This is a genomic window from Vibrio metschnikovii CIP 69.14 (assembly GCF_000176155.1).
Classification (GTDB): domain Bacteria; phylum Pseudomonadota; class Gammaproteobacteria; order Enterobacterales; family Vibrionaceae; genus Vibrio; species Vibrio metschnikovii.
Window position 1 is genome coordinate 1 of sequence record NZ_ACZO01000006.1, and the last position, 922,746, is coordinate 922,746.

Annotated in this window: 786 protein-coding genes, 24 tRNA genes, 2 rRNA genes, 22 pseudogenes, 1 CRISPR repeat array, 5 riboswitches and 1 other annotated feature (1 of these 841 only partly in view); of the genes and pseudogenes, 490 read left to right on the forward strand and 344 right to left on the reverse strand. The window is 43.9% G+C overall.

Translation table 11 applies throughout. The features are described 5' to 3' along the window. The 6 genes from VIB_RS03435 to nfsA form a co-directional block, all read left to right on the forward strand. Nucleotides 1-1,221 (forward strand): 23S ribosomal RNA (locus VIB_RS03435); the annotation flags it as partial. Nucleotides 1,222-1,308: 87 nt separating this feature from the next. Beyond that, nucleotides 1,309-1,424: ribosomal RNA gene (gene rrf, locus VIB_RS03440) — 5S ribosomal RNA — on the forward strand. 86 nt (nucleotides 1,425-1,510) lie between these two features. Next, nucleotides 1,511-1,587, forward strand: a tRNA-Asp gene (locus VIB_RS03445). A 49-nt stretch (nucleotides 1,588-1,636) separates the two neighbouring features. Beyond that, nucleotides 1,637-1,713, forward strand: a tRNA-Trp gene (locus tag VIB_RS03450). Between the two features lie 322 nt (nucleotides 1,714-2,035). Next, the gene (locus tag VIB_RS03455; RefSeq protein ID WP_040904060.1) at nucleotides 2,036-2,368 is read left to right on the forward strand and encodes a DUF1904 domain-containing protein; all 333 of its coding nucleotides are present in this window, start codon (nucleotides 2,036-2,038) and stop codon (nucleotides 2,366-2,368) included. Between the two features lie 9 nt (nucleotides 2,369-2,377). Next, on the forward strand, nucleotides 2,378-3,100 hold the full coding sequence (gene nfsA / locus VIB_RS03460; protein WP_004394612.1) for an oxygen-insensitive NADPH nitroreductase: 723 nt from the start codon (nucleotides 2,378-2,380) through the stop codon (nucleotides 3,098-3,100). Between the two features lie 90 nt (nucleotides 3,101-3,190). On the opposite strand, the gene VIB_RS03465 is transcribed toward nfsA, so the two are convergent. Genes VIB_RS03465 through VIB_RS03480 form a run of 4 tightly spaced genes read right to left on the reverse strand, consistent with a single transcriptional unit; the run spans nucleotide 3,191 to nucleotide 6,929 of the window. Beyond that, the gene (locus VIB_RS03465) at nucleotides 3,191-4,591 is read right to left on the reverse strand and encodes an AmpG family muropeptide MFS transporter (protein ID WP_004394613.1); all 1,401 of its coding nucleotides are present in this window, start codon (nucleotides 4,589-4,591) and stop codon (nucleotides 3,191-3,193) included. 51 nt (nucleotides 4,592-4,642) lie between these two features. Then, entirely contained in the window at nucleotides 4,643-5,194 is a 552-nt protein-coding gene (locus tag VIB_RS03470) for a peptidylprolyl isomerase (protein ID WP_004394614.1), read from the reverse strand. After that, the gene (locus VIB_RS03475) at nucleotides 5,187-5,762 is read right to left on the reverse strand and encodes a YajG family lipoprotein (RefSeq protein ID WP_004394616.1); all 576 of its coding nucleotides are present in this window, start codon (nucleotides 5,760-5,762) and stop codon (nucleotides 5,187-5,189) included. Before VIB_RS03475 ends, VIB_RS03470 begins: the two co-directional genes overlap by 8 nt. Nucleotides 5,763-5,795: 33 nt before the next feature. Further along, the gene (locus VIB_RS03480) at nucleotides 5,796-6,929 is read right to left on the reverse strand and encodes a methyltransferase (RefSeq protein WP_004394618.1); all 1,134 of its coding nucleotides are present in this window, start codon (nucleotides 6,927-6,929) and stop codon (nucleotides 5,796-5,798) included. 147 nt (nucleotides 6,930-7,076) lie between these two features. Here VIB_RS03480 and bolA point away from each other — a divergent pair, with 147 nt between their 5' ends. The 12 genes from bolA (at nucleotide 7,077) to VIB_RS03540 (ending at nucleotide 18,846) form a co-directional block, all read left to right on the forward strand. Next, complete coding sequence (gene bolA, locus VIB_RS03485; RefSeq protein WP_004394620.1) at nucleotides 7,077-7,397, forward strand: transcriptional regulator BolA; 321 nt, start codon at nucleotides 7,077-7,079, stop codon at nucleotides 7,395-7,397. Between the two features lie 450 nt (nucleotides 7,398-7,847). Next, a complete protein-coding gene (locus VIB_RS03490) occupies nucleotides 7,848-9,188 on the forward strand; it encodes a Na(+)-translocating NADH-quinone reductase subunit A (RefSeq protein ID WP_083797772.1) in 1,341 nt (446 codons plus the stop codon). 5 nt (nucleotides 9,189-9,193) lie between these two features. Next, the gene (locus tag VIB_RS03495; protein WP_004394623.1) at nucleotides 9,194-10,444 is read left to right on the forward strand and encodes an NADH:ubiquinone reductase (Na(+)-transporting) subunit B; all 1,251 of its coding nucleotides are present in this window, start codon (nucleotides 9,194-9,196) and stop codon (nucleotides 10,442-10,444) included. After that, on the forward strand, nucleotides 10,434-11,207 hold the full coding sequence (locus tag VIB_RS03500; RefSeq protein ID WP_004394624.1) for a Na(+)-translocating NADH-quinone reductase subunit C: 774 nt from the start codon (nucleotides 10,434-10,436) through the stop codon (nucleotides 11,205-11,207). Before VIB_RS03495 ends, VIB_RS03500 begins: the two co-directional genes overlap by 11 nt. Beyond that, on the forward strand, nucleotides 11,207-11,839 hold the full coding sequence (locus VIB_RS03505; RefSeq protein ID WP_004394626.1) for an NADH:ubiquinone reductase (Na(+)-transporting) subunit D: 633 nt from the start codon (nucleotides 11,207-11,209) through the stop codon (nucleotides 11,837-11,839). Before VIB_RS03500 ends, VIB_RS03505 begins: the two co-directional genes overlap by 1 nt. A 7-nt stretch (nucleotides 11,840-11,846) precedes the next feature. Further along, on the forward strand, nucleotides 11,847-12,443 hold the full coding sequence (gene nqrE / locus VIB_RS03510; RefSeq protein ID WP_004394628.1) for an NADH:ubiquinone reductase (Na(+)-transporting) subunit E: 597 nt from the start codon (nucleotides 11,847-11,849) through the stop codon (nucleotides 12,441-12,443). Nucleotides 12,444-12,476: 33 nt separating this feature from the next. Then, entirely contained in the window at nucleotides 12,477-13,703 is a 1,227-nt protein-coding gene (nqrF, locus tag VIB_RS03515; protein ID WP_004394630.1) for an NADH:ubiquinone reductase (Na(+)-transporting) subunit F, read from the forward strand. Nucleotides 13,704-13,960: 257 nt separating this feature from the next. Then, nucleotides 13,961-14,971 carry an FAD:protein FMN transferase gene (locus tag VIB_RS03520; protein ID WP_004394631.1) on the forward strand — a complete coding sequence of 337 codons (1,011 nt, stop codon included), beginning with the start codon at nucleotides 13,961-13,963 and terminating at the stop codon, nucleotides 14,969-14,971. Nucleotides 14,972-14,988: 17 nt separating this feature from the next. Then, on the forward strand, nucleotides 14,989-15,222 hold the full coding sequence (gene nqrM / locus VIB_RS03525; protein WP_040904064.1) for a (Na+)-NQR maturation NqrM: 234 nt from the start codon (nucleotides 14,989-14,991) through the stop codon (nucleotides 15,220-15,222). A gap of 271 nt (nucleotides 15,223-15,493) precedes the next feature. Continuing rightward, a complete protein-coding gene (gene dinB, locus VIB_RS03530; RefSeq protein ID WP_004394633.1) occupies nucleotides 15,494-16,558 on the forward strand; it encodes a DNA polymerase IV in 1,065 nt (354 codons plus the stop codon). A gap of 117 nt (nucleotides 16,559-16,675) precedes the next feature. Beyond that, nucleotides 16,676-17,419, forward strand: coding sequence for a DUF2884 family protein (locus VIB_RS03535; RefSeq protein WP_167535081.1), 744 nt, complete (start codon nucleotides 16,676-16,678; stop codon nucleotides 17,417-17,419). A gap of 71 nt (nucleotides 17,420-17,490) precedes the next feature. Beyond that, entirely contained in the window at nucleotides 17,491-18,846 is a 1,356-nt protein-coding gene (locus VIB_RS03540; protein WP_040904067.1) for a sodium-dependent transporter, read from the forward strand. Nucleotides 18,847-18,908: 62 nt separating this feature from the next. Here the strand turns inward: VIB_RS03540 and VIB_RS03545 are convergent, their stop codons facing one another. The 4 genes from VIB_RS03545 to VIB_RS03560 form a co-directional block, all read right to left on the reverse strand. Beyond that, nucleotides 18,909-20,006, reverse strand: a complete 1,098-nt coding sequence (locus VIB_RS03545) for a succinylglutamate desuccinylase/aspartoacylase family protein (protein WP_004394636.1) — start codon at nucleotides 20,004-20,006, stop codon at nucleotides 18,909-18,911. After that, a complete protein-coding gene (gene rimK / locus VIB_RS03550) occupies nucleotides 19,966-20,871 on the reverse strand; it encodes a 30S ribosomal protein S6--L-glutamate ligase (protein ID WP_004394638.1) in 906 nt (301 codons plus the stop codon). The genes VIB_RS03545 and rimK overlap by 41 nt, the downstream gene beginning before the upstream one ends. Next, nucleotides 20,871-21,311 (reverse strand): ATP-dependent zinc protease family protein, encoded by a 441-nt coding sequence (locus VIB_RS03555; RefSeq protein ID WP_040904070.1) that lies wholly within the window; start codon nucleotides 21,309-21,311, stop codon nucleotides 20,871-20,873. The genes rimK and VIB_RS03555 overlap by 1 nt, the downstream gene beginning before the upstream one ends. 394 nt (nucleotides 21,312-21,705) lie before the next feature. Next, complete coding sequence (locus VIB_RS03560; RefSeq protein WP_004394639.1) at nucleotides 21,706-23,184, reverse strand: aminoacyl-histidine dipeptidase; 1,479 nt, start codon at nucleotides 23,182-23,184, stop codon at nucleotides 21,706-21,708. 1,034 nt (nucleotides 23,185-24,218) lie between these two features. Here VIB_RS03560 and VIB_RS03565 point away from each other — a divergent pair. From VIB_RS03565 to pgpA, 14 genes and pseudogenes are all read left to right on the forward strand, one after another. Then, nucleotides 24,219-25,511, forward strand: a complete 1,293-nt coding sequence (locus tag VIB_RS03565) for an NCS2 family permease (RefSeq protein WP_004394640.1) — start codon at nucleotides 24,219-24,221, stop codon at nucleotides 25,509-25,511. 36 nt (nucleotides 25,512-25,547) lie between these two features. Continuing rightward, nucleotides 25,548-26,012 (forward strand): xanthine phosphoribosyltransferase, encoded by a 465-nt coding sequence (gpt, locus tag VIB_RS03570; protein ID WP_004394641.1) that lies wholly within the window; start codon nucleotides 25,548-25,550, stop codon nucleotides 26,010-26,012. 112 nt (nucleotides 26,013-26,124) lie between these two features. After that, the gene (frsA, locus tag VIB_RS03575) at nucleotides 26,125-27,372 is read left to right on the forward strand and encodes an esterase FrsA (protein WP_004394642.1); all 1,248 of its coding nucleotides are present in this window, start codon (nucleotides 26,125-26,127) and stop codon (nucleotides 27,370-27,372) included. 92 nt (nucleotides 27,373-27,464) lie between these two features. Continuing rightward, nucleotides 27,465-27,854, forward strand: a complete 390-nt coding sequence (crl, locus tag VIB_RS03580) for a sigma factor-binding protein Crl (RefSeq protein ID WP_040904073.1) — start codon at nucleotides 27,465-27,467, stop codon at nucleotides 27,852-27,854. 228 nt (nucleotides 27,855-28,082) lie between these two features. Then, nucleotides 28,083-29,216, forward strand: coding sequence for a glutamate 5-kinase (gene proB, locus VIB_RS03585; protein WP_115152743.1), 1,134 nt, complete (start codon nucleotides 28,083-28,085; stop codon nucleotides 29,214-29,216). A gap of 12 nt (nucleotides 29,217-29,228) precedes the next feature. Further along, nucleotides 29,229-30,479: a glutamate-5-semialdehyde dehydrogenase gene (locus VIB_RS03590; protein ID WP_004394645.1), complete on the forward strand. Its 1,251-nt coding sequence runs from the start codon at nucleotides 29,229-29,231 to the stop codon at nucleotides 30,477-30,479. A 155-nt stretch (nucleotides 30,480-30,634) separates the two neighbouring features. Beyond that, nucleotides 30,635-31,085: pseudogene (gene nrdR, locus VIB_RS03595) on the forward strand (transcriptional regulator NrdR). Nucleotides 31,086-31,099: 14 nt separating this feature from the next. Next, complete coding sequence (gene ribD, locus VIB_RS03600) at nucleotides 31,100-32,206, forward strand: bifunctional diaminohydroxyphosphoribosylaminopyrimidine deaminase/5-amino-6-(5-phosphoribosylamino)uracil reductase RibD (RefSeq protein WP_040904720.1); 1,107 nt, start codon at nucleotides 31,100-31,102, stop codon at nucleotides 32,204-32,206. An 11-nt stretch (nucleotides 32,207-32,217) separates the two neighbouring features. Continuing rightward, a complete protein-coding gene (locus VIB_RS03605) occupies nucleotides 32,218-32,874 on the forward strand; it encodes a riboflavin synthase (RefSeq protein ID WP_004394647.1) in 657 nt (218 codons plus the stop codon). Nucleotides 32,875-32,914: 40 nt separating this feature from the next. Beyond that, nucleotides 32,915-34,024 carry a bifunctional 3,4-dihydroxy-2-butanone-4-phosphate synthase/GTP cyclohydrolase II gene (gene ribBA / locus VIB_RS03610; RefSeq protein WP_004394648.1) on the forward strand — a complete coding sequence of 370 codons (1,110 nt, stop codon included), beginning with the start codon at nucleotides 32,915-32,917 and terminating at the stop codon, nucleotides 34,022-34,024. Between the two features lie 139 nt (nucleotides 34,025-34,163). After that, nucleotides 34,164-34,634, forward strand: coding sequence for a 6,7-dimethyl-8-ribityllumazine synthase (ribH, locus tag VIB_RS03615; RefSeq protein WP_004394649.1), 471 nt, complete (start codon nucleotides 34,164-34,166; stop codon nucleotides 34,632-34,634). Continuing rightward, complete coding sequence (gene nusB, locus VIB_RS03620; RefSeq protein WP_004394650.1) at nucleotides 34,634-35,104, forward strand: transcription antitermination factor NusB; 471 nt, start codon at nucleotides 34,634-34,636, stop codon at nucleotides 35,102-35,104. Before ribH ends, nusB begins: the two co-directional genes overlap by 1 nt. 176 nt (nucleotides 35,105-35,280) lie before the next feature. Next, complete coding sequence (gene thiL, locus VIB_RS03625) at nucleotides 35,281-36,255, forward strand: thiamine-phosphate kinase (RefSeq protein ID WP_040904076.1); 975 nt, start codon at nucleotides 35,281-35,283, stop codon at nucleotides 36,253-36,255. After that, nucleotides 36,252-36,758, forward strand: a complete 507-nt coding sequence (pgpA, locus tag VIB_RS03630) for a phosphatidylglycerophosphatase A (protein WP_040904079.1) — start codon at nucleotides 36,252-36,254, stop codon at nucleotides 36,756-36,758. The genes thiL and pgpA overlap by 4 nt, the downstream gene beginning before the upstream one ends. 66 nt (nucleotides 36,759-36,824) lie before the next feature. Here pgpA and VIB_RS03635 read toward each other — a convergent pair whose 3' ends face one another. From VIB_RS03635 to map, 3 genes are all read right to left on the reverse strand, one after another. Then, nucleotides 36,825-37,217 (reverse strand): DUF3461 family protein, encoded by a 393-nt coding sequence (locus VIB_RS03635; protein WP_004394653.1) that lies wholly within the window; start codon nucleotides 37,215-37,217, stop codon nucleotides 36,825-36,827. 27 nt (nucleotides 37,218-37,244) lie between these two features. Then, nucleotides 37,245-39,890, reverse strand: coding sequence for a bifunctional uridylyltransferase/uridylyl-removing protein GlnD (gene glnD / locus VIB_RS03640; RefSeq protein WP_004394654.1), 2,646 nt, complete (start codon nucleotides 39,888-39,890; stop codon nucleotides 37,245-37,247). Nucleotides 39,891-39,991: 101 nt separating this feature from the next. Beyond that, nucleotides 39,992-40,834, reverse strand: a complete 843-nt coding sequence (gene map / locus VIB_RS03645; protein WP_004394655.1) for a type I methionyl aminopeptidase — start codon at nucleotides 40,832-40,834, stop codon at nucleotides 39,992-39,994. Nucleotides 40,835-41,269: 435 nt separating this feature from the next. Between map and rpsB the strand changes: the two genes are divergently transcribed. The 20 genes from rpsB (at nucleotide 41,270) to VIB_RS03745 (ending at nucleotide 63,664) form a co-directional block, all read left to right on the forward strand. Next, the gene (gene rpsB / locus VIB_RS03650) at nucleotides 41,270-41,998 is read left to right on the forward strand and encodes a 30S ribosomal protein S2 (protein WP_004394656.1); all 729 of its coding nucleotides are present in this window, start codon (nucleotides 41,270-41,272) and stop codon (nucleotides 41,996-41,998) included. 122 nt (nucleotides 41,999-42,120) lie between these two features. Then, on the forward strand, nucleotides 42,121-42,963 hold the full coding sequence (gene tsf / locus VIB_RS03655) for a translation elongation factor Ts (protein WP_004394657.1): 843 nt from the start codon (nucleotides 42,121-42,123) through the stop codon (nucleotides 42,961-42,963). 182 nt (nucleotides 42,964-43,145) lie between these two features. Beyond that, a complete protein-coding gene (gene pyrH, locus VIB_RS03660; RefSeq protein WP_004394658.1) occupies nucleotides 43,146-43,877 on the forward strand; it encodes a UMP kinase in 732 nt (243 codons plus the stop codon). A 36-nt stretch (nucleotides 43,878-43,913) separates the two neighbouring features. Then, the gene (gene frr, locus VIB_RS03665) at nucleotides 43,914-44,471 is read left to right on the forward strand and encodes a ribosome recycling factor (RefSeq protein WP_004394659.1); all 558 of its coding nucleotides are present in this window, start codon (nucleotides 43,914-43,916) and stop codon (nucleotides 44,469-44,471) included. 92 nt (nucleotides 44,472-44,563) lie between these two features. Next, the gene (uppS, locus tag VIB_RS03670) at nucleotides 44,564-45,316 is read left to right on the forward strand and encodes a polyprenyl diphosphate synthase (RefSeq protein WP_040904722.1); all 753 of its coding nucleotides are present in this window, start codon (nucleotides 44,564-44,566) and stop codon (nucleotides 45,314-45,316) included. Nucleotides 45,317-45,332: 16 nt separating this feature from the next. Beyond that, on the forward strand, nucleotides 45,333-46,175 hold the full coding sequence (locus tag VIB_RS03675; RefSeq protein WP_004394661.1) for a phosphatidate cytidylyltransferase: 843 nt from the start codon (nucleotides 45,333-45,335) through the stop codon (nucleotides 46,173-46,175). 48 nt (nucleotides 46,176-46,223) lie between these two features. Further along, on the forward strand, nucleotides 46,224-47,432 hold the full coding sequence (ispC, locus tag VIB_RS03680) for a 1-deoxy-D-xylulose-5-phosphate reductoisomerase (RefSeq protein WP_004394662.1): 1,209 nt from the start codon (nucleotides 46,224-46,226) through the stop codon (nucleotides 47,430-47,432). Further along, on the forward strand, nucleotides 47,429-48,784 hold the full coding sequence (rseP, locus tag VIB_RS03685; protein WP_004394663.1) for a sigma E protease regulator RseP: 1,356 nt from the start codon (nucleotides 47,429-47,431) through the stop codon (nucleotides 48,782-48,784). The genes ispC and rseP overlap by 4 nt, the downstream gene beginning before the upstream one ends. A gap of 48 nt (nucleotides 48,785-48,832) precedes the next feature. Continuing rightward, on the forward strand, nucleotides 48,833-51,238 hold the full coding sequence (bamA, locus tag VIB_RS03690) for an outer membrane protein assembly factor BamA (protein WP_040904083.1): 2,406 nt from the start codon (nucleotides 48,833-48,835) through the stop codon (nucleotides 51,236-51,238). 12 nt (nucleotides 51,239-51,250) lie between these two features. Further along, the gene (locus VIB_RS03695; RefSeq protein ID WP_004394665.1) at nucleotides 51,251-51,763 is read left to right on the forward strand and encodes an OmpH family outer membrane protein; all 513 of its coding nucleotides are present in this window, start codon (nucleotides 51,251-51,253) and stop codon (nucleotides 51,761-51,763) included. A gap of 12 nt (nucleotides 51,764-51,775) precedes the next feature. Then, nucleotides 51,776-52,810: a UDP-3-O-(3-hydroxymyristoyl)glucosamine N-acyltransferase gene (lpxD, locus tag VIB_RS03700; protein WP_040904724.1), complete on the forward strand. Its 1,035-nt coding sequence runs from the start codon at nucleotides 51,776-51,778 to the stop codon at nucleotides 52,808-52,810. 315 nt (nucleotides 52,811-53,125) lie between these two features. Further along, nucleotides 53,126-53,557 carry a 3-hydroxyacyl-ACP dehydratase FabZ gene (fabZ, locus tag VIB_RS03705; protein WP_170905122.1) on the forward strand — a complete coding sequence of 144 codons (432 nt, stop codon included), beginning with the start codon at nucleotides 53,126-53,128 and terminating at the stop codon, nucleotides 53,555-53,557. A gap of 1 nt (nucleotide 53,558) precedes the next feature. Next, nucleotides 53,559-54,347: an acyl-ACP--UDP-N-acetylglucosamine O-acyltransferase gene (gene lpxA / locus VIB_RS03710; RefSeq protein WP_004394668.1), complete on the forward strand. Its 789-nt coding sequence runs from the start codon at nucleotides 53,559-53,561 to the stop codon at nucleotides 54,345-54,347. Between the two features lie 87 nt (nucleotides 54,348-54,434). After that, complete coding sequence (lpxB, locus tag VIB_RS03715; RefSeq protein ID WP_004394669.1) at nucleotides 54,435-55,577, forward strand: lipid-A-disaccharide synthase; 1,143 nt, start codon at nucleotides 54,435-54,437, stop codon at nucleotides 55,575-55,577. Nucleotides 55,578-55,581: 4 nt separating this feature from the next. Beyond that, nucleotides 55,582-56,199 carry a ribonuclease HII gene (gene rnhB, locus VIB_RS03720; RefSeq protein WP_040904088.1) on the forward strand — a complete coding sequence of 206 codons (618 nt, stop codon included), beginning with the start codon at nucleotides 55,582-55,584 and terminating at the stop codon, nucleotides 56,197-56,199. A 99-nt stretch (nucleotides 56,200-56,298) separates the two neighbouring features. After that, nucleotides 56,299-59,778: a DNA polymerase III subunit alpha gene (gene dnaE, locus VIB_RS03725; protein ID WP_040904091.1), complete on the forward strand. Its 3,480-nt coding sequence runs from the start codon at nucleotides 56,299-56,301 to the stop codon at nucleotides 59,776-59,778. 44 nt (nucleotides 59,779-59,822) lie between these two features. Next, nucleotides 59,823-60,782, forward strand: coding sequence for an acetyl-CoA carboxylase carboxyl transferase subunit alpha (gene accA, locus VIB_RS03730; protein ID WP_004394672.1), 960 nt, complete (start codon nucleotides 59,823-59,825; stop codon nucleotides 60,780-60,782). Between the two features lie 139 nt (nucleotides 60,783-60,921). Continuing rightward, the gene (tilS, locus tag VIB_RS03735) at nucleotides 60,922-62,268 is read left to right on the forward strand and encodes a tRNA lysidine(34) synthetase TilS (RefSeq protein ID WP_004394673.1); all 1,347 of its coding nucleotides are present in this window, start codon (nucleotides 60,922-60,924) and stop codon (nucleotides 62,266-62,268) included. Between the two features lie 121 nt (nucleotides 62,269-62,389). After that, a complete protein-coding gene (gene glnB, locus VIB_RS03740; RefSeq protein WP_004394677.1) occupies nucleotides 62,390-62,728 on the forward strand; it encodes a nitrogen regulatory protein P-II in 339 nt (112 codons plus the stop codon). 93 nt (nucleotides 62,729-62,821) lie between these two features. Continuing rightward, nucleotides 62,822-63,664 carry an endonuclease/exonuclease/phosphatase family protein gene (locus VIB_RS03745; RefSeq protein WP_004394678.1) on the forward strand — a complete coding sequence of 281 codons (843 nt, stop codon included), beginning with the start codon at nucleotides 62,822-62,824 and terminating at the stop codon, nucleotides 63,662-63,664. Nucleotides 63,665-63,684: 20 nt separating this feature from the next. On the opposite strand, the gene luxN is transcribed toward VIB_RS03745, so the two are convergent. Then, nucleotides 63,685-66,240: a quorum-sensing autoinducer 1 sensor kinase/phosphatase LuxN gene (luxN, locus tag VIB_RS03750; protein ID WP_004394679.1), complete on the reverse strand. Its 2,556-nt coding sequence runs from the start codon at nucleotides 66,238-66,240 to the stop codon at nucleotides 63,685-63,687. After that, nucleotides 66,233-67,426 carry an acyl-homoserine-lactone synthase gene (locus VIB_RS03755; protein WP_004394680.1) on the reverse strand — a complete coding sequence of 398 codons (1,194 nt, stop codon included), beginning with the start codon at nucleotides 67,424-67,426 and terminating at the stop codon, nucleotides 66,233-66,235. The genes luxN and VIB_RS03755 overlap by 8 nt, the downstream gene beginning before the upstream one ends. Nucleotides 67,427-67,744: 318 nt before the next feature. On the opposite strand from VIB_RS03755, the gene VIB_RS03760 reads away from it, so the two are divergent. Continuing rightward, nucleotides 67,745-68,170, forward strand: coding sequence for a phosphate-starvation-inducible protein PsiE (locus tag VIB_RS03760; protein WP_040904093.1), 426 nt, complete (start codon nucleotides 67,745-67,747; stop codon nucleotides 68,168-68,170). A gap of 155 nt (nucleotides 68,171-68,325) precedes the next feature. On the opposite strand, the gene VIB_RS03765 is transcribed toward VIB_RS03760, so the two are convergent. Continuing rightward, entirely contained in the window at nucleotides 68,326-69,906 is a 1,581-nt protein-coding gene (locus tag VIB_RS03765; protein ID WP_004394682.1) for a LysM peptidoglycan-binding domain-containing protein, read from the reverse strand. A gap of 72 nt (nucleotides 69,907-69,978) precedes the next feature. Continuing rightward, complete coding sequence (gene gloB / locus VIB_RS03770; protein WP_004394683.1) at nucleotides 69,979-70,737, reverse strand: hydroxyacylglutathione hydrolase; 759 nt, start codon at nucleotides 70,735-70,737, stop codon at nucleotides 69,979-69,981. Nucleotides 70,738-70,773: 36 nt separating this feature from the next. Between gloB and VIB_RS03775 the strand changes: the two genes are divergently transcribed. After that, on the forward strand, nucleotides 70,774-71,508 hold the full coding sequence (locus tag VIB_RS03775) for a class I SAM-dependent methyltransferase (RefSeq protein ID WP_004394684.1): 735 nt from the start codon (nucleotides 70,774-70,776) through the stop codon (nucleotides 71,506-71,508). An 81-nt stretch (nucleotides 71,509-71,589) separates the two neighbouring features. On the opposite strand, the pseudogene rnhA reads toward VIB_RS03775, so the two are convergent. Further along, a pseudogene (rnhA, locus tag VIB_RS03780) lies at nucleotides 71,590-72,052 on the reverse strand (ribonuclease HI). 56 nt (nucleotides 72,053-72,108) lie between these two features. Between rnhA and dnaQ the strand changes: the two are divergent. After that, the gene (gene dnaQ, locus VIB_RS03785; RefSeq protein WP_004394686.1) at nucleotides 72,109-72,849 is read left to right on the forward strand and encodes a DNA polymerase III subunit epsilon; all 741 of its coding nucleotides are present in this window, start codon (nucleotides 72,109-72,111) and stop codon (nucleotides 72,847-72,849) included. Nucleotides 72,850-72,857: 8 nt separating this feature from the next. Next, the gene (locus VIB_RS03790; protein WP_004394687.1) at nucleotides 72,858-74,111 is read left to right on the forward strand and encodes a TIGR03503 family protein; all 1,254 of its coding nucleotides are present in this window, start codon (nucleotides 72,858-72,860) and stop codon (nucleotides 74,109-74,111) included. Nucleotides 74,112-74,236: 125 nt separating this feature from the next. Here VIB_RS03790 and fadE read toward each other — a convergent pair whose 3' ends face one another. Continuing rightward, nucleotides 74,237-76,681 carry an acyl-CoA dehydrogenase FadE gene (gene fadE, locus VIB_RS03795; protein WP_040904096.1) on the reverse strand — a complete coding sequence of 815 codons (2,445 nt, stop codon included), beginning with the start codon at nucleotides 76,679-76,681 and terminating at the stop codon, nucleotides 74,237-74,239. Nucleotides 76,682-76,980: 299 nt separating this feature from the next. Here fadE and lpcA point away from each other — a divergent pair, with 299 nt between their 5' ends. Both lpcA and VIB_RS03805 read left to right on the forward strand, forming a co-directional pair. Further along, nucleotides 76,981-77,556 carry a D-sedoheptulose 7-phosphate isomerase gene (gene lpcA, locus VIB_RS03800; RefSeq protein WP_004394689.1) on the forward strand — a complete coding sequence of 192 codons (576 nt, stop codon included), beginning with the start codon at nucleotides 76,981-76,983 and terminating at the stop codon, nucleotides 77,554-77,556. A gap of 65 nt (nucleotides 77,557-77,621) precedes the next feature. Continuing rightward, the gene (locus VIB_RS03805; RefSeq protein ID WP_004394690.1) at nucleotides 77,622-78,467 is read left to right on the forward strand and encodes a class II glutamine amidotransferase; all 846 of its coding nucleotides are present in this window, start codon (nucleotides 77,622-77,624) and stop codon (nucleotides 78,465-78,467) included. A 58-nt stretch (nucleotides 78,468-78,525) separates the two neighbouring features. Here the strand turns inward: VIB_RS03805 and purN are convergent, their stop codons facing one another. Both purN and purM read right to left on the reverse strand, forming a co-directional pair. Then, nucleotides 78,526-79,164 (reverse strand): phosphoribosylglycinamide formyltransferase, encoded by a 639-nt coding sequence (gene purN, locus VIB_RS03810; protein WP_004394691.1) that lies wholly within the window; start codon nucleotides 79,162-79,164, stop codon nucleotides 78,526-78,528. Nucleotides 79,165-79,167: 3 nt separating this feature from the next. Then, on the reverse strand, nucleotides 79,168-80,208 hold the full coding sequence (gene purM / locus VIB_RS03815; RefSeq protein ID WP_004394692.1) for a phosphoribosylformylglycinamidine cyclo-ligase: 1,041 nt from the start codon (nucleotides 80,206-80,208) through the stop codon (nucleotides 79,168-79,170). Between the two features lie 167 nt (nucleotides 80,209-80,375). Here purM and upp point away from each other — a divergent pair, with 167 nt between their 5' ends. Continuing rightward, nucleotides 80,376-81,002 (forward strand): uracil phosphoribosyltransferase, encoded by a 627-nt coding sequence (gene upp, locus VIB_RS03820; RefSeq protein ID WP_004394693.1) that lies wholly within the window; start codon nucleotides 80,376-80,378, stop codon nucleotides 81,000-81,002. Nucleotides 81,003-81,075: 73 nt separating this feature from the next. Here upp and rluF read toward each other — a convergent pair whose 3' ends face one another. Both rluF and smrA read right to left on the reverse strand, forming a co-directional pair. After that, nucleotides 81,076-82,074 carry a 23S rRNA pseudouridine(2604) synthase RluF gene (gene rluF, locus VIB_RS03825; protein WP_004394694.1) on the reverse strand — a complete coding sequence of 333 codons (999 nt, stop codon included), beginning with the start codon at nucleotides 82,072-82,074 and terminating at the stop codon, nucleotides 81,076-81,078. Between the two features lie 82 nt (nucleotides 82,075-82,156). Then, nucleotides 82,157-82,735, reverse strand: coding sequence for a DNA endonuclease SmrA (gene smrA, locus VIB_RS03830; RefSeq protein WP_004394695.1), 579 nt, complete (start codon nucleotides 82,733-82,735; stop codon nucleotides 82,157-82,159). A 507-nt stretch (nucleotides 82,736-83,242) separates the two neighbouring features. Between smrA and VIB_RS03835 the strand changes: the two genes are divergently transcribed. After that, a tRNA-Pro gene (locus VIB_RS03835) sits at nucleotides 83,243-83,319 on the forward strand. Between the two features lie 37 nt (nucleotides 83,320-83,356). Here VIB_RS03835 and VIB_RS03840 read toward each other — a convergent pair. Beyond that, on the reverse strand, nucleotides 83,357-84,232 hold the full coding sequence (locus VIB_RS03840) for a TraB/GumN family protein (protein WP_004394696.1): 876 nt from the start codon (nucleotides 84,230-84,232) through the stop codon (nucleotides 83,357-83,359). Nucleotides 84,233-84,675: 443 nt separating this feature from the next. On the opposite strand from VIB_RS03840, the gene VIB_RS03845 reads away from it, so the two are divergent. After that, on the forward strand, nucleotides 84,676-87,330 hold the full coding sequence (locus tag VIB_RS03845; RefSeq protein ID WP_040904102.1) for a beta-N-acetylhexosaminidase: 2,655 nt from the start codon (nucleotides 84,676-84,678) through the stop codon (nucleotides 87,328-87,330). Nucleotides 87,331-87,386: 56 nt separating this feature from the next. Here VIB_RS03845 and VIB_RS03850 read toward each other — a convergent pair. Beyond that, a pseudogene (locus tag VIB_RS03850) lies at nucleotides 87,387-89,898 on the reverse strand (heavy metal translocating P-type ATPase). Nucleotides 89,899-90,075: 177 nt separating this feature from the next. Here VIB_RS03850 and gltX point away from each other — a divergent pair. Together gltX and VIB_RS03860 are read left to right on the forward strand one after the other, a co-directional pair. After that, complete coding sequence (gene gltX / locus VIB_RS03855) at nucleotides 90,076-91,500, forward strand: glutamate--tRNA ligase (RefSeq protein ID WP_004394698.1); 1,425 nt, start codon at nucleotides 90,076-90,078, stop codon at nucleotides 91,498-91,500. A gap of 380 nt (nucleotides 91,501-91,880) precedes the next feature. Beyond that, nucleotides 91,881-92,864: an OmpA family protein gene (locus VIB_RS03860; RefSeq protein WP_004394699.1), complete on the forward strand. Its 984-nt coding sequence runs from the start codon at nucleotides 91,881-91,883 to the stop codon at nucleotides 92,862-92,864. 48 nt (nucleotides 92,865-92,912) lie between these two features. On the opposite strand, the gene VIB_RS03865 is transcribed toward VIB_RS03860, so the two are convergent. From VIB_RS03865 to VIB_RS03875, 3 genes are all read right to left on the reverse strand, one after another. Continuing rightward, a complete protein-coding gene (locus VIB_RS03865; protein WP_004394700.1) occupies nucleotides 92,913-93,419 on the reverse strand; it encodes a hypothetical protein in 507 nt (168 codons plus the stop codon). 148 nt (nucleotides 93,420-93,567) lie between these two features. After that, nucleotides 93,568-93,644, reverse strand: a tRNA-Arg gene (locus tag VIB_RS03870). Between the two features lie 98 nt (nucleotides 93,645-93,742). Beyond that, nucleotides 93,743-94,888: a flagellar assembly protein FlgT gene (locus VIB_RS03875; protein ID WP_004394701.1), complete on the reverse strand. Its 1,146-nt coding sequence runs from the start codon at nucleotides 94,886-94,888 to the stop codon at nucleotides 93,743-93,745. Nucleotides 94,889-95,048: 160 nt separating this feature from the next. Between VIB_RS03875 and VIB_RS03880 the strand changes: the two genes are divergently transcribed. Together VIB_RS03880 and flgP are read left to right on the forward strand one after the other, a co-directional pair. Next, complete coding sequence (locus VIB_RS03880; protein WP_004394702.1) at nucleotides 95,049-95,684, forward strand: FlgO family outer membrane protein; 636 nt, start codon at nucleotides 95,049-95,051, stop codon at nucleotides 95,682-95,684. A 6-nt stretch (nucleotides 95,685-95,690) separates the two neighbouring features. Continuing rightward, entirely contained in the window at nucleotides 95,691-96,131 is a 441-nt protein-coding gene (gene flgP / locus VIB_RS03885) for a flagellar assembly lipoprotein FlgP (RefSeq protein ID WP_050782707.1), read from the forward strand. Nucleotides 96,132-96,275: 144 nt separating this feature from the next. Here the strand turns inward: flgP and VIB_RS03890 are convergent, their stop codons facing one another. From VIB_RS03890 to flgA, 3 genes are all read right to left on the reverse strand, one after another. Beyond that, a complete protein-coding gene (locus VIB_RS03890) occupies nucleotides 96,276-96,701 on the reverse strand; it encodes a flagella synthesis protein FlgN (protein ID WP_004394704.1) in 426 nt (141 codons plus the stop codon). A 48-nt stretch (nucleotides 96,702-96,749) separates the two neighbouring features. Further along, nucleotides 96,750-97,070 carry a flagellar biosynthesis anti-sigma factor FlgM gene (gene flgM, locus VIB_RS03895; protein ID WP_004394705.1) on the reverse strand — a complete coding sequence of 107 codons (321 nt, stop codon included), beginning with the start codon at nucleotides 97,068-97,070 and terminating at the stop codon, nucleotides 96,750-96,752. Nucleotides 97,071-97,173: 103 nt separating this feature from the next. Further along, nucleotides 97,174-97,941, reverse strand: a complete 768-nt coding sequence (flgA, locus tag VIB_RS03900; RefSeq protein WP_004394706.1) for a flagellar basal body P-ring formation chaperone FlgA — start codon at nucleotides 97,939-97,941, stop codon at nucleotides 97,174-97,176. 56 nt (nucleotides 97,942-97,997) lie between these two features. On the opposite strand from flgA, the pseudogene VIB_RS03905 reads away from it, so the two are divergent. The 15 genes and pseudogenes from VIB_RS03905 (at nucleotide 97,998) to VIB_RS03975 (ending at nucleotide 114,319) form a co-directional block, all read left to right on the forward strand. Beyond that, nucleotides 97,998-98,924: pseudogene (locus VIB_RS03905) on the forward strand (chemotaxis protein CheV). 10 nt (nucleotides 98,925-98,934) lie between these two features. Further along, complete coding sequence (locus VIB_RS03910) at nucleotides 98,935-99,762, forward strand: protein-glutamate O-methyltransferase (RefSeq protein WP_004394707.1); 828 nt, start codon at nucleotides 98,935-98,937, stop codon at nucleotides 99,760-99,762. 256 nt (nucleotides 99,763-100,018) lie between these two features. Then, nucleotides 100,019-100,414, forward strand: coding sequence for a flagellar basal body rod protein FlgB (flgB, locus tag VIB_RS03915; RefSeq protein ID WP_004394708.1), 396 nt, complete (start codon nucleotides 100,019-100,021; stop codon nucleotides 100,412-100,414). Nucleotides 100,415-100,418: 4 nt separating this feature from the next. Next, entirely contained in the window at nucleotides 100,419-100,835 is a 417-nt protein-coding gene (flgC, locus tag VIB_RS03920) for a flagellar basal body rod protein FlgC (protein ID WP_004394709.1), read from the forward strand. Between the two features lie 16 nt (nucleotides 100,836-100,851). Next, nucleotides 100,852-101,559, forward strand: a complete 708-nt coding sequence (locus VIB_RS03925) for a flagellar hook assembly protein FlgD (RefSeq protein ID WP_004394710.1) — start codon at nucleotides 100,852-100,854, stop codon at nucleotides 101,557-101,559. A gap of 28 nt (nucleotides 101,560-101,587) precedes the next feature. Next, a complete protein-coding gene (gene flgE, locus VIB_RS03930; RefSeq protein WP_040904107.1) occupies nucleotides 101,588-102,892 on the forward strand; it encodes a flagellar hook protein FlgE in 1,305 nt (434 codons plus the stop codon). Nucleotides 102,893-103,164: 272 nt separating this feature from the next. Then, nucleotides 103,165-103,914, forward strand: coding sequence for a flagellar basal-body rod protein FlgF (gene flgF / locus VIB_RS03935; protein WP_004394712.1), 750 nt, complete (start codon nucleotides 103,165-103,167; stop codon nucleotides 103,912-103,914). 16 nt (nucleotides 103,915-103,930) lie between these two features. Continuing rightward, nucleotides 103,931-104,719 (forward strand): flagellar basal-body rod protein FlgG, encoded by a 789-nt coding sequence (gene flgG / locus VIB_RS03940; protein WP_040904110.1) that lies wholly within the window; start codon nucleotides 103,931-103,933, stop codon nucleotides 104,717-104,719. Between the two features lie 27 nt (nucleotides 104,720-104,746). Then, nucleotides 104,747-105,526 (forward strand): flagellar basal body L-ring protein FlgH, encoded by a 780-nt coding sequence (gene flgH / locus VIB_RS03945; protein ID WP_040904730.1) that lies wholly within the window; start codon nucleotides 104,747-104,749, stop codon nucleotides 105,524-105,526. A gap of 82 nt (nucleotides 105,527-105,608) precedes the next feature. Further along, the gene (locus VIB_RS03950) at nucleotides 105,609-106,694 is read left to right on the forward strand and encodes a flagellar basal body P-ring protein FlgI (RefSeq protein WP_040904112.1); all 1,086 of its coding nucleotides are present in this window, start codon (nucleotides 105,609-105,611) and stop codon (nucleotides 106,692-106,694) included. Nucleotides 106,695-106,704: 10 nt separating this feature from the next. Next, a complete protein-coding gene (flgJ, locus tag VIB_RS03955) occupies nucleotides 106,705-107,631 on the forward strand; it encodes a flagellar assembly peptidoglycan hydrolase FlgJ (RefSeq protein WP_004394716.1) in 927 nt (308 codons plus the stop codon). Between the two features lie 302 nt (nucleotides 107,632-107,933). Next, nucleotides 107,934-109,859 (forward strand): flagellar hook-associated protein FlgK, encoded by a 1,926-nt coding sequence (gene flgK, locus VIB_RS03960; protein WP_004394717.1) that lies wholly within the window; start codon nucleotides 107,934-107,936, stop codon nucleotides 109,857-109,859. 12 nt (nucleotides 109,860-109,871) lie between these two features. Next, entirely contained in the window at nucleotides 109,872-111,065 is a 1,194-nt protein-coding gene (flgL, locus tag VIB_RS03965) for a flagellar hook-associated protein FlgL (RefSeq protein ID WP_004394718.1), read from the forward strand. A 494-nt stretch (nucleotides 111,066-111,559) separates the two neighbouring features. Continuing rightward, nucleotides 111,560-112,699, forward strand: coding sequence for a flagellin (locus VIB_RS03970; RefSeq protein WP_040904115.1), 1,140 nt, complete (start codon nucleotides 111,560-111,562; stop codon nucleotides 112,697-112,699). Nucleotides 112,700-113,185: 486 nt separating this feature from the next. Further along, nucleotides 113,186-114,319: a flagellin gene (locus VIB_RS03975; RefSeq protein WP_004394720.1), complete on the forward strand. Its 1,134-nt coding sequence runs from the start codon at nucleotides 113,186-113,188 to the stop codon at nucleotides 114,317-114,319. Nucleotides 114,320-114,372: 53 nt separating this feature from the next. On the opposite strand, the gene VIB_RS03980 is transcribed toward VIB_RS03975, so the two are convergent. The 20 genes from VIB_RS03980 to lolB all read right to left on the reverse strand — a co-directional run bounded on the left by VIB_RS03980 (nucleotide 114,373) and on the right by lolB (nucleotide 120,763). Beyond that, nucleotides 114,373-114,457, reverse strand: a tRNA-Leu gene (locus VIB_RS03980). A gap of 45 nt (nucleotides 114,458-114,502) precedes the next feature. Beyond that, nucleotides 114,503-114,577: transfer RNA gene (locus VIB_RS03985), tRNA-Gln, on the reverse strand. Nucleotides 114,578-114,643: 66 nt separating this feature from the next. Continuing rightward, nucleotides 114,644-114,720, reverse strand: a tRNA-Met gene (locus tag VIB_RS03990). A 12-nt stretch (nucleotides 114,721-114,732) separates the two neighbouring features. Continuing rightward, nucleotides 114,733-114,817: transfer RNA gene (locus VIB_RS03995), tRNA-Leu, on the reverse strand. A 45-nt stretch (nucleotides 114,818-114,862) separates the two neighbouring features. After that, a tRNA-Gln gene (locus VIB_RS04000) sits at nucleotides 114,863-114,937 on the reverse strand. Between the two features lie 33 nt (nucleotides 114,938-114,970). Continuing rightward, a tRNA-Leu gene (locus VIB_RS04005) sits at nucleotides 114,971-115,055 on the reverse strand. A 45-nt stretch (nucleotides 115,056-115,100) separates the two neighbouring features. Continuing rightward, a tRNA-Gln gene (locus VIB_RS04010) sits at nucleotides 115,101-115,175 on the reverse strand. 13 nt (nucleotides 115,176-115,188) lie between these two features. Further along, nucleotides 115,189-115,275: transfer RNA gene (locus tag VIB_RS04015), tRNA-Leu, on the reverse strand. A 43-nt stretch (nucleotides 115,276-115,318) separates the two neighbouring features. Then, a tRNA-Gln gene (locus VIB_RS04020) sits at nucleotides 115,319-115,393 on the reverse strand. 37 nt (nucleotides 115,394-115,430) lie between these two features. Continuing rightward, nucleotides 115,431-115,515: transfer RNA gene (locus tag VIB_RS04025), tRNA-Leu, on the reverse strand. Nucleotides 115,516-115,541: 26 nt separating this feature from the next. Further along, a tRNA-Leu gene (locus VIB_RS04030) sits at nucleotides 115,542-115,626 on the reverse strand. Nucleotides 115,627-115,669: 43 nt separating this feature from the next. Beyond that, nucleotides 115,670-115,746, reverse strand: a tRNA-Met gene (locus tag VIB_RS04035). An 80-nt stretch (nucleotides 115,747-115,826) separates the two neighbouring features. After that, nucleotides 115,827-115,901, reverse strand: a tRNA-Gln gene (locus VIB_RS04040). A gap of 37 nt (nucleotides 115,902-115,938) precedes the next feature. After that, nucleotides 115,939-116,023 (reverse strand) — tRNA-Leu (locus tag VIB_RS04045). A 40-nt stretch (nucleotides 116,024-116,063) separates the two neighbouring features. Beyond that, a tRNA-Met gene (locus VIB_RS04050) sits at nucleotides 116,064-116,140 on the reverse strand. Between the two features lie 325 nt (nucleotides 116,141-116,465). Next, complete coding sequence (gene ychF / locus VIB_RS04055) at nucleotides 116,466-117,557, reverse strand: redox-regulated ATPase YchF (protein WP_004394721.1); 1,092 nt, start codon at nucleotides 117,555-117,557, stop codon at nucleotides 116,466-116,468. Nucleotides 117,558-117,568: 11 nt separating this feature from the next. Next, nucleotides 117,569-118,159 (reverse strand): aminoacyl-tRNA hydrolase, encoded by a 591-nt coding sequence (pth, locus tag VIB_RS04060; protein WP_040904732.1) that lies wholly within the window; start codon nucleotides 118,157-118,159, stop codon nucleotides 117,569-117,571. Between the two features lie 146 nt (nucleotides 118,160-118,305). Next, entirely contained in the window at nucleotides 118,306-119,250 is a 945-nt protein-coding gene (locus VIB_RS04065; protein ID WP_004394723.1) for a ribose-phosphate pyrophosphokinase, read from the reverse strand. Nucleotides 119,251-119,279: 29 nt separating this feature from the next. Then, nucleotides 119,280-120,152 carry a 4-(cytidine 5'-diphospho)-2-C-methyl-D-erythritol kinase gene (gene ispE / locus VIB_RS04070; RefSeq protein ID WP_004394724.1) on the reverse strand — a complete coding sequence of 291 codons (873 nt, stop codon included), beginning with the start codon at nucleotides 120,150-120,152 and terminating at the stop codon, nucleotides 119,280-119,282. Further along, nucleotides 120,149-120,763: a lipoprotein insertase outer membrane protein LolB gene (gene lolB, locus VIB_RS04075; protein WP_004394725.1), complete on the reverse strand. Its 615-nt coding sequence runs from the start codon at nucleotides 120,761-120,763 to the stop codon at nucleotides 120,149-120,151. The genes ispE and lolB overlap by 4 nt, the downstream gene beginning before the upstream one ends. 160 nt (nucleotides 120,764-120,923) lie before the next feature. Here lolB and hemA point away from each other — a divergent pair, with 160 nt between their 5' ends. From hemA to ybaK, 7 genes are all read left to right on the forward strand, one after another. Next, complete coding sequence (gene hemA / locus VIB_RS04080; protein ID WP_004394726.1) at nucleotides 120,924-122,180, forward strand: glutamyl-tRNA reductase; 1,257 nt, start codon at nucleotides 120,924-120,926, stop codon at nucleotides 122,178-122,180. A gap of 35 nt (nucleotides 122,181-122,215) precedes the next feature. Continuing rightward, nucleotides 122,216-123,304 (forward strand): peptide chain release factor 1, encoded by a 1,089-nt coding sequence (gene prfA, locus VIB_RS04085; protein WP_004394727.1) that lies wholly within the window; start codon nucleotides 122,216-122,218, stop codon nucleotides 123,302-123,304. A gap of 7 nt (nucleotides 123,305-123,311) precedes the next feature. Further along, on the forward strand, nucleotides 123,312-124,160 hold the full coding sequence (gene prmC, locus VIB_RS04090; protein ID WP_172465329.1) for a peptide chain release factor N(5)-glutamine methyltransferase: 849 nt from the start codon (nucleotides 123,312-123,314) through the stop codon (nucleotides 124,158-124,160). 10 nt (nucleotides 124,161-124,170) lie between these two features. Next, a complete protein-coding gene (locus tag VIB_RS04095; protein ID WP_040904120.1) occupies nucleotides 124,171-124,554 on the forward strand; it encodes a SirB2 family protein in 384 nt (127 codons plus the stop codon). Between the two features lie 21 nt (nucleotides 124,555-124,575). Continuing rightward, nucleotides 124,576-125,385 carry a SirB1 family protein gene (locus VIB_RS04100; RefSeq protein ID WP_004394730.1) on the forward strand — a complete coding sequence of 270 codons (810 nt, stop codon included), beginning with the start codon at nucleotides 124,576-124,578 and terminating at the stop codon, nucleotides 125,383-125,385. A 22-nt stretch (nucleotides 125,386-125,407) separates the two neighbouring features. Continuing rightward, nucleotides 125,408-126,259 (forward strand): 3-deoxy-8-phosphooctulonate synthase, encoded by an 852-nt coding sequence (kdsA, locus tag VIB_RS04105; protein ID WP_004394731.1) that lies wholly within the window; start codon nucleotides 125,408-125,410, stop codon nucleotides 126,257-126,259. Between the two features lie 79 nt (nucleotides 126,260-126,338). Next, the gene (gene ybaK / locus VIB_RS04110) at nucleotides 126,339-126,812 is read left to right on the forward strand and encodes a Cys-tRNA(Pro) deacylase (RefSeq protein WP_004394732.1); all 474 of its coding nucleotides are present in this window, start codon (nucleotides 126,339-126,341) and stop codon (nucleotides 126,810-126,812) included. Between the two features lie 138 nt (nucleotides 126,813-126,950). Here the strand turns inward: ybaK and VIB_RS04115 are convergent, their stop codons facing one another. Continuing rightward, entirely contained in the window at nucleotides 126,951-128,195 is a 1,245-nt protein-coding gene (locus tag VIB_RS04115; RefSeq protein WP_004394733.1) for a uracil-xanthine permease family protein, read from the reverse strand. A 251-nt stretch (nucleotides 128,196-128,446) separates the two neighbouring features. Here VIB_RS04115 and VIB_RS04120 point away from each other — a divergent pair, with 251 nt between their 5' ends. After that, nucleotides 128,447-129,559, forward strand: coding sequence for a DUF2066 domain-containing protein (locus tag VIB_RS04120; RefSeq protein WP_004394734.1), 1,113 nt, complete (start codon nucleotides 128,447-128,449; stop codon nucleotides 129,557-129,559). Between the two features lie 134 nt (nucleotides 129,560-129,693). Here the strand turns inward: VIB_RS04120 and wrbA are convergent, their stop codons facing one another. The 3 genes from wrbA to bepA form a co-directional block, all read right to left on the reverse strand. Beyond that, the gene (gene wrbA, locus VIB_RS04125; protein WP_004394735.1) at nucleotides 129,694-130,275 is read right to left on the reverse strand and encodes an NAD(P)H:quinone oxidoreductase; all 582 of its coding nucleotides are present in this window, start codon (nucleotides 130,273-130,275) and stop codon (nucleotides 129,694-129,696) included. Beyond that, nucleotides 130,272-130,622, reverse strand: coding sequence for an arsenate reductase (glutaredoxin) (arsC, locus tag VIB_RS04130; RefSeq protein WP_004394736.1), 351 nt, complete (start codon nucleotides 130,620-130,622; stop codon nucleotides 130,272-130,274). The genes wrbA and arsC overlap by 4 nt, the downstream gene beginning before the upstream one ends. A gap of 190 nt (nucleotides 130,623-130,812) precedes the next feature. Continuing rightward, nucleotides 130,813-132,279: a beta-barrel assembly-enhancing protease gene (bepA, locus tag VIB_RS04135; RefSeq protein WP_040904734.1), complete on the reverse strand. Its 1,467-nt coding sequence runs from the start codon at nucleotides 132,277-132,279 to the stop codon at nucleotides 130,813-130,815. Nucleotides 132,280-132,727: 448 nt separating this feature from the next. On the opposite strand from bepA, the gene VIB_RS04145 reads away from it, so the two are divergent. Together VIB_RS04145 and VIB_RS04150 are read left to right on the forward strand one after the other, a co-directional pair. Further along, the gene (locus VIB_RS04145) at nucleotides 132,728-133,801 is read left to right on the forward strand and encodes an AI-2E family transporter (RefSeq protein WP_004394738.1); all 1,074 of its coding nucleotides are present in this window, start codon (nucleotides 132,728-132,730) and stop codon (nucleotides 133,799-133,801) included. Between the two features lie 240 nt (nucleotides 133,802-134,041). Further along, complete coding sequence (locus tag VIB_RS04150) at nucleotides 134,042-135,913, forward strand: methyl-accepting chemotaxis protein (RefSeq protein ID WP_004394739.1); 1,872 nt, start codon at nucleotides 134,042-134,044, stop codon at nucleotides 135,911-135,913. 91 nt (nucleotides 135,914-136,004) lie between these two features. On the opposite strand, the gene bcp is transcribed toward VIB_RS04150, so the two are convergent. Continuing rightward, nucleotides 136,005-136,472: a thioredoxin-dependent thiol peroxidase gene (gene bcp / locus VIB_RS04155; protein WP_004394740.1), complete on the reverse strand. Its 468-nt coding sequence runs from the start codon at nucleotides 136,470-136,472 to the stop codon at nucleotides 136,005-136,007. Between the two features lie 16 nt (nucleotides 136,473-136,488). Next, the gene (locus tag VIB_RS04160) at nucleotides 136,489-137,031 is read right to left on the reverse strand and encodes a glycine cleavage system transcriptional repressor (RefSeq protein WP_040904125.1); all 543 of its coding nucleotides are present in this window, start codon (nucleotides 137,029-137,031) and stop codon (nucleotides 136,489-136,491) included. A 422-nt stretch (nucleotides 137,032-137,453) separates the two neighbouring features. Here VIB_RS04160 and dapA point away from each other — a divergent pair, with 422 nt between their 5' ends. Together dapA and bamC are read left to right on the forward strand one after the other, a co-directional pair. After that, nucleotides 137,454-138,332: a 4-hydroxy-tetrahydrodipicolinate synthase gene (dapA, locus tag VIB_RS04165; protein WP_004394742.1), complete on the forward strand. Its 879-nt coding sequence runs from the start codon at nucleotides 137,454-137,456 to the stop codon at nucleotides 138,330-138,332. Nucleotides 138,333-138,374: 42 nt separating this feature from the next. Next, entirely contained in the window at nucleotides 138,375-139,391 is a 1,017-nt protein-coding gene (gene bamC / locus VIB_RS04170) for an outer membrane protein assembly factor BamC (RefSeq protein WP_004394743.1), read from the forward strand. Nucleotides 139,392-139,428: 37 nt separating this feature from the next. Here bamC and VIB_RS04175 read toward each other — a convergent pair whose 3' ends face one another. From VIB_RS04175 to VIB_RS04190, 4 genes are read right to left on the reverse strand one after another with little or no spacing between them, the layout of a single operon-like run. Then, nucleotides 139,429-139,686, reverse strand: coding sequence for a DUF2897 family protein (locus tag VIB_RS04175; protein ID WP_040904127.1), 258 nt, complete (start codon nucleotides 139,684-139,686; stop codon nucleotides 139,429-139,431). A gap of 11 nt (nucleotides 139,687-139,697) precedes the next feature. Next, on the reverse strand, nucleotides 139,698-140,369 hold the full coding sequence (locus tag VIB_RS04180) for a M15 family metallopeptidase (protein ID WP_170904354.1): 672 nt from the start codon (nucleotides 140,367-140,369) through the stop codon (nucleotides 139,698-139,700). Further along, the gene (gene dapE, locus VIB_RS04185; RefSeq protein WP_004394746.1) at nucleotides 140,369-141,505 is read right to left on the reverse strand and encodes a succinyl-diaminopimelate desuccinylase; all 1,137 of its coding nucleotides are present in this window, start codon (nucleotides 141,503-141,505) and stop codon (nucleotides 140,369-140,371) included. The genes VIB_RS04180 and dapE overlap by 1 nt, the downstream gene beginning before the upstream one ends. 2 nt (nucleotides 141,506-141,507) lie before the next feature. Continuing rightward, nucleotides 141,508-141,870 (reverse strand): ArsC family reductase, encoded by a 363-nt coding sequence (locus tag VIB_RS04190; RefSeq protein ID WP_004394747.1) that lies wholly within the window; start codon nucleotides 141,868-141,870, stop codon nucleotides 141,508-141,510. Between the two features lie 296 nt (nucleotides 141,871-142,166). Between VIB_RS04190 and VIB_RS04195 the strand changes: the two genes are divergently transcribed. Beyond that, nucleotides 142,167-142,454 carry a winged helix-turn-helix domain-containing protein gene (locus VIB_RS04195; RefSeq protein ID WP_004394748.1) on the forward strand — a complete coding sequence of 96 codons (288 nt, stop codon included), beginning with the start codon at nucleotides 142,167-142,169 and terminating at the stop codon, nucleotides 142,452-142,454. A 24-nt stretch (nucleotides 142,455-142,478) separates the two neighbouring features. Here the strand turns inward: VIB_RS04195 and VIB_RS04200 are convergent, their stop codons facing one another. Continuing rightward, entirely contained in the window at nucleotides 142,479-142,823 is a 345-nt protein-coding gene (locus tag VIB_RS04200) for a DUF2956 domain-containing protein (RefSeq protein WP_004394749.1), read from the reverse strand. 156 nt (nucleotides 142,824-142,979) lie between these two features. Here VIB_RS04200 and VIB_RS04205 point away from each other — a divergent pair, with 156 nt between their 5' ends. The 26 genes from VIB_RS04205 (at nucleotide 142,980) to flhB (ending at nucleotide 168,388) form a co-directional block, all read left to right on the forward strand. After that, complete coding sequence (locus tag VIB_RS04205) at nucleotides 142,980-143,441, forward strand: DUF2919 domain-containing protein (protein ID WP_040904129.1); 462 nt, start codon at nucleotides 142,980-142,982, stop codon at nucleotides 143,439-143,441. Nucleotides 143,442-143,596: 155 nt separating this feature from the next. After that, complete coding sequence (locus tag VIB_RS04210) at nucleotides 143,597-144,739, forward strand: flagellin (protein WP_004394750.1); 1,143 nt, start codon at nucleotides 143,597-143,599, stop codon at nucleotides 144,737-144,739. Nucleotides 144,740-144,976: 237 nt separating this feature from the next. Then, nucleotides 144,977-146,110 (forward strand): flagellin, encoded by a 1,134-nt coding sequence (locus VIB_RS04215; protein ID WP_004394751.1) that lies wholly within the window; start codon nucleotides 144,977-144,979, stop codon nucleotides 146,108-146,110. A gap of 282 nt (nucleotides 146,111-146,392) precedes the next feature. Continuing rightward, the gene (locus tag VIB_RS04220) at nucleotides 146,393-147,523 is read left to right on the forward strand and encodes a flagellin (protein ID WP_004394752.1); all 1,131 of its coding nucleotides are present in this window, start codon (nucleotides 146,393-146,395) and stop codon (nucleotides 147,521-147,523) included. Between the two features lie 80 nt (nucleotides 147,524-147,603). Beyond that, entirely contained in the window at nucleotides 147,604-148,062 is a 459-nt protein-coding gene (gene flaG / locus VIB_RS04225) for a flagellar protein FlaG (protein WP_040904131.1), read from the forward strand. A gap of 21 nt (nucleotides 148,063-148,083) precedes the next feature. Then, the gene (gene fliD, locus VIB_RS04230; protein ID WP_040904134.1) at nucleotides 148,084-150,048 is read left to right on the forward strand and encodes a flagellar filament capping protein FliD; all 1,965 of its coding nucleotides are present in this window, start codon (nucleotides 148,084-148,086) and stop codon (nucleotides 150,046-150,048) included. Nucleotides 150,049-150,052: 4 nt separating this feature from the next. Next, nucleotides 150,053-150,358: a flagellar protein FliT gene (locus tag VIB_RS04235; RefSeq protein ID WP_040904736.1), complete on the forward strand. Its 306-nt coding sequence runs from the start codon at nucleotides 150,053-150,055 to the stop codon at nucleotides 150,356-150,358. An 11-nt stretch (nucleotides 150,359-150,369) separates the two neighbouring features. After that, nucleotides 150,370-150,780, forward strand: a complete 411-nt coding sequence (fliS, locus tag VIB_RS04240; RefSeq protein ID WP_004394755.1) for a flagellar export chaperone FliS — start codon at nucleotides 150,370-150,372, stop codon at nucleotides 150,778-150,780. Nucleotides 150,781-151,011: 231 nt separating this feature from the next. Then, nucleotides 151,012-152,478, forward strand: a complete 1,467-nt coding sequence (locus tag VIB_RS04245) for a sigma-54 dependent transcriptional regulator (RefSeq protein WP_004394756.1) — start codon at nucleotides 151,012-151,014, stop codon at nucleotides 152,476-152,478. Between the two features lie 121 nt (nucleotides 152,479-152,599). After that, nucleotides 152,600-153,652, forward strand: a complete 1,053-nt coding sequence (locus tag VIB_RS04250) for a sensor histidine kinase (RefSeq protein ID WP_004394757.1) — start codon at nucleotides 152,600-152,602, stop codon at nucleotides 153,650-153,652. 2 nt (nucleotides 153,653-153,654) lie between these two features. Then, the gene (locus VIB_RS04255; protein WP_004394758.1) at nucleotides 153,655-155,064 is read left to right on the forward strand and encodes a sigma-54-dependent transcriptional regulator; all 1,410 of its coding nucleotides are present in this window, start codon (nucleotides 153,655-153,657) and stop codon (nucleotides 155,062-155,064) included. A gap of 75 nt (nucleotides 155,065-155,139) precedes the next feature. After that, nucleotides 155,140-155,451: a flagellar hook-basal body complex protein FliE gene (gene fliE, locus VIB_RS04260; RefSeq protein WP_040904136.1), complete on the forward strand. Its 312-nt coding sequence runs from the start codon at nucleotides 155,140-155,142 to the stop codon at nucleotides 155,449-155,451. A 16-nt stretch (nucleotides 155,452-155,467) separates the two neighbouring features. Beyond that, the gene (gene fliF / locus VIB_RS04265) at nucleotides 155,468-157,210 is read left to right on the forward strand and encodes a flagellar basal-body MS-ring/collar protein FliF (RefSeq protein WP_040904138.1); all 1,743 of its coding nucleotides are present in this window, start codon (nucleotides 155,468-155,470) and stop codon (nucleotides 157,208-157,210) included. Further along, on the forward strand, nucleotides 157,203-158,246 hold the full coding sequence (fliG, locus tag VIB_RS04270) for a flagellar motor switch protein FliG (protein WP_004394761.1): 1,044 nt from the start codon (nucleotides 157,203-157,205) through the stop codon (nucleotides 158,244-158,246). Before fliF ends, fliG begins: the two co-directional genes overlap by 8 nt. Nucleotides 158,247-158,331: 85 nt before the next feature. Beyond that, nucleotides 158,332-159,135: a flagellar assembly protein FliH gene (gene fliH / locus VIB_RS04275; protein ID WP_004394762.1), complete on the forward strand. Its 804-nt coding sequence runs from the start codon at nucleotides 158,332-158,334 to the stop codon at nucleotides 159,133-159,135. Then, on the forward strand, nucleotides 159,135-160,457 hold the full coding sequence (gene fliI / locus VIB_RS04280) for a flagellar protein export ATPase FliI (RefSeq protein ID WP_004394763.1): 1,323 nt from the start codon (nucleotides 159,135-159,137) through the stop codon (nucleotides 160,455-160,457). The genes fliH and fliI overlap by 1 nt, the downstream gene beginning before the upstream one ends. Before the next feature lie 7 nt (nucleotides 160,458-160,464). Then, complete coding sequence (fliJ, locus tag VIB_RS04285) at nucleotides 160,465-160,911, forward strand: flagellar export protein FliJ (protein ID WP_004394764.1); 447 nt, start codon at nucleotides 160,465-160,467, stop codon at nucleotides 160,909-160,911. Nucleotides 160,912-161,126: 215 nt separating this feature from the next. Beyond that, nucleotides 161,127-162,881 (forward strand): flagellar hook-length control protein FliK, encoded by a 1,755-nt coding sequence (locus tag VIB_RS04290; protein WP_004394765.1) that lies wholly within the window; start codon nucleotides 161,127-161,129, stop codon nucleotides 162,879-162,881. 36 nt (nucleotides 162,882-162,917) lie between these two features. Continuing rightward, nucleotides 162,918-163,427 carry a flagellar basal body-associated protein FliL gene (fliL, locus tag VIB_RS04295; RefSeq protein ID WP_004394766.1) on the forward strand — a complete coding sequence of 170 codons (510 nt, stop codon included), beginning with the start codon at nucleotides 162,918-162,920 and terminating at the stop codon, nucleotides 163,425-163,427. After that, nucleotides 163,424-164,473 (forward strand): flagellar motor switch protein FliM, encoded by a 1,050-nt coding sequence (gene fliM / locus VIB_RS04300; protein WP_040904139.1) that lies wholly within the window; start codon nucleotides 163,424-163,426, stop codon nucleotides 164,471-164,473. Before fliL ends, fliM begins: the two co-directional genes overlap by 4 nt. Before the next feature lie 21 nt (nucleotides 164,474-164,494). Next, on the forward strand, nucleotides 164,495-164,905 hold the full coding sequence (gene fliN / locus VIB_RS04305) for a flagellar motor switch protein FliN (RefSeq protein WP_004394768.1): 411 nt from the start codon (nucleotides 164,495-164,497) through the stop codon (nucleotides 164,903-164,905). A 3-nt stretch (nucleotides 164,906-164,908) separates the two neighbouring features. Then, nucleotides 164,909-165,286 (forward strand): flagellar biosynthetic protein FliO, encoded by a 378-nt coding sequence (gene fliO / locus VIB_RS04310; RefSeq protein WP_040904140.1) that lies wholly within the window; start codon nucleotides 164,909-164,911, stop codon nucleotides 165,284-165,286. Between the two features lie 43 nt (nucleotides 165,287-165,329). Next, the gene (fliP, locus tag VIB_RS04315; protein ID WP_372447881.1) at nucleotides 165,330-166,175 is read left to right on the forward strand and encodes a flagellar type III secretion system pore protein FliP; all 846 of its coding nucleotides are present in this window, start codon (nucleotides 165,330-165,332) and stop codon (nucleotides 166,173-166,175) included. 12 nt (nucleotides 166,176-166,187) lie between these two features. Next, nucleotides 166,188-166,457 carry a flagellar biosynthesis protein FliQ gene (gene fliQ, locus VIB_RS04320; RefSeq protein WP_004394770.1) on the forward strand — a complete coding sequence of 90 codons (270 nt, stop codon included), beginning with the start codon at nucleotides 166,188-166,190 and terminating at the stop codon, nucleotides 166,455-166,457. A gap of 8 nt (nucleotides 166,458-166,465) precedes the next feature. Next, nucleotides 166,466-167,248, forward strand: coding sequence for a flagellar biosynthetic protein FliR (gene fliR, locus VIB_RS04325; protein ID WP_004394771.1), 783 nt, complete (start codon nucleotides 166,466-166,468; stop codon nucleotides 167,246-167,248). Nucleotides 167,249-167,257: 9 nt separating this feature from the next. Continuing rightward, nucleotides 167,258-168,388, forward strand: a complete 1,131-nt coding sequence (gene flhB / locus VIB_RS04330) for a flagellar biosynthesis protein FlhB (protein WP_004394773.1) — start codon at nucleotides 167,258-167,260, stop codon at nucleotides 168,386-168,388. A 67-nt stretch (nucleotides 168,389-168,455) separates the two neighbouring features. On the opposite strand, the gene smrB is transcribed toward flhB, so the two are convergent. Next, nucleotides 168,456-169,010, reverse strand: a complete 555-nt coding sequence (smrB, locus tag VIB_RS04335; RefSeq protein WP_004394774.1) for an endonuclease SmrB — start codon at nucleotides 169,008-169,010, stop codon at nucleotides 168,456-168,458. A gap of 62 nt (nucleotides 169,011-169,072) precedes the next feature. Here smrB and prmB point away from each other — a divergent pair, with 62 nt between their 5' ends. Both prmB and aroC read left to right on the forward strand, forming a co-directional pair. Further along, a complete protein-coding gene (gene prmB / locus VIB_RS04340; protein ID WP_040904141.1) occupies nucleotides 169,073-170,005 on the forward strand; it encodes a 50S ribosomal protein L3 N(5)-glutamine methyltransferase in 933 nt (310 codons plus the stop codon). Nucleotides 170,006-170,435: 430 nt separating this feature from the next. Further along, nucleotides 170,436-171,521 (forward strand): chorismate synthase, encoded by a 1,086-nt coding sequence (gene aroC, locus VIB_RS04345; RefSeq protein WP_004394776.1) that lies wholly within the window; start codon nucleotides 170,436-170,438, stop codon nucleotides 171,519-171,521. A gap of 98 nt (nucleotides 171,522-171,619) precedes the next feature. Here the strand turns inward: aroC and VIB_RS04350 are convergent, their stop codons facing one another. Continuing rightward, complete coding sequence (locus tag VIB_RS04350; protein ID WP_004394777.1) at nucleotides 171,620-172,246, reverse strand: trimeric intracellular cation channel family protein; 627 nt, start codon at nucleotides 172,244-172,246, stop codon at nucleotides 171,620-171,622. Between the two features lie 198 nt (nucleotides 172,247-172,444). Between VIB_RS04350 and VIB_RS04355 the strand changes: the two genes are divergently transcribed. From VIB_RS04355 to VIB_RS04365, 3 genes are all read left to right on the forward strand, one after another. Next, on the forward strand, nucleotides 172,445-172,975 hold the full coding sequence (locus VIB_RS04355) for an elongation factor P hydroxylase (protein ID WP_040904143.1): 531 nt from the start codon (nucleotides 172,445-172,447) through the stop codon (nucleotides 172,973-172,975). Nucleotides 172,976-172,985: 10 nt separating this feature from the next. Further along, complete coding sequence (locus tag VIB_RS04360; RefSeq protein ID WP_004394778.1) at nucleotides 172,986-173,243, forward strand: YfcL family protein; 258 nt, start codon at nucleotides 172,986-172,988, stop codon at nucleotides 173,241-173,243. A gap of 118 nt (nucleotides 173,244-173,361) precedes the next feature. Beyond that, entirely contained in the window at nucleotides 173,362-173,886 is a 525-nt protein-coding gene (locus tag VIB_RS04365) for an NADPH-dependent FMN reductase (RefSeq protein WP_004394779.1), read from the forward strand. 107 nt (nucleotides 173,887-173,993) lie between these two features. On the opposite strand, the gene mnmC is transcribed toward VIB_RS04365, so the two are convergent. Further along, a complete protein-coding gene (mnmC, locus tag VIB_RS04370) occupies nucleotides 173,994-176,018 on the reverse strand; it encodes a bifunctional tRNA (5-methylaminomethyl-2-thiouridine)(34)-methyltransferase MnmC2/FAD-dependent 5-carboxymethylaminomethyl-2-thiouridine(34) oxidoreductase MnmC1 (RefSeq protein ID WP_004394780.1) in 2,025 nt (674 codons plus the stop codon). A gap of 126 nt (nucleotides 176,019-176,144) precedes the next feature. On the opposite strand from mnmC, the gene fabB reads away from it, so the two are divergent. The 3 genes from fabB to VIB_RS04390 all read left to right on the forward strand — a co-directional run bounded on the left by fabB (nucleotide 176,145) and on the right by VIB_RS04390 (nucleotide 179,765). Next, entirely contained in the window at nucleotides 176,145-177,356 is a 1,212-nt protein-coding gene (fabB, locus tag VIB_RS04375) for a beta-ketoacyl-ACP synthase I (RefSeq protein ID WP_004394781.1), read from the forward strand. A gap of 266 nt (nucleotides 177,357-177,622) precedes the next feature. Continuing rightward, nucleotides 177,623-178,768 (forward strand): 4-phosphoerythronate dehydrogenase, encoded by a 1,146-nt coding sequence (locus tag VIB_RS04385; RefSeq protein ID WP_040904146.1) that lies wholly within the window; start codon nucleotides 177,623-177,625, stop codon nucleotides 178,766-178,768. Beyond that, nucleotides 178,752-179,765 (forward strand): aspartate-semialdehyde dehydrogenase, encoded by a 1,014-nt coding sequence (locus tag VIB_RS04390; RefSeq protein WP_004394783.1) that lies wholly within the window; start codon nucleotides 178,752-178,754, stop codon nucleotides 179,763-179,765. The genes VIB_RS04385 and VIB_RS04390 overlap by 17 nt, the downstream gene beginning before the upstream one ends. Nucleotides 179,766-179,844: 79 nt before the next feature. Here the strand turns inward: VIB_RS04390 and fcrX are convergent, their stop codons facing one another. Further along, a complete protein-coding gene (fcrX, locus tag VIB_RS04395) occupies nucleotides 179,845-180,291 on the reverse strand; it encodes a ferric iron uptake transcriptional regulator FcrX (RefSeq protein ID WP_004394784.1) in 447 nt (148 codons plus the stop codon). Between the two features lie 256 nt (nucleotides 180,292-180,547). On the opposite strand from fcrX, the gene VIB_RS04400 reads away from it, so the two are divergent. After that, nucleotides 180,548-181,057, forward strand: coding sequence for a DUF4442 domain-containing protein (locus VIB_RS04400; RefSeq protein WP_040904148.1), 510 nt, complete (start codon nucleotides 180,548-180,550; stop codon nucleotides 181,055-181,057). Nucleotides 181,058-181,063: 6 nt separating this feature from the next. Here the strand turns inward: VIB_RS04400 and VIB_RS04405 are convergent, their stop codons facing one another. Continuing rightward, the gene (locus VIB_RS04405; RefSeq protein ID WP_040904150.1) at nucleotides 181,064-181,948 is read right to left on the reverse strand and encodes a LysR family transcriptional regulator; all 885 of its coding nucleotides are present in this window, start codon (nucleotides 181,946-181,948) and stop codon (nucleotides 181,064-181,066) included. A 124-nt stretch (nucleotides 181,949-182,072) separates the two neighbouring features. Between VIB_RS04405 and VIB_RS04410 the strand changes: the two genes are divergently transcribed. Together VIB_RS04410 and VIB_RS04415 are read left to right on the forward strand one after the other, a co-directional pair. Then, nucleotides 182,073-182,483, forward strand: a complete 411-nt coding sequence (locus VIB_RS04410) for a CidA/LrgA family protein (RefSeq protein ID WP_040904151.1) — start codon at nucleotides 182,073-182,075, stop codon at nucleotides 182,481-182,483. After that, nucleotides 182,483-183,178 (forward strand): LrgB family protein, encoded by a 696-nt coding sequence (locus VIB_RS04415; RefSeq protein WP_004394787.1) that lies wholly within the window; start codon nucleotides 182,483-182,485, stop codon nucleotides 183,176-183,178. Before VIB_RS04410 ends, VIB_RS04415 begins: the two co-directional genes overlap by 1 nt. Nucleotides 183,179-183,243: 65 nt before the next feature. Here the strand turns inward: VIB_RS04415 and fldA are convergent, their stop codons facing one another. Then, on the reverse strand, nucleotides 183,244-183,771 hold the full coding sequence (gene fldA, locus VIB_RS04420) for a flavodoxin FldA (protein WP_004394788.1): 528 nt from the start codon (nucleotides 183,769-183,771) through the stop codon (nucleotides 183,244-183,246). 114 nt (nucleotides 183,772-183,885) lie between these two features. Next, nucleotides 183,886-184,650, reverse strand: a complete 765-nt coding sequence (locus VIB_RS04425) for an alpha/beta fold hydrolase (RefSeq protein WP_040904153.1) — start codon at nucleotides 184,648-184,650, stop codon at nucleotides 183,886-183,888. Nucleotides 184,651-184,742: 92 nt separating this feature from the next. Here VIB_RS04425 and seqA point away from each other — a divergent pair, with 92 nt between their 5' ends. Beyond that, nucleotides 184,743-185,279 (forward strand): replication initiation negative regulator SeqA, encoded by a 537-nt coding sequence (gene seqA / locus VIB_RS04430; RefSeq protein WP_004394790.1) that lies wholly within the window; start codon nucleotides 184,743-184,745, stop codon nucleotides 185,277-185,279. 107 nt (nucleotides 185,280-185,386) lie between these two features. Continuing rightward, nucleotides 185,387-187,033, forward strand: coding sequence for a phosphoglucomutase (alpha-D-glucose-1,6-bisphosphate-dependent) (pgm, locus tag VIB_RS04435; RefSeq protein WP_004394791.1), 1,647 nt, complete (start codon nucleotides 185,387-185,389; stop codon nucleotides 187,031-187,033). A gap of 63 nt (nucleotides 187,034-187,096) precedes the next feature. On the opposite strand, the gene VIB_RS04440 is transcribed toward pgm, so the two are convergent. Then, a complete protein-coding gene (locus VIB_RS04440; protein ID WP_004394792.1) occupies nucleotides 187,097-187,849 on the reverse strand; it encodes a DUF1853 family protein in 753 nt (250 codons plus the stop codon). 93 nt (nucleotides 187,850-187,942) lie between these two features. Between VIB_RS04440 and VIB_RS04445 the strand changes: the two genes are divergently transcribed. Further along, on the forward strand, nucleotides 187,943-188,701 hold the full coding sequence (locus tag VIB_RS04445) for a Nif3-like dinuclear metal center hexameric protein (protein ID WP_004394793.1): 759 nt from the start codon (nucleotides 187,943-187,945) through the stop codon (nucleotides 188,699-188,701). Nucleotides 188,702-188,802: 101 nt separating this feature from the next. Here VIB_RS04445 and VIB_RS04450 read toward each other — a convergent pair whose 3' ends face one another. Beyond that, complete coding sequence (locus tag VIB_RS04450; protein WP_004394794.1) at nucleotides 188,803-190,092, reverse strand: citrate synthase; 1,290 nt, start codon at nucleotides 190,090-190,092, stop codon at nucleotides 188,803-188,805. A gap of 397 nt (nucleotides 190,093-190,489) precedes the next feature. Between VIB_RS04450 and sdhC the strand changes: the two genes are divergently transcribed. The 10 genes from sdhC to VIB_RS04500 all read left to right on the forward strand — a co-directional run bounded on the left by sdhC (nucleotide 190,490) and on the right by VIB_RS04500 (nucleotide 203,000). After that, a complete protein-coding gene (gene sdhC / locus VIB_RS04455) occupies nucleotides 190,490-190,882 on the forward strand; it encodes a succinate dehydrogenase cytochrome b556 subunit (protein ID WP_040904155.1) in 393 nt (130 codons plus the stop codon). After that, a complete protein-coding gene (sdhD, locus tag VIB_RS04460) occupies nucleotides 190,876-191,220 on the forward strand; it encodes a succinate dehydrogenase, hydrophobic membrane anchor protein (protein WP_040904157.1) in 345 nt (114 codons plus the stop codon). The genes sdhC and sdhD overlap by 7 nt, the downstream gene beginning before the upstream one ends. Next, nucleotides 191,221-192,987: a succinate dehydrogenase flavoprotein subunit gene (gene sdhA / locus VIB_RS04465; RefSeq protein WP_004394795.1), complete on the forward strand. Its 1,767-nt coding sequence runs from the start codon at nucleotides 191,221-191,223 to the stop codon at nucleotides 192,985-192,987. 14 nt (nucleotides 192,988-193,001) lie between these two features. Continuing rightward, nucleotides 193,002-193,712, forward strand: coding sequence for a succinate dehydrogenase iron-sulfur subunit (locus VIB_RS04470; protein WP_004394796.1), 711 nt, complete (start codon nucleotides 193,002-193,004; stop codon nucleotides 193,710-193,712). Nucleotides 193,713-193,797: 85 nt separating this feature from the next. Next, on the forward strand, nucleotides 193,798-196,608 hold the full coding sequence (gene sucA / locus VIB_RS04475) for a 2-oxoglutarate dehydrogenase E1 component (RefSeq protein WP_004394797.1): 2,811 nt from the start codon (nucleotides 193,798-193,800) through the stop codon (nucleotides 196,606-196,608). 28 nt (nucleotides 196,609-196,636) lie between these two features. Next, nucleotides 196,637-197,845 carry a 2-oxoglutarate dehydrogenase complex dihydrolipoyllysine-residue succinyltransferase gene (gene odhB, locus VIB_RS04480; protein WP_004394798.1) on the forward strand — a complete coding sequence of 403 codons (1,209 nt, stop codon included), beginning with the start codon at nucleotides 196,637-196,639 and terminating at the stop codon, nucleotides 197,843-197,845. Nucleotides 197,846-198,016: 171 nt separating this feature from the next. Further along, nucleotides 198,017-199,183, forward strand: a complete 1,167-nt coding sequence (gene sucC / locus VIB_RS04485; protein ID WP_004394799.1) for an ADP-forming succinate--CoA ligase subunit beta — start codon at nucleotides 198,017-198,019, stop codon at nucleotides 199,181-199,183. Beyond that, nucleotides 199,183-200,055 (forward strand): succinate--CoA ligase subunit alpha, encoded by an 873-nt coding sequence (gene sucD, locus VIB_RS04490; RefSeq protein WP_004394800.1) that lies wholly within the window; start codon nucleotides 199,183-199,185, stop codon nucleotides 200,053-200,055. Before sucC ends, sucD begins: the two co-directional genes overlap by 1 nt. 369 nt (nucleotides 200,056-200,424) lie before the next feature. Further along, nucleotides 200,425-201,585: a trans-sulfuration enzyme family protein gene (locus tag VIB_RS04495; protein WP_004394801.1), complete on the forward strand. Its 1,161-nt coding sequence runs from the start codon at nucleotides 200,425-200,427 to the stop codon at nucleotides 201,583-201,585. Continuing rightward, nucleotides 201,582-203,000 (forward strand): Na+/H+ antiporter NhaC family protein, encoded by a 1,419-nt coding sequence (locus tag VIB_RS04500; protein ID WP_004394802.1) that lies wholly within the window; start codon nucleotides 201,582-201,584, stop codon nucleotides 202,998-203,000. The genes VIB_RS04495 and VIB_RS04500 overlap by 4 nt, the downstream gene beginning before the upstream one ends. Nucleotides 203,001-203,055: 55 nt before the next feature. On the opposite strand, the gene znuB is transcribed toward VIB_RS04500, so the two are convergent. Beyond that, nucleotides 203,056-203,844 carry a zinc ABC transporter permease subunit ZnuB gene (gene znuB / locus VIB_RS04505; protein ID WP_004394803.1) on the reverse strand — a complete coding sequence of 263 codons (789 nt, stop codon included), beginning with the start codon at nucleotides 203,842-203,844 and terminating at the stop codon, nucleotides 203,056-203,058. Further along, nucleotides 203,837-204,622, reverse strand: coding sequence for a zinc ABC transporter ATP-binding protein ZnuC (gene znuC / locus VIB_RS04510; RefSeq protein ID WP_004394804.1), 786 nt, complete (start codon nucleotides 204,620-204,622; stop codon nucleotides 203,837-203,839). Before znuC ends, znuB begins: the two co-directional genes overlap by 8 nt. A gap of 78 nt (nucleotides 204,623-204,700) precedes the next feature. Between znuC and znuA the strand changes: the two genes are divergently transcribed. From znuA to VIB_RS04535, 5 genes are all read left to right on the forward strand, one after another. Further along, on the forward strand, nucleotides 204,701-205,588 hold the full coding sequence (znuA, locus tag VIB_RS04515; RefSeq protein ID WP_004394805.1) for a zinc ABC transporter substrate-binding protein ZnuA: 888 nt from the start codon (nucleotides 204,701-204,703) through the stop codon (nucleotides 205,586-205,588). Nucleotides 205,589-206,067: 479 nt separating this feature from the next. Next, nucleotides 206,068-209,388 (forward strand): AraC family transcriptional regulator, encoded by a 3,321-nt coding sequence (locus VIB_RS04520; protein ID WP_004394806.1) that lies wholly within the window; start codon nucleotides 206,068-206,070, stop codon nucleotides 209,386-209,388. Nucleotides 209,389-210,072: 684 nt separating this feature from the next. Next, entirely contained in the window at nucleotides 210,073-210,300 is a 228-nt protein-coding gene (locus tag VIB_RS04525) for a FeoA family protein (RefSeq protein WP_040904159.1), read from the forward strand. After that, complete coding sequence (gene feoB, locus VIB_RS04530) at nucleotides 210,300-212,570, forward strand: Fe(2+) transporter permease subunit FeoB (protein ID WP_004394807.1); 2,271 nt, start codon at nucleotides 210,300-210,302, stop codon at nucleotides 212,568-212,570. Before VIB_RS04525 ends, feoB begins: the two co-directional genes overlap by 1 nt. Further along, a complete protein-coding gene (locus VIB_RS04535) occupies nucleotides 212,567-212,797 on the forward strand; it encodes a FeoC-like transcriptional regulator (protein WP_004394808.1) in 231 nt (76 codons plus the stop codon). Before feoB ends, VIB_RS04535 begins: the two co-directional genes overlap by 4 nt. A 78-nt stretch (nucleotides 212,798-212,875) precedes the next feature. Here VIB_RS04535 and VIB_RS04540 read toward each other — a convergent pair whose 3' ends face one another. Then, nucleotides 212,876-213,304, reverse strand: a complete 429-nt coding sequence (locus VIB_RS04540; RefSeq protein ID WP_004394809.1) for an HIT family protein — start codon at nucleotides 213,302-213,304, stop codon at nucleotides 212,876-212,878. 108 nt (nucleotides 213,305-213,412) lie between these two features. After that, complete coding sequence (argS, locus tag VIB_RS04545; protein ID WP_004394810.1) at nucleotides 213,413-215,146, reverse strand: arginine--tRNA ligase; 1,734 nt, start codon at nucleotides 215,144-215,146, stop codon at nucleotides 213,413-213,415. Between the two features lie 206 nt (nucleotides 215,147-215,352). Here argS and VIB_RS04550 point away from each other — a divergent pair, with 206 nt between their 5' ends. Beyond that, nucleotides 215,353-215,952 (forward strand): VOC family protein, encoded by a 600-nt coding sequence (locus VIB_RS04550; RefSeq protein WP_004394811.1) that lies wholly within the window; start codon nucleotides 215,353-215,355, stop codon nucleotides 215,950-215,952. Here VIB_RS04550 and VIB_RS04555 read toward each other — a convergent pair. Further along, nucleotides 215,944-218,721 (reverse strand): insulinase family protein, encoded by a 2,778-nt coding sequence (locus VIB_RS04555; RefSeq protein ID WP_040904161.1) that lies wholly within the window; start codon nucleotides 218,719-218,721, stop codon nucleotides 215,944-215,946. The genes VIB_RS04550 and VIB_RS04555 overlap by 9 nt on opposite strands. 230 nt (nucleotides 218,722-218,951) lie before the next feature. Here VIB_RS04555 and sixA point away from each other — a divergent pair, with 230 nt between their 5' ends. The 14 genes from sixA (at nucleotide 218,952) to VIB_RS04625 (ending at nucleotide 233,598) form a co-directional block, all read left to right on the forward strand. Next, nucleotides 218,952-219,419 (forward strand): phosphohistidine phosphatase SixA, encoded by a 468-nt coding sequence (sixA, locus tag VIB_RS04560; RefSeq protein ID WP_004394813.1) that lies wholly within the window; start codon nucleotides 218,952-218,954, stop codon nucleotides 219,417-219,419. Nucleotides 219,420-219,706: 287 nt separating this feature from the next. Continuing rightward, nucleotides 219,707-221,800, forward strand: coding sequence for a flagellar biosynthesis protein FlhA (flhA, locus tag VIB_RS04565; RefSeq protein WP_040904163.1), 2,094 nt, complete (start codon nucleotides 219,707-219,709; stop codon nucleotides 221,798-221,800). A 30-nt stretch (nucleotides 221,801-221,830) separates the two neighbouring features. Then, entirely contained in the window at nucleotides 221,831-223,297 is a 1,467-nt protein-coding gene (gene flhF, locus VIB_RS04570; protein ID WP_004394815.1) for a flagellar biosynthesis GTPase FlhF, read from the forward strand. 13 nt (nucleotides 223,298-223,310) lie between these two features. Further along, on the forward strand, nucleotides 223,311-224,198 hold the full coding sequence (locus tag VIB_RS04575; protein ID WP_040904164.1) for a MinD/ParA family protein: 888 nt from the start codon (nucleotides 223,311-223,313) through the stop codon (nucleotides 224,196-224,198). Next, the gene (locus tag VIB_RS04580) at nucleotides 224,191-224,925 is read left to right on the forward strand and encodes an RNA polymerase sigma factor FliA (protein ID WP_040904165.1); all 735 of its coding nucleotides are present in this window, start codon (nucleotides 224,191-224,193) and stop codon (nucleotides 224,923-224,925) included. Before VIB_RS04575 ends, VIB_RS04580 begins: the two co-directional genes overlap by 8 nt. A 45-nt stretch (nucleotides 224,926-224,970) precedes the next feature. Then, the gene (gene cheY / locus VIB_RS04585; protein WP_040904166.1) at nucleotides 224,971-225,339 is read left to right on the forward strand and encodes a chemotaxis response regulator CheY; all 369 of its coding nucleotides are present in this window, start codon (nucleotides 224,971-224,973) and stop codon (nucleotides 225,337-225,339) included. Nucleotides 225,340-225,459: 120 nt separating this feature from the next. After that, nucleotides 225,460-226,176, forward strand: a complete 717-nt coding sequence (locus tag VIB_RS04590; protein WP_004394818.1) for a protein phosphatase CheZ — start codon at nucleotides 225,460-225,462, stop codon at nucleotides 226,174-226,176. Nucleotides 226,177-226,185: 9 nt separating this feature from the next. Then, complete coding sequence (locus VIB_RS04595) at nucleotides 226,186-228,462, forward strand: chemotaxis protein CheA (RefSeq protein WP_004394819.1); 2,277 nt, start codon at nucleotides 226,186-226,188, stop codon at nucleotides 228,460-228,462. A gap of 34 nt (nucleotides 228,463-228,496) precedes the next feature. Further along, nucleotides 228,497-229,615 (forward strand): protein-glutamate methylesterase/protein-glutamine glutaminase, encoded by a 1,119-nt coding sequence (locus VIB_RS04600; protein WP_004394820.1) that lies wholly within the window; start codon nucleotides 228,497-228,499, stop codon nucleotides 229,613-229,615. Nucleotides 229,616-229,625: 10 nt separating this feature from the next. Next, nucleotides 229,626-230,402: a ParA family protein gene (locus VIB_RS04605; RefSeq protein ID WP_004394821.1), complete on the forward strand. Its 777-nt coding sequence runs from the start codon at nucleotides 229,626-229,628 to the stop codon at nucleotides 230,400-230,402. Next, entirely contained in the window at nucleotides 230,395-231,402 is a 1,008-nt protein-coding gene (locus tag VIB_RS04610) for a chemotaxis protein CheW (RefSeq protein WP_004394822.1), read from the forward strand. The genes VIB_RS04605 and VIB_RS04610 overlap by 8 nt, the downstream gene beginning before the upstream one ends. 38 nt (nucleotides 231,403-231,440) lie before the next feature. After that, the gene (locus tag VIB_RS04615) at nucleotides 231,441-231,926 is read left to right on the forward strand and encodes a chemotaxis protein CheW (RefSeq protein ID WP_004394823.1); all 486 of its coding nucleotides are present in this window, start codon (nucleotides 231,441-231,443) and stop codon (nucleotides 231,924-231,926) included. Continuing rightward, the gene (locus tag VIB_RS04620; RefSeq protein WP_040904167.1) at nucleotides 231,926-232,435 is read left to right on the forward strand and encodes a DUF2802 domain-containing protein; all 510 of its coding nucleotides are present in this window, start codon (nucleotides 231,926-231,928) and stop codon (nucleotides 232,433-232,435) included. The genes VIB_RS04615 and VIB_RS04620 overlap by 1 nt, the downstream gene beginning before the upstream one ends. 410 nt (nucleotides 232,436-232,845) lie before the next feature. Continuing rightward, nucleotides 232,846-233,598 carry an MlaA family lipoprotein gene (locus VIB_RS04625; RefSeq protein WP_004394825.1) on the forward strand — a complete coding sequence of 251 codons (753 nt, stop codon included), beginning with the start codon at nucleotides 232,846-232,848 and terminating at the stop codon, nucleotides 233,596-233,598. A gap of 86 nt (nucleotides 233,599-233,684) precedes the next feature. On the opposite strand, the gene VIB_RS04630 is transcribed toward VIB_RS04625, so the two are convergent. The 3 genes from VIB_RS04630 to sodB form a co-directional block, all read right to left on the reverse strand. Continuing rightward, nucleotides 233,685-234,353, reverse strand: a complete 669-nt coding sequence (locus tag VIB_RS04630; protein WP_004394826.1) for an SDR family oxidoreductase — start codon at nucleotides 234,351-234,353, stop codon at nucleotides 233,685-233,687. 258 nt (nucleotides 234,354-234,611) lie between these two features. Then, the gene (locus tag VIB_RS04635; RefSeq protein ID WP_004394827.1) at nucleotides 234,612-235,115 is read right to left on the reverse strand and encodes a VC2046/SO_2500 family protein; all 504 of its coding nucleotides are present in this window, start codon (nucleotides 235,113-235,115) and stop codon (nucleotides 234,612-234,614) included. Nucleotides 235,116-235,243: 128 nt separating this feature from the next. After that, nucleotides 235,244-235,828: a superoxide dismutase [Fe] gene (sodB, locus tag VIB_RS04640; protein ID WP_004394828.1), complete on the reverse strand. Its 585-nt coding sequence runs from the start codon at nucleotides 235,826-235,828 to the stop codon at nucleotides 235,244-235,246. A 321-nt stretch (nucleotides 235,829-236,149) separates the two neighbouring features. On the opposite strand from sodB, the gene VIB_RS04645 reads away from it, so the two are divergent. The 4 genes from VIB_RS04645 (at nucleotide 236,150) to VIB_RS04665 (ending at nucleotide 242,167) form a co-directional block, all read left to right on the forward strand. Beyond that, on the forward strand, nucleotides 236,150-236,485 hold the full coding sequence (locus tag VIB_RS04645) for a Grx4 family monothiol glutaredoxin (RefSeq protein WP_004394829.1): 336 nt from the start codon (nucleotides 236,150-236,152) through the stop codon (nucleotides 236,483-236,485). Nucleotides 236,486-237,104: 619 nt separating this feature from the next. Next, complete coding sequence (ltrA, locus tag VIB_RS04655) at nucleotides 237,105-238,415, forward strand: group II intron reverse transcriptase/maturase (protein ID WP_000381813.1); 1,311 nt, start codon at nucleotides 237,105-237,107, stop codon at nucleotides 238,413-238,415. 52 nt (nucleotides 238,416-238,467) lie between these two features. Then, nucleotides 238,468-240,426: a DNA topoisomerase III gene (locus tag VIB_RS04660; protein WP_004394830.1), complete on the forward strand. Its 1,959-nt coding sequence runs from the start codon at nucleotides 238,468-238,470 to the stop codon at nucleotides 240,424-240,426. Between the two features lie 223 nt (nucleotides 240,427-240,649). Further along, on the forward strand, nucleotides 240,650-242,167 hold the full coding sequence (locus VIB_RS04665; protein ID WP_040904168.1) for a methyl-accepting chemotaxis protein: 1,518 nt from the start codon (nucleotides 240,650-240,652) through the stop codon (nucleotides 242,165-242,167). Nucleotides 242,168-242,274: 107 nt separating this feature from the next. On the opposite strand, the gene phnE (VIB_RS04670) is transcribed toward VIB_RS04665, so the two are convergent. The 4 genes from phnE (VIB_RS04670) to phnD are packed head-to-tail and all read right to left on the reverse strand — an operon-like array spanning nucleotide 242,275 to nucleotide 245,709. Beyond that, nucleotides 242,275-243,084 (reverse strand): phosphonate ABC transporter, permease protein PhnE, encoded by an 810-nt coding sequence (phnE, locus tag VIB_RS04670; RefSeq protein ID WP_004394832.1) that lies wholly within the window; start codon nucleotides 243,082-243,084, stop codon nucleotides 242,275-242,277. Then, nucleotides 243,081-243,887: a phosphonate ABC transporter, permease protein PhnE gene (phnE, locus tag VIB_RS04675; RefSeq protein WP_004394833.1), complete on the reverse strand. Its 807-nt coding sequence runs from the start codon at nucleotides 243,885-243,887 to the stop codon at nucleotides 243,081-243,083. The genes phnE (VIB_RS04670) and phnE (VIB_RS04675) overlap by 4 nt, the downstream gene beginning before the upstream one ends. After that, the gene (phnC, locus tag VIB_RS04680) at nucleotides 243,884-244,702 is read right to left on the reverse strand and encodes a phosphonate ABC transporter ATP-binding protein (protein ID WP_004394834.1); all 819 of its coding nucleotides are present in this window, start codon (nucleotides 244,700-244,702) and stop codon (nucleotides 243,884-243,886) included. Before phnC ends, phnE (VIB_RS04675) begins: the two co-directional genes overlap by 4 nt. A 59-nt stretch (nucleotides 244,703-244,761) precedes the next feature. After that, entirely contained in the window at nucleotides 244,762-245,709 is a 948-nt protein-coding gene (phnD, locus tag VIB_RS04685; RefSeq protein ID WP_004394835.1) for a phosphate/phosphite/phosphonate ABC transporter substrate-binding protein, read from the reverse strand. 305 nt (nucleotides 245,710-246,014) lie between these two features. On the opposite strand from phnD, the gene VIB_RS04690 reads away from it, so the two are divergent. The 5 genes from VIB_RS04690 (at nucleotide 246,015) to VIB_RS04710 (ending at nucleotide 251,484) form a co-directional block, all read left to right on the forward strand. Further along, nucleotides 246,015-246,491 carry a YqhA family protein gene (locus VIB_RS04690; RefSeq protein ID WP_040904169.1) on the forward strand — a complete coding sequence of 159 codons (477 nt, stop codon included), beginning with the start codon at nucleotides 246,015-246,017 and terminating at the stop codon, nucleotides 246,489-246,491. A 102-nt stretch (nucleotides 246,492-246,593) separates the two neighbouring features. Then, on the forward strand, nucleotides 246,594-247,457 hold the full coding sequence (locus tag VIB_RS04695) for an MBL fold metallo-hydrolase (RefSeq protein WP_004394837.1): 864 nt from the start codon (nucleotides 246,594-246,596) through the stop codon (nucleotides 247,455-247,457). Between the two features lie 17 nt (nucleotides 247,458-247,474). Continuing rightward, nucleotides 247,475-247,894 (forward strand): protein tyrosine phosphatase family protein, encoded by a 420-nt coding sequence (locus tag VIB_RS04700; protein ID WP_004394838.1) that lies wholly within the window; start codon nucleotides 247,475-247,477, stop codon nucleotides 247,892-247,894. Between the two features lie 45 nt (nucleotides 247,895-247,939). Next, the gene (locus VIB_RS04705; RefSeq protein WP_004394839.1) at nucleotides 247,940-249,559 is read left to right on the forward strand and encodes a SulP family inorganic anion transporter; all 1,620 of its coding nucleotides are present in this window, start codon (nucleotides 247,940-247,942) and stop codon (nucleotides 249,557-249,559) included. A gap of 320 nt (nucleotides 249,560-249,879) precedes the next feature. After that, nucleotides 249,880-251,484 carry an ABC-F family ATPase gene (locus tag VIB_RS04710; RefSeq protein WP_004394840.1) on the forward strand — a complete coding sequence of 535 codons (1,605 nt, stop codon included), beginning with the start codon at nucleotides 249,880-249,882 and terminating at the stop codon, nucleotides 251,482-251,484. Between the two features lie 61 nt (nucleotides 251,485-251,545). Here the strand turns inward: VIB_RS04710 and VIB_RS04715 are convergent, their stop codons facing one another. The 6 genes from VIB_RS04715 to VIB_RS04740 all read right to left on the reverse strand — a co-directional run bounded on the left by VIB_RS04715 (nucleotide 251,546) and on the right by VIB_RS04740 (nucleotide 256,917). Further along, nucleotides 251,546-252,946, reverse strand: a complete 1,401-nt coding sequence (locus VIB_RS04715; RefSeq protein ID WP_004394841.1) for an HD-GYP domain-containing protein — start codon at nucleotides 252,944-252,946, stop codon at nucleotides 251,546-251,548. A gap of 137 nt (nucleotides 252,947-253,083) precedes the next feature. Further along, nucleotides 253,084-253,698 (reverse strand): glutathione S-transferase family protein, encoded by a 615-nt coding sequence (locus VIB_RS04720; protein ID WP_004394842.1) that lies wholly within the window; start codon nucleotides 253,696-253,698, stop codon nucleotides 253,084-253,086. Nucleotides 253,699-253,710: 12 nt separating this feature from the next. Next, nucleotides 253,711-254,748: an NADP-dependent oxidoreductase gene (locus VIB_RS04725; protein ID WP_004394843.1), complete on the reverse strand. Its 1,038-nt coding sequence runs from the start codon at nucleotides 254,746-254,748 to the stop codon at nucleotides 253,711-253,713. Between the two features lie 99 nt (nucleotides 254,749-254,847). Continuing rightward, nucleotides 254,848-255,444 (reverse strand): TetR/AcrR family transcriptional regulator, encoded by a 597-nt coding sequence (locus VIB_RS04730; RefSeq protein WP_004394844.1) that lies wholly within the window; start codon nucleotides 255,442-255,444, stop codon nucleotides 254,848-254,850. A 36-nt stretch (nucleotides 255,445-255,480) separates the two neighbouring features. Then, nucleotides 255,481-255,825, reverse strand: coding sequence for a YajD family HNH nuclease (locus VIB_RS04735; RefSeq protein ID WP_004394845.1), 345 nt, complete (start codon nucleotides 255,823-255,825; stop codon nucleotides 255,481-255,483). 135 nt (nucleotides 255,826-255,960) lie between these two features. Beyond that, nucleotides 255,961-256,917 (reverse strand): endonuclease/exonuclease/phosphatase family protein, encoded by a 957-nt coding sequence (locus tag VIB_RS04740; protein WP_004394846.1) that lies wholly within the window; start codon nucleotides 256,915-256,917, stop codon nucleotides 255,961-255,963. Between the two features lie 363 nt (nucleotides 256,918-257,280). On the opposite strand from VIB_RS04740, the gene VIB_RS04745 reads away from it, so the two are divergent. Further along, complete coding sequence (locus VIB_RS04745; protein WP_004394847.1) at nucleotides 257,281-258,255, forward strand: transposase; 975 nt, start codon at nucleotides 257,281-257,283, stop codon at nucleotides 258,253-258,255. A 542-nt stretch (nucleotides 258,256-258,797) separates the two neighbouring features. On the opposite strand, the gene VIB_RS04750 is transcribed toward VIB_RS04745, so the two are convergent. Together VIB_RS04750 and nifJ are read right to left on the reverse strand one after the other, a co-directional pair. Continuing rightward, nucleotides 258,798-258,888, reverse strand: a tRNA-Ser gene (locus tag VIB_RS04750). Between the two features lie 157 nt (nucleotides 258,889-259,045). Next, complete coding sequence (gene nifJ, locus VIB_RS04755) at nucleotides 259,046-262,327, reverse strand: pyruvate:ferredoxin (flavodoxin) oxidoreductase (RefSeq protein WP_004394848.1); 3,282 nt, start codon at nucleotides 262,325-262,327, stop codon at nucleotides 259,046-259,048. 94 nt (nucleotides 262,328-262,421) lie between these two features. Here nifJ and VIB_RS04760 point away from each other — a divergent pair, with 94 nt between their 5' ends. After that, nucleotides 262,422-263,873 carry a sensor histidine kinase gene (locus tag VIB_RS04760; protein WP_004394849.1) on the forward strand — a complete coding sequence of 484 codons (1,452 nt, stop codon included), beginning with the start codon at nucleotides 262,422-262,424 and terminating at the stop codon, nucleotides 263,871-263,873. Further along, nucleotides 263,863-264,558, forward strand: a complete 696-nt coding sequence (locus tag VIB_RS04765; RefSeq protein ID WP_004394850.1) for a response regulator — start codon at nucleotides 263,863-263,865, stop codon at nucleotides 264,556-264,558. The genes VIB_RS04760 and VIB_RS04765 overlap by 11 nt, the downstream gene beginning before the upstream one ends. Nucleotides 264,559-265,170: 612 nt before the next feature. On the opposite strand, the gene VIB_RS04770 is transcribed toward VIB_RS04765, so the two are convergent. The 6 genes from VIB_RS04770 to gap form a co-directional block, all read right to left on the reverse strand. Next, nucleotides 265,171-265,692, reverse strand: a complete 522-nt coding sequence (locus tag VIB_RS04770) for a DUF2058 domain-containing protein (protein ID WP_004394851.1) — start codon at nucleotides 265,690-265,692, stop codon at nucleotides 265,171-265,173. 202 nt (nucleotides 265,693-265,894) lie between these two features. Then, nucleotides 265,895-266,257 (reverse strand): hypothetical protein, encoded by a 363-nt coding sequence (locus VIB_RS04775; protein WP_004394852.1) that lies wholly within the window; start codon nucleotides 266,255-266,257, stop codon nucleotides 265,895-265,897. Between the two features lie 262 nt (nucleotides 266,258-266,519). Then, complete coding sequence (locus tag VIB_RS04780; RefSeq protein ID WP_004394853.1) at nucleotides 266,520-267,443, reverse strand: ChaN family lipoprotein; 924 nt, start codon at nucleotides 267,441-267,443, stop codon at nucleotides 266,520-266,522. Between the two features lie 73 nt (nucleotides 267,444-267,516). Next, entirely contained in the window at nucleotides 267,517-268,335 is an 819-nt protein-coding gene (gene rlmA / locus VIB_RS04785) for a 23S rRNA (guanine(745)-N(1))-methyltransferase (protein WP_004394854.1), read from the reverse strand. Between the two features lie 85 nt (nucleotides 268,336-268,420). Further along, nucleotides 268,421-269,302 carry a D-hexose-6-phosphate mutarotase gene (locus VIB_RS04790; RefSeq protein ID WP_004394855.1) on the reverse strand — a complete coding sequence of 294 codons (882 nt, stop codon included), beginning with the start codon at nucleotides 269,300-269,302 and terminating at the stop codon, nucleotides 268,421-268,423. 161 nt (nucleotides 269,303-269,463) lie between these two features. Next, the gene (gene gap / locus VIB_RS04795) at nucleotides 269,464-270,459 is read right to left on the reverse strand and encodes a type I glyceraldehyde-3-phosphate dehydrogenase (RefSeq protein ID WP_004394856.1); all 996 of its coding nucleotides are present in this window, start codon (nucleotides 270,457-270,459) and stop codon (nucleotides 269,464-269,466) included. 333 nt (nucleotides 270,460-270,792) lie between these two features. Here gap and msrB point away from each other — a divergent pair, with 333 nt between their 5' ends. After that, entirely contained in the window at nucleotides 270,793-271,209 is a 417-nt protein-coding gene (msrB, locus tag VIB_RS04800) for a peptide-methionine (R)-S-oxide reductase MsrB (RefSeq protein ID WP_040904171.1), read from the forward strand. Between the two features lie 40 nt (nucleotides 271,210-271,249). Here msrB and VIB_RS04805 read toward each other — a convergent pair whose 3' ends face one another. Further along, nucleotides 271,250-272,074 carry a DUF2989 domain-containing protein gene (locus VIB_RS04805; RefSeq protein ID WP_040904745.1) on the reverse strand — a complete coding sequence of 275 codons (825 nt, stop codon included), beginning with the start codon at nucleotides 272,072-272,074 and terminating at the stop codon, nucleotides 271,250-271,252. A gap of 117 nt (nucleotides 272,075-272,191) precedes the next feature. On the opposite strand from VIB_RS04805, the gene VIB_RS04810 reads away from it, so the two are divergent. Further along, a complete protein-coding gene (locus tag VIB_RS04810) occupies nucleotides 272,192-272,476 on the forward strand; it encodes a YeaC family protein (RefSeq protein ID WP_004394858.1) in 285 nt (94 codons plus the stop codon). A 101-nt stretch (nucleotides 272,477-272,577) separates the two neighbouring features. On the opposite strand, the gene ansA is transcribed toward VIB_RS04810, so the two are convergent. After that, nucleotides 272,578-273,591 carry an asparaginase gene (ansA, locus tag VIB_RS04815; RefSeq protein WP_040904172.1) on the reverse strand — a complete coding sequence of 338 codons (1,014 nt, stop codon included), beginning with the start codon at nucleotides 273,589-273,591 and terminating at the stop codon, nucleotides 272,578-272,580. Nucleotides 273,592-273,753: 162 nt separating this feature from the next. Beyond that, nucleotides 273,754-275,604, reverse strand: a complete 1,851-nt coding sequence (gene sppA / locus VIB_RS04820) for a signal peptide peptidase SppA (protein ID WP_004394860.1) — start codon at nucleotides 275,602-275,604, stop codon at nucleotides 273,754-273,756. A gap of 182 nt (nucleotides 275,605-275,786) precedes the next feature. Here sppA and VIB_RS04825 point away from each other — a divergent pair, with 182 nt between their 5' ends. Continuing rightward, nucleotides 275,787-277,790 (forward strand): NADPH-dependent 2,4-dienoyl-CoA reductase, encoded by a 2,004-nt coding sequence (locus VIB_RS04825; protein ID WP_040904174.1) that lies wholly within the window; start codon nucleotides 275,787-275,789, stop codon nucleotides 277,788-277,790. Nucleotides 277,791-277,884: 94 nt separating this feature from the next. Here VIB_RS04825 and purU read toward each other — a convergent pair whose 3' ends face one another. Continuing rightward, on the reverse strand, nucleotides 277,885-278,718 hold the full coding sequence (gene purU / locus VIB_RS04830; protein WP_040904176.1) for a formyltetrahydrofolate deformylase: 834 nt from the start codon (nucleotides 278,716-278,718) through the stop codon (nucleotides 277,885-277,887). Between the two features lie 185 nt (nucleotides 278,719-278,903). On the opposite strand from purU, the gene VIB_RS04835 reads away from it, so the two are divergent. The 8 genes from VIB_RS04835 (at nucleotide 278,904) to rnd (ending at nucleotide 286,710) form a co-directional block, all read left to right on the forward strand. After that, nucleotides 278,904-279,107, forward strand: coding sequence for a hypothetical protein (locus tag VIB_RS04835; protein ID WP_004394863.1), 204 nt, complete (start codon nucleotides 278,904-278,906; stop codon nucleotides 279,105-279,107). A 103-nt stretch (nucleotides 279,108-279,210) separates the two neighbouring features. Continuing rightward, entirely contained in the window at nucleotides 279,211-281,139 is a 1,929-nt protein-coding gene (locus tag VIB_RS04840; protein WP_004394864.1) for a DNA repair helicase YoaA, read from the forward strand. A gap of 8 nt (nucleotides 281,140-281,147) precedes the next feature. Next, on the forward strand, nucleotides 281,148-281,858 hold the full coding sequence (gene tsaB, locus VIB_RS04845) for a tRNA (adenosine(37)-N6)-threonylcarbamoyltransferase complex dimerization subunit type 1 TsaB (protein WP_004394865.1): 711 nt from the start codon (nucleotides 281,148-281,150) through the stop codon (nucleotides 281,856-281,858). A 90-nt stretch (nucleotides 281,859-281,948) separates the two neighbouring features. Then, nucleotides 281,949-282,257, forward strand: a complete 309-nt coding sequence (locus VIB_RS04850) for a hypothetical protein (protein ID WP_004394866.1) — start codon at nucleotides 281,949-281,951, stop codon at nucleotides 282,255-282,257. Nucleotides 282,258-282,271: 14 nt separating this feature from the next. Further along, nucleotides 282,272-282,829, forward strand: a complete 558-nt coding sequence (locus VIB_RS04855; protein WP_004394867.1) for a Slp family lipoprotein — start codon at nucleotides 282,272-282,274, stop codon at nucleotides 282,827-282,829. Continuing rightward, entirely contained in the window at nucleotides 282,829-283,686 is an 858-nt protein-coding gene (locus VIB_RS04860) for an alpha/beta fold hydrolase (protein ID WP_004394868.1), read from the forward strand. Before VIB_RS04855 ends, VIB_RS04860 begins: the two co-directional genes overlap by 1 nt. A gap of 110 nt (nucleotides 283,687-283,796) precedes the next feature. Next, nucleotides 283,797-285,494, forward strand: a complete 1,698-nt coding sequence (gene fadD, locus VIB_RS04865) for a long-chain-fatty-acid--CoA ligase FadD (protein WP_040904178.1) — start codon at nucleotides 283,797-283,799, stop codon at nucleotides 285,492-285,494. Nucleotides 285,495-285,591: 97 nt separating this feature from the next. After that, nucleotides 285,592-286,710, forward strand: coding sequence for a ribonuclease D (gene rnd, locus VIB_RS04870; RefSeq protein WP_040904179.1), 1,119 nt, complete (start codon nucleotides 285,592-285,594; stop codon nucleotides 286,708-286,710). Nucleotides 286,711-286,810: 100 nt separating this feature from the next. Here rnd and minE read toward each other — a convergent pair whose 3' ends face one another. The 3 genes from minE to minC are packed head-to-tail and all read right to left on the reverse strand — an operon-like array spanning nucleotide 286,811 to nucleotide 288,577. Continuing rightward, nucleotides 286,811-287,074, reverse strand: a complete 264-nt coding sequence (gene minE, locus VIB_RS04875) for a cell division topological specificity factor MinE (protein WP_004394871.1) — start codon at nucleotides 287,072-287,074, stop codon at nucleotides 286,811-286,813. A 6-nt stretch (nucleotides 287,075-287,080) separates the two neighbouring features. Next, nucleotides 287,081-287,893, reverse strand: a complete 813-nt coding sequence (minD, locus tag VIB_RS04880) for a septum site-determining protein MinD (protein WP_004394872.1) — start codon at nucleotides 287,891-287,893, stop codon at nucleotides 287,081-287,083. 21 nt (nucleotides 287,894-287,914) lie between these two features. Then, a complete protein-coding gene (gene minC, locus VIB_RS04885; RefSeq protein ID WP_004394873.1) occupies nucleotides 287,915-288,577 on the reverse strand; it encodes a septum site-determining protein MinC in 663 nt (220 codons plus the stop codon). Nucleotides 288,578-288,876: 299 nt separating this feature from the next. On the opposite strand from minC, the gene VIB_RS04890 reads away from it, so the two are divergent. Then, nucleotides 288,877-289,167, forward strand: coding sequence for a YcgL domain-containing protein (locus tag VIB_RS04890; RefSeq protein ID WP_040904181.1), 291 nt, complete (start codon nucleotides 288,877-288,879; stop codon nucleotides 289,165-289,167). A gap of 20 nt (nucleotides 289,168-289,187) precedes the next feature. Then, the gene (locus VIB_RS04895) at nucleotides 289,188-290,159 is read left to right on the forward strand and encodes a lytic murein transglycosylase (protein ID WP_040904182.1); all 972 of its coding nucleotides are present in this window, start codon (nucleotides 289,188-289,190) and stop codon (nucleotides 290,157-290,159) included. A gap of 110 nt (nucleotides 290,160-290,269) precedes the next feature. Here the strand turns inward: VIB_RS04895 and VIB_RS04900 are convergent, their stop codons facing one another. Further along, nucleotides 290,270-291,160, reverse strand: coding sequence for a YvcK family protein (locus VIB_RS04900; RefSeq protein WP_004394875.1), 891 nt, complete (start codon nucleotides 291,158-291,160; stop codon nucleotides 290,270-290,272). A 182-nt stretch (nucleotides 291,161-291,342) separates the two neighbouring features. Next, nucleotides 291,343-291,496: riboswitch (molybdenum cofactor riboswitch) on the forward strand. On the opposite strand from VIB_RS04900, the gene moaA reads away from it, so the two are divergent. The 8 genes from moaA to udp all read left to right on the forward strand — a co-directional run bounded on the left by moaA (nucleotide 291,485) and on the right by udp (nucleotide 298,372). Then, complete coding sequence (gene moaA, locus VIB_RS04905; protein WP_004394876.1) at nucleotides 291,485-292,474, forward strand: GTP 3',8-cyclase MoaA; 990 nt, start codon at nucleotides 291,485-291,487, stop codon at nucleotides 292,472-292,474. (Overlaps the previous riboswitch by 12 nt.) Nucleotides 292,475-292,513: 39 nt before the next feature. After that, nucleotides 292,514-293,026, forward strand: a complete 513-nt coding sequence (gene moaB / locus VIB_RS04910) for a molybdenum cofactor biosynthesis protein B (protein WP_004394877.1) — start codon at nucleotides 292,514-292,516, stop codon at nucleotides 293,024-293,026. 9 nt (nucleotides 293,027-293,035) lie between these two features. After that, nucleotides 293,036-293,515, forward strand: coding sequence for a cyclic pyranopterin monophosphate synthase MoaC (gene moaC, locus VIB_RS04915; RefSeq protein WP_004394878.1), 480 nt, complete (start codon nucleotides 293,036-293,038; stop codon nucleotides 293,513-293,515). After that, the gene (gene moaD, locus VIB_RS04920; protein ID WP_004394879.1) at nucleotides 293,512-293,757 is read left to right on the forward strand and encodes a molybdopterin synthase sulfur carrier subunit; all 246 of its coding nucleotides are present in this window, start codon (nucleotides 293,512-293,514) and stop codon (nucleotides 293,755-293,757) included. The genes moaC and moaD overlap by 4 nt, the downstream gene beginning before the upstream one ends. A 5-nt stretch (nucleotides 293,758-293,762) precedes the next feature. Then, nucleotides 293,763-294,212 (forward strand): molybdopterin synthase catalytic subunit MoaE, encoded by a 450-nt coding sequence (gene moaE, locus VIB_RS04925; protein WP_040904184.1) that lies wholly within the window; start codon nucleotides 293,763-293,765, stop codon nucleotides 294,210-294,212. A 283-nt stretch (nucleotides 294,213-294,495) separates the two neighbouring features. Further along, complete coding sequence (locus tag VIB_RS04930) at nucleotides 294,496-294,912, forward strand: CBS domain-containing protein (protein ID WP_004394881.1); 417 nt, start codon at nucleotides 294,496-294,498, stop codon at nucleotides 294,910-294,912. Between the two features lie 180 nt (nucleotides 294,913-295,092). Then, nucleotides 295,093-297,381, forward strand: a complete 2,289-nt coding sequence (locus tag VIB_RS04935) for a zinc/cadmium/mercury/lead-transporting ATPase (protein ID WP_040904186.1) — start codon at nucleotides 295,093-295,095, stop codon at nucleotides 297,379-297,381. A 229-nt stretch (nucleotides 297,382-297,610) separates the two neighbouring features. Beyond that, complete coding sequence (udp, locus tag VIB_RS04940) at nucleotides 297,611-298,372, forward strand: uridine phosphorylase (protein WP_004394883.1); 762 nt, start codon at nucleotides 297,611-297,613, stop codon at nucleotides 298,370-298,372. Nucleotides 298,373-298,457: 85 nt separating this feature from the next. Here udp and VIB_RS04945 read toward each other — a convergent pair whose 3' ends face one another. Both VIB_RS04945 and metG read right to left on the reverse strand, forming a co-directional pair. After that, nucleotides 298,458-299,264: a hypothetical protein gene (locus tag VIB_RS04945; protein ID WP_004394884.1), complete on the reverse strand. Its 807-nt coding sequence runs from the start codon at nucleotides 299,262-299,264 to the stop codon at nucleotides 298,458-298,460. Between the two features lie 318 nt (nucleotides 299,265-299,582). Continuing rightward, nucleotides 299,583-301,649, reverse strand: coding sequence for a methionine--tRNA ligase (gene metG / locus VIB_RS04950; RefSeq protein WP_040904188.1), 2,067 nt, complete (start codon nucleotides 301,647-301,649; stop codon nucleotides 299,583-299,585). A 158-nt stretch (nucleotides 301,650-301,807) separates the two neighbouring features. Between metG and apbC the strand changes: the two genes are divergently transcribed. From apbC to VIB_RS04965, 3 genes are all read left to right on the forward strand, one after another. Continuing rightward, entirely contained in the window at nucleotides 301,808-302,887 is a 1,080-nt protein-coding gene (gene apbC, locus VIB_RS04955; protein ID WP_040904189.1) for an iron-sulfur cluster carrier protein ApbC, read from the forward strand. A gap of 255 nt (nucleotides 302,888-303,142) precedes the next feature. Then, nucleotides 303,143-303,784, forward strand: a complete 642-nt coding sequence (gene udk / locus VIB_RS04960) for a uridine kinase (protein WP_004394887.1) — start codon at nucleotides 303,143-303,145, stop codon at nucleotides 303,782-303,784. Nucleotides 303,785-303,873: 89 nt separating this feature from the next. Beyond that, nucleotides 303,874-305,973 carry an AsmA family protein gene (locus VIB_RS04965; protein WP_004394888.1) on the forward strand — a complete coding sequence of 700 codons (2,100 nt, stop codon included), beginning with the start codon at nucleotides 303,874-303,876 and terminating at the stop codon, nucleotides 305,971-305,973. 80 nt (nucleotides 305,974-306,053) lie between these two features. Here the strand turns inward: VIB_RS04965 and cobO are convergent, their stop codons facing one another. The 3 genes from cobO to VIB_RS04980 form a co-directional block, all read right to left on the reverse strand. Further along, on the reverse strand, nucleotides 306,054-306,659 hold the full coding sequence (gene cobO, locus VIB_RS04970) for a cob(I)yrinic acid a,c-diamide adenosyltransferase (RefSeq protein WP_004394889.1): 606 nt from the start codon (nucleotides 306,657-306,659) through the stop codon (nucleotides 306,054-306,056). A gap of 368 nt (nucleotides 306,660-307,027) precedes the next feature. After that, complete coding sequence (locus VIB_RS04975) at nucleotides 307,028-308,326, reverse strand: outer membrane protein transport protein (RefSeq protein ID WP_004394890.1); 1,299 nt, start codon at nucleotides 308,324-308,326, stop codon at nucleotides 307,028-307,030. 300 nt (nucleotides 308,327-308,626) lie between these two features. Further along, nucleotides 308,627-309,913, reverse strand: coding sequence for an outer membrane protein transport protein (locus tag VIB_RS04980; RefSeq protein ID WP_004394891.1), 1,287 nt, complete (start codon nucleotides 309,911-309,913; stop codon nucleotides 308,627-308,629). Between the two features lie 622 nt (nucleotides 309,914-310,535). Between VIB_RS04980 and fadI the strand changes: the two genes are divergently transcribed. Then, on the forward strand, nucleotides 310,536-311,843 hold the full coding sequence (gene fadI, locus VIB_RS04985; protein ID WP_004394892.1) for an acetyl-CoA C-acyltransferase FadI: 1,308 nt from the start codon (nucleotides 310,536-310,538) through the stop codon (nucleotides 311,841-311,843). After that, nucleotides 311,843-313,969 carry a fatty acid oxidation complex subunit alpha FadJ gene (fadJ, locus tag VIB_RS04990; protein WP_004394893.1) on the forward strand — a complete coding sequence of 709 codons (2,127 nt, stop codon included), beginning with the start codon at nucleotides 311,843-311,845 and terminating at the stop codon, nucleotides 313,967-313,969. Before fadI ends, fadJ begins: the two co-directional genes overlap by 1 nt. Nucleotides 313,970-314,043: 74 nt before the next feature. Here fadJ and VIB_RS04995 read toward each other — a convergent pair whose 3' ends face one another. Next, nucleotides 314,044-314,919 carry a LysR family transcriptional regulator gene (locus tag VIB_RS04995; RefSeq protein ID WP_004394894.1) on the reverse strand — a complete coding sequence of 292 codons (876 nt, stop codon included), beginning with the start codon at nucleotides 314,917-314,919 and terminating at the stop codon, nucleotides 314,044-314,046. A 459-nt stretch (nucleotides 314,920-315,378) separates the two neighbouring features. Here VIB_RS04995 and VIB_RS05000 point away from each other — a divergent pair, with 459 nt between their 5' ends. The 6 genes from VIB_RS05000 (at nucleotide 315,379) to recR (ending at nucleotide 320,608) form a co-directional block, all read left to right on the forward strand. Continuing rightward, a complete protein-coding gene (locus VIB_RS05000; protein WP_004394895.1) occupies nucleotides 315,379-316,482 on the forward strand; it encodes a response regulator in 1,104 nt (367 codons plus the stop codon). A gap of 60 nt (nucleotides 316,483-316,542) precedes the next feature. After that, complete coding sequence (locus tag VIB_RS17245; protein WP_244262425.1) at nucleotides 316,543-316,851, forward strand: YbaN family protein; 309 nt, start codon at nucleotides 316,543-316,545, stop codon at nucleotides 316,849-316,851. 137 nt (nucleotides 316,852-316,988) lie between these two features. Beyond that, the gene (apt, locus tag VIB_RS05005) at nucleotides 316,989-317,534 is read left to right on the forward strand and encodes an adenine phosphoribosyltransferase (RefSeq protein WP_004394897.1); all 546 of its coding nucleotides are present in this window, start codon (nucleotides 316,989-316,991) and stop codon (nucleotides 317,532-317,534) included. A 21-nt stretch (nucleotides 317,535-317,555) separates the two neighbouring features. Next, entirely contained in the window at nucleotides 317,556-319,574 is a 2,019-nt protein-coding gene (dnaX, locus tag VIB_RS05010) for a DNA polymerase III subunit gamma/tau (protein ID WP_004394898.1), read from the forward strand. A gap of 74 nt (nucleotides 319,575-319,648) precedes the next feature. After that, nucleotides 319,649-319,978, forward strand: coding sequence for a YbaB/EbfC family nucleoid-associated protein (locus VIB_RS05015; RefSeq protein WP_004394899.1), 330 nt, complete (start codon nucleotides 319,649-319,651; stop codon nucleotides 319,976-319,978). Between the two features lie 18 nt (nucleotides 319,979-319,996). After that, complete coding sequence (gene recR, locus VIB_RS05020) at nucleotides 319,997-320,608, forward strand: recombination mediator RecR (protein ID WP_004394900.1); 612 nt, start codon at nucleotides 319,997-319,999, stop codon at nucleotides 320,606-320,608. Nucleotides 320,609-320,697: 89 nt separating this feature from the next. On the opposite strand, the gene VIB_RS05025 is transcribed toward recR, so the two are convergent. Beyond that, nucleotides 320,698-320,946 carry a YkgJ family cysteine cluster protein gene (locus tag VIB_RS05025; RefSeq protein ID WP_040904191.1) on the reverse strand — a complete coding sequence of 83 codons (249 nt, stop codon included), beginning with the start codon at nucleotides 320,944-320,946 and terminating at the stop codon, nucleotides 320,698-320,700. A gap of 154 nt (nucleotides 320,947-321,100) precedes the next feature. Between VIB_RS05025 and VIB_RS05030 the strand changes: the two genes are divergently transcribed. The 8 genes from VIB_RS05030 to mgtE all read left to right on the forward strand — a co-directional run bounded on the left by VIB_RS05030 (nucleotide 321,101) and on the right by mgtE (nucleotide 332,363). Further along, complete coding sequence (locus VIB_RS05030; protein ID WP_040904193.1) at nucleotides 321,101-321,553, forward strand: YcgN family cysteine cluster protein; 453 nt, start codon at nucleotides 321,101-321,103, stop codon at nucleotides 321,551-321,553. A 56-nt stretch (nucleotides 321,554-321,609) separates the two neighbouring features. Further along, nucleotides 321,610-323,205 (forward strand): site-specific integrase, encoded by a 1,596-nt coding sequence (locus tag VIB_RS05035; protein ID WP_004394903.1) that lies wholly within the window; start codon nucleotides 321,610-321,612, stop codon nucleotides 323,203-323,205. Beyond that, nucleotides 323,202-324,968 (forward strand): hypothetical protein, encoded by a 1,767-nt coding sequence (locus VIB_RS05040; RefSeq protein ID WP_004394904.1) that lies wholly within the window; start codon nucleotides 323,202-323,204, stop codon nucleotides 324,966-324,968. The genes VIB_RS05035 and VIB_RS05040 overlap by 4 nt, the downstream gene beginning before the upstream one ends. Before the next feature lie 30 nt (nucleotides 324,969-324,998). Beyond that, nucleotides 324,999-325,919: an IS5 family transposase gene (locus VIB_RS05045; protein ID WP_004393905.1), complete on the forward strand. Its 921-nt coding sequence runs from the start codon at nucleotides 324,999-325,001 to the stop codon at nucleotides 325,917-325,919. A gap of 210 nt (nucleotides 325,920-326,129) precedes the next feature. After that, on the forward strand, nucleotides 326,130-328,112 hold the full coding sequence (locus VIB_RS05050; RefSeq protein WP_004394905.1) for a site-specific integrase: 1,983 nt from the start codon (nucleotides 326,130-326,132) through the stop codon (nucleotides 328,110-328,112). Next, on the forward strand, nucleotides 328,109-328,567 hold the full coding sequence (locus tag VIB_RS05055) for a hypothetical protein (protein ID WP_004394906.1): 459 nt from the start codon (nucleotides 328,109-328,111) through the stop codon (nucleotides 328,565-328,567). Before VIB_RS05050 ends, VIB_RS05055 begins: the two co-directional genes overlap by 4 nt. A gap of 316 nt (nucleotides 328,568-328,883) precedes the next feature. After that, nucleotides 328,884-329,906 carry a hypothetical protein gene (locus VIB_RS05060; RefSeq protein ID WP_004394907.1) on the forward strand — a complete coding sequence of 341 codons (1,023 nt, stop codon included), beginning with the start codon at nucleotides 328,884-328,886 and terminating at the stop codon, nucleotides 329,904-329,906. A gap of 831 nt (nucleotides 329,907-330,737) precedes the next feature. Then, a riboswitch (M-box (ykoK) riboswitch) is annotated at nucleotides 330,738-330,907 on the forward strand. 97 nt (nucleotides 330,908-331,004) lie between these two features. Further along, entirely contained in the window at nucleotides 331,005-332,363 is a 1,359-nt protein-coding gene (gene mgtE / locus VIB_RS05065; protein WP_004394908.1) for a magnesium transporter, read from the forward strand. A gap of 132 nt (nucleotides 332,364-332,495) precedes the next feature. Here mgtE and VIB_RS05070 read toward each other — a convergent pair whose 3' ends face one another. The 6 genes and pseudogenes from VIB_RS05070 to VIB_RS05090 all read right to left on the reverse strand — a co-directional run bounded on the left by VIB_RS05070 (nucleotide 332,496) and on the right by VIB_RS05090 (nucleotide 337,133). Continuing rightward, nucleotides 332,496-334,151, reverse strand: coding sequence for a phosphoethanolamine transferase (locus VIB_RS05070; protein ID WP_004394909.1), 1,656 nt, complete (start codon nucleotides 334,149-334,151; stop codon nucleotides 332,496-332,498). 2 nt (nucleotides 334,152-334,153) lie between these two features. After that, nucleotides 334,154-334,513 (reverse strand): diacylglycerol kinase, encoded by a 360-nt coding sequence (locus tag VIB_RS05075; RefSeq protein ID WP_040904196.1) that lies wholly within the window; start codon nucleotides 334,511-334,513, stop codon nucleotides 334,154-334,156. A gap of 434 nt (nucleotides 334,514-334,947) precedes the next feature. Beyond that, a tRNA-Pro gene (locus tag VIB_RS05080) sits at nucleotides 334,948-335,024 on the reverse strand. 62 nt (nucleotides 335,025-335,086) lie between these two features. Further along, nucleotides 335,087-336,058 carry a sulfatase-like hydrolase/transferase gene (locus VIB_RS18320; RefSeq protein WP_422132355.1) on the reverse strand — a complete coding sequence of 324 codons (972 nt, stop codon included), beginning with the start codon at nucleotides 336,056-336,058 and terminating at the stop codon, nucleotides 335,087-335,089. Nucleotides 336,059-336,199: 141 nt separating this feature from the next. Beyond that, a pseudogene (locus VIB_RS18325) lies at nucleotides 336,200-336,885 on the reverse strand (DUF3413 domain-containing protein); the annotation flags it as partial. A gap of 32 nt (nucleotides 336,886-336,917) precedes the next feature. After that, nucleotides 336,918-337,133 (reverse strand): YejL family protein, encoded by a 216-nt coding sequence (locus VIB_RS05090; RefSeq protein WP_004394913.1) that lies wholly within the window; start codon nucleotides 337,131-337,133, stop codon nucleotides 336,918-336,920. A gap of 84 nt (nucleotides 337,134-337,217) precedes the next feature. Here VIB_RS05090 and yejK point away from each other — a divergent pair, with 84 nt between their 5' ends. Continuing rightward, nucleotides 337,218-338,219, forward strand: coding sequence for a nucleoid-associated protein YejK (gene yejK / locus VIB_RS05095; protein WP_004394914.1), 1,002 nt, complete (start codon nucleotides 337,218-337,220; stop codon nucleotides 338,217-338,219). Nucleotides 338,220-338,317: 98 nt separating this feature from the next. On the opposite strand, the gene nhaC is transcribed toward yejK, so the two are convergent. After that, the gene (nhaC, locus tag VIB_RS05100; protein ID WP_004394915.1) at nucleotides 338,318-339,760 is read right to left on the reverse strand and encodes a Na+/H+ antiporter NhaC; all 1,443 of its coding nucleotides are present in this window, start codon (nucleotides 339,758-339,760) and stop codon (nucleotides 338,318-338,320) included. Between the two features lie 294 nt (nucleotides 339,761-340,054). Between nhaC and VIB_RS05105 the strand changes: the two genes are divergently transcribed. After that, entirely contained in the window at nucleotides 340,055-341,185 is a 1,131-nt protein-coding gene (locus VIB_RS05105) for an ISAs1 family transposase (RefSeq protein WP_004394916.1), read from the forward strand. Nucleotides 341,186-341,486: 301 nt separating this feature from the next. Beyond that, complete coding sequence (asd, locus tag VIB_RS05110) at nucleotides 341,487-342,602, forward strand: aspartate-semialdehyde dehydrogenase (protein WP_004394917.1); 1,116 nt, start codon at nucleotides 341,487-341,489, stop codon at nucleotides 342,600-342,602. A gap of 95 nt (nucleotides 342,603-342,697) precedes the next feature. On the opposite strand, the gene VIB_RS05115 is transcribed toward asd, so the two are convergent. Next, entirely contained in the window at nucleotides 342,698-343,333 is a 636-nt protein-coding gene (locus tag VIB_RS05115; protein WP_004394918.1) for a YchE family NAAT transporter, read from the reverse strand. Between the two features lie 628 nt (nucleotides 343,334-343,961). On the opposite strand from VIB_RS05115, the gene adhE reads away from it, so the two are divergent. Beyond that, nucleotides 343,962-346,634: a bifunctional acetaldehyde-CoA/alcohol dehydrogenase gene (gene adhE, locus VIB_RS05120; RefSeq protein ID WP_004394919.1), complete on the forward strand. Its 2,673-nt coding sequence runs from the start codon at nucleotides 343,962-343,964 to the stop codon at nucleotides 346,632-346,634. A gap of 427 nt (nucleotides 346,635-347,061) precedes the next feature. Then, on the forward strand, nucleotides 347,062-348,351 hold the full coding sequence (locus VIB_RS05125; protein ID WP_004394920.1) for an NAD(P)/FAD-dependent oxidoreductase: 1,290 nt from the start codon (nucleotides 347,062-347,064) through the stop codon (nucleotides 348,349-348,351). 154 nt (nucleotides 348,352-348,505) lie between these two features. On the opposite strand, the gene VIB_RS05130 is transcribed toward VIB_RS05125, so the two are convergent. The 7 genes from VIB_RS05130 to VIB_RS05160 form a co-directional block, all read right to left on the reverse strand. Then, entirely contained in the window at nucleotides 348,506-349,549 is a 1,044-nt protein-coding gene (locus tag VIB_RS05130) for an FAD-binding oxidoreductase (protein ID WP_004394921.1), read from the reverse strand. A gap of 55 nt (nucleotides 349,550-349,604) precedes the next feature. After that, complete coding sequence (gene hcp, locus VIB_RS05135) at nucleotides 349,605-351,266, reverse strand: hydroxylamine reductase (RefSeq protein WP_040904198.1); 1,662 nt, start codon at nucleotides 351,264-351,266, stop codon at nucleotides 349,605-349,607. A gap of 192 nt (nucleotides 351,267-351,458) precedes the next feature. After that, nucleotides 351,459-352,991, reverse strand: a complete 1,533-nt coding sequence (gene norR, locus VIB_RS05140) for a nitric oxide reductase transcriptional regulator NorR (protein ID WP_004394923.1) — start codon at nucleotides 352,989-352,991, stop codon at nucleotides 351,459-351,461. A gap of 233 nt (nucleotides 352,992-353,224) precedes the next feature. Next, nucleotides 353,225-353,815: a GNAT family N-acetyltransferase gene (locus VIB_RS05145; RefSeq protein WP_004394924.1), complete on the reverse strand. Its 591-nt coding sequence runs from the start codon at nucleotides 353,813-353,815 to the stop codon at nucleotides 353,225-353,227. A gap of 94 nt (nucleotides 353,816-353,909) precedes the next feature. Further along, on the reverse strand, nucleotides 353,910-354,680 hold the full coding sequence (locus tag VIB_RS05150; protein ID WP_004394925.1) for a peptidoglycan binding protein CsiV: 771 nt from the start codon (nucleotides 354,678-354,680) through the stop codon (nucleotides 353,910-353,912). A 53-nt stretch (nucleotides 354,681-354,733) separates the two neighbouring features. Continuing rightward, nucleotides 354,734-358,195, reverse strand: a complete 3,462-nt coding sequence (mfd, locus tag VIB_RS05155; protein ID WP_040904200.1) for a transcription-repair coupling factor — start codon at nucleotides 358,193-358,195, stop codon at nucleotides 354,734-354,736. Nucleotides 358,196-358,209: 14 nt separating this feature from the next. Further along, nucleotides 358,210-358,779, reverse strand: a complete 570-nt coding sequence (locus VIB_RS05160) for a PilZ domain-containing protein (protein WP_040904201.1) — start codon at nucleotides 358,777-358,779, stop codon at nucleotides 358,210-358,212. A gap of 218 nt (nucleotides 358,780-358,997) precedes the next feature. Between VIB_RS05160 and lolC the strand changes: the two genes are divergently transcribed. Genes lolC through lolE form a run of 3 tightly spaced genes read left to right on the forward strand, consistent with a single transcriptional unit; the run spans nucleotide 358,998 to nucleotide 362,129 of the window. Next, nucleotides 358,998-360,206 carry a lipoprotein-releasing ABC transporter permease subunit LolC gene (gene lolC / locus VIB_RS05165; RefSeq protein WP_004394927.1) on the forward strand — a complete coding sequence of 403 codons (1,209 nt, stop codon included), beginning with the start codon at nucleotides 358,998-359,000 and terminating at the stop codon, nucleotides 360,204-360,206. After that, nucleotides 360,199-360,885, forward strand: coding sequence for a lipoprotein-releasing ABC transporter ATP-binding protein LolD (gene lolD, locus VIB_RS05170; protein WP_004394928.1), 687 nt, complete (start codon nucleotides 360,199-360,201; stop codon nucleotides 360,883-360,885). The genes lolC and lolD overlap by 8 nt, the downstream gene beginning before the upstream one ends. Further along, nucleotides 360,885-362,129, forward strand: coding sequence for a lipoprotein-releasing ABC transporter permease subunit LolE (gene lolE, locus VIB_RS05175; protein ID WP_004394929.1), 1,245 nt, complete (start codon nucleotides 360,885-360,887; stop codon nucleotides 362,127-362,129). Before lolD ends, lolE begins: the two co-directional genes overlap by 1 nt. Nucleotides 362,130-362,276: 147 nt before the next feature. Here lolE and VIB_RS05180 read toward each other — a convergent pair whose 3' ends face one another. Further along, nucleotides 362,277-362,798, reverse strand: coding sequence for a DUF2062 domain-containing protein (locus VIB_RS05180; RefSeq protein ID WP_040904202.1), 522 nt, complete (start codon nucleotides 362,796-362,798; stop codon nucleotides 362,277-362,279). Nucleotides 362,799-362,806: 8 nt separating this feature from the next. On the opposite strand from VIB_RS05180, the gene VIB_RS05185 reads away from it, so the two are divergent. Genes VIB_RS05185 through kdsB form a run of 5 tightly spaced genes read left to right on the forward strand, consistent with a single transcriptional unit; the run spans nucleotide 362,807 to nucleotide 368,748 of the window. Beyond that, entirely contained in the window at nucleotides 362,807-365,050 is a 2,244-nt protein-coding gene (locus tag VIB_RS05185) for a DNA internalization-related competence protein ComEC/Rec2 (protein ID WP_004394930.1), read from the forward strand. Nucleotides 365,051-365,082: 32 nt separating this feature from the next. Continuing rightward, a complete protein-coding gene (gene msbA, locus VIB_RS05190) occupies nucleotides 365,083-366,831 on the forward strand; it encodes a lipid A ABC transporter ATP-binding protein/permease MsbA (RefSeq protein ID WP_004394931.1) in 1,749 nt (582 codons plus the stop codon). Nucleotides 366,832-366,834: 3 nt separating this feature from the next. Next, on the forward strand, nucleotides 366,835-367,842 hold the full coding sequence (gene lpxK / locus VIB_RS05195) for a tetraacyldisaccharide 4'-kinase (RefSeq protein WP_004394932.1): 1,008 nt from the start codon (nucleotides 366,835-366,837) through the stop codon (nucleotides 367,840-367,842). Next, complete coding sequence (locus VIB_RS05200; protein ID WP_004394933.1) at nucleotides 367,823-368,002, forward strand: Trm112 family protein; 180 nt, start codon at nucleotides 367,823-367,825, stop codon at nucleotides 368,000-368,002. The genes lpxK and VIB_RS05200 overlap by 20 nt, the downstream gene beginning before the upstream one ends. Then, nucleotides 368,002-368,748 carry a 3-deoxy-manno-octulosonate cytidylyltransferase gene (gene kdsB / locus VIB_RS05205; RefSeq protein WP_004394934.1) on the forward strand — a complete coding sequence of 249 codons (747 nt, stop codon included), beginning with the start codon at nucleotides 368,002-368,004 and terminating at the stop codon, nucleotides 368,746-368,748. Before VIB_RS05200 ends, kdsB begins: the two co-directional genes overlap by 1 nt. A 150-nt stretch (nucleotides 368,749-368,898) precedes the next feature. Here the strand turns inward: kdsB and VIB_RS05210 are convergent, their stop codons facing one another. The 3 genes from VIB_RS05210 to VIB_RS05220 all read right to left on the reverse strand — a co-directional run bounded on the left by VIB_RS05210 (nucleotide 368,899) and on the right by VIB_RS05220 (nucleotide 373,754). Next, entirely contained in the window at nucleotides 368,899-370,431 is a 1,533-nt protein-coding gene (locus tag VIB_RS05210; RefSeq protein ID WP_004394935.1) for a SpoVR family protein, read from the reverse strand. A 12-nt stretch (nucleotides 370,432-370,443) separates the two neighbouring features. Next, entirely contained in the window at nucleotides 370,444-371,712 is a 1,269-nt protein-coding gene (locus VIB_RS05215) for a YeaH/YhbH family protein (protein ID WP_040904203.1), read from the reverse strand. A 107-nt stretch (nucleotides 371,713-371,819) separates the two neighbouring features. Then, nucleotides 371,820-373,754, reverse strand: a complete 1,935-nt coding sequence (locus tag VIB_RS05220; protein WP_004394936.1) for a PrkA family serine protein kinase — start codon at nucleotides 373,752-373,754, stop codon at nucleotides 371,820-371,822. A 300-nt stretch (nucleotides 373,755-374,054) separates the two neighbouring features. Between VIB_RS05220 and VIB_RS05225 the strand changes: the two genes are divergently transcribed. Next, entirely contained in the window at nucleotides 374,055-374,810 is a 756-nt protein-coding gene (locus VIB_RS05225) for a MipA/OmpV family protein (protein WP_004394937.1), read from the forward strand. A gap of 158 nt (nucleotides 374,811-374,968) precedes the next feature. Here the strand turns inward: VIB_RS05225 and VIB_RS05230 are convergent, their stop codons facing one another. The 5 genes from VIB_RS05230 to VIB_RS05250 all read right to left on the reverse strand — a co-directional run bounded on the left by VIB_RS05230 (nucleotide 374,969) and on the right by VIB_RS05250 (nucleotide 382,025). Continuing rightward, the gene (locus VIB_RS05230) at nucleotides 374,969-375,469 is read right to left on the reverse strand and encodes a YfbU family protein (RefSeq protein WP_004394938.1); all 501 of its coding nucleotides are present in this window, start codon (nucleotides 375,467-375,469) and stop codon (nucleotides 374,969-374,971) included. Nucleotides 375,470-375,743: 274 nt separating this feature from the next. Then, nucleotides 375,744-376,484 carry a pyruvate formate lyase 1-activating protein gene (pflA, locus tag VIB_RS05235; RefSeq protein WP_004394939.1) on the reverse strand — a complete coding sequence of 247 codons (741 nt, stop codon included), beginning with the start codon at nucleotides 376,482-376,484 and terminating at the stop codon, nucleotides 375,744-375,746. Between the two features lie 190 nt (nucleotides 376,485-376,674). Beyond that, nucleotides 376,675-377,667: a lipid A deacylase LpxR family protein gene (locus tag VIB_RS05240; RefSeq protein ID WP_004394940.1), complete on the reverse strand. Its 993-nt coding sequence runs from the start codon at nucleotides 377,665-377,667 to the stop codon at nucleotides 376,675-376,677. A gap of 223 nt (nucleotides 377,668-377,890) precedes the next feature. Further along, entirely contained in the window at nucleotides 377,891-380,167 is a 2,277-nt protein-coding gene (gene pflB / locus VIB_RS05245) for a formate C-acetyltransferase (RefSeq protein WP_004394941.1), read from the reverse strand. Between the two features lie 313 nt (nucleotides 380,168-380,480). Continuing rightward, a complete protein-coding gene (locus VIB_RS05250; RefSeq protein WP_004394942.1) occupies nucleotides 380,481-382,025 on the reverse strand; it encodes a DUF3360 family protein in 1,545 nt (514 codons plus the stop codon). A 661-nt stretch (nucleotides 382,026-382,686) separates the two neighbouring features. On the opposite strand from VIB_RS05250, the gene VIB_RS05255 reads away from it, so the two are divergent. From VIB_RS05255 to VIB_RS05270, 4 genes are all read left to right on the forward strand, one after another. Then, nucleotides 382,687-383,457, forward strand: a complete 771-nt coding sequence (locus VIB_RS05255) for an ABC transporter ATP-binding protein (protein WP_004394943.1) — start codon at nucleotides 382,687-382,689, stop codon at nucleotides 383,455-383,457. A gap of 148 nt (nucleotides 383,458-383,605) precedes the next feature. After that, nucleotides 383,606-384,382 (forward strand): ABC transporter substrate-binding protein, encoded by a 777-nt coding sequence (locus VIB_RS05260; protein WP_004394944.1) that lies wholly within the window; start codon nucleotides 383,606-383,608, stop codon nucleotides 384,380-384,382. A gap of 62 nt (nucleotides 384,383-384,444) precedes the next feature. Next, nucleotides 384,445-385,185, forward strand: coding sequence for an ABC transporter permease (locus tag VIB_RS05265; RefSeq protein WP_004394945.1), 741 nt, complete (start codon nucleotides 384,445-384,447; stop codon nucleotides 385,183-385,185). Nucleotides 385,186-385,187: 2 nt separating this feature from the next. After that, nucleotides 385,188-385,865 carry an ABC transporter permease gene (locus VIB_RS05270; RefSeq protein WP_004394946.1) on the forward strand — a complete coding sequence of 226 codons (678 nt, stop codon included), beginning with the start codon at nucleotides 385,188-385,190 and terminating at the stop codon, nucleotides 385,863-385,865. A gap of 109 nt (nucleotides 385,866-385,974) precedes the next feature. Here VIB_RS05270 and xthA read toward each other — a convergent pair whose 3' ends face one another. Genes xthA through dinG form a run of 4 tightly spaced genes read right to left on the reverse strand, consistent with a single transcriptional unit; the run spans nucleotide 385,975 to nucleotide 389,670 of the window. Then, nucleotides 385,975-386,787 carry an exodeoxyribonuclease III gene (xthA, locus tag VIB_RS05275; protein ID WP_004394947.1) on the reverse strand — a complete coding sequence of 271 codons (813 nt, stop codon included), beginning with the start codon at nucleotides 386,785-386,787 and terminating at the stop codon, nucleotides 385,975-385,977. Continuing rightward, nucleotides 386,784-386,945 carry a pleiotropic regulatory protein RsmS gene (gene rsmS, locus VIB_RS05280; RefSeq protein WP_040904204.1) on the reverse strand — a complete coding sequence of 54 codons (162 nt, stop codon included), beginning with the start codon at nucleotides 386,943-386,945 and terminating at the stop codon, nucleotides 386,784-386,786. Before rsmS ends, xthA begins: the two co-directional genes overlap by 4 nt. A gap of 17 nt (nucleotides 386,946-386,962) precedes the next feature. Continuing rightward, nucleotides 386,963-387,595 carry a primosomal replication protein PriC gene (gene priC / locus VIB_RS17025; protein ID WP_004394949.1) on the reverse strand — a complete coding sequence of 211 codons (633 nt, stop codon included), beginning with the start codon at nucleotides 387,593-387,595 and terminating at the stop codon, nucleotides 386,963-386,965. Nucleotides 387,596-387,597: 2 nt separating this feature from the next. Beyond that, nucleotides 387,598-389,670, reverse strand: a complete 2,073-nt coding sequence (dinG, locus tag VIB_RS05290) for an ATP-dependent DNA helicase DinG (protein WP_004394950.1) — start codon at nucleotides 389,668-389,670, stop codon at nucleotides 387,598-387,600. A 549-nt stretch (nucleotides 389,671-390,219) separates the two neighbouring features. Here dinG and VIB_RS05295 point away from each other — a divergent pair. Both VIB_RS05295 and VIB_RS05300 read left to right on the forward strand, forming a co-directional pair. Further along, the gene (locus tag VIB_RS05295; protein ID WP_004394951.1) at nucleotides 390,220-391,062 is read left to right on the forward strand and encodes a porin; all 843 of its coding nucleotides are present in this window, start codon (nucleotides 390,220-390,222) and stop codon (nucleotides 391,060-391,062) included. 190 nt (nucleotides 391,063-391,252) lie between these two features. Next, the gene (locus VIB_RS05300) at nucleotides 391,253-391,921 is read left to right on the forward strand and encodes a DUF2057 family protein (RefSeq protein WP_004394952.1); all 669 of its coding nucleotides are present in this window, start codon (nucleotides 391,253-391,255) and stop codon (nucleotides 391,919-391,921) included. 21 nt (nucleotides 391,922-391,942) lie between these two features. On the opposite strand, the gene VIB_RS05305 is transcribed toward VIB_RS05300, so the two are convergent. From VIB_RS05305 to VIB_RS05320, 4 genes are all read right to left on the reverse strand, one after another. Then, nucleotides 391,943-392,401 carry a YchJ family protein gene (locus tag VIB_RS05305; RefSeq protein ID WP_083797744.1) on the reverse strand — a complete coding sequence of 153 codons (459 nt, stop codon included), beginning with the start codon at nucleotides 392,399-392,401 and terminating at the stop codon, nucleotides 391,943-391,945. Nucleotides 392,402-392,460: 59 nt separating this feature from the next. Continuing rightward, nucleotides 392,461-393,672, reverse strand: a complete 1,212-nt coding sequence (locus VIB_RS05310) for an EAL and HDOD domain-containing protein (protein ID WP_004394953.1) — start codon at nucleotides 393,670-393,672, stop codon at nucleotides 392,461-392,463. A gap of 122 nt (nucleotides 393,673-393,794) precedes the next feature. Continuing rightward, nucleotides 393,795-394,529, reverse strand: coding sequence for a UDP-2,3-diacylglucosamine diphosphatase (gene lpxH, locus VIB_RS05315; protein WP_040904205.1), 735 nt, complete (start codon nucleotides 394,527-394,529; stop codon nucleotides 393,795-393,797). Between the two features lie 39 nt (nucleotides 394,530-394,568). Beyond that, nucleotides 394,569-395,063 (reverse strand): peptidylprolyl isomerase, encoded by a 495-nt coding sequence (locus VIB_RS05320; RefSeq protein WP_004394955.1) that lies wholly within the window; start codon nucleotides 395,061-395,063, stop codon nucleotides 394,569-394,571. A 146-nt stretch (nucleotides 395,064-395,209) separates the two neighbouring features. Here VIB_RS05320 and cysS point away from each other — a divergent pair, with 146 nt between their 5' ends. The 16 genes and pseudogenes from cysS (at nucleotide 395,210) to nadA (ending at nucleotide 409,868) form a co-directional block, all read left to right on the forward strand. Continuing rightward, nucleotides 395,210-396,592: a cysteine--tRNA ligase gene (gene cysS, locus VIB_RS05325; protein ID WP_040904206.1), complete on the forward strand. Its 1,383-nt coding sequence runs from the start codon at nucleotides 395,210-395,212 to the stop codon at nucleotides 396,590-396,592. Nucleotides 396,593-396,789: 197 nt separating this feature from the next. Then, entirely contained in the window at nucleotides 396,790-397,311 is a 522-nt protein-coding gene (ruvC, locus tag VIB_RS05330; protein ID WP_004394957.1) for a crossover junction endodeoxyribonuclease RuvC, read from the forward strand. Between the two features lie 75 nt (nucleotides 397,312-397,386). Further along, complete coding sequence (ruvA, locus tag VIB_RS05335; RefSeq protein ID WP_004394958.1) at nucleotides 397,387-398,004, forward strand: Holliday junction branch migration protein RuvA; 618 nt, start codon at nucleotides 397,387-397,389, stop codon at nucleotides 398,002-398,004. Between the two features lie 111 nt (nucleotides 398,005-398,115). Then, a pseudogene (gene ruvB / locus VIB_RS05340) lies at nucleotides 398,116-399,121 on the forward strand (Holliday junction branch migration DNA helicase RuvB). Nucleotides 399,122-399,825: 704 nt separating this feature from the next. After that, complete coding sequence (gene cydA / locus VIB_RS05345; protein WP_040904208.1) at nucleotides 399,826-401,412, forward strand: cytochrome ubiquinol oxidase subunit I; 1,587 nt, start codon at nucleotides 399,826-399,828, stop codon at nucleotides 401,410-401,412. Nucleotides 401,413-401,428: 16 nt separating this feature from the next. Next, on the forward strand, nucleotides 401,429-402,565 hold the full coding sequence (gene cydB, locus VIB_RS05350) for a cytochrome d ubiquinol oxidase subunit II (RefSeq protein ID WP_004394961.1): 1,137 nt from the start codon (nucleotides 401,429-401,431) through the stop codon (nucleotides 402,563-402,565). Between the two features lie 11 nt (nucleotides 402,566-402,576). Further along, a complete protein-coding gene (gene cydX / locus VIB_RS17250) occupies nucleotides 402,577-402,684 on the forward strand; it encodes a cytochrome bd-I oxidase subunit CydX (protein ID WP_010319196.1) in 108 nt (35 codons plus the stop codon). Continuing rightward, complete coding sequence (gene ybgE, locus VIB_RS05360) at nucleotides 402,677-402,988, forward strand: cyd operon protein YbgE (RefSeq protein ID WP_050782709.1); 312 nt, start codon at nucleotides 402,677-402,679, stop codon at nucleotides 402,986-402,988. The genes cydX and ybgE overlap by 8 nt, the downstream gene beginning before the upstream one ends. 175 nt (nucleotides 402,989-403,163) lie before the next feature. Then, entirely contained in the window at nucleotides 403,164-403,574 is a 411-nt protein-coding gene (gene ybgC / locus VIB_RS05365) for a tol-pal system-associated acyl-CoA thioesterase (RefSeq protein ID WP_004394962.1), read from the forward strand. After that, the gene (gene tolQ / locus VIB_RS05370; protein ID WP_004394963.1) at nucleotides 403,564-404,247 is read left to right on the forward strand and encodes a protein TolQ; all 684 of its coding nucleotides are present in this window, start codon (nucleotides 403,564-403,566) and stop codon (nucleotides 404,245-404,247) included. The genes ybgC and tolQ overlap by 11 nt, the downstream gene beginning before the upstream one ends. A 3-nt stretch (nucleotides 404,248-404,250) precedes the next feature. Continuing rightward, a complete protein-coding gene (locus tag VIB_RS05375; RefSeq protein WP_004394964.1) occupies nucleotides 404,251-404,691 on the forward strand; it encodes an ExbD/TolR family protein in 441 nt (146 codons plus the stop codon). Nucleotides 404,692-404,708: 17 nt separating this feature from the next. After that, nucleotides 404,709-405,788, forward strand: a complete 1,080-nt coding sequence (tolA, locus tag VIB_RS05380) for a cell envelope integrity protein TolA (RefSeq protein WP_004394965.1) — start codon at nucleotides 404,709-404,711, stop codon at nucleotides 405,786-405,788. Nucleotides 405,789-405,848: 60 nt separating this feature from the next. Further along, nucleotides 405,849-407,153, forward strand: a complete 1,305-nt coding sequence (gene tolB, locus VIB_RS05385; protein WP_212752397.1) for a Tol-Pal system beta propeller repeat protein TolB — start codon at nucleotides 405,849-405,851, stop codon at nucleotides 407,151-407,153. Between the two features lie 47 nt (nucleotides 407,154-407,200). Further along, nucleotides 407,201-407,740 (forward strand): peptidoglycan-associated lipoprotein Pal, encoded by a 540-nt coding sequence (pal, locus tag VIB_RS05390; RefSeq protein WP_004394967.1) that lies wholly within the window; start codon nucleotides 407,201-407,203, stop codon nucleotides 407,738-407,740. Nucleotides 407,741-407,754: 14 nt separating this feature from the next. Continuing rightward, on the forward strand, nucleotides 407,755-408,534 hold the full coding sequence (ybgF, locus tag VIB_RS05395; RefSeq protein WP_004394968.1) for a tol-pal system protein YbgF: 780 nt from the start codon (nucleotides 407,755-407,757) through the stop codon (nucleotides 408,532-408,534). A 272-nt stretch (nucleotides 408,535-408,806) separates the two neighbouring features. Further along, complete coding sequence (gene nadA, locus VIB_RS05400) at nucleotides 408,807-409,868, forward strand: quinolinate synthase NadA (protein ID WP_040904210.1); 1,062 nt, start codon at nucleotides 408,807-408,809, stop codon at nucleotides 409,866-409,868. 72 nt (nucleotides 409,869-409,940) lie between these two features. Here the strand turns inward: nadA and VIB_RS05405 are convergent, their stop codons facing one another. Beyond that, nucleotides 409,941-410,516, reverse strand: a complete 576-nt coding sequence (locus tag VIB_RS05405; protein WP_004394970.1) for a UPF0149 family protein — start codon at nucleotides 410,514-410,516, stop codon at nucleotides 409,941-409,943. 218 nt (nucleotides 410,517-410,734) lie between these two features. Between VIB_RS05405 and VIB_RS05410 the strand changes: the two genes are divergently transcribed. The 12 genes and pseudogenes from VIB_RS05410 to VIB_RS05465 all read left to right on the forward strand — a co-directional run bounded on the left by VIB_RS05410 (nucleotide 410,735) and on the right by VIB_RS05465 (nucleotide 422,609). After that, nucleotides 410,735-410,822, forward strand: a tRNA-Ser gene (locus VIB_RS05410). Between the two features lie 310 nt (nucleotides 410,823-411,132). Further along, the gene (locus tag VIB_RS05415; protein WP_004394971.1) at nucleotides 411,133-412,410 is read left to right on the forward strand and encodes a hypothetical protein; all 1,278 of its coding nucleotides are present in this window, start codon (nucleotides 411,133-411,135) and stop codon (nucleotides 412,408-412,410) included. Continuing rightward, nucleotides 412,400-412,969 carry a condensin complex protein MksE gene (locus VIB_RS05420; RefSeq protein ID WP_040904213.1) on the forward strand — a complete coding sequence of 190 codons (570 nt, stop codon included), beginning with the start codon at nucleotides 412,400-412,402 and terminating at the stop codon, nucleotides 412,967-412,969. The genes VIB_RS05415 and VIB_RS05420 overlap by 11 nt, the downstream gene beginning before the upstream one ends. Next, nucleotides 412,963-415,755, forward strand: a complete 2,793-nt coding sequence (locus VIB_RS17870) for a sbcc family protein (RefSeq protein WP_004394973.1) — start codon at nucleotides 412,963-412,965, stop codon at nucleotides 415,753-415,755. The genes VIB_RS05420 and VIB_RS17870 overlap by 7 nt, the downstream gene beginning before the upstream one ends. Then, nucleotides 415,752-416,630 (forward strand): DUF7281 domain-containing protein, encoded by an 879-nt coding sequence (locus VIB_RS05430; protein WP_004394974.1) that lies wholly within the window; start codon nucleotides 415,752-415,754, stop codon nucleotides 416,628-416,630. Before VIB_RS17870 ends, VIB_RS05430 begins: the two co-directional genes overlap by 4 nt. 176 nt (nucleotides 416,631-416,806) lie before the next feature. Continuing rightward, nucleotides 416,807-416,992 (forward strand): annotated as a pseudogene (locus VIB_RS05435) (restriction endonuclease subunit S); the annotation flags it as partial. A 150-nt stretch (nucleotides 416,993-417,142) separates the two neighbouring features. Further along, the gene (locus VIB_RS05440; RefSeq protein ID WP_040904215.1) at nucleotides 417,143-417,337 is read left to right on the forward strand and encodes a hypothetical protein; all 195 of its coding nucleotides are present in this window, start codon (nucleotides 417,143-417,145) and stop codon (nucleotides 417,335-417,337) included. Nucleotides 417,338-417,658: 321 nt separating this feature from the next. Beyond that, the gene (locus tag VIB_RS05445; protein ID WP_004394976.1) at nucleotides 417,659-418,498 is read left to right on the forward strand and encodes a hypothetical protein; all 840 of its coding nucleotides are present in this window, start codon (nucleotides 417,659-417,661) and stop codon (nucleotides 418,496-418,498) included. A 171-nt stretch (nucleotides 418,499-418,669) separates the two neighbouring features. Then, entirely contained in the window at nucleotides 418,670-418,873 is a 204-nt protein-coding gene (locus tag VIB_RS05450) for a hypothetical protein (protein ID WP_040904217.1), read from the forward strand. A 5-nt stretch (nucleotides 418,874-418,878) separates the two neighbouring features. After that, on the forward strand, nucleotides 418,879-419,985 hold the full coding sequence (locus tag VIB_RS05455; RefSeq protein WP_115152741.1) for an ABC transporter ATP-binding protein: 1,107 nt from the start codon (nucleotides 418,879-418,881) through the stop codon (nucleotides 419,983-419,985). Then, a complete protein-coding gene (locus VIB_RS05460; protein WP_004394978.1) occupies nucleotides 419,979-420,932 on the forward strand; it encodes an extracellular solute-binding protein in 954 nt (317 codons plus the stop codon). Before VIB_RS05455 ends, VIB_RS05460 begins: the two co-directional genes overlap by 7 nt. A 3-nt stretch (nucleotides 420,933-420,935) precedes the next feature. After that, the gene (locus VIB_RS05465; protein WP_004394979.1) at nucleotides 420,936-422,609 is read left to right on the forward strand and encodes an ABC transporter permease; all 1,674 of its coding nucleotides are present in this window, start codon (nucleotides 420,936-420,938) and stop codon (nucleotides 422,607-422,609) included. A 272-nt stretch (nucleotides 422,610-422,881) separates the two neighbouring features. Here the strand turns inward: VIB_RS05465 and VIB_RS05470 are convergent. Continuing rightward, nucleotides 422,882-423,595 (reverse strand): annotated as a pseudogene (locus VIB_RS05470) (IS5 family transposase). A gap of 422 nt (nucleotides 423,596-424,017) precedes the next feature. Here VIB_RS05470 and VIB_RS05475 point away from each other — a divergent pair. From VIB_RS05475 to VIB_RS05490, 4 genes are all read left to right on the forward strand, one after another. Further along, a complete protein-coding gene (locus tag VIB_RS05475) occupies nucleotides 424,018-424,920 on the forward strand; it encodes a hypothetical protein (protein ID WP_004394980.1) in 903 nt (300 codons plus the stop codon). A 67-nt stretch (nucleotides 424,921-424,987) separates the two neighbouring features. After that, complete coding sequence (locus tag VIB_RS05480) at nucleotides 424,988-426,148, forward strand: DUF5692 family protein (RefSeq protein WP_004394981.1); 1,161 nt, start codon at nucleotides 424,988-424,990, stop codon at nucleotides 426,146-426,148. A 62-nt stretch (nucleotides 426,149-426,210) separates the two neighbouring features. Beyond that, complete coding sequence (locus VIB_RS05485; protein ID WP_004394982.1) at nucleotides 426,211-427,035, forward strand: hypothetical protein; 825 nt, start codon at nucleotides 426,211-426,213, stop codon at nucleotides 427,033-427,035. Between the two features lie 22 nt (nucleotides 427,036-427,057). Then, nucleotides 427,058-427,621, forward strand: coding sequence for a chalcone isomerase family protein (locus VIB_RS05490; protein ID WP_040904219.1), 564 nt, complete (start codon nucleotides 427,058-427,060; stop codon nucleotides 427,619-427,621). Between the two features lie 177 nt (nucleotides 427,622-427,798). Here the strand turns inward: VIB_RS05490 and VIB_RS05495 are convergent, their stop codons facing one another. Beyond that, the gene (locus VIB_RS05495; RefSeq protein ID WP_004394984.1) at nucleotides 427,799-428,920 is read right to left on the reverse strand and encodes an ISAs1 family transposase; all 1,122 of its coding nucleotides are present in this window, start codon (nucleotides 428,918-428,920) and stop codon (nucleotides 427,799-427,801) included. Nucleotides 428,921-429,733: 813 nt separating this feature from the next. Here VIB_RS05495 and VIB_RS17035 point away from each other — a divergent pair. Continuing rightward, nucleotides 429,734-430,573, forward strand: a complete 840-nt coding sequence (locus VIB_RS17035) for a methyl-accepting chemotaxis protein (RefSeq protein ID WP_004394985.1) — start codon at nucleotides 429,734-429,736, stop codon at nucleotides 430,571-430,573. A gap of 1,216 nt (nucleotides 430,574-431,789) precedes the next feature. On the opposite strand, the gene VIB_RS17875 is transcribed toward VIB_RS17035, so the two are convergent. From VIB_RS17875 to tnaA, 3 genes are all read right to left on the reverse strand, one after another. Next, nucleotides 431,790-431,939, reverse strand: coding sequence for a RidA family protein (locus VIB_RS17875; protein ID WP_224215258.1), 150 nt, complete (start codon nucleotides 431,937-431,939; stop codon nucleotides 431,790-431,792). 126 nt (nucleotides 431,940-432,065) lie between these two features. Then, complete coding sequence (locus tag VIB_RS05510; protein WP_004394986.1) at nucleotides 432,066-433,280, reverse strand: aromatic amino acid transporter; 1,215 nt, start codon at nucleotides 433,278-433,280, stop codon at nucleotides 432,066-432,068. Between the two features lie 185 nt (nucleotides 433,281-433,465). Then, complete coding sequence (gene tnaA, locus VIB_RS05515) at nucleotides 433,466-434,881, reverse strand: tryptophanase (RefSeq protein WP_004394987.1); 1,416 nt, start codon at nucleotides 434,879-434,881, stop codon at nucleotides 433,466-433,468. Between the two features lie 695 nt (nucleotides 434,882-435,576). Here tnaA and VIB_RS05520 point away from each other — a divergent pair. Beyond that, nucleotides 435,577-436,033 (forward strand): annotated as a pseudogene (locus VIB_RS05520) (ISAs1 family transposase); the annotation flags it as partial. A 35-nt stretch (nucleotides 436,034-436,068) separates the two neighbouring features. Here the strand turns inward: VIB_RS05520 and tnpC are convergent. Then, nucleotides 436,069-437,476: pseudogene (tnpC, locus tag VIB_RS05525) on the reverse strand (IS66 family transposase). 138 nt (nucleotides 437,477-437,614) lie between these two features. On the opposite strand from tnpC, the pseudogene VIB_RS05530 reads away from it, so the two are divergent. From VIB_RS05530 to VIB_RS05545, 4 genes and pseudogenes are all read left to right on the forward strand, one after another. Continuing rightward, nucleotides 437,615-438,073, forward strand: a pseudogene (locus tag VIB_RS05530) (ISAs1 family transposase); the annotation flags it as partial. A 299-nt stretch (nucleotides 438,074-438,372) separates the two neighbouring features. Next, entirely contained in the window at nucleotides 438,373-439,026 is a 654-nt protein-coding gene (locus VIB_RS05535) for a TetR/AcrR family transcriptional regulator (protein WP_004394990.1), read from the forward strand. A 586-nt stretch (nucleotides 439,027-439,612) separates the two neighbouring features. Further along, on the forward strand, nucleotides 439,613-440,542 hold the full coding sequence (locus VIB_RS05540) for a DUF5692 family protein (protein WP_004394991.1): 930 nt from the start codon (nucleotides 439,613-439,615) through the stop codon (nucleotides 440,540-440,542). 64 nt (nucleotides 440,543-440,606) lie between these two features. Then, nucleotides 440,607-441,521 (forward strand): alpha/beta fold hydrolase, encoded by a 915-nt coding sequence (locus VIB_RS05545; protein ID WP_004394992.1) that lies wholly within the window; start codon nucleotides 440,607-440,609, stop codon nucleotides 441,519-441,521. A 320-nt stretch (nucleotides 441,522-441,841) separates the two neighbouring features. Here the strand turns inward: VIB_RS05545 and VIB_RS17255 are convergent, their stop codons facing one another. Together VIB_RS17255 and VIB_RS05555 are read right to left on the reverse strand one after the other, a co-directional pair. Continuing rightward, nucleotides 441,842-442,051 carry a helix-turn-helix domain-containing protein gene (locus VIB_RS17255; protein ID WP_083797747.1) on the reverse strand — a complete coding sequence of 70 codons (210 nt, stop codon included), beginning with the start codon at nucleotides 442,049-442,051 and terminating at the stop codon, nucleotides 441,842-441,844. Continuing rightward, nucleotides 442,048-442,305, reverse strand: coding sequence for a helix-turn-helix domain-containing protein (locus VIB_RS05555; RefSeq protein WP_040904220.1), 258 nt, complete (start codon nucleotides 442,303-442,305; stop codon nucleotides 442,048-442,050). Before VIB_RS05555 ends, VIB_RS17255 begins: the two co-directional genes overlap by 4 nt. A 76-nt stretch (nucleotides 442,306-442,381) precedes the next feature. Between VIB_RS05555 and VIB_RS17585 the strand changes: the two genes are divergently transcribed. Continuing rightward, nucleotides 442,382-442,504, forward strand: a complete 123-nt coding sequence (locus tag VIB_RS17585; protein ID WP_004394993.1) for a hypothetical protein — start codon at nucleotides 442,382-442,384, stop codon at nucleotides 442,502-442,504. A 164-nt stretch (nucleotides 442,505-442,668) separates the two neighbouring features. Here VIB_RS17585 and VIB_RS05560 read toward each other — a convergent pair whose 3' ends face one another. After that, complete coding sequence (locus VIB_RS05560) at nucleotides 442,669-443,814, reverse strand: DUF418 domain-containing protein (protein WP_004394994.1); 1,146 nt, start codon at nucleotides 443,812-443,814, stop codon at nucleotides 442,669-442,671. A 381-nt stretch (nucleotides 443,815-444,195) separates the two neighbouring features. Here VIB_RS05560 and VIB_RS05565 point away from each other — a divergent pair, with 381 nt between their 5' ends. The 4 genes and pseudogenes from VIB_RS05565 to VIB_RS17880 all read left to right on the forward strand — a co-directional run bounded on the left by VIB_RS05565 (nucleotide 444,196) and on the right by VIB_RS17880 (nucleotide 448,395). Further along, nucleotides 444,196-445,767 carry a methyl-accepting chemotaxis protein gene (locus VIB_RS05565; protein WP_004394995.1) on the forward strand — a complete coding sequence of 524 codons (1,572 nt, stop codon included), beginning with the start codon at nucleotides 444,196-444,198 and terminating at the stop codon, nucleotides 445,765-445,767. 271 nt (nucleotides 445,768-446,038) lie between these two features. Then, nucleotides 446,039-446,242 (forward strand): alternative ribosome-rescue factor A, encoded by a 204-nt coding sequence (locus VIB_RS05570; RefSeq protein ID WP_050782732.1) that lies wholly within the window; start codon nucleotides 446,039-446,041, stop codon nucleotides 446,240-446,242. A 277-nt stretch (nucleotides 446,243-446,519) separates the two neighbouring features. Then, complete coding sequence (zigA, locus tag VIB_RS05575) at nucleotides 446,520-447,725, forward strand: zinc metallochaperone GTPase ZigA (RefSeq protein WP_004394996.1); 1,206 nt, start codon at nucleotides 446,520-446,522, stop codon at nucleotides 447,723-447,725. Further along, nucleotides 447,722-448,395: pseudogene (locus tag VIB_RS17880) on the forward strand (DUF1826 domain-containing protein). The gene zigA and the pseudogene VIB_RS17880 overlap by 4 nt, the downstream one beginning before the upstream one ends. Nucleotides 448,396-448,466: 71 nt before the next feature. On the opposite strand, the gene VIB_RS05585 reads toward VIB_RS17880, so the two are convergent. From VIB_RS05585 to VIB_RS05595, 3 genes are all read right to left on the reverse strand, one after another. After that, nucleotides 448,467-450,098: a serine protease gene (locus VIB_RS05585; protein WP_040904221.1), complete on the reverse strand. Its 1,632-nt coding sequence runs from the start codon at nucleotides 450,096-450,098 to the stop codon at nucleotides 448,467-448,469. Nucleotides 450,099-450,458: 360 nt separating this feature from the next. Then, nucleotides 450,459-452,360 carry a M48 family metallopeptidase gene (locus VIB_RS05590; RefSeq protein ID WP_004394999.1) on the reverse strand — a complete coding sequence of 634 codons (1,902 nt, stop codon included), beginning with the start codon at nucleotides 452,358-452,360 and terminating at the stop codon, nucleotides 450,459-450,461. Then, entirely contained in the window at nucleotides 452,360-452,950 is a 591-nt protein-coding gene (locus tag VIB_RS05595; RefSeq protein ID WP_004395000.1) for a LemA family protein, read from the reverse strand. Before VIB_RS05595 ends, VIB_RS05590 begins: the two co-directional genes overlap by 1 nt. Before the next feature lie 393 nt (nucleotides 452,951-453,343). Here VIB_RS05595 and sufB point away from each other — a divergent pair, with 393 nt between their 5' ends. The 7 genes from sufB to VIB_RS05630 all read left to right on the forward strand — a co-directional run bounded on the left by sufB (nucleotide 453,344) and on the right by VIB_RS05630 (nucleotide 459,494). Further along, a complete protein-coding gene (gene sufB / locus VIB_RS05600) occupies nucleotides 453,344-454,780 on the forward strand; it encodes a Fe-S cluster assembly protein SufB (protein WP_004395001.1) in 1,437 nt (478 codons plus the stop codon). Nucleotides 454,781-454,787: 7 nt separating this feature from the next. Further along, nucleotides 454,788-455,549: a Fe-S cluster assembly ATPase SufC gene (gene sufC / locus VIB_RS05605; protein WP_004395002.1), complete on the forward strand. Its 762-nt coding sequence runs from the start codon at nucleotides 454,788-454,790 to the stop codon at nucleotides 455,547-455,549. Next, nucleotides 455,549-456,808 (forward strand): Fe-S cluster assembly protein SufD, encoded by a 1,260-nt coding sequence (gene sufD, locus VIB_RS05610; RefSeq protein WP_004395003.1) that lies wholly within the window; start codon nucleotides 455,549-455,551, stop codon nucleotides 456,806-456,808. The genes sufC and sufD overlap by 1 nt, the downstream gene beginning before the upstream one ends. Next, entirely contained in the window at nucleotides 456,808-458,037 is a 1,230-nt protein-coding gene (locus tag VIB_RS05615; protein WP_004395004.1) for an aminotransferase class V-fold PLP-dependent enzyme, read from the forward strand. The genes sufD and VIB_RS05615 overlap by 1 nt, the downstream gene beginning before the upstream one ends. A gap of 10 nt (nucleotides 458,038-458,047) precedes the next feature. Next, entirely contained in the window at nucleotides 458,048-458,413 is a 366-nt protein-coding gene (locus VIB_RS05620) for a HesB/IscA family protein (RefSeq protein WP_004395005.1), read from the forward strand. Nucleotides 458,414-458,462: 49 nt separating this feature from the next. Beyond that, a complete protein-coding gene (sufT, locus tag VIB_RS05625; protein WP_040904222.1) occupies nucleotides 458,463-458,996 on the forward strand; it encodes a putative Fe-S cluster assembly protein SufT in 534 nt (177 codons plus the stop codon). An 87-nt stretch (nucleotides 458,997-459,083) separates the two neighbouring features. Continuing rightward, nucleotides 459,084-459,494 (forward strand): SufE family protein, encoded by a 411-nt coding sequence (locus VIB_RS05630; protein ID WP_004395007.1) that lies wholly within the window; start codon nucleotides 459,084-459,086, stop codon nucleotides 459,492-459,494. A gap of 76 nt (nucleotides 459,495-459,570) precedes the next feature. On the opposite strand, the gene VIB_RS05635 is transcribed toward VIB_RS05630, so the two are convergent. After that, the gene (locus VIB_RS05635; protein ID WP_004395008.1) at nucleotides 459,571-460,254 is read right to left on the reverse strand and encodes a VC0807 family protein; all 684 of its coding nucleotides are present in this window, start codon (nucleotides 460,252-460,254) and stop codon (nucleotides 459,571-459,573) included. 230 nt (nucleotides 460,255-460,484) lie between these two features. On the opposite strand from VIB_RS05635, the gene VIB_RS05640 reads away from it, so the two are divergent. From VIB_RS05640 to VIB_RS05655, 4 genes are all read left to right on the forward strand, one after another. Then, a complete protein-coding gene (locus tag VIB_RS05640) occupies nucleotides 460,485-460,856 on the forward strand; it encodes a GntR family transcriptional regulator (RefSeq protein ID WP_004395009.1) in 372 nt (123 codons plus the stop codon). Further along, on the forward strand, nucleotides 460,853-461,710 hold the full coding sequence (locus VIB_RS05645; protein ID WP_004395010.1) for an ABC transporter ATP-binding protein: 858 nt from the start codon (nucleotides 460,853-460,855) through the stop codon (nucleotides 461,708-461,710). Before VIB_RS05640 ends, VIB_RS05645 begins: the two co-directional genes overlap by 4 nt. Further along, nucleotides 461,710-462,567, forward strand: coding sequence for a hypothetical protein (locus tag VIB_RS05650; RefSeq protein ID WP_004395011.1), 858 nt, complete (start codon nucleotides 461,710-461,712; stop codon nucleotides 462,565-462,567). Before VIB_RS05645 ends, VIB_RS05650 begins: the two co-directional genes overlap by 1 nt. A gap of 185 nt (nucleotides 462,568-462,752) precedes the next feature. Beyond that, complete coding sequence (locus tag VIB_RS05655; RefSeq protein ID WP_004395012.1) at nucleotides 462,753-464,396, forward strand: BCCT family transporter; 1,644 nt, start codon at nucleotides 462,753-462,755, stop codon at nucleotides 464,394-464,396. A 102-nt stretch (nucleotides 464,397-464,498) separates the two neighbouring features. Here VIB_RS05655 and VIB_RS05660 read toward each other — a convergent pair whose 3' ends face one another. Together VIB_RS05660 and VIB_RS05665 are read right to left on the reverse strand one after the other, a co-directional pair. Beyond that, nucleotides 464,499-465,347: a universal stress protein gene (locus VIB_RS05660; RefSeq protein WP_040904223.1), complete on the reverse strand. Its 849-nt coding sequence runs from the start codon at nucleotides 465,345-465,347 to the stop codon at nucleotides 464,499-464,501. A gap of 10 nt (nucleotides 465,348-465,357) precedes the next feature. Next, nucleotides 465,358-466,848, reverse strand: coding sequence for a SulP family inorganic anion transporter (locus VIB_RS05665; protein ID WP_004395014.1), 1,491 nt, complete (start codon nucleotides 466,846-466,848; stop codon nucleotides 465,358-465,360). 275 nt (nucleotides 466,849-467,123) lie between these two features. Here VIB_RS05665 and VIB_RS05670 point away from each other — a divergent pair, with 275 nt between their 5' ends. Together VIB_RS05670 and arsB (VIB_RS05675) are read left to right on the forward strand one after the other, a co-directional pair. After that, complete coding sequence (locus VIB_RS05670) at nucleotides 467,124-467,450, forward strand: metalloregulator ArsR/SmtB family transcription factor (RefSeq protein WP_040904224.1); 327 nt, start codon at nucleotides 467,124-467,126, stop codon at nucleotides 467,448-467,450. A 168-nt stretch (nucleotides 467,451-467,618) separates the two neighbouring features. Further along, on the forward strand, nucleotides 467,619-468,692 hold the full coding sequence (gene arsB, locus VIB_RS05675; protein WP_004395015.1) for an ACR3 family arsenite efflux transporter: 1,074 nt from the start codon (nucleotides 467,619-467,621) through the stop codon (nucleotides 468,690-468,692). A 42-nt stretch (nucleotides 468,693-468,734) separates the two neighbouring features. Here the strand turns inward: arsB (VIB_RS05675) and VIB_RS05680 are convergent, their stop codons facing one another. After that, complete coding sequence (locus VIB_RS05680) at nucleotides 468,735-470,459, reverse strand: SgrR family transcriptional regulator (RefSeq protein WP_004395016.1); 1,725 nt, start codon at nucleotides 470,457-470,459, stop codon at nucleotides 468,735-468,737. Between the two features lie 247 nt (nucleotides 470,460-470,706). On the opposite strand from VIB_RS05680, the gene VIB_RS05685 reads away from it, so the two are divergent. From VIB_RS05685 to arsB (VIB_RS05700), 4 genes are all read left to right on the forward strand, one after another. Continuing rightward, nucleotides 470,707-470,898, forward strand: a complete 192-nt coding sequence (locus VIB_RS05685) for a hypothetical protein (RefSeq protein WP_004395017.1) — start codon at nucleotides 470,707-470,709, stop codon at nucleotides 470,896-470,898. A 271-nt stretch (nucleotides 470,899-471,169) separates the two neighbouring features. Beyond that, nucleotides 471,170-471,556 (forward strand): arsenite efflux transporter metallochaperone ArsD, encoded by a 387-nt coding sequence (arsD, locus tag VIB_RS05690; protein ID WP_040904225.1) that lies wholly within the window; start codon nucleotides 471,170-471,172, stop codon nucleotides 471,554-471,556. A 9-nt stretch (nucleotides 471,557-471,565) separates the two neighbouring features. Beyond that, a complete protein-coding gene (arsA, locus tag VIB_RS05695) occupies nucleotides 471,566-473,326 on the forward strand; it encodes an arsenical pump-driving ATPase (protein ID WP_004395018.1) in 1,761 nt (586 codons plus the stop codon). A gap of 111 nt (nucleotides 473,327-473,437) precedes the next feature. Continuing rightward, nucleotides 473,438-474,454: an ACR3 family arsenite efflux transporter gene (gene arsB / locus VIB_RS05700; protein WP_004395019.1), complete on the forward strand. Its 1,017-nt coding sequence runs from the start codon at nucleotides 473,438-473,440 to the stop codon at nucleotides 474,452-474,454. A gap of 137 nt (nucleotides 474,455-474,591) precedes the next feature. On the opposite strand, the gene phoU is transcribed toward arsB (VIB_RS05700), so the two are convergent. From phoU to VIB_RS05725, 5 genes are all read right to left on the reverse strand, one after another. Continuing rightward, entirely contained in the window at nucleotides 474,592-475,335 is a 744-nt protein-coding gene (gene phoU, locus VIB_RS05705) for a phosphate signaling complex protein PhoU (RefSeq protein WP_040904226.1), read from the reverse strand. A gap of 24 nt (nucleotides 475,336-475,359) precedes the next feature. Then, nucleotides 475,360-476,181 carry a phosphate ABC transporter ATP-binding protein PstB gene (pstB, locus tag VIB_RS05710; protein ID WP_208855678.1) on the reverse strand — a complete coding sequence of 274 codons (822 nt, stop codon included), beginning with the start codon at nucleotides 476,179-476,181 and terminating at the stop codon, nucleotides 475,360-475,362. A 24-nt stretch (nucleotides 476,182-476,205) separates the two neighbouring features. Further along, on the reverse strand, nucleotides 476,206-477,588 hold the full coding sequence (gene pstA, locus VIB_RS05715) for a phosphate ABC transporter permease PstA (protein WP_224214055.1): 1,383 nt from the start codon (nucleotides 477,586-477,588) through the stop codon (nucleotides 476,206-476,208). 4 nt (nucleotides 477,589-477,592) lie between these two features. Further along, entirely contained in the window at nucleotides 477,593-478,978 is a 1,386-nt protein-coding gene (gene pstC / locus VIB_RS05720) for a phosphate ABC transporter permease subunit PstC (RefSeq protein ID WP_004395023.1), read from the reverse strand. A 71-nt stretch (nucleotides 478,979-479,049) separates the two neighbouring features. Beyond that, nucleotides 479,050-480,072, reverse strand: coding sequence for a substrate-binding domain-containing protein (locus tag VIB_RS05725; protein WP_004395024.1), 1,023 nt, complete (start codon nucleotides 480,070-480,072; stop codon nucleotides 479,050-479,052). Nucleotides 480,073-480,409: 337 nt separating this feature from the next. Here VIB_RS05725 and VIB_RS05730 point away from each other — a divergent pair, with 337 nt between their 5' ends. From VIB_RS05730 to arsJ, 4 genes are all read left to right on the forward strand, one after another. Continuing rightward, complete coding sequence (locus VIB_RS05730) at nucleotides 480,410-480,751, forward strand: metalloregulator ArsR/SmtB family transcription factor (RefSeq protein WP_004395025.1); 342 nt, start codon at nucleotides 480,410-480,412, stop codon at nucleotides 480,749-480,751. A 69-nt stretch (nucleotides 480,752-480,820) separates the two neighbouring features. Further along, entirely contained in the window at nucleotides 480,821-481,822 is a 1,002-nt protein-coding gene (locus tag VIB_RS05735; protein ID WP_004395026.1) for an ArsJ-associated glyceraldehyde-3-phosphate dehydrogenase, read from the forward strand. Nucleotides 481,823-481,832: 10 nt separating this feature from the next. Further along, on the forward strand, nucleotides 481,833-482,327 hold the full coding sequence (locus VIB_RS05740; RefSeq protein WP_040904227.1) for a cyclin-dependent kinase inhibitor 3 family protein: 495 nt from the start codon (nucleotides 481,833-481,835) through the stop codon (nucleotides 482,325-482,327). Between the two features lie 53 nt (nucleotides 482,328-482,380). Further along, complete coding sequence (gene arsJ, locus VIB_RS05745) at nucleotides 482,381-483,607, forward strand: organoarsenical effux MFS transporter ArsJ (RefSeq protein WP_004395028.1); 1,227 nt, start codon at nucleotides 482,381-482,383, stop codon at nucleotides 483,605-483,607. 132 nt (nucleotides 483,608-483,739) lie between these two features. Here arsJ and VIB_RS05750 read toward each other — a convergent pair whose 3' ends face one another. After that, a complete protein-coding gene (locus tag VIB_RS05750; protein ID WP_004395029.1) occupies nucleotides 483,740-484,636 on the reverse strand; it encodes a 1-aminocyclopropane-1-carboxylate deaminase/D-cysteine desulfhydrase in 897 nt (298 codons plus the stop codon). Nucleotides 484,637-485,142: 506 nt separating this feature from the next. On the opposite strand from VIB_RS05750, the gene psrA reads away from it, so the two are divergent. The 3 genes from psrA to fabV all read left to right on the forward strand — a co-directional run bounded on the left by psrA (nucleotide 485,143) and on the right by fabV (nucleotide 489,564). Then, nucleotides 485,143-485,769, forward strand: a complete 627-nt coding sequence (psrA, locus tag VIB_RS05755; protein ID WP_004395030.1) for a TetR family transcriptional repressor PsrA — start codon at nucleotides 485,143-485,145, stop codon at nucleotides 485,767-485,769. 61 nt (nucleotides 485,770-485,830) lie between these two features. After that, complete coding sequence (locus tag VIB_RS05760; RefSeq protein WP_040904228.1) at nucleotides 485,831-488,113, forward strand: acyl-CoA dehydrogenase; 2,283 nt, start codon at nucleotides 485,831-485,833, stop codon at nucleotides 488,111-488,113. A gap of 248 nt (nucleotides 488,114-488,361) precedes the next feature. After that, nucleotides 488,362-489,564: an enoyl-ACP reductase FabV gene (gene fabV / locus VIB_RS05765; RefSeq protein ID WP_004395032.1), complete on the forward strand. Its 1,203-nt coding sequence runs from the start codon at nucleotides 488,362-488,364 to the stop codon at nucleotides 489,562-489,564. Nucleotides 489,565-489,673: 109 nt separating this feature from the next. Here fabV and VIB_RS05770 read toward each other — a convergent pair whose 3' ends face one another. Further along, the gene (locus VIB_RS05770) at nucleotides 489,674-491,356 is read right to left on the reverse strand and encodes an aspartate:alanine antiporter (RefSeq protein ID WP_004395033.1); all 1,683 of its coding nucleotides are present in this window, start codon (nucleotides 491,354-491,356) and stop codon (nucleotides 489,674-489,676) included. Between the two features lie 179 nt (nucleotides 491,357-491,535). Next, a complete protein-coding gene (locus VIB_RS05775; protein WP_004395034.1) occupies nucleotides 491,536-491,802 on the reverse strand; it encodes a GrxA family glutaredoxin in 267 nt (88 codons plus the stop codon). Nucleotides 491,803-492,070: 268 nt separating this feature from the next. Between VIB_RS05775 and VIB_RS05780 the strand changes: the two genes are divergently transcribed. Continuing rightward, nucleotides 492,071-493,324 (forward strand): iron-containing alcohol dehydrogenase, encoded by a 1,254-nt coding sequence (locus VIB_RS05780; protein ID WP_004395035.1) that lies wholly within the window; start codon nucleotides 492,071-492,073, stop codon nucleotides 493,322-493,324. Nucleotides 493,325-493,408: 84 nt separating this feature from the next. Here VIB_RS05780 and VIB_RS05785 read toward each other — a convergent pair whose 3' ends face one another. From VIB_RS05785 to VIB_RS05800, 4 genes are all read right to left on the reverse strand, one after another. After that, entirely contained in the window at nucleotides 493,409-494,263 is an 855-nt protein-coding gene (locus VIB_RS05785) for a MurR/RpiR family transcriptional regulator (RefSeq protein ID WP_004395036.1), read from the reverse strand. 338 nt (nucleotides 494,264-494,601) lie between these two features. Further along, the gene (panP, locus tag VIB_RS05790) at nucleotides 494,602-496,254 is read right to left on the reverse strand and encodes a pyridoxal-dependent aspartate 1-decarboxylase PanP (protein WP_004395037.1); all 1,653 of its coding nucleotides are present in this window, start codon (nucleotides 496,252-496,254) and stop codon (nucleotides 494,602-494,604) included. Between the two features lie 203 nt (nucleotides 496,255-496,457). After that, nucleotides 496,458-497,363, reverse strand: coding sequence for a LysO family transporter (locus VIB_RS05795; protein WP_004395038.1), 906 nt, complete (start codon nucleotides 497,361-497,363; stop codon nucleotides 496,458-496,460). A 54-nt stretch (nucleotides 497,364-497,417) separates the two neighbouring features. Beyond that, the gene (locus VIB_RS05800; RefSeq protein WP_004395039.1) at nucleotides 497,418-498,338 is read right to left on the reverse strand and encodes an HDOD domain-containing protein; all 921 of its coding nucleotides are present in this window, start codon (nucleotides 498,336-498,338) and stop codon (nucleotides 497,418-497,420) included. Between the two features lie 352 nt (nucleotides 498,339-498,690). Here VIB_RS05800 and VIB_RS05805 point away from each other — a divergent pair, with 352 nt between their 5' ends. Beyond that, nucleotides 498,691-499,278 carry a TfoX/Sxy family DNA transformation protein gene (locus VIB_RS05805; protein ID WP_004395040.1) on the forward strand — a complete coding sequence of 196 codons (588 nt, stop codon included), beginning with the start codon at nucleotides 498,691-498,693 and terminating at the stop codon, nucleotides 499,276-499,278. Between the two features lie 137 nt (nucleotides 499,279-499,415). On the opposite strand, the gene VIB_RS05810 is transcribed toward VIB_RS05805, so the two are convergent. From VIB_RS05810 to VIB_RS05820, 3 genes are all read right to left on the reverse strand, one after another. Then, entirely contained in the window at nucleotides 499,416-499,964 is a 549-nt protein-coding gene (locus VIB_RS05810; RefSeq protein WP_004395041.1) for a hypothetical protein, read from the reverse strand. Between the two features lie 312 nt (nucleotides 499,965-500,276). Then, nucleotides 500,277-500,774 (reverse strand): response regulator, encoded by a 498-nt coding sequence (locus VIB_RS05815; RefSeq protein WP_004395042.1) that lies wholly within the window; start codon nucleotides 500,772-500,774, stop codon nucleotides 500,277-500,279. Nucleotides 500,775-500,784: 10 nt separating this feature from the next. Further along, nucleotides 500,785-502,719, reverse strand: coding sequence for an ATP-binding protein (locus tag VIB_RS05820; RefSeq protein ID WP_040904229.1), 1,935 nt, complete (start codon nucleotides 502,717-502,719; stop codon nucleotides 500,785-500,787). A gap of 185 nt (nucleotides 502,720-502,904) precedes the next feature. Here VIB_RS05820 and VIB_RS05825 point away from each other — a divergent pair, with 185 nt between their 5' ends. The 3 genes from VIB_RS05825 to VIB_RS05835 all read left to right on the forward strand — a co-directional run bounded on the left by VIB_RS05825 (nucleotide 502,905) and on the right by VIB_RS05835 (nucleotide 507,673). Then, complete coding sequence (locus VIB_RS05825) at nucleotides 502,905-504,167, forward strand: DUF945 family protein (RefSeq protein ID WP_004395044.1); 1,263 nt, start codon at nucleotides 502,905-502,907, stop codon at nucleotides 504,165-504,167. A gap of 239 nt (nucleotides 504,168-504,406) precedes the next feature. Further along, nucleotides 504,407-505,501, forward strand: a complete 1,095-nt coding sequence (serC, locus tag VIB_RS05830) for a 3-phosphoserine/phosphohydroxythreonine transaminase (protein ID WP_004395045.1) — start codon at nucleotides 504,407-504,409, stop codon at nucleotides 505,499-505,501. A 303-nt stretch (nucleotides 505,502-505,804) separates the two neighbouring features. Beyond that, nucleotides 505,805-507,673, forward strand: a complete 1,869-nt coding sequence (locus VIB_RS05835; protein ID WP_040904230.1) for a methyl-accepting chemotaxis protein — start codon at nucleotides 505,805-505,807, stop codon at nucleotides 507,671-507,673. Nucleotides 507,674-507,743: 70 nt separating this feature from the next. On the opposite strand, the gene VIB_RS05840 is transcribed toward VIB_RS05835, so the two are convergent. After that, nucleotides 507,744-509,957: a YgiQ family radical SAM protein gene (locus tag VIB_RS05840; protein ID WP_083797749.1), complete on the reverse strand. Its 2,214-nt coding sequence runs from the start codon at nucleotides 509,955-509,957 to the stop codon at nucleotides 507,744-507,746. A gap of 285 nt (nucleotides 509,958-510,242) precedes the next feature. Here VIB_RS05840 and VIB_RS05845 point away from each other — a divergent pair, with 285 nt between their 5' ends. Beyond that, complete coding sequence (locus VIB_RS05845; RefSeq protein WP_004395048.1) at nucleotides 510,243-512,723, forward strand: bifunctional diguanylate cyclase/phosphodiesterase; 2,481 nt, start codon at nucleotides 510,243-510,245, stop codon at nucleotides 512,721-512,723. A 115-nt stretch (nucleotides 512,724-512,838) separates the two neighbouring features. On the opposite strand, the gene VIB_RS17040 is transcribed toward VIB_RS05845, so the two are convergent. Then, entirely contained in the window at nucleotides 512,839-514,026 is a 1,188-nt protein-coding gene (locus tag VIB_RS17040) for a M16 family metallopeptidase (RefSeq protein WP_050782713.1), read from the reverse strand. After that, nucleotides 513,992-515,602: a M16 family metallopeptidase gene (locus VIB_RS17045; RefSeq protein WP_083797750.1), complete on the reverse strand. Its 1,611-nt coding sequence runs from the start codon at nucleotides 515,600-515,602 to the stop codon at nucleotides 513,992-513,994. Before VIB_RS17045 ends, VIB_RS17040 begins: the two co-directional genes overlap by 35 nt. Before the next feature lie 195 nt (nucleotides 515,603-515,797). Between VIB_RS17045 and VIB_RS05855 the strand changes: the two genes are divergently transcribed. Beyond that, entirely contained in the window at nucleotides 515,798-516,475 is a 678-nt protein-coding gene (locus tag VIB_RS05855) for a hypothetical protein (protein WP_004395049.1), read from the forward strand. 91 nt (nucleotides 516,476-516,566) lie between these two features. Beyond that, the gene (locus VIB_RS05860; RefSeq protein WP_040904231.1) at nucleotides 516,567-516,761 is read left to right on the forward strand and encodes a DUF4250 domain-containing protein; all 195 of its coding nucleotides are present in this window, start codon (nucleotides 516,567-516,569) and stop codon (nucleotides 516,759-516,761) included. 21 nt (nucleotides 516,762-516,782) lie between these two features. Here VIB_RS05860 and metR read toward each other — a convergent pair whose 3' ends face one another. Then, nucleotides 516,783-517,694, reverse strand: a complete 912-nt coding sequence (gene metR, locus VIB_RS05865) for an HTH-type transcriptional regulator MetR (RefSeq protein WP_004395051.1) — start codon at nucleotides 517,692-517,694, stop codon at nucleotides 516,783-516,785. A 257-nt stretch (nucleotides 517,695-517,951) separates the two neighbouring features. Between metR and metE the strand changes: the two genes are divergently transcribed. Next, the gene (gene metE, locus VIB_RS05870; protein WP_004395052.1) at nucleotides 517,952-520,243 is read left to right on the forward strand and encodes a 5-methyltetrahydropteroyltriglutamate--homocysteine S-methyltransferase; all 2,292 of its coding nucleotides are present in this window, start codon (nucleotides 517,952-517,954) and stop codon (nucleotides 520,241-520,243) included. A 101-nt stretch (nucleotides 520,244-520,344) separates the two neighbouring features. Here the strand turns inward: metE and VIB_RS17760 are convergent, their stop codons facing one another. Continuing rightward, entirely contained in the window at nucleotides 520,345-520,512 is a 168-nt protein-coding gene (locus VIB_RS17760) for a hypothetical protein (RefSeq protein WP_004395053.1), read from the reverse strand. Nucleotides 520,513-520,807: 295 nt separating this feature from the next. Between VIB_RS17760 and htpX the strand changes: the two genes are divergently transcribed. The 9 genes from htpX to VIB_RS05915 all read left to right on the forward strand — a co-directional run bounded on the left by htpX (nucleotide 520,808) and on the right by VIB_RS05915 (nucleotide 527,906). Beyond that, nucleotides 520,808-521,671, forward strand: a complete 864-nt coding sequence (htpX, locus tag VIB_RS05875; RefSeq protein WP_004395054.1) for a protease HtpX — start codon at nucleotides 520,808-520,810, stop codon at nucleotides 521,669-521,671. 191 nt (nucleotides 521,672-521,862) lie between these two features. Beyond that, nucleotides 521,863-522,282, forward strand: coding sequence for a nuclear transport factor 2 family protein (locus VIB_RS05880; protein WP_004395055.1), 420 nt, complete (start codon nucleotides 521,863-521,865; stop codon nucleotides 522,280-522,282). Next, on the forward strand, nucleotides 522,279-523,004 hold the full coding sequence (locus VIB_RS05885; protein WP_004395056.1) for an SDR family NAD(P)-dependent oxidoreductase: 726 nt from the start codon (nucleotides 522,279-522,281) through the stop codon (nucleotides 523,002-523,004). Before VIB_RS05880 ends, VIB_RS05885 begins: the two co-directional genes overlap by 4 nt. Before the next feature lie 15 nt (nucleotides 523,005-523,019). After that, entirely contained in the window at nucleotides 523,020-524,297 is a 1,278-nt protein-coding gene (locus VIB_RS05890) for an NAD(P)/FAD-dependent oxidoreductase (RefSeq protein WP_004395057.1), read from the forward strand. Continuing rightward, entirely contained in the window at nucleotides 524,297-525,079 is a 783-nt protein-coding gene (locus VIB_RS05895) for a DUF1365 domain-containing protein (protein WP_004395058.1), read from the forward strand. Before VIB_RS05890 ends, VIB_RS05895 begins: the two co-directional genes overlap by 1 nt. Further along, nucleotides 525,079-526,317, forward strand: coding sequence for an SAM-dependent methyltransferase (locus VIB_RS05900; protein WP_004395059.1), 1,239 nt, complete (start codon nucleotides 525,079-525,081; stop codon nucleotides 526,315-526,317). The genes VIB_RS05895 and VIB_RS05900 overlap by 1 nt, the downstream gene beginning before the upstream one ends. Further along, the gene (locus VIB_RS05905; protein WP_050782715.1) at nucleotides 526,317-526,820 is read left to right on the forward strand and encodes a DUF2878 domain-containing protein; all 504 of its coding nucleotides are present in this window, start codon (nucleotides 526,317-526,319) and stop codon (nucleotides 526,818-526,820) included. The genes VIB_RS05900 and VIB_RS05905 overlap by 1 nt, the downstream gene beginning before the upstream one ends. After that, a complete protein-coding gene (locus VIB_RS05910; protein WP_244262426.1) occupies nucleotides 526,795-527,382 on the forward strand; it encodes a hypothetical protein in 588 nt (195 codons plus the stop codon). The genes VIB_RS05905 and VIB_RS05910 overlap by 26 nt, the downstream gene beginning before the upstream one ends. Next, on the forward strand, nucleotides 527,379-527,906 hold the full coding sequence (locus VIB_RS05915) for a DUF3833 domain-containing protein (protein WP_004395060.1): 528 nt from the start codon (nucleotides 527,379-527,381) through the stop codon (nucleotides 527,904-527,906). Before VIB_RS05910 ends, VIB_RS05915 begins: the two co-directional genes overlap by 4 nt. Before the next feature lie 64 nt (nucleotides 527,907-527,970). Here VIB_RS05915 and purB read toward each other — a convergent pair whose 3' ends face one another. The 3 genes from purB to mnmA are packed head-to-tail and all read right to left on the reverse strand — an operon-like array spanning nucleotide 527,971 to nucleotide 531,154. Further along, nucleotides 527,971-529,341 carry an adenylosuccinate lyase gene (gene purB, locus VIB_RS05920; protein ID WP_004395061.1) on the reverse strand — a complete coding sequence of 457 codons (1,371 nt, stop codon included), beginning with the start codon at nucleotides 529,339-529,341 and terminating at the stop codon, nucleotides 527,971-527,973. A 56-nt stretch (nucleotides 529,342-529,397) separates the two neighbouring features. Then, on the reverse strand, nucleotides 529,398-530,015 hold the full coding sequence (gene hflD, locus VIB_RS05925) for a high frequency lysogenization protein HflD (RefSeq protein WP_004395062.1): 618 nt from the start codon (nucleotides 530,013-530,015) through the stop codon (nucleotides 529,398-529,400). Nucleotides 530,016-530,035: 20 nt separating this feature from the next. Further along, entirely contained in the window at nucleotides 530,036-531,154 is a 1,119-nt protein-coding gene (gene mnmA / locus VIB_RS05930; RefSeq protein WP_004395063.1) for a tRNA 2-thiouridine(34) synthase MnmA, read from the reverse strand. 311 nt (nucleotides 531,155-531,465) lie between these two features. Between mnmA and VIB_RS05935 the strand changes: the two genes are divergently transcribed. Next, nucleotides 531,466-532,770 (forward strand): inosine/guanosine kinase, encoded by a 1,305-nt coding sequence (locus VIB_RS05935; RefSeq protein WP_040904781.1) that lies wholly within the window; start codon nucleotides 531,466-531,468, stop codon nucleotides 532,768-532,770. A gap of 199 nt (nucleotides 532,771-532,969) precedes the next feature. Here VIB_RS05935 and VIB_RS05940 read toward each other — a convergent pair whose 3' ends face one another. Further along, nucleotides 532,970-533,383 carry an H-NS family histone-like protein gene (locus tag VIB_RS05940; protein WP_004395065.1) on the reverse strand — a complete coding sequence of 138 codons (414 nt, stop codon included), beginning with the start codon at nucleotides 533,381-533,383 and terminating at the stop codon, nucleotides 532,970-532,972. A 460-nt stretch (nucleotides 533,384-533,843) separates the two neighbouring features. After that, a riboswitch (Lysine riboswitch) is annotated at nucleotides 533,844-534,071 on the forward strand. A 114-nt stretch (nucleotides 534,072-534,185) separates the two neighbouring features. Here VIB_RS05940 and VIB_RS05945 point away from each other — a divergent pair. From VIB_RS05945 to hisIE, 9 genes are all read left to right on the forward strand, one after another. Continuing rightward, a complete protein-coding gene (locus VIB_RS05945; RefSeq protein WP_040904232.1) occupies nucleotides 534,186-535,775 on the forward strand; it encodes a Na+/H+ antiporter NhaC family protein in 1,590 nt (529 codons plus the stop codon). Nucleotides 535,776-535,908: 133 nt separating this feature from the next. Next, nucleotides 535,909-536,046, forward strand: a sequence feature (His leader region). Between the two features lie 40 nt (nucleotides 536,047-536,086). Then, nucleotides 536,087-536,983: an ATP phosphoribosyltransferase gene (gene hisG / locus VIB_RS05950; protein WP_004395067.1), complete on the forward strand. Its 897-nt coding sequence runs from the start codon at nucleotides 536,087-536,089 to the stop codon at nucleotides 536,981-536,983. Between the two features lie 4 nt (nucleotides 536,984-536,987). Continuing rightward, a complete protein-coding gene (gene hisD, locus VIB_RS05955; protein WP_004395068.1) occupies nucleotides 536,988-538,286 on the forward strand; it encodes a histidinol dehydrogenase in 1,299 nt (432 codons plus the stop codon). Next, nucleotides 538,286-539,326 (forward strand): histidinol-phosphate transaminase, encoded by a 1,041-nt coding sequence (gene hisC / locus VIB_RS05960; protein WP_004395069.1) that lies wholly within the window; start codon nucleotides 538,286-538,288, stop codon nucleotides 539,324-539,326. Before hisD ends, hisC begins: the two co-directional genes overlap by 1 nt. Before the next feature lie 62 nt (nucleotides 539,327-539,388). Then, a complete protein-coding gene (hisB, locus tag VIB_RS05965) occupies nucleotides 539,389-540,462 on the forward strand; it encodes a bifunctional histidinol-phosphatase/imidazoleglycerol-phosphate dehydratase HisB (RefSeq protein ID WP_004395070.1) in 1,074 nt (357 codons plus the stop codon). After that, on the forward strand, nucleotides 540,462-541,073 hold the full coding sequence (gene hisH, locus VIB_RS05970) for an imidazole glycerol phosphate synthase subunit HisH (protein WP_004395071.1): 612 nt from the start codon (nucleotides 540,462-540,464) through the stop codon (nucleotides 541,071-541,073). The genes hisB and hisH overlap by 1 nt, the downstream gene beginning before the upstream one ends. 60 nt (nucleotides 541,074-541,133) lie before the next feature. Further along, nucleotides 541,134-541,871: a 1-(5-phosphoribosyl)-5-[(5-phosphoribosylamino)methylideneamino]imidazole-4-carboxamide isomerase gene (gene hisA / locus VIB_RS05975; protein ID WP_004395072.1), complete on the forward strand. Its 738-nt coding sequence runs from the start codon at nucleotides 541,134-541,136 to the stop codon at nucleotides 541,869-541,871. Continuing rightward, nucleotides 541,853-542,626, forward strand: a complete 774-nt coding sequence (gene hisF / locus VIB_RS05980; protein ID WP_004395073.1) for an imidazole glycerol phosphate synthase subunit HisF — start codon at nucleotides 541,853-541,855, stop codon at nucleotides 542,624-542,626. Before hisA ends, hisF begins: the two co-directional genes overlap by 19 nt. Continuing rightward, the gene (hisIE, locus tag VIB_RS05985; protein WP_004395074.1) at nucleotides 542,623-543,258 is read left to right on the forward strand and encodes a bifunctional phosphoribosyl-AMP cyclohydrolase/phosphoribosyl-ATP diphosphatase HisIE; all 636 of its coding nucleotides are present in this window, start codon (nucleotides 542,623-542,625) and stop codon (nucleotides 543,256-543,258) included. Before hisF ends, hisIE begins: the two co-directional genes overlap by 4 nt. A gap of 46 nt (nucleotides 543,259-543,304) precedes the next feature. Here hisIE and VIB_RS05990 read toward each other — a convergent pair whose 3' ends face one another. Next, a complete protein-coding gene (locus VIB_RS05990; RefSeq protein WP_004395075.1) occupies nucleotides 543,305-543,988 on the reverse strand; it encodes a pseudouridine synthase in 684 nt (227 codons plus the stop codon). Nucleotides 543,989-544,299: 311 nt separating this feature from the next. Between VIB_RS05990 and VIB_RS05995 the strand changes: the two genes are divergently transcribed. Continuing rightward, nucleotides 544,300-546,528, forward strand: a complete 2,229-nt coding sequence (locus tag VIB_RS05995; protein WP_004395076.1) for an NADP-dependent isocitrate dehydrogenase — start codon at nucleotides 544,300-544,302, stop codon at nucleotides 546,526-546,528. Nucleotides 546,529-546,581: 53 nt separating this feature from the next. Here VIB_RS05995 and cspD read toward each other — a convergent pair whose 3' ends face one another. After that, nucleotides 546,582-546,803, reverse strand: a complete 222-nt coding sequence (gene cspD / locus VIB_RS06000; RefSeq protein WP_004395077.1) for a cold shock domain-containing protein CspD — start codon at nucleotides 546,801-546,803, stop codon at nucleotides 546,582-546,584. Between the two features lie 694 nt (nucleotides 546,804-547,497). Between cspD and clpS the strand changes: the two genes are divergently transcribed. After that, on the forward strand, nucleotides 547,498-547,818 hold the full coding sequence (gene clpS / locus VIB_RS06005) for an ATP-dependent Clp protease adapter ClpS (protein ID WP_040904233.1): 321 nt from the start codon (nucleotides 547,498-547,500) through the stop codon (nucleotides 547,816-547,818). 39 nt (nucleotides 547,819-547,857) lie between these two features. Continuing rightward, nucleotides 547,858-550,122, forward strand: a complete 2,265-nt coding sequence (gene clpA, locus VIB_RS06010) for an ATP-dependent Clp protease ATP-binding subunit ClpA (protein ID WP_040904235.1) — start codon at nucleotides 547,858-547,860, stop codon at nucleotides 550,120-550,122. 172 nt (nucleotides 550,123-550,294) lie between these two features. Here clpA and infA read toward each other — a convergent pair whose 3' ends face one another. From infA to aat, 3 genes are all read right to left on the reverse strand, one after another. Further along, nucleotides 550,295-550,513: a translation initiation factor IF-1 gene (gene infA / locus VIB_RS06015; RefSeq protein ID WP_004395079.1), complete on the reverse strand. Its 219-nt coding sequence runs from the start codon at nucleotides 550,511-550,513 to the stop codon at nucleotides 550,295-550,297. Between the two features lie 84 nt (nucleotides 550,514-550,597). After that, nucleotides 550,598-551,299 carry an arginyltransferase gene (locus VIB_RS06020; RefSeq protein WP_004395080.1) on the reverse strand — a complete coding sequence of 234 codons (702 nt, stop codon included), beginning with the start codon at nucleotides 551,297-551,299 and terminating at the stop codon, nucleotides 550,598-550,600. Beyond that, entirely contained in the window at nucleotides 551,296-552,030 is a 735-nt protein-coding gene (gene aat, locus VIB_RS06025; RefSeq protein ID WP_004395081.1) for a leucyl/phenylalanyl-tRNA--protein transferase, read from the reverse strand. The genes VIB_RS06020 and aat overlap by 4 nt, the downstream gene beginning before the upstream one ends. Nucleotides 552,031-552,063: 33 nt before the next feature. On the opposite strand from aat, the gene VIB_RS06030 reads away from it, so the two are divergent. After that, entirely contained in the window at nucleotides 552,064-552,519 is a 456-nt protein-coding gene (locus VIB_RS06030) for an outer membrane lipoprotein (RefSeq protein ID WP_040904237.1), read from the forward strand. A 133-nt stretch (nucleotides 552,520-552,652) separates the two neighbouring features. Further along, nucleotides 552,653-553,933, forward strand: a complete 1,281-nt coding sequence (aroA, locus tag VIB_RS06035) for a 3-phosphoshikimate 1-carboxyvinyltransferase (RefSeq protein WP_040904239.1) — start codon at nucleotides 552,653-552,655, stop codon at nucleotides 553,931-553,933. Between the two features lie 59 nt (nucleotides 553,934-553,992). On the opposite strand, the gene VIB_RS06040 is transcribed toward aroA, so the two are convergent. Next, nucleotides 553,993-554,244: a YciN family protein gene (locus VIB_RS06040; protein ID WP_040904241.1), complete on the reverse strand. Its 252-nt coding sequence runs from the start codon at nucleotides 554,242-554,244 to the stop codon at nucleotides 553,993-553,995. A 416-nt stretch (nucleotides 554,245-554,660) separates the two neighbouring features. Between VIB_RS06040 and topA the strand changes: the two genes are divergently transcribed. From topA to VIB_RS06060, 4 genes are all read left to right on the forward strand, one after another. After that, a complete protein-coding gene (gene topA, locus VIB_RS06045) occupies nucleotides 554,661-557,291 on the forward strand; it encodes a type I DNA topoisomerase (protein WP_004395085.1) in 2,631 nt (876 codons plus the stop codon). Nucleotides 557,292-557,724: 433 nt separating this feature from the next. Then, nucleotides 557,725-558,942 carry a glucose-1-phosphate adenylyltransferase gene (gene glgC / locus VIB_RS06050; RefSeq protein WP_004395086.1) on the forward strand — a complete coding sequence of 406 codons (1,218 nt, stop codon included), beginning with the start codon at nucleotides 557,725-557,727 and terminating at the stop codon, nucleotides 558,940-558,942. Further along, a complete protein-coding gene (gene glgA / locus VIB_RS06055) occupies nucleotides 558,896-560,398 on the forward strand; it encodes a glycogen synthase GlgA (protein ID WP_050782733.1) in 1,503 nt (500 codons plus the stop codon). Before glgC ends, glgA begins: the two co-directional genes overlap by 47 nt. 213 nt (nucleotides 560,399-560,611) lie before the next feature. Continuing rightward, a complete protein-coding gene (locus VIB_RS06060) occupies nucleotides 560,612-561,436 on the forward strand; it encodes an alpha/beta fold hydrolase (RefSeq protein ID WP_004395089.1) in 825 nt (274 codons plus the stop codon). 238 nt (nucleotides 561,437-561,674) lie between these two features. Here the strand turns inward: VIB_RS06060 and VIB_RS06065 are convergent, their stop codons facing one another. The 3 genes from VIB_RS06065 to elyC all read right to left on the reverse strand — a co-directional run bounded on the left by VIB_RS06065 (nucleotide 561,675) and on the right by elyC (nucleotide 564,872). Beyond that, entirely contained in the window at nucleotides 561,675-562,265 is a 591-nt protein-coding gene (locus VIB_RS06065; RefSeq protein WP_040904243.1) for a TfoX/Sxy family DNA transformation protein, read from the reverse strand. A gap of 118 nt (nucleotides 562,266-562,383) precedes the next feature. After that, nucleotides 562,384-562,466: riboswitch (cyclic di-GMP riboswitch) on the reverse strand. Between the two features lie 205 nt (nucleotides 562,467-562,671). Further along, nucleotides 562,672-563,682, reverse strand: coding sequence for an HTH-type transcriptional repressor PurR (purR, locus tag VIB_RS06070; RefSeq protein ID WP_004395091.1), 1,011 nt, complete (start codon nucleotides 563,680-563,682; stop codon nucleotides 562,672-562,674). A gap of 383 nt (nucleotides 563,683-564,065) precedes the next feature. After that, nucleotides 564,066-564,872: an envelope biogenesis factor ElyC gene (elyC, locus tag VIB_RS06075; protein ID WP_004395092.1), complete on the reverse strand. Its 807-nt coding sequence runs from the start codon at nucleotides 564,870-564,872 to the stop codon at nucleotides 564,066-564,068. 115 nt (nucleotides 564,873-564,987) lie between these two features. Between elyC and cmoM the strand changes: the two genes are divergently transcribed. Genes cmoM through mukB form a run of 4 tightly spaced genes read left to right on the forward strand, consistent with a single transcriptional unit; the run spans nucleotide 564,988 to nucleotide 572,279 of the window. Beyond that, nucleotides 564,988-565,782 carry a tRNA uridine 5-oxyacetic acid(34) methyltransferase CmoM gene (gene cmoM / locus VIB_RS06080; protein WP_040904244.1) on the forward strand — a complete coding sequence of 265 codons (795 nt, stop codon included), beginning with the start codon at nucleotides 564,988-564,990 and terminating at the stop codon, nucleotides 565,780-565,782. Continuing rightward, complete coding sequence (mukF, locus tag VIB_RS06085; RefSeq protein ID WP_004395094.1) at nucleotides 565,779-567,116, forward strand: chromosome partition protein MukF; 1,338 nt, start codon at nucleotides 565,779-565,781, stop codon at nucleotides 567,114-567,116. Before cmoM ends, mukF begins: the two co-directional genes overlap by 4 nt. Continuing rightward, nucleotides 567,097-567,825 (forward strand): chromosome partition protein MukE, encoded by a 729-nt coding sequence (gene mukE, locus VIB_RS06090; RefSeq protein ID WP_004395095.1) that lies wholly within the window; start codon nucleotides 567,097-567,099, stop codon nucleotides 567,823-567,825. Before mukF ends, mukE begins: the two co-directional genes overlap by 20 nt. After that, nucleotides 567,822-572,279, forward strand: a complete 4,458-nt coding sequence (mukB, locus tag VIB_RS06095) for a chromosome partition protein MukB (RefSeq protein ID WP_004395096.1) — start codon at nucleotides 567,822-567,824, stop codon at nucleotides 572,277-572,279. Before mukE ends, mukB begins: the two co-directional genes overlap by 4 nt. A gap of 410 nt (nucleotides 572,280-572,689) precedes the next feature. On the opposite strand, the gene VIB_RS06100 is transcribed toward mukB, so the two are convergent. From VIB_RS06100 to VIB_RS06130, 7 genes are all read right to left on the reverse strand, one after another. After that, a complete protein-coding gene (locus tag VIB_RS06100; protein WP_004395097.1) occupies nucleotides 572,690-574,039 on the reverse strand; it encodes a Fic family protein in 1,350 nt (449 codons plus the stop codon). A gap of 504 nt (nucleotides 574,040-574,543) precedes the next feature. Next, nucleotides 574,544-575,518, reverse strand: coding sequence for an alpha-L-glutamate ligase-like protein (locus tag VIB_RS06105; RefSeq protein ID WP_040904245.1), 975 nt, complete (start codon nucleotides 575,516-575,518; stop codon nucleotides 574,544-574,546). A 1-nt stretch (nucleotide 575,519) separates the two neighbouring features. Next, nucleotides 575,520-577,028: an inactive transglutaminase family protein gene (locus VIB_RS06110; RefSeq protein ID WP_004395099.1), complete on the reverse strand. Its 1,509-nt coding sequence runs from the start codon at nucleotides 577,026-577,028 to the stop codon at nucleotides 575,520-575,522. An 8-nt stretch (nucleotides 577,029-577,036) separates the two neighbouring features. Beyond that, a complete protein-coding gene (locus VIB_RS06115) occupies nucleotides 577,037-577,789 on the reverse strand; it encodes an ATP-dependent zinc protease family protein (RefSeq protein WP_004395100.1) in 753 nt (250 codons plus the stop codon). A 156-nt stretch (nucleotides 577,790-577,945) separates the two neighbouring features. Further along, nucleotides 577,946-578,917, reverse strand: a complete 972-nt coding sequence (gene cmoB / locus VIB_RS06120; protein WP_004395101.1) for a tRNA 5-methoxyuridine(34)/uridine 5-oxyacetic acid(34) synthase CmoB — start codon at nucleotides 578,915-578,917, stop codon at nucleotides 577,946-577,948. 116 nt (nucleotides 578,918-579,033) lie between these two features. Next, nucleotides 579,034-579,762: a carboxy-S-adenosyl-L-methionine synthase CmoA gene (cmoA, locus tag VIB_RS06125; protein WP_004395102.1), complete on the reverse strand. Its 729-nt coding sequence runs from the start codon at nucleotides 579,760-579,762 to the stop codon at nucleotides 579,034-579,036. Between the two features lie 176 nt (nucleotides 579,763-579,938). Beyond that, nucleotides 579,939-580,841, reverse strand: a complete 903-nt coding sequence (locus VIB_RS06130) for a DUF72 domain-containing protein (protein ID WP_004395103.1) — start codon at nucleotides 580,839-580,841, stop codon at nucleotides 579,939-579,941. A 323-nt stretch (nucleotides 580,842-581,164) separates the two neighbouring features. Here VIB_RS06130 and aspS point away from each other — a divergent pair, with 323 nt between their 5' ends. Next, nucleotides 581,165-582,940: an aspartate--tRNA ligase gene (gene aspS, locus VIB_RS06135; RefSeq protein ID WP_004395104.1), complete on the forward strand. Its 1,776-nt coding sequence runs from the start codon at nucleotides 581,165-581,167 to the stop codon at nucleotides 582,938-582,940. Nucleotides 582,941-583,109: 169 nt separating this feature from the next. Further along, nucleotides 583,110-583,688: a thymidine kinase gene (locus VIB_RS06140; RefSeq protein WP_040904246.1), complete on the forward strand. Its 579-nt coding sequence runs from the start codon at nucleotides 583,110-583,112 to the stop codon at nucleotides 583,686-583,688. A gap of 206 nt (nucleotides 583,689-583,894) precedes the next feature. On the opposite strand, the gene VIB_RS06145 is transcribed toward VIB_RS06140, so the two are convergent. The 3 genes from VIB_RS06145 to VIB_RS06155 form a co-directional block, all read right to left on the reverse strand. Next, nucleotides 583,895-584,524, reverse strand: a complete 630-nt coding sequence (locus VIB_RS06145; protein ID WP_004395106.1) for a YdcF family protein — start codon at nucleotides 584,522-584,524, stop codon at nucleotides 583,895-583,897. Next, nucleotides 584,517-585,347, reverse strand: coding sequence for an NAD(P)H-binding protein (locus VIB_RS06150; protein ID WP_004395107.1), 831 nt, complete (start codon nucleotides 585,345-585,347; stop codon nucleotides 584,517-584,519). The genes VIB_RS06145 and VIB_RS06150 overlap by 8 nt, the downstream gene beginning before the upstream one ends. A gap of 127 nt (nucleotides 585,348-585,474) precedes the next feature. Then, nucleotides 585,475-585,711 (reverse strand): TIGR02647 family protein, encoded by a 237-nt coding sequence (locus VIB_RS06155; RefSeq protein WP_004395108.1) that lies wholly within the window; start codon nucleotides 585,709-585,711, stop codon nucleotides 585,475-585,477. Between the two features lie 251 nt (nucleotides 585,712-585,962). On the opposite strand from VIB_RS06155, the gene focA reads away from it, so the two are divergent. Continuing rightward, the gene (gene focA / locus VIB_RS06160) at nucleotides 585,963-586,805 is read left to right on the forward strand and encodes a formate transporter FocA (protein WP_004395109.1); all 843 of its coding nucleotides are present in this window, start codon (nucleotides 585,963-585,965) and stop codon (nucleotides 586,803-586,805) included. A gap of 241 nt (nucleotides 586,806-587,046) precedes the next feature. After that, nucleotides 587,047-587,436: a DUF2750 domain-containing protein gene (locus tag VIB_RS06165; RefSeq protein WP_040904785.1), complete on the forward strand. Its 390-nt coding sequence runs from the start codon at nucleotides 587,047-587,049 to the stop codon at nucleotides 587,434-587,436. 110 nt (nucleotides 587,437-587,546) lie between these two features. Here VIB_RS06165 and VIB_RS06170 read toward each other — a convergent pair whose 3' ends face one another. Genes VIB_RS06170 through sapA form a run of 5 tightly spaced genes read right to left on the reverse strand, consistent with a single transcriptional unit; the run spans nucleotide 587,547 to nucleotide 592,785 of the window. Then, the gene (locus VIB_RS06170) at nucleotides 587,547-588,335 is read right to left on the reverse strand and encodes a peptide ABC transporter ATP-binding protein (protein WP_004395111.1); all 789 of its coding nucleotides are present in this window, start codon (nucleotides 588,333-588,335) and stop codon (nucleotides 587,547-587,549) included. Between the two features lie 2 nt (nucleotides 588,336-588,337). After that, nucleotides 588,338-589,327: a peptide ABC transporter ATP-binding protein gene (locus VIB_RS06175; RefSeq protein ID WP_004395112.1), complete on the reverse strand. Its 990-nt coding sequence runs from the start codon at nucleotides 589,325-589,327 to the stop codon at nucleotides 588,338-588,340. Next, complete coding sequence (sapC, locus tag VIB_RS06180) at nucleotides 589,327-590,214, reverse strand: putrescine export ABC transporter permease SapC (protein ID WP_004395113.1); 888 nt, start codon at nucleotides 590,212-590,214, stop codon at nucleotides 589,327-589,329. The genes VIB_RS06175 and sapC overlap by 1 nt, the downstream gene beginning before the upstream one ends. Beyond that, entirely contained in the window at nucleotides 590,201-591,163 is a 963-nt protein-coding gene (locus VIB_RS06185) for an ABC transporter permease (RefSeq protein WP_004395114.1), read from the reverse strand. Before VIB_RS06185 ends, sapC begins: the two co-directional genes overlap by 14 nt. Continuing rightward, on the reverse strand, nucleotides 591,163-592,785 hold the full coding sequence (sapA, locus tag VIB_RS06190) for an ABC transporter substrate-binding protein SapA (RefSeq protein WP_040904787.1): 1,623 nt from the start codon (nucleotides 592,783-592,785) through the stop codon (nucleotides 591,163-591,165). The genes VIB_RS06185 and sapA overlap by 1 nt, the downstream gene beginning before the upstream one ends. Before the next feature lie 303 nt (nucleotides 592,786-593,088). Between sapA and VIB_RS06200 the strand changes: the two genes are divergently transcribed. After that, the gene (locus tag VIB_RS06200; RefSeq protein ID WP_040904250.1) at nucleotides 593,089-593,646 is read left to right on the forward strand and encodes a DNA-3-methyladenine glycosylase I; all 558 of its coding nucleotides are present in this window, start codon (nucleotides 593,089-593,091) and stop codon (nucleotides 593,644-593,646) included. Between the two features lie 32 nt (nucleotides 593,647-593,678). Here the strand turns inward: VIB_RS06200 and VIB_RS06205 are convergent, their stop codons facing one another. Continuing rightward, on the reverse strand, nucleotides 593,679-594,875 hold the full coding sequence (locus VIB_RS06205; protein WP_004395116.1) for a cystathionine beta-lyase: 1,197 nt from the start codon (nucleotides 594,873-594,875) through the stop codon (nucleotides 593,679-593,681). Between the two features lie 32 nt (nucleotides 594,876-594,907). Then, nucleotides 594,908-596,362, reverse strand: a complete 1,455-nt coding sequence (cls, locus tag VIB_RS06210; RefSeq protein ID WP_004395117.1) for a cardiolipin synthase — start codon at nucleotides 596,360-596,362, stop codon at nucleotides 594,908-594,910. Nucleotides 596,363-596,706: 344 nt separating this feature from the next. Here cls and VIB_RS06215 point away from each other — a divergent pair, with 344 nt between their 5' ends. Then, complete coding sequence (locus VIB_RS06215) at nucleotides 596,707-598,041, forward strand: sodium-dependent transporter (RefSeq protein WP_004395118.1); 1,335 nt, start codon at nucleotides 596,707-596,709, stop codon at nucleotides 598,039-598,041. Between the two features lie 266 nt (nucleotides 598,042-598,307). Beyond that, complete coding sequence (locus VIB_RS06220) at nucleotides 598,308-599,006, forward strand: TIGR01621 family pseudouridine synthase (RefSeq protein WP_040904790.1); 699 nt, start codon at nucleotides 598,308-598,310, stop codon at nucleotides 599,004-599,006. A gap of 112 nt (nucleotides 599,007-599,118) precedes the next feature. Here VIB_RS06220 and VIB_RS06225 read toward each other — a convergent pair whose 3' ends face one another. The 5 genes from VIB_RS06225 to VIB_RS06245 form a co-directional block, all read right to left on the reverse strand. Further along, nucleotides 599,119-599,751, reverse strand: coding sequence for a CDP-alcohol phosphatidyltransferase family protein (locus VIB_RS06225; RefSeq protein WP_004395120.1), 633 nt, complete (start codon nucleotides 599,749-599,751; stop codon nucleotides 599,119-599,121). Then, a complete protein-coding gene (locus tag VIB_RS06230) occupies nucleotides 599,744-600,391 on the reverse strand; it encodes an ATP-binding cassette domain-containing protein (RefSeq protein ID WP_004395121.1) in 648 nt (215 codons plus the stop codon). The genes VIB_RS06225 and VIB_RS06230 overlap by 8 nt, the downstream gene beginning before the upstream one ends. Before the next feature lie 3 nt (nucleotides 600,392-600,394). Further along, nucleotides 600,395-602,053 carry an ABC transporter permease gene (locus tag VIB_RS06235; RefSeq protein WP_004395122.1) on the reverse strand — a complete coding sequence of 553 codons (1,659 nt, stop codon included), beginning with the start codon at nucleotides 602,051-602,053 and terminating at the stop codon, nucleotides 600,395-600,397. Nucleotides 602,054-602,061: 8 nt separating this feature from the next. Beyond that, nucleotides 602,062-603,207, reverse strand: coding sequence for an ABC transporter substrate-binding protein (locus tag VIB_RS06240; protein WP_004395123.1), 1,146 nt, complete (start codon nucleotides 603,205-603,207; stop codon nucleotides 602,062-602,064). Between the two features lie 233 nt (nucleotides 603,208-603,440). Further along, nucleotides 603,441-603,884, reverse strand: a complete 444-nt coding sequence (locus VIB_RS06245; RefSeq protein WP_004395124.1) for an META domain-containing protein — start codon at nucleotides 603,882-603,884, stop codon at nucleotides 603,441-603,443. Nucleotides 603,885-604,091: 207 nt separating this feature from the next. Between VIB_RS06245 and VIB_RS06250 the strand changes: the two genes are divergently transcribed. Further along, on the forward strand, nucleotides 604,092-604,346 hold the full coding sequence (locus tag VIB_RS06250) for a DUF1289 domain-containing protein (RefSeq protein WP_040904252.1): 255 nt from the start codon (nucleotides 604,092-604,094) through the stop codon (nucleotides 604,344-604,346). Nucleotides 604,347-604,537: 191 nt separating this feature from the next. Here the strand turns inward: VIB_RS06250 and VIB_RS06255 are convergent, their stop codons facing one another. Both VIB_RS06255 and VIB_RS06260 read right to left on the reverse strand, forming a co-directional pair. Continuing rightward, nucleotides 604,538-604,756: a hypothetical protein gene (locus VIB_RS06255; protein ID WP_004395125.1), complete on the reverse strand. Its 219-nt coding sequence runs from the start codon at nucleotides 604,754-604,756 to the stop codon at nucleotides 604,538-604,540. A 202-nt stretch (nucleotides 604,757-604,958) separates the two neighbouring features. Beyond that, nucleotides 604,959-606,215, reverse strand: a complete 1,257-nt coding sequence (locus tag VIB_RS06260) for an aromatic amino acid transport family protein (RefSeq protein ID WP_004395126.1) — start codon at nucleotides 606,213-606,215, stop codon at nucleotides 604,959-604,961. Between the two features lie 400 nt (nucleotides 606,216-606,615). Between VIB_RS06260 and VIB_RS06265 the strand changes: the two genes are divergently transcribed. Beyond that, nucleotides 606,616-607,479 carry a DMT family transporter gene (locus VIB_RS06265; RefSeq protein WP_040904794.1) on the forward strand — a complete coding sequence of 288 codons (864 nt, stop codon included), beginning with the start codon at nucleotides 606,616-606,618 and terminating at the stop codon, nucleotides 607,477-607,479. Nucleotides 607,480-607,576: 97 nt separating this feature from the next. On the opposite strand, the gene VIB_RS06270 is transcribed toward VIB_RS06265, so the two are convergent. Further along, a complete protein-coding gene (locus VIB_RS06270; protein WP_004395128.1) occupies nucleotides 607,577-608,956 on the reverse strand; it encodes an L-cystine transporter in 1,380 nt (459 codons plus the stop codon). Between the two features lie 271 nt (nucleotides 608,957-609,227). After that, a complete protein-coding gene (locus VIB_RS06275; protein ID WP_004395129.1) occupies nucleotides 609,228-609,917 on the reverse strand; it encodes an NAD(P)H-binding protein in 690 nt (229 codons plus the stop codon). A gap of 374 nt (nucleotides 609,918-610,291) precedes the next feature. On the opposite strand from VIB_RS06275, the gene VIB_RS06280 reads away from it, so the two are divergent. From VIB_RS06280 to VIB_RS06305, 6 genes are all read left to right on the forward strand, one after another. Continuing rightward, nucleotides 610,292-611,320 (forward strand): succinylglutamate desuccinylase, encoded by a 1,029-nt coding sequence (locus VIB_RS06280; RefSeq protein ID WP_040904255.1) that lies wholly within the window; start codon nucleotides 610,292-610,294, stop codon nucleotides 611,318-611,320. 70 nt (nucleotides 611,321-611,390) lie between these two features. Further along, nucleotides 611,391-612,386, forward strand: coding sequence for a vitamin B12 ABC transporter permease BtuC (gene btuC, locus VIB_RS06285; protein WP_040904257.1), 996 nt, complete (start codon nucleotides 611,391-611,393; stop codon nucleotides 612,384-612,386). Beyond that, on the forward strand, nucleotides 612,373-613,128 hold the full coding sequence (gene btuD, locus VIB_RS06290) for a vitamin B12 ABC transporter ATP-binding protein BtuD (protein ID WP_004395132.1): 756 nt from the start codon (nucleotides 612,373-612,375) through the stop codon (nucleotides 613,126-613,128). Before btuC ends, btuD begins: the two co-directional genes overlap by 14 nt. A gap of 371 nt (nucleotides 613,129-613,499) precedes the next feature. After that, entirely contained in the window at nucleotides 613,500-614,222 is a 723-nt protein-coding gene (locus VIB_RS06295; protein ID WP_004395133.1) for a TetR/AcrR family transcriptional regulator, read from the forward strand. Nucleotides 614,223-614,261: 39 nt separating this feature from the next. Next, nucleotides 614,262-615,296, forward strand: coding sequence for an efflux RND transporter periplasmic adaptor subunit (locus tag VIB_RS06300; RefSeq protein ID WP_004395134.1), 1,035 nt, complete (start codon nucleotides 614,262-614,264; stop codon nucleotides 615,294-615,296). An 87-nt stretch (nucleotides 615,297-615,383) separates the two neighbouring features. After that, a complete protein-coding gene (locus VIB_RS06305; RefSeq protein ID WP_004395135.1) occupies nucleotides 615,384-618,458 on the forward strand; it encodes an efflux RND transporter permease subunit in 3,075 nt (1,024 codons plus the stop codon). A gap of 100 nt (nucleotides 618,459-618,558) precedes the next feature. Here the strand turns inward: VIB_RS06305 and VIB_RS06310 are convergent, their stop codons facing one another. From VIB_RS06310 to VIB_RS06325, 4 genes are all read right to left on the reverse strand, one after another. After that, complete coding sequence (locus VIB_RS06310; RefSeq protein ID WP_004395136.1) at nucleotides 618,559-619,137, reverse strand: nucleoside triphosphate pyrophosphohydrolase family protein; 579 nt, start codon at nucleotides 619,135-619,137, stop codon at nucleotides 618,559-618,561. A gap of 218 nt (nucleotides 619,138-619,355) precedes the next feature. Beyond that, the gene (locus tag VIB_RS06315; protein WP_004395137.1) at nucleotides 619,356-619,706 is read right to left on the reverse strand and encodes a DUF2750 domain-containing protein; all 351 of its coding nucleotides are present in this window, start codon (nucleotides 619,704-619,706) and stop codon (nucleotides 619,356-619,358) included. Between the two features lie 116 nt (nucleotides 619,707-619,822). Then, a complete protein-coding gene (locus VIB_RS06320; protein WP_115342677.1) occupies nucleotides 619,823-620,383 on the reverse strand; it encodes a DUF1415 domain-containing protein in 561 nt (186 codons plus the stop codon). A gap of 216 nt (nucleotides 620,384-620,599) precedes the next feature. Then, complete coding sequence (locus tag VIB_RS06325; RefSeq protein WP_004395139.1) at nucleotides 620,600-621,796, reverse strand: MFS transporter; 1,197 nt, start codon at nucleotides 621,794-621,796, stop codon at nucleotides 620,600-620,602. Between the two features lie 117 nt (nucleotides 621,797-621,913). Here VIB_RS06325 and VIB_RS06330 point away from each other — a divergent pair, with 117 nt between their 5' ends. Beyond that, nucleotides 621,914-622,783, forward strand: coding sequence for a LysR family transcriptional regulator (locus VIB_RS06330; RefSeq protein ID WP_004395140.1), 870 nt, complete (start codon nucleotides 621,914-621,916; stop codon nucleotides 622,781-622,783). A 10-nt stretch (nucleotides 622,784-622,793) separates the two neighbouring features. Here VIB_RS06330 and VIB_RS06335 read toward each other — a convergent pair whose 3' ends face one another. After that, nucleotides 622,794-623,027 carry a glutaredoxin family protein gene (locus VIB_RS06335; RefSeq protein ID WP_040904261.1) on the reverse strand — a complete coding sequence of 78 codons (234 nt, stop codon included), beginning with the start codon at nucleotides 623,025-623,027 and terminating at the stop codon, nucleotides 622,794-622,796. A 144-nt stretch (nucleotides 623,028-623,171) separates the two neighbouring features. Between VIB_RS06335 and VIB_RS06340 the strand changes: the two genes are divergently transcribed. Together VIB_RS06340 and VIB_RS06345 are read left to right on the forward strand one after the other, a co-directional pair. Further along, a complete protein-coding gene (locus VIB_RS06340; protein WP_040904263.1) occupies nucleotides 623,172-623,678 on the forward strand; it encodes a M48 metallopeptidase family protein in 507 nt (168 codons plus the stop codon). A gap of 125 nt (nucleotides 623,679-623,803) precedes the next feature. Then, nucleotides 623,804-624,028: a hypothetical protein gene (locus VIB_RS06345; protein WP_004395142.1), complete on the forward strand. Its 225-nt coding sequence runs from the start codon at nucleotides 623,804-623,806 to the stop codon at nucleotides 624,026-624,028. Here the strand turns inward: VIB_RS06345 and pilW are convergent, their stop codons facing one another. The 7 genes and pseudogenes from pilW to VIB_RS06380 form a co-directional block, all read right to left on the reverse strand. Continuing rightward, nucleotides 624,029-624,751 carry a type IV pilus biogenesis/stability protein PilW gene (gene pilW / locus VIB_RS06350; protein ID WP_004395143.1) on the reverse strand — a complete coding sequence of 241 codons (723 nt, stop codon included), beginning with the start codon at nucleotides 624,749-624,751 and terminating at the stop codon, nucleotides 624,029-624,031. A 261-nt stretch (nucleotides 624,752-625,012) separates the two neighbouring features. After that, complete coding sequence (gene metA, locus VIB_RS06355; protein WP_004395144.1) at nucleotides 625,013-625,954, reverse strand: homoserine O-acetyltransferase MetA; 942 nt, start codon at nucleotides 625,952-625,954, stop codon at nucleotides 625,013-625,015. A 426-nt stretch (nucleotides 625,955-626,380) separates the two neighbouring features. Further along, nucleotides 626,381-627,529, reverse strand: a complete 1,149-nt coding sequence (locus VIB_RS06360) for an ABC transporter permease (RefSeq protein WP_004395145.1) — start codon at nucleotides 627,527-627,529, stop codon at nucleotides 626,381-626,383. After that, nucleotides 627,516-628,679 carry an ABC transporter permease gene (locus VIB_RS06365; RefSeq protein ID WP_004395146.1) on the reverse strand — a complete coding sequence of 388 codons (1,164 nt, stop codon included), beginning with the start codon at nucleotides 628,677-628,679 and terminating at the stop codon, nucleotides 627,516-627,518. Before VIB_RS06365 ends, VIB_RS06360 begins: the two co-directional genes overlap by 14 nt. Before the next feature lie 4 nt (nucleotides 628,680-628,683). After that, a pseudogene (locus VIB_RS06370) lies at nucleotides 628,684-629,659 on the reverse strand (HlyD family secretion protein). Next, nucleotides 629,656-631,077: a TolC family protein gene (locus tag VIB_RS06375; protein ID WP_040904265.1), complete on the reverse strand. Its 1,422-nt coding sequence runs from the start codon at nucleotides 631,075-631,077 to the stop codon at nucleotides 629,656-629,658. Before VIB_RS06375 ends, VIB_RS06370 begins: the two are co-directional and overlap by 4 nt. A 121-nt stretch (nucleotides 631,078-631,198) precedes the next feature. After that, nucleotides 631,199-631,432, reverse strand: a complete 234-nt coding sequence (locus tag VIB_RS06380) for a hypothetical protein (RefSeq protein WP_040904267.1) — start codon at nucleotides 631,430-631,432, stop codon at nucleotides 631,199-631,201. A 470-nt stretch (nucleotides 631,433-631,902) separates the two neighbouring features. Here VIB_RS06380 and VIB_RS06385 point away from each other — a divergent pair, with 470 nt between their 5' ends. Both VIB_RS06385 and VIB_RS06390 read left to right on the forward strand, forming a co-directional pair. Then, a complete protein-coding gene (locus VIB_RS06385) occupies nucleotides 631,903-632,874 on the forward strand; it encodes a chemotaxis protein (RefSeq protein ID WP_040904797.1) in 972 nt (323 codons plus the stop codon). Between the two features lie 59 nt (nucleotides 632,875-632,933). Continuing rightward, the gene (locus tag VIB_RS06390) at nucleotides 632,934-633,626 is read left to right on the forward strand and encodes a DUF2726 domain-containing protein (protein WP_004395149.1); all 693 of its coding nucleotides are present in this window, start codon (nucleotides 632,934-632,936) and stop codon (nucleotides 633,624-633,626) included. Here VIB_RS06390 and VIB_RS06395 read toward each other — a convergent pair. After that, nucleotides 633,618-634,730 carry a GGDEF domain-containing protein gene (locus tag VIB_RS06395; protein ID WP_004395150.1) on the reverse strand — a complete coding sequence of 371 codons (1,113 nt, stop codon included), beginning with the start codon at nucleotides 634,728-634,730 and terminating at the stop codon, nucleotides 633,618-633,620. The genes VIB_RS06390 and VIB_RS06395 overlap by 9 nt on opposite strands. A gap of 300 nt (nucleotides 634,731-635,030) precedes the next feature. Here VIB_RS06395 and VIB_RS06400 point away from each other — a divergent pair. From VIB_RS06400 to VIB_RS06410, 3 genes are all read left to right on the forward strand, one after another. Then, nucleotides 635,031-635,107: transfer RNA gene (locus tag VIB_RS06400), tRNA-Val, on the forward strand. A gap of 20 nt (nucleotides 635,108-635,127) precedes the next feature. Next, a tRNA-Val gene (locus VIB_RS06405) sits at nucleotides 635,128-635,204 on the forward strand. A 226-nt stretch (nucleotides 635,205-635,430) separates the two neighbouring features. Then, nucleotides 635,431-636,645 (forward strand): MFS transporter, encoded by a 1,215-nt coding sequence (locus VIB_RS06410; RefSeq protein WP_004395151.1) that lies wholly within the window; start codon nucleotides 635,431-635,433, stop codon nucleotides 636,643-636,645. Between the two features lie 120 nt (nucleotides 636,646-636,765). Here the strand turns inward: VIB_RS06410 and VIB_RS06415 are convergent, their stop codons facing one another. The 4 genes and pseudogenes from VIB_RS06415 to VIB_RS18190 form a co-directional block, all read right to left on the reverse strand. Further along, nucleotides 636,766-638,553: an ABC transporter permease subunit gene (locus VIB_RS06415; RefSeq protein ID WP_004395152.1), complete on the reverse strand. Its 1,788-nt coding sequence runs from the start codon at nucleotides 638,551-638,553 to the stop codon at nucleotides 636,766-636,768. A 14-nt stretch (nucleotides 638,554-638,567) separates the two neighbouring features. Next, nucleotides 638,568-640,091: an ABC transporter substrate-binding protein gene (locus tag VIB_RS06420; protein WP_004395153.1), complete on the reverse strand. Its 1,524-nt coding sequence runs from the start codon at nucleotides 640,089-640,091 to the stop codon at nucleotides 638,568-638,570. 22 nt (nucleotides 640,092-640,113) lie between these two features. After that, on the reverse strand, nucleotides 640,114-640,935 hold the full coding sequence (locus VIB_RS06425; RefSeq protein WP_004395154.1) for an ABC transporter ATP-binding protein: 822 nt from the start codon (nucleotides 640,933-640,935) through the stop codon (nucleotides 640,114-640,116). Next, a pseudogene (locus VIB_RS18190) lies at nucleotides 640,929-641,721 on the reverse strand (ATP-binding cassette domain-containing protein). The gene VIB_RS06425 and the pseudogene VIB_RS18190 overlap by 7 nt, the downstream one beginning before the upstream one ends. Nucleotides 641,722-642,182: 461 nt before the next feature. Here VIB_RS18190 and VIB_RS06435 point away from each other — a divergent pair. Both VIB_RS06435 and VIB_RS06440 read left to right on the forward strand, forming a co-directional pair. Then, entirely contained in the window at nucleotides 642,183-643,361 is a 1,179-nt protein-coding gene (locus VIB_RS06435) for an N-acetyltransferase DgcN family protein (protein ID WP_004395156.1), read from the forward strand. After that, the gene (locus VIB_RS06440; RefSeq protein ID WP_004395157.1) at nucleotides 643,358-644,428 is read left to right on the forward strand and encodes an alanine/ornithine racemase family PLP-dependent enzyme; all 1,071 of its coding nucleotides are present in this window, start codon (nucleotides 643,358-643,360) and stop codon (nucleotides 644,426-644,428) included. The genes VIB_RS06435 and VIB_RS06440 overlap by 4 nt, the downstream gene beginning before the upstream one ends. A gap of 37 nt (nucleotides 644,429-644,465) precedes the next feature. Here the strand turns inward: VIB_RS06440 and VIB_RS06445 are convergent, their stop codons facing one another. After that, entirely contained in the window at nucleotides 644,466-645,287 is an 822-nt protein-coding gene (locus VIB_RS06445) for a type 2 periplasmic-binding domain-containing protein (RefSeq protein WP_004395158.1), read from the reverse strand. A gap of 409 nt (nucleotides 645,288-645,696) precedes the next feature. Between VIB_RS06445 and VIB_RS06450 the strand changes: the two genes are divergently transcribed. From VIB_RS06450 to VIB_RS06475, 6 genes and pseudogenes are all read left to right on the forward strand, one after another. Then, complete coding sequence (locus tag VIB_RS06450; RefSeq protein ID WP_004395159.1) at nucleotides 645,697-647,334, forward strand: ABC transporter substrate-binding protein; 1,638 nt, start codon at nucleotides 645,697-645,699, stop codon at nucleotides 647,332-647,334. 63 nt (nucleotides 647,335-647,397) lie between these two features. After that, entirely contained in the window at nucleotides 647,398-648,372 is a 975-nt protein-coding gene (locus VIB_RS06455; RefSeq protein WP_004395160.1) for an ABC transporter permease, read from the forward strand. Between the two features lie 8 nt (nucleotides 648,373-648,380). Continuing rightward, the gene (locus VIB_RS06460; protein WP_004395161.1) at nucleotides 648,381-649,373 is read left to right on the forward strand and encodes an ABC transporter permease; all 993 of its coding nucleotides are present in this window, start codon (nucleotides 648,381-648,383) and stop codon (nucleotides 649,371-649,373) included. Then, on the forward strand, nucleotides 649,370-650,323 hold the full coding sequence (locus VIB_RS06465; RefSeq protein ID WP_004395162.1) for an ABC transporter ATP-binding protein: 954 nt from the start codon (nucleotides 649,370-649,372) through the stop codon (nucleotides 650,321-650,323). The genes VIB_RS06460 and VIB_RS06465 overlap by 4 nt, the downstream gene beginning before the upstream one ends. A 12-nt stretch (nucleotides 650,324-650,335) precedes the next feature. Beyond that, nucleotides 650,336-651,328, forward strand: a complete 993-nt coding sequence (locus VIB_RS06470) for an ABC transporter ATP-binding protein (protein WP_004395163.1) — start codon at nucleotides 650,336-650,338, stop codon at nucleotides 651,326-651,328. An 83-nt stretch (nucleotides 651,329-651,411) separates the two neighbouring features. Continuing rightward, nucleotides 651,412-654,860 (forward strand): annotated as a pseudogene (locus tag VIB_RS06475) (hypothetical protein). Nucleotides 654,861-654,974: 114 nt separating this feature from the next. Here the strand turns inward: VIB_RS06475 and VIB_RS06480 are convergent. Next, nucleotides 654,975-655,973, reverse strand: coding sequence for a LacI family DNA-binding transcriptional regulator (locus tag VIB_RS06480; protein ID WP_004395164.1), 999 nt, complete (start codon nucleotides 655,971-655,973; stop codon nucleotides 654,975-654,977). Between the two features lie 475 nt (nucleotides 655,974-656,448). On the opposite strand from VIB_RS06480, the gene VIB_RS06485 reads away from it, so the two are divergent. The 5 genes from VIB_RS06485 (at nucleotide 656,449) to VIB_RS06505 (ending at nucleotide 665,772) form a co-directional block, all read left to right on the forward strand. Further along, entirely contained in the window at nucleotides 656,449-658,047 is a 1,599-nt protein-coding gene (locus tag VIB_RS06485) for a glycoside hydrolase family 16 protein (protein ID WP_004395165.1), read from the forward strand. Nucleotides 658,048-658,395: 348 nt separating this feature from the next. After that, entirely contained in the window at nucleotides 658,396-659,679 is a 1,284-nt protein-coding gene (locus tag VIB_RS06490) for a carbohydrate porin (protein WP_004395166.1), read from the forward strand. 172 nt (nucleotides 659,680-659,851) lie between these two features. Beyond that, the gene (locus VIB_RS06495; protein ID WP_004395167.1) at nucleotides 659,852-662,668 is read left to right on the forward strand and encodes a glycoside hydrolase family 3 protein; all 2,817 of its coding nucleotides are present in this window, start codon (nucleotides 659,852-659,854) and stop codon (nucleotides 662,666-662,668) included. A gap of 297 nt (nucleotides 662,669-662,965) precedes the next feature. After that, a complete protein-coding gene (locus VIB_RS06500; RefSeq protein WP_224215273.1) occupies nucleotides 662,966-664,210 on the forward strand; it encodes a 2-hydroxycarboxylate transporter family protein in 1,245 nt (414 codons plus the stop codon). Between the two features lie 236 nt (nucleotides 664,211-664,446). Further along, a complete protein-coding gene (locus VIB_RS06505) occupies nucleotides 664,447-665,772 on the forward strand; it encodes an anaerobic C4-dicarboxylate transporter (RefSeq protein ID WP_004395169.1) in 1,326 nt (441 codons plus the stop codon). 91 nt (nucleotides 665,773-665,863) lie between these two features. On the opposite strand, the gene VIB_RS06510 is transcribed toward VIB_RS06505, so the two are convergent. Both VIB_RS06510 and VIB_RS06515 read right to left on the reverse strand, forming a co-directional pair. Beyond that, on the reverse strand, nucleotides 665,864-666,544 hold the full coding sequence (locus tag VIB_RS06510) for a response regulator (protein WP_172465324.1): 681 nt from the start codon (nucleotides 666,542-666,544) through the stop codon (nucleotides 665,864-665,866). Beyond that, nucleotides 666,537-668,144, reverse strand: a complete 1,608-nt coding sequence (locus VIB_RS06515; protein ID WP_004395171.1) for an ATP-binding protein — start codon at nucleotides 668,142-668,144, stop codon at nucleotides 666,537-666,539. Before VIB_RS06515 ends, VIB_RS06510 begins: the two co-directional genes overlap by 8 nt. Before the next feature lie 328 nt (nucleotides 668,145-668,472). Between VIB_RS06515 and cas1f the strand changes: the two genes are divergently transcribed. From cas1f to VIB_RS06555, 8 genes are all read left to right on the forward strand, one after another. Further along, complete coding sequence (gene cas1f / locus VIB_RS06520) at nucleotides 668,473-669,462, forward strand: type I-F CRISPR-associated endonuclease Cas1f (protein WP_004395172.1); 990 nt, start codon at nucleotides 668,473-668,475, stop codon at nucleotides 669,460-669,462. Then, nucleotides 669,459-672,395: a CRISPR-associated endonuclease Cas3'' gene (locus tag VIB_RS06525; RefSeq protein WP_004395173.1), complete on the forward strand. Its 2,937-nt coding sequence runs from the start codon at nucleotides 669,459-669,461 to the stop codon at nucleotides 672,393-672,395. The genes cas1f and VIB_RS06525 overlap by 4 nt, the downstream gene beginning before the upstream one ends. Nucleotides 672,396-672,398: 3 nt before the next feature. Beyond that, nucleotides 672,399-673,346 (forward strand): type I-Fv CRISPR-associated protein Cas7fv, encoded by a 948-nt coding sequence (gene cas7fv / locus VIB_RS06530; RefSeq protein ID WP_004395174.1) that lies wholly within the window; start codon nucleotides 672,399-672,401, stop codon nucleotides 673,344-673,346. A gap of 8 nt (nucleotides 673,347-673,354) precedes the next feature. Beyond that, nucleotides 673,355-674,365 (forward strand): type I-Fv CRISPR-associated protein Cas5fv, encoded by a 1,011-nt coding sequence (gene cas5fv / locus VIB_RS06535; protein ID WP_004395175.1) that lies wholly within the window; start codon nucleotides 673,355-673,357, stop codon nucleotides 674,363-674,365. Between the two features lie 8 nt (nucleotides 674,366-674,373). After that, on the forward strand, nucleotides 674,374-674,925 hold the full coding sequence (cas6f, locus tag VIB_RS06540) for a type I-F CRISPR-associated endoribonuclease Cas6/Csy4 (protein ID WP_004395176.1): 552 nt from the start codon (nucleotides 674,374-674,376) through the stop codon (nucleotides 674,923-674,925). Nucleotides 674,926-675,055: 130 nt separating this feature from the next. Beyond that, a CRISPR array of direct repeats spans nucleotides 675,056-676,283; the repeat unit is 28 nt; unit sequence GTTCACTGCCGCACAGGCAGCTTAGAAA. 425 nt (nucleotides 676,284-676,708) lie between these two features. Continuing rightward, nucleotides 676,709-678,469, forward strand: a complete 1,761-nt coding sequence (locus VIB_RS06545) for a glycoside hydrolase family 36 protein (protein WP_004395178.1) — start codon at nucleotides 676,709-676,711, stop codon at nucleotides 678,467-678,469. A 91-nt stretch (nucleotides 678,470-678,560) separates the two neighbouring features. Continuing rightward, entirely contained in the window at nucleotides 678,561-678,809 is a 249-nt protein-coding gene (locus VIB_RS06550) for a TIGR03643 family protein (RefSeq protein WP_040904271.1), read from the forward strand. A gap of 98 nt (nucleotides 678,810-678,907) precedes the next feature. Further along, on the forward strand, nucleotides 678,908-679,375 hold the full coding sequence (locus tag VIB_RS06555; RefSeq protein ID WP_004395179.1) for a YehS family protein: 468 nt from the start codon (nucleotides 678,908-678,910) through the stop codon (nucleotides 679,373-679,375). A gap of 63 nt (nucleotides 679,376-679,438) precedes the next feature. On the opposite strand, the gene VIB_RS06560 is transcribed toward VIB_RS06555, so the two are convergent. Both VIB_RS06560 and VIB_RS06565 read right to left on the reverse strand, forming a co-directional pair. Continuing rightward, complete coding sequence (locus VIB_RS06560; RefSeq protein WP_004395180.1) at nucleotides 679,439-680,728, reverse strand: ATP-binding protein; 1,290 nt, start codon at nucleotides 680,726-680,728, stop codon at nucleotides 679,439-679,441. Nucleotides 680,729-680,737: 9 nt separating this feature from the next. Continuing rightward, nucleotides 680,738-681,436: a response regulator gene (locus tag VIB_RS06565; RefSeq protein ID WP_004395181.1), complete on the reverse strand. Its 699-nt coding sequence runs from the start codon at nucleotides 681,434-681,436 to the stop codon at nucleotides 680,738-680,740. Nucleotides 681,437-681,606: 170 nt separating this feature from the next. Between VIB_RS06565 and VIB_RS06570 the strand changes: the two genes are divergently transcribed. The 6 genes from VIB_RS06570 (at nucleotide 681,607) to VIB_RS06595 (ending at nucleotide 690,501) form a co-directional block, all read left to right on the forward strand. Further along, the gene (locus VIB_RS06570) at nucleotides 681,607-682,782 is read left to right on the forward strand and encodes a hypothetical protein (protein ID WP_004395182.1); all 1,176 of its coding nucleotides are present in this window, start codon (nucleotides 681,607-681,609) and stop codon (nucleotides 682,780-682,782) included. Next, the gene (locus VIB_RS06575) at nucleotides 682,772-683,425 is read left to right on the forward strand and encodes a hypothetical protein (RefSeq protein WP_040904272.1); all 654 of its coding nucleotides are present in this window, start codon (nucleotides 682,772-682,774) and stop codon (nucleotides 683,423-683,425) included. Before VIB_RS06570 ends, VIB_RS06575 begins: the two co-directional genes overlap by 11 nt. A gap of 183 nt (nucleotides 683,426-683,608) precedes the next feature. Then, on the forward strand, nucleotides 683,609-686,410 hold the full coding sequence (locus VIB_RS06580) for a hypothetical protein (RefSeq protein WP_004395184.1): 2,802 nt from the start codon (nucleotides 683,609-683,611) through the stop codon (nucleotides 686,408-686,410). A 126-nt stretch (nucleotides 686,411-686,536) separates the two neighbouring features. Continuing rightward, nucleotides 686,537-687,892: a DASH family cryptochrome gene (locus VIB_RS06585; protein WP_004395185.1), complete on the forward strand. Its 1,356-nt coding sequence runs from the start codon at nucleotides 686,537-686,539 to the stop codon at nucleotides 687,890-687,892. Between the two features lie 279 nt (nucleotides 687,893-688,171). After that, nucleotides 688,172-689,506: a cytochrome ubiquinol oxidase subunit I gene (locus VIB_RS06590; RefSeq protein WP_004395186.1), complete on the forward strand. Its 1,335-nt coding sequence runs from the start codon at nucleotides 688,172-688,174 to the stop codon at nucleotides 689,504-689,506. A 2-nt stretch (nucleotides 689,507-689,508) separates the two neighbouring features. Then, nucleotides 689,509-690,501 carry a cytochrome d ubiquinol oxidase subunit II gene (locus VIB_RS06595; protein WP_004395187.1) on the forward strand — a complete coding sequence of 331 codons (993 nt, stop codon included), beginning with the start codon at nucleotides 689,509-689,511 and terminating at the stop codon, nucleotides 690,499-690,501. 60 nt (nucleotides 690,502-690,561) lie between these two features. Here VIB_RS06595 and VIB_RS06600 read toward each other — a convergent pair whose 3' ends face one another. Continuing rightward, a complete protein-coding gene (locus VIB_RS06600; RefSeq protein WP_004395188.1) occupies nucleotides 690,562-691,755 on the reverse strand; it encodes a class I SAM-dependent methyltransferase in 1,194 nt (397 codons plus the stop codon). Between the two features lie 261 nt (nucleotides 691,756-692,016). On the opposite strand from VIB_RS06600, the gene yccX reads away from it, so the two are divergent. Next, nucleotides 692,017-692,295, forward strand: coding sequence for an acylphosphatase (gene yccX, locus VIB_RS06605; RefSeq protein WP_040904273.1), 279 nt, complete (start codon nucleotides 692,017-692,019; stop codon nucleotides 692,293-692,295). A 51-nt stretch (nucleotides 692,296-692,346) separates the two neighbouring features. Here yccX and VIB_RS06610 read toward each other — a convergent pair whose 3' ends face one another. The 3 genes from VIB_RS06610 to VIB_RS06620 form a co-directional block, all read right to left on the reverse strand. Continuing rightward, the gene (locus VIB_RS06610) at nucleotides 692,347-692,676 is read right to left on the reverse strand and encodes a TusE/DsrC/DsvC family sulfur relay protein (protein ID WP_004395190.1); all 330 of its coding nucleotides are present in this window, start codon (nucleotides 692,674-692,676) and stop codon (nucleotides 692,347-692,349) included. Nucleotides 692,677-692,802: 126 nt separating this feature from the next. Continuing rightward, nucleotides 692,803-693,462 (reverse strand): Bax inhibitor-1/YccA family protein, encoded by a 660-nt coding sequence (locus tag VIB_RS06615; protein WP_040904274.1) that lies wholly within the window; start codon nucleotides 693,460-693,462, stop codon nucleotides 692,803-692,805. Nucleotides 693,463-693,703: 241 nt separating this feature from the next. After that, entirely contained in the window at nucleotides 693,704-694,726 is a 1,023-nt protein-coding gene (locus VIB_RS06620; RefSeq protein ID WP_004395192.1) for an amino acid ABC transporter substrate-binding protein, read from the reverse strand. A 178-nt stretch (nucleotides 694,727-694,904) separates the two neighbouring features. Here VIB_RS06620 and VIB_RS06625 point away from each other — a divergent pair, with 178 nt between their 5' ends. After that, nucleotides 694,905-695,843, forward strand: coding sequence for a precorrin-2 dehydrogenase/sirohydrochlorin ferrochelatase family protein (locus VIB_RS06625; RefSeq protein WP_004395193.1), 939 nt, complete (start codon nucleotides 694,905-694,907; stop codon nucleotides 695,841-695,843). Between the two features lie 90 nt (nucleotides 695,844-695,933). On the opposite strand, the gene yidA is transcribed toward VIB_RS06625, so the two are convergent. Further along, on the reverse strand, nucleotides 695,934-696,740 hold the full coding sequence (yidA, locus tag VIB_RS06630; protein WP_004395194.1) for a sugar-phosphatase: 807 nt from the start codon (nucleotides 696,738-696,740) through the stop codon (nucleotides 695,934-695,936). 319 nt (nucleotides 696,741-697,059) lie between these two features. Between yidA and queE the strand changes: the two genes are divergently transcribed. The 3 genes from queE to VIB_RS06645 all read left to right on the forward strand — a co-directional run bounded on the left by queE (nucleotide 697,060) and on the right by VIB_RS06645 (nucleotide 698,788). After that, nucleotides 697,060-697,734: a 7-carboxy-7-deazaguanine synthase QueE gene (gene queE / locus VIB_RS06635; RefSeq protein WP_004395195.1), complete on the forward strand. Its 675-nt coding sequence runs from the start codon at nucleotides 697,060-697,062 to the stop codon at nucleotides 697,732-697,734. An 11-nt stretch (nucleotides 697,735-697,745) separates the two neighbouring features. Beyond that, a complete protein-coding gene (gene queC, locus VIB_RS06640; protein ID WP_004395196.1) occupies nucleotides 697,746-698,444 on the forward strand; it encodes a 7-cyano-7-deazaguanine synthase QueC in 699 nt (232 codons plus the stop codon). Between the two features lie 119 nt (nucleotides 698,445-698,563). Further along, nucleotides 698,564-698,788 carry a hypothetical protein gene (locus VIB_RS06645; RefSeq protein ID WP_004395197.1) on the forward strand — a complete coding sequence of 75 codons (225 nt, stop codon included), beginning with the start codon at nucleotides 698,564-698,566 and terminating at the stop codon, nucleotides 698,786-698,788. A 101-nt stretch (nucleotides 698,789-698,889) separates the two neighbouring features. On the opposite strand, the gene VIB_RS06650 is transcribed toward VIB_RS06645, so the two are convergent. The 3 genes from VIB_RS06650 to VIB_RS06660 all read right to left on the reverse strand — a co-directional run bounded on the left by VIB_RS06650 (nucleotide 698,890) and on the right by VIB_RS06660 (nucleotide 703,184). Next, on the reverse strand, nucleotides 698,890-699,435 hold the full coding sequence (locus tag VIB_RS06650) for an MSHA operon transcriptional regulator (protein ID WP_040904276.1): 546 nt from the start codon (nucleotides 699,433-699,435) through the stop codon (nucleotides 698,890-698,892). A 234-nt stretch (nucleotides 699,436-699,669) separates the two neighbouring features. Next, a complete protein-coding gene (locus VIB_RS06655) occupies nucleotides 699,670-701,439 on the reverse strand; it encodes an ABC transporter transmembrane domain-containing protein (protein WP_004395199.1) in 1,770 nt (589 codons plus the stop codon). Between the two features lie 2 nt (nucleotides 701,440-701,441). After that, nucleotides 701,442-703,184: an ABC transporter transmembrane domain-containing protein gene (locus VIB_RS06660; protein ID WP_004395200.1), complete on the reverse strand. Its 1,743-nt coding sequence runs from the start codon at nucleotides 703,182-703,184 to the stop codon at nucleotides 701,442-701,444. A gap of 909 nt (nucleotides 703,185-704,093) precedes the next feature. Between VIB_RS06660 and copM the strand changes: the two genes are divergently transcribed. The 3 genes from copM (at nucleotide 704,094) to VIB_RS06675 (ending at nucleotide 706,676) form a co-directional block, all read left to right on the forward strand. Continuing rightward, nucleotides 704,094-704,468 (forward strand): CopM family metallochaperone, encoded by a 375-nt coding sequence (copM, locus tag VIB_RS06665; RefSeq protein ID WP_004395201.1) that lies wholly within the window; start codon nucleotides 704,094-704,096, stop codon nucleotides 704,466-704,468. A gap of 148 nt (nucleotides 704,469-704,616) precedes the next feature. Continuing rightward, nucleotides 704,617-705,294, forward strand: a complete 678-nt coding sequence (locus VIB_RS06670) for a heavy metal response regulator transcription factor (RefSeq protein WP_004395202.1) — start codon at nucleotides 704,617-704,619, stop codon at nucleotides 705,292-705,294. Then, on the forward strand, nucleotides 705,291-706,676 hold the full coding sequence (locus VIB_RS06675) for a heavy metal sensor histidine kinase (protein ID WP_004395203.1): 1,386 nt from the start codon (nucleotides 705,291-705,293) through the stop codon (nucleotides 706,674-706,676). The genes VIB_RS06670 and VIB_RS06675 overlap by 4 nt, the downstream gene beginning before the upstream one ends. Nucleotides 706,677-706,770: 94 nt before the next feature. Here the strand turns inward: VIB_RS06675 and VIB_RS06680 are convergent, their stop codons facing one another. The 3 genes from VIB_RS06680 to VIB_RS06690 are packed head-to-tail and all read right to left on the reverse strand — an operon-like array spanning nucleotide 706,771 to nucleotide 712,168. Then, nucleotides 706,771-709,575, reverse strand: a complete 2,805-nt coding sequence (locus VIB_RS06680; RefSeq protein ID WP_004395204.1) for an Hsp70 family protein — start codon at nucleotides 709,573-709,575, stop codon at nucleotides 706,771-706,773. 59 nt (nucleotides 709,576-709,634) lie between these two features. Continuing rightward, complete coding sequence (locus tag VIB_RS06685) at nucleotides 709,635-711,536, reverse strand: Hsp70 family protein (protein WP_004395205.1); 1,902 nt, start codon at nucleotides 711,534-711,536, stop codon at nucleotides 709,635-709,637. Next, nucleotides 711,536-712,168: a DUF2760 domain-containing protein gene (locus VIB_RS06690; RefSeq protein ID WP_004395206.1), complete on the reverse strand. Its 633-nt coding sequence runs from the start codon at nucleotides 712,166-712,168 to the stop codon at nucleotides 711,536-711,538. The genes VIB_RS06685 and VIB_RS06690 overlap by 1 nt, the downstream gene beginning before the upstream one ends. A 309-nt stretch (nucleotides 712,169-712,477) precedes the next feature. On the opposite strand from VIB_RS06690, the gene VIB_RS06695 reads away from it, so the two are divergent. Then, the gene (locus VIB_RS06695; RefSeq protein ID WP_004395207.1) at nucleotides 712,478-713,008 is read left to right on the forward strand and encodes a 3'-5' exonuclease; all 531 of its coding nucleotides are present in this window, start codon (nucleotides 712,478-712,480) and stop codon (nucleotides 713,006-713,008) included. Nucleotides 713,009-713,122: 114 nt separating this feature from the next. Then, nucleotides 713,123-715,198 carry a methyl-accepting chemotaxis protein gene (locus VIB_RS06700; RefSeq protein WP_004395208.1) on the forward strand — a complete coding sequence of 692 codons (2,076 nt, stop codon included), beginning with the start codon at nucleotides 713,123-713,125 and terminating at the stop codon, nucleotides 715,196-715,198. 137 nt (nucleotides 715,199-715,335) lie between these two features. On the opposite strand, the gene VIB_RS06705 is transcribed toward VIB_RS06700, so the two are convergent. Both VIB_RS06705 and VIB_RS06710 read right to left on the reverse strand, forming a co-directional pair. Next, nucleotides 715,336-715,785 carry a tellurite resistance TerB family protein gene (locus VIB_RS06705; RefSeq protein ID WP_040904279.1) on the reverse strand — a complete coding sequence of 150 codons (450 nt, stop codon included), beginning with the start codon at nucleotides 715,783-715,785 and terminating at the stop codon, nucleotides 715,336-715,338. A 134-nt stretch (nucleotides 715,786-715,919) separates the two neighbouring features. Next, nucleotides 715,920-716,267, reverse strand: coding sequence for a VC1380 family protein (locus VIB_RS06710; protein WP_004395210.1), 348 nt, complete (start codon nucleotides 716,265-716,267; stop codon nucleotides 715,920-715,922). Nucleotides 716,268-716,497: 230 nt separating this feature from the next. On the opposite strand from VIB_RS06710, the gene hrpA reads away from it, so the two are divergent. Together hrpA and VIB_RS06720 are read left to right on the forward strand one after the other, a co-directional pair. Next, on the forward strand, nucleotides 716,498-720,421 hold the full coding sequence (gene hrpA / locus VIB_RS06715) for an ATP-dependent RNA helicase HrpA (RefSeq protein WP_004395211.1): 3,924 nt from the start codon (nucleotides 716,498-716,500) through the stop codon (nucleotides 720,419-720,421). A 180-nt stretch (nucleotides 720,422-720,601) separates the two neighbouring features. Beyond that, complete coding sequence (locus tag VIB_RS06720; RefSeq protein ID WP_004395212.1) at nucleotides 720,602-721,081, forward strand: outer membrane beta-barrel protein; 480 nt, start codon at nucleotides 720,602-720,604, stop codon at nucleotides 721,079-721,081. 106 nt (nucleotides 721,082-721,187) lie between these two features. Here VIB_RS06720 and VIB_RS06725 read toward each other — a convergent pair whose 3' ends face one another. Continuing rightward, nucleotides 721,188-722,090 (reverse strand): LysR family transcriptional regulator, encoded by a 903-nt coding sequence (locus VIB_RS06725; protein ID WP_004395213.1) that lies wholly within the window; start codon nucleotides 722,088-722,090, stop codon nucleotides 721,188-721,190. Between the two features lie 200 nt (nucleotides 722,091-722,290). Between VIB_RS06725 and VIB_RS06730 the strand changes: the two genes are divergently transcribed. Together VIB_RS06730 and VIB_RS06735 are read left to right on the forward strand one after the other, a co-directional pair. Then, the gene (locus tag VIB_RS06730) at nucleotides 722,291-723,703 is read left to right on the forward strand and encodes an MDR family MFS transporter (protein WP_004395214.1); all 1,413 of its coding nucleotides are present in this window, start codon (nucleotides 722,291-722,293) and stop codon (nucleotides 723,701-723,703) included. Between the two features lie 118 nt (nucleotides 723,704-723,821). After that, a complete protein-coding gene (locus VIB_RS06735; protein WP_040904281.1) occupies nucleotides 723,822-724,310 on the forward strand; it encodes a GNAT family N-acetyltransferase in 489 nt (162 codons plus the stop codon). 27 nt (nucleotides 724,311-724,337) lie between these two features. On the opposite strand, the gene VIB_RS06740 is transcribed toward VIB_RS06735, so the two are convergent. After that, the gene (locus VIB_RS06740) at nucleotides 724,338-725,831 is read right to left on the reverse strand and encodes an EAL domain-containing protein (RefSeq protein WP_004395215.1); all 1,494 of its coding nucleotides are present in this window, start codon (nucleotides 725,829-725,831) and stop codon (nucleotides 724,338-724,340) included. A 502-nt stretch (nucleotides 725,832-726,333) separates the two neighbouring features. On the opposite strand from VIB_RS06740, the gene hppD reads away from it, so the two are divergent. The 4 genes from hppD to maiA are packed head-to-tail and all read left to right on the forward strand — an operon-like array spanning nucleotide 726,334 to nucleotide 730,197. After that, on the forward strand, nucleotides 726,334-727,407 hold the full coding sequence (gene hppD, locus VIB_RS06745) for a 4-hydroxyphenylpyruvate dioxygenase (protein WP_004395216.1): 1,074 nt from the start codon (nucleotides 726,334-726,336) through the stop codon (nucleotides 727,405-727,407). Beyond that, nucleotides 727,400-728,542 carry a homogentisate 1,2-dioxygenase gene (locus tag VIB_RS06750; RefSeq protein WP_004395217.1) on the forward strand — a complete coding sequence of 381 codons (1,143 nt, stop codon included), beginning with the start codon at nucleotides 727,400-727,402 and terminating at the stop codon, nucleotides 728,540-728,542. The genes hppD and VIB_RS06750 overlap by 8 nt, the downstream gene beginning before the upstream one ends. Next, nucleotides 728,539-729,555, forward strand: a complete 1,017-nt coding sequence (locus tag VIB_RS06755) for a fumarylacetoacetate hydrolase family protein (protein ID WP_004395219.1) — start codon at nucleotides 728,539-728,541, stop codon at nucleotides 729,553-729,555. Before VIB_RS06750 ends, VIB_RS06755 begins: the two co-directional genes overlap by 4 nt. Nucleotides 729,556-729,558: 3 nt before the next feature. Next, nucleotides 729,559-730,197, forward strand: a complete 639-nt coding sequence (gene maiA / locus VIB_RS06760; protein WP_040904809.1) for a maleylacetoacetate isomerase — start codon at nucleotides 729,559-729,561, stop codon at nucleotides 730,195-730,197. A gap of 23 nt (nucleotides 730,198-730,220) precedes the next feature. On the opposite strand, the gene ugpC is transcribed toward maiA, so the two are convergent. The 4 genes from ugpC to VIB_RS06780 form a co-directional block, all read right to left on the reverse strand. Then, nucleotides 730,221-731,315 carry a sn-glycerol-3-phosphate ABC transporter ATP-binding protein UgpC gene (ugpC, locus tag VIB_RS06765; RefSeq protein WP_004395221.1) on the reverse strand — a complete coding sequence of 365 codons (1,095 nt, stop codon included), beginning with the start codon at nucleotides 731,313-731,315 and terminating at the stop codon, nucleotides 730,221-730,223. Between the two features lie 49 nt (nucleotides 731,316-731,364). Beyond that, on the reverse strand, nucleotides 731,365-732,207 hold the full coding sequence (ugpE, locus tag VIB_RS06770) for a sn-glycerol-3-phosphate ABC transporter permease UgpE (protein WP_004395222.1): 843 nt from the start codon (nucleotides 732,205-732,207) through the stop codon (nucleotides 731,365-731,367). 23 nt (nucleotides 732,208-732,230) lie between these two features. Continuing rightward, nucleotides 732,231-733,112 carry an ABC transporter permease subunit gene (locus VIB_RS06775; RefSeq protein ID WP_004395223.1) on the reverse strand — a complete coding sequence of 294 codons (882 nt, stop codon included), beginning with the start codon at nucleotides 733,110-733,112 and terminating at the stop codon, nucleotides 732,231-732,233. Nucleotides 733,113-733,230: 118 nt separating this feature from the next. Further along, nucleotides 733,231-734,523, reverse strand: a complete 1,293-nt coding sequence (locus tag VIB_RS06780; protein ID WP_004395224.1) for an extracellular solute-binding protein — start codon at nucleotides 734,521-734,523, stop codon at nucleotides 733,231-733,233. Nucleotides 734,524-734,752: 229 nt separating this feature from the next. On the opposite strand from VIB_RS06780, the gene VIB_RS06785 reads away from it, so the two are divergent. The 16 genes from VIB_RS06785 (at nucleotide 734,753) to VIB_RS06860 (ending at nucleotide 750,493) form a co-directional block, all read left to right on the forward strand. Continuing rightward, the gene (locus tag VIB_RS06785) at nucleotides 734,753-735,523 is read left to right on the forward strand and encodes an MBL fold metallo-hydrolase (protein ID WP_004395225.1); all 771 of its coding nucleotides are present in this window, start codon (nucleotides 734,753-734,755) and stop codon (nucleotides 735,521-735,523) included. A 422-nt stretch (nucleotides 735,524-735,945) separates the two neighbouring features. Then, on the forward strand, nucleotides 735,946-737,124 hold the full coding sequence (locus VIB_RS06790; protein ID WP_004395226.1) for a methyl-accepting chemotaxis protein: 1,179 nt from the start codon (nucleotides 735,946-735,948) through the stop codon (nucleotides 737,122-737,124). A 32-nt stretch (nucleotides 737,125-737,156) separates the two neighbouring features. After that, entirely contained in the window at nucleotides 737,157-737,525 is a 369-nt protein-coding gene (locus VIB_RS06795; RefSeq protein WP_004395227.1) for a response regulator, read from the forward strand. Nucleotides 737,526-737,535: 10 nt separating this feature from the next. Next, complete coding sequence (locus VIB_RS06800; protein WP_004395228.1) at nucleotides 737,536-737,850, forward strand: STAS domain-containing protein; 315 nt, start codon at nucleotides 737,536-737,538, stop codon at nucleotides 737,848-737,850. 21 nt (nucleotides 737,851-737,871) lie between these two features. Next, complete coding sequence (locus VIB_RS06805) at nucleotides 737,872-740,010, forward strand: chemotaxis protein CheA (RefSeq protein WP_004395229.1); 2,139 nt, start codon at nucleotides 737,872-737,874, stop codon at nucleotides 740,008-740,010. Nucleotides 740,011-740,076: 66 nt separating this feature from the next. Beyond that, a complete protein-coding gene (locus VIB_RS06810) occupies nucleotides 740,077-741,687 on the forward strand; it encodes a methyl-accepting chemotaxis protein (RefSeq protein WP_004395230.1) in 1,611 nt (536 codons plus the stop codon). A gap of 9 nt (nucleotides 741,688-741,696) precedes the next feature. Next, nucleotides 741,697-742,218, forward strand: a complete 522-nt coding sequence (locus VIB_RS06815) for a chemotaxis protein CheW (RefSeq protein ID WP_110166926.1) — start codon at nucleotides 741,697-741,699, stop codon at nucleotides 742,216-742,218. 10 nt (nucleotides 742,219-742,228) lie between these two features. Then, on the forward strand, nucleotides 742,229-743,068 hold the full coding sequence (locus tag VIB_RS06820) for a CheR family methyltransferase (RefSeq protein ID WP_004395232.1): 840 nt from the start codon (nucleotides 742,229-742,231) through the stop codon (nucleotides 743,066-743,068). Nucleotides 743,069-743,145: 77 nt separating this feature from the next. Then, the gene (locus VIB_RS06825; RefSeq protein WP_004395233.1) at nucleotides 743,146-744,240 is read left to right on the forward strand and encodes a protein-glutamate methylesterase/protein-glutamine glutaminase; all 1,095 of its coding nucleotides are present in this window, start codon (nucleotides 743,146-743,148) and stop codon (nucleotides 744,238-744,240) included. Between the two features lie 243 nt (nucleotides 744,241-744,483). After that, entirely contained in the window at nucleotides 744,484-745,251 is a 768-nt protein-coding gene (locus tag VIB_RS06830; protein WP_040904287.1) for a DUF3450 domain-containing protein, read from the forward strand. After that, nucleotides 745,251-746,621, forward strand: a complete 1,371-nt coding sequence (locus tag VIB_RS06835) for a MotA/TolQ/ExbB proton channel family protein (RefSeq protein WP_004395235.1) — start codon at nucleotides 745,251-745,253, stop codon at nucleotides 746,619-746,621. The genes VIB_RS06830 and VIB_RS06835 overlap by 1 nt, the downstream gene beginning before the upstream one ends. 9 nt (nucleotides 746,622-746,630) lie before the next feature. Beyond that, on the forward strand, nucleotides 746,631-747,176 hold the full coding sequence (locus VIB_RS06840) for a MotA/TolQ/ExbB proton channel family protein (protein ID WP_040904289.1): 546 nt from the start codon (nucleotides 746,631-746,633) through the stop codon (nucleotides 747,174-747,176). After that, nucleotides 747,173-747,577: an ExbD/TolR family protein gene (locus VIB_RS06845; protein WP_004395236.1), complete on the forward strand. Its 405-nt coding sequence runs from the start codon at nucleotides 747,173-747,175 to the stop codon at nucleotides 747,575-747,577. The genes VIB_RS06840 and VIB_RS06845 overlap by 4 nt, the downstream gene beginning before the upstream one ends. Next, complete coding sequence (locus VIB_RS06850) at nucleotides 747,577-748,197, forward strand: energy transducer TonB (protein WP_004395237.1); 621 nt, start codon at nucleotides 747,577-747,579, stop codon at nucleotides 748,195-748,197. The genes VIB_RS06845 and VIB_RS06850 overlap by 1 nt, the downstream gene beginning before the upstream one ends. Continuing rightward, the gene (locus tag VIB_RS06855) at nucleotides 748,194-749,387 is read left to right on the forward strand and encodes a tetratricopeptide repeat protein (protein ID WP_004395238.1); all 1,194 of its coding nucleotides are present in this window, start codon (nucleotides 748,194-748,196) and stop codon (nucleotides 749,385-749,387) included. Before VIB_RS06850 ends, VIB_RS06855 begins: the two co-directional genes overlap by 4 nt. Before the next feature lie 242 nt (nucleotides 749,388-749,629). Then, on the forward strand, nucleotides 749,630-750,493 hold the full coding sequence (locus tag VIB_RS06860) for a DNA ligase (protein ID WP_004395239.1): 864 nt from the start codon (nucleotides 749,630-749,632) through the stop codon (nucleotides 750,491-750,493). On the opposite strand, the gene VIB_RS06865 is transcribed toward VIB_RS06860, so the two are convergent. Together VIB_RS06865 and VIB_RS06870 are read right to left on the reverse strand one after the other, a co-directional pair. Next, nucleotides 750,490-751,524: a DUF3080 family protein gene (locus tag VIB_RS06865; protein WP_004395240.1), complete on the reverse strand. Its 1,035-nt coding sequence runs from the start codon at nucleotides 751,522-751,524 to the stop codon at nucleotides 750,490-750,492. The genes VIB_RS06860 and VIB_RS06865 overlap by 4 nt on opposite strands. A gap of 114 nt (nucleotides 751,525-751,638) precedes the next feature. After that, the gene (locus VIB_RS06870; protein ID WP_004395241.1) at nucleotides 751,639-753,009 is read right to left on the reverse strand and encodes an MATE family efflux transporter; all 1,371 of its coding nucleotides are present in this window, start codon (nucleotides 753,007-753,009) and stop codon (nucleotides 751,639-751,641) included. 143 nt (nucleotides 753,010-753,152) lie between these two features. Here VIB_RS06870 and VIB_RS06875 point away from each other — a divergent pair, with 143 nt between their 5' ends. Further along, on the forward strand, nucleotides 753,153-753,761 hold the full coding sequence (locus VIB_RS06875) for a riboflavin synthase (RefSeq protein WP_004395242.1): 609 nt from the start codon (nucleotides 753,153-753,155) through the stop codon (nucleotides 753,759-753,761). Nucleotides 753,762-753,820: 59 nt separating this feature from the next. On the opposite strand, the gene VIB_RS06880 is transcribed toward VIB_RS06875, so the two are convergent. Continuing rightward, nucleotides 753,821-754,024 carry a CPXCG motif-containing cysteine-rich protein gene (locus VIB_RS06880; protein ID WP_040904293.1) on the reverse strand — a complete coding sequence of 68 codons (204 nt, stop codon included), beginning with the start codon at nucleotides 754,022-754,024 and terminating at the stop codon, nucleotides 753,821-753,823. Between the two features lie 184 nt (nucleotides 754,025-754,208). On the opposite strand from VIB_RS06880, the gene VIB_RS06885 reads away from it, so the two are divergent. After that, on the forward strand, nucleotides 754,209-755,756 hold the full coding sequence (locus VIB_RS06885) for a DUF3369 domain-containing protein (protein ID WP_004395243.1): 1,548 nt from the start codon (nucleotides 754,209-754,211) through the stop codon (nucleotides 755,754-755,756). 106 nt (nucleotides 755,757-755,862) lie between these two features. Beyond that, the gene (locus VIB_RS06890) at nucleotides 755,863-756,630 is read left to right on the forward strand and encodes a substrate-binding periplasmic protein (RefSeq protein ID WP_004395244.1); all 768 of its coding nucleotides are present in this window, start codon (nucleotides 755,863-755,865) and stop codon (nucleotides 756,628-756,630) included. Nucleotides 756,631-756,727: 97 nt separating this feature from the next. Here the strand turns inward: VIB_RS06890 and VIB_RS06895 are convergent, their stop codons facing one another. Continuing rightward, nucleotides 756,728-758,671, reverse strand: coding sequence for a PAS domain-containing sensor histidine kinase (locus VIB_RS06895; RefSeq protein WP_004395245.1), 1,944 nt, complete (start codon nucleotides 758,669-758,671; stop codon nucleotides 756,728-756,730). Between the two features lie 95 nt (nucleotides 758,672-758,766). Between VIB_RS06895 and VIB_RS06900 the strand changes: the two genes are divergently transcribed. After that, entirely contained in the window at nucleotides 758,767-759,081 is a 315-nt protein-coding gene (locus tag VIB_RS06900) for a heavy metal-binding domain-containing protein (protein ID WP_004395246.1), read from the forward strand. Nucleotides 759,082-759,178: 97 nt separating this feature from the next. On the opposite strand, the gene VIB_RS06905 is transcribed toward VIB_RS06900, so the two are convergent. Then, complete coding sequence (locus VIB_RS06905; RefSeq protein ID WP_004395247.1) at nucleotides 759,179-760,045, reverse strand: fructosamine kinase family protein; 867 nt, start codon at nucleotides 760,043-760,045, stop codon at nucleotides 759,179-759,181. Between the two features lie 391 nt (nucleotides 760,046-760,436). Here VIB_RS06905 and VIB_RS06910 point away from each other — a divergent pair, with 391 nt between their 5' ends. After that, nucleotides 760,437-760,778: a DUF3802 family protein gene (locus VIB_RS06910; protein WP_004395248.1), complete on the forward strand. Its 342-nt coding sequence runs from the start codon at nucleotides 760,437-760,439 to the stop codon at nucleotides 760,776-760,778. A 71-nt stretch (nucleotides 760,779-760,849) separates the two neighbouring features. Here VIB_RS06910 and VIB_RS06915 read toward each other — a convergent pair whose 3' ends face one another. Together VIB_RS06915 and VIB_RS06920 are read right to left on the reverse strand one after the other, a co-directional pair. Further along, the gene (locus tag VIB_RS06915) at nucleotides 760,850-761,332 is read right to left on the reverse strand and encodes a C40 family peptidase (RefSeq protein ID WP_040904297.1); all 483 of its coding nucleotides are present in this window, start codon (nucleotides 761,330-761,332) and stop codon (nucleotides 760,850-760,852) included. Between the two features lie 10 nt (nucleotides 761,333-761,342). Then, nucleotides 761,343-762,128, reverse strand: coding sequence for a sterol desaturase family protein (locus tag VIB_RS06920; protein WP_004395249.1), 786 nt, complete (start codon nucleotides 762,126-762,128; stop codon nucleotides 761,343-761,345). Nucleotides 762,129-762,239: 111 nt separating this feature from the next. On the opposite strand from VIB_RS06920, the gene VIB_RS06925 reads away from it, so the two are divergent. Together VIB_RS06925 and nagK are read left to right on the forward strand one after the other, a co-directional pair. Continuing rightward, nucleotides 762,240-763,016 (forward strand): tRNA-uridine aminocarboxypropyltransferase, encoded by a 777-nt coding sequence (locus VIB_RS06925; RefSeq protein ID WP_004395250.1) that lies wholly within the window; start codon nucleotides 762,240-762,242, stop codon nucleotides 763,014-763,016. A gap of 157 nt (nucleotides 763,017-763,173) precedes the next feature. Beyond that, the gene (gene nagK, locus VIB_RS06930; RefSeq protein WP_004395251.1) at nucleotides 763,174-764,082 is read left to right on the forward strand and encodes an N-acetylglucosamine kinase; all 909 of its coding nucleotides are present in this window, start codon (nucleotides 763,174-763,176) and stop codon (nucleotides 764,080-764,082) included. A gap of 86 nt (nucleotides 764,083-764,168) precedes the next feature. Here nagK and VIB_RS06935 read toward each other — a convergent pair whose 3' ends face one another. The 6 genes from VIB_RS06935 to VIB_RS06960 are packed head-to-tail and all read right to left on the reverse strand — an operon-like array spanning nucleotide 764,169 to nucleotide 769,075. Then, a complete protein-coding gene (locus VIB_RS06935) occupies nucleotides 764,169-764,444 on the reverse strand; it encodes a DUF2960 family protein (protein WP_004395252.1) in 276 nt (91 codons plus the stop codon). Between the two features lie 28 nt (nucleotides 764,445-764,472). Then, nucleotides 764,473-766,266, reverse strand: coding sequence for a bifunctional molybdopterin-guanine dinucleotide biosynthesis adaptor protein MobB/molybdopterin molybdotransferase MoeA (locus tag VIB_RS06940; RefSeq protein ID WP_004395253.1), 1,794 nt, complete (start codon nucleotides 766,264-766,266; stop codon nucleotides 764,473-764,475). Next, entirely contained in the window at nucleotides 766,263-766,850 is a 588-nt protein-coding gene (gene mobA / locus VIB_RS06945) for a molybdenum cofactor guanylyltransferase MobA (RefSeq protein WP_004395254.1), read from the reverse strand. The genes VIB_RS06940 and mobA overlap by 4 nt, the downstream gene beginning before the upstream one ends. Further along, complete coding sequence (locus VIB_RS06950; protein WP_004395255.1) at nucleotides 766,828-767,541, reverse strand: energy-coupling factor ABC transporter ATP-binding protein; 714 nt, start codon at nucleotides 767,539-767,541, stop codon at nucleotides 766,828-766,830. Before VIB_RS06950 ends, mobA begins: the two co-directional genes overlap by 23 nt. Nucleotides 767,542-767,554: 13 nt before the next feature. After that, on the reverse strand, nucleotides 767,555-768,253 hold the full coding sequence (locus VIB_RS06955) for an ABC transporter permease (RefSeq protein WP_004395256.1): 699 nt from the start codon (nucleotides 768,251-768,253) through the stop codon (nucleotides 767,555-767,557). Between the two features lie 6 nt (nucleotides 768,254-768,259). Beyond that, nucleotides 768,260-769,075 carry an ABC transporter substrate-binding protein gene (locus VIB_RS06960; protein ID WP_004395257.1) on the reverse strand — a complete coding sequence of 272 codons (816 nt, stop codon included), beginning with the start codon at nucleotides 769,073-769,075 and terminating at the stop codon, nucleotides 768,260-768,262. Between the two features lie 223 nt (nucleotides 769,076-769,298). Between VIB_RS06960 and VIB_RS06965 the strand changes: the two are divergent. The 3 genes and pseudogenes from VIB_RS06965 to VIB_RS06970 form a co-directional block, all read left to right on the forward strand. Beyond that, nucleotides 769,299-770,483: pseudogene (locus VIB_RS06965) on the forward strand (sigma-54-dependent transcriptional regulator); the annotation flags it as partial. A gap of 81 nt (nucleotides 770,484-770,564) precedes the next feature. Next, nucleotides 770,565-770,744, forward strand: a pseudogene (locus VIB_RS18330) (helix-turn-helix domain-containing protein); the annotation flags it as partial. Further along, nucleotides 770,722-772,776, forward strand: coding sequence for a sensor histidine kinase (locus VIB_RS06970; protein ID WP_004395259.1), 2,055 nt, complete (start codon nucleotides 770,722-770,724; stop codon nucleotides 772,774-772,776). The pseudogene VIB_RS18330 and the gene VIB_RS06970, both read left to right, overlap by 23 nt. A gap of 63 nt (nucleotides 772,777-772,839) precedes the next feature. On the opposite strand, the gene fdhD is transcribed toward VIB_RS06970, so the two are convergent. Next, on the reverse strand, nucleotides 772,840-773,610 hold the full coding sequence (gene fdhD / locus VIB_RS06975) for a formate dehydrogenase accessory sulfurtransferase FdhD (RefSeq protein ID WP_212755142.1): 771 nt from the start codon (nucleotides 773,608-773,610) through the stop codon (nucleotides 772,840-772,842). Between the two features lie 253 nt (nucleotides 773,611-773,863). Here fdhD and VIB_RS06980 point away from each other — a divergent pair, with 253 nt between their 5' ends. The 10 genes from VIB_RS06980 (at nucleotide 773,864) to cobB (ending at nucleotide 783,421) form a co-directional block, all read left to right on the forward strand. Beyond that, a complete protein-coding gene (locus VIB_RS06980) occupies nucleotides 773,864-774,328 on the forward strand; it encodes a DUF3305 domain-containing protein (RefSeq protein ID WP_040904299.1) in 465 nt (154 codons plus the stop codon). Then, complete coding sequence (locus tag VIB_RS06985; RefSeq protein WP_050782716.1) at nucleotides 774,318-774,857, forward strand: DUF3306 domain-containing protein; 540 nt, start codon at nucleotides 774,318-774,320, stop codon at nucleotides 774,855-774,857. The genes VIB_RS06980 and VIB_RS06985 overlap by 11 nt, the downstream gene beginning before the upstream one ends. 192 nt (nucleotides 774,858-775,049) lie before the next feature. Next, nucleotides 775,050-776,711, forward strand: coding sequence for a 4Fe-4S dicluster domain-containing protein (locus tag VIB_RS06990; protein WP_004395263.1), 1,662 nt, complete (start codon nucleotides 775,050-775,052; stop codon nucleotides 776,709-776,711). A 4-nt stretch (nucleotides 776,712-776,715) separates the two neighbouring features. Further along, on the forward strand, nucleotides 776,716-777,354 hold the full coding sequence (locus tag VIB_RS06995) for a TorD/DmsD family molecular chaperone (RefSeq protein WP_115152736.1): 639 nt from the start codon (nucleotides 776,716-776,718) through the stop codon (nucleotides 777,352-777,354). 64 nt (nucleotides 777,355-777,418) lie between these two features. Beyond that, nucleotides 777,419-777,619, forward strand: a complete 201-nt coding sequence (locus VIB_RS07000) for a transcriptional initiation protein Tat (RefSeq protein WP_040904301.1) — start codon at nucleotides 777,419-777,421, stop codon at nucleotides 777,617-777,619. 9 nt (nucleotides 777,620-777,628) lie between these two features. Continuing rightward, nucleotides 777,629-780,481: a formate dehydrogenase subunit alpha gene (locus VIB_RS07005; protein WP_004395266.1), complete on the forward strand. Its 2,853-nt coding sequence runs from the start codon at nucleotides 777,629-777,631 to the stop codon at nucleotides 780,479-780,481. An 11-nt stretch (nucleotides 780,482-780,492) separates the two neighbouring features. Next, nucleotides 780,493-781,101, forward strand: a complete 609-nt coding sequence (gene fdh3B, locus VIB_RS07010; RefSeq protein ID WP_004395267.1) for a formate dehydrogenase FDH3 subunit beta — start codon at nucleotides 780,493-780,495, stop codon at nucleotides 781,099-781,101. A gap of 6 nt (nucleotides 781,102-781,107) precedes the next feature. Continuing rightward, nucleotides 781,108-782,166, forward strand: coding sequence for a formate dehydrogenase subunit gamma (locus VIB_RS07015; protein ID WP_004395268.1), 1,059 nt, complete (start codon nucleotides 781,108-781,110; stop codon nucleotides 782,164-782,166). Next, nucleotides 782,150-782,572, forward strand: a complete 423-nt coding sequence (locus VIB_RS07020) for a hypothetical protein (RefSeq protein WP_040904303.1) — start codon at nucleotides 782,150-782,152, stop codon at nucleotides 782,570-782,572. Before VIB_RS07015 ends, VIB_RS07020 begins: the two co-directional genes overlap by 17 nt. A gap of 114 nt (nucleotides 782,573-782,686) precedes the next feature. Then, on the forward strand, nucleotides 782,687-783,421 hold the full coding sequence (gene cobB, locus VIB_RS07025; protein ID WP_004395270.1) for a Sir2 family NAD+-dependent deacetylase: 735 nt from the start codon (nucleotides 782,687-782,689) through the stop codon (nucleotides 783,419-783,421). 99 nt (nucleotides 783,422-783,520) lie between these two features. Here cobB and VIB_RS07030 read toward each other — a convergent pair whose 3' ends face one another. The 5 genes from VIB_RS07030 to potA all read right to left on the reverse strand — a co-directional run bounded on the left by VIB_RS07030 (nucleotide 783,521) and on the right by potA (nucleotide 788,566). After that, a complete protein-coding gene (locus VIB_RS07030; RefSeq protein ID WP_004395271.1) occupies nucleotides 783,521-784,558 on the reverse strand; it encodes an extracellular solute-binding protein in 1,038 nt (345 codons plus the stop codon). 126 nt (nucleotides 784,559-784,684) lie between these two features. Next, nucleotides 784,685-785,716 carry an extracellular solute-binding protein gene (locus VIB_RS07035; protein ID WP_040904305.1) on the reverse strand — a complete coding sequence of 344 codons (1,032 nt, stop codon included), beginning with the start codon at nucleotides 785,714-785,716 and terminating at the stop codon, nucleotides 784,685-784,687. Nucleotides 785,717-785,821: 105 nt separating this feature from the next. Further along, entirely contained in the window at nucleotides 785,822-786,592 is a 771-nt protein-coding gene (potC, locus tag VIB_RS07040) for a spermidine/putrescine ABC transporter permease PotC (RefSeq protein ID WP_004395273.1), read from the reverse strand. Then, the gene (gene potB, locus VIB_RS07045) at nucleotides 786,592-787,449 is read right to left on the reverse strand and encodes a spermidine/putrescine ABC transporter permease PotB (RefSeq protein WP_004395274.1); all 858 of its coding nucleotides are present in this window, start codon (nucleotides 787,447-787,449) and stop codon (nucleotides 786,592-786,594) included. Before potB ends, potC begins: the two co-directional genes overlap by 1 nt. Then, nucleotides 787,433-788,566 carry a spermidine/putrescine ABC transporter ATP-binding protein PotA gene (gene potA / locus VIB_RS07050; RefSeq protein ID WP_040904817.1) on the reverse strand — a complete coding sequence of 378 codons (1,134 nt, stop codon included), beginning with the start codon at nucleotides 788,564-788,566 and terminating at the stop codon, nucleotides 787,433-787,435. The genes potB and potA overlap by 17 nt, the downstream gene beginning before the upstream one ends. A gap of 519 nt (nucleotides 788,567-789,085) precedes the next feature. Between potA and VIB_RS07055 the strand changes: the two genes are divergently transcribed. After that, nucleotides 789,086-789,889: a DUF2189 domain-containing protein gene (locus VIB_RS07055; protein ID WP_004395276.1), complete on the forward strand. Its 804-nt coding sequence runs from the start codon at nucleotides 789,086-789,088 to the stop codon at nucleotides 789,887-789,889. After that, nucleotides 789,882-790,676 carry a glucosaminidase domain-containing protein gene (locus tag VIB_RS07060; protein ID WP_040904819.1) on the forward strand — a complete coding sequence of 265 codons (795 nt, stop codon included), beginning with the start codon at nucleotides 789,882-789,884 and terminating at the stop codon, nucleotides 790,674-790,676. Before VIB_RS07055 ends, VIB_RS07060 begins: the two co-directional genes overlap by 8 nt. 71 nt (nucleotides 790,677-790,747) lie before the next feature. On the opposite strand, the gene ttcA is transcribed toward VIB_RS07060, so the two are convergent. The 3 genes and pseudogenes from ttcA to VIB_RS07075 all read right to left on the reverse strand — a co-directional run bounded on the left by ttcA (nucleotide 790,748) and on the right by VIB_RS07075 (nucleotide 793,627). After that, on the reverse strand, nucleotides 790,748-791,680 hold the full coding sequence (ttcA, locus tag VIB_RS07065) for a tRNA 2-thiocytidine(32) synthetase TtcA (protein WP_004395278.1): 933 nt from the start codon (nucleotides 791,678-791,680) through the stop codon (nucleotides 790,748-790,750). A gap of 141 nt (nucleotides 791,681-791,821) precedes the next feature. Further along, nucleotides 791,822-792,719 (reverse strand): annotated as a pseudogene (uspE, locus tag VIB_RS07070) (universal stress protein UspE). Between the two features lie 155 nt (nucleotides 792,720-792,874). Further along, a complete protein-coding gene (locus tag VIB_RS07075; RefSeq protein WP_004395280.1) occupies nucleotides 792,875-793,627 on the reverse strand; it encodes an FNR family transcription factor in 753 nt (250 codons plus the stop codon). 245 nt (nucleotides 793,628-793,872) lie between these two features. On the opposite strand from VIB_RS07075, the gene VIB_RS07080 reads away from it, so the two are divergent. The 3 genes from VIB_RS07080 to VIB_RS07090 are packed head-to-tail and all read left to right on the forward strand — an operon-like array spanning nucleotide 793,873 to nucleotide 797,050. Next, complete coding sequence (locus VIB_RS07080) at nucleotides 793,873-794,070, forward strand: hypothetical protein (RefSeq protein WP_040904821.1); 198 nt, start codon at nucleotides 793,873-793,875, stop codon at nucleotides 794,068-794,070. 52 nt (nucleotides 794,071-794,122) lie between these two features. Continuing rightward, the gene (locus VIB_RS07085; protein WP_004395281.1) at nucleotides 794,123-795,307 is read left to right on the forward strand and encodes an FIST signal transduction protein; all 1,185 of its coding nucleotides are present in this window, start codon (nucleotides 794,123-794,125) and stop codon (nucleotides 795,305-795,307) included. 9 nt (nucleotides 795,308-795,316) lie between these two features. Beyond that, nucleotides 795,317-797,050: an ATP-binding protein gene (locus VIB_RS07090; protein ID WP_040904825.1), complete on the forward strand. Its 1,734-nt coding sequence runs from the start codon at nucleotides 795,317-795,319 to the stop codon at nucleotides 797,048-797,050. Nucleotides 797,051-797,358: 308 nt separating this feature from the next. On the opposite strand, the gene VIB_RS07095 is transcribed toward VIB_RS07090, so the two are convergent. Continuing rightward, nucleotides 797,359-797,676: a DUF3634 family protein gene (locus tag VIB_RS07095; RefSeq protein WP_040904310.1), complete on the reverse strand. Its 318-nt coding sequence runs from the start codon at nucleotides 797,674-797,676 to the stop codon at nucleotides 797,359-797,361. A 5-nt stretch (nucleotides 797,677-797,681) separates the two neighbouring features. Beyond that, nucleotides 797,682-798,137 carry a macrodomain Ter protein MatP gene (matP, locus tag VIB_RS07100; protein WP_040904312.1) on the reverse strand — a complete coding sequence of 152 codons (456 nt, stop codon included), beginning with the start codon at nucleotides 798,135-798,137 and terminating at the stop codon, nucleotides 797,682-797,684. 165 nt (nucleotides 798,138-798,302) lie between these two features. On the opposite strand from matP, the gene VIB_RS07105 reads away from it, so the two are divergent. Both VIB_RS07105 and fabA read left to right on the forward strand, forming a co-directional pair. Further along, nucleotides 798,303-799,943: a S16 family serine protease gene (locus VIB_RS07105; RefSeq protein WP_004395284.1), complete on the forward strand. Its 1,641-nt coding sequence runs from the start codon at nucleotides 798,303-798,305 to the stop codon at nucleotides 799,941-799,943. A 69-nt stretch (nucleotides 799,944-800,012) separates the two neighbouring features. After that, nucleotides 800,013-800,531, forward strand: a complete 519-nt coding sequence (fabA, locus tag VIB_RS07110) for a bifunctional 3-hydroxydecanoyl-ACP dehydratase/trans-2-decenoyl-ACP isomerase (RefSeq protein ID WP_004395285.1) — start codon at nucleotides 800,013-800,015, stop codon at nucleotides 800,529-800,531. Nucleotides 800,532-800,701: 170 nt separating this feature from the next. Here the strand turns inward: fabA and rmf are convergent, their stop codons facing one another. The 13 genes from rmf to VIB_RS07175 form a co-directional block, all read right to left on the reverse strand. Next, a complete protein-coding gene (gene rmf / locus VIB_RS07115; RefSeq protein ID WP_040904313.1) occupies nucleotides 800,702-800,875 on the reverse strand; it encodes a ribosome modulation factor in 174 nt (57 codons plus the stop codon). Between the two features lie 166 nt (nucleotides 800,876-801,041). After that, nucleotides 801,042-802,736 (reverse strand): DUF3466 family protein, encoded by a 1,695-nt coding sequence (locus VIB_RS07120; protein ID WP_004395286.1) that lies wholly within the window; start codon nucleotides 802,734-802,736, stop codon nucleotides 801,042-801,044. Beyond that, on the reverse strand, nucleotides 802,736-804,655 hold the full coding sequence (locus VIB_RS07125; protein ID WP_004395287.1) for an ABC transporter ATP-binding protein: 1,920 nt from the start codon (nucleotides 804,653-804,655) through the stop codon (nucleotides 802,736-802,738). The genes VIB_RS07120 and VIB_RS07125 overlap by 1 nt, the downstream gene beginning before the upstream one ends. A 100-nt stretch (nucleotides 804,656-804,755) precedes the next feature. Then, the gene (gene rlmKL, locus VIB_RS07130; RefSeq protein WP_040904314.1) at nucleotides 804,756-806,903 is read right to left on the reverse strand and encodes a bifunctional 23S rRNA (guanine(2069)-N(7))-methyltransferase RlmK/23S rRNA (guanine(2445)-N(2))-methyltransferase RlmL; all 2,148 of its coding nucleotides are present in this window, start codon (nucleotides 806,901-806,903) and stop codon (nucleotides 804,756-804,758) included. A 670-nt stretch (nucleotides 806,904-807,573) separates the two neighbouring features. Continuing rightward, nucleotides 807,574-808,119: a cell division protein ZapC gene (locus tag VIB_RS07135; RefSeq protein ID WP_040904315.1), complete on the reverse strand. Its 546-nt coding sequence runs from the start codon at nucleotides 808,117-808,119 to the stop codon at nucleotides 807,574-807,576. A gap of 166 nt (nucleotides 808,120-808,285) precedes the next feature. Continuing rightward, on the reverse strand, nucleotides 808,286-809,296 hold the full coding sequence (pyrD, locus tag VIB_RS07140; RefSeq protein ID WP_004395290.1) for a quinone-dependent dihydroorotate dehydrogenase: 1,011 nt from the start codon (nucleotides 809,294-809,296) through the stop codon (nucleotides 808,286-808,288). A gap of 71 nt (nucleotides 809,297-809,367) precedes the next feature. Then, nucleotides 809,368-814,209 (reverse strand): NAD-glutamate dehydrogenase, encoded by a 4,842-nt coding sequence (locus VIB_RS07145; RefSeq protein WP_004395291.1) that lies wholly within the window; start codon nucleotides 814,207-814,209, stop codon nucleotides 809,368-809,370. Nucleotides 814,210-814,393: 184 nt separating this feature from the next. Then, on the reverse strand, nucleotides 814,394-814,615 hold the full coding sequence (locus VIB_RS07150) for a DUF2835 domain-containing protein (protein WP_040904316.1): 222 nt from the start codon (nucleotides 814,613-814,615) through the stop codon (nucleotides 814,394-814,396). Between the two features lie 72 nt (nucleotides 814,616-814,687). Next, nucleotides 814,688-817,297 carry an aminopeptidase N gene (gene pepN / locus VIB_RS07155; RefSeq protein WP_004395292.1) on the reverse strand — a complete coding sequence of 870 codons (2,610 nt, stop codon included), beginning with the start codon at nucleotides 817,295-817,297 and terminating at the stop codon, nucleotides 814,688-814,690. Nucleotides 817,298-817,560: 263 nt separating this feature from the next. Beyond that, on the reverse strand, nucleotides 817,561-818,235 hold the full coding sequence (locus tag VIB_RS07160) for a hypothetical protein (RefSeq protein WP_040904827.1): 675 nt from the start codon (nucleotides 818,233-818,235) through the stop codon (nucleotides 817,561-817,563). Nucleotides 818,236-818,417: 182 nt separating this feature from the next. Next, on the reverse strand, nucleotides 818,418-820,415 hold the full coding sequence (prc, locus tag VIB_RS07165) for a carboxy terminal-processing peptidase (protein WP_004395294.1): 1,998 nt from the start codon (nucleotides 820,413-820,415) through the stop codon (nucleotides 818,418-818,420). A gap of 17 nt (nucleotides 820,416-820,432) precedes the next feature. Next, nucleotides 820,433-821,065 (reverse strand): RNA chaperone ProQ, encoded by a 633-nt coding sequence (gene proQ, locus VIB_RS07170; protein ID WP_004395295.1) that lies wholly within the window; start codon nucleotides 821,063-821,065, stop codon nucleotides 820,433-820,435. 101 nt (nucleotides 821,066-821,166) lie between these two features. Continuing rightward, nucleotides 821,167-821,640 (reverse strand): GAF domain-containing protein, encoded by a 474-nt coding sequence (locus tag VIB_RS07175; RefSeq protein WP_004395296.1) that lies wholly within the window; start codon nucleotides 821,638-821,640, stop codon nucleotides 821,167-821,169. A gap of 84 nt (nucleotides 821,641-821,724) precedes the next feature. Here VIB_RS07175 and VIB_RS07180 point away from each other — a divergent pair, with 84 nt between their 5' ends. The 4 genes from VIB_RS07180 to rsmF all read left to right on the forward strand — a co-directional run bounded on the left by VIB_RS07180 (nucleotide 821,725) and on the right by rsmF (nucleotide 828,988). Next, a complete protein-coding gene (locus VIB_RS07180) occupies nucleotides 821,725-823,515 on the forward strand; it encodes an ABC transporter ATP-binding protein (RefSeq protein WP_004395297.1) in 1,791 nt (596 codons plus the stop codon). A gap of 82 nt (nucleotides 823,516-823,597) precedes the next feature. After that, nucleotides 823,598-824,857 carry a paraquat-inducible protein A gene (locus VIB_RS07185; RefSeq protein ID WP_004395298.1) on the forward strand — a complete coding sequence of 420 codons (1,260 nt, stop codon included), beginning with the start codon at nucleotides 823,598-823,600 and terminating at the stop codon, nucleotides 824,855-824,857. Next, the gene (locus VIB_RS07190; protein ID WP_040904317.1) at nucleotides 824,850-827,489 is read left to right on the forward strand and encodes a PqiB family protein; all 2,640 of its coding nucleotides are present in this window, start codon (nucleotides 824,850-824,852) and stop codon (nucleotides 827,487-827,489) included. The genes VIB_RS07185 and VIB_RS07190 overlap by 8 nt, the downstream gene beginning before the upstream one ends. Nucleotides 827,490-827,566: 77 nt before the next feature. Beyond that, entirely contained in the window at nucleotides 827,567-828,988 is a 1,422-nt protein-coding gene (rsmF, locus tag VIB_RS07195) for a 16S rRNA (cytosine(1407)-C(5))-methyltransferase RsmF (RefSeq protein ID WP_004395300.1), read from the forward strand. Between the two features lie 241 nt (nucleotides 828,989-829,229). Here rsmF and VIB_RS07200 read toward each other — a convergent pair whose 3' ends face one another. Then, nucleotides 829,230-830,063, reverse strand: coding sequence for a CvfB family protein (locus VIB_RS07200; RefSeq protein ID WP_004395302.1), 834 nt, complete (start codon nucleotides 830,061-830,063; stop codon nucleotides 829,230-829,232). 103 nt (nucleotides 830,064-830,166) lie between these two features. Between VIB_RS07200 and VIB_RS07205 the strand changes: the two genes are divergently transcribed. After that, nucleotides 830,167-831,516, forward strand: a complete 1,350-nt coding sequence (locus VIB_RS07205) for a hypothetical protein (protein WP_040904829.1) — start codon at nucleotides 830,167-830,169, stop codon at nucleotides 831,514-831,516. A 19-nt stretch (nucleotides 831,517-831,535) separates the two neighbouring features. On the opposite strand, the gene VIB_RS07210 is transcribed toward VIB_RS07205, so the two are convergent. Further along, nucleotides 831,536-832,018 (reverse strand): DUF4442 domain-containing protein, encoded by a 483-nt coding sequence (locus tag VIB_RS07210; protein WP_040904318.1) that lies wholly within the window; start codon nucleotides 832,016-832,018, stop codon nucleotides 831,536-831,538. Nucleotides 832,019-832,138: 120 nt separating this feature from the next. Next, the gene (locus tag VIB_RS07215) at nucleotides 832,139-833,029 is read right to left on the reverse strand and encodes a putative PEP-binding protein (RefSeq protein WP_004395305.1); all 891 of its coding nucleotides are present in this window, start codon (nucleotides 833,027-833,029) and stop codon (nucleotides 832,139-832,141) included. Nucleotides 833,030-833,235: 206 nt separating this feature from the next. On the opposite strand from VIB_RS07215, the gene VIB_RS07220 reads away from it, so the two are divergent. Together VIB_RS07220 and VIB_RS07225 are read left to right on the forward strand one after the other, a co-directional pair. Next, nucleotides 833,236-834,294, forward strand: a complete 1,059-nt coding sequence (locus VIB_RS07220; RefSeq protein ID WP_004395306.1) for a 3-deoxy-7-phosphoheptulonate synthase — start codon at nucleotides 833,236-833,238, stop codon at nucleotides 834,292-834,294. 17 nt (nucleotides 834,295-834,311) lie between these two features. Next, entirely contained in the window at nucleotides 834,312-834,794 is a 483-nt protein-coding gene (locus VIB_RS07225) for a YajQ family cyclic di-GMP-binding protein (protein ID WP_004395307.1), read from the forward strand. Between the two features lie 61 nt (nucleotides 834,795-834,855). Here the strand turns inward: VIB_RS07225 and VIB_RS07230 are convergent, their stop codons facing one another. Next, the gene (locus VIB_RS07230) at nucleotides 834,856-835,587 is read right to left on the reverse strand and encodes a hypothetical protein (protein WP_004395308.1); all 732 of its coding nucleotides are present in this window, start codon (nucleotides 835,585-835,587) and stop codon (nucleotides 834,856-834,858) included. A 19-nt stretch (nucleotides 835,588-835,606) separates the two neighbouring features. Next, complete coding sequence (locus tag VIB_RS17765; RefSeq protein ID WP_040904320.1) at nucleotides 835,607-835,765, reverse strand: hypothetical protein; 159 nt, start codon at nucleotides 835,763-835,765, stop codon at nucleotides 835,607-835,609. 449 nt (nucleotides 835,766-836,214) lie between these two features. Next, nucleotides 836,215-836,319, forward strand: a riboswitch (glycine riboswitch). A 184-nt stretch (nucleotides 836,320-836,503) separates the two neighbouring features. Here VIB_RS17765 and VIB_RS07240 point away from each other — a divergent pair. Then, entirely contained in the window at nucleotides 836,504-837,877 is a 1,374-nt protein-coding gene (locus VIB_RS07240; RefSeq protein WP_004395309.1) for an alanine/glycine:cation symporter family protein, read from the forward strand. Nucleotides 837,878-838,064: 187 nt separating this feature from the next. Here the strand turns inward: VIB_RS07240 and ltrA (VIB_RS07245) are convergent, their stop codons facing one another. From ltrA (VIB_RS07245) to VIB_RS07270, 5 genes are all read right to left on the reverse strand, one after another. Continuing rightward, the gene (gene ltrA, locus VIB_RS07245; protein WP_000381813.1) at nucleotides 838,065-839,375 is read right to left on the reverse strand and encodes a group II intron reverse transcriptase/maturase; all 1,311 of its coding nucleotides are present in this window, start codon (nucleotides 839,373-839,375) and stop codon (nucleotides 838,065-838,067) included. 596 nt (nucleotides 839,376-839,971) lie between these two features. Continuing rightward, nucleotides 839,972-840,607 carry a LysE family translocator gene (locus tag VIB_RS07255; protein ID WP_004395310.1) on the reverse strand — a complete coding sequence of 212 codons (636 nt, stop codon included), beginning with the start codon at nucleotides 840,605-840,607 and terminating at the stop codon, nucleotides 839,972-839,974. Nucleotides 840,608-840,805: 198 nt separating this feature from the next. Then, nucleotides 840,806-841,789, reverse strand: coding sequence for an ArsA family ATPase (locus VIB_RS07260; protein ID WP_445206034.1), 984 nt, complete (start codon nucleotides 841,787-841,789; stop codon nucleotides 840,806-840,808). A 66-nt stretch (nucleotides 841,790-841,855) separates the two neighbouring features. Then, complete coding sequence (locus VIB_RS07265) at nucleotides 841,856-842,128, reverse strand: cory-CC-star protein (protein WP_040904321.1); 273 nt, start codon at nucleotides 842,126-842,128, stop codon at nucleotides 841,856-841,858. Further along, nucleotides 842,115-843,800 (reverse strand): carbon starvation CstA family protein, encoded by a 1,686-nt coding sequence (locus VIB_RS07270; RefSeq protein ID WP_040904322.1) that lies wholly within the window; start codon nucleotides 843,798-843,800, stop codon nucleotides 842,115-842,117. The genes VIB_RS07265 and VIB_RS07270 overlap by 14 nt, the downstream gene beginning before the upstream one ends. A 554-nt stretch (nucleotides 843,801-844,354) precedes the next feature. Here VIB_RS07270 and VIB_RS07275 point away from each other — a divergent pair. Next, nucleotides 844,355-845,837, forward strand: a pseudogene (locus tag VIB_RS07275) (carboxypeptidase M32). A gap of 89 nt (nucleotides 845,838-845,926) precedes the next feature. On the opposite strand, the gene VIB_RS07280 reads toward VIB_RS07275, so the two are convergent. Then, the gene (locus VIB_RS07280; RefSeq protein ID WP_004395313.1) at nucleotides 845,927-846,472 is read right to left on the reverse strand and encodes a sugar O-acetyltransferase; all 546 of its coding nucleotides are present in this window, start codon (nucleotides 846,470-846,472) and stop codon (nucleotides 845,927-845,929) included. A gap of 509 nt (nucleotides 846,473-846,981) precedes the next feature. On the opposite strand from VIB_RS07280, the gene VIB_RS07285 reads away from it, so the two are divergent. Further along, complete coding sequence (locus tag VIB_RS07285) at nucleotides 846,982-848,313, forward strand: alpha/beta fold hydrolase (protein ID WP_004395314.1); 1,332 nt, start codon at nucleotides 846,982-846,984, stop codon at nucleotides 848,311-848,313. Nucleotides 848,314-848,390: 77 nt separating this feature from the next. On the opposite strand, the gene VIB_RS07290 is transcribed toward VIB_RS07285, so the two are convergent. Both VIB_RS07290 and VIB_RS07295 read right to left on the reverse strand, forming a co-directional pair. Then, the gene (locus VIB_RS07290) at nucleotides 848,391-849,425 is read right to left on the reverse strand and encodes a hypothetical protein (protein ID WP_004395315.1); all 1,035 of its coding nucleotides are present in this window, start codon (nucleotides 849,423-849,425) and stop codon (nucleotides 848,391-848,393) included. Nucleotides 849,426-849,485: 60 nt separating this feature from the next. Next, a complete protein-coding gene (locus VIB_RS07295; RefSeq protein ID WP_004395316.1) occupies nucleotides 849,486-850,268 on the reverse strand; it encodes a hypothetical protein in 783 nt (260 codons plus the stop codon). 212 nt (nucleotides 850,269-850,480) lie between these two features. Between VIB_RS07295 and VIB_RS07300 the strand changes: the two genes are divergently transcribed. Further along, nucleotides 850,481-850,858, forward strand: a complete 378-nt coding sequence (locus tag VIB_RS07300) for a hypothetical protein (protein ID WP_040904324.1) — start codon at nucleotides 850,481-850,483, stop codon at nucleotides 850,856-850,858. Nucleotides 850,859-850,910: 52 nt separating this feature from the next. Further along, nucleotides 850,911-851,594: a DedA family protein gene (locus tag VIB_RS07305; RefSeq protein ID WP_004395317.1), complete on the forward strand. Its 684-nt coding sequence runs from the start codon at nucleotides 850,911-850,913 to the stop codon at nucleotides 851,592-851,594. Nucleotides 851,595-851,680: 86 nt separating this feature from the next. Here the strand turns inward: VIB_RS07305 and VIB_RS07310 are convergent. The 6 genes and pseudogenes from VIB_RS07310 to VIB_RS07335 form a co-directional block, all read right to left on the reverse strand. After that, a pseudogene (locus VIB_RS07310) lies at nucleotides 851,681-853,544 on the reverse strand (potassium transporter Kup). A gap of 258 nt (nucleotides 853,545-853,802) precedes the next feature. Next, the gene (prpF, locus tag VIB_RS07315) at nucleotides 853,803-854,984 is read right to left on the reverse strand and encodes a 2-methylaconitate cis-trans isomerase PrpF (protein WP_040904831.1); all 1,182 of its coding nucleotides are present in this window, start codon (nucleotides 854,982-854,984) and stop codon (nucleotides 853,803-853,805) included. A gap of 50 nt (nucleotides 854,985-855,034) precedes the next feature. Then, complete coding sequence (gene acnD, locus VIB_RS07320; protein WP_004395320.1) at nucleotides 855,035-857,632, reverse strand: Fe/S-dependent 2-methylisocitrate dehydratase AcnD; 2,598 nt, start codon at nucleotides 857,630-857,632, stop codon at nucleotides 855,035-855,037. Nucleotides 857,633-857,683: 51 nt separating this feature from the next. Continuing rightward, nucleotides 857,684-858,814, reverse strand: a complete 1,131-nt coding sequence (gene prpC / locus VIB_RS07325; protein WP_004395321.1) for a bifunctional 2-methylcitrate synthase/citrate synthase — start codon at nucleotides 858,812-858,814, stop codon at nucleotides 857,684-857,686. Between the two features lie 116 nt (nucleotides 858,815-858,930). Then, nucleotides 858,931-859,830: a methylisocitrate lyase gene (gene prpB, locus VIB_RS07330; RefSeq protein ID WP_004395322.1), complete on the reverse strand. Its 900-nt coding sequence runs from the start codon at nucleotides 859,828-859,830 to the stop codon at nucleotides 858,931-858,933. Continuing rightward, on the reverse strand, nucleotides 859,827-860,522 hold the full coding sequence (locus tag VIB_RS07335) for a GntR family transcriptional regulator (RefSeq protein ID WP_004395323.1): 696 nt from the start codon (nucleotides 860,520-860,522) through the stop codon (nucleotides 859,827-859,829). The genes prpB and VIB_RS07335 overlap by 4 nt, the downstream gene beginning before the upstream one ends. A gap of 414 nt (nucleotides 860,523-860,936) precedes the next feature. On the opposite strand from VIB_RS07335, the gene VIB_RS07340 reads away from it, so the two are divergent. Both VIB_RS07340 and nqrM (VIB_RS07345) read left to right on the forward strand, forming a co-directional pair. After that, the gene (locus VIB_RS07340) at nucleotides 860,937-861,395 is read left to right on the forward strand and encodes a NifB/NifX family molybdenum-iron cluster-binding protein (RefSeq protein ID WP_040904326.1); all 459 of its coding nucleotides are present in this window, start codon (nucleotides 860,937-860,939) and stop codon (nucleotides 861,393-861,395) included. 30 nt (nucleotides 861,396-861,425) lie between these two features. Then, nucleotides 861,426-861,617 (forward strand): (Na+)-NQR maturation NqrM, encoded by a 192-nt coding sequence (nqrM, locus tag VIB_RS07345; protein ID WP_004395325.1) that lies wholly within the window; start codon nucleotides 861,426-861,428, stop codon nucleotides 861,615-861,617. A gap of 62 nt (nucleotides 861,618-861,679) precedes the next feature. Here nqrM (VIB_RS07345) and VIB_RS07350 read toward each other — a convergent pair whose 3' ends face one another. Genes VIB_RS07350 through VIB_RS07360 form a run of 3 tightly spaced genes read right to left on the reverse strand, consistent with a single transcriptional unit; the run spans nucleotide 861,680 to nucleotide 864,911 of the window. Continuing rightward, nucleotides 861,680-862,153: a response regulator gene (locus VIB_RS07350; RefSeq protein ID WP_004395326.1), complete on the reverse strand. Its 474-nt coding sequence runs from the start codon at nucleotides 862,151-862,153 to the stop codon at nucleotides 861,680-861,682. Next, on the reverse strand, nucleotides 862,140-863,462 hold the full coding sequence (locus VIB_RS07355) for an ATP-binding protein (protein WP_004395327.1): 1,323 nt from the start codon (nucleotides 863,460-863,462) through the stop codon (nucleotides 862,140-862,142). The genes VIB_RS07350 and VIB_RS07355 overlap by 14 nt, the downstream gene beginning before the upstream one ends. 30 nt (nucleotides 863,463-863,492) lie before the next feature. Beyond that, nucleotides 863,493-864,911, reverse strand: a complete 1,419-nt coding sequence (locus VIB_RS07360; protein ID WP_170904812.1) for an SLC13 family permease — start codon at nucleotides 864,909-864,911, stop codon at nucleotides 863,493-863,495. A gap of 471 nt (nucleotides 864,912-865,382) precedes the next feature. On the opposite strand from VIB_RS07360, the gene VIB_RS07365 reads away from it, so the two are divergent. The 3 genes from VIB_RS07365 (at nucleotide 865,383) to VIB_RS07375 (ending at nucleotide 869,713) form a co-directional block, all read left to right on the forward strand. Beyond that, complete coding sequence (locus tag VIB_RS07365; RefSeq protein WP_004395329.1) at nucleotides 865,383-867,014, forward strand: methyl-accepting chemotaxis protein; 1,632 nt, start codon at nucleotides 865,383-865,385, stop codon at nucleotides 867,012-867,014. Nucleotides 867,015-867,273: 259 nt separating this feature from the next. Continuing rightward, nucleotides 867,274-868,497 carry an alanine racemase gene (alr, locus tag VIB_RS07370; protein ID WP_004395330.1) on the forward strand — a complete coding sequence of 408 codons (1,224 nt, stop codon included), beginning with the start codon at nucleotides 867,274-867,276 and terminating at the stop codon, nucleotides 868,495-868,497. A gap of 346 nt (nucleotides 868,498-868,843) precedes the next feature. Then, a complete protein-coding gene (locus VIB_RS07375) occupies nucleotides 868,844-869,713 on the forward strand; it encodes an EamA family transporter (protein ID WP_004395331.1) in 870 nt (289 codons plus the stop codon). An 81-nt stretch (nucleotides 869,714-869,794) separates the two neighbouring features. Here the strand turns inward: VIB_RS07375 and VIB_RS07380 are convergent, their stop codons facing one another. The 7 genes and pseudogenes from VIB_RS07380 to VIB_RS07410 form a co-directional block, all read right to left on the reverse strand. Beyond that, the gene (locus VIB_RS07380) at nucleotides 869,795-870,268 is read right to left on the reverse strand and encodes a DUF2947 domain-containing protein (RefSeq protein WP_040904328.1); all 474 of its coding nucleotides are present in this window, start codon (nucleotides 870,266-870,268) and stop codon (nucleotides 869,795-869,797) included. 82 nt (nucleotides 870,269-870,350) lie between these two features. Then, nucleotides 870,351-870,938, reverse strand: coding sequence for a ribosomal protein S5-alanine N-acetyltransferase (gene rimJ, locus VIB_RS07385; protein ID WP_040904330.1), 588 nt, complete (start codon nucleotides 870,936-870,938; stop codon nucleotides 870,351-870,353). After that, on the reverse strand, nucleotides 870,938-872,482 hold the full coding sequence (gene tyrR / locus VIB_RS07390; RefSeq protein ID WP_004395334.1) for a transcriptional regulator TyrR: 1,545 nt from the start codon (nucleotides 872,480-872,482) through the stop codon (nucleotides 870,938-870,940). The genes rimJ and tyrR overlap by 1 nt, the downstream gene beginning before the upstream one ends. Before the next feature lie 147 nt (nucleotides 872,483-872,629). Then, entirely contained in the window at nucleotides 872,630-873,652 is a 1,023-nt protein-coding gene (locus VIB_RS07395; protein WP_004395335.1) for a YcjF family protein, read from the reverse strand. Next, nucleotides 873,649-875,028 (reverse strand): YcjX family GTP-binding protein, encoded by a 1,380-nt coding sequence (locus tag VIB_RS07400; RefSeq protein ID WP_004395336.1) that lies wholly within the window; start codon nucleotides 875,026-875,028, stop codon nucleotides 873,649-873,651. Before VIB_RS07400 ends, VIB_RS07395 begins: the two co-directional genes overlap by 4 nt. Nucleotides 875,029-875,075: 47 nt before the next feature. Next, nucleotides 875,076-875,261, reverse strand: coding sequence for a hypothetical protein (locus VIB_RS07405; RefSeq protein ID WP_040904331.1), 186 nt, complete (start codon nucleotides 875,259-875,261; stop codon nucleotides 875,076-875,078). 208 nt (nucleotides 875,262-875,469) lie between these two features. Further along, nucleotides 875,470-876,994: pseudogene (locus tag VIB_RS07410) on the reverse strand (fumarate hydratase). 194 nt (nucleotides 876,995-877,188) lie between these two features. Between VIB_RS07410 and pabB the strand changes: the two are divergent. Continuing rightward, entirely contained in the window at nucleotides 877,189-878,556 is a 1,368-nt protein-coding gene (gene pabB / locus VIB_RS07415) for an aminodeoxychorismate synthase component 1 (protein WP_004395339.1), read from the forward strand. A 40-nt stretch (nucleotides 878,557-878,596) separates the two neighbouring features. Here the strand turns inward: pabB and VIB_RS18195 are convergent, their stop codons facing one another. Then, nucleotides 878,597-878,725, reverse strand: a complete 129-nt coding sequence (locus tag VIB_RS18195) for a hypothetical protein (RefSeq protein ID WP_256593111.1) — start codon at nucleotides 878,723-878,725, stop codon at nucleotides 878,597-878,599. A 30-nt stretch (nucleotides 878,726-878,755) separates the two neighbouring features. Between VIB_RS18195 and VIB_RS07420 the strand changes: the two genes are divergently transcribed. The 6 genes and pseudogenes from VIB_RS07420 (at nucleotide 878,756) to VIB_RS07445 (ending at nucleotide 887,087) form a co-directional block, all read left to right on the forward strand. After that, nucleotides 878,756-879,355, forward strand: a complete 600-nt coding sequence (locus VIB_RS07420; RefSeq protein WP_040904333.1) for a CoA pyrophosphatase — start codon at nucleotides 878,756-878,758, stop codon at nucleotides 879,353-879,355. 295 nt (nucleotides 879,356-879,650) lie between these two features. Next, a pseudogene (locus VIB_RS07425) lies at nucleotides 879,651-880,876 on the forward strand (aromatic amino acid transport family protein). A 145-nt stretch (nucleotides 880,877-881,021) separates the two neighbouring features. After that, the gene (locus VIB_RS07430) at nucleotides 881,022-882,383 is read left to right on the forward strand and encodes an L-serine ammonia-lyase (RefSeq protein WP_040904335.1); all 1,362 of its coding nucleotides are present in this window, start codon (nucleotides 881,022-881,024) and stop codon (nucleotides 882,381-882,383) included. 167 nt (nucleotides 882,384-882,550) lie between these two features. Further along, complete coding sequence (locus VIB_RS07435) at nucleotides 882,551-883,738, forward strand: efflux RND transporter periplasmic adaptor subunit (protein WP_004395341.1); 1,188 nt, start codon at nucleotides 882,551-882,553, stop codon at nucleotides 883,736-883,738. After that, a complete protein-coding gene (locus tag VIB_RS07440; RefSeq protein ID WP_004395342.1) occupies nucleotides 883,738-885,702 on the forward strand; it encodes a MacB family efflux pump subunit in 1,965 nt (654 codons plus the stop codon). The genes VIB_RS07435 and VIB_RS07440 overlap by 1 nt, the downstream gene beginning before the upstream one ends. Nucleotides 885,703-885,704: 2 nt before the next feature. Next, nucleotides 885,705-887,087 (forward strand): efflux transporter outer membrane subunit, encoded by a 1,383-nt coding sequence (locus VIB_RS07445; protein WP_004395343.1) that lies wholly within the window; start codon nucleotides 885,705-885,707, stop codon nucleotides 887,085-887,087. Between the two features lie 38 nt (nucleotides 887,088-887,125). On the opposite strand, the gene queD is transcribed toward VIB_RS07445, so the two are convergent. Beyond that, the gene (gene queD, locus VIB_RS07450) at nucleotides 887,126-887,485 is read right to left on the reverse strand and encodes a 6-carboxytetrahydropterin synthase QueD (protein ID WP_004395344.1); all 360 of its coding nucleotides are present in this window, start codon (nucleotides 887,483-887,485) and stop codon (nucleotides 887,126-887,128) included. Between the two features lie 430 nt (nucleotides 887,486-887,915). On the opposite strand from queD, the gene asnS reads away from it, so the two are divergent. Continuing rightward, nucleotides 887,916-889,316, forward strand: coding sequence for an asparagine--tRNA ligase (gene asnS / locus VIB_RS07455; protein ID WP_004395345.1), 1,401 nt, complete (start codon nucleotides 887,916-887,918; stop codon nucleotides 889,314-889,316). Nucleotides 889,317-889,537: 221 nt separating this feature from the next. Then, nucleotides 889,538-890,728 (forward strand): amino acid aminotransferase, encoded by a 1,191-nt coding sequence (locus tag VIB_RS07460; protein WP_004395346.1) that lies wholly within the window; start codon nucleotides 889,538-889,540, stop codon nucleotides 890,726-890,728. 101 nt (nucleotides 890,729-890,829) lie between these two features. Here the strand turns inward: VIB_RS07460 and VIB_RS07465 are convergent, their stop codons facing one another. After that, the gene (locus tag VIB_RS07465; protein ID WP_004395347.1) at nucleotides 890,830-891,450 is read right to left on the reverse strand and encodes a hypothetical protein; all 621 of its coding nucleotides are present in this window, start codon (nucleotides 891,448-891,450) and stop codon (nucleotides 890,830-890,832) included. A gap of 227 nt (nucleotides 891,451-891,677) precedes the next feature. Here VIB_RS07465 and VIB_RS07470 point away from each other — a divergent pair, with 227 nt between their 5' ends. Together VIB_RS07470 and VIB_RS07475 are read left to right on the forward strand one after the other, a co-directional pair. Then, nucleotides 891,678-893,567 (forward strand): DUF294 nucleotidyltransferase-like domain-containing protein, encoded by a 1,890-nt coding sequence (locus VIB_RS07470; protein WP_004395348.1) that lies wholly within the window; start codon nucleotides 891,678-891,680, stop codon nucleotides 893,565-893,567. A gap of 7 nt (nucleotides 893,568-893,574) precedes the next feature. Beyond that, entirely contained in the window at nucleotides 893,575-894,291 is a 717-nt protein-coding gene (locus VIB_RS07475; RefSeq protein ID WP_004395349.1) for a 3'-5' exonuclease, read from the forward strand. Nucleotides 894,292-894,419: 128 nt separating this feature from the next. Here VIB_RS07475 and VIB_RS18335 read toward each other — a convergent pair whose 3' ends face one another. The 3 genes from VIB_RS18335 to VIB_RS07485 form a co-directional block, all read right to left on the reverse strand. Further along, nucleotides 894,420-895,043, reverse strand: coding sequence for a methyl-accepting chemotaxis protein (locus VIB_RS18335; protein WP_422132356.1), 624 nt, complete (start codon nucleotides 895,041-895,043; stop codon nucleotides 894,420-894,422). Beyond that, nucleotides 895,033-896,304: a methyl-accepting chemotaxis protein gene (locus tag VIB_RS07480; RefSeq protein WP_422132354.1), complete on the reverse strand. Its 1,272-nt coding sequence runs from the start codon at nucleotides 896,302-896,304 to the stop codon at nucleotides 895,033-895,035. The genes VIB_RS18335 and VIB_RS07480 overlap by 11 nt, the downstream gene beginning before the upstream one ends. A 224-nt stretch (nucleotides 896,305-896,528) precedes the next feature. Beyond that, nucleotides 896,529-898,103 (reverse strand): BCCT family transporter, encoded by a 1,575-nt coding sequence (locus VIB_RS07485; RefSeq protein WP_004395350.1) that lies wholly within the window; start codon nucleotides 898,101-898,103, stop codon nucleotides 896,529-896,531. 628 nt (nucleotides 898,104-898,731) lie between these two features. Here VIB_RS07485 and VIB_RS07490 point away from each other — a divergent pair. Beyond that, nucleotides 898,732-899,208 carry a MarR family winged helix-turn-helix transcriptional regulator gene (locus VIB_RS07490; RefSeq protein WP_004395351.1) on the forward strand — a complete coding sequence of 159 codons (477 nt, stop codon included), beginning with the start codon at nucleotides 898,732-898,734 and terminating at the stop codon, nucleotides 899,206-899,208. A gap of 69 nt (nucleotides 899,209-899,277) precedes the next feature. On the opposite strand, the gene VIB_RS07495 is transcribed toward VIB_RS07490, so the two are convergent. Next, entirely contained in the window at nucleotides 899,278-899,646 is a 369-nt protein-coding gene (locus VIB_RS07495) for a hypothetical protein (RefSeq protein ID WP_004395352.1), read from the reverse strand. A 247-nt stretch (nucleotides 899,647-899,893) separates the two neighbouring features. On the opposite strand from VIB_RS07495, the gene VIB_RS07500 reads away from it, so the two are divergent. Then, the gene (locus VIB_RS07500) at nucleotides 899,894-900,559 is read left to right on the forward strand and encodes a DUF2982 domain-containing protein (protein WP_040904339.1); all 666 of its coding nucleotides are present in this window, start codon (nucleotides 899,894-899,896) and stop codon (nucleotides 900,557-900,559) included. 66 nt (nucleotides 900,560-900,625) lie between these two features. Here VIB_RS07500 and VIB_RS07505 read toward each other — a convergent pair whose 3' ends face one another. The 5 genes from VIB_RS07505 to gyrA all read right to left on the reverse strand — a co-directional run bounded on the left by VIB_RS07505 (nucleotide 900,626) and on the right by gyrA (nucleotide 907,669). Next, nucleotides 900,626-901,282, reverse strand: coding sequence for an MBL fold metallo-hydrolase (locus tag VIB_RS07505; RefSeq protein WP_004395354.1), 657 nt, complete (start codon nucleotides 901,280-901,282; stop codon nucleotides 900,626-900,628). 109 nt (nucleotides 901,283-901,391) lie between these two features. Further along, nucleotides 901,392-902,930 (reverse strand): L,D-transpeptidase family protein, encoded by a 1,539-nt coding sequence (locus VIB_RS07510; RefSeq protein ID WP_004395355.1) that lies wholly within the window; start codon nucleotides 902,928-902,930, stop codon nucleotides 901,392-901,394. A 390-nt stretch (nucleotides 902,931-903,320) separates the two neighbouring features. Further along, nucleotides 903,321-903,968: a GTP cyclohydrolase II gene (locus tag VIB_RS07515; protein WP_004395356.1), complete on the reverse strand. Its 648-nt coding sequence runs from the start codon at nucleotides 903,966-903,968 to the stop codon at nucleotides 903,321-903,323. A gap of 466 nt (nucleotides 903,969-904,434) precedes the next feature. After that, the gene (locus tag VIB_RS07520; protein ID WP_372436266.1) at nucleotides 904,435-904,623 is read right to left on the reverse strand and encodes a hypothetical protein; all 189 of its coding nucleotides are present in this window, start codon (nucleotides 904,621-904,623) and stop codon (nucleotides 904,435-904,437) included. A 364-nt stretch (nucleotides 904,624-904,987) separates the two neighbouring features. After that, entirely contained in the window at nucleotides 904,988-907,669 is a 2,682-nt protein-coding gene (gyrA, locus tag VIB_RS07525; RefSeq protein ID WP_004395357.1) for a DNA topoisomerase (ATP-hydrolyzing) subunit A, read from the reverse strand. Nucleotides 907,670-908,019: 350 nt separating this feature from the next. On the opposite strand from gyrA, the gene ubiG reads away from it, so the two are divergent. The 4 genes from ubiG to yfaE all read left to right on the forward strand — a co-directional run bounded on the left by ubiG (nucleotide 908,020) and on the right by yfaE (nucleotide 912,998). Next, nucleotides 908,020-908,727, forward strand: coding sequence for a bifunctional 2-polyprenyl-6-hydroxyphenol methylase/3-demethylubiquinol 3-O-methyltransferase UbiG (gene ubiG, locus VIB_RS07530; protein ID WP_004395358.1), 708 nt, complete (start codon nucleotides 908,020-908,022; stop codon nucleotides 908,725-908,727). Nucleotides 908,728-909,227: 500 nt separating this feature from the next. Beyond that, nucleotides 909,228-911,510, forward strand: a complete 2,283-nt coding sequence (gene nrdA, locus VIB_RS07540) for a class 1a ribonucleoside-diphosphate reductase subunit alpha (RefSeq protein ID WP_004395359.1) — start codon at nucleotides 909,228-909,230, stop codon at nucleotides 911,508-911,510. A gap of 76 nt (nucleotides 911,511-911,586) precedes the next feature. Next, complete coding sequence (gene nrdB / locus VIB_RS07545) at nucleotides 911,587-912,720, forward strand: class Ia ribonucleoside-diphosphate reductase subunit beta (protein ID WP_004395360.1); 1,134 nt, start codon at nucleotides 911,587-911,589, stop codon at nucleotides 912,718-912,720. Continuing rightward, nucleotides 912,720-912,998 carry a class I ribonucleotide reductase maintenance protein YfaE gene (gene yfaE / locus VIB_RS07550; protein WP_004395361.1) on the forward strand — a complete coding sequence of 93 codons (279 nt, stop codon included), beginning with the start codon at nucleotides 912,720-912,722 and terminating at the stop codon, nucleotides 912,996-912,998. The genes nrdB and yfaE overlap by 1 nt, the downstream gene beginning before the upstream one ends. A 38-nt stretch (nucleotides 912,999-913,036) precedes the next feature. Here the strand turns inward: yfaE and VIB_RS07555 are convergent, their stop codons facing one another. Both VIB_RS07555 and VIB_RS07560 read right to left on the reverse strand, forming a co-directional pair. Then, nucleotides 913,037-913,303 carry a hypothetical protein gene (locus tag VIB_RS07555; protein ID WP_040904342.1) on the reverse strand — a complete coding sequence of 89 codons (267 nt, stop codon included), beginning with the start codon at nucleotides 913,301-913,303 and terminating at the stop codon, nucleotides 913,037-913,039. A gap of 192 nt (nucleotides 913,304-913,495) precedes the next feature. Further along, the gene (locus tag VIB_RS07560) at nucleotides 913,496-914,746 is read right to left on the reverse strand and encodes a CinA family nicotinamide mononucleotide deamidase-related protein (protein ID WP_004395362.1); all 1,251 of its coding nucleotides are present in this window, start codon (nucleotides 914,744-914,746) and stop codon (nucleotides 913,496-913,498) included. Between the two features lie 286 nt (nucleotides 914,747-915,032). Here VIB_RS07560 and VIB_RS07565 point away from each other — a divergent pair, with 286 nt between their 5' ends. After that, nucleotides 915,033-915,929: a DUF3943 domain-containing protein gene (locus VIB_RS07565; RefSeq protein ID WP_004395363.1), complete on the forward strand. Its 897-nt coding sequence runs from the start codon at nucleotides 915,033-915,035 to the stop codon at nucleotides 915,927-915,929. A 177-nt stretch (nucleotides 915,930-916,106) separates the two neighbouring features. Further along, a complete protein-coding gene (locus VIB_RS07570; RefSeq protein WP_004395364.1) occupies nucleotides 916,107-916,619 on the forward strand; it encodes a glycine cleavage system transcriptional repressor in 513 nt (170 codons plus the stop codon). A gap of 71 nt (nucleotides 916,620-916,690) precedes the next feature. Here the strand turns inward: VIB_RS07570 and nspC are convergent, their stop codons facing one another. The 4 genes from nspC to mnhG all read right to left on the reverse strand — a co-directional run. Then, nucleotides 916,691-917,821 carry a carboxynorspermidine decarboxylase gene (nspC, locus tag VIB_RS07575; protein WP_004395365.1) on the reverse strand — a complete coding sequence of 377 codons (1,131 nt, stop codon included), beginning with the start codon at nucleotides 917,819-917,821 and terminating at the stop codon, nucleotides 916,691-916,693. A 165-nt stretch (nucleotides 917,822-917,986) separates the two neighbouring features. Further along, a complete protein-coding gene (locus VIB_RS07580) occupies nucleotides 917,987-919,231 on the reverse strand; it encodes a carboxynorspermidine synthase (protein WP_004395366.1) in 1,245 nt (414 codons plus the stop codon). Nucleotides 919,232-919,245: 14 nt separating this feature from the next. After that, entirely contained in the window at nucleotides 919,246-922,131 is a 2,886-nt protein-coding gene (locus VIB_RS07585) for a pyridoxal phosphate-dependent class III aminotransferase (protein WP_004395367.1), read from the reverse strand. A gap of 563 nt (nucleotides 922,132-922,694) precedes the next feature. Then, on the reverse strand, nucleotides 922,695-922,746 hold the 3' end of the coding sequence (gene mnhG / locus VIB_RS07590; RefSeq protein ID WP_040904343.1) for a monovalent cation/H(+) antiporter subunit G. It continues 359 nt past the right edge of the window; the window shows 52 of its 411 coding nt (coding positions 360-411); its start codon lies off the right edge, out of view — the gene reads right to left on this strand; its stop codon occupies nucleotides 922,695-922,697.

Consider the following 922,746-nt stretch of genomic DNA (forward strand, 5'->3'; position numbering starts at 1 on the left):
ACCGTAACTTCGGGAGAAGGTACGCTCTTGACGGTGAAGTCCCTTGCGGATGGAGCTATTGAGAGTCGCAGATACCAGGTGGCTGCAACTGTTTATTAAAAACACAGCACTGTGCAAAATCGCAAGATGACGTATACGGTGTGACGCCTGCCCGGTGCCGGAAGGTTAATTGATGGGGTTAGACGCAAGTCGAAGCTCTTGATCGAAGCCCCGGTAAACGGCGGCCGTAACTATAACGGTCCTAAGGTAGCGAAATTCCTTGTCGGGTAAGTTCCGACCTGCACGAATGGCGTAATGATGGCCACGCTGTCTCCACCCGAGACTCAGTGAAATTGAAATCGCTGTGAAGATGCAGTGTACCCGCGGCTAGACGGAAAGACCCCGTGAACCTTTACTACAGCTTGGCACTGAACATTGAACCTACATGTGTAGGATAGGTGGGAGACTTTGAAGCGCAGACGCTAGTTTGCGTGGAGTCGACCTTGAAATACCACCCTTGTAGTTTTGATGTTCTAACGTTGGCCCCTAATCGGGGTTGCGGACAGTGCCTGGTGGGTAGTTTGACTGGGGCGGTCTCCTCCCAAAGAGTAACGGAGGAGCACGAAGGTGGGCTAATCACGGTTGGACATCGTGAGGTTAGTGCAATGGCATAAGCCCGCTTAACTGCGAGAATGACGGTTCGAGCAGGTGCGAAAGCAGGTCATAGTGATCCGGTGGTTCTGAATGGAAGGGCCATCGCTCAACGGATAAAAGGTACTCCGGGGATAACAGGCTGATACCGCCCAAGAGTTCATATCGACGGCGGTGTTTGGCACCTCGATGTCGGCTCATCACATCCTGGGGCTGAAGTCGGTCCCAAGGGTATGGCTGTTCGCCATTTAAAGTGGTACGCGAGCTGGGTTTAGAACGTCGTGAGACAGTTCGGTCCCTATCTGCCGTGGGCGTTGGAGAATTGAAGGGGGCTGCTCCTAGTACGAGAGGACCGGAGTGGACGAACCTCTGGTGTTCGGGTTGTCACGCCAGTGGCATTGCCCGGTAGCTAAGTTCGGAATTGATAAGCGCTGAAAGCATCTAAGCGCGAAGCGAGCCCTGAGATGAGTTCTCCCTGGCACTATAAGTGTCCTAAAGGGTTGTTCGAGACTAGAACGTTGATAGGCAGGGTGTGTAAGCGCTGTGAGGCGTTGAGCTAACCTGTACTAATTGCCCGTGAGGCTTAACCATACAACACCCAAGGGGTTTTGGTGGACTCAAAGAAGTGCATTGAATGTGTGAGAACAAAAAAACAGCTTTCCGAATTAACCAAATTTGCTTGGCGACCATAGCGTTTTGGACCCACCTGATCCCATGCCGAACTCAGAAGTGAAACGAAACAGCGTCGATGGTAGTGTGGGGTCTCCCCATGTGAGAGTAGAACATCGCCAGGCTTTAATCGTGGTTTTTAGACTTAAGGTCTGAAGACACAAACTCAATAAAGCAGCCAATCAGACTTTATCGAGTAACAAGACAATGTGGAGCGGTAGTTCAGTTGGTTAGAATACCGGCCTGTCACGCCGGGGGTCGCGGGTTCGAGTCCCGTCCGCTCCGCCACTGATAAAGAGCTTTGCTAAACAGCAAGGCTTTAGCTGTAAGATTATTTAGGGGTGTAGCTCCAATTGGTAGAGCAGCGGATTCCAAATCCGCGTGTTGGGAGTTCGAATCTCTCCACCCCTGCCAGATACAAAAGGTCTTAGTCGTTTGACTAAGACCTTTTTTGATCTAGGTACAATGTTTTTAAGTTCGGTAGCTTCCAAAGCAGCGGATCCCGCTAATCGCCAAAAGATGCGTGTGTTGGGTGTTAATAGCAAATCGTAAGCCTTAATAGCAATGTTAAGGCTTTTTTATTTTCGGTTATTTACTTATTCGACGACAAAGGTGGATACATGAAAGTCGAAAGTAATCCATATCCTTTCTTTTTATTTAACAGTGGTAAATGATTGGTAGTCTATCGAAGTTCAATTTATAAGCTGTTATGATAAATAACAAAAAGGAGTAAGTCATGCCACATATTCGATTTCGAGCATTAGAACCGCAAACAGTCCAAGCTTTGTCAACGACATTGATTCACGAGTTACAGCCTCTAATCAACGCTCCTCGTGAGGACTTCACCTTTGAATATATCTACAGTACCTTCTTCTTTGATGGGGCTGTCAGTCAGGCTTATCCTTTCGTTGAAGTACTCTGGTTTGATAGAGGACAAAATGTTCAAGACCAAGTCGCATCGGTAATTACCGATCAAGTGCGTCAAGTCTTGAGTAGTCAAGTTGACGTTGCAGTGATATTTACCGCATTAAAACCGAATCACTATTATGATAATGCTCAGCATTATTAAGAGGCGTTCATGAATCAAGTTATTGATACTATTACCTCACATCGTTCTATCCGTGCTTTTAAAGATCAACCAATCAGTAAAATACAGTTGGATGCCATTATTGCATCGGGTATCGCTGCCTCTTCTTCGAGTTTATTGCAAGCGGTATCCATTATACGCGTTACTGAACAAGAGAAGCGCCTTAAACTGGCTGAACTTGCTGGTAACCAACCTTATGTCGCTAGCGCCGCCGAATTTTTAGTATTTTGTATTGATTATCAACGTCATTACACGCTTGATAATAACGTGCATCCAGAATTTATGGAGCTGACCCTGATCGGGGCTATTGATGCGGGCATTATGGCGCAAAATTGTTTGCTAGCAGCAGAATCGTTGCAATTAGGTGGTGTTTACATCGGGGGATTAAGAAATTCGCCTTATGAGGTTGATCAATTATTAGAGTTACCCCCTTATTGTGCAGTGCTTTTTGGCTTGTGTTTAGGTCATCCGGATCAACACCCGCAATTAAAGCCAAGATTAAGTCCAGAAGTGATCGTACATGAAAATGCTTATCAGCCTTTGGAGGTCGGGTATGTTAAACAGTACGATCAAATTATGCTTGATTACTATCAAACTCGTTCAAGCAATAGTAAGCAACAAGGTTGGTCTGAGCAAACTTGTAATAAATTAGCTCAGGAATCTAGGCCTTATATGCAGGACTATTTTCATTGTAAGGGGTTGGCTAAAAAGTGAATACCATAATATCACTCATTACTGCGCTATTGTAAAACACATCGCTAATTGCTCCCTCTAGAAGCTTATATTCTAAGGGAGCCAATTTTATCACTTGCTTTGTTTCTCTGAGCGATTGAGTGAATCAAGTTCTGATAATTGATGCTTTCTTGCCGTGTTGAGCATGTTGTTAAAATAATGACGTAATGAATACAGCATGAGTAGACTGGGTACGACCATAACTGCAGTTAATACGAAAAACAGTGACCAATTATCAAGATAATCAGCAACTTGACCGCTAAATGAAGCAAGCGTTGTACGACCAAAATTGCCCAGTGATGCTAGTAAAGCATATTGAGTAGCGGAAAAAGCTTGCCCTGTCATTACCGTTAAGAAAGAAACGAAAGCCACAGTAGAAAAAGCGGTAGTAAAGTTATCAACAACAATCGTAGCGAGCAGAAGATGTTCATTCGGGCCGACTTGAGCAATCCAAGAGAACATAAGATTACTTGCCGACATCGCTATTCCGCCGATCATTAATCCTTTAATAATGCCAAATCTTACGTTGAACATGCTACCGACAAACGTAAATAGCATAGTTAATCCCCAACCAATCAACTTAGAGTAGTATCCGATTTGTTCATTGGTGAATCCGATATCTTTATAAAAAGCAATCGACATCCTGCCCAGAAATGCTTCTCCAATTTTGAACAGAAAGACAAACAGTAATAGAGTGATCGCCACTCGAGTTCCGTTTTGGCGGAAAAAATCAATGAAGGGCTCAAATAATGTCACGGTGAGCCATGTCGCGGCTTTAGATTGAATGACTTCACCGTGTCGTAACTCAGCTTGTTGTTGTAATCGATCTCGATGAGACGTTGGTTCGCCGACAAATAAGGTGAACAGCATTAACAATAATACGATTGCCGCCATCCCGTAATAGACTTGGTTCCAACCCACACTATCGGCATTAATAAAAGCAAAGTATCCGGGTAGAGAATATCCAGTCCACCATCCAATAACCGCCATTGCTGAAGCTTGAGGCAACTTTGATTGTTCTGATTTAGGAAAGGTGTCAATGCGAAAAGCATCAATGGCAATATCTTGTGTCGCTGATGCGGTAGCGATAGCAAGAGCAAACATTGATGTTAAAATGAGATTTGTCGCTGGATTAACCCCTGCGATCAGTAATGTAAAGATAAAAACAAGGAGCTGGCAAAACAATATCCAGCTTCGTCTTTGTCCTAGTCTTTTATATAAGAAGGGGATTTTTACTCGATCGACTAAAGGTGCCCAAAGAAAATTAATGGCATAGACGGAAAATACGCTACCAAAGTATCCGATAGCGGCTAGAGATAAGCCCGCATCTTTAAGCCATCCAGACATATTTGAACCGATCAATACCCAAGGGAAACCACTTGAGCAACCAAGTAGAAATACCCATAAAAGGCGACGATCAAGATAACTTTTAATGGTTTGTGACCAAGTAAGATATTGAGTTCCGCTCGGCATGAGCCTTATCCTTACAGAGTTCCCCCTAACTTAAAAGTTAGGGGGAAGAGATTAATCAATAATGACTGTCACATTAGTAATGACGATTGGGGTAATAGGGACATCATTCAGATGACCTATCGTTCGAGTTGGTTGCTTGGCCATCATTTGGATAGTTTCAAAGCCACTGATCACTTTACCAAAAACGGCATAGCCTTCTTGACGTTGGGTAGGATTTAAAAATTGATTATCAGCAAGGTTAATAAAAAATTGTCGTGTGGCAGAATTTGGGTTAGCAGTTCTTGCCATGGCAATTGTTGCCGTATCATTGCGTAGTCCATTACGAGCTTCATTGACAATCGGAGGGTTGGTTTTTAATGGTTCCAATTTGGCGTCAAAGCCTCCACCTTGAGCCATGAACCCTGGGATTACTCGATGGAATTGACTGCCGATATAACTACCATCTTGCACATAGTGTAAAAAATTTTCACTGGTAATTGGTGCTAATTGTGAATCGAGCTCGACGATGAAATCACCGATAGAGGTCTCAAATTTAACCTGTGGTTGTGCCCATACAGTAATGCTGAACATCGTTAGGATGGCGGCGGCTATTTTTTTAACCATTGAAACGATCCTTCATATAGCTTTGTAACTCGCTATCGTTAGCAATTTCTTTTAGTACTAAATTAACGACATCATTGAATACTCTTTCAATGTCTTGATTTGACGCACTTAAAGCGGCGCTGCGTTTAGCGGTACCATTATAACTTTTTACTAGCTTACCTTTAGGCGTCTCGGCGGTTAACTCCAGAGTGACACTGGCGTTCATTTCATGCGAGGTAATTGAGTGTTTGACAGTAACTAACGCCTCTTGAATTTCTAACGCCAGATTGTTTTCACTATTCACCGTTAAACGGAAACCTTGCGAAGCAAACTGTTCAGCTAAAGCATTTTCTAAGGTAATACGTACATTTTGTTTCGTATGCACAGGCTCAATATGATTACGTCCGCTGTCGACTAATGCCACATACTGCGCAGAACGAACATCTTTGCTGACTAAGGTAAAGCTGATATTGTTAACAATATTGCTACTGCTTAATACTGCTTGAGGCATAAAGTTAATTTGCTCTTGCTTTGGTGCGGCACAAGCGGTTAAGAGTGCAATTGAGGCGGCGATAACCAATTTCTTCATGATCAAATCCTTTGCTGTAGTGAACGGTAATATTTATGACTTAATAGCCTGTAAGATAACAAATTTTGCGTTACTAGCGATAGTTTTCACCTGCGTATTACCAAATAGTCGTTTTAACTTGATATCGTAACCGAGGTGACGATTACCAATCACTAACAACTTACCCTGTTTAGAAAGAACACGCTTAGCATCACAAAACATCTGCCATGCAATATGATCAGTGATGGCTTGTTGCTGATGGAACGGTGGATTGCAAACGATAAACATTGTGCTGTGATCGGGAAAGCCATCTAAACAATTATTCGTCAAACATTCAAAACGATGCTGTGATGATAAATTTTTCTCAAGATTTCGTTTCGCTGACTCCACCGCCATAAAGCTTTCATCAACAGAGATTATTTTGGCTTGCGGGTTCAGTTGCCCGAGTTTGACCGATAAAACGCCATTGCCGCATCCTAAATCAATAATACTCTCTAAGGTGTCATCTTGAGGTAAATAATCTAAGAGTAAACGCGCACCTTGATCCAAACGTTCAGCAGAGTAGACATTAGGCAGATTAGTTAATTCAATCGTTTTATCATCAATGCTCCAGCAAATACTTTCTTCAATCGAGGGAATGGGCTGAACATCGGGCTGAGAAAAGACGAGACGATGTTTTTTCCACGCCAAAGAAGTCTGTGTTTGACCTAAATATTGTTCAAAAAGTTGTAATGTTGAGGTATGAATTTCTTTTGCTTTATTGACGGCTATCACAGGGCAATCAGCGGGTAAAGAGGCTCTTAATTGGCTCAATTGCCAAATTAAATGGCGGTTATTACGGGGAATTTGCATCAATACAAGGTCGATGTTATCCGGGAGCGATGCCATCGTATTATCGAGATGAATAGCGGGACAACCATTGGCTTGTAAATTCGCTATCGTAGCTTGTTGGGCAATAAATGAATCACTCAACATAGTGATTTGATGTTCGAAAGATAAATAGCAGCTGAGTGCACCGAAATGATCATTCAGAACAAGAATATGCCGATTAGGTTGTAGATTGAGCGTCTTAAGATGAGAGATCAAATACTCATCACCCGCATCCCAAGCTTGTAATGTTTCATTACTGCGAATGGGAAATCGATGAAGCGTTAAAGTTCGGTTATCCAAGGTTAATTCTGTTTTCATCTTGTTCGTTAACTATCGATTAAAGAAAGGCAACAACATTGTCTCAAATGGAGAGGGAACAAGAAACCAAAACCTTTTCCTTCTCATTAAGCAAGAGTAGAATCGCAGCATCATATAAATGAGACATTGTGTCGTTGAGGACTCATCATGCTTCAAGAAACCATCGAAATGAAATTACAGCAGGCTTTTCAACCAGAGCATTTACAAGTGCTGAATGAAAGCTATATGCATAATGTCCCTGCCGGTTCAGAAAGCCACTTTAAAGTCATTATTGTTAGCGACACTTTTGTCGAACAGCGCTTAATTACTCGTCATCGACAAGTTAATCAAGTGTTAAAAGATGAGCTTGCTCACTCTATCCATGCATTGGCTATTCATACTTACACGCCTCAAGAATGGAACCAATTGCAAGGTGAGGCTCCTGATAGCCCTATGTGTATGGGTGGTTCTAAAAATGAACTTAAATAAGTGAGTGATCGCCGTTATCAGCCTTTGCGTATTGTATTGTTAAGCAGACCATGGTGGTGCATTTTCCCTACCAATAATCAAATAATTCTGCTCGTAAGTTAACTGACTAAGGTTAACTGTGCGATAGGTCATATTTATGATTATTTATCATTCCTTGCTGGCTATTTCTTGATAAATAAAGCGAATGAAGCGGGGATTGGTCATGGCATCCAGTTCCTAAAAGATGCTAAACTATTGCACCTGACAAATCTCATTACAGACTGGTAATCGGATTTTAAGAAGGATGTTGCGGTTTTGGCATTGACAATAGCCAAAAACGGACACTATCAATGTCGTGTCTAGAGAGCGTTAGATCGTGTTGACTGGCATGTAAGTCAATTAGCCTGTCTCGTTCTCGATTTTACGCAATGAAAGAATCTTTTTCCCAATAAAAAAGTAGTGCAAGTGCGTATGATTACAATAAAAAAGGGTTTGGACCTTCCCATTGCTGGAGCTCCTTCCCAGGTGATTCATGATGGCAAAGCCATCACCAAAGTCGCCTTGCTTGGCGAAGAGTACGTGAGTATGCGTCCAACGATGCATGTTCGCGTGGGTGATGAAGTGAAAAAAGCACAAGTTCTTTTTGAAGATAAGAAGAACCCAGGTGTCGTTTTTACTTCTCCTGTTTGTGGCAAAGTTGTTGAAGTTAATCGTGGTGCTAAGCGAGTCCTTCAGTCCGTTGTGATTGAAAAGATGGGCGATGAGCAAATCACCTTCAATAAATTTGACGCGAGCCAGTTAGCGAGTTTAGACCGCGCAGCGGTGACCTCTCAACTTGTCGACTCTGGATTGTGGACAGCCCTACGAACTCGTCCGTTCAGCAAGGTACCAGCCATTAATTCTCACACTAAAGCGATCTTCGTTACGGCCATGGATACCAATCCATTAGCCGCAGAGCCAAGTGTCATCATTAATGAGCAGCCAGAGGCGTTCACTGCAGGTCTAGACGTGCTTTCAGTACTCACTGAAGATAAAGTCTATGTTTGTAAATCGAACGTAAGCTTGCCTCGTTCAGCTCAACAGAATGTGCATGAGCATGTTTTTGATGGCCCACATCCAGCTGGCTTAGTCGGGACGCACATGCATTTCTTGTATCCTGTTAATGCGCAAAATGTGGCATGGAACATCGATTATCAAGACGTAATTGCTATTGGTAAGCTGTTTTTAACCGGTGAACTGTACAATGAACGAGTGATTTCATTGGCGGGTCCAGTGGTGAATAATCCACGTTTGCTACGTACCGTAATGGGCGCAAGTTTGGATGAGCTAACTCATAGTGAATTAATGCAAGGCGATGTACGAGTAATATCAGGCTCCGTATTGTCTGGTACAAAGGCTTCTGGTCCCCATGCTTACCTTGGTCGTTATCATAAGCAAGTCTCCGTATTGCGTGAAGGCCGAGAAAAAGAACTGTTTGGTTGGGCGATGCCGGGTAAAAACCGCTTCTCTGTGACACGAGCATTCTTAGGTCATTTCTTTAAAGGTCAGTTGTTTAATATGACTACTACCACCAATGGTAGTGATAGAGCAATGGTTCCTATTGGCAACTATGAAAAAGTCATGCCGCTCGATATGGAACCAACATTGCTACTGCGCGATTTGTGTGCGGGTGATACCGATAACGCTCAGCGTTTAGGGGCTCTTGAGTTAGACGAAGAAGATCTCGCGCTGTGCACCTTTGTATGTCCAGGCAAGTATGAATATGGCGCCTTGCTGCGCGAGTGCCTCGACAAGATTGAGAAGGAAGGGTAATTTTCATGGGCCTTAAAAAGTTTCTTGAAGACATCGAGCCTCATTTTGAGCCAGGTGGAAAACATGAGAAGTGGTTTGCTTTATATGAAGCTGCTGCAACGTTGTTTTATACACCGGGCCTAGTGACGAAAAAAAGCTCACACGTGCGTGATAGCGTTGATTTAAAACGCATCATGATCATGGTTTGGTTTGCGGTATTCCCTGCTACTTTCTGGGGAATGTACAACGCAGGCGGCCAAGCCATTTCTGCCCTATTGCACATGTCTGCATCTGGTCAGCTGGATTTAGCAGCAGCAATCGCAGGCAACTGGCACTACTGGTTGACCGAAATGCTGGGTGGTACCATTTCTGCTGAGGCAGGCTGGGGCTCCAAAATGTTGCTCGGGGCAACTTACTTCCTACCAATTTATGCAACCGTCTTTATTGTTGGTGGTTTCTGGGAAGTATTGTTCTGTATGGTACGCAAACATGAAGTGAATGAGGGTTTCTTTGTTACTTCAATTCTGTTTGCTTTGATTGTTCCACCCACGTTACCACTTTGGCAAGCGGCATTAGGTATTACCTTTGGTGTTGTGGTTGCGAAAGAAATTTTCGGTGGTACTGGACGTAACTTCCTAAACCCTGCGTTGGCTGGCCGTGCTTTCCTGTTTTTTGCTTATCCAGCACAAATTTCAGGGGATACAGTATGGACGGCTGCTGATGGTTACTCGGGTGCAACTGCACTTAGCCAGTGGGCGCAAGGTGGTTCAGGTAGTCTTGTACATACGGTAACCGGTGAGACGATCACTTGGATGGATGCCTTTATTGGTAATATTCCAGGTTCGATTGGTGAAGTATCTACACTGGCGCTGATATTAGGCGGTATATTTATCGTCTATATGGGTATCGCCTCATGGCGTATTATTGCCGGCGTTATGATTGGTATGGTGGCGTTAGCAACCTTATTTAATGTGATCGGCTCTGATACTAACCCTCTATTTAGTATGCCTTGGCACTGGCATTTAGTGTTGGGCGGATTTGCATTCGGTATGATTTTCATGGCGACTGATCCTGTCTCCGCCGCGTTTACCAATAACGGTAAGTGGGCATATGGTATCTTAATTGGTGCTATGTGTGTCCTCATTCGTGTGGTTAACCCAGCGTATCCTGAAGGGATGATGTTGGCTATCCTGTTTGCAAACTTGTTTGCACCTCTGTTCGACAATTTGGTTGTAGAGAGAAATATCAAACGGAGAGAAGCCCGCTATGGCAAGTAATAACGATAGCATTAAAAAAACGCTGTTGGTTGTTATCGCATTGAGCCTAGTGTGCTCGATTGTGGTTTCTGCTTCAGCGATCATTTTAAAAGACCGCCAAACCAATAATGCTTTGCTTGATATGCAAAGTAATATTGTCTCGGTGGCGGGCTTAGAAGCTCGTAATCCGCAAGAAATTCAAGCACAGTTCCGCTCCAATATCGTGCCTCGTTTGGTCGATTTTAGTACCGGTAATTTTGTTGAGGGAGATGCGGCAAACTTTGACCAGAGAGCAGCGTCGCGTAATCCTAGTGAGTCTATTCGTCTACCAGCCGATCAAGACCCAGCTAAAATCCTACGTCGCTCTAATCTTGGTGTTGTCTATTTAGTTAAAGGCGATGAAGGGTACTCCAAAGTTATTTTACCGATGCACGGTAACGGCTTATGGTCGATGATGTACGCTTTTGTTGCTGTAGAAATGGATGGTAATACTGTTGCGGGCATTACTTACTACGAGCAGGGTGAAACTCCTGGGCTTGGTGGTGAAGTAGAAAACCCAAGATGGCGTCAACAATTTGTAGGTAAGCAATTGTTTGATGAAAATCATCGTCCAGCGCTTCGCGTCTACAAAGGTGGTGCGCCTGAAGGATCTATTCACGGTGTTGATGGACTGTCTGGAGCGACACTGACGGCTAATGGTGTACAACATACGTTTGACTTCTGGTTGGGTGACATGGGCTTTGGTCCATTCCTTGCAAAAGTTCGTGACGGAGGCCTGAACTAATGGCTAACGCAAAAGAAATGAAAAAAAGTTTGTTAGCGCCAGTGTTGGACAATAACCCAATTGCACTACAAGTGCTTGGTGTGTGTTCTGCATTAGCGGTAACAACTAAGCTAGAAACTGCTTTTGTTATGACACTTGCGGTTATCTTTGTAACTGCATTTTCTAACTTGTTTGTTTCTATTATTCGTAATCACATTCCTAATAGTGTGCGGATTATCGTGCAAATGGCGATTATCGCTTCGTTGGTTATCGTGGTTGACCAGTTCTTAAAAGCTTTCTTATACGATATTTCTAAACAACTATCGGTATTCGTTGGCTTGATCATTACTAACTGTATCGTTATGGGACGCGCCGAAGCGTTTGCGATGAAATCAGCGCCCTTACCCTCATTGATTGACGGTATCGGCAATGGACTAGGTTATGGTTTTGTCCTGATCACGGTTGCTTTTTTCCGCGAACTGCTTGGCTCTGGTCAACTGTTTGGTTTAGAAGTCTTGCCACTGGTAAGTAACGGCGGATGGTATCAGCCAAATGGTATGATGCTGCTCGCGCCATCGGCCTTCTTCTTAATCGGTTTCTTGATTTGGGCTATCCGTACGGTGAAACCAGCACAAGTCGAAGCGAAGGAGTAAAACTGCAATGGAACATTATATTAGTTTGCTTGTTCGTTCGATCTTTATCGAGAACTTAGCGCTATCGTTTTTCTTAGGGATGTGTACTTTCTTGGCGGTATCTAAGAAAGTAAAAACCTCTTTTGGCTTAGGTGTCGCGGTGATTGTGGTTCTAACCATTGCCGTGCCGGTGAACAATTTACTCTATAACTTGGTGTTGAAAGACAGCGCGTTAGTCGACGGAGTAGACCTGAGCTTTTTGAATTTCATCACCTTTATTGGGGTAATTGCTGCCTTAGTTCAGATTTTAGAGATGGTGTTGGACCGATTCTTCCCACCGCTATATAACGCGCTAGGCATTTTCTTACCCTTAATTACGGTGAACTGTGCCATCTTTGGTGGTGTGTCTTTCATGGTGCAACGCGATTACAACTTCACTGAGTCGATTGTTTATGGCTTTGGTTCTGGTGTCGGTTGGATGTTGGCGATTGTTGCGCTTGCGGGCATTCGCGAGAAAATGAAATATTCAGACGTTCCTCCAGGATTACGTGGTTTAGGTATCACGTTTATCACGGTAGGTTTGATGGCGTTAGGCTTTATGTCTTTCTCTGGTGTTCAACTGTAAGTCGGGTAGGCCGCAACAATAAAGGAATAGTCAATGCTAAGTATTATCCTTGGTGTCGTGATGTTTACCATTATCGTTCTAGCGTTGGTATTAGTGATTTTATTCGCTAAGTCCAAGCTGGTACCTTCAGGTGACATTACCATCTCAATTAATGGTGAGCCAGATAAGGCCATCTTAACTCAGCCAGGTGGCAAGTTACTCAGTGCCTTAGCGGGTTCAGGAATTTTTGTTTCTTCAGCTTGTGGTGGCGGTGGTTCTTGTGGACAGTGCCGAGTAAAAATCAAATCGGGCGGTGGTGATATTCTGCCTACCGAGCTTGATCATATCAGTAAAGGTGAAGCCCGAGAAGGCGAGCGTCTTGCTTGTCAGGTCGCAGTGAAAACCGATATGGATATTGAGCTTCCAGAAGAGATTTTTGGGGTGAAACGTTGGGAATGTGAAGTTATCTCTAATGATAACAAAGCAACCTTCATTAAAGAGCTCAAGCTACAGATTCCGGATGGTGAGTCAGTACCATTCAGAGCTGGTGGCTATATTCAGATTGAAGCACCAGCACATCACATTAAATACTCTGATTTTGATGTTCCAGAAGAGTATCGTGGTGACTGGGACAAGTTTAACTTGTTCCGCTACGAGTCGAAGGTTGATGAAGATATCATTCGCGCTTACTCAATGGCTAACTATCCTGAAGAGTTTGGGATTATTATGCTTAACGTGCGTATTGCAACGCCGCCGCCAAATAATCCTGATGTGCCACCAGGTCAAATGTCCTCGTATATTTGGTCACTGAAAGCTGGTGATAAATGTACTATTTCTGGTCCGTTTGGTGAATTCTTCGCTAAAGATACTGATGCAGAAATGGTGTTTATCGGTGGTGGTGCTGGCATGGCTCCAATGCGTTCGCATATTTTCGACCAGCTTAAGCGTTTGAAATCAAAACGTAAGATGTCTTTCTGGTACGGTGCGCGTTCTAAACGTGAAATGTTCTACGTTGAAGATTTTGATGGTCTGGCAGCAGAAAATCCGAATTTCGTTTGGCATTGTGCATTATCTGATCCGATGCCTGAAGACAACTGGGATGGCTATACTGGCTTTATCCATAATGTATTGTATGAAAATTATCTGCGCGATCACGATGCGCCAGAAGATTGTGAATACTACATGTGTGGGCCACCGATGATGAATGCTGCGGTTATCGGCATGTTGAAAGATCTCGGTGTAGAAGATGAGAATATTCTACTGGATGATTTTGGCGGTTAATCGCTAATTATCGCAAAACCGATGGCTGGCTCAGATGAGTCAGCCATTATTTTTCTGCCGAGAGTATAACGTGAGAAAATAGGTCTGTTGATTGCCATACACTCAAACGACGTTAAGTTGTCGTTAGGCGACAGGTAAGTGAATTTCGATACGTAAAGATAACGGATGAGAATGAACGAATGTTGCCACTACTATGGCTGAAAGTGGTAAGGGATAAAACACACCTATGAGTTCATGATCTAATGAGGTATTAATAAGTGAAGAAATGGCTTGTTGCATTCGCATCGCTAATTTTTATGGCTGGATGTGAAAAATCAGTTGAATTGGTCCATTTAAATGGGCCAACGATGGGGACGACCTACAATATAAAGTACACTCAACAAGCAGGTATTCCTGACTCATCTCATTTACAAACAGAGATCGATCGTTTGTTAGAGCAAGTCAATGACCAGATGTCAACGTACCGTGAAGATTCTGAACTCAGTCGCTTTAATCAACATCAAAGTAGCGAGCCTTTTCAGGTCTCAGAGCAAACGGCAACGGTTGTGAAAGAGGCAATTCGACTGAATGCGCTCACCTTGGGAGCATTAGATGTGACGGTCGGGCCTTTGGTTAATTTATGGGGCTTTGGTCCAGAAGCGCGCCGAGATACAGTACCTAGTGAGCAAGAGTTAGCCGCACGAAAAGCCAAAACAGGCATAGAACATTTATCCATTGCTGGGCATTTTTTAAGTAAAGCTATCCCTGATTTATACGTTGATTTGTCAACCATCGCCAAAGGTTGGGGAGTTGATGTTGTTGCCGACTTTATCGAATCGCAAGGGATTGAGAATTACATGGTTGAAGTTGGCGGAGAAATGCGCCTTAAGGGCCTTAATGCTCAAGGCATTCCTTGGCGAATTGCGATTGAAAAACCGTCTGTACAAGAGCGCTCAGTTCAAGAGATAATTGAACCCGGTAATATGGCTATTGCCACTTCTGGTGATTATCGGAATTATTTTGAACGCGATGGTATGCGTTATTCACACATTATTAATCCACAAACGGGTTATCCAATCGATAATAAAGTGGTTTCAGTTACGGTTCTGGATAAATCGAGCATGACCGCTGATGGTCTTTCAACGGGTCTTATGGTGCTAGGTGAAGAAAAGGCGATGGCGGTGGCTGAGTTAAATCAAATCCCCGTATTTATGATTATTAAAACAGATGATGGCTTTAGAGAGGTGGTTTCTAGTGCATTTCAGCCTTATCTTAATCGGTCAAAATAAAGAGTGAGTCAGTTACGATGAGTACTTTTTTTATAACATTTGCTGTCTTTATGGCAGTGATTGCTGCAATGGCAGTAGGCTATATTTTTCAAAAGAAAGTCGTGAAAGGCAGTTGTGGCGGTCTTGGTGCGGTTGGTATTGAAAAGGTTTGTAATTGCCCTGAACCTTGTGATGCTCGTAAAAAACGAGAAGCACGTGCCGCAGCTCGTGCTGAACGGTTAGCAGCATGGGAAAAAGACCGAATTGCTTAATCTTTTTATGTGCGATGAATATACCCAAACAACTTGGAGTTGCAGGTAGGCGGCAAGTGAGTAAATCGCCATGAGCATAGGCAGACTATATGATTGGGGTGTACGAACGCAACCAACACCGCTGCCGCTTCAAGGAGGAAGGGTAAAGCCATTAACGCTTTTCTCAATCAAGTAATCAACACCTCGCCATCTGGGCGAGGTGTTTTTTTATATGCATTTCATAACGAAATATCTATACTGTTCATACATACAGTTTTGTTCGTGATGCGTGATGGGTGAATCGATTCGTAAAATTATTCATATTGATATGGACTGTTTTTTCGCTGCCGTAGAAATGCGTGATAATCCTACCTATCGAGATCGACCATTAGCGGTCGGAGGGAATGAGAAACAGCGCGGTGTGATCAGTACATGTAATTATGAAGCGCGACGTTTTGGTATTCATTCTGCGATGCCAACGGCTCAGGCGCTCAAACTATGCCCCCACTTATTGGTGGTGCCGGGTAGAATGTCGGTCTATAAAACTATCTCGCAACATATCCAACAGATTTTTCAGCGTTATACTGCGATTATAGAGCCCCTGTCATTAGATGAGGCGTTTTTAGATGTCAGTGATGCTCAGACTTATTATGGCAGCGCCACATTAATTGCTGAAGCGATTCGACGTGATATCTGGAATGAACTCCAGTTGACGGCCTCTGCCGGCGTTGCACCACTTAAGTTTCTCGCCAAAATTGCCTCTGATATCAATAAACCAAATGGACTGTGCGTAATAACACCTGAACAAGTACAAGGCGTTATTGATGGTTTACCTTTAGGTAAAATTCCTGGTGTTGGTAAGGTGAGTTTAGAGAAACTGCATCAAGCTGGATTTTATGTCTGTGAAGACATAAAAAATAGCGACTATCGACAACTGTTGGTTAGCTTTGGGCGCTTGGGAGCTTCACTGTGGAAAAACAGTCATGGCATTGATGAGCGGCCGATAGTTGTTGAGCGTGAAAGAAAGTCTGTCGGGGTTGAGCGTACCTTGAGTGAAAATATTCAAACTTACGAACAATGTTGGCAACTCATTGAGCAAACTCTATTTCCTGAGCTTGAGCGACGACTAAACCGTTCTTGCCCGCAACGAGGAATCATCAAGCAAGGCATTAAGGTTAAGTTTGCTGATTTTCAACTCACGACGATTGAGCATGGACAAACTCAGCTAGAGCGCAATGATTTTAAATCGCTATTAGCTGATGTCCTTCAGCGTCAAAAAGGGCGAGGAATACGCTTACTGGGACTCAATGTCACCTTAAAACCGCCAGAACCTTTCGTTCAATTAAGCTTTTTTTAATATCAGCCGCAGTGACATCAAACGTTATCTGAATGTTTCATGCCAGATTATGACAATTCACTAACTAGGTCGACATTTCGTTAGGATAAGATGTACGCGACTAAGTTTGAGGAAAATATGAAAAAATTATTGTTACTGTGTGGGCTTATGGTTAGCCCTTCATTATGGGCAATCACCTGTCCTGTTGAATTGCACAATGAACTGCGTATCACGGCGCAGCAGATCGAAATTCATCACACTGATCAACACGCGGTGATCACCCAACAAAATGAACTGTTAATTTCGGGGCAGCCAATAAGAGTAACGAATCAACAACAAGCGGTGTTAAGAGATTATCGACAACAGATTGATTCGATTTTGGCTGAGACTCAACAATTAACCAATAAGAACTTACAGCGTAGCCGTATCCTATTAGAAGATGTGGCGGCTCGCCTTGAAGCTCCTGGAGCTTTTGATAATGTGCAGCATCGGATCGAAGCCTTGTTTAGTGAGGTAGAGGCTCGCTATCATCATCAAGAACAATGGGTGTTTCCTGCGCAAAAATTTTCAGTCACCGAGAAAGAGTGGCAGCAAGAATTTGAACGAGCTCAGCAAGCAATCAGTCAACAATTTTTATCGGATGCTTTTATGGTGATTGCGCAAAAAATGCAGCGCCAAGGAGGAATGAATCTGACTGAACTCACTCGGCAAATGGATGATCTTAAAATCCATGTCACGCAACGTTTAAATGATTACTCACAACAATTGACCAGTGAAGTGACTGCGCTGTGTAGCTCGCTAACGCAATTGCAGCAACAAGAGCAAGTATTACATCAATCTATCCCTAGATTAAAAAACTTCTCATTACTGAATGAATCATAAGATAACGATTGTCGATGGATTGATTTTCGATTATTGTACTAGCTTACTAGTTTGATGATGTGTGAGTGGTTATGACACAAGGTAGTTCACGGGAAACCTTTGGTTCTCGACTTGGTTTTGTTTTAGCAGCCGCAGGAGCAGCGGTGGGGCTTGGGAATATTTGGGGATTTCCTACTCAAGCGGCCAGCAATGGTGGTGGCGCTTTCCTTTTTGTTTATTTAGTGCTTATTTTTGTCGTCGCTTTTCCTATGTTAGTGGTGGAGATGGCAATTGGTCGATCAGGTCAAGCTAATCCAGTCGATAGTATGCGCTCACTAACCAATCATCCTTTAGGTAAAAAGGTTGGTGCTTTCGTTGGCTGGGTAGGATTAAGTGTACCCAGCGCGGTGTTGGCGTTTTATAGTATCGTTGGTGGTTGGATCATCTGTTTTCTGTTCGCCGCGATTACTGATCTGTTGGGATTGACCAATATTAGCTCGTGGCTTAAAGGTTTTTCCGTCGAACGTAATCTATTAGGCACATTGATTTTTTACTTATTAACCATTTTGATTGTTCGTAGCGGAGTCAAACAAGGTATTGAGAAGTGGTCAACACGCTTGATGCCTGCGTTATTCGTTTTATTTGCCGTGCTGTTTGTTTATATCATGATGCAGCAGGGGGCTATGGATGGTTTAAAACATTACTTAGTACCTGATTTTGAAAAAGTGTGGGATAGAAAACTCATTTTAGCGGCGATGGGACAAGGCTTTTTCTCTTTAACGATCGGCGGTTGTTCGATGTTGATTTACGGCTCTTACTTAAGTAAAAAAGAGAACTTACCGAAGATGGCGATGAGCGTTACTTTGGTTGATACCAGTGTCGCGTTTATTGCTGGTTTAGTGGTGATGCCAGCCATGTTTGTGGCGATGCATAATGGTGTACAAATTTATGCTCAAGATGGTTCGTTACTGAGCTCGGATACTTTAGTGTTTACCGTCTTGCCATTAATGTTCGATAGTCTCGGTTTGCTTGGGCAACTGTTTGCGGTGGTGTTTTTCTTATTATTAACCATTGCCGCATTAACCTCGTCGATCTCGATGTTGGAATGTCCCGTCGCTTTGGTAAGTGAGCGCTTTAATACGCCACGGGGAAGCACCAGTTGGGTATTGGGTGGTTTGATTGCGTTATTTAGCGTCGTGATAGTGTATAACTTTGCGAGTCTATTTGGCTTGGTTGCGATGGCGGCAACTCAATATTTACAACCGACAGCGGCATTAATGTTCTGCCTATTTGGCGGCTGGGTATGGAGTCGTCATGCTAAGTTCAAAGAGTTGCAACACGGTTATCCCGAGTTTGCAGGTAGTTGGTTTGCGAAAATCTGGCCGTGGTATGTCAAATTTGTTTGTCCGCTTTTGGTGACAACCGTAATTTGGGCTTCTTTTACCTAGCTGATAATAAACCGCAAGATAGATAAATGCCCTTGTTGATAAACCACAAGGGCATTATTGGATCAGACCGGGGATGGTGGCATGATTTGCCCAGTCGTTAATGGTTCTAAATCACTATCGGTCACTTCTTCAATAAAATCACCGACAACTTGCTCAACCATCTCGTCACTTTGACTGAAATAAGCCAAATGAAAGACCGCATCGCCTTCATTGACTAATGGGAGTGTTTGTTGACCAATCACAATCCCACCTTTGCTAGCTCTTATTTCAACTTCTACATTACCGAGTGGTGAATTAATGTAGGCTAATACTTGGCCTTTTTCGACTTTATCGCCAAGTGAAACGAGGGTTCGCAAAATGCCGTCGGCTTCTGCTCGCTGCCAACTGGTGGATTTGGCGATGACTGAGGTTGGGCGTTTTTTGCGACTTGGGCGCAGCATACCGATTTCTTGCATGACGCGTTTTACGCCGACAATTCCAGCATGGATAGCGATAGGATCAAAGCGTAATGCTTCACCCGCTTCATAGGTCAATACGGTAATACCGGCTTTTTCGGCTTCGCTGCGTAACGAGCCATTACGCAGTGGTGAATCTAAAATAACTGGCGTAGCAAACGCTTCAGCGATACGTAAGGTTTCACGATTACTCAGATCAGCTCGAATTTGTGGTAAATTAGTTCGATGTATTGCACCTGTATGTAAATCAATGATGTAATCACAATTAAGTGCGACTTGAGAGAAGAAGTTATGCGCCATTCGTGAGGCGAGTGAGCCTTTTTCACTGCCAGGAAAACAGCGATTAAGATCTCGCCGATCAGGAAGGTAGCGAGATTTATGAATAAAGCCAAACACATTGACTATAGGGACAGTGATTAATGTCCCTCTTAACTTTTTTGGGTCAAGCGAGTTGATCAGTTGTCGAACGATCTCGACCCCATTAAGTTCATCTCCATGAATCGCGGCATTGACCATAAGGACCGGACCTTTCGAGATGCCATGGATGATTTCTATGGGGATGGATAGAGGAGAGTGGGTGTACAGTTTCGCAGCTTCGAGCTCAATGACTCGTTTACTTGCTGGGGGAATGGATTCCCCCAAAAATTGATAATCCGTATTTCGATTAGCCTTTACCACGTGTTTTTGTCCTTCTACTGGCCGCATTCTTCTCGATAAACTCGATGATCAGGCTGGCAATGTCTTTCCCTGTTGCGGCTTCAATGCCTTCTAAGCCCGGTGATGAATTGACTTCCATAACCAATGGGCCTCGTTCTGAGCGAAGTAAATCGACACCAGCAACATTCAGTCCCATAATCTTAGCAGCATCAATCGCTGTTTTGCGTTCTAGAGGGGTAATTTTTACTAACGATGCGGTTCCCCCACGATGTAAATTGGAGCGAAATTCACCTTCAGCACCTTGACGCTTCATGGCGGCAATCACTTTATCACCGATAACAAAGCATCGAATATCGGCGCCACCCGCTTCTTTAATGTACTCTTGCACCATAATGTTGGCTTTCAGGCCCATAAAAGCTTCAATGACACTTTCAGCCGCTTTTCGGGTTTCAGCTAATACGACACCGATACCTTGAGTACCTTCAAGCAATTTAATTACTACAGGAGCCCCTCCTACCATGTCTAACAAGTCTTTGACATCATCAGGCTTGCTGGCAAAGCCAGTGATCGGCATACCAATGCCTTTACGAGAAAGTAGCTGCATTGAACGTAACTTGTCACGTGAGCGGCTGATGGCAACAGATTCATTGGCAGGATAAACCCCCATCATTTCAAACTGACGTAATACTGCGGTGCCGTAGAAGGTGACTGAAGCACCGATCCTTGGGATCACTGCATCAAAACCACCGAGCTCTTCACCTTTAAAATGGATCTCGGGTTGGTCTGAATTGATATTCATATAACAGCGTAAGGCATCAATGACTTTTACCTCATGACCGCGCTGTTTACATGCTTCAATCAAGCGCTTCGTGGAGTACAGAGAAGCGTTACGCGATAGAATACCAATTTTCATTATTTATTTTCCTCGAAAGGGATTAAAAAAGATTGTGTAGGATCGACAATCAGTTTGTGATGCATTGCGGTTCTGCCGAGTAACATACGAAACGCCATATTCTCACGATTGGTTAGCGTTATTTCGATCGGCCAGCGTTGACCACCGAGACAAAGATCGGATTTGATCACATAGCGGGATTCCTCGTGCCCACCGGAATCACGCACGATACGTTCATCAATCACTTCGGCTTCACAGACGGTGACTTTATCTACATTATGTTGTAATGGATGAATCCAAAATCTCACCCATAGCGCGTCATCTTTGGTAAAGCTTTCTACTTTAAAAGCGTGTAAACAAGAGGTTCTTGCGCCAGTATCGATTTTGGCTTTTATTTTTTCAATGCCTAAATCAGGAAGGCTAAGTGTTTCTCTCCATCCAACAATCATTTTTTTTGTCATGGTCATTTTTTTGAATATGGTTGTGTATTTGAGCACAGTTGATGCTGCTCAGGAATGGCCCATAAGGGAAGAAAATTAGCAGCATCTCGATACGACAGTCATCGAGTCATCAGCTTGAATCGAGTTAGGTGAATAACTCGGGAAAATTCAAGGGAGCGAACTCTAGCAGCAGATAAAATCCGCAGCTAATGAATAAAATTATTCGTATCGATAAAAAAAATTGATACACCGCTTACTTTATTTTGTGACTGAATAATTCACTCATCCAATCAATGCGTTTGATTGCATCGTATAACCTGTTACGCCGGCAAGTACCAACGGGTTGAGTGAAAATTAGCCTCATTTGAATGATAGGCTTTGTTCGGTTCTGAACAAAGCCTATCATAATTATCGATTAGACAGACTGTTTTGTTGGAATATGTTCCAATAAAGCGACCATTTGTTGCCAAAATAGCGCTACAGTATCTATTTTCACTTTTTCATCTGGAGAGTGAGGGAACTTAATCGTTGGGCCAAAGGAAAGCATATCCATATGTGGGTATGGTTTTTTGAATAGTCCACACTCTAATCCGGCATGAATGACCATGATATTGGGTTTATGGCCATAAATGCCTTCATACATATCACGGAAGATGGCCATGATTTCTGAGTCGGCATCGGGTTTCCAACCAGGATAGGCTCCTGAAAAACGAACGTCGGCACCGGCTAATTCGGCGATAGAGGTTAGCATCCCTTCAACTTGGCTGCGTCCAGAATCAATCAATGAACGGATCAAACATAGCACATTCACTTGCTCTGCTTCGGTTGTGATCACGCCGACATTAAGTGAGGTTTCTACCACCCCTTGAATCTCGTCACTCATGCGGATCACACCGTTCGGACAAGCATTCAGTGCGGCAATGAAGCGTTGCTGATCGGCGCTTGAGAATACCCCTTGAGTGGTTTCTTTCGCTTGATTAAAGGTGGTAATACTGGTTTCTACTTTACCCAGTTCAGCGACTAATAATTGCTGATAATCATTAAACACTTGTTCTAACTGCGTTTCCATTTCTGCCGGGATAGCGACGGTAATAAAAGCTTCTCTTGGAATCGCATTACGTAAGCTCCCACCTCGAAACTCAATTAAACGCAGATCCAACGTTGCTGCGTAAGTGGCAAGAAAACGACCAAGCAATTTGTTAGCGTTACCGCGACCAGTATGAATGTCACAACCTGAATGGCCGCCTTTTAAGCCTTTTAAGGTTAATTGTCGGGTGATAAAGCCAGAAGGAATCGTTTCACGAGTGATGGCGAAAGTCAGTGCGCCATCAACCCCACCGGCACAGCCCATGTAGACTTCACCTTCTTGCTCTGAATCGGTATTGAGAAGAATATCGCCTTCTAGCCAACCGGCTTGCAGACCAAATGCACCTGTCATGCCGGCTTCTTCATCGATGGTCAATAAAACTTCAAGCGGGCCATGTTTGATCTCATTCGAGGCAAGTACGGCTAAACAGGTTGCCATGCCAATGCCATTATCCGCACCTAATGTGGTTCCTTTTGCTGTTACCCATTCTCCATCAATATAAGGTTGGATTGGGTCGGTCGCAAAGTCATGTTGCGTTTCTTCATTTTTTTGCGGAACCATATCAATGTGTGCTTGGAGTACAACTCCTTTTTTGTGCTCCATTCCTGCAGTGGCTGGTTTTTTGATAAACACATTGCCGATCGGATCGCGACGAACCTCTAAGCCTTGCTGAGTCGCCCAATCAATAATGTATTGAGCCAGTGCTTCTTCATGTTTAGAGGGATGAGGGATAGAACAAATTTTGTCAAAAAACTGCCAAACAGGGCTAGGTGATAAACTACTGATTTCAGAATGGAATTCAGACACTGATAACTCCTTTTTGTGATTGTCCCCGATCAATGAGCATATTTATGGATGTTTTACAGAGTAATAAACTGAGATCGGAGGTGAGACGATAATATGAAATAGCATACCACTATGCGAGATCTGGGAGTAGTGGATTTATTATCCTTCTCGATGGCTACCATTTTTCCTGCTTGAGATTTACCACGTTCGTTACGCTAGTCACATTGTTCATCGTTGTTCAGTGAGTCGCGATCAAAGTTATCTTTTGTTTATTCGGCTGAACGATGACGACAACGTGAAACATTCCGCTTATTGAGAGTCAATGATACACGTATTATTCAATTGTTTTGAGGCTTTAAGGACGAGAGGGTCTCCCCATGTTGAGTGAGGAGCGAAGACATTATTACTGATATTTGTGTAATTAAATTACCAAATTTCGTCGGGATTAGTGTTTTTTTGTGCTTTTTTGTGATTTTAGTCACCAAAAGTGTTGTAATTAATTTTCTTGGTGGTATATTTGTAACCAACTTCCCAAGTGAAGAAAAAATGCTCAAAGGATGAGTCCGATTTATCGCCTCCAAGGAACTGAGAAATCAACTTAATGACGTTTGATTTTAAAGGTGATAGTTATGAATAAAGGTTTATCTTGTGTAATGTTCTGGAAAAACAATTCTGTTTTTACTAGCAACTTTACTTATCCATCAAGTTTTGGTTATTAAATTAACCACTTGAAAGTTATGTAGTTTTGTTCACCCCTATATTAGAATCTATTGTTAATCTACAGTGATTAAAATAATTCACCGCCATCTGTACTCAGATGGCGTTTTTTTATGCTTAACGATCCGTAATAATCCTTTGCTCAGCAGATGAGCATTGTCCTCGCGAGTATCACTTCACGAACGTTGGTCTGGCGCTTTCACATTTTTAGCATAGATAAAGTCGTTTTTTTCCTACAGATTGATAGTAGTTGTGTATGGAATTTATCTGTTGATAACTTTATAATCCTCGCCAATCGATTACGCAACCGTTTACTTTGTCTGTATTAGGATTCTACCATGTTAGAAAAACTGTTTAAACTCAGTGAAAATGGCACAACCGTGCGCACTGAGATCATTGCCGGGATCACGACGTTTCTGACCATGGCTTATATTATTTTTGTGAATCCGGCAATTTTAGCGGATGCAGGAATGGACCGTGGTGCTGTCTTTGTGGCGACCTGTTTAGCGGCAGCGATTGGCTGTTTTATTATGGGTTTTGTCGCTAACTACCCGATAGCACAAGCCCCTGGCATGGGGTTAAATGCTTTCTTTACCTATGTTGTTGTACTTGGCATGGGGTATACGTGGCAAGTGGCGTTAGCGGCGGTATTTTGCTCAGGTATTTTATTTATCCTGTTGAGTCTATTTAAGATTCGTGAATGGATCATTAATTCGATTCCAATGTCGTTACGCACGGGTATCTCTGCCGGCATTGGCTTGTTTTTAGCATTTATCGCGCTTAAAAATGCTGGCATTGTGGTCGATAACCCGGCAACTTTGGTGTCAATGGGAGCGATTACCTCGTTGCCTGCTGTGTTGGGGGCGTTAAGCTTTTTCTTCACGATTGCTCTGGTTCATCGCGGTGTTAAAGGGGCGGTAATGATCGCTATTTTAGCGGTGACTATTTTAGGGTTGATTGTTGGCGATGTGACTTGGGGAGGCATCATGTCTACGCCACCAAGTATTGCTCCAACTTTCATGCAGCTTGATTTTTCAGCCGTATTTGAAATCGGCATGATTTCAATTGTGTTTGCTTTCTTGTTTGTTGACCTGTTTGATACCGCTGGAACTCTCGTTGGAGTGGCAAACAAAGCGGGTTTCATTGGTAAAGATGGTAAAATTCCACGTTTAAATCGAGCATTGCTTGCTGACTCGACAGCGACGTCTGTCGGCGCATTATTGGGCACCTCGAATACCACATCTTATGTCGAAAGTGTTTCAGGTGTGGCTGCAGGCGGTCGCACGGGCTTAACCGCGGTAGTTGTTGGCATTTTATTTATACTTGCATTATTCTTCTCGCCATTAGCGGGAATGATCCCTGCCTACGCTACGGCGGGTGCGTTGTTTTATGTCGCGATTCTAATGATGTCCGGCTTGGTAAGTATCGACTGGCGAGATCTTACAGAAGCGGCACCGACGGTAGTGACTTGCTTATTAATGCCTTTAACCTTCTCAATAGCTGAAGGTATCGCACTTGGTTTTATCTCTTACGCCGTGATTAAACTATTGAGTGGCAAAGGTCGACACGTTTCGCTTAGTGTTTGGATTATGGCGATCGTCTTTGTTATTAAGTTTATTCTTGAAGCGTAAATAGGCTCTATTTTCAAATAATTAGGTTCAATCACAATGAGTAAAAAATTCGTAATCACTTGGGACAATATGCAAAATTTTTGCCGTGAATTAGCCCAGCGTCAAATGCCTGCTGAGCAATGGAAAGGTATCCTCGGTGTGAGTCGCGGTGGGTTGGTTCCTGCAGCTATTTTAGCGCGTGAACTTGGTATTCGTTATGTTGATACCGTTTGTATCTCAAGTTACGATCATGACCATCAACGTGATATGACCGTACTGAAAGCACCTGAGCATGATGGTGAAGGTTTTCTTATTGTTGATGATTTGGTTGATAGCGGTGATACGGCACGCAAAATACGTGAAATGTACCCGAAAGCTAAATTTGTGACCGTTTGTGCTAAACCAGCAGGTAAAGATTTAGTGGATGAATACGTAGTCGATATTGAACAAGATACTTGGATTGAACAACCTTGGGATATGGCTTTAGCTTATGTTGAACCAGTGAATCGTAAGCAAAAATAACGACAATTATTGATTCATCACCAGTTTCCCGCAATTAATCGACATATGGCCCTGCAAAGGGCCTTTTTTTTGATTACTATAAGGTCTAAGCGGTTTAATAATGAGATGCATCATGTCTGAATCAAGTAATATCAACCTATCTGAAACGCTCTTTCAACAGCATAAAGAGGCGAAAGAGACTTCCTCTCTCACGCAATACATGCCGAGCAGTAGTGAGTTTTTTGAACAGAAAATGGAGCAGGACCCTTTTTCTTGGTATCGAAATTTACGTCGTTTACAGTGGGCTTGGTTAGGAATCAATCCAATTGACCAAGAAGAAGTCCTCGCCAACATGGCTTCGTCTGAGCATTCTCGTAGTCATGAAAAGTGGTTAGATACGGTGATTGGTTATCATAGTGGTAACTGGACTTATGAGTGGACAAAGCTCGGCGGGCGTTATCATAAGCAAAGTGAAGCCTTAACGGGAGAAGCGGCGGCAGAACGTATGTTTAGTGCTTCCCTTTGCTACAGTATTGCCGGTTATCCCCATTTAAAAAATGATACCTTAGCTATTCAAGCGCGAGTGTTAGCCAATGCCGCTTATAAACAAGCCTCTGAACTGACGCAGTATACGATTAAACCATTAGAGTTTGATTATCAAGGTAAGAAAATTCTTGGCCACCTACACTTATCACACACCGATGAGCCACAACCGGTGGTGATCGTTAGTGCCGGTCTTGATAGTTTGCAAACCGATATGTGGCGTCTCTTTCGTGATTATTTGGCTAAACGAAATATTGCGATGTTAACGATTGATATGCCTTCTGTTGGCCACAGTAATCATTGGTCATTAACGCAAGATTCTTCCTGTTTACACCAAGCGGTACTTAATCAATTAGCGCCCTTGCCTTGGGTTGATCATCGTCGAGTTGGTTTGATTGGTTTTCGCTTTGGTGGTAACGCCATGGTAAGACTATCGTTTATTGAATCAGATAAAATTAAAGCGTGTGTCGCTATCGGCGCTCCGGTGCATGATATTTTTGTTTCTCAGCAAAAAATGAAGCTGATGTCGAAAATGTACATGGATGTATTAGCGTCGCGAATTGGTAAGCATGCGGTTGATATTCCGAGTTTATCGGCTCAACTCATGGCATGGTCACTGAAAGTGCAAGGCTTCCTTGCGACTCGACGTACTAAAGTTCCTATTTTGGCGTTAGCGATGGAAGGTGATCCGGTTTCACCTGCCAGCGATAATCATTTGATTGCGACTTTTAGTCAAGGTGGGCAATCAAAACAGATAAAGAGTGAAAGTCTTACACGAGGATATGAGCAATCCCTCGATTTAGCGATAAAGTGGCTGGAAGAACAACTTTGCGAATGACTTTTGGCTTAAATTAGTTAAGAGTGAATTGTCTGCGTTTTTAAGCGTATGATTATTAAAAGCAATAATCATTCTTAACAAGGAGAGTCTACATGTCAGAGGCAGCAAAATATCCGACACACTATCGTTTATTATCGACGTTAAAAGCGATTGGTCCTTATTTACGGGAAGGGCAGTGCCAGGAAGGCATTTATTGGTTTGATTGTTTAGCTTTTTGTATTAACGATAAAAAATCGCCTGAAAAACGAGAGTTTTGGGGCTGGTGGATGGAGTTGACGACGACCGAAACTGGCTTTGAAGCCAATTATCGTATCGGCCGCTATAACCTCGCAGGTCAATGGGAAGAGAGTAAGCCAACGGCGGCGGCGCTGCCTGAAGTGATTCGTACCCAAGAAGATTTTCATAAAAAGTTAGCTCAAACTTTGCAGCAACGTTTTGAGTTAAGTCTGTCCCTGCATCAACAATCGACAGAGTTTGCTTAATTGTAGGTTGCCGGCTTTCTAAGCATGACAGCGTTATCACTTAATCATTGGGTTGTTGCATTTTATCGTGTTAATAAAGCACTTCCTTTACTGCTCATTGAGTGCTTAGCAGAGTAAGAAATAATTCCCACTAAAAAAAGGTGCTCTTTAGCACCTTTTCTGCTTGTGTAAGAGGCGCTGGATTGCTAAAACATCACCTCTTAAATGTTTTCTTCAACAGACAAAATCATGACAATGAATCAACAGAGCCAAACAGCGTTACAAACCATCGTTGTGAAGCTAGGAACCAGTGTTCTTACCGGTGGAACGTTAGCACTTGATCGCGCACATATGGTTGAGTTAGTCCGTCAATGTGCTGAATTAAAAAAACAAGGCCACAGTGTGGTGATTGTCTCTTCAGGAGCGATTGCAGCGGGTCGAGAGCATCTAGGTTATCCCGCATTGCCCCAAGCCATATCGAGTAAACAGTTATTGGCTGCCGTTGGTCAAAGTCAGTTGATTCAAGCGTGGGAGTCGTTATTTGCGCTTTACGGCATAAAAATTGGTCAAATGTTGTTAACTCGTGCTGATTTGGAAGATCGAGAGCGATTTTTGAATGCACGAGATACGATCAATGCGCTGATTGAGCATGGCATTATTCCGGTTGTGAATGAAAATGATGCCGTTGCGACCAATGAAATTAAAGTCGGTGATAATGATAATCTCTCGGCCTTAGTCGGTATTTTGTGTGCAGCGGATAAGCTCTTATTATTAACCGATCAGAAAGGTTTGTTTACCGCCGATCCGCGTAAAGACCCCAATGCTGAGTTAATCAAAGAGGTTAAAACCATTGATGATACGCTGCGAAAAATTGCTGGTGGAAGTGGTACAACATTAGGTACCGGAGGCATGGCGACTAAGTTGCAAGCGGCCGATATTGCTCGCCGAGCTGGGATTGAAGTGATTATCGCCGCCGGTCGAGCGCCGAATGTCATTTTTGATGCATTAAGCGACACGCCACAAGGCACACGCTTTTTAGCCCTAGAAGAGGCACTAGAAAATCGTAAACGTTGGATTTTAGCGGGGCCTGCCGCTTCTGGTGATGTGTACATTGATCAAGGCGCGGTTAATGCCTTACTTGGTAAAGGCAGCAGTTTGTTGGCCAAAGGGGTTATTAAAGTCGCGGGGGAGTTTGCGCGAGGCGAGGTCATTTGTGTGAAAGATCAACAGCAGCATCTGATTGCCCGTGGTATCAGTTCGTATTCCAGTCGCGACTTGAGTAAAATTGCCGGCCAACACAGCACCATGATCATTGATATTCTTGGTTATGATTACGGCGCTGAAGTCATTCACCGTGATAATATGGTCGTTATTCAAGAATAGGGGAGAAGAATCGTGGATTTAATCGAAATGGGTAAGGCGGCAAAATCGGCCTCGTTTCAACTTGCTACCGCTTCAACTGCGCAGAAAAATCAAGCACTCGCGATAATTGCGGATGAATTAGAAGCGAATATGGACGCTATTTTAGCGGCGAATGCCAAGGATATTGCTTTAGGGCAAGCGTCAGGTTTAAGTGAAGCGTTGCTCGATAGACTTCTGCTTAATGAATCACGCTTACAGGCCATCGCCCATGATGTGCGTAATGTCATCAGTTTACCTGATCCTGTCGGCAGTGAAATGGACAGTAAAGTCCTTGAAAATGGCATGTCATTAGCTCGTCGTCGTGTTCCCCTTGGTGTGGTGGGCGTTATTTACGAAGCCCGCCCTAATGTCACGATTGATATTGCCGCGTTATGTTTAAAAACTGGTAATGCAGCCATTTTACGTGGTAGTAAAGAGACTTTTTTCTCCAATCTTGAGTTAGTTAAAGTGATTCAGTTAGCTTTGAGCAAAGCTGAACTCCCTATGGCTTCTGTTCAATATATCAGTCAACCCGAGCGTGAATACGTTACTCAATTATTAACAATGGATCAGTATGTCGATATGATCATTCCGCGTGGTGGTGCTGGATTACATCAAATGTGTAAGGAAAACAGCACCATTCCAGTGATCATTGGCGGTTTTGGTATCAGCCATATTTTTGTTGATGAGAGTGCCGACCTTGATAAGTCGCTTGCGGTGATTGAAAATGCCAAAATGCAACGTCCATCAGCCTGCAATGCATTAGATACCTTACTGGTTCATCAAGCGATCGCTCAACCTTTGTTAGAAAAACTGCAGCATCAACTGCACGATAAACTGACGTTAGTCGTCGATGAACATGCCAAAGCACTGCTTCCCGAGGCAAACAATATTCGCCTCGCACAAGCGGGAGATTTTGATACCGAATGGTTAAGTTATACCTTAGGTGTTAAAGTCGTTAGTGGTGTTGAGCAGGCAATCGATCATATGCGTGAGCATAATGCCAGCCATTCCGATGCTATTATGACTAACGATCTGTTCAATGCTGAGCGGTTTGTTAATACCGCGGGCTCTGCTGCGGTCTATGTCAATGCTTCGACTCGTTTTACCGATGGTGCGCAATTTGGTTTAGGGGCAGAAGTCGCTGTGTCGACCCAAAAACTGCATGCTCGCGGCCCAATGGGACTCGAAGAGTTGACCAGTTACAAATGGGTTGGTCAAGGAAACTATTTATTACGTCATTAACGGTATCGCGTTAGTGTTCATCATGAGTAACCACTTGTGATGGCGGTGCTTAACAAATTTGAGCAAATCTACGAGCAAAAGGGGCTTATTAGCCCCTTTTTCTTTTGTTCATATGCCCATTTCCGGTACACTGATTGCCTTGCTATGGAGGTATTATGCATTGTCCTTTTTGCTCTGAAAACGAAACAAAAGTTATCGATTCTCGTCTAGTGGCTGATGGTCACCAAGTGCGCCGTCGTCGGCAATGTTTGACTTGTAGCGAACGTTTCACCACGTTTGAAACCGCAGAGCTAGTGATGCCAAGAGTCATCAAATCCAACGGTAATCGAGAGCCATTTGATGAAGAAAAAATGATCGGTGGGATGCTACGCGCTTTAGAAAAACGCCCGGTTAGCGCCGATGCGATTGAGTTAGCGATCAGTACCATTAAATCTAAATTACGCGCCACCGGCGAACGGGGAAGTTCCGAGTGAATTGATCGGTAATTTAGTGATGGAACAACTAAAAGAGTTAGATAAGGTGGCATACATTCGCTTTGCCTCGGTTTATCGTAGTTTTGAAGATATTCGCGAGTTTGGTGAAGAGATTGCTAAATTAGAAAATTGAACGTGAGTCCGATGATGTCAAACTTTTCTGCTGTCGATTATCAAATGATGGCGCGAGCCATTCAACTTGCTCAGCGCGGACGCTTTACTACGGCGCCGAATCCAAAGGTTGGGTGTGTGATTACTCAACAAGGCCGCATTGTTGGCGAAGGTTTCCATTATCGAGCTGGTCAGCCACATGCTGAGGTGCACGCTTTGCGTATGGCTAAAGAGTACGCTCGTGGTGCGACCGCTTATGTGACACTAGAGCCTTGTTCTCACTATGGGCGAACGCCTCCTTGTGCTGAAGGGTTAATTCAAGCCGGAGTAGCAAAGGTGATTTGCGCGATGCAAGACCCCAATCCACAAGTTTCTGGACGCGGTATTGCTATGTTGCGAGAAGCAGGCATTGAGGTGGAGGTTGGTTTATTAGAAGCGGATGCGAAGGTGCTTAATCCTGCATTTATTAAACGGATGCAAACCGGAATGCCTTATGTTCAGCTAAAATTAGCGGCCAGTCTGGATGGACAAACGGCACTGGCTAATGGCGAAAGTCAATGGATAACCTCAGCACAAGCACGGCAAGATGTTCAAGTGTATCGAGCGCAAGCAGGAGCGGTGTTATCAACCAGTCAAACGGTGATCGCCGATAACGCCTCATTAGCGGTACGTTGGTCTGAATTACCAGCCGATGTGCAACAGCAATACCCTCATGCAGAACTTCGCCAGCCAACTCGTGTGATACTTGACCGCCAGCATCAATTGCACCAATCACTGGCTCTTTATGCCACCACTTCACCGATAATTCGTGTAGCAGAACAAGACGCGGAACTGTGCGTGCCATTGAATGAACATCAACAGCTCGATCTGCGTGATACCTTAGCCAGTTTGGCTGAACAGTATCAGATCAATCATCTTTGGGTAGAAGCTGGGCCAACATTGGCCAAAAGCTTGCTTGAGCAGCAACTGGTAGATGAACTAATCATCTACCTTGCGCCGAAAATCATGGGCAGTGACGGCCGTGGTTTATTAGGAGCCTTAGGTTTTACTCATATGGATCAAGCATTAGGATTAGTCATTCAAGACTGTCGAATGGTCGGCCCAGATCTTCGCCTAACGGCAACTCTCACCTCAACCCAATAAGATAACTGATTATGTTTACCGGAATTATAGAAGCTGTGGGCTCCTTGGTTGAGATGACTCGCCAAGGTGAAGACGTCACCATTACCGTTGCTACGGGAAAACTCGATATGAGTGATGTTAAACTCGGCGATAGCATTGCTACTAACGGTGTGTGTTTAACCGTTATTGATGTCAGTTCTCAACATTACTGTGCCGATCTCTCATTAGAAACACTCAATAAATCAGCGTTTGCTCACTATCAAGTCGGAGAAAAACTCAACTTAGAAAAAGCCATGCTTCCGACGACGCGTTTTGGTGGGCATATTGTGTCGGGACACGTTGATGGGATTGGTGAAATTATTGAACGCCAATGGGTGGGGCGTGCGATTGAATTGTGGGTGAGCTTACCGAATGAGTTAACTAGGTATGTTGCTGAAAAAGGCTCGATCACTATTGATGGGATTAGCTTAACCGTCAATGGGTTACGAAAAAATGCCTTTAAGCTGACCATCGTGCCGCATACCTCGTTAGAAACGACCATTGACGGCTTTCAACCTGGTCGCAAGGTGAACCTCGAAGTGGATGTGCTTGCTCGATATTTAGAACGTTTATTGGTCGGTGGTCAGAATGAGCCCGAATCACCTTCTCGAATGACAATGGAATTCTTACAACAAAATGGTTTTGCGTAATCATACGTGACGCAATAAGACAAAATATAGGACAAGAGTCATGTCAATTAGTACCCCACAAGACATTATCGAAGATATTCGCTTAGGCAAAATGGTTATCTTGATGGACGATGAAGATCGCGAAAATGAAGGCGATTTAATCATGGCCGCTGAGCATATCACACCAGAAGCGATCAATTTTATGGCGACTCATGGGCGTGGGTTGATTTGTTTAACCATGACCAAAAGCCGTTGTCAGCACTTAGGGCTAGCCCCGATGGTGCAAGACAATAACGCACAATATACCACCAACTTTACGGTATCGATTGAAGCAGCAGAAGGCGTGACGACGGGGATATCAGCGGCCGATCGCGCACGTACGGTGCAAGCTGCCGTGGCAAAAGAGGCCAAAGCGGCTGATTTAGTCCAACCTGGGCATATTTTCCCATTAGCAGCGCAAGATGGCGGGGTGCTCACCCGCGCAGGTCATACCGAAGCGGGCTGCGATTTAGCGCGTCTCGCTGGGCTTGAGCCTGCGTCAGTGATTGTCGAGATCCTCAATGACGATGGCAGTATGGCTCGTCGCCCCGATCTGGAAGTTTTTGCTAAAAAACACGACATCAAATTAGGTACCATTGCCGATTTAATTGAGTATCGTAATAATACAGAAACCACCATCGAACGGGTCGCGCAATGCCAATTGCCAACCGAATTCGGTGAATTTGAGCTGGTGACGTATCGCGATATCATTGACAATCAAATTCATTTTGCTTTGCGCAAAGAGAGCGTGAGTCAGCAAGCGCCTTTAGTGCGTGTTCATCTACAAGATACCTTTACTGATCTATTACGTAGCGATCGCAGCGCCGATCGTAGTTGGACTTTGGATAAAGCCATGCAACGTATTGGTCAAGAAGGGGGCGTGTTGGTGATTCTTGGTAATGAAGAGTCCACTGATCTGCTTATCCATCGCGTTAAAATGTTTGAACAGCAAGATAAAGGCGCAGCCCCAACGATGGCGAAAAAGCAAGGGACATCTCGACGGGTCGGGGTTGGCTCACAGATCCTTGCCGATTTAGGCGTCAGTGATATGCGTTTGCTCTCTTCAGCCAATAAGAAATACCACGCCTTGGGTGGATTTGGCTTAAATGTTGTCGAGTATATCAGCGAGTAAGCCAGTTATTCTACGTTCGGCTCGTTAAGTCTGCACGATAGGCCGCCCTTGTGGCGGCAAATTACTATTAGATATCGTTCACAAATTTGTGCTAGAATCCGGCGATTCTCACTTGATGAACAGAGTTAAAGGAAAGCTTATGAAAGTGATCGAAGGTGGTTTCCCTGCCCCCCATGCCAAAGTTGCGATTGTGATTTCTCGTTTCAACAGTTTTATTAACGAAAGTCTGCTGTCTGGTGCCATCGATACTTTAAAGCGTCATGGTCAAGTTAGCGACGAGAATATTACCGTTGTGCGTTGTCCTGGTGCGGTTGAGCTGCCACTGGTGGCTCAGCGCGTTGCCAAAACAGGCAAATTTGATGCGATAGTGTCACTGGGTTCGGTTATTCGTGGTGGTACACCACACTTTGACTATGTTTGCAGTGAAATGAATAAAGGGTTAGCCCAAGTGTCGATGGAATTCAGTATTCCTGTCGCGTTTGGTGTATTAACTGTTGATACTATCGATCAAGCTATTGAACGCGCAGGAACCAAGGCTGGTAATAAAGGTGCAGAAGCAGCACTTAGCGCACTTGAGATGATAAACGTTCTTTCTGAAATCGATTCCTAATGGGGGCCAGTGTGAAACCAGCCGCACGTCGTAATGCACGTCAATTTGCGCTACAAGCTATTTATTCGTGGCAAATTACTAAAGAGAATGTGGCGACTATTGAAGAGCAGTTCTTATCCGGTGGTAAGTATGATGAAGAAGAACATCATGCAGCAGAGCCTGCGCTATCGGCTCCACAAACCGATGTGACCTATTTCCGTGATCTGCTTGTCGGCGTTGTGCTCAATCATACCGAGCTAGATAGCAAACTACGTCCTTTTGTTTCTCGTCCGATGCAAGATTTGGATATGATGGAACTTGCGCTACTTCGTCTAGCGATGTATGAAATGACTCGACGCGAAGATGTTCCTTATAAGGTCGTGATTAACGAGGCCATTGAGCTAGCAAAAGTGTTTGCAGCAGAAGATAGCCATAAGTTTGTGAATGGCGTGCTTGATAAAGCCGCTCCTCATGTACGCAAAAAAGCGTAATCAGTTTTGGCATAAAAGGTCAGCATTCGCTGGCCTTTTTTATAGATAAAATCGACCAATGAGTCCGTCTACAACGGTTGAGCGAGTGTTATTGATGGGCTTAGTTTTACTAACCGCATTCACATCGTATGAATGAATTATTCGGTGGGTTCGTTGGTCTGGCTAGAGAATCATCCATGTTAGGTGAATTTAATTTTATTGAACACTATTTGGCAGCACGTCAACCACAGCGTAAAGATGTCCATTTAGCTTTGGGGGATGATTGTGCGATCGTCAATGTACCAGAGAATGTTCGGCTGGCTATCAGTACCGATACCTTAGTTGCAGGGACACATTTTCTGGCTAATGCTAATCCAGCGTGGGTGGCACATAAAGCCCTTGCTTCTAATATCAGTGATTTAGCCGCGATGGGGGCAACCCCTGCTTGGGTCTCGATGGCACTTACTTTACCTGAGATTAACCCCAATTGGCTTGATCCATTTTGTGGAGCCTTTTTTGATTTAGCGAACTACTACAATGTACAATTGATTGGTGGTGATACCACCAAAGGTCCGTTGAGCATCACTCTCACAGTGCAAGGTTTTGTACCGCAAGATAAAGCCTTGTTACGTTCTGGTGCGAAAGTTGGGGACTGGATTTATGTCACAGGGCAACTCGGCGATAGTAAAGCGGGGCTGGAGGTGATACTCGATGCGAGTAAACGTGCTCTACCTTGTGCATCGGTGTTAGAGTCACGTCATTACGTATCGACCCCGCGAGTACTCGCCGGACAAGCCTTGCTCAATTTGGCCTCATCAGCGATTGATATTTCTGATGGCCTAGTCGCGGATTTAAACCATATTTTAAGTGCTTCGCAAGTGGGAGCGAGTCTTGATTTGCATACTTTGCCGTTGTCTGAAGCGTTAGTGCAGTACACGGGGGATCCGCTCATTGCACAGCAGTATGCATTAACCAGTGGTGAAGAGTACGAACTCTGCTTTACGGTGCCTGAAGAGAATAAGGGATCGTTAGCAAGCGCTCTGGCCCATACCGCGACGCCTATCACCTGCATTGGTCAAATTCGTCCTCATGGCGTGTTTGACTTACTCAACCATGGGCAAAAAGTCGACTGGTCGTTGACTGGTTATGATCATTTTAAGGAATCAGCATGAGTCATCCTCTTTCTCGTCTTTCACTACGCAATCCATGGCATTTACTGGCGACCGGATTTGGCAGTGGTTTATCGCCGATCATTCCCGGTACGATGGGGACATTAGCTTCTATTCCTCTGTATCTACTTCTAGTGCAACTACCCTTATTTGCCTATCTTTTCGTCGTCTTAATGGCGTGTATTCTCGGTGTAAAAATTTGCCAAGTGACGTCAACAGATATGCAAGTTCACGATCATGGTTCGATTGTTTGGGATGAGTTTGCTGGTTTTTGGATCACCATGTCTATTGTTCCGTTACTGCAATTGCCAATCTTTGATTGGCAATGGATTGTTACGGGATTCGTACTCTTTCGTTTTTTTGATATGGTCAAGCCATGGCCAATTGGATGGCTGGATAAGCAAGTCGAAGGTGGTGTAGGAATTATGCTCGATGATATCGTCGCTGGTATCATGGCGGCTATCATGCTGTTTTTTGTTGGGCAGTGGGCGGGATGGCTAAACTAAGTACAGTTAGGTCGTGTTGGTCAATCATCAATAAGGGAGCAGAGGCTCCCTTATGGGTAAACCAAACTAAAGTTTGTTCAGATCGGCTTCAATTTCAGCAATTTTGCTGGCCACTACTTTCTCTAAGTGACGTAAATCACTCAATATTTTTTGTTTAACGTCCACCTCACCGCCGTTATCTCCGGCGTTCTCATTACGTGTGAGTTGGTTCAACTCATCAATAACTAAGGTAAGAGTACGATTGATTTCGCTTATCTCTCGGTATTGATGAGTGCCACCATCGACCAAAACCGTTTTGATCTGTCTTGGGTATTTAAATTTGACACTTTTAGCAAAAAACTCACCTTTCTGTTTCTTGAAATAGATTTTTAGCACATCTTTTTGCGCTTCTTGGCGCAATGAGTAACGTTCAATCGTATGGGGTTGATCGATTCCCAAGCTGGTGAGTTGTGGAAACATAAGCATCCTCTGCATTGTTTTGAGTGATTAAGGCGATAAAGCTTCTTGGTGAGAAGAAGAGAGCTGAGCAATAGTATCAATTAATCGTTCACGTAGGGCATTTTGCTCTTGGTCTGTGAGTTTAGCCCCTTGTTGATTGGTTAAAATAAATAAGTCTTCTGCACGCTCCCCTAAGGTAGTAATTTTTGCTCCATGTAAATCTAAGTTTAATTCGGCAAACGTCGCCCCTATGGTAGCCAGTAATCCCGGCGTATCGAGAGCAACCAGCTCCATTAGGGTGCGTTTTTTGCTTTTTGTTGGTAAAAAGTCTACCTGAGTTCGAACCGTGAAATGTTGCAGATTACGTGGGATACGGCGCGTTTTGAGTCTTGTTGGACGGCCATCGGTCAATACATGAGTTAAATGCTTAATTAACGCATGATGACGGTTTTCTTCAATTGCTTGGCCGTTGTGATCTAAGACCATAAAGGTATCTAAAACATAGCCATCTTTACTGGTCATGATTTGCGCGTCATGGACGTTAAGATTTCGACGGTCTAATTCGGCGACCACCGTTGCAAACAATGCGGGCTGATCTTTGGTATACACAAACACTTCGGTGCCACCGCGAGTGGCTTTTTTACTGATTAACACCAAGGGTTCAGTGGGCGATGAGTGCGTTAAAATGTGCATACCATGCCATGCTATTTGTTTGTGAGTATGGCGTAAAAAGTAATCGGCTTTAAATCGTTGCCACAATTGCTCGATTTCACGACTATGAAAGCCTTCTTTACGCAGTTGTGCAGACGCCATTTGTTGGTTATGGCGAATTCGCTCCCTGACATCAACTGGATGTTCAAGTCCGCGTCTTAAGGCTCTTTGTGTTGAATAAAAGAGTTCAGCCAGTAAGGTTCGTTTCCAACTGTTCCATAAATCGGGATTAGTGGCGCAAATATCAGCCACCGTTAAACAGACTAAGTATTCCAGATACTCTTCATCGCGGACTTTTTTAGCAAATTCGATGATCACGTCTGGATCATAAATGTCGCGTCGTTGAGCGGTAACGGACATTAATAAGTGATTTTGGACTAACCAAGCCACCAGTTTTGCTTCTGGCTTAGAGAGGCCGTGTTCGATACAAAAATCGTAAGCTTCACTCGCGCCGATTTCTGAATGATCGCCGCCGCGACCTTTAGCAATATCATGGAAAATGGCCGCGAGGATCAGCAGTTCTTTTTTTTGTATTTTCGGGAAAATCTCACAGCAAATAGGATGACGCTGATGGTTTTTCGGGTCATTAAACAGATGGATATGTTTTAGCAGACGAATACTGTGCTCATCAACGGTATAGACATGAAACAAGTCAAATTGCATCTGCCCAACTATTTGACTCCATTGTGGTAAATAGGCGGCCAACACGCCCAATTTATGCATTTGTCCAAACGCTTTGTGAAGCGCATTGGGGTGACGGGTCAGCGCGAGAAACTTTTCACGCGCAGCAGGAATCGTATGCAAAAATTTGTTCAATCGTCGCCGCGCGGTTCTTAATTGACGCATCGTAGAAGGGGCAACCCCATCAATGCTCGAGTCATTGGCCATGAGCAAAAACATGTCGAGAATGGTTTCAGGTCGAGCTTGAAAAAGAGCGGGCTTTCGAGCTTCAATTAATGAACCACGACGCTGAAAGTCGTGATTAATGATCTCGGCTTTAATTTCTTCACCACGGTTTAAGATCGCTTGATCAAACAACTTCAAGAGCATTTTATTGAGTTCAGATACGCGGCGTAAGGTGCGATAGAACTCCTTCATCATTTTTTCGACCGCTCGATTGCCTTCGCCAGTAAATCCAAGGTGTTCGGCAACTTGAGCTTGATGGGCAAAGCCGAGTCGATTGTCATAACGTTTTAGTTCAAGATGCAGAGCGAAGCGAACTCGCCACAAAAAATCTTGGCATTCGGCCAGTTCACGAAATTCAGCGTCAGTGAGAAAGCCGAAGCGGCTCATTTCATACAGTGATGTCGCCCCAAAATGGCGACGAGCAACCCAGCTTAAGGTATGAATATCTCTTAGACCGCCAGGCGTTGATTTAATGTCGGGCTCAAGATTATAGGCCGTATCGTGATAACGGGCATGACGCTCACGCTGTTCTTGAATTTTAGCTTGGTAGAAACATTCACTTGGCCAAAAAGATTCACTATGAATGGCTGATTGTAAACGATGGAAAATACGGTCACTGCCGCACAACAAGCGCGCCTCTTGCAAATTGGTGGCCACGGTTAAGTCCGCTTTACCAATCTCAATACACTCTTCTACGGTACGCACAGCATGGCCCACTTCTAGGCGCAAGTCCCATAATAAGGTAATGAATTGACTGACTTTACTGCCAATACCATCGGCTAATCGGGTCGTAGAAACGACTAAAATATCAATATCTGATAAGGGATGTAATTCAGCTCTTCCGTATCCGCCAACAGCGGCCAGACAGAGGTCATTGAGTTTATCAAACCCAAAATGTTGCCAAAGACGATTAAGGAGCATGTCCATATAATCGGCACGGCCAACCACGAGATCACTGACCGGATGGCGAGAGAGAAACGCTTGGCGCTGGTAGGCAGAAAAAAGGTCGAGTTGCTGTTTTAATTGCTCAACCGTGAGCTGTTGGTCGGTGTAATTCAGCGGGGATAAATAAGCCATAACAGTGCGGTCCATGCCAGGGAGTGAACTCAGTGTGAATGCTCAATCTAACAGAAATCAAGCGCTGAGCTCAAGCTCCCTTTACCGACTATCGGGCAGGATTAAGCATTGTGGAAAATACGTGGGATGGTCTCTTCTTCACGTAGTGTGAGAATTTCACAGCCATCTGCGGTAACCAAAATGGTGTGCTCCCATTGAGCTGAGTTTTTACTATCGGCCGTATAGACCGTCCAGTTATCTTCATCATCCAAGCGACAACCAAATTTACCCGCATTGATCATTGGCTCAATGGTAAAAATCATCCCTTCACGAAGCAGTGTGCGGTCACTATTTTTGTAATGCACCACTTGGGGCTCTTCATGAAACTCTGCGCCAATACCATGGCCACAGTAATCACGAACAATCGAGAATTTCGATCGCGGATTATTTTTATTATTGGTTTTGATGTACTTCTCTATCGCGGTACCAATTTCGCCTAACTGTACGCCAGGTTTAACTTTTTTTAAGGCTAAGTAGAGACACTCTTGAGCGACTAGACATAAGCGTTTGTCGGCTGGCTGCACATCACCAATTAAGAACATCTTTGAGGTATCACCGTGATAACCATCTTTAATGACGGTAATATCGATGTTCATAATATCACCCTCTTTTAAGACGGCCGGGCGAAGCAGTTGACCAAATTGCGTATCTTGCTCAGCCGGAATACCATGGCACACGATATGGTTAATCGATGTGCAAATGGATTTTGGGAAGCCATGATAGTTAAGAGGGGCAGGAATAGCGCCTTGCACCTCGGTAATATAATCGTGGCAAAGTTGGTTAAGGTGTTCAGTGGTCACGCCAGCTTTGACGTGAGGTTCAATCATTTCTAAAACTTGCGCAGCCAATCGCCCCGCTACACGCATTTTTTCTATTTCTTGAGCATTTTTAATTTTTACAGACATCGGCTTTCTCTATTCAAATTTTAGGCACTGAGTGCTAATCGCAATATTGTAACAGTGAGAAAAGGAAGCGCAAGAAGCGGTGTAAATAAGAATGATTAAGCGCGGTAGTTCGTCACGTTGAATGACGCTTCTCCTGATGGGAGAGCAAGGGCTCGATAGTAAGATGGATCTTCTTGCTCATCATTGCTCTTGCTGGTTCAATGTAAGCGCTGACGCCACAATTTTTGCTAGTCAGATTAGTGCTAAATATGATATAAAACGCGCCGGAGCATCGGCCTGATTTCTTCGTAACGGCGAAACAGCCCGAGTCCACACACATTTATCTTTAAATCACACACATTCCGACACATGTTCCGGGGTGCTTCCAACGTTACAAACGTTGAGGAGTCGGAGACATGGGGGATGTGGAGGCCTAACCCCATAGAGGATTATTTCATGGCAACTGTATCAATGCGCGATATGCTAAAAGCTGGTGTTCACTTTGGTCACCAGACTCGTTACTGGAACCCAAAAATGAAACCATTCATTTTTGGCGCTCGTAACAAAGTTCATATCATCAACCTAGAAAAAACGGTACCAATGTTCAACGAAGCACTGGCTGAGCTAGTGAAAATCGGCGACAAAAAAGGTAAAGTACTTTTCGTAGGTACTAAGCGCGCAGCCTCTGAAGCAGTAAAAGAAGCAGCGATTGCAAGCAATCAATACTACGTAAACAACCGTTGGTTAGGTGGTATGCTAACTAACTGGAAAACCGTTCGTCAATCAATCAAGCGTCTAAAAGAACTTGAAGTTCAAGCGACTGATGGCACCTTCGACAAGCTAACCAAGAAAGAAGCGCTAATGCGTACTCGTGAAATGGACAAGCTTGAGAAATCTCTTGGTGGTATCAAAGACATGGGCGGTTTACCTGACGCTCTATTCGTTATCGACGCTGATCACGAGCACATTGCAGTTAAAGAAGCAAACAACCTAGGCATTCCAGTGTTTGCTGTTGTTGATACTAACTCTAACCCAGATGGTATTGATTACATCATCCCAGGTAACGACGATGCGATCCGTGCCGTTCAACTATACCTGAATGCTGCAGCTGAATCAGTAAACGAAGGTCGTAACAAAGACGTAGCGGCAGTTGCTGAAAAAGACGGCTTTGTAGAAGCGGAATAATAGCGGCTCTTAGTCTTACTTAGCCTTCTGTAGAATACTACATGGGCTAAGTCATAGTTAGTATTGGGGGCCAAATCATTAGGCCCCCAATTTTTAATCCTGAATCAACTGAGGAATAGAGAATGGCTGTTACTGCTGCTCTAGTAAAAGAACTGCGTGAACGTACTGGCGCAGGTATGATGGAATGTAAGAAAGCACTCGTTGAAACCAACGGTGACATCGAACTTGCCATCGAAAATATGCGTAAAAGCGGTGCTGCAAAAGCGGCTAAAAAAGCGGGTAATATCGCTGCTGAAGGCGCGATCATCATCAAAGAAGCAGAAGGTTCTGCCGCTTTGGTTGAAATCAACTGCCAAACAGATTTCGTTGCTAAAGATGGCAACTTCCTAGCATTCGCTAACGAAGTCGCTGAAGCAGCGTTAGCATCAAAACTAAGCCTAGAAGAGCTACAAGCACAATTTGAAGATGCTCGTGTGACTCTTATTGCTAAAATCGGCGAAAACATCAACATCCGTCGCGTTCAATACGCTGAAGGCAAAGCTTTGGCTGCATACAGCCATGGTTCTCGTATTGGTGTTGTGGTTGCTGGTGATGCCGATGCTGAAACTCTAAAACACATCGCGATGCACGTAGCGGCTTCTCGCCCTGAATACGTTAATCCTGAAGATGTACCGGCTGATGTTGTTGCGAAAGAGCGTGAAGTTCAAGTTGAAATCGCAATGAACGAAGGCAAGCCAAAAGAGATCGCAGAGAAAATGGTTGAAGGCCGTATGAAGAAATTCACCGGTGAAGTTTCTCTAACTGGTCAACCTTTCGTTATGGAGCCAAAGAAAACTGTTGGTGAAATTTTGAAAGAGAAAGGCGCTTCAGTATCGACTTTCGTTCGCCTAGAAGTAGGTGAAGGTATCGAAAAACAAGAAGGCCTGAGCTTCGCTGAAGAAGTGGCTATGGCTCAGAAAGGTTAATTGCCTTTTTGATGACCAAGATAAAGACCGTGGCCATGGCTGCGGTCTTTTTACGAATATCACTCCCTCGACGGTTAAAGAGAGCGGTTTTCGAACTCACGATGGTAATGATCATCAATACATTTACGCAGTAAGTTTATTTATGACTGTTAACTAACGATACTTTTTGAAAGGTAAAGTCCATGACAACAAACCCTAAACCCGCATATCAACGTATTTTATTAAAATTGAGCGGTGAAGCGCTTCAAGGTGAAGAAGGTTTTGGTATCGATCCGACCGTGCTTGATCGTATGGCACAAGAAGTAAAAGAATTGGTCGAATTAGGTGTTCAAGTGGGTGTAGTCATTGGTGGTGGCAACTTATTCCGTGGTGCAGGCTTAGCGGCAGCGGGAATGAACCGTGTTGTGGGTGACCATATGGGCATGTTGGCGACAGTGATGAATGGCCTTGCGATGCGTGACGCCCTACATCGAGCTTACGTGAATGCACGCGTTATGTCTGCTATCCCACTTAAAGGGGTGTGTGATGACTACAATTGGGCTGACGCGATCAGTCAATTACGTCAAGGTCGTGTAGTGATTTTTTCTGCTGGTACGGGTAACCCGTTTTTCACAACCGATTCTGCCGCTTGTTTACGTGGCATCGAAATTGAAGCTGACGTGGTTCTCAAAGCGACAAAAGTAGACGGCGTCTACAGTGCTGACCCTGTAGCCAATCCAGATGCGCAACTGTATGATAAGCTGGGTTACAACGATGTACTGGATAAAGAACTTAAAGTGATGGATTTGGCGGCCTTTACTCTGGCTCGCGATCACAACATGCCAATCCGTGTCTTTAATATGAATAAGCCTGGCGCACTACGCCGTGTGGTTATGGGTGAAGCGGAAGGAACGCTGATCAGCTCTGCTGTATAATCACTCTCGAAATGAAATAAGAATTAAGGTGATATTGTGATTAATGAGATCAAAAAAGACGCTCAAGAGCGTATGGATAAAAGTGTTGAAGCGCTAAAGAACAATCTATCAAAGATTCGTACGGGCCGCGCTCACCCAAGCCTACTATCTGGCCTCTCTGTTGAGTACTACGGTGCGTCAACACCTCTAAGCCAAATTGCCAACGTAATTGCTGAAGATGCACGTACATTAGCGATTACGGTATTTGATAAAGAACTTACGCCAAAAGTTGAAAAAGCGATTCTCATGTCTGATTTAGGGTTAAACCCAATGTCAGCAGGAACCGTGATTCGTGTTCCACTGCCACCATTAACGGAAGAGCGTCGCCGTGATCTCGTTAAAATCGTGCGTGGTGAGGCGGAAGGTGGTCGAGTAGCCGTGCGCAACATTCGTCGTGACGCCAACAACGATCTAAAAGCGTTATTGAAAGATAAAGAAATTTCAGAAGATGAAGAGCGTAAGGCTCAAGATGAAATTCAAAAACTGACCGATGCGGCTGTCAAGAAAATTGATGACATCTTAGCGGTTAAAGAAAAAGAACTCATGGAAGTTTAATTTCTACAAAACCTTAACAGGAAAACGCTGTGCTCACAGCACAGCGTTTTTTTATGCTACTCTTCACCATCTTTTTTCTTTATTACGTTTCTATGCAAAATTCGCAGCTCTCGTTAGATGTTCTCCCTCAGCATATCGCCATTATTATGGATGGCAATGGTCGTTGGGCAAAAGCACAAGGTAAACCTCGGATCTTTGGTCACAAAAACGGGGTTGCTGCGGTGCGTAAAACGGTTTCTACCGCAGCAAAACTGGGGATCAGAGCCGTGACTTTATTTGCCTTTAGCAGTGAAAATTGGCGACGCCCTGAGGAAGAGGTCGGCGTGTTGATGGAGTTATTTCTTCGTGTCTTATCGACCGAGGTCAAAAAACTGCACAAAAATAACCTGCGTTTACGTATTATTGGTGATACCAGTCGATTCAGTGAGCGGTTACAAAGTAAAATCGCCCAAGCTGAAGCGCTGACTCAGCATAATACGGGCATGGTGATTAATATTGCGGCGAATTACGGTGGAAAATGGGACATCACTCAGGCGATGCGCCATATTGCTCTTAAAATCAGTCGTGATGAACTCAGTGTCACGGATATTAACGAGACATTGATCGCTGAACATTTAACGATGGCTGATCTTCCTGAAGTGGATTTACTGATTCGCACCAGTGGTGAATGCCGGATCAGTAACTTCCTTCTTTGGCAGTTGGCTTATGCAGAAATGTATTTTACTCCTGTTTATTGGCCTGAGTTTGGTGAAGAAAGTTTAATTGAAGCTGTGACTTGGTTTGTTAATCGTGAGCGCCGATTTGGTTGTACCGGTGAGCAAGTCAAAGCGTTAATGACACCATAAAATAGGACTTCTCAGTTTGAAGCAAAGAATTATTACTGCGCTTTTACTTGCCCCTTTAGTGATTGCTGGCATTTTTTGGCTCCCGCAATCTGGCTTTATTTTGGCGTTGGGCGTAGTAACGTTATTGGGCTTATGGGAATGGACGCAATTCGTTTCTTCTTCCTCTCGTTATCTTGCCTTATTACCCGGTCTGGTGGTTGGTGCAATAAGTTATTGGTTGCTTGTACCTCAGCTTTCGGTATTAAGTGCCTTGCAACCGATGCATTATGGCATCTTAGTGATCGGCTCACTATGGTGGATTGTCGCTAGTGGTTTAGCCATTACCTATCCTAAATCACGAGCTTGCTGGGAAAATTCCAATGCTGTGCGTCATCTCTTTGGCGTGCTGACATTGTTGCCTTTCTTTTGGAGTGTGATTTTTTTACGCTCTGAACATATTGTCTCCGACAGTTATCTCGGGGCGAAATTGGTACTTTATGTCTGTTTGATTGTGTGGGCCGCGGACAGTGGGGCTTACTTTTCTGGCAAAAGTTTTGGCAAGCGTAAAATGGCTCCAGCTGTCAGTCCGAATAAAACTATTGAAGGCTTAGTCGGTGGGGTTATTGCTGCTATGTTGGTGGGTTGGTTATGCGCCAGTTGGTTTAATATTCAATTTGCGTCTACCACTATCATGCTATTGACCATTTTGGTTACCGTGGTGATCTCAGTCTTGGGCGATTTGGTGGAAAGTATGTTTAAGCGGGTATCTGGCATCAAAGACAGCAGTAAAATCATTCCTGGTCACGGTGGTATTTTAGACCGAGTGGATAGTCTGACGGCTGCTTTCCCTGTATTTGCTTTATGCTATTTCTTATTTTAATGCTGGTGAAGCACGCCTTCATCAGCATAAACCATGACGGTTTTTGTGATGCGTAAATTAACCATTCTCGGAGCCACTGGCTCTATTGGTGCGAGCACCCTTAAAGTGGTGGCCGAGAATCCTGATCACTTTAGTGTGGTTGCTTTGGTGGCGGGTAGTAATGTCAACAAAATGCGCGAGCTTTGCCAAACATGGCGACCTAAGTATGCCGTAATGGCGACGCCACAAGCGGCACAGTTGTTATCCTCCCAATTAGCTGGACTTTCACTGTCAACCGAAGTGTTGTATGGCGAAGAGGCAATGTGTCATGTTGCTGCTAGCGATGATGTTGATACTGTGATGGCGGCGATTGTCGGTGCCGCAGGTCTGTTGCCGACGATGGCCGCGGTTAAAGCTGGGAAGCGAGTTCTCTTAGCCAACAAAGAAGCCTTGGTCATGTCTGGGCAGTTATTTATTGATGCGGTTGAGCACTATGGGGCTGAATTATTGCCCGTCGACAGTGAACATAATGCGATTTTTCAATGTTTACCCGTTGATATTCAAACTCAGCTCGGACGCTGTAATTTACAAGAGCAGGGCGTTTCCCATATTCTGCTGACGGGGTCCGGCGGACCATTTCGTTATGCCGATATTGAGACTTTAGCTCAAGTGACTCCAGAACAAGCGATTGCTCACCCTAATTGGTCGATGGGGCCCAAAATATCGGTTGATTCTGCAACCATGATGAACAAAGGGCTTGAGTATATTGAGGCTAAGTGGCTATTTAACGCGTCTCGTGAACAGCTTAAGGTTTTGATCCACCCTCAATCAGTGATCCATTCAATGGTCCAATATCGGGATGGTTCGGTGATTGCACAGCTCGGCGAGCCAGATATGGCGACGCCAATTGCACAAACGCTGGCCTATCCTCAGCGGGTCAGTGCAGGCGTTGAACCGCTAGACTTTACTCGTTTGAGTGAGTTGACCTTTATGGAGGTTGATTATCAGCGTTACCCTTGTTTGCAATTGGCGATAGACGCGTGTTATCTCGGCCAGCATGCCACTACGTCGCTCAATGCGGCGAATGAAGTGGCCGTTGAGGCCTTTTTACGAGGGCAGATTCGTTTTACTGATATTGCTGTGATTAATGAAAAGGTATTGTCGACCGTATGCGGGGCAAACAGTCCGTTACATTCCTATCACTTGGAAAGCCTACTCGAGCTAGATACAATAGCGCGCAGTCTGGCTAATCAACACTTGAAAGAGCGTATGTTATGAGTGGCATTTTATGGAACTTCGTTGCCTTTATTGTCGCCTTAGGCATTTTAGTCGCCGTCCATGAGTACGGGCATTTTTGGGTGGCAAGAAAGTGCGGCGTTAAAGTAGAAAAGTTTTCAATTGGCTTTGGACGAGCGATTTGGAAACGTATGGGTAAAGACGGAACGGAGTACAGTATTTCGGTTATTCCACTCGGTGGCTACGTCAAAATGCTCGATAGCCGAGTAGACGATATTCCCCGCGAGCAGTATCCATTCGCTTTTGATAAAAAATCATTATGGCAACGCACAGCGATTGTTGCTGCGGGGCCAGCTTTTAACTTTTTGTTCGCTCTTTTCGCTTACTGGTTGGTTTTTATTATTGGTGTACCTGCGGTCAAACCGGTGATTGGTGACGTCGCGCCATACTCGATTGCTGCAGAGGCCGGAGTAAAGCCTGGTATGGAAATTAAGGCCGTATCAGGCGTGAAGACGCTGGATTGGGAGTCAGTCAATATGGGATTAATTCGCCATATTGGTAACCAGAGCCTAACCTTGACCGTCGCTTCTCCAGATGACATTGGCATCGAGCAAATCAAGACTTTTGACCTAGCGTCATGGAACTTTAACCCAGAAACAGAGTCTGCTATGGGAGCGCTGGGATTTAAACCTTTTGTCCCTGAAGTATCGACGGTATTAGCGACGATTTCTGCTGGTAGTGCTGGAGCTAAAGCGGGACTGCAAGTAGGCGATCGCTTAACGCACATTAACGGTCAAACGGTTTCATCTTGGCAACAGGCGGTTACAGAGATTCAGGCACATCCTAATCAAGCGTTAGAGATAGGGATTGAACGTGATCAGCAACGGTTAACGATTACTTTGGTTCCTGATGCACGAAGCGTATCCGGACAAACGATAGGGTTTGCTGGTATTGCTCCGCAAATGGCTGAATGGCCGCCGGGGTATCGCTTTGAGTTACAGTTTGGCGTGATCGACTCGATCGGTAAAGCGTTTGCAAAGACAGGCCAAGTGATCGACTTAACCATCAGTATGCTGAAAAAGCTGATTGTCGGTGATGTGGGACTGAATAATCTTAGTGGGCCGATCTCTATTGCTAAAGGTGCAGGGACAACGGCTGATTATGGCTTAGTTTATTTTCTCGGTTTCTTGGCCTTGATCAGTATAAACTTGGGGATTATTAATTTGGTTCCTCTGCCAATGCTTGATGGTGGGCACTTACTGTTCTTCGCGATTGAAGCGGTGATTCGACGCCCTGTTCCGGAAAAAATACAAGAAATTGGCTATCGACTCGGAGGAGTGATCATTTTCTCCTTAATGGCGGTAGCGATATTTAACGATTTTACTCGCCTGTGATTGATTCGCATTAGGCAATGGTTGTAGTAAGGACTAACTAAAACAAATATGGCGATGAAAAAAATCCTGTTCGCGACACTGCTCGCAACAAGCGTATCCGTTAGTGGTGCCGAAAATTTTGTAGTGCAGGACATTCAGATTCAAGGACTGCAGCGAGTGGCTCTCGGGGCTGCGTTATTGAGAATGCCTGTGCGAATTGGCGATACCGTTGATTCTCAAGATGTTGCACAAATTATCCAAGCGTTGTATGCCTCGGGTAACTTTGAAAACGTGAAAGTTCTGCGCGATGGTTCCGCGTTGATCGTACAAGTTCAAGAGCGTCCAACCATTGCGAGTGTCTCTTTCTCTGGCAACAAAGCGATTAAACAAGAGCAACTGCAACAAAATCTTGAAGCTTCTGGTATTCGAGTTGGTGAGGCTTTGGATCGTACTAAACTGAGCAATATCGAAAAAGGCTTAGAAGATTTTTATTACAGCGTCGGTAAATATAACGCCAGCGTAAAAGCAGTGGTTACGCCCTTACCGCGCAATCGAGCTGATTTGAAGTTTATTTTTACCGAGGGTGTTTCGGCAAAAATTCAACAGATTAACTTTATCGGTAATGAAGTATTCAGTAATGAAGATCTTTTATCTCGCTTCAACCTGAATGTCGATCTATCGTGGTGGAACTTCCTCTCTGATGATAAGTATCAAAAGCAGGTACTAGCAGCAGATATTGAAGCACTACGCACTTTTTACTTGGACCGAGGCTATTTGAAGTTCCAAGTTGAATCGACCCACGTTTCTATCTCTCCAGATAAAAAAGGTGTCTACATCACCTTGAATCTGAATGAAGGTTTACCGTATACGGTAAAAGAGGTTCAATTTCGCGGTGAGTTGATTGGCAAAGAAGATGAGTTTAAGGCTCAGATTCCCTTTGAGTTAGGCGAGACTTATCAGGGCTCGGCGGTGACGCAATTGGAAGAAAGTGTCAAACGCGTCCTAGGTGAAGCCGGTTATGCCTATCCTCAAGTCCGGACCATTCCGGAGTTTGATGATGAAACCCAACAAGTTTCTCTCATCGTGCATGTTGAAGCCGGTAAACGTATTTATGTCCGTGATATTCGTTTTATCGGTAACAACGCCACTCGTGATGAAGTCCTACGCCGCGAAATGCGTCAAATGGAAGGCAGTTGGTTGAACTCTCGTGCGATTGATACCGGAAAAACGCGCTTAAACCGCTTGGGCTTTTTTGAAACGGTTGATGTACAAACGGTTCGTGTTCCTGGTTCAGACGATCAAGTTGATTTGGTCTATACCGTCAAAGAGGCTAACTCGGGAAGTATTAACTTTGGTGTTGGTTATGGTACCGAATCAGGGGTGAGTTTTACCGTCGGATTAACCCAAGATAACTTCTTAGGAACCGGTAACCGTGTCGGTGTCACAGCAACCACTAACGACTATCAACAAAATATTACACTTGAATACCGTGATCCTTATTGGAACATTGATGGTGTAAGTCTTGGCGGCCGCGTTTTCTATAACAAGTTTGAAGCTTCAGAAGCAGGGATTGTCGATTATACCAACCAAAGTTATGGCACCAGTTTGACTTGGGGATTCCCGTTTGATGAACTCAATCGTTTTGAATTCGGTGTTGGCTATACCCATAACAAAATTGGTAACTTATCGCCTTATTTACAAGTTGAGCAGTTCCTGTGCAACTTAGGTGATTGTGACCCGAAAGAGTTGATCACCGATGATTTTGATGTCAACGTTGCTTGGACACGAAATAATCTTAACCGCGGTTTTTTCCCAACCGCAGGTAACCATCAGCGTGCGTTTGCTAAAATGACCACTCCGGGTTCCGATGCACAGTTTTTCAAGCTCCAATACGATGTGCGTCAGTACTTCCCATTAACCAGAAAACATGAGTTTACTCTGCTACTGCGTGGTCGTTTGGGTTATGGTAACGGTTATGGTCAAACGGAGGGTAAAGATAACCTTTATCCGTTTTATGAAAACTTTTATGCTGGTGGTTTTACCACCTTACGTGGGTTTGGCTCTAACTCGGCAGGTCCTAAAGCGGTATATCGAGACTATTCTAGTTCAAGCAATGGTCAAGATACGGCGACCAAAGATTCAGTCGGTGGTAACGCGATTGCTCTGGCCAGCTTAGAGTTAATTGTCCCCACGCCTTTTGCATCTGATGAAGCACGTAGTCAAGTCCGCACCAGTGTCTTTGTTGATGTCGCTAGTGTATGGGATACCGAGTTCGATTATCGCTCCAATGCCTCGTTTGGTAATCAGTATTACTACGATTACTCCGACCCAAGCAAATATCGCGCATCTTATGGTGTCGCACTGCAATGGATGTCACCGATGGGGCCATTAGTCTTCTCGTTGGCGAAACCTATTAAAAAATACGATGGTGATAATGAAGAGTTCTTCACTTTTACTATCGGACGAACCTTCTAAATAGAGGAAAGTATGTTAAAAAATACCGTTAAAGCGGCCAGTGTTAGCCTGATTATTCTTAGTTCTGCTTTTTTTGCCAACGCTGCTGAGGCTGCGCAAAAAGTAGGCTTTATTAACACCGCACAAGTATTTCAAGCGTTACCACAACGTGAAGTTGTTTTGCAGAAAATGCAGGACGAGTTTAAAGACAAAGCTGCAGAGCTACAAAGTCTGCAAGCTCAAGCCAAGACGAAAATTGAAAAATTAAGACGTGATGCTGAGCTGATGAGCCAAGATGACGTTGAAAAATTGCGTATGGAAATTGGGCAGTTGGATAATATGTACCAGATGAAAGCCCAAGCTCTGGAGCGGGCTTCTGCACGTCGTGAAGCAGAAGAAAAACAAAAATTGTTTAAAATTATCCAAGACGCTGTACAAAAAGTCGCGGAAAAAGAAGGTTATGACTTGATTGTTGATGTTAGCGCTATGCAATACGGCAAACCACAGTACAATATTTCTGAGCAAGTAATTAAAGCAATTAAATAATATTCGATGACTATGATGACTCTAACTTTAGCCGATTTGGCAACCATAACCGGCGGCACCCTATACGGTGATGCTAACGTGAAAGTAAGCGCGGTCGCGCCAATGGATAGGGCCAAGGAAGGGGATGTCACCTTTCTTTCTAATACTAAATACGCTAAACACCTTAAGTTGTGCCAAGCGTCAGTAGTGATGGTGAAAGAGTCGGAACGAGAGTTGTGCCCATCGAATGTATTAGTGGTCGCTGACCCTTATATTGCCTTTGCTAAGGTAGCTCAGGCATTAGATAAAACACCCAAACCAGCGTTGGTCGGGATTGCACCAAGTGCGGTTGTCGCGACAGATGCCCAACTGGGTCAGAATGTAGCGATTGGTGCTAACGCAGTCATTGAATCGGGAGTGGTTCTTGGTGATAACGCGGTGGTCGGCGCTGGATGCTTTATTGGTCATAACGCACGATTAGGTCATAACACTAAGCTGTGGGCGAATGTCACCGTTTACCATGGCGTACAGATTGGTGATGATTGTTTGATCCAATCTGGTACCGTGATCGGATCTGACGGTTTTGGCTATGCCAATGAACGTGGCGAATGGGTAAAAATCCCTCAAATGGGCACTGTACGGATTGGCAACCGCGTTGAAATTGGTGCCTCGACAACCATTGATCGTGGCGCGTTAGATGATACCGTGATTGAAGATAATGTGATCATGGATAATCAATTGCAAATTGCGCATAACGTACACATCGGATATGGCACCGCGATTGCTGGTGGTACAGTGATTGCTGGCAGTACTCATATTGGTAAATACTGCATTATTGGCGGGGCGACGGTCATTAATGGTCACATTACCATTGCTGATGGGGTCACCATTACCGGCATGGGCATGGTGATGCGCAGCATTGAAGAGAAAGGTATGTATTCATCCGGTATTCCGCTGCAGCCGAATAAAGAGTGGCGTAAAACCGCCGCACGGGTGCATCGGATTGATGAGATGAACAAGCGATTAAAAGCCTTAGAAAAAAAACTGGAGCAAATCACTCATTCATAATGGACTGATTTGCTAAAAAGGCTCGCCGTACGCGAGTCTTTTTTATCTCTATCTCTTGTTTGTTAATGGTTGGTATCGCGTGTCGGCGACGCTAGTTTGGTGTTTTGTGACTAGAACCTTAGTCAGATTGATTAACCTGCTGCCTGCCACTCTCCGCGGTTTGAGTATATAATACAAGCCAACTTATTTGCTCTGCTCTGGATCTGTTTTCGTGATGCTTTAAGCGGCGACAGTTTTCCCTGTCTTTGAGAGCGGGGTATCGCATTTAATCTATTTATTGATAGGAATATGACTTTGACTACTGAAAAGAAAATGATGAATATCACTGAAATTCAGAGCCTGCTTCCGCACCGTTATCCTTTTTTATTGATCGATCGTGTGACCGATTATGAAGAAGGTAAATACCTTGTTGGGCTAAAGAATGTTTCGGTGAATGAACCTCAGTTTACTGGTCATTTCCCTCAGTTGCCGGTTTTCCCTGGCGTGCTTATTTTAGAAGCCATGGCTCAAGCAACTGGGTTGTTGGCATTTAAAACCTTTGGCGCACCAAAAGAAAACGAGCTGTACTATTTTGCAAGCATTGATAATGCAAAGTTTCGTAAACCAGTTGGCCCTGGCGATCAATTAATGATTGAAGTGGAATTTATCAAAGAACGCCGAGGCATTGCTCTTTTTAATGGAGTGGCAAAAGTCGATGGTGACGTGGTCTGTTCCGCGGTTCTAAAATGTGCACGCAGAGAGTTTTAATATGATTCATCCAACGGCACAAATCCACCCAACCGCGGTGGTCGAAGACGGCGCAGTGATTGGCGCAAATGTTAAGATTGGTCCATTTTGTTATGTTGATAGCAAAGTGGAGATTGGTGACGGCACTGAGTTGTTATCGCACGTTGTTGTCAAAGGGCCAACCAAGCTTGGTAAAGATAACCGCATCTTCCAATTCGCCTCAATTGGTGAAGCCTGTCAGGATCTAAAATACGCAGGTGAAGATACTCAACTGATTGTTGGTGATCGCAATACCATTCGTGAAAGTGTCACCATGCATCGTGGTACCGTGCAAGATAAAGGTATCACCGTTGTTGGCAGTGATAACTTATTTATGATTAATGCACACGTTGCTCATGATTGTGTCATTGGTGATCGCTGTATTTTTGCCAATAACGCGACCTTAGCCGGACATGTCAAGGTGGGCAATCAAGCCATCATTGGTGGTATGTCAGCAATTCATCAATTCTGCCACATTGGTGACCATTGTATGTTGGGTGGTGGATCGATCGTTGTACAAGATGTGCCTCCTTTTGTGATGGCACAAGGTAACCACTGTGCACCTTTTGGCATTAACGTTGAAGGCTTAAAGCGTCGTGGTTTTGAAAAAGCGGAAATACATGCGATTCGCCGTGCTTATAAGGCGTTGTATCGTAATGGACTCACTTTGGAAGAAGCCAAAGTGGAAATCGCTAAAGAAGCGGCAAATTTCCCTGCGGTCCAACGTTTTCTTGATTTCTTAGCTAACTCAGCTCGCGGTATCATCCGTTAGTTTTAGACTTGGCGTTAGACAAAAGATCGCCATTTATCGGCGATCTTTTGCATTTTATGGCGATTACCTATCAAGAGGCATTGAGGAATGGAACAACAACCTTTACGTATTGGTATTGTTGCGGGTGAATTGTCGGGGGATACCCTCGGCGAAGGTTTTATTAAAGCGATAAAAGCCCGTTATCCTAATGCTGAGTTTGTTGGGATTGGCGGCCCGAAAATGATTGGTCAAGGCTGCCATTCTCTGTTTGATATGGAAGAGTTAGCCGTCATGGGCTTGGTGGAAGTGCTAGGACGTTTGCCTCGTTTGCTCAAAGTTAAAGCTGAGTTGGTACAGTATTTTACGCAAAATCCACCGGATGTCTTTATTGGGATTGATGCGCCGGATTTTAATTTACGCTTGGAGCGAGATTTAAAGCAAGCGGGCATTAAAACGGTGCATTATGTCAGCCCTTCAGTATGGGCTTGGCGTCAGAAGCGAATTTTTAAAATTGCCGCGGCAACGGATCTCGTGCTCGCTTTTTTACCGTTTGAAAAAGCGTTTTATGATCGGTTTAACGTACCGTGTGAGTTTATTGGCCATACCTTGGCCGATGCTTTACCACTTCAGCCAGATAAGCAAGCTGCTCAGCGTTTATTAGGGTTAGATGAGAAAAAGCGCTGGCTTGCGGTGTTGCCCGGTAGCCGTGGTGGCGAAATGAAGCTACTGGCTCAACCGTTTATTGAGACGTGCCAACGACTGCATCAAACTTATCCAGAGTTAGGATTTGTCGTCGCGCTGGTCAACGCACAGCGGCGCGAGCAATTTGAAGCGGTTTGGCAGCAAGTAGCCCCAGAGCTGGATTTTACCTTAGTCGATGATACCGCTCGTAATGTGATTACGGCATCGGATGTGGTGATGCTGGCTTCCGGCACGGTCGCATTGGAGTGCATGTTACTCAAACGGCCGATGGTGGTCGGTTATAAAGTCAATGCGATTACCGCTTTTTTAGCGAGACGATTAGTTAAAATACCTTATGTTTCACTGCCGAATATTTTAGCAGGGCAGGAGCTGGTGAAAGAGTTTATACAACAAGAGTGCAATGTTGATAACCTGTATCATGAGTTAACTCGATTATTGCAAAGCGATAACCAAGCATTAGTAGATAAATTCACAGAGATGCATCATTGGATCCGCAAAGATGCGGATCAACAAGCCGCGCAAGCGGTACTGACATTAATAGGAAAATAACCGCGTGACCATAAAAGCCAATAAAGATCTGCCCCCTTTTATTCTTCCGACTGGCTATCACTGGATTGCCGGGGTCGATGAAGTTGGACGTGGGCCGCTGGTTGGGGATGTGGTCACTGCTGCGGTGATTTTAGACCCAGCGCAACCGATTAACGGTTTGAATGACTCTAAAAAACTGTCAGAAAAGAAACGCCTTGCGTTACTACCAGAAATTCAAGCGAAAGCGTTAGCATGGTCAGTGGGTCGTTGCTCACCAAGTGAAATTGATCAACTGAATATTTTTCAAGCGACGATGCTCGCCATGCAGCGTGCCGTAGCGGGTTTAGCCATTCAACCTGACTTAGTCTTGGTCGACGGTAATAAAGTGCCTAAGTTGCCGATGGCCGCTGAAGCCGTGGTTAAGGGCGATCTACGAGTCGCGCAGATCAGCGCGGCCTCGATCATTGCTAAGGTCGTGCGCGATCAAGAGATGGCCGAACTCGATCTGCTTTATCCGCAGTTTGGTTTTGCGCAGCATAAGGGCTACCCGACCAAAGCGCATTTTGCCGCCATCGAGCAGCATGGCGTGATCGATCAGCATCGGCGCAGTTTTTCCCCCGTTAAGCGTGCATTGGGTTTATAGCGTCAGGTTTTTCCCTGATGGTTTTACGCGCTTACGGTTTAACGTAGAATAGCGCTATTGCACGATCTAGCTCCTTCGAAACACCTAGGATTCAATTGAATGTCAGACCCAAAGTTTATCCACTTACGTGTTCATAGTGATTACTCCATGGTGGATGGTTTGTCCAAAGTCCCCCCTCTGGTTAAGCAAGTGGCGGCGATGGGGATGCCAGCCATGGCCTTGACCGATTTTACAAACTTATGTGGACTGGTGAAATTTTATGGCACCGCGCATAGTTGTGGGATTAAGCCGATTATTGGTGCTGATTTTACGCTGCGTTCCGATGAGTTTGCTGATGAACTGACCAAAATCACTATTTTAGCCAAAAATAATATTGGTTATAAAAATCTCACCTTATTGATTTCAGAAGCGTATTTGCGCGGTCATGTTCAGCATCAACCAGTGATTGATAAACAGTGGTTGGTGAAACACGCCGAAGGTTTGATCATACTTTCTGGTGGTAAAAATGGTGAAATCGGCCGAGCGTTATTAAAAGGCAACCAAGCGTTAGCGGAAAAGTGCGTAGAGTTTTATCAAACGTATTTCGCCGATCATTTCTATTTAGAGCTGGTGCGCACAGGGCGTGCGGATGAAGAGAGCTACTTACATTTTGCTCTCGACTTAGCAGAACAAACGCAATTACCGGTTGTGGCGACCAATGAAGTGGTTTTCTTAAACGCAGAGCAGTTTGATGCCCATGAAATTCGCGTTGCTATTCACGATGGTTATACTTTAGAGGATCCAAGACGACCTAAAAATTACAGCCCTCAGCAATATTTACGCACTGAGCAAGAGATGTGTGAGCTGTTTGCGGATATTCCGCAAGCGCTAGAAAATAGCGTTGAAATTGCTAAACGCTGTAATGTGACCGTGCGTTTAGGTGAGTATTTCCTACCTAATTTTCCGACGGGTGGGTTAGCAATTGAAGAATTTTTGGTCGTGAAATCCAAACAAGGATTAGAGGAGCGCCTAGAATTTTTGTTCCCCGATCCACAAGTTCGTGCCGAGCGTCGCCCTGAATACGATGAACGTTTGGATATTGAGCTACAAGTGATTAACCAGATGGGATTCCCGGGTTACTTTTTGATCGTTATGGAGTTTATCCAATGGTCAAAAGATAATGATATTCCAGTGGGTCCTGGTCGTGGGTCTGGTGCCGGTTCTTTGGTGGCTTATGCGCTGAAAATTACCGATCTTGATCCCCTTGAATATGACCTACTGTTTGAGCGCTTTCTTAACCCAGAGCGGGTCTCGATGCCTGACTTTGATGTCGACTTTTGTATGGATAAGCGAGATCAGGTGATTGATCACGTGGCTGAATTATACGGTCGTGATGCGGTATCCCAGATCATTACTTTTGGTACCATGGCGGCAAAAGCGGTGATTCGTGATGTCGGGCGTGTATTGGGGCATCCTTTCGGATTTGTTGATCGTATTTCTAAGTTGATCCCACCCGATCCCGGCATGACGCTCGAAAAAGCCTTTAAAGCCGAGCCAGCGCTGCAAGAGTTGTATGACGCCGATGAAGAAGTCAAAGAGCTGATCGATAAGTGTCGTATTCTTGAAGGATGTACTCGAAATGCCGGTAAACATGCCGGCGGCGTGGTGATTTCTCCGACCACGATCACCGATTTTGCGCCGCTGTATTGCGATGCAGAAGGTCATCATCCGGTTACTCAATTTGATAAAAACGATGTTGAATACGCCGGATTAGTGAAATTCGACTTCTTAGGTCTGCGCACGTTAACCATCATTGATTGGGCATTGGGTTTAATTAATCCGCGCCGTACCGCTCTTGGTGAGGAGCCGTTGCGAATTGAAGCGATTCCACTGCAAGATGAAGCTTCATTCCGATTACTACAAAAATCTGAAACGACCGCCGTATTCCAGTTGGAATCGCGCGGAATGAAAGAGCTTATCAAACGTCTAAAACCGGACTGTTTTGAAGATATTATCGCCTTGGTGGCGCTATTTCGTCCTGGGCCTTTGCAGTCAGGTATGGTGGATAACTTTATTGACCGTAAACATGGCCGTGAAGTGATCTCTTATCCAGATGAAAAATGGCAACATGAGTCATTAAAAGAAATTTTAGAACCGACTTACGGCATCATCCTCTATCAAGAGCAGGTCATGCAGATTGCTCAGGTGCTAGCAGGTTATACCTTAGGCGGTGCAGATATGCTGCGCCGTGCGATGGGTAAGAAAAAACCGGAAGAGATGGCTAAACAGCGTGCCATATTTAAAGAAGGGGCTGAAAACAACGGTGTTGATGGCGAGTTGGCGATGAAAATCTTTGACTTGGTAGAGAAATTTGCCGGTTATGGATTTAACAAGTCCCACTCTGCGGCCTATGCTTTAGTGTCTTATCAAACCTTATGGTTAAAAACTCATTATCCTGCTGAATTTATGGCGGCGGTGATGACCGCAGATATGGATAACACCGAGAAAGTGGTTGGTTTGGTGGATGAGTGCCAACGTATGGGTTTAACCGTATTACCGCCTGACATTAACTCTGGTTTATACAGTTTTAATGTTGATGAGAACGGGGCGATTGTGTACGGTATCGGGGCGATCAAAGGCGTTGGTGAAGGGCCTATCGAAGCGATTTTAGACTCGCGCAGTAAAAACGGCTATTTTAAAGACTTGTTTGATTTTTGTGCGCGGATCGACCTTAAAAAAGTCAATAAACGGGTGATTGAGAAATTGATCCTTGCGGGAGCATTGGATAGGTTAGGTCCCCATCGTGCGGCGATGATGGCCTCGTTAGACGATGCAGTAAAAGCGGCCAGTCAACATCATCAAGCGGAGGCCTTTGGCCAAGCGGATATGTTTGGTGTCTTGACCGACGCTCCCGAAGAGGTTGAGCAAAAGTATACTCAAGTTCCTCCTTGGCCGGAAAAGGTTTGGCTTGAAGGGGAGCGAGAAACATTAGGGTTGTACTTAACGGGTCACCCGATTAACCAGTATTTAAAAGAATTACCTAAATACACCAGTTGTCGCTTAAATGAAGCTACGCCGACACGGCGTGATCAATCGTTAACATTAGCGGGTTTGGTGATTGCCGCTCGAGTGATGACCACCAAGCGCGGAAGCCGGATCGGCTTAATGACTTTAGATGATCGCTCTGGACGTATTGAGGTCATGCTTTATTCTGATGCCTTAGATAGGTATGCAGAATTGTTAGAAAAAGATAGAATTCTGGTGATTTCCGGACAGGTCAGCTTTGATGACTTCAACGGTGGCCTTAAAATGTCTGCGCGCGAAGTCATGGACTTGGGTAGCGCGCGTGAAAAATATGCCCGTGGTTTATCGGTATCGATTGCACAATCGCAAATCGATGAGCAATTTTTTGAGCGCTTTAGTCAAATCTTAGAGCCTCACCGAGCAGGGACTGTTCCTGTCAATGTATACTATCAACGCTCAGATGCGAGGGCGCGTTTAACGTTGGGTACGGAATGGCGGGTAACGCCGAGTGATACATTGCTAGATGAATTACAACAGTTACTTGGTAAAGACCAAGTAGAACTCGAATTTAACTAAATTCAGCTGCGCAATTGACGAGCTGAGTAAAAAAGGATCGGTAGATGAGCCTAAATTTTTTAGATTTTGAAAAACCTATTGTCGAGCTTGAAGCGAAAATTCAGGCACTACGCGATGTCTCTCGTCATGGTGCAAGTTCTTCAGTTGATCTTGAAAAAGAGATCGAACAATTAGAGAAGAAAAGTTTAGAACTAAAAAAGAAAATTTTTGGTGATTTAGGCGCATGGCAAGTTGCTCAATTGGCACGCCACCCTCAGCGCCCTTATACCCTTGATTATGTCAATCATATCTTTACTGAATTCGATGAGTTAGCGGGTGATCGAGCCTATGCCGATGACAAAGCCATTGTCGGTGGCATTGCCCGTTTGGATGATCAACCTGTGATGATCATTGGCCATCAAAAAGGTCGTGAAACACGCGAAAAAGTCAGACGTAACTTTGGTATGCCAAAGCCAGAAGGTTATCGTAAAGCGCTGCGTTTAATGGAAATGGCAGAGCGTTTTAATATGCCTATCATCACCTTTATTGATACGGCGGGTGCTTACCCAGGCGTTGGGGCTGAAGAGCGTGGTCAGTCAGAAGCGATTGCCACTAACTTGAAAGTGATGTCGGGTTTAAAAGTACCGATCATTTGTAACGTTGTTGGTGAAGGCGGCTCTGGTGGTGCGTTAGCCATCGGTGTTGGTGATTATGTGAATATGCTACAGTATTCAACCTATTCGGTTATTTCTCCTGAAGGCTGTGCTTCAATTTTATGGCGTGATTCTGACAAAGCGCCGCAAGCGGCCGATGCGATGGGCTTAACCGCGCCTCGCTTAAAAGAATTAGCCTTAATTGATGAAGTGGTTGAAGAGCCTCTTGGCGGGGCACATCGTAATCCTCTGCAAATGGCCAATAACCTGAAAGCCACTTTGCTTCGCCAGCTTGCCGATCTACAAGGTTTAGAGCATGATGCCTTATTAACTCGTCGTTATCAGCGTTTGATGAGCTATGGCTACTGCTAAGCAGGCTGATTTTTATGGCAAAGCGTTTGGCTATCTGCCACTGAATTGAATTGAAAGGGCTGGAGAGAATCCAGCCCTTTTGCTTTGATGTCTCCAGCGATACACTGAGCATTATTTATCTCGACCTAAGAAGAACAGTATGGATTTGTACCGGCATTTTTCTCATCAACTGCAAGCCCACGATACAAAAGACTTGGTTTTGGCACTCAGTGGTGGTGTCGACTCACGAGTGCTGCTGCATTTACTGGCCCAATATCGAGATCAGTATGCCGTTAACGTGCGTGCGGTGCATGTCCATCATGGATTGAGTCGTAATGCCGATCATTGGGTTGAGCAATGCCGAACTTGGTGTAATCAAAGCCATATCTCCTTTGATGTTGAATACGTCGCACTTGAGCGCGATAGCGGCGAAAGTATTGAAAAATTAGCACGCGATGCACGCTATCGGGTATTAGCGCAATACGTCAATCAGCAAGACACCTTGTTACTGGGTCATCATGCTGATGATCAACTAGAGACTTTTCTCTTGGCTTTGAAGCGAGGGAGTGGCCCTAAGGGATTATCGGCTATGGCTGCCTGTGCTTCCTTTAGTCAGGGGCAATTACTTCGGCCACTGTTAGCCGTCACTCGACAACAGATTGAGCAGTTTGCCCAATGTCATCAATTATCGTCAGTCAATGATGAAAGCAATGCCGATTTACGCTATGACCGTAACTTTTTACGGCATCAAGTTGCGCCAATCCTTATTCAGCGTTGGCCCTCTTTTCGTCAGGCGGTGCAACGCAGTGCCGAATTATGTGCTGAACAAGAAACGTTAATTGAAGAGTTGCTGGCGGAAAAACTGGCGAATATGATTAACTCGGATGGTGCGTTATCGATTCAAGGACTAAAAGAGTGTAGCGATGCCATGCGGCGACAACTGATCCGTGCCTGGCTAGCCAAGCAGCAGCGTGTGCTACCCAGTCGTCAGCATACCGAGATGATCTGGAGTCAAGTGGCGCTGGCAGAGGCGGGCGCTAACCCGATTTTACATCTCAAAGCGTATGATATTCGTCGTTTTAATGATCTTCTTTTTTGTGTTACTTCCGTTGCCGATATCAGTGAGTGGCGGCAAAAGATCCGCTTAGATACACCACTCGTACTTCCCGATCAGCTTGGTAAGTTAACCTTGTCATTAGATCCTCAAGGCAACATCCGCTTACCGGTTCATCAAGAGGCTTTGCGAGTGACCTTTGATCCGACAGGATTAAGCGCTTGCCCAGTGGGGCGGGCTGGCTCTCGGAAACTGAAAAAGCTGTTTCAAGAATACGCGATTCCTAGTTGGCAACGGCGTCGTATGCCGATTTTACTTGAGCACGATAGGGTCATCGCTATCGCCGATTTATTTGTTGACCGTGATTTTTCAGGGCAAGAGTGCCGGCTTTTGTGGGACAAGTCGTCGATCACGGCTTTGGATGGAAATGAGCGCAAGCAGGGTAATGCTTAGGCTTTGTATTGATTGTTACCCATCGCTAACCGATAATACGCATCATAAGTTAAAGGCATTCAAGATTGCGTTTGGATTACCCCAATAATACTCTGATAACGAAACCGTGTAAGGGATGAACATGAAGAAAATTGAAGCGATTATCAAACCATTTAAATTGGATGATGTCCGTGAAGCGCTGGCTGAAGTCGGGATAACCGGCATGACGGTCTCTGAAGTGAAAGGATTTGGTCGCCAGAAAGGACATACCGAGCTCTATCGCGGTGCGGAATATATGGTGGATTTTTTACCAAAAGTGAAATTAGAAATTGTCGTCAGTGAAGAAATGGCGGATCAATGTGTTGATACCATCATTGAAACGGCGCAAACCGGCAAAATCGGTGATGGTAAAATCTTCGTCAGTGATATTCAACGAGTGGTGCGTATCCGTACTGGTGAAGAAGATGAAGATGCGATTTAATCATTGCTTGATGAGATCGTAAAGACGGTTTTCGCTTCTTAGGGGTCAGATGATAAGAAGTGAAAGCGTTAGTTTTTTATGCTGGTGAGTCTAATGAAAAAACGCTATCTTTTACTTTTACCAGTTATTATAACGCTTACGGTCACGATTATTTTTCATCTTATATTTTCGATCTCGAAACAGCCACAACTGCTCACCTTAGGTCAAGATACACTAGGGAGAGATTTAGTTTGCTATCAGAACCCTGACGCAGAACCGATTGATAAGGACGGTCAATTAACGGTATTGGTGTGGAATATCTACAAACAAAACCGTGAAAACTGGTCGAGTGAATTGACCCGATACAGCGAACATGCTCAATTACTGTTATTGCAAGAAGCGAATATGACTGCTGAGCTACGTCAGTGGATCAGTCAACAAGCTTGGGACGGTGCTTATGTCGATGCGTTTCGCGTCTTTGGCGCTTCTTCTGGAGTCCTCAACCTTAGCTATCGTATGCCTCGCTTAGCCTGTGCTTATACTCAACTAGAACCTTGGTTACGTTTACCTAAATCGGGTATTTTTGCTCATTATGCGCTGAGTGATGGCCAAACTTTAGCCGTGGTGAATTTGCATGCGGTTAATTTTACCTATGGACAAAAAGCCTATCGTGAGCAACTTGAATCTCTGCTTAGTGCGTTAAGAAAACACAATGGGCCGATGATTGTCGCCGGAGATTTTAATAGCTGGAATAAACAGCGAGCCCGATTTTTAAAGTCAGCACTGTTGTCACTGCAAATGAAAGAAGTCGAATTTACTCCCGATCAACGGTTAAGATTTATGACGGGGTTACCTCTGGATCATGTGTTCTATAAAAGATTAACCTTAGAGCAAGCCCAAGCGCCAGAATCCGATGCTTCTGATCATAATCCAATGTTGGTGTCTTTTCGTTTGTAATTGACGATATACCGTTTTAGCTATTGATATTCAACATTAAACCTCACGTTTCTACCAAACCAATAGTTAAGCAGACGTTGCAATGCATTCAATGAAGTCGGTTTATCTAAACGACCATCCATCAACAGACTGATCATTTTTAGCTCATGGTTTCCTGATTCTCCCGATAGTGCAATGATCGGAATATCTGGGGAATGTGCTTTGATGATTTGGCTAGCTTCAAAACCATTCATTACCGGCATCTGAATATCCATCAAAATCAAATCGATAGAATGAGTTTTAACGATGTTTACCGCACTCTCACCGTTGTTTGCTTGTAAGCTACTGATGCCAAGTTGATCTAGGTACAGTTTAACTAGCGTACGCTGTATTTCTTTATCATCAACAATGAGTACGGTAGGTGTTGGGTTATGGTTTGATAATGAATTGACAATCGGTGAGGGAACGGAGTTATCTTCCGCTGCGGTTTGATTCGATTGCCAATCGTCGAAATAAGGCGTGCGAAGCGAGTCTGCTTGTGGGGCATTGGGCACAATAGGAAAGGATAGGTGGAATTCGGTAAATTCCCCCAACCTAGACTTGCATTCAATTCGACCGCCAAAGGAGCGCATGACGCGTTGACAATAACCGAGCCCTAAACCGCTACCTCCACTTTTTTGATAAGAGAAGAAATCATCGAAGATCTTATCAGCAATAGTTTCATCAATCCCTGGACCGGTATCTTTGAATATCAATATGTTTTCATAAGTACCTGTTTGGGTTGTGATCTTAATTTGGCTGTTGGGATAAGAGTCGAAATAATAGATGGCATTACGAATGAGATTGAAAATGACAAAATTAAATAAGGTTTCATTGAGCTTAACAACAAAGTCATCTTGTTGTGGTAAATGAATTCGCTCAACGACTTTTTCGTTCTCAAAACCGTACTGACTGACAGCCTGATCGACCGCTTTATGAATCGAGGTCATCGTAACGGGTTCGTGTTCTGGTGAACTATCGCTTACTTCACGTAAGATAATATCAATTAATTGACGCCCACGTTGAATAGCAGCTTGGCCGCTCTCAATATCTTGCTTTATTTGCTGGGCCGGTGCTTGATGTTCAACGTGTTTTTTTAACATCTCAAAACACAACTGAACTTGAGACAGTGGGTTACGCATTTCGTGAGCAATCGAATTGGCCAGTGCTCGGCTTTGATGGATGCGGCGATCTGCCTCAATAATACTTTGTATTCGGGTTAGCAAGGTTTGAAGAGCCGAGATTTCTTCATGAGAAAACATCTGATTGTTGATTTTGTGTGGCGATATCAATAAATGCGTCACCGACTTTCCGTGACCGAATAGTGGCATCACTAATGCGGTATTGTTGGCGCTCATCTTGTCATAAAGTGCTTTGACTGAGCTTTTTTCAGTGACTTTATTATCCAGCTTTTCAAACAGTTCATCAAAAACCAGAGCCGTTTGTTTAGAGGAAAGGTAACGTGCGTAAACCGCTTCGCTGTGATTACTGCTCACGAGGCGCAGTTTATCACTCGGTATTTGTAATAATTCACCTAAACGTCGCATCGCATCATCAATGGATAACTTGAAGTCTTCCTCCAAAGCGAGAATTTGTTCAACGGGAGTTTGTCGATTACCGTAAATGAGTAACGCGGCGTAACGACTCACGTTTTTATAGAGTGGGGCCCAAGTCACACCGATCAGCGCACAAAATGGGATAACAAACAGCCACTGACTGTTGTCGGTAAGAGGCATGAAGACCATGCCTAAAGGGATAGTTAACACGCCACACACCAACAGGGTATTGAGGCATAGATAAGCAAGATATTCCACACTGTAGAAGCGTGATGTCAATAGGGCATAACCCACAAATAACATTTCACTGATCGAGAGTGCTGGTGGTAGCCAGGTTAATGAAAAGTCACCCATGAAGTAAGTAACACCAAGGTGAATGGTTGCAGTAGAGATCATGAATACCAAAATACCTGCAATCATATAATTGGTTCTGGCTAATGTGACTCTACTGCTATTGGCTCGCATCAGGACTAGGTTAGTCAATGTCAGAACAACAAATATCACTAAGACAATAAAGAAATGCGAGGTATGAGGACCAAATTCGATGATGAATTGGCTTGGGCCTGAAATTTCTACATGTTCAACTGTCAGTTCTGGTCTCAGATTAATAAAGAGAGAATAGACCGACAGTGTGACAAAAATGATTTTTTGCCATAGATGGATTTTACCATTGCGCGGCTCGGCGGCGAGCTGGCAAGAAAAGTAATAAGCAAAGGCGAAGGCAAAGAGTGAGGCAAGATTGGCTGATTTTGCAACTAATACTGCCACTGAAGCGCCAAGTTCGGGGAGTAAATCGGTGTGAAAGTAAGCATTACTACTTATCCACGCGATAATACATATTGAGTATGCAATATAAGGAACATGATATGTTCCCCAAATTAACGCGTTTTTTTGCTTAAGACGATAGCAATAGTAGGTGAGCCAAGCCAATACCATCGCTACGGTAGCAAGAAGCGTAATCGCTTTAGCGTAGAGAATGGCGCCTAAATTGATATCAAGCATACTCTTCCTTTTTGATTACAGCGTGCAGTCTAGTTTGACGAACTGCCTGTTTATAATCGCGATAATTAGTCTCTTTGAATACTTTATTGATGACTTCGAAATTCCAGAATCCCCGGTAAGTCTTTTTGCCGTTATTATTTAAATCACAACACCCAGAGTGAAAATATGCTTTTGAATCAATTGCTTGATAAAAGTTAAGCATGAAAGGTTGTTCAATAATAGTAAAACCAATTTTGTATCCAAACTGATGCATTACACTCATCAGTTCTTTTTGCGCAAGATAGAGAAAATAGAGTTTTTGCTGAGTATTACCACTGACGGTAAAGCGTAGTACTTCACAGACCCTATTTTTAGCGGATAATCGTAACCTAAATTGCCGATCGAATTCTGGCAGAGAGTCGCATTTTGACAGTGCTGGTTGGAAAATCGATAAGGTCGAGAAAACATCATAACCCTGTGCGGGTAAGCAGAACTGCCACTGTGGATTACTAAACTGCGGTGCATAACTGAGCCAAGTCTGATTCGATGCCCAATCTTGCACTAACATTGAAGCGACGAGGACGGGAACCTTGCCATTATTAGGGTATTTGAGCAACACAAAGTGCTTACCCGTTTGTGATAATGACAAGAGGGGCAGCATCTCGTACCACTTTTCCCCTTGGATAAACAGCTCAAGATTACTTAAGGTGATGGCTTCTTTGATGAGCATTTTTTGCGGGTGACTGGGCGTGGCTACTACTAGCTCGGAGTCTTCTACCTGATTGATCAACAAACCGTAGTAAGCATTATCTTCCAGTGGTAGCTCAATATCACAAGCAGTAGTATCAATGACGGAGTTCGCTTTGATGGTGGCTATCTCACATTCACACCAAAAGTCCAGCCAATGTGGATAACACTCGCCGACGATTTGCTCAAGTAGTGCTATCTCCTCGGACAGGGTATTCGGATAGCGTTGAATGAGAGCACGGTAGTCAATCAATTCAAATAATACAGAGAAACTTGTATTGTGATGTTCAGGGAAAAGAGCGACTAATTGTTGTTTACGGTAGTCTGTCACTGAGAGGAAAAGGTCAGTACGCTGTTGCGATGGATAGGTGTTAATAACCAACGCTATGAGCATTTGTTGTTTTTGGTCGACCGGAAGAGTGCTCGTTAACAGTGAGCGTAAAGATGATATTAATTGCATCGAGTGAACCTAGCCTAGGTTTATTTAATTATTTTTATTGAAGAAAGCATTAGTAAGATTTAGTTAACGATAACATATTGAAAAATAGTGGTATATCAGGTGGCAAGTCTACTACTTGCGTTGTTCGTTCACAACTTAGTTTTGAACTGCTCAAAAAATGAGGTGTGGTTAAATGAGAATATTGAAGAACGACTGAGGACGTGACCTGGGGTTGAGCGGGAGAGGATGCTTAAGTTCTTCTCTAATCCCTTAATCAATCTGCGCTTAGGCATGATAAACTCAACACCTGTCTATTTTGATTTGCTTGGATAAACCACTATGCCGTCAAATTTACCCAAATCGTTTAGCCGCCCATTTTTAAAAATGTTTCATCTACTGGAAGCGGTACTACTTATTGCTATCACTTTGGCAACGGTATATGCAATTGGACACGAGTTCATGCATGTTTTTGTTGAAAAACAAGTATTACTGACCGATATCCTGTTGATGTTCATTTATCTCGAAGTGTTAGCAATGGTGCAGCAATTTGTGGTTAATGGCAAAATTCCTGTGCGTTATCCTATCTACATCGCGATGATGGCTATCGCCCGCTATATCACCCTCGGCATGAAAGATTTGGATGCAGTGCCCGTTGTCTGGCTCTCTTTCGCGGCGTTTATTTTAGCAGCAGCAACGCTGCTCATTCGTGCTGGACATCACTATTGGCCGTACGTCGATAGGCATACTCAAGATAAAGACGAGTAGTTAATTAGCAAAGCTTATAAGAAAGTTATCGATACTCGGAGTAGGCTGGTTGACACCAAGGTTTCCACATTAGGGTCAATCATCACAAGGTAAGTGTTTGTCTTTTTAATACACGAAAAAAGAGTGATACGTTACGTATCACTCTTTGACCCGATTCACACGCTCACTTGCGTTACATCCACGTACAGTTTTAAGCGTTGTCCTGGTTGTAGGTATCGTTGATTAGCAAGCTCATTCCACTTGACGATATCTTGGGTGTTGACTTTAAAACGCGAAGCGATATCGCTTAAGGTATCACCACTGCGTACTTGATAAAACACGGTGCGAATAATTGCGCCTTCACTACTTTGTTTCCAAATGACCAGTTGTTGACCTACTCGTAGCGTATCTTGTGGGCTCATTGCATTCCAACGCGCCAAAGCTTGGTAAGAGACATTGTGCGCACGAGCAATGGTCCATAGGCTTTCACCACTGCGTACAGTGTGGTTAAGTTGGTATTGACCTCGTGCTAACGACTGTGTTCTTGCTAGGCGATTATTAGCACTTAATGCATAAGCCTCCTCATCGGTGACAGAGGTTGGGATCATTAAATGTTGTCCGACACGAATGGTATGGCTAGTGAGGTTGTTAGCGGTTTGAATGATTTGCGTGGTGGTGTTATGCCGCTGAGCAATCACACTCAAGCTATCGCCGGCTTGTACTTGATAGCGAACCAACTTCATCCCTTGACCACGGTTTGATTCAACTTGTTCACTAAACTCATCGACTCTATCGACGGGTATTAACAGTTGATGCGGGCCTTCTGGGGCGGTCGCCCATTGATTATAGGCGGGGTTGTAACTTTGTAACTCTTTAACGCTGATCCCCGCATAATTGGCTGCGATAGCTAAATCTAACTGCTCTTGAGGATCAACCAAGGCTAATACGGGTTGATTACTAATACTAGGAATGGAAATTCCATACTGTTCTTGATTGGCGACAATATCTGCTAGTGCGAGAAGTTTAGGCACATAACTGCTGGTTTCTTTTGGCAGATCTAAAGAGAAGAAGTCGGTCTCTTTACCGAGTCGAGTATTTTTTCTTATTGCACTCGAGACTCGGCCGCCACCACTATTATAGGCCGCAATGGCCAAATACCAGTCGCCGTCAAAACGCTGATTCAAACGGGTTAAATATTCGAGCGCAGCATCAGTGGCGGCAACCACATCTCGACGGCCGTCATACCAAAAATTTTGCTCTAAACCAAACATGTTGCCCGTCGCTGGTACGAACTGCCATAGCCCTGCGGCTTGGCCATGAGAGTAAGCAAAGGCATCAAAGGAGCTTTCTACGATTGGCAGTAAAGCGAGCTCTAACGGCAGTTCTCGTTGTTCAATCTTTTCAGTAATTAAGTACAGAAACGGTTCGGCACGTTTGGCAACAGTGGCGAGATGATTGGGATGATTGAGATACCAGTTACGGTAATAATCGACCGTAGGATCGTCAGCAATCGGCAGGCTTAGCTGCATCGCGATACGTTGCCAGACATCCTCTTGCTCTTGTGGTGAGCGGACGTCAATGTTAGGCGCCACGACGTGAGGTTTAGCGGTTTTTTTTGGGGACTTTTGTACTTGAACCTGCTGATCGGTTGGCTTTACCTTGCGTTGATTGGTTTCTGAACTGGTCTCTATCTCTGGCTGGGTAAGCTGGCAACCTGCTAATAGCAGTGCAATTACCCAGCTGAATTGTACTCGCATATCACACAGCCTTGTCATAAATTGGCTGCTGATAATACTTGTCGTATTAAGCGGATGACAAGTAGCAAATCGTTAAAATTCATTCTTCCACTCACGTAAAGCGCTAAAAATAGCGAGTGGATCATGTTGTTCAGTACGATTGGCTACCGACTTAATCACGCTCGGAACCCCAGTACGTAAGAAGGGATTGACCCATTTTTCACGTTGTAAGGTGGTGGGGAGTGTAGCTTGACCTTGTGCGCGCATACGAATAACCGTATCTCGATAAATTTGTAACTGTTCGTTATCAGGTTCAACGGCCATCGCAAAAGCGACGTTACTGGCGGTGTATTCATGAGCGCAATAGATTTCGGTTTCCTCAGGTAATGTTAACAGTTTATTGAGTGAGGAAAACATTTGCTCCATCGTGCCTTCAAATACCCGCCCACAGCCTGCAGAAAACAGCACATCGCCACAAAAAAGCTTACTGTCACCGACATAACCAATATGGCCTAAAGTGTGTCCAGGAAGCCCTAAGACCATAAAACGTTCGTCAAATAATTCAATTTGATCACCATCTTCAACGGGATGAGTGAGGGTGGGAATGGGTTCTTGAGCTGGGCCCACAACATCCACATGAGGATATTGGCGGACTAATTCGGCGACGCCACCGATATGATCATGATGATGATGGGTGATCAGAATGGCTTCTAAGGTTAATTCCTGCTGTCGTAGGTAAGCTAAAACAGGTTGAGCATCCCCCGGATCGACCACCGCACAACAGCGATCGCTATTTTCAATCAGCCAGATGTAATTGTCGTTAAATGCGGGTATGCTTTTGATGTGTAACATGAGTTATCTCCAGTCACGTGGTAAAGCGATTTAGCAATGAAACCAGCACGCAGTCAAAAAAAAATTGAGAGTCCTCACTCTTGGTCCCAACTAAAAAATGGCCAGTGGGTGTGTGAGTCTATTCAAACCCGGCTTGACGAGTGGTGTCCAAAGCTTTTCGGTTATCACATGCTAAAATTGGGCGGTTTGAGCTGTGAGCTGTCCAGCGGTAATTGTACTATTCAACACCAAGTTCATCTGGATATCCATAATCCACTCCATACGGTTATCGCCGATGCTTATGATTTACCCTTTTTGGAAAAGAGCATTGATGTTGCGATTATTGCCCATCAATTAGATTACTGTAACGACCCGCACCGTATTTTGCGTGAAGTCGACCGAGTATTGATTGATGACGGTTATGTGATTATTACTGGTTTTAATCCGATCAGTTTAACTGGCCTTACCAGTACGATGCCTTGGCGTAAACATAACCTTCCTTGGAGTGGGAGGATGTTTACTTCGAGCCGCATTAAAGATTGGCTCAGTGTGCTGAACTATCAAGTTTTAGAATGTGATCAATACGCGCTTTTTCCGATGCAGAAATATCGTCCGCTGTGGGCCTGGTTAGAAAATGCGATGGGTGGCTGGGCAAGTCCGTTAGGAAGCTTATATTTCATTGTTGCTCGCAAGCGGACATACCCACTTAAACCCATTAAACCACACTGGCGTTTGAAGCGACGTTTCTCGCCAGTTGGTTTTAACTATCGGGTCAAGTCAGAAGATCAATAGTTGGTGTTATTTCCAAGCGCTTGTTGATCCAGACGATAGCGAGCCTATGTGCCATTCTAAATTGACTTGGTAGTCATGAATTTAGGGTTGATAACCGACATCGTCTTCCGTTGGGTTTTCCGCCGCGCTACGTGCCAATTGATCACACATTTCATTTTCACGGTGACCGGCATGCCCTTTTACCCAGCGCCAATCCACCTGATGTCGCGCGGTTTCTTTTTCTAAGGCTTGCCATAAGTCGGCATTTTTCACTGGTTTTTTATCCGCCGTTTTCCAGCCTCGTTGTTTCCAGTTATGAATCCATTGAGTGATGCCTTGACGAACATATTGGCTGTCGGTGGTTAGGATGACATCGCAGGGCTCTTTTAAGCTTTGTAGAGCGATGACCGCCGCGAGCATTTCCATTCGATTATTGGTGGTGAGGCGATAGCCCTTCGATAAGGTCTTTTCAGTTTTTCTATAGCGTAACACTACGCCATAGCCACCCGGGGCCAGGATTGCCTAAACACGACCCATCAGTGAAAATTTCCACTTGTTTGTTCATGATTTGATACTATTGGATTATTCACACAATTGGCATAGTCTGACATAGATATCCTTATGAATACTAGCAGCAATTCGCAACACAATCGTATTGTGGTACTTGATACCGAAACGACAGGTATGAACTTTGAAGGCGGGCCTCATTATGAAGGCCACCGGATTATTGAGATCGGCGCGGTTGAAATTATCGATCGGAAATTAACCGGCCGGCATTTTCATGTTTATTTAAAACCAGATCGTGAGATTCAACCGCAAGCAATTGAAGTTCATGGTATTACCGATGCTTTCTTAGTGGATAAGCCGCAATATAAAGAAGTCCATCAGGAGTTTTTAGACTTTATCAAAGGGGCAGAGTTAGTGGCTCATAATGCGTCATTTGACGTCGGCTTTATGGATTATGAGTTCGCCAAAGTCAACCCTGCGATTGGCAAAACTGAGCAGTATTGCAAAATTACCGATACCTTGGCGATGGCGAAGAAAATCTTCCCCGGTAAGCGCAATAACCTCGATATTCTTTGTGATCGCTATGGGATAGATAATTCACATCGAACCTTGCACGGCGCTTTGCTCGATGCTGAAATCCTCGCGGATGTTTATTTATTAATGACTGGGGGGCAGACTTCATTACAGTTTTCTGCCAGTTCACAAAGTGGCGAGCCGGCTGGTAGTTTTGTGCAGCGCGTACAAGGTGAGAGGAAAAACCTTAAGGTTTTACGTGCATCGGCCGATGAAATAGAAGCTCACCAACAACGTTTGGATGTGGTTGAAAAAAGTGGAATTTGCCTCTGGCGTCAGTAGGAGAGAGTATGTTACGGCTAGGAATAGTGATACTGAGTTTGTTATGCAGTATAGGAAGTTTTGCCAGCAATGATTCATCGCTTACCTTGCTTGATAACCGTTTTCGGGTGGATCCTACGATTTCACAAATCACCTTTGTCATTTATCGCGAGCAAAACTCTCGCCCTGTGGTATTAGTTCGCCCAGACGGTTTTAAGTATTATGCTTCTCGTCACCCTGATTACGTTCGTTGGTATCAAGAGTCATCAATGGATATCGTTTCGATTGATAAACCGATGCCGGGGCCATGGCAAGCCATAGGCCAGATTTCGCCAAATAATCACGTGCGTTTGATTTCGCATTTGCAGCTTGAAACCGAACAATTACCGCATCGTTTATATCAAGATGAAACGATTAAATTTACCGCGCGTTTAACGTCGGATGGCGAGCCGCTGTTATTAAGAGATTTTCTTGATCGGGTTAAGCTCACGGTAACCTTTACTCGTTATGTTGATGATGAACAGCAGTTGCCTCAAGAAATGCGCCCAATTCCGGAAGTGATTGGTCAATTTGCCGATGATGGGCGTGGGTTAGATGAAAAGCCGGGCGATGGTGTTTTTACCGTCGCTTTACCGATAACCCCTGAACCGGGTAAGTATCGTGTGCGTATTACATCAGGTAATGGCGTCTTTTTACGTGCTCAAGAACAGGTGATTTTGGTTTATCCCACTCCAGTTGTGGCCACCTTTATTCAGTCACGAACTCAAGGTGTTGCTCATCAAATTAGTTTTAATGGTGAACGAGGTATGATAGAGCCTGGTTCTATGGTTGCTCATATCGAGCATCGGGAGTTAGGACAACCGCCATTTCTTGCCCAAGGGCAAGCCGATCCCTCTGGTTTAGGTGTTGTTCTAATGGTCCCGAATGAGAAGCAATTTGGTAATTTTGCGTGGAATGGGCAAGTTTATGCGACGGATTTAGCGACCCAAAGACCACTCATCTTCCCTATTCGAGAGCAAACCTATGGGGTGGTAAGCGAAATTGATTTAGCGACGACTCGGCGTATGCAAGAAGCTGAGTTAGAAAATCTTCGTCGTTTAGAGCAAGAAAAGCTCATTCAACATATGCAAGAGCAAGCTCGCCGCCGTACGATGATGTACATTATTTTGGGTAATTTTTTCGTTATTATTGTTGCGCTTGCTGGGTGGTTTATTCGTCGTAAGCTGAAAGCGAAAGCGGTAGCCATACAAGAGATGAATCTAAATATTCCGAAAAAACCGTAAACCACAATCGTGAAGAAAAGAAAATAACCGCAACAAAAAAGGAGGCGAGCCTCCTTTTTGTTTATTGAGCAAACGCTAAACGCTCGTTTTTTCTGATTGAGTGGTCCCCTTTTTCTCGTTTGAAGTTACGCGACTTCTTCGAGTTTGGGGTGATACTTTTTTGCTGCAAGTTCCTGCGGGTCAAAATCATCTACGTTAATCGTGTATAGACGATGGGCCTCAGCTTCAATCAATAGATCCGCTTCCCACTGAGTAAGCAACTGCTTCTCTAAACCGATTTTCGCTAGCTGATCTAACTGAGTAAAAGGACGACGCTGATTGAGCGCGTCACACATCTTAGTAAAGATTGGCTCAGCTTGGAGAATAATGCTCAACGCTTGTTCTATCTTACCTGCTGGGTTGTGTTCGGTTGGCAATAAGTATTGATTACGTCCTAAGCGTGAACGTGCAGCACTAGGGGTTTGCAAGATCTGAGCAACCTGACTATCCAAATGGTCATTGGGCGCTTTACGAACCCGTCCAATAGGCATAATCAGAACGCGAAGCAACTTACCAATAACAGGATTAGGGAAGTTAGCTAAGAACTCATCAATCGCTAATTCAGTTTGTTTCAAACTATCTTGAAGTCCCCAATGAACGAATGGTAAATCTTCACTTGGTCGCCCATCATTTTCAAAGCGTTTCAGTGTAGCAGAGCTTAAGTACAATTGACTTAATATGTCTCCGAGGCGGGCGGATAAGCGCTCTCTACGTTTGAGTGAACCACCCAATACCGCCATCGAAATGTCGGCCAGTAATGCTAAGTTGGCACTGTAACGATTAAGTTTTTGGTAATAACGCTTGGTGGGGCCTTGGCTTGGCGCTGCCGAGCCATAGCCATCGGTAATCCCAAACCAAATACTGCGCACCAAGTTACTTAAAGTAAAGGAAACATGGCCAGCAAGAGCTTGGTCAAACTGCTCTACAGCGTCTGAACGGTCTGAATAAGCAGCTTCCATCTCTTTTAGCACATAAGGATGACAGCGAATGGCTCCCTGACCAAAGATGATCATGGAACGAGTTAAAATATTCGCCCCTTCAACGGTAATGGCAATCGGTGAACCTTGGTAACTACGCGCTAAAAAGTTGGCTGGGCCTAAGCAGATCCCTTTTCCGCCGACGATGTCCATCGCATCAATAATTGAACGTTGACCACGATGAGTACAGTGGTACTTCACTATCGCTGAAATAACCGACGGTTTTTCGCCTAAATCGATGCCTGCTACGGTTAAATTACTCGCTGCATCCATCACATAAGCGTTGCCCCCTAAACGCGCGAGTGGTTCTTCAATACCTTCCATTTGACCAATCGGTTGCTTGAACTGACGGCGAATACGCGCATAAGCTCCGGTTGCTAGGGCGGCGGTTTTTAGGCCTCCCGTTGAGTTGGAGGGAAGAGTAATACCACGACCAACCGATAAACACTCAACCAGCATACGCCAGCCTTGCCCAGCCATTTTTGGCCCACCAATGATGAAATCAAGGGGAACAAAAAGATCGGTCGCTCGGGTTGGACCATTTTGGAAAGGCACATTGAGCGGGAAATGACGATTACCAATCTCAACACCTTTTAAGTGAGTGGGTATCAAAGCACAGGTGATGCCCAGCTCAGGAGTATCCCCTAGTAGACCATCAGGATCTCGCAGTTTAAAAGCTAAGCCAAGTACGGTAGCGACGGGGGCTAAAGTGATATAACGCTTGTTCCAGGTGAGACGCATACCAAGCACTTCTTTCCCTTCCCATTCGCCTTTGCAGACCACGCCAAAATCTGGAATAGAGCCAGCATCTGAGCCTGCTTCTGGGCTAGTGAGTGCAAAACAGGGGATCTCTTTACCTTCCGCGAGGCGAGGTAAATAGTAGTCTTTCTGCTCTTGGGTGCCATAATGTTGCAACAGCTCACCTGGGCCTAAAGAGTTCGGAACCCCCACTGTAGAGGAAAGCACTCCAGAGACGCCGGTTAATTTTTGCAATACCAGAGATTGTGCGTAAGCTGAAAATTCTAAACCGCCGTATTTTTTCTTAATGATCATCGCAAAAAACTTATGATCTTTAAGATATTGCCAGACTTCAGGGGGTAAGTCGGCCAACTCGTGAGTGACTTGATAGTCATTAACCATCGCGCAGACTTCGTTAACTGGGCCATCAAGGAAAGCCTGTTCTTCCGCACTCAGTGTTGGAGCTTTGATATTTTTCAGTTGCTGCCAGTCTGGTTTACCTTTAAACAGCTCGGCTTCCCACCACACGGTACCCGCTTCGAGCGCTTCTTTTTCCGTTTGTGACATGGCAGGTAATACTTTTTTAAAAACCCGCAGAGCTTTCCCGCTGATTAAGCTTTGGCGAACGGATGGAACGGCAAAAATAGCGACTGCCGCTAGATAGATAACCCAGCCAAAGAAACCAATCGGGCCAAACAGGGTTAAGCCAAACATGGTTAGGGTTAAAGCAACTAATCCAGTAAATAGCGACGTACGATGGTATAAGCAAGCGCTTAATACCAGCAATATGCCGAGTGTAGAGAGCAAGATATCCATAATTATTTCCTTTTACAGACTCAATGAGACCTGATGAGTGGAGTGGTCTAACCAGTGGGATTGTAATCAATATATTAATGAAATGTAAAACATCAAACCGGTCAAAAAGTGATCTCAGTGAAAAGAAAACTGCAAATTGTGCGTCAAGCGTCAATTTTGCATAGAAAATATCATCCGATTCGGTCAATTTGTTGAGAACAGACTCTCGACAGAGAATCTCGTTTGGGTAAACTCAATGACATACCTGAGTTTCCCTAATTGAAACTTACCTGTCAGCAGAATAACCAAGAGACCAGATTATGTATCATGATTTAATTCGCAGTGAACTTAATGAAGCCGCCGAAGTATTGAATGCCTTTTTAAGCGATGATCACAATATTGCGCAAATTGAAGCTGCAGCAAAAATGATTGCTGATTCTTTTAAACAGGGTGGGAAAGTACTGTCTTGTGGTAATGGCGGCTCGCATTGCGATGCGATGCATTTTGCTGAAGAGTTAACGGGTCGTTATCGTGACAATCGTCCGGGTTATCCTGGAATTGCGATTTCAGATCCTAGCCATCTTTCTTGTGTAAGTAATGATTTTGGTTATGACTACGTTTTTTCGCGCTACGTAGAAGCGGTGGGAAGCAAAGGCGACGTGCTGTTTGGTCTTTCTACTTCGGGTAATTCAGGCAATATTTTAAAAGCGATTGAAGCGGCGAAGGCGAAAGGGATGAAGACGATTGCTCTGACCGGAAAAGATGGTGGAAAAATGGCTGGCCTTGCTGATGTAGAAATTCGTGTTCCACATTTTGGTTATGCTGATCGCATCCAAGAGGTGCACATTAAAATCATTCACATTGTTATCCAACTGATTGAAAAAGAGATGGCATAAATCGAACGATGGATTTGCTGAGAGTGAATCTAATCGCCGAGGGTTTATTAGGAGTGATATAAACCATGTGTGAATTACTCGGTATGAGTGCCAATGTTCCGACCGATATCTGCTTTAGCTTTACTGGTTTAATGCAACGTGGCGGTAAAACGGGTCCCCATCGTGATGGGTGGGGGATAACCTTTTATGAAGGTCGTGGTTTTCGGACGTTTAAAGATCCAGCGCCCAGTTGCCAGTCACAAATCGCTCAGTTGGTGCAGAACTATCCGATAAAAAGTTGTGCAGTGATTAGCCATATTCGTCAAGCGAATCGTGGGGCGGTTAATTTAGAAAATACCCACCCGTTCACGCGTGAATTATGGGGGCGATATTGGACTTTTGCGCATAATGGTCAACTGGTTGATTATCAGCGTTTGGCGCAAGGGCGTCATCGCCCAGTTGGTCAAACCGATAGTGAAGCGGCATTTTGTTGGTTACTGGATAAGTTAGAGCAGCGTTACCCGCAGATCCCTGACAATATGCTGTCGGTTTTCCAGTATGTTAGTCAATTATGCGATCAACTGCGTGATAAAGGTGTATTTAATATGCTTTTGTCCGATGGCGATTATCTGATGAGTTATTGTACTAACCATCTGTACTGGATCACTCGTCGTGCACCATTTGGTCATGCAGCATTGATTGATGAAGATGTTGAAGTGAATTTTCAAGAAGAGACGACGCCTAACGATGTGGTCTCGGTGATTGCAACTCAACCTTTGACAGGAAATGAAATATGGCAACGTATGAAGCCAGGCGAGTTTAATTTGTTCCACTTAGGTGAGCGAGTGGCGACGAATGTTGACCAATTGACAGCGGTCGCCTTTGCCCAAGCCAAGCCGGGTAATCAGGCCCCGACTGAACCGTTAGGCTAAAGAGTTTCATCAATACAAAGGGGAGTCGATACTCCCCTTTGTTATTTCGTGGCGTGAGCTACTTATCCGCGTAGCCATGAATCCCTAAAACATGACCATCCAAAAGGGCTTTGCCGTTCGTCATGGCTAAGCGTCCTTCGACAAACCACTGTACGACTAAGGGATAGATCCGATACTCCTGAGATTGTACTCGAGCAGTCAGGCTTTCTACCGTATCGTTATCAAAAATAGGCACTTTGGCTTGTAAAATCACCGGACCGCCATCCAATTGCTCAGTAACAAAGTGGACGCTAGTACCGTGTTCTTCATCACCTGCATGAATCGCTCTTTGATAAGTGTTTAACCCTGGGTACTTAGGCAGTAATGAGGGATGGATATTGATCATCCGACCAAAATAATGGCGAACAAAATCACTACTTAAGATACGCATATAGCCAGCGAGTACCACTAAATCTGGCGCATATTCATCCATCCACTTCATTAAATCAGCGTCAAATGCATCACGAGTTTCATAGGCATTAGGATCAATAAAATGTGCTGCGGCTCCCGCTTTTTTTGCTCGCTCTAAAGCGTATGCTGTTGCTTTGTTTGAAAAAACAGCCGTTACTTTGCCATTATGGATACTTGTCTCACAAGCATCGATGATCGCTTGTAAATTAGAACCATTTCCTGAAACTAAAACAACAATACTTTTCATGAATTATTTGATCTCTACTTGCTCTTCATTGGTTTGTGCTTGAGCAATCTGACCGATAACCCATGCCGTTTCACCTTCTTGCTGTAGCAGCTCAACCGCCGCTTGTGCTTGGGCTTGAGGTAGGGCAATCACTAAGCCGACGCCACAGTTGAACGTACGATACATTTCACGCGTTGCTACATTGCCTTTCTCTTGTAGCCAAGTGAAAATCGCTGGCCATTGCCAACTGCTACCATCAATCACCGCTTTAGTTCCTTGCGGTAATACTCGTGGGATGTTTTCCCAGAAACCGCCGCCAGTAATATGAGAAATAGCGTGAATATCATGTTCAGCAATCAGCTTTAAGCCAGATTTTATATAAATTCGGGTTGGTTCAAGTAAATGTTCACCGATGGTTTTACCAGCCAATTGTTCATTCTTATCAGCGCCCGAGACTTCAAGAATTTTACGGATCAGTGAGTAGCCATTAGAGTGAGGACCACTGGAACCGACAGCGATGAGTGCATCACCCACGGCCACTTTGGAACCATCGATAATCGCTTCTTTCTCAACCACACCGACACAGAACCCAGCGACGTCATAGTCTTCGCCTTCGTACATTCCCGGCATCTCTGCTGTTTCTCCGCCGATTAACGCGCATCCCGCTTGGACACAGCCATCGGCAATCCCAGAGACGACATCCGCTGCTGTATCGACGTCCAGTTTTCCGGTCGCATAGTAATCAAGGAAAAACAGCGGTTCTGCACCTTGTACGATCAAATCATTGACGCACATCGCCACTAAATCGATGCCGATGGTGTCGTGTTTTTTCATATCCAAAGCTAAGCGTAGTTTTGTCCCTACGCCATCGGTCCCAGAAACCAAAACCGGATGCTTGTATTTACTTGGAAGTTCACACAGGGCACCAAAGCCGCCAAGGCCACCCATAACTTCAGGACGACGAGTACGCTTTACTGCGCCTTTAATTCGTTCAACCAGTGCGTTGCCTGCATCAATATCTACACCGGCATCTTTGTAGCTAAGAGAAGTGTTGTTACCGCTCACGGGGGAAGTCCTCGATCTAATTGGATATGAAAACGCCGCTATTCTACAGGGCTTAAATCAAAAAGGAAAACGTTTGCGTCAGTTTTTTTATCCAGATTTAAACGCTTAAAATAGGTAGAAATGCGTGTATAATCGAAAAGTTTATTTAAATTATGCCGGAGATGAAAATGAAAGTTGTTGAAGTGAAACACCCTCTAGTCAAACATAAACTGGGTTTAATGCGAGAAGGTGATATCAGCACTAAACGTTTTCGTGAGCTAGCGACTGAGGTTGCCAGTTTATTAACTTATGAAGCGACTTCAGATTTTGAGACAGAAAAAGTGACGATTGAAGGCTGGGATGGTCCTGTTGCTGTTGATCAAATTAAAGGCAAAAAGGTCACGGTTGTCCCGATTCTACGTGCGGGCCTTGGTATGATGGATGGGGTACTAGAGCATATTCCTAGCGCAAGAATCAGTGTTGTCGGCATCTACCGTGATGAAGAAACACTTGAGCCAGTGCCTTACTTTAATAAACTGGCATCGAACATTGAAGAGCGTATTGCGCTGGTGGTTGACCCTATGTTGGCGACTGGTGGCTCGATGATTGCAACGATTGATCTTCTAAAAGAGAAAGGATGTAATCAAATAAAAGTGCTAGTCTTGGTCGCAGCGCCAGAAGGCATTGAAGCACTGAAAAAAGTGCATCCAGATGTTGAACTTTACACCGCCGCCATTGATGAGAAACTCAATGACAAAGGCTACATCGTGCCTGGTTTGGGAGATGCTGGCGATAAGATTTTTGGTACTAAATAACGGCGTTTTTTAATTCGCTAAGTGATACAAACATGATGAGGAGCCTTGGCTCCTCATCATGTTTCAAGGTCTGCTATTTTTTCAAGCTCAGCGTGCCGGCTTTTCGGGTTGGATTACGGCGTGCAGAGCGAGCAGTATTGTCGTTACGTTTAACGTCGCCGTGCTGCTGGCGCTGTTCTCGCCCTTTTTTTGAATTTGGCGCATGACGAAACTCATGGGCTTGACGCCCCTGATAAGTTTTGTGGGGAGTTTCGGAGGTGGTTTTGGATTGCGCCAATCGACTATCAAACAATTTTGCATCGGTGGCTTTGCGGATCTGTTTACCTGAACTATCGGTTTTTGATGCCTCTTCAGTACTGACTGAGCTTTCGCACATCGCGAGGATCTCATTGACTTCGGCATCGGTTAAATAACGCCATTGACCATTCGGTATGCCATCTAGTGTGATGTTCATAATACGTACACGACGTAGTTTAAACACTTCATAACCCAGTGCTTCACACATGCGACGAATTTGTCTATTTAATCCTTGGGTAAGGATAATTCTAAATGAGTACTGGGTCTCTTGAACCACTTTACACGGTAGGGTGACGGTATCAAGAATATTGACCCCCGCAGACATTTGACGAATAAATTCTGCACTAATCGGTTTATTGACCCGTACCACGTATTCCTTTTCGTGGTTATTACCGGCACGTAAAATTTTATTAACGATATCACCGTCATTAGTCAAAAAAATCAACCCATCAGAGGGTTTATCGAGGCGACCGATGGGGAATATACGTTTATTGTGTCCAATAAAATCGACAATATTACCAGGGACATCTCGTTCGGTGGTACAGGTGATGCCAGTCGGTTTATTTAACGCAATATAAATCGGTTTTTCTTTATAGCCGACCGGTTTGCCATCAATGCATACTTGGTCGTGTTCAGTGACTTTGCTGCCCATTGGTGGCAGTTGCCCATTAATGGTTACACGACCTTGCTCAATCAGTTTGTCGGCCTCACGGCGCGAACAAAAGCCCGTTTCACTAATGTATTTATTTAAGCGTTTTTCGGTTAACGATGACATGAAAACTCCTGACGTTTCTCAACGGAATGGTGAAAAAATGAAATGAAGTAGATGAACGGAGCATTTTACCAGTTATTGCACTTTAACCAAGCCGTTTTTGATGGCGTTCTCGATTCTCACTTTTCTGATTTTTACTTTTCTTTAACAGCAGATAAACCGCACCACTTCCACCGTGAAAGCGTTGTGCACTATGCGCGCATTGTACTTCATCAATTTGAGTTAACCAGCTGGCGACAAAGCTTTTCATTAACGCTTGTGGGGTAGAGCGCTCCCCTCGACCATGGACGATGAGCACGGTTCGCAAGTCCATTTTTATGCATTGAGCGATAAAGTGAATCACTTCGTCGCGAGCTTGTTTGAGGGTTTTTCGATGTAAGTCTAGTCGTGCTTGTAAGGGGTATTTACCTAAGCGGAGTTTCTTATACACCCCATCCTGAATACCTGCTTTTTTATATTCAATGATGTCATCAGGTTTGAGCATGGCGGCGCAATCGATGGAAAGATAATCCGGTTCTTGCGTCGATAACGTGATGGCTGCTTGGCGTTTGGCGAGTTGTGCTTCGGTGATAGTATGCGGTTTGTTAAGTTGTGCGACATCGTGAGCCAGCGGTTTCACATCATCCATCATTTGCTGAAATAGTTCTAAATCATCGTTAGGCATCATCACACCTTAAATTCACAATTGGCTTGGTAAGTTGATTATACCGATGCAGAGAAAGCGTTGATCAGTTTGTTATTAAAAAAAACCGAAGTAGACAAATTATCTACTTCGGTGCATAGCGTGAGACTATTTAACAATCGAAGCTAAGCGATCTAGTGAGGAGATTTGTCCTTGATCACTTTGTAAACCACTAAACTGGCTAAAAGTAGCCTGAGGCTGACCGTCTGTAGATTAAGCGGATAGCATTACCCAGTCGTTACTTAGGTCTGACGTCTCTGTTTCTCACAAAGTGTTTAAAGACCCTGACACCTTAAAACCCTGCCCAAGTTTTGACGCTGATCTGGATCAAATGTAGTTAATTGGTTGCATTTATGTTTAAGATTGTGTGCCTTTAATCACATCTTGTTCGCTTTGTTCAAGTTTTGTTCGAACGTCATCTGGAAAATTGAAAAGCGTCGAAAAGGACTTGCTTCACAAAAAAGAATCGGTAACATACCCAACATAGAACGGTGAATAGCGCAGCTTGGTAGCGCATCTGGTTTGGGACCAGAGGGTCGGGGGTTCGAATCCCTCTTCACCGACCATATTTAAGGCCTCAGCCATTGTGCTGGGGCTTTTTCGTTATTGCTTAGCTGGAAAACAAGTTGCTTGTTGGCTTTGATTACGTTGAATGAGATCAAAACCTTGGTCTTGCAATAACGTTAATACATTATCTTTCCCCACCAAATGAAGTGTCCCCACGACAACGAGATAATTGCCAGATGATGAAGGAAGAAAGTCTGGCGAAATTAGCTTATCTACCCATTGATGATTGCGCTTGATAATCAATGAATCTTCCATCTCAGCTGACATCTTCGTCTGTTTTAAAAGCTGTTCTAGCTTTACGCTATCGCCACTTTGCCAGCTTTCGATCAGACATTCAGTCATGCTGTGTTGGTTTTCCCATTCATCGAGTAGCGCTATCAATAGCTCTTGTCCGTCATTAGGTAAATTCGTTAACACATCGATTTGATATTGCGCGGTCTCTAAAGGAAGTAGCGTTATACCGATTTGCTTGGCTTGACGAATAAAATGTAGGTCAACCCCTTGTTCTGCAGAATAACCCAGCTGATGGAGATGTAAAAACTGCAGTTGTAGCGCGCTACTCCATGGTGGAAGATTGGCCAATCTATCTGTGTTTTGTTTGAGTCGTTGCGCCATATTATCCAACTGACGATATTGTTGTGTGGTCAGTATTTGTTGACTGGTTACGGAAGGGATTGGATAGGTAATAGCCTTCAAATCACTTAGGTCGACTTCAATAATTAAACCATTGCTGGTTGCGAGGCGTTCATACAAAGTGCTCGGCAAGGGGTACATGGATGATTTACCCACATGGATAGACCCAACGATATCAAAAGACAAATTTCCTTTTGTTGCTTGCCAGTAGAGTGGCTCAGCATGAAGGCCTAAGGCGAAAAAAATGGCTAAATAAGAGAGTAATCGAGAATTCAACAAAATAGCGTTCACCTTAAACTTGAGTTAAAGAGATACTCTAGCGTAAATAACATAATCAGAATGACTATAAACTTAAGATCTTAATCACAAATTTACTTTTATTTTTAAGTTGACGATCAGCGATTGCTGCTACGAAAAGTGATCATTATCTCAATAAGTAGATAGGATTATGACATTGATGTGATTGAGATCGCAGTAATCTCGTCAAAATAGAAGTGTCGATTTTGACGTTAACTTTAACTCAATGATAAGTAATGGTTTTTTATTTTCATAAAACCTAAAATTTGAACGTGATCACTGCTTAGTATGATTAATTTTACGCCGCAAAATAACTCGCGTTATGGTTGGAAGATGAATCATGGCAATCATCGGATAATGCCGTCATCAAGGGAGGAAAAAGAGTTTACTCCTTCCTATATTTCCAACCGAAAGAAGGTAATTCTATGTTGAACAAGAGTGTAATCGCCATTTCAGTCACCGCAGTATTAGCGGGATGTTCAATGATGGGCACGTCTAATCAAGCGCTAGTCAATTCACTGGCGGGCAATTTGGGTATTCAATATCACGTCGTCACAAACCACGGCGCTAATGACGGCTTGGCTTGTGAAGCTCTCGGTGCAGAATGGGCTTCATGTAATAAGGTTAATATGACGCTTCTTAATCAAGGTGAGGCGATAAAGTCGAGAGACTGGGCTATCTACTTTCACAGTATTCGCTTGATTTTGGATGTGGAGAATGACCAGTTTAAAATTTCTCGCGTGACGGGTGATTTACATAAACTAGAGCCAACAGAGAAATTTGCCGGTTTTGCGGCGGGTGAAGAGGTCGTTTTACCACTCATCGGTGAATATTGGACGCTGTTTGACACTGATTTTATGCCAGGTGCTTTTGTGGTCGCTCCTAATGCAGAGCCTAGGCTTATTGCATCGCTGAATACCGAAGATATTGCTTCGTTTGTGAGCGGTATTGACGGTAATAATTTAAAACGGACTCCAGAAGACAATAACGTTTTTGCCAACGCGATATCGCGTTTTGAGCAGAATGCCGACCTAGCAAAACAAGAGGTTTCCACTACGTTACTCCCAACCCCAATGCTCGTTGAAGCGAGTCAAGGCGTGGTGGATATTGCGGCAGGTATCGCGTTGCCTAAAGAAGCATTCAATGCCACTCAATACAGCGCAATTCAACATCGCGCAGCCGTGATCGGGATAAATGTTCGTGGTGAGCTTCCTGTCAGCGTTACGGTTGTTCCTGCAGGTTTCACTGGTGAATTAGCAAAATCAGGGGCTTATGAGTTGACCATCAAAGGCGACGGTATTGTGATTAAAGCGTTTGACCAGGCGGGTGCTTTTTACGCAGTACAATCTATCTTTGGTCTTATCGACAGCCAACAGCCTGATGCTTTACCACAGCTGTTTATTCAAGATGCTCCTCGTTTTGAGTATCGCGGCGTAATGGTTGATGTCGCGCGTAATTTTCATTCCAAACAAGCCATTTTAGCTACGCTAGACCAAATGGCGGCGTACAAGATGAATAAACTTCATCTTCATTTAACCGATGATGAAGGGTGGCGTCTAGAAATTCCCGGTTTGCCAGAATTGACCGAGGTAGGCGCTAAGCGTTGTTTTGATCTGGAAGAGAAGCATTGCTTGTTGCCTCAGCTAGGCTCTGGACCGACATCGGATAACTTTGGCTCTGGTTATTTCAGTAAAGCCGATTATATCGATATTGTTAAGTACGCCAAAGCGCGCCATATTGAAGTCATTCCTGAAATTGATATGCCAGCGCACGCTCGCGCAGCGGTGGTTTCAATGGAAGCACGTTACGAGCGACTAATGGCACAAGGTAAGCAAATACAAGCGAATGAATACCGTTTGATGGATCCGCAAGATACTTCAAATGTGACCACGGTTCAGTTCTATGATAAACAAAGCTTCATCAATCCTTGTCTTGAATCATCAACGCGCTTTGTCGATAAAGTGATTTCTGAAGTGGCCGCCATGCACATCGAAGCAGGTGCACCGCTAACCACATGGCACTTTGGTGGCGACGAAGCGAAAAACATCAAGCTTGGTGCAGGCTTTCAAGACGTAAACGCTCAAGATAAAGTTGACTGGAAAGGCACGATAGATCTCGCTAAGCAAGATAAGCCATTCGCACAGTCGCCACAATGTCAGATACTGATTGCAGACGGTACCGTGAGTGATTTTGGTCACCTGCCAAGTTTCTTTGCAGAGCAAGTCTCTAAAATTGTCGCTGAGAAAGGCATCCCAAGTTTCCAAGCGTGGCAAGATGGTCTGAAGTACAGTGAAGGTCCAGAAGCTTTCGCCACCACGAATAAACGTGTTAACTTCTGGGACACTCTATATTGGGGCGGCAGCGCATCGGTTTACGAATGGGCCAAACAAGGCTATGACGTGATTGTTTCTAACCCAGATTACGTTTATATGGATATGCCGTATGAAGCCGATCCAAAAGAGCGCGGCTACTATTGGGCTACACGTGCTACCGATACGCGTAAAATGTTCAGTTTCGCACCTGAGAACATGCCACAAAATGCGGAAACTTCACTCGATCGCGACGGGAATGGTTTTACGGGCAAAGGTGAAGTACAAGGCAAACCTTTCTATGGTCTATCGGCACAACTTTGGTCTGAGACGGTGCGCAATGATGAGCAATATGAGTACATGGTATTCCCTCGCGTATTAGCCGCGGCTGAACGTGCGTGGCACCGAGCTGAGTGGGAAAATGACTACAAAGTAGGGGTTGAGTATTCACAAGACAGCCAACTTGTTAACCAAGCGGCGCTTAACCAAGATTACAACCGCTTTGCCAATGTGCTGGGTCAGCGTGAATTGGCGAAGCTTGAAAAAGCGGGTATCGATTACCGTCTACCAGTACCGGGAGCACGTATCGATAATGGTTATTTAGCCATGAATGTTCAATTTCCAGGTGTGAGCCTGCAATATTCATTGGATGGACAGCAATGGTTTGATTTTGATGCTAGCAATCCTCCTCAAGTGAGTGGCGAAGTCGCGCTTCGTTCGACGTCGGCAAGCGGAATGCGATTCAGTCGGGTTACTGTCATAAACGAATGATATACGCTCAAGCCTCTCTATCGAGAGGCTTTTTTTATCTTCTGAGTGTTTAGCCATCAATCATGGTAGCGTACTTTGCTAAAACGAAGGCGGTTAGCATTGGTTACGACAGTAATTGAAGATAAAGCCATTGCGGCACCAGCCACGACCGGACTGAGTAAAAAACCAAATGCCGGATAGAGTATTCCAGCCGCAATTGGGATACCGAGCGTATTATAAATGAAAGCACCAAATAGATTTTGTTGCATATTCCTTAAGGTCGCTTTAGACAGGTCGATGGCATTGACGACGGCTAACGGTGAAGAGTTCAGTAATGTCATTTGTGCGCTTTCTATCGCCACATCACTGCCGCTGCCCATTGCGATACCAATATTTGCCTGTGCCAGAGCTGGTGCATCATTGATGCCATCTCCAACCATCGCTACGTGCCGGCCTTGATGCTGTAACTGCTCAATATGCTGCGCCTTTTGTTCAGGTAGGACTTGGGCAATGACTTGATCGATACCTAGTTGCTTGGCGATTGACTCGGCAACACTGTACTGATCGCCAGTCAGCATTACCGTATGAATCCCCATTTGTTGTAGTGCTTTAACGGCTTTGGCTGCGCTGGCTTTGATAGGGTCAGCAATGGCTATCATCCCAATCAACTGGTGATGTCGAGCGATAGCGACGGGAGTCCATGCCTGATCCGCAAAATATTGAATGGTACTTTGCGCAACACTGAGATCGATAGCGAGCTCTTGCATATAGCTTAATGAGCCTAAATGTACCGTATCACCTTGATAAGACGCTTGAACGCCTTTACCACGCTGATTCTCAAACTGTGCAATATTTGCGGCCGTTCCATTGTACTGCCGTGCGTATTCGCAAATAGCTTTAGCCAGTGGGTGCTCTGAATACTGCTCTAAGCCAAAGGCTAAACTGAGCAATGCCGATTCGTCATCTTCAAAACTCACAACGTGTTGAACGCTTGGTTTTCCTTGCGTTAACGTGCCCGTTTTGTCAAAAACCACAGTATCGATGTTACTGGCTAACTGCAAAACGTTGGCGTCACGAATCAGTATGCCCATTTCTGCTGCTTTACCGATACCAACGGTAACGGAAAGTGGGGTTGCCAAACCGAGGGCACAGGGGCAAGCGATGATCAACACGGTGGTCGCGACTACGAGCATATAACTGGCTTTAGGATCAGGACCAAACCAAAACCAGATTGCCGCTGCAATACAAGCTATCACCACCACGATAGGGACAAATACGGCCGAAATTTGGTCGGCCAGTTTGGCAATGGCTGGCTTGCTGCTTTGTGCTTGACGTACCATTTGAATAATACGAGCTAACATGGTTTGTGAGCCGATCCCAGTGGCTTTAATCAATAAACTGCCATCTTGATTGATGGTACCTGCGGAAACGGTATTGCCCGGTATTTTATGGGCGGGAATCGGCTCACCAGTCAGCATGGCTTCATCAATATAGGAATCGCCTTCGATCACTACACCATCGACTGGGACTTTTTCTCCGGGTTTAATACGCAGCATCATGCCTTGTTGTATGTGAGCAAGAGTAATGACTTGCTCGCCTTGTTCGGTAACGAGGATGGCTTGTTGTGGCTGTAGATTGATTAAGGCTTGCAGCGATTGAGTGGTTGTTGATTTGGCTTTCGTTTCAATATAATGACCCAGAGAGATAAGACCAATGATCATGGCTGAAGCTTCAAAATAGACATGCCGAGCTGCGGCGGGAAACCACTCAGGAAAGACAACCACTAACATCGAATAAAACCATGCTGCTCCCGTTCCTAAAGCAACTAAGCTATCCATAGTGGCTCGACGGTGGAGTAGTGCTTGCCAAGCATTGACAAAAAAAACACGTCCTGCAGTGGCGAGCATTGCTAAGCATGCCCACGCCAATCAGTCCCCAACCCAGTTGATCATGGGGATTATCGATCATCATGCTACCGCCAGCCATCCCCCACAGCATCATTGGGCCACCAAGTACAAGGCCAATCAGCGCATTGCGTCGATGTAATCGCTGAGTTTTTGCCAAGTGTTGTTGCTGTTTGGCTTGCTGTTCAAGGGGATCATCGACCGATTGGGCTTGATAACCCGCTTGCTTTACCGCGCTTAATAGCTGCTCAGTGAGTGGCTGTTGACTCAGTACTAATGCACTTTGCTCGGCTAAATTGACTTGTACTTTGTCAACACCGGGAAGTGCAGTGAGGGCCTTCTCTACCGAAGCCACGCAACTGGCACAGGTCATCCCTTCAATCAATAAATGTGTGCTAACTGTCGCTGGCTCGACGGCTATGTGCTCTTTTACGGTTTCATCAATTGCTGTTGGCGTCGGGATGAGCTTTTCCTCTTGAGAGCGAGGTTGACTTAATGTCGCTTGATAGCCTAAAGACTTAATACAACGCAACACATTATCAAGCGAGGTATCTACATCGAGTTCAATGAATGTGGGCGACAACGAATGGATGTGCAGGGTAAACTCACTGTGTAATTGGCGCTCTAGCTTGCGCGCGCAGCCCATACAGTTCAACCCTGATAAAGATAAAGCGTAATGATTCATTGTTATCTCTCCTAACTGATTGAGAGTAGGATAAACCTTGACCTTAAGGTAAGGTCAAGCGAATGATCATGACTTTTTTGAAGTTTCTTGGGTCTGTGCAGTGGGAGTGATAGAATGGCGCGCAAAATTTCGCTCATGCCAAGCTTTGGCTGAAGTTTATGAAAAAGGTAATCAATAATGACGGTTAAAACTCGTTTTGCTCCAAGCCCAACAGGCTATCTACACGTAGGGGGCGCTCGTACCGCTCTGTATTCTTGGCTCTATGCGAAGAGCCAAGGTGGTGAATTTGTTCTACGTATTGAAGATACCGATCTCGAGCGTTCTACTCAAGCGGCAGTCGATGCCATACTCGAGGGAATGACGTGGCTGGGCCTCGACTGGGATGAGGGCCCTTACTATCAAACGAAGCGTTTTGACCGTTACAACCAAGTGGTTGAACAGCTATTGGCTGAGAATAAAGCTTATAAGTGTTACGCCTCCAAAGAGTTGCTTGATGAGATTCGTGCCGAGCAAGAAGCGAACAAAGAGATGCCTCGTTATGATGCCAATCACCCTAAAATCAAAGCGGTGAATGAAGCTGCAAAAGAGGGCGATCCATGCGTGATTCGTTTTCGAAATCCCAAAGAAGGCAGCGTGATTTTTGATGATAAAATCCGTGGCCGAATTGAAATTCGTAACGATCAACTGGATGATTTAATTATTCGTCGTACCGATGGTTCGCCGACGTATAATTTCTGTGTCGTGGTAGATGACGTCGATATGGGGATTACCCATGTGATTCGCGGTGAAGACCATATCAACAACACGCCTCGTCAGATTAATATTTATCAGGCGATGGGAGCGACGATTCCAACATTTGCTCACTGTGCGATGATTTTGGGCGATGATGGAGCCAAATTATCCAAACGCCATGGTGCGGTGTCGGTGATGCAATATCGTGATGAAGGTTATTTGCCAGAAGCACTGATCAACTATTTAGTGCGTTTAGGATGGGGACATGGCGACCAAGAGATTTTTTCTCGTCAAGAGATGATCGATCTGTTTAGTCTTAATGCCATTTCTAAATCGGCTTCGGCTTTTAATACCGACAAGTTGTTATGGTTGAACAATCACTACATTAAAACCTCAGATCCTGAGTACGTCGCTAAACATTTAGAGTGGCATTTTACTCAGCAAGGTATTGATAAGCAGCAAGGTCCAGCCCTATCTGAAGTGGTTAAATTAGTTGGAGAGCGCTGCCATACCTTGGTTGAGCTGGCAGAACAATCGCGTTATTTCTACCAAGATTTCACTGAGTTTGATGCCGATGCCGCGAAAAAACATTTACGCGGTGTTGCCAAAGAGCCACTGGCATTGGCATTAACCAAGATTAACGAATTACCAGAGTGGAGTGTTGACGCGTTGCATCAAGTGATTGCTCTAGTGTGTGAAGAGCTGGCTATTGGTATGGGGAAAATTGGTATGCCACTACGAGTCGCGGTCACCGGTGGTGGGCAATCACCTTCTGTTGATGCGGTTATGCATTTGATTGGTAAAGCGCGTGTAGTACAACGTATTCAAATGGCATTAGATTTTATTGCAGAGCGTGAAGCAAACGCATAACACGATTGAGAATAATCCATAGTGTTGAAACCGCGGCCGATTGAAGCTGCGGTTTTTTTTATGGAGCAAGTTTGTTATCAGCGCATTAACGATTATTAACCCCTTTTAATTTGGTTAATCTCTATTTTTTGTGTGTGTTGTTGCTTATTTTTAATTCACATGACATTGGTTTAACATTCTTCAGGTATTATGAATCTGGCGGTTGATAAATGACCTTGGTTAATAGATATTAAACCGTGGGTTACTCAACGGCACCTCTCGATGAGTAATAGATACAGCAGTGGTCCGTTTGGTAACGGAGGCCTTAGCGTTTTGTTATTGGTTAGCTACAATCCGGTTTGGTCATGCTAATGATAATAATTAGTCAAAAGGAAAGGATTATGAAAAAGTTAGTGGCGATGATATCAGCGTCTTTAATGGCGGCGTCTTCTTCTGCAATGGCAGACGTATATTTAGGCGGCAAATTAGGACAAACATGGTTGAATGATTCCTGTCGAGCTGGTGAGGTTTGTGAAGACAGAGATACCAGTATGGGGGCTTTTCTTGGTTACAACCTAAATGAATGGTTAGCCGTGGAAGCGGGTTATGACATGCTTGGCAAATTTACTGGTATCGGATTGGCCGATGATAGAGTGAAAGCGATTACTTTGGCGCCTAAGTTTACTCTTTCTTTATCACCAAGTGTCGGTGCTTATGCTAAGCTCGGTGGTGCTTATGTCGATTATGGTGATGAAAGTGACTACTCGTTTCTTGCTGCTGCTGGTCTAGAATTTAATGTCAGCCCAAATGTTTCCTTACGCACGGAATATCAAGTTTTAACGGATATCAATAACGATCAAACCAGAGCAGAAGCTAACACCGTGTCACTTGGTGTGAGTTACCGTTTTGGTGCCGCAGCCCAACCGACTCAAGTGGTTGAAATTCGCCCCGTCACGGTGATTGAAGAAGTGATTGTTGTTGAAGAAATCGTAGAAACTGGACCTGTGTTCGTCAATAAAACCTATGACTTCCAACGACTTGATAGCAGCAGTTTTGCTTTTGATAGTGTTAGTTTAAATCAAGAAAGTAAACAGCAACTGACTAAGCTGGTTCGTTTTTTAAATCAATACCCGCAAGCTAAGGTAGTGATTACTGGGCACACTGACGCTACTGGTCCTGCAGCATACAACCAAACGTTATCAGAAAAACGAGCGAAAGCCGTTGCGGATGCGTTAGTTGAGCAGGGAATTCAGCGCTCTCGTATAACTTGGCGAGGAGAAGGGGAGACGAATCCTATCGCTTCTAATAGTACAGCGGAAGGACGTGAGCTTAACCGTCGGGTTGATATCACCATTCCAGAGTTTGATTATCAAGTTAAACAATAATCATGTAGTTGATTAATACAGCAAGAAAGCTCACTTCGGTGAGCTTTCTTATTTTAAGTCGATACTGTTTAAGCGGCCCATAAAGATCAAAATATCAAGGCAATCTTTATAAGCATCCAATAAGGCTTTTTTGGTCTTCGTATAAGCGGCAAGTTTACCGTGTTTACTGATTGAACAAACGACACTTCTAAAAGTACATTCACCTTGCTCATTGTAATCACGCCAGGCGGCGATATAGCAAGCGTCACGATAGTTTGGATTTTCTTTAGTGGGTCTTGGCTTATAAATAATTTTCGGTTCCAGGCTATGTGGCAATCGAGTCATGAGGTACGGATCTTTGAGAATTCGTCGCCAGTGTTTGCCCCACATTTCACGCCCTAGCTCATTACGCAGTTTAATGGCTTTTTTTAAGCCTTTTTCTTCCCCTAAACGGATATAACCGACTGATCGGTGTAACACGGTATCATCGGGAGTGTGGATGTGAACTTTATAAGCCGTTTTCGCTTTTGAGATAAAGCGATGGCCAGTATTCGTTTGGAGATTACTTTTTGTCATGCCGATTACGCTATAGAGTTCTTTGTTAATAATAAGAGTAGGCCAAAAATAATAGAGACAGTCAATTTAGTCTAGAGGAATAAAAAAAAGCTTCATCAACGTTAAGTCAACATTGTGCGAAAAAATGGCAGGGGACAACGAACAATCTTGGCGCTCCCGACTGGAGTCGAACCAGTGGCCTGTCCCTTAGGAGGGGACCGCTCTATCCTACTGAGCTACGGGAGCTTTGATTAATTTGGCGCATTAATTGTATCTCATCAATACGCCAAATTGTGCATTTTTTTGATGGTATTCGCTGATTGAATGACCAGTTAGTCACGAGATTATTCTAAAAATGACACTTGTTTATGCATAACATCACCAATCTGAATGCTTGACGCCAGTTCAGGCTGATCAACCGTCAACTCTGCATTTTTTTCATAGACGCGCGAGACGGTTAAGGTGATATCACTTTGTGACACCTTATTACGAGGCAAACCGTTCTGATCGATAAACGATCCTGTATGCCAAAGTTGTAATTTATCCCCTTCTTTCACGCCATGAATACGACCTAGATCGATACTGACGGTTTGCCCAAATTTAGCGACGACTTCTGGTAAGGTGATTTTACAAGAGATTTCAGATTCGAGATCCAGCATAATGTTCCGGCTGACCCGTAACAACATTTGACCATAGGTAGATGCCCAAAAACGGGCGCTACGAGTATCGACTTGGCTAGTTTTTGCAAACGGCCAGCTCGCAACTTCTCGATAATTTCTTCTCAAGATTTCACTGCCCGTTTTGCCATCAAAGACTTGCATTTCGAGAGCAAACTGACGATTAATAACATCATCTCGCAAAACCTTCTGTTCAATCGTTGCTGTTAAATCATTAATCACCCCACCGATAATATAGTGAGCCCCGGTATCTTGTGCGATCATTTGTATGCGAGTCGGGTTGCGATGATTGATATCGTAATCAGTGGTTCCAACAGAGACAAAGCTATGAGATTGCTGAGCGATTTGTCTATCGAGGACATCAGCAAAATCATCACCGATGGTGTAAATTTGTCCCATCACCGCTTGTTGTGGCGAAGCAAGATCAATATTGCCGACTAAAAAGGTCTTTTTGTATTGTTCTTTGTGGCAAGCCCTTGCCGATGGATAAATGTCGATACGAGCCGTAACCTTCATGACATTGCCACGAACCTTACGATTTTCAACGGAGATATAACGAACTTCATGGTTATTAAACAAATATTCCTTTCTATCGGTTTCGAGTAAAGGCATTAAATGACTAATACTACCAATATCTGCCCCGGCAAAATTCACCGCCTTATACAGCGCATCTTCCAGAGCATGCAATCTAGCGACCTCTTCAGAGGAAACGATCGTTGCGGTGCCAGTCACTTCGTACCAAGCGGCATGACTTTTGGTGGCAAAAAAAGCCATGAAAAGCATTGAGATTAAAAAAGAAACATTTTTTTTCATTATTAGTTACCAGTTGGGTATAAATCTTGCTTAGTAAGTGTTAGCTGATGTAGGTGCGCAATTCTGAATCAAAGACAGATTGAGAAAAGCAAAGAGCGTTCCAGTTTTGTCAAAACGGGTGAACGGGACGATAGCCTTAGTATATCTGGAGATGAAGAAAATGAAAAAATGGCTTGGTTTAGTACCGGTAGTCTTTTTGACGGCGTGTGCTTATGCGCCAATTTATAATGGTAAAGAGCCGTATTCTGGCTCACAATTTATGTTGATTGAAAGTCCGCGCCATACGTTGGATTTCTTTATTGATAGTTTGACAGAAGATCTCGTTCAGTCCAATACCAGTGTGACGGCTCGTACCCCGATCGCGGTGACTTCGTTTGTGGATCTACAAGATATGGATACCACCAATTGGTTAGGTAACTCTGTATCTGAAGGATTAATTCATCAGTTCCAGCGTCGCGGCTTTAAAGTGGTAGATTTTAAAACCACAGGGACAATTCAAGTCACTCGTCAAGGTGACTTTGCTTTTAGTCGAGACTGGAAAGATTTGGCTCAAGAGCAAGAAATTCAATACGTATTAACGGGTACTATGCTCCGTCAAGAAGGGGGGGTATTGGTTAATGCTCGGGTGGTTGGTATGCAATCGAGAATCGTGGTTGCGACTGCCCAAGGTTTCTTGCCGGCTGATCGCATTGGACGTGACTTAGATACGTTGAATACCATTCGTACGCAAGACGGTGTACTTATTCGTTCTGATCCGACAATGACTCGTCCATACAGTGTTATCTTGCGCCCTTAGGAGAATATGATGAGATCACCATTACTTTTTTTTCTGACCATCGTCATATTGCTCAGCGGTTGCCAGCCATTGCAGGCGATGCGTGAAGATGATTGGTTGACGGCAGTCGGTTATGCCAGCATCAGTGAGCAACGAGGCCGTGATGATGAGGAAAAGCAAGTGCGAGCAATGCGTGCTTCTAAAATAGATGCTTACCGTGAATTAGCAGAACAAGTTTATGGTATGCGAGTTAGTGGCCGAGCCGATTTACATGATCAACGTTTAGGTACTGAACTGACCTCAGGTGCGGTGGATGGTGTGATTCGAGGTGCAGAAGTGGTTCGCAGTTATAAAGTTGGCGATAGCTATGTAACTGAACTGCGGTTAGATATCCGTAAAATGGATCGATTACGCAGTTATGGCGAAGTTCAACAGGTGCCAGAGAAACGCCAGCAAACCTTATTTTAACTCTTTTCTTTCTCCAGAATATACGAAAGTGGCTGCAAATACTGTGGCCGCTTTTTTTATGCTGTGGGTTTGAGTTGGCAAGCTATCAGTGACTTTAGAATAGTGGCGAGTAAAAAATAGCGGATAAAAACGGAACGGGGATCATCAAGCTTTAAGGTTGGTGCCTAAGGTAGAAACGGTATGAGTTTGACCTGTCGCATTGTAAGTCATGCCGATTTTGCCGTGACTTTGCTGCATCAAATTATTCAGCTTATTAAAACTGACTTGTGCTCTTGCCAGTGCTTCACCATTCACTAGGTTGGCTTGCTGACAATCGTGAATAATGGAGCGAATTTGAGTCATTGTACTATGTAAATATTCATCTTCCGTGAGCTGATTAAGATGGGGATGACTCGCGATACGTTGATCGGTTTGCTGTAATCGAGTAATTAAGGCTATCTTTTGTTTCGCTGTTGACTCGATATCGGCAGAAACGCGGCTAGTAATGGCTATTTTTTCTTGTTCCAATACCGCTGAAAGCTCTTGAGCATTTTTCAATTGGAATGCAACTAAATCGTTTAATGCTGCCATAAATCAACCACCTTTATGCATCGGTCTGACTTGAAAGTGAGGTGATGGTTAAAAACCGCCCAACTCTTTCTCAAACTTAATCATATTATCTGCGAGCTTTTCAGCATCAACGACATAAGAGCCATTTGCTATGGCTTCTTTAATCGCCGCTACTTTTGCCGTATCAAAGCTTGGCGTTGCCGCCATTTCACTGTGCATTTCACCAATCGCTCTGCCTTGGGTACTTAGAGATACCGCATCTTGTTGAGATGATTGTGAGCGAGCGGCACTCGATGTTGATGATGCTGCTGTATTTGTGTCTGAACGAGCAGGTGAACGATTCGTTGTAACCAACGATTGACCTGAGCGTATGTTATCAATACCTGCCATAAACGAGCCTTTAAAATTGATCTATAGGTACCGTCATATCGACGGAGAGAGAGAAAACTTTAGTGCTTTGTTTACTCAACGATAAAAAATGATCGTAAAGGGCTTAAAATTGCACGGTAACTTCCCCCATTCCGCTCACTTGTGCATCTATTATACGGTTTGAACGATCATTTTTCACTTTTATCTGCTCTCCTAGGTTACCATCAGAGAGAGCGGTGCCTCTAGTTGTGATATTCATCCCGTTACTAATGGCTCTGATCAACACGCTTTCATTTCTACAAACGACACAAATATCATTACGATTGATCACGTCACCTAATTGTAAGTTTCTTTTCGTTTTTGCTCCAATTACCATATCTTGTGAGGAAAATCCTTGCCGTCGAAAGCGAAGCAGATCTACCATACTAAGAGTAATATCATTTTGCGTAATCGTTTGTCCTCTGGATAAGGCATTAAGCGCCGTCACCATAGGAACGGTCATCGTCAGTCTCACGGGAACATAAATTCGCCAGTTATCTGCTGGGCATTCAACCAATACAGTGATATTACTAGCAGAGCCGCTATGAGATGAAGACGATGTCTGTAGCTCATTAGGACAATCGGTAGCAAAGATCCTAGGATCAATGTTGGCCGCATTGACGACCAGTTCACCGCCTATCGGCTTATCGACGGTGTTGATGACATGACTTTCGGCTGCTCGCTGAATCTGTTCGATTTGCTCTGGCGTTGCAGAAAAAACCGAGAGACTAAAGAAAAATAATAAAAAGCCGATAGAGTTATAAAAAAAGTGGTAGAACCCTCTACACTTAGTTGGGGAATGGGAAAATAAACGGGTCTTCGAATTCATAGTTCGTTTCTCTGATTTCTTCATAGCCTGATTTAGACTACCACTTTTTTCCTATAAAAGTTTGAGATGGAGATGAGCTTATGACGGGTATTCTTGATTCTGTGAATCAGCGTACGCAACTTGTTGGTCAAAACCGACTAGAATTATTGACTTTCCGTCTTAACGGGCGTCAACGTTATGGTATTAACGTATTTAAGGTTAAAGAGGTTCTGCAATGCCCGAAGCTCACTGCCATGCCAAACTTACATCGCCTAGTTAAAGGTGTTGCTCACATCCGCGGTCAAACGGTCTCTGTGATCGATCTTAGCTTAGCCGTTGGTGGCCGTCCAACGGTTGATATTGATAAAAGCTTTGTGGTTATCGCCTAGTTTAACCGTTCGATTCAAGCTTTTTTAGTTAGCTCCGTTGAGCGAATTATCAATATGCGTTGGGAAGCGATATTGCCACCACCTGAAGCGGCAGGTAAAGGCAATTACCTCACAGCCGTCACCAATATCGATAATGAGTTGGTTGAAATTCTGGATGTAGAAAAAATCCTCGCTGAAATCGCCCCGGTCAACGAAATTATGAGTGCATCGATTGGCGAAGATATTGCTCATGCTGAGCAAGAAAAACCGATTGTACGCCGAATTCTTATTGCTGATGACTCAAGTGTGGCACGCAAACAGGTGCAAAGAGCGATTGAGTCGATTGGTTTTGAGTGTATTCTCACCAAAGACGGCAAAGATGCTTATGAAAAACTATTAAGTATGGCTGAAGAGGGCAGTATCTATGAGCAAATCTGTTTAGTGATTTCGGATATTGAAATGCCTGAGATGGACGGCTATACCTTAACTGCAGAGATTCGACGTCATAATGAATTAAAAAATTTATATGTTATTCTCCATTCGTCACTGAGTGGGGTATTTAACCAAGCAATGGTTGAAAGGGTCGGTGCCAACTCTTTCATCGCTAAATTCAATCCCGATGAGCTTGGCAACGCGGTGAAAGCTGCGCTAGTAGAATAAAGAGAACTACATGACTGCTATTACTATCAGCGATCAAGAGTATCGCGATTTTTGTCGGTTTTTAGAGTCTCAGTGCGGTATCGTGCTGGGCGACAGTAAACAATACCTAGTGAGAAGTCGTCTTAGTCCACTGGTCAATAAGTTTAAGCTCAGCTCATTGTCTGATCTGTTGCGCGATGTTGTGACGGGCAGAAATCGTGAATTGCGAGTCGCTGCGGTCGATGCAATGACCACGAACGAAACCTTGTGGTTTCGAGATTCATACCCTTTCACGGTATTGGCTGAACGTTTATTGCCTGAAGTTGCGAAAAGCAAAAGACCGATTAAAATCTGGTCTGCGGCGAGTTCTTCAGGTCAAGAGCCTTACTCGATGGCGATGACAGTCTTAGAGGTTCAGCAAAAGCGCCCAGGTATGCTTCCGAGTGTGGCGATCACGGCGACCGATATTTCCAGCAGCATGCTAGATATGTGTCGATTGGGTATTTACGATAATCTAGCACTCGGCAGAGGATTATCGCCAGAGCGTCGTCGAGCTTTCTTTGAAGAGAACGGTGATGGTCGAATGCGAGTCAAAGATAACGTAAAAAAATTGGTTAACTTTCGGCCTCAAAACTTAATGGAAAGTTACGCCCTTTTGAGCAAGTTCGATATTATTTTTTGTCGTAATGTACTGATCTACTTTGCACCGGATATGAAATCAAAAGTACTTAATCAGATGGCGAGTAGTTTAAATCCTGGCGGCTATTTATTGCTCGGAGCTTCAGAGTCATTGACTGGGCTGACGGATCGTTTTGATATGGTTCGCTGTAATCCCGGTATTATTTATAAGCTAAAATAAACACAACAGAGTGATCTTCGTAAACCCGGCGGTATGCCGGGTTTTGTTTATCATTAAGCTCAATATGGCTAAATTCTTGCTTTAACCTAAAGTCGTATCGTTGGCCTTTTCTTTTAGCAACATGTTCTATGATAGTAAGACAGACTAAAGTACCCCAGCGTGTAATGAACCACTAATTTCCTAAAGCATCTAAAACTTGGTACGTAATTTGCTTTTTAAATCAAATAACGGTCGGTTCTTAGCAAAGAGGCAAAACATGACTATTTCTTTTGATAAAGCACTCGGTATCCATCAACATACGGTTGGTGTTCGTGCACGCAATGCAGAAGTGATTGCGACCAATATTGCACAATCGAACACTCCGGGCTTTAAAGCAAAAGGAATGGACTTTGATCGAGCATTAAAGGCGGCAAGTTCAGGGGCAAGCATTAGTCTTAGCCGTACGGACGGTCGGCATATTCCTGCCTCAAAAACGGTGACAGGGGAAATGCTTTACCGCATTCCGACTCAACCGGATACCGGAGATGGCAATACGGTCGATGTTGATTTAGAGCGTAACCTCTTTATGGAAAATCAACTGCGCCACCAAGCTTCTCTAGAGTTCTTAGGCAGTAAGTTTAAGAACCTATCAAAAGCGATTAAAGGGGATTAATTAGATGAGCTTATTTAATGTATTCAATGTGACTGGTTCTGCAATGAGTGCTGAATCTGTTCGTCTAAATACGACATCCAGTAACTTAGCGAACGCAGACAGTGTTAGTAGTTCGGCGAAAGAAACGTATAAAGCCCGTCACGCGGTGTTCGGTGCAGAGTTAAATAAAGCCCGTTATCATCGTGACCCGAATGTTCCGGTAAAAGTGTTAGGGATTGTCGAAAGTAATAAACCGCTAAATGCGGAATACAATCCCGATCATCCTTTGGCCAACGATGAAGGCTTTATTTATAAGCCCAATGTTAATGTTATGGAAGAAATGGCCAATATGATTTCTGCTTCACGTTCTTATCAAACAAACGTTCAAGTGGCCGATGCAAGTAAACAGATGCTGCTGCGTACGCTGCAGATGGGTCAATAAGGGTAGGAGGTAGCAAATGGCTGGCATTAATAACCTTGGTCAAAGCGGCTTGTCCTATATCGACCAACTTAAAGCGCTGCAAGAGCAGAAAAAGCCCACGGAGACGACTGGGCAACAAGAGTTGAAACAAGAGGATTTTCTCTCGTTATTGACCAAACAGTTGGCACAACAAGATCCGTTTAAACCCGTTAGTAACGATCAAATGATTGCTCAAATGGCCTCTTTTGCCACCGTTGATGGCATTGGCAAAATGAACGGTCAATTTGAAAGTTTAAACTCGGCAATGACTTCTAATCAGGCGCTACAGGCTTCGTCGCTAGTAGGACGAGATGTTCTGGTTCCCGGTTCTGCTGGAATGAAGTCGGATGTTGGCGGTATGGCGGCAATGGTCAAATTGCCTCAAGCAGTACAAAACTTATTCATTCGCATTGAAAATGAAGCTGGCCAATTAGTACGTACTTTTGATGTTGGTGCAAAACCTGGCGGTGATAATCGTGTCGAATGGGATGGTAATGATGAAAATGGAAATCCATTGCCTGAAGGTCGATATAGAGTCAGAGCATCCGGTTTGCTCGGTGGTGAAAATGCCGAATTTGGCGTATCAACCTACGCGAATGTCAATAGTGTTCTACTTGGTAAAGGCGACGGTAATGTACTGCTCAATCTTGCTGGTTTTGAATCACCAGTGCGACTTGCTGAAGTACTAGGAGTTGGCAAAGCATAATTATGCTCGCCAAACAGGAGAATTTGTTATGTCATATATATCGTTAAGCGGTCTTTCTGCTGCTCAATTAGATTTGAATACCACCAGTAATAATATTGCCAACGCGAACACCTACGGCTTTAAAGAGTCGCGGGCGGAGTTTGGTGATGTGTATTCAACGTCGCTATTTACCAATTCAAAAACTACACCAGGGCAAGGTGTTCAGGCGAGTAAGGTTGCGCAACAATTTCATGAAGGGTCGAGTATTTATACTAATAACCCGATGGATTTGCGTATTGCCGGTACCGGATTTTTTGCAGTTGCTAAAGATCGCTTAATCCCTCAGCAAAATGAATTGACTCGTAACGGTGCATTTCACCTTGATAAGAATAACTATATGGTCACCTCAAACGATCAATATTTACTCGGTTATGAAGTAAATCCTGATAATGGAGAGGTTTTATCGTATGAGCCTAAGCCGATCAATATTCCGGCTCAGTTTGGTAAACCAAAGCAAACCGGCAATATTGAACTCTCGGCTAACTTACCTGCGAACGGTGATTTAAAAGATCCTGCGCTATTTGATATTACCGATCCTGATACTTATAACCGCACCACGTCGTCGACCATTTATGACTCAATGGGACAACCTTATAAGCTCACCACCTATTATTTAAAAGATCAAAATGAAAATAATAAGTGGAATACCTACTACACCGTTACCGATAAAACTGGTGAAAAACCACTCAATATCGCTGGCGGAGATGCGGTTTCTCCAAATGGTCATGTGGGCCATACGTTACGCTTTAATAATGACGGAACGTTAGCTAGCATCAATAACGGTAACCCGATTGTTTCTGCTGCATTTGGGGAGGGTGATAATCCAATTGATCTAAATGGAGCGGATGGTTCACAGACTTTAGCCTTTAACCTCAACGGGGCTACACAATTTGCTGCGCCATTTGAATTAACGAAGTTTGATCAAGATGGTGCGACCACGGGCTTTTTGACCAAAATCGATTTTGATGAGTACGGTAGTGTACTGGCCACCTATTCAAATGGACAAAATGTAACCTTAGGTCGAGTCGCGATGGTTCGAGTGGCTAATGAGCAAGGTTTGGATAAAAAAGGCGGCACGCAATGGGATTCTACTCAGCAATCTGGCGTTAAAATTTGGGGTGAATCAAGCAAAGGCTCATTTGGTACGATCAGTAATGGCGTGCTTGAGCAGTCAAACATTGATATGACCCAAGAGCTGGTGGATCTTATTTCTGCACAGCGTAACTTCCAGGCTAACTCGCGGGCTTTAGAAGTGCATACTGGATTACAACAAACGATTTTACAAATCCGTTAATTCTAGATTTATTCGATTCAACATGCCTAAGTTGCTTTGTCTACTTAGGCATGTACTTCTTTCTTCGTTTTTTCTCTTCGTTCGACCTTAACTCGTTCTTTAGGTAGAACGGCATGCCACATCGCATCCTCTGTCTTCTCTTGCCGTTAAATTGCCGCTTTTGATTGCGCCGTTGTCATTTTATCTTATTTAACTTACTGATTAATAGGTGTAAAAATAATGGCACGCCAATTGCTTGTTTATGATTAATTAATGATTGTGGAGAACGTCTGATGGATCGCGCACTGTTCCTTGCCATGAGTGGCGCTAAACAAAATATGCAGGCGATGCAGCTAAGAGCCAATAACCTTGCTAACGTCAGTACTACGGGCTTTCGAGCTGATTTAGAACAAGCGCGTTCAATGCAAGCGTATGGTGAAGGGCTACCTAGTCGCGTATTTAGCATGACAGAACGCCCAGGGCACCGCTTTGACCAAGGCAGCGTGATCACCACAGGACGAGAACTCGATATTACTATTCAAGGTGATGGCTGGATTTCAGTATTAGATAAAACTGGCAATGAAGGTTTAACGCGCAGCGGTAATCTACGCATTGATCAAAATGGCTTATTACTTAATGGTAATGGTCATTTAGTGTTAGGTGAGTTGGGTGCGCCGATTACTTTGCCAATCCCGTTGAATAAAGTAGAGATAGGTAATGACGGCACTATCTCGGTTCGTCCACAAGGCGCACCTGCCGATGCGATGGAAATCGTTGATCGTATTAAATTGGTCAAGCCTGATAATCGTTCTCTATTCAAAGATATTAATGGCTTATTTCGAGCCAAAGATCCTAATGCAGAATACGTAGCCGATGCCACAGTGAAAGTGTTGACTGGCGCTCTTGAGGGCAGCAACGTCAATGCAGTGGGAGAGATGACCAACCTGATTGATTTACAGCGTCAGTTTGAAATGCAAGTCAAAATGATGAGTACGGCAGAAGAGATGGACAAAGCGTCTGACTCTTTACTGCGTATGAGCTAAGTGAGAGGAATTTAGTATGCAACCTGCATTATGGATAAGTAAAACGGGTCTAGATGCCCAGCAGACCAATATTGCCACCATCTCAAATAACTTAGCTAACGCCTCAACGGTGGGTTTTAAAAAGAGTCGAGCGGTATTTGAGGATCTGTTTTACCAAAATATTAATCAGCCTGGTGGTCAGTCTTCACAAAATACGGAGTTACCGAGCGGGTTAATGTTAGGAGCCGGAGCGAAGGTGGTAGCAACTCAAAAAGTTCACACTAACGGTAACGTCCAGACCACTAACAATAGCTTAGATATGATGATTGAAGGCGATGGCTTTTTCCAGATTCTCATGCCGGATGGCAATATTGGCTATAGCCGTAACGGTCAATTTACTTTGAACGCGGAAGGCGCGATCGTGACTTCTGGAGCTGGTTATTTAGTACAACCAGAAATCGTCGTTCCTGAAGATGCTATCTCGATCACTGTGGGCAATGACGGTGAAGTTTCGGTGCGTTTACGTGGTCAGCAAGAGAACCAAGTCTTAGGACAGATCACCATCGTGGATTTCATTAACCCAGGCGGTTTAGAACCTGTTGGGCAAAACCTATATTTACCGACGGGGGCCAGTGGCGATCCACAAGAAGGCGTTCCTGGTTTGGATGGGCTTGGCAATATCCGTCAATCCATGTTGGAAAGCTCTAACGTCAATGTTACCGAAGAGTTGGTCAACATGATTGAAGCGCAGCGAGTCTATGAGATGAACTCTAAAGTGATCTCTTCTGTGGATCAAATGATGAGTTTTGTTAATCAACAACTCTAATCACTGACTAACTAAGAGACTATGATGATGAAACGTATACTCAGTTTAGCCTTTGTGGCATTACTTTCAGGATGCAGTTTATTACCCGCACCCCTTGAAACGGCAGATGTGGTGCAAGGCACAACGGTAGTCGATGCAGTTGAGGGTGATCGATCGTCTGACGGTAGCACAGGCTTACTTGATACATTACGTAACCGAAATGATCCGGTTGCTGGTGACCCTGCTTGGGCTCCTATTCATCCGAAAGCCAAACCTGAGCATTATGCTGCTGAGACCGGTTCATTGTTTAATCTCGCTCGAGCAGTGAGTTTATACAGTGATGCTAAGCCGCGAGGGATTGGCGACATTATTACTGTGACGTTGAATGAAAACACCAAGGCGACCAAAAGCGCGGATGCTAAATTAACTAAAAATAATGACGCATCGATGGATCCACTCAGTGTTGGCGGTCAGGAGCTTACCATTGGTGATTACAACTTCTCTTACGCTTTGAAAAATAACAATCAATTTTCGGGTAGTGCGCAAGCAAATCAAAATAATAACTTACAAGGTTCGATTACCGTTGAAGTCATTGATGTTTTATCTAACGGCAATTTAGTGGTTCGAGGCGAAAAGTGGTTAATGCTCAACACGGGTGATGAATACATTCGTTTAAGTGGCACCGTGCGTCCAGATGATATTGGTTACGACAATACGATAGCGTCTAACCGTATCTCTAATACTCGAATTCAATACTCCAGTACCGGATCGAATCAAGACATGCAAGAGCCTGGATTCTTGGCACGATTTTTTAATGTCTCTTTATAGTATGACAATATAAGTCGATTTTTTGACACGATAAAATGATCACACGGCAATGCGTATCCACATTGAGAGAAGGTTAACGATGATGAAAAAAATTTTATTGCTCTTAATGGTGTTCATGGCAAGCAGTGCTCATGCCACGCGAATTAAAGATGTTGCACAAGTAGCCGGTGTACGTAGTAACCAATTAGTCGGGTATGGTTTAGTGACGGGGTTACCCGGTACGGGGGAATCAAACCCATTTACTGATCAAAGTTTTCGCGCCATGCTGCAAAACTTTGGCATTCAACTCCCCCCAGGTACACGAACCAATACCAAAAACGTTGCCGCAGTCATGTTGACGGCTGAACTACCTCCGTTTACGAAGCAAGGACAGACGATTGATGTCACCGTATCGTCGATAGGCTCAGCGAGTAGTTTACGTGGTGGCACATTGACACAAACCTTCTTAAAAGGGCTGGATGGCCAAGTGTATGCTGTGGCTCAAGGCAATTTAGTGGTGAGTGGCTTTAGTGCGACTGGAGCGGATGGGTCAAGTTTGGTTGGCAACAACCCAACGGTTGGTATGATTTCTAATGGGGCGATAGTTGAGCGAGAAATTCCGACGCCTTTTGGTCGTGGTGATTTTATCACTTTTAATCTTTTCCAATCGGATTTTACGACCGCTCAACGAATGGCCGATACCGTTAATCAATTTTTAGGTCCTGATATGGCCTCAGCCATTGATGCAACTTCAGTACGTGTTCGTGCGCCACGAGAAGTCTCGCAAAGAGTGGCTTTTCTTTCTGCCGTAGAAAACCTTGAGTTTGAACCTGCGGATATGGCGGCCAAGATTATCGTCAATTCACGAACCGGAACGATTGTGATTGGTCAGCATGTACGTTTAAGACCAGCCGCTGTGACTCACGGCGGTATGACGGTGGCAATCAAAGAAAACTGGGGCGTTGATCAACCCAATCCTTTCGCGGGAGGAGAGACGGCGATCATTCCCGATACAGATATTGAAGTCGTTGAGCAGCAGGGAAAAATGTTTAAGTTAGAAACCGGAACGACTTTAGATGAATTGGTCAGGGCTGTGAATGAAGTCGGGGCTGCTCCGTCAGATTTAATGGCAATTTTACAAGCATTAAAACAAGCTGGTGCCATTCAAGGTCAGTTAATTATTATCTAAGGAGTTCGTGATGGTGAATAACCCCAATGATATCGGCTTTATTCATGATATCGCCAGCCTAGATAAATTACGTCAACAAGCACTCAATGGTGATTCCGGCGCTGAAAAAGAGGCACTGACTGCCGCGGCAAGACAGTTTGAGGCTATTTTTACCACCATGATGTTAAAGTCGATGCGCGATGCGAACTCAGCCTTTAAATCGGATTTATTCAGCAGTAATAACGAAGATTTTTATCGACAAATGCAAGACGAGCAAATGGTCAGTCAGTTAAGCGCCTCAGGTTCGTTAGGCTTAGCCGATATGATTGTTGCACAGCTGACGGCGGCAGATAATGTCGCACCTACCGATCAAGATAATGACCGTTTCCAAGAGGCGATGAATCGCGTTCAACAAGCGCGATCGGTGGCGGCCGAGCGGCCCAATAATAGCGTAGTGGCGGCATCTTCATCACCGGCTCATGAATACCGCTTTGATTCACCACAATCTTTTGTCACATCACTCAAACCTTACGCTGATAAAGCGGCACAAGCGTTAGGTATTGATGCTTCTTTACTGCTTGCTCAAGCCGCTTTAGAAACCGGTTGGGGACAAAAAATGGTCAGTAATGTCCGTGGAAGCAGTAATAATTTATTTAATATTAAAGCTGATAGAAGTTGGCAGGGGCAGCGTGTTGCCACTCAAACCTTAGAATATTACGATCAAACACCGGTTATGGAAAAAGCCGCTTTTCGCGCGTATCCAAGCTTCCAAGACAGTTTTGATGATTATTTGCGCTTTTTGGAAAATAATCCTCGCTACAGCACCGCCTTAGAGCATGGTGGAAGTAATGAAGCGTTTATTCATGGTATTCATCAAGCTGGCTATGCGACAGATCCTCATTATGCAGATAAAGTATTGCGAGTAAAAGCGCAGATCGATCAAATGGATAACAGCTAATGCTCATGGGGATTCACTCACTTTCTGCCTACCTGTAATTCCAAGTCGTTTGGGTATATTGGATTTTTTCTGACTTGGCGATCATTCACTTAGCGCAATAAACATCCTTTCATTTCGTACCTTATTGAATATAGAAATAGGCTTTGGCTGGTTGGCCTCGCAACCAGTTTCTTCTAGCGCTTCAGTTTTATCTTTTATATTTCCTCTAGTTAACTAATCTCATTCGTTGGCATAGTTATTGCTTTTATAAGTAGTAATGTGGTCAGTAGCGACTGGCGTTAATCGGTTTTTTGGGGGCAAGTATGGCGTCTGATCTTCTGAATCTTGGTGCGCAGAGCGTATTAACGGCTCAGAGACAACTCAATACCACGGGTCATAACATTGCGAATGTTAATACCGAGGGTTACAGCCGTCAGTCTGTGATCCAAGGGACCAATGCACCTCGCCAACTCGGTGGTCAAACCTATGGGATGGGCGTACATGTGGAAAATGTTCGCCGCTCTTGGGATCAGTTTGCCGTTAAAGAGCTGAATCTTGCCACAACCAACCACGCTTTTAATAGCGATACTGAAGAAAACTTAGATATGCTCTCTAAGTTACTCTCTTCTGTTGCTTCTAAGAAAATCCCCGAAAATCTTAACGAATGGTTTGATTCAGTAAAAAGTTTAGCCGACACCCCCAATGATGTCGGGGTGCGCAAAGTTGTGCTCGAAAAAGCGAATCTTGTTACTCAAAATTTGAATGATTTTCATGAAACCGTGCGACGTCAGTTTGATATCACTAATAAAGGACTCGACGTTGGTATAGAGCGAATCAACCAGTTAGCGTTAGAAATACGTGATTTACAGCGCCTAATGATGCGTGTGCCTGGTCCACATAATGATTTGATGGATGAGCATGAAAAATTAGTCGCTGAACTTTCCCAATATACCAAAGTAACGGTAACACCCCGTACCAGTGCTGAAGGTTTTAATATTCATATTGGTAGCGGACATACCCTTGTCTCGGGAACGGAAGCGAGTCAATTAAAAATGATTGACGGTTATCCAGATGTCAAACAGCGTCGTTTGGCAGTCGTTGAAGGAAATACATTAAAGTCTATTTCTGAAAAAGAGATCGGCGGAAAGATGGCTGCGCTATTTGAAATGCGTGATCAACATATTCCTGGATTACTGGATGAAATCGGTCGTTTATCAATTTCTTTTGCTCATCAGGTCAACGAGTTACAAAGCCAAGGTTTAGATCTGCGTGGTAATGTTGGTGGGCTGCTTTTTTCCGATGTTAACTCTGAAGTCAATGCTCGTTCACGTATTGCCACAGCCAGTGATTCGAATGCTGATATTCGAGTGTACATCGATGATCTTAGTCAGTTAAAAGGTGGCGAGTTTGCTCTGTCTTATACAGGCAGTCATTATGTGGCGACGTTACCAGATGGCAAGCAACAGATCCTCGCACTTAATCAAGGTAATCTTTATTTAGATGGCTTGCGTATTCAGGTCAATACTCCACCAGAAATTGGTGAGCGAGTCATCGTTCGCCCAACCCGTGATGGCGCCGCTCAGATTCAGATGGCAACCAATGATCCGACAAAGATTGCCGCCCAAAGCTATCAAGCCTCGACTTCTTTTGCTCAAGGGCGTGCCCAATTTCAAATTGACCAAGTTGGTGATATCAAAGAGTTTGAAGCTTATCTTGTCCCTAATACAGGTGCTGGCGATCATGAGATGCAAATTCGTGTGGTGGACAAAAATGGCCAGTTGCTCGCAACGCAACCTTATTTATTTAATGACGACCAATCAAAGTTACCGATAGTTATCCCTGCTCAACAAACGAGTGGTCAACCGACCGTCTTTACCCTGACTCGAGGGGCGATTGAGAATGATAAATTTACCGCCAATTTAAATCCGGCGGAAGGTGATAACGGTAATTTACGCAAGATGATTCATCTGCAAACGACCAAAAAAATGAATGACAATGAGTCAACCATTATCGGTTTGTATCATAACTTGAATACCGATTTCGGTTTAAAACTCTCGACTTCGACTCGCTTAGCCGATGTGGCTCGTTTAGAAAAAGAGGCGGCGGAATCGCGTATTGGTTCAGTGTCTGGGGTTAACTTGGATGAAGAAGCAGCCAATATGATGAAGTTTCAGCATGCTTATATGGCCTCATCGCGCATCATGCAGGCTGCAAATGACACGTTTAATACCATTTTGCAGCTCAGGTAGGGGGACAAGTAAATGTTAAATCGAATTTCTAGCTTCCATAACTATCAGTCGGTGCAAAACGATTTACGTCGCCAAGAAAATAAAGTTCATCACAACCAAGCGCAATTAGCTTCGGGAAAAAAGCTTTTGTCTGCCGGAGATAACCCACTCGCGACGCATTACATTCAAAATGTAACACAACAAGAAGAGCAGTTGCGCCAATACTTAGATGCCATTGTACTGGTTCGTAATCGTCTTGAGCACCAAGAAGTGATCATTTCTAATGCCGAAGAGTTTACCGATAAAGCCAAGCGTATGGTCATGGAAATGATCAACGGTTCATTATCTCCCGAAGATCGTGAAACTCAGGCGCGGCAAATTCAAGAAATTGCTAATAACTTTTTGAATCTTGCCAATGTACAAGACGAAACGGGTAATTTTATTTTTGCGGGAACTCGGCCGAAGAACCAACCTTTTTTTCGAGATAATCAAGGTAACGTGACCTATTACGGTGATGATTATCAGCGAAAAATGCGCATCTCCAATAATTTAGAAATGCCCTTCAATACCCCAGGCAACCAAATGTTTATGGATATTAATAATCCATTTGGTGATTTTGAACCTGAGTATGCATTACAAGAAGGATCGGAATTATTGCTTGAGCGGGCAACGAACAGTGATGACGGTGATAATGCCAGCTATACGGTAACGTTTGTGGATATGCTCAATGGCGGCTTTGCTTATCAGTTAGAGCGCGATGGTGAGGTTGTCGAGGTTAATGACTTTGATCCAAGAACAGGGGTTCAATATCAAGGTCTCACTATTAATATCAAAGGCAGTATCACAGCCGGAGACAGTATCACTCTGAATCCACGTAAAACATTTACAGTATTTGATAGTTTTAAAAAAGCCATTGAGTACTCGAAAGGTTCTGTTTCCGATGCTTCAACCACTGGCAAGCTTCATCAAATCACCGAAGAATTACACACTGCCTTTATTCATTTAAACCAAGTTCGTTCGGATGTCGGTGCTCGATTGAGCACCTTAGATCTACAAGAAGATCAGCATGAAGATTTTAAAATCAGTCTGGCTCGCTCTAAGAGTCAGTTTGAAGATCTCGATTACTCGCAAGCAGTGATTGAATTTAATGAAAACTCGAGAGCGCTGCAAGCCTCTCAATTGGCGTTTGGCAAAGCGAAAGATTTAACCCTATTTAATTACCTTTAGAGGTTAGTGAGAATCGCTTGCTCAGCATCATTAAGTCGTTGTTTGAGTTCGGGACAAGAACTTGTTTCTCTCGAACAACGCTTAACCTCGAAAGGTTAATAAATCCTATCTTTGTGCCTTATGTGCTATGCCATCAGTGCGAAAAGAGAGGTGTTTTTTTGCTTTAAATCTCATCTTGTCTTCGGTCGGCTTTCCTTTGCCAGTCGACAGCAGGCGGAGCGGCAAAAAAGCGGCAACGGTATATTACCAGTGCTGAACGAAAGAGAGTTTTGTAAATAATTGAAATTAACTTATTGATTATAAAGGTTTAAAATTTTCATTGAGTTCGTTTGAAAAGTTGGCATGTTTATTGGATTAATTTAAACAGAGTGAATACCACCCGATCTTAAATATACCTTAGGGTGTATTTGGCAAGTGATTTACGGTCAGTGCTTCCAAGAGAGTAAAGCTGACCGCTTCGCAAAAGACTTGCGGACTCGATAGGAGAGCAAAATATGACCATTAATGTAAATACCAACGTGTCGGCAATGACCGCTCAGCGTTACTTGACCAAGTCGTCCAACGATTTAAATACCTCGATGGAGCGTCTTTCTTCTGGTAACCGTATTAACAGTGCCAAAGATGATGCGGCAGGTTTGCAAATTTCAAACCGATTGATCGCTCAGTCTCGTGGTCTTGATGTGGCAATGCGTAATGCTAACGATGGTATTTCGATTGCTCAGACCGCTGAAGGAGCAATGAATGAGTCAACCAGCATTCTGCAACGTATGCGTGATTTGGCCCTACAATCAGCCAACGGAACCAACTCAGATGCCGAGCGTCAAGCACTCAACGAAGAGTCGGTTGCTCTGCAAGATGAGTTAAACCGAATTGCAGAAACGACCTCTTTTGGTGGTCGTCGATTGCTCAACGGGTCATTTGGTGAAGCATCATTCCAAATTGGTTCTAGTTCCGGTGAAGCGATCATCATGGGCTTAACCAGTATCCGTGCCGATGACTATCGGATGGGCGGCCAATCTTTTATTGCTACTGAAGGCAAAAACAAAGATTGGGGTGTCGATCCGACGGCAAACGATTTGAAATTAGAGTTCACCAAAAAAGATGGCCAAGAAGTGACATTAGATATCTTAGCCAAAACCGGTGACGATATTGAAGAGCTCGCAACTTACATCAATGGTCAGACTGACTTGCTCAAAGCCTCAGTCGACGAAGATGGTAAGCTACAGATTTTTGTTGCTGAACCACACATTGAAGGTGATTTAACCATCTCTGGAGGCTTAGCGACTGAACTTGGTTTAGCCGGTGGTCCTGGAGAGAAAACGACCGTGCAAAATATTGATATGCGCACTGTTGGTGGCTCGCAAAACGCAGTCGGTATCTTAGATGCAGCGCTTAAATACATTGACTCACAACGCGCGGATTTAGGTGCTAAACAGAACCGACTCAACCACAGTATTAATAACTTGGCCAACATCCAAGAGAACGTCGAAGCCTCGAAGAGCCGGATTAAAGATACCGACTTTGCGAAAGAGACGACTCAGTTGACTAAGTCACAAATATTGCAGCAAGCAGGAACGTCAATTCTTGCTCAAGCAAAACAGTTGCCAAACTCTGCAATATCATTATTGCAGTAGTCCTGGGAGGCGGCATTAATAAGCTCAGACGTGAGTATGTAATCCGCAACCTTGGCAAGGTATGGTTGTTAGAACAGTATAAGCTCTCTCAGATACGCCTGTTTATACTAGGAAAATAACCATACATTATGGTTAGCCATAATGTGTTCATTTCTCTTGATCTCCACATTGGCAATGGCTGCCAACCATAGCCCCGGTTCTCTCAAAGGAAAAGGGGCTTTTCTTTTTTCTGCCAATCCATTTCTCATCCCCCCCGGCCATTACCGCTAAATCTTGAGCGATTTATGTCTTTTTCGGTTGGTTTTGCGTCTTATGCCTCAGTTTCTTCTTTCTAAGTCGCTTAATTCACCTTGCTCAATAAATCCCCTAAAGGAATCGTCGTTTGAGTCGCTATTAAAGATACTTTGAGAGAACTACGTGGTTATCCGAGACGTCGGAAACCGTTCGGCAAGTTCCGCTACGTCTAATATTAATAGGAGACCAATTATGGCGGTAAATGTAAACACTAACGTGTCAGCGATGACGGCACAGAGGTACCTGAACAGTGCAACCAGTGCACAGCAAACGTCAATGGAACGTTTGTCTTCAGGTTTTAAAATTAATAGTGCGAAAGATGATGCTGCAGGTTTGCAGATCTCAAACCGTTTGAATGTGCAAAGTCGTGGTTTAGACGTTGCTGTTCGTAACGCGAATGATGGTATTTCCATGGCACAAACCGCTGAAGGCGCCATGAATGAGACCACCAACATTTTGCAACGGATGCGGGATCTTTCTTTACAATCTGCGAATGGTTCAAACTCAAAATCTGAGCGTGTCGCTATCCAAGAAGAAGTCACGGCACTTAATGATGAATTGAATCGTATTGCAGAGACCACCTCATTTGCGGGTAATCGTCTATTGAACGGTACTTTCCAAACGAAGTCGTTCCAGATTGGATCTCAGAGCGGTGAAGCTGTGATGCTGACCATGAAAGACATGCGTAGTGATAACGCGATGATGGGAGGAACCAGTTACGTTGCGGCTACTGAGGCAGATAAAGATTGGACGGTTAGTGATGGTAGTAACGATTTAACCTTAACCTTGACCGATATTAATGGTGATGAGCAAATTGTTAATATTACCGCCAAAGTTGGTGATGATATTGAAGAAGTTGCCACCTACATTAATGGTCAAACAGACTTAGTGCAAGCATCGGTTAATGAGAAGGGGCAGTTACAGGTCTTTACCGGAAATAATGATGTCACTGGCGCAGTCGCTTTTAGTGGCGCATTAGCTACCGAGCTAGACATGCAAGCGGGACAGGCGATTACGATCGATACGATTGATGTCACGACCGTTGGCGGAGCGCAAAAATCAGTGTCTGTTGTCGATGCTGCGCTTAAGTATGTTGATAGCCATCGTGCAGAGCTAGGTGCGTTCCAGAATCGATTTGGCCATGCCATTAATAACTTGGATAACATTAATGAAAATGTTAATGCGTCTAAGAGCCGGATCAAGGATACCGACTTTGCTAAAGAAACCACGGCATTGACTAAATCACAGATTTTAAGTCAAGCGTCGAGCTCAGTCTTAGCTCAAGCGAAACAAGCACCAACAGCGGCACTCGCGCTATTAGGGTAATTAAGATTTAAGTGATAATAAAAAACCCAGCCTAAGCTGGGTTTTTTTATAAATGGTGCGGAAGGAGAGACTTGAACTCTCACACCTTGCGGCGCCAGAACCTAAATCTGGTGCGTCTACCAATTTCGCCACTTCCGCACAAATTTTGTAGATAATCTGATTGACTCAAATCATCGTTGTAATTGGCAGGTCTACCTGGATTCGAACCAGGGAATGGCGGCATCAAAAGCCGCTGCCTTACCGCTTGGCGATAGACCTGAAATGCTGTTAATTTAATAACAGGCTTATCGATAAAGCAACTGTTCAACAGTAACTAACGATAAATGGTGGCTACGACGGGATTCGAACCTGTGACCCCATCATTATGAGTGATGTGCTCTAACCAGCTGAGCTACGTAGCCACGACTAATCAATGGTGCGGAAGGAGAGACTTGAACTCTCACACCTTGCGGCGCCAGAACCTAAATCTGGTGCGTCTACCAATTTCGCCACTTCCGCACAAATTTTGTAGATAATTTGATTAACTCAAATCATCGTTGTAATTGGCAGGTCTACCTGGATTCGAACCAGGGAATGGCGGCATCAAAAGCCGCTGCCTTACCGCTTGGCGATAGACCTGTTGTTGATAGCAGGCTATGCTAACTCAATAAATGGTGCGGAAGGAGAGACTTGAACTCTCACACCTTGCGGCGCCAGAACCTAAATCTGGTGCGTCTACCAATTTCGCCACTTCCGCACAAATTTTGCAGATAATCTGATTGACTCAAATCATCGTTGTAATTGGCAGGTCTACCTGGATTCGAACCAGGGAATGGCGGCATCAAAAGCCGCTGCCTTACCGCTTGGCGATAGACCTGTAATACTGAACTTGGTGCGGAGGGAGGGACTTGAACCCTCACGTCCTAACGGACACTAGCACCTGAAGCTAGCGCGTCTACCAATTTCGCCACCACCGCAAATTCAGTCAATGCTGATACAGTATTGATGGAACTAAATAGTTGGCAGGTCTACCTGGATTCGAACCAGGGAATGGCGGCATCAAAAGCCGCTGCCTTACCGCTTGGCGATAGACCTACATCGGTTAACAGCTATCTACTGCTGACCTCTAATATGGTGCGGAAAGAGAGACTTGAACTCTCACACCTTGCGGCGCCAGAACCTAAATCTGGTGCGTCTACCAATTTCGCCATTTCCGCAAAACTTTACTTTTATAACGAGATAATGGTGCGGAAGGAGAGACTTGAACTCTCACACCTTGCGGCGCCAGAACCTAAATCTGGTGCGTCTACCAATTTCGCCACTTCCGCATCTCGTTATTGTACCTTATCTCAACAGAAGAGGTAAAATAAGTGGTGGCTACGACGGGATTCGAACCTGTGACCCCATCATTATGAGTGATGTGCTCTAACCAACTGAGCTACGTAGCCATCTTTTTAGAGCGAGAAACTATAATCTATTCTCGCCATCAGTTCCAATAGTTTTTACGTATTGAAACCTAAAGAAATAATGGCAGGTCTACCTGGATTCGAACCAGGGAATGGCGGCATCAAAAGCCGCTGCCTTACCGCTTGGCGATAGACCTACGGTGATAAGTAGCCCTTAGGCAGCCTATCGATAAATGGTGCGGAAAGAGAGACTTGAACTCTCACACCTTGCGGCGCCAGAACCTAAATCTGGTGCGTCTACCAATTTCGCCATTTCCGCATTATTTCCTAACTATTCTACTCAAAGAACACTTAGGAAATGGTGGCTACGACGGGATTCGAACCTGTGACCCCATCATTATGAGTGATGTGCTCTAACCAGCTGAGCTACGTAGCCAATTGCTAAACTGCTTATCACTCACAGCCAGCGTTACGCTCGGAGTTTCGAAGTTGCCTTCTCGCTGCGAACGGTGCGCATTATGCGGATATGGCTGTAGAGCGTCAATAGTTTTTTTGAATAAATTCCTGAAAACCAACTGTTCGAGTTTTTTTTAAACAAAGCTGGCTGTTTCTGATCAAAATCTATCCCAAACCGAGAGATTTTCTCATTGTACGCCAAGCAGATGATCATGGTTTATTAGCGATGAATGTAAAAGTAAACCATGAACATTCGATTCAAAAAAAGCCAACATAGTGTTGGCTTTTTCGATAGTGATTAGGTTTTATACGTTAAAGCGGAAATGAATGACATCACCATCTTTGACAATATAATCTTTGCCTTCTAGACGCCATTTACCCGCTTCCTTGGCACCACTTTCGCCTTGGTACTGGATGAAGTCATTGTAACCGATCACTTCGGCACGGATAAATCCACGTTCAAAATCGGTGTGGATTTTTCCTGCTGCTTGAGGAGCTGTCGCGCCTACCGGAACGGTCCAAGCACGGACCTCTTTAACCCCTGCGGTAAAGTAAGTTTGCAAATCAAGCAGTTCATACCCTGAACGAATCACTCGGTTTAAGCCTGGTTCTTCAATACCCAGATCAGCAAGAAACTCAGCACGCTCTTCTTCTTCTAATTCAGAAAGTTCGGCTTCAATAGCAGCACATACGGCCACGACAGAGGCATTTTCTTGGGCGGCATGAGCACGGACCGCGTCTAAATAGGGGTTATTTTCAAAGCCATCTTCATTCACATTAGCAATGTACATGGTTGGCTTAAGGGTCAGGAAATTAAGGTATCCAACCGCAGCAAGTTCTTCTTTGCTTAAGGGGACAGAGCGTGCAGAGCCACCTTCAGTCAGTACGGGCAATAGTTTTTCTAAGACACCAAGCTCAAATTTAGCGTCTTTATCGCCACCTTTGGCACGTTTCGTTTGACGTTGAATCGCGCGTTCGCAGCTATCTAAGTCAGCGAGAGCCAACTCAAGATTGATCACTTCGATGTCTTCAATTGGTGATACTTTTCCTGCGACGTGAACAATATTTTCGTTCTCAAAGCAGCGGACAACGTGACCAATCGCATCGGTTTCGCGGATGTTGGCTAAAAATTTATTACCTAAACCTTCACCTTTTGATGCCCCAGCCACTAAGCCTGCGATATCAACAAACTCCATTGTGGTTGGTAGTATGCGTTGTGGATTAACAATTTTTGCCAATGCGTCGAGACGCAAATCAGGCACTGGTACCACACCAGTGTTTGGTTCAATAGTACAAAACGGGAAGTTAGCCGCTTCGATACCTGCGTTAGTCAGTGCATTAAAAAGGGTTGATTTACCTACGTTAGGTAAACCCACAATGCCACATTTAAAACCCATGTTTGGTAACCTTATTCAGCTTTGAACGTATGTAAGCGGTTTTGCGCTTTAGTTAGGCCATCTTTCAGTAAAATATCGAGACAGCGAACAGATTCATCTACTGCTGCTAGTATGCACTCGTGCTCTTTGTTAGGAGCTTTACTTAACACATAGCCTGCAACTTTGTCTTTGTGTCCTGGATGGCCAATGCCAATACGAAGACGATAGAATTCTTTATTGTTGCCTAATTTACTGATGGTGTCTTTTAACCCATTATGACCACCATGCCCGCCACCTTGTTTAAATTTAGCCACGCCGGGAGGAAGATCCAGTTCGTCATGAGCGATCATGATCTCTTCCGGTTTGATTTGATAAAACTTAGCAAGGGCTGCGACGGCTTTACCAGATAAATTCATATAAGTCGTTGGGATCAGTAAACGCAGATCTTGACCATTAACCAATATACGACCGGTTAATCCGAAAAACTTCACTTCACTTTTCAGTGTCGTATTGTGCACTCGGGCCAGTTCTTCGATGACCCATGCTCCTGCATTATGTCGAGTATTGACGTATTCAGGGCCCGGGTTGGCCAGACCGACAAGTAATTTAATTGGTTGACTCAAGGCTAGGATCCCTTCGGAAACGAAAAAAGCGCGGTATGATAGCATAGAAAAATGCAAAAGGGCGAGATGGCTGATGCTCGACGCCATGAAACAAAAATACCTCGTCATTTTGACGAGGTATTTTACCGATCCAAGACTATCGCTGCTTAGTTAAACATCGCTGAGATAGACTCTTCGTTACTGATTCGGCGGATCGCCTCGGCGAGCATGGTTGATAACGTTAATTGGGTAACTTTACCCGTTGCTGCCATTTCTTTAGATAAAGTGATGGAGTCTGTGACGATCACTTGGTCAAGCACAGAATTTTTGATGTTTTTTGCGGCATTGCCTGAGAAGACAGCATGGGTTGCATAAGCAAACACACGTTTTGCTCCGCGCTCTTTAAGTGCTTCAGCCGCTTTGCATAAGGTTCCGCCGGTATCGATCATATCGTCAACAATCACGCAATCACGGCCTTCAACGTCACCTATTAAGTTCATGACTTCAGAGACGTTGGCACGAGGACGACGTTTATCGACAATCGCGATATCAATATCACCGAGTGCTTTTGCTGTTGCACGAGCACGTACCACACCACCTAGATCCGGAGATACGACGACAGGATCTTCTAAGTTACGTGCTTTCATGTCTTCCAAGAGAACGGGTGTACCGAAGATGTTATCTACCGGTACATCAAAGAAACCTTGAATTTGCTCTGCGTGTAGGTCAATGGTTAAGACCCGATCAACCCCTACGTTAGAGAGAAAGTCAGCAACGACTTTCGCCGTAATTGGAACACGAGCAGAACGCACTCGACGGTCTTGGCGTGCATAGCCAAAGTAAGGGATGACAGCAGTAATACGGCCTGCTGAAGCGCGGCGCATTGCGTCAATCATTACCACCAATTCCATTAAATTGTCATTGGTTGGTGCACAAGTTGATTGAATAATAAATACATCGCTACCACGAACATTTTCGTTGATCTGCACTGCCACTTCTCCATCAGAGAAGCGAGAAACAGTAGCATCACCAAGGGAGATGTATAGACGTTCAGCAATACGTTGGGCTAGTTCAGGTGTGGCGTTACCAGCAAATAGCTTCATATCAGGCACGGTGGAAACCTCAGGGTTGCGTCCAGTTTTTAATTAGGTTGGGTGTCGGCTGATTGGTAATCAGCCAGTGTCTCTTTTAGTGGTGAAACGTTGCGGCCTTGAGCGACAAACGCAGAGACAGTGTCTGGGAGTTTCGCAAGGACAGCTTGCGCTTCTTTTTTGCTCGAAAATTCAGCGAAAACGCAAGACCCGGTCCCGGTCAATCTTGACGGCGCGTATTGTAGCAGCCATGAAAGTTGCTTATCAACCTCTGGGTACTCCAATCGGACAATTTTTTCGCAATCGTTTTCGTAGTTCGCATTGAGTAGAGTATTAATATCACGTTTTGCTGTGTTTCTCGGTAATTTTGGATGAGAAAAAATTACTTTTGTCGCAATACTCACATTTGGGCGAATCACGAGATAATGCTTTTCTTCGGGCTGTACCGGTTGGAGCTTTTCTCCAACACCTTCGGCAAAAGCGGAGAAGCCGTGAATAAAAACCGGAACATCGGCCCCTAAACTTAGACCTATCGTCGCGAGTTGATCATCGCTTAACCCACAGCCCCATAAATAATTGAGTGCGACCAACACCGTTGCCGCATTAGAAGAACCTCCACCAATCCCCCCGCCCATTGGTAAGCGTTTGGTTAGTTGAATATCTGCGCCGAATGAGCTCTCGGTTTGCTGCTGTAAGGCGCAAGCCGCACGGTAAATAAGATTATCTTGCAGTGCGACGTCAGGCAGTTGCGGTGAGAGTGTGATTTGCCCTGTCTGATTCGCGGTAATCGTCAGTTCATCGCCATAATCGATAAATTGAAATAATGTTTGCAGGTCGTGATAACCATCAGCGCGTTGTCCGGTAATGTACAAAAACAGATTTAATTTAGCGGGCGATGGCCATACGGTTGGTCGTTGTATCATGGCGTGAGTGTCCATTTAGATATCACAAGGTTAATCGAGGTGTCCTGTTGGGTGAGCAATACTCGGTCTGGCAGAGGGAGGGGTTTATCTTGCCAGAGATATTCGCGGTAGCGATGATAATCTACCGTCCAGCGCGAAAAACCTTGGTTTTTTTGTAATCTAGCCAAGGTATTGTTCGAATTTAATTCAAAGTGATCAGCTTGAGTGGGTAAGCCGACAATCCATGCTTGTAAAAGCTCAATAGGGAGCGTTAATCCAGTCAGAGAGGTAATCAATTGTTCGGCACTGTCAGCGCGGTAGACGTTGTCATCATGAGTGATGACTTGCGCGCCCTGTTGATCAATCGACAAGTTTAATACCGTCTGTCCTAAAAAGGTCGTTAGGCGGAGCTGGGTTTGCTGAGGTGAAATTTGCCACTGAAAATTAAGAGATTGACGCTGATTGGGGTCAATATAGGCGAGTTTCCCAACCAGTTGAAACTGCGTAATGGTCTTTAAGCGAGCTTGGTGTGATTGCCATTCAACGTCCCTAATGGGGTCGGGAATGCTGCTACAGCCCCATAGTCCTAAGAGTAAGGTAATAATAAGAAAAATACGTGGCGGTGATATCATCATATGCTCGTTATTTATCCATTTATGGGACACAAGAGCCGTCACTATACCATTGATATCACGAACTCGGGAAAACAAATCCCAATCGCTCTTTCAATAAATAGGTGCATCAAGTAAAATTCGCCGCTCAACCCACTTCTTATCAGAGAACCCTCGATACATGTCCTTGCTTGTTATTGGTATCAATCACAATACAGCTTCGGTTGAGTTGCGAGAAAAAGTGGCCTTTGGAGCAGATAAACTGTCCGAAGCGTTGCGCCATTTATCTGGCCAACCTTACGTCAAGGGAAGTGTGATTTTATCAACCTGTAACCGAACCGAACTGTATTGTGACGTTAAGGTGGCAAGTAAGAATAAACTGATAGAGTGGTTATCTCAGTTTCATCAAGTCAATCTGGAAACCTTAAAGCCCAGTTTATATGTCCATGAAGAGCAAGCGGCAATCCGTCATCTGATGCGCGTTGCTTGTGGATTGGATTCATTAGTACTGGGCGAACCACAAATTTTGGGTCAAGTAAAACAAGCGTATGCGGATTCGCGAGAGAATCGCATGGTCGATTCGGCCTTAGATAAGTTGTTTCAAAAAGCGTTTTCGGTTGCTAAGCGTGTGCGGACTGAAACCGACATTGGTGGTCATGCGGTCTCTGTTGCTTATGCCGCCTGTACGCTGGCAAAACATATTTTTGAATCGTTAACGCAGGCTACGGTGCTATTAGTTGGCGCAGGAGAGACCATCGAATTGGTCGCTAAACATTTGGACGGTCATGGTTGTAAACGAATGATCGTTGCTAACCGAACACGCGAACGGGCCATGGCATTAGCGCAAAATTTTGACGCTGAAGTGATTACCTTAAATGAGATTCCAGATTATTTAGCACAGGCGGATATTGTGATTAGTTCGACCGCTAGTCCGCTGCCCATCATCGGTAAAGGGATGGTCGAAAGCGCGCTCAAAGCGCGTCGTCATCAACCGATGCTGTTAGTCGATATTGCCGTTCCGCGTGATGTGGAATCACAAGTCAGTGAACTTGACGATGCTTATCTCTATTCAGTGGATGATTTACAATCGATTGTTGAGAGTAATATTGAGCAACGTAAGATTGAGGCGATTCAAGCCGAAGCGATCGTCAGCGAAGAAAGCGCAGAATTCATGAGTTGGATGCGCTCGCTGCAGGCGGTCGACAGCATTCGTGACTATCGTCAATCGGCGAACAATATCCGTGAAGAGTTACTCAGTAAAAGTTTACAAGCGTTAGCCGCTGGAGGCGATGCGGAAAAGTTATTGGTCGAATTAAGCAATAAACTCACCAATAGATTGATCCATACCCCAACGCGCGCGTTGCAGATGGCAGCCGAGCAAGGGGAGCCAGCAAAACTGGCAATTATTAGACAAAGTTTGGGTCTTGATGACCTGTAATAATTTGTAAATCCTTATTTATTAAAGAAGAAACTATGAAAGCGTCGATTTTAGTTAAGCTTGAATCTTTGGTGGAGCGCTACGAAGAAGTGCAACACTTATTAGGCGATCCTGCCGTGATCGGTGATCAAAATAAATTTCGATCGCTCTCAAAAGAGTATTCGCAACTCGAAGAAGTCACCAAATGCTTCCAAGCTTATCAGCAAGCTCAAGAAGACTTTGTCGCCGCAGAAGAGATGACCAAAGAAGACGATGCTGAAATGCGCGAAATGGCCCAAGATGAAATGAAAGCGGCTAAAGCGGAAATTGAACGCTTAAGTGCTGAGCTGCAAATTCTTCTGTTACCTAAAGATCCGAATGATGATCGCAACTGTTTCTTAGAAATTCGTGCTGGGGCGGGTGGTGATGAAGCCGGGATTTTTGCTGGTGATCTGTTCCGGATGTACAGCCGTTTTGCTGAGAAAAAAGGCTGGCGAATTGAAGTCATGTCGGCGAGTGAAGCTGAGCATGGTGGTTACAAAGAGATGATAGCCAAAGTTAATGGTGACGGAGCTTACGGGGTATTGAAATTTGAATCGGGCGGTCACCGAGTGCAACGTGTTCCCGCGACCGAATCTCAAGGTCGTGTACATACTTCTGCGTGTACTGTGGCTGTGATGCCAGAGATCCCCGAAGCCGAAATTCCTGAAATTAAAGCCAGCGATCTAAAAATCGATACTTTCCGCTCATCAGGAGCAGGTGGCCAGCACGTTAACACGACGGATTCAGCGATTCGAATTACCCACTTGCCAACGGGGATTGTGGTTGAGTGTCAGGATGAGCGTTCGCAACATAAGAACAAAGCTAAAGCGATGTCTGTGCTAGGCGCTCGGATTGTTCAAGCTGAAGAGAAAAAACGTGCGGCGGAAATCTCCGATACCCGACGCAATCTACTTGGCTCAGGCGATCGCAGTGATCGCATTCGAACTTACAACTATCCACAGAGCCGAGTGTCCGATCATCGTATTAACCTCACCATTTATCGTCTCAATGAGGTGATGGAAGGCGATTTACAAGCCTTGATTGATCCTGTTGTCCAAGAGCATCAAGCGGATCTGCTGGCTGCGTTATCTGATAACCATTAATTTATTCATTATCATGACGATACAAGCTTTATTGGCTAAGGCTAAGCGGCAACTTATCGAGAGCGGCAGCGATTCGCCGTCTCTTGATGCCGCGCTGCTGCTTTGCCATGTGTTACAAAAACCGCGCTCCTATTTATTGACGTGGCCAGATAAAAGGCTCGATGCAGACGCTATTTCTGCTTTCGAGGTTTTGCTCGCACGGCGTATCGCCGGTGAGCCGATCGCTTATATTATTGGTGAACGCGAATTTTGGTCGTTACCTTTAAAAGTCGCACCATCGACCTTAATACCTCGTCCGGATACTGAACGCTTAGTTGAATTAGCACTGGATAAGGCTGTACTTATTGATGGCGATATCCTTGATCTAGGGACAGGAACTGGAGCTATCGCATTAGCGCTTGCTTCAGAGCTACCTCAGCGCCATGTGCTGGGGATCGATCTGCGTTCAGAGGCCGTTGAGCTTGCCGAGGATAATCGCAAACGATTACAGCTCTCCAATGTCACATTTTTGCAAGGCAGTTGGTTTACCCCTCTCGCTAACGGTATAAAGTTTGCTTTGATTGCTTCTAACCCGCCTTATATTGAGGAGCACGATCCCCATTTACAGCAAGGGGATGTCCGTTTTGAACCGAGAAGCGCTCTGGTCGCAGGCGATAATGGATTAGCCGATATTAAACATATCGCGACTTCGGCGCGTGAATATTTACTCGATCGAGGCTGGCTGTTGTTTGAACATGGTTATCAACAAGGCAAAGCAGTGCGAGCCATTTTGAGTGAACTTGGCTATCAGCAAGTGGTTACGGAGCAAGACTACGCTGGTAACGATCGAGTCACCTTGGGTCAATGTCGATTTTAAAGAGGAACACATGTACGAAGTACTTAAATCACTCCATCTCTTCACTATAGCGACTAGCGCTTTCTTATTGAGTGTTCGTTATATTTTAATGATGATGGATTCCCATTGGTTACAACATAAGTTTCTGAAAATTTATCCGCACATCAACGATAGCCTGTTATTAGTCACTGGCATTTGGCTTATTGTGATCACAGGCTTTATACCTTATACGGCTGCAGCGCCGTGGATGACCGATAAAATTACTTGTGTCTTGGCTTATATTGCTTTGGGCTTTTTTGCGCTTAAGTTTGGTCGTAATAAGCTGCTACGCTCGTTTGCTTTTCTTGGCGCGATGGGCTGGCTGATCATGGCGGGTAAAGTGACGGCTTCTAAAGCACCGATGTTTTTCAGTTAATATCATGGACTCGATAAATCAATGCTGAATTTATTTGATGAAGATTTTGATGCAATGGATTTAGTGGAAGGTGCGCTGGCATTAAATAAAGCCATTAATCCGGAGACTAAAGTCGATTGGGCTCTCGCTGAATTGCAAAGGCTGTACCATCAAGCTGAGTTAGCTTTAGCTGATGAATCAAATACAAAGCAGCGCTTTGCCCTCTTTTTGGATGTTTTTTATCATCAATGGGGCTTTGTTGGCGATAAAGAAACCTATTTTCATTCTCGTAACGGTTTTATTGATAAAGTCCTCGAACGTCGTCAGGGAATACCGGTGAGTCTTGGAGCGTTACTACTCTATTTTGCTAGGCGTTTTGATTTTCCCGTGCAAGGAATTACTTTTCCTACACAGTTTTTACTTGAAGTGCAGTGGCCTGATGAAGCTCCGCTGTATCTCAATCCTTTTTCCGGCGAGTTTGTCTCGAAATACATGCTCAATGCGTGGTTGGTTGGTCATAAAGGCCCCTTGGCCCGCTTGCAGGCTGAGCATCTAAAACCGACCGATAATCCAACGATTATTGGTCGCTGGTTAGCCTTATTGAAAAGTGCCTTGCTGCGAGAAGAGCGCTATACTTTGGCGCTACGCTGCACCAATTTAGCATTAACCTTTGTCCCTGATGATCCTTATGAAATACGTGATCGTGGTTTTATCTATCAGCAGTTAGACTGTCATCAGGTGGCGTTATCCGATTTCCAATATTTTATTGAACACTGCCCTGATGATCCCGCAGCGCAGTTACTCAAGAATCAAATGAATGCGCTAACGGTTTATCCAGTGACGCTGCATTAATCACAACTTAAGAGAACTCACTATGGAACAAAAAATTGTTCATATCGGTCATATCCCGGTCGCCAATGATCATCCCTTTACGCTTTTTGCTGGTATGAATGTGTTGGAATCTCGTGATTTGGCGATGCAAATTTGCGAGTACTACGTCAAAGTAACCGAAAAGCTTGGTATTCCTTACGTGTTTAAAGCGTCGTTTGATAAGGCTAACCGTAGCTCGGTACATTCATACCGTGGGCCTGGTTTGGAAGAGGGCATGAAAATCTTTCAAGAGCTGAAAGAGACCTTCGGGGTGAAAATTATTACCGACGTACACACCGAAGCGCAGGCTCAGCCAGTCTCTGAAGTCGTTGATGTGATTCAGTTGCCAGCATTTTTAGCACGTCAAACGGATTTAGTCGAAGCGATGGCAAAAACGGGCGCAGTCATTAACGTTAAAAAACCGCAGTTTATGAGCCCAGGACAAGTAGGCAATATTGTTGAAAAGTTCGCGGAATGTGGCAATGAGCAAGTCATTTTATGTGAGCGTGGTGCTTGCCATGGTTACGATAACTTAGTAGTCGATATGCTTGGATTTGGCGTGATGAAAAAAGCCTCTCAAGGCAGTCCAATCATTTTCGATGTTACCCATTCACTGCAGATGCGCGATCCATTGGGGGCCGCTTCTGGTGGTCGCCGTGAGCAAACCGTGGAACTGGCTAAAGCTGGTTTAGCGACGGGCATCGCTGGTTTATTTATCGAAGCTCACCCGACGCCTGATCAAGCAAAATGTGATGGTCCTTCGGCGTTACCGTTGGATAAGCTTGAGCCTTTCTTAGCACAAATGAAAGCGTTGGATGATTTGATTAAGAGCTTTGCACCGATCGATATCCGTTAAGTTCAATCCTTGCGCTTTAAAAAAACGGGTAAGATAATTCCTTACCCGTTTTGGTTTGGGCAATAAGGAGTAGTTAAGCATGACCCCAGCCATTGATTTAGCGAAAAAAAAGCACATCGCCCACACGATTCATCACTATGAGCATGATCCTAGCCATCCGAGTTATGGTTTAGAAGCTGCGCAAGCTTTAGGTCAGGACCCCGCGACGGTATTCAAAACGTTATTATTCTGTCTCAATGGCGAAGCTAAGCATTTAGCCGTTGCGGTGATCCCTGTTGAAAAAAAACTCAACTTAAAGCTCGCGGCAAAAGCGGCAAAAGCAAAAAAAGCCGAGATGGCCGATCCAGAGATCGCTCAAAAGGTCACGGGTTATGTGGTGGGGGGGATCAGTCCGTTAGGACAAAAGAAACGCTTGCCGACTTTTATTCACAGCAGTGCCGAGACATTGACCACTTTGTGTGTCAGTGCAGGCAAGCGTGGTTTAGAGATAGAGCTCAGCCCACAAGATCTCACGAAGCTCACTGGTGGACAGTTTGTTGATTTGTGCCAATAAATCTGTCGATTTGTGGTTGCAAGTGGCGATGTGGGACGCCCTCGTTCATCTTGATGATATTTGTTGATGAGCATCGGATAAACGAGGGTTTCACTGATCATTTTCCCACTTGAATTGGCCGCCGTCTTGGCGACATGATCAATGCTTATCCATTTGCGTGTTGTCGACCACGTGGTTTTCACCGAGATCTTTTGGCAACACTAAGTTGAGAATAATCGCCACAATTCCACACAAACTCACACCTTGTAAACTAAATTCACCAATGCCAAACGCCATACCACCAATCCCGAAAACCAGAGTGACAGCGACAATCACAAGGTTACGAGATTTGTGTAAGTCGACTTGGTTCCGGATTAAGGTATTGAGTCCAACGGTGGCTATCGATCCAAATAATAGAATCATAATCCCGCCCATCACTGGGATTGGAATGGTTTGTAACAACGCTCCAAGCTTACCGACCAAGGCTAATACAATCGCCGTTACTGCCGCCCAAGTCATGATCACCGGGTTAAAGGCTTTAGTTAGCATTACCGCGCCAGTGACTTCACTGTAGGTTGTATTTGGTGGTGCACCGACCATGCTGGCTGCTATGGTCGCAAACCCATCTCCCGCAATGGTACGGTGTAAGCCCGGTTTTTTAAGGTAATCTTTTCCGGTGACATTAGAGATTGCGAGCATATCGCCGACGTGCTCAACGGCTGGAGCAATCGCAACAGGAATCATAAATAAAATGGCATTAATGTTAAATTCAGGAAAGGTGAAGTTTGGCAATGCCAACCACGCGGCTTGTTGAACCGGAACAAAACTGACCACACCAAAGTACAGAGAAACGCTATAACCGGCGGCAATCCCTGCACAAATAGGAATTAGTTTAAAAAAACCTCGCGAAAAGACACTGACCCCAACGGTCACCAGTAGTGAAATCGCTGAAATCCATAACGCAGCTTGTGCATCAATCAACTGTACTGAACCATCTCCCGTTCTACCCAGTGCCATATTGACCGCAGTAGGCGCGAGACCTAATCCAATCACCATGATAACCGGCCCAACGACCACGGGGGGTAATAGCGTATGTACAAAGCCCACGCCCCGAACTTTAATGATAGCGCCGAGTAAGACGTAGACTGCGCCTGCGGCCATTAGGCCCCCCATTGTTGCCCCAATTCCCCAAGTTTGTACGCCATACATAATGGGAGCAATAAAAGCGAAAGAAGAGGCGAGAAAGATAGGTACAGAGCGGCGAGTAATGATTTGGAAGATTAAGGTGCCTACACCTGCCCCAAACAGAGCAACGTTAGGATCAAGCCCGGTCAGCAATGGAACCAGAACCAGAGCACCAAATGCGACAAATAACATTTGTGCACCTTGAATGGCATTTTTCATCGTGTTTTCCCTGAAGCAAAATAAAATTCGCGGGATTCTATCATCTTTGCAAACGATTGCTATGGGTTATAGATCAAACTTTTTCTGGTTTCTGATCATTAATAAGCTGAAAAGGTTTGGCGTTACGACTGATGAGGTAGGAATCAGGAAGGAAAAACTGCGGAAAATTGACACTGGCTCTTGTACTGCGCCTTGCCCCGACCTAGATAGTTGCTTATCATCAATGCTCACTTGGAATCTATGGTAACCGTATGCGCTATTTCGTTTTGTTGTTGATGGGGTTAATCAGTCTGCCTGCATTGGCATTAACCAAAATCAATTTGTACCAAGCTGAAGTTGTGATCGACGAGCAGCACAATGATCCAGAAGCAGACGCTCGAATTCGTGCCATGCAAGAGGTGATTGTCCGAGCCGCGGGGAGTCAGGACTCATTGAACAATGACGTCGTCAGTAAAGCGCTGCGTCAAAGTGCTCAATACGCGAATCAGATCAGCTATGGACAACTCAATGATCAAAGAACATTAAGAGTGGCTTTTAGTGGGCCACGCATCCGAGCACTGTTAACTCAAGCGCATTTAGCATTCTGGCCAGAAGACCGGGCTAATATTTTAGTCTGGTTGGTAGAAGAATCTGACTATGAGCGGCGTATCATTTGGGAGCATTCACAAACTGACGTTGTATCGCAATTAAAAAGACAGGCTGAGCAACGGGGTTTACCGCTTACTTTTCCTGTCGGTGATTTTGAGGATGTGACGAGCATTCAAAGCTCCGATCTTTGGGGCGGCTTTACTGAGTCAATAGCGAAGGCGAGTCAACGTTATACCAGCGATGCGATTTTAGTGCTACGAGCTCAAGGTTCCACTTTGCGTTGGGCGTTGTACGATCAATCTGCCGAACAGATGCTAACCTCTCCTAAAGTCCCTGTCAGTGGTCAGACTTCGGGCGATGAGGCAATGAACACATTCATCGATGTATTGGCCAATCACTACGCTAAAAAAAGTGCGGTGTTAGTGGGTAGCGAGTCTTCACAAACGCTGTGGGCGGCATTTAAACCGATTAATAATGCTCAGGCTTTCTTTACCTTGGAGGAGAGCGTGAGACGCTTAAGCTCAGTCGCCTCTTTGGATATTGTGAGTATTCGAGGGGATGAAGTGATCTTCAATGTGCATTTATTAGCTAGCGAAGCAGATTTCGCTCAAGAAGTGCTTCGTCTTCGTCAAGTGACGCAAAGAGCGGCGCCGAAGCTAATTGAGCGTAAGAACGTTCAGCAAGATAAGGCGAAAGATGGCCGTCAGTTAGAGGATGAGCCATCGGTGGTTACTCCACCTAAAAGAACGCAGCTTTATTTCTCTTGGCAAGATTAACTTCCCCTTATTAAGGATATTAACTTTTTGATGGTTGCTGAAGATGCTAATCGATAAAGTCAGAAACCATCCTGCCTACTGATTTAATTGACTCGTCCCAACCCCCTTTTAGAGGTTGGGACTCACGTTTTCAATTAATGATTATCACCCTCGTTTAAGGCAACGGCGAGTTGAGCAAGGCGTTGACCAAGACGTTGGGCTAATTCACTCTCATCATGGGTTAAGGTGTTATTTGCAGAGTCAGCCACATGACTGGCGCCGTAAGGGGTGCCACCCGATCGAGTGGTATGCAGCTTGGGTTCTGAATAAGGAATCCCCATAATCAACATGCCATGGTGCAGCAAAGGTAGCATCATGGTCTGTTGAGTCGTCTCTTGTCCGCCATGTAATGTTGCCGAGCTAGTAAATACGCAGGCTGGTTTATCAATTAACGAACCTTTTACCCATAGTGGGGTGGTTTGATCCCAAAAATGTTTTAATGGTGCCGCCATATTTCCGAACCAAACGGGGCTACCGACGGCTAAGCCATGACACTGTTCTAACTCATCGAAGGTTAAGTAAGGATCACTCGCGTTTCCTTGCGCAGGTTCTAGCTCAGGAACAGTACGTAAAATTGCCTCACATCCAGAGACCGACTCAATACCTCGGGCAATATGCCGAGCCAAGCTACGGGTACTTCCGTGACGACTGTAGTACAGAACGATCAGACGAGTCATAAAATATCCAGTACCTGTTCTGGTGGACGACCGAGACGCGCTTGTTGATTGGCAATCACAATAGGGCGTTCGATCAGAATGGGGTGTTCTACCATGGCTGAAAATAACGCCTCGTCAGAGAGGGTAGGATCGGCTAAATTCAGGGTTTTATATAAGGCTTCTTTACAACGCATCATGTCTCGAACCTGACTATGAGGTAACTTTTCATGAATGGCTTTGAGTTGTTCAATGGTCAATGGGGTTTGTAAATAGTGGATAATGTTCAGCTGCAGGTTACGTGCTTCTAATAGAGCTAACGTTTCGCGGCTTTTAGAGCAGCGTGGATTGTGATAAATGGTAACGGACATCCTCTCTCCTTAATAAAGATGGTTTATTATTTAAGTTGCTTATTGTTCTGCGAGTTGACGAGGCTGTGGTATTGGCTGCGTCATTTTCCCCAATCACATAGTTTGTCGATATGATTAGGGTTTCACTCGCTTACCAATCATCAATTACTCCCAGTCATTGTTGGCTAACAATCGCCTTGAGTCGCTAAGTTTATCGTAGGGCTAAAAATCGATCTCTTTGTACCATGAGTTGATCGAGTCGTGCATCATAGCGAGCTTGTTGCAAACTACCCAAAGGAGCAAGCTGACTGGCTTGGGTATAAAATTGAATCGCTTTATTCCAGTTCGCACCTAAAGCAAAAATTTCAGCCCTGGCTGCCAAATCTTCTGCGCTATTACCGCTTCGGCTATTCGCTTCTGCTAACAAATGCCATCCATTGACGTCATTGGGGCGCTCATGGGTGTAGCGTTGTAAAATACGAATGGCTTCTGAAAATTTTTCATCTTTGATCAAGACATTGGCGTAGTTTATCACCAATACAGGATTATTGGGTTTTCGTTGCAGTGCTTGAGCCAGCATGGATTGTGCTTCTGTGGCGCGTTCAGTATCAACCAAAAGGTCACTCATCGCATCGAGATAAAAATTATTATCAGGATGGCTTTGTAGCAACTTTTTCAAGCGACTTTCGGCTTCGTCGTATTGCTTAGTATCAAGATAAACGAGAGCTTTACCATAATCAAAGGCGGCGGCCATACCCGGATCAGCTTTTCTTTGGTTACGCTTAAACCAATCTAATGCGGCTTCACTGTTGATTCCTGCATAACGAGCGACAACTCGCGAGCGCGTTAAATGATAATTCAGAGATGGAGCAACGCTAACACTAGGAAATTGTTGTGCTCGAGAACGACTATCTGTAATACGATCTTCGGGTAAAGGGTGGGTGAGGAGCATCGGTGGCGGCGTACTGGCATAACGATATTCGTCAGCAAGACGACCAAAAAAGCGTGGCATGGCATGCACATCAAACCCAGCTTTAGCTAAAGTCGCAATCCCAAAACGATCCGCTTCTTTTTCATTACTGCGCGTGTAGTTAATTTGGCTTTGCATACTGCCAGCTGTCGTCGCGGTGATCGCTGCAATTCCCGCTTGAGGCGCTGCGATGGCTAATAGCAGTGAGCCAGCTAAAGCGGCAATTGTGGCTGGGGAGCGACGAGCTTGCTCTTCCATACTACGCGCTAAATGACGTTGAGTGACGTGAGCAATTTCATGCGCCATGACCGACGCGAGCTCGCTTTCTGATTGAGCATGCAGCAGTAGACCAGAATGCAGTGCAATATAACCACCGAAAAACGCGAAAGCATTAATATTACGATCGCGGATCATAAAGAAGGTAAACGGCGTTTTGACATCATCTGAGTTAGCTACTAGGCGATAACCTAGCGCATCAATATACTCATTGATGACAGGATCGTTGATGATCGGACGGCTGTTACGTAACATGCGCATATACGCATCACCATAGATAAGCTCTTGATCAATCGTTAATGTTGAGCCTGCCACGGTACCAATATCGGGCAGCTCTATGCTATCACTCCCAAAACGATTCGCATACGCGCCAGAAAGTGGACTTAAGGTTGCCGCGAGGCAGAGGTAAACAAGAGAACGTTTTATTTTCATAGTGATAGGTAATGCTCCAAGCTTATCTTTCTCTAAGACACTGCGCGATGCCATTGGTTTCCTCCACCGCAGAAAGTCATCTCGTTTACTCACTCCGGCAGTGGTATGATTGATGCTGATTTATTTTTCACCCTGTGTTGCGGTTTCTTCTCAATGGCGATGATGAGGCTGACCGCTCCATCCATCAGTAGTTTGAGTCTATATTAAGGATTGAACCCTAAAATGGAACCCAAGATTGTTGATTTACCTAAGTCGTGCTGTCCTATGACATTATTACTTGCAAACCGTCACATCTTGACGCTTGATGATAGAAAAAATCACACTATTCTGATTGGCAGGCAAGATACGGTTGATGCTCCATATTATCTCAATACCATTGCTGTTCAGCACATGAATTTGCCAAATAATCGTTATTTTTCTCGTTCTATTGTTAAGGGGAGCCCGCTCGATGTTTGAAATGCTCAATCGTTGGTATCAAAGACGATTCTCCGATCCTCATGCGGTTAGTTTGGTCGCTATCTTATTTTTTGGTTTTATCATCATCTATTTTTTTGGTCATCTGATCGCCCCATTATTGGTTGCGATTGTTTTAGCCTATTTGCTTGAGTGGCCAGTAACCCAGCTATGCCGTTTAGGAATTCCGAGAACCTTATCGGTTTTGGTCATCGTGTCATTGTTTCTTGGACTCATGTTAGTTGCGTTATTTGGTATTGTTCCGACCATTTGGCAGCAAGTCATTAATTTAATTAATGATATCCCTAATATGTATAACGATTTGCAAAACTTTATTGCCAGTTTACCGGAGCGCTACCCAGAACTGGCCAACTTACAAATCATTGAGTCATTAGTTAATAATGCAAAAAATAAAGCGCTAAGCATGGGAGAGTCGGTAGTCAAAGGGTCACTAGCGTCATTAGTTAGCTTAGCAACGCTGGCGGTATATTTGATTTTAGTGCCGATGTTGGTGTTCTTTTTACTTAAAGATAAACAAGAAATGATGTCGATTGCCAGCGGCGTTCTACCTCGAAATCGACGTTTGGCGACTAAGGTATGGTTAGAAATGAATCAACAAATTTCTAATTATATTCGTGGTAAAGTGTTGGAGATTCTCATCGTCGGTGGCGTGAGTTATGTGACGTTTGCGATTTTGGATTTACGTTATTCTGCTCTGTTAGCTGTTGCGGTGGGTTTCTCGGTTCTGATCCCTTATATCGGTGCGGCAGCCGTCACCATTCCAGTCGCGATTGTTGGTTTGTTTCAATGGGGATTAACGCCTCAATACTATACCTTGTTGATTGCGTATTTTATTATTCAAATTTTAGATGGCAACGTGCTGGTGCCTATTCTATTTTCTGAAGCGGTCAATTTGCATCCGGTTGCCATCATCATTGCGGTTTTAGTTTTTGGCGGATTATGGGGTTTTTGGGGCGTCTTTTTTGCTATTCCTCTGGCCACATTAGTCAAAGCCGTGTGGCATGCTCTACCCAGTAATGACGATGAAACAGTCTCGATTGATAGTTAAGTGACGATGTGTTTTTTACTCGTTATCTGATTGCAAAGCCTCATTGTCGTTAATGAGGCTTTTTGTTTAAAGATAATTAAGCGCTGTTTATGTTGTCGTTGCGGCAAAAGCGTTAACTTTTGCTTACACTCTTAATATCCTCGTTTAAGTTTTGATTGAACTTGGCGATACAGTGATTAAGGCCAACTTCACCCGAATAAAAAATAAAAATAACATTAGGAAGATTAGTAGAGGGAAATTATGAAATTTAGTCAAAAAATTGTGGCAGCTTCATCTGCATTATTGTTGGTCATTGTCGTTTCATTGTCTGTGCAACAGTTGACGACGGTTCGCTCAGAAGTTCAAGCATTGGTGCACAGCAGTTTAAAAGAGATGGTTGCAGGGGTAAAAAACACCATTACCTTAGATATGGGCAGTAAGAAGGGAATGGCCAAAACCATCACCGAAACCTTAGAACTTGATCCTTTAAATCGTCAATATGTAACCAATGTGCTAGAAAAACCAACGCTCAAAGGTAGCTTTTTATCCATTGGCTTAGGGTATGAATCTGATGGTTCAATGGTCGAAAATGACGATGGCTGGGAGCCAGGGAGTGATTACGATCCAAGACGTCGCCCATGGTATATCGGCGCTAAAGCTCAGAATTCACTCGTCGTTACTGCGCCTTATGCTGACGCATCGACCAATAACATTATCATTTCTATTGGTACGCCTGTACGCCATGCCGGACGCTTTATCGGCGCGATGTTTTATGATTTAGAGCTCACTCAATTAGCGGAAATGGTCAATCGGATCAACCTGTTTGATGCGGGTTACCTGTTTATTGTGACTGCCGATGGCTCAACTATTGCTCACCCTGAGACTCGGTATAACGGTCAGAAATTGACCGCTTATTTGCCCGATGTTCAATTAAAAGAGGGACTAAAACAGGTTGATATTAATGGTCAGTCACATTTGGTGTATTTTAGTCATGTACCCAGTGAAAATTGGTATGTGGGGGCGGTGATTGATGAGTCGCTCGCATTCGTTGCTCTGACTAAATTACGCAATAGCTCGATTATTTATACTTTGATTGGGGTGATTGTCAGTATTATAGGTTTAACCTTACTAATTAATGTATTAATGCGCCCGCTGAGCGTGCTTAATCAAGCAATAAAAGATGTCGCTTCAGGACAAGGTGATTTAACTAAGCGTCTAGATACCAATACCGATCAAGAGTTCGCAGAGCTTGCTCACGGCTTTAATACCTTTACTGAGACGTTACAAACGCAAATCAAACAATCGAAAGCGATTGGTGAGGAGATCATGCGTGGTGCTGAATTAACCATCATGAGCGTTGAAGGTTCATCTTCAGCGATGCGTTCTCAGTTACAAGAGCTTGAGCAATTAGCGACAGCGATGCATGAAATGTCAGTAACCGCGACGGAAGTCGCCAATAACGCTCAAGGGGCCGCCTCTGCCGCAAAAGAAGCCGATGAAGCAACCATTGAGGGCTCGCAAGTCGTGAGTGTGACGACACAATCGATTGATAAGTTATCCGCGCATATTGAAATGGCCGTTAAAGAAGTTCAAGGCTTGGAGTCGGCAACGGCTAATATTGAAACGATTTTAAAAGTGATTAACGATATTGCGGATCAAACCAATCTATTAGCACTGAACGCGGCGATTGAAGCAGCGCGTGCGGGTGAATCGGGGCGTGGTTTTGCGGTTGTTGCTGATGAAGTACGTACGTTAGCGCAACGAACTCAGCAATCGACCACTGAAATTCGCGGTATGATTGAGCAACTGCAAATCGGCTCTAGCTCGGTCTCGAAAGCAATGAAAGAGAGTAAAGATACCGCGGTAGATGTCGTTGCCAAAGCACAGTTAGCCGATGGTGCATTACAGCGTATCCGTCATGCCATTCAGCAAATCAGTGACATGAACTTACAGATTGCTTCTGCAGCAGAGCAGCAAAGCTTGGTGGCCGAAGAAATTAACAGCAATACGGTGAAGATAAAAGATTTATCAACCCAAGTTTCTGATTCTGCAGAAGAAGCAAATATTGCCATGCAAGTTCAAGCTGAGAACGTGCGTGAGCAAGACGCCATTTTAGGTAAATTTATTGTCTGATATCGTTTATCGATAGTCAGTCGTAATAAAAAACCGCTTCGTTAATAACGGGGCGGTTTTTTTCGTTGCCGAGGAGAGTTTTCAGGTAGGCTTAGTGCTGGTTTAAGTAGTTAAGAACCACCTGATGATGATCTTTGGTTTTAAACTTATCAAACACATGGGCGACGTTACCTTGTTCATCAATTAAAAAACTGATCCGATGCAGGCCATCGTAAGTTTTACCCATGAATTTTTTCTCCCCCCAAACGCCAAATTGATCCGCTAACTGATGATCTTCATCGGATAATAACGTGAAGTTAAGCTTATCACGCTCGATAAACTTACCTAACCGAGCAACAGGGTCAACACTGACACCAAGTACCACCACATTGTGTGCGGCAAGTTCTGCTTGAATATCACGTAAACCTTGCGCTTGTACGGTACAACCTGGAGTCATGGCTTTTGGATAAAAATACAGCAGTACTTTTTTTCCTGCAAAGTCAGCCAGTGAGATGGGATTGCCATGTTGATCAAGGCGAGTCAGCGTCGGTGCCGTTGAACCTACGTGTAGAGGAGTCATGGTGATTCTTTTCCTTTTATTGACTGTTTTTTATGAAATTGAGCGAGCCACGTACAGCCAGTTGATGACAGAGTGCAGCAAACTCTTCTTGTAATTGCATAAGATTATAGTCGGCATTGACTTGAGCAGTAATCGCGATATGAAATTGGTCATGCTCTGTGCTGAGCTTTGATTTGTGAATTGTTTGTGCACTCAATGAAGCCATGCCGATATGCCGTTCGGCAAAAAAATGAGTGAATTTTTCAGTTAAGCCAAGTTTATCGTCAGATTCGACATACACTTCAACGCTATAAGCATAATGTGGCTGATGATGCGGAGAGGTTCGTTTCATCATTGTGATAAGATCGTGTTGTTGTCCGAGCAACGGAAGGGTGCTTTCGATACGAGTAATACTATTTGTATTGCCAGAGACCAACATAATTAAAGTAAATTCATTGCCAAATAAAGCAATCCGGCTATCAATAATATTACCACCAGCTTGAGTCACCAGCTGGATAACTTGGTTACAAATACCCGCACGGTCAGAGCCTATAGCGGTTATCACGAGATGTTGAATCATAAGGCCACTTGAGTTGAATGTTTTCATTGATGTTAACACAGTTAATAAGCGATATAAAAATCGTACATCCGGTGAATGGTCATGAGTTAATCATGGCTGATAACCTTCTTACTTAAGTTTGACAACAAGTAGGTGAAACCGGTGTAGATCATGCCTATCCGACGCTGTCATGGCATTCTCGACGTTTGCTTAGCCATAACCATATCGTTTGCTTTGCGTATAGAGATCATTCATTGACCGCCCACTTGCAACGCTAAGTCGTTTAGGTATATAACCCAACTAAGATCAAGTAAGGTTCAGTGGCGCTGGTATAAGATTTGATAAATATTCACGGTTAGGTGTCATTTAAGCAGATTTCCCCCCTTGTGTTTTTTAAGTGCCATGCAGTACCATGCAAAAGTTATCAATTTAGGGAGATAGACATGTTTTCAGGAAGTATCGTCGCGTTAATTACGCCTTTCGACCATGACGGTGAAGTAGACTACGTTAGTTTACAAAAATTAGTCGATTATCATGTCGCAGCAGGAACCGACGCGATTGTTTCTGTGGGTACTACTGGTGAGTCATCGACCCTTTCGGTAGAAGAACATGTCAAAGTCGTGGCGAAAACGGTCGAGTTTTCTGCTGGGCGTATACCAGTCATTGCTGGAACCGGTGCCAATGCGACTCATGAATCCGTGACGTTTAGTCGTTTACTGAATAATACTGGAATCGCGGGTTATCTGAGTGTCACTCCTTATTATAATAAGCCGACTCAAGAGGGGCTATTTCAGCACTATAAAGCGATCAGTCAAGAAACGGATATTCCGGTTATTCTTTATAACGTGCCGAGCCGAACGGCTGTTGACTTAAAACCAGAAACGGTTGCTCGTTTAGCGGAACTAAAAAATATTGTTGCACTCAAAGACGCAACGGGTGATTTAAGTCGTATTGCGTTGCATCGTGAGTTGTGCGGTGACCAGTTTATTTTGCTGAGTGGCGATGACGCGACTGGGCTTGAGTTTGTTAAACTGGGTGGTAAAGGAGTTATCTCGGTTACCAATAATATTGCCGCTGCAGATATGGCTCAAATGATGTCACTTGCGCTTTCCGGTCAGTTTGCGGAAGCGGAGGTCATCAATCAACGTTTAATGCCTCTCCATAAGGGGTTGTTTGTTGAGTCTAGCCCCATTCCGGTGAAGTGGGCCGCCCATAAATTGGGTTTAATTGCACACGGTCATTTACGTTTGCCTTTGACTGAGCTTTCAGAATCTGCTCGCCCGTTCGTTGCCCAAGCTATGACAGAAGCTTGTATTCTATAACGTTTTACGGCTGAGTCTCTTCTCAGCAACTTAGGAGTTTCAATGAAGTTATCCCACCAGCTGGTTGTTGGTTCGCTGGCTGTATTGGTGTTGAGTGCTTGTTCAAGTAGTCCGGCACAGCGGCGTCAAGCAAAAAATGATTTTGCCTACTTAGAGACCAAACCATTAACGCCTTGGGTATTACCTGAAGGTGCGTTACCTCAGTTTTACCCTAACTATACGATTCCCGAAGGACAATTTCCTGGAAAAATTGGCCGGAAAGTGGATATTCGTCCACCTCAACAAATTCTTGAGTTAATTCCTGGCGCTCGTGCGGAACGGCAAAATGGTGAAGTGACGTTGTGGATGATTCGTCAAGATGAAGCCGATAGAGTATGGCAAACGGCATTAACCATGATGGAAGAGCGAGGCATTGGCGCGGTAGAGCAGAGCGATAATCGTGTCGAAACCAGTTGGATTAATTGGGTCTCTGAAGATGAGGACACCACGCTTGGTAGCCGCTATGAGTTAACTCGCGTTGAGGCTAATAATCGCTTTGGTTTTAAAATTTCCCTGATAGATTGGCGGGAAGATGGCAAGTCAATGCCGGTGACCGCAAGTAATAAAGAACGTTATAACGCTTTTATGACCAATTTAGTCACCAGCCGCTATGATCAGCAAGTACGAGAAGAAGCGACGCGTCGAGCGCAAGAGTTAGTCAAGCAGATACCCATCACGATGGGCTCCGACCGTAGTGGTTTACCGGTGATCATTGCTCGTACGCCTTATGATGTGTTATGGCAGCGTTTACCGACTTTATTACCTGAGATGGGCTTTACTATTGAAGAGCGCAATCAGTCACAGGGCACCATCAAAGCGAAGTACGCGTCCCCCGATGATCAATTTTGGAATCACATAGGTGTCAAGCCAATGAATCTAAGAGCGGGCACTTATACCTTCTTATTTGGTGATTTAGGCAACCGAACGTCAGTCAACGTAACCAACTCGGCAGGTAAACCTGTTGAGGAAGAGCTACTGAAAGAGATGGCTCCGGTACTGGCTGCGATTGCAGAGAAATAGTTTGATACTAAGTAACCAATTATAGCGATGAGGGATACTAATGATCAGTATCCCTCTCTTTTTTAGCTTGTTCTTTTTTTTCTGTTTCCTGCTCTGATGGCGTCGGTTCTGAGGAATCAAGTTCGGCAGTCATCGATTGCAGTTTTTTGTCTAGCTCGCTGAGCTTTTCAAAGTCCTTTTTTTTGCTCATGGGTTGGAATTTGATTTTGGAGAGGTATTTGAGCGCCGCTAAATTACCAATAATCAGGCTCATGGCAGCAATTGAAATCACCCATGGGTTGAATAAAAAGTCCATATCCGTCCTGCCTATGCAATATTGATGATGTACTGATTGTAGATCGTCTCTAGGTTTTGTAATACGGTTTGTTTGCCTAATAGCTGTTCTGGTGCTAATTGTTCGGCGAGTACGTCAAGGGTTAATTGTGTTAAGCACCTTTCCGCGGTCAGTCGGTGACTAATATGCCAAGGTTCAAAGGCGACCCCGATACCATTCTGTTGGTAAGGGAAAAAAAATCCAAACGGTTCGATATGTGCTTTTAACCATAAATAGAAAGGGTGTTGATGAGCCTGCAAATATTCCCAAGGTTCTAGCTGTAATGACTCTCCGGCTGGTAATCCATGACGATCAAAAACGTCAAAATCGGTTCCCCAGTGATGGCGACTTGCGCCAGGTAACGCTGACCAACGTAAAATAGCCCATACTCGTTGTTCTTCTGAGTAATGAGCGGTATCAATAGGCTGACTTGCTTCATCTAAGATCGCGAGTTCGCCACTCATTTTACGATTCCATATACTCTGCTGACGTGCAAAAGATCGAAAGCCGCTGGCGATATTAAAATTAAATCCAGCTGAATCGACCGCTTGTTTTAAAGCAAGCAGATCTTGGCTTACCTCTGGGTGAACCCAAAAGTTTTTTTGGCCAACGATCACCGCATTGAGGTGATCGTCGGTTTTTCCGGTTAATTGTTCAGGTGACATCATTGGCCGAAAAGGTGCTCCAGCACGTTTTGATACATGTCCGTGAGTTTTTCTAAATCTGCGATGCTGACACATTCATTGACTTTATGAATGGTGGCATTGACAGGTCCTAACTCGACGACCTGTGCGCCCATTTTAGCAATAAAGCGGCCATCAGAAGTGCCTCCAGTGGTTAATAACTGGGGCTGTTGATGATTGACCTCTTGGACAGCGCAAACAACCGCATCAAGTAGCGAGCCGGCATCAGTCAGAAAAGGATCGCCACTCAATGTCCATTTTAGCTCATAGTCTAAACCATGCGCATCCAATACCGAGTGAACGCGGCGTTTGATCTCTTGCTCGGTCAATTCGGTACTAAATCGGAAATTGAATTGCACGCTAAATTCGCCAGGTATCACATTTGACGCGCCCGTTCCTGCTTGCAAGTTCGGGATTTGGAAGCTGGTTGGCGGAAAGTAAGCATTGCCGTTATCCCACGTGGTTGCCGCGAGTTCCGCTAAAGCGGGTAGCGCTTGATGTACGGGGTTACTGGCTAAATGAGGGTAAGCAACATGGCCTTGTGTTCCTTTAATGGTCAGATCACCGGTGATCGAACCACGACGCCCATTTTTAACAACATCGCCGACCTTTAAGGTACTAGAAGGTTCGCCGACAATACACATATCAATCAGCTCATTGCGAGCCATTAACGTATCAACCACTTTAGTGGTCCCGTTAATAAAAGGGCCTTCTTCATCAGAGGTAATTAAAAAACCGATGGACCCCTTGTGATTGGGATGTTTCGCTAAAAAGCGTTCCACCGCCACTATCATGCAAGCTAATGAGCCTTTCATATCCGCGGCACCACGACCATGCAGATAGCCATCAATGACGGTTGGTTCAAAGGGCGGTGTGTGCCACTGAAAAAGAGGTCCTGCTGGGACTACATCGGTATGACCTGCAAACACAAACAAAGGACCTTCGGTTCCTTTACGAGCCCAAAAGTTGGTCGTATCTTCGAAGATCATCGGCTCAATATTAAAGCCCAGCGCGATAAGGCGTTCAATCATCACCTGTTGGCAACCTGCATCATTTGGGGTGACGGATTCGCGACTAATCAAATCTTTTGCCAGCGCGAGTACGGGGCTATCTATCATCCTTATTGTCCTTGTGGTGATGGAAAAAGAGTAGCGTAATCATCGGTACTAAAACCGACATAGAGTAACTTCTCGATACGTAAAATAGGGCGTTTAATCATCGCAGGTTGGTCAAGCAACAAAGGGAGAGCGGTCGTTTCATTGAGGTTCTCTTTTTGCTGTGGGCTCAATTGGCGATAAGTCGTTCCCCGTTTATTGATCACATTCTGCCAACCGAGTGCTTGAAAAAACTCATTCACTAACTCAGCAGTAATACCATCTTTTCGGTAATCATGAAATTGATATTCGACCCCTTTGGCGTCTAACCATTTTCGCGCTTTTTTGATGGTGTCACAGTTGGGGATACCGTAAAGAGTAATAAGCATAAGATTCCTTTTCCTCGCTCTGGTGCCAATTTATTGTGATTATTGGCCCGTTAACAATAGGGGTGAATTCAGTGTCTAAATCCTAACAGGAAGCGTAAGCGGTGACAAAAAAACCTATTTGGCGGTTTGCTATTGTTAAGATGATTTGGCTGTGTATGTACAAAAAACATACGGATGACAGGTTAAGGATAAGAAAGTGGTTCGGTAGCACCACCGATTGGCTTGTTATTGATCGAACGCAACATCTTAACTGACAAAACAGAAATAATGTGCTCTGCACCATTTAGGAGGTATCAATGGAATTGAGTCCTGTTTTTGCAAGGCGTTTGTATCTCGCCTTATTAGTTGAAAGCCTTGAACGGCCAAATGTCCCTAAGTTGATTGAAAAAACCGGATGGCCGCGTCGCACCATTCAGGATGTGATCAAAGCGATGCCGGGGATCGGAATTGAGCTCAGCTTTGTTCAAGATGGACGTCGTCATAATGATGGCTATTATCGGTTATCGGATTGGGGACCGTTTGATAGTCAATGGGTCATCCAACGTAAAGCGGCGATTGCAGCAAGCCTTGGATTTCATGCTTAAGCCAGTCTATGCTGGCTTTTTTTATCAACTGGTTTTTGTTGAGAGATAAACAATAAACCCCATCCAACTGATGATTAACAGTCCCCATGGTAACCATGGCTTTGATTTTGCGCTGGGTTTGGCTGGGAGTGGCATGACTTCTTTCGTCGTATTCTCTACAGTGTTTTTTAATTGCTGAGACTTTTTTTTGGCTCTATCGGCCTGACGGCTTTTCTCTTTTTGTTGTTTCTTATAGAGCGCGATACCTTTTTCTATACCTTGCGCAATTAACTTGGTTTGTTCTTTCGTTTGGCCCGGTTTTTGTGAGGCTTTAGCAATAGCTTGTGCTTCTTGCTGAGTTTGTGGTGACGGAATAATGGTCTGTTTCATTAATAACCCCTTTTCAATATTGATCAGATTAACATGCCTTGATTCATTTCCTCAACTGAGGACGAGTAAGGTTAAAACTTGAGTTGTTAAGGCATAGGCGATGAGTAAGGATTACGTTAAAGTAGCAGGCATAATAGTATGAATTTATGATGTATTATGCGATATCCGATCGAACACTATGACCGTTATGGTTACCTTAATGCTTCGTTATGGCTCTGGTTGGGCTGGTTGTTTTTAGCTCGCGCTTGGGTCGTTTTTGTGGTGGCAGGAGTAAGCCGAGAACATGGTTCAACCATTCTGAGTTTTGTGTATCCCGATCACGATATGCTGTACTTAGGGTTAATGACTGGTTTACCTAGCTTACTATTGATGTGGCTTATTCACCTTAGACAAGAGCAGCGACGTTTACTTATCGCCGGTTTCCGTTTAGGACGCGCCATGACCCTTTGTGTACTGATTATCCAATTAGTACAAACGGTTTATCATGTTTATTTAGATCATGGCGCATTCCAGTGGGCTAATGCATTGACGCTGCTCATCTTACTGTGGTTTGGTTTTTACTTGATACGTAGTCGTCGAGTTAAAGCGTGCTTTGATTCTTCTGGCCCGCTGAGTTGACGGTTATTGATTATGCACCCAAATCTACCTTGTCGGGTGATCTTCTTATTTCATTGCCGATCATTAATGGTGATCGGTATCATGACTCAAGATTTTTTTCATTTTGCCGATACGCTAGTTAAGTATTTGTTCACAGAGCAATTTGATAAAACAGCATGTCTCTTTCGGTCAACACCAATGTTTCGGTTTTAGTCGCTCAGCGCCATCTTAATCAAGCGTCAGTAGCCCTTCAGCAATCACTGGAGCGATTATCTTCTGGTAAACGAATTAATCGAGCTAAAGATGATGTCGCTGGGTTACAAATCTCCAATCGATTAGAAACACAGATGCGAGGTTTAGGCGTCGCAGCGCGTAATGCAAATGACGGTATTTCGATCATGCAAACCGCAGAAGGTGGGATGCAAGAGACAACAACCCTTTTGCAGCGAATGCGCGATCTCTCCTTACAGTCAGCGAATGGCTCGAATAGCCAAGCTGAGCGACAAGCACTACAAGAAGAAATGAGTGCTTTGAATGATGAAATAAACCGAATTGCAGAAACCACCTCTTTTGCTGGGCGAAAATTACTCAATGGACGTTTTGGTTCGGCTTCTTTTCAGATTGGTGCGGCCTCTGGAGAGGCGGTACAAGTCGGTTTGAAATCGATGCGGAGTGACCAGTTGCTAATGGGTGGCTTTAAATATGTTTCTCTTCCTAAAGATCCCGATTGGCAAGTTGAACAAGGTAATCATCAGCTTTCTATTTCGTTTATGAATCGCGCAGGCATAACAGAAACTGTCGATATTCAGGCTAAAGTCGGTGATAACATCGAGTCTTTAGCCACTTATATTAATGGTCAAACCGATAAACTGTCCGCCTCAGTTAACGAAAATGGACAATTACAGATTTATTTCGAAAATCAACATAGTCATTTTATTCACGGCCAGCCTTATTTTTCAGGTGGTTTGGCTGACCAGTTACAGCTTACCTTTGGAAAATATGAAACCGTTAATGATCTTGATATCACTTCCGTTGGTGGTGCGCAAAGTGCTGTCGCTGTGATTGATACTGCATTGCAGTATGTCGATAGCCATCGGGCTAAATTAGGTGCTCTCCAAAATCGTTTTTATCATGCCATTAATAATCTTGATAATATGCATGAGCATTTGGCTGCTTCAAATAGTCGGATTAAAGATACTGATTTTGCTAAAGAAACTACTCAAATGGTTAAACAGCAAATACTGCAACAAGTCAGCACATCTATTCTTAGCCAAGCGAAAAAGCAGCCTCATCTTGCATTGTCTTTACTGAATAATTAAAAAAACGATCGTTATCGACAGGTCATTTAAAAGCTTGAGTAAAAAAAAACGCTATTTTTGTTATTTTTCCTAGTTTGGTGCATTTTTAACCACAAAGTGAGTTTTTTTAAAGAAAAGCAAAAAAAATCTAAAGGTTTTTCAAAACATGCCGCTAAGAAAATAACTTTGAGAGAACTACCTTGGTTTTACGAGACGTCGAAAACCGGAAACATCGGAAAATCAATTGGAGAAATTACCATGGCAGTGAATGTAAATACCAACGTAGCCGCAATGACCGCACAACGTTACCTAAATAGCGCGACTAATGCGCAACAAACATCGATGGAGCGTCTGTCTTCAGGCTTTAAGATCAACAGCGCTAAAGATGATGCTGCTGGTCTACAAATCTCTAACCGTTTAAATGTACAAAGCCGTGGTTTAGATGTCGCAGTACGTAACGCCAATGATGGTATCTCAATGGCACAAACGGCTGAAGGCGCGATGCAAGAAACCACTAATATCTTACAACGTATTCGTGATCTATCATTGCAATCAGCTAACGGTTCTAACTCAAAATCAGAGCGTGTCGCGATTCAAGAAGAAGTAACCGCGCTGAATGATGAGCTCAATCGTATTGCTGAAACCACGTCTTTCGGTGGTAACCGCTTACTTAACGGCACCTTCCAAACCAAGGCATTCCAAATTGGTTCGAACAGTGGTGAAGCCGTTATGTTAACACTCAATGATATGCGTAGTGATAACGTTAAAATGGGTGGTACGAGTTATGTCGCTGCAACTGAAGCCGATAAAGATTGGACCGTTAGTGATGGTAATAATGAACTAACCTTAACGCTTAATGATGTCAATGGCGTAGAGCAAACCATTAATATCAGTGCTAAAGTTGGCGATGATATCGAAGAGCTGGCCACTTACATTAATGGCCAAACTGATATGGTTCAAGCATCGGTCAATGAAAAAGGGCAACTACAGATCTTTAGTGGGGAGCATAAAGTTACTGGTGATGTGACCTTTGGTGGCGCATTAGCGACTGAGTTGGCGATGGGCCCAGCACAAGCGGTGACGGTGAATACGATTGATGTCACCAGTGTTGGTGGAGCTCAAGAGTCTGTTGCTATCGTGGATGCCGCGTTACAGTATGTCGATAGTCATCGAGCCGAGCTTGGTGCCTTCCAAAACCGCTTTAACCATGCTATCAACAACTTGGATAATATTAACGAGAACGTTAACGCATCGAAGAGCCGCATTAAAGATACTGATTTTGCGAAGGAAACCACAGCGTTAACCAAAGCGCAAATCCTTGGTCAAGCCTCAAGTTCTATCTTAGCTCAAGCCAAACAGGCACCGAATGCCGCATTAAGTTTACTTGGCTAATCAATCTCTGCCTTTACAAAGAATCCAGCTTCGGCTGGATTTTTTTATGTTTGAAATTGAGTTAGGTGCGGCGGTTGCTTGTAATCTTTAGCCATAGACGAGCGTTATTTTTTGAGCTGGATCGCTTTTTAGCGATGAGAAGAAAAAAAATAGAAAAATGTCGACTATTTCCCTAAAGGATATTTAATTGAGGCCGTTAAAGGATACGAGAGAAATGAGGTATACCGACGAGAGGTGAGAGACTTGAAGGTATGCCAACTATCCGCCTAAGGAGATCAAACTATGGCAATTAACGTAAACACCAATGTGTCGGCGATGACCGCACAGCGCCACCTGAATAGTGCGGCTGACGGTGTGCAAAAATCAATGGAACGCCTATCATCGGGGTATCGTATTAACAGTGCTCGTGATGATGCAGCAGGCTTACAAATCTCAAACCGATTGACTTCGCAAAGCCGTGGGCTTGATGTCGCGGTACGCAATGCTAATGATGGGATCTCTATTGCTCAAACCGCAGAAGGTGCGATGGGCGAAAGTACCAATATTTTGCAGCGTATGCGAGATCTTGCTCTGCAATCTTCTAACGGTTCAAACTCACGCTCTGAGCGTGTCGCGATTCAAGAAGAAGTTACGGCCCTTAACCAAGAACTTAACCGGATTGCAGAAAGTACCTCCTTTGGTGGTAACCGGCTGCTGAACGGCACTTTTGGTAGCAAATCTTTCCAAATTGGTGCCGAATCAGGGGAAGCGGTGCTGCTAACGATGGGAAGTTTGCGCTCTGATACGGCTGAGATGGGCGGAAAAGCGTATCGAGCAGAAACAGGCCAAACGCCGGATTGGAGAGTCACCACTGCGACCGAACTCACGCTTAACTACACAGATAAGCAGGGTGAAGCGCGAGAAATCACTATTAACGCGAAAGTCGGTGATGACCTTGAGGAGGTTGCGACTTACATTAATGGTCAAAGTGAAGATATCAACGCGTCAGTCGGTGAAGATGGCAAGCTTCAACTGTATGCCTCTTCGCAAAAAGTAACCGGTGATGTGACGATAGGTGGCGATCTTGCTACCGAAATTGGTTTTGGTACAGGGCAAGATGTTAACGTGAAAAACATCGATGTGACTACCGTGGCTGGCTCACAAGAAGCGATTGCTATCCTTGATGGCGCGTTAAAATCGGTGGATAGTCAGCGAGCTTCACTAGGTGCTTTTCAAAACCGATTCTCTCATGCGATTAATAACTTAGAGAATACCAATGAAAACGTTAATGCCTCGCGCAGTCGTATCCAAGATACGGATTACGCACGTGAAACAACGGCAATGACTAAAGCACAAATTTTGCAGCAAGCGAGTACCTCAGTATTAGCTCAAGCGAAGCAGTCACCATCTGCAGCTCTTAGCCTGTTAGGTTAACTGACGGTGCAATGGGCAGCATGGGTAGCTGAACGCGCAATTAGCGATTAAGCTACCTATAAGGTGGAAGGGAGATTGTTATGGAAGTACCATCCTACACATCGAACATCCAGCCTTACGGCTCGCAAAGTGGCACTAAACTTGCTTCAGGAAACGACAGCGTGGTAAGTGCTTCTTCGCAGGAGAGTCACCGTTCGGTGCGCAAGACAGAAAAAGTCAATGCGCAAGTGTCTGAACAACTAAAACGCAACCAAGAACAAGCGTTGCAAGCCGCGATTAAACAATCTCAACAAAGAGAGCGGATAAACGAGCAGCAACGCGCAGTGGTTATTGAGAAAATGGACGAGTTTGTTAATTCGATCAATAAAGGTTTGGCGTTTCGGGTTGATGAAGAATCCGGACGGGATGTTGTGACGATTTATGAAGCCTCTACGGGCGACATTATTCGGCAGATCCCTGAAGAAGAAATGCTTGAAGTATTACGACGTCTCTCTCGTGAGCAGAGTCCAAAGTCAGGCTTGCTGGTGATTAAGGCGTAATCGTATGATTGAGGTGATTGGATGAGTTTAGGCCCAATGGGGATGAACACTGGTTTTGATATCAATAGCGTCGTAAGGACGATTGTTGATGCTGAGCGTGTACCAAAACAGCAAAGCATTGATAATAAGCGCTATGATAATGAAGCCAGTATTAGTGCCTATGGCAGGCTCAGGGAATCACTGGATACCATGCGAAATCTCATGGCGAATTTTCGTCAAGAGAAAGCGTTTGCTGTGCGCAAAGTTGACACTTCTGATGACCAGATTGTTTCTGCAACCGCTTCAACCGATGCGATTGCTGGGAGATACTCAGTCGATGTGTTGCAGCTTGCTCAAAGCCATAAAATTGCGTCAGAGGTTATACCGAGTGACACAAGATTTGGTGAGGGGAAGCTGCAAATTTCTCTGGGTAAGAGACAATTCACGGTTGATGTCGCCAATAATTCTCGGCTGACAGATGTGATACGAGAGATTAATGGCCATAAAAATAATCCCGGTGTGCGAGCATCAATTATCAATGATGTCGAAGGACCTCGGCTGATCATTGCTTCTAATCTATCGGGTGAAAAACAGCAAATATCAATTCAAGCGCAAGCTGAGTCAGGTAACCCATTAAAACGCTTAGAGTATAAAACCTTAGAACAAAGGGTTAAAGATTTAGAGAAAGCACGAGCTGAAGCGCAACAAATCATTGCCCCTCTGACAGCGGAGCAACAAGAAGTCGCGGCCCAAGTCGCTGAAAAAATTGGTGCGGCTGCACGTGAAGTGGATAAAGAGCTCGCGGCCCAAGCTGAACAAGCGGTATCAACAACACAAGATCTTGATGATATCTCTGGCGAAGGGATCAAAGCTGCAGAAGAAGCCAATCGTTATTTAAGACCTGAAGAGCGCATTCCCGGTTGGACAGAAACCGCGTCAGGCACCTTACTTGATTCTTATTCCGAACCTCAACCGGAACTCGATGAAAATGGCTTAGCAAAGGCCGCCGATATTCCTGGTTGGAGTAATACCGCGTCAGGCACGTTGCTTGATTCTTATGTGACCCCCAAAGAAGCCCAAGCTAAAATTGATGCCAAACTTGCCCAAGAGCAAGCTGCAATACAAGAAGCGATAAAAAGCGGCAATATGACTCCGGAGGAGGCAAAAGCCGCTGAAAGAGCAAAATTATCTCCTGAAGAGCTCGCGGTGCTTGAAAAAATGGAACAAGTTCAAGCTCAATTAAAAGCGGCGCAGCACTCTTTTGATGAATATCAAGGGATGATCCAAGTTCAAGCGGGGCAAGATTCGTTGGTCTTGCTGGATGGTATTGCGACATTATCCAGTGAAAATAACATCATTGAAAACGCTATCGATGGCGTTAATCTTACTCTTAAAGGTCGACATGACGCCAATCAACGGCCTGCAGAAATTGGCATTGAGTACGACAGAGATAGTGTTCGTCAAGATATTGAGCAGTTCGTTGCGGCTTACAATCAATTTTACCAAATTAGTAAAGAATTATCGGGTGTCGATCCAAGGACGGGCCGTGCTGGACCACTCGCTGGAGATAGTATTGTTCGTAGTGCCGATACGCGATTGAAATCAGTCTTTTCATCGCCGATTGAGCAAGGGCCTGAGCAGCTAAAAAGCCTGACGGAATTAGGTATTACTACCACTCGCCAAGGGAACTTAGAAATTAACTATGCTATGCTCAATCGTCAGCTAAATAATAATTTTAATCAACTGGGTGATTTTTTTGGTGGCAATCAAGGCTTTGCTCGACGAGTCGAAGAAGCCATTCAAGGATTGACTGGGGCAACGGGATCGATCCGCACTCGCGAGAACAGCATCACCGAACAAAATCGTCGCTTGGTCAATGATCAAGACGCCTTGGATCGTCGTATGGACGGTTTAGAGAAGCGAACTCACGCTAAATTTTCGGCTATGCAAGATGCAACGGGTAAGATGCAGTCTCAACTTGCTGGTATGATGAATGCTCTGGGTTAGTGATATGCAGACTGAGCTACAAGCGTTATTTGATATAAATCAACAAATAAAAGAAAAGTTAACTATTGACGACATTAACACTGAAGAAATTCATCGCTTGGTCGATAATAGGGAACAACGGTTAGCGGTATTGCTGAGTTATATCGTAGACAATCCGCAGTTTGCGCAATCACCAGAATGGCAGAGCGCGATCGAAGAGACACAACATCTTGTTGAACTGATGCAGTCTAAAACCCTGTCTATCGGTAAATCATTGCGACAATATCGATACGGTAATAAATCGCTTCAACAATACAAAAAGTTTTTATAAAGAGGAAGACTATGCGTGGTTCTTTACAAGCGTACAAAAAAGTATCAGTGGATAGCCAGCTCAGTGCGGCCTCACCGCATAAAATCGTCCAGATGCTGATGGCCGGTGCCATAGAACGTTTGATCCAAGGTAAAGCGGCAATGCAGCAAGGTAATATCCCTGTTAAAGGTGAGCGTTTAGGCAAAGCACTGGACATTATTATTAGTCTGCGTGGCTGTTTATCGATGGACGATGGCGGGGATATTGCAAAAAACCTTGATCAATTGTATGAATTTATGATCACGCAAATCACCACCGCTAACCATAAAAACGAGCCTCAACCATTAGACGATGTGATAGATATTCTGCGTGAAATCAAGTCTGCATGGGATCAAATCCCTACTGAATATCATAATTTGACCGCGACTGATGTAGGGATATAAGTTTTATCTTAAACTTTTAACCAATATCACATCAGCTAAATGCTTGGTTGCCTTATTTTTTTAATTAAATAGAATAGAAGCCACTAACTAGCCGAGTGGCTTTTTTTGTTGCTGAATTTCACACGTTGTCTATTGTTTACTGAATTTGACATACAATTTTAGTCAGAATGAGTAAATAATTGGTAATGGTGTAACCACAACGTCCCTAAATTAAGGCAAATATTCTCACCTATGCAAGGTTTAGCACAACTACTTGTCATTGAAGACGATCCTGCAATTCGTCAAAGTTTTCGTACTATATTGGAATTTGTCGGGGAGCAATGTGAGGTCATAGATTCTTCTCAAGCTGACCGTATCGATTGGTCTGCGCCTTGGTCTGGGTGTATTTTGGGCTCGATTACTACGCCTTTGCTATCGGATGAGCTTACGCAGGCGTTGAGTCAAGCTAACCATATACCGTTATTGGTAGCTAACCAACACCATTTTTCTGTTGAATATTTCCCCCAATTTGTTGGTGAATTGGAGTTTCCCCTTAACTATCCACAACTCAGTGACGCATTGCGTCATTGTAAAGAGTTTTTAGGGCGTAAAGGGATAGCGCTGTCAACGCCTTCGCGAAATAACGCTTTATTTCGTAGCTTAGTCGGACAGAGTCTTGGTATTCAAGATGTGCGTCATTTGATTGAGCAAGTGGCGAATACAGAAGCAAATGTATTGATTTTAGGTGAATCTGGTACTGGTAAAGAGGTGGTAGCGCGCAACATTCATTATCACTCTTCACGTCGTAAAGGCCCTTTTGTACCGATTAACTGCGGAGCGATCCCCGCTGAATTATTAGAGAGTGAACTGTTTGGCCATGAAAAGGGATCGTTTACTGGGGCGATCACCTCACGTAAAGGGCGCTTTGAACTCGCTGAAGGCGGAACCTTATTTCTCGATGAAATTGGTGATATGCCAACTAATATGCAGGTTAAGTTACTGCGAGTGTTACAGGAACGCTGTTTTGAGCGAGTTGGTGGAAATACAACCATCAAGGCGGATGTGAGGATTATTGCCGCCACTCATCGAGACTTAGATAGCATGATCACTGAGCAGCGATTTCGAGAAGATCTTTACTATCGTTTAAACGTTTTTCCTATTGAGATGCCAGCATTAAAGGATCGTAAAGAAGATATTCCTTTATTGCTGCAAGAGTTGATGACCCGTATGGAGGCAGAAGGCGGAGCGCCGATTTGCTTTACTCCTCGGGCGATCAATTCATTAATGGAGCATGATTGGCCAGGTAACGTTCGTGAATTAGCGAATTTAGTTGAACGTATGGTGATTCTGTATCCCAATAATTTGGTCGATGTGAATCATTTACCGACCAAATATCGTTATAGTGATATACCTGAGTTTCAGCCTGAACCATGTCGGTTTAGTTCCGTGGAAGAGCAAGAGCGTGATGTGTTAGAAGATATTTTTTCAGAAAACTTCACGTTCGAATCTCATGATGATCTTAATGGTCATTTTGACGCAGCAAAGTCATTACCGCCAGAAGGGGTGAATTTAAAAGAGCTGCTCGCCGATCTTGAAGTGAGTCTAATTAATCAAGCGCTTGATGCCCACAGTGGCATTGTTGCTCGTGCTGCGGACATGCTAGGTATGCGTCGTACGACATTGGTCGAGAAAATGCGTAAGTATAATATGCAACGCTAAAGCGACTTTCTGGCGTGGTCAATATATTGACTGTCGTTAACGCATTGAAATTATTGAATAATAGTCTGGCTTGCATTTTGCATTTCAGACTATTGTTGTATATTAAGGCAAATTTTCGACGATGAATGATCCCGTACACAAACAACAGTCGCACTTAGACTCATTGGAAGATCAAGTTGAGCGTTATAAACAAGTGCTCGATGTAATGCCTGCTGGCGTGATATTACTGGATACTCAAGGGATCGTTCGTGAAGCGAATCCTGAAGCGCAACGGCTATTGCAAGTTCCGTTAGTCGGTGAAAAATGGTACAGCGTGATTCAAGTCGCTTTCGCACCTCGTGAGGATGATGGACATGAAATCTCATTACGTAATGGCCGAAAAGTTCGCTTAGCCATTTCTGCTTCAACAACGGGCCAACTTATCCTAATAACCGATTTAACCGAAACTCGCCTCTTACAATCACGGATCGGTGATTTACAGCGCTTATCGTCTTTGGGGCGGATGGTGGCATCGTTAGCCCATCAAGTTCGAACGCCATTATCGAGCGCGATGCTCTATGCTTCTAACTTAGCCGCGGCGAATTTACCGACTGCAACCCGTGAACGATTTCAATCTAAATTGGTTGATCGATTACACGACCTAGAAAAGCAAGTGAACGATATGTTGCTGTTTGCTAAGGGCGGCGATAACCGAGTCATCCAGCCTTTTTCTGTGGCTGAATTGGTGGCAGAGTTCTCACCTATGATTGAAACGGCATTAAAAAACAATCAAATCGATTATGATCTACAGGTTGAGCAAGACGATACCGTATTGTTAGGGAATGCTAACGCATTGGCTTCGGCGATCAGTAATTTAGTGATGAATGCTATTCAGATCATTGGTAAAGGGGCGCAAATTGATGTTTTCTTTCGTGCCGTCAACGGTGAATTAAAAATATCCGTTCAAGACAACGGTCCCGGTATCGCACCAGAGCTGCATCATAAAATAATGGAGCCTTTTTTTACGACGCGTTCACAAGGAACAGGGCTTGGGCTAGCGGTAGTCCAAATGGTCTGTCGTGCCCATGATGGGCGATTAGAGTTATTGTCGCAGCCTGGTGAAGGAGCCTGTTTTACTCTGTGCCTTCCCATCGAACGTCAATCGCCCTCACCTCAATCAGATAACGGAGAATGATCATGGCGCAAAGTAAAGTCTTAATCGTTGAAGATGATGAAGGGCTCCGTGAAGCCTTAGTGGATACACTGGCCTTAGCCGGATATGAGTGGTTAGAAGCTGACAGCGCTGAAGATGCACTTATCAAACTTAAAACACATCCAGTCGATATCGTCGTCTCTGACGTACAGATGGCCGGAATGGGCGGGTTAGCGCTACTTCGCAATATTAAACAGCATTGGCCAAATGTTCCGGTGCTATTAATGACCGCTTATGCCAATATCGAAGATGCCGTGGCGGCGATGAAAGAGGGGGCCATCGACTATATGGCGAAGCCTTTTGCGCCCGAAGTACTGCTTAATATGATCAGCCGTTATGCACCAGTAAAATCCGATGATGACGGTGATGCGGTGGTGGCGGATGAGAAAAGCTTGAAGCTGTTAGCGCTAGCGGAAAAAGTGGCGAGAACCGACGCCAACGTGATGGTTCTTGGCCCAAGTGGTTCTGGTAAAGAGATTATGTCACGTTATATTCATAACGCTTCACCCCGTAAAGATGGACCATTTATTGCCATTAATTGTGCTGCTATCCCAGACAACATGTTAGAAGCGACACTCTTTGGTTATGAAAAGGGAGCTTTTACGGGGGCGGTGCAAGCCTGCCCAGGTAAATTCGAACAAGCTCAAGGTGGCACCATCTTATTGGATGAAATCAGTGAGATGGATTTAAATCTACAGGCTAAATTGCTTAGGGTCCTCCAAGAGCGAGAGGTTGAGCGGCTGGGCAGTCGGAAAAGTATTCAACTTGATGTACGAGTTCTTGCGACCAGCAACCGAGATTTAAAAGCTTACGTTAAAGAAAACAAATTTCGCGAAGATTTATACTATCGATTGAATGTGTTTCCGATCACATGGCCTGCATTGTGTGAGCGAAAAGGAGATATTGCGCCATTAGCGACACACCTCGTGGAGCGCCATTGCAAAAAACTCGGTTTACCGGTTCCCAGCATTTCTCCCGCAGCCATGGAAAAGCTTCATCAATACACATGGCCTGGTAATGTCCGTGAGCTTGATAATGTGATTCAGCGTGCGTTAATTTTAAGTGAACAGGCGGACATTACTCAGCAACATATATTACTTGAGGGACTTGATTGGCAAGATGCGTCAGGTTTACAGCAGTTGGTTGAGCAAGAAGAAGTCTCGTGCCCCCAGATTAAGCCTGTTGCGCAAAGTTCGCCGATCAACCACACTCCAGCGAGTCCCGTCGGATTAGGTGATGAGCTACGTGATCAAGAGTTTACCATTATTATGGAGACGTTAGTTGAGTGTCACGGTCGGCGTAAAGAGATGGCGGAAAAATTAGGCATTAGCCCGCGAACGTTACGCTATAAATTAGCGAAAATGCGTGATGCAGGGATCGATATTCCAGGTTAATTTGACGTGGCATATTAATTGCTCATTTACTCAATATGGATGAGAGAGTCAAAGAATTGGCATTTAGAGGTGGTTATGAGATTAGATGGCTTAAACAGTGAGATGCAAGCAATGATGGCGGAAGCAGCGAATGCTCGTCCGGCGGCAACTGGACAAAAAGTTGGCGCTGATTTTAGCCAAATGCTGACTCAAGCCATCAATACTGTTAATGGATTACAGCAGTCATCGAGTAACCTACAGACACGCTTTGATCGCGGAGATGAAGGTATCTCTTTGTCTGATGTGATGATTGCTCGTAATAAATCGAGTGTGGCGTTTGAAGCGACTATTCAGGTACGTAATAAGCTCGTTGATGCGTACAAAGAGCTGATGAACATGCCAGTATAACCATAGGATGTAAACTGTGGCCGAAGATAAACAAACAACCGATCTGGCAATATCTTCTGGTGGAGAGCAGGCGCTTTCTACCTCGATGAGCTTAGATGATGGCTTACAAAATCCCGATTTAGAAGAAAAAAGTACTTCTAAGCTTGATTTTGCCATGGGCGATTTAGATCTCTTGCGACAAATTGTACTTGTCCTATCTATCTCTATTTGCGTCTCATTAATCGTGATGTTGTTTTTCTGGGTCAAAGAGCCGGAAATGCGTCCGCTGGGTGCTTTTGAAACTGAAGAGTTGATCCCCGTTTTGGATTATCTCGATCAGCAAAAACAGAACTATCGATTAGACGGCAATACGATTTTAGTACCCAGCAAAGATTTCAATAGTATTCGACTCAATATGGTTCGTTCTGGGTTGCATCAAACTCGTCATGCTGGAGATGATATTTTATTACAAGATATGGGCTTTGGCGTATCTCAGCGTCTTGAACAAGAAAGACTAAAACTCAGTCGCGAGCGGCAATTAGCTAAAGCGATTGAAGAGATGCGTCAAGTCAACCGCGCTCGAGTCTTACTTGCCTTACCACAACAAAGCGTCTTTGTGCGCCATAACCAAGAAGCTTCTGCCTCGGTATCATTAACCTTACGTACAGGAATGAACTTGAAGCAAGAAGAGGTTGATTCTATTGTTGATATGGTTGCCAGTGCGGTACCCGGTATGCGTCCGACTCGAGTGACGGTCACTGACCAACACGGACGCTTACTCAGCTCAGGTTCACAAGATCCAATCGCCACGGCTCGTCGCAAAGAGCAAGAGCTTGAGCGCCGTCAAGAAGAAAATTTACGCAATAAAATTGATTCAGTCTTGATCCCAATTTTAGGCTTAGGCAATTACACGGCCCAAGTTGATATTGAATTGGACTTCAGTGCGATTGAGCAAACCCGTAAAGTTTTTGACCCAAATACTCCAGCTACGCGCAGCGAATATACCTTAGAAGACTATAATAACGGTAATGTTGTGGCCGGAATTCCTGGCGCATTGAGCAATCAACCCCCCGCCGATGCTTCTATCCCACAAGATATCGCCCAAATGAAAGATGGCTCTATTTTGGGGCGAGGTTCTGTTCATCGTGAAGCGACACGCAACTTTGAACTCGACACCACGATCAGCCATGAGCGGCGTCAAACAGGGGTGATTAATCGTCAGACGGTGGCGGTGGCAATTAAAAATCGCGCTGTAGTTAATCCTGAAACAGGACAGGTGACTTATCAAGCATTAAGCGAGAGTGAAATCAATGCAATTCGTACCTTATTGATAGGTACGGTTGGGTTTAATGAAAATCGTGGTGATTTACTTAAAGTACTCAGTATGCAGTTTGCTGAACCAGAAACTGATCCATTGATTGATATTCCTATTTGGGAAAACCCACACTTTAACGATTGGGTACGTTGGTTAGCCAGTGCGCTAGTGATCATTGTGATTGTTCTGGTCTTGGTGCGCCCCGCGATGAAGAAACTACTTAATCCAGTGGTTGATGATGACGATCAATTATATGGACCTGATGGTTTACCGATAGGAGCTGATGGTGAAACCAGCTTAATTGGCAGCGATATTGAAGGGGGCGATCTCTTCGAGTTTGGCTCAGGAATAGATTTACCTAACCTACATAAGGATGAGGATGTACTCAAAGCGGTACGTGCTCTAGTGGCTAACGAGCCTGAACTTGCGGCTCAAGTAGTGAAGAATTGGATGCAAAATGCCTAACGATATAGTCAAAAAAGACGGTGCTGAAGAAGGGATTGATATTTCAACGATTCCTGGTGAAGAGCGCGCGGCCATTTTATTACTGAGCCTCAATGAAGATGATGCGGCTGGGATTATTCGTCACTTAGAACCCAAGCAAGTGCAGCGAGTGGGCAGTGCGATGGCAAAAGCAAAAGATCTCAGTCAAGATAAAGTCAGTGCCGTCCATCGTGCATTTTTAGAAGATATTCAAAAATATACCAACATTGGTATGGGCAGTGAAGACTTTATGCGTAATGCACTTATTGCCGCATTAGGTGAGGATAAAGCGAATAACTTAGTCGACCAAATTCTCCTAGGGACCGGTTCGAAAGGGTTAGATTCGCTGAAATGGATGGATCCTAGACAAGTGGCGACGATCATTGTTAATGAACACCCACAAATTCAAACCATTGTTCTCTCCTACCTTAAGCCAGACCAATCAGCAGAAATTCTCGCGCAATTTTCTGAGCGAGATAGGCTTCAATTATTAATGCGTATCGCTAATCTTGAGGAAGTTCAACCTTCAGCACTGGCTGAGTTGAACGAGATCATGGAGAAACAGTTTGCGGGACAAGCAGGTGCTCAAGCGGCGAAAATTGGTGGTTTGAAAGCGGCTGCGGATATTATGAACTATCTAGATAATAGCATTGAAAGCATCGCTATGGAGCAGATGCGTGAGCAAGATGAAGATCTCGCTACCCAGATTGAAGACCTGATGTTCGTGTTTGAAAACTTGGTCGAAGTGGATGACCAAGGTATCCAAAAACTACTTCGAGATGTACCACAGGATGTGTTGTTGAAAGCGCTCAAAGGTGCCGATGAAGCGCTACGAGATAAAATCTTTAAGAACATGTCTAAGCGTGCCGCTGAACTGATGAAAGATGACTTGGAAGCGATGGCACCGATTAAAGTGTCGGATGTCGAATCGGCTCAAAAAGAAATCTTGGCGATTGCTCGTAAGATGGCAGACAGTGGCGAGTTGATGTTGTCTGGTGGCGCAGACGAATTCTTGTAATCGAGAGACGGTGGTTTGTTACCTTGTGCTCTCGATGTCTTTCTTAATGAACTAGCGGCCTTTTTAGTTCGCGATAGGATGTTTCATGACTGGACAAAGAAAACGGGGTTTTATCCGTTTAGGCTCGGATGAGAATGTTGAGCCACCCAAAAAATGGGGATTACCAGATTATGGCGCAGAGCTGGGTAAGAAAGCCAAAGAAACGGCAATGAATTATGATCCCGCTTGGATGCCAAGCTTTGATGATCCTGAACCTGAGCTACCACAAACCTTAACGGATGAAGAAATTGAGTTAATCAAACGTTCCGCTTATCAAGAAGGCATCGAGCAGGGCAAAGCAGAAGGGTATCAACAAGGATTTGAACTGGGTAAACAAGGTGGTTTTGAGGTTGGCCACCAAGAAGGATTACAAACGGGTAAAACAGAAGGGCTTGAAGCGGGGCAACAAGCCATTCAAGAGCAGGTGAATGTTTTGATTGAGTTGGCCGATCAATTTGCTCAACCATTACAATTAATGAATGCACAAGTTGAAAAGCAGCTTGTGGATATGGTACTGACTTTAGTCAAAGAAGTGGTGCATGTGGAAGTTCAAACCAATCCACAAGTGATTTTAGATACGGTGAAAGAGTCAGTCGAAGCGCTCCCTGTTACTGGACATGCCATTCATTTAAAACTCCATCCTGAAGATTATGAATTGGTTAAAAATGCTTATGGTGAAGCGGAGTTAAATTCACGTCAATGGACACTCAGTAGTGAGCCTGCCTTAAATCGCGGTGATGTACAAATCGAAGCCGGTGAGTCGAGTGTGAGTTACCGTATGGAAGAACGTATTCGTAGCGTATTACAACGCTTTTGTGGCACAAATCGCCACCAAGTAGGACAAGAGTAATGTTGTCACTGGCCGAACGATTAGCACAGTACAAAACACAAGGCTTAACAACCAGACCTGTCGCGTCAGGCAAGCTGGTACGCGTCGTTGGACTGACGTTAGAAGCAACGGGGTGCCGAGCACCAATTGGTAGTTTATGTAAAGTCGACACCATGTCTGGTGAAATGGAAGCGGAAGTGGTTGGGTTTTCTGGTGACAGTCTGTTTCTGATGCCCAGTGAGCAAGTCAACGGTATCTTGCCGGGAGCCAAAGTAACCCCACTGACCGAAGAGGCAGGATTAGCGGTAGGGATGGAGCTACTGGGTCGAGTGATTGATGGTGTCGGCAATCCTTTGGATGGACTTGGACCGATTTACACCGATCAACAGGCCACGTTTAATGCTCAACCGATAAACCCTTTATTGCGTAAACCGATCACCGAACCATTAGACGTTGGAATCAAAGCCATTAATGGGTTACTGACGGTTGGTAAAGGCCAACGTATCGGTCTTTTTGCAGGCTCTGGTGTCGGTAAATCGGTTACCTTAGGGATGATGACTCGTGGCACGACTGCGCAAGTGGTCGTGGTGGGACTAATTGGTGAACGTGGCCGAGAAGTAAAAGAGTTTATCGAAGAAATACTTGGCGTGGATGGCCGTCAACGCGCGGTTGTAGTCGCAGCGCCCGCAGATTCCTCGCCACTGATGCGTTTGAAAGGTTGCCAAACGGCATTGGCTATCGCGGAATATTTTCGCGATCAAGGGCTCGATGTACTCTTATTGATGGACTCATTAACTCGTTTTGCTCAAGCGCAACGGGAGATCGCACTATCGGTGGGAGAGCCGCCAGCGACTAAAGGTTATCCACCTTCGGTGTTTGCTAAATTACCCGCATTGGTTGAACGAGCGGGCAATGGTGGTCCGAACCAAGGCTCGATCACCGCCTTTTTTACGGTGTTGACCGAAGGGGATGATTTACAAGATCCGATAGCTGATGCGTCGCGCGCCATTCTGGACGGCCATATTGTTCTCTCAAGAGAAATGGCAGACGCTGGTCATTATCCCGCGATTGATGTTGAAAAATCCGTCAGTCGGGTAATGCCACAAATCACCACAGATGAGCACATGTTGATGTCTCGAGCGGTACGACAAATCTTATCGATTTGTCGTAAAAACCAAGACTTAGTCTCAATTGGCGCCTATAAACCTGGCACCGATAAAGCGATTGATAGTGCATTTACTCTCAAACCAAGGTTGGATCAGTACCTTCAACAAGAAATGAAAGAGTCGGTACCTTATGAGATGTGCGTTGGTATGTTAAAAAATGTCTTGAGCATGGAGTAGTCTTGCTATGGACAATGCGTTGGAATTTTTATTAGACCAAGCCAAAGAGAAAGAAAGCCAAGCAATAATGGTATTGAGTAAGGCTCGTAATGAGCTTGAAGGTTACTATCAACAATTAAAGCAAATTGAGCAGTATCGACTTGAATATTGCCAACAGCTTGTCGAGCGGGGTCAAGCGGGATTGTCCGCCAGTCAATATGGTCATTTAAACCGATTTCTTACTCAGCTTGATGAAACCCTAGCTAAACAACGTGGCGCAGAAAATCATTTTAAGCAGCAAGTTGAGAATAGTCAGCAACATTGGTTACATATTCGGCAGCAACGTCGTTCATACGAATGGTTAATTGACAAAAAACGCACGGAGCAACGGCGCATTCAAGAGCGAAGAGAACAAAAGCAAATGGATGAATTTTCGACGCTCAATTTTAATCGTCAACGGAATATTCCTAAGTAATTATCCCGTTCAGATTGTTCTTTGTCCGACCGCGATACTGGTGCTTGGTGCTTCTAAATGTTATCCGTTCCAATACTTTATCCATTCCAATAAATAGATCTTATTGTGGCGTAGTTTTTGCATTTATTTAGGCACAGAATCCGATCATCTCATGCTACACACGATAACTATCGCGCGTGGCTTTATGATTCAGTATCAATGCGAGCGATGTGCCTATGAATATTAATTCAACTTCTTCTGTCGATAACACTTCTATTGCCAATCTGGCAAAAGGCTCCGTTGGGCAAAGTGGTCAAGATTCAGCAAGCGCTGAGCCAAGCAGTTTTCTCGATAAGTTAACCGCACTGCTGTTTAGCGCCAAAAGTGATACTCAAACGGCTAAGCACAATGAGGCTTCGATAGCGACGGTGGTATCGAGTGATGAAACTAGCTCTGAACTTTCAGCATCAGAACCCTCTGATGAACGACAGACTTTCGCCGAGTCTGATTCTGAGCACACGGCTTCATTTGACGCCGCTGTCGATGTTGGCCTCACACGTGCAATCGCTGAACCTCAATCTGAACCGCTCCTGGAGAATAAAAGCACGCAAGTGATGAATGAAGGCGATGACTTGCTGGTACGTTTACAGCAGGCTAATCAGGTGCTCACTGGGCATAACGGCAAGCCTTTGCCTCATAGTCTCTCCGCTAAGCATGACGATGCTGAGATAGCAGTGCCGGTTGTTGCTGACCAATACTCGCACTCAGATGACTGGACATCACCAATACAAACTCAGGTGATGTATGGCGCGAGCACTTTAGACAATAGCACTCGTCATCAATATGGCGATGATGGTGAGAATGAGCGGAACAACACAGTCGTATCTCATCGGGTCACTGAACTTGAGACTGATCTCGCGTCAATGGTTGCTCATCCAGAATTGACGGAGCGAGACGCTATCAGTAATACAGCGTTAACGACCGATATTCATCTTCCAATCGATAGTCAACCCACTTTATTAACCGATGAACTTGATATCGATCCGAGCTTGGTTACTCAAGCCACCCATTTCTCGGCGAACCCACATAGTCAATCTTCTTCTGGATCAATTGATGGAGATCTCTCTAAAGTTGAAGGTCATATAGAGCTTCAAGATGGGCAACGTACCAAAAAAGCGGTTGCGGTCGGGGTCTCTGCGGCATTGGCGACACAGTCCGCCGCTGCTTCTCCTGTTGGAGCATCTCAAACAATAGCTGCTCCTGTTAGTACAGCGATGAGCAACGCTACTTCACTGGATGCTGAGATGAGTAGTACAACGGCCGTTAATCGAGCGGCTGGTCAAGCGATGGCTCAGCCAGATTTAGTAAATACTCAAGCGGCTAACGCCGCCTTAGCGAGTTCAATGTTGCTTGCCGGAGCAGCAGGAAAAACGCGTTCGGCGAGTGATAGCGATGATACCTCATTAGCTCAACAAATAGCGGCAACCGCGACCCAGTCTGGGGTAAGTAGTTCGACACCATTGCGTCATGAAGCGACGCCGATTCAAGCTCAACCACTGCCTTTGATGCTCAATAAAGGATTGGTTGCGGATGAGATGGCTGAGCGGATCCAAATGATGATGTCGAAGAATTTAAAAAATATTGATATCCGGTTGGATCCGCCAGAGTTAGGCCGATTGCATATTCGTATGAATATGCACGCTGATGGAGCTAGTATTCAATTTACGGTAACCAATGCTCAAGCACGAGATGCTTTAGAGGGCGCGATGCCTCGTTTAAGGGAAATGTTAGCCCAACAAGGTGTACAATTGGCGGATACATCAGTGCAACAGCAGAGCTCGGGTCAGCAACAAGGTTATGCTGCTGAGCGAGGCCAGTCTGGCCATTTAAGTGACGATGATACGCTATTAGGCGATGAAAACATTGATGCTAACGTCAAACTTGATTTGAATGTGACAACAAAGCGTGATGGAATCAGTTATTACGCTTAAACTAATAAAAATAAACAAAACCACGTAGAGGATGTTATGGCTGCTGATGAAAATTCACAAGATGCACCGAAGAGTAAAAAGAAACTGCTGATCATTATCGTTGCGGCGGCGGTTTTGCTGTTAGGTGGCGGCGGTGCAGCGTTCTTTTTAATGGGATCTGGCAGTGATCAGCAAAGTGCCGATACAGCGAATCGCCGAGCGGCACCTAGCGTTGCTCCAGTTTCTTACGTTAACATTGCTCAGCCGTTTGTGTTTAATGTCAGTGGTGATACTCGGGGACGTATGGTCCAAGTTAAAGTCCAACTGATGGTTCGTGGTACTAATAACGAAAACCTAGCTCGTTTTCACTCTCCGTTAGTAGAAAGTACCTTATTGGCGACGTTTGCTTCAGCGACGGTTGAACAACTGCGTACTCCATCGGGGCGGGTTGAATTACGAGATAAAGCCACCGAAGATATTAAAGCCGCCATGACACAAGTGGTGGGAGAACCCGTTATTGAACGTGTTTTATTTACCGATTTTGTAATGCAGCAGGTGAGTCCGTGACCGATTTACTAAGCCAAGACGAAATTGATGCGCTCCTTCATGGCGTTGATGGAGTGGATGACGAAGAAGAAGAGTTAGATTCGTCGACTGCCTCTTCATTTGATTTTTCGTCACAAGATCGTATCGTTCGTGGACGAATGCCGACGCTTGAGCTGATTAATGAACGCTTTGCACGGCATATGAGGATTAGTCTGTTTAATATGCTGCGTAAAACCGCCGAAGTTTCGATTAACGGCGTACAGATGATGAAGTTTGGTGAATACCAAAATACTCTATACGTTCCGACCAGCCTTAACATGGTGCGTTTTCGTCCATTAAAGGGGACAGCGCTGGTGACAATGGAAGCGCGACTGGTATTTATTCTGGTTGAAAACTTTTTTGGTGGTGATGGCCGCTATCATGCGCGAATTGAAGGTCGAGAATTTACACCAACCGAACGACGAGTTATCCAATTATTGTTGAAAATCGTTTTTGCCGATTATAAAGAAGCATGGTCACCAGTAATGGGGGTCGAGTTTGAATATTTAGACTCGGAAGTGAATCCGAGTATGGCGAACATCGTCAGTCCAACCGAGGTAATCGTTGTCTGTTCATTCCATATTGAAGTGGATGGTGGAGGCGGTGATTTCCATATGGTCATGCCTTATTCGATGGTTGAACCGATTCGAGAATTGCTCGATGCAGGGGTTCAATCGGATAAAATGGAAACCGATGTTCGCTGGAGCTCAGCACTACGCGACGAAATTATGGACGTGCCGATTAATTTTCGAGTCAATTTATTAGAGCAAGACATCGCGCTGCGAGATCTAATGGATTTGCAGGTTGGCGATATTATCCCGATAAAAATGCCAGAACATGCCATTATGTTTGTCGAAGAGCTACCCACTTATCGCGTTAAAATGGGACGCTCAGGTGACAAACTCGCGGTGCAAATTTCGCAAAAAATCAAACGTCCTGAAGCAATGAAAACCGATTTGGCCTTTTTAGGTAAAGATATCATTGCTGAATTAGAAAATGACGAATTAGCCGATGAAGAACAATCTTAAGCGTAAGAATAGGTAGCAAAGATGTCAAAATCAGATGATCAAAAATTGGCAGATGAATGGGCGGCAGCATTGGGCGAAGATCCGAATGCTCCTGATGTTGATGTCGATGAAATATTAGCAGCCCCATTGGATGAATTAAAAGATACTTCACCGCCGATCACTGAAGATGAGCGGCGTAAGTTAGATACTATCATGGATATTCCGGTGACCATTTCGATGGAAGTGGGCCGATCTAAAATTAGTATTCGTAACTTGTTGCAATTAAACCAAGGTTCAGTCGTGGAATTGGATAGAATTGCCGGAGAATCACTTGATGTTATGGTCAATGGAACCTTAATTGCTCATGGTGAAGTCGTTGTCGTCAATGATAAGTTCGGTATCCGTCTCACGGATGTTATTAGTCAAACAGAACGGATTAAGAAGCTGAGATAGCGGATGAAAAAAATCTTAGGGCTAGCCTTGCTCAGTTGCCCAGCTTTTGCCGCTCCCAGCAGTTCGTTGGATATAGCGACCACCTTAGGGTCGCTTTTATTCGTCCTGGGTTTTATTCTGTTTCTAGCTTGGTTACTTAAACGGATGAAAGTCCCGGTTTTTGGTCAGCAAAAAGGATTTCAGATCATTCGCCAGCTTCCTGTTGGGACCAAAGAACGAATCATGATAGTCCAAGCAGGGGAGGAGCAGTTTTTGATTGGGGTGACCAGTCATTCGATCCAATTGATTGCTAAATTAGACTCACCATTAACTCAGGAGGCGCAAGATCCAACGCCTTTTGCTCATCAATTGACGCAGCTGCTAAAAAAACATGACAAATAATCGCCAATATCACCGACTCACCCATTTACTCTGTAAAGCAATGATGCTGCTCAGTTTACTTATTTGGGCGTTTTCCTCCCCACTTTATGCTCAGCAAGAGCTTGCAACGGCCATTCCTCCCACTGCTGCCGGTGCGCAAGGTGTTACCGTATCAGCAATGGAGAGTGAACAAGCCGGTTCAAGGAGTTTGGCCTTATCCAGCCGTAGTGGTGGCGGTGGGATTCCCGCATTCACGATGACAACTAATGCGGATGGCGGTGAAGATTATTCGATTAATCTACAAATTCTCGCTCTAATGACCATGCTGGGCTTTTTGCCAGCGATGGTTATTTTAATGACGTCATTTACGCGGATTGTTGTCGTGATGTCGATTTTGCGTCAGGCGATGGGCTTGCAGCAAACTCCCTCGAATCAGGTCATTATTGGTATTGCGATTTTTTTAACGTTTTTCATTATGTCGCCAGTGCTCAATCAGATTAATGACCAAGCGGTACAGCCTTATCTTAATGAGCAGATCAGTGCTCGGCAGGCATTTGATTTAGCCCAGGATCCGATGAAATCTTTTATGCTTAAACAAACACGACTTAAAGATTTAGAGACGTTTGTTAACATTGCCGGTTCGAATGCGCAAAATCCGGAAGATGTCTCGATGGCGATTCTTATTCCTGCGTTTATTACCTCTGAATTGAAAACGGCATTCCAAATCGGTTTTATGCTCTTTTTGCCTTTTCTTATTATTGATTTAGTGGTGGCTTCGGTATTAATGGCGATGGGTATGATGATGTTGTCACCGATGATCGTTTCCTTACCCTTTAAGCTGATGTTATTTGTCTTAGTTGATGGATGGAACCTAATTTTATCGACCTTAGCGGGCAGTTTTGCTTTATAGCGGGAGAGACAAATGACACCTGAGCTGTTTGTTGAGCTATTTCGTGAAGCATTATGGTTAGTGCTGATCATGGTTTGCGCCATCATTGTACCTAGCCTAATAATTGGTTTAGTTGTGGCGGTGTTTCAAGCCGCAACCTCAATCAACGAACAGACACTAAGCTTTTTACCACGTTTGATTGTGACTCTATTAGCATTAATGATATTTGCCCATTGGATGACTCAAATGCTGATGGAGTTTTTCTTCGCCATGATTGAGCGCTTGCCACAAGTTTTATTTTAGGAGCTGCGATGGAATACCCAGCCAGTGTAGTCCTAGATTTTATTGCACACTACTTTTGGCCCTTTACACGTATTTCAGCCATGTTGATGGTGATGACCGTCACTGGCGCGCGGTTTGTGTCGCCGCGTATTCGCCTGTATCTTGGTTTAGCGATCACACTCGCCGTAATGCCAGCTGTGCCAGCGATTGCCGATGATTTGCAACTCCTCTCGTTTCAAGGTTTTTTAACCACACTAGAACAAATCATTATTGGCGTGGCGATGGGGATGGTGACTCAGTTTTTAATTCAAACCTTTGTTATCCTTGGTCAAATACTCGGTATGCAAGCCAGTTTGGGGTTTGCTTCTATGGTTGATCCTGCTAATGGACAGAATACGCCGCTGTTAGGCCAATTGTTTATGTTTTTAGCAACGATGTTTTTTTTGGCGACGGATGGCCATTTAACCATGATTCAGTTGGTGGTGCTGAGCTTCACCAGTTTACCGATTGGCGCAGGATCGCTGACTAATGTCGATTATTATGAGCTCTCCCAATGGTTAGGGATTATGTTTAAAGTGGCGTTGAGTATGTCACTGTCTGGGATCATTGCGTTATTAACCGTTAACCTTTCCTTTGGGGTAATGACTCGGGCTGCACCACAATTGAATATCTTTTCGCTAGGTTTTGCCTTTGCTCTTTTGGTCGGCTTACTGATTTGTGGTTATATTGTCAGTGGTCTATTTGCGCACTATGATCTGTTTTGGGCAGAGGGTGAGCAGCAACTGTGTCGTTTGATCCGCCTGAACTGTTAGGAGAAACCCGTGGCAGAGTCTGATGGACAAGAAAGAACCGAAGAGGCGACCCCCAGGCGCTTGCAACAAGCCAAAGAAAAAGGGCAGGTTGCAAGGTCGAAAGAGTTAGCGTCGGTATCGGTATTAATCATTGGTTCGGTAGCCCTAATGTGGTTTGGCGAAATGTTAGCCAGTCGCTTGTATACTACGATGGGACGGTTTTTTTCTCTGAGCCGTGAAGAGATTTTCGACAGTAGCAAACTGTTCGATATTATTGCTGGTACGCTGACCCATTTAATTTTCCCACTACTACTGATCCTCATTACCTTATTTGTGGCTGCGCTGATCGGGGCTGCTGGTGTTGGCGGGGTTAGTTTTTCTGCTGAGGCGGCAAGACCTAAGTTATCAAAAATCAGTCCGTTGAGCGGCTTTAAACGCATGTTTGGTATGCAGAGTTTAGTTGAGCTGTTTAAGTCGATACTCAAAGTACTCTTAGTGGCTGGGGTGGCTTTCTATCTGATTGACGCTTCGAAAAATGATCTTTTTCAACTCAGTATGGATGTGTATCCACAAAATATTTTCCATGCGTTAGAAATTCTACTTAATTTTATTTTGCTGATCAGCTGTTCACTGCTGGTGGTCGTCGCGATTGATGTGCCTTTTCAGATTTGGCAACACGCTGAAAAACTGAAAATGACCAAGCAAGAGATTAAAGACGAATACAAAGATACGGAAGGTAAGCCTGAAGTTAAAGGTCGGATTCGGATGTTGCAGCGTGAAGCGGCACAACGCAGGATGATGGCCGATGTCCCTCAAGCGGACGTCATTATCACCAACCCCGATCACTTTTCAGTGGCGCTACGTTATAAGCAAGGAACGGATAAAGCCCCCATTGTGGTTGCCAAAGGCGGCGATTTTCTGGCCCTTAAAATCCGTGAAATTGCCCGTGAGCACGAGATTATGATTGTTGCCGCTCCTCCGCTAGCGCGGGCACTGTACTACACCACAGAGCTAGAGCAGGAAATTCCAGATGGTTTATTTGTGGCCGTCGCCCAGGTATTGGCTTATGTGTTCCAAATTAAGCAATATCGCCGCAAAGGGGGTCAGCGCCCAGTGTTGAAAACGCAAGAGCTGCCAATACCACCGGACATGCGCTACTAGCGCAGACTCTCTATCGTTGAGCCGTATTATTGCCAGTGGTTCTGTGTTATTCCAGACCAATACCGTATTACTTATCGGGAATCGATAATAAGATCAACAGAGCCCCATTGCCACCAAACTCTAATGGCGCTTGATGAAAAGCGAGGACATCAGGATGTTGAGCCAACCACAATGGCACTTTCTGTTTAAGAATATGTTTACCAATACCATGTTGTACGCAAGCACAGTGAACTTTTTCTTTTAGGCAATAAGCAATCATTGCACCGAGTTCTCGTTTGGCTTCCTGTTGAGTCATACCATGCATATCGAGAAACACCTCAGGCGAATACACACCGCGGCGCAGTTTTTTAACTTCATACTTAGAGATATCACTCCTAGCATAACGGGTTGGTCCTTCTTCACTAAGTAGAGGCACAAATTCATCGGAAAAATAAAAATGGGTATCACTGGCTTCTCGTGAGTGACGGCGAATTTCTTTTTGCTTGGGATTTCTGTTTGGCGATTGGGTTATGGTATCCTGAGATAACTTTTTTACGCCTTTTACTGCCTCGTGAAACAGAGCAAAATCATCATTCGCATCGAGATCATGACAGTGACTGATGTCGGTGTTTTTTTTGTTCATGAAAGTTAAATTATCAGTTATTTTCGGTATTGGCAGTATTGTAGCGCTTTTCGGAGGCAATTTTGGATAAGATTTTTGTAGATGAGGCGGTTTCTGAACTGCATACCCTTCAGGACATGATCCGTTGGACGGTGAGTCGTTTCAATGCGGCACAGTTATTTTATGGTCACGGAACCGATAATGCATGGGATGAAGCCGTTCAGTTAATCTTACCGACACTCTATTTACCGATTGACGTTCCGCCTCATGTACTGAATTCCCGTTTAACGGGCAGTGAGCGATTACGTGTGGTGGAGCGAGTCATTAAGCGGATTAATGAGCGCACGCCTATTGCTTATTTAACCAATAAAGCATGGTTTTGTGGTCTAGAGTTTTTCGTTGATGAGCGAGTCTTAGTGCCTCGTTCACCGATTGGTGAATTGATTCAAGCGCAATTTTCACCTTGGTTACTTGATGAGCCGACTCGGATTATGGATTTATGTACGGGCAGTGGTTGTATTGCAATTGCTTGCGCCTATGCTTTCCCTGAAGCTGAAGTGGATGCGATTGATATTTCAGCTGACGCTTTGCAGGTGGCTGAGCAAAATATTCAAGATCACGGTTTAGAGCAGCAAGTGTTCCCGATTCGTTCAGATTTATTTCGCGATTTACCGAAAGAGCAATACGACATTATTGTTACTAATCCTCCTTATGTCGATCAAGAGGATATGAACAGTTTACCCGATGAGTTCAAGCATGAGCCAGAGTTAGGGCTTGCGGCGGGAACGGATGGTTTAAAACTCGCACGACGCATTTTAGCTAATGCGCCTCACTATCTAACGGATAATGGGATTTTAGTTTGTGAAGTGGGTAACTCAATGATTCACCTGGTGGATCAGTACCCTAATATTCCGTTTACTTGGTTAGAGTTTGAAAATGGTGGTCACGGGGTCTTTTTATTAACCAAGCAACAGTTACTTGATTGTGCAGAAGAATTCTCACTGTATCGTGATTAACCCAGCTGAGATTAAAGCTTAATCATTTTTCATTAATCATGATCTCTCTACGCCGACGCGATGTCGGCGTTTTTTATGGATGGTAGCGCGGAGTGAAATCGTATGTCTGGGGCGCATTTTATGGCATCAGCGAGGGGCAAAGCCGCATTTTAAGGAAAACGTCAGTCGGGACTTTACATCATTGGCTAATCAAGCGAGTATGATTTCATGATTAACAAAAGCTCCTTCCTTGATGAGATGATCCCCAAGCTATTGGGCGTGGTAGGTAGGCGGCCGGTGAGCGACTCTCCATGAGCATAGGTAACGATGCGATTGGGGCAACGAACGTAGCCAACACCACTGTAGCTTCAAGTAGCAAAGGGATAGCTAGGAATAAGGATGCTGGTAAGTCAATACGGATTTACTTATTGATGGGAAGTTTGAGGAAAACATGGCAGGAAACAGTATTGGACAACATTTTCGAGTCACCACTTTTGGCGAAAGTCATGGTGTTGCATTAGGGTGTATCATCGATGGTTGCCCTCCTGGTCTTGAAATCAGTGCCGCTGATTTACAAGTAGACTTGGATCGCCGTCGTCCGGGTACATCGCGTTATACTACTCAGCGCCGTGAAGCGGATGAAGTGAAAATTCTTTCTGGTATTTTTGAAGGTAAAACGACAGGGACTTCTATCGGCTTATTGATTGAAAATACCGATCAGCGTTCGACCGATTATTCAGATATTAAAGATAAATTTCGTCCTGGACATGCGGACTATACCTACCATCAAAAGTACGGTTTACGTGACTATCGGGGTGGTGGCCGTTCATCGGCACGCGAGACGGCGATGCGTGTGGCGGCTGGTGGTATTGCGAAAAAATACCTGCAACAAGAATTTGGTATTGAGATCCGTGCTTATCTTGCCCAAATGGGTGATATTGCGATTGAAAAAGTGGATTGGAATGAAATTGAAAACAATGCCTTTTTTTGTCCTGATATCGATAAAGTCGCTCAGTTTGATCAATTAATCCGCGATTTAAAAAAGCAAGGTGATTCGATTGGTGCCAAAATTCAAGTCGTGGCAACCAAAGTACCCGTAGGCTTAGGTGAACCGGTATTTGATCGACTCGATGCGGATATTGCTCATGCACTGATGAGCATTAATGCGGTTAAAGGGGTAGAGATTGGCGACGGCTTTGATGTGGTGCGCCAAAAAGGCAGCGAACATCGTGATTTGCTCACCCCGGACGGCTTTGCAAGCAATCATGCCGGGGGGATTTTGGGCGGAATTTCTTCAGGTCAAGACATTGTTGCCAATATCGCCTTAAAGCCGACGTCGAGTATTACCGTGCCTGGACAAACCATTACCCGTCAAGGTGAGCCAACGGAGCTTATCACCAAAGGGCGACACGACCCTTGCGTGGGTATTCGCGCGGTACCGATTGCTGAGGCGATGTTAGCCATTGTGCTGATGGATCACTTGCTGCGTCATCGTGGTCAAAATCAATCAGTACACACTGAAACGCCTATTTTATAATGCTAATCGACACACTCAGCGCCCGTCACAGGGCACTGAGTGTTGTGAGTTATTGACCAACAATGGGTTCAGATGTTCTGGCTCTTAAATTATGGTAATTAGTGCAGCGGTTTATCGGTTTCAACTAAATGGAATGATGGTAAGCGCCATTTAAAACGCACCGCGGCCATGCGCAGAAGATAACCGACCACTAACGTTGCAATGGTATTGGTTGTCTCACTGATGCCAAGTTCTAATAAGGTGAGATAAAGCCCTGATGCAATCAACGCTACAGAAGCGTAAAGCTCATCATGCAGTACCAGTGGTGGTTGGCGGCAGATTAAATCACGCAACAAGCCACCAAATACCCCAGTGACTAAGGCCGCGACCATACAGATCATCACATGATGCCCCATTTCTAAGGCGACTTTGGTGCCGATAATGCTAAACACGATCAATCCTAACGCGTCCAAGCGAATAAATAGCCCTTTGAGTTTAATCACCCAACGATAAATCCCAGTGGTTAATACACCGGCTAAGCAAGTAATCGCCAGATACTCAGGATTTTTTACCCAGCCAAGCGGATAATGACCGAGAAGAATATCACGCACCGTGCCACCACCAATCGCCGTTGCGCTTGCCACTAGCATAACGCCAAACCAATCCATTTTCCGACGACCAGCACTAAGAGCTCCGGTCATTGCTTCTGCTGTGATGCCAATAATGTATAGAACGCTAAGTAGCATAGTTAACCTTATTACGTATTGATTACTTGAGCCGAGAAAGGCGCAAGTGTAGAGCGAATCGAGCAGTTTGACGAATGAGTTTTTATAGGGCGAAAAGGGCAGCCAGATTACTTAATCTAATAATTTTGTTTGAACGCTTTACCCTAAAGGAAAAAATCGCGAGAATGCTGGCCATTAAGCCGACGAGAGTAGCTGTTGATGACCCATCAGTATCAAGATTTAATCGCTATTTTTAATCAAACTTTTTTTACCGACTACCAGACTCAACTTGAGCTAGGCGGTGACGAACCCGTATATTTACCCGCCGATGAACAGACGCCATATCATCGGATCATTTTTGCGCGCGGGTTTTATGCGTCGGCACTGCACGAGATCGCTCATTGGTGCGTTGCTGGGCCTGAGCGCCGCTTACTAGAAGATTTTGGCTATTGGTATGAGCCGGATGGTCGTTCAGCGCAAGTACAAGCGGAGTTTGAGCGGGTAGAAGTAAGGCCGCAGGCTTATGAGTGGATTTTAGCGCAAAGCGCAGGATTCCCCTTTACGGTAAGCTGTGACAACCTACATGGTGATCATGAGCCTGATAGGTTGGTGTTTATGCACAAGGTTCATCAACAAGTGTTGGGGATACTAAAAACTGGTTTGCCTCCTCGAGTGGCGCGATTATCACAGGCTTTACGGGCGTTTTATCACACTCCGCCGTTGAGCGCTGATCAATTTATAGTGAAATAATGAGAAGACGATGATTATTGAATTTGAAGAACAATTATTGGACCGAATTGATGCCCGTATTGAGTCGGCGTCTGATGATGAGTTATTTGCTGGTGGTTATTTACGCGGGCATATTTCTTTATCGGCCGCGGCTTGTGAAGAGCAAGGTATTGATGATATTGAGCGATTAAAAGCACGTATTGAGCAAAGTCTTGAAGAAGCACGTTCGGAGCTGACACCTGCTGACCGGGCGATCGTTTATGCGTTATGGCGTGAATTGAGTGCTTGATATTCTTGATGAGAGTTCTTATTCGGAAAATTTGAATATCATCGTATAATTTTTGTAGTTGCGATAACAATGACCAATGTTTACTCTGTGCTTATTATATAAACCATGAGGTTATCCTATGAAAGTTATCGCATTTGGCGCGAGCACCAGCTCTCAATCTATCAATCAAGCGCTAGCCACTTACGCGGCAAAGCAAATTGAGGGTGCGCAAGTTACCGTATTGAATATTAATGATTATTCTGTACCGATGTTCAGCGAAGATCGAGAGAAAGAGCTAGGGCAAGCGGAAGGCGCACAAGCCTTTTTACGTGATTTAGCGCAAGCCGATGCCTTTGTGATTTCTTTTGCTGAGCATAATGGACATTATCCTGCCGCTTATAAAAATTTGTTCGACTGGACTACTCGTATTGATCGTGAGCTGTTTAAAGGTAAGCCAGCGGTGTATCTTGCTACGTCACCAGGCCCCGGTGGTGCTCAGTCGGTGCTAGCCGCCGCCGTTGCCTCAGCGCCATTTTTCGGTGGTAATGTTAAAGGCTCGCTTTCTGTCCCTAGCTTTTATGATAATTTCGACTTGGCAGCTGGTGAAGTGACTAACTCAGAGATTGCCGAAAAAATTAAAGCTACAGTAGCATTACTAGGTTAAGTTTTTTCGTATCCGTTGTATTCATGAAGCCTCGCTTATCCAGCGAGGCTTCATGATTTTAAGGGCGCAAAAATCGGCTTCAGGCGCTGAAACCGCAGCGTATAAAGTTAAGCCCCTTTTTCTGTGATTGCCTTACCTTTCTTTAATTTACGTACCCACATCCGGCTCGGATGCAGAGAGGCTAGCACATCGACAGGCAAAGGCAGTGGTTCACCGCAGATCTGCGCGGCCAAGACTTCGGCCATCAGTGGTGCAGAGCTCAAACCTCGGGAACCTAAACCCAGTAAAGCGTACAATTGAGGGTATTGGCTAATGGTTGGGATTTGATGCTCTCTTTTTTGTGGCAAATCTGCGTATTGCTCAATGATTGCATCACGTCGTCCCACATTACCCACAAAAGGCAAATGATCGCGACTGACACAGCGAACCCCTTGACGAGATTGGTTGTCTGATGTGTCCACCGCCATCGGCCAAGTTTGATTCGCTAGGCAACGGGTTAAACGCGCACTATTTTCTTGCTGTGCTTTGGCATCGAAGGTTTGGTCAAGGTGCTGTCTATCGTAACTGGCACCAATACAATGGGTGCCATGACGCGGGCTGCTTGGGGTCATGTAGCCGTCATAGCACAGTACTGAACGCAGCGCTTGTAAAGTGTGATTGGTCGGCGCATGACTGACTTGGCCTTTGACTTTGCCTAGTGGTAAATGCTCAGTTTGAGCAAAGGCATCAAATTGATGGCCATTAGCGATCACCACACATTGATGCTGAAACGGCTGACCTTGAGCATTCAATTGCCACGTTCTCGTTTCGGCTTGCCAGGCTAACGAGTCAATCGCTTGTTGATAATGGGCGGTAACCGATCCTTTGCTGACTAAATCGGCTAACAGTGCTTGAGTGAGCTCTACCGGGCATAACCATCCACCCAGTGGATAATGGATGCTCGGCATATCCACCGCAAGGCCAATGTGCTGGCTGGTTTGTTCTGCAGTGAGATAATGCACGAGTTCGCTTGGGAATTCACCTTGGGTAAGACGCGTTAATTTATCGGTGGATTTTTCATCCCACATTAACTGAGTCACGCCACACCAATCGTATTCAAAATTGACTTGCTGAGCGAGACGTTGCACAAATTGACGAGTAAACAGAAACGCTGGCGCAAAGACGCGGGACACATTGCTATGTTGGCCATTTAATAGCGGATAAATGGCTCCCTGTCGATTGCCAGAAGCCCCCTGCGCGGGCGCTTTATCGGCGCAATATAAGGTCACAGAAATGCCGCGTTGAGTTAAGGCATAGGCGAGTGCTGCGCTGGCAATACCACCGCCGATGATCGCCACATCGTGGACAGATTCTGTCGCTTCAATCTGATAATAAGGTTTAATATTGTGGTACGGTTTTTTATGCTCAATCTTGCCAGCCAGCATTTCTCGTTTGGTGCCAAAACCTTTCACCTTTTTCATGCTAAAGCCAGCTTGATTGAGCCCTCGGCGGACAAACCCAGCAGCGGTAAAGGTAGCGCAGGTACAATTTTCTTTGGCCAATTGGCTCATGCCATCAAATAAAGCTTGGCTCCACATGTCAGGGTTTTTACTGGGCGCGAAGCCATCGAGAAACCACGCATCAACCAAGCCACGTTCGGAAACGGCTACTTGAGGTAAGCTGGTTTTGATATCGCCAAACCACAAGTCTAAAATAATCGCCCCATCCGCCAAAATAATTCGATGGCATTCAGGTAGTGCCAAAGGATAGGCTTGATGCAACTGCTCGGCGTAGTGAGCGAGCTCTGGCCAAGCTTGATGTGCTTTGATCAGATCGCTTTTATTGAGCGGATATTTTTCAAAGCTGATAAAGTGCAAGGTCTTAATGGTTGCATCAGGATTTTGGTGGCGAAACTGGTCAAAACATTGCCACGTAGCGAGAAAATTGAGTCCAGTGCCAAAACCCGTTTCAGCAATCACAAAATGGCGTTGGTCATATTCTCGCCATCTTTGTGGGAGATGATTCTGATTGAGAAAGACGTAGCGTGTCTCTTCTAAGCCATTGGCATTGGAAAAATAGACGTCGTCAAATTGGTCTGAGACCGGCGTTCCGGCGTCATTCCACGCCAATTGTGCGTGAGTAATGGAAGTCATAAGCGATGATTTCTAGCAAATAAGGCATTTATAGAGCAAGATTGTACGGATTTATAGGAAAGCTGACCACTTCTGTTACTTATCTTGGTTATCATTTAGCGGAATTTTGAATTATAGGAATGTCACATGAAACGAGTCGTCATCACCGGGATGGGAATTATTTCCAGTATCGGTAACAACGTCCAAGAAGTTTTAGCGTCTCTTAAAGCCGGCAAATCAGGCATCACTGCTTCCGAGCAATTTAAAGAGCAGGGGCTACGTTCACAAGTTTGGGGTGATTTAAAGATAAACCCTGCTGAGCATATTGATCGCAAACAGATGCGTTTTATGGGCGATGCGGCGGCTTATGCTTATCTTTCTATGGAGCAAGCGATTGCTGATGCTGGATTGACGCCTGAGCAAGTGTCGAATGACCGTACCGGCATCATTGCGGGTTCTGGCGGTGCATCTTCACTTAACCAATCCATTGCCGTGGATACGCTACGTGAGAAAGGCGTTAAGCGTATTGGGCCGTATATGGTGCCTCGTACCATGTCTTCCACGGTGTCGGCTTGTTTGGCTACACCGTTTAAAATTCGTGGCGTTAACTATTCGATTAGCTCAGCCTGTGCGACTTCAGCACACTGTATTGGTAACGCGATGGAGCTGATTCAACTCGGCAAGCAAGACATTGTGTTTGCTGGTGGCGGTGAAGAACTGGATTGGACATTGACGATGATGTTTGATGCCATGGGCGCGTTATCCACCAAATACAATGACACACCAGAGAAAGCGTCTCGCACCTATGACGCTGATCGCGATGGTTTTGTGATTTCAGGCGGCGGCGGCATGCTGGTGATTGAAGAGTTAGAGCATGCTTTGGCACGCGGTGCAAAAATTTACGGCGAACTTGTGGGTTATGGCGCAACCTCTGATGGCTACGATATGGTTGCGCCATCTGGTGAGGGTGCGGCTCGTTGTATGCGAATGGCGATGCAAAATGTCGATAGTGTTGATTATGTCAACACCCATGGTACATCAACACCAGTCGGTGATGTAAAAGAACTGGGCGCGATTCAAGAAATTTTTGGCGGTAATAGCCCTGCTATTTCTGCGACTAAAGCCATGACTGGTCACGCATTAGGCGCAGCAGGGGTTCATGAAGCGATTTATTCGACCTTGATGCTGCATCATAATTTTATCGCACCGAGTATTAATATTGATACTCTGGATCCGGCTGCAGAGGGGCTAGATATTGTCACGCAACCACGTGAACAAGAGCTCAATAGCGTTATGTCAAACAGTTTTGGCTTTGGTGGTACCAACGCCACATTGGTGATCAAAAAGTACCAAGCATAATCACCATTTGAGGTGAACCGTTTCCAGAGCCGATCGGCGTAGCCGATCACACAGACGCAGACTCTGTCCTATTGAGAGCAGGACGAGATCCTTTTGTTCTGGGTATTTGCCCGGTAGCCTTTGGCTCCGGGTATTTTTATGCTCGACACACAGAATGCTTTTCTGCACAATGCCCAACAAAATACCCATCACGTGTTGGCAAATAAGACCCCATGGTTTTTGGCCTATCATGATCCTAAAGACAACCCAATAGTGTGAATTCGGCTATGAAAATCTTGATCGACGAAAATATGCCTTACGCTGAGCAGCTGTTTAGTCAGCTCGGTGAGGTAATTCTTAAACCAGGTCGCACATTAACCGCTGACGATTTGATCGACATTGATGCGTTAATGATTCGTTCGGTGACAAAAGTAGATGCAGCTCTATTAAGTAAAGCGAATCGATTGGCTTTTGTCGGTACGGCAACGGCTGGGATGGATCACGTTGATCAAGCGCTATTGGCTGAGCGAGGGATATTTTTTACCGCCGCACCAGGCTGTAATAAAGTCGGCGTTGCAGAGTATGTGTTTAGTGTCTTAATGGTACTTTCTCAGCAGCAAGGTTTCTCTATTTTTGATAAAACGATTGGTATTATTGGTGCAGGCCAAGTCGGTAGCTACTTAGCCCATTGTTTGACTGGGTTAGGACTCAACGTTTTGATCAATGATCCTCCCAAGCAAGCACAAGGGGATACGCGAGCATTTACACCACTGGAGCAACTATTAACTGAAGCGGATGTGATTACCTTGCATACGCCGATCACTCAGCAAGGTGAGTGGCCTACTCACCATTTAATTAATGAGCAGGTGTTGGCTGGTTTACGAGGCGATCAAATTTTGATTAATGCTGCGCGAGGTCCAGTGGTCGACAATGACGCATTAAAAGCTCGTTTACAACAAGGCGATGGCTTTACCGCAGCCTTAGACGTGTTCGAATTTGAACCGCAGGTGGATTTAGAGCTCCTGCCGTTGTTAGCGTTTGCGACGCCTCATGTTGCTGGTTATGGCTTGGAAGGGAAAGCGCGCGGTACCACCATGGTGTTTAACCAATACTGTGAGTTTTTAGGCCAAGCGCATTGGGCTAATCCATCCAGTTTACTGCCGACGGCTCCTGTACCTGAAGTGGTGCTGAATCGAGCTTGGGATGAAGCAACGTTGCTCAACTTAACGCAACTTATTTATGATGTTCGACGAGACGATGCTCTGTTTCGCCGTCAAATACATCAACCTGACGCGTTTGATAAAATGCGCAAACAGTATTGGGATAGGCGTGAATATAGCGCAATTAAGCTAGTAGGTGAGGCATCGTGTCAATTAGAACTGCTAGCGCAACTCGGATTTACAATAGAGGTTACAAATGAGCCAAGAATTTAATGTTGCGATTTTCGGTGCAACGGGTGCGGTCGGTGAAACCATGCTGGAAGTATTGCAAGAGCGTAAATTTCCTGTTGGTGAACTTTTTCTACTCGCGAGTGAACGTAGTGAAGGGAAAACCTATCGCTTTAATGGAAAAACCGTACGAGTACAAAATGTTGAAGAGTTTGATTGGTCCTCGGTGCATATTGCGCTTTTTTCGGCAGGTGGTGAGCTTTCTGCTCACTGGGCACCGATCGCTGCCGATGCGGGCGTAATCGTTATAGATAACACCTCTCATTTTCGTTATGACTACGATATCCCTTTAGTGGTTCCAGAAGTCAATCCACAGGCGATTGCCGAGTTTCGTAACCGCAACATTATTGCTAACCCAAATTGTTCCACCATTCAAATGTTGGTGGCGTTAAAACCCATTTATGATGCGGTAGGGATCGAGCGAATTAATGTCACGACTTACCAGTCTGTATCTGGAGCCGGTAAAGCAGGAATTGATGAGCTAGCAGGACAAACGGCAAAACTACTGAGTGGCATTCCAGCTGAGACGCATGCTTTTAGTCAGCAAATTGCCTTTAACTGTATCCCGCAAATCGATCAGTTTATGGATAATGGTTATACGAAAGAAGAGATGAAGATGGTATGGGAAACCCAAAAAATCTTCAATGATCCTTCGATCATGGTTAATCCAACCTGTGTTCGCGTCCCGGTATTTTATGGTCATGCCGAAGCATTGCATATTGAGACTCGTAGCCCCATTGATGCCGAGCAGGTAATAAGCCTATTGGAACAAACGGCAGGGATTGAAGTTTTCCAAGGGCAAGACTACCCGACTCAAGTGCGTGATTCCGGTGGTAAAGATACGGTGTTGGTTGGACGCATCCGTAATGATATTAGCCATCATAGCGGGATTAATTTGTGGGTGGTAGCAGACAATGTTCGTAAAGGGGCAGCAACCAACGCGGTACAGATTGCGGAAGTATTGATCCGAGATTATCTGTAAATAGTCGCGGCGTTATCGATACCCTCGTCGATATTGAGTGAACAAAAAAACCACCTCGCGGTGGTTTTTTTCGGTTATCTTATCGAGCTTTATGCGCGGAAGGGTTGTTTTTGCAACCGCCATCAGCACATTTGCCATAAAGATATAAACTGTGATTAGTTAGCTGAACATTGTAACGCGCAGCGATCTCTTTTTGACGCTGTTCGATTACCTCGTCAGAAAACTCAATCACTTCGCCACAATCAAGACAGACGAGATGGTCATGATGGTGTTGGGTTGAGAGTTCGAAAACTGATTTTCCACCTTCAAAATGATGACGAGTCACGATACCAGCGTCATCAAATTGGTTTAACACGCGATAAACGGTCGCAAGGCCGATCTCTTCACCGAGATCAATCAGCTTTTTGTACAGCTCCTCAGCACTAATATGTTGGCACTCAGGCTGCTGCAATACTTCTAAAATCTTTAGCCGTGGAAGGGTTACTTTAAGACCTGCATCCTTTAGCGCTTGGTTATTGTCTGACATATACTTTCCCGTTGATGATCTGCAGTCGTAAACAGAGGTCAATGTTGTTCCACATTATAGGCCACTCGATTAAAACAATAAACCACGAACTTCAAAGGGTTACTGTAATTACTACAAAATCGAGTTTCATCACGGAGAAATCTGATCTGACCAGTTACAATTATGCAACATTAACTTGTGTGTAGCTTCGCTGAGTGAGGTGCTCATTGAGCATCACGATCAGTGAAGATGAGATAGAGTCTAAGGCACGGATAGCATGAATAAAACACTTGAGAAGTTGTATAAACCTAATATTGTGAAGTGGGCATTAAATAGTTGGCCACCTTTTTGGGGATCTGGGATAAAAATCGAGTCAATCAGCGAAGACTTTCGTGAAGCTAGATTGCGTTTAAAGCTTCGTTGGTGGAACAAAAATGCCAATCGTTCCCAATATGGTGGCAGCATCTTCTCTTTAACGGATCCCGTATATTCATTAATGCTGATGGGGATTTTAGGTCGCCAGTATTATGTTTGGGATAAAGAAGCGAGCATTAATTTCATTAAGCCGGGACACAGTGATTTGTATGCTGAGTTTTTGATTTCTCAAGCTCAACTGGATGCGATATTAGTGGCGACGGCAAATGGCGATAAATGCTTTCCTGAATTTATTATTCACGTCAAAGACAAACAGGGTGATGTGGTTTCTGAAGTGCATCGTAAGTTGTATGTTCGTAAAAAGCCTAAGTATCGTCAAGAGAGTGATTATCAAACCGATAACGCTGCATAATGGTGTTCAGCGAGACGATGGATGAGTATGACAAAGTTGTATCCAAGCTTCTGCAGTGCGAGAGACGTAACGTTCACTATGCCAAATAACACTTAATGTCCAGTCAATACTGGGATTGAGCGGCTTAATTAAGACGCCTTCATTTTGGATTCTTAAGCAGAGTGGTTCGGGTAAAAAGGCCACTCCGATGCCACTTTTTACAAGCGCAACGAGAAAATCCCATTGGCTACTTCGCGCCGCAATTTGTGGGGTAAATCCATGCGCTAGACATTGCTGATGCACATAGTCACTAAGAGTAAACTCTTCAGTGTAAAGATAAAAAGGCGCTTCTTTGAGTGATGGCCAATCAATCGTTGTCATGGCAGTCCAAGGCATGGTTTGCGGTAATACGGCATAAATTGGGTAACTGTCTAATACTAAAGTGCTGAGATGTTGCTCTGCGTGGCGCGATAGCATCGTAATGGCAACATCCAATTCTCCATTAAGTACCGCTTGTTCTATTTTTCGCCCGCCATACTCGACGATCGTCATTTCTACGGCTGGGTAGGTTTGTCGATATTGTCTAATCAAGCCAGCATAAAGATGCCCCACCATAGGAGGAATACCTAGCCGAAGTTGCCCTCCTTGGAGTTGGTGCAGATCGATCAGTTCAGCTTCTAGCTGAGTAAAGTGGGTCAAAATCTCTTGTGCACGTAAATACACAATGTGTCCTGCATCGGTTAGCCAAAATCGATGGCCTTGACGATGGAGTAATGGCTGCCCGATCTCTTGTTCAAGGCTACGGATCATTTTGCTGATCGTCGGTTGGGTAACAAAAAGTTTCTCCGAGGCACGGGTAAAGCTCTGTTGATTGATGAGTTCAACAAAATAGCGTAGGGCTTTAATATCCATAAGAAAGTGATTCTCTGTGTTAATTGATTCCATATTGGCATAATTTTTATAATAAAAATTCATTTTATGAAATTTTAATGCTCTCTATACTGTGATTAATTTCACACAATGAGCGAATGATGCCATGAGGAAGATTGAAACTGTTTTGCTGACCATTGGGCAAATTGTTGCGTTAGGTTTGATATGGGTAATCGCCGATCGTTTGGTTGATTACTTACACTTGCCTATCCCTGCCAATCTCACAGGTATGTTGTTACTGCTGACGTTGGTGTTCAGTAAGATTGTTAACGTTGAATGGCTGCGACGAGGTGCGGCTTGGCTTTTAGCGGAAATGTTACTGTTTTTTGTTCCGGCGGTCGTAGCCGTGGTCAATTATCAGCCGCTGGTGCGTGAACAGGGCGGACGAATTATCTTAGTATTAGTGCTGAGTACCGTTTTAGTGATAGCGGTGACTGCGTGGGTCGTGGATAAATTATACCGCCTGGAGCTTAAATTAGCGCGCCGAAAAAGTAATAAGTTAACAGGAGCCTTATAATGTTGCACTCTGTCTCATTACTCGGCATGACGTGTTTGGTACTGACTTTAGCACTCTATTACGTCTGTAAAATGCTCTATCAGCGCAAACGAACAATTTTTTTGATGCCTTTATTGCTGGCCCCATTACTGTTGGTGCTGATTGTTATTGGTATGGATATTCCTTATCCATCGTATATGGAAGAGTCTCGCTGGCTATTATGGTTACTTGGGCCTGCCACCGTCGCCTTTGCGATTCCTGTGTACGATAATCGGCTTTTAATTCGACGTCATTGGTTGTCATTATCGGTTGGTGTGGTGGTTTCCGTGATTGTGGCTGTGAGCAGTACCGTCTTACTGGCACGCTGGTTTGAATTACCAGAGTTACTGCAGCGTAGCTTAGCCATGCGCTCGATAACGACCCCTTTTGCCGTGGAAGCAACACGTGCCATTGGCGGTGAAAGTGACTTAACGGCCCTGTTTGTGGTACTCACGGGTGTTATTGGAATGGCGGTTGGTGAAAGTATATTAACTTTCTTATCGATTCGTTCTCGATTTGGGCGTGGGGCTAGCTTAGGGGCTTCTGCCCATGGTGCAGGCACCGCGAAAGCGTATCAAATGGGAAATGCAGAAGGGGTGGTATCGAGTGTCGTCATGATGATAGCCGGTATGGTAACGGTACTGATTGCGCCCTTTTTAGGCCAGCTATTGTGGTAAATAGATCCAATAATTCATAAAGAGTTTGTGTTAAAAAAACCGCCCAAGTGAGGGCGGTTGCTGGTTTAGTCTTCTAGCTCAGCTAAGCACATTTCTTCGTATACTTGCTGAACCCAAGCGGTCACACGTTGCTCGGTCAACTCTGGTTGACGGTCTTCATCAATGCATAGACCAACAAAATGATTATCATCGACTAATGCTTTAGACGCTTCAAACTCATAACCTTCCGTTGGCCAATGACCAATAATCGTTGCGCCTTTGGCTTGAATGATGTCTCGAACGGTGCCCATAGCATCACAGAAATACTCTGCGTAGTCTTCTTGATCACCACACCCAAAAATAGCCACGAGTTTAGTCGAAAAATCAATGGCTTCTAATTCAGGGAAAAAATCATCCCAATCACACTGTGCTTCACCATAGTACCAAGTGGGAATGCCAAGCAGTAAAAGATCAAAGTTATCAATATCTTCTTTACTACTTTTCGCGATATCTTGTACGTGAACCAGTTGTTTGCCGAGTTGTTTTTGAATCATTTTTGCAATAGCTTCGGTGTTACCTGTATCGCTACCAAAAAAGATACCTACACTTGCCATAGAGTCTTTACCTTTAAATCAATCTGCTTGCGCGAACTATACCACTGTTATTTGTTAAAGTTAATCCACCTATTGACTTTCAAATTTCCCTTAACTTGTTATGGATTAAGCGCTTTAGACAATAAATTTACGAATCGCACGGAGCACTTCTGCTGGTTTTTCAGCATGTAACCAGTGGCCAGTATTGGCGATAACATGTGCTTTGGCGTGGCTAAATTGTTGCTGGATAGCGGGTTGATGCTCTGCCATTAAATAGTTTGAATCTGCCCCTTTAATAAATAAGGTCGGGGTTGAGTTACAGGCAATCGGTTCCCAACCAAGAATATTCCAGTAGTTGGCTTTAATCGCAGGTACATTAAATCGCCAAGTCATGACGCTATCTTGGTTGACCAAGGATTTCCCCAGAAATTGGCGAACGCCTTCCTGATCGATATGCTGGGCTAAAAGGGTCATCACTTCACTGCGAGAGGACGGTTTTTGTTCTAAAACCGCATCGAGACCATCGATCACCTGTTGATGACGATGCACGGTATAGGCAACGGGTGCCATGTCTAGCACGATTAACCGTTGAACGATATCGGGGGCAAGATCGGCTAATTTCATCGCTACTTTACCGCCCATGGAGTGACCAATGATCGTCGCTTGAGTGATAGCCAACTCGGTGAGCAGTTGATCGACATCGCGCGCCATTAACGCGTAGTTATGTTCTGAAGCGTGAAACGATTGTCCATGGTTACGCAAGTCAATACTCAGTACCTGATGATCGTGTTTCAGATCTCTCGCGAGTAGTCCTAAATTGTCCAAATTACCAAATAAACCATGGATCAGAACGACGGTGTGACCCTCACCTTCTAGTTTGTAATTAAGCAGTGCTGACATTTTATCTTATTAGTAATGGGTTTAACGTAGAGTATCGGTAAAGATCTCGCTATAATCCCCCAGAGTTTAAACATAGAGATTGTGAAAAGCGAATGAAAACAATTGAGGTTGATGAAGATCTATACCGTTATATTGCCAGTCAAACCCTACATATTGGTGAGAGCGCTTCCGATATTTTACGTCGCTTATTGAAGGTTGATAGCCAGCGTTTTTCGGCGATGCCTGCTATCACTGCTCCTAAAGGGTTAGTGGTCAGTAAAGATGCGGCTCAAGAGACAAAAGTTGATAGCGTTAAGGCGATGCGCGAGTTACTGATTTCAGATGAATATTCTGCACTGAAAAAAGCCGTTGATCGTTTTATGTTAGTCCTATCCACACTCTATCGTATCGATCCAGCGAGCTTCTCTGATGCCATGATCGTTAAGGGACGCAAGCGAGTTTACTTTGCTGATAACGAAGCGACGTTGCTCGCGAACGGGCAGACGACGAAACCAAAAGCTATTCCAAATACGCCGTTATGGGTGATTACGAATAACAATACCAGCCGTAAACAGCAAATGGTTGAGCAAGTGATGCTGAAAATGAATTTCCCTGCGGATATTATTGAAAAAGTGACCTTGTCTATTTAACGTGGCACGATCAGCAGCGAAAAGTCTGACTAGAACCTCATACTGGGCATGTAAAAATGCGTATTATGAGGTTTTTTATTGATTATTATTTTTAAAAGGATGTCATTATGGCTATGCACCCTCGTGCAGGACAAAAAGCACAGCAACAAGATTTACATAATATTCCGGCTTTAGTTTCTCATTACTACCTTTTACAACCTGATGCGAGTAATCCGCAGCATAAGGTTGAATTTGGTACTTCCGGCCATAGAGGGTCGGCTGATAAATTCACGTTTAATGAACACCATATTTTAGCTATTGCGCAAGCGATCGTTGATCTACGTACTGAGTTGGGTACGACCGGACCTATTTTTGTCGGTAAAGATACCCATGCTTTATCTGAGCCAGCCTTAAGTAGTGTGCTCGAAGTGCTTATTGCCAATCAGGTTGAGGTCATTATTCAACAAGATAACGGTTATACGCCAACGCCGGGTATCTCTCATGCTATCTTGACCTATAACTTGCAACATGCCGATAAAGCAGATGGTATCGTGATCACCCCATCACATAATCCGCCTCAAGATGGCGGTATCAAATACAATCCTACCCATGGTGGACCCGCGGAAGGTGAGCTTACCAAAGCGATTGAAAATCGAGCCAATCAGCTAATTGCCGATGGTTTGAGCGGGGTGAAACGCGTGGCTATTGTTGAAGCGAAGCATTCACCTTTATTGAAGCAGGTTGATTTAGTGAAACCTTATGTTGACGACTTAGTGAATGTTGTCGATATGGCCGCGATTCAGAAAGCCAAACTGAAGATAGGTGTCGACCCATTAGGTGGCAGCGGAATTGATTATTGGCGACAAATTGCTCAAACGTACGATTTAGATTTAACGTTAGTCAGTGAAGCGATTGATCCTACGTTCCAGTTTATGTCACTGGATAAAGATGGCGTGGTGCGTATGGATTGCTCATCTCCCTATGCGATGGCTGGCTTATTAGCACTGAAAGACCAATACGATTTAGCGTTTGGTAATGACCCTGATTATGATCGTCATGGGATTGTTACGCCACAAGGTTTAATGAACCCTAACCATTTTCTGGCGGTTTGTATTGACTATCTTTACCGTCACCGCTCTGCTTGGCAATCTGATGTTGCTGTGGGCAAAACCCTTGTTTCTAGTGCGATGATTGATAAAGTCGTTGCGGATTTAGGACGCAAATTGTGTGAAGTGCCAGTTGGATTTAAATGGTTTGTTGATGGCTTGTATAACGGTCGTTTTGGTTTTGGTGGAGAAGAGAGTGCTGGTGCCTCTTTCTTACGTCAAGATGGCACCGCTTGGTCAACCGATAAAGATGGGATTATTTTATGTCTACTTGCTGCTGAAATAACGGCGGTGACGGGTAAAAACCCTCAGCAATATTATGATCAATTAGCAGCGAAACATGGTGAGTCGCACTACAGCCGAATTCAAGCTGTCGCCAATGGACCTCAAAAAACGATCTTGAGTCAGCTTTCCGCCGAGATGGTGACCGCTCAAACCTTAGCCGGAGATGTGATCACTGCCCGTTTAACCCATGCTCCAGGTAATGGGGCTGCGATTGGTGGTTTAAAAGTGACGACTGATTACGGTTGGTTTGCGGCACGTCCATCAGGGACGGAAGATATTTATAAAATTTATTGTGAGAGTTTTAAAGGCGAGGAGCATTTAAAACAGATAGAGCATGAAGCGCAAGAGATTGTTAATCAAGTCTTTAAAAATGCGGGATTATAATTAATCACATCTCGAATTTAGCTTAAGACAGGCCATGAATCAACGTTCGTGGCCTGTCTTTTATTATGTGGTAGCAGGCCAGTCATTGGGCATAATAAACCAAAATAATCCCGATTGACTTTGGCAATGAACAAAACCTAAGTCTTCACCTTGGTAGCGTGGACTCTGTTTATCACGGCCGGTTAACCATTGTGGCTTTTCTAATCGATACAAGGGCTCGTCAATCAATGACTGTTGATGTTGATAACACCAATGACCCTGAATTTGTGAAGGGTTGAGTGGGTGGCCTAAACATTCGTTAGGTACGGGTTCTGGTTGAAAAGGGTTAGTATAAAGTCGACCTTGCATGAGCAAATGGGGCTTCGCATTAGCCCATAACGGATAATGTTTACAAAACGCTTCGTTGCTTGAAAGGGGAAGTTGATGGTTGAGCATATGATTTAACTTGAGATCAAGTCTATCTTCTGCATTGGGCCCATACCAATTCCCTTGATGAAGAAGGTAGAATTTAACGGCCACTTCCCAATGTTCGTATTGCTCTGTTTTGCGGTTTTTGGCAATAAAATCAATCGAACCTAACGTTGTGCCTTGTTGATTTAGCTGAATCTCTTCTGAAACGGCGTTATAGCGAGGCGTGGCAGTGAAGAGTTGTTGACATAAAAATTGATAAATAAATCCTAGTCGCTGATTACCTTGATAAGTTGGCCACTGCTGATAAGACGGTTGAATGAAAGGAACTTTAGAGACTATTGGCTCTGACCCTTGAAAGAGTGGAGGAGTGGTTACCACCCATTGCATAAGCTGTTTTATATCCATTGTGAGCACCATCTACGGTTACCATTCCGTTTTCGACATTCTAGCCTGAAATTGTTATAAACACGTCATAACAATAGTGTAATGGAACGAAATATGGACAACTTACAGTTAGAAGCGTTGTTAAATGAGATCTTGTCTCCACAATTAGTGAAAGATTACTGTCCTAACGGCTTGCAAGTGGAAGGTAAAGCCGAGATAAAAAAAATCATTACTGGAGTGACGGCGTCGAAAGCGCTCATTGAACAAGCCATTGAGCATCAAGCCGATGCTTTACTTGTCCATCATGGTTATTTTTGGAAAGGAGAGCCAGAAGCGATTCGTGGTATGAAAGGGCAGCGACTACGACAACTGATTAAGCATGACATTAATTTGTTTGCCTATCATTTACCACTGGATATTCATCCGCAATTGGGTAATAACGCTCAGCTCGCTCAGTTACTTGGAATTCAAGTGGAGGGCGGGCTAGAAGGGCATGCACAATCTGTCGCTATGTACGGTTGTCTCAATCGTAATTACTCTTGTGATGAGTTTGCCCAGCATCTGCAAACGGTACTTCACCGTCAGCCATTGCATATTGCTCCAGAGCAAACGGATAAACCGATTAAAAAGATCGCTTGGTGTACGGGGGGCGGGCAAGACTATATCGAACTGGCTGCTGAGCAAGGTATGGATGCGTTCATCTCGGGTGAGATTTCTGAACGAACCACTTATGCGGCACGAGAATTAAATATTCATTATTTTGCTGCGGGGCATCATGCTACCGAGCGTTATGGTGTTAAAGCATTGGGGGAATGGTTAAGCCGCGAACATGGTTTTGTGGTTGAGTTTATTGATATCGATAATCCGGTATAAATTAAAAAACCAAGGGCGAGGAAATCTCGCTCTTGGTTTTTTTATCGACTTGAACAGAGGAGACTCATCGGCAGCTCTGTTCGTTGATTTGAAGTAGCGGTCTATTGGCGCTCATGCAATGGCACAAACTCACGAAGTTTTTGCCCAGTATAAAGCTGACGAGGACGGCCTATCTTGTTGTTCACGTCTGAATGCATTTCATTCCAGTGCGCAATCCAGCCAATGGTGCGTGACATGGCAAAGATAACGGTAAACATGGAGACTGGAATACCGATGGCTTTGAGAATAATCCCAGAATAGAAATCGACGTTCGGATAGAGTTTCTTCTCCACAAAGTAGGGGTCAGAAAGTGCAATACGTTCAAGTTCCATAGCCACATCAAGTAGTGGATCGCTAATATTGAGTTCTTTAAGAACATCATGACAAGCTTCACGCATCACCGTTGCACGTGGATCGTAGTTTTTGTACACCCGATGACCAAAGCCCATTAAGCGGAATGGATCATCTTTATCTTTTGCTCGGGCGACGTACTCAGGAATTTTATCGACAGAACCAATTTCTTCTAGCATGCGTAAGCAAGCTTCGTTGGCTCCACCATGAGCAGGCCCCCACAGTGACGCGATACCTGCGGCAATACAGGCGAAAGGATTGGCACCTGAAGAGCCGGCTAAACGAACGGTTGATGTTGATGCGTTTTGCTCATGATCTGCATGCAAAGTGAAGATTTTATCCATAGCACGAGCGACGACAGGATTGACTTCATATTCTTTACACGGATTAGCAAACATCATGTGCAGGAAGTTTTCTGCATAGGTTAAATCGTTACGTGGATAGATAAATGGCTGACCAATCGAGTATTTGTAACACATTGCAGCCAAGGTTGGCATTTTTGATAATAAACGATAAGCAGCAATTTCTCGGTGGGTATCGTTATTAATATCCAGTGAATCGTGATAGAAAGCCGCTAACGCACCTACCACCCCACACATCACCGCCATTGGGTGTGCATCGCGGCGGAAACCATGGAAGAAACTAGCAATTTGCTCGTGAACCATGGTGTGGCGAGTAACGATCTTCTTAAACTCTTCGTATTGTTCACGGTTAGGGGCTTCACCATAAAGAAGGATGTAACATACTTCTAAATAATCAGCATTATTGGCTAACTGTTCGATAGAAAAGCCGCGATGTAACAAAATGCCTTTGTCACCATCGATATAAGTGATTTGAGATTCACAAGATGCAGTGGCAAGAAAACCCGGGTCAAAAGTAAAGTAGCCATTTGAACCTAATTGACGAACGTCGATTACTTGAGGACCTATTGTCCCATCCATAATCGGCAGCTCAATGGGCGCTTTACCTTCAATGTGAAGGGTCGCTTTCTTATCTGCCATAGACAATCTCCTTTGTTTATTATTTAATCCGTCCAGGATGTTTGTGTGTCATTCTTGTACGTCCGATCGTTATTAAAGTCAATTTTTCTCCTCCGATGTGTGCACTTACTTTGATTTTTTATACATATAAAGTTAAAAATCTGTTCTGTGTAGCAAAATTTGTTACATCATTTGTTGTATAATGTTGCCAGCCGTATAAAGGCGTAGCAAATTTTGGTAAAAACCTTATAAATTCAAAGCTCAAAACAATTCAAGGTAAAAACACTCAACCTTGTTGTTAACATTTATTTTACAATTAAGGTGGGCTTATCTCGGCTTATATGTTGATTAAATGTTAAGTTTTGTCGGTTTGTTGCCAAATTTCATTGATAACTATAAATGCTTCAATTAGAGCTGAGTGAGCAAGCCCGTGAAAGAAAGAAAGTCAAGACCGGTTAATCTAGATCTGCAGACTATACGCTTTCCGATCACCGCCATCGTTTCTATCCTGCACCGTATCGCTGGGATCATAACGTTTGTGGCGGTCGGTATATTGTTATGGTTACTGTCCCTCTCTTTGTCATCACCGATGGGATTTATGGAGGCAAGTCATATCGTTAATGGCTTCTTCGTCAAGTTTGTTCTTTGGGGCATCCTAACGGCGTTGGCCTATCATATTGTCGGTGGTATACGTCATCTTCTTATGGATATGGGGTATTTTGAAGAGTTAGAAAGTGGCGCATTGAGTGCGAAGATATCATTGGTAATCACGTTAGTGTTATCAGTGCTAGCGGGGGTATTAGTATGGTAAAGCATGTTTCTTCATTTGGTCGTAATGGGGTACACGATTATCTCTTAATCCGTGCTACTGCAATTATTATGACTCTTTATACCCTTTATGTAGTGTTGTTTTGTGCTTTCACTGATATTACCTATTTAACATGGACCCAATTTTTCTCTAGCACTTTCACTAAAGTGTTCACCATGTTGACCTTAGTTTGCATTCTGATTCATGGTTGGATAGGGCTCTGGCAAGTGTTGACCGATTACGTAAAGTGCTCAAAGTTACGTAGTGTTTTGCAATTGGTCGTTATTGCCGTGTTATTTGGATACTTTTTCTCTGGCCTATTTGTACTGTGGGGTGTGTAAGTGACTATTCCTGTTCGTGAATTCGATGCCGTCGTTATCGGTGCTGGTGGTGCAGGCATGCGTGCTGCACTTCAAATTTCTGAACAAGGCCTAACCTGCGCCTTGTTGTCTAAAGTGTTCCCAACTCGTTCACACACGGTTTCTGCTCAGGGTGGCATTACCGTTGCCTTGGGCAACTCGCACAAAGACGATTGGCAGTGGCACATGTACGATACCGTCAAAGGTTCAGATTACATTGGTGATCAGAATGCGATTGAATACATGTGTAAAAATGGCCCTCAATCGGTGATTGAACTTGAGCGCATGGGGTTGCCATTTTCTCGTTTTGAAGATGGTTCGATTTATCAACGCCCATTTGGTGGCCAATCGAAAGAGTTTGGTGGTGAGCAAGCCGCGCGTACCGCCGCTGCCGCCGACCGCACGGGTCATGCGTTATTACATACCCTATATCAGCAGAACATTAAGTATAAAACGACCATTTTCTCCGAGTGGTATGCATTAGATTTAGTTAAAAACCAAGATGGTGCGGTGTTAGGTTGTACAGCGTTGTGCATGGAAACCGGTGAAATTTGCTACTTTAAATCGAAAGCGACGGTACTGGCTACTGGCGGCGCCGGGCGAATTTATGCGTCAACGACCAATGCGCATATCAATACTGGTGACGGTGTAGGCATGGCCTTACGCGCTGGTGTACCAATGCAAGATATGGAAATGTGGCAATTCCACCCAACAGGGATTGCTGGCGCTGGTGTGTTAGTGACAGAAGGGTGTCGTGGAGAAGGTGGCTATCTATTAAATAAAGATGGTGAACGTTTCATGGAGCGCTATGCGCCTAATGCGAAAGACTTAGCTGGCCGTGACGTGGTTGCTCGTTCAATGATGATTGAAATCCGTGAAGGTCGTGGTTGTGATGGCCCATGGGGTCCACACATTAAGCTGAAACTAGACCATTTAGGTCGAGATGTTCTTGAATCCCGTCTACCGGGTATTTGCGAACTGTCTCGGACTTTTGCCCATGTTGACCCAGTTAAAGAGCCTATTCCTGTTATTCCTACTTGTCATTATATGATGGGTGGAGTGCCGACTCAGGTCTCTGGTCAAGCCATCAAACAAGATAGAAATGGCAAAGATATTGAAGTACAAGGCTTGTTCGCTTGTGGCGAAATTGCTTCGGTTTCAGTTCATGGCGCAAATCGTCTTGGTGGTAATTCATTATTAGATTTAGTGGTCTTTGGCCGCGCGACAGGATTACACCTTGGTGAAACGCTAGCCGCACAAAGTGAAGCTCGCCCAGCAACCGAGTCAGATATTGAAGCGTCATTAGCGCGAACCATGCGTTGGGAAAACAGTACCGGTGGCGAAGACCCAGTACAAATTCGTAAAGATCTTCAACGTTGTATGCAAAACAACTTCTCGGTATTCCGTGAAGGTGATGCGATGGCAACCGGACTTGAAGAGTTAAAAGTGATCCGTGAACGTCTGAAAAACGGACACTTGGCCGATAAATCAAAAGAATTTAATACTCAGCGTATCGAATGTTTAGAGTTAGATAACTTAATGGAAACGGCGTTTTCTACCGCAGTAGCGGCCAATTATCGTACGGAAAGCCGAGGTGCGCATGCTCGTTTCGATTATCCAGAACGTGATGATGCGAATTGGTTGTGCCACTCGATTTACGATCCAGAAACCGAACAAATGAATAAGCGTGATGTCAATATGACGCCGATTCATCGTGATGCTTTTCCACCTAAAGCACGTACATACTAAGGGAGGACTCAATTATGAAACTTAACTTCTCTTTGTATCGTTACAATCCTGATGTTGATAGTAAGCCATACATGAAAGAGTATGTGCTCGACGTCGCAGAAGGTTCAGACATGATGGTGCTCGATGCACTGATCTTACTGAAAGAACAGGACCCATCGATTGCTTTTCGTCGTTCTTGCCGTGAAGGTGTGTGTGGTTCTGATGGCTTGAACATGAATGGTAAAAACGGTTTAGCCTGTATTACCCCGCTTTCGGCTTTGAAAGGCAGTAAAATAGTTATTCGCCCATTACCGGGCTTACCGGTAGTGCGTGATTTAATCGTCGACATGACACAGTTCTACGATAACTACGCCAAAGTGAAACCATTTTTGATTTCTGATGGTGAAATTCCTCCTTCTCGTGAGCATCTCCAGTTACCGGAAGATCGCGCACATTTGGATGGATTGTATGAATGTATTATGTGTGCATGTTGTACAACGTCTTGCCCCTCTTTTTGGTGGAATCCGGATAAATTTATCGGTCCGGCGGGATTGTTGGCGGCTTATCGTTGGTTAATTGATAGCCGCGATACGGCAACAGATGAGCGCTTGTCAAATCTTGATGATGCATTTAGCGTTTTTCGTTGCCATGGCATCATGAATTGTGTAAGTGTTTGTCCTAAGGGATTAAACCCGACAAAAGCAATTGGCCATATCAAGTCGATGTTGGTCAACCGCTCGGTTTAGATGAAAAATTGCAGGCCTTCGGGCCTGCCTTTATAGCTCGGCATAGACCGCAGCAAACGTGAAAACTACTGGTTAAGGGAAAATAATGCACAACGGCGTGATGAAGGCATGGCTCGAGTCTTCACACTTGGCTGGCGCCAATGCAACTTATGTAGAAGATCTCTACGAACTGTATCTAAGTGATCCCGATCTGGTGAGTGAGGAGTGGAAACGTGTTTTTGATGGTCTGCCTATGCAGCCTGATCATGTGGTTGAACAACCACACTCGCGTGTCCGTGACTACTTCCGTCGGCTTGCCCAAGAGACAAAGCATTACAATGTCCAAGTTAGTGATCCTGAAGTCGATGCAAAACAAGTAAAAGTTCTACAGCTTATTAACGCTTACCGTTTCCGCGGTCATGAAGCTGCCCAATTAGATCCTCTTGGTTTATGGAAACGCCCACCAGTGGCGGAACTCGATCCCTCATTCCATAACTTAACTGAAGATGACATGGAAGAAACGTTCAACGTCGGCTCTTTTGCCGTTGGCGCGGATACCATGAAGTTGAAAGATATCTACCAATCGTTAAATAAAATCTACTGTGGCTCAGTGGGTGCAGAATACATGCACATCATTGATACTGAGCAAAAACGATGGATTCAACAGCGTCTAGAGCCTGTATTAGGTCAGCCGACTTTCACTTTAGAAGAAAAGCGTACGTTCTTAGATGAATTAACGGCTGCAGAAGGTTTAGAGCGTTATCTTGGCGCTAAATTCCCCGGCGCAAAACGTTTCTCACTGGAAGGTGGCGATGCGTTAATTCCGATGATGAAAGAGTTAATTCGTCATGCGGGTACTCATGGCATGCGTGAAGTGGTAATCGGTATGGCTCACCGCGGACGCCTGAATATGTTGGTTAACGTATTAGGTAAAAAGCCGCAGGATCTGTTTGACGAGTTTGCTGGTAAGCACGATGAAACGTGGGGCACCGGTGATGTTAAATATCACCAAGGTTTCTCCGCAGACTTCGCAACCCCTGGCGGTGATGTTCATCTAGCTTTGGCATTTAACCCTTCGCATCTAGAAATTGTTAATCCGGTGGTGATTGGTTCGGTTCGTGCTCGTCAAGATCGTCTAGGCGATTCTGAGGGGAGTCGAGTGTTACCAATTACTATCCATGGTGATTCAGCGATTGCTGGACAAGGTGTCGTTGCCGAGACGTTTAACATGTCTTTAGCCCGCGGCTACTGTGTCGGTGGAACGGTTCGAATTGTTATCAATAACCAAGTCGGTTTTACCACCTCCAATCCTCGCGATACGCGCTCAACCATGTATTGTACTGATATTGCGAAGATGGTTCAGGCTCCGATTCTTCATGTTAACTCGGATGACCCAGAGGCAGTGGCTTTTGTTACTCGTATGGCGCTCGACTACCGCAATGAGTTTAAGCGTGATGTAGTGATTGAATTGGTTTGTTATCGTCGTCATGGCCATAACGAAGCGGATGAGCCTAATGCGACTCAGCCATTGATGTATCAGAAAATTAAGAAGCATCCAACGCCACGTAAAATTTATGCTGACATTCTAACTGAGCGCAACGAGTGTGATTTAGAAACCGCGACTCAATTAGTCAATGAGTACCGTGATGCGCTGGATCATGGTGAAGTGGTGGTTAAAGAGTGGCGACCAATGACCATGCATTCTGTGGACTGGTCTCCCTATATTAATCGCGAATGGAATGAAAACTGGGACAATCAATTCCCTCTTGTTCGCTTAAAAGAGTTGGGAGAAAAAATTTGCCAGTATCCAGACAGTCATAAGCTGCAAAGTCGAGTTGAGAAAATATACCATGATCGAATGAGTATGGTTTCTGGCGAAAAAATGCTCGATTGGGGGATGGCTGAAACTCTTGCCTATGCAACATTGGTTGACGATGGTAAACGCATTCGCATTTCTGGTCAGGATTCTGGCCGTGGAACCTTCTTCCACCGTCACTCGGTTTTACATAATCAAGCCGATGCCAGTACTTATGTACCATTGGCGAACGTTCATTCCAAGCAAGGCCCATTTGAAGTCATCGATTCTGTGTTATCAGAAGAAGCGGTATTGGCTTTTGAATATGGCTATGCAACGGCTGAGCCCGGCGGTTTAACCATCTGGGAAGCGCAGTTTGGTGACTTTGCTAATGGTGCACAAGTTGTCGTTGACCAGTTTATCTCTTCAGGCGAACAAAAGTGGGGCCGATTGTGTGGCTTGACCATGTTGTTACCTCACGGCTATGAAGGTCAAGGACCGGAGCACTCTTCTGCGCGTTTAGAGCGATACTTACAGCTTTGCGCGGAGCAAAACATGCAGGTGGTGATTCCTTCAACGCCAGCTCAGGTTTATCACATGCTACGTCGTCAAGTGGTGCGTAAAATGCGCCGTCCATTGATTGTCATGTCACCGAAATCTTTGCTACGCCACCCACTTTGTACTTCAAGTATGGAAGAGTTGGCTAACGGTTCGTTTTTACCAGCGATTGGTGAGATTGATCCGCTGGATGCAGCGAAAGTTAAGCGAGTAGTTTTCTGCTCTGGCAAGGTCTATTACGATTTGCTCGAGCAACGCAGAAATAATCAGCAAGATGATGTCGCTATTGTTCGTATCGAGCAACTGTATCCGTTCCCGATTGAAGAAGTACAAGCCGCAATCGCATCTTATACCAATGTCGTTGATTATGTCTGGTGTCAAGAAGAGCCACAAAACCAAGGCGCTTGGTACAGTAGCCAACACAATTTCCGTGCCGCTATTCCTGCAGGGGCGGATTTAAAATATGCGGGTCGACCAGCATCAGCATCACCGGCGGTGGGCTATATGTCGGTACACTTGAAACAGCAGAAAGCGTTAATTGAAGACGCTTTGACCCTAGCCTAAGAACAAGAAGTAAAAGGAAAAGACCGATATGACAGTTGAAATTCTGGTTCCAGATCTACCTGAATCAGTAGCAGACGCCACCGTAGCGACATGGCATAAACAGCCAGGTGATGCTGTCGCTCGTGATGAAGTGCTGGTTGAAATTGAAACCGACAAAGTAGTGTTGGAAGTCCCCGCTCCTGAAGCTGGGATACTTGAGTCGATTTTAGAGTTAGAAGGTGCAACCGTGCTGTCTAAGCAGCTACTGGCGCGGATTAAACCAGGTGCAGTTGCTGGTGAACCAACGCCAGACTCTACGGCATCGACAGAGCCATCTCCGGATAAACGCCATAAAGCCGTACTCAGTGAAGAGTCTAATGATGCGTTAAGCCCTGCGGTACGCCGTTTGCTGGCAGAGCATAATGTAGAGCCCGCTCAAGTGAAAGGTTCAGGAGTGGGTGGTCGCATTACGCGTGAAGATGTCGACGCTTACTTAGCGAAAAACCAAGCGGCAGCTCCAACAGCGCAACCAGTAAGTGCACCACTACCAGTGGCCGCTCGCAGTGAAAAGCGTGTACCAATGACTCGTCTACGCAAACGCGTTGCTGAGCGTCTGTTAGAAGCGAAAAACAGTACCGCGATGCTGACGACGTTCAATGAAGTCAACATGAAGCCGATTATGGAACTGCGTAAACAGTATCAAGATCTGTTTGAGAAAAAACACGGCATTCGTCTTGGTTTTATGTCTTTCTACGTTAAAGCGGTAACTGAAGCCCTAAAACGCTATCCTGAAGTCAATGCGTCGATTGATGGTCAAGACATTGTTTATCATAATTATTTTGATATCAGCATGGCGGTATCAACCCCTCGCGGTTTAGTGACGCCAGTTCTGAAAGATTGCGATATGCTTAGTCTTGCTGAAATTGAAAAGGGCATCAAAGAACTGGCGCTGAAAGGTCGTGATGGGAAGTTGACCGTGGAAGAGTTAACGGGCGGTAATTTTACTATCACTAACGGTGGTGTGTTTGGTTCATTAATGTCGACGCCGATCATTAACCCACCACAAGCGGCAATTTTGGGGATGCATAAAATCCAAGATCGCCCAATGGCGGTAGATGGTAAAGTGGAAATCTTACCAATGATGTATCTCGCACTGTCTTACGATCACCGTTTAATTGATGGTCGTGAATCTGTCGGCTTCTTAGTGACAATCAAAGAGCTACTTGAAGATCCTGCACGTCTGCTTCTAGACGTGTAATGTTAATGATGAGGGCTTTGTCCTCATCATTAACCCGTAAAAAGCCGGGCTAGCTCAACGCCCGGTCTTGTTTAAAGCCATTTGGCTACTCACTCAGAGTACCCCTACAGACGTAAAGTCCAACCATGTATTGGGCTCTATGGAATAAAAATACATAAATGGAATAACACAATGAATTTGCATGAATACCAAGCAAAACAGCTATTTGCCGAATTCGGTTTGCCAGTCCCAGAAGGTTATGCCTGTGATACCCCACAAGAAGCCTTTGAAGCAGCAGGACGGATTAGTACAGTAAAGAAAGTCGTCAAGTGTCAGGTTCACGCCGGTGGACGTGGTAAAGCGGGTGGTGTCGAGCTGCATGAAAGTAAAGATGCGGTAAAGGCCTTTGCTCAAAAGTGGCTTGGTAAAAACCTAGTAACCTATCAAACGGACACGAATGGCCAGCCCGTGTCTAAAATCCTAGTTGAAGAAGCATCAAGTATCGCCAATGAGCTTTACTTAGGCGCGGTTGTTGACCGCGCGACACGTAAAATCGTGTTTATGGCTTCAACGGAAGGCGGAGTAGAAATCGAGAAAGTTGCAGAAGAAACTCCAGAGCTTATCCATAAAGCGGCTATCGATCCATTAGTCGGTGCACAAGCTTATCAAGGTCGTGAACTGGCATTTAAGCTTGGTCTGCAAGGCGATCAAATTAAGCAGTTTGTTAAAATCTTCATGGGCTTAAGCGAGATGTTTACTCAGTATGATCTTGCTTTGCTAGAAATCAACCCATTGGTAATTACCGGTGAAGGTAACTTATTGTGTCTCGATGGCAAGATCAATATCGACTCCAATGCTTTATACCGTCAGCCTAAATTGCGTGAAATGCACGATGCGACTCAAGAAGATGCTCGTGAGGCTCATGCCGCGCAGTGGGAATTGAACTACGTAGCTCTCGATGGCAACGTCGGTTGTATGGTTAACGGTGCTGGCCTAGCGATGGGAACCATGGATATTGTTAATCTGCATGGTGGTAAACCTGCTAACTTCTTAGATGTTGGTGGTGGCGCAACCAAAGAGCGTGTGGCTGAAGCGTTTAAGATCATTTTGTCTGATGACAATGTTAAAGCCGTATTGGTGAATATTTTTGGTGGTATTGTACGCTGCGACATGATTGCCGAAGGAATTATTGGCGCGGTGAAAGAAGTCGGTGTTGAAGTACCGGTTGTTGTTCGTCTTGAAGGGACTAATGCCGAACTCGGTCGTGATGTGTTGGCAAAATCGGGTTTAGATATCATTGCAGCAGAGTCGTTGACTGACGCTGCGCGTAAAGTTGTTGCTGCTGCGGAGGGCAAATAATGTCGGTATTAATTAACAAAGACACCAAAGTCATTTGCCAAGGATTTACGGGTGGTCAAGGTACTTTCCATTCTGAGCAAGCACTAGCTTATGGCACACAAATGGTCGGTGGTGTTTCTCCAGGTAAAGGCGGTCAAACTCATCTTGGTCTACCGGTATTTAATACCGTTCGTGAAGCGGTTGAAGCGACCGGTGCAACTGCCACCGTTATCTATGTTCCTGCTCCGTTTTGTAAAGACGCGATTTTAGAAGCCATTGATGCTGGTATTGAGCTGATCGTGACCATTACTGAAGGCATTCCGACCATTGACATGATCGATGTTAAAGTTAAGTTGGAGCAAACTGGGGTGCGGATGATCGGTCCAAACTGCCCAGGTGTGATCACTCCAGATGAGTGTAAGATTGGTATCATGCCAGGACACATTCATAAGAAAGGCAAAGTGGGCATTGTCTCTCGCTCAGGTACTTTAACTTATGAAGCGGTTAAACAGACCACCGATGAAGGTTTTGGTCAATCGACTTGTGTTGGTATCGGTGGCGACCCAATTCCTGGTTCTAACTTTATTGATATTCTGAAACTGTTCCAAGACGACCCTGAGACGGAAGCGATTGTGATGATCGGTGAAATCGGTGGTACAGCGGAAGAAGAAGCGGCTGCGTTTATTAAACAGCATGTGACTAAGCCTGTTGTTTCTTATATTGCCGGTGTTACCGCACCTCCGGGTAAGCGTATGGGCCATGCTGGTGCGATTATTTCTGGTGGTAAAGGCACCGCAGAAGAGAAATTTGCGGCACTAGAATCGGCAGGCGTTAAAACAGTAAAAAGTTTGGCGGATATTGGTCAAGCGTTACGTGAAGTCACCGGTTGGTAAAGACGTAAACTTCCGTTACTTATATAGAGCCTCCCTGCTGCGGAGGCTTTTTTATTATTTTTAGAATATTCCCAAACCACTAGGAATAGTGAGTCGACGGCAAGTAAGTGAGCCCTTATAGCTAAAGGTAACGGTGTCGAATATAGCCAACACCGCTGACGTTTCAATCGTAAGGATATAACATAGAAGCGAATTCTATTTTCTGCACTGAGCAGAAAAGTAATACAATGTTACTTCTTGTCTCATTTGGAAACTCTATGCCTTTTTATGAGCTAGAACGAGCTATCAAATAGAATAATTTCACTGCCTTCTTTTGCATTATCAGTAATGCATTGTTTAAAACTCATCAAATCTTATGTGGATGAAATCATGAAAAAACCAAGCTTTGCTACATTGGCAGTCCATGGTGGCGATCAGCATGATGCTGGTCACAATGCAGCCTTCCCCCCTATTTACACCGCGAGTAGTTTTATTCAAACCGATCTCGAACAGTCTGCTGATTATGGCTACTCACGAGTGGCAAATCCAACGCGTTACGCTTATGAAAGTGCACTTGCTGCCTTAGAGCAAGGAACTTATGCGACAGCAACGGCTTCTGGTATGGCAGCGACCGCATTAGCGCTTGAACTGTTAACTCAAAATGCGCACATCATTGCCATGCGTGGTGTTTATGGTGGTACACATCGTTTATTTGAAAAACTACGTAGATATAACAATGGTTTAACGGTCGATTATGTCGATTTGAACGACTTAGCTGCCATTGAATCGGTGATGCAAGACAATACCGCGATGATTTGGATAGAAACGCCAACCAATCCATTATTAGAACTGGTGGATATTCAGCAAGTGTGTGCTTTTGCCCGTCGTCATGGTGTATTGACCTGTGTTGATAATACCTTTGCTACCGCTTGGAATCAGACGCCATTAACTCTCGGTGCCGATCTGGTGATGCTATCGACCAGTAAATACATTGGTGGTCATTCGGATATGATTGGTGGTGCGTTGATTACTGCCGATCCTGAGCTAGCGAAACGGATAGATTTTGCCAAAACAACGGTAGGTGCCATCGCGTCACCTTTCGATGCTTATCTTGCTTTACGCGGTTTAAAAACTCTCGATTTACGTATGCAGCGTCAGTGTGATAATGCATTGAAAGTGGCACAAGCGCTGAGTGGTCATTCTGCGATAGAAGCAGTCTATTACCCAGGTTTAGCAACGCATCCTCACTATGCATTATGCCAATCACAAATGCGTTCAGGAGGAGCCGTCGTTACCATTCAACTCAAAGGTAATCGTTCAGACAGCCAACGCTTTTTAAGTCGATTACGTTATTTTATTTTGGCTGAATCACTGGGTGGTGTAGAAAGTATGATCAACCATTCGGCATCGATGTCCCATGGTTCGATGAGTGAAACAGAGCGTCAAGCGATGGGGGTTTTTGATACTACGTTTCGTTTATCGGTAGGAATTGAAGACAGTGATGACTTAATTGCTGATTTGCTTAATGCGCTTTCCGCGGAGCCCGTATGACGGATTACGGTGTATGGACATTATTGACACCGCTGGTAACGATTGCTCTAGCAGTGCTGACTCGGCAAGTGATTTTGTCTTTATTGATCGGTGCTGTGGTTGGTTATACGGTGATTGCTGGTTTTAACCCCTTAGCCGGTATTGCCGATGCATTAGACAGTTATATCAATGTATTTGCTAGCGCAGGGAATACTCGTACGATTTTATTCTGCTTTATGGTCGGGGGGATTATTCGACTGATTCAAATTACTGGGGGAACGCAAGCGATTATTCACGGATTAACGGAGCGAGCACAACTGGTCAAAAGCCCGATCGCGGTACAGTTATTAGCCATGTTAACCAGCATGATTATTTTTATTGAAAGCTCAATTTCTTTAATGTCAGCAGGAACGGTGAGTCGTGACTTAGCCGATCATTATCGAGTATCACGCGAGAAAATGGCGTATGTGATTCAATCTTCGTGTGTGGCCACTTGTTCAAGTGTAATGATCAATGGCTGGGGGGCGGCAATGATGGCGATCATTGGCGTACAAATCAGTCGAGGCTATTTAGAGGGGGAGCCTTTTTCTATTTTGCTTGCTTCGATGCCTTATAACTTGATGGCTTGGTTATCGTTACTCGGTGTACTGTTTTATATTTTTTCGGGAGTGAGCTGGGGGCCGATGGCCAAGGCTGACAAGCGGGCATTGCAAGGACAAGTATTGAGACAAGGTGCTTTACCGATTGCTGGTAACCAACAAGTAGAACCTGTCACTGTTAACGGTAAAGCAAGCTATTTTATTGTGCCATTACTGACCATTATTTTTATGGTTCCATTGGGATTATGGGTTACCGGAAATGGCAATATTACTGCAGGCTCAGGATCGACTGCTGTCTTTTGGGCGGTGATGGCAGGCACTTTCATTTCACTGGTTTATTTTGTCGGTGGTCGAGTTTTATCGTTGGATGCTTTTTTTCGCCATTTACTCGCTGGATATTCGGATATGATCCCATTGGGAGCCATCATGTCATTGGCTTTTTTGGTCGGAGATTTATCTGCAGATTTGCAAACAGGGCAATACATTACCCAATTGATTGATGGAGTATTACCTGCAGAGCTTTCGGCAGCGTTTGTATTTCTTATTGCGGCGGTGATGTCTCTGGCAACCGGAACGTCATGGGGAACATTTGCGATCATGATTCCGATTGGCATTCAAATTGGTGTCGCAGCCGATCTCGACCCACATTTATTGATTGGCGCTTCGATATCAGGCGCGATTTTTGGCGATATGACCTCTCCGATCAGTGATACTGGCATTGTATCTTCTATGGCGACGGGCAATGACCATATTGACCATATCCGTACCCAGTTTCCTTATATCCTTGTGATTGGCTTGATAAGCTGTGTTCTTTTTGCCTTTTTAGGTAGCTGGTAGGGGTAATATAAAGGCCTGTTTTATCAGGCCTTTATATTTTGGTTAAGCATGTGGGTTAAGATGAACGGCGGCCAAGTGTTTGACTGAGCATAAACATCATGGTTGCGCTTACCACCACAGAAGGGCCGGCTGGTGTATCAAATTGCCATGAGAGCGTGATTCCAATCAATACGGAAATAATGCCGATCAGCGAGGCCAATAGGGCCATCTGTTCTGGCGTTTTGGCGATGCGTCTGGCGGTAGCGGCTGGGATAATCATTAATGAAGTCATGATTAACGCGCCAACAAACTTCATCCCGACAGCAATGACTAATCCAATCAGTAGCATCAATACCAGTCGCATTAATTCAATGTTGACCCCTTCAACACTGGCTAATTCTTCATTAACGCTACTGGAAAGTAGCGGTCGCCAAAAGAGATAAACCGCAAGACTCACCGCAGCGACGCCACTCCAAATAAACCATAAATCCGCAGGGCTTACGGCTAGTAAATCGCCAAATAGATAACTCATCAAATCAATACGTACATTATCGAGAAAGCTCACGGCAATGAGCCCCAATGAGAGAGAGCTATGAGCAAGAATACCCAGTAAGGTATCGGTGGCAATTAATTGCTGGCGTTGCATGGTAACTAAGATCACAGCCAGACTTAGACTGCACACCAGCAGTGCAAAATAGAGGTTGATATCGAGTAAAAAACCGAGCGCCAAACCAAGCAATGATGCATGAGCGAGAGTGTCGCCAAAATAAGCCATACGCCGCCAGACGACAAAAGAGCCGAGAGGGCCAGCAATAATCGCGATGCCAATTCCAGCTGCGATAGAAGGAAGTAAAAACTCAATCATGGTGATGATGACCGTGTGAATGATGTGAACAGGCTTGAGCGTCACCTTTAACCGGTTGTCCAGCTAAATCATGATGATGCTGATGTTTGTGTTGATAAAAAGCGAGGGTTTCTCTGCTACGGTGACCAAATAATGCGAGATAGCTTGGATGTTGAGAAATATCCGCTGGTGAGCCCGAACAACAAATATGGTGATGTAAACAGATCACTTCATCGGTTTTGGCCATCACTAAATGCAAATCGTGTGACACCATAAAAACGGCGCAGTTAAATCGCAAGCGAATGGTGTCGATAAGATCATACAAATCAATTTGTCCTTGAACATCGACCCCTTGTGCTGGCTCATCAAGCACTAATAAATCAGGGCGTTGTAACAAAGCTCGTGCTAATAGCGCACGCTGATTCTCACCGCCAGATAATTTATGCATATCGTGGTTAATGAGATGCTCAGCGCCAACTAAGCGTAGCGCCTCTAATTGTTCTTGTTGACTGTATTTTCCGGCCAAACGAAGAAAGCGACTAACACTGAGGGGGAGCGTATCGTTTAACTTCAATTTCTGTGGCACATAGCCAATTTTGAGAGTCTTATCTCGCGATAGAGTACCAGAATTTTGTTGATGTAAACCAAGTAACACACGGACTAATGTCGATTTTCCTGCGCCATTCGGGCCTATTAAGGTGGTTATTTTACCTCTGGATAGAGACAGGCTAACCTTATCCAGAACTCGGCGCTGATTGAAATCAACACAGATGTCATGCATTTCAATGAGTGTTGACATGAAAGAAACTCGTTTGCAATTGGGTGATGTTATAATGTAACATTTCGCAGTCATCAACGCTACCAGCAGGAAATTACCATGCTATCTCGATTCACACTGTGTGCTTTGCTCATTGCTTTTCCCTTCTCGGGTTGGGCGAGCAGTATTTTGACCAGTATTAAACCGATTCAAATGATTACTTATGAGCTTACTGAAAACGTCAGTCAACCGGAGGTATTGCTGTCTGCGAATGCGTCGCCGCACGATTATGCCCTGCGTCCTTCAGATGTAAAGCGGATTCGTGAAGCTTCACTGGTGATTTGGTTTGGTTCAGATCTTGAACCTTTCTTAGAGCGTTCTTTAAGCCAGCATCCTAATGTGTTAACTCTCAGTCAGATCCCTAATTTAGAGCTCCGAGCTTATGGAGAAGAAGAGCATCATCACCATGATCATGATGGACACAGTCATGGTACTCATGACCCTCATTTTTGGCTTGGAGTGGCGCAAGTAAAACAAGTGGCTCAGGCAATCACGCAGCGTTTAAGTGAAATGGATCCAGAGCATCGTCCACAATATGAGGAAAATTTAGTTCGCTTTCTTGACCAACTCGATACGACGGATCAATCGATAGCTAAGCAGTTAGCGGCGGTTAAATCTAAATCATATTACGTTTTCCATGATGCCTATGCGTATTTTGAGCAGCATTATGGCTTAAATAATATTGGTCACTTTACAGTAAGCCCAGAGCGTAAACCTGGTGCTAAAACGTTGATCAGCATTCGCCGTTCATTAACCGATAATCAAGCCAAATGTGTTTTCTCTGAGCCACAATTTCAACCTGCAGTGATCGAAACCGTTGTTCGTGGAAGTAACGTTCATATTGGTGTGCTTGACCCTTTAGGTTCTAACATTCCCGTTCAATCAGGGAGCTATTTTGAGTTCCTAAACCAGTTATCAAATAGTTTTTATAACTGTTTATCTCAATAACGATTGCTAACGATAAGAAGCTGTCGAGGTGTTACCTTGCAGCTTCTGTGGCTAAACCGTCCCTTTTTTGACTTAACGCGTCAGTAGTATTGGTGACGTATCGCTATGCTAATTACCCCCTATACTGCCGATAAGCATGATTGATGCTGATATCCGCTCATCTTTTGTTTAGAGATGCTTACTGATCTCGCACTTTTCGAAGTTGGCTGATAATTACGCTTCATATCAGTAGCCAAAATCTGTCTATTACCATGTGTTCGGTATAAAATGCCGATTACTTTTCTTGGTACTGATGATTTTTGTCGCGACATATGCCGAAATCAACGCACCAAATTACCGATCCGACAATAACAAGGTCGTGGTTCAGTTGTCATTAATTGAACAGTGGTTAGGCTGTTTTGGTTAATTAATTTTCTCTGAGAAATAACCTTGCAGTGTCGTGTCGGTTTGCCAGTCTACGATTCAGTAAAGGACGCATTTTGCAGCACATTATTCTGCTTATATTTTCTATTTTTAGTTGGAGTATTTTACCCGCTCACGCGCGAGATAGTGCGCCTGCGGTTTTTTATCCGTTACCAACGCTTGTTCAAGGTAAAACCTTTATTGCACAGAATTTATTTCTTGGTGATGAAGGGGGGCTATGGATTCACGATGTACACGGAAAGGTCATGTTCTTTGATGGGCAAACGATGTTGCCTAAGCAAGGATCGCTGTTTCGTGATAAGCAGCAGCAACTGGCTTACGCACAAGGGCGTTTTTGGACTTTTATCGATAATGAATTGTACCAAACACGACCCGGTTCTGAGTCAGAATTGGTGCTGAGTTTAACCCCAGGGGTATCTATAGAAAAAATCGGTGCTTCAAATGGTTATATTTGGCTCAGCGATGGGGCGTATTTTTATACCTATCATTTACAAACCAAGCAACTCAAAATTTACTCATTAGCGAAACTGTATCAGCTTAATCAAGCTAGCCAAGTGCACATTAATGACGCCGAATTGGTGCATTATAAGTGGGTGTTAGCCACCAATGTCGGTACGTATATCTCTGAGGCTCAAGCCTTTTCACATATTCGTCCGTCTGGAAAAAATCCAGTCCAGACGCTCTATTTTTCTCCCCAAAAAAATCATCTATTAGTAGGTACTCATAAAGGAGCTCTATTGATTGATATTTTTCACTCCGAATACCCATTAAAAAAAATAGGTGATGGTCAAGTCTTTGCGATCATTGAAGCCGAAGGAGAGTATTGGATTGGTAGTGATAAGGGATTATTTGTCTATTCCTTAGCGACGGAGAAAACGACCCAACTGATCAGTAATGAGCAGGGGCCTTATGGCTTACCTGAAGGTCGAATCTACGCTCTCGCTAATGATCAGCATGGGGGGATTTGGATTGCGACTCATCAAGGTGTTCGTTACTTTTCTCTTTTCAGTCAGAAGTTTACGCGTTATTTAGCCGATGATATTACTCATGAACGTCTCAACAGCAAACTGAAACGCTTGCGTCCTATGCCAAGTAGTAACCAATATTTAATGGTCACTCAGGATGGCTTATACCTATTTGATGGGCATCAACAGGGCAAAAAATCACGGGTTTACTCAGGGCAGGTTAATGATGTCTTATTGCTAGACGATCAGCTATGGATCGCCAGCGAACAAGGCTTAATATTACGTTCATTCAAGCAACATCGTGATCAGCCAGAGCCGTTGCCCTTTATCTTACGTCATTCACCGATTCAGCATTTGACCGTCGATAATGAAGGGCGATTATGGGGGGTCTCAAACAATCAGCTTTGGTCTTATCATCCTGATTCGCAGCATTACACGGATTTTGGTCACAATTGGTTGCTTGATAATAAGCAAGACAGAGCGGTTACGGCTTTATACAGCAGCAGTGAACATGGCTTATTGATTGGGACTCGGCATGGTATTTATACCTTAAAAAATGGTCAGATTACTTATGACAAACGAACGGCCAACTATGGTACCAACCTTGGTATCAGCGAAACGGCAACGGGAGAGGTATGGTTTGTCAGTGAGCGGGGGGTATTTCGACGTTTAAACGATCAACTATCGTTATTCACTGTGCCTTTGATTGACGATAATATTCGCCTTAAATGCCTTGTGAACAGCGGGCAAGGGATGTGGTTGGCTTCCTCTAAAGGCCTCACTCTCTATCATGCGGATGGTTCGATTGATAAACATTTTGGCTCTCCTCATGGCTTAATCAATAATGAGCTAGAAAGCGGCGTTTGTTCCGCTTCTTATACTCAAGAGCAGATACTCTTTTCATCGATGTTTGGGCTCTTGACTATTCAAACGACGCCACTCGCGAATGCCGAGCCACCTCATTCCTCACTCATTTTTAGTCAGGTCAGTGTCAACTATCAACCGATACAGATTGGTGGGGCTGATTTAGTGCCTTTAAACGTGGCCTATGGACAAGCAATCAGCTTTCAATTTGGTGCATTACCGGATGCAAGAGGGCAGACATTAGAATTCAGTCTCAATAATGAGCCATGGCAGCGATTTGAAGGACCGCAGCTAACGCTTGATCATCTTTTACCTGGCCACTACACCCTATCACTGCGACATATTGGAGAAGAGAGAGCTGATAAAACCTTAAATTTTCAAGTATTAAAACCTTGGTATTTCTCCCACTGGGCGATAGTTGGCTATGCCTCTAGTTTGTTGTTGGTTGGCGGCTTATTGACAGGATGGCGTTCTCGAGTGATGGATCGAGTGAATCAGGATCTTAAACAGCAGATTGCAGATAAAACACGTCAGTTACAACAGCAAAGTAAGATGCTACTAAGTCATAACTTATTATTACGCAAACAGATACAGATTCGTCATTTGTGGTTAGAGCGTTGGCAATGTCAAAATCAGCCACTGCTTAAACAGTTAAGCGTTCAAACTCACCAGCACCATTCTCCCGAGATAACCGCGTTGATTGATCAACTGACGGAGCAAATAGTGCAAATCGGCGCCTTTAATTCATCAGGCGAGTCAATGACCATCAGCTGTTCGTTATCTTTAGTGCTTGAGACGGTGCTGCATGGTTGGCACAGTGAATTTGCACGAGCCAACATTAAAATTGATTATCATCCAAGTGATCTTTTGCCGGATGTGTTGGTCAAACAAGCGGGATTGGATGTTATCTTTAATGCATTGTTATCGGATGCATTAAAGCGTTTGTATGCCCATCAGACATTGACCATTGAGACAATAGAACGTGAAGGACATGTTGTGGTGCTGATAAAAGACTATGGCTCGGCATCCGGCTTACTGGATAAACTGATGGTGATTTCCAACGGTAATGTTCAATTTTCCCTTGATGAGCTGGTGGCTTTATCAGGCGGAAATTTATCGATTCACTCGTCCAGTGAACGAAACTTAATCGAGCTGATGTGGCCACAAGTTATCTCTGTCGAATCGACACCTGCGGCGCTATTATCAGCAAAGCCACAAAGTGATAGTGAGTTAGAGTGGCTACGAAAACTCAATCATATTGTTGCTGAGCGCTATGCTGACGCAGAATTTACAACGTCTGATATTGCGAAAAGAATGTATCTGTCGGAGCGCAGTTTACAACGACGGATGAAGTATCTAACGGGCAAAACATTTAAAGAATATTTAACGGAATATCGCTTAGAGCAAGCCTGTAGTTTATTGATGAGTGGTGAAAAAGTCGCGCAAGTTGCCTTTTTATGTGGATTTAATGATCCGTCTTATTTTAGTCAACGTTTTAAACATCAATATGGATTATCTCCCTCTCAATTTGCTGAAGAGTCACAATAATCGAAACGGCCGCGCTTGCGACTGGCTTAGCATCACGTCCCGTTAGCGACTTTCTCTTGCGTTTTGCAGAGCGTTATCCACGGGTAGGAGCGCTTATCTATGAGTTATCAGCCAGTGTTGAGTAGTGTGGAGATACTGTTGAGTGATTCTTTGCTTAGAGGTTAAGCGAGGAGAGTGGGGTTGAAGTGTCAATGAAGAAAAAAATATCGTGGTATAGCCGGGGGACTATACCACGGGTGTCAATGACACCTTCGCTTGCTGCCGGAGTGATATGGGCAGTGCCATATCACCTCTGGAGTTCTATCTTCGGGTCAATTCCCGCTGACCTGTTCAATATAATAACCTCTGCTTTTTTTGCTTATAAAATTAACGCCAACCTCACCTAATAAAAGCGCCATCATTAAGATTTCCTCTATATCATGTTGTTTTTTATGGATTATTCCTCTCTCTTTTCTTGTGTTTATCTTTAATGGTTGAGTCGTCCTTGTGGCAAGAAAATAATTTTGACGTTTTTAACGAGTCAATTTTTAGCGGAAATGACAATCTTGAACGTTTATCGATGCTCTGTAGGCCAATATCAATTAATGCAATCTTTGATTTCACACAATGATTAGCACTTATTTACAGCGTATTATCCAGTAATAGCAATCCTTCTCATTAACAATATTGTTTGTGTGGCCCCTAATGAAATTGTCTGAATTAAAAGCAGGTGAGTCCGGACTCATCACGGCATTGAATGAACTGTCGATCGATGTACGTAAAAAATTAATGGTAATGGGGATACTGCCCAATACGTTAGTGACATTAATCCGTCGTGCTCCGATGGGCGACCCTTTACAAATTGAAGTTCGGGGGGTGTCGATGGCCGTTCGAGAGAGTATCGCTGCTGCGGTTGAGGTGGAGAGAGCCTAATGCAATATCAAATTTTGACCGTAGGTAACCCTAATAGCGGTAAAACAACCCTATTTAATGGGTTAACGGGAGCAAAGCAGCAAGTTGGTAACTGGGCAGGAGTCACGGTTGAGAAAAAGACGGGGCGTTACACACACTCCGGTGATCAATTCTATATTACCGACTTGCCGGGTATTTATGCCTTAGACAGTGGTAATGATAGCAATAGTATTGATGAATCCATTGCCTCACGAGCTGTACTGACTCATCCTGCGGATGTAATTATCAATGTGGTCGATGTCACCAGTTTAGAGCGCAGTTTATACATGACACTGCAGCTACGTGAGTTGGGCCGTCCAATGGTTGTGGTTTTGAATAAAATGGATGCGCTTAAGCGTGAGCGGCAAACCATTGATGTTAAAAAACTAGAGCAAGTGTTGGGCTGCCCAGTGTTGGCGCTTTCTGCTAATAATAAACAGCAGGTAATACAATTCAAACAACAGCTGCATAAGAAAGTTGTGCAAGGCATTGCTTTAAAGCAGTTAGAATTAGACTATGGCCAAGCTTTTGAACAATCGATTAGTGCACTATTGCCTATATTTGAGGGGCAAGAAGTCTCGGCTCGTTCTTTGGCGATAAGAGCGTTAGAAAATGATCTGATGGTGATCAATGGTGTCTCAGAATCAGAACGTTTAACGGTGGTTGATGTGCAGCGAGAGTGTCAATTTGATATTGATTTGCATGTCGCGGATGTTAAATACACATTTTTACACCACTGTTGTCAACAAGTGCGCCGTAGTGAGGGTAAGCTGAGCCACAGTTTCACGGAAAAAGCAGACCAGATCATTTTAAATAAATGGGTCGGCGTGCCTTTCTTTTTTGTGGTGATGTACTTGATGTTTATGTTCTCCATCAACATTGGTAGTGCATTTATCGACTTCTTTGATATTGGGGTTGGTGCACTTTTGGTTGATGGAGGTCATTATTTGCTCGATGATCATCTTCCTATTTGGTTGGTGACATTAATCGCCGATGGTCTAGGTGGCGGTATCCAAACGGTAGCGACTTTTATCCCTGTGATTGCTTGCTTGTATCTGTTCTTGGCTATTTTAGAAAGCTCTGGCTATATGTCTCGTGCCGCTTTTGTACTGGATAAAGTGATGCAGAAAATAGGCTTGCCAGGTAAAGCCTTTGTGCCACTGGTATTAGGCTTTGGTTGTAACGTCCCAGCGATAATGGCGACACGAACCTTAGATCAAGAGCGTGAGCGTAAACTCGCTGCTGCGATGGCGCCTTTTATGTCTTGTGGTGCTCGTTTACCGGTTTATGCTTTGTTTGCTGCGGCATTTTTCCCACAAAGCGGACAAAATATTGTTTTTGCACTCTATCTGCTTGGCATTGTCGCCGCGGTTTTCACGGGATGGGTATTGAAAAAGACCTTATATCCGGGATCAAGTGACAGTTTATTAATGGAGATGCCAGACTATGAATTACCGACGTTACAAAATGTGCTGATCAAAACTTGGCAGAAACTGAAACGTTTTGTGCTTGGCGCCGGGAAAACCATCGTTATCGTTGTGACCATTCTTAGCTTTTTAAATTCACTCGGTACCGATGGTTCATTTGGTAATGAAGACAGTGATAACTCGGTGTTGTCTAGTGCAGCCCAAGTCGTAACGCCTTTATTTGCTCCAATTGGAATTAATCAAGATAACTGGCCGGCGACCGTTGGGATCATCACTGGTATTTTTGCTAAAGAGGCAGTCGTCGGCACGCTGAATAATCTTTATACCTCGGTAGATGCCGAAGACGAAGAGTTCGATTTGTGGGCAAGCTTACAAGAAGCGGTGTTATCGATTCCTGAAAACCTGATGGGACTTAATTTTGCTGATCCTCTGGGGATAGAAGTAGGTGATTTATCCGACACTAGCGCCTTAGCGGAAGAGCAAGCTGTCGATGCTTCAATTTTTGGTAATTTACAACATCACTTTGTGAGTGGTTATGCGGCCTTTTCTTACTTAATTTTCATTTTGTTATATACGCCTTGCGTTGCGGCGATGGGGGCTTATGTTCGAGAATTTGGCGCTAAGTATGCGAGGTTTATTGCGGTTTGGACAATGGGCTTGGCGTATGGTGCTGCTGCACTCTTTTATCAAGCGACTCATTTCAATGATCATCCTGTCACCAGTTCGCTATGGATCATCGGGATCATTGGTTCATCGTTAGCGATTTATTATTGGCTTAAGAAAGTCGGCCGAGAGTCGCAATCACTACAGGTACAAATGGCATGATTTTATCTGAACTAAAGCAATGCATTGAACAACAAGGTTATGTGACTCGTAAAGAGCTCGCCCGACGTTTTGCTTTAAGTGAAGATGGTGTCGATGCGATGCTTGAAGTGTGGATAAAAAAAGGAGTGATTTCACGCTTAATTGATACCAATGCGGCTAATTACGTTACTCGTGTGCGCTATTGCCCCAATCGAGTTAATGGCTTATCGATGACGGTAACGATGTAATGGATGAACGCCATCGCGAATGAAATAACAAAGCCGTACTGTCGATGTACGGCTTTTTTGTCAATGAATGATTTAAGGTTAAGCTTTAGAGAATAAGTGACTCAGCGCTAAGATACCTTGCAAACGAGTTAACATTGCTTGTTGCTCAACAGCGTCGCGTTGCTGCCCGTTGGTATTTCCCCATATTGGTCCTGGCCAAGCACAGTCACTGGTAAAGCGTGCAATATGATGGATATGCAATTGAGATACAATATTACCGAGTGCACCGAGATTAATCTTGTCGGGTTGAAACAAAGCTTCAAGCGCTTGACTGACGGCTTGAGATTCCAGTAAAAACTGCTGTTGTTCGGGCATCGGTAAATGATGTAGCTCTTTCAGATGTTCTCGTTTCGGTACTAGGATCACCCAAGGTACCGCTGATTCTTTATGTAATAACGCAACACACAGTGGGAAGTGGCCAATAATATCAGTATCTTTTGCCAGTTGTGGGTGAAGTTCAAACGGCATCGTTGCCTCCATTTTGGACGATTGTTCGATGTAATAAAGGCTGGCACAACGCCAGCCTTTTGTTCTTAATATATTGTATTGATTCGTCGTTGACGAGAGGCTCGCTACTTACATTCGCTCTAGAGTGTTAATGCCGAGTAGATCCAAACCTTGTTTGATGGTTTTTGCTGTCAGTGCAGCAAGTTTCAAGCGGCTCTGCTTGCTTTCTTCATTACTGGCAACCAAGATTGGACAAGCCTCATAGAAACTAGAGAATTGACCAGCCAGTTCAAACAGGTAACTACACATAATGTGTGGCTGACCTTCGCGGGCGACGGCTTGTACCGCTTCTTCAAACTGCAGCAGTTTAGCGATCAAAGCTTTTTCTTTTTCTTCACCAATAATGATTTGGCCAGTAAGTTCATCCATTGAAATACCAGCTTTAGCGAAGATAGAGGCAACACGAGTGTAAGCGTACTGCATATAAGGCGCAGTATTACCTTCAAATGCCAGCATATTATCCCAATCGAAAATATAATCGGTGGTGCGATGCTTAGACAGGTCAGCATATTTTACCGCAGCCATAGCGACAGTGGTGGCAATGCTGGTTTTCTCTTCAGCCGTTAAATCTGGGTTTTTCGCTTCAATCAGTGCCGCTGCGCGCACTTGCGCTTCATCGAGAAGATCGGCAAGACGCACGGTTCCGCCCGCACGAGTTTTAAACGGACGCCCATCTTTACCCAGCATCATGCCGAACGCGTGATGTTCAAGTGACACATGTTCAGGAATGTAGCCCGCTTTACGTACGATAGTCCACGCTTGCATGAGGTGCTGATGTTGTCTGGAGTCGATGAAGTACAGCACTCGGTCCGCGCCAAGTGTTTCATAACGATATTTTGCACAAGCAATATCGGTAGTGGTATACAAGAAACCACCATCACGCTTCTGGATGATAACGCCCATTGGCTCACCATCTTTATTTTTGTATTCATCTAAAAAGACAACTTGAGCGCCGTCATCTTCTTGAGCAATGCCTTTTTCTTTTAGATCAGCGACGATACCCGGTAGCATATCGTTGTACATGCTTTCGCCCATGACATTATCACGTGATAATGAGACATTGAGGCGGTCATAGTTTTGTTGGTTTTGAATCATGGTCACATCGACCAGCTTCTTCCACATCTCTAGGCAGAAAGCATCACCACTTTGCAGTTTCACCACGTAGTTACGTGCTTTAGCGGCAAATTCTTCATCTTCATCGTAGAGCGTTTTTGATTCGCGATAGAAAGCTTCTAAATCGGCCAGCTCCATTGAAACCTCACCCGATTGCTGTTGGACTCGCTCAAGGTTGGCAATCAACATACCGAACTGAGTACCCCAGTCACCAATATGGTTAGCTCGAATCACGTTATGGCCTAAAAACTCCAGCGTACGAACGACGGCATCACCGATGATTGTCGAGCGTAAATGACCCACGTGCATCTCTTTTGCCACGTTAGGGGCAGAGTAATCAACGACAATAGTTTGTGGTTCCGCTTTGTTGACGCCGAGATGAGCATCAGCGAGGGCTAATTCGGCTTGCTGAGCAAGAAAGGTCTCACTCAAGAAAATGTTAATAAAGCCTGGGCCCGCGATTTCGGTTTTACTGGCAATGCCATCGAGATCCAAGACATCAATGACCTTCTGTGCGAATTCTCGCGGATTCATCCCTAACTGTTTAGCGACGCCCATCACGCCGTTAGCTTGATAATCACCAAATTGTGGTTTTGCAGATTGACGAACTGCTGCAGGGCTTCCTGCAGGTGCACCAGCGGCTTCAAGAGCCTGAGAGACTTTATCATTAATCAGTGCTTGAATATTCACACGCGTGTCCTTTGATTCTGGAAACTGGTTTGGTATGCATTTTATTCACTACGGGGTAGTGAGTGCATATCTCGATTCTGTTGATAATTTACGGCCCATAATAACAATTTTATGGGGAGGCACATAGGGCGAAAATTAGGTATTTTTCTACTTTAACGAGGAATCTTGATACTATCAGCTGAAAATACCGATTTTGGATGATTATTATGTCTGAATTACTCATCAATTCTGGCCTTCACCCTGAGCAGATGAAAAGTGAAGTTGATGATTTCATGGATAAAATTCATGAATTATGCAAGATCTTACACATTGATATCTCATCATTAGCGATTGATCATATCGCGCTTAGAATCAATCAGTGGCCATTGGCGCAAGCCGCTCATCAAGCTTGGTTAGAGTATGGTTCCTTACTCTCTGAAGCGAAGATCAACGGTCGACCCATCGTCGTATTGGATTTGTATCAACCTATCGTTCATAAGCATTGGTCGATAGCGTGTTTAGAACTGCCTTATCCTGCCGAAGGAAAATGTTATCCAACACAAGGTTGGGAGCATATTGAATGTGTTTTTCATGCTAATGCTACAACCGCACAGGCGTATCTGCAGGCTATTTTGCAACATTTTCCTGAATTAGCGGAACATTGGGATTCATTAGCGGCATTAGGGGTTAAGACAAAACTTTCTCATCCACAAGGTGAAGGTGAGCGGCTTGCAAACCCAACCGTTGCTTTTAAATGGCAGGGAGTGTGCCTTAAACTGCATCCTCACAGTTTAAGGCAAGTGATTGAGTCCGAAAGATTAACCTAAATCATACACTTTTGGGCGTAATTGAAACTCTGCTATTGAATCAATTGGTTGCCCTAGTGTGAAAGGCGGAGCGTGGTGGTGGGCTTGTCCTTGGGTATGCATAATTAAACGGTTGGCCGTTCTGGGTTTTAATTGATTGACCACAAAGCGGATCATATCAGAACGACTGAGGCGTTTGAGCTCTTCTAGGACCATCTCGCGTTGATCAAAGCTCCAGTCTTTATTACCGATTGCTACCCATAATCGTTGCGCTCGGCTTCTTAACGTTGGATCGGCAGAGGCGATTTGGTTCCATAACCCTCGTTTACTGCTGTGCCATTGATATTCGTTTAATTCGAGCAATACCATGTAAAAAGCGTTTAAAAATTCATCGATTGAATTGATCAGTTCAATCGGTGCTGCATGTGGAGATTGAACGTAAAGGACAATGCCAGGGTGACGGTTAAGGGGCATGTTGCCAGTACCCACCATATAACCGAGCTGCTGCTTGGTCCGTATTTCATGAAAAAATGTCGCTGACATTAGATGATTAGCGAGTGAATACAGGGCGATGCTACGGGGCTGACTATCTGGCGATTGGTAATACACCACTACGGCTGAATCATCTTGATTGCAATGAACTTCATGTTGAAAAGAACCATGATTGCCCAGCGTGATCAATGGGCGTAACGCTTCTTGATAAGCTTGATCGTTCACTCGTAAGGCCGTTTTTAGCATTTCGCCCAGGGTCAGCGCTTCTTGGGCTAACCAATCACCATACACGAACATCTCAACATGCAGCTTGGAGAGGATTAACTCAACAAAGGGCGCAAGATGCTCAAGCTTGATACTTTCGAGAGCGTTCAGTAAATCACTATAGGGAGGATTATTCGGTTGCAGTAATCCGGTCATCGCATTAAATAGCTGTGAAATAGGACGATCATGCGCTGCATTACGCCAGTTACGATGTAATTGCTGTTTAATCGTAGCAAAACGTGCTGGCTGAAAGTCACGTTGAGAAAATTTATCCAAAATCATCTTCATCAGTTGCGGTTGCTTTTGACTAAAGCCAGAAAGAGAGAGGGTAACACCGCCTTGATGGGCATAGAGGTTATAACTCATACCGGCGATTTCCGCTTGATAGGTTTGGGTGGCTAAACTATCTAAGAACATCTCTACACATAAGCGAGTCATAACGATGTGACGAGTGCTTGATACGGCATGAGGGCTATCGATGGCCATATAGATCACACCTTTCGGAACCTGAAATTCAGTGTCTTGTTGATGCCATAATCTAAAGCCGGGTAATTCTTCAATAATCTGTGGTTGCGCAGTAGGATTGACGAACGGCTTGGGTTCTAATTGTTCGCAAATAAATGGGTTTTTACCGGGTAATCTCACTGGAAAATCAGTGACGATCGTGTGGTATTTAGTTAATTGCTGTTGAGTAAAGGGGCGACAAGCATAAGGCGTTCCATACCACTGTGCATTACGATCATAGCTGAGTCCTTGAGCGACTAAGGTTACTCGTAAGTTCTCTGGTACCAGATAGCTGAGAATAGTGTTCAGTAAAGGTTCATCATAGGCTTGCATCATATAATCACCATACATGATGTCCTCAGGCTGGTAATGTTGCATATTGATCACTAAGTGGCTGGCAATATCAAGAGGGCGCGAGGTTTCTTGAAAACGGAAGACGGATTCAAGAACGGCTCTTTTTTCTAGATAGCGCCACTCATTAAGCCCTTCACGGCCAATCAGCGCTAAAGTTTGAAACAGCATCTGAATAATATCATCGACGTGCTCAATGCCTTGCTGAGTTAAGGTACAACTGATAGCAAACTCTCGGTAATTGCTGCCGCTGGCTCCCCCTCCCGCAGAGAGGGATGTGATCCAATTGCGCTCTCTTAATGCCAATAATAAGCTGCCTTCCCCTTCATAACCCAATAAATGGGCAAAATAGGAGAGGGGTTTGTATTGATAATAGGCATCCGTACTCGGCATTGGGAAACTTAAGATCAGCTTGCGGGTTTCTTTTAATGGCTCAACATACAGCCATAATCCGGTATGTTTTTGTTCAACAAAGGGGGGCTGAATATTTTTATCAGCTTGTTGAGTATTAATAATGGTGGCAAAACCTTGTTCCACCGAGTGTTGTAACTCATCCAGTGATTGTGGGCCAACGATTGCTAGTGTCATGATATCAGCCGAGTAATAAGCTTGATAAAAAGCGATCACTTCATCACGAATGGATTGGCCGTTTCTATCGGCGAGAGTCTGTTGATTACCGACGGAAAATTTAGCAAAAGGGTGAGCTGGATTAATGGTTTCTTTGTGGACTTGATATAAACGTCTCGAGTCAACGTTTAATTTCATCTTAAATTCAGAATCAACCGCTTGACGTTCTTTATCTAGGGCTTCAGCATTGAATAGTGGGGCTAAAAAAAACTGACTGAAACGATCCAGTGCTTTGGCAAAAGCATTGGGATCGATATCAAAAAAGAAACAACTATGTTCCGTTCCTGTCCAGGCGTTGTTGCTTCCGCCGTGCTGACTAATAAAATTTTGAAACTCGCCTACTTTAGGGTATTTTTCAGTCCCTAGAAACAGCATGTGCTCTAGATAATGTGCCATGCCTGGTCGGTCACTAGGATCATCAAAATGACCCACTCTAACCGCCAATGCCGCTGCGGATTTCTGTGCATCAAGTTCATGGATCAGTAAAACACGTAATCCATTCTTTAACGTGAGATAACGATAATGATGATTATCATTGGGGCTTATATGCACAGAGGGTCTCCAAACGGGAAATGAATAGTAAGTATGGCGCTGAAACAACAGCCTGCCAATTGACGGTGAGTAAATTTTTGAACAAACGGTCATTTTCATCGTGATAACAACTTTTTAGCAGAGTGTTAGCTTCATCGATGTCTTTGAGCCGTAGACTGTTATAATCATGACTATGGTCAATATGCCCTAGCAAAAAAGAGCATGCCGACAATAGGTTAATAGGTAAAAATATGAAAATTGTGATTATGCGTCATGGAGAAGCTGAACATTATGCGGACAGTGATGCAGAACGAGCGTTAACCGAAACAGGACAAACAGCGTCTGCTGCGGTTGCTCGTGTGTTTGCTAAGCAGTCAGGATTAGACCAATTTGATAAAGTATTGGTGAGTCCTTACTTACGTGCTCAGCAAACTTGGCAGGCCATTTCGGGATGTTTTTCGGTGGCTAAGGTAGAGACCTGTGACGATATTACGCCTTATGGTCAAGCTGAAGATGTGTTTGAGTATCTTGTGGCTCTGATTCAAACGGAACAACTCGAGACACTGCTGATTATTTCTCATTTGCCTTTGGTCGGTTATTTAGTGGCGGAATTGGTCGCCGGTCTCCCTGCGCCAATGTTTCCTACCTCTGGTGCGATCGGTTTAGAGTTTGACCCTGAGACAAAGCAAGCCAGTGTATTGTGGAATGTTTATCCTTAATCGGCACCAATACCAATAATTGTTATCTATCACCCAAACAACTTGACGCTGAAACTTCACGTTGTTTGGGTGGCAAGCTGCCTTGGGTTTTAGGCAGCTTTTTTTATCATTCACTATGCTGATGAGGCTGATCTATTCTGATGGTCATGGTGAAGGAGATCATTATTCAGATGAATCGTCATATTCTTGACATACACAACTGGACTAAAACTTGCATCTTTGCTGCTCGGTAGGATCTCGTACACCGTTTTGTCGTAACTTTCCATTAACTTATTACTTGCAGGCCTATGAAATTTACGCTGCCATTTGCTCATAAATTACCTAAGATTCCACAACGCAGTCTTCCCGCGATTGGTGCGCCAGTCATGGTACTGGCTACGTTGGCCATGGTGGTCTTACCGATACCTGCGTTTTTACTCGATTTATTTTTTACCTTTAACATTGCGTTATCGATGGTCGTGTTATTAGTGACTGTCTATACCCGACGCCCACTCGATTTTGCTGCGTTTCCAACCGTATTGTTAATTGCCACGTTATTACGTTTAGCATTGAACGTGGCTTCAACTCGTGTGGTGTTATTACACGGACATGAAGGTTCTGGTGCGGCTGGTAACGTCATTGAAGCCTTTGGTAGCGTAGTTATTGGTGGTAACTACGCGGTTGGTTTGGTGGTATTCCTTATTCTGATGATCATTAACTTCATGGTCGTCACCAAAGGGGCGGGACGGATTTCAGAGGTGAGTGCACGCTTTACTCTTGATGCTTTACCCGGTAAGCAGATGGCAATTGATGCCGATCTAAACGCTGGTCTGATTGATCAAGAGCAAGCGAGAACTCGTCGTTTTGAAGTAACAAAAGAAGCGGATTTCTACGGGTCAATGGATGGTGCTTCAAAATTTGTTAAAGGTGATGCCATCGCTGGGATCTTGATTCTGTTCATCAATATTGTCGGTGGCTTAATTATCGGGATGATCCAATACGACTTGAGCTTTAGCCAAGCAATGGAAATCTATATTTTGTTGACCATTGGTGACGGTTTAGTGGCGCAGATCCCTTCGTTACTGCTTTCTATCGGTGCGGCCATTATGGTTACCCGCCAAAATACCGATCAAGATATGGGTGAACAGCTCATTTTCCAGCTGTTTGATAATCCTAAAGCCTTAATAATCACCGCGGGCATACTTGGCATAATGGGGGTTGTTCCTGGTATGCCTCATTTTTCTTTTTTACTACTTGCTGTTTTAGCAGGGGGCGCGGCTTATTGGTTGCAACGAAAACAGGCAAGAGAGAAAGAAGAAGCGAAGTTGCCCGTTAAAGCCGAAGGCGACGCTCCGACATTACGTGAATTATCGTGGGATGATGTACAGCCTGTCGATGTTATTGGTCTGGAAGTTGGCTACCGTTTGATCCCCTTAGTCGATAGAGATCAAGGGGGCGAACTGCTGGAGCGTGTTAAAGGGGTACGCAAAAAACTGTCACAAGATTTTGGTTTTCTAATTCCTCCGGTACACATTCGCGATAATCTTGAGCTGACACCAAATAGCTATCGAATTACCCTCATGGGCGTCGCGGTGGGCGAAGCTGAAATTAGACCCGATCAAGAACTCGCCATTAACCCAGGGCAAGTGTATGGAATGATCGACGGTGAACACACTTACGATCCCGCTTTTGGTTTAGAAGCAGTGTGGATACGTGAAGAGCAGCGAGAGCATGCTCAAGCACTGGGTTACACAGTGGTTGACGCCTCTACGGTATTAGCGACACATTTAAGCCAATTGCTCACCAATAACGCTGCACAATTAATTGGTCATGAAGAAGTACAAAACTTACTTGAGCTACTTGGACGGACGGCACCGAGATTAGTCGATGGTTTTGTCCCTGATCAGTTATCGTTAGGCGTTGTGGTGAAAGTATTACAAAACTTACTCAATGAAGCGATCCCGATTCGAGATATCCGCACGATTGTTCAAACCTTGTCTGAATATGCGAGTAAGAGTCAAGAACCTGACATTTTGACCGCTGCGGTGCGTATCGCATTGAAACGATTAATTGTTCAAGAAATCAATGGTATAGAGCCAGAGTTGCCGGTTATCACGCTGATCCCTGAGCTGGAACAGATATTGCATCAAACTATGCAAGCTTCAGGCGGAGAGTCTGCAGGCATTGAACCTGGTTTGGCGGAACGTTTACAAATGGCGCTTAGCCAAGCGACTCAAGAGCAAGAGCTTAAAGGGGAACCCGCTGTATTATTGACTTCAGGCGTCTTGCGTTCAACGTTAGCCAAGTTTGTCAAAAATACGATTCCAAATCTCAGAGTTCTCTCCTATCAAGAGATCCCGGATGAGAAACAGATTCGAATTGTACAGGCAGTGGGTAACTAACCACTTTAACCAACAGTACGGATATCTGCCTTGAAAATTAAACGATTTTTTGCGAAAGACATGCGAATGGCGCTGCTGCAAGTGAAAGAAGAGCTTGGAGCGGACGCGGTGATCATGTCGAATAAAAAAGTCGCAGGAGGTGTCGAAATTGTCGCCGCGGTCGATGCGGATTCAGCTTCATCAGCCCCTACAGCGACGAAACAGTATCGTGCTTCGCCTGCTCAGTATGATAATCGTAAGCCAAGCCCATCAACGCGCAATAGCGCAAGAGAGCTGGAAGACGACCGAGTCAGCTTAAAAGCCAGCAATGCGAATGGCGCTTCTATGACTCAGCGTTTTGCCAGCATGCTGAAACAGTACAGCCAAACACCAGATACCGAACATCGCGCCGAAAATGAAGACTCATTAACGGCCTTGTTGCAGCGCAACCAGACCAAAACGGCCCCTAATCGACAATTGGCGAATGAAAGCGCACTCGCAAAGTTAATGGCTGAAGAGAATCCCACTCCTCGTCAACGCCCACGTCTAGACTCTTCGCGTTACGAACCGAAACGAGATAATGAGCCAACACTGACTCAGCAAGAGTTAGAGAGTATGCGCGAAGAGATGAACTCGATTCGACGTTTGCTTGAGCACCAAGTATCGGGATTAATGTGGCAAGAAGTGGAGCGTCGCGAGCCTTTGCGAGCGATGCTGATTAAGCGTTTGGAACGCATGGGTGTTTCTTTGGAGTTGGCTGATCAACTCGCTTGTTATATCCCCGAGGAAACGCCGCCACCGAAAGCGTGGAAAGCTTTACTCGGCTTAGTCTCCGATCAAATCCCTGTAGTCAAAAAAGATATTTTACAACGCGGCGGTGTCGTTGCATTACTGGGTCCAACTGGAGTGGGTAAAACGACGACGGTTGCTAAATTAGCGGCTCGTGCGGCGATGGAGTATGGCTCAGATAATGTGGCATTAATAACCACCGATACTTACCGAATAGGCGCTCATGAACAACTCTCGATTTATGGTCGAATTATGGGATGTCCAGTAAGAGTTGCTAAAGATTCCAAAGAGTTAGCCGATGTAATTCATCAGTTACGTAATCGACGCTTGATCCTTGTTGATACTGCGGGAATGGGCCAGCGTGATGTACGTTTATCTGAACAATTGGATACCTTAATGCAAGAGAGTGATGAAGTGATTCACAGCTACCTTGTATTACCCGCTACAGCACAGCGTAAAGTGCTACAGGAAACCATTGAGCACTTTCGAAGAATTCCTCTTTCTGGGTGCATTATGACTAAGCTCGATGAGTGTTTGAGCTTGGGAGAGTTTGTCAGTGTTGTCGTTCAAAATGCGTTACCCGTTGCTTATATTGCCAACGGACAACGCGTACCCGAAGACATAGTGATTGCTCAGCCAAAGTACATGGTGGCAAAAGCAAATGAGTTACTAGAGAAGTCGACAGAGAATGAACCTCATTACTGGAATAGCGATTCAGAGAGATTCTAGGCGGCGGACAAATATGACGAATAAAATGATATATGATCAAGCAAGCGGCCTACGCCGTTTAACTCAACCTTCAGTCACGAAAGTGATCGCCGTAACCGGTGGAAAAGGCGGAGTTGGCAAGTCTAACGTAGCGCTTGGTATGGCTATCTGTATGGCCCGCCAAGGAAAAAAAGTCATGGTGTTGGATGCCGACTTAGGATTAGCTAATGTTGACGTTATGCTAGGGATTCGGCCTAAACGTAACTTAGGTCACGTATTAGCAGGTGAATGTGAATTAAAAGACTCCATTGTTGAAGGTCCGCATGGTATAAAAATCATTCCTGCGACATCCGGTACTCAATCGATGACCGAGTTAACTCATGCTCAGCATGTCGGGTTAATCAGAGCGTTTGGTTCACTTGAAGATGAGATGGATATTCTACTGGTTGATACCGCAGCAGGGATTTCTGACATGGTCGTGAGTTTCTCTCGTGCGGCGCAGGATGTGGTTGTGGTAGTATGCGACGAACCGACTTCTATCACCGATGCATATGCCTTGATCAAACTTTTGAGTAGAGAACATCAAGTTGAGCGATTTAAAATTGTCGCTAACATGGTGAGAAGCTATCGTGAAGGGAGAGAGTTATTCGCAAAATTGACTTTAGTCACAGAGCGATTTTTAAATGTCGGGTTAGAACTCGTCGCCTGCATTCCTTTAGACGATAATGTACGACAGGCAGTAAAAAGACAGAAAATTGTCGTTGATGCTTATCCTCGCTCTCCAGCTTCATTGGCCATTAATTCATTAGCCAATAAAGCACTCACTTGGCCAATACCACGTACGCCAAGTGGTCATTTGGAGTTTTTTGTAGAGCGACTGCTTAATCGAACTGAACCAGTAGAGGAACCTTTTGGTGAATAAAGCGCTGACTTACGATCAATACGGTAATATGACTAGCCAGAAGCTATTTCTGGAAAAATATGCTGTATTGGTTAAGCGTATAGCTCATCATTTAATCGGGCGTTTGCCACCTAGCGTACTTATTGAAGATTTAATGCAAGCTGGCATGATCGGCTTGCTTGAAGCGCAAAAAAATTACGATGGAAGTAAAGGGGCAAGTTTTGAAACCTATGCAGGGATTCGAATTCGTGGTGCAATGTTGGACGACATTCGCCGCGGAGATTGGGTTCCCCGCTCGGTTCACAAGCATAATCGAGAGATCAGTCAAGCTATCGCGATATTAGAGGGTGAATTATGTCGCGACCCAAGTGATGCAGAAATTGCGCAGCATTTAGGGATGTCTCTTGAACACTATCACAACGCATTAACGGATATTAGTTGCTCAAGGATAGTGGGTATCGAAGATCTTGGCGTATCGGATGATGCTATTTCGCCATTGGATGATGCGGAGGACAATGCCCCTTTTCAGGGGGTGGCCGACGAATTATTCCGTAAAGCATTGGTTGAATCAATAAAATCACTTCCAGAACGTGAAGCTTTGGTACTTTCGCTCTATTATGATGAAGAGCTAAACTTAAAAGAAATCGGTGAAGTAATTGGCGTGAGCGAGTCCCGCGTGAGTCAAATACTGAGCCAATCTATGCAACGTCTGCGAACTAAGTTGAGTTCTTGGACACAAAACGACTAAATATCACTGACTTTGAACTCAGTGGAGGCAATTTTGAATAAAAATATGAAAATCCTTATTGTTGACGATTTTTCAACAATGCGCCGTATAGTAAAAAACCTACTTCGTGATTTGGGTTTTAATAATACCCAAGAAGCGGACGACGGTTTGACGGCGTTGCCAATGCTAAAAAAAGGTGGTTTTGATTTTGTGGTCACTGACTGGAACATGCCGGGTATGCAAGGCATTGATCTGCTCAAAAATATTCGCGCAGATGCAGAGCTTAAGCACTTACCTGTACTGATGATTACCGCAGAAGCCAAGCGTGAGCAAATCATAGAAGCTGCTCAAGCGGGGGTTAATGGCTATATCGTGAAACCATTTACGGCTGCTACGCTAAAAGAAAAGTTAGATAAGATTTTTGACCGCCTATAATTTTAAAGCACGGGTCAAAAGTTCATTGAGAATTTTTTGCATGTAAGCGGCAACGTTAATCGTACAAAAAATAGTCAGCGAACAGGTATTTATCCATTATGTGAGCAAGGCTAAGACAGGATGATTTCATTAGAACAAGCAAAAGAACTCGTTCAACTATTAGAAAATGGTCAGCAAGATAGCGCCAATACACTGGTTCAACAAGTGTATGAATCTGAAGGCAATCCAATGCTAAAGGAGATCGGCGTATTGACTCGCGATCTGCATGATTCTTTGCGCCAGTTTCAAGTTGATGAGCGAATGAGTCAAATTGCTAACGACGAAATGCCTGATGCCAGAGATAGATTGCATTATGTCATTGATAAAACTGAAGTCGCTGCCAATAAAACAATGGATGCGGTTGATCGCTGCTTACCGATAGCCGACAACCTACATGGAAGTTTGCTACTCATTCGACCACAGTGGAATGCGCTTATGCGCGGTAAAATTGACTTGAATGAATTTAAAGCACTTTGCCATCGTATTGATGATCTTCTTTCGCAAATAGAAGGCAATAGTAGTGAGCTTCGAGGGCAATTAACCGAAATTTTGATGGCGCAAGATTTTCAAGATTTAACGGGACAAATTATCCGCCGAGTGATCACCTTAGTCAATGAGGTGGAAGGTCGCTTAGTAGAGATCTTGACCGTATTTGGTAAAAATCAATTACAACAATCAGGAAAAGTTGAAAAAGCACCTTGTGAGCCAGAGGGACCAATCATTAATCCTCATGAGCGTACAGATGCAGTTTCATCGCAAGACGATGTCGATGATTTATTATCGAGTCTTGGATTTTAGGGGTAAAGTATGAGCTACGATTTAGACGACGACATTCTTCAAGACTTTCTGGTTGAAGCTGGCGAGATTCTCGAGTTGTTATCAGAACAGCTAGTAGAGTTAGAAAATAACCCACAAGACCGCGAACTTCTTAATGCCATTTTCCGCGGTTTTCACACTGTAAAAGGCGGCGCTGGCTTTCTCTCGCTCACCGAACTGGTAGAAACCTGTCACGGTGCAGAAAACGTGTTTGACTATTTACGTAATGGTCAACGTAGTGTCAACGCTCGTTTGATGGATGTGATGCTACGTGCTTTGGATACGGTGAATGAGCAGTTTCAAGCGGTACAAAATCAAGAGCCATTGCAGCCAGCTGATCCGATCTTAATTCAAGAATTGCATGATATGTGTAAGCCTGAATCTGAGGATGAACCTGAAGCTGACTCCGAATCTCATGTACCAGCGCCTTCTGAAGATGTGACCGCTCAAGCCTCGAGTAACGCTCATATCGATGCTAACTCGATTGATGATATTAGTGATGATGAGTTTGAAAGCTTACTTGATGAGTTGCACGGTAAAGGTCGTAGTCCTGGTGCGGAAAAGGCGGCCAGTGAAGCTGCCAAATCTCAGCCATCACCAGCATCAGCACCTGCTGCTTCAGGTGATATTACTGATGATGAGTTTGAAAAATTACTTGATGAGCTGCATGGAAAAGGCAAAAGTCCCTCATTACATGGTTCTGGAGAAGCCCCCTCTCCAACGGTATCGTCACAACCCGCGGTAAAAGCAACACCATCGAATGTGAACGCTAATGGCGATATCATGACCGATGAAGAGTTTGAACGTTTATTAGATGAGTTACACGGCAGTGGTAAAGGACCATCGATCGAAGAGCTAGAAATGGCTACGCGCCCAGCGGCAGCCAATACTACTCAGGCAGCAAAAGCCGCTGCACCAGCCAGTCCATCTATTGAAAAGAAACCAGTAGAACAACCTAAGCCTAAAGCTGCTGCCCCTGCCGCTGCACCAGCACCAGCTAAACCTGCTCCAGTCGCTAAGGCAACGGATACCAACTCAGACAAGAACGAGTTAGTTGCTGCTGGTTCTGGCGGTGCTAAAAAACCTCAAGTAGAGGCGTCAGTTAGGGTAGATACCTCGACGCTTGATACCATCATGAATATGGTGGGTGAGTTGGTATTAGTGCGTAACCGACTGTTGAGTCTTGGCCTTAATAGTAATGATGAAGAGATGTCTAAAGCGGTCTCTAATCTTGATGTGGTGACGGCAGACTTACAAGGCGCGGTAATGAAAACGCGCATGCAACCGATCAAGAAAGTATTTGGTCGCTTCCCTCGCGTTGTTCGTGATTTGGCTCGAACCTTGAACAAAGACATTGTTTTGGAGTTGAAAGGGGAAGAAACCGATCTGGATAAAAACTTAGTAGAAGCGCTTGCCGATCCATTGATTCACTTGGTACGCAACTCCGTTGACCATGGTATTGAAATGCCCGACGACCGTGTTGCGGCAGGGAAACCGCGTACGGGTAAAGTTATCCTCTCTGCGTCTCAGGAAGGCGACCATATTGAGCTGGCGATCGTTGATGATGGCGGTGGTATGGATCCCGATAAACTGCGAGCGATTGCGGTTAAACGTGGCATGATGGATGAAGATGCGGCTTCTCGATTGACGAATAAAGAGTGTTTTAACCTGATTTTTATGCCGGGCTTTTCCAGTAAAGAGAAAATTTCTGATATTTCTGGACGCGGCGTAGGGATGGATGTGGTTAAAACCGCGATTAATACCCTTAACGGTTCGATTGATATTGATTCTGAACTCACGAAAGGGACCAAAATCACCATTAAAGTTCCGTTAACTCTGGCTATTTTGCCTACGTTAATGGTGGGAGTGGCAGGTCATCCATTCGCTTTACCGCTCGCGAGTGTTAATGAAATCTTCCACCTTGATTTACGCCGGACCAATATTGTCGATGGTCAGCTAACGATTATTGTGCGTGAAAAATCCATTCCGTTGTTCTATCTACAAAATTGGCTAGCCCCTCAGGCGGGTAAAGTCGAGCCTCGTAAAGGCCATGGCCATGTAGTTATTGTACAAATTGGTAACCAACGCGTTGGCCTAGTTGTGGATACATTAATTGGCCAAGAAGAGGTGGTGATTAAGCCTCTCGATAAATTGTTACAAGGTACGCCTGGTATGTCTGGTGCTACGATAACCAGTGATGGTCATATAGCCTTGATACTTGATGTCTCTGATTTACTTAAGAAATACGCAGCTGCTTCGCGTATCTAGTGGTCGATAGACCACCCAAATGATAAGGGTAACTATGCCGATTAAAGTCTTAGTTGTTGATGATTCAAGTTTCTTTCGACGCCGAGTGAGTGAAATCATCAATGCTGAATCGCGCTTAGAAGTGATTGATGTGGCGACTAATGGCCGAGAAGCTGTCGATAAAGCCATGCGTCTAAAACCAGATGTCATCACCATGGATATTGAGATGCCGGTGATGGATGGAATTAGTGCCGTACGTGAGATCATGGCTAATAATCCAACGCCAATTCTAATGTTTTCATCGCTGACTCATGATGGTGCCAAAGCGACACTGGATGCGTTAGATGCTGGCGCTTTAGACTTTCTGCCGAAAAAATTTGAAGATATAGCCCGCAATCGAGAAGATGCAGTCACTTTATTGCAGCAACGAGTGTTACAAATTGCGGCGAAACGCAATTTTATGCGTCGTCCGGTGGTCACCAGTAGTGTCACGTCCTCGAACCTTGCCTCGCGCTCGTCATCTGACTCATCAGCGTCAGCTCAGGGACGTGTGGCAACTGCACCTTCAGCATTATCACGCTTTAAAGCAACCGGTAAAAAGTACCAATTAACCGCGATTGGTACGTCAACCGGAGGCCCCGTTGCGCTACAGAAAATCTTAACTAAATTGCCGGCTAATTATCCTCATCCGATCATTTTGATCCAACATATGCCAGCCACCTTCACTGGTGCTTTTGCAAGTCGCCTGAACTCTTTGTGTAAAATTCAGGTGAAAGAAGCCGAAGATGGTGATGTTCTTAAACCGGGTACCGCTTATCTCGCCCCTGGCGGTAAACAGATGATGTTAGATGGTCGCCCAGGAGCGGCCAGATTACGCATTATTGATGGTGGAGAACGGATGAACTACAAACCGTGTGTTGATGTGACATTTGGTTCTGCCTCTAAGATTTTCGGGGATAAAGTCTTATCGATGATCCTCACAGGGATGGGGGCTGATGGTCGCGAGGGTGCTCGTATGTTGCAATCTGCTGGAGCAACAGTTTGGGCGCAAGATGAAGAGAGTTGCGTTGTTTATGGCATGCCGCAAGCGGTTTCCAAAGCGGGAATCTCATCTGAAGATTTGCCCTTGGATCGCATCGCAGAACGTATGCTGATTGAAGTTGGCTTGAGTTAAGGAAACGTTAATGATTGTTTGGAGTGTGGCAAACCAGAAAGGAGGCGTAGGTAAAACTACTACGACCATTACCCTTGCTGGCTTATTAAGCCAACAAGGTAAGCGCGTTTTGCTGGTCGATACCGATCCCCATGCATCATTAACGACTTATTTAGGCTATGATTCTGATGCCGTGCCAACGAGCCTTTTTGATCTATTTCAGTTACGCGAGTTTAATGAACAAAATGTCGAGCCATTAATCTTACGTACCGATATTGAAAATATGGATCTGATCCCTGCTCATATGTCATTAGCTACCTTAGATCGAGTTATGGGTAATCGCAGTGGTATGGGATTAATACTTAAACGTTCATTGCTTGCTCTACGCCATCGTTATGACTACGTATTAATTGACTGCCCTCCGATTCTTGGGGTGATGATGGTGAATGCGTTGGCGGCGAGTGACCGTATTTTAATCCCAGTGCAAACTGAATTCTTGGCAATGAAAGGATTAGAACGCATGGTCCGTACATTAGCGATCATGCAAAAGTCACGCAATCGCGAGTTTAAAGTCACCATTGTGCCTACGATGTACGACAAACGAACTCGTGCGTCATTACAAACTTTGACTCAGCTAAAGAAAGATTACCCTGAACAGGTATGGGCATCTGCCGTTCCCATTGATACTAAATTCCGTGACGCAAGTTTGAAGCGTCTACCAGCTTCTCATTTTGCAGAAGGAAGCCGAGGAGTGTTTGCTTACAAACAGCTGTTACTCTTCTTAGAGAGGTTGGCTATCGATGAGTAACTCCTTACTATCTAGCGAACAAGCACTGGATGATTACTTCGCGGCTCTACTAGAGGAAGAGCTGGATGAGCCGAATTGGCAAGATGGTCCTTTTTCGACCACGCTTATTAGTCATTCAATAGATGATCCTCAACCTCAACCTGCTCGCCAGCGGAGTGCAGAAAGCTATATCGATCAAGAATTAGTCGAATTTGAGTTGCCTAATTTAGATGACGTACAACGCTTGCTGAGTCAATTAGAGAGCAGTAATCCTGTCGCTGAGCTTGATCTTGAAGTGGTTATGGCAGAAAACACCACTCAAATTGCTCAAACGGTTACTGAGACGGTAGTGGAAGAAATTCAAGAATGGGATATTGAAGAGACGCTTGTTGAGTCTGATCCTGTTATCACGATTGAAGAGCCAGAGCTGTTTGTTGAGGAACCCTCTTTACAGCCTTTGGAAGCAGAGCCTGAGGTGATCATCGAGCCGGTTATGGCAGATGACACGTTAGTGACCGAGGACACACAACCTGATCCATTCGGCATTGGACAGTGGCAATGTCCGATCCGTGAACAAAATTTTCAAGTTTTGTATTTTGATGTTAACGGAGTGACTTTTGCCGTACCACTGGATGAGTTAGGTGGTATTCATCGTAAAGCTACGTTGAACCATCTGATTGGACGACCAGCATGGTATTTAGGCTTACAAACTAACCGAGATTCACAGTTGGATGTGGTCGATACGGCGAAATGGGTAATGTCTGATAAATTAGCGGATGATACGTACAAAAAAGACTATCAATATATAGTCATGTTAGATAACAGCCTGTGGGGCTTAGCTTGTACTAAACTATTAGGTACTGAATGGTTAAGTAGCGATAAGGTACGCTGGCGAGAGCAAGTGGGCAAACGACCTTGGCTCGCAGGAATGGTTAAAGAAAAAATGTGCGCTTTGATACACGTTCATGCATTAATCGCTATGCTTAATGCAGGTCTTGATGTCCAAGCGCTCGATAAATAATACATATTTTGTCGGTCACGACTTAAAGAGGAAAAGGTATGTCTGAAGTAGAAGTGAGAAAAGAACACTCAAATGATGAAGTGCTTCAGTGGGTAACATTTCAATTGGAAGAAGAGACTTATGGCGTCAATGTGATGCAAGTCCGCGAAGTGTTACGTTACACCGAGATCGCACCCGTCCCAGGGTCGCCTGACTATGTTTTAGGAATTATTAACCTACGTGGTAATGTTGTCACCGTTATTGATACACGTTCACGTTTTGGTCTGATGCAAGGTGAAATCACCGACAATACACGAATCATTGTCATTGAATCTGAGCGTCAAGTGATTGGTATCTTAGTCGATAGCGTTGCTGAGGTGGTTTACTTACGTTCATCGGAAATTGATACCACGCCAAGTGTCGGTACAGAAGAGAGTTCTAAGTTTATCCAAGGCGTGAGTAATCGTGATGGAAAACTGCTTATTTTGGTTGATCTCAATAAACTGCTATCGCAAGAAGAGTGGGACGATATGGCTCATCTCTAATGAGTGATTTCTTACACTTTACGCCTTCTGTCCTTGCAGGGGGAGCGGCGTTCATTGTTGTACTATTAACGCTTGGGTTGTGGTTTTTGCGCCGTTCATTAACTCGCCAAGGCGATTATTTTCGTCAACAAGTTCGCCAGCTTGATAAAGAGTTGCAAAAAGCCACCAAGCAGTTGTTAGAAGTGCGTTCTGCTGCAATCGGCCTTGGGCAAAAAGTCACAGGGCAACAAGAGATCATCGTTCACTTAAGTGAGCGTCTTAAGCAGTTAGAAAATGTTGATACCGATGCCCGCCTATACAGTCGGGCAAGTAAAATGGTCAAGTTAGGCGCTGACATTGATGAGCTTATCGAAGAGTGTGAGTTACCTAAAGCCGAAGCGGAATTAATGTTATCATTGCAAAAAAAGTTGGCCGGTAAAGAATCTATTCCACCTTTAAGTAGCGATCCGGAAGGGCGCATGCCTGCTTCTAATACGGGTAAAAGACCGACTCGTAAATCTTCTCTTTAAATAAAAGCCAAATGAGAGTGTTACACTTTCTTTTGGCTTTTATTTTCGTAAACCATTATAAGAATTTTGCTTACTATCGTCTCATAGGCGGGATTTTGGCCGTTTTTTCATCGATAATGTTCAGGTTAATAACGAGTTTAGCGCTAATTCTATTTTGTCTCTGGGATGCTGTGTTAGTATCAACGGTTTTGAATAACTCATTAATCATTTTTATTGGTTACTGAAAATGATTAATAGCAATCGACGCTTTTTGTTTACTGATGACCGAGCGTTAATATTCTGGTTACATCAATAAGACAAATTCGACGATAATATGATATTTTAAGGCTCATATTGTTATATTCACCCTATTTTTATATTGTAAAAGTCGAGCAATGTCGCAATGACTTTTCACCAATTGGATTATGACCATGCCCAGCCGTTTGTTACGGATAGCAATGCTTTTATTGATGCTGGTACTGGCCGGATGTAGCTCGGTACCTGAAAATGCACATAATGAATCACATCCTAATGACCCTTTAGAGGGGTTTAATCGCGCGATGTGGAAAATTAACTACGATTACCTAGATCCCTACCTAGCTCGTCCTGTTTCACTGGTTTATGTCGATTATGTCCCGTCACCATTAAGACGCGGTTTAGCGAATTTCTTATCCAATTTAGATGAGCCAGCCAGTATGGTTAATAACCTGATCATGGGGAATGGCGAAAAAGCGCTCGATCATTTTAACCGTTTTTGGTTAAACAGTACTTTTGGGCTTTTAGGTTTGATTGATATCGCCTCAGAAGCCGGAATTCGTAAGCATGATGACAAACAATTTGGTGATGCGATAGGTTATTACGGTGTCGGTAACGGACCATACTTAATGGTACCGGGTTATGGACCCTATACTGTGCGGGAAGTGGCGGATACGGTTGATGGTTGGTATGTTCCTCTTGCGTATTTGAATATTTGGGGAAGTATTGGTAAATGGGCGGTTCAAGGAATGGAAACCCGTGCCGCTTTAGTGCCTCAAGAAGCCATGCTACAGCGTTCTCCTGATCCTTACGCATTAACGCGAGAAGTTTATTTACAACGTCGTGACTTTAAAGCTGAACGAGACACAGAACATTACGACACCGATCAAGAAGATTTCCTTGATGATTACCTCGACGGCGGATTCTAGTTTTTCTTGATACTAGACATCCAATGAGTGCAGGCCACTTGACTCTAAAGTGACCTGCACTTTCTATTTCTATTCTCTCTTTGCCATCATGCTGACATGACTCGTCCACTGAAATAGTCATTAGTCACAATGTATTCGGTATTACGTATAAGCTCATCTTGAATTTCAGCCCAATGTAGATTGTGATGATTGGCTCCCGCCATCGGGATCACGCCACCGACGCGAATATTATAGGGCGTTAACTCTCTGGCCCAACTTTGGGTAAAGCCGGCAACCATAGAATTGGTATTTTCCATTCCGGCTTGTTGTTGTGTGGTATTGTGCCAGACGAGATTAACAATCACCCCTTTTGCTTGATGTTGACGCATCCTTTCTGAGCAAGTTTGCCCAAAAGTAAAGAGGGAAGAGGCCATATTGGCCAATTGCTGAATAAAACGCTCTGTAGGCTGTTCATCCACCAAAGAAGGAAAACTGACGCTTGGCCAATGATTGATTAACACGTCCGGGGCTGAGTGGTAGGTGGTTTCAATATAATCAAATAACAGATGAATACTCGTTGGAGAGCGGTCGGGTAAAGTGTAGTAATGAACACGATGACTGATCGCGTAGCAATGCTGCCAGGTGGTGACTAAAGCACTATGATCGGTATCGCATAATATGACATTAGCCCCCAAACGAGCAAAATGCATCGCCAGCGTGCTGCCCAGTAACGAATTAGCCGAAGTTATTAAAATTAATGCACTTTTAATTTTCATTGTGTGCCTTCCTTGGAGGTGCCGTGACCATCGAGTACGTTAAGCATGGTTGACGGTTTGATATGATGGTGTGAATTGCTTCAAATAAACCCAGTTGTTCGAAAAGTAATCGTTTTTTCTTTGCGCTTATTCACATTCGGTGACAAGGCTTAAGCAAAAATATACACAGCTGCTCTAGGGGCGGTTGGCTTTTGGGGAATAAAAAGATAAACCTTTTTGAACGATGATTCGCTATTTTCAGCGTCGTCGAGATATATCCTATACCTGAGCTCGTAGTTGATCTTGCCTAAGGGCGTGATTAAGCTGAGGATATAAATCCATTATCATCAACGTCTTGTTCTCTTGCTGTGCGAGATGACGGCGGTCATGCCCAGAGAGATTTAAATACACGTCTTCTGGGAAATTTTCAGTGTCTTCGGGGAGGTAGGTGAGCACTTCAGGTTGCAAATAGTGCGACAGTTTGGCGCTCGCCATGCCGCCAGAGTGAAACAGTTTTGCTTGCTGAGCCGAAATAGCGTAAGAGCTTTGATCATTGCGTAGTGCTTGGCATGCTGGCAGTTCAAAGCGTTGACGTAGCTGATCTTCAGTCGTACGGTGAGTGGTGATCGGCTCGGTGGGCGTGGTATCGCGAACGTCATTAGAGAAGAGTGCCATGAATAGAGCGAAATCGGCATGACGACCTTGCTGTACCGCTTGGTTGACCCCTGTTCCGAGCTGTAACTCATTAATTATTCCGGCTTTATCTAATGTATGTACTTGCATGGTTTCTCCTCAATGCACCATTAATAACGGCACATGAAGAAAAAACTTTAATAAAAAAGCCTACCTTATTTTAGGTAGGCTTATCGGCTGTTGAGCGTTATTTGACTCTCATCAGCTGGTCAGCGAGATTATTTCGCTAGGTTTTGTGCAACGAATTCCCAGTTGACTAGAGCCCAGAAGCCATTCATGTAGTCTGGGCGGAGGTTACGATAATCAATGTAGTAAGCATGTTCCCACAGATCAACGGTCAATAAAGGCGTAACTCCCTCCTCAGTGATTGGTGTTGCTGCGTTAGAAGTATTGATAATCGCCAATGAACCGTCTGCTTTTTTCACTAGCCAAGTCCACGAAGAACCGAAATTGTTGATCGCAGAATCAGTAAATTTGGCTTTAAACTCAGCAAATGAACCGAAGGCTGCATTGATGGTTTCTGCCACTGCGCCTGTTGGCTCACCACCGCCGTTTGGAGATAGGCAGTGCCAGTAGAAAGTGTGGTTCCATACCTGTGCCGCATTATTAAAAATACCGCCCGTTGACGTTTTGATGATCTCTTCGAGAGATTTGCCTTCAAACTCTGTACCCGGGATCAGACCATTCAATTTTACGACATAAGTATTATGGTGTTTACCGTGGTGGTAATCCAAAGTCTCTGCTGAAATGTGCGGTTGTAGCGCATCTTTTGCGTAAGGTAGTGCTGGTAGTTCAAATGCCATTGTTCAATTCTCCGTTGTTGAGAGGAAAGAAACGACTAAGCAGACGAGGTCAAATACAGGTTACGGCCCACGACTGATGTAGACACTTCTTTGATTGCTTCCAGTGTTATTGTAATGGAGTCGATAAAACTGACTTGCTATGTATTTTAGCAAGTTTTTACTTTATTAACACCCCAAGTGAAAGAAAAAGTTCAGTTAAGTCAATATACCGCGATCACTTGATACTTACTCTGCTAAATCCATAAACAGAATGTGCTTTTTATTCTCTCTTAATGATTTAGAATGGAAGGGATTAACTTAGCCATCCATTAAGAGGAAGCAATGGAAACCATCGATAAAATTAAACAGCAACTTGCCGAAAACCCAATTCTTCTTTATATGAAAGGGTCACCTAAACTGCCAAGCTGTGGTTTCTCTTCGCAAGCCGCTCAAGCACTAATGGCGTGCGGTGAAAAATTTGCCTACGTCGATATCTTACAAAATCCAGATATTCGCGCAGAGCTACCGGTTTATGCTCAGTGGCCTACTTTTCCCCAGTTATGGGTTGAAGGTGAATTGATTGGTGGTTGTGACATTATTTTGGAAATGTTCCAAAAAGGTGAACTACAGCCATTAATTAAAGAAGCGGCCGCACGTAACGCGACAGATGAAGTGTAATACTGTATAAAAAAACAGTTTAGCTTGATTTTTTAGGGTCACATTGGTTAATGTGGCCCTAATTTTTGTGCGCCGAGCATGGCGTTGATCTAGGAGGTGAAAGTCCTCTACGGGCTCAGTCGAGCGGGAACCGTTAGCCTATGCAAGGGTGTTCATCGTGAGGTGAAATCTGAAGGAAGCAAATGGCAAAACGTGGTGATGACGAACAGAAATCTGATAGTAGGCTGTGTCGACTTGGGTAACCTAGCAATAGATAGAATAGCCCAACGACTCGACGAGAAGTGCGATGCAGTAAATCAGGCATGACCACGAGAAAGAACAACGTCTTACCTCGGGAGATCTTATTATCTTATTATCTGTTTCGGACGAAACTAAGCAGCCAGTGATGGATGCTGATGGGTAATAAGGAGTCAGCAGAAGGCATAGTACCTTGAGGAAGTACAACTTAAGGGAAGGCCGGAACTGAATAGGTCAAGAAGCAGTCGCCAGATATTCAAATCAGTGGAGTAACAGTAACGATGCGACCCATCTCTACGTTCCGATTGGTGAAGCCAAAAGTGGAACTGACGGAAACGAAGCGTAACAAGCTGATTTGGCATAGAAAGAAGGACGAGTCTTGATGGACACCACTCGATTACTCGAACAGATGTTCAGTCCGGGTAATTTAAACGCTGCGACCAAACAGGTGAAGCGCAACAAGGGGTGCGGTGGGGTAGATAGACTGACGATCACAGCGACCTTGGAAAAGCTTCGCCAGTTGGATAATGGGCAGCAACTTCGCCAGTCTTTACTGGATGGAAGTTACCAACCGTCTCCCGTTCTGGGTGTAGAAATCCCCAAGCCAAAAGGTGGAGTACGCCAACTGGGTATCCCAACCGTTCAGGATCGCATCGTACAACAAGCGATGGCACAGCTCCTGACACAGTTGTATGAGCCGAAGTTCTCAAAGAGCAGCTTCGGGTTCAGACCAAGAAGGAGTGCTCATCATGCTTTGTCGAAAGCGAGTGAATACATTCGAGAAGGGCGGGGATATGTAGTCGATATAGATCTGGAGAAGTACTTCGATACCGTCAATCACGACAGACTGATGTATCGGCTGTCTCAAGATATCGCGGATAAACGGGTGCTGAAACTGATCAGGAAATATCTACAAAGTGGTCTGATGCGAAATGGAGTGATAGAGCGAAGACAAAGAGGAACCCCACAAGGAGGTCCTCTGTCGCCGCTGCTCTCTAATATCGTATTGGATGAGCTTGATAAAGAGTTAGAACGTAGAGGTCATAAGTTCTGCCGATACGCAGACGATTGCCAAATCTACGTAGGTAGTGAAGCAGCAGCGCAACGGGTGAAAACCTCGGTTACGGAGTTCTTGGAGCAGACGCTTAAATTACGGGTAAACCGTGAGAAAAGTGCGGCGACCAGAGTGAGTGAGCGTAGCTACTTGGGACACCGCTTCAACGATGATGGTGTGATAGGTATCAGTGATGACGCCATGCATCAAATGAAGAAACGAGTGCGACAAGTCACCAAACGAAATAGAGGACGAACGTTCCCGGCAATCATCAAGGAACTATCGACGTATCTACGAGGTTGGCAGAACTACTTTAAACTGGGCTTAAGGCCGTCATCGATGAGTCACCTAGACAGTTGGATAAGACGCCGACTGCGGTGCTACCGTCTAAAACAGAAAAAGCGGAAATACAGCATAGCGATGTGGCTGATTAGTTTAGGAGTCGCCAAACCTAATGCATGGAAAGTCGCAGGTTCAGATAAAGGATGGTGGAAACTCTCACGGACGCCCCAAGTCAATCAGGCTTTACCCAACAAACGGTTGGAAGAGTTGGGGTTATACTCATTGTTGGAAGGGTATGAAACATTGAAAATCTATTCGGAACCGCCGTATGCGATCCACGCTTGTACGGTGGTGTGAGAGGACGGCGGGAGTGATCCCGCCTCCTACTCGATTCTGATTTTAGACTGTTATGAGCCGCTTATTCATTGCTGAAAAACCCAGTTTAGCCCGAGCCATTGCTGATGCGTTGCCCAAGCCCCATAAAAAGCAGCAAGGTTTTATTGAATGTGCCAATGGCGATAAGGTGACTTGGTGTATTGGTCATTTACTGGAGCAAGTGGAACCGGACAGCTATGATCCGCGATACAAAAAGTGGAATTTGGCTGATTTACCCATCCTACCCGAAAAGTGGCAATTGAAGCCGCGGAAAATGGCGAGTCAACAATTGGTCGTAGTGCGTAAGTTACTAAAAAGTAGCCAAGAAATTGTCCATGCTGGCGATCCAGATCGCGAAGGTCAACTGTTGGTTGATGAGGTTATCGATTATTGTCAGGTCTCTAAACAAAAGCAGCAAACCATTCAACGTTTACTGATCAGCGATCTCAATTTGCCTGCGGTGAAACGCGCACTTTCAACAATGCGCAGTAATCGTGAATTTATTCCATTGTCGATTTCAGCCTTAGCACGCTCTCGGGCTGACTGGTTATACGGTATGAATATGTCTCGTGCTTATACCTTGCTTGGACAAAAAGCGGGTTATCAAGGAGTATTATCCGTTGGTCGAGTGCAAACACCTATACTGGGTTTGGTGGTCCGTCGTGATGCCGAGATAGCCCATTTTGTCGCCCATGATTATTTTACCTTACACGCATTGATCCCTTATCAAGTCGAAGGGCATGAGTTTGATATTCGAGCTCGCTGGCAGCCTAGTGACGCCTGCCAGCCTTGGCAAGATGAAGAGGGACGAGTGTTAAACCGCGCTTTGGTTGAAAATGTTGCCCGTCGTATTCAACATCAGCCTGCGATTGTTGTGGCGTCAGAACAAACGCAAACTAAGCAAGCAGCACCACTGCCTTATTCATTATCGGCCTTACAAATTGATGCTGCCAAGCGCTATGGTTTGAGTGCTCAACAAGTATTAGATATTTGTCAGTCACTGTATGAAAAATACAAGTTAATCACTTATCCACGTTCCGACAGTCGTTATTTACCTAAAGAACATTTAACTCAGGCGGATACGATACTGACGGCGATTGCTCATAATCTTCAGCCATTACAAACTGCGGTCGCCGGTGCAGACCGTACATTCCGTTCTAAAGCGTGGAACGACAGTAAAGTTGATGCGCATCATGCGATTATTCCTACCCCTAAGCAAAGTGCTGTACATGGACTTTCTGCTGCTGAGCAGAATATTTATCAGTTAATTGCTCGCCAGTACGTACTGCAATTTTATCCTCCCGCAGTATACGCTGAAGCTAAACTCGTATTTACCATTGCAGGAGGAACCTTTATTGCTAAAGGCAGACAATTGGTGTTCGCAGGCTGGAAAAGTGTCATAGGCCAACAAGAGCAACCGGAGGATGGAATTGATACTGTGCCGCCGCTACCAAAGGGGACATCGTTGATCTGTCGCGAAGGAGAGATGAAAACTTGCCAGACCGAACCGCCGCGTTATTTTACTGAGGCAACGTTATTGCAAGCGATGACGGGGATCGCCCGCTTTGTTGAAGATAAAGAGCTTAAGAAAATTCTTCGTGAGACCGATGGGTTAGGCACTGAAGCCACTCGAGCTGGCATCTTAGATACGTTATTCAAGCGTCAATTACTGACACGAGAAGGAAAACAGATAAAAAGTACTCCGGCTGGCAAAGGACTGGTGGAGGCGCTACCGCTGCAAGCCACTTATCCTGATATGACCGCTCATTGGGAGCATCAACTGCAAGCGATGGCAGAAAGAGGTCAAGCTTATCAACCCTTTATTGAAGATCTTGAGCGACAAATTAGCCAATGGATAGAGCAAGTGAAACAACAACCTGTCCCCGCCTCGTTGCGAGCTTTACCGCCGGTTAAGCGACCTGCATTTAAAACCAAGAAAAGGTCGACGATCAGTAAAAGAAAAAGCCCGCCTGCACGTTGTTCAACCCCATAAAGGCGTTATCGCGCGGTGATTCACCATTGATTGATGAGGACGTTTAAGGTTTGTTGCGTGAAAGTTAGAATAAATCCACATAAAAATAATGGTCCTGTTGCATAAGCGGTAAATGTTTTCCATAGTAAGCTCCGGTTCTTGGATGAATATCACAAAGAATCAGGATGGAATCATCATACAGAGGCAAAAATGCCCGTCATTACGCTTGCGCTAGGAATACACTATGTTAAAGATACTTAGAGCCCTCAACGTTCGTCAGAAAATCTTGGTGATCGAACTCATTTCTCTGGCCATTATTGTGCTTATCAGCCTCTACGGGGTAAGTAAGTTACGAGAAATGGCCTTTCAAGAACGCCAACAAAGTGTTGAAAATCAAGTCCAATCAGTGGTCAGTTTAGTTGATTATTATGCTCGTTTAGCACCAAGAATTGGTGAAGAAGAAGCTAAGCAACGAGCGATCGAAGCGATCAAGTCACTCCGATATGACAATGGTAACTATTTTTGGGTGATGACGGCTAATGCTCGTCTAGTACTGCATCCTCTGCGCCCAGAAATGACCAATCAAGATATGAGTCAGGTACGTGATGGTGCTGGTCGTTTTCATTGGCAACAAATGGCACAGGTTGTTCAACGTCAAGGCGCTGGGTTTGTCGAATACACTTTTGTGCCACCGAGTGGTCCGATTGAGGACAAAATTTCCTATGTTGCACAAGCCAATGGTTGGAATTGGGTCATTGGCACCGGCGTTATCGTTAACGATATCAATCAAACGGTGTATCACAATGCCTTATTTTATGTTGGCTTTGCTTTGGCGGGCGTGGTGATTACTTTACTGTTTTCGAGCATTATCGGTAAAAACATTACCGACCCTCTGGCTCTGTTTGTCACCAAAGTACAGCGGGCAGCGCAAGGGGATATGACGGTGCGTTTTAATCCTAAAGGACGGGATGAGATTGCTAGTTTAGGGCGTTCGATAAATTCAATGATCGAAAGTACCCATCAAGCTTTAATTACCGCCAAGCAGTCAGCGATGAATGCCGCTGAGATGGCGTCGTCAATCGCTTCGGCCAGTGAGGAGACCGCAACCAGTACCCAATCGCAGCGCATGCAATTGGAGCAGTTAGCGACCGCCATGAATGAAATGAATGCGACCATTCGCGATGTGGCGCAAAATGCCGAGCAAACCGATCAATTGGTTGAAGCGCTGCGGAATGATGTCGCGGGGATCAATGAAATTGTTGATGTGATTCAAGCCATCTCTGAACAAACTAACTTATTGGCCTTAAATGCGGCGATTGAAGCCGCACGGGCAGGAGAGCAAGGTCGCGGCTTTGCGGTGGTTGCTGATGAAGTGCGTCATTTGGCTGGCCGTACTCAGCAATCGACGCATCAAATTCAGCAAACCATCGAGTCCTTAATTGCCAGAGCGGGCAGTGCGTCACAAGCGATGAAGCAGTGTCATAGTCGTGTGACAGAAAATGTTCAAACCGCAACCGAAACTAAGCAAATGTTAAAACAGATGGTGACAGAACTGACTCGAGCGAATGACATGGTGACCCAAATTGCCACCGCGGCAGAGCAGCAAGATACCGTAGCTGAAGAGATGAACAGCAATGTCAGTCATATTAATCTGTCGGCTGATCATATTAGCCAATCGGCGCAAGATTTGGCTGAACAAAGCCAGCATCTGGCTGATAGTGCTAACCAATTGGATGAGCAGTTACAGCGTTTTAAAGTATAACAACCGAGTTTATATCGGTTGTTATTGAGTCGGATAAAGACAACAAAGTGGAGAAGAGCTCTCCACTTTGTTATTGCCCTAACGTTGAATATTAAGAGCTAACCCCATTAAATCACTGCTTGACGGACCTTGGCAGAGATCCATTCACTTACGACGACCGTTGCCAAGATGACTAAAATAATCAAGGTGACTTGAGGCCAAGCGAGGACATTTAAACTCGATTGCAATTGCATGCCGATGCCACCCGCTCCAACTAAACCTAAGATCGCACTTTCGCGAATATTAATATCCCAACGAAAAACACTGATCCCAAAAAACGTAGGTAATACTTGCGGCACAATCGCATAATTTAAAACCTGCGCTTGACTTGCCCCCGTGGCGGTTATTGCTTCAATTTGAGTCAGTTCGGTCTCTTCAATGGCTTCATACAATAATTTGCCGACAAAACCGATGGATCGCAGTGCAATGGCTAAAATGCCAGCCAGTAGACCAGGGCCAAGAATCGAAACCAGTAGCAGTGCCCAGATCAAAGAGTTAATTGAGCGAGAGGCGACAATGACAAACAAAGCAATTGGTCTCACCAATACACTAGAGGGCGTGGTATTACTGGCGGCTAAAAAAGCCAGTGGCGTAGCCAGAATGACGCCCAGTAACGTACCTAAGGTTGCCATATTGAGCGTGTCCCACAATGGCGACCATAAGCGCTCCATATAAGACCAACGGGGAGGAAAGGCTCTGTCTATTAAATCAGCAGCGGCTTGAGGAGCATCGTAGACGAACACCCACATGGTATGTTCTGTCATGATATTCCAGCAATAAATAAACAAAGCCAGCAGTAACATCCAACCAACCCAAAGTAACAATTGAGTCTTTGGCGTACGATATTGCCAAGTTAGGCTTGAGTTGAGAGGATTCATTTCACGTATTTCCGTAGATAGCCTGAAGCATATTCACTGAGCATTACAATCGCAATAATCAGTAAGAGAATGGCGCCAGCACTGTCATATTCGTAGCGCGAGAGAGAGGTATTGAGTGTTGCGCCAATGCCACCGGCTCCAACAATGCCGATTACGGCACTCTCACGAAAGTTAATATCGAGTCGGTATAAGCACAACCCAAGTAGGCGCGGTAACACCTGTGGCTGAATAGCATAATTAATCCACTGTAACCATGATGCGCCAGTGGCTTTAATCGCCTCAATAGGGGCGGGGTCGATGCCCTCAATTTCTTCTGCCAGTAATTTACCGATAAAACCAATCGTGGCGAAAGTTAAGGTCAAAAAGCCAGCAAAAGCACCAAAGCCAAATAAAGCGACGAAAAAGATTGCGACGATAATTTCTTGTAAAGAGCGACTAAGAGCAATAAAAGCGCGACAAATCATATAAACCCAAGTTGGACTTAAGTTGCGAGCTGCGCCAAGTCCAACCGGAATCGCTAAAGCAATACCCACCACAGTGGAAGTTAAAGTCATGGTTAAACTTTCGATCATTCCAGCGGAAATATCTCGCCAGCGAGTGGAAAAATCAGGCTGTAAGAATCCACCAATAAAGCGCTGTGCCCGTTCTAATCCTTCGTAAATCCTTAGCCAGTTAATATCTATACTGCCAATCGCGAACCATAAATAGATTAGGCACAAAAGAGTAATCACCCATCGCCAAACGCGACTTTTAATGATCTGTGGCGGTTTGCGCCATTGAGTTGAATAAGGTACTGGGTTCATGCATTCACCAATGAACGATGAGCTTGAGAGGCCAGTTCTGTGTCAAGGGATGATTCTGGCTGGCGCATGCTGGTCCAATCCTCTTCACCGTAAATTCGAGTCAATACACTTTCTGTTAGCTGCTGTGGAGATCCATCGAACACCACCTCACCGGCTTTTAAGCCAATAATTCGGTCGGTAAACTGCTGAGCGAGGACCACATCATGAATATTAATGATCGCTGGTAAGCCACGTTCGTTGCACATTTCAACCAATAAACGCATCACTTGGCGACTGGTTTTAGGATCTAAGCTCGCGGTTGGCTCGTCAATCAACAGCAGTTCTGGATCTTGAGCTAGAGCACGAGCAATACCTACCCGTTGGCGTTGTCCGCCAGATAATGCATCGGCTCTTTTGTCAGCATGTTGAAGTAAGCCCACACGATCCAGTAGACGATAAGCGTTGCTGATGTCTTGTTCGGGGTATTGTCGCCAAAAACTGCGCCAAAACGAGACATAACCTAATCGTCCCGAGAGGACGTTCTCCATCACCGTTAAGCGATCAACGAGGGCATATTCTTGAAAGATCATGCCAATTTTTCGTCTTGCTTGTCGTAACTGAGTTTGAGAAAGTTGATTGACCGTTAAGTCATTTAAAATAATTTGCCCGTCACTGGGCTCGACTAAGCGATTAATACAGCGAATTAAGGTTGATTTCCCAGCTCCTGAAGGGCCAATTAAGCCAACAACTTGCCCTTTAGGCACACTGAATGAAACGTTATTGAGGGCCTTATCGCCCGTTGGGTAAGTTTTGGTTAATCCATTGATGGTCAGCATGAATCCACTCCTTGATGATAAAAAGCGCCAGATGATCAGTATCATCTGGCGTTTAAGGGTTAACGACAGGTGTATTGAACCCCCATGGCTTGATCGATTTCACGCACCACAGACCAGTGTTCTTTAAAGGTAATAGGGATAAATTGTGCTTCACCCGACTGAGAGAATTCTTTTTCCATCGCTGTACCTTTCCAATCAAAACTGAAAAAGGCTTGACGGATTTTTTGTTGTAAATCAGGGTGTAGGTTGTAAACCACGCCATAACCTGTGGTTGGGAAACTTTCCGATTTAAAGATCGTGTTATAGCTGTCTGGGTTAATCACGTTTCTTGCGACCATGCGCTTGGCAACAGAATTGGCAATGGCAGCAGCATCATAGTCGCGGTTAACCACGCCTAAAATGGAGTTATCGTGAGCACCCGAGAAGGCGGGGGTATAATCTTTTCCTGCGGTTAATTGATAACTCGCTTCAAGTAACGCTTGTGGCGCTTTAAATCCCGAGTTAGAGGTTTCTGCAGTAAATGCCAAGGTGCGACCACGCAGATCTTCAATCTTTTCAATTCCAGAGCTTGGGTAGGTAATGATTTCCATTTCATAACCGTAGCTGCCGTCTTCTCTGGCCATCATCGCAAAAGGACGAAAACCCGCGCACGCGACGGCTAATGGGTTTGAACCTGTGTTAAATCCAGCGATGTGTAAACGTCCTGAACGCATGGCTTCAATTTGTGCGGCGTTAGAATTGACCGGAAAAAATTGAACTCGTTTGCCAGTCACTTTAGCCATATGGTCTAAAAATGGTTTCCAGACATCCGCATAAACCGCGGGATCTTCGACGGGCGTATAAGCAAAAATCAATGTTGATGGGTTCACCCAAGCTGACGCATTACTGGGGATATCGGCGACCAGATCACCATCATTATCTTTATAGCGTGAATCGAGCGAGAATTGTGCGTGAGCAAGTGGCGTTGCGATTAACGCCAGTGCGACGCATTGAGCTAACAATTTCATGATAAAACCTCAGGTTGTCGTCCTTAAACAAGTTGGTACACGGTAGAAGGGAAAGGTGACTTTTATGTGAATAAACCGTTAAGGCTTGATGACAATGATTATTTTTAGTGATGCGTAATGGGTAAAAGACTGGCGTTGTACTTACTTTTGATGGGGGATGCTGCGATGCTCACAAAGGTCGTCATTGGCTTTCCCCATCGAGTGATCAGCTATGATAGATTATAAGTTGCTTATCAACGTAAGTTTAAAAACAGCGGTTTTATGTACCTGAGCTGCTTATCTCTGGGTTAAAAAGAGTAATCATTATGATGGATCGTTTATTTGGTAGTAGTCGATTTTTAGTGTTAGCGGTTATCGTGACCAGTTTTGTTGCTGCGGTGATCTTATATCTCGTTGTGCTGTCGATTATGTTCGGTATTGTCAGTAATTTGTGGGGCGGAATTCCATCTGGCGTTACTCAAGGCAAAATGTTGGCGGTGAGGTTGCTAAAAGTCTTAGATATCTCACTGATTGCGATTACCTTTCAAATCATTGCCGCCAGTTTATATCGTCTTTTTATTCGCCCATCAGCTTTGGAGGCGAGTCCCTTTCTTTCTGCCCTCGCGATTAGAAATTTTCATGATTTAAAAATCACTTTATTGCAAGTGGCGGTGGTGATCATGATCATTCTTTTCCTTGAGCATTTGGTGGAAGTGGGTGCCAGTATTGAAACACTGTATTTAGGCGCAGGGATGAGTATGGTGATTGCTGCGGCGATTTGGGCGTGGAAATCGATGAAGTAACAGTAAATGGACAAATTTTACTCGTATCACTGGCAAAACGCGCGGTTATGAATTAGTTTAATCTAAATAAGTATTTGCTAATCATTGTGGTGGGGGATTGTAATGAAACCTAATGTTCATGAATTTTTTGATGCTAACACGTTTACTTACAGTTACGTGGTGGTCGACCCGAGTTCATCGAAATGTGCAATCATCGACTCTGTGCTGGATTACCAACCAGCATCAGGCAGAACATCTTATGAGTCCGCCGATAAAGTGGTCGCCTTTGTTGAACAACAAGGCTTATCAGTGGAGTGGATTTTAGAAACCCATGTCCATGCCGATCACTTAAGTGCCGCGCCTTACCTCAAGCAACGACTGGGCGGTAAACTGGCGATAGGTCAACAGATTACCGTGGTTCAAGATACCTTTGGAAAGTTGTTTAACGCAGAACAGGATTTTGCCGCAGATGGCAGCCAGTTTGATCATTTATTTACCGATCAGGAGTCATTCACGGTAGGTAACCTTCAGGCCAAAGCGATTCATACTCCGGGACACACACCAGCGTGTATGACTTACCTGATTGGTGACAGTGCTTTTGTTGGTGATACGCTGTTTATGCCTGATTACGGTACCGCGCGTTGTGATTTTCCGGGCGGGGATGCCAAAACGCTCTATCACTCCATTCAAAAACTGTTCACTTTACCCGATGAAACGCGCGTATTTATGTGCCATGACTACACAGCGCCGGGGCGAGAAGAGTTTCTTTTCCAAACCACGATTGGTGAAGAGCGTGTGCATAATATTCATGTTGGTCATGGCGTGGAAGAAGCTGCGTTTGTCGCCATGCGTCAAGCTCGGGATGCGACTTTATCGATGCCGACTTTGATCTTGCCCTCGGTTCAGGTCAATATGCGTGCTGGCGTATTACCTCCGGCTGAAGACAATGGTGTTCAGTATCTAAAAATTCCGCTTAATAAAGTTTAACTAACAAGGATAGTCTGATGTTGACATTGATTACATTAACCCCACAACTGACCGTTGCACCGCAAATTGAGCCAAGTGATATCGAACAGATCGCTGGTTTAGGCTTTAAATCGGTGATCAATAATCGGCCCGATGGCGAAGAAAGTGGCCAGCCATTGAATCAAGTGATTGAACAACATGCCGATCAGCTTGGTTTAGTTTATGTTCATTTACCCGTGGTGGGTGGCCAAATTAGCGAAGCTCAGATCCATCAATTTGGTGAATTGTTACAGACGCTCCCTCAACCTATCTTAGCTTTTTGTCGCACGGGAACCCGTTCTAGTATGTTGTGGTCATTGGCAAGTCAAGATAGCGCGATATTCAGTGAGCGTTTGCAGGTTGCTACCAAGCAAGGCTTTAAGCTTGATGGTCTCGACGAGCGATTTGCTCAGCGTTAAGCACAAGCGCGGTGAGTTGAAATTAAAGTAAATAGGAATCAGCCAATGAAGCTAGCTTGGCGTCAATATCTGCCCATCGTGACTTGGTTGCCGGAATACACTCGTCAGGCTGCCAGCAAAGACGGAGTGGCGGCGATCATTGTCACCTTGATGCTGGTGTCACAAAGTTTAGCTTATGCGATTGTGGCTGGTTTACCTCCAGTTTATGGCCTATATGCCAGTATTTTACCGCTGGTGGCTTACACCCTGTTGGGGACCAGCAAAACGTTGGCTGTTGGGCCGGTTGCGGTGATTTCGTTAATGACGGCAGAAGCGATTGCGCCTTTACATGATGTTGGGACACACGCTTATGTAACGGCTGCGGCGACGCTAGCGTTTTTATCTGGGCTGATGCTGTTAATCATGGCGGTGTTTCGTTTAGGGTTTTTAACGACGTTTTTAAGTCATTCGGTACTGTCCGGTTTTATGACTGCCTCTGGCGTTGTGATTATTTGGGGGCAATTACCTAAGTTACTGGGCTTACCAGTAGCCGATGGCTCGCTCAATGAAGTGTTGGCTGCTGTACACTATCCGACCTTATGGCTGGGGCTGGGGAGTTTAGTACTATTGGTGCTTGGCCGACGTTATTTCTCCTGCTTATTACAAAACCTTGGCTGCTCTGCATCGTGGGCGGGCCATATCACCAAATTACTGCCGGTGATGGTCATGGTCGCGAGCATATTGATCATTGATTACTTTCCACACCATACTCAAGGGGTGAGTGTGGTTGGTGCTATTCCGACGGGGTTACCAAGTTTCGTGATGCCGGTGTTGGAAACCAACTTAATGGTTCAATTGTTGCCTGCAGCGCTGCTGATCAGCGTGGTCGGGTTTGTTGAGTCAGCGTCGGTTGGCCAAACGTTAGCGGCGAAAAGACGTCAACGGATTGAACCAAATCAAGAGTTGATTGCTTTAGGTGGGGCGAATATTGCCTCTGCGATACAGGGCGGGTTTCCGGTTACGGGGGGACTTTCTCGTTCAGTGGTTAACTATGATGCGGGAGCGGAAACACCATTGGCGGGCATGTTGACCGCGATAGGGATCGGCATCACGGTACTGTATTTCACCCCATTGTTTAGCTATCTTCCTCACGCGGTTTTGGCGGCGATTATTATTGTTGCAGTATCGGCTTTGATTGATATTAAAACCATTTTTACTACGTGGCGCGCCGCAAAAAGCGATGGTGTGGTGATGTTAAGTACTATTGTTGGAGTGCTCTTTATCAATATTGAGTGGGGGATCATCATTGGCGTGCTGCTCTCATTAGTGATTTTTTTATGGCGAACCAGTCAGCCGCACATCGCGGTGGTGGGATTAATCGAAGGTAGTGAACATTTTCGTAATGTGCAGCGTTTTCAAGTTAAGCAAAGCAAAACGGTATTAACTTTACGCATCGATGAAAGCTTATATTTTGCCAATGCCCGTTATTTAGAAGATAAAATTCCAGAGTATTTAGGTAGCTACCCTGAAACTCAGCATTTGGTGTTGATGCTGTCTGGCGTCAATCGTATCGATAGCAGTGCCTTAGAAAGTTTACATTTAATCGCAGAGCGTGTTGCTCAATCGGGTATTACTATGCATTTGTCTGAGGTCAAAGGCCCCGTGATGGATGAAATACAACGCTAAACGTTTTTAGAGCATTTCACAGGGCAAATTTTTATCAGCCAATTTCAAGCTTTTAGCTACTTAACTCAAGCCGAGCATCCCGATGAGGACTGGCGAATCTAACGCTACACCATGGGAAGACTTCTGTGATTAATCTCTCATATCTATCATTTGTGTGATAAACCTGTATAATTCGCCGCCTATCTATACCCTGATGATGTTCACCGATGGCTAGTCCGATGTCGGGGCATCATTACGGTATCAATACCTATTAATTGGTGTGTGACCGTTATCGGTTGTCACCCAGCGGCTCGTTCATATTCATACCTAGGAAGACTTCTTTGATCTCTACTGCCAACATCACCATGCAATTTGGTGCAGAACCCTTATTTGAAAACATTTCTGCTAAATTCGGCAACGGTAACCGCTATGGGTTAATCGGTGCGAATGGATGTGGTAAGTCGACATTCATGAAGATCCTCAGTGGTGCGCTGACACCAAGCTCTGGTAACGTTTCGATGACGCCTGGTTTGAAGCTCGGCGTGTTGAGTCAAGATCAATTTGCCTTTGAGCAATTTAGCGTGATTGATACCGTGATCATGGGCGATCGTAAGCTGTGGGAAATTAAACAAGAACGTGAACGAATTTACGCATTACCTGAAATGAGTGAAGCCGATGGCATGGCAGTCGCTGAGCTAGAAAGCGAATTTGCCGAGATGGATGGTTATACTGCGGAAAGTCGCGCGGGAGATATTCTACTGCAAGCAGGTATTGAAGAATCGTTGCATTTTGGTTTGATGCAGCAAGTCGCTCCTGGTTGGAAACTGCGTGTCTTATTAGCGCAAGCTCTGTTTGCTAACCCGGATATTTTATTGCTTGATGAGCCGACCAACAACTTGGACATTCATACCATTAACTGGTTAGCAGAAGAGTTGAAGCAGCGTAAATGTACCATGATCATCATCTCTCACGATCGCCACTTCTTAAATGCCGTCTGTACCCATATGGCTGATATTGATTATGGTGAGCTGCGGATTTATCCGGGTAATTATGATTATTTCTTAGAGGCATCAAGCTTGATTCGTGAGCAACTGCTAGCGGGGAATGCCAAAAAAACCGCTGAGCTGAACGAGTTACAAGATTTCGTCAACCGTTTTGGTGCCAACGCTTCAAAAGCTAAGCAAGCCAGTTCACGTGCCAAGAAAATGGATAAAATTAAGCTTGATGAAGTGAAATCAAGTAGCCGAGTAAGTCCACATATTACCTTTGGTGAAGGGAAAAAACTACATCGCCAAGCCCTTGAGCTACAAGAGTTAGCGCATGCCTTCGATGAAGGGCCATTATTTGAAAAAGGTAACTTGTTGCTAGAAGCGGGAACTCGATTGGCGGTAATTGGTGAAAATGGTGTCGGTAAAAGTACTTTATTGCGCTGTTTAGTCGGTGAATTGGCTCAAACGCAAGGCGTAGTCAAATGGTCAGAAAATGCCTCCATCGGTTATTGTCCTCAAGACAATACCGCCGATTTTGATAACGATTTAACCGTCTTTGAGTGGATTTCACAATGGCGCACCGCAAAGCATGATGATCTGATTGTACGTGGTATTTTGGGGCGTCTGCTGTTTAGTGCCGATGATGCCAACAAAAAAGCCAAAAGCTGCTCCGGTGGAGAAAAAAACCGCTTAATGTTTGGTAAATTGATGATGTTAGACGTCAACGTTTTAGTCATGGATGAACCAACCAACCACATGGATATGGAAGCGATTGAAGCGCTAAACACGGCGCTAAAAGGTTATAAAGGTACCTTGATTTTTGTTAGTCATGACCGAGAGTTCGTATCTTCTTTGGCGACGTCGATTATTGAAATTAAAGATCAGCGCCTGCAAGTCTTTCAAGGCACTTATAACGAGTATCTTGCCCATCAAGAAAAACTACTCAGCGCCGCTTAGGTTTGTTATACCGATCGCCACGATGGTTAGATAATCGTGGCGGTTCATCTTTATAGTCTTATTAAAGATCGATTGATTGCCACTCAGGCAGTTTTTTAATCGCGATGGTTAATGCATTAAAGCAATCCACATCAATCGCGGTGTGTAGGTTGTCTTGCATTATTGCTAGTGCCTGAGGGATAGGAATCGCACCGCGATATGGCCTTTCAGCGGTAATCGCATCGAAGATGTCAGCGGTAGTGATGATCCGAGTCATTAGTGAAATCTCTTCGCCTGCTAATTGTCGCGGATAACCGGTCCCATCGAGTTTCTCGTGATGAGCGGCTGAAATGGTTGCCAAAGAGCGGAAAGCTGAAATGTTGATTAAGATTTGTTCAGTAAGTGAGGCGTGAGCTTTAACGGCTTCCCATTCTTGATCGTTGAGCTTATCGGGTTTATCCAAAATGGTATTACTGACCCCAAGTTTACCCAAGTCATGCAGCAAAGCCGCGCGTTTTAGCCAACGACGTTGGAGCGGGTCAATACCTAGCTGTTCGGCGATCAAATCAGCATATATCGCTACGCGTTGGCTGTGATCGGCGGTATAGGGACTTTTCGCGTCGACAATTTTGCCAAAGGCACTAACAATATCATCGAAATAATCATCATCGAGATAAATATTCGCTTGAGCCGGAGCCATTGCCATTATACGTTGGCGTATATCTTGCGCTTTGAGCCCATCAACAAACGATTCAGTTTTAGCAATAGAGACCAGAGTATCCACTAACGCTGGGTCAAACCATTGACCACTGCGTGATTGCACTTCTTGTAAAGCGGTTGAGAGATTGTGTTGATATTGAAATACGTCCACCACTTGAGAGAGTAGGGCGATACGAGAGTAAAGTGGAATTTGTTCTTGCTGCAATTGTTCGGGTCTGCCCTTGCCATCCCAATGTTCATCTAAACTGTGGATACCTAGCGCAACCGGTTCAGATAAGCGCAGCTCACGAGCAATGTCAGCGCCTCGCGTGCAGCGAGTTTGAATTAATTCTTGTGCGTAATCACCGCCATTTTTCAATATATCCAGCGTTGTGCTGATCCTTTCTATCCAACTTTGCCCAGCACCTGCATGTTTGATGACAAAGTTTATCGCGCTGGATAAGCTGGTGCCGATGGTTTTGTAATTACGTTTAAATGTACGATCATCGGTCATGTATAACTCACAAATTCGCGCCGCGTTACTACTACAGCCCGCATCTTTGAGTAATAAGGTAAAAAACAGATCGTGGTGTTGTGTCTCATCTAGGCCAATCGCTTGGCCAATGTGCATGCCAATCCAGCAGCAACGAATACAATGCTCTGGCGGTTGCCCTTCCGTCATATCGAGTGCGGCAGTTAAGGCTAACATCAGTTCAGAGAGCGGCATGAGGGGCTTAGAATAAGGTTGCGGTATGTGGTTTTCTAATATCGAATTTTCATGCATTAAGGACGGCTCTCAATAGCTTGTTACGGATATCCTTAGCTTAGTCGATTGTCGAGCGGATAGGCGAGAAATCAGCGAGTATCGATAAATCGCACCGCATTAATTTATGCCGTGCGATGTTGATGATTACCCTAAGACTAAGCGTATTGCGCTTCGAGTTGATTGGCTTTTTGATAAGCGGGGTGTGTGGCCAACTGACGCAAATAACGCGCAATATTTGGATAGTGTTCGATGACACCATCTTTGACCAAGATCTCTGCAATAAATGACATCATGATATCAGCCCCTGTGAGTTGCTCGGCGACCAAATAGGTTTTATCGACTAAAGATTGGTCAAAATAGCGCATTACTTGCGCTGCTTCGTGATCAGCATAGCCTTTTAAAAAGTTGGTTTGACAACCATCTTTTGCGACAAACATCTGTAATAATAACGGTAAAATTGCAGAACTTTCAGCAAAGTGCAGCCATTGTTGATAGTGAACGTAATCAACACTGCCACGTTGCGGAGCAAATTGTCGGCCGTATTTGTCAATTAAATAATCGGTGATCGCCCCCGATTCAGTAACGATCAGTCCATCATCTTCAAGGACAGGTGATTTACCGAGAGGGTGTACGGTTTTTAGTTCGGGCGGTGCGAGAAACGTCGCTTTATCCCGTTGATAAGCGACAATTTGATAGTCGAGGCCCAATTCTTCCAGTAACCAGATAATCCGCTTTGAGCGTGATTGATTAAGATGATGCAGGATGATCATGATTTTTTCCTTTTAGATTGAAAGTGGTTGATTGACTTCAATCACCACTTTGCCAAAGTTTTTACCTTCCAGTAAACCGATAAAGGTTTGTGGTGCATTGTCTAAACCGGAGATGACTTGCTCGCGGTAGTGGATTTTTCCTTGGCTAAGCCATTGACTCATTTCGCGGGCAAATTCGCTATAACGATCGCCGTAATCATCAAAGATGATAAAGCCTTGCATACGAATGCGCTTAGTGAGTAGAGTGCCCATCAGTAGTGGTAAGCGGTCGGGGCCAGTAGGTAGCGCGGTCGCGTTATATTGGGAAACTAAACCACAAACAGGAACGCGAGCTGAAGTATTCAGCAGCGGTAATACCGCATCAAAGACTTTGCCGCCAACATTCTCATAGTAAACATCGATGCCTTGTGGGCAGGCTTGGGCGAGTTGCTGAGCAAAATCATCCGCTTTGTGATCAAGACACTCATCAAATCCCAGTACTTGTTTGGCATAACGGCATTTTTCTTCTCCGCCTGCAATACCGACTACGCGACAACCTTTGATTTTGCCAATCTGGCCGACGGTTGCGCCAACAGGGCCAGTTGCTGCGGCGACAACCAAGGTTTCCCCTGCTTTAGGCTGACCAATATCCAGTAGTCCCATGTAAGCGGTAAAACCGGGCATCCCCATCACGCCTAATGCATAGGAAGGGGTTATCGGATCTCGCCCCAGTTTCAATATGCCTTCACCATTGGAGATGGCGTAATCTTGCCAACCAGTATAAGCAAGCACCCACTCACCAACAGTAAAGTCTGGGTGATGCGAGGTTTCAACTTGGCATACAGTGCCGCCGACCATCACATCATCAATCGCAACAGGTTCAGCATAGGATTTAGCATCGCTCATGCGTCCACGCATATAAGGGTCGAGAGAAAGGTAAATGGTGCGCAGTAATACTTCACCTTGCGCAGGAGTTGGTTTGGCCACGTGTTGTAAACGAAAGTTACTGTCAGTCGGGGCACCATGTGGCCGAGAAGCCAGTACGATTTGGCGGTTGATCGTTTGAGTCATACATCAAATTCCAGTTATTAAATTAGACCAGTCGTCTAATTTTCGTGGGTAAAAAACCGCTATCGAAATAGCGGTATTCTATATAGACAAGCCACTGGTTTAACTTACGGGTTTGCCTTGTAATATTTGCTCGGTGGTGATAAGTGCTTGAGCAAGCCCTTGATTATCTTGACGAAGTTTACTCAGCAGGCTCGCGCCAATCCACAAATTATATAACAGCTCAGCGGTTAGCTGGCTGTGCTGAACGTAAATTGAGCCTTCATTGACCCCTTGCTCAATACATTGAGCAATCGCATGGATAATGGCATTCGCCCCATTCAATAGTGCGATGCGCATCGCATCAGAAAGATCAGCGACTTCAGCACTTAACTTCACCACTAAACAACGCTGCGCATGGCACTGACCTTCACTTTGCTCATGCCAGTATTGCCAATAGCGCATTAATCGCTGGTAAGCGGTGCCGTGTTGGTCGGCAAATAGGTCATGAATTCGCTGTGAGTAATCAGCAAAGTAATCATTGATTAATGCCTCGCCAAATTGCTCTTTCGATTTAAAGTAATGATAAAACGAGCCTTTTGGTACGTCAGCGGTTTTTAACAATTCAGATAGGCCAACATTGGTAAAGCCTTTACTCACCACCAGTTGGTAGCCGACATCTAAAATATGTTGACGAGTATCATTGGTTTTCATGTTCATGACGACACTATAAAAATAACTAGACCAGTCGTCTAGTTATTTTTTCATCATTTTAGCTAAATCGGCAAACGGGTTGTAAGTCGCGCTTTGGTGCTCATCAAGCTTAGCGGTTGACTCAACGCCGTAACGTTCATGTTCGAGATACTTTGAATGCTCATGATCGTGACAATATAAGCATAGCAGCTCCCAATTGCTGCCATCTTCCGGATTATTGGTGTGATCATGATCTTTATGGTGCACGGTTAACTCGCGCAAGTTGGAGTACACAAATTCCCGAGCACATTTACCACATACCCATGGGTAAAGTTTGAGCGCTTTTTCTCGGTAACCACTTTCTTTACGTGCGTAATTGGCACTCGAACCGTAAAAATCCGACGACATATTGCATTCCTATCTTTAAATTTTCTTTGACGATATTAAAGACTAAAAGCCGCCGCAGAGCAAAGCTTGTATGAGGTTTTTGTCGGAGAGAAAGCGCTCAGGGCTAGGTTTTGCCTAATAGAGGGTGACTAACAGCTAAACTGTGATTGTCACCGCCACCAAAGCATGATCGGTACTAAAACTATCATCAGCAAAACTTGGGTTAACTAAATGCTGATCCAAAACCGTATAGCCGCTGATATTGCCTTTAGGGGCTGTTGATAAGGGAGAAAAGTCGGCGGAAAGTAGAATGTAGTCGAGCACCGATCCCGTGGCCCCTGCATAATAAGTCGCTTGGCGCATTTGCCCGGTTGCTTCGCTATAGATATCCCAACTGTCGTAAAACACATAATCACTCAGAGGATCTTGCGTTTCTGGTTTACGATACAAAGCTTGAGACATCAAACCTTGAAACTCTTCATGATGCAAAGGCTTATTAAAATCCCCCATTAGTACAAACGGGCGCTGAGTTTTTTGGCGAGTATGAATAATATATTGATGGGTTAAATTGACTTCAAAGCCACGCTGCACGGTAGATAACCAACGGCCAAGAGTTTCTTGTTGCCATTCTTCCACCAGATTGTTCGGGGCTTGGGCGGCTTCCGTAGCGCGCTGAGATTTAAAGTGCACGACATACACATCGATAGCCCCAAGTTTTGGGACTTCAATCGTCGCGTGCAGAGGAATACGATGAAAACTGAACGCTTGGTTTTGCTCAGGGAGAACAGCTTGTAATGGGCTTACTTGGGTTAAAGGGTAACGAGAAGCCAGCGCGACCACTGGATGGCGATAAATGTAGTCATCTTCAATCATTGGACTATCGACACACACCACGTGCGGGTAACCCAGAGCATTCATTTGTTGGCGTAGCGCTGCAAAACTGAACACTTCTTGAAAACCAATCACATCCGCGTTCAACTGCTGGATTTTAGTTGCAAACCAAGCGTTTTTTTTCTGCCACTGTTCATTGGTGTATATATTATCAAATTGATAAAATGCGTTGGGCGGCTCTAAGTAGTTAAACAGGTTAATCGTGGCCAAGGTTATCGTCATAAGTATTCTCGTCAGTCGCGTTTAAATTGATCTTATACCTCCTTTAAAAGGACATATGAATCCTTTAAAAGAATCCTTTAAAAGGACACACACCAAAAGTATGAAAAAAGAATGATTTTTAGTCTTTTGGTGATTTGATAGCACATTTAATCATCATTTATTGCTAAGGTTCCTTCACGTTTAATGGAGGACACTACTTTGACCACCGCTCGACAACAACTGGTTTCTACGGATGTAACATCTTATTATCAAGACCTTTAAAAGGACACACACCAAAAGTATGAAAAAAGAATGATTTTTAGTCTTTTGGTGATTCGGTAGCACATTTATGCATCATTTATTGCTAAGGTTCCTTCACGTTTAATGGAGGACACTACTTTGACCACCGCTCGACAACAACTGGTTTCTACGGATGTAACATCTTATTATCACTGCGTTTCTCGCTGCGTGAGGCGTAGCTTTTTATGCGGAAAAGATACGTTGACCAATCGTTGTTATGAACATCGCAGAGAATGGATAGAACAAAAAATCTATTCGTTAACGAACGTCTATTGCATTGATATTTGTGCATACGCCATTATGAGTAATCATTATCATCTGGTTGTAAATATTAACCAAAATAGAGCATTAAAACTCACATTTCATGAAGTCGTTGAACGTTGGAGCCAAGTGCACAAGCTACCGTTTTTGATTCAACGTTGGCAAAGTAAACAACTCACTAGCCTAGCTGAACAAACGCGCTGCATTGAACTAATTGAAGTTTGGCGGGCAAGGTTATCGAGCTTGAGCTGGTTTATGAAAGAGCTTAATTACGACATTGCTTGTAAAGCGAACAGGGAAGACAATTGCACTGGACACTTTTGGGAGAGCCGTTTCAAAAGCCAAGCACTACTTGATGAAAAAGCATTGGTAGCGGCAATGGCTTATGTTGATTTAAATCCGATTCGAGCGGGGATCGCTGATACCCTAGAAACTGGTGAATTTACTTCGATAAAAGCCAGAATAGATGCACTAAATAAAAATTTAGCGACAGCGCCTTGTTTGCATCCCTTTATTGGTAACCCAACTAATGAGCCGCGAGAGGGGATCCCTTTTCGTCTGATGGATTATTTAGAGTTGGTTGACTGGACCGCTCGCCAATATCGAGACGGCAAAGCGTCGATGAGCGATAAAATGCCAAATATCCTGTCACGGTTAAGTTTTAATTCAAGGGATTGGCTAAAAATCTGCACTAGTCTAGAGAAGTCGCGCGCGACAGCTATCGGTACTCGGCCTCAGGCGGTAATAGCGAAAGTGCTTCTGAAAAAACAAAGAGTACAGCTTTATCTCTTGGAATAAGCAACCTAACAACTGCTAAAGTCTAGTAAAAACGAGCCAGTAATTGTGCTGGTGGTAGTCCCTTCTTTTGAAATCACCCAACTATTTGATGTTTTACTTTTATATCTAAGTAAGGCCGTTTCTGAATCGCACATCAAGGTTAGTTTTTAAATCGATCACAGCGTTATCGAATGGATTTATAAGTGTATGTCCTTTTAAGCGCTTTGCAAACTGGGTCATGGCCAGCAGCAACCTTGAAGTCCGGTAGTAACGAACACTAAACCCTTACAGGCAGCATTATGGCCAAGAGAAAAATGTAGGTGTGTGTCCTTGATAAAGGAACGAATTTTAGTTGACCACTACAGTGTCCTTGATAAAGATTGAGAGACGAATCTCTCTTGGATAACCAAGAGAAGTCTGTAGTGCAACAGGAGTGGAAATACGTGTATAAAACACGTTATTGCTCAATTTAATCAAATACATATGTATCACCTATTTGTATTAGGTGACATTTGATCATCTTAAAACGAGAAAAGCCCCTGATTACTCAGGGGCTTAGAATGTGGCGGAGAGATAGGGATTTGAACCCTAGGATAGCTATTAACCATCGCCGGTTTTCAAGACCGGTGCTTTCAACCACTCAGCCATCTCTCCGTGTGGCGCGAATAATATAAGGCTTCTTAGTGCTTGTAAAGTCCCTTCGATTTCAAGTGAATAAAATGCGAGCAAAAAAGGCATTTTTATTTCCTTAACTGGCTCAAACCAACCAGTAAAGTGATATTTATGCTGGCTGGTTTGAGTTTTATCGCTGTTATTCAGTAACTTTTCCTCCGACTTCGGCATAGAGTGGCCAGTCGCCACTTTTAACTAAGTTGCGAGTAAACTCGGCGCTGTGTGCTAAGTCATAATTGTGTTCAATACAGGGTGAGTATGCGATCACTAAAGATGGACCTTGGTGTTCACCCGCGGCTTTTAAGGTCTTAATGGTGTGATTCATATTAGCCGCGAGTGCAATTCTGGCCACATAAACACCGGGGACGTGGCGGTAAAGCTCAATCAAATCTTTCGCTGGATTTGGATTAGGCTCGCTGCATAATTTCGCCGTTTGGCCTTGTGGGGTTGATTTAGACTTTTGTCCCCCAGTATTGGCGTAGCATTGAGTATCAAGCACTAATATGTTGATATTTTCACCACTTCTTAGTACATGATCGAGTCCACCGAATCCAATATCGTAGGCCCAGCCATCACCACCGATTAGCCATACTTGTTTTTCGACTAAGTAATCCAAAAGAAGATGCAGCTCAGCATGTTGAGGTTGTGCTTCAATCTGATTTTGCAAAGCTTGAATTTGCTGGCGACGTTCAGGAATATTCAACGCTTGAATGTTATCCGAACCTCCTTGTTGGGCTAATACATGCTCTGCTCGTGATTGAAGGGCTTTGACAGCCAGTTTCATACCCAGACCAAACTCGGCATTATCTTCAAATAAGCTATTGGCCCATGCCGGCCCTCGTCGATCCGCATTTTGACTATAAGGTGTTGTCGGTAAGTTACCACCAAAGATAGAAGAGCATCCGGTTGCGTTAGCAATGTATAGTCTATCCCCAAACAGTTGAGTTAGGGTTCGAATATAAGCGGTTTCGCCACATCCAGCGCAGGCATTAGGGTATTCAAAGTAAGGCTCAACATGTTGAAGCGTTTTGACATCAATACGTTCTTGTTGATAAATATTTTGTGTTGGTAAGGCTTCAAAGCGTTCAAATTGACCTACCTCCTGATCGTAACAATCGGGTTTGGCGACCATCATCAAGGATTTACGTTCAGGATTTTTCTTATCTTTACCCGGACAAACGTTCGCGCACAGCTGACAGCCAGTACAATCGTTGGGTGATACTTGCAAAGTATAGATAGCATCTGGTTGATGACGAGAGCGGTAAGGCATGGTTTTTAATGGTGATAAATCTTCGCCTTCTGTTGGTTCGACAATTCTCGCTCGAATGGCTGAGTGCGGACAAATCGCGACGCAGTAACCGCATTGAGTGCATAAATCTTCCGACCAGACAGGTAGCTGCTCGGAAATGTCTCTTTTTTCGAGATGCGATGTGTTGGTTAGCCAGCAGCCATCTGCGGGAAAGGCAGACACTGGCAAGCTATTTCCTTGTCTAGCGAGCAGTTGTTCAACTAACGATAAGGGCTCTGCAGAAGCACATGGCTTAGGGGCGATAAAGCTAGAGGCGACATGAGCAGCAAAAGGATTGTAATTAATATTCTCTGGTGTGGCTTCGATACACGCAATACTTCGTGTAATCAGCTCGGCCGATTTTCCTTGCAACTGTTGTTCACATAGGTTGCGCAGTTGGGTAAGCAGGGCTTGGTTATCTTGTTGATTGGTTAACAGTAGGGTGGTGGCGACCTGCATGACCACACTGGTTTTATTGTTAAGCTGATGTTTTGCCACCAGTTGATCGGCATCAAGGGTGATCACGCGAATTTGTTTCGCTTGAATTACGGCTTGTAGTGACGTCGGAAGTTTATACCACAGCTCACTGCCTGTTTTATTGGTATTGATCAGTAAAATGGCACGATGAGCGAGGTGAATACTGATGTCTATATCCCGTAATAATCCTTCTTGGCTCAGTGAAATGAGCTGCGCTTGACGGATTGGATAAGGCGTTCGAATCGGCTGTGATGAAAAACGTAAGTGAGTGGTGGTAATATTCCGTGATTTTTTTGAATCGTACTCAAATTGCGCATTGACGTTCGATTGATAATGTTGACCTAAAACCTTAAGCACATTTTTCCCAGCGGAAACGCTGCCATCTCCCCCATAACCATACATCAGCACTTGTTGTAAATGGTCGTCATTATGAGTGAGTTGGGCGATAGGTAAGTTGAGATGTGTCTTGTCATCGGAAATACCGATCACAAATTCTCTTTTTTGTTGCGCTTGAGGAGCCGAAAGCATATTAAAAATTTGCTCAGCATCTTCAGGATAAAAGGGCTTTCCGGCTAACCCGTATCGACCACGATATAAAGTAATCGAGCGAGGCAGGGTTTGTAATGCATGTAATACATCAAGATATAACGGTTCTCCGCTCGATCCTGGCTCTTTGGTTCTGTCTAGCACTGCGATTTGTTGCACGGTATTTGGCAGGGCTTCTAATAGCGCTTCACTGGGGAAGGGGCGATAAAGATGTATGCTGATCACGCCAATTTTCTGGCCGAGATTGACCTGTTGATCAACATAGCTTTTCAGGGTTTCGGTGACTGAACCAAGTGCCACAATAACCTGAGTCGCTTGTGGGTGACCAGTATAGCTGACTAAATGATATTGTCGTCCAGTATGCGCGGCAAAGTCATCCATGATGCTTTGTACGATAGATGGCGTTTGTTGATGATAGCTATTTTGCGCTTCTCGGCATTGGAAATAGCTATCACTGTCTGCGGTTGCACCACGTAGGCTTGGCCTATCAGGGGTTAAGGCTCGCTGACGAAACGCAAGTAGATCATCACCGGAAAGTAATTGCTTAATGGTTTGCTCATCGAGAGGAATAAGATTGGTCAGAGCATGTGAAGTGATAAATCCATCAAAAAAATGAATAAACGGTAACCGACAACGCAAAGAAGAAAGCGTCGCAATCAACGCCATATCTTGCGCTTGCTGGCCATCCGTTGCACATAACATGGCAACACCGGTCTGTCTCACGCTCATCACATCTGAATGATCACAAAAAATTGATAAAGCATGAGTGGCTAAAGCACGCGCCGCAACATGAATCACACATGGCGTGAGTTCACCAACCAGTTTATATAAGGTTGGTATCATCAATAATAAACCTTGTGATGAGGTAAAGGTTGTTGCTAACGCCCCACTCATTGCGCTGCCATGTACAACAGCAATGGTTCCTGCTTCCGATTGCATTTCAATCAGCTGAGGCACTTCCCCTAAAAGATTAGGCCGTTTTTGTGCTGCCCATGACTCACATTTTTCTGCCATAGTTGTGCTTGGGGTGATCGGGTAAACGGCGATCACTTCACTCAATTGGTAAGCAACTTGAGCTACCGCGGTATTAGCATCAGTAATCCAATTCATCACTCTGGAACCTCTGGTTAATCACAATGGTTGTGACTTAAGGCTAAACAAGTATGATTCCCTCACATAACGTGACGAAAACACGAGAAATAAAATGGTTAAGATGCAGAACATGCTGAAAAAGTACGATGGATATAAAATCATCATACTAATATTGCTGTACGGTTTGATAACCGTCATCGGGGTGATTTACCGTCAAGCTATGATAGAGACCGATATGGCGATGTTGTTCTTATTACTCAACATCTTAAGCGCATCGGTACTTCGGCCTAGCTATGCTTATATAATGACTTTAGCTGGGGTCATTATCTTTCATTACTTTCTGTTACCGGATTATCATTCGTTCCGATTTCAGAATGCACAGCACATCATTACTTATGCGGTGATGGTCTTTAGTGGGATATTCGCGATCAATATAACACAGTCACAACGGAAGGAAATACAGAAAAATAAACGCTTGCAATATAAGCATAAAAAATATTACCAGTTAGCTTGCCATCTTTCGGCGCTGCGCACTAGTGAGCAAATCGCGCAAGCAACGGTACAGTTTTTGAGTAAAGAGTCAGCATTACGTGGCGCTGTGTTTTTGTCTTCCCCAGACTGGCGACTGGTCGCCCAGCATGACAAATGGACTTTGCCAGATATCGACAGTTGGCAGCCTAATCAGCCGTTATCAGCGGCATCGGTATATTGGCTAAAAGATCGTGAGAGAGAGTTGGGAGCACTAGTGATACAAACCGATCAGCCGCCACAACGTGTTGAGCCTTGGGTTTTGTCTTTATTGAGTTTGTCGTTAGCGCGATCTCAGGCCAATCAAGCGTTAGCTCAAGTGGAGGCCGCCAATCAATTAGAATCGATGCGCAGTACCTTATTAGCGTCAGTTTCTCATGATCTTAAAACACCCTTAGGGACGATTATTGGCGCGGCAACGACCTTAGCAGATAACAGTGTTGTTTTATCTTCGGCGATTCGAGATGAGCTATTACAGTCCATTGCCGAGCAAGGGCGGAGGTTGAATCGTAGTTTAACTAAATTGCTCGACATTACCCGTTATACCACAGGTGCTTTGGTCCCTAAGCTTGATTGGGTTGAGCCAGAAGAGCTGATTGGCAGCGTATTAGCGAGTCTGAACTCGCGACTGACATTCCATCACATTCAGTTTACCAGTACGCCGATGTTGGTGGAATTGGACAGTTTGCTGATTGAGCAAGTTATTTTAAATTTACTTGAAAATGCCATTAAGTATACTCCGCGAGGCAGTCAAATTACGATCACGACCGATTATACTAACGGACGGTTTATTTTAACGGTAGCGGATAATGGGCCGGGCGTGCCGGAGCCAGAATTAATACGTATTTTTGAACGATTTTATCGACTCAATGATCAGCAAAAAGATGGTACTGGGTTGGGCTTGGCAATTTGTCAGGTGATTGTTTTAGCTCACCGAGGTGAGATCAGCGCGCATAACCTTGCGGGCGGAGGCATCTGTTTTAATGTGAGTATTCCTTGTCGATTGTATGATTTAAAGGAACTGTATGAACAGTGAAATAAAAATCTTAATTATTGAAGATGAAGCACCTATTCAGCGTTTTTTAAATGTCCTGATCACGGGTTATCAATATCAGGTCAAAACCGCCTCATCGGCAGAGCAGGGGGTTGCGTTAATCGCCAATTGGAATCCCCATCTTATTTTATTAGATTTAGGATTACCGGATAAAGATGGGATTGAGCTGACCAAAGAGCTGCGTAGCTGGACACAGACCCCCATCATTATCATCTCAGCTCGAGAGCGAGAGACGGACAAAGTACTCGCCCTTGATGCTGGTGCTAACGATTACTTGACTAAGCCATTTGGGAGTGAGGAATTGCTGGCAAGAATTCGGGTTGCCTTGCGTTTATTTGAACAACCCGATCAGCAGGAGTTAGTGCAGTATCAATTTGGTCGAGTCGTGATTGATTTAGCTTTACAGCGTGTGACCAAAGATGGACAAGTGGTTAAGTTAACGAAAACCGAATACAACATTCTTAAATTACTGACCAAAAACATGGGTAAAGTTTTGACTCATAAACAAATTTTAAAAGAAGTATGGGGCAGTAACTATATTGAGCATCACCATTATGTACGTATTCACGTCGCTCAATTGCGTCATAAAATCGAAGATATTCCTGCTCAACCAAAGCACATTATTACTGAAACAGGGGTGGGTTATCGTTTAGTGGATGAGGTTTGATGGTTAAGCACTGACTCGCATCATCTTCGTATCGGATGGACTTGAATATATCATGCGTGATCTTCTTTCTTTATAAAAATTATATACGCCTACGCTTTATCTATACAACATGGATACATCGAATTACTTATAGTAATCACATGCCCACATTATGGTTCGATGGTGTGGGTTCGGGTTAAGTATTCAGACAGGTTGGGCGTGAATCTATAGTGGGATAGTTTGCGAAACACAACACAGAGTAATAACCAGTACATTTTTGTCGACGGATCAACATAACATACAGGATGTAAGTCATACGCGGTATTGTAAGGGTTGTACTGCGTCAAGTGAAAGTTCAAACCTGTAGAGTTGGGAACTACAGCGTTTGAATGGCAGCAATGGTTCAGACCCAAAGAGCTTATAGCGCACCTGTAGCTCAAAAGTCCTTTCCCCCTTTGCTATCACTTTTTTCGATTCAGGGCTCCTCGGAGCCCTTTTTTTTATCTAAATTCTGCCTATTGTTGCAGCCTTGCTGCAATAGGTTCGATTGACCATCATAGATTGATTATCGAGAGTGATTGTAATTGCTAAAAGTCAAAGAACGGTGGCGATAAGTGGGTCTATTCTGCTGCTTTACCACATTAAATCATCAGGGACGACAAAATCAGCGTAAGGGTCTTCTTCATCATGGGCTTGTTTATCTTCTTCTGGTAGAGGAATAATACTGTTCTCATCACGTTGCCAAATTTTCTCAGCGACGATATTAGGAATGATGGCGTAACTCTCTTCATAACGAGCAATCGCGAGATGACCTTTACTGAGTTGATCACGAGTAGGGTTATCAACGTAGAGTTTTTTGACCAAAGTTCCATCGGTAAAGTGATATTGAATATCGCCGTTATTGTGCGGCAGTTTATTCATTTCAATTAACTGTTTCACTTGAGCGCGAATTTCCTTGGTCAGCAATTGTTCTTTTTGCTGTTTATTTAACGCCTTATCACGTTCTATCTGCTCTTGTTTATTTGCCTCAACGGCGGCTTTTACCTCTCGCGCTTGTACGCGTGATTTCTTCGAACTTTTTTGGGCTTTTTTAAGTTTTTTTTCATTCACAAGGCCCGCTTTGAGCATTTGCTCTTGTAGAGATAGTCGTGTCATGGTTAGTCCAATACAATCAGGTAGTGTTTCGATACGAATTGAAGGCGGCAGTTCAGTACTACATTATGCACTTTAAGCCGATAAGACTTTTCTTGACCAAGCGCTGTTTATTTGCGACTGCAGAGACTTTCAAGTCGTTACTATTAATCAACAACGGCTAAGTGTACCGACTCGTGTTGAGCAAATAAAGCCACAAATCTATTCAAGCGAGTAGAAGTACAAGGCCGCCAATTTTTGCTGCTGCAGAAAGGTATTTTCCTGCGGTATAGGCTTTATTCGTAGGTTCTGTGGTTTGATCAGGATGTCCCATTCCTAGCGCACCATAGGTAAAGGCTTTGGCTGTTCCTGATTTGGGTTGGGCTTCAGGTTCTTGCTCTTGATGCTCTGAGTCATTGAACTGTTGCAAAGCCGCAAGCAGCGCTTTGCCCTCTTCAGATAGGGTGACTTTATTCGGTTCTGCTTTGGCTGAAAGATCATGAGTATTATCGGCAGTCATCGGCGTGACAGAGGAAGCCGTCCCGTTGGCGGAATAGGTCTGTGGAGCACCAGAGGTAACAGGATTCATTCTATTCTCCTTAATCAACAGCAATGCAGTTCGTCGATCTCCGATTTTATATCGGTTAACTTATATCCTTACGACGTTAACCTTTAGTTATGGTACATAAGCAAGTGCAACTTATGTACCATGACACGCTGTCGATAGCGTGAAATCGTGTCGATAATACCCATATCGGCCAAGCGCAAGAAAACTTGTGCGTTTTTTGCACATTTGGCGAATGTTGATTAATAAGCAAACAGTATGCCTGTTAAATTAATTGGTCGATATTTTAATCACAACTGAGATCTGTGTTGCGATTTTTGAGTCTTTCAATCGCTTGCCATTGGTGAGCCGGTTGTAGATAACGAATCGGCATGGGCAGGACGAGTAACTGAAAATCGCTTGATTGTTCAGTAAGTTGACTGGTTGGGGTGATGATCGCGATGCTTAAATTCGGGTTACGTTGATGAATCGCCGCCGCAGTACCTAACCCTTGCTGAATATGGAAAGCGCCGGCAATGTGTAGCACTTGTTGGTGTGGGTAAGCGGCAAGATAATCGACAATACTTTCCGCCATGGTCTCATCCCAAGTCATTTGGGCGGCAAATTGTTGTTCATGTTGAGCCGGTTTACCATGATGCATTGAGGCCATAAAACGAGCTTTGTAAGGAGAGTCATTGAGGTTAATTTCTTTTGCAACCCAATTACGTTGTTCTTTAGGTAGCCTATCTAAATATTCAATGCCTTGTTTGCCAATACAACGAACCATATTTTTTGGCGCATTGGCGGCAATAATGGGTCTTTGATGATGTTTCGCTAACTCAACAAGTGGACGATAATCACTGGCATAGTTTGGCCAAGCGTTACTTTGCTCGATAAGGTATTGCTCACCAATCTCGCCTTGTAAATATTGATTCAGATAAGGTTGGCTATCTCGAGAAAATTGCTCCATAGAAAGGACGATGGAGCGATGTTGCTCAATCAACGTTCGCAGTAAATCGGCTTGAAACTTATGGATAGCACTGTGGGTATGCCATTCTCCGACTAAGATCACGTCTGCTTGTTTCACTGCATCGGGAAGATTGGACAATGATAGCCATTCCCCTTGAGGCGAAGCCAGTTGATAGTCGTAAAAGTCACTGATTTGACGAGAGTTCGAAGCGCTACAGCCGATAAGCCATATTGATAATGCAAGGGTGATAAAAATACGCATAAAGCCTCCAATAATGAGTCAGCAGTCTACTGGAGGCCAAGTTAATTATCAATGTAGTGATAATTATTATCAATTAAACCTTTTGATAAACTCGAATCATAAAATCAGCCTCACACTCAAACTGGGGCGTTAATGGCAGATCGTGACGTAGTTGATCACTTGCCCGCCAAGCAAAAGGCGTCATTTGTAGCAGATCAAACGCCTCTGGCCCTGAAAGGGACATAGTATAGTGCAGTTGCTGTTGATGTTTTAGCTCAAAACCATCGATGATTTCTGCTGTTTCGTCATGCAGTTGCACTTGCGGATAAATCAACGCTTTGAGCTGATAAAGGTGGCGAGCAGCAGGGGTGACGGTTATGACTACGCCATTATCGTCAAGAACGCGTTGCAGCTCTTCTGTTTTACAAGGCGCGTAGATACGCACGATAGCATTTAAGGATTGATCGGCAAACGGTAAGCGATGGCTGGAGGCGACAACAAAGTCCACTTGTGGGTAACGTTTAGCAGCAAAACGAATCGCTGTTTTTGAGATATCTAGGCCATAGGCATTGGCTTGTGGATGTTGTTCAAGTAACGCACTAGCAATATATTGGGTGTAATAACCTTCACCACAGCCAATATCGAGTAATTGGTGGTTGGTATTGACTAAGTAACGAGTGCACAGAGTGCTCACTGCGCTGCGCATTGGGTGATAATGCGCTCCATCGAGAAAGCGTCGTCTTGCCTGCATCATTGCTTTGTTGTCACCAGGATCTTTGGAGCGTTTATGCTGCACTGGCATCAAATTGACATAGCCTTCTTTAGCTTGATCAAACTGATGATGATTCGCACAGTGATAGCTGCGTTGATGAAGAGTTAGCGAGTGGTGGCACAAGGGGCATTGATAAGTCATAACGCTCTCGAAGAGAAAATCAAGTCGGCAAGTTTAGCGATATTTATTCGAAATAAAAAGGGCGTTACTATCGCCCTAATCAAGATTAAGCGGTAATCCGTGTACTTAGACAGTGAGTTTCACCCGGTTGTAAGACCTTACCTGCAGTAAGACTCGGTGCATGCCAAGTTGATTCGACACAAAGCATGGTCAGATAACCATCGTCTTGCATATCTCCCATCGATTGAGCACCTTGTGCCCACGGATTCCAAAGCACAGCAGAGTTATGCCCTTGATTGTCTACCACTAGAGTACGCTGACGTTGATGATCCTGCACTTGAATGTGAGATTGCGGCTTCGTATAAACCCGGTCAATGCTGTCGCGCAGGGTTAGTGTTTCCTCTCCTTGGCACCACTGATCGTTTTGCAGACTATCAATATAATCACTGCCCATTCCGGTAATGGTTGTCTCCCGTACATCAGCCACATTTAAGTAACTGTGCAGAGCCCCTGAAAAGGCCCATGCCTTTTGGTCGGTATTCGTAATGGTTAAACGCACGGTTAAGCTATCAGAGATTTCGATAGACAGACGAAGTTGGAATTCATGCGGCCATACTGAGCGAGTTTGCTGGTTACTGTCGAGACCAAGGACGACGATCACCCCTTGCTCGTTTTCCCGATGTTCGATGAGTTGCCATTGACTTGAGCGAGCAAAGCCATGAGCTGGAGTCGCTAAGCGGCCAAACCACGGCCAGCAAATGGGTATTCCGCCACGTAGTGCCGTTTTGCCATCAAAAATTGCTTTTTTGCTCATCCAGAGTAGATCATCTTGACCGGTAGGTCGAAAAGACACGACATGACCACCGTGCAGCGCAATACCGGCTACCGCTTTATCATGAATAACGCGGACGATTTTTACATTATCCTGTTCAACAATCGTGACGCAGTCAGAAAGTACCGTTAGGCTAGGAAGTGGTAGTAAATCCATAAAGATAAGCTCCTGATGTTTGGATATTAAGACATTCAGCACTTAATATCGATGGTAAAGGGCGAACAAGATCTCGTGAATAGAAAAGACGAAAAAGGCGACACTGTGGCCGCCTTTTAGCTAATTTTGTTGCTCAACGAATGACTTCGCTAATCACGACATTACTTAGAAATGTGAGCGATTAGGTCTAGAACTTTGTTTGAGTAACCGATTTCGTTGTCGTACCAAGATACAACTTTAACGAAGTTATCAGTTAGCGCGATACCAGCTTTAGCATCGAATACAGAAGTTTGTACTTCACCGATGAAGTCTTGAGATACAACGGCATCTTCAGTGTAGCCTAGTACGCCTTTTAGTTCGCCTTCAGAAGCTTCTTTCATTGCTGAACAGATTTCAGCGTAAGAAGCGCCTTTCTCTAGGTTAACGGTTAGGTCAACAACAGAAACGTTAGCGGTTGGTACGCGGAAAGCCATACCAGTTAGTTTGCCGTTTAGTTCTGGAAGAACAACGCCTACTGCTTTAGCGGCACCAGTTGAAGATGGGATGATGTTTTGAGAAGCACCACGGCCACCGCGCCAGTCTTTTGCAGAAGGACCATCAACAGTTTTTTGAGTCGCTGTAGTTGCGTGAACAGTTGTCATTAGACCAGACACGATACCAAACTTGTCGTTCAGTACTTTAGCGATAGGCGCTAGACAGTTAGTCGTACAAGAAGCGTTAGAAACGATGTCTTGACCAGCGTAGCTGTTGTGGTTAACGCCCATTACGAACATTGGGGTTTTGTCTTTTGAAGGACCAGTTAGAACTACTTTCTTCGCACCAGCAGTGATGTGCTTACGTGCAGTCGCGTCGTCTAGGAATAGACCAGTGGCTTCTGCAACAACGTCAACACCGATTGCGTCCCATTTTAGATCTTCTGGGTTGCGTTCAGCAGTAACGCGAACGGTTTTACCGTTAACGATTAGGTTGCCATCTTTTACTTCAACAGTACCGTTGAAACGGCCATGAGTTGAGTCATATTTCAACATGTAAGCCATGTATTCAACATCGATAAGATCGTTGATACCTACAACTTCGATGTCGTTGCGTTCTTGTGCTGCACGGAATACAAAACGGCCGATACGGCCAAAACCGTTAATACCTACTTTGATAGTCATTATAGTTGCTCCACAACTTAATTTCTGATTAAAGATAACTGGTAGTAAAATTACAGAATCCAGTAAATGTCTGCAACAGATAATCGGACTTAACTTGTTTAAAGTCAAAAAAAAGCATCGTTTTTTTTAACAATCAGTTGCAAGTGGTTAATATTTAGACTTGATGCTGCTTTTTATCCCTACCAATTGACGTAGAATAGTGAGCCTAGCTTCGGGTGCTATAGGCGAAATACCACTCGAATTTCGGAAAGAAAGTATGTGCTACAAAGCGTAAAATAGGCAAGTTTTTCAGATAAAAAAGCACAGCGTTGAGTGAAACCAAGAGGAATAAGAATGGCGATCAATGATTCCAGCAAAAAAAACATCAAGCCTGATGATTACTGGCGTGAAACCCTAAGTGAAGAGGCCTATTATGTCTGTCGTCAGCAGGGAACCGAAGCGCCTTTCAGTGGTCAGTTACTGCATAACAAACAAACGGGAATTTATCACTGCACTTGCTGTGAAGCACCACTATTTAGTTCTCAGAACAAGTATGATTCAGGTTGCGGCTGGCCTAGCTTTGATGCGCCATTAACCACAGAATCAATTCGCTATTTAGAGGATCGCAGTCACGGAATGACGCGTACTGAAATTCGTTGTGCGCAATGTGATAGTCATTTAGGGCATATTTTTCCCGATGGCCCACCGACGACGGGGGAGCGCTTCTGCGTTAATTCTGTGTCGTTAAATTTCACCAAAAAGCCGCAATAATGGGTAAAAATTCGTCATCGATGGTTGAAATATTACAATGTTAGCGTTCATTAAAAACCGGGACGTTATGACGAGAGAACTCACCCCGTCGAATCGTCCGTGCCAACTGATTGGCTTGATTATCTAATTGTCGAAATTGTTCTGCGTTAAAGGGATAAAGGAGAGCCATTTCGGCAGCAGAGGCGATGGGGACATCGAATTGCTTGCCCACCATTGCCCATAAATAAGCGAGTTCTTGATGACCCAGCGCCTGATGGGTACTAGCCAGTGACTGAAAAATCTCAGAGTTGATCGCTCTTGGTGAACTGAGTTCTAAAGCTCGAGTGAGCAGTTGAATGGTTTTTTCTCGATCGCGCGAAATATAGAAGGTTGCAAGCGCGTATTGCATCTCGGCTGTGTCTAATTCTGGTGAGCCTTCCATACGAAGAAATTCTCGGCGAGCAATATTATCACCCGTTTGACTCCATAAAAAATACAACGCATGAGGGGTGCGCATCTGTCGAAGATCTTTGGTTAATCTATCGAGTTCATCCCCTGAATGTACCAAAGCATTAAAGCGATTTTGCGTCAGTAGTGGGTCGTTAAGGACTTGAATTTGTGAGGCGAGTTCTAAACATTGACGATAAAGCCGAACGAGTCGATATTCTTCTAACTTATTATCGACGGTTGGGTTTTTGAGTACTTCAAAACGATGCCAGATTAAATCAGTCCGCGGTAAGCGACATTGGCCATCGTTTAAATTGAGTTTTTCACATTGAAGGCCTGGGTTATCGTTACACAGTTTATCGGTATTGTTACGATTTTCCAGGCAACCGTTCAGTAGTACGGTCATCAAAAGCAGTATGCTAATTTTTATCCCATTCATTATCATCACTTGTGATCCAATACGCTTATTTATTTGGCTGGTGTTGACTCGCTACGCTAGGTCGCTATTGTTGTGGTGCTAGTTATGCTCAGTCATTTCGTCATCAAGGAAAAAATAATGGATACCCATCAGTTAGTTGATGCTATCACCCCGGAAGCCTACCAGCGTCTGCTGTTTGCCGTTGAAACCGGTAAGTGGCCAGAAGGTACACCACTTTCTCAATCGCAGCGAGATTCTTGTATGCAAGCTGTGATGTTGTATCAATCTCGGCATAATGTAGAAGCTGACCATATGAGTATAGGCGTTGGTGGTGAAATGGTCTTAAAATCGAAACGAGAATTGAAAAAACGTTTCCAAGATGGGCAAGAAGATATTGTTCGCGTGAATCCAAACCAAGAATAAAGATTGTCTTTATTGTTTATTCCCTTGCTCGTTACGGGCATAGTATTGGCCTCTTATTCGGAGGCCAATGACTGCTCATCATGATGGAGCATAAAATAAGTTTATAAACTCATCTCTCCACGGAGCACCTGCTGCATTTTGTGCTTAATTTCTTGATAAGATAAATTTTGACTGAGTAGATAATGCAGTTTGGCTAGGGCGGCTTCTGGGGTCATATCATAACCGCTGATCACTCCGGCTTCTGCGAGCGCACAGCCTGTAGCGTATCCTCCCATGTTCACCTTTCCGGCCAAACATTGGGTTAAGTTGACAACAATCACGCCTCGTTCCGAGGCCTCTTTTAAGTGCGCCAACAACTGTGGGTTTTGTGGTGCGTTACCGACGCCAAAGGTCAAAAGAATCATTGCATTGACAGGTTGCAGTAACGTATTGCGGATCACTTCGTGTGAAATGCCCGGATACATAGTGATCACACCGATTGGTTGCGGTGTAATGTTATGTACACGAAATGCCCCTTCCGGTTTCTCGCCTACGGTAACCTCTTTACTAATTTGAATATTGATTCCAGCTTCCAGTAGGGGAGGTAAATTTGGGGAAGTAAAGGCGCTAAAACCATCGGCATGCGATTTGGTACTTCGGTTACCACGCATCAACTGATTGTTGAAAAATAGGGTGACTTCATTAATCGGATAATTGGCCGCAAGATGCAGCGAATTGAGTAAGTTGGCTTGACCGTCAGAGCGCAGTTCGGCAAGAGGGATTTGTGAACCGGTAACGATCACTGGTTTGCCTAAGTTCTCTAACATAAATGACAGTGCTGATGCGGTATAAGCCATGGTATCCGTACCATGCAAAATAACAAAGCCATCATAGTTGTCATAGTTATCACGAATATCATCGGCAATAAATTGCCAATCTTCAGGGGTCATATCGGAAGAATCAATCAGAGGATCATATTCATGAATAGTGAATTTTGGCATCTCATCACGATGGAACTCTGGCATGGCAGCTAGCTGCTTTTCCATAAATCCAGCCACGGGAACATAGCCGTGATCCGACTTTTTCATACCAATGGTACCGCCTGTGTAGGCAATATAAATATGCTTTCTAGTCATAGAGGCAACGCTTATTGTAGGGAACAGAGCCAAAATTATAGCGAAAACCACTACAATAAAAAGGGGCGCTTGTTGCAAAGCGCCCCTTATTTTATGGTTTGATGTTTTTGCGCAAGAAAGAGACGGTTAACTCCTGTTCTCTTTCGCGTTTACAGGTACTAGCTATTCTATTTGGCAAGGCAAACAAAATGCATAATATCCTTTAGGATCATTAAATTGATTTAATAAATTAGCATCTTGCAATAGTTGCTGAGTGGTTGGTTGTAACGCATTTGGAATAAGATCAGAAAGATTAACCCCCAACTGGGCATGCGCTTCGCTAAACAGACCTTTGATAAAACGTTGTGCTGGTGTGAGTGGCTCTTGTATCCAATATAAGTTGTAGTGTTCTAATTGGGCGAGATTCGCCGCAATTTGCACCGCATCATCAAAGTCGCCCAAGGTATCGACTAAACCTGCTTGTTGAGCGTCTTTTGCCGTCCAGACGTGGCCTTGAGCTATTTTATCGACCTCTTCTATTGATAAGCCACGTTGTTCACTGACTAAAGAGATAAACCTTTGATAGCCATTTTCGATGCCCATTTGAATGGCATCTTTGACTTTTTCATTCAATCCAGTCGTGACTCCTACACCAGAGAATGGTGATGTGCCGACACCATCAGTATAAATACCAAGATGGTTAAGCCCTTTTTCAAAGGTGGTAATGACACTAAAAATGCCGATTGAGCCGGTTAAGGTGGTTGGCTGAGCAACAATATGGTCAGCGCTCATCGAAATCCAATAACCACCAGAAGCCGCCAGACTGGACATGGATGCCACGACGGGTTTACCTGCGGCTTTAAGCGCTTCAATTTCGTTACGGATCACTTCTGAGGCAAACGCGCTGCCTCCAGGACTATCGACACGTAATATTACCGCTTTGACTTGATCGTTATTGCGCGCTTGGCGCAGTAAGCTGGCCACGGTATCCCCACCGACATTACCGCGTGATTGTTTACCATCCATGATCGCGCCACTGGCGACGACAACGGCGATCTCTTTCGCTTGAGGTCGAGTTCGTGGTTTCACTGTTGGACGATATTGATCGTAGCTGATCGCGTTGTAGCTGTCTTCGCCATGACGACCAAAGACTTCGGCCAATTGCGCACGAACTTGTTGGCGGGTCGCTAATTCATCGACCAAGCCAATATTGAGTGATAAATCGGCAAGATTTCCAGATGCCTGTTTCATGAGCGCTAAAAACTCGTCCATCGTTGGATTGAGAGTTTGCGCGTCAATATGGCGATTGGTCGCAACATCATCGATATAAGCCCCCCATAATTGGCTCAACCATTGAGAGGCAGATTCACGAGCTTGGTCTGACATATCATCACGAATGAAAGGTTCAACAGCCGATTTGTAAGTACCGACTCGAAATACGTGCGTATTGACATTTAATTTATCTAACAAGCTTTTGTAGTAAAGGTTATAGCTACTGTAACCACGAAGTAACACTGCGCCATCGGGAGCAAGATAAATTTTGTCGGCGTAGCTGGCTAAATAGTATTGGCTTTGATTATAAAAATCACCGACCGCATAAACTGGCTTACCAGAAGCTTTAAATTCATTGATAGCTTTCGCAATATAACGCAGCTTAGTGAGATTGGTTTCTGGCATGTCACGTAAAGCTAAGACTAAGCCAGTGATGTTGTCGTCGTTTTTAGCATGACGCAGTGTTTCAACAATCTCAAATAGGACATTTTCTCGAGGTATTTCTCGTCCTAAAAGCGAGTCTGTTAAAGAGTCCATTGGATTAAGGGAGGTACTTTGCTCGACAATCGGGCCTGAAAAATTGACGATTAAGGCGGACGGTTGTTTGACCACTGGAGCGGATGAGTCGGCACTTAGGTATAGAAAGTAGATAACGGCAATACTGAGTAGAAAGAAAAGGTTGGTTATGGCGAGACGAATAAACGTAATAACTTTCCAAATCCCTTTAAAAATCAGCCCAATAAGTCGAAATAGTGGTTTCATTGTATCTCCGATGCAACGCAGGACGGCGTGTCGATAATTATTCCTATCATCCTACGTGATCTCAGAAAGGCAAACAACTGCAAGATTGATCGGTGTTACAAACTTGTAAACACTTGTTTGATTTTTATTATTGGCAGGATTATTCTGGTCGGACCATAAAGATAACAAAAAGTGATGTCACCATGTACCCACACCTATTACAGCCTTTAGATTTAGGATTTACTCAACTGCGTAATCGCGTATTAATGGGATCAATGCATACTGGACTCGAAGAACATAAAGAAGGGCTAAGTAAGTTGGCGGCTTTTTATGAAGAGCGAGCGAAAGGTGGCGTTGGCTTAATCGTCACCGGTGGTTTTTCGCCAAACTTACGTGGTCGATTGCATCCATTTAGTGCTGAGTTTAGCAAGACTAAGCATGCCAAAGCGCACCAAGTGGTGACTGAGGCGGTGCATCGTCATGGTGGCAAGATTGCGCTGCAGCTACTGCATGCTGGACGCTATGCGATGCATCCGTTCGCACAGAGTGCCTCGGCGATTAAAGCGCCGATTGCTAAATTCACCCCAAGTGAAATGAGTGTTCGACAGATACGTAATACTATTCAAGCCTTTGCTCATAGTGCTGAGTTAGCTCAGTTAGCGGGTTACGATGGGGTTGAAATCATGGGATCTGAAGGCTACCTCATTAACCAGTTTATTTGTAAACGAACGAACGTTCGTTACGATGATTGGGGCGGTAGCTATGAAAATCGCATGCGTTTTCCTCTTGAAGTCGTACGTGCGATACGCGAAGCGGTCGGTAAAGAATTCATCATTATTTTCCGGCTATCGATGCTCGATTTGGTTGAAGAAGGCAGTACCTTTGAAGAGGTCTTACAGCTCGCCAAGGGATTAGAAAAAGCGGGAGTGACCATCATTAATACCGGAATTGGTTGGCATGAAGCGCGGATCCCGACTATTGCCACGCAAGTACCTCGTGCGGCGTTCAGTTGGGTGACGGAAAAAATCAAATCGCATCTTACGGTGCCAGTGGTGACATGTAACCGGATCAATACGCCCGAACAAGCCGAAAAAATTCTTGCTAGTGGCCAAGCCGATATGGTGTCAATGGCCCGTCCTTTCTTGGCTGATCCTGATTTTGTGCGTAAAGCTGAGCAAAATAAAGCGGCACTGATCAATACCTGTATTGGTTGTAACCAAGCCTGTTTAGATAATATTTTTCAGGCCAAGCGAGCCACTTGTATGGTGAACCCTCGCGCTTGTTATGAAACCGAAATTCGTATCCAACCTGCTACTTATAAGAAAAAAGTTGCAGTAGTTGGTGCGGGTCCCGCGGGCCTTGCTTGTGCAACGACATTGGCCGAGCGGGGACATGAGGTCGATTTGTTTGAACGCAATGATCGTATCGGCGGACAATTTAGATTAGCGATGCAAATTCCAGGTAAAGAAGAGTTTCGCGAGACGATCCGTTACTTTGCCAATCGCATTGATGAAACCGGGGTGAAATTGCATTTAGATCGCAATGTAACCTTTGATATGCTCGCTGATTACGATGATATCGTGATGGCTTCGGGCGTTGAGCCTAGAAGCATTCAATTAGAGGGCATTGATCATCCTGAAAAAGTCATTGATTACCAAACCTTGATTCGCGAAAAGACCCCAGTCGGAGAAAAAGTGGCGATTATTGGTGCTGGTGGTATTGGTATTGATGTAGCGACAATGATAACCGAGCCTACGGATCACGATTTAGATGACTGGTTACATGAGTGGGGAATTGATAAAGAGATTGCCCACCCTGGCGGGTTATACCCATACCCGGATGCGGTTAGTGATAAGCAAGTTTGGCTGTTGCAGCGCCGTAAAGGACGCGTGGGTAAAGGCCCTGGTAAAACAACAGGTTGGATTCACAAACGTACGCTAGAGAAACGTGGTGTCAATATGTTAGGTGGTATTGGCTACGAGAAAATAGACGCACAGGGGCTACATATCACGCTGGATGGGCAACAAAAACTGTTAGACGCGGACACCGTTATTGTGTGCGCTGGGCAAGAGTCGGTTCGGCCTTTTGCCGAACAGTGGGCAAGCTTGGGTGACAAACTGCATGTGATTGGCGGAGCCGATGTCGCTGGAGAGCTTGACGCGGTACGTGCGATTCGCCAAGGCGTTGAATTGGCAGTGAAATTGTAAGCGAACTGTCAATGACTTAAATATGAAAACATAAGGGGCTGATAAGGCCCCTTACTGTATCGATTGAAATCCAGCAGTGACTTAGGCTGGCGGATTATAAAATGACGGTTTTATTGCCATAAACAAACACGTGATCATTAATCACTTTGTTGATGGCTTTGCTGAGCACATTTTTCTCCACATCACGTCCCGCTTGGGCCATGTCTTGCGCACTGAAGGTATGATCAACCGGAATCACATCTTGTTTAATGATGGGCCCTTCATCAAGATCGTTGGTGACAAAGTGCGCGGTTGCACCAATGATTTTAACCCCACGCTCGTAAGCTTGTTGATAAGGTTTTGCGCCGATGAAAGCCGGTAAAAAACTATGGTGGATATTGATGATTTTATGATGAAATTTTTCGACAAAACCGGGCGTGAGTACCCGCATATATTTAGCTAACACAACAAAATCTACGTGATAAGGTTCAATCACTTCGAGAATTTTCTGTTCATGCTCTTGACGATTAAGTCCTTCATGAGAGACATAATGATAAGGAATATCAAATTTTTCAGTTAGGCCTTGTAGAGTATCGTAATTGCCGACCACGGCAGCGATGTCTACTTCTAAGCTACCATCGTAAGTCTTCATTAAAATATCGCCAAGACAATGTGCCTCTTTGGTCACCATAATAATGATTCGTTTACGAGCAGAACCCATCAGTTTGCGTTTGGTACCAGACGGTAGAGCTTGATCAAGATCAGCGAGAAATGTGGTGTCATTAAAATACCCTTCTAACTCGGTACGCATAAAAAAATGACCGCTGGTATTATCGACAAATTCATTGTTATGAATGATGTTAAGTTGATGTTTATAAAAAATATTAGTGATTTTTGAGATCAATCCTGGGGCATCACTGCAATGCGTCAGGAGGGTTTTTTTTTCCATTGATAACTTCCGTGAGTATTTTTCTCGGTCTGTAAAATAAATCAAGGCTGCAAGAACGGTGATGCAGACCACACTGTAGCGACTATAATTAATCTATTATCAATAAGGATTCAACAACTATCACGGCTAGACACTAACGGCTTCCTCTTTCAGTCTTTTGCTGAGTACCATTTAAGGTGGTGTGTATGGACAAAGAACTACTTGCACGTAAATTATACGTAGAGCGTGTGCATGCTCTGATGGGTGAAAATCCAATTGATGAAGCGTTATTGGACGCGATGTGGGAAAGTAAAGCTTCCCCTGTGGATGCCGCAAAAGCCATGATGCCGACAGCCAGTAATGGTTACGACGCACCCCCTTGGTTAGCCCGTTATCTCAATCGCAAATAAAACGTTTTTCTAGTGACACGATCAGCGCGAAGCGGATTTCGATTCGCGCTGTCGCAACAAACCTGCCATAATCGCTGCATTCCTCATCGTCATTATTGCTGTCATGATCGCTAAAACCTTTTCTCAACATGGGGCTTTGGGCAAAGCCATTCCTGGTTTTCAAGGGCGTCAAGCTCAAGTGGATATGGCGTTAGCTGTTGCTAAAGCGATCGAGAATCAATCACAATTAGTAGTTGAAGCGGGCACGGGAACCGGTAAAACCTTTGCGTATTTAGTTCCTGCGTTATTGAGTGGCAAAAAGGTCATCATCAGTACGGGCTCGAAAAACTTACAAGAGCAACTATTTCATCGAGATTTACCTTTAATGGTCGAGGCTTTGGGCTTTTTTGGCCAAGTGGCGCTTCTGAAAGGGCGCGCTAACTACCTTTGCTTGGATAGGTTGAGCCGACAAATGGTTGAAAGCCATCACGCGCAAAGCGATCCAACGTTATTAACCCAATTAGTTAAAGTACGCAGTTGGTCATCATCGACCAAAAGCGGCGATCTCGGTGAATGTGATGAGTTGGCGGAAGATAGCATGATCATCCCGACCATTACTTCGACCAACGATAACTGTTTAGGCAAAGAGTGCTTAAGTTATCAAGATTGCTTTGTCTCAAAAGCGCGACGTAAGGCTATGGAAGCGGATATCGTGGTCGTTAACCATCATCTTTTCCTAGCGGATCTTGCCATCAAAGAGACCGGATTTGGTGAGCTTATCCCTGACGCCGAGGTGTTTATTTTTGACGAGGCGCACCAGTTACCTGATATTGCAAGCCAATATTTTGGTCAATCGGTTTCAAGCCGACAGATTCAAGATTTAGCCAAAGATATTGAAATTGGTTATCGCACCGAAGCGAAGGATATGCGCCAATTGCAAAAAGTTGGCGATAAACTCCAGCAAACGGCGATGGATTTGCGCGTATTATTAGGGGACTCTGGTTTTCGTGGCAACTGGCGAGAGGCGCTGTCGGTGGCTAGCATTGCTCAGCAAGTGGAGCGATTGCAAGAGAGTTTAACTTTTGCTATCGACGTGTTAAAGCTTGCCCTTGGTCGAAGTCAGTTGCTTGATACCGCTTTTGAGCGCGCGAATACCTTAAAAGCACGTATTGTTCGGGTCTGTGATGTTTCGATTACTGGATACTCCTATTGGTTTGATACCACGCCACGGCATTTTAGTTTACACATTACGCCATTATCGATAGCCGACAAGTTTCAAGAGCAAATTAATCTTAAATCCGGTGCGTGGATTTTTACTTCGGCAACGTTAGCCGTGAATGAAGATTTTGCACACTTCACCCATCGTTTAGGGCTAAAACCCAGTGAGCAATTTTCCTTACCTAGTCCTTTTGATTATCAGCAGCAAGCGAAACTGTGCGTGCCGCGTTACTTGCCAGAACCCAATAGCGCAGGGTTAGCGGATACGTTGGTCGAAATGCTCGCTCCGGTGATTGAACAAAACCAAGGACGCTGCTTTTTTTTGTGTACCTCCCATACTATGATGCGCGAGTTAGGTGAGCGATTTCGTGAGCATTTGAGCCTTCCGGTACTGTTACAAGGGGAAACCAGTAAACAGAAAACCCTCGCACAATTTATGGAACTTGGTAATGCGCTTTTAGTCGCAACAGGAGCTTTTTGGGAGGGGATTGATGTTAGAGGCGATACCCTAAGCTGTGTTATTATTGATAAACTACCGTTTACTTCCCCGGATGATCCGCTGTTAAAAGCGCGTATCGAGGATTGTCGTTTGCGCGGTGGCGATCCTTTTGCTCAGGTTCAATTACCTGATGCTGTCATTACTCTTAAACAGGGAGTAGGACGACTCATTCGAGATCAGAAAGACAAAGGCGTATTGATTATCTGTGATAATCGTTTAGTTACCCGTGATTATGGCGGCGTATTTTTAGCCAGTTTGCCTCCGATACCACGAACACGTGATTTGGCGGTGGTAAAAGACTTTCTGCTATCTCTTTCTGTAACAGACACTAATTAGAGACATTCATGAGTGCAACCATTCTTGCTTTAGATACCGCAACCGAGGCGTGCTCGGTTGCTTTGATGGTCGGAGATAAACTTTACTCACGCAGTGAAGTGGCACCTCGAGATCACACCAAAAAAATTCTGCCGATGGTCGATGAAGTACTTAAAGAAGCGGGCATCACATTGCAAGAGTTAGATGCACTGGCTTTTGGCCGTGGCCCAGGGAGTTTCACCGGAGTGCGGATTGGCATCGGAATTGCACAAGGCTTAGCTTTTGGTGCTGACTTGCCGATGATTGGTATTTCGACCTTAGCCGCGATGGCTCAGGCTGCGTATCGAGAGCTGGGAGCCACTCACGTTGCTTGTGCGATTGATGCGCGAATGAGTGAGGTCTATTGGGGGCGTTTTGTCCGCCAAGCTGACGGCAGTTGGTCTGAGCTTGACGCTGAGTGTGTCATTGCTCCGTCCCTGTTATTGGAACACATGGCTGCTCGATCTGAGGATGAGCATTGCTGGGCGATGGCAGGAACCGGTTGGCAAGCCTATACAGAGACACTCACTGCTTTGCCGCTGCGTACGGAACAAAGCGAGGTGTTGTATCCTCAAGCGCAAGATATGGTGGTATTGGCACAACAAGCATGGAAAAAAGGCCAGTATGTCCCTGTAGAGCAAGCCACGCCTTGTTATTTAAGAGATACAGTCGCGTGGAAAAAACTGCCAGGACGAGAATAACCACTATGCTTTATTAAGATAAAGTCGGTTTAAGTGTCTCAGGAGAAGATCGGTTTCTTCTTTGGCCCGTACAGGTAGATAAGGAGTATTATGGTCGCGATTAATGGTTCAATCAATGGCTTGCCGCCAGGACGAATTACCAATACTCAACGGGCGTCAAAAGCGAAGAAAAACCAAGTCTCTCATTCTTCATCTTCGGCGGCCTCAACCAGCAAAGTCGCCGAGGCGGTTGCTCATTCAATACGCCAAATGGATTCGGCAGATATTCACCGCGCGCAACTGCATTATGATTTACCCGAAGGTCGAGCGCGTAAGGCAATGGAAGAATATTTAGATATTATGAATCATGCTAAGAAAGAGGAACTTACACAAATGCTCGGTGTCGATCTGTATATCTAATTAAGGGGCTTTTTATGTTATCCAACCGTTGGTTATTCTTACCTGCTTGCGCTCTACTTAGTTTATTGACGGCTTGCTCGTCTCTACCACCGACCTTAGCGACGGACAACGATGCGCTGATTACTGATTACCAACAGTGGTTGACTCAACCCAGCGATACCGTTAATGAGGTACGTTTAGGCGGCGTTATCGCTCAGGTAACAAATTTGGTCGATAGAACCCGTATTGAAGTGGTCAATTTACCGATAGATAAGGCTGGTAAGCCGCTACTAACGGATGAGCCTCAAGGCCGTTTTATTGGTTATATTGATGGTTTTGTCGACCCGATTGCTTATGGTCAAGGTCGATTAGTGACTTTTATTGGTACCCCAGCTCAACCAGAAATGGGTACCGTAGGCGAATTTGAGTATACGTTCCCGGTGATGAAGGTACGTGGTTCACATTTATGGCGAGTGGAAGAGCGAGTCATTATTGATGACATTACACCTTATGTTTTCCCATGTCGGAGTTTCTATTGCCGTCACGTTGAGGACTTTCCGCGTAGTGGCCGAGTGATCCAAGAAGTGAAGTGATGCTCGGCAGCGAAACTTTGACTATTGCTCATGGTGAGATTGCTGGGTTAACGGTAGGTGATGTACGGCAATCTGACTACAGTGTACTTTTTTTACATGGCTGGTTAGACAATGCCGCCAGCTTTATTCCGGTTATTTCATTGCTCCAGCAGCTTGCCCCTGAAGGGCATTTTTGTGCTATTGATTTGCCCGGGCATGGTTTATCGAGCCATAAATCTGCGGCGAATTATTACTCCTTTCATGATTATATCGATGATGTTTATCAAGTATTGCACAATCTTTCGCCAAACAGACTGGTGCTAGTAGGGCATTCGCTTGGTGCTTTAATCGCAAGTTGCTATAGTGCCGCCTTTCCTGAACAAGTCGCAGGATTAGTGCAAATTGAAGGTTTTTTACCCTTAGCGGAAGATCCGATGGATAGCGTCCAACGATTACGTCAAGGGGTGTTGAGTCGGCAACGAGTGAGGCGCAAGCCCATCCGCTATTACCATAGCGTCGAGGAAGCGATTGAGCATCGTGCTCGGGTGAATCAACTGCCTGCTGAATTGATTGAACCAGTGGTGAGACGAGGTCTTCATCAAGTGGGAGCTCAGTGGCGGTGGCGTCATGATAATAAGTTATTGTGCGATTCATTGTATCGCCAAACTCCGCAGCACGCTCAAGCGGTGATGAACAATATTGTCTGTCCACATCATGTTATTTTAGGAGATCAAGGATTTGCTTCATTGCAAACGGATCTGACTCATTATATTGGGCAGAATGGTCAATCATCGATCATTGCTGGTGGACATCATTGTCATCTTCAACAACCTTTACAGGTCGCAGAACTAATTCTTGGCTTAGTTAACAAAATTTAAACAAGTGTTTGAGTCTTTCGTGCTCAAGCGCTCTGGCTGTGCTGTAATAGTGATCATTTTTATAACAAAGATAATCTTGATTATGCCAGCCTATTACGAGGAGTATTACTGTGGATAAACCTTGGCTCTCACGTTATCCCACTGACGTACCAGAAATGATTAATCCCGATCAATATTTATCATTGGTCGAAATGTTCGAACAATCTGTCCATAAATATGCTGACCAACCCGCATTCATGAATATGGGGTCGGTAATGACTTTTCGTAAGTTGGAAGAGCGCAGTCGAGCATTTGCTGCTTATTTACAAAATGAGTTAAAGCTGAAAAAGGGCGATAGAGTAGCGCTGATGATGCCGAATCTATTGCAATATCCCGTAGCTTTATTTGGCGTATTACGAGCAGGAATGATCGCGGTTAACGTCAACCCTCTATACACCCCACGTGAATTAGAACATCAATTAAATGATGCCGATGCTCGTGCGATCGTGATTGTCTCCAATTTTGCGAATACTTTAGAGCAAATTGTCGCGAACACTCAAGTTAAGCATGTCATATTGACCAGTCTTGGGCAAATGTTACCTCGCGCTAAAGGGACCTTGGTTGATTTTGTGGTCAAGTATGTCAAAGGTATGGTTCCTAAATATGATTTGCCGGGCGCCATATCAATGCGTAAAGCGCTGCATAAGGGCCGTCGTTTACAATACGTTAAGCCTTTTATGTCTGGTGAAGACATTGCCTTTCTACAGTATACCGGTGGGACAACGGGGGTAGCGAAAGGCGCGATTTTGACTCACCGAAACATGGTCGCTAACGTATTGCAAGCCAAGGGTGCATATGGTCCGGTTTTACGTGAAGGACGTGAGTTAGTGGTAACGGCATTGCCGCTTTATCACGTGTTTGCACTCACGGTAAACTGTCTACTGTTTATCGAAATGGGGGGGCGTAATCTACTGATCACCAATCCTCGCGACATCCCCGGCTTTATCAAAGAGCTACAAAAATACCCATTCACGGCGATTACTGGTGTGAACACGCTGTTTAATGCGTTAGTGAATAATGAAGATTTTCATGAACTGGATTTTAGTCATCTCCAATTGTCGGTTGGCGGTGGTATGGCCGTACAACGCGCAGTGGCTGAAAAATGGAAAAAGATCACCGGTATCCATTTACTCGAAGGTTATGGTTTAACGGAATGTTCACCTTTGGTCACTGGTAACCCTTATGACTTGTCCGATTACTCTGGCGCGATTGGTTTACCCGTGCCTTCGACTGAAGTTCGTATGGTTGATGATGAAGGGAACGTCGTTGCCAATGATCAAACCGGCGAACTTCAAGTGCGTGGCCCACAGGTGATGCAAGGCTATTGGCAGCGACCTGAAGCCACCAAAGAAGTGATTAATGAAGATGGCTGGTTGTCGACAGGGGATATTGTGCGCTTTGATGAAGAGGGTATGATCTACATCGTTGACCGTAAAAAAGATATGATTCTTGTGTCTGGATTTAACGTCTACCCGAATGAAATAGAAGATGTTGTTGCACTGCATGGCAAAGTACTAGAAGTGGCGGCGATTGGTCAAGCGCATGAAGTGTCTGGTGAAGTCGTTAAAATTTATGTGGTTAAACGCGACCCAAGTTTAACGAAAGAAGAAATTATTACTCACTGTCGTAAGCACTTGACGGGTTATAAAATTCCTAAACTGATTGAGTTCAGAGAAGAGCTGCCTAAGACTAACGTCGGTAAGATTTTACGTCGCGTACTACGCGAAGAAAACGATGCGCAATTGGCAGAAAAGTCGAAATGTGCTTAAGTGCGCAATAGCGTTTTAATGTTACAATGCCGACCATTCTCGTCGGCATTTTTTTGTCTTAGCGCCCCCAAATCAACACAGGCAGAGTGAGCCATTTGTGAATTATACAATCATTAATCAACAGCATGAATTACAGCGAGTGTGTGCACTTGCCCGTCAAGCAGACGTTGTCATGCTCGACACTGAATTCGTCCGTACTCGGACTTTCTTTCCGCAATTAGGCTTAATCCAATTATTTGATGGGGAGACGCTGTCGCTGATCGATCCGTTGGCGATGGAGGATATGACGCCATTTATTGAGCTGCTGCAAGATGTTTCCGTTTTAAAAGTGTTGCATGCCTGCGGAGAAGATCTGGAAGTGTTCCACAACAGTTTGGGTTGTGTGCCATTTCCGATGGTGGATACTCAATTGATGGCGGCCTTTATTGGTTATGGCTTATCAACTGGCTTTGCTGCTTTGGCGAATGATTTACTCAATGTTGAGCTAGATAAAAGCGAGTCTCGCACCGATTGGCTTGCTCGGCCTTTGTCTGAGAAACAACTAGAGTATGCCGCCGCGGATGTTTTTTATTTACTGCCGATGTTTGAACAGCTACTCGATAAAGTCACGCAAGCTGGCTGGTGGGATGCCGTTTTACAAGAGTCACAACTGCAAGTTGAAAAACGAACTCGAGTTTTTGATGCACAATTCGCTTACCTTGAGATCAAAGGTGCTTGGCAATTAAAGCCTAAAGAGTTAGCCATTTTAAAACCGCTGGCCACTTGGCGTTATCAACAGGCGGTTAAACGTGATTTAGCTTTGAATTTTGTGATCCGTGAACATGATTTACTGACTATTGCCCGTTTAGCGCTGAGTTCGCCAAAGCGAATGGAAGAAGAGGGGATCGATCCACATGTGATTCGTCGTCACAGTGATGCGATAGCAACGATCGTTAAACAAGCTAAACAGACGCCTGTAGAGAATTACCCTGCGGCGATCGTGCCGTTAATGGATTACCCTGGCTATAAGCAGCTATTCAAAAAACTCAAAGATGAAGTCAAAGTGGTATCGCAAACTTCGGGTTTAGCCAGTGAGTTTTTGGCATCAAAAAAGCAGTTAAATCAGTTAGTGAGCTGGGTTTGGAACCAGCAGCGTGAACCGGATCACCTGCCAGACTTAATGCAAAATTGGCGTTTACCTTTACTCGGTGAGCGACTCAATAAGTTGATCGGATAACGTTTATCAGCCACTAAGTGGCAGTCGACAGTAGTCATCCCAACCTTTGCTCTGTTGGGATGGCCTATCTATAAAGCGGTGTCAGTATTGATGCGCTGGCTTACTTCTCTTCATCAGGGAGTTTTACGTTTAACTCCAAGACAGAAATGTCGTCATCTTTATGTTCAAAAGAAAGCTCAACCATCGATGGATCAATCGCAACGTATTTAGCAATCACTTTCAGAATGTCTTCTTTCAATTGTGGTAAATAGGTTGGCGCAGGATCGCTTTGGCTACGGCGCTCGGCAACAATAATTTGTAAGCGCTCTTTAGCCAAACTGGCCGAGTTTTTTTTCTGTGGGCGGAAAAACTCAAGTAAAGACATACTAATTTAGCCTCCAAAAAGTCGTTTAAAGATGCCTTTTTTCGGCTCAGTAAGAAAACGAAACTCTACTTGCTGGCCAAGCAGTCTTTCGACGGTATCATCGTAGGCTTGGCCGGCATCTGATTGTTCATCAAAAATCACTGGTACGCCTTTATTTGAGGCGTTCAATACGGCTTGGCTCTCAGGGATAACCCCCAGCAGTGGAATATGCAAAATTTCTTCAACGTCTTCAACACTGAGCATCTCGCCTTGGTTAACCCGTGTTGGATTATAACGAGTTAACAGTAAATGCTGTTTCACTGGCGGAAGGCCTTGTTCGGCGCGCAGTGATTTTGAATCTAAAATACCGAGGATACGGTCTGAGTCACGCACAGAAGAGACTTCAGGGTTGGTAGTGACAATCGCTTCATCCGCATAATAGAGCGCCATTAGCGCCCCTTGCTCAATGCCTGCTGGAGAGTCACAAATAATAAATTCAAACTCCATCTCATTCAGTTCATTGAGAATACGCTGTACCCCTTCTTTGGTCAGGGCATCTTTATCTCGCGTTTGTGAAGCCGGTAAAATAAATAAGTTTTCATTACGTTTATCTTTGATTAGCGCTTGATTCAGTGTCGCTTCCCCATTGAGGACGTTGACAAAGTCATACACTACCCGTCGTTCACAACCCATAATTAAGTCGAGATTACGTAACCCGATGTCAAAATCAATCACCGCGGTTTTTTTACCTTTCAACGCCAGCCCTGAGGCAATGGCTGCGCTGGAGGTGGTTTTACCCACTCCGCCTTTTCCTGACGTTACAACAATAATGCGTGCCATTTAATTAATTTCCTTTCGAATCTAAATTGTCAATTTTTCAAAATGCAGTGATTCATCGTTTAAGCTTAGCATCACTTTATTTTGCCAAAACTGACTGTCAATTTGATCGCTTAGCCAGTAGTTTCCTGCAATAGACACCAGCTCAGCTTGTAAATCATTACAAATTATTTTTGCTTCTCTTTGACCACTCGCCCCAGCAATCGCTCGACCACGTAACGTACCATGAATATGGATTGAACCATCGGCGATGACTTCTGCGCCCGGACTGACATGACAAAGAATCACTAAGTCGCCATCTTTGGCATAAACTTGCTGGCCAGAGCGCACTGGCGTATGAATCACTTTTGTCGGGGCCATCGCTGCCGGAGCGTTAGCTGGCGTATTGCTGGCTGTCATGACGGCAAAGCCAGCTTCGAATGCTTGACGTTGACAACGTTTATCTTTACAGCCAGTAATGCCAACCGGGACAAAACCCGCTTCACGAATGCCCTGTTTCAAAGCATGAAAATCCAGTTCACCGCCGACTTTATTAATATTAAGTACAATTGGTGCATTAGCAAAAAAAGCGGGGGCTTGATCGGCTTTTTGTTTGAGAAAATCGATCGCATTGGCAACATGATGATCTGCAAGGTGCAATACAGACAAAGTGAAGCTGCTGCCTTTTAGGTCAGGTGTATGAGACATGATAACGTTGACCTCAATAAACGTTGGTAACGCTGGTTATATACCCAAATCAGCTCACAACACTCGAAAAAGAGGAACATACTTATTTTGAGGTTACTTGGGTATAGAATAATTAGCGTTGTCGAAGACGATGGCTGTCATGTTATATTCAGCGCTCAGTGACAGCAAGTTATCTTGCGGTCAAATGCGTGATTTACTCGCAATTTTCACTGTGGTTATTCAAAATATATCCAAGTCATTTGGGTGTATACTCTCTCTGGCTGCACATAACGCAGATAACACAATACAAAAGGGTTGGCATGCTTTGTTCTATTTATAAAAGTTCGAAAAAAGAAGGAACTTATCTGTATCTTCCGAAAAGAGATGACTTTTCACAAGTTCCTGACACTTTGCTCGAGACCTTTGGTAAACCTATCTTTGTCATGTTAGTCAACTTGACCAATCGTCAGCTAGCTCGAGTGGATGTGGATAAGGTAAAAACAGCGTTGCAAGTAACGGGATTCTTTTTACAGCTTCCCCCGCCAACAGAAAATTTATTAGATATACATAAACAGCAGAAAGCACAAAGTAGACAAGCCACTGCTGATTAGGATCGCTTGAGGAGGGCATCTTGAGAAAATTACTGTCAGTTATTTTAGGGTTAACGCTATCGGCTCCTTTGCTGGCCAATACGGTGAGTTTTGAGCAATATCTTGAAGGGTTAAAGCAACAGGCGCGTCAAGAAGGCATTTCTGAGCAAATATTGGCAGAAGCGTTTGCTAATGTGGAGTATCGTCCTCGAGCGGTCACCGCAGATCGTAATCAACCGGAAAGACGCTTAACTTTAGATGAATACATCCCTCGTGCGGTACCGGACTGGAAAGTCAAACAAGCTCAAGCATTGTATGAAAAACACTATGATGAGCTACAGCGTATTGGTAAGCAGTATGGTGTTCAGCCGCGTTTTATCGTTGCGCTTTGGGGTGTCGAAAGTAACTTCGGTAGCTTTACTGGCAACTTTCCAGTTATCGATGCTTTATCAACGATGGCTTATGATGGTCGGCGTGAAGAGTTTTTCCGTAAGGAAACTATGGCTGCGTTACAAATTTTGCAACAAGGGCATATTACGGTTGATGAAATGAAAGGCTCATGGGCAGGGGCGATGGGACAATGTCAGTTTATGCCTAGCTCCTTTTTAGCGTTTGCCGCAGACGGTGATGGTGACGGTAAAAAAGATATTTGGGGCACCAAGGCGGATGTTTTCGCGTCAACGGCTAATTATCTAAGTAAATCCGGTTGGGATGATCGTTATACTTGGGGGCGTCAGGTAAAAATTCCGGCTAATTTTGATAAAGCTTTGGAAGGCCGTCAGGCTGAAAAAGGCAAGTTACTACGCGAGTGGAGTGAGCTTGGTATCACTCGTTATGATGGTCAACCGCTACCACAGTTGAAAGAGGACATCAAAGCTTGGCTTATTATGCCAGATGATGAAAGTGGGCGGATTTACTTGGTTTATAACAATTATAATGTGCTGATGAAATGGAACCGCTCGCACTACTTTGCGGTTGCGGTCAGTCATTTAGCCGATAGAATCAAATTTTAACCATGAGTGACCAAAGTGGTTAGTTTCTTCGATAAGGGCTGTTCTGTGACAGCCCTTTTTATTCTCGTACCTTGGTGATTGATGAAATTGATGAAAGTGGATTATCGCTTTCAGCTGATCAATTGTTCTTCAATTGCGTTGCGTAACTTGACGCGATCATGCCGCCAATCACGATTGGGAGAAGCGAGATCGCGAGTGACACAATTCCATTGATGGTTGAGTTCTGGATGCTCAATGGCACCAATCACTACGTCAATATGGCGAGCGCTACAAGCACGTTCACACCATTCTAGTTTCTGCTGCAAACTCATGCGCCCCGCAGGGCCATATTCTGGGGAAAGGTTCTCAACAAAAATCAATTTGGCGCGGGTATTCTCTGCGATCGCTTGGCCGATTTCAGGTAATAATAGCGGTGGCATAATGCTGGTGAGAAAGCTGCCCGGACCGAGAATAATCGCATCTGCTTGAGAGATAGCATGGACGCCTTCCTTAGTGGCGGGGACTTCTGGATCAAGATCCAGCCTCAGTAGATCTTGGGCCATTTCATCAACACTGGTTTCCCCTGTGACCCATTTCCCCTCTACCGATAGGGCGGTTAAGTCAGCTGGATGCTCTGACATTGGTACAATATTGACATCGACTTTGAGCATGTTACGGATCAAGTTAATCGCTTCTAGCGGGCGTACCGAAAGGTGGTCTAAGGCGGTTAACATTAAATTGCCAAGATTATGCCCGTTCAGTTCACCAGCGCCTTTGAAACGGTACTCAAACATCATCGAACTTATGGATGGCTCTGTGATTAACTGATTAATGCAGTTGCGCGTATCTCCCCAAGCGATACCCCCTTGGCAGTGGCGAATACGCCCAGTAGAACCACCATTATCAGTAGTAGTAACAATGCCTGTCGCATTAGAACCAAAGACTTTTAATGCAGCGAGTATTCTGCCTAATCCGTGGCCGCCGCCAATCGCAACCACTTTTTTATCATCATAGAGTGACATGTTTTATATTTCGAGTTGTTCTTTGATGGCCTACAATTTAGAGTAATGCTCAAGCGGATGGTACTCATTTTGTGGTAATTTATGCATCAAAACGGTTTTTTTTCAGTAGAAGCTGGAAACACACACAATATTTAAGTATTTTATCCGTTCGCTGCAACCAATAAGCATCGAGCGTACGCTTATTGTTGCCATAACTCCGAGCTTATCTGCACTAAGTTTTCTTAAGCGCAACGTTTTTGAAGATAAGTCATTTAAGCCAGTGGCATTGATCCACAAGGGCAAAGTGGGAAACCTTTTTGCCTCCCGTATTTGGAAAGGTGTTCCGTGGCGCAACCATTCGAAGATAAATATCAGCGTAAATTTTACTATTTACGTCTGTCTGTGACTGATGTCTGCAATTTTAAGTGTACCTACTGTTTACCAGGGGGGTACCGACCCTCGGGAACCAAAAATTCTGCTTTTCTAACTCTGCCTGAAATTCAACGCGTGGTGAAGGCGTTTGCGTGTTGTGGAACTTCTAAAGTGAGAATTACTGGCGGTGAACCGAGTTTACGCAAAGATTTCACCGACATTATTCAGACGGTCGCTGGGCAGCCTGGGATAGAGAAAGTTGCCACCACCACCAATGGTTACCGGATGGCTGATCATGTCATGGCTTGGAAGCAGGCGGGATTGACCGATATTAATGTGAGTGTCGATAGTTTAGACCCGAGGATGTTTCAGCAGATCACCGGTGAAAACCGTTTTTATCAAGTCATGCAGGGAATCGAGCGAGCTTTTGAGGCTGGCTTTGCGCAAGTTAAAGTTAATGTCGTATTGATGAAGGATCTTAATGCGCACACCATGCCTCAATTTTTGGCGTGGATTAAACATCGACCGATCCAACTGCGTTTTATTGAACTGATGCAGACAGGGGAGATGGATGATTTATTTGCTCGCCATCACCTTTCTGGTGTCGCCCTGCGCAATCAACTGATAGCCGATGGCTGGTTACTAAAAGCACGATCACACCATGATGGGCCGGCTCAAGTTTATTGGCATCCTGATTATCAAGGCGAAGTAGGGTTAATCATGCCTTACGAGAAAGACTTTTGCCACAGTTGTAATCGGTTACGCATCTCTGCGTTAGGTAAGCTACATCTTTGTCTGTTTGGTGAGCAAGGTCTCTCATTACGTGATCTATTACAAGAAGATAGCCAGCAATCAGCATTAATTGAACGTATTCAAACCCAGTTACAACATAAGTCTGTTAGTCATTTTTTACATGACGGTAATACAGGTATAACTCCCCATTTGGCATCCATTGGTGGCTAGACCTTTGGGGACAGATAATGAAAAAGATAAGGTGATGACATGGGTCATGCAGAAAGTAAATTTCAACCCGCTAACATTGCGGTACTAACGGTATCCGATACACGTACGCAAGAAAACGATACCTCTGGTGGCTATTTAGCTGAGCAATTGCAAGCCGCGGGACATCTATTGGCCGATAAGCAAATTGTGATCGATGATAAATATAAAATTCGTGCCATCGTGTCACAGTGGATTGCTGATGAGGCGATTCAAGCCATCTTGATTACTGGTGGCACCGGCTTTACGGCTCGCGATAGTACTCCTGAAGCATTGAAACCACTTTTTGATAAAGAGGTCGAGGGCTTTGGTGAGCTGTTTAGAATGGTGTCGTATGAAGAGATTGGTACTTCAACGATTCAGTCACGAGCTTTAGCGGGATTTGCCAATCACACGGTGATATTCGCTATGCCGGGTTCGACGGGGGCTTGCCGTACCGGATGGACGAAAATTATCCAGCAGCAATTAGATGCGAGCCATCGTCCATGTAACTTTATGCCTCATCTCGCTGGGTAACAGAAAAACATGACTGAATTTAGCCATATTAATGCCAACGGTGAAGCGAATATGGTCGATGTATCGGCCAAACTCGATAGTGTGCGTGAAGCGCGTGCAGAAGCTTATATTCGTATGGCACCAGAAACACTCCAGTTGATTATTTCTGGGCAGCATCACAAAGGCGATGTGTTTGCTACCGCACGGATTGCTGGAATTCAAGCCGCTAAAAAAACGTGGGATTTAATTCCGCTTTGCCACCCGTTGTTGCTTTCTAAAGTTGAAGTTCATTTACAAGCTCTCGAAGCTGAAAGCTGTGTACGAATTGAATCTGTGTGTAAGCTAGCAGGGAAAACCGGTGTTGAGATGGAAGCGTTAACGGCAGCATCTGTTGCCGCTTTGACTATTTATGATATGTGTAAAGCGGTACAAAAAGACATGGTCATTGAACAGGTGCGTTTACTAGAAAAAACCGGAGGTAAGTCCGGGCATTTTAAGGCTACGCGATGATTAACGTTGTTTTTTTTGCACAGACTCGTGAGTTGGTTGGCTGTGATCGGGTTGAGATGCCAGCCAATTTTGCAACCGTTGAGGCTCTTAGGCAGCATCTTGTGCTGCAAGGCGATAAGTGGTCACTAGCGTTAGATGCGGATAAGTTACTGGTTGCTGTTAATCACACCATTGTGGCAATGACTCATCCTTTGCAGTCGGGTGATGAAGTGGCCTTTTTTCCACCAGTTACTGGCGGGTGAGACCGATGGATAGCAGAGTTTCTGTACAAACGGCTGATTTTTCATTGGCCGATGAGTATGCGGTGTTAGCGCAAGACAGTGCTGCTGGCGCAGTTGTCACATTTGTCGGTAAAGTTCGTGATCTCAACCTCGGTGATGATGTGATCGGCTTACGTCTTGAACATTACCCAGGAATGACTGAAAAAGCGCTCAGTCATCTGTGTGATCAAGCCCAACAGCGCTGGCCCTTACAACAAGTACGTATCATTCATCGGGTTGGTGATTTGGATGTTGGTGCGCAAATTGTGTTTGTTGGCGTTGCGAGTGCCCATCGCGGTGCGAGTTTTGCTGCTTGTGAATTCATTATGGATAGCTTAAAAACTCAAGCCCCGTTTTGGAAGAAAGAACGCACCACACACTCTGAACGCTGGATAGAATCGCGCGAATCCGATCACCAGGCGGCTAAACGTTGGTAAATCAAAACCCCGAGCCAGCTTTTTGTTTGGCTGACTCGGGGCGTTCCCTCTCTAAAACGGCTCGGCCTTAATATCTCGCTTAAAACGTTCGCTTTGTTACAAAAAAATCGTCTTCCTCTCTAGTAAAATCAAGAAATTAGTCAACACTTACTATAGGCACCTTAATTGACTCGGAGTGTCATTAAGGACTTGTTTGTCTGTTTAATCATTATGGGATAGCCATCACTAAGCTCAGAGAAGTGCTCATGGCATAGCGATGGTTAAGAACGCCAAGGAGATAGTAATGGATTCACTCAAAGTAAGAGATTACATGACCGTCAAAGCGGTGACCTTTAGTCCTGAGATGTCACTCAGTGCGGCTTTAGAGCGCGTAAGTGGTTCTGAACATCTTGGTGGACCAGTGATTGATGATCAAAAGAGAGTGATCGGCTTTCTTTCTGAACAAGATTTGCTCGATAAATTAGTTAAAGCCAGTTACTTCTGCCATGACTCTCATACGGTGAGTGACTGCATGCATCAAGAAGTGCTGTCGGTTTCTCCGGAGACGTCAATCATCGAACTGGCTGATATGATGAAAGTCGGTAAGCCGAAAGTCTATCCGGTGATAGAGCAAGGAAAGTTAGTGGGTATCATTACCCGTCGTAATGTACTGTTAGCGATCGGTAAAAACCTCGCCACCAGTTTTAAACATCCAGTTTAATCGCTAAACAACTAAAGTGAGAACATTGGCTTATAGGGTGGGATTAAAGTTTTGTAGAGACTCGCTCTCTCTTTTTGAACTTAGCTCAAGAGCCTGTAGTTAAATGCGCAAAAAACACTTGACCTTGGAGTTAGCTCCAAGGTGTAAGCTCAACACATCATCAAATTAGGAGATTGATTGATGTCTGTTAAGCATTCAGGGTGCGGTGTCACTCATGGTTCTCATGCCACTCATAGTCAGGCGTCTTGTTGTTCTGCAGCGTCAACCACCCATCAAGTGCAACCTGAGGTTGCTTGCTGTGCTCAACCAGCAGAAGATAAAAACACGCGCAGTGCCGCGGACAATGTGCATGACTCGGTTGCTAAGTTCCAACGCAGTTGGCAAGTGGTGGGGATGGATTGCCCATCGTGTGCGCGGAAAATAGAAACGGCGTTACAGAAAATTCCAGATATTGTCACTGCCCAGGTTCTGTTTGTGACAGAAAAGTTGGTGGTGCAGTTTAATCAGCAAGCAACGGTTGCGGCGGTTGAACAAGCCGTTAGTCGTGCTGGTTTTCAGATTCAGCACTCGACCTCTAAAGTCGCATCTCCTCACTCTTCCCCCCGAACATGGTTAACACAAGCGGACAATCGGCGTCTGGTTTTGATCAGTTCAGCGATGCTAGTCGCCGCTCTAATGACTCAGTGGTCGAGCGAGTTAGCGCAGTGGATGTTTACACTAACCTGTTTGTTAGGCTTGGTTCCGATTGCGCGTAAAGCTTGGCAATTGGCAAAGTCAGGTACGCCGTTTGCGATTGAAACCTTAATGACTGTCGCCGCACTGGGCGCTTTATATCTTGGTGAAACGGCAGAAGCGGCGATGGTGTTATTACTGTTTTTGGTTGGCGAGCGCTTAGAAGGCATTGCGGCTGCACGAGCGCGTTCTGGTGTACAGGCGCTGATGGCGCTGGTGCCTGATCAAGCGACGAAAATAGAACACGGCCAGCGAGTGTTAGTTGATGTGCAAGATCTGCGACCCGGTGATCACGTTGAGGTTGCTCCTGGAGGGCGTTTACCTGCTGATGGGCAGTTGATGGATCAAGCGGCGAGCATTGATGAAAGTGCATTAACCGGAGAATCGATTCCGGTTGAAAAGCAAGTCTGTGACACGCTCGCTGCAGGCTCTGTAGTGGTTGACCGTTTGATCCAAGTGCAGATCACTTCATTACCGGGACAAAATGCCATTGACCGTATTTTACACCTCATTGAGCAAGCTGAATCTCGTAAAGCGCCCTTAGAGCGGTTTTTAGATCGATTTAGCCGTTGGTATACCCCGCTGATGATGCTGATTGCTTTATTGGTTGTGCTCATTCCACCATTAATGTTTGCTCAGCCATGGGAAACCTGGACCTATCGTGGACTGGCGTTATTACTCATTGCTTGTCCTTGCGCGTTAGTGATTTCAACCCCAGCGGCGATTACCTCTGGTTTAGCCGCGGCAGCAAGACGCGGTGCTTTAATCAAAGGGGGAGCGGCACTTGAGCAGCTTGGCCGAGTGACCATGATGGCGTTTGATAAAACCGGAACACTAACACAAGGAAAGCCACAGGTAACGGACATGATAAGCTTAACGGATCTGCCGTCATCTCAATGGTTAGCGGCAGTAGCGGCCATTGAGCAAGGGTCTAGTCATCCTTTAGCCACTTCGTTAGTGGATAAAGTGCAAGCCCAAGGCTATACAATCCATCAAGCTTCTGAGCAACAAGCGTTACCGGGCCGCGGTATTACAGGCTTAGTTGCTGGTCAACGCTATTCACTGTTGTCGCCAACTCAGCTCGATGTGGTGGTTAGTGCCGCTGTCACTGAATCGATTGAGCAACTCGAAGCGCAAGGGAAAACGGTCGCGGTTGCTTTGCAAAATAAGCAACCGATAGGCGTTATTGCTTGGCAAGATACATTACGTGATGAGGCGCAAGTCGCGATTGCACAACTGAAAAAAATCGGCATTAACAGCATCATGTTGACCGGGGATAACCCACGCAGTGCCGCAGCTATCGCCGATAAGCTCGGCATGGATTTTCAAGCCAGTTTATTGCCTGAGGATAAAGTGCAAGTGGTCGAGCAATTATCACAGCTTCAACCGGTTGCAATGGTGGGGGATGGCATTAATGATGCTCCTGCGATGAAGCAGGCCAGTATCGGTATTGCGATGGGCAGCGGTACCGATGTCGCGTTAGAGACGGCGGACGCAGCATTAACCCATAATCGACTCATTGAGTTGGCAGGAATGATCGAATTATCTCGCGCTACGCTGAATAATATTCGACAAAATGTGACATTAGCTTTGGGCTTAAAGGCCATTTTATTGGTGACCAGTTTACTCGGTATCACAGGCTTATGGATGGCAGTATTGGCTGATAGTGGTGCGACGGCGTTGGTCACTCTGAATGCTTTGCGTTTACTACGCTTTAAGCCATCAGTAGCGGATTAGAGTGAGCCATAGGGATTAAAACCATTTGAGTTGAATCACGAGCGAATAGTGTTGAGTTGCATTTGAATTGCTCATTTTTGTGATGCAAACCGTTTTTCTTTGAAATGCTGGATTTTATTGCTGACGTAGTTGTGATGTTTGTCACTAAATATTGTTGGTTACTGGGATAGAGTCACTAGGTACCCGAAATTAATGATGAGCTGAACAAGCCGCAATCAAGGAGTAACTTATGTCTCAAGCTGTCTTTCACCTAGGAGTGACCCAAGCCGATCTAAATGGTGCAACGTTGGCGATTATCCCTGGTGATCCTGCCCGTGTGCAAAAAATCGCTGAATTAATGGAAAACCCGGTTTTTCTAGCTAGTCACCGTGAGTACACGCTTTATCGCGCTGAGTTAGATGGTCAATCCGTTGTGGTTTGTTCAACGGGTATTGGTGGTCCATCAACGTCCATTGCGGTAGAAGAGCTCGCTCAATTAGGTGTGCGCTCTTTCTTACGTGTTGGTACCACTGGTGCAATTCAACCACACGTCAACGTCGGCGACATGATTGTTACCACTGGCTCAGTACGTCTTGATGGCGCTAGCTTACACTTTGCACCGATGGAATTCCCTGCGGTACCGGATTTTGCAGTAGCAACCGCGATGAAAGAAGCCGCAGAAGAGAGCGGCGCTACCGTTCACATGGGGGTAACGGCATCAAGCGATACGTTCTACCCGGGTCAAGAGCGTTATGACACATTCACCGGTCGTGTTGTTAGCCGTTTCCAAGGATCAATGAAAGAATGGCAAGAGATGGGCGTGCTGAACTTTGAGATGGAATCTGCGACGCTATTAACCATGTGTGCTAGCTCTGGTTTAAAAGCAGGCTGTGTAGCGGGTGTTATTATTAACCGTACTCAAAAAGAGATCCCAGATCACGCCACCTTAAAAGAGACCGAAGCTCGTTCAATTAAAGTGGTGGTTGAAGCAGCGCGTAAGATGCTTAAATAATCGCTATCATTGATTGAGTTAGTATTAAAAAGCGCCACAATCGTGGCGCTTTTGCTATTTGAATCTTAACGCCTAGTGAGGTTATTTAAGCCAGTGCGAGTTGAGGTAACGGTAAATATAAGCTTTCAGTCACTTCGGACAGCATTTGGTCGTACACTTGAGCGATCGTCAGCGATAATTCAGAAGTCAGTTGATAAAACTGCTTCGCATCGAGCTCTAAATGCGGATTGTCATGGAGCTCACTGAGTTGGTGCATGGCTTCGGAGCAAGTCGGTGAGGCGATTGATAAAGGACTTATTAGTGCTAGCTGGCTCAGTTTTCGTCGCATGAGCTCACTGTAATGACTGAGACGAAGCCGCCCCTCTTGACTCCCCATCTCTTCAATACATAAACGTAACTGGGTCAGTGAATCCATACTATCGATGACTTGTTGCCAATTCATATGATATTCATCACTCAGATCGTCTCGATGTGATTCAGCTAACCAAGCGAGAACAATTTCGTCAATTAAAAATAGACAATGACGAATCGCTTTACCGTGAGCGACTTGGTTCCTGGCTACGCTATAATCCGGCCATTCATGGCGAATGGCGGTTAATTTAGCTTGGAAAATACGATACAGAGGTTTGTTATCAAAGTGAGCATGGGCAATCAAATGAGATAAAGTCTGATCGATAGCAGATTGAAGATGATTAATTTCTTGCTGACGATCTTGGCCAAACATCAACTCGTGATGGGTTGCTTGACGATGTTGACGACAAAGATAAAGTAACTCGCGTAAATCAACTAAGAGTTGATATTTACGTTGTAGGCTGGATTCTTTCTGTTTAGCAAAGAAAAATAATCCGCCAAGAATCGCGATAGAGATAAGCATGGAAATAAAGACAAACATAATCCACTCCTTGTGTATGTGGCTTGCTCAGAACAGAGATTCCTTTCTCAATGTAGGTTGCTGTACGCGTTAACCGAATGGCCATCACTATTGATGAGCAGATATCACGACGTCACCTAGGTTGAGTATTCCCCTGAGTTGGATATTGCATGCTTAATGCCAAGTTTTTATGTATTAAAAATCAATTGGTTATGTTTTCTTTGCTGGTGTTTGTGCACTAAAAAGGTGCGATTTGCGCTAAAAGTGTGAACACAAGCGAAAAAAAAAGCCCTCTCGAGGAGAGGGCTAATCATCTTTCACGTAGTTAAAATCGACAGACTACATGACGCGCATGCCGGCTTGTGCACCTTCATGAGGCTCAAGAATCCACAACTGGTCACCGCCAGGGCCTGCAGCGAGGATCATGCCTTCTGACATACCAAACTTCATCTTGCGTGGTTTAAGGTTAGCCACCATCACGGTGTATTTACCGACCAGCTCTTCAGGTGAGTAAGCGGCTTTTATTCCAGAGAACACTTGGCGTGTTTCACCACCAATATCCAACTGGAATTTTAGTAACTTATCGGCCTTTGGCACCGCTTCACAAGAGAGGATTTTGGCAATCCGTAAATCAACTTTAGCAAAATCGTCAAATTCGATTTCTGCGGCGATGGGATCTTTGCTTAACTCTGTTGCTTGACTAACCGGCTGAGCATTTTCTATCGCGGCTTTTTCCAGTGCTGCTTCTTGTTTTGAGGTTTCAATCATCGCTTCAACATGCTGAGAGTCAATACGATTAAACAGCGCTTTAAATGGGGTCAACTCATGACGAGTCAGTGGCGTTTGAATACCATCCCAAGTCAGTTCTTGATTAAGGAAAGCTTCCGTCCGCTCAGCTAACGCTGGCATTACAGGCTTGAGGTAAGTCATCAATACGCGGAATAGGTTAATGCCCACGGTACAAATATCTTGCAGCGCTTGCTCTTGGCCTTCTTGCTTGGCGATAACCCAAGGCGCTTTTTCATCCACATATTGGTTGGCTTTATCTGCTAATGCGGTGATTTCACGAATCGCACGACCAAATTCACGAGTTTCATAAAGTTCAGCAATACGTTCAGCGGCCGCGGCAAATTCGGCGTACAATTCAGGCTCTGCAAAGGTTGCCGATAACTGATTATCAAAACGTTTACTGATAAAGCCCGCATTACGTGAAGCTAGGTTAACAATCTTGTTGACCACATCAGCATTGACGCGCTGCGTGAAGTCTTCAAGGTTTAGATCGAGATCATCAATACGGTTGTTCAGTTTTGCCGCGTAGTAGTAACGTAAGCACTCAGGATCTAAATGTTTTAAGTACGTACTCGCTTTGACAAACGTCCCTTTTGACTTCGACATTTTCGCGCCATTAACCGTAACATAACCATGCACAAAAACATTGGTTGGTTTACGGAAACCACTGCCTTCAAGCATTGCTGGCCAAAATAGGCTGTGGAAGTAAACAATGTCTTTACCAATAAAGTGGTACAGCTCGGTTTGACTGTCTTTGCGCCAGTATTCGTCAAAGTCTAAATCATTGCGCTTGCTGCAAAGATTTTTGAATGACCCCATGTAACCAATGGGTGCATCGAGCCACACATAAAAGAATTTATTGGTTTCACCGGGGATTTCAAACCCAAAATAGGGCGCATCTCGGGATATATCCCATTGCTGCAAGCCACCTTCAAACCACTCTTGCATTTTATTAGCGGTTTCGGTTTGCAGCGAGCCAGAACGAGTCCACTCTTTGAGCATGCTTTCAAACTGTGGCAAGTCAAAAAAGAAGTGTTCAGAATCTTTCATCACAGGAGTTGCACCTGAGACCGCAGATTTAGGATTGATCAGTTCCGTTGGGCTGTAAGTTTCGCCGCAAGCATCGCAGTTATCACCATATTGATCTTCTGACTTACATTTTGGGCAGGTGCCTTTGACGAAGCGATCCGGTAAGAACATCTGTTTTTCAGGATCGAATAACTGAGAAATGGTGCGACTAGAAATAAAGCCATTTTTTTTCAGTTCAAGATAAATATGCGAAGCCAACTCACGGTTTTCTTCACTGTGGGTGCTGTGATAGTTATCAAAACTAATATCAAACCCAGCGAAATCTTGCTGATGTTCTTCGCTAACCGCGGCAATCATTTCTTCAGGCGTAATACCCATCTGCTGCGCTTTAAGCATGATTGGTGTGCCATGAGCGTCGTCAGCACAGATGAAATTTACAATATTGCCGCGTAGGCGTTGGTAGCGCACCCAAATATCCGCTTGGATATGCTCAAGCATATGACCTAAGTGGATGGAACCGTTAGCGTACGGAAGGGCACAAGTTACCAGCAGTTTCCTTGGAGAAAGGTTTCTTGGTTCAGTTGCCATACTTAATTATTCGCTATGTTTGATAGGTATTGAAAATAGCCTTCAATACTACCTGATGAAGCTACTCACGCCAAGGCGTCAGTCATGATAAGGCCTTAACTTTTTTTGGGTTCAGTGTGGGCAGATTGAGTGGTAGCATGAACAAAAAAGGAGGGCTTATGCTCACATTTATGTCCAAACACGATTTTTGTTCTTGGCTTAATCAGTTTTCTCACCCCAATTTAATTAGTGATTGGGCGCATTCACCGGGCGTGGTTCAAGTCACGGCATCTGGGCAATTTGTAATTCATATCCCATTTGCTGCTCACGCTTTGCGCCAAGAGCTGCAAGCTTGGATAACTAATCAGCAGCAAACGAAAGCCGTTGCCGCTTTTGATTATTCAGTCAATGTTACTCCTAAGGCCTTGATCACCAAAGTTCCGCATGGTGTTAAAGGCGTGAAAAATATTATTGCCGTCACGTCGGCGAAAGGCGGGGTGGGTAAATCAACCACAGCCGCTAACTTGGCGCTCGCGATAGCGGGCAGTGGTGCCAAAGTTGGTTTATTGGATGCGGACATTTATGGCCCTTCGGTGCCGATGATGTTTGGCACTCAAGATGCCAAGCCAAGTGTGCGTGATAATAAATGGATGCAGCCAGTGAAAGCGCACGGTATCTATACCCATTCGATAGGTTATTTAGTCGATAAAGCGGATGCAGCGATCTGGCGTGGTCCGATGGCATCAAAAGCATTAGCTCAACTTGTTAATGAAACTGAGTGGCCTGAGTTGGACTATTTGGTGGTGGATATGCCTCCGGGTACCGGCGATATTCAATTAACGTTATCTCAGCAAATTCCGGTGACAGGCGCGGTCATTGTCACCACACCACAAGATCTCGCATTGGCTGATGCACGAAAAGGGGCGGCAATGTTTGCTAAAGTTGACGTGCCCGTGGTGGGATTAATTGAGAATATGAGTTATCACATTTGTCGTCATTGCGGTGAAAAAGAAGCGATTTTTGGTGTTGGTGGTGCGCAAACGTTAGCCACTGAATATGGTTTATCATTGCTGGCGCAAATTCCGTTGCATGTCACACTCAGGGAAGATATTGACGCTGGCAAACCGACAGTGATTGCTCGTCCTGACAGTGAACATAGTCAACAATATTATGCGCTCGCCGAGCGGATTTGTGCCAGCTTGTATTGGCAGGGCAAAGCGAAGCCGCAAACCATCGATCTGACTTTCGTGAGTGAATAGCAAAATTGAGTTTAGCGACTGAGCGCGTTGAGTTTATTCGGCGTTCAGTTGCCAGTTCAGCCAACACGTTAAGCAACCAATGTCACTGCCTTTATTTTTGCCCAGAGAAGTAATCGTTTGCTTTGGGTTAATTTTATTCACTGTCAGAAAATACGGATATTTACCGTTGAGTGAACTGGTATCTAACCGACGAACTCCCTATAATCAGGCGGTTTATCTTATCTCCTCACATACACGTATCGGGTACACTGAACCATGTCTGATAATAATCAATGCGTCATCGTCGGTATTGCTGGCGCTTCTGCTTCTGGGAAAAGCCTTATTGCCAGTACCATTTATAATGAACTGCGCGCGAAAGTAGGCGACCATCAAATCGGTGTGATCACGGAAGATTGCTATTACAAAGACCAAAGCCATCTGAGCATGGACGAACGTGTCAAAACCAATTATGACCATCCTAATGCCCTAGATCACGATCTACTCTGCGATCATCTGCAAGCTTTAGTTCGCGGCGAAGCGGTTGAAGTCCCTGAATACAGTTACAGTGAACATACGCGCACCGCTAAAACCAGCACTATGACGCCGAAAAAAGTGATCATTTTGGAGGGGATTTTACTTCTGACCGATCCTCGTCTGCGTGATTTAATGCATGCAACCATTTTTATGGATACACCGCTCGATATCTGTTTATTACGTCGAGTCAAGCGTGACGTTGAAGAGCGTGGACGTACTATGGAATCAGTCTTGAAACAGTACCAAAAAACCGTTCGTCCGATGTTTATGCAGTTTATTGAACCGTCTAAACAGTACGCCGATATTATTGTTCCACGTGGTGGTAAAAACCGCATTGCGATTGATGTCTTGAAAGCCCATATCGCAAAATTGCTTAAATCATAAAATTTACCGATCGTTGACTTTATCTTTTCCGATTAAAGTGGCACCTTAGATGCCACTTTTTTTATTTTCGTCAAGCAAGGAAAAAGCAGATGAAAAAACTGTCCCTATTCATTGCGGCGCTGCTGGTGATGGTTATCGCGGCAGTGGTCGCGTTAGTGGTTTTCGTCAATCCAAATCAATTTAAACCTCTGATCATTGAGCAAACCAGACAACAAACGGGCCTTGAGTTAGTCATTGAAGGCGATATCAGCTGGCAGTTCTTTCCGGCGATTGGTTTCGAACTTGGTAAAACCGAGTTAAGAAATCCTGACGGATTTACTCAAAATAACCTATTTAAGGTCGATCGTGTTGGGATTGATATCGCGGTCATGCCACTTTTTCGTCATCAACTGCATATTGGTAATGTTCGCCTTGAAGGGGCCGAATTTTATCTAGAAACGTTACCAAATGGTCGTTCTAACTTAGATAGCTTGACTCAAGCACAAAACCAAAAACCATCCACACAGGTGGAGGCGGTGCTGACCGACTCACCATCTAGCCAGCCAGAAGAGACAACCGCCGATCAACCTTGGACTTTGAGTCTTGCTGGCGTGACTGTTAGTCAGGCACGATTAGAAATGCTTGATCAGCAAACGGGCACACACAGTACCTTATATGACGTTGATCTTACGGTGTCAGAATTTGCTGCCGATCGTTGGACCAGCGTGGATTTTTCGGCCAAAGGAAGTGCGAACCAACAACAGTTTAGTGTGCACGGGAAGGCGGAGATAAAACTGTCTGCAGACTTTAAACAGTATGCTCTACGCAATATTACGCTTAATAGTACGTTCGAAGACCCATCGGTACGGATAGACGCTTTACAACTTAAGCTCGCGACCTTTGAATTTGATCAAGACAATGCGCTGACTTTTGCTGTGAAAGGTAACGCAGCCGACATGACATTTGACGTTAGCGGCCAAGCGCAGTTGCAGGTTGATGCGGCGATCAGTACTGTTTCGTTGGATAAGTTACTTCTGAATTCGACATTACAAGGTGCGGCTTTACCACAATCACCGCTGCAGGTAGAAATGGCGTCTCGTATCGTGTTTGATGTGACCAACAGTACGCTGGATGTAGCGTTAGATAGGTTGATGGCCAACGCAATAGCGTTATCTGGACAAGCGAACATTCATTTGGCGGATATACCTAAAATCCGTTTTCAATTGCATAGCCCTGCGATTGATCTCGATGAATTTTTAGGGCTCGATCAAGTGGCGTCAAACTCTGCTGCCCAGCCATCGGTGAATGCACCCACTTCGCCACCGGTAGAGGTTGAACCAGATTTATCGGCTTTACGAGACTTAGATGTGGTTGGAGAGATAACCATTGATCGGTTTAAAGCAGGCAATGCCAAGCTTGAGCGTGTACATACTCGTTTTGCTGTTAACCGAGGTGTGATCGATCTTAATACGCTAACGGCTGAGCTTTATCAGGGTAAGATCCAAGCGAGCGCCAAGGTTGATGCACGAAAAACACCCGCAACCTATCAGGTTAAGAAGACCATTACTGGTGTTCAAGTTCAGCCATTATTGATTGATGTGGCGGACAATGACTTACTACAGGGAACGGGTAACATTACGGTAGATGTGCAAGGTCGTAGCCTAACCCCAAGCGGTATTCAGAAAAACTTGCTGGGAACGGTCACAATTAACTTCGCTGATGGTGCTGTCAATGGCATTAACATCGCTCAGTTAATTCGCACCAATCATGCGCGTTTGAGAGGGCAAACGTTAGACGAATCTGAGGCCATTAAGCAAACTGACTTTAGTGCGCTGACGGCGACGCTGCAACTGAATAAGGGTGAAGTGTCGACCAATAATTTAGCGATGCAATCGCCGTTATTACGAATTCGTGGTGAAGGTAAAGCCAATTACTTAAACGAAACGGTTGATTTTGTGGTTCGCACATCCATTGTTGGGACGCTGAAAGGGCAAGGCGGTAAAGATATCAACGAGTTGCGAGACGTGACTATCCCGATTCATATTTCTGGCCAATGGACTGAACCGAGATACCGATTGGTGTTTGATGATCTGCTTAAGCAAAGAGCGCAACAGGAGATTGACCGCGGTATTGAGAAGCTCGGTGATAAAGTGAAAGGTGAAGAAGCGAAACAAGCGGTGGAGGCCTTGAGAGGGTTATTGCGACGCTAAGCGTAGTAACCTTGAGTTAAAGGCTCATTGATGTCTAAAAAAGCTGGATAACTCCAGCTTTTTTATTGGGCGATCCACGACTACCAATCGACGCCTTTTAGGGCTTTGACGCCTGAATCAAAAGCATGTTTGATGTTTTTGACTTCAGAGACGGTATCTGCGAGTTCGATAAGTGTTCGATGAGCACCACGTCCCGTGATGATCACGGATTGCATAGGGGGGCGTTGTTGTAACGCTTCAACCACTTCATCAAGATCAAGATAGCCATAGCTCACCATATAAGTCAGCTCATCAAACAGTAAGACATCTAAGGATTCATCGTTAAGCATGCGTCGACACTCTTGCCATACTTGTTGAGCGGCTTCGGTATCGGTTTGTTTATTTTGCGTATCCCAGGTAAAGCCTGTCGCCATGACTTGAAACTCGACACCGAGTTTTTCAAGTAAATTACGTTCCCCATTTTCCCACGTGCCTTTGATAAATTGTGCAACAGCACACTGTTTACCGTGGCCGACGGCGCGTGCAATGGTGCCAAAGCCTGATGTGCTTTTGCCTTTACCATTGCCAGTGATCACCAGCAATAAGCCTTTTTCTTGCTGAGCATTGGCAATACGCGCATCAACTTGTTCTTTTACTTTTTGTTGGCGTTGTTGATGACGCTGTTGCTTGATGTTTTCACTAGACATTATGTTGAGCTCTTTTTAGAAAAATAATGAACCACATCATAGCGTAAGTCTTTTATCGCTTTCTACTGAAAGCATTCATCCTGCTCGTTACCGTAATGGTTGCTAATACAAAGCATTTTGAAATCGCTGGATGCTTTTGTAATTAACAAATTCATCGTTTTCATAAATAGTTGAGGAATTACAGAGTTTAAGAAGATTTTTTAAAATCAGTGGCAGAACGGGCTGAGGAGCACTATGGTAAAAAAGTAACAACAATAACGATTCAATGAACTCCTTTGCTTGCCAATCAAAGACTGAGGCTTTTGCCTCAGTCTTTCTCTTTGTGCTTAAACAGCATCGCTATACTAACGGTTTAATATTACTTAAGTTTAGAAAGCGTAGCTGGCTTGCACACCGACTAACCATACGTGTCCGGTCACTTCTCCAGCAAACGCGCCGCCAATCGCTGCGGCTTGGTCGTCGGATCCATCGCGAGGCTCATACAACGAAGCTTTTTTAGCAAAAATATAGGTAAAGCCAGCATCAAGAGTCAGTTGTTTCGTGGCTCGATAGCCCGCACCAATACTTAACCAAGTACGATCGGTTTCTGGAATGGTCGCTGTGCGATATTTTGTACTTACTGCGGATAAGTCATAGGCAATGCCTGCACGTAGGGTCAAATCTTGATCCCAAGCGTAGCTAGTCCCTAACGCAAAACGGTAGTTATCTTTCCAGTTTTCTAATTTAATCAAGTCATTAGGAGTGCCATCATGAAAGTTAGCCACCAATTGATCAAAGCTACTCCAATCTGTCCAATTAATACTACTGTGCAATGCCCATTGTTCGGTTAATTGGTGAAAGCTAGCTAGCTCTGCCGTCGCTGGTAAAGTCACAGCGAGTTGCCCCGGTTTGTGTTTTCCGTATGGGATCCCTTCAGCATGACCATCAAAGTCCATCACGACTTGTGATTTATAGGTAAAAGCCACTCGATGATTTGGGTTGATTTGCCAAGCGGTACCAGCCTGCCAGCCCCAACTGGTATCGTCCCCTTCCATATATTTTAAAATAGTTCCTTGAGGTGCCTTTATTGGGTTTGTTCCATCCATTCCAACGATATTTTTTTCCGGCACACTGGCCCCAAAGTGACCTTCACCGATCACATAGCGTACACCAGCCCCGACACTGACTGCGTCGGTCAGTTGATAGCCGAGGTTAACGTTCGCTTCGGCGGTGATGATTTTCGCCTGATCGCCAAAATGGCTGGCAGCAAAGTTAGGTAGCTCGGTTTCCATGCCATAATTGGTGCCGAAAGCTAAACCTAAAAAGGTCCGGTCATTCAATTGATGAGAGAAATAGGCATTTGGAACGATAGCGTCATGGGCGAAATCTTTTGCCGTCGCGCTAGTTTGCCCAAGATTCGGGTGGGTTACTGTGCCGTTGATATCAATGTTGGGATTGACGTAAATCGCCCCAGCAGAAAATTGCGTGCCAGTCAGGTAGGTTAACATCGCAGGGTTACGCCATTGTGAGCCAGCATTGTCAGCCATGGCTGCTTCACCCGCGTACGCTCGACCAAGGCCCGTCGCTGAGTATTCTGCTAGTTGAAATCCCGCTGCTTGAGCGTAGGTTGGTAGTCCCATTAAGCCGAACGCAACGGCTATCGATAACGTTTTTTGATTATTGTTCATGGTTATGTTCGCTGAAATGGTTAGTCAATAGTGGCGAAAAGTGTAAAGAGAGCGAGTTGCCTTAACAAATAAAAACAATAAATTATCAATATTTAGAGTTTTATATCGATTTTATATTATTAACTTACCTATTAATCTGGATTGCGTTCTGGTGAGGTGAAAGTTCAGCGAACAGATGTAGGATGTAACTGCCCTTTTTAAGCACAGTTGTAAGCTTAAAAAGAGCGCCTGTGAGGTGAATAAATAAAAAAAGGGCTGATGATTCAGCCCATTAAGATACGTATTTGAATTAAGCTAAACTTAGAAACTACGGCTATATTGTAAGCCCATTAGTATTGCATCAGCTTTAGTTGTTGCGGTTAAAGATGAGCCAGCGTCATCTTCAACTACGCTAACATTTTTACCCATCAGATAAGTAAAACCAAAATCGAAATTAGATTTGTCATCAATTTGGTATGTAAAACCAGCAGATAGCCATTGGCGGTCTGAATCTGGTACTGATATGGAAGTTTTAGAATCTTGCGCACTGGTGTCATACATATAACCAGCACGAAGAGTCCAGTCATTATTCAGATAGTATGTACCACCAAGAGAGTAGTGCCAGCCATCTTGCCATTGATATTGTTTATCATAGCTTCCATTTGTTGTGGCACCAACGGCAGAGCGAGAAGCATCAAGGTTTCTAAACTTAATTTTATCGAAGCTACTCCAGCCTATCCATTGAACACTATAATGCACTGCAAATGATGTATCTTGAATTTTATGGAAACCAGAGAACTCTGCTATATCAGGAAGTGGTAGGGTAATCTCCTGACCGTGCTTATCTTTAGCTTTAAATTCAGGGCTGTAACGATAGGATAAACCGAAACGATTATTTTCATCGAGTTCATAGACAGTACCTAGGTTAAAGCCTACTGCCCATCCATCAGCTTTATCAACATCAAGCAATGAAGTACCTTTAGCTGGGATCACTGTTGATGGAGGAATTATAATAGTATTAGCAGGGAATCCATCACCCGTCTTACGCTTCATTGTACCTTGGCCGTAAATTAAATCTAAACCTGCGCCAATACTCCACGATTTATCAATACGATACGAACCAGCTAAACCTAGATTAAAGCTCTTAACATCAGTCAAGCCGCCGTATTCTGAAGCTGGGTAATCATTTGCAAATTCCGTTTTTGTGCCAAAATTTGAATAAGCATTTACACCCCAAGCAAATTGATCATTTACTGGAACGATAAGATGAATATTTGGTGCAACAGACGTACTACCTATATCATCTGCATCTTTCACTGGCACTGAGTTCCCTAAAACTCCAGTATAGTTAACGTCTTTAACTTTAATATTCGTGGTAATTGTCTCAAAACCGAGTGAGAGCTCCATTTTATCAAAGAGAGCCATCGCGGCAGGGTTACGTGACATTACGGCGGCATTATCGGCAATCACGGCATCACCGGCAAACGCACGGCCAAGGCCTGTTGCTGATTGAGCGTTAAGCTGAAAGCCGGCTGCCATAGCTTGTTGAGTAGCGAGAGAGATGGTCACAGCAAGCAGTGACTTTTTAAACAGACGCGTCTTGTTCATGGTGCTTTTTCCTTGTTATATCGCCTCTAATGGGCGTTGTGTTGAGCAAAAGCTCAGTGGCTGGCTGATACTAGTCGCAAGTATAGGAGATAGAAATCCGACCATTGTCTAAGACGCGATTAAATCTTTAAAATTGCTAGCAATTTGGCATTAAATTGTGAATAAAAAGTTAAAAGTAGAGTTTTGGCTCTATTAAAAGGGTGCTTATTTGGCTGTTGCTGCCTTGTGTTGCACAAGGTGATAACTCGAAAAAACTGATCTAGAACAATTTTTAGCCGGTATTACTGGGCTAAACCGGCATAAACTTGATCTAATGCAAACTATGCTTTGTTTAAGTCGCTATATTACCTCTTGTCATCTCGTTAGCTCTAGTAGCTAACATGTTGAGCAAGATGACACTTCCTTTTGAAGGCTGACTTTACTTTCTCCTAATCAGGAAACTGATTATTTCAATTGGCTTAGGTTAATTGCTTTGTATAACATTCCAACCACACAGCTTTGTGTGGTTTTTTTTTGCTTGCTTTCGCTGCCGCAATCACGTTTATTTAAACAGTTGTTTGATTGATGTAACAATTTGATTACAATGCTTCTCAGGTCAGACCTCTTATTCTAAGGAGAAATAATGGGCAAGCAGGAAGTCAGAACACGCTCAGGAGAGCGTGTCGCTATTGTTGCAGGTATTCGTACCCCTTTTGCACGTCAAAGTACGGAGTTTGCGCAAGTACCCGCGATAGATTTAGGCAAGATGGTGGTCAATGAACTGCTCACTCGAACCGACATTGATCCACAACTCATCGAACAGTTGGTTTTTGGCCAAGTCGTGCAAATGCCAGAAGCGCCCAATATTGCTCGGGAAATTGTACTCGGTACGGGGATGAATATTCATACGGACGCTTACAGTGTGACTCGTGCCTGTGCAACCAGTTTTCAATCCGCGGTTAACGTCGCTGAAAGTATCATGGCTGGCACCATTGATATTGGCATCGCTGGTGGCGCGGATTCCTCTTCCGTTTTACCGATTGGCGTTTCTAAAAAACTGGCAGCGAGCTTATTAGCGCTCAGTAAAACGAAAACACTCAGCCAAAAATTCAACGTATTAAAGTCATTATCAGTTAAAGACTTAATGCCAGTTCCACCTGCCGTTGCCGAATATTCTACAGGGTTATCGATGGGACAGACTGCCGAACAAATGGCGAAGTCGCACGGTATCTCACGCGCTGATCAAGATGCTTTAGCGCATCGTTCTCACACCTTAGCTGCCCAAGCATGGAATGAAGGCAAGATAGCCGGTGAGGTGATGACCGCTTTCCCTGAGCCGTATAAGAAGTGGCTCGATAAAGACAATAATGTGCGTTTTGATTCTACTTTAGAGGGGTACGCTAAGCTGCGTCCTGCGTTTGATCGCCAATATGGTAGTGTGACTGCGGCTAACAGTACGCCGCTCACTGATGGTGCGGCAGCCATTCTTTTGATGCGCGAAGGGCGAGCTAAAGAGTTGGGTTTGGAGATTCTTGGCTACATTCGTTCTTATGCTTTTTCGGCGATAGGCGTTGAAAAAGATATGTTGATGGGGCCTTCTTTCGCGACGCCATTAGCGCTAGAGCGAGCTGGGATCGAACTGAAAGATTTAACATTAATCGATATGCACGAAGCGTTTGCGGCGCAGACCTTAGCCAATGTGAAAATGTTCGCTAGCGATAGCTTTGCTCAGCAATACTTGGGCCGCAGTAAAGCGATTGGTGAAATTGATATGGATAAATTCAATGTGCTTGGTGGTTCGATTGCTTATGGTCACCCTTTTGCGGCGACGGGAGCGCGAATGATCACGCAAACCTTGCGTGAATTACAACGTCGTGGTGGTGGGCTAGCATTGAATACTGCTTGTGCCGCTGGTGGCTTAGGTGCGGCAATGATTTTGGAGGTTGAATAATGAGCGAGGCAAAAGCATTTCACTTAACGATTGATGAGCAGCACATTGCTTGGCTCGCGATTGATGTTCCCGGTGAAAAAATGAACACTCTTCAGGCCGCATTTGCCGATGAGATGTTGGCGGTATTTAAGCAGCTTAATGAACAGAAAAAACAGCTTAAAGGCTTAGTCATCCATTCGTTAAAGCCAGATAACTTTATTGCCGGTGCGGATGTTCGAATGCTGGATGCCTGCACTTCTGCTCAAGAAGCACAAGCCTTAGCCACGCGCGGACAGCAGATGTTCCAACAGCTAGAAGACTTACCATTCCCTGTTGTGGCTGCGATTCATGGCCCTTGCTTAGGCGGAGGATTAGAGCTGGCACTGGCGTGTGATTATCGTGTGTGTACGGATGATGATAAAACACGTTTAGGTTTACCTGAGGTGATGTTGGGTTTACTGCCCGGATCGGGGGGAACGCAGCGTTTACCTCGTTTAATCGGTCTACTTCCTTCGTTAGATTTAATTTTGACCGGTAAACAACTGCGCGCTAAAAAGGCTTATAAACTAGGCGTCGTTGATGCTTGCGTGCCTCAGAGTGTCTTATTAGAAGTGGCGTTACGTTTTGTCGGTGACAATAGTAAGAAACGTCGCCAAGCTAAACCATCTTTAAAAGAAAAACTGCTTGCTAATACGGGCCTTGGCCGCAAAATTATTTTTGACCAAGCGAGCAAAAAAACCGAACAGAAAACGCGCGGCAATTATCCAGCGGCTAAAGCCATTTTAGAAGTCATTGAGCATGGACTGAATAAAGGGTTGAAAGCAGGTTTGGAGCAAGAAGCGAAACGCTTTGGTGAGTTGGTGATGACCAATGAATCTAAAGCATTACGTTCGATATTTTTTGCTACCACGGAAATGAAAAAAGAACACGGTAGTGATGCTGAACCTAAGCCTGTCAAACACGTTAGTGTGTTAGGTGGCGGCTTAATGGGCGCGGGGATCAGTCACGTTAGCGTGGCTAAAGCAAAACTGCCAGTGAGAATAAAAGACGTATCTAACGACGGCATTCTTAATGCTTTAAGTTATAACTACGGTCTATTTGAGAAGCAGCGTAAACGCAAAATCATCAGTAAAGCGCAACTGCAAAATAGCATGATGCAATTGGCTGGTGGTACGGATTTTAGAGGTTTTCAGCAAACGGACGTGGTGATCGAAGCGGTCTTTGAAGATTTGGCGCTTAAACAGCAGATGGTGGCCGATGTCGAGCAACACGCTCAGCCTAGTACTATTTTTGCAACCAATACTTCTTCTTTACCGATTGGGCAGATTGCCGAAAAAGCCACTCGGCCAGAAAATATCGTCGGCCTACATTATTTTAGTCCGGTTGAAAAGATGCCATTAGTCGAAGTGATCCCACATAGCACGACGTCACCTGAAACGATAGCGACCGTGGTGGCGTTAGCGAAAAAACAGGGCAAAACCCCGATCGTAGTCAAAGATCGCGCTGGTTTTTATGTTAACCGTATTCTAGCTCCTTATATGAATGAAGCGGCTAATGTACTGATGGCTGGAGAAACGATAGAAAAAATCGATAAAGCGTTACTGAACTTTGGTTTCCCCGTTGGGCCAATTACGTTATTGGATGAAGTTGGGATCGATGTTGGCTCAAAAATTATGCCTATTTTGGTCAATGAGCTTGGGCCGCGTTTTAAGGGACCGGACGTATTTGAGGTTTTATTAAACGATAATCGTAAAGGACGAAAAACAGGCAAAGGCTTCTACAGTTACAAAAAAGGCAGTAAGAAAAAAGAGGTCGATAAGTCAGTTTACAAATTGTTGAATCTAACTCCAGAATCAAAGTGGGATGAGCAAGAGATTGCCATGCGTTGTGTGTTACCGATGCTCAATGAAGCGGTTCGTTGTTTGGATGAGGGGATTATCCACTCGCCACGCGACGGCGATATCGGGGCGATTTTTGGGATTGGTTTCCCTCCTTTCCTTGGTGGCCCTTTCCGCTATATGGATCAAATTGGTTTGGATAAACTGATTGAGCAAATGAAGCAACACGCTCAAAAATACGGTGACCATTTCGCACCGTGCGATGCGTTAATTACTCGAGCGAGTGTAGGTGAGCGTTTCTACTCATAAGCGATGCTCGATTAACAACTGAAAAAAGAGGAGAGTGGTCAATCGCCACTCTCCTCTTTTTTTCTAACCATCGATCAGTGGATGTGATAAGCAATAACAAAATCAATAAATAGACGGACTTTTTCTGGTAAATGATCTTTATGGTTGTACAGCATATAAATGTCTCGCGGGTTAGCACTCCAGTCGGGTAAGACGCGCACCAAACTACCATCGGCAAGAAATTCTTTTAACATCACATCAGGCATTAAAGTAATACCTAATCCATCCGAACAAGCGCTGCGCACCACGTTGAGGGTACTGGCTTGAAACCTTCCCACATCGTTATTGATGCACGTTTCCCCTTTATCATTACACAGTTGCCATTTGAGTAATGGATCGCCTTTCAATAGGGAATATTGGCTGAGTTGTTCAGCGTGAGTGGGTGTGGGATGTTTGGCTAGATAGAGAGGGCTGGCGACTAAAATGTCTTTAACTTCACTGATCTTTCTGGCGATCAAGCTGGAATCACGTTGTGGCCCGACTCGGAAAATAACGTCCCATTCGGTAGGGTCGAGTTGAACGGCATGATTACTGGTCGTTAATTCAAGATTAATATCTGGATACTGATGCATAAAGGCGTTAAACATCGGCATCATCATCCGCTTGGTTAAATTCTCTGGTGCGGAAAGTCGAATTGTGCCTGATGCTCCACGACATTCATCAGTGATCGCTTCCGCCATGCTGGCTAAACGTTGTAGTAACGGTGAACAATCTCTGAAAAAACGTTCCCCAGCTTCAGTTAAAGTCAGCTTTCGAGCGTGCCGATTGAGCAATCTTAAATTTAAGGAATCCTCCAAAGCTTGAATGCGTCGGGTAATTGTCGCAACCGGGATCATGGTTTTACGCGAGGTCGCGGTATAGCTGCCGTGTTCAACAACCAGTCGAAAAAGGTTTAAGTCATCTAATTTCATTGTTCCTGACACATTATTTTACCGTTTTAGTTAATTTATACGGATATCAGCAAGTAAGGCTTGAGTCATATCAACTTGTAGAACGATTTGTCGACTCGCTCTATTTTTTTGTTCATCTAATGATAGATTGATTAGCGTTATGGTAACTAATTTTGTAAATTATCGTATTTATGCATGGTATCTGGCTGGTTATCTTTACCAGTAAAATCTCGTAAATCATACATATAGTATGTGATGCAGATAAAAAGTGGAATATTTGTATAAATGTCGTTTCAAGACTATTTTTAATGAGCAAGTACACGATGTTATTCGTAGGGTTTGATAGAAGAGAAATCAGGTAACGTCGGTGAGTCATGGCTAATCAATCAGGTAGCTTAAATGGGTGCTAGGTAGCCTGAGCATTGATGGAGATTGATGAGCTAATCATACGAATCGTGAGCACATAGTGGAGTAGGTGCTATGTATAAAGATTACATTAAAGCTAGGAATCTATCGGACGGTAATGCTGGCCAAGAGAAAATGATCATGCTGGTTGATGATGACCCTATTTTCAGGCGAGTGACCAGTGGTTATCTGGCCGCGAAAGGGTATAAAGTCGTTGAAGCTAAAGATGGTTTAGATGGATTGAAAAAGCTACGTTCAAACGAGCCAGATTTATTACTGTGCGACCTTTCTATGCCTGTATTAAACGGTATTGAGTTTGTTGAAGAGGTAAGTTTGGAGTATCCATCGTTGCCAATGATTGTCGTGTCAGCCACGGGAGAAATGTCGGATGTGGCCAAAGTGCTTCGCTATGGCATCAAAGATTTTTTACCCAAACCGATTGGTAATCATGAAAACCTAAGCTGTGCGATTGAAAATACATTAGAAGATGCGATGCATCATCTCAATGATCAGCGTGATTTTTCGAGTCAGTGGTTTCGAGTTGATGGTGGTGGTGAGCTTCCTGAAGAGCAGGAATTGCATTGGCATCTTGAGCATTTACGAGAAAACCCCAATACGGCCAGAGAGTTACTACAAGCACTGTTGCCTGATAATGACACTTCACAAGGTGCTTGGAAGTGCAGCTATCGATTGTTGCAGTCGACAGAAGCCATGCCATTAGTCTTTGATTACGCTTGGTTAATCAATGGACAGTTTGCCTTTTACATCGTTGATTCGTCGAGTGATCAGCAGTTAGGTGTCGCGAGTACATTATTGGTCCGAGCCTTATTTAATGACTATTTGCGTAACTTACGTAGTTTCAGTGCTGATTTAAAAGATCTGGCCGAAATTTTTGAGCGAGGTATCGAGTGTTCTGACGGTGGGGTACCCGTTTGTGCTTTGTTTGGTATTGCTGATTTAACCGATAAGACCTTGTCTATTTTACCCGCAGGATTAGGATGCCATTGGTCTAATGGTTATCTCTCTCAGTCAATTGCTCCCGGTGTAAAATTAGGGGATAATTGCTTAAAGAACTTCATTACCAAAGACTTACCTATCCAAAGTGCTTGTCAAGTATCGATCAGTTGTCTTGGTTCCAGTAGTTTTACATTAGATATTTATCAAGGTAATAAGAGTTAACAGCCTTTACCGATGGTATATTCACTCAATGTTCAGCGAGGCCCATCATCAATATTCGTCATGTTTTACTCAATGTTGTTGCTGGCCAGTGCTTGTTTTGCGCGTAGTAGCCCTAGGTTTCACTCATGGTTACATCGGCATGCTACACTAGGGCCAATTTTGCTTAATTGGCAGCAGAATCGCGCCGTTTCTAAGCGAGTAAAATGGCGAGGCGCTCTGTGTATGGTAGCGAGTTTCGCTTTGTCTATTTCTCTTGTCCCCTTGATGTGGTTAAAAATAATGCTCTTGGGGCTATTAGTGATACTACTCGGTTGGTTTCTTCGCTTACCTACGTATGAGTTGGTTGCTAACCAACAAGAAAATCACTAGCATTACTGGGAAGTGTGCCCGCTCTTCGAGTGGGCTTTTGCTTTTTAATCGACGTGCAGTTTGATGTGTGCGTATAAATTCTCATTCTAGATCATGGTGATACTTATTATGGTCAATCAATCGAAGTTAATGTAGCTATGACAACCGAAACTCTTACTCTTATCAAATCTAGCATTAAAACCATTGCCGACTATCCAAAGCCAGGGATTCTCTTTCGCGATGTCACCAGTTTGTTGGAAGACGCTGTCGCTTATCAAGCCACCATTCGTTTGTTGGTTGAAAAATATCAAGCCATGGGGTTCAACAAAGTGGTGGGTACCGAAGCGCGCGGATTTTTGTTTGGAGCGCCATTGGCTTTAGAGCTTGGGGTTGGTTTTGTTCCTGTTCGTAAGCCAGGAAAGCTGCCGCGTAAAACGCTCGCCCAATCGTACGATTTAGAATACGGCACGGATACGTTAGAAATTCACGTCGATGCCATCAAACCTGGTGATAAAGTGTTAGTTGTCGACGATTTGCTGGCTACTGGTGGTACGATTGAGGCGACAACACAGCTTATTCGTCAATTAGGTGGTGTTGTTCAACACGCTGCATTTGTGATTAACCTGCCGGAAATCGGTGGCGATAAACGTCTTGAAGCTTTAGGGTTAGAGGTGTACAGCATTTGTGAGTTTGACGGTCACTAAATATCCATAACGGAAGGTTTCATGAGTTATCTTGCTTTAGCACGAAAATGGCGCCCTAACACATTTAAAGCGGTGGTAGGGCAAGCTCACGTATTAACCGCTTTAGAAAATGCACTAACGCAGAATCGTTTGCATCATGCGTATTTATTTAGTGGTACTCGTGGGGTTGGAAAAACCACGATTGGGCGTTTATTTGCCAAGGGCTTAAACTGTGAAACAGGCATTACTGCTACCCCTTGTGGTCAATGTGCGACCTGCAAAGAGATCGATCAGGGGCGTTTTGTTGATTTATTAGAAATTGACGCCGCATCGCGCACCAAAGTCGAAGATACTCGTGAGCTGCTTGATAACGTCCAATACAAGCCTGCGCGCGGACGCTTTAAAGTCTACTTGATCGATGAAGTTCATATGCTGTCTCGGCATAGCTTTAATGCTTTATTGAAGACACTAGAAGAGCCACCAGAGTACGTTAAATTTTTGCTGGCGACGACGGATCCACAAAAATTACCGGTCACAATTTTATCACGCTGTCTACAATTTCATCTTAAGCCGATCAGTGTTGAGAATATTCGGCAACAGCTTGAACATGTATTACAAGCCGAAAATGTAAACAGTGATAGTAAGTCACTCGCCATGATCGCGCATGCCGCGGATGGCAGTATGCGCGATGCATTAAGTTTAACCGATCAGGCTATTGCGCTTGGTAACGGTGTTATCGAACACAGCGTGGTTTCGCATATGCTCGGTACACTGGATACCGATCAAGCGTTGCATCTATTGCAAGCGATCAGTAGCCAGCAACCACAGATCATGATGGCGTGTATTGAACAATTAGCCAGCAATGGGGTTGAATGGGATGGATTGCTCCAGCAATTAGCAACCCAGTTGCATCGTATTGCTATGTGCCAAGCCTTACCCAGTAGCGTTGATAAAGCTCAGCCTGATACCGATGCTATTGAACATTTAGCTAAAATACTAGCCCCACAAGACGTGCAACTCTATTATCAAATTGTATTAAAAGGGCGGGCGGATCTTCCGTTGGCTCCAACGGCGCGAATTGGTATTGAAATGGTTGCACTACGTATGATGGCGTTTCGACCAACGTCGGTTACGGTGAGTCATAGCTTAGTAATGCCAACCGCCGAACCGGTTTCTGATAACACAGCTCAGCGTTCGGTTGCTCAAATGCAGGGTCCAGTGACTGCACCGGCAACATCACCTCAACCTCAGGTAGTGAATGTTCAACCCGCGATGAAAGAGCCAGAGCCGCCAGTTGTTCAGCCAGAGACGCGAGCACAAGAACAAGCGGTTGTTGTTCCACCTGTCGCCGGGTTACGTCATCAGTTGCGCTCTCAGCGGCAAGGGCTGACTCCGAAAAGTACGCCAGTAAAAAAGCCTGATGCGGTATCTGCAAAGCCGACTTCGATTTTAGATCGTGTAGCACAGCGAGCTCAATCGACTTCAACGCCGATACCGCCGAATGAGTCTTTGATATCTCATCAAGAGCCAACCGAGCAAGAGTCCGTTTATCAATGGCGGCCATCAACCAGTACGGTAGAGAGTGCCAGTCAATCCACTCACAATGAATTGACGCCCACACAAATCAAGCGAGCGTTAGAGCACGAAAAAACACCAGAGATGATCGAGAAATTGATCATTGAAGCCGCGGAGCAGGACTCATGGGCCAAGCTGATCTCTCAGCTAGAGACGGCTAAATTAGTGGAACAACTTGCCTTGAATTCAACATTTCATAAGCAGGGAACCCATATTGAGCTGACGCTTCGTCCTTCTCATGCTCATTTGAATACCGATAAGGCTCAGAGTGAACTTTTACAAGCCCTCAATGACCAATTACAAGAAGAGTGTCATTTAAGTATTCATATTGGTGAATCCGGTGAAACACCGCTTGAGCTGAGAGAACGTCTTTATCAAGCAAAGCTCACTCAGGCGCTAGAAAGTTTGAAACAAGATACCAATGTGCAATTTATTGAGCGACGTTTTCATGCTCAGCTTGATCATGACAGCGTGAGGCCAGTTTAACCAGTGGGGTTGAGATTTTCTATTTTCACCCCCACTTATCGTAGAACAATTGAATAAAACCAGAGAGATAATCTATGTTTGGTAAAGGCGGTATGGGCAACTTAATGAAACAAGCCCAGCAAATGCAAGATCGTATGCAAAAGCTACAAGAAGAAATCGCTAGTATGGAAGTGGTCGGTGAATCTGGCGCTGGATTAGTAAAAGTGACCATCACTGGCAGTCATAGCGTACGTCGCGTTGAGATTGATCAAAGTTTAATGGAAGATGACAAAGAGATGCTGGAAGATTTGATTGCAGCTGCGTTCAATGATGCCGCTCGTCGTGTGGAAGAAACACAAAAAGATAAAATGGCCGCTGTCACTGGGGGTATGCAATTACCACCAGGTATGAAAATGCCATTCTAATCAATAAGTAGGTTAGTAATGCGAACCAGTCATATGCTGGAGCATTTGATGGAGGCCTTACGTTGTTTACCTGGGGTTGGCCCCAAGTCAGCGCAACGTATGGCCTTTCATTTGTTACAGCGAGATAGAAAAGGTGGCTTGCAGTTAGCGGAAGCGCTGAATCAAGCCATGGTCGAAGTGGGACATTGTGCTGAGTGTCGAACGTTCACTGAACAAGAAGTGTGCGATATTTGTCGTAATCCGAAACGACAAGAAAATGGCCAACTTTGCGTCGTTGAAAGTCCTGCGGATATTGCAGCACTAGAAGCCACGGGACAATTCTCAGGGCGTTATTTTGTACTGATGGGACATTTATCGCCGTTAGATGGTATTGGTCCTAGTGATATCGGTCTTGATACGCTGGATTTTCGACTGCAAAAAGGTGGTATTTCTGAAGTCATTCTCGCTACCAACCCTACGGTAGAAGGGGAAGCGACGGCACATTATATTGCAGAGTTATGTCATGAGCATCAGGTCAGTGCTAGTCGCATTGCACACGGTGTTCCTGTTGGTGGAGAATTAGAATTGGTCGATGGAACAACATTATCCCACTCGCTACTGGGAAGACAAAAGTTTAATACGACCTTTTAGTTCCCACGGCCTACCTTTGAGAACCTCGAAACAGACCGATTAGCTTTGTTTTGAGGTTTTTATCTTTTCACTCTTTTCTTTGTTGTTATTCAGGTTAGTTGCTCTAGCTCGATCAGATTTTGTAAAGCTTGTTGATTGCTGTCACCGCAAACGACAGGGCAAGGTTTGAAGTGGTGGCAGACGGTTGGCCTTTCTGGTTTACCAAAGAGTTGGCACAGATTATCCTCATTCAGTTGGATGCAACGTACTCCAGCAGGTTTACCATTAGGCATGCCGGGAATAGCTGAAGAAATACTGGGTGCAATACAACATGCACCACAACCGAGACGACAGTCCATTTTATACCTTTCGATGATTACCCGTTTAATGCGGGCGCTGATCCTAGCAGATCTTTTCTTTCTCAGCAGCGAAATTATTACCTTGTGACCTTGCAGTTTATAAACGGGAAAGGTATAACACCCGGCTGAAATCGTAACTAGGCAGTAAACCCTCATGAATATCCCATTTTGGCAACGTAAATCTTTAGAACAAATGACCGAAGCAGAGTGGGAATCGCTATGCGATGGTTGTGGTAAATGTTGTTTGCATAAACTCATGGATGAAGACAGTGATGAAGTCTATTACACCAATGTTGCTTGCAGTTGGCTCAATAGCGATACCTGTTCATGCAAAGACTATCCTAACCGTTTTCAATCTGGTGAAGAGTGTTTAAAACTTACGCGAGACAAGATAGCGGAATTTCATTGGCTACCTGATACCTGTGCTTATCGGTTACTCGCGGATCAGCAGCCGTTACCTGAATGGCATCCTTTGATCACGGGGTCGAAAGCAGCGATGCATGCGGCAGGGCAAAGTGTCCGTAATCAGGTTGTTTATGAAATCGATGTTATTGATTGGGAAGATCACATTCAAAACTTACCTGATAGACTAAAACCTCACAAATAACTTTAAAAGTTGAGAATGCTGTATATACTGGTTGTATGCACAGTGTGAGGTTTAGTATGTCAGATAACGATGAAAATCAGAAAAAGGTCATACGAAAAGAGGTAGAGATTTCATCTATCCCTAACTTCGTTTACGAGAAACCATTGGTATCCATTGATGAGAATGGCGAACCTCAGACTACATACCGTGCCAATGGCAATAAGACCCCCATTAAGAAACTCTCCTTACTCTATATCGCTGGGTATGACGACAAAGAAAACCTAATCAGCTACCAACCATTAGACATGGTCAATGAGTTCTTATTGTCGAAAGCAATCGATGATGGTGTGCTTGAGCTTGGTACAGATGCACAGGGGCTTGCCCATTACTTCAGCTTCGTATTGGATAAACAGGCAGAGTGGGATGCTGAATACGATGAAGGGGACTTTGACCCTCTCTATGATGACCCCCGTCCAGAATGGGGGGCTTTCCCCCGCAACAAACAAGAGCGGTTAACCTACCAATATCGGGATGGAATCAAACAGCTCGCTATTGATGGTGTATTGGCTAAAACAACGGCTAGACAATATATGAGTAGTGTCGTTAGCTTCTATAAACATTGTCTTCGCCAAGGCATCCGCTTTAATAACCCTCCCTTCCAGTTTGAGACCGTGAATATCCATTTCGAGGCGTCTGCATCCAGTATGAAAGCTTACCAACGTAAGCAGGTGCACACGACAGATATGCGGATTAAGTTTGCTAAGTCATCTCGCAGTGGCGGCACAAACCTCAGCAACCTACGTCGAGACCTAAAACCGTTTACTAATAATGAATGGAATATCTTGCAAACTATATTAATGAAATCCCGTAGGGTGGTTCGTCATGGTCACAATAATAAACTGCACTCACTGCCGATTGAGTTTTGCCTGCACCCAATGATTTGCCGTAATACTGGATTGCGGCGTGAGGAAGCGGCGAGCCTTCATTTGGGACAGATTGTTAACCCCGAAACAATGATTCAGGACGGTAAAGAGGTGTATAAAAAGCCTGTGATGGACTTGGGTGTCGGAGATAAATACCAATCACTCACAAAGACGGCTGAGGGCTTCGCAGAGACGAATAAAAGCCGCGTTACCATCATCCCTGCCACATTAATGAAGATGCTTTACGATTACTCGCAGTCTGACAGGTATCAAAAGCGCCTTGAGAAATTCAAAGCATGGTGCAGGGAGCAGGTTGAGGCAGGTAATACACATTTCTTTGAGGGTGACGATGCCATTAACCCCGAACTGGAATACCTGTTTATTACCCAGTCTGGGAAACCCATGTTTACACGGCTACAAGACTTTACTGGGCGCTGGGTGGAAATTCGTAACACTGCAAACCTAACCCAAGGTCTCGACAAACCGATTGTCGGCTCCATACATAATTTACGCTCAACATTCGCTGTGAATATCTTTCGCCACCTTTTAAATAAAAAGGATGAGTATGGCAATCCGTCAATCACACCCGATGAGGCATTGGATAGGGTATCGGCTTTGCTAGGTCATGAAGATAGAGCAACAACCATAGAATACTTGAAAATTGCACAGGATATGCCCTCTGCCGATGAAATCTACGAAGACGTACTGGACTATATTGGTGCTTTTGATGATTTGGAGGTGGCACTATGATCCAAGGACGAAAGCGTACAAAAATTACGATAGAAAAGAGCAGCGCATCAGTTATCCCATTACGTTTTGAGGATATGGTTTTAGATTCTGGCAATGGACTGAAAGCCTACACTCACCGCCTGCGCTACCGTCACGTTCCGACAGTAGGACAAATAAAGTCAGGAAATGGTGTGTTGGCGAATCGGGATAACCTTGTAAAGGACATACATCAGAGGTTAAACCCCTTACCTAAAAACAAGACAAAGCAAGGTTATTTTTCTGGGCTTGTTAATTATTTCCAATATCTTGATGGCATTGATTGTCAAGATGCCCTTTTCAGTAATGCAACCATGATTAATTGCATTAAACATTTCAATAAATTACGCGAAAAAGGTGAGCAGGTATCGATAGCACAGCAGATTAAATGCAGCTTGTCTTTTCTATTAAAGCAGTGGAATCGAGAATCTGACCTTAAGATGTTGCCAGAAGTTGCAGCTCCCCCTTTAGTTGCAAATAAGGCGTTTCATGTGGAAACAGAGCTTAAGCCTTTATCCAAGGTATTGGTTAAGGGCGCTCTGACCTTTCAGGAAGCGATTGAGAAAAATGAGTTGTTAGATCTTCATCCGTTCTTTGATGAAGAACGGTTTAATGAACAAGCAAAACGTCATGGCTGGACACTACATCAAATGGGCACTAAGAAACATGGCTTTAAGAAATGCATGAAACCCACCCCTCCAAACCTAAAGGAAAGCCCGCTTCCACTTAAGAAGCTCAATCGGCAGATATTTTATAATCAGGCATCCCGCAATTGGTTTTTTGTGTTCTCAATGCTGACAGGCATGAATACATCAGTGCTCGCTAATGTGCAGCATAAGGACGTTTTATTTAAAAGTATTGGCAGTGGGCGGTTTGTTTTTGGCGGTGAAAAGTTCAGGGCAGGTTATAAGGGGGTGGATAATAGCGTCGGTTTTAGTCTTCGAACCAAAGAGCTGATTACGCGATGGCTAAAATCATCTAAGGTGATGTATCAATCACTGGATATCCCGCTGTCAGAAGAGCTGCCACTTTGCCCTTTTTTTAGTATCAGCGGTGAGGTCAGGACATTCAATGCCCATGGCTCCAATGCTAGCTACATTAATGCTCAGCTTGAGAAAATAACAGGGTTACAGGTTACTGCAAGTCGATTCAGGGCAACAAAGTCTGATGTACTTATGCGAGTGACAGAAGATATCTTCCTTGTGTCACAGGGGCTAAATAATACTGTGAACGTTGTCGCCAAACGCTACTCTAGCGGCGTTCAGGCAGACCATGATAATAATCTCAATGCTACGTTTGGTGCGTTAAGTGCTGCTGCCAAGGGCGAGGAGATTGGTAAAGCTATCGAGAATGCAAAGGCAATGCGCAGCGATATTTTGTCAGATTATGATTATAAGAAATTGCGTCACCGTGAAAGTAAAGAGCAGCCATTGATGACAACACCCAGTGGCATCAAATGTGCTGGGGCAACACCAGAGAAGCTTGCCGCTGAGGCGCGGCGCATGAAGCAGTTGGGTATTGATTCTTCAAAAGATACAGGTCGCTGCACGGATTTTCTTGCTTGCTTTGATTGTGACAGCCATAAATTGGTGGCATCAGAAGATGACATCTGGTTAATGCTGTCATTCTTAGAGCAAATTGAAGACCTAAAAGAAATGGTGTCAAGTAATTCTACACCGAAGAAAGAGTATTTTGTGGTGGCTTTGTTGCTTAAATCGATGGAACTAAATCAAGAAGCTACGATCTGATCGGCTACATCCATTAATCGTCGTAGCCTAATGCCTAAACCTCGTTACAAAACAACCAACTGGAAGCAGTACAATAAAGCCTTAATTAATCGTGGTTCACTGACCTTTTGGGTTGATGAGGAAGCGATAGCTGAGTGGAAGCAAAGCAAACAAGGCAAGCGTGGTAGACCACGCCAATTCAGTGATTTAGCCATTACGACTGCATTAATGGTGAAACGAGTATTCTCTATGCCATTGAGAGCGCTGCAAGGATTTATAGACTCAGTATTTAAACTGGCTAATATCCCGCTATTTTGTCCGCATTACACCTGCATAAGTCGTCGAGCTAAGGAAGTTGATGTTTCATTTAAAACTAAAACCAGAGGAGCGATACAACATCTAGCCATTGATTCCACTGGTCTCAAGGTTTATGGCGAAGGTGAATGGAAGGTTAAGAAGCATGGTACTGACGGGAAGCGTAGAGTTTGGCGTAAACTGCATATTGCAGTAGATGCCAGCACTCACGAAATAGTCGCAGCAGAACTGAGTTTCTCTAACGTAACCGATGCTGAAGTGCTTCCCAACTTACTTAAGCAGACACGTCGTAAAATCATTGAAGTATCAGGTGATGGAGCTTATGACACAAGAAGCTGCCATGAAGCTATACGAATCAAGCGAGCAGTTCCGCTCATCCCGCCACGAGAAGGGGCAGCTTTCTGGGAGCAAGGACATCCTCGCAATTTGGCGGTAGGTTGTCAGAAGCTCTACGGCTCAAACAAAAAGTGGAAAAAGCGGTATGGTTATCATAAGCGCTCTCTATCAGAGACAGCCATGCATCGAGTGAAACAGTTGTTAGGTGGGAAATTAAGCCTAAGAAATTACAACGCTCAGGTTGGCGAGACTTACGCAATGATCAAAGCGCTGAACAAGCTTACGGGGCTAGGTATGCCTGAAACTCAGTATGTTGTTTAAAAATGAAGCATTATGGGCTGGTATGCCTTTTCTCTGAATTAAGCAACAAAGCCTTTTGTGGTGGAAGGCATATTGAAAAAAGTCCTTGTCAGGCTGAAACAAAAAGCGCCTAAAAACTACGCTAAAGCAAAGCAAATGGTGAGTGACGGAAATTACCACCCGCTTTACCAAGACCGAGCTAGCGCAAGCCAATTCTTTAAAGGATAACCTATGCCTGAAAAGCCTATACAGCTTCGCCAAGAGATAGCTGAAAATCCGTATGTGACGTTTGACTCCAACAAGAACGGTGTGTCGCGTCTCTTTGATCTAGTGTGGGACTTCCACGGCTTGAACCAAAATAAAAAAATAATTTCTTTTAAGCATATTGATGAGAAGTATCGCCTCGATATTCAGTCCTATCTTTATGCGCTAATGCAATGGCAAAAGAAACAATCGAACTCTGACTCCCATGTAGCTGTTAGTACGTTGATAAGTTGTAGAAATAGATTGAGCAGCCTTGCAACACACTGGGGAAAAAGTGAATTCAGCTTGCTTTCGAGTGAAAGAGAGTGGAAGAGATGCAGCAAAAAACTACATGGGATTGGAGGTAAAGAAATGTGCGGAAACCTTGCCTCTGTGATTAATGCACTAAATAAAGCTGGTCTTATAACGCGGTATGTTGCTAAAAGAGAGTACATTAAGTGGGTTAACCCTGACGCTAGCGAGGGGCAAGCCATTGCATTTCCTGAAGTGATTCACGTCAGTGTTTTAAAGACAGTTGTTGAGTTTGTGGAAATCTATCATCCCTATCGCCACCAAATTTCAGAGGCGATGGAAAAGCTTTACACCTATCAGGATGAAATGTTCAACGCTGAGCTTAAAGCGCTAGGCGTGAATGCCCTAAGTCATAGGCAAATGAAAACATTTCTTGTAAGGATGTCTCGCATAACAAGCAAGTGGCCCGAACGTAAAGCCATTCCTAATTTCTCATTTCATAGACGAGGGTCTTGGTTAGGAAAAATGCTCAGGATGTGCTTTATCTGTGTAGGTTTATTCTCCGCTGCCCGAAAGGAAGAGTTGCTTTCCATGAACAAAGATAGCTATGACGATTCACTGGTTGTTGTGCCCAAGGTTTCAGGATTTTCTACAAAAGGAAATAAGGGTGAAAGAATTTATACAACGTGGAATACTGCCCCTATCGCAAAGCTGGCATTGGAGTTAGCTTTTGACGCCACGCAAGCCGCAAGGAAATATTCGTTAAAGCGACTGGATGGCTACTATCAACATGGTCAGCTAACCCAAGACCAATATAATGCTAAGCGACAAGATCTTGAGAGTGCTTTTATTTCTCCTGATATCCCTTATGACAGTGAAGCGTTCATAGATAAAGCATCGTTAAAATACACGATTGATGGAGCTGGCGATGCATTGAATATGAAAGAGTTCAGCATTGCTGCAACCACTGAAGATGTCGATGAATTTAACCTGTTAAATCCGGAACGCGTAGGGAGCTTAAAAGTCGGAGGCGGTTTACCAAGACTTAGTCCACATGATTTAAGGCGGAGTTTTGTGGTCTTTATGGTGAAGAATCGTCTGGGCAACGCACTCACAGTTAAATATCAGTTGAAACACCGCAATATTAACATGTCCCACTGGTATGCGAATTATTCCGAATTGGCACGTACCAACCAACTGCTGATGGATACTCAGCTAATGAGTGAATTTGAGGAAGCCATTGAAAGTTCAGCGGTCGATGCATGGGATGAAATTTACAATGAATCAGACATCTTAAGTGGTGCAGAAGGCGAGCGCATAGCCCAGAATAACGCAGAGCGGCTAGCGCAGGGTGAAGAAATAGTTATGTCCCGAAGTGAGTTGCTCGCTTTGGTGAGGTCGGGTGACAAATCCATTGTATTACTGCCTACAGGTGGCTACTGCACCAACCGCAATTGTGAACGCCTTTGCTCATTGATGGACATTGTTGAAGCCCCCTGTGAGCATAAGATTATGACTGATAAAGCAGCCAAAAGGCTTTCAAGAGAGCGGGACAACCTTATTGCTTCATTCAGGGCAATCAATGGCATGGGTGATTATGCCAATGAGTTGATTCTGGATGCCAGAAAAAAGAAGATTCAGTCTATTGAACCAACTCTAGTCAAACACAGTATCCCTTTTGATTACTTCAATGATGATATTAAGGCGGTATGGTCATGAAAGTAGAGTATAAGGCAACCTGCAAGGCTGAGGGTCTATTGGTTAATGCATTTCAGCGACTATTAGATGGTAAGCCGCTTCATGTTAAGGCTACAGGCAAGCTCACGTTAAACCGAATCAATAATGAAGCCCAGTTTGGTAATAGCTATGTCCATAAGTTCAAAGCGTTCGTGGCTTACGCTAAACCTGTTATCGACGAATACAATCTCAATCGCGATAAGGCGATGACAACAGGTTTAGATATTGAGTTGGATGTCCCTTTATCTGAGCTTGATAGGCTAAAACATGAATTAAAAAAAGCCAATGAGCTTAAGGATAAATACAGGGTGCAACGAAACAATGCCGTTGAAGCCCGAAAGCATTTAGAGGCTGAAAATGCGAGGTTGCGTTTCAGGGTGTTTGACCTACAGCAAGAGCTGTTAGATGAAAATTCAGTTGTGATGCCAATAAAGTAGCGTTCATTCACGCTCAAAATTTAATGGGGCTTGGGGCGTAACACGTTTCTGCCCCGAAATCATTCAGCACTCGATTCCTGACCACTTTCCCATGTCAGTTCTTGACCTACATTTCCTAATAGCAGATTATGAGCCTAGTTGAATGCTTGCAACTATATAGACATGATCTGTAATTTGTGAGTGCAAGGAATAATATGACCGATAGAACAGTATGTTGCTGTTATGGTGTCTGTATTTTCTTAAAATATTATAAAGACAATGTCTGCTGAAAAGACACTGTTATAGCTTAACCCTAAATTGAGGTAAGGAGATTAAAGTGTCACCCAAAATTGCATTAGTTATTGGAAATGGTTTTTCCATGAGTTTTGGATATCATTCAGGATTACAAAGTAAATGGAATACACAGTCTTTTTTAGATTGGGATATAAAAAGCCCGACATCAGAAGACCTTTTAATAGATCTACTGCCTAACCTTAGTGCACTAAAAAATATTAGGAGCTATGAAAACGACTTTGAAGTGTTCGAATACCTACAAAGTGAAGAATACTGCAAGAATCACAAAATTGATCAACTGCAATGTTTTATTGAAGCAAGGCATTATCTTACGATAGCCTTTTCACATCTAGCTGTTGAACAAGCTCTTCAGTTTGATACTGACTGGTCATGGTTTCAATGGATGAAAAAACATCGCGATAATATAGCAGGTGCTTTTTCACTTAATTATGATTTGCTGCTTGAGAAATGCTTAGACCAACTTCGATTGCCTTATGACTCATGCCAAGTAAATGGTCACGGGAGTGGCATACCCCTCTGCAAACCGCATGGTAGTGTGGATTTTGAAATACTAGAAATAAAAGCCCCTGTAAAATATCCGTTAAACGGACGTATTGATTTGAATGACACTCCTATTTATCGGTTGAGCATCGATGAATTGCTTTATCCGAGGACTCAGCCACTATGTATCGTTCCGAACGAAAATAATAAGTACATCAACTTTCAGTGGGTTGAGGAAGTTAGTGGGAATTTTCAGGAAAATTTAAAAGATTGTACACATTGCATAATTATCGGCGTATCGTATTTTGACTGCGATCAACCCGAAATAGATCACATAATATCCAAGATTTCACCTTCGTGTGAAGTCATTATTGCTAATCCAACCCCACCTCCTGAATTGCTTGCGAAGTTGGAGGATTTTTCATGTACGCTTTGGAAATCGAATCAGGGACCTGTTGATGAAAGTGGCAACTGCATAATGCTAAAAGATCTCAACACAGGGAAAGTGCTGAGAAAATGTTTTTGTGGTAGCGGAAAAGCATATCAATATTGTTGTTCTATTTGAGTTCAAGCGCTATAACAAACGATCAAGGCTCAACATACTTTTCCTAATCCTACAGAGACGTTTTGGAGCATCAGGTCTAGCACGTTTCTGTCCAAAAGTTTGTTACGCAGGGGTGTGGTTGTATGTGGTTGTACAGGGGTGTGGTTGTATGATGCAAAGGAGTAGACCTTGCTTGTATAGCAGAGTGCAGTTCAGCAACAAAATGTTGAGAATTTCGGGGTGATTTTCTCAGGTCTTGGCTAGAGGAAAGGCTTTTTGTTGAGAAAACTATGAACCCATTGGTATTACTGGTCTCTCTCAGAATTCATAAAAACAAAAATTAATTCTTGAAACTGATAAACCATCCTAACAGAAACTAGCGGTATTAAGATTTTTCAATCTCTTATCTTATTAATCGCTGCTTTGCCACTATTGTTAGCGGCGGTTAGGATTTTTATATAGGCTACACTGACGGCTTAATAACACCAAATCGAAATAGATTAAGAGCTGTTAACAATCATCATTGATATCTTTAAAATATGCACTTAGTTAGTTATTTTCGATGTGTTTTTATTGGTTTTATTATTTTAATAGTTAATGAATTATGTGTTCTAGTCTGGATTAGTTATTTCCTATAGGCATCAATAATATAAGTATTCAAAGCAAAACTAATATATTTTCCTTTTTCTGTATTTTTAATGTATTCATAATTTGTATTTTTGATTTTTAATAAAAAATATTTATTGTCCTATGTTTTATTTTTTATTGAAGATTAAGCATATTTACATTGACCTTTTTTAACTAACCCTCCTATAATCCGCGCCGTTCAGTTAATGAACAGACTGTGTAATTACAGCATCTCGTTAGGCGAGGCTCCTGTACAAACATAGGCCACTGATCTCACGACATCCAGAGATGCCCAAGATCAGGACAGTTTTCATCGGATTAAGGTGTTAACCCAAGTGGCTTTCGCGTTTGCGAATACGTTGTATAGTGCTGAAGCTGGGACTCGGGGATGAATTATCCTACCATTTCCTTTCGCTCGTCAAATAACGGCTGTTTTCTTACATCATAGATCAATCAATTCAGGATATTCCTGAGTCACATGAGGTTAATGTGATGAATGTAAATGTAATGAAAAACACCCACTCAATTATTGAGACCGCACAAGTTAAGCAACTGAATGAATTTTCAAGAAAATTAATTCAGCCACGTTACCGTGAAAAATGGGTTGAGAAACTCGTTAAACTTTCTGATTCAGAAATTAAATTTGTATTAGAATCATTATCTAATCATGAAGTTTCTGAATTATTTAGTACGATTTCGGCCAATGCCACAGGAGAATTATTACTGTGCATTACACCACAGCAACTAAAAGAAATACTGCCTTTAGTTGCACCAAAGTTTATTGAGAATGCAATGCGTACCCTCGATGAGCAGGAGCGTGAGATTGTGCTCGAAGCGATGCCAATAGACGATTTAAAATACCATCGTGAAGCCTTGTTTTGGCCTGATGAATCGGTTGGCCGACATATGCGTTCAGATGTCATCACTTTACAAATTACTCAAACGGTAGAGCAAGCCAAGCAAACCCTTTATGAAGCTTGGGATATGCCAAACTTATTACACAACATGTACGTTGTGAACGAACAAGGGGCATTATTAGGAGAAATTAGTCCTAAAGCATTATTGGTTGCTTCATCAGAACAGTCGCTAATGATGATGGTTGAACAAAATAAGCTCGTGATTGATGCGATGGTTGATCAAGAGAATGCAGCCCGTTTGCTTCTTGAACATAATGTTCCAGTACTTCCTGTCGTTTATGAAGGCAAATTAGTGGGTTTTTTCTATCTAGAAGATGCCGCTGCGATTCTGGAAAAAGAAACAACAGAAGATGCTGAAATGCAAGGCGGTACGATTCCTCTTGATGGTAGCTATTTAGACACTACACCTTGGGAGTTATGGAAAAAACGTATTGTATGGTTATTAGTACTTTTTGTTGCTGAAGCCTATACTGGAACGGTGCTACGAGCGTTTGAAGAACAACTTGAAGCGGCAATTGCGTTAGCCTTTTTTATTCCATTATTAATTGGTACTGGTGGTAATAGTGGAACACAAATTACTACAACTATTATTCGCGCAATGGCGGTTGGTGAAGTCAGTTTACGTAATTTAGGGACAGTATTACGGAAAGAATTATCAACAGGAACTTTAATTGCCGCAGCAATGGCCGTTGCCGCTTGGATCCGTGCTTGGTCACTTGGTGTCGGTTTTGAAATAGGTTTAGTTGTAACGCTAACTATTTTAGCGATTGTACTATGGAGTGCTTTAGTTTCTTCAATTATTCCAATGGTATTACGTCGCTTGAATATTGATCCAGCGGTTGTATCTGCCCCTTTTATTGCAACATTAGTGGATGGAACTGGTTTGATTATCTATTTTGAAATTGCAAAATTAACTTTGCCTCAGTTAGCTTAATTATTAAAACCCCCTATCATCTAGTCATAGATATGATGATAGGGGTTTGTATGAAAATTTAATATATTTCAATTAAATTGCCAGTTAATAACTCAGTAGTTTGAATATGAATATTATTGTTTATTAAATTATTCAAAGTGATGTTCTACATGATTCAAATATGTCGAGTTCTGGCTGATAGACTTCGGTGTTAACATCCATAATTCCCAATAGAGAATGGAATATATTATCATGAGAGTACATTCCAATTTTATTTGCTGATTCTTGAAGACAATCATAATTAATATTTTTAATTTTTTGAAAACTAGGTGACATCCATACCATTAGTGGAACTTTAGTTTGATATTCAGGCGCTAAACGATAAGGCATTCCATGTAAAAATATCCCATTTTCTCCTAATGATTCACCATGATCAGAAACATAGATTAATGCAGTATGATAGCTTTTTTCTAATGCTTTAAGCTTATCAATGGTTTGGCGTAAAACATAATCGGTGTATAAAATCGTATTATCATAAGAATTAACGATTTGCTCTACTGAACAGTTTTCAATATCAGCGCGTGGGCAGTCAGGCATAAATGCCGCTTTGTCTTCAGGATAGCGTTGAAAATAAGTTGGTCCATGACTTCCAATGAGATGTAATGCGATTAATCGATTACCCTGCATGTTTTCTACATCTTGTTCAAAGTTTTCCAGAAGTGCCATATCGTAGCAGGTTTTACCATTACAGAGTTCTTTGTTTTCTGTTCTATCAATAGTGATTATATCAATATTTTTAGCCACCTCTTTATCACCACCATCATTCTCTTTCCATAATAATGATATGCCTGCACGTTTTAAAATATCGAGAGCATTATCTTGGTTATCCGCTTTTTGACGATCAAAATTGGAGCGTGTCATTGAAGAGAATAAACAAGGAACAGATACAGCGGTCGCAGTACCGCATGAACTAACATCTTGGAATGAAATGATAGGCAGTTCATCGGTATAGGCGTTGGTTTTTCGTGGATAGCCATTTAATTGATAGTTTTGAGATCGCGCCGTTTCACCCATGATGAAAACAACAAGAGTAGGTTTAGTCTCGGCACTTTTTATAGCCTGAGCAGATTGTTGCGCATCTTGGCCTATTTCTCGATACGGTAGGGGGGTAATAAAGTAATTATTATTTAAATACTTTACTGTACTATAAATAAAATGTGTCGGAATAATAATTTTATTGAGATAGGAATTGTTTCTACCAACAGAAACATAATCTTGATAATAAAATGCAGCGATAAGAAAAATAATACAAAGCGAAACTAATAAACTGATTAGTTTCTTTATTATCAGATTAAAGAATGAGCCGCCTAGCGTTAAGCGGATTTTGGCAATAATAATGGCTGGTATTACGCCAATAATTAGTGTCCATAAGATAGAGTAACCACTAAGATAAGATCCTACTTCACTGCTATCTGTTTCTATAATATTGGCGATCATCGTTGTATCAAATATGGTGCCGTAATTGTATCCTGCATAGCTGACTAGCGATGACAGCAATAATAGAATGATGAAAAAAGGTTTACTCAACCAAGGCCAACTAAACAATTGAAAGAGAAAATTTAAAACTGCCAAGAAAAACAGTGGAATAGAAATAATAAAACCTATTTTAACGCTTTCAAGATTATTAATGATGGTAAATAACGATTTATAAACTGGAAGATTAATTATCGTTGCAAAGTAAAGTGCAATAAATAAAGTAAAAGTATGGTACGAGATTTGTTTTTTAAGCAGAGACTTGATGTTATTCATGATTATTTCACTAAAATAGAAAGCCAGACGAAACCAGCCAGTAATAAACTGATAAAGACGGCAGCAGAACCAATATCTTTGGCTCGTCCGCTTAATTCATGCCACTCATCTCCAATACGATCAACGACAGCTTCAATTGCTGAATTTATCAGCTCAACTGTCAGTACCAGAAGTAAGCTAGAAATAAGTAAGATTCGTTCAATATTTGAAACAGACATGAAGAAAGTGCTCATTATCAATACAACACAGGCGAGTAGTTCTTGACGAAAAGCCGCTTCGTAAAGCCATGCGGCTTTTAGCCCTTTTATCGAATAGCCCGTCGCGTCAATGAGGCGTGAGAGGCCAGTTTTTCCAGGTTTCACAATAAGCAGCCTATATAAAGTTAACTCATTAAGGATAAAGAGTTTTTGACAAGCCTTAAGACGGCTCTAATGCCGATCAAGTCTTGCGAATTGATGAGAAAAGTTGAAATGACTCACAAATGGTTGTTGTTTTGTCATTTGTTTTATCAATAGTGGAATCTACAGGTTTTTATGATCAGACACCGTCTGAATGCGTCATCGTTTGTATGGATATGTATGAAAAGCAGGTTTTTTAGTCGGTCAGTTATTTATCTTGGATAGCTTTTAGTGATTGCAACGATGAGAAGAGGCAAATATGTCGGTGAATCAATAGGCGGATAAAATAGATAATGTAGGATACGGATAAGGTCTAAAATTGAGGGAGGATCTTAAACTCAGGTGTATTCAGCAGTAAAAACAAAAAAGAGAGCCGAAGCTCTCTTTTTCTAGGTGTTTGGTCGGACTGAGAGGATTTGAACCTCCGACCCCCGACACCCCATGACGGTGCGCTACCAAGCTGCGCTACAGTCCGATGCGCGTAATGTACTGACTTTTCTTTACAGCGTCAAGTATAAAAATACTTAACGCCATGATTTAATTATCTTTTGAATAAAAACGCTGCAATTCGGTTAAACCTTGCATCAAAATGGGTAGCGTAGGATTCTCGTTAGTCAGTCTTTGATAGTGTTCATCATAGAGTTTAAAGTTACCGAACTTATCGATGACCGTCGTTTGCTGATCAGAAATGAGAGCAAGTTCGCGAGTATCTCCGGCTAAAATCCAACGTCTTTTATTCTCGTTAAACAAGTTTTTGCCGCTACTAAAATCACTGGGATTAGACGATACCCCGAGTAGATCTTGCAGTAAAGTGACGGAAAAATCTAAGTGGCTAGTACGATGAGTAAAGACAGTCGGTACTTTACCAGGCCAATAGATAACCATGGGTACTTGAAGTTGGTAACGACTGAAATTGCTGTTAGCGCCCCAGCTGTTACTTCTGGTCTCATTAAACTCGGTGCCGTGATTAGAAGTGATGACCACAATAGTATTATCGAGTAAAGCTAAGGTTTTCAGCTCATCAAACAAAGTAGCCAACTCAAGATCAGCTTGAGTCACCGAATGATGGTAGCTGTGACGAAATCTATCCGTTGTAGTGGCTTGTTTATCGTGCGGAAGCAACTGATTAAATTTATCAACCGTGGTCAGTTCAATGAAGCTAAACCAAGGTGAATGAGTTTGCTGCGCCCATTGAGACCAATGACTAATCGTTTGTTGATCAACGCTTGGTGTCTCTGCAAACGGTATTTTCACTAACGGGAGTCCACGGAAAACCGACTCTTGAAACAGAGGTTCAGAGAAGTTATCGCTACTAAATAGACCAAATTGATAGTTTTGATTTTTTAATACATCAATCAGTACTGGTAAGGTGCCTTGCACTTTAATGCTACTGGCATAACTGCTTGGTAGACCATAAAAGAGACCAAAAATACCATACATGTCGTTACTTGAGCTGTAATGATTGCTAAAGGTTAATGCTTTTTCCGCAAACTGATGAGTGTTTGGCATCAGCGATTCATTTAGCACATCGGCACGTAAGTTATCGACACTCACTACTAGGATATTGAGTTGATTAGGACGACGACCAAACTCAATTTTTTCTAATGGGTAGCGCACTAAATCGACGTTGTATTGGCTTTCTTGTAGCCGTTTTAAATATTCGTCTCTATCCAACAGGCCATGTTTTTCCATGAATGACTTTGCTGTCATCGGATAAGAAAGAGGGAAGTTTGACTTTTGGCTGGTGACCGGAGAATAGAAATAAGCGTCCGACCAGACATAAATTAAATGGCTAGCAATAAAGCTGAAAAAGAAGACGGCTGCAATTGGGCGACCAATTCGTTTATGCGACAGTTTACGTTGTTTACGCCATACCCATTCAGAGAGCGCCAATTGCACGAGGAAAATTAGGGGTAGCACGACAAAAAGATGTTGTAGATCAGCGCTAACCGTACTTTCGTCACTGAACATCAGCTCCCAGACAACAGGTGTTAGGTGTAGATTAATGGTTTGATAAGTCTGAGTGTCGATCAATAGTACGGTTAATCCCAAGGCAGCAAAACAGACCGCAAAAAACGAAACAGTCGCCGTGATGGGATTAAAAAGGTGAGCGGAAAAAGAATCAGTAAATAGAGAGCAAAAACCAGAAAACTGAAATGGCCTACCCAAGAGACAGTTAAATAGAGTTGTCCCAAAAAAGTATCTGGCCAAGGTGTTTGAGTGATGTAACGGGTACCAATCAGCATCGCTGCAATGATATTGAAGAAAGCAAACCAATGCCCCCAGCTCACTAAACGTGAGACTCGTTCACCATATGTATTTCCGCTATCTACCATGAATTTTTCTATTATCCGCTCGGTCAGTAAAATTATTTTTCTAGAGAAGAGGTCAAAGCTTGAGCAAACTTCTCTGCGATCACTTTACGTTGGGCCGCTGCCACATGTTGGTTAAGCACATTAGTCGCCATATTGCCGGCAATCATTAATGTGAGTTCCGAAGACGCATTATGTTTATCAAGCACGGCAGCGATTTCGGTTAGGATAGTTTCAACTTGTTCGTTACTGTATTTCGATGTAATAGGCATAAAGACTCTATAGATGATAGTAAAAGCGGCTTATGATAACCTACTATGCCTGACAACTGAAACCAGTACGATGATTATTTCACTATGAGTTTGCACCTTTCCAATGTCATTTTGCATCAATTATGCAAAAACGATAACGATGAGTTAATGGTTAATTACCGAACTCAATCGCTTGATAATGATACCTCAACCGAAAACTTAGTTTCTGAGTTACATCGCGTGTTTAATGCAAAAGCGGGAAAGGGCTTTGGCTCTTTTAAAGCGGACAGTGATGTACAACGCTGGTTACAGGCGTTGCGAAAAGGAGAACAAGACTTTTACACTTTCTCACAACAAAGCGCCGAGCGTCTTAAACAAGAGTTGATTAAGTATCCTTTTGCTGACGAAGGTATTTTGGTGTTGGCGGAATACCAATCTCTAGCGACTCACTTTTTGTTTATTGGCTTATTACCGCTCAATCAAAGCTTAAAAGTGACCGAGGGGTTAGACATCAGTGCTACCGATTATCTTGATATCAATAAAATGGATATTGCCGCGCGGGTCGATCTGTCGAGTTTTGAAACGGATAAATCCTCTAATCGCTACCTGTCTTATATTAAAGGGCGAGTCGGGCGTAAAGTGTCTGACTTTTTCTTAGACTTTTTACAAGCTGAGGTCGGGCTTGATCCGAAACAGCAAAACCAAGTATTGATGCAAGCGGTAGAAGACTTTTGTAGTGATGCCAAACTTGAAAAAGAAGAAGCGATTAGCTACAAAAAACAGGTCTATGACTACTGTAATGATCAGATCAAATCCGGCGATGAAGTTCAAGTTAAAGAACTATCCAGTGAATTACCTGCCAGTCATGAAGGGACCAGCTTCTTGGAATTTACTCGTGAGCATGGTTACCAACTGGAAGAAAGCTTTCCTGGTGATCGCGCAACGGTACGCAAACTCACCAAGTATGTAGGAGCGGGTGGTGGATTGAACATCAGCTTTGATAGTTTGTTAATGGGGGAACGTATCTTTTATGATCCGGAAACGGACACATTGACGATTAAAGGTACGCCACCGAATCTACGCGATCAGTTAACTAGAAAAAGCTAATCATTTCAGGCGTACTGATTTATTAACCAGCAATACCAAAAAGAAAAGGAGCATACCATGTGCTCCTTTTCTTTTTTTGGATAGTAGAGACAGTCGTATTAAACCGATTGACGTTGAACCACAACTTCTTCGTCAGTTAACTCCTCATTCGCTGTCGCAGTTGGCTCACATTTATCGACGAACCACCCCATATAAGAGGTAAAAATCGTGACAATTATGCAAACAAAGCTTAACCACATGAATGGCGCATAAGATAAGGTTGCGACGCCCAAGATACTGGCCATATAAATACCATTATCACTCCAAGGCACCATTCCAGACGTTAGCGTGCCACCAAACTCGGCATTGCGTGACAAATTCTTACGTTGATAGCCTAATCGGTCATAATTTTTGGCACAAATTTTTGGTGTCAGGATGAGTGAAACATACATCGCGGAACCAAAGACGTTACCCATAAAAGCCGTACCAATAGTACTGGTTGCTAATGAACCGCTATTGGTGACGCGGCGCTCAAATAATTTGGCAATCGTTTCGAGTACGCCGACTTTATCCAATAAGCCACCAAAGCCGAGACCAAAGATGATCACTGCAACGGATCCCAACATCGAAGACATACCGCCTCGGTTGAGAATTGAGTCAATAAAATCAACACCTGATGTGATACTAAATGGAGCCCAAGCAGTATTAAATGCAGGTAAGAAATCGACTTCTTGAATCATGACTGCCCAGATAATACCTAACAATGAACCAAAGCTAATCACAGGAAACGAAGGCATACGTAAGGCGAGTAAACCAAGGACGATCAGTACAGGAATGAAAGAGTAAGGGGTAATATAAAACTGGGTTTCCATTGCGGTGATGACCGATTGCACTTGTGACATATCGACGTTACCCGCGTAATGAAAACCAAATAGGGTAAACATGATGCCGGTAATCACATAACTGATCAGAGCAATCGGTAGCATGCCTTTAATGTGTTCCATCACTTCGACGTTAGACATCGAAGAAGCCAGAATCACCGAGTCAGACAGTGGCGACATTTTATCGCCAAAATAACAGCCCGATAATACTGCGCCAGCGGTGACGGGAGCAGGAACGCCAAGACCTTGACCGATGCCCATCATCGCAATCCCAGCCGTACCTGCCGCTCCCCAAGATGTCCCTGTAGCCAATGCCGTTAAGGAACAGATCACCATCGTGGCAAGTAGGAAAATAGAAGGGTGAATGGCTTGTAGGCCATAGTAGATAATGGTTGGTACGATGCCGCCAGCAATCCAAGTGCCGACTAAAGCACCGACGGCAAGCAGAATCAAGACTGCCCCTAAGCCGTTAGAGATACCGGTTAACGCGGCTTTTTCCAGCTCTTTATACTGGTGTCCGAGGCGAACCCCTAATCCCATAATGATAAACCAGCCAATATAAAGTGCTAATTGAATGGGTAAATCAAGTTGAGCGGTAAAAGAAAATGCTAATAATAAAAACAGCCCCAGTGCGACAATAACTTGTAACAAACTGGGTAAGCGTGTGGGGGCTTGTGTCATGTTTAGAACCTCGAGTTCGATGATATTACCAAGGAGAGGTAAGCATCCTTATTATTTGGCTGCGACTTTACATGAAATGTTGTTACATATCGAACTTAAAGCGAGTTGTTGTGATTTGTATCAGGGAAATCGCATGAATATGCCTATTTTTAAAGGGTTTTCGTCAAATTAGTGCCTTCTAATTTACAAGGTATTTCTTTAGCATCCATCACAATATTGGAAACTCATTAAGGATCAATTTGTAGATCATTTTGAGTGTTTTTTAATGGTTCTGTACTTAAACGGAGCCAAATTATGACGACAATAACGAACCCATTTATGCATTTCGAAGTGATAAAAGATTACCGTCAAGCCGCTAAGGTAGAACACAAATTGTCAGACATTATTTTGTTGACGATCTGTGGTGTGCTCTCCGGCTTTGATACCTGGGAAGGTATCTGTGATTTTGGTGAAAGCCGAACCGATTTTCTTAAATCATTGGGTGATTTTGAGAATGGTATTCCGTCGTCAGATACCATCGCTCGCGTTATGGGGATGGTGAGCCCGTCAGCGATGCAAAAAGCGTTCATTAGTTGGATGAAAGATTGTCATCAAATCACAGATGGCGAAGTGGTTGCAATCGATGGTAAAACCGTTCGCGGCTCTTATAACAAATCTGAAGAACGCTCTGCAATTCATATGGTCAATGCATTTGCAACCGCACAAGGGCTTTGTCTTGGTCAATCTAAGGTGAATGCAAAAACCAATGAAATCACAGAAATACCTAAGTTGTTGGAATTGCTAAATATTTCTGGTTGTTTGGTGACGATTGATGCTATGGGTTGTCAAAGAAAAATCGCGCAAAAGATAATCGATAAAAATGCCGATTACTTACTTGCTGTAAAGGGAAACCAAGGCTCGTTAGAGAAAGCAATAGGTGAGTTTTATCGCCCTTCGATGTTGCAGGAGTTTGCAGAGGGCGACAGTTATGCGAGCCAAGAAAAAGGGCATGGCCGCGAGGAAACACGCTGTGCATTAGTCACGCATGAGTTGTCATTTTTAGGTGATTTAGAGCTTGAATGGCCAAACCTGAAAAGTGTCGGCATCATGGTCAACATGCGTAAAACAGAAGAGCGTGCGACAGAGCAAGATATGTCTGTCCGCTTCTACATCAGCTCGAAAAAACTCAGTGCGAAAGAGTTACATGATGCAACGCGTTCTCACTGGGGAATTGAGTCGATGCACTGGCAACTTGATGTTACTTTTAGAGAAGATGCATGTCGCATTCGAGTCGATGATCGCGCAGAGGCTTTTTCAAGGATCAGGCAAGTATGTTTGAACCTTTTAAAGCAAGAAACGAGCTTTAAGGGAGGCATTCAACGCAAACGAATGAAGTGCGCGATGGATGTGGAGTACTTAGGTAAGGTACTTGGAGCCCTTGAATGACGGGGGTATTCATGCGATTTCCGTGTGATTTGTATCAGTTAAAAACATTGCTGTAGTGTTAAATGTTGTTTTTTGGAAAAATTAATGAAATGAAACAGTTTGTAGCATGAAATTATTGTGTTGCAAGATCTGAGTGATTAAGTGAAGTTTTAATTAATAAACGCTAAAAAACGCCAAGTTAGACTTTTTCAGGGGTTGAACTTAAATCGACGATAAAGCACAGTAGATAACATGACATTCTATCATTGCCGCTAGGAGTGATAGATGAGATTTTTATTTGAACACACGGAGAAGTAGTGCGATGAGAGTAGGTTTAGTTGGTTGGCGTGGCATGGTTGGTTCTGTGTTAATGCAGCGCATGGTCGAAGAAAGAGATTTCGATGTCATTGAGCCAGTATTCTACAGTACGTCACAAATTGGTATTGCAGCCCCTAACTTGGGGAAAGACGCTGGAATGCTGCAAGATGCCTATGATATTGACAGTTTGAAGCAGTTAGATGTCATCATCACTTGTCAAGGTGGTGCCTATACGGAAAAGGTTTATCCTGCTTTGCGCCAAGCGGGATGGAAAGGGTATTGGATTGATGCGGCCTCTACGTTGAGAATGGATCCTGAAGCGATTATCACCCTCGATCCTGTCAATTTAGCGCAGATTCAGCAAGGTATTCATCAAGGTACAACCACGTTTGTGGGTGGTAACTGCACGGTTAGTTTGATGCTCATGGGGTTGGGTGGCTTGTATGAAAAAGGCTTGGTTGAATGGACCAGTGCAATGACTTATCAGGCAGCCTCTGGGGCAGGAGCACAAAACATGCGTGAATTAATTTCACAAATGGGTGTGATTAACGATGCGGTTAGCTCTGAATTAGCCAATCCCTCAAGCTCGATTTTAGATATTGATCAAAAAGTAGCAGAAACCATGCGTTCGGCGTCGTTTCCCACCGATCAATTTGGTGTGCCTCTCGCGGGTTCATTAATTCCATGGATTGATGTCAAACGTGACAACGGACAAAGTAAAGAAGAGTGGAAAGCTGGCGTTGAAGCCAACAAAATTTTGGGCTTACAGAATACTCCGATCCCAATTGATGGTACTTGTGTACGTATTGGTGCGATGCGTTGTCATTCACAAGCGCTGACGATTAAATTGAAACAAAATATCCCACTTGATGAAATTGAAGAGATTATTGCCTCCCATAACCAATGGGTTAAAGTTGTTCCTAATGAACGCGATATCACTGCGCGTGATTTGAGCCCGGCGAAAGTCACCGGAACGTTATCGATCCCTGTTGGACGTTTACGCAAAATGTCGATGGGGGATGACTTCTTGAATGCCTTTACCGTTGGCGATCAGTTGTTATGGGGAGCGGCTGAGCCACTTCGTCGTACATTACGAATTATTCTGGCTGAGAAACAATAAGTCAGCGTTAAGTCATCAAACCATACTTCGTCAAGCGAAAACACCGATGTGTTTTCGCTTTTTTATGTCTTTTGATTGATGTTTAGTGATTACCGTTAGGCCAAACCAGGAAATAAATTACGTAAGCCGTTAGCAATAAACTCGATGCCAAGTGCGCCAAGAATCAGTCCCATGATCCGAGTAATGACGTTAATACCCGTTTGGCCGAGTAAACGCACAATGTAAGGAGCGGAACGAAACAGCAACCAAGAACCCAGACTAAAAACCACAATAGTTAAGGCAATGCCTATCGTATCAAACATACTTGGATAGCGTGAGCTATAGACGATGGTTGAACTGATTGCACCAGGTCCGGCCATTAAAGGCATCGCCAGTGGAACAACACCAATCTGTTCTCGACTGATGTATTCTGATTTTTCTTGCTTGTTTTGTTTATCCTCACCCAGTTTTCCGCTCATCATTGAAAAAGCAATGCTCAGTAACAGCAAACCACCTGCCACTCGGAATGAATCCAGTGAGATACTGAACATATCGAGTAGAACTTGCCCTGCAAGTAAGGCGGTAATTAAGATCACGGCGACAGCAATATTGGCCGTGGCTGCAGTTTTGTTCTTTTCTTCCAATGTCATATGGCTGGTTAAAGACACAAAAATAGGCATGATGCCAACCGGGTTAACCGCGGCAACCAGTCCTAGAAAAAATTGCAGGAAAATGGCGAGTTCAAAATGCATTAAAACAGTCTCTGACGATGAGTAAAGTAGATAGGCTAAGATAATGTATGTTAATCGAAACAAAATCACGAATGAAAAAAACTAGTTCATGGCTCTCATCATGATTAAGAAAAACTAATCATGGGATCATTGTGATAATGCACTGTTACAAATAATGTGGTCGAGATGGGTTTTTAATGATGATTTGTTAACATCCACACAGTTTCTGTAAAAAAAAGCCTAGAGGTTGGAGAGTTAGCTAAGAGTCTATATACTCAAACTGGCACATAAAACATTGGCTACAAATGGTAATGTTGTACAAAAATGAAACTTTTTTACAAAATGTTGTACTTTTTCTAGTTTATTGTGTTTGATAGCCTCTTTTTTAATCATGTGTTAATTTGTTGTTTTTCTTTGTTAATTCAACTTCTTATGTGTTTTTTTCTGGCTGTGTTTCTTGGGCGGTGCTATTTAGTTTTTGAGAACTGATCTGAGTCAATTTTTTTCAAACCATGAAAGATTATACTCAGTTCTGAAAGCAATTTACTAAGTCTGTCGTTACTTAAGCTATTGTGAGACCAAAATAAAACTGAGAGACAGCAAGCTTAATAAAGAGTTTTTAACATTTTTCTATTTTAGGAGATTCACTATGCCGGTAACTAATTTGGCTGAACTTGATGCTCTTGTGGCTCGCGTTAAAGCGGCACAAGCAGAATTTGCAACTTACTCTCAAGAGCAAGTTGATAAAATTTTCCGTGCAGCATCTTTAGCCGCAAACCAAGCCCGTATTCCTCTCGCGCAACAAGCGGTGGCAGAATCAGGCATGGGTATTGTTGAAGATAAAGTAATTAAAAACCACTTTGCTTCAGAGTTTATCTATAACAAATACAAAGATGAAAAAACCTGTGGTGTACTTGAAGAAGATGAAAGTCTAGGCACGATGACGATTGCAGAGCCTGTTGGTATCATCTGTGGTATTGTCCCAACGACTAACCCGACTTCAACCGCGATTTTCAAATCACTCATCTCTTTAAAAACGCGTAACGGTATTATCTTCTCGCCACACCCACGTGCGAAAAATTCAACCAATGACGCAGCGAAACTCGTTCTTGATGCTGCGGTAGCTGCCGGTGCACCGAAAGACATTATCGGTTGGATTGACCAACCTTCTGTTGAGCTTTCTAACGCCTTAATGAAACACGAAGGTATTGCACTGATCCTTGCTACTGGTGGCCCAGGCATGGTGAAAGCGGCTTACTCTTCTGGTAAACCGGCTATCGGTGTTGGTGCCGGTAACGTGCCTGTTGTAATCGATGAAACTGCGGATATTAAACGCGCAGTCGCTTCAGTTTTGATGTCAAAAACGTTTGATAACGGTGTGGTTTGTGCTTCTGAGCAAGCGGTTATCGTAATGGATGAAGTTTACGATGAAGTGAAAGAGCGTTTCGCGACTCATAAAGCTCACGTATTAAGTAAAGCCGATGCAGATAAAGTACGCAAAGTCCTCCTGATCGATGGTGCGTTAAACGCGAAAATCGTTGGTCAACCAGCGACAGCGATTGCTGAAATGGCGGGTGTTAAAGTACCTGCGGATACCAAAATTCTAGTCGGTGAAGGTATCGGTGAAGTGTCTTACGATGACGAGTTTGCTCATGAGAAACTATCGCCAACGCTAGGCATGTTCCGTGCTTCTTCTTTCGAGAATGCCGTAGAGCAAGCGGTTCGAATGGTTGAGATTGGTGGTATCGGTCATACCTCAGGTTTATACACCAACCAAGATATTAATGCAGACCGTATTCGTTACTTCGGTGACAAAATGAAAACGGCTCGTATTTTGATCAATATTCCAACCACTCACGGTGGTATTGGTGACTTGTATAACTTTAACGTAGCACCGTCTTTGACTCTGGGCTGTGGTTCTTGGGGTGGTAACTCTATCTCTGAGAACGTGGGTCCTAAGCACCTAATCAACAAGAAAACTGTTGCTAAGCGAGCTGAAAATATGTTGTGGCACAAACTCCCTAAATCAATCTACTTCCGTCGTGGTAGCTTGCCAATCGCACTGAGCGATCTTGAAGGTAAAAAACGTGCCTTCTTAGTAACAGACCGTTTCCTATTCAATAACGGTTACACTGACGAATTGGTTAGCATGCTCAAAGCATTGGGTATGGAAGTACAAACGTTCTTTGATGTTGAAGCTGATCCAACGCTATCGGTAGTAGAGAAGGGTGCTGAAGCGATGAAGAGCTTCCAGCCTGATGTGATTATTGCCCTTGGTGGTGGTTCACCGATGGATGCTGCGAAGATCATGTGGGTAATGTACGAGCACCCAGAAACTCACTTCGAAGAGCTCGCAATGCGCTTTATGGACATCCGTAAACGTATTTACAAGTTCCCGAAAATGGGTCAAAAAGCAGAGCTAGTGTGCATCACCACAACATCTGGTACAGGTTCAGAAGTTACACCATTTGCGGTAGTGACCGACGACAAAACTGGTGCTAAGTACCCACTTGCTGACTACGAATTGACCCCTCACATGGCGATCGTTGATGCTAACCTAGTGATGAATATGCCTAAGTCACTGACTGCCTTTGGTGGATACGATGCGGTAACTCACGCACTAGAAGCTTATGTGTCTGTATTGGCAAACGAATACTCTGATGGTCAGGCTCTACAAGCATTGAAGATGCTAAAAGAGTACCTACCTTCAAGTTACAAAAATGGCGCAGCAGACCCAATTGCACGTGAGAAAGTACACAATGCGGCAACTATCGCGGGTATTGCATTTGCGAACGCCTTCCTTGGGGTATGTCACTCAATGGCACACAACATCGGTGCTGAGTTCCATTTACCACATGGCCTTGCTAACGCGCTATTGATTTCTAACGTTGTACGTTACAACGCGAACGATAACCCAACTAAGCAAACCGCATTCTCTCAATACGACCGTCCACAAGCTCGTCGTCGTTACGCAGAAGTTGCTGACCATCTTGGTTTAAGCCAAGCAGGCGACCGTACAGCACAGAAAATTGAGCGTTTATTAACTTGGTTAGAAGAGCTGAAGAAAGAACTCGATATTCCATTATCGATTCAAGCCGCGGGTGTTAATGAAGCTGACTTCCTAGCTAAAATTGATGATTTGTCAGTTCGTTCGTTCGATGACCAATGTACAGGTGCGAACCCACGTTACCCACTGATTTCTGAGCTGAAAGAAGTCCTTCTTTGTGCTTATTACGGTAAAGCTTTCGTTGAAGGTGAAACCTTCGAAGGGACGACCGTTATCAAGAAAAAAGATGACCAAAAGCCAGCCAAGAAAAAGTAAGCTGAGTTAATGAGAGGTTTTCGCTAGCACGGCGCTTCTCTAATCGAATCGAGACCCTACCATAAGTTATGGTAGGGTCTTTTTATTGACGGCTATGTTGGGAAGTTTTGTGAATGATTAACCCAATCAATAATCAAGATAGTGACTGATTAACGGAGCGATAGCGGTGATGACAAGGATGAAAATCTAGGGTTGCGTCACTATTTTAGCGCTATATAATGGCCTTCAGCTCAGAAAGCTTGATGAGCATCAAAAAACGAAGAGCAAGATAAATAACTTGCCAATAGAGCTCAATTTGATTCATCGCCTTTGTTCAAAAGTGATAAACAGCAAACCTCTATAGACTTTACAACTGTATGACTAATTTTCTCAGTGTGACTCGTCGTGCTGATCCCTGATTATTACCATTTGTTTGAGGATAGTTATTGTGACACGTATTATTGTTGTCGGTGGAGGTGCCGGTGGACTAGAGCTAGCCACTAAGCTCGGTCGAACGTTAGGGCGAAAGAATCGCGCTAACATCACCTTAGTGGATCGTAATTCTAGTCATCTATGGAAGCCATTGCTCCATGAAGTCGCCACTGGCTCTTTAGATGAAGGCGTTGATGCATTGAGTTACCGTGCCCATGCTAAAAATCACTGTTTTGAGTTTCAACTTGGTAGTCTAGAAGCGATTGACCGTGAGACAAAGCGGATCACGCTGAGTGAACTGAGAGATGAACATGATGAGTTATTGATGCCAAAACGTGAGCTGGAATATGATCTTCTAGTCTTAGCGATTGGCTCTAAATCTAATGATTTCAACACACCCGGAGTAAAAGAACACTGTATTTTCTTGGATAGTCCAGAGCAAGCACATCGTTTCCGTACCGAAATGAATAATGAATTTTTAAAGCTACATGCAAAAAATGGTCACGGAACGGTTGATATTGCGATTGTGGGTGCTGGAGCGACAGGGGTTGAATTATCCGCTGAATTGCATAATGCGATTAAAGAGTTACACAGCTACGGCTTTGGTGATTTAGACTCGAGCAAGCTCAATGTTAATTTAATCGAAGCGGGCGAGCGTATTTTGCCTGCATTGCCACCACGAATTTCTGCCGCCGCGCATAGCGAACTCACTAAATTAGGGGTCAACGTTCGTACTACGACGATGGTCACTAAAGCTGAGAAAGATGGCTTAACCACCGAAGACGGCGAAAAAATCCTGGCGACGATCATGGTTTGGGCAGCAGGTATTAAAGCGCCTGATTTTATGAAAGACATCGCAGGCTTAGAAACCAATCGTATTAACCAATTAGTCGTCAAGGATACCCTTCAGACGACTCGTGATGATGATATTTTTGTGATTGGTGATTTGGCTCAGTGTACACAGGCGGATGGTAAGTTTGTTCCGCCTCGTGCTCAAGCCGCCCATCAAATGGCGTCACAAGCGTTCAAAAATATTGTTGCTAAACTGAATGGCAGAGAATTAAAGCCTTACATCTACAAAGATCATGGCTCTTTAGTGTCACTAAGTCGTTTTTCTACCGTAGGCAGCTTAATGGGCAACTTAACCAAAGGCTCAATGATGGTTGAAGGGCGTATTGCGCGTGTGGTGTACATTTCTTTATACCGTATGCATCAAGTGGCCTTGCATGGTATTTTTAAAACAGGGCTAATGATGTTGGTGGGACGAATCAACAGAGTGCTTAGGCCGAACCTTAAATTGCACTAATTAAATAAAAAAACCGAAGCATAAAACTCTCAATACCGCTCACTTAACCGTGAGCGGTTTGTTTGTATAAGGATAAGAATATTGAGGTTATTTATCTGTCATTGATATGGCTAAGTACGCTACTTTTTTCACCTCAGTTATGAATAATTTATTTTTAGTTAAGATTGATTTCTATATCTGACTCTATGGTAGAAGAACAAGTCAAAATATAACCTTCCTCGATTTCTTTCTCGGTTAATGCAGTTTGATTCAAAGTCGTTACACGACCTTTACTAATTTTACATTTACAAGAGCCACAAATACCGCTGCGGCAAGCGATGATCAGAGGGATTCCTGCATTTTCAAGTACATCAGCAAGCAATTGTCCTTTCTGAGCCTTGATGGTTTGAGCAAAGTTAGCCACGCCAACCTTGACCTCTGTGTCTGAGAACAGAGGTTTATGAGTTTGAAGTGGGCTAAAACTTTCTTGGTAAAAATTAGCCATATCAAAGCCGAGTTCGAGTAAGTAACCTTCAACATCTCGCATGAATTTATCGGGGCCACACAAATAGATATTACGTGAATGTATATCTGGCACTAGGGTTTTCAGCCAGTGTATATCGATTTTGCCTTGCGGATAGCCACTGTTCTTTGCGTCTTTCAACAACAGCTTCAGATGAAAATTGTCGTACAAGGTGTGATAGGTTGCCAAAGTATCAAAGTAGAGGGTTTGTTCGGGTGAACGAGCAATGTGCAAAAACTCAATATCAATCTCCATCGTATGGTGAAGCCAATATTTTATCATAGCCATGACAGGGGTGATCCCACATCCTGCACTGATAAGTAGCACTTTACTTTGCCCATCGTGAATTTTCGGTGGATGATCAATACAATTAAAATCACCTGTCGGAGGAAGTGCTTGGACAGTACCTGTCACCTGTAATTGATCAATCAAAAAATTCGATACTTTACCGCCATCTACACGTTTAACGGTAATTTGGAGGTAATTCTCTGCGTTCAACGAACTGATTGAATAAGCTCTAAATTCCATCTTTCCTGCTATCTTAACTCCAAGATTGATAAATTGTCCCGGTTTAAAATCAAACAGTAACGATTCGCTCGGTTCACCGAAGCGAAGAGAAACCGTATCTTCAGTTTCAAAGAATTTATCGATGCAGTGCAGTGTGACTGGCGTTTGATCCTGCCATTTAAAATACATAATATTCTCTCCTACTATCATCAAATTTAATGCCCTCATAAGAGGGCATTAAATTTTAAGCGGCCAAAATCGTTTTTAAGTCTTCTGCTACGTTGCCAATGCTACGCATATCGAACTTATCTTGAAGAATAGTGAGTAGATTATCGGTTAAAAATGCAGGGGCTGTTGGACCGGTGTAGATCCCTTTCACACCGAGTGCGAACAAGGTCAATAGGATCACTATCGCTTTTTGCTCAAACCAAGAAAGCACGAGTGTTAGAGGCAGTTCGTTGATATCGCAATCAAACTCTTTTGCCAGTGCCAAGGCCAACTGAATGGCTGAGTAAGCATCATTACATTGGCCCACATCCAATAAACGAGGGATACCATTGATGTCGCCAAACTGGTTTTTATTAAAACGGAATTTACCGCAGGCAAGAGTGAGGATTAAAGTATCGTCAGGCGCTGCAGCGGTGAAGTCGCTATAGTAGCTGCGTTCTGCTTTATCGCCATCACAACCACCGACTAGGAAAAAGTGTTTGATATTACCCTGTTTAACTTGATCGATGACGGCTGGAGCCGCATTCATGAGCGCATTGCGACCAAAGCCAACGGTGATCATCTGCTCTATCTCGTCATGCAGGAAACCAGATTGGTTTAATGCACACTCAATTACCTGATTAAAATCGTCACCTTCGATATGTGCAACATCCGGCCAGCCAACGATACTGCGGGTGAATAAGCGCTCAGCGTATTGGCCTACATTTGGGTTGAGTAAACAGTTGGAGGTCATAACAATCGCTCCAGGGAAATTAGCGAATTCTTTTTGTTGGTTTTGCCAAGCACTGCCATAGTTGCCAACCAAGTGAGGGTATTTATTAAGCTCAGGGTAGCCGTGGGCAGGCAGCATTTCACCATTGGTATAAACATTAATGCCTTTACCGACCGTTTGTTGCAGGATTTTTTCTAGATCATGTAAATCGTGACCAGAGACTAGAATACACTTCCCCTTGATAGGTTTAACATTAACAGCGGTTGGCTGTGGATGGCCGAATGTGTCCGTTTCACCGAGATCAAGCATCTCCATGACTTTATAATTCATCAAGCCAATCTTCATTGAACAATCGAGTAGCTCTGAGAGGTCGTCAGGTTCGGTACCAAGCCAAGCCATAATGTCATGATATTGGGCGTAGATATCGTTGCTGGTTTGACCAAGTACACGCGCATGCTCCATGTAGGCAGCTGCGCCTTTTAAGCCATATAAACACAATAAACGTAAGCCAATCACATCCTCGTGAAGCATCTCTTTACCCCGATTAACCGCCACTTGTGGTGCGAGAGTTAAAATTGCCTCAACCGAATCAGGTAATTCAAATTGGGCAACGGCGGGTAGAGGTGTGATAGGTTGGTTAGTGAGTTGGCTGGCCGCCAGCACTTGTGCCTTTAAGCGCACTTGATATTCTGCAGCTAGATGAGTCAGCTCAAGAATACGCTGTGGATCGAAATTGACATTGGTTAAGGTAGCAAAGAAAGCTTTAGGAGCCCATTGATTGATCTCATCGTCAATGATATTGAACGAGTAGGCTTGGTTTGCCCAAAATGAAACGCCTTGCAATGTATAGACCAAGATGTCTTGTAAGTCAGAAACTTCCGCGGTCTTGCCACACATACCTTGCGTAAATGAGCAGCCTTTTATGGTTGGCGTCTGGATAGTCTGTTCACATTGAATACAGAACATAATAAATCTCCGGTGTGTTAACCCTAAACAGTTCATGTCTAGGGAAGGGCTAAAGGTAGAATCCTTTACCGAAGAGCAGAATTTATGCCAACTTGTAATTTATTGATTTTAAAGGGGTAAATCAAACTAGTGGACTGTGGTTGATGTAAAAAAGACACCGACAGGATGTGATATTGACATCTGCTTAGTGGTCTATTTTGAGCTTACACCGAGTTTTTTCCCCATTCGGTACAGATTACCGCGATCCATATGCAGAAAATCGGCGGCCTTTGACCAAACTCCATCCGATTGTCTTAATGCATGTTCAATTAAGAGCTTTTGATACACTTCTACAAGCTCGCGCATCGATTTTGGATGGAGAGGAAAAAAGCTTGATGTTGTTTTCACATCCGAACGGTGGGGTAAAATATCAAAATGGTCGATATTAATCGTCGTATGAGCTTGCTGAATAGCATGAAGTGCTGCTCGCGTTAGTGCATGTTCCAGTTCACGCACATTACCATACCAAGGCAAGCTTTCTAATTGACTGAGCAGCCTAGGGTGAACATGTAAATTTGGGGTATTGAATTGGTGACGTACTTTTTCGAGTAAGTAACCAGCCAGTACAGGAATATCCCCTTCACGTATTCTCAATGGGGGGACCGTTATGGGAAAAACATTGAGGCGGTGAAATAAATCCGCACGAAAATGCCCCTCTGCGACTTCTTGAGCTAAATTACGGTTGCTGGCTGCAATGATCCGGACATTAACCAAAAGGTGTTTATCACTGCCAACACGTTGTAGTTCTCCTTGCTGAATCACACGGAGCAATTTGGCTTGCAGGATTAACGGCAATTCGCCGACTTCGTCGAGAAACAGTGTTCCCCCATCTGCAAGTTCAAATTTACCCGCTCGGTGCTGATTTGCACCAGTGAAGGCGCCTTTGACATGACCAAACAACTCACTTTCCGCTAGGCTTTCGGGTAATGCTGCGCAATTGACATAAATCATCGGATGGTCACGACGATGAGATTGAGCGTGCACTTGATGGGCGACTAATTCTTTACCGGTTCCTGTCTCACCCAAAATCAATACTGCATAGTCTGAGGGGGCGACGATAGCGATTTGCTGACGAAGTTGCTGGATTTGTGGGCTAAGACCGACCATCTCACCTTGTTGTGAGCGGGCTTGCTGAATCAACGTTTGGGTGATGGTGCTTTGTTTTTTATTCTGTGCTTTAAGTGCTTTTAATTGAGCGATGTTGCGTAAGGTGGCCGCGGTCAGTGCCGCGAAGGTGTCGATCATTATGGGGTCAAGATGATCAAAAGCGCCGATGGTCAGTGAGTCCATCGTTAACGCTCCGACTAACTGGCCATCAACATAAAGGCTACGCCCTAAGCAATCATGCACGGTGAGTGAGGGCTGTTCATTGAGTAAAGCACCATCAAAAGGATCGGGTAATGGACAATTGGCATCAAAGCGGACGGTTTGTTGGCTATGTAGAATTTGTTCTAAACGAGGGTGCACTTTAGGAAAATAGCGTTGACCCAAGACACTCGTTGATAAGCCTTTTACCGCGACAGGTGTTAAAAATCCATCGTGATCAAAAACAAATAGTGCGGCCGCGTCGCAAGGAAAAACGCAAGCGACGCCATCAATCATACATTGATATTGTTGCTGACTAGATAGGTTGGAACTTAAGTTCAATGCTATGTTAAGCACAACTTGATCGATCGCTTTGGACATAAGTAGCTCTGTTTAATCATCGAGCTCAATATGCTAACAGTTAGATGTCATATTCACATCGCATGGTTATTTTTATTGATGTGTGATTGACATCGATCAATTTTCAATAACATTATAACTGAGTCAGTCATGTTGATTACGTTGGTGCTTTTAAAGTATCTGGTGATCGGTGGCTTATGCTACAGAGTCAATCTATATCATTGAGATAGAGAGTATGCTTAGCAGGACTTATTTTATTGTTTTAACTGATATTGATTACTGTACTGATGTGAACCACTTGAGATTGGCTCTGGAATAATTGAAAAAACCAGTCCTGCTTTTGGTTGACCATGAAAAATAAACCGATTTTGGGCAAGGCATTCTTGCTTCGCTTCGCACGCTTTAACGAGCCGTTGACTAGGAATATTGCTAGGATCACAGATAATTTCTAAACGAGTCAGTTTGAGCTGGGCAAAACTCCACTCTATCAACGCAGCTAGTGCTTCTTTCCCGAACCCTTGTTGTTGATGATCGTCTCCTATCCAATAGCCTAAACTCGCCATATTAAACGTGGTAGAAAATTCATTAATCGCGACCATACCAACGATTTGCTGCGTTGCTTTATCGATCACCGCAAAGCCATAGGCGTCAGCTTTTATCCAGTTTAATCGTGTTGCCAGAATAAATCGTTCAGCCTCTTGTTGGTTAAAGTGGGCATGACACCAATCAATCCATCGATGTAAGGAGGGCGAGTGTTGAATAAGTCTTGCAAATTCGACCGCTTCATCAACCGATAAAAGGCGTAATTGCAAACGCTGAGTATTGATTAAAAATTCTGGGCTCATGACAGATTGCCTCATTTTCACTGTGTGTCTTTGCCGTTGAATTCTCTATCGTGCCATATAACAACTCAACGCCCATATAGGGCGTTGGATAGGATTATTGAACTCGGCGAACTTGGATAATCATGCCCATAAGAGGGTGGTCCAAATAATGGGTTTCTCCACTGCGCATGCGGCGTTTTTGATCGAGGCGATAACTTTTCAAAAAAGATTGTTTTTCCATCGTTGGTGATATGGCGATGAGGTGTCCATCTTGTACATTGGTGCGTGTATCTTGGTCGAGTTCATCTAAGTCCAGAGAGGGATCTTGAAGGATAACTTCACGCACACTCGGTTTTTTTAAGTCAAAATTAGCTTCGGCAAACAGAAAATGCTGGACATAAATTTGTAAGGTGCCATCAAGCTCATACAGCGGTGGAGTAACGGTCTGTTCAACAACACCATCAATGGGACGGTATTGTTCGGTTTGTGCGACTCGTTCACTGCCGTTAGGATTAAACTGGGTCGAGTAGTCTTTCCCTGCTTGAATATGAAAGACGGGAGCGGATGCTCTCCCTTGATCGCCTTGACGCCAAGCGGTATGTAATAACACTTGAAAGCCAGCATGATTGCGTAAGCGCTGAGCTTGCTCGGTTAATTGATAGTCCGTTTGAGAGAGCATACGTACGCCTTTACTTTGCCGATATTGGGCATCACTCAGGCTACCGGCACGAGAGAGATTAATCTCCGGTAAACTATTTGGCCATGACTCTTGAGTTTTCTCGGCATCAATCGCACGCTGGAAGATGATCACTTCAATATCGAATTGTCGCTGCGCTAGGCTGGGCATGGCAACGAGCAAAAGCAGTAGTGGGATCAGTTTTTTCATTATGACTCCGTCAATGTGCTGGGCACGTATTTGATTCTATTGAGCCTACCATATTAGGCAGCAGGTAGTAGATTGTGCTGGAATTCTTGCAGCATGTCTGTAACAAATTGAATTCTTTCTCTTCTATCAACCAGTGGAAGGATAAACTTCAATTTAGTCGGACCTTCCATCGCAAATTGTTTCGGTTGTGCATGAAGTAGTTTAACCAAAAACATCGGGTTAATGTCAGCGTTAGGGTAGAACTCAATATACCCGCCTTTTTCATGCGCTTCGATTTTACGAATTTTCAGTGCGGCGGCGTTGAGCTTCAGTTGGGCAATAGTCAACAGATTCAAGGCCGCATCCGGCAGTTTACCAAATCGATCGATTAATTCGACTTTAAGTTCAGCCAATTCAGTATCATCGGCGACACTGGCGATTTGTTTATAGAGTGATAAACGGCTGTTGATATCAGGGATATAATCATCAGGCAGCAGAGCTGGGATTCGTAGCTCGACTTCACTTTGTTCACGCAGTAGATCATCCAATGATGGCTCTTTACCCGATTTTAAGGCTTCAACCGCTTGTTCTAGCATCTCCATATATAAGCTAAAACCAATCGATTGGATCTGACCACTCTGCTCATCGCCGAGTAACTCACCCGCTCCGCGAATTTCTAAGTCGTGGGTTGCTAAGGTAAATCCTGCGCCGAGATCTTCAAGCGAAGCAATGGCCTCTAAGCGTTTAATCGCATCTTTGGTCATCGCTTTAGGATGCGGTGTTAATAAATAAGCATACGCCTGGTGGTGAGAGCGACCTACTCGTCCGCGTAATTGGTGTAATTGAGCCAATCCAAGAGTATCGGCGCGATTAATGATAATGGTATTGGCGGTGGGTACATCTATCCCCGTTTCAATGATAGTGGTACACACCAGTACGTTGTAACGCTGATGATAAAAATCATTCATGATTTGTTCGAGTTCACGCTCACGTAATTGTCCGTGGGCGACGGTGACACGAGCTTCAGGGATAAGCGCTTCCAAATCGGCAGCAACTTTCTCGATGCTTTCGACTTGGTTGTGTAAAAAGTAAACTTGACCACCACGCATGATCTCCCTTAGAACCGATTCTCGAACAACACTGTCTTCATGTTGACGGACAAAGGTTTTAATCGCTAAGCGTCGAGCAGGCGGTGTTGCAATGATCGATAAATCGCGCATACCACTCATTGCCATATTCAGTGTGCGTGGAATCGGTGTGGCCGTTAACGTTAAAATATCTACATCGGCACGCATGGCTTTGACTTTTTCTTTCTGACGAACCCCAAAGCGGTGTTCTTCATCAACGATTAATAGCCCTAAATCGGCAAAGATGAGATCACTGGAGAGGAGCTTGTGTGTTCCCACGACAATATCGACTTTCCCTTCGGCGACATCTTGCATGATCTGCTTTTGCTCTTTGGCTGATTTAAAGCGTGATAGCACCTCGACACGGATCGGTAAATTGGCAAAACGGTCGCGGAAATTTTCAAAATGTTGCTGAGCCAATAAAGTTGTGGGTACTAAAATAGCCACTTGTTTATTGTTATCGGTACAAACAAAAGCGGCGCGCATCGCGACCTCAGTTTTACCGAAACCAACATCGCCGCACACAAGTCTATCCATCGCTTTGGCTTGACACATGTCCGACAGTACCGCATTGATCGCCATGGCTTGATCGTCGGTTTCTTCAAAGGGAAAGGTGGCTTTAAAGGTGGCGTATTGGTCACGATCCAAACGGAAGCGATACCCTGGTTTCAGTTCGCGTTTAGCGTAGACATCAAGCAGTTCGGCAGCGACATCGCGGACTTTTTCCGCCGCTTTCTTGCGTGCTTTAACCCAGCTTTCTCCTCCCAGTTTATGGAGTGGCGCGGATTCTTCTGCACCTCCGGAATAACGGCTAATTAAGTTCAGTGATGAAACGGGAACATACAGCTTGGCTTCATTTTGATATTCAAGCGTAACGTATTCGGTAGTAATGCCTCCTGCTTCGAGGGTTTGTAAGCCTAAGTAACGTCCAATACCATGGTCGATATGCACTACGGGCTGTCCCGGTTTTAACTCGGCAAGATGGCGGATCACTGCATCACTATTGGTGGATTTACGTTCTTTCTTTCGACGTTGAACCACCCGTGCTCCGAGTAAATCGGCTTCACAAATCAAGGCGAGAGATGGATCAGTGAAAATCGCACCACGTTCGGCAGCGCCGATCACCAAAGCCAATCGCTCTGAACTTTGCCAAGCGTCATCAAAAGAAGCGAATGCGGTAGGGCGTAACTTAATTCGCTGTAATAGCTCGAGTAGCGCTTCGCGTCGTCCTTCAGACTCAACCGAGAAAATAATCTTACCGGTAAATTGCTCGCTAAATTGACGTAAGGCGGCGAGGGGTTCTTTATTTTGCTGTTGAATCGCTAAATCAGGCAGTGCGGTAATGGCTAAGTTACTTCTACCAGCCTTTTCTTGAATCGGGTCGATGGACAGTTGTAACTGAGCAAAATCTTTGGCGCGTGCGAATAAATCGTCTTTTTTTAACCACAATTCGTCAGGCGCTAGCAATGGGCGTAACGGATCTATATTCCGTTGATCATAACGATACGCGACATCAGCGAGAAATTGGTCAATGGCGCTTTCAACCTGACCTAATAAAATTAATTGACTATGATCCGGGAGATAATCAAACAGTGTTTCGGTATGTTCAAAAAATAGCGGTTGCCAATATTCAATCCCCGCAGGCCATGTGCCTTTAGAAACCTGCATATAGATAGATTCAGGCTCACGACGGGCATCAAATCGTTGCCGAAAACGGGCACGAAATGCTTCTATGGCTTGCTCGGTGGTCGGAAATTCATGAGCAGGAAGTAGACGAATTTGATCGATTTGCTGAATAGAACGTTGATTTTCTGGGTCAAAAATTCGAATCGTGTCAATTTCATCATCAAAAAAATCAATTCGATAAGGGGAATCACTGCCCATAGGGAAGAGATCCAGGATCGACCCACGACTGGCGTATTCTCCCGGCCCAAACACCTGATCTACATGACGATAACCGGAGTTTTCTAACTGAACGCGTAATTTGGCTAAAGAGAACCGATCCCCTTGTTTGACCATCAAGGTGTGTTGAAGTAAGAAATCACGTGGCGTCTGGCGTTGTAACAAGGTACTGACCGGGACAACAGTGATCCCAGTTCCTAAAGAGGGCAACTGATATAAGCGAGCGATGCGATCAGAAATAATCTCTTGATGAGGTGAAAAATTATCGTAGGGTAAGGTTTCCCAATCAGGAAATAAGCCGACCGGAGCTTGACTGAATTGCTCTAGCTCTTGAACCAGTTTTAATGCTGTCTGTGGATCGGGTACTGCCAACAAGGTGTGGCTTGAGTGACGATTAGCGAATTCAGCGATGGTTAGCGCGAGACTGGCACCGGGTAAATTGCCCAGTTGTTTCTTATCCCCAGCACCACGCAGATGTGGGAGTGTTAATACAGTTTTTGTCATCATTATTGAGTGGGTCGTTATGGTTTTTCTCGATCTAAAGAGCGTTGACGCAACAGTTTCTGTTGGCAATGAAGCGCAGCTTTAATGAGTAGGTCTTGGTCATTATCACGCAGGAGAGTGTATCTGACGCTAATAATCGTGGAGTCGGGATCCGTTTCACAATCGATAACTTCGCCATAACAATAAATCGCTGCTGCGGGATGCTCTAGGAATAATTTAATGCGTAGTGGTGTACCTAGTACGAGCGCGTCTCTGGCTCGATAAGTAAATTGACTGGCACCGAACGACAAGGTTGAGGCACGTTGAGCGGGATCATCTTGTTGGGCGAGCATAAAGCTCAGTAATAGATTCAGCTTAGAATTCTGCGTTTCTAGCAGTTGGATAACGTGTTTAAAATCGCTGTTTTTGAGTTCGAGCCGCGCAGCATCATTTAATTGATCAAGTTGACTAAACTCACTGGCCACAACAAAAGGTGCGGGGATTTCCGCCTCAAAATCGATCTGAGAAGGCAAACGAAAGTTAGCCGCTAACGGCTCGATGTTAATTGTCAGTGCGTGGTATACCGAAAAAAAGTCTTGGTCAGTCATATTGGGTTTCCTTCTCACCTTTGTTGATTATCGTCATAAAGAATCAGTAATCAAGCAAAGTGAGAGTTTTGTTGTAAATCAATCAGAGTGATTACGAATAAATTATCGCCATTACCTTTGAGTGATAACGGTGTTTAACAAAGATTTGGCAAAGAAAAACTACAACCTTGGACAGATTCTCGTTACAGTAGCGGCCTATTATGGCTTTGGTTTGTATTATGTTTCATCCTATTTCGATATTTATCGGTTTACGTTATTTACGCGGACGTTCAGGTGATCGGTTTAGTCGATTTGTCTCTTATATGTCGACCGCTGGGATCACGATTGGTGTGATGGCTTTAGTGACGGTATTGTCGGTGATGAATGGTTTTGAATCGCAGTTGAAAAACCGTATTTTGGGGGTTTTGCCGCAAGCGGTGATCGGACAAGCGCAGGAAAAAACCCAATGGCAAGCACAAGCCCCCGATTTTATTAGAGAGTTATCCACTTACAAAGCGCCACAACCGATGGTAAGAAGCGAAGCGGTGGTGCAAAGCTCGTGGCAATTATCGGCGGGTTTATTGGTCGGTATTGCGCCGCAAGCTGACGACCCGATCGCCGATTATCTGATTGCTGGTCGATTAAGCGATTTACAACCTGGTGCCTATCATATTTTCTTAGGTCACACTCTGGCTCGTGATCTCAATGTTTCCGTTGGCGATACGGTTCGCTTAATGGTGACTCGCGCCAGTCAATTTACGCCTTTAGGACGTATTCCTAGCCAACGCAATTTCACGGTGGCCGGACTGTTTAATACTGGCTCAGATGTTGATGGGCAACTGATGATCACTCATCTACGAGATGCGGGTCGCTTACTGCGTTTCGACGATCAGACGATTTCTGGCTGGCGACTCTTTATGGCCGATCCTTTTGATGTGGCGACGTTGTCAACGACTTCTTTGCCGGATGGTTGGTATTGGAGCGATTGGCGTGAACAACGTGGTGAGTTATTTCAGGCGGTCAGAATGGAAAAAAACATCATGGGCCTAATGCTGGGACTGATTGTTGGAGTCGCGGCGTTTAATATTATCGCCGCCCTAATCATGGTGGTGATGGAAAAGCAGGCGGAAGTTGCGATTTTAAAAACCCAAGGCATGACCGATCAACAAGTTTTGGCCATTTTTATGGTGCAAGGCGCGAGCAGTGGTGTAATTGGATCGGTTGTCGGTGGAGTGTTGGGCGCTCTGCTGGCAGCGAACTTGAATAGCATCATGAACACGTTAGGCGTCGCACTGTTTTCATTAGGCGGAGAGTTGCCCGTGTTGATCAACCCGATACAAATTGTGGTTGTCGTATTGCTGGCAATATTGCTTAGCTTTTTAGCCACCTTATTTCCTTCTTATCGCGCATCTAGAGTTAAACCCGCTGAGGCTTTACGTTATGAATGATCTTTTACGCTGTCAGCAGCTTTATAAAATCTATCAAGAAGGTGAGTTGCAGACTCAAGTCTTGAAAGGGGTAAGTTTTTCGATGCAACCTGGTGATCTGGTCTCGATCATTGGCTCTTCTGGTTCAGGAAAAAGTACTTTATTGCATATCCTTGGCGCGCTGGATGAAGCGAGTAGTGGCGAAGTTGAATTTCTTGGCCAGCCATTACATCAAATGAGTTCGAATAAACAAGCCAAAATACGTAATCAACATCTCGGGTTTGTGTATCAATTTCATCATTTACTTGCTGATTTTACCGCGCTCGAAAACGTAGCGATGCCACTATTAATTGGTGGTAAAAAAGCCAGCGAAGCAAAACGCTCGGCTCAGGCTTTGTTGGCGCGAGTCGGCCTCGGTCACCGTTTGCAACATCGTCCTTCAGAGTTATCGGGTGGAGAGCGGCAGCGTGTTGCGATTGCTAGAGCGTTGGTCAATCGACCGGATTTAGTGCTCGCAGATGAGCCTACTGGCAATTTAGACCACACTACGGCACTGGCGATTTATGATTTGATGCGTGAATTGAATCGTGAGTTTAATACGGCTTTTTTAGTGGTGACTCATGATGGCGAATTGGCAGCGAAAATGGATCGACAACTGCATATGCAAGATGGCCTATTGCTCAACGTTGCGGAGGCATAATGTTTGCAGATTTGGCGCTAGTGATTGGCGCACGTTTTAGTCGTGCTAAGCAGCGTAATAAGCTGGTGTCGTTTATCGCTTTATCTTCGACACTCGGTATTGCCGTTGGGGTTGCGGTGATCATTATTGGTTTATCGGCGATGAATGGCTTCGAGAGAGAGCTGCAACAACGTGTATTGTCGGTTATTCCTCATGGCGAGTTTGAAGGGGTACGTGGGCCAATCGAACACTGGCCAGATATCGTCCAAAAATCGACTCAGCATCCTCAAGTCCAAGCGGCGGCACCATACGTGAAGTTTACCGCATTGGTCGAGCGAGGTGCGCAGTTAAAAGCCATAGAAGTACGAGGGGTGGATACGCAAAGAGAGCGTGCCGTATCTCGACTGGCTGATTATGTTACCCCAGGAGTATGGGAAGCTTTTGTTCCGGCTCAACAGCAAGTCATTTTAGGCAAAGGTGTTGCCGATCAACTACAAGCCGCAGTGGGGGATTGGATCACTTTGCTGATCCCAAGTAGTCATACTGGGCAAGCGGTCCAAGCCCCGAAAAGAGTGCGGGTAAAGGTTGCGGGGTTGCTGGAATTAAATGGTCAAATTGATCATAACCTCGCGCTGTTACCTTTAGAAGACGCTCAGCAATACAGCAATTTAAACGACAAAGTCACGGGGGTGTCGATTAAAGTTTCCGATGTCCTCAAAGCCAATCAAATTGTTCGTGAAGTGGGTAATACACTAGAAGAGTATGTCTATTTGCGTAGTTGGCAGCAAAAATATGGCTTTTTATATCGTGATATTGAAATGGTGCGAACCATCATGTATCTAGTCATGGTATTGGTGATTGGGGTCGCGAGCTTTAATATTGTTTCTACCTTAATGATGGCCGTTAAAGATCGCGCTGCCGATATTGCCATTTTGCGCACGATGGGTGCGAATGATCGCTTAATTAAACGCATTTTCGTCTGGCAAGGGGTATTTTCTGGTGTTATGGGCAGTCTATTGGGCAGCATTGTTGGGGTGTTTATGGCACTAAATTTGACACCGATTATTCATAGTTTAGAAACTTTGTTAGGCCATCAATTTCTTTCAGGGGATATTTATTTTGTCGATTTCCTTCCTTCTCAACTTGAATGGTCAGATGTATTACTGGTTTCGAGTACCGCGATTATTTTGAGTTTACTGGCGACGTGGTATCCAGCTTCTCGCGCCAGCCGTTTGCATCCTGCGGCGGTTCTAAGCAGTAAATAACCCCGTTATTCTCTTCGTTAATAAAAAGAAAAAGGACCTAATGGTCCTTTTTCATCTTTTGTATACTGCTGGTTACCTAGAAAAATGTTGTATCACTCGCACGATGATTCGCTAGAGCTGCACAGTCACGAACAAAATCAATATGGTTTATTTTATCGTATTGGTCACGCGACGTTTTTGCCAGCTCCGTACAACGGAATAGCGCCATAAACCTCGAATACCAAAGTAACCTAATAAGCCAGCGACAATACCACAGACTAAACTACCCAACAAAAAGGGTGGACCAATGGTGTGCATCTGATGGTGAAGAAATTCCCACGTTAATTCAAAATGAAAAGGTTGCGGCGGAGTACTCATTAACCAAGCGCCAACTTTATAAGAGAAATAAAAGATAAATGGCATAGTGATCGGGTTGGTTATCCACACCAAGGCAACAGCAAGGGGTAAGTTCACGCCACAAATAATCGCTACGCCAGCAGACATGATCATTTGGCTAGGTAGTGGTACGAAGGCCATAAATAAACCGACAGCAAACGCACCAGCAGCAGAGCGTCGATTTAAACACCACAGATTCGGGTTGTAGAGGACAGAGCCAAAAATTTGTAATGCCTTTTGACGCTTAATAACAGCGTGATCAGGCATAAAACGTTTAATAAACTTTCTTGGCATAAGGAAACATGGCTCTCTTATCGAATTACTGGACGTTGGCTTCGTTCTCGTTAACGATACTCTCTGCCCCATTTTGGCCTTGGATGCCCAAATGGCCTATTATCATTGGCATTGTTGTTGTGTTGATGATGAGTCTCGTGACACGCCGAGGCAGGGGATGCATCGGAATTACACTGGCCTTAGTGTTGATAATAACACACGGAAATAAAGTAACCGCACAGTCCAATAATATCTTACAATTTGCGACAGATATTACCATAAAAGGTGTCGCTGACAGCTTTTTTACTGCTCATCGCTACGGTTTTAGTGGTTCTTTTGTAGTGAGATCAATCAATGGTCAATCTTTACCCCGATTTTTGTCTCCCACGGTACGTTTAAATTCCCCGATCGCCTTACAATTGGGTGATCATGCTCAATTTGTGGTACAGGCGAAGCCGATTTATGGGCGATTGAATGAAGTCGGGTTTGATCAAGAAGCCTTTTTTCTGAGTCAAGGCTGGAGCGCACAAGCGACCGTTCGTCCCAATACAGCTTATCAAATCATCCCCAGTTCAAGTTTGCGGGCGATATTTTTTCAACAGATTGAGCAACGAACGCGATCCAGCGAGGTTCAAGGCTTTATTTTAGCCCTCACTTTTGGTGAGCGTAGCGGGATTACTGAACAGCAGTGGTTGGAATTACGTAATAGCGGTTTAATCCATCTCACTGCGATCTCGGGATTACACATCGGTATGGCATTTGGTTTTGGCTATTTGTTGGGGGGGATGTGTAGCCGCCTTTTGAGAAAGGGCTTATGGCTACCTTTTGTTTGCGGTGGATTGTTTGCACTTGGTTATGCTTGGCTGGCAGGTTTTACGCTACCGACTCAGCGAGCATTGATGATGTGTTGGTTAAATATTCTATTAGTAATGTTTAATGTTCGAGTGACCGCTATTCAACGGGTATTATTAACGTTAGCTGTGATATTGGCTTTGGATCCCTTCGCTTCATTAAGCACAAGTTTTTGGTTGTCTTTTTTAGCGGTCAGCTTTGTCATTTACCAAGTCTCCGTCATCGATAGTCGATGGCCGCTATGGAAGAAAGTGCTTGCTGGCCATCTATTGTTAGTGATGTTAATGGCTCCGGTGACGGCTTACTTCTTCTCTGGCGTTAGCCTTTATTCCGCGCTTTATAATCTCGTGTTTATTCCTTGGTTCAGCTTTGTGGTTGTTCCCTTACTGTTTATTGTCTTGTGCGGCAATGTGTTGATGGCCGATCAGGTCCAGTGGCTTTGGACTTGGGTTGAGGCGGCTTTAATGCCGTTTAGCTGGTCGTTAGGCTTTGCTGAACATAGCTGGTTACCGGTTAACCAAACGTGGCAATATAGTTTGTTGGCCTTATTTTTAGTGATGATGTTACGGTCACTGTTGACAGCGCGATCTCTTATTGCGATTGGGTTACTCTTTAGCGCCACTTGGCTAACAATACAACCGAAGGCCTACTGGCAAGTGGATATGTTGGATGTTGGGCATGGCTTGGCGATGATCATTGAGCGTAACGGACGTTATGTTTTATACGATACAGGGAGTAGTTGGGATGAGGGCAGTGTAGCGACATCACTGATTATTCCGTTATTAACTCGACGTGGAGGAGTACATGCTCTTGATGGCGTGATCATTAGCCATAGTGATAATGATCATGCGGGAGGATTAGTCGATATTCACTCGCGGCTAAAACCAGCTTGGATTCGCGCTAGTTACCGCAATGAACATTTCTCTCCGTGTATTCAAGGTGAATTCTGGCAATGGCAAGAATTGACTTTTGAAGTTGTGTGGCCACCCCGTTTAGTTGATCGCGCTGATAACCCTCATTCTTGTGTGGTTCGTATGGTTGATCAGCAATATGGGCATAGTGTGTTGTTGACCGGTGATGTAACGGCGATTGGTGAGTGGTTACTCAGTCGGGATGCGTTATTAGAAAGTGATGTTTTGGTGGTTCCTCATCACGGGAGTCAAACGTCTTCTACACAAGCGTTTATAGCAAAGGTCAATCCACAGTTGGCGATTGCCTCATTGGCGAAAGGTCATCGATGGCAATTACCTCATCCAGATGTTCTCGCACGTTATCAATCTTTAGACATTCCGTGGCTTGATACGGGAGAAGTCGGACAAATAACACTCCGTTACCAAGGATCTCAACGTCAGCTTTTCACTTTACGCGGTGGTCGAATCACGCCTTGGTATAGGCAGATGCTACGTAAAGAGGTAGAATAAGGTCAATTTTGTAATATCGATAAAGCAGCTTTATGTCACTCAATTCTGACGAAACAACTTGGCAAACCTTTAAACGTCTTTGGACTTACATCCGTCTTTATAAAGTCGGATTGGTGCTGGCGACCATCGCTTTAGTGATCAATGCGATCTCTGATACCTACATGATCTCCTTACTAAAGCCGCTATTAGATGAAGGCTTTGGTGGTACAGACTCTAATTTTTTGCAGATCTTACCCTTCATTATTCTTGGTCTGATGTTTATTCGTGGCTGTAGCGGCTTCGTTTCTGCTTACTGTTTAAGTTGGGTATCTGGCAATGTAGTGATGCTGATGCGTAGGCGGATTTTTAATCAGTTTATGCATATGCCGGTGAGTTTTTTCGATCGTGAGTCAACCGGTGGTTTATTATCGCGAATTACTTATGATTCTGAACAGGTTGCAGGAGCGACGAGTCGAGCAATGGTCAGTATTGTTCGTGAAGGGGCCAGTATCATTGGTTTATTAACCTTGATGTTCTGGAACAGTTGGCAACTCTCTCTAGTTTTAATTGTGGTTGCTCCGATTGTTGCGATTGGCATTCGAGTGGTCTCTAAACGCTTTCGAAAAATCTCCAAAAATATGCAAACAACCATGGGCCATGTCACTTCGTCGGCAGAACAGATGCTTAAAGGCCATAAGGTGGTTTTAAGCTATGGTGGACAAGAGGTTGAGCGTAAACGCTTTGATAAAGTTAGCAATCAAATGCGCCAACAGACCATGAAGTTAGTCTCGGCTCAAGCAGTAGCCGACCCTGTGATTCAAATGATTGCTTCATTAGCCTTGGTGACGGTCTTATTCTTAGCTAGCGTTGATTCTATTCGTGCAGATTTAACGCCTGGTACCTTCACGGTTATTTTCTCGGCGATGTTTGGTTTGATGCGCCCTTTAAAGGCTTTGACCAACGTAACTTCAGAGTTTCAACGAGGTATGGCCGCAACACAAACGTTATTTGCGTTAATGGACCTGGAAACTGAGCGCGATAATGGTAAGTTTGTGACAGATAAAGTGCGTGGTGATATTGCCGTAAAAGATGTCTCTTTCACTTATCAAGGTAAAGAAAAACCGGCATTATCGCATGTGAGTTTTACCATTCCTCAAGGCAAAACCGTTGCACTCGTCGGACGTTCTGGTTCGGGCAAATCAACCATTGCTAATTTATTTACCCGTTTTTATGACGTCGATTCCGGTGCCATCTACCTTGATGACCACGATATTCGTGATTACACGCTGAGCAATTTGCGGCAACATTTTGCTTTAGTCTCGCAAAATGTTCATTTATTTAATGACACCATCGCCAATAACATCGCTTACGCTGCACAAGAGCAATACAGCCGTGAGCAAATAGAAGAGGCTGCTCGCTTAGCCCATGCGATGGACTTTATACAACATTTACCACAAGGTTTAGATACGATAATTGGCGAGAACGGAGCCAGTCTCTCTGGTGGCCAACGTCAGCGTATTGCGATTGCTCGCGCTCTGCTGCGTGATGCTCCGGTCCTTATTTTGGATGAAGCAACTTCAGCATTGGATACTGAATCAGAAAGAGCTATTCAAGCCGCGCTTGACGAATTACAGAAAAATAAAACCGTATTAGTGATTGCTCACCGACTTTCAACGATTGAACAAGCTGATCAAATTTTAGTGGTTGATGACGGTGAGATCATTGAGCGCGGAAATCATGCTGATCTCATCAAACAAAATGGTGCTTATGCGCAATTGCATCGTATTCAGTTTGGCGATTAATCCGTGATAGACAAATTGTGGTTTGGACGCCATCCGCTCTATTTTTTGCTTTGGCCACTTTTGTGGCCATTGAGTCGACTGTTTTATCTGATCAGTACTCGTCGCCGGCATGCCTTTTTGTCCGGTAAAAAAGCGCGTTACCGAGCGCCAGTGCCAGTGCTCGTCGTCGGTAACATTACCGCTGGTGGTAATGGTAAAACTCCCGTTGTGGTTTGGCTCGTTGAGTTACTGCAACGTCAAGGCTATCGACCGGGCGTGGTTTCAAGAGGATACGGAGGTAAGGCGGCTCAATATCCGTTATTGGTTACTGACCATACCTTATCGACCGAATGTGGTGATGAGCCTAAGCTGATTTATCAACGTACAGGTGCTCCAGTGGCCGTTGACCCAATACGTGCGCATGCGGTTCAAGCATTGCTCAGCCAAGGGGTTGATCTTATTGTTACCGATGATGGTTTACAGCACTATGCGTTGGAACGAGATATTGAATTTGCGGTTGTTGATGGAGTCCGTCGCTTTGGTAACCAACAACTGCTTCCGTTGGGGCCATTACGTGAACCTGTCGAGCGTTTACAGCAAGTCGACTTTGTGATCAATAATGGCGGAGAACCGGTTATGGGTGAACTTGCCATGACACTCAAACCCAGCTTAGCGGTTAATGTCATCAGCGGAGAGCGCATTGATGTTGCTGCCCTGAGCCGTTTAGTGGCTTGGGCTGGCATTGGCCATCCGGCTCGCTTTTTTAATACGTTACATCAACTCGGTGCATCACTGATTCTTACCCATGATTTTGCTGATCATCAAGCATTTGATGAAACGACATTGCGCGAATTAGCCAGCCAAGGTGATAACGTGATCATGACAGAGAAAGATGCCGTTAAGTGTACAGATTTTGCAGCAAAAAACTGGTGGTATTTACCCGTATCGGCCGAGATTTCACCAACTGATCAACAGTGCATATTAGATAAAATTAAAGAGGTTATGGAACATTATGGACCACCGTCTGCTTGAAATTGTGGCTTGTCCCGTATGCAAGGGGAAGTTGACTTACGATAAAAGTAACCAAGAGCTGATTTGTAAATTAGATCGTCTGGCTTATCCAATAAAAGAAGGTATTCCAGTACTGCTCGAACCTGAAGCGAGAAGTATGACCATGGATGAGGGACGCTAATGTCTTTTACGGTTATCATTCCGGCCCGCTACCAATCAACTCGCTTGCCAGGTAAGCCGTTGGCTGATATTGGCGGTAAGCCAATGATTCAGTGGGTTTATGAGCAAGCGCAGCAAGCAGGCGCTGAGCGGGTAATTGTTGCTACCGATGATAGTCGAGTCGAGCAAGCGGTCCTCAGTTTTGGCGGATCAGTATGCATGACGTCAACCGAACATCAATCTGGTACGGAACGTTTAGCCGAAGTGATTGCTTTAATGGGGATTGACGATGATCATATCATCGTTAATGTACAAGGGGATGAACCCCTCATCCCGCCAGTGATTATTCGTCAAGTCGCGGAAAACTTAGCGTCAAGCCAAGCGCCAATGGCGACTTTAGCGGTTGAAATTGATGATCCACAAGAGGTTTTCAATCCTAACGCCGTTAAAGTAGTGACTGATCAACATGGGTATGCGTTGTACTTTAGTCGCGCGACTATTCCATGGGACCGCGATAACTTTATTCTTGAACCGAAGGCGATTACTCAGCCATTAATGCGCCATATTGGTATTTATGCTTACCGAGCCGGGTTTATCAATACCTACATACACTGGTCGCCCAGTGTGTTAGAGAAAATCGAAAATCTAGAGCAACTGCGTGTACTGTGGTACGGCGAAAAAATTCATGTGGCTGTTGCGCTCGAAGCGCCGCCAGCCGGTGTTGATACGCCTGAGGATTTAGCGGCGGTGCGTAAACTTATCGAATAAATGTCGAACATGGGTACACTTTTCCCATTGTAAGTCGTAGTTCCAAGAGATTGAGATATATCAGCCGTATTAAACAATAAGCCCCATCGCCCCATCGGTTGATGGGGCTTATTTATTGATACTCTGTTTAACGTTATGTAAAGCGTGATGTTAATCGTTTTTCTTTGGACAAGTGGCAAGTAGCTCGTGTTTACCGTTATCTTTACGTTCTTCTAATTTCACTTCAAAGCCCCACAGACGATGCATATGTTTGAGCACCTCATCGTAGCTTGGATCGAGTGGAATTCGATCGTGAGGCACATATTGCAGCGTCAATGAGCGATCACCCCGAACATCGACATTGTAAACTTGAATGTTGGGTTCTAAATTGCTCAAGTTATATTGTGCCGCGAGCTTTTCACGAATTTGGCGATATCCCAGCTCATCATGAATCGCACTGATTTCAATGAAGTTTTTATGATCATCGTCAGAAATGGCGAACAATTTAAAGTCACGGATAAGCTTTGGTGACAAATATTGGCTAATAAAACTTTCGTCTTTAAAGTTATGCATAGCAAAGTGCACGGCATCCAGCCAGTTGGTATCGACGAGTTCAGGGAACCAGTGTCTATCTTCATCCGTTGGCTCTTCACAAATTCGCTTTATGTCTCGAAACATCGCAAACCCAAGCGCGTACGGGTTAATACCACTGTAGTAACGGCTGTTATACGCAGGCTGCATCACCACACTACTGTGGCTATGTAAAAATTCGAGCATAAATTTATCGGACAGTAGCCCTTCGTCGTAAAGATGATTCAGAATTGTGTAATGCCAGAAAGTGGCCCAACCTTCATTCATGACTTGCGTTTGTTTTTGTGGGTAAAAATATTGGCTGATTTTACGCACGATACGCACGACTTCACGCTGCCAAGACTCTAGAAGAGGCGCATGTTTTTCAATGAAATACAAAATGTTTTCTTGTGGTTCAGAAGGAAAACGTCGTTGTAACTCGGCTTCCTTGGCTTTTTTAGGCACGGTTCGCCACAAGGCATTAACCTGTGATTGTAAATAAGCTTCGCGTTCTTCTTGGCGTGCTTTTTCTTCAGCAATCGAAATTTTTTCTGGTCGCTTATAACGATCGACGCCGTAGTTCATTAACGCATGGCATGAGTCCAATAGTTGCTCGACTTCGGTGACCCCATACTTTTCTTCACATTTGGCTAAATAGTTTTTAGCAAACAGTAGATAATCGATAATAGAACTGGCGTCAGTCCAGGTTTGAAATAAATAGTTTCCTTTAAAAAAGGAGTTATGTCCGTAACAGGCATGAGCCATGACCAAAGCCTGCATAGTGACGGTATTTTCTTCCATCAAGTAAGCAATACAGGGATCTGAATTAATCACAATTTCATAGGCTAACCCCATTTGACCGTGCTTATAGTTTTTCTCAGTATGAATAAACTTTTTACCAAATGACCAATGGTTATAATTGATCGGCATGCCAATACTGGAGTAGGCATCCATCATTTGCTCAGAAGTGATCACCTCAATCTGATTAGGGTAGGCATCTAACCGATAATGCTCGGCAACACGTTTAATTTCTTGGTGGTATTGATGCAAAAGATCAAAAGTCCAATCTGGACCATCAGCCAGACGTTTGTTTTTTTTCTTACGCTTTTGCGTGGTGGCTGTTTTGACTGTCATAGTCTTATCCCCTTATGCCGTTTCCTTATGGAATAGCTCCCTAAACACAGGGAAAATATCGTCCACACTACGAATATTCTTCATGGCGAAGTGATCAAAGCTTTCGGATAGTTTTTCGTACTCGTGCCACAAGGTTTGATGAGAACGACGCGTAATTTCGATGTAAGCATAATACTGGCATTCAGGCAGCAGTTTGTTCGCCAGTAACTCTTTACAGCGAGGCGAATCGTCAGCCCAGTTATCGCCATCGGAGGCTTGTGCGCCATAAATATTCCACTCACCGAGAGGGTAACGTTGTTGAATAATGTCATGCATTAATTTTAATGCACTAGAGACAATCGTTCCGCCAGTTTCCTGTGAATAGAAAAATTCGTGTTCGTCCACTTCTTTGGCTTGGGTGTGGTGGCGAATAAACACCACTTCAACATTTTCATAGGTGCGAGTTAAAAACAGATAGAGCAAGACATAAAATCGTTTTGCGATATCTTTAGTGGGCTGATCCATCGACCCTGACACATCCATTAAGCAAAACATTACCGCTTGGCTAGAAGGGATCGGGCGTTTTTCGTAATTTTTAAAACGTAAATCAAACGTATCGATAAACGGTACACTGTCTATTTTCCGGCGTAGTTCAGCTATTTCTTCTTTTAAACGTCTCTCTTCGAGTAGTTGCGCTGGCTCAGAGTTGCGAATATTTTCCAGCTCTTGCTCAAGCTCATGCATAAGGCGCCGCTTGCCTGATGTCATCGCCGTGCGTCGGGCAAGCGATTGTTGTAAAGAGCGGACAATCGCAATGTTGGCGGGAACGCCAGCAGTTTGGAAGCCTGCGCGATGGGTTTTCCACTCTTTAATTTTGTTGACTTGATTTTTCTTCAGGTTAGGTAATGCTAAATCTTCAAACAAGATATCCAAATATTCATCTTTGGATATTTGAAATACAAAATCGTCTTCGCCTTCACCGTCTTGACTGGCATCCCCTTCGCCTGAACCACCACCTTGACCACCTTTTGGCCGTTCTACTTTATCACCACGTATGTATTGATCATTACCAGGGTGAACGCGTTCGCGAACGCCGCCTTTACCTTGATGGAAAATGGGCTCTTTAATATCTCGATGAGGAATCGCCACATCTTCTCCAGACTCCGTATTGGTTATGGATCGGCGATTAACCGCATCCGCAACGGACTCTTTAATTTGTTCTTTATAACGGCGTAAGAAGCGCTGCCGATTAACGGCGCTTTTGTTCTTGCCGTTCAACCTTCTGTCGATAAATTGCGCCATGAGATTCTCCCTCTAAACGTCACTCGATGAGTTCTAACTACTCATACGCTTTGGCAAGTTAGCTTCTGACCCAGAATCTCTGGGTCAGAGTCGCAACCAAGGGCTTGCTAAGAGGATTTACGCACGCGTAAATACCATTCAGACAGTAATCGAACTTGTTTCTCGGTATAACCTTTCTCCATCATGCGGGCGACAAAATCGTCGTGTTTTTTCTGATCTTCCGATGAGGTTTTGGCATTGAAAGAGATAACTGGCAGTAATTCTTCAGTATTGGAGAACATTTTCTTCTCAATAACCGTGCGCAGTTTTTCATAGCTCGTCCAAACTGGGTTTTTACCACTATTGTTAGCCCGAGCTCGAAGTACAAAGTTAACGATTTCGTTACGGAAATCTTTCGGATTGCTGATCCCTGCCGTTTTTTCGATCTTCTCTAGCTCACTGTTAAGCGCTGAGCGATCAAACAGTTGGCCAGTTTCTGGATCACGATACTCTTGATCTTGAATCCAGAAATCAGCATAAGTGACGTAACGGTCGAAAATATTCTGACCGTATTCAGAATAAGATTCTAAATAAGCGGTTTGAATTTCTTTGCCAATAAACTCGACATAACGCGGAACCAGATAGCCTTTGACAAATTCTAGGTAACGCTCAGCAACCTCTTGCGGGAACTGCTCGCGTTCAATCTGTTGTTCGATAACATAAAACAGGTGTACGGGGTTTGCAGCGACTTCTGATTGGTCAAAGTTGAATACTCGTGAGAGTATTTTAAAGGCAAAACGAGTCGAGAGACCGGACATGCCTTCATCAACGCCAGCATAATCACGGTATTCTTGATAGCTTTTCGCTTTCGGATCAGTATCTTTCAGTGTTTCACCATCATAAACGCGCATTTTAGAGAAAATGGACGAGTTTTCTGGCACTTTTAGTCGCGATAACACACTAAATTGAGCCAGTAACTCAAGTGTACTTGGTGCACGTGGCGCTTTGGTCAGTTCACTGTGCTCAAGCAGTTTTTCGTAAATTTTAACTTCTTCAGAGACGCGTAAGCAATAAGGCACCTTCACGATATAAACTCGATCCAAAAACGCTTCATTGTTTTTATTATTGCGGAATGTCTGCCACTCTGATTCGTTGGAGTGAGCGAGGATCATGCCGTCAAAGGGTAGGGCGGAGAGCCCTTCGGTACCGTTGTAGTTGCCTTCTTGAGTCGCAGTAAGCAGTGGGTGAAGCACTTTGATCGGTGCTTTAAACATCTCGACGAACTCCATTAAGCCTTGGTTGGCTCGACAGAGTGCCCCAGAGTAGCTGTAGGCATCGGGATCATCTTGTGAGTAGTGCTCTAGCTTACGGATATCCACTTTACCGACCAGCGATGAGATATCTTGGTTGTTTTCATCGCCCGGCTCTGTTTTGGCAATCGCAATTTGGTCTAAGATAGAAGGTCGGACTTTAACGACTTTAAACTTCGTGATATCGCCACCAAATTCATGCAGACGTTTTGCTGCCCAAGGTGACATGATGGAGCGCAAATAGCGCTTTTCAATCCCGTATTCTTGCTTGAGCAAGTCGCCATCTTCATTGACATCAAACAAGCAGAATGGGTGGTCATTGACCGGGCTGCGCTGACCATTCGCTGATAATACGTAGATCGGGCATTGCTGCATTAATGCTTTGAGTTTTTCAGCAATCGATGACTTACCACCACCGACAGGGCCGAGTAGATAAAGAATCTGTTTCCGTTCTTCTAAGCCTTGCGCTGCATGCTTAAGATAAGAAACAATTTGTTCAATCGCTTCTTCCATGCCATAGAAGTCTTGGAACGGTTTATAACGTGAAATGACTCGGTTAGAAAAGAGCCGACTCAAACGAGGATCTTTGCCAGTATCGACCAATTCAGGTTGGCCAATTGCCAGCAATAAGCGTTCTGCCGCGTTAGCATAAGCGCTTTTGTCTTCCTTACAGAGATCCAAAAACGTTTGAATCGATATCTCTTCATCCTTGGCTGCTTCATAGCGTGCCTGAAAGTGGTTAAAAATACTCATGGTAGTTCCCCTCTAAAAATGTCTCTTCGACATACAACCGCTTAAACACACAAATCCCTAATACGTTAAGCCTAGATCGCAATTGATGATTTTGCTTAAAGATTATGTATTTATTTACAAATCGTGACGTAAATTACGTCTCTGGCTAAGAAGTATTGTGCTGATGAATTGTTGCTATCAGTCTTATGATTATTAACAAAGCAAAGTGGCAAGAAGTGATTGAACAACAAAGATTGTTTCTCTTAAGGGGAACTTCTATGATGGTTATCTTTGCAATATAATCGATAAAATAGGTGAGGAATGAGAGATTCGATAGTCAAAACCATTAGTGGGTTAACGATACTATTTACACCTTGGTATGTTAACGCTGAAATGTCTCAATGGTCAGTGGGTGTCGCTGCCGCCTATTCGCCTGCCGTTTATAAAGATACGCCCTCCAACCGTACCGTGATCCCCATCATTGGTTATGAAGGCGAGCATCTCTTTTTTCGTGGTTTTGATGCGGGATATCGCCTGTTGCCGATTCGTTCTCAGCAAAACCTAATCTTGCGGTTGGCTTATGATCCTCGCACATTACAGCCTAATGATTCTGATGATCCACAGATACGCCAGCTCAATAAACGTAAGTCAACGATTTTAGGAGGGGCGAGCTATCAACATCGTACGGTAGTGGGTTTATGGGAAGCAACGATTGGCTCGGATATCGCAGGGCGACATGATGGTGTTTATGCAGAAGTGGCTTGGCGTTTCCCATTGCGTTTTGAACGTTGGGGCATCACGCCTTCGGTGGGTTATGCTTATAATTCTGATAAGCTCAATAACCATTTTTATGGTGTGTCAGCTCAAGAGTCGCTGAGTAGTGGCTTAGAACAATACAACGCTGGTTGGAGTGGGCAGTACTTTATTGGCGCGATGGCTTATTGGTCGGTTTCTCAGCATGTTAGAATATCAGGCGGTCTTCGTTATACCAATCTCGATAGTGATATTTCTTCCAGCCCTGTGATTGGCCGTGATTCATCAACCGTGGGCACCCTTGGTGTGGTTTACCTATTTTAATCGTAGAGTGAGTTTTTGCTGTGCTTAAAATGATGTTATCTCAAATTATATCAGCATCGAAAGGTATGATGTAATGGACAGTAATAAGGATTGGTATACAAGGATTAATATATTGATATAGAGAGAGCTTACAAACCCTCTCTATTTTTGTATCAGGACTAAGCGTTAATAATTTTGTTGAGTTCGTTGGCTGATAAGTGATATTGCCTTGGGCAATTTCGCCATGTGGTTAACATGCGTCGGTATTTTTCACCCATAGCCACTTGGCTGTTGAAGTGGTGCTCACCCCGTTCAAATTGAGGATATAAACCTTCAGTATTGATTAGAAAACGCACGTAGTTGACCAGTTGAGCTTCAGAGGCACTATCATAACCAAGAAAATTCAAGCGACGAGCATCAACGTCACTACTCAATTTGCTATCGAGCATTTTGTATGACTCTTGCATGGCATGATACATTTCCATGACATCGATCACTTCTCGGCATTGCGCTTCAGAAATTGCCCCAAATTCTTTATTGAGCTCAGTCATTTGTAATTCATAACCCCGTTCAATAATCGTTTGTAGCCGTTTATATTGTTCGGCGTTGGCCGGATCAAGCTGGGACATTAAAACGTATTGATTAGATAGGATCAGACGTTGTGCATTAGTCATTTCCATTATTGACCTCACTGTAATCGATGTTGGTATTCCCTTCCTACCTGAACTGCCAAGTATTTTGGGTATAAATTTGCTTAAGATTAGGTTAACAGCAATGGGTGATTGTGAAACATGATCTCAACACAGATTTAATCTTAACCGAGTAAATTATCGACAATTCTAGCACGTTTATTTCTGTGTCGTTAGCTTCTGGGTGTTATAGCCGATAGGTGAATGAGTCAATCAAAAGCAAAACACCAGCCATATGCTGGTGTTGGATTTGCAGAAGGGAAGCTTAGTATTTTACGTTGTGATGATATTGCATTAGCACATCAACAATCTTATCCATGGTTTCTTTACTGGGCGGATTCACACCTTCTAAAGGATAAGTTTCTCCCATCGCTTCCCATTTATGAGCGCCTAACTTGTGGTAAGGCAATAACTCAATTTTTTCAATATTATCCATCTCTTGAATAAATTGTCCGAGTAGATGGGCCGATTCTTCATCATCTGTATAACCCGGAACGACCACATAACGCAGCCAAGTTGCTTTGCCAATCGTGTGTAGATAGCGTGCAAAATCTAACGTACGTTTATTGGATACCCCGATTAAGTCTTGATGAACATCATCTTTGATTTGTTTAATATCCAGTAGCACTAAATCAGTGACGTCCAAGACTTCATCAATCACCGGGGTGTATTTACGGATATAACCGTTGGTATCAAGGCAAGTGTGGATCCCTTCGGCTTTAGCCGCGCGAAAGACATCTCGTACAAATTCAGGTTGGAGCATCGATTCACCACCGGAGCAGGTGATCCCGCCGCCTGAAGCGTTCATAAAATGTCGATAAGATTTCGCTTCTTTGATGATCTCTTCAACAGAGACTTCTTTACCTGAATGGGTATCCCATGTATCTCGGTTATGGCAATACTTACAACGAAATAAGCAACCTTGCAGAAAGAGGATAAATCGAATACCGGGGCCATCAACTGTACCGCAAGACTCAAATGAATGGATACGACCAGTAGTAGACATAAGTTGCTCTCATTTGCTGAATTTACCGACTATTTTATTACAAAAGGTAGGGTTTAAATAGGATTTCTTCGGGTAAGTTAAGTGTTGTTGGATGAGTTTTGTACTGAGGACGGGGTGTTAAAGTACCAAAGAGGATTAAGATCAGTAAGGTGAAGCTTAATCCTCAATCAGTAAGAGTCACTATCTTAATTTAGAAAAAGGCAAATAAAGACAGTGCTCCAGTGCCGTGGGTGCGGTGTTTACTTTCTTTATACTCAGCATTACTTGTGGTTAAAGTAAAACTTGCGCCGACATGAGGTCCATACCATACCACGCCAAGTACCGCGGTCGCTTGCAAAGGTTCTAGAGTCACCTGATAGGCACTGGGCTGTAGAGGTAATCCATCTAATGGCCTATCTCCTTCAATGGTTAAATCATTAAATCGATAACGTGCTTCGAGGCCTGCGAAAACGAACCAAGCGGAGCGCGAAGCCCCGATCATCCCTGCGCGAAAAGGAGTTTCACTATCAATTTGCGCACTGCCAAAGTTAGCCGCTAAATCAGTCCCCCAGCGCAGCATCATACCTGAGGAAATATCGCTGCGAAAATTACCAACGTTCACTTCGCCAATCGCAGACAGTTCCCAAGCATAGTGCGGATCGTAGGCGGTGCGATAGAGATTGAAGTGACTAAGATAACCAATACTACCGGCGATTTTATCGTCTATTTGGTAATCCCAGCCGTTAGGATCGCCAGACTTAGTGATGCTGTGAACGATTTTTTGCGCTTGTTCGGATAACGCGCTATCTCCAGTGGTACCTATCGTTAGATTAAATCGTTGTGCTTGCTGGGGATGTAAACTGATGTAATTAAACTCGCTGTGTAAAAATCCCGCATAAGGACGTTCATTCGGGGCAGGGGTATATTGCTCAATATCAGAAGGCGTCCACATTTTATGACCAATCATCACCTCCCATTTATCGATACTTGAGGCTCCCCAGAGTGAAAGACTGAATGGCTTGGCAAACCAATAGGGGGTAATCGGTCTTGAGGTATAGGAAAGAAAAAGCCCACTGGTGTATTCCCTATCCATGCCATAAACACCGTCATTATCGACTTTGAGGGAAAGGGTCGATTGGGTGGATGACCACACAAATGGAGCAAAAAGAATCAGCGGGAGTACACGTAATAATGTTAAAGCCATACGTTTTTCGTTGTCCGTAGTAAATACAAGAGTAGGTCAGAGATGGGCATGCCTATCATTCAGATCCATTAGGCCCTAGTGTAACGCTTATTTTTCAGTAGGTAAGCAGATTTTTTCATGTAGCGATAGATGATGTGATATTGCAACGATTTATGCCATGCAAAAGAAAACCTCGCTCAGAGAGCGAGGTTTTTGATTAATATCGATCGATTGTCCGAATAACTTACAGTGATTCAGTAAACGTACGCGCGATAACGTCTTGCTGTTGCTCTGTCGTTAACGAGTTAAAACGTACCGCATAGCCAGACACACGAATAGTCAACTGTGGGTATTTCTCTGGGTGTTTAACCGCATCAAGTAACGTGTCACGGTTAAGCACGTTAACGTTCAAATGCTGACCGCCTTCAATGCCTGATTCGTGATGGAAGTAACCATCCATCAAACCAGCAAGATTGGCACGTTGTGAATCCTGATCTTTACCTAGTGCATTTGGCACGATAGAGAAAGTATAAGAAATCCCATCTTTTGCATCAGCAAATGGCAGTTTACCAACCGAAGTCAATGAAGCTACCGCCCCTTTTTCATCACGGCCGTGCATTGGGTTAGCACCTGGAGCGAATGGCGCGCCAGCACGACGACCATCAGGTGTGTTACCCGTTTTCTTACCATAAACCACGTTAGAGGTGATGGTTAAGATAGACTGAGTCGGAATCGCATCACGGTAAGTTTTTAGTTTACGAATTTTGTTCATAAACACAGAAACGAGTTCGCAAGCAATATCATCAACGCGTGAGTCATTGTTACCAAATTTAGGATAGTCACCCTCGATTTCGAAGTCGATAGCAATACCATCTTCATCACGAATCGGTTTCACTTTCGCGTATTTCACGGCAGACAAGGAGTCGGCAGCAACAGATAGACCAGCAATACCACAAGCCATAGTACGGCGTACATCGCGGTCATGCAGCGCCATAAGTGCCGCTTCATAGCTGTACTTATCGTGCATGTAGTGGATAGCGTTCAATGAGGTGACATATTGTTTAGCTAACCAATCCATGAAGTGGTCCATCTTGTCCCATAGCTCATCATAGTCAAGATACTCACCAGTGATCTTGTCCATTTTAGGACCGACTTGGATTTTCAGTTTCTCATCGACACCACCGTTAATGGTGTAAAGCATGGTTTTCGCTAAGTTAGCGCGAGCACCAAAGAATTGCATTTGTTTACCGACGATCATTGGCGATACACAACAAGCGATTGCGTAATCATCAGAGTCCATGTCTGGGCGCATCAAGTCATCGTTTTCGTACTGAATCGATGAAGTATCGATCGATACTTTGGCGCAGAAACGTTTGAAACCATCAGGCAGTTTTTCAGACCAAAGCACAGTGATGTTTGGCTCTGGAGATGGTCCCATAGTGTATAGGCTGTTTAGGAAACGGAAGTTAGTACGAGTGACTAGCGTACGGCCGTCAAGACCCATACCACCCATAGATTCGGTTGCCCAAATTGGGTCGCCAGAGAAGAGTTCATCGTATTCAGGGGTACGAAGGAAGCGAACCATACGTAGTTTCATCACGAAATGGTCAATCATCTCTTGAGCTTGAGCTTCAGTGATTTTACCTGCTTTCATATCGCGTTCGATATAGACGTCAAGGAACGTAGAGGTACGACCTAGAGACATCGCTGCGCCGTTTTGAGATTTAACAGCGGCAAGGTAGCCGAAGTAAGTCCACTGAATGGCTTCTTGCGCGGTCTCTGCTGGGCGAGAGATATCGAAACCATATTTTGCTGCCATTTTTTTCATCTGGCCAAGCGCACGGTGTTGCTCTGCAATTTCTTCACGAAGTTGCATGGTCATATGCAGATCTTCGCCATTTTCAAATTTCTCTTGCAGCGAAGTGAACTGAGCCAGTTTATCTTGCATTAAGAAGTCAATACCGTACAACGCAACGCGGCGATAGTCACCGATAATACGACCACGGCCATAAGCATCAGGAAGACCAGTCAATACCCCTGATTTACGGCAGGCTAAGATTTCTGGAGTGTAAATATCGAACACGCCAGCATTGTGCGTTTTGCGGTATTCGGTATAGATTTTTTTAACTTGAGGATCAAGCTCACGATCGTAGGCTTTGCATGAGCTTTCAACCATACGGATACCACCGTTAGGGATCAGTGCACGCTTAAGAGGCTTCTCAGTTTGAAGACCAACGATAGTCTCTAGATCTTTGTTAATGTAACCTGCATCGTGAGCAGTGATGGTAGAGATAACAGAAGTGTCAAAATCAACAGGCGCATGAGTTGCGTTTTCCTGTTTAATGCCTTCCATTACTTGTGCCCAAAGCTTATTGGTTGCTTCAGTACCTTCAGAAACTAGGAAAGATTCATCACCTTCATACGGTGTGTAGTTCTTTTGAATAAAATCACGAACGTTAACTTCATTTTGCCAGTTACCTGCAGCAAAACCTTCCCAAGCTTTAGCAAATTGCTCTGCCATGACATACCTACCTTTATATAGTAGAAAAAACACGTACTGTTTCGCCGTTGAGCCAGCTATCTTGTGTCACACAAGAGGCAGTACACTCTATGAATAACCTTATTTATCGTTAAACCGATATACTCATCTGTTTGAGTATAAATAGGATTACTCGTTCCCTTTAATAACCAATGTAAGCTAAAAAAAAATTGCAAACCTTAAACTAAATCAATAAAACTTCAAAAATTCAGATAAAGTTTGGGTAGTGTTTAAACACTACCCAAGGTACTACCAAGACTTGTGAATCATTGTAGACTCAATTTTGGTATCTTGCTTAATGTAGCCATGCCTTAAGACCGTATTGGCTCTCAAGCATACCGACCGCTAGCATAGCGACTAAACAGATAATTAATACCCCACAAGGAATGATAATTTTATCGATGAAAGATAAGCGTGAGGCGCGTTCTTTATCACCGATGAAACCATTATTATCCAAAAACATGGTTAATGCCCAAGCCAATACCGGATTGACGACCGCAGAACCAAAGATACAGATCCCCGCTGCCTGTGCATCTTTGGTATTTCTGACCATTTGCATGCCTGCTTCTAGTAGTGGAAGAAAGACGCCGACTAATAGTGCAATACGCATAACGGGTGGCCATACCGCAACATCCATTGGGAAGCCAAGAATCGCGACGATAATACACAATGAACCCAATAAAATCGCGCCTGCTGGGATCGGACGTTTCGCGATGGCTGCCGGGATCATATAGGTTCCCCAAGACGATGTAATGTTACCACCACCAACGGCTGTACCGACCATTTGACGAACCGAGCACATGGTCATCGTGTCATCCACATCCATTAAGACTTTTTCTGTTTTACGCGGATAGTTAAGCTCTTGGAAAATTCGATGGCCTAAGAAGTCCGGTGACCACATTGCCACAGCAAGGATGGCGAAAGGTAGCGAAGCAATAAAGTGCTCTAAGTTAGGTAAACCAAGCATCCAGCCTTGTTCGGTTGAGCCCCACCAGTAAACAGGATTTAAATTTGGTAGCCCCATTTCAGTTTGAAAGGTTAAATCAAAGCCTGCCCCGAGTGCTAAAGCAATCAGTAAACCAGAAAAAGCACAGATAGGAATGGCTAACCAGCGTTTACCGTATTTAGCTAAAAGTGCATAGATAACAATGTTAATGCCCAATACGATTAAACCGATATAACCAAGGCTACCCGCTTCGATAGTCGCAGATTCCAAACCGGTTGCCCAGGTCTGAATGGAGCCAATTTGACTCATCGCACCGGTAAAACCGAGGAAGATTAATAGTCCGCCAGCGGTGCCTTCCGATGTCAGGTTGACCAGCTTAGAGCCACCTTTAAAGTAGCTGAGTAATAGACCAAATACCCCCAATAAAATGGCTAAAGCAAGTGGGTGAGCACCTGCTAGGGCGATGGTAGCAATGAGGGGGATCATTGGACCGTGGTTGCCAGCAAGGTTAGCGCGCGGATTAAAAAATCCAGAAGAAAGAATACAGAACAAAAGCGCGGGGATCAGCATTTCAACCCGAGCGACCTCAATCGCAAACTCTTTACCCAGTTCGATATGATCCCAAGCGGCGGTTAATCCTTCGGCCCAAGACATCATTACCGCAGAGTACATGGCTATAATACCAATGGTTCCAGCGAGAGCTGGGACCAAATCTTCCCATTCAAAGCGGAAGTCACGACCAGGAAGGTTCAACGCGAAGCGACGAGGCTTCATGATTTGCAGTTCATGGTCTAGATAATCGGAGCGGCTAGCAAACTCAGATGATGGACGATGCAGTTCTTGATAACTCTTCGTCTCGATGTCTGAACGCTCTTGATTGATGACGTCTGACATAGATTCCTCATATTAATAAAGTTAATAATTCTGGTTGAATTCAATGTAACTGGCGATTGGGAAAGCGATTATTTGCGTAGTGATAACGTTAGTTTTGTTATGCCATTGTGTTAACTAACATTATGACTATAGAGCATTATTAATCTTTTTATTTGTTGGCGAGTTTAACGTGCTAATCGACTAGGATGATTGATCTTGATCACTTTAAGATATTATATGAAATAAAACTACATAAAATCCCAAAAATCAGCCACATAGTGCCTACTTGTTTGAAATGTTTTTACACAAAATAGAATTTGCAACATAGCTTAAAATCATGGGTGTGATGCTTCGATACGGCCTGTGGGTTGAGAAATAGTATTGAAAATGCGCTTATCATTAAATGAAAACTGTTAACAAAGAGGGACTCAGGACACAAAAAAGCGGTTTCTGTTAACAAAAAACACACTTATCCAGATGGGTGATTTTCACTGCTGGTGGTTTTTTATTCCTAAATATGATTTTTCAATGGCTTTATTTGACTTTAAATGCATATAAATAAAATAGAAATCCAAATTACCTATAGTTAACAATTTGTTGCGTGCTCGCAATTTGAATGCTAGTTTGTACCAAAAATGAGCAGGATTGCTCAGTGTTGATTCATGACAGGGAGCGAAAGCGCATGAATGATGTACCCGCGCTGGATATAAAAAATCTCCACAAAGCCTTTGGACAAAATGAGGTGTTAAAAGGCATTTCATTACAAGCTCACAAAGGGGATGTGATCTCGATTATTGGCTCATCGGGATCAGGAAAAAGTACCTTTCTACGCTGTATCAATCTTCTGGAAATACCGACTTCCGGTGAAATTTGGGTGAACAATGAATTAATCCAAATGAAAACTAACCGACAAGGCGCATCATTACCCGTTAGTGAAAAGCAAGTGCAACGAATTCGTTCGCGCCTTGCCATGGTGTTTCAAGGCTTTAATCTCTGGTCACATATGACGGTATTAGAAAATGTGATTGAAGCTCCCATTCATGTTCTGGGGTTCGGTAAAGATCAAGCCATCGCGAGTGCAGAAAAACTGCTCAAAAAAGTCGGGTTATATGAACGCCGTGATTATTACCCCGGTCATTTATCTGGCGGTCAGCAGCAACGCGCAGCGATTGCTCGAGCTTTAGCCGTTGAACCAGAAGTATTACTGTTTGATGAACCCACATCGGCATTGGATCCGGAGCTTGTCGGCGAAGTGCTTGGGGTGATGAAAGATTTAGCGCAAGAAGGCAGAACCATGTTGGTTGTCACCCATGAAATGGCCTTTGCGCGAGATGTTTCTAATCATGTGCTGTTTTTGCATCAAGGTGTGGTTGAAGAGCAAGGCGATCCTCGCCAATTGTTTACTCAGCCAAACTCTCCTCGGTTAAAGCAATTTATCTCATCGATTTATTAAACGCTGAGGGTATCGCGCTACCTTGGTTAACCCCTTGGTTTGAACGGTAACTCAGATAGGGATTTCAACGTGTTATATCGTCACTGTTTCTTAATCCTCCTTGAGGAGAAAAAGAGCAGGGCAACCATACCATCACAGGAGTAGGGAAATGAAAAAGTGGTTATTAATCGTAGCGATAGCAGCCTCAGCATTGTCGGGTATTGCGCAAGCGAAAGAATGGAAAACGGTGCGTTTTGGCATTGAAGGCGCTTATCCTCCTTTTAGTTGGACAGAGGCGGATGGCTCACTGCGTGGGTTTGATGTGGACATGGCTAATGCGCTTTGTGCTGAAATGCAAGTGGAATGCGTGATTATTCCACAAGATTGGGATGGCATCATTCCGTCACTATTGGCTCGTCGTTACGATGCCATTATTGCGGCGATGTCCATTACTGAAGAGCGTAAAAAACGTGTTGATTTTACAAAGAAATACGCACAAATCCCGAATCGTTTCATTGCTAAAAAAGACGCTAATCTTGATTTTACGCCAGAAGGCCTAAAAGGGGTACGTATCGGTGTCCAACGAGCCACCACGCATGATAAATACCTAACCGATAACTATGGTCGTTCAGTCAATATCGTTCGATATGGATCATTTGATGATGCGTATCTTGATTTAGCGAATGGGCGAATCGCAGCGGTATTGGGTGATGCCTCTGCGCTAGAAGAAGGGATGCTTAATCGACCAGGAGGCGACGGTTATGAGTTTGTCGGACCTTCATTAACCGATCCTAAATGGTTTGGAGAAGGGATGGGGATTGCAGTTCGTAAACAAGATAAAGCCCTAACCGAACAACTTAACCGTGCGATAGCGTCGCTGCGAGAAAAAGGTATTTATCAACAAATCGCGGCACAATACTTTAGTTATGATGTGTATGGTGAGTAACCACGAAAACCTACGTAATTGGGGGTGAATTCGCCCCCATATTTTGAGCAAGGAAGGCGTAAATGCTCGATCTTCAAGGATATGAAACGGCTATTTTGCAAGGCGCGTGGCTGACGATTCAAGTGGCATTATGGTCATTGTTATTGGCGATGATATTGGGCATGCTCGGTGCATTAGCTAAGTTAGCGCCATACCGTTTTGCAAGAAGTATTGCCACATTGTACACCACGGTAGTCAGAGGTATCCCCGATTTAGTCTTAATGATGCTGATTTTCTTTGGTGGGCAAATCTTATTAAATAACAGTTTATTTGCCATCAATGAATGGCTTAATTCACTCTTATTATCACGCAATCCCGATCATCGGTGGGTCTCTTACCTACCGGACTATATCAATGTCAGCCCATTTATTGCAGGAGTGTTGACGATAGGATTCATCTTTGGGGCTTACATGGCAGAGACCTTTCGCGGCGCGATGATGGCGGTTGATAAAGGTCAGCTAGAAGCGGCTAAAGCCTATGGTATGAGCGGGTTGCTCACTTTTCGCCGAATTCTGTTGCCGCAGATGATACGACATGCACTGCCTGGTTTTGGTAATAACTGGTTAGTGTTGTTAAAAACCACTGCATTGGTCTCGATTATTGGTTTAGAAGACATGGTTCGAGTCAGTTCATTAGCCGCCGGTTCAACGCAAATGCCTTTTACTTTCTATTTATCTGTTGCCTTGATTTTCCTATTTTTCACCAGCGTTTCCACCGGATTACTGAAGTGGGTTGAGCGTAAATTTACTATTCAAACGAGGTAGCGATGGATTTTTCAGTCATTTTACAAAGCTTACCTCTGTATTTTTCTGGCTTATGGACCACCGTTTGGTTGGTGGGGTTATCTTTAGTGATCGGCTTAGCTGTGGCTATTCCCTTAGCGATTGCTCGTAATAGCTCACTGTGGGTGATATGGCTACCTGCTTGGTGTTATATCTATTTCTTTCGTGGCACTCCACTGTTAGTGCAGCTGTATTTGATCTATTACGGTATGGATCAATTCTTCCCAGTGAAGGATACCTGGTGGGAACATGCTTGGTTCTGTGCTTTGGTGGCCTTTATTTTAAACACTTCCGCTTATACTGCCGAGATTATCCGTGGCGCGATTAATGGTCTATCGAAAGGGGAAATTGAAGCGGCAAAAGCTTATGGCATGAGTCCATGGTTGACCTATCGGCGGATTGTTTTACCCAGTGCATTACGTCGGGCGCTCCCTGCGTACAGTAATGAGGTCATTTTTATGCTACACGGCAGCGCAGTGGCCGGTATTGTGACGATACTTGATCTTACGGGGACGGCTCGTTTAGTCAGCTCTCGCTACTATGCGCCTTTTGAAGCGTTTTTAGTCGCTGGACTGTTTTATTTATTGCTGACATTTTTGATTCTATGGTGCTTCAAGCGTGCCGAAAAACGTTTCTTGGCTTATTTAAGGCCGATCAGTTAGCACTAAATAAATGTTGATATAGGCTTTTCGTCGATCAGATGCTCTACTGTCCAGAGGATAATGTACTCGGTGACTGTTAATAGCTAATAGCAAATCACCGAGTAAATGATTAATTACGCTTAAATACTGCCCAAATCGGCGCATGATCAGAGGGCTTTTCAATCGCTCGCAGTGGGTAATCAATATCGGATTCAACGCAGTCTATAGCGAGTGAAGGTGTCGCGAGAATGGTATCAATACGCAGGCCACGGTTATCATCAAATCCTCTAGAGCGGTAATCAAACCACGAAAATTTATCTTCAACGCTGGGATGAAGTTTACGGAAAGTATCTTCTAATCCCCAATCCAGTAAGCGTTGTAGCCATTGACGCTCTTCCGGTTGGAAAGAGCATTTCCCTGTTTTTAGCCAACGTTGACGGTTCACTTCACCAATACCAATGTCTAAATCGATAGGGCTGATGTTAATGTCACCCATCACAATGATCGCTTCATCTGGTGTGTGATAGTCGGTGAGATAATTCATTAAATCTTGATAAAATTGACGCTTATAAGGGAACTTGGTTTCGTGATGAATATTATCTCCTTGTGGGAAATAACCGTTCAATACCGTTACTTTATCGCCATTCTCATCAAGAAAGGTGCCGATAATCATTCGTTTCTGGTGGTCGTCATTATCCGTTGGAAAGCCTTTTTGCACTTCCAGTGGCGCTTTTTTACATAGCAATGCCACGCCGTAATGGGCTTTCTGGCCGTGAAAATAGACGTGATAACCCATCGCTTCCACCGCTTGGACAGGAAATGCTTCATCGTGCACTTTGATTTCTTGCAAGCCGATAATATCGGGTTGATGTTTATCAATTAGGGCTTGCAGCTGATGCAGTCTTGCTCGTAATCCATTGATATTAAAACTGACAATTTTCATTTATCTTCCTTTAATTTGCTTTCAAGGTCGCGTTTTACGTAATCGAGAGCGAGTAAGGCAGTACGTGGATCCACCTGATTCGATTCGAGAAGATAGATAAGATCGACGGCCAACTTAATTTCATCGGGCGCATCATCTAAAGTCGGGAGAGGGGACATATCTCGTTCTCATCGTTCTATTGTGAGCCGTTATTCTGCAGGTTAATCAGTTGTGCTTCAATGATCGCTTTCGCTTGTTGGCAACGGTTAAGACGCTGTTTGGCTAAAAATAGCGCTTGTTGTGCCTGTGGATAGTAGCGTGCTGAGGTTTGTTCAAGTTGATATTGTCGGTTAAGCACTAACGTCAATAGACGCTGCTCCCATCGTTGATGCTGGATTAACTGTTCGGCTAATTGAGATTCACTCATATCCTTAGCTAAAGTAGGATGTTCGCTATCTAGCCCATCGCGTTGCAAACTATTCTCCCATTCGTCCACCACGCGTTGCAACGCCTCTAATTGAGCACATAAACGATCGCTTAGGTGTTTGACTTGCACCAGACAGGGGCTGGAGGCATGGCAAATGTGGTGTAATTGAGAGAGCGTCTGTTCCGCTTCATGCGCACACGACTTTAATGAGAAGACATTTTTTTTGAACAATTGATTATCAAACCAGCGCCTAGTGTGATGACGATATTGCGTGTCGATAAGCTCGGCGTGACGCATTAAGCGTTGCAGCCGTTTAGTCGCTGATCCGAACCGGTCATCGTTAGTGATAGGTTTACTGTGAGTCAATCGTTTAGAGCGAGCGGGGAATAACGGTTTCACCATGATTATTCAATAATTCGTTGAAAAGGGGGAAGCGCATCCAAAAGAGCTTTACCGTAGCGTTTAGAGACGATACGTCGGTCAAGCAGCACTACTCGGCCAGAATCACTTTCTTTACGCAATAATCGCCCCACGGCTTGAATTAATTTTTTACTCGCCTCAGGGACACTAATTTGCAAGAAGGGATTACCACCGCGTTGCTGAATATATTCAGCATGGGCTTGTTCAACGGGGGAGCTAGGCACAGCAAAAGGAATTTTGGTTATGATGACGTTTTGTAAAAGTTCACCCGGAAGGTCCAGTCCTTCCGAAAAGCTACCAGTACCAAAAAGGATGCTTGTTTTGCCGCATTGCACGAGCATTTTATGTTTATTGAGCAGCTCAGTTCTGGATGTTGTACCTTGCATTTGCCAATCCCAAGCTTTTTTTAGAAATTTTTTGCTGATTTTTTGCTCAACTTCTTTCATTTGCCAGTAAGAAGCAAACAGGACCAAATTGGCTTGATTAGGGACAATGTACTGATGAATCTTGTCGACGAGATGATCGGTATATTGTGCCGCTTGCGGCTCATAATCCATCTTAGGGATCAATAGCTTGGCTTGGTTTTGATAATCAAACGGAGATGATAAGGCTAAAAATCGTACGCCATCTTCTGGTTTTTCACTGATCCCAGCCTGACGACAAAAGAAACTGAATGAATTTAAGGCTCGCATCGTCGCAGAGACCAAAATGGCCCCAACACAGCGACTCCAAATTTGTTGATCCAACTGCCAACCAATTTCAAGAGGTGAGACATTAACAATATAGTCGCCTTCTCGTTCACTATGGATTGCTAACCAGCGTGCGAGTGGGGCTCCTTTTTCTCGTTTAGGCTCAGCCATTAATTGCCAAACTTGGGCGAGTTTTTCTAAACGTTGTAAGAAGAAACCTAATTCGGCGAGAACAGGCTCAGCTAAACGGCTGGCCAGTTCACCGTCTTTGACGCGTTCGGCGATTAAATCGGTAATTTTGCTCACGGCTTGGTTGGCTTTTTGAGAATGCAGCTTAAGCTCTTTAGCTTGTTCTTCAAGCCAGTTAGGCAGCTCACCATGTTCAAAACGCAGCACATTCTCTTCAAAAGCGCTGGAATCAAACTGATTTGGTAGTTGATTGAGGAGCGGGATCAGTTGTTGTAAGGCGTTACGCGCTTCATTTTCAAAGCGTGCGACTCGTTTGGCATCCGCTAGCGATATTGCGCGCGCGAGCGCTTGATTGAGCTTTTCTAACCAACTAACGCTGCCTTTCATACTGGCTGAGGCTGAGGCATGTTCACGGGCCACATGAGGCAGATGGTGCGCTTCGTCAAACACATAAATGGTATTTTCAGGTTCAGGAAGAATTACGCCTCCACCTAAGTCGGCATCGGCCATCACCAAGCTGTGATTGGCAATAATGACATCGGCTTTATCCATTGCTGATCGAGCTTTTTGAAAAGGGCAATCTCGATGAGCGGCGAAGCTACCATTACAACTGTGTTTATCACTGACAATGGTTGACCACACCAAATCAGAGATAGGACTTGGCCAACTGTCTCTATCGCCATCCCACTGACCGTTTTTTAGCTGCAGATACAGTGTTTGTAATTGTTCAATCTCTTTTGCTGCTGGTTTGGTTTCAAACATCGCTAACTGGTTGTCATCGTTACCACAAGCTGCCGCTAATTTTTCAGTACAGCAATAACGCTGTCTGCCCTTGGCGATCAGTAAAGAAAAGTTTTGATCGGTGATACGGCGATACAGCGGCAAATCTTTGTGCATTAGCTGTTCTTGCAAAGCCACGGTTGCGGTGGATATCACCACCTTACGTTGATTAAGCAGTGCAACGGGTATGACGGCCATTAGATAAGCGAGTGATTTACCAATCCCGGTTCCTGCTTCTGCGACGATCATGCGGGTTGAAGCGTGATATTGACCACAGAGAGTTTTAGCAATTTCTGCGACCAGAAAATTTTGTGCGCGACGAGGAATAAAATTATCCAACTGATGGTGCAGATTTTGGTAACTGGTACGAATCGATTGTTGAATTTTTGTGGTTAACATAACGGGACCTAAGTAGCAGGAGCCGGATAGTAACACAGCTTTTTAGATGAGCGGTGGGGAATTTTGTCGGATGAAATCGAAAATTTTGGAGCCATAAGCTCGATAATTGCCTGCTTTTAAATCAATTCTAGATCTTGCTCACAAAAAAAAACTGAACCTTCATACACTTAAGATGTTCAAGATGCATTTTGGTTTTTAAGCCTTTTTATTTTCTTAGTTTTGGTTTACTAATCTGAAAATTTCCTTTAATTTAGATTTAAGTTCTGATTATTGGTGTAATGTTAAACTATTTAACATTTATTATTAATTATGTTTTGCAGCTTTAACGCTTATCAATAGAACAAAATTTTTACTTAAGTTGTTGTTATTTAATTATTTATGTTGTTTTTATAAATATTTTTTTTCATATTTGACATGTGCCGTATTCTTTTGCAATCTAAAGCTCGAATTTAGTGGCGATGGTAACTAACCGCAGAGTTAGCCGACCATCTTCTAAAACTAAGGGAACCGAAACGGAATTCCCATACTAAGAAAAGGCAGTGGATTATTATGAAAAAAACTCTAGTCGCACTACTGGTTGCCTCAGCAGCAACGTCAGTAAACGCAGCAGATATCTATAAATCGGACGACGTGACTGTTGATTTCTACGGTCAACTTCGTCAGCACGTTGAGTTTACAAACAAAAAAGATGCAAACGGTAACAGTGTTGATCCTAAAATCGAGCAAGGCTCTTCACGTGTTGGGGTAAACCTAACTTACAAAGCTCTTGAAGAAGGTTTGGACGTTGTTGCTAAAGTTGAGTACCGTGTTGGTGAAAGCTGGGAATTGCGTCAGCACTACATCGGTATGAGTTCAGAGTACGGTGTAATGACCTACGGTAAACAGATCCCAATCTATGGTGATGTTTACGGTGCGGAATATTCGTACCATTATGGTTTGGCGCCATATCGTGGTGGTCTGGATACTAAAGAAAACTTTTGGCAAAGCAGTGCAATTAAATACCAATTGGATCTAGACAATAGCTGGGTGAAAGCACAATACAACCTAGCTGAGAACAACACCAATGCTGAGTTGTTCGAGATCTATGCTGGTACCACTTATGATTCATGGGCTCTACATATTGGTGGCGCTTCAATGACTGACAAAGTTGGCGTGAAAAATGTTGAGTCAACTTACTTTGAAGCGACAGCTGAGTATCTACTAGGTAAAGGTAAAGTTGGTTTTACTTATGCTTATAACGAAGATAAGAACAAGCTGACTGATGGTAAAGTGAAATCTAATGGTTTCCACCTAGGTGCTAAGTACGAAGTGCTCCAAAAACGTCGCTTTACGGCGGCGCACAATTTATCGACGGTAAGAATGATGCGGCTGACATTACTAACCTATACCTAGGTGCTGAGTATATGTTTGCTAAATGGGCACGTACTTATGTTGAATACGGTTTCAACGATACTGACAACGAGAAAAACGTAAGCAGCCTTGCTATCGGTGCTCGTGTTTACTGGTAATTCATAACGTTATCGTTACTATAAGCCCAGCATAGCTGGGCTTTTTTAATGTTTTTATGGGAGAAACGATTGTAATGACGATTTATATCAATCTAATCTGGCGGGGATGCTTACTGGTTTGCAGTATGGTTAGTCTGGCTCATGCGCAAGTGCAATTGGTGGTGCCTGAGGCGATTAACTTATCCGTAGTTAATTTAGAAAAACCGCGGCTCGAAGGTGGGCTATTTAGCAGCAATAAAACGCTGATTTTGCCTAATGGGACGCATCAAATCGCTTTTCGTTACTCCCAGCCATTTGTGAATCGCGATACGGTAGAGGCGGTCAGCAGTGAATTAGTCATATTGAAGTTTAATGCTGAAAATCAAAAGCTAACTTTTCAGTTACCCGATTATCGCAACGCCCAGCAAGCGCGAAGAGAGATTGATCACTTTACTTGGCAATTGATTGATACTACCAACCAACGGCCAGTTGAACAGACCAGTGACATTATCGCCATCAGCGGCTTTGTACTCGGACAAAATTTTATTGATAATGTGATAGAATACAATAAACAATCCGGCAAAGCGTCAATTAGCATGAGCTATCTGACGGTGGATAATCACGCTAAATCGATACCTAGTCACTCTCAGCCGCTTCCGACTGCCGATGAAGACTCTCTTGTCAGTCAACTGCAACAGCTCTATTTGCAAGCGAATCAGCAGCAGAAAGCCGTCTTTCGTCAATGGATCAGTCAGCAAGAGTAATTGGGAAGACTGAAAAACAATTTACCCACAGCATTGCTTGAGTTTTTTACCGCTCCCACAGGGACATGGCTCATTACGTCCGACTTTATTGTGCTTTGGAAAGATGCCGTCAATGTAGAACCACTGCTTCTTTTCCCTCACAAAACGTGATTGTTCTTCTAGGCAAAGCGTTTGCTGCTGATCAATAAAGAAGGCTTTAAAGTGTACAAAGCCTTCGTTGGGATTATTCCCCAACCACGTTCGTACGACGTCTAATCCTGTCCATTGGCTATTGATTGAATCTGCGATGGCATCTCGCTGAAGCTCGGCGTCACAAGAGGGGTGATAAGTATTGATGACAAAATCGACTAAACCTAATACATGGGCACTATAGCGAGCTCGCATTAATTGCTCTGGAGTCTGTGCATTAGTAGGATCAGAATGAATCGGTTGGCAGCATTTGGCATATTCAACTTGGCGTTGACAATAGCAGATATCCATAAAATAAAACCATCATAGAAAAATAATCAACGAAGTTTAAGGATAATGGAGATAGCTGTCTACTGATGGCTATTGAACAAATCTGCAGTCCAATGAACGGCTTGATGATAACAATCACTGATGGTTTGTTCAGGTAATGAGAGCTGGTGAGCAAGGTCGTTCACGGTTTGCCATTCGGCTTGTTCATACGCTTTAATCAGTTGCAATACCTTACCTAACTGACCTGACCCTGAAACAATCGCGTCTTTGACTTGCTGTTCAATCGGCATCTCTTCAATAATATCTGCCAAGGGTTGATCGAGTAAGCCATCAATCAGTGAAAACATTCCTGTTAGGAAAGCATTACCTGATTGGTCGGCATTGGCAATATTGAGAGACAATAATTCACAATAACGAGCTCGCTGAATGGATAAACCATACAGTGCATCAGGCTTATCTTTATGAGTGGAGGCAATCGCGACTAAAGAGACAAAGCGACGTAATCTTGTCTCACCCAGATAAACTAGGGCTTGTTTAAAGGAGCGTATTTTTGAGCTCACCATGACCGAAGAATTGACAAAGGTCAGCAATTTATACGAGAGCGTCAAATCTTTACTGATTAATCTTCCTAACTCTTGATAGTTAATCTCTTCCTTGGCAATTTCTTTGCATAGTTGCACGATGGTTAAAAATGCGGGTTCCAGTGCTTTTCGTTGAATTAACGCTGGCTGACTAAAGAAATAACCTTGGAAGTAACAAAACCCTGCTTGTTTTGCTAGCTCAAACTCTTGATAAGTTTCAACTTTCTCGGCTAAAAATTGAATATTATGTTTTTGATTTTTTTTAATAAATAGGCGTGCTTTTTCAATAGGAACAGTATGAATATCAAATTTTATAATCTGGACATGAGGTAAAAAAGCTGCCCACTCTTTACTGGGTACAAAATCATCGAGGGCAATAGTATAACCGAGCTTTTTGAGCTCAATGATCGCATTAAGCAGTTCCTCGGTGGGTGTACAGTTTTCCAGTACCTCGATAACTAAGTTACTGGAAGGAAATAGGGTTGGTACGAGGTTAATTAAGCTTTGATAAGGAAAATTAACAAATTCCCATAATTTCCCGGCACGATATTGTACTGACCAAAAGTGGTCTGATAACAATCGGCTGGTGGCAAGTTCAGCATCGATTTGTGGGAAGGTATTGTTAGGACCATCACGAAACAGTAGTTCATAACCGACGGTGTTACGATCTCGATCTAAAATCGGTTGCCTAGCAATATAGGAATACTTCAATAGCGTGCCCTTCTTTATTATCTATCCGTTGTCTATCGTCTTAACGTACCACCATTAATAGTAGTACGTCTGTTAAGCTAACCCAATGGATGCTCTTGAAAAGAGTCTTTGATTATTGAAAGCTAATCAACCCTTGTGATGAAAGGGAGCGTTTCTAAAGCGTAGCCTTGTGGAGAATAGCGCAGTACCGATCCTTGATGATGCCAATCGCCAAGAACGATCCGGATTTTTGTCCCTTCTTTATCGATATGATGAATGGCTGGTCGATGGGTATGACCATGGATCATCAGCGCCACTTGATGTTTGTTCATTACATTGACCACCTCGCTAGGGGTGACATCCATGATCTCCATAGCTTTATGAACTTTATCGCTGCGAATATCGGTTTGTACACGGCGAACAATACGTTTTTTTAAGCAATAAGGGAGTCGGTTAAATACCCATTGTAGCCAAGGTTGATGGACTTTTTCACGGTAGGCTAAATAACGAACATCTTCGGTGCATAGGGTATCACCATGTAATACCACCGCGGATGTGCCGTACAAGTTGATCCGTGCCTCTTGCTCAAGTAAGGTCACGCCAGTGTCTTTAGCAAAACGTTTACCCACTAAAAAGTCGCGATTACCATGGATGAAGTAACACGGTACACCAGCAGACGTCAGTTGTTGAAACTCTTGTTTAATTTGCTGACTAAAAGGGGTGGGATCATCATCTCCGATCCAAAAGTCGAATAAATCCCCCAATACGTAGAGAGCATCGGCTTGTATGGCGTCCTTGCGCATAAACTGAATGAAACAATCCGTAATATCGGGGCGCGAAGGGGTCAGATGAAGATCTGAGATAAACAGTGTGTGCATAAGGCCGTTAATGGAGCGCAGCCGCGCTCCATCCATTGATTATTCTGCGATAGTGGTATGAGTAATCACTACTTCATCCAGTGGGACGTCTTGATGCATGCCATAAGAACCGGTACTAACGGTTTTGATCTTATTAACAATATCCATACCTTCAATCACTTCACCAAAGACGCAGTATCCCCAGCCGTCACGACTTTCAGATTTAAAATCAAGGAAAGTGTTGTCATTGACGTTGATAAAGAATTGCGAGCTGGCTGAATGTGGATCCATGGTACGTGCCATTGCCAGTGTGCCTGTTTTATTGCTTAACCCATTGTTTGCTTCATTACGGATTGGCGCACGAGTGGCTTTTTCTCGTAGACCAGAAGTCATACCACCACCTTGGATCATAAAGCCATCAATCACACGATGAAAAAGCGTGTTATCGTAAAAACCATCACGACAGTATTGCAAAAAGTTAGCACTGGTTTCAGGGGCTTTCTCGGTATTCAGTTGAATTTTTACGTCACCAAAATTGGTATGTAGGGTGATCATAGCTATTACCTTTACTTGTTTTGTATGAATGACTGATTTTAGCCTAACTTTTTGCGCATTCAAAACACCAAATGGATGACCTAGTGATAATAGAGTTGTTATACTCGTTCATCATTTTAGTAATTAACGGTAAGTAGATAGAGATCATGCTGAAGATTTATAACTCACTCACAAGACAGAAAGAGGAATTCAAACCCATTACAGCCGGAAAAGTTGGCATGTATGTCTGTGGAGTCACCATATACGATCTCTGTCATATTGGTCACGGTCGTACCTTTGTCTCTTTTGATGTGGTATCACGCTACTTACGCTATTTGGGTTATGATTTGACTTTCGTGCGCAACATTACTGATATTGATGACAAAATCATTAAACGTGCCTCTGAGAATCAAGAATCTTGTGACTCGTTGACGGAACGACTTATTCAAGAGATGTACACCGATTTTGATGCGCTCAATATATTGCGTCCTGATGTAGAACCACGTGCCACGGCTTATATTGAAGAAATCATTGCTTTGGTAGAACGGCTAATTGATCGCGGTTTTGCTTATGTTGCAGACAATGGCGATGTTATGTTTGAAGTCAGCAAATTTAAAGAGTATGGCCGACTCTCCAAGCAAGATTTAACCCAACTGCAGGCCGGTGCTCGCGTTGATATTGAGACTGCAAAACGTAGCCCACTCGATTTTGTATTATGGAAGATGTCTAAGCCGGGTGAACCCACGTGGCAATCCCCATGGGGGCCTGGACGTCCTGGTTGGCATATTGAGTGTTCAGCGATGAATTCTTCTATCTTGGGTAATCACTTTGATATCCATGGTGGTGGCTCGGATCTACAGTTTCCTCATCATGAAAATGAAATTGCCCAATCTTGCTGCGCTCATGATACCCAGTATGTGAATACTTGGATGCACAGTGGCATGGTGATGGTAGACAGAGAAAAAATGTCAAAATCGCTGGGTAATTTCTTTACCATTCGTGATGTGTTGCAACATTATGATCCAGAAACCGTACGTTATTTCTTAATGTCTGGGCATTATCGTAGCCAATTAAATTACAGTGAAGAAAACCTCACTCAAGCTCGAGCGTCTTTAGAGCGTCTCTATACTGCCTTGCGTGGTTTGGATATGACGGTCGCAGCGGCTGGTGGTGAAGAGTATGTCAGCCGCTTTACCAGCGCGATGAATGATGATTTTAATACCCCAGAGGCCTACTCGGTCTTATTTGATATGGCACGTGAAGTTAACCGACTTAAAACAGAAGATATGCTTCAGGCGAGTGCTTTAGGGGCATTAATGCGCGAGTTAGCGGATGTGATTGGTATTCTATACCAAGAGCCAGAACGCTTTTTGCAAAGTTCGGTTGCAAATGATGACCAAGCCGAGGAAATCGAAGCGTTGATCAAACTGCGTAATGACTCACGCGCGAATAAAGATTGGGCTAATGCGGATCTTGCTCGTCACAAGCTGACAGAGATGGGCATTATTTTAGAGGATGGTCCGAACGGAACCACTTGGCGACGCAAATAAGCGAACCATGTCTACGACACAGCGGGTTTATGGCCCGCTGTATTCTTTTCTGCTGAGTATTATCTTTTTATCTAACGTGGCGAGTGATGAATGACACTTTATGCCTTGTCCACGATATTTTTAGCTATGTTAATGGTTTATCTTCACGGACTAGTGATAATCACACGTTGTTTAAGTCGTTCAACTAGGAATAAAACATGTCAATAATTCTGGGCATCGATCCCGGATCACGCATTACTGGTTATGGCGTTATTCGTCAACAAGGCCGTCAGCTTATTTATCTTGGTAGTGGTTGTATTCGTACCTCAGAGCAGGAGTTTCCTTTACGACTCAAACAAATTTACGCTGGAGTGAGTGAAATCATCACTCAATTTCAGCCAGATGCTTTTGCTATTGAACAAGTATTTATGGCGAAAAATGCCGATTCAGCGTTAAAACTGGGTCAAGCTCGTGGTAGTGCCATTGTCGCCGCCGTGAATGCTGATTTACCCGTTTATGAATACGCGGCGCGCTTGATTAAACAAGCGGTAGTTGGGACAGGGGGGGCGGATAAAACTCAGGTCCAGCATATGGTGCAACAAATGTTAAAATTACCAGCAAAGCCTCAAGCGGATGCCGCGGATGCGTTAGGGGTTGCTATCTGCCATGCCAACACCAATAAAACGTTATTGGCTTTAGCTGGTAAAGCCACCCATGCTCGGCGTGGACGTTATCGCTGAGTTTAACTGGCTATCCATCCAGTTATTTATTATTATCTAACTCATTCTCTCCTAGTTATCAGCAAGGAAATTCCAGTGATTGGACGTCTGCGTGGCCTATTAATAGAAAAACAACCTCCGCAAATCGTGATTGAAGTCAATGGCGTTGGTTATGAAGTACAAATGCCGATGAGTTGTTTTTATGAACTGCCGAACATTAATGAAGAAGCGATCATCTACACGCATTTTGTGGTCCGCGAAGATGCCCAACTTTTGTATGGTTTTAATACGGTGAGCGAGCGGGCTTTATTTCGAGAAGTGATCAAAGCCAATGGGGTTGGTCCGAAGATGGGACTGGGGATTTTATCCGGTATGACGGCAAGCCAGTTTGTGGCTTGCGTTGAACGTGAGGATATCTCAACCTTGATTAAACTGCCTGGAGTAGGTAAAAAAACCGCCGAACGATTATTAGTTGAGATGAAAGACCGTCTTAAAGGCTGGGGAAGCGGCGACTTATTTACCCCAGCGACGGATGCTGCACCATTAGATCATTCCCCTGTAACTGCAGAGCAAAATGCTCAAGAAGAGGCGATCAGTGCCTTACTTTCTTTAGGTTATAAACCCGTCCAAGCCTCTAAAGTGGTTTCTCAAATGGCAAAACCGGGAATGACCAGTGAGCAATTAATTAGAGAAGCATTAAAATCAATGGTCTGATGATGATAGGTTTATTGTCTGCTTGGCTGCAGCGTCTCACTTACCACCTTAAACTATGCTAATTAATACTGACTCTGTCGCCCTTATCATTACACCATGGGAATCTCTGTTATGATCGAAGCCGATCGCCTTATTGCCCCAATCAGTCCTGCTTTTAAAGAGGAAGAAGTGATAGATCGGGCTATTCGACCGAAAAAACTTGCCGACTATCAAGGACAAGATCATGTTCGTGATCAAATGGAAATTTTTATCCAAGCGGCACAAAAACGCAGTGAACCTCTCGATCACTTATTAATTTTTGGTCCTCCTGGACTGGGTAAAACTACGTTAGCTAATATTGTCGCTAACGAAATGGACGTGAATATTCGTACTACCTCAGGTCCAGTATTGGAAAAAGCCGGTGATCTTGCCGCGTTGCTGACCAATTTGGATGAAAATGATGTCCTATTTATTGATGAAATTCATCGTCTGAGTCCAATGATCGAAGAAGTACTCTATCCTGCCATGGAAGATTACCAATTAGATATTATGATCGGTGAAGGTCCTGCTGCTCGGTCAATTAAAATCGATTTGCCGCCTTTTACCCTGATTGGAGCTACCACCCGCGCTGGATCGCTCACTTCACCATTACGCGACCGCTTTGGTATTGTCCAACGTCTAGAATATTACAATGTCGCTGATTTACAGAATATTGTGCAGCGCAGCGCGCAATGCCTTGGACTATCAATGGATGCGGATGGGGCATTAGAGGTCGCGCGCCGCGCGCGAGGTACACCACGGATTGCTAACCGCTTATTGCGCCGAGTGCGAGATTATGCAGAAGTGAAAGGAAATGGACATATCTGTCTGGATACGGCGGGTAAAGCGCTCGATATGCTTGATGTCGATCATCTCGGTTTTGATTATATGGACAGAAAGCTACTGTTGGCGATCATGGAAAAATTCTCTGGTGGTCCCGTTGGGCTTGATAACTTGGCCGCGGCGATTGGCGAAGAGAAAGATACCATTGAGGATGTATTAGAACCTTTCCCTTATTCAGCAAGGTTATTTGCAGCGTACCCCTCGTGGACGTATTGCAACCGATCGAGCTTATCTGCATTTTGGAATAGAAAAGTAGTCTCTGATTTCAATTCGATACGCTATTTCATCATCAATCGAGGTAAAGCTTCGCTTTTCTGATCAATAAACTCAATACTGTCGAACGCTTCAACTATCGGCAGTATTGAGGTTACCTTATCTGCAAAATATCTCCTGTGATTCCTTTATGACCATGTCATACGTGCTCTGTATGATTTATGTGTGTTTATGTCAGAGCCTAGCTGGCTATTGAGTGGCGACATGAACCGACGTGAGGAGAGTGCTTAATACTCCACGATAGAAAAAGCGGAATAAGCTCAAAATATTTTTATTTCGGTCACATTTTTACACATTACTTAAAATGACGAAAAATAGACTAATTGAGTTTATTGTTAACTGATTGTGTTTAATATCCGTATCCACTCTGCTTTTTTTTACCTTATTAAAACACCCAATCTGACCTTTTCTTGATTTGTATCATTTTGTTGTTTTTTTGCGCATTGATGTATCACGGAAATTGATTTAAATCAAAGCGCTTTCCCAAACAAACCCTTTGAAACTCAGGGTCTTTGGCAGTAGTATTAGTCGCAGCTATATTAGCTAGAGCTTAACGATTTACTAACCACAACGGCACATAATTGCAACAATTCATTACAAGAAATTAAGCGGTGATCTTACGTTTAATTCACGTATACGTTGGGCGTTATGTCATAAGTGTCATTCAGCCGACACAAAGGAGTTACCATGATTGATGTAGTGGAGCTATCGCGGTTGCAGTTTGCACTGACAGCGATGTATCACTTCTTATTCGTTCCATTGACTTTGGGCATGGCGTTTTTACTCGCCATTATGGAGTCACTTTATGTAATGACCGATAAGCAAATCTATAAGGACATGACAAAGTTCTGGGGTAAGCTTTTCGGGATTAACTTTGCACTGGGTGTGGCGACTGGCTTGACCATGGAGTTCCAGTTCGGAACTAACTGGTCTTACTATTCCCACTACGTCGGCGATATTTTTGGTGCGCCGCTCGCCATTGAAGCGCTGGTCGCTTTCTTTTTAGAATCAACCTTTGTCGGTTTGTTCTTCTTTGGATGGGATAGGCTTTCTAAACGCCAACACCTTACCGTAACTTGGCTGGTTGCTTTAGGCTCTAGTTTCTCTGCCTTGTGGATTCTTGTTGCTAACGGTTGGATGCAAAACCCTGTAGGTGCTGAGTTCAATTTTGAAACCACGCGTATGGAGATGGTTAGCTTTGCTGATGTGGTACTCAACCCGGTCGCACAAGTTAAATTTGTTCATACAGTGGCTGCTGGCTACACCACCGGGGCGATGTTTATTCTTGGTATCAGCGCTTACTACCTACTGAAGGGACGTGATGTTGCGTTCGCTCGTCGCTCATTTGCTATCGCTGCCTCTTTTGGTATTGCCGCAGTCCTGTCTGTAATTGTACTTGGTGATGAATCAGGTTATGAGCTGGGTGATGTACAAAAGGTAAAACTAGCGGCTATCGAGTCTGAGTGGCACACTGAACCTGCTCCTGCTGCGTTTACCCTATTTGGTATTCCTAACCAAGAAACGATGCAAACGGATTATGCGGTCAAAATTCCTTATCTGATGGGGATTATCGCGACTCGTTCATTAGATAAAGAAGTCACCGGTTTACGTGATCTACGTGAAGAGCATTTAGATCGTATCCGTAATGGTATGTATGCCTACGACCTATTACAGCAACTTCGTGCCGGTGATAAATCGGCAGAGAACATGCTGGCCTTTAATGAGGTTAAGCAAGATCTCGGTTATGGCTTACTGCTAAAACGATACACTGAGAATGTTGTTGATGCCACAGAGGCGCAAATCCAAGCCGCAGCAGACGATTCTATCCCTACGGTATGGCCGCTATTCTGGTCTTTCCGTATCATGGTGGTCTGTGGCTTTATTATGTTGTTTGTGTTCGGCGCGGCGTTTGTTCAAACTTGTCGCCAAAAAATCGAGCAGAAAAAGTGGGTACTCAAAGCGGCACTATGGAGTATTCCATTACCATGGATTGCTGCTGAGGCGGGTTGGTTTGTCGCTGAATACGGTCGTCAGCCTTGGGCGGTCGGTGAAATACTTCCGGTTAACGTTGCGGCATCCGCATTGACGGCGGGACAAATTTGGACATCACTGATTGCGATCTTAGCGCTGTATACGTTATTCCTTATTGCTGAAGTGTATTTAATGCTGAAGTTCATTCGTAAAGGCCCAAGTAGCTTGAAAACTGGCCGCTACCATTTCGAACAAAATGGCAGCTCGTTGGAAGACAAAGTCAACCGTCAAGTCGAAGCCTAGGCAAGGAGAAAGCAATATGTTTGATTACGAGATCTTACGACTGATTTGGTGGGTACTGATTGGTGTCCTACTTATCGGTTTTGCCATCACCGATGGCTTTGATATGGGGGTTGGAGCATTAGTCCCTATTTTGGGTAAAAACGACTCTGAGCGTCGAGTGATGATTAACTCGATTGCCCCTCACTGGGATGGTAACCAGGTGTGGCTCATTACCGCTGGTGGTGCACTATTTGCCGCTTGGCCTTTGGTTTATGCCACATCATTCTCTGGATTTTATCTGGCGATGATGGTCACTCTTGCTGCGCTTTGGTTACGCCCTCTGGGCTTAGACTATCGCTCTAAGATAGAAGATCCAAAATGGCGTAATACCTGGGACATTTGTATCTCGATCAGTGGTTTTGTGCCACCAATCATTTTCGGTGTCGCGTTTGGTAACTTGTTACAGGGCGTTCCTTTCCAATTGAACGAACTGATGATGCCAAGTTATCACGGTTCATTCTTTGGTTTGCTCAATCCTTTTGCTTTAGTGTGCGGATTAGTTAGCTTGTTTATGATCTTGATGCAAGGTGCCACGTGGTTACAAATGAAAACCACCAGCGATTTGCATACTCGTGCACGCAATACCGCACAATTAGCCGGTTTGTTAACCTTTGTCTTGTTTGTGTTGGGTGGTTTTTGGATTCAACATATTGATGGTTATGTGATTGTCAGTGCAATTGATACTTCGGCTGCCTCTAATCCGCTAAATAAAGAAGTAATTCGTGAAGCGGGTGCTTGGATGCATAATTTCCAACAGTATCCTATCTTGTGGTTGGCTCCTGCGCTTGGGGTGGTTATGCCGCTACTGGCTGTTTTAGCGTCACGTTTTGAAAAATGCGCTTTGGCGTTTTTAGTATCAAGTCTTGGTAATGCTGGGATCATCTTAACCGCTGGTTTTGCGATGTTCCCATTTGTCATGCCTTCAGACTTAGTACCAAGTCATAGCCTAACCATGTGGGATGCAACATCGAGTGAGTTAACTCTGAACTTAATGACTGGGGTAGCTTTTGTTATGGTCCCTATTATCTTGAGTTACACGGTATGGTCTTACTATAAAATGTTCGGTCGCTTGGATAACAAGTACATCGAAGATAACAACAACTCACTTTACTAAGGAGCGAAACAATGTGGTATTTTGCATGGATTCTTGGTGTATTGCTGGCTTGTGCGTTTGGCATCATCAATGCTCTTTGGTTAGAGCACTCTGAAATGATGGATAAAGACCGTGAGTGATTGGTCTGAACGACTCACTAGACTGCATCAACCATTAGATAAAGGTGCTCTTAGAGCATTAGTTATGGTGTTAGGGTTTTACCATGTTGCAATGGTCATGTGGGATCCTGAAGCCTATGCAGTGAGTATTGGTGGGTTCAATGCCATTATTGGTCCATTACTGATTTGGGCAATGTGTTCAAGTATGGTTTACGGGGTTGGTTTCAAGCCACGTTATTGGTTATGGCAAGGCGTTTTTAGTCCTTACTTTTCACTGCCAATCCTCGTTGGGTTCTTGTTCTTGCGTTTTTCAGGAGTATCGTAAAGTCATTCATAAGACTGACACGACAGCAAAGTAACGATAGCGCTATCTTTTAATCAGATAGCGCTATTTTTTTAGCACATTCCAACAAAATCTTACGCTTCTTCTTGTACTCGCGCTGCCGAGATGCGGTATAGTAATCAACTCATCTTAACCATGACTGAGGCGACTTGGCATTATGGGGCAAATTTTTGATTGGCCGATAACGGTCTATTATGAAGACACCGACGCGGGTGGTGTGGTTTATCATGCCAATTATCTGAAGTTCTTTGAACGTGCGCGTACCGAAATATTGCGTTCGTTGGGTTTTTCTCAACAGCAATTATTGGAACAAAATATCGGTTTCGTGGTCCGAAGTGCGAGTGTTGATTTCATCCGTGCTGCACGTTTGGATGATCAATTAACCGTGAAAACCTCGGTCGTTGAACTTAAAAAAGTCTCTTTAACTTTCTGTCAAGAGCTGGTCAATCCTAACGGACAGCTATTGTGTAAAGCCTTAGTTAAGGTAGCATGTATCGATAACCAGAAAATGAGGCCGATTGGATTGCCTCAATCAATGATTTTGGAGTTTACTCATAGTGACTGCTGATATTTCAATGCTCGATCTATTTTTACAAGCCAGTTTACTGGTTAAATTGGTGATGTTAATTCTTTTAGCTATGTCAGTTGCTTCTTGGGCAGTGATTATTAAACGTCATAAAGCATTGGCACAAGCGGAACGTCAAGCCGAAGAATTTGAAGATAAATTTTGGTCAGGCACCGACCTGTCTATTTTGTATCAAGAGGTCAAAAAGCGTAAAGATACGCTAGAAGGTACCGAAGAGATTTTCTACAGCGGTTTTACCGAGTTTGCTCGTTTACACAAAAGTAACGCCAATGCACCAGATTATATTATGGAAGGTACCGGGCGGACGATGAGAGTGACCGTCGCTCGTGAAGTTGATGAGCTAGAAGCGCATTTGCCTTTTTTAGCGACAGTTGGCTCAATTACTCCATATATCGGCCTATTTGGAACGGTCTGGGGGATTATGCATGCCTTTATCGCCTTAGGTGCTGTTAAGCAGGCGACGTTAGCCATGGTAGCTCCTGGTATTGCCGAAGCTTTGGTCGCAACAGCAATGGGTCTGTTTGCTGCCATTCCAGCCGTCATTGCTTATAATCGATTCAGCAGTAAAGTGACTAAGCTAGAACATATTTACGCTACTTTTTCCGAAGAGTTTCATAGTATTTTACACCGCCAAGCGATGGCGGGTAGGGAATAACGCATGACTGGCTATCAACCGAAGAAACGGAAGATGACAGCAGAGATCAATGTCGTACCCTATATCGATGTCATGTTGGTGTTGTTGATCATCTTTATGGTGACCTCACCTTTCATTACTCAAGGGGTAGAGGTTGAGTTGCCGAGAACGACCATCGCTCAATCAACGGCAGAGCTTGCTGGAGACAGTGAAGCAAGCTTTATCATTGTTGAGGTTGATCAAGCGGGTAACTTAGGACTAAGCGTCAATGATGAAGAGATGCAACGTGGACTCTCATTGCAAGATTTGATTGTTCGAGTAAAAGCTGAGTTATCATTAAAACCGGATTCACCCGTTGCCGTTGGGGGAGATGCTGCGACACCATATGCGGAAATTGTCTTAGTTTTAGATGAATTGAGTCGAGCCGGTGTTGCAAAAGTCGGTCTATTAACAGACATAAAATAATAGGTTTGCCATTGCTAATGAAAGCAAAAAAAACATTGCAACGTGCCGATAATAAACCATGGTTGATTTCGGTTGCCCTTCATGTTCTTTTAGTTGTGGTGCTTTTTTGGGGTGCGGATTTTACACAGTCAAAACCAGAAACGCCTTCTGCTGGAGCGATGATGCAAGCGGTCGTGATTGATCCTAGCTTGATTCAACAACAAGCACAGCAGATACGTAATCAGCGTGAGGCTGCGGCAAAACAAGAGCAAGAGCGATTAGATAAGCTGCGTCGTGAAACCGAACAGCTCGAACGTAACCGAAAAGCCGAAGAAGAGCGCATTCGTCAACTGAAAGAGCAGCAAGCGCGAGAGGCACAAGCGGCTCGAGAAGCTGAGCGGGTTCGTCAACAGCAAGAACAACAGCGTCAAGTGGCTGAAGAAAAAGCGCGTCAAGAGCAAGAACGTGCTGCAAAAGCTGAAGCGCAACGTAAAGCTACAGAGCAAGCAGCCAAAAAAGCCGAAGCGGAGCGAGTAGCAAGAGAAGCCGCGGCAGCGAAAGCAGAACAAGAGCGTATTGCTCGTGAGAAAGCAGCTCAGGCCGCGCAAGAAAAGGCGCGTCAAGAACAAGAAGCAGCAAAGCGCGCTGAACAAGAACGAATTGCCAAAGAAAAAGCCGCTAAAGAGGCGGCAGAAAAAGCTCGACAAGAGCAGCAACGTTTGGCTCGACTAGAGCGTGAGCGCAAAGAGCAAGAAGCGGCGATGAACAGCATTTTTTCTGGTCTGGAAAGTGAAGCGCAAAGCATTTCCGCAGCGCGATCACAGCATCTTGCCAATGAAGCGCAGCGTTGGGGAGCTATCTATACCCAAATGATCCAACAAAACTTGCTGCTTGAGGATAGTTTTCGAGGACGACAGTGTCGAGTTAATTTACGTCTCATCCCTACTGGCACAGATGCTATAGTAGGTGACGTTCAAGTACTCAATGGCGATAATCGGCTATGCGCAGCGACTAAGAGAGCGGTAGCAAAAGTTGGTAGTTTCCCTCTTCCTACCGCCGATGAAAAGGATCTTATTGAAAGGCTGAAAAACATTAATTTAACTGTAGCACCTGAGTAAAAGGAACCGTTTGTGTTAAAGCGATTAATAATAGGATGGTTACTGGTTTTCACCAGTAGTATGCAACTTGCCTATGGGGCACTAGAGTTGGTGATTACCGACGGTATTAATTCTGCTCGTCCAATTGCCATTGTTCCTTTTAAATGGGAAGGAAAAACACCACTACCGGAAGATATTTCGGCGGTGATTGCTTCCGATTTACAACGCAGTGGCAAGTTTAGTCCCATTGCCACCGATAGAATGCCACAAACGCCTTACAGTGAAACTGAGGTTACGTTTGATGCATGGACTCGAATTGGCGTTGATGCATTACTGACCGGTTCAATTACTCTCAATCAACAAGGTAATTATGTTATTAATTATCAGTTGGTTGACGTGGTTCGTGGTCAGTTGACCCAAGGGCAAAGCCGAGCGTTAAGTGCTGATGGGCAGCTCGTGCTGTCTAAAGATCATGTGTTATTTAACAAAGTCGCTACGATACCTGCGCCACGGATGCGTGAATATGCGCATCGTATCTCTGATCTGGTTTATGAAGAGTTAACGGGTGAAAAGGGGGCTTTTTTAACGCGTATCGCTTATGTTGTCGTTAATGATAAAGACTCTTTCCCTTATCAATTACGTGTTGCTGACTACGATGGTTATAATGAGCGCTTGGTGCTGCGTTCTAAACAGCCATTGATGTCTCCAGCGTGGTCACCAGACGGTCGTCAGTTGGCTTATGTCAGTTTTCAAAATGGCCAAGCTGAGATATTTATTATGGATATCTACACTGGGGAACGTGAAAAATTAACCTCATATCCAAGACATAATGGTGCACCGAGGTTTTCTCCAGATGGTAAAACACTGGCATTAGTTCTGTCGAAAACTGGGACGCTGCAAGTCTATACGCTTGATTTAGCTTCTCGTAAACTCACACAAATCACCCATGGCCGTTCAAATAATACCGAACCATTTTGGCATCCTGATGGTAAGTCGCTCATATTTACCTCAGATAGGGGTGGTAACCCGCAGATTTATCGAGTAAATTTGGCAAATCAGGCGGTGGACCGATTGACATGGCAAGGACGGCAGAATCTCGGTGGGCAGATTACCCCGGATGGCCGATTCATGATCATGGTGAATCGAAGTAATTCAGGCTTTCATATAGCCAAACAAGATCTTGAGACCGGTGCATTACAAGTATTAACACAAACTTTGTTAGATGAGTCTCCAAGTATTGCTCCAAATGGTGGCATGGTTATTTATAGTTCGATGTATAATCAGGCCAACGTCTTATCGATGGTTTCTATTGATGGGCGATTTAAAGCAAGGTTACCGGCAACCAATGGACGAGTTAGATCGCCAGCGTGGTCTCCGTTTTTATAGCCAACATATAATTTAGCAACTAACTATTTCATAGTAAGGAAAATAAGATGCAACTTAATAAAGTTCTCAAGGGACTCCTAATTGCGCTACCTGTTTTAGCTATTACTGCATGTAGCTCAAGTGATGACGCCGCATCAGCGTCAGGTTCACAGACTAACCAAACTACGTCTGGTAGCGCGGGTGGTGTTGATACTACCGTTGTTTCTCCAATCGGTGAATATGGCCAGTTGTCAGAGCAAGAGCTTAAAGAGCAAGCACTTCGTGAAACGCAAACCATTTACTTTGCATTTGACAATGCCACTATCGCACGTAGTTACGAAGAAATGCTTGCTGCCCATGCTGCTTACCTAAGCAAAAACCCGAGTCTAAAAGTGACAGTAGAAGGCCACGCTGATGAGCGCGGTACGCCAGAGTACAACATTGCGCTTGGTGAGCGTCGTGCTAACGCTGTAGCCAAATATTTAGAGGCTCTGGGTGTACAAGCCAATCAAATTTCGATCGTGAGCTATGGTGAAGAAAAACCACTGGTTCTAGGTCAAACTGAAGAAGCTTACGCGAAGAACCGCCGAGCTGTTCTTGTTTACTAATTGAGGTATCCCTCATGTTCAGTAACTTAAAGCAAGTTTTTACGCTTACGTTACTGGCAAGTGCAGCGAGCATTACGCTCGCTGCACCAGCTCCAGTATCCGATCTTAGTCAGCGTTCAGTCTCAACGTCGGCTAACCGCGGCGTGTCAAATGAAGGTGATGTTGCCCGTTTAGAACGATTGCTTGAAAATCGCAACCGTATGCAGTTGCAAATGCAGCAGCAACTCGATGAAATGGCACTAGAAATTAATGAGCTCCGTGGCCAACTAGAAAGAAATACCTACGATATGCAGCAAATGTTGCAGCGCCAGCGTGAACTGTTTGTTGAACTCGATAATCTACGTAGTGCGGCTAAACAATCGCCATCTGCAGATGCCATCGCTGCCAATCAAAATGATGAACTGCCACTAGGCACTTTTAGTAGTGATGTAAACGAGCAAGCGGCTTATCAGAATGCCGTGGATTTAATTTTAAAAAAGCGTGATTACGCTGGTGCGATAGCAGCATTTGAAAAATTCCAAGCTGATTATCCGGATTCTAGTTTTGCGGCAAATGCCCACTACTGGCTTGGTCAGTTACATTTCGCTAAGCGACAAGATCAGCAGTCAGCGAAAAGCTTTGCGGCGGTATTAAGTTATTCCGATTCGAATAAACGCGCCGATGCTTTAGTCAAGCTCGGTGATATCGCTGCGCGTAATAATAATGCGGCGCAAGCAAAGAAATATTATCAGCAAGTAATTAATGAATATCCGAATAGTGCTTCGGCGAAAGCCGCTCAGGATAAATTAAAGTAACGAATTGATATAAATGGATAATGCTGAGCCACTCTTATGAGTGGCTTTTTATTAAGTGCTCTATACCTCAACTACGTTGAGTTGCAAGTAAGCGGCAAATGAGTGAATTCCCATGAGCATAGAAACTATGCGATTGGAGTGAACGAACGGAGCCAACACCGCTGCAGCTTCAAATGGGGAGGGTATGTTGATTTAAGTCTGGTTTTTTTGTGTACGATGACCGATACAGTGTACAATATGCGAATTATTATAATGATCCATAGAGCAGAGCAATGAGTCACATACTGGATAAAATAGACACCGTTTACCCTTTCCCAGCTAAGCCTATTCCTCTTAGTGAGATGGAGAAAACTACCTATTTAGCAAGCACTAAGCGGTTACTAAAAGAGAAAGATGCTGTACTGATCGCCCACTACTATACTGACCCAGAAATTCAAGCCTTAGCTGAAGAGACGGGCGGCTTTGTCGGCGATTCACTAGAAATGGCTAAATTTGGTAATCGTCATTCTGCAACCACACTAATTATTGCTGGTGTACGTTTTATGGGGGAATCAGCGAAAATACTGACTCCAGAAAAGCGGATTCTGATGCCAACCTTAAAAGCCGAGTGTTCGCTTGATTTAGGTTGTCCTGCTGATAAGTTCACCGAATTTTGTGATGCCCATCCCGAGCACACCGTTGTTGTTTATGCCAATACTTCAGCCGCAGTTAAAGCGCGCGCAGATTGGGTAGTTACCTCAAGCATTGCCTTAGATATTGTTGAGCATCTTGATTCACAAGATAAAAAGATTATCTGGGGACCAGACCGTCACCTTGGCGCTTATATTGCCAAAAAGACCGGAGCAGAAATGCTCTTGTGGCAAGGAGAGTGCGTAGTACATGATGAGTTTTCTGCCGATGCCTTACGCAAAATGAAAGGGTTGTATCCAGATGCTGCGATTCTCGTTCACCCTGAATCTCCGGCCAGTGTGGTTGAACTGGCTGATGCGGTTGGCTCGACCAGTCAATTAATCAAGGCAGCAAAAACACTCCCTCAATCAACCATGATTGTGGCAACGGACAAAGGCATTTTCTTTAAAATGCAGCAAATGGTGCCAGAGAAACAATTAATTGAAGCGCCCACGGCTGGTGCAGGAGCCACCTGCCGCAGCTGTGCTCATTGCCCGTGGATGGCAATGAATGGATTGAAAGCCATAGAACAAGCACTCCGCGATGGCGGTGAAGAGCATGAGGTGTTTGTTGATGAAGCGACACGAGTGAAATCCTTGGTGCCTTTAAATCGCATGTTGGATTTTGCTGAGCAGCTCAATCGCCAAGTACAAGGGAACGCTTAATGAAAAAACCGTCAGTTGCGACTGACGGTTTTTTTGAGTTGATGCTTTAGATGGTTGTGATCGCTGGCGTGGTTATTGAGAGTCAGACCCCGCTAAATCGGCGGCACGCTGAGTTAAACCACATAGCATCACAGGAATCGCGTTATAGATTTCAGTAAACTGATCTAAATCGTTCATGCCTTGTTCAGCTAAGGTGGCCAAAGACGTTTCTGGATCGTACAACATGCTCAACGATAACAACACACCCCCCATCAGGGCATTCTCTTGACTATTTTCTGGCATCAGCACTTCCCAATCATCACGCGTTAATTGCCAGCCCTGTAAAACCCCTTCACAGAAATCACGAGTATTCTGTGTGACGATATCTTCTTCATCCAGTTCACATCCTTCAGGCCAAGACCAACTGCCGTCTAAAAGAGCAGGGCGATATTCATTCCATAAACGGATAATCAACCCAAAATAGCTTTCCATCTGCTTTGCATCACTAAAGGGAGCCGTATCATCATCACCCCACAAAAATGGCAACCATTCTGAAGGAGGAAGAACATTCGGCGCGAGGGCCATGGCAGTAATAAAGCCTTGGGTTTTCGCTTCATTAAGAAGTTTATCTTCTAAATCTGCAGCGCTTAGAATATCGTTTAAGGTCAAAGTAAAGCCTCATAGTCAACAGCAAAAAGTGAAGTTATCTTAACTCTAAACGTACGATCAATGCGAGTATCCAGGGAACTGATGAAGGGTTTTTGAACAAATGAGGTAATAATTAGCCAAACAAGCCAAGATGTGAGTTTTTTTAAGATTTCTGCTTGACCCTATTAATGAATATCATTAAATTAGCGCCTCGTTAGCACAAGATGCTAGCCCATTACGGTGAGTTGTCCGAGTGGCTGAAGGAGCACGCCTGGAAAGTGTGTGTACGGCAACGTACCGAGAGTTCGAATCTCTCACTCACCGCCATATTCTAAAAAAAGACGCCCTAGGGCGTCTTTTTTTACGCCTTAAGATCATTAAAATTAATGGGTTAGGGTTTCCACATCTTGCTGATCATAAATCACCAGCGTTATTGTCACATGGGATTTTATCTATCTCCATCAGCAGATCCCAACGTATTGGCCTCTTACCCATTTTAAGACCTTTGTCTAGTTATTTGACATGTTTATGTATGCACTGTTTACCTGTTGCCATTAACTAGACATTATGAGTTGAGTTTCAATTTATGCCTAGTTTTTGTGAATCAAAGGTCTAACTTTGTGAATAAGGAAGTGCAATGGTTGCGCCCAAAAGTCTCATCTATCAATTGCATCGCCATTGGGAAGTGGTCGAGCAGCTAACTCGTCTTTCTCGAGAGTTCCCTGCATTTCAGCTCCGCATCCTCGAACAAGTGATAAACCAGTATAAAAATAAAGATGCAGATACTAACACTGTGCTGACGAGTCTTATCAACGCGGACATTTTGCAGCCTATCTGCCGAAGTAGTGATTATCAGATCAACACGTTGGTGGTGGATTTTGTACGTGGTTTGACTCAGGAGCATGAGCTTGGTTTGTCAGCAGTGCTCAAAGCTCGCGTTGAAGCAATCAAAAACGCGACTAGTCAAGTATTAAAGGGACTTGAAGACACCGATAATGATTTACTGCGTACAGGCGCTAACCAATTATCAGAGCTGACGAGAAAAATTACCCAACAATTAACACAAGACAAGCAAGCCATTTTTGACATTGCTGAAGCGGCTAAATCAGCAGACACCAGTGTGCCAATTGAACGGCGCTATCGTGAAGTTCTTGAAGTGTATGACAAGTACGTTGAACCCATGAATGAAATGATGGATAGCGGTCTTGGTGGTAGTTTTTATCCATTGTTGGAAAAAGCGGAAGAAGCGCTCGATAAAGCGGTGGATACTCTGGCAATTCGTGGTTCGTTATATCAACAACGCTTGGCAATGCGTCAGATAGCTTATCAAGTTAAAGATCTACGATACCAAGGACGAATTATCGCTCAACAATGTGCAGATACCTTGTTACCACTGAGAGAGGAAGCGCGGTTACATAACCAGCTTTCTGCTGTGATTAGCAAGCAAATAAGCCAAGTTCGTAAGAAGGGGCTAGTCCGAGGGCTAAACGCGGTCGGCTTACCAATATGGAAAACCAGTCGTACCAGTAAAATCCAAATAGGCAACGAAGTGCGGCAATTGATGGCGGAATTTTTGAATTTCAAACCGAGTTCTATTGTTTTTCCGGATGAAGTATCGCTGCCGGATAACCTCTTAGTGAATTGGATCGATGAACAGCGATTGCGTGAACAACTTTCAGAAGCATTGCCGGTTGAGAATCTCATGATTTGGTTAACGACACACTATCGCTATTTATCTGATACAGAATTACTCCGTCTCTATCATGAGCTGGTACGAGAACCACAATGGCAAAGCCTGTTGGGATCAAATCTTTGTACCACAATGCTCAGCACCGTCTCTGTCACTTATCATCCTCATCAACTAACGACCTTGACTCTCCCAAAAAGTACAAAGGGTATGGATAATGCAAAATAGCAAACTCGACTTAACTGAACTGACACATCTCACAGAACTGTTCGGCTTATTCAATTCAGGTCGACACCTGAACCGTTCGACAGATGCGGCCCTGTGGTATGAACTCGAGCAGCAATCAGAGCAGTATCGACATCTATTTTCTAACCTAGGGTTTGAGCTACGTATCGATGGGCGTGGTTTTGCTTGGTTTCATGACGATGAGGGGAATCAAAACATCAATAAGCAATCGCGTCAGTTGGCTTTGCTGCTGATGGTGATTTTTGATTACCAAGCGGATAATGGTCGTTCTTTGAGTCAGTTTTACCAGTGGAACATTGACAATAAAGTGCTGAATGAGGTCTATGAAAAGCATCAAGGATTGTTGGATGCAGAAGAGTTAGATCAGGGTGCATTGGTAAAAATACTCGAAAATGCGGTGCGAAAAGGCTTTGCGATTCAAGAAAACAACCACTGGCGCTTATTGCCTTCGGTATATCGTTACTTAGACCACTTTGAGGCGATTACCGAGCAAGCCTCTGTCAGCGATGGACTCACTGATAAGGAGGATGAATCATGCTAAATTACGGTTTTCAACGACTAGCATTAATTGGCAGCGCTGGATATCAGCGAGCAGAGCTGCCACTGGATGATTCTGTATCATTAATCGCACCAAATAATCACGGTAAAACCAGTCTAATCAACGCTCTCCAGTTTCTATTGATCATTGACCAAAGAAGAATGGACTTTGGGTCTCATAGCGTTGAAAAGGCACGTCGCTTCTATTTTCCAAACAACAGCGCTTACATTCTGCTCGAAGTTATACTTCCTCAAACCGGAACCGTTGTTTTCGGCTGCGTTGGTAAAGGCGTCGGTCACGAGTATGAATACTTTGCCTACCAAGGTGAATTGAACCTGGATGATTATCGTTTGGCAGATGGTCATATTGTTTCTCAAAACAAACTGGTCAACCATCTGGCTAGCCATCAGCATAGAGTCAATCTATACAATGACAGAGATTTTCGTCATTTGATTTACGGTGGTGCAAAAAGTAAGAGGAGCAGTGATATTGATTTTACGGTATTCAAACTTGAACACGTCAGTGATGCGCGTTCTTTCCAGCAAGTGCTCACCAAAACGCTCAGGTTGGATAAGCTCAATTCCAGCGATGTAAAAGACTACTTGCTCAAGATATTTAGCCGTGAGCTGCCCAATGCGAGTATCGATTTTAAGCAAGAATGGGAGAAGGCATTTCAAGATATCAACTTAGAGCGGGATCAGTATCTAGCGGCGGTGAATAATCTTGCGGCCATCGAAGAACTGGAGCATAAATTTCAGCGTACATTGTCGCTCAGAGGTAAAATCGCTTCGTCACAATCCAAAGTGAATCAACTGTTACAGGATTGGCATGGTTACGTACAAACGATGACCGAAAAGTTATCAAAACAAAAAAATCGGCTTGAAAATACACAAAATGAATTACGAAACCAGGATATCGCTCGTGCTGAAGCTCGCAGTGAATTAAACAACAAGCTCACTGATCTAAAACGTACGGAAGAACAGCATCAAGAGCTTCAAACTCGCTTTGCGTTGATTCCGAATCCAGCCTATTTAGAGAGTCAGCTCAACCTAGCCAAACAACATTATGAAGAACAGACCGCCTTGTGTATTCAATCACAACGTTCTTCTTCATCAGATTTAGCCAGACAATTAAATGAACGGACAGAAAATCGCCAAAGGTTGGAAACGCAACGGCAAACGTTAGATGATAACTTATATCTTCATCTCTCCAAATTGCTCCAAGCACATGAGCTGGAAAAATTGAACAAAGTGCTGAGTCAGCAAGTGATGCAGCGTTCACCCTCGCACTATGTACTCGATATTAATCAACTGCGCGAAATACTGAGTGGTGAAACGGCCTCATCGATCACTGTTTCTGGTTTAACCTTATCTCTTGATGAGCTCATTCCTCAACATGTTCAAAAGACCGAACAAGAGCTGGTGGAAGAGCTAGATAGCGTTAACCAGCAGATAAATAGCCTGACAGAACTGCTAGAGATCAGTCAGCAAAGAGAAGCGGCTGAAAAGAAGAAGAACGAACTGCATCGAGTTGTGAGAGAGTGTGAACAGGCTATCGCCGATTACCGGCAGCTTGAGCAATTAACTGCCAATCAGCCACAACGTTTAGAACAAAAAATCAAGTTCGAGCAAGATCTCTCGGCGATAAATGCTGCCTTAAATAGCGCCAAGGACAACTATCAAGCGCTGACGGATCAAATTAAGCAAGTATCTGAGCAACTGAGTCAATTAACTTTAGATAATGCGAGTGTCGAGAAGCTGAAGAAACAGAGAATCGATGACCAAGCCTTATTTACGGCATTAGTGGAGCAACCTCATACCCCATGGATAGCGACTGAAGAATGGAGTCTAGAGTTATTGCCCATTCGTCTTGAACAGTATATCGAAGACTGTCGAGAACTAGATAAACTAGCTAAAGAATTACGCCAAATAAAAAATGAGTTAGTTCAAAAAGGGCTGACGAAGTTTCACATGGCGTCCACTCAAGATGAAGAGCTAAAAGGCATTATTCAATTTAGCCACTGTTTAGATGATGAAAAGCAAGCCTTAGAGAGAAAAGCGCGTTCTGCGGTGGTTAATGTGACAGCGAGCTTAAGGGAGTTACGTAGTGGTCTGCTTGCTTTGCAAAGTAAAATGAAAGAGTTCAATCGGTTAATTAGCCATCGCCAACTCTCGGATTTAAAAACGTTTAAAATTGAACCGGTTGAGGAAAGTCAGCTAGTGGCAGCGATGAATGTGTTGATACATCAAGCTGAACAGACAGAGAGTGGTCAGAGTTTCGATTTGTTCGATCAAGCGAGCATTTTAGATGATGCTGATCTAGAGCGGGCGAAAAATACGTTAATTGAAGAGGGCAATGCTCGCCAAGGATTAAGAGTCGCAGACTTATTTAGGCTTGAGTTTGTCGTGGCAAAGCAGGGGCAGCAGCAAGAGTCATTTGAAGATATTGATAGCGCCGCGTCTAACGGCACGGTATTGATGGCGAAGTTAGTCACCGGCCTTGCCATGCTGCACCTAATGCAAGACAAACGTCACCAAATGAAAGCAGTCTGTTATTTGGACGAGGCGTTGGCATTGGATACCAAGAACCAAGCCAACTTAATTGAGATAGCCGAGCAATTTGGTTTCGCGTTAATTTTTGCCTCGCCGGCACCGTTAACCACCGCTCGTTATTGTGTGCCGATTCACCAAGTGAATGGTAAAAACGTCATTAGCCGTAATAGCTGGCAGTTATTGTCGTCCATCGAAAGCGGTATCGTGACTCGGCCAATAGTGGAGAAAACACAATGAGTCAGCCATTGATTGCTGCGTTAAAACGGCTCATTAACGCACATCCAGACGCGATTGCAGCGAGTACAATGACGACTGCGCAGAGGCGACAACTCGACGAATTTTGCCGAAAGACTCACAGCATACGTATCTCACCCAGCGGCCGAGGTGTCGCTTACAGTATTCAAGATCTGACCATTGTTAAAGTTACTCTAGAGCAACTCTCACCACACCAAGATCTGCCGCTATCTGTGCCACAAAGAGCCATCAATATAGCCAGTGCCCGAAGCAGTAAACAGGGTAGAGTGACCCACGATATTAGCTATGTTTTAGCAAAAACGTCAGCCAATCCATACTGGGAAATGTGTGGTGTACCCACTCAAGATTTGCATACAGCGACACAATCGTTTGGCGTAATGGCGCTGGAACTCGGTCAAGAAAGAAACCGCAATCTTCACAGTCATCACGCTATTTGGTTAGTGGAGAATCAAGCCCTATTTGATCGACTAGATTGGCTACCAAACAATGAGCCTTGTACCGTTATTTGGTATCGAGGGCAGTTAGATAATAAATTAATCACCTGGTTATCTCTGCCTGAAAGGTCTCCGCTGGTTTATCTTTTTGCTGACTATGATGGCGTTGGGCTAAATAATTACCGCCGATTGAAAGATAAGCTTGGAGAAAGAGCCACTTTTTGGCTAATGCCAAACTGGCAGTCGAGATTAGCGCGCTATGGACAAAATCGGTTATGGGTGGATACCTTTCGTGACTTTGCTATTTTCGAGCGAAATAGCCAACGTCTTTTAGAGCAGTCGCCTCAATTACAAGCTCTGGTGACTGAAATGAAGAAACAAGGTTTAGCTTTGGAGCAGGAAGCGTTTTGGTTAAGTGATTAACTGGTTAGAAAAAGACTTTTCTACAGCAAACGGATAACAAGTAATTCGCTCAATTTCTATCAGCAATCGCCCAAGCGTGATCGGCAACCTAGCACATAAGCAAGATTGCCGATAAGCTGCGTTAAACTCGATTTCAGACTATTTATAAAAAACATCCTGTTAAGTCATCAAGTGAAAAATCCCAAGCGCGGGTGGATAACCTCACGCAAAGTATTTTGGCCAAAGCCTTCCGCGGTGAGCTGGTGGCGCAAGACCCAAACGATGAGCCCGCCGATAAGCTGCTTGAGCACATTGCCCAAGCGCGTAGTGATGCCGAGCAACTGGCGAAAGCGGCGAAAAAAGCCGTGAAAAGTCAGCGATAATCGTTCACTAAGTTTAAGATCGGTGCCCTAATCGGGTGGCCGATCCTAGTCTTTCCACTCGTGATATTACTTTCATAAGCTTATTATCCTCCCCATCCGGCCAAAGCTTGGTTACTCTTTTCGCAACAAGATTGCCAAGGAGAGCCCGCCATGCCCAAGCAAGTTAGCTACACTCAATATCAAAAACGAGTGATCCGCTTCCTGAGCGAATATTTGGGAGCTCAGACGCCATTTACTTATCAACGGACGCAAACCAATCACCTCAAGGTGCTGATTGATGGTGTCGCAAAACCGCTGTATACCGGTTCAACACCTTCAAACATTAAATCGATCAATAACTTGTGAGTGAAAATCATGATTATCAATTGGCCGTAGCCCTATCAGGTTAATGTGATTAACGTACTCAGTGCGTGAGGGACTGAAGTTCATGGGTTTTCTGGTGCTAGGAACAGTGTATTGAATAGGGCGATTTTGTCATCCGCAGATAGTCTTAGCCAAGCGGCGGAGAACCTTGAACAGGGACAAAAAACTATCGACTTATAATCTAACTCAATCGGTCGTGACACGTTCATTTTTCTGTCACGATAATTAATTAGGTTAAATCGTCTTTCAACACATAGCCATTGCTGGTAAAGCTTCATTTTTATCCAACTGGGAATATCAACGATGATTTTTAAACTATTGCTAGTTGTCTTTGTGGCAACGCTCTCTTTTTCTGTGCTCGCCACTGACGTGTACGAAGTTAAACTATTTATCAACCCTGAAACAACCCTAGATCAAGAGGGTAGACCTTCAAATGCGGTGTGGCAGGCGTTTGGTTTTAATAGCAACAAAGTTAATGATCATGTCGTACTGTATATGGATACCGATGCATTGAACTTGCGACAAGAAGGCTGGAGTATACGGATCCGCAAGCGTGATACTCAGGGCAGCCATCGTATTCAGTACAAAAAGCGTTATCCTATTACCAATGGCAATGTCGCTGCTGCCAAATCTCAGGCAGAGTCAGATGGATTTAATTTAAATGATGCGGATTGGAGCATTGAAACTGACTGGGGCTTTACGCAGCAAACGTTCAGTGTTGCTGTTACAGAAAAACAAAAGTTCAAAAATATATCCGCTAGTTTAGGTATGCCAAACTTGGTAGAGGCTATTCATCAAAGTAAACGCAATGCACCGGATGAGTTTAAGTTTTGGTCAGCTACTAACTGGGGGAGCCTTGTATTGGACCAATCTCGGATTTATGGAGAGGTTACCTTTACCCGATTCAATGATGGCAGCATTACTTATAATAATATAGCAATCGCCGATATCAGCCTTGAGATCTGGCGCATTCTGGCAGAGCAAGGGGATGATCATGAGTATCTGATTGAGGTCTCATTTCGAGCTAGAGGCCTACAACAGGCCGATCTTCAGCGTACAGCTCTGATGGAGTTTTTGCTTGCTCAGAATTGGCTAATTTCTGATGATGTACTTAAAACTCAACGGATACTTGAGCGCTATTAATTGTATTTAATGGCAAGCTATGAGCAGGAAGCAAAGATCTATTAAAATCCTGAAAAAATGCTTCAATCCCTTTTTTACTGCACTTAACCGTCATCTTTCTGCCATAGTCAGAAGTTAAAATCTTCGTTTTATTAACGAGTTAGTCATAGCGCATATAGGAAGATCGGTAAAATGAAACGGAATTATTCTTTATTAACCCTAGCTGCTGATGCGGCTCTGTTTGGGGGCATGCCCGTGGTTTTAGCAAATGATCTTACCCGACGAGCCGATGGCAGCAAACCAAGTGAACCAATTGTTCGTATCTGCGGGCTCATACTTAATCATAGTGCTAGAGATAATCATTTAGGGGATATAAAGTTTGGTGATTTATGGTAGCTGAAATGACACCAGCACTACAAATTTCAGGGCTTACCAAGGCTTTTGGCAACCAGGTGGCGTTGCATGAATTGGATTTAACTCTAGAGCGAGGCAAGGTACTGGCTTTACTTGGGCCATCTGGTTGTGGAAAAACCACCTTGCTGCGTTGTATTGCAGGTTTGCTGGAAGCCGATGCAGGTGAGATTAAAATTCAGGGTCAGTGTGTATTTGGCCCGAAAACCAACGCGGCACCAGAGCACCGTCGTCTGGGAATGGTGTTTCAAGACTATGCGTTATGGCCACACATGACGGTCGCTGAGAATGTAGCCTTTCCTTTGATCATGCAGGGGATGAAAAAAGCAGAAATCAAATCTCAAGTTGAGTGGGCACTGGACTTAGTGGGATTGGCGCACTCTGCTGAGAAAGCACCAGGCACCTTATCCGGTGGTCAACAACAGCGCATCGCACTGGCACGGGCAGTTTCTTCCAAGCCTAAGTTGTTGCTTATGGATGAGCCTTTATCTAATTTGGACAAAGGGCTACGTGAAAATCTGGCCGCAGAGATACGTCAGTTGATTGATCGTTTGGCGCTAACGGCCGTGTTTGTGACTCATGATCAACTGGAGGCTTTTGCATTGGCAGATGAGGTTGCTGTCCTAAATCAAGGTTTTTTACAGCAACTGTCAACTCCGGAGGAGCTGTACAAGCACCCATCTACTGCGGAAATTGCGACTTTCATCGATTCTGGTTCAGTGCTCGAAGGGCGCATTGATCATCAAGCAATTCATATTGCTGATCAACGTTTTCAGCTGGGGTTCCACACTCATCAAGGGCCAGTAAAACTGCTTATTCCTCGTCAGGCCGTGACGCTTGATACCAAGCATCAAGCTCGTTTGTTCGGTCAGGTCGTCGGATGTGCTTTTCAGGGAGATTATTACGCCGTGCAATTGCGCCTTGCGGATCAGCAATTGATCACGTTTCGTACTCAACAGCGAGTCTCGCTCAACCAGCCATTAGCAGTTAGCCTTGATTTGTCAAAATTAACTGCTTGGTCTGAGCAGGGACTGGCGTTGGCGTTAACTACTTCTTTTTCTCACACACTTGCGACTAGTGGAGTTTTAGCATGTTAAAAAAATCATTTGCTATCTTAGGACTGTGTTTAGTTTCAGGATTAAGTTTGGCCAGTAACTTGACGGTGTATTCTGTTGGTCCCAATAACCTGATCACGGTGTTAGCTCAGGATTATCAGGCAGCAACTGGGGTAAGAGTCCAGATTTTTCAAGGTACTACAGGGCAGGTGATGTCACGTCTTGAAGCGGAGCAGCGCAATCCGATCGCGGACGTGGTGATTTCGGCCTCTTGGGATTCAGCGGTAGATCTTAAGCAACAGGATCTGTTGGCACCATTACGCTTGCGTAATATGACCCACGTACCTGACTCACTAAAAGATAGTCATTATATTGCTCAAGGAGTTTCTGCCCTGTCGATGGTGTTTAACACCAAAAGTGGTTTGCCTCAGCCTGAGGATTGGTTTGATGTCACCGCAGGCGTTTATCGGAACCAGGTCACTATGCCAGATCCAGCCCAGTCGGGGACGGCTTTTGAGCTTCTGTCTGCACTACTGACTGCCAAAGGTGACGATGCTACTTGGGACTTTTTGGCGACTATGAAGCAGAACCGCATGATTGTACCTGGCCCGAATGCTCGTGCATTGAATCCAGTTTTGCAAGGTGCCAAGAGCGTGGTTTTTGGTGCAGTTGATTATATTGCACTGGGCCATCAGGCACGGGGTGAAAGCATTGAGGTTATTTTTCCTCCAAGTGGCACGGTGATCGCGCCACGGCCAATGATGGTTCTCGCATCCAGCCGTAACCAGGATAGGGCAATGGATTTTGTCGATTTTGTTCTGTCCGAAGCTGGGCAGGCACGAGTTGCTGAAGTTTATTTAATGCCTGCACGAACGGATATTAAAAGTTTGCGCCCAGGAATCAATGATTTGAACATCATTAATATCGATGAAAATCTGACTCAGCAACGGCAGGTTCTGATCAATCGTTTTCGGGCCATCATGGACTAAGTCATGCATCGTTTAACCAACGTTTTTTTAATGCCACTAACCCTGCTCAGCTTGATCGGGCTAGTAGGGCTGCCGTTACTATTTATCCTGTTGCAGGCGATCTTTCCGTATATCACTCGCGGCAGTTTTGCTGAACCCTTTGCGTTGATTCTACCAACTCTCACTGATCCGCTGCTTCTTGAGTTGGTTGGAAATACCCTAGCACTTGGGCTAGCGGTGGTACTTGGATGTTTACTGGTGGCTTTACCTTTGGGTGCGCTTCGAGCGTTAACTCGTGTACCCGGCGGTGCAGTGTGGGACTTGATTTTTCTAATTCCTTTCATGATTCCGCCCTACATTGCAGCATTAGCTTGGATGACGACATTACAAACCCGTGGTTATTCAGAGCAGTTAATGGGGTTTTCTGCCAACGATTTTTTATTTTCATTTTGGGGTATCACTTTTGTGATGGTGCTGAATGTCTTTCCGGTGGTCTATTTTGCCGTATCACGAACTCTGGCCGTAGTTGGTAGTCGTTATGCAGCCGTTGGGCGTGTTTGTGGAGCAGGTGCGTGGCGAGCGTTCTTCAAATTGACATTGCCGCTATCGATTCCCGGTTTGGCCGCGAGCCTACTCTTGGTATTTGCTTTGAGTATTGAAGAATTTGGTACTCCGGCAACTTTAGGAGCACAGGCTGGGTTTAAAGTTCTGGTAACTGGTATTCATGAACGTTTTTCCGACTGGCCGCTGGATATGCCCGGTGCGGCGATTTTATCGCTAATTTTGGTTGGTTTGGCGATGCTTGCTTTTTATCTGCAGCACTGGATAGTGACTCGGCGTTCTTATGTGTCTCAAGGCAGTAAGCCAGCAAGCTTTGAGCCAGTAGAGCTAGGGCGAGCACGCTGGCCGGTTGTTATCCTGTTTGCCTTGGTAGGCGTGATCTCCGTTGGGGTACCGATTTTTTCCGTATTGGCCACTTCTTTGAGTACGACCCTGTCAGGCGGTTTAAGTATTGATAATCTTACCTTTAATCATTATCAAAGCCTATTTGCCAATCAAAGTGGCGCAATGGCAGCATTGACGAATAGCCTTACTTTAGCAACCGGCACGGCCTTGGTTACCGGTGTTTTGGGGGCTTTAGTGGCTTATCTGGTTGTGCGAGCGTCAATTAGTGGTAAGGGTTTGCTCGATCTGCTTTCCTTATTGCCTAATACCTTGCCGGGTATCGTGGTGGCTGTCGGTTTGATTCTGGTCTGGAACCAGCCGGTTTGGTCAATGCCTATCTACAATACGGGTTGGATGCTGCTTTTAGCCTACAGCTGTTTACTGCTCCCTTATCCGGTACGTTATGCCTCAGCGGCTTTACGCCAGATAGGCAGCAATCTTGAGGCAGCGGCACGAGTATCAGGCGCTAGTTTGCTGATCAGTTTTGTACGAATTGTTGTTCCTCTAATGATGCCCGCATTGCTGGTTGCGATGCTATTGGTGTTTGCCATTGCGTCACGAGAGCTGGTTGCTTCGTTGATGGTGGCACCAGCGGGCATGTCAACCGTGTCTACTTTCGTTTTTGGTCAGTTTGAGCAGGGATTGCCGGGAGTGGGGATGGCCATGAGTGTCATGGCCATCTTTTCAACAACAGGGCTATTGGTTTTGCTCACGACTCTGGCTCGAAAGAAGTTGCCCAGCGGGGTGATCTAAACATGTCATGATCACGGCTATATTCAATACTTATTACACCATGACAGCAGCAAGAACGGATTTTTATTATGTCGTATGACGTGCTCATTGATGTGTATATCTTGCTTTTGGCTATGAATGTTTGGCTGTAAATCACGTAAACGTTGTCAACCCGGCTTAATAAGTATTTTGGCTACAGCTAGGTTAGTTCATCTCAGTCACAACTTGAAAACACCGCTATCGAATGAAAATAAAACGCTAGGGCGTGTTGATCTTTGCTGTATGTATTTTGCTCAGCAATACATCGGCAACCACATTATAGTAAACGCCAGCGATACCATACTGGCGTAATTTCTTGCTAACTTATCATATCTCTTTGATATCGCTCGGAAGTGCTTAATCCTCGCGAAAGCATTTTCAACCAAATGTTGATACTTGTAGAGACACCAATCCATGCTTTCTTTGTCGATATCTTGTCCATAATTTCGCTTTGGTATAATCGCTTCACCACCTTTAGAGTCAACATATGTCCTTAAAGCGTCGCTGTCATAGCCTTTATCGGCGATAAATACGTTGACCTCCTTAAGGTGGTCAACAAGACTTTCGGCACGAGCAATATCATTTCTCTGGCCTTCTGATAGCTAGAAATAGATTGGTAATCCACCGCTATCCACGACCAGATGAATTTTCGTTGAGTTACCACCACGACTCTTTCCAATACATTCATTATCTGTGGTCGCAGCTCCAGAGCTATGTTGATGAGTTTTGACTATTGAGTCGTCTGCAAACACCCAGTCATAATCGGAGAGTTTTGATAACTGTTTGAATAATATGTATAACAGGCCTTTCTTCGACCACAGGTTAAAGCGGCGATAAACCGTGTTCCAGTCCCCAAACTCGGTTGGTAGATCACGCCATGGAATTCCTGTTAGCAAGCGGTAAAGGATTTCTTCAAAGGTCATTCTATGTTCAGATTTATTATAAATGCGGCCAGTGTTCTTCATCACTTGAAGTAGCTTTTTCTACCGCTTATCAGTTAGCATTAGTCTCGGCATGGTATGGAGTTACAGTTTATTTTTGGCGAAACAAATTATAACGCCTTACCATGCTGCTCAAAAACTTATCACGAAAGATCAACAGACCCTAGTGAACAAAGTGCGATCCCGCCCTGAAAGAGCGGCATCAAGGGATCTAAACTTTTCTCTCTTTCATTGATTGTTCAAGTCACAAATTTATCAAAATTCTTATTTGTCAAAAATAATTAGATAAAAAGTGTGGTTACTCGCACAGCAGTAACCCTCAAAAACAATTAGAGTTAAAACTCTAAAATAGAGCTTTAACTCTAAAGTGGATCATAATCACCAGCTTAACTACTTGTTTTAAAAAATTTAAATAAACATTTAAAGATTAAATTAACATGGAGGGCGTTATGGAAATACCAACTTGGCAATATGTCATCTCAATGACTTGCTATATTGTTTTTTTGCTCCTTTTAGTTGAAGGAATGAGAAGAACACCACGGTTAACTGCCGTCCTATGGCTCGCATCGTTGTGCACTTTTCCCTTGTGGGCCGATCAACTCGATGGTTGGTTTCGCTGGGTAAAAACAATCAGTGTTCTTTTACCGACAGCGCTTGTGGTAGGATTTGCGAGAGTTGCTTGGTATTACCGCGACAATCCTAATACCATTTTAAAGTTCTTTCGTGGTGATTGGGTACTCAAAGTATTATATGCGGTTCTTTTCCTAAATATTGCAGAAGCCACCTTAAAAGACCTAGTTATAGGAAATTATTTTAACTTTCTATGCGGTATTATTCTTTGTATAACAATCCCATTCCCTCGCTACAAGAATGGAGTTCGTCAATACTGGTTAATATCTAAAGATAAACCAAATGATCTATTATTTTATTCTACAGCAGCATGGAACTTCTTATATACTACCTGGAATCTAGCCTTTGTTTATGGTGAAAATACTGCTTTCTTTGCAAGTTCATTTTGTATATTAATTGCAGCTGAGCTTTATCCTGTTATCAAAAAACGTCCCGAGCTTTATGTCATAGCCCGAGTTTATACTCTAGCTTTCCACATTTTCATTCGAGCCAATATAGATATTTTCACACCAATCATGGATTCCAGTTCATGGAGAAATGAATCTGTACTTTATTGGTGGGGCGCAATTAATCTACTACTTCATATTCCATTTGCTATTTGGTACTTCCGTAAGAAAAAAGAACAAAAAGAGCCACCTTTTGGTAATAATCCGCCACCATTAACAAAGGATTGCATTAACGAATACGATTTAGCTAATGAAAAAACTGCAATTGAAAAATAATGTTTATCTGCGGCTTACAAAGCCTAAGTCGCAGATTATTAATTAACAAGGAACATCGAGGTTCAATGTGAAATTATTAATTAAAACTTTACTTGTTATGCTATTAGCTATGACAGGTACGATAGCTATCGCCCAAGATCAAGGATACTCAAGCGATCAGTTAATCGGCGAGATTTGGCAAGGAACACATGATGGTGCACCAGGTGAAGGGAGTTTGTTTTTTCGTCTGGAATTTCATTCCGAGGGTCTAGTCAGCGTGATGCGTCAATCTGGAGGTTTCAATAAAACCGAAATACAGAATTGGCATATTAATGACAGCGGAAATGTCGTGATTAAAAGTAACCCAGATGACCAAATCACTAACTTTGATAATGCATCATTACGCTATACTGAACGTGAACAAATGCGTTATACCTTAGATGATAGTTCTAGTAATTTTTATAAGTGGCATAAAACAAATTCATATTTACATATTTTATTTGTCTTATTCGGTCTAATACTACTTAATGAATTATGCCGTCATTGGAAACACGCTAACTATTTACTTTGGTTTATCTTGCCAATTGCTTTAATTCCGATTTTTGCAAGCCATGAGATAACCTACTGGTTTAAATGGGTGAAACTTTATTCTGTCGTAGGTGCTGCTGTATTATTTACTCTCATTCGATTTACCAAAATTGGTAGTATGAAATGGGCTAAGTTTTCTGCTGCTGCATTCCTTGCATTAAATATTTTAGAGGCTGTTTTACAAGACTTCAGTATGGGTAATCTGGCCAACATCCTTAATGCGGTCGGTGGCATTTTATGCATTATTACTCTTGCAGGCTGGGCACAAATTAAAGCCGATGATTCCAAACAGAAAGATATGATATGGCCAGCAATGACCACATTTTGGATCATTGCCTATGACATCTGGAATATCGTTTTTGTTTATCTAAACTTCCCTGGTTCTGCAACGGCACAAGCTATGGTATTGATTGCAGCAACTTTGCCATCTCTACTAATTAAAAAAGGAACTTGGTTGCAAGCAAGAGCATTTACTTTAGCTGGTTCATTTATGTATTACTTCGCATTCCCATCAATGTACGAAAGTCACGTGATTCCGTTACCTCGCAATGATGAATTGATGCTAGCTGCTGGATTAATTAGTTTTATTGTCAACCTAGCTTATGCAATTTTTTTCTTTCGAAAAACAAAAGAGCAGCGTATTGCTTCAGCAGTTGCATAAAAAACATCCATCAATAGCATCTTTTAAATTTAACAATAAATAATATTAATTGGACTAATTTTATGAAAAAACAACTTTTAGCACTAGTAATCACATCAAGTATAATTTCAGTAAATAGCTATGCAAACGACAAAGAGATTGATATGTCTAGCCCCACAGAAGCCTACACAGCCCTTGGAATAGGTTACGGTAACGAAGGGCTTAATTTAAAGGCGATGTACATGCTCTCTGAAGCAGGAGCATCACGAAAGTCAGGTTTTATTTTTGAGGCTAATGATGTCACCGATAAAGAAGGTGGTAACCCAAAATTCTCAGGCATGGGTAGTTCTGGTCCTGAGTTTAATAAAGAAATATCCAATACTAATTATCGCTTTCGGTATGGATCATTGAATACTTTAAATGGTTTAGGGCATATGGTTGATGCCGTAATTAAAGATCACCCTTTCTTTGGTACTACATCAGTAGTACAGGCAGGAGCTGTAGCAACAATTCCAATTGGTAAAAATGCTTATATATGGCCTGTGATACTATTTGGTGGCGTTCTGATGGAGGATAATATGGCTGATCTAACATCGAATCCTGGGGCAAATTTATCTAGTGGTGGTGTTCATTTAGCATCGACTATTTACTCGGCTAAATTTTACGGACGTTATAAATTTAATGACTCATTCTGGTTATTAGGCTCTTGGACATATACCGATGAATTAAATGGTAAAAGTTGGAATAAAGACATACTTGATGGTGGATTACAACTAAGTCCACAACAAATTGAACTGACTCTTGGATATCAGATAACAAATAAACAAAACTTAAGATTTAATTTCTTATCTTATTCAGATAGTGGTGGCTCTGATCGTTTTTGGGTCGAATATAATTACGCATTTTAAATAATTATAATAGGTGAACAGCATGAAAAATAAAATAATCATAGCTTTAACTATTGCCGCAATATCTACATCATCATTAGCAAGAAATATCAGTGGTGTAGAAGTTTTAGAGACGATCCAAGCTAAAAATTTTAGTCTTAATCTAAACGGTGCAGGTGTCCGATCAAAAGTTTTTATGGACCTCTACGTCGGCTCATTATTTACTGAGCAACCAACACAATCTTCTCAACTACTGATCAATGGTGATTATCCGTCCGCCATCCGTTTAAATATTACTTCGGGAATGATCACTGCTAGTAAATTAACTGAAGCATTAAATGAAGGGTTCCAACTTGCTACCAATGGCAATACAGCCATGATTGATGAAAGTATAAATGATTTTATTGAGGCCACATTTAGAGAAGAAGTTAAAAAAGGGGATCAATTTACTTTTGTAAGTGCTCCTAATGATGGACTTTACAGCTACAAAAATGAAATTCTCCTAGATTATAGAAATGATGACGCCTTCCGTAAAGCGCTATTATCTGTTTGGCTTGGAGATAAGCCAACAGATAAAAAATTAAAAAAACAGATGCTTGGGGGTTGAGTATAATAGCATATACTCTAACAACTTGGAGTTGCAGGTAGGCGGCAAGCGAATTCATCCCCCTGAGAATAGCCAGGCTATTTGATTAGGGTGAACGAATGTAGTCAACACCCCTGCAGCTTCAAGTAGGAAGAGTATAGTTATCCTCTTGGGCGATCAGGGCGACCGCATGAGTGTCTATATTTTCACCACATTATTAAAACCAGCACTTAATACTGCCTCTAGCATCGATGTATTCATCATGCAGCGCTTTTGCTTACCAACAATGCTTAGCTTGGTTGGTTCTTCTCGGAGCATGTTTAAACTCATATGACGTAGGCATGATAGATTCTCTGCACCGTGATCTTTGTATATCTGGCACGCGTCTTCATTCATGGTTACATCAAGCACCCAGTGCATTGATTCTATACCCCAATGTTCTCTGACTGCCATCGTAGCTTGCTCTCCACTAAGCTTTTTAGAACTGGTGTAATAACGGTACTCTAGAGCGACAGATTTTCCTTTCTCAAGGCGAAAATTTTCAACCATAATAATGCTCTGTAAGCCTTTCCAGCGAGAGAAGTTACCTTCAAGTTTCGTACTATCAAAAACATAGCATTGACGAGATTCTATACGGCCGTGTCCTTGCTCTGGAGAAATGTCAGCAACCACATTGGAGCGCTGAGAAGAGAACGCCTTTTCTATTGCTTGACGGAGTTTCCCTTGGTTGCTCTTTACGGCAAGCAAGTAGTCCCCACCTTGCTCTACAATGGTTTTGGCAATTTTGGTTTGGCAGGCCATTGCATCAATGGTGACTAAGGCTCCCTTAATATCGAGCATCTTTATCAGTTCAGGGATCGCGGTAATTTCATTGCTTTTTTCTTCGGTTTTCAGCTGTCCCAACACGAGCTTGTTTGACGATGCATAAGCACTGATAATGTGAATGGTGCTCGCTCTGTCTTCACGATTGTAAGAGCCTCGAAGTGTTTTGCCATCAATTACAATAACTTGACCTTCGGTAAGGGTGTGTATTGATGACATCCAGTTAATGAAGCACTCATGAAACTGCTCGGGTTCAATCGTAGAGATTATTCGAGCAATCGTGTCATCAGCAGAAACACCATGCAAAAACAGGTCATTGCGCTTAAACCAATCATGATGACCGAGAATGTATTCACGGATATCAAACCAGCCTTTCGCACCAGCAATCACCGCACATAGCGAGCCAAAAAGGACTTCGAACAGGCAATAAGTGACCTTTGGGCTTTGGCGTTGATCGGTAATCGTTTGAAAATGTTCTTTGAAGTGGTCGATGTGCATGATGCTTTCCCTAAAAAGGGAGTATAAGATCACAGCTAAATGTGATCGTCAAATCGATCATGAATTTGATTAAAAAACGTTCGCGATCTCACCCTGCTTGGGCGATGTTTTCATTAGGAATTTAAAAATATTTTTTTTCATTGCCCATAATAAAGATAAATGGGAATAAACTTCCATATTCTACCACTTAATTAATATTTAGGAGTAACCATGAGGCTATTTAAGCTTTGGTGTCGTATATTTGTATTTGATGCTAATAATTGGCCTGATTTAAAAAAACATGCTGAAACATTGATGTACTTCACCATGATTTCATTTATAACAGGATTATATAGTTTAATAAAATGGTCATCGGTTGGCTACACTCCATTAGTAATAACCTCGATTTATTGTATAATTTCAGAAATAACGGAAGCCTCATTACTGGGTTAATTAAAATTAAAAACATTTGCGACACATATCGGCTTCTCTGGTATGGTATTTCATGCTTTAAACTTGATCTACCAAACTGGGGGAGTTATTGCATCCCCACAAAGCTTTTGGATCAGCGTACTTTTGGTCGCTTTTTTTCTTACTGCGGGCCATTATATTGCTTGGTTATGGAGTATTTTAGTGATAGCTTGCTGTAGTATAATGATCTTCAATGATTTATATGGTCAAATGTTACCTAATTTTATACTAAATACGAGCCAAAATAGTCTTGAAGTATGGTCTAGCTTACTCGTACCACTGGCTATTTTGGTTATTGCACAAAGTTATAGCTCTCATAAGCAAAACAAGCATTAAGCATGCAGCTATAACTCGAGACAAAAGATGGAGTACAGTGCACAGCAAGCACGACAAGGTCAAGAAAAGCTCTTATCACAAGCTCATCTTAACGTCAATAAATTGAATTGTGTGACACAAAATCTTGATAGCCAATCCCATTCTTTACGTAACCATATCATAACTTTAAACCAGAACAGCGGTTCACAATCTATTGCTTCGGGACAATTGTCTGAAAGATTATCTCAATTAACTGAAGATATTAATTTTTCAGATCAATCAATTTTGCAGTTAAAACAACGTAGCAATATTATTAATCAACAAGCAACCGTAAGTATAACTTGTTTAAATGCTTCAACTAATGCAATGGATAAAATCCATAATGCTAATCAGAAAATTATTTCAGTAGCTGACTTGATAACTAACATCGCAGATCAGACTAATCTTTTAGCATTGAATGCTGCTATTGAAGCCGCAAGAGTTGGAGAACATGGCCGCGGCTTAGCTGTGGTGGCTGATCAGGTCCGTGAATTGTCAAGTAAAAGTAATTTATTCTCACACGAAATACGAGAGCTACTAAATTCTAGTCGCTTAGAGGTAGAATCTGGTCAACAAATAATTAATTCAACTGAAGCCCAAATAACAAAAATAATTGATGAGATCAGTAATGTTATGACACAATTAGATAAGTTATCCCATTTAATGACTCGAAAAGTATCAACATTATCAGAACTCAGCTCGGCAAGCCATAATGTGGCGGAAAATGTAACCCAAATGAGTATAGTATCAGAATTAGTCTCCGGACAGGAAGAACATTTAAGAGAACAAGTAATAGAATTAAATAATGCTGCTGTTCAACGTACCTCTATTATTGCAAATTATTATTAACTAATACAATTAAGTACACAGTTATATTCATACAATTTAGTCTAGGTTAAATAAACATGTGCAATTAAAATAAGAGTGATAACGAAAAAAATACAAGAAAAGAAAGTATTTTAACTTCATAGCGTTCACTAATTTTTTAGCAAAGTTTTTTTCTCGACGAGTGTGAGGAAATTAACATTTCTATATTTGGTTAAAGCTAGCTAAAGCTTATGTTGCCAACAAACCTGGTTTCTTTTTAGAAGTTATAGAATATTTGAGGAATACTATCAAAATACAGATCAGTATCTTCCTACCTTTTATATTATTTATCTGTTAATTAATGGCGCTATACTCAAGGGAAAGAAACTAGCTTGCACCATTTTTTCGGTTAAAATAGATAGTTAATTTTATGGCGTTCAAATTACTACTGAGAAATTCATAACGGGTTAAATCTAATATAATTAAATAAAGTAGTATTCATTAATGATAGTTAATTGGGCCTGTCGATATTTTGTAACGTATCTGCTATTAATAAATAACTAAAAGAACGGTGATAGCCAAAAAACTATAATTAGACGAGCACTTTGGCTGTAACGCAAAGATTAAACCAAAGAAATTAAAGCCAAGAGTCCAATTACCGCCAGTGTCGCGATAGACATTATGGCAGTAATAATTGAGGGGGTAAATTTTTTTCCTAATTTAAGGTTATTTTTTCCATTCAAAATAGATAAAAATGCTGAGTTCATTTTTCACCGTAGACTGTTTATTTAAGCTAAAACTTTATAGATGTATAACAATTATACTATATTTGTGAGCTAAGTCAAATTTTGATGCAAGAGCACTCACGTTTGTACGAAAGGTTAAGCATTTGTGTATTCTAAGCAACTTGTGGTTCAGCTAGCTGAAAAAATGCCTAAGTCCTCATAATCCGAGTATATTCAAACTATGGAATGACAATGGATAGATGAATGGATGCCGCCAAAACTGGTGCTTTGTAAAAAAGAAAGCACAATAAACAACGTCTGTTGACCTACTTGCTGTACTTTTCATTTTTTAATGATGATTTATCAGTTAACTTATTGATCTTAGCCGGCTTCGATGACTTAAATTTCTACTTTCGCATCCATGGATAAACGCGAGACTTCAATACAAGAATATGCAGGCAAAGTTGCATCACGAGTTTAAAAAACTCTCCATATACTTGGTTCACAATTGGAAAATCATTAAGGCCTTTTTGCTATACCGTAGTTTTGACGATATTTTTGCTATTAGCCCAGGTTTTTGAATAATCTCCAGCGCGTGAGACAGCTTGCATATTTTGCTCCGCAACGTCTCCCGGCATTGTTTTTGTATTTAGGTCAATCGGTAATTGACCAGCAGTAATCATTAACTCTCCCAAATTGGCTTCCTAAACGTAAGGACCGCTGGCGATAGGAGCTTTTGAAGCATTAAGGATCTTTGTCATGATATTTACCCAAGTTTAACTATTATAAATAAATCGCTCGCGTCGTGATCATCTTCCAAAAGCCGGCAACATATTCAACATTGCCATGAAGTGAAAAATAGCCGTTAGCAGACCAAAGATTATCAACATGCCTATCATCATATTGCCTCCTGGTGCCATAAAACCCTCATGACCACCTTCTTGTTGGCGAGATTTTCGTGCTAATAGAGCAGGAATAAGACATGCCCATACAGTTGCTGCCGCTCCCGCGTAACCAATCGCAATTACAAAACCAAATGGGAAAAGTAGTGACATAGTAAGAGGAGGTAGAAAAGTGACTAACCAGGTTTTGGTTCGGCCCGATTTACTGTCTTTAAATTTAAAAAGATCGGCTAAAAAATCGAACACTCCAAGACCTACCCCGATGAATGATGACAAGATAGCCGCCATCGAGAACGCATTAATCGCATTCGCCACTTTATTTGAGTCAATAGCACTATCAAGCGCTGCTAGCAACACTTCAACATTACCACCCTGTTCAATCACCGGACCAAATTCGTGGCGAGGCAAGTTACCGTAGATACTCACTATCCATAGAAAATAAAGTGTAAGGGCAATCGCTGTACCGCCAAAAATTGCATTCTTGGCGCGATGTTCACAACCGTAATAACAACGCATGCTAGCCACTGAATGATGATAACCAAATGAGGTCAAGGCAACCGGGAGCATTGCCATAGCGTAAGGGGCATAACTTGACTCTTCATTAATACGATCAAACAACACAGTCGCCTCAATATTGGCAGCCAGACCAGAAACACCAAAAATAAAACTCAATGCCATAAATACGATCAAGACAACAGAAATTCTATCTACTGCTCGTGTAGAGTGCCAGACAAAAAGGGAAAATATAGCAACAAATAGAATAGAAGCAATTTTATTATTAACACCAATTACTCCCTCTATTATTAGCCCTGAAGAAGTAATATAAGCGTAGAGTAAGATTCCACCGACAAAATATACAGCAATGTTGTTAATAGCATTAACTTTATTACCTAGCATATCTTTAGTTACAGTATTAAATGAGACTTTTAATTCGTAACTTTTAAATGCTTCTAATAGCATCCAACCAGAAACTGTCATCATGATCATAGTTAATAAAATAGCTATCAGTGACCACGATGTCCAGGCTCCAGCCCCTGCACTAGGTAACCCTAGCATTCCAGCGCCGACACATACACTTGCAATAATGCAAGCCCCGCCGATTAAAGATGGGCTTTTTTCCATAATTATTTCTCGCCATAATAGTTTAATATTTTAGGTATTTAATTAGCATTAAAGTATTTCTTTCACCTCATGTATCATGATCTGACAAAGTTATATAAGAATGAAATTCTATATAAGCTATTATTAAGTAAGTCTTTAGACGTAAAGGCACACCTCCCGCTAGCAAGAGATGTGCATTAGTTAGTTTATATTTCTTTTAGACGAGCGGTAAAATGACGTAACACTGGTGGTTCATAGGTAAAATCTAAACCTTTTACGTTGTGTGCATTTTCTTTCACTTTTTCAAATGCCTCAATCACAAAGTCCATATGTGTTTGGGTGTAAGTGGCACGAGGAATGGTTAGGCGCAATAGCTCAGCGGGACAGTCAAGCTGCTTACCTGTTGCAGGATCACGTCCCAACAATAACGAACCGATTTCAACCGCACGAATACCCGCAACTTTGTAAAGCTCACAAGCCAAGGCATGAGCTGGGAATTGATGTGCTGGTATATGAGGAAGCAGTTTACCGGCGTCAACAAAAGCAGCATGACCACCAGCTTGCTGACAAACTACCCCGATAGCTTCTAGTCCATCGACCAAATACTGCACTTGACCAATGCGGTACTCTAACCACTCTTCACGCATACCATCATACAAACCAACCGCTAGCCGCTCCATCGCGCCGCCTTCAAGGCCGCCATAGGTCGGAAACCCTTCTTGAACCACACACAGGGTACGACACTCGTTATAAACGTCGGTCATTGTCTCGTCTTTGAAACACAGCAAGCCACCCATTTGTACCATCGCATCTTTCTTTGCTGACATCGCAAGTGCATCAGCATATTTGTAAGACTCACGAGTGATTTCTTCTATCGTCCAGTCTTTATATCCTGGCTCACGTTGTTGAATGAAATAGGCATTTTCCGCGTAACGAGCTGAATCCATAATAACTGGAATATCGTAACGCTTGGCAATCTCATACACTGCTTTTAAGTTAGCAATAGAAACCGGTTGCCCGCCCGCTGAGTTACAAGTAATCGTACTCACAATATAGGGAACGTTTGCAGGACCAGCTTCTTCAATCGCTAGCTCTAATTTCTCAAGATCAAAATTGCCTTTAAAGTCAGCATTTACCGATGTATCAAACGCTTCTTTAGTGTAGACATTTTTAGCAACACAGCAGTTTACTTGTGTATGACCTTGCGTGGTATCAAAGAAGTAGTTAGACAATGCAACCATCTTAGAACGATCAAGGCCTTTTTCTTTTTCACGCTTGTTAATCAATACAGGAATATAAATTTGCTCTGCGCCACGCCCTTGGTGTGTTGGGATAGTCAGCTCATAACCAAAAATATCTTTTACTGCATTAGCCAATGTATAATAACTGCGACTACCACTATAGGCTTCATCACCCATCAACATTGCTGCTTGCATTTTCTGGGTTATGGCACCAGTTCCACTATCAGTGAGCAAATCGATAAATACATCATCACTGTCTAATAAGAACGGATTCATTCCGGCCTTAAGAATTGCCTCTTCACGATATTCACGTGTTGTTGTTTTAACTGGTTCAATAACGCGGATACGAAATGGTTCTGGTAAATGTTTAAATTTTTGCATGATATATCCTTTTGTATTTAATCTTTATCATACCCAAACGACTTTAAGTTTCAGCTAAACTATAAGCAACTTCAGAAGAAAAGGTATCGTCATATTTATTTTAAGCGAAAACCATCGCACTAAATAAATAGTGTAATTAGTATTTATTTAAAAATAAAAATAAGACCCAAAATAAAATAGGACTCATTGATAGTTTTAATTAATCTTTAGATTTACTATGAAAAATAGTAGAAAACTAGAACTAAAAATAGGCTCTAGCAGTATGGATTTATCAGTGCGGGAAAACAGGGAGGACAGAAATTTTGTAGTCGTTTGTATACCAAGCCAATGAGCTTGACCATAACTTATCAATTCTTCTTAGATTAATATGCATATCTAATTCCATCGTTAGTTACAGCAGATTATTTAACAAATCCATTATTAGATAAAATAAAATTAAGTAAATTTAAAACAACGCCAAATGTGACTTTCATCAACATATAGAACAGAAAAATAAACTCTTAATCACAAATTTCGTTTTGATACAAAAAAAGGATAACACTATTATATCCAAACAACTTGGAATTTCAGGCAGGCGGTGAGAGAACATTGGAGGATAGACAGGGTAAGATCATGAACATTTCTTGTATAACGTAAAGTTAAATTTGACCTGACGCGCGTGCTGTGATCTTATGCTCTTCTTTTGGGGAGCGACCATGGATATTAATACCATCAAAAAGCATTTCAGTATTATCCGTGACGAACGATAGTGTGCAAAAGTTGACTATTCTCTGTTTGATATTTTGTTTGGGTCTATCTGCGCCGTGATAGCCGGAGGTCAAGGCTGGACTGACGATGGCAAGACTTTGCGCGACTCCTACGATAGAGACGACAGGCAAAGCACCATCATATATGGTGAGCGCCTATGCAAGTGCTAACCAACTGGTACTGGGTCAACTCAAAACCAACAATAAAAGTAGTGAAATTACCGCGATTCCAGAGCTGATTAAGATGCTTGACTTGCGAGGAGCTATCGTGACGATTGCTGCGATGGCCTGCCAGACCAAGATTGCCAAGGCGATCAGTAGCAAGGGCGGTGATTACTTGTTGGTAGTAAAGGGTAATCAAGGCAAGTTGTCGGCAGCCATACATACAGCCTTCGCCCTACACCGCCGGTAACTATTCACCCGCGAGCTATTGACGTCGGGTTATGCTAAAAACGCTGGCGTCTGATAATCCACTTTGATCATATGATACTCGACGATTTCACGCAGCCAGTTATAAGCTGATAGCTGTTGGAGTTTAGCGGTCTCGATAAGTGAGAACATCCGTTCACGGGACAGGTCTCCTCGATATGAACGGGTTACGTAACAGCACTTTCTCATCAATATGTAATTACGAAGAACTCGTTCCGCTGCGTTGTTCGTTAGCGGGACATTTGGAGTCATCCATAAAGCGCCAGACCATAGCATCATCTGCGATGAGATTACGGCATCGACCTCGATATCGTTTTGAACATTGATAACTACCCAGTTTCAGCCAATAAAGCCAGCTCTTTCTTAATCGCCTAAGTCGACGATAATATTGATTCTCCGTAATTTTATTCTCGATATATCGATGGTGGCACCTGAATACGCTATGAGCGATTAAACTGAGTTTTTCTCCGATTTTTTGGTTTTCGGGGCAAACGCTCTCCTCGATAGCGATAACGTTTCTTAAGATGTGAGCCCAGCATAACTGCCTCTTAGAGCCATCAATATATTTGTAGGCTGAATATTGGTCAGTCACTAAAAGGTGTGAAACTGCCTCACCAAGCAATCGCTTGGCAGCATGTTGGTTTCTACCACTGTTGATTTGGAAAAAAGCAACGTCATTACTGAGTGCAGCCCACATCCAGCGCTTATCATTATTGCGTTGATGTGAGGTTTCATCAGCCATGATCAGTTCAGCCGCTTTAACTGTTTCATGAATTTGTTTATGAGTATTCGCTAAGTATTCCGTTACTCGCCCTTGAGCCGCTGATATCGCACCGGTAGAGAAGCTCAACTGAAAGACATCTTTCAGCATCGATTGTATTTTACCTATGCTTTGATGATGCTGTGTCGCTTGGATTGCGATAAAGCTGTGTAGATTTGGTCCCATCTGAATATCAGGCACGTATTCTGGAAGCTCGGCTTGATGCTTATCACCACACCATGAGCACTCACCTTTGAAGGCTTGATGCTCAATAAGTGTGTATGAGATGTCAGGTAAATCAAAAACTTGATGTCGTTTAAAAGGCTTTCTATTGGGAATAATGCAACCACCGCAGTGGCATGTTTTATTTGGTAAATATTGCTCAACCGAGGCACTGTCTTCAATTGGATGAAGCAGTCGGCGATGACCTTTATGACCTGGTTGAGCCCCTTGCTTTTTTCCAGACTTCTTCCTATTCGGCGAAGTATTTTTAGCTTTATTATGCAATGGCTGCTGTGATGATGGTACAGAAGAGTTTCGACTGTTTTGGTTTAGTCGGTCTTCAAGCTCTGCCAGCTTATTCCATAAAAAGCTGATGATATCTTTTGCCTCTTCAGGCGAATCGAAATCTGGCGGTGGAGGTAATGTTTTCTTATTCATACCTCAAGATTGCCACCACAAAAAGATCACTCAAGTTGAATGTGGGATCAAGTGAACTAAGTCACATAATTTTGGTGTCAAGGCATTGCGGGTGGAGAGTTACCACCGCCGAACCCAATTGACAAAACCACCTATCAAATCGAGAAACAAAAGGGCCGCGTAGAAGCACGTACTTGTCATGTACTCAAGGCTAGCGAGTTAGAGGGTGACTTCTCAACGTGGAGCGGACTAGCCAGTATTGTCATGGTTGAAAATTACCGAGTAGCCAAAGGTAAAGCGCCAGAGTTGGAGTACCGCTTCTACATAAGTTCAACTGACAACCTGACCCCAGAGCAGGCAGGAAATGCCATTCGAGCCCACTGGGGCATAGAGTCGATGCACTGGATTTTAGATGTGGGCATGCGAGAAGATGCTTGTCAGATTTATCGACAAAACGCGGCTGAAAATTTGGCAGGGTTAAGACACATGGCGCTTAACATGCTAAGAGCTGAGCCAACCAAAATTAGTGTGCCAATGAAGCGGAAACGTTGCATGATGACCCCCAGCTTCTTGGAGCATGTCTTAGTTGCTGGATTTAAGTCAATGACTAAATCCTAACCATTCATGCGGACGCCCTGGATTTTATTCGAGAACTTTAAGTAAAAATATGATAATTTTCAAGGGCACTGTTGGTTTTACACTTATTGATTTCATACCATCGTAAGTACACATGCTATTTCTATCAATACAAGATATTGAGTGCGTATATCTATAGTTAATTGCTGAAATATTTTAGCATACCCCAATTTGGTTATAGTCTCTTTGCTAGTAATCAATATAATGCGAGCAAATCTTACAATTGTTTAACTAATCTATCAGATTTAACAAAGCCGCAGTTCCATTGATACAGGATACTTATGAAAACTCATGATAAAATCATACTCGCAAGCTTAAAATTATTTAATGAAAAAGGAGAACGTGCAGTTAATACAAACCATATTGCTGAGTATTTAGGCATTAGCCCTGGGAATCTCTATTACCATTTCCGCAACAAAGAGGACATTATTAAATCTATCTTCGAAAAATACATAGAACATACGCAACAAAGCTTCATTGCTGATGACGAAAACACTCCAGCCGAGGTATTTCTCCAACAGTACTGTGATCAAGTATTCAATAGCTTCTGGCAGTTTCGCTTTTTTCACAGTAGCATGCCCGGTATTGTGCTTCGAGACAAAGAGTTACATAAGCGTTATCTTTCTGTCCACAGTGTATTAGGTGAAAGAGCGAAGTATTCAGTTATCAGGCTTAAAAATGATCAAATCATTAATATTGATGAGCAAGACATTGATGATCTTGTTGAGTTGATGCGAGTGGTGGGTAGCTTTTGGATGAATTACTTAATGGCCAATAAATTGAACGGAAAGATAACCAAAACCGAACTCTATCGAGGTATTCTCAAAATCATCAATTTACTTTGGCCTTATACAACACCGACAGGTAAACAGCGACTGTCAGTTTTGCGTGTACGATATCAAAAACTCTCCCGCTCAAAAAAATCTCTTACCTAATACCCATACTCAGCTTTTTAATTATCCTTAACAGATACGGTATTGCTTGGTATGTCGTTAAACTCTACACCAAGCAATTCGATCGACTCATTGACTTTTTACAACTATCAATACGCAAAAAACCTCCCATTAGATCTTGCATTTCACATCACATTTTTTAATAAAAAATGCAGTCGAATTAAACAGTATCTGAAAAGTGTGGTTAATTGCACATCATTTGGTCATTCATTGTTTTAGAGTTAAAGCTCTAAATAAGAGCTTTAACTCTAAAAAAAGGGGGGTGCTCTTACTGTTTATATAACCAAACAACTTAGAGTTACAGGTAGGCGGCAAGTGAGTTCATCCCCATGAGCATAGACAGACTATGTGATTGGGATGAACGAATGTAACCAACACCCCTGCAGCTTCAAGTAGGAAGGGGATAAAACTAATAACGATAAAGTTGTGTTACAAACATAAACTCATTTTGTTCTTTATTTCTGCATTAATTAGTAATGGGGCTATAAGCAAAAATTCATCGATTAACAATATGAGTTTGATAGTAATTAAATCTTAGGTGCTGTTGAACAGTATAAGTGAGGTCCCAATGTTTTTCTTTGAATCTATACCTTGGTATAACTGGATAATGTGGTTGATTGTACTTGTTACATTAATGGGTTTAAATGAAATTATTCGTGCTAGCAAATGGGCAAGCTTGGCTATTTTTATTGCTTTGCCTATCGCTCTAACTCCAATATGGCTATATATGGGTAGTGATGTTACCTCTTGGTTTACTTGGGTAAAGGTATATTCCGCTTTAGCCGGTAGTATTATATATTTAGTTATTCGCTTTACCGATTTTCACAAAAAGCATCCCTGGTATCTTATTTTAGTGCCCGTAATTCTCGCTATTAATATTTTTGAAGCTGTAATGCGGGAATTTCAAGTCGGTATCGCTGGTTTCAATGGTATCGTCGATGGAATGCAGTATATTTCTGGTGGCTGGAACTATGTGAACGCTTTCGCAGGCATACTAAATATTATCTTGATTTGTGGATGGACAGGCATCTTTGCGTATAGAGGGCAAAGAACTGGCGGAATTCGCTATGACATGCTCTGGCCAGATCAAATTCGCCTGTGGGTAATCGCTTATGGTATCTGGAATATTGCCTACGTTTACTCTTGTGCTCCCGGAAATGCATTTTATTCGGGTGTCGCACTTAATATTTCAGCCACTATTCCAGCTTTATTTTGGGCAAAAGGGACTTGGATGCAAAACCGAGCAGCGACCCTCAGTTTTTGGATGATGTGGGTAATGACTTTCCCTTACTTTTTTGCCATCGGTAGTACATTTAACGTCGCTCCCAGTTATAACCCAATGGCTAACTGGAGCATATCTCTACTCTCTTTAGTATTAAATCTGTATTTGGCAAGCTGGCAGCTACGTCGAATTTTACTAAAACGTTTAAACCCAATGAGAGATGAAATTTTTTCAGATCAGGAAGAATATAAATCCATTAATGCTTATCGCCAATAATCTTTAACATGCCCACAATAAATAACTTACATGTGGGCATCACTTTATTAAAAAGGAATCTATTATGAAAAAAGCACGCTTGATAGTTGTTACAATTATCATTCTGCTACTCAGTTTGCCAATCTATGTCATGTCGACTTTCATCTTCAAAAATCCTATACCTGATGATGAATTCTCAGCAAATTTAACCAGTATTGTCGATAATCTTGAAACCAAAATCGAAGGTAAAGGTGAACATACCCTAGTTTTTATCCATGGCTATCCTGATAGTCTCGAAATGTGGGACAAACAAGCCGATTTCTTTAAAGAAAACTATCAAGTCGTCCGTTTCACTCTACCAGGTTTCGAACAAACAGATCGCGAGTTACGCCCACACTACAGTATCAAGCAGATGAGAAGCATTATTGATAAATTTATAGAACATTTAGATCAACAATCAATTACCGTTATTGCCCATGACTGGGGAGCAGTATATGCCTCTCATTACCTAAAACAAAACGATCTCGTTGATAGGCTTATCTTGCTTGACATCGGTAGTTTTGCCGATGAGCCGCGACCTAAAATAAATGTTCAATACACGTTAGCTTTAGCAGTTGCGTGGACTCTACCTGATTATCTTGGTACCAAGCTCGCGCTTTTCACTGCTGATAAAATCTTACAAGTTCCACGTGTTGATCCTCATAAATCTATTGAAAATTTAAGACCAGATTCTAGATTGACTTATCCTTACTGGCATTTATGGAAAGAAGTACTGACAAGTAATACGACACAACCTGTAATAGTCGATGATTATGGAACGCCATTTTTATTTATTTATGGCAAAGACAAATCAATCTGGTTTCATGCAAAAACATGGGAACAAGAAGTAATTGATAAAAACAAAGGTCAAATTGAAGTAGTTCCCGGTGGCCATTGGTTTATGCATTCATATCCTGAATTAGTGAACCAAAAAATCTATAATTGGTTAAATACGAGATAGATTCAAAATAATTTTACATGTCTTTGCCTACAAAAAGATAAACCATTTAAACAAACTACTTGGTGTTTCAGGTTGGCGGTAAATTAATGAATCTCTTATTGACCCAAGGCACGACCATCGCTTCACCAATGCCTCTTGCAGGGCATATCCAGCCAAATAAGTAGGCGTATTCAAACTGCTGTTGTTTCACGGCTCTAGGCCTTGTACCTCGTGCTGCCCAAAGTCGGGTGGTGGTATTTTGTTGTCCAAAACGAGCTTCATCTTGAAACCAAACATCGACATTCTCCAGCCCCATGTGGCCTGGGATCTTAAGGATCGTTTCAATTTTTAATTTTTTTAAAATCGTCTTGGATTTGCTGTAATTGTTTGGGGTGTTTTGACCGAGAAGTGATCCATGAGAATCCCATATGGTCGAGTAAATAATAAATAGAATCAGGATGATTATGTTGACCAAATTCTTTGACAATATAAGCATGGATATCAGCAACAATGAGTCGTCCACCTTGTGGATTTGTAATGTATTGATCTATTTGATTTTTTTCTCAGGGGTTAATAAAGGAGGTCTTCCCGTTCTTGGTTTTTCCTTAAGTCCCTCCAGTCCTTCCTCAAGGAAGGTTTGCACCCACTTATTGACACTAGTACGGCTCACTTTAAGAAATTTAGCAATTTGGGTGTGAGAGTGGCCATCTTTAAAGTGAGCGAGGGCGAGCAATCTCATTTTCATTTGAATGGATTTTTGTTGGCTCTCCAGTTTTTTGAAGTCGATATTGTGTAAGCTATCCATGGTTAATCCATCCTGATATTGAATGGAGTTAATTAGGTCATATTTTTATTTAGATTGTTATTACATACAGACAGCCATGGACTTTGTTATTGAAGAATTTGAAAAATTGAAAGACAATGCGCACAACATGAAGGGGTTAGATTTTACCTATGAACCGTCAGTGTTGCGTCATTTTACCGCTCGTCTAAAAGAAATATAAAGTAACTAAGGCACATCTCTTGCCGCGCGAGGTCTGCCTGTATTGCCATAGCGAAGCGATGAAAAAATAGAGTGATGGATACAGAGCGCTGAGTCTAACCGTTTGATTAGGTAAATGTTCTTTATAGACTTGCTTGAGAAGTTGAACATCCACCTGTTTTTTTACTATCTAAACCGTCGATAAGCTAAATATCGCCAGCCTCTTTCCAAAGGGCCTTGCCCGTAGCGCTGCTGCCAGAAATGGGCAAACCATACTTGAAAAACGGTTAACACGATGACTAATGCCATCAGCTCTGGCCGACCAAGTTGTCCCCATAACTGCGGAGCGAGCCAAACGAAGATCAGATAAACCATGACGCTTTGTAATATATAAAGTGTAAAGGCCATTCTGCCGACTTGCTTTAATAAGCGAACCAACACATGGTGATGGTTGGCGAATAACATCAGTAATGAGCAGTAACCAATCGCTGAGAGCAAACCCGTCAACATCATCAAAAGTATCGTTGAGAAGCCAACGTCTAAGCTCAGCCCGAATGTTATCCGTAGCTGCTGTACACCCCATCCTAAAATTAATCCGAGTAGTAAGCAGCCAAGTCCCCAAGGTTGCCAGAGACGTTGTTGAAAGAAGCCGTTTTTGTACAGCAAAATACCGATCAGCATTAAGCCAGTGTTATACCAAAGCACGGTTAATGGGATAAATAGTAAGAATTGAGTAAAGTTAATTGCTTGGGCAAGTAGACGATCTGGATAGCTTGTCCATGTTTGTTGGAGTGTCGTGAGGGCTGTTCCACTCAAGGGTAACTCTGCGGTGAAAATCGGGATATCGTGATACATTAGCAGGGCAACGAACCCCAGCATCACCAGTTGGCCTAAACCCATCAGTACGAATGCCAGAACCCATTGCTTTTTGCTGCTGAGATCGAGTAAGCGTATCAGCAAAAATCCACAGCAGGCGTACAGCGTTAAAATATCGCCTTCAAAAAGTAAGAAACCATGCAAAAGGCCAAACAATAATAACCAACGTAGCCGTGACGACAATCTGGCCTGTACAGGAAGGTTTTTTGCTAGCGCACTTTGATACTGAATATACAATCCCACACCAAACAGCAGGCTGAAGATCGACATAAAGCGGCTCTCAAACAACAGGCTTTGTAGGTGATATAAAGGCACTTCCCATGTTGATAAGCCTTCTCGCCAAAAAGGGCTGTAATAGGCCTCAATAGGGGTTGCCATTGCCATGATGTTCATAAACAGTATACCGAGAACGGCAACCCCTCGGATAAAATCTAGGCTTTCAATGCGTTCAGCCATTGTATTTCCCTTTGCTACTACCAACAGAAAAAGCGCTGAGCTTCGAGATTTTAATTACTTGAATCTACACGTTTTACTGGTCTTAATCATTTTTATTATACGCGTAAACGCACCTAATTATCATCATCTAAGTCACGGCTTTTGCTCGTTAACGCCAATCAATATTAGCTTAAAGCTCGGACTTTCTGCCGTATGGATATTCGGATAGACCTGAAATTTTTAAGGTTTATCCGTTCGTTAATGAGCCAGAAAGTGCCAAAAAACAAGCTTTGTTTCAATTCGATTAGTGATTTTCTTTCATACCAAATTAAGTGGTGTAAACTGCTGACGCAAGGTCAATTTAACCATGGATCCACTTTAAATGATTGATAAGGTAATGGAGTGAAAAAACTTATTTTAATCGTGGTATGTGCCATGTTTGCGATCGCAGCAATCGCAAGTATAGCCGCCACCGCTTTTATCTCACGTGACGAGATAGATCATATTATCCTTGAGCGTTCTCAATCTCAGGCTGAACTTTTGGCTGAAAACGCCAGTTATATTTTATCCCACTCTACGAATCCCGAAGCTGATTTGCAGTCAATGGTTGAATCATTAGGAAAGCGCAGTGATATAAGTTACGCGGTTGTGATTGATAGAAATATTAAAGCAATAGCGCATAGTGACCGAGAGAGGATTGGTCGTGCTTATACGGATGATTATACGATTGCCGGAGCAGGACGAGGTCAGCCTCAACATTCACGTTGGTACGCCGATGTTCAAGACGTGTGGGTATACGACATCATGATGCCAATCTATGTTGACGGACGTTTATGGGGGGCATTTGATGTTGGTATTCCGATAACAGAAGTGGATAGCGCTGCAAACGGTATCGCGATTGCACAGCTCACCGCGATTGGTTCGATTTTTGTGGTTTGTATGCTGGTACTGATCTGGGTATTGGATCGTTTATTCGCCCCACTTAAAGGATTAGAACATGCATTGGCCGATATTTCCAAAGGGGATGGTGATTTGACGGTACGCTTACCCGTGACTGGTAACAATGAAATCACCCGTATCTCAGTGGCTTTCAATACTTTTGTTGAGAAGATTGATCACATCATTAGCAATGTTGTCGAAACTGGTGAAGAACTTGGACGGTCGGCGGAGGCTTTACGTGATAAGGCGGCACAATCGCTCAGACGCGGAGAGTCCCAAAGCGAGCAGGCCTTGCTGGTGGTGACCTCGATGAATGAGATGATCGCGACCATTAATGAGATCTCACACAGTGCCTCGAATGCCGCAGATTCTGCATCGTCGGCTAATGATGAAACCGAAGCAGGTAAGCAAACCCTGCTCGAAGCGACGCAGACGATTAATCAACTTGATACGGAAATGGACAATATGTCGACGGTGATTACTTCCCTCGCTGAACGTACGCAGTCGATTGTTTCGATTCTGGATGTGATTCGTGGTATCTCTGAGCAGACTAACTTACTGGCGCTCAACGCTGCTATTGAAGCCGCGCGTGCTGGTGAAGCCGGACGAGGATTTGCCGTTGTTGCGGATGAAGTACGTAGTCTTGCCACTAAGACGTCAAAATCGACGGAAGAGATTCAATCCACTATCAATCTACTGCAAAAAGAAGCCCAGAATGCGGTTGATGCCATGGATACCAGTAAGGCGTTAACGAAGGAAGGCAACCGTGCCACGGAACAAGCCTTACGGGCATTGGAAAGTATTGCCACTCAAGTCAGTACCATATTGGACATGAACACTCACGTGGCAACCGCGACTGAAGAGCAATCGAGCGTGGCTAACGAGATTAATATCAATATGGATAACGTTAACCAAGCAGCGCAAGCCGGTTTAGAAGATAGTCACAGCTTGGAGGCTAGTAGCCAAGATTTGTCAGGGTTGGCCAAAACGCTTGATCACCATGTAGGGGCATTTAAAGTCTCTGTAAGTAAATAGGCAATTAGGTCACGTCTTGCTTCCTACTTTTGATGGATTATACTCTTTCCGTTGGAAGCTGTGGCGGCCTTGATTGTGTTCGTTGATCCCAATCATAGGGTTCATTCATGTGATTGGGAACTTATGAACTGACGGTGGGTCTATGGTTTCAAGTCGTTTGAGTATAGATGTTGCTTAAACGGTGGATGATAAAAATATTCAATTTAAACGAGGTGTTATTGTGAAGAAAAAACCGTTTCCTCCGCAGTCAAAGGCGGATCATACGCAGGAAATAGCGTTAGATCATGGCCGAGGGGTGATCAAAGATAATGCGCTGAAAGCCGTAGTCACCAGTTCGCTATTTCGTACTCGAGTGGTTAAGGCGCAAAAAGGCAAAGGTAGTTTTAAACGACAAGCAAAACATAAGGGTCAAGAACCCTGTACAAAAGGGAATAGGTTCTTTTTTGTACAGGGTTTTTCTTTTATCACAGCTTAACCTACTGCCATAAACGCTATTCTTTTCCTGTAAACATTCTAACTTGAATGAACACTGACACTTCCTCGCCACATTAATAAACGATTTTTTATTTCCAACCAAAGATTGGCAACTTGTTTGTTATGTTATAACATTTGTTTTTCCTTGGTGGTGGTATCAATCTAAACCACACTAAGTCACCGTTTATCAAGTTCGAAAACGAAATTGATCAGTTGCCGTGCACTTATGTTCATTCTGGTTACTGATTCGTATTCATATTCATTTTGGAGTCACTGCTATGAACCAGAAAAAACTTGCAGTTACGGTCCTGTCTGGTTTTCTTGGCGCAGGAAAAACCACCGTGCTCAGCCATATTTTGAATAATCGTCAGGGCAAGAAAGTTGCGGTGATCGTCAACGATATGAGTGAAATTAATATTGATTCAGCCACGGTAAAAAGCGAAGTGTCGCTTAATCATCAAGAAGAAACGCTGGTGGAAATGAGTAATGGCTGTATTTGTTGCACTCTACGTGAAGATCTGTTGGTTACGGTCAATCAATTGGCGAAGGAGGGGCGTTTCGATAATCTGGTGATTGAATCAACAGGGATTTCTGAGCCACTACCGGTTGCGGAGACGTTCACTTTTGCTGATGAGGAGGGCGTTTCACTTTCCGATATTGCGATCTTAGACACTATGGTTACTGTGGTTGATGCGGTGAATTTTTTACGTGATTACCACGCGGCTGAGTCATTGCAAGAGCGTGGCGAACACCTCGATGATGAAGATGAACGCAGTGTGACAGATTTATTGATTGAGCAAGTTGAGTTTGCTGATGTTATTTTGATCAGTAAGGTGGATCTTGTTTCTCAAACGGATCTCGAACATTTAACCTCAATTTTAAAGGTCTTAAATACCCATGCTCGTATTATCGCTATCCAAAATGGGCAAGTTGATATCGCCGAGGTATTAGATACTGGTTTATTTAACTTTGAACGTGCACAACAGGCTCCCGGTTGGTTAAAAGAGCTAAGAGGCGAGCATATCCCAGAAACAGAAGAGTATGGGATCAGTAGTTTTAGTTATCAGGCTCGTCGCCCTTTTCATCCTGAAAAATTTTATCATTTTTTACACAACACCAGCGATTTTGGCAAATTGCTCCGGTCGAAAGGTCACTTTTGGTTAGCGTCACGCCCAGAGCTCATCGGGCAATGGAATCAAGCTGGGGGTATTGCAGACTATGGTTTTGCTGGCCTATTTTGGAAAGCAATCCCTAAAGACCAATGGCCAACGAATGAAGATGATTTAGCAGCGATTGAAGAACATTGGTTAGAGCCCTTTGGCGATAGGCGTCAGGAGTTGGTGTTTATCGGTCAGGGGCTAGATAAAGTCGCGATGACTAAGGCACTGGATGAGTGTTTGTTAAGTGAAGAGGCGGTGTTTGCTGGAGAAGCGTTTTGGCAGACTTTGCCAGACCCATTTGTAGGATGGGAGGACGAAGCATGAGCGATAAAATAGCGTCTACATTCGTTCCTATTGAAAAGGCAGAGACCCTACCGATAGGGTCTCTGCCAAGCATTTTGACAGATATCTATCAACCTGAGCATAACATTGCGATATGGCAACGTGTTTTATCTACTCAGTTGCAACACAACGTCGAATTATTGATACAGCAAGCCCCCTCACTGGCTTTAGTGTTACGAGTCACACCATTGAATGTGGCTGAATACTTACGCGAGAAACTTGCTGATTATGTTTGCGCAGACATATTATATTGAGTGAAGATATCGCAATGATTGTCGACATGTTTTGTTGTTTGTTTGATGTGCAAGAGGTCGGGGTGCGGCTAACGATACTTGACAAGCCGATGTGTCCTAAATTTCACGTCGATCATGTTCCATGCCGACTGGTGACCACTTATGCTGGTTCTGCCACGCAGTGGCTGAGTAACCAAGGGCTCGATCGAACGAAACTGGGTGCCGGAAGTCTGGGTCAGTCTGATGATTGCTCGGGTTTATTCGCTAAAGAGAGTGTTATCCATCAAATGGCGATGGGTGATGTCGCATTGCTAAAAGGCAGTGGCTGGGAAGCGAATGAAAACAACGGGTTAGTTCACCGTTCACCAGCATATGTCCCAAACGAACGGCGTTTATTATTGACCATTGATTTCGTATAATTCAAAAAAACAACCCAAGCGATACCGAGATAGCTTGGGTTGCTGATTGACTTTGATAGTATTAATAACTGCTATTGTTGCCGTGAACGACGCATCCACATCAGAGCTAATAACCCTAGCCCCGCGCCAAATCCAATACTACCACCGCCGCCACCGCTATTTTTGGCTTGCTCTATTAGAATTTCATTGATCAGATCGCTGGTAAGTTTTTGGTGTTTGATATCAGACAATTTTACGTAACTATCGTGCCCTTTACTATATTTCCAGCGATTATAATCAAAGCGCACCGTATTATGTGCATTATATAATTCTAGCGTATGATAACCTGTGGCTTGGTTATAAAATGTTTCTTTTCTTTTACCATTAACATAAATAGTTAAAGAGTCTAATTTATCATCAGAGTTAATTGAATAGATGAAGCTCAGCTCCCCACGCCGAAGATTTTCAAGCACTAACTCAGAATTTTGATTTTTACTAAGGCCACTTTCACTTCTTAAATAATCGCCATCCACCAACCATTTATGAGAATTGGTATGAGCCTTATGCTCAGGTAGAGCACGAAGATAATTAGCTACTTCTTGTCCAGCATCTTGTAAGGCATCATAGTCGAGCCAAGCGGATATTTTGCCTTCAGCAAAAGAGCTGGATTCTAGCTCCAATACAACTCGACCTTGGCGATGGGTAAGAAGCGCATAATTTGCAATGATACTGCATTTTGCACCAGCGGCTAAGCTTTCTGGGCAGTTATTGATCGAGATATCGCCAAGCCCATTTCTTCCATCGACTAGAACCTTAGGGTTTTTTAGCTCGATATCATTATTAGACTGGTTGGTAAAGGTAAACGCTTGAGAATCAATACCTATTCGAACAATGCCCAAATCTTTGTGTTGACGATAGGAGAGGCCCTTGATGTGATCTTGTATCCAGTGGTGATAATGACTAACTTTGGTATAAACGCCAGGATTTTTACCACAGCCCACTCCCCAACTGACGATGCCCGCCAGTTTCTTACCGCTATTATCATTAGAGAAAATCGGGCCTCCACTATCACCCTGACAGGTATCTTTGCCTGTTTCGCCAGCACAAAATACGCCGTCCCCTAATTTTTCAAAGATCGAGTGTGCCTGCTTGCATTGCGCCATAGGTACAAATGGCAAAGTGACTTGATGTAGAACCGTTGGTTTATCATAGCCCTGCTTACCATTGTGTTGACGGTAGCCAAAGCCGAGAGTCGTCATATCAGAACCGTATATCAGGCTATCGACATCAGCTTGGTCGTCTAATTCTGCTGCTTCGATGGTTACTGCTTTAACTAGTTCTAATACGGCAATATCGTGTGGTGAAGAGCTACTATTTTTTTGATAATCAGCGTGAAGGTAAATTTGGTTTACTTTTACGCGTGTCGCTGAGGACAACTGCTCCATATCATAAGCGCTTAGAAGTGCTTCAAAATCACTAGGGGCTTTACCGACAACGCAATGAGCAGCCGTGAGCACGTAACGCTCTGAGATCAAACTACCGCCGCAAAATGAAGTGTTTTTATTAATTCGAGTCAACGCGGCCATATACGGCCAATCATTGGGTTGTGCTTTTTCACCGCCAATAATACGTGCGGTGATATCAGAATCCGTTCCAGAAGCCATCAAAGGAGAAGATGAAAGCAGTAATGTTCCTATTGCCGCTGATAAAATGTTGTGCTTCATAGAGACCTCAATAAATTCCCACACCTTGGTTGGGAACGGTACCATATTTGAAGTTGTGTAAATGGTAAACAAAAATGTATCTGGTATGACCACGGTGAATGCTTTATGTGCTTAAGATACCAATGCTTGATATTAAGAGTTCGGATGAAATTTGATGGTTATTCAGTGGATAACAACAAGATGACCTAATAACCCTCGATTATTGTTGAGGTGTCCTGGGGAGCGTGACAAAGTCGTGTCCAAGTACGGATTAGCCATTACGTAGCTCTTGACTCAGAGTAAACGATTGGTTGATTGTGATAGAAAGTTTAATTAAGTGGTTATAAAACTTAATTCGTCACTCAACCAATACGGCATTAATCAGACAATGGTTGAGTGGGAATGCAAATTATCCTCTACTGAGAGGCTCAATGGCGGCTCGGGGACCTCTAAAAAGCAGGCAATGACTCGGTACAGCTCGCCTTCGGCAACGGTAACCTTACCGTTTGATTCAATCGCCAATCGACAAGCTTTGACTACTTGCGCTCGTTCTCGCTCTTTTAACTGCAGTAGTAATTCCAATGTGGTACGGCTTAATGGCCAATTATTCTCTGCAGGTTCAAGGGGGATCAGTGGCAAACTCAGATGGCGCAGCGCATTGTCAAAAGCGATTTGTGCTCCTTGTCGCTCATCATGGCAAACCCAGGCCAGCTCACGCAGTAACCAATAAACGCTAGAGGTCAGTTGTTGCAGCGATTTGTTTTGACGCGTATGACCAAGTGTAGGGAGTAATTGTTTCTCTAGGAGATTAATCACACACCATTCGGCCAGCGAATAGTGATGATCGGTGAGTGACAGTTCACGTAACACTTCACACAAACGATGTCTTTGCCCTTCACTGAGTGATTTAAGTGCTGGGATACTTAATTCCAGTAAAGGCAAGCGAAGATGGGTTGGAATGGCATAATCCAGCCAAGGTAGAATAGTGGCTTGGGATACCATCGGAATATGCTGTTTGATGATATGACGTTGCGCTTCACTGCCATCAAAGATCAGTGCAAAAGCAACAAAGCGAGCACTGTATGGTTCTCGTGCCATCGCAATTAATGGTTGTGGCAACTGACTAATCAGCGTTTGCCCGCTAGCGCAGAGTTCAGCAGATGTTGATATTGTGCTAGAGGCGGGGGCGGCGGGTGCCGAGCTTGCACTTGCTGCAAAGCCGCTGACTGATGAATCAGCAAACGAGCGGGTTTGATGCTCGTTGATGCTTTGTACACTGCCATCCCAATACGGTTCAATTCTGCGGATGCGTTCTTCTAAAGGTGGATGAGTGGCGAACAGCGCTGCAAGACCACGTCGGCGGCTTTGACCAAACATCATATGGCTTATTTCGTCGCTGGCTTTGGCGGATAATGTCGATCCTGGTGAATAACCAGCAATTTTTTTTAGTGCGCCAGCGATTCCTTGATCATTACGAGTAAATTGTACCGCACTAGCATCAGCCAGGAACTCGCGTTGCCGAGAGATCGCCGCTTTAATCATTGAACCAAATAGCGTACCAATCCAACCGAAGACAATGCACACGACACCAATCGCAAATAGCGCTGCGACACCTTTGTCTGAATCAGAAGAGCGTCGGATCGTCCGCCGCCGTGAGCGAGATAAACTATCGACGATGAGATGACCAAAATAGGCAACACAGGTAATACCAAACAGTAAACCAATCAATCGGGTATTAAGGCGCATGTCCCCATTGAGAATATGACTAAACTCATGGGCAATAACCCCTTGCAATTCGTCACGATTGAAATTATCCAACGCACCTTGAGTAATGCCAATCACTGCATCGTCAATACTCATTCCGGCGGCAAAGGCATTAATCCCTTGTTCATCAGCTAACAAATACACTTGTGGTACCGCAATACCGGCGGCGATGGCCATTTCTTCCACGACATTAAGCAGCTGACGATGTTTGGGGTGGGTAGTATCACTGGCGATTAACTGGCCACCGAGACTTTCGGCCACGCTACATCCCCCTTGCTTTTGCAGATCATACAAACGCAGCCAAGCACTCAAGCCAATAACGAGACTCAGTGCGGCGAAGCACAACAAGCTTAAGCGGATTGCCGTTTGCCAATCCAATGAGGCATGAGAGACACTTAAATAAATGAACATGCTGCCAAGGCTAAGCAGGGCAGTAATCGACAACATAGTGAAAGCCAATAACAGCACCAAGCGCCGAGTTTGTTGACGGGCGGTATCTTGATGTTGAAAGAAATCCATTAAAAGCTCACCTTAGGCGCTTCTTGAATTGCTTCACTGTCAGCAAACTCAAGCAAGTTACCGTTTTGAAAACCAAACATATTGGCAAATAAAACGGGAGGGAAAGTTTGCTTATAGGTGTTGTAACTGGTTACCGAATCATTAAAGGCTTGACGAGCAAATGCGACTTTATTTTCGGTGCTGGTGAGCTCTTCTTGCAGTTGGATCATCGTTTGACTGGCTTTAAGCTCAGGATACGCTTCCACCACCACATTCAACCGGCCCAGTGCATTCTTGAGCATCCCCTCCGCTTGACCGAGAAGTTGAATGGCCGTTTCACTTTCTGGCGCTTCACTCGCGGCTTTTAGACCAGAAATCGCTTGATTACGCGCCTGAATCACACGCTCAAAGGTCTCTTGCTCGTGTTGCATGTAGCCTTTCGCTGTGCTCACTAAGTTAGGGATAAGATCATAACGACGCTTTAGTTGGACTTCAATTTGCGCAAAACTATTTTTAAAGCGGTTACGTAGGGTAATCAATTTGTTGTAGATAGAGATCGCGTAAACGCCGATAAGCAGCACTATAGCGATGATGATAATAAAAGTAGTCATGGGCAGCTCGGTTAGATAGAAGTATCAAGCCATGTTATATAACCAGTTGAGATCGAAAAGCAAATTTATATATTTACACTTTATTTCGTTATTGACGGAGTCGTACTCGTGACAAAAAAATAAAAAATGTTTGATAAATCAATTAGTTTGAAATTTTTATTACACTGAAGTTCAAAACGAGGATTTTTTACTTTTGTGATGAATTAGAATAAAATCCATATAAAACAAATAGATAAAAAATAACCAGCCTAAAGTCGCGTGGATTAATACTTGAGTATTTTACTCGGGTATTGTATCTTTGCGTCATAAGATTATCGTCTGCGGTCGCCATTATGGGTACACTATAGGCCTATGACAAAGCAGCGCATAAAGACATCAGCGAGAACCGAAGTTATGACTGAACAAATTCATGAAGCATTATCCCGTAAATATGAGGCAGGCTTCGTCTCTGATATTGAGTCTGAAACCTTTGCTACAGGCTTAGATGAAAGTGTGATTCGTCGTATTTCAGCCATGAAAAACGAACCAGAATGGATGTTAGAATGGCGTCTGAAAGCTTACCACAATTGGCTGGCGATGGAAGAGCCTGAATGGGCTCATGTTCACTATCCGAAGATGGATTATCAAGCCATATCCTACTATTCGGCTCCTAAGAGCATGAAAGATAAACCTAAATCACTTGATGAGGTTGATCCAGAGCTATTACGAGTGTATGAGAAGTTAGGAATCCCTCTCTATGAACAGGAAATGCTCGCTGGGGTTGCTGTCGACGTCGTGTTTGATTCCGTGTCCGTAGTCACCACCTTTCGTGAAAAACTAAAAGAAGCAGGCGTGATTTTCTGTCCGATTTCGGAAGCGGTGCAAGAATACCCTGAACTAGTCAAAAAATACCTTGGCTCTGTGGTGCCGCGTTCTGATAACTACTTTGCCGCGTTAAATAGTGCTGTATTTACTGATGGTTCGTTTGTGTATATCCCGAAAGGGGTGCGCTGCCCGATGGAATTATCAACCTATTTCCGAATTAATGAACAAAATACTGGCCAATTTGAGCGTACCTTAATCATTGCCGATGAAGGCAGTTACGTCAGTTATCTTGAAGGTTGTACCGCGCCTCAGCGCGACGAAAACCAACTGCATGCTGCTGTGGTTGAATTGGTGGCGATGGACGATGCGCAAATTAAGTACTCGACCGTTCAAAACTGGTATCCCGGTGATGAAGATGGTAAAGGTGGTATCTATAACTTTGTAACTAAGCGTGGCATTTGTCATACCAATGCAAAAATCTCGTGGACACAAGTTGAAACCGGGTCGTCAGTCACTTGGAAATATCCAAGTTGTATTTTAAAAGGCGACAACAGTGTCGGTGAATTCTACTCTGTTGCCTTAACCCGTAACCGCCAACAAGCGGATACTGGTACCAAAATGATTCATTTGGGTAAAAATACTCGCTCAACGATTATCTCGAAAGGGATTAGTGCTGGTGAAAGTAATAACACTTATCGTGGCTTGGTACATATGGGGCCGAAAGCTGATGGCGCTCGTAACTTTACCGAATGTGATTCGTTGTTAATTGGCGACCGCTGCGGCGCGCACACTTTCCCATACATTGAAAGTCGTAACCCAAGTGCCAAAGTAGAACATGAAGCGACCACTTCTAAAGTGAGCGATGAACAGCTGTTTTTATGCCAACAACGAGGATTAGATACCGAGAAAGCGGTATCGATGATCGTCAATGGCTTTTGTAAAGAAGTGTTTAAAGAGTTGCCAATGGAGTTTGCCGTGGAAGCCGGTAAGCTGCTTGAAATTAGTCTGGAAGGCTCAGTAGGATAATTATTACATGTTAAATATTAAAAACTTACACGCTCGTGTGGAGCAAAAAGACATTATAAAAGGGCTAAATCTCGACATTAAGCCGGGCGAAGTTCACGCGATTATGGGACCTAACGGTGCGGGTAAAAGTACCTTAGGCTATGTGCTTTCTGGGCGCGATGGCTATGAAGTGACCGACGGCGAAGCGATGTTACATGGTCAAAGCTTACTGGATATGGACGTTGAAGAACGTGCTCGACACGGCTTATTTCTAGCCTTTCAGTACCCGGTAGAAATTCCTGGTGTCAGCAATCTGGAATTTATGAAAGAGTCAGTGAATGCCATGCGTGCCCATCGCGGACAAGAGCCATTGACGGCTGCTGAGTTTTTGAAAAAAGCCAAAGAAGCCAGTAAGCAAGTTCAACTGCCGCTCGATTTTCTGAAACGAGGCGTTAATGAAGGCTTCTCCGGTGGTGAGAAAAAACGTAACGAAATCATGCAAATGATTTTATTAGAGCCAAGCCTATGTATTTTAGATGAATCGGATTCAGGATTGGATGTTGATGCTTTGCAAGTGGTTGCTAACGGCGTGAATAGCCAGCGCAGTAAAGATCGTAGCTTTGTGGTCATTACTCACTATCAGCGCTTGCTTGATTACATTGAACCCGATTTTGTCCACATTTTGGCTAACGGCCAAATTGTCAAAAGCGGTGATGCTTCATTAGCCAGAGAAATTGAGCAACAGGGTTACGCATTTCTTGGCTTAGAAGATAGCGAGGGGGCTGAGTAATGAGTCAATGGCTTCAGCAAGTGATAGACCGTGGCTCGAAAACCAATGATTGGCTGAGCCCGGTTCGTCAACAAGCGCTTAATGCTCTGCGTCAAACCCGCTGGCCGACCCGACGTACTGAAGCTTGGCGTTATACCTCACTCTCTTGTTTAGAGCAGCTAGAACTGTCGCCGAAATCAGACAATGCGCCGTTCAACTTAGCGCCAATCGCTGGGCTTGAAACCATCGATTTAGTGTTTGTTGATGGTCAATTGCAGACCGATTTAAGCGCGCTAAATTTACCACAGGGTGTCAGTATCTATAGTGCTCAAAGCCTACCCGCTGACCAACAAGCAGCTGCGGTGAGCCGTTTTTCTCAGGTCAAACCATCGCGCCATTTATTCGGTATGGTCAACGATGTATTGGCTGATAATGTATTGTTTATCGATGTTGATCCTGAGTGCCATTGCACGACTCCGATCCGAATCGTTCATCACAATCATCATGGCTATGAAGCCCATTATCGTGTGCAAGTTAATCTTGGTCATCATGGCAAATTAACCTTGATTGAGCATGCTCAAGGCAGCGGTGATAATTTACGCACCGGTTTCACGGAGTGTTTGCTTGATACACATGCTGAGCTAGAGCATTATCAATTTCTGATCAATAGCCCGCAAGCTTTGTATTTTGGTGGCACACATTTCTCACTTAACGATCATGCTCAGCTAAACAGCACGGTGATTGGCTTTGGTAGCCAATTGTCACGCCTTGATGTTGATATCATTCATAGTGGTGAGCATGCAGAAGCAAAAATGAACGCCGTTTATCTATTGGGTGAATCGGAGCATTTTGATATGCACAGTACTATTGAACACGCAAAACCTAATGGTACTAGTGAAGAGAATGTACGTGGTATTGTCGGTGACAAAGCGACAGCGGTATTTAATGGCCGTATTCACATTCATCGTGATGCTCAAAAGACCCTTGCTGAGCTGAATAATCGTAACTTACTTTTGTCACGCCGTGGCCAGATCAATACCAAGCCAGAGTTAGAAATTTACGCCGATGATGTGAAATGTGCCCACGGTGCAACGGTGGCTGAAATTGAAGAAGAAGCGCTGTATTATTTGATGTCACGTGGCATTGGCCGTTCACAGGCATTAGTCATGCTCAATGTTGGCTTTATTCAAGAATTGATTAACCAAATGCCAAATCAAGTTTTGGCTGAGTGGTTAGCGCCTATATTGAGTGCTCGTTTTAAAGAGATGGAGGTAAGATAATGGTCGAAACCTCTGCGTTCGACGTTGCTGCGGTTAGAGCGCAATTTCCTATTCTTAATCAAAATGTTGAAGGTAAGCCTCTGGTTTACCTAGACAATGCCGCGACGACGCAAAAGCCGATGGCGGTTATTGAAGCGATTACCGATTTTTATACTCAGTGTAATGCTAATGTCCATCGTGGCGTTCACCGTTTAGCGGATCAAGCAACACAACGTTATGAACATGGCCGTGATGTGGTCGCTAACTATATCCACGCTTTTGATCGCAGTGAAGTGATTTGGACTAGCGGGACTACCGAGTCGATCAACATTGTTGCGCATGGTATCGCGCAGCGTTTGCAGCCTGGCGATCAAGTATTGGTCACCGAAATGGAGCATCACGCGAATTTGGTGACTTGGCAACAGGCGTGCCTGAAGAGTGGTGCCGAGTTGGTCATCGCTCCTATTCAAGATAATGGTGAGCTGAATGTCGAGCAATTTACATCGCTGCTGAATTCATCGACCAAGTTGGTGGCGATGCCACACATTTCTAATGCGCTTGGTACGGTTAACCCTATCCATGCCTTAACGGCACAAGCCAAAGAGGTGGGGGCACTGGTGTTAATTGATGGCGCGCAAGGCATTGCTCATGGTGGTGTCAATGTGGCTGACATTGGCTGCGATTTTTACGCCTTCTCTGGTCATAAGGTTTTTGGTCCAACAGGAGTGGGCGTACTTTGGGGCAAAGCTGAGGTATTGCAAGATTGGCCGGTGTGGCAAACGGGCGGTGAGATGATTGCTAAGGTGACTTATCAAGACGCTACGTGGGGAAGCCTTCCTAACCGATTAGAAGCGGGTACACCCAATATCGCTGGTGTGATTGGCTTGGCCGCTGCCATTACTTGGTTTAGCCAGTTTGACCTCGCAGCCGTGCAAGCACACGAGCGGGCCTTGATGGAGCGAGCGTTGCAACACGCGAGTGAGCTAGAGGGTTTCCAATTAATTGGTAATGCTAACGACAAAATTGGCGTGTTGAGCTTTTTACTGGAAGGTTGTCACCCAGCCGATATCGGTTTTATTCTAGATAAACAAGGGATTGCAATTCGCACCGGCGATCATTGTGCGCAGCCATTGATGCGTCGTTTAGGCGTTCCTGGTACGGCGAGAGCGTCATTTTCTATTTACAACACGATAGAAGAAATCGATGCGCTGTTCATTGCACTTAAAAAAGCTCAGCAAATGTTAGTTTAAGGTAAATTATATGCAGGTAGAAACTTATACCCCTGAAGTGTCGAATCAACCAGTACTGACATTAACCGACAGTGCGATTCGTCATTTTGAAAATAAATTAGCGAGTCAGCCTGACCATGTTGTACGCATCTCTGTGAAAACCAGTGGTTGCAATGGCTATGCCTATGTTCTCGATATCCAAGAGCAGGCGCTAGAGTCAGATCGAGTGATCAACGCAAGCGATAAGTTGACGGTCAGTATTGCTGCTGAGGCGATTGCGATGCTGCAAGGTACTGAACTTGACTACGTTAAAGATGGTTTAAATGGCGTGGTAAAGTTTAATAATCCTAATGTGGTTGCTGAATGCGGCTGTGGAGAAAGTTTTAATGTCAGTTAACACCTTAGTGGTCAGTGTTACTGTCTTTTCGAGCATCAAGGTTAACTAAATGCAACAGAGAATTGTAAACCTTGAACGCGATTGTATGGTCAGGCGAGTGCCTAATGGCGATAAGCAGCTTCTTACTCAAGGTGAGTTTGTCACCATTACTCAGGATCTGGGCGGTAACTATACCATCACGTGGCGCGGAAATATGTATCGTGTTGATGGTACTGATGCCGATGCGATTGGTCGACAGCCTCTGAAACTTGAATTTGATACACCCAAAGATGGAAATATCGATCAAGCGCAAATATATCAGGCTTTAGAGACCGTCTATGATCCAGAGATCCCGGTTAACTTATTATCGCTAGGTCTAATCTATCAAGTGTCGATTGATCAGGCTGCTCGCTGCGTACAGATTGAAATGACGTTAACGGCACCAGGCTGTGGAATGGGGCCTGTTTTAGTCGGTGATGTTGAACATCGAGTGAGTATGGTGCCTCATGTCGATAAGGTTCAGGTCAACTTAGTGTTTGATCCACCATGGTCACGTGAGATGATGAGTGAAGAAGCCCAACTCGAAACCGGACTGTTTTTTTAATTCTTGGCTCCACGACTAGTGTAGAGCCGTTACGACACCTTAATCCAGTCGATGTCGTATCAATTCGTAAGGATATAGAGCTTAAAAATGAACCTACCAAGTGACCAAGAGATCATCGAAGATTTGGCTTTTTTTGACGATTGGGAGCAACGCTACCAATACATCATCGATTTAGGCAAGGCATTAACGCCGTTTGATGATCAGCAAAGGCGAGATGAAGATCTAGTACCGGGGTGTCAGAGCCAAGTATGGCTGCATACTCAAATTGAGCAGGGTCGTTTACAGCTTTTTGCTTATAGCGATGCGATCATCGTTAACGGCTTATTGGCGATTGTCTTGGCGGCTTATCACAATAAGACCGCCAGTGAGATCCTAGCGTTTGATATCGATAGCTATTTCAAAACGTTAGATTTAGAGCGTCACATTAGCCCGACTCGAGGTAATGGACTAAGAGCGATTGTTGGTAAAATTCAACACTTGGCTCGCCAGCAACAATAAGTCAGGTTTTGGCCTATAAATAATAAAACCCACGCAAGCCGTGGGTTTTATTATTTATGTTGTCACTGTAGGCGGTTTAGCGCAGAAAATCTTCAATCTTATTACCGGTAATGGTCGAAATACTTTTAAATAAGTAGAACAATGCTCCCATCATGATGATCGTGACGGGTAAAGCAATGACTGGAAAGCTGAGGGCGGTCATCTTACCGATCTCTTCATTAAACGCTTCTGTCCCTGCTGGGCTCGTCACTATCCATTTGGCAAGCACATAGTTTAATACCGTTGAAACCAGAAACGAAAAAGCAATGATGTATGAGCAAATATTAATTTTGCTCTCAAATTCAGCGTGATTGTTGGATTTTTCTAACGCTTGATTGAGTTTTTCATTATCGACAATATCATCGTTAAGCAGCATCTTTTTGACAACCGGGTATCCGATGGCATTGCTAATCAATATGCCAATAAAAATGATCCCTGGAATCGCCGCTTCTTTAATCGCAATGTAGGCGGGATCTAATTGCAGTAAACCGATACCACCAGTCAACAGAACACTGATTAAACCAAGAGCGGAGTAAAAGTTGATTTTTCTCTCTTGAATAAAACTCACGATACCAAAAATCAATGGGAAGGCGAGGGCAACGATCAGCGCCCAGGTCGGCCCTAGATTATCTTCACCACTCATCTTACTGAGAATAACAACAGGGATGATAACGTTCAGTAACAGATTACTGATTAAACTCTTGTTTTTATTTGATTTCATTGTAAATGATTCCTACTTGCAGAGAGCAAAGTATACTAATGCTCCCCACTAACGCAAGTCCATCAGTAACCTCAAATCGAGCTCAATTGTAAGCAGTCGTCTCATGGTTTCTTCTTACTATTTGAGTTTAAACCCGCCCTTATTTTTATAATTGAGTAAAAAGAGTTTGCCAATACGGCGCATTAGGTTTACTGTTATATCTGTGTATAACACCATATCGGTATAAAAATATGACAGAGTGGCAAGATAACCAGCCCATTTTTCGTCAGTTAGCCGACAAGATCATTGAACAGATCTTACAAGGGATTTGGCAAGAAGATCAGGCCTTACCGTCAGTAAGAACCGTGGCGGCTGAACTGAAAATTAATCACTTAACGGTAATGAAAGGTTATCAATTACTGGTTGACGAAGGACTGGTTGAAAAGCGCAGGGGTCAGGGAATGTATGTCATAAAAGGTGCACTTCAGCAGTTAAAAAACAGCCAGAAACAGCATTTTTTGCAGCAGCAAATCCCAGAAATAGCCCACACACTTCGTGTGCTAGAGATGCCCTTAGATGATTTTATTAGCCAATTAAAACGGCATATTGAAGGTGAACAATGAATCCATTAGTTGAAGTAAAGCAGGTTTCTAAACAGTACGCTAAACAAGCAGAGGCGCTGCATGAAGTGAGTTTTACTCTTCATGCTGGGCAAGTATTAGGCGTGTTGGGTCATAATGGTGCGGGTAAATCGACCCTAATTAACGCTTTATTAGGTGCCCACTACTACCAAGGTGACATCGCGATTAACGGTCTTCATCCGATTGCTGATCATGCTCAGGTCATGGAAATACTGGCCTATATTTCCGATGTCAATGTGCTGCCGGACTGGATGACGGTGAAGCAATTGTTACGTTATACCTCTGGCGTTCATCCCAGCTTTTCGTTAACCAAGGCCCGTTCAGTGTTAGCAGAAACCAATATTGATTTATCGAGTAAAATTCGCACGTTATCCAAAGGGATGAAAGTTCAGCTCCATTTAGCCTTAGTGATTGCAACCGATACCCAAGTGCTGATTTTGGATGAGCCCACATTAGGGCTTGATCTTATGTATCGAGAAACCTTTTATCGTCATTTATTAGAGTGGTTTCATGATGGTGAGCGAGCATTAATTATTGCTAGCCATGAAGTAGCAGAAATTGAACATTTGCTGACCGATGTGCTGATCTTAAAACAAGGCAACGTTGTTTTACAAGATTCGATGGATAATCTAACTCAGAATTATTGTGTATTAGAGGCCAACTCTAGCTACGCAGACGAGATTGGAAAATTGAATCCGTTACGTACACAAGTCGGATTAGGCACCACCAAGTGGTTGCTGGCCGCAGAACATCGAGAAACAGTACAAGCTTTCGGAACGGTACATAATATCAAATTAGCGGATTTATTTATTGCTCTACAAAAGGAGAAAGCATAATGCATGCAAGTCTATATATGATTGAAAAAGAGCTGATTGAAAATAAAAGTGTTACCCGAATTCCTCTATTTTTATTAGCATGCGGAATATTATTATTCATTAGCTTATTAATGAATGTTTCACTTGGGAATAATCTATTTTTCGATGTCGAATATTCTGACACGCTTGCCCATGTTGATGGTTCTGCCGTTGAGAGCTTCAATCAATTCATTACGATGATGATTGGCTTGGTATCATTAATGTTAAGCGCTTTATATTTTCCGAAAACGTTTCGTAAAGAACGAAAAGAAGGCAGCGCGATGTTTTGGCGCAGTATGCCGGTCACAAATACCATGGTCCATATGGTGAAACTGGCTTTTGGACTACTATTAATCCCTGTTATCTGCTCTTTATTGGTTGTTTTTTCAGATATTTTCCTCTGGGTGCTCAATATGGCAACCAATGAAAGATTTGGATTTTTATTTGCTCAGCGTTCTTTGTGGTACGCATTGCAGCATGGTTTGAGTTACATTGGCTTAATGTGGCTAGTCGGTTTGTGTTTAATTCCATTAGCATGTTTTACTTTACTTATGTCACAACTGTTTAATTCACCACTATTAGTCATGTTTATTGGTGGTTTTACCTTAAAATGGTTGTCGATCGCGATGTTTAATTCTTACCTTATCAGTGATTTCTTTAACGCTATCTTTAATTTTCCGCTAAAATTAGTCACGGCTTCGACCATGTCCAATATAGTCAATGAGGTTGGTATCGGTAATCTCATGGCGTATCTTTTGATTGGCATGGTCAGTTATTGGGCAAGTTACCGGCTTTATCGTACGAATGAAAGTTCATTGGCCGCGCTATGGGCTAAATAAACGGATCATCCTCTTCGATATATACCCAAACCACTTGGAGTTGCAGGTAGCCAACACCGCTGCAGCTTCAAGTCGAAAGGGTATAAACAGAGGTGATGGGAAATCCCTTCTCATCACCTCTAGTGTTGCCGGTATTGTTATTTGATTTGGAGTATCAAAAGGCACAGTAGTGAGAGGAGAGGAATGTGAGTAGTGATAACGGTGGGATCCCGCGCCCAAGTGGTAAGGTTAACCCAATTGATACGGACTATACCGTTGGCCAAGATAATGTGGTGTTATCGGTTGGGCCTTTTGGCTTAGACATTCATAACCGAGTGTTCGCCGTATCTGGGCTAGCAATCATTATTTTTGTATTTACGACTTTGATTTTCCGCGAGCAAGTAGAACCTGTCTTTTTACATATGCGTGGTTGGCTGACCTCGCATTTAGATTGGTTTTTCATGCTATCGGCCAATATCTTTGTCTTGGTGTGTTTAGGTTTGGTGGTATCGCCATTAGGCCGAGTGCGTATTGGTGGCACTGACGCGGTACCCGACTATTCTTACGCTGGTTGGCTAGCTATGCTATTTGCTGCAGGAATGGGGATTGGTTTGGTGTTCTTTGGTGTGTCAGAACCCATGTCACACTTTAGCAGTTCCTTATCAGGCGCAGCCATAGAAGATGGCTTACGTACCGATTGGGCGCCACTGGGCGGTGCAATGGGAGATACCGAAGCGGCTCGTCGATTAGGTATGGCAGCAACGATTTACCACTGGGCGCTGCACCCATGGGCAATCTATGCATTACTGGCACTAGGGTTAGCCATTTTCTCATTTAATAAGGGATTACCACTGACAATGCGTTCAATTTTTTATCCTCTCTTTGGTGAGCGGGTATGGGGTTGGACAGGGCATGTGATCGATATTTTGGCGGTGGTAGCGACCGTGTTCGGTTTAGCCACTTCCTTAGGCTACGGAGCGTCTCAAGCAGCGACTGGACTTAACTTTTTATTCGATGTCCCCTTAACTGATACTACACAAGTGGTATTGATCATTGTGATCACCGCGTTAGCATTGATCTCAGTCGTTGCAGGGCTAGATAGTGGTGTTAAACGTTTATCAGAAATCAATATGGGCCTAGCCGCCTTATTGCTGCTGTTTATCGTTGTTGTTGGTCCGACGTTAGCGATTTTAACGGGATTTTTCGATAATATTGTTGCTTATGTTACATACCTACCTGAATTAGCCATGCCATTTGGTCGCGAAGATGTGAATTATTCACAAGGTTGGACGGCGTTTTACTGGGCGTGGTGGATTTCTTGGTCACCATTTGTCGGTATGTTTATTGCGCGAGTATCGCGTGGTCGTACGGTACGCGAATTTATTGTTTGTGTGTTGTTGATCCCATCGACGGTCTGTGCATTTTGGATGACAGCCTTTGGTGGCACAGCGATTAGCCAATACGCTAATGATGGTTATCAAGCAGTGATGGGCGCTGATTTACCCGTTAAGTTATTTGCGATGCTGGATGCCATGCCGTTGGCGAGTATTACGTCGGTGATTGGCATCATTTTGGTCGTGGTCTTCTTTATCACCTCTTCAGATTCAGGGTCATTGGTGATTGATACTATCGCAGCAGGCGGAAAAGTGAATGCGCCGACGCCACAGCGTATCTTCTGGTGTACCTTTGAAGGTTTAGTCGCTATTGCATTAATGCTAGGTGGTGGGTTAGCCGCAGCGCAGGCGATGGCGGTCACAACTGGTTTCCCGTTTACCATTGTCTTACTGGTCGCGACGGTGTCACTGATTAAGGGATTAATGAGCGAACCCAGAAAAGCAAAAGCCAAATAAAGAGCCAATAACGGCATATACCGAAAGTCGAAAGAATACCGTTGCTTCTCGATAAAAAAAGCCCTAACAGAGAGTTAGGGCTTTTTGTTGTACGACTGAAAGTTAACGAATCAAAAGCAGCGGGACGTTGGATTCAATGATGATTTTTGTGGTGTTGCTACCTACAAAAAACTGACGCAGTTTTGAGTGACCATAAGCGCCCATCACAATCATTCCCAACTGATGATGCTGTTGGTAATCGAGAATCGCGCGGTGCACGTCACCGGTTAAGCTGGCTTCCACCACATTGACGCCATGAGTACGCAACTTTTCCGCTGCGTTAGCAAACGCGGTCGCTTTTTCATCTGAGTCTTCGACCATCACTAAGTGACAAGTCAGCCCTTTGAGTAGCGGAGTATTGATCGCTTTTTCAACCAGCTTTTGGCTCACTTCACTGCCATCAAACGCTAACAAATAATTTTGCGGCGCTGCAAAGTCCCCGGTCGCGACTAAAATATGACTTTTAATGGTGCGAACCACACTTTCCAATTGTGAACCAACGGCTTTAGTATTGCTTTGGTTCACCTCACCAGATTTGCCGACCACGAGGACGCGGATATCTTTTTCCATGTCCAACAAAGTTTCAAGTAAGTCACCGTGTTTTTGCAGTTTTTGTAGATCAGTAAAACCAGACTCAAGGGCTTTGGCTTCTAACTCATTGAGTAAGGCCTTTCCGTGTCTTAATGCTACTTTGGCGCGTTTTTCATCCAGCTCGACCAGCTCTTGTAGTAAGTGCTCACGACTGCCTAGTCCAATGTTTCCGGATAATTCAATGGCAATTTCTCGATCGGATTTATCGAGCACATGCAGTAGAGTGAGTGGCGCAGACAACGTTTTCGCTGTCCAAACGCTCAGATCCGCCACGGACTGTGAATAGCTCGCTCCATCGATACAGGCAATAATATTTGTCATGCTTTGCTCCTTAGTGACCGCCCATCAGTTTTGCCACTTCTTCGGGTTTATTATGAACACCGAACTTGTCGACAATGGTGGCTGTTGCTTCATTCATGCCGATTAATGTTACTTCAGCCCCTTCACGGCGGAATTTAATCACCACTTTATCAAGGGAAGAGACGGCAGTAATATCCCAGAAATGTGCTGCAGAGAGATCGATGGTGACATGATCCAATGCTTCTTTGAAGTCGAATGAGTTGATAAATTGATCTGACGAGGCAAAAAAGACTTGCCCAACAACACGATAAGTACGCTGGCTGCCATTTTCTACTAAGTCGCTCTTGATAACCATAAAGCGGCCAATTTTATTGGCAAAGAATAGTGCAGCTAATAGCACGCCAACTCCAACACCAATCGCAAGATTGTGGGTCATGACCACCACAATCACAGTCGAAATCATGACAATATTGGTCGAAAGTGGATGCGATTTAAGATCTCTAATTGAGCTCCAAGAGAAGGTGCCGATGGAGACCATGATCATTACGGCGACTAGAGCTGCCATAGGGATCAAGCTTAACCAATCACTAAGAAAAACCACCATGATAAGTAGTAGTATACCCGCGACAAAAGTCGATAGACGGCCTCGACCACCGGATTTAACATTAATAATTGATTGACCAATCATCGCACAGCCAGCCATACCACCTAAAAAGCCAGTGGCAATGTTGGCCACACCTTGGCCTTTACATTCGCGGTTTTTATCGCTGTCGGTATCGGTAAGATCATCAACAATCGTGGCGGTCATCATCGATTCAAGCAAACCGACGACAGCAAGGCCAGCAGAGTAAGGTAAGATGATCAGTAAGGTTTCTAGGTTAAGCGGTACATCAGGCCACAAGAAAATTGGCAGTGTATCGGGTAAATCCCCCATGTCACCGACGGTACGAATATCGATGCCAAAACTAATAGCGATAATGGTTAAGGTGATAATACATACCAGCGGAGAAGGCAGCATTTTGCCAATGACGGGTACATAAGGGAAAAGATAAATAATGCCTAAGCCAGCTAAAGTCATCACATAGACATGCCAGGTGACATTGGTTAGCTCTGGAAGCTGAGCCATAAAAATTAAAATTGCTAAGGCGTTAACAAAACCGGTGACCACTGAACGCGATACAAAGCGCATTAAATTCCCCAGTTTTAGATAACCGGCGGCAATTTGTAATACTCCAGTGAGCAGTGTCGCCGCTAATAAATATTCTAGGCCGTGTTCTTTAACCAGCGTGACCATTAATAGAGCCATAGCGCCCGTTGCAGCAGAAATCATTCCCGGGCGTCCGCCAGTAAAGGCAATAACCACCGCCATACTAAAAGAGGCATATAGACCCACTTTGGGGTCAACACCAGCAATAATTGAAAAAGCAATTGCTTCTGGGATCAGTGCTAGCGCAACCACTAAACCAGCTAAAACATCCCCTCGCACGTTGGATAACCAATCGCGCTTAATATTCTGTAACATCTGTTTTCTCTATAAATAGGTAAATAAAAGGTGTGAATTGAGAGGTGGTCATTGTTCTAGGGCGGCGTAAGTGACATGCACGGAATCTCCTATTGGCCATTTAGAAATGTGATCTTAATCATTGCTGTTCTGAAGGTCAACCAAGGAAACCGTTAAGACGGTGTTTTGCTTTTTACTTTTTGCCAATGAGTAAGGAAAAAAACAGCATTGATCTTTGACTTTTTGCTTCGAAAGCCTTAACTTCAAACGCATCTGATTTTTCATATGTGTTTGTTATGTGCGATACGTTAACCTTCTATAAATCATTAGCTGAAGAGACTCGGCTTAAATCATTATTACTAATAAGTCGGCATCGAGAACTGTGCGTGTGTGATTTAATGACCGCACTCTCTCTCAGTCAACCCAAAGTCTCTCGTCATTTAGCCGAGCTACGTAAAAACGGTTTGGTGATTGATGAGCGGCGGGGTAAATGGGTCTATTACCAAATTAATCCACAATTACCGAATTGGATGCGTGAGGTATTAATGATGTCGATGGAAAACAATCGATCACTGATAGCAAAAGAGAGTCAAACCATTACTCATCAACCGTGCATCAGTTGACGAGCTTATTTCACGATATCGAAAAGACTGAGCGTTATAGATAAGCGGTAAGCTCGTCAAACACCTGAATCTGAGATAGATAAATTCTATGATTGAGTCGAGTTAATGTCGCGTCTGCGTTAAGTCGTTAAAGTAGAAACGAATCAATAATACAATGAGATTAAAATAATGAGCGAAGTATTTACTTGTGCAGAGACGCCTGCTGCTAAAAAAATGAGTTTTTTAGACCGTTATTTAACGCTGTGGATTTTCCTCGCTATGGGGTTTGGTGTCGCGGTGGGATTTTTATTTCCACAAGTTGCCCAGTGGAATGAAAGCATGTCCGTCGGTTCAACCAATATCCCTCTAGCGATAGGTTTAATTTTAATGATGTATCCGCCATTGGCGAAAGTAAATTATCGATTATTAGGTGAAGTGACGCGTGATAAGCGTGCGATTACTTTATCTTTGGTGATGAACTGGATTGTTGGGCCGGTTTTAATGTTTGCTTTAGCTCTCTTCTTTTTACGTGACTATCCCGGTTACATGGTCGGATTAATTTTAATTGGTTTAGCGCGTTGTATTGCCATGGTATTAGTGTGGAACGATATTAGTGGTGGTAATAAAGAGTATGGTGCTGCTTTGGTAGCGTTAAATAGCCTTTTCCAAATCGTTACTTATAGTTTTATGGCGTGGCTTTTCATTACTGTATTACCGCCTTATTTTGGTCTTGATAGTTTTGCTGTTGATATTACGATGTTGGATATCGCAGAAAGTGTCTTGATTTATTTAGGTATTCCATTTTTAGCGGGTTTTCTGAGCCGCAAGTGGTTGGTCGCGGCTAAAGGCGAGCGTTGGTATAATGAAGTCTTTATTCCACGTATCTCACCGATAACCTTAATTGCGCTATTAGCAACCATTGTTTTAATGTTCAGTTTAAAAGGTGAAATGATCATCCAGTTACCGATGGATGTGATTCGTATTGCTATTCCATTAGTTATCTATTTTTTGGTGATGTTTTTTGTTAGTTTTTTCGTGGGTAAAAAATTAGGTATCCCGTACGATCAAAATACTTCAATTGCTTTCACTTCATCGGGTAATAACTTTGAACTCGCTATCGCCGTTTCTATTGCTGTTTTTGGTTTAAACTCAGATCAAGCATTCGCGGGCGTGATAGGGCCATTAGTCGAAGTGCCTGTGCTGATTGCTTTAGTCAACGTCGCGCTACGGATGAAGAAAAAATATTACCCTCAAACACGCTAATCGAATAGCCCAAGGTCAATCATCAGACGTTGGGCTAATCGTCTAACGGCTAGTCCAGACCTGCTTTAATTCAGGCCACCCCCAGGTGGTTAAAGCAACATTTTTAATTAAATCGTGGAAACGTAGCACTTGTTGCTCGTGATAGAGTGGTTGCAAAACACCATGATGGATCAAAGTTGCTACCAAAGGCTCTAATACCACAAGGTACTGCTCTATACAGACGTTTGCACGTATATCCGCTAACGATTGACGTAGCCATTTACTGGCCACATCATCCAGCGCATGGTGAAGCAGCGGGTTACTGTAAAGAAACTGATAGGCACTGGTATGACGATTATCATCTAAGTTAATACTGCTCAAGATTAGGGTTTCATTGAGAGTTCCCTGTGCTGCTTTTTGTTGCAAGGTTTGATAGTCGTAACTGTGGATGATGACTTGAATACCGTGATCAGCCAACCGCTTAGCTATCGCTTCAGCACACTCAATCAATGTCACGTAGTTGTATACGGCCATCGTCATTGATGTCGGTAATGGGCACTGAGTGGCGGGGAATCGAGATAACTTGGTCCAACAAGGCAATAAATGATCCGCGGGAGTGAGGTTTGAGTGCGCTATATCGCTCAATAACCAGTTTGACTCAAGCAAGCTAAGTAACCATTGGCGTTGTTGGTCGTCGAGCGGTAGGTTAGCGTGGTGATTATTTAATAAAAAAATCGCCCCCTCTTCTTGGCGAGAGAATTGATTAATTTGTTGGTTTTCAATGTTCGGGGATTCTGCCGATACGTAATATTGGCAGCTTCGGCCAGCGTGAGGAATGGCGTCGGTTGCAGTTGTTACATCTTGGTCGAATAGCCAGATAGTAATCTGATCGCATAATGAACGGCAACCATAGTATCGATTGAAAGCATGCAGTACTAATTGCTTATCGGTATGAGTATAAACTTTGAATGCACCACTGCCGATCACGTTGGAGTTGGACTGCTGAAGCTGTTTAACCGGTTGAATAGAATAACTGACACCGCTAATCAGACCTGCAAAGCTTTGATCAGGGACGGTGAATTCAAACAGTATTTCCCGCGGATGCGGGGCACTAATGCGTTTTAAATGAGCAAGTTCATGCTGATAATTCGGTAAGGATTTTAAGTGTGAAAAGAGCTCGACAATACTTTGCGCATCGATCATTTGTCCGTCATGAAACGTTAGATCTGGGCGTAAATAAAAGCGCCACTGATAATTCTCAGCATCATAATGCCAATGGTGAGCCAGTTCCGGATGTACTTGTCCGTCAGCATCACAACGGACCAAGCAAGCGTAAATCTGTCGCACTAAAAAGCGTTCACTGTTACGTTGTGGATGATGGGGCAGCAGAGCTTGAAAGGGGCGGCGATAGGTCAATTGGATATGTAAGCGCCCTTCATGCATTGAAGCCCCGGATGTTTGCTGTAATAGCCGAGCAAAAACCTGTTCATCTTGCTCTAACAGATCCAAGGCTTTGTCATACTGTCCACGCAAAAGACAGTCACTGGCTAGATGTTCTTTGAGCCGCTCAGGATCTTGCAATAAACACAGCGTTGAGCGCTTATTTCGGCCAACCTTAGGCTGCCACGAGAGCCAGCCTTGTTGCTGCATTTGTTGTAGCAAGACACGCGTATAGCGCGGGCTACTGCATAATCGATTGGCAACCTCCTCTAACGTAGCACTGATGGGTTGTTCTATCCTATAACCATCGAAGCGTAAGTAATAACGATATAAATTAAGGATAGACAAAATAGGTTTCCTTTTTAAATTTTTGCTCCCTATTTAAGGGGGTAATGATAGATCGTTTTCCATTAAGAGCCATCTTATGGTCTATTTAAAACTTTCATGGGCTTTTTCAGTCCATTGTGTATTGACGGTGTCAATGAGTCATTCGATTTATTTTTAAATAAGGATGTAAAATAAATTATCCTGTCAGTTTTTCTTTTCCTTAAATCTAGCATACTAAAGATATCCCAAGCCAGAAGAGGATACCATAATGCCAACCACATCAGCTGTTGCTCGCTCAAGCAAACCTATTGAAACGGGGTCTGTTGTTCACCCGCAGCCATTAACAGAATACTACTTACAACGCTTAGCGGTATGCCAATCTCGTTCAGAAAAGCAAGCGCTATTCGCTTTGATCCAACTATGCCAATGGCAACAAGAGATAAACAGTAAATCTAACTGAATAACCGCATGGCACCTTATTTACGCCCGCTCCTGACCCCCATCAAGAGGCAAGTAAGGTGCCATTTTTACGTTTTCCATTCATCGATGTTTCTGCAACACTTCACTTTGCTAGCTTGATTACGACTTCAACATGTTGTGCTTGACGAGCGCAAAATAAGATATATGATTTACCATATATCTGAAAAATCGAATGTGATAGCGCTCAATTCTTAGCCTAGCAGCGCCACTCATGATTCGGATCGTTTGTTGCTAATAAGGTTAATCTACCGATGAAAATTAATCGCTTAACGGCCAAAAAGAACAGCTTACATATTTATGATCCCGCTCTGTGTTGCAGTAGCGGAGTGTGTGGCGTCGATGCTGATCAAGTGTTAATCCAGTTTTCAGCTGATCTGGATTGGTTAAAACAACAAGATGTAACGATAAAACGTTTTAATTTGGCCCATGATCCGATGGCATTTGCTACCCAGCCACAAATCAAAACCTTACTTGAGCAACAAGGGGTTGAGCATTTACCCGCGTTTATCCTTGATGAGCAATTAGTGCTATCAGGACGTTATCCGACCCGAGACGAGCTAGCACAATGGTTTGACTTAGTGATGCTCACTAGTCAAAGCGACTCAAGTAAAGGTTGTCAATCACCCGGCTGTTGTTAGGAGAAGGCGATGAAATTTCTAAATGATTTACCCCCTTATCTGTTTTTTACCGGTAAAGGTGGGGTCGGCAAAACATCAATTTCTTGTGCCACTGCGCTGCATTTAGTTGAGCAAGGTAAGCGGGTGTTGTTAGTGAGTACCGATCCCGCTTCTAATGTGGCTCAAGTCTTTAATCAAGTGATTGGTAATCAAATCACCGCGATCACACAAATTGAACACTTATCCGCCATTGAAATAGATCCACAGCAAGCGGCTGAGCAATATCGTCAGCGCATTGTCGGACCATTGCAAGGCCTATTGCCTAGTGATGCATTACGCAGTATTGAAGAGCAGCTATCTGGGGCTTGTACAACAGAAATCGCTGCTTTTGATGAATTTACCGACTTGCTGACCAATCCAGAGCTTGCGCAACGTTTTGATCACATTGTGTTTGATACCGCGCCGACAGGCCATACGATCCGTTTGCTGCAATTGCCCGGCGCGTGGAGCAGTTTTATTGAAGCTAATCCCGAGGGTGCCTCCTGTTTGGGACCGATGGCGGGGTTAGAAAAACAGCGTGAGCAATATGCTCATGCGGTGAGTATGCTTGCTGATGCCAAGCAAACGCGCTTAATTTTAGTCGCCAGAGCGCAGCGCAGTGCATTAGAAGAGGTTGCGCGTACCTACCAAGAGCTGTATTCGCTGGGTATTAAGCAGCAGTGTTTAGTGGTCAATGGGCGAATGCCGGAGTCCGCCGCGCGTCAGGATCCTCTGGCGGCATCCATCAGACAACGAGAGCAAGCGGCACTACAAGCATTGCCTGAGATTTTACAAGGTTTGAGCACAGATACCATTGATCTTAAAGCGGATAATATGGTCGGTATTAAGGCATTAGCTTCCCTGTTACAAACGGAGTCTATTCTGGAGACGATGCCCACTCAAATCAGCCAAATCAAGCTTGAGTCGCCAACTTTGGCCAATATGATTGATGATATTGCCGAGGATAAACATGGTTTAATTATGCTGATGGGGAAAGGCGGAGTGGGTAAAACTACCTTAGCCGCGTCGATTGCGGTTGGGCTAGCCAATAAAGGTTTCGATGTTCATCTCACTACCTCCGATCCGGCCGCTCACTTACAAGCGACCTTACAAGGTGAGCGACCTAATCTACAAGTCAGTCGCATTGACCCACGAGAAGAGACCGAACGTTATCGTCAGCATGTCTTAGCGACGAAAGGCAAAAACCTATCAGCCGCAGAAAAAGCCTTGTTAGAAGAAGATCTCCGTTCTCCTTGCACGGAAGAAATTGCCACGTTTCAGGCTTTTTCTCGAGCGATTCGCGATTCCGCGCAGCGCTTTGTGGTGATGGATACGGCCCCGACGGGACATACGTTATTGCTCCTCGATGCGACAGGCGCTTATCATAAAGAAATTGCCAAAAAAATGGGTGATAATCAGCGTTTCACTACTCCGTTAATGCAGTTGCAAGATCCGAAAAGAACCAAGGTATTGATTGCGACATTGGCTGAAACCACTCCCGTCTTAGAAGCCAAACATTTACAAGACGATTTAGTCAGAGCCGGCATTCATCCTTGGGGATGGATAGTCAATAATGCCTTGTCGGTCGCGACTATTCAGTCTCCACTGCTCCAGCAACGGGCGCAACAAGAATGCCAGCAAATAAAACAGGTTAAGGATTACGCCCAACGTATTGCCTTAGTACCGATGTTGGTCAATGAACCAGTCGGTATTGAAGCGCTGAGTCAAATGGCGCACTCTGCTCACCAGTGAGAATCAATACGTATTCGCGCATCATCTCAATAATGGCTAAGCCAATCACCGATGATGCGTTATTTTTAGCTATTGAAATTTTATCAATCGAAAATGTCTAGGAGAGAAAACATGGGATTATTTGAGCGCTACTTATCCGTTTGGGTGGGGCTAGCGATCATTGCTGGTATTACGCTTGGCTCAATAGCGCCGGATGTCTTTGCGATATTTGCTCGCTTTGAATATGCGCAGGTGAATATTGTTATCGCGGTGCTGATTTGGTTAATGATTTACCCAATGATGGTGCAAATTGATTTTTCTTCGATTAAAGATGTCGGCAAAAAGCCCAAAGGTCTGGTACTGACTTTGGTGATCAACTGGCTGATTAAACCGTTCACCATGGCATTTTTAGGTTGGTTGTTCTTTAAGGTATTTTTTGCGAACTGGGTCGATCCACAAACCGCCAATGAATACATTGCTGGCATGATTTTACTGGGTGTTGCACCTTGTACGGCGATGGTGTTTGTGTGGAGTCAATTAACCAAAGGTGATGCAAACTATACCTTAGTTCAGGTGTCGGTAAACAATGTGATCATGATTTTCGCTTTTGCGCCTATTGCAGGGCTTTTGCTGGGGATGACCGACATCACCGTCCCTTGGGACACGTTATTACTCTCGGTGGCACTTTATGTATTGATCCCATTATTGGCTGGGATTTATACGCGGAAAAAACTCGATAAAGGCAATGATCATTCCCGATTAAACGCTTTTACCGCAAAGATGAAACCTTGGTCGATAATTGGTTTGTTGGCAACCGTGGTGTTGTTGTTTGGTTTTCAAGCCGAGACCATTCTCTCTAAACCGTTAGCGATTGTATTAATTGCGATTCCTCTACTGATTCAAACCTATGGTATTTTTGCGTTGGCTTACTTCGCCGCTAAGAAAATCGATTTACCACATAATATTGCCGCGCCAGCATGCATGATCGGCACTTCTAATTTCTTTGAATTAGCGGTGGCGGTGGCGATTGCTCTGTTTGGGTTACATTCTGGCGCAGCGCTGGCAACGGTGGTTGGCGTGCTGGTGGAAGTACCCGTGATGCTAAGTTTAGTCTGGTTTGCTAATCGAACTCGTCATTGGTTTAATTAATCACCCGATCGATTGGTCGCTGCCGAATAGAGCAGCGTTATGGATTATTCCCTCAATAAAAAACAGCCATCTCGGTATAGAAATGGCTGTTTTTCTCAGAGCTCTCAGATTGAGTGCGTTCGTCGAGTCAGAGAGAACTAATACTTTTTAGCCAGTAGTTCAGCCATCTCTTGGTCGGTCTTATGGCGGACATCTAAACCTTTGACAAAGTAGATAGTATATTCACAAACGTTGCGTGCATGATCGCCAATTCGCTCCACGGCACGGCCTATCCAAGTGATCTCTAAGATAGTTTGGAAATGAGTACAATTAAGCAGCATGTTTTGGTTGTTTTGGCGTAAAATCTCGCTATAACTGTTATCAATATGCTTATCCAACATTGCGGCTTCTAAGGCCGCTTCGGCATTCATATCATGAAACGCATCCATGGATTTTTGTAGCATATTAATCACGTGAGCGTTGATTTGTTCGAACTCATCTTCTTGCAGTTCGATACCCTCAAAGTAATTTTTCTTTCCTGGATGCTGATCTTTTAAACGCAATACGGCGTTGGCAATGCGTTTTGATTGATCACCAATCCGCTCTAAATCCATGATTGCCTTCATGATGGAAAAAATTGCTCGTAAATCTCGCGCTGCAGGTTGACGTTTGACGAGAATATCCACACATTTTTGGTCGATATTTAGCTCGAGCAGGTTGATCTGATGATCATTTTCTATTACCTGTTTAGCGAGTCGAGTATCACCAGTCATGAAGGCATTGAGTGCGTGGCGAACCTGTTCTATCACTAAGTCGCCCATATTAACCACAGAATCGACAATCGAGCGTAATTCGCTGTTGTAACTGTGTGAGGTGTGCCCATCAATACGATGAGTTGGCATAAATCTCTCCTGAAAAGTTGTTAATTAACCAAAGCGACCCGTGATGTAATCTTCCGTGCGGCTATCACGCGGGTTGGTGAATATTTCTCGTGTATCATTAAGCTCGACGAGATTACCCATGTGGAAAAATGCGGTTTTATCGGAGACGCGCGCTGCTTGTTGCATATTGTGCGTGACCATCGCGATGGTGTAGCTGCCTTTCAGTTCATCAATCAAATCTTCAATGATTGAGGTCGCAATAGGGTCGAGTGCCGAACAAGGCTCATCCATTAAGATAACTTCAGGATTGACGGCAATCGCGCGCGCAATACAAAGGCGCTGTTGTTGACCACCAGACAGCCCTGTCCCTGGAGCAGAAAGGCGATCTTTGACTTCATTCCACAGTCCTGCACGGCGTAAACTGTTTTCAACAATTTCTTCTAAGTCGGCTTTATTATCGACTAAACCGTGCAAACGAGGCCCATAAGCAATATTTTCGTAGATTGATTTTGGGAATGGATTCGGTTTTTGAAATACCATCCCCACTTGCGCACGGAGTTGTACGACATCAAGGCTAGGGTGATAGATATCTTGCCCATCCAAGGTGACAGAGCCTTCAACGCGTGCGCTATCAATGGTGTCATTCATGCGATTTAAACAACGTAGAAAGGTCGATTTGCCACAGCCGGAAGGGCCGATAAAAGCGACGACTTCATTTTCTACAATATCCATATTGATGCCATGCAAGGCTTGTGATTCACCATAGAACACTTTGACATCACGGGCGGCCATTTTGGTACTTTTTACCGCAGTGGATGACGATGCTTTACGCACAATATCAGGGTTAATCATCGGCTGTTTATTCATTACTGCTTCACTTATCATGTTGGGTTACCACCGTGTTTCAAAGCGTCGACGTAACCAGATGGCCAACGCATTCAGACTGATCATTAATGCTAGCAATACGATGATTGCAGCAGAGGTTCTTGCTTCAAAGAAGTTACGGAGTTCATTACCTTGCCATAAGAAAATTTGTACTGGCAAAGCGGTTGACTGATCCATCGGCGTACTTGGAATACTGGCAACAAACGAGTTCATACCGATTAATAACAGCGGTGCGGTCTCGCCCAATGCTTGTGCGATACCTAAAATCGCGCCGGTTAAAATTCCTGGAAGAGCCAGCGGCAGCACGTGGTGAAATACCGCTTGAGTTTTTGATGCGCCAATACCTAGCGCTGCTTGACGGATCGATGGCGGAATCGCTTTTAAGGTTGAACGAGTTGCAATAATCACCGTTGGCAGTGTCATCAGAGTTAACACTAAACCGCCGACAAACGGTGCGGATAACGGTAGTTTAAACCATAAAATAAACACCGATGCACCGAGTAGACCAAACACAATTGAAGGAACGGCGGCGAGGTTATTAATGTTCACTTCAATAAAATCCGTCAGTTTGTTTTTCGGCGCAAACTCTTCCAAATAAATGGCGGAAGCCACCCCGATCGGTACTGAGAGCACCATGACGATCAGCATCATAAACACCGAACCCATAAACGCACCCGCTAAGCCAGCCGACGCTAAAGAGCTGCGTGAGTCGACATTCATAAATAAAGCGGTGCTGAATTTATTCTGAATCACGCCACGGTCTGCCAGTTCATCAGCCCAAGCCCGAGTGCGAGCACTTAATTGCTGGCGCGAGTCGGGTAAATCGCGATCAATATTGCCTTTTAACCACACATCGACATTCGCATCGGCTAATAAATCTAAGCGTAGCGTTTTACCGATCAATGACGGGTCATTGACTAACATGTCGCGCAGTGCGAAACGTTCACCACTAGTGATTAAGCGTAAAGCATCACGTTGATAGCGGGGCGCTTCGGGTATTTCTTTGGCTAAACTATTGACGATAATTCGGTTGAAATTGACCATCCCCACTTGACCTTGCCAAGCGAGCATCCGTTGTTGAAATTCACCCGCGGACTCGCCACTGAGCTGAACGGGTTTCGGCTCAATATTGATTACCTCAGGATCGAAATAAACGTTCAAACTTACCGTCGCTTGCCAAAAAGCAGGAATACCTTTGGAAAAAACGGAAACAAACAGAATCAATACAAAGCTGAGGGCTAAGCCAACAGCTCCCATACCAAACGCTTTAAAACGACGTTCACTGGCGTGGCGTTTTTTGAGTGATTTAGCAATACGCAGTTGCGTTTTCTCACGTAGCTTATTCGTATCGCTCATTGATTGAGTTGAGGTTGGCATAATACTGTCCATGAAATTACTCATATTGTTCGCGGTATTTACGTACGATGACTAACGCAATGACGTTAAGAAATAGGGTAATCACAAACAGCGTTAACCCTAAGGCAAAGGCCACCAGTGATTGTGGGCTAGAGAAATCCAGATCGCCGGTTAATTGATTGACGATCGTCACGGTCATGGTCGATACGGCTTCAAAAGGATTGGCCGTTAATACCGGGCTATTGCCTGCAGCCAACACGACGATCATGGTTTCGCCAATCGCACGGCTGGCGGCGAGTAGTACGGCTCCGGTAATGCCCGGCAATGCCGCGGGCAAAACGACTTTACGTATCGTTTCTGATTTTGTCGCTCCTAGACCCAGCGAGCCATCTCTTAAGGCTTTGGGAACTTGGGTGAGGATGTCATCCGAAAGAGAAGAGATAAACGGGATGATCATTAACCCCATCACGACCCCTGCAGTTAGGGCTGACGTGGCACGAATATCAATATTTAATATTTCGCCTATTCCACTCAGAAAAGGGCCGACGGTGATCAAGGCAAAGAAGCCATAGACAATGGTTGGGATCCCTGCCAGCACTTCGATAATCGGTTTTGCCACAGAGCGAACTCGACTTGGGGCATATTCGGCTAAGTAGATCGCGGCCATCAAACCGACTGGAATGGCGACGGCAAGAGCGATAAGCGCAATCATGAACGCTCCCGCTAGCAGCGGCAGCATACCAAAACCACTTTGGCCGCTGGTGCCTACGGTTGAGAAGCGTGGATTCCATGTCGTACCAAAAAAGAAATCGAGTGGGTCGACAAAGCTAAAAAAGCGAAAGGCTTCTCCCAACATTGATAGCACAATGCCGATCGTCGTCAGAATGGCTACACCAGAACAAAGAATAAGTACGATGTGCAACGCACGTTCAACGTGGTTACGAGCTCGCAGATCTGGACGAATACGACGGGTACTAAAGACGACGCCCGTCGCCGCTAACGTTGCCATTAAGCTACTTAAGATAACGTGACTCGTAAATTGTACTTGTTGTAGGTATTCAGCCGCCGCGATTTGATAATCACTGAATTCACTCACTACGGCAAAGCCGCTGACTAAGTTATTCAATTGGTTCATCAATACGCGAGCGTGATCGGCGGTAGCGGGTTGAAACTCACTGGGGATACTGCTGAGCACTAAGTTTTGAATGAAATTAGGGGAAAATATCGTCCATAAAACAAACACTAAAAAAGCGGGTACGACAGCCCAAAGTAGGGTCAATACACCGTGATAAACTGGACGAGAATGCAGGCGTTGAGTCTGCCCGCTGCTGGTTGATGCCACTCTTTTACTGCGCACGAGCCCGAGCTGATAAGCCAAAGCCATGACTGCCAGTAGTACCACCATTAGCATCATATTATTCATAATTGTGATTACCTTTTAAAAGCAATAGTAAGAGAGACGTTAATGCCTCTCTTACTGAATTATTACTTTATTTATAAAGTCTTACGGTTGCGAATATCGTTTGAAACTTGCGCGCGCTCAGCGTCATCCATTGGGATTAGGCCAGCTTCTTCTAATGGGCTACCCATGCCACCAATCTGTTCGTTGACGAAGAATTGAGCGTATTCAAGTAGGCCAGGGACAACACCAACGTGGGCATTTTTGATATAGAAGAATAAAGGACGAGATACCGGATATTCACCCGTTGAAATGGTCTCTAAACTTGGAGTGACACCATCGACCGTTGCCACTTTTAAGCGGTCACGGTTTTGGTCATAGAAGCTGAGGCCAAATACACCTAATGCGTTACGCTGTGCATCGAGACGAGCCAGTGTTTCTGTATAGTCGCCAGCGACTTCCACTACGCGTCCATCGGTACGAATCGCGTTACAGAAGTTTTCTTTGGCTTTGCTATCCATGGCTTTGACTTCAGCAAACGTTGCACAACCCGGGTGGACAACTTTTTCTTCATACACTTCACGGGTGCCGTGGTTAGATCCAGGAATGACCAATAAGATATCTTGATCCGGTAGTGAAGGATCAATCTGTTTCCAGTTAGTGTAAGGGTTATTAACCATTTTACCGTTTTGAGGAATTTGCGCTGCGCCTGCTTTAAAAACATGTTCAGGTTTTAGTGCAAAACTGCCACTGTCTGTGCGTGAAGCAAAGACAATACCGTCATAACCGATTTTCACTTCGATGACTTCATTCACGCCGTTGGCTTTACAGTTTGCAAGCTCATTGGGACGGATAGCACGAGAAGAGTTAGCAATATCAATGGTGTTGACACCAACACCTTGACAAAACTGGCGAAGGCCGCCGCCTGAGCCACCTGATCCAACAATCGGTGTATTAAATTGAGCAAAAGTTTGCCCAAACTCTTCAGCAACGATTGATGAAAATGGCAGCACAGTCGATGAGCCAGCAATTTGGATAGTTTCACGAGCCATTGCAGGTGCTGAGATAGCCGTGGCGACGGTTGAGGCAAGCAATAGCGCGTTGCGTCCAAACTTCATAGTATTTCCCTCGTTCATTCACGTTGTTAACCGCTTTGGCATCATGCCTTTCAAGTTGCGGCTGTGTTTGGTTTAACTAAAACGGATTTTGGGTGGTTTGTATGACAGTAAAATGGAAGTTATATGACAATCATGTGACAGCGTAGGGAGAGGAGGGGGTGGTAGAAGCGAGTTTTTCAACCCGTTAGCGTAGGCTAGCACGGTAGTATGACGTTCTAATGGCATTACCAAGATGATCTTTTTGAATATGAAAATTTCATGACAACCGTTGGTTGAGGATTGACAGGGATAATAATGAACTTAATATATTCACATATCCATATAAGGTTGTGAGCTTATGTTACCTCATCAATTTTTTAAACTATTGGCTGATGAAACTCGAGTACGCTGTCTATTAATGATTGCTCGTGAACAGAACCTCTGCGTCGCGGAGTTAACGGCGGCATTAGAAGAGAGCCAGCCCAAAATATCGCGTCATCTTGCTTTATTAAGAGCGAGTGGCGTTGTCGTCGATGCCCGTCAAGGTCAGTGGGTATTTTATCGCTTATCTGATCAGCTACCTGGCTGGATGAAAAAACAGATCCAAGGTCTAGTGGATTCAAATTGTTTACGAGCGGAATACCAGCTTGATATTGAACGTTTGACGGCGATGAAATCACGTCCGCTATGTTGTGCCTAATTATCACCTTGCGATTTGAATCGATTGCAAATGGCTTGGATAACTTCATCATTATTAAGGAAATAAATCATGACGATTAAAGTAGGAATTAACGGTTTTGGCCGTATTGGCCGTTTGGCATTGCGCGCGGCTTATGATTGGCCAGAGCTGGAATTTGTGCAGATCAATGATGTAGCTGGCGATGCGGCAACGTTGGCACACTTATTGGAGTTTGACTCTGTGCAAGGTCGTTGGCATCACCCTGTCTTGGCTGATGGCGACAGCATCATTATTGGTCAACATAAAATTCAAACCTCCCAACAAAAAGCCATCGATGCCGTAGATTGGTCAGATTGTGATGTGGTGATTGAAGCGACGGGTAAACATCGTAAAACGGAGTTACTTAATCTGTATCTCGCTCAAGGCGTCAAGCGTGTGGTGGTTTCCGCTCCAGTAAAAGAGCCGGGTGTAGCGAACATTGTCGTCGGTGTTAACGATCATATTTTTAACCCAGACCAACACCGAATTGTTACTGCGGCATCGTGCACGACCAACTGCATTGCGCCGATTGTTAAAGTGATTCATGAAAAATTAGGCATCGAGCAATCCTCATTTACGACCATTCACGATTTAACCAATACTCAAACCATTTTAGATGCGCCGCATAAAGATCTGCGCCGTGCTCGTGCGTGTGGGATGAGCCTTATCCCAACAACGACTGGTTCGGCAACCGCGATTGTCGAAATATTCCCTGATCTGAAAGACAAAATTAATGGTCATGCGGTACGAGTACCACTCGCTAATGCGTCACTGACCGATATTATTTTTGATGTTAAACGTGATACCACCGCTGATGAGGTTAATGCTTTGCTTAAAGCGGCATCAGAGAATGAACTGCAAGGTATTTTAGGCTTTGAAACACGTCCATTGGTATCGATTGACTATAAAGGCGATCAGCGTTCAACGATTGTTGATGCTTTATCAACCATGGTGGTGGGTAAACGGATGGTGAAAATTTACGCTTGGTACGATAACGAAATGGGCTACGCAACGCGTACCGCTGAACTGGTGCGTAACGTTGGTTCAGTATAAGGAGAAGGCAATGACACATCCAACTTGGGAACTGCCGGTTACTGATCAGGCGGGATTAATACTCACGCCTTGTCCGGGCACAAAACAAACGGCGCTGACCGAAAGTATTGCGCAATTAAAAGCACAGGGGGTCACGGTCGTGGTGACGGCGCTGAGCCAACAAGAGATGCAAGAACATGGCGTTGGCCAATTGCCAGAAGAGGTAGAGAAAGCCGGACTGCTTTGGTTGCATGCCCCAATCGCTGATGATTGTGCACCGGATGAAGCTTTCCACGCTCGCTGGCAACACATTACGCCTTTAGTACATAAAGCCTTAGGTCATGGTGATAAAGTGGCGTTGCACTGTATGGGTGGTTCGGGTCGTACGGGATTATTAGCTGCTCATGTTTTGCTTGAGAAGGGCTGGCCACTGGAAACGATCATTGCCAAGGTACAGGCCCTACGTCCAGGCGCTTTCACTAAAGCGGATCAGGTCGATTATATTCATCAGTTTGTTGGTCAATAACCCCTAGTAAGAGCTGCATTGATGCAGCTCTTTTTCAAAAAGAGTGATCATCCATGTTGTCCCAATTCAATAACAGTGTGCGCCAATATATGTTGGTGACGTTCAATTACTGGAATTTTACCATTACCGATGGCGCATTGCGTATGTTGGTGGTGCTGTATTTTTATGATTTAGGTTATTCGACGTTAGCGATCGCTTCGTTATTTTTGTTCTATGAATTTTTTGGCGTGGTGACCAACTTAATTGGTGGCTGGCTTGGTGCAAGGCTTGGCTTAAATCGCACCATGAATATTGGCTTAGGTATGCAAATCATCGCATTATTAATGTTAGCCGTACCTGCCGCGTGGTTGACGATCCCGTTAGTGATGGCAGCACAAGCGCTCTCTGGTATTGCCAAAGATCTCAATAAAATGAGTGCAAAAAGTGCCATTAAAACGTTGCTTCCAGATAATGCACAAGGGGCGTTATATAAATGGATAGCTATTCTGACGGGGTCAAAAAATGCGTTGAAAGGCGCTGGTTTTTTCCTTGGTGGTGTCTTGCTCTCGCTGATCGGTTTTCAATACGCAGTGCTGGCGATGGCTGGCGTATTATTGGTCGTCTTTGTTGGCAGTATTGTTAGTCTACAAGCCGATATTGGCAAAGCCAAAAATAAACCCAAATTTTCAGAAATTTTTTCCAAATCACGTAGCGTGAATATTTTATCGGCGGCGCGGATGTTCTTATTCGGAGCTCGTGATGTCTGGTTTGTGATCGCTTTACCGATTTATCTTGGTAGTGTATTTGGCTGGGATCACAGTGCCGTGGGCGGATTTTTAGCCTTGTGGGTAATTGGCTATGGTGTTATCCAAGGGTTTGCGCCGAAAATCACCGGTAGTGCTTCTGGTCAAGTGCCGGATGGTCGTTCTGCCATGGGGTGGGCCGCTTTATTGGCTTTCGTCACTGGAGTGATTGCTTACAGTATTCAGGCCCAATGGCACCCGCAAGTGGTGATCATCGGTGGATTATTACTTTTTGGTGCGATTTTCGCGGTTAACTCCTCCTTGCATTCTTATTTAATTGTCAGTTATGCCAAAGGAGATGGGGTGTCATTGGATGTTGGTTTTTACTACATGGCCAATGCGATGGGGCGCTTGATTGGCACCATTTTATCCGGTTGGGTATTTCAAGAGTGGGGATTAGCCGCGTGCTTGTGGGTTTCCTTTGCTTTCTTGTTACTGACCACCTTAATTTCGATCGGATTACCGAAAGTCAAGCCACAGGATAGATTAGCGACCTAATTGACGGGGCTTGTCCGTTGGGGCTGCAGCTAGATGGGTAACCGTTGGTATACTACCCCATCAAACTGCAGCTTCTACTTTTTTGCTTTCAAAGTATCTCTGTCGGCTGCAGATGTTTTCTCGTTTTATCTTTTATTCCCCACACAAACGCTGATAACGAGGTAGCATACTTTCATTACCTAACAACCCGCCTTGGTGAATATAGATCAACGAATATGGTTGGTGATCCGGTAGCCAATCAAGTAGGCAACGCCACATCAATGGGTCGTACAGCAAATCAAACTCAACATGAGTTTGCTCATAGAGCTGCTGCCAAATTTGATAATCCTCGCGATATAAATGACCAAAATGATGTTTATGCGAAGGTTCGATAATCGTTGGATAAAGCGTATCTGCGAGTTGTTGCCATTGCTGGCGTAAATAATCCGCACCACCGACACAAGGACAAGTAATTACTTGGATATCATGAGGTTGCAGTGCCTTTTGTAGGTAGAGTGAGGTTGCTCCGGTGCCTGAAGGTAGGGCAATGATCCATTGTTGCTTAGGTTGCTGCTGGATCCATTCAAGTAATTCAAGTGCTAACTGTTTGACTCCATATTCTGCTAAAGGTGATCGACCACCTTCTTCAATAAATAGACAATCTTGATCCGGTTTACGTTGTTGAACGATGTAATCATAGGGATGTGAGATAGCTTGATCTTCAGTGCTGATAACCTGCGCACCTAGTTCGAGCGCTGCCCGATAGTTACCGGTTGGCCGTTGTTGGAGCCACTTAGGGATCCGATGGACATAATATTCTAATTTCCAACCACGGATCGCCGCGAGTCCTGCTAGTGAATACAAAGAATTCGCTTGCACGGATCCATAGCTAATTAAAGTGGTGATCGCTGGCGCTTCCAATTCGAGTAGACCAAGAAATTTACGTGCTTTATTGCCGCAAAATTGTGGATGCAATTTATCATCACGTTTTAAATAGAAATCCACACCTTGAAAGCGATGCTGGGTGATTGGGCTATGAGAGAGCTTCATGAATTCATGGGGTATTAACAAGTCAGCAGAGCATTATACGCTTTCTTAGCCATTAGCGGTATGAGGTGCAAAAAAAAGCCCAGAATAAAATGAACTGGGCGGATACAAACATAGGAGTTAATAAGGAAAAAGCAGCATTTACCTTGCCACTTGAAGCATCGACGGGATTCGCTCAACCTTCAAGTCGTATCGGTATCGTGTAGTTGCCAGTGACCAAGAAAGTTCGACGGCCGTAAAACTCTGAATGCTCTACCAACTACACTAAGTCAGACTGGATGAATAACAAAGAGTTCCCAAATAATAGAAAAATGTTCAAAAAAAATGATTATTTTCCTTTGTTCTTGCTCGAGAACCTGAAATGCAGAGAAGTTATGTTGATTTATCACGGATTTTATATGATGGCGACTATCTGGTCGGACCATGTTTAAAAAGTGTGATGTTAATTGCTTGTTAATCTCGTGTTTCAAAGGTATATTTCAAACAGTTGTTTGATACGGATGATTGAAATGGCCCCTAAGAGCAGTACCAAAGAAAAAATACTCGATGTAGCAGAAGGGCTATTTGCTGAGCATGGTTTTAATGATACCTCTCTTCGTACTATTACTAGTAAAGCTAACGTCAATCTGGCATCGGTGAATTATCACTTTGGTGACAAAAAAACGCTGGTACGAGCGGTACTAAATCGTTACTTAGAAGCATTTATGCCAGCCGTTAAACAGTCATTGATGGCGTTGAATGAGCAAGAAAGTTACAGCATGGAAGAAGTCTTTGAATCGTTACGTGGTCCCTTAAAAGCGTTGAGTCAAATACGCCCAAGCGGTACCAGTCGTTTCATGCTGTTGATTGGCCGAGGTTATACCGATGTACAAGGTCATTTGCGTTGGTTTATCACCACTCGTTATGACGACGTTCTCAGCTTATTTACTCAATCAGTGATGAAGGCAAACCCCAATTTAACTCGCGAGACGCTGTTTTGGCGGCTGCATTTTACCCTTGGGACCTGTGTTTTTACCATGGCATCCAGCCAAGCTTTAGCGCAAATTGCTGAAAATGATTTTGCGGCTAAAGTTGACGCTAACTCCATGATTGACCAGATTATTCCTTATTTAGCTGCTGGAGTGGCGGCCAAATAATTGAACCAAACGAAACTATAATAAGTATAAATCTTAACCAGTGAACAAAAGGATCGGAATTATGAGCTCTCTAAGAAGAAAATGGATTAGTGACCCCGCTTTCAAACTCTTTAAGCAAGTGTTGCCTCCGCTGTCTGCAACCGAAAAAGAAGCCATGGAAGCCGGAAGCGTATGGTGGGATGGGGAGTTGTTCTCTGGTAAGCCTAACTTTACAACGCTACATCATTATCCTAAGCCAACTCTAACGGCGGAAGAGCAATCATTCATGGATAATGAGCTTGAAACGCTACTCGGTATGATTGATGACCATAAAATCATCAAACACGATCGTGACCTACCCAAAGAGGTATGGGATTATCTGCGTAAAGAGCGCTTCTTCTCATTAATTATTTCTAAAGAATATGGTGGTCGTGAATTCTCGGCGCTGGCCAATTCAACCATCGTATCACGCATTGCGACGCGCAGTATCAGTGCTGCTGTCACGGTCATGGTGCCTAACTCACTAGGCCCTGGTGAACTGCTTTCTCATTATGGTACTCAAGAGCAGAAAGATTATTGGTTGCCACGTTTAGCTGATGGTACCGACATTCCGTGTTTTGCATTAACTGGCCCAGAAGCGGGTTCAGATGCTGGCGGCATTCCTGATCAAGGTATCGTGTGCTACGGCAAGCATGAAGGTAAAGAAGTATTAGGTATTCGTTTAAGTTGGAACAAACGTTATATCACACTAGCACCAGTGGCGACCGTACTTGGTTTAGCGTTTAAACTGAACGATCCGGATGGATTGCTTGGCGATAAAAAAGAACTCGGTATCACCTGTGCTTTAATTCCTGCCAACCATACCGGTGTGGAAATTGGTGAGCGTCATGACCCGCTCGGTTTAGCGTTTATGAACGGACCAACTCGTGGTAATGATGTCTTTATTCCGATGGAATGGCTGATTGGTGGCGTGGACTATGCTGGTAAAGGCTGGCGCATGCTGGTTGAGTGTCTTTCTGCTGGGCGGGGTATTTCTTTACCGGCTCTCGGCACGGCGATTGGTCATCTCACTTCTCGTACTACAGGAGCTTATGCTTATGTTCGTAAGCAGTTTGGTATGTCGATCGGTAAGTTTGAAGGCGTTGCAGAAGCGCTCGGTCGAATTGGTGGTTTGACTTACCTACTCGAAGCAACGCGGACGTTGACGACAACTTCTCTCGATATGAAAGAGCGCCCAGGGATCATTACCGCGATTGCTAAATACCATATGACAGAAATGGCGCGAACCATCTTAAACGATTCAATGGATATTCATTCAGGACGTGCGATTCAAGATGGGCCTATGAATTACCTATCGACCCATTACCTTGGCGTACCCGTTGCGATTACGGTGGAAGGGGCCAATATCCTGACCCGTAACTTGATGATCTTTGGTCAAGGTGCGACGCGTTGTCATCCTTATGTTCTCAAAGAAATGGAAGCGGCTGCTAACCCAGATAGCGAACAAGCCGCGAAGGATTTTGATAAGTTATTGTTTAAACACATTGGTCATGCAGTCAAAAATACCTTTGGTGCTTTTGGTGCTGCTCTGACGGGTTCACGATTCATCAAAGCAGAGATGAGTGGGCCGACCCAAGGGTATTATAAAGAAATGACCCGTTTAAGCCGTGCCTTAGCGGTTAGCGCCGACTTTGCTATGTTGACCTTGGGCGGTGAGTTGAAACGTAAAGAGATGATCTCCGCGCGTTTGGGGGATGCACTGAGCTTCCTTTATATGGGGTCAGCGGTATTGAAGCGTTACGAAGATGAAGGCCGTCAACAAACGGATCTCGATTATGTGCACTACGCAATGCAACATTGTTTACATCATGCTGCCAAAGCCCTGAGTGATACTTATCGTAATTATCCGATTAAAGCGGTCGGTGGATTATTGAAAGGATTAATATTCCCACTAGGCAATCACTATCAAGCGCCTAGCGATACATTAACGGTCAAGATTGCTGAAAGTCTAATGACGCCGGGAGCGCATCGTGATCGCCTAACCCATTTGTGTTACATCGGCAAAGATGAAGATGATAGTGTGGGTTTAATGGAGAGTGCCTTCCTTGCCATGTATAGTGTGAAAGGGTTGGAGCGACAAATGAACAAAGCGGTGAAAGAAGGTAAAGTGGCTCGTAAAGGACCTTTGACCGAGCGTCTTGCTCAAGCGAAAGCGGCTGGTGTCTTGACTGACAATGAAGTTGAAGCGATTTTAGCCGCAGACAAACTGCGTTCGAAAGCGATTCAAGTGGACCACTTCAGCCATGATTTAAGCGAAGTGCGCACTCACAACGTTAACCCACCAAAATTGAATAATGTGGCGTAACTCATCCTATTTAATTTGCTAATGTTGTAAGGCCTCTTTTGAGGCCTTATTTTTTTGCTGTTAATGGTACAGTAGCGCTGATTTTTTGTGATTGGTCTTGTCTTGCGTGTTTAAGATAGGATGATCCTGAACCATTTAGGTTAAGAACAGCTCCAACCACTCAGTAAAAAAGTGCTTTTGGGCAGAAATAAGATGCGAAGTGGCGCTGAAACTTTTATCCTAACCGAGATTTTTGAAGGAAGTTGAATATGATCATCAAACCTAAAATTCGTGGATTCATTTGCACAACCACTCATCCAGTGGGCTGTGAAGCGAACGTAAAAGAACAAATTGCTTATACTAAAGCACAAGGCCCAATTAAGAATGCACCAAAACGTGTGCTGGTTGTTGGCTCCTCCAGTGGCTACGGCTTATCTTCACGTATTGCTGCCGCCTTTGCTGGTGGTGCTGCAACGATTGGCGTCTTTTTTGAAAAACCGGGTACGGAAAAGAAAACCGGAACCGCTGGGTTTTACAATGCTGCCGCGTTTGATAAGTTAGCTCACCAAGAAGGTTTATATGCTAAGAGCCTTAATGGTGACGCCTTTTCTGATCAAGCTAAGCAAAAAGCCATTGAGTTGATCACACAAGACCTAGGTCAAATTGATTTAGTGGTTTATTCATTGGCCTCTCCGGTACGTAAAATGCCAGATAGCGGTGAAGTGGTTCGTTCAGCCCTGAAACCAATCGGTGAAACCTACACCGCTACTGCGGTTGATACCAATAAAGACATCATTATCGAAGCCAGCGTTGAACCTGCCACTGAACAAGAAATCAACGACACCATCACCGTGATGGGCGGTCAAGATTGGGAGTTGTGGATGCAGGCGCTTGATGATGCGGGCGTTTTAGCGGACGGTTGTAAAACCGTTGCTTATAGCTACATCGGTACTGAGCTGACTTGGCCAATTTATTGGGATGGTGCATTGGGTCGTGCGAAGATGGATTTAGATCGCGCAGCGCAAGCATTAAATGAAAAATTAGCCGCTAAGCAAGGCAGCGCTAATGTGGCCGTATTAAAGTCGGTTGTCACTCAAGCCAGCTCGGCGATCCCCGTTATGCCGTTATACATCGCAATGGTCTTTAAGAAAATGCGTGAAGAAGGCATCCACGAAGGGTGTATGGAGCAAATCTATCGTTTGTTTAGCCAGCGTTTGTATAAAAACGATGGTTTAGCACCAGAAACGGACGATCATAATCGTCTGCGTCTCGATGATTGGGAGTTGCGTGAAGATATTCAGCAGCACTGCCGTGAGTTATGGCCACAAATCACGACTGAAAACCTAAAGACGTTAACAGATTATGAACTCTACAAAGAAGAGTTCCTCAAGCTGTTTGGCTTTGGTGTTGAGGGTGTTGATTACGATGTCGATGTCAGTCCAGAAGTTGAGTTTGATGTGATCGATATCTAATCGATATCCGTTCTGATAGTAAAGATAGTAAAAAAGGCGCTTTATGCGCCTTTTTTGTTTAGCTTTTATTCCTTTCAACGATTCAACGATACCCATTGATTGAACCGTTTTAGCTGAGAATGATCAAAATGGTACCAGCAAGCGTCATCAAAATATTGGCAATCGCGTAAGTGCCTGCATAGCCAAGCGCTGGAATGGTCGATTTGGCATAATCATTCACGATATCCATCGCCGGAGCACAGGTACGAGCACCAATGATCGCTCCAAAAAGTAAAGCGCGATTCATTTTTAATAGGTACGCCCCGACCAGATAAGCAAAGACCACAGGGACAACACTCACGATAAACGCTAAGCCAATCACTTGCGGACCAACTTCAGTTAAGTGTTCAAACATCCGTCCACCGGCGCTTAAGCCGATACCCACCATAAATATCATCAGTCCTAGATCTTTGACCATGTTTAATGCACCTTGCGGGACATAACCAAAGGTTGGATGGTTGGCACGTAAAAAACCAAGCGAGATACCGGACAAAAGTAGGCCGACGGCATTGCCCAGACTAAAAGAGACTTGACCAAAGGTCATGGTAATTAAGCCAAAGAGAATCCCTAAAATGAAAAAGCTACAAAAAGCCATGAGATCGGCCATCTGACTATGAATAGAGATAAACCCGATTCGTTCGGCTAGCCCTTTAACACGACTTTTTTCTCCACTGACCTGAAGTACATCGCCTTTCGCCAGCACAATATCGAGATCCATCGGCATTTCAATTTGTGCGCGCACCACGCGGTTCAAGAAACAGCCATATTCCGAGAGGTTTAAATCAGACAACCTTTTTCCGGCAATACTGTCACTTTTGACGACAATTTCTTCTTCAGTGATCCGTAGGTCAAGTAAGTTTCTATCAAACACTTCTTTACCATTACGAAAGCTCGGATCAAGGCGCGCATGACTGTCAGGAAAACCGACTAAGGCAATTTCATCGCCTTCTTGCAAAATGGCATCACCATCAGGGTGGGCAAGAATACCATTACGACGAATACGCTCGATATAGCATCCAGTTTGACGATAGATACCAAGCTCTCGTAAATTTCTGCCATCAATCCAATTGGTTAGCTCAGGGCCAACCCGATAAGCACGAATGATCGGCAAATAGACCTTACGTTGTCCGCTGCCGCCAATTCCCCGTTCTTGAGCAATTTGTTGCGCTGAATCAGAGAGATTTTGTTTTTGTAATTTGGGTAGTAACTTCGCAAACATGATCATACTGATCAGGCCAATCAGATACGCCATCGCATAGCCGACCGAGACATTTTCTAAAATCAAGGTCAGATCCATATTACGAGGAATATTGGCCAGTCCAGAGTTCAGGGCATCCTGTGCACCAACCAACACTGGAGTCGACGTTAACGCTCCGGCCATCATCCCAGCGGCTAAGCCGTAATCGAGATTAAAAAAATGACTGGCGGAATAGGTTAAACTGGTGGCAGTGACTAACACCACTAAACTTAAAATTAAGTAGTGTTTACCATCACGAAAGAAGATACCAAAGAAGTTTGGTCCCGCTTCAATCCCCACACAATAAATAAACAACATGAAACCAATCGTTAATGCTTCGGCATTAAACGAGAAGCCCAGATGTCCCATCACTAAAGACGTGATCAACACGCCGATGGAGTTGCCTAATTGCAAACTGCCAAAGCGAATTTTGCCAAATGCCAAGCCAATGGCGAGGACAACGAAGATCAATAAGATGGGATTTTGTTCTAACAACAGTACGACGTCGATATTCACAATTTAGCTCAATGTTGGCATGCAAGGGGAGGATGATTAAATTGTGACGATTGTAGCGTAAATAGGCAAAAAGATAAGTGAAATTTTTCAGGGCAAGGTCATTTTTTAATAAATAATCCATTAAAAAACCCGCTAAACATCAGCGGGTTGACTAAGATTAGAAATGGTGTATCGAAAGCTTATTCGTCAAATAGACCTAAATGCTCTTTTGCATAGGCTTCAAATTCAGTGCAGCCGCCAATATGCTCTTGATCAATAAAAATTTGTGGCACCGTTTCAACCGGTTTACCCACGGTTTTTTCTAGATCAGCCTTAGTAATGCCTTCTTCATGAATATCAACATAACGGTAGTTGAAGTCATCACGTTTCGCTTTTAAGGTTTCTGCGTGCTCTTTTGCACGGACACAATATGGACAAGCCGGGCGGCCAAAAATCACTACGAACATCACTTTCTCCTCTGTTTCGTTTGCGCCACTATGCCCGATTCGAATTAGGAAATAAAGTGTCATTTACCAGTTGTTTTAATAGGTAAAATTGATTGGATAATTTATGCCCAAGTTAAATAAAGCAGCGATGGTCATACCATCTATTGTGATGTCGTGCATAGTCTGAGATGAAGTTTGAGTTATTTAGCAACAGGTTGCACTGAGTCAAAAAATTTTTTTACAAAGAGAAGCACACTCAATACTGTTAGAGTGATTGGGCGGAGGGCACATGTTCCAGTTTATAACATCGAATCGAATTGTATTCGGTGCGGGTGCACTGCAACACTCGCTATCGCTGATCAATCAATACGGTTACAGCGTTCTATTGGTCTCAGGTAAAAACGTGCAACGTGCTCAAATGATCAGTGATTATTTGCAACAGCAAAAGATGCCGTATCAACATGTCGCGATCCATGGCGAGCCCAATATTACTATGGTAGAAGAAGCGGCAATTGTCGGACGACGCTTTCAACCACAAGTAGTGATTGCTATCGGTGGCGGTAGCGTTTTAGATATGGGCAAAGCTTTAGCGGCGATTATTCCTAATCAAGGAAATGTGTATGATTATGTTGAGGTCGTTGGTCGTAATGTGCCACTCAAAGCTAAGCCACTGCCATTTATTGCGATTCCAACCACCGCCAGTACCGGCTCTGAAGTCACGAAAAACGCAGTGTTAAAATCTGGACAGGACAAAGTCAAAGTGAGTTTACGTAGCCCAGATATGCTGGCAGTGATGGCGATTATCGATCCGAGTTTAACGTACGGCACTGATCGTTATACGTCTGGCCGTGGTGCAATGGAGGCTTTTACTCATCTCATGGAGGCTTACGTTTGTGGTGATCCCAATCCTTTAACGGATATGATCTGTGAAGAGGGATTGCGCCGTTTATCACGTTCAACGCTTGCTGCGTGTTGTTTAGATGATAAACCTGCTCGTGAGGATTTATCTTTTGCTGCGATGTTGGGCGGGATGGCAATCACTAACGCTAAGCTAGGTGCTGCCCATGGATTGGCCTCTGCGTTGGGAGGTAAGCTCGACGCACCGCACAGCGTGATCACCGCTCGTCTTGCCCCTTATGTTATGAGAGAGAATATTCATGCGGCGAAAAAGGCTCAGCGAGCGGATGTTTTACAGCGTTATTACCGAATCGCTCAATTATTAACGAAGCGTAAAAATGTCAATATTGATGATAGTATTCTGTGGGTACAAATGATGCTCGACAAATTACCACTACCAACGTTGAGTCAATTTGGCGTGTGTTCGACTTCTTTCGAGCAAGTCGCTACGGATGCTCTGCGCTCACAAGCGATCAAAGGCAATCCACTTCCGTTAACTCATGAGAGGTTAGTGTATATTTTACGTCAAGTTTGTTCATGTTCTAAATCAGAAACGCAGAATATTATCCCGCCTTTGGTTACCGAGAAAAGATTGCAGTGGATTTATAATTCTCGCCTTGTCGAAGGAAGTGAACAAGGAAGCTAAAAAAGTAGAAAGAGAATGGAGCTATTCATCTTATGACCATGAATAGCTCCATTCTCTTTTTAGGTTGGGGGAGAGAAAAAAGAATTAAAACTGTGATAATTTATCGTAGCGAGAGTCTTTTAACACGTCTTTAACGCGTTTGAGGTTTTCTCTAAAACCAGAACCTCGGCGCAAAGTGAAACCGGTCGCTAACACATCAATCACCGTCATCTGCACAACTCGACTCGCCATCGGCATGTAAACATCGGTATCTTCAGGGACATCAAGACAAATCGATAAAGAGCTCGCTTTATCTAACGGCGAGTCTTTTGCGGTAATTGCAATAACCGTTGCGCCATTTTCTCGTGCAAGATTAGCAATTTCGACTTGGCTTTTTGTCCGCCCGGTATGAGAAATGAGGACGATCACATCATTATCAGTGCAGTTAATGCAGCTCATCCGCTGCATAACAATATCTTCAAAACAAGAGATTGGAATATTAAAACGAATGAATTTGTTTTGTGCATCACGCGCAACGGAGGATGAAGCGCCTAAACCAAAAAACGAAATGCGCTTCGCTTGTGTTAATAGGTCAACCGCTCGATTAATTTGCATTGGATCGAGACTATTTTTTGCAACATCCAAACACGCCATGGTCGATTCAAAAATCTTATGGGTATACGCATCAGGACCATCGTCTTCTTCCACATTGCGATTCACGTAAGGCGTACCATTTGCCAAACTTTGCGCTAAGTGTAACTTGAAATCAGGGAAACCTTTGGTATCGAGTCGACGACAAAAGCGATTCACCGTTGGTTCACTAACATCGGCCATTTTGGCCAGCGTCGCAATACTGGAATGGATCGCGGTTTGCGGGGAAGCCATGATCACTTCAGCTACCTTACGTTCCGATTTGCTGAAATTTTCTAGATTTTTTTGTATTTTTTCTAATGTATTCATAGTGTTCACGCGGGCCTAGAGAACAACTCATTGGGATTTTTAGGTGTCTTGTCATCATAAAAATGAATTATTTCGACAAGGGACACATTTACCAACGCCATGACGCGAGTATAAACCCAAGCGGTCATAAATCATAAAGTAAACACACTATCAAATAGTGAGAATATGACAAGCCTCAAACTAAATTTCATGAAAACTACACTTTTAATCGGGAAAAAGAGCTAAAAGCGTCGTTTATCGATGGATTATGATGGGCGAGTTACAATAAAAAGAAAGAAATTTTCATTTATTTCTTTCTTTTTATTCGTCGTTATTGTTTTGCAAATTTGCCCGAGTTTTTAAGCCTGTGAGCTAATAATGCTTTGACTCGACTGATTTATCTGGGCAAGTAATTGAGTGGCTGTTTGGGCTATGTCCCTTTGCTCTTGCAAGACCGAGTGTAAAATTGACCTAGTCGTGAGCGGGTTCGCCAATACGACACGAAAGACTAAGGTATCTAAACCTTGCCAACGTGCCGGATTGAGTTGTGTGCGAGAAACAAACGATTTACCTGTTTCACGCTGTTTCTTCTGAATGTATTTAGTTAATTCATTCAGCAAATGATTCAGCGCAGTTTTCTCTTTTTCATCAGCGATTGTCAGTGCTTTTATAGCGTTATCAGGAGCATAACGATAAGTGAGCAGGCAAAGCTCAGGTTCTGAAACGAGTTCAAAATCTGTTTGTGATTGAATCAGATCAGCAAAATAACGCGCTTTCTCAATACTTTGATCAATTAATAGTTGATAACCTGCACGACTAATAATATGCATGCTCGCATAGACAAGCATCGCCATCCCAGAACGAGATCCTTCTAAGGTATGACTGCCTAAATCTTTAGAACCTTTGCGTAAAATATATTGCGCATGATGTTCTATCGCATTCATTGCATGAGGGTCTTTAAATAACACCATTCCGGCACCCATTGGGATATACATTTGCTTATGGGCATCAATGGTTACAGAATCGGCCAGTTCAATACCATCCAACAAGTGGCGATAGGTACTCGACATTAAGGTGGCACCACCCCAAGCGGCATCGACATGAAAATGACATTGCTCTTTTTGGCAAATTTCACCGATGGCTCTTAGTGGGTCGACATTTCCCGTCTCAGTTGTACCTGCAACACCGACAACGGCAAAGGGATGAATATTTTGTGATTTGAGTTGGTTAATCTTCAACTGCAGATCATCGGGACAAAGACGATTATTATTATCAGTACGAACAGTGACTAAGCCTTGTTGGCCAATGCCCAAAATATCAGCAGCTTTTTTTAGTGAATAGTGGCCGCGCTCAGAGACTAAAATCGCTAATCCTTGATAACCATAGTGGAGCATGGCTTTGAATAAGCCTTCTTTTTCTACGCCACCAAAACCCTCTCTCGCTTGCAGTGCATTATTACGTGCGACCCAGAGCGCGGTAATGTTAGCAATGGTGCCCCCTGAACAAAATGCGCCAAGAGAATGGGCGGCACTGTGCATCCATTGTTGGTAAAACTCGTCTTGTTGAGCATAAATAAGACGGTGCAACATGCCTAATACTTGACGTTCAAGTGGCGTAAATGCTTTCGAGGTTTCAATTTTTACTAAGTTTTGATTCAAAGCAATCATGATTTTTGACAGCGGCATTAAAAAATAAGGTAATGCTGAAGTCATATGGCCAATGAAACTGGGCGATGCCGTATGCACCGATTGAGCCACTAACGTATCCATTAAATGTTGAGTATGCTCTGAGACAAACTCTGGCGCTTCAGGAATGTGCGGATTGGAAAAGTCTTTTTCTATCTCTTTAAGCGGCTTTTCTTCTGCCACAATATGCTCACGTAAGAATTGGTTTAAATTACGTGATAATTCTTCTTCAATACGAGTCAGAGTTGAATCTGGTCCTTCTGGTACGGTGAATATACGTAAAAGGCTCTCGAAGCTTGCATCCGCTATTTTATGTTCTGATACCATAGTTATATCGTTATTGTTGAGACTGGTTAATGTCAGCTAGGCAATCTAAACCAAAACAAAAAGCTTGTCCTGCAGTAATTTATATTGCATTGGCGGTTCGCTCTTTGTTCGATTGGCGCGTTTTACTTAGTCACTTAATTGGGTTACGCATATTGATGAAATGTTGATGCATTGTAAAGTACGCTATAACGGTTTCTTGAGCGTTAACCTGCAAGAGAGACAAATAACAACATTAAAAACGGCACTAACAGACTTAAGATAAAGCCACTGACAATCGCAATGGGTACACAGCGTACTCCCCCTGTCGTCTGGATCACTGGTAGGGTGAAATCCATGGCGGTTGCTCCGGCGTAGCCAATAGAAGTGCAGGGCTTGCGACCAATAAACATCGGTATTAAGGCCAGTGCCACTAACTCACGCATCAGCTCAATCAAAAAAGAAGCGCCACCATATACGGGGCCAAAAGCGTCGCCCATCAGAATTCCAGACAATGAGTACCAGCCAAACCCAGAGGCCATGGCTAATGCTCGATAGATTGGGATATCGAGAATGAAGGCCGCTAGGATCCCACCTATCCAGCAGGTAATAATGACGACTGAGGCGATGATCATGCCATGCTTATTCAATAAGATCTGTTTCAATGTTAAGCCACTGTTTCTTAATTGAACGCCAATAAAAAACAGTAAAATAAATAAAATCCATTCACTGGCACTTTCTACCCAAGATAAATCAAAACCAAGAACCAAGCCAAGCAGCAGACCTGCGCCCACGACAAAAATCAGCTTAATTGATTCTAACGCCATGCTTGATAAGGGTAATTTGGTTTGTGTCGCTTGGCTATCAATGGGAAACCATTTATCAATCCAGGGAAGAGCTAACAAGTTACAGCACCCCATAGCAAGAAAAAACACACCTGCAATACGCAAAATTGCTTGTAGATTAGCGCTTAAATTATCTAATGCAGCGAGGCTAAGCCCCATCAGGAAAAGGATGACATAAACCAGCGAAACCGTTGCTTTGTTGAGTAAGGTTAATTTTGCTGGCTGAGAAATAGAAAAAAGATACCCGATAACGAGTGGAGCAAAAATAAATAGCATCCCTAAAAACATAAATTCCTCAATAGGTAACCCCAGCTCGTATTGACGATGATTGGGGAAGGGGGGTCAAAAACCACTGGCGTTAATCACGCCATGCAACTGAGAACGAAATTCAACGTCCGTCATGTTACTTAAATGGTAAAGCACTTCCGCGCCCGTGGTGTTAATTTCTACTTCATGCTCGTCTAAAGCGTCATCTTGTTTACGAAATAATAACAGATGATTTGCGATACGAGCGATATCAAGATAACTGACTTCTTGGTGATGCTCAATGAATGGTTGGTTACTCGCCACTTCGAGAAAATCGTTATCAAATCCCCAATGTTTTAAAACTAACTGACTGGTTGCCGAACAGTTCGATTGGAAAATCTGCAGCGCAATGTCTTGATCAAGGTAGTGTCCATTTTCCAAGTAAAGATGGTATTCATTCACTAAGCAAAACAGACCGATATCGGCCAATAGACCAACCAACAAAGCTTTCTCTTGTTCTAAATGTTGATAGTGCTGCGGTTCTAAACGCTTAAACCATTGAGTGACTAGAACCATACTGGCACCAAATTCACGTGATATGGCCGCACTATTGGTCAGGACTTTATTGCACGCGGTACTTAGATTAATCGAATGCTTGAGTTGCTCAATAGCTTGAGCGGTGACAATATCACGTACGCGTATAATACCTAAGCGGGAAACCGCAGTGCTTAAATCCAGACAGGTAATATTTCGGCGATTAAAAACCACCGAGTTTGCGACACGAATAACCACCGCTGCGAGGCTTGGATCGTCAGTTAGACAGGCGGCAACATCGGCGATCGTGGTGGATTCGATACTGCATAATTGTTGAATTTTCAACACCACATCCGGGATAGGGGGAAGCGCAATCTTGCCTGTACTGATTGAAAATTTAACCAGCTGAGCAAACTCACTTTCCAATCCTTGGATAAGGAGGTGTTTATTTTCGGGAAGCCAATAAAAAGATAAATGGTTCATCGTATCCGGTCAAAAGCGGGAAGACGTCCCATTTTACCGATTGCTAATAAAGAGATGCAACCATTAAACAGGTCTTAATGGTTTTATCGTGTAATATAAAGCATTAAATGAATAATGACTGATATGCAACATTAAGTTTTTGTGAAGTCAGTGGCTTTTTAACACGCTTTTCAAGTGATGGATGTGAGTTAAGTCCAGACTTATTTTATGGAATTAACTATCATGTACATAAATCAATACGCAGGCACGTAGTCAAAATAAGCTTGCGATGTATACCTAATTTATTCGCTATAACTTGCTGTTATCTGGTGATCTTTGTGACTCGGGGACGACGATTAAAGGATCTATCAAGATGAGTGAGACAACATTTTTTGATTATGTAATTAAGTTTGGGGACTACCAAAAACGCTCAATGTTCGGTGGTATTGGATTATTTCAACAAGAAGCCATGTACGCATTGTTGACTGAGGGGGCGATTTTCCTTCGTGGTAGTGAAGAACTCGATGAATTATTAATCCAGTTAGGGTGTGAAAAATTCCGTCATGTGAAAAAGCAGACCACAGCAACGGTTAATTACTATGATATTACGCAACTTTTTGAACAAGGTTACTCACAATTAGACGATATTATTCAACGTTCTATCTTTTATTCTATTTCACAACGTAGTTTTCAAAAATCGCAGGCGAGCCGTCGGTTAAGAGACTTGCCTAATATGCAATTGACTCTTGAGCGAATGGTAAAAAAAGCCGGCGTCAGCGATGTGGAAACTTTTGTAAAACTTGGCGCTCCTGCTGTATTTAGTAAGGTTCGCAAAATTTATGGCAGTGATGTTGATGTTAAGCTACTGTGGAAGTTTGCTGGAGCGATTGAAGGTGTGCACTGGAAGCTACTCCAAGAGCCACAAAAACGGCAGTTATTAGCATATTGCCAAGCTCGTTGAGCAATAATAAACAAGCCGAGGTCAGAGACTTCGGCTTGTTTTATGAAACGCACAGAGTACTTAAACTGAGTGGTATCTCCATACTTGTTGGCGTTGCAGCCAATACCGCTGCATATTCAAGTAAGAAGGGGATAAAATTAGTATTTAAATCGAGCCGTAAGCATCAGTTGGTCGCCATACGCATCATTGAAGCGTGCTTCGGCACCGAGTGAAAATAGTTCGGTTGAATGGAAACGAGCGTAAACAGAACCTATCCAATCGTCGCGATCATCAATAGAGACATAACCTGCTTTTCCGCCGACTTCAAGTTGTGGCCCTAGCCACTGACGAACACCTAAATTCAGTTCCATTCCCGAATCTGCACTGCCGTAGCTTTTCTTATCTTGTAAACGGAATAACATTTCTCCCGTTAAATCTGCCCAATTATTAATCGGTGCGTGAAAGCCAAAACCTGCGGCGAGATCGTAATCACTTTCAAACTCAGAATCGATACGGGCAATCATATGAGCATTAGGATGAATCGATTTACTGATTGCCGCACCGAAGGTAGCAGGGCTGGCGCCGAAGCGAGCTTCGACATATTCGTAGTTAAAATTACTCATCACGGTTGGGCTGTTTGGATCCGTTTGGGCCAAAGCGTGTGCCGACGTTAGAAGTAGAGCGGTTGCCATGATTGTTTTGCGCATAGTCACAATAAACCTATCTGTTTATGATTAATTCTATAGTATACCCAAGCGACATTAAGATGCAGTATTGAAAACGTTGCAACTGATTTCAAATCCAATGCATACGGCTTATAGAACGGGCGGCTAGGGTACACACTAAATCAATTACTATTTCGAGTGTTATAACATCATAATTGATTGATAGAGATGAACTCTACCAAAAAATGTCAAGATTGGATCACCTTGATAAAAAAACAGCTAAATCAATATGATATTGTTTAGAACGCGACCATCTTTTTATCCGTTAAGCTCGATATTGTTCACCTTTAAAGATCATTCACCATAGCTGGAGCGGTTTGCAGCCAGTGCATTTAGAATTAACTCAGTATCAAGAATTGGCATCCAAGCCATTAAATCGGTCTCGTTTTCGATCACGTAATGAGTTAACTGCTCTTTCACGGTATGACGTAATTGCTCGGCTTGCCAAGGTTTCGTGATGAAGAAATGCAAGCTCGAGTGATTAATCGCTTCGACGGTATCGTCTAATCCAGCTTGACCGGTTAACAATACCTTGCGTGTTGGCTGAGTCGCCTCAGATTGGTTAAGTTCGATAAGAAAATGAATGCCGGTTTCTTGAGGCATAATGTGGTCACACAAAATAAGTGCCAGCGGGATTGCTTGCTGCTGGTAATCAGTAATGACTTCTTTGGCCTCTGCCACAGACTCCGCGGCTTCGAGAATAAAATGTTCTTCGAAGACGTTCAGATCTTGCATCACACTATTCAGTACTTCACGTTCATCATCGACACATAAAATCATCAGTTTTTGCATTTATTTCTCCCTAAATAGGTTCTCGGTTGACGGGTAACCAAACCTGCATCGTAGTGTATTGACCAACTTCACTGTCTACGTTGATCCATCCTTGGTGTTGACGAACAATTTGTTGGCAAACGGATAAACCAATCCCTAGCCCAAAATCACCTTCTCGTTTGGTGGTGTAATTAAGCGTAAAAATCTCGTCTTGTCGCTCTTTAGGAATACCACAGCCATTATCGGTAAAACTGATCACCGCATAAGCGTGATTACCTTGTTGGCGTAGCTCACTGGTAATGATTAATACGCCATGCTCTGGAAACGCTTCCACCGCATTTGAGATAAGGTTAGTCCAAACTTGTTGTAGGGCGATAGGGAGGCAAGAGATAGCGGGGAGTTTGGCATAATGCTTTTCAACCCGATGTCTTTTGAGGCGATTTTCAAAAATAACTAAAGTGTCCTCTAGTCCTTCGTGGATATCGACGGTATGAAACGTTTCGTCATCTGCGCGCGCATACCCTTTGAGACTTTTGACCATATCGGCAATTCGCTGCGCACAAACCTGAATCGAACGAAGATTACTCCCAGCTAAGAAATACACTTCTAATTGTTCAATGTCGCGTAATGCTTGTTGTGGCTGAAACTTAGCTAAATTGAGTAGATGCTGGTCGTTCTCTAGGCCGAGTTTGACGATTTTTTTTGCTAATAGCGGATGATGAATTTGTTCGGCGATTTGCTTGGCTTTTGCCCGCTCTTCGGCCGTGGACATAGGTTTAGATTGTAAGGCTTGGGCCAGTAGTTGTGCGCCAGTATGTTCCAAAGAGTGGGGTGGAGCATGACCGACGAGGTGAGCAATATGAGTTCGTAGAGTATCACTGCCACGTAGAATCGCCGCAACAGGATTGTTTAATTCATGAGCGACGCCGGCAACTAACTGACCCAGCATGGCCATTTTTTCACTTTCCATCAGTTGTTTATGCGCCGACTCGAGAGAGTCGAGCGTTTTTTGTAATTGTAATTTGGTATTAATGCTGCGCTGTAGCCGTCGATTAAAATGACGCAGTAATAAGTTAGTAAATAGGGGCAGTAAACTGGTATCGCTATGCATCACTTTAGCAAAGATATCGCGATCTAATTTAATGACATCAGTACGAGTTAACGTTAACGCGGTCGAGAAAGAGGGTTCTCCGGTTACAAAAGACATCCCTCCGACGATATTGCCCTTATTATGCCGCACGACTTCTCTTTGTTGGCCGAGCTCATCTCGCTTATACAGCGCCACTTCACCTGAGGTAATAAACCATAAGAAATGATTGTCTTCACCTTCAACGGTGAGTAAGTGCTCCGCAGAGTAAGTTCGACAGGCGCGTGTTTCATCATTACCGTCAAAAAACTCATACAAGGCACCGATAACTTGCTCAGCGAGTTGTTGATCGGACATTCGGTGATAATCGCTGATAAAACCTTCACGATAGATACGCATTTTCTGATCAATATGCGCGCGTAAAATTCGGGTTTGATCTAATAAGGTGCTGTAAGTAAGAATATTGTCTTTATCATTATCAAGAACATACGTGGTTAACTCTTGGAGAACCGTCTTACATAACACGTTATCTTGTAATGGTTTGGTTAAACAATAATCTAAACGTCCTTCATTAACCGCGTTTAAAATGGCTTGAATATCTTGACCGCTGCTGATTAATATTTTGCGTGCGTGTTTCGTCTCAGGGCTTTTATCTAATTGAACTAAAAATTCGGCGCCATTAAAGCCTTCATGATGACTGGCAATCACTAACGCAGCAGTTTGTTGGTTTTCTTGGATGAACTCGAGTGCCTGCTGAGCCTCTACGATAGAATCAGCGGTATAGAGATCAAACTTGGCGGAAAAAACACTTAATTCATGACGCCATTGTTCAATACTAATGGGATTATTATCTAAGCACAGCAGAGCATATCGATTCACAGTGGTCCCTATCATTATTTTTTAGCCAGACTACTGTAACAAGCTTTGCAAAAAAGATTTGAGAGCTGAGTTTAAGAATCTTAACCTCGTCAGTATTTGAGTTCGCTTATGGTAATGAGGCGCCACTTGAGCTCGATCAATCATCTGCGTTACACTGCTTGAAATAATAAGCAATCGAGTCATTTATGCAAAATATCAAACGAATAGGGGCTATCGGTGGAGCGGTAGTTTTAGTCTTGTGTTGGCCTTTAGCGGTTGGGCAAATAGGTCAGAAAGCGATTACTCACGGTTTAGAAAATTTAACGAATGAACAAATAAGCGCAGAGCTAATTCATTATGACCGTGGCTATCTTTCTTCTCACGTTTCAGCTCGATTTACGGTGCTCGATGAGCGAGTTCGGCAACAGTTGATCAGTGAAGGTTTACCAACACAGTGGATAGTGGACAGCGATATTCAACATCAATTATTCAGTTTGTCGGCGCAATCAAGGCTGCCAGAATACCCGGAATTACCATTAACCATGACCACGGTTACCCAATTAAATGGCAATACGGATTATCATATTCAGCTAGATAGCTGGCATTACCAACCGTTGGACAATGAAGCCTTAGGGATATCGTTAACGCCGGCTCAGCTTACTGGCACAGTCACTACCTTAGGGGAAGTGACTTATGATCTAACTTTGCCTTCGGTAATGGTTGATTTTATCGACGGTCAAAAAATGCAATTGTCTAAACTTGAAGCAAAAGGTCATGGCAAACAAGAAAATGGCTTTTGGCTGGGTAAGCAAGCGTTGTCGATTGGTGAACTTGAGATTAACGACAGTGACCATCAATCCCTTTTGCTTGTTCGTCAGGGTAGTTATGAATTCACTTCATCGATGGATGCCCATAAAAAACGTTTTACTAGCCAACATAAATTGACGGTTGATCAAGTGATTAGCGATGAAGGTGAAGTGCATGATGCTACGTTTGACTTTACGTTAGCGGATGTTGATAGCCAAGCTTTTGAGCAATTGTCCGCGCTATATCAAACCTACTCAACCATGCCAGCACAGGCTTTAAATCAAGCACTACCATTGATCGAAACACTGTTTTCTCAAGGTTTTAGTCTGAGCCTAAACCAACTCGCTGTTAAAGTGGGTGACGGTGATTTTTCGGCCAATTGGATGCTGACGATTCCTGAAGGTACAAATAATATTTTGCAAGACCCCAGCGTGATTTTACCGGCTTTAACGGGTCATCTTGATAATTTTGTCTCTCAACAATTTGCCCAAGATTACCCTTTTATTCAGCAAGGAATGGATGAACTGGTGATGATGGAGATGGCTACACAAGATGAACAAGGGTATCGAGTTCATGCGCAAATCAATCAAGGCAATGTCTCATTTGATAATGGTAAACAAGTGCCTTTGATCAATTTGATGATGCCCTTATTGATGCGTTAATAAAGAGGGTCTTCATTTTTTAATTAAGCCGCCTCTTAAGGGGGCGGTTCTGAAAGTCATGCGGATAAGTTGATGGAAAAATAATTAACCGCTGATCTTCAGTAAGTTCAAGCTGTTTCTTCTTATAAAAAAGTGGTATACCGAAAACACTCAGCATGGGCTCTTTCAGAGAGAGATGGTGAGTACAGTTACATTTTTGACATCATTTCCCCATTTTCGATAGCAGGAGCAAGCAATACATGGAGCCGAATACGGACACTATTTATAATTTTAGTGCGGGTCCCGCCGCCTTACCTAAAGCCGTCATGGATAAAGCGCAAGCTGAGTTAGTGAACTGGAATGGCCTTGGCGTCTCGGTGATGGAAATTAGCCACCGTAGTAAGCCCTTTATTCAAGTGGCGCAGCAGGCTGAACAAGATTTACGTGATTTGCTCAACGTTCCTGATAATTACAAGGTGCTTTTCTGTCATGGCGGCGCTCGGGCTCAATTCGCGGCGGTCCCCCTAAACTTATTGGGTACGGCGAATACCGCTACCTATATTGACGCAGGATACTGGGCAGCGAGTGCGGTCAAAGAAGCTCAAAAATATTGTCGTGTCGATGTCTTTGACGCCAAAATCAATAAGCAAGGCAAAACGGCGGTACGGCCAGCCAGTGAATGGGCGATTGATCCAGACTCGGCTTACGTGCATTTCTGTCCTAATGAAACGATTGATGGCATTGAAATTAATGATTTACCGATCACCGATAAACCGATTGTGGCCGATATGTCCTCGACGATTTTATCACGAGAGATCGATGTCTCTCGTTATGGGGTGATTTATGCTGGCGCGCAGAAGAACATTGGGCCTGCTGGGATCTGCATTGTGATTGTGCGTGATGATTTACTCGGTTTAGCGAATGAGGTATTACCGAGTATTCTTAACTATCAATTGTTGGCCGAACAAGAATCGATGTTTAACACGCCACCGACCTTTGCATGGTATCTGTCAGGGTTAGTATTTCAATGGCTCAAACAGCAAGGTGGTGTTCAAGCGATAGAGAAGATTAATCGAGCCAAAGGTGCGTTATTGTACGACTACATTGACTCGTCAGATTTTTATCGTAACACCATTCATCCAGATAATCGTTCATTAATGAATGTGCCTTTCCAATTAGCCAAACCTGAGTTAGATGAGACCTTTTTATCGTTGGCCGAAACTCGAGGCTTAGTTTCGCTAAAAGGCCATCGAGTATCTGGTGGAATGCGCGCATCGATTTACAACGCAATGCCATTAGAGGGAGTGCAAGCTCTGGTCGATTTTATGCAAGAGTTTGCTGAGCAATACGCCTAACTCGCTTTATTTCTCTCGATCAAACCGCAGTCAGGAGTGTCGTATCCTGACTGCGGTTTTTTATTCTTGATAAATTTGATAATAATCGATGTTTTGTTCAGCACAATGACAGATCTTGGTTCATACTTAGTGCATAAAAAAATGGAGTTGGTTTGGTGTAAATGGCTTAGCAAACCTTAGTGAGTTGGAGTAAATCGATCCTAGTAACGTTATGTTGCTGTCATCCCTTTGTCTGACCCAAACAATTAAGGACGTGAGCATGCACAACCATGCATGAAAATAGTTTGCTTTGAGGGATAAACCATGAAATTCAGTCATAAAGTAGTCGCAGCGTCATCCGTGATGCTACTTTTGACGCTGACACTTTTGTCGACGCAACAGTATTTTACTATGCGCTCTGAGATTGAAACTCAAGTGAATAGCAGCGTCGATGAAATTGTTAGTGGGGTACGCAATACGGTGAGTAAAGATCTCAGTGGTAGTAAAGCGTTAGCACAGTATGTTACAGAGCTGGTTCAGGTCGATATTGATCCTCGAAGTGTCGCCGATGTGCTTCGCCAGAGGGCTTTAGCGAAAAGTTTTATTTTGGTCGGGTTTGGTTATGATAAAGATGGCTCTTATGTCGGTAGTGACCCAAGTTGGAACCCAGGGGCAACATGGGATCCAAGGGTTCGGCCCTGGTATCGTGATGCCAAAAATGCAGGGCAATTAACCATTACCGCGCCTTATGCAGATTCAGCTACGGGAGAGATCTTGATCTCGATTGCCACACCAGTTAATTACCGTGGGCAATTTTCAGGGGCAATATTTTTTGATGTTAGCCTTGTGTCTCTTGCCGAACTGGTTAACCAAGTCTCTCTATTTGATGCGGGTTATCTATTTATCGTTTCTGATGATGGTACTACCGTTGCTCACCCTGAATCGCGTTTTAATGGTGAACCGATGTCGGCTTTCTTACCGAATGTACGTATCAGTCGTGATGTACAAGAAGTGAGGATTAATAATCAAGATTATCAATTACGTTTTGTACCAATCCCCGGTGAAACTTGGTCAGTTGGGGTTTTACTGGATGAGAGTATTGCTTTTGCTGCGGTTGATGATTTACGTCGCAGTGCGTTAATTTACTCGTTACTTGCTTTAGTGGTCAGCACCTTAATTCTTTCTTTCGTGATCCGTATTTTAATGCGCCCATTAGATACTCTCAATGATGCGATTCAAGATGTTGCTTCTGGACAGGGAGACTTGACCAAACGGCTTGATACCAATACGGATTATGAGTTTGCTCGATTAGCCAGCGGCTTTAATCGCTTTACCGAAACTCTGCAGCAGTTGATTAAAGAGTCGAAGCAGATTGGTCAACAGATCATGCATAGTACCGAATCTACCGCTCACGGTTTACAAGCGTCGACCGAAGCAATGCAAAGTCAAATGCATGAGGTGGAGCAGTTGGCAACGGCAATGAATGAAATGGCCGCGACAGCAATGAATGTGGCTGGTAATGCGCAAGGCGCAGCTTCAGCTGCGCAAGAAGCAGATAATGCCACGCAACAAGGCTCTGAAGTGGTATCACATACCACGGAAGCGATTAATTCCCTAGCGTTACGTATTGATCAAGCGGTAGAAGAGGTCAAGCAATTAGAAAGTGCGACCTCAAACATCGAGACCATTTTAAAAGTCATTAATGATATTGCTGATCAAACCAACCTATTGGCTTTGAATGCAGCGATTGAAGCAGCGCGAGCAGGAGAATCTGGCCGTGGTTTTGCGGTTGTGGCCGATGAAGTGCGTACACTTGCCCAAAGAACGCAACAATCGACCACAGAGATTCGCAGTATGATCGAACAACTGCAAGTGGGATCAAGCTCAGTCGCTGGGGCTATGAGACAAAGTAAAGATACGGCAACAGAGACCGTCGCCAAGGCGAGCGAAGCGAACGATGCTTTATTGCGTATTCGTCAAGCGATTCAGCAAATTAGTGATATGAATATGCAAATCGCGTCGGCGGCTGAAGAGCAAAGCTTGGTTGCTGAAGAGATTAATACTAATACGGTGAAAATTAAAGACTTATCGGTACAAGTATCGGATACCGCTAGCCAATCAAACCAACAGATGCAAGAGCAGCTTGAAGATGTTCGTCGTCAAGAGGCAGTGATGAACAAGTTTATTGTTTAATTCTCTCTCCTTTAATAAAAAAACTCAGGCGGTTTGCCTGAGTTTTTTATATCCAATATAAGCTAAGCGATTAAGGGCGAGCGGATTTAGCGGTTGGTTTAGTGGTGTGGCTTTTCCCTTTAGGCGATGATGTTTTTTTAGCCGTATGAGGTTTGGTATTGCTGCGCAGTGCATCAAATCCAGGTTGGGTATTGGTATGCTTGGTGGCAAACCGATTGGCACCGTGGCGTCCCGATTTACGTCTTTGCGCAGGAGTGCGAGCGTCAACATCATCAGCGGGTACTAAACAGGTTGCTTTGTCTCCGATTAAATGTTTCTTGCCCATGTTAATCAGAGCTTCACGGATCAAAGGCCAGTTAAGCGGATCATGGTAACGTAGTAATGCTTTATGCAATCGACGTTGGCGCTCACCTTTAGCGACAGTAATCTCTTCTCGTTTTTTGTATTTGACTCGTTTTAATGGGTTAGTTTCTGAGTAATACATTGCTGTAGCGTTACACATCGGTGATGGGTAGAAGTTTTGCACCTGGTCACATTGATAATTATTGGATTTTAACCACAGCGCAAGGTTGAGCATATCCTCATCCTCGGTACCTGGATGAGCAGAAATAAAGTAAGGGATTAAATACTGTTTTTTACCCGCTTCCGCACTGTATTTCTCAAACATCTCTTTAAAACGGTTATAGGTACCCATACCTGGTTTCATCATCAGATCGAGCGGGTTCTTTTCGGTATGTTCAGGAGCAATTTTTAGATAACCGCCAACGTGGTGAGTGACCAGTTCACGGACATACTCTGGAGATTCAATCGCTAAATCATAGCGTACACCAGAAGCAATCATCACTTTTTTGATGCCCTTTACCTTGCGCGCTTCACGATAAAGATCAATGGTATGTTTATGATCAGTATTGAGTTTATGGCAAATACCCGGAAAAACACACGACGGACGACGACAGTTCATTTCTGCTTTAGGATCGCTACAACCTAAACGGTACATATTGGCGGTTGGACCTCCTAGATCAGAGATCGTCCCAGTAAATCCTGGCACTTTATCGCGAATTTCTTCCATCTCATTGAGGATCGACTCTTTTGAGCGGTTTTGAATAATTCGTCCTTCATGCTCAGTAATTGAGCAAAATGAACAACCCCCAAAACAGCCACGCATGATGTTTACTGAGGTCTTGATCATGTCGTAAGCGGGGATCTTTGCTTGGCCGTATTGAGGATGAGGCACTCGGGCGTAATTTAATCCAAATACGTAATCCATCTCTTCGGTGGTGAGTGGGATCGGGGCTTGGTTGACCCACAATTCACGATCGCCATGGCGCTGAATTAATGCACGTCCCGAATAGGGATTGGTTTCTAAATGCAATACGCGACTTGCATGAGCGTAAAGGATGCGGTCATTATTCAGTTTTTCGAAGGCTGGTAAGCGTACGGCTGTCGTTGCTGCATCGTGACGAGAAGGACGAATGGTGATTGGCTTGGCTTCGGCTTCTTTTTCCTGATTAGTCTCACATTGAGTCTCTACCGCATAAGGATTAATCGGTACAAACGCTTTACCCGGTTTTTCAATCCGTGAAGAGTCAATGATCGTGTAATGTTCGGGTGCTGTAGGAAGGATAACTGCCGTGCCGCGGATATTGGTCATCTCAGTGATAGCGTCGCCATTAGCCAAACGATGAGCGACTTCGACTAAAGCACGCTCGGCGTTACCAAACAACAAAATATCTGCTTTGGAATCGAACAGCACCGAGCGACGAACTTTATCAGACCAATAATCATAATGAGCAACGCGGCGTAAGCTCGCTTCAATACCACCTAAGACTAATGGGACATCTTTATAAGCTTCTCGGCAGCGTTGAGAATAGACTAACGTGGCGCGATCAGGACGCTTACCACCTTCATTATTTGGCGTATAGGCATCATCATGGCGCAGCTTTTTATCAGAGGTGTAGCGGTTAATCATCGAGTCCATATTGCCTGCGGTGATGCCAAAAAAGAGATTTGGCTTACCGAGGGCCATAAAAGCCTCTTTATTATGCCATTCAGGCTGTGCAATGATACCGACCCGAAACCCTTGCGCTTCTAGTAAGCGGCCAATGATCGCCATCCCAAAACTGGGATGATCAACATACGCATCGCCAGTGACAATAATAATATCGCAGCTATCCCATCCTAGCGCATCCATCTCTTGCTTACTGGTAGGAAGAAAGGGTGCAGTTCCAAAACATTCAGCCCAGTATTTTTTGTAGTGATGGATAGGAGTGATCTTGCTGTGCATATTTTAACCTCTGATTGATAAGCCGCGCATTATAACGACTTGTATCAGTAGTATCTAGGGGAACCTGTTAAGTCATGTCGGGCTTCTTGTGGCGATAAATAATGACGATTAATTTTTGGTGATGAATTTAAATGGGTTACTGAAGATCCGAAAATCACCGTCACTTTCTGTGATATAGGCTACAATATTTAATAAGCAAATGGTTTTTATTTATGTAAGTTCATTGCTTCATGGTGAGTATGGCTTGCTAATAAGTATCGGTCACGTTGAAGAGCTGGGATAATTATGGCACAAGCAGATTCTCAAGAATGCTTGCAGAAGAAGGCATTAAAAAATCCTACCAGTGTAGGATACCGTTCGATTGCATGGTCACTGAATATTGAGACTCATGAGTTCATTTGTGACCAAGCCGTACTCAATAGCCTACTTTCTTCGAAGCACTCTTTTACTAATATCAAAGATTTTTTACGTTATATGACGCCGAGTAAGGCCGCTGAGATGAAGCGTTGTTTCAAATATGTGATTGAAACAGGCGAGAGTCATCATTTTAACTGCAGCTTGGTTATTGCTGAACAAACGTTGATTTATGTGGAGTTTTTGATTGAGCGGGTTTCAACCGTTTTACTTAAAGGTACTGTACAGCCATTAATGATTTTAGGCTCGATTAGAGAGTTAGCTAAACTTTTTGAAGATCTTTTTGATAATACGCACCATGGATTTATGTTGACTGATCAAGAGACACGGATTTTGGCATGTAACCGTTATTTTGAGCAATATTCGGGCTTTAAACAAAGCGAATTACTCGGTTTAAAGGCGAGTATTTTTAATAGTCAAAAGCACTCAGCCGACTTTTATCAATCTATGTGGCATGACATTAATCATTATGGTAGTTGGAGCGGGGTGATTTTAAATCGATTAGCATCAGGAAAAATCTCTCCACAAGAGTTGACCATTCAGAAAATTACTTTACAGGATGGTCGGGTCTTTTTTTTAGGGATGACTTTGGATTTGTCAGAAAACCTTTATCGGGTAGCCGATACCCCATTAGGCGAAATTGATCTGCTCACCCAATTGCCAACGGAAGAGAAATTTAAAGATTTACTGAGTATCTACCAGAAAGAAAATCAAGACGATACCACATTAATTGTGCTTGTTTTTCAGCCTCAATTTTCGACAGATCATCATCATGCTGAGATGGTCATGTTATCTAATTTCTTAGTTAATAGTGAAGAAGTAAAATTGGCAGGTTACGTTGGTAAAGACATTTATGCTGTGTGTTTAGCGTGTACTAAGTGTCAAAAAACGACGGACTTTCGACAAATTCAGCATGCTATTCGACGCTTTATGCAAGATTTGAAAAAAGAATCTGAAATATACGCGACGGTGATCGGTGGTCGTATTGGTGTTTCGGTTTTAGAGTTAGACGCTAAAACTCCTGCTAGAATGGTCACTCATGCCATGCAGGCGATGCTTGAACAACATGCTGGTGAATCAAAGACGATTAGTTTCTATCACAGCGAGATACATCAACAAGTTAAGCGTCGAAAATCTTTAGAGGACTTAGTGAGCAAAGCGATCTCTGAAAGAGATCTCGAGGTACATTATCAGCCGATTGTCGATACCAAAACCTGGGAAATAGCGAAGTTTGAAGCGTTATGCCGTTTTAAACCCACTAAGGATAATGCATTCACGACTCAAGAAATGATCAGTATTGCTGAGGATCTTAACTTGATCAGCGAGTTAGATAGAACGGTCGGTATTCTCTCTTTACAAGCTTTACCTAAGATTAAGATGTTATTTGGGCAACATATCGGATTAACCATTAATCGCTCTTTTAATAGCAAAATGGATGCGGTGCAAATATTAACCAATACCTTAGAAATGATAGAAAATTACACCGATAGCCCACAATCAATTACGATAGAATTAACAGAAAGTGCTTATTTTGATAGCCAGTCACAACAAGCTAACGCATTAAAATCACTACGTGAACAAGGTGTGACCATTGCGATTGATGATTTTGGTACTGGATATTCTTCATTTACTTATTTAAGTGATTGTCATTTTGATTATTTGAAAATCGATCGTGAGTTTGTTACTGATATTCAGCTTGGTAGTAATAAATGCAAAATAGTAAATATGATCATTGGATTATGTCATAGTCTAGGGATTAAGGTTGTTGCAGAAGGGGTCGAAACTGAACAAGAAGTGATGGTATTAAAGTCATTGGGCGTCGATTATATGCAAGGCTATTTCTTTTCTAAACCATTGCCTTTTACATCATTACATCAAGCGAAAAATTATCGTCGAAATTTAGTTACAATCGATACTGAACCTGATCAACAACAAAAGAAAACCAGCTTAATTCATTTATTTAAAGGTAAACCGCATCTTGATCCGAGTGAGCCCCTCTCTTTAGTCGACAAGTATTTTAAAGTGACACAAACTGACGCACTACCGGTTATCAATAAAGGGGTTTGTGTTGGAATTGTGCTAAGAGAGACGTTAAATTTGCACTTAACCCCAACGATGGGGACTGAGCTGGAAACGATGCGTGAAGCCGCGATTTGGCGACGACCTGTTAATCAGTTAATGCAAATCCATTTTACTCAACTCAATGCGGATACCAAACAAGATAAAATCTCGGAATTAATCAGTAACGAAACCCCCTTTCCTTGGGTTTTGGTGGATGGTGAGAAGTATAAAGGTTTACTAACACAAGCGGATGTCTTGCTGCATTTAGCAGAAAGACAACCGTGTTTGTGATTAGTTATGGCGTTATGGCCCATTTTTTTCCCTAAAATACCCATAATCGACTTGAGTGCTTTAGTACGTCGTTTGGGTATCTCGGTTTAGAGCAGCTTTTCCTTAGAGCAATAGATTAACCGCTCTGTTTAGGTGTCATTATGCTGATTTGTTTGATACTTGTATCACCAAACATTTGCTTTGCTCGATGCTGCATCTCTTCAGCACGAATGCTATTCGCCGTATCTTCGATATTCATTAGAGCTTCAATGCCATAACCATGAATAAGGTAACGGCTAAGCATTGATGCCATTTGTTCTGGTCTATCTTGTAATGGTTTTAAATCTACGATGAGTTGTTTCGCGACAGTTTGTACTTCTTCTTGGCTGATATGCTGCGTTAAACTCTCGATAACTTCCTGAACAGCTTGTTGTGTTTGCTCAACATAAGCGGAATCAATGGTGGTAATAAATGACCAATCAGAACTCGGTTCACTATCCTTATTGAGTGGGATAACTTCAGGGGTATAATCCAACCCTTTATTTTCTCTAATGTTGGCTAATAATCTTTGTGTCGCTAAGCGATAGAGCATGTCTTCTAGGAACACGGTTTTTGCGCTTTTGACTGAGGAATCAGCAGCAATATAACGATGAACAATCAGAGTGTGGTTGTCTGTATTTATCGGTAATTCTAATTGTGAACTGATGGAGGTTGAATAGTCCGCAGTAAGTCTAAGTGGTTGCGATGGCGCTAGTGGAATATTAGCAATATATTGACGTAATAAGGGAGTGATGGTCGAGGGTGTCACATCGCCAACGATAACCAAAGTAAAGTTACCTTGCTGAAAGAGTTGTTGATGCACTTGCATGACTTGATCTGCCGTCGGAATCGGTTGATCTTGAGTATCCCTAAACCAATGGGCACTGCTCGGATTATAAGAATCATGGCTAACGGCTTTAATGAGTTGACCAAGGGGCGTCGCCACAAACTGACTTAAGTTAGCTCTGTGTTGCTGATTGGTCGTATCCAGTTTTATGAGATCAAGATTTGGCCGTGTAGAGAACTGGTGAATCATCGCGAACCCTTCATCTAAATCCTTTTGATTCATTTCCAATCTTAACCAGTGTGAGGTGGTATCAATAAAGGTCGCCATCGACATGTTTTTGCGTTTCAAGTAGCTGTCCGTTTGTGCTCCATTCATGTCACCCAAACCCGATTGCATCAGAACGGTCGGTGAAATATCGGTTGCATAAAATAGGTCATTGGGTAAAGCAGCGTAGCCACCTAAGCTAGAGTAAAAAAGTTGCAGCTTTTTTTTCCCCACTATATGTTCTTAATAAATAAGCATCTACACCATTTTCTAATTGCCAATGAACAATATCAGGGTCGGTGTGGATAGACTGTGAGCTAATAATCTCTCCTTGTTGTATCGGTTGATACAATGCAGGATTAATGTCGGCTATTTCAGTTTTTATCCCACGGCGTTGCTTGGTTTTTTGTATATGATCTCGTTGATTGGTGAGTTTGGATAAAGTTTCTTGTCGATCAGCACCAATAATGATGGTGGCATCACTACGCAGTAACTGTTTTAAGTGACGATTGACCTCTTCAACAGAAGCTTTGCTGAGTAACTGTTTTAGACCATACTGAAAATCGAGGTCACTTTGTAGTACCTCTTGGTTAGAGATAGCCCAAACTCGATCATTCGCATGTTCAGGGGGTAACCGATTATGCTTGTTTTGAGTCGCATACAGGAGGTCATCTTGGTACGAATGAAGTACCACCTGTAGCTCTTGCTCGCTGACGCCAAAATCACGGAGTGACGACAATGTCGATAAGGTAAGGTCGGTGACCATGCCTCTTTGTTGGTAAGGAAAAGCCACACTGATCAGAGAATAGCGTTGATCAAGTATACGATAACTGATCGTATGTAATTGAGTATGAACTTGTGCGGCTTGATTAAACTCGGCAGCAAGTCGATAAGAGATGAGTTGTTCAGCAATATTATCTAGACGATGATTAATTAACTGTTCGTGATTGGTAATACGATGTTCTCCACGATCGATTAACAGAGAAAAACTTGGGTGTTCACCAGCCGCGACGTAATCAATAAAATCTTGTGTATCCAATTTTGTTTGACTTGGAAGAACTGGGCGACGTGTTTCACCAGCCTGCCAGTCAGCAAAGTACTCTTGTATCCATGTTTCACCTTGTTCGAGAGTGACATTACCCGTAATAACAATTTCTGTTAATTGAGGTTGATACCACGTTTGATAAAAGGTTTTTAGGCGTTCAGGAGTCGCTTGTTGAACACTATCTCGCGTTCCTAATACGTCATGTTGAGCATAAATCGTTTTTGCGATTAATTGCTCATAAAATTTTTGTTCAAATGGTTTATCGTCACTTATTCGATAACGAAATTCACCCATGATCACGCCTTTTTCTTTTTCAACTTCTTGCGGCGTAAAATGTAGACCGTCGGCAATATCTCTAAACCAGAGTAATGCTTTGTCTATCGCTAGGTTATCCGGCAAATCGAGGCTATAGACGGTTTCTTTGTAGCTAGTAAATGCATTCAGGTCGGCCCCAAAACTGGCTCCGGTCTGCTGCACCATCTTAATCACATCATTATGTTGGTAATGGATACTGCCATTAAAAGCCATATGTTCGACGAAATGCGCGTAGCCGGATTGTTCAGGACTTTCTTGTAGCGACCCCGCATGGACATAAAAACGAATGGAAACGGGTTGATGATGATCAGGGTACAGATGATAGGTTAAGCCATTCTCTAATTGACCCGTTACCCATCGCTGATCGGCTTGTAAAAGTGTAGTAGGGTGGTGAGAGACACAACCCAGTAAAGAAAGGGAAACTAACCCAGCCATTATTCGTGTGTTCATAGTGACCTCTTGATTTTTTTCGTACTATAAACAAGAAGTCGTTCATGATGGTGCTAGATATTTATGATTCTCGATGAGAATAACGAATCGAATCAATAAGAATGATATGACTGTCAATATTAAAATCGAGGTAGGCAGAGGTGTGACGCTTTTGTTATCATCCCCATCCGTTTTTCATTATGTAACGAAGAATTTATGCTTTATTCCCTATTGAGTGTGATGGCTCCTATGTTATTGGGCGCACAAGTGTTGTTGACCCTCGTGTTGGTCAAAGGCGATATTTGTCCTGGGCAACGGGGGCGAATACATAAAGTGCTGCCTGTGCTGGCTATTTTATGGGTTGCGGTTGCGTCATTAAAAGTTGAGGCATTTTTAGTCGTATTTGCTTTGCTTTATTTTTACTCGCAAGTGCAAACTAAAAAAACACGTCAAGAGGGGCCGTTGTGGGTGATGTATCTGGCTGATGGTTTAGCATTAGCCTTTGTCGCGATTTTGATCACTGAAACGGTTAATTGGTCTGCAAGCTTGTCTCTGCTCAGCTTGATATTTTTATTAGGCGCGTTATTAGGGCACCTGTTATTAACTATTGCTCGTACGCGTTTACAAGCCTTTCATCGTCTATTGCCAGTGATGGGAATTTTGTCGGCGATGATCGCCACACTCTGTATTGTTCCTTATTCCTATCAACTTGATGCGCAATCTCTCTCCGCATTGACTCAACCTTTATTGATAAGTTTTTCATTACTAGTGATAGGTATTGTCGTTTGGTGTTGGCATTTATTATTGGTTAAGCCTGTGAGCAAAGGACAATTGCTTCTTGCTCAAACGTTGATTTTGGCTGCGGCTACGGGTTTTCATCATCTTTACCTGTAATTGACTGTGTTTCGAGAGACGGCTCACTTTCCATTCGACTAATTACGACTAAGCTTATTAATAGGGCGTATGGCGATAGAGGAGCATGATGATGGATTTAAGCAATGTGAGCCGTCTTGATGATGCCATTTTACTCGGTATTGTAAATGAGAAGCTGCGGCTTGAATGTGATAGCTTGGGTGAATTAGTCTCAATGTATGAGATGAATGAAGAACATGTGGTTGGTAAGCTGCAAAACCTAGGTTTTAGGTACGACCCTCTCACCAACCAGTTTAAAGCGGTCTAACTTTACGAGACCTATTTATTTTTAAGCCATCTTGATCCCCTCAAGGTGGCTTTTGCATTGTTGGCGAGCAATAGCGAAGAAGGCTTGCAAGTAATGTTTGTTTTTTTCACTATTACGAGTTGCCGCAAATAGTCTGCGCCACAAGCCATCGCCTAGCGGCTTGCTGGTGATCAACCCTTGACGTGAAAACTCACTGATCGCCCAATTTGGCAACGTTGCTACTCCTAATCCTGCAGAGACCATCTGCACCAACATCAGTGTATTATCGGCTTGTTTCCATTTTGCGGGTTCAATACCTGCCGGTTGTAAAAAGTGTTTTACTACATCCAAGCGCTGTTTTTGCACTGGGTAGCTCAGCATGGTTTGGTCGGCTAAATCGTGCGCACTAATAGAGGTTTTCTCTGCTAATGGATGAGTGGTTGCTGTGATCAAGCGCATTTCAAAATCAAACAGCGGCTCATAATGCACTTCCGAGCGAGGCAGAATATCTGATGTGATCACTAAATCAAGCTCTCCAGCCAGCAATGCAGGGAGGGGCTCAAAGCCAAAACCAGAAGAAAAATCGAGAGTAACGCTCGGCCAAGCAATTTGATATTCACGTAGTGCAGGCATCAGCCATTGAAAACAGGAGTGGCATTCAATCGCCATATGTAAACGACCATTAACATCTTCTTTTAAACTAGCCAGTTCATTTTCGGCTTTAACCAGTCTCGGCAGTACTTCATCGGCGACTTTCAATAAAATATCCCCTTCAGACGTAAAGCGTACTGGACGCGTTTTACGCAAAAAAAGCTGGCCGCCAATTCGCGCTTCGAGATCTTTAATTTGATGCGATAGAGCCGATTGCGTCAAGTGGAGACTCGTTGCCGTCGCGGTTAGCGATCCTGTCTCACGTAGCGACACTAATGTTTTTAAATGTTTAAGTTCTATCATGCGTCACCGTCATCTTTTTATCTTTATTCTGGTCTATTACTATTTAACTTACGTTGTTTTTTTGGAGCTGTAAACATCTAGATGGCTATTTAGCATTTAAAGAAGTGAAGCTATCGAACATCAACATGAATTTATTTAATAAACAAGTTGAATAATTGGCGATTGTACCGGCCGTGGATTAGCGAGATAGTTTGGACGTCCAGACATCTTTGGTGCGATGGATGTCTGCAAAAATAAATTATAAAAGGATAACAACCATGGCAACGACAACACATATTCTCGGCTACCCACGTATCGGTGAAAAACGTCAACTGAAATTCGCTTTAGAGCAATACTGGCGCGGCGATATTACTCAAAACCAATTAAAACAAGTTGGTTTTGACATTCGTCAACAAAATTGGCAATGGCAAAAAGAAGCAGGATTGAGTTTTGCGACTGCGGGTGATTTTGCCTGGTATGATCACGTATTAACCACCACCTTATTACTCGGTCATGTTCCTAAGCGCCATCGTGATGGGTTTCCCGATATTGATACCTTATTTCGTGTTGGCCGTGGTCAATCGCAAAATAGCTGTGGCTGCAGTGGTAGCGCCGCCTCGGATATGACCAAGTGGTTTAATACCAATTACCACTACATTGTGCCAGAGTTTAGTGCTGATGATAGTTTTGAAGTCAGTTGGCCGCAGCTGTTTGATGAAGTCAATGAAGCGATTAAAGCTGGCCATCAAGTTAAACCAGTGTTGCTAGGGCCATTAAGCTATTTGTATTTAGGTAAAGAGGTCGAAGAAGGATTTGATCGCCTGAGCTTATTACCAAGACTATTAACGGCGTATCAAGCTATTTTGGCTAAATTAGCCAAACAGGGCGTGACGTGGGTACAAATTGATGAACCGATTTTAGCTCTTGAGTTAGAGCAAAAATGGCAAGATGCGTTTAAATTAGCTTATCAAGTTCTGCAAGGAGAGGTGAAACTGTTACTCACCACGTACTTTGATTCGGTGGTTGATAGCTTAGATAAAATTATTGAATTACCGGTCAATGGTTTGCACATCGATCTTTCTGCTGCGCCTCAACAGTTAAATACCGTGGTTGAGAAGTTACCTCAAGATTGGGTGTTATCGGCAGGGGTGATTAATGGTCGTAATGTATGGCGTGCAGATTTAGCCGCATTGTTAACGTCATTACAACCCGTAAAAGACCAATTGGGTGACAGGCTCTGGTTGGCCAGTTCTTGCTCTTTATTACACAGTCCGGTGGATTTGGATTTAGAGTCAAGCCTATCAGCGGAGGTGCGCAGCTGGTTTGCTTTTGCCAAGCAAAAAATTACCGAAGTGGCTTTACTCGCGAAAGCGCTAGATGGCGATCAAGCGGCGATCTTAGCTTGCGATACTTACAGTTTACCGATTGTCGCGCGAAAAAGTGCCCTGCATGTTAATAAGCCTCAAGTGCAAACACGTTTAAAGAGTATTAGCCAAACACTGGCAGAGCGCAGTGCACCATACAGTGAGCGAGCCCATCATCAGCAAGAAGTATTAGGTTTACCATTATTACCGACGACGACGATTGGTTCTTTCCCACAAACGGGCAATATTCGCGCTGAGCGCAGTGCTTATCGACAAGGTAAATTAACTCAAAATCAATACGATCAAGCGCTTAAAGGGCATATCGCCGATGCGGTACAGCGTCAGGAAGCATTAGGCTTAGATGTATTAGTACATGGTGAAGCTGAACGTAATGACATGGTGGAATATTTTGCAGAAAATCTCGCTGGTTTTCAAACTACGCAATTTGGTTGGGTACAGAGTTATGGTTCGCGCTGCGTTAAGCCAGCAATCGTAGTGGCCGATATTGAAAGAGAGCAGCCAATAACAGTAGGTTGGTCGACTTATGCTCAGTCATTAACCAGCAAGCAAATGAAAGGGATGTTAACTGGGCCTGTGACCATTTTATGTTGGACATTCCCACGAGAAGATATTTCTCGTCAGCACATTGCTCAGCAATTAGCACTGGTTTTACGTGATGAAGTTGCCGATCTGCAAGATGCGGGCATCAATATTATTCAGATTGATGAGCCAGCGATTCGTGAAGGTTTGCCGCTGAAAAAGCGCGATCACCAAGCGTATTTACAGTGGGCTGTGGAGGCTTTTAAGATCTCTGCGGCGGTGGCGCGCCCAGAAACACAGATCCATACTCATATGTGCTACAGCGAATTTAACGAAATTATTGATTCTGTCGCTGCGTTAGACGCCGATGTAATTACCATCGAAACCTCACGTTCTAATATGGAATTGCTTAAAGCATTTGAGGTATTTAATTACCCGAATGCGATTGGCCCTGGTGTATATGATATTCATTCCCCTAATATTCCTTCACAACAATGGATAGAAGGTTTACTCCGTAAGGCGGCGGAAAAAATTCCGGTTGAACGTTTGTGGGTTAATCCGGACTGTGGCTTAAAAACGCGTAATTGGCCAGAGGTGGAAGCGGCATTAAACAACTTGGTGCTTGCAGCAAAAGCACTACGTAATGAGTGGCAAGCAAAAGCTTAACACTTCGGTTGAAGGATGTTTTTCTGTTGAACATAAAAAAGCCGCCATGGGTTTAAATGGCGGCTTTTTTGAGAACGTTCATTTTTTGATGGTTCTCAATCTTATTTATCTTGTGATAGACCGAGTAACGATTGTTGGATATCACTGACTGGTGTTTGCATGGTTGGCTGAGTGGTAATGCCCAATTGCTGTTTTGCTTCTTCAACGGTTAATCCTAGATGACAACACAGTAAATCGATTGCCATTTGGTAGCTATTGACTTCGGCCATGGTGGTAGTTTCCTTTGCTTGCTGTGATATATCCGCTTTTTAGCTGAATCTGCAAATAGTTTGCTTATAGCCATTGACTTAGATCAATCTAATCGCTTTAACTACGCCCCTCAATAAGACCAAAGTCTAACTTTTTACTGATCGGATCTGTTGGTTAATTTCTCGGACATTAAATGTTGCAATTTAGCACTTAACCTTGAATATTAAATCGATAACACTATCTCTATATAAAAGTAAAAGTTGACTGATATATCATCGGTACAATTAATCAAAACATCCTATTTGGAGAGAAGTAATGAAGCGAGTATTTTTATTCTTAGCAACCAACCTAGCCGTTGTGCTGGTGCTCAGTGTTGTTCTGAATATCGTTTATGCAACAACAGGCATTCAGCATGGTAGTTTGTCTGGCTTGTTAGTTTTGGCAGCGGTATTTGGTTTTGGTGGTTCATTTATTTCACTTCTTATGTCAAAAAGTATGGCTCTGCGCTCGGTAGGAGGCAGAGTCATTGAAACGCCACGCAATGAGATGGAACATTGGTTACTGCAAACCGTCGAGCGTCAAGCGCAGCAAGCGGGTATTGGTATGCCGACCGTGGCTATTTATGATGCCCCTGATATGAACGCATTTGCTACAGGTGCCAAGCGTAACGACTCGTTAGTCGCTGTATCGACCGGTCTATTGCACAACATGACTCGTGATGAAGCAGAAGCGGTATTAGCCCATGAGGTAAGCCATATTGCTAATGGGGACATGGTAACTATGACATTGATGCAAGGCGTGGTGAATACCTTCGTGATATTCTTATCGCGTTTTATCGCTAATATTGTTTCTTCTCGCAACTCAGATGAAGGGCAAGGTAGCAATATGATGGTTTACTTTGGTGTCTCTATGGCTTTGGAATTGGTGTTTGGTTTCTTAGCGAGCTTTATCACTATGTGGTATAGCCGCCATCGTGAATTTCATGCGGATGCTGGCGCTGCTCAACTAGTGGGTAAACACAAAATGATTGCCGCTTTAGAGCGTTTGAAAATGAGTCACGAGTCGCAGTTAGAGGGTTCGATGATGGCGTTTGGTATTAACGGTAAGCGTACAGTGACTGAGCTATTAATGAGTCACCCTCCACTAGATAAACGTATTGCCGCATTACGTAACTCGTAACCCATTATTTATCATTCATTAACCAGCCTTCGGGCTGGTTTTTCTTTTTTATCGATTGATCGTTTTATCTCTTTATGTCGTATCTCATTTTTATAAAGTTGTACAAATTTTTTTTTGTACAACTTTATAAAATGCACTATCTTATCATTATATTGTACGAAAAATTATTTTGTATAACTACGAGGTTCCACATGGATGTTCAAACGGTTGGTCAATTCTACTGTCAGCTCAGCAAGCATACTTTGCATCGTTTGCCTGAAATTTACCATCAAGATGTGGTTTTCGCTGATGCAGCACACCGTATTGAAGGTCTAGAAAGCTTACATCAGTACTTTGTTAACCTTTATCAGAATGTGCAGCGATGTGAATTTACTATTCATGAACAACATCAAATTGAACAAACGGCTTTTCTCGTGTGGACGATGCACTTACAGCATCCTAAGCTTGCCAGCGGTCGAGTGATTGATGTTCAGGGTATGAGCCAGATTAAGTTTCAAGACGATAAAGTCATTTATCATCGAGATTATTTTGATTTAGGTGAAATGCTCTACGAGCAATTACCGCTGCTGGGTAGCTTAGTTCGCGCGGTGAAACGGAGGTTAGGTCAATGAATGGTGTCTTGATCACCGGGGCCAGTTCAGGCATAGGTTTGCAGCTTGCTAAAGATTATGCTCAACAAGGTTGGTCGGTGATGGCTTGTGGGCGTAATTTGCCGGCATTGCAAACATTACAAGCCGAGTATCCCACGATTGAAATTCTGATTGCCGATGTCACTGATCGTCATGCGACACTCAACGCTTTATCTTCTTTGACGGTGGTTCCAACGCTTTGGATTCTCAATGCCGGAAGTTGTGAATACATTGATGATGGCGTCATGGACTCTGCATTATTAGGCCGCGTTTTTGAGGTTAATGTACTGGGTATTGCGCACTGCATTGAGGGCATTCAACCTTATCTAACTCAGGGACATCGAGTGGCTTTTGTTGGCTCTATCGCCAGTGAGCTTCCCCTGCCAAGAGCTGAAGCTTATGGTGCTTCAAAAGCCGCGGTCAACTACTTGGCTCGAACGTTACGGTTAGATTGGCAAGCTAAGGGGGTAGAGGTTACGACCATCTTCCCGGGTTTTGTCACTACACCTCTGACCGATAAAAATACGTTTCCTATGCCGATGATCATCACTGTTGAGCAAGCCTCTGCCGCTATTAGACAAGGACTGGCTAAAGGTAAGCAGAGCATATATTTTCCTGCGGTATTTACTTGGATAATTCGTTTAATCGCGGCACTGCCTTACCGCTGGCAGCACGCTATTGTCAAACGATTAGTTGGCGCATAGAAGGACAACATAACAATGAAAATAGCCATTATTGGAAGTGGTATATCAGGGCTCACTTGTGGGCATTACTTGCATCAACAGCATGATGTAACGATTTTTGAAACGAATGATTATATTGGTGGGCATACCGCCACAGTAGATGTTGAACTGAACGGCCAGTCTTATGCGATTGATACGGGGTTTATCGTGTACAACGATCGCACGTATCCAAACTTTATCAAAATGATGAATGAGATTGGCGTACGTGGCGTCGCAACACAAATGAGTTTTAGTGTACGTAATGATGCCAATGGCCTTGAGTATAATGGCCATACCATCACGACGTTGTTTGCTCAGAAGCGTAATTGGTTTAAGCCAAGTTTTTATCGTTTTATCCGCGAAATATTACGCTTCAATCAACTCGCTAAAGCCGCGGCGGCTGATGCAGAGCATAGTGTTCAAACTCTCGGAGAATTTTTGCATCATCATCAATTCTCTGATTATTTTTGTGAGAATTATATTTTACCGATGGGAGCGGCGATATGGTCCTCTTCATTGGCCGATATGCGTGCTTTTCCTTTGACGTTTTTTCTGCGTTTTTTCCTCAATCATGGCTTATTAGATATTACTCATCGTCCTCAGTGGTATGTGATTGAAGGGGGCTCTCGAGCGTATATTGAACCGTTAACCCAAGGATTTCGCGATAAGATTCGTCTCAATGCTCCTGTTGAGTGGTTGCGACGGAGCGGACAAGGTATTGAACTGCAAGTGCATGGCAAAATTGAACACTTTGATGAGGTGATTTTTGCTTGTCATAGCGATCAAGCGTTAGCTTTGTTATCGGATGCTAATCATCTTGAGCGTGAATTACTCGGCGCCATGGGTTATCAAGCCAATGAAGTGATTTTACACACGGATACCAGCTTATTACCAAAGCGAAAAGCGGCTTGGGCATCGTGGAACTATCGCTTGGCAGGGGACGTGGATCAAGAGACCCGTTTGCCGGCTTTAACTTACAATATGAATATATTGCAGCATATTGATAGCTCAGAAACGTTCTGTGTCACCTTAAACAGCAGCGAAAGTATTAATCCCAATAAAGTGCTGCGTAAATTTACGTATCATCATCCGGTATTTAACCGTGCCGCGATAGCTGCCCAGCAACGCAAAGCAGAGATCAGTGGGGTTAATCACACCTGGTTCTGTGGTGCCTACTGGCATAACGGTTTTCATGAAGATGGTGTTAAAAGTGCTTTAGACGTTGTAACTCGCCTTAGCGCGCAGACCAATACGGCTCAGCAAGGGGCTGCGTAATGCACAGTCAAGATAACGCGGTAAGCAGTGCCTTAATGGTTGGACATGTGCGTCATCGGCGTTTATCGCCAGTGGCGCATGATTTGACCTACCCACTCTTTATGCCTGCGATTGACCTCGATCAGTGGTCTGAGCTTCAGCAAAACGTGTGGGGGTTGGGTGAGAAATGGTGGCATTGGGCACGTTTTCGTCGTCAAGATTATCTTGGTCAAGGTGATTTGAAAGCTGCGGTGCAAGATAAAGTTCATGAACTCACTGGTGAGCGTATCGAAGGTAAAGTATTGGCAGTGGTCCATTTACGTTACCTCGGTCTCTATTTTAGTCCAGTCAATTTTTATTACTTGTACGATCATCAAGGAGAATGGCGCTATTTATTGGCAGAGGTCAGTAATACGCCATGGAATGAGCGTCACTACTATGCGTTACCGGCAGAGGCGGGGGAGGATAATCAGCATTGGCAACATGCTAAAGCCTTCCATGTTTCACCATTTAACCCAATTGATCAGCAGTATGTTTGGAAGCTAAAGCCGCTCAATCAAGGCTTAATGGTGCATTTAGAGTGTCATCGTCAGCATAAAGAATTCGATGCGACGCTGACCTTAAAAGCGCGGCCTTTTACGTCTGCTCAATTACTTAAGCTATTAATGAAAACGCCAATCATGACAATTAAAGTGATGGTGGGAATCTATTGGCATGCGTTGAAGTTATGGATAAAAGGAGCACCTTTTTATGCTCATCCAGATTCATCGTCAGTAAACAAAAATAATAAGGAGAAACGCTAATGTCACACTCTTCTTCTTTGGATATGCCCAAGACGCTAACTGTGTTACAAAAAGGGGCGCGGGCAATGGCATTCAAGTCTCTCAACCTAATGCAAATTGGCTGTTTAACCATCAAAGAATCGTTCAATGAAGTGGGTATTGAACAGTTTGGTCCAGCCCAAGAGGGGCAGATCCACGCGACGGTAGAGGTTAAACATCCTCATTTCTATGCTCGTTTACTCAAAGGTGGCAGTATCGCCGCCGCAGAAGCCTACATGGATGGTTGGTGGGATAGCCCCGATTTAACCGCAGTGATGGAATTAATGGCGCGAAATTTAGCCGCGCTCGATAAGCTGGAAGCGCAAAGTAGTATTGTGATGCGCTGGCTCAATCAAATGGGGCACTGGTTAAAGCGTAATTCCCTTGGTCAAGCTAAGCAAAATATCGAAGCGCATTATGATCTTGGTAACGATCTGTACCAAACCTTTTTAGATAAAAGAATGCTGTACTCTAGCGCACTTTATCTAAACAGTACTGACAGTTTAGAGCAAGCACAACTGAATAAAATGGAGCGTTTGTGTCAGCAGTTGCAATTGCAAGCCAGCGATCATGTGTTAGAGATCGGGACAGGCTGGGGAGCGATGGCGATTTACATGGCACAAACTTATGGTTGTAAAGTGACCACCACGACTATTTCTGAAGAACAGTTTGCCTACACACAGGCATTAGTTGAGTCGCTGGGTTTAACGGATCAAATTACCTTATTAAAACAAGATTACCGTCAGCTCACGGGACAGTTTGATAAATTAGTCTCTATTGAGATGATTGAAGCGGTTGGTAAAGCCTACTTAAAATCTTATATCCAACAGTGTAATCAATTATTGAAGCCACAAGGCTTAATGGCGATTCAAGCGATCACGATTACCGATCAACGTTATGATTATTACAGTAATAATGTTGATTTTATTCAAAAATACATCTTTCCCGGTGGTTTTTTACCCTCGATTACCGCCTTAACTCAAATGGCAACTCGGTTTAGCAATTTGGTGGTGCGCAATGTTTTTGATATTGGGTTAGATTATGCGCATACCTTAGCCGATTGGCGTTGGCGTTTTGAAGCGGCGTTACCAGAGGTGCAACGGTTAGGCTACGATGAACGATTTATTCGTATGTGGCGTTATTATTTGTGCTATTGCGAAGGTGGTTTTCAGGCTCGGACGATCAGTACGATTCATATGACCTTCCAGAAAGGTGCTTAATGCGCAAACTACTGCTGCCTTCATTACTGTTTGAAGTTATTTGGTGGTCTGCTGTCTGGGGCCAGACCGACTGGCAATGGTTGACTTTAGTGTTGGTCATCATCGCTTGGCTTAGTATGGCATACACTCAGTTAACCTCGCTTTTGCAAGTAATACTGCTCGCTGCGGCAGGTGTATTATTGGACGTAATTAATGGCGCTATCGGAGTGTTTATCTTTCCCTCCGATTATCCGATCCCACTCTGGTTAGTCATCCTATGGTGTGGTTTTGCTTGGTACGCTCGATTGCTTATCCCAGCTATTCAGCATTACTCATCACGCTGGATCATTATCCTAGGTGGTTTAGGTGGCGCGGTCAGCTATTGGGCGGGTTATCGATTTGCGGCCGTGGATTTTCAATGGACGGTTCTGACCGTAATGGGCATTTTATTTATCCAATGGTCGTGGCTCACATGGTGTTTATTAAAGGTATTTAATCATGCAAGGAATGCTCAGCGTATATAAACGGGTTATGCGTATTTCGCTTTTGCTCGTCATGATGTTGCCCCTTCCGTTGAGAGCAGAAGTGGATAAACCGCAACCAGAAATGCGAGATGCTTGGCATGATTGGCCAGTGGTTGGACAGGCTACGCTATCGTGGTTATTTTGGGATGTTTATCACTCCCAGCTACGTTCTCCCGATGGTCAATACCAGAAGCAGCCCGGTCAAGAGGTGGCAACTCATCCTCTGGCTTTAGAGATCCATTACCTACGTACGATTCGTCGTGAACAGCTATTGGAGGCCACCGAAAAGCAGTGGCAAAAACTCGGCTACTCTGCGGAAAACATTGAGTCATGGATGGCCCAGTTAAGTCACCTATTTCCAACGGTAGAAAAAGATCAGCGCCTCGTTTATCTCTCGGACGGTCAGCATGGACAGTTGTGGTATTTTCCAACACCAACAGATAAACACGTTCGTGGCGAGGTGATTGACCCCCAAATGAATGAGGCATTTTTGGCCATTTGGTTATCACCACGGAGTGATTACCCTAGATTAAGAAATCAACTGGTAGGAAAGCGCGGATGAAAAAGTATTGGCAAGCTCTTTGGTTAAGTGTTGCACTGGTGTTGGTTGGCTGTTCAACAGAGATCAATGATTATCAGGATGTAGAGCCAAAGTTTGATCTGTTCAACTATTTTACAGGCACAACCCACGCTTGGGGGATGGTGCAAGATTATACCGATAAACAAACACGACGTTTTGAAGTTTTGATCGAAGGTTCGGTAGAGGGGGATGTACTGACTCTGGTCGAAGATTTTATTTTCGATGATGGTGAGGAGAGCCAACGTATTTGGGTGATCACTCGCACTGGAGAGGGTGAATATCGCGGTGAGGCTGACGATATTATTGGTCAAGCTCGAGGTAAAGAAGTCGGTAATGCATTGCACTGGCGTTACTCATTTTTATTGAGTACCGAGAGCCGTAATATTGAAGTGTTGTTTGATGATTGGATGTATCGACAAGATGATCGTCACATGTTTAACCTCACCAAAATTAAGAAATTTGGTATTGAAGTCGGTAAAATTACCCTATTTTTCCAAAAGCAGTAACGGGACACATCAACAAAAAAAGGACTTCAATGTGAAGTCCTTTTTAGTCTAATCAGTTCACCACTTAGAGTTGATCCGTTAGCTCAATCGCATAACCAATATAGCTCGCTGGTGTCATCTGTTTAAGACGAGCCTTCTCTGCATCAGGCAGTGCTAAGCCATCAATAAACTGGCGCATGGCTTCGCCGTCAACGCGTTTACCGCGAGTTAACTCTTTTAATTTTTCGTACGGTTGATCAATACCGTAGCGGCGCATCACGGTTTGAATGGGTTCTGCCAATACTTCCCAGTTTTTATCGAGTTCAGCCAATAGAGCGTCACGATTGACTTCCAGTTTGCTGATGCCTTTTAGGGTTGAAGCATAAGCAATGATCGCATAACCCACACCGACTCCAAGATTACGCAGTACGGTGGAATCGGTCAGATCGCGCTGCCAGCGTGAAATAGGCAATTTTTGCGAAAGATGGGTAAAGATGGCGTTAGCTAAGCCTAAATTACCTTCCGAGTTTTCAAAGTCGATGGGGTTGACTTTATGAGGCATGGTTGAAGAGCCAATTTCACCCGCAACGGTTTTTTGCTTAAAGTGACCAAGAGCAATGTATCCCCAGATATCACGATCAAAGTCGATGAGGATAGTATTAAAACGGGCAATAGCGTCAAAGAGCTCGGCAATATAATCGTGTGGCTCAATCTGTGTTGTGTAAGGGTTCCAATTGACGCCTAACGACGCACAGACAAATTCTTCACTGAATTTATGCCAATCAATTTCAGGATAAGCAGAAAGATGCGCATTGTAGTTACCGACGGCACCGTTGATCTTGGCTAAAATTTCAATATTAGCGATTTGCTTATATTGGCGCTCCATGCGATAAGCGACATTAGCCATCTCTTTGCCCATGGTAGAAGGCGATGCTGGTTGACCATGGGTGCGAGAAAGGAGGGGAATATCACGATACTCTTCAGCTAATTGACGAATAGCATCAATAATACGACGAATCTCCGGAAGAATGACCGTATCACGCGCTTCTTTAAGCATCAACGCATGCGAAGTATTATTGATGTCTTCAGAGGTGCAAGCAAAGTGGATAAATTCGTTAACGGCGTGAAGTTCTGGAACTGTCGCGACTTTCTCTTTCAAGAAGTACTCTACCGCTTTCACATCGTGATTGGTGGTCCGTTCAATATCTTTGATACGTTGCGCATCTTGTTCGCTAAAGTTTTCAGCAAGTTGGTCAAGGAATTGATTGGCTGCTTGGCTAAACGCAGGGACTTCTTTAATTTCTGCCGTGGCAGCTAGCTTCTGTAGCCAGCGTATTTCAACGATAGTACGGTACTTGAGGAGACCATATTCACTGAAGATACTGCGCAACGCAATCGTTTTACTTCCGTATCGGCCATCTACCGGTGAAACAGCAGTCAATGCTGACAGTTCCATGTTATTCTCCTGGAGTGTGAGTTAAAAATGAAGGTGAATAAGAGTTAAGCCAAGCGTTATAGTCTTGCTAACAAGATCTGAGCTTGTTCGATCATCTTTTTACGACCAAAAATCAAATGGCGGCGTTTACCACCGACTTGACGCCAAAGCACAGCGCAGCGGATACCGGAAAGTAGCAAAGCACGTACTTTTTGTTGATTCGCGGTTTGTTGCAATACCGTTGGAGTGCCCGTTACTTGAATACGTGGACCAATAGGACTGATCACATCAAGATAAACACTAGCAAGATTACTGATCATGGTGTCATCAAGCAGATCAAAATGTTCTACTTGACGCTCTAACATCTGCAAACGGTCGCCAAGTTGAGCCATGGCATCGCGTCGCGTATGTAATTTACGTTCTAAGGCCATCAAACTAATCAGATAACGAGTCACCTCACCTCCTGATGGCGTGCTATCAATCCCATTCACTAGACATTGAAGGCCAACTTTTAAATTGGCCTCATTACCGAAAACATCTACGGTATTATTGGGATTAAGGTTGACGATAGCTTGGAGTGAGGTTGCAAACGCGTCTGAATCACAGTGACCGTTTTTTGCCACTTGTTGAACCAAAGCCACGGCTTGGCACATTCCAGCAAAGGCGATAGTACGGTCGTAGTTGGTGTTAGCCACGTAAATACTCCTACAGTTAACTAAGAAATGCGCTGTTCAATAATCCCACCACCGAGGCAGACTTCGCCTTGATAGAAGACGGCAGATTGCCCTGGGGTAACGGCAATTTGTGGTTCATCGAACATCACTTTGATGTTTTGTTCATCAAGCGGAATAATAGTGCAGGCAATATCCGTTTGACGATAACGAGTTTTGACTGTGCAGCGTGTTGGCTCGGTGATGGTTTGACGAGAAACCCAATGTAGTTGAGAAGCCACTAACCCCTGAGATTTTAACAATGGATGATCCGCGCCTTGCACTGCGATCAAAACATTACGTTGTAAATCCTTTTCTGCCACATACCAAGGTTGCTCACTGCCGTCTTTCAAACCACCAATATGTAAGCCTTTACGCTGTCCTAGGGTGTGATACATCAGTCCTTGGTGTTCACCAATCACTTTGCCTTCCGGCGTTTCAATTTTACCCGGTTGTGCAGGTAAATAGCGAGATAAGAAGTCGGTAAATTTGCGCTCGCCAATAAAACAGATTCCTGTGGAATCTTTCTTCTTGGCGGTAATGAGACCTTGCTCTTCAGCAATACGACGAACTTCAGGTTTTTCTAGTTCCCCGACAGGGAATAAACTTCTTGCTACTTGTTCGTGACTCAGGGTGTATAAAAAGTAACTTTGGTCTTTATTACTGTCTAAACCACGCAGCATTTGTGGCTTTTCACCTTGAGTTGGGAAAGTACGGCGTACATAATGACCCATAGCAATATAATCAGCGTCGAGGACTTCATCCGCAAACTCAAGAAAGGCTTTGAATTTAATTTCTTTATTACAGAGGATATCCGGATTAGGCGTTCTGCCAGCTTTGTACTCAGCTAAGAAATACTCAAAGACATTATCCCAATATTCTGCAGCAAAATTAATGGTATGCAGATAAATGCCTAGCTTGTCACAGACCGCTTGAGCATCCGCTAAATCTTCAGCGGCAGTACAGTACTCCTCGTTATCATCTTCCTCCCAATTCTTCATAAACAAGCCTTCGACTTGATAGCCTTGTTGTTGTAAAAGATAGGCTGAAACGGAGGAATCCACGCCACCTGACATGCCAACAATCACTTTCTTTTGGCTGTTTGCACTGCGGTTATCTGACATAACGTAATACCACTTAATTAACTTGGGTCCAGATTCTAACAGAAAGAATTTTTCGAGGACAGATCCGCGACCGCAATCACACTTCCCTTGCTGATTATCTGAGCTATTTGCGACCATTTTGTCATGATGGCGGGTGCATCAGGTGAGCGCTGAGACAAAGTGCGAAGCAACGATTCGCAAAGGTGCATAAGTCAACACAGACAAAAATAAAAACCACAACGAAAACGTTTGCCTTGTTTCTGTTAGTTGCTGTTTTAGTGGAGAGCGAGTTAGAATCGCCCATCTTTTTATTCCCAAGCCGAATTGACGCTATGAAATTTCCTGGCCAACGTAAATCTAAACATTATTTTCCTGTCCATGCTCGCGATCCACTGGTTATCCAAGCGCAAGAAAATAAAAAAATGTCCCGTACACACATTATTGGAATTGATCAAACTTTGGTCGACATTGAAGCGAAAGTGGATTCTGAGCTGATTGAGCGTTATGGACTAAGTAAAGGCCACTCTTTAGTGATCAATGACGAGGCGGCAGAAGCGCTTTATCAGGAATTAAAAAGCAATCAATTAATTAGTAGTGAATATGCTGGTGGGACGATCGGTAATACACTACATAACTATTCGGTACTGGCAGACGATCGCTCTACCTTATTAGGGGTAATGAGCCAAGATATTAAGATTGGTAGCTATGGCTATCGTTATCTTTGTAATACTTCTAGTCGCGTTGATCTTAATTATTTACAAGGTGTTGACGGTGCGATTGGCCGTTGTTTTGCCTTAATCACCGAGGATGGTGAACGAACCTTTGCGATCAGTGAAGGTCAAATGAACCAATTAAATCCAGATAATATTCCAGAGAAAATTTTCCGTACCGCTTCTGCTTTGGTGATTACGGCTTATTTAGTGCGTTGTAAAGCGGGCGATCCGATGCCAGATGCGACAATGAGAGCGATTGAGTATGCAAAAAAATACGACGTACCTGTAGTATTAACCCTCGGGACTAAATTTGTTATTCAGGAAGACCCGGAGTTTTGGCAGCGATTTTTAAGTGAACACGTCACAGTGTTAGCGATGAATGAAGATGAAGCGCAAGCCTTAACGGGAGAACAAGATCCACTAGCCGCTTCTGATAAAGCGTTAGATTGGGTTGATTTAGTGCTTTGTACAGCAGGTCCTGTGGGTTTATTTATGGCCGGTTACACCGAGGATTCAGCGAAACGTGAAACCTCTCTACCTTTATTACCGGGTTCAATTGCAGAATTTAATCGTTATGAATTTAGTCGCCCAACCAGTCGTCTTGGTTGCGAAAATCCTATCCGGGTTTATTCGCATATCGCTCCTTATATGGGCGGACCAGAAAAGATTAAAAATACCAATGGTGCAGGTGATGCCGCACTGTCGGCTTTATTGCATGATATGGCGGCGAATAAGTACCATAAAGAAAATGTACCTAATTCAAGTAAGCATCAATATCAATTTTTAACATACTCTTCTTTTTCTCAAGTGTGCAAATATTCTAATCGAGCCAGTTATGAGGTATTAGTACAACATTCACCTCGTTTATCTCGTGGTTTGCCTGAGCGAGAAGATAGCTTAGAAGAAGCCTACTGGGAACGATAAAGACACAAACATACGGCGGCAGATTATTTGCCGCAGTGAATAATAAAGGCTCCTAGTAGGAGCCTTTATTGTATGACAGATAAATTCCCTTTTGTTAACGAAATACTCACTAATCGAGAGTTAGGCTCCAAGGTTGATGAATGCGATTATCAGCAGATAAATACCAAGCCGTTAGTTAACAAAGAGGAAATAAAAGAGTTTAGATAGCAAACTCTTCTAATGATTTACCTTCATCCAATGCTTTTTGAATTGCTAAAGGCGTACGTCCTTGACCTGTCCATGTTTTTTCAACGCCATTGTCCATGTATTTATATTTAGCTGGACGTGGTGCACGTTTGCCTTGTTTCGTCTTAGCTTTAGTTTTGGTTTCGCCAGCAAGCGCAGAAATTAACGCGCTCACATCAATACCTTCTTTAGCTATTTGTTCAGCAATCGCAGAGAGCTTAGCTTCTTGTTCTGCCATTGCCGCTTTTTCTTGTTCTTCAAGTTCTTTACGCTCTTGTACTACGGTCGTTAATTTATCGAGCGCTTCTTCAAGCTGTTCTAGAGTTAAATCACGAGCATATGCACGTAGGCTACGAATATTTAATAGCGTTTTAGTTAGTTCAGACATTACTGTTTCCTGTGAGATAAAATGGTTTACCGCTTAATATTAAACCTAGTTATTTGTTCTAGCAATATTAGGATGATGATAATAACACGAATATTGAGTAAAAAAAGATTAACAAGCCGAAGATTAATATTATTGGCTTATAGTATAGCCAATAATATGACCATATTTGAGCATAACGTTAACCATGAAACGGATTTTTTCAAGTCTATTTACTATTTTTAGTGATATTCATTGCATAATCATCTGCCGCTATCAGCTCATGCTGTCATTCATTTTAAATTGGGATCAGTGCTGCAATAAAAATCGATGATGTCACGGACTACTGAACAGTAACGGCAAGCGGCAGAGCATCAAAAGGAATTAAACCTTACTATGGGTTGCATTGAGATGGATGATAAGTACAATGCGATGACCTAATGCGGGAGTCATGGATTACTTAAGATGATTAAGTAAGCGGATTTCTCGATGTAGAGGTGCGGTATTGAAAAGTAACTAGGGTTGGGGTGATGCCAATGAATCCAAGTGAAAGGCCTTACCGCCGAAGTAAGTCGTCGATCAACACGGCTTGCTGGGGTTGTTATCGAATAGGAACAACACTGCCATAGTCTAAGTACCGTTCGCGTTTGGTGAATATAACCAACCTACAGTTCGGTACTGTGTTGTTAAACTATGGAGCGCTACTGTAGGGTTGGGTGAAGTGTTCGCTTCCCTTTCGCTTAGTTCAACATAAGCTGTGATGATCTATATCGTCCAGTTTGTCTGCAGTAGATCTCTTGCCATTTATTATTGGTTTTTGAAGATCATGAATGTAATTGATTTTGCTTCCTCGCCTTTGTCTTTGTTACCACCCTTGGTTGCATTGGGCTTAGCAATTATTACCCGTCGAGTGTTGTTATCTCTTGGCGTTGGTATTTTAATCGGTGCTTTACTGCTCGCTAACTATTCCGTGACTGATGCGGTTTCTTATACCAGTGGTCAAGTATTCAGTGTTTTTATCGCTGATGGCGGTATCAATACTTGGAATATGAGTATTGTTGGCTTTTTATTATTATTAGGCATGATGACCGCGCTATTGACGTTATCTGGCGGTACTCGTGCGTTTGCCGAATGGGCACAAGTTCGCGTAAAAAGCAAACGTGGGGCTAAATTATTAGCGGCTTTTCTTGGTGTGTTTATTTTTGTTGATGACTATTTTAATAGTTTAGCGGTCGGTTCTATTTCAAGACCAGTCACGGATCGTTTTTATGTATCACGTGCCAAGCTGGCTTACATTTTAGATTCGACGGCTGCGCCAATGTGTGTTGTGATGCCTGCTTCCAGCTGGGGCGCATACATCATGACGATTATCGGTGGTATTCTCGTTTCGCACGGCATTACTGATTATTCACCGCTTGGTGCTTATTTACGCCTTGTACCGATGAACTTTTACGCTATTTTTGCCTTGCTCATGGTATTTGCGGTAGTGTGGTTTCAAATGGATATTGGCCCGATGCGTCGTCATGAAATTAATGCATCGCAAGGTCGAGGATTTGATAACGATCAGGACAATGATAGTCCCGCTGCTCATCAATTAAATGAAGAGTTAGACATCCCGGAAAGTGAACACGGTAAAGTGTTGGATTTGGTGTTACCGATTGTATTACTAATTGTTGCTACTATTGGTGCCATGCTCTACACCGGTGGACAAGCTTTAGCGGGTGAGGGGATGGCTTTTAATATTCTCGGAGCCTTCGAAAATACTGACGTAGGAACCTCATTAGTTTATGGCGGTTCGGCAGGGTTACTCGCCGCATTAATTACCGTATTCAAACAAAAAATGCCATTACGAGACACATTGATGACGATGTGGATTGGTGCTCGTTCGATGTTTGGTGCGATCTTGATCCTTATCTTTGCTTGGACGATTGGTTCAGTGATTGGTGACATGAAAACGGGGGCTTATTTGTCTTCATTGGTGCAAGGCAATATTAATCCTCATTGGTTACCGGTGATGCTCTTTTTATTGTCAGGTGTGATGGCGTTTTCAACAGGAACCTCATGGGGGACCTTTGGGATTATGTTACCGATTGCTGGAGACATGGCCGCGGCGACTGACATTGCATTGATGTTGCCGATGCTCAGCGCGGTATTGGCGGGAGCAGTGTTTGGTGACCATTGCTCACCGATTTCAGATACGACCATTCTCTCTTCAACAGGAGCGCGTTGTAACCATATTGATCACGTTGCAACCCAATTGCCTTATTCACTTTCAGTGGCCTTTATTTCTGCGATTGGTTTTGTGGTGTTAGGAATGACGGCTTCGGTCCTAGCTTCTCTGGCGGCTTCAAGCGTGGTGTTTATCATCGTTTGTTTGATATTATCTTGGTTATCTAAAGCTAGAATGGTTCGTTAATCGCGAGCATTGACGATAAATTAGAAAAATTTGCAATTTGCAGTTGCAAATATGGTCAAGCTTAGTTAGTGTTGAAAACAGTCGAATTAAACCATAGAAAGACAATCAGTATGCGTAATTTTGTAATGAATATTCATCACCATCATCATCCCTAGCCAGTCTTTCGGGAGATGTACGCATACCCGGGAGGCAGGACGCTCCCGGTGGTTAAATCAAAAGTATATTTAGATTTTAAACCCTTGGGAGAGCACTCTTCCAAGGGTTTTTTTACGGTTTGATTTTAACGCGATAAATAACAAAGGAATGAACGAATGCCAACACAACGCCTAAGAATTGCTATTCAGAAGAAAGGTCGCTTAAGTCAAGAGTGCCAAGATTTATTGAAAAAATGTGGGGTGAAATTCAACATTATGGGCGAGCGACTCGTGGTTCATTCGCTGAATATGCCGATTGATCTCCTGCTCGTTCGAGACGACGATATTCCCGGATTGATCATAGATGGCGTGGTTGATTTAGGGTTTGTCGGTGAGAATGTCCTCGAAGAGACTCGCTTAGATCGCCGCGCGCTGAATCAGCCAAGCCAATTTGTCAGCCTCCGTCGGATGGACTTTGGTGGATGTCGTCTGTCGATCGCCATGGATAAAGATCAAACCTACACTGGCCCGCAAGACTTGAAAGGTAAACGGATCGCGACGACTTATCCGCAATTACTCAAAGCCTACATGGATGAACAGGGAATCGATTTTAGTACCTGTATGTTAACGGGCTCAGTGGAGGTCGCTCCTCGCGCAGGTCTTGCTGATGCGATTGCCGATTTAGTCTCAACGGGAGCCACTTTAGAGGCAAACGGATTAAAAGAAGTGGAAGTGATCTTCCAATCCAAAGCCATGCTTATTCAACGTTCAGGCGATTTCACGGCCGATAAAGCGGCATTGATTGATAAATTGCTGACTCGCATGCACGGCGTGCAACAAGCCAAAGAATCAAAATACATCATGTTACATGCTCCCGTTGAGCAGCTCTCCAAAATTACTGCGTTGTTACCCGGTGCTGAAGACCCGACCGTACTACCGCTCTCGGCAGATAAAAGCAAAGTGGCGGTGCATTTGGTGAGTTCAGAGAACTTATTTTGGGAAACGATGGAGCAGCTCAAAGCCTTGGGAGCCAGTTCTATCCTTGTGTTACCTATTGAAAAAATGATGGAGTAAGGAAATGAGAACGGTTGTTTGGCCATCACTGAGTGAAACTCAGCAAGAATCGGTTTTAGAGCGCCCAGCGATAAGTGCAGGAGCCAATATTACCGCCACGGTACAAGATTTGATCAGCCAAGTTCGCCGTGAAGGGGATAAGGCGTTGCTGACCCTGACGGAAAAATTTGATCGAGTGAAACCCGACACTTTGCGTGTTTCGCAAGCTGAGATTGACGCCGCCAGTGAGCGTTTATCAGCCGAGATGAAGCAAGCTTTGCAGCAGGCATACAGTAATATTGCCAAATTTCATAAAGCGCAAAAATCGCAGCCTCTGAGAGTAGAAACCATGCCCGGTGTCGTTTGTGAGCAAGTGACTCGTGCTATTAATAAGGTTGGTTTATATATTCCCGGTGGCAGTGCGCCGTTACCTTCAACGGTACTAATGCTTGGCGTTCCGGCACAAATTGCAGGCTGTCGAAAAGTGGTGCTTTGTTCACCACCACCGATTGCCGATGAGATCCTCTATGTCGCCAAATTATGCAATATCGATGAGGTGTATAACGTCGGCGGTGCTCAAGCGATTGCGGCGATGGCGTATGGCACGGAAACCGTAGCTAAAGTCGATAAAATCTTTGGTCCTGGTAATGCTTATGTGACCGAAGCTAAGCGGCAAGTGAGTCATGACTTTCAGGGCGCAGCGATGGATATGCCTGCTGGTCCGTCAGAAGTGTTAGTGATCGCTGATGAGACGGCGGACGCTGAATTTATTGCTGCTGATTTACTCAGTCAGGCCGAGCATGGACCTGACTCACAAGTGGTGTTAGTGACGCCATCGCCAATGATTGCCGATCGTGTGACTGATGCTGTGCAGCGTCAGCTTAAAACGTTAACTCGGGCAGACATTGCTCAGCAAGCGTTGGCTTCCAGTTTAATCATTATTGCCGATTCGCTGACCCAAGCGGTGGCGATCTCTAACTATTACGGTCCAGAACATTTGATTGTTCAGACCAAAAATCCTCGTGAGCTCGTGCCACTGCTCGATAACGCAGGGTCGATATTTTTAGGCAATTGGTCACCAGAATCGGTCGGGGATTACGCTTCAGGCACCAATCATGTGCTGCCAACTTATGGTCATACACGGACCTATTCCAGTTTAGGTTTGGCAGATTTTACTAAGCGTATGACAGTTCAAGAGCTGACAGCGGATGGCTTAAAGGCATTAGCACCGACAGTGGTTGCCATGGCTAACGCGGAAGGATTAGATGCTCACCGACGTGCGGTCACGATCCGTATAGAGAAATTACAAGAGGCGAAAAATTGATGGAAAAATTGGCACGCAAACAAATTCAGGCTTTAACGCCTTATTTATCGGCTCGTCGGATTGGCGGCAGTGGCGATGTGTGGCTGAATGCCAACGAATCTCCGTTCGATAATCACTATAAAACCGACTTTGCTCGTCTTAACCGATATAGCGATTGTCAGCCACAAGCACTGATCCAAGCTTATGCTGACTACGCGGGAGTTAAGCCTGATCAAGTACTCACTTCACGCGGTGCTGATGAGAGTATTGAGCTATTGATCCGCACCTTTTGTGAGCCGAATCAAGATGCGATTCTTTATTGTCCCCCGACTTATGGCATGTATGCGATCAGCGCTGAAACCTTTGGGGTGGAGCGTAAACAGGTTCCGCTTAGCGCAGACTGGCAACTCGATTTAACCGCGATTGAGGCCAACCTTGAGCAGGTGAAATTAGTCTTTGTGTGCAGCCCGAATAACCCGACTGGCAACCTTATTCGTCGTGAAGATATCATCGCGCTATTAGAAATGACTCAAGATCGGGCCATTGTGGTGATGGACGAAGCCTATATCGATTTTTGTCCCGAAGCGTCAACGGTCGATTTACTGCAAACATATCCTAATCTGGCCATTTTACGTACCTTGTCGAAAGCATTTGCATTGGCGGGCCTACGCTGTGGTTTTACTTTGGCGAGTCCAGCGATCATTAATCTGTTACTTAAAGTGATTGCTCCTTATCCGGTTCCGGTACCAGTAGCGGATATTGCCCTGCAAGCTTTATCGCCATCAGGTTTAGCGCGTACTAAATTTCAGGTATTGGATCTCAATGCGAACCGCGCCTATTTACAAGTCGGTTTGCAAATGGTGCCCGGTGTCGAGGTCTTTGAAGGCTGGGGTAATTACTTATTGGTTAAGTTTCCCGATGGCGATGCGCTATTTAAAGCCGCTTGGGAGCATGGGATTATTTTACGTAACTCGCCAATCGACAATGCAGTACGAATTTCTGTCGGCAATCGAGAAGAGTGTGAAAAAGTCGTCGCCTTTGTGCGCAATTATTACCAATAAATGACATTAACGGGCATCAAGGCGCAATAACCTTGAGTGCAGAATAAGAAAAGGATATTCCTGTGAGCATACAACAAAAAATTCTCTTTATTGACCGCGATGGCACCTTAATTGTCGAGCCTCCGGTCGATTTTCAAGTGGATCGTTTAGATAAGGTTAAGTTTGAGCCTGATGTGATCCCCAGCCTGTTGGCCCTCCAAGAGGCGGGTTATCGTTTGGTCATGGTCACCAATCAAGATGGTCTTGGCACCGACAGTTATCCGCAAGCAGACTTTGATGCGCCGCATACGATGATGATGGAGATTTTTCAATCACAAGGCGTGAAATTTGATGAGGTGCTAATTTGCCCTCACTTTGAACAGGATAATTGTGCCTGTCGTAAACCTAAATTGGGTTTGGTGAAGTCTTATTTGCAAAGTGGCCAGATCGATTTTAAACATTCAGCGGTGATTGGCGATCGAGTGACCGATCTGCAATTGGCAGAAAATATGGCGCTGCAAGGGATTCAATATCATCCACAAAATTGCAATTGGCGGCAGATAGTCAAGCAGTTAACGGTCAAAGCACGCACCGCTCAGGTGGTACGAAAAACCAAAGAAACCGACATTCAAGTCGCGGTTAATCTCGATGAAACAGGCGGTAATCAGATTGAAACTGGTTTAGGTTTTTTTGATCACATGCTGGATCAAATTGCTACCCACGGTGGGTTTCAACTTAAATTAACCGTTAAGGGCGATTTGCATATTGACGATCACCACACGGTAGAAGATACCGCTTTGGCATTAGGCCAAGCGTTAAGAGAAGCCTTAGGTGATAAGCGAGGTATTGGCCGTTTTGGTTTTAGCTTACCGATGGATGAATGCTTAGCACAGTGCGCTTTAGATTTATCGGGTCGTCCTTACCTTAAATTTGACGCGCAATTTAGCCGTGAACAAGTCGGGGATTTGTCGACGGAAATGGTCTACCACTTTTTCCGCTCTCTCACTGATACCTTAGCCTGTACTTTGCATTTATCCTCAACCGGTGACAACGATCATCATATTATTGAAAGCTTGTTTAAAGCCTTTGGCCGCACTCTGCGCCAGGCGATTCAAGTACAAGGTAATGAATTACCGAGTAGCAAAGGAGTGCTGTGATGAAACCCAAGGTGGTCATTATTGATACGGGATGTGCCAATATCGCTTCAGTACGCTTTGCAATTCAACGACTCGGTTACGATGTCACTTTGTCTCGCCAGCCAGAGGAGATCCTCGCCGCGGATAAGCTGTTTCTACCTGGCGTAGGTACCGCGAGTGAAGCGATGCATAACCTCAAACAGAGACAATTAGTCGAATTGATTCAGCGCCTTGAGCAACCGGTACTCGGGATTTGTTTAGGGATGCAATTGATGGGCAGACGCTCACAAGAGCATGGCCAACAAGCGCAGCAGGCGGTAGATTGTCTTGGTTTAGTGAACGGCGATGTGCAGCGTATGCAAACTAAAGATTTACCACTTCCCCATATGGGCTGGAATACGGTGACCGCTCAGCAAGGTAATCCGTTATTTGCGGGTATTGATGCCAATGAGTATTTCTATTTTGTCCACAGCTTTGCCATTCCAGTCGCTGATTACACCATTGCTGAATGTGATTACGGACAGCCGTTTAGCGCCGCTATCCAACAGGGCAATTATTACGGTGTGCAGTTTCACCCTGAACGCTCGTCAAAAGTGGGCGCAAAACTGATTGATAATTTTTTGAAACTGTAAGTTTGAATGGTTAAGGATCGCGGCTTAGTCGATGGACTCAGCCAGCATTAAGGATAAGTGATGATTATTCCCGCATTAGATTTAATTGATGGTCAGGTGGTACGCCTCTACCAAGGTGATTACGGCCAAGTGACTGAATACAAAGTGGACCCCGTTGAGCAATTTAATTTATATCACCAAGCTGGGGCCAACTGGCTGCACTTAGTGGATTTAACCGGTGCAAAAGATACCTCAGCACGGCAGCTTGAGCTCATTAGTCAACTATTAGCCAGTACGCCGGCCAATATCCAAATTGGCGGAGGTGTACGCAGTGAGCAAGATGTTATCGATTTACTGGCGGCTGGAGCTCAGCGTGTGGTTATCGGCTCGACAGCGGTTAAGCAGCCGCAGTTGGTCAAGCAGTGGATGGAAAAATATGGCGCTGAGAAAATCGTCCTCGCCCTAGACATCAATATTGATCAAGAGGGCGTGCGCCGAGTGGCGGTGTCTGGCTGGCAAGAAGATTCAGGGGTAACCATTGAAGCACTACTAGACGATTATCTCACTGTCGGCTTGCAGCATGTATTGTGTACCGATATTGCCCGTGATGGGACCTTAAATGGCTCCAATGTCGAGTTGTATATCGATTTATGTCAGCGTTACCCTCAGGTCCAGTTTCAATCTTCTGGGGGGATTGGCACCCTTGCTGATATTGCTGCACTTAAAGGCAGTGGTGTGGCGGGTGTGATTGTCGGTCGAGCATTATTGGATGGCAAATTTACCGCTCAGGAGGCATTTTCATGTTGGCAAAGCGAATAATTCCTTGTTTAGATGTGCGTGATGGGCAAGTCGTGAAAGGTGTCCAGTTTCGTAATCATGAGATTATCGGTGATATCGTGCCACTCGCTCAGCGTTATGCACAAGAAGGTGCCGATGAGTTAGTTTTTTATGATATCACCGCCTCCAGTGATGGACGGGTGGTGGATAAAGGCTGGGTTGCCAAAGTTGCTGAGGTCATTGATATTCCTTTTTGCGTCGCTGGCGGCATTAAAACGGCGCAAGACGCGGCGCGGATCTTAGAGTTTGGTGCTGACAAAGTTTCTATTAACTCACCGGCGTTAGCGGATCCTAACTTGATCACTCAATTAGCGGACAAATTTGGTGTGCAGTGTATTGTGGTCGGGATAGATTCTTATTTTGATCAGGCAACGGGGCAATATCAGGTCTATCAATTTACCGGTGATGAAGCGCGCACCAAAGCCACGCAGTGGCAAACGCAAGATTGGGTGCAAGAAGTCCAACAACGCGGCGCGGGGGAAATCGTACTCAATATGATGAATCAAGATGGGGTGCGTAATGGTTATGATTTACAGCAGCTGAAAATGATCCGTGCGGTGTGCCAAGTGCCGCTGATTGCATCAGGTGGCGCGGGGACTATGGCGCATTTTGCCGATGCGTTCCAAGTTGCCAACGTTGATGGCGCGCTCGCGGCATCGGTATTCCATAAACAAATCATTAATATTGGTGAGTTGAAGCAATATTTACATCAACAACAGATAGAGGTAAGACGATGAGCCAAACGAAACAAACTGAGCGGCCACTGGTTGAGCGCATTGATTGGCAAAAAGTCGATGGTCTTATCCCTGCGATTGTGCAAGATTTTGACTCTAGCCAAGTATTGATGATGGGTTACATGAATCCAGAAGCGCTTGAGGTGACACTGACTACTAAGCAGGTGACTTTTTATTCGCGCTCCAAACAGCGCTTGTGGACCAAAGGGGAAACCTCTGGCCATGTTTTACAGCTAAGAAATTTGGCCCTCGATTGCGATCAAGACACCCTGTTAGTCAAGGTCAATCCGATTGGTCCCACTTGTCATACTGGCACCACGACTTGCTGGGACGGTGATAGCCAAGAAGAATCACAAATGGTTTGGCTTCATCAACTTGAGCAATTATTGGCGGCTCGTCAATCTGCCGATCCTGAGTCATCCTACACCGCTAGCCTTTACGCGAGCGGCACTAAGCGCATTGCGCAGAAAGTCGGTGAAGAAGGGGTTGAAGTCGCGCTTGCGGCGGCGACGGGTGATAAGGCGGAGCTGATCAGTGAATCGGCGGATCTTATCTATCATCTATTAGTGCTATTACAAGACCAAGGCTTAGCCCTGAGTGATGTGATTGATAAATTAAAGCAGCGTCATCAGTAATCACAATCTGACCATGCCTCTCATCAGTGCATGGTCAGACAATCATTTACAGATCGATTTCGCGCCATTCTCCGGGTTGGAGCGTTTCTAGGGTTGTGTTACCAATCGAATAACGAATCAGACGTAGAGTGGGAAAACCAATGCAAGCGGTCATGCGTCGTACTTGTCGATTACGACCCTCAATAATGGTCATTGCTAACCACGTGGTGGGGATTGCCGCGCGAAAGCGCACCGGTGGATTACGCTCCCATACCTGTGGTGGTTTGATAATCTCAACCTTAGCCGGTAAAGTCGGTCCATCTTTAAGAGTGACACCACGGCGCAACTGTTCTAAATCCGCTTCTTGAGGCTCCCCTTCAACTTGTACCCAATACGTTTTTGGCGCTTTAGCTTTAGGTTGAGTCAATCTTGCTTGTAATACGCCATCATTAGTTAAGATCATTAATCCTTCGCTATCACGATCGAGTCGTCCGGCGGCATAAATGTCTTTTATCGTAATAAAATCAGCCAGTGTTTGTCGGCCTTGGCCATCGGTAAATTGGCTTAAGGTATCGTAAGGTTTATTAAAGGCGATGACTTTTCGTTCGTCAGGAGATCGTGGTCCGGAAGCGATTTTCTTTCGTTTGAAGCTGGGTCTTTCAGCGAGTTTAGGGCGTTCGGCGCGTTTGAATTGCGCAGGTGCGCTGGTCGTTGAGGAACCGGAAAGCGTACGACGTGAGCGGGATGACATGTTAAGCACCTTGCAAATATGTAAATGAGTTGTGTTTGAATGTTTTATCTGACGCAGAAATAGGCTATGCTTTGCGCGCCTGAAAACAAGATTGAACGACGGAATGATAGACTATTATCTTGTTTTTGTTTAATTATAGCCAATAGAGAATTTCTCACCGTGAGACTCAACCAGCACATCCATCGTGAGAGTTAACCTTATAATAGTGAGACAAACGTGGCCAAGTTTTGAGGATGTAAAACTAGCTTGTTCACGGACATTCACATCGTACTATTTCATCCCATAGTGCGGTTAGAACAAAGGGAAAGTTCATGCCTACAGAAAAACCAACCATCATCTATACCATCACTGATGAAGCGCCAGCGTTAGCGACTTATTCATTACTGCCAATTATTCAATCATTTACGGCATCATCAGGGATCAGTGTTGAGACCAGAGATATTTCGTTAGCCGGGCGTATTCTTGCCAGCTTCCCTGAACACTTGAAAGAGAATCAACGAGTCAGCGATGCTTTATCTGAGTTGGGCCAGTTAGCACAAACCCCAGCGGCGAATATTATTAAACTACCAAATATCTCAGCTTCGATTCCTCAGTTGAAAGCCGCGATAAAAGAGCTGCAAGACAAAGGTTATGATCTTCCCGATTATCCTGCAGAACCGAGCACTTACGAGCAGGAAGCGATCAAAGCCACTTACGATAAAATTAAAGGCAGTGCGGTAAACCCAGTACTACGAGAAGGTAACTCGGATCGTCGTGCGCCAACATCAGTGAAAAATTACGCCAAGAAAAACCCGCACTCAATGGGCGCTTGGTCGAAAGACTCTCGTTCTCACGTAGCGAGCATGGATGATAAAGATTTCTTTGGCAGTGAAAAATCGTTAACGGTTGCCGGTGACACTCAGGTCTCTATTGAATTTGTCGCTCATGATGGCACTCGTAAAACTTTGAAAAAGCCATTTGCTTTGCTGGATAAAGAAATCATTGACACCAGCGTGATGAATAAGAAGGCTTTAGTGGCGTTTTACGAAAAAGAGATCGCCCAAGCTAAACAGCAAGATATTTTGCTTTCTTTGCATCTCAAAGCCACGATGATGAAAGTCTCTGATCCGGTGATTTTTGGTTATGCGGTTAAAGTTTATTACCAAGATGTATTTGCTAAATACGGTGAGTTATTTGATCAACTAGGTGTTGATGTTAATAATGGTCTTGGCGATGTTTACGCTAAAATTCAGACCTTACCACAAGCGCAGCGTGAAGAAATCGAGTCTGCCATTCAAGCGGTATACACCACTCAACCTCCGTTAGCGATGGTTGATTCGGATCGTGGTATCACCAATTTACATGTGCCAAGCGATATTATTGTTGATGCTTCAATGCCAGCGATGATCCGCTCATCAGGTCAAATGTGGGGCCCGGATGGCAAACAAAAAGATACCAAAGCTTTAATTCCAGATCGTTGCTATTCAGGGGTTTACCAAGCAGTGATCGATTTTTGTCGTGATAATGGTGCTTTTGACCCAACGACCATGGGCAGTGTGCCTAACGTTGGTTTAATGGCACAAAAAGCCGAAGAATATGGTTCACACGACAAAACCTTTATCCTTGATGCTGATGGCGTTGTGCAAGTCATTGATCAATCAGGTAAAGTGTTGCTTGAACAGGTTGTCGAAGCGGGGGATATCTTCCGTATGTGCCAAGTGAAAGATGCGCCCATTCAAGATTGGGTTAAATTAGCCGTTAATCGTGCCCGCGCAACGGGAGTGCCAGCGGTGTTTTGGCTCGATGAATCTCGCGCTCATGATCTTGAGCTGATTAAAAAGGTTAAGCAATACTTGCCGGATCACGATACCAATGGTCTAGACATCAAAATCATGTCGCCAGTACAAGCTACTCTCTACACTTTAGCGCGTATGAAAGAAGGCAAAGACACCATTTCAGTAACCGGTAATGTACTGCGTGATTATCTTACTGACTTATTTCCGATCCTTGAATTAGGAACGTCAGCGAAAATGCTGTCCATCGTTCCGCTGATGAATGGTGGCGGTCTATTTGAAACCGGAGCGGGTGGCTCAGCACCGAAGCACGTACAACAAGTGCAGAAAGAGAATCACTTGCGTTGGGATTCTTTGGGTGAGTTTCTTGCTCTTGCTGCCTCACTGGAGCATCTGAGTGTGGTCACGGGTAATCCGAAAGCCCAAGTATTGGCTGATACCTTGGATGTAGCAACAGGCAAGTTTTTAGATAATAACAAATCACCGTCACGTAAAGTCGGGGAGTTAGATAACCGTGGCAGCCATTATTACCTTGCTACTTACTGGGCAGAAGCGCTCGCTGAGCAAAAGCAAGATAGTGATTTAGCCACGGAGTTCGCTCCCGTTGCTCAGCAATTGAAGGCGCAAGAGCAACAGATTATTCAAGAACTTAATCAGGCGCAGGGCGTGCCGGGTGATTTAGGTGGCTATTACGCCCCTGAGTTTGCCAAGGCGTCTACTTTGATGCGTCCTAGCCAGACGTTAAATAAGATTATTGACCGCGCTTAAACAACAAAACCCGCCGAAAGGCGGGTTAGTTTTAGACACAAGTTGGCAGCGAATTATTTACTTGGTTGGCCTTCAATCGGTACCACATTACTCGCATGATAGCCTTTAGGGCCCTGTTCCACTTCATAAGCAACCTGTTGGCCCGCCTTTAATGTGCGATAGCCATCCATTTTGATCGTTGAATAATGAGCAAAAATGTCTTCATTTCCGCCTTCCGGACAAATAAAACCAAATCCTTTAGCGTTGTTGAACCATTTTACTGTACCTGTAGCCATGCTATACATCCCTCATGCATTGTATTACTGATGTTGTTAACGCTTACCTTGTTTATCGACAATCTCCAATAAACAAGGCATCAATCTTCGCTTTTTATTCCGTTAGCGAAGCGGTTGTTAAGTGAATAACCATTTAGCCGCTGCCAAATTTTTAGTCACTAATTGACCAATGTAGCCAATGATTGAGCGCAGTCAATAGTAAAAAGACATAAAAATCGTCACTTTTATAGGTAAATCACTTAACTAGCCTGCTATTAAACGCATATTTATCAAATACACGCTGGCGTTGTGGTATTGATAGTGTCTCAGCCGCATTGATAATGTGATCCTCAATCGCTAAGAGATAGATGCGTTGTTTAGGATTTCCCTCCAGATCTCAGTTGATCGATTGAAGGGGTTATTAACGTAAGATGATGTAATGAGAAATTTAGCGTGTGGATAAATGCAATTTGATTTGCAAATAGCAATGCATAATGTGATATCTGGTGCATAATGATGGGTGAATTTTACACATTTAAACCTAGCGGATAACCGGAAAAGTGAGGTTTTATTTGCAGCGATACCATTGCTAGATTAGTCTCTAAGTAAGGGTTGTTTTTCACCTGAGCAAGCCACCAGTAAAGTTTATTTACTGCGCTGATGAAAAGGGTAACAATGAGTAATACAACGAGAAACGCTCCTAAATACGACGGTTATGAGTAGAAATTTTGAATGGGTCACTCCAGGCTCTGACTTACTGGAGAAAGAGAAAACCGCGGTTAAACCCCCGGCAATGTATCATGTGGTACTCAATAACGATGATTATACTCCGATGGACTTTGTCATCGAAATACTGGCTCGATTCTTTTCAATGGACATGGAACGAGCGACGCAAGTCATGTTGAGAGTTCATTATGAAGGAAAAGCCATTTGTGGCACGTATACTGCAGAGGTAGCAGAGACGAAGGTGGCACAAGTAGCGACATACTCAAGAGAAAATGAGCATCCCCTCTTGTGTACCATGGAGCAAGCTTAGACTTGCAACAACAATCTGGTTGTTCCTCAAGGAGGCCTTATGCTTAACAAAGAACTAGAATCGAGTCTCAATGGCGCGTTCGCTCGAGCGCGAGATAAAAGACATGAATTTATGACCGTCGAGCACCTCCTACTTGCATTATTAGAAAATGATGCAGCGAAGGATGCACTCGTCGCTTGTCAAGCCGATATCGATAACTTACGTCGCGAGCTTGATCAGTTTATTGATCAAACTACACCCTTAATTCCTAATAACGATGAAACACGCGAAACTCAGCCTACATTAAGTTTTCAACGTGTATTACAGCGCGCTGTTTTCCATGTTCAATCTTCTGGTCGCAGTGAAGTCACTGGTGCTAACGTACTGGTTGCCATTTTTAGTGAGCAAGAATCTCACGCGGCGTACCTATTGAAAAAGAACGATATCAGCCGTCTCGATATTGTTAACTACATTTCTCATGGCATCACGAAAACATCTGGTGCCGAAGATTCGTCAGGGGATGCCTTTGGTAGCAGTAGCCCTGAAGAATCAAATTCTGATGAACGTTTAGAAAGCTTTGCTTGCAACTTAAATCAGCTTGCCAAACAAGGCCAAATTGACCCTCTAATCGGCCGAGATAAAGAGCTTGAGCGCACTATTCAAGTATTATGTCGTCGTCGCAAAAATAACCCTTTATTAGTGGGTGAGGCCGGAGTAGGTAAAACTGCGATTGCTGAAGGTTTAGCGTGGAGGATTGTTGAAGGTCAAGTACCTGAAGTCATCCAAAATAGCGTGATTTACTCTTTAGATATTGGTTCGTTATTAGCCGGGACCAAATACCGTGGTGATTTTGAAAAACGGTTTAAAACCATTCTAAAACAGTTAGAAAAAGAAAAAGACGCGATCTTATTTATCGATGAAATTCATACCATCATCGGTGCTGGGGCGGCTTCTGGCGGACAAGTTGATGCGGCTAATTTAATCAAACCTTTGCTTAGTAGCGGTAAGCTACGTTGTATTGGCTCAACGACTTATCAGGAATACAACACCATATTCGAAAAAGAGCGTGCGTTATCCCGCCGCTTCCAGAAAATTGATGTTGTCGAGCCTTCCATCGATGACACAACAAAAATTTTGATGGGCTTAAAACCAAAATATGAAGCTCACCACGATGTTCGTTATACCAATAAAGCTTTACGCGCGGCGGTGGAGCTGTCGGCTAAATACATTAACGAGCGTCACTTACCAGATAAAGCGATTGACGTCATTGATGAAGCTGGAGCGAGAGTTCGCTTGATGCCTGCAAACCGACGCAGAAAAACGGTCGGTGTGGCAGAAATTGAAGCCATGGTTGCTAAAATGGCTCGAATACCCGAAAAGTCAGTTTCTTCTTCAGATAAAGATATCTTGAAAAATCTGGATAAGAAGATGAAGATGTTGGTATTTGGTCAAGACAAAGCTATTGAAGTGTTGAGCGAGTCGATTAAGCTCACTCGTGCAGGATTGGGTGCGGAAAACCGCCCTGTCGGCTCCTTCTTATTTGCAGGGCCAACAGGGGTCGGTAAAACTGAAGTCACTGTGCAGCTATCTAAGTTGCTTGGTATCGAGTTACTGCGCTTTGATATGTCGGAATATGGTGAGCGTCACTCGGTGAGCCGTTTAATTGGTGCGCCTCCGGGTTATGTTGGTTATGACCAAGGCGGATTATTAACCGATGCGGTGATTAAACATCCTCATGCTGTCGTGTTATTGGATGAGATAGAAAAAGCGCATCCCGATGTATTTAACCTATTACTCCAAGTGATGGATAATGGGACGCTAACCGATAACAATGGCCGTAAAGCCGATTTTCGTAACGTTATCTTAGTCATGACGACCAACGCTGGGGTTGCGGAAACGGTTAAAAAATCGATTGGTATGATTCAGCAGGATCACAGCCATGACGCGATGGCGGAGATCAAGAAGGTCTTTACGCCAGAGTTTCGTAACCGTTTGGATCATGTAATCTGGTTCAATAGTCTTGATGAGCGAGTGATTCACCAAGTCGTTGATAAATTTATTGTTGAACTACAAGTGCAGCTTGACGCTCGTGGTGTTTCTCTTGAAGTGTCAGAAGATGCACGCCACTGGTTAGCCGTGAAAGGGTATGATCGTGACATGGGGGCTCGCCCGATGGGTCGAGTGATTCAAGATCAGTTGAAAAAACCATTGGCTAATGAATTACTGTTTGGTTCGTTAGTCGAAGGTGGAACGGTCAAAGTGGATTTAGCTGATGATCAATTAACGTTTCAGTATATGAGTTCTCGTGAGAAGGTCGCTCATTAAGCGTAATCCTTTGCTCAATGAAACTCATGATTGAATGAAATTAAGTTAATAAAAAAGCGCACAGAGTATCGTGCGCTTTTTGTTATCCGTGTATCACCCGATCCATGATTCACTCTCAGGCAACAAAAACGGAGCATTAAGCTCCGTTTTTGTTGCATTCGAAAATCAGTGATTAACGAGCACGGAAGACGATGCGACCTTTAGAGAGATCGTACGGTGTCATCTCGACAGTAACTTTGTCTCCAGTAAGAATGCGGATATAGTTTTTGCGCATTTTACCAGAAATGTGAGCCGTCACTGTGTGACCATTTTCTAGCTCAACACGGAACATTGTATTTGGAAGAGTATCAAGGACAGTGCCTTGCATCTCAATTACGTCTTCTTTAGCCATTTAATCCTCTTTAGAAATTTGGCGAAAAATAATCAACGGCGTATTTTGCCGTTAAAAAATCAATATGTAAACTTGGGGCGTATTCTACCCTTGCCAACGCTGTTTGACTAGCTTTTGATGTGCTCTGAAGCGTACTTTGTAGTTCATCGCTGGGCATTCATCAATTTGATATCCCAAATAAAGCCACTGTTTGTTCATGGTTTTAGCAAGCTCAAGTTGACTAAGAACGCCCAATGTTCCTAAGGATAGGGAACTGTCGGGATCAAAGAAGGTGTAAAATGCACTCGCACTACTCGGGAGAATATCGGTGATAGCGACAGCGACTAACTGATCATCCAAATAGAGATGTAAGTATTGTGTATCTAACCAGTCCGAATTGGCAAATTTAGCAAATTCATCACGACGAGGAGGGTACATAGTACCGCTGTTATGACGCGCTTCGATGTAACGAGAATAGAGCGAAAACCAATCGTCATCCATTTCTGGTTTTAATTGCCATTGATAACGAGCTTGTACTTGTTTTAGCAGGCGTTTTTGACTTCTCGATGGGGTGAATTCATTCACTGACACTCGTAGAGCTTGGCAAGCTTGGCAATGATCGCAATGAGGTTTATAGATAATGTCACCACTGCGTCGAAAGCCATTGGCTAGTAGTAGCTCATAGTTTTCTGGGCTCTGCATTTCTGGATCCATTGCAACAGCGACTCGCTCCATACGATCGGCTAAATAACTGCAAGGGTGATTACTGGTTAAACCAATGCGAATTTGCTGTAAATCAGAACTCATAGCGACTCCTTCGATGAGTCGTTAACGGTAAGAGATAACCATTGAGGTTGGAAGCAGTGATCTATTACCTGACCTTGCTTTAAGGATAGCAATGAATCTAAAAATTGGTCACGTGGTAATTCAACCGCACCTAATGAGCGAAGATGTGGGTTCATAACTTGGCAATCGATCAATTGCCCACCACAGCGTGCAAAATGGACACAGAAATACCAAAAACCGATTTTTGATGCGTTATCGGCTAAACTGAACATCGATTCACCACAAAAGAGCTGCCCGACTTGAATGCCGTATAGCCCACCCACTAAGGTATCATCACGCCATACTTCAACGGAGTGGCAAACTCCTTGTTTGGCTAGCTGTTGATAAGATGAACGCATATCCGCATTTAACCAAGTCTGCTCTGTAGGACGTACTGCTGCACATAATTCAATCACTCGTGCCGTATCATGATTTAAACTGACTCGATAAATGTGTTTACGTTGAAATTTTTGCACACTTTTTGCTGGTTTAAAGGTCTTAGGAAAAAACACGGCACGTGGGGAGGGACTCCACCAAAGAATGGGTTCGCCAGGGCCATACCATGGGAAGATACCATTGTGGTAAGCTGAGATAAGCCGATCGGGATGCAAATCCCCACCAAAAGCCAGTAGGCCATTAGGCTCATCTGAGGCAAGCAAAGGCGAGGGGAAATCGAAATTATCACTCGCTAATTCAGTGAGATAGAGTGCCATTACTTAACCAACTTATCCTAATAGGAGTAAAAAATGACAAAGTGGATATGGATCTTATTGATTTTTCCTCTGTTTGCCAATGCCGCATATCAACGAAATCAGGCGAGGCCAGTTAATGATGTCGTCTTTGGGCAAGTAGAAACTGTCCGTTATATTACCCAACAAGAGATTATACATTCAAAATCAAAGGGCTGGGAGACATTGCTTGGCGCGGTGGTTGGAGGCCTTGTCGGTCATCAGTTTGGTGATGGGCGAGGTAAACAAGTCGCCACCGCGGTTGGCGCAGCAGCCGGTGCGGGTGTTGCTCATCATCATGGAAATAAAACTCATCTTATTGAGTATAAATTGGTTGAGCTATTGATTAGAACGAATGATGGTCAATTGATTGATGTGATTCAAGATCTCGATAACCAAATGATCTTTAACCGAGGCGATTTAGTAAGAATCTTATATTTCTCAGATGGTGTAAGAGTGGATAAAGAAAGATAAGCAAGATTTTTTGTATTGAGCGAGGGATAAAGACTAGCGAGGATAAAAGATTTTGGTTAGTCTGCCAGTATCAAGAATTTTACTGCCTTCAATATTAATGGTTATGATGACAGTGCAAGGAAATACACGTTTAATGGAAAGTCTTACCTTACAGCCTATTGCAAATATTAATGGTGAAGTTAATTTGCCAGGTTCAAAAAGCGTTTCAAATCGAGTGCTTCTGTTAGCCGCATTAGCCACCGGAACGACACGCTTAACCAATTTACTCGACAGTGATGATATCCGCCATATGCTCAATGCATTGAGCCAATTGGGTGTTAAGTATCAGCTTTCAGCGGATAAAACACAGTGTGAAGTAGAGGGGTTAGGTCAACCCTTTGTAATCGATGGTTTACAAGAACTCTTTCTCGGTAATGCCGGGACGGCAATGCGCCCATTGGCTGCAGCATTGTGCTTGGGGCGTGGTGAGTTTGTTCTCACGGGTGAGCCACGAATGAAAGAGCGACCAATAGGCCATTTGGTGGAGGCTTTGCGTCAAGCGGGGGCAAATATCGAGTATTTGGAAAATGAGCATTATCCTCCATTGCGTATTCAAGGAACCGGATTAAAGGCGAGTCATGTTTCGATTGACGGTTCTATTTCCAGCCAATTTTTAACGGCCTTCTTAATGTCGGCACCATTAGCAGAAGGCACCGTGACTATTGATATTGAAGGCGAGTTAGTTTCAAAACCGTATATCGATATTACGTTACATCTGATGCAACAATTTGGTGTTCAGGTGATCAATCACAACTATCAGCAATTTGTGATTCCTGCTGGTCAATCGTATGTTTCTCCTGGTGATTTTCTGGTTGAAGGCGACGCTTCTTCTGCTTCCTATTTTCTTGCTGCTGCCGCGATAAAAGGCGGTCAAGTTAAAGTGACAGGCATTGGTAAAAATAGTATTCAAGGCGATGTCCAGTTTGCTTATGCGTTAGAGAAAATGGGCGCACAAATTGAATGGGGAGACGATTATGTGATTGCTCGTCGTGGAGAGTTAACTGCGGTCGATTTAGACTTTAATGCTATTCCTGATGCTGCGATGACAATTGCTACGACGGCTCTATTTGCTAAAGGGTCAACGGCGATTCGTAATGTTTACAATTGGCGAGTTAAAGAGACCGATCGGTTAACCGCGATGGCAACAGAACTGCGTAAAGTCGGTGCTCAGGTCGAAGAAGGTGAGGACTACATTATCATCACTCCGCCAAGCCATTTACAACATGCGACAATCGATACCTACGACGATCATCGCATGGCGATGTGTTTTTCTTTAGTCGCGCTTGGTGAGACACCAGTGACGATTAATGATCCAAAGTGTACATCAAAAACTTTTCCTGATTATTTTGAGAAATTTGCCCAGTTATCTCACTGAGTTAATTAGGAAAATAAATGTTCAGCGTCACTACGGAAAAAGCCTCAATATAGAGGCTTTTATTGTTTTTTAAGGGTAAATTGTTTTGAAAGATGATGAGCTAAATATTTAAACATATTAAAAACAGCAGTTGTTTTCTCACTAGGTAGACCTTGAGGGTCAAGAAAATACTCACCTTTAAATACCAATACGCCGTCTTTTTCCTCTACGCTGGTCGTACGCATTCCCTCTATATAGTTGTCGTGTTCTTGAATTAATTGATTGGCTATGAGTAATAAATCGAATTCATTGATGAGTTGTTTGGTCTGCATATTGTTCTCTTTATTTTAGGTTGTTCTTTGATTTACTTGCTCTCGGTATTACGTTTCTCTATGCTGCTGCCCAGTAGATAGCTACTTTTTAGCAATTGATAACGTGATTGTAGAATTGTGTCATGTAAAAACCATGATCATAAACAGGAAATTGATAAAAGACAATTTTGCCTGATTTTGTGATTAACCACATACTTTCTAGATTAATGGTCGCGCCTAAAACAGACTCTCTTTACTATGAGGCTAATTTTGTCTTGCGAATGCGGTTTCGTCGATTTGTCGAGCAAACAAGCGTTTTTTTTCAAAAACAGGTTGATCTTCTGCTTAACTGGCTCGATAGTAAAAAAGAAGCAATATTTTTAGAACATCATGCGATTTATTACTCGCAGTGTGATTAAGGGCATTTGAATCAAATTATGGGTAAATCACTCGTTATAGTGGAATCGCCAGCCAAGGCTAAAACAATCAATAAATACCTTGGTAAAGACTTTATTGTTAAGTCTAGTGTCGGTCATGTCCGCGATCTGCCCACGGCAGGTCAAACTACTACCACGGCTAAAAAAGCGACACCAGCAGCGAATAAAGCACTTTCTTTGGAAGAAAAAGAGCGTTTAAAAAAAGAAAAAGAACGGACCGCTCTGATTAAGAAAATGGGAGTGAATCCTTTTCAAGGTTGGGAAGCGAACTATCAAATTCTCCCAGGCAAAGAAAAAGTGGTCGCTGAGCTACAGAAATTAGCCAAAGACGCCGATTGCGTTTATCTCGCAACCGATTTGGATCGCGAAGGAGAAGCTATTGCTTGGCACCTACGTGAGATCATCGGTGGTGATGAAGAGCGCTATAAGCGGGTAGTGTTTAACGAAATTACTAAAAATGCCATTCAGCAAGCCTTTGAGCAACCGGGAGAGCTGAACATGGATGGCGTTAATGCTCAACAAGCGCGTCGTTTTATGGATCGCGTTGTGGGCTTTATGGTCTCGCCATTATTATGGAAAAAAGTGGCTCGTGGCCTTTCTGCTGGTCGTGTACAGTCGGTAGCCGTAAAACTCTTGGTTGAACGTGAGCGTGAGATCAAAGCGTTTATTCCTGAAGAGTTTTGGGATATTCATGCGGACACAAAAACCAGTACGCAAGATGATTTTCGTTTGATGGTGGCTCAACAAGCTGGCTCTGCTTTTAAGCCAACCAATGAGGCTGAAACACAAGCTGCGCTTTCAGTGTTGCAAAAAGCGCGCTTTGAAGTTTGTAAACGCGAAGATAAACCCACCAGCAGTAAGCCTAGTGCACCTTTTATCACCTCAACGCTTCAGCAAGCCGCCAGTACACGTTTAGGCTATGGCGTGAAGAAAACCATGATGTTGGCACAACGCTTGTATGAGGCGGGTTACATTACTTATATGCGTACTGACTCGACTAATTTAAGTGGCGAGGCGGTAGAATCAGCGCGTCAGTTTATCGAGCAGCAATTTGGTCCACAGTATCTGCCACAACAAGCGATTGTCTATGGCAGCAAGAAAGGGGCTCAAGAAGCGCACGAAGCGATCCGTCCTTCCGACGTTAATGTTAAAGCCGATGATTTACAAGGGATGGAAGCGGATGCACATAAGATTTATGCTCTGATTTGGAATCAATTTGTCGCTTGTCAAATGACACCCGCCCAGTACGATTCAACCACCATCAGTGTTAAAGCAGATGAGTATACGTTGAAAGCGAAAGGACGGATTTTGAAGTTCGATGGCTGGACTCGCGTACAGCGTCCACTTGGTAAAAATGAAGATCAAATTTTACCCGCAGTTCAAGTCGGTGAAGTACTTACTCTTGAGAAACTTGATCCTAAGCAGCATTTTACCAAACCGCCAGCACGTTTTACGGAAGCCGCATTAGTCAAAGAATTAGAAAAGCGTGGTATTGGGCGTCCATCGACCTACGCGTCGATCATTTCTACCATTCAAGATCGTGGCTACGTGAAAGTTGATCAGCGCCGTTTTTATGCAGAGAAAATGGGCGAAATCGTGACCGATCGTCTCGATGGTAGTTTTACCGATCTAATGAACTATGATTTTACCGCTCGGATGGAAGAAAAACTTGACCAAATTGCAGAGGGTGAAGCGAATTGGAAACAAGTATTGGATGCCTTTTTCGTTGATTTTAGTGGTGATTTAGAGCAAGCCGAGCAGGACGAAGATCACGGTGGTATGAAGCCTAATCATATTGTCATGACCAATATTATGTGCCCAACCTGTTCTCGTCCTATGGGGATCAGAACGGCTTCAACGGGGGTCTTCCTCGGTTGTTCAGGTTATGCATTGCCTCCGAAAGAACGTTGTAAAACAACGATTAATTTGGGCGATGAAGATGGCATTATCAATGTTCTTGAGGAAGATGTCGAAACGGCAGCGTTACGAGCGAAAAAACGTTGTCCGATTTGTGAAACGGCGATGGACGCTTATCTGATTGACGGTCAACGCAAACTACATGTTTGCGGTAATAACCCAAACTGTGAAGGTTATGTCGTTGAAACCGGTGAGTTCAAAGTTAAAGGTTACGACGGTCCCGTTGTTGAGTGTGATAAATGTTCATCAGATATGGTGTTAAAAACTGGACGTTTTGGTAAGTACATGGACTGCACCAATGACAACTGTAAGAACACTCGAAAGATATTGAGAAACGGCGAAGTTGCTCCTCCTAAAGAAGATCCGGTTCATTTCCCTGAACTGCCGTGTGAAAACTCAGATGCCTATTTTGTGCTACGTGACGGTGCTTCTGGACTATTCTTAGCCGCCAGTAATTTTCCGAAATCTCGTGAAACACGAGCGCCTCTTGTTGAAGAGTTACAGCGTTTTAAACAACGTTTACCTGAAAAATACCAATATCTAGCGACGGCTCCCACTCATGATCCCGATGGGCTTGCTGCGGTGGTACGGTTTAGTCGTAAGAGTAAAGAGCATTACGTACGCACGGAAGTAAATGGTAAACCTTCCGGTTGGACGGCAATCTATGACGATGGTCACTGGCAAGTGACGGACAAACGAAAGTCAGCCAAATAAGAGAAATTTTTCTTATCGATAACAACATTGAGGCAGCCATTGGCTGCCTCAATGTTTTCCTAGTAAGTCATTCTTAATGGAGAATCGGTGTGCTTTTTCAAGCAAAATTATTCCCCAATTTTCATCCTATTTTTCTCATCATCAATAAATAGTCGTTATTTTTCGTTACCAAAAATGAAACATAAAAATGCAATTTCATAACGTTATGATGCCTTAATTGTGAACAAGATTAGGAGTTCAACAGATTGGCTGTTTTACTGGCTCAAAATAGACAATTGCCACTTGTATTTTTATGCAAACGCTATAAAGTAATACACAACCAATTGCACTTTTCGTGGTTGGCCGAAAGGCCGTAATAAACTAAGGATAGTATCGTCATCCCCCCAATAGTATTGACATGACGATAATCAATAAAACTTAATGGAGAATAACAATGACCGGTGTACTAGGAATGATTCTGGCTGGTGGTGAAGGCTCAAGATTGAAGCCTTTAACTGAATCGCGTACTAAACCTGCCGTGCCATTTGGTGGTAGTTATCGCTTGATAGATTTCGCCCTAAACAATTTTATTAATGCAGATTTAATGCGAGTGTATGTATTAACACAGTTCAAATCGCAATCCCTTTATCTGCATATGAAAAGAGGCTGGAACGTCTCTAGCCTGCGTGGCAGCTTTATTGATTCCATACCTGCTCAGATGCGTGATGGTAAACGTTGGTACGAAGGAACGGCCGATGCTATTTATCAGAACTTACGTTTCATCGAAATTTCTGAAGCCGATGATGTCTGTATCTTTGGCTCTGACCACATCTATAAAATGGATATACGTCAGATGCTCGACTTTCATCGCCGTATGGAAGCTAAGCTGACCGTCTCTGCCATTCGTATGCCTCTGGCCCAAGCGTCACAATTTGGGGTGATAGAGGTAGATGTCACGGGTAAGATGATTGGTTTTGAAGAAAAACCTCAGCACCCTAAATCGATACCAGGTGAGCCTGAGTGGGCATTAGTATCAATGGGTAACTACATTTTTGATACCAATACGTTATGTCGTGAATTACGTGAAGATGCGGTAAATCCAGCGTCTAGCCATGATTTTGGTAAAGATATTATCCCTAAAATGTTTCCGCAGGGTGAAGTCTTCGTTTATGATTTCTCAACCAATAAAATCAAAGGTGAGAAGGGCGAAGCCTACTGGCGTGATGTCGGCACGATTGAATCTTATTGGTCTGTCCATATGGATTTATTGCAAAAAGATGCGCCATTTTCTCTTTATAATCGCAGTTGGCCTTTACATACTCATTATCCACCGTTACCACCAGCGACCTTTGTCAATGAAGGAGAGAAAAAGGTTTGTATTACCGATAGTTTAATTTCAGCGGGAAGTTATATCCAAGGTGCAAAAATTTATAAATCCGTGCTAGGTTTTCGAACCAATATCGGTGCAGGTTCATGGATCAGTGAATCGATTATTCTCGGTGATGTCAAAATTGGCGCAGGTTGTACGATTAAACGCACTATTATCGATAAGGACGTCGAAATTGCTCCAGGAACGGTGATTGGGGAAGATTTACAATTAGATAGGCAGCGCTTCCATGTCTCTGATGAAGGCATTGTGGTCATCGAAAAAGGAACGAAAGTTGGATTCTAATCTTGAAAAAATGAATATTTGGTTTGTTGTATCAGAAGCAGAAGGCTTAGTGAAGAGCGGAGGCTTAGCCGACGTTGCCAAAGCTTTACCGAAAGCATTACAGGAATTAGGTCATCAGGTAGCCATTGTGCTACCTGCTTATCGTTCAATTCCAAATAAAATGGATTTACCCATCATACTCGAAACCGAGTTAACCCATTGGCCTCATACTCGCTATCAAGTTAGGCAAGGTGAACTGGACGGTGTTGTGGTTTATCTGATTGATTGTGATGTTTACTTTGATCGACCAGAAATGTATGCGGAGCACAATCAAGCTTACACGGACAACGGTGAGCGTTTTGGTTTTTTCTCGGCGGCGTGTCTGGATATTTTGCCCAAGCTGAATATTAAGCCAACCATCATCCATGCCAATGATTGGCATACAGGTTTAGTGCCTTTTTTATTAAAAACTCGCTACCGTGAAGACCCACACTTTTTCGGCGTTAAGTCGGTGCTGACTATTCATAATGCCATTTTCAAAGGTATTTTTTCCTATTACCAATTGGAAGTTATCCCTGAGTTAAATCTCTCTGGGATGGAGTTTCTACAGTACGGACATGATCACGTTAGCATGCTACGAGCTGGTATTGCTTTTGCCGATAAAATCAATGCGGTGAGTCCTAATTATGCTTCTGAACTGTTGACGCCGTTAGGTTCTCACGGATTGGTGGATGATTTTGTGCGCCGTGCGCGAGATCTGCATGGGATTGTCAATGGATGCGATTATTCTGAATGGAGCCCTTTGACGGATCGTTATATTCCTCAGACTTACCATGCGGAACGACAATCGCTCACTCTAGGAAAATCAGCCAGCAAGCTTGCCTTGCAGCAAGAGTTAAATTTACCACAAGTGACGACACCGATGTTTGGCATGGTATGCCGTTTGACTCATCAAAAAGGATTTCATTATTTATTGCCTATTCTTGAGTCGTTTTTGCGTAATCAGGTACAAGTGGTGATCGTCGGCACCGGTGAACCGGAGATTGCGGCGGCATTACATAAAATTGCTGCGCATTATCCTGATAAGTTAGGGTTTGTTGAGACTTACAGCAATCGTTTGGCTCATTTAGTTGAAGCGGGCTCGGATTTTTTTCTCATGCCCTCAGAATTTGAAGCTTGTGGACTAAACCAAATCTACAGTATGGCTTATGGTACTTTACCTATCGTACGCGAGGTTGGAGGTTTAAAAGATACCGTACAAGATTATGATAAATACCCTCAGCAAGCGACGGGGTTTGGTTTTCAAGAGCCGTCACCAGCGGCATTATTGATCACGATGCAGAGGGCGTTGCTGTTTTATCTACAGCAACCTGAAGAGATGCTTAACGTTCAAATACGAGCGATGAGCAGAGATTTTGGCTGGCGTGAGTCTGCTCTTGAATACCTTAAAATGTACCGCTTAGCCATTTTTGACTAAATGTCTATGAAGACGGGAAGCGTCAATGCTTGTTGATCGGCTACCATCGTCTTTTCTTTTCTAATCACTTTCCTTTATACCGATGGGGAGCTTCCCCGTCGGTTTACCAATCGCCCGTTTAACAACAATAGATTTTTACAACTCAAAAACGATTTTTGACACTAAAATATGCTAATCTCTCAGTATCAATGATTTTGATTTTCTGTGGTATCCATGTCTCAATCTTTACTGTTTCATAAAGTTTATCCACATCCAACCAGCCGAGAATGGGTGGTGTTTGTGCATGGTGCGGGTGGAAGCTCGTCTATTTGGTTTAAGCAGATCAAAGCGTATAAGCAGCATTTTAACCTGCTATTGATTGATTTACGCGGCCATGGAAAATCTCATCGTCTTATCAAAGATCTGATTGCTAATCGATACACCTTTAAGACAGTAACCATTGATGTACTTAAGGTGCTGGATCACTTAAAAATAGCTTCAGCCCATTTTGTCGGGATGTCACTGGGGACCATTATCGTACGTAATATTGCCGAATTGTCCGCCCAGCGAGTTCGCTCTATGGTATTAGGTGGCGCTGTCACTCGTTTGAATATCCGTTCTCAGCTTTTGGTGAAGTTAGGCCATCTCAGTAAACATCTCATTCCCTACATGTGGTTATATCGACTGTTTGCTTATATTGTCATGCCGCAACGCAGTCAGAAAGAGTCTCGTCATCTGTTCGTTCGAGAAGCTAAAAAATTGTGTCAGCAAGAGTTTAAACGTTGGTTTACATTGACTGCCGAAGTCAATCCATTGATGCGTTATTTCAAAGATCGAGAGTTGCCTATTCCCACCTTGTATTTAATGGGGGAGCGCGACTATATGTTTATTCGCCCAGTACGCGAAATGGTCGCCGCGCATCGACAGAGTGAACTGTTGGAACTCCCAAATTGTGGTCATGTTTGTAATGTCGAACAACCGGAGTTGTTTAACCAGCTGTCGATTCAATTTATCCAGCGGCAAAGTACAGCAACGACTTTATCTCATTCAGTGACTTAATCTCAGTATCAACCGATTGAATGGTACGATTGTTGGGCAGCTATGCTTGTCTTAAGCAAATCATGTTGTTGATTTATATTGATAGAGATTAGAGGAAAGGGTTGGCGAGCTGTCAGCTTCAATTGTGCAAACGATATCGAAATGATTAAGGTCAAGGAATCATGATGCTGATCAGGAGGCGTTATGATTGGTAGATATACCCGCTACTGACTCTCAGTGAGCGGGCTAGATATCAAAATTAAAACAGGTTTTTTTTCAATTCTTCACGACGACTTGGAGGGATAACCGACCAATGTTTTCCTTCGATTGCCCCTTCTAACGCCCACAATAACTCTAAACTGACATCAGATGAGTGACTTTGTCTGATCGCCTGATAAGCGGCGACAGCACCCGTTTGTTGCAACTGATCAACGGAATGAATGCCTGCTTTTTTGAGCATTCTTTCGGTTGCTAAACGTAGGTTAGGCAGATCTTTAAGACGAGTGGGTTTAGTCTGCTCTTGCTGCTCTCGCTCCGATTTGGCTTGGCGTAAGGCGACGGTTGCTTCCTGCAAAATGGTCGTTGGATCAAGCCAACAGGTATCAGGTAAAGCAAAGTACTTAGTTACCACAGGAAAGCCCCGTTTTTTATAAACGTAGGGCAGATAGCCTCTTTCGGTAAAAACTTTAGCGGATTCATCGTCAGCTCGAAGATGGAGTTGATTGTTGACGACTAAAGCGAACATAGTGTCATCGACAAAAATGCCGAAGCCACCAAACATTGAGCGCGACTTGACCTGGCCAAGCAGTTCGAATAGCCGCATTGAATCTTTTAATACCGGTTTATCCATGCTGTCATTCTCGGTGTATTAAGCAATTCGCCAGCAAAATCAGGTCCGAGAAAATAGCAAAACGTCAAAAAGCATAATAATTAGGGGAGAGTTGACTGCTTGTTTGGGCTATTTTGTCATCGGCAACCCCGCTACCTACCACTATGGTTTAGGCCGGAGGCTTTGCGTCCCATCTTTTCAAATGGTTTGCCCTGTGCGTGACACGTTTCATTATTGAAAAAATAGTATAACTTGGATGTATAAAATAAACAAATCATTGAATAAATATCACACTCAGTGATTGTTTATATGATGTTTGTTTCATTTTGATTTGAATTAGGCAAAGATTACCCCCCAATCGTGGCGCTAAGGCTACGATTGGGTTTGAAGTCTTTTTTGCTCAACAATGGGTCAATGAAGTGGTTATCTATTTAGCGGTGAGTTTTTTGACTGAGTCACGTTCCACGATTTCAGGGTGCATTTCAAAAATACGTCTTTCGTGTTCTTTATCTTTGATGCGCTCCAACAATATTTCAAACGCATTTTTCCCAACACGGCGTTTAGGTTGATGGACCGTGGTCAGTGGCGGAGAAAAATATTCGGCTAACTCAATATTATCATAACCAATGACTGACATATCGTTTGGTACGCGTATGCCACGTTGCTGTAAACGGCTGATCAGACCTAATGCCATGGTATCATTAAAGCAGAATACCGCGCTCGGGCGTGTATCCATAGCAATGATTTTATCCGCCGCTAGAACGGCAGTATCGCATTCGAAATTGCCTTCTAAAATCCAATCTTCTTTTACCGTTAGGTTTGCTTCTGCCATGGCACGCCGAAAGCCTGCGATACGTTCTTGACAGGCGGCTTTAACAAAGTGACCACTTAGACAAGCAATTTCAGTGTGCCCATTTTCGATCAAATATTTCGTTGCCAGATAACCCCCTTCTTCAGAGTTATCAATGATCTTATCGGCTTGTGATGTTTGCGGGCCCCAATCCATAATAACTTTAGGGATCGAGGGATGACTCTCTAACATCTCAAGTAACTCTTCCGTTAAATCGGAGCACATGACCAACATACCGTCGACCCGCTTTTCAGCAAGCATACGAATATAGTCACGTTGTTTCTCGTAGATACCACCAGTATTGCAGAGGATCAGTGTATAGCCTTGGCGATAGCAATAGCTTTCAACACCATCGATCACTTCAGAAAAGAATAGATTGGTAGATTGAGTCACCAGCATACCGATCGTACGCGTGGTGTTACATTTTAAGCTGCGCGCGACGGCGCTTGGTGCATAATTCAGCTGTTTAACCGCGTCCAAGACTTTTTCTTGAGTGGTTTCTGCCACAAAACGTGTTTTATTGATGACATGAGATACGGTTGTTGTCGATACGCCTGCTAGGCGTGCAACGTCTTTAATCGTAGCCATAAAATTATCCTGTCGGTGACTGCTCGGCGTTAGGTAACTAGAGCAGTAGTTATGTCCCGAAAGTGCAATCGCCCTGTTAGGAGATCGTGATAGGAGAGAGGTTTGTTTTAGGCACTGTCAATGCTGCCTTTTTACAACGTCTCATTCTTCGGGTATAGGCTAACGTCAGCCTAAAAGTAATAAAAACACAAAAACCGCTGTTAAATAGCGGCCTATTGGTTACATTTAATCTTGTTAATAACCAGCAAGATTCTAGACTGCAACGCAGTAACTCGCAATCAAATTCGGCCCATAATCCTTCCAATTGATGTTAAATGTGCACAATGTTTATCAAGTTGTGCACCAAACCACTTTTTCGACGATGCCGCTTAATAACAAGAATATCAATCACCCTCTACAGCAGGCGATGATTCATTCAATTTGGGTTCATGGCTCACCCAATCGCGCATGGTTTGCCATATTAGCCCCATGGTTTCATACCAATACCGCTCAGTTTGTTCTAAATAGAGCGCTCTCGGGATATATTTATCCCAAGCTTGGCTGATATTCGTTTGGGCAAGATAATTCGTCGGCGCAGGGATAGGCGTTAGCCCTGCAGATTGAAATTCATTCATTGCTCGGGGCATGTGGCTGGCCGAGGTGACCAGAACCAGAGTGCGCTGCTGGACAAAAGCCGCCGCTTGTCTTGCTTCTTCCCACGTATCTTGCGCCGTTTCGAGCAAAATAATGTCTGATTTTGCGACACCAAGCGCAAGCGCCACTTTAGCCAGCATGCGTGCATGACTCATTTCACTCCCCCCTGCATAACCCGATAGGATCAGCTTTGCGCCAGGGTACATCCGCATCACTCGAATTCCTTCGCTAAGACGCATTAACGCGGCTCGAGTAAGTTCAGAGGTTGGTGGAATGCTATCATCGACGACATGGCCATTGCCTAAAACCATGACATAATCGACAGTGCCCTCAATGGGTAAAAAAGCGCTGTACTGACGCTCTAAAGGCATTAATAAGCGACTGGATACTGGTTGAAAAGAAATAACCAATAAACTAGACAAACAAAATAGAACCACTAAGCAGCCAGTCTTTCGCTTTGCGGTAAACATAATCAGCATCAAGCCGATAAAACCAATCATCAGCAGCGCTGGTAATGGCATCAGTAGAGAAGAAACGATTTTTTTCAGCTCAAACATAGATTAAATAGTCCGAAAAAACAGCACTTGATAATAAAATCAGCGAAAGGTCCTTTATTCCTGCCATTCCTATGACAGAATAGCAGCACGATTTATTATCATAACTCAAGCCACTGTGACTGAAGATCGCAATTTCGACGATATTGCCCACAAATTTGCAAAAAATATTTACGGCTCTGACAAAGGCGAGATTCGTCAAGTCATTGTTTGGGATGATCTCATGCAAATTTTGACCCATTTTAGCGGTCAGACAACGCCCCTGCATATTTTGGATGCAGGAGGGGGCTTGGCGCAAATGTCGCAAAAACTCGCTATGCTTGGCCATCAAATCACTTTGTGTGACCTCTCGCAAGAGATGCTCGATTTAGCCAAACAAGAGGTGACTGAGCATGGATTACTGGAGAGATTTCGCTTTGTACATTCTCCCGTACAATCTGTGCAGCAACATTTGACTGAGCCCGTTGACATCATCTTATTTCATGCGGTGATGGAGTGGTTGACGGAACCCCAAGAGGCTTTACAGCAGTTATTAACACTGGTGCGTCCGGGCAGTATTGTTTCGGTGATGTTTTACAACCAACATGGCTTAGTTTATAAAAATGCGGTATGTGGCAATATTCCGCATATTTTAAATGGCATGCCACATCGTAAACGATTTAAATTACAGCCACAAAAAGGGCTGCTCCCTGCTGATGTGTATCAGTGGATTGAACATGCTGGATGTCAAATTATGGGTAAGTCAGGCATTCGTTGCTTTAGCGATTATATCGGCAATATGACCAATATGGGCGAGTTTGAGTTTGCAGACCTTTTGGCATTGGAGCAACAATTTTGCCGCCAAGAGCCTTATCTATCTTTAGGACGCTACATCCATGTTTGGGCTAGGAAACAACCACAGGAAGAACAATGAGTGATATGACTCACAATGCGACTGAACAACCGATTGATGAACTCGTCAGTTGGGTGAAGCAGCACGATTTTTCTTTGAACTTACCTGCTGAACGGCTGGCGTTTTTGATAGCGATTGCGGTATTGAGCCATGAAAAATTCGATGAAGAATTAGGGGAGGGGGAATTGCATGATGCGTTTGCGATTGTTAGCCGCCTATTTACTGAAACGGGTGATGTCTCTGCATTTCGGGCTAATAACGCCATTAATGAGCTCGTCAAACAGCGTTTGCTGAGTCGTTTTACTAGTGAGGTCACCGATGGCGCGAGCATTTATCGCTTGTCGCCTTTGGCGATTGGCATTACCGATTATTATGTTCGTCATCGTCAGTTTTCGAAATTAAAACTCTCTATTCAACTTTCCTTGTTAGCGGATGAAATGGCTAAAGCCACCAACTCCGCTCAGCAAGGGGGGACACCTGCGCATTGGAAAAAGAATGTTTACGGGGTATTAAAATACTCGGTGAGTGAAATCTTTGATCGCATCGATCTCAACCAACGCGTTTTAGACGAGCAGCAGCAATCCGTGAAACAACAAATTGCCGATCTATTGAATAAAGATTGGCGAGAAGCGATTCATAACTGTGAAAGTTTATTGTCTGAAACCTCATCGACCTTACGAGAGCTGCAAGATACGCTTCAAGCCGCAGGCGACGAATTACAAACTCAAATTCTTGATATTCAAGAGATTGTTTACGGCGATCCAGAATTAGAGTTTATCGATGAAGTGCTGTTTGTGCTGCAAATGAAATTAGACCGAATCATCAGTTGGGGACAACAAGCGATCGATTTATGGATTGGTTATGACCGCCATGTGCATAAGTTCATTCGCACGGCGATAGATATGGATCAAAATCGCGCTTTCAGCCAACGTTTACGCCAGTCGCTGCACGATTACTTTTCTCAACCTTGGCTGCTCACTTATGCCGAGGCCGAGCGTTTGTCTGATTTACGCGATGAAACTCTGATGTTACGAGATGAAGAAGTGACCGGCCACATTCCCCCCGCTGTCGAATATGAAACGTTTCAAAAGGTTCATGATGAGCTTGCGGAGCGTATCGCGGGGATGCTTCAGAGCCATAAACAACAGGGCCAACCGATCAACCTTGGTCATGTGCTGCGTGATTATCTTGCCGCACACCCAAGAACTCATCATTTCGATCTAGCCCGTATTGTTGTCGACCAAGCCGTTCGCTTGGGTTATTCACAATCCGATTACCAAGCCATTCAACCTGATTGGCAAGCGATTAACCAATTTGGTGCAAAGGTACAAGCTAATGTCATTGACCGATATTAACCACTATATGCCAGAGAATCTGGCTAAAGCGATTGTTAACCCGCTTTTTCCGGCTTTAGACAGCCAATTACGCGCAGGGCGCCATGTGTCCAGCGATGATTTAGATAACCATGCGTTTCTCAGTGATTTTGAGCCAGAGTTAGCACTTTTTTATCAGCGCTATAATACTGAGTTAGTTCGTGCGCCCGAGGGCTTTTTTTACTTACGTCCACGTTCTACCTCATTGATCAATCGCAGTGTTTTGTCTGAATTAGATATGCTGGTTGGTAAGGTGCTGTGCTTCTTATATCTAAGCCCAGAGCGTCTTGCCCATGAAGGCTTATTCACGTATCAAGAACTCTATGAAGAGTTATTGAGTTTGACCGATGAGAAGAAATTGATGAAGCTTGCGACCAATCGTGCGCAAGGTTCAGATTTGGATAAAGAGAAACTGTTTGAAAAAGTCCGCACTTCGTTACGTCGTTTACGCCGCCTAGGGATGATTATCCACCTTGGCGAAACCACCAAATTTAGAATTACCGAAGCGGTATTTCGTTTTGGAGCCGATGTGCGTATTGGCGATGATTTACGTCAAGCGCAACTGCGTTTGATACGAGATGGTGAAGCCGTTGTTCATAGTCAAGAGCCCAGTCAGCAAAGCTTATTGGATACGGTATCTGCTGACGAACAACATGAAGATCAACCGACATTATGGGAAGATGAAGCATGATTGAAAGAGGTAAGTATCAATCGCTGACCATGATCAATTGGAACGGCTTTTTCGCACGTACTTTTGATATTGATAATTTGGTGACGACGTTATCGGGCGGCAATGGGGCGGGTAAATCAACCACGATGGCGGCGTTTATCACCGCATTAATTCCCGATCAAAGTTTACTGCATTTTCGAAATACCACAGAAGCGGGCAGCTCTCAAGCCTCTCGTGATAAAGGCCTGTACGGTAAATTACAACCTGGTGCCTGCTATGCGGCATTGGATGTGGTCAATTCTCGCCATCAACGCTTACTGTTTGCAGTAAAACTTCAACAAGTTGCCGGCCGTGATAAAAAAGTCGATATTAAACCTTTTGTGATTCAGGGTTTACCTAGTCATATCAAACCGACGGATATTTTGATTGAAAGTGTTTCTGATCAACACGCTCGAGTGAGACAGCTCAATGAAGTCAAAGATGCCGTTCATGCTATTGAAGGTGCGCATTTTAAATCGTTCAGTTCCATCGTCGATTATCATAGCCACATGTTTGAATTTGGTGTGGTACCGAAAAAACTGCGTAATAGCAGCGACCGATCAAAGTTTTATCGCCTCATTGAAGCGTCTTTGTACGGCGGTATTTCCAGCGCGATTACCCGTTCATTACGCGATTACTTACTGCCACAAAATGGTGGGGTGAAAAAAGCGTTTCAAGATATGGAGTCAGCGCTGCGAGAAAACCGCATGACGCTGGAAGCGATTAAAAACACCCAAGCCGATCGTGATCTGTTCAAACATTTAATCACCGAATCGACCCAATATGTTGCCGCAGACTACATGCGTCACGCCAATGAACGTCGCAGTAAAGTGCAGCAAACGTTGACGTTACGCCAAGAATTATTCAGCGCTCGAGATACGCTTCTGGAACACAATCGGCTATTGAATCAAGTGCACGAAGAGCTGGAAACGCTGCTTGAACAAGAAGCTGCGCTAGAACAGGATCATCAAAGTGCAGCCGATCATCTGCAGTTAGTACAAAATGCCCTTCGTCAGCAAGAAAAAATCGCCCGTTATCAAGACGATCTTGAAGAGTTGAGTCTGCGTCTTGAAGAGCAGCTAATGGTGGTTGAAGAAGCGCAAGAGCGCTTAGTGATGGTTGAAGACCAAGCCACTGCGGCTGAAGAGGAAGTCGATAGTCTGAAAACTCAGCTTGCAGATTATCAGCAAGCGTTGGACATTCAGCAAACGCGAGCTTTGCAGTATCAACAAGCAATGCAAGCCTTGGCAAAAGCACGTCAGCAGCTCGCTGATGATAGCTTGACGGCAGAAAGTGCTCAGACGGTGATGATTGAGCTGAGCGGACGCCAAGAGTCAACCACCCACGAATTACTGGCGGTTAAACATAAGCTCGATATGTCTTCGGCCGCTTCCGCGCGGTTTAACGAAGCCTTGCATTTAGTGAGCTGCGTTTTAGGTGAGGTCACTCGTAGCCAAGCGGCAGAGCATGCAAACCAATTACTCGCTCAAGCGCAGCAAGCACAGCAACTCGTACAGAATGAAGCGCTTTGGTATGAACAGCAGCGCGATTTACAGCACCGTATCGAACAGCAACAATCTGTGCGTCAATCGGTGACTGATTATCACCAGCAATTTCAGGTGATGATTGATGATCCATCCCAATTGCAGCAAGAACGCGAGAAGCATCTCGCTCTGTTAGAAGAGCTTGATGAGGCACAAGAAGTGCTACGCGATCAGCGTAGTCAACAGCGTGGTCTTGAACAAGAACAACGCAATGCTATCAAACAGTTGGAGCTAAAAGCGCCAGCTTGGCATCAAGCGATAGAAGCATTACAGCTATTGCGTGAGCAAAGTGGGGCGGGCTTAGACAGTCGACAGTCGGTAATGACTGAGATGCAAAGCATTTTAGAGCGTGAAAAACACCAATCGGCTCAGAAAGATGCGTTAGCTCAACGTCGTGAGCAATTAGAGAAAGATATCGAACGCTTGGCTTCACCGGGCGGATCGAATGATCCTCGCCTTAAAGGCCTTGCCGATACCCTTGGTGGCGTTCTACTTTCTGAAATTTATGATGACATAACGTTAGAAGATGCGCCGTACTTCAGTGCTATGTACGGTCCGGCTCGTCACGCCATTGTGGTCTCTGATCTTTCAGGCATCAAAGAAAAACTGGTCGAGTTAGACGACTGTCCAGAAGATCTTTATCTGATTGAGGGCGATATTGATGCGTTCGATGATAGCTCATTTAATGCCGCAGAATTAGAAGGTGCGGTCTGTGTTCAGCTCAATCAGCGTCAAATGCGCTATTCCCGTTTTCCAAAAATCCCACTGTTTGGGCGTGCAGCTCGTGAGCAACGTTTAGAGCTACTGCGCGATGAGCGTGATGAAGTCGTCGAAGCGCATGCTAAGGCCGCGTTTGATTCACAAAAGTTACAGCGCTTATACCGCAGTTTTAATGATTTTGTTGCTCAGCATTTGCAGGTGGCGTTTGAGTCGGATCCTGAACAAGCACTCAGTCAAGCTCGTGACGCGCTCAATCATCTTGCTCGCCAGTTAGTCGAGTTAGAGCATCAACAACAGCAACAAACCAGTCGACGTCAACTGAGTAAACAGGCATTAGCACTATTAGAGAATATTGCGCCTCATTTACGCTTGTTGTCTGAATCTGGATTAACCCAACGAGCCGCAGATATTGACGCCAAGTTAGCTCAGTTAGTGGAAGCGAAAGCTTGGCTTCATGCTCATGGTAAAACGGTTGAACAACTGGCGCCGATTGCTTCAGCGTTAGAGGTCGATCCTGAGCAGTTTGAAGTCTTAGAACAGCAATATCTTGCCGCGGATCGCGGGCTACAACAACTCAAAACGCAAATTTTTGCCCTCGCTGATTTGGTTGAACGTCGTCACCACTTTGCCTACGCAGATTCGGTGGATCTTCTCAATCAAAGTAGCGAACTCAGTGAGCAGCTAAAAGCCAAGTTAGTTCAAGCTGAGAGCCTGCGTCAGCGTACTCGCGAAGAGTTAAAACAAGCACAAGCGCAATTCAATCAGTACAACCAAGTGTTGGCATCGTTGAAAAGTGCTCATCAGGCTAAATTGGAAACGATGCAAGAGTTTAAGCAAGAACTACAGGAATTTGGCGTACATCCAGATGAAAACGCATTATTCAGAGCTCAGCAGCGCCGTGATGAACTGCATGAACGTTTGCACAGCTCTCGTAGCCGTAAGAGTCACTATGAGCGGACAATCACCTCAACCGAAATTGAGATGAAATCGCTTGCCAAGCGATTGAAAAAATTAGAAAAAGAGTATCAAGATTTACGTACTTTCGTTGTCAATGCCAAAGCCGGATGGTGTGCGGTACTTCGTTTAGCCCGCCAAAATGATGTTGAACGTCGTTTGCATAAACGTGAATTGGCTTATTTATCGGCTGACGAGTTACGCTCCATGTCGGATAAATCGCTCGGGGCGCTACGTCTTGCCGTGGCGAATAATGAGACGCTGCGTGATGCGCTGCGCCACTCGGAGGATAATGCGTACCCTGAACGTAAGGTGCTGTTTTACATTGCGGTTTATCAGCACTTACGTGAACGAATTCGACAAGATATTATTCGTACCGATGATCCTGTTGAAGCGATTGAAGAGATGGAAGTCGAGCTAGCTCGCCTAACAGAAGAGCTGACTCAGCGGGAAAACCGCTTAGCGATCAGCTCAGATTCGGTGGCGAGCATTATTCGTAAAACCATTCAACGTGAACAAAACCGGATCCGCATGCTTAACCAAGGGCTCTCGAATATCGCTTTTGGGCAAGTGAATGGCGTGCGTTTAAATGTCAAAGTTCGTGAAAGCCATGAAGTTCTTCTCAGTGGTTTAGCCGAGCAGCAGGCTCAACATAAAGATCTGTTTGAAAGCTCACGTTATACTTTCTCAGAAGCGATGGCGAAGCTATTCCAACGAGTGAATCCTCATATCGATATGGGGCAGCGTTCACCACAAATATTGGGTGAAGAGTTGCTCGATTACCGTAACTATCTTGAGTTGAGTGTTGAAGTTAATCGCGGTTCAGATGGATGGTTACAAGCCGAATCGGGCGCATTGTCAACGGGTGAAGCAATTGGTACTGGCCAATCTATCTTACTGATGGTCGTACAGAGCTGGGAAGAAGAATCTCGTCGTCTACGCAGTAAAGATATTATCCCATGCCGTTTATTGTTCTTAGATGAGGCAGCACGTTTAGACGCTAAATCAATAGCAACGCTATTTGAACTGTGTGAACGTTTGGATATGCAATTATTGATTGCGGCTCCAGAAAATATCAGCCCAGAAAGAGGGACCACCTATAAACTGGTGCGTAAGGTATTTAAAGATCATGAACACGTGCATGTGGTCGGACTGCGTGGCTTTACTAGTGAAAAACCAAAAAATGAGTCTTTGCCACTGGCCGATGCTGTCAGCTAAGCTGAGTCACTTGTAAATAAAAAGCGCCTTGATGATAAGGCGCTTTTTTATGATCATTGTTGTCTTCGCTGAATGGGTATTGATGTTGGGAGGACATTAAAGTTTGAAACCTTTCTACTTCCGAAGCTCGCTTCCATCGCGGCTACCAGAGACCACATGTAACAATAAAGATTGAAACTTAGACTCAATCAACGTGGCTATCCTAAGAAAAAGTGTGACTACAAAGTTCGAAATTCATTTCTGGACATAAACGTGTCAGTGATTTTGCTAATTTGGTAGCCATTGAATTAGTTTAGGTATCACAAAGTATCTTAGTGAAGTATCCAGTATTGCAGATGCAGACCAATTCAGATTAGGTGTCTGCTCGACACCTCTCATTCTTGTTAAGTGTTTTTGCACTGATACCAATGCTAATCAATCTTGAGGCGTGACCTAAGGTTTCTTGGAGCTATATATCCCATTTGACGCCCTTTGATTGGATGTTTAATCAGCAACCCAAGCTCCGACAACTTATCTAAATACGCTCTGGCGGCTGTTGATGATACATTAAACTCAACCTGACACTCCTTTACAGTAAACTCTCGCCCTGCATCTTCTAGAGCTTTTTTTATGATAGTAATATGGGGAAGTTTGAACTCATTAAAGTAAGGCGATTTATGTATATCCAAGCGGGTTTTTTGAATTTCATCAATTTTGTTTTGAATATACTTTGTAAAGTCCTCTAGCGCGCGAATTATGATATTCATATTAAAATCAATGAAGTGGGTGACATCAAAGTTATCTGTTTCTGTTTTCACAAATGCACGTGCATATTTATTCTTTGAACTTTTTAGCAACGATGAAATTGACACATATTGGAAATTGTCATAACCACTTTTAAGCAAGAACCAATAAAACAAAGCTCTCGCCGTTCTGCCGTTACCATCACTGAAAGGATGAATATAACCAACCATAAAATGAATAATTATGGCTTTGACAATTGGATGTATGAATTCATTATCTAGGTGCTCTGTATTTGCGAATTCACATAAACTATAAAGAAGCCCAGCCAATTTATCCGCATCTGGTGCTTCATGAATAGTTTCATTATATAAAACGTCTTTTACCGCTATCGGTGTATCCCTGATCATTCCCGCAATATGATCATTCTCACATACATTCTGCGTAGCAACTTGATTAAAACGCTGAATTAGTTCAATCGATAACGGCTCGTCAATTACAGTCTTAGCATATGTCATTAGTTGATAATTATTAACAATCATCTTTTCTGAGAAATCTCTAGGCTCTCTACCTGTTGAAAGCATTTCTTTAGCAACAGGTCTTGTTGTCGCTGCCCCTTCTAGCTGTGCGCTAGTTATGGCTTCTTCCATGATAAGACTGGCTGACAAGAACCCTTGTCGATTACCAACACCTAACTCTAAGTGCTTTAAAGTAGAAAGACGCTCAATCTTATGTATCTTAGCCATGAGAGAAGACGGACTATAGCGCAAAAGCTCGAGCTTACCATCGGTATCATAAGCAAATAATTTATCAATAGTTTCTAAGTTTCTACGGAGCTTTAGTACAAACCATGCCGCTTGCTTATGCTCTTTGAATTGAGGGGTTCTGGCAATAAACTCATCCCATGATAAGTAATCCCCCTTTGAACTAAACCCGCAAAGCTTTGGCTCTACTAGCGGCCACATATCTTGTGGAAGTAAAGCTAATTCATTCTCTCTTTTCAAAGGTGGTACCTCAATACCAAAGATCTTTTTTTTCATAATCTCTAAACGAAGTTTAAAATTAAGTTGGTTTGATCATAGTACATAGAAAAAACAATAGTGCAAGGAATTGATTAAAAAGACTCATAAGCATTGATATTACTTGATTAAACAAGGGTTTGATGGAGGTTTTTTAAAATAGTTGCAACTATACCAAGTAAATTTATATGTTCTTTTCACCATCAAGCGTAGGAAATTTTTTCTAGTGTGAGCTCTGAGTATAAATATTGGTTTGCACCATAACATATGGGGTGAGTCTAGTCTTTTACACTGTCGACTAGCTCCCCTAAGCCAAATCAGTGTTAACGAAATATGTATGAAACTCGAAAGGGGGCAAATCTGCGTTACGGTCATTGCCCTTCAGCATGGTTCTGGATAAAACCTTGTCAGAGTACAAGGTAAACTACGACAAAAAATCATCGAAAAGTTTCGAACTTTATTGTCGAGCTGCAAACTTAGTTGTCCACCGTCAATTGAATGGCGGTAATCACCATCTAATGAGTATTACCCGTTTTTTAGCCCAAATTGTTTCGCGGCATAAGCGACTCGCTCGGCTGGGGTCGGATAAATCAGTGGTGACCCGATACTTTCAATATGCTGTAACCTTGGTAGTAAGCCAGCACCATTAGCGGTTTGAATCGCTAAACCTGGGCGGGCATTAAGCTCAAGCACCATCGGACCTTCTTCTTTATCAAGGACCATATCAGTTCCAATATAACCCAATCCAGTCATTTCCCATGCACTGGCCGCTAAGGTTAATAAGCGTTCCCAATGCGGTACCGTAAGCTCAGATAATGATCTTCCGGTATCGGGATGATGGGTCACTGGGCGATTGAACTGTACAGCACGTACCGCTTTACCCGATCCGAGATCAACGCCTACTCCCACCGCTCCTTGGTGTAAGTTAGCCTTGCCATCTGAAGCAGAGGTAGAAAGCCGCATCATTGCCATTACTGGGTAGCCTTTAAAGACGATGATCCGTACATCGGGAACGCCTTCATAGCTGAAACCATCAAAGCAGTCATCAAATTTGATTAGGTTTTCGATCACGGCAACGTCATTTTTACCACCCAGCGAGAAGAGACCAGCTAAAGCGTTACTGACGTGTCGTTCCACATCTTCTTTATTAATGGTCGAGCCAGAGGGCTTGGTGTAAATGCCATCTTTGTGTGAGGTGATGACTAAGATACCCTTGCCGCCACTGCCTCGTGCTGGTTTGATAACAAAGCCCGGCCACTCTTTGACCATCTCGTGAATGCGCCTAACATCGCCTTGGTTGCTGATCACGCCAATCAGCTTTGGCACCGTACAACCTGCGCGTTGAGCAATCAGTTTTGTTTGCAGTTTATCGTCAACCAGAGGGTATTTGGAGCGATCATTATAGCGACCAATATAGCTATGATTACGCTTATTCATGCCCATGATCCCCTTGCGGCGTAGCTTGAAAGGGGAGGTGTATTCAGAAAGAGAAAAAAACATATTAATCTCCGTCTACCAAGGGTTTAAAGCGACGCAGTTCGGTTAAGCGATAACCGGTATACGTTCCCAATAATAAAATGCCTGCTAAGACAATTAACTGTAATCCAATAAAGTTGAAAGTTAAGTGCTGTACATAAGGGTTAGTCATGGCTAAATAAATCAGCACGGCAGTCAATAACGAGCCACCACCTTGCAGAATCACTTCTTTAGCGCCTTCCTCTTCCCAAAGGATAGACATCCGTTCAATGGTCCAAGATAAGATGATCATTGGGAAGAACGTAATCGTTAAGCCTTCGGTCAGGCCGATTTTGAATGCGACGACAGTAAACATTGAAATGATTAAAATCACCGAGATAATCACCGCCGATATTCGGGCGACCAGCAATAAGTTTAACTTAGAGAGATAGCTACGAATGATTAAGCCTGTGCCGACAATCAATAAAAACCCGATGATCCCCGTGGTTAATTGGGTCTGGACAAACGCGACGGCAATCAAAACGGGCATAAAAGTTCCCGAGGTTTTTAAACCAATGATCACACGTAAAAAAACCACAATCAGTGCGCCGATAGGGATCAGCATAATATTTTTAAACATCGCTTGTTCTTCAAGCGGTAAGCTATGAATGGATAGGTTTAATAATCCATCGGCGCTGACTTTGCTGTTGGTGGCTTGTTGAGGAGAGACATCTTGCGCAATCATCGTGAAATGCACTTGGCTGTTTTGTCCACCCATCACATCAAGTAAAGAAACATTCGATTCATCCCACACCAACAAATTCGGTTGAGTCGGTTGAGTGCCAGTTTCTGGATTAAACAGCACCCATTTACTGCCGTCCCAGACTTGATTCATATGTTGGATCGATTGACGCCGACGTCCATCTTCTAGGCGAATGACGCCAACCACTTTATTAGGAATTTGTGCATACGAAAGGAGTTTTTGCGCCGCGTCGACTTTACTCATTTTATTGAGCAGTAAGGCGGCGTTTTGATTTTCTGCTTCGTTGAGCGCTTTAATCAGTTCGCGAGTAAAGGTAACGTCATCCGCTGAACGTCGATTAGCCTGCTCGATAAGCGCGATAGCTGAGGTTTCATCTGGACCGTCAAATGTTGGTTTAACCATCGGTGCGCTTGGCGGGAGAGAAATCGCGTTAGCTTGTGGATCCACCAAGAACTGAGTTTTGTAATAAATAGTCTGTGGACCTTTGGCCTGACGAATTGTCCACTCTGCACGTCGGCCACTTTCTGTAGTGACATAAGAGATACCGTAACCCGGAGAAGAGGCATTCTCTCCAATCAACGTAAAGCCATCTTGGGTATGAGGTGCAGCAAGAGAGACTTTGACTTCCCGACCTTGCGCGTTAAATTCAATTCGCGCTTCAATGTCCCAGACTTGGCGAGTTTCACCGGGTGTCCATGGTACACCATAGCTTTGATGACGCATGACACTTAAAGTAATCCCAACCACAATCAATAAACATATGGATAGATAAAACGGAATTCGTGACGTCATAATGGGCCTTATTTTACTTTAGTTTCTGTCTGAATGTATTGACGGCTTACATCCACCACGGCGATATCGCGAATAAATTCCCGACCTAATAAAATAGGATGGGTCATTTGTGAACGATCAGCGAGGGTAAATTGAGATTTTTGATGAATAGGCCCCAATTTCACCCATAATTCGACCACAGCACGACGCTCTGTTTGCTCGTTGGTCGCTTGACGAATACGAACATAACGGAGAATAGGCGCTTCTATCCAATTGCTATCGTCTTTGACGCTATTATCACCGGTAAGATGAAAACGTACCCAATTCTTGCCATTGCGTTCAAACTCTTCAACGTCGACTGCATTCAGTGAAGAAGTCGCTGCGCCAGTATCAATTCGAGCATCAAACGACTGTTTAATACTGTCGATAGTCACGCGTTCGATTTCACCTAATACCAGATCCTGGCGAGGGATGGTTTGAGTGGCATTCACCGTGGCGAGGGAATCAGCGGATGGTGATGGTTCACTGATGATGATCGGTCGGTTGGCGAGGTCTTTTAGCTCGTACATTTCATTCTGTAAGCTAGAGACTTTACCTTCAAGGCTATCGATATAATCCATCTGATTGCTGATATGGAGTTCTAAGTCAACGATTTTATTAGCAATGTTTGACTCAGATTGGTGAAGTGCGGCCAGCGTAGCCTGATGATATTCATCCCCCTTTAATAGTGTGCAGCCTGAGAGTAGGCTCAGTGCAACGATGGGAGCTATTCGCTTAAACATTGGCAACCTTATTGTTATGTGATGGTTTCATTTGTTATACCCTCGATGACTTAAAGGACGATCAGTGACTTTAAGTCATCGATCAGCGCACGAGGGCGCTAATCTCATCCGTTAGGGTAGACGTATCCGTAGCCTGACGAGTTAAGGCTGTGTCAATTATGGTTTCTGAGCAATTAAAATTGCTCGACGTGGTGCTGGATAACCTTCCACGGTTTTACTTGGATCGTTATTATCAAGGTAATCGGGGAGCGAATTATGAGTCATCCACTCGGTACTGCGTTGCTCATCTTGTGAGGTAATGTTCTCATCGACAATCCGTACATCCACAAATCCGACTTTTTCTAGCCAGCCTTTTAATGCCAGCGCTGATGGGAAAAAGTACACATTTCGCATCTGGGCATAGCGGTCAAAAGGCACAAGAACCGCATTTTCATCCCCTTCAATCACCAGAGTCTCTAAGACCAATTCACCCCCACTAACCAGTTGATTTTTTAATTGGATGAGGTGATCTAATGGTGAGCGACGATGATACAATACTCCCATACTAAATACAGTATCAAATGCTTGTAATTCAGGGAGTTGTTCAATACCAAGCGGGACTAAATGGATACGTTGATCGTTATCCATCAATTTTCGAACGGCTTCAAATTGGATTAAAAACAGTTCAGATGGATCGATACCCATCACCTGATACGCTCCTTCGCCGAGCATACGCCACATATGGTAACCATTACCACAGCCGACATCCAATATTGAACGCCCCTGAAGGGGTGAAATGTGAGGTAGAAGACGATCCCATTTCCAGTCGCTGCGCCACTCGGTATCGATATGAATGCCATGCAGTTGATAAGGACCTTTGCGCCATGGATGGAGCGTTTTTAATAGACTGGTTAGTTTTTTTTGCTCACCTTCAGGCAAGGGGTGTGTATTGCTCACCGACACCGACTCTTTTAAGTCAATATGATCAGGACTGGCATCCGAGATTTTTTTTAAGGCGCGTAGCCAGCGTTCCATATCCCCATGAGGTTTCGCCTGCCATTCAGCAAGCTGCTTGGGTAACACTTCTAACCAAGGCTGTAAGCGGGTGTCTTGCGCAATGCGCTGATAAAGTGGACCAAAATTAAACATAATCGTCTATTCCTAACTAGTACAAACCCACGATGGTAGAGAACCCATATCTACCTTGCAGGAAAAAAGTGTGGTTATTATTTGAGGTAATCATGCCAAGTCAGCACACGATGAGATTATTTGATGGCGAACATCGACCCAAAATTAAAGCATTGGAACCACATTTCGTAGCTCGAAAAGCCTAAGGCTTTGAAGCGTGCTTTGTGGGCTTCTATTGAGTCTGGGCGCATCACATTTTCAATTGCACTGCGCTTTTGGCTAATCTCTAATTCGCTGTAGCCATTAGCACGTTTAAAGTCATGATGTAAATCGATCAGCAGCTCGTGAGCCGTTTGATTAGGGAAAATAAACTTTTCAGAAATAATCAATATTCCGCCACTACGTAATCCAGCATAAATATTTTCCAGTAGGCGATAACGATCGTCAGGGGACAAAAATTGCAGTGTGAAGTTAAGCACCACCACAGAGGCATTTTCGATCTGAATATCACGAATGTCCGCTTCGATAATCTCGACTGGCGTATCAGAACGGTAAGCATTCACGTGCAATTTACACCGTTCTACCATCGCCGATGAGTTATCGACGCCGATAATTTTGCACCCTTCTTGTTGAATATGACGACGCATGGATAAAGTGGCAGCGCCTAATGAACAGCCAAGATCATACAAATTAGAGTGTGGCTTAGCAAAACGTTCGGCGAGCATGCCAATCGCGGAAATAATATTACTGTAGCCCGGAACGGAACGCTGAATCATATCGGGGAACACTTCAACCACTCGCTCATCGAAGGTAAAATCACCGATTTTATCGATAGGAGCGGAGAATATGGTGTCTTTGTTGGCCATGAGTAACCCTTATACACACTTGATTTTACCTGTCCTTTTATCATCACGACGCGAATAGAAATGAGCGCTCGCTAACATCGAGGAATATAAAGGACGGGTTAGATAAAAAAGTGCCGCATTTTATGAAAAATTTACTGGTCTGTCATTATATACCCAGAGCTAGTGACAAAACATCGTCAAAATATCGACATTTGTTGACTGTTTTGGGCCGGAAATGGAGCTAAATCGGGTAACGTTGTTTGTTTGGCGATTCCATCGGCAATAAGCGCAAGTTGGACGCTGGTTTGTAATTGCCGATACAAATCAACCGCGAGTTCTGGGGCATAAAAGTTATCCGGCGTATGAATCATCAGATAGGGTTGTTTTCCGGCGGCGATCCATTGGGGTAACTTTTGTAGCCAAGGATTAAAAAAAGCATCATTCGCGGTTAAATCAGGATGGCCGATAAAGCGAATCATGGGGTTATCGGCAGTGGCTAATGCGTGGACGGGCACTTTCGGCTTTTTCTTTTGTGCATCAATAATGGTTTCGTTGCTTGGCTCGGCGGCAAAAACAGGGCGGCTATCCATGATAATTCGATTGATCCCCTCTTCAATCAGCCATTGGTTAAAACGGCGCTCTTCTTCACCTTTAGCAAAATAGTCACGATGGCGCACTTCTACCGCTAATGGGAAATCTTTGGGGAAATAGCGGCAAAATTTTTGTAAATGACTCAACTGAGCGGTACTAAACGAAGCCGGCAGTTGTATGGTCCATAAACCAATTCGTTGATGCAGTGGAGCCATTAATTGTAAAAACTGTTTGAGTTCACCTTGGCATCCAACCAACTGATGTTGGTGGGTAATACTTTTCGGTAGCTTAAATGTGAAACGGAAATGGTCATGGGTTGCGGCTCGCCAATTATTCACCGTTTGTGGCGAGGGCGACGCATAAAACGTCGTATTGCCTTCGACGGTGTGAAAAACGGTTGCGTAGTGCGCTAAACGATCGGCCGCTGAACTACCCGAAGGATAAAAGCGCCCTTGCCAGCCGGTATGTGACCATAGGGTCAGTCCTAGACGTAGTGGTAAGTTTGTCATCGTCACGGTTTATTTGCTTCTTACTTCAAGTGGTTTGGTCATTGCTGCGATGATGAGTTTTTTCTTGTTGGTAAGCATGAGTTCTTTGAAGAATACGTTATTTTAACGTTATAATCAGCACCAATTTTATTACTGTTGATGCTTTGTACATATTTTGCTGAATTATTGTACGGAAAAAGCAGGGCAGAAGAAAACACAGCAAAATTGTATTCTGGAAGGTCGATTTTCAACTTTTTTCAGCGTATAAATGGAATCATGCGCCGTAGCTAACATTATCTGCGGCTAGGAATAAGATGAATTAAATAGAGGTTGGGAATTTCATTATGCGTAGCCATTATTGTGGTCACCTGAACAAGTCCCTTGTTGGACAAACAGTAGAACTTTGCGGTTGGGTTAACCGCCGTCGTGATTTAGGCGGTCTGATTTTTATTGATATGCGAGATCGTGAAGGTATCGTTCAGGTTGTTGTCGACCCCGATATGGTGGATGTGCTTAACATTGCCAACCAAGTGCGTAATGAGTTCTGCATCAAGCTAACGGGTGAAGTCCGTGCTCGTCCAGACAGTCAAATCAATCAAGATATGGCAACGGGCGCAGTAGAAGTACTGGCTAAAGATTTGCAGATCATCAACCGTTCAGAAGCCTTACCTTTAGATTCCAACCAAAAGAACTCGGAAGAGCAGCGCCTAAAATACCGTTATTTAGATTTGCGCCGCCCAGAGATGAGCGATCGGATTAAGCTGCGAGCCAAAGCGTCAAGTTTTGTTCGCCGTTTCCTTGATGGACATGGCTTTTTGGACATTGAGACGCCAGTATTGACCAAAGCAACGCCAGAAGGTGCACGTGATTATCTCGTTCCAAGTCGGGTGCACAAAGGCAGTTTCTATGCTTTACCTCAGTCTCCTCAGTTATTCAAACAGTTACTGATGATGTCTGGCTTTGACCGCTATTATCAAATCGTTAAGTGTTTCCGTGATGAAGACTTACGTGCCGATCGCCAACCAGAATTTACTCAAATCGATATCGAAACCTCATTTATGACGGCGGATCAAGTTCGTGCGGTTACTGAGCAAATGATTCGTGAGATGTGGTTGGAGCTATTGGATGTTGATTTGGGTGAGTTCCCCGTCATGCCGTATAGCGAAGCGATTCGTCGTTTTGGTAGTGATAAGCCTGATTTGCGTAACCCAATGGAACTGGTTGATGTAGCGGATTTACTGAAAGACGTCGATTTTAAAGTTTTCTCTGGTCCTGCCAATGATGAAAAAGGTCGTGTTGCTGCGCTTCGCGTCCCTGGTGGTGCAGCGCTATCGCGTAAGCAAATTGACGAATACACCGCGTTTGTCGCTATTTATGGCGCGAAAGGTTTAGCGTGGTTGAAAGTCAATGATCGCGCTGCTGGTTTGGAGGGGATCCAATCGCCAGTCGCTAAATTCCTAAATGCCGAGATTGTGCAAACAATTATGGAGCGTACTCAAGCAGAGAATGGCGACATCATTCTTTTTGGCGCTGATAATGCCAATGTTGTCGCGGAAGCGATGGGTGCTTTACGTCTTAAAGTAGGCAAAGATTTGGCCATCACCAACGGGGCAACTTGGGCACCATTGTGGGTTGTTGATTTCCCTATGTTTGAAACCGACAGCGAAGGCAATGTTGCGGCAATGCATCACCCATTCACTGCACCATTGAATATGACGGCAGAAGAATTAAAAGCCAGCCCAAGTAATGCGTTGTCTAATGCTTACGATATGGTGTTAAACGGCTATGAAGTTGGTGGTGGCTCTGTTCGTATTCATGATGCGACCATGCAATCAGCGGTATTTGATTTGCTGGGTATTGATGAGCATGAGCAACGTTTGAAGTTTGGCTTCTTGTTGGATGCACTAAAATACGGCACACCACCACACGCTGGCCTTGCGTTTGGTTTAGACCGTTTAGTGATGCTGTTGTGTGGAACGGAAAACATCCGCGATGTGATTGCTTTCCCGAAAACGACCGCAGCGGCTTGTTTATTGACGGATGCTCCAAGTGTAGCTAACCCAGCCGCTCTTGAAGAATTAGCGATTGCCGTGACGGCAGCTAAAGAAAAAGCACAGTAAATGATGGTTGTTTGATGATAAGAAGAGGGTGGCTTTGAGCCGCCCTTTTTTATCGTAGAAATGATCCGTTAAGCTCACGAACAAGCCTTATCGTCGCTAATAAGCATCCACATTTGATGATGGTTTGCTACAATGGCGCGCTTTTTAGTTTTAATAGGAAACCTCCCCGTTGGCTCAGATGTATTTTTATTACTCCGCAATGAACGCGGGTAAATCAACCACCTTGCTGCAATCGTCGTTTAACTACCAAGAGCGGGGCATGACTCCGGTGATTTTTACTGCCGCGATTGATAACCGCTTTGGTGTTGGTAAGGTCAGCTCGCGTATTGGCCTTGAAGCGGATGCTCATCTGTTTGATGACACCACCGATTTATTGCACGCGATCACTCAATTAAATACCGAACAGAAACGCCATTGTGTACTGGTTGATGAATGCCAGTTTTTAACTCGCGAGCAAGTGTATCAGTTAACGGAAGTGGTCGATAAGTTAGATATTCCGGTACTTTGTTATGGTTTGCGTACCGACTTTTTGGGTGAGCTGTTCGAAGGAAGTAAATACCTGTTATCGTGGGCGGATAAATTGATTGAACTGAAAACCATTTGTCATTGTGGTCGCAAAGCGAATATGGTGATCCGTACCGATGAGCACGGTCAGGCGATCAGTGAAGGTGACCAAGTGGATATTGGTGGTAATGACCGCTATGTCTCGGTATGCCGACAGCACTATAAACAAGCGCTTGGGCGTTGAGTTCTGTTCGCGATATTCCTTGCCGTCAATCATCTCAGTAGACGAGGGGCAAGCCTTCATTTGCCCCTAATATACCCTTCCTACTTGAAGCTGCAGCGGTGTTGGCTACGTTCGTTCACCCCAATCACATAGTTTGCCTATGCTCATGGGGATTTACTCACTTGCCGCCTACCTGCAACTTCAACTCGTTTGGGTATAATGAATGTTTAAAACAACCGCTTAAGGGCTTGATAAGCTTGCTGTACTTCATCTGGGATCGATTGGGGAATCTGAAAGCCCTGCGCAGGGTAATCCAACAAACGTTGAAAATCGTCCAGTAAGGCGTGGAGTACTACATCGAGCGTCAGGGATTCGGTCAAGTAATCAAAAAAATCTCCGCCAGAAGAGGTCACTTGCAAAGACGTCAACGTTGCTGGCCACTGTTTAGTAAAGGTCGCGAAAGCGCGTCGCTCCATATATGGTTTATGTACAATCAGTAAACGTTGAACCTGAATACCTTTCTCACTAAGCAATTGATGACTCAAACACACATTCTCACCACTATGGGTGGCTCGGGGTTCTAATAAGATCGCAGAACTGGGTAAGCCGCACTCTTTAGCGACCATCGCGAATGTTTCAGCTTCACTGTACTCAAATAAATCTTCCGTAAAGCGCCCTTTATCCCCAGAAAAAAGCACCCACGGTGCTAGTCCTCTTTGGTATAAATCCGCGGCCACTTCGGCAACGCGTATATCATTACTACCAGGGACAACGATCACATCAGCAGGTTTTAACTCGTGTCCCATTTGCATAAACTGCCAGAGAGTTTCTAAATGTTGATAAAGACGTTTACTCATAACCGTGCAGCGCCTCTAATGTATTAGCGTAGTGAAAATGAAATCCCATCGTGATCAGCTTATCACTGACAATTCGTTTATCGGGTAAATGAACAATCGGTGGTAACGGATGAGGTGATTGAACCGCAGACAAAGCCGCTCGGTAAAACTCCGCTTTACTGACCGTTGTCGGCATAGTGACATTGATAATGTGGTTGTTAATCTCACTCAGCGAAAAAGTAATCGCTTGTAAAACATCATATTGATGGACCATATTGGCGGGCGCTTGATCGCTGACTTGAGAAAGACGAAGCGCAAAGCGAGCAGGGTGGCGATTGGGACCGATTAACCCACTGCAACGCAAAATAGCATACTCGATACCGCTATCGATAACGGCTTGTTCGGCGCAGAGCATGATTTTGGCTTTCTCTGAAAACATAGGGTTTTGTTCACACTGAACCAAAGAGGCATCTTCTTCACGCATCGTTTTTGCTTGGTCAGGATAAACACTGGTTGAGCTGATCATGATAATTTTGCGAATGCCCGCTTGTTGTGCTGCGTTAACTAACGTTTGCCAGCTTGCTTGGTAGTCGGTGCCGTGGCCTTTGCGAAAACCGGGAGGAAAACAGCCAATCAACGCATCGCAGCGAAAGTTTAAGAGCGCTTCGACAAGCTGGGGGGCATCTGGTAACTGACAAACAAACCCCTCCACACCTTGTGCGTGCAATTGCTCAACGCCTGATAGGCTGGTGCGGCTGGCACAAACGTAATAATTTTGTTGTTTGAGATGTTGAATCAGTGGTTGGCCCAGCCAACCTGCACCGATAATGGCGATACGTTGCATACAATTACCTGTTGGATAGTGGTTATTAGGAGCTTGTCACTGAGAGAGCAATAACGTTAACTCCAAAACCACCGTGAATGATGAGCCGAAAGTTAACGTTATTATCGCATGGTTTGATGGAAGAAGATTAAGCGTGAGTTAACACGTGCAAAAGACGTTGGGTAAGTTCGGCCATTTCAATCCCTTCGTGAGTCAAATAACCACCATCGGGTAAGCTGCATAAGCCTTTTTCATGAAGTCGCTGTGCAGCGGCTTGGAGTGCTTCTGGAGCATCGCTGTGTACTTTTATACCCGTTGCTGCGCTGCTGACATCAAATTGAATAAGCAGGTTTAATTCATCAAGGTGCTGTGGAGAAAATTTCATCGTAAACCCTTACTATGGTTGATTTAAATTCACCTTAATCGGCGAAAGAAAAAGGCGCAATCACAAACATAGAGAACTGTTATCTTAATCCATTATGGGCTTTTTTTATGCAGTTAAAGGAAGGAGAAAGAAGCTGAGTGAGGTAGTCTTTAAAACATTTTTAGTAAACATCAATAATACCCCTTGAACAAAAAAGGAAATGGAGCGATTATCCGCCACTCTTTTACCTGTATCAAAATGTAACATTAATTATGGATCTGAACCAGTTCGACTCTCTGCTTCCTCCACAAATGGCGGAACGTGCTGCCGTCACCGGAGAAAGCAAAGCCACTAAACCTATGTATAAATCGTTTTTACTGGCGATTTCTGCAGGTATTCATATTGGTATCGCTTTTGTGTTTTACACCGTGGTTACTACGGGCGCACAAGATATTCCTTACGGTATTGCTAAGCTGATTGGCGGGATAGCCTTTAGTCTTGGATTGATTTTGGTGGTGATTACGGGGGGAGAGCTCTTTACCAGCTCTGTATTGACCTTGGTCGCCAAAGCGAGTGGGAAAATTTCTTGGCCACAGTTAGTCAAAAACTGGATCGTGGTCTATTTTGGTAACTTATGTGGTTCTGTTTTATTGGTTGGGATCATGTTATCAACCAAGCAGTTTATGGATGATGGCGGACAACTCGGTTTAAATGCAATGGCGATTGCCGAGCATAAGCTGCATCATGGTTTTCTGCAGGCTTTTTCTCTTGGTTTGATGTGCAATATTTTGGTTTGTTTAGCCGTATGGATGACTTTCAGTGCTCGCTCTTTAACAGACAAAGTCATGGTACTCATTTTACCCGTAGCGATGTTTGTTTCTTCTGGGTTTGAACACTGTATTGCTAACATGTATCAAGTGCCGTTAGCCATTGGTATCAAATACGTTGCCCCTGAGGCTTTTTGGCAGATGACTGGGGCGAATATCGCCCAGTATGCCGACTTAACCATGATGAACTTCATTGTCGATAACTTAATTCCTGTTACCTTGGGCAATATTGTCGGTGGTGGTGTGTTTGTGGGGATTTGGTATTGGTTAATTTATCTCAAAGAGTAGGTTTTTATCGTTGGGCTGGTTATCCACATTTTCTGTGGATAAGTGCTTTCAAACTCAGTGCGTAACATTAACTGAATGATTTTTCGTATAAATGATGCACGATATTCGTGCAGTGATAGCTCGGCTAAGGTGCAGCGGCAGCGATGAGTATGAATGTGATGTTGTCGTGGCGGCGCAAACGGAGCTGGCGTAATGATTAAATTACGGTATGATCTTGGGCTTAAAAAAAGCGGAGAATATTATGTCTAATTCACTTAGCGCGGAGCAAATCGCGGCCGTCAATCAGTATGATTCTGAACAGCGTTTAACGTATTGCATTAAGCACATTGTTGCTAATCAGCAAGTCTGGATTTTAAAAGACCAAGATGGCTGTGTGATGCTCAATACTGAAGACGAAGAGTGTGTGCCCGTTTGGCCGCATCGTGAGCTAGCCGAGGCGTGGGCCACTGGCGAGTGGGCAGAGTGTGAAGCTCAGTCTATTCCTCTTAATCAATGGCGCAGTCGCTGGACTCCTGGATTGGCAGATGATGATCTTTCGGTTGTAGTTTGTCCGAATGAGAATGAAGAAGGGGTGGTCTTATTTCCCGATGAATTTGATAGGGAATTGAATAAGCAAAAGTCCGCCCAATAAAGTGAGTTAGAGAACAAAGGCCCAATGATTTGGGCCTTTTGCTTATTCGAGTAGGCATTCAATCGTTGATCTTAACCGCTCAATGATACTTTATGTTACCGGCTAAGCCGTTACTTAAAGTTTGGCGCTTTTTGAAAATGGCTTTCAATCATCCGTTGAGTGATGGGGTGCTGGGGATCAGCTAAGACTTGTAAAGTGTTACCTGACTCAACAACTTCACCTTCATGCATGACCATGATTTTATCCGTGATATGTTTAACAATGCCAATATGTTGCGAAACATAAATAAAAGACACGCCCATTTCTTCTTGTAACTCTAAGAAAAGGTTGATGATTTGTGATCGCATGGCCATGTCTAAACCGTTTAATGCTTCATCGGCAATGATCACCGAAGGTTGCAAAATCAGCGCCCGAGCCAAACAAACCCGCTGTTTTTGCCCAGTGGCTAACATTTGTGGATAAAAGTAAGCATGTTCTGGAAGCAGTCCTACGCGCAGCAAGGTGTCTCTCACGCGATTCATCCGTGCTTCTGGTGTCATGCTGGTATTACGTTTCAGCGGGCCTTCTAAAATTCTACCTATTTGTAGGCGCGGATTTAGCGAGGTATTTGGATCTTGAAAAATCATCCGAATTAATTTGCAACGTGTACTGTAATCTTGATGTGCTAGACGCTCACCATTGACCAAAATTTCGCCGCTGGATGGCTCGACTACGCCCGCTAACATACGTGCAAGAGTCGATTTACCTGAGCCATTTTGACCGATGAAACCAATAGTCTGTCCAGCCTCTAAGCTAAAACTCACTGGCTTGACCGCATGGTGAATGGTTTTACGAAACAGACCAGAGCGATTCACAAAATCTTTGGATAACTGATGAACTTCTAGCAGTGAAGCACTCATGATTATGGCTCCATATTCAGTGGAAAATGACAAGCAAACTTATGGCTTTTAATGAATCGAGTGGCAGGCACTTCGACACATTGACGCTGAGCATAAGGACAACGAGGTCCTAAGCGACAGCCGATCGGGAGATGTTGCAATGGGGGAATGGAGCCTGGCAATGATTGCAGCTTCTGTTTGTGAGGTATCCAATCACTGAAATCGGGCATCGCTTTGAGAAGCGCAACGGTATAAGGGTGCTTAGGCTCAGTCATGATCTTAGGTGTATCGGCGGATTCCACGGATTGACCACAATACATAACAGTGATGCGCGTTGCCCATTGGGTAATGGTGGTTAAGTCATGGCCGACTAACAAAATAGAGGTATTATTGACTTGGTTCATCCGACTGAGTAAACGTAAAATTTGTGACTGAGTAATGGGGTCCAAGTCATTTGTCGGTTCATCGGCAATCAACAATTTCGGTTTTGCTGCAATCGCCATGGCGATCATCACTTTTTGGCATTCACCATCGGTTAGCTCATAAGGGTAGCTTGCCATGATTTTACGATGGTCTTTAATACCGACTTTATGCAGTAAAGCAATGGCTTGTTTTTTCCGCCAAGTAAAACGCTCCCACCAACGCCCTTCAAAGGTACGCGAGGGGATGGATTCAATCAACTGTTCACCGACTTTATCAGAGGGGTCAAGGCAGGTTGAGGGTTCTTGAAAAATCATGGCAATATCACGAGCAATGACTCGTCTGCGTTCACGGGGGGTCAGTTGGAGCAGATCAATATTGCCAAGACGCATCCTATCGGCAGTAATTCGCCAGTTATCTTTGCTCACCCCCACAATGGCTTTAGCGACTAAGCTTTTACCTGATCCAGACTCGCCAACTAAACCTCGAATCTCGCCTTCATTCATGGTTAAGCTCATACGGTCGACCGCTTTAACTAACCCTTGCGGCGTATCAATTTCAATCGTGAGATGGCGAATATCTAACAGCGGCATTATTCCACTCCTGCATTTAAGGCTTGACGGACGCCTTCACCGACTAAGTTAATCATCACCACAGTAAACATAATCGCGATGCCGGGTAGCGTCACCGTCCAAGGTGCTAAGTAAATCAGCTCCACAGAATCACCGAGCATGGCTCCCCATTCGGTACTGGGTGATTGAGCGCCTAAACCTAAAAAACCGAGGGCTGAAATATCTAAAATCGCCACCGACAGCCCTAATGTGATCTCGGCGGCAATGACCGGTAGTACGTTAGGTAATATGGAATACCACAAGAGATAAATATCACTCGCTCCATCAAGGCGAGCGGCCAAAATATAATCTTTCTCTACCTCGTTATGTACTGCGATATAGACTGAGCGAACAAAACGCGGGATCAGGGCTAAGCCGATAGCCAATAAGACATTAAATTCGCCAGGCCCTAAGAAAGCGACGAAGATTATTGCCAGTAGCAAGGAGGGAATGGACATGACCGTATCTAATAAATGATTGAGGGTGCTTGAGAGCAGCCCTTTGGTCATGCCCGCTAAAATACCAATTAAACATCCGATGAGCACTGCGATAAAGGTGATCAATAATGCAGAACCCAAGGTTGAGCGAGATCCATCAATCAGACGAGATAAAATATCACGCCCGAAATCATCAGTGCCTAAAAAGAATTTGACGGTCCCACTGGGATCCCAAGATGGCGGCATTAATAATTCTCCTGACTGACTATGAGGATCGTGTGGTGTGATCCAATAAGAAGTCAGCGTGAGAAAAAGAACGATTAATAAACACCATAACCCAAACATAGCGAGATTATTGGCTTTAAAACTCCGCCAAAAACGCTCAAATTGGGTCGGGATGTGCTCTTCTTGGTAAATACTATTTGTTAGCATACCACTCTTTCCTTATCAGAGGGTTGACGAGGGTTCCGACGAGGTCTGATAAAATATTGGCGGTTAATACCAATACACCAATCACAATTACCCCGGCTTGCATAGATACGTAATCCTTGTTGGAGAGCGCTTCCAGCAGCCAGCGGCCGATGCCAGGCCAGTTAAAAATCGATTCGGTAATGATCGCCAGCGTCAGCATACTGGAGAGTTCAAAACCAAATTTAGGGATAATTGGTGGAATCGCGTTAGGCAGAACATGTTGGGTAATGATCCGATAATACGATAGCCCCTTAATACGAGCGGCACGAATATAGTTCTGAGCCATCACATCAGAGACAGATGCACGCATTAATCCGATCACTTGCGTGGTTGGCGCTAGAGCCAGCACTAAGCAAGGTAAAATCATATGCTCAATCACACTTTGTAGTGCATAGTGGCGATCCGGCCCTTGCGCAAGAAAGGCATCTATTAATGCAAAGCCAGTTATGGGTTGGATTTGATAAAGTAAATCATAACGTCCGGCAACAGGCAGTGCTTCATAATTGAGTGAGAATAACATGATCATCATCAGCGCGACCCAAAAAATCGGAGCCGAATAACCAGAGATTGAGGTAAAAGAAATTGCCGTATCCACCCATTTTCCTTGCTTCATACCAGCAATGGTGCCGACAGGAATTCCAATCACAAGCGCTAGGGTAAAGGCAATTAAACACAGTTCTAAGGTGGCTGGAAATACGAGCAATAGTTCGTCTATGATCGGCGTGCCATTTTTATTGACGCCAAAATTTAAACGAGCCAGTTCTTGCACATAAGACCACCAGCCTAGCCAGTAATTATCTTGTATCGTATGAGAGCTCGGATCTAATCTGAGTAAGCTATAACCGACTAAGGTTAAAATAAATAAAGTCACCACAAAGAGGTTAAAGCGACGAAACGTATAGTTAAACATTATTCACTTATCCTCTCGATGGTATTGAAAGGTTGCACATTAAATGGACTCAGTTGAAAACCCGATAGTGATGTCGTGTACGCTTTAAATTGTTTGCCATGCGCTAAAGGAATAATTGGAAACTCTTGATTCAGTATATTTTGTGCTTGGGTGTAGAGGTTAAGCCTATAGCGTGGTCGCTCGACTTCTCTTGCTAGATCAAGTAGGAAATCAAAGTCATCATTGCACCACATGGCGACATTAAGACCTGCCCGATTCGCACTACAAGAAAGTAAAGGACGTAAGAAATTGTCCGGATCGCTTGTGTGTCCAATCCAACCTGTCAGCAGTAAATCGACTTCTGTACGTTGTGGCAGTTCACCTCGTTGTAGGCGATCTTCAGCCACCAAGTGCAGTGTAATACCAACCTCGGCCAACTGAGTCTGGATTAATTCTGCGGTTTTTCTTGGACTAGGATTATAAGCCCGAGGTTCATTTGGAACCGACATGGTGAGCTCTAATCCTGAGGTAACGCCAGCTTCACGTAATAGAGCGAGCGCATAGTTACGATCATAGCGAATTTGTACCGTATCTTTTTGATAAGCCCATGAGCTTGGCGGTAGTAGGTTATAGGCGATGCTGCCGGTACCGTAGTACACCGAATCTAAGATATTTTGTCGATTGATCGCAAAATTAAGCGCTTTACGTACCCGAACATCATTCAGCGCTGGATGTGAGGTATTCACTGAAATAAAAGCAATATTCATCGCCGGCTTAGATTTGAGAGTGAGGTGTGGCTGATTTTCGATGATTGGCAGTTGACTGGCGATCGGTGACGTTAACACATCACATTCGTGACGCAGTAACTTAGCCAGCGTTCCGGTACCGCGTTGGGAAATATCAAACACCACTTGCTGCATTTTCGCCGGTCCATTCCAATAGTGTGGATGGCGACGTAAACGAATCAGATCAAGAGGTTGATACTCATCCAAATAGAACGGCCCAGTACCGACGGGATGGGTATCAATATTCGCTAATTGATTACTGGCTTGCAGTTGTTGTGCATATTCCGCCGAGAGGATGACCGCGTGCGCTGTAGAGATATTGGCTAAAAAGGTATTATCTGGTCGAGTCAGAGTAAACTTTACCGTATTAGCATCTAACGCCTCGACCTCTTTGAGAGTATTCGTGATGTTTAAGCTCGTAAACCAAGGATAACTTGCATTATTGATGCTATGAAATGGATGCGTAGGATCGATGATACGTTTGAAACTAAAGACCACGTCTTCTGCATTCAGTGCGCGGGTTGGAGTAAACCAGCGCGTGGTTTGAAACTCAACGCCGGAACGCAGGGTAAAAATATACTCGGTGCCTTGATTAGTCGCATACCACTCACTGGCTAAGCTAGGTTGAACAAAATGAGAATCAGGATCGATGGTGAGCAAGCTATTATACAATTGTGGACTTAAAGCTTCGGAAGTGATGCCACTATCAACCAACTGAGGGTTAAATGTACTAGGGCTACCTTGTCCACAATAGACAAATCCAGATTGGCGGATTTGATGATGTTCGATACTTTCACCACATCCAATTAGCAACATTAGGCCAGATAAGCCTATGGTGTATCGTAATAAACTATTCATAATAGAAGTGCGCATGTGAGCAACGAGGCTAAGCAATATCCCTTTATTCTACTTGAAGTTGTCGTACTATCATACCCAAGTAAAGCGAAGAGCCTCTTTTCTGTGAAAATTGCTGGGTTAGCGAAGAACGCTATAGTATTCGATATTAATCTTGAGCAATCGACATCGATGTTAAGCGCTAATAACATCATCGTGAAGGTTCATCACTCCTCTAGATTTGATTGCTTTTCGGTATCGGTCATCACAGTATAGCGGAATAATTTTATCCTTGAGCTAAACCAAACATCCAACGAGTAGGTAACAATGACGAGTAATTTAACCTGTCCATGGGCACTAAAGCATCCTCTTGAGCGTGAATATCACGATACGGAATGGGGCAGGCCAGCCTATCTGGATCGGGTTTTGTTTGAATTTATCACTTTAGAAGGCGCTCAGGCTGGGCTTAGTTGGTTAACGGTATTAAAAAAACGTCAGGCTTATCGACAAGCGTTTGCCAATTACGACTTGAGCGTGTTAGCTCAATACGATGATGCTGATGTTGAAGCGATCATGAGCCAGTTTGATGTGATTAAACATCGTGGAAAAATAGCGTCGGTGTTTACTAATGCTCGTGCTGCGATAGCGATACAGAAAGAATGTGGGTCATTGAGCGATAAATTATGGTCTTTTGTTGGCGGAGAGCCGAAGATCAACCACTGGCAAAGCGCAGATCAAGTTCCGGCTTACAGTGATGAGTCGAGTGCAATGAGCCACTATTTAAAGCAACACGGGTTTAAATTTGTCGGACCGACGACGTGCTATGCTTTTATGCAAGCGGTAGGTATGGTTAATGATCACCTTTTGAATTGCCCATGCCGATAACTAAAATGTTCAGTTATCGGCAAAACAAGCGTTCAGCAACGAGAGTCCAATACGGTTTGATAGCGTGCAAACCCTTGTTCAAGATCAGCAATTAAATCTTCTACCGCTTCTAAGCCAATATGTAAACGAATTAAAGTCCCGTCAAAATTGGGTCGAGAGACACTTCGTAACTGGGTAAAGCTTTTCGGTTCATTCGCTAAAATTAAGCTTTCAAAGCCACCCCAAGAATAACCCATACTAAAATGTTGCATGCCATCGAGCAGAGCGGTGGTTGCACGAGGATAGCTGGTTTTAAGAACAAACGAGAAAAGTCCGTTGCCACCAGTGAAATCACGTTGGAAAAATTCGTGTCCTGGACAACTGGCGAATGCCGGATGACGAACCTCATCCACTAAAGGATGAGTGGCTAACCAATTGGCCACCGCAAGGGCATTTTGTTGATGTTGCTGTAAACGGACCGCTAAGGTTCTTAATCCACGAAGACCTAAATAAGCATCATCAGGTGAAATGCATTGGCCCATTAAATAGCTATTTTCACGTAATTGGTCCCAATATTCCGCTTTAGCAACGGCAGTACCAAGCATCACATCGGAGTGGCCTACAATGTATTTGGTCGCCGCTTGAATCGATATGTCAACACCATGTTGTAACGCCGCAAACTGAATACCCGCAGCCCACGTGTTGTCCATCATCACAATGATATTTTGTTGATGAGCAATGCGAGCCAAGGTGGGAATATCTTGAACTTCCATGGTGATAGAGCCCGGTGACTCGGTAAATAAAATCTTGGTATTAGGCTGGATAAGAGCGCTGATCCCTTCACCAATCATCGGGTCATAATACGTCGTTTCAACCCCAAATTTTTTGAGTATGGTGTTACAAAAATCACGCGTTGGTTCATAACAGGTATCGACCATTAATAAGTGATCGCCGGATTGAACAAAGGCCAGAATTGCGTTACTGATCGCCGCAGCACCGCAAGGGTAGAGGGCGCAACCTGCACCGTCTTCTAATTCACTCATCGCTTCTTGAAAGGCGAAATGAGTGGTGGTTCCTCGGCGACCATAAAAAAGAGTCTTATTGGCTCGATTCACCGTCGCGTGATGCTTATCGGCAACCGTATCAAAAACAATGGTTGATGCGCGTTGAACCGGAGGGTTGACACTACCTTGTGTCCATTTTTTATCTCGACCAGCAGTGATCAATTGAGTCTTTTTATTGTGTGACATGTCAGAGTCCTTGTCTAAAGTTTCCTAGTCGATTACAGAAGAGGATTGAACAGATAAAATACCCGCTCTAAAAAGCGATGACCTAAGGATCGCTTCTCCCACTCACTGGCTTGGACGGCTTGAGATTGGTCGATATAACTTTGTTGTTGCCAATACAATTGCTGAGTGAACTCTTGATCATCAACGGCTAGCGTGACTTCAAAATTAAGCCATAAGCTGCGCATATCAAGATTCACGGTGCCGACTAAACAGAATTTTTGGTCAATAACAACCGATTTAGTATGCAGTAATCCACCATGAAATTCGTAAATAGTGACGCCTGCTGCAAGCAATTCTTCGTAAAATGAACGAGAAGCCCATTGCACCATCATTGAGTCATTTTTTTGCGGAATAATCAATTCAACCGTGATCGCACGTTGCGCCGTCATTTTTAATGTGGCCAATAAATCAGCACTTGGCACAAAGTAAGGCGTGGTAATCCGTACGGATTGATTGGCTTGATGCATAGCAAGAATCAGTACTTGTAAGATCAAGTGCTCTGGCATTCCCGGTCCGGATGGCACGACTTGTATCGGGTGTTGGGGTTGACTTGTATCGAGTTGGCATTCTGGAATATTAGGCAACATCCGCGACCCAGTTTCTACCTCCCAATCCCAACAATGGATAGCTGAGAGGACATTAACGGTAGGCCCAGTGATACGTACCATAATATCAATCCATTGCCCGACGCCGGAGTCTTGCTTGAAAAACGCAGGGTCGACCATGTTCATTGAGCCAGTGTAAGCAATGCTATCATCGATAACGATAATTTTACGGTGCTGACGAAGATCTAAACGGCGAAATAGCATCCGCCAAGGACTGACTTGCAACGCTTCAACGACATGAATGCCAGAACTGCGCATTAATTTGTACCAATGACTACGGAAAAATTTCGGGCTTCCTGCGGAGTCGAGCAATAGTTTGACATCGACGCCGCGTTTAGCCGCCTGAATTAAAGCCGAGCCAACGGCATCAGCCAAACCGCCGGGATACCAGATATAAAACTCCATGCGAATATTATGTTGTGCTTTTTCGATATCAGCGATGATCGAATGGAGGATTTCATTAGGCGAATTTTGCAGTGAGAGTGTATTGCCGCTTAACGCCGGAATTCCCATGCGACGGTTGCACAGCTCATCAATTTTATAAATATGAGCGCCCATGGTTTCAGGCATATGCGCTTGGCAATCATTGAGCGAACGAAACCATTCACCAAACGGTTTAAACATCTCTTTTGCTCGTTCGGCTCTGGTTCGGCCAAGGTTCAGCTCCCCGAACATGAAGTAACAGATCACGCCGACAATAGGAATGATGTAAATGATCATTAACCAAGCGAGAGAGACGCTCATGGCCTTACGTTTAAGAACAACGCGCAGAGTGACCCCGGCGACCAGTAGCCAATAAATCACGATGCTTGCTAACGTTAAAAAGTGATAAATCTTATCCATATACTCACGGTATTGATTGTTGTCTATGTGGATAGTAAAGGGAAAGCGTCAGAGAAGGAAGGATTGAAAGGTGATATGAAACAGAACTGTACAAAAAAGTGATCGTTAAAAGAAGAATGCGGTGGAGGAACCTAAGATGAACAATTGGTCGAACAAAAAAGTACCAAACAGACAAAAGAGGCTTCATCTTGGTGTTTATTTAGAGCGTTCGGACTTCCAATTTTATAATTAAACTGTTTTACTTGCTATATCCACGTTGATAGTCGTGCTTTGTTTTGGTGTATATTTTTTTGTACACACTAAGGGCGGTTAGCGCGTTTACAATAACATGATGGTATCTATTTATGGCGAGTAGTTCTCGAGGCCAATTCACCTCCCGATTTGGTTTTATTATGGCAGCAGCTGGTTCTGCAGTCGGTTTGGGTAATGTTTGGGGGTTTCCGACTCAAGCTGCGAGTAACGGCGGTGCGGTTTTTTTAATCGTCTATTTACTGATGGTGTTTTTATTGGCGTTTCCTATGCTGGTGGCCGAATTGACCGTAGGGCGTTATGGGCAATCTAACCCGATACGCTCGTTTCGTTCGGTATGGCCAAAAGGCAAGTTCGGTGCCATCTTACTTGGCGTTATCGGCATGGTCGTCGTCTCTTTAATTCTCAGTTTTTACGCGATTGTTGCTGGTTGGTTATTGGGTTCATTATTTGGTAGCAGTTTAGAATTGGTAGGCATAGAGAGCGCTAGCCAATGGTTAACCACTTTTAGTACCGAACGTAACTTAATTCTGATGATGGCTTTTATGGCTCTGACCATGTTTGTGGTCAGTAATGGCGTCGCAAATGGGATTGAAAAGTGGTCGACTCGTCTGATGCCTCTGCTATTTATCCTATTTGGTTTATTGACGGTGTATATTTTCACTCAGCCAGGCGCATGGGATGGGTTAACCATGTACTTAGTACCCGATTTCAGTCATCTGACACCGCAACTGATTGTCAGTGCGATGGGACAAGCGTTCTTTTCTCTCTCATTGGGTGTGTGTGTGATGACCACTTATGGCTCTTATCTGAAGAAAGAGACCAACATCCCTAAAACGGCCGCTCAGGTAGCACTGATTGATACTGGTGTTGCTTTTATTGCTGGTTTGATGATCTTACCTGCGATGTTTGTGGCTAAACATAATGGCGTAGAAATTTTTTCTGCCTCGGGTGAGTTACTCAATTCAGATACCTTGGTGTTTACGGTTTTACCTGCCATGTTTGATACCATGGGCACCGTCGGGACATTAATCGGTTTAGTGTTCTTCTTATTGATGGTCATTGCTGCCCTGACTTCATCAATATCCATGCTTGAAGTGCCCGTGGCGTGTGCCACTGAAGAGTTGCAGCAGAGCCGCCGCTCGGCGGTGTTGTGGATTGGCGGTTTAGTTACGTTGTTTTCAGCGGTGATTGTCTTTAATTTCTCGGCGTTATTTGGTCTGGTGATTCAGTTTACTACCGTTTATTCACAACCAATTATTGCTCTCTTGATCACTTTAATGGTCGGGTGGATTTGGCATCGTAATCACATTCTCAATGAGTTAAAGCAAGGTTATCCAGAAATAGAACAAAGCTGGTTTTGGAAAATTTGGCCTACGTATGTGCGTATCGTCTGTCCTGTGTTGATGTTATTGGTCTTTTTTGCCTAATTAACCTGCTTAATTTTCGCCCTAAACACCGTCTGCCATGACGGTGTTTGCGTTTACGGGGGATTAAATAAGTGATTATGAACTTTCAGCATTTGCTGACGTCTAGCTACCACTCCACTTTGTTCGCGATAGAAGCCTTCGGTTTCGCTTATTAACTAAACCTAGGTGAAACTTAGCCGTTGCTTTATGATCCTCGGTCTCAATTTATTATTCATCTACAGTCTGAAGTCGCCGTAGGTGAATATCGTTTTTATTCGGAAAATACCATGTTTGATATAGTTGTGACGCATACGGATTTTTTAGTCGTTAATAAACACCCTAATGTTTCTGTTCATAAAGATGATGGGGAGACGATGTTGCTGCATGAAGTCGGGCAGCAAAGTGGCGATACACAACTGTATTTGGTGCATCGCTTAGATAAAATGACCTCTGGTTTGCTACTGCTCGCCCGCAATGCAGCGGCAGCCAGTGAATTGTCGCGGGCTTTTGCTAAGCGAAAGGTTGAGAAATATTATCTCGCGATAGGTGCCAAAAAACCGAAGAAGAAACAAGGGTTGATCAGTGGTGATATGCAACGTTCACGTCGAGCCAGTTGGAAACTCGTACCAACTTATGATAACCCAGCCATCACACAATTTTTCTCTTTACCGGCTGAGCCAGGCGAACGGCTGTTTTTATGTAAACCGCACACTGGCAAAACCCACCAAATTCGAGTAGCACTCAAATCGATAGGCTCGCCTATCGTCGGTGATCCTATTTATTTGCCGACTAGCCAAGCGGATCGTGGGTATCTGCATGCTTTTGCTTTGCGTTTTTCTTTTCAGGGCACACACTTTGAGTTTGTTTGTGATCCAAGAAATGCCCCTCTGCTGGGCGAAAAATGGTCTTCGCCTATGGTTAGTCAAGGTATTGATAACTGGATTAAACCTTGGAATATCCTCTGGCCGGAGATCAAAGCTCGCTAAGCGAAGTGTTGTGATTAGCCGCTATATTAACCGTTGAATAGTGTCGTTCTATTTCGACCAAAACGGATTACCCATTAGTGACGCCGTCACTAATGGGTTGTGTCGGAACGTCTTAATGTGAGTTATTGGTTTTCTCTAATGTTGATAGTGTATGAAAACCAGAATAGAGCCGTGTTCCAGTCGTTATCCAACAAGCCGCTGCAAACAGATAGGCAATCAGTGAAAAATAGTCAGGAAAGAGACAAAATAGAACCAAACAAACGATCGTTTCTGTCCCTTCGGTTAATCCACTCATATAATACAAAGACTTATGCTGATAAACAGGGTTGATGATCCCGTGCTTGCTGGCCATGACGGCAAAAGCGAGAAAACTGCACCCAGTACCAATGAACGAAAAAATCAAAAAAGCGCCCGCAATGCTGTTGGCTTCTGGATTCGCGAGAATAAAACCAAAAGGGATTAACGAATAAAACAGAAAATCTAAGCTAATATCGAGAAATCCGCCTGCATCAGTGAGTCCTTGAATTCGCGCTAATGCTCCATCCAGCCCATCACAAAGTCGGTTAGCGAGGATCAGCCATAAAGCCAAGGTATACTGCTCTAATAATAACGCTGGAAAAGCCAAACACCCCAAAGCAAAACCGAAGAGTGTCACCTGATTTGCGGTCACGTTGAGTTCATCCAATTGTTCTGCCGCATAGGATAAGGGGCGGCGAATAACCGGGATAATGTAGCGATCAAGCATTGAGTTGCTCCTCAGGCCATTGGATTACACGATCACAGTGAAGCACATCTTCTTCATCATGAGTGACCATTAAGGTTGGAATTTGCGAGGCTTTTAACTGTTCAAATACCCACTGGCGAAATTGTATCCGTAATGTTTTATCTAATTTACTGAATGGTTCATCAAGTAGCGCTAGGCGAGGTTGAGCGAGCAGCATACGCAGCAAACTGACTCTGGCTCTTTGTCCACCCGACAGTTGGTCTGGGAAAGACTCCGCTAACGCGAGTAACGATACGTTCTCTAAAGCTTGTTGCGCTTGTCGTTTGCGATGTTGGCCTTTGACTGCATTGGGTAAGGCAAAGGCTAAATTTTCCCACACATTCAGATGCGGAAATAGCAAATCATCTTGGAACAATAAACCAATTTGGCGTTGATGTGGGCGCAGCGTCGTTAGATCTTGTTGATTGAATGTCATCTCTCCACGATAACGAAAATCGGTGGGTAAATGTCCGGCAATAACATTGAGTAAGGTCGACTTACCACAGCCGCTTGGCCCCATTAGGCTGACGATCTCACCTCGATGAATGGTTAAATCAAAATGGCTTAGCAGCGGCTGGCCATCTGGCTTATGTAGGGTAAGGTTTTTGAGATAAAAACTCATTAGTTAACGGCTTCTTGTTAAAGATTGAGGCTGAAAGGCGCGACTAAGAATAATCGCAAGCAAGAAAAAAATGAACGGTAACACGGCTTGCCAAAGAGCATAAATAGCCATTACCCGGCGGTCAAAACCACTGGATAGTGTCACCGCTTCGGTAGTAATGGTAGCGAAGCGACCGCCTCCAAGCATCAGCGTTGGTAAATATTGCGCTAAACTCACACTAACCCCTACCGCCCAAGCGTAGAGCATAGCCGGCCTTAATAAGGGGGCTTTAACTCTACAAAAGATAGACCAATCACTTTTACCTAAACTGGCGGCGATTTTATGGTAGTCAGCAGGGTAGCTTTTCCATGCCCCATCAAGCGCAAGATACACCAGCGGAAAGGCAAAGAAGAGATGCCCCCAAACAACCCATAAGACATAGTTTGAGCCTGAGATCAGTAAAGTGAGAATTTGTACGCCAAACAATAAAGAGAGTGCAGGGACTAGCATTGGCATGACAATCAAATAGGTCGGTACTGAGCGAGGCGAAGCTTGACGATACTCATGAGTGAGGACAGCAAAAAACAGTGCTAGGCTACCACTGACCAGCGCTAAACCAACACTTTGATAGAGAGCGGGGAGCATGGTTGGCCACTCCGCTAGCCAAAAACGCCAGCTGTATTCGCTGGGCCACAACTCAGGAAAACGCCAACGCTGAGCAATGCTCCATAGCATCATCAGAGGGAAAATACTCAAAGAAATAAAGCACACTAAACAGAGTAAGCTTTTTCCTGGTAAGAATAAGGCGTAACGGCCTGACCACATCCATTTTCGGCATAAGCCCAAGAGTATGCGCTCAATCAGTAATACTAACAGCAGCATGATACTCGCTAATCCTAAGAGCAGTAACGTGCCAGCGGCGGCGCGGGGAATTTGCTGCAGATCGGCATCACTGAACCATTGCCAGACTAAGACTGCGAAGGTCGGAGGGGTATTCGGACCTAAAATTAGACTGAGATCGACCACCGAAATACCGTAGCTAGTGACAGCAAATAAGGCAAACCGCATTTTAGATAGCCATTGTGGAAAAACCAACTTACACCAAGCTTGACGAGGTGAGTAGCCGAGAGAGGCCGCAACGGTGAGTAAGGATGGAATGCGTAACTGTTGTACCACTGAGAGGCTCATCAAAAGTAGAAAAGGAACTTCTTTTAATGCTAAGGCGATAGTGAGTCCCAGCGCGTAGGGATCTTGAACTAGCCAAGTGGCACCTTGAGTGGAGGGTTGATAGCCCGACATGGAATGGATCAAACGCGAAACCATTCCTGTTGGTGCAAATAGGAAGGCAAAGCCAATCGCAAAAGCTACATGAGGAAGAGCAAGCAGCGCGGATAACGCATGTTCAACCCTTCGCCAATATGGAGAGTGCCAAAGCGAGGCTAAAATAGCAAAACTGATCGCTAAGGCAAGGTAGGTACTCAATAGGGTTGAGCTAAGCGAGAGCAGCAATGAACGTTCAATACCGGTCCATTGCCAAACTTGTTGAAAAGCCTCAACGCCAACACTATTCAATCCTACGGCAGGGATATAACCCAACGCAGAGCTGACGATACCGAGCACTCCAGGAATGATCGGCGCAACGCAAATCAGCAGTACGCCCCAATAAGCCAGTCGTAATCGCATAGTAATCGTTATTGACGATGACCGTAACGACGCTGCCACTCTTCCCCTAACGCAGTTTGCCAACTGGGATGAGGTTCGTCTATTGAAGGATACAATTTCGAACGGCTGGCAGAGCCGCTAAGGTGCTGCCTTTGGATCACGGCAGGGTCACCCCAAATGGCTAAATCCCCTTTACGAGATTGGGCTTCTGGGCTGAGTAAAAAGTTGATTGTCACTAAAGCCCCCGCTTTGGCATTGGCATTCCAAGGGATGGCTAAAAAATGAATATTGGTTAAAGCGCCGTTTTGCATCGCGTAACTTTGTGTACTTTTCGACAGCTTACCCGCAGCCTGAGCGGCAAAAACAGCATTAGGATTAAAAGTAATCGCAAGATCAATTTGTCCATCATCCAGTAATTGGAGCATTTCTGATGAGCCAGATGGAAATTGTCGCCCTGATCGCCAAGCGACAGTGTGCAGTTGATCCAAATAATCCCATAACGGTTTAGTGATGATAGGGAAAGACGCGTGATCAACCGGTAAACCTAATGCAGCATTGTTCGCGGTTAATTCAATCAATAATGCTTTAAGAAAACTGGCACCATGAAATTCAGGTGGGCGAGGGTAAGTAATCCGGTTAGGGTATACCTTGGCATAACTGAGCAACTCTGCGAAAGATTGTGGGGGATTATTGAGCTTTTGGTGGTCGTGAATAAACACCAACTGACCGACTCCCCAAGGGGCTTCTAACCCTTCTGTCGGTTCAGCAAAATCACGATCGACCGGAAGTGATGAGTCGACGATTGCCCAGTTGGGTAGCATGTCAACGATTGGGCCGTATAATAATCCATTATCTTTCATCGACTTGAAATTAGCACCATTGATCCATACCATGTCAACACTACCAGCATCGTGACGGCCTGCGGCTTTCTCTGCGACTAGTCGGCTGGCCGTTTCGGCAATATCAGATACCTTCACATGCACTAAATTGATGTCGTGCTGTTGTTTGAGTTGTACAGCCGCCCAACGTAAGTAGTTGTTAACTTCTTGACTGCCACCCCAAGCATGGAAATAGACCGTCTCTCCCCGAGCTTGTTGAGTGATGTCTTGCCAAGATTGAGCGTGAAGCGCAAACGACAGTAAACTTGCGCAAAGTAGAGCTAGCCAATTTTTCATTATTATCCTTAATCTCTTTTTCTACTGAGGTTGACAGTGCTATCGGCAATGCGGAGTCATTTTGCTGCAATAACTCGCTGCCCTCGCTCTTTATCGAACCGCCATATCGATCCATTATGAAGGAAAATCATTAAATAAGTTAATCTTCTGTGTAACAAAATTGGCTTAATAAAAAAGACAGCAAAAAGCTGTCTTTTTTATTACTCACTGTGAACATGAAAAACCGATGGCTTTTACTTAACCCAATCACTCAACGTGAAAGTAAGTGTATGTGCTTGGTTTTTTAAGGTTAGTGTTTCTTCGGTTAATGTTACGTCATTCCAGTCGCTCAATGATTGAGAGACGAGTTGCTCGGTATCCATAACATCACCGATACACATTTTCATCGTCATGCCCATTCTTTCAATACGCAGTTTGTTATCTTTTAGCTCGGCTTGACCGAAAAAGTTGTTACAGCCGGCATTACCACTGGCCATCATTTTTTCGCCAAACTCGAGTCTTGGTGCGTCATAATGCTCATCCATGACCAACGGCTGCCCATCGATATGAGTCAGTTGCCAATGATGATGTTGCAGTACGTCGGCAGTAATCTCGGTTTTATCTTGGTAACCAGCACAAGCAGAGAGTAAGACAGGTAAGGATATTGCGGCAAGTAGGGCTTTTGAACTAAGCTTCATGTGAGAACTCCTAATCAACAATCGGACATCAAATAGCATCAGGACAACCTAATCACGTTAAGTTGATGAGATGATTGGCATAGAGTATAACGAGCCATGATTAAGTTGTGTTAGCGGACTGTCATGCCTAAAGCGTATGCGATCATGAGCTAATCGCTAACCGAATTGTTTATGGGGTCAGATAGGGCATAAAACAATGGAGTGGTTATGGAGCAATTGGAGTTTTTCCAGATCCCAAGCCCTTGTGTGGGTGTCTGTAGCGTGGATGAAAAAGGCTATTGTCAGGGCTGTATGCGTAAAAGAGAGGAACGCTTTACGTGGTTAGATATGACGCCAGCTCAGCAACTGCATGTCATTCATCTTTGTCGGCAACGTTATCGGCGCAAACAACGATCGCAGCAAAGTCAAGCCAATAAGAGGATGGAAATGGCTAACGAGGATCGACAAAACGAACTGTTCTAGTCGCTCGGCTTCGTACTTTTAGGTGAATGACATTCGATGAACGGCGGTAAAAAGTGTCACATGAAATTCATTTCTAATCACACTATGGTTGGTAATACCCTAAGGACGACTATCTGCACATCCAATCGAGTTCGACGTTTGGCCTTCGCATCGGTAGGGTATCAGCAATAAAGTGGTTCGCGAGAGTCGGACTATTTATTATCCCAGTTATCGCTAACCCATCCACCGGCATGCTCATCAAAATGCAAACCTGAGAAAATCCGTTTCGGTTCTTGTTTCGGTTGACTGGTTTTGTTGTGAATTAATGTATTGATGTATTGCGCCATAGGATCGGCATTGGTGGGAGAGGTGTTGCGTTTTGCAACTTCTTTAATCATTTGCAGACGCGAAGTTGCGCTAGAGCGTTTCATGGAATAGCCTCCTAATGTGATGAAGATTACATTACAAGGTACGACCTGGTTAAATATTAGTCAACAAGTTCTGCGAGTATTTTAACTAAAGTATGATGATGATTGATCTTACCCCTTGATAAATAAGTCGCTTCTCCATCACCATAACACGCCCCTCTCCACCGATGAGATTCCAGTGGAGGGGAGGAGATGTCACCGAGACTTAATGGAGTAAGCGATAAAGCAAAGCAGAGACTGCCATCATGCCAATGGCAAATACAAAGTAAGTGCTTAGGTGTTTTTTATAACCAGTGAGAGCGTTAACACGATAGACGGCAATCATTGGCATGATAAATAAAATTAACGCGATAACGGGCCCAGATAACGCTTCCATCATACCTAAAATACTTGGATTGAGTATTGCCGCTACCCAAATAGTCACAAATAGAAATCCAATCCCTAATTTATTAGCCTGAGCGTAATTCAGAGAGCTGTGCTTAGTCAGTAATCCATTTAAGCTTTCACGAGCCCCTAAAAAATGCCCTAAGAAAGAGGAAGTAATCGCAATAAAAGCCACCAGTGGGCCGAGCGTTGCAATAAACGGATTATCAGTCGCGTTCGCTAAGTAAGACAAAATAGATAAGTTTTGCGTCTTAGCGTCAAGGAGTTGCTCTGGGGATAGCGTTAACACACATGAAAAAACAAACAGCAATACAAAAGCAATCAGCACTATGCTGGTGCGTTTTAGTATCTGTTCACTTTTCTTTAAGGCTTGTTGCCGATAATAGCGTCGCTGCTTATGAGCAAAACTCGAAATAGCCGCAGCATAACTGAATGAAAAAACAATCACCGGCACTGATAGCCAAGCGGTATGAATAAATTCCCCAGCACTCGGCAGAGCAAGAGAAGGCAGATGCCAGCGTGGAATTAAATAGAGTGATAGAGCGGCTAAAATGGCCGCGAGAGGATAAACCATGACGGCAAATGTGCGTAACATGATTTTTTCACCGCTGAGCATAATCGCAATCAAGCCACTGACAAGAACACCGGACAGTAACCAACGAGGCAGAGCGCTGAGCTGTGCTTGGTTAACCCAGAAACTATCAACAGTATTGGTCAGTCCCACGCCATAGATCAATAAGATAGGGAAAATAGACAGAAAGTATAACCAAGCAATGGCTCTGCCGGCCGTGACTCCAAAGTGTTCTTCAACCACATCCGTAAAGTCACTGTTAGGATGAGCAGAAGATAAAACGAATCTTGCTAGGCCGCGATGAGAGTAGTACGTCATTGGGTAGGCGAGAAGCGCCATAATCAATAACGGCCAAAACCCACCAAGCCCTAGATTAATGGGTAAAAAAAGAATGCCAGCACCGACGGCGGTACCAAATAAGCTGAGTGACCAATAAGTGTCATGTCGATTCCAGGCGGTCTTTTCTGGAGTGATGCTGAAATGCAATGTTTCTTGGGAGTCTTTCACTGAAATTAGAGCCATAAAGAAATGATAATGTGGTAAAACTTATCACATTTAGTGGATGAAGGCTTTTTGTGGTGGTGGTCACATTCACTGATTAATCCTAAGTTGCCGGCCCAATGGAACTATGTAAAAGTGAAAATATTGGTTTTTTATTCTAATTTAATTGTTTTATTGGTTTTTAATTTCTATTTTAAGTTAATTTTTAGAGTTGTATGAATGTGAGAACGGCTGTTCTTGATGATTCAGATATCGAATCAATCTCTATTTATGTGTCGCTTGCAGATGGGTTGTTAACACGTTATAGCAAAGCTAAATCATTGATATTTAGTCGATGAAGAGTGGTTTTATTTTTACATTTGGCGCACAATCTGTTCACTCTTTCCTGCCTTTGTGTGACCTTACCATGATGGTTAAATTTCGCGCTGAATCGATTTTTGTATTAACAACATTGCTCGCCGCTGCGGGTTGGGTGTTTTCAAAACAAGCCATTGAAGAATTACCACCGTTTGGCTTTATTGGCTTGCGATTTATTACCGCTTCTCTGATTTTACTGCCGTTTTGTTTCCCTGCTTTAAAAAAAGCCTCTCGACAAGATTGTCTGCGCGCAATGGGGGTTGGCGTCTTTTTAGGGGGTTCGCTTTTTTGCTGGATACATGCGATTTCATTAAGTCCCACCTTGGGCGAAGGCGCATTCATCATGAGTTTGTCGATGCTATTTGTGCCTTTACTTGCTTGGCCGCTACACGGCAATCGACCGAATCGAGCTTTTTGGCTGGCTTTTCCAATTGCAGTATTAGGATTGTTTTTGCTCTCTTGGAATGGCGCTTGGCAAATTGCGGTCAATCAGTTGTGGTTTTTAGCGGCGGCGATGGGGCTGGCATTACATTTTAACTTCAACAGTCAATACTCCGCAAAATTGCCCGCAATGTTATTAACCACGTTACAGCTTTTTACTGTCGGTTGTTTGGGGGTATTGCTCTGTTGGCTCTTCGAGCGTTGGCCAGAATCGGTAAGTATTATGACTTGGAAGTGGTTTGCATTGAGTGTGTTATTGGCCACGAGCTTGCGATATCTGATGCAAACTATTGGTCAAAAGCATGCTAATCCGACCAATGCAGCTTTATTAATGTTATTGGAACCTGTGTGGACATTGATTCTTAGTATGCTGGTTTATGCGGAAACCATGCCTTTGAATAAGATCCTTGGTTGTGCTTTGTTACTTTCGGCGTTAGCACTGTATCGTTTAGGGATCCTGCGTTGGCGATAATTAACACGACAATTAAGTCATCATTGATAGAAAAAAGATACAAAAAAGCCGACTAATATACAGGTCGGCTTTTTAGTGTTTAAGCAATCGTTAATGATTAAGACGCTTGGGCACTTTGTGTTTCAGCTTCTGGCTCATGAGTTTGCTTCATGAGTCGACTGGTGATGGTACCCGCTGTCATTGATCCTGACACATTAAGTGCAGTACGTGCCATATCAATCAAAGGCTCAATCGAGATAAGCAGTGCTGCGATTGTCACAGGTAATCCCATCGCTGGAAGTACAATCAGCGCGGCAAACGTTGCGCCACCACCGATCCCAGCAATACCAAACGAGCTAATGGTGATCATGGCAATCAATGACAAGATGAAATGGATATCCAGAGGGTTGATCCCCATTGAGGGAGCAACCATCACCGCGAGCATTGCTGGATAAATTCCGGCACAGCCATTTTGTCCAATTGTCGCTCCAAACGAGGCTGACAAGTTAGCAATCACTGGTGGTACATTAAGCTTAGTGATCTGAGCTTCGACGTTTAATGGAATGGTGGCCGCCGAGCTACGTGAAGTAAACGCGAAAGTCAGTACTGGCCAAATTTTTTGGAAATAGGTTTTAGGGTTAACGCCAACCAAGGCAACCAGTAAACCATGTACAACAAACATCAAAGCAATCGCGAGGTAAGAAGCGACGATAAAGCCGAGCAAGTTTAAAATATCGCTCGCGCTTGATGTTGCAACCATTCTCGCCATCAGTGCGGCAATACCGTAAGGTGTGAGGGCGATGATCATTTTAACCAAGCGCATCACAATGGATTGCAGTGCATCAACAAAGAGGCGAATAGGCGCTTCAAGCTGTTCTTTCTCTTGCATCACTTTACGTGCAGCAATACCAACTAAGATACCGAAAATAACCACTGCGATAATTGAAGATGAACGGGCGCCAGTCAGATCAGCAAAAGGATTCGATGGAATAAAGCCGATCAGCATTTGCGGAATGGTTAAGTTAGCGACCGTTGATGCGCGGGATTCAAGTTGTCCCATCCGAGCAACTTCACGTGTCCCTTCGGTTAGCCCTTCTGCGGTTAAGCCAAACGCATGAGTGATCAAAATACCAATCAAAGCGGCAATCGCTGTTGTGAACAGCAAAATTGAGATGGTGAGAAAAGAGATTTTACCCAATGAACCGCTGTTATCCAGTTTCACCACGGCAGAAATCATCGATACTAATACTAATGGCATGATAACCATTTTCAGTAGTTCGACATAGCCGCTGCCAACAATGGAAATCCATGAAAGTACATCACGGATAATAGGGCTGCCTTCGTTAAAAATAAGCTGAAGGGCAAGTCCAAATACACTACCAAGCACTAGACCTAATAGAACTAAGCGCGATAACGAATGGCTTTTTTTCTGTTGACCAAACAGGAACAGCAAAATACCGACAAATACCGCGAGCATAGCGATAGCTGCAACTGACATAATAGACATCCTTAACAGGGATAAAACAACACTTAATTTAACCTTGCAGAAAGTTAAGTCCATTAACGTTATCTGGTAGCGTGATCCATTGCATTTAAGCTGCTACAGCTCTGCGCCGATAAATGGTGTAGGTATAGAGGTAATAAGACCGGCTGAGCATAGCGTGATCTAAATCAACCTTAAAAGACCAAAACGGCATAATGTAGAACAAATAGTTATTGAGCACTTTATTTGGCTGTATTAGCATCAGCATGGTGATTAGGTGATCTATTTATTGGTATTTTTTGACCAGGTCGTGCATCGCTACGGAGTGTAAAACGGTGACTCGTTTGGTTGATTGATCAAATAAAGCGTATAAAAGTGCTTGAGCGACCTTATCGGCGTCAATCGGGATCAGGTTTTTCAGACGACCAAATAGAAAAAATTGTCCTAATCTCATCACTCGTTGTAGCCAAATTTCATCATTTCGCGGCTGTTCACGTTGGCCGACTAATGGACCTGGACGAACAAACACTAGATGATCAAACCCAAGCCGACGAATGGTTTCTTCCATGCGTCCTTTGCAGCGTAAGTAATGAGAGCGGGCACTGGGATTGGCCCCGTAGCTAGAGACAATCGCAAGCCGAGTCACGCCCAAGATTTTCATACTGTGCGCCACTTGACAAACCAATTCAAAATCAACTTTCTCCAAAGCGTGTTTAGAGCCGGCTTGCTTGAGCGTTGTGCCGAGCGCGATAATGCCATACTGAGGGCGAGGCTGCTGCTCAGGCCAGTGGGTAATACTGAGTTCAGAATCAATCAACTCCGTTAATTTAGGATGAGGCAGCGATAAACTCCGTCGATTCAGTGCATAGATATGTTGGATGGCAGGTTCAGCTAATAAGCGTCGTAATACGCAAGAGCCGACTAAGCCAGTGGCGCCTGCAATCATTATCACCGGGTCTTGAGTTGTGTTATTCATACTGATTCCTAAAATCCGTCGCTATCCAAAGTGTGTATCCCCTTCGTACTTGAAGTTGCAGCGGTGTTGGTTGGGTTCGTTAACCCCAATCACATCGTTTGTCGATACTCATGGGGATTGACTCACTTGCCGCCTACCTGCAGTTCCAAGTCGTTTGGTTGTATGCTGATCATATCAAGTGGTTGACTATCAGCACGAATAACCCAACTCTAGTGCATTAGCAATATTTAGTGTTAGAATTCGGGGAGTTAAATCCGTTTGTGATGCTTACTTGCAGGTTATTCAGCGTTCGGGTTTTGATAAGTGAGATCCTCTCTACATAAATTGGCTAAACAATTCTTTACCATACCCGCTGTGCAATAAAGGAGTAGCGCATGACGACATCCCTCTTTCGCCGATCTTTTCTTTTCGATAGTTTGGATATTGACCAGCCGATGGTCAGCGAAGAAATCACCACTCAAGCAGGCGTCCGACTTAAACTGTGGCAACGTGGTGTCCTTGAAGTATTACCAGCACACTATTCTGCTGATAGTAAAAATATCGTTATATCTTGTGGTGTGCATGGTGATGAAACCGCGCCAATGGAGCTGGTCGATAAGATTATTGATGATATCATCAGTGGATTCCAACGTGTGCAGCAGCGCTGTTTATTTATCGTCGCTCATCCACAAGCCACTTTGCGCCATACCCGTTTTATAGAAGAAAATCTCAACCGATTATTTGATGATAAGCCTCATGCTGCGAGTTTAGAAGCGGATATCGCTACCAACTTAAAAGCGCAAGTCAGCCAGTTTTTTAATAAAACGGCACCAGAGACTCGCTGGCATCTCGATTTACACTGTGCGATTCGTTTGTCAAAGCACTATTCATTTGCTGTCAGCCCGAAAACTCGTCATCCAGTCCGTAGTCGTGCTTTGATGGCATTTATCGAGAGCGCACACATTGAAGCCGTCATGCTTTCTAATGCTCCTGCAAGTACCTTTAGCTGGTTCAGTGCCGAGCATTTTGCCGCGCAAGCCATGACCGTTGAACTCGGTCAAGTGGCAAAGCTGGGTGAGAATGATTTGGCACGCCTTGCTGCATTTGATCTCACCCTACGTGATTTAGTCGCAGCAGAGCAGTCGGAACATTTAGCCAAGAAAACCATCATGTATCGAGTGAGTCGAACGATTGTTCGCTTACACGAAGATTTTGATTTTCGCTTTGGTGACGATGTAGAAAACTTCACCTCTTTTATGCATGGGGAAGTATTTGGCCATGATGGCGATAAACCTTTAATGGCTAAAAATGAAGGGGAGGCGATTGTGTTTCCTAACCGCAATGTGGCGATTGGTCAACGTGCTGCCTTAATGGTTTGTAAGGTGGATACTCGATATGAAGATGATCAATTGGTCTATGATTAAGTAAAGCACTTGAGCTTCAATGGGGTTAACGATAAGGTTAGCCCCATTATTTTTTTATGCTGTTAGGCCGATGAACTTCAACCAATTAATTGCCAACAAACAGCGCCGCTGGCGATGGGTGATTGGTAGTTTTACTTGCCTGTTATTCATATTAAGTGCGACTTATTTAATGGTCGGTGAGCGTTTTATTGGGCTGGGTTCAGGTTGGACGATTCTTGAACAACAATTAGTTTTAGAGTTACGCCTACCTCGTTTACTGGCTGCGATTGTTATCGGTAGCGCACTGGCCTTGTCGGGAGCTACGTTACAGGTGCTATTGGGTAATGTATTAGCCGAACCGGGAATCTTGGGGATTTCTGGTGGTGCCAGTGTGGCGATGGTGATTGTCTTATTCTTTTTTCCTACCTTTGCTACGCCATCGCTGTTTATGTTAGCTGCCGTGATGGGCGCGTTAGTTTTTACCTTTCTTTTGGTATCGATTGCCAAGCTGACGAGTTTAACCACTACGCGTCTTTTACTGGTTGGGGTTGCTTTAGGCATCCTGTCCGGCTCGATAGTGACATGGGCTTTTTATTTTAGTGATAACTTGAGTCTAAGGCAGCTGATGTATTGGCTGATGGGCAGTTTAAGTGGTGTCAGTTGGTATCAACATGCTCTGTCTCTTTTGGCGTTACCCGTTATTATTTGGTTACTGTTTCAAGGACGATCTCTTGATCAATTGATGCTAGGTGAAACTCATGCCAAACAACTCGGATTAGACGTAATAGCAATACGTTGGAAATTGATTGTTGCTATCTCATTATTAGTTGGTGTGAGTGTTGCTTTAGCTGGCATCATTGGCTTCATTGGTTTGGTTATTCCACATTTGTTGCGTCTTGTATTGGGGAGTGAGCATCGCATGTTGTTGCCTGCTTGCGCTGTGTGTGGTGCTCTGCTGCTGGTGGCGGCTGATATGTTGGCAAGGCTTGCTCTTACGTCCGCCGAATTGCCTGTTGGTGTGGTGACGACAACCATTGGAGCCCCCATCTTTATTTGGATGCTGGTGAGAAGTCATGATAAACGTTAGTCATTTACACGTTGGGCAACGTTTACTGCCGCTCTCTTTTCAATCGGTAGCCGGAGAAGTGCTGCATGTGATTGGTCCTAATGGAAGTGGTAAAAGTACTTTATTAGCAGCGATAGCTGGGATGATCACTAGCCAAGGTTCGGTGCAGTTAGACGATGTTGATTTATTGTCACTCTCATTACCCGCACAAGCTCAGGTTCGTGCCTACTTATCGCAAAGTGATAAACCTGCTTTTTATCTTGATGTGTTTCAATATTTAGAGTTATCCCTTCCCCAAGGGGTCAGTTATCAGGAACCTCGAGTCAGCGAAGTACTACAAGAATTGGTCACACTGCTGGGTTTACAAAATAAGCTCTATCGTTCTATCCACCATTTATCGGGTGGAGAGTGGCAGAGGGTACGTTTAGCGGGTAGCTGCCTACAAATTTGGCCGACATTAAATCCATTTGGCCGATTACTGATCCTCGATGAACCTGCGGCTCCGTTAGATATTGCGCAAGAGCGACTGTTGTACGATCTCATTCAGCGTATTGCCAGTGATGGCATCACGGTCATTATGGCTAACCATGATTTAAATCGTTCGTTGCGTTATGCCGATAGGGTATTGCTATTGGATAATGGGGTCATGCATTCATTGGGTGAACCTCGGCAAGTGTTAACAGCCGAGCATATCCAACACGTTTTTCATACCGCCGTTCAACAAGTGGAGATTGCAGGGCAGCCTTATTTAGTCTTTGATTGATGGTGGTGCATCAAGCACCATCGTGGTTCAATAATGATTAGCCTTTGGCAATGGCGCTTTATGAAAATCCTTTATAAACAATAAGATGGTTGATTGTAAAAACTTGGCATGCCAATCGCATTAAACGTATTGATACATTCTCGTTCTTGTTAGACTTTGATAGTCTTTAGCCACCTTGCCCTTAAGGTGGCTTTTTTTATGCTTTTCCCTGCCTATTCTTGCTTATTTCATCGATGGGGAGTCATTGATGAGAATGAATGATGTTGCAGTTCACATTTTGATACAAATTGTGAACTAAGTGTGAACAATGAAAATTGATCGCTTTTTGAATCAAGTTCATAATCTGTTTCCCATTCAAGTATGGTTTGATTATGACAACATCAGAAAGAAAGCTTCGTGAGCGACAAGAAAGAGAACAACTGTTCTTAATGACCGCTTGCGACATGATTGAGCAAGATGGATTCTTGAATTTACACATGGCGAAATTGGCTAAGCAATGTCAATACGCGACGGGGACGCTCTATCAACATTTTGCAAGCCGAGAGGATTTATTGGCCGCTATTGTCGGCTTAAAGGCAGCGGATAGAACCGAACGTTTTGAATGTATTGCTCAATTGGAGGTCAGTGGGCGCGATAAAATGTTGGCTTTAGCGATTGCCGATCGTTTATTTCAACTGCGTTATCCGCAACATGCCAAATTAGAACAATACGTTTTTACGGAAGCAGTATGGGAAAATGTCTCTGTCACTCATAAGCAGAAAATTTTCCAATCCTGTAAACCAATTGGCGAGATCGTCAGTAGAATAACCCAAGATGCGCTTGATTGCGGTGAGCTGCCTGATTATGGCTATCACGCAATGGATCTCTCTTTAGCGCCTTGGGCGCAGTGTCAAGGCCACCATGCTTTGGTTAATGCCGATGGCTTACTAGAGGCATTAGCGGTATCACCTAATTCGATGCAACTTTATCGTAACATCACGATGCTACTTAATGGGATGGAGTGGCAGCCCTTATTATCACTGGAGGATAACGTTATTTTACAAAAAGTAACGGCATTGAAAATCGAACTAGAAAAGTATCCTGCTTTTCACTAACCCTTTTTATTTTTTAGGATCAACCAGCAAGGAGTTTTCATGTTAAAGCGCATGATCCTGATGTTAATCGTCAGTACGCTGATTTTTGGTGGCATTTTTGCCTACAAAGCGGTCGGCAACCATTTTATGAATCAATTTTTCGATAACATGCCGATTCCACCGGTAACCGTGACGGCTAGCGAAGTCACCACCGATGAATGGCAGCCCTTTGTCAGTGCAATTGGTAGTTTTGTCGCCGTTAATAGCACCGATTTAACCACTGAAGCGAGTGGTATCATCAACGGTATCCATTTTGCTAACGGTAGTAATATCAAAAAAGGGACGCTACTTGTCACTTTGGATGATTCGGTCGATAGAGCGGAGCTAAAAAGATTACAAGCCGTTGAAGAGTTAGCCAATATCGAGTTAACGCGTTATCAGCGTCTGTTCCGCGAGAAAAATGTCTCTGAGTCAGAGCTGCGTCGCAGTGAGAGTGAAGCCAAGCAAGCGTCTGCCGCAGTAGAAAGCCAACGAGCTCGGATTGCACAAAAGACCATTCTTGCCCCTTTTGATGGTATTGCTGGATTGCGCCAAGTCAGCTTGGGGCAGCTACTGTCTCCGGGTAGTGTCGTTGTCTCGTTACAATCATTTGCCCCAATTTATCTCAACTTCACTTTACCCGAGCAGCAGTTGGCTAATATTCGTCTAGGAGAAAGCGTGCAAGTCAACGTTGATTCCGTTGCTGGCCGAGTTTTCACCGGAAAAATTACTGCTATAGCGCCTTCAGTTCGCGAAGCAAGTCGAAGTATTGAAGTGCAAGCCACTCTGGATAACCAAGATCTCGCATTGCGTCCAGGTATGTTTGCTCGCGTGCAATTGGATACGGGGAAACCACGTTCAGTTAGCTTAATTCCGCAAACCGCGATTCAGTTTAACCCTTATGGTAACTCAGTATTTGTGATTGAAGAGCAAGATGACAAGTTAGTGGTACAACAACGGTTTGTGCAAACGGGTGAGCGCCGTGGCGATCTAATTGCGGTAGAACAAGGCTTATGGCGATCGGATTGTCACTTCCGGCTTACTCAAGTTACGTAATGGGTCACAAATCATAATTAGTGACAATCCGCGTGTTCAACCGAGTGCGGAAGTGAACCCATCACCCGCGAATCAGTAGGAGTATTCATGCGTTTTACTGATGTTTTTATTAAAAAACCGATCTTAGCGTCGGTGGTGAGCTTATTCATTATCTTACTTGGTTTACGAGCCATTATGGATATGAATGTTCGCCAATTCCCTGAGATCCAAAATGCGGTGATCAGTGTCAGTACCACTTATGTCGGAGCTGATGCGGATCTTATCCAAGGTTTTATCACCACACCATTAGAGCGGGAAATTGCCGCAGCAGAAGGGATTGATTATTTAGTCTCTACCTCGGTCGCGGGTAATAGTACCATCGAAGCGTATTTACGCCTCGATTACGATCCTAACCAAGCGTTGACGCAAATTGCTGCTCAGGTGAATAAGGTTCGCTCAGAGTTACCGGAAAACGCTCGTGAACCGGTGGTGACCTTAAAAGTCGGCGAAAGTGTCGCGGCGATGTATTTGGCGTTCTACTCAGAAGTATTGGGTGATAACCAAATCACCGATTACTTAGTTCGAGTTGTAGAACCTCAGCTATCGACCATTCCTGGCGTGCAACGAGCGGAAATTCTTGGTGCACGTACGTTTGCTATGCGAGTCTGGCTAGATTCAGTCAAAATGGCCGCGTATGGTTTAACGGGGAGCGATGTCGCGACGGCGTTACGCAGTAACAACGTATTAGCGGCGTTAGGTCGTACTAAAGGGCAGATGGTCGCTATTGACTTAACGGCGGCGACTGATTTACGCGATGTTGAAGAGTTTAAACAACTGGTGGTCAGCAGTGACGGTCAAAGCGTTGTTCGTTTAGCCGATGTTGCAGAGGTTGAATTAGGCGCTGAGAACTACGAGAGTTCGGTGAGCTTTAATGGCTTAGCTGCAACCTTTATTGGTATCGAAGTCTCTCCGGATGCGAATGCGTTGGATGTGATCGCTGATGTTCGTCAAGTGTGGGATCAAGATATTATTCCTCAATTGCCTCAAGGACTTTCTGCGTACATCGCTTATGACTCGACTGAATATATCGAAAATGCCATTGATGAAGTAGTGATGTCGATTATTTTGGCGTTGGCAATCGTTGTTTTCGTTATTTATGCGTTTTTAGGCTCATTTCGCTCGGTTATCATCCCTGCGGTGGCGATACCTGTATCGTTGATTGGTACTTTTTTCTTGATGTGGTTGTTGGGTTTCTCTATCAACTTACTGACGCTACTGGCGATGGTACTGGCGATTGGGGTTGTGGTCGATGATGCGATCATCATGCTCGAAAACATTCACCGTCATATTGAAGAAGGTAAAAGTCGTATTGATGCGGCGATCCAAGGGGCGCGTGAGCTTGCATGGCCAATCATTACCATGTCAACGACCTTGGTTGCGGTTTTTCTACCGATCGGTTTTGTTGGTGGTTTGACGGGCGTATTATTCGTTGAATTTGCGTTTACTCTTGCAGCATCGGTTATTCTATCGGGTATTGTTGCGTTAACGTTATCGCCAGTAATGTGTGCTTATATTCTTAAGCCACACAGCAGCGATAACAAAAAAGAGAAATCGCTTGAGCAGTGGTTAGATAAGCAGTTTGACCGATTACATCATTCGTACCAACGCACGCTGCACAGCTTACTGGATAGTAAGAGTGTCGTGTTAACCTTTGGTGCGATTGTACTGGTTTCTTGTTACTTCTTGTTTATCACCAGCCCTTCAGAGTTAGAGCCACCAGAAGACCAAGGTTTCGTGTTCTCTATTTTGGAAAGCGATAGCTATCATACGCTGGATGCACTGACAAAAAGTACTCGAGAACTGGATAGATTGGTTGATGATGTGGAAGAAATTGAGAACGTCTTCATCATTAATGGGTTGGGTGGAACCAACACGGCCATTGCTGGGATCGTGTTAGCGCCTTGGGAGCGTCGTGATAGGCTCACTCACGATGTGCTGGCTAAAGACATTCAGCCTTTTCTTGCTCAGCAACCCGGGCTCAATAGTTTTGCTTTAGTGCCACCGTCACTGCCCTCTCCGGGTGGGGGCACGCCGGTTGAATTTATCATCGGCTCAACTCAACCTTTTGAAGCACTGCAAGAGGTGGTACAAGAGATCTTAGGCCGAGCAATGGCGAGCGGACGTTTTATCTTTGTTGACAGCGATTTGAAAATTAATCGTCCTCGACAAACCGTTGAAGTGGATCGTGAAAAAGCGGCGCTGATGGGCGTGTCGATGCAGCAAATTGCCGCTGACTTAGGCAGTCTGCTGTCTGGCGCTGATACTGGACGCTTCTCACTGGATAACCGCTCTTATCGCGTGATTCCACAGGTTGAGCGCAGTGAGCGTCTAAATCCAGACCAGTTGACTAACTACTACACTCGCAACCAACAAGGGGAGTTAGTACCACTGTCTGCCTTAGTGACACTGAGTGAATCTGTTCAGCCACAAGCTCTACGTGGATTCCAACAGCTTAATGCGGTGAAAATTTCTGGTGTGCCACGTCCGGGTGTTCCACTCGGTGAAGCGTTAGCTGTACTGGATAATATTGCGGCAGAAGTGATGCCTGCTGGGTTTAGCGTCGATTATTCCGGACAATCTCGTCAATATAAGAGTGAGGGGCAGCAACTGGTTGTGACGTTCTTCTTTGCATTGATTGTGATTTTCTTGATCCTTGCCGCTCAGTTTGAGTCATTTAAGAACGCGATCATTATCATGGTTACCGTACCGATGAGTGTCTGTGGCGCATTGATTTTTACCAGCCTCGGCTTTACTAGTATCAACATTTATACCCAAGTGGGTTTGTTGACGCTGGTCGGGTTGATCGCTAAACACGGTATCTTGATTGTGGAATTTGCCAACCAATTACAAATGGATGGTAAGAGTAAGCGCGATGCGATTGAAGAAGCCACTGCGATTCGTCTACGGCCTATTTTGATGACGACCGCGGCAACCGTATTGGCGATGATCCCATTATTAATTGCGACCGGTGCTGGTGCTGGCTCTCGTTATGCGATGGGCTTAGTGATTGCCAGTGGCATGTCGATTGGTACGCTGTTTACCTTATTTGTTGTTCCGGCCATGTATTTACTGTTGGCTAAAGATTTACACCAAGGTCAAGTTGAGTCAGAGGCCTCAGCATAAGGCGATGGTGATTAATTCAGTCTAATAAAATGGCCGTCTCGTTAAAGAGACGGCCATTTTTATATTGGATAACCTTAGACAACACAATGATCCAATCAGTTTACGATTGGGTTAGCGCTGCTAAGTTCGCGGGACGATAATACACCGATTTTAGCACCTTACCTTGACGAATGGTTTTGCCTTCCATCACGACATCCTTAGCACATTTAGCAATGATGTAATCGCCTTTTTGTACTGCCGTCAGCGGGATATTTTGTTTGGCGTAAAACGCTTCAGTATCGATAAACTCTTGCTCGTTACGACAGACTTTGCTCATGTTTGAGGCATGCACTTCATCCCAGCAGGGAAGAAAATCTATCCCACGATTAACGGCAACATTTAACAGCAAATCAATAAGATAACTGATTGTTAGGTTGTCGATAATCTGAGTGTGCCCCAAATGCACCAGACGTCCCATTAAGACATAGACGCTATCAACAATCGCATCGGCTTGCTCGGTTTTACAGTCAGCTTCTGCCAGCTCAGTCAGCTCTTCAATAATTAAAGACGTATGCAGGGTATCGGCTTGGCTATCTAAGCTCGATGGATCAGCGACAGGGAGATCAAACGTATGACGAAATTCGCTAATATCACGATAGAGGTGTTGGTAGATATCTTCAGTCAACTTAGATAAATGCATGGTTTAGTCCGTGGTTGAAATAGTTTAAAGAGTGTATAGATAGGCGTTAATGGCAGCCGTTTAATCACCCACTTGGTTAATACCGTGGTGATTGTTGCTTCTCGTAAACGAACGACAATATCGGTCGATAGGAGAGCGAATAGTATTAGTTTAGCGCTTAGCGTTGAGGTATAAAAAGAGACAAGACGCGATCAGCGCCTTGTCTATGATCACTGGGATTATAGGTATAGCTTAGCCAGTTCAGAAGATTCCATCTCTTTACCGTCTAGTGTGGCATTCCAGTTTGGCCCAATTAGCACGCCGTCTTCGGCTAAAGTGATTAACCAATCTTCGACAAAGATATCCAGAGGGATCTCAAGCACTTCAAAATCAGACCACTCTTCAACGTTATGCAGTTGAGCATCTTCTTTTGAAGACCAAAAAGGCATCACTTCACTGTCTTCAAACTCAGTCGATTCACAAGAAAGCCAGCCTTCTTCATTGCGTAGTCCCCATACCAATTTGTTTTCTTGGGACTCTTTGATGAAAAGATCCAGGTTCGCTTGAATATCTGCTGTTAATTTGCTCATTTTATTCTCTCACTAAGAATGATGCGACTAGAGTAGCATTTTCAAGGCATAAATCCCATTAAGATTTCGATAATATCCGGTCACTGGCGAAGAGTCATTCGTCGCTTTTCTCGCTCCTATTGATTAAATAAATAAGGAAAAAGCGCCTTGCGTTCAGCGGGAGAGAGCTGACTAACACGTTGAATATTTATCTCAGGAATCGCTTCTGGGTTCGGATAATGTTTCAGTACTCTTTCCATGCTTTGTTCACGGATTAAATGAAAGATAGGATAGGGTGAACGGTTGGTTAAGTTCTCATCATCTTCTGGGCAGGTTCCAGCAAAACAATAATGAGGATGAAAGGTCGCGACTTGGAAAATGCCTTCCCAGTCTTGCTGACGAATCAAGGCTTCAACCCAATCGATAAAAAAGTTGTAGTCCATAAAGTCATCTAACATATTAGGGACCACTACTAAGGTTGTCTCTAGCTCTTGTGCTTCTTTCGTATCCAGTTCGAGTAATTGATCAAGAATATCTTGTAGCAGCGCTTCTTCACGGCTCGCTTGACTAACGAAAATTTTAATCTGCTGATTGCGTTGAGGTTTTGCAGCAAATGGACATAAGTTTAAACCAATCACGACGTCATTGAGCCATTGATTGACATGTTCGGTAATCGTTGAGGGACTAAGTGTTGACATAATGGTTGAGCACATTGATTAATACCCCTTTACCACTTGAAATCGCAGTAGTGTTGGCGAGCTTCGTCTATTCCCATCAGCATCGCTGATTGATATTGACGGGAATTGATTCACTGATCGCCTACCTATTGTTCCAAGTCGTTTGGGTATAGTGATGAATAAGCGTCTTAGCAGCGTAATACTACTCAGACATAGAGTAATATCAGATTGTATCGGTTACTTACTGTTGATCGCCACTTTTTCTTGCTTTGGGTATAGCTGCCAGCAAAGTAAGAACAAAATCAAATAACACACCGTGCCACCAAGAGTAACCATTACCCAGCCTCCCTGTTGCCAGCAATAGAGCAGGTAAAATCCGCCCAGACTACCTCCTACGTAGTAATGTACTAGGTACAGTGCGGTCGCGGTTGCTTTGGCTTGAACCGCTTTTTGACTGACCCAAGCATAAGCTAAGGTATGAGTGAAAAAAGCGCCGAAGCTTATCAAAAGTAAACCAAACACCATAAACCATAATGATTCGACGGCGGCCAGCCACATTCCGGCCATACTGACCATGGCACCAAGAATCATCCCGGCGACAGGATGATAATGCGATGTCCAGCGGTTTGTGAGTCGTGAGCTGATGGTGCCAGCGAGATAACAAAGAAAGATTAATGAGGCAATGCCAACGGGTAGCGCATACGGATCTGCGACTAATCGAAAACCCATTACCGAATAGAGATTAACGAACAAAGCAAAGTTGGTGCCACCGATGAGCATGGCTAACCATAAGTTACGTTGTCTTAGATGAGAGATTAGTGCTTGATTATGTTGTAAAAAACGCCCACGCTGTGGCGTAAAATGACGTTGTGCCGGCAAAGAAAAATAAACAATCAATGCGCCAAATAAAGTAAAGATAGCCATAGCAACGACGGCCGTTTGCCAGCCAAAAGCATCCGTTAACAACCCGCCAGCAATACGACCACTGATCCCTCCAAGTGAATTGGCGGCGATATATCCACCAATCGCTTTGTTAAACGCCTGTGGCGATAATTCTTCGACCATATAAGCCACCGCAACAGACGCAAAAGCGGCTAAGGCAATCCCCATCAAAGCTCGACTGATGATCAGTACCCATAATTGATCGCTCAACAGAGTGAGTAATCCAAACCATGGCATGGCAAATAACCCTAGTAGCATCACCCCGCGACGGCCAAAAACTTCAGAACTGATCGCCCAAGGTACTAAGCTTACCGATAATGCTAACGTTGAGGCGGCAAATAGCCAGTTAATTTGAGTTTCTGACACCGCAAAGTGGTGAGCCAGATAAGGCAACATCGGTTGGAAAAGATACAAGTTACAGAAGATCAAAAAAGATCCAAGTGCAAGAGCAAACGTAACTCGGCGATAGGCTTGGCTGTGTTGTTCAATCATACGTTTTATTGACCAGGTGAAGTCGTTAGGTAAGCTTAATGTGATCAAACTAGCAGTGTTATCTGGATTAATAAAATATATTATAAATATCGAAGCAATAACTTTAATTAATAGTCAATGGATAGTCGTCAATTACGGTATTTCCTTGCGGTGGTAGAGCATGAAAACTTTACCCACGCCGCACAGCACCTGCATATCGCTCAGCCTGCACTAAGTATTGCTATTAAAAAATTTGAGCAACAGCTGGGTGTCAATTTATTTAAGCGTGGTGATCGTAAGGTAAGCTTAACGCATGAAGGTACGGTATTAGTTGACCATGCTCGACGAATTTTGCAGCAAATCGACAATGCTCAATTAGCCATGGATGAACTCAAAGGACTGGTAAAAGGGGAAGTGCGCTTAGGTGCACCAAGTATGGTGGGCAGTTATTTTTTTCCACCGATCGTAATGGCGTTTAAAACCCAGTTTCCGAATTTAAAAATGACGGTCATTGATGCGGGAACCCAATCGATACGCAAAATGTTATTAGCAGGAGATCTCGATGTCGGCGTTATTTTAAATCAAGATGTGCCTGCTGATTTAGAAACTGACCCGTTACTCTCTTCCCCGATGGTTGCCGTTGTAGGCCAGCATCATCCACTGGCCGCTCAAACGCAGATCGATTTTAAGCAATTTTTTGAGCATCAACTGGTGATGTTTAAAACGGGCTATTTTCACCGTGAGTTCATTGATAAGGTGTGTAAAACACATCAACATGACGCAAAAATTGCTTTTGAGACCAACCTGTTACCGATGATCCTCAGCATTGTTAAACAAGAGCACGCGATTACTGCTTTATTGAAGCTGGTTGCGGATAATGAACCGGAAGTGAGAGCAATACCGTTCACACCTCCCGTCTCCATTGATCTCGCGTTAGCGTGGCGTAAAGAGGGCTATTTATCTAATGCCGATAGAACGTTTATCGAATTTGTAAAGCAATACGTTTAATCCGCCGCGCTTAGCTTTTTTGGGTATAGAGTCGTTCAAAATTACTGACGTTCCAGCCAATCAAGAGCTGATCGCCAATTTTGAGGACAGGGAGACTTCTTGCTCCTAGCGCATCTAGCTCTTTGCGGCCGCGCGCCATTTTGGCATTACACAAACGGTACTGAATACCTTTCGCATCCAAATAACGCTGGGCATCTTTACAGTGAGGGCACTTGTCTTTCACATAAAGGACAACACGTTTCATTCTTAGGTTCACTTTAACTAAAAGGGCGAATTCTAACGCTGGCCGAGCCGATGCACAAGCCGCCTTGTATTGGCAATGGGCATTACTTCTTGATCTATTTAAGTTACACTGCCACGTCAAAAATCGATGCGACAGAGTGAATTTATGCATCCTGTATTGAAGTATATTCAAGGTTATCCCACCTCGCTAATAGAACAAATTCAACAATTAATCACTCAAGATAAGTTGATCTCTTGGTTTGAGCAGCGTTACCCAGAGCGGCATGCTATCCAGAGTGAAAAAGCGCTGTTTAACTACACTATGGCGATTAAAAATCAGTATATGAAGAAGACGTCACCGCTGAGTAAAGTGGTGTACGATGGGAAAATTCATCTTATTAATAATGCGCTCGGTCTACACAGTTATGTTTCTCGGGTGCACGGCAACAAGATAAAAGCCAAAAATGAGATTCGTATTGCTAGTGCATTCAAACAAGCACCAGAGCCTTTATTACGTATGCTCGTTGTTCACGAATTGGCCCATTTACGTGAAAAAGACCACAATAAAGCGTTTTACCAACTGTGTTGTCATATGGAGCCTAATTATCATCAGTTAGAGTTTGATGCTCGGTTATACATGATGGTACTAGAATTGAGAGCTCAACAAGGTTAAGTCGTTCTGAAAGCGAAAATCTTAGATAAATTACGTGTATAATGACATCAGAGTCAAGAATATGGCTTATCTGCCGATAAATCAGTAAGAGGTATAAATAGCGCCTAAATCTAAGGAGGCCACAAATGGACATCGACTTCTATCTGCCATGTCAACCTGAGTGGCTTTGCGTGCCCTTTATGACCGTCTTTGGTTTACTACTCTTAGCTGGGCTGATTAAGTTTATTCGCATTGCTTATCGTGAATATAAGAAAATTGAACGTGCCAAAGCCGTTAAAAAGCAGCGCCGTGTCAATTATCGCGAGCGCAAAGGCGGCAGAGATGGTCGCCCAACTAACATCAAAAAATAGTTAGACCAGCTCTGCTAATAATGCCTGATATTTGTTTTCTAACGCAGGATTGCCGCTGCGTTTTTCTAGTTCAATCAATAGCTCTAAGGATGTCTTTTGATAACCATATTGTTGATGGAACTTCATTAAACGCAGCCGTGCTGGAATAAATTGGTCATCATCAATCTCCAACTTAGCCAGTTGTAGGATTGATCGAGCACGGTTAGGGTCATGATCTAACGAACGTTCGAAATAATAGTGCGCTTTTTGTTTATCGCCCGATTTTAAAGCGCAAAATCCTGCATTCTCATAGCTGGCGGGGATCAGATAATAGTAAGGCTGCTCAACGGCACGCATAAAATATTGATCGGCTCGGCTATATTCCCCTTGTTTACACAAAAAGGCACCGTAGTTATTAAGCACATTACCATTTCTGGGGTGCTCCCTTAATGCGGTTTGATAAAGCTGCTGCGCCGTTTCATTCTCTCCCACTATTTCAAAGTAGTGCGCCATGGAGAGCTGAGCGCGATAGTAGTGTGGCGCATGTTGGAGCGCTTTTTGTAGGCTTTGCCGAGCTTTTACCCGGTTACCTTGTTCGAGATAACCTAACCCTAACGCAATTCTTGATTCTGCCATTTCAATTGGAGTACTTCGTAATTCTGCTTGTCCCTGTTCAGTCATAGTAACGCAGCCACTTAGCCACAAGACACTGATCCCTAATCCCAATGCGGATCCCCATTTCATGCCATTTCTCCATTCAGCGACGTTGTGATGTTTGTTTACTCGAATTTTCAGTAGTGTCATCGCACTGATTCACTGGCATCACATTATCGATAGGACTCATCAGAGTGATTGAAGGATCTTGGCGAAGCCCAAATACAGCCGTAAATTCAAGTTGTTGTGGAGCTTATAATAGAATGATTGGGCGTTTGAAAAATGGCTAACCGACAAGGATGCGAGTCAGTTAGCAAACTCAGTTAGCCTAAGGTAAGAAGGAAAGTAGTGTTAATCGTCTTTAGTGAATTTATCTTCGCTAAAGTGCTCAAGATCATAGGGTGTTTGTTGATAAACACAATAATTAAGCCAGTTGGCAAATAATAAGTGCCCATGGCTTCGCCAGCTCGCCCGTGGTGGCTGCTCTGGATTATCATCAGGATAATAATTGAGTGGAATTGGCGGTTGCAAACCCTCTGCAACATCTCGCACATATTCTTGATGTAGGGTATCGGCATCATACTCGGGATGACCAGTCACAAACACATTTCGTTTATCTTTCGTTGCCGCTAAATAAACGCCTGCAATGCTTGATGTTGCAAGCAGATCGAGATCCGTATGTTGCTCTAGATAATCAGCGGCGAAATCAGCATAACGAGAGTGTGGAGCGAGGAAGGTATCATCGAATCCTCTTAGTAAAGGATGAAAAGGCTGATGAATCTCGTGCTGATAAACCCCAGAGAGTTTTTCTTCTCGAGTGCGTTTGGGAAGGTTATATAGCAGTTTTAACCCAGCTTGCGCAGCCCAACAAATGTATAACGTTGAAGTGACATGATGTTTGGCCCAATTCATGACGCGCTGTAGATGATCCCAGTAAGCGACATTTTCAAATTGAACCAATCCAAGCGGCGCGCCAGTAATGATAAGGCCATCGAAATTGCGTTGACTGACTTTATCAAATTGACGATAGAAAGCATTAAGATGGGCTTCCGGTGTATTTTTACTCGGACGATCATCGATGCGTAATAACTCAATATCAACTTGCAAAGGGGAATTAGACAGCAGTCGTAAGAACTGTGTCTCGGTTTCAATTTTTTTGGGCATTAAGTTTAAAATTAATACCTTAAGAGGTCGAATACCTTGTGTCGATGCACGAGATTCAGACATAACAAAGATGTTTTCTTGGCGTAGCACATCGGTTGCAGGTAGTTGATCGGGGATCTTAATTGGCACGGCTTGCTCCCTAAGCTAATGGACGTCTATACTTCTAGACTTATAACCTATGCAACTTTAAAAGTCGATAGCTAAGTGATATCTATCATGGTTATTTATTTAACTTCGATAAGGAATAAGATAGAGGAAGGATATCGTGTTAATAGCGATAACAGATGCATGTATACCCAAACAACTTGGAGTTGCAGGTAGGCGGCAAGTGAGTGAGTCCCCATGAGCATAGATAGACTCTATGATTGGGGTGAAAAAACGTAGTCAACATTCCTGCAGCTTCAAGTAGGAAGGGTATAGCAGGGGAGCGATGGCGATAAAACAAGGGCTGGTGGGCTGTTCAAGCAACCGAAGTCATTCTCTTGTTCTTATGATGTCATGCTAGCTCAGGATAAGAAAGTTTGTAGAACTTTCATTATCCTGAGTAGAGATTAGTTAGTCATGATGAGCGAGTTTTCCTTTGCCGGTTCGACGGTATTGCCACCACGCTAGCCAACCCCAACCTAAGGTTTGTAACCAAAGCAGTGTCCATTGTGGTGCAATTTGCCACCATTCCGCACCCATTTGATTAAGAGCAAGAAAACCTTGTATTCCTGGGGTGCTTGGAAATAGGCTGGCCAGCCAAGTGATAGGGGGCGGAATCGCTTCTAGTGGCCAAATAAAGCCAGAAGAGAAAACTAAAGGCATCGAGCTGATTAAGACGACAACGGTGACGAGCTCTCGCCTTGGGGCGAGCGAACCAAGCCAGATACCGAGAAAACAAGCACTCAATAAAAAGGGCAATAAAAGTGTCAGCAATTGCCCCATATTGGCGAGAGTACTGATACCTAAACGACTAAAACTGGCTCCAAAGTAATACATACTGAGGAGGTAATAACAGGCGACAAACAGTAGCGTTCTTATTGCAATCAGTCGAAGTGGAGAGACGCGCTGCCAGTAGCCTTTACCCTGTTTTTGGGTGCCGACCATTAACCCCACCGCCATAATCAATGTTTGATGTAATATCAGCACAAATACGCCGGGCACAACGTAATCGATATAACCCATTTTAGGGTTAAAAGTGGGCTTCATATTCGATTGTAGTGCCGACCAGTGTTCCGTCGCGAGACCTAAAGGCTCTCCATCGACGACCAAGCGCGCGACTTTCGCTTTCGCTGATAAGGTGCCACCAGCTTGAACCAATCCCTCTACCACCGTGCCATAGACCAGAAAGTACGCCGCGTCTCCGGCATAGGCTAGCGTTGGGCTTTTACCGAGCAGTAAATCTTTATAGAAATGTTCAGGGATCACCAAAATACCACTCACTTCGCCAGCTAAAAAGGCTGCTTTGGCATCCACGATCGAGTGATTTCGCTGGATGATTTTTATCTGTGGGGTAGCATCAACCATTCGCTCAAGTTGATAGCTAGTCTGGCTTTTATCTAAATTCACTACAGTAATGGGTAATTCACGAGGGGTTTGTTGGCTATACGGTAATGGATAGAGAAAAGAATAAAAAACCACACCACCGATCATGGTTAACATCACGACAGGATTAGTTATCAGCGCTTTTAACTCGGCTTTGAACAGATTAAACAGAGTCATGATTACTCCTTAGCGCGGTTTCTTTGCTTTGATGTTTATTAATAAGCACGAGCGTGATCACTAAAGGGAGTAGGTAACCGAGCATTGGCCATAAATGCTGAAGTGACTGCTGAGCGTTCAGTCCATAATTGACTTGGCTGATCTGCACTTCAATATAATGACTGATGGGTAACAAACTTCGCCAAGCGAGCGCGACGCTACTCATATCTGAGGCAGGGAAAGTGACGCCCATAAACGCAAAGCTCGGTGCGGTAAATGCACCCGCAAAACTCATAGCTCGAGCAGGGTCAAGGGTTAAAAAGTAAAAAAAACAGCCCATAATCATACAAGCTAAAATAGTCACCATCTGAGCAACAATGATGATTGAGAATCTACCGTGCATCGGCCATTGCATGGCTTGATAGAACCAAATTAAAAATCCAATTCCCTGAAGTAGGAAAATGACAAAATAGGGAGCCAGTGTTTTACTCAGGTTTCGGAAAGGGTGAGCCGCTAACCAACGTTGTAGACCATATTCACGATAATTTGCCGTTAAAATTAAAATTGTCGCGACCACGATAAAAATTTGCCACAGTGCAGGAACCGCCGCAGAGACTAAAAATTGAGCATAGTGATTATTTTTATTAAACAGTGGAGTCACTTGAGTTCGAACAGGCACCGCTTGTCCCAAAGCGCTCAACAGGGTTTGATCGCCTTTTGCTAAGGTTCTAGCTCCATCCAGTTGAGCGTTAAATGTTCCTTGGGCTTGAAGAACCGCTGAATTGATTAATCGCCCAATCAAAATATATTGGCTATTGTAAAAAGTACTGACTTGAGGCTGCTCCCCACGATAAATACTTTTATCAAACTGAGTAGGAATAACGACGTAAGCATAAATATCACTTGAGATTAATGCTTGTTTCGCTTCCGAGGCACTTTGATAGTGGCGTGTTACCGATAAGGTTGATGTAGCATCCAGTTGACGAACCATTTGCCGCGATAATTGGCTGTGTGATAGGTCGACCACACCTATCGGTAAATGATGGAGGATACCTTGGGAAAATATCCACCATAATAGCGCCGCTAGAGTAATGGGCACCCAAGTCAGACATGAGAGTAGCCAGTGATCGTGACGTAACAACTGCCACTGTGAAGGGAGACGGTTTGACATGGTCTTATAACTCAACAGCAACACTCATGCCCATTCTTAACCCATCAACGGGTTGTGTGGGACGAGCCTCAACTTCAAAGGTCCTTAGATCAAATCCTTGTGATGAGTCCGTTGAGCGCCAAGTGGCAAAATCGCCCATTACTGCGATGTGGGTCACGGTAAATTCAACATACTTATCCAACGCAGGTAAGAATGCTTTGAAGCTTGATCCTTGTTCAAAGTGGCGCAGTAGATCTTCTCGGACATTAAATACAGCCCAAGAGTCGGCGCGATCAACAACCGTAACAACCGGAAAGCCTTGTGGTGCGAGTTCACCGGCTTGCATTAACACCTGAGACACTTCACCATCAAACCAGCTTTCAATGCGAGTATCAGCGGGCATAAGCTTCTACTTCAGCCACTGCACCTGCGGCCATGCGTTCATTTTCAGAAGCGGCGAGTATGGTCTCTTTACGAGCCCCTTCTTTAGCCATTTCATACATTTGTAGAGCGGCATTTTCACTGTATCTGGCTGCACGCCATTGAGTATTGGCTTCATCTCGTCTTTGCTCAGCAACAACGCCTTGTTCGAAGAGATTATTCACTCGTAAATAGGTTTTTTCAGCCAGATCAGCCGCCGCTTTTGCGGTTAGCCATTGGTCTCTTGCTGCTTGTATTTGTTGGCTACGTGAACCCGTTTCCGCTTCTTGAGCTAATGCGCCAGCCGCTCTTTGCCCCGCCATCGCTTGTTCTAACTTAGCTTCGATTTCCGGACTATGAATGGTGAAAATTAGCTGACCTTTGCTGACGAGATCCCCTTTGCGAACAAAGACTTGATCGATACGTCCCGGCACTTTGGATGAGATACTGTATTGTTGAGACTCAATTTGTCCTTGGAGACGAATGGGTTGAGGCTGATAAGCTTGATAAAAGCTATAACCTATCCAAGCGACGGCGGCGATGACAGAAATTACAATAACAGAAGATTTAACCGCTTTCATGAAGGTTCCCTTTGTGAATCGACAAGGTGATTGGGCAGCATCGTTAAAGGAACTGCCATCTGCTTATAATGAGAGAAAGTTTGCATCTCACTCGATAAGGCTAAAAGCTTACTCAGAGAAATGAGATAGTTAAAACCAGCCACGGCTTGTTGAGTTTTAATGCTGGCTAAATAAAGTTCGGCATCGACAACGTCAAGCGAAGTGGCCAGACCTTGATTAAAGGCTTTTTGACGTAATGATAAGTTTTCTTGTGCCAAGCGTAAGCTTGAATTAAGCCCTTGTGCTTCTTCTAGAGCTTGTTCGGCTTCTTTATAGGTTTTTTCAACCAATACCGTTAAATCTTGTTCTGCTTGGGCGCGCAAATAGCGGACTTGTGAGACTAAGCTATTGGCTGCTTTCACTTGGTGGCTACGCCCAGTATTTTCAATTAAAGGCACACTGACGCCAACGCCAACGAGCCAATCGGGTTTCATTTGGCCCGCTAATGAGTCATCCTCATGTAAGCTATAGTTACCAAATAGATACACCTCTGGGTAGTATTTCCCTTTCTCAGCCTTGATAAGGCTATTGGCTTGTTTCTCTTTTGCGCTGAGCAGATCAAGGCCAGGATAGGTTGCTAAGGTTTGCTGTATAAAAGCACTCAAAGGAGGAAGGCTTTGGTTAATAAACAGCTGTCCACTTGGTTCAACAGGCTGATGTTGATTAAGTATTTGAGTTAAAGCACTTTGTGCAATATCTAAATCTTTTTCTGATTTTTTACGATCAATCGTTGCCTTATCAAGGGAAGCTTCGGCTTGTAGACGCTCAACTAAAGCGATTTGACCTTGTTGCTCAAGTTTAAGGGCCTTATCTCGATGCTGAGTCAATCCTTGCTCAACGGCAAGCCGAGTTTGTAACACTTCGCGTGCTAAAACCACACTAAAGTAGTACTTGGCTAAATCTTCGTAGCGTGCTTGGGTTACCATCGCTAATTGACTTTGTGCTTCTTCTTTTCTGCCTTGAGCGGCCGTTTGAGCGGCGGTAATACGTCCACCGGTAAAAATAGGCCATACCGCTCGAATCGAAGAACTAAAAATATCACGTTCAGTGATCGTTGAGCTAAGGGACCCCAATTGATTTAATGGCGGCGGCAAGGTCGGTAAGTGAGCCCCGCTGCTGCCTACAATTTGTTGTACGGATAAAGTGACATCTTTATCAAGCCGAGTATAGCTGGCTCCTAATGAAACCGAAGGAAGATTAAGATTTGCCGTAGAATCTTGGAGGTGCTGATAGTGCTCCACACTGGCTCGTTCGGCGGCTAATGAGTGGTTGCTTTGCTGCAAAATATCCCAAGCTTGCTGAAACGAAATCGGCATGGCATGGACAGAAGCACTACCCAGCAACGAGCACAACGTCAAAGTAATGGTTTTTAGCTTCATGTTACCGTTCAGAGTTCGATTTAGAGTGATTACTCTATAGTAGCGAGTTTTTTTTCGAGAGAGTAGTATTTTGTTGTAACAAGAGTTCAAAGCCGATTCGTTACTACGAATCAGCTTTGATTTATCGATGAGGGAAATGGGGACAGAAGAAATCTGCTCGCCAAATCAATTTCTTCGTGCCTTGCATCGTAGTGAGCACATCCTTGCCCGACATTTGTGGAAAAGCGAATAATACGCGGACTTGTTCATCGTTTTCTACCGCCAGTTCGTAAGCCCGAACATGAGTAAACGTTGACAGAAGATGCTCGCTTAGCATGTCTCGTGAAAGGCATATACCTAAAGCATCTTTTTCCATAATGACTTTCCTCCTGACGATGTAAAATGAGATAAGTCAATCGTTCCTAATCTATTTAAATGATTATGATGAATAGGGAATGATTGATGATTTAACACCTCACTGCACTTATCAGTATATAGAAGAACGTACCTGTTGAGTAAAAAATAAGCGACATTATAAGTGATCGATGTCACATATTGATATGCAAAAGAGTTTCTATTGAGGTGTGATTTTTCCCATTTTAGTGGGTTAATCATTGGTTCTGTGGTGCTTCTTTTACAACTACTCATCTATATTCATAGACTTGCTGGCAATAGCACGGTTTAAGGGAGCCATGGCGGATTAACGAGAGACTTTTTTCTTGGTAATTGGGTATAGATAACAAATTAAATAAACAATCTACCCCATTATCATTTTCTTTGGACGACTTGCGTATATACTACAAAAAGGAACGAACTTAACGCTTTGCCGAAAAGATGTGAATGATTATGAGCAATCCAAATAATACAATTTTATTAGAAAGTGGTACTAATGAGCTGGAAATTATTGAATTCCATCTAGAAAAACTATTACCTAGTGGTGAGACGAAAACCTGTTACTACGGGATTAACGTTGCCAAAGTACGAGAAGTCATTCGTGTACCTGAAACCACCGATTATCCCAATGCACAGCCTCACATGATAGGGGTCTTTTCTTCTCGGGAAATATTAACACCCTTAGTCGATCTTGCTGGTTGGCTTGGTGTTCCCACTCGCCCAGATATTAAGAACAAATACGTTATAGTGACCGATTTTAACCGTATGACAAACGGATTTTTAATTGACAGTATTAGTCGAATTCACCGTATTTCGTGGAATGATGTTGAGTCACCGAGTCAATTTTTAGAAGCTGGTGAGCAAGACTGTGTCGTTGCCGTCGTCCGTAAAGACAAAAAGCTGATCATGATTTTAGATTTTGAGAAAATCATTGCTGACATCAACCCAGAATTAAGTATGGGTAAATACGATGTTAAAATGGATCGTTCGATTGATTTAAATCAGAAAATGGTCAGCAAACGCAATGCTAAAACGATCATGGTAGTCGATGATTCGGCATTTATTCGTAGTATGATTCAAGAAACGCTGAGTTCAGCTGGTTATAACGTGATTGCTTGTAAAGATGGGGGAGAAGCGTACGAAAAGCTAATGGATATTCAGCGTGTGGCCAAAGAAGAGAATACCTCCGTTAGTGAGTTGGTAAATGCCATCGTGACTGATGTAGAAATGCCGCGTATGGATGGGATGCATTTAGTCAAACGGTTACGTGAGAATGAAGCATATAACCAAACACCAATCATCATGTTCTCATCATTAATGAGCGATGATAACCGAGCTAAAGCGCTTGCTCTAGGTGCTAACGACACTATCACTAAACCTGAAATTGGTAAGATGGTCGGTTTGATGGATAGTTTTATTTTTTAATAATAATCAATATAGCGATAAGCTTCTCGTTAGCGTTGTATAGATAAAGAATAGGTACTATGGCGAACGTCTTTATTATAGTTGCTCTTTTGGTTGGTTTTTTTCTATTCATTCAAAAATATTTAATTCGTAATGATGATAGTAAAGATTACACTTACAAAAAAAGTGGTCCGTTACTGAATGCCGCAGAAAGTACCTTTTTTAATGCATTAAGAGCCGCCGTCGGTGAGCACGGTATTGTGCTGGCAAAAGTAAGCATGACCCATGCTGTTATGCCCAAACCATTGAAGAACAAAAAACAATGGTTTATTGCTCATAGCCGGATTGCTAAGCATTATTTTAGTTTTGTGGTTTGCGATGCAAGAACGTTAGAACCACGAGTCATCATGGAACTCGATGATGGAAAACCGTTAAATAAAGGAAAAATAGAGCGACAAAAGTTGTTACTGCAAGTATGTCAGTCAGCTAATATTCCATTAATTGGCGCCAATATTAAATACAGTTATCAAGTGGGTAAACTACGCCGATTGCTTGCCGCACATATTGATCTTATTGAGCCGGATAAAGAAGTTCGTTTTTGTAAGCGTTGTGGTAGCCCAATGGTCATCAAGACAGCCAGCCAAGGTGAGTTTAAAGGCCGACGATTTTTCACTTGTAGTCGTTTACCTCATTGTACCTATACTGAGAATTATAACGTTGTTTTTGAAACTGATGAAGCTGAACCGGTATCCGAAATAAAACGGCTAAATTGAATCAGCTTGTGAAAGTTCAGTATAATCTTTGCTGGCTGATGATTGACAAATACAGACTTGATTTCGGCCATTTTTTTTCGCTTTATACAGTTCCATATCCGCTAATTTAATTAACTCATTCAAGTTATCCCCGCTGCGATACTCACAAATACCGACACTGAGTGTTAACTGGATAGCTTGTTGTTTAGAAAATGAGTAATTAGCAACAAGATTGCGTAGCCTTTCGCCGATTTGCTCTGCCTGTAACAGTGAATGATCAAAGAGAGTAATACAAAACTCTTCCCCACCAATTCGAAATAAGTTTTTCTCCCCAACATGTTGAGCAAATAATCGACATGTTTCTACTAGCACTTTATCGCCAGTATCATGGCCAAACTGATCGTTGATTTGTTTGAAGTAATCTAAATCAATAATCAATAAGCAAAGCGAGGTATTTGGGCTCTTGTTTTGCTCAAAATAGTCAAATGCAGAATGCAGCGAAAGTCGATTATGAGCTCCAGTTAATGGGTCTCGAGTGGCTAAATGAGTCAGCGTAAATTCAATTTTATGGCGATTAGATTCATAAAGATGAGCAATAAACCAAAGGCCGCTATAGCAAAAACTAAAATTAATCAGTATAGGTATGGCATTAGGATACGATGAGTAGGGGAGCTGAATAAACAAAAGGCAACTGATGATCACGACGATCATACCGGTTACTACTCCGCCTAGTTTCTGACCCAGAAAGACGTAAAGTACCACCGGAGCCAATAAGCCCCATATAAAGGTCCCATTGCTAATCGGTTGTAGATAAGTTGCTAACACTATGATCGTTAATAGGACACAAACGTAAGACTGAGCATGGCGCTCAGAGTAGTCATTCTGTTTAGCGTATTGATGAACATAGAAAGAGTAGCCTGAAAACAGAACTTCAATACTCGCTAGGCCGAGTGCTTGATGGTAGGCAACGTTGAAGACTGCCATAGAGAGAGCAATAAAACACAAAAATAAGCTCAGTCCGCGAAGTACGGACGCTCTTAGCGTTTGTGAATGATTAAACAGTTTTGCATCCATGTTCTGCCGACTCAATTGCATATTCGTTCGAATAGCCGTTATAGTACCCATTTGCCTTCACCAATCAACGTTATTTTTGAATCCAAATCACAAAAAGAGGAGCTAGTTCTAATTAACGGCCTTTTTAATTTTTGATGTGACCCGCTTTTTCTCTTTTTTTATGACTTACTCACGACCTACTATAAAGGGGGGATGACTATAGACTTAGACAGAAAGATTAGATGATAACGGTTATTTTAGAGCAAAAAACCAGCAAGTTGATCGCGTAAGAGTCAGTTGATTCAAAAATAGTAAAAATCCACTTGCACTGAGTAAAATCAATCGCTAATATCCACCCCGTTCTCAAGTGATGCGTCCGTAGCTCAGCTGGTTAGAGTATCGCCTTGACATGGCGGGGGTCGGTGGTTCGAGTCCACTCGGACGCACCAATGTGAACAAGAAAAAATTTGGGTCTATAGCTCAGTTGGTTAGAGTACTACCTTGACATGGTAGGGGTCGGCAGTTCGAGTCTGCCTAGACCCACCAAATTTTAGACAAAGCCCGCTCTCAGCGGGTTTTGTTGTTTCTGCCCCTAAATTCCCTTTCTTGTTCTCCCTTACTTTTTTACCGTTTTCCACACGGTCAATGATCTAGCAATATCTGTTAATGCCTATCATTAGTATTCAATAGCGTTTAATGATTGATTATTGTTATAATATTACAATTTTCTCATTCAGTTTCTTCTTCTCAATCAACAAACGAGTTTAATCCAATGATAAAACGCCCACCGGTTGCTCTTCTTAATGATTGGCAGCTTCTTTCCCCGGCAGGAAAAGTTTTGGTCGCGAATAGCCTAAGTTTTAACTTAGGTTTCTATATGTTGATGCCTTATTTAGCTGACCATTTACAAGGTTTAGGCTTAAGTAGCGCCTATATTGGACTGGTTATCGGTTTACGAGTTCTTAGTCAACAGGGGCTATTTTTAGTTGGAGGCACTCTCGGTGATTGGTTTGGTTATAAACCGATGATTTTGTTTGGTTGTATAGTTCGTATTGTCGGTTTTTTGATGCTTGCCTTGAGTGTTGAATTACCGTGGATTATCGTTGGAGCTTTCGCCACTGGATTTGCTGGCGCACTGTTTACACCGAGTAGTCAAGCGTTTCTGGCTGCGGAATATCCTGAAAATCAACAACGAAATCGAGTCTTTGCATTACAAAACCTTGCTAGTGAAGCCGGCATGTTATTAGGGCCTTTGCTTGGTTTGATGTTATTAAGCGTTAGTTTCATGTTAGTCGGGGTGTTATCTGCTGGTATTTTTGCCCTCTTACTGTTGTTGCAATGGTTTTTTCTACCGGCTCAAAAACATAAAATAAACCGCTCAGCTCAACAGCCATTTTGGCGAGATTGGCTAGAGATGTTACGCAATAAACCTTTTATGGCCTTTGTGATGGCCGCTTCTATTTATCAGGTGTTATTTCATCAACTGTACATGGCGATACCTTATCATGCGCGCGTAGAAACTAATGACCCTAGCATTATTACTTGGGTATTTATGGTTTCGTCACTGATGGGGGTGACACTACAAATGATAATAAGCCGTTGGATAGATCGCTCATTAGGCACAGCAAAAGGGATGGGATGGGGAATGTCACTGATGGGAGGAGCATTCTTAATCCTTACTCTATCTTTTCCGCTTTGGCCTGCATTACCGTTTGTTTTATGCGCCGCATTACTCAGCTTTGGCTCAATGATGGTTTTTCCGTTACTGAGCGCTTACGTGCCTAATTTTGCTTCCTCAACGAAATTGGCTAGTTATTACGGTTTACAAGCTTGTATTGGCGGTATTTTTGCGTTTATTGGCAATAGTCTCGCGGGGTGGTTGTTAGGTTTAAATTTTTCAACCAACTGGATCTGGATAACATTAGCCTTATTAGGTGTTTTCTCTGGTGTATGGCTGCATCGACAAACGTCACGCTCATCGTTTTAAAATCGTAAGGTAAAATTCAAGACTTGTTTAACCACTCAAAGTTCGTCGTGCATCGAAACTTAGCACGATGAACTTTGAGTGCCCGCAAAAAGCCAGTGATAGTTTTTGAGCTCCCCTGTTTTATTTAAGGAGCTTTCTAGCTCCAATAACATTCACTGAACTGACCGCAAACACGGATAATGTTATTAACGCCAGTGATGGCGCAAGAACGACCCAATAACTACGTTCAATGTAGGGCATCCCTTCGGCAAGAATTCTCCCCCATTCAGGGCTTGGTGGCATAGCGCCTAACCCCAGAAAACCAAGAGAAGCAAGAGCGAGGGCAATACCAGGCACTCGTAACATGGCATGACGTAATAATGGTTTGATGACGGCTGGCAAGATATAAAATAGATTACGACGAATCATTCCAACGCCAATAAGTGGTAACATTTGGATATAAGGTCTAGCTCGGACTTCGGTTGTTAGCGTAGCAGCATGAGCAGCAAGAGGTGCCCAACTGATCAGGATGACGGATAGAGCTGCGCCGTACAATCCGGGTCCATAGACTGCTGCGACTAATAAGCCGCTTACTACAGGAGGCAACGCGTTGGCGACTTCAATCGGGCCGGTCATTAATCGTGGAAATTGACCAATCAATAAACCAATAAAAAGGCAACTGATGGCAACGCCAACGGCCAATAAGCAAGTATAAAGACTTCCATGAGCGACCCTAGCCAATAGATCGCGTCCCATGGCATCTGCACCAAAAGGCAGTAGTAATGAAGGGGGTTCGAGTCGCATAAACTCAATGGCATAAGGATCACGCCCCAAGCCAAATAACATCACACTGGCTAATAGCATGATGCATAGCATTGGGGTTCGTCGTGTACTCTTACCCATAGTGATATTTGATTCTTTAGGTAACGGCATCGCGCCTTGTGTCAGTGCTCGGCCTAGCAGTAAAGCTTTGGTGATGTTCACCGCAACCCCAACCATAAACGCGAGCAAAAGAATCAACAAAATACCCAGTTGTAACGTCGGTAGATCTTTCGCAATGGCTGCTCCTAGCGTTACTCGTCCTAAGCCGGGGATAGCAAACACTTTTTCCACCGCAATCGCTCCACCTGTTAGTGATACGATTACTAAACCAATCATTGGTAGAACGGTAGTCAAGGCTCGTTTGAGAACGGCTAAAATGATATGAATACGGCGAATACCTGCAACGCTCCAAGTTGCTACCCAAGCTTCAGTAAAAACTTGTGCAATGGCATCAGAAAATAAACGGCCTAGATAGCCGCCAGCAGGAATACCTAATGCTAAAGCAGGCAAAATAGTATAACTAAAACCATACCAACCGAAGGGTGGTAACCAGCGTAACCATACCGCACCCACCAAAAGTAGTAACGAAGCGAGAAGAAACTCTGGTAGTGCAGTTAACCCAACAGCAAGAATGCCGTTGCTTCGATAGGCTTGTCCTTTTAATCCTCGACGAAGTGTTGGGGTAACTAAAAGTGACGCGATCACAAATGCTACCCCAAGAGCCAGAACCATCAGCTGCAACGATACGCCTGCAGCACTTAACATGTCATTAAGAATCGGCTTGCCAGTGACCCAAGATGTCCCTGGGGCACCTTGTAACAGATTAGTTAGCCAGTGGAACATTAGTGAAAATGGTCCTTGATCTAACTCTAGAGATTGGCGGATAGCATTAAGTGTTTCCTCACTTGGGTTTTGTTCTGCTGAACGTGCTCTTAATAAAGCTAAGGCGGGATCTTGTCCGGACAGCCAAGGCAGCAAAGCAATCAGAACAACAACGCCCGCCATGGTAAAAATACGTGAACAAAGCGTAATTAAAGTGGGAGTATTGATGCTTGATAATCGCCATGGTATCAACGTTTTTTGCGTGAATTGTTGTGTTGTCATCATGGATAGCGATGCCTTTATTGTGATGTTTCAATGATTGTGCTCAGATAAGTCTGATTACTGATTAAGGTTCGCTCTCGGGGATCACGATCAGCATGACGAACGTAAGCGGATTCTCCTTGAATAACCCGCTCATGTAGCATAGGAATAGCCGCATCACTAGCTAAAATCAGTGCTTCAGCGTCGATGATAGCTTGTTGTCTTTCTAAACCTGCAGGTAATTCAGATGCTTTTTCCAAAGCATTATCAATCTCTGACTGGCAGAGCTGCGCAATATTGAACGAACCTTTACAACTGAAATCACTGTACATATAAGCAACGGGATCGCCAGAATCGAGTACGGTTGCCCGAGAGAGAATAAAGGCATCAAATTTTCCAGCTAAAGCATCCGCTTCGATTTGAGAATACTCACGAACCACTTGTCTGACCTTAAACCCAGCTTGAGTCAACTGTTGTGCCAAATAGACCGCCACTTCCGGTAGTTCCGTTCGGTCGGTAAACGTAGCTAAAGTGATGATCGCTCCATTAGGATGACCCGCTGGCGTTGGATGCTTGATTGGCTGGCGTAATTTCGCCGCCCAAGGGATAGCTGGGCCAAGTAGACCTTGGGCAATATCAGCACGTTTTTCATAGACAGTATTGACGATTTGCTCTCGATCAATTGCATCACGAACGGCAGCTCGTATTGCCGGGTCTGCCATTACTCCTTGGCGAGTATTCAGATACAAGGTATTGGTACGAGGCATCGGCACTTCATGAACTAGGTTTGGATCTAATAAAGGTGCTTGAGATACAGGGATTGCTTCAACGATATCAACAGAACGAGTGCGCAGTGCTGAAGCTCGGGCGAGGCCATCAGGTACAAAACTGACGTCAATACCAGCCGCTTTTGCTGGTTCTCCCCAATAGTCTTCAAAACGATTTAATTGAGCACTACTCGTGCCATGAACATTAACCAATACAAAAGCACCGGTACCTGTATTAATAGGATTAATAACGCCATTATCACCATAAGCATTGTGTGACAAAATCGACAGCTGTGGACTAGTTAAACGTTGCGGTAGCAGTGGGTCTGGCGTTGCAGTATGTACGATTACCGAGTATTCACCGTCAGCCTCAATAGTCAGATCAACGCCATCCAAAATACGAGGCTTAGGTTTTGCTGTTGCTGCGGTATTGAGAGCATTGACAACAGCCTTGGCATTAAAAGGCGTACCATCATGAAATAGAACTTCAGAGCGTAACTGAAATCTCCAAGCTGTAGGGGTAAGCCTATGCCACTCAGTTGCTAATGCCGGGGTGAGATTGCCCTCATCGTTTAAAATAACCAGTGTTTCGGCTGTGCTCCATCGGGACAATTTAAATGCATCATCACTTAACGGCGTTAAGCCGGAGCGTGGCGGGAGTAACATCGCAAGTCTAATTCGATTATTATCATTTTCAGCTAAGGGGACCGTTTTGTTATCTGAGTCAAAACAGCCAGTTAATAAAAACAAAGGGGCAGCAAGGCCAAATATTAATCCAATTTTTACCTGTAGCATCGCGTTGTGAATCCTTAAATAATCAAACGGTGTGGGAAGATGATTGGTCGTGGAGATGGTGGAAATCAATTCTAGGTACGGCTTCGATTAATTTTTGGCTATAAAGGTGCACTGGTGATGCGATCACCTCACCGGTTGCACCATCTTCAATAATTTGTCCTTGGTGCATGACTAGCATTCGCTCACATAAATCCGATACCAGAGAAATATCATGGGTCACGACGAGTAATCCCATCTGGTTTTCATGACAGACCCTTTTCAGTAACGACTTAATTTGCTCTCTCAATGGGAGGTCAAGGCCACTGGTTGGCTCGTCTGCTAATAGAAATTTAGGTTGTATAATCAATGCACGAGCTAATGCAATCCGCTGAGCTTGACCGCCCGAGAGTTCACCTGCCTTCTTATAAAGAATACTAACAGGTAACTCGACTTGTTTAACGGCACGCTCTAAGGCGGCTTGACAAGGTTTCCCTACTGCCAATCGTTTAAGCGGTTCTGCGAGCAATTTTGCTACGGTTTGAGTGGGAGGCAAGGCGGTATGAGGGTCTTGTGGAATATATTGTACCAAACGTCGATAATGTTTTAGTGTTTGCCAAGGTGAGTGGATAATGGACATTCCCGCACAATGTATTTGTCCCGTCTGCGGTGCCGCTAAACCTAGGATCAGCTTTAATAGTGTCGATTTGCCACTGCCTGACTCTCCAACTAAGCCAACACGTTCTTGTTGTCCGATGGATAGCGAAAGAGAATCAATGATGGTGTGTTTTTTTTTCGCAGTTCTATAACTGTAATTTAATGCATTGAGCACAAGAAAATATGCATGCGGATCAGTATGTTTTAGCATGCACTCGCCACTCTTGTTGGTATGATAAGCTCATTGAGGTTGTGGTTGCTTGCCGCTTTAACCAGTTGCTGGGTATAGGGATGAGCGGGGGAGGTGAGAAGACCGTTCATGCTGCCGGTTTCTACAATACGACCATTTTCCATCACAATTGCTCTTTGGCACAGTTGAGCCGCGACATTAATGTCATGAGTAATAAAGAGCAGAGAAAGGCGATGGCTATGCAGCTGTTGATCGTGATGACAACGCTCACCGCAACATTGCTGAAGTAAAGTGATGATCTGTTTTTGATTAATGACATCGAGTGCGGTTGTTGGTTCATCGGCGACGAGTAGGCTTGAGCCACTTAACAGCGCAAAAGCAATACATAAACGTTGTCGTTGTCCACCGGAGAGCTCACAAGGTAAACGAGACAGGAGATCATCACTATTAGATAATTGCATTTTATTCATTAGAGTTTGCAATTCATGCTGCGAACGAAGGTGAGTACTAAGCAGCATTTGTTTACCGACACTCATCAGTGGATTGAGTGCGCTAAAACTATCTTGGAAGATCGTTGCGGCGGGCCAAAATTGGCTGTTGTGCAATACTATCGCCATCGAAATCGATTTCTCCCTCAATCTCGCAGTAAGGAGGTAAAGTACCACTGATTGCTCTAGCGGTCAGTGATTTACCAGACCCTGAAGCGCCTAATAACGCGACGCGTTCCCCTTGATATAGCTGAAAGTTAACGTTGTTTAAAAGTAGATTTCCATCAATACGTAAACTTAAGTTTTTGACATCTAAAATCTTTTTTTATTTTTCATTATATTAACTTTCGGGCTGGTCTGTTTAATATGTTATAACATAACTATGTTGGCATGAATGCGAATGTCTTTCAATTTTATTTTTGTATCATTTCAGAAGTTCACCTTCGCTTCATTGAATAGGTGTCGCTACTACGATCGTCATGTTTATTATTGTTTATCCCCTTCCTACTTGAAGCTGCAGCGGTGTTGGTTACGTTCGTTCACCCCAATCATAGAGCCTATCTATGCTCATGGAGATGAACTTACTTGCCGCCTATCTGTGCAACTTCAAGTAGTGCGAGTATATTAAGCTAGATAAATGAGAACAGCCGATAATATTTGAATAAGTGTGCTACTGTGCGGTCTCTCCTTACCGCTTAGTAGGGACTTCTTTTCTTTTCCGATGTGACTGATCGGCACTCCTGAGTTGCCCATCTAAGCCTTAATTGATTAGGCTTTTCTATGTCTCTTGCAACCCCAATACTCAATAAACGTTTCCATCCTCGTACTGTTGCTAATAACAAAAACCGTCCATCAGCTTTAGCTTCGATCATCCCCAATATTCCGACTGCCATCATCTATTGCGAAGGCAATTTTGGTAAGGTGGATGGTAAAACTGCCAATGGATTGGTTAGGCATTCTGAAAATTATCGGATTTTATCGGTCGTGGATAGTCAATCTGCTGGGCTAGATTCAGGAGAGGTACTTAACGAGGAAAAAAATGGTGTGCCCGTAATGGCCACAATTCAAGCGGCGCTGCAACATGCAGGAGTAACGCCTGATTATTTTATTTTTGGTATTGCCCCTTCCAATGGCTTGCTATCTGATGACGAAAAGACATTGATTCTAGAAGCGATGGAATCAAAAATGAATATTGTTAACGGGCTGCATGAGTTTCTCACTGATAACCCACTATTTGTCGAGTCAAGCCTTCGCAATGATGTGCATATTTTAGATATTCGTAAACCTAAAAACAAAGCAGAACTGCAAACATTCAGCGGTAAGATACATAGCGTACTTTGTCCTAGAATCGCAATCATGGGTACCGATTGCGCTCTGGGCAAGCGAACCACAGCGACTATCTTATCTAATGCGCTGCGCGCGAGAGGACTGAATGTCGTGATGATTGCTACAGGACAAACCGGAATCATGCAGGGGGCCCCTTATTGCGTTGCTTTAGATGCGGTTCCCTCTCAATTTTGTGCAGGAGAGCTAGAAGCGGTGATAGTCAAAGCTTATCAAATTGAGCAGCCCGATCTTATTATCATTGAAGGGCAGGGAGCATTAAGCCATCCAGCGTTTTCAACCAGTTCGTTTATTTTACGTGGCAGTTGCCCGACCAGTGTGATTTTACAGCATGCTCCGCATCGCCTTTACCGTACCGATTTTCCAGAAATGTTAATGCCTTCTGCCCAATCTGAAATCAATCTAATTGAAACCTTTGCGAAGACTTCTGTCATTGGCTTAACCTTAAATCATGAACAAATGTCTGCAGATGAAGTTGAAACGGCGATCGCGACTTACTCTGCCGAGTTGGGCATTCCTGTTACTGATCCACTATCACAACCGATTGATGCACTTTTACATATGGTGGAATCGGTTTATCCGCAGCTAGCCAGTAAAATGGTGACGGAAGGGTGAACTACCCCCGATTAGAAATTAACTGCACAAAGATTATTCATAATACTCAATATCTTATGGCTGAATTGCATCTAAAGGCTATTTCAGTGACCCCCGTAACCAAAGCCAGCTCAGGCCACCCCTTACTGGCACAACTATTTATTAATGCTGGAGCGACAATGCTGGCTGATTCTCGAGTCGAAAACATGCAACGTATGCGCTGCTCTGGTATTTCGATACCTTTGATGTTGATTCGGACACCGATGCTCAGTCAAATAGCAGGGGTCATTAGTGATTGCAGTATCAGCCTGAATACCGAAATTGAAGTGATTCAAGCGCTTTCTGACGAAGCTCAACGAACCAATAGCGATCACAGCGTGATAATTATGGTCGAATTAGGCGATTTACGAGAAGGAGTGATGGCAAAAGATCTGGTTGATTTCATACGTCGTATCGTGTTGCTACCCAATATTATTATTAAAGGTATTGGGGCAAACTTAGCCTGCCGTTATGGGATTGCTCCAGATGAGCAAAAAATGGCGGTATTATCAGCGTTAGCGGATGAAATTGAAGGCACCTTTGATATTCATCTAGACATTATTTCCGGTGGCAACTCCGCGTCATTACAATGGGCGTTGGCACACACTGGCGAGACACGAATCAATCATCTGCGTATAGGAGAGGCAATATTTTTTGGCTATGAATCCCTATATCAAGAAACACTGGCTGGCTTACAAACCGATGCGATGATCTTAACCGCTGAAGTCATAGAGTCTAACTTAAAACCCTCTTTGCCTTGGGGCAAGCGCGGTAATAATGCTTTTGGAGAACAGCAACCGATTGAAGATAGAGGACCAGTGACTCAAGCGATTTTGGCTTTAGGTCGTCAGGATGTCGATGTATCAGGGTTAACGCCGCCGCAAGGGATCACCATTGTCTCTTCGACCAGTGATCACTTGATTGTTGAAACGCTTGGCGAAAAACTACGGGTAGGGCAGAAAGTCTCGTTCAGTCTTAATTACAGCGGTTTTCTTTCTGCGATGTCTTCACAACATGTTTATAAGCTTTTTAGTTATTATAATGAGTGACAGTTTAAGATATCCAGAAATAGTAAAATGATATTCATTATTTCATATAATATGCTTTAAATCCAAGCCAATGCTGATTTAAATTGGGGTTAGTTAGTTGTATGGTACGACGTTTTTCTGGAGTCATTGATTGAATAGCATTTTGGTAATGATACCGATAGATTCGTTGTAGTGTTCCATTTTGCGTTAACTTCTCTATACCACGTTCAATAGATTTTTTTAGATCCAATCGCTGAGGGTGAAGGTAAAATACAATCGGTAATGGATAAAACAACATCATGTTTGTTTCAATTGTGATCTCTTGATTTGTATTTGATGACTGTTTAAATAAGCTTTGTACTTCATTGATGCCCAGAAGAATAAAGTCACATAATCCTTCTCTCAGCATAAGAAACATTTGGTGTAGCGAACCTTTTTCAAGTACTTGATAGCCGTTATAGCGTAATAAATCTGCATCTGCCCAAGTGGCTGGAATTCCTGCGATTTTATTTTTTAACGCTGATTCTTCGATATGATCAAACAAGGCTTGCTCTGAAGTACGGATAACTAATATTCGACAGCCGAGGATTCCTCCACAGATCGGCTGGTGAATAGCAATATGTTCATCTTGAGCAAATTTACGATTACCTGCGACGGTAGTTAGCAAATCCGCGCCACGTTGGAAAATTCTACTTTCATCCTCAGCGTTAGGATAATCAGTGGTGTCATGAATAATCGACCATGGCATATTGCCCCCCTGCTGTATAGCAGATAACACATTAAACTCATGCTGTTGACGAGCCAAAGATTTATTACCATTCCAGAAGCGAAGCTCATTCATGATTACTTTTCTCTCTTTTTTATGTCGTAAGTTAACCATTATCATTTCATTTAATGCGCCAAAAAGAAAGCGCTTTCTTTTTGGCGCATGCTTTTCTAATCTAGGATTAAAATCATAATTATTACTAACGATGATAATAAAAGCGATAAAAATCCATCTTATTTCACAAAACAGAAGGCTTTGTTCATGTCATAACTGTATGAATAAAAAGGTTTTTTATTTTATTATGTTATGATTAATGTGTAAGCAACTGATAAATATGAATTTATTTAAAATGTGATCTAAGGTTTGTTTTACTGATTCTGATTTGAATAATCGAAGTTAAAGCAGCAGAATTTACTAAAGAAAGCGCTTTCTTTTGGTTTTTCCATTAAGTTTTTGAAAAAAAAATCACTAAATTTATCTAGGAATTGCTTTTAAGTATTCAATTAAAACAAGGACATATGAGATGGATAAGAACAAGTTGCTTGCTACTTTCGCTGCTGGACTGATGATGTCCAGTGTTACTGTGACTGCGGCTGAAATTAAGCAAGGCGGGACACTTACTGTGCCGATCATCAATACAGGCTTCGTTGATAACTTTAATCCGTATACTACAAAAGATTTACTCCATGGGGTGATGTTCGAGCCGTTGATGGTCTTTAACAACATGACAGGTAAGACCGATTTTCGTTTAGCTAAGTCTTATACTTATTCAGATGATCTTAAAACCATTACTTTAAAACTTCGTGACGGTTTGCAATGGTCTGATGGTGCTCCGCTCACTGCCGATGATGTTGTTTATAGTTTTATGTTGACCAAGGACGCTCCTGCGTTCGATCAACGTGGCATTTGGTCAGCTAACAACCTACAAACAATCACTGCCAAAGACAGCACGACCATCGTATTTGAACTTGCTGAGGCAGATTCTACATTTGTATGGAATTTAGAGCGTTACCATATTGTACCAAAACATATTTGGTCAAAAGTGGAAAATTTAACGACATTCACGAACCCAAATCCGGTAGGTAGCGGCCCGATGACGGTAGTCAAATATATCAGGCCTCAGCAAATGGAGCTATGTCGTAACCCTAAGTATTATTTAGAAGGTCGGCCTTATTTAGATTGTATTAATTTCCGCTCTTACAATGATAACTCTCAAATCCAACCTGCCTTGATGAAGGGTGAAATTGACTGGGGCTCAAATTTTATCGCTGATGTTGAATCAACCTTTGTTGGTGTTAATAAAGCGAATAATCATTTCTGGTATCCCGCTAATGACGCCATTCATCTATATATGAATACCAAACAAGCTCCTTTTAATGATTTACGCGTACGCCAAGCACTCTCGATGGCATTAGATCGTGAAGCCATTGTTGATATCGCAGCTTACGGCTATCCAACGCCTAATCACAACGTGGGGGGGATTGCAGAATTATATCAAACCTATATAGATCCAAAAATTAACGAAAAGTATGGTTATTTAAGTCAATACGATGTGGAAAAAGCAAAAAAATTATTAGATGAAGCAGGAATTATCGATCGTAATGGTGATGGCTTGCGCAATAATAATGATGGTTCTACAGTCTCGTTTGATATTGAAGTAGTTAATGGTTGGACGGATTGGATTCAAGTTGCACAGATGGTGAGTGAATACTTTGAAGAGATTGGAATTAAAGCGAACATTAAAACGGTTGATTGGGCTGTTTATGATGCCAACTTAAAAGAGGGTAAATATAGTATGTCGATCAATTGGTCGATGGTCGCTACTAACCCAATATTAGCTTTCCAAGAGTATTATCATACTTCTAGAATTGGTAAGACTTGGCATGCTGGACATGGAATCAACTCACCTCAGATTGATCAATTAATTGATAGTTTTGGTAAGACTGGAGATGCAGATAAGCAACGAGAGATTCTCTCACAACTGCAAAAGTATACCGCTGAAAACATCCCGTTTATTCCACTCTTTTCTAATCCAACGTGGTTCCAATATAGTACCGCAAAAATTGTCGGGTGGCCGAATGCAGAGAATCCATACGTTCAACCGGTCTGGTATGATGGTGGGAAACGAGTGCTAATTCTTAATAATTTACACCTGAAATAACGGGTTAGTTTTAATAGGTAGTTGCCATCGATTTAGGGATGGCAACGAGGTTAAAGGTGTACTATGTCGTTTTTACTTCGTCGTTTTGGTTTTTATTTCACAGCCTTTTTGATTGCGATTTCATTTAATTTCATGTTACCGCGTTTGATGCCTGGCGATCCCGTCGATGCATTATTTGCCGCAGCACAAGGACGTATGGATCCTGCGCAAATGGATGCCGTGCGGGAAATGTATGGATTTGTCGATGGTAATTTATTTGAGCAGTATCTTGCTTACATAAAAAGTGTCTTCACGCTTGAATTAGGGCCTTCAATTTTAATGTTTCCTGTGAGTGTTTCAGACGTGATTGCTATGGCATTACCATGGACCATGTTTCTGGCATTGGGATCATTAATCGTTGCATTAATTATTGGTGTCAGTATCGGAACCTATGCATCGTATCGTCGTGAAGGATTATTTGGCCAAGTTGTACCTCCAGTGTTGGCATTCATTAGTAATTTTCCTTATGTCGTTACGGCACTGTTACTGTTTTACTTCTTTGGTTTGAAGTTAGAGTTATTACCACTGGCTTATACTTATGATCCGTCATTACGACCAGGCTTTAATTTTGAATTCATCGTTAGTGTCATCAAGCATGCGGTTCTCCCTTTAGGTTCAATGGTTGTTGTCGGCATTGCGACCTGGGTGTTTAACATGCGTAATGCGATGATCAATGTTCTTGGGGAAGATTATGTCACTATGGCTGAAGCCAAAGGATTAAGCAGTTTTCGAGTGATGTATCGCTATGCAGGTAGAAATGCCATTTTACCAGTTGCAACTGCAATTGCTATGGCGATTGGTTTTTCTTTCGCGGGTTCAATCATGACCGAAGTTGTATTTAATTATCAAGGATTGGGCAACATTTTATTGAAAGGTATTGTTGCTCGTGATTATCCATTAATTCAGGCCATTTTATTGATTTTAGTGACAGCGGTTCTAACGGCTAACTTTATCGCCGATCTGCTCTATGTCTGGCTTGATCCTCGTATTTCTCATTAAGGTGTAACATGGATAAGACAATTCATAACCATAAAGAGTCTGAACTAGGGGAGCGTTATGCCCGTGAATCTCGCTTCTCTTGGAAAAAGATAAAAAAATCATTAGGTAAAATCTATGCCTTTTTCTATGGCAATCCTCCAGCGATTATTGGCGGGTTACTACTCTCAATAATTTTATGTGGAGCGCTCTTTGCCCCGATACTTGCCAGCCATGACCCCGAACGCCGCGTTGCTCGTCCTCATATAGCTCCGAACGCGGAACATGTTTTGGGGACTACACGTGGTGGACGTGATGTCTATAGCCAAGTCCTCTATGGTGCACGTAAATCACTAACGGTTGCTATTTCTGCCGGTATTATTGCCATGAGTTTGGCGGTTATTATTGGTGTTTCATCAGGTTATTTCGGTGGAAAAATTGATGAACGTTTGAATTTCCTAACGAATGTGTTTCTTGTTTTCCCACAGTTACCACTGTTGATTGTTTTAGCTGCCTTTTTGGGACAAGTTGGGTCACTAGTGATAACGATCTTACTTGGAATCACCTCCTGGCCTTGGGGAGCGCGAGTGATTCGTTCACAAACGATGGCGATTCGTAATAAAGAATTCATTATTTCTGCAGAAGTCATGGGTGAATCAAAAATTCGTATTATCTTAGTAGAAATTTTGCCTAACCTAGTTTCAATAGTTTTTGGTGGTTTTTTAGGCACGGTGATCTATGCCATGGGGGCTGAGGCTGGGTTGGGAATTCTCGGTTTAGGCGACGCTACGGAAGTGAGCTGGGGATCAATGCTGTATTGGGCTCAGACTTCTTCATCACTTTATACTGGGGCTTGGTGGGAAATGATGGTGCCAGCTTCAGCTCTAGCGATAACGGGGGGTGCGCTTGCGTTGATTAATATGTCAATTGATCAAGTGAGTAACCCGAAACTTCGCACGGGGCCACATATTAAATTATGGCATCAATTGAAAAAGCAAGCAGATAAACGTCGGGGTCTAGTATGAGTCAGTTACTGGAAATTAATAACTTGTGTGTCGATTATGTCTCACCGAATGGTGTCGCTCGAGCCGTTAATAACGTCAGCTTAACGATTGCTCCTGGTGAAACCCTAGGTATTGCAGGAGAATCCGGTTGCGGTAAAAGTACGTTAGCGTTTGCTATTTCACGATTACATAAAGCCCCTGCGTTGATTTCGGAAGGCGAAATTCTCTATCAAGGTAAAGACGTATTGAAAATGAATGATCGCCAGTTAAGGGATTTTCGATGGAATGATGTTTCAGTCGTTTTTCAAAGTGCAATGAATTCACTCAATCCAGTGATAACGATTGGTGAACAGTTAACGGATGTTATTCTTGCTCATCGCAAAGTGAGTTATAAACAAGCGCTTGAACGAGCAGTGGAGCTACTTAAGATCGTTGGTATTCATGCTGATCGTATTCATAGTTTTCCGCATCAACTTAGCGGCGGCATGCGCCAGCGAGTTGTTATTGCAGTGGCATTAGCCCTTGAACCTAAGCTGATCATCATGGATGAGCCGACCACGGCATTAGATGTCGTGGTAGAACGAGAAATTTTGAATGAGCTTTATGAACTTAAAAGTAAATTTGGCTTCTCGATTTTATTCATTAGCCATGATTTAAGTTTAATGGGTGAAATTGCCGATCGTATTGGTGTGATGTACGCCGGTAATTTGATTGAACTGGGGGAGGCGCAAAATGTTTTTGGTGACTCACAACATCCTTACACTAAAGGTTTAATCTCTTCCTTTCCTACTATTCATGGTCCTAAAGAACGTCTTTACGGCATTCCTGGGAATCCAGTTAATTTGCTGCAATTACCCGTTGGGTGCAATTTTCAAGAGCGTTGCACATTGTGTTACACAGAGTGTCAACAGCAGCAACCAAGCTTGACTCGTGTAAGTAATAGCAGCCAAGTTGCTTGTCATTTGGTTTAATTAGGGGGAAGTATGCAGCAAAATAATACGCCAGAGGTGATTCTGTCGATTAGAAATCTAGTCAAAGACTTCCCTCTTGGACAGTCCTTAAAAACTAACCTTATGCGTGCCGTCAATGATGTTTCATTTGAACTGCGTAAGGGAGAAGCATTAGCGATTGTGGGTGAGTCGGGCTCAGGAAAAAGTACTGGAGCCAGAATATTAACGCGTATCTATGACAAAACTGAGGGTGAAATTACTTTTAAAGGCCAACCGTTAGCGGATTATATTAAGCAACACGGCGAACTAGAATACGCCCGTCAAGTTCAGATGATTTTTCAAGATCCTTTTGGTTCTCTGAACCCTGTGCACACGATTTATCATCATATAGCTCGACCTCTGCAAATCCATAGGCGTGCAGATAACCAGGTAATACCACGCTTAGTATATGAATTACTTGAGTTGGTTGGTTTATCACCTGCAGTAGAAACTGCTGAGAAATATCCGTATGAGCTGAGTGGTGGGCAGCGTCAACGTGTCGCTATTGCACGAGCGATAGCGGTAGATCCTGAAGTGATTTTAGCAGATGAGCCTATCTCTATGCTCGATGTTTCCGTACGTCTTGGCATTCTTAATTTAATGGCTGATTTAAAAAATAAACACGGTATTTCGTTTATGTATATTACTCACGATATCGCGACAGCACGTTATTTTGCAGAAAAGACAGCGGTCATGTATGTCGGTCATATGGTCGAATGGGGAGAGAGCGATAGTGTAACTCAAAATCCGCAACATCCTTATTCTCAGTTATTACTTTCAGCGGTTCCTGAGGTTGGGCGTGCGGGACGGCGTGAATTAAAAGCTAAAAAAGGGGAAATTCCACTTTGGAAGCCAAGTAGTGTGGGCTGTCCCTTTGCTCCTCGTTGCTTGAAAGCTACATCTGTATGTGACCAATCGCTACCTCCCGCGATTCAAGTGACTGAAAACCATTTTGCGCGCTGTCATCATCTTGAATCAACCAGCTGATAAACCGTGCAGTTAATTATTTGATATTTTTTGAAAGCGCTTTCTTTTTGCTTTCTTAGACAGAATAAATGTTGGAATAAACTATGAATATTGGAAAAAATCAAACTCAATCGGTTTCTGGTCGTTTCATCGATCTATTGGGTGAACGTTATTACAAAATTTCTCACGTCGATAATATGGATCCATTTTTTATCAGTATCGTATCTGCCAGCGATCATTGGCTCTTTATCTCCTCGACAGGGAGTTTATCTGCAGGGCGTATTCGTCCAGAGAATGCGTTATTTCCTTATAAATCGGTCGATCACATTCATGAAAGTGCCGAAAATACCGGCTCTAAAACGATTGTTCGTCTCAAGCATGATGAGAGTATCATGCTTTGGGAACCGTTTAATCGTTTTCATGATGGGCTTTATCAGCTTGAGCGGAATCTATATAAAAATAGTATGGGGGACAAAATTGTTTTTGAAGAGATAAACCATACGCTACAGATCAAATTTCAGTATTCTTGGGCTACGAGTGAAGCATTTGGGTTTGTTCGCCGTGCGCAGATTAGCGATCTTTCAGGTCAAGATCGTCAATTGGATATCCTAGATGGTTTACAGAATGTATTACCCTCAGGTGCACCGCTATCGGCTTTACAAACGCGCAGCGCTCTCGTTGATGCTTATAAATGGAACGAGCAAGTAGAAGGGACCTCACTTGCGCTTTATACCATGTATGCCAAACTCAGTGATCGCGCTGAGCCTGCGGAGTCGTTATTGGCTACAACGATCTTTAGTATTGATAGTGATGATAATAGTATCTTACTTAGCAGCGAACAATTAACGGCATTTCGTCGTGGAGAGAGTATTGTTAGTGAATCTCTAACTCGCGGTGTGCGTGGTAGCTATTTACTAAATAAGCGATTCACATTGGCTGCTGGAACAGAGAAGCACTGGTTGATTATTGCTGATATCGACAAAAATCATTGCGCAGTGCGAGAACTTGAGCAGAAACTTAAAACCGATGATATAGAAACACAGATTGAAATTAGCATTGCTAAAAATCAACAAGAGCTGATCGCCTTAATGTCGGGTGTAGATGCATGGCAAGTTACCGCCGAAGAGACAACCTTTGTTCATCATTATGCTAACGTACTTTTTAATGGTATGCGTGGTGGTGTGGTTGAAAATAACTACTGGTTAGATAAACAAGATATTCTAAAAACCATGATGAAAACCAACTCAACATTGGTAACTCGTCATGATTCATTTTTTGCGGAGTTGCCTGACTCCCTCACTCACGCTCAGTTAATTACTTTGGCAAAACAAACGGATGATCCACAATTAGTTCGTTTGAGTTATGAATATTTGCCATTAACATTTGGTCGTCGTCATGGTGATCCCAGCCGCCCATGGAATCATTATGAAATAAAATTGAAAGATGAGAAGGGAGAGCGTTTACTATCCTATCAAGGCAACTGGCGTGATATTTTTCAAAACTGGGAAGCGCTCGCACTGAGTTATCCGGGCTTTATTACTTCATTCATGGCTAAATTTGTTAATGCTTCTACGATGGATGGCTATAATCCTTATCGTATTACGAAAGAGGGGATTGATTGGGAGCAGGTAGAAGTTGATGATCCTTGGAGTAATATAGGTTATTGGGGGGATCATCAGATTATTTATTTATTTATTGAAGTTCCTTGAACTCGCGAAACAATATCAAGCAGAAGAACTCAATGAGTTACTTTGCAGTGATATCTTTAGTTACGCTAACGTGCCGTATGAACTCTGTAGTGTTGAGAAGTTATTTGCTAATCCTAAAAATACTGTCGTATTCAATCATGATTTACAAAAAATCATTGAAGATAGAGTTGCTCGACTAGGAAGTGATGGACGCTTAATTCTTGATGGTGAAGAGAATGTCTATCAAGTGAATCTGTGTGAAAAAATCGTGGTTCCGCTATTAGCTAAACTAAGCAATTTAGTGCTCGATGGCGGCATTTGGCTCAACACGCAGCGGCCAGAATGGAACGATGCTAACAATGCAATTGTCGGTAATGGTTTATCAATGGTCACCTTGTATTATATGCGCCGTTACGTCACTTTTCTGCATGATTTATTGGCCGATATACCAAACTCTGTATCGATTTCTCAAGAGGTCTTTGATTGGATGCAATCTACTACTCGCATCTTGCAAGACGCCGTAAAAGAGATTCGGCAAGGGACGGTGAATCGTCAAACTCGTAAAGCGATTCTTACCCCAGCTTGAGAAAGCTGCTGATGATTATCGTCAGCGTATTTATCGTATGAATGGACTTTCAGGAAAAATGAAAGTTGAAAAAAATGTATTTGATAAGTTACTGGACGCAAGTTTGCAGGTTCTCGACTCGAGCATTCATCATAACTTGCGTGATGATGGATTATATAATGCGTATAACATTCTCAATTATTCTGGCGAAAGTCTCAATATTGAACCGCTTTACCCAATGTTAGAAGGACAAGTTGCGGTACTTAGTGCTGGTATTTTATCGCCTAAGCAAGCGGTCATGTTATTAGGTAAGTTATTTAATAGTGAAATGTATCGTGATGATCAACAAAGTTTTATGTTGTACCCAGATCGAGAATTACCGGCTTTTGTTCAACGCAACCGTATTGATGTTACTGATGTTACCGCTAAACTTGCCATCACTCAAATGCTAGCGAGAGATGATCAACGGATTATACAGCAAGACGTTCATGGTGATTATCACTTCCATGCTTCGTTTGAAAATGTGGGTGTCCTACGTAGCGCTATACAAAACATTAAAGGTGATTATCCAGAGTTAGCGACAGAGTCATGGGACGAATTAGAGACGCTTTATGAACACGTATTTAATCATAAAGCCTTTACTGGACGTTCAGGCACAATGTTTGGCTATGAAGGATTGGGGTGTATTTATTGGCACATGGTTTCTAAACTGCTATTAGCGGTCCTGGAAAACTATCAAACCGCGTTTTCATTAGATCCAGACAGCCTAGAAACTAAGCAATTAGCAGAATATTATTATCGAGTTCGTCAGGGTATTGGTTTTAATAAAACGCCTCAAAATTACGGTGCATTTCCAACTGACCCTTATTCTCATACTCCGAAGCATGCTGGCGCTCAACAACCGGGTATGACAGGACAAGTCAAAGAAGAAATTTTGACTCGATTTGCAGAGTTAGGGATTATTGTTAAAAATGGCTCTATTTATATTCAGCCGAATTTGTTGAAAAAGCAGGAGTTTTTAACCCAAACTGCCTCGTTTACTTGTCTTGATGTATCTGGTGAGAAACACAGTTATGTATTGGATGTTGGACAGCTAGGTTTTACTTACTGTCAAGTACCGTTTATTTATCAGTTATCGGTTGAAGCAGAAGGACAAATTGAAGTGATATTTGATGATGGTCGCCAACAGTTATTTTCACAATTACAGTTAAATACGGTGATTAGCCAACAGATCTTTGCGCGTACGGCAAAAGTGACTAAAGTCGTTGTTACTTTACCTGAGTCTATGCTCTATCGTTAAGTAAAACGTTTTTATAACGACTTTAATAGAGATAAATTCGATTGAGAAAAACATTTAGGTCTCATGAATATGAGGCCTAAATGTTTATAAAGTTGCTAGCTGATTTCAAATAAGTTAACCAATAACTTTCACCGAATCACGTACAATTAATTCAGGTGTTAATTTATGTTTTAAGGGATATTGTTGTTTGTTTACTAAGGCAAGTACGCCTTTCGCGGCCTCATGGCCCATTTCCATTACTGGGAAGTTTACCGTGGTTAATCTTGGCCGTATGTGTTGGCTGTGAGTATCATTATCAAAACCCACGATGGAAAGATCGTCACCAATCACTAAGCCGCGCTCGGCTGCCACATCATAGACGGCGAGTGCAATATTATCATTTTGACAAAAAATTGCTGAAATCTCGGTATTCCTATCTAGTAAACGTCGCGCTGCCTCATGATTGCCTTGGTGATCAAAACGTCCTTCAACCATCAGATTGGCGTCATAAGGAATAGCAAACTCAGCCAGTGCATTACGATATCCTTGTAAGCGGTCACGGCTATCGACTTTACTCAGTTGTCCAGTAATGCATGCGACTTTACGATGACCTCGCTCCAGCAAATGTTTAGTCGCTAGGTATCCGCCCAACTCATTATCAATAAAAATACACTGTTCGGAAATTTCCGGGATATAGCGGTTGAGTATGATCGTAGCGTGTTGTTTTTCAACGACAGCAATTAATTCATCGTCAGATAGCGTATCCGAATGAATAATCAGTCCATCGACTTGCTTAGAACGTAGAAAATCAATCGAATCTTGTTCTTTACTATGGGATTCTTGACCACTAGTAACGATCAAATGAATATTACTTTGTCTGACAACATTTTCCGCGTGATGCATTAATGGGCCATAAAAAGGACCATCAAGAGAGCCGACCAGCATGCCGATACTATTTGAACGGCTGGATGCTAGAGCTTGAGCAAAAGCATTGGGTTTGTATCCCAGTTTTTCTATGGCTGCAAACACTTTCTTACGGTTGGCTTCTTTTACCGTAGGATGGTTGTTCAATGCTCTTGATACTGTTGATTGAGAGACTTTTGCCAACTCGGATACTTCTTTTATGGTGATCAATGGAACTCTCCTTAATTTTCTCTTTGAGTTCAGGCAGAGATTTTAATCTTGCCAGAGATTTTCACCTAGTGATATGACGAGTATCGTAATCGATATCCGAGATCGTTAAGACTAAGCGGCTTTTTATATGCCATGAAGTAAAAGTGTCTTATCTAGGATTATAATGTGATCTCAACATAAAGAAAGCGCTTGCTTAATGAGGATTGTCACGTTTTTACCTAAGGTTAAGCGATAGAGTAAATGGAAAATTTCATTAGAGATAAGATTAGTTTTTATGTTTCCTCTTACAACAAAAAGAAAGCGCTTTCTTTTTTGAGTTTCACGGCCGTTCATTTCTCCGCGACTTTCAGGTGTAGGTAAGCGGACAATAAGTGAATTCCTATAAGTATATAAACAATGTGAATAGGACGAGTGTAACTAATAGATCGTCAAGTAGGAAGGGAATAGGGATTTAGCATCAATGTAGGAAATAAAAATGATAATAAATAATGATAATGGCATCAGCCAACTCGCACTAACCATAACGCTTGGTGGTTTACTCTTTGGCTGTATCCAAACAGACAAAGGCGAAGTTGGTACGGATTTTACTCAACATCAAAAACCATTGATATTGAAGAATATTCCGCTAGAACCTAGTCCAAAATGGCAACTAGTCTGGGCCGATGAGTTTGACGGGAGCGAAATCAACAAACGCAACTGGAGCTTAGAAGAGAACTGTTGGGGCGGTGGTAATAACGAGCAGCAATGTTATACCAAGCGTGCACGTAATGCTTATGTGCAAGATGGCTATTTGCACATTGTGGCGCACAAAGAGAGCTTTACTGGCTCAGATGATGCTGAGGGTAAACCAGGGATGAATAAAACGTTGCCGTTTACCTCGGCACGTCTGCGCTCTAAAGACAAGCGTGATCATAAATATGGCCGCTTTGAAATTCGCGCTAAATTACCATCTGGGCAGGGAACGTGGCCAGCGATTTGGATGCTGCCGACCGACAATAAATATGGCACTTGGGCGGCCTCTGGTGAAATAGACATCATGGAAGCGGTCAACCTGAAAGCGCAATCCGATGCGCCGGGAGCGCAAGCGGGTGATCAAGAAAATCGCATTTACGGCAGTCTCCATTATGGTAAAACGTGGCCAGACAATGTCTACAGTGGTCAAGGTGCTTCGCTGCCAAACAGCATCAATCCAGCTGATGACTTCCACACCTACGCGATTGAATGGGAAGAAGGTGAAATCCGCTGGTACGTCGATAACATTCACTACGCGACACAAACGCAAGATGAGTGGTACAGCCAATACAAAGTCGATGGTGCTCTGGTCAACGCCAAAGGCGCAGCACCGTTTGATGAGCGCTTTCATCTGCTGCTTAACCTTGCCGTGGGCGGCTCTTGGGCAGCCAATGCGAATGAAAAAGGTGTGGACAAGTCGGACTTTCCCAAAACCATGCTGGTCGATTACGTGAAAGTGTACCGCTGCTCGGCAGATCGCTGGAAAGGCAAAGGCTGTGCGACTGTCGGTGATCAGGCGGTGAAGGTCAAAGGGCATCAAGCTCCTGCGATTTTGGCGCAAGATGACCGCTACGCCGATGGGCCAAATTTAGATATTTTCTCCGACAGCCTTAACAGTAATTTGGCCTACGGCAGTTACGACCCAATGGACATCGTTTCTCATCAAGAAGTGGCCGATGGCGAGCATGGCCAAGTGCTGAAGATCACCAAGCAAAACGGGGCGGGCAACCTCTATTTCCGCTCACCGACCACCGATGTGAGCCACTGGTTAGAGAGTGGCGAGCTGATTTTTGATATCAAGGTCGAGTCGATGACCGATGGCAGTGAGTTGATGGTGAAAATCGACAGTGGCTGGCCAAAAACCAGTGATATGACGGTGGAACTGCCACCGATTGGCCAGTGGGGTGAAGTGCGTATTAAGCTGGCAGATTTGCTGGCGCAGTCCAATCGCTTTGCGGCTGGCAATAAAGCAGATCCAACCATGATCAATAACTTATTGGTGTTTGAACCTACGGCTGCGATGATAGTCAGTTTAGATAACATTCGTTTCGAAAAACGCTGATCAAGACGCACTCTATCAAGCTCGTGGTGAAAATCACGGGTTTTTTTCGTTTTTAAGGGAAAAAACGGTTTGAAAGCGTTTTTGCCATTCATTGATCAGTGAAATATCAAATTGTGATTAATATCCGAGAAAGCGCTTTCTTTGATGAGGGTGATCACGGTTTTATCTTAGAAGATCCTTTTATACTTACCTCGTACTGAACAAAGCGGTTGAAGCTTTTAATTTATTAGCTTCATTGCATAGTTGAACGTGAATACTTGGTTTGCGTTCGTCATCGATGTTCAGATTTTTTATAAATAAAAAAGAAACCGCTTTCTTTAAGGGCTAATAATGGAACATGGAGTTAATATGAAACTTTCTAAGCTTACCCTCGCTTGTCTCGTTGCGACTGCGGGTTTATCCGCAGCGCCAGTTGTTCACGCTGAAAAATCTGATGGTTTTGAGTTCCACGGTTACTTCCGTGCGGGTGCTCTCTATAGTAAAAACGACGATTTCAAGCGTTCAAAATTTCCAGCATCGAAAGAGCGTCTAGGCCGCTTGGGTATCGAATCGGACAACCACTTTGAGCTTGCGCTACAGAAAAACTTTGAAAACGATGACGGGCAAAAAATTCGTATCAAAACACGCGTGGGTGCAGACAACGCACAGTCAGCCGGCAATAACCAGCTTGGCACCAACGCAGATGCGGCCAACAGCAGCATCGGTATGGTGGAAACTTTTGTTGAGTTTGATGGCGTCACCGAAACGGGCACGCTTTGGGGCGGCACGCGTTTCTACGGTAAAGATAACTATATTTTTATGACCGACTTCTTTTATACCGACATGTCTGGTACAGGTGTAGGTATTGAAGGCGTGGAATTGGGCGATTATAAATGGGACTTTGCTTATATTGCGAGTGATGATGCTGAAGGAAACTTCTGGGCAATTGATGCCAATAATCCAATGCATGCTGTTCATATAGGCGTTGATTTCGGAAATATTGAATTGCATGCCATGGGTAAATATTTACCAGATAACGTTGTCGATGGTACCAAATATTCGAGCAACGGTGTCGAGATGACTGCAATTGTCCATACCGAAAACGTATTTGGTCTATCTGATAAAGGCTTTACTAAGTATATAGCCCAAGTTGGTAAAGGTCTTGGTTCGGGTCAACTATTAGGTGGTACGTTGACAACATTCAATGCTTGGAAGCCCGGTAATGGGGGATTAGAAGGTCCTGCCAATATGAAAAAGGTGGAGAGCGGTGATGTTTCTGCAAGGGCTCTGGTATGGGGGGGATACTTTTTTGAAAACGGCATAAGCCTCTTCCACTCTATCCAAGGGCAATACAATGATTTAGATAAAGGAGGGAAAGATAGTTGGGCTTCGGCGATGATCCGCCCTTCTTTCCCTATATCCAATAATTTCTTCATCGCTACGGAAGCGGGTTTCCAATATAACAAATGGGAAGATGCTAATGGCCTTGGTGATGATGCGACCAATTATAAATTCACGATAGCACCAACGATTATTGTACCGACTGGTTTTGGCCCAGCTCCAGAGATTCGCTTCCTTGCGACTTATCTAGATGGATCTCAGCGTGATAAATCTGATCTTTTAGTAGGTATTCAAGCGGATATGTGGTGGTAATCGATTTTTGAATTGTTAACTAACAACTCAGCTCAGCAGATATAGATGCAGGAAAGTCTACTGCTGAGTTTTGTTATGTCGTAATAGTAAATAAGCATAATGATTTGATAGAGGGGGTTATAGAACAATGGGCAAGAGAACATGACTGAAAGACAATATTTAAAGGAGTGTTATGAATAAAAAAGCGATTAAGCAAGCGCAAGCAGCTTTGACTAAAGTCAGTCGGCAAGCCGCGGTTGAAGGTATTGTATTGCTTAAGAATGACGATAATGCTTTACCCATTATGGCTCAAGAGACGGTATCTCTGTTTGGTCGTTGTCAAATCGATACGTATCGTAGTGGCACAGGATCAGGTGGTGCGGTGAACGTTCCCTATGCAATTAATGCGTTGCAAGGCTTACAAGCTTGCCCTCATATACGTCTTAATCAGTCATTAATCACCACATATCAAGATTGGCTAACAGAATATCCGTTTGATGATGGTGGTGGTGGTTGGGCTACCGAACCTTGGTTTCAGGAAGAGATGCCACTTAGCGAACAGTTGGTTTCTCAGGCAGCGGTCGAATCTGATAAAGCGATTATTTTTATTGGTCGTACCGCAGGAGAAGACAAAGATTATGCTGATGCAGCCGGGAGTTATCGTTTAACGGTTCTCGAAATGGAGATGCTCGATAAAGTATGTCGTCATTTTTCTTGTGTAATTATTGTGATGAATGTGACTAATATTATTGACATGTCATGGTTAAACACTTTATCGGATAGGCAATCGATAAAAGCGGTACTTTACAGTTGGGCTGCAGGAATGGAAGGCGGTCATGCACTAGCAGATGTGCTTTCTGGTGCGACTTCTCCGAGTGGTCGTCTTACCGATACAATTGCTTATCGTTTGTCTGACTACCCGACGACAGAGCATTTTGGTCACAAAGATTTTAACTTATACGCAGAAGATATTTACCTTGGCTATCGATACTTTGAAACCTTTGCTCCTGAAACTGTACAATTTGAATTTGGTGCAGGTTTGTCATATAGCCAATTTGAACGTCGTTTGGTGCGATGGTTATGGGATGAAAATCTGTCTGATGAATCATCAAGAGTGAATGATTTGCCAACACAAATTCATTTTGACGTTGAAGTTCGAAACGTTGGCTCAAAATTTACTAGTAAAGAAGTTATTCAACTTTATGTAGAAGCGCCACAAGGGAAATTAGGTAAACCGGTTAAAGTGTTATGTGGATTTACGAAAACCAATGCTATCTCGCCTAACGATCATGAAGTTGTTCGTATTTCTGTTCCGGTCGCTTCTTTAGCCTCTTATGATGATAGTGGTGTCACTGGATACCGCAATAGCTATGTTTTGGAGGCTGGCGAGTATCGCTTTTATCTTGGTGGTAGTGTACGCCAAGCTGAATTCGTTGACGCTGTTTTAATAATTGAAAATACAGAATTAATTGAAGCGCTCAGTGAGGCTTGTGCTCCTATTCGCACATTTGAACGCCTTACTCCTTCTAAACGTTTAGCGAATGGTATTTATCTACCAAGTTATCAATCTGTACCCAAGCGCTCAGTTGACTTAGCACAAAGGATACAGCAGAACTTACCCACGGACTGGGTGATAACTGGAGAGAGAGGATTGACTCTAGCTGATGTTAAGCAAGATAAAGCTAGCCTTAATGATTTCATCGCTCAGTTATCTCCTGAGCAACTAGCGATATTGGTCCGCGGAGAGGGTATGTGTAGCGCCAAAGTTACACCAGGAACAGCTGCTGCATTTGGCGGTGTTTGTTCCTCACTATTCGATTACGGTATTCCTGTCGTCGCGGCGGCGGATGGGCCGTCGGGTATTCGCATGGATAGTGGTCATCAAGCAACTCAAGTCCCTATTGGTACCTTGTTGGCTTGTACTTGGAATCTGGATCTCAATCAGCAGCTCTATGCTTTACTTGGACAAGAAATGCAAGCCTATCAGATCGATACATTACTTGGACCTGGGATTAATCTCCATCGCCATCCCTTAAATGGTCGTAATTTTGAATATTTTTCAGAAGATCCATTACTGACAGGTTTAATTGCAGCAGCGCAGACATTAGGCTTACAACAAGCAGGAGTGTCAGCAACAATCAAACATTTTGCCGCAAATGATCAAGAAACAGCACGTGTTGATGTGGATAGTGTTATGTCTGAGAGAGCGCTACGTGAGATTCACATCAAACCGTTTGAAATTGCGGTTAAACAAGGGGGCGTACGCAGCATAATGACAGCGTATAATCCGTTAAATGGCCACTGGACGGCATCAAATTATGATCTCAATACCACGATTTTACGTGGTGAATGGGGTTATCAAGGTATTGTCATGACTGATTGGTGGGCTAAAATGAATCATCCTATTGAAGGTGGGGTAGCAACTAAAAATCACACGGCTTTTATGCTGCGAGCCCAAAACGATCTTTATATGGTGGTCGGTAACGATGTTGCAGAGCAAAACCCTATGCAAGATGATACTCAACAAGCGTTGGAAGCTGGCTATCTTACGCTGGGAGAGTTACAACGTACTGCGGCAAATATTTGTCGATTTATTATTGATACACCAGTGATGTCTCGTCCTTTACAAGCCTACCATCCAATTAAATTCTTTCCATCATATTCAACGTTAGAGTTAGTGAATAATTCAGCACATCATATTGAACAGCTGATTAAATTGAATACTCAATGTTCGACAGAGTTTATTTTGCAGGTAAATCAACCCGGTGTGTATCAATGTATTGCGACGATGGTTTTTGCACGTAATGCACAAGCACAATCTTCGTGTAGCGTTAGTCTTAATGATGTTTTTGCGCTGTCACTGCCTATTCACGGTACTAATGGTGATACGGTGATGATTGAAGGTTTAGAAGTACAGTTAGAGACTGGTTATTATCAGGTTGGAATTAATTTTGTGAAAAAAGGGGCTGAGTTAAAAACGCTGTCTTTTATGCGTAAAGATAACGTTTAAATCTGCCATTAAACGGTTTTATCGATAGTCAGTGAAACCGTTTTTTATTTTTTATGTTGTTTCAATGTATAACATTAAAAAAATTCATAATGTGAAATACAAAGTGGTCTTAAGAAAAGATTCGCCTTTACTTCTAACGTCATGAACAAAAGTTACAAAAGCTAAAGATAGTTACATTAATAGGAGGCTCAATATTCGATGTGTTAAGGGTTGTTAGAATGGCGGCATAATTTTAACAATCTAATAAAAAGGTAGAATATGTTAGCCAATAATGTGAACTCCCAAAAAGATAAGCGGATGATCAATATCATCTTTGCCTTATCGGCTGCTGTGATACTCTTTTCAACTCTGTCCAATAACTTACCAACGGGAATCATCGGCGCGATTGGCGTCATGGTCGTGGTTGGTTACATCCTTAATCTGATCGGTGATAAAACGCCGATTATCAATCAATTTTTTGGTGGTGGGGCGATTGTCGTTATCTTTGGCTCTTCCTACCTTTTTCATAGTGGCATTATGCCGCATGAAACTACGGAAACCGTGACTACCTTTGTTAAAGGTGGCGGATTTTTATCCTTCTTTATTGCCAGCTTAGTGACCGGTTCTATCTTAGGTATGGACACTCAAGTCTTAAAAAAAGCGGCGCTGAAATACATCCCAGTTATTTTGGGCGGTGTGGCGTGCGCTTTTTTATTTGCAGGCCTTGTCGGCAGCCTATTGGGTGAAGGATTCTTTTCATCGGTCATGTTGATTGCTTTGCCTATCATGGGCGGCGGCATGGGTGCTGGAGCGGTCCCTTTGGTTGAGATTATGTCGGGTAATACTGGTATGTCAGCCGAAATGCTGTTGTCGAAAATGGTCCCTGCATTAGCGATAGGTAACGCGATGGCCATTGTTATCGCTGGGCTACTGGATAAGTTGGGCAAAGTTTACCCTTCATTAACGGGGAATGGACAACTGATCCGAGGGAACGCCGAGCAGCCAGTTGCGTCGGAAAATGAATCACCGATATCAATCAATGTCTTGGGGATAGGCGCACTGCTGGCAATCACCATGTATTTCGTTGGTACGATGTTGAGTGATGTGATCAGCATGCACCCTTACGCTTTAATGATTCTATTTGTCGCATTAGTCAAAGTTATGGGGCTGATTCCGCGTGAGTTAGAGAAAGCCGCTCACGGTTGGTACAAGTTTGTGGTTGATAACTTAACACCAGCGTTATTGGTAGGAATTGGCGTGGCGTATACGGATCTTAATCAAATTCTCGCCTCATTGACGATGGTCTATTTCTTAATGGTTTTGGCAACCGTGCTCGGTGCGGTAGTTGGGGCCGCGTTGATTGGACGATTAATCGGTTTTAATCCTATTGAAGCAGCAATCACCGCCGGATTATGCATGGCAAACATGGGCGGAACGGGAGATGTGGCGGTGCTTGCAGCCAGCAAACGAATGGAGCTTATGCCTTTCGCACAAATTTCATCACGCATTGGTGGGGCTTTGATGCTAATCATGGCGACCTTTATCATTGAACTCTTAAAATAACGCCTTAGATTAACGCTTAACGGGTTAAGTTGTGTTAGTGATAGTTAGCACTATAATTATCAAGAGCATGATTGAGCTTCGATTTTACTTCAAGAAGGCACGATAGGCGTGATCGTATTTGGAGCGCGGTATTGGCTTTAGATTGACTGGCATTGATGACAGTCTCTGGGTACGCTCGCTCATCAGCTTAGTGGTTCCGACAAGCGTTTAATTGATTTCTCTATTAAGGAAAATACATGTTCTATTTACATATGCTGCTTCTTTTTGCGGTGATTTTTACTGGTATTCGCTATGGCGGCATCGCGTTTGGTTTACTCGGCGGCTTAGGGGTTTCGGTTCTCGCGTTTGTCTTTGGTGTCGCTCCCGGAACGCCGCCAATTGGTGTCATGCTGATCATTTTAGCGGTGGTATCGGCTTCAGCGACATTAGAAGCCACGGGCGGATTAAAACTATTGGTAAAATACGCAGAAAAAATGCTGCGTAAACACCCCAATCATATCGTTTATCTCGGACCACTTTGCACCTATTCATTAACCGTATTAGTCGGCACTGGTCACTCGGTTTATCCGCTGTTACCAGTGATTTATGATGTTGCATATAAGAAAGGGATTCGACCTGAACGGCCGATGGCGATTGCGTCAGTGGCATCACAAATGGGCATTACAGCCAGCCCCATCGCTGCTGCAGCTGCGGTATTTATGGCTACCGCTGCTGACAATAATTTGGATATCGGTTTACACAATGTACTGATGGTGACTATTCCTGCCACTTTGATTGGCTTATTGGTGGCTTGTACGTGGAGTTTAAACCGAGGAAAAGATCTCGATAAAGATCCTGAGTTTCAAGCGCGTTGCCAAGATGAAGAATTTCGTAACGGCCTGATTGATCCTGAAGCGGAGGTCGTTGAAGGTTCTAGCGAAGACAAAAAAGCCAAAACGGGTTTATTGGTCTTTATGCTGGGGATTGCCTCGGTGATTTTTGTCGCCATGTTCGGCAAAGAGTTAGGCTTGTTGCCCAATGGCGTCAATATGTCGGTAGCGATTCAGTTCTTAATGCTGTCCGTTGGGGCCATCATCTTATTAACCACCAATATTCAACCATCGAAAATCGTCAACAGTCATGTTTTCATTGCTGGTATGACCGCGGTAATCATCATCTTTGGTATCGCTTGGCTCAGTGACACCATCATCAGCTATCACAAAACCTTTTTGATTGATATGGTGCGTGATGTGGTGAATCATCACCCATGGACTTTTGCTATTGCGATGTTTGCGGTATCTATCTTCTTAAAAAGCCAAGCGGCGGTATTAACCATTATGTTACCGTTGGGCTTTTCTTTGGGTATCCCACCAGAAGTGATCATCGGTGTATTACCGGCTTGTTACGCGTATTTCTTCTTTCCGTTTTACCCAAGCGATCTTGCGGCGATAAGTTTTGACCGCTCAGGCACGACTCGGATCGGTAAATACGTGCTAAACCATAGCTTCTTGATCCCTGGATTTATCGGTGTTTCAACCGCAACCGTCGTGGGTTATTTTCTCTCGATGGCGCTTAATGGCTAGCGCTTCCATTCGCTAATGACGGGCTCATTCTTATGCCGAACACTCAATGGTGATCTGGCTGAGGATGAGCTCACTTAAGCGAGCAACAAGATCAGTTAACCAGATGATACAAACGGCGTGGCCTGCCTCCCGTTTTATAATTAAGCGCCAAACGAACCATCCCTTCGGATTCTAAAAATTCTAAATAACGGCGAGCCGTAATTCGGCTCACGTTCATCTGCTCGCCAATATCATCCGCTGAAAATTCGGCCAAGTGTGGTTGTTTTAATAATGCCTTCAATGACGCTAACGTAGTGGCATCAATCCCTTTGGGAGTTTGGCGTAACGGTTTGGTGACCGATTTACCGAGAATATCATCGATATCACCTTGATCAACGGTTGCTGTACGCGCTAATTTTGCGGTGTAATGTTTGTAATCATCTAACGCTTGATGAATACGCGACATGCGCAGCGGTTTCACCAAATAGTCGGTCACGCCTAACTGAATGGCTTTCTGTACCGTTGCCGTTTCACGTTCGGCGGTCGTCATAATAAAATCACAAGCCGCTTGCTGATCACGTAATTGACGAATCACCTCAATGCCATTGCCATCTGGTAGGCTGATATCAACAAAAATCAGTTGCGGTTTAAAGGTGGTATATTGCAGTAAAGCATCGGCGCAACTTTCACTGGCGGCGACAACAATAAAATCAGGATGCTGATTAATTGCTGACTCAAGCATATAACTGGCTCGGGGATCATCTTCAAGTAACATGACGGTTGTTTTATTCATAATTAATGACTTTGTTTTTATCTAAATAAATACTGAATAGGGTAGTATTTTCGTCGGTTCTTTCCCAGTCAATACTGCCGTTAAAATTATCGACCCATTGTTTGACTAAATACAAGCCTACGCCGCTTTGCTCGTGATCGAGTTTCGTGCTGACTCCAAACTCTAAAATATGCTCGGTAATTTGTTCACTGACTCCCGCTCCGCTATCTTGTACCTCAAAAATAATATGATGACTTCGATCACTAAGATAAATATGCACCAATGGACAACAGCTTGCCCGATTTTGCCATGCAGCCAGTAAAGCGTTATCAATCAGATTGCCTAAAATAGTCACAAACTTTTCAGAAAGATTTTTCGGATAACTCGATAAGTGAGTATCTTCGTCAATAATAAATTTAACGCCAATTTCTGAGGCTTTATTAAATTTAGCCAGTAATAAACCAGCAATGACACTATCATTGACTGAAAAAACAATATTATGAATGATAGATTGATAGCGATCGGTTTCTTGTTGGATAAATTCAATCGCCTCATGATTTTTTTGACTTTGTAACAGGCCGGATAAAACATTTAATTTATTGGAATACTCATGAGTTTTACTGCGTAATAGCTGGGCATAATTTTTAAGATAAACCACTTCACGCTCAAGTTCGTTTTGCTCCAGATTGGGAAAAAAGACAATCACTTGGCCTTTAACACCTTTGGGGCTAGCAATCGGGTAAATATCCACTTTGTAGTTTAATTGACCAATAGAAAATTCACCTTGATGCAGTTGACTAGGTTTGGCTAAAACCAAGTGACTTAATGGTGTTGAATAACGGGAGAGTGGTTGGTTTAAATAATCATAACGATTGCATACCCCCATAGAGAGTTTTTGCATTGCACTATTATTGATGGTGGTAATGTTCATATTATTATCTACGGCAATAATCGCATCGCGAATACTGTCTAATACCATTTCATGCTCACGGAATTTATGAATAATAAATTCCGGTTCATAGTCAAGAAACGTTCGTTTCATTTTAAAAACAAACGCACTGCTGATCCCGATCCCCAGTAAATAGACGACAGCAATTAATCCACCAAGATGACCATATTGTGCCAATAAAATATCCGATGTTTTCTCAGATAAATAACCGATACTAACCGCACCAATCACCTCGTCTTGCCAGTAAATGGGTGAGAAATTACGAATCGCTTTACCTAACGTTCCTGAATCAACACTGCTGTATTCAGCACCTTGGATTAACACAGGATAAATATCCTCGCCAATAAATCGTTGACCGACACGTGTCGGATCAGGATGGCTTAAACGCATGGCCTTTTTATCCACGACCACAATATAAGACGCATCGGTCTGGGCGCGGATATGTTCCATATAATCAGCAATTGATGAGCGGGTAGGCGATACATTCTGCGCGTTCACTGCGTCAATCACCGCGGGATCATTCGCGATGACGCGAGCTAACTCTAAACCGCGAGCTTTAAGCCCTTCGGTGTAGGAATTTTGTAGCAGAAAAAAAATAGCGCAGGTCACGACAATCACAATCGAAGAGGTTGTCGCAATCGTCGTTAATGCTAAATAACTTTTGAGTTTCATGCTCCCGCCTAATGACGATGGACTGTACGCTTAGCCATGATAATTAAGAAAAAATAAGATTATCAGTATATCTCGAAACGACAGCAGAATGTGCAGTTATCCCTGAACCAAGTTCGCGAAAATGTGACTTAAAGCGGCAATAAAAGCATGATAGACACGGCATTATGCAACAGAGCCTAAAGCCTCTTAGGTGGGCTTATGTTAGGGTGAGACGATGGTGTTAGGTGCCAAATCAAGATAGTAAACCTCTTGATCTGGCGTTAAATGATGTGGCGTTGTAGGTGAGCGTTGAGTGTCGAGATCAGCGAGAATGCATAAGGAATAAAACATGGACGATTTATCCCCCTCCGATTTAAAAACCATCCTGCACTCAAAGCGCGCCAATATGTATTACTTGGAATATTGCCGTGTGATGCAAAAAGATGGCCGCGTGCTCTATTTAACGGAAGCTGATAAAGAAAACCTCTACTTCAATATTCCGATTGCCAATACCACCGTACTGATGCTCGGTAACGGCACCTCCATTACTCAGGCAGCGATGCGGATGCTCTCGCAGGCAGGTGTGTTAGTGGGTTTTTGTGGCGGGGGTGGCACGCCGCTACACATGGCGTGTGAAGTAGAATGGTTTACGCCGCAAAGCGAATACCGGCCTACTGAATATCTACAAGGTTGGCTCTCATTCTGGTTTGATGATCAAAAACGCTTGGCCGCCGCCAAACAATTTCAAAACGCGCGGATTGATTACTTACAGCGCGTTTGGCGATCAGACCGCGAATTAACCCTAGAGAAATTCAATGTTCAAGATGAAGTGATAAAGCAATCGTTGGAAACCTTCCATCAGCGTACTGAAGCCGCGAGCAAACAATCCGACTTATTGCTCACTGAAGCGCAGTTGACCAAAGCCTTATACAAGTACGCCGCCAATAACACTGGCAAAGATAGCTTTACTCGCCAGCATCAGCCAGACAAAAAATCCACCGATAAAGCCAATGACTTTTTGAATCACGGTAACTACTTAGCCTATGGCCTTGCGGCAAGCTGCTTGTGGGTGCTGGGTATTCCGCACGGTTTTGCCGTCATGCATGGCAAAACCCGCCGCGGCGCTTTGGTGTTTGATGTCGCCGACTTAATCAAAGATGCGATTGTGCTGCCGTGGGCGTTTGTTTGCGCCAAAGAAAACGCTACCGAGCAAGAGTTTCGCCAGCAAATCCTGCAAGCCTTCATTGAACACAAAGCGCTCGACTTTATGTTCGACACAGTGAAACACGTCGCACTGCAAGGCAAAGATGAAGAAGAGAGTGAGGATCACGTTTTATGATGGTCACCTTTGTCTCTCAGTGTGAGAAAAACGCCCTCAAGAAAACCCGCCGTGTGCTGGATGCCTTCGCCAACCGGATAGGTGATAACACCTGGCAGACCCTCATTACCCAAGAAGGGTTACTCACGGTGAAAAAAATGCTAGGCCAAACTGCCACCCGCAGCACCGCCGTCAGTTGCCATTGGATCCGCTCACGCTCGCGCAGCCAGTTGTTGTGGGTGGTGGGTAACAAGAAGAAATTTAATGCAGAAGGTGTGGTGCCTGTTAATCAAACTGGAAAAGAGGTTTTTATGGATGTTTTAACTGATAAACCCAAGCAAGGTGTGTTGTATGCAAACACCCAATTGCAACCACTGAGCGAGCATTTATTTGCGGTTGGATATGTTGCCGAACGACTACACTGTCAGTTATTTCCAGACAATACACAGTTTTCAATTGTGAATTTCATTGCAGGTTGCTTGCATGATTTAGGAAAAATTGACCCCAAGTTCCAAGAGTGGGTAACCAACCCTAAAAAGAAAGAGTACATAGCAGACGATGGCCAGCATATTGATGATGCCAAATTTAGCTTTGATAAACATCCAAGACATAATGAAATTTCACTTTTGCTCTATCAATTACTTGATAGTGCAGAATTAAAATGTCTAAATCCCAGCAATAAACGTTCTGTAAAGCACGCGATATACTGGCATCATGCAAAGCCTTTTCGTAAAGAAAAAAATGGTTTTGATAGTTATAAAGATATTTGTAAAAAGCTGGTGGTAAATCAAAAAGAAGTAAAGTTAGCTGATATTGTGGTTCAAGCCCAAGCGCTGATTAAGCAAGTTGTTGCCATAGATAAAAAATACCGTGAGTCAACCAATAGTATTCTTGAAAGAAGTATCTTGGCTGACGAATTGCAGGAATTAGAGGAGAATCTGCCTGATGCGCCGCCTCTGCCTAGCTATAAAGAATATGAACTAGAAGAATCAGTATCAGCCAATACCTTCAATGTTAAAGTTAATGCGCTAAACAATATTGCACGCGCATGCTTGATCACTGCTGATCGAATAATATCTGCATTAAGTGCGACAGAATTACACACTGTCATTTTTGAGCGGAACTTAAATGAACTTGTGGCTGGGCTGCTCGAAGTGGAATCTTCTCTCAGTAGCGATATTGCTACCTGCCTACGCACATTTTATCCGGATAGTGAACGCAGTAAAAAGCAAAGTGAGATTGCTCAACAATTGGCTAACGCTGATGATGTTTCAGTACTCGCGGGTGCTGCTGGCTGTGGTAAAACCAAAATTGCCTTGGAATGGGCAAAGTTGACAGGTGCGAAGCGCATTATTTGGGTGTGCCCTCGTGTACAGGTATGCCAAGGTTTATTTTATGAGCTCACCTCGGAGCAATATTTGCCCAATAGCACTATTGAAATTAATACGGGGGAATTTAAGTTTCATAATCAATGGGATAACCCTATTACCGATGATGAAAGCTTTTCTGGTGATATCGTTATTACCACTATAGATCAAATTCTCGGTTCAGTGATCAGCCACACGAAAGCCAACACGCTTATAGATTTTTTGAACGTACATGTAGTGTTCGATGAATTTCATGAGTACGTCAATATGCCAGCCTTTAATTTGTTATTTGCAGAGCTTATTGCAGCCAAAAAGATGCAGCAGCAACAAGCCAAAACCTTATTAGTGTCGGCAACCCCTCATTACGTGTTTGTTGAAGAACTGCTTGGTATTCACCCTGATGATATTAAAGTCATGCCATCGTTTAATCACAGTCAGTATCAACTTGACTTTAAAGTATTCAATGATTCGGAATTAGGTGCAGATAATCCGCTATTTACGGAACAAAAGGATGGTACTTTTGTTATCAGTAATATGGCACTCACGGCACAAAATAGTTTTATCCACAATCAACACAGAGAAAATGCTGTTTTATTACACTCAAAATTTATTAAGAGTGACAAACGTAAATGGTTTGGTGAAGTGTACGAAGCATTCAAACGCGGAGGAACCCGTAAGTTTGAAGTGTTGCGCAGCGGACCAATTGTACAGGCCTCGCTAAATATCAGTTGTGATTATATGGTGGCCGAAATCACCAGTGCTGAAGATAGCTTACAGCGTTTAGGTCGTTTAGATCGCTTTGGTGAAAATAAGGTTGTAAACACTTACACATTGGCAGTGCCTGAATCAGTTGCTAATAGCAAAGGTAAAAGCCCTGCTGCGGGTTTTCTATCTAAAATGTATGTATTAAGCTCTGTGAGGGCATGGTATCAATTTTTGCGAAGCGAACTTGATGATAAAACGTTTACCTTGCCAGAAGCTTATCAACTTTATTTCACCTTTCATCACACCGAGCGTAATCGTGGTTTTATAGAAAGTGATTTAGTGGCCGCACTTAAAAACAGTGTGCAACAAATCAATGCCAAAGTGGTTGATCCAATCACTATGCCACCGAAGAAAAATAAAGATAAAAAACGCAGTAAAATTAGTAAAGGATCTCTGCGTGGCGATAATCGTTTTGTGCAAATGGCGCTTGTAGATCTCAGTAATTCGGAGCCAAATTTTCTTGACCAATATGCCTACTCAATACCACTAGATGATGACAGCAACATCGATAATCTTACCTATGCCACTAGCGCTATTTGTGGTTATGGCCAAAGTGACAAAGACTTGTTATCTCATATGTTTAAAAAGCATCACAACATTATGGGTGGGTTTAATAAATCGTTCACTGACAAAATTTTATTAAACCAAGCTCGGGATCCTGAATCGCCAATTTATTTAAGTTATACCAGTAACGATTTACTGCAAGTGGGCGGCGAAAGTGCTCGTCACTCGCATGCTATTTATTACGCCGTCTGCGATAAACAAGCTATCGGTGCAATATCCATTAAACAAATTAATCAAACTACAGAAGATGAGGAATAAATCATGGAAAAAGTAACAGGTATTAAAAGTGTTGATTTTAAGATTACTGCGTTAGGGCATGGTGTTGTGAATTGGAATGGTCCGACAACTTTGACTGGTGACAATGGTAAAACGGTAGATAACCATACTTTACCAAAGTTACGAGGCTATACCAACCTAACAGGGAAAGTGAAAGAAGAAACAGGTTATAAATATAAAAAGGAAGCGACAGATATAGATTTCAAGAAAACGCCTTTGTATATCAGCCAAAACTGTATTCGTCATCATATTTTTAGGGATCAAGCATTCGATTTACATTTTGCCGCAGAAAAAAACCTAGAAATGGTGTTAGCTTCTATTACAGGGTTGATCCGTGGTTACGTCGTTCCTTCAAGTCAGTGTAAACGGACAAGTCCCTTACTCATTGAGGATTTTATTGATCAATTGGGTAACGGTAACTTTGAACAGTTTGGTCAAGCTGGTGCTCGTGACAGCTCATCATTCTTTTCTAAAACTACATTTGGTGATACTGAGTACGTTTCTTATGGCTCTATCAGTATTGAACAATTGCAATTTATCTCACTCGATAAAAAGTTCGACCGCGCTAGTATGATTATCAAAGAGGGCCAAGGTGAAGAAGTGGCTAAAACGGTACAAGACTTTATTCAGTCGCTTAATCCCTCACTCAACCCTGTTGCCATATTCCACAGTAATTATGTGCGTAAAGGGACCATTTTTGAAGAAGGCGAATGCGGCATTTTACTTAATGATGATGCAGTAAAAGTCTTGGTTACTGAAACATTAGATCGCTTAGCTAATTTATCTATTCGCCAAGCGAAAGGTTATATGTATGTGGATGACATCACTGTAGATTACAACGATAGTCATAAAATGATGCGTATCAAGCGTGATGAATCAGAAATCATCAATGAGCAGCATGTACCGTTTGCTCAGTATTTTTATGCAAAATAGGAGGTTGCATGAAAATAACCATAGAATATGATTCTTGTTGGCGAAATTCATTTTTAGGAGGTTCAAATAATGATCCTGTTCCTAAGAAAGGCCGTGAATTTTTAGGTTCAATGACTAATTTAAAAAAAGAGGGTAATTTCAAAGTATGTGAAACGACTTTGGATACTGTAATGGGAATACTTAATCGTTTAATTGGTGATCAGCGAAAACTGTATCAGGCTCGCAGAAAAATACATGAAACTAGTTATTATTTCTCAGAACTGGAAGATAAAGTCAGTTTTATAGATCAGCCAACGTTGACTAATGAAATGACTTTTATTCGCAATATGAATGGTAGTACGGACCAGAATTCATTTACTGGTATGATTAAGGTATCCGATCCCGTTTTTAATTCTGAATATTCACAGCGGTTTTGGGGAATATTGAACCTAGATTTCAATCAACTCTGCGATTTTATTATTAAGCAATCACAAGTAGAAGTATCAATTGATCTTGATCCTTTAAGTATTATCAATCGATTGGAGAGTCTTAATAAAGAAAAAGCAATAGAGTTAAATGACAATCTGGTTCTGGTTGTTGACATTTTAAATAAAAATTTTCCAGAAATTGAATATTTAAACAATAAAAACTTGATTACACCAATCAGCCTTTATTGTTCAGCACTCTATCTTCAACTTTCTCGATTAGAAATAAATTATGATATGGCCACTGCGAAAACTAAATCAGGTGGTATTAGTGGTATATCTAAACGTGGATTTACCAAAAAAGATTTCATGGATCGATATACCACCGGATCAAAGAAAACAATTTGGGGTAATCCTTTCATCAAAAAAGAAAAGATAAAAGGGCAAGGGGAAGTGACTTCCATGATGACGAAAGCTAGTGGTCGATTAGAAATTAATATCGATGTTGATCGCAACAAAGCACAAGAAATAAAAAGCTTGATTGAAAATGCTGGGGTATCAAGTTTTTACCTAGGGAAAAAAGGCCTAGCTTATGTGTCAAACATACGGCTTTAGGAGGAAAAATGGACTCATACATTGAAATACGTTTACAGCCGGATGCTGAAATGCCAGAAGCCGAACTCAGCAGTAAGGTATTTACTAAGTTTCACAAAGCATTAGTAATTTTGCATAGCAATCAAATAGGCATCAGCTTTCCAGAAGTTAACGTAAAACTTGGGCGATTATTTCGCTTACATGGTGAAGCAAGCTTTTTGCATGATTTACAAGGTTTAAACTGGCTTGGTCCGTTATCTGGTTACTGCCAAGTGAGTGAGATATTGGCTATTCCTGAACAGGTGCAATATCGAGTGATCTCAGTAAAGCGTAGCAATTTAAGTCAAGCGAAGCTCAGACGTTTGATCGCTCGCGGTAGCATCGATAAAGAAGGTGAAAAACGTTACAAAGTGAAAATGCTTAGCCAAGGTTTTGATAATCCGTACCTAGATTTATTCAGCAGTTCGACGAAGCAGGTACATCGTAAATTTTTTGAGTTTGGTGAAATACAGCCACTGCCAGTATCCGGAAAGTTTGATTCCTATGGGCTAAGTCATACCACTACGGTTCCTTGGTTTTAACCCTATTTTTTTGCTCTTTAAAAATAATCTTTAAATACAAATAGTTACATCGGGTGATTTAAAATAGGGTAAAAATACATTTTTTGCTCTAACTGCTTGTTGTAACTTATTTTTATGTTGTTATTCTATAGTTCACTGCCGCACAGGCAGCTTAGAAATTGTTCTAATGTCGTCACTTGATGCGATTTCGGTTCACTGCCGCACAGGCAGCTTAGAAAAGTATCGTCAACATCACCAACCTGCTGCTGCTGTTCACTGCCGCACAGGCAGCTTAGAAATCGGCTCTCAGGTCATGTGATGATAATCGTTGGTTCACTGCCGCACAGGCAGCTTAGAAAGCATTACTGCGCCTTACGAATACAAGCGCCTTGTTCACTGCCGCACAGGCAGCTTAGAAATCTATACATCCTCATTAGTCTTTTACACTCTGGTTCACTGCCGCACAGGCAGCTTAGAAATTTCTTGGTTAGCTTGAGACCAATGAAGGCAAGTTCACTGCCGCACAGGCAGCTTAGAAATTTTTAGCAATTTCTTTAGCTTCTGTTGGAGAGTTCACTGCCGCACAGGCAGCTTAGAAAGATCAACTTCAACAAAGCCGGATTTCTTTCCTGTTCACTGCCGCACAGGCAGCTTAGAAATATTCTCAGTAAGGATGGGAAAATGTGGTATTGTTCACTGCCGCACAGGCAGCTTAGAAACTAACCATAGCCCTAACCTCATTGGATGCCTGGTTCACTGCCGCACAGGCAGCTTAGAAAGCTTGGCACATCCACTTGCCGCCGAATTTTTTGTTCACTGCCGCACAGGCAGCTTAGAAATCTCTGATTAAATAGATTTACGGTTTCGTTACGTTCACTGCCGCACAGGCAGCTTAGAAATGAAATTAAAAAGCATTTCGAAGCGTCTTTTGGTTCACTGCCGCACAGGCAGCTTAGAAAATCAGCCATAGACGAACCTCACTTGTTAGGGTGTTCACTGCCGCACAGGCAGCTTAGAAATTCACTATTTGGGTAAGTACACACGGGCATAGGTTCACTGCCGCACAGGCAGCTTAGAAATTGTCGGACGAAGAATTAGCAGAGGTATCAAGGTTCACTGCCGCACAGGCAGCTTAGAAAGTCTGCATCGGTCATTTGTTCTGATTTGGCTGGTTCACTGCCGCACAGGCAGCTTAGAAATTCCAACTTTTTACGTACTAGCTTAGAAGGCTGTTCACTGCCGCACAGGCAGCTTAGAAAGAAATCCGACAAGCCGCCCGAGCACTTTATTTGTTCACTGCCGCACAGGCAGCTTAGAAAAATGCGCCAGGCTCACCTTACCCTTGCTCTTTGTTCACTGCCGCACAGGCAGCTTAGAAACGCCGGATTCGATGGAATCAAACTCCCGCCAGTCATCCCCGCGAAGGCGGGGATCCATTCTGCAACAGATGCCAAGTGCTTAAGTGAGCGATCAATTGGCCACAGATTACTGATACTTCGCATAGATTCCCGCCTACGCAGGAATGACGGTTTGGTTGTGGTTTTGGGAGCTGAACTCCATAGATCCCCGTCATGTTTTGCCTGCTACTGCTGTGAGGCAGGGAAATGAAGGCGTAGCGATCATCGAAAACTGATCCACTAAATACACGTAGTCAGCATAGACTCCCACCTTGAGGGCAATGATGCTTGACGCTTTGAATACTCGATTGTTCACCTTGATTACAAGAAAGCGTGAGTTGTTTAACAATATGTGCGCCTAATTCCTTAGACACTACGTTGTATGATTGATGTGAGTGGTGGAATACATGAGCTCCCTAACGTTACCTTGCCAGCGAGAGATTGATCTCTCATCAGAGTTAAACGTCGTATTACAAGACAATGAATTGCATTTTTCTTATTTAGGATGCGACTCTGTACCCATCAGCGATCGCTATGTCCTATTTCGGATGGCGCTAAATAGCGATCCCCATGCCCGAGTCATTGGCGATGGTTTTCAAATGTTGGCCCAAGCGGCGGGTACGGTGAGTCATCCGCTGGATGTGGGTCGTTGCCCCGATAATGACCAGAGTTATCGACTTTATGCTTCTCATGCCAATAAACGCTATTACAACTACCTAGTGATTGAAGATAAAGACCAATATCAGCTCGTTGGCTTTACCTCTTGCCAACGGTTTGCGGGCTATTTTGAGTTAGTGGTGGAAGAAGAGACCACGTATCTGATTGCCGCCATCGATGGAGAGCAAACCCTGCCGAGCGATTGGCCCAATAACCGTTTAGAATCACTCATCGTATTGCAACACTCATCGCTAGCGGAGATCTACCAACAGTATGCGCAAGCCATTCAACGTCATCATCGATCACGTGACGGGGTAACTCAGCTTGCGCCGATCGGGTGGTGTTCGTGGTATGCCTATTATGCGGAGGTTAATGAGCAGCACATTCGCGCTAACCTTGCGGCCATGCAAGGTGAGTTGGCGGAGGTCGAGTGGGTATTACTGGATGACGGATACCAAGCTTTTATGGGCGATTGGTTAACGCCATCAGAGAAATTTTCCGGTGGTGTAAAAGCGCTGCTCCAGAGTATTAAAGCGGCGGGTAAAAAACCGGCAATCTGGCTGGCTCCGTTTATTGCTCAGCTAGAATCGGCTTTGTTTCAGCAACACCCTGACTGGTTTGTGAAAAATCACCAAGGACAGCCTTTAAAAGCCGAAGATGTGACCTACGGCGGATGGCGTTGCACGCCTTGGTATGTGTTAGATGGCTCTCATCCACAAGCTCAGGCTTATTTAACTCATGTAATAAAAACCATGCGAGAAGAGTGGGGTGTTGAACTGTTTAAACTGGATGCCAATTATTGGGGAACCCTAAAAGGTTTGCGTTACCAATCAGGCGTTACTGGGGTTGAGGCTTATCGGATGGGCATGCAAGCGATAGCCCAAGGCGCCGGAGAGGCTTGTTTATTGGGTTGCAATGCACCGATGTGGCCATCACTCGGTTTGGTCGACGCGATGCGAGTGTCTGATGATGTAGAACGTCGCCGTCAACGTTTTGCGCAAATCGCTAAAGAAACCTTTTATCGCAGTTGGCAACATCGTCAGTTATGGCAAATCGACCCCGACTGTGCCACCTTGGTGTCGTTAGCCGATCAGGCCACCGATCTCGCCAGTTATGAATTTCATCGTAATGTGCTACTTGCTTGCGGAGGGGTACTGCTTTCAGGTGATCCGCTCACCGAGTTAACGCCTTTTGCTAAGAGCAGTCTTCAGCAATTGATCGCTCGTCAACATCAGACTCAAGAGACCTCGACGCCAACGTCTTTAGCGCTTAATCATTGGCGATTAGCTTTAACACCTAATCATGAGTTGCACTGTTTATTCAACGATCAAGCGACCTCGCAGCATTATACCTTGACCGCTACCCAACCTGTCGATTGGTATGATTATTGGAGTGGCGAAAAACTTGTTCAGCAGCCGGCTCAGATGTTGGATGTATCATTGGCGGGAGGATTAACCAGCCGAGCTATCGTCGCCTCGACAGAGAGAACACGCTCATCGTATCGAGAATAATAACCGGAATTTTTTATGGTGGAGACGCATCTATCCCACTTTAGGTTACGTATTACGCTGAGTGTGTTTATAAAAGGAATAGTACGAGCGTATGTTTTCTGCTGATGAGCAATCAAGAATTATTGAAATGGCATGGGAAGATAGAACGCCATTTGAAGCTATTTTTCACCAATTTGGTTTAACTGAACCACAGGTGATTCGTTTTATGCGTAGGCATCTAACCACACGTAGTTTTAACTTGTGGCGGCAGAGAGTCAGTGGCAGAGAAACCAAACATCTTAAATTACGGCCACCTGAAGTTGATCGTGGTTACTGCCCGACTCAATATAAACCTCGTTAACGGGTTTATTGATTGGGGATCATGGGCAGGTCTGCTAAAGTGACGACCTGCCAGCGATCAAGTTGATAGCGCTGGAGTACCTAAGACTAGGAAAAACTTTGACCAATAATGATATTTTCTGCGCTTTGCGCACGACGTTTGCTTTTAACGACCAAACTTTATTAGAGATTTTTCATCTCGCGGATAATGAGACGACACCAGCACAACTAGCCTCTTGGCTGAGCAAACCACAAACGCCAGAGTTTGCTGAACTGAGTGATCCGCAATTAGCGAGTTTTTTAAATGGTTTGATCAACCTCAAACGTGGCAAGCGTGAAGGGGAAGCGGCGAAGCCAGAAGCGAATTTGAATAATAATATGGTGTTTCAGAAACTGCGTATTGCGTTAAATTTGCAAGCCGATGATTTGCTGATTCTTTTTCAGCAAGTTGGGGTTGAGCTGAGTAAGAACGAAATCGGCGCTTTTTTCCGTAAGCCGGGTAATAAGCATTATCGAGAGTGCAGTGATGCAACGTTACGTCAGTTTTTACAAGCGATTGAGCATCATCAACCAGTTGTCGTGCAGTAATCATTAGCCAACAAATTTAATAAATGTCGTGAGAAGGGAGCGATTCCTTCTCACGATTTTTTGTTATCTCTCTTCACTGATGTCGAGTGGTAAACTGAATTCAAAACAAGCGCCACCTAAATTATGGCTTGAAGTGACGATCAGATGCCCATGATGTTGACGAGCGATCTGTTCAGCGATCGCTAATCCTAATCCAAAACCACCACTGGCTTTATCTCGAGCAGAACCGACGCGATAAAATGGTTTAAAAATGTGTGGCCAATGCACTTCGGGGATCCCCGGACCATCGTCTTCAATGGTCACTTTCCAATCGATATCATCATGGCTGATACTGATTTTCACCTGTTGTTTGGCATAGCGAGATGCATTACGTACCACGTTGGAAATGGCGCGATTTAATAAATTACTATCGACTAACGGTATTGGCCAGTGTTGTGGCGCTTGTAATTCAATGGGGACTGGTGACTCAATTTGCCATTTTTCGATTTGCGTTGGCAGCCATTGTGCTAGGTCGAGGCTGATGAAGGTTAACGGCGTGGTTTCCATTTTTCCTAAGCGAAGCAGTTCGTTAATCATCTCTTCGAGTTCATGGATATCATCTTCGATACCAGCAATGTATTTATCTTTTTGTTCTGGCATATCTTGCAACATATCAAGCTGGCACTGAATGCGAAATAGTGGGGTGCGCACCTCATGAGCAATCGCGTTAGTGAGCATTTTATGACTTTCTATTAGCTGAGAGATTTTATCAGCCATGGCATTGAAGCTACGATTTAGGGTCCCCAACCGCATGGAACCTGTCTCTTTTGCTCGGATACTTAAGTCACCTTTGGCTAAGGCTTGAGTCACTTGTTCGAGGTGTTTGAATCGCCACATAAATAGCTTCATCATCAACATGCTGTATACGGCAAAGCAACCCATTAAAACCAGAAAAATAACCCAATCTTCGATATCTAAAGCAATCCAAATCTCAGCTTCTGGATCGCGATAGATGTGATAGATGGTATCGGTCGGATTGAAGGTAAATATAGAGCCATCGTCGTCGGTGGTAAACACCCCATGATTGGCCAGCCGCTCCTTAACTTGAGCCGTTAGTAAAGGGGAGTTTTCAGGCAGTGCCTCAATGATCAACCAGTTTGCATCGGCAATCGCTTTGAGTTTTTCTTTGGCAACGTCAACCCCATGCTGATCGGCCACAAACTCCAAAAGCTCAAGACTACTTTGAATTTGCTGGCTGCGTGCGACTAAATCAAGATCAGGAGAGAGCCAGTCATTAATACTGACATAACTGACTAAAGTGAACATAAAAATACCGACAAGAGCAAGATAAAGCTCTAAATAAAGACGTTTCATAGTCTCCCTTTATGACCAGCTTTCTGGGACAAATAAATAACCTTTACCACGTAAGGTTAAGATACGTTTTGGGACCGAGGAGCTATCCCCAAGTTTACGGCGTAAAATAGCTACTTTGTTATCAATGGTTCTATCAAGCCCATCGTATTCAATACCACGGGTTTCTTTGACTAAATACTCGCGTGAAAGTACTTGCTCAGCATGACTAGCCAGTAACCACAAAAGGTCAAATTCACTGTCGGTGAGCACAATATCTTCTCCGGCAAGAGAGCATTGACGAAGTTTGTGATTGATACTGAGCTGCCCAAAATGAAGTTGATGATCATTGTCTAGATGCGGTGACTCGGTTTGTTGCTGGCGACGTAATAGCATGCGGATTCTCGCCAGTAATACCCGAGGTTTAATCGGTTTATTCACAAAGTCATCTGCACCTAATTCAAGAGCGGCGACATGGTCGATGTCATCGTCACTGGCGGTTAAAAAGACGATTTTTCCTTTGTAGTCGTTACGAATCTCTCGACAAATCGATAAACCATCTAAACCGGGTAGCATCAGGTCGAGAATCACTAAATCTGGCTGAACTTGCAAAATCAGGCTGCTTGCTTGCAGGCCATCATGAGCTAGATGAACCTCAAACTCATTATTTTCCAAATAGCTAGTCAACAGCTCTGCTAGCTTTACATCGTCTTCGATAAGTACAATTTTCATAAGTGAATCATCAGTTAAAAATAGCGTGGATACAATAGGAGCAGACAAAACGGTACATTATGTGGCGCTGTGTAAGGCTCGCATACATAAGCGTACAAAACATGAGTTGTGTCACAAAAAGTAAATAACTATAGTTCGGGCCAATACGTTAATAGTACGAGTATCGTCCCATGAATTCTATACAACCCTATGAGAACCGTACGCGTTTAGTCGGCCTCGACTTTTTACGCGGTTTGGTCATTTTTATGGCTATCTTTGAACATTATACGGGGTATTTAAACTATTGGTATGTGGATTTTTTTCCTAAAGAGAGCGATTTTTATGAGACATTATATCGTTCACATTTACCTATGTTGGGGCAACTTGTCCCGATGGACAGTTTTACCGGTCAAGTCTCAGCGTGGTTAATCCCTTGGGTGAGTCAAGTCTATTTGGCGTTAGCGGCGTTTAATCTCTCGGTGCGATCATCTGAACATATGCGGGCAACACTAGTGAAAAAACTGGCTCTATTTTTGAGCATTATTTTTGTGTTGTATATTGAAGGTTTTATTATTGCGCCTAACTTTGGTGAGGCAATTTCATTTTATCCAGTCATGCTATGGATGACGTTACTGGCTTTTTTCTCTATTGTTTACGCCTTTTTTGGTATCCGCGGCATGTTGGTGTTAACCGTATTGAGTACTGTCGTCAGTCAGCTTGGGGTAACGTCATTACTTGAGCATGCTGAGCTATGGATGCAAACCCATGTACACCCAGGCTATGAGTTGGATGCACGGTTAGACCTGTTTATGGCCAGTGGATGTTTTGGTTTTCTCTATGGGTGGGTATGGCATCATTACGCTGAAAAACGTGATGCGCTGAATAAACTTGTTTTGGGCGTTGCGTTGGTGGCTTTAACACTCTATTTCTTGAATGGTCAAGCGGCGACCATTGATCTACATGATGTGTATGCCGAAGAGCATGCTTTAGCAGAAGATACTATTGGTCGTCTCGGGATCTGGGGTACGGAATTTCTAGTGATTGGTTTAATCTTAACACTGCATCAAGCTGGGATCCGTTTAAGCTGGCGTCCTCTCAATTGGATAGGCATGTACTCATTAACTGTGTTTATTTTCCATAAGTCGATTTTTATTTTCTTATGGGGACCGCTACTCACTTGGGCTTCAGCGAAGATGGGAACGACCTTACCGAATAATTTCTTGCTGATATTTACCTTATGTTCATTATCAGTCGGCATCATTTATCTGTTTAAACGCTCAGGCATTATTTGTCATCTGATGGGTGATCATCAAGATCAGATGTGGAAGGATGTTTACCGTCAGAAAAGGCTACCCGATGCTCAATAAAACGATGATTCTAGGTTACCAAACTATCGTCGTGTTCACGCTGACCCTATGGGTCAGCGTTGTTCGTTGTGATGAATTTAGTCTTGGTGCAAGTTTTGGTATCGATAGCCCTGCGGTGAGTTCATCAACCAAATGGCAATGGTCACCAAGTATCGCTTATGAAAAAGAGACGGAGTTTGGACTGTTGTTTGCTCAAGGAGGTGAAGCGGGGGTGGCTTTGCCTATGCCATATTCGGACAAGGCTTATTTTACCGTTGGTCCCGTTTTACTGAGCGAAGAACAGGGGGCGTCACGAATCGGTTCCAGTTTACGTATCGGTTATCTATTTACGGAATCACTGTCGGCCTCATTAGCATGGCAGAAGGATTGGTCAAATGCTGTTGGAGCACAGTGGCTGATTGATGGCTCCTATCGACTTAATGATGAGTGGAGTATCAATGGTTGGTCTCGTTATGCGGACAAACATAATCAAGCGTTACGTCATGTCTCTGGGACTTGGCGTGATGTCGGCATCAGTGTCGAATGGGAAACGCCGTTTTTATCCGATTGGGTGAGCGCGGTGGAGGTTGGCGTTAATCATCAAGTCGATAGGCATTTCACCGAGCCGGTACTGACTTGGAGTGTACGTTACCTATTTTGGTGATCATCCTTTACCGCTATTCATGCCGGATACTTTGCTATTCCCTTTACTATTGAGGTCAATCGCTGTTAAGGCGCTTGCTTATCGGTTTGGAATCAGACAAAACCATACATTTCAAGACTGAATGGTTTTGATGTTTATCTTTATAATAGATACTGTTAATCACTAATAGGATCGCTGTTCACTATGTCGAAAACATTGGCACTTTCTCCGATTATGGGCCTGATGGCTTGTCTTGGACTTCATTCTCCTCATGTGTTGGCGGAGCCTGTCGCTTGGGATCAAGCGGGGCAGGTATGGCAAACCCAGCAATCGGCGCACTTTATAGTGCATTTTCGTCGTGAACTCGCCAATAGTGCAGCACGTGCATTAGATATTGCTGAGCAAGTTCACCAAGAGCTTGCGTCTCAGTTTGCACAAATGCCCGCCGAGAAAACGCATCTCACCTTAGTTGATGATTATGATTACTCTAACGGCTGGGCAACGCCACTGCCTTACGCACAGATACGTCTGATCATCAATCCACCCAGTGCGGTGAATGGATTAGAAGGTAATGATGAGTGGCTGCATTTACTGATCCGCCATGAATACACTCATATTATCCATATGGAAATGAGTGATGGTGCTGTTACCATCGGACGAGGCATTGTCGGTCGTCATCCTCTTTTATTCCCACATGCTCTTACCCCTTCGATGCTATTGGAAGGTTTGGCGGTCTATATGGAAAGCCAAAATGATCATGGTGTTGGGCGGTTGCATAATAGCCACTTTGCAATGCAGATGCGCATGGAAGTGGCGAGTGGTGAGTTAGCCGATATTGAACACGTGGTAGTGGCTCATAAGCGTTTGCCCTTTGGCAGTAACTATTTGTATGGTGCTTATTTTGTTCAGTATCTAGCCAAAACCTATGGTGAAGAGTCTGTTCAGGCCTTTTTAACCGATTACAGTGGCTATCTGGTTCCGGGACTTTTCTTAAATCTCAGTGCTCGACACATTTTTGGGAAAGATTTTTTCGCGCTTTGGGAAGAATTTCGTGCCGATTTGAACACGCAGTTTGCCGATCAACTGACTTCGAATGAGGCGTTCACTTACCATGAGCTCGATGCTCAGCCGTTTGAGTATTTGTTAGCCCATGACCGTGATACGTTGATCGCGTGGCGTCAAAATGGCGACGATCGTGCTAACCTTGCTCAATGGGATACCAAGCGTGGTCAATGGCAAAGTCTGGTCAGTACCAAAAGCTTAACCAGTATCGACTCGCATCCGACGCAAGGGCTAGTGGTTTCGCAAATCAATTCGTATGTTGATGGGCGTGTTTTTAATGATCTGTATCGTTATGTCGATGGCCAGTGGCAGCGTTTAACCGAGCAGCAACGCTTTGTGCAAGCACGCTGGAGTAACGATGGGCTAAGCATTTTTGCGGTCCGTCATCAGCAAGGCCTGGCTGAGTTATGGCAAATCGAATTAAACGGCAAGCAAACTCAGTTGTGGCAGGGTGAAGCAAATTGGGTACTAGGCGATATGGCCGTATCACCAAACGGTGATATTTATGCCGCCGTGAAAGCGCCTTTTCAGTCGTGGAATATTATGCGTTTTGATCAGCCAACGCAAAGCTGGATGGCGGTCACTGAAACCGCCGCTACTGAACATCAATTGAGCTTTACTGCGCAAGGCGATTTACTGTTCAGCGCCGATTATACTGGGCGTTATCAGATTTATCGTCTTGATTTGCAAACCAATATCGTTGAACAATTAACCGCAGAAATCGGCGGTGCATTTTCACCGCAATCGGGGCCTGAAGGGATTGTTTATCAAGCGTATGAGCATGATGGTTACCATCTGCGTCGTGTAGAGAATCCGCAAGGACTTGCCGATATACCGCTATCGACGCTACCGGTGGCCAACACCGTGAATGCGGCTCCGATAGCCACGATTACTGCTACAGAGAAAAGTCAGCCAACAGGATACTCGCCATTATCGACGTTAGCGCCACGTTATTGGGTGCCGGTATGGCAGTCTGATGATAATCAATCGTTATTTGGTGTTGCTACTAGTGGCTCCGATGTATTGGGTCGCCACCAATATGAGATCATGGCGGCATGGGACAGTAAAAATGCGTTTGCTGCTTATCAACTTGGCTATCAATACGATAACCGCTGGCAAGCGACATTAAGTCGTGAACATGAGTTTAAATTTAACGCATTAACGGGTAAAGACGATCGGATTGTTCGTCAGGATGATTTCACACTGCAGCGTAACCATTTATGGCATGCGTTTGATGACCACTTAAACGTTGGCGTCGGAACGTATTGGCAGAAAGAAGCGCTGGTTAAATCTCCTCAAGGTTCTCACTATGCGGACGCGAGTAATGAATGGCTGGTCGGTGGTGCGATTCAATGGGATAACCGTGAAAACTTGTTGAATATCCCCGGTTACGCTTGGGGACATTACGCTGACTTAGTGTGGGAAACCAATATTGACGGTGACTACTCAGGACAGAAGTGGCAAGCACAGTGGCAGGCGAACTGGGATTTACCCGGACGTTTACGCTTAACAACGCATTTGGCCGCCGGTTATGCCGATGCTAAAGCTAAACCTTTTGAACTTGGTGGTTATACGGGTGACGAAGCACAACTTTATGGCCGAAATGAACTTAAACTACGCGGTTATGGTTCTGCGGCGCAAGTGGGCCAGCAATATGCCACACAAAGTATTGAGCTAAGCCGTTTGCTGTATCGCGCTGAGCGAAACTGGGGCTTATGGCCGATTGGTTTAGGTGACATTTCTGCGACCGCATTTGTTGATTCCGGTTCCAGTTGGAATTCTCAGCAAAGCTACAGCGCATTAACGGGCATCGGTGCTGAGTTACAAGTCGATGCGATCGTTTTGTATGGTAATGCGTTACCGATTCATATTGGATATGCTCATGGCTTAGACAGTAAGCTAGGCAAAGATGAAGTGTACATTAAGCTCGCGGCTGAGTTTTAAACGCGCACCACTATTATTATCGGTTGTAAAAAGGGCAGAATGATTTCTGCCCTTTTTTATTGCTGTATCGATCGATAATCCCTCGATTTACGTATCAAAATAAAATTTAATCATCGGTTACTTTTTATGTCCATACGCTCTCTTTATTGGTTTACCAATGACTTACGGATTTCAGATAACCCATTATTGACTCAAGCCGCGCAAAATAGTCACCAGTTGACTTGCTGCTATCTGATCCCTTCGTTAACGCCTTTAGATCAACGTTTTCAAGTTGTGGCCAGTAATGGCTTGGCCAAGCAGCGGTTTTTATTAGAGAGCTTGGCGGATTTGGATGCAAAATTGCAAACGCTCGGTCAATCATTACAGATAGCCACCGGAGAGGCGGTATCGCAGCTTTGCCAGTTTATTGAACTGACCGAAGCCAATCATTTGTATGTGTCTGAATCTGTCGACTTTGCCATTCATCAAACGTTACGTGAAGTACGCTTACGCTACCCACAATTAACGGTGGTCTCTCTTAATACTCATCGTTTATTTGAGCAAGCCGAATTACCGTTTTCGTTAGCGGCGTTACCTGACTCTTTTTCTGTTTTTCGTAAACAGGTCGAATCACTCGAGGGTCGATATTCATCGCAATCAGCGCGGTGGAATAGCGATATCACGGCTTTGCCACCCAGTGTTCTTCCATCGTCGAGCTCTTGGTTATCGACCGCCATCAGATCCATCAATCTTGAGTTGCGGTCTTCGCCGCTGTGGAGAGGCGGTGAAAGTGCTGCCTTAGAGCATCTTGAAGATTATTTTTCTAGCGATGCGTCATTGATTTATAAACAAACGCGTAATGCGTTAGATGAATGGGAGTCTTCGACGAAGTTTTCGCCTTGGCTTGCCAATGGTTGTCTCTCGATTGGCCGTTTATTAGCAAGGCTTAACGATTATGAAACGCAACGAGGAGCGAATGAGTCGACATACTGGATTTATTTTGAATTGTTGTGGCGAGAATATTTTCAATGGTACGCCCTTAAATATGGGGCGCAATTATTTCAATTCTCAGGTATCAAAGGTCAAGTGCCGTTGACCAGCTACTATCCGCAACGGATGCGCAGTTGGATCAATGGTACAACCCCTTATCCGATTGTGAATGCGGCAATGAAGCAATTAAAAGCCACAGGATACCTGTCTAATCGAAGTCGTCAGCTTGTTGCCAGTTGTTTGGTGCATGAGCTAAGCATCGATTGGCGCTATGGCGCGCAGTATTTTCAATCACAATTAATCGATTATGATGTCGCCAGTAATTGGGGTAATTGGCAATATTTAGCGGGAGTTGGCGCGGACCCTCGCGGTCATCGCCGCTTTGATTTGGCTAAGCAGACCGCGTTATACGATCCTGAGTTGAGTTTTATTCGTCATTGGCAGGGGGAAGCGGATCAGCACAGTATTGATGTTGTTGATATGGTTGATTGGCCTGTCTCTCCAGCGCAATAAGCGTACGATTATTGCGCAAGCGTGGCGCCATTCACTTTTTGTCATCATTCTCATCGATTCGACACACCTTTTGGCTCGGTTATCATGAATAAGTTTGATATACATCAAACTTATTTGTGTTTTTATACCGAGTCGATCGCTATTAACCCTAATTGGCAATGGCAAAACACAATAAAAATAGCAACGAGTAAACCAAATTGGAGTGGGACTCGTAATTAACAAGTAAGTTAATAATCGTTGTGTCATTGCCTAGCGGTTTTTTAGATTTAGGAATACGTGATGTTAGATACCCTCATGTTGTCGCGGATACAGTTTGCGGCCAATATTAGTTTTCATATTTTATTTCCGACCATCACCATTGCGTTAGCGTGGATCATGGTGTTTTTCAAGTGGCGTTTTGTTCGTACTCAAGCTCAGTTATGGCTTGATTTGTACTATTTTTGGGTCAAGGTATTTGCGCTTACCTTCGCTCTTGGGGTTGTCTCTGGTATTACCATGAGTTTCCAATTTGGCACCAACTGGCCGGGTTTTATGGAAAAAGTCGGTAATGTTGCCGGACCATTACTGGGTTATGAAGTGATGACCGCTTTCTTTATGGAAGCGACCTTCCTTGGTGTGATGTTGTTTGGACGGGGTCGTGTTCCTGAATGGGTACACACCTTAGCCACCGTACTGGTTGCGATTGGTACCTCACTCTCTGCCTTCTGGATTTTAGTCCTTAATAGTTGGATGCATACGCCAACGGGTTATGAACTGATTGACGGCATAGTACATGTGACCAGTTGGAAAGAAGTGATTTTTAATCCTTCTATGCCTTATCGTCTCGCCCACATGTTACTTGCTTCGTTACTCACAGCCAGTTTTGTTATTGCTGGGATCTCGGCTTATCAGTACCTGCGTAATTCACAACTTAACGCCGCCAAAGTGGGCATGAAAGTAGCGATTATTCTTGCCGCTGTTGGTATTCCGGTGCAGATTTTGGTCGGTGATTTACACGGTTTAAATACGCTTGAACATCAGCCTGCGAAAATCGCTGCGATGGAAGGGGTGTGGGAAACTGAACAAGGTGCGCCATTACTGCTTTTTGCTTGGCCCGATGAAACCACGCGCAGTAATCATTTTGAAGTCGGGATCCCTAAATTAGCGAGCTTCATTTTAACCCATGACTTAAATGGTGAAATTCAGGGCTTAAATGAGTTTGCGCCAGATCATCCTCCGGTCAAGCCTTTATTCTTTGGTTTTCGGATCATGGTGGGTGTCGGGATGTTGATGCTATTGGTGAGTTGGTACGGTGCTTGGCGATTGCTACGCCAACAATCACTACCGAAACCTTACTTATACACTTTAGTGGCGATGACATTTTCCGGATGGGTAGCAACCCTAGCGGGTTGGTATGTGACAGAAATTGGTCGTCAGCCTTGGTTAGTTCAAGGGGTATTACGAACCTCAGATGCGGTAACGACGGTGGCGAGTAGCTCTGTAGCCACGTCATTAGTGATGTACTTAATTGTCTATGCGGTCTTGCTGGTGGCTTACATCCATACCCTGTTTTATTTAGCCAGACAGTTTTCATCACCGACTGAAACCGCAACCACTAATGAGCAAAAGGTATAAGCATGATCACACATCTACCTGAAATTTATCTATTACTGCTGGGCTTTAGTGTCTTCATGTATGCCGTGCTTGATGGCTATGATTTAGGCGTTGGCATTTTGTTACCGCGTAATAATGAGCAGCAACGCGACCGAATGATCGCTTCGATTGGCCCTTTTTGGGACGCTAATGAAACGTGGCTAGTATTAGGTATTGGTATCTTATTAATCGCGTTTCCTGCCGCTCATAGCTATATCCTTACCGAACTCTATATGCCTGTCGCCATTATGCTGATCGCCTTGATTATGCGAGGTGTGGCGTTCGATTTTCGCGCCAAAGCGAAAGCCGATCATAAAGATCATTGGGATTTGTGCTTTAAAACGGGTTCACTGCTCGCGGCACTGACTCAAGGCTACATGATTGGTCGCTATGTGATGAGTTTTGAAGAGTCGACTCAAGCGTACGCCTTTGCACTGCTCAGCGCGTTGTGTGTCACTGCGGCTTACGTGTACATTGGTGGCGCTTGGCTAGTCTTAAAAACAGAGGGTGAGTTACAAAAGCGCGCGGCATATTGGTCTCGCCGAGCTGGCTGGTTAGCGGCATTAGGTATTTTAGCGGTCAGTGTGGTTAATCCACTGTTTAATCCGATGGTGGCTGAGCGTTGGTTCAGTTTTCCTGAGATGTTACTGTTGGCTCCGGTGCCATTGGTAGTGTTGGCGACCATTTTTATGGTTGATCGTTATTTAAGACGGGTGCCGATAGAGAATGATATGGGCGTTCAATGGCCATTCTTTGGGGTAATGTTGATTTTTGCTTTAAGCTTTCTTGGTTTAGCTTACAGCTTTTTCCCAGATGTGGTGCCCGGGGTGATGACAGCGCAAGAATCAGCCGCTTCTACTGCTAGCTTGTTAGTGGTCGGGATTGGGGTAGTGATTGTTATGCCAATGATCTTGCTTTATACCTTTGTTGTCTATCGGATTTTTAAAGGTAAGGCGACAGACTTAAGCTACAAGTAATCGCATGTAGTGGTATTGGAAAAAATAATGGCCTCGAAAGAGGCCGTTATTTTATGGTATTTACATCACCTTGCAGGCAAAGCCTTTCAGATAAAAACCTTCTGGGTATGCGGTATCAACGGGATGATCCGCGGCTTGTTCGAAGCGTTCGATAAACTTCACATCGCGACCGGCATCCAGCGCTGCATCGGCAATGATTTTTTGAAACAGGACTTGATCCATCAAACCCGAGCACGAATAGGTGAGTAGGGTGCCACCAGGTTTTAAAATTTGCATCGCTAACATGTTAATGTCTTTGTAGCCACGACAAGCGCCGTTCAACTGAGCTTTAGACTCGGCAAACTTAGGTGGGTCCATAATCACTACGTCGAATTGCGTGCCTTGCTCTCGGTACTCGCGCAGTAGTTTGAACACATCCGCATTGAGAAACACCGCGCGTTTTTTGCTGATATCAAATTCATTGAGCTCGGCATTCATTTTCGCATTATCGAGTGCTGGCTGTGACACATCGGCATTAATTACCCGCTTAGCGCCACCTTTTAACGCGTATAACCCAAAGCCACCGGTGTAAGAGAAGCAGTTGAGTACTTCTTTATCTTTAACGTATTTCATTGATTGCTGACGGCTATCGCGTTGATCAAGATAAAAGCCAGTTTTATGGCCACCAACTATATCAACACGGATTTTAATGCCATTTTCTTCAATCACCACCACCTCTGGTGGAACTTCTCCGTGCAATACACCAACGCGCTCTTCTAAGCCTTCTTTCTTACGCACTGCAACGTCTGAACGCTCATAAATATGACAATCGGCAAAACAGTGTTTAAGTGCGGCGATCAAGTGCGGTTTTTGGTATTCAGCACCGGCACTGAGTAGCTGACAGACTAAATAGTTATCATATTTATCAATCGTTATACCGGGCAAGCCATCCGATTCAGCAGCAATCAGGCGATATCCAGTGACGCCGTCACGCTCAATCAATTCGTCGCGCAGTTTTTGAGCTTGCTGAATACGTTTGATAAAAAAATCATTATCAATGCTTTCATTGGTAAAGCTCCATACACGAGCACGAATTTGAGAGTGGGGAGAGTAAGCCGCTTTCGCTAACCATTGTCCATCATGCGTGTAAATATCGACCGTTTCACCGAGTTGTGGATCGCCTTCAACTTTGCTGATGCCACGAGAAAAAACCCAAGGATGTTTACGACGTAAAGATTTATCACGACCTTTGACCAGATAGATTGCAGGAGTCATTGCGCTACTCAAAAAGATTAATAAAAATGGGCAGGCATTGTCGTGCAACTTGGGGTGAAAAGCAAATCAGAGTATCCCTTTGCTTTATCAACGCTACGGCATTAACTACGCTCATCCTCAGTACTCATATCGTTATATTGATCTTCATGAGATAACGATGCTTCATTTCCCGCTATAGCGTTACCAAATGGTTATCTACCTACAACGGTAAGTCGCTGAGAGATATACTCTACTGGAGATGACTTTGACGTGGAGGAAAGTATGAATAACGTAATAAGCGATAAGTTTATCGTGTCGGGAAGAGTACAAGGGGTTGGCTTTCGTTACCATACCGCCTTGCAGGCATCGAAGCTTAGTGTGCTCGGTTATGCGAAAAACCTTCCTAGTGGTGAGGTTGAGGTGCTGGCGGTTGGTCAATCAGAACACGTTGAGCAGCTCTTTATATGGCTACAACAAGGGCCGAAAACGGCACGAGTGGAACAAGTGATGCGCAGTCAAGTCACTATCGATTCAGTACCATCGGATTTCCAAATTTTATAGCGAGTTCAAAGAGGGCTGATTCACTGTCAGCCCTCGGCTGTTTAGTCGGGCTTATAAGCACTTCGCGGGTTTGGGTAAGCCTGCGAGCTTTGTTGCTTGTTTAGCGGGACCTTTAGGAAACAGCTTAAACAGGTATTTACTATTGCCTTTTTCCGGCCCGTGGGCTTTTTCCATTGCCTTGACTAGCATGCGAATCGCGGGAGAGGTTTGGTATTCTTCATAAAATTGACGAACAAAATGGATCACTTCTAAGTGCGCATCACTCAACAGGATCCCCTCTTCATTAGCTAGAATCTCTATCATTCCTTCTTCCCAAAGGGTGTGATCAAGTAAATACCCTTGTGCATCGGTTGCAATGCTTTTACCGTTATAGTCGAACATCAGTTTCTCGCCCCAATTGAAAAGTGCGCATAGGGTAATGGAGGCTTGGTTTTTGCTCAAGAGAAAACAAAGGCCCGAAAGCAAGCTTTCGGGCCTTTGGGTGATGTTATTTCAGTTGTGTTGCGATTAGTCGCGCATGATGCCAAGAATCGTCAACAAGCTGATGAATAGGTTGTAGATTGAAACGTAAAGGCTGACGGTCGCAGAGATGTAGTTAGTCTCACCACCACGAACAATTTGCTGAGTTGTTAACAAGATAACACCGGTTGAAAACAACACGAACATTCCGCTCATTGCTAGGTGCAGCATTGGCATTTGTAGGAAAATATTTGCCACAATACCGATAAGCAGCACAACGAAGCCAGCCATCAGTACGCCACCAAGGAAAGAAAGGTCACGCTTAGTCGTTAACGCATACGCTGATGCACCCATAAAGGCTAAGGCCGTACCACCTAAAGCGGTGAGGATAACATCGCCCATGCCTGCACCGATGTACATATTGAGGATTGGACCAATCGTATAACCTAAGAAGCCAGTAAATAAGAACGTAAACACAAGGCCAAGGCTGTTGTTACGGTTTTTCTCAGTTAAAAATAACAGACCATAAAAACCGACCAGCATAAGAATTAAGCCAGGGCGTGGTAGGTTCATTGCCATTGAAACGCCAGCGACAACCGCTGACCATAATAAGGTCATTGAGAGTAGCGCATAGGTGTTTCTTAGCACTTTGTTGGTTTGTAGAGCACTGTCATAAGACGAGGTGCGTGAATACATTGGACTGTTCATACTCTTCCTCATAGAAGGTGTAGTTAACTATGTAGACAGTAATGGGGTGAAAAGTTCACTATTTCAATCCCATATCTGTATTTTTGTTTACGAGAATAATAATCAAAAAGCGCGAATTAAGTGTGAACAAGTTGTAACATGATATTACTTGTGTTCGCTATTCATACTAGAACGGGGCGATCGCGCTTGTGAATAGGTAACGCTTATTCTACGTTAAAATAGACGTAATAATAAGAAACTTTTAGCGTATTGGTGTGGCGTACATAATTCCTCCGGCGTTCCAAAGGGCATTCAGTCCACGTGGAATGGCTAGAGGAGAGTCTTCGCCGACATTACGTTGAAAGCTTTCACTGTAGTTGCCCACTTGTTTGATGATTTGATAAGCCCAATCGTTATTAATGCCCAGTGGACGCCCAATTTCTCCTTCAACACCAAGGAGTCGTCTGATTTCAGGGTTGGTTGATTTGCGCTGTTGGTCGACGTTGGCTGAGGTAATGCCGAGTTCTTCGGCGTTAATCATCGCGGCGAGCGTCCAGCGAGTGATATTTAACCAGCGATCATCGCCTTCGCGAATCACGGGGCCAAGCGGCTCTTTGGAAATGATTTCTGGTAGAATAATGGCTGAGTCTGGTTTCGCTAAGTTCAGTCGCAAGGCATATAATCCAGACTTATCGGCGGTGACCGCAACACAGCGCTCTGCATTGAAGGCGCGAGCAATTTGTATTGCAGTATCAAACACCACGGGTTGGTAACTCATGCCGTGATGACGAAAATAATCATCCAAATTCAATTTGGTGGTGGTTTCTGATTGAACGCAAATAGGGCGATTATTAAGCTGGCTTACTTGGGTTATGGCTGATTTTTTAGTAACCATAAATCCTTGGCCGTCATAAAAATTAACGCCGACAAAGTTTAAGCCCATTGTGGTATCTCGCTCAAATGTCCATGTAGTATTGCGAGAAAGCACATCGACCTGTCCCGATTGCAAAGCATTAAAGCGCTCGCGAGCCGTTAACGGCACGTACTCTACTTTATTTTTATCGCCTAATACTGCGGCGGCGAGGGCGCGACAATAGTCCACATCCAAACCTTGCCATTGACCTTTGGCATCGGCATCAGAAAAACCTGCTAAACCAGTGCTGATGCCACAGGTTAGCTTTCCTTGGGTTAACACACGGTCTAAGGTCGTTGGCGATGCAAAAGCGAGATGAGTGGTTAACGATAATGAAACCGCACAAACAAGAGTAGCCAATCGATTCGCCATGGGAATATCCTTCTTTGAGCAGAAGCGCTCGGTCAATTTGTTAGTTATTATAAGCGTAGATAAGATAAGTCACTTCTACCAAGTCAAATTAATGTTAGATTGCTTCAACAACCTATCTACTGTTAGTGTTGTTTTTTTGTTAGCATGAATCGATTGAATTAAAAGGTAAAAGACTAACATGCGCTATTTTCCAGTATTTCTTGATTTGTCCAATAAAGCCGTTTTAGTGGTGGGTGGTGGCGAGGTAGCGTGTCGAAAAATTGAGGCGCTGATGCGTGCTGGTGCCCATATTACGGTAGTGTCCCCCCATATTACCCCTCAATTGCAGGCGTGGGTTGAGCAAGACCGCTGCCAATGGATTCAAAATTTCTATTCCTCAAAATTTATTAGCGCCGATTATGTGCAAGTTTGGGCGACCACAGATAATCCCGATCTGAATCATCAAGTGTTTCGTGATGCCAAGTCAGTCGGAGTCTTGGTTAATGTGGTCGATGATCAGCCTTATTGCGATTTTATTACTCCGTCGATGATTGAACGCGGCCGAATTCAATTGGCGATCTCTAGTGGTGGAGCTTCCCCAGTCTTGATCCGCAATATTCGTGAAACCCTCGAAAGTGTTTTACCGCAAAACCTCGCGTTATTGGCTGATTTTGGAGCTTCGAAACGTAATTCGATTAAAGATCATCTCACGACCGTCGATCAACGCCGTAAGTTTTGGGAACTATTTTTTGCGCAAACTGCGGTTAAAAATGCCACTAGCCGTGAAGCATTAGAAAAGCAGTATTGTGCGGCACTAGAGCAGCCGATGGATGAGCGAGGAGAAGTAACGTGGATTGAGTGTGGTAGGGATGTTGAGCTGCTTTCACTAAAAGCGTTACGTTATATGCAACAAGCGGAGTTGGTGTTGTTTTGTGACTCTTGTGACCATGAGTTTGTTAACTTGTGTCGTCGTGATGCTGAGCGCGAACCGTTTAGTCATCCTGGTCAATTAAGCGAACGTTTAGCCAGTGCAAAACAGGCTCAGCAGCGTGTAGTGATATTAATCCCTTCGGCACGTCAAGAATATGTGCTTTTGCAAGGGCAAGAGAAAGTGCTTAAACAAGGTAGCGAAGGGTAGTGTTCCCTTGATACCTAAAACACCACTCTAGTTTGAGAGTATAAACCCCCCCCGAATCATTTAATAAGGGGGGTTTTTAAATGGTGTTTCTTAACGTAAAGCAAACTGCTCAATCGCAACAGCAACACCGTCTTGATCATTGCTCAAGGTAATATGGTCAGCGATGCGTTTGGTCTCTTCCATGGCATTGTCCATCGCAATACCGAGTCCTGCATATTGCAACATATGGTGATCGTTTTCAGCATCCCCCATGCACATCACTTCAGAGGCCTGAATGCCTAAGTGTTCAGCAATCGCTTGTACGCCAATGCCTTTATTGCTTTTAGGATTAAGGAATTCAACAAAAAATGCCGCACTTTGTACAATCGTGAAATCTCGATAGAACTCAGCCGGAATTTTCGCGATGGTTGCGGTTAACACTGCTGGCTCTGCGACAATCATTGCTTTGATGATCGGATGATCATCTTCCAACTGGTCAAAGTCCATCTCAGTGATGGAAATGCCATTTATAGTCGCTTCGACTTCAGTATATTGGCTGACTTTAGGGGTGATCAAACCATGAATTTGACTAAATGCATGGGTATTAACGCCCAGCTCTTTGGCTAATTGTGCTACCCGTTTAGCCGAGCGACCATCAATAATTTGTTGATAGATAACTTCCCCCGTACCAACGTTTTGCACCATCGAACCGTTGTAGTGCAATACATAGTCTTGATCTGAGGTGAGGTGTAAAAGTTCGAGTTTATCTTGCATCCCCGCGAGTGGACGACCAGAAGCAAGCACGACTTTAATTCCTTGCTCGCGAGCTTTGGCTATCGCTTGTTGAGTGCGTAGAGAAATCTGCTTTTGGCTATTGAGTAAGGTGCCATCCATATCGAGCGCGATCAATTTATACATGTGTTACCTAAAATGACTAAAAAGAGAGTTACCGCTGGATTTATCGTTTTTAGCCCATTTGCCGTGGTGCAACGGATAAATCGCTTGGCTTGAAAGTATGACAAGATACGTGTTTTTTATGAAAATCTAAAGTCAGTTTATAAAAAGCGTGGGATTGAGGTAGATGAATCAACCTCGTCAATAACGCTAACGGTTCAAGTAAGAAGGGAGCGGAGCCCTTAACGAGAAATTATTGATGATCGGCGGGTTTAAATTGACCTCAAGTTGAGCATCTATTAAGGTCTGCGGCCTAACGTTTTATCAGCGCAAATATAGGCCAATGACTTTGTACAAAGTGAATGAAATATTTGAAACCATCCAAGGGGAAGGCGTCTTCACTGGTGTCCCAGCGGTATTCGTACGTCTTCAACAATGTCCGGTTGGTTGTGCTTGGTGTGATACTAAGCAAACTTGGGATGCTGAGCCACAAGATCAGCGTAGCTTCGAGCAAATTATTGTCAAACAAGGCGATAGTCCAACATGGTGTCAAGGCTCTGCGGAGCAGATCGTCGCTCAGTATCAGCAGCAAGGCTACACCGCCAAACATATTGTGATCACGGGTGGCGAGCCTTGTCTTTATGATCTTGTCCCTTTGACGGAAGCGTTTGAAGCGATTGGCTGTCAATGTCAAATTGAAACCAGTGGTACGTTTGAGATTAAAGCCAGTGCGAAGACTTGGGTGACCGTGTCACCGAAAATCGCGATGAAAGGTAAGTTACCGATTGTGCCGTCAGCACTACAACGGGCCAATGAAATCAAGCATCCAGTGGGTACAGAAAAAGACATCGCACAGTTAGAGGCCTTATTAGCACAAGTAGCGATAAGCCCTGATACCATTATTGCTTTGCAGCCGATCAGTCAAAAACCACGGGCAACCCAGTTATGTATAGAGACTTGTATTACCCGTAACTGGCGTTTATCGATTCAAACCCATAAATACTTAAATATTGCTTAAAGGAATCCAACATGAATAAAGCGGTCGTGGTATTCAGTGGTGGGCAAGATTCAACTACCTGTTTAGTGCAAGCCTTGCAAGAGTTTGATGAAGTTCATGCGATTACGTTTGATTATGGGCAGCGACATAAACTTGAAATTGAAGTTGCTCAGCAATTAGCACTCAAATTAGGTGTCAAAGCACACAAAGTGATGGATGTCAGCTTGCTTAATGAATTGGCGATCAGCTCACTGACTCGTGATGATATTCCGGTCTCTCATGAATTGCAGGCAAACGGTTTACCGAATTCCTTTGTCCCGGGACGAAATATTTTGTTTCTGACTTTAGCGGGTATTTACGCTTACCAAATTGGTGCTGATACGATCATTACTGGGGTGTGTGAGACCGATTTTTCAGGGTATCCGGATTGTCGAAATGATTTTGTCAAAGCGATGAACCACGCTTTGGTGCAAGGTATGGATCGCCAATTAACCATTCGTACTCCGTTAATGTGGTTGAATAAAGCAGAAACATGGGCGTTAGCGGATCAGTATCAAGCTTTGGATTTAGTGCGTAACGAAACGCTGACCTGTTACAACGGCATGATTGGGGATGGCTGTGGGACTTGTCCGGCTTGTGAGCTTCGTAAAGCCGGTTTGAATCAATATTTACAGCACCCTCAATCGGTTAGCCAATTTTTGTTCAGTAAGCACACCATCGATAAAGGGTGATCAAGATAGTGTTTTAAGCGTAAAAGAGCGTAAATACTGTGTATAATGACAGTGTTTACGCTTGACAAGCCTAGAGGCTGAGCTATGCTGGTTATATAACCAGTGGTAAGGAGGTCTCTATGTTGTGGGAAACATTAGAACGCGTTAACCGCCTACGCCAACAGGCGATATCAAACCCTGAGTTCATTCAATCAGCCAAAGAGCACGAGCAAACGTTAAAACACGTTGAGCAAGAGTTCGAACCTAAACGGCGTCGAAAAGCCAGAGCCAACAAAGTCAAAGCGCTGGCGGATATTTATCAACAAACCGAATTTAGTCATAACCCTTCCGGTGTACAACACTAACCATTTATTCCACTCAGCCAGTTAGGGCTGGGTGGTTTACTGACTCTTTATTGATCATGCTACCTTTTTGTCGCCTAACGGCTTAGTTCCTAACGGCTTAGTTACAGAGAGGCTTTAACAAAATAGGGATTGGTCTGTTTGTTTTCAGAGCCGAATTCTGAACGCACTATGCGGTTCCATAATACCGAGTTAAATTGTCCTTTGGGGATCGATGGATAGAGCGTTTCCAGCTCTTCTTGCGCAAACCGCATAAACTGCTTTTTTTGTTGCTGATTGTATTTGCTCAATACCATGTTGTATTGCTTAATCCATTCGGCTTTAAACGCACGTAAAGCTGGCTCAGCCTGTTCAAGAGGTAAACGAGACAGATAAATTCGCTTATAAGTCACCTTTCGGTCGATCATGGTGAGCATTGTCGTTTGGATGTATTTGCCGTGATGGGTGATAGAAATATCCTCGGTAGAGAATGGGGTTAAGCACCAACCACGAGGCAAAAAATTAGCTTGATGATACTGTTGGTTACGTAGCGTTAGCGCTTGGTGTAAAACAATATCGGAGGTTCCACGAAAGGTCGATTGCCATTGACCTATACGAACTTGTATTGAGCCTGGTAGGCGAAACACATTCATAAATTTATCGGCGTTCATAGACATATCATACAACTGCTTTACTTAAGGTGATCTATCCTGCTAATGGGGCTTAGAGCTGAACGGTGAGTCATCATGACAGCCGCGCATCATACCGTAGTCATGGATGAGATAGCGAGTATTTTATCATTAATGAGAGGGATCCTCGTAGGCATGAGATACGAAGGGATTTTTTATCATTACTTGAGAGAGGTGCGATATACCGCTTCGTTCTGTTTACGAAGCGGTATAGGATTAGCAAACGGGTTCGAGCGGTGTTTGGTGCTCAATATCACGCAGGTGTTCACCCACTTGCTGCATTTTATACATTTGCGCGTAACGTCCTTTTTGAGCCAGTAATTCTTGATGTGAGCCTTGTTCGACCAATTCACCATGATGCAAAACAACAATTTTATCGGCTTCCATAATGGTTGATAGGCGGTGGGCAATCACCACTAAGGTCATATCATGGCGTAACGCATGGAGGCTACGCTGTATTAATGCTTCTGTGCCTGAATCGATATTGGCTGTCGCTTCATCTAAGATCAGTATTTTAGGTTTAGCGACTAAGACACGAGCCATCGCGAGCAGTTGTTTTTGTCCGGCGGAGAGATTGGTTTGACCTTGCCCTAATTGAGTGTCTAATTGCTCGGGATAGTGCTGAATCTGTTCAGCCAGTCCGACTTGATGTAACGCTCGCCAAATTGACTCATCACTGATTTTGCGTCCAAGAGCAATGTTATCACGCACTGATGACGGTAGAACATGTGGGTCTTGTTGCACCATGGCAATGTCTTTTCTTAATACGGTTTTATCGAGATCATGAATCGCTCTGCCATCAATCAATAATGTCTCTTGTTCCACCGGATAAAAGCCCATCAATAACGAAGCGATGGTACTTTTACCACTACCGGTATGGCCAACTAAAGCCACAAAGTGCTGATGAGGAATAGTCAAATTAATCTGCTTGAGTACGGTTTGTGTTCCGTCATAGCTGAATGAGAGATTATTTAAACAGATGGCACCACTGGCCAGTGGTCGAGTATCTTCACCATAGGTTTGTTGTGGCGCATCGATCATCTCAAAAATTCGTTCACTGGCAACTAAGGCTTGCTGTAATAGAGCTAGTTGTTGAGTCATTTCTATTAGCGGCTCGGTAATTCGTCCGAGATAGCTAATAAACGCGTAAAGCACGCCAACACCGATTAACTCAGTGCCACTAAAACCAAAAATAGCCACTAAGGTTAATAACGCAATGCCAGCCAATAGATCCATTAATGGACGAAGCAGAATACCATTTAAGGTGATCACTTTTTTACCGGCATTGAAATGTTCGGCGGTCAGTTGTTTGAATTGTTGGTTAAAACGTTGTTCTTGGCGCATTAACTGAATCACACTCATGCCTTGAATCGATTCACTCATGTTGCCATTGATGTCAGTAAGTAAATCACGCATTACTCGATAAGCTGAAGTGCTGAGTTTTTGGAAAAGTAACATGAACCCTATAACCACGGGTAAAAGAACCAGCACGACCAGCGTGAGTTGCCAGCTAAGTAGCCACATTACGACCAGCATGACGGAGATCATCACGATATTTCTAACCACCGAAGCGATCAGTAATTCATAAAACTGTTGCAGCGATTCAGTATCGTTGGTTAACCGTGAGACCAACTTACCGGTTGGCGTGTAATCGAAGGCTGACAGCGGCTGTCGAAGGACACGATTAAAAGCCTGTTTACGAATGGTTTTGATCACCCCTGTGGCGACAATATTAAATTGAATACTTTGCAGATATTGAAACAGCGCTGAGCACAGGGTAAGACCAAGATAACCCGCTGCTAATAGAGTTAACGCTTGCTGCGAATAATCCCCTTTAGCAATGTGTTCATCGATAAAGTGTTGGATAAGCCAAGGCCCCCCTGCATTCGCTACGGCAGCGATAAACAGAAACAACAGGCCAATCATCATCGGCTTGGGTTGTGATAGAGGGTAGGTAAACAGGCGTTTTATGGTTTGCTTTCTCATGTTTATTCTCCCTCAATCGCTTGAGCCAGTTGTTGATATTGGTACATCTCGGCATACCAAGCGTGATTGGTCAGCAAGCGTTGATGTCGACCGCGTTCGGCGATTCTCCCGTGATTAAGGACAATGATTTCATCGGCTTTCTCTAAAGCGGTTAAGCGATGAGCAATGATAATCAAAGATTGCTGCTGGTTACTCGTTGCAAGGTTACGCAAGATGGTATGTTCAGTGCGTCCATCCACCGCTGATAACGCATCGTCGAGAATCAATATTTCGGCATTCAATAACATCGCACGCGCGATCGCTATGCGCTGTTTTTGTCCACCGGATAACGTGATGCCTTTTTCTCCGACCTCGGTATCGTAACCTGCTGGAAATTTCAAAATATCGTCATGAATACAAGCCAGTTTCGCTGCTTGGTAAACCTCTTCTTGAGTGGCGGTAGGGCAACCTAGGGCAATATTGTCAAATATCGAACGTGAGAAAAGAAAAGGCGATTGGCTCACCACCGCAAATTTACTGCGCCATTGATCCAATTTGGCCTCTTTTATCAACACATCACCATAACGAATCTCTCCATGTTGTAACTCTTGTTGCCGCAGTAGTAAGGCGACTAAGGTCGATTTACCACTACCCACGGGGCCAGCAATACCCAACATCGCACCGGGTTTAAGATGAATATGGCACTGTTCCAAAGCCGCGGGAAGTTGTGCATCCCAGTGAAATTGTTCGATATGGATTGTTAGTGGCTGAGCTTCGTTTGGTAATGCATGATCACCACTGATGATGCTCGGCGCAAGGTCGAGTACCTCTTGCAAGCGATCCCAAGCGGCAGAGCCGCGTTCTAAAATGTTAAATAAAAACGCAAATGCTAACATCGGCCAGATCATCAGGCCGAGATACATAGTGAACGCGGTGAGATCACCTAGACTAATTTCTTGTTGATCAACCAGATAGGCACCGACGCTGATACTGATAAAAAATGATAAACCAATCGCCAACTGGATCGCGGGATCAAAACGGGCATCGACACGAGCGACGGCAATATTTTTATCGCCAGTTTCGTTAACCATTCTTTCAAAGCGCTGTTGTTCTTGGCTTTCTAGGCCAAATGCTCGCAACATACGCACGCCATTTAATGACTCTTGAGTCATGTCAGACATATCAGAGAAAGCTTCTTGAGCGACTTTAAAGCGCTGATGGAGAATGCGAACAATGAAAAAAATCGCTAATCCAAGAAAGGGCATAGGCAATAGTGCCATTAGGGTTAGTTTCCAACTGATTTGAGTACTCATAATGATCAGTACAGCAATACCGGTGATCAGTGAATCTGTCGCGGTAAGCACACCTTCGCCTGCCGTCATAACAATATTTTTCACATCATTGGTGCCACGCGCCATGAGATCGCCGGTTTTATAGCGTTCAAAAAAACGTGGCGGCTGGTGTGATAGGTGTTGATAAAGACGGTTACGCAGAATACTGCCCAGTTCAAAACTGGCACCAAATAACCAAATACGCCAGAGAATTCGACAACCATAGATGATAAGAATAACCACCAAGAGTCCACCCAGCCATTGCAATACTTCATTACGCGTCATAGTGTTGTCGACGACACCATCCACAATATGGCCAACGGCTTTGGGGGTAATAAGTTGCATGGTTGAAATGAGCACGAACAGTAAGATAGAACCACAATAATGTTGCCAGCGTAGTCTAAAAAACCAGCGCAAATGCCAAAATATTTTCACAACTTTCTCCTAAATTCTCGATGGCGTTTGAGGTATCGTAGATATTCTCTTCCCTGATGACTTGATAACGCCGAGATTCAAAAACTTTCCTTTCCTGTAAAACGCTATGGCTCAAGGAGAGGGAATGGCGATCAATCGCGAGTGGGTAGAGTATTGGGAATCAGTAAGTTACGATAGAATGATTGTTACACGTCTTATTTATTCTTTTTCTCTTTCAATGTTCTGCGTCATTAAATGCTTTCACCACGGTAGTCACATTACTTATGTCTATCTACGCTTATCGTGGTCGATGAACGGATGATCCGTTTGCCACCTAAAGCCGCTCGGGGTGATTGAACTGACTATTATTAACCGATGCTCAATTAATACAAGTTCAATTGTTACTAATGTTAAAAAACGGCATAAAACAGTGAATAAAAAGTGGTTTTATGCCGAAATATCCTCGTCTATGCTGAATGCATCCAGTTTTATAGAGTGTTAGTCGGTTGTAGAGTGTTCTTTCTAATACTGTGAATCACGGCAGTGACGCTTAATGATGAGTTTAGGTACTCGTTATCCCTTTCCTACTTGAATCTGTAGCGGTGTTGGCTACGTTCGTTCACCCCAATCACATCGTTTGTCTACGCTCATGGGGATGATGAGAGCCATCCGTGGCTCTCACCAAAGGCCAGCCTACGGCTGTTCAAATTTGTTCCAGACAAATTTGTCAGTCACTTGCCGCCTACCTGCAACTCCAAGTCGTTTGGGTATAGATGACAAGAATGTAATCTTCAGGTCATGTTACTGACAGGCAGCGTAGACTATGATTAGTTTGTTCCAGCGACCAAAGCAGATTGTACTTTGGGTTGTGATCAATGTTGAGTTGTCAGGCAATGGCAACATTTTCATTACGTTTATATCGAGGTATTTATGTTACGTAAAGTAGGGTTATTGACCAGTGTCTTGGTGATGTTTAGTGCCGTGACTTTTGCGGCCACCGATGGACATGCCAAACACCATACAAAGATGGCTGCCCCATCGGCACAATCAGCGTCGATTGCGGCTTATCAGGCCATTAATGATCAAATGCACCAAGCCATGAATATCAATTTTACCGGTGATGCCGATGTGGATTTTGTGCGCGGAATGATCCCTCACCATGAAGGTGCGGTTGAGATGGCGAAAGTGGTATTAGAGCACGGTAGCGATCCTAAAATTCGTGCTTTGGCGCAAGCGGTCATTGCAGCACAAGAAGAGGAAATTAGCATGATGCAACAATGGTTAGCGGAACGAGGCCTTAACTAATTCGTTAAAGCTTATGCTTAGGGTCTGTTTGTGTGGTCAACAGACCCTAGTGATACGATCCTTTTCGACAATGTTCTCGTTAAGTATTGTTATCGTTTGGTGTTTACGAGAACATAACGCCACCTGTCCTGAACTGTAGTAGCGAATGATGAAAATTTTGATCGTAGAAGATGAAAAGAAAACCGGCGATTATTTACAGCAAGGGTTAAGTGAAGCCGGTTTTGTGGTTGATCTGGTACGTGATGGCATTGATGGATTACATCTGGCATTAACAGGAGAGTATGACCTCTTAATATTGGATGTTATGTTGCCGGGACTGGATGGGTGGGGTGTGTTAAAGACGATTCGTCGTGCTGAATATCATATGCCGGTGCTGTTTTTGACCGCGCGGGATGCCGTTGAAGATCGTGTGCATGGGCTTGAATTGGGTGCTGATGATTACCTCATCAAGCCTTTTGCTTTTTCCGAATTGCTTGCTCGAGTTCGGACCTTATCGAGAAGAGGGAAAACGCAAAAGATCGATCACTTACAGGCAGCAGACTTAGCGCTTGATCTGGTGAAACGTCGAGTGATACGAAATGGACAACGAATTGATTTAACAGCGAAAGAATTTATTTTATTAGAGTTATTATTGCGCCGACGAGGTGAAGTTTTATCGCGCTCGTTTATTGCTTCTCAGGTATGGGATATGAATTTTGATAGCGATACGAATGTGATTGAAGTGGCTGTGCGTCGTTTACGAGCGAAAGTTGATGACCCCTTTGAGCCAAAGTTAATTCGTACTGTTCGAGGAATGGGGTACGTGCTTGAGGTTGACGAGACGTGAAATTGGCGCAATCTCTAACCGTTAGACTGGCGGTGTTGTTTGCTCTGATGGCGGGTGGACTATTGATCATCATGGGCGTGTTAATTGAGCGCTCAGTGTCCCTCCATTTCGATGAATTAGATAGCCATGAGCTAGCAACCAAGCTGGCTACTGTAGAAAGACTCCTATCGACGGCGAATTCTCATCACTCACTTGACACCTTATCGCCCCGAATCAATGAGATCCTTGTAGGGCATGATAATGTTGCCATTTTGATCGCTATTGCCGATCAGCAATGGCAATATGCTCTGCGTGCTGAACACCTTGAGCCGATTAAGACTCATTTAGTCACCTCTAAGCAACCTTTTCTCAAATGGAGCGATGCCTCTGGGGCGGATTTTATTGGTATCGCCACTCAGTTTTCTGTGTCATTACCAGAGCTTAGCGACGTTAATGTCTTGGTCGGGTTAGATATCTCTCATCACGTGCATTTTCTTAATACCCTACGCTTACAATTAGGCATCGGGATTGGTATTGCAACGTTATTTGCGGCGATGCTCGGCTGGATGGCCGCCCATAAAGGCTTAGCGCCAATGCGAACGATTGCTGGTACAGCAAGGCGATTATCGGCACATAGCCTTGGGGAACGGTTATCAACAGAAGAGGCACCCAGCGAGATACAAGAACTGGTGCAAGCTTTTAATGGCATGTTAGAGCGTCTCGAACAGTCGTTTCGTCGTTTGAATGAATTTTCTGCCGATATCGCTCATGAGTTACGCTCACCAGTCTCCAACTTGATGACCGAGACACAAGTGGCGTTATCACGCTCTCGCTCGGCAGAGGAGTACCAAGAAGCCTTACATTCTAACCTAGAAGAATTTGAACGCTTAGCCCGGATGATTGCTGATATGCTGTTTTTGGCTAAGGCTGATAATGGCATGCTGCCGAAACCTGAGCAAAATGTTGCACTTGAATCAGAAGTGCGCGCTCTGTTTGAATTTTACGAAGCTTTGGCAGAAGAAAAGGGCTTAACGATGAAGTTGGTCGGTAAGGGCTCCGTGATCGGTGATCGCTTAATGTTACGAAGAGCACTGTCTAATCTTTTATCTAACGCGATTCGACATACTCCCGCTGAACACGTGATTACGGTGACGATAAAAAGGGTTAATCATCAGGTTCACCTTCTAGTGAGTAATCCGGGAGAGCCAATCCCTCGCGATCATATCCCCTTGGTGTTTGAGCGCTTTCATCGAGGCGATCCTTCTCGTCTACGTCAAGGCGATGGCTCTGGTCTCGGTCTTTCTATTACCCGTTCAATCGTTGAGGCTCATCAAGGTGAGATTATACTGGAGTCTGATCCCCAGCAAACGACATTCACGATACGGCTCCCCGCTCATCCATAACTAGCGGTGAAAATACCAATATAATAAAGAACAGCTACCGTGACTGTCCTTTATCGATCTTAAAGTCTATCAACACCTTCGTTACAACTGACGATTAATGTTCAATCAGCTGTAGGCCATACGGTAAAGCATCACCAAAGACACGTTTTGACTCACTGGCAGAAAGCTCACTGACGCTATCGACCAGAGCTACCCATGCATCCGGAACCTTACTGTGTTTCAGTTTGCTTAACACATCGCGACGCATGGAATCACTAATATCAAACAAGCGATCACCCGTTTTACGGCACATCATCACGGTGGCAAAAGCAATCATTGGTTCTTGTTGCCAGTTTTGCTCAAGCAGAGTGGGTAACCATTGTTCTGCTTGTTCTCGCGCAATAACGGTGTGTTGGCTGCCATAAAATAGACTGCGTGAGGCAAGTCGGCCAAATGCCCACCAGTGAGCCTGAGCGAAGTTGGTTTGGTTGAGGGCTTTATTCAAAAACCAAGACGCGAGCAGAACTTTATCTTCAACATCCAGGTGTTCTAACGATGCAGCAAGGCGCACCATCGCTTCGTAGCCCATCTCTTGCGCTGCTTTCGCCGTTTGTGGGTTTTTCATCGCGCCGGGATGCAAGTATTTGGCAATGTCGGCTAGAATTTGCTCTTGTTGGCTTTGGTTTAATCCCCCTGCAATTCGCCTCCAAAATACCCACCAATCGCTCCAACCTTGTTGATTTTGAAACTGAATACCTTGCTGATAGAGACCCCATACCTGATCGATGCGCCATGGGTCGGTGCTATCACCAAAACCTGGACGTAATGTAAACCCAGCCAAGCGTAGCCAATGTTTTTCGTGTGCTTCTGAGCGACGGCGACGTTTACGTCCTTGGGCTAATACATCAAATAAATGGCGCAGGGTGGTGAAATCCCATTCATCGCGTTTGCCCAGTTGTTTCTCAAGGGTTTTGGTTAAGGTTTTTATCTCGTTATTCGCTGCACTTTTGGTATTACCGCTGTACAAACGGGCGATTAAAGCTTTGCATTCCGATAAGCGAGGATGAAGAGAGGCTGGTTGCTGCATCGCTTCGGTTTGCTGACGAACTTCGAATTCTAATGCCCAGCGTTTACTTTCATCGTCGACGTGAACACACTCTATTTTCAATGTACCAACTTCGGTTAGCTGACAGGCCAGTTGTACTTCAATGCGCTCTTTTTGGTTGGCATGTAAAACGGCCCCTTCACCTTCGAGGCTGGTAATGTAGGGCGGTAAAGGCGTAAATCGTTCCGGTTCAATGTTGATCAGCATCCCATTTTGTATTGGCGCTTTTTCATCAATCGTATCGTAACTGGAGGTAAGAAGGTTAAAACGGACAGGCTCGCCTAACGTTAACGAGAAGCGCCGACCAGTTAAGCGGATCTCTTGCCCTTCTTCACTGCCTTTAGCGAGTAAACACAATGCTTTGCCTAAATGATTCTTTTCGGGAAGATGTAAAAAATACGAGCGAGCAGATCCGCCGCCAATTTTCAGCTGTGCACCACGTCGAGCCTTGGCAAACGCGACAGCACCAAGCGCTACGGCTAAATCAGGGTGAGGGTTATCTAATACGGTTATTGGCGCCCCTCGCCAATCGGTCAGCAATTGGGTAAGACGTTCGGTAATTAATGGACTATTAAAAACCCCACCGTTGAGCAGCAACCCAACGGGTATTGCTGGCTGTGTGGTATCGAGCTGATTGAGTGCTGATAGCGCAACAGATTGATGCTGGTGAAGAAATTCGGCGACATGTTTACTCACTGCAGGGTCAGCGACGTAGGGCAAGCCAAATTCGACCACCGCACGACGCCGCTTATCAGGCAGCCGTGAAAATTCAGACCGTGGAAAGAATCCTTCTAAAGCAATCTGATGCACTTCTTGGCGAGTGAGCGAGACGCTTTTACTGCCACCGAGCAATTTAGATCCACTGCCTAATAGGGTGATTTTTACATTGTCTGGGGGATTGGTAGACAGCAGTTGCTCTTTTGCTTGCCGTGTTTGTTGAATCAATTTACTCAGGCTTGCAGCGCTCAGCTTTTGGTTCGTATTGAAATGTTGTTCCGCAAGATGGGCGAGGGCGAGGTCTACGTTATCACCACCGAGCATGAGGTGCTCACCGACACCAACACGATTGAGGATTAAACTTTGCTGGTGTTTGGCTTCAATTAAGCTCAAATCGGTGGTGCCGCCGCCGACATCACAAACTAAAATCAAAGGGACTTCGCTCAGTTGCTCACTGGCGGTAGCGGAATGACGAGTATACCAATCGTAGCAAACGGCTTGTGGCTCTTCTAATAAAATGATGGTAGATAAACCTGCCAATTGCGCAGCATCGAGGGTGAGTTGACGGGCTGTTTCATCAAATGAGGCTGGCACGGTGACTACCACTTCTTGATTTTCTAACCGATCTCCCGGATGGCGGTGATTCCACGCTTGACGGATGTGGTTGAGATAACTCGCACTGGCAATCACTGGTGAGACTTTATCGACATCACTCGCTCCAGCCCAAGGTAAAATGGCGGAGTGTCGGTCGACACTCGGATGAGACAGCCAGCTTTTGGCACTCACCACTTGGCGACCTTCGACTTTGGCACCGAGCGCTCGGGCCCATTCACCAATGATTACCTGAGGAAGATCGCCACTGACCGGTTGATGTTCCCAAGGTAGGGTAAGATCGGCGGCGTTGACTTGCGCTGCTGCTGGGTGATAGCGAAAAGAAGGCAATAACGGTCTACGCACCACTTCACCGGGCCCAATTAATTGATCGATCTCGAACAAAGCCACGGGTGAATGTAATAAATCCGTGGTTAGCTCGCAATAAGCAACGACAGTATTGGTGGTGCCTAAGTCAATGCCCACCAGAAAACGAGGAGATGTCATGACAACCCTTTTCATGAATAAAAACGACACTCTGAAAGTGCCGTTTTTGTAATGGATGACTAAGCGGTCGGTTGCGCTTCTTCACGGACATTGAATTCAACATGCCACGTTTGGCCATTATCAGCGGCGATGGCCTCAAGGCGTAACGTTCCTAACTCAGTGACTCGTGCAGCTAAGGTGACAGGGACAATTTCACCTTCGCGACGGCCTTCTGATACCGGTAAAGTGACTTGGATCTCCGGTAGTTCTTCTAATTCGTCATCTTGCCAATGATCCAGATGGGTGCCTGCGGCATCGTCACGGCGAGTTGTTGAGCCAAAAAACTGGAAGTTAACCGGTTGACCAATCACCAAACCAAAAGTTTGGCTGGGGACGTCGACGCTAGAGCCTTCTTCCATACCAAACGGTGCAACACAGAGTGCTTCCATTGGCGGAGCCATACCGGGAATTGCTGGCATCGCACTTTCAATACCCACGTAGTAACTCGAAGCTATACCACCACGAATACGCACCCCTTGACCGCGGCGAACCACACCATAATAAGCGGCACCTCTGGCAACGGCTAAGTCTAAGTCAACACCCGTCAGGCGTTTAGCGATTGGGGCGTTGGCTTCGACTAGCCATTGATTAATGGTGTCTTGCAAACGTTCAGCTAAGAGAGAGGATTTTAACACTCCGCCATTAAACAATATCGCGGTTGGCTTAATAAAAGCGTTTGACGGTGATGATTGGCCGGGCATGCCACCAAGAAACGGATTGAATTCTTGGTCTGTTGCCTCTGTGGTTGCGTTGGCTTGTTTGGCAAGAAACGCGGCAATATGGCGAGTAATACCCGCATCTTGCGCATAAGGTAGGCCCATTTGGGTTAATGCGCCACGGCTACGTTGCTGCGGATGATCATTAATCGTCACTTTCGGGAAGAAGCCGTCAATCAGCATTTGCTGAACGTCATCTTGTGTTAACTCGGTTTTCAAGGTGCTACCGAGCAGTTTGGATCCGCGACTTGGCACAACAATCGGCATCGCTTGTCGTTGACTATCATTCAATAACGCTTCTTTGGCATCGCGGCAAGCGTGAGTCATCGCTTGCACTTGCCAAGGTTGTAGATCTTTACCTTCTTTGGCCAGCTTCATTTTTAAGTGGTAGGCAAGAGCGAGATCCATATTATCGCCACCGAGCAAAATATGCTCACCGACGGCGATGCGTTGTAAACTTAGTGTTCCTTCATCTTCGGTCACTTCAACCAGTGATAGGTCGGTAGTACCACCCCCAATATCCACCACAAGTACGATATCGCCGACATTGACCTGATCACGCCATTGATCATGACTATTATCGATCCAGCTATACAGTGCGGCTTGAGGCTCTTCGAGTAGGGTCAAATGGGTTAAGCCAATATTCCGCGCCGCTTCAGCCGTGAGCTCTCGCGCTGCCGGATCGAACGAGGCGGGTACGGTGATGGTTACTTCTTGATCACAGAGCGGATGTTCGGGATGAGTGTGATCCCACGCTTGTTTTAAGTGCTCAAGGTAAAGTTCGGTGGCGCGTAGGGGAGAGATTTTCTCCACTTCTTCGGGACTGCCAGCAGGTAAAAATGCTTCACGACGATTCACACCGCCATGGCATAACCAAGATTTCGCACTGGCCACCAAGCGAATCGGTGTTTTAGCGCCAAGGTTGCGGGCAATCGCTCCTACTAAGGCATTGGGTTTATCTGTCCATGGCAATACACGAGACGCTGGATTCATTTCGTGTTCATGGGGTTGATAGACGAAAGAACCAAGCTGATTGAGCGATTCGACGCTACCCGGTGCGCTGAGCTGAGGAATCGGCATCACTTGCACACTCGCGTGTTCGTTGCGTGTATCACTATAGGCAAGCACACAGTGAGTCGTACCTAAATCAATACCGACACTAAAAGTTGCTGATGGTTGCGTGGAGAGATCGTGTTGATGTTCCATTATAGCTCCACCTCTGCTGGGGCAATGATTGAGGGATCATAATGCTCGGCCAGTTTCGGCAAGTGTAGTGCGCTGGCTTTCCACCCTTTGTGGATCAACGTACCAGTAAACGGTGCTTGTCCGGTCACGTTGCCGATCAAACGAATCGCTTGCGAGTTGAACCCTTGTTCAACGGTGATGCGGGTCTCTTCTTCTTCAGTACGAATTGGCTCTAACGTTAAGTATTCTTTGAGAACTTTTTGACCGCCCGAATGGATAACGCGAGCCGCTGCACCGACTTCTTCGTCAGAGAATGCGCTGAGTTCTTCTTGTAAAAAGTCAATGAAGCGGGCTTCTTTTTGCAAAATGGCCAGCAATTGCAGTGCCGAGTCAGTGGATGTGGTGGCAAGCTTGGATTCTACTTCGACCACTTTTTCGACGATTTTTTCTACTTCAACAATCTTTTCGACTTCAATAATTTTCTCCACCGGTTTTTCCACTTCGACGATCTTCTCAATCGGCTTTTCAACGATGGTTTCTATCACACGCGGTTTACGAAGAATCAGTAATAACAGAGCAAATAAGCTGAAAATAGTAAGGACAGCATGGAGCATGTCGACGGTGGTTGGTATAGCGCTTAAATCGAAGTTCATGATGAATTCTCAATATTAGGTCTAACAAATACAGCGTGGTGCAGTATTTTGATGATCAGAATAGCTTGATAAATAAGGGCAGATATTAGCATATTCAACCGATGAGGCATGGTTAAATCGGTGTTTTCAGGGTGAGAGTGCGACTATTCGTTCGCTTTTTAAGCGCTCAACGTGGTGATTTGCCGAGTTTGTCGACAATCGTTTTAAAATTGCGGCAACCAATCGTGGTGCTACGGTTTAATCGTCGAGTTTTGGCAGAGAGTTGGGTAGTATTTGTGGTTTATTGACAATCAGTCACGGAATAAACGAATGAATTACAACCGAGTGGTGTGTTTTGACCTCGAAATGTGTTGCTGGAATGAGAACGGCGTAGGCACTACCGGAGAGATCATCGAAGTGGGGTTGGCTGAAATCGATCTTACGGCGGGTAAAATCGTCAAGCGTGCTCAATATTATGTTCAACCCGAGCAGGATAAAATTTCTGAGTTTTGCGTTGAACTAACGGGGATTACTCCGCGTAAAGTGGCTAAACAAGGCCGCCCCCTTGCCGATGTGTTGCGGTCGATGGTGAAAAACTTTGGTGGCAGTAAGAAAATTTATGCGTGTTGGGGAAGAGACGATTTGATCTTAGCCAAAGAGTGCGCGCAAAAAGGTCTGCCTATGCCGATCCACGAATGCATCAACTTAGCGACCTTATATCGTCTTCAACATCGTTTAAAAGATAAACGGATCGGGCATCGAGCGGCGCAAGAAGCACAGGGTATTGATTGGGAAGGACGTCAGCATTCCGGTTATGTCGATGCTTACAATCTGGCAAAACTGGCATTAACGATGTTTTAAACATTCATCGATCTATTTATATGGCAAATATCTCAATAAAAACGCGATGACAATGCTCAAAGGAAAAATCTGACTTAAACTGGTAGTAATCAATGGATAAGTAAGGTTATCAGGATGAAATTTACCAGTATTCGCCAACAGGTTTTAACCTTTAGTGTGTTAGCTCTTTTATCAATCACCCTTGCGGTGATTGGTTTTAGTTATCATAGCAGTCAAATTTTATCGGCTTCCGTTAATCAACAGGTCGATCAAGAGCTGCGCCGTCAAGCGTTACAAAACATGCAGCTTATTGCAACGCAAGAAGCGTTAGGAGTGAAAAGTCGTTTTGACCAAGCGATGCTCATTTCACAGTCATTATCGAGTAGCTTAGAAGGTGAGCGTCCTTCTCGTGAAGTGGTCACTGAGATGTTACGCAGTGTTTTTCTTCAACATCCCGATTTGCTAGGTATTTATACCGGTTGGGAAGCGCATCAATTCGATGGTGATGATATTTTTTCGCTCGGCTTACCGCATAGCAAAGATAATGGTCAATTCGCCCCCTACTGGAATCGCTCGGCTTCGGGGCAACTAGGGATGCGTCCATTAGGTAATATGTACGATAAAACCGTTTCTTCGACAGGCGTGCGTAATTCTGAGTGGTATTTATGCCCCATCGAAACGGGCAGAAATTGCGTGATTGATCCTGCAAGTTACGATATCCAAGGTGTACAAACCTTGTTGAGTTCTTTTGTTTCTCCTGTGATGGTTAATGGTAAAGCGGCGGGGATGGTTGGTGTCGATTATTCGTTAAATTTCCTGCAACGCATTGCTGCCGACACCCAAAAACATATTGATCGTCAAGCGCGAGTCCTCATCCTTAGCCCGAAAAATATCGTGAGTGCAGACAGCTCTGAAGCCGCGAATGTTGGTAAAGCTCTTCAACAGACAGGTGTCGCTCAGTTGATCAGTAAGCGGGTGGTTGGACAAAGCCGCATTGAAGATAATTCAGTGATCGCATCAGCGCAGTTTCGTGCTCATGGCGTGAATGATAACTGGGAAGTGATTGTGATATTACCGGTTTCTGTGGCATTAGCTCAGGCCGCTGTGATCTCCCAGCAATTAGATCAAGGTTTCTCCGCTAATCTACAAGGTCAGCTTTGGGTCGGTGGTTTACTCATCTTATTAGGTATTATCGCCATGTGGGTCATGGCATTATCAATCAGCCGTCCGATTCAAAAGCTGGTTGGTTTGGTTGAAAAACTCACCCAATCTGGAGGTGATTTAACCCAAACCATTAAAATTGATCGCCGTGATGAAACCGGGCAATTGGCTCATCATTTAAATACCTTTGTCGGTAACGTTCGATCGATAGTCTCTGATGTCGCTCAGCAAATGGATGGCTTAACGGAAAGCACGCAGCGTTCGGCTTCTTATGCGAAACAGGGCGTCGATCAAATTAGGCATCAACGAGCAGAAATAGAGCAAGTGGTAACCGCAACCAATGAAATGTCTTCTACCGCGCACAGTGTTTCCGACAATGCTCAAGAGACGGCCAGCGCCGTGACTCAAGCTCAGCAAGAAATTAACCAAAGCCAGCGCGAAGTAGAACAAAGTGCCGAAGGCTTGAAACGTTTAGCTAATGATCTTCTTAAATCTGCGCAAGAGATAGAAGAGCTGGAAGCGCAAAGTGAGCAAGTGGGGTCAATCTTGGATGTCATTCGAGCCATCTCTGAGCAGACCAACTTATTGGCATTAAACGCAGCGATTGAAGCGGCGCGTGCTGGTGATCAAGGACGCGGCTTCGCCGTAGTGGCTGACGAGGTGCGTAACCTTGCCACGCGCACTGCGCAGTCCACCGATGAAATACAAACCATGATCGATACCTTACGTCAGCGCAGTAAAAAAGCGGTGGCCACGGTGAATGAAAGTCGTGAGCAGAGTAATAACTGCCAAGCGTTATCACAACGTGCTGTCGATGCTTTAAAAGAAGTGCGCGCACAAAGTGAGCGTATTCAAGACATGGCCCACCAAATCGCCACCGCAGCAGAAGAGCAGGCGGCGGTGACTGAAGAGGTGAATCGTAATATTGTGGCGATTAATGATGCGGCGAATGAAATTGATCATGGTGCCAGCGCCGCCGATCAAGAGAGCCGTGATGCAGCGAATCGAGTGAGTGCGGTGAGCTCGCGTTTAAATCAGTTTAAATACTAACGAACGGTCTTGGAGACCTTGATGGGTGTATTGCTTCGCTCCCATCAAGGTCATCGTGGAATTCAACATTAAAGAAAGTAAAAACAGCAAACAAATAAATCATCAAGCGAAGGTCGCGTTAATTCGAGAACTTCGCTTTATTTTTTTGGATTAACAACCATCAGTTTTGCGCGAATAAACTGACTGTGGTCAACGTACAATAACTCAGCCGTTTTACGGATCACCGCATCTTCTAGTGGATCAATCTCACCATCCGCATGGGCAACTTCCCACATCGCTTTTATTAACTCAAATCGTTTGCCTTGGGTTAATTCTCGTAGCTGAGAGGTAAATTCATACAATGATGCCGATTGACGTATTTGTTGCTCAGCACGGCTAATCAAAGCTTGTGCTTCACTGTCGTCTATTGCAAGTAAACGTTGCAGTAAGGCTAGCTTCGCTTGTCGTTCTGTGGGGGTTATTTTTTGATCTGAACCGGCGACCTCACTCAATAAACAAGCGATTGCAAAATTAGGGCTAGGAGAAGGTTGACTTAGATCGTGCCCGTCGAGGAGCTGTTTAAATAAGGCGGTAATAGTATTGAACATAAAAAATACCTTTCTCTATATACGGTACCAGTGAACGTTAATGATTGGAGGATAAAACGCTGCCACAGTTCCCTTATTGTTGTAGAAAATGGCGCAGAGAAGGTGCTTATTCAAGCGTTGAGAGAGTTAAACGCTTACAGTTCCCAGTCACTGATCATTTCTACAAACTCCGAACTGCTTTGTTCATGGGCAAGCAGCAGTAGGGCGACTAAAGCTTCAACTTGAACGCTCTGTGGATTGGGTTCATTGAGTAATTGAGTAATACGTTCACGGATCAGATTGATTTCATGCTGAACAAAACCGCGACCCTCTTCCTCGCCTTCACCTTCTTCTGGAGCATTATCAAATTGTAAAAACAGCATATCGTTATCGTGCTGAGTACCGACTAAACGTTCGGGCAGCCAAAGTTCTCCCATGACGACTTCAGGGTCACAATCAGCAGGCAGGTCATCAAGTCTTAGTTTCAGTTCAGAAGCTTTCACAGTATTTTCTACTTAGTTAGGTATCTTTCTATTTTAGCGGCCAAATGACAATAAAACTAAACCTTCTTGTATGCAATGGGCCATAAACGAACAATTAATCATCGAAATACATTTCTTTACTGGTTACCGAGCCGAATCAGCAGGATTGGCTCAATACGAAGTACCGATCGACCAACAAGTTTGTGATACAATTCGGCTAATTTTATGCAAAGAAAAGAATAGGTAACGCTTTGACTCAGTCACAGCCTCACTCAGAAAAAAACACGATGGCAAAAGCCAATACTGTCAAGTCACTGCAACAAGCGTTGCAACAGTGTTTGATAAAAGACCGTTTTCGTCTCAATAAGCGGATCATCGGTGCCAGTAAAATTGTGAAAGAACAAGCAAGAACAGCCGTCTTTGATGAAATAGCGCTGGATATTGCTCGTTCAATGATGGTGGTTTCACAGCGAGAAGCGCAAAAAATCACGATTGATTACCCAGAACAGTTACCGGTAAGTCAAAAGCGGGATGATATTGCGCGAGCAATTGAGCAGCATCAAGTGGTGATTGTCGCTGGGGAAACCGGTTCAGGTAAAACCACTCAGTTACCGAAAATTTGCGCTGAACTTGGACGTGGTAAATATGGGCTGATTGGCCACACGCAACCCCGTCGACTCGCCGCTCGTTCGGTGGCTAATCGTATTGCCGAAGAGATGCAGTGTGAGCTCGGCGGAGTCGTTGGTTATAAAGTGCGTTTTAACGATCAAATCTCTGAACAAACGCAAATCAAATTAATGACTGACGGTATTTTACTGGCAGAAATTCAACATGATCGTTATCTCAATCAGTACGACACGATCATTATTGACGAAGCTCACGAGCGCAGTTTAAACATTGATTTTATTCTCGGTTATTTACGTCAGTTATTACCCCGTCGTCCCGATCTTAAAGTGATCATCACCTCGGCAACCATTGACCCTGAGCGATTTTCGAAACACTTTGCTAATGCGCCGATCATTGAAGTGTCAGGGAGAACTTTCCCTGTGGAAACGCGTTATCGTCCACTAGTGACAGAAACGGACAGCGATCGCGATCAACTCGAAGGCATTTTTGATGCGGTGGATGAGCTATGCCTAGAAGGTTTAGGGGATATCCTGATTTTCATGAATGGTGAACGGGAAATTCGTGACACTGCCGATGCGTTGGCAAAACGTAAGTTACGGGATACAGAGATTGTTCCTTTGTATGCCCGTTTATCCTCTGGCGAACAAAATAAGATTTTCCAACCTCATAGCGGCCGGCGGATCGTACTTGCCACCAACGTGGCGGAAACCTCGTTAACGGTGCCAGGGATCAAGTATGTTATTGATCCGGGTACCGCGCGGATCAGCCGTTACAGCTATCGTACCAAGGTGCAACGTTTACCGATTGAACCGATTTCTCAAGCCAGTGCTAACCAGCGTAAAGGGCGCTGTGGGCGTGTCGAAGAGGGGATCTGTATCCGTCTGTACTCAGAAGAGGACTTTTTATCTCGCCCTGAGTTTACCGATCCGGAAATTCTGCGCACCAACTTAGCGTCAGTCATTCTACAAATGACCGCGCTAGGCTTAGGCGATATCGAGGCGTTCCCATTTGTGGAAGCGCCAGACAAACGCCATATCCAAGATGGGGTTCGCTTGCTGGAAGAGTTGGGGGCAATGAACCCTGAGATCAGCGACCCGAAAAAACGCCTGACCACGATTGGACGTCAGTTGGCTCGTTTACCGATTGACCCACGTTTAGCGCGAATGGTGTTGGAAGCGCCGCGGCTCGGTTGCTTAAAAGAGGTGATGATCATTGCCTCAGCGTTATCGATTCAAGATCCCAGAGAAAGGCCGAGTGATAAGCAGCAAGCCTCAGATGAAAAACATCGCCGTTTTGTCGATGAAGACTCGGATTTTGTTACCTTAATCAATCTGTGGCATTACTTACAAGAGCAGCAAAAGGCCTTGAATAGCAATGCTTTTCGTCGTCAATGTAAACAGGATTATTTAAATTATTTGCGCGTTCGTGAGTGGCAAGATGTTTATTTCCAAATTCATCAATCGATGCGTGAAATGGATTATAAGCTCAACGATCAGCCGGCCAATTATGACAGTCTGCACAGCGCCATTTTGGTGGGTTTGCTGTCACACATCGGCAGTAAAGACGCTGAAAAAAATGAGTATCAAGGGGCTCGTAATGCAAGATTCAATATCTTCCCAGCTTCTGGTTTATTTAAAAAACAGCCAAAGTGGGTGATGTCGGCAGAATTGGTTGAAACCTCGAAACTGTGGGCGCGGATTGTCGCCAAAATTCAACCGGAATGGATTGAGCCTCTTGCTAAGCACTTGATCAAACGCAGTTACAGCGAACCACATTGGTCGAAGAAAAGTGCTGCGGTGATGGCGTATGAAAAAGTGACTCTTTATGGCGTACCTATCGTTGCCAAACGAGCGGTCAATTATGGGGCGATTGATGTGCCATTGAGCCGCGAGATTTTCATTCGCAGTGCTTTAGTGGAAGGTGATTGGCAAACCAAACACGCTTTCTTTAAGCAAAATCGCGCTTTGTTACTTGAGGTCGAGGAGTTAGAGCATAAATCTCGTCGCCGAGATATCTTGGTGGATGATGAAGAGCTGTTCCAATTTTATGATCAACGAGTTGGCGCGGAGGTGGTCTCAGGACGTCATTTTGATGCTTGGTGGAAAAAAGCAAGCCATGATAACCCAGACTTACTCAATTTTGAAAAAGAGATGCTGGTTAAAGGTGATGCCAGCCATATCACTGAACTCGATTACCCTAATTTCTGGCACCAAAACGGAATTAAATTAAAGCTCAGTTACCAGTTTGAACCGGGTATTGATAGTGACGGTGTTACGGTGCATATCCCACTGCCGATCCTTAACCAAATTGAGCCTCAAGGCTTTGATTGGCAAATTCCGGGTTTACGTCATCAATTAGTGGTCAGTTTGATTAAATCGCTACCGAAAACGCTGCGTAAGAATTTTGTACCAGCGCCAAACTATGCTGATGCCTTTTTAGCGCGCGTCACGCCATTGGAAATGCCGTTACTGGATGCGCTGGAAAAAGAGCTTAAGCGGATGACAGGCGTGGCTATCCAGCGTGAAGATTGGAATTGGCAGCAAGTGCCCGATCACTTAAAAGTGACTTATCGGGTAGTGGATCACCGTCATCGGAAACTCAATGAAGATAAAGACTTATACGCATTGAAAGAAAGCTTGAAAGCCAAGGTTCAAGAAACCTTATCGCAAGTGGCGGATGATGATATTGAGCAGAAAGATCTCCACACTTGGTCGTTTGGTGAGCTGCCGAAAGTTTACCAGCAGAAACGCGGCGGTTTTGAGGTTAAAGCGTATCCGGCGTTGGTGGATAATAAAGACAGCATTGAAATTAAGCTATTTGAAACGGAAAGTGAGCAGCAAACTGCGATGCAAGCCGGACAAAGACGATTAATTTTGCTTAATGTGCCATCACCGATCAAATACTTACACAGTAACTTGCCTAATAAATCCAAGCTTGGCTTGTATTTTAACCCTTACGGTAAAGTGCTGGATTTAATTGATGACTGTATTGCCTGTGGCGTTGATAAGCTTATCGAACAGCATGGGGGCATGGTTTGGCAGCCAGAAGCCTTTGAAGCGCTGAAAGAATATGTTCGCGCTGAACTGGGCGATACGGTGGTCGAGATTGCCCAGCAAGTAGAAACCATTTTAACCACCGCGTACAACATTAATAAGCGTTTGAAAGGTAAAGTCGATTTCACGATGGCTTTTGCTTTATCGGATATCAAAGCACAAATGGAAGGGCTGATTTTTAAAGGTTTTGCCACCGAATGTGGTTGGAAAAAACTAGCGGATATTTTGCGCTACATGAAAGCGATTGAAAGGCGGATGGAAAAGCTGCCGGTTGATCCCAATAAAGATCGCTTGCATATGTTGAAAATTGAATCGGTGGTTAACGAATACAAGACCTTATTGAATAAAATTCCGAAAGGGGTTGCTGTGCCTGAATCGGTCAAAGAGATCCGGTGGATGATTGAAGAGCTAAGAGTAAGTTATTTTGCTCAGCAACTTGGTACGCCTTATCCGATTTCGGATAAACGAGTCAAACAAGCGATTGATGCCTGTTAGGCAAGCTGCAAGTCACCGCTATCAGGCGGTGACTTCAAATGATAAGCGGATATATTATTGATCTTTATTCACTATCTGTCCTTTCGTTCCTTGAGGTGCGGTGAAGATGATTCTATAATTTCCGGTAATGCATAACATTGGCTTAGCAGCAGCGGCCAGACAACTATCAAAAGGTTAATTATGAAAAAAACGTTACTTGCCCTCGCGCTATTGGGAGCCTCTTCTGCAGCAATGGCAGATGCTTTGGTTTACGCTGGTGCATCGGTTGGCCAATCTGATTACCGTGGTGATAGCAGTACGGCTTATAATTTGCATGTTGGAACCGGAATTCTGCCATTTTTTGCGGTTGAAGGTGGTTACACAAAATTAGGCGATTTTAAAATTAACGGTATTGAAACCTCTGCTTCAACCATGTATGCCGCACTAAAGCCAAGCATTGATTTTGGTCCTTTACATATTTATGCGCGTGGTGGTATCCATTCATGGAAAACAGAAATCAACAACAATAAAGATGATGATGGTTTCGATATCATGTATGGCGTAGGCGCTGAATATTTTATTATGGGTCCTTTTTCGGTAGGCGCGGGTTACCATCGTTATACGCTCGACAAGAAAGATGTCAGTGTGCTTTCCTTTAACGCGACTTTCCATTTTCTATAATCGCTTTAGCGGTTAGTCGCTAAATCGGTTTATCGCTCAGTTGATAAACCATTGATAACGCCCTTGGAGGTTTTGTTTTTCTCCAAGGGCGTTTTATTCTCGTCAATTATGTATTTAACCAATGACTGAACGCCACTCTTGGCCAATGTGCATTAATGTAGTCAATAAAAGCTTGGGTCCTTTCTGGTAAGAATCGCCGTTGAGGGTGCAGTAAATAAACATCAGCCCCTTCTATATCCCATTCTGGCAATAGAGGAACTAATTGCTGCTGCGTCAGTTCTTGGCTAATCAATCCTTTCGGTAAGCGAGCGACTCCCATATCTAGGAGTGTCGCTTGTAAAATCGTATCTAACTCTTCTGAACTTAAGCGAGCTCGGGGGGTAAATTGAAATTGTTCTCCTGTGAGCCGATGCTTAAACACCCAAGCCTGTTTGGTATTCAGCGTCAGTAGCGGTAATGTTTGCAACTGTTCAGGGTGATTTAAGGTTAAGGTAGCGGCGTAACTGGGAGTCGAGCAGAGCTGCGATGGATTATTGGCTAGCTTACGAGCGACCCAATCGGAATGAGGCTGAGGACCAAAACGCAAAGCGATATCAATATCGTGACGCGTGAAGTAATCCATGCCCGCACCGACCTGAAAATGGATATTAACGTTGGGATGTTGCTGACAAAATTCTAATGCAAGTGGGCTCAGTTGATGACGTAAGGGGATAATCGGTGCATTAATGACAATCGTGCCACGATATTCTTGTTTGGCACGTAAGGCGATTTCTTGTTTCGATTCGATTTCAGCGAAGAGCTCGGCATAGGTTTCAAATAACTGTTCACCTTCTTTAGTTAAAACAATTTCTTTACTGCTACGGATCAGCAAGATGCTGCCCATATCATGCTCTAATTGTTGAATTCGGCGACTCAGAGTGCTGCTGGAGAGCGCTTTTTGCTTAGCGGCTAAGGCGAAGCTGCCGCAGCGTACCACCGTAAGAAAAAGCGCCAGATCGTCTAATTTCATCATAATCCCATATTTGCAATTGACGATCCCATTCTATCCCATTTTAGATAGAATGATATTCAGTTATCTTATCGTGATGCGCGATAGGCTGCGCTTTCTTCAATCTTGAGTTACCGAAGCGGCGCATCCTCTGCGCTTATTCGCTGATCACTTACCCATCACGTTATGTTGTATTGGTATCGTTTAATACCAGAGGATTTATGTCAACCGATTCGACTTATTCATCCAACCCGAAAATTGTTTTTGCCAGCGTCGCACTAGTGATTGCCTTAGGCTCTTTAGAAAAAAGTATTGTTACTACACCTTTGGCTTTGATTGGTCAGGAGTTATCAGCTGGAAAATCCCTTACTTGGGTGATTACCGCTTATTTATTGGCCGCGACAGCAGTGCTACCCGTTTATGGTAAGTTGAGCGATCTATTTGGTCGGGTACGCATGCTCAATATCAGCATTGTCATTTTCATGATTGGCTCGGCACTCTGTACGTTTGCGATTGATTTACCGAGTTTAATTGGTGCGCGCGTGATTCAAGGTATTGGTGGTGGTGGCTTAATTGCGCTCGCCTTTACCGTGATTGCTGATTCGATTCCTGCCCGTGAAGTGGGTAAATATCAAGGCTATATTTCTGCCGTGTATGCGGTATCGAGTATTGCAGGGCCACTATTAGGCGGTTATTTTGCCGATCATTTAACGTGGCGCTGGGTATTTGGAATCAACTTGCCTCTTGGCTTGGTGGCATTATGGATGGTTAATCGTTACCTCAGCCACTTGAATAAACGCCGTAATAGCCGCTTTGACTGGCTTGGTGCCGGATTATTGATGATCGCCACTACCATGTTGCTGCTGTTGCTTTCATCACACTCGTTTATGCCGAATGGCTGGGGGGCGTTTATTTTATTGGCAAGCCTTGTCATGCTTGTATTAGTAGAAAAACGTGTTAGCGATCCTATTTTACCCGCTCGCTTAGCGCGTTTGCCCAACTACTTAACCGCCATTATGTTAGTGATGGGATCGCAAATGTTGATGTTTGCGCTGCTAGTTTATTTACCTTTACAACTGCAATGGCAGAAAGGGCTTTCTCCATCACAAAGTGGCGTCGTGATGGTAATTTTTATGTTTTGTATCACGGCGGGCGCGTATGTTGGCGGTAAGTTAGTTGCTAAGTTTGCTCGTTATAAATTATTGGTAGCGTTAGGTTTTGCTTTGGCGATGGTTGCGCTATGGCAAATTCACTATGATATTTGGGTTAATTTCGCGCTCGGTTTTGCAGGAATTGGACTTGGCTTAACCTTGCCTGCACTCAGTGTGGTCGTGCAAAGTGTGTTACCTGCTCGCGATCGTGGTATTGGTATGTCGTTATTTAACTTTGGTCGTGAGTTAGGTGGGGCATTAGGGGTGGCATTTTGCTCGGCGTTATTCTATCTACGAGTTCCCCAAGACGTGACAGTCAGTGAACATGGCGCTGAACAAGCGCAAGTCGCGAGTCATATACTCGCTCAAGGGTTTAGCTTGGTTTATATCGGGATGAGTATTTTAGCGCTTTGTACCATGCTACTGACTATTCTCAAGCTGCGTCGTGATGCATTAACCGTTAAGGCACCAGCCACAGAGTAGGGTTATTCACTTTTTTGATGCTAACCAATGCGCTTAACACTAATCGGTGTTGAGCGTATTTTTTTTTACCTTTATTGGATAGAATTCAGATAGTTTTTATTTCTGTGATGGCAACACTATGTCAGCGATTATCCTATCAGCGGCTCAGGTCGATGATTTAGAAGTACTCAATCAGTTGATGTTTGAGTTACATGACGAGCATCACCGTGCTTGTCCAGCTTATTTCAAAACCGCTCATGAAATTGAGCAAGAGAAGAGCATTGCCCGTTATTTAGATGATCCGGAATGTTTGGTTTACGTAGCTAAACAGGGTTCTCAGATCGTTGGTTTTATTACTGGGCATTTTTGTGAGTTAATTTCGAGTGTCAGTCAGCCCATTCCGATGGGGAGTATTGATGAGCTATATGTTGTTCCCTGTTATCGTCAACAAAGAGTCGCAGCCTCACTTCTTGCTCATTTAGAGCAGACATTCGTTGAGTATGGCGTCAAAGACATGTTTGTTGAGGTGTGGGAGTTTAATCAAACGGCGCAACATTTTTATCAGCAAGGGGGATTTGTTCCGCATATACACTGGTTGCGCAAATCCCTATCACAACAGAAGGTGTAACCTGAGTGTTGTTCTGGCTGGTCTTCATTAGGATATGGATGATTTCCCCTTTGTTATTGCCGAAAGATCGAGAGGTTTAGAGTAGAAATACCCTTGTTGATATTGAACCCCTTTGTTGGCAAGGTATTTGGCTTGAGCGGCATGTTCCACTCCTTCCGCGACGATATTGACCTTAAGCTGATGAGCCAGCTCAATAATGGTGTTTAAAATTGGCGCGCTAACCGATTGCACGCCAATTGAATCAATAAAACATTTATCAATTTTTAAATAATCGAAAGCGATATGTTGTAGTACCGATAACGAGGTTTGTCCTGTGCCAAAATCATCAATAGAGATCATCACGCCAGCTTGCCGTAATTCTTGTAAAATAGTTTGTCCTTTTTTATCCAGCAGTTGGCGTTCAGTAATTTCAACCACCAATTGAATTCCTTGAGTAGCAAGATGACTGGCACAAAGAATTAAACGATGAATATGTTTTTGATGCGTAAGGTAACAAGGTGGAACGTTGATACCAAGGTGTAATTGCTGATGGTTAGGTAAATGCTGAGCATCTTTTTGAGCTTGATTAATCACATAATCAGTCACTTTATTGATTAAGCCGTACTCTTCTGCAATTTGAATAAACGTATCGGGTTTAACAAAACCTAATTTAGGGTTAATCCAACGCAGTAACGCTTCATAGCCGACAACATTTTGTTTCTGGCTGTCGATGACAGGTTGATAGACTAAAAACAGCTCGTGTCGTTCTAATCCTTTTTTTAAATCATCTAATAAGCTCGTCCGGCCGGTGAAAAATAAAAACAGCACATAAATGAATAGTGAAAGTGCAATCGAGGCCGGAAGGGCACTCAGTAGATAAAAGGTTATCTGTTCAGTAACAAAAGAGTCACTAGCGACAATTTGTAACGTAAAAAGCTGGTTGGCCGATGTGACCTTTACGTTATGTTGTTTAGTGATGAATTTACTATTAGCTGGGTAGTATTGATTACCGACTTTGACGATTAACTCGGCAATACGAGTGTCGGTGTGATAACCGAGACGAGCTTGAATATAACCTTGATCGACAACAGAAATGGCTCCGCGATAGGGATTGTTTTTATCGGCATCAATCACTAATAATGTGCGCATGGCTGGATCGTTTTGCAAGTCAAAGAAGCGTTCTTTACTGGTGACAATGCCATCAGGATAATAGTCGCTGATATCTGACTGCATCTCTCCCCGTTTGGACGAACAAACAATTTGTTGATTTTCTACGATCAACATTTCACGCAGTAAACTTTCAAATAACAGGTCTTCTTGAATCTGTGCGCAGCTTTTATTGCTGTATAACGCTTTGGCATTTTCATCATGGAGATCAGCAATCAGGCTATCGATACGTTTGGCGTACGAATCGGCAATGGTGTTCAACTGGCTATTAATGCTCGTGACGCTGGTATAGTAAGCGTAAAAAAAAACGATCGGAATAGGGATAAGACAAGCAGATAATATTTTTTTGAGTAAGACTCTTTTTTTATTTTGCAATGCTTTTTACCTGTATTTCTAACTTCGTCTTAAATTTGAAACGGATTGTGCATAGATTGCGCATTATAGAGCAAGCGTGCTGAGGTACAAGGCATAACTCATCGAAGATATCGTTTTTTATGCGGACATATAACCTCACTAATTAAAAATAGTATTCAGTCATTGATTTCGCCAATCGGTTATTCGTTGGCGGCATTAAGGCGACATTAAAAAAACAACCCTTCATTAGGTTTAATAGACCATTAAATACTTCATTTTTTTACACCTGTATAAATATTTATACTCACTAAACTCTGTTCTTTCGAAGCATGTTTACCCGCAAAATGACCACTACATTGATGAGATACTGGTGATGTAAACGGATTATGGTTGTTTAATGTAATGAAAGTGTTACATTTTTGGTGTTTTTTAGAGTGGGCGATAGGTATCTGCTGATCGTTGCGACTTTATTGAATCGTGCCATGGTTAATAAAGATTTCGACCCTATAAAGGAAACCTAGACATGACATCAATAAGCAACCCCCTTGGTACCGATGGTTTTGAGTTTGTTGAATATACGGCAGCGGATGCGCAGGGGATTGACGCACTAAAACAGCTGTTCACTTCTTTAGGTTTTGCTGAAATCGCGAAACACCGCTCTAAACAAGCTTGGCTTTATCGCCAAGGGGATATCAATTTCATCATCAATGCTCAACCTCATAGTCAAGCGGCTGATTTTGCTAAGCTTCATGGTCCATCAGTGTGTGGAATGGCATTTCGGGTTAAAGATGCAGCTGAGGCTTTAACGCATGCTTTACAGTGTGACGCGGTTGCCTATCAAGGTGAAGTTGGACCTATGGAGCTAAGCATTCCGGCTATTTATGGCATCGGTGATAGCTTATTGTATTTTGTTGATCGCTACGGTGATAAAAGTATCTATGATGTTGACTTTTTGTTTTATGCTGATGCTGAGCAGCGTTTGCAACAAAAGCAGGTCGGTTTATGTGAAATCGATCATCTCACTCATAATGTGATGCAAGGCAATATGAATAAATGGGCTGGATTTTATGAACGGCTCGCCAACTTTAAAGAGATTCGATATTTTGATATTGAAGGGAAATTGACCGGCTTGGTTAGCCGTGCGATGACATCGCCGTGCGGTAAAATTCGTATTCCAATCAATGAATCGCGTGATGATAAGTCACAAATTGAAGAATTTTTACGTGAATACAATGGCGAAGGGATTCAGCATATTGCCTTGAGTACCACCGATATTTATCACACTGTGCGTACGTTGCGAGCGCAAGGCATGGAGTTTATGCCAACCCCAGATACCTACTATGAGAAAATCAATTCGCGCGTTCTCGGTCATCATGAATCCGTTGATGAGTTACGCGAATTGCGGGTATTGATTGATGGTGCACCATTAAAAGATGGTATTTTGCTGCAAATATTTACCCAAACCGTTATTGGTCCAGTCTTTTTTGAAATTATTCAGCGCAAAGGCAATCAAGGTTTTGGCGAAGGTAACTTCAAAGCCTTGTTTGAATCGATAGAAGAAGATCAAATTCGTCGTGGAGTGCTAGATGATGCATAAACCGTTTACGTTTCCTCATCGCGAAGGGGTGTTTTCGAAACAGGCTCATGCGGATTTTCCTGAGCAAGCGATCTATGAGCGAGAAGCTGGGCGCAGTGGCTTTTTTGGCGCTGCGAGTCACTTTCATCATCAGCATCCACCCACCGCATGGACCGAATGGCAGGGCGATTTACGGCCCAGAGCATTTAACTTAAATCACTTGAGCCACTCTGAACAATTATCCCCTTGGTCTGTCCCTCATTTGCTGCATAACCAAGAGGTGAAAATCCGGGTCTGGCAGCTTAGCCAACCAATGACCCAATTGGTGCGTAATGCGGATGGTGATGAATTATTATTTGTTCATAAAGGCAGTGCCGAGCTGTTTTGTGATTATGGCCATATGACGATTCATGAAGGGGATTATGTGTTAATTCCGCGCTCAACGACTTGGCGTTTAGACCCTAATGAACCGCTGTTTTTGTTGATGATCGAGAATACGGATGCCGCTTATGCCTTACCAGAAAAAGGTATTGTCGGTCAGCACGCTGTGTTTGATCCGGCGGTGCTTGAAGTGCCGAGTATTAATACACGTTTTCAGGCGCAGTACTCAGAACGCACCACGCACGTTGAAGTTAAACGGCACGATCAAGTGAGTGTGATTACCTATCCTTTTAATCCCCTAGATGCGGTAGGCTGGCATGGCGATCTGGCGGTGCTGAGGCTCAATTGGCGAGATATTCGACCGCTAATGTCCCATCGCTATCATCTACCGCCGTCTGCACATACCACCTTTGTTGGGCAAGGGTTTGTGGTCTGTACGTTTGTGCCAAGACCGATTGAAAGTGACCCTGGCGCATTAAAAGTACCGTTTTATCACAATAATGATGATTATGATGAAGTGCTGTTTTATCACGCGGGTGACTTTTTCAGTCGCGATAATATTGAAGCTGGGATGGTGACGTTTCACCCTGCGGGCTTTACTCATGGCCCTCATCCGAAAGCGTTCCAAGCCGGATTAAAAAACAGCAAAACGTTTACCGATGAAGTGGCGGTAATGATTGATACCCGCCACGCCCTGCAATTTAGTGAGGCGGTTAAAGAAGTAGAAAATCCTCAGTACGTTTATAGCTGGAAAGAGCACAAGGATACGCCATGAAGTTAGCGACGTTAAAAAATGACACACGAGATGGGCAATTAGTGGTTGTCAGTCGAGATTTACAGCGCTGTGTGGTTGTTGACCACCTCGCTTCAACACTCCAACGAGCACTCGATGATTGGCAAAAAGTGGAAGGTCCGTTACAAGAGATCTCCCAAGCTTTAAATGCCGGCCAGCTTACTCATACTTTACCGTTTGTTGAGGATAACTGTGCCTCGCCGTTACCAAGGGCATTTCAATGGGCAGATGGCTCAGCTTATGTCAACCATGTTCAGTTAGTTCGACGTGCTCGTGGAGCCGAATTACCAGAGAGTTTTTGGACTGATCCGCTAATGTATCAAGGGGGATCGGACAGTTTTCTGGGGCCACACGAACCTATCCCGCTTGTTGATCCCCAATGGGGATTAGATTTTGAAGCTGAGGTGGCGGTCGTCACTGATGATGTCCCTATGGGGATCACAGCGGAGCAGGCAGGGCAACATATTCGCTTAGTAATGCTGGTGAATGATGTCTCTCTACGAGGGTTAATTCCCAATGAATTAGCTAAAGGTTTTGGCTTTTTCCAATCGAAACCAAGCTCAGCTTTTTCTCCGGTGGCAGTGACTCCTGATGAACTTAACGGCGCATGGGACGGCGCTAAGTTATCTTTACCATTATTGTCGACTTATAACGGTCAGTTGTTTGGCTGTCCGAATGCAGGGGTCGATATGACCTTTGATTTTCCTCAGTTGATTGCCCATGCAGCGAAATCTCGCCCTTTATGCAGTGGCACGATTATTGGTTCTGGTACCGTCTCAAATAAGCAAGGCACGGAGTACGGAAGTTCAATCGGTGAAGGGGGTGTCGGTTATTCGTGTATTGCCGAGTTACGAATGATTGAAACCATTCGTGATGGGCAACCCAGCACCGCTTTTATGCAGGTCGGTGATACGATAAAACTTGAGATGCTCGATCATCAAGGTAATAGCGTATTTGGTCGTATTGAACAAACGGTGATTGAATCAGGGAGATAGATGATGAGTGAGCTGAAATTATACGGCTACTGGCGCTCATCGGCAACGTATCGGGTGCGTCTTGCCTTAGCAATTAAGCAACTGAGTTATCAGCAGTTTCCGGTTGATCTCATCGCTCAAGGTGGTGAGCAACACAGCGAGGTATTTCATCAGCTTAATGCGAGTGAATTAGTGCCAGTGTTAGTTGATGGCGATTTCGTTCTTAATCAATCACTGGCGATTATTGAATATCTTGATGATCATTACCCGCAGCCGCGTCTTATTCCTGTCTCAGGTGAGGCAAAATACCGTGTGTTGTCGCTAGCTCATGATATTGCAATGGATATTCATCCATTAAATAACCTAAGGGTTTTACAATATTTATCACAAAACCTTGCTGTGGATGAGCCCCAAAAAACGCAGTGGTATCAACATTGGATAGCGGTAGGTTTTCGCGCCATTGAAGAAAAGCTGACTATAAGTGCAGGGCAATATTGTATCGGCGATGCACTTTCTCTGGCGGATATCTGCCTGATACCTCAAGTGTATAATGCTGAGCGCTTTGCCGTTGACATGAGCCTTTATCCAAACATCATGCGTATTACCAATACGCTGCGTGAGCGAGCTGATTTTCACTCAGCCGCACCGGAAAGCTGCCGCTGAGTGAAGCGTTTAACTTAGGATGATTAAGCGATAGCTCGCTGGGCTAATGAGGTAGGGCATAAGCGCTTCCCTTGTTCATCAAACAGATGCAGGTTATCTATGTTGATCGATAGGTTAAGCGTTTGATCAATATCTACATTCATTTCAGGTGTTACCGCAATAAAATCGCTGAGTTGAGTTAACCCAGCGATTTTTCCATGCACCAATTGATTGGGACCAAGTGGTTCAACGACACTGATTTGTAAGCGTAAATTCAGAGCGTTTTCACTGCTCGAAAGTCCAGCATGCTCAGGACGAATACCTAGGGTTAATGATGGAGCGCTGAGTTGTTGATAGTGCGGTAGATAAATTTTTTGATGACCAACCTGTAAATAGCCGTTATCGAGTGTTGCGGGGATAAAGTTCATCGCTGGGCTACCAATAAAACTCGCCACAAAGGTACTCGCCGGTTGGTGGTAAACTTCTTTTGGGCGACCGACTTGTTCAATTTTTCCTTGGTTTAAGACCACAATGCGATCGGCTAATGTCATCGCTTCTACTTGATCGTGGGTGACATAGACACTGGTCACCCCGAGTTTGCGTTGCAGTTTTTTTATCTCTAAGCGCATATGCGCGCGTAACGCCGCATCGAGGTTGGATAGTGGCTCATCAAATAAAAACAGCTGCGGATCGCGGACAATCGCGCGTCCCATCGCGACACGTTGACGTTGACCACCAGACAGTTTGGCGGGTTTACGATCTAAATACTCTTCAATTTTGAGGGTTTTAGCGACGTGATTAATTTTTTCAGCGATGGATTTTTTATCCACCCCACGATTTTTTAAGCCATACGCCAAGTTATCGTAAACGCTCATATGAGGATAAAGAGCGTAGTTTTGAAATACCATCGCAATATCACGTAGCGCAGGTTTTTCGTTATCCACTCGGCGACCGGCTAGATGGATTTCTCCACTGTTGATGGGCTCAAGCCCAGCAATCGAACGTAGAATTGACGATTTACCACAACCTGATGGTCCAACTAAAACGATGAATTCGCCCTCATTAATTGACAAATCAACGCCTTTAACTGCTTGATGACCATTTTCATAGGTTTTGACTAACTGTCTGATATCCAACATAACATTGTCCAGTTTTTGTGGTGAGGTTGGGGTGACTAAATGCATAGAGTTATTTTTCACTTTCGACTAATCCTTTAACAAACCAGCGTTGGAAAATGACCACGACGAATACCGGCGGCAGCATGGCTAAAATCACCATGGCGAACGCGTAGTCATAACGTGGTAAACGAGTTTCATTAATATTATTGAGAATTTGTTTAATGCCCATCACGATGGTGTTGTATTGCTCATCGGTGGTCATCATGATGGGCCATAAATACTGGTTCCATCCTACGACAAACATAATGATGAAAATGGCGGCGATCATGGTTTTCGATAGCGGCAGTAATACGTCGATGAAGAAACGAATCGGTCCAGCATTATCGAGCTGTGCTGCTTCCATCAATTCATCTGGAATCGTTTTAAAAAACTGACGAAAGAAAAAGGTTGCAGTAGCCGAGGCAATCAAAGGCAAGATAAGCCCTGTATAACTATTGAGCATTCCTAGGCTTGAAACGACTTCATAAGAGGGGATGATTCGCACTTCTAACGGCAATAAAAGCGTGACAAGAATAAGCCAAAACCAGAAGCTGGCATAAGGCAGCCGGAAATAGACCAAAGCGTAAGCCGCGATCATCGAAACCAAAATTTTCCCGATCGCAAAACCCAGCCCCATGATCATCGAATTGGTGATCATCGATTGCGCGGTAATATTGCCCGAAAATCCGTGGCTTTTGTGCCAAGCTTCTTTATAAATAGCCAAAAATTGATCGCCCATTCCCCACTGCAAACCTTCACTGATGATGGTGTTGGGATGATGAGTCGAGCTGGCAAAGATGAGCCAGATTGGCACTAGCATAAATAAGGCTCCGGTGATCAAAATTAAGTGATCGAATAGGTTATTACTTTTCATTTTGCTTCCTTGGATATAAAACCTTAATAATGAACACGTTTTTCAACCACACGGAACTGGATAAACGTCAGCCCGAGAACGAGCAGTAATAAGATCACAGATTGTGCTGAACTGCCGCCTAAATCCGCCCCAACAAATCCATCACGGTATACCTTATAAACCAAAGACGTTGTTGAACCTCCTGGCCCGCCGTTGGTCATGGTATCGATCACGCCGAACGTATCGAAAAAGGCATAGGTGAGGTTAATCACCAAGAGAAAAAATCCGGTCGGGGCAAGCAAAGGAAAAGTAATGGTCCAAAAGCGTTTGGCATCACTGACGCAATCGAGCGTCGAGGCTTCTTTAACGGCATAAGAAATGGACTGTAATCCGGCGAGAAAGTAGATGAAATTGACGGAGACCTGTTTCCATACGGAAACCAAAATCAATGCGAAGGTTGCATCAAACGGATTGGTTTGCAGGCTAAATTGCCATCCAAACATCGCAAAAAGATCCGTTAATAGGCCAATGTGGGGGTTAAACAAAAAACCACCGATAATTCCGGCTATCGCAGGAGCGACGGCATAAACCCAAGTTAAGCTAACCTTGTACGCTCCTTGACCATGAATGATATTATCTGCTTTGACCGCCAGTAGCAGAGCGATGGCGAGTGATAAAAAGGAGACCACGATAGAAAACAGTAAAGTGAAGCTCAGCGATTTCAAATATTCATGGGATTGAAACAGCATCTGATAGTTTTCAAAGCCAATGAAAGTGGATGACATACCCCACGGGTCTTCCAGCATAAAGGAAAGATAAATCGCTTTTGCGGCCGGATAGAGAAAGAAAATCGCGATAATCACCATTTGCGGAGCTAACAGCAAATAGGGTAAAGGAGTGTGAGAAAATTGTTGTCGACGTTCCACGGTTATTTCCAGTCATAAAAAATCGTGCTGAAGAGTACGGCTATCTTCGCCGTACTCTTCAATGAGCGAGACTCAAGCGACGAAACGTCGGTTTGAAGTCTGTTGTAATCAACGAGCGTTATTGCACAGTGCGAGCAAAACGTTGCAGGAGATTTTTACTTTCGTCTTCGACTCGTTTAAGGCTATTTTCTACCGAAGAGCGTCCAGCAAAAATATTGTCGAATTCACGGTGCATGACTTCACGTATTTGCGGATAGAAACCTAAGCGATAACCTTGTGTCCATTCACCGGAAGGTAGGCTTAGCTGTTTTACGCCCACTTCTGCATCGGGATAGGTTTGATAATAGCCTGAGGCTTTGGTTAGGCTATAAGCGGCATTGGTGACTGGTACATAACCGGTCGATGTGTGCCAATTCATCTGTACTTCAGGCTGAGTAAGATAAGTAAAAAAAGCCGCGACGGCATTTTCTTCTTCTTTAGTATGACCACTTAAAGCAAACAGAGCGGCGCCGCCAATAAAAGTATGAGTGCCTTCAGCGTTTAATTTTTCCCAATGTGGTAAGTAGGTAGTACCTAACTCAAACGGGACTCTATCACGCAGCCCACCGAAGGAACCTGATGAGCCCATCCACATCGCCACTTCTTGGCGTTCAAAAGGCGTTTGGTTGGCATCCCAGTTACTTCCGTAATATTTGAAGTAGCCCTTATCTGACCATTCTTTAAGTTTATTAAAATGCATCAGCATATCTTGTGAATTAAACATCAGTTGTGATGAAAGAGAGGCATAGCCATTGTGCTGATCAGAGAGCGGCAAGTTATGACGAGATTTGAAGTTTTCAAACATAATCCATGGTGTATGCGATTGTGAAAAAGTAACGTAACCTTTTGCTTTTAGTTTTTCGGCTAAGACTTCAAGTTGTTCATAAGTTTGTGGTGCCGTAGCTCCAACTTTATTTAAAATATCTTTGTTGTAATACAGAACGGGAGTGGAACTATTGAAGGGCATACCAACCATTTTGCCTTTATTGTCCGCATAGAAATTACGCACACCAGACAGATAATCTTGAGCATTAAATGAGTAACCGGCATTAACCAGAATATCTTGTACTGGTTTAGCCACACCAGGGACATTCATTATGGTTGCAGCTCCGGCATCAAAGACTTGGAGAATGTGCGGTGATTGACCTGCACGAAAAGCAGCAATACCTGCGGTTAACGTTTCGGTATAGTCCCCTTTGTAGATAGGAGTGATGGTATAGTCCTTCTGCGCGGCATTAAAATTTGCAGCGAGTTGGTTGACGGATTCTCCTAGTTGCCCTCCCATTGCATGCCACCAAGTGATTTCGGTCGCAGCAAGAGTGTGTCCAGAAAAAGTGGTTGCCATCAGACCCGCTAGCCATAGCTTGTGCATTGTATTTCCCTTAATTATATAAAGTTGGAGTTAACATAGTGGTTCGCTGAATAGGGTGGCGGTCAAATATTTCAATTTAATGTAATGTTTGTTTCACTTTGATTTTGTTCTGGTTTGTTTTTTGTAATGCGCCACAGATAACATTTTTGTTGATTTTTTGTTTATTTATTGTTTCTTTGAGTGGTATGGTTAGTCTTCTTGCCTTCAGGACCGACCAGTTAGAGTATTTGTGAAAATTCATACCCTTCGCGGCCATATCCAAAATTTATATTTGGTTGAATATCCAGATAGATTAATGCTATTGGATGGAGGATGTCGTGCTGATGTGTCTCTGATACTGGATTACATTACTGCTCAATTAGGTCGCTCAGTGAGCGAACTTAAGGTGGTGGTGGTCACTCATATGCATCCTGATCATGCTGGTGGTGCGCACTTATTGCGGCGTAAAACCGGCTGTAAGATAGTCTCTGGTGCGCAAGTGGGTCATTGGTATCAAGGTGGGTTAGGGATTGTGATGTTTTGGGCTGATTTAGCTTTGGCGCATTGGATGGCAAAGCGCTTGGGTAAACCAAGGCGTCGTTTATGGTTTCCTCGTAAATTACGTGCGGATCATCAATTAATGGACGGTGAAGCGATTCCTGGGTTTTCTGAATGGCAAGTTTTAGAAACGACAGGACACACCGATAGAGATATCTCTCTCTTTCATCCACAGCAAAGTATTTTGTATGTCGCCGATTTGATCGTCGAAGTAAAAAAACAGCTGATCTCTCCTTTTCCTATTTTTTTTCCCAAACAGTATCGTCGTTCGGTTGCGCGGGTATATCAGCTCAATCCGCAGCGTTTATTGCTGGCTCATGGTGGCGAAGCGATCCTTGATGATCATGCCTATCAACATTTGATGGATACCACACCAATCACGCCCGCCACCCACTGGCGAGTAGTAAAAATCAAACTTAAGCGTTTTCTGTTTACCCCGTTAGCTCATTTGTTTCCTCGTTGATATCCCCTTCCAACTTAAAGCAGCGGTGTTGGCTACCTTCGTTCACCCCAATCACGTCGTTTGCCTATGCTCATGGGGATTCACTCACTTGCCGCCTACCTGCAACTTTCAGCCGTTTGGGTATAGTGGGTTGAGCTTTAGTTTGATCTTCATATCACCCACACCATCGACAACAATCCTGAATTCATCCATCTGGCACACTTTTCTCAGTGGTAATAGATAACTTTATCTACTTATCCGAGTTGGTAATGTTAAATCAATTCCATTATTTGCGTAGTTGATATCTGACTGCTACTTTTTAATTGAGCCTTATTTTGTTATGCGCCTAAGTGCTTTTTGGTGTTGATGGGTTGGTTGTAACAGATAAGCTCTCTAATAATAATCATAATTTTACGTTAGTTCGGCATAGGATAACTGCACATATGTTAGCGCTCAGGCTTGTTCCTCTATTCATGCCTGCCCTAGTGTTATCGGGCATGGTTGTGATCTATTCGAGTTTACCTTTATACATCAGTGCGTTGCTGGTATTGGCTTCCATTGCCAGCCTTAGCTACGTCGCTTGGAATTATGAATCGTACATTCAAACCGTCAAACAGCAAAAAAAACAAATTGAACACCTCTCGGCGTTACAGGAGTCTCAATTAGAGTCCTATCACTCGTTAGAGCCCCTGTTTATCGAATCATTACCCGTCTGGGCACGACATATTGATTCCGCTAATCAACATCTAACCGATTCAGTTTCAGAGTTGAGCCAGCAGTTTTCTCAACTGGTCGAGCGGCTCAGTCATACCTTGTCTCTCACCGGAGTGAACAGTCACGGTAAAGAGCAATCGGTAACGGAAGAAATTCATCAATGTCGTAGCATGCTTAACAATGCGGTAGATGCGCTACGGGCTGGGCAAACACTAAGACAGCAAGTATTGAGTGAGATGCGTGAATTAATGAAATACACCACATCACTGAAAAAAATGGCTGGAGAAGTGGTTGGTATCGCAGATAAAACCAATTTATTAGCCCTCAATGCCGCGATTGAGTCCGCGCGAGCTGGAGAAGCGGGAAGAGGCTTTGCTGTGGTTGCCGATGAAGTGCGTGGTTTATCTCAACAATCAAGAGAAACCGCGAGCAAGATGACAGAGCAAGTGAATAGCGTTAATGCTGCCATCGAGAAAGCCTGTGAAATGGTTGAACAGGTTAATAAAGATGAAACTGAGCAAATGAATAATACCGAGCAATGCATTGATGAAGTTATCAACCATTTTCAGCACATAGTGCAAACGTTAGATGAACAAGCTCAAGGGCTCACTGAAGATGCCCAACAAGTCAAAGAGACGGTGACACACGTGATCATTCGCCTTCAGTTCCAAGATAGGGTGAGTCAAATTTTAGAGCAAATTACTCGTAATTTAACCGAGTTAGGCGATGCCATTACGTTAGTTCAACAAGATAGAAATCATCCGATTGTCGGACAATTATCGCCGCAAAAATGGCTCGATAAAATGAAGAGTAGTTACACCATGATTGAGCAGCATCAAGTTCATACGGGTAAAAAATCTACTCATAGTAGTAAACCAGAAGTGCAATCTGACATTACCTTTTTCTAACGAACAGCAAACCATAAGCAGGAGGTTTGAGGATGAGTAAAACAATTTTGGTTGTCGATGATTCTGCAGCCATTCGTCAAGTTGTTAGCCTTGCTCTAAAAGGCGCGGGTTACCAAACGATTGAAGCCATTGATGGTGCTGATGCGCTAAGAAAAATTCAAGGCGTTAAAGTCCACTTGGTGATCAGTGACGTCAATATGCCCAATATGGATGGATTGACCTTACTAAAAGAACTGAAAAAACAACCTGCGACCAAATTCACGCCCGTGATCATGTTGACCACGGAATCGGAAGCCTCGAAAAAAGATCAAGGCCGTTTAGCGGGCGCGAAGGCTTGGGTAGTGAAACCGTTTGTGCCAGATCAAATGTTGGCGGCGGTGAATAAACTGATGCCAGCTTAGGAGTTAAGGTATGCAGATCCTCGAAGAAAATGATCAACACGTCAACATTGAGTTATCCGGCGAGTTAACGATTTATCAAGCGCAGGAAATGTATGAGTTTTTGACGCCATGGGTTATGAAGCCGATTGATTTATTGATTGATGTTACGCGCATTACTGATCTTGACACCAGCGCGATTCAATTATTAGTAATGGTCAATAAAGCGAAACGAGAGCAACAGCAGCAATGTTTGTTACTGGTAGAGAATCCTTTGTTTATCCAAGTGATGGCTAAATTAGGCGTTAATGCCCTTAACCATAATTTGGCATTGCAGCCCAATACGTAATGCGCGAATAGGAGTATAAACATGGATCCGATGCTGTTGGCTGCACTTGAAACCTATTACACCGAAAGCCGTGAATTATTAGAAGGTATGGAGCTGGATTTACTCGAGCTTGAAGCGGGTAATCATCAAGATTTAAACGAAAGACTCAATGCTATCTTCCGTGCTGCGCATACGGTTAAAGGCTCGGCAGGTATTTTTAATCTTGATGCGATTGTCCACTTTACACATAAAGTAGAAAACCTACTTGACCAGTTACGCTCAGAGCAATTGGTCTTGACTGGTGAAGTGATCAGTCTGTTGTTTCGCTGTCGTGATCATATGCTAACTCTGCTCGATGAAGCGCAATTTGAGCAGCAGCATCACGCGGATAACCAGCAAATCAGTGAAACACTGATTGAACAATTAAACGCGTTTCTTGGTGAGCAACCAGACGTGAAAACCAGTGAGGCACCAATCAAAGACAGCGCTCCACTTACGGTAGAGGCTCAGCGTTTTCTATGGGTAAAGTTTCCGCAAAGTGCTTTACAGGATGGGATGGATCCGCTGTCCTTTTTTGCTTATTTAGCCAAATTAGGCCAAATCGAACAGATTATTTTCGATGACAGTAGCTTACCCCAAGAGTGGACAGACTTTGACTCAGAAAATTGTTACTTGAGTTGGCAAATAGCGCTCAATAGTGATGCTCAAGATGAGGAAATTTTAGCGGTTTTCGAATTTATTCGGGACGAAGGCGAGGTGTATTTATTTTCCGCCAATCAGTGTACTCCGGCCTTACTTGATGAGTTACAACAGAAAGGTATGCACAATCTTGAGCATTTTCAAGCCTGTGGCTTACAACTGGATCTCATGTCTGAGCCGTTGATTGACGCTGAGTCACCGATTGAAGTGCAAGAAGACTCCGATCAATCCATCACTCAAGCTAAGCCAGTTAAATCGGACGCTGCCGTGGCAAAATCAGCGGCGAATGAAACGGTAAATCGCGAACAAAAAAGCTTGCGTGTTGATGCAGAAAAGCTTGACACGTTAATTAACTTGATTGGAGAGTTGGTCACCGCTGGAGCGGGCTGCGCTTTACAAGCCAGCAGTCATGCCGATAGCGCAATGCAAGAATCGGTCTCTCGGCTCAATGGCCTATTAGAAGAAGTCAGAGATGCGGCATTAAAGTTAAGAATGGTACCGATTGGCAATACGTTTATCCGTTTTCAAAGGGTCGTACGCGATGTTGCTAAAGAGTTAGGTAAAGAGATCCAACTTGATATTCATGGCGGAGATACTGAGCTTGATAAATCGGTGGTCGAGAAAATCGGTGACCCGCTGATGCACCTGATTCGTAATGCCATGGATCATGGCATTGAAATGCCTGAGAAAAGGCGAGAGCAAGGCAAAAATCACTCAGGACAAATCACCTTAAATGCCTACCATGATTCAGGCAACATCGTATTGGAAATTATCGATGATGGTAAAGGACTTGATGCTGAAAAACTGCGTTTAAAAGCCATTGAAAAAGGGTTGATTGATGAGCACTCGGTATTGACCCGAGATGAAATGTATCAATTGATTTTTGAACCGGGCTTTTCAATGGCACAAGAGGTTTCCAACCTATCGGGTCGAGGGGTTGGTATGGATGTGGTGCGTCGAAACATCAATGAATTACGTGGTCGAGTAGAAATAGAAAGTGAGTTGTCGATTGGTACCACAGTACGTCTGATTCTGCCATTAACCCTCGCGATCATCGATGGATTTTTAATTGAAGTCGGTGATGAAGAGTTTGTTGTACCTCTTGATGCCGTTAAAGAGTGCGTTGAGCTGCATCATCCAGTGACCAAACAAGGGGTAAAAGTCAGCAGTCACCTTAATTTGCGTGGCAGCGTTTTACCACTGATTGATTTACGCAAACAGTTCAACTTAAACAAGCAAGCGCCTCGTCGGCAAAATGTGGTTGTTGTACAAACCGGTGGGCAAATGGCTGGATTGGTGGTTGACCGATTATTGGGCGAGTTACAAACCGTTATTAAACCGCTCGGACCTATTTTTGAGAATATCCAAGGGATCAGTGGCTCTACGATTTTAGGGAATGGGGATATTGCCTTGATTTTAGATATTCCTGGTTTAACGCAGCAAATGATTCAACAAGAATCACAACAATTTGCGCTGCATTAATATTTACAGCGCACAAGGTATCAGATTAAGCGCATAACGCGCGTCACCGCTATAAGGAATCTGGCAATGTTTAAGGATCTATCAGTAAAAATTAAGCTCAGCCTACTCATTGGTTTGTTAGGTGTGTTATTAATCGGTGTTGGTTCGGCTGGCTTATACGGCATGAGCAAAATGGTTGATGGATTGAGAAGTGTTTATCTTGACCGAACCATTCCGATTGGTCAGCTAAATGATATTAAAGTTCGTTTTTTACAAAACCGGATTGCGATGGCATTTGCTCAGTTGTATCCCGATGATGAGAATATCAACGCTCAAGTCAAGAACGTAGAAGATAACTTAAAAGTAATTGATCAAATCTGGTCTCGATACATCACGACGACGTTAACCGAGGAAGAAGCTCGCTTGGTCAATCAGTTTCAGCGCGACAATAAAATCTTTATTGAGCAAGCCATTGAACCAACCTTGGTTGCATTAAGAATGGGGGATATTTCAACCGCCACCTCATTGGCATTGGAAAGAGTTCGACCTTTATATCCCCCCGTTGCTCAGTCTTTGGATCTATTGGTTGATTTGCAAATTCAAGAAGCAGCAGCGGAATATAATAGAGAAAGCACATTGTATGAAACGCTACGTTTGGTCTCCATCTCTTCGATAGCGGTTGGACTGATTTTGGCTTTCAGTTTCGGAATTGCTTTAATTCGGGGAATTTGTGGCCCATTAGAAAAAGCGGTCCATCTATCTCAAGAGTTGGCAAAGGGCAACTTAACCACCAAGTTAGAAGCAACCAGTAAAGATGAAATGGGGCGTCTGCTCGATTCCATGCAGCAAATGGTTCGTAAGCTATCTAGTATTGTCGGTGAGGTGAATGGGGCAAGTAACGCATTAGCCTCAGCGTCAGAGCAAGTCTCTGCGACGGCGCAAAACTTAAGTCAGGGTGCGAGTGAACAAGCGGCGAGTGTTGAAGAAACGACCTCTTCAATTGAAGAAATGTCAGCCTCTATTGCCCAAAATACCGAAAATGCCAAAGTAACCAACGGGATTGCCAGTAAAGCGGCTTTAGAAGCCCAAGAAGGCGGCAACGCGGTAGGTAAGACGGTTGCGGCGATGAAATCAATAGCAGAAAAAATTAGTATTATCGACGACATCGCTTATCAAACCAACTTGCTGGCTTTGAATGCAGCGATTGAAGCGGCTCGGGCTGGTGACCATGGTAAAGGATTTGCTGTTGTGGCGGCAGAAGTAAGAAAACTGGCTGAGCGTAGCCAAGTGGCTTCGCAAGAGATTGGTGAAGTGGCGAAAAATAGTGTCGCGTTGGCAGAGCAAGCTGGAAGTTTGTTAGAAGAAATCGTCCCTTCGATACAAAAGACCGCTGATTTGGTACAAGAAATCAACGCGGCATCTATGGAGCAAGCTACAGGTGCATCACAAATCAATCAAGCGATGGAACAACTCAACAGTGTTACTCAACAAAGTGCATCAGCATCCGAAGAGTTAGCCTCAACGTCCGAAGAAATGAGTAGCCAAGCTCAGCAGTTACAACAATTGATGACCTTCTTTAAGACCGATGAGCGACAAGTGAAATTGGCGAGTAAAAAACAGCAACCCTCCGCCAAAGCATCGCCTGAAGCATCAAGAGTCACTCAAGACGATGATGATTCGGACTATGTACGTTTTTAGGAGAATCGTATGATGGGACAGTTAGCGACACCCAACTTGGCAACCAGTATCAATGATCAGCAATATTTAACTTTTCTGTTGAACGGAGAGATGTATGCGTTTGCGATACTTAATGTCAAAGAGATCCTCGAATACGGAAAAGTAACCCCGATCCCTCGTATGCCTAAATTCATTCAAGGGGTGATCAACTTACGTGGTGAAGTGGTTCCAGTGATTAATTTGGCACATCGCTTTCAAATTGAGGCTCGCGCGATCACGAAACGAACCTGTATTGTCATTATTGAAGTCGATACCGATGATCAGCGCCAAGATTTAGGGGTGCTGGTGGATAGCGTGTCAGAGGTGATTGATATTCCGATGAGCGATATTCGTGCTGCGCCGGCTTTTAGTTGCCAGATACGGACAGACTTTATCCGCGCGATGGCTCAGTTACAGGATAACTTTGTTATCATTTTAGCCGAAGATAAAGTGTTATCAGTTGATGAGCTTGCTATGGTTGATAAAGTAGCCAAGGAGCTCGGTAAGAGCTAAGAGGTGTAGTATGGCTTTTCTTGAATCTGTGTATACAGAATGTCAGCCACAGCTATCGGACGAGACATTCATTCGTTACCAACGTTGGTTATATGAAAAAGCGGGGATTTCCCTTAACGTAACAAAAAAATCTTTGGTCATTGGTCGACTTAATGTTCGTTTACATCAACTTGGCTTAAAAAGCTTTGATGCTTATTTTGATTTTTTTGCTTTAGCACCTGATAGTGCTGATAAAAAAGCAGAGCAACAGGTGGTGATTGATTTACTCACCACCAATGAAACGTACTTTTTTCGCGAAGAGGCACATTTCACTTTCGTACAACAAGAGGTGATCCCCAACTATTATCCCCAAACACTGCGTTGCTGGAGTGCGGCAAGCTCATCAGGGGAAGAAGCTTACTCTCTGGCGATGCTATTAATGGATAACAATCCACGACCTTGGCAGATAGTAGCGACCGACATCAACAGCCGAGTTCTCGCACAAGCGAGTAGCGGAATTTATCCCTTATCTCGCAGTAGTAATATTCCGTTGCACTATTTACAAAAATATTGCCGTAAAGGCGTCGGTGCGAAAGCCAATACATTCAAAGTGATTCGTTCTTTACGTGATCGGGTCACTTTTCAGCAGGCTAATTTGCAAGAGAGCTTGGCTCGATTTGGACATTTTGATCTGATTTTTCTGCGTAACGTGATGATTTATTTTGATGCAGCGTCGAAACAAAGAGTGATTGATAATATCCAGCGTCAGCTTAATCCTGGTGGTTACCTGTTGATTGGTCATGCAGAAACGTTGCAGTCGATTAAAGCGCCATTAAAGTTAATCAGTCCGTCGATTTATCAAAAACTATAAGAAATCAAGATGATAGTGGTTAACTACACTTTAACGTTGATGATTGCTCTCCTCCTTTGCCTCAATAGGGAAGGTTAATGACAAATAAGAAAATACAAGTCCTGATTGTTGATGATTCAGCGGTCGTCAGGCAAGTGCTTAGCCAAATATTAGTTGAGCAACCAGATATCGATTTGCTTCCTGCGGCGGCAGACCCATTATTTGCCATGAAACGGATGGAAAAAAACTGGCCCGATGTGATTATTTTGGATGTCGAAATGCCACGTATGGATGGCATTACCTTCTTGAAGAAAATCATGGCTGAGCGACCAACACCGGTGATTATCTGTTCAACATTAACCGAAAAAGGCGCTCAAGTGACCTTAGAGGCATTACAAGCTGGTGCTGTTACGATCATTACTAAACCCAAAATGGGCTTAAAAGATTTTTTAGAAGATAGCGCAAATCAAGTGCTGCAAGCGGTAAGAGGGGCCGCGAAGGCGAAAGTTAAAAATTTGTTCAATGCTTCAGCATCTCACTCTGACAAATCATTATCCACGGAACATAAATTTCAGACTCAGCCAGCAGCTTCATTACCGATCAATTCATTATTGAGCAGTGAAAAAATCGTCGTCATCGGCACTTCGACAGGCGGAACACAAGCCTTGGAATACGTTTTAACCCATTTACCGAAACACGCGCCGGGGATTGTGATTGTCCAACATATGCCTGAAAAGTTTACCGCAATGTTTGCTGAGCGCCTCAATTCATTGAGTCAGATGACGGTCAGTGAAGCCAAAAGTGGCGATCGAGTGCTGCCTGGTATCGCATTGATTGCTCCTGGAGGAAAACACACTAAGTTGTTGCGCAGTGGTGCTCAATACAAAGTCGAGGTGTTTGATGGACCTTTAGTCAATCGACATAAACCGGCTGTCGATGTGTTGTTTCGTTCCGCAGCTCAGCAGGCCGGAAGCAATGTACTCGGGATCATCATGACTGGCATGGGCGATGATGGAGCCAGAGGGTTAAAAGCGATGTTTGACCATGGTGCGTCAACCGTCGCGCAAGATGAAGCCAGTTGTGTCGTCTTTGGTATGCCGAAAGAGGCGATTGCCCTTGGTGCGGTGCAGACTATTTGTCCTTTATCCGCCATTCCTAAACAAATTCTGCGTTTTACTCAGCACATCAAGTGATCGTGCTTCCTCGGGGCTGTTGCCATAATTTCATCGTTATCGAACCTCATGAGGCGTAATTGACTCGCCATCGACTAACAACGTCAGTCTTTTGAGGCTTATTATCTCTGTCCGCGTTGGCTATCTTTACATTGTTTACGCTTATAATCGCAGCCAGAGCAGATTTTCATTGAAAATACAGTTGATAATGAGAGCCTTTATCAATAACATGTCAGCATTCTCATGTGGTAATTGATGACAACGATGAATTTAACCAAACCTAGCCTAATCTTATTTTCAGCGCTAAGCGTGTTAGCGGCGCATGCCAGTGTGCTGGATGATGCAAAAACAATCCAAAAAACCACCAATCGCGCTTCAGCGGTGAGTCAGCAGAACGTCGATAAAAGTGCAGAAGCAACCTTATCTCTTCAAGCGGACATTGAGCGATTAAATGAAGAAGTGAAAAATTTAACCATTTATCGTGATCATTTACTCTCGCTAGTAGCCAGTCAGGAAAGTGAAATGACGAGTTTAGATGAGCAGATCATTGAGGTTCATCAGACTCGTCAGGGGATTGTGCCTTTGATGTATCAAATGATCGATGGTTTAGATGTTTTAATCAGTGAAGATAAACCCTTACGTCTTTCCGCTCGCCAAGAGCGCCTTGAGCGACTCAAAGAGTTAATGCCACGCTCCGATGTGAGTGATGCTGAGAAATATCGCCGAATTCTTGAAGCGTATCAAATCGAGATGGATTACGGCACGAAATTAGGGGTTTACCAAGATCGAATCACCTTAGCTGATAAAGACACGATTGAGGCGGACATTCTTTACGTTGGCCGAGTTTCATTATTGGCTCGCAATCGTAATGGTTCACGCTATTGGTCTTGGGACCAAAAGCAAGGGCAGTGGCAAGCATTATCGATTAAATCGAAAGGGGATATTGATACCGCCTATCAATTGGCTTATCAGCAAATCGCCCCAACGCTGCTTTACCTACCGGTTTCTCTTACTCCTGCGGAGGCAAAATAATGATCACTAAGCATGGCCTTGCAGCATTGAGTTTAAGCCTACTATTACTTCACCCAGTTCATGCAAGTAGCGGTTTGACCGAACAGGCACAAAATGAGAGTCGAGTACAACGCAGTCATAATGTTCAGCGTGAAGCAACATTTCAAAAAACGGAACAGCAATTACGCGATGAAAAAAAGGCTCTGATGGCGCAAAGAGATCGCTTACAAGCAGAAGCCGATAAGCTGTCTACCCGTTTTAGCCAAAATGAAAATAGTCTTGCTCGTCTAGAAGAAAAGCTGCGTTTAGAAACCGGCAGTTTAGGTGAAATTTTTGGTGTCGTTCGACAAAACGGAAAAGAGTTACAAGCGACACTAAGTGATTCTGTAACGGGTGTTGATCGTCAACACTATGCCCCTGTGGTTGATCAGATTGTCGCGGCCCAATCCTTACCTTCGATGAAGCAATTGATTGGTTTATGGCAGGCAATGCAAGAGCAAGTGATTGCCAGTGGCGAAATTAGCACGAATACGATTGCTTTTATTGATGGTGAAGGCAGAACTCAACAAGTGGATGCAGTTCGACTTGGTGCGATGGCTTTAGTCACTGAGCAAGGTTATGTCAGTTGGAATAATCGCCGTCAAGACGCGGTAGCTTATCAACAGCAGCCCGCTCAAGGTGCGCGTTTCTCTTCATTAACCGATCTTAAACAAGGAGAAATGCAATCGCTGGTATTGGATCCTTCACAAGGTCTTCTATTTGAACAGCTTGCGTTAACTCCAACATTAAAGCAACGCCTTGATGCCGGTGGCGTGATCGGCAATATCATCTTGGTATTACTCGCGATTGGTTTAGGAATTGCGGTTTATCGAGGCATTGTATTAGCGATGGCTCGACAACGTATTCAACAACAACTTAAGCAATCTGAGCCAAACAGTAATAACCCATTAGGCCGAGTGTTATCGGTTTATGACAAAGAGCAAAATCGCAGTGTTGAAGCACTAGAACTGCGTTTACTTGAGGCGGTGGTTGATGAGCAAGCTGGTTTAGAAAAAGGACTGTCAATGCTGAAGCTTTTTGCTGCCTTAGCACCGATGCTTGGACTCCTTGGTACCGTTACCGGAATGATTGAGACTTTCCAAGTAATCACTCAATTTGGTAATGGCGATCCTAAAGTCATGGCGGGAGGGATCTCGATGGCGCTGGTGACGACAGTATTGGGTCTAGTCGCAGCAATGCCTCTATTGCTGGCTCATAATATCTTAAGCTCTCAAGCAGAAACGATTCGTACCATCTTAGAGAAGCAAGGGATTGGGCTTGTTGCTGAGCAAGCAGAACGTGAGTCTCTAACGGCGAATTCCAAAAAAGCCGTCAATCACGCAGCGGCGTAAGGGATGAACATGAATCAAGCAGATGGGTTATTTTCATTGCAAAAGCTCTTTCTGCCCCTTTCCGAGTTTATGGCTCAGGGTGGAACAGTACTCTGGTGGTTGGCCGCGGTGGTCGCGGTCTGCTGGTTGCTAGTGATAGAACGGATAATGTACTTATTATTTACCTTTCCTAAGCAGCGTAAGCAGTGGATTGAACAATGGCATGCGCGTGACGATCATCATTCATGGCATGCGCAAGCGATTCGTTCTGGATGGTTGGGTCAAGCACACATTCAACTCACTCAATACCTTAATTTAATTAAAGTGTTGGTGGCTATTTTTCCGATGTTGGGTTTACTGGGTACGGTCACTGGGATGATTTCGGTGTTTGATGTGATGGCGACTCAAGGCAGCAGTAATCCCAAATTGATGGCATCGGGAATCTCTTTGGCGACGATTCCGACCATGGCTGGCATGGTCGCTGCTTTAGCGGGGATGTTTGTTTATGCTCGGTTGGCGAAAACGTGCCGTTTATATGAATTGAAGTTAGAAAAATCCTTAAGGAGTCAGCGATGAGACTGGGCCGACGTTCGTCCAATCAAGATGAAGCACAAATCGATTTAACCTCGATGTTGGATATTGTGTTTATTATGTTGATTTTCTTTATCGTAACCAGCTCATTTGTCCGTGAATCTGGTGTTGAGGTGAATCGTCCATCCGCCTCAAATGTGACAGCACAAAAAGATGCGGGTATTTTTGTTGCCATTACCTCAGCAAACGATATTTATATCGATAAAAGACAAATTGATGTTGAAAGAGTGCAGGCGACATTAGAGCACTTATTACTTGAGCAGCCAGAGGCTGCCTTAGTGATTCAAGCTGATGAGCATGCTTACAATGGAACCGTTGTCAAAGTGATGGATGCGGCGAAAGGCGCGGGCGTGAAAAGCATTGCATTGGCGGCGGAGAAGCGCTGATGCTACGTTTATTGCTGGCTACGCCTTTTGCGGCTTTGATTTCAGTGAGCTTATTTTCATTCATGGCTTGGATGATCAATAACGATGGCTTGCGCTCACCGACGCAAAATAACTCACTGAGCTTTACCATGGTAATGGTTGAGCAAGAGCAAGAGGTGCAGCGCCGACAACGCGCTGTGCCTGAACAGCCTAAAGCGCCACAGCCTCCGCCACAATCTCCAGTGTCTAAGCAACAGAGTTCAGTGACCAATACGTTAACCTCAACATCGGTTCCCACACTTGGGCTTGATACGGCGATTAACGGCATTGCGATCAATGTGCCTACTCTTGGTGATTTTGGGGCTAATCAGCAGGCTTTGCCACTGTATCGTGTTGAACCCAATTATCCAGCACGTGCTTTAAAACGTAATGTTGAAGGCTATGTTCTACTGCGTTTTACGATTGATGAAACCGGCCGCCCAACGGATATTGAGGTGGTGGACGCCAATCCGCGGCGAATGTTTGAGCGTGAAGCGATGCAAGCCTTACGGAGTTGGAAATATCAGCCTAAATTGCTGGATGGGCATGCGGTTTCTCAACCCGGTCAAACGATTAAATTGGAGTTTAAGTTAACCAAATGATCAGACGATGGATAGTTTACTTATTGCTGATTGGTTCTACTTCTTCTTTTGCGGTAGAACTCAGCCCTTATGCGGCGAATAAAGCGCTGCAAGCGAATCAACTCGCTCAAGAAGAGCGTTTTGCCGAAGCGATCGAACTATTAAGAGAAACCAAAGTAAGCCGAGGATACGATAAAGCGTATTTTGACCGTATGCTGGGGGTTTTTTATTGGCAAAATGAGCAGCTTTCTTTGGCGATACGTTCGTTGACGGAGGCGGTGAATAGTGGTGAGTTGGTTGATGAGCAAGGCTGGGCAACTCGTCGAATGTTGGCTGATTTATTACTTATGGATCAACAATATCAATCCGCCTTACCGCATTACTATCAACTCGTAAAAGCAGTGATCAAAGACGGTAATGAAAAGCAAACCACTACCGAATTATGGTTAAGGATTAGCCAAGTTCATTATCAATTGCAGCAATGGGCCAAGACATTATCGTCGATTGATCGCTATGAGCAACTAACGTCAATCGATGAGGTGACACCACTATCTCTGAAACTTGGTGCTCAACTGCAGCTCGAACGATGGCAGCCAGCGATTTTAACCTTAAAGCGCTTGATTGCTTTAGAAAGTGACAAGAGCAGTTGGTGGCTACAATTGGTGAGTTTGGAGTTACGTACCGGACAACCGAAAGAAGCCTTGAGTAGCTTGGGCTTAGCCAAGTTACACGGCATTGAGCTCAATCAGCAAGAGTTAAGATTGCTTGCTCAACTGTACGCCCAAAACGGAATTCCTGAGCGAGCGGCTCAAATTCTTGGTTCAATAGAGAATGCTGACAGTGATCTTGATTTGATCACCGAGCGAGCTTCTTATTGGCAACGAGCCAAAGAGTGGGATAGGGCGATTGAAACTTGGTCTTTAGCCGCGCAATTTGACGCTAAGTACTATTGGAACGTCTCATTACTTTATAATCAGCAAGGCGAATATCGACAAGCTTTAAGCGCACTGGATAAAGTCACTGATAAAGCGCGTCAACCTGAGGTCGCTTTAGCCCGTGCCCGTGCCCTGTATAAGTTAAATCGACTCGATGATGCGTTAGCTCAAGCCAAAAGAGCTCAACATTTACAACCTTCCAATAATGAAGCTCAAGGCTGGATTAACTATTTAACCCAGTTGCGTGAAATTAACTCAAGGCCCCAAGCCTCTTAAGCTTCTACTGATCTTATCACTACTTTGCTCTCCATCTATTCTACCGTGAGTGTCATTGGATTTTATGATGAGCTTTAGGTTAGATGGGGAGTGAATCTTGTGTATGTAGGGTATCAATTAGTGTGAAATACCTCGCTAGTTCTCCTTTGTTATTGCTCAAATAGACGCTGATATCGGCATACTTACTCATCTTTAAATCAGATGCTTAGTGCATCATTAGAGTGAAAATTTGAGGATAAGTGATGTCATATAAAATCTCGTTAATTACCGCCTCGCTACTACTTATTGCGCCAACTATAACGATTACGCCAGTTTGGTCAGCCGATTATCAACCGTTACCGATTGTCTATGCAAAAGAATATCGTCAAGGGATTGAGTTAGGTGATTATTGGCAAAGTGAAAAATTGGATGGTATTCGTGCGATTTGGGATGGGCAACAACTCACCACTCGTAATGGCTACCCGATCCATGCGCCCTCATGGTTTACCGAACCGCTGCCCAGCTACCCGTTAGAAGGTGAATTGTGGGCGGGACGCGAGCAGTTTTCCCTTGTTCAGCAAACAGTATTAGATAGACAGCCTTCGGATGTTGCTTGGCAAAAAATCAATTTCATGTTGTTTGATGTGCCCGAAATGGAAGGCAATTTTCGGATACGATACCAACATTTAATTGAGATAACGACGAATATCGGCGCGAAACACATTCAGTACATCGTCCATCAGCCGATTGAATCCGAGCAGACGTTGTTTGCTGATCTTGAAACTCTGTTTACTTTGGGTGGCGAAGGGTTAATGCTACGAAGAGTTGCTGCTGATTATCAAGCTGGGCGCAGCGATGATCTCCTTAAGTTAAAAAAACACCAAGATGCAGAAGCCCAAGTGATTGGTTATCGACCAGGAAAAGGCAAATATACCGATATGGTCGGTGCTCTGATTGTGCGAACGGATGACGGTATTGAATTTGCGATTGGCAGTGGTTTAACGGATCGCTTACGTCAAAGTCCACCTGAAATAGGCTGTTTAATTACTTATCAATACAATGGCTATACCGAGTCAGGAATCCCTCGTTTTGCTCGCTTTATGCGTAATCGAGAAGTCGTATGTTAACGGCCAACGCTGATTGAACAGCGTTGAAATAATTGCTGCCAATAGCCTACGTGTGACGCAAGGGCATCACGAAACTGTTGGTGGCTATCTTGAACGGTAAAGTGGCTCTTCATACTATCGTTGGCTTCAAAAATGATGAAGAACTCTTCTAATTGAAGGTAGACACTATCAATCTGAGTTAATGCCGGCTGAATACGTTCAACATAATAACGGTTGAAGACATTTTGTAAGTAATGGAGACGAGTACGGTCTTGATTTGGACCACATACAATCGCGCTATCGTTATCTTGCAATTGCTGAGTCGTAACTGTGAGCCAGAGGGCTGCATTATCCAGCGAAAACTTGAGAGCCCCCAAAATACGCTGCTTTTCAATTACCTCTTGATAGGGAGTAATAACGCTATCGGGTAAGGTTTGATTAAGCACTATATGGTCATGAACGGTGGTAAAGGTTTTTAACGCTTGAGTGAGTGCACTGAGTTCGATGTTATCGGCTAACCATGAATGGCTGGTGAGCTGCGCACGCATGGCCACGCTGGTATAGAGTAAGTTATACCAATGTTTATGGAGATCTTGCCCTTTAAGTTCTGCCATCGTTTTTAGTTGTGTACTAACGCTTTGAGAAAGTGAGTTTATTTGCAAACAGTGTTCGATGCCGTTTAATAATTGTATCTCGTAGTCAAAACCGCGAAATTCATCTTGGACTCGGCCAAGGGAGGAGTTTCTTTGGGCAATGAGTTGAAAAAGCTGGCATTTTCTCAGTTCATAACTATCAAGTAAGCCTAAAGTCAGTGGCGTGATCGTCAGCTCAATGTTTCGTTTGTCCGGTAAAGTTTGCGATAACCTTTTGGGATTTGCCAACCGCTCGGCTTGTTGAACGTTGGCAATTCGTGTTAAGTAGGTAGAGAAATCACTCTCAAGTGATTGATTAGAGGTATCGCAACCAGTGAGTAAGATCATTAAGGTAATCACACACAGTAACGGTGTGAATGTTTTATGGCTGTTTATCGACCAAACATGGTACTGATCCACGGACTTCCCCTCCCGAAACCATCTCTATCCATATACGCAAAATAAAAAAGCCAAGTTCAGTCAGAGTCATCACTTGGCCTTGATTGTTGCTACTTTAAACTACCGTGTCTTTGGCTACTTAGCAGCAAATTGCATTTGTATCTCTTCATCTTGGCTTTGCATCCAATATAAACGTAAACCAAGCATTAAAGCCGCAGAGCTTAAGCCAACAATAAAGCCAATCCAGAAACCACTTGCGCCCATTGGCTCAACAATCCAGTCGGTCATCGCCAACACATAGCCGGTCGGTAAGCCTAAAATCCAATACGCAATGAAGGTACGATTAAAAATTGCCGCCATATCTTTGTAACCACGTAAAGCGCCTGCAGCAACCACCTGAATAGCATCGACACATTGATAAATACCAGCCAGAATCAGTAGCTGCATCGCAAGGGTAATGACTTCGGAATTGTTGGTGTATAGCAAAGCAATCTCTTGTCGAAAGATCAGGGTAAAAGTCGCTGTCAACAAAGAAGCGGCGACACCGACCATTAGCCCTACATTAGAGGCAACGGCAGCACCAGGTAGGTTATGTTGACCAATGGTATGCCCGACACGGATCGATACGGCAGCACCAATACTCATCGGGATCACAAATACCAATGAAGAAAAACTTAACGCGACCTGATGTGCTGCGACCACCAAAGAGCCAAGCGGGGCAACTAACAAAGCCACCGCGGCAAAAAGCGTTACTTCAAAAAATAATGCCGCAGCAACAGGAAAGCCTAACTTAAACAAGCGCAGTTGTGCTTTTAGTTTCGGCGGATGAAATTGCGCAAATAAGTTAATGTGGGCTAAACGGTTCGATGTGACGACATAAGCCAGTAACATCAAAAACATAATCCAGTAGACGATGGTGGTCGCAACACCACATCCCACACCGCCAAGAGCTGGTGCACCAAATTTTCCATACACAAAGATCCAGTTTAGTGGAATATTCAATAATAACCCGAGGAAACCGATGACCATGGCAGGTTTAGTTAATGACATCCCATCAGTGAAACTGCGTAAGGTTTGAAATAACAAAAAGGCGGGAACGGCAAACATAACGGCAAACATATAACCAATGGTTTTTTGTGCCATCAACTCTTCAACGTCCATAAAACCCAAAATGATTTTGGTTTGAAATAAGACCAAAATGATCGGTAGCGACACCCATAACGCTAATATCGCGCCTTGCTGAATTTCAAAAGCGATCTGTTCTTTACGCCCAGAACCATTAAGTTGAGCGACAATCGGCACTAATGCCATTAGTAAGCCGATACCAAATAAGATAGAAGGCAGCCAAATACTCGCTGCAATGGACACCGCAGCCATATCTGTCGCACTCACGCCACCAGCCATCACCGTATCAACAAATCCCATCCCTGTTTGGGCAATCGAGGCAATGAGTACAGGGGTGGCGAGTTTAACTAACGTTGAGGCTTCTTGTTTATAACGTTGCACACACTTCTCCAGAAAAAGGAAAATCTAGGTCAAATAGTGACTCAAGAGAATAAAAAGGGGGGTACTTTCGAGTACGTAGGGTCTAGAGAGAATGATAAAGAAATGTCACACTAAGCACCACGAAAATCTACCGGAATCACATTATGTTTACAGGTATTGTACAAGGGACAGCAAAACTTGTCGCTATGGATAAAAAAGCGCAATTTCAAACTCATATTATTGAGCTTCCAGAGCCGCTGTCTACAGGCTTAACCATAGGCGCTTCGGTGGCGCATAACGGTTGCTGTTTGACGGTGACGAATATTGATGGTCACCGAGTCTCTTTTGATTTAATGCAAGAAACTCTACGCTTAACTAATTTAGGGCAACTGAAATTAGGCGACAGGGTGAATATTGAACGAGCCGCTAAATTTGGCGATGAAATTGGTGGCCATTCAATGTCGGGGCATATTATCCATATGGCAACATTAATTGATATCATCGACTCTGATCATAACAAAACATTGTGGTTTGAAGTCCCGGAATCACTAATGAAATATGTACTACCTAAAGGATATATCGGTCTTGATGGTTGCTCATTAACGATTGGTCAAGTGGAAGCTAACCGTTTCAATGTCCATCTTATCCCTGAAACGTTACAGCGAACGCTGTTCGGAACCCGTCAAGTTGGCGATAAAATTAATCTTGAAATTGATCCACAGACGCAAGCGATTGTAGATACTGTTGAGCGCGTATTGGCTAAAAAATCTTAGTCATTGAGTGTTAAGGGCGTGTTGAAGAGCACGCCCTTAAGCAGGGTAAAGCCATTCGATTAAAAAATCTGCTCGTCATCAGCATCAATATAAAGATCAATGCAATCTTGCTGTTCGTTAACTTGCATATTAAGGTGAATAGCATGGCAGCACGCAGGACAATCATCATAAAAATCTTGGCTGCCATTACTGGAATCTAAAGTGATGCGAATGGTGTGCCCACAGTGTGGGCACAGTACCGCTCTCTCCGTAAAATTCTTCATATCGCTTTCCTTACTGTTACTCTCACACCGTTAATCTTAGCCAGTAAAGTTGCTTAAAACAGAAAATTAAGTGCAAAGTTTGCTCTCATCGAGACTTCTTTATCTAAGAAGGATTCTGAGTATATAAAATCATCGTTGATGTGCTAAACCTATAAGTAGGTCGTTAAACAATAAGATGGTTATTATGGATCTATTTGCTGATTATCGTTCCCAAGACAATTCCGGTGCCGAGAAAAAAAGCCCGATTACGGCAAGCATAAAGCCTTGGCAAGTATTGCTGGTCGATGATGATGAGCAAATCCATCAGATCACGCAAATCGCTTTGTCCGGTTTTACGTTTCAATGCAGAAAGTTAGAGCTACTTTCTGCATTATCGGCTAAAGAAGCGAAGCAGGTTCTTCAAGATAACCCAGACATCGCTCTAGCGCTGATTGATGTTGTTATGGAGACAGAGCACGCGGGGTTGGATTTGGTGGAGTACATTCGCCGAGAATGCAGTAATAAAAATATCCGCTTAGTGTTACGTACTGGGCAAGCAGGACAAGCGCCAGAAGATAAAGTCATTCAGCAATATGAGATTGATGACTATAAAGAAAAAACCGAATTAACGACTCAAAAATTGCGTACTTTAATGTATTCGATGCTGCGTTCTTATCGCGATTTATGCTTAATCGAAGAACAAAAACAGGGATTAAAGCGAGTGATTCAAGCATCGGCACAAGTACAAAATACCACAACATTAAAAGCGTATGCCGAATCGGTTCTTCATCAGCTTACGTCACTATTAAAGTTACCTGCTTCTGGTTTTTATTGCGTGGTGCGTCCGAAAGCCGACAGTACCGCAACTTATGCGTTAACTCTAGCGGCGATAGGTGGGTTTGTTGATCTCTCTAGTGAATGTGATTTTTCACATTTACCCGATGAAGTCGCACGGCGATGTCAGCAAGTATTAAATAACCAACGTTCTGAAAATTTTCATGACGCGGCTATTCTTTATATGCTCGATAGTCGAGGGGCTGAAAACTTATTATATATCAACTTATTAGAAGAGTTGAGAGAAGCGGATGCTCAGTTGCTCGAAATCTATATGCAAAATATTGCGCTGACTTTTAATAACCTGAATTTACAGCTTGATTTACGAGAAACGTCCAAAGAGTTGGTTTACAACCTAGCTAATGCGGTAGAAGCAAGAAGTAAAGAAACGGGCGCACACGTACAGCGTGTTTCACTGATTGCTGAAAAATTGGCCGATCTGTGTGGCTTGCCCGAGCAGGAGGTGTACATGATAAAAAATGGTTCACCACTGCATGATGTAGGCAAAGTCGCAATACCGGATAGTATTTTGCATAAACCAGGTAAATTAACGGCTGATGAATGGGAAATCATGAAAAAGCACGTTGACTATGGTGTTGAAATACTGAGTAAATCCAATCGTCCACTGATTGTGAAGGCAAAAGAAATTGCAGGTAGTCATCATGAAAAATGGGATGGCAGCGGTTATCCAAATGGATTGGCTGGAGAGCAGATACCCGTCAGTGGCCGTATCACCGCGTTAGCGGATGTGTTTGATGCTTTAGGATCTAAACGTAGTTATAAAGAGCCTTGGTCAGAAGATGATATAAAAAATGAATTAATCAGCCAAAATGGTAAACATTTCGATCCGAATTTAGTTAATTTATTAATTGAAAATTGGGGATATTTTATCGCTATTCGTGAACAGCACCCAGATTAGGTTTATTTTCTTATTATTAATTTACATGTATTTCTTAGTCATGGTAATGCTTGTTTTTAATTGATTGTAATTATTAACAGCACAGTTAAATTTCAGGGATGTTATGATGAGAAAAATAATTACCGTAGTAATATTATTTACGGGTATATTTTTATCCATATGGACAATGGCACTAGAAAGAACATCGCTTGCAATTTGTGGTGATGGTGGCGGTTGGCCGCCTTATCATTTTGAAAAAGAGAGAAAAGTAATTGGTTATGACATCGATGTGTTAGAGGCGATTTTCTTGCCACTAGGCCTAACGATAACGGTAGATCTACCACCATGGCAACGTTGTTTACGTGAAACAAAATTAGGCCGATATGATATCGCTTTAAGTGCCGCTTACAGTGAAGAGCGAGATAAAGATTATATCTTAACCGATTACTATTATACCCTTCAACCTAGTTATGTTTATTCATCAATCACTTATCCTGAAGGATTACCTGTCCGAACTGCGCAAGATCTCGATTACTTAAGAACTTGTGGCTTACAAGGATATAATTATACAGGGTTTGGCGTTGATGATAGCAAAGTACGTAAGAATGGCAGAACCTTTGAGCAGGTTGTAAAAATGTTAGAAGCAAATCGATGTGACGTTTTTCTTGCTCGTTATGAAATATTAGCTGGCTTTAAAGCTTCAGAAGGTATTGATCATCTCGCCAATGGACTTAAAGCAGTGAGCATTCCGGGAATTAGCGGTGATAAATTCCACATGCTTATTTCACGTTCGATACTTGATGGTCTAGAGATCAAATCTATATTTGATCAACATATTAAACAATTACGAGTGTCTGGTGAGCTTGATAGAATGATAGAGAAATATATTGAATAATGGCTGATTTAATGAATCTGGTTAAAATTAGTATGGTAACTTTAACCAGATTGTAGTTTTTACAATGACATTTCTTTCCATATGTTATATTTTTAAACTATTCTTCTTTACCATCATCAATAATCAATGGTAGCTTTTTAGGTGTACGAATAATAAATCTAACACCATGATCCACTTCAGATTCAAATTTAAGGTCACCGTTTAACTTTTGCTTGACCAAGTTGAAGACTAAATTTAACCCTAGGCCTGAACCGCCATAACCTCTTTTACTGGTATAGAAAGGTTCAAATATCTTGTGATGCAAATGGGGAGCCACGCCACAACCATTGTCTTGATACTCAATTAATATACTATCATCGATTTCCGATAACTGAATTGAGATTTTTGCATTAGGTTGCTGGTCGAAAGCATGATTGACACTATTGAGTACTAAATTAGTGATAATTTGCGTAATCACACCCGGTAAACTGTTCATTTTTATCGGACCACTAGGGCTGATAATTTCCGGTTCAACCGGGATTTTCCTAGTCTCGGAATGCAAACTGGCCATTAAAGCATCTAAGGTTTGCACAAGTTCAAATTCGCAGCGACTTTCAGATACTTGATCTACCGCAGTTTGTTTGAAATCTCGGATCAATTTTGCCGCTCGATTTAAATTGTTTTCGAGCATTTGACCGCTTGAGGTCATTCTTTGCATTAATTCTGAAAATTCAGTGCTGGTCAACGTTTGATTAGAAAACGCTTGATTGAGTGCTATTGCGGTTTCGTTGATGATGGATGCAGCTGTCACAGAGATACCAAGAGGGGTATTCACTTCATGGGCAACACCGGCAACCAAGCCTCCTAATGCTGATAATTTTTCAGCTTCAATCAGTTGTTTTTGTGTAGCTTTCAATTGCGCCATACTCAGTTCGAGATCGTGAGTTCTAATGGCGACTTGTTGTTCAAGACTTTCATTTAACTCATGCAATTGAAGTTGAGTGTTTTTGAGTGAGGAAATATTTAATGCCGTACCACGAAAACCAATAAAAATCTCATCTTTATAACGGGCGATGGCTTGTAACATCAGATATTGCTTTCCAGAAGCTTGTTCTATAGTGACTTCACAGTGATTAAAATTTCGTTGTTGTTCGAGAGCAATCAATAAGTCATTAGTTTTATAAAAACAGTCAATGTCATTAAAAGTAGGTTTTTGTTCGAGATCGATTCTTAAGATATTTATCATGCTTTCTGAGCAATAAATTAATTCTCCTTGTTGATTAGTCTCCCATAGCCAATCTGATGAGACTTGTGTGAAATCAGCCAGTCGTTCTTTTTCTTGTTGGATATTTTGATAGAGCTTAGTGATATTAGCCGTAATACGATTCGCTTCGTAACCAAGAAGATCAAGTTCATCATTTTTTTCCATCACCCATTTATGATTATTTAACTGTAAAGGTAAAGCGGGGTGCCTTGGATTGTAGCGGCGTAAATACTCAACGATTTGAAATATTCTCTGGTTAATGCTGGAATGGAAAACTATTAATAATATCCCACACACAAAAAGAGTTTTAAACGCGTTAATCGCTAAAGTCGTTAAAAATTGTTGAAAGAGGGCGGTATAAATTTCTTCTGCATTAGACTCAACATAAATCGTACCAATGGTTTCAAAGCTCTGATCGGGTAGATTGAAATAAACCAATGGATAAGTATCGGTGATTGGATAGTTTTCCACTTTTTCTCCGGCGCTCAATACCGTTTGGACCGACTGTATTTCTAAGTATTGAATTTTTGGGAGATTAACCAATAGGTCGAGATGCTGTTGTAATAGCGCTAAATCGTAAGACCATAGTGAGCTAACGAGAAGCTCGGAATGCACATTTTTTACTTCATAATGTTTTTGGTTGATGTCATTGATCTCTTGTCTATAGTCCCAGTAGATTTGTAGCAATGTTGTCGTGAGGGTTAAAATACCACTCAAGATCACCATAATGATAATGATACGTCTGCCTATCCGACTTGAAAAAGGATTGCTTACGGCTTCTGTGTATTGTTGTGTCATTACATACCTTCCAAATAGTCAGCGACTTTATAAAGTATAGCTGGTAAATTTAATTAATCTGTGTGAAAGCAAATAGATAAATAGTGAGGTATTTGATGATTTACACCACAACAGAAACCATTCCTGGTCGAGAGATTGTTGACATTCTTGGTGTTGTAATGGGCAATGTCGTTCAGTCTAAGCATGTAGGGCGAGATATTATGGCCAATTTAAAGGGCATTATTGGTGGTGAGTTGCATGGCTATACTGAACTGCTTATCGAAGCGCGCGGTGTAGCGATTGAGCGGTTATTGATAGAAGCAAAACAACTCAAAGCGGATGCTGTGGTTGGGGTTCGTTTTACCACCAGTGCGATTACGAATGGCTCTTCGGAGGTATTGGCTTTTGGTACGGCGGTCAAACTAAAGTGATCATTTGAGGTTTAAAAGCAACACGGTATGTTTTAGAGCATGCCGTGTTGGGATGAGTGGGTTCGTTAGATAGGGAGGTTTTATTCCTACCTTGAATTTAAAAAGCGAGGATTCTCTGTATCGCATCATCGGCTTGATTTAAATAGTGCCCACCAAATTGATTACAATGATTAAGACGATGGTAAAGATTATAAATCTCTTTACGTTGTTGGTACTTATTGTCTAGAGGAAGTAGGCTTTGGTAGCCTTGATAAAATTCATCTTGGAATCCAGTCACTAACTCAGTCATTGCAATATCACATTCACGATCCCCCCAATAACAAGCCGGATCATAACAAATTGGGCCGGTGACGGAATGGGCAACGTTACTAAACCAAAGAGCACCATGTAAAAGAGAAGGTTTAGGTGTGTGAGAAGTCAGTTGCTGTTTAATCGCATCGACAAATTCATCAATGTTAACTAAAAATATCCCTTTTTCTTTGAGTAATTGTAGTTGCCAGCCGATACGCTGCTCTGCAAAGAACAGATGCCATTTTTTATTCCAGGGGTTGGGCTGAAGGATTTCGCCGAGATAATTATCTTCATCGAAGCCGTACTCTTTTTGTTCTCCCCACTGATGAAGTTTAGCCATTTGTTGACCGAATCGATACTGGTTATTGAGGTCATCTAATGGTTTGGTTGGCAAATAATCCAAGATAATAAAGGAGTGATTTTTGGTCACTCCGACGACAATCGGTTGTGGAACTAAGACGGATTGACTTTCAGAGAGCAGGCGCAGACTATTCGCCTCCGCTTCATAAAGAGGTAAATTGTCACGATGATTAACTTTGACAAAATAGCGTTCATTGCCATTAGAAATCATGTAACAATCATGAATATCACCAGCATCTAATTTGCTTTTTTCAACAAGATCAAATTGGAACGTTAGGGTTGCTGAGAGCTGTTGCGTGATGGCTTGCCACATAATGCTTTTCCCATGCCGATGAACTTACCGATAGTTTAGGTGAAATAAACCAACATTTCAGACTTCAAATGCACATAATTTCATTTAGTTAGCGTTTGGATGAAGTAAAAAGGAATAAATGTGATTACAGTCAAGTTTCCTAATCATAACCCGCAGCACATTTAACTGTACACCAGCTTTAAGATACAATAATGTCGTATCTCAAAGCTTGCCACGCTATTGTGGTTGGGCAATCATCAACAGTAAAACCCGCCTGCAGTTTCAGATGAGGCAAGAAATAACGCAAAGATTCTCGGTCATTAGACTGTGAAAAAGCGTGTTCATGACTTAATATTACTCAAGGCAACGTTGATTCTGGCAATAAGCGGTAAACGGAGAAGAAAGAAGAAAAGTGGTTGTAGAAACCGATGGTTATTTAGCTCTGATCGAACATTTGGCGATGAACATGGATATCTTTACCCGTGATGGTGACATTGGGCAAGAGAGCGTCGAAGATGTCATTACCGATATGATTGCCAGTAACATTATGGCGATTTTCGAGCAAAATCCAGAGCTACACTCAAGTGTTCGTTTTCGCTTGCTAAAAGAAGCGGATTTGGTGGTTGATGATTTAGGCGAAGTCCTGACCAGTGTTTGGCATAAACCTGCGACCAACGAACAAATTTTATTTCTCGATGAGTATGTCGCTTTAGTTAAAAACTTGTTTGATACTGCGGTGAGTAAGTACGATTAACCTCACGGTTTTAAAACAACTTGCATTAAGTATTATATAAACTAGACCTGAGATAAACTCGCCACTGATGACTAAAGTGGCTTTTCTATTCTTCTGATTTGCCAAAACCTTGCTGCCCAGTAAGGGTTATCTAATCTCGATATGGTTACGCCTTGCGAGGTAGAAGCATGGAGAAAGCTTTTATTTCCTAAATACACACCGACATGGCGAGTGGATGGTGAGGTTTTGAAAAAAACCAAATCACCGTATTGTGCATCGCGGTAGGCGACAGCTTTGCCTTGTTGACTCTGTAACCATGTGGTTCGTGGTAAAGGGTGTTGCCAGACATCGCGAAAGGCAACTTGTACGAAAGCTGAACAATCAATGCCATTTCTACCGTTTCCTCCTAATTGATAAGGAACGCCTTGCCACTGCTGATACACGTTAAATAATGAAGTATCAGGCCACTGCTCGGCCTGTTGCCAATCCGATGATCCTTGGTTTACTTGCTCTTGTTGTGATGCGCATCCACTGATAAGAAATAGTGATACCATCACGACCGTTTTTAATCTCATACTATTTCTCTTAATCACGACGAAAAGGCTGACTAAGCATTTTATCCAGCCATTGCTCTCTGCTTTTCTTAAAAAGGGGTAAGCCGATAATCATTTTATCGTGCCCATGTTCAGGTTGAGCACGATAAGTCCCAAATAATCTATCCCAAATTGACAAACAGAAACCAAAATTAGCATGAGTTTCTTTAGGAATAATCGAATGGTGAACTCGATGCATATCAGGTGTTACTAGCCATTTTCGTAGCCAATGATCAATAGGGATAGCTAACTTCGCATTGCTGTGATTAAACATAGCACTTGCGTTAAGGATGATTTCAAACAATAAGACCGCGCTAGGTGGAATCCCGAGTAATAACACTGCGCCAATTTTTATCCACATTGATAACAGTATTTCGATAGGATGAAAACGTGCTCCTGTCGTCACATCAATATCTTGATCAGCATGATGCATGCGATGTAAGCGCCAGAGATAAGGTACGCGATGAAATAAGACATGCTGACCATAAATGATCGCATCTAATAGGAGTAATGACAGCAGAATAACCAACCATGAAGGCAGCCCCAAGTAGTTGAAAACACCTATCTGATGTTCTTGTGCCCACTGGGCTGCAGAAAACGCGACGATAGGCATTAACAGCATAATCAGCAAGCCGTTGAGTCCAACTAAGCCAAGGTTATTGACCCAGCGTAGCCATTTATTTTGCGTGAGCATTTTCCGAGGATAGAGTACTTCCCAAATCGCACAACTGATCAGTACGACGCCGAAAATAATCAAACGAACCGTTTCTGGTTGCATGCTTAAGAGGCTCCTTAAGTGATAAACTGGGTGTTCTTATCGTAAAAGACTAGCGGCTCATGGTCGTGAGCGGTAAAATCGCCGCCCCTATTTTATCATTGTGTGCGAGTTATGAGAGTCCACGCTTTTCACCGTTTGTATCAGGAACGCCTGCAGCAATCAACCAAACCTTTCCTTGCCCGTGGTTCAAAAATTTCTCGTTGCTCGTTTTGTCAGGTCGCGCAACAATACTGTTTGTGTGATTTTCAACCGAATATAGAGACTCAAGTCGCGGTGATACTTTTAGTCTCTGACAATGAAGTATTTAAACCGAGTAATACTGGTCGTTTGATCGCTGATACGGTGAAAGAAACTTATGTGTATCAATGGCATCGAACTCAGCCAGATCCTCATTTACTATCATTATTATCCGATCCAAAATTTTTCCCTATTGTCGTTTTTCCAGCCCAAACTGAGCAAGATAAACAACGACAACTGACCGTCATTTCTGAGAGCAGCGGAACACGCAAGCCTTTACTGATCTTTATTGATGGTAGTTGGCGAGAAGCAAAGCGAATTTTTCGTAAATCTCCCTATTTAGCTACCTTGCCTTTGTTATCGATTGAGCCTGAAAAAGTCTCCCGTTACTTGATGCGTAAAGCCAGCAACGATCAATATCTTGCCACAGCCGAAGTCGCGAGTTTAGTGCTCTCCCTTTGTGGAGAGCAGCAAGCTGCAGAAACATTACAACTGTGGTTTGAAGCATTTAAAGAGAGTTATCTGCTCGGCAAATCTCAGAATCTGATTCACTTCAAAGGCGAAAGGCCAGCTCTGCAGCAGTGGCAAGATTATTCAAATTCAGCATTGATGAGACTGAATGCCCATGATAATAAAGTGAACTGCCTCTAACGTTGTACAATGTATGCTGGTTTCCTGTGCAAACGGGCAACAGAAAACGATAAACTCGGGGATGAGTCACGGATAAAACCATCGCTATGATGGATAATATCGGCGTTTTTATTTTTGATATTTTAACCCAAGGTTGGGTGTTGAAGGAGAGATAAGCATGTATTACGGCTTTGATGTCGGTGGCACAAAAATTGAGTTTGGTGCTTTTGATGAGAATTTACAACGCGTAGCGACAGAACGTGTCGCAACCCCTACAGAAGACTACGCTTTATTGGTCGATACGCTGGTTGGATTGGTGGCGAAATACGATGCTCAATTTGCGGTTGAAGGTAGAATTGGTCTTGGCTTACCGGGGTCCGAGGAAGCCGATACAGGGAATGTATTGACGGTTAATATTCCCGCAGCAAAAAACAAACCTTTACGAGCGGATTTAGAAGCAAGAATTGGGCGTACGGTCAAAATTGAAAACGATGCCAACTGTTTTGCGCTTTCCGAAGCTTGGGATGAGGAGCTGAAAAATGAACCGTCGGTTATGGGATTGATCCTCGGTACGGGGTTTGGTGGCGGTTTAGTTTATGAAGGTAAGATATTCTCTGGTCGCAACCATGTGGCTGGTGAAGTAGGCCACATGCGTTTACCGATCGATGCTTGGTTTCATCTAGGCGATAATGCACCACTGCTTGGCTGCGGATGTGGTAAGAAAGGCTGTTTAGACAGTTATCTCTCTGGTCGTGGTTTTGAGTTACTTTATCAACACTATTATGGTGAACAGAAAAAAGCGATTGATATTATCCATGCCAATGAAGCCGGTGAAGCCAAAGCGGTTGAACATGTTGAGCGCTTTATGGAACTGCTGGCTATCTGCTTCGCTAATCTTTTTACGGCCAATGATCCGCATGTTGTCGCTTTGGGTGGCGGTCTTTCAAACTTTGAGCTGATTTATCAAGAAATGCCTAAACGTGTACCCAAATACCTATTACCTATCGCAAAATGTCCAAAAATCATTAAAGCGAAACATGGTGATTCCGGTGGTGTTAGAGGTGCTGCTTTTCTCAACATTAAGTAATTGCTGATTGTTAATTATCCAAATAAAGTGGGCTTGTCATTCGACAAGCCCACTTTATTTATAGAGTTGTTGTTTTTACAAGAGCGCTAATTGGTTTTCTTTGGCTTTTTACCAACGCCATGATTCTCTTTCGCTTGTAACGTGATGACCCCAAAACCGAGCTTTCTAAAATAATTATCACGGTAATTACGCACCGCTTTAGTATCCGAAATCGCCTCTAGCTGCAGTTCCATTTTTAAATAGTCTGAGATATCAATCCCTTCGGCTTCCGCAACCGCTTCATGAATATTGCGGTGCTTTTGATAAGAAAAAGTTAAGGTTTTTTGCTGTTCTTTATAGGTATAAATGATCGTACGAACCATGTTTTGCTCTTGAACGAATTGTCATGGGCTAAATTCTGCCTTGAAGTGGGATGATTGTCACGCTTTCACCGATATTAACCTTGTCGACTGCGGGTTCAATTTCAATTAAACAGTTTGCCTCACTCATCGAACGAAGAATTCCAGAGCCTTGTTGCCCTGTTGTACGTACGGTTAACTGTCCATTGTCGTCAATATGGTAAATGCCTCGGCTAAACTCACTGCGTCCTTGCCGAGAACGTAGCTCTTCGCTGGCGATGGCTTTTATTTTTAATGGTTGCCAGTCCGTTTCACCCTGCATTTTACGCAGTGCAGGCTCGACAAATTGCATGAATGAAACCATGACTGCGACAGGATTTCCGGGCAAGCCAAAGAAAGGACGCGTCGAGACATGACCAAAAGCAAACGGACGACCCGGACGCATATTAATCCGCCAAAAATCGATGTGTCCTAATGTATTTAATGCAGACTTAATAAAGTCCGCGTCACCAACAGAAACTCCGCCAGACGTGATAACAACATCAGCTTGATTGGCGGCTTGCTCAAGAGCGTGTGTCATGAGTGTTTGATCATCGTCGAGAATACCAAGATCAATAACACGGCAACCAAGATGAGTCAGTAAGCCAATCAACGTAAACCGATTGGCATCAAAGATAGTGTCTGGTGTGGCTTGGCTACCAGGGGCTTGTACTTCATCTCCGGTGGAGAAGATCGCGACGGTGAGGCGGCGAAACACCGAGACTTCGGTCATACCAAGTGAGGCTAACAAGCCCATTTCGGCCGATTGAACACGCTGTCCTGATGAAAAAACGCGGCTGCCTAAAGCGATATCTTCCCCTGCTTGACGTACATGTTGCCCAGCTTGAATCGAGGCGTGAGGAAATGATATAGAGGATGATTCAACGACCGCTTGCTCACGCATCACCACAGTATCGGCATTATCAGGCATTGCCGCCCCAGTCATGATTTTCACACATTCACCTAACGCCAAAGGGGAGGTATAACGATAGCCCGCCATCACTTGTGCGACTTGTGTATAGTGATCGCGCTGTAAATCATCACTGCGAATAGCATAGCCATCCATCGCAGAATTACGATAAGCAGGGACGTTCACCGGTGAGAAAACTGGCTCAGCAAGGACTCTTCCATAAGACTCACTGACCGCAATGCTTTCAACGTCACTTAAAGATGAGACGGCAGCAAGAATTTTTTCGAGCCCTTGTTCTACCGAGAGAGAGGCGGGTGACAAGGTGTCGCAATTGGCTTTAGCTATAGAAGGCTTTTGAGGCTTTAGATCAGAGTGCGGTTGATAATGGTCTACATAGCGCAAAATAAACTGACTTATCGCTTCAATATCATTGATGTTCATTTGCGGTAACGACGTATCGACGGTTTCATCGGCGGCAATGGCAATAATATTGTGGTCATTTAGATAGAGCCAAGGTTTAGCCAGTGCTGCTCGATGGAGTTCAATTTTGGGAAAAGCGACATTTTTGCATCCCTCAACCAGAATCAAGTCCAGTTGCGGTGAGTCAAAACGTTGTAAAAGGTCATCAAATTTTGCCTCAGCATCGATCGTTTCGGTCATCAATGCGTAACGTTTTCGCGAAGCAACGAGCATTTGCGATGCACCGGCCTTACGCAAGCGATAGCTATCTTTACCGGGCACATCGACATCAAAATCGTGATGAGCGTGTTTTAATACTCCGATACGCAACCCTTGTTGAGTAAGGTAAGGTAGCAGGGTTTCCAGTAATGTTGTTTTTCCCGTTCCCGAATAAGCAGCGAATCCCAGTATCGGCAGAGAAGGACGTGACGTTGTCATGTATTTAACGCTCCAAATTGAGTCAGTTCTTGTGGCGTATTTAAATTAAAAAAGCAGGCAGGCGAGTCACTAAAGTCAACCTGTTGGGTATGGCATTCATCGTAGAGTAAAATAATTTTTCGATCGCCGCGTGCTAAAAATGCATCGAGTTTAGGTAATACCTGTCGATGAAATAGGGTAAAGACAGGTTGTTGATGCTGGCCATCAAAGGCAACTAAAATCTCACTTTGTGGATTGACTGCAGCGCAGAACCTCTCGACCAGATCATCGTTAATTAATGGACTGTCGCAAGGCACAAAGCCTACCCACTCTGTTGGAGAATGAGTTAATCCAGCATGTATCCCGCCCAGTGGGCCAGGAAAGTCCTTAACAATGTCACTGATCACCGGTGCGTACTGTTGATACTGCGTTTGATTTCGATTGGCATTGATAAAAATTTGTGTGGCCTGTGGGCGTAGCCTTTCAATTACATGGGCAATCAATGGTTGTCCATCAAGGGTGATTAATCCTTTATCTTCCCCTCCCATACGGCGAGCCTGACCGCCGGCTAAAATGACCCAGCTAGTGTGAGATGGAGGTAACATAACAATTCTCTTTGCTAATCGGTGAAATAACGTGTAGCCGTGGTGATTCAAACAGCTGATGTTCTTTTATCCACCATTGTTTATGACACAATTCGGTTAATGGATTATTTTGATGACTGGTGATCACCAAGCTGCAGCCACGATTCAGTAAATCGTTGGCCATTATAACCAATCTGGCGATAGATTCTTCATCCAGTGAGGCGCTAGGCTCATCCATTAATAAAATTGCAGGGTTTAAAATCCATGCTCTGGCCATTGCCACACGTTGCTTCTCTCCGCCAGAAAGTACAGACACGTGTTCGTTCGCTAAACTTTCTAGCCCGACCATGCGTAAGGCCGTGATCACTTGGCAACGTTTTTCTTGGCTTGATAAAGCACAAAAACGAAGCCCATAAGCAATATTACGATAGACGGTATCATCAAATAAATAAGGTGTTTGATGAAGATAAATGATGTGCTGATCAGCACGGCGACCTAATAGGCGTTGCCACCAAGAACGATGATGAGAGACAGAACCGGTTGTTGGTTTCAGTAAACCTGCGAGAATCTTTAATAGCGTGGTTTTGCCAACGCCATTATCACCTTTAAGATAAACCGCTTCATGAGGACCTAATGTTAAAGCTGGAATATGAAATAAGCCTCGTTCTTTAAAACGCATGGATAACTGATGAGCAGTGAGTAATATCGGCATGTGACCTCTTTTATTATGCGCGTAGATACCCTTTACCTCGCATGCTGGAGAGCAAAAAATTCAGAAGGAGCGCTAAACTGAGTAATACCATTCCGAGTGCCACTCCTTGTGCAAACGCGCCTTTTTGACTTTCCATCGCAATCGCGGTTGGGATATTACGTGTTAACCCCATAATATTCCCGCCGACCATCATCGAGCAGCCTACTTCGGTGACAATACGCGAAAAACTAGCGATCACGGCTGCACAAAGTGGAAAGCGAGTTTCCCACATCATGGTCAGAGCTATCCGTGGTAGTGATGCTCCTAGGGTCATCGCGGTTTCGACTGAACGCCGATCACTCGATTGTAACGCGCCGTGCATCATGGACACTAAAATCGGCAGACAGATGAGCATTTGACCTAAAATCATCGCTTTTTGGGTAAACAGTAGTTGCCAATCACCTAGAGGTCCTGCTCGAGACAGTAACATATACAGCAGTAAACCAATCACTACGGTGGGTACGGCTTGTAAGGTATTGATCAGCGAAAGCAGTAACCATTTGCCCGGAAAGTGACTGTAGGCTAAAACAAAAGCCAGTAATAATGCAGGTAGCAAAACCAACCCAACGGCCGCTAAAGAAACACTAAAAGAGACAGCGACAATGTGCCAAAGATCAGCATCAAAACTTAGCAAGAGTGCTAATGCATCGAGTGTCGTTTGCCAAAGGCTCATTACGGCTTACTCATTGGCATTGGCGACAAATAGCGCTTGGCCATGGACGCGAAATTGGTTGATTAGCTGCTGACCTTTAGGATTGACTAACCAATCACTGAGTATTTTGGCACCTTGATAATGGGTGTTTGGATAGCGTTCAGGGTTCACTAAAATCACTTGATACGGATTAAACAGCAAGGGATCGACTTGATACAGGATCACAAGGTCAAGTCTATTTTGATAAGCTAGCCAAGTTCCTCGATCGGTTAAGGTATAAGCTTGCATTTCAGATGCCATGGTCAGCGTAGGTCCCATCCCTTGACCCACTGAGCGATACTGAGAAAAAATCGGCGTTATTTGATTTTCTTGCCAAATCGCCAGTTCTTTTTTATGTGTCCCTGATTCATCTCCGCGAGAAATAAACAAATGGTTATGCTTGGCAATTGCGCTAAAAGCCTGTTGGATATTGTCTTGTTCGCTGACTTTTGCAGGGTCATTTTTAGGACCGACTAAAACAAAATCGTTATACATAACTTTACGTGGCAAAATACCATAACCCTTCTCGATAAATTGCGCTTCAGCTTTTGGATCATGAGTCATCACGAGATCCACATCTCCATTTTCACCCAGTTTTAATGCTTTTCCCGTACCTGTTGCTAAAACATCGACTGTATAGCCTGAGTCTTTTTTAAATTCATCCAGTAAATAATCCAAGAGACCGGAGTGATAAGTACTGGTAGTGGTGGCTAAACGAATGCGTAACGAAGGATCGGCGAAAGTGAAGTGGCTATTGCTTAACAATAACAAGCAAGTAAGCAAGCGCAGTAAAGTCTGGTTCATATTTCTATCAATGTTTGGTGGCTGTGAATGGTAGACAAGCAAAGTCGGTGCCAATATTGAGTATTAAAATGGCTTACTAAACATCAATAATTTCAGCTAGTTGCTATTCCTTTGACTCAGACCGCGTGACAATTTGTTCAAGCTAAGACAAAATGTCTCAACTTATCCTGATAAACGATAAGGTTTTTTTGTCTCTCCATTTACAACGCAGCAAAGGGAAATTATGGCTTATTTGAGTGATCGAAAATCTGCGCAACACTATCACGCTTTTTCGGTATTGGTGGTGGATGATGAAACGGGCATGCAGTCTATTTTACAAAAAGCATTACGTAAGTGGTTTTCGAAAGTAGATTGTGCTGGATGCATTGATGAAGCAGAAATGCTACGCGCGACGACCCATTATGATTTGATTATTTTAGACATTAATTTACCCGGCCGCTCAGGGATTGAATGGGAAGCGATTTTTGCTGAACAAGAACAACGCCCCGATGTGATCTTTATGACTGGCTATGCTGATTTAGAGACAGCCATCAGTGCGCTGCAGTTGGGCGCTGCTGATTTTATTCTCAAACCGTTTAATCTTGAACAGATGCTCAAAGCGGTTGAACGTTGTATGGATAAGCGGTTACATCAACGTATGCAATATGCGTTACAACGTGACGTTCAACGTCACTGTGTCACCCAAATTTTGGGGCAATCGGCACAGACCGAGCAACTCAAACAATTGATTATGCAATTTGCTCCTTCTCGTGCCTCTGTGTTGATTGAAGGTGAATCCGGTACCGGTAAAGAGTTGGTGGCGCGCGGCATTCATGAAGCCAGTGAAAGGCAGGGGCCATTTGTGCCTGTTAATTGTGGCGCAATTGCCCCAGAGCTCTTAGAGAGCGAGCTATTTGGGCATACACAGGGCGCTTTTACTGGTGCTAAGAAAAATCGTGAAGGCCTTTTTCGGGTTGCTCATGGTGGAACCCTGTTTTTAGATGAAATCGGTGAGATGCCACTTAATATGCAATCATCTTTACTGCGAGTGTTAGAGCAGCGAGCGATACGTCCGGTTGGCTCAGAAAAAGAGCTGCCAGTTGATGTACGAGTTGTGGCTGCGACGAATAGAAATCTGTTTCAGGAGGTAGAAGAAGGCCGTTTTCGAGCCGATCTCTATTATCGATTAAATGTACTCAAAATTGAGGTCTTGCCGCTACGAGCGCGCAAAGCCGATTTACATGAGCTGGTGCCTTTTTTTACTCAAACCTTGTGTGCAGAGCTGTCGCTGCCGACGCCTAAATGGGCTCATGAAGATATTAATGCACTGTTTGATTACGACTGGCCAGGGAATATTCGCGAATTAAAAAACCTCATTGAACGATGTTTGTTAATTGGTCAACCGTTAGCGCATTACTGGCAGCCATTACCACGTGATGGTCAAAACAGTGACAACAATGTGACATTGTCACTAAATCCGTCGGCGAGGGTTGAACCAAATCGAATCGAGTCTTATGGGTATCCTGCACATTGGAGTTTAAGACAAGTAGAGAAAGCGCATATAGAACAAATCGTTGCCTTTCATCAAGGTAATAAATCGGCGGCGGCTCGGGATTTAGGCGTTGCTCGCAAAACATTAGAACGAAAATTCAAAGAGTGGGAAAGTGATGAGCAAATCAAGGTGCGCTAAACCTTCATGGTGGCGAACGTGGCACCATCGCTTCCGAAGTATGGTCCGCTACCGACTGTTGATTCTGACTTCCGTACCGATTGCCGTCACATTAATGGCGTTGATCGGTATCAGCTTTTATTGGTCTTTGCATTACACGTGGCAAAGTGCCTTGGTGGATGTATCAGAGCGCTTGGGGGTTGCTCAAAACAGCGTGACGCTATTGCAACAAAAACAAGCCAGTTATGTTCATGCCTTCGCCGATTCTTATGATTTTCAACATGGGCTTCGAGAGGGTTATTACTACCAGCCAGAGTTTATGGATTGGGTTCAGCAACAGAAAAAACGTTACGAATTAGACTTTCTGCATTTTCAATTGGTTAACACGCTAGAACAGCAGTTCCGTTATTTGGATCTGACGCGAAAAGAGTCTTTTTTTGATGTGCTGAGTGCGGCTGAATTACAGCAATTGGATCCCGATTTAGCGATACGTGCACAAACCCCGATGTTAAATGACCGCTTGGTTGAATCGCGTGGATTAGTCAGCCGAACTGTCGTGCCGATCTTGATTGATCAAAAGATCATCGGTTTTTTAGAAGGAGGATTGCTGCTCAACAATAGCACGTTACTCGTCGACCAAATTCGAGACTTAATCTACCCCGTACAAGCCAATCGATTAAGTCCAGCAGGCACGCTAACGTTATTTTTAGATGATTTACGGGTCAGTACTAATGTACCGCTTCATAGTGGTACTCAAGCTGGACGAGCGATTGGTACGCGAGTCTCTCAACCGGTAGCGGATAAGGTATTAAGACAAGGTGAACAATGGGTAGATAAGGCGTATGTCTATGATGCGTGGTATGTCAGTGCTTATCAGCCACTTCACGATCAATATGATCAAGTCATTGGTATGCTTTATACTGGCTATTTACTGTGGCCATTGGTCAAAACTTACTTAACCAATATTGTCGAAATGGGCAGTATGGCATTGATTCTATTGATTGTTTCGGGTTTTTTCGTTTATCGTGGTTCACGTGATTTGTTTCGTCCTATTGAACGCATTCACCATGTTGTCAAACGAGTACAAGTCGATCAAAATCAACGAATTGGCTCATTAGGGTTGGATGAAAAACATGAGCTCGCTCAGTTAGCCAAGCAGTTTGATCATATGCTGGATTTACTGCAACAGCACAACCAACAAATTCAGCATGCCGCCGATCAGTTAGAAGCAAAGGTTCAATCGCGCACAGCAAGTTTGCATGAAAAGACGCAGCAATTAGAACACCATATTCAATTACTGAATCAAACTCGTAATAAATTGATTGCCCATGAAAAACTGGCCGCGCTTGGTGAGCTGACCGCGGGTATCGCACATGAAATTAATAATCCTACCGCTGTGATTCTTGGCAATACTGAACTTATCCGTTTTGAACTTGCTGACCAAGCCCCACGGGTGGCTGAGGAAATTGAGGCGATTTTGCTGCAAGTCGATCGGATCCGTAATATTACTCGCAGTTTGCTGCAATACAGTCGTCATGGTGGTGTGCAAGATAAAATTACCTGGCAGCGTGTTAATCCAATTATCGAAGAGAGTATTACGCTCGTCAAAGCGGGCAGTAAGAAGCGTGAAGTTGAGTTTATTACGCAGTTGCAAGCGCGCTGTTCCGTGGAAGTGAATCATCATCATCTGTTGCAAATTTTAGTCAACTTACAGATCAATGCCATTCACGCTATGCAAGGCAAAGGTCAACTCATCATTCATAGTGAAGATTGGCAACAAGACGGAAAAATACTCGGCGCGATCATTCATGTTCAAGACCATGGTTGTGGAATTAAGCCTGAGCAATTGAGCAAAATATTTGCCCCTTTTTATACGACCAAGAGGCAAGGAACTGGGTTAGGTTTGTCGGTATCACAGAGTTTACTCAGTCAAGTTGGCGGTGAAATTCGAGTTCACTCTGTTGAGGGGCAAGGTAGCACTTTTAGTGTTTACTTGTTGGCGAAGGCGGAGAGCCCGCTACTGATCACGACGACTCGCTCATCTTCTGAATAATCTTTTTCTGTGAATGAGTGATTGAACTCATTCACAGAGGAACATCAATCTCTTCACGTAAGATTAGCCTTTGACATCAAAATCAATTTTTTCTGCGCCACTGTAGATTTCAAAACGCAGGCCTTTCGCTCGCGCAATGGTGGTAATACCAAACTGATTGGCCAAGTCTAAGCCCATTTGAGTGACCCCAGAGCGAGAAAGTAGGACGGGAATACCCATTTGCGCAACCTTAATCACCATTTCAGAGGTTAACCGTCCAGTCGTATAAAACAGTTTGTCATGACCTGAATCCCCTTGCAGCCAGAGTTCGCCAGCTAATGTATCGACAGCGTTATGCCGACCCACGTCTTCGACAAAAGAGCGCACATGGTTATTTTGGCAAATCGCACAGCCGTGAACGGCACCGGCTTTTTTATAGGTTTGATTATGATGGGTGAGCGCCTCTAACGTTGCGTAGATCTGTGACTGTTTCAAGCGTGTCTGTGGGACTTGATAGCCTTCTAATTGTTGCATCACATTGCCATACATCGTGCCCTGACCACATCCAGAGGTAACGGTTTTTTTCTTAAGCGCCGGTTGAACACGGTCTATATTCTCTTTAGTCACCACGGCGGCTGAATGCGTTTGCCAATCAATGATCACTGATTGAAGTTGTTCTCGCTCAGCAATAAAACCTTGGTTTTTCAAATAACCGAGCACTAACGCTTCGGGGCGAGAGCCTAGAGTCATTAGTGTCACCACTTCTTGCCAATTTAACAGTACGGTTAAAGGTCGTTCACAGGCGATGGATTTGGTTAATGGCTCACCATACTGATCATATACCGTCACTTCCATGGTTTGTTGTGGATTTTCAGTCGGTTGAATAAGAGAGAATGCTGACACAAATTGTTCCTATATCGATGCTAAAAGCGCGTTAATCGCCAATCGTGATGGATGATACGAGTGAGGCAGAGATAAAGAGAGCAGCAAATATCATTCCATATTCTCTTTTTCGTCGTATGTTATGTCGATGAATGGGGTGGCGTAATAATTGCTTAAATGAGCATATGTTGTTGATGGTATTGACTCAAGCAAGGATTTACTCTTCATGGCTTTCCCCATTTCACATTCAGCGCCGTTGATCAAAAACGAATTTCAATGGTCCATTGGTTGTCTGCTTCATTTACGCTCGTTTAATGTTGGGCGTTGGGTAACGAGCCAATGGCAATTAAGCGGTTTTGAATTAATGCCTCAGGCTGAGTTCAAAGCGCGAGCCGTATTGGAGATCTTTCGAGATGAGCGAAGTGATTATCGATTTAACCTCAGCTCGCGAGAGCCTAAGTTATTCGTGATCGTGGAAAATAGTACCGATGACGATCAACCCAAACTGGTGTGCATTACCGCCTCGCAAGGTGTGGCGGCTCGTTATATGGATAGCGACTACGTGGTACTTTCTGAGCCTATGCCTTTAGCGGTGCAAGCGTGGATTGAAGCTTTCATTGGTCGAGAAGGTGAATTGCTCGACTACCGTTCTAAAAAGCGTAAAGGTGCCGGGAGGTCATGTGGCAACTGATTCTTTCTTTAATCGCTGGTCAAAGCGTAAATTAGATCAAGCAGCAGTATCAGAAGGCGAGGTTATTGAGGCATCGGATAGTGGCGATAAAGCATTACCGAGTGATCTACCATCTGAGAGTGATTCTGAACTGTCTACGACCTTAACCCGCAATCAGACAGCCTCTCCGGCAGAGTCGGTGCCAGAAGAGAGCTTTGCTACTGAGAATGCGCTCTCCACGCTATTGGTTTCGGCTTCTGCTGAGTTGAAAAAACAGGCGTTACGGCAGCTTTTTTTCAATGGCGAGTTCAATCAAGTCGATGGTCTAGATGATTATGATGGTGATTATCATGCGTTAAAACCCTTGGCGAGTGAACTAGCACAAATTGTCCGTGAATGGCTTATTGATGTCGACCCATCGAATGTAGACCTGATACCTGAACACCAATCTGAACACCCAAATAACCATAACCACTTCGCTCACCATCAGCCAATTATGCCGCGTGATCGGATGGATGAAGATGAGACAATATTGTTGGATAAAAAGTAGGGACATTTTGTCTCGTTGCTCGGTTTCATTATGAGACAAAATGTCTTATCGGACGGATTGTGATGAAAGAATCATTTAAATTCACAATAAATCAATGAGATAGATGACATTTTAAGTTGGAACGTTATTTGCTAAATCCATGTAATAAATAAGGGTAGGTCAATGAGCCTGCTTTCAGCATGGAACTGAGCAATGTTAAACGACTATCTACAACAAGCCTCTAGTGTTTCTGGTCAAGCGCGTTGGTTTGCGCTGCAACATACTGTCGAGCTGCAGAATTTGATCCCACCAACGGTTAGTTATCAAAGTGGTGGTCATACATTATTAATCGGCCCCACCAGTTTGATTGAACGTGCGGCCCAACAACTGTCTGCAATGGGCTCTTTGACGCTTTTATCGATTGACGGCCATCAGGGGCATTCAAGCACACTTTACTTTGCCGATTCGGTACAAATCAGTGGCTATTTGGGGGCATTCGATATTCAGGTGGTCAATCGTGGTCAAACCATCAATTTGGCACAAGCGGCAATCGGGCAAGCATGTTTTGATATTGTGTTGGATCTCTCACTCAACGGAATCATGAGTGAAGAGGTGCCCGTTCCTGGATACTTTCCTGTGGGGCGAGGTGAAAACAAACTCGTTGAAGCGTTAGAAACCATTCCAACATTAATGGGTACTTTTGATAAACCGAAATATTTCCGTCTCAATACCGATTTGTGTGCACACAGCTCACGAGGGGTGAAAGGTTGTGAGCGGTGTGTTGATGCCTGTCCGGCGGGTGCGCTTTCTAGTGAAGGGTCAGCACAAACAGGACACCGAATCGAAATCAACCCCTATCTTTGTCAAGGTATTGGAACGTGCGCGACGGCTTGCCCAACGGAAGCGATCCATTACGCTTTACCTAACCCTACCGATACACAAAAGTTTGTTGAGCGACTACTTAACCATTATTTTCAGGCTCAAGGTGAAACACCGGTGGTTCTTTTTTGCAGTGATCGCCACGAAGCTCAGCATCTTATGGCGCTGAAAGCCTTACCCGATAATGTTATTCCGGTGATGCTAGAAGAGCTTCCTTCTGTCGGTATGGATACTTGGTTCGCGGCACTGGTTAATGGCGCGACTCAGGTACTGTTTGCAGCTAGCCAGCATATGCCTGCGACCGTATTGCGTATTCTTCATCAAGAAGTGTCGTTAGCACAAACGCTATTAGCGTCATTAGGCTTAGACAAGCAGCGGATTGATATTCTCTATTTGGAATCGCTAGGCGAAGGACTCCCAGTTCTGTGTGAAGACGATTTGATGCTTCGATTGGGTGAGCTCTCTGGTAATAAACGCCAACGTTTGTATCAAGCATTAGATGCACTTGCCAGTCAGTACCAACCGGATTCCATGATTCATTCACTGAATAGCTCAGCCCCTTTTGGCTCAATTGAGTGCGCCAGTCAAGATTGTACTTTGTGCATGAGCTGTGTCGCGGTCTGTCCTACGCGAGCCTTGCATCATAGTGGTGATATACCTGCTTTGCATTTTACTGAACAAGATTGTGTGCAGTGCGGTTTATGTGTCACTGCATGTCCTGAAAAAGTCTTGACGGCGGTACCAAGAATCAATTGGGACCATGATGAGCGACAAGCGGCGCAGGTGTTACATCAAGAAGAGCCCGCCCGCTGTTTACGTTGTCAAAAAGCATTTGCGCCTCAGTCAATGATCACCATGCTGCAAGATAAGTTACGTGGTCACTCTCATTTTTCAGATCCCATGTCTCTTAATCGAATCGCCATGTGCGAAGACTGTCGAGTGATTGATATTTTTGAAGCGATGGCTGAAAACCCAGAGCAGCAACTTCACTATTAAGGCGATGTTTATGCAAGTTACAGACACTATACGCACCGATATTTATCTGATGTTAGCTTCCCTGTTTCGTGCTCCTCCTAGTCAGTCACAATTGCAGTTTTTGGCTGACCTAGAGATTGAAGATAACTCAAGCGTGATGAGCCAGTGTTGGTTAGCCTTAAGGCACGCTGCACAACATACTGATGTTGATAGCCTTGAAGAGGAATATCAATGGCTATTTATTGGTATCGGGAGAGGTGAAGTGGTGCCCTTTGCCTCATGGCACCTGACTGGATCATTAATGGAAAAACCTTTAGCGGATCTTCGCCAACATATGGCGCAGCTTGGTTTGCAGCGTTCCGACTCGGTGAAAGAGCCAGAGGATCATATTGCCGCCTTATGTGAAAGTATGGCGTGGCTGATCAGCGATATGCCTGAACAACAAGGTGAGTTTTTTCATCGTCATATTAGCCCTTGGTTTAATCACTTAGCGCGACAAATTGAGCAAGCCGAACATGCGAATTTTTATCGAGCGGTATCTCAAGTGTGCAAGGCTTTTTTAAGCCTAGAGAGCATTCAGATGATACCAGCTAGCATTGCTAGTCAATGTAATACCCATGTTATGCATGTAAAAAACACCATTGAGCAGAATGTCAGCGAATGATAACAAGCGTTCTACAACGGCAGGGGAACCATCACCGCGGTTATATGGAAAAAGGAAAGAAGCGATGAAAAAACAATCAGATGTTAATCAGAGTCGGCGCACGATATTAAAAAGCATGGCTGGTGCCGCCGTTGTCGGAGGTGTGGTGGCTTCGACGAGTCAGTCGGCGTTAGCGGTAGAGACTGTGGAAGAGGCGACGACACAGCCATTACAAAAAGGGTATCACGAAACTCAACATATCCGTGATTACTACGCGAGTTTATAGGAGCCAATAATGAAACTGACCAAACGTTCAGAGCAGGTCGAACAGCCAAATACATTAGGGCTCAGTCGTCGAGCTTTTATTCGCAACAGTTCATTAGCTGCAGGTGGTGCGGTTGTTGGTTCCGCTTTATTTGCTCCAGGAATGATTAAAAAAGCTCAGGCAACCTCGCGACCTAATCAGGTTAAAACGGAAGTTAAGCGCACCATCTGTTCGCACTGTTCCGTTGGCTGCGGCATTTATGCTGAAGTACAAAATGGGGTTTGGACAGGCCAAGAGCCGGCTTTTGATCACCCCTTTAATGCAGGTGGGCATTGCGCAAAAGGGGCAGCCTTACGCGAGCATGGTCATGGTGAGCGACGCTTGAAATATCCGATGAAGCTTGAGGGCGGAAAATGGAAAAAACTCTCATGGCAACAGGCTATCGATGAAATCGGCGATGAGATCTTAAAAATTCGTCAACAATCGGGGCCAGATTCGGTCTACTGGCTTGGCAGTGCTAAGCACAGCAATGAACAAGCGTATCTCTTTCGTAAAATGGCCTCATTATGGGGAACCAATAACGTTGATCACCAAGCGCGAATTTGCCATTCCACGACCGTAGCAGGCGTTGCCAATACTTGGGGTTACGGTGCAATGACCAACTCCTTTAATGATATGCATAACTGTAAGTCGATGTTGTTCATTGGCTCGAACCCTGCGGAAGCGCATCCAGTCGCGATGCAACATATCTTGATCGCTAAAGAGAAGAATAATTGCAAAATTGTGGTTGCCGATCCTCGTCGTACGCGCACCGCAGCCAAAGCGGATCACTATGTGTCATTGCGTCCCGGAACGGATGTCGCCTTTATTTGGGGCGTACTGTGGCATGTATTTAAAAATCAGTGGGAAGATAAAGAATTCATTCGCCAACGTGTGTTTGGCATGGATGAAATTCGTCAAGAAGTGGCGAAATGGACACCTCAAGAGGTGGAGCGGGTCACCGGAGTGAGTGAGTCGGATGTTTATCAAACCGCGAAGCTACTCTCTGAACATCGCCCCGGTTGTATTATTTGGTGTATGGGCGGCACTCAGCACACAACAGGAAATAACAATACTCGTGCTTATTGTGTACTTGAATTGGCTTTGGGGAATTTGGGTAAACCGGGTTCCGGTGCGAACATTTTCCGTGGTCATGATAACGTTCAAGGAGCAACGGATTTAGGGGTACTTGCTGATTCGTTGCCTGGCTATTATGGGGTCGCAGAAGGGGCATGGCGTCATTGGGCCAAGGTGTGGGATGTTGATTTTGATTGGATAGCGAATCGCTTTGATCAAGGAACTTACGCTGGCACTAAGCCAATGAATAGTTTCGGAATTCCTGTGTCTCGTTGGATTGATGGCGTACTGGAGAATAAAGACAATATCCAGCAACGAGAAAATATTCGCGCTATGTTCTATTGGGGTCATGCGGTTAACTCGCAAACCCGTGGCGTAGAAATGAAAAAAGCGATGCAAAAACTCGACATGATGGTGATTGTTGATCCTTATCCAACTGTTGCTGCAGTGATGAATGAGCGTAGCGATGGCGTGTATTTGCTTCCGGCCACGACGCAATTTGAAACTTACGGTAGTGTGACCGCGTCGAATCGCTCTTTGCAATGGCGTGATCAAGTCATTGAACCGTTGTTTGACTCCAAACCTGATCATGAAATCATGTACTTACTGAGTAAAAAACTCGGCTTTGCCGAGCAACTTTGTAAACACATTCGAGTTGAGAATGATCAACCACTCATTGAAGATATTACCCGTGAATTCAATAGAGGGATGTGGACCATCGGCTATACCGGACAAAGCCCTGAACGTTTAAAAGCGCATCAACAGCATTGGCACACTTTCCATAAGACCACTTTAGAAGCAGAAGGTGGGCCAATTCATGGTGAGACTTATGGTCTACCTTGGCCTTGCTGGGGGACTCCAGAGATGAAGCATCCCGGAACGCATATTTTGTATGATACTTCTAAACCTGTCGCTTTGGGGGGAGGGACGTTCCGTGCTCGCTATGGCGTTGAGTTTGAAGGTCAATCACTACTCGCAGAAGATAGCTTTTCAAAAGGCAGTGAGATTGAAGATGGTTATCCGGAATTCACCGATAAATTGCTCAAACATTTAGGATGGTGGGACGATCTGACAGACGCAGAAAAAGTCGCAGCAGAAGGACAAAACTGGAAAACGGATCTTTCTGGTGGCATTCAACGGGTGGCGATTCAGCATGGCTGTATTCCTTTTGGCAATGCGAAAGCTCGTGCGATCGTGTGGACATTTCCGGATCGAGTACCGTTACATCGTGAGCCTCTTTACACACCAAGACGCGATCTCATCGCCGATTATCCTACTTGGGAAGATAAAGACGCGATCTTTAGAATGCCGACGCTATATAAATCGATTCAAGATATCGATAAATCCCAAGAATATCCGATCATCCTGACTTCTGGGCGCTTAGTCGAGTACGAAGGTGGTGGTGAAGAAACCCGTTCAAACCCTTGGTTAGCCGAACTGCAGCAAGAGATGTTTGTTGAGGTGAACCCTAAGGATGCCAATGATCTTGGTTTCAAGGACGGTGACATGGTATGGGTTGAAGGGGCAGAAAAAGGGCGTATTCATGTTAAAGCCATGGTGACTCGTCGCGTAAAACCCGGTATGGCGTTCATTCCTTTTCATTTTGGTGGCAAATTTCAAGGTGAAGATCTTCGTCATAAATACCCACAAGGTACTGATCCTTATGTGATTGGTGAGTCAGCGAATATTGCTACGACCTATGGGTACGATCCTGTTACCCAAATGCAGGAAACTAAAGTCACCTTGTGTAACATCCGTAAAGCGTAAGGAGTAAACCAATGGCTAAAATGAAATTCCTTTGTGATACCAAACGCTGCATTGAATGCAACGGCTGTGTCACGGCCTGTAAAAATGAAAATGACGATGCTCTGCAATGGGGAATCCAACGTCGTCGAGTGGTCACACTCAATGATGGCGAACCTGGAGAAAACTCGATCTCGGTAGCTTGCATGCACTGTACTGATGCGCCTTGTATGGCGGTCTGTCCGGCGGACTGTTTTGTCAAAACGGAAGATGGCATCGTGCTGCATAACAAAGATCTTTGCATTGGTTGTGGTTACTGCTTATTTGCTTGCCCGTTTGGTGCTCCGCAATTTCCTAAGCAGTCTGCCTTTGCTGAGCGTGGGAAAATGGATAAATGTACGTTCTGTGCTGGTGGACCTGAAACAGAACCCGGTTCACCCGAAGAGCGTCGTAAATATGGTGCTAACCGGATTGCTGAAGGTAAATTACCGATGTGCGCTTCCTTATGTTCGACTAAAGCACTACTGGCTGGTGATGCAGCGGTGGTTTCGGATATTTTCCGTCAGCGAGTGGTAGAGCGCGGTGCTAAAAATGCTGGGTGGACCAATGGCGAAGATCTCGCTTTCGATGCCACAAGGAGTTAAGTAGCGATGCAATATCGGATAAAGCGTGCGTTTCAGCAGCTCTTGGTGCTATTGATCTTAACTCTTAGTTGTTTATCTCTCCCATTATTAGCCAATGAGGGCGAGCTCACTAATCATAATGTGGCGCAAAAAGAGATTTCTCAATTAGCGGGTGCCGACTTTTGGCGTCAAGTGAGGCAAGGTCAAGAAGGCTATACCACATCACGTTCTCCTGAGCATGGCGTGTTAATCAGTACACCGGGTGAGATGTGGTTTGTCTTAAAAGAGAAATGGATGTCTCCTGCTGGAGCAGTGGCGATTTTTGGTAGTATTGTCATGGTTGTAATGGCCTATTGGTTGATGGGCCCGATCATGCTTAGTCAGCCAAGAACGGGGCGAAAATTAAAACGTTGGTCGCGCTTGGATCGAGCGTTGCACTGGAGTATGGCGTTTACTTTTCTTACCTTGGCGTTCAGTGGTTTAATGTTGGTTTATGGTAAACACTTTCTTAAACCTTACATTCCTACCGATTGGTGGGGAATGGTCATTTATTCCGCTAAGCAATACCACAATTACGTTGGCCCCTTATTCTTTGTGTTGCTGATTTTTATGTTGCTGAAATGGTGGCGAAAATCCTTATTCAACAAGGTTGATTTCCAATGGTTTTTAAAATTGGGAGGAATGGCGGGCAAGCACAAAGGAACCCATCCTTCGGCTGGCTTTTCCAATGGTGGTGAAAAAGCGATCTATTGGCTGTTGATCGTATTTGGTAGCTTTGCTGCGATCAGTGGACTTATTTTAGACTTTCCGATTTTTGGGCAGACGCGCCGCGATATGGAACTCTCGAATTTGATCCACATGTTCTCCGCTTTAATCCTTATTTGTGGCTTTATTTTCCATATTTATATCGGTTTATTTGGTATGGAAGGGGCATTAGAGGGAATGGTAACGGGTAAAGTCGATGAGACTTGGGCCAAAGAACATCATGATTTATGGTATGAAGAAGTCAAAGCGCGAGGCGAAATTGAAGCGGCTGACCATCAAGTTCCAAAGATACAGGAGAGTCATGATGATCCCCGCCAGTAAAAATAAATCCGTTTGGTTTGTCTATATCGCCAGTTTGCTGACACCCTTTACTGGGTTACTTTCCGGGGTGATTGGCATTATCTATGCTGGCTATCGGCTGGATAAAAACCAAGATGGCGAGGTGGCAAATTCCCATTATTACGGATTAATTCGTACTTTTTTCTTATTCTTAACTTTTTTTGTGGTGTTAATTGTCACTGTTGCTACGGCAAATGGCGTTCTGATGGGAGTCAATCGTTATTGGTTTAGTAATACTTGGTTAAGTACGATTGGCTACGCTATCCCTTACCTTGGCGCGATCATTGCCTTAGGTGCCATTACCTTATGGTTTTGGCGTATGGTACAAGGTATGAAGCAGTTACGAGCCGATATCGCTCATCGCCCGACGAAAGGCCCGAATCTTTAAGCATCACACCCAGCGAGTCTGGGTGTTTTTTCGACTATTGTCTAAGTCTTGAAATTAGGGACGCTCGTTTATCAATGCTAAACTGGTGTAAAGATTGAAAATAAGGAATGGATGATGAATTTTCCCTATCGCAATATTGTAGTATTGACCGGCGCGGGGATATCTGCCGAGTCGGGTATTCAAACCTTTCGGGCCCAAGATGGATTATGGGAAAACCACCGGATTGAAGATGTTGCTACACCGGAAGGTTTTGCTCGTGATCCTGATTTGGTGCAAGACTTTTATAATCAGCGACGCAGAAAACTAGGCTCTCCTGAGATTCAACCCAATGCGGCTCATCTTGCTCTTGGCGAGCTAGAGCGACGACTGAATGGTTCCGTAACCATCATTACCCAGAATATTGATGATCTCCATGAGCGAGGCGGTAGTCAAAACGTCATTCATATGCATGGCGAGTTATTTAAAGCTCGCCGTAGTATGTCTAATCAAGTGGTTGAACAAAAGGGCGATTTATTGACCGGTGAACTGTGTCATTGCTGTCAAATTCCGCAACAAATGCGGCCTCATATTGTTTGGTTTGGGGAAATGCCTTTGCGGATGGGGGATATTTATAGCGCATTAGAAAAAGCCGATTTATTTGTCTCTATTGGTACATCTGGTGTGGTTTATCCGGCGGCTGGTTTTGTGCATGATGCGAGAATGCACGGCGCACATACGATTGAAATTAATTTAGAGCCGAGCGCGATTGAAAGTGAATTTGCTGAAAAACGTTATGGCAAAGCGACGCTTGAGGTCCCTCGTTTAGTCAAAGAGCTATTAATGCTGCAAGATATCCCTCAATCAGAGTAAAAGAAGCTCATTTTTTGGTAACGCCACATCGTTTCCGTCTGGCACGGAAAAGAGACAAAAAAAGCGGCATTAGCCGCTTTGATATGAATCGAATGGCGATTACTTCACTTTTAAGCGTTGGAAGTAGTTATCGTATAATATCGATGCTTCACCGACATCATCTTGCCATTCACCGCTTTCCATCACTGATTGTGGTGGAAAAATATTTGGGTCATTGACAAATTCTGCAGGTAATAGCTTATGGGCCGTTTTGACTGGTGTTGGATAGCCGATTTCCAGCGCAATTTTTGCTGCATTTTCCGGACGCAATAAGAAGTCGATCATTTTATGTGCCGCTTCGATATTTTTCGCTCCTGCGGGAATAGCAATGCTGTCCATCCAGAAAATAGCGCCTTTTTCTGGCCAAATAATCTCAATATTGGCCCCTTCTTGACGCGCCATGTAGGCAGATCCATTCCACAGCATCCCAAGCGAAACTTCTCCGGCTAAAAACGGGTTAGCAGGGAAATCAGAGTTAAAGACCAAGACATTTGGCATCAGTTTGGTTAGCTCTTGATAAGCGGCTTCAATCTCTTCTGGATTGGTACTATTTGGCGAATAACCCAATTTACTTAAAGCCATATGGAACACTTCACGAGCGTCATCCATCAGCATAAGCTGACCACGCCATTTGGCATCCCATAAATCGTTCCAATTGGTCAGTGCTGATTTATCAAGCATGTCAGTGTTAATGCCAATACCTGTCGCTCCCCAGATATAAGGGATTGAGTAACGGTTTTCGGGATCAAAAGATTTATTGAGAAAATTAGGGTCAAGATCCGCAAAATGACTTAATTGATTTTTGTCGATGGGTTGCAGCATGCCTTCTTTGCGCATCTTAGAGACAAAATAAGTTGAAGGAACCACTAAGTCATAACCAGCACCTTGGGTTTTTAACTTCGCGTACATGCTTTCGTTTGATTCGTACGTCGAATAAATAACTCGGATACCGGTTTCTTTACTAAATTCTTCTAGTACATCGCTAGGGATATATTCCGACCAGTTATAAAAATACAGCTCGGTATCGTTGGCCATCGCGTGGGTAGTGAATAGAGTCGCTGCGCATAGTACGCCCGCATACAGTTTACTTTTCTTCATTACAATTCCGTATTTTGGTAGCAAAAGCCCAAATAGGCTAGAGAGATTAGCTAAATCAGCCGCTAAGTATACCAGCTCACAAAAAAATAGGCAGCTAATGCTGCCCATTTACTTAAGCTCGTAGGTTTATAAACCTGATTTTAAACGCATAAAGTAGTTTTCATACTTAATGGTTTTGTCTCCCACCGCATCTTGCCATTCCACGCGATCTAAATCTTCTTGAGATGGGAATAGGGGGGCGATATCTTTGAACTTAGCGTTCGATTCCGCCACACCTGTTAAGTAGCCAGTATCACGAGAGATTTGCTCAGCGATTTCAGGGCGCAGTAAAAAGTCGATCATCTTATGGGCGGCGTCGACATTTTTCGCTCCTGAAGCAATGGCGAAGTTATCGACCCAACCAATACCGCCTTCTTTCGGGAAGATCAGTTTGATCGGTAATCCTTCATTTTGCGCTGCCGCTGCAGAGCCATTCCATAACATCCCTAAACCGACTTCACCAGCAAGATAGGGTGCAGCAGGGTTGTCAGAGTTAAACACCAAAACATTCGGCATTAATTTACGCAATTCAGCGTAGGCTTCATCAATTTGCTTATCGTCAGTGGTATTACCGGAATAGCCGAGTTTACGCAGAGCGATATGGAACACTTCGCGAGTATCGTCCATTAACATCAATTGTCTCGCCAGCTCAGGCTTCCAAAGGTCACCCCAGCTTTGGAAATCATTCGGGTCATACATATCGGTATTGACCGCTAAACCGGTAATGGCGACCACATGCGGAATTGAGTAGTCGTTGTTCGGATCATAAGGTTTATTCAGGTAGTTAGCGTCTAAATTACTGAAATTAGACAGCTTAGACTTATCTATTTTCTGAATCATACCCTCATCACGCATTTTGGATACGAAATAGGTCGAAGGAACAATAAGATCGTAGCCCTGATTATGGGTTTTTAGTCTGGCGTATAAAGTTTCATTTGACTCATAAGTTGAGTAAATGACTTTGATACCGGTTTCACGAGTAAACTGTTCAAGGATATTACTGTTAATGTAAGGTCCCCAGTTCATGAAAACCAATTCTTTATCTTGCGCGATAGCTGAATTTGACAACAGTGAAAGCGCACATGCACTACCAGCTAATAAAGTAGCCCATTTTTTCATCGACGTTAGCTCCAAACCAAACGTTGCCCATTAGGGCGTTACATAGAGAAACAGAATGGTCATGGTGGCCATTCTGTTTCGTGTTTTTAACATGCAGTGAGTATATTACTTCACTTTTTCTCTGGCTAACAACTGTGAAGTGATCACAAGGATTAATGAAACCACTAACATCACAGTCGCTAAAGCATTCACTTCCGGTGAAATCCCAACCCTAACCATAGAGTAAATCTTTAAAGGGAGAATTTCATAGGTTGGTCCCGTCACAAAAGAACTGATGATGACATCATCGAGTGACAAGGTAAAACTTAATAACCAACCTGCCGCAACGGCTGGCTTAGCAAGTGGGAAAATAATATTTTTCAATATAACCCATTCGCTCGCTCCGAGATCTTTTGCCGCTTCTAACATCTTTACATCAAAACCATTCAAACGGCTGTAAACCGTGACCACCACAAAGGGTAAGCAGAAGGTGATGTGCGCAATCAAAAGGGTTAGAAAGCCCAATTGAAAGCCGAGGACTAAAAACAGCGCCAGTAATGAAATTGCCATTACGATATCTGGTGACATCATGACAACAAACAGCATGCCATTGACCATTTTCTTACCTTTAAACTGGTAACGAAATAGGGCAACAGCCGTCAAGCTACCAATAATTGTCGCTGCGGTCGCTGAAAAGACCGCAATATTGATAGAGTGCCAGGCGGCTTGCATTAAGCTGTCATTATTAATCAAAGCATGATACCACTTGGTCGTGAAGCCACCCCAACGAATCCCAAAGCGGTTGTCGTTAAAAGAGTTCACAATCAAAACAATAATCGGTAGGTACAAAAATAAGTACACTAAGCTCATAAAGCTAAATCGAACTGTCTTTCCCATTAGCTTAGCTCCGATTTCTTATTCAAGAGTTTACCTGCTCGATAGTACGCATAGAGCATGACGGCCATGGCTAAGGTGAGGGCAATACTTGTCGCCGCACCAAATGGCCAGTCTCGGGCGTTGAGTACTTGGCTCTTAATGACGTTACCGATCAATAAGTTTTTCGCTCCTCCCAGTAAATCAGAAATATAGAACATTCCTAATGCTGGTAGCAGTACCAGTAAACAGCCGCCAATAATGCCGGGCATGGTTAAGGGTAAAATGACTTTAATTAGCGTTTGTAACTTGTTCGCACCAAGATCTCGTGCTGCTTCTATATAAGTATGATCGAGCTTCTCGATCGCAGAATAGAGAGGCAAAATCATAAATGGCAGCAAGATGTACACTAAACCAATCATTACCGCGGTTTCGGTGAACATGATACGGATCGGAGTATCGATGATGCCGATGCTTAATAATGCTTTATTCAAAATACCTTGAGTGCCCAAAACAATTTTTAATCCATAGGTACGGATCAGCGAGTTAGTCCAAAATGGAACAATCACTAAAAACAGCATAATAGGGCGCCATTTTTGCGGCATTTTGGCAACGATATACGCAAATGGATAGCCGACCACAAGACAGATTAAGGTCGCCACGATAGCCATGTAAAATGAGTGCAGCATCACTCTGGCATAAATCGGATCCATTAAACGAAGATAGTTATCGAACGTAAAGGTAAAAGCGATTAAGTTCGATTCATCACGCGTTAAAAAGCTGGTCACAATGATCATCAGATTGGGGATCAGAACAAACAGACCTAACCAGCCGACAATCAAAACAATAATTGCGTTTTGTAGATTAAGCTTGTTGCTCATCATTGAGGACGACCTCCCAGCTTTCAACCCAAGTGATGGCGACTTTCTGGCCGATAGAGTGGTCTACGTCTGGATCATCCTCGTTAAAGAATTCACTCACCATAACGCGCATGCCTGACTCTAATTCAACCACTGACTCTAACGTCATGCCTTTATAAGTACGATCGATAACATGACCAACAATACCCGCACTTTCTGATTCTTTGATCTCTTCAATGCGTAAATCTTCTGGACGCAGTAAGACTTGCAGTTTATCGCCGCTAGTCACGGGTTGATCATAATAGACAATCGCAGGAACGCCTTCGATCTGTACGTTAATGCATTTATCATCGATACGATCTTGAGTGACGGCATTAAATACGTTGATCTCACCGATAAATCGGGCAACAAATAGGTTTTTTGGCTCTTCATAAATTTCACGTGGTGAACCATCTTGCTCAATGCATCCATCGCGCATAACAATGATTCGATCCGACATGGATAAAGCTTCTTCTTGATCGTGAGTAACGAAGATGAAGGTAATGCCCAGTTGACGTTGGAGTTGCTTCAGCTCAATTTGCATCTGTTTACGCAGTTTATAATCGAGAGCGGATAAAGATTCATCCAACAATAACACTTTAGGTTTATTGACCACGGCACGAGCAATCGCAATACGTTGTTGCTGACCACCAGAAAGCTGATGTGGCTTACGTTGCGCCATTTGCTCTAAGCGAACCATGCGTAGTGCTTCCATTACTCGTGGTTCAATCTCTGCGCTTGGTACTTTCTGCATACGCAATCCGAAGGCTACGTTATCAAACACGGTCATATGAGGAAACAAGGCGTAACTTTGGAAGACCGTGTTGACATGCCTCTGCTCAGCAGGAACTTGAGTCACATCTTGACCGTCAAGTAAGATCTGGCCGTTATCGACCGTCTCAAAACCAGCAATCATTCGTAGTACGGTGGTTTTCCCACACCCTGATGGGCCAAGTATAGTTAAGAATTCACCGTGATTGACATCTAAATTCAGGTGAGAAATGATCTCTTTACCATCAAAGCTTTTGCTAATGCCAGATAGACGAATAACTGGCTTTCCTACCGAGTGTTGTTTGTTCAACGTCTGTTTTTCTCCCACAGTGGTTGTATACCCAAAAAATGGCAAAAACGTCGTTGAATGGCTAATGGTTCATTCAAACAATCGTCCTTAACTTTTTTGAGTATAGGAGCGTGATATACAGTGCATTATTATTCCCGTTTAGCTTAAAGTGGCAGCAGACGTTGCCATCACTCTCGGTTGTTCGGGTATAACACGAAAACCAGTCATAAATCAGAATCATACTTGGTGTACTTATACATCCAATTTATACACTGGTTATACCTTTTCAAAGGGCGCATCATAATTAGCATACCCGACGAAATCAAAGTATTTTCTTATCTTGAAACAGAAAAAATTTTGCATCGTTGAGTGATGATTCTTTACCATGCCCTGTTAACGAATAATAAAGGCTTTTAAGTGGTCAATTATCAGCCATATGAAGCATAAAGCAAGCTGAGTTTGACAGTAAGATTTTAGACTCGACGTTATTTCAGTATAATGAAAAACTATCTCCATTTGTTTCGAAAGCATTTTTGACAGGCCAAACTAGGGCGAATTATGAGCAATAATATCGAGAAAGATTTTAACTTAGGGGGAACGTTGGAACGCGCTCTTTCTGGTGATTACCAACTTAAGATAGGTGAGGTACTAAAAGAAGCATGGGATTGTACCCTGAAACACTTCCTGTCTTTTTCTCCTGCCATTGTTATTTTGGTCGTGATCCAATTGGCGATTTTTATCATTGCCTTCAGATTAATGGTCGGCGATCCGTCGGTCATCTTTTCTTTATTTGCTCAAGAGGGCAATATCCCTCCGGGCGTTATTCAAGGGATTTTGATTGCTAACTTTAGTTACGAAGTAGTCAGTGCTCCGATTTATGCTGGCGTGAGTTTAATGGCCATGAGTCATGCTGCCGGGCTTAAAACTAGGACCAATCATATTACTAAAGGGTTGCAGTTCACCATACCAGTAATTATTGCTTCATTATTGAGCCTAGTACTACAAGGGGTTGCCGGGATGGTTTTCCCACTCCTCTCGATGTATTTTTCACTGGCTTTTAGTAATTCGATTTTACTGATCTGTGAAAAGAAAGTTCCCCCGATGCAAGCACTGTGGCTATCATTACGTGCAGTGAACAAAAAACTGCTACCTTTAGCGGGCATCTACGCTTTACTGATGTTGATGTTCGTAGCTGCCGTCCTGTTTTATGGTATTGGCTTAATCTTTGTTCTGCCTTTCTTTTTTCATGTGAAAGGCATTATTTACCGTAATATGTTTGGTATTCGTTTACAAATCGTTGCCACGAAGAAAACCAATAGCGATGATGATCATGATGCAAATTCACAAATTTTTAATGCGTAAGCGCTTTATCCTCATAGGGTTAGCGATGGTGTTGATTGGATTGAGTCTTTATTACTCAACCCGGACTGCTGATCACCCTTCGGTTGAGTTAACCGGCCATGCAGTATCAGCAGCCCCTGATTTTTCATCGATAACGGATATAGCAGAGAAAAAAGAGGCATTTTTTTCTTACTTAAGACCTGGAGTTGCGTTTGAGAACCAACGTATTTTACAAGAAAGGCAACAATTGCAACGACTAGCTACCCGTTTTCAGCAAGGCAAACTGTCAGCCAAAGATAAGACACTGGCGGCTCAATTGGCTGAACAATACGGTTTAGCACTGAATAAGGGAAATCGACTGAGTAGTGAATGGCTAAATGGTATGTTGCAGCGTGTTGACGTTTTACCAGAAGCGTTAGTGCTGACTCAAGCTGCTAATGAGTCCGCCTGGGGAACTTCGCGTTTTGCTATTGAAGCGAATAACTATTTTGGTCAGTGGTGCTATTCTCCGGGCTGTGGGGTAGTACCAGCAGCAAGAGGCGCAGGAATGACCCATGAAGTGGCGAAATTTTCTTCGGTTCAAGAATCGATTCATCGTTATTTTATGAATGTGAATCGTAATGCGGCTTATCGTGATTTACGTAAAATTCGTCAACAGTTGCGTCAGAATGATGCCAATCTACTCAGTGTTGATAGTGCATTGGTTTTGAGTAATGGATTATTGCGTTACTCTGAGCGTGGCGCGGATTATGTGCAAGATGTACAGGCGATGATCCGCCATAATCAAGTTTATTGGGTAGAGCAATAACCTGAAAATACCAATAAGGCTGCCCAGTGGCAGCCTTATTGGTATCCATTCAACTGGTTATCAACAACATGCTACAAGTTAGTCACGTCTAATTTTAATGCAGGATCAAACGGTATCACTGTATCGTCTTCATCGAGAATAGGCTGTGGGACGGGTTCTTTATCAAAACCAATGTCACCACCATTAATGACGCCAGAATCACGATTGATCGACTTAAAATCAAATAATTCAAAGTCGGCAAGATGGCTAGGCACGACATTTTGCATGGCTCTAAACATGGTTTCTATACGACCAGGAAACTGTTTATCCCAAGCATTAAGCATCTGCTTAATATTTTGGCGCTGCATATTGGGCTGTGAACCGCATAAATTGCAGGGAATGATAGGATAAGCGCGATGGTTTGCGTACTTGATGATGTCTTTTTCTCTGCAGTAAGCAAGAGGGCGAATCACCACATGCTCGCCATTGTCAGAGACTAACTTAGGTGGCATCCCTTTCATTTTTCCGCCATAGAACATATTCAAAAACAAGGTTTCAATAATGTCATCACGGTGATGGCCTAAAGCAATTTTAGTGGCCCCTAACTCCTTCGCTGCACGATATAAAATACCACGGCGTAGGCGAGAACACAGAGCGCACGTGGTTTTACCTTCGGGAACTTTATCTTGTACGATTGAATAGGTGTCTTCTTCAATGATCTTATACTCAACGCCTAATTCTTGAAGGTATTCAGGTAGAATATGTTCAGGAAATCCGGGTTGTTTTTGATCAAGATTGACAGCGATGAGTGAGAAGGTGATCGGTGCACTTTTTTGCAAACTCATCAGAATGTCGAGCATCGTGAAGCTGTCTTTGCCTCCCGATAAACAGACCATGATTCGGTCGCCATCTTCAATCATATTAAAGTCAGCAATAGCTTGCCCCGTATTACGACGAATACGTTTTTGTAGCTTATTGAAATTATAATGTTGGGCTTTAGTCAACTCTTGAGTTTGCTCTGTCATTGGCTTTCGTTCTTTAATCTTCCACACAAAATGAAGTGCGTATAATACGGATCTACTGACAAGATGCCAGTATTAAGCATGCCCGATAACAAAAAATCCCCAACCAAGGGGATGGGGACTTATAAATAGCAAACAGAGTGTTTAGCTAGCGATGTTAGGATCAAGAGGACTAATATACCCAGCGGGTTTTAGGGCAAGGACATCACAGTTGATTTTATCAATGACTTGTTCAGCGGTATTACCAATAAAGACGGCTGAAAGTCCAGTTCGCCCTGTCGTTCCTAAAATGACCATCGCCGCATCAAGCGTTTTGGCTTTCATCTAAACCATGTTTTTGTCTTAGTGCTTTCATCGATGTGAGGTGATGGCCACGAACGGCATCAGTATAAGTGGTCGGGTCAAACTCAGGTAGCTCAATCGTAATATTGGCTGGCGTTACCGGGTAAGCATTAACTAAATAGGGCGATGCCCCAAGACGTTGAGTTAAATTGAGTAATTGTTCGACCATGATATCGTTGAGCTGAATATGAGTATCAACCTCTGACCCCACGTGAACAGAGGCGATAATATTCGCATTCTCAGGCCAGTGACTGTGTTTAACCAGTAAAACAGGAGTCGGGCATTTGCGCAGTAGATGCCAATCAGTAGGAGTAAATATTACTGATTCCAATACATCATGTTTATGAGTGCCTTTGATAAGAATATCATGTTGACCAGAGAAGACTTCTGCAATGATCGCCTCGTAAGGACGATTGTGCCAAACCACCTTTACATCAAATTGAATGGATGAATCGATATAAGGTTCAGCAACGCTTCTCATCCATTGTTCTCGTTGTTGAATCACGCCTCTGCGCATCGCATCTCGTTCATCAATAGAAAGCATCGAAGTCATGTCATAAGAAAAATCATAAATCGACATAAAGAAAGTGATATGACTCGGGGATTGGCTTTTTGCTGCTAGCTGAACTGCTCTGGCTAATGCCGGTTGTTCATCGTGATTAATGTCTGCAACAACTAATATTTTGCTATAGATACTCATAACAAACTCCTTGTTTGTGGAGGAGGTCAATAACTCACAGACCTTAGAGATACTTTAACGCAGTTGGAGAGAGAGTTTTAGTGAAGAGAGTCAGTTTTTTAAGAAAAGTATGATGCAGCTCATCAAAGTGCTGCATCATCGCCATGAATCAAGAATTACTTGCTGTCTTTCGATATACCCGCTAATTGCATTAAAGCGTCATGATCTAAAATTGTGATGTATTTGCCTTTCACGCTAAGCATTTCTGATTTTTGAAAACGTCCCAGTAAACGACTGATAGTTTCTACGGTTAAGCCTAAGTAATTGCCAATGTCACCACGAGTCATGGTTAAACGGAATTCGCGAGGGCTAAATCCTCGTTGAGAAAAACGCGTTGATAGATTATACAAGAAGGCCGCCAATCTCTCTTCGGCATTCTTTTTTGAGAGTAATAGGATCATCTCTTGATCGCCCTTAATCTCGTTACTCATCAAACGCATAATTTGTTGGCGTAACTTAGGCATTTTTCCAGAAAGGTCATCTAAGATTTCATACGGTATTTCACAAACCATTGAGGTTTCTAATGCCTGAGCAAAACTTGGATGAGAGTCGCCAGTGATGGCATCGAACCCAACCAAATCACCGGCAAGGTGAAAAGCGGTAATCTGTTCATCACCTTGTTCAGTAATGGTATAACTTTTAATGGTTCCTGAACGAATCGCGTACAGAGAGCGAAGTTCATCACCGGCTTTGAAGAGCGCTTGTCCTTTTTGAATCGGCTTTTTACGCTCAATAATTTGGTCAAGCTGGTCCAGTTCTGATTCGTTCAGTGTAAACGGAATGCAAAGTTGACTGATACTACAGTCTTGACAATGAATGGCGCAGCCACCAGATTGAATACGCTTTGCCGCAGGCTTTTCAGAAATCATAACAACCTTTCACTAAATTGATGTACATCAAGAATTCTAGCATTCATTATCGTCAAAGGATAGTGATCCATAAACAACTAAAGAGAGTAAGCACAGTTAATATTGGTAATCGGTATCATGGTCACGGACGTTAACATTTAAAAGCGGATGTAGTACTCTCTTCTTTCTATTTACATACCCACGATGAGCACTGCAAGACCAAGTTACTGATTCGGTTAGCCATTGATGATAAAGGACACCCCATAATGCCAGCAGAAAAACTGACAAAAAACAAGCTGATTCAAATAATCGTTATGTTAACTATTCTGATATCGGCATTCACCTGGCGCACTATAACTTATTATTCAACAAATAAAGAAGCCACTAAAGAACACCCAACGTTAAAAAATGAGTCTATCGATCACGAAAACACCCAATCCTTGCAGTACAAAGACAGTCAATAAAAAAGTATCGTGTTAATATTGCATCATTAACGCATCTTTATTAGTTTGATATATGCAATTTACTACCACTTTTACTCATGCCACGAGACCTGAAGACGCAATAGGGCAGTTAGCAGAAACATTGAAAAAAGATGGCTTGTCCAACCTAATTTGCTACTACTCACAAGAGTATTCCGCGAAGCAGATACAGCAAGAGCTTCGCCTACATTTTCCAGGAATCCCATTTATTGGCTGTTCTTCATGCCAAGCGATCATGACTGATAAAGGATTTCATATCGGGCCTGTTGTGGCTTTAATGGCTATTTATGACTGCTCTTATAGTGCGTATGGCACTGGTTTAGTCGAGTTAGGTCAAGAGGATGATCGGCAAGCCGCTTATGTCGCTATTCAACAAGCTTTGCGACAAGCGAATAGAATTGGTGAAGTACCAAGCTTAATTCTGTTGCATTCGACACCCGGCCATGAAGAGGCATTTATTGATGCGATTGATGCAACCTTTGGCACTCACGTTCCTATTATCGGTGGGAGCGCAGCTGATAATCATATTCAAAAACAATGGTCTATCATTACCCAACAGGGATGGAGCTCTAACGGCATTGCCTTGCAGCTATTTTTTCCATCTAAGCCACTAACCTCGGGTTTTAGTGCTGGTTATTCACCGACTGAGTTTGAAGGCGAAATTACCCAAGCTAGCCATCGATGTATTCAGAGTATTGATGGTGATCCAGCCTCGGCTATTTATAAAGAGTGGATCAGCGATCACTCCAATATTCAATTTAACGATCGACATCTGTTTGAGCATGTGACTCGATTTCCTTTAGGAAGAGTGGCCGGATATGTTAATCAACAGCCTTACTATAAATTGTGTCATCCTATTCAAATACTCAATGATGGATCGCTTGAACTATTTGCTACGATTAATGAAGGCGAAAAAATAAGATTGATGACCGGTTCAAAAGAACAGCTACTCAATCGAGCATCACGAGTGATCCAAGATGCAAATACACAAAACTATCATGAGTCATTACTGCTCGGCTCGATTATCATCTATTGTGCAGGGGCAATGCTCCGTCTAGGAGAAGATGTACAACTCGTTCATAAAAAACTGGTCGAGCAAATGCATGGTCAGCCTTTTATTTGTCCATTCACTTTTGGTGAACAGGGACGTTTTATTGGTGGCGAGAATGCCCACGGAAATTTAATGATAGCATCGGTTATCTTCTATGAGTCAGAATAGACAAAGATGATAGAACAAGACAAAAATGAGCAGCTGAGTGAGGTGCTACTTGAGTTAGAGAGAAGTAAAGAGAGGGAGCTTCGCTTAGCGGAAGAGAACCGTGTTATTCTCAGCGCCATATCGGCGCTTAGTCATGCTGATAATAAATATCAGATATTTGAAGAGCTTAAAAACGTCCTTCATCGATATATTAATTTTGATGATTTTATTGTTATTGCTAAAAACACGCCAAATTCGTTATTTTCAACATTTCTGTCCTCGAATATCGCCTTTCAAGGCAAGCAGTGGCTTAATGGTGATAAATTTCAACGAGTATTAGAAGGCGAGTGTATTATCCTTTTTGAGCCGACTAAGCTTGCCGAATTTCAAAATTTAAATCCATTTCTACAAGAAACCATTAACTCAGCATTAATTACTGGCATTCAAACCCAAACCAGCGATTCTGTATTGCTGCTTTTAGGCGGTAGGAAAGGGCAGTTTAGTTTAGAGACCAAAGCAACACTGCAACGCTTTCGTCCACTTCTAGAGCGAGCCATCAATGATATTGAGCATAAAGAAGAGCTACAAAGCTTAGTGCGTATCAAAACTCATGAACTCTATATTGCACAGCAGCAAGCTGAGCATGCAAATCAAGCAAAGTCACAATTTTTAGCCATGATGAGTCATGAGTTGAGAACACCGCTCAATGCTGTCTTAGGTCTCATTGATGTTTTGCGTGAAGATTCTAATCGCTCTCAACTCGACTTATTAGAACAAATGGAAAATTCAGCCGAGCTGCTGTTAGTGATCATCAATGATATTCTGGATTTGAGTCGAATTGAATCGGGACATTTCAAGTTACAATGTCACTGGGTTCATTTGCATAAAAAGCTTGTTCATGCATTGTCTTATCATCATAAAGCGTGTGTGACTAAAGGGATCCGCTTTAATGTTCGAACATCAATTTGTGATCATTATGAATATTGGGTTGATCCTGTACGTTTAATGCAAATACTGTTCAACGTGATTGGTAATGCGATCAAATTCACCGAAGCAGGCTCTGTTGATGTCCGGTTAAGTACCGCAAGAAATGAATTGGTCATCCATGTCGAAGACACCGGAATTGGGATTGAGCCAGAGCGGATAGAACATTTGTTTTCTCCATTCATTCAAGCTGATAGCTCTATTACTCGTCATTATGGTGGCACAGGACTTGGCTTAGCGATTACTAAACACCTTGTAGAATTGATGAAAGGGACGATTTCAGTCAGCAGTTGTTTAGGGCAAGGCAGCCATTTTATCATCCGTCTTCCAGTCGATTCACGACAAACAAATAGCATTAAGATTGCCCCCCTTGAACCTATTCTAAAACAAGCCTCCAGTAGTCAGAGTAGTCAAGGACATATCTTAGTTGTTGAAGATACCAAAACTAACCAAATGGTCATCCAGTTAATCCTATCGCGTATGGGTTACAACGTCACCATGGTAAGTGATGGACAACAAGCCATCTCATTAACAGAAACTAGCCATGTATTTGATTTGATTCTTATGGATATCTCGATGCCAGTAATGGATGGGATTGAAGCGACGAAAATCTTGCGTAGTAAGAATATCCAGATACCGATCATCGCGCTCACGGCCCATGCAATGCAAGATGATCACGCGACATTTCGACAAGCGGGCATGAATGATGTGGTTTTAAAACCCATTCGTAGCCAAGAATTACAACGCATTATTAAACAGTATTTAAATCCTCAAGAATAATTACCATATTGTTCAATGTGCAAACATGAACCAATATGGTAATTATATACTTTATGGTAAATAGACTTATGTTCAATACCATTACTTATATAAGAGAGAAGGTCAAGAAAACCACCAAGGGTGGAACGGAGTCATCTTTATTAAACATTTAATTTAACATAATATACATAATGCGCACTTAAGGATGAGTGTTAAAAGGGAACATTCAATCGTGGATTGACCCTGAACACCCAATTTTCGACTCAGCTTTTTCTCCATTAGCTACTCCTGTGTATTGCCCCGTATTTCGTTATTTCGTGCGTAAAAAGCTATCGACCTTTTTTGGCTTTTGGTCCTGATATCTTAAAGCCTTGATGAGGAAATACATTACGAATCCGTTGTTGAACTTTTTTAGGTACTTGTTTGGAGAAGATAAGTTTCATGCCGGTTCTTTGATGGTAAACCTTTATCTGACCATCAAATGGCGTTGTCTCTGCTATCTCACAGACATTATGTTTAAAAGTTGCGGGGAAATGCCCCTTACTTGCTACTATGTGCCCTGATTTGAAGGTAACTTTTAAAATTGGTCTATCGACCGCGACTAACCAAAAAATGACGATTGCCGCAATAACAATAACATACAGCATTTCATTTACTCCTTATTGGACAACAACTTATTAAGATCTTCTTTTAAACTGCTCACCGCGCGGCTTGCTTTTTCACTACGTGATGCTTCACTGAGTAGATACTCAATCGCATCTGATAAAGTGCAACCGAGTTCGTTAGCTCTTGAGGATAATTTTTCCCATACGCGATAATCGAGATCAATCGACTTTTTACGAGTGTGCAACTGTTCAGCATTAAAATGCCTTTTGCGCTTAGCACGAATGGCTTGTTTTAACTTGTTTTCTAGCTCGGGAGCCATATGTTGTGCGATCCAATCGAGTACTAAGGTGGGTTCATACTCAATAGATTTGAGCTTTACTATCGCGTTTTCCACTTCACTACGATCAATGTGGCAAGTAATTTGCTCACCATCTTTCCATTTTTTTATTAAATACTGCCATTTCCAACCACATTCCAGATTTTCGAGTTGTTGATATTTCATAGTCGGCAAAGTCCATATAAAAGCATAGTGACAGGGTAACCCAACCTTTGCTGAGTTTCAATCATAGCAATAAAAATGCTCTAATGAGTATTCCTGATAACAAAGCTATTCGTAGTCAGGGTTTTTCTATATAATTTCAATCCTTTTAATCACTTCGATGACTCAATGACACAAGATATCTGGCGTTTAGTAACGCCCCAGTATGACGATTTTAATGAACCGCTGGCTCAGTTTGCGCAATTAACGGCGGTGCCGTTTTTCGACACTCAACCAAGACTGTTACAAGCGATTGAACGTTTCATACATATACAGGGTTTTAGCCGAGTTCTGCTGATCAATGCGCCAGATAACTCCATTTATCGTTGTTTGATTCAAGAGCATCTTGAAAATACTCATCGTGTACCAGTAGTCAGAACTGAAACGCTCGATATGACCATGTTATTTGGGCAAGTCACCGCTAAAAATGGTCAAGTTATTGATCAAACTCATGGATTATTAGCACAAGCGGATAATGGTTATTTGATTATTTCAGCGAATCTCTTGCTTGCTAACCCACTCTGCTGGCCAATGTTAAAAGCGGCGGTACTCGGTGAACCCGTATCCCCTATTAATGTGAGCAAAAAATCGCTGCTGCAGACCCCTATCAATCAATCTTATAACATTAAATTGATTGTTGTCGGTGATCGTCATCAACTCGGTGATATCGATTTTCTCGATTCAGACATTCATGCTGGATTATGTCTGTTTAGTGAAATGGAACTCGACATTAAAATTGAAAATGATCGCATGCTGACCTATTTAGGTTATCTACGTTGGTTAATTCAACGCTATGATTTACCTTTACTTACCGCAGAGGCGATTAAAACAGTGATGACTGCGGGGGCTCGTTATACAGAGGATCAGCATTATGCGCCACTCTGTGTCATGTGGCATCGCTCACTACTCGAAGAGTCTGCTATTGAGTCTCAAGGGCAAACGATTGAACAGCAGCACGTGGAACAGGCTATCCATCAACGTTACTATCGTGCCTCTTATCTTCCAGAACGAGCATTAGATGACATTCTTGATGGGCAAGTGATTATTGAAACACAAGGTGAACATGTTGGACAAGTCAACGGACTTACGGTTATTGATGTTGCTGGCCATCCGACATCTTACGGCGAGCCAGCGCGAATTTCATGTGTGATTCATTTTGGCGATGGTGATATTGCTGATGTTGAACGTAAAGTTGAACTGGGCGGTAATTTACACGCTAAAGGAATGATGATTATGCAAGCCTTTGTCAGCAGTGCTCTTCATCTTGATGTGCCATTACCCTTCTCCGCTTCTGTGGTCTTTGAGCAATCATACAGTGAGGTGGATGGCGATAGTGCTTCGCTGGCCGAATTGTGTTCTTTAGTCAGTGCGTTATCAGAATATCCGATTGATCAACAAATTGCTGTCACTGGCGCTGTTGACCAATTTGGCCGAGTTCAAGCCGTGGGCGGTTTGAATGAAAAAATTGAAGGCTTTTACCGAGTTTGTCAGCATCATGGTTTTACGGGGCAGCAAGGGGTTATTCTTCCTAAAAGTAACTTAAAACATCTCGCCCTGCACTCTCAAGTCGTAGAAAGTATTAAGAACGGTGAGTTTAATATCTGGCCTGTCTCTACGGTGGATGAAGCTATCCCTATTTTGATGAACAAGCCATTTAGAGGCGATGATCAAGAAAGCGTGATCAGCAAAATTGCCGAACGTATTGAATTTTTTGAAAAACATATTCAAACACCCGGAATAGTCGAAAGAATAAAAAATTGGTTTATCTAACACTGATCGGAGTTGTTTAGCGTACATGCGTTCACTAACATGCTTCCTATCTGAAATTGGAGTAGTACTATGCACAATAAACGTGACTCATATAATCGTGAAGATCTTCTAGCCTCAAGCCGTGGTGAACTATTTGGTGAAGGTTATCCTCAACTGCCCGCCCCTAATATGTTGATGATGGATCGTGTGAGTAAAATGTCAGAAACAGAAGGCGATTTTGGAAAAGGACTCATTCTCGCTGAATTGGATATCTCTCCTGATCTTTGGTTTTTTGATTGTCATTTCCCTGGTGACCCGGTTATGCCCGGCTGTTTAGGTCTAGATGCCATGTGGCAATTGGTTGGTTTCTTTCTCGGCTGGGTTGGCGGAAAAGGCAGAGGAAGAGCGTTGGGCGTTGGTGAAGTCAAATTTACCGGACAAATCTTACCAACGGCAAAGAAAGTGACCTATGAGATCCACATGAAGCGAGTCGTCAATCGTAAGTTAGTCATGGGCCTCGCTGATGGTAAAGTCTTGGTTGATGGCAAAGAAATTTACGTTGCCAAAGACTTAAAAGTAGGTCTTTTCCAAGATACGTCAGCTTTTTAAAGCCACTTTTATCTAGGTAGTTTAAGAATGAAGCAGCTCTTATGGCTGTTTTATTCTTAACAAATAGTTTAAGTTATAGTGCATTAGATGGATGGTTTAAAATGATGTTCTATTGTATAGCGTAATAAAAAGCCCCTTTCGGGGCTTAGAACCATGTTGTATGTGGCAAATTATTTGTAGAGACCTGAGTGTTTATCATCTCTGGCGTCACGCCAACCACCTAGCCAATATGAGCGAGCATCTGTTTGTTGATAAGGGCACTCCTCAGGAGAACGTCCGTTCAATCCTGCTTTGTATCCTTGAGATTGCGCTCTTTCCAGGCGATCACGCTTTTGTCTCTTCATAGTGCAGTCCTCATACAGTAACTTGTTTCTAACGTACAACTATTAAAATGATGTGGTGTTTTTATGACCACATCATTAAGAATCGACCAAAAGCGTCCCTTTCTCAAGCAATAAAAAAGGCATAAGTCCAAAATTGTGAACCTATGCCTCGTTTGACAAATTTTAACTATTTTCTACGGAACCAAAGTAAGCCGCCAAGAATCAAAGACCACAATCCCAGTCCAGCGCCATTACGCTCTACCACTAGATCATCCATACCTCGAGGAGAGATGTCCTTATCGGTCTTGCCTGCAATTGGCACCAATTTAACCGCGACCGTTTTCTCTTGTCCTTTCCCTGCGCCACATTGGGCATTATGCGCAGTCGAGTCATAACCACCCGTACATTTTAGTGCAGTGGCCGCGATTACACCGGCATCATTAATATCGTTAGCCGCAATAATTCGATATTGGTTATTATCAGAAAACTCACTACCATTGGTTAAATCATCCAATAACCACGCCCGATTGTTGAAAATGGCTTGACGCTCAGGAACACTACCTTGAAGCTCAGTGCCATAAGGATAGATAAATCCTCGCTTACGACGCGGTTTTCCGCCCACTTCACGGGTTTCTTCGGTATCAATCTGACCGACGATTTCATTAAAGTTATTAATGGCTCCCGCTTTGCCTCCTGCTCCAGCAAAAAAGAGACTGCCATTTAAGAAATTGGCTTTAGGATCGTTAATCTCTGGAACAACAAATAAGCGATTTGCGTAAGCTCCACTTTCAGCGCGAGATAATTTGGCCTCACCAATCGCAATACCATGCTCATTGACTGCCGTTAACAGCGAATGAGAGTGAATAAAATCACCGCCAGTACCGTTTTCTCGCACGGTTGCTCCAGTAACCGGCTTAGTAATCCAATTGCTTTCTCCCACTTTTACCGAAGAAACGCTGGCTTGCATAAAATTACGGTCATCATAGAAGGTGTTATAACCTACCGCGTAAATATGACCGTCTTTGACCGTAACATCTCGCAGACTACCTTGAGCTAAACGATTATCTCGTTCTGGATTTGTCGTTTGCCAAGGGATTTCCGTCATTGTACCTGAGCTGTCCCAAATCACGCCTTTGGAGGTATAAAAGTTACCTTGGTTATTTGTTTTTTCGTAAGCGATACTTCCGACCGTGTAAGTTCCATCGGTTTTCCAAGCGCGAGTTTGCGGCCAGTTGCTTTCTGGCTCTGTAGTAATATCAACAATCCCTATGGCTTTCACTGAATTACGTCGTGAACCAGTAACATCGCCAGGAGTCAGAGTAATGCCAATTGGCTCTGCGTTAGCCGTTAAACTATTGACGACGACATTCTTAGTTTCATCAATGGGTGTCGCTTGACCTTCAACAAAAGCAATAGCGTTTGGCGTTTGATCGCCATTAATTTCTTTCTTCCAAACATTCCAACGAATGTCTGCCCAAGTTTCACAAATGGCATAGCGTAGATCCGTACGGCAATAACGCTCAAAATCTCTTTCGTCATCTTGTACATAGATAAATCCGTTATCTATCCCAAATGGTGCTTCTTCACGGTAACTGAGACCGTCGATAGCTTGTCCAGCATGGGTGGCGACAAGGCGAGTTTCACCGGCAAGTTTAAACGACGATTCACAATCTGTTGTTCCATCATCGGCAAAGCAACCTAATGAATTACCATCGGCAACATTACCCGGTTGAATCGCGACTCCATAAACACTTTCAAAAGCAAAAGTAGTTTGAGGTTTAACCTCAATCACTTGATACAGTGCCGCTGAGGCTGATGTGGTTGACAGAATCATCGCGCTGATCGCTGTCAGCTTAAACATGTTACTACTTATTGGTTTCATTAACTTTCCTGTTGCATCGCTTCAAGCTCTTCCCAACGCTCAAAAGCTACTTCGAGCGCCTGCTCAGTGGCCGCTAGCTTATCTAATATCGGTTGTGTGTGCTCTACAGGCTGGCTGAAAAAATCAGCGTCATTGATTTGCAGCTGTAGCGTCTCAATCTCAGTTTCAAACTGTTCAAGTTTGGCAGGCAGTTCTTCTAACTCACGCTGCAACTTATAAGATAACTTTTTAAGTTTCGGTTTTACTTCGCTGGCTTTAGCTGGTTTATCAACAGCTTTGACTGATTTTACCGGCTCAACACCCGCAAGGCGAGCCTGTAAGACCTGTTGTCGCTGCTGCTGCGCATCATGATATCCGCCAACGAACTCTTCAATAACGCCATTACCCTCAAAAATCCAACTGGTGGTCACGGTATTGTCGACAAACTCACGATCGTGGCTCACCAATAATAATGTACCCTGGTAATTGGCAAGCAAATCTTCTAAAAGTTCCAATGTTTCGATATCTAAATCGTTGGTTGGTTCATCGAGCACCAATAAGTTATTGGGTTTTAGGAAAATCCGCGCCAGTAGTAAGCGGTTTTTCTCACCACCAGATAAGGCTTTCACCGGCGTTCGAGCCCGTTTAGGCGCGAAGAGAAAATCTTGCAGGTAACTTAACGCATGACGTGGTCGCCCTGCAACCATCACCTCTTGTTTACCATCAGCAAGGTTATCAATCACCGATTTCTCTGGATCGAGCAGCTCTCGATATTGATCAAAGTAGGCGACTTCAAGTTTGGTACCACAATGCAAACGGCCACTGTCAGCGGTCAGCTCACCGAGCAACAGCTTTAATAAGGTACTTTTACCACAGCCATTTGGACCAATGAGGGCGATTCTATCGCCACGCATGATATTAAAGCTGAAATCGTTAACAATCGATTTGCCATCAATCGAATAACACAGATTTTCCGCTTCGAAGACAATTTTGCCTGAGCGAGAACCATCATCAATCTTAAGGTTAACCTTGCCCTGCACTTCACGTCGCTGACTACGTTCTTCACGAAGTTTTTTCAAGGCTCGCACTCGTCCTTCATTACGAGTACGACGAGCTTTAATACCTTGGCGGATCCATACTTCTTCTTGAGCCAATTTTTTATCAAATTCAGCATTTTGCATTTCTTCAACGCGTAATTGATCTTCTTTTTCAACTAAATATTGATCATAGTTACCGGGGAAAGAATTCAACTTGCCGCGATCTAAATCGACAATGCGCGTTGCCATCGATTTGATAAAGGTTCGGTCATGAGAAATAAAAATAATCGAACCACGAAAATCTTTCAAAAAGCCTTCTAACCATTCGATGGTCGTCACATCCAAATGGTTAGTGGGTTCATCAAGCAATAACACATCCGGCTCGCACACTAAGGCGCGAGCTAAAGCGGCTTTACGCTGCCATCCACCGGATAAATCGGTAAGCTTAGTTTGCCCATCCAATTTCAGAGCGGTCAGCACATTATTGATTCTATCTTCAAAGCGCCACGCACCGGTGTGATCCAACTGCTCTTGAACCGCCGATAATTTTTTAATATTGGCGTCGGTGGGTGAATGCGTGACAAGATCCAAAAGATCTTGGTAGATCCTAAGCTGTTCTCCTGCTTCAGCTAAACCACCGGCAACATAATCATACACTGTGCCTTGTTGATCACGAGGAGGATCTTGCTCTAAACGTGAGACTACCACATCTTGCATGATCTGCATCTTACCGTCATCGAGTAAGATTTCTTTTGCCAACACTTTCATTAATGTTGATTTACCCGCCCCATTACGCCCTACAAGACACACACGTTCGTTTTCCTGCAGTGCAAAATCAGCCTGATCAAGTAAAGGATGATCACCGAACGCCAGCAACCCATTATGAATGGTAATTAATGCCATGTTTTTTCAAACCATTGAGTTAATTGATTAAAACAACAAGGTGAAGTGATGTCTCCACCTTGGTAAGTAAGCTGAACTTTAGTTACATTGTCACTTAAAGTCACACTAAACCTGGTTGTTGCGGTTGATGAGTGATTAACCAACAGTTATGGATTTGCTTGTTACGCTCAAAATCCATTGGCAGTGTTTGAGCCGAAATATTTTGCGCCAATAGGCCAAGTTCTTGCAGCGAGTCCATGTCCATTTTGAAATGACGCTTATTATTTGAGAAAACCACCGTGCCGCCTGGGCGCAAAATACGCTTAAGATTCTTCATCAACAAAATGTGGTCTCTTTGTACATCAAACGACTGCTCCATTCGTTTCGAATTAGAAAAAGTCGGCGGATCAATAAAGATAAGATCATACTGGCCGTTGGCATTGTCTAGCCACTTCAGACAGTCGGCTTGTTCAAATTGGTGCTGTCTTCCCACTTGACCGTTGAGTTTCATGTTCTCTTTTGCCCATTCTAGGTAGGTATTGGACATATCAACGGTGGTTGTCGACTTCGCCCCACCACACGCAGCGTGCACGGTTGCCGAGCCGGTATAAGCAAAGAGATTTAAGAAGTCGCATCCTTTCGCCATTTGACCTAAACGACGGCGAGTCAGTTTATGATCGAGGAATAAGCCAGTATCGAGGTAATCATGCAGATTGACCAACAATTTGACACCATACTCGTTAACCGCAAAGGTTTGAGATTGTTGAGCCATCTTTTGATATTGAGCACTGCCTTTTTGACGTTCACGGACTTTTAATACGACCTTATTGGCATCAACGCCCGTTACCTGAATCGCAGCTCGAATAATATCCGTCAGACGACGTTTAGCCGTTTCTTCAGGAATGGTTTTCGGTGGCGCGTACTCTTGGATGACCAATTGATCAACATAAACGTCAATCGCAACGTTATATTCAGGTAGATCGGCATCGTAAATACGATAACAATCTAAGCCTTCACGCTTCGCCCATTTAGCAATTTTCGCGAGATTTTTTTTCAAACGATTGGAAAAATCAGGGGCAATCTGCTGCGTCGGAGCTTGCTGCATCCCCTCTAATTGAGCCTGTTCGCGCTCCGCAATCAGATAATTCTTTTGGTGACACGGTAACGCACCGTTATTTAATTTGAACTGTTTTTCTGCTCGCATGCGTAAACAGCTTAATAGCTCATCCGATCCAGAGAAAATGGACGCTTGGCAGCCGCCAAACTCGGTTTTTAATTGAGCGCCGAAAGCGGTATATAAAGCAATAAGACCGGGATGAGTACCTAAACGTTCGCCGTAAGGTGGATTACAAATAATCACCCCCTGAGTAAACTCTGCAGGACGAGTCAACTTCGCAGCATCACCAACGTCAAATTGAATTAAGCTCTCTACACCGGCTCGACGTGCGTTATCTTTAGCCATTTGTAAAACACGGCTGTCATTATCAAAGCCAAAAAACCTTGCGTCAGTTTTCTTGACGCCCTTTCTCGCTTGCACTGTTGCTTCAGCTTTCACTTCTGCCCACAGCTCGGGTTGAAAATCTTCTAATGCTTCAAAACACCATTTGGCTCTTTTTAAACCTGGAGCAATATTCGCCGCCATCATCGCAGCTTCAATCAATAAGGTACCAGAACCGCACATTGGATCGAGTAAAGGCTTGGTACTTTCCCAGCCACTACGTAATACAATCGCTGCAGCCAATGTTTCTCGCAATGGAGCTCGGCCCGATTCAGGGCGATAACCACGAATATGTAAACCCGCTCCGACCATATCAATACCAAGCAGCGCTTTATCTTTATGTAAACGAACGTGAATTCTTACATCCGGTTGCTCTTTATTGATCGAAGGGCGTGGTAAGTTTTTCTTAGTAAAGCAGTCAACAACGGCATCTTTAACCTTCATCGCACCATATTGGCTATTACGAATTTCGCGGTTAGTACCATTAAAATCGACCACAAATTGCTTCGAACTATGGAAATGATTGACCCAGTTAATCGCGCTAGCCGAAAGATATAAGTCCATATCATTTTGGCAAGCAAACTCAGCAACAACACGAACAAATCGAGAAGCTAATCGACTCCATAAACAGCAACGGTAAATCTGTTCATTGGAAGCGGTAAATTTCACCCCGGCCTGAACGGGTTTTACATTAGTGATGCCTAATTGTGTGAGTTCTTCGGCTAATAGATTTTCAAGGCCATTTGAGGTTACTGCTAGATATTGATTCATAGGGTTCTTTAACTGGTAAAAATGGCCTCAGATTATAACTGACATTAAAGGCCATTCCTAAAGTTAAACCGACCATTTTTACAAAAAATCATCGTTATAACTCGCCTAGCACTTTATCGATACCCAAACAACGTGGCGCTGCAGCTCGGCGACAAGCCTGGCATCCAATGAGCATCCTTAAACAATTGAGATAACGAACACAGCCAACACGATTGCAGCTTAGAAGCCTAAATCGAATAGTCAATTAACCCCCTTTGGAAAGGACGATTGATTGGCTCCAAAGCCGGTACAAACTTACTACAAAACTATTGCCGCTGTCTGTTAACACTTCTTATTAGTCTCCTTGCCCATCTTAATCAATGTCGAATTCCCTGCGCCAACAAAGGAGTGAGTATTTATTCACAACAAAACTGGACTATACCAAGCAGCAACACCGGTTGTAATAAAACACCATTTAACGGTAAAACGGGAACTTTTGACACTCCTAACCTCCGTTTTCAAGGCTTTGCTGTGTCACGTTTCCGGAAATTAATCTCTAAATTTTGCGCAGAATATCGCGCTCTTTCAGTTGATTAACAATGTTCGCTGGGAGTTTTGGCAATATAGAGACAAAAAAAATCGGCAGAACGCCGATAGGAAATAAAACAAAGGAACGAAATGATGAGGGAAACTAGCTAACCAAAGCAACTCGCTCTGGCTGAAGGATGTGGTTGGCTATGGACATTCGGTCATGCATCACTTTAATCACTTGACCGAACTCTAACTGTTTCGTCGTGCTTAATATAAACGGTTCTAGTTCAATTAACGCACACAAACTCGCACTCTCTCCAACCTCAAGTACGATAAAAAAACCTTGATTGAAGCCATTTACTAAACCCACAATATCACCCTCTTCAGGTTTAGTATCCGTGACTGATTGATAATCAAAAAACCAGCTCTTTGGCTGCACAGGCTTATGGAAACGCTTCGCTGCCACGCAATACAGTGCCAATTCAACTTGACGTGGCTCGGTGAGTTGAAGACCACTGATCCGTTCTTTGTACGTTTGGTAATCGGAAGCATCATCGACCGTAAATGAAGGATTCGAGAAAGCGGAATCAACCAATAGATTGCGACTCAGATTAGTGCGAAAGACCATCTCTTGTCCAAGGTCCAGCATCAAATAGCCTTCACTATCTGAATAGTACCAACTCCATTTATCACTGGGCTTTAGCATTATTCCGGCTCTCTATTTGCTGATGATCAAACCAATCAGATAAAAATTTCTTACCTATTAGTGCCATTCTAGGAAGCATGGAATAAAAAAAAAGAGGAAATGAGTTACTCACTTCCTCTTGATGTCACCTTGTCACTTTTTAAAAATCAGAATTTAATTCAACACGTTATAAATTCTTCACAATATCGCTGACCAATTTAGGGCCATGATAAATAAAGCCACTGTACACTTGGACTAACTTAGCACCCGCCAGCAATTTCTCTTTTGCTGCCACATAGCTATCCACTCCTCCAACACCAATGATTGGAATTTGTTCACCGAGCTGTTGATATAATAGTTTTACGACTTCAGTGCTGCGTGATTGCAGTGGACGGCCACTCAGTCCCCCTGCCTCATTAGCAAATTTCATTCCTTCCACTAAAGTACGATCTAAAGTGGTATTGGTAGCAATCACCCCGTCGATATTGTGCTTGAGTAAAGATTGGCAAATTTGCTGCAGCTCATCATCCGTTAGGTCTGGTGCAATTTTTAAGGTTAGAGGTACGTATTTGTTGTGTTGCTCAGCCAGCGCGGTCTGCTTCTGTTTTAAGACGCAGAGTAACTCATCTAAAGCTTCACCATATTGTAACGTTCGCAACCCAGGGGTATTGGGGGAAGAAATATTCACCGCAATATAACCAGCATAGGGATACACCTTCTCCATACAAATTAAATAATCTTCAGCACCCTTTTCAATTGGCGTGTCTTTATTCTTACCAATATTGATCCCAATGATGCCATCATAATTCGCTTGCTTTACCTTCTCCACTAAGTGATCAACACCCAGGTTATTAAAGCCCATTCGATTAATGATACCTTCAGCATGCACTAAACGAAATAAACGAGGTTTATCATTACCTGATTGCGGTCGAGGTGTCACTGTGCCCACTTCAATAAATCCAAAGCCCATCGCGGCAAACGCATCAATGCATTCACCATTTTTATCAAGGCCAGCGGCTAAACCAACAGGATTTTTAAACGTGAGTCCCATGCATTCGACAGGACGATGAGGAAGGTGTTGACGATAGAAGAGATCAAGCGGTGTACCGGTAAAGCGTTTGAAATTTTGAATGGCGAGATCATGCGCCCTTTCAGCATCCAATTGAAAAAAGCCAGCTCTGGCTAAGCGGTAAAGCATTGTGCCTCCGAAAAAAAAGCCCCGTATAAACGGGGCGTTATTATTGACCTATTTGTCGCACAATTCAATGCTTATTCGGTCGCTACACAATTTAAGTTGAGCAACATCAATTCACGCATCGCAACGGAAAACTTAGCAAACTCATGAACCGAGCCCACTTTAAATTCATTAAGAATGTTTTCCCAACGCTGCAGTGAAACGCTGTTATTGTCCATCCAACGTTGCAGAGCATGAATCACATCCGTAGTCTCTGAACCATTGACCGCATTAAGCACTTGCGCCGTTAATTGGCGTTGCTGCCAGTCGAGATCTTCTCTAAATGCCGCTCTTGCCAATGCCTGCCAGTTATTTTCAACCGCTTGATTATTTATCTGTTTCAAGAACCAATGAATCGATAAACGATCGCCCAGATTAAAATATAATTTAGCGACATGCTCTACTGGAATCGCTTTCTCATGAGAGACGGTAGAGATATCCAGTACCGAGTAAAGGCTGGATAGACGAGCGACATAATGCGCTAAGTCCGAATTAATGCCTTGTTCTATCCAGCTATTCGCCAGCAAATCATGTTCAGCAACTTCATCAGCCACCAGCAAACTATCTAACTGACGAGTAATACTGCGTACGTCCGATTGGTACTGATCAATGAGCGCTTGCACGGACTGTTTTCCAGTGCGATTACGCAGCAACCAACGAGATAGACGACGCAACGTTCGACGAACTTGGAACATCACTTGATATTGAGCACTCGCTGTCGCTTGATTATCCAGTGAACGAACTTGCTGCAATACGCTACCGAGCTCGAAAATTTCACGGGCAGCGGCATAAGAATGAGCTATATCCGTGACGCTAGCTCCAGTCTCTTCTTGCAAACGCGTCACAAAATTACAGCCCATTTCATTAACCATTTGGTTAGCTAACGCGGTGGCAATGATTTCTTTACGCAGTGGATGGTTGTGCATCTGCTGCGAATAGTCACCGCGTAACTTTGATGGGAAGTACTGAATCAATTGCTGCGCATGGAATTGATCATTAGCTATCTCATCACAAGCCAACTCCTCTTTTAAGGCCATTTTTCCATAGGCCACCAGCACGGCAAGCTCTGGTCGAGTTAATGCAAAACCTTGTTTCTCTCTTTCTAACAACGTTTCGTCATCAGGAATATGCTCTAAGGCGCGGTCAAGATAACCCGTTTTCTCCATGTGATGAATGAAACGAATTTGCTCTTTAACCACCTCAACGCCCAATTGCTCGGTCACCGAAATAGACTCTGATTGGGTATAAGCATCTTCAATAACAATTTCACCGACTTCCTCTTCCATGGATTCTAGGATGTGGTTGCGCTGTTTTACGGTTAGATCGCCATTGGCGACTAAACCATTCAAGAAGATCTTAATATTGACTTCATTATCCGAGCAATCAACCCCACCTACGTTGTCAACGAAATCGGTATTCACTCGCCCACCAGTGAGCGCGTACTCTACCCGCCCTTGCTGAGTCATACCTAGGTTACCACCTTCACCAATAATTTTGGCTTTGACTTCACGACCGTCAATACGCAGTGCGTCATTCGCTCTATCACCGACATCGGCATGCGATTCTTTCGATGATTTGATGTAAGTGCCGATCCCACCATTCCACAGAAGATCAACCTGCATTTTCAGGATCATCTTGATCAGTTCATTCGGAGCGGCTGACGCTTTCTTAGTACCAAGCATTTTTTGAATTTCTGGACTAAGCGCGATTGATTTCGCTTTGCGAGAGAAAACGCCACCACCTTGCGAGATCAAGCTTGGATTGTAATCTTCCCAGCTAGAGCGTGGTAATTGGAACAGACGTTGCCGCTCTTGCCAGCTTGTTTGAGCATCTGGACTTGGATCAATAAAGATATGCAGATGGTTAAAAGCGGCTTGTAAACGAATATGTTGCGATAACAACATACCATTACCAAACACATCGCCCGCCATATCACCGATACCGACCGCGGTAAAATCCGTCGTTTGACAGTTAATACCGAGTTCACGGAAATGACGTTTAACCGATTCCCAACCACCACGAGCAGTAATACCCATGGCTTTATGGTCATAACCATTAGAGCCACCAGAGGCAAACGCGTCCCCTAACCAGAATTGGTAATCCGCTGAAACGGAGTTTGCTAAATCAGAGAAGGTCGCTGTCCCTTTGTCGGCAGCGACAACCAAATAAGGATCATCTTCATCATGACGAACCACATTACGTGGCGGGACAATTTCACCTTCAACAATGTTATCCGTGACATCTAATAATGCTTGGATAAAGCGCTTGTAACAACGCTGTCCTTCGGCAAAGATTTCATCTCGTCCAGTCAGTAAGTGCTGTTTCTTACAAACAAAACCGCCTTTCGCTCCAACGGGAACAATCACGGTATTTTTTACTTGTTGAGCTTTTACTAAGCCTAAAATCTCGGTTCGGAAATCTTCTTGGCGATCAGACCAACGTAAACCACCACGGGCAACTTTACCACCACGCAGGTGAACCCCTTCCATATCCGGCGCATAGACAAAAATTTCAAAGGCAGGTACGGGAGCTGGGATATCAGGAATTTCCCGTGGTTTTAGCTTAAGAGCCAGCCAAGGTTTCGGTTGTTTCTCTTCATCCATTTGGAAATAGTTCGTACGTAACGTTGCGCAGATCATTTCCATATAACGGCGAAGAATACGATCATCATCGAGACTTTCGACATGATCCAATTGCTCGGTTAACTGAGCAATCAGCTCCGCTTGGCCTTTTTGCGAACCTTTAAATTTAGGATCAAAACGACGTACAAACAGATCAACCAACCCTTTCGCTAAATCAGGGTAATGACTTAAGGTATCTTCAATATAGTGTTGGCTGAATGGGAAACCGACTTGACGCATATAACGTGCATAAGCGCGTAAAATAGAAATCTCACGTCCAGTTAAAGAAGCACCAAGCACTAAGCGGTTAAAACCATCACTCTCTAATTCGCCATGCCAAATGGCTGAAAATGCTTGTTGGAAACGATCGCGTGCTTCACGCAAATCAACTTGCTTCTCGCTCTTATGCAGCATAGAGAAATCTAGAATCCAATAGACTTGGCCATTGGTCTTCGTCACTTCGTATGGCGATTCACCGATGACACGTAAGCCAAGGTTTTCTAACATTGGCATCACATCGGACAGATGAATCGGCTCATCGCGATGATACAGTTTTAAGCGCACCGCCTTAGAATCTTTCGCCTCTTCTTGAGGACGATAAAACAGCATGCCAAGTTTGTTATCTTCATTCAGGGCTTCTAATCGTTCAATATCCGCAACCGCTGAGCCTGGCATGACATCTTCTTTATAAGAGCGAGGAAAAGCGCGTTGATACTCTTTGGCTAATGATAAACCTGAACTTTCGCCAAAGTTGGCAATAATTGCTTCGGATAAACGGTCATCCCAGCTGGTTGATGCTTCCATTAAATTTTGCTCTATCTTCTTAACATCAATATTGGCACTGTTATTTTCTACCCGCACAATATAATGCGTTCTCGCTAGCGGGCTTTCAGAAAAATAGGTGGTGAATTCCACTTCTTGTTCACAACCAAAATACTGCTTTAATAGCCGCTGTGTTTGACGGCGTAACTCGGTGTTGTAACGCTCTTTGGTAACATAGACCATACAACTGAAGAAACGGCCAAAGGGGTCTTTGCGAACAAATAAACGGATCAGGTCACGGTCTTGCATTTGCACAACCCCCATCCCCACTTCAAGAAGCTCCTCTTCTTTCGCTTGCAAAAGCTCATCGCGAGGATAGTTCTCTAAAATATTGTGTAATGCTTTGTAGGCATAAGAGCCCGCACGATAGCCACTTGCTGTTAGGATGCGTTGTACTTTTTCACGAACCAGTGGGATACTTTCGACCGTTTGGTTATAAACTGCTGAGGTGTATAAACCCGTGAAACGATGCTCACCAATCACTTTACCATTGGCATCAAATTTCTTAATGCCAATATAATCGGTATACGCTGGGCGATGAATGCGCGACTGTTTGTTGCCTTTAGTCAGGATCAGTAAGAAAGGCTTCTTCGCTTCTAAACGAGCAGAGTCGGAAAACTGTGATAACTTCACACCACGAACCCGTTTCGGATCCGAAAATAAGCCTAATCCTGCATCTGGCGTAGGTCGAAGCTCAGTGTCATCGTCGTGATTAACCAGATCAAATTCTTTATAACCCATGAAAGTGAAATTATGCGCGCCAAGCCAGCGTAAGAAAACGAGAGTTTCTTGATAATGTTCAGCATCAACCGGAATATGGTTTTTATGCGACTCTAACTCCTCAATCACTTGCTCAAGCTTACTCGCCATTGGTTTCCAATCTTGGACCACCAAAGCTGTATCACTGAGGATTTCCAACAGCTCTTCTTTTAACGCCGTCATCTCTTCTTTGCTGCTTAATCTATCCACTTCAATATGAAAAAGTGATTGCAACGCGCCAGCACCTTGACCAATGCTAAGCACCGCACCGTTGTTATCTCGTTCTATGTGCGTTGGGCCGTTTAACATTAAGTGTGATGTTAAATCGAGACGACTTAACGTCATTTTGATTGAATCAACAAGGAAAGGAGTATCGGGTACGACAATTTCAACGATCGTATGAGTCGATTGCCAACCATGTTTACTGACGGTTGGGTTAAATACACGTACCGAACGTTGGTCGGCTTTCTTTTCATTAATATGATGCCAAAGACTGACTACGGCACCGTATAAGTCAGATTCATTACGTTTACTAAGATCGTCTTGCGCAACATTACTAAATAGGTGTTGGCCGAGTTGAGTAACAAGAGGTTGGTGAGCAAGCTCAAGTTTGTCTTGAATTAGCTGGTATACTTTTTCAAGTAGAACCGGCATCAAACTTTCACGCGCGGTCATATGCGACTCCAAATATTAGAATTATAGGCTGGTAGGGTATGCGCTAAGCATAGTTGTAACTTACGGTAATGCGAGGCCTATTGTAGTGCTTTGCTAACCGTTCGTTAACGCATTTGGACGCAATTGATAGTGAAATGTTTAATAATGTGACAGGCGTAGCGATTCAAATCACCACAAATTTACCTCAGGACAGCATATCTAACTTTATAAACTTATTGTTTTGGTCAGTTGTTAGACGAAATCGACCTTTTACTCCAATTTGGCTAAGAAATGGGCGAAATTTTGCAGCCGGTAATTGTAAACGTAAGCCATGTTCGGTAGTGACTAGAATGTGGCTGGCTAACCCAGAATAATGAGCAAGGAAAGTTTGATAAGAGATGTTAAGAGAGAAAAAATAGTAGTTCATAATTGTGCTTTAAATGGTGCTGGAAACGAGGTTCCTTTCCAGCACCCGATCAATGAGTAAATATCGAACAAGTTAGGCTTGTTCAAGCGCTTTGCTGACTTTTTCAAATAAGTCACGCGCAAGATCATCCAGTGACTGTAACGCTTCTAACTGCTGTTTCATTAATGCTTGTCGCTGCTCGTCATAACGTCGAAACTTGAGTAATGGATCAATTAAACGAGAAGCTACTTGAGGATTACTGCTGTTTAACTCACGCAATATCTGCCCCGCAAAGCGATAACCTTCACCACTAAGTGCATGGAAATTAACCGGATTCATGGTAAAGAATGAACCAATTAAGCTACGAATGCGGTTAGGATTCTTCAAGCTAAAAGCGGAGTGTTGCATCGTGGCTTGAATGACATCCAAGGCATCTTCAGCAGGATTCGATCCTTGCAAAGCAAACCATTTGTCCATCACCAATCCATCGTGTTGCCATTTCGCACTATAATCAGCCATCAGCGTTTCTCGACAAGCCAATTGAGCACTATTCGCCGCGCTCATTGCGGCAATCGTGTCGGTCATATTGTTGGCTTGCTGATACTGACGTTGGACCAAACGGTTGCCTTGCTCAGTGAAAGCCAATAAACCTAAACAGGTATTACGTAAAGTACGCTGACCAATCGCCGCATGCTCAATCGAATATTCAGCCTGAGTTAATGAATGATAAGTGGCACTGAGTTCATCTTCTAGCTCCGTGGCTAACATCACTTTCAGTTCATGCAGTACTTTGGCAATCGCATCGACATCCACCTGCTTATACCAACCTGATACTTCATTATGATTCGGTAAAGCCAGCATTTCAGCGATAAAAGCTGGCTCAAGTTTATCACTGAGCAGCACACCACGAAAAGCATCGATAACCGCTTCAGGTAAGGTGACTTTTTGTTGTTGCTGAACAGCTTCAACATTCGCTCGAATGTATTTTGCCAACAACATCTGCCCAGCATCCCATTGTGCAAAAGCGTTAGTCGCATGCCTCATTAAAAAGCTTAACTCTTGATCACGGTAGTCATACTCAAGTTTTACCGGAGCAGAAAACTCACGTAATAAAGACGGGATCGGTTGGCTAGTGACCTTCTCAAAGACAAACGTCTGCTTGGCTTGAGTCACATTGAGTACATTAGAAACGGCCTTTCCATTACACTGTAACGGAATAATTTCACCATTTTCATGATACAGTTCAATATCAAACGGAATATGCAGTGGCAATTTTTCTGGCTGATCATGCGTTGGCTCTGTATTTTGCTCAACTGTTAATGCGTACGTTTGTGCTTGGTCATCATAATGACTCGTCACTTTAAGTAATGGTGTACCCGATTGGCTATACCATAAACGGAATTGAGTTAAATCAATACCGCTTGCTTCTTCCATCGCTAAAACAAAATCTTCACAAGTTGCTGCGGTACCATCATGGCGTTCAAAATAAAGCTTCATCCCTTGCTGGAACGCTTTCTCACCTAATAAGGTATGCATCATCCGAATCACTTCACTGCCCTTTTCATAAACAGTCAGTGTGTAGAAGTTATTCATTTCTATTACTTTATCCGGACGGATAGGATGAGACATTGGGCTTGCATCTTCCGCAAATTGCGGGCCACGAATAATCCGGACATTATGAATGCGATTCACCGCTCGCGAACCAAGATCAGAAGAGAATTCTTGATCGCGAAATACCGTTAAGCCTTCTTTTAAGCTTAATTGAAACCAGTCACGACAAGTAACTCGGTTGCCCGTCCAGTTATGGAAATATTCATGGCCAATAACCGCTTCAATACCAAGATAATCAGTATCCGTCGCCGTTTTCTCATTGGCTAACACAAATTTTGAGTTAAAAATATTTAACCCTTTGTTTTCCATCGCCCCCATATTGAAAAAATCGACAGCTACGATCATATAAATATCCAGATCGTATTCTAAACCAAACCGCTGCTCATCCCATTTCATGGAATTTTTTAGTGAAGTCATCGCATGGCCTGCGCGATCTAAATTGCCTTTATCAACGAAAATTTCCAAATCAACGTGACGACCAGAACGAGTGATAAACTGGTCACGCAAGACGTCAAAATCTCCCGCGACCAAAGCAAATAAATACGCTGGTTTAGGATGGGGATCATGCCACTTGACCCAATGACGACCATTGTCAGCCTCACCTTGAGCAATTTTATTGCCATTACTTAGCAAGTATGGATATAAGGCTTTGTCGGCAATCACGGTACTGGTGTATTTGGCTAAGACGTCTGGACGGTCAAGGAAATAAGTGATGCGACGAAACCCTTCCGCTTCACACTGAGTACAGAAAGCTCCACCGGACTTATAGAGTCCCTCTAATGCGGTATTACTTTGAGGATCGATTTCCGTCACAATGGTTAATTCAAACTGCTGAGGTAGTTGAGTTATTTCTAAATGAGCCTCTGACTTGGTAAAGTGTTGCCACTCTTCACCATTAATTTTTAATGATGTTAATACTAGCCCTTCACCATCCAGCAATAGTGTTGAGCTGTCAGCCTGTTGCTCAACGTGAGAAACCGCCGTAACGACAGTCGCGTGATCGTGCAAATCAAAGGTTAGATCAATACGATCAATATAATGAGAGGGAGCCTGATAATCTTTACGATACTTGGCTAATGGGCTTGTCGCCATGGTCGGAATCCTTTTTGACGTAAACAGATGAAGAGTTAGGTTGAGAAACCTTGATGTTAATCAACTGATCTTAATCTTGTTTTCACCAATAACAACCCCTAGACCGAAAAAATGACAGATTTTCGCCCGATGTATCCTCGAACGCGATATTAGGTTTTAGCGATAAGGTCAAAAATAAAGGTAATAACACGATAAAGCGTCAAGCTGACGCACTGCAGAACAAAGAAAATCATCCATCTGTAACATTATGGAGAAAAGAGCGACTAACGAATTCGATTCAATTCGGCGTAGAGCATGCCCTGCTCAATGTCTAACGTTAAGCGATTTTGGTTAAGTTGAAAGCGTGTATTATGTTCACCATGGGGATACAGCAGGACCAATTGTTCATCTTCGGTATAAAACACCCCTTGTTGTACGGTTTGATTACCATTTTGGCCCGTTGCACGAAAAAAGAAGATGAAATCGGGTTGTAAAATTAAATCGAGACTTTGTAAATTAAGCAATGATTGATCGCTGCCAGCCAATGAGTCCCCTGACCAAGTCCCCGCTAACGGACTGGTTAGCATCTTGGTAAAAATAACGCCATTAAGCATTAACTGATTATGATTCGCTTGATAAAAATAGTGCTGTGGTGTGTTGCTATCAATACCAAGGATCAAGCTATCTTGATTGAGCGAATATTGCCCTTGCCAGTGATCAATACTGTAGTCTTTCTTTTGTATATCAATTAAAAATGAATAATCCGATTTGATGGTTAAGCGAACGACGAGAAAGTTTTCTTTCGATTTCTCTGGCGCAGAGTTAAACAGAAACCAATCGCCAAGCAAAAAAGGCACATCAAACTGAGTCAAATCTTGCCTTGAGTGATAACGCGCTTCTAACTGTGGGCTCGTTGCCGTTAAGCTGAAGCAAGCAATAAATAGTGCAATCCATTTCATCGTGCCCCCTAATGCTTTTATTTTAAGCTTAGGCGGTTTCAATTTATAATGCGAAATTTCGATGAAAATCACATCATAAATTCTTCTGATCTGCACAATTATTTAAAATTAACAACGATAAAACAAACGGTTATAAAAAAGCGAGCCAATTGGCTCGCTTTCACTCATCAAGATAGGAAGAATCAAATCTTGAGCATATCCACCATGATCGATACTGATTCATTCAAATAAGCATCTGGGGTTTCATAGTCTTTGGGAACATCACTCAAGGTTGCAAATGGTTCCTTGCCAAGGGAGGCTTGGCGAAGATTAATTCTATCCAATCGCTGTTTATCGGCTTGTTCCATCTCTTGCTTACGTTGCTTTTCATTTAAAGACAGTAAGTTATCGTCTTTTTCTGCTTGATATTTTTCAATATCCTGCAAGATAAAACTAAACTCTTGATCCGCTAAGATCCGAGTTTGATGACGCTGATCGAGCTTGGCAATCGTCGCACTAAAGTCATGCAATACTTGGTATTTAACCGGATCAATCCGGTCCCAAGGTAGCGCATTCTCTTCAACACTTTCCCCTGTTTCGCTAGCATCAATGGCACTCGGGAACACAATATCAGGGATCACACCGCGATTTTGGGTACTGCCACCATCAATTCGATAAAACTTCTGAATCGTGTATTGCACATAACCAAGCTCTTGTTCAAATAAATCATAGATATGATTTAAGGAGCGATGCTGCTGAACCGTACCCTTACCGAATGAGTTTTCACCAAGAATAATCGCTCGACCATAGTCTTGCATGGCCGCGGCAAAAATCTCAGATGCGGAGGCACTGAATCGATTGATCAAAACCGTCATTGGACCTTGATAACTGATTTTTCCGTCAGTATCGCTATTAACATTCACTCGGCCATAACTATCGCGTACCTGCACAATAGGACCGCTGGTAATAAATAAACCAGAAAGTGCCGTGGCTTCCGTTAATGCGCCACCACCATTATTACGTAAATCGATGATGATACCGTCGATTCCGCTGGCTTTTAGCTCCGTCAGTAACTTATCGGTATCTTGTGCTAAGCCTACATAAAAACTAGGTACTTCAAGGACACCAATCTTTTTGCCATCTTGTTCGATAACTTTAGACTTCACCGCTCGGTCTTCAAGACGAATTTTATCTCGGACAATAGTGACAATGTGACTTTTTGCGTTATTACCTTCCGGTAAGACCTGCAGTTGCACTTTAGTGCCTTTCGGCCCTTTAATTAACTGCACGACATCATCGAGACGCCAGCCAATCACATCAACAATATCACCTTTCTCTTGACCAACACCGATAATGCGATCCCCTTCACTCAACTGTCGACTGGTCGCCGCAGGGCCACCAACGACTAATGAGCGAATCACCGTATAATCGTCCGTCATCTGTAATACCGCGCCAATCCCTTCAAGAGATAAATTCATCTCTGATTGAAATTGAGCAGCATTGCGAGGAGATAAATAGCTAGTGTGAGGATCGATCTGCCGAGCGAAGGCATTCATATAGACTTGAAAAACGTCTTCGCTATTGGTCTGTGTTAAACGTTTGATCGCATTATTATAACGTTTAGCCAGCGTTTCTTGAATTTCTGGCCATGTTTTACCCGTTAATTTCAAGTTCAATGCATCAAATTTAACACGCTGACGCCATAGCTCATCGACTTCTGCTTGATCTTTCGGCCATGCGGCTTTGGAGCGATCGCGTTCAATGAACTCGTCGTTATCAAAGGTCATTTCATGGTCAAGGAGCGACAACGCGTATTGGAAACGTTCAAAACGTTTACGCACTGAAAGATTATACAATTCAAACGCTATCTGATTATTGCCTGCTTTTAACTGATCATCTAACTGGGTTGACCAAGGTTTAAAAGCGTCAATATCGGCCTGAGTAAAGAGATTACGATTGTAATCCAACATGCCAACATAACGGTCGAAAATAGCTTGAGAAAACGCATCATCTAAAGAGAAGTGTTTATAGTGAGAACGAGTAAAACGTGACGTTACTCGCTTACTGGCGGTTTCATGTTGAGCTTGTGGGGTAAGAAGAGGAAGATCCTCAATCTTGAGATTGGCTTCTATCGCCTGAACAGAAAAAGCTGCCAGCCATAGGCCAGCAGCAATTGATGTTAATTTTGAACGGCATTTCATGCTTAGGAATATCTCCTTTAAGCGCGCAAGTGCTCCGTCTTCACAACCATTTGCAGGCCGTTACCGAGTTGAACACGCACATCTTCCTTATTAATTTCAACGATGGTCGCAGCCATGTTGCCTTTGCCCATGTTCACATTGACTTCTTTGCCAACCTTCATTTCGTCAGCTTGTAACACGCGCGTTTCAACTGGTTTTTTCTCTGTCTTTGCCGTCACATCTTGTGTTTGTGCACGACGTGGTTGAGGTTTTTTCGCTTTTGGCTTGGCTTTATTGGCCTCTTCACGCACTTTCTTCGCTTGCTCTTTACGACGCGCATCAACGCGGGCTTTGCTTTCCGCTAACGCAGCTTGAGCATGATCGACATGTTGCTGCTCAAGTTCACCACAAGCATTACCATCAAGATCAACACGAACCGCACCAGCTTTAACACCATGCAGATAACGCCATGACGAAGTGTACTGTCTTAGTGCTGCACGAAGTTGAGTTTTGCTTACTTTAGGATCTTCATTGAGACGCTGAGCAAGATCTTGAAAAATACCAATTTTAAGAGGCTTAGCCTCACCTTCTAAAGTAAAGCAGTTAGGGAAACATTCAGCAATATACGCAATCACTTCTTTGCTGTTTTTTAACTTTTCAGTGTTTTCCATGAGGATTCCTGGTTGATGCGGCTGGTCCGCGGGGCATAAATAATAAAATATGTTCGGTATTATAGTGACCTGAGTACGAAAAACCACTGGCAAAGGCGAATTTATGCCTTGTTCGCGTGTGAATTAAGCACCTTTTCTACTTCCGTCATTAAAAATACCAGTCCTTGCTGGTCAATTTCTGAAAAGCGAGCAATAGTTGGGCTATCAATATCTAACACACCGACCAATTGCTCGCAGAGAGTGAACGGGATCACCAATTCCGAGTTACTGGCGGCATCACAAGCGATATGACCAACAAAAGCATGCACATCATCTACACGTTGTACAGTATTGGTGGCAACAGCCGTCCCACATACTCCACGTCCTACCGGAATACGAACACAAGCGGGTTTACCTTGAAATGGGCCTAACACTAATTCATCATTCTGTAAGAGATAAAACCCAACCCAGTTTAGGTCGCTCAATTCCATATTTAATAGAGCGCTTAAATTCGCTAAGTTAGCCACTAAGTCGGTTTCAGATTCGAGTAAAGCGACGGCTTGCTTCGTTAAACGTTGGTAATCTGCTAAGTTCATATTCATTCCCAATAAAATTAAAGACTTCACTTATTGTTCTTCGTACAATACCTATCTAACTAAATAGGATGCATTCTCATTATAATGACCAATAATCATGACACTATTAGCCGTTCTTGGTTGATAACTCAAGTAAAAAAACATCAACGTCCGCTGCTTTATGCCAATTTTATTGCCATCGTTGCTACTTTAATCAGTGTGCCTATTCCCTTGTTGATGCCATTGATGGTCGATGAAGTATTACTTAATCAACCCGCTGGTGGTCTAGCCTTAATGGATACTCTCCTGCCAACTGATTGGCAAACACCCACTGGATATATCCTATTCACTTTATTACTGGTGGTGCTCATGCGCACTGGTAGCCAACTGCTGAATATTGTACAAAGTCGGCAATTTACACGAGTATCGAAGACGGTTACCTATCAAATGCGCTGTAAGATGATTGATAAGCTAGGCCGAATCAGCATTCGTCAGTACGAAACGCGCGGCAGTGGCGGAATTAATGCCCATTTAGTGACCGACATTGAAACCATCGATCAATTTATTGGCTCAACATTGAGTAAATTTTTAATCAGTTTACTGACGGTGTTAGGCACAGCCTTAGTGCTACTGTGGCTTGATTGGCGATTAGGATTATTTATCCTATTGGTTAACCCAATTGTTATCTATTTTTCTCGCCTACTAGGCAGCCAAGTCAAACATCTCAAAAAACGCGAGAATCAAGCATTTGAGAAATTTCAAAATCGCTTAGTCGAAACCTTAGATGGTATCTATCAGCTTAGGGCCGCCAACAAAGAGCGGGAATTTTTAACTCAACTCAAAATCAATGCCAATGAAGTGAGAGCCAATGCCGATAAATACGCTTGGCAAGCTGAAGCGGCGGGGCGACTCTCCTTTTTACTCTTTCTACTGGGCTTTGAGCTGTTTCGTGCGGTCGCAATGTTAATGGTGCTATTTAGCGACCTGACTATCGGACAAATTTTTGCGGTTTTTGGCTACTTATGGTTTATGTTAGGACCAGTACAAGAGCTGCTGGGTATTCAATTTTCTTGGTATAGCGCGAAAGCAGCACTGACACGAATTAATACCTTATTGCAGCTTGAGGAAGAGTATCGTCCGATCAGTAAAGTTAACCCATTTACTCAGCATCAACCCGTAACGGTGACACTCTCACAAGTTAACTTTTCTTATGATGGCGAGAAAAAGGTGCTTGATGAGCTATCTTTATCCATACCCGCGGGCAAAAAAGTCGCTTTAGTCGGGGCCAGTGGTGGCGGAAAATCAACGTTGATTCAATTACTACTCGGAGCATATCGAGCAGATTCAGGTGAAATTTATTTTAATGGCGAACGGTGTGATGATATTGGTTTTGAGATTATCCGCAGTCAAATTGCGGTGGTATTACAACAACCTATACTTTTCAACGACACTTTAAGGCATAATTTAACCCTCGGTGGTGATTATGATGACGCCTCGCTTTGGCATGCATTAGAAGTAGCGCAACTGCAAGATGTCACCCACCAACTCAGTCAAGGATTGGATACTCCCATTGGTCGTAACGGTATCCGTCTTTCTGGTGGCCAGCGTCAACGTTTAGCTATTGCTAGAATGGTATTAAGTGATCCTAAATTGGTAATTTTAGATGAGGCGACGTCAGCACTCGATACCGCAACTGAAGCTGCACTGCATCGTGCATTAAGTGGATTTTTAAAAGGACGAACTACGCTGATTGTTGCTCATCGGCTGTCGGCCGTGAAACAAGCCGATTTGATTTATGTATTAGAAGATGGGCGAGTGAGTCAAATTGGTACACATGGAGAGTTACTTGAACAGCAAGGACTTTATCAAACATTATATGGCGCTATTCAGTCATAGTTCCGTTTGCCTTATGGCAGTCATTAGCTGCAATTCATGTACCCATTCGGTGACATCGTCACCGAATATTGAGTGACCGCTGATGTCTAGCACGCCACTCACTCAACATACATCCAACACGAACCACCTTCGTTTGTGTCAGGGATGTGAATTGCCCGTTGATGTTGTCGATGTGCCGCGCGGTAAAAGTGCCCATTGCCCTCGCTGCGGGACCCAACTTTATCGAGGTGGCAGCCCATCGTTATCGGGTAATTTAGCGATTGCAGTCACCTGTTTACTGCTGTTTTTTCCTGCTCATGCCTTTGACTTTTTAACTATCCGTTTGATCGGCGTGATGATCCCTGCATCCTTATCTGCGGGGATCATCGCTCTAGCGAATGAAGGATACGTGATTCTGGCTCTACTGGTGTTTTTTTGCAGCTCCCTAGCCCCATTTCTGGTCTTTGCCTCCATCGTTACCGCCCATATTGCGCTACGTTATCACTGGTTTCTTGGTTTACGCTATTCGGTCTGGATCATGCAGCAGTTAAAAGCATGGGCAATGATTGATGTCTTTTTGGTCAGCGTTGCGGTTTCAAGCTTTAAATTGAGCGATTACGCGGATATATTTATTGGCCCTGCGCTGTTCAGTTTAGTGCTCTTGCAAATTTTTACTGTGTTATTACTCAGCAGAATTAGCATTCGTCGCTATTGGGAAGCATGGAAACCCGAGCAAGATTACCCTGCTCAAACGGATAAACAAGTCCATTGCCATCATTGCCACTTATCGCAACACGAAAACGCCCGTTGTATTCGCTGCTATCACCCACTTTATCATCGAAAACCTCGTTCAATCGAACGCACTTGGGCCTATGTTATCGCCGCGAGTATTGCCATCATTCCCGCGAATCTACTTCCTATCTCTATATTGATCACCAATGGGCAACGTCTTGAAGATACCATTTTATCGGGTGTGGCTTCGCTAATGAATTCAGGTATGTATGGCATTGCCGCGATTATCTTTGTTGCCAGCATTGTCGTTCCTGTGATGAAGATTTTCGGGCTTATCTACTTGTTACTGGCCATTCGATATCGACGTAGCCGTTATCATCGGCAGCGAATGAGTATTTTCTATGCGATAAAATGGGTTGGAAAATGGTCAGTTCTCGATTTATTTGTAATTGCCATTATGTTGACCTTGGTCGATCGGGGCCAGTTACTTAATTTTATCCCTGGTGATGGTGCCCTAGCCTTTGGCTTTGTGGTCGTATTAACCATGTTAGCGGCAGAAAGCCTTGATCCCCGTCTATTGTGGGATAATTATCAGCAAGAGACAAAACACAGCGAGTCTTGTAATGAATAAACCACCAATGACCCAAGCGTCTTACTCTCCGCAGATCAAATCCAATAAAGGGGTCTCCCCTTTATGGATACTACCGATCCTCACCTTATTGCTCGCAGGTTGGCTGGTCGGTAAAGCGATACATGACGCTGGTGAACGTATCCAAATTCATTTTTCGGATGCACAAGGGCTCGTCGCTGGGAGAACACCGATTCGCTATCAGGGATTAGAAGTCGGTATGGTACGGGAAATAAAACTCGCTCCCGAGTTAAACAGCATCTACGTCGAAGCGGATATCTATCCCGAAGCTACCCAATTACTTTCTGATACCACACGCTTTTGGTTAGTGAAACCCACCGCCAGTTTGTCTGGTGTTTCAGGATTGGATGCTTTGGTGTCTGGTAATTATATTGCTCTGCATCCTGGAGGTTCTGGGCAAGAAAATCACCCGCAGATATATCATGCTTTAGATCGCGCCCCATCCGACTTGGTCTCCAATGGTGGGCTACAAATCACCTTGCGAGCCAACGATCTTGGCGGTATTTCTATTGGCTCACCGATTGTTTATAAAAAAATCCCGATTGGTGAAGTGTTTAGCTATCAGCTTGCCAAAGATGCACAATCCATCGTGTTACAAGTCTCCATTGAATCTGAATATCGCCATTTGATCACCAAAGAAAGTCGTTTTTGGAACGTCAGCGGCATTGGCACCTCATTAGGCTTTGATGGAATTGACGTTCGTTTAGAAAGTTTAAGCGCCTTAATTGGCGGAGCGATTGCCGTCGACTCTCCCGATAGCGGTGAACCCGCCGCTCAATTTAGTGAATTTATTCTTTACCAAGATCTCAAAACGGCCGGGCGCGGCATTCCGATCACGATTACACTGCCTGATGACAGTGGGATTAACGCTTCTGGATCGCCCATTATGTATCGCGGATTAGAGATCGGACAGATCACTCATTTACAACTGAATGAGGATAATACACAAATTATTGCTCATGCTGCGATTCAACCGTCATTAAATGAGCTACTCACCACCGGCAGTCAGTTCATTTTACAAGAAGCCAAAGTCTCACTATCTGGCTTAGAAAATTTATCTAACTTAATCAAAGGTAATTACCTCACTTTACAACCGGGTGACGGTGAACGTACTCGACAATTTACGGCACTCAGAAAAATTGAGTATCAACAATCTCAATCGCATACTTTTTCTATTACCCTCACCGCAGAACATGCTTATGGCTTAACCTCCGGCGCTGCAATTTTATATCGAGGGGTACGAATTGGCGTGATAAAAGATGTTCAGCTTAGTGCTGACCTCGTCGAATTCCACGCAGTTATCGAGCAACAATATCAGTCATTAATTCGCTCAAAAAACCGTTTTTATGTTGATGGTTCAATGCGTGCTGAACTTGGCCGTGCGGGCATTAATCTCTCACTTCCTCCTGTGAAGCAACTCCTGAGTGGGGCTATCAGCTTTATTAGTGAAGGCGAAGAAACCGTACTTGAACGCTATTCTCTGTATGCTAACCCATCACTAGCAGAGCTGGCGGCGTATCAACAATCGGGTTCTCGCGCCTTGCGCCTCAGTGCCGATACCTTGCCTCCGGTACAAATTGGTAGCCCGCTACTGTTTCGTCATTTACCCGTTGGTCATGTCACCCAATTTAAGTTACAAAAAGAAGGTGTTGAGGTGGAAGTCAGTATTGATAACCAATACCAACATTTAATTAATGAGCAAACTGTATTCTGGAATCATTCTGGTATTGAAGTAAATGCCTCTTTGACTGATGGTCTTCGTATCCAAGCGGCACCGTTACAAAGCCTGCTCCAAGGTGGTATTGCCTTTGATACCTTGCCTGGAGTAGAAAACAAACTCGATGGGCGTTGGAAGCTTTACGCCAACTACCAACAAGCACAACAGTTTGGTGAAGCCATTACGTTACTGGCAAAGCATAATGAAGGGGTCAACCAAGGTACTCCAATCAAATATCAAGGTGTACAAGTCGGTGAAGTTATCGCCGTTTCACCGAGCTTTAGTCAATCACAAGTGACTTTTTCTGCTCGTATTCATCCCGAATACGCCCCTTTTATTACTCGTGCAACGAGCGTATTTTGGGTAGCCAAAGCCAATGTCAGTTTACAAGGCATCACTAATTTAGAGAATCTTGTCTCACCGAGTATCGAAGTCTATCCCGGCCAAGGTGCTGAGCAACACACTTTTCACCTCGCTTCTGCGCCTTACTCACCGAGTGGTGTCAGGTTTACACTACAAACCGAATACCGTGGTTCAATTAATGTCGGAACCCCGGTCTTTTATCGTGATATTGAAGTTGGCAGAGTGATTGACATCCAACTGGGCGCTCTTGCTGATCGGGTTATCTCAACAATCGATATTGATCCCGACTATGCTTATTTAGTTCGCCGTAATAGCCTATTTTGGAACACGTCGGGCGTAGATGTCTCAATTGGATTGACTGGAGCGAATATCAAGTCAGGAACACTGGAAAGTATAGTTCGCGGTGGGATTACTTTTGCAACGCCAGAACAAAAGCAGCTTGCTCCTCCTGCTCAAGCTGGCCAATCTTTTTATCTTCACTCCAAACCACAAGAAGAATGGAAACGCTGGCGAACAGCGATACCTAGACCTTGAGATAAACTTCAAGTCTGGCCGCGATGCGTATATAATCGCGGCCAGAATCCGCCTATTCCGCCTATAGAGACACTGTTTTGCATTCCACTGTCGCACTACCCGAAGAGTTCCTCGCTACCATCGCTGAAATATTGCCCTCAACACTGAACCTGAATGACTTTATTGCTGCATGCCAACGACCACTCAGAAAAAGTATTCGTGTTAACACCTTAAAAATATCTGTCGCTGACTTTCAAACCCGAGCCGCAGACAAAGGTTGGTACTTAGAACCTATCCCCTGGTGCGAGAGCGGCTTTTGGATTACCGCAGATGAAGAACAAGTCCCTTTAGGTAATACTGCAGAACATATGGCTGGCTTATTCTATATCCAAGAAGCCAGCTCGATGATGCCCGTCTCTGCCCTATTTATGCAATCTGGAGCGCCTTTTGAACATGTATTAGACATGGCAGCAGCGCCGGGCTCCAAGACAACACAAATCGCGGCGTTAATGGATAATCAAGGCGTATTAATCGCTAACGAATATTCCGCCAGTCGGGTAAAAATTTTACACGCCAATATTGAGCGTTGCGGTATTCGCAATAGCGCTCTGACCAATTTCGATGGGCAAATTTTTGGTGGTTGGCTGCCTGAGCAGTTTGATGCCGTATTACTTGATGCTCCCTGCTCAGGTGAAGGCACGGTACGTAAAGATCCTGATGCGATGAAAAATTGGAGCAAAGCCTCAGTAATGAGTATCGCACAAACCCAGAAGTCCTTAATTGAAAGTGCTTTTCAGGCGCTCAAGGTTGGCGGTGTTTTGGTGTATTCAACCTGCACGTTAAGTCGTGAAGAGAATCAAGACGTCTGCTGGCACTTAAAACACACTTATGGTGACGCGGTCACATTCACTCGTCTCGATCAACTTTTCCCGAGTGCTGAACAGACCATTACTGAAGAAGGGTTTTTGCATATTTTCCCACAAGTTTATGACTGTGAAGGATTTTTCGTCGCCAAAATCACCAAACAGGCATCGGTGGAAACACCAGCTGTAAAAAAACGCTTGGGCAAATTTCCATTCGCTAAAGTCGGCCCTGCACAACGCCTTGAGATTGAGCAACAATTATATCATGCACTGAACATTCGCTTACCAGAAGACAGCCACGTGTGGTCACGGGATAATGACATTTGGCTCTTTCCCTCAGCTTTAGAACCGTTACTCAGCGAACTCCGTTTTTCTCGGATGGGGATCAAAATTGCTGAGCAACACAAACGGGGCTACCGTTGGCAGCATCAAGTCGCCACAACGCTAGCAACCGGACAAGAGCTACAATCGGTCGAATTAGATAAAGTTCAAGCTCGTGAGTGGTTTATGGGACGTGATGTCAGGCCAAACCTATCAGGCCAAGGTGAGGTGATTGTTTGTTATCAAGGCGATGTGATTGGTCTAGGGAAATGGGTCGGTAATCGGATCAAAAATGGCTTACCACGAGATTTAGTACGCGATAAAAATCTATTTTAGAGCCAATGAACATTCCACACTGATGATATTAATAGACGGATTTAAAAGCATTGCTGAGCGTTAAGGAATGATAAGTATCAAACGGTGGACACTAGTCTATACTTTATCAATATCCCCATATAATAGCCAAACCAAGGGGATAGCCGTAAATCGCGCTCAACTCCCCTTCTGGCGCGTTTCCCAAGGCCCAAAACCTAACGCTGTTTTGGGCCATTTTTTGGCTAATAATACTCAACCTAGCTTAAACGAGGCGAATACCGTCTTTTTCAATCACAATCTTTCCTTGCTTAAATAAACCACCAATGGTTTTTTTAAACGTACCCTTACTGGTCCGGAAAGTGGCAAAAATCTCTTCTGGGGTCGATTTATCGCTAAGCGGTAAAAAGCCTTGTTTTTTCTCTAACATGGATAAAATTTTGCTACTTAACTCATCCATTTTTTCGACACCGACTTTTTGAAGAGCCAGATCGATTTTGCCATCAGGACGAATACTTTTGATATAACCTTTGATTTTTTTACCGATAAACAGTTTTCCGAACACATCCGATGGGAAAATCATCCCCCAATGCGCTCCGTTAATGATCGCCTTAAAGCCAAGCTCTGAACGCTCAGCAATAATCAAATCAACAGGTTGGTTAACCTTATAATGCGCTGGTGTTTTATCTAACCATTTATTAAATTTGGTGGTACCCACAATACGACCCGAGGCTTTGTCGGTATAGACATAAACTAAAATTGTCTGCCCCTCGTTAAAGCGCGCACGTTGCTCACTGTACGGGATTAGTAAGTCTTTATCTTTAATGCCCCAATCAACAAATGCTCCGGTATTATTCACACCGACGACTTTCATTAATCCCCACTCTCCCACTTGAGCAATCGGTGTCTCCGTTGTCGCTGCTAATTGATTCTCTGAATCAAAGAACAGAAACACATCGATAAATTGCCCCAGTTCGACACCTTGAGGTGCGTAACGCTTAGGCAGCAAAGTGGTACCGAACTCTCCCGCATCTAAAAAAACGCCGAAATCAGTGATTTTTACCACTTCTAAGCTATTAATTTGACCAATGTTAATCATGTAAAATTGTCTCACAGCAAATTTGCAGAGATTATACGTGATCTCTGCTATGCTTTCTCGCAATTGTATCGATAAAATTCAGCAATTTTTTCAGGAGCTTTCGTTGATCACGGTAGATAAATATGACGCTGTCACGTTGAGGATTGCCACTCAAATGTCAGGCAGTAAGAAACTGGATTTGGATGTTTATCTTTTTATTCCTGGAGAATTAGGCCTTAGCCCAGAAGTCATTTCAGAGTCGGAGTTCTTTTACAGCTCCATTCATCAAAAGCGCTCCTATTATAGTGATAAAATTCTCCTGCCACTTGTCCATAGCCGATTAGCACAACGAGGTCGCCTGTCATCAACACAGTACCGGGTGAGCTTGAGTTTGTTTGCTTATCAATATGTTATCGCCTTAGATAGAGCCGTTAATCAGCTCAATGCAACTAGTGACACCGTCACGGCTGATGAAGTCGATACGGTGATCGAGCTATCGCTCGATATTCTAAAACGATTACGCAGAACCATCCCTTACGATGAAAGCCTTAAGCGCTATTATGCCAATATTGATAACTATCTCTCTTGGTATACCGAACAAAAATTTTTATCGATTGTCGCTCATCTCACCCGTGACAGTGACTATAAAACCATTAAAGAACGCCTCATCACCTTAGTTGAAAAAGAACAAGCGCATCGTGCCTTAAACCATTACAACTCAGCCAAAGCGGGAACCGACATGACCCGTCTGAGTAATAAAATGCGTTTATTACGTCGTTTAATTGAACACCCGATCATTCTTAACGAGAAAGTGACCTCTTTGGGTAATAACATCAAACGGATGGTTAAGGGGGTCGCAACGGGGTTAGTCATGGTCGTGGTTACGCTAACCGCGATTGTGGCACGTGACTATTGGGGAGAGATTACCGCTTCATTTATTATTGCGATGTCATTTATTTACGCGCTACGCGAAATTTTTAAAGATGATTTGCGCGACATGATGTGGCGTTGGATCCGTAAAGGCAAACCTAAATGGCGTCGCCGCTACTTTGATCCCAGTACCGGAACTCAAGTTGGACAAAAAGATGAATGGTTGGATTACCAATCGTTATCCCAGTTACCAGAAAAAATTCAAGCTATTCGTAAGAAGCGAATTGTTCAACGTGAAGAACAAATCCTTCATTACCGATCTGAAGTTGAGATGTCAACATCACGCTTTATGAGCGGTTATGAAGAAACCCGTGAAGCGATGATGATCGATTTACGCCCGTTAACACGCTTAATTGATAAAAGCTCGACTCGAATTTATCAGCTTAGCAATGGTCAAGTCAGCCGAGAGTCTGTCGAAAAACGTCACTTAATTAACTTGATCATTAAAGAAGACGATCATCAACAGACACCGCGTTATTACCGTTGGAAAATCGTGATTAACCGAAGCAAAATTGTCGACATTGAAGTCATTGAGTTAGATTAAGTCACTCTCTTTACTCTGATTATTTTGATTTCACCGCTTTAACAGACAGCGTTAACCAAAATTCTGCCATTGGCTCATCACCATGCTGTGATGGGCAAGTGGCGACGATTTTGACCTCGTGATTGACGCGTTGACCAGTCGCAATGGTTTCATCCAACATGGCATCAATCGCAGCACCATCAACACAGTGAAAGTGGACATCCCCTTCTGGTCTTTTTAAAAATTCCGCTTTAACGGCTTTAAACGCTAAAGAAATCACTTCCCCACGCTGCTGAGCCTTATGCATGGCCATAAATCCACCAGCTACATCCGCCCCCACGGCAAGTACGCCAAAATACATACTATTCAGATGATTTTTATTCCTCTTTTTCAGCGGAATACGTACTTCAACCGCTTGCTCATTCAACAACAAAATTTTAGGGCGGCAATACCAAATCAGCGGAACTTTAAAAATACCGAAATAATTAAGATAGAAATTAGCTTTAGTCAGAGCAGAAAACATAGTTAAAACTTCCTTGTGATCTCATCAGACCAGTTCACTCGATAGCCAAGAAAATGTCAACGAAATGTTACAGAAAATAAGAAGCCAAGCTATTTTTGCTTGGCTTCTTAAAGATAAGACTCAGTAATAGTAAACCGAGTCTGGCTGAGCAATCTCAGACAAAAAGCGCTGAATTTTAGTCGACACACTCTGCTCACTAACTAATATACTTAACGGCTTAGAGGTTTGATGAACGGCTTTGATCGCCATTTCTGCTAACTGAAACACGGCATCGTTGTCGGTCGGCTGATAACGTTCAACAAGGCTTTCTAGCGTATTATCCATCGCTAAGGTAAACTGGGCAAGGGAGTCCCAATCTAACAGCATCCCATTAAAATAAGCCAATAAACGTTCAGCTAATAGCGCGGCGGAAGGAACTTGGCAAACAAACGACACTTGTAATCCATGTAAACCGCGTGGCAAGCCTTGCTCAGCTAGGCCGTCAATAATTCCAGCGGCATCACTCAGCGAGCGAACAAAAGGCACGACGATTTCAATAGGATGCCCTTTACTGATCAGCCTTTTGATCACGTTGCACTCCAACTCAAATGCATCAGCGTATTCACTGTCCGTTAATCGAGCTACACCTCGCACTCCAAGCGCCGGATTTGGTTCAACTGTGACTTTTTCTCCGCCAAGCAAAGCACGACTCTGTGCACTATCTTCATTACTTAAACAGACACGAACGCTTTGGTGATGGGGTTTAATCGCTTGTTCAATGCGCTCCACTAACGTATCAACAAAATGCTCAGCGATGGACTGGTCGTTTAATAGTGCATTCAGCGAGCTTTTCTCTCGTTCAGATAGCTGAGTCAGATCGGTGACCAAACTAGGATGATAAAAAATGCTATCTGCGATCAACTCTGAAATGACAACAAATAGCGTCGAACTCAATGTTTGTTGGGACCATTGAGGTAAGGTATTCCCTTGCTCAAACGGCTTATTTATTGAAGAGGGTGATACAACACTCATAACGGCTCCATCTGTTCTTGATTGGTATAGGGTGAAAATACCGAGTTCATTGACCAAACACAAGGGCAAGTATCAATATTAATTCATTTAAAGTGAATAAAATATCAAGTTTACAGTTTTCATCACTTGCATTTATGCTAAGTGGTTTATTCTCTGAGTTAAATTCGTTATCTTTAGCGCTTCGCAATAAAAGAATAGGCAATATGATGCCATTAAAAACTGATGAATTAAGAACCCAAGCCCTTGGCCCAATGCCAACGCCGGCTGAATTAAGCCTTGCTCATCCAGTGACCCATGAGGTTGCCGAACGCATTGCTCACTCACGTCAACAAATTGAACAAATCCTATCGGGTCAAGATGACCGCTTATTGGTCATTGTCGGCCCCTGCTCTGTCCATGATACCCATGCCGCACTTGAGTACGCACGCCGATTAAGTGAGATACAAGATCAGTATCGTGACCAACTGTTCATTGTCATGCGTACCTATTTTGAAAAACCACGCACCGTGGTTGGCTGGAAAGGTCTGATCACTGATCCTAATTTAGATGGCTCCTATGCGTTAGAAGCTGGCTTAAACAAAGCACGTCAATTGTTACTCGATATCAATAAACTCGGACTAGCAACGGCAACCGAATTTCTCGACATGATCACGGGGCAATACATTGCAGACCTGATCAGTTGGGGAGCGATTGGTGCGCGTACTACAGAGTCGCAAATTCACCGAGAAATGGCCTCGGCACTTTCTTGCCCTGTCGGTTTTAAAAATGGCACGAATGGCAATGTCAAAATTGCGATTGATGCCATTCGTGCCGCTCATGCCTCACACTACTTTTATTCGCCTGATAAAAATGGGCGCATGACCGTCTATCGCACCAGCGGTAACCCCTACGGACACGTCATTTTACGTGGTGGGGAAAGTGGCCCAAACTTTGATGTAGATTCAATTAATAGCGCTTGCGCTCAACTGGCTGAATTTAATTTACCTGAACGATTAGTGGTTGATTTTAGCCATGCCAATTGTCAAAAACAGCATCGCAAACAGCTTGAAGTTGCTGAAGAGATTGGTCGTCAAATTGAATCCGGCAGCCATAAGGTCGCGGGTATTATGGCTGAAAGTTTTCTTATTGAAGGCAATCAATCCATGTGTAACTTGAATAATTTAACCTATGGCCAGTCGATCACGGATCCTTGTTTAAGCTGGGATGATACCGCAACAATGCTCACTCGCCTTGCGCAAGCGATAAACACTCGACGTACTCAATAAAATAAGGAATTTAAGTTATGCCTTCTTTTGATATTGTTTCAGAAGTTGATACCGTAGAACTGCGTAATGCCGTAGATAACTCTAATCGTGAACTCGCCACACGCTTTGATTTTCGTAATGTCGACGCCAGTTTCGAGCTCAAAGATGAGACAGTAAAATTAGCTGCTGAAGATGATTTTCAACTTAATCAAATGTTGGATATCCTGCGTGGCAATTTAGCCAAGCGCGGTGTTGATGCGCGAGCTATGGAGCTAAAAGACTCCGTCCATTCAGGTAAAAACTGGTACAAGGATGTTGTATTTAAACAAGGGATCGAATCATTACTGGCCAAGAAGGTGGTCAAGATGATCAAAGATGCCAAGCTCAAGGTACAAGCCTCTATTCAAGGCGATAAAATTCGAGTCAGCGGCAAAAAACGCGATGATTTACAGACGGTGATCGCCTTTTTAAAAGAAAGTAACCTAGAACAACCTTTCCAATATAATAACTTTCGCGAATAACAAAAAAATCCAGTCTCTATTGCTCTAGAGGCTGGATTTTTCAATGCTTAACCGCGTGGTGCTATAAACCTATTTCAGCCGATAATGATTTAATTTCTTGTAAATCCAGCTGATGAACGCGTAACATTTGTTCTACTTGGCTTAACCTTGAACTCGCCGCATCTTGCTTATCACAAGCATCCGATTTTGCATCCCAAGATTGGCCTTTTAAATAAACATCACACTCTTTTTTCAAGATAGGTAAAGCATCATTCAACTGCTTTTGCTCTTTCTGTAGCTGTTCAACTTCTTGCTTAATCTTTAGCTCTTTTTGAAATAACTCTCGTGAACGCTCAAAAAGTATCGATTGCATGTCCGCTTGACGATGTAATCGTGCATTTTTCTCATCAGCACTTTGTAATGCGTTGTTTTGCTTTGCTAATTGCTGATCCAACGATAAGTTAACTTTTTCTAATTCTGCAATCTGTTGTTCTAATTGATCCAACTGCTCTTGATTTTGTTGTTTTTGCTGCTCAAGATGCTGTTGCAGTTTCACTTGCCACTCTTGCTCTTGTCGCTCTGCCTGCTGAGCCGTTTGTTCATTTAATGCCTTCGCATTTTCTTGTAACGCTTGAACATTGACCTGCAAACCAGCATAAGCGGTTTGCCATTTAGTCTCTGTCACCGACGAACCGACTAATCCTCCTAATGCCAACCCTAATGCTGCCGCTAACCCAATATAGAGGTAACTGCGTTTGTCACGTTGTTCGATGACAACAACATCTTGGTGTTCATCTGCCTTTTTTTGATTCACGTTGACTCCCAATTTAGCATCAGCGAATTAATTCAGTGACCACAAGCGAAGCGGTATAAAGAGCAAAAGCCGATAATAAAACAATCACTACCCACTTTTGAAGTTTCTCATTAGTTCCATAACGGATTAAAAGAAAAGCGAGAACAATAAATACCCCAATAAAAATCAATCTGGTCATAGTATGCTCCGGTTTTATTTTGCCTACTTCAATGACATTCGGTAAAACAAGTGTAGCTCTCAAGCCTGTTGCTGCTTGCTATTTTATACCATTTATTACACCAAATAGGTCAAAGAAAAATGGATTAACCTGCTGTTATGTCAATAATTTAACTGAGTTCACTTTGAAGGTGGCGTTTTTTCAAACAGTGCTGATTTTTTACGCTGACTCATGGACTGCGCTCCTTTGTTCATTCCAGTCATTTACCGTTAAATTTGCAGATGACATCACACTTTATTTTGGGTAATATCGCCAAGCAAATTATTGTAACACTAGATAATTGTTCCGTTGAAGACAGCAGGAGAGTGGTTATTAACTAAATTATAACACTTAGTTAACTATACCCGCCGAAGAAGTAAATCTTTCAGGTGCTTTATTCTTTTTTGAAGATAAAAGCGAGGACTGTTGTTGGAGGAACCTCTGGAGAGAACCGTTCAATCGGTCGCCGAAGGAGCAAGCTGTGCTGATCACATCAGCAGAGTGAAACTCTCAGGCAAAAGGACAGAGGAGTGAAAGGTTTTATGATTCTAAGCCTTATGGCTTTGCTCACTTTACTTAAACAACGCTGATAATGACTTTGTACCACAGGTATCGTGGCACGGTTTTCTTTGTGTGTTGTTTTATCGCGGTGAGTTTGACTGAATATATTATTCAGCCCCTTTCCTCTTCTCCTTATGTTGACACTATTAAGGGGAAATAATGACCAACCTACAAACACTGCTACAAACTATTGATCACTTTATTTGGGGCCCACCACTACTGATCCTACTCGTAGGAACCGGGATCTATTTTACCTTTCGTTTAGGCTTACTGCAGTTTCGTTACCTACCCTCTGCGATTAAAATGGTATTTAGTAAAGAACCCGGCGATAAACAAGGTGATGTATCAAGCTTCGCAGCACTTTGCACCGCGCTTTCCGCTACCATTGGCACTGGAAATATTGTTGGAGTTGCCACGGCAATTAAACTGGGCGGCCCAGGCGCATTATTTTGGATGTGGCTGGCGGCTTTATTTGGTATGGCAACAAAATACGCGGAATGCTTACTCGCGGTGAAATACCGTAAAGTCGATGATAAAGGACAAATGGTCGGCGGACCGATGTATTATCTGCGCGATGGTGTAGGTTCAAATACTTTAGCAATTTTATTTGCGGTATTTGCCCTGGGTGTCGCCTGTTTTGGGATCGGCACTTTCCCACAAGTTAATGCCATTTTAGACGCGACTCAAATTTCTTTCGGTGTACCCCGAGAGATGTCCGCTGTTGTACTGACCATCCTAGTCGCCTTTGTCACCGTCGGTGGTATTCAATCTATCGCCAAAGTCGCGGGTAAAGTTGTGCCTATTATGGCGCTTTTTTACGTCGTTGCTTGTTTGAGTGTCATCATCAGTAATGGGGATAAGCTGCTAGAAGCGATTCAACTGGTGTTGGTTTCCGCCTTTACGCCAACCGCAGCCAGTGGCGGATTTTTAGGCGCAAGTATCATGTTGGCGATTCAATCGGGTATTGCACGTGGTGTCTTTTCCAATGAGTCTGGCTTAGGCAGTGCGCCAATGGCCGCCGCTGCAGCAAAAACCGACTCTTGTGTGAAACAAGGCCTGATTTCAATGACGGGCACCTTCTTTGATACGATCATCATTTGTACCATGACGGGTCTGGCGTTGATTTTAACCGGTGCATGGCAAAGCGATTTTGCTGGTGCGGCGATGACGACCCATGCCTTCGCCACGGGCCTTAATGCCCAAACCCTTGGGCCATTACTGGTTTCTGTTGGGCTGATTTTTTTCGCTTTTACCACGATTTTAGGTTGGAATTATTATGGTGAGCGCTGCGTAGTCTTCTTATGGGGAACCAAGGCTGTGCTGCCTTATAAGGTAATTTTTATCGGCTTAGTCGCCTCTGGTGCTTTTCTTCATCTCGATCTGATTTGGATTATTGCCGATATCGTTAACGGATTAATGGCGATTCCTAACCTGATCGGCTTAATCGCTTTGCGTCATGTCGTTATAAAAGAGACTAAGCTTTATTTTGAAGCGCAATTACCAGCCTTAAAAACCATTAAAGCCAAAGCGTAGTGTAATCTTGTTACTGCTATACCCAAACAACTTGGAGTTGCAGGTAGGCGGCAAGTGAGTTCATCCCCATGAGCATAGACGGGCTATGTGATTGGGGTGAACGAACGCAGCCCCCCTGCAGCTTCAAGTAGGAAGGGTATAAATTGACTTTAATCGAGTAGGAGGCGGGATCACTCCCGCCGTCCTCTCACACCACCGTACAAGCGTGGATCGCATACGGCGGTTCCGAATAGATTTTCAATGTTTCATACCCTTCCAACAATGAGTATAACCCCAACTCTTCCAACCGTTTGTTGGGTAAAGCCTGATTGACTTGGGGCGTCCGTGAGAGTTTCCACCATCCTTTATCTGAACCTGCGACTTTCCATGCATTAGGTTTGGCGACTCCTAAACTAATCAGCCACATCGCTATGCTGTATTTCCGCTTTTTCTGTTTTAGACGGTAGCACCGCAGTCGGCGTCTTATCCAACTGTCTAGGTGACTCATCGATGACGGCCTTAAGCCCAGTTTAAAGTAGTTCTGCCAACCTCGTAGATACGTCGATAGTTCCTTGATGATTGCCGGGAACGTTCGTCCTCTATTTCGTTTGGTGACTTGTCGCACTCGTTTCTTCATTTGATGCATGGCGTCATCACTGATACCTATCACACCATCATCGTTGAAGCGGTGTCCCAAGTAGCTACGCTCACTCACTCTGGTCGCCGCACTTTTCTCACGGTTTACCCGTAATTTAAGCGTCTGCTCCAAGAACTCCGTAACCGAGGTTTTCACCCGTTGCGCTGCTGCTTCACTACCTACGTAGATTTGGCAATCGTCTGCGTATCGGCAGAACTTATGACCTCTACGTTCTAACTCTTTATCAAGCTCATCCAATACGATATTAGAGAGCAGCGGCGACAGAGGACCTCCTTGTGGGGTTCCTCTTTGTCTTCGCTCTATCACTCCATTTCGCATCAGACCACTTTGTAGATATTTCCTGATCAGTTTCAGCACCCGTTTATCCGCGATATCTTGAGACAGCCGATACATCAGTCTGTCGTGATTGACGGTATCGAAGTACTTCTCCAGATCTATATCGACTACATATCCCCGCCCTTCTCGAATGTATTCACTCGCTTTCGACAAAGCATGATGAGCACTCCTTCTTGGTCTGAACCCGAAGCTGCTCTTTGAGAACTTCGGCTCATACAACTGTGTCAGGAGCTGTGCCATCGCTTGTTGTACGATGCGATCCTGAACGGTTGGGATACCCAGTTGGCGTACTCCACCTTTTGGCTTGGGGATTTCTACACCCAGAACGGGAGACGGTTGGTAACTTCCATCCAGTAAAGACTGGCGAAGTTGCTGCCCATTATCCAACTGGCGAAGCTTTTCCAAGGTCGCTGTGATCGTCAGTCTATCTACCCCACCGCACCCCTTGTTGCGCTTCACCTGTTTGGTCGCAGCGTTTAAATTACCCGGACTGAACATCTGTTCGAGTAATCGAGTGGTGTCCATCAAGACTCGTCCTTCTTTCTATGCCAAATCAGCTTGTTACGCTTCGTTTCCGTCAGTTCCACTTTTGGCTTCACCAATCGGAACGTAGAGATGGGTCGCATCGTTACTGTTACTCCACTGATTTGAATATCTGGCGACTGCTTCTTGACCTATTCAGTTCCGGCCTTCCCTTAAGTTGTACTTCCTCAAGGTACTATGCCTTCTGCTGACTCCTTATTACCCATCAGCATCCATCACTGGCTGCTTAGTTTCGTCCGAAACAGATAATAAGATCTCCCGAGGTAAGACGTTGTTCTTTCTCGTGGTCATGCCTGATTTACTGCATCGCACTTCTCGTCGAGTCGTTGGGCTATTCTATCTATTGCTAGGTTACCCAAGTCGACACAGCCTACTATCAGATTTCTGTTCGTCATCACCACGTTTTGCCATTTGCTTCCTTCAGATTTCACCTCACGATGAACACCCTTGCATAGGCTAACGGTTCCCGCTCGACTGAGCCCGTAGAGGACTTTCACCTCCTAGATCAACGCCATGCTCGGCGCACAAAAAAAGGGCTTGAGAATATCTCAAGCCCTTTTCTGTTCGAAAATTGATAGCTATTCAATGTCATCCGTCATTAATTTGAAGCCTAATCCGACCAAAACCACCCCGGTTGTCCCCTCCATCCAACGCATAAATGAGCTATTTTTTAGTAAATTTTTTGCCGAACTCAACGTTCCAGCCAACCCACACTGCCAAAGCATTGCAATGACAAAATGAATCGCAGCCATTAATAACGACTGTAGCAAAGGAGAATATTCAGGATTGATAAACTGCGGCAAAAAAGCCAAGTAAAATACCGCGGTTTTCGGGTTAAGCACGTTAGATAAGAAACCTTCTCGTAGCGAACGGCGAGGATTTAGTTGTGTATGTTGCAGGGTAACAATATCGATCCCGCTTGGTGACTTCATTAAAGTACGTAAACTAGACAATCCCAGCCAAATCAAATAAGCGGCACCGATCATCTTCATCACCTGAAACAGCTCAGCCGATTGGGTTAAAATCGCCGAAATACCGATCGCTGAAAACGTGGCATGGACAAATAGACCAATACAAATCCCCAAACTGGTGATACAGCCATCAGCCATACCTGCTCGGGACGTATTGCGGATCACTAACGCGGTATCTAAACCCGGCGTTAACGTTAAGATGGTAATCGCAATTAAAAACGCTTCAAAGTTTTGAATATACATAATCTCTCACACAAGTCATTGACACCAAATTGCGTAGAGACAGTTTGCAAAGAACAGACTAAGCCCTCTTTGCACTGCCTTCCCTAGCGGTTGTTGCGGCTCTGAATGATATAACGATTCAGATCACAAAATCGTTATACCTGAGAGTGAATCACTTGTCTGTAATATTTTTTTACCTTTTGAGCGATTTTCTTTGGCTTAGAAACCAGCTTGGGTAAACTGCATTCCTAGCGCCATTAATTGGTCGGCCCCCTGAATATCAGTCGCTTGTAAAGGGATCGGATAACGCTTGAGATGGGAAAACTGCTGATCAATTTCCTGTAAATGTTGTTTTTCCTGTTGACGCCGCAAGGCTAAAAATTCGCCATCCGCATGAATCGGTAAAATGCGGTTAATCACAATCCCAGCGACAGGTAACTTTTCATCGGTCAGTGAGCGTACCGCACGCGTGGTTTCCAAAATAGGCAGTTTTTCTGGGGTTAATACAAATAAAATCGCCGTTTGTGAACCATCCAAAAACGTTTCTCGCGTTCGCTGTAATAACCGTTGTCGATTAAGTAAAATTTCCGCAATTGCTTTGTGTCGTTCATCAAGGCCACTGGTAGCATGCTCTTCTGGACTGCTCAGTGGGTTATCAATATCTTTACCACTATTTGGCGTTAAGTGATCAAGCACCTTGGCAAACTTGTCCGATTGTTGGTTACTTTTCAGCAATCCTTGTGTCCAAGCCGCCATCGCTTCTGGAAGAGCGAGTAAACGTAAAGTGTGGCCGGTGGGCGCGGTATCAAAAATCACTAAATCATAGTGCTGTAGACCATGCTCTAATGTACGTGCAATACACTCCAATAACGCCGCTTCTTGTGCGCCGGGAGATTGCCCCGTTAAACGAATTTGCCGCTCAACGGCACCATAAAGCTCAGGACGAGTAAACCGTTTTAACTGGCGGCTGACTTGCTCAAGATGACGAACCACTTCCTCATCTGGGTCAATTTCTAAACCGTCAAGATTCGGGGCAACTCGGGTGATTTTATCGCCGATCGGTCGGTCAAAGGCATCGCCTAAGCTGTGCGCAGGATCGGTGGAAACCACTAATACTCTCCGACCTCTTTCTGCTGCTAACAAGGCTAACGTTGCTGAAGTGGTGGTTTTACCTACCCCACCTTTTCCGCCAACTAAAATCACTCGTTGATTATTCAGTAATAACGCCACCGCTCTCTCCTCTCTGTGAATGTCTGGCCGCTTTTATGTTTAACAACATCTAAATTGATCGAGCGGTGAATGAGCCATCCCCATGCGCAGATGCCAATCATGAAAACGCTCCATTAATAGAGGTTGTAACTCCAGTGTGTAATAACTAGCCGGATTAGGTACCCCCATCATCTCGGAGAAGATCAGCAACATAAAGAGATCGTCTTGCTCGCGCTTAGCGCGAGCAATGGCCGAACGATATGGCGCGTTATAAATTTCTTCTGCGTAATGATTAGCGAGCTTAAAACAAGCTCGGATCTTACTCAGTTTCATTCAACACCGCCTCCTTCTTACTTTTAATCAATTTATTCAAGGCGGAAGCGCACTCTAAAGTGATCAAAATAGCAGCAATCAGTACGATAATATCGAGCGTAAATAAGAACCAATCTTGCTTATCGTAAAAGCTTTTCAACTGAATCAATAAACCTAAGGTAGTCATAATTAATAAAAACACTAGCGGTACTAAGGTGTAATACATTGGCCGCCCTAAACGTACTAACATCACCGTAATAACAAGCAAGGTTAATCCTGCCAATAACTGGTTAGTGGTACCAAATAACGGCCAAATCAGTAGACCACCCGAACCATCGCCACCAGCACCAAACGCTAACAAAACACAAGATCCAACCGCTAAGAGCGTCGCGGGTAGTGCTTTTTGCATCCAACTAATGTTATAAATATTCCCCCACTCTTGGAAAATATAGCGCTGCAAACGAAGCCCCGTATCCATCGTTGTCCCTGCAAAAAGAACAACCATTACGGTTAATAACGTTTGTGACAGCGTAGTATCTAACCCCAAACCTTGCTGAAGTATGTTGGCACCACCATTAATAAACGCACCAACGCCGCCTTGACCAAAGCCATGATAAACCGCCTGCCAATCAGCTAAGGTCGCAAAACCTGCCGTTGCCGCAATAATCGCCGCTAACGCTAAAGAGCCTTCACCAATTGCACCAAAGTAACCAACAAAGCGGACATCCGGTTCTTTATCTAACTGTTTAGACGTAGTACCACTCGCCACTAAACCGTGGAAACCAGAAATCGCACCACAAGCAATCGTCACAAACAGCAATGGGATCAGTGATGGCGTCCCTTCTGGTAAATTAGTGTTAAACGCTGGAGCCACCACATCAGGACCGGCGAATAAAACCGCACCGTAAACTAAAAACAAACCAATGAATAATTGAATGCCGTTAATATAATCCCTTGGCTGCAGCAGCATCCAAACCGGTAATAAAGAAGCGATAGCTGCATAGGCAAACAGAATGATGATCCAGCTCTGTGTAGGATTCAATCCCATCAAAGTATCAGGCAAAGAAAGCGGCATCATAGGGCCAACATAAATCATCGCGTACAGAGCAATAACCCCTAATAGCGAGACCATCGCAAGCCCGATATAACGACGATAAATCAACTGACCAATCACCAAAGCCACCAAAATCGCTCCCCACACAGGGATAGTAGCACTGGGAAAGCTGATTAACTGACGGGCAATGACCACAGCGAATACCGCATTCACCATCAGTAGTACAAGAAAGATAACGATCATAAATAGACTGCGTGCACGAGGACCGATAATGTCGCCAGTTAACGCACCAACCGATTTTGCTTTATTACGGTTACTGGCCCAAATCGCTCCAGCATCGTGTACCCCAGCAAAGAAAATCGTGCCAAAAACGACCCAGATAAAGGCTGGTACCCAGCCCCAAATCACGGCAATCGCAGGACCAATAATCGGTGCTGCCCCAGCAACCGACGTAAAGTGATGGCCCCACAAGACATACTTATTGGTTGGTACATAATCGATACCATCATTCATTTCATGAGCGGGGGTTCGAAAATGCGGGTCGACTTTAAAGATTTTTTCACAAATAAATTTCGAATAAAAAATGTAACCCAGCGCCATGGCACCTAAGCCCATTAGCATCAGGAATATTGCATTCATGTCTACCTCCACTGTAACGTTCATTATTGTTATGCACGAAAAGATAGTAATACCTTTACATTTACCCTAGAAATAAAAACACAACAAATTTGAACATCTTCGCAACCTATTTGTACTATTAGTGAGCCACTTCTCAGTTAATTTTTTCGCGTTAACCTTAAGATCTTCCATACAGCCTATGCAAAAGTGGATCAAGAAAATAATAGATATACCTAAACGACTTGAAATTGCAGGTAGGCGGCATGTGAGTGAATCCCCATGAGCATAGGCAAACGATGTGATTGGGGTAACGAACGTAGCCAACACCGCTGCAGCTTCAAGTAGGAAGAGTATAACGGGTGCAAATTAAGACTCCATATAGAAGACAGTGACGGATCATCAACTAGGGATAGAAATTTAGCGCGTATCAGGCTCATTAATTGAGCCTAAACAACAACGATTAGCCAGCACAGTCAGAATCCCCTATTCTATAGACTCTGTTTTCTAGCACTGCCAATCAAGGCTCTACCTATTCACCATCGTGAGCCAACGCATCATCGAATAAGGAAATCAACATGGCTTTTACCGCTCTGATTGAACATTTTAAAAAAATTGCCCACTTTGAACATCTCAGCTCGATTTGTGGTTGGGATCAAGCTGCGGTTATGCCCGCGGGCGGAGCTCAAGCTCGCTCTGAAGCGATGGCACAATTATCCGTTCATATTCATCAGTTGCTGACTGAGCCACAACTGGCCGAGTGGTTCGCTCGCAGCCAAGAGCAGCTCGAAACCGCACAACAAAAAGCAACTTGGCGAGAAATGCATCGTCAATGGCAACTGGCCAATGCACTGCCAGAATCGTTGGTTAAAGCGCAATCCCTAGCAGGCTCGCAGTGTGAGCACGCTTGGCGCAGTCAACGTAAAAATAACGACTGGACTGGTTTTGAAAAAAATTGGGCCGAAGTGGTCAAACTGTCTCAAGAAGAAGCGCAAATTCGCTCTGATCTCACCGGTCTTAGTTGCTACGATGCCATGCTTGATCTCTATGAACCGGGGACAAATAGCCAAGCGCTGGATAAGGTATTTAATGAAGTAAAAACTTGGTTACCTTCTTTAATTGATCAGGTTCTAGAAAAGCAAAGCCCACGAACCGATCATTTTACCGACGGCTCATTATCCGGCAGAGGAGCAAAAAGCCCTTGGTTTAGAGGTAATGAAGCTACTGCAGTTCGACTTTAATCACGGTCGTCTGGATCAAAGTACGCACCCATTCTGCGGTGGCGTACCCAGTGATGTGCGGATCACCACTCGTTATAACGAAGCCGAGTTTACTCAATCGTTAATGGGCATTGTCCATGAAACCGGTCATGCGCGTTATGAACAAGGCTTGCCAAAAGCCTTTGCTGGTAATCCAGTTGGTCATGCTCGCTCAATGGGGATTCATGAATCTCAATCGCTATTTTTTGAAATGCAATTGGGCCGCAGCGCACCGTTCATCGAACATTTAGCCACCCTAGCTCAGCAACATTTCTCAGCGAATGAAAGTGCCGTGTTCGCCGCTGACAACTTCCAAAAACTCTATACCCGTGTGGAAAAAGGCTTTATTCGCGTTGATGCCGATGAGCTTACTTACCCAGCTCACGTTATCTTACGTTATGAGATTGAACGTGATCTAATGAACGGCCACATCAAACACACTGATGTACCCGAGTTATGGAATAAAAAAATGGGCGCTTATCTTGGCCTTTCCACCGCTGGCAACTATCAAAATGGGTGTATGCAAGATATTCACTGGACTGATGGCAGCTTTGGCTACTTTCCTTCCTATACCCTTGGCGCTATGTATGCCGCGCAATTTATGGCAACAATGAAACAAGGTGTTGATGTAGAAGCAGCGATTGCTCGTAAAGATCTTAGCCCGATCTTTACTTGGTTGAATGACAATATCTGGAGTCAAGGTAGCCTACTGACGACTGACGAATTGGTGAAACAAGCTACGGGTGAAGTGCTTAACCCAGTACACTTCAAGGCGCATTTAGTGTCGCGTTATTTGGCTTAATCAATCAACGTAGCTAACACCGCTGTCGCTTCCGATAAGAGATAGATCCAAACGGGAGACTTTTCGTCTCCCTATTTTTATTCTTCAACTTAATTTAATGTCTTGATCCATTTAGCTGGCACACCACCAACTAAGGTATCAGGAGCGACATCTTTGGTCACAACGGCTCCCGCTGCTACCACCGAACGAGCGCCAATCGTCACGCCTTGGCAAATAACAGCATTCCCCCCAATCCAAACATCGTCTTCAATCACAATTGGCGCGCACTGAAAAGTCCAACCACGTCGCTGCTGATAATCAAGCGAATGGGTGGGTGTATAGAATTGGCTGTTGGGGCCAATTAAAACGTTATTACCAATGGTGATCGGCGCATTATCCAACATCGTCACTCCCATATTGATGTAAGTATCGTTACCAATCGAAATGGTTTTCCCGTACTCACAAAAGAACGGCGGGCAAACCACCGTATTCTCACCAACCTGTTTGAATAGTCTCGTGAGATAAGGCTGAGCCGCGGCAAACTGGCGAGAATTTATCTCTTTAAGTAGATCAAATGCTTGGTTTCTTAGCATACCAAATTCAGGGCTATCAGAATCATGCGCTAAACCTAAGGTCATTTTTTCAAATTCATTCATAAGGTAAGGACTCTCTTTCTATCAGGGATAATCCCCGATATAAACGGATCATGAGTTCCATGCAAGGACGCCGCCCACACTCTGTGAAGTGATGACCAGACTCTGACTCAAGTTATCCCTCACACCACTGAAATTCGCAAAACGCAAAATAAATTGCACTTTGCAAAGCAAAGTATGAAACCAAATGATATTAAACTCAAACAAGCACTGATTTTATGGACATTCGTAGCATTGAAAAGTTGGCACGCTAAATGCTTTATATAGATTGATCCTTTTAAGCCGAGGATCACCTAGCCAACTGACGTTGTTAGTGAATAGATTTTGTTCACATTTTTAGCCAGCCGCCCTTTGCGACTGGCTTTTTTATTTTCTGCGTGATTAAGATCAGGCTGACTGCTACAGACGCTTTGAACCGAGCACTAAACTACTATAACCTTGCTAATTGCTTTTGTGACTCACGATAAGTGACAATGTCACTAAAAAATTACCATAATCAACAAGGAATAGTGATGCAGCAACACCTGACTGCTTTTATTGACAATGGAGTACACTATACTCCGCACTCCTTTACCCTGCCCTTAAACTACAACGACCCAGATTCAAGTACGATTTCGGTTTTTGCGCGGGCAATTCGTTTAGTCTCTGATGGCGAGCAACAAAAACCTTGGCTGGTGTATTTTCAAGGTGGGCCTGGCTTCCCTGCACCGCGCCCTAATGGTTTATCTGGCTGGTTAAAACGGGCGCTGCAAGATTATCAAGTATTGCTTCTTGATCAACGTGGCACGGGGAATAGCTCGGTGATCTCCCATCAAACTTTGTCCACCATGAACGCTGCTCAACAAGCCGATTACTTATGTCATTTCCGTGCTGATAATATCGTGCGCGACGCAGAAGCCATTCGTGAAGCGCTCGGAGTGAAGCAATGGGCGATTTTAGGGCAAAGCTTCGGTGGCTTTTGCTCGCTCACTTATTTATCTCTCTATCCAGAGAGCTTAACACGCACCTACATTACCGGTGGCGTGCCCTCGCTCACCGCCCATGCTGATGAGGTGTACCGCGCAACGTTTGCTCGTACTTTGGAGAAAAACCACGCCTTTTTTGCTCAGTTCCCTCAAGCGCAAACCTTATGTCAGCGTATTGCCAATCATCTGCTTAACCATCAAGTTCGCTTACCTAATGGCCAACTATTTACCGTTGAACAGTTTCAACAAATCGGCATCAATTTTGGTATGAGTGACAGTTTTCTGCCCACCTATTACCTACTGGAAAATGCCTTGATCACGGTGGATGGGCAAGAGACCCTAAGCTATGAGTTTCTTAATCAGATGCTCATGCAACAAGCGTTTCAAACTAACCCTATTTACGCCATTTTGCATGAGTCGATTTACTGTCAGCACAGCGCTTCAAATTGGTCCGCGCAACGCATTCGCCAAGAGTATCAAGTCTTTGATTACCAGCCGAATCAAACCTTCTTATTTACCGGTGAAATGGTTTTCCCTTGGATGTTCGAACAATACGCCTGCTTAAAACCACTGCAAGCGGCAGCACAGCAACTGGCCGCCAAAAGCGATTGGCCTGCGCTGTATCATCCGCAAGTGCTAGCGCAAAATAAGGTGCCGGTCAGTTGCGCGGTTTACGCTGATGATATGTTTGTCGATATGGATATTAGCCGCGCGACCCTTAAGCAAATCGCCAACTCAACAGCGTGGATCACCAATGAATATGAACACAACGGACTTCGCGCCGATGGCGAGCGAATTTTAGATAAATTAGTCACCATGGGCGACCAAATCGCTGCAAATATTGACGCTCAAAAAGCCAATGAATTAATGACGGTTTAAGCTTGCAGTTAACTTTGCTGACATCCAGATCATAAAAAGCGCCATTGGGCGCTTTTTTCTGTCAACTAAACGAGCATTTAGCAAAGCAGTTGCTGCAATTTATATTCAACCATAGGATCGTCAGGAACAATCTGTTGCGCAAATTCTAATAGCTGCACCGCATCCTGCGGGTTTTGGTGCTGATGTTTAATGGCAATATCCACCAAAGGCTGAATATCAATATTCGTTTGATGCTCTTTAATATGGGCATTTTTCTCAGCCATCAATACATGATGCGCTGTACTGAGTAAACCTAAACGATGCCTAGAATTCGCATTGGCTTTATTCAGACACTGATAATAGTCTTCTTTAAAACGCAACGCTCTGGTTTGATGACGAAACTGAGTGATATCAATATGTTGGTGACGAATAAAATCCACCGCAACCTGTTTGTAAAAGCCCAATTGATTCAGATAATTAGCATGAGTTCCGTGACCCATACCAAACACTCTTAGGTGAGTTAATTGGGGATAGCGTTTCGCATGCAGTCGGTCGATGTGATTCGTCGGGTCATAAATGATGTACCCCTTCGCATCCCCTAAATCGAGATCGTGATAATCACCCTGCCAATCATATTGCTGCGCCAGCTGAGTGCTGGATCGGTCATCCCAAGGGACAATCTGTTGGTTTTTAGTGCTCACCGGATAAAAAAGCAAAACTTGATTTAGCTTTAGTAAATTGGCAAACGCGCCCACCGCAAAACCACCACGACTCAGCCCATAACCTAACCGCGACTTAAACGGGATCAATAAGGTTGATAATTGCTCTAAAAAGAAAATTAAGTTGCGACTACGAAACCAATTACTTTTCCCTAAATGCTGAAAAGCAATAATGTTAACCTCTTGCTTTTGCGCAAGACGATAGCCCCAAGGCGAAAAATTCGAATCTAAGTCCTGTTCCTGTAAATTCGTCCCTGCTGGTGAGAAGGTAAATAATAAGGGTTTATTTAAATCAACAAATTGATACTTCACAAAAATGTCGTCAAGTAAATCCTCACCAGACATCGGTAACTTGGCCTGTTGTTCGTCTTTGGAAAGAGACGCCCATTCATCCAGCCAATACAGTAACTTCATTTATCCTCCATCTAAATTGCATAACGCAATTGTGTTTAAAAATACTGTGTGTTTCCCCGCTTATTCGGGCTCTTTCCTCTCTAAAAACCACTGCCGAGCTTGTTTATTACAATCAGCGATATCTATCTTTTGTTGATGGATAAACTGCTCAGCGATATGGTTATAAAAACTTAACTTTTCAGTATCATTTGAACGAATACCATGTCCCATGCCTGATATCGGCACTTGAATTAATTCTGGGTAACGTTGAGCATGAAGGGCATCAATGAGATCGTTAGGATCGTAAATAATATAGCCTTGGGCTGCGCCAAGATCTTTATCATGGTATTTCCCCTGCCAATCAAATTTTTGTGCCGCTTCGGTACTAGCACGTGTATCCCATGGCACCAACTGTTTATTTTTGGTACTCACTGGGTAAAACAGCAGCACATGATTAAGCTGCAGTAAATTTGCAAACGCCCCAATCGCAAACCCACCCCGGCTTAAGCCATAACCTAAGCGCAGAGGAAACGGGGTCAGCAATGGCGCAAGTTGCTCAAGGAAATCAATTAAACTCGGACTACGAAACCAGTTCGTCATTCCTAGGTGCTGAAAAGCAATCACATTAACCTGTTGCTGCTGAGCGAAATCATACCCCCAAGGGACATAATCAGCATGCAACTCTTGCTCACGAACATCACTGCCCGAAGGTGAAAATAGAAATAGTAACGGCTGGTCGGTATCCACAAGCTGGTAACGGACAAATACATCATCAATCAGGTTCGAGCCTGTTAAAGGTAACCTAGCTTGTAACGCCGAATGAGAAAGCGACAAAGCTTCATTGAGCCAATACAGTAACTTCATTACTCACCACGACGAAAAATTAAAGCGCGCACCTTAGCAAAAATTCAACAGAAATGATAGGTTAAGAGATGATCGTTTGTTGAGGTAGTTGAGTGCGCTAACCTTGATGAATGAATTAGGGTTATCTCTTGCTCGGGCGGTTAAAAACGCTTTACAGATATGGCTGACACACCGCATACTCTCGGTAATTTCAAGTTACCCACAATCGTCTTATGATCCAGTCTGCTCTGTTTGCATTGTTTATCGCTCTGGTCAGTTTTCCTGACTGGCTTAACTTAAATGCTATTCAAGAGAAACCGCTGGCGGTATCTGCTCAGACTCATCACCACTTGGCTAGCGAACAAGCACATCCTGAACAATATTCACTCGCGGTGATCGCACGCAGTGAGCCAAACCGCGCAACACCCATTCGCCTAATCTCTGATGATAATGACGATATCGCGCTAAAGAAAGACGCCCCCTTTTATCTTGCTCTTGCACTGAGTGTCGCGGCGATCATATTGTGGTTTTACTTTAGTCAATCCACGCTGTTTTTTATCCGCAAAGCTCTGCGATTTTCCAACCTCTATTCACGTTTCGCTCACGCTTAGCTTTTTTCAATCAAACCGTTCGTTATTATTTTTTTGATTGAGGAAAGGTATTGTGAATACGCTATTGTCTATTTTTTCTGCCTTATGGCATCAAGATCTGATTGCATTACAGCACATCGATCTTTCGTTATTGTATCTCTGCATCGGGTTATTGATTTTTGTTGAGAGTGCTTTCCTGCCTGCTGCGCCTTTACCGTGTGATAGCATCGTTATCTTGTGTGGTAGCCTTGCTGCTGTCGGCATTTTGAATTTATACGCCGTGATTGGCGTGCTGATCATCGCCGGATGGTTAGGAGGAGCAATGGCATTTTACCAAGGTCATCAATTGAAAGAATGGCGTATGGTGGCTTCTTGGTTAGGGAAAGTTCCGGCTAAACAATGGGATACAACAGATCGCTTGATTCATAAATACGGCATGCTGGCGATGTTTATGGCGCGTTTCTTGCCGGTTGTGCGCTCTTTATTGCCGATGGTCATGGGCCTGAGAAATGCGATATCTCCAACGCGTTTTTTATTGGTTACCCCCTTGAGTGCCATCGCATGGGTTCTTTTTCTGGTCTTTTCAGGTTATGGCGTGTCATTACTACCTGATAACTTATCGAAAATTGCCAATCATATTTTGATTCTCGCCCCGTTGATGACGTTGTTGATTGGTGTCGTAAGCCTACTCATTGGTTGGTCTGTCCGCCGACGTGCTCAGCAAAAAATATCGCCTATTCATCGCGAATCAAATTAATCAGCTTTCATTCTCTATTATCAAAAAAGGCCATGTAAACACAGTTACTTGGCCTTTTACTTTTTTCGTAACCTTAATGACAGAGGTTAAATTTCCCGATAAACGCCCATCTCAATTAATCGATCCGAGGGAATATTCAACCGCTCAGACGTTCGTAATGCATGCTTGCTTAGCAAAATAAATAGCTTTGCCTTAAAGTCATGCCATAAGCCGATTTTTTTGTGCTTGGATATGCTCAGCAGAAAGGAAAAAAATCGTTTCATTAGGATGGAGAAATAGCCCTTTTAAAGCACAAGAGTGCATCACTTGGTCTATTTCTAAGGTTTCTTGATATCCCGTATGAATGATCACCTGCCAAAACGTCTCTGACAGTTGAGTTATCTCCGCTCGACGACAGGGATGAACATAAGGCTGCGATTCACTTTGAAAAGTCATCAAGACATTACGCTCATGCAACACCTTATTGTATTTTAAGTTATGGATCAGTGACCGAGGCACATGAACGCTCGAACGAGAAAAATACACAGCGGTACGTTGGGTACGTTGAAAGGTTTCCCCTTCGAGTGATGTGATCATTGCCGGTAACGATAAATCACTCCCGGATTGTTCCAATAAACGCTGTTTCTGTTGCTGCCAGATATACATAATAAGGAATACACCACCACCAAGCACGATTGGTAGCCAGCCACCATGACTAAATTTAGTCGATGTCGAGATCAGTAATAATACGTCCAAAGAGATGAAAATAGCGCCCATGACAATGACGTAACGTAACCGCCAATGCCAGCCATAACGCATCACCACCAAGATTAATAATGAAGAGATGGTCATAATCGCAGTTACCGCAATCCCATAAGCGGCGGCTAAATTTGCCGAGGATTTAAAACTCGCCATCACCATCATCACTGAAGCGAATAGTAATAGATTCGCTGCTGGCACATAAATTTGTCCTTGAGAGTGCGCTGAAGTATGAGTGATTTTTAATGGTGGCAGATAACCATAGTTCATCGCTTGACGAGTCAATGAGAAAATACCAGAGATCACCGCTTGAGAAGCGATGATCGCCGCTAACGTTGCCAAAATAATCAACGGCCACAGTAACGAATGGGGGACTAATCCATAGAAAGTTTGCCTTTCTATGCCTTGTGTTTGAAGTAAATACGCACCTTGCCCAAAGTAGTTAAATAGCAAACTGGGTAAAACAATAGTAAACCAAGCCCATCGAATCGGTGTAATCCCAATATGGCCCATATCGGCGTATAACGCTTCAACGCCAGTCACCGACAGTACGACAACACCGAGTATAATTAAGCTATAAGCGCCGTGAGTAGCAATAAAATGCCAAGCGTAATATGGATTTACTGCAGCCAAAACCTGTGGTTGCTTGATGATAGCGATGAAACCTAAAACGCCCAGTGTGATAAACCAGAGCAACATAATTGGCGCAAAAAAACGGCCAATCAACTCTGTTCCCAATACTTGAATAGCAAATAACGCACAGATGATCGCTAAGGCAATTGGCAAGACATAAGGCGCTAAGCTGGCTTTAGCCACGGCTATCCCTTCAACCGCAGAGAGCACCGACATCGCTGGTGTAATCACCGCTTCACCAAAAAAGAACCCTGCGGCTAATAAACCCAATAGCAGAACCACGGGTTTGAATGAATGAGGACAATGAGTCTTGGCAATACTCGCTAAGGTTAAGATACCGCCTTCACCATTTTGATCCGCTTGGGTGATGAACAATAAATACTTTACCGACACGATGATAATAAATGCCCAAAAGACTAACGAGAGTATTCCCAATACATTGGTTGGATTAATAATAAGGGGATGATGGCTAAAAAACACTTCTTTCAATGCGTATAAAGGGCTAGTTCCAATATCACCATAAACAATACCGACAGCCAATAGAGCAAGCGAAGACGTACTTTTTTGTGATGGTTTCATTTTCCTATTGCGCTTTCAGCGCATCCTATCTGAATAGAGATCCCCCATACTAATCAGATGGATTTAAAGAAAATGTATAAAACAAGACGAGAGATATATAGAAAATATAAAATTTCAGCGCCAAAGGACATTCAGTTGCAGTCAATGCTCAATGAGTCATGCGACTTATCTTCGCTCAACGGCTCCTTTTGACAATCAAATCAATTGTTGCACTTAGTATGGCCATGGAGATAGCTGAACGCTATCTCCAAAAAATGATTATGGCGCTGGAACTCTCACCGAGCCTTCCATTAATATCCGAGCACTGCGACTCATCACCGCTTTAGTGATCCGCCAAATAGGTTGTGTGTCTTCTTCAATAACGGTCGACTCAATCGTAGCGCCGACCGTTAATAGGCCAGAAGGATGCCCCAAAGTAACTTGACTTCGTTGACCACCTCCCGCGGCTTGGTTGACGAGCGTGCCAGGAACGCAAGCCGCCGCGGCAATCGCAACGGCAGCGGTTCCCATCATCGCATGGTGTAATTTCCCCATTGATAGAGCGCGCACCAGGAGCTCAACTTCAGCACTCTTAATCTGTTTTCCACTAGAGGTGAGATAGGCTTTCGATGGCGCTACAAAAGCAATTTTAGGCGTATGTTGACGCGCTTTAGCTTGTTCTAAATGCTCAATCAAACCCATTTTTAACGCGCCATAAGCACGGATTATTTCTAACTTAGCGAGCATTTCAAGATCGGCGTTGACCACCTCTTGCCCTTCATCGCCTTGATAACCCAGTCGGTGAGCATCAAGAAAAATGGTCGGAATCCCTGCATTAATCAACGTCACTTCAATATCACCAAGACCGGGGATAGATAAGCAGTCACGTAGATTTCCTGTCGGAAATATCGCCTCCTGCCCCTCAGCTGGATCAACAAACTCGACCTGAATTTCAGCCGCAGGAAAAGCAACACCATCGAGCTGAAAATCACCGATTTCTTGAACTTGACCGTTGACGATTGGTACGTGAATGATCAGCGTTTTTTGAATGTTGGTTTGCCATACTTTTACCGCCACCACGCCCTGTTCAGGGATACGAGCAGGGTCAATCAATCCCGCCTCTATCGCAAAAGGACCGACCGCAGCGGAAAGGTTACCGCAATTACCACTCCAATCAATCTGTGGTTGATCGATGGCAACTTGACCAAATAAATAATCAACATCGTGATCCGCTTGCTGACTTTTTGAAATCAATGCCACTTTACTGGTACTGGAACTTCCCCCTCCCATACCATCGATCTGCTTGCCATAGGCATCAGGACTACCAATCACTCTCAATAACAGTCTATCGCGATACTCGCCAGATAATTGGGCATCAATAGGGAGATCGGAGAGCTTAAAAAACACGCCGTTACTGGTGCCACCTCTTAAATAGGTGGCGGGAATTTTTATTTGCCGCACTGAACCAACGGTACTGTCTGAGGTACTAGAAACTATAGAATGAACATTACTCATAACGGCTTCTCTTTAGTTAAAAACTGTTCGGCAAAACGAGGTAATACCCCACCCGCTTGATAAACGTCGAGTTCATCTTCGGTTTCAAGGCGGCAAATCACTGAAACAGAGAAAGAAGACTGATCTCGGCGAGTGATGGTCAACGTGAGTATCGCATTTGGCTGGATCACTCCGCGGACATCAAATAACTCGCTGCCGTCTAAATCAAGGGTTAAACGGTTCATCCCTGTCATAAATTGCAGCGGCAATACCCCCATACCAACTAAATTGGTGCGATGAATGCGCTCAAAGCCTTCGGCAACAATCGCCTCAACGCCAGCTAAACGTACCCCTTTCGCCGCCCAATCACGAGATGAGCCTTGGCCATAATCGGCACCAGCAATAATGATTAACGGTTGTTTACGTTCTAGATAGGTTTCTATTGCTTCCCATAGTCGAGTGACTCGCCCTTCTGGCTCAATCCGCGCTAGCGAGCCTTGTATCACTTCGCCGTTCTCTTTGACCATTTCATTCAATAGTTTGGGGTTAGCAAGCGTGGCGCGTTGCGCTGTTAAATGATCGCCACGATGAGTCGCATAAGAGTTAAAGTCCGCTTCGGGAACGCCCATGCTGGCTAAATACTCTCCGGCGGCACTGCTCGCTAAAATCGCATTCGAGGGAGAAAGGTGATCGGTCGTGACATTGTCACCTAAAATCGCTAACGGACGCATGGCAGTTAAACTCGGCTTGCCAGCTAGCGCACCTTGCCAATAAGGAGGGCGTCGGATATAAGTACTGTGAGGACGCCAATCATAAAGCGGTGATGCTTGCTGAGTCGAATCCTGTAGCTGAAACATTTGAATATACACGTGCTGATATTGCTGCGGCTTAACGCAACTCTCGACCACGGCATCAATCTCTTCATCACTCGGCCAGATATCCGCTAAGTAAATCGGGGTGCCCTGACTGTCCACACCAAGCGCATCTCGCTCAATATCAAAGCGAATGCTGCCAGCAATCGCGTAGGCGACGACCAGCGGTGGTGACGCTAAAAAAGCGTGTTTGGCATGAGGATGAATCCGCCCATCAAAGTTACGATTACCAGATAAGACTGCAGTGGTATAGAGATCACGGGCAAGAATTTCTCGCTCAATGGCCGGATCCAACGCACCGCTCATTCCATTACAGGTTGTACAAGCGTAGCCAACAATCCCAAATCCTAGCGTTTCAAGTTCGGTTAATAAGTTGGCTTCTTCTAAGTACAGTTTGGCGACTTTAGAGCCGGGCGCAAAGGAGCTTTTCACCCAAGGCTGACGTATCAAGCCACGCTGATTGGCTTTTTTAGCAAGTAATCCCGCCGCGACCAAATTGCGCGGATTACTGGTATTGGTGCATGAGGTGATCGCTGCGATGATCACCGCCCCATCAGGTAAGCCGAATTGAGTACTCTCTTGTCTTAGCGTATCGGCGATACCGCGCTCAACCAATTGTGAGGTAGGTAAACAGCGATGGGGTTGAGAAGGCCCAGCCATGGTGCGTTCGACTTGAGAGAGATCAAAGGTTAAGACTCTTTCATACTGCACCTCGAGTAACGCATCAGCCCATAAGCCAGTCTGTTTAGCGTATTGCTCAACTAACGCGATTTGATCTGGTTCGCGGCCCGTGAGCTGAAGATAACGTAGCGTTTGCTGATCGATATAGAACAAACCCGCGCTAGCACCATATTCTGGCGTCATGTTGGCGATGGTGGCGCGATCGCCAATCGTCAGTTGATGGGCTCCTTCACCAAAAAATTCTAAATAGGCTGAGACTACTCGCTGCGTACGCAAAAACTCGGTTAATGCTAATACAATATCGGTCGCGGTAATTCCAGCTTGGCGCTGGCCGATAAGCTTTACCCCGACAATATCCGGTAAACGCATCATCGATGGTCGGCCTAGCATGACGGTTTCCGCTTCTAAGCCGCCAACACCAATGGCAATAACCCCAAGAGCATTAATATGAGGGGTATGGCTATCGGTCCCCACACAAGTATCAGGGAAGGCAACGCCTTGCTTCAGTTGGATGACTGGCGACATTTTTTCTAAATTGATTTGATGCATAATGCCATTACCAGCGGGGATCACGCTGACATTTTTAAACGCGTGTTTGCACCATTCAATGAAATGAAAACGATCTTCATTGCGTCGGTCTTCAATCGCACGATTTTTTACTAAAGCATCGGCGTCAAAACCAGCGTGCTCGACCGCTAACGAATGGTCAACAATCAATTGCGTTTCGACGATGGGGTTGACTTGCGCCGGATCGCCGCCTTGCTCCGCAATCGCATCACGCAGTCCGGCTAAATCAACCAAAGCGGTTTGACCTAAAATATCATGGCACACTACACGCGCAGGATACCAAGGAAAATCCCGATCTTGCTTACGCTCAATCAACTGTGTTAATGCTGACGTAAGTTGCTCACCAGGACAACAGCGCACCAGATTTTCGGCCAGTATCCGCGAGGTATAAGGCAGCCTCTGATACGCATCAGGCTTGATGGCATTAATCGCTGCGCGAGCGTCAAAGTAATTTATCTCGGTTCCGGGTAAGGTTTGTCTAAAACGACTCTTCATTCTCTTTCTTTGATCCTCAATAATCCACCACAGTGAGTGACAACGTCACGATTAGCCACGCTGATCTATCGGAACCCAATCTTGAGGATCGGGCCCAATATAGTCCGCGCTTGGGCGAATAATTCGATTATTAGCCCGCTGTTCAAACACATGTGCAGCCCAACCCGTTAAACGGCTCAGCACAAAAATCGGGGTAAAGAGTTTGGTCGGAATACCCATAAAGTGATAGGCCGAAGCGTGGAAAAAATCGGCATTACAAAATAAGTTTTTTTCGCGCTGCATTACGGCTTCAACTTGTTCAGAAACCGCATAAAGATGGCTATCGCCCACCTGCTCGGATAAGCGCTTAGACCATTGTTTGATCAAGGCGTTACGTGGATCGCATTCACGGTAAATCGCATGCCCAAAGCCCATGATGGTCTGCTTTTCTGCCAACATCCGCAGCAGATGTTGCTCGGCTTCCTCGGCCGTCGTCCACGGCTCTATCATCGCCATTGCTGCTTCATTGGCTCCACCGTGTAGTGGCCCTCGTAATGAACCAATCGCGGCAGTAATACAAGAATGCAGATCAGACAAGGTCGAGGCGCACACGCGAGCGGTAAAGGTTGACGCATTAAACTCATGCTCAGCGTATAAAATTAATGAACAATGCATAACTTGTTTAAACAGCGCACTCGGCGCTTGATCGCTGAGCATTGCCAAAAAATAACCACCGATAGAATCTTCATCGTATTGCTGGGTATCAACCCTGACTCCGTGATGACTGAAACGATACCAATAAGCAATGATGGCAGGAAACAGAGCTAACATTCGCTCGGCGCTGGCTAACTGCTGAGCAAACTCTTGCTCTGGTTCGATATTACCCAGCATCGAACAGCCAGTGCGTAAGACATCCATCGGATGAGCCGTCGCGGGGATCCGCTCTAAGATCTCGGTAAGCGCGGGAGGTAAGCTTCGTAAATCCATTAATCGCGCTTTAAAGCTGTCTAACTCTCGCTGAGTCGGTAAGTGCCCAATCAATAATAAGTGCGCCACTTCTTCAAATTGAGCATGGTTGGCTAAATCGGTAATGTCATAACCGCGGTAGGTCAAACCAGTACCGGTTTTACCCACCGTACACAGTGCCGTACTGCCAGCACTTTGACCACGTAATCCCGCGCCTGCGGATGAAGGACAAGACATAATGATGAACTCCTTTTCGCATTAAGTTTTGTTGATTCAGTATTGGATGTTAAAGCGGCAATCCTCTTGTCGCGATAAACCACCGCGCTGTACTTATCATTCCAGCGTAGAAAAGTTTAAGATTTGCCTTTCGAAAATAGCGTATCCAGCGTTTGCTCATAGGCGTGATAATCCAGATAGTGGTAGAGATCCTGACGGGTTTGCATCGCATCTAATAACGCCTGCTGATGCTCGTTGTCCAATAGGTGGCGGTAAACGGTTTCTGCAGCGTGGTTCATGGCACGAAACGCACTGAGAGGGTACAAGGCCATGGCAACGTTAACTTCCGCCAATTGCGCTTTGCTATACAGTGGGGTTTGGCCGAACTCGGTCATATTGGCAAGAATCGGTACGTTTTTTCCGGTTGCTGATTGTAATGCCAAAGCGAGCTGTTGATATTGATCCAATTCTGTCATCGCTTCGGGAAACAACATATCGGCCCCAGCCTCAACATAAGCAATCGCTCTTTCAATGGCTTTGTCCATCCCTTCGTTGGCCAGTGCATCGGTACGCGCCATGATCACAAAATCACTATCATGACGAGCATCGACCGCAGCTTTGAGTCGGTCAACCATCTCTTGTTGGCTAACAATGGCTTTATTTGGACGATGACCACAACGTTTTTGAGCCACTTGATCTTCCAAATGAACCGCCGCCGCCCCTGCTTTTTCCATTAGCTTTATCGTTCGAGCAATCGAAAACGCGCCGCCAAATCCGGTATCAATATCCACTAACAAGGGTAAATCACAGGCATTCGTGATCCGCTCGACATCGATCAGTACATCATTTAATGCTGTGATGCCAAGATCCGGCAATCCATAGGATGCATTCGCGACGCCTGCACCGGATAGATAAATAGCCTGATGGCCGATCTGTTTAGCCATCATCGCGCAATACGCATTAATCGTACCGACAATGGGTAAAGGTTGCTGCAGGTGAAGGGCAAGCTTAAATTTAGCTCCCGGACTGATGCTCATAAACACTCCTTAGTATGGCTGTCGAGCTGGATTTGCTGTTCAATTAAACGCCGGCTGTAAGTAATATGTCTACGCATCAACATCTCCGCCAACTCTTCATCACGGTGACGTATCGCCTGCAGAATAAATTTATGCTCTTCAAGGGCGGCAATCGGTCGAGAATGAGAACGAGGCGATTGATATCGATACATACGCAGCAAATGGTAAAGCTCATCGCACAGCAAACGAATCAATTGTGGGTTACGACTGGCTTGAATGATTCGATAGTGAAAGTCAAAATCACCGTATTGATGAAAATAGCCCGCCCCATCGACTTGTTCGATATGACGAGAATGCGTGATAAGTAGTTGCTCTAAGCTAGACAATTCGTCTTCGGTAATATGACGCGCCGCTAAACGAGCCGCCATTCCTTCCAACGCTTCTCTTACGCCGTACAGATCCACCAGCTTTTCTTGACAAAGCTTAATCACTCTGGCCCCAACATGAGGAATACGCTCGATTAAACCTAAGCCTTCAATCCGCATCAGCGCTTCACGTAAAGGCCCTCGACTAACCTGAAAATGTTTAGCTAACTCAGGCTCAGAGATTTTACTTCCAGGAGCAATGTCGCCAGAGACAATCGCCTCTATCAAAAACTCAGTTAAACTTTCCGATTTAGTATGTTCTTTTTCGTTATCTACGTGTTTATTCACTTGGCTCTTCTACCTTGCATCAGTCATTACGCTGAGATCATCAAGCTTATGGGTGGTTAATACGAACAACCTCAACTTGCTGATACCGCTTACCATAAACAAGCAATTGTCGACAATCAAGTAAATCGGCGACAATTTAGACTAAGGTCGCACAAAAAACATCGCAATAACAATCAAAAAATCGAATAAAAACCGCTTATTTTCAGGGAAAGTTAAACATTAGTGATTGTGGCGTTATATTGTCGATTTATCCCAATGAAACATTGTCGACAATCAATGCGTCATACTTAAAGATGAACCCACGATTTCTTAGAGCAGCAAACAGGGAAAATACAAAAAATAATTGGCATATGCTAATTACTAGCGCACAATATTCACTTCTCACTCTTCTCTCACCACAATAGGAATATTGATATGATCTATGCCATTCCCAGCCAAGGTCAAAAACTCAGTCCCCATTTTTCCAAAGCATCCGAATTTTTATTGATTAACTCTGTGACCGAGCAGCAAAGTGTTGTCATCACTGAACCTCATGACCCAGCTCAACGCTGCGCTCAAAAAGCGGCGCTGCTTGAGCTGTTACGGCAACATAAAGTCGATGCTGTAATCGTAAAAAATATTGGTCAGGCGATGCTATCGACGCTATTTAAGCTAGGTATCAAAGTCTTCGCCTATCCAGCTCGCCGCTCATTGGCTCAGCTAACTCTTACTGAACTTCAGGAAATCACCGATCTGGCTTACGCTCGTCCTTCGATTCATAAAAATCAGAAATCCTGCCAAACAAAGCAAGGTTGTCATTCTTCGCAGGCAAGGACTAAACTCAACCCAACAACGTTAAAAAAGTTACAGCGTATTTTTACGATTCACCGCTAACCCATACGAAGAACAAAAGGAGTCATAAACATGGTGTACTTGATCGCTTTTGGTGTTTTTCTATTGATGGTGCTCTTAATGAGCATTGGCGTGATGGCTCGGCGAAAACCGATTCAAGGTAGTTGTGGCGGTCTAGCAAAGGTTGAGATTGATAAAGTCTGTAATTGTAAGACACCGTGTCAAGATCACACTAAATCGACTCAAACCGACGAGCTGAAATAGCAAAAATAGCAAAAATAGCAAACTCAGCGTGAGCTAATCATCACGCTGAGTTGAGGTTAAATTTAGCGTACGCGAGTTAGCACCACGTTTTGATCCAACTCTTGATGCCACTGCGTGTAATCCAACCCTTTGTCAAAAATAAATTCTGTCACTAGTTGTCTAACACAGGCGATCAACGCTTCTGCACTCCATGGTTTATCAAAATAACGGTTGATGCCTGCGGTGTTTATCGCATTAATCGTATCAGAGTGGGTCGCTTGTCCAGTGAGTAAGACCTTTTTCGTGCCGATAAAACGAGGATCTTGTGTGATCTCGCTGAGTAGTTCAATCCCCGTTTTTCCTGGCATCACATGATCGGAAATAATCAGAGCAATAAACTCACCTTCAGCGTCTAATTCGTCCATCAGTTGCAGTACTTCATCTGCTGATTCACAATCTTCTATCTGCAACCAACTCGCTAACGGTTGCAAGTCTTGCAACACCGCACTGAGCACTTCCCTTTGGTCATCGACACAAATAATATTAAGCTTCTCCATATCCATCCTCGACTGGTAGTTTTATCCTGAAAATCGTTTTCTCATGATTGCTTTTGACAACCGTAGTTCCGCCATAACTGGTCACGATACGCTTCACAATCGCCAACCCTAACCCAAGACCAAACGACAACCCCTCTTTTTTAGTGGTAAAACTGGGCTGAAATATTCTCCGCCGTGTGGCTTCATCAATTTCTGGCCCATTATTGGCAATGGTGATCAAAATGCGTTGTTTATCATAACGAGTATGGATATCTATTTCCGGATGCTCGGTTTGGAGCATCGCATCACAAGCATTTTTAATGATATTCACCCATACTTGTACCCATTCGGTCTGCGACCCCTTTAAGATTGGTAATCCGCCGGGACGCATCCGCACCGAGACTCGACGTAAATCACTTTGCAATAATGCTAATGCCCGATTTAGTGTGTCATTCAGATCCAACTGCTCATCAAAATGGATCTCGCTACGCCCTAATTGTTTAACCGATTTAACGATCCCAACCACATGTTTCGAGGCAACACGTAAATCGTGTAAATCACGCCCCATTTGCCAATAGCGAATCGCTAAATGTGGATTGGCCAGCCAATGAGCGGACAGTGTCTCCTCCGGTACTGCCCGAGCTAATTCACGAGCGAGATTTTTCGGCAATTGATAGCGCTGCGCAAAGTGTGCGCCACGTTCGCGCGCTTCACTCGACGACACTTTTTGCCCATACAGCAAACCAAAATCAAAAAACTGACTGGCTTCGGGATGCACTTCATGCAACAACTCGATAAATAAGCTTTCTAACCGTTCTGTTTTACTGCTTACCACGCCAATTGCGTTGTTCAATTCATGAGAAATACCAGCGGCTAACTGACCTAAGGTCGTCATTTGTTCCGCCATATGTAACCGCTCAAGCGCCTTTTCTTTGGCAACCGCTTCTTGCATTGCGCGTCGTTGACGACGCGAAAGCTCAGCCACAATCACGGGCATAAACTGGGTACTCAGCGGACCGAACTGTTGTGGCTCAATCACTGGCGTATGTCGGTCAATCCAACCGAGCTCAACATCAGTTTGCGCAATCACTGTGGAAGACGCTATCCAATGACCAGAAAAAAAACTGTGTACACCGATAAAGGCACCCGCTGAGGCCGAAAAAATCGGAATCGCCTTCCCCTCTTTTTCTCTAAATTGACCGAGTAGCTCACCTGATTTTACGTAATAGAGGCGATCGTTATAGCCATTTTGCTTAAGAATTATCGAGCCACTGGGTAAACAGATGCAGCGCTGAGCATGAGTAAAATAACGCTCAACTAATACCTGCATCTGTGGATCCATGTTTTCCAGCATCATTAATTAACCAATGTGTCCAATAAAGTGTAAAAACCAAATCATCACAAAACTCATCAACACACCAACAATACCAAGGATAACGCCAACTCGTGCCATTTGATGACTTTGTACATGACCGGTCGCATGAGCGAGAGCATTAGGCGGAGTACTGATCGGCAGTGACATCCCTAGCGAAGCTGCAAAAGTAACGACGAGAATTAAAGTTAACTCACCGCCCAATGGGGTAAGCGATACCATAGAGGTACCCAATGCCGCCATAATTGGCATCAATAAGTTTGCTGTCGCGGTGTGCGACATAAAATTCGCCATCAATAAACATAAGAACGCCGCACCAAATAACACGACATAAGGCGAGTAATGATCAAAAGGAATGCTATTAACCACTAATTCCGCTAATCCTGTTTTATCAAGCGCTAAACCCAGCGCTATACCACCAGAGACTAACCACAACACATCCCAGGAGATTTTTTTCAAATCTTCTTTATTGATGATCCCTGTCACCGAGAACACCGCAACCGGAATTAACGCCACGGTATAAGAGTCCATGCCATGCGTCGATCCCATTAACCATAATAAAATGGTCAGTGTGAAGGTGAGATAAACCACCATCGCTTTCGGCGTTTTAAGAAATTTACCTTTAATACTTAATTCAATGGTTTTTTGTTCTGCTCGATACATAAATCCAATCAGCACCCAAGCCAGCGCCATTAATACGATCACAAAAGGCACACCAAAAGCCATCCATTCACCAAACGTGATTAAGTTATCGCCCACCAAATATTTTAAGGCGATTGCGTTCGGCGGCGTTCCAATGGGTGTACCAATACCACCTATATTAGCGGCAACCGGAATCGATAAGGCGAAAGCAATTCTGCCCGGATCCTTCGGGCCAAAAACGGCGATAACCGGCGTTAAAATCGAGAGCATCATGGCGGTGGTTGCGGTATTGGACATAAACATTGAGAAAATACCGGTGATCAACATCAAACCTAACATCACAAATTTAGGATTTTGACCGAAAGGCTTGAGTAATACCCTGGCCAAGTTGACGTCTAAACGGTACTTAGTCGCCGCCATGGCTAAGAAAAACCCGCCGAGAAATAACATAATGATCGGACTAGCAAAAGTCGCCATGATGTCACTATGTTTTAATAACCCACCAAATTCCGCAAGATGCTGGTTACTTTTAAATAGCCACAAGCCTTTATCCGATAACATCAGTAGTTCTAAAACAATGATCACCACTGAAGTGGCATAAATCGGGATCGGTTCAAATACCCACAATAAGGCCGCTAACAGGAAAATCGCAATCACTCGCTGTTGAATAATGGTCAGCCCCTCAAAAGGAAAAGCAGAGAGGGGTAAAAGGAGGATCAATAAGGGAATCGCTAACGGGACAATGTACTTAATATAGGGGCGTATCATAGTTACTCTTCCTGAGACAATGTGCATAAAAACCACGAATAATGGCCAGATCGCTTATCCACGACCCGTTGATAACTTTTGTTAGTTAATAACTCTTGTAAGTTAATAACTATTACAAATAGTTACAGTTCGAAGCCACCATGAATTATGCCTATACCTGAAAGAAATACTTAGGGGTAGATCAACGAATATCTATTAGTTTCAATCACTAGCGCGGAAAATCAGCAAAACCTCGTCCTGATCTCATCTTGTGAGGAAAAATTTTTTAGTCACCAGCTCTCTTTTTGATGATTTATTGACTATTTTTATAACTAGCAACACAGGTAATAAAAATAGTGATAAAATACACAATTAATTGAACCAAAGTCACAGATTATGGATATCTAACAAATCATTGTTGGATAATAAGTGCACAAGGGAGTTGTGTTTGGTGCCAATCCAATCCACCCAATGTAAGGTAGCTTATTCATGTTTTTAAAAAATATGTCGATTAGCAAAAAATTAGCCAGCGGATTTGGGCTCATTGCTCTTATCAACATTTTATTTGCTTGGTTTTTACATACAGAACACCGTGAGATTAAAAATCAACTCATTAACTTTACCGAAGACACCTTCCCCGCTTTTGAAGCGGTCGATAATATTGGTGATAAACTGTCTTATTGGCGTCGCACTCAATTTGCTTCATTACTTTCTAGCGATCGCAGCGATATTACCAATCGACTCAATCAAAGCCGTCAATTTCAACAAGAAATCGAGGCGGAGTTAAAAAAATACGGGCAAGATATTTGGCCCGGTGAAGAAGAACGTATCTTCAGTCAACTGATGCGTCATTGGCAAAGCTACAATCAAACCATGGTTGAATTCAATCAGGCATTAGCAGCCAACGAGCAGATTAAGGCCTTGGAAATTTTAAACCGTTCTAATCAAGATTTTCGTCAAATTGAAATCGACATAGAGAAACTATCGAAAATTCTTAGCCAAGCGATGGATGGCAATAAAGACTACATCCTTAAAGCCGTCAATCGGATTGATGTGAGTTCGAGTATCATCAATATCGCGATCTTAGTTATTATGGCGCTGGTTACCTATTTTATAACGCAGATCATTTGTGGGCCATTAAAGTTAGTGGTCGCACAATCGAATGCGATTGCCAAAGGTGATTTATCACAAAAACTCAATCGACAAGCGATTGGCAATGACGAGCTCGGTGAGTTGGCCGATGCCTCGATGGTTATGCAAAACAATCTTCGCCAATTAATTGAAGAGACCATTTCAGCAGTGACCCAACTGAGCAGCGCAGTAGAAGAGATGTCACAAATTTCCTCTCAAGCAGCTCAAGGCATGCAAGAGCAGCAAGATCAAATCACACAAGTAGCGACTGCGATGAATGAGATGAAGGCGGCTGTCGCTGATGTTGCCAGTAATACCGAAAACTCGGCGCAAGAAATTGATACCACCAATAAACAAGTTCAAGAAGGCGCGCGCGACAATAAACTGATGGTTAACGCTATCGGCCAAGTCGCAGAAATCATTACTCAAACGGGTCAAACGGTTTCTGAACTTGAACAACAATCCAATCAAATCAATATGATTGTCGATGTTATTCGTGGTATTGCCGATCAAACCAACTTACTTGCACTCAATGCAGCCATTGAAGCGGCCCGCGCTGGTGAATCTGGTCGAGGCTTTGCCGTGGTGGCCGATGAGGTTCGAACTCTTGCCGGACGTACACAAGATTCGACAGGTGAAATTACCTCTATTATCGAAAAACTGCAAAACATGGCCAAACAGGCCAAAGAAGGTACTGATCGCTCATGTTCAAGTATTGATAATTGCGTTGAGCAAGGTAACCATTCACAACAACTCATGCACTCTATCGAGCAATCTATTGCTCAAGTGGCCGATATGGGGGCGCAAATTGCCAGCGCTTGTAGCCAACAAGACTCGGTGGCCGATGAGTTAACGCGTAATATAGAAAATATTCACCACGCCTCTCAAGAAGTGGCTCAAGGTGCCAATCAAACTGCACAAGCGTGTACCGAATTGGCACAACTATCAGTATCATTACAAAATTCGATGATGCGTTTCAAACTTCAGTAAAATACGTTATTCTAACAACCGTTTAGAATACTCTATAAAACGCCTACTCTCTAAACAGACAGTAGGCGTTTGTGTTGTTGGGGCGTCGTTTATCTTCGCGGACTTCCCTTCCGTTTGTTTTTTCAAACGCCCATCACAGATTAAACGCCTATTCTAACGCCTTATCAAAACACCCTGAGATTCTCGCTATACTGATTGTCATATAAAGTTAAGCGAAATTCGATTTTTAAATTTTATGCCCCCCCGATTTGGAGACATTATGCATTTTAAAGCTACGCTACTTTCTATCGCTTTGGCGAGCACCTTACCTTCTTTTCTCAGCCATTCTGCTCCATTAGCGCTTGATACTACCGTCCCTTCTGCTGAGCAAATCGCGCAATCCAATGCTTGGCTCGAAATCAACCTAGGTCAATTTAAAACCAATATTGAACAGTTTAAATCTCACATTAACCCAAGCAGTAAAATTTGTGCAGTGATGAAAGCTGACGCTTATGGTAATGGCATCCGTGGTTTAATGCCGACGGTCATCGAACAAGGCATTCCTTGTGTCGCCATCACCAGTAACGCTGAAGCCCGCGCGGTACGCGAAAGTGGCTTTCAAGGTCAACTGATGCGTGTTCGTTCTGCAACCATTAACGAAATTGCCGCTGTCGCCGAGTTGAACATTGAAGAGTTGATCGGCACCAAACAACAAGCGATGGATCTTGCTCAATTAGGTCAGCGTTTAGGTACGCCTATCAAAGCGCATTTAGCGTTAAATGATGGTGGTATGGGCCGTAATGGCGTTGATATGAGCCATGAAAAAGGGAAACAGGAAGCGCTCAGCATTACTCAGCAAAAAGGCTTACAAATTGTTGGGATCATGACACATTTCCCCAATTATAATCCGGATGATATTCGTGCCAAATTAGCCACCTTTAACCAACATGCTAATTGGCTGGTTGAGCAAGGGCCATTGAAACGCGAAGAGGTTCAGTTTCACGTTGCTAACTCATATACGGCGCTCAATGTACCCGAAGCTCAATTGGACATGGTTCGCCCTGGTGGCGTGTTGTATGGCGATTTACCAACCAATCCAGAATACCTCCCTATTGTCTCATTTAAAACTCGCATCGCGTCACTGCATCACCTACCAACAGGCAAAACCGTAGGTTATGACAGCACTCATATCACCGACAGTGACACCGTATTGGCCAATTTGCCAGTGGGTTATTCTGATGGCTATCCACGAAAAATGGGCAATAAAGCGCAAGTGCTGATCAATGGTCAGTGGGCAAACGTAGTCGGAGTTACCTCAATGAATACCACCATGGTTGACGTCTCTACTATTAAAGGCGTTAAACCTGGACAAGAGGTAGTACTGTTTGGAGCTCAAGGCAAAAAACAAATCAGTGTCGACGATATTGAAACGCATAGCGATATTATCTTCCCTGAGCTTTACACCATATGGGGCACGGCTAATCCGCGTTTTTACGTTAAGTAGTGGAGTTAAACCTATCTTATCTACTTGTCAGGCCAGTGAGTCTTTGAGGCGTTGATCCTTTTCTAGATTCACTCAACTACCAGTCCCCTTATTTCTATCGATAAGGGGACGATTACGCTCAGCGACCATGATGAAACTTACCAACAAATGTTGTTTAGGCGTTTGTAGCAAAAGAAAATTCATATCCTGTTACCATTGCCATTTGTTTTATTTCAGGCAGAATAACCCTTCTTTAGGCTGACCTCGATCGCCTCACGCTATCCTAGCGAATTCCAGCAATAACGGACTGTCTGTCCAATATATCGCTGGGAACCTTTTAGATTACCCACTTCAAGTAAAAGAGTATATGACCCAGAAATCACCCGTTCTTTTTGCGGTAGGTTGCCTACTGATCGCAATGATGGCTATACAATCAGGCTCCTCAATCGCTAAACAACTGTTTCCTATCGTCGGTCCTGGTGGAACGGTTGCCCTGCGCGTGAGTATCTCTGCTTGTATTTTATTGCTCATTTTTCGCCCGTGGCGATTATCGTTAAGCCTTGCGCAGTGGCGATCGATGATCATCTACGGGGCAAGTTTAGGCGGAATGCAAATCTTATTTTACTTTGCTATCGAACGTATTCCATTAGGGATTGGTGTCGCTTTAGAATTTACCGGCCCACTACTCCTCGCGCTATTTTCTTCAAAACGTAAGCTCGATTTGGTTTGGGTTGCTTTGGCGATATCTGGTATGGCGTTGTTACTGCCCGATATGCGGGGAGTTGATGCCCTCGATCCCATTGGAGTTGCGCTCGCATTGGCTGCTGGCGGTTGCTGGGCTGGGTATATTTGGTTTGGGCAACGAGCTGGTACGGTTGGTTCCGGTGGCATGACAGTCGCTATCGGTATGACCGTCGCGGCGCTGTTTATTTTCCCGATTGGCGCTTATAGCGCATCATCCACGATCTTTACTTGGTCAATACTACCGATGGCGATTACCGTCGCGATTCTATCTAGTGCATTGCCTTACAGTTTGGAAATGATGGCGTTAAACCGCCTATCTACCCAGCATTTCAGTGTACTAATGAGTCTAGAACCCGCCGTCGCCGCCATGGCAGGATTTATGATTTTAGATGAAAGATTAGCGCTGTCACAATGGTTCGCTATCGGTATGATCATCAGTGCATCAATGGGCAGCACCTTAAGTGCTCAACGTAGGAAGACTGTCACTTCGTAACCTCTCAACAAAGAGAGAGTGTATTTATTTTGTTAATACACTCTCCCCTTTTTTTGAAACTCAAAACGAACTCAACAGAGTCTACAAACGCTGACCAATTTTTACTGAGCCGTTGGTTTGAAACCATAATGCTTGCGCACGACGGCGGCCTATTAAAATCGGACCATCGTCGTAGAATAAAAAGTTCTTCCAATGGTTTTTAAACACCGACCATTTGGTTTCAATCACATTGTATTTCTCATAACAAAAATAAACCGTTACATCATCTTGCCAATCAATGTGTTCCAGTATCGCTGCTGGTAAAGCAGGATCATCACTTTCCCATGCTTCCATCCATGAGATGTCTTGCTGCCAACTCGCGGCTTTCTTGGGCCAGTCTTGCGAGCTAAAACGCTCAGCATCTGGACTTTGCGCACTGATGTTTTCTTTCCAAAACTGAGCTGAGCGTGACGGGCTCATCGGTTTTATCTGTGCTTGATCACTCTCGGACACGGGCATTGATTGATGCGTGAAAATCCATTTTCTTGAATACTGTTCCAAAGGCAAATACGACATGAGATGTCCTTAGACGTTAAACCAGCGCATGCTGGTAATAAATAAAATGAGATACCTAAATAAACGGCGAATGAAAAGTGACTTATCGATTGATTGAAGTACTGGCTTGCCAGTTTGGATTAATCAACGAAACCAGCACATGATCCTGCCATTGACCATTAATTAATAAATAATCTTTGGCCAACCCTTCTCGGATAAAGCCAACTCGCTCAAGTACCGCAGCACTGCGATGATTCGTTGGCATATAAGCCGCCATAATACGATGCATGTTTTGTTGTTTAAACAAAGATTCACAGGCCATATGAAGTGCCCGAGTCATAATATAACGCCCTTGGGCAGACTCGGCTAACGAGTAGCCAACGTGACAAGCATAAAAGGGAAAACGCGTGACGTTACTGAACGAAATCGTGCCAACAATTTGTTGACTATTCACCTCAATGATTAAGCAATAGTATCCGAGAGCTAAACGATGCAACTCTTCCAGTTTGATTAATCTCTGCTGCCAACCGGTAACTTCAAAAAAAGCCGCTTCGCGTTGAGGCTCCCACGGTTTTAAATAATCACGATTAGTCACAAAATAATCAGCCAGTGCTTTAGCATCCGCTAATTGAGCACTGCGTACAAGAATCTCCCCATCACTGACCAACATCGCTGTTGTTCCCTTAGCCATTAACGTTTCCTAATCCCATAATCACGTAACTTATTGGCTATTGAGGTATGTGAAACATTCAAACGTTTAGCGAGTTTTCGACTGGATGGAAACGACTGGTAAAGCTTGTCTAAAATTTGTGATTCATAGTCTTTCATAATGTCATCAAGCGAGCCATCAAGGTTTACCGTCGATAAGCTCAAGCCGCTACTGTCTACCGCTGGCAAATGAAAATAATCGACCTGCAATTGTTCGCCATCCATTTCTGTCAACGCACGCAACACCATATTGTCTAACTGGCGTATGTTACCTGGCCATGGATATTGCATTAACTGATCCACTAAACCTTCGGCGTATTGCGGCTTCACCATGCCTAATTTATGGCTGTGTTTGGTTACAAAGAGCTCCAAAAGCGGTTGAATATCGCTAGGACGCTCGCGTAGTGCTGGAATACGCAAGGTTAATACATTCAGTCGATAGAAAAGATCTTCCCGGAACGTGCCTGAATCAGCCAATTCGGCCAAATTATGACGAGTAGAGGCAATCACGCGGACATCGATATGAATTTCATGCTCTTCGCCAACTCGACGAAAGGTTCCGTCTTGTAAGAAGCGCAACAATTTGATCTGTAGATGAGGGCTCATTTCGCCAATTTCATCTAAAAATACCGTGCCACCGTTCGCTTGTTCAAAAATCCCTTTATGCCCTTGTTGATGATTAAAAGAGCCCGGAGCATGCCCAAAAAGCTCGGTTTCTGCGACATCATCGGGCATAGAGGCACAGCTTAACACTAAAAAGGGAGCGGTAGAGCGGTGAGAACGGTGATGACAAGCTCGAGCGAGCATCTCTTTTCCGGTCCCCGTTTCACCTTCAATTAATAACGGCTGATCGAGCATAGCTAATTTTTTAGCATGATTTATCAATGCCTTATGGCGATTAGATACACCAACAAAATGCTCAAAACCTAATGAATTGTGTATCGATAATCGATCGTGGCCGTGTACTGTGGTGACCTTAGAACGTAAGATCATCATCGAGCTCGCCAACGTGGCATCATGGGCTGAATTACCAATATAAACTGGCATTAGCTCCATGGTATAGTCTAGCCCGTCAATCACAACCGCTTCACGAATCGGCGCTTTACTGCCATCGACCCAACGTGAAAAATTAAACAGCGGTAACACTTGAGAAATGGGCGTTCCGATCACTTCCTCACTGGGCTTATTCAAGAGTGCTAAGGCACTTTGATTGGCCATATCGACAAAGCCTTTTAGATCAATCGCTAATACGGCATCGGGTAGATTATTGAGCAAGGAAATCAGTTCAGTATTATGACGTTCCATCGGCATAAACTGAATTTTACGAACATCTTTGACGCCAGAAATACGGCGAATTTCCGCCATTAATTCACTGAAAGTATCAAAATCAATATCTGGGCAATTAAGATAAATAATGCCTATCACATCAATTTCGATACCTCGCAAATCGATTTTTTTTGAAGCGAGGATCTCAAGAAGCTCTCGGGTTAAGCCGAGTCTATCTTCACAAATGACTTCTAGACGCACTGAATGTTATCCTAAGCAGAAAGTGTCACGAAAAGTTGACAGTAGTTTCTATCAACCTCAGCACAGCGTCAAGTGATTCTCGTTAAATCCTCTGGCTTGCCCCAATACTTTCTGTAACCAAGCCAACAATGCGCTTCATAAAGCGAATTATTGGCTTACCAAAGCAGTAATTTTTGCCACGATTTGTTTACGTATTGCACTCAACTTAACCACTCGATTCTTTTGCCACGGTAATGGCCTAAGTAGCGAAATGGCTTTTAGACCTAAACGAGCGGTCAGTAGCCCAACTCCGAGCCCTTGACCTGCACGAGCAGAGAGTTTTTTAGTCAGATCCATCGATAACAGATCCATGCTAGCATCAATGGCCAATTCACTCGCTCCTGCAACCGCCATGTTGACTAATACGGCTTTAAATAGCTGTAAACGAGACCAATAACCAAGCTCAATGCCGTACACGTCTGCTAAACGATCAATCATCGTAAAATTACGCCAAGCGATCAATAACATATCCACTAAGGCTAAAGGACTGATCGCTACCAATACGGCGGCTTCAGTGGCATAGCGTGAGACGATTTGAGTGGCCTGTTTATCTTGTTCATTGACCACCATCGCATCATATAACTCGATGATTTCAGCATCGCTGTGGCTATTATCAATACTCTTCAACCAGCGTTGATAAGCACTACTATGCAAGTTAGTGTGACTTTTATTGGCTAGCATCGTACAAAAAACTTGTCCTTGCCCTAGCCCATCTTGCTGGATCAATTGCTCGGCTTGCTCTTGCACAGAAAAATGCTGACGTAAGCGACGCAGTGTCCACAGCTCCTTCCCTAAACGCCCAATACCCAAGCTCGCTAAGAGCGTCAACAAAATAACCCAAGCCAGATCAAGCCAGTTAGCCGATTGGATCGCGGTATAAATACTCTCTATTGCTTGCCAACCGAGTAAGGTAGAAAAAGCAATCAATAGACTCACTACCATCCATTTTTTCTTCCGCTTAGGACGAATGACTTGTTCAAGCTGGCTCTCTAATTCGGTTTCCGGCGCTATGCTTGACTCGGTAATAAACCGCTGCTGATCATTAAAGGTCGCAGATGCAGCGATGACTGGTTCAGGCTCGGTTTGCTTGAGTGGTTGATTAAAAATTTGCTGATTTTTTAAATCCGTCATGTCAATTTATCCCCAATCAAGATCTCTAATGCTTTATCCATCCGAATGTGCTGACAAGGTTGATCGTCGAGACTCGGCATAGGACGAAAAGCAATAAACTTAAACTGATGATGCTGCCAATAGTCAGGATGAGGTAGTTTTTTCGGGACATCTCCGGGGTATAGAGTGATCGGTTGCCCTTGTACATCGATCCCTTGAATAGCCGAAATTTTTTGATGATGACTCTCAACATAGCCCGATTGAGTCGCTCGAATCGACGCAAGACTGATACAACGCATCTCAATATTTTCGTAAGCGGCATGTTGCCAAGCCGGATGAATCATCTGCTGCAGCAATGACACCATATTCGGATGCTGATCAGGCGTCACATGATCGGCTTTGGTGGCCGCAAAAAGCACTTTATCAATCTTCGGTGAAAATAAACGGCTGAGTAAGCCACTGCGACCATAACGAAAACTGTGCATAATCTGTTCTAGCGCACAACGCATATCCAAAAACGCTTCATGACCAGCATTTAAAGGCGATAAACAATCGACCAAAACAATTTGCCGATCAAACGTAGCAAAGTGTTGTTTATAAAACGCCTTAACGACCTTATTTTGATACTCTTGATAGCGTGAGAGCAGTAATCCTAACATCGAGTTTTTTGCAGGTTTATTTTGTGGATCAACATGACGACAAGGAAAAAACTGCAACACCGGCGCTCCCGCAAGTTCTCCTGGTAATACAAAACGTCCCGGTTGAACCCAATGCAAACCATGCAACTTGCATTGATGAAGATAATCAGTATAAAGCGCAGCAATCTCGGCCAATTGCGCTTCATTCGCTTCTTGTTCAAGATCAAGCTTATCTATCGCGTTTAACCAAGGTTTCGCTAACTCTGCACGTTGACCATGTAACGCATTAAACTGCTGAGCCGACCAAGTATAAAAATCCAAATTTAACAGTGGTAAATCCAACAACCATTCACCAGGGTAATCAATAATATCCAGATACAAGGTTGCCGTGCTGCCCAGTAATTTTTTACTGCGTTTATGCGGGCGATATTTAATCACTAAACGAATTTCACTGACATCGCGGGTAGGTACTGGCCAGTTTGGCGGATCAGCATGAAGCTGCTCCATCGCCTGATCGTAACTGAAACGAGGCACCATAAGATTACTTTGTGGGATACGCTTAGCACCAATAATCCGTTTATCACGCGCCGCGGCTAACAAAGGTAACTGATCATGCGTGGCCGTATGCAGCAGTTGATTCACTAACGAACTAATGAACGCAGTTTTACCTGCTCGCGATAAACCAGTGACCGCAAGACGAACATGGGCGTCTAAACCTCGGTGCAGAAGTGCACTCATCTCTTGACTGATTCGCTGCATAGCTTGTGGGTTTCCTCAGTAAATGTTGCCATTTTAGATCAAGATAATTAATCGTCTTCAATCAGTTTGTAAATGACAAATAAGCTTATTTGTAGCAAAACAAACAGAACACAACTAGTAATAACATATTTACTGTAAAAAATAGAAAGACCATGAAAAATCAGGTCATAACTTAATAACGCGGCTAATACGATAGCAACGACGATTTGTAACAATCGAATAAAACGTGGCATGGTTTCTCCTCTGAAATTCTATTAACAATGCTGGTTATCGGTTATTTCTCATCCTGAACTACTTTGTTAAATCGCACTGATAGTCTGTTTGTCAATGGCGATTGTTCCTCGATAGTCACAACAAGATATGCATAGACCAGATAAAGAAAAGGTGTAGCGTTATGCTACACCTAATAGTCACTTGAGCTCAATTTGCTCACACATTTATTTAGCTCTGCTGAGTGGCTTCAGCGATTTTGACTCGCCAAGTATCCGGACCAATCTGATGAGCGTTGGCTCCGGTCGAATCCACTGCAACCGTGACTGGCATATCTTCCACTTCAAACTCATAGATAGCTTCCATACCGAGATCTTCAAAAGCGACAACGCGCGCTTTCTTAATCGCTTTAGCAACAAGATACGCCGCGCCGCCAACGGCCATTAAATAGACTGCTTTATTTTTCTTTATCGATTCAACGGTCGCTGGGCCACGTTCGGCTTTACCAATCATGCCCATCACGCCCACCTCTTCAAGCATCATATCGGTAAATTTATCCATGCGAGTTGAGGTTGTCGGTCCCGCAGGCCCTACGACTTCATCGCCAACCGCATCAACAGGGCCAACGTAGTAGATGAATTTATCTCTTAAATCAACGCCTTCAGGAAGTTTCTCTCCGTTTTGTAACATGGTTTGTAGGCGTTTATGCGCCGCATCACGTCCGGTTAAAATTTTACCCGACAGCAATACGGTTTCACCGGTTTTCCATTGCTGAGTCTCTTCACGAGTCACCGTATCTAAATTCACTCGACGGGTATTCGCGCCCGCTTGCCAAGTAATTTGTGGCCAATCTTCAAGCTTAGGTGGGGTGAGTTCTGCAGGGCCACTGCCATCTAATGTAAAATGCACATGACGAGTTGCCGCGCAGTTAGGGATCAAACACACTGGCTTAGAAGCCGCGTGGGTCGGTGCCGATTTAATTTTCACATCAACCACCGTAGTTAAACCGCCTAACCCTTGAGCACCGATACCGAGTTTATTGACTCGATTGAAGATATCTAAACGTAGCTCTTCTTCAGCATTTTGTGGGCCACGCGCAATAAGATCTTGAATATCAATATGTTCCATCAAAGATTCTTTGGCCAGTACTGCCGCTTTTTCTGCCGTGCCACCAATACCAATGCCGAGCATACCTGGTGGGCACCAGCCGGCTCCCATGGTCGGTAACGTTTTTTCCACCCACTCTGCAATATCATCAGAAGGGTTAAGCATTGCCCATTTTGGTTTTGTTTTCACTGCCGCCCCCTTTGGCAGCAATTTGGATTTCTACTTTATCACCCGGGACCATATTAATGTGCACTACGGCAGGGGTATTGTCCTTGGTATTGATCCGTTTGCCCGCAGGATCCATCAGTACCGACGCTCGTAAAGGGTTATCTGGGTTGGTGTAAGCTTGACGAACCCCCTCGTCCACCATCTGCTGTACGGTCATATCGGTAGAATCCCACTGCACAGCCATACCGATATTAACGAAACAAGTGACGATACCGGTATCTTGACAAATAGGACGGTGACCCTCTGCTGACATACGCGAGTTAATTAAGATTTGCGCAATCGCATCTTTAGCGGCTTGGCTCTCTTCACGATGGTAGGCTTGTTCTAGCGCTTGGACAAAATCAAGGGGATGGTAGTAAGAGATGTATTGTAATGCGTCAGCGACACTGCTGATCACATCTTGTTGGCGAATTACCGTCATTGCATGCCTCATTATTGTTATGTGTTCACTAGCTGAAACCGAAAGCACAATGTAAAGTCAGTAAAGCCAAAGGGCAACAAACGACTGAATTAAGCGCTAAGATCAAGAAACAGCTTTCTTTCAGGCTTTTATGATACTCTTGCTTTCCTCTATGTGCTACGCAGTGAAGTGACCCATTGTCACAAATTACACAAATGAACGTTGAAGAAAAAAAACTTATTCAAGTGCAGCCCATCACTTACCAAACCGATCTCGCTCAACAGTTTTTTAATCGCATTGAGCAGCGACCATGGGCAATGCTACTTCGCTCTGCTTCGACCCAACATATCGATAGCCGATTTGATATTTTGGTCGCCAATCCCATTGCGACCCTAGTCACTGTCGGTAACGATACCACCATTCAGCAACCGAGTGGTGTGACATCATCACAACAAGACCCTTTTACGCTGCTAGCCGAGCTGCAAGAACGCTATTTACCCGCTGAGGTTTATCACAGTGAGTTGCCTTTTGTCGGCGGCGCGCTGGGCTATTTCGGCTATGATTTAGGGCGTCGGATAGAACCATTAGCAGAACAAGCACAACACGACATTGCTATGCCAGATATGGCGATTGGTCTTTATGAATGGGCACTAATCGTTGATCATCAACAACAGGCAGCTTATTGGGTTGGCATCAATATTGACCAAGCACAGACTTGGTTTGCTTCGATTAAGCCTTCTGCTCAGCAAAACTTTCAACTGACCAGTGCGTGGTCATCGAACATGAGTGCTCAACAATATCAGCAGAAATTCAATCAAATCGAAGCGTACTTACTTTCCGGTGATTGCTATCAAATTAATCTAGCGCAACGCTTTAGCGCGGATTATCAAGGTAGTGAATGGCTTGCCTATCAACGACTAGAACAGAGCAATCTTGCGCCCTTTTCTGCTTTCATTCGCTTAGAACAAGGCGCGATTCTTAGTGTCTCTCCTGAGCGTTTTTTGCAAGTGAATCAACGAGTGATTGAAACTAAACCGATTAAAGGCACTCGACCACGCCATCAAGATCCTCAACAAGATAAAGCACAAGCTAATGAGCTCGCGCAAGCCGCCAAAGATCAAGCTGAGAATTTAATGATTGTCGATCTGCTGCGTAATGATATTGGTCGTGTCGCTAAACCAGGTAGTGTTCATGTACCTAAGCTCTTTGAAATCGAGAGTTTTCCTGCAGTGCACCATTTGGTCAGCACGATTCGCGCCCAACTTGATGAGCAATATCAAGCGACGGACTTACTGCGTGCAAGCTTTCCCGGTGGATCGATTACTGGTACGCCAAAAGTCCGAGCGATGCAGATTATTGAAGAATTGGAACCACATCGACGCAGCGCTTATTGCGGTTCAATTGGTTATATCAGCCGTCATGGCAAAATGGATACCAGTATTACTATCCGGACTTTGGTTGCGCATCAACACAAAATTTACGCTTGGGCCGGCGGTGGTATCGTCGCCGACAGTCAATGGCAAGCCGAATATCAAGAAACGTTAGATAAACTCAGCCGTATTCTGCCAATTCTTGAACAATAGGCTAAATTTATAAGAGCTATCAAACGACTTGGAGTTGCAGCTAAGCGGCCAATCCATCGATTACTCTCAGCATTGAACTACGCTGTGATTCGGACGCTAACACGACTATCGCTTCAAGTCGTAAACGAACATGATGATTAAGCAAACCGATGAGGGTGGATGATTCCATCGGACACCTTTTACCTAAGGAGAACGAGGCATGATCAGTAAACAACAACTGATGCAAGATTTTTTACTCAAAACCCCCGTTGGTTACCATGCCCAGTCACTCAACCGTGCAGCTCACTTACAGTCAGCCTCATTAAGAAAGGCCTCGGTATTGGTCGGGTTTGTCGAACGGCCACAAGGGCTCAGTGTTGTTTTAACTAAACGCGCCGCCCATCTTAAGCATCATCCTGGACAAATTAGCTTCCCAGGTGGAAAATATGAAGCGAGCGATGGCACACTTTATCAAACGGCCAAAAGAGAAGCGCACGAAGAGATCGGATTAGAAGCCAAATACATTAAGATCCTCGGTCAATTGCCTGAGCTTGTGACCATCAGCCAGTTTGCGGTGACACCAGTGATTGCATTCATTGATCCCCGTTATGAAATGTCAATTGATACTAACGAAGTCGAAGAAGTCTTCGAGGTTCCAGCCGCTTATCTTTTCGATCAAAAACATTTACTCAGTAATACCTTTTTAATAAAAAACTCCCTGCATAAAGTCTTCGCCTTACCATATAAACATCATTTTATATGGGGTATGACAGCACAAATAATCCAAGCACTGCAAAAACACATTAATAGTGATAGATAGCCTTTGAAATGATTAATTTACGTACACCTCATATTATCACTGACCTATTTTTACTCAAAAAAGCAATCGTTTGCCTTGCTGGTTTATCATAAAATGACACCTTCAAATAACCTTAACCAACCCAACCATTAACAATTCCCACATGTGGCACAGTTTTTTCGTGATCAATCAGGGGTTTTTGACATATCATTCAACAAGCGCAAACAATTCATGATTTAGATCTATTTTTTATTGTAAAAAAACCTGCAAAATTGCGCTCGACTTATTTCCTGTTCCCAAAATGAGTAAATTAAACATGAATACAACCACAACGGTTACATCAGCCACACAATCCACTGGCAAGTGGACCTATAAAGATTTTGTATGGTCGCTTTCCCTTTTTGGTACCGCCGTCGGTGCTGGCGTTCTTTTTCTGCCAATCAAAGCTGGTGCGGGTGGCTTTTGGCCGCTTGTCATTCTTGCGCTTATCGCAGCACCAATGACTTGGTTTGCCCATAAAGGTCTCGCTCGCTTTGTTCTTTCTGCAAGTAACACTGACTCTGATATCACCGATACCGTCGAAGAACACTTTGGTAAAACTGGCGCCAACCTTATCACTTTTGCTTACTTTTTCGCCATTTACCCTATTGTTCTGATTTACGGCGTCGGGATTACTAATACCGTCGACTCTTTCCTCGTTCACCAATTTGGTATGGAATCCATTCCTCGCTGGTTACTCTCTGGCGCGTTAATTTCATTAATGACCGCTGGCGTTGTTTTTGGTAAAGAGTTAATGCTCAAAGCTACTTCAGCGATGGTTTATCCTCTGGTATTTATTCTACTGGCTTTATCTGTGTTCCTTATTCCTGATTGGAACACTTCCATGATCGAAACCTCTCCAGATTGGTCTACCGTTCCGCTGATTGTCTGGTTAGCTATTCCTATCATCGTGTTCTCTTTTAACCACAGTCCAATCATCAGCCAATTTACTAAATCACAACGTCAAGAGCACGGTGAGCATGCGGTCGTGAAAACCGATATGATCACTGCTGGCGCAGCAATGATGTTAATGGGATTTGTGATGTTTTTCGTCTTCTCAGTCGTGTTGTCTTTAACACCTGAGCAGTTAACCATGGCACAAGAGCAAAACATCAGTGTGCTTTCATACATAGCCAATGTGCATGAATCACCACTGATTTCTTATCTTGGTCCTATCGTGGCACTTGCGGCGATCACTTCAAGCTACTTTGGTCACTTCTTAGGTGCTCATGAAGGTTTAGTGGGATTGGTAAAATCGATAAAATCTCGCTCGTGTTCATCGTGCTGACCACTTGGATTGTTGCAATCGTTAACCCAAGCATCCTAGGTATGATAGAAACCATGGGCGCACCAATGATTGCTGCTATCCTATTCATTTTACCGGTTTTTGCGATGCAAAAAGTGCCAGCGATGGCCAAGTTTAAAACTAAACTACCCGTACAAATATTCACAGTTATTTGTGGTTTTGCCGCGATTAGTTCTGTAATCTACGGCGCTCTTTAATCTCTACATCCGCGTATGAGTGAAAAGATACCTGAAGCTTGAAGAATAGCGTGATCAACCACGCGGTAACCTCAAACTAGACAGGTAAAATATAACAATAAAAGCCTCCCTTCACTAAGGGGGGCTTACTTTTGAGGCAATCAATATGATTAGTGTATTTGATATCTATAAAATTGGTGTCGGACCGTCGAGCTCACACACGGTTGGCCCAATGAAAGCGGGTAAACAATTTATTGATGATTTACGAGCAATGGGAAAGTTGCGCGACATCACTAAAATCACCGTGGATGTTTATGGATCATTATCACTGACAGGGAAAGGTCACCACACGGATATCGCCATTATTATGGGCTTAGCGGGTAATACCCCAGAAAAAGTCGATATCGATGCGATTCCAAGCTTTATTGCTCGCGTTACTGAAACGGAGCGCCTTCCTGTTGGCATGCACTGCCATACCGTTGATTTTCCTCGTGAAGGCGGCATGAATTTTCATAAAAGTAATTTGTCATTACATGAAAATGGCATGCAAATTCACGCTTGGGTTGATGATAATCCTGTCTACTCAAAAACCTACTACTCTATTGGTGGCGGGTTTATTGTCGATGAAGAAAATTTTGGTAAAGAGATTGAATCTCCAGTCCAAGTTCCCTATCCATTCACGAGTGCCGAACAACTTCTTGCTCAATGCCAAGAGCATGGCCTTTCTATCAGCACTTTAGTGATGGCTAATGAGAAAACCCTTCATTCAGACGAAGAGGTTCGTACTTATTTCGCCAATATCTGGCGCACCATGCGTGAGTGTATGGAACGTGGTCTCAATACTGAAGGCATTTTGCCGGGTCCTTTGCGTGTTCCGCGCCGTGCCGCTGCACTACGCCAACAACTGTTAACCTCTGAAAAAACCACCAATGATCCGATGGCGGTCGTCGATTGGGTTAATATGTACGCCTTTGCCGTTAATGAAGAAAACGCAGCAGGCGGTCGCGTGGTAACAGCACCAACTAATGGGGCTTGTGGCATTATTCCAGCGGTATTAGCGTACTATGACAAATTTATCCAAACCGTAACCGAGAAAGATTACATTCGTTACTTTGCTACCTCAGGCGCTATTGGTGGTTTGTACAAGCGTAATGCTTCTATCTCTGGAGCTGAAGTGGGTTGTCAAGGTGAAGTGGGCGTAGCATGCTCAATGGCAGCGGCTGGTTTAGCTGAGCTCCTCGGGGGCAGTCCTGAGCAAGTGTGTATGGCCGCAGAGATTGCTATGGAGCATAACCTAGGTCTTACCTGCGACCCGGTTGCAGGGCAAGTTCAAGTACCTTGTATCGAACGTAACGGGATTGCTGCCGTGAAAGCGATTAACTCCACTCGTATGGCGATGCGTCGTTCATCGGCTCCCCGTGTCTCTTTAGACAAAGTGATCGAAACAATGCTTGAAACAGGTAAAGATATGAATGCTAAATATCGCGAAACCTCCCAAGGTGGATTAGCGATTAAAGTGATCTGCTAATCTTCCTCAACGATTGATCTTCCCAAGCCTGATACTTATGCATCAGGCTTTTTATTTTCCCTTTCTCCATCTTTACTTAGCTTTACCGAACCGCCGCTTGTTTTATCTCCAGATAACGTTATAAATGGTGATAATCATTCTCTTTTATATGCTGGTTCATTTTTACCATGTCATTCTCTATTACTAAAAAAACGACGCTTACGTTTTTGATCGTCATTCTTATTCTTATCGCAGTGGGTTATATCTTGTACCCCAAAAAAAATGCGACAACCTACGTTACCGACACCGTTCAGCGCGGTAACATCGAAGAAACCGTACTTGCTACCGGAATGCTACAAGCTTCAAAGCTAGTGGCGGTTGGCGCGCAGGTATCAGGTCAAATTGAGACACTGGCGGTCAATTTAGGGGCCCCTATTCGACAAGGTGATTTAGTGGCTCAAATCGACAACCTGACCCAACAGAATAAACTCAAAGAAGCCCAAGCATCATTGAACAGTTTAAATGCCCAATACCAAGCCAAACAGGCATTGATTCGTCAAGCTCAAGCTGAGTTTAACCGACAAAAAGCCATGCTGGCAGAAAACGCTAGCTCACAAGCGAATTACGAAGCCGCTCAGACATCGCTTGCTGTGTATATTGCAGAACTTAAACAACTCAAAGCTCAGCAAGAACAAGCAAAAATTAGCGTAGATAGCGCCAACCTCGACCTCAATTACACCACCATCCGAGCGCCAATGGATGGGACGGTGGTTTACAGTGCCGTTGAAGAAGGCCAAACCGTTAATGCCAATCAAACTACCCCGACAATTATTGAGCTAGCAGTACTCGATACCATGACCGTAAAAGCTCAAATATCCGAAGCCGACATCATTAAAGTCACTCCGGGATTACCGATCTATTTCACTATTCTAGGTCAACCGAATAAACGTTATTCCAGTACATTGCGTGCTATTGAACCCGGCCCAACATTAATGACTGGCAATGACAGTAACCTTTCTATCAGTAATGATGAGGCCATTTACTATCATGGTTTGTTTGATATTGATAACCCGGATGGGCTATTACGCATCGGTATGACGGCTCAAGTCACCATTGTTTTACACCGCTCAGAAAACGCACTATTGATCCCCGCTCAAGTGCTGATCAGACAGCCAGGACCAAAGCCTCGCTACCAAGTTCCTGTATTAGAAAATGACCAAGCCGTATTTCGTGATGTCAAAATCGGCCTCAATAATAAAGTCAATGTGGAAATTCTTGAGGGACTTAATGAAGGCGACACACTGATTTTAGGCATGCCAAATACACTCAATAACAACACGAGCCGTCGTATGAGCCCACCGGGGATGCGTTTCTAATGTCAGAAGCTTTATTAAACATAGTCAATGTTTCCCGCCACTTTACTTCTGGCGATGAGACGCTCACTGTCTTAAAAGAGATCGATCTAACTATCGAACGAGGTGAAATGGTTGCCATAGTTGGCGCTTCTGGTTCAGGTAAATCGACTTTAATGAATATCTTAGGTTGCTTAGATACACCAAGTTGTGGTGAATATTGGGTGAATGGACAAAACACCTCACAACTGAATTCTGATCAACTGGCTGAGCTACGCCGTGAATATTTCGGCTTTATCTTTCAACGCTACCACCTATTAGGGGATTTAGACGCCTTAGGAAATGTCGAAATCCCAGCTATTTATGCTGGTTACGATAAACAGACTCGCCATGAACGAGCACGCAAACTGCTTGAACGATTAGGACTAGCCGATCGACTGGATCATAAGCCCAACCAACTAAGCGGCGGTCAACAACAACGTGTTTCTGTGGCTCGAGCCCTCGTTAATGGCGGCGATGTCATTCTTGCCGATGAGCCGACGGGCGCACTGGACAGTAAAAGTGGTTCAGAAATGATGCAACTGCTGCAAGAGCTACATAGCCTTGGGCACACCATCATTATCGTCACCCACGATATGCATGTAGCTAAATATGCCGATCGCATCATAGAGATCAAAGATGGTGAAATTCTCAGTGATCGTATCAACCACTCAACGAGTGACACAGCGCTACGACAACATGCCCATCATACTCCGCCATTCAAAGCCTCAACTCTCGGTCGTAACCAAAAGTGGCTCGACAATTGTTGGGAAGCGTTAAAAATGGCACTGTTAGCCATGTCAAACCATCGATTAAGAACCTTCTTGACTATGCTCGGCATCATCATTGGAATTGCTTCGGTGGTTTCCGTTGTAGCGCTCGGTAATGGCTCACAAAAGTCGATTTTAGAGAGCATTGCCGCCATGGGCACCAATACGATTGATATTATGCCCGGATCTGGCTTTGGCGATCGGCGTTCAGGGCGAATTCGAACGTTAACCGCAGAAGATGCCCAAGCGCTGCAATCACTGCCGTTTATTGATAGCGTCACCCCTACCGTCAATAGTTCCGCCACCATCAAATTTAGTAATCAATCGGTCACCGCTTCTATACAAGGAGTTGGGCCTGATTTTTTCCGAGTCCGTGGCTATGAACTCGCCAAAGGGCAATATTGGGATCAAACCAGTGTGGATAACTTGGCCCAAGAAGCTGTCATCGATCACAATACATTAACGGCTCTTTTTGCTGATGAGAATCCCATCGGTAAAGTCATTTTTGCAGGTAAGCTCCCCATCCGAATTATTGGCGTGACTGCGGCGAAAGAGAGTGCATTTGGCAATAACGACGCTCTCAATATATGGGTTCCTTACAGTACGATTAATGCACGAATGATGCGTCAAAGCCACCTTAATCGAATCACTATACGCCTTGATGATAACATTCCTAGTGATGCGGCAGAGCAAGCGATTATCTCTTTGTTAACCATGCGTCATGGTACTAAAGATTTCTTTACGATTAATACCGACACCATTCAACAAAATATTCAAAAAACAACAGCGACCATGACCTTACTCATCTCCGCCATCGCCGTTATTTCATTAATTGTCGGGGGGATTGGCGTAATGAATATTATGCTGGTTTCGGTCACTGAACGTACCCGAGAAATCGGCGTTCGTATGGCGGTTGGTGCAAGGCAGAACGATATTTTGCGTCAGTTTCTTATCGAAGCTGTACTTGTTTGTTTGTGTGGTGGGATCGTCGGAATTGCCCTCGCCTATTTAATCGGCGTCGGTTTTTCCTCATTCGGTAGTAGTTTTACCTTGATCTATTCTACCGCTTCAATCGTCTCTGCTTTTTTGTGCTCAACATTAATCGGTGTTCTATTTGGCTATCTTCCTGCGAAAAATGCCGCTCAGCTAAATCCGATTGATGCGCTTGCCCGGGAGTAAACATGTTACCTGCAACTCAATATTCCAGCTTAGCTTTATCCATGTTGCTACTGCTTGGCTGTTCCGCTCACTATGATCTTGTAGAGCCTTCTGTTTTTATTGCCACTGACTGGCACACGCCTCAACAAGAAACCAATACGGTGTGGGAAAGCCAGTGGTGGAAAAACTTTCAAGATCCTAAGCTTGATCTGTTAGTTGAGCGCGTCCTGTCCACCAACCACGACCTTGCATTGGCGACGCTCACTTTAAAACAGGCTCGCTTAAACGCGAATTTAGACAGAGATCAACAGATTCCCGATCTCGCCGCTGGGGTATCCGGTAACCGTTCAAAGGATCTCAATCATGGCGACACGTCTAACAACTATCAGGCTAGAATCAGCGTCAGTTATGAAGTGGATTTATGGGGTAAGCTTTCAGCGACAATAGATGAAAGTCAGTGGAAAGCCCTCGCGACGCAACAAGAGCGAGAAGCAACCGCTCAAAGTTTAGTGGCAACCACCGCTCAACTCTATTGGCAAATCGGCTATTTAAAACAACGAATTCGTTTAAGTCAGCAAGATATTGACAACGCTATCCAAAACTTCAATCTTGCTCAAAGTCAATATACTCATGGCGCAACCTCACGCTTGACCGTATTAGAAACCAAACGCTCACTGGCTGGATTGGAAGCGGCACACCGTGATTATCAACAACAATATCGACAAGCCAGTAATGCCTTAGCTATTTTGTTTGAGCAAGATCCTGAACAAGCCGCTATTGAAATTGATCAACAACCCGCTCAAGCCTTGCCTGCTATTTCTGCAGGAATACCCGCGGAAGTTTTGGCACGTAGACCCGATGTCAAACAAGCCTTGTATCAACTTCAAGCTTTTCTGGCTGCCAAGGAGAGTACTCGCCGCAGCTATTTTCCTGCGCTCACACTAACTGGAGCTCTGGGTGGGTCATCGACGGAACTAAAAAAACTATTGAGCGATCCTATCGGTACTTTAGGCGCTGACTTAACTTTGCCATTTTTAAATTGGAATGAAATGCAGCTAAAGCGAGATATCGCACAAGTACAGTATGAATCGGCCATCATCAACTACCGTAAAACCTTGTATGCCGCTTTTCAGGATGTGGATAATGCCTTATCCGCCCGAGAAAATTATCAGTACCAAGCTGAAAAATTAGTTCAGCAATGGCAAAGCGCCGCTGAAGCAATGCGTATCTATCAAAGCCAATATCAGCATGGTGCTATAGAAATTAAGACGCTATTGGATGCCCAAGAAAACGAACGTAATGCTCGAGCCGCTTTACTGGAAAACGACTATCATCAACGAGTAACCTTAAGCACCCTTTATCGAAGCCTAGGGGGGCAGACGATCCTTATAGAGGAAGAGAGTTAGACCCTTTAGCCAAGCTAACACCATAGCTTGGCTAAAAATCATCCCGTATACACACACCCGGCAGTGCAGGTTTCTTTAATTTCGACCTTGCTGAGTAGCGGTAAGCTTGGTTTAAGTTGTTGCCAGATCCATTTTGCTAACACTTCGCTGGTCGGATTTTCTAATCCTTCAATGTCATTTAAATAGTAGTGATCCAAACGATCATAAATCGGTTGAAACGCCGCTTTGATCTCCGCAAAGTCAATCAACCAACCGGTATGAGCGTCCACTTCTCCAGCGACATAAAGACGAACTAAAAAAGAGTGTCCATGTAAACGACCACATTTGTGCCCTTCAGGCACATGAGGTAAATGATGGGCAGCTTCAAACATGAACTCTTTATAAATTTCGGTTTTCATCGTACAACTCAAGCTTAAAAAAAGAGCCGCCATACTACGGAATCTTGTTAAATGAAACAAGCCAAATCCAGTCAAGCATACCAACCAAAGGCGAGTATTATCCCCTAAACGGCTTGCTTAAATCGTAAATCATCATCAGTTTTACGGTAAGAATACGCCATTTATTCCATCAATTTAGCTTTTCGAATAAGAAATCAACAATCAGAGCATATTAAAGGTTGATGCGGACAAATTGACAGGTAATATGTGCCATTGAATTTGTAAAATTTTAGCCAACTCAATGTTTCGCTTTTTTCAATCAACTTGTTCAAATATGGTAACGGTATCTGTCTAAAAGACGCTAATAACTCACACGTTATCGTTATTTCAAGTCGTCAGGGAAGCAACACTTTTGAGTTGAGTTTTTACCTCAATGGAGACGATATTAACCATGACTTACGCGCCTGTAAAAGACGTATTAAGCGGCAAGCTTGCAGTAAACAGTGAAGTTACTGTTCGCGGCTGGATCCGCACACGTCGTGATTCCAAAGCTGGAATCTCTTTCCTTGCCTTATATGACGGCTCTTGTTTCGACCCGATTCAGGCCGTGGTCCCGAATTCACTCAATAATTATCAAGACGAAGTTCTCAAACTCACCACCGGATGTTCTGTAGAAATTACAGGTACGGTTGTTGAGTCTCCTGCCAGTGGTCAAGATTTCGAATTAGCGGCGACTGAACTGAAGGTTGTCGGCTGGGTAGAAGATGCGGAAACCTATCCGATGGCTAAAACTCGTCACTCTATTGAGTATTTACGTGAAGTGGCTCACCTTCGTCCACGTACTAACGTGATTGGTGCAGTTGCTCGTGTACGTAACTGTTTGTCTCAAGCGATCCATCGTTTTTATCATGAACAAGGCTATTTTTGGGTATCAGCACCACTGATCACCGCCTCTGATGCCGAAGGCGCGGGTGAGATGTTCCGTGTTTCGACTCTAGATTTCGCTAACCTGCCTCGCCAAGAAAACGGTGAGATTGACTTTAACGAAGACTTCTTCGGTAAAGAGACATTCTTAACCGTATCAGGCCAGTTAAACGCTGAAGCTTACGCTTGTGCACTGAGCAAAGTGTATACTTTTGGCCCAACCTTCCGCGCAGAAAACTCCAATACTAGCCGTCACTTAGCTGAATTTTGGATGGTAGAGCCTGAAGTTGCCTTTGCTGATTTGCACGATGTGGCTCAATTAGCTGAAGATATGCTCAAGTACGTGTTTAATGCCGTACTGACTGAACGTCGTGATGACCTTGAATTCTTTGCTTCTCGCATCGATAAAGACGCGATTACTCGTTTGGAGCAATTCGTTCAATCGGACTTTGCACAAGTTGACTATACCGATGCGATTACGATTCTGCTTGATTCTGGTCGCAAGTTTGAATTTGATGTGGAATGGGGTATCGACCTGTCTTCAGAACATGAGCGTTATCTTGCTGAAGAGCACTTCAAAGCACCGGTGATCGTTAAAAACTATCCAAAAGACATCAAAGCTTTTTATATGCGTCTTAACGACGACGGTAAAACCGTTGCCGCTATGGACGTATTAGCGCCGGGAATTGGTGAAATCATCGGTGGTTCACAGCGTGAAGAGCGTCTAGATGTTCTCGATGCTCGCATGATTGAAATGGGCATCGACCCTGAACACATGAGCTGGTACCGTGACTTACGCCGCTATGGCACCGTTCCTCATGCAGGATTTGGTCTTGGTTTTGAGCGTTTGGTCTCTTATGTGACCGGTATGGGTAACGTACGTGATGTGATTCCATTCCCACGTACACCACGCAGTGCCAACTTCTAAATTTGCTTTTCACCAAAAACCTTCGCTTCGCGGAGGTTTTTTTTCATTTTCCTTAGCGTGATGGTTGTCACTCTTCAATCAGAAAGGTATAAATACTGACAATCAATCTTCTCTCCGCACACGACTTGGCGCTATTGGTAAGCCGCCACAGTGAATGCTGCTAGCATCACGGCAAAGTCAAACACGAAGAGTATCACCTTAACTTTACATGGATGGACATTATGTTTGAAAAAGTTGTCGCAGCACCTGCTGACCCTATTCTTGGTTTAACTGAAGAGTTTAAAAGCGATCCTCGGACAGACAAAATCAATTTAGGCGTCGGTATTTATAAAAACGAAGCCGGTCAAACGCCTGTCTTGGCGACGGTAAAGAAAGCCGAAGCTGCGCTGCTTGAATCGGAGAAAACCAAATCTTATTTAACCATTGAAGGCACGGCTGAATATGGCCTAGCGGTACAGAAATTATTGTTTGGTGAGCAAGCCGACATCATTAGTGATCAACGAGCTAAAACCGCTCAAGCGCCTGGTGGTACAGGTGCGCTTCGCGTCGCGGGTGAGTTTATTAAACGTCAACTCGGTGATGTCAAAGTCTGGATCAGTAACCCAACATGGGCCAACCATCATGGTGTATTTGGTGCGGCGGGACTTGAAACTACTGAATACACTTATTACAACGCCGAGAAAAAAGATAAAGATTTTCCAGCGATGCTTGCCGACCTTGAGCAAGCGTCTGCGGGTGATGTGGTTTTACTGCATGGTTGCTGCCATAACCCAACAGGGATTGATCCTACGTTAGAAGAGTGGGAAATTTTGGCTAAATTGGTGGCAGAAAAAGGCTTACTCCCACTGTTTGATTTTGCTTACCAAGGTTTTGCTAAAGGAGTCGAAGAGGATGCCGCTGGGCTGCGTATTTTTGCTCAATACAATCCTGAAATTTTAGTCGCCTCTTCATTTTCAAAAAATTTCGGTTTGTATAACGAGCGCGTCGGTGCGTTTACCTTAGTCGCCGCCTCAGCCGATGTGGCTAATACGGCGTTCTCACAAGTCAAAGCGATTATTCGCTCCATTTACTCGAACCCACCAGCCCATGGTGCCGCCGTAGTCACCTACATTCTGCAAAACCCTGCCCTGCGCGCTGAATGGGAAGCAGAAGTCGCCGAGATGCGTGAACGGATTCAAGAAATGCGTGAACTGTTCGTTACTCGTTTACAAGAAATCGGCGTTAATGCAGATTTTAGCTTTATCGAACGCCAAAATGGCATGTTCTCTTTCTCTGGCTTAAATAAGCAGCAGGTTCAGAGACTGAAAGAAGAATTTGGTATTTATATTGTTGGCTCAGGTCGGATCAGTGTTGCTGGGATGACGAAAAACAACATGTCTCCTCTATGTGAAGGGATTAAAGTCGTTTTATAAATGGCTTATCTACCGACAGGTTGAGCAAACACAGCGATGAATATAAAGCCAAGCAGAAACAACCTCTGCTTGGCTTTTTTAATTGATATCGACATATAACGTTAATAATGAATTCGCATCGTTATGCCAACTTCATTGATATTTTGCCATTCACCATCTCGATAAGTGACAAGCCCACCTAACGCTAAGCGCTTACTCAACTGATAATCAGTTCTTAATGTCAACACGTATTCATCTTGCCAGTGATTATAATTTGCTTCGGCAAATAAACTTGCCTCCCAGTCGGGACGAATGAGGTAACGTAGCCCAATATCCGCGCCAAAAACGGAGCGAGTTTCATTATCGACCGTGTAATCGCTGCTGATCCTTAGTACACCGACGCGGGCATGACTAACCAGATCAAGCTTGTCGATTATTGACCAATGATAGCCAGCCCCAAATCGTAAACGGTATTGTTCGATCGTCTCGTCATTAGGATGATAAAAGCGAGCACTGTAATCGGAGATCAACAATACGCGTCGCTCGGCAAGTTGATGACTCACTCCTATCGACAGTGCTGTCGTATTATCACTTTTTCCAGCGGCGTATAAACCACTCATGGTTCCCGACGTCAGCTCTGCACTAAAAAAATCATACTTCAACCGCTGTTCAGCGTGAGAATTTTCCGCGTGTGCTAGCGGAAAAATCGACATCGCTATTATCAATACACTGGTTTTGTTCATCGCCATACCTATTTTCTTTGTCTGGTCTTAGAATAACGGATAATCGATAAGAAAAGAGTAAGCGCTGCCTCAAATCTGCGCTGAGCCACAAAATCGTGTAGACTAGATCATTAATTAAAGAGATAGAGACTGCGAATATTGCCGATCTCGTCCTATAAATACTCAAGCATATTGTGATACCAACATGGTCCAGATTAAGGATTATTTTTGGCTAAAGGAGTCCATTGATGGAAGCAGAATTAATCGAAATTAAAAACTTTCTTGCCCAATACCCGCCTTTTAATGAGCTTCCTGAATCAGCGCTTAATGAAGCCGTTCACCAAATAGAGATTGCTTATTATCGCCAAGACACCCCAATCATTCACGCTGGCGACCATATTCAAGATTTATATATTGTCCGCAGTGGTGTAGTCGAAATTTATCGTCGTAAAGGGGAATTATATAACCGACTCTCCGAAGGTGGCTTATTTGGACAAATGGGGTTGCTCACCAATAATAAAGTGCGTTTTCCCGTTACCGCGATTGAAGACACACTCATTTATTGCATGCCGGAAGCTATATTTCAAAAGTTATACGATGAATACGATACCTTTGCGGATTATGTTGAAGTTCAAGATAATGCACGCTTACGACAAACCGTATCTAATACCCAAGAACAAAATGATTTAACGACCTCTAAAGTCAAACATTTGCTGACTCGTGAGGCCCCTTTCGTCTATAACGATGCCAGCATTCAGCAAGCTGCCATCAAAATGTCAGAAGAGAACGTCTCTTCGTTACTGATCATCGATCCCAGCATTATGAAAGACAACGAAGACGACAGCAGCCCAGTCGTTGGCATCCTTACTGATCGCGATCTTTGTCGAAGAGTGATTGCCACCGGATTAGACTTCAGCCACTCAGTGACAGAAGTCATGACTAGCGAAGTGATCGCCTTGGATCATAATGCTTATGTCTATGAAGCCATGCTATTCATGTTACGTTACAACGTACATCATCTACCGGTGCTAAAAGAAAATAATCCGATCGGTATCGTCGATATTACCGATATCGTTCGTCATGAATCCCACAACTCATTGTTATTAGTCAGTACGATTTTCCATCAAAATAGCATTGACGATTTAGCGAATTTAGCCAAACAGGTCAAACATGCTTTCGTACGCCTCGTTAATGAAGACGCGAACTCACATATGGTCGGCACAGCCATGTCAACGATTGGTCGTAGCTTCAAGCAACGACTATTAGAGCTGGCTGAAGAGAAGTTTGGTCCTCCGCCCGTCCCCTACTGCTTTTTAGCACTGGGGTCAATGGGACGCGATGAACAACTGATTGTCACTGATCAAGACAATGCTCTGCTGCTTGATGACAGTTATGATGAGGCCTTGCACGGCCAATATTTTGCCGACTTAGCTCAGTTTGTCTGTGATGGGCTCGATCAATGCGGTTATACCTATTGTACTGGCGAGATCATGGCGACCAACCCGATGTGGCGAATGACTCGTCAACAATGGGAAGCCTGTTTTGCCGATTGGATTGATAATCCCAACCCGAAAGCTTTACTGAATGCCTCAATTTTCTTTGACTTAGATGGGGTTTATGGCCGTCTGAAATGGGCAGAGCAACTGAATGGCTTTATTGTCCGCCGCGCCAGACGTAATAACCGCTTTTTAGCGTGCTTGGCCCGCAATGCCTTAAACCGTACTCCACCGCTCGGTTTTTTCAAAAACTTCGTCATGGAAAAAGATGGCCGCCACAATAACTCAATGAATTTAAAACGTCGCGGTACCGCTCCATTGGCGGATTTAATTCGCGTTCATGCTCTGGCAGTCGGTTCTCGAGCGAAAAACTCGTTCGAACGACTCGATGATATTATCGATGCGGGCATCTTACCCAAAGGACGAGGGCAAGATCTGCGAGATGCCTTAGAGTTTATTTCGATGGTACGTATTCGCCATCAAGCTCTGGATGTAGAAAATAATAATGAACCCGATAACAACATTGAGCCAGAAAATCTCTCTGAATTTGAACGACGTAATTTAAAAGATGCCTTTCAAATTTTGAGTAACGGACAAAACTTCCTTAAATATCGTTATCAAGCCAGCAGCAATTTTAAATAAGGTGAGCATGAAAGGACTATTTCAAGCGCCAAGTATCAATTGGCCTTATAAATATCGAGCGAAACAAAAGCTTGCCCAATCCCCTTTGCTGCAACGTTTTTATCAAGCGGAACTGGCTGATGGCAATTCGCCGTTAGGTGAGATTGAGTTTGTCGCAATGGATTTTGAAACCACCGGGCTTGATGAAAATAAAGATGAAATTATTACCATCGGCTTAGTACCCTTCACTTTACAGCGCGTCTATCTTAAGCGAGCGCAACACTGGATCGTTCGTCCTCGACAAAAATTAGACGAGGGCTCGGTGATCATTCATGGCATCACGCACAGTGATATTATGCACGCCCCTGATTTAAGTGAGGTGTTCGAAGCGTTATTAACCGCACTGGAAGGGAAAATCGTTGTGGCTCACTACCATAAAATTGAGCGTGAGTTTTTGGATCAAGCCTTTAAACGGCGAATAAATGAAGGCATTGAGTTTCCAATTATCGATACCATGCAACTCGAAGCGGAGATTCAAAAACGCCTCACCGCAGGGATTTGGAATAAACTGCGCGGTAAGAAACCGCAATCACTGCGTTTAGGCCAAGCCCGACAACGCTATGGTTTACCGGCTTATAATCCTCATCACGCCCTGACGGATGCGATTGCTACAGCAGAACTGATGCAGGCGCAAATCGCCCACCATTATTCACCAGATGATCGGCTTAAACATTTTTGGTTATAGCTTTTCACTGAAGTCGTTATCACTAGTCTCAAGGATCAACATAGGGAGCTTTCGCTCCCTATTATTTATCATAAACAAACTATCGCGAATGACTTAAGTTTGTAGACTGATGTCTTATCAATTAAAGCTTATAACTTAAAGCGACGGATCTCTTGGTCAAGCTGATAAGAAAGTTGTGATAGCTCCGCCGCTTGAGCTGCAGCTTCATGGGCTTCTTCAGCGAGATCGTTCGAGACATCGCGAATGCCTACCGTGTTGCGCGTAATCTCAGAGGTGACGGATGCCTGCTCTTCAGCGGCTGAGGCAATCTGAGTTGCCATATCACTGATACGCTCAACCGCATGATGAATTTGCATTAAGCTCGCTGCTGCAGAGTGCGCATCATCAACACTCGTATCGGCTAGCATTCGGCTATCATTCATGATCCCGACCGCTTTGCCTGTCGTGCCTTGCAGCATTTCAATCATGGTTTGAATTTCTTTGGTTGAGGCGTGAGTACGTTGACTCAGTACCCGCACTTCATCCGCAACCACCGCAAAGCCGCGACCTTGTTCTCCAGCACGAGCCGCTTCAATTGCCGCATTCAATGCCAATAGATTGGTCTGTTCTGCAATCCCTTGAATGGTTGAAAGAATAGTACTGATCTGATTACCATGCTCTTCCAGCTCTTGAATGACGCCTGTTGCTACCTGCACTTCTTTCGCTAAAGAAAGAATAGAGTTCTGCGTTTGAGATACTTGCTTAGAGCCCATCGACACAAGCGGTTACCGCCTCGGATGAGTTTTGCGCAGTATGCTCAGAGTTGTTAGCAATCTCCTGGGTCGCAGCGGCCATTTCATTGATCGCTGTGGCGACCATATTGATTTCATCTTGTTGCATGCGAATACGTGCACTACGTTCTTCAGCATGCGCGGCGGTCATATGCGATTGTGATGAAAGTGATGCCGAAACCTCACTCAATTTACTGACCATGGTATGCATATTGCCAACAAAAATATTGAAATTATTCGCTAATTTCCCCACTTCATCGTCACTGCGTGGCTCTAAGCGTTGCGTTAAATCACCGTCTCCGGTTGCGATTTCTTCTAATGCTTTAGAAACTCGTAATAAATCTCTGAATAAAAAGCTGACTAACCAAGAGACGATCAACACCACAATCAAGGTGATGAAAATCGCTGTGATCAACAAGCCGGTGAGCAATTGAGTATGTGCTGCGAATTCGGTATTTTTATCCATCTGCACAGCAAATACCCATGGCGTATCCGCGACTCTATCGAAGTAAAACAAGCTCTCTTGACCGTTATGGTTCAGTGTCATTAGCTGACGGCTATTGGCGGCTTGCTGAATAGCATTCATGGTTAATGCGCTATCGAGCGAACTGACAGGCTTTAAAAGCAATCGTTTGTCTGGATGTGCAAGAAAATAGCCGTCTTGGGTATCAATCAGCATCGCGTAAGCATTATTACCCGCGTCGATACTCAACACATCACTGATTAATTGATCAATCAATACATCAGCACCGACCACACCACGTAACTGACCATTGTGACGAATAGGTTCAGCAATAGTCACTAATAAAGCATTAGTGATCGCATCTTGATATGCCGTGGTAATAATTTGCTTACCCGCATTCGCGGCATCGCGATACCAAAGACGAGTACGAGGATCATAATCAGCTCGGTTGCGCTCTGGATGGGAGCGATACATTTCACCGTTAACAGTACCAAAGAAAATATCGTCAAATCCGCCAGCTTTACGCGCCTGTTGTAAAAAAGGCACCACATCAGGTTGTACGGTATAGTCATTAAAAGCGGTGGAAATATCTTTTCGGATCGAAATCCAATCAGAAATACCTTTCGATGCCGTTTCAGAAATGGCTTGTGCACGGGCAAGTACACCACGACTGGTTTGTTGTTTGAGTTGATCGGCTGACAACCAAGTTAATGCGGCCGCCATCACGACGACCGCTGACAGGCTGGTGCCAATAAGCTTTTGTTTTAGGGTTAATTTCATAGTGAATTATCGCTGATAAAAGGAACAGTTGGGCGGCAAATAATAGCGAGGTTTATAAGCGTTTGCACGCATTATGTAAAAATAAACACCGTTGCAATAACTATCTGCTTTTAATCACATTACCGTCAAATTAGTGACAAATGTCATCATTCCAACATTATTTGTCTATCCACAAAAAAAGCTGGCTCAGCCAGCTTTTTTAAACCTCTATGTATCCACTTGACTTACTTTTTCAGCTCTGTACGCATGCCCATCACCAAACTAACGCACATCAGTAATAAGACAAAAGTAAAGGGCAAAGCCGTCGAAATCGCACCAGCTTGCAAAGCTTGAACGGCCTGTGCACCACCGATCCACAGTAAGGCTATGGCAATCGCCCCTTCCATGATTGCCCAGAAAATTCGCTGTAACACTGGCGCATCCATTTTACCGCCAGACGTAATGCTATCAATCACCAATGAACCAGAATCAGATGAAGTAATGAAAAACACCAACACTAACACTACCGCGATAATCGAGAGTAAAGTCCCCAGTGGTAATACATCAAACATTTGGAACATGGCTAATGACACATCCGTTAAACCTTTTTGACCTAATTCGCCAACACCGCCTATCACCTGCTCAATCGCTAATCCACCAAATACAGACATCCAGATCACAGTGACGGCTGTTGGAATCAGTAACACTGCGGTAATAAACTCACGAACCGTCCGCCCCTTTGATACCCGAGCAATAAACATACCGACAAATGGTGACCATGAGATCCACCATGCCCAATAGAAAACGGTCCAACCTTGGAACCACGCTTCATCTTCACGTCCATGAGGGTTACTTAATGGAATGATATTTTCAATGTACGACATTAATGTGGTTGGAATGGATGCAAAAGTGACCGCATAACCAATCAGAGCAACTAACGCGACAAGTAATAAGGCTACAATCATGTTGATATTAGAGATCACTTTGACCCCGCCATCAATTCCACGAATGACCGAAATCGTCGCTAATGCGGTTACCACTAGGATAACAATGATTTGCAATCCTATTCCTGCATCAAGACCAAACACGTGATGAATACCACTTGCGGCTTGTTGAGCCCCTAAACCTAGCGAAGTAGCAAGGCCAAATAACGTCGCTAATACCGCTAAAATATCAACCAGATGCCCTGGCCATCCCCACGTTTTATCACCGAGAATAGGATAAAAAATAGAACGAATAGATAAAGGCAACCCTTTGTTATAACAGAAAAATGCCAGCGATAAGGCAACAACAGCATAAATCGCCCAAGGATGGAGTCCCCAATGATACATGGTCGCGCCTAAAGCTAATCTTGCCGCTTCTGGTGTACCGGCCTCTACACCTAATGGTGTTTCATACCATCCCGTAAAATAAGCAACTGGTTCCGCGACACTCCAAAACATCAAACCAATGCCCATGCCGGCGGCAAAGAGCATCGATAACCATGAGATCACCGAGTAATCAGCCACCGCATCTTTACCACCCAAGCGAATTTTACCAAATGGCGATACAATCAAAGCCAAACAAAAAATCACAAAAAGGTTACCCGACCAAATGAATAACCAATCAAATGAACCAATAATTTTCCATTTAACCCCGTCTAGTGCATTCTTAGCGGTATCAGCATCCACCAACAGAGTGGCGAGTAAAAATAAACCAATTAATCCCGCACTGATGCCAAATACAGGGTTATGAACATCAAACCCCCACTTCTGCACATTATCCTGACCGACTGTATAGTCGGTACTGTCAATGCTGTACTTGTCTATTCCTTTTGTCATTGATCTTCTCTTTTTGGTAACGACAGACAAAATTCAGTAACCATGACAACGAAATAAATTCACAGACTTACCATCAAAATATATTTCGTACTCATAACTAAAGAATTCATTTAAGGAGCGATATATTACAGAAAATTAGATTAAAATCCACAAAACAAAGTTATTCAGGATAAAAATCGACCATTTACAGTAAATTATCGCTAAAAGTTACAAGCCACCACCACAATTTAGTTTGAGCTCAAACATTTAATGGACATTGGTTTACTGGTGAGTAATGTGTGCTATTCACGAAATCGTTCACTCAAATACCTATTGTATCCATGGCATTTCAATCCATCGTTTCGAGACTTGTGAGATTTTGGAGGTATCCTCGCCTACCCAAATAATGGCGATTACAGTTAGGCAGCAGGTGAGTGATAAATTTACTGAGCGAGAGGCAGAGCTTGACTAAGCAATCCGCAGATAAATCTTCCTCATCAATATAGAGAAAGGACCGGATTGGCGATGGACGAACGTTACTCACACTACGGTAGCTTGCAGTAGGAAGACGATTTCTCTACTTTTCAATTATCCCCAACTAAGGTATGGTCCGATCCAATTGGTCTCTTGTTTGTTGTAGGTAAATATTGTGGAAAAACACGAAGAGGTGTTGGTTGCGATTCGTCAAATTATCCGAGCCATCGATTTGCATTCAAAAAAATTAAGCAAATACGCAGGGTTGACGGGACCGCAGTTGATTTTGATGCGTTCAATTGAAGAGTTGGGGGAAGTTACCATTCGTCAATTGTCAAAACATACTAACATGAGTCAAGCAACAGCCACGACCATCCTAGACCGCTTAGAGCGGAATCAATACGTACAACGTGTTAGAAGTAGCACCGATAAACGTAAAGTCCATGCCCATTTAACAGAAACTGGCCGAGAACTCTTGGCTCGCGCACCACAGCCGCTACAAGACAGTTTTGTGGAACAGTTTCAGCATTTGGCCGATTGGGAGCAAAGTTTATTACTCTCATCGGTTCAACGTTTATCTGCAATGATGAATGCAGAAAAGATGGATGTCGCACCGATGCTGGAAATTGGCAGCATCACCAAAATTGAGTAAGTTTGACAATCAGTACCGTTCTACAACTGCCGCCTGAGTGACAAGAGCAGTTGTAGAATCTTTGATTATTTACAGCGCTTTATAAATAACCTTGTTGCCCGCTTGGGACTCTCTGGTAATTAATTCAACTTCAAGTAGTTTCTTTAATGCCCCTGTCGCCCAAGACGCCGCTTTACTCTCTTCTTGTCCTGCCGCCAAACCAATCCCTTTAGGATTAATACCTTCCGTATTCGCGACAACAATATCAAACACTTGTTGCTGCTTAGGGGTTAACACGATCTCTGCACGTGTTGTTGGTGAAACGGGTTCACTTGATGGGTGGGCAGGGTTAACGGCTACAGGCTTGGCTGTTTTTGGTGCTGAGGTAATGTTTGCTACCATCGCTATGATGCGTTTTTGCAGTTTTGCCTGCACTTTACGCTTATGAGCAAGTCTCATCGAGTATCTCTCCATTTCACTGCACAAGATGCAGTGGTGAAAATTTGAAGCGCGTTTTATAGCAAAATTCATCGACCTTTTGTAGGGTATCGCTCAAGTTCAGACGACAAAAACGAGATTTAAACCATAAGCGACTAGAATTTAAACAGTAAATCATTATTTGCTGTTTACGATTTCAGTGAGGATCAGTGATCATTGTCAACGAACATTGAGTATTAATCATAAAGTATTTGCATGCGAGGTCGGTATGCCAACAATCCACTTATCTAATTATCAATTTGATCGACATTCACCTTACGTCAAAATCGGTTTATTGATCGTGTTGTTGATCATTACTGCTTTGATTCGCTTATCGAACAGTTGGCAACAAGCGTTAGTTTCGGTGATGTGTGTATTGATTTTATGTGGTGTTGGTTATTGGCTAGCACGTAAAAGTTGGGTTGGTTTTACTCTCACCGCCAGCCACTTACAGCAACATTTTTACTATGGTGGATGGGTGGTGAAATGGCAAAATATCAGTCAAATTGGAATATGCACCCATCAACAAGAGGGTTGGCATCAGCCGCTGCCATGGATAGGTGTTCGTTTAAAAAATTATAGCCCTTTTTTAGACGGTATTTGCCCAAGAATTGCTCGAGAAATGTTATTTAACCAACGAGCCTTACTGTATTTAGGCATGAAGCAGCATGATAAAAGCCTGCTTTTTGAAGACATCGTATTAGACTCTACCCCCTATACGGATCCACAAGGCAAAGTCTATACTGGTTTAATGGCGATGCTCGCTAACCGTATGCACCATCAACGTAATTTTCATGGCTTTGATGTCTTCATCTCGGAGAATGATCTCGACCGTTCTGCTGATGAATTTATTGGTCTGGCTCGACGCTATCTCGCCGCAGCCAAACCAGAATAAGAGAAGTTTGGTTTAGAGGCCATCGAACCTTCCCTGCTTGTCATAGTAAACGTAATATCTATTCTGCTAGTAAAGCGGCATTTCATCGGCCACAAAGGGATTACTTGCTCGTTCACGACCAAACGTTGACGTCGGTCCGTGGCCAGGAATAAACGTCACTTGATTGCCCAATGGCCACAATTTGTTCTTAATAGAATCGATTAAGGTGTTGAAATCGCCCTGTGGAAAATCCGTCCGCCCAATACTGCCATTGAAAAGCACATCGCCTACAAACGCTAAGCTGGCTTCTTCACTAAATAAAACCACATGACCGGGGGTGTGGCCTGGCGTATGCAAGACAGCAAGTGTCTGGTTGCCAAACGTGACGGTATCACCTTCATCTAACCATTGATGAGGCTCAAAGGCTTCTGTCAGCGGAAAACCAAACATTTGACTCTGCCCTTCTAAGCCCTGCAACCAAAAGTTATCGGCTTTATGAGGACCAATAATGTCAACATTACCCAACAACGCGGCAAGAGGTTGTGTTCCCCCGACATGATCCAAATGACCATGAGTCAGAACCAGTTTAACCACCTGAACACCTAGTTGATCAATCAACATTTTCAGTTGTTTTACATCACCACCGGGATCAACAACAATACCTTGCATGGTTTCATCGCACCATACAATCGAACAATTTTGTGCAAACGGAGTAACGGGGACAATTTGATACTTCAAAGACATGAGAAAACCTGAACAACCAGCAAAAAATTATCATCAACTATGACATTCTCACTACGTTTTGACAAGTCGCGCTCGCGACTCATATCGCTTGACGTCATTAGGAGACTCGCTATTGTGTCACCAGCTTATCGAGCCGATAGATATCTTCTCTAAAATGCAATTGTCCTGCGTCATACCATGCTGTTTGATAAATGATCTGCACCGGTATGCGCTGTCTTAATGGGATTGCTTGGTTCACTGAACTACTTTGCGGAGCAAATTGTTGAGAGTCTAACCCCTGCTTAGTTAACAACATATTGGCAAATTGATCGGCATGTTCAACCCGAATACAACCCGAGCTAAACGCTCTTGAGTCACGCTCAAATAAGTATTTACTTGGAGTGTCATGCAAAAAGATCGCTCGGCGATTCGGGGTATTAAATTTATACAATCCCAGAGCATTATGATATCCAGCTCTTTGACGCATACGATAGGGAAATGCCTCTAATGAGATATTCTCCCAATCTATCGATGTCGGATCTAGAGTCTGTGTCGCTCCCCAACGCGGTAGAATCTCTAGATTCTGACGATCTAAATAACGAAGATCTCGCTTCGCCATCGGTAAAATATCTTCCACCATGATTTTATAGGGAATATTCCAAGTGGGATTAACAATTAAAGAATCCAGACGAGTCGTCATGACTGGCGTTGGTCGTGAAATGCGTCCCACCACCACCTTTGATTGAAAGACGTTTTCCCCCGCATGCCAATACTTCAATTCAAAGCTCGGTACATTAACCACAATGGATGTGTTGCTGGTTGGCCACAGACGCATTCGCTCAGCATTCAAGGCAATCAGCCCCAAACGTTCTTCAACGGAGAGATTAAGCCATTTTAATGTCTGTGGACCAATCACACCGTCAGCGTTTAGTCCATGTAACTGCTGAAAATGCTTTATGGGTTCGATTAATGAATTATCGTACCAAGAGACATCATCACGAATCACTGTGACATCAATATTGACCAGAGCTAAACGCTGGATCAAGGTAGGACGGTCGTCCAACTTGTCGCCCGGCCGTTTCAGACCAGCTTGTCGATAAACCGGTAATGGTGTCGTTTTAAGCGCAGATAAAAAACCGTAAGCATAAACCAATTGATGATAAGCGGGATCTTGTGGCGCATGCTGCAACACTAAATCCGCCATCGCTGGCGTACCAGCGGCAACAGACAGGGCTAACCGTGAAGATGCACTTGGCAAAGGCAAAATGCGGTTAAGTTTACCGTTAAAAAACCAATCTATCCCTTCTTGAGCGGCTAATTGAGCATAACTAAGATAGCCGATGACGGTGTCTGTCGCTAAAACATCATACTTAACCCACGCCTGTTGCTCACGAAGAGTAAGTAGTTGCGTAAAACGTTTTGAAAATAACGGGCTAATATTCGCTTGATGAATCAGCGCAAGTTGCTGCTCAAAATAGACTCGACTCAACTCATCTCGCCAAATTAATTGATACTGATTACGCTGATAGAGTTTCTCGACTAGTTGAGGATAATGTAACGCATACTCACTTTGTCCTTTGAGATCAGAAAGTTCAACCACTGGCGTCTTGGCAAAAAGTGGAAAACTAATCCAAAGCAAAACAATGGCCATCAATGAGTAACGCTTCATATTTTTAGTGCTCCCTTGGCTAACCGGTAACGTTGGTTAATTTAGGATAGGTGAGCATAGACGATACCCATCACTAAACCGTCCAACCGATGCTGGAGTAAGTATGGCAAATATTCCCCGCTTTACCCACTCTTTATCCAAATTGATCTCGACGGCTAAGCCAAACGTTCATCGGCTGATCTTGAGCAAGTAGCACACTATCTCTATAGGCTATCGACAGGCCAAATCTGCAACGTATAAACAACAAAGCTCATCATTTCCAATCAAGAAATGATGAGCTTTGGGCACAAAATTTTAACCATCAATCATAGAAATTATCACGTAGATGACGCCGATGGAGAAACATACATCGATATCGCAGAGACTTCTACACTGAAAAAGATAACCAGCTTATAACTTCAAATGATGTTTACCGTGTGAGACTTTCGCTTTTAAATAGTCTTCATTACCATTTTTAATGTGTGCAGCTGTATTAACCACACTGACAATTTCAATACCGTGCTCTTGTAATTCTCTTATTTTCTTAGGGTTATTCGTTACTAAACGAATTTTAGTCACCCCAAGTGCTTTTAGCATTTGCGCAGCTTCGGTAAAATCGCGCAAATCATCACCAAAGCCAAGATGATTATTGGCTTGATATGTATCCATACCTTGGCTTTGTAAGCGATAAGCATCAATCTTATTATACAAACCGATTCCACGACCTTCTTGACGCAAATAGAGAATGATACCGCCATATTCGCCCATCTTAGTAATGGTCTCTTCGAGTTGCTCTCCACAGTCACACCTTGATGAATGGAAAACATCGCCAGTTAGACACTCAGAATGCATTCTAACTAATGGAATAGGTTGTGTTTTATCTGCCGCTTGAAAGATAACGGCTACGTGTTCTTTATCCGATTGTAAACCTCGGAATGAAAGAATCTCAGCATCAATATTACTTTTCAAGCCAACTTTAAAGTCGACTCTGGCTCTCACTTCCGCCATATCTTTACTCACTTGAATTCGTTCTGACTGCACGCTAGTTATGGTATGCATAAGGTTACTCTTATCTGGTGATTTTTACTATGGAGACTAATACCCCATTTTTCAACGAAAAGATCACAACAAGTCCAAATTGTTATATTATAACAATTTATTAAGATCGCAACAAAAGAGTGAAGAGCTTATACCCAAACGACTTGAAGTTGCAGGTAGGCGGCAAGTGAGTGAATCCCCATGAACATAGGCAAACGATGTGATTGGGGTGAACGAACGTAGCCAGCTTCAAGTAGGAAGGGGATAGATAGTGAGGCTTGTGACCAACATGCAGCATAAAGAGTAAGCGAACCTATCCAGACTAGACTGGCGTCAATCAAGCAGAAAAAGTATGACACTTAAGTCGCAAGAAAAGATGATCAAAGAAAGAATAGCTAAAAATAGAATAGATAGACGATGCTCTGTTCAATCAAAAATAATTAGTATCATCGAGATCAATTCATTAGTCGATGTTACCATTTTTGAATTAATGACTTTGCGAGCGCTTCCAAACGGCTAATTCAACCCAAATTTGCTCTAGCTCTTTTAATTCTTCTTCAGTTAACAACGATAAGGTCGTGGTTTGCTGGGGCAAAGCATAAGACTGAAACGCGCTAATTTGCGCATAAAAATCTTTTTTTAATTGCGAGATTATGGCGTAGTCCACGGCGAATATCCTATGGTGGTTTGATTATAATTTACTCTAAAAATAATATCACTTCCTGTTAATATCTAGCAAGAATATTTTAGAATTGCAATAATAATCACACTATTTATTTATATGAGCTAATAGAGGGATTGAACCTAAGACAATCATAAATACATTGGCTATATAATAGAAGGGATCATCGAGAGTGAGTGAAGAGTAAAATCATGATATGGAATGATCACTCAATTATATCGATCGTTCTTAACGATCCTATTATGATCTTAATATCTGCACTTCTTTTAACCATAAAAAAGACCGAGTATTTAATCTCGGTCTTTTATTCGTAATATTCACCAGTTCTTATTTATTAAAGCGGTGTGAGTATGACAACTTATTCAGTAGGATCCGTATTTACATCCGTTGAATCGGTATCGATCACCGTTGACGTTGACGTTGACTCCACCGATGACTGATCTTCAGAAGAAACATCATCATCTTGTGGCAAATCCGCCTCATCAAGCTCTTCAATACGTTGCAGACCAACCACTTTCTCACCTTCTGAAGTACGGATAAGCGTGACACCTTGGGTATTACGCCCTACCTGACTCACTTCAGAAACACGAGTACGAACCAAAGTTGCTGCATTGGTAATCATCATAAATTCATCGCCTTCATCGGCTTGCACCGCTCCGACAACTTTACCATTACGTTCTGAAACTTTGATTGACACAACGCCCTGCGTCGCACGGCTCTTCGCTGGGTATTCAGAAAGCTGAGTTCGTTTACCGTAACCATTTTCGGTCACCGTTAAAATGTCACCATCGGTTTTCGGCACAATTAAAGATACGACTTGATCGCCTTTAACCAGCTTCATACCACGAACACCAGAAGCGGTACGTCCCATTGGTCGAACCCCACCTTTCACATTACCTTCATCATCAACAATCGGTTTTTCGTTAAAACGAACCACCTTGCCTGATTTTGAGAACAACATGATATCGCTTTCACCATCGGTAATTTCAACCCCGATCAACGAATCATCATCACGTAAGTTAACAGCGATCAAACCATTAGCGCGAACATTAGAGAATTGATCAAGTGAGGTCTTCTTAACCGTACCATCACCGGTTGCCATAAAGATAAATTTATCTTCACTGAATTCCGTTACCGGTAAAATAGCGGTGATACGCTCGTTTTCTTCAAGTGGCAGTAAGTTAACAATCGGCTTACCACGTGCGGTGCGGCTAGCCAATGGTAATTGATACACTTTCAGACGGTAGGTCTTACCACGAGTTGAGAAACATAAGATATTATCGTGTGTATTGGCTACCAATAAACGCTCAATATAATCTTCATCTTTCATTCGTGTCGCACTCTTACCTTTACCACCACGACGCTGTGCTTCGTAATCGGTCAATACCTGATACTTAACATAGCCTTCGTGTGACAAAGTAACGACAACATCTTCACGAGCAATCAGCTCTTCCATATCGATATCGTGGCTAGCGGCAGTAATTTCGGTACGACGTGCATCACCAAAATTATCACGAGCCATTTCTAACTCTTCACGGATCACTTCCATCAAGCGTTCTGTATTCGATAAAATATGGATTAGCTCAGCAATTTCATCCAATAATGCTTTGTATTCATCGAGGATTTTGCCGTGCTCTAAACCAGTTAACCGGTGTAGACGCAAGTCAAGAATCGCCTGAGCTTGTTGCTCAGTTAAGAAATACTGACCATCACGGATACCGTATTGCGGCTCTAACCACTCCGGACGCGCGGCATCAGTACCAGCACGCTCAAGCATAGCGGCAACATGGCCTAAATCCCAACCACGAGAAACAAGCCCCATTTTTGCTTCAGCCGGTGTTGGGGCTTTACGAATAAGATCAATAATCTCATCGATATTGGCCAACGCGAGTGATAAACCTTCAAGAATATGGGCTCTTTCACGCGCTTTACGTAATTCAAAAATGGTACGGCGAGTGACAACTTCACGGCGGTGGTTAACAAAACACTTCAACATCTCTTTTAAGTTGAACAGTTTTGGTTGACCGTTATCAAGTGCCACCATGTTAATGCCGAACGTCGTTTGCAGTTGAGTATTGGCATAAAGATTATTTAATACCACTTCCGCCACAGCATCGCGACGACACTCAATTACAATACGCATACCGTCTTTATCAGACTCATCACGTAATGCGCTAATCCCTTCGACTTTTTTCTCTTTTACTAAATCGGCAATTTTCTCAATCAAGCGCGCTTTATTCACTTGATAAGGAATTTCACTGACGATGATCGTCTCTTTGCCATTTTTCTCGGTTTCAATTTCCGCTTTTGAACGCATGTAGACTTTGCCGCGCCCGGTTTTATAGGCGTCAACAATACCCTTACGACCACTGATCAGTGCAGCAGTTGGGAAATCGGGACCTGGGATATACTCCATCAGCTCATCAATAGTAATATCTTCATTACTAATGTAAGCCAAACAGCCATTGATCACTTCAGTCAAGTTATGAGGCGGGATATTGGTTGCCATACCAACCGCAATACCAGACGAACCATTCACCAATAAGTTAGGAATTTTTGTCGGCATGACAGCAGGAATTTGCTCTGTACCATCATAGTTAGGTACAAAATCAACCGTTTCTTTATCTAAATCGGCCAAAAGCTCGTGAGCAATTTTCGACATCCGAACTTCGGTATATCGCATCGCTGCCGCTGAGTCACCATCAATCGAACCAAAGTTACCTTGGCCATCGACCAACATATAACGCAGAGAAAAAGGTTGCGCCATACGTACAATTGTATCGTAAACCGCACTATCACCATGTGGGTGATATTTACCAATGACGTCCCCTACTACACGAGCCGATTTTTTGTAGGGTTTATTCCAATCGTTACCCAAAACACTCATCGCGAACAACACGCGACGATGCACTGGTTTTAGACCATCACGCACATCTGGAAGAGCACGACCAACGATGACTGACATCGCATAGTCTAAGTATGAACTTCGTAGCTCATCTTCAATGTTTACGGGTGTGATCTCTTTAGCTAGATCGCTCATAGAGCCATTATCCCTCTATAGTTTGATCGGATTATTCAAACCACACTCAGTTTTGCTCGACAACGAGCCTTGGTTTAACTGTTTTGTTGGCCGAATAATATTGATACTTATAAGGTTGAAAAATATAACACAAGTTGACCCACTTCGGCATCACTTTCCCTGCCCTTTTATCAGGTTGTGACCGTGGTTAAGTATCAACTGCCGAGAAATCACACATTCGTCTTATATCCAACTGATAAGTGGTTACTTTTTCATCAGCCCAGTTTGAGTTAAAGATAACGGCTGGTGTGTATTGCTCAGCGGGTTATAATGAGCGCTTATTCGTGTGGAAAACATAGGCAATCAGAAGTATGACTACAGCACAAAATGTCGATCCAAATGAAATTCAGAAATTTGCCGATATGGCATCACGTTGGTGGGATTTAAACGGCGAATTTAAACCATTGCATCAAATTAATCCGCTACGTCTTAATTACGTGCTGGATAATGCTAATGGTTTATTTGAGAAAACCGTACTAGATGTTGGCTGTGGCGGGGGGATCTTAGCCGAAAGTATGGCTCGAGAAGGCGCAACCGTGACTGGCCTTGATATGGGCAAAGAACCATTGGAAGTGGCTCGCTTACACGCGCTTGAAACAGGCACAACGCTGACTTATCTACAAAGTACCGTCGAAGATCACGCCCAGCAATATCCGCACCATTATGATGTGGTGACCTGTATGGAAATGCTCGAACACGTACCCGATCCTCTCTCAGTGGTCAAAGCCTGTGCTCGTTTGGTGAAACCCGGTGGCCATGTATTTTTTTCTACCTTAAACCGCAATATTAAATCTTACTTATTTGCGATTGTCGGTGCTGAGCAACTGCTCAAGATTGTGCCGAAAGGAACCCATGACCACAGTAAATTCATTCGCCCTTCTGAGCTGTTACGTATGATTGATCAAACCGCGTTACAAGAACAAGGCATCACAGGTTTGCATTACAATCCCCTCACTGATAGTTACCGTTTGGGAAAGAATGTGGATGTGAATTACATCATTCATAGCCGACTGCTCTAAAATAACCGTTCCCTTTGCTCATCGATAGCAAAGAGCGTGGACAACCATAAGTAGAATGAACAACGGGTCTTGGGCACCATGACCAGCGCATTTATTGTGTCAATTGGTGCTTGACAAGACCTTGGTAAACCTTTGACTCGGGTCTCAATCTTTACTGAAAAAATTACTGAAAGATCAAGTCATTTTTTTTTAAGCTTGGTTAGTAAAAAAGCAATCTGCAAAGGCAGATTTTTTACCATTAAATCTACCCTTTGATTGTCGGTAAGTAGCTACTAACTGAATTTTTTTATTTCTCAGGTTATCCACAATATGTGCAAGTTCTGTAACTTGCATTAATGACTGGATAGCACTATCTTGTAACCCGAACACTGATACACCCCTATATATAGTGTTTCTCACCACTGGCTGTAGGGCGATTTTTATCACAAAGCCAACGTTTGATTTACAATAATTACACCAAAACATGGCTTTTATCAGTTTTGTTAGGGAAATAAAGCAGAATGAACCAACAACTTACTGTCACCAAGCGTGATGGCCGCAAAGAAAATATCGATTTAGATAAAATTCATCGCGTAATCGAATGGGCCGCTGAAGGTCTGGATAACGTCTCCGTTTCACAAGTAGAACTGCGCGCTCACATCCAGTTTTATGACGGGATCACCACCTCGGATATCCATGAAACGATCATCAAATCTTCCGCTGATTTGATTTCTGAAGAGACACCAGATTACCAATATCTTGCAGCAAGGCTCGCGGTATTCCATCTACGTAAAAAAGCCTATGGTCAATATGAGCCACCCGCACTCTATGATCACGTTTCTGCAATGGTTGCAAAAGGTAAGTATGATAGTCACTTACTTGAAGATTATAGCGCCGAAGAATTTGCGCTGATGGATACGTTTATTGATCATCGACGCGATTTAGATTTTTCTTACGCCGCCGTCAAACAGCTGGAAGGCAAATACTTCGTACAGAACCGAGTCACTGGACAAATTTACGAAAGTGCACAATTTTTGTACCTGTTAGTGGCCGCTTGTTTATTCGCCAAGTATCCCAAAGCAACACGTCTTGATTTTGTTAAACGTTTTTACGATGCGACGTCGACCTTTAAAATATCACTCCCAACACCGATCATGTCGGGTGTACGCACGCCTACGCGTCAGTTCAGCTCATGCGTGTTGATTGAATGTGGTGATAGCTTAGATTCGATTAATGCGACGGCAAGCTCGATTGTCCGTTACGTCTCACAACGTGCAGGGATCGGCATTAATGCTGGACGCATTCGCGCATTAGGCTCTGAAATTCGTGGCGGTGAAGCATTCCATACGGGTTGTATTCCATTTTACAAGTATTTCCAAACGGCGGTGAAATGCTGCTCACAAGGTGGCGTTCGTGGTGGTGCAGCAACGGTATTCTATCCTTTGTGGCACGGTGAAGCAGAATCCTTATTGGTTCTGAAAAATAACCGTGGTGTCGAGGAAAACCGTGTTCGTCATATGGACTATGGGGTTCAGCTCAATAAACTGATGTACAGACGCTTAGTGGAAGGCGGCAATATTACCCTCTTTTCACCGTCAGATGTCCCTGGCTTATATGACGCTTTCTTCCAAGATCAAGATGAATTTGAACGTCTGTACGTTAACTATGAAAATGATCCTAGTATCAAAAAACGTACCGTAAAAGCGTTAGAGATCTTCTCGCTGCTAATGCAAGAGCGTGCCTCAACAGGTCGGATCTACATTCAAAACGTTGACCACTGCAATACTCACAGTCCATTTGATGCCAGCGTCGCACCAGTACGTCAATCAAATCTGTGTTTAGAGATTGCTCTACCAACCAAACCACTGACGAATGTCGAAGATGATAGCGGTGAGATTGCACTCTGTACCCTGTCTGCATTTAACTTAGGTGCAATAGAGAAACTGGATGATTTCGAAGAGTTAGCTGAATTGGTGGTGCGTGCATTAGATGCTCTACTCGATTATCAGGATTACCCTCTTCCAGCGGCTCGTAAGTCAACTATGAACCGCCGTACGTTAGGTGTAGGTGTCATCAACTACGCTTACTACTTGGCAAAACACGGTGTGAAATATTCCGATGGCAGCGCGAACGGATTGACGCATCGTACCTTTGAAGCGATGCAATATTATCTGCTCAAAGCCTCGGTGTTATTAGCGAAGGAGCAAGGCCGTTGCCCTGCATTTAACGAGACTAACTACGCCAAAGGTCTGCTACCGATCGACACGTATAAAAAAGATCTTGATACGTTATGTGATGAACCATTGCATTACGATTGGGATAGCTTACGTAATGAGATCATGGAGTTTGGTTTACGTAACTCAACGTTGACCGCTTTAATGCCGTCTGAAACGTCATCGCAAATTTCTAACGCGACCAATGGTATTGAGCCACCACGCGGCTATGTATCAGTCAAAGCGTCTAAAGATGGCATTCTTAAGCAAGTCGTTCCTGAGTTCATCAAGCTTAAAGAAAATTACGAGTTGTTATGGAATATTGGCTCTAATGATGGTTACCTGCATTTAGTCGGTATTATGCAGAAGTTCGTTGATCAAGCGATTTCAGCGAACACCAATTATGATCCAAGCCAGTACGATTCTGGTAAAGTTCCGATGAAAAAATTGCTCCAAGATCTGCTCACTGCGTATAAGTATGGCGTAAAAACGCTTTACTATCATAACACGCGTGATGGTGCTAAAGATGATCAAAAAGATGCTGTGCAAGCACAAGATGATGACTGCGCTGGCGGCGGATGTAAGATCTAAGCAACTTTTTTGAATGTTATTCACTGATAATTTGTATGCCCCTTGCAGAGTAAGGGGCTAAACGGATGAAACCACTATGGCTTACAGCACTTTTACTCAGAAAAAAAATGACCAACTGAAAGAACCTATGTTTCTTGGTCAACCAGTCAACGTTGCTCGTTATGACCAGCAAAAATACGAAATTTTCGAAAAACTGATCGAAAAACAATTAAGCTTTTTCTGGCGACCAGAAGAAGTCGATGTATCCAGCGACCGAATCGACTATGGTAAATTACCTGATCATGAAAAGCATATTTTTATCTCTAATTTAAAATATCAAACTCTGCTAGATTCTATTCAAGGACGCAGTCCGAACGTTGCGCTACTTCCTTTAGTCTCATTACCTGAGCTTGAAACGTGGATTGAAACGTGGTCATTCTCTGAAACGATTCACTCTCGCTCTTACACGCATATTATTCGTAATATCATCAATGATCCTGCGGTTGTATTTGATGATATTGTTGAAAATGAGCATATCCTTAAGCGTGCAAAAGACATCGCCCATTACTACGATGACTTAATCCAAGCGACGAATGATTATCATCGTTTTGGTGAAGGGAAACACCAGCTTAATGATGAAACGATTAATGTTAGCTTGACTGAGTTAAAGAAGAAGCTTTATCTCTGCTTGATGTCGGTTAATGCGCTAGAGGCGATTCGTTTTTACGTTAGCTTTGCCTGTTCATTTGCGTTTGCCGAACGTGAACTGATGGAAGGGAATGCGAAAATCATTAAATTGATTGCTCGTGATGAGGCATTACACCTGACCGGTACACAGCATATGATTAATCTGCTTCGTAACGGATTGGATGATTTCACCTTCTTGCAAATCGCAGAAGAATGTAAGCAGCAATGTTTTGATTTGTTCAAAGAAGCAGCTGAACAAGAAAAAGAGTGGGCAGCGTATTTATTTAAAGATGGATCGATGATTGGTCTAAACCGCGACATCTTATGCCAATACGTTGAATACATTACTAATATTCGTATGCAAGCCGTCGGCTTAGAGCCCGCTTATCCAAAAGCAACCAGTAATCCGATCCCTTGGATTAATGCGTGGTTATCTTCTGATAATGTTCAAGTTGCCCCACAAGAAGCGGAGATAAGTTCGTACTTAGTCGGTCAAATTGATAATGAAGTCAATGCTGATGACTTTGAGGATTTCCAACTGTAATGGCCAGTGTCAAAATCAACAATACCGTAACCATTGAGTCTAATTCCTCTAACACGCTGCTAGAAAGCATGGAACAAGCGAGGCTAGAGCCAGAATATAACTGCCGAGACGGGCACTGTGGCGCGTGTCGTTGTACCCTCGTTTCCGGTGAAGTGGAATATGTTGGTTTTGCGATGGCTTATACGCAAGGTAATGAAATTCTACCCTGTATCTGCAAAGCAAAAAGCGCACTTGAGCTAGTTGGGGTGAATTATCGCCCAAAAGCCAAGCGCGCTTAATTTCGCGCTTAATTTATCGTGTTTATCTAAAGCCAGCACTATGCGCTGGCTTTAATACCAAATAACAGCCTATCGACCGTACTTCCTGATACCGATTTTTGCGCAATTTCTCTTCCCCCATCATCAAATAGAGACAATTGATAACCGTATTGATTTGGTGAGCAATCCTCTCTATTCGGCTCTTCTATTGGGGTATGCAGCCAAAGTGAAACCACATCTTGATGTTGATGAATTAACGCCTCACCTAAGATAACTTTTTGACTTGCGACTTTATACCAAACGAGAATTTTAGATTGATGGAACATACCAGCCTCCTGCCGAAATGAATCGAGCGAGTTGTTAGTCTACAGATAAATTTACTCGCTGGATCGATCATTTTTTCAGCTAAAAGGGCAAGCTTCAGCAAATCAAACGGTTACTATTTAGACTAATTAGGCATACTGCGGCTTATCTAAAACGTCTCTAGTAATAAGTTGGTAAATCACCATCTTATCAGGTCAAGATGGTTGTTTATTGAGCATGCTAGCTGGTAAATGCATCTCTTTAAGGCTCGTTACACTGCTATAGTGAGCGAATATCGGCTTCGCTGACAAATAACGACGTAGCATATCCCCCGCAATGGTTGCGATCAGCTGTTTTTGATCGTCTGCAGAATAAGTACGATTAAATTTTAACTGTTGTGCCCATTCGCCATGAGGGGTCGATAATGCCAAACAAAAGGCATCGTCTTGCAGTGGGCCACTGACTAACGCAAGATCTGTGGCACACTTCTCTTTTGTCGCTCCTGCCAACGCAAATACCGCAGCAAGAGGCTCTTGTTCACTCAGTCCGGCTTCAGCACCATGACTTAATATCCAACTATGACCACTTAAGCGAGCAATTTGCTCATCACTGAGTAACCAATAGGAAAGCCATCCCTTCGTCGCCTGCTCAGCTATCGATAACGACAGCCCTTTATCTCGCAATAAATGCCCAAGATGAGTCAGCATAGGTTCATCGACACTCACCACATAAGCTTCAATATGCGAATGAATCAGCTGTAATACCCGTACTCGTGTCGCTAAATCATTAGCCGGGCCAAAAAGTTTAATTTCGATAAAAGGCAAATACGAGCGATAACCAAGTTGATAACCTTGTGGGAGCTGTAACTTATCAAGCTTATCGGAAAGCCCGGATTCCGAACTACCAAACGTATACAATTTACTGCATTCAAAACCGACTTGTTGCGGAAACTGCTGTTTTAGATCTGGTAAAATCTGTTGCTGAACCATCAACTTAAACTCGCTTGGCACCCCTGGCGTAAAATAAAACCAGCAATCATTGATAGACAATTTAAATCCACATGCGGTACCAATAGGGTTATCAATCAGGGTGGCTTTCTCTGGTAACATCGCTTGTTTAAGATTACTGTCTGGCATGGTTTTTTGGCGCTGAGCAAAAAAACGTTGTAATACTTCAACCCATTCAGGAAAGACGACTAAATGTTGATCAGCGGCTTGAGCCGCCGCCGCTGTACTGAGATCATCGCTGGTCGGGCCTAATCCACCATTCACAATGACAACCTGATTATTAAAGCTTAGCATTAACAACTCTTCGACCAAGGCAGATTGACTATCACCTACCGTAGAACGTTTGGTGAGACTAAAGCCATTTTCAAAAAATAGCTGTGATAACCAAGCCGCATTGGTATCGACGATGTCACCATGCAATACCTCTTCTCCAGTACTTAACATTGCTATCTTGAGCATAGTTTGACCTTATTTGAGTACTCGTTTCTCATTATAGCCATCAGTATAACCAACCGATGGCATTAGATATACTTGGTTGAATGCTTAAATCCGAACCAACGCTATACTTGAACACTGAAAATGACCGCAAGCGATAAGTCGTTCAATGAATAAGCCTATTGATCATTTTCATCATGAGCATTTTCATGGATAATTAACCCTTTATACTACGGAGCATGTTGAGCGAGCTGAACACTCAACCGCTTTACCCCATCAACAACGATTTATTTAATGATTGGAGCGTTTTGTGCCTAAAAAATATAGTCTTGCATTGCTATTATCTTGCACTTCTTATGCCAATGCGGCGTACTATCAAATGCCCCAACATATAGAGTTATCTTATAATGTCGACTGTCTACAAGTCGTTTGTCATCAGCCAGAAGCCGTAGTTCCTTCGCAACTCACTTTTGTTACACCATTAAAGCAACAACCAACACTAAAGATCGAAGATTCATCACTACCGCGTTATTTAACCATTTCAGATACTCGAGACTGGGCTTATTTAAGAGGTCAAACATACACCATATTAGGACTCAGTGTTGCGACGGTAGGATTAATGACTCTGCTCCCTGAATCGATCACAAAATGGGATGAAGAGGATCGCAATCTAAGTGGCTTAGGCCGAAAATGGAAAGATAATGTCACTTCTGGACCAACGTGGGATCGCGATGAGCATTTTCTGAACTATATTATGCATCCATATTTTGGCGGCGTTTACTACACTGCAGCAAGACATGCTGGCTTTAATGAATTTGAGTCTTTTCTTTATTCGGCCACCATGTCGAGTTTTTTCTGGGAGTATGGTGTAGAAGCGTTTGCTGAAGTCCCCTCTTGGCAGGATCTCTTTATTACCCCCTTCTTTGGGGCCGTGGTCGGCGAACTGATGTTTGAAAAAGAGCAAGATATTGTCGCCAATGGTGGTGAAGTATTTGGTTCTCAGCGTTTAGGCAGCGTCAGCCTCTTTTTGTTGAATCCTGTTGGACACATTCATAGTTGGGTCAGTGATGCTTGGGGTGGCAGTGCTGAAGTGACGTTCCAAAGTACACCTTGGTTTGGTGATAGCAATGCGGCTAAATTTGCCCTCGATTCCGGTGCAAAATACGATAGTCAGTTCTATGGTATTGATTTTAAAATTTCTTTTTAACGGATGCTCAAGGTGGCCTTTCCGCTAAAGGTCACCTTATTCAATGACTTTTGTGTGATAAATGAATTATCAGACCTTGATCGGTATCCTTTTCGCAAACATTGACCTACCTCAATTTTTATTCATCATAACCGCCTACACTGATAATAAGCGTTCAGGCTATGCTAGGAGGTCATTATGAATAGTACTTTTATTGTAAACTTTGTTGGCACAGCCACCGCCGCAACGATCAAACAATTGGCGGCGATCACTCATGAAAATGAGGGTAAATGGCTAATCAGCAAAGTCAACTTCATCGACAATCAAGTTGCTGCGGTGATTAAAATTGAAGTACCGCAAAACAACGCGGACATAGTTAAATCGGCCTTTCAATCCCACTCTGAATTGCTGGTACAAATTATTGATTGTGAAGCACAAACAAACCAAGAAGAGCAGATTTATCACGTCCGCTTAGATGCCAATGATCGGTTTGGGATTGTTAATGAAATTACCCATTTACTTGATGGGCAAGGGATTAACATTCTTGATATGGACTGCCAACGAGTATTTTTAGCAACTGGTGGTGGCGTGAGTTCGAGTCTATTTAGTTCAACGATGGCCATTCGTTTACCAGCAGAAATCCGGATTGAAGATGTCATTAAAGAGCTGGAAGCACTCAGTGAAGATACTCGGGTAATGTTAGAATCTTAAATAAAATTGCTCCAATAACAAAGGGAGGCATAAACGCCTCCCTTTGTTATGCAGTGCTAAGCAGACAAAAGTTAAACCGACCACTGAGACAAAGAACGTTTGAAATCTTGATAGCCAAATTCATTTAATTTAATGATTTGTCCATCACGGCGCTCACAGTAGACTGACGGCATTTTTAGGCCATTAAACCAGTTTAGCTTCACCATGGTATAACCGGCGCTGTCCATGATATGCAGCTTTTGCCCGATCTGTAATGGCTCAGCAAACTTGGCAACACAGAACTGATCACCAGCAAGACAGGAGCAAGAACCAATCACATACTCATGTTCACCCTGTTGATTGGCTTCGAGTACCGATGCTGGCTCACGATAAATCAGGGTATCAAGACGATGAGCTTCCGTTGCCGAATCAACAATCGCGGTTTGCATTTCGTTATCCACAATATCAACAACGGTCACGACTAAATCGGTGGTTTGAGTAATGATCGCTTCACCCGGTTCAAGATATAACTGCACTTGATGTTTATCGGCAAAAGCTTTCAGCGCATCGGCGAGTTTATCTACATCATAGCCCGGCCAAGTAAAGAAGACACCGCCACCTAAGCTTACCCAGTCAAGTTTATCGAGATAAGCACCAAACTTGTCAGAAATCGCATCAAGCAATGCAATAAATGCGTCAACATCCTTGTTCTCACAGTTCATGTGGAACATCACACCGTTGATAGAATCGAAAACGCTGGTATCTAGCTTATCAAACTGTACCCCGAGACGAGAATATTTACGAGCAGGGTTAGCTAAATCTTGCCCAGCATAACTGACTCCGGGATTCAAACGTAAGCCTAGCGATGCCTTACCTTCAACTAAGTGGCGATAAGCCGCCAACTGAGATTGAGAGTTAAAGATCATTTTGTCGCAAATATCAGCGACTTCTTTTACATCCTGTTCACTGTAACCAACACTGTAAGCGTGAGTTTCACCGCCAAACTTCTCATAACCTAGCTTGACTTCAAACGGGCCCGAGCTGGTCGTGCCATCAAGGTAAGGCTTAATGATGTCAAACACGCCCCAAGTCGAGAAACATTTCAATGCCAGCACTAATTTAACCCCTGAACGTTCTTTTAAACGCTTAGCGATTTCCAAATTAGCGATCAACTTCGCTTCATCGATCATGAAGTAAGGGGTGTTTAATTCACTCTTTTGCATCTGATTTTATTCCTATTCATATCCAGTGACTTTCATTACTGGAAATATCCTAAAAAGGAAAAAACAGCCGCTACTCAGTAGCTGCTGTTTTAAACACGCGGTATTTATTTCACATCTCTAGAATCAATATCCAAGCAATCAGTTCTAGGATGCCCTCAGCGATCATTACTTGAGAATTTTAATATCAGGCTGTCCTGGCTCAAGTTCAATCACATCCCAGTCCAAACCAATCGATGGCATGGTTTCTAAGAACGGATCGGGATTCAACTGCTCCATATTGAATACTCCAGCTTCAGCCCACTCACCACGGAAAAACTGTAGCGCAGCAGTAATCGCCGGTACACCCGTCGTGTAAGCAATTGCTTGGTGCTCAACATCCTTATAAGCCACTTGGTGATCAGCGTTATTATAGATAAAGACACTGCGTTCTTTGCCGTCTTTTCTACCTTGAACCCAAGTACCAATACAGGTCAATCCGGTATAACCAGGAGCGAGTGACGTTGGATCGGGTAACATGGCTTTTAACACTTGCAATGGTTTCACTACCGTTCCGTCATGCAGAGTTAATGGCTCTGGATTCAGTAAACCAATATCTTTCATCACATTAAAGTAATTCAGGTAGCGATCGCCAAAGCCCATCCAGAATTCAATCCGTTTAGCTGGAATAAATTCCTGTAGCGAACGAATCTCGTCATGAGACATTGAATAGACTTTAAAGTTACCGCAATTAGGGAAATCAAACTCCAGCATACGGGTATGGCAAGGAACGCTTTTCCACTGTCCCTCTTCCCAATAGAAAGAGTCACCCTGAATTTCCAGTAAGTTAGTTTCTGGATCAAAGTTGGTGGCGAATTTTTTACCATGATCGCCCGCGTTAATATCTAACACGTCGATGGTATCAATTTCATCAAATAAATGTTTGACCGCATAAGCGGCAAATACACTCACCACACCTGGATCGAAACCCGCACTCAAAATACCGGTAATACCTGCTTGTTTAAACTTATCACGAAATGCCCATTGCGGATCGTAAGCTTCTGGTACTTGCTGCCCTTCTGTGCATAAGTCAACAGCCACTGACGTATCTAGATAAGAGACTTTTGCTTGGTAGCAAGCTTCCATAATTGTGACGTTAACCCAAGGAGGACCAGCATTGATCACTAGATCAGGCTTCACCTCATTAATCAACGCAACAAGTGCAGCAACATCATCGGCATCCACTGCGCGAGCTTCTAGCTTCTTAGTCGAATCTTTAAGGTTATTTTTACCTTTAATGGATTCAATGATCTTCTCACACTTCCCGATAGAACGAGAAGCAATGGTAATATCACCCAGTACGTCATTGTTTTGCGCTGCTTTGTGAGCAACTACCCAACCAACACCGCCCGCACCAATCTGTAGAATTGACATAGTATCCGTTACCTTTATTTCGCTAGCTCAACCGCTAGAGTTTCAATTTTAGCCAGTAAAGATTCAAAATCTGAAATCTTTAAGCATGGGTTCAAGATTGTGAATTTCAAAGCTGTTTTGCCATCCACTATGGTTTCGCCAAGTACAGCGACACCGCGTACCAAGGCCTGCAGACGAACGGTTTTGTTCAGCTCATCTAAATCAGACGCTTGTGTGTTTACCGCGCGGAACAACACGGTAGATAAACAAGGTTCAGCTAACAGTTCAAAAGCGTCATGCTGGCGAACTAGCTGCGCCACTTGTTGAGTTTGCTCAAGCAAGTGATCATACATGGCACCCATTTGTTGTGGTCCCACGTTTTGCATAGTCATAAACACTTTTAACGCATCAAAGCGTTTGGTCGTCGCAATCGATTTATCGACCAAGTTTGGTAACGTATCGTGTTCACGGTTTAAATAATCCGCATGATGAAGCAGGTATTTAAAGTTATGCTTATCTTTCAGTAGTAACGCACCGCAACTGATGGTTTGGAAAAACAACTTATGGAAATCGACACTAATAGAGTGAGCGCGTTCGATACCATTTAAACGCTGTTTATGGCTGCTCAAAATCAGCGCGCCGCCATAAGCACTATCAACGTGCATCCATAGATCATGTTGCTGAGCGGCATCGGCAATCGCCACTAAGTCATCAATGGCACCGTGATCGGTTGTCCCTGCCGTACCCACAATCGCAAAAGGTATTAACCCCTCCGCTTTCGCTTGGTGAATCACAGCGTCTAGCTGAGTGACATCCATCGTGCCATTTGGCAGTGCGTCCACAGCAAGAATGGCTTTTTCACCTAAGCCCATCCAAGAGGCGGATTTTTGTACCGTAAAGTGTGATTTTTTCGAGCAAACAATCCGCAGCTTATCGGCATAGTCAGGCAAACCAAGTTTTTGAATCGAATGACCACTTAATTTATCGGCAATCCAATCACGAGCTAACATCAAGCCCATTTGATTACTTTGCGTGCCACCACTGGTAAAAATACCGTCCGCTTGTGAACCTAAGTGGTATTTGTCACACATCCAATCGACCACTTTCTGCTCAACAAACGTTGCCGCAGAAGATTGATCCCAAGAATCCATGGATTGATTGAGTGAAGCGATGATCGCCTCAGCCACTACCGATGGCATCAATGGTGGAGTATGTAAATGAGCAATACAATCTGGATGCTGAACAATGATTGAATTTTTAGCAATCAGTTCAGCAGTATCTGAAATCACATCGTGCAAAGACGCATTTTTATTATCCAGATCAACGGCGTTAATCGCATTTTCGAGGATCTTTGGCTCTAACCCCGAATAAGGTGCATTAACTTGCTCAAATACTGCTTTCATTGCAGCCGTAGTGTGATTCATTACTTGAGCGAACGCTTGGCTGCCTAAATGCCCAGTATGGATAAAATGCTTTTTCCACTGTTCATTCGCGGCTTCAGGTTCTTTCAAGCCTCCGCCAGCCGCAAGAATGGCTTCTTCTAACACACGTAATGCAAAATCAATTTGCTCGAAAGAGATGATCAATGGTGGTAAGAAGCGGATCACCGAACCATCACGTCCGCCTTTCTCAACAATTAGTCCGCGCTCTAATGCGGCGCGTTGAATCGCCAGCGTTAATTGTGGTGCCGATTTAGGCTCGCCAAATTTATTCAGCTCACCACTTGGATCTTGAATTTCTAAGCCAAGCATCAGACCTTTACCACGAACCTCGGCAATACAATTCACACGGCGTTGAATGTTTTCTAAGCCCATGCGTAAGTATTGTCCCGCAATATTGGCGTGCTCAACCAAATTATCGCGAACAATAATTTCTAGTGCTTTAGCTCCAGAGATCATCGCTAATTGGTTACCGCGGAAAGTACCCGTATGTTCGCCTGGACGCCATGTATCGTGCTGTTTATTGATCACCAAAATCGACATCGGTAAACCACCGCCAATCGCTTTTGATAAGCAAAGTACATCAGGGATGATTCCTGACTCTTCAAACGCAAAGTGATAACCAGATTTACCAACCCCACACTGAATCTCATCGAAAATCAGTAAAATGCCATGTTCATCACAGATACGGCGCAACTCACGTAACCAAAATGCTGGCGCAGGGATAACGCCACCTTCACCTTGCACGGGCTCGACAATAATGGCAGCGGGTTTCATGATACCGGCTTCGTCATCATGCAATAAGCGCTCTATATAACGAATGCTGGCTTTGGCTCCCTCATCACCGCCGAGTCCAAACGGACAACGCAGGCTGTATGGGAAGGGCATAAAATGCACATCGGACATTAAACCGGTACGACGTGCCTTGGTATTTAGGTTGCCCATCATACCCATCGTCCCATTGGTCATGCCGTGGTAAGCGCCACGAAACGCAAACATGGTATTACGACCAGTCGTTTGCTTGGCTAATTTAATCGCGGCTTCGACGGCATCCGCACCAGAAGGACCACAAAACTGAATGACACACTGTTCAGCAAGTTCTGTCGGTAAAAATCCTTTCACTATTTTAATAAAATGGGTTTTTGCCGTAGTCGCTATATCCAAGGTTTGATAAGGCAAGCCAGAATCGAGCTGGTCTTTCAACGCTTGATTGATTTCAGGATGGTTATAGCCTAACGCAAGCGTTCCTGCGCCAGCTAAACAATCGAGGAAAAGCTGTCCACGGGTATCTTCCACTAAACAGCCAAAAGCCTGTTTAATCGCAATCGGTAAACGACGTGGGTAAGAACGTACCGCGGATTCGTGTTCGGCTTGATCAAGCAAAACTTGATCAGGCGTTAGATCATAAAGACCATCTAGTATTGGTACTTGGTTGGAAAAACAGGTTGCGATAGTGTTATCGACTTCAAAGGCTGTACTCATCTTCGTCCCCTTGAAATGGTTAAAATTCTGTCCATTATTCATCGTCGTGCGAGGAAAAATGACAAATAGCAAAATTTCCGATGCTGTCGTAAGACACCTTCGGAATACGGACCATTAGCGTAAATGGCAAATCACTAAACAGAGAATCAAGGTTCGGTTATGCTGCTGTCTTGATAAACAGGGCATAGAGGAAGCACAAAGCTGATTATTAATGTGTGTAAGTTAAGTGAGTTCAATGTTGGGTTTCCCATTCACATGCTGTTTCCACAGCAAGAGTATCCCGTCTATCAGCAAAAGGTTTGCTGATACCTACCCTACGTGGTGCCGCAATCAGCTTGAATGTTCACCACGCGTATCCCCCAGAAAACGCAGTCCGAGATTGAGGCGGACGTTAACATAAAATTGACCGCGTTCGCAATGATTTTTATTCTATCATTCAGCCAAATAATCACTGTATCATTCATACTCTTGAGCAATAAGTGGTAACAAACCTCTAGCGCATGATCCATGCACTAGAGGTTGATGATTAAACATAATAAAAGAGCAATTAGAGTTGGTTGACCCTAGCTTTTGTTGTCGTGGTCTTTACCCGCGGGCTCGGCTTCTTTGACGGGT

Coding starts and splice junctions, on each gene's coding strand:
- VIB_RS03455 (WP_040904060.1), top strand. CDS start 2,036: ATGCCACATATTCGATTTCGAGCATTAGAACCGCAAACAGTCCAAGCT.
- nfsA (WP_004394612.1), top strand. CDS start 2,378: ATGAATCAAGTTATTGATACTATTACCTCACATCGTTCTATCCGTGCT.
- VIB_RS03465 (WP_004394613.1), bottom strand. CDS start 4,591: ATGCCGAGCGGAACTCAATATCTTACTTGGTCACAAACCATTAAAAGT.
- VIB_RS03470 (WP_004394614.1), bottom strand. CDS start 5,194: ATGGTTAAAAAAATAGCCGCCGCCATCCTAACGATGTTCAGCATTACT.
- VIB_RS03475 (WP_004394616.1), bottom strand. CDS start 5,762: ATGAAGAAATTGGTTATCGCCGCCTCAATTGCACTCTTAACCGCTTGT.
- VIB_RS03480 (WP_004394618.1), bottom strand. CDS start 6,929: ATGAAAACAGAATTAACCTTGGATAACCGAACTTTAACGCTTCATCGA.
- bolA (WP_004394620.1), top strand. CDS start 7,077: ATGCTTCAAGAAACCATCGAAATGAAATTACAGCAGGCTTTTCAACCA.
- VIB_RS03490 (WP_083797772.1), top strand. CDS start 7,848: ATGATTACAATAAAAAAGGGTTTGGACCTTCCCATTGCTGGAGCTCCT.
- VIB_RS03495 (WP_004394623.1), top strand. CDS start 9,194: ATGGGCCTTAAAAAGTTTCTTGAAGACATCGAGCCTCATTTTGAGCCA.
- VIB_RS03500 (WP_004394624.1), top strand. CDS start 10,434: ATGGCAAGTAATAACGATAGCATTAAAAAAACGCTGTTGGTTGTTATC.
- VIB_RS03505 (WP_004394626.1), top strand. CDS start 11,207: ATGGCTAACGCAAAAGAAATGAAAAAAAGTTTGTTAGCGCCAGTGTTG.
- nqrE (WP_004394628.1), top strand. CDS start 11,847: ATGGAACATTATATTAGTTTGCTTGTTCGTTCGATCTTTATCGAGAAC.
- nqrF (WP_004394630.1), top strand. CDS start 12,477: ATGCTAAGTATTATCCTTGGTGTCGTGATGTTTACCATTATCGTTCTA.
- nqrM (WP_040904064.1), top strand. CDS start 14,989: ATGAGTACTTTTTTTATAACATTTGCTGTCTTTATGGCAGTGATTGCT.
- dinB (WP_004394633.1), top strand. CDS start 15,494: ATGGGTGAATCGATTCGTAAAATTATTCATATTGATATGGACTGTTTT.
- VIB_RS03535 (WP_167535081.1), top strand. CDS start 16,676: ATGAAAAAATTATTGTTACTGTGTGGGCTTATGGTTAGCCCTTCATTA.
- VIB_RS03540 (WP_040904067.1), top strand. CDS start 17,491: ATGACACAAGGTAGTTCACGGGAAACCTTTGGTTCTCGACTTGGTTTT.
- VIB_RS03545 (WP_004394636.1), bottom strand. CDS start 20,006: ATGCGGCCAGTAGAAGGACAAAAACACGTGGTAAAGGCTAATCGAAAT.
- rimK (WP_004394638.1), bottom strand. CDS start 20,871: ATGAAAATTGGTATTCTATCGCGTAACGCTTCTCTGTACTCCACGAAG.
- VIB_RS03555 (WP_040904070.1), bottom strand. CDS start 21,311: ATGACAAAAAAAATGATTGTTGGATGGAGAGAAACACTTAGCCTTCCT.
- VIB_RS03565 (WP_004394640.1), top strand. CDS start 24,219: ATGTTAGAAAAACTGTTTAAACTCAGTGAAAATGGCACAACCGTGCGC.
- gpt (WP_004394641.1), top strand. CDS start 25,548: ATGAGTAAAAAATTCGTAATCACTTGGGACAATATGCAAAATTTTTGC.
- frsA (WP_004394642.1), top strand. CDS start 26,125: ATGTCTGAATCAAGTAATATCAACCTATCTGAAACGCTCTTTCAACAG.
- crl (WP_040904073.1), top strand. CDS start 27,465: ATGTCAGAGGCAGCAAAATATCCGACACACTATCGTTTATTATCGACG.
- proB (WP_115152743.1), top strand. CDS start 28,083: ATGACAATGAATCAACAGAGCCAAACAGCGTTACAAACCATCGTTGTG.
- ribD (WP_040904720.1), top strand. CDS start 31,100: ATGTCAAACTTTTCTGCTGTCGATTATCAAATGATGGCGCGAGCCATT.
- VIB_RS03605 (WP_004394647.1), top strand. CDS start 32,218: ATGTTTACCGGAATTATAGAAGCTGTGGGCTCCTTGGTTGAGATGACT.
- ribBA (WP_004394648.1), top strand. CDS start 32,915: ATGTCAATTAGTACCCCACAAGACATTATCGAAGATATTCGCTTAGGC.
- ribH (WP_004394649.1), top strand. CDS start 34,164: ATGAAAGTGATCGAAGGTGGTTTCCCTGCCCCCCATGCCAAAGTTGCG.
- nusB (WP_004394650.1), top strand. CDS start 34,634: ATGGGGGCCAGTGTGAAACCAGCCGCACGTCGTAATGCACGTCAATTT.
- thiL (WP_040904076.1), top strand. CDS start 35,281: ATGTTAGGTGAATTTAATTTTATTGAACACTATTTGGCAGCACGTCAA.
- pgpA (WP_040904079.1), top strand. CDS start 36,252: ATGAGTCATCCTCTTTCTCGTCTTTCACTACGCAATCCATGGCATTTA.
- VIB_RS03635 (WP_004394653.1), bottom strand. CDS start 37,217: ATGTTTCCACAACTCACCAGCTTGGGAATCGATCAACCCCATACGATT.
- glnD (WP_004394654.1), bottom strand. CDS start 39,890: ATGGCTTATTTATCCCCGCTGAATTACACCGACCAACAGCTCACGGTT.
- map (WP_004394655.1), bottom strand. CDS start 40,834: ATGTCTGTAAAAATTAAAAATGCTCAAGAAATAGAAAAAATGCGTGTA.
- rpsB (WP_004394656.1), top strand. CDS start 41,270: ATGGCAACTGTATCAATGCGCGATATGCTAAAAGCTGGTGTTCACTTT.
- tsf (WP_004394657.1), top strand. CDS start 42,121: ATGGCTGTTACTGCTGCTCTAGTAAAAGAACTGCGTGAACGTACTGGC.
- pyrH (WP_004394658.1), top strand. CDS start 43,146: ATGACAACAAACCCTAAACCCGCATATCAACGTATTTTATTAAAATTG.
- uppS (WP_040904722.1), top strand. CDS start 44,564: ATGCAAAATTCGCAGCTCTCGTTAGATGTTCTCCCTCAGCATATCGCC.
- ispC (WP_004394662.1), top strand. CDS start 46,224: ATGCGTAAATTAACCATTCTCGGAGCCACTGGCTCTATTGGTGCGAGC.
- rseP (WP_004394663.1), top strand. CDS start 47,429: ATGAGTGGCATTTTATGGAACTTCGTTGCCTTTATTGTCGCCTTAGGC.
- bamA (WP_040904083.1), top strand. CDS start 48,833: ATGGCGATGAAAAAAATCCTGTTCGCGACACTGCTCGCAACAAGCGTA.
- VIB_RS03695 (WP_004394665.1), top strand. CDS start 51,251: ATGTTAAAAAATACCGTTAAAGCGGCCAGTGTTAGCCTGATTATTCTT.
- lpxD (WP_040904724.1), top strand. CDS start 51,776: ATGATGACTCTAACTTTAGCCGATTTGGCAACCATAACCGGCGGCACC.
- fabZ (WP_170905122.1), top strand. CDS start 53,126: ATGAATATCACTGAAATTCAGAGCCTGCTTCCGCACCGTTATCCTTTT.
- lpxA (WP_004394668.1), top strand. CDS start 53,559: ATGATTCATCCAACGGCACAAATCCACCCAACCGCGGTGGTCGAAGAC.
- lpxB (WP_004394669.1), top strand. CDS start 54,435: ATGGAACAACAACCTTTACGTATTGGTATTGTTGCGGGTGAATTGTCG.
- dnaE (WP_040904091.1), top strand. CDS start 56,299: ATGTCAGACCCAAAGTTTATCCACTTACGTGTTCATAGTGATTACTCC.
- accA (WP_004394672.1), top strand. CDS start 59,823: ATGAGCCTAAATTTTTTAGATTTTGAAAAACCTATTGTCGAGCTTGAA.
- tilS (WP_004394673.1), top strand. CDS start 60,922: ATGGATTTGTACCGGCATTTTTCTCATCAACTGCAAGCCCACGATACA.
- glnB (WP_004394677.1), top strand. CDS start 62,390: ATGAAGAAAATTGAAGCGATTATCAAACCATTTAAATTGGATGATGTC.
- VIB_RS03745 (WP_004394678.1), top strand. CDS start 62,822: ATGAAAAAACGCTATCTTTTACTTTTACCAGTTATTATAACGCTTACG.
- luxN (WP_004394679.1), bottom strand. CDS start 66,240: ATGCTTGATATCAATTTAGGCGCCATTCTCTACGCTAAAGCGATTACG.
- VIB_RS03755 (WP_004394680.1), bottom strand. CDS start 67,426: ATGCAATTAATATCATCTTTACGCTCACTGTTAACGAGCACTCTTCCG.
- VIB_RS03760 (WP_040904093.1), top strand. CDS start 67,745: ATGCCGTCAAATTTACCCAAATCGTTTAGCCGCCCATTTTTAAAAATG.
- VIB_RS03765 (WP_004394682.1), bottom strand. CDS start 69,906: ATGCGAGTACAATTCAGCTGGGTAATTGCACTGCTATTAGCAGGTTGC.
- gloB (WP_004394683.1), bottom strand. CDS start 70,737: ATGTTACACATCAAAAGCATACCCGCATTTAACGACAATTACATCTGG.
- VIB_RS03775 (WP_004394684.1), top strand. CDS start 70,774: ATGAAACCAGCACGCAGTCAAAAAAAAATTGAGAGTCCTCACTCTTGG.
- dnaQ (WP_004394686.1), top strand. CDS start 72,109: ATGAATACTAGCAGCAATTCGCAACACAATCGTATTGTGGTACTTGAT.
- VIB_RS03790 (WP_004394687.1), top strand. CDS start 72,858: ATGTTACGGCTAGGAATAGTGATACTGAGTTTGTTATGCAGTATAGGA.
- fadE (WP_040904096.1), bottom strand. CDS start 76,681: ATGGATATCTTGCTCTCTACACTCGGCATATTGCTGGTATTAAGCGCT.
- lpcA (WP_004394689.1), top strand. CDS start 76,981: ATGTATCATGATTTAATTCGCAGTGAACTTAATGAAGCCGCCGAAGTA.
- VIB_RS03805 (WP_004394690.1), top strand. CDS start 77,622: ATGTGTGAATTACTCGGTATGAGTGCCAATGTTCCGACCGATATCTGC.
- purN (WP_004394691.1), bottom strand. CDS start 79,164: ATGAAAAGTATTGTTGTTTTAGTTTCAGGAAATGGTTCTAATTTACAA.
- upp (WP_004394693.1), top strand. CDS start 80,376: ATGAAAGTTGTTGAAGTGAAACACCCTCTAGTCAAACATAAACTGGGT.
- rluF (WP_004394694.1), bottom strand. CDS start 82,074: ATGTCATCGTTAACCGAAAAACGCTTAAATAAATACATTAGTGAAACG.
- smrA (WP_004394695.1), bottom strand. CDS start 82,735: ATGCCTAACGATGATTTAGAACTATTTCAGCAAATGATGGATGATGTG.
- VIB_RS03845 (WP_040904102.1), top strand. CDS start 84,676: ATGTTGAACAAGAGTGTAATCGCCATTTCAGTCACCGCAGTATTAGCG.
- gltX (WP_004394698.1), top strand. CDS start 90,076: ATGACGGTTAAAACTCGTTTTGCTCCAAGCCCAACAGGCTATCTACAC.
- VIB_RS03860 (WP_004394699.1), top strand. CDS start 91,881: ATGAAAAAGTTAGTGGCGATGATATCAGCGTCTTTAATGGCGGCGTCT.
- VIB_RS03865 (WP_004394700.1), bottom strand. CDS start 93,419: ATGACAAAAAGTAATCTCCAAACGAATACTGGCCATCGCTTTATCTCA.
- VIB_RS03875 (WP_004394701.1), bottom strand. CDS start 94,888: ATGAAAAAAAATGTTTCTTTTTTAATCTCAATGCTTTTCATGGCTTTT.
- VIB_RS03880 (WP_004394702.1), top strand. CDS start 95,049: ATGAAAAAATGGCTTGGTTTAGTACCGGTAGTCTTTTTGACGGCGTGT.
- flgP (WP_050782707.1), top strand. CDS start 95,691: ATGATGAGATCACCATTACTTTTTTTTCTGACCATCGTCATATTGCTC.
- VIB_RS03890 (WP_004394704.1), bottom strand. CDS start 96,701: ATGGCAGCATTAAACGATTTAGTTGCATTCCAATTGAAAAATGCTCAA.
- flgM (WP_004394705.1), bottom strand. CDS start 97,070: ATGGCAGGTATTGATAACATACGCTCAGGTCAATCGTTGGTTACAACG.
- flgA (WP_004394706.1), bottom strand. CDS start 97,941: ATGAAGAAATCAGAGAAACGAACTATGAATTCGAAGACCCGTTTATTT.
- VIB_RS03910 (WP_004394707.1), top strand. CDS start 98,935: ATGACTGCTATTACTATCAGCGATCAAGAGTATCGCGATTTTTGTCGG.
- flgB (WP_004394708.1), top strand. CDS start 100,019: ATGACTATTTCTTTTGATAAAGCACTCGGTATCCATCAACATACGGTT.
- flgC (WP_004394709.1), top strand. CDS start 100,419: ATGAGCTTATTTAATGTATTCAATGTGACTGGTTCTGCAATGAGTGCT.
- VIB_RS03925 (WP_004394710.1), top strand. CDS start 100,852: ATGGCTGGCATTAATAACCTTGGTCAAAGCGGCTTGTCCTATATCGAC.
- flgE (WP_040904107.1), top strand. CDS start 101,588: ATGTCATATATATCGTTAAGCGGTCTTTCTGCTGCTCAATTAGATTTG.
- flgF (WP_004394712.1), top strand. CDS start 103,165: ATGGATCGCGCACTGTTCCTTGCCATGAGTGGCGCTAAACAAAATATG.
- flgG (WP_040904110.1), top strand. CDS start 103,931: ATGCAACCTGCATTATGGATAAGTAAAACGGGTCTAGATGCCCAGCAG.
- flgH (WP_040904730.1), top strand. CDS start 104,747: ATGAAACGTATACTCAGTTTAGCCTTTGTGGCATTACTTTCAGGATGC.
- VIB_RS03950 (WP_040904112.1), top strand. CDS start 105,609: ATGAAAAAAATTTTATTGCTCTTAATGGTGTTCATGGCAAGCAGTGCT.
- flgJ (WP_004394716.1), top strand. CDS start 106,705: ATGGTGAATAACCCCAATGATATCGGCTTTATTCATGATATCGCCAGC.
- flgK (WP_004394717.1), top strand. CDS start 107,934: ATGGCGTCTGATCTTCTGAATCTTGGTGCGCAGAGCGTATTAACGGCT.
- flgL (WP_004394718.1), top strand. CDS start 109,872: ATGTTAAATCGAATTTCTAGCTTCCATAACTATCAGTCGGTGCAAAAC.
- VIB_RS03970 (WP_040904115.1), top strand. CDS start 111,560: ATGACCATTAATGTAAATACCAACGTGTCGGCAATGACCGCTCAGCGT.
- VIB_RS03975 (WP_004394720.1), top strand. CDS start 113,186: ATGGCGGTAAATGTAAACACTAACGTGTCAGCGATGACGGCACAGAGG.
- ychF (WP_004394721.1), bottom strand. CDS start 117,557: ATGGGTTTTAAATGTGGCATTGTGGGTTTACCTAACGTAGGTAAATCA.
- ispE (WP_004394724.1), bottom strand. CDS start 120,152: ATGATACAACGACCAACCGTATGGCCATCGCCCGCTAAATTAAATCTG.
- lolB (WP_004394725.1), bottom strand. CDS start 120,763: ATGATATCACCGCCACGTATTTTTCTTATTATTACCTTACTCTTAGGA.
- hemA (WP_004394726.1), top strand. CDS start 120,924: ATGTCCTTGCTTGTTATTGGTATCAATCACAATACAGCTTCGGTTGAG.
- prfA (WP_004394727.1), top strand. CDS start 122,216: ATGAAAGCGTCGATTTTAGTTAAGCTTGAATCTTTGGTGGAGCGCTAC.
- VIB_RS04095 (WP_040904120.1), top strand. CDS start 124,171: ATGTACGAAGTACTTAAATCACTCCATCTCTTCACTATAGCGACTAGC.
- VIB_RS04100 (WP_004394730.1), top strand. CDS start 124,576: ATGCTGAATTTATTTGATGAAGATTTTGATGCAATGGATTTAGTGGAA.
- kdsA (WP_004394731.1), top strand. CDS start 125,408: ATGGAACAAAAAATTGTTCATATCGGTCATATCCCGGTCGCCAATGAT.
- ybaK (WP_004394732.1), top strand. CDS start 126,339: ATGACCCCAGCCATTGATTTAGCGAAAAAAAAGCACATCGCCCACACG.
- VIB_RS04115 (WP_004394733.1), bottom strand. CDS start 128,195: ATGAAAAATGCCATTCAAGGTGCACAAATGTTATTTGTCGCATTTGGT.
- VIB_RS04120 (WP_004394734.1), top strand. CDS start 128,447: ATGCGCTATTTCGTTTTGTTGTTGATGGGGTTAATCAGTCTGCCTGCA.
- wrbA (WP_004394735.1), bottom strand. CDS start 130,275: ATGACTCGTCTGATCGTTCTGTACTACAGTCGTCACGGAAGTACCCGT.
- arsC (WP_004394736.1), bottom strand. CDS start 130,622: ATGTCCGTTACCATTTATCACAATCCACGCTGCTCTAAAAGCCGCGAA.
- bepA (WP_040904734.1), bottom strand. CDS start 132,279: ATGAAAATAAAACGTTCTCTTGTTTACCTCTGCCTCGCGGCAACCTTA.
- VIB_RS04145 (WP_004394738.1), top strand. CDS start 132,728: ATGTTTGAAATGCTCAATCGTTGGTATCAAAGACGATTCTCCGATCCT.
- VIB_RS04150 (WP_004394739.1), top strand. CDS start 134,042: ATGAAATTTAGTCAAAAAATTGTGGCAGCTTCATCTGCATTATTGTTG.
- bcp (WP_004394740.1), bottom strand. CDS start 136,472: ATGACTCCTCTACACGTAGGTTCAACGGCACCGACGCTGACTCGCCTT.
- VIB_RS04160 (WP_040904125.1), bottom strand. CDS start 137,031: ATGATTCAACATCTCGTGATAACCGCTATAGGCTCTGACCGTGCGGGT.
- dapA (WP_004394742.1), top strand. CDS start 137,454: ATGTTTTCAGGAAGTATCGTCGCGTTAATTACGCCTTTCGACCATGAC.
- bamC (WP_004394743.1), top strand. CDS start 138,375: ATGAAGTTATCCCACCAGCTGGTTGTTGGTTCGCTGGCTGTATTGGTG.
- VIB_RS04175 (WP_040904127.1), bottom strand. CDS start 139,686: ATGGACTTTTTATTCAACCCATGGGTGATTTCAATTGCTGCCATGAGC.
- VIB_RS04180 (WP_170904354.1), bottom strand. CDS start 140,369: ATGTCACCTGAACAATTAACCGGAAAAACCGACGATCACCTCAATGCG.
- dapE (WP_004394746.1), bottom strand. CDS start 141,505: ATGATAGATAGCCCCGTACTCGCGCTGGCAAAAGATTTGATTAGTCGC.
- VIB_RS04190 (WP_004394747.1), bottom strand. CDS start 141,870: ATGCTTATTACTCTTTACGGTATCCCCAACTGTGACACCATCAAAAAA.
- VIB_RS04195 (WP_004394748.1), top strand. CDS start 142,167: ATGGAATTGAGTCCTGTTTTTGCAAGGCGTTTGTATCTCGCCTTATTA.
- VIB_RS04200 (WP_004394749.1), bottom strand. CDS start 142,823: ATGAAACAGACCATTATTCCGTCACCACAAACTCAGCAAGAAGCACAA.
- VIB_RS04205 (WP_040904129.1), top strand. CDS start 142,980: ATGCGATATCCGATCGAACACTATGACCGTTATGGTTACCTTAATGCT.
- VIB_RS04210 (WP_004394750.1), top strand. CDS start 143,597: ATGTCTCTTTCGGTCAACACCAATGTTTCGGTTTTAGTCGCTCAGCGC.
- VIB_RS04215 (WP_004394751.1), top strand. CDS start 144,977: ATGGCAGTGAATGTAAATACCAACGTAGCCGCAATGACCGCACAACGT.
- VIB_RS04220 (WP_004394752.1), top strand. CDS start 146,393: ATGGCAATTAACGTAAACACCAATGTGTCGGCGATGACCGCACAGCGC.
- flaG (WP_040904131.1), top strand. CDS start 147,604: ATGGAAGTACCATCCTACACATCGAACATCCAGCCTTACGGCTCGCAA.
- fliD (WP_040904134.1), top strand. CDS start 148,084: ATGAGTTTAGGCCCAATGGGGATGAACACTGGTTTTGATATCAATAGC.
- VIB_RS04235 (WP_040904736.1), top strand. CDS start 150,053: ATGCAGACTGAGCTACAAGCGTTATTTGATATAAATCAACAAATAAAA.
- fliS (WP_004394755.1), top strand. CDS start 150,370: ATGCGTGGTTCTTTACAAGCGTACAAAAAAGTATCAGTGGATAGCCAG.
- VIB_RS04245 (WP_004394756.1), top strand. CDS start 151,012: ATGCAAGGTTTAGCACAACTACTTGTCATTGAAGACGATCCTGCAATT.
- VIB_RS04250 (WP_004394757.1), top strand. CDS start 152,600: ATGAATGATCCCGTACACAAACAACAGTCGCACTTAGACTCATTGGAA.
- VIB_RS04255 (WP_004394758.1), top strand. CDS start 153,655: ATGGCGCAAAGTAAAGTCTTAATCGTTGAAGATGATGAAGGGCTCCGT.
- fliE (WP_040904136.1), top strand. CDS start 155,140: ATGAGATTAGATGGCTTAAACAGTGAGATGCAAGCAATGATGGCGGAA.
- fliG (WP_004394761.1), top strand. CDS start 157,203: ATGCCTAACGATATAGTCAAAAAAGACGGTGCTGAAGAAGGGATTGAT.
- fliH (WP_004394762.1), top strand. CDS start 158,332: ATGACTGGACAAAGAAAACGGGGTTTTATCCGTTTAGGCTCGGATGAG.
- fliI (WP_004394763.1), top strand. CDS start 159,135: ATGTTGTCACTGGCCGAACGATTAGCACAGTACAAAACACAAGGCTTA.
- fliJ (WP_004394764.1), top strand. CDS start 160,465: ATGGACAATGCGTTGGAATTTTTATTAGACCAAGCCAAAGAGAAAGAA.
- VIB_RS04290 (WP_004394765.1), top strand. CDS start 161,127: ATGAATATTAATTCAACTTCTTCTGTCGATAACACTTCTATTGCCAAT.
- fliL (WP_004394766.1), top strand. CDS start 162,918: ATGGCTGCTGATGAAAATTCACAAGATGCACCGAAGAGTAAAAAGAAA.
- fliN (WP_004394768.1), top strand. CDS start 164,495: ATGTCAAAATCAGATGATCAAAAATTGGCAGATGAATGGGCGGCAGCA.
- fliO (WP_040904140.1), top strand. CDS start 164,909: ATGAAAAAAATCTTAGGGCTAGCCTTGCTCAGTTGCCCAGCTTTTGCC.
- fliP (WP_372447881.1), top strand. CDS start 165,330: ATGCTGCTCAGTTTACTTATTTGGGCGTTTTCCTCCCCACTTTATGCT.
- fliQ (WP_004394770.1), top strand. CDS start 166,188: ATGACACCTGAGCTGTTTGTTGAGCTATTTCGTGAAGCATTATGGTTA.
- fliR (WP_004394771.1), top strand. CDS start 166,466: ATGGAATACCCAGCCAGTGTAGTCCTAGATTTTATTGCACACTACTTT.
- smrB (WP_004394774.1), bottom strand. CDS start 169,010: ATGAACAAAAAAAACACCGACATCAGTCACTGTCATGATCTCGATGCG.
- aroC (WP_004394776.1), top strand. CDS start 170,436: ATGGCAGGAAACAGTATTGGACAACATTTTCGAGTCACCACTTTTGGC.
- VIB_RS04350 (WP_004394777.1), bottom strand. CDS start 172,246: ATGCTACTTAGCGTTCTATACATTATTGGCATCACAGCAGAAGCAATG.
- VIB_RS04355 (WP_040904143.1), top strand. CDS start 172,445: ATGACCCATCAGTATCAAGATTTAATCGCTATTTTTAATCAAACTTTT.
- VIB_RS04360 (WP_004394778.1), top strand. CDS start 172,986: ATGATTATTGAATTTGAAGAACAATTATTGGACCGAATTGATGCCCGT.
- VIB_RS04365 (WP_004394779.1), top strand. CDS start 173,362: ATGAAAGTTATCGCATTTGGCGCGAGCACCAGCTCTCAATCTATCAAT.
- mnmC (WP_004394780.1), bottom strand. CDS start 176,018: ATGACTTCCATTACTCACGCACAATTGGCGTGGAATGACGCCGGAACG.
- fabB (WP_004394781.1), top strand. CDS start 176,145: ATGAAACGAGTCGTCATCACCGGGATGGGAATTATTTCCAGTATCGGT.
- VIB_RS04385 (WP_040904146.1), top strand. CDS start 177,623: ATGAAAATCTTGATCGACGAAAATATGCCTTACGCTGAGCAGCTGTTT.
- VIB_RS04390 (WP_004394783.1), top strand. CDS start 178,752: ATGAGCCAAGAATTTAATGTTGCGATTTTCGGTGCAACGGGTGCGGTC.
- fcrX (WP_004394784.1), bottom strand. CDS start 180,291: ATGTCAGACAATAACCAAGCGCTAAAGGATGCAGGTCTTAAAGTAACC.
- VIB_RS04400 (WP_040904148.1), top strand. CDS start 180,548: ATGAATAAAACACTTGAGAAGTTGTATAAACCTAATATTGTGAAGTGG.
- VIB_RS04405 (WP_040904150.1), bottom strand. CDS start 181,948: ATGGATATTAAAGCCCTACGCTATTTTGTTGAACTCATCAATCAACAG.
- VIB_RS04410 (WP_040904151.1), top strand. CDS start 182,073: ATGAGGAAGATTGAAACTGTTTTGCTGACCATTGGGCAAATTGTTGCG.
- VIB_RS04415 (WP_004394787.1), top strand. CDS start 182,483: ATGTTGCACTCTGTCTCATTACTCGGCATGACGTGTTTGGTACTGACT.
- fldA (WP_004394788.1), bottom strand. CDS start 183,771: ATGGCAAGTGTAGGTATCTTTTTTGGTAGCGATACAGGTAACACCGAA.
- VIB_RS04425 (WP_040904153.1), bottom strand. CDS start 184,650: ATGTCAGCACTGCTTAATTACAAACTAGAAGGTGAGGGTCACACCGTC.
- seqA (WP_004394790.1), top strand. CDS start 184,743: ATGAAAACAATTGAGGTTGATGAAGATCTATACCGTTATATTGCCAGT.
- pgm (WP_004394791.1), top strand. CDS start 185,387: ATGGCTATGCACCCTCGTGCAGGACAAAAAGCACAGCAACAAGATTTA.
- VIB_RS04440 (WP_004394792.1), bottom strand. CDS start 187,849: ATGGATATAAAACAGCTTATGCAATGGGTGGTAACCACTCCTCCACTC.
- VIB_RS04445 (WP_004394793.1), top strand. CDS start 187,943: ATGGACAACTTACAGTTAGAAGCGTTGTTAAATGAGATCTTGTCTCCA.
- VIB_RS04450 (WP_004394794.1), bottom strand. CDS start 190,092: ATGGCAGATAAGAAAGCGACCCTTCACATTGAAGGTAAAGCGCCCATT.
- sdhD (WP_040904157.1), top strand. CDS start 190,876: ATGGTAAAGCATGTTTCTTCATTTGGTCGTAATGGGGTACACGATTAT.
- VIB_RS04470 (WP_004394796.1), top strand. CDS start 193,002: ATGAAACTTAACTTCTCTTTGTATCGTTACAATCCTGATGTTGATAGT.
- sucA (WP_004394797.1), top strand. CDS start 193,798: ATGCACAACGGCGTGATGAAGGCATGGCTCGAGTCTTCACACTTGGCT.
- odhB (WP_004394798.1), top strand. CDS start 196,637: ATGACAGTTGAAATTCTGGTTCCAGATCTACCTGAATCAGTAGCAGAC.
- sucC (WP_004394799.1), top strand. CDS start 198,017: ATGAATTTGCATGAATACCAAGCAAAACAGCTATTTGCCGAATTCGGT.
- sucD (WP_004394800.1), top strand. CDS start 199,183: ATGTCGGTATTAATTAACAAAGACACCAAAGTCATTTGCCAAGGATTT.
- VIB_RS04495 (WP_004394801.1), top strand. CDS start 200,425: ATGAAAAAACCAAGCTTTGCTACATTGGCAGTCCATGGTGGCGATCAG.
- VIB_RS04500 (WP_004394802.1), top strand. CDS start 201,582: ATGACGGATTACGGTGTATGGACATTATTGACACCGCTGGTAACGATT.
- znuB (WP_004394803.1), bottom strand. CDS start 203,844: ATGATTGAGTTTTTACTTCCTTCTATCGCAGCTGGAATTGGCATCGCG.
- znuC (WP_004394804.1), bottom strand. CDS start 204,622: ATGTCAACACTCATTGAAATGCATGACATCTGTGTTGATTTCAATCAG.
- znuA (WP_004394805.1), top strand. CDS start 204,701: ATGCTATCTCGATTCACACTGTGTGCTTTGCTCATTGCTTTTCCCTTC.
- VIB_RS04525 (WP_040904159.1), top strand. CDS start 210,073: ATGAAATTGTCTGAATTAAAAGCAGGTGAGTCCGGACTCATCACGGCA.
- feoB (WP_004394807.1), top strand. CDS start 210,300: ATGCAATATCAAATTTTGACCGTAGGTAACCCTAATAGCGGTAAAACA.
- VIB_RS04535 (WP_004394808.1), top strand. CDS start 212,567: ATGATTTTATCTGAACTAAAGCAATGCATTGAACAACAAGGTTATGTG.
- VIB_RS04540 (WP_004394809.1), bottom strand. CDS start 213,304: ATGCCGTTTGAACTTCACCCACAACTGGCAAAAGATACTGATATTATT.
- VIB_RS04550 (WP_004394811.1), top strand. CDS start 215,353: ATGTCTGAATTACTCATCAATTCTGGCCTTCACCCTGAGCAGATGAAA.
- sixA (WP_004394813.1), top strand. CDS start 218,952: ATGAAAATTGTGATTATGCGTCATGGAGAAGCTGAACATTATGCGGAC.
- flhA (WP_040904163.1), top strand. CDS start 219,707: ATGAAATTTACGCTGCCATTTGCTCATAAATTACCTAAGATTCCACAA.
- VIB_RS04575 (WP_040904164.1), top strand. CDS start 223,311: ATGACGAATAAAATGATATATGATCAAGCAAGCGGCCTACGCCGTTTA.
- cheY (WP_040904166.1), top strand. CDS start 224,971: ATGAAAATCCTTATTGTTGACGATTTTTCAACAATGCGCCGTATAGTA.
- VIB_RS04590 (WP_004394818.1), top strand. CDS start 225,460: ATGATTTCATTAGAACAAGCAAAAGAACTCGTTCAACTATTAGAAAAT.
- VIB_RS04595 (WP_004394819.1), top strand. CDS start 226,186: ATGAGCTACGATTTAGACGACGACATTCTTCAAGACTTTCTGGTTGAA.
- VIB_RS04600 (WP_004394820.1), top strand. CDS start 228,497: ATGCCGATTAAAGTCTTAGTTGTTGATGATTCAAGTTTCTTTCGACGC.
- VIB_RS04605 (WP_004394821.1), top strand. CDS start 229,626: ATGATTGTTTGGAGTGTGGCAAACCAGAAAGGAGGCGTAGGTAAAACT.
- VIB_RS04610 (WP_004394822.1), top strand. CDS start 230,395: ATGAGTAACTCCTTACTATCTAGCGAACAAGCACTGGATGATTACTTC.
- VIB_RS04615 (WP_004394823.1), top strand. CDS start 231,441: ATGTCTGAAGTAGAAGTGAGAAAAGAACACTCAAATGATGAAGTGCTT.
- VIB_RS04620 (WP_040904167.1), top strand. CDS start 231,926: ATGAGTGATTTCTTACACTTTACGCCTTCTGTCCTTGCAGGGGGAGCG.
- VIB_RS04625 (WP_004394825.1), top strand. CDS start 232,846: ATGCCCAGCCGTTTGTTACGGATAGCAATGCTTTTATTGATGCTGGTA.
- VIB_RS04630 (WP_004394826.1), bottom strand. CDS start 234,353: ATGAAAATTAAAAGTGCATTAATTTTAATAACTTCGGCTAATTCGTTA.
- VIB_RS04635 (WP_004394827.1), bottom strand. CDS start 235,115: ATGCAAGTACATACATTAGATAAAGCCGGAATAATTAATGAGTTACAG.
- sodB (WP_004394828.1), bottom strand. CDS start 235,828: ATGGCATTTGAACTACCAGCACTACCTTACGCAAAAGATGCGCTACAA.
- VIB_RS04645 (WP_004394829.1), top strand. CDS start 236,150: ATGGAAACCATCGATAAAATTAAACAGCAACTTGCCGAAAACCCAATT.
- ltrA (WP_000381813.1), top strand. CDS start 237,105: ATGGACACCACTCGATTACTCGAACAGATGTTCAGTCCGGGTAATTTA.
- VIB_RS04660 (WP_004394830.1), top strand. CDS start 238,468: ATGAGCCGCTTATTCATTGCTGAAAAACCCAGTTTAGCCCGAGCCATT.
- VIB_RS04665 (WP_040904168.1), top strand. CDS start 240,650: ATGTTAAAGATACTTAGAGCCCTCAACGTTCGTCAGAAAATCTTGGTG.
- phnE (WP_004394832.1), bottom strand. CDS start 243,084: ATGAATCCTCTCAACTCAAGCCTAACTTGGCAATATCGTACGCCAAAG.
- phnE (WP_004394833.1), bottom strand. CDS start 243,887: ATGAACCCAGTACCTTATTCAACTCAATGGCGCAAACCGCCACAGATC.
- phnC (WP_004394834.1), bottom strand. CDS start 244,702: ATGCTGACCATCAATGGATTAACCAAAACTTACCCAACGGGCGATAAG.
- phnD (WP_004394835.1), bottom strand. CDS start 245,709: ATGAAATTGTTAGCTCAATGCGTCGCACTGGCGTTAATCGCAACGCCA.
- VIB_RS04690 (WP_040904169.1), top strand. CDS start 246,015: ATGATGGATCGTTTATTTGGTAGTAGTCGATTTTTAGTGTTAGCGGTT.
- VIB_RS04695 (WP_004394837.1), top strand. CDS start 246,594: ATGAAACCTAATGTTCATGAATTTTTTGATGCTAACACGTTTACTTAC.
- VIB_RS04700 (WP_004394838.1), top strand. CDS start 247,475: ATGTTGACATTGATTACATTAACCCCACAACTGACCGTTGCACCGCAA.
- VIB_RS04705 (WP_004394839.1), top strand. CDS start 247,940: ATGAAGCTAGCTTGGCGTCAATATCTGCCCATCGTGACTTGGTTGCCG.
- VIB_RS04715 (WP_004394841.1), bottom strand. CDS start 252,946: ATGCATGAAAATTCGATATTAGAAAACCACATACCGCAACCTTATTCT.
- VIB_RS04720 (WP_004394842.1), bottom strand. CDS start 253,698: ATGATCATCCTGCATCATCTTAATCAATCACGCTCAAAGCGGATTATC.
- VIB_RS04725 (WP_004394843.1), bottom strand. CDS start 254,748: ATGACTCAAACGATCAACCGCCAAATCGTACTGGCTTCTCGGCCACAT.
- VIB_RS04730 (WP_004394844.1), bottom strand. CDS start 255,444: ATGAACATGAAAACCAATGATACTCGTCAACATATTTTAGATGTCGGC.
- VIB_RS04735 (WP_004394845.1), bottom strand. CDS start 255,825: ATGTCGTCGGATTTTTACGGTTCGAGTGCCAATTACGCACGTAAAGAA.
- VIB_RS04740 (WP_004394846.1), bottom strand. CDS start 256,917: ATGACGATAACCTTGGCCACGATTAACCTGTTTAACTACTTAGAGCCG.
- VIB_RS04745 (WP_004394847.1), top strand. CDS start 257,281: ATGGAGGACACTACTTTGACCACCGCTCGACAACAACTGGTTTCTACG.
- nifJ (WP_004394848.1), bottom strand. CDS start 262,327: ATGAATTGGATTACTGATGCTAATACCGCGGTAGCTCAAGTTGCTTAC.
- VIB_RS04760 (WP_004394849.1), top strand. CDS start 262,422: ATGGTTAAGATGCAGAACATGCTGAAAAAGTACGATGGATATAAAATC.
- VIB_RS04765 (WP_004394850.1), top strand. CDS start 263,863: ATGAACAGTGAAATAAAAATCTTAATTATTGAAGATGAAGCACCTATT.
- VIB_RS04770 (WP_004394851.1), bottom strand. CDS start 265,692: ATGACACGACTATCTCTACAAGAGCAAATGCTCAAAGCGGGCCTTGTG.
- VIB_RS04775 (WP_004394852.1), bottom strand. CDS start 266,257: ATGAATCCTGTTACCTCTGGTGCTCCACAGACCTATTCCGCCAACGGG.
- VIB_RS04780 (WP_004394853.1), bottom strand. CDS start 267,443: ATGCGTATTTTTATCACCCTTGCATTATCAATATGGCTTATCGGCTGT.
- rlmA (WP_004394854.1), bottom strand. CDS start 268,335: ATGACTTATCAATGCCCCTTGTGCCACCACTCGCTAACTCTTCATCAA.
- VIB_RS04790 (WP_004394855.1), bottom strand. CDS start 269,302: ATGGATTTACTACCACTTCCTAGCCTAACGGTACTTTCTGACTGCGTC.
- gap (WP_004394856.1), bottom strand. CDS start 270,459: ATGACTATCAAAGTAGGTATTAACGGTTTTGGCCGTATCGGCCGTTTT.
- msrB (WP_040904171.1), top strand. CDS start 270,793: ATGGCGATCAATGATTCCAGCAAAAAAAACATCAAGCCTGATGATTAC.
- VIB_RS04805 (WP_040904745.1), bottom strand. CDS start 272,074: ATGAATGGGATAAAAATTAGCATACTGCTTTTGATGACCGTACTACTG.
- VIB_RS04810 (WP_004394858.1), top strand. CDS start 272,192: ATGGATACCCATCAGTTAGTTGATGCTATCACCCCGGAAGCCTACCAG.
- ansA (WP_040904172.1), bottom strand. CDS start 273,591: ATGACTAGAAAGCATATTTATATTGCCTACACAGGCGGTACCATTGGT.
- sppA (WP_004394860.1), bottom strand. CDS start 275,604: ATGAAACCACTATTTCGACTTATTGGGCTGATTTTTAAAGGGATTTGG.
- VIB_RS04825 (WP_040904174.1), top strand. CDS start 275,787: ATGTACCCACACCTATTACAGCCTTTAGATTTAGGATTTACTCAACTG.
- purU (WP_040904176.1), bottom strand. CDS start 278,718: ATGGAAAAAAAAACCCTCCTGACGCATTGCAGTGATGCCCCAGGATTG.
- VIB_RS04835 (WP_004394863.1), top strand. CDS start 278,904: ATGGACAAAGAACTACTTGCACGTAAATTATACGTAGAGCGTGTGCAT.
- VIB_RS04840 (WP_004394864.1), top strand. CDS start 279,211: ATGATCGCTAAAACCTTTTCTCAACATGGGGCTTTGGGCAAAGCCATT.
- tsaB (WP_004394865.1), top strand. CDS start 281,148: ATGAGTGCAACCATTCTTGCTTTAGATACCGCAACCGAGGCGTGCTCG.
- VIB_RS04850 (WP_004394866.1), top strand. CDS start 281,949: ATGGTCGCGATTAATGGTTCAATCAATGGCTTGCCGCCAGGACGAATT.
- VIB_RS04855 (WP_004394867.1), top strand. CDS start 282,272: ATGTTATCCAACCGTTGGTTATTCTTACCTGCTTGCGCTCTACTTAGT.
- VIB_RS04860 (WP_004394868.1), top strand. CDS start 282,829: ATGCTCGGCAGCGAAACTTTGACTATTGCTCATGGTGAGATTGCTGGG.
- minE (WP_004394871.1), bottom strand. CDS start 287,074: ATGTCTTTACTTGAGTTTTTCCGCCCACAGAAAAAAAACTCGGCCAGT.
- minD (WP_004394872.1), bottom strand. CDS start 287,893: ATGGCACGCATTATTGTTGTAACGTCAGGAAAAGGCGGAGTGGGTAAA.
- minC (WP_004394873.1), bottom strand. CDS start 288,577: ATGTCTCATACACCTGACCTAAAAGGCAGCAGCTTCACTTTGTCTGTA.
- VIB_RS04890 (WP_040904181.1), top strand. CDS start 288,877: ATGCTTTGTTCTATTTATAAAAGTTCGAAAAAAGAAGGAACTTATCTG.
- VIB_RS04900 (WP_004394875.1), bottom strand. CDS start 291,160: ATGTCACTCTATGATGATAAAAAAGTGGTTGCGATTGGCGGCGGCCAC.
- moaB (WP_004394877.1), top strand. CDS start 292,514: ATGGGTCATGCAGAAAGTAAATTTCAACCCGCTAACATTGCGGTACTA.
- moaC (WP_004394878.1), top strand. CDS start 293,036: ATGACTGAATTTAGCCATATTAATGCCAACGGTGAAGCGAATATGGTC.
- moaD (WP_004394879.1), top strand. CDS start 293,512: ATGATTAACGTTGTTTTTTTTGCACAGACTCGTGAGTTGGTTGGCTGT.
- moaE (WP_040904184.1), top strand. CDS start 293,763: ATGGATAGCAGAGTTTCTGTACAAACGGCTGATTTTTCATTGGCCGAT.
- VIB_RS04930 (WP_004394881.1), top strand. CDS start 294,496: ATGGATTCACTCAAAGTAAGAGATTACATGACCGTCAAAGCGGTGACC.
- VIB_RS04935 (WP_040904186.1), top strand. CDS start 295,093: ATGTCTGTTAAGCATTCAGGGTGCGGTGTCACTCATGGTTCTCATGCC.
- udp (WP_004394883.1), top strand. CDS start 297,611: ATGTCTCAAGCTGTCTTTCACCTAGGAGTGACCCAAGCCGATCTAAAT.
- VIB_RS04945 (WP_004394884.1), bottom strand. CDS start 299,264: ATGTTTGTCTTTATTTCCATGCTTATCTCTATCGCGATTCTTGGCGGA.
- metG (WP_040904188.1), bottom strand. CDS start 301,649: ATGGCAACTGAACCAAGAAACCTTTCTCCAAGGAAACTGCTGGTAACT.
- apbC (WP_040904189.1), top strand. CDS start 301,808: ATGCTCACATTTATGTCCAAACACGATTTTTGTTCTTGGCTTAATCAG.
- udk (WP_004394887.1), top strand. CDS start 303,143: ATGTCTGATAATAATCAATGCGTCATCGTCGGTATTGCTGGCGCTTCT.
- VIB_RS04965 (WP_004394888.1), top strand. CDS start 303,874: ATGAAAAAACTGTCCCTATTCATTGCGGCGCTGCTGGTGATGGTTATC.
- cobO (WP_004394889.1), bottom strand. CDS start 306,659: ATGTCTAGTGAAAACATCAAGCAACAGCGTCATCAACAACGCCAACAA.
- VIB_RS04975 (WP_004394890.1), bottom strand. CDS start 308,326: ATGAACAATAATCAAAAAACGTTATCGATAGCCGTTGCGTTCGGCTTA.
- VIB_RS04980 (WP_004394891.1), bottom strand. CDS start 309,913: ATGAACAAGACGCGTCTGTTTAAAAAGTCACTGCTTGCTGTGACCATC.
- fadI (WP_004394892.1), top strand. CDS start 310,536: ATGGGCAAGCAGGAAGTCAGAACACGCTCAGGAGAGCGTGTCGCTATT.
- fadJ (WP_004394893.1), top strand. CDS start 311,843: ATGAGCGAGGCAAAAGCATTTCACTTAACGATTGATGAGCAGCACATT.
- VIB_RS04995 (WP_004394894.1), bottom strand. CDS start 314,919: ATGAAATTAGATGACTTAAACCTTTTTCGACTGGTTGTTGAACACGGC.
- VIB_RS05000 (WP_004394895.1), top strand. CDS start 315,379: ATGTATAAAGATTACATTAAAGCTAGGAATCTATCGGACGGTAATGCT.
- VIB_RS17245 (WP_244262425.1), top strand. CDS start 316,543: ATGTTTTACTCAATGTTGTTGCTGGCCAGTGCTTGTTTTGCGCGTAGT.
- apt (WP_004394897.1), top strand. CDS start 316,989: ATGACAACCGAAACTCTTACTCTTATCAAATCTAGCATTAAAACCATT.
- dnaX (WP_004394898.1), top strand. CDS start 317,556: ATGAGTTATCTTGCTTTAGCACGAAAATGGCGCCCTAACACATTTAAA.
- VIB_RS05015 (WP_004394899.1), top strand. CDS start 319,649: ATGTTTGGTAAAGGCGGTATGGGCAACTTAATGAAACAAGCCCAGCAA.
- recR (WP_004394900.1), top strand. CDS start 319,997: ATGCGAACCAGTCATATGCTGGAGCATTTGATGGAGGCCTTACGTTGT.
- VIB_RS05025 (WP_040904191.1), bottom strand. CDS start 320,946: ATGGACTGTCGTCTCGGTTGTGGTGCATGTTGTATTGCACCCAGTATT.
- VIB_RS05030 (WP_040904193.1), top strand. CDS start 321,101: ATGAATATCCCATTTTGGCAACGTAAATCTTTAGAACAAATGACCGAA.
- VIB_RS05035 (WP_004394903.1), top strand. CDS start 321,610: ATGTCAGATAACGATGAAAATCAGAAAAAGGTCATACGAAAAGAGGTA.
- VIB_RS05040 (WP_004394904.1), top strand. CDS start 323,202: ATGATCCAAGGACGAAAGCGTACAAAAATTACGATAGAAAAGAGCAGC.
- VIB_RS05045 (WP_004393905.1), top strand. CDS start 324,999: ATGCCTAAACCTCGTTACAAAACAACCAACTGGAAGCAGTACAATAAA.
- VIB_RS05050 (WP_004394905.1), top strand. CDS start 326,130: ATGCCTGAAAAGCCTATACAGCTTCGCCAAGAGATAGCTGAAAATCCG.
- VIB_RS05055 (WP_004394906.1), top strand. CDS start 328,109: ATGAAAGTAGAGTATAAGGCAACCTGCAAGGCTGAGGGTCTATTGGTT.
- mgtE (WP_004394908.1), top strand. CDS start 331,005: ATGAATGTAAATGTAATGAAAAACACCCACTCAATTATTGAGACCGCA.
- VIB_RS05070 (WP_004394909.1), bottom strand. CDS start 334,151: ATGAATAACATCAAGTCTCTGCTTAAAAAACAAATCTCGTACCATACT.
- VIB_RS18320 (WP_422132355.1), bottom strand. CDS start 336,058: ATGCCAAACACTCATCAGTTTGCGGAAAAAGCATTAACCTTTAGCAAT.
- VIB_RS05090 (WP_004394913.1), bottom strand. CDS start 337,133: ATGCCTATTACATCGAAATACAGTAACGAACAAGTTGAAACTATCCTA.
- yejK (WP_004394914.1), top strand. CDS start 337,218: ATGAGTTTGCACCTTTCCAATGTCATTTTGCATCAATTATGCAAAAAC.
- nhaC (WP_004394915.1), bottom strand. CDS start 339,760: ATGACACAAGCCCCCACACGCTTACCCAGTTTGTTACAAGTTATTGTC.
- VIB_RS05105 (WP_004394916.1), top strand. CDS start 340,055: ATGACGACAATAACGAACCCATTTATGCATTTCGAAGTGATAAAAGAT.
- asd (WP_004394917.1), top strand. CDS start 341,487: ATGAGAGTAGGTTTAGTTGGTTGGCGTGGCATGGTTGGTTCTGTGTTA.
- VIB_RS05115 (WP_004394918.1), bottom strand. CDS start 343,333: ATGCATTTTGAACTCGCCATTTTCCTGCAATTTTTTCTAGGACTGGTT.
- adhE (WP_004394919.1), top strand. CDS start 343,962: ATGCCGGTAACTAATTTGGCTGAACTTGATGCTCTTGTGGCTCGCGTT.
- VIB_RS05130 (WP_004394921.1), bottom strand. CDS start 349,549: ATGTATTTTAAATGGCAGGATCAAACGCCAGTCACACTGCACTGCATC.
- hcp (WP_040904198.1), bottom strand. CDS start 351,266: ATGTTCTGTATTCAATGTGAACAGACTATCCAGACGCCAACCATAAAA.
- norR (WP_004394923.1), bottom strand. CDS start 352,991: ATGTCCAAAGCGATCGATCAAGTTGTGCTTAACATAGCATTGAACTTA.
- VIB_RS05145 (WP_004394924.1), bottom strand. CDS start 353,815: ATGAGCCCAGAATTTTTAATCAATACTCAGCGTTTGCAATTACGCCTT.
- VIB_RS05150 (WP_004394925.1), bottom strand. CDS start 354,680: ATGAAAAAACTGATCCCACTACTGCTTTTGCTCGTTGCCATGCCCAGC.
- mfd (WP_040904200.1), bottom strand. CDS start 358,195: ATGATGACAAAAACTGTATTAACACTCCCACATCTGCGTGGTGCTGGG.
- VIB_RS05160 (WP_040904201.1), bottom strand. CDS start 358,779: ATGACTGACCAAGACTTTTTTTCGGTATACCACGCACTGACAATTAAC.
- lolC (WP_004394927.1), top strand. CDS start 358,998: ATGTTTCATCCTATTTCGATATTTATCGGTTTACGTTATTTACGCGGA.
- lolD (WP_004394928.1), top strand. CDS start 360,199: ATGAATGATCTTTTACGCTGTCAGCAGCTTTATAAAATCTATCAAGAA.
- lolE (WP_004394929.1), top strand. CDS start 360,885: ATGTTTGCAGATTTGGCGCTAGTGATTGGCGCACGTTTTAGTCGTGCT.
- VIB_RS05180 (WP_040904202.1), bottom strand. CDS start 362,798: ATGCCAAGAAAGTTTATTAAACGTTTTATGCCTGATCACGCTGTTATT.
- VIB_RS05185 (WP_004394930.1), top strand. CDS start 362,807: ATGGCTCTCTTATCGAATTACTGGACGTTGGCTTCGTTCTCGTTAACG.
- msbA (WP_004394931.1), top strand. CDS start 365,083: ATGTCACTCAATTCTGACGAAACAACTTGGCAAACCTTTAAACGTCTT.
- VIB_RS05200 (WP_004394933.1), top strand. CDS start 367,823: ATGGACCACCGTCTGCTTGAAATTGTGGCTTGTCCCGTATGCAAGGGG.
- kdsB (WP_004394934.1), top strand. CDS start 368,002: ATGTCTTTTACGGTTATCATTCCGGCCCGCTACCAATCAACTCGCTTG.
- VIB_RS05210 (WP_004394935.1), bottom strand. CDS start 370,431: ATGACAGTCAAAACAGCCACCACGCAAAAGCGTAAGAAAAAAAACAAA.
- VIB_RS05215 (WP_040904203.1), bottom strand. CDS start 371,712: ATGGCGCAATTTATCGACAGAAGGTTGAACGGCAAGAACAAAAGCGCC.
- VIB_RS05220 (WP_004394936.1), bottom strand. CDS start 373,754: ATGAGTATTTTTAACCACTTTCAGGCACGCTATGAAGCAGCCAAGGAT.
- VIB_RS05225 (WP_004394937.1), top strand. CDS start 374,055: ATGAGAGATTCGATAGTCAAAACCATTAGTGGGTTAACGATACTATTT.
- VIB_RS05230 (WP_004394938.1), bottom strand. CDS start 375,469: ATGGAAATGACTAATGCACAACGTCTGATCCTATCTAATCAATACGTT.
- pflA (WP_004394939.1), bottom strand. CDS start 376,484: ATGTCTACTACTGGTCGTATCCATTCATTTGAGTCTTGCGGTACAGTT.
- VIB_RS05240 (WP_004394940.1), bottom strand. CDS start 377,667: ATGGCTTTAACATTATTACGTGTACTCCCGCTGATTCTTTTTGCTCCA.
- pflB (WP_004394941.1), bottom strand. CDS start 380,167: ATGGCAGAGCAATTTGCTAAAGCTTGGGAAGGTTTTGCTGCAGGTAAC.
- VIB_RS05250 (WP_004394942.1), bottom strand. CDS start 382,025: ATGTCAGACGTCATCAATCAAGAGCGTTCAGACATCGAGACGAAGAGT.
- VIB_RS05255 (WP_004394943.1), top strand. CDS start 382,687: ATGAATGATGTACCCGCGCTGGATATAAAAAATCTCCACAAAGCCTTT.
- VIB_RS05260 (WP_004394944.1), top strand. CDS start 383,606: ATGAAAAAGTGGTTATTAATCGTAGCGATAGCAGCCTCAGCATTGTCG.
- VIB_RS05265 (WP_004394945.1), top strand. CDS start 384,445: ATGCTCGATCTTCAAGGATATGAAACGGCTATTTTGCAAGGCGCGTGG.
- VIB_RS05270 (WP_004394946.1), top strand. CDS start 385,188: ATGGATTTTTCAGTCATTTTACAAAGCTTACCTCTGTATTTTTCTGGC.
- xthA (WP_004394947.1), bottom strand. CDS start 386,787: ATGAAAATTGTCAGTTTTAATATCAATGGATTACGAGCAAGACTGCAT.
- rsmS (WP_040904204.1), bottom strand. CDS start 386,945: ATGTCCCCTCTCCCGACTTTAGATGATGCGCCCGATGAAATTAAGTTG.
- priC (WP_004394949.1), bottom strand. CDS start 387,595: ATGGTGAAACCGTTATTCCCCGCTCGCTCTAAACGATTGACTCACAGT.
- dinG (WP_004394950.1), bottom strand. CDS start 389,670: ATGTTAACCACAAAAATTCAACAATCGATTCGTACCAGTTACCAAAAT.
- VIB_RS05295 (WP_004394951.1), top strand. CDS start 390,220: ATGAAAAAAACTCTAGTCGCACTACTGGTTGCCTCAGCAGCAACGTCA.
- VIB_RS05300 (WP_004394952.1), top strand. CDS start 391,253: ATGACGATTTATATCAATCTAATCTGGCGGGGATGCTTACTGGTTTGC.
- VIB_RS05305 (WP_083797744.1), bottom strand. CDS start 392,401: ATGGATATCTGCTATTGTCAACGCCAAGTTGAATATGCCAAATGCTGC.
- lpxH (WP_040904205.1), bottom strand. CDS start 394,529: ATGCACACACTGTTTATCTCAGATCTTCATCTGACCCCTTCGCGCCCC.
- VIB_RS05320 (WP_004394955.1), bottom strand. CDS start 395,063: ATGATCACCCTACATACCAATTTTGGTGACGTAAAAATTCAACTGAAT.
- cysS (WP_040904206.1), top strand. CDS start 395,210: ATGCTGAAGATTTATAACTCACTCACAAGACAGAAAGAGGAATTCAAA.
- ruvC (WP_004394957.1), top strand. CDS start 396,790: ATGTCAATAATTCTGGGCATCGATCCCGGATCACGCATTACTGGTTAT.
- cydA (WP_040904208.1), top strand. CDS start 399,826: ATGATTGATGTAGTGGAGCTATCGCGGTTGCAGTTTGCACTGACAGCG.
- cydB (WP_004394961.1), top strand. CDS start 401,429: ATGTTTGATTACGAGATCTTACGACTGATTTGGTGGGTACTGATTGGT.
- cydX (WP_010319196.1), top strand. CDS start 402,577: ATGTGGTATTTTGCATGGATTCTTGGTGTATTGCTGGCTTGTGCGTTT.
- ybgC (WP_004394962.1), top strand. CDS start 403,164: ATGGGGCAAATTTTTGATTGGCCGATAACGGTCTATTATGAAGACACC.
- VIB_RS05375 (WP_004394964.1), top strand. CDS start 404,251: ATGACTGGCTATCAACCGAAGAAACGGAAGATGACAGCAGAGATCAAT.
- tolA (WP_004394965.1), top strand. CDS start 404,709: ATGAAAGCAAAAAAAACATTGCAACGTGCCGATAATAAACCATGGTTG.
- tolB (WP_212752397.1), top strand. CDS start 405,849: ATGCAACTTGCCTATGGGGCACTAGAGTTGGTGATTACCGACGGTATT.
- pal (WP_004394967.1), top strand. CDS start 407,201: ATGCAACTTAATAAAGTTCTCAAGGGACTCCTAATTGCGCTACCTGTT.
- ybgF (WP_004394968.1), top strand. CDS start 407,755: ATGTTCAGTAACTTAAAGCAAGTTTTTACGCTTACGTTACTGGCAAGT.
- nadA (WP_040904210.1), top strand. CDS start 408,807: ATGAGTCACATACTGGATAAAATAGACACCGTTTACCCTTTCCCAGCT.
- VIB_RS05415 (WP_004394971.1), top strand. CDS start 411,133: ATGGTTGCGCCCAAAAGTCTCATCTATCAATTGCATCGCCATTGGGAA.
- VIB_RS05420 (WP_040904213.1), top strand. CDS start 412,400: ATGCAAAATAGCAAACTCGACTTAACTGAACTGACACATCTCACAGAA.
- VIB_RS17870 (WP_004394973.1), top strand. CDS start 412,963: ATGCTAAATTACGGTTTTCAACGACTAGCATTAATTGGCAGCGCTGGA.
- VIB_RS05430 (WP_004394974.1), top strand. CDS start 415,752: ATGAGTCAGCCATTGATTGCTGCGTTAAAACGGCTCATTAACGCACAT.
- VIB_RS05440 (WP_040904215.1), top strand. CDS start 417,143: ATGCCCAAGCAAGTTAGCTACACTCAATATCAAAAACGAGTGATCCGC.
- VIB_RS05445 (WP_004394976.1), top strand. CDS start 417,659: ATGATTTTTAAACTATTGCTAGTTGTCTTTGTGGCAACGCTCTCTTTT.
- VIB_RS05450 (WP_040904217.1), top strand. CDS start 418,670: ATGAAACGGAATTATTCTTTATTAACCCTAGCTGCTGATGCGGCTCTG.
- VIB_RS05455 (WP_115152741.1), top strand. CDS start 418,879: ATGACACCAGCACTACAAATTTCAGGGCTTACCAAGGCTTTTGGCAAC.
- VIB_RS05460 (WP_004394978.1), top strand. CDS start 419,979: ATGTTAAAAAAATCATTTGCTATCTTAGGACTGTGTTTAGTTTCAGGA.
- VIB_RS05465 (WP_004394979.1), top strand. CDS start 420,936: ATGCATCGTTTAACCAACGTTTTTTTAATGCCACTAACCCTGCTCAGC.
- VIB_RS05475 (WP_004394980.1), top strand. CDS start 424,018: ATGGAAATACCAACTTGGCAATATGTCATCTCAATGACTTGCTATATT.
- VIB_RS05485 (WP_004394982.1), top strand. CDS start 426,211: ATGAAAAAACAACTTTTAGCACTAGTAATCACATCAAGTATAATTTCA.
- VIB_RS05490 (WP_040904219.1), top strand. CDS start 427,058: ATGAAAAATAAAATAATCATAGCTTTAACTATTGCCGCAATATCTACA.
- VIB_RS05495 (WP_004394984.1), bottom strand. CDS start 428,920: ATGCACATCGACCACTTCAAAGAACATTTTCAAACGATTACCGATCAA.
- VIB_RS17035 (WP_004394985.1), top strand. CDS start 429,734: ATGGAGTACAGTGCACAGCAAGCACGACAAGGTCAAGAAAAGCTCTTA.
- VIB_RS17875 (WP_224215258.1), bottom strand. CDS start 431,939: ATGATTACTGCTGGTCAATTACCGATTGACCTAAATACAAAAACAATG.
- VIB_RS05510 (WP_004394986.1), bottom strand. CDS start 433,280: ATGGAAAAAAGCCCATCTTTAATCGGCGGGGCTTGCATTATTGCAAGT.
- tnaA (WP_004394987.1), bottom strand. CDS start 434,881: ATGCAAAAATTTAAACATTTACCAGAACCATTTCGTATCCGCGTTATT.
- VIB_RS05535 (WP_004394990.1), top strand. CDS start 438,373: ATGAAAACTCATGATAAAATCATACTCGCAAGCTTAAAATTATTTAAT.
- VIB_RS05540 (WP_004394991.1), top strand. CDS start 439,613: ATGTTTTTCTTTGAATCTATACCTTGGTATAACTGGATAATGTGGTTG.
- VIB_RS05545 (WP_004394992.1), top strand. CDS start 440,607: ATGAAAAAAGCACGCTTGATAGTTGTTACAATTATCATTCTGCTACTC.
- VIB_RS05555 (WP_040904220.1), bottom strand. CDS start 442,305: ATGGATAGCTTACACAATATCGACTTCAAAAAACTGGAGAGCCAACAA.
- VIB_RS17585 (WP_004394993.1), top strand. CDS start 442,382: ATGGACTTTGTTATTGAAGAATTTGAAAAATTGAAAGACAATGCGCAC.
- VIB_RS05560 (WP_004394994.1), bottom strand. CDS start 443,814: ATGGCTGAACGCATTGAAAGCCTAGATTTTATCCGAGGGGTTGCCGTT.
- zigA (WP_004394996.1), top strand. CDS start 446,520: ATGAACCAGAAAAAACTTGCAGTTACGGTCCTGTCTGGTTTTCTTGGC.
- VIB_RS05585 (WP_040904221.1), bottom strand. CDS start 450,098: ATGAAGCACAACATTTTATCAGCGGCAATAGGAACATTACTGCTTTCA.
- VIB_RS05590 (WP_004394999.1), bottom strand. CDS start 452,360: ATGGATTTCTTTCAACATCAAGATACCGCCCGTCAACAAACTCGGCGC.
- VIB_RS05595 (WP_004395000.1), bottom strand. CDS start 452,950: ATGACTACTTTTATTATCATCATCGCTATAGTGCTGCTTATCGGCGTT.
- sufB (WP_004395001.1), top strand. CDS start 453,344: ATGACTGAACAAATTCATGAAGCATTATCCCGTAAATATGAGGCAGGC.
- sufC (WP_004395002.1), top strand. CDS start 454,788: ATGTTAAATATTAAAAACTTACACGCTCGTGTGGAGCAAAAAGACATT.
- sufD (WP_004395003.1), top strand. CDS start 455,549: ATGAGTCAATGGCTTCAGCAAGTGATAGACCGTGGCTCGAAAACCAAT.
- VIB_RS05615 (WP_004395004.1), top strand. CDS start 456,808: ATGGTCGAAACCTCTGCGTTCGACGTTGCTGCGGTTAGAGCGCAATTT.
- VIB_RS05620 (WP_004395005.1), top strand. CDS start 458,048: ATGCAGGTAGAAACTTATACCCCTGAAGTGTCGAATCAACCAGTACTG.
- sufT (WP_040904222.1), top strand. CDS start 458,463: ATGCAACAGAGAATTGTAAACCTTGAACGCGATTGTATGGTCAGGCGA.
- VIB_RS05630 (WP_004395007.1), top strand. CDS start 459,084: ATGAACCTACCAAGTGACCAAGAGATCATCGAAGATTTGGCTTTTTTT.
- VIB_RS05635 (WP_004395008.1), bottom strand. CDS start 460,254: ATGAAATCAAATAAAAACAAGAGTTTAATCAGTAATCTGTTACTGAAC.
- VIB_RS05640 (WP_004395009.1), top strand. CDS start 460,485: ATGACAGAGTGGCAAGATAACCAGCCCATTTTTCGTCAGTTAGCCGAC.
- VIB_RS05645 (WP_004395010.1), top strand. CDS start 460,853: ATGAATCCATTAGTTGAAGTAAAGCAGGTTTCTAAACAGTACGCTAAA.
- VIB_RS05650 (WP_004395011.1), top strand. CDS start 461,710: ATGCATGCAAGTCTATATATGATTGAAAAAGAGCTGATTGAAAATAAA.
- VIB_RS05660 (WP_040904223.1), bottom strand. CDS start 465,347: ATGACAAATATTATTGCCTGTATCGATGGAGCGAGCTATTCACAGTCC.
- VIB_RS05665 (WP_004395014.1), bottom strand. CDS start 466,848: ATGTTACAGAATATTAAGCGCGATTGGTTATCCAACGTGCGAGGGGAT.
- VIB_RS05670 (WP_040904224.1), top strand. CDS start 467,124: ATGTGCGATACGTTAACCTTCTATAAATCATTAGCTGAAGAGACTCGG.
- arsB (WP_004395015.1), top strand. CDS start 467,619: ATGAGCGAAGTATTTACTTGTGCAGAGACGCCTGCTGCTAAAAAAATG.
- VIB_RS05685 (WP_004395017.1), top strand. CDS start 470,707: ATGCCAACCACATCAGCTGTTGCTCGCTCAAGCAAACCTATTGAAACG.
- arsD (WP_040904225.1), top strand. CDS start 471,170: ATGAAAATTAATCGCTTAACGGCCAAAAAGAACAGCTTACATATTTAT.
- arsA (WP_004395018.1), top strand. CDS start 471,566: ATGAAATTTCTAAATGATTTACCCCCTTATCTGTTTTTTACCGGTAAA.
- arsB (WP_004395019.1), top strand. CDS start 473,438: ATGGGATTATTTGAGCGCTACTTATCCGTTTGGGTGGGGCTAGCGATC.
- phoU (WP_040904226.1), bottom strand. CDS start 475,335: ATGCCAACTCATCGTATTGATGGGCACACCTCACACAGTTACAACAGC.
- pstB (WP_208855678.1), bottom strand. CDS start 476,181: ATGAATAAACAGCCGATGATTAACCCTGATATTGTGCGTAAAGCATCG.
- pstA (WP_224214055.1), bottom strand. CDS start 477,588: ATGGACAGTATTATGCCAACCTCAACTCAATCAATGAGCGATACGAAT.
- pstC (WP_004395023.1), bottom strand. CDS start 478,978: ATGAATAATATGATGCTAATGGTGGTACTACTGGCAGTCATGGCTTTG.
- VIB_RS05725 (WP_004395024.1), bottom strand. CDS start 480,072: ATGAAGTTTGGACGCAACGCGCTATTGCTTGCCTCAACCGTCGCCACG.
- VIB_RS05730 (WP_004395025.1), top strand. CDS start 480,410: ATGTTACCTCATCAATTTTTTAAACTATTGGCTGATGAAACTCGAGTA.
- VIB_RS05735 (WP_004395026.1), top strand. CDS start 480,821: ATGACGATTAAAGTAGGAATTAACGGTTTTGGCCGTATTGGCCGTTTG.
- VIB_RS05740 (WP_040904227.1), top strand. CDS start 481,833: ATGACACATCCAACTTGGGAACTGCCGGTTACTGATCAGGCGGGATTA.
- arsJ (WP_004395028.1), top strand. CDS start 482,381: ATGTTGTCCCAATTCAATAACAGTGTGCGCCAATATATGTTGGTGACG.
- VIB_RS05750 (WP_004395029.1), bottom strand. CDS start 484,636: ATGAAGCTCTCTCATAGCCCAATCACCCAGCATCGCTTTCAAGGTGTG.
- psrA (WP_004395030.1), top strand. CDS start 485,143: ATGGCCCCTAAGAGCAGTACCAAAGAAAAAATACTCGATGTAGCAGAA.
- VIB_RS05760 (WP_040904228.1), top strand. CDS start 485,831: ATGAGCTCTCTAAGAAGAAAATGGATTAGTGACCCCGCTTTCAAACTC.
- fabV (WP_004395032.1), top strand. CDS start 488,362: ATGATCATCAAACCTAAAATTCGTGGATTCATTTGCACAACCACTCAT.
- VIB_RS05775 (WP_004395034.1), bottom strand. CDS start 491,802: ATGTTCGTAGTGATTTTTGGCCGCCCGGCTTGTCCATATTGTGTCCGT.
- VIB_RS05780 (WP_004395035.1), top strand. CDS start 492,071: ATGTTCCAGTTTATAACATCGAATCGAATTGTATTCGGTGCGGGTGCA.
- VIB_RS05785 (WP_004395036.1), bottom strand. CDS start 494,263: ATGAATACATTAGAAAAAATACAAAAAAATCTAGAAAATTTCAGCAAA.
- panP (WP_004395037.1), bottom strand. CDS start 496,254: ATGGTATCAGAACATAAAATAGCGGATGCAAGCTTCGAGAGCCTTTTA.
- VIB_RS05795 (WP_004395038.1), bottom strand. CDS start 497,363: ATGTTTTTAGGGATGCTATTTATTTTTGCTCCACTCGTTATCGGGTAT.
- VIB_RS05800 (WP_004395039.1), bottom strand. CDS start 498,338: ATGAACCATTTATCTTTTTATTGGCTTCCCGAAAATAAACACCTCCTT.
- VIB_RS05805 (WP_004395040.1), top strand. CDS start 498,691: ATGAGTGAGACAACATTTTTTGATTATGTAATTAAGTTTGGGGACTAC.
- VIB_RS05810 (WP_004395041.1), bottom strand. CDS start 499,964: ATGCGCAAAACAATCATGGCAACCGCTCTACTTCTAACGTCGGCACAC.
- VIB_RS05815 (WP_004395042.1), bottom strand. CDS start 500,774: ATGCAAAAACTGATGATTTTATGTGTCGATGATGAACGTGAAGTACTG.
- VIB_RS05825 (WP_004395044.1), top strand. CDS start 502,905: ATGCAAAATATCAAACGAATAGGGGCTATCGGTGGAGCGGTAGTTTTA.
- serC (WP_004395045.1), top strand. CDS start 504,407: ATGGAGCCGAATACGGACACTATTTATAATTTTAGTGCGGGTCCCGCC.
- VIB_RS05835 (WP_040904230.1), top strand. CDS start 505,805: ATGAAATTCAGTCATAAAGTAGTCGCAGCGTCATCCGTGATGCTACTT.
- VIB_RS05840 (WP_083797749.1), bottom strand. CDS start 509,957: ATGCACAGCAAGATCACTCCTATCCATCACTACAAAAAATACTGGGCT.
- VIB_RS05845 (WP_004395048.1), top strand. CDS start 510,243: ATGGCACAAGCAGATTCTCAAGAATGCTTGCAGAAGAAGGCATTAAAA.
- VIB_RS17045 (WP_083797750.1), bottom strand. CDS start 515,602: ATGAACACACGAATAATGGCTGGGTTAGTTTCCCTTTCTTTACTGGGT.
- VIB_RS05855 (WP_004395049.1), top strand. CDS start 515,798: ATGCTTTATTCCCTATTGAGTGTGATGGCTCCTATGTTATTGGGCGCA.
- VIB_RS05860 (WP_040904231.1), top strand. CDS start 516,567: ATGGATTTAAGCAATGTGAGCCGTCTTGATGATGCCATTTTACTCGGT.
- metR (WP_004395051.1), bottom strand. CDS start 517,694: ATGATAGAACTTAAACATTTAAAAACATTAGTGTCGCTACGTGAGACA.
- metE (WP_004395052.1), top strand. CDS start 517,952: ATGGCAACGACAACACATATTCTCGGCTACCCACGTATCGGTGAAAAA.
- VIB_RS17760 (WP_004395053.1), bottom strand. CDS start 520,512: ATGGCCGAAGTCAATAGCTACCAAATGGCAATCGATTTACTGTGTTGT.
- htpX (WP_004395054.1), top strand. CDS start 520,808: ATGAAGCGAGTATTTTTATTCTTAGCAACCAACCTAGCCGTTGTGCTG.
- VIB_RS05880 (WP_004395055.1), top strand. CDS start 521,863: ATGGATGTTCAAACGGTTGGTCAATTCTACTGTCAGCTCAGCAAGCAT.
- VIB_RS05885 (WP_004395056.1), top strand. CDS start 522,279: ATGAATGGTGTCTTGATCACCGGGGCCAGTTCAGGCATAGGTTTGCAG.
- VIB_RS05890 (WP_004395057.1), top strand. CDS start 523,020: ATGAAAATAGCCATTATTGGAAGTGGTATATCAGGGCTCACTTGTGGG.
- VIB_RS05895 (WP_004395058.1), top strand. CDS start 524,297: ATGCACAGTCAAGATAACGCGGTAAGCAGTGCCTTAATGGTTGGACAT.
- VIB_RS05900 (WP_004395059.1), top strand. CDS start 525,079: ATGTCACACTCTTCTTCTTTGGATATGCCCAAGACGCTAACTGTGTTA.
- VIB_RS05905 (WP_050782715.1), top strand. CDS start 526,317: ATGCGCAAACTACTGCTGCCTTCATTACTGTTTGAAGTTATTTGGTGG.
- VIB_RS05910 (WP_244262426.1), top strand. CDS start 526,795: ATGCAAGGAATGCTCAGCGTATATAAACGGGTTATGCGTATTTCGCTT.
- VIB_RS05915 (WP_004395060.1), top strand. CDS start 527,379: ATGAAAAAGTATTGGCAAGCTCTTTGGTTAAGTGTTGCACTGGTGTTG.
- purB (WP_004395061.1), bottom strand. CDS start 529,341: ATGGAACTGTCAGCATTGACTGCTGTTTCACCGGTAGATGGCCGATAC.
- mnmA (WP_004395063.1), bottom strand. CDS start 531,154: ATGTCAGATAACCGCAGTGCAAACAGCCAAAAGAAAGTGATTGTTGGC.
- VIB_RS05935 (WP_040904781.1), top strand. CDS start 531,466: ATGAAATTTCCTGGCCAACGTAAATCTAAACATTATTTTCCTGTCCAT.
- VIB_RS05940 (WP_004395065.1), bottom strand. CDS start 533,383: ATGTCTGAACTAACTAAAACGCTATTAAATATTCGTAGCCTACGTGCA.
- VIB_RS05945 (WP_040904232.1), top strand. CDS start 534,186: ATGAATGTAATTGATTTTGCTTCCTCGCCTTTGTCTTTGTTACCACCC.
- hisG (WP_004395067.1), top strand. CDS start 536,087: ATGCCAACACAACGCCTAAGAATTGCTATTCAGAAGAAAGGTCGCTTA.
- hisD (WP_004395068.1), top strand. CDS start 536,988: ATGAGAACGGTTGTTTGGCCATCACTGAGTGAAACTCAGCAAGAATCG.
- hisC (WP_004395069.1), top strand. CDS start 538,286: ATGGAAAAATTGGCACGCAAACAAATTCAGGCTTTAACGCCTTATTTA.
- hisH (WP_004395071.1), top strand. CDS start 540,462: ATGAAACCCAAGGTGGTCATTATTGATACGGGATGTGCCAATATCGCT.
- hisA (WP_004395072.1), top strand. CDS start 541,134: ATGATTATTCCCGCATTAGATTTAATTGATGGTCAGGTGGTACGCCTC.
- hisF (WP_004395073.1), top strand. CDS start 541,853: ATGTTGGCAAAGCGAATAATTCCTTGTTTAGATGTGCGTGATGGGCAA.
- hisIE (WP_004395074.1), top strand. CDS start 542,623: ATGAGCCAAACGAAACAAACTGAGCGGCCACTGGTTGAGCGCATTGAT.
- VIB_RS05990 (WP_004395075.1), bottom strand. CDS start 543,988: ATGTCATCCCGCTCACGTCGTACGCTTTCCGGTTCCTCAACGACCAGC.
- VIB_RS05995 (WP_004395076.1), top strand. CDS start 544,300: ATGCCTACAGAAAAACCAACCATCATCTATACCATCACTGATGAAGCG.
- cspD (WP_004395077.1), bottom strand. CDS start 546,803: ATGGCTACAGGTACAGTAAAATGGTTCAACAACGCTAAAGGATTTGGT.
- clpS (WP_040904233.1), top strand. CDS start 547,498: ATGAGTAGAAATTTTGAATGGGTCACTCCAGGCTCTGACTTACTGGAG.
- clpA (WP_040904235.1), top strand. CDS start 547,858: ATGCTTAACAAAGAACTAGAATCGAGTCTCAATGGCGCGTTCGCTCGA.
- infA (WP_004395079.1), bottom strand. CDS start 550,513: ATGGCTAAAGAAGACGTAATTGAGATGCAAGGCACTGTCCTTGATACT.
- VIB_RS06020 (WP_004395080.1), bottom strand. CDS start 551,299: ATGAGTTCTGATTTACAGCAAATTCGCATTGGTTTAACCAGTAATCAC.
- aat (WP_004395081.1), bottom strand. CDS start 552,030: ATGGCACTCTATCTCACTGAATTAGCGAGTGATAATTTCGATTTCCCC.
- VIB_RS06030 (WP_040904237.1), top strand. CDS start 552,064: ATGACAAAGTGGATATGGATCTTATTGATTTTTCCTCTGTTTGCCAAT.
- aroA (WP_040904239.1), top strand. CDS start 552,653: ATGGAAAGTCTTACCTTACAGCCTATTGCAAATATTAATGGTGAAGTT.
- VIB_RS06040 (WP_040904241.1), bottom strand. CDS start 554,244: ATGCAGACCAAACAACTCATCAATGAATTCGATTTATTACTCATAGCC.
- topA (WP_004395085.1), top strand. CDS start 554,661: ATGGGTAAATCACTCGTTATAGTGGAATCGCCAGCCAAGGCTAAAACA.
- glgC (WP_004395086.1), top strand. CDS start 557,725: ATGACCGGTGTACTAGGAATGATTCTGGCTGGTGGTGAAGGCTCAAGA.
- glgA (WP_050782733.1), top strand. CDS start 558,896: ATGAAGGCATTGTGGTCATCGAAAAAGGAACGAAAGTTGGATTCTAAT.
- VIB_RS06060 (WP_004395089.1), top strand. CDS start 560,612: ATGTCTCAATCTTTACTGTTTCATAAAGTTTATCCACATCCAACCAGC.
- VIB_RS06065 (WP_040904243.1), bottom strand. CDS start 562,265: ATGGATAAACCGGTATTAAAAGATTCAATGCGGCTATTCGAACTGCTT.
- purR (WP_004395091.1), bottom strand. CDS start 563,682: ATGGCTACGATTAAAGACGTTGCACGCCTAGCAGGCGTATCGACAACA.
- elyC (WP_004395092.1), bottom strand. CDS start 564,872: ATGTTTGAGCTGAAAAAAATCGTTTCTTCTCTACTGATGCCATTACCA.
- mukF (WP_004395094.1), top strand. CDS start 565,779: ATGAGTGATATGACTCACAATGCGACTGAACAACCGATTGATGAACTC.
- mukE (WP_004395095.1), top strand. CDS start 567,097: ATGTCATTGACCGATATTAACCACTATATGCCAGAGAATCTGGCTAAA.
- mukB (WP_004395096.1), top strand. CDS start 567,822: ATGATTGAAAGAGGTAAGTATCAATCGCTGACCATGATCAATTGGAAC.
- VIB_RS06100 (WP_004395097.1), bottom strand. CDS start 574,039: ATGAAAAAAAAGATCTTTGGTATTGAGGTACCACCTTTGAAAAGAGAG.
- VIB_RS06105 (WP_040904245.1), bottom strand. CDS start 575,518: ATGTTTTTTTCTCTTTCTGAATACACCTCCCCTTTCAAGCTACGCCGC.
- VIB_RS06110 (WP_004395099.1), bottom strand. CDS start 577,028: ATGACGTCACGAATTCCGTTTTATCTATCCATATGTTTATTGATTGTG.
- VIB_RS06115 (WP_004395100.1), bottom strand. CDS start 577,789: ATGTTTAAGCGAATAGCTCCCATCGTTGCACTGAGCCTACTCTCAGGC.
- cmoB (WP_004395101.1), bottom strand. CDS start 578,917: ATGTTTAATTTTGGTCCACTTTATCAGCGCATTGCGCAAGACACCCGC.
- cmoA (WP_004395102.1), bottom strand. CDS start 579,762: ATGGCCAACAAAGACACCATATTCTCCGCTCCTATCGATAAAATCGGT.
- VIB_RS06130 (WP_004395103.1), bottom strand. CDS start 580,841: ATGACAAACTTACCACTACGTCTAGGACTGACCCTATGGTCACATACC.
- aspS (WP_004395104.1), top strand. CDS start 581,165: ATGCGTAGCCATTATTGTGGTCACCTGAACAAGTCCCTTGTTGGACAA.
- VIB_RS06145 (WP_004395106.1), bottom strand. CDS start 584,524: ATGAGTAAACGTCTTTATCAACATTTAGAAACTCTCTGGCAGTTTATG.
- VIB_RS06150 (WP_004395107.1), bottom strand. CDS start 585,347: ATGCAACGTATCGCCATTATCGGTGCAGGTTGGCTGGGCCAACCACTG.
- VIB_RS06155 (WP_004395108.1), bottom strand. CDS start 585,711: ATGAAATTTTCTCCACAGCACCTTGATGAATTAAACCTGCTTATTCAA.
- focA (WP_004395109.1), top strand. CDS start 585,963: ATGGATCTGAACCAGTTCGACTCTCTGCTTCCTCCACAAATGGCGGAA.
- VIB_RS06165 (WP_040904785.1), top strand. CDS start 587,047: ATGTCTAATTCACTTAGCGCGGAGCAAATCGCGGCCGTCAATCAGTAT.
- VIB_RS06170 (WP_004395111.1), bottom strand. CDS start 588,335: ATGAGTGCTTCACTGCTAGAAGTTCATCAGTTATCCAAAGATTTTGTG.
- VIB_RS06175 (WP_004395112.1), bottom strand. CDS start 589,327: ATGCCGCTGTTAGATATTCGCCATCTCACGATTGAAATTGATACGCCG.
- sapC (WP_004395113.1), bottom strand. CDS start 590,214: ATGCTAACAAATAGTATTTACCAAGAAGAGCACATCCCGACCCAATTT.
- VIB_RS06185 (WP_004395114.1), bottom strand. CDS start 591,163: ATGTTTAACTATACGTTTCGTCGCTTTAACCTCTTTGTGGTGACTTTA.
- sapA (WP_040904787.1), bottom strand. CDS start 592,785: ATGAATAGTTTATTACGATACACCATAGGCTTATCTGGCCTAATGTTG.
- VIB_RS06200 (WP_040904250.1), top strand. CDS start 593,089: ATGACGAGTAATTTAACCTGTCCATGGGCACTAAAGCATCCTCTTGAG.
- VIB_RS06205 (WP_004395116.1), bottom strand. CDS start 594,875: ATGTCACACAATAAAAAGACTCAATTGATCACTGCTGGTCGAGATAAA.
- cls (WP_004395117.1), bottom strand. CDS start 596,362: ATGGATAAGATTTATCACTTTTTAACGTTAGCAAGCATCGTGATTTAT.
- VIB_RS06215 (WP_004395118.1), top strand. CDS start 596,707: ATGGCGAGTAGTTCTCGAGGCCAATTCACCTCCCGATTTGGTTTTATT.
- VIB_RS06220 (WP_040904790.1), top strand. CDS start 598,308: ATGTTTGATATAGTTGTGACGCATACGGATTTTTTAGTCGTTAATAAA.
- VIB_RS06225 (WP_004395120.1), bottom strand. CDS start 599,751: ATGCTTGATCGCTACATTATCCCGGTTATTCGCCGCCCCTTATCCTAT.
- VIB_RS06230 (WP_004395121.1), bottom strand. CDS start 600,391: ATGAGTTTTTATCTCAAAAACCTTACCCTACATAAGCCAGATGGCCAG.
- VIB_RS06235 (WP_004395122.1), bottom strand. CDS start 602,053: ATGCGATTACGACTGGCTTATTGGGGCGTACTGCTGATTTGCGTTGCG.
- VIB_RS06240 (WP_004395123.1), bottom strand. CDS start 603,207: ATGAAAAATTGGCTAGCTCTACTTTGCGCAAGTTTACTGTCGTTTGCG.
- VIB_RS06245 (WP_004395124.1), bottom strand. CDS start 603,884: ATGAAGCTTAGTTCAAAAGCCCTACTTGCCGCAATATCCTTACCTGTC.
- VIB_RS06250 (WP_040904252.1), top strand. CDS start 604,092: ATGGAGCAATTGGAGTTTTTCCAGATCCCAAGCCCTTGTGTGGGTGTC.
- VIB_RS06255 (WP_004395125.1), bottom strand. CDS start 604,756: ATGAAACGCTCTAGCGCAACTTCGCGTCTGCAAATGATTAAAGAAGTT.
- VIB_RS06265 (WP_040904794.1), top strand. CDS start 606,616: ATGATGGTTAAATTTCGCGCTGAATCGATTTTTGTATTAACAACATTG.
- VIB_RS06270 (WP_004395128.1), bottom strand. CDS start 608,956: ATGTCAGTTGCAGCTATCGCTATGCTCGCGGTATTTGTCGGTATTTTG.
- VIB_RS06275 (WP_004395129.1), bottom strand. CDS start 609,917: ATGAATAACACAACTCAAGACCCGGTGATAATGATTGCAGGCGCCACT.
- VIB_RS06280 (WP_040904255.1), top strand. CDS start 610,292: ATGACGACATCCCTCTTTCGCCGATCTTTTCTTTTCGATAGTTTGGAT.
- btuC (WP_040904257.1), top strand. CDS start 611,391: ATGAACTTCAACCAATTAATTGCCAACAAACAGCGCCGCTGGCGATGG.
- btuD (WP_004395132.1), top strand. CDS start 612,373: ATGATAAACGTTAGTCATTTACACGTTGGGCAACGTTTACTGCCGCTC.
- VIB_RS06295 (WP_004395133.1), top strand. CDS start 613,500: ATGACAACATCAGAAAGAAAGCTTCGTGAGCGACAAGAAAGAGAACAA.
- VIB_RS06300 (WP_004395134.1), top strand. CDS start 614,262: ATGTTAAAGCGCATGATCCTGATGTTAATCGTCAGTACGCTGATTTTT.
- VIB_RS06305 (WP_004395135.1), top strand. CDS start 615,384: ATGCGTTTTACTGATGTTTTTATTAAAAAACCGATCTTAGCGTCGGTG.
- VIB_RS06310 (WP_004395136.1), bottom strand. CDS start 619,137: ATGCATTTATCTAAGTTGACTGAAGATATCTACCAACACCTCTATCGT.
- VIB_RS06315 (WP_004395137.1), bottom strand. CDS start 619,706: ATGAGCAAATTAACAGCAGATATTCAAGCGAACCTGGATCTTTTCATC.
- VIB_RS06320 (WP_115342677.1), bottom strand. CDS start 620,383: ATGTCAACACTTAGTCCCTCAACGATTACCGAACATGTCAATCAATGG.
- VIB_RS06325 (WP_004395139.1), bottom strand. CDS start 621,796: ATGATTGAACAACACAGCCAAGCCTATCGCCGAGTTACGTTTGCTCTT.
- VIB_RS06330 (WP_004395140.1), top strand. CDS start 621,914: ATGGATAGTCGTCAATTACGGTATTTCCTTGCGGTGGTAGAGCATGAA.
- VIB_RS06335 (WP_040904261.1), bottom strand. CDS start 623,027: ATGAAACGTGTTGTCCTTTATGTGAAAGACAAGTGCCCTCACTGTAAA.
- VIB_RS06340 (WP_040904263.1), top strand. CDS start 623,172: ATGCATCCTGTATTGAAGTATATTCAAGGTTATCCCACCTCGCTAATA.
- VIB_RS06345 (WP_004395142.1), top strand. CDS start 623,804: ATGGACATCGACTTCTATCTGCCATGTCAACCTGAGTGGCTTTGCGTG.
- pilW (WP_004395143.1), bottom strand. CDS start 624,751: ATGAAATGGGGATCCGCATTGGGATTAGGGATCAGTGTCTTGTGGCTA.
- VIB_RS06360 (WP_004395145.1), bottom strand. CDS start 627,529: ATGACTCTGTTTAATCTGTTCAAAGCCGAGTTAAAAGCGCTGATAACT.
- VIB_RS06365 (WP_004395146.1), bottom strand. CDS start 628,679: ATGTCAAACCGTCTCCCTTCACAGTGGCAGTTGTTACGTCACGATCAC.
- VIB_RS06375 (WP_040904265.1), bottom strand. CDS start 631,077: ATGAAGCTAAAAACCATTACTTTGACGTTGTGCTCGTTGCTGGGTAGT.
- VIB_RS06380 (WP_040904267.1), bottom strand. CDS start 631,432: ATGGAAAAAGATGCTTTAGGTATATGCCTTTCACGAGACATGCTAAGC.
- VIB_RS06385 (WP_040904797.1), top strand. CDS start 631,903: ATGAGCAATCCAAATAATACAATTTTATTAGAAAGTGGTACTAATGAG.
- VIB_RS06390 (WP_004395149.1), top strand. CDS start 632,934: ATGGCGAACGTCTTTATTATAGTTGCTCTTTTGGTTGGTTTTTTTCTA.
- VIB_RS06395 (WP_004395150.1), bottom strand. CDS start 634,730: ATGGGTACTATAACGGCTATTCGAACGAATATGCAATTGAGTCGGCAG.
- VIB_RS06410 (WP_004395151.1), top strand. CDS start 635,431: ATGATAAAACGCCCACCGGTTGCTCTTCTTAATGATTGGCAGCTTCTT.
- VIB_RS06415 (WP_004395152.1), bottom strand. CDS start 638,553: ATGATGACAACACAACAATTCACGCAAAAAACGTTGATACCATGGCGA.
- VIB_RS06420 (WP_004395153.1), bottom strand. CDS start 640,091: ATGCTACAGGTAAAAATTGGATTAATATTTGGCCTTGCTGCCCCTTTG.
- VIB_RS06425 (WP_004395154.1), bottom strand. CDS start 640,935: ATGCTAAAACATACTGATCCGCATGCATATTTTCTTGTGCTCAATGCA.
- VIB_RS06435 (WP_004395156.1), top strand. CDS start 642,183: ATGTCTCTTGCAACCCCAATACTCAATAAACGTTTCCATCCTCGTACT.
- VIB_RS06445 (WP_004395158.1), bottom strand. CDS start 645,287: ATGGTTAACTTACGACATAAAAAAGAGAGAAAAGTAATCATGAATGAG.
- VIB_RS06450 (WP_004395159.1), top strand. CDS start 645,697: ATGGATAAGAACAAGTTGCTTGCTACTTTCGCTGCTGGACTGATGATG.
- VIB_RS06455 (WP_004395160.1), top strand. CDS start 647,398: ATGTCGTTTTTACTTCGTCGTTTTGGTTTTTATTTCACAGCCTTTTTG.
- VIB_RS06460 (WP_004395161.1), top strand. CDS start 648,381: ATGGATAAGACAATTCATAACCATAAAGAGTCTGAACTAGGGGAGCGT.
- VIB_RS06465 (WP_004395162.1), top strand. CDS start 649,370: ATGAGTCAGTTACTGGAAATTAATAACTTGTGTGTCGATTATGTCTCA.
- VIB_RS06470 (WP_004395163.1), top strand. CDS start 650,336: ATGCAGCAAAATAATACGCCAGAGGTGATTCTGTCGATTAGAAATCTA.
- VIB_RS06485 (WP_004395165.1), top strand. CDS start 656,449: ATGATAATAAATAATGATAATGGCATCAGCCAACTCGCACTAACCATA.
- VIB_RS06490 (WP_004395166.1), top strand. CDS start 658,396: ATGAAACTTTCTAAGCTTACCCTCGCTTGTCTCGTTGCGACTGCGGGT.
- VIB_RS06495 (WP_004395167.1), top strand. CDS start 659,852: ATGAATAAAAAAGCGATTAAGCAAGCGCAAGCAGCTTTGACTAAAGTC.
- VIB_RS06500 (WP_224215273.1), top strand. CDS start 662,966: ATGATCAATATCATCTTTGCCTTATCGGCTGCTGTGATACTCTTTTCA.
- VIB_RS06505 (WP_004395169.1), top strand. CDS start 664,447: ATGTTCTATTTACATATGCTGCTTCTTTTTGCGGTGATTTTTACTGGT.
- VIB_RS06510 (WP_172465324.1), bottom strand. CDS start 666,544: ATGAATAAAACAACCGTCATGTTACTTGAAGATGATCCCCGAGCCAGT.
- VIB_RS06515 (WP_004395171.1), bottom strand. CDS start 668,144: ATGAAACTCAAAAGTTATTTAGCATTAACGACGATTGCGACAACCTCT.
- cas1f (WP_004395172.1), top strand. CDS start 668,473: ATGGACGATTTATCCCCCTCCGATTTAAAAACCATCCTGCACTCAAAG.
- VIB_RS06525 (WP_004395173.1), top strand. CDS start 669,459: ATGATGGTCACCTTTGTCTCTCAGTGTGAGAAAAACGCCCTCAAGAAA.
- cas7fv (WP_004395174.1), top strand. CDS start 672,399: ATGGAAAAAGTAACAGGTATTAAAAGTGTTGATTTTAAGATTACTGCG.
- cas5fv (WP_004395175.1), top strand. CDS start 673,355: ATGAAAATAACCATAGAATATGATTCTTGTTGGCGAAATTCATTTTTA.
- cas6f (WP_004395176.1), top strand. CDS start 674,374: ATGGACTCATACATTGAAATACGTTTACAGCCGGATGCTGAAATGCCA.
- VIB_RS06545 (WP_004395178.1), top strand. CDS start 676,709: ATGAGCTCCCTAACGTTACCTTGCCAGCGAGAGATTGATCTCTCATCA.
- VIB_RS06550 (WP_040904271.1), top strand. CDS start 678,561: ATGTTTTCTGCTGATGAGCAATCAAGAATTATTGAAATGGCATGGGAA.
- VIB_RS06560 (WP_004395180.1), bottom strand. CDS start 680,728: ATGAAACGTCTTTATTTAGAGCTTTATCTTGCTCTTGTCGGTATTTTT.
- VIB_RS06565 (WP_004395181.1), bottom strand. CDS start 681,436: ATGAAAATTGTACTTATCGAAGACGATGTAAAGCTAGCAGAGCTGTTG.
- VIB_RS06570 (WP_004395182.1), top strand. CDS start 681,607: ATGAATTCTATACAACCCTATGAGAACCGTACGCGTTTAGTCGGCCTC.
- VIB_RS06575 (WP_040904272.1), top strand. CDS start 682,772: ATGCTCAATAAAACGATGATTCTAGGTTACCAAACTATCGTCGTGTTC.
- VIB_RS06580 (WP_004395184.1), top strand. CDS start 683,609: ATGTCGAAAACATTGGCACTTTCTCCGATTATGGGCCTGATGGCTTGT.
- VIB_RS06585 (WP_004395185.1), top strand. CDS start 686,537: ATGTCCATACGCTCTCTTTATTGGTTTACCAATGACTTACGGATTTCA.
- VIB_RS06590 (WP_004395186.1), top strand. CDS start 688,172: ATGTTAGATACCCTCATGTTGTCGCGGATACAGTTTGCGGCCAATATT.
- VIB_RS06595 (WP_004395187.1), top strand. CDS start 689,509: ATGATCACACATCTACCTGAAATTTATCTATTACTGCTGGGCTTTAGT.
- VIB_RS06600 (WP_004395188.1), bottom strand. CDS start 691,755: ATGACTCCTGCAATCTATCTGGTCAAAGGTCGTGATAAATCTTTACGT.
- yccX (WP_040904273.1), top strand. CDS start 692,017: ATGAATAACGTAATAAGCGATAAGTTTATCGTGTCGGGAAGAGTACAA.
- VIB_RS06610 (WP_004395190.1), bottom strand. CDS start 692,676: ATGTTCGACTATAACGGTAAAAGCATTGCAACCGATGCACAAGGGTAT.
- VIB_RS06615 (WP_040904274.1), bottom strand. CDS start 693,462: ATGAACAGTCCAATGTATTCACGCACCTCGTCTTATGACAGTGCTCTA.
- VIB_RS06620 (WP_004395192.1), bottom strand. CDS start 694,726: ATGGCGAATCGATTGGCTACTCTTGTTTGTGCGGTTTCATTATCGTTA.
- VIB_RS06625 (WP_004395193.1), top strand. CDS start 694,905: ATGCGCTATTTTCCAGTATTTCTTGATTTGTCCAATAAAGCCGTTTTA.
- yidA (WP_004395194.1), bottom strand. CDS start 696,740: ATGTATAAATTGATCGCGCTCGATATGGATGGCACCTTACTCAATAGC.
- queE (WP_004395195.1), top strand. CDS start 697,060: ATGACTTTGTACAAAGTGAATGAAATATTTGAAACCATCCAAGGGGAA.
- queC (WP_004395196.1), top strand. CDS start 697,746: ATGAATAAAGCGGTCGTGGTATTCAGTGGTGGGCAAGATTCAACTACC.
- VIB_RS06645 (WP_004395197.1), top strand. CDS start 698,564: ATGTTGTGGGAAACATTAGAACGCGTTAACCGCCTACGCCAACAGGCG.
- VIB_RS06650 (WP_040904276.1), bottom strand. CDS start 699,435: ATGAACGCCGATAAATTTATGAATGTGTTTCGCCTACCAGGCTCAATA.
- VIB_RS06655 (WP_004395199.1), bottom strand. CDS start 701,439: ATGAGAAAGCAAACCATAAAACGCCTGTTTACCTACCCTCTATCACAA.
- copM (WP_004395201.1), top strand. CDS start 704,094: ATGTTACGTAAAGTAGGGTTATTGACCAGTGTCTTGGTGATGTTTAGT.
- VIB_RS06670 (WP_004395202.1), top strand. CDS start 704,617: ATGAAAATTTTGATCGTAGAAGATGAAAAGAAAACCGGCGATTATTTA.
- VIB_RS06680 (WP_004395204.1), bottom strand. CDS start 709,575: ATGACATCTCCTCGTTTTCTGGTGGGCATTGACTTAGGCACCACCAAT.
- VIB_RS06685 (WP_004395205.1), bottom strand. CDS start 711,536: ATGGAACATCAACACGATCTCTCCACGCAACCATCAGCAACTTTTAGT.
- VIB_RS06690 (WP_004395206.1), bottom strand. CDS start 712,168: ATGAACTTCGATTTAAGCGCTATACCAACCACCGTCGACATGCTCCAT.
- VIB_RS06695 (WP_004395207.1), top strand. CDS start 712,478: ATGAATTACAACCGAGTGGTGTGTTTTGACCTCGAAATGTGTTGCTGG.
- VIB_RS06700 (WP_004395208.1), top strand. CDS start 713,123: ATGAAATTTACCAGTATTCGCCAACAGGTTTTAACCTTTAGTGTGTTA.
- VIB_RS06705 (WP_040904279.1), bottom strand. CDS start 715,785: ATGTTCAATACTATTACCGCCTTATTTAAACAGCTCCTCGACGGGCAC.
- VIB_RS06720 (WP_004395212.1), top strand. CDS start 720,602: ATGAAAAAAACGTTACTTGCCCTCGCGCTATTGGGAGCCTCTTCTGCA.
- VIB_RS06725 (WP_004395213.1), bottom strand. CDS start 722,090: ATGAAATTAGACGATCTGGCGCTTTTTCTTACGGTGGTACGCTGCGGC.
- VIB_RS06730 (WP_004395214.1), top strand. CDS start 722,291: ATGTCAACCGATTCGACTTATTCATCCAACCCGAAAATTGTTTTTGCC.
- VIB_RS06735 (WP_040904281.1), top strand. CDS start 723,822: ATGTCAGCGATTATCCTATCAGCGGCTCAGGTCGATGATTTAGAAGTA.
- hppD (WP_004395216.1), top strand. CDS start 726,334: ATGACATCAATAAGCAACCCCCTTGGTACCGATGGTTTTGAGTTTGTT.
- VIB_RS06750 (WP_004395217.1), top strand. CDS start 727,400: ATGCATAAACCGTTTACGTTTCCTCATCGCGAAGGGGTGTTTTCGAAA.
- VIB_RS06755 (WP_004395219.1), top strand. CDS start 728,539: ATGAAGTTAGCGACGTTAAAAAATGACACACGAGATGGGCAATTAGTG.
- maiA (WP_040904809.1), top strand. CDS start 729,559: ATGAGTGAGCTGAAATTATACGGCTACTGGCGCTCATCGGCAACGTAT.
- ugpC (WP_004395221.1), bottom strand. CDS start 731,315: ATGTTGGATATCAGACAGTTAGTCAAAACCTATGAAAATGGTCATCAA.
- ugpE (WP_004395222.1), bottom strand. CDS start 732,207: ATGAAAAGTAATAACCTATTCGATCACTTAATTTTGATCACCGGAGCC.
- VIB_RS06780 (WP_004395224.1), bottom strand. CDS start 734,523: ATGCACAAGCTATGGCTAGCGGGTCTGATGGCAACCACTTTTTCTGGA.
- VIB_RS06790 (WP_004395226.1), top strand. CDS start 735,946: ATGTTAGCGCTCAGGCTTGTTCCTCTATTCATGCCTGCCCTAGTGTTA.
- VIB_RS06795 (WP_004395227.1), top strand. CDS start 737,157: ATGAGTAAAACAATTTTGGTTGTCGATGATTCTGCAGCCATTCGTCAA.
- VIB_RS06800 (WP_004395228.1), top strand. CDS start 737,536: ATGCAGATCCTCGAAGAAAATGATCAACACGTCAACATTGAGTTATCC.
- VIB_RS06805 (WP_004395229.1), top strand. CDS start 737,872: ATGGATCCGATGCTGTTGGCTGCACTTGAAACCTATTACACCGAAAGC.
- VIB_RS06810 (WP_004395230.1), top strand. CDS start 740,077: ATGTTTAAGGATCTATCAGTAAAAATTAAGCTCAGCCTACTCATTGGT.
- VIB_RS06815 (WP_110166926.1), top strand. CDS start 741,697: ATGATGGGACAGTTAGCGACACCCAACTTGGCAACCAGTATCAATGAT.
- VIB_RS06820 (WP_004395232.1), top strand. CDS start 742,229: ATGGCTTTTCTTGAATCTGTGTATACAGAATGTCAGCCACAGCTATCG.
- VIB_RS06825 (WP_004395233.1), top strand. CDS start 743,146: ATGACAAATAAGAAAATACAAGTCCTGATTGTTGATGATTCAGCGGTC.
- VIB_RS06830 (WP_040904287.1), top strand. CDS start 744,484: ATGAATTTAACCAAACCTAGCCTAATCTTATTTTCAGCGCTAAGCGTG.
- VIB_RS06835 (WP_004395235.1), top strand. CDS start 745,251: ATGATCACTAAGCATGGCCTTGCAGCATTGAGTTTAAGCCTACTATTA.
- VIB_RS06840 (WP_040904289.1), top strand. CDS start 746,631: ATGAATCAAGCAGATGGGTTATTTTCATTGCAAAAGCTCTTTCTGCCC.
- VIB_RS06845 (WP_004395236.1), top strand. CDS start 747,173: ATGAGACTGGGCCGACGTTCGTCCAATCAAGATGAAGCACAAATCGAT.
- VIB_RS06850 (WP_004395237.1), top strand. CDS start 747,577: ATGCTACGTTTATTGCTGGCTACGCCTTTTGCGGCTTTGATTTCAGTG.
- VIB_RS06855 (WP_004395238.1), top strand. CDS start 748,194: ATGATCAGACGATGGATAGTTTACTTATTGCTGATTGGTTCTACTTCT.
- VIB_RS06860 (WP_004395239.1), top strand. CDS start 749,630: ATGTCATATAAAATCTCGTTAATTACCGCCTCGCTACTACTTATTGCG.
- VIB_RS06875 (WP_004395242.1), top strand. CDS start 753,153: ATGTTTACAGGTATTGTACAAGGGACAGCAAAACTTGTCGCTATGGAT.
- VIB_RS06880 (WP_040904293.1), bottom strand. CDS start 754,024: ATGAAGAATTTTACGGAGAGAGCGGTACTGTGCCCACACTGTGGGCAC.
- VIB_RS06885 (WP_004395243.1), top strand. CDS start 754,209: ATGGATCTATTTGCTGATTATCGTTCCCAAGACAATTCCGGTGCCGAG.
- VIB_RS06890 (WP_004395244.1), top strand. CDS start 755,863: ATGAGAAAAATAATTACCGTAGTAATATTATTTACGGGTATATTTTTA.
- VIB_RS06895 (WP_004395245.1), bottom strand. CDS start 758,671: ATGACACAACAATACACAGAAGCCGTAAGCAATCCTTTTTCAAGTCGG.
- VIB_RS06900 (WP_004395246.1), top strand. CDS start 758,767: ATGATTTACACCACAACAGAAACCATTCCTGGTCGAGAGATTGTTGAC.
- VIB_RS06905 (WP_004395247.1), bottom strand. CDS start 760,045: ATGTGGCAAGCCATCACGCAACAGCTCTCAGCAACCCTAACGTTCCAA.
- VIB_RS06915 (WP_040904297.1), bottom strand. CDS start 761,332: ATGAGATTAAAAACGGTCGTGATGGTATCACTATTTCTTATCAGTGGA.
- VIB_RS06920 (WP_004395249.1), bottom strand. CDS start 762,128: ATGCAACCAGAAACGGTTCGTTTGATTATTTTCGGCGTCGTACTGATC.
- VIB_RS06925 (WP_004395250.1), top strand. CDS start 762,240: ATGAGAGTCCACGCTTTTCACCGTTTGTATCAGGAACGCCTGCAGCAA.
- nagK (WP_004395251.1), top strand. CDS start 763,174: ATGTATTACGGCTTTGATGTCGGTGGCACAAAAATTGAGTTTGGTGCT.
- VIB_RS06935 (WP_004395252.1), bottom strand. CDS start 764,444: ATGGTTCGTACGATCATTTATACCTATAAAGAACAGCAAAAAACCTTA.
- VIB_RS06940 (WP_004395253.1), bottom strand. CDS start 766,266: ATGACAACGTCACGTCCTTCTCTGCCGATACTGGGATTCGCTGCTTAT.
- mobA (WP_004395254.1), bottom strand. CDS start 766,850: ATGTTACCTCCATCTCACACTAGCTGGGTCATTTTAGCCGGCGGTCAG.
- VIB_RS06950 (WP_004395255.1), bottom strand. CDS start 767,541: ATGCCGATATTACTCACTGCTCATCAGTTATCCATGCGTTTTAAAGAA.
- VIB_RS06955 (WP_004395256.1), bottom strand. CDS start 768,253: ATGAGCCTTTGGCAAACGACACTCGATGCATTAGCACTCTTGCTAAGT.
- VIB_RS06960 (WP_004395257.1), bottom strand. CDS start 769,075: ATGAACCAGACTTTACTGCGCTTGCTTACTTGCTTGTTATTGTTAAGC.
- VIB_RS06970 (WP_004395259.1), top strand. CDS start 770,722: ATGAGCAAATCAAGGTGCGCTAAACCTTCATGGTGGCGAACGTGGCAC.
- fdhD (WP_212755142.1), bottom strand. CDS start 773,610: ATGGAAGTGACGGTATATGATCAGTATGGTGAGCCATTAACCAAATCC.
- VIB_RS06980 (WP_040904299.1), top strand. CDS start 773,864: ATGGCTTTCCCCATTTCACATTCAGCGCCGTTGATCAAAAACGAATTT.
- VIB_RS06990 (WP_004395263.1), top strand. CDS start 775,050: ATGTTAAACGACTATCTACAACAAGCCTCTAGTGTTTCTGGTCAAGCG.
- VIB_RS06995 (WP_115152736.1), top strand. CDS start 776,716: ATGTTTATGCAAGTTACAGACACTATACGCACCGATATTTATCTGATG.
- VIB_RS07000 (WP_040904301.1), top strand. CDS start 777,419: ATGAAAAAACAATCAGATGTTAATCAGAGTCGGCGCACGATATTAAAA.
- VIB_RS07005 (WP_004395266.1), top strand. CDS start 777,629: ATGAAACTGACCAAACGTTCAGAGCAGGTCGAACAGCCAAATACATTA.
- fdh3B (WP_004395267.1), top strand. CDS start 780,493: ATGGCTAAAATGAAATTCCTTTGTGATACCAAACGCTGCATTGAATGC.
- VIB_RS07015 (WP_004395268.1), top strand. CDS start 781,108: ATGCAATATCGGATAAAGCGTGCGTTTCAGCAGCTCTTGGTGCTATTG.
- VIB_RS07020 (WP_040904303.1), top strand. CDS start 782,150: ATGATCCCCGCCAGTAAAAATAAATCCGTTTGGTTTGTCTATATCGCC.
- cobB (WP_004395270.1), top strand. CDS start 782,687: ATGAATTTTCCCTATCGCAATATTGTAGTATTGACCGGCGCGGGGATA.
- VIB_RS07030 (WP_004395271.1), bottom strand. CDS start 784,558: ATGAAGAAAAGTAAACTGTATGCGGGCGTACTATGCGCAGCGACTCTA.
- VIB_RS07035 (WP_040904305.1), bottom strand. CDS start 785,716: ATGAAAAAATGGGCTACTTTATTAGCTGGTAGTGCATGTGCGCTTTCA.
- potC (WP_004395273.1), bottom strand. CDS start 786,592: ATGGGAAAGACAGTTCGATTTAGCTTTATGAGCTTAGTGTACTTATTT.
- potB (WP_004395274.1), bottom strand. CDS start 787,449: ATGAGCAACAAGCTTAATCTACAAAACGCAATTATTGTTTTGATTGTC.
- VIB_RS07055 (WP_004395276.1), top strand. CDS start 789,086: ATGAGCAATAATATCGAGAAAGATTTTAACTTAGGGGGAACGTTGGAA.
- VIB_RS07060 (WP_040904819.1), top strand. CDS start 789,882: ATGCGTAAGCGCTTTATCCTCATAGGGTTAGCGATGGTGTTGATTGGA.
- ttcA (WP_004395278.1), bottom strand. CDS start 791,680: ATGACAGAGCAAACTCAAGAGTTGACTAAAGCCCAACATTATAATTTC.
- VIB_RS07075 (WP_004395280.1), bottom strand. CDS start 793,627: ATGATTTCTGAAAAGCCTGCGGCAAAGCGTATTCAATCTGGTGGCTGC.
- VIB_RS07080 (WP_040904821.1), top strand. CDS start 793,873: ATGCCAGCAGAAAAACTGACAAAAAACAAGCTGATTCAAATAATCGTT.
- VIB_RS07085 (WP_004395281.1), top strand. CDS start 794,123: ATGCAATTTACTACCACTTTTACTCATGCCACGAGACCTGAAGACGCA.
- VIB_RS07095 (WP_040904310.1), bottom strand. CDS start 797,676: ATGCTGTATGTTATTGTTATTGCGGCAATCGTCATTTTTTGGTTAGTC.
- matP (WP_040904312.1), bottom strand. CDS start 798,137: ATGAAATATCAACAACTCGAAAATCTGGAATGTGGTTGGAAATGGCAG.
- VIB_RS07105 (WP_004395284.1), top strand. CDS start 798,303: ATGACACAAGATATCTGGCGTTTAGTAACGCCCCAGTATGACGATTTT.
- fabA (WP_004395285.1), top strand. CDS start 800,013: ATGCACAATAAACGTGACTCATATAATCGTGAAGATCTTCTAGCCTCA.
- rmf (WP_040904313.1), bottom strand. CDS start 800,875: ATGAAGAGACAAAAGCGTGATCGCCTGGAAAGAGCGCAATCTCAAGGA.
- VIB_RS07120 (WP_004395286.1), bottom strand. CDS start 802,736: ATGAAACCAATAAGTAGTAACATGTTTAAGCTGACAGCGATCAGCGCG.
- VIB_RS07125 (WP_004395287.1), bottom strand. CDS start 804,655: ATGGCATTAATTACCATTCATAATGGGTTGCTGGCGTTCGGTGATCAT.
- rlmKL (WP_040904314.1), bottom strand. CDS start 806,903: ATGAATCAATATCTAGCAGTAACCTCAAATGGCCTTGAAAATCTATTA.
- VIB_RS07135 (WP_040904315.1), bottom strand. CDS start 808,119: ATGCTAAAGCCCAGTGATAAATGGAGTTGGTACTATTCAGATAGTGAA.
- pyrD (WP_004395290.1), bottom strand. CDS start 809,296: ATGCTTTACCGCTTAGCCAGAGCTGGCTTTTTTCAATTGGATGCTGAA.
- VIB_RS07145 (WP_004395291.1), bottom strand. CDS start 814,209: ATGACCGCGCGTGAAAGTTTGATGCCGGTTCTACTTGAAAAAGTATAC.
- VIB_RS07150 (WP_040904316.1), bottom strand. CDS start 814,615: ATGAACTACTATTTTTTCTCTCTTAACATCTCTTATCAAACTTTCCTT.
- pepN (WP_004395292.1), bottom strand. CDS start 817,297: ATGGCGACAAGCCCATTAGCCAAGTATCGTAAAGATTATCAGGCTCCC.
- VIB_RS07160 (WP_040904827.1), bottom strand. CDS start 818,235: ATGAAATGGATTGCACTATTTATTGCTTGCTTCAGCTTAACGGCAACG.
- prc (WP_004395294.1), bottom strand. CDS start 820,415: ATGAAATGCCGTTCAAAATTAACATCAATTGCTGCTGGCCTATGGCTG.
- proQ (WP_004395295.1), bottom strand. CDS start 821,065: ATGGAAAACACTGAAAAGTTAAAAAACAGCAAAGAAGTGATTGCGTAT.
- VIB_RS07175 (WP_004395296.1), bottom strand. CDS start 821,640: ATGAACTTAGCAGATTACCAACGTTTAACGAAGCAAGCCGTCGCTTTA.
- VIB_RS07180 (WP_004395297.1), top strand. CDS start 821,725: ATGACCAATAATCATGACACTATTAGCCGTTCTTGGTTGATAACTCAA.
- VIB_RS07185 (WP_004395298.1), top strand. CDS start 823,598: ATGTCTAGCACGCCACTCACTCAACATACATCCAACACGAACCACCTT.
- VIB_RS07190 (WP_040904317.1), top strand. CDS start 824,850: ATGAATAAACCACCAATGACCCAAGCGTCTTACTCTCCGCAGATCAAA.
- VIB_RS07200 (WP_004395302.1), bottom strand. CDS start 830,063: ATGATTAACATTGGTCAAATTAATAGCTTAGAAGTGGTAAAAATCACT.
- VIB_RS07210 (WP_040904318.1), bottom strand. CDS start 832,018: ATGTTTTCTGCTCTGACTAAAGCTAATTTCTATCTTAATTATTTCGGT.
- VIB_RS07215 (WP_004395305.1), bottom strand. CDS start 833,029: ATGAGTGTTGTATCACCCTCTTCAATAAATAAGCCGTTTGAGCAAGGG.
- VIB_RS07220 (WP_004395306.1), top strand. CDS start 833,236: ATGCCATTAAAAACTGATGAATTAAGAACCCAAGCCCTTGGCCCAATG.
- VIB_RS07225 (WP_004395307.1), top strand. CDS start 834,312: ATGCCTTCTTTTGATATTGTTTCAGAAGTTGATACCGTAGAACTGCGT.
- VIB_RS17765 (WP_040904320.1), bottom strand. CDS start 835,765: ATGACCAGATTGATTTTTATTGGGGTATTTATTGTTCTCGCTTTTCTT.
- VIB_RS07240 (WP_004395309.1), top strand. CDS start 836,504: ATGACCAACCTACAAACACTGCTACAAACTATTGATCACTTTATTTGG.
- ltrA (WP_000381813.1), bottom strand. CDS start 839,375: ATGGACACCACTCGATTACTCGAACAGATGTTCAGTCCGGGTAATTTA.
- VIB_RS07255 (WP_004395310.1), bottom strand. CDS start 840,607: ATGTATATTCAAAACTTTGAAGCGTTTTTAATTGCGATTACCATCTTA.
- VIB_RS07265 (WP_040904321.1), bottom strand. CDS start 842,128: ATGAAACTGAGTAAGATCCGAGCTTGTTTTAAGCTCGCTAATCATTAC.
- VIB_RS07270 (WP_040904322.1), bottom strand. CDS start 843,800: ATGAATGCAATATTCCTGATGCTAATGGGCTTAGGTGCCATGGCGCTG.
- VIB_RS07280 (WP_004395313.1), bottom strand. CDS start 846,472: ATGAATGAATTTGAAAAAATGACCTTAGGTTTAGCGCATGATTCTGAT.
- VIB_RS07285 (WP_004395314.1), top strand. CDS start 846,982: ATGCAGCAACACCTGACTGCTTTTATTGACAATGGAGTACACTATACT.
- VIB_RS07290 (WP_004395315.1), bottom strand. CDS start 849,425: ATGAAGTTACTGTATTGGCTGGATGAATGGGCGTCTCTTTCCAAAGAC.
- VIB_RS07295 (WP_004395316.1), bottom strand. CDS start 850,268: ATGAAGTTACTGTATTGGCTCAATGAAGCTTTGTCGCTTTCTCATTCG.
- VIB_RS07300 (WP_040904324.1), top strand. CDS start 850,481: ATGATCCAGTCTGCTCTGTTTGCATTGTTTATCGCTCTGGTCAGTTTT.
- acnD (WP_004395320.1), bottom strand. CDS start 857,632: ATGAAGAGTCGTTTTAGACAAACCTTACCCGGAACCGAGATAAATTAC.
- prpC (WP_004395321.1), bottom strand. CDS start 858,814: ATGTCTTGTCCTTCATCCGCAGGCGCGGGATTACGTGGTCAAAGTGCT.
- prpB (WP_004395322.1), bottom strand. CDS start 859,830: ATGAGCATCAGTCCGGGAGCTAAATTTAAGCTTGCCCTTCACCTGCAG.
- VIB_RS07340 (WP_040904326.1), top strand. CDS start 860,937: ATGATCTATGCCATTCCCAGCCAAGGTCAAAAACTCAGTCCCCATTTT.
- nqrM (WP_004395325.1), top strand. CDS start 861,426: ATGGTGTACTTGATCGCTTTTGGTGTTTTTCTATTGATGGTGCTCTTA.
- VIB_RS07350 (WP_004395326.1), bottom strand. CDS start 862,153: ATGGAGAAGCTTAATATTATTTGTGTCGATGACCAAAGGGAAGTGCTC.
- VIB_RS07355 (WP_004395327.1), bottom strand. CDS start 863,462: ATGCAGGTATTAGTTGAGCGTTATTTTACTCATGCTCAGCGCTGCATC.
- VIB_RS07365 (WP_004395329.1), top strand. CDS start 865,383: ATGTTTTTAAAAAATATGTCGATTAGCAAAAAATTAGCCAGCGGATTT.
- alr (WP_004395330.1), top strand. CDS start 867,274: ATGCATTTTAAAGCTACGCTACTTTCTATCGCTTTGGCGAGCACCTTA.
- VIB_RS07375 (WP_004395331.1), top strand. CDS start 868,844: ATGACCCAGAAATCACCCGTTCTTTTTGCGGTAGGTTGCCTACTGATC.
- VIB_RS07380 (WP_040904328.1), bottom strand. CDS start 870,268: ATGTCGTATTTGCCTTTGGAACAGTATTCAAGAAAATGGATTTTCACG.
- rimJ (WP_040904330.1), bottom strand. CDS start 870,938: ATGGCTAAGGGAACAACAGCGATGTTGGTCAGTGATGGGGAGATTCTT.
- VIB_RS07395 (WP_004395335.1), bottom strand. CDS start 873,652: ATGACGGATTTAAAAAATCAGCAAATTTTTAATCAACCACTCAAGCAA.
- VIB_RS07400 (WP_004395336.1), bottom strand. CDS start 875,028: ATGCAGCGAATCAGTCAAGAGATGAGTGCACTTCTGCACCGAGGTTTA.
- VIB_RS07405 (WP_040904331.1), bottom strand. CDS start 875,261: ATGCCACGTTTTATTCGATTGTTACAAATCGTCGTTGCTATCGTATTA.
- pabB (WP_004395339.1), top strand. CDS start 877,189: ATGAACGTTGAAGAAAAAAAACTTATTCAAGTGCAGCCCATCACTTAC.
- VIB_RS18195 (WP_256593111.1), bottom strand. CDS start 878,725: ATGGAATCATCCACCCTCATCGGTTTGCTTAATCATCATGTTCGTTTA.
- VIB_RS07420 (WP_040904333.1), top strand. CDS start 878,756: ATGATCAGTAAACAACAACTGATGCAAGATTTTTTACTCAAAACCCCC.
- VIB_RS07430 (WP_040904335.1), top strand. CDS start 881,022: ATGATTAGTGTATTTGATATCTATAAAATTGGTGTCGGACCGTCGAGC.
- VIB_RS07435 (WP_004395341.1), top strand. CDS start 882,551: ATGTCATTCTCTATTACTAAAAAAACGACGCTTACGTTTTTGATCGTC.
- VIB_RS07440 (WP_004395342.1), top strand. CDS start 883,738: ATGTCAGAAGCTTTATTAAACATAGTCAATGTTTCCCGCCACTTTACT.
- VIB_RS07445 (WP_004395343.1), top strand. CDS start 885,705: ATGTTACCTGCAACTCAATATTCCAGCTTAGCTTTATCCATGTTGCTA.
- queD (WP_004395344.1), bottom strand. CDS start 887,485: ATGAAAACCGAAATTTATAAAGAGTTCATGTTTGAAGCTGCCCATCAT.
- asnS (WP_004395345.1), top strand. CDS start 887,916: ATGACTTACGCGCCTGTAAAAGACGTATTAAGCGGCAAGCTTGCAGTA.
- VIB_RS07460 (WP_004395346.1), top strand. CDS start 889,538: ATGTTTGAAAAAGTTGTCGCAGCACCTGCTGACCCTATTCTTGGTTTA.
- VIB_RS07465 (WP_004395347.1), bottom strand. CDS start 891,450: ATGAACAAAACCAGTGTATTGATAATAGCGATGTCGATTTTTCCGCTA.
- VIB_RS07470 (WP_004395348.1), top strand. CDS start 891,678: ATGGAAGCAGAATTAATCGAAATTAAAAACTTTCTTGCCCAATACCCG.
- VIB_RS07475 (WP_004395349.1), top strand. CDS start 893,575: ATGAAAGGACTATTTCAAGCGCCAAGTATCAATTGGCCTTATAAATAT.
- VIB_RS18335 (WP_422132356.1), bottom strand. CDS start 895,043: ATGGGCTCTAAGCAAGTATCTCAAACGCAGAACTCTATTCTTTCTTTA.
- VIB_RS07480 (WP_422132354.1), bottom strand. CDS start 896,304: ATGAAATTAACCCTAAAACAAAAGCTTATTGGCACCAGCCTGTCAGCG.
- VIB_RS07485 (WP_004395350.1), bottom strand. CDS start 898,103: ATGACAAAAGGAATAGACAAGTACAGCATTGACAGTACCGACTATACA.
- VIB_RS07495 (WP_004395352.1), bottom strand. CDS start 899,646: ATGAGACTTGCTCATAAGCGTAAAGTGCAGGCAAAACTGCAAAAACGC.
- VIB_RS07500 (WP_040904339.1), top strand. CDS start 899,894: ATGCCAACAATCCACTTATCTAATTATCAATTTGATCGACATTCACCT.
- VIB_RS07505 (WP_004395354.1), bottom strand. CDS start 901,282: ATGTCTTTGAAGTATCAAATTGTCCCCGTTACTCCGTTTGCACAAAAT.
- VIB_RS07510 (WP_004395355.1), bottom strand. CDS start 902,930: ATGAAGCGTTACTCATTGATGGCCATTGTTTTGCTTTGGATTAGTTTT.
- VIB_RS07515 (WP_004395356.1), bottom strand. CDS start 903,968: ATGCATACCATAACTAGCGTGCAGTCAGAACGAATTCAAGTGAGTAAA.
- gyrA (WP_004395357.1), bottom strand. CDS start 907,669: ATGAGCGATCTAGCTAAAGAGATCACACCCGTAAACATTGAAGATGAG.
- ubiG (WP_004395358.1), top strand. CDS start 908,020: ATGACTACAGCACAAAATGTCGATCCAAATGAAATTCAGAAATTTGCC.
- nrdA (WP_004395359.1), top strand. CDS start 909,228: ATGAACCAACAACTTACTGTCACCAAGCGTGATGGCCGCAAAGAAAAT.
- nrdB (WP_004395360.1), top strand. CDS start 911,587: ATGGCTTACAGCACTTTTACTCAGAAAAAAAATGACCAACTGAAAGAA.
- yfaE (WP_004395361.1), top strand. CDS start 912,720: ATGGCCAGTGTCAAAATCAACAATACCGTAACCATTGAGTCTAATTCC.
- VIB_RS07555 (WP_040904342.1), bottom strand. CDS start 913,303: ATGTTCCATCAATCTAAAATTCTCGTTTGGTATAAAGTCGCAAGTCAA.
- VIB_RS07560 (WP_004395362.1), bottom strand. CDS start 914,746: ATGCTCAAGATAGCAATGTTAAGTACTGGAGAAGAGGTATTGCATGGT.
- VIB_RS07570 (WP_004395364.1), top strand. CDS start 916,107: ATGAATAGTACTTTTATTGTAAACTTTGTTGGCACAGCCACCGCCGCA.
- nspC (WP_004395365.1), bottom strand. CDS start 917,821: ATGCAAAAGAGTGAATTAAACACCCCTTACTTCATGATCGATGAAGCG.
- VIB_RS07580 (WP_004395366.1), bottom strand. CDS start 919,231: ATGTCAATTCTACAGATTGGTGCGGGCGGTGTTGGTTGGGTAGTTGCT.
- VIB_RS07585 (WP_004395367.1), bottom strand. CDS start 922,131: ATGAGTACAGCCTTTGAAGTCGATAACACTATCGCAACCTGTTTTTCC.